The organism is Chryseobacterium cucumeris (assembly GCF_016775705.1).
GTDB lineage: Bacteria > Bacteroidota > Bacteroidia > Flavobacteriales > Weeksellaceae > Chryseobacterium > Chryseobacterium cupriresistens.
Map to the genome: position 1 here is coordinate 3,517,958 of NZ_CP068760.1, position 922,746 is coordinate 4,440,703.

General features: G+C 36.9%; 808 protein-coding genes, 15 tRNA genes, 1 pseudogene and 4 riboswitches (1 of these 828 running past the window's edge). Of the genes and pseudogenes, 426 read left to right on the plus strand and 398 right to left on the minus strand.

From position 1 onward, the window contains the following. The first annotated feature begins 1,499 nt into the window (after positions 1-1,499). The 8 genes from purB (at position 1,500) to JNG87_RS15755 (ending at position 11,419) form a co-directional block, all read left to right on the plus strand. The gene (gene purB / locus JNG87_RS15720) at positions 1,500-2,927 is read left to right on the plus strand and encodes an adenylosuccinate lyase (RefSeq protein WP_202839428.1); all 1,428 of its coding nucleotides are present in this window, start codon (positions 1,500-1,502) and stop codon (positions 2,925-2,927) included. Positions 2,928-2,978: 51 nt separating this feature from the next. Then, positions 2,979-3,950: a WG repeat-containing protein gene (locus tag JNG87_RS15725; RefSeq protein WP_238349602.1), complete on the plus strand. Its 972-nt coding sequence runs from the start codon at positions 2,979-2,981 to the stop codon at positions 3,948-3,950. Positions 3,951-4,180: 230 nt separating this feature from the next. Further along, positions 4,181-5,182 carry a YhcG family protein gene (locus tag JNG87_RS15730; protein WP_317193478.1) on the plus strand — a complete coding sequence of 334 codons (1,002 nt, stop codon included), beginning with the start codon at positions 4,181-4,183 and terminating at the stop codon, positions 5,180-5,182. A 26-nt stretch (positions 5,183-5,208) separates the two neighbouring features. Beyond that, positions 5,209-8,904: a phosphoribosylformylglycinamidine synthase gene (locus tag JNG87_RS15735; protein ID WP_202839439.1), complete on the plus strand. Its 3,696-nt coding sequence runs from the start codon at positions 5,209-5,211 to the stop codon at positions 8,902-8,904. Further along, positions 8,885-9,298 (plus strand): ribonuclease inhibitor, encoded by a 414-nt coding sequence (locus JNG87_RS15740; RefSeq protein WP_202839441.1) that lies wholly within the window; start codon positions 8,885-8,887, stop codon positions 9,296-9,298. The genes JNG87_RS15735 and JNG87_RS15740 overlap by 20 nt, the downstream gene beginning before the upstream one ends. A gap of 434 nt (positions 9,299-9,732) precedes the next feature. Then, on the plus strand, positions 9,733-10,362 hold the full coding sequence (locus tag JNG87_RS15745) for an SGNH/GDSL hydrolase family protein (protein ID WP_202839443.1): 630 nt from the start codon (positions 9,733-9,735) through the stop codon (positions 10,360-10,362). Beyond that, positions 10,362-10,694, plus strand: a complete 333-nt coding sequence (locus tag JNG87_RS15750) for a gamma-glutamylcyclotransferase family protein (protein ID WP_123277756.1) — start codon at positions 10,362-10,364, stop codon at positions 10,692-10,694. Before JNG87_RS15745 ends, JNG87_RS15750 begins: the two co-directional genes overlap by 1 nt. 266 nt (positions 10,695-10,960) lie before the next feature. Further along, positions 10,961-11,419: a GyrI-like domain-containing protein gene (locus tag JNG87_RS15755; RefSeq protein ID WP_120231628.1), complete on the plus strand. Its 459-nt coding sequence runs from the start codon at positions 10,961-10,963 to the stop codon at positions 11,417-11,419. Positions 11,420-11,552: 133 nt separating this feature from the next. On the opposite strand, the gene JNG87_RS15760 is transcribed toward JNG87_RS15755, so the two are convergent. Then, a complete protein-coding gene (locus JNG87_RS15760) occupies positions 11,553-11,909 on the minus strand; it encodes a diacylglycerol kinase family protein (protein WP_202839444.1) in 357 nt (118 codons plus the stop codon). Positions 11,910-12,092: 183 nt separating this feature from the next. Between JNG87_RS15760 and dnaN the strand changes: the two genes are divergently transcribed. From dnaN to JNG87_RS15785, 5 genes are all read left to right on the plus strand, one after another. Next, positions 12,093-13,223, plus strand: a complete 1,131-nt coding sequence (gene dnaN / locus JNG87_RS15765) for a DNA polymerase III subunit beta (RefSeq protein ID WP_034699704.1) — start codon at positions 12,093-12,095, stop codon at positions 13,221-13,223. A gap of 350 nt (positions 13,224-13,573) precedes the next feature. Next, positions 13,574-14,404, plus strand: a complete 831-nt coding sequence (locus JNG87_RS15770) for an AraC family transcriptional regulator (protein ID WP_202839446.1) — start codon at positions 13,574-13,576, stop codon at positions 14,402-14,404. Positions 14,405-14,467: 63 nt separating this feature from the next. Next, positions 14,468-15,085: a DUF417 family protein gene (locus JNG87_RS15775; protein WP_202839448.1), complete on the plus strand. Its 618-nt coding sequence runs from the start codon at positions 14,468-14,470 to the stop codon at positions 15,083-15,085. A 205-nt stretch (positions 15,086-15,290) separates the two neighbouring features. Then, positions 15,291-17,693 carry a phenylalanine--tRNA ligase subunit beta gene (pheT, locus tag JNG87_RS15780; RefSeq protein ID WP_202839449.1) on the plus strand — a complete coding sequence of 801 codons (2,403 nt, stop codon included), beginning with the start codon at positions 15,291-15,293 and terminating at the stop codon, positions 17,691-17,693. Between the two features lie 528 nt (positions 17,694-18,221). Continuing rightward, positions 18,222-18,632 carry an META domain-containing protein gene (locus tag JNG87_RS15785; protein WP_047433591.1) on the plus strand — a complete coding sequence of 137 codons (411 nt, stop codon included), beginning with the start codon at positions 18,222-18,224 and terminating at the stop codon, positions 18,630-18,632. Positions 18,633-18,681: 49 nt separating this feature from the next. Here the strand turns inward: JNG87_RS15785 and JNG87_RS15790 are convergent, their stop codons facing one another. The 7 genes from JNG87_RS15790 to JNG87_RS15820 all read right to left on the minus strand — a co-directional run bounded on the left by JNG87_RS15790 (position 18,682) and on the right by JNG87_RS15820 (position 24,730). After that, a complete protein-coding gene (locus JNG87_RS15790; protein ID WP_002977986.1) occupies positions 18,682-18,921 on the minus strand; it encodes a hypothetical protein in 240 nt (79 codons plus the stop codon). A gap of 45 nt (positions 18,922-18,966) precedes the next feature. Then, on the minus strand, positions 18,967-19,863 hold the full coding sequence (locus JNG87_RS15795; protein WP_202844343.1) for a 3-hydroxybutyryl-CoA dehydrogenase: 897 nt from the start codon (positions 19,861-19,863) through the stop codon (positions 18,967-18,969). A gap of 10 nt (positions 19,864-19,873) precedes the next feature. Next, positions 19,874-20,284, minus strand: coding sequence for a hypothetical protein (locus JNG87_RS15800; protein ID WP_202839451.1), 411 nt, complete (start codon positions 20,282-20,284; stop codon positions 19,874-19,876). Positions 20,285-20,315: 31 nt separating this feature from the next. Then, the gene (bla-A, locus tag JNG87_RS15805) at positions 20,316-21,194 is read right to left on the minus strand and encodes a CGA/CIA family class A beta-lactamase (protein WP_202839453.1); all 879 of its coding nucleotides are present in this window, start codon (positions 21,192-21,194) and stop codon (positions 20,316-20,318) included. 66 nt (positions 21,195-21,260) lie between these two features. Beyond that, positions 21,261-22,991: a cellulase family glycosylhydrolase gene (locus JNG87_RS15810; protein WP_202839455.1), complete on the minus strand. Its 1,731-nt coding sequence runs from the start codon at positions 22,989-22,991 to the stop codon at positions 21,261-21,263. A 40-nt stretch (positions 22,992-23,031) separates the two neighbouring features. Further along, entirely contained in the window at positions 23,032-23,766 is a 735-nt protein-coding gene (locus JNG87_RS15815; RefSeq protein ID WP_202839457.1) for a hypothetical protein, read from the minus strand. 1 nt (position 23,767) lies between these two features. Beyond that, entirely contained in the window at positions 23,768-24,730 is a 963-nt protein-coding gene (locus JNG87_RS15820; protein ID WP_034699728.1) for a Gfo/Idh/MocA family protein, read from the minus strand. 352 nt (positions 24,731-25,082) lie between these two features. Here JNG87_RS15820 and JNG87_RS15825 point away from each other — a divergent pair, with 352 nt between their 5' ends. The 5 genes from JNG87_RS15825 (at position 25,083) to JNG87_RS15845 (ending at position 28,108) form a co-directional block, all read left to right on the plus strand. Further along, on the plus strand, positions 25,083-25,511 hold the full coding sequence (locus JNG87_RS15825) for a hypothetical protein (RefSeq protein WP_202839459.1): 429 nt from the start codon (positions 25,083-25,085) through the stop codon (positions 25,509-25,511). Between the two features lie 97 nt (positions 25,512-25,608). Further along, a complete protein-coding gene (locus JNG87_RS15830; protein ID WP_110011068.1) occupies positions 25,609-26,259 on the plus strand; it encodes a protein-L-isoaspartate(D-aspartate) O-methyltransferase in 651 nt (216 codons plus the stop codon). Positions 26,260-26,437: 178 nt separating this feature from the next. Beyond that, positions 26,438-26,701, plus strand: coding sequence for a prevent-host-death protein (locus JNG87_RS15835; RefSeq protein ID WP_110011069.1), 264 nt, complete (start codon positions 26,438-26,440; stop codon positions 26,699-26,701). Between the two features lie 77 nt (positions 26,702-26,778). Beyond that, on the plus strand, positions 26,779-27,765 hold the full coding sequence (locus JNG87_RS15840; RefSeq protein ID WP_202839461.1) for a 2-hydroxyacid dehydrogenase: 987 nt from the start codon (positions 26,779-26,781) through the stop codon (positions 27,763-27,765). Between the two features lie 49 nt (positions 27,766-27,814). After that, positions 27,815-28,108, plus strand: a complete 294-nt coding sequence (locus JNG87_RS15845; RefSeq protein WP_114821005.1) for a hypothetical protein — start codon at positions 27,815-27,817, stop codon at positions 28,106-28,108. Between the two features lie 118 nt (positions 28,109-28,226). Here JNG87_RS15845 and JNG87_RS15850 read toward each other — a convergent pair whose 3' ends face one another. Next, positions 28,227-28,661 carry an endonuclease domain-containing protein gene (locus tag JNG87_RS15850; protein WP_202839463.1) on the minus strand — a complete coding sequence of 145 codons (435 nt, stop codon included), beginning with the start codon at positions 28,659-28,661 and terminating at the stop codon, positions 28,227-28,229. A gap of 289 nt (positions 28,662-28,950) precedes the next feature. Here JNG87_RS15850 and JNG87_RS15855 point away from each other — a divergent pair, with 289 nt between their 5' ends. From JNG87_RS15855 to JNG87_RS15865, 3 genes are all read left to right on the plus strand, one after another. Next, the gene (locus JNG87_RS15855; RefSeq protein WP_202839465.1) at positions 28,951-30,936 is read left to right on the plus strand and encodes a urocanate hydratase; all 1,986 of its coding nucleotides are present in this window, start codon (positions 28,951-28,953) and stop codon (positions 30,934-30,936) included. Positions 30,937-30,951: 15 nt separating this feature from the next. Then, a complete protein-coding gene (locus JNG87_RS15860) occupies positions 30,952-31,494 on the plus strand; it encodes a Crp/Fnr family transcriptional regulator (RefSeq protein WP_202839466.1) in 543 nt (180 codons plus the stop codon). Positions 31,495-31,729: 235 nt separating this feature from the next. Continuing rightward, on the plus strand, positions 31,730-32,491 hold the full coding sequence (locus tag JNG87_RS15865; RefSeq protein WP_202839467.1) for an MBL fold metallo-hydrolase: 762 nt from the start codon (positions 31,730-31,732) through the stop codon (positions 32,489-32,491). A gap of 303 nt (positions 32,492-32,794) precedes the next feature. On the opposite strand, the gene JNG87_RS15870 is transcribed toward JNG87_RS15865, so the two are convergent. The 4 genes from JNG87_RS15870 to JNG87_RS15885 form a co-directional block, all read right to left on the minus strand. Further along, positions 32,795-33,490: a DedA family protein gene (locus JNG87_RS15870; protein WP_202839468.1), complete on the minus strand. Its 696-nt coding sequence runs from the start codon at positions 33,488-33,490 to the stop codon at positions 32,795-32,797. Between the two features lie 86 nt (positions 33,491-33,576). After that, a complete protein-coding gene (gene prfB / locus JNG87_RS15875) occupies positions 33,577-34,689 on the minus strand; it encodes a peptide chain release factor 2 (protein WP_137905936.1) in 1,113 nt (370 codons plus the stop codon). A 316-nt stretch (positions 34,690-35,005) separates the two neighbouring features. Then, the gene (locus tag JNG87_RS15880; protein WP_202839475.1) at positions 35,006-36,109 is read right to left on the minus strand and encodes an NAD(P)/FAD-dependent oxidoreductase; all 1,104 of its coding nucleotides are present in this window, start codon (positions 36,107-36,109) and stop codon (positions 35,006-35,008) included. Positions 36,110-36,180: 71 nt separating this feature from the next. Beyond that, a complete protein-coding gene (locus tag JNG87_RS15885) occupies positions 36,181-37,530 on the minus strand; it encodes an ATP-binding protein (RefSeq protein WP_202839483.1) in 1,350 nt (449 codons plus the stop codon). Positions 37,531-37,646: 116 nt separating this feature from the next. Between JNG87_RS15885 and JNG87_RS15890 the strand changes: the two genes are divergently transcribed. Next, positions 37,647-38,549 (plus strand): ABC transporter ATP-binding protein, encoded by a 903-nt coding sequence (locus JNG87_RS15890; RefSeq protein ID WP_202839490.1) that lies wholly within the window; start codon positions 37,647-37,649, stop codon positions 38,547-38,549. Positions 38,550-38,551: 2 nt separating this feature from the next. After that, entirely contained in the window at positions 38,552-39,397 is an 846-nt protein-coding gene (locus JNG87_RS15895; RefSeq protein WP_202839492.1) for an ABC transporter permease, read from the plus strand. A gap of 168 nt (positions 39,398-39,565) precedes the next feature. Here the strand turns inward: JNG87_RS15895 and msrB are convergent, their stop codons facing one another. The 4 genes from msrB to JNG87_RS15915 form a co-directional block, all read right to left on the minus strand. Beyond that, entirely contained in the window at positions 39,566-40,663 is a 1,098-nt protein-coding gene (gene msrB, locus JNG87_RS15900) for a peptide-methionine (R)-S-oxide reductase MsrB (RefSeq protein WP_202839500.1), read from the minus strand. A 17-nt stretch (positions 40,664-40,680) separates the two neighbouring features. Next, positions 40,681-41,124 carry a DUF417 family protein gene (locus JNG87_RS15905; RefSeq protein ID WP_202839502.1) on the minus strand — a complete coding sequence of 148 codons (444 nt, stop codon included), beginning with the start codon at positions 41,122-41,124 and terminating at the stop codon, positions 40,681-40,683. 78 nt (positions 41,125-41,202) lie between these two features. Next, positions 41,203-41,472 carry a hypothetical protein gene (locus tag JNG87_RS15910; protein ID WP_202839503.1) on the minus strand — a complete coding sequence of 90 codons (270 nt, stop codon included), beginning with the start codon at positions 41,470-41,472 and terminating at the stop codon, positions 41,203-41,205. 6 nt (positions 41,473-41,478) lie between these two features. Next, positions 41,479-42,033, minus strand: a complete 555-nt coding sequence (locus tag JNG87_RS15915) for a sigma-70 family RNA polymerase sigma factor (RefSeq protein WP_202839506.1) — start codon at positions 42,031-42,033, stop codon at positions 41,479-41,481. A 254-nt stretch (positions 42,034-42,287) separates the two neighbouring features. Between JNG87_RS15915 and alaS the strand changes: the two genes are divergently transcribed. The 6 genes from alaS to JNG87_RS15945 all read left to right on the plus strand — a co-directional run bounded on the left by alaS (position 42,288) and on the right by JNG87_RS15945 (position 53,069). After that, positions 42,288-44,891 carry an alanine--tRNA ligase gene (gene alaS / locus JNG87_RS15920; protein ID WP_202839508.1) on the plus strand — a complete coding sequence of 868 codons (2,604 nt, stop codon included), beginning with the start codon at positions 42,288-42,290 and terminating at the stop codon, positions 44,889-44,891. Positions 44,892-45,283: 392 nt separating this feature from the next. Beyond that, complete coding sequence (locus JNG87_RS15925; RefSeq protein WP_202839510.1) at positions 45,284-46,759, plus strand: hypothetical protein; 1,476 nt, start codon at positions 45,284-45,286, stop codon at positions 46,757-46,759. A gap of 70 nt (positions 46,760-46,829) precedes the next feature. Continuing rightward, positions 46,830-48,644 carry a cytochrome-c peroxidase gene (locus tag JNG87_RS15930; RefSeq protein WP_202839512.1) on the plus strand — a complete coding sequence of 605 codons (1,815 nt, stop codon included), beginning with the start codon at positions 46,830-46,832 and terminating at the stop codon, positions 48,642-48,644. A 307-nt stretch (positions 48,645-48,951) separates the two neighbouring features. Continuing rightward, positions 48,952-51,279 (plus strand): hypothetical protein, encoded by a 2,328-nt coding sequence (locus tag JNG87_RS15935; RefSeq protein WP_238349604.1) that lies wholly within the window; start codon positions 48,952-48,954, stop codon positions 51,277-51,279. A gap of 75 nt (positions 51,280-51,354) precedes the next feature. After that, positions 51,355-51,591, plus strand: a complete 237-nt coding sequence (locus tag JNG87_RS15940) for a hypothetical protein (RefSeq protein ID WP_110009324.1) — start codon at positions 51,355-51,357, stop codon at positions 51,589-51,591. An 8-nt stretch (positions 51,592-51,599) separates the two neighbouring features. Further along, a complete protein-coding gene (locus tag JNG87_RS15945; RefSeq protein WP_202839516.1) occupies positions 51,600-53,069 on the plus strand; it encodes a M20/M25/M40 family metallo-hydrolase in 1,470 nt (489 codons plus the stop codon). 1,826 nt (positions 53,070-54,895) lie between these two features. Here the strand turns inward: JNG87_RS15945 and ilvA are convergent. The 7 genes from ilvA to folP all read right to left on the minus strand — a co-directional run bounded on the left by ilvA (position 54,896) and on the right by folP (position 63,166). Then, complete coding sequence (gene ilvA / locus JNG87_RS15950; protein WP_202839518.1) at positions 54,896-56,158, minus strand: threonine ammonia-lyase; 1,263 nt, start codon at positions 56,156-56,158, stop codon at positions 54,896-54,898. A gap of 11 nt (positions 56,159-56,169) precedes the next feature. Beyond that, on the minus strand, positions 56,170-57,216 hold the full coding sequence (gene ilvC, locus JNG87_RS15955; protein WP_202839520.1) for a ketol-acid reductoisomerase: 1,047 nt from the start codon (positions 57,214-57,216) through the stop codon (positions 56,170-56,172). Between the two features lie 47 nt (positions 57,217-57,263). Then, positions 57,264-57,545, minus strand: coding sequence for a hypothetical protein (locus tag JNG87_RS15960; RefSeq protein WP_110009245.1), 282 nt, complete (start codon positions 57,543-57,545; stop codon positions 57,264-57,266). Positions 57,546-57,563: 18 nt separating this feature from the next. After that, positions 57,564-59,285 (minus strand): biosynthetic-type acetolactate synthase large subunit, encoded by a 1,722-nt coding sequence (gene ilvB / locus JNG87_RS15965; protein WP_202839521.1) that lies wholly within the window; start codon positions 59,283-59,285, stop codon positions 57,564-57,566. 5 nt (positions 59,286-59,290) lie between these two features. After that, positions 59,291-60,973, minus strand: a complete 1,683-nt coding sequence (ilvD, locus tag JNG87_RS15970; RefSeq protein WP_202839522.1) for a dihydroxy-acid dehydratase — start codon at positions 60,971-60,973, stop codon at positions 59,291-59,293. A 180-nt stretch (positions 60,974-61,153) separates the two neighbouring features. Beyond that, positions 61,154-62,026 (minus strand): branched-chain-amino-acid transaminase, encoded by an 873-nt coding sequence (gene ilvE, locus JNG87_RS15975; RefSeq protein ID WP_202839523.1) that lies wholly within the window; start codon positions 62,024-62,026, stop codon positions 61,154-61,156. Positions 62,027-62,395: 369 nt separating this feature from the next. Next, entirely contained in the window at positions 62,396-63,166 is a 771-nt protein-coding gene (folP, locus tag JNG87_RS15980; protein ID WP_202839524.1) for a dihydropteroate synthase, read from the minus strand. 346 nt (positions 63,167-63,512) lie between these two features. Here folP and JNG87_RS15985 point away from each other — a divergent pair, with 346 nt between their 5' ends. The 4 genes from JNG87_RS15985 (at position 63,513) to tpiA (ending at position 66,494) form a co-directional block, all read left to right on the plus strand. Further along, a complete protein-coding gene (locus JNG87_RS15985; protein WP_202839525.1) occupies positions 63,513-64,079 on the plus strand; it encodes a DUF1599 domain-containing protein in 567 nt (188 codons plus the stop codon). Position 64,080: 1 nt separating this feature from the next. Beyond that, the gene (locus JNG87_RS15990; RefSeq protein WP_202839527.1) at positions 64,081-65,190 is read left to right on the plus strand and encodes a BT_3928 family protein; all 1,110 of its coding nucleotides are present in this window, start codon (positions 64,081-64,083) and stop codon (positions 65,188-65,190) included. A 157-nt stretch (positions 65,191-65,347) separates the two neighbouring features. Further along, a complete protein-coding gene (locus JNG87_RS15995; protein WP_142719433.1) occupies positions 65,348-65,695 on the plus strand; it encodes a TerB family tellurite resistance protein in 348 nt (115 codons plus the stop codon). Positions 65,696-65,735: 40 nt separating this feature from the next. Further along, a complete protein-coding gene (gene tpiA, locus JNG87_RS16000) occupies positions 65,736-66,494 on the plus strand; it encodes a triose-phosphate isomerase (RefSeq protein WP_202839529.1) in 759 nt (252 codons plus the stop codon). Between the two features lie 69 nt (positions 66,495-66,563). On the opposite strand, the gene JNG87_RS16005 is transcribed toward tpiA, so the two are convergent. The 3 genes from JNG87_RS16005 to dnaG form a co-directional block, all read right to left on the minus strand. Continuing rightward, positions 66,564-67,832, minus strand: a complete 1,269-nt coding sequence (locus JNG87_RS16005; RefSeq protein ID WP_202839530.1) for an esterase-like activity of phytase family protein — start codon at positions 67,830-67,832, stop codon at positions 66,564-66,566. A 372-nt stretch (positions 67,833-68,204) separates the two neighbouring features. Next, positions 68,205-68,891: an ATP-dependent Clp endopeptidase proteolytic subunit ClpP gene (gene clpP, locus JNG87_RS16010; protein WP_027373257.1), complete on the minus strand. Its 687-nt coding sequence runs from the start codon at positions 68,889-68,891 to the stop codon at positions 68,205-68,207. Between the two features lie 111 nt (positions 68,892-69,002). Continuing rightward, entirely contained in the window at positions 69,003-70,991 is a 1,989-nt protein-coding gene (gene dnaG, locus JNG87_RS16015) for a DNA primase (protein ID WP_202839532.1), read from the minus strand. 226 nt (positions 70,992-71,217) lie between these two features. Here dnaG and tsaE point away from each other — a divergent pair, with 226 nt between their 5' ends. From tsaE to JNG87_RS16060, 9 genes are all read left to right on the plus strand, one after another. Continuing rightward, positions 71,218-71,625, plus strand: coding sequence for a tRNA (adenosine(37)-N6)-threonylcarbamoyltransferase complex ATPase subunit type 1 TsaE (gene tsaE, locus JNG87_RS16020; protein ID WP_202839540.1), 408 nt, complete (start codon positions 71,218-71,220; stop codon positions 71,623-71,625). Positions 71,626-71,693: 68 nt separating this feature from the next. After that, entirely contained in the window at positions 71,694-72,884 is a 1,191-nt protein-coding gene (locus tag JNG87_RS16025) for an alanine dehydrogenase (RefSeq protein ID WP_062671272.1), read from the plus strand. Then, positions 72,884-73,255: a DUF4258 domain-containing protein gene (locus JNG87_RS16030; protein WP_202839542.1), complete on the plus strand. Its 372-nt coding sequence runs from the start codon at positions 72,884-72,886 to the stop codon at positions 73,253-73,255. The genes JNG87_RS16025 and JNG87_RS16030 overlap by 1 nt, the downstream gene beginning before the upstream one ends. Positions 73,256-73,270: 15 nt before the next feature. Further along, positions 73,271-74,044, plus strand: coding sequence for a histidine kinase (locus JNG87_RS16035; RefSeq protein ID WP_202839547.1), 774 nt, complete (start codon positions 73,271-73,273; stop codon positions 74,042-74,044). After that, entirely contained in the window at positions 74,019-74,729 is a 711-nt protein-coding gene (locus tag JNG87_RS16040) for a LytR/AlgR family response regulator transcription factor (protein ID WP_202839549.1), read from the plus strand. Before JNG87_RS16035 ends, JNG87_RS16040 begins: the two co-directional genes overlap by 26 nt. 109 nt (positions 74,730-74,838) lie before the next feature. Then, positions 74,839-75,228 carry a hypothetical protein gene (locus JNG87_RS16045; protein ID WP_202839552.1) on the plus strand — a complete coding sequence of 130 codons (390 nt, stop codon included), beginning with the start codon at positions 74,839-74,841 and terminating at the stop codon, positions 75,226-75,228. A 102-nt stretch (positions 75,229-75,330) separates the two neighbouring features. After that, positions 75,331-77,604: a cation:proton antiporter gene (locus JNG87_RS16050; RefSeq protein WP_202844348.1), complete on the plus strand. Its 2,274-nt coding sequence runs from the start codon at positions 75,331-75,333 to the stop codon at positions 77,602-77,604. Between the two features lie 103 nt (positions 77,605-77,707). Next, positions 77,708-78,199: a hypothetical protein gene (locus JNG87_RS16055; protein ID WP_202839553.1), complete on the plus strand. Its 492-nt coding sequence runs from the start codon at positions 77,708-77,710 to the stop codon at positions 78,197-78,199. A gap of 27 nt (positions 78,200-78,226) precedes the next feature. Further along, positions 78,227-78,766, plus strand: coding sequence for a hypothetical protein (locus JNG87_RS16060; protein ID WP_202839555.1), 540 nt, complete (start codon positions 78,227-78,229; stop codon positions 78,764-78,766). Here JNG87_RS16060 and JNG87_RS16065 read toward each other — a convergent pair. Continuing rightward, positions 78,747-79,421: a hypothetical protein gene (locus tag JNG87_RS16065; protein ID WP_202839556.1), complete on the minus strand. Its 675-nt coding sequence runs from the start codon at positions 79,419-79,421 to the stop codon at positions 78,747-78,749. The two genes, JNG87_RS16060 and JNG87_RS16065, sit on opposite strands and share 20 nt — an antisense overlap. A gap of 422 nt (positions 79,422-79,843) precedes the next feature. Between JNG87_RS16065 and JNG87_RS16070 the strand changes: the two genes are divergently transcribed. The 9 genes from JNG87_RS16070 to JNG87_RS16110 all read left to right on the plus strand — a co-directional run bounded on the left by JNG87_RS16070 (position 79,844) and on the right by JNG87_RS16110 (position 89,477). After that, positions 79,844-80,866 carry a LysM peptidoglycan-binding domain-containing protein gene (locus JNG87_RS16070; RefSeq protein ID WP_202839560.1) on the plus strand — a complete coding sequence of 341 codons (1,023 nt, stop codon included), beginning with the start codon at positions 79,844-79,846 and terminating at the stop codon, positions 80,864-80,866. Position 80,867: 1 nt separating this feature from the next. Beyond that, a complete protein-coding gene (locus JNG87_RS16075; protein WP_202839562.1) occupies positions 80,868-81,719 on the plus strand; it encodes a PAAR-like protein in 852 nt (283 codons plus the stop codon). Between the two features lie 3 nt (positions 81,720-81,722). Further along, positions 81,723-84,350 (plus strand): M23 family metallopeptidase, encoded by a 2,628-nt coding sequence (locus JNG87_RS16080; RefSeq protein ID WP_202839564.1) that lies wholly within the window; start codon positions 81,723-81,725, stop codon positions 84,348-84,350. 8 nt (positions 84,351-84,358) lie between these two features. Then, a complete protein-coding gene (locus JNG87_RS16085; protein WP_202839566.1) occupies positions 84,359-85,123 on the plus strand; it encodes a hypothetical protein in 765 nt (254 codons plus the stop codon). Between the two features lie 75 nt (positions 85,124-85,198). Further along, positions 85,199-85,459, plus strand: a complete 261-nt coding sequence (locus JNG87_RS16090) for a hypothetical protein (RefSeq protein WP_202839568.1) — start codon at positions 85,199-85,201, stop codon at positions 85,457-85,459. Positions 85,460-85,656: 197 nt separating this feature from the next. Beyond that, on the plus strand, positions 85,657-86,991 hold the full coding sequence (locus tag JNG87_RS16095; RefSeq protein ID WP_202839570.1) for a tetratricopeptide repeat protein: 1,335 nt from the start codon (positions 85,657-85,659) through the stop codon (positions 86,989-86,991). Positions 86,992-87,052: 61 nt separating this feature from the next. After that, on the plus strand, positions 87,053-87,850 hold the full coding sequence (locus JNG87_RS16100; RefSeq protein ID WP_202839572.1) for an SH3 domain-containing protein: 798 nt from the start codon (positions 87,053-87,055) through the stop codon (positions 87,848-87,850). A gap of 13 nt (positions 87,851-87,863) precedes the next feature. Further along, the gene (locus JNG87_RS16105) at positions 87,864-88,427 is read left to right on the plus strand and encodes a hypothetical protein (RefSeq protein WP_202839574.1); all 564 of its coding nucleotides are present in this window, start codon (positions 87,864-87,866) and stop codon (positions 88,425-88,427) included. Between the two features lie 207 nt (positions 88,428-88,634). After that, entirely contained in the window at positions 88,635-89,477 is an 843-nt protein-coding gene (locus tag JNG87_RS16110) for a prephenate dehydrogenase (RefSeq protein ID WP_202839576.1), read from the plus strand. Positions 89,478-89,585: 108 nt separating this feature from the next. Here JNG87_RS16110 and JNG87_RS16115 read toward each other — a convergent pair whose 3' ends face one another. From JNG87_RS16115 to JNG87_RS16145, 7 genes are all read right to left on the minus strand, one after another. Beyond that, entirely contained in the window at positions 89,586-91,004 is a 1,419-nt protein-coding gene (locus tag JNG87_RS16115) for an L-serine ammonia-lyase (RefSeq protein ID WP_202839584.1), read from the minus strand. 100 nt (positions 91,005-91,104) lie between these two features. Beyond that, positions 91,105-92,448 (minus strand): ammonium transporter, encoded by a 1,344-nt coding sequence (locus tag JNG87_RS16120; protein ID WP_202839587.1) that lies wholly within the window; start codon positions 92,446-92,448, stop codon positions 91,105-91,107. 84 nt (positions 92,449-92,532) lie between these two features. Continuing rightward, positions 92,533-93,198, minus strand: coding sequence for an alpha/beta hydrolase (locus tag JNG87_RS16125; RefSeq protein ID WP_202839589.1), 666 nt, complete (start codon positions 93,196-93,198; stop codon positions 92,533-92,535). Positions 93,199-93,313: 115 nt separating this feature from the next. Continuing rightward, on the minus strand, positions 93,314-93,940 hold the full coding sequence (locus tag JNG87_RS16130) for a YceI family protein (RefSeq protein ID WP_062671303.1): 627 nt from the start codon (positions 93,938-93,940) through the stop codon (positions 93,314-93,316). A 78-nt stretch (positions 93,941-94,018) separates the two neighbouring features. Continuing rightward, complete coding sequence (locus tag JNG87_RS16135; RefSeq protein ID WP_202839591.1) at positions 94,019-94,585, minus strand: YceI family protein; 567 nt, start codon at positions 94,583-94,585, stop codon at positions 94,019-94,021. A gap of 143 nt (positions 94,586-94,728) precedes the next feature. After that, positions 94,729-95,778: a glucokinase gene (locus JNG87_RS16140; protein WP_110009214.1), complete on the minus strand. Its 1,050-nt coding sequence runs from the start codon at positions 95,776-95,778 to the stop codon at positions 94,729-94,731. Between the two features lie 116 nt (positions 95,779-95,894). Continuing rightward, the gene (locus tag JNG87_RS16145) at positions 95,895-96,458 is read right to left on the minus strand and encodes a hypothetical protein (protein WP_202839593.1); all 564 of its coding nucleotides are present in this window, start codon (positions 96,456-96,458) and stop codon (positions 95,895-95,897) included. 356 nt (positions 96,459-96,814) lie between these two features. Between JNG87_RS16145 and JNG87_RS16150 the strand changes: the two genes are divergently transcribed. Further along, complete coding sequence (locus JNG87_RS16150; protein WP_238349605.1) at positions 96,815-98,245, plus strand: DUF1800 family protein; 1,431 nt, start codon at positions 96,815-96,817, stop codon at positions 98,243-98,245. A gap of 168 nt (positions 98,246-98,413) precedes the next feature. Next, positions 98,414-99,598 carry a DUF1501 domain-containing protein gene (locus JNG87_RS16155; protein ID WP_202839595.1) on the plus strand — a complete coding sequence of 395 codons (1,185 nt, stop codon included), beginning with the start codon at positions 98,414-98,416 and terminating at the stop codon, positions 99,596-99,598. A 291-nt stretch (positions 99,599-99,889) separates the two neighbouring features. Here JNG87_RS16155 and JNG87_RS16160 read toward each other — a convergent pair whose 3' ends face one another. The 3 genes from JNG87_RS16160 to JNG87_RS16170 form a co-directional block, all read right to left on the minus strand. Then, positions 99,890-100,027, minus strand: a complete 138-nt coding sequence (locus JNG87_RS16160) for a hypothetical protein (protein WP_167348772.1) — start codon at positions 100,025-100,027, stop codon at positions 99,890-99,892. 106 nt (positions 100,028-100,133) lie between these two features. After that, positions 100,134-101,153 carry a helix-turn-helix transcriptional regulator gene (locus tag JNG87_RS16165; RefSeq protein ID WP_202839597.1) on the minus strand — a complete coding sequence of 340 codons (1,020 nt, stop codon included), beginning with the start codon at positions 101,151-101,153 and terminating at the stop codon, positions 100,134-100,136. 71 nt (positions 101,154-101,224) lie between these two features. Continuing rightward, a complete protein-coding gene (locus tag JNG87_RS16170; RefSeq protein WP_202839599.1) occupies positions 101,225-101,560 on the minus strand; it encodes a HopJ type III effector protein in 336 nt (111 codons plus the stop codon). Positions 101,561-101,718: 158 nt separating this feature from the next. Here JNG87_RS16170 and JNG87_RS16175 point away from each other — a divergent pair, with 158 nt between their 5' ends. Together JNG87_RS16175 and JNG87_RS16180 are read left to right on the plus strand one after the other, a co-directional pair. Beyond that, entirely contained in the window at positions 101,719-103,101 is a 1,383-nt protein-coding gene (locus JNG87_RS16175; RefSeq protein ID WP_202839600.1) for an RtcB family protein, read from the plus strand. 274 nt (positions 103,102-103,375) lie between these two features. Further along, a complete protein-coding gene (locus tag JNG87_RS16180; protein ID WP_202839601.1) occupies positions 103,376-105,130 on the plus strand; it encodes a hypothetical protein in 1,755 nt (584 codons plus the stop codon). 260 nt (positions 105,131-105,390) lie between these two features. Here the strand turns inward: JNG87_RS16180 and JNG87_RS16185 are convergent, their stop codons facing one another. Genes JNG87_RS16185 through cobT form a run of 3 tightly spaced genes read right to left on the minus strand, consistent with a single transcriptional unit; the run spans position 105,391 to position 107,717 of the window. After that, entirely contained in the window at positions 105,391-105,945 is a 555-nt protein-coding gene (locus JNG87_RS16185) for a histidine phosphatase family protein (protein WP_202839602.1), read from the minus strand. Further along, positions 105,930-106,712 (minus strand): adenosylcobinamide-GDP ribazoletransferase, encoded by a 783-nt coding sequence (locus JNG87_RS16190; protein ID WP_202839603.1) that lies wholly within the window; start codon positions 106,710-106,712, stop codon positions 105,930-105,932. The genes JNG87_RS16185 and JNG87_RS16190 overlap by 16 nt, the downstream gene beginning before the upstream one ends. Further along, positions 106,713-107,717: a nicotinate-nucleotide--dimethylbenzimidazole phosphoribosyltransferase gene (gene cobT, locus JNG87_RS16195; RefSeq protein ID WP_202839604.1), complete on the minus strand. Its 1,005-nt coding sequence runs from the start codon at positions 107,715-107,717 to the stop codon at positions 106,713-106,715. It abuts the gene before it with no gap. Positions 107,718-108,150: 433 nt separating this feature from the next. On the opposite strand from cobT, the gene JNG87_RS16200 reads away from it, so the two are divergent. Genes JNG87_RS16200 through JNG87_RS16210 form a run of 3 tightly spaced genes read left to right on the plus strand, consistent with a single transcriptional unit; the run spans position 108,151 to position 110,644 of the window. Next, positions 108,151-108,900, plus strand: a complete 750-nt coding sequence (locus JNG87_RS16200) for a DNA polymerase beta superfamily protein (protein WP_202839606.1) — start codon at positions 108,151-108,153, stop codon at positions 108,898-108,900. Between the two features lie 6 nt (positions 108,901-108,906). Then, entirely contained in the window at positions 108,907-109,539 is a 633-nt protein-coding gene (locus JNG87_RS16205) for a hypothetical protein (protein ID WP_202839608.1), read from the plus strand. 19 nt (positions 109,540-109,558) lie between these two features. Further along, positions 109,559-110,644, plus strand: a complete 1,086-nt coding sequence (locus JNG87_RS16210) for a DNA polymerase beta superfamily protein (RefSeq protein ID WP_202839614.1) — start codon at positions 109,559-109,561, stop codon at positions 110,642-110,644. 86 nt (positions 110,645-110,730) lie between these two features. On the opposite strand, the gene JNG87_RS16215 is transcribed toward JNG87_RS16210, so the two are convergent. Beyond that, positions 110,731-111,072 (minus strand): TfoX/Sxy family protein, encoded by a 342-nt coding sequence (locus JNG87_RS16215; protein ID WP_202839616.1) that lies wholly within the window; start codon positions 111,070-111,072, stop codon positions 110,731-110,733. Between the two features lie 342 nt (positions 111,073-111,414). Between JNG87_RS16215 and JNG87_RS16220 the strand changes: the two genes are divergently transcribed. The 6 genes from JNG87_RS16220 (at position 111,415) to JNG87_RS16245 (ending at position 119,400) form a co-directional block, all read left to right on the plus strand. Continuing rightward, complete coding sequence (locus tag JNG87_RS16220) at positions 111,415-111,930, plus strand: DUF2975 domain-containing protein (RefSeq protein WP_202839618.1); 516 nt, start codon at positions 111,415-111,417, stop codon at positions 111,928-111,930. Position 111,931: 1 nt separating this feature from the next. Next, positions 111,932-112,135, plus strand: a complete 204-nt coding sequence (locus tag JNG87_RS16225; RefSeq protein ID WP_045494476.1) for a helix-turn-helix domain-containing protein — start codon at positions 111,932-111,934, stop codon at positions 112,133-112,135. Between the two features lie 180 nt (positions 112,136-112,315). Continuing rightward, positions 112,316-113,188, plus strand: coding sequence for an ABC transporter ATP-binding protein (locus JNG87_RS16230; protein ID WP_202839620.1), 873 nt, complete (start codon positions 112,316-112,318; stop codon positions 113,186-113,188). A 2-nt stretch (positions 113,189-113,190) separates the two neighbouring features. After that, positions 113,191-116,433 carry an ABC transporter permease/M1 family aminopeptidase gene (locus JNG87_RS16235; protein ID WP_202839622.1) on the plus strand — a complete coding sequence of 1,081 codons (3,243 nt, stop codon included), beginning with the start codon at positions 113,191-113,193 and terminating at the stop codon, positions 116,431-116,433. A 102-nt stretch (positions 116,434-116,535) separates the two neighbouring features. Further along, positions 116,536-116,976, plus strand: coding sequence for a MarR family winged helix-turn-helix transcriptional regulator (locus JNG87_RS16240; RefSeq protein WP_202839624.1), 441 nt, complete (start codon positions 116,536-116,538; stop codon positions 116,974-116,976). Between the two features lie 6 nt (positions 116,977-116,982). After that, positions 116,983-119,400 (plus strand): TonB-dependent receptor, encoded by a 2,418-nt coding sequence (locus JNG87_RS16245; RefSeq protein ID WP_202839627.1) that lies wholly within the window; start codon positions 116,983-116,985, stop codon positions 119,398-119,400. 316 nt (positions 119,401-119,716) lie between these two features. Here the strand turns inward: JNG87_RS16245 and JNG87_RS16250 are convergent, their stop codons facing one another. Then, positions 119,717-121,972, minus strand: a complete 2,256-nt coding sequence (locus JNG87_RS16250; protein WP_202839628.1) for a polyribonucleotide nucleotidyltransferase — start codon at positions 121,970-121,972, stop codon at positions 119,717-119,719. A gap of 439 nt (positions 121,973-122,411) precedes the next feature. Between JNG87_RS16250 and JNG87_RS16255 the strand changes: the two genes are divergently transcribed. Together JNG87_RS16255 and JNG87_RS16260 are read left to right on the plus strand one after the other, a co-directional pair. Next, positions 122,412-123,833 (plus strand): sugar MFS transporter, encoded by a 1,422-nt coding sequence (locus JNG87_RS16255; protein ID WP_062671350.1) that lies wholly within the window; start codon positions 122,412-122,414, stop codon positions 123,831-123,833. A 126-nt stretch (positions 123,834-123,959) separates the two neighbouring features. Beyond that, the gene (locus tag JNG87_RS16260; RefSeq protein ID WP_120233086.1) at positions 123,960-124,319 is read left to right on the plus strand and encodes a DUF4260 domain-containing protein; all 360 of its coding nucleotides are present in this window, start codon (positions 123,960-123,962) and stop codon (positions 124,317-124,319) included. A 387-nt stretch (positions 124,320-124,706) separates the two neighbouring features. Here JNG87_RS16260 and rpsO read toward each other — a convergent pair whose 3' ends face one another. Continuing rightward, positions 124,707-124,976 (minus strand): 30S ribosomal protein S15, encoded by a 270-nt coding sequence (gene rpsO / locus JNG87_RS16265; protein WP_034692246.1) that lies wholly within the window; start codon positions 124,974-124,976, stop codon positions 124,707-124,709. A gap of 173 nt (positions 124,977-125,149) precedes the next feature. Between rpsO and JNG87_RS16270 the strand changes: the two genes are divergently transcribed. From JNG87_RS16270 to JNG87_RS16300, 7 genes are all read left to right on the plus strand, one after another. Then, the gene (locus JNG87_RS16270; protein ID WP_110009193.1) at positions 125,150-125,698 is read left to right on the plus strand and encodes a pyruvate decarboxylase; all 549 of its coding nucleotides are present in this window, start codon (positions 125,150-125,152) and stop codon (positions 125,696-125,698) included. A gap of 357 nt (positions 125,699-126,055) precedes the next feature. Further along, positions 126,056-126,196: a bacteriocin-like protein gene (locus tag JNG87_RS16275; protein WP_202839631.1), complete on the plus strand. Its 141-nt coding sequence runs from the start codon at positions 126,056-126,058 to the stop codon at positions 126,194-126,196. A gap of 34 nt (positions 126,197-126,230) precedes the next feature. Then, a complete protein-coding gene (locus JNG87_RS16280) occupies positions 126,231-126,377 on the plus strand; it encodes a bacteriocin-like protein (RefSeq protein ID WP_202839632.1) in 147 nt (48 codons plus the stop codon). A 150-nt stretch (positions 126,378-126,527) separates the two neighbouring features. Then, positions 126,528-126,677, plus strand: coding sequence for a bacteriocin-like protein (locus tag JNG87_RS16285; protein ID WP_158521347.1), 150 nt, complete (start codon positions 126,528-126,530; stop codon positions 126,675-126,677). 347 nt (positions 126,678-127,024) lie between these two features. Further along, a complete protein-coding gene (gene mgtE, locus JNG87_RS16290) occupies positions 127,025-128,347 on the plus strand; it encodes a magnesium transporter (protein WP_202839636.1) in 1,323 nt (440 codons plus the stop codon). Positions 128,348-128,373: 26 nt separating this feature from the next. Next, complete coding sequence (locus JNG87_RS16295; protein ID WP_202839642.1) at positions 128,374-129,114, plus strand: ABC transporter substrate-binding protein; 741 nt, start codon at positions 128,374-128,376, stop codon at positions 129,112-129,114. Between the two features lie 55 nt (positions 129,115-129,169). After that, a complete protein-coding gene (locus JNG87_RS16300) occupies positions 129,170-129,637 on the plus strand; it encodes a cupin domain-containing protein (RefSeq protein ID WP_202839649.1) in 468 nt (155 codons plus the stop codon). A 48-nt stretch (positions 129,638-129,685) separates the two neighbouring features. Here JNG87_RS16300 and JNG87_RS16305 read toward each other — a convergent pair whose 3' ends face one another. Together JNG87_RS16305 and JNG87_RS16310 are read right to left on the minus strand one after the other, a co-directional pair. After that, complete coding sequence (locus tag JNG87_RS16305) at positions 129,686-130,135, minus strand: GAF domain-containing protein (protein WP_062671360.1); 450 nt, start codon at positions 130,133-130,135, stop codon at positions 129,686-129,688. Positions 130,136-130,147: 12 nt separating this feature from the next. Continuing rightward, entirely contained in the window at positions 130,148-131,575 is a 1,428-nt protein-coding gene (locus JNG87_RS16310; protein ID WP_079240911.1) for a nicotinate-nucleotide adenylyltransferase, read from the minus strand. Positions 131,576-131,629: 54 nt separating this feature from the next. On the opposite strand from JNG87_RS16310, the gene JNG87_RS16315 reads away from it, so the two are divergent. Beyond that, entirely contained in the window at positions 131,630-132,397 is a 768-nt protein-coding gene (locus JNG87_RS16315; protein ID WP_137905882.1) for an MBL fold metallo-hydrolase, read from the plus strand. Between the two features lie 93 nt (positions 132,398-132,490). After that, positions 132,491-132,570: transfer RNA gene (locus tag JNG87_RS16320), tRNA-Leu, on the plus strand. A 71-nt stretch (positions 132,571-132,641) separates the two neighbouring features. On the opposite strand, the gene JNG87_RS16325 is transcribed toward JNG87_RS16320, so the two are convergent. The 6 genes from JNG87_RS16325 to JNG87_RS16350 all read right to left on the minus strand — a co-directional run bounded on the left by JNG87_RS16325 (position 132,642) and on the right by JNG87_RS16350 (position 139,362). Next, a complete protein-coding gene (locus JNG87_RS16325; RefSeq protein WP_202839651.1) occupies positions 132,642-133,325 on the minus strand; it encodes a hypothetical protein in 684 nt (227 codons plus the stop codon). 453 nt (positions 133,326-133,778) lie between these two features. Next, positions 133,779-135,356: a Na+/H+ antiporter gene (locus tag JNG87_RS16330; RefSeq protein WP_202839653.1), complete on the minus strand. Its 1,578-nt coding sequence runs from the start codon at positions 135,354-135,356 to the stop codon at positions 133,779-133,781. 83 nt (positions 135,357-135,439) lie between these two features. Continuing rightward, the gene (locus JNG87_RS16335; RefSeq protein ID WP_202839654.1) at positions 135,440-135,973 is read right to left on the minus strand and encodes a dihydrofolate reductase family protein; all 534 of its coding nucleotides are present in this window, start codon (positions 135,971-135,973) and stop codon (positions 135,440-135,442) included. A 71-nt stretch (positions 135,974-136,044) separates the two neighbouring features. After that, positions 136,045-136,779 (minus strand): helix-turn-helix transcriptional regulator, encoded by a 735-nt coding sequence (locus tag JNG87_RS16340; protein WP_202839656.1) that lies wholly within the window; start codon positions 136,777-136,779, stop codon positions 136,045-136,047. 345 nt (positions 136,780-137,124) lie between these two features. Next, entirely contained in the window at positions 137,125-138,444 is a 1,320-nt protein-coding gene (locus tag JNG87_RS16345; RefSeq protein WP_202839658.1) for an aspartate kinase, read from the minus strand. A 222-nt stretch (positions 138,445-138,666) separates the two neighbouring features. Beyond that, positions 138,667-139,362 (minus strand): VIT family protein, encoded by a 696-nt coding sequence (locus JNG87_RS16350; RefSeq protein ID WP_202839660.1) that lies wholly within the window; start codon positions 139,360-139,362, stop codon positions 138,667-138,669. Between the two features lie 181 nt (positions 139,363-139,543). Here JNG87_RS16350 and lgt point away from each other — a divergent pair, with 181 nt between their 5' ends. Next, on the plus strand, positions 139,544-140,380 hold the full coding sequence (gene lgt, locus JNG87_RS16355; RefSeq protein ID WP_202839662.1) for a prolipoprotein diacylglyceryl transferase: 837 nt from the start codon (positions 139,544-139,546) through the stop codon (positions 140,378-140,380). Between the two features lie 78 nt (positions 140,381-140,458). Here the strand turns inward: lgt and JNG87_RS16360 are convergent, their stop codons facing one another. Next, positions 140,459-141,214 (minus strand): SDR family oxidoreductase, encoded by a 756-nt coding sequence (locus tag JNG87_RS16360; protein WP_110009175.1) that lies wholly within the window; start codon positions 141,212-141,214, stop codon positions 140,459-140,461. Positions 141,215-141,898: 684 nt separating this feature from the next. On the opposite strand from JNG87_RS16360, the gene JNG87_RS16365 reads away from it, so the two are divergent. Further along, positions 141,899-142,327 (plus strand): cold shock domain-containing protein, encoded by a 429-nt coding sequence (locus JNG87_RS16365; protein WP_002981005.1) that lies wholly within the window; start codon positions 141,899-141,901, stop codon positions 142,325-142,327. Positions 142,328-142,571: 244 nt separating this feature from the next. Here JNG87_RS16365 and JNG87_RS16370 read toward each other — a convergent pair whose 3' ends face one another. The 8 genes from JNG87_RS16370 to queG all read right to left on the minus strand — a co-directional run bounded on the left by JNG87_RS16370 (position 142,572) and on the right by queG (position 152,091). Next, positions 142,572-144,023, minus strand: coding sequence for an efflux transporter outer membrane subunit (locus tag JNG87_RS16370; RefSeq protein WP_202839664.1), 1,452 nt, complete (start codon positions 144,021-144,023; stop codon positions 142,572-142,574). Continuing rightward, positions 144,004-147,126, minus strand: a complete 3,123-nt coding sequence (locus tag JNG87_RS16375; protein WP_202839666.1) for an efflux RND transporter permease subunit — start codon at positions 147,124-147,126, stop codon at positions 144,004-144,006. Before JNG87_RS16375 ends, JNG87_RS16370 begins: the two co-directional genes overlap by 20 nt. A 28-nt stretch (positions 147,127-147,154) precedes the next feature. Continuing rightward, positions 147,155-148,243, minus strand: a complete 1,089-nt coding sequence (locus JNG87_RS16380; RefSeq protein WP_110009172.1) for an efflux RND transporter periplasmic adaptor subunit — start codon at positions 148,241-148,243, stop codon at positions 147,155-147,157. A 61-nt stretch (positions 148,244-148,304) separates the two neighbouring features. Beyond that, positions 148,305-148,637: a hypothetical protein gene (locus tag JNG87_RS16385; protein WP_202839668.1), complete on the minus strand. Its 333-nt coding sequence runs from the start codon at positions 148,635-148,637 to the stop codon at positions 148,305-148,307. Positions 148,638-148,958: 321 nt separating this feature from the next. Continuing rightward, a complete protein-coding gene (locus JNG87_RS16390) occupies positions 148,959-149,411 on the minus strand; it encodes an SRPBCC family protein (RefSeq protein ID WP_202839671.1) in 453 nt (150 codons plus the stop codon). Positions 149,412-149,457: 46 nt separating this feature from the next. Next, positions 149,458-150,105, minus strand: a complete 648-nt coding sequence (locus JNG87_RS16395; RefSeq protein ID WP_202839673.1) for a murein L,D-transpeptidase catalytic domain-containing protein — start codon at positions 150,103-150,105, stop codon at positions 149,458-149,460. Positions 150,106-150,108: 3 nt separating this feature from the next. Further along, complete coding sequence (locus JNG87_RS16400; RefSeq protein WP_202839675.1) at positions 150,109-150,792, minus strand: TIGR02117 family protein; 684 nt, start codon at positions 150,790-150,792, stop codon at positions 150,109-150,111. A 360-nt stretch (positions 150,793-151,152) separates the two neighbouring features. Further along, positions 151,153-152,091 (minus strand): tRNA epoxyqueuosine(34) reductase QueG, encoded by a 939-nt coding sequence (gene queG, locus JNG87_RS16405; protein ID WP_202844351.1) that lies wholly within the window; start codon positions 152,089-152,091, stop codon positions 151,153-151,155. A gap of 163 nt (positions 152,092-152,254) precedes the next feature. Here queG and JNG87_RS16410 point away from each other — a divergent pair, with 163 nt between their 5' ends. Together JNG87_RS16410 and JNG87_RS16415 are read left to right on the plus strand one after the other, a co-directional pair. Continuing rightward, positions 152,255-152,554 (plus strand): rhodanese-like domain-containing protein, encoded by a 300-nt coding sequence (locus JNG87_RS16410; RefSeq protein ID WP_202839677.1) that lies wholly within the window; start codon positions 152,255-152,257, stop codon positions 152,552-152,554. Between the two features lie 26 nt (positions 152,555-152,580). Beyond that, a complete protein-coding gene (locus tag JNG87_RS16415; RefSeq protein ID WP_202839678.1) occupies positions 152,581-153,201 on the plus strand; it encodes a hypothetical protein in 621 nt (206 codons plus the stop codon). A 70-nt stretch (positions 153,202-153,271) separates the two neighbouring features. Here JNG87_RS16415 and JNG87_RS16420 read toward each other — a convergent pair whose 3' ends face one another. From JNG87_RS16420 to JNG87_RS16475, 12 genes are all read right to left on the minus strand, one after another. Then, complete coding sequence (locus tag JNG87_RS16420) at positions 153,272-154,042, minus strand: alpha/beta fold hydrolase (RefSeq protein ID WP_202839680.1); 771 nt, start codon at positions 154,040-154,042, stop codon at positions 153,272-153,274. Positions 154,043-154,056: 14 nt separating this feature from the next. Beyond that, positions 154,057-155,001, minus strand: a complete 945-nt coding sequence (locus tag JNG87_RS16425) for an NAD(P)H-dependent flavin oxidoreductase (protein ID WP_202844354.1) — start codon at positions 154,999-155,001, stop codon at positions 154,057-154,059. A gap of 166 nt (positions 155,002-155,167) precedes the next feature. Then, on the minus strand, positions 155,168-156,535 hold the full coding sequence (locus tag JNG87_RS16430; protein WP_202839682.1) for a peptidylprolyl isomerase: 1,368 nt from the start codon (positions 156,533-156,535) through the stop codon (positions 155,168-155,170). 86 nt (positions 156,536-156,621) lie between these two features. After that, positions 156,622-157,545 carry a PfkB family carbohydrate kinase gene (locus tag JNG87_RS16435; protein ID WP_079240824.1) on the minus strand — a complete coding sequence of 308 codons (924 nt, stop codon included), beginning with the start codon at positions 157,543-157,545 and terminating at the stop codon, positions 156,622-156,624. A 27-nt stretch (positions 157,546-157,572) separates the two neighbouring features. Then, positions 157,573-158,130 carry a gliding motility lipoprotein GldD gene (gene gldD / locus JNG87_RS16440; RefSeq protein WP_202839684.1) on the minus strand — a complete coding sequence of 186 codons (558 nt, stop codon included), beginning with the start codon at positions 158,128-158,130 and terminating at the stop codon, positions 157,573-157,575. A 44-nt stretch (positions 158,131-158,174) separates the two neighbouring features. Then, positions 158,175-159,209, minus strand: a complete 1,035-nt coding sequence (gene mutY, locus JNG87_RS16445) for an A/G-specific adenine glycosylase (protein WP_202839686.1) — start codon at positions 159,207-159,209, stop codon at positions 158,175-158,177. A 221-nt stretch (positions 159,210-159,430) separates the two neighbouring features. Continuing rightward, positions 159,431-159,976 carry a hypothetical protein gene (locus JNG87_RS16450; RefSeq protein ID WP_202839688.1) on the minus strand — a complete coding sequence of 182 codons (546 nt, stop codon included), beginning with the start codon at positions 159,974-159,976 and terminating at the stop codon, positions 159,431-159,433. A 46-nt stretch (positions 159,977-160,022) separates the two neighbouring features. Then, a complete protein-coding gene (locus JNG87_RS16455) occupies positions 160,023-160,973 on the minus strand; it encodes a hypothetical protein (RefSeq protein ID WP_202839690.1) in 951 nt (316 codons plus the stop codon). Beyond that, entirely contained in the window at positions 160,970-163,666 is a 2,697-nt protein-coding gene (locus JNG87_RS16460; RefSeq protein WP_202839692.1) for a hypothetical protein, read from the minus strand. The genes JNG87_RS16455 and JNG87_RS16460 overlap by 4 nt, the downstream gene beginning before the upstream one ends. Before the next feature lie 195 nt (positions 163,667-163,861). Further along, on the minus strand, positions 163,862-164,320 hold the full coding sequence (locus JNG87_RS16465) for a hypothetical protein (protein ID WP_238349606.1): 459 nt from the start codon (positions 164,318-164,320) through the stop codon (positions 163,862-163,864). 78 nt (positions 164,321-164,398) lie between these two features. Continuing rightward, positions 164,399-165,760 (minus strand): DUF5458 family protein, encoded by a 1,362-nt coding sequence (locus JNG87_RS16470; protein WP_062676366.1) that lies wholly within the window; start codon positions 165,758-165,760, stop codon positions 164,399-164,401. A 20-nt stretch (positions 165,761-165,780) separates the two neighbouring features. Beyond that, the gene (locus tag JNG87_RS16475) at positions 165,781-166,227 is read right to left on the minus strand and encodes a type VI secretion system contractile sheath small subunit (protein ID WP_041461881.1); all 447 of its coding nucleotides are present in this window, start codon (positions 166,225-166,227) and stop codon (positions 165,781-165,783) included. A 354-nt stretch (positions 166,228-166,581) separates the two neighbouring features. On the opposite strand from JNG87_RS16475, the gene JNG87_RS16480 reads away from it, so the two are divergent. Then, positions 166,582-167,628, plus strand: coding sequence for a hypothetical protein (locus JNG87_RS16480; protein ID WP_202839696.1), 1,047 nt, complete (start codon positions 166,582-166,584; stop codon positions 167,626-167,628). A 58-nt stretch (positions 167,629-167,686) separates the two neighbouring features. On the opposite strand, the gene JNG87_RS16485 is transcribed toward JNG87_RS16480, so the two are convergent. The 4 genes from JNG87_RS16485 to JNG87_RS16500 form a co-directional block, all read right to left on the minus strand. Then, entirely contained in the window at positions 167,687-169,783 is a 2,097-nt protein-coding gene (locus JNG87_RS16485) for a M13 family metallopeptidase (RefSeq protein ID WP_202839698.1), read from the minus strand. A 357-nt stretch (positions 169,784-170,140) separates the two neighbouring features. Then, entirely contained in the window at positions 170,141-172,198 is a 2,058-nt protein-coding gene (locus JNG87_RS16490) for a M13 family metallopeptidase (RefSeq protein WP_110010726.1), read from the minus strand. 170 nt (positions 172,199-172,368) lie between these two features. Then, positions 172,369-175,767 (minus strand): polysaccharide deacetylase family protein, encoded by a 3,399-nt coding sequence (locus tag JNG87_RS16495; RefSeq protein ID WP_202839711.1) that lies wholly within the window; start codon positions 175,765-175,767, stop codon positions 172,369-172,371. Between the two features lie 88 nt (positions 175,768-175,855). After that, positions 175,856-177,106 (minus strand): CinA family nicotinamide mononucleotide deamidase-related protein, encoded by a 1,251-nt coding sequence (locus JNG87_RS16500; protein ID WP_202839713.1) that lies wholly within the window; start codon positions 177,104-177,106, stop codon positions 175,856-175,858. A 114-nt stretch (positions 177,107-177,220) separates the two neighbouring features. On the opposite strand from JNG87_RS16500, the gene JNG87_RS16505 reads away from it, so the two are divergent. Beyond that, on the plus strand, positions 177,221-177,694 hold the full coding sequence (locus JNG87_RS16505; RefSeq protein WP_110010729.1) for a hypothetical protein: 474 nt from the start codon (positions 177,221-177,223) through the stop codon (positions 177,692-177,694). 79 nt (positions 177,695-177,773) lie between these two features. Here JNG87_RS16505 and JNG87_RS16510 read toward each other — a convergent pair whose 3' ends face one another. The 3 genes from JNG87_RS16510 to JNG87_RS16520 all read right to left on the minus strand — a co-directional run bounded on the left by JNG87_RS16510 (position 177,774) and on the right by JNG87_RS16520 (position 181,019). After that, positions 177,774-178,316 (minus strand): lipocalin family protein, encoded by a 543-nt coding sequence (locus JNG87_RS16510; protein ID WP_202839715.1) that lies wholly within the window; start codon positions 178,314-178,316, stop codon positions 177,774-177,776. 72 nt (positions 178,317-178,388) lie between these two features. Beyond that, the gene (locus tag JNG87_RS16515) at positions 178,389-179,123 is read right to left on the minus strand and encodes a LytR/AlgR family response regulator transcription factor (protein ID WP_110010731.1); all 735 of its coding nucleotides are present in this window, start codon (positions 179,121-179,123) and stop codon (positions 178,389-178,391) included. Positions 179,124-179,225: 102 nt separating this feature from the next. After that, positions 179,226-181,019: a histidine kinase gene (locus JNG87_RS16520; RefSeq protein WP_202839717.1), complete on the minus strand. Its 1,794-nt coding sequence runs from the start codon at positions 181,017-181,019 to the stop codon at positions 179,226-179,228. Positions 181,020-181,157: 138 nt separating this feature from the next. Between JNG87_RS16520 and JNG87_RS16525 the strand changes: the two genes are divergently transcribed. Together JNG87_RS16525 and JNG87_RS16530 are read left to right on the plus strand one after the other, a co-directional pair. Continuing rightward, positions 181,158-181,832 (plus strand): SIMPL domain-containing protein, encoded by a 675-nt coding sequence (locus JNG87_RS16525; protein WP_202839719.1) that lies wholly within the window; start codon positions 181,158-181,160, stop codon positions 181,830-181,832. A 344-nt stretch (positions 181,833-182,176) separates the two neighbouring features. Then, positions 182,177-183,367: a VWA domain-containing protein gene (locus JNG87_RS16530; protein WP_202839721.1), complete on the plus strand. Its 1,191-nt coding sequence runs from the start codon at positions 182,177-182,179 to the stop codon at positions 183,365-183,367. 142 nt (positions 183,368-183,509) lie between these two features. Here the strand turns inward: JNG87_RS16530 and JNG87_RS16535 are convergent, their stop codons facing one another. Further along, the gene (locus tag JNG87_RS16535; protein WP_202839723.1) at positions 183,510-184,715 is read right to left on the minus strand and encodes an NAD(P)/FAD-dependent oxidoreductase; all 1,206 of its coding nucleotides are present in this window, start codon (positions 184,713-184,715) and stop codon (positions 183,510-183,512) included. 114 nt (positions 184,716-184,829) lie between these two features. Here JNG87_RS16535 and JNG87_RS16540 point away from each other — a divergent pair, with 114 nt between their 5' ends. Continuing rightward, complete coding sequence (locus tag JNG87_RS16540) at positions 184,830-185,210, plus strand: STAS/SEC14 domain-containing protein (RefSeq protein ID WP_110010742.1); 381 nt, start codon at positions 184,830-184,832, stop codon at positions 185,208-185,210. Between the two features lie 72 nt (positions 185,211-185,282). On the opposite strand, the gene JNG87_RS16545 is transcribed toward JNG87_RS16540, so the two are convergent. Continuing rightward, positions 185,283-186,482, minus strand: coding sequence for an MFS transporter (locus JNG87_RS16545; protein ID WP_202839725.1), 1,200 nt, complete (start codon positions 186,480-186,482; stop codon positions 185,283-185,285). 183 nt (positions 186,483-186,665) lie between these two features. Here JNG87_RS16545 and JNG87_RS16550 point away from each other — a divergent pair, with 183 nt between their 5' ends. Then, positions 186,666-187,559 (plus strand): AraC family transcriptional regulator, encoded by an 894-nt coding sequence (locus JNG87_RS16550; protein WP_202839727.1) that lies wholly within the window; start codon positions 186,666-186,668, stop codon positions 187,557-187,559. A 253-nt stretch (positions 187,560-187,812) separates the two neighbouring features. On the opposite strand, the gene lipA is transcribed toward JNG87_RS16550, so the two are convergent. After that, on the minus strand, positions 187,813-188,679 hold the full coding sequence (gene lipA / locus JNG87_RS16555; protein WP_002981042.1) for a lipoyl synthase: 867 nt from the start codon (positions 188,677-188,679) through the stop codon (positions 187,813-187,815). 115 nt (positions 188,680-188,794) lie between these two features. Between lipA and JNG87_RS16560 the strand changes: the two genes are divergently transcribed. Further along, positions 188,795-189,427, plus strand: a complete 633-nt coding sequence (locus JNG87_RS16560) for a hypothetical protein (RefSeq protein WP_238349607.1) — start codon at positions 188,795-188,797, stop codon at positions 189,425-189,427. A 100-nt stretch (positions 189,428-189,527) separates the two neighbouring features. Here JNG87_RS16560 and JNG87_RS16565 read toward each other — a convergent pair whose 3' ends face one another. Then, on the minus strand, positions 189,528-190,088 hold the full coding sequence (locus tag JNG87_RS16565) for an RNA polymerase sigma factor (RefSeq protein WP_110010746.1): 561 nt from the start codon (positions 190,086-190,088) through the stop codon (positions 189,528-189,530). 128 nt (positions 190,089-190,216) lie between these two features. On the opposite strand from JNG87_RS16565, the gene tyrS reads away from it, so the two are divergent. Continuing rightward, positions 190,217-191,512: a tyrosine--tRNA ligase gene (gene tyrS / locus JNG87_RS16570; RefSeq protein ID WP_202839731.1), complete on the plus strand. Its 1,296-nt coding sequence runs from the start codon at positions 190,217-190,219 to the stop codon at positions 191,510-191,512. A gap of 73 nt (positions 191,513-191,585) precedes the next feature. On the opposite strand, the gene JNG87_RS16575 is transcribed toward tyrS, so the two are convergent. Then, positions 191,586-192,005 carry a hypothetical protein gene (locus JNG87_RS16575; protein ID WP_202839733.1) on the minus strand — a complete coding sequence of 140 codons (420 nt, stop codon included), beginning with the start codon at positions 192,003-192,005 and terminating at the stop codon, positions 191,586-191,588. A 199-nt stretch (positions 192,006-192,204) separates the two neighbouring features. Here JNG87_RS16575 and JNG87_RS16580 point away from each other — a divergent pair, with 199 nt between their 5' ends. Together JNG87_RS16580 and JNG87_RS16585 are read left to right on the plus strand one after the other, a co-directional pair. Then, the gene (locus JNG87_RS16580; protein WP_202839735.1) at positions 192,205-194,178 is read left to right on the plus strand and encodes a tetratricopeptide repeat-containing sensor histidine kinase; all 1,974 of its coding nucleotides are present in this window, start codon (positions 192,205-192,207) and stop codon (positions 194,176-194,178) included. Continuing rightward, positions 194,168-194,806 carry a DNA-binding response regulator gene (locus JNG87_RS16585; protein WP_202839737.1) on the plus strand — a complete coding sequence of 213 codons (639 nt, stop codon included), beginning with the start codon at positions 194,168-194,170 and terminating at the stop codon, positions 194,804-194,806. Before JNG87_RS16580 ends, JNG87_RS16585 begins: the two co-directional genes overlap by 11 nt. Before the next feature lie 49 nt (positions 194,807-194,855). On the opposite strand, the gene JNG87_RS16590 is transcribed toward JNG87_RS16585, so the two are convergent. After that, the gene (locus JNG87_RS16590; protein ID WP_238349608.1) at positions 194,856-195,287 is read right to left on the minus strand and encodes a hypothetical protein; all 432 of its coding nucleotides are present in this window, start codon (positions 195,285-195,287) and stop codon (positions 194,856-194,858) included. 243 nt (positions 195,288-195,530) lie between these two features. On the opposite strand from JNG87_RS16590, the gene JNG87_RS16595 reads away from it, so the two are divergent. From JNG87_RS16595 to JNG87_RS16605, 3 genes are all read left to right on the plus strand, one after another. After that, a complete protein-coding gene (locus JNG87_RS16595) occupies positions 195,531-196,169 on the plus strand; it encodes an alpha/beta hydrolase (RefSeq protein ID WP_110010752.1) in 639 nt (212 codons plus the stop codon). A gap of 120 nt (positions 196,170-196,289) precedes the next feature. Beyond that, positions 196,290-197,609, plus strand: coding sequence for a PDZ domain-containing protein (locus JNG87_RS16600; RefSeq protein WP_202839740.1), 1,320 nt, complete (start codon positions 196,290-196,292; stop codon positions 197,607-197,609). Positions 197,610-197,612: 3 nt separating this feature from the next. Then, complete coding sequence (locus JNG87_RS16605) at positions 197,613-198,140, plus strand: hypothetical protein (protein ID WP_137905441.1); 528 nt, start codon at positions 197,613-197,615, stop codon at positions 198,138-198,140. Here JNG87_RS16605 and JNG87_RS16610 read toward each other — a convergent pair. The 14 genes from JNG87_RS16610 to JNG87_RS16675 all read right to left on the minus strand — a co-directional run bounded on the left by JNG87_RS16610 (position 198,133) and on the right by JNG87_RS16675 (position 214,636). After that, positions 198,133-199,176 (minus strand): L,D-transpeptidase, encoded by a 1,044-nt coding sequence (locus tag JNG87_RS16610; protein ID WP_181397984.1) that lies wholly within the window; start codon positions 199,174-199,176, stop codon positions 198,133-198,135. The genes JNG87_RS16605 and JNG87_RS16610 overlap by 8 nt on opposite strands. Before the next feature lie 447 nt (positions 199,177-199,623). Then, positions 199,624-199,697, minus strand: a tRNA-Asp gene (locus tag JNG87_RS16615). Positions 199,698-199,964: 267 nt separating this feature from the next. Next, entirely contained in the window at positions 199,965-201,152 is a 1,188-nt protein-coding gene (locus JNG87_RS16620; protein ID WP_202839742.1) for a glycosyltransferase family 4 protein, read from the minus strand. After that, a complete protein-coding gene (locus JNG87_RS16625; RefSeq protein ID WP_202839744.1) occupies positions 201,152-202,285 on the minus strand; it encodes a glycosyltransferase in 1,134 nt (377 codons plus the stop codon). Before JNG87_RS16625 ends, JNG87_RS16620 begins: the two co-directional genes overlap by 1 nt. Further along, positions 202,285-203,385 carry a hypothetical protein gene (locus JNG87_RS16630; RefSeq protein ID WP_202839745.1) on the minus strand — a complete coding sequence of 367 codons (1,101 nt, stop codon included), beginning with the start codon at positions 203,383-203,385 and terminating at the stop codon, positions 202,285-202,287. The genes JNG87_RS16625 and JNG87_RS16630 overlap by 1 nt, the downstream gene beginning before the upstream one ends. Then, on the minus strand, positions 203,369-204,286 hold the full coding sequence (locus tag JNG87_RS16635) for a glycosyltransferase (RefSeq protein ID WP_202839746.1): 918 nt from the start codon (positions 204,284-204,286) through the stop codon (positions 203,369-203,371). Before JNG87_RS16635 ends, JNG87_RS16630 begins: the two co-directional genes overlap by 17 nt. Beyond that, positions 204,276-205,478, minus strand: coding sequence for an O-antigen ligase family protein (locus JNG87_RS16640; RefSeq protein ID WP_202839747.1), 1,203 nt, complete (start codon positions 205,476-205,478; stop codon positions 204,276-204,278). Before JNG87_RS16640 ends, JNG87_RS16635 begins: the two co-directional genes overlap by 11 nt. Next, positions 205,475-206,461 (minus strand): glycosyltransferase, encoded by a 987-nt coding sequence (locus JNG87_RS16645; RefSeq protein WP_202839748.1) that lies wholly within the window; start codon positions 206,459-206,461, stop codon positions 205,475-205,477. The genes JNG87_RS16640 and JNG87_RS16645 overlap by 4 nt, the downstream gene beginning before the upstream one ends. Then, positions 206,454-207,518, minus strand: coding sequence for a polysaccharide pyruvyl transferase family protein (locus JNG87_RS16650; RefSeq protein WP_202839749.1), 1,065 nt, complete (start codon positions 207,516-207,518; stop codon positions 206,454-206,456). Before JNG87_RS16650 ends, JNG87_RS16645 begins: the two co-directional genes overlap by 8 nt. Positions 207,519-207,520: 2 nt before the next feature. Continuing rightward, positions 207,521-209,041 (minus strand): lipopolysaccharide biosynthesis protein, encoded by a 1,521-nt coding sequence (locus JNG87_RS16655; RefSeq protein ID WP_262896819.1) that lies wholly within the window; start codon positions 209,039-209,041, stop codon positions 207,521-207,523. An 11-nt stretch (positions 209,042-209,052) separates the two neighbouring features. Beyond that, positions 209,053-210,219 carry a nucleotide sugar dehydrogenase gene (locus JNG87_RS16660; RefSeq protein ID WP_202839753.1) on the minus strand — a complete coding sequence of 389 codons (1,167 nt, stop codon included), beginning with the start codon at positions 210,217-210,219 and terminating at the stop codon, positions 209,053-209,055. An 11-nt stretch (positions 210,220-210,230) separates the two neighbouring features. After that, a complete protein-coding gene (locus JNG87_RS16665; protein WP_202839755.1) occupies positions 210,231-211,526 on the minus strand; it encodes a nucleotide sugar dehydrogenase in 1,296 nt (431 codons plus the stop codon). 54 nt (positions 211,527-211,580) lie between these two features. After that, entirely contained in the window at positions 211,581-213,923 is a 2,343-nt protein-coding gene (locus tag JNG87_RS16670; RefSeq protein ID WP_202839757.1) for a GumC family protein, read from the minus strand. A gap of 2 nt (positions 213,924-213,925) precedes the next feature. Next, on the minus strand, positions 213,926-214,636 hold the full coding sequence (locus JNG87_RS16675) for a polysaccharide biosynthesis/export family protein (protein ID WP_238349609.1): 711 nt from the start codon (positions 214,634-214,636) through the stop codon (positions 213,926-213,928). Between the two features lie 1,269 nt (positions 214,637-215,905). On the opposite strand from JNG87_RS16675, the gene JNG87_RS16680 reads away from it, so the two are divergent. After that, the gene (locus JNG87_RS16680) at positions 215,906-217,372 is read left to right on the plus strand and encodes a hypothetical protein (protein ID WP_202839760.1); all 1,467 of its coding nucleotides are present in this window, start codon (positions 215,906-215,908) and stop codon (positions 217,370-217,372) included. A 392-nt stretch (positions 217,373-217,764) separates the two neighbouring features. Here JNG87_RS16680 and JNG87_RS16685 read toward each other — a convergent pair. From JNG87_RS16685 to JNG87_RS16785, 21 genes are all read right to left on the minus strand, one after another. Then, a tRNA-Asp gene (locus JNG87_RS16685) sits at positions 217,765-217,838 on the minus strand. Positions 217,839-217,870: 32 nt separating this feature from the next. After that, positions 217,871-217,944, minus strand: a tRNA-Asp gene (locus JNG87_RS16690). A gap of 32 nt (positions 217,945-217,976) precedes the next feature. Then, positions 217,977-218,050 (minus strand) — tRNA-Asp (locus JNG87_RS16695). A 126-nt stretch (positions 218,051-218,176) separates the two neighbouring features. Beyond that, the gene (trxA, locus tag JNG87_RS16700; RefSeq protein ID WP_027374941.1) at positions 218,177-218,494 is read right to left on the minus strand and encodes a thioredoxin; all 318 of its coding nucleotides are present in this window, start codon (positions 218,492-218,494) and stop codon (positions 218,177-218,179) included. Positions 218,495-218,575: 81 nt separating this feature from the next. Beyond that, positions 218,576-219,751, minus strand: coding sequence for a cysteine desulfurase family protein (locus JNG87_RS16705; RefSeq protein WP_202839762.1), 1,176 nt, complete (start codon positions 219,749-219,751; stop codon positions 218,576-218,578). A 2-nt stretch (positions 219,752-219,753) separates the two neighbouring features. After that, positions 219,754-220,221 (minus strand): hypothetical protein, encoded by a 468-nt coding sequence (locus JNG87_RS16710; RefSeq protein ID WP_202839763.1) that lies wholly within the window; start codon positions 220,219-220,221, stop codon positions 219,754-219,756. A 24-nt stretch (positions 220,222-220,245) separates the two neighbouring features. Beyond that, complete coding sequence (locus tag JNG87_RS16715) at positions 220,246-220,833, minus strand: HAD family hydrolase (RefSeq protein ID WP_202839765.1); 588 nt, start codon at positions 220,831-220,833, stop codon at positions 220,246-220,248. Between the two features lie 3 nt (positions 220,834-220,836). After that, complete coding sequence (locus tag JNG87_RS16720; protein ID WP_202839767.1) at positions 220,837-221,562, minus strand: SDR family NAD(P)-dependent oxidoreductase; 726 nt, start codon at positions 221,560-221,562, stop codon at positions 220,837-220,839. Continuing rightward, complete coding sequence (locus tag JNG87_RS16725) at positions 221,562-222,881, minus strand: FAD-binding oxidoreductase (protein ID WP_110010773.1); 1,320 nt, start codon at positions 222,879-222,881, stop codon at positions 221,562-221,564. The genes JNG87_RS16720 and JNG87_RS16725 overlap by 1 nt, the downstream gene beginning before the upstream one ends. Beyond that, positions 222,878-223,765 (minus strand): decaprenyl-phosphate phosphoribosyltransferase, encoded by an 888-nt coding sequence (locus JNG87_RS16730; protein ID WP_202839769.1) that lies wholly within the window; start codon positions 223,763-223,765, stop codon positions 222,878-222,880. The genes JNG87_RS16725 and JNG87_RS16730 overlap by 4 nt, the downstream gene beginning before the upstream one ends. Positions 223,766-223,872: 107 nt before the next feature. Next, complete coding sequence (locus tag JNG87_RS16735) at positions 223,873-224,562, minus strand: OmpA family protein (protein WP_202839771.1); 690 nt, start codon at positions 224,560-224,562, stop codon at positions 223,873-223,875. Between the two features lie 26 nt (positions 224,563-224,588). Next, complete coding sequence (locus tag JNG87_RS16740; protein WP_047433063.1) at positions 224,589-225,080, minus strand: lipocalin family protein; 492 nt, start codon at positions 225,078-225,080, stop codon at positions 224,589-224,591. A 124-nt stretch (positions 225,081-225,204) separates the two neighbouring features. After that, a complete protein-coding gene (locus tag JNG87_RS16745) occupies positions 225,205-226,887 on the minus strand; it encodes a S8 family serine peptidase (protein ID WP_202839773.1) in 1,683 nt (560 codons plus the stop codon). Positions 226,888-226,964: 77 nt separating this feature from the next. Further along, positions 226,965-227,588, minus strand: a complete 624-nt coding sequence (locus JNG87_RS16750) for a WbqC family protein (RefSeq protein ID WP_395972715.1) — start codon at positions 227,586-227,588, stop codon at positions 226,965-226,967. A gap of 61 nt (positions 227,589-227,649) precedes the next feature. Beyond that, positions 227,650-229,296: a signal peptidase I gene (lepB, locus tag JNG87_RS16755; RefSeq protein WP_202839777.1), complete on the minus strand. Its 1,647-nt coding sequence runs from the start codon at positions 229,294-229,296 to the stop codon at positions 227,650-227,652. Between the two features lie 135 nt (positions 229,297-229,431). Then, positions 229,432-230,133, minus strand: a complete 702-nt coding sequence (dapB, locus tag JNG87_RS16760; RefSeq protein WP_114821411.1) for a 4-hydroxy-tetrahydrodipicolinate reductase — start codon at positions 230,131-230,133, stop codon at positions 229,432-229,434. A gap of 62 nt (positions 230,134-230,195) precedes the next feature. Then, a complete protein-coding gene (locus tag JNG87_RS16765; protein ID WP_202839779.1) occupies positions 230,196-230,834 on the minus strand; it encodes a DUF5683 domain-containing protein in 639 nt (212 codons plus the stop codon). Continuing rightward, the gene (locus JNG87_RS16770) at positions 230,835-231,725 is read right to left on the minus strand and encodes a ParB/RepB/Spo0J family partition protein (RefSeq protein ID WP_202839781.1); all 891 of its coding nucleotides are present in this window, start codon (positions 231,723-231,725) and stop codon (positions 230,835-230,837) included. It lies immediately after the preceding gene. 69 nt (positions 231,726-231,794) lie between these two features. Then, a complete protein-coding gene (locus tag JNG87_RS16775) occupies positions 231,795-232,568 on the minus strand; it encodes a ParA family protein (RefSeq protein ID WP_002981269.1) in 774 nt (257 codons plus the stop codon). A 164-nt stretch (positions 232,569-232,732) separates the two neighbouring features. After that, a complete protein-coding gene (locus tag JNG87_RS16780; protein ID WP_202839783.1) occupies positions 232,733-233,575 on the minus strand; it encodes an energy transducer TonB in 843 nt (280 codons plus the stop codon). A gap of 298 nt (positions 233,576-233,873) precedes the next feature. Continuing rightward, on the minus strand, positions 233,874-235,160 hold the full coding sequence (locus tag JNG87_RS16785) for an adenylosuccinate synthase (RefSeq protein ID WP_062676417.1): 1,287 nt from the start codon (positions 235,158-235,160) through the stop codon (positions 233,874-233,876). Positions 235,161-235,936: 776 nt separating this feature from the next. On the opposite strand from JNG87_RS16785, the gene JNG87_RS16790 reads away from it, so the two are divergent. Beyond that, a complete protein-coding gene (locus JNG87_RS16790) occupies positions 235,937-236,557 on the plus strand; it encodes a hypothetical protein (protein ID WP_202839785.1) in 621 nt (206 codons plus the stop codon). Between the two features lie 103 nt (positions 236,558-236,660). Further along, a complete protein-coding gene (locus tag JNG87_RS16795) occupies positions 236,661-237,590 on the plus strand; it encodes an alpha/beta fold hydrolase (RefSeq protein WP_202839787.1) in 930 nt (309 codons plus the stop codon). Between the two features lie 156 nt (positions 237,591-237,746). Here the strand turns inward: JNG87_RS16795 and JNG87_RS16800 are convergent, their stop codons facing one another. Further along, positions 237,747-239,336: an ABC-F family ATP-binding cassette domain-containing protein gene (locus JNG87_RS16800; protein WP_202839789.1), complete on the minus strand. Its 1,590-nt coding sequence runs from the start codon at positions 239,334-239,336 to the stop codon at positions 237,747-237,749. Positions 239,337-239,729: 393 nt separating this feature from the next. Here JNG87_RS16800 and JNG87_RS16805 point away from each other — a divergent pair, with 393 nt between their 5' ends. The 6 genes from JNG87_RS16805 (at position 239,730) to JNG87_RS16830 (ending at position 245,060) form a co-directional block, all read left to right on the plus strand. Continuing rightward, positions 239,730-240,284 carry a phosphoribosyltransferase gene (locus JNG87_RS16805; protein WP_047374145.1) on the plus strand — a complete coding sequence of 185 codons (555 nt, stop codon included), beginning with the start codon at positions 239,730-239,732 and terminating at the stop codon, positions 240,282-240,284. Positions 240,285-240,435: 151 nt separating this feature from the next. After that, on the plus strand, positions 240,436-241,014 hold the full coding sequence (locus JNG87_RS16810) for an adenylate kinase (protein WP_202839791.1): 579 nt from the start codon (positions 240,436-240,438) through the stop codon (positions 241,012-241,014). Between the two features lie 61 nt (positions 241,015-241,075). Continuing rightward, entirely contained in the window at positions 241,076-242,059 is a 984-nt protein-coding gene (obgE, locus tag JNG87_RS16815; protein WP_202839793.1) for a GTPase ObgE, read from the plus strand. 301 nt (positions 242,060-242,360) lie between these two features. Next, a complete protein-coding gene (locus JNG87_RS16820) occupies positions 242,361-242,852 on the plus strand; it encodes a DUF6438 domain-containing protein (RefSeq protein WP_202839795.1) in 492 nt (163 codons plus the stop codon). Positions 242,853-242,947: 95 nt separating this feature from the next. Next, positions 242,948-243,577 (plus strand): porin family protein, encoded by a 630-nt coding sequence (locus JNG87_RS16825; RefSeq protein WP_202839797.1) that lies wholly within the window; start codon positions 242,948-242,950, stop codon positions 243,575-243,577. 178 nt (positions 243,578-243,755) lie between these two features. Then, complete coding sequence (locus tag JNG87_RS16830; protein WP_202839799.1) at positions 243,756-245,060, plus strand: DEAD/DEAH box helicase; 1,305 nt, start codon at positions 243,756-243,758, stop codon at positions 245,058-245,060. A 220-nt stretch (positions 245,061-245,280) separates the two neighbouring features. Here the strand turns inward: JNG87_RS16830 and JNG87_RS16835 are convergent, their stop codons facing one another. The 7 genes from JNG87_RS16835 to JNG87_RS16865 form a co-directional block, all read right to left on the minus strand. Next, the gene (locus JNG87_RS16835; RefSeq protein ID WP_202839801.1) at positions 245,281-246,042 is read right to left on the minus strand and encodes a TatD family hydrolase; all 762 of its coding nucleotides are present in this window, start codon (positions 246,040-246,042) and stop codon (positions 245,281-245,283) included. Between the two features lie 5 nt (positions 246,043-246,047). Then, on the minus strand, positions 246,048-246,569 hold the full coding sequence (locus JNG87_RS16840; protein ID WP_202839803.1) for a DUF4269 domain-containing protein: 522 nt from the start codon (positions 246,567-246,569) through the stop codon (positions 246,048-246,050). Further along, positions 246,570-247,520, minus strand: coding sequence for a GSCFA domain-containing protein (locus JNG87_RS16845; protein ID WP_202839805.1), 951 nt, complete (start codon positions 247,518-247,520; stop codon positions 246,570-246,572). 76 nt (positions 247,521-247,596) lie between these two features. Continuing rightward, positions 247,597-248,568 (minus strand): polyprenyl synthetase family protein, encoded by a 972-nt coding sequence (locus JNG87_RS16850; RefSeq protein WP_110010795.1) that lies wholly within the window; start codon positions 248,566-248,568, stop codon positions 247,597-247,599. Between the two features lie 102 nt (positions 248,569-248,670). Then, positions 248,671-249,813 (minus strand): inorganic phosphate transporter, encoded by a 1,143-nt coding sequence (locus tag JNG87_RS16855; protein ID WP_202839807.1) that lies wholly within the window; start codon positions 249,811-249,813, stop codon positions 248,671-248,673. Positions 249,814-249,826: 13 nt separating this feature from the next. Beyond that, complete coding sequence (locus JNG87_RS16860; protein ID WP_027374906.1) at positions 249,827-250,465, minus strand: DUF47 domain-containing protein; 639 nt, start codon at positions 250,463-250,465, stop codon at positions 249,827-249,829. A 151-nt stretch (positions 250,466-250,616) separates the two neighbouring features. Continuing rightward, the gene (locus tag JNG87_RS16865; protein ID WP_202839809.1) at positions 250,617-252,314 is read right to left on the minus strand and encodes a DEAD/DEAH box helicase; all 1,698 of its coding nucleotides are present in this window, start codon (positions 252,312-252,314) and stop codon (positions 250,617-250,619) included. Positions 252,315-252,754: 440 nt separating this feature from the next. Here JNG87_RS16865 and JNG87_RS16870 point away from each other — a divergent pair, with 440 nt between their 5' ends. From JNG87_RS16870 to JNG87_RS16880, 3 genes are all read left to right on the plus strand, one after another. Further along, complete coding sequence (locus JNG87_RS16870) at positions 252,755-253,420, plus strand: DUF2461 domain-containing protein (RefSeq protein ID WP_202839811.1); 666 nt, start codon at positions 252,755-252,757, stop codon at positions 253,418-253,420. Between the two features lie 252 nt (positions 253,421-253,672). After that, positions 253,673-254,467: an FkbM family methyltransferase gene (locus tag JNG87_RS16875; protein WP_202839813.1), complete on the plus strand. Its 795-nt coding sequence runs from the start codon at positions 253,673-253,675 to the stop codon at positions 254,465-254,467. Positions 254,468-254,476: 9 nt separating this feature from the next. Then, positions 254,477-255,955, plus strand: coding sequence for a lipopolysaccharide biosynthesis protein (locus tag JNG87_RS16880; protein ID WP_202839815.1), 1,479 nt, complete (start codon positions 254,477-254,479; stop codon positions 255,953-255,955). Between the two features lie 20 nt (positions 255,956-255,975). Here the strand turns inward: JNG87_RS16880 and JNG87_RS16885 are convergent, their stop codons facing one another. The 4 genes from JNG87_RS16885 to JNG87_RS16900 form a co-directional block, all read right to left on the minus strand. Beyond that, complete coding sequence (locus JNG87_RS16885; protein ID WP_202839817.1) at positions 255,976-257,016, minus strand: hypothetical protein; 1,041 nt, start codon at positions 257,014-257,016, stop codon at positions 255,976-255,978. A gap of 121 nt (positions 257,017-257,137) precedes the next feature. Next, positions 257,138-257,992 carry a glycosyltransferase gene (locus JNG87_RS16890; protein WP_202839818.1) on the minus strand — a complete coding sequence of 285 codons (855 nt, stop codon included), beginning with the start codon at positions 257,990-257,992 and terminating at the stop codon, positions 257,138-257,140. Between the two features lie 91 nt (positions 257,993-258,083). Continuing rightward, the gene (gene aspA / locus JNG87_RS16895) at positions 258,084-259,484 is read right to left on the minus strand and encodes an aspartate ammonia-lyase (protein ID WP_110010803.1); all 1,401 of its coding nucleotides are present in this window, start codon (positions 259,482-259,484) and stop codon (positions 258,084-258,086) included. 72 nt (positions 259,485-259,556) lie between these two features. Then, on the minus strand, positions 259,557-260,582 hold the full coding sequence (locus JNG87_RS16900) for an N-acetylmuramoyl-L-alanine amidase (protein ID WP_202839820.1): 1,026 nt from the start codon (positions 260,580-260,582) through the stop codon (positions 259,557-259,559). Between the two features lie 135 nt (positions 260,583-260,717). Between JNG87_RS16900 and JNG87_RS16905 the strand changes: the two genes are divergently transcribed. The 3 genes from JNG87_RS16905 to JNG87_RS16915 all read left to right on the plus strand — a co-directional run bounded on the left by JNG87_RS16905 (position 260,718) and on the right by JNG87_RS16915 (position 261,006). Beyond that, positions 260,718-260,802: transfer RNA gene (locus JNG87_RS16905), tRNA-Ser, on the plus strand. 14 nt (positions 260,803-260,816) lie between these two features. Next, positions 260,817-260,891 (plus strand) — tRNA-Pro (locus tag JNG87_RS16910). A 41-nt stretch (positions 260,892-260,932) separates the two neighbouring features. Then, positions 260,933-261,006 (plus strand) — tRNA-Arg (locus JNG87_RS16915). 152 nt (positions 261,007-261,158) lie between these two features. Here the strand turns inward: JNG87_RS16915 and JNG87_RS16920 are convergent. Then, a complete protein-coding gene (locus JNG87_RS16920) occupies positions 261,159-262,289 on the minus strand; it encodes a tetratricopeptide repeat protein (protein WP_202839822.1) in 1,131 nt (376 codons plus the stop codon). Continuing rightward, positions 262,289-263,929 (minus strand): helix-turn-helix domain-containing protein, encoded by a 1,641-nt coding sequence (locus tag JNG87_RS16925; RefSeq protein WP_202839824.1) that lies wholly within the window; start codon positions 263,927-263,929, stop codon positions 262,289-262,291. Before JNG87_RS16925 ends, JNG87_RS16920 begins: the two co-directional genes overlap by 1 nt. A 350-nt stretch (positions 263,930-264,279) precedes the next feature. Here JNG87_RS16925 and JNG87_RS16930 point away from each other — a divergent pair, with 350 nt between their 5' ends. The 3 genes from JNG87_RS16930 to JNG87_RS16940 all read left to right on the plus strand — a co-directional run bounded on the left by JNG87_RS16930 (position 264,280) and on the right by JNG87_RS16940 (position 272,948). Beyond that, positions 264,280-266,571 carry a fibronectin type III domain-containing protein gene (locus tag JNG87_RS16930; protein ID WP_202839826.1) on the plus strand — a complete coding sequence of 764 codons (2,292 nt, stop codon included), beginning with the start codon at positions 264,280-264,282 and terminating at the stop codon, positions 266,569-266,571. 78 nt (positions 266,572-266,649) lie between these two features. Next, on the plus strand, positions 266,650-269,805 hold the full coding sequence (locus JNG87_RS16935) for a T9SS type B sorting domain-containing protein (protein WP_238349610.1): 3,156 nt from the start codon (positions 266,650-266,652) through the stop codon (positions 269,803-269,805). Positions 269,806-269,861: 56 nt separating this feature from the next. Beyond that, positions 269,862-272,948 carry a T9SS type B sorting domain-containing protein gene (locus JNG87_RS16940; RefSeq protein ID WP_202839828.1) on the plus strand — a complete coding sequence of 1,029 codons (3,087 nt, stop codon included), beginning with the start codon at positions 269,862-269,864 and terminating at the stop codon, positions 272,946-272,948. A 103-nt stretch (positions 272,949-273,051) separates the two neighbouring features. Here JNG87_RS16940 and JNG87_RS16945 read toward each other — a convergent pair whose 3' ends face one another. From JNG87_RS16945 to JNG87_RS16960, 4 genes are all read right to left on the minus strand, one after another. Further along, on the minus strand, positions 273,052-273,576 hold the full coding sequence (locus JNG87_RS16945) for a thermonuclease family protein (RefSeq protein ID WP_202839830.1): 525 nt from the start codon (positions 273,574-273,576) through the stop codon (positions 273,052-273,054). 174 nt (positions 273,577-273,750) lie between these two features. Continuing rightward, positions 273,751-274,152, minus strand: coding sequence for a hypothetical protein (locus JNG87_RS16950; protein ID WP_202839832.1), 402 nt, complete (start codon positions 274,150-274,152; stop codon positions 273,751-273,753). 7 nt (positions 274,153-274,159) lie between these two features. After that, the gene (locus JNG87_RS16955) at positions 274,160-284,449 is read right to left on the minus strand and encodes a SpvB/TcaC N-terminal domain-containing protein (RefSeq protein ID WP_202839834.1); all 10,290 of its coding nucleotides are present in this window, start codon (positions 284,447-284,449) and stop codon (positions 274,160-274,162) included. Between the two features lie 9 nt (positions 284,450-284,458). Beyond that, positions 284,459-285,442, minus strand: a complete 984-nt coding sequence (locus tag JNG87_RS16960; protein ID WP_202839836.1) for a T9SS type A sorting domain-containing protein — start codon at positions 285,440-285,442, stop codon at positions 284,459-284,461. Positions 285,443-286,348: 906 nt separating this feature from the next. Between JNG87_RS16960 and JNG87_RS16965 the strand changes: the two genes are divergently transcribed. The 4 genes from JNG87_RS16965 (at position 286,349) to JNG87_RS16980 (ending at position 287,035) form a co-directional block, all read left to right on the plus strand. Next, positions 286,349-286,423 (plus strand) — tRNA-Pro (locus JNG87_RS16965). A 13-nt stretch (positions 286,424-286,436) separates the two neighbouring features. Beyond that, a tRNA-Arg gene (locus JNG87_RS16970) sits at positions 286,437-286,510 on the plus strand. A 362-nt stretch (positions 286,511-286,872) separates the two neighbouring features. Beyond that, positions 286,873-286,947: transfer RNA gene (locus JNG87_RS16975), tRNA-Pro, on the plus strand. Positions 286,948-286,961: 14 nt separating this feature from the next. Then, positions 286,962-287,035, plus strand: a tRNA-Arg gene (locus JNG87_RS16980). Positions 287,036-287,817: 782 nt separating this feature from the next. Here the strand turns inward: JNG87_RS16980 and JNG87_RS16985 are convergent. The 17 genes from JNG87_RS16985 to JNG87_RS17065 all read right to left on the minus strand — a co-directional run bounded on the left by JNG87_RS16985 (position 287,818) and on the right by JNG87_RS17065 (position 311,009). Further along, positions 287,818-288,498: a hypothetical protein gene (locus JNG87_RS16985; protein ID WP_202839838.1), complete on the minus strand. Its 681-nt coding sequence runs from the start codon at positions 288,496-288,498 to the stop codon at positions 287,818-287,820. A 7-nt stretch (positions 288,499-288,505) separates the two neighbouring features. Further along, a complete protein-coding gene (gene rfbD, locus JNG87_RS16990; protein ID WP_202839840.1) occupies positions 288,506-289,369 on the minus strand; it encodes a dTDP-4-dehydrorhamnose reductase in 864 nt (287 codons plus the stop codon). A 46-nt stretch (positions 289,370-289,415) separates the two neighbouring features. After that, complete coding sequence (locus tag JNG87_RS16995; protein ID WP_110009820.1) at positions 289,416-289,901, minus strand: acyl-CoA thioesterase; 486 nt, start codon at positions 289,899-289,901, stop codon at positions 289,416-289,418. A gap of 70 nt (positions 289,902-289,971) precedes the next feature. Continuing rightward, a complete protein-coding gene (locus JNG87_RS17000; protein ID WP_110009821.1) occupies positions 289,972-290,475 on the minus strand; it encodes an OmpH family outer membrane protein in 504 nt (167 codons plus the stop codon). Positions 290,476-290,540: 65 nt separating this feature from the next. Next, positions 290,541-291,095, minus strand: coding sequence for an OmpH family outer membrane protein (locus JNG87_RS17005; protein WP_110009822.1), 555 nt, complete (start codon positions 291,093-291,095; stop codon positions 290,541-290,543). 9 nt (positions 291,096-291,104) lie between these two features. Further along, on the minus strand, positions 291,105-293,639 hold the full coding sequence (gene bamA, locus JNG87_RS17010) for an outer membrane protein assembly factor BamA (RefSeq protein ID WP_202839842.1): 2,535 nt from the start codon (positions 293,637-293,639) through the stop codon (positions 291,105-291,107). A 28-nt stretch (positions 293,640-293,667) separates the two neighbouring features. Beyond that, on the minus strand, positions 293,668-294,417 hold the full coding sequence (locus tag JNG87_RS17015) for an isoprenyl transferase (RefSeq protein WP_110009824.1): 750 nt from the start codon (positions 294,415-294,417) through the stop codon (positions 293,668-293,670). Between the two features lies 1 nt (position 294,418). Further along, on the minus strand, positions 294,419-295,309 hold the full coding sequence (locus JNG87_RS17020) for a DUF6089 family protein (RefSeq protein ID WP_202839844.1): 891 nt from the start codon (positions 295,307-295,309) through the stop codon (positions 294,419-294,421). A gap of 213 nt (positions 295,310-295,522) precedes the next feature. Then, entirely contained in the window at positions 295,523-298,021 is a 2,499-nt protein-coding gene (locus tag JNG87_RS17025) for a polysaccharide biosynthesis tyrosine autokinase (protein WP_202839846.1), read from the minus strand. Positions 298,022-298,023: 2 nt separating this feature from the next. After that, the gene (locus JNG87_RS17030; protein ID WP_110009827.1) at positions 298,024-298,908 is read right to left on the minus strand and encodes a polysaccharide biosynthesis/export family protein; all 885 of its coding nucleotides are present in this window, start codon (positions 298,906-298,908) and stop codon (positions 298,024-298,026) included. Between the two features lie 38 nt (positions 298,909-298,946). Further along, complete coding sequence (locus JNG87_RS17035) at positions 298,947-300,065, minus strand: glycosyltransferase family 4 protein (protein ID WP_202839848.1); 1,119 nt, start codon at positions 300,063-300,065, stop codon at positions 298,947-298,949. A gap of 103 nt (positions 300,066-300,168) precedes the next feature. Next, the gene (locus JNG87_RS17040; protein WP_202839851.1) at positions 300,169-301,170 is read right to left on the minus strand and encodes a glycosyltransferase family 2 protein; all 1,002 of its coding nucleotides are present in this window, start codon (positions 301,168-301,170) and stop codon (positions 300,169-300,171) included. A gap of 3 nt (positions 301,171-301,173) precedes the next feature. Continuing rightward, on the minus strand, positions 301,174-302,244 hold the full coding sequence (locus JNG87_RS17045; protein ID WP_202839852.1) for a formimidoylglutamase: 1,071 nt from the start codon (positions 302,242-302,244) through the stop codon (positions 301,174-301,176). 147 nt (positions 302,245-302,391) lie between these two features. Continuing rightward, a complete protein-coding gene (topA, locus tag JNG87_RS17050; protein ID WP_202839854.1) occupies positions 302,392-304,968 on the minus strand; it encodes a type I DNA topoisomerase in 2,577 nt (858 codons plus the stop codon). A 273-nt stretch (positions 304,969-305,241) separates the two neighbouring features. Beyond that, positions 305,242-308,658 (minus strand): T9SS type A sorting domain-containing protein, encoded by a 3,417-nt coding sequence (locus JNG87_RS17055; RefSeq protein WP_202839856.1) that lies wholly within the window; start codon positions 308,656-308,658, stop codon positions 305,242-305,244. A 205-nt stretch (positions 308,659-308,863) separates the two neighbouring features. Then, positions 308,864-310,003, minus strand: coding sequence for an EpsG family protein (locus tag JNG87_RS17060; RefSeq protein ID WP_228406498.1), 1,140 nt, complete (start codon positions 310,001-310,003; stop codon positions 308,864-308,866). A 1-nt stretch (position 310,004) separates the two neighbouring features. Further along, complete coding sequence (locus JNG87_RS17065) at positions 310,005-311,009, minus strand: hypothetical protein (RefSeq protein ID WP_202839858.1); 1,005 nt, start codon at positions 311,007-311,009, stop codon at positions 310,005-310,007. 193 nt (positions 311,010-311,202) lie between these two features. Between JNG87_RS17065 and JNG87_RS17070 the strand changes: the two genes are divergently transcribed. The 5 genes from JNG87_RS17070 to JNG87_RS17090 are packed head-to-tail and all read left to right on the plus strand — an operon-like array spanning position 311,203 to position 317,836. Continuing rightward, positions 311,203-314,856: an MMPL family transporter gene (locus JNG87_RS17070; protein ID WP_202839860.1), complete on the plus strand. Its 3,654-nt coding sequence runs from the start codon at positions 311,203-311,205 to the stop codon at positions 314,854-314,856. Between the two features lie 42 nt (positions 314,857-314,898). Then, positions 314,899-315,813 (plus strand): dialkylrecorsinol condensing enzyme DarA, encoded by a 915-nt coding sequence (locus JNG87_RS17075; RefSeq protein ID WP_202839861.1) that lies wholly within the window; start codon positions 314,899-314,901, stop codon positions 315,811-315,813. 1 nt (position 315,814) lies between these two features. After that, positions 315,815-316,954: a beta-ketoacyl-ACP synthase III gene (locus tag JNG87_RS17080; RefSeq protein WP_110009837.1), complete on the plus strand. Its 1,140-nt coding sequence runs from the start codon at positions 315,815-315,817 to the stop codon at positions 316,952-316,954. Next, complete coding sequence (locus tag JNG87_RS17085; RefSeq protein ID WP_202839862.1) at positions 316,954-317,385, plus strand: hypothetical protein; 432 nt, start codon at positions 316,954-316,956, stop codon at positions 317,383-317,385. The genes JNG87_RS17080 and JNG87_RS17085 overlap by 1 nt, the downstream gene beginning before the upstream one ends. Positions 317,386-317,392: 7 nt before the next feature. Beyond that, positions 317,393-317,836: an ABC transporter permease gene (locus JNG87_RS17090; RefSeq protein WP_202839863.1), complete on the plus strand. Its 444-nt coding sequence runs from the start codon at positions 317,393-317,395 to the stop codon at positions 317,834-317,836. A gap of 481 nt (positions 317,837-318,317) precedes the next feature. Here the strand turns inward: JNG87_RS17090 and JNG87_RS17095 are convergent, their stop codons facing one another. Further along, entirely contained in the window at positions 318,318-318,497 is a 180-nt protein-coding gene (locus tag JNG87_RS17095; RefSeq protein WP_089695162.1) for a bacteriocin-like protein, read from the minus strand. Positions 318,498-318,795: 298 nt separating this feature from the next. On the opposite strand from JNG87_RS17095, the gene JNG87_RS17100 reads away from it, so the two are divergent. The 16 genes from JNG87_RS17100 to JNG87_RS17175 all read left to right on the plus strand — a co-directional run bounded on the left by JNG87_RS17100 (position 318,796) and on the right by JNG87_RS17175 (position 331,317). Beyond that, the gene (locus tag JNG87_RS17100; protein ID WP_202839864.1) at positions 318,796-319,203 is read left to right on the plus strand and encodes a hypothetical protein; all 408 of its coding nucleotides are present in this window, start codon (positions 318,796-318,798) and stop codon (positions 319,201-319,203) included. Between the two features lie 58 nt (positions 319,204-319,261). After that, positions 319,262-320,257: a BtrH N-terminal domain-containing protein gene (locus tag JNG87_RS17105; protein WP_202839865.1), complete on the plus strand. Its 996-nt coding sequence runs from the start codon at positions 319,262-319,264 to the stop codon at positions 320,255-320,257. 13 nt (positions 320,258-320,270) lie between these two features. Next, on the plus strand, positions 320,271-321,017 hold the full coding sequence (locus JNG87_RS17110) for an ABC transporter ATP-binding protein (protein ID WP_238349611.1): 747 nt from the start codon (positions 320,271-320,273) through the stop codon (positions 321,015-321,017). Next, the gene (locus JNG87_RS17115) at positions 321,004-322,272 is read left to right on the plus strand and encodes an ABC transporter permease (protein WP_202839867.1); all 1,269 of its coding nucleotides are present in this window, start codon (positions 321,004-321,006) and stop codon (positions 322,270-322,272) included. The genes JNG87_RS17110 and JNG87_RS17115 overlap by 14 nt, the downstream gene beginning before the upstream one ends. Next, positions 322,262-322,690, plus strand: coding sequence for an acyl-CoA thioesterase (locus tag JNG87_RS17120; protein ID WP_105684190.1), 429 nt, complete (start codon positions 322,262-322,264; stop codon positions 322,688-322,690). The genes JNG87_RS17115 and JNG87_RS17120 overlap by 11 nt, the downstream gene beginning before the upstream one ends. Next, positions 322,687-323,853, plus strand: coding sequence for a beta-ketoacyl synthase N-terminal-like domain-containing protein (locus JNG87_RS17125; protein WP_202839869.1), 1,167 nt, complete (start codon positions 322,687-322,689; stop codon positions 323,851-323,853). Before JNG87_RS17120 ends, JNG87_RS17125 begins: the two co-directional genes overlap by 4 nt. Before the next feature lie 10 nt (positions 323,854-323,863). Further along, positions 323,864-324,403 (plus strand): 3-oxoacyl-ACP synthase, encoded by a 540-nt coding sequence (locus JNG87_RS17130; protein ID WP_202839871.1) that lies wholly within the window; start codon positions 323,864-323,866, stop codon positions 324,401-324,403. A gap of 75 nt (positions 324,404-324,478) precedes the next feature. Beyond that, complete coding sequence (locus tag JNG87_RS17135) at positions 324,479-324,736, plus strand: phosphopantetheine-binding protein (protein ID WP_034692439.1); 258 nt, start codon at positions 324,479-324,481, stop codon at positions 324,734-324,736. 83 nt (positions 324,737-324,819) lie between these two features. After that, positions 324,820-326,019: a beta-ketoacyl-[acyl-carrier-protein] synthase family protein gene (locus JNG87_RS17140; protein WP_202839874.1), complete on the plus strand. Its 1,200-nt coding sequence runs from the start codon at positions 324,820-324,822 to the stop codon at positions 326,017-326,019. Continuing rightward, positions 326,016-327,077 (plus strand): beta-ketoacyl synthase N-terminal-like domain-containing protein, encoded by a 1,062-nt coding sequence (locus tag JNG87_RS17145; protein ID WP_202839876.1) that lies wholly within the window; start codon positions 326,016-326,018, stop codon positions 327,075-327,077. The genes JNG87_RS17140 and JNG87_RS17145 overlap by 4 nt, the downstream gene beginning before the upstream one ends. A 155-nt stretch (positions 327,078-327,232) precedes the next feature. Then, positions 327,233-327,988, plus strand: a complete 756-nt coding sequence (locus JNG87_RS17150; protein WP_202839878.1) for a polysaccharide deacetylase family protein — start codon at positions 327,233-327,235, stop codon at positions 327,986-327,988. Beyond that, entirely contained in the window at positions 327,981-328,607 is a 627-nt protein-coding gene (locus JNG87_RS17155; protein WP_202839879.1) for a LolA family protein, read from the plus strand. The genes JNG87_RS17150 and JNG87_RS17155 overlap by 8 nt, the downstream gene beginning before the upstream one ends. Then, on the plus strand, positions 328,573-329,208 hold the full coding sequence (locus tag JNG87_RS17160; protein WP_202839880.1) for a hypothetical protein: 636 nt from the start codon (positions 328,573-328,575) through the stop codon (positions 329,206-329,208). Before JNG87_RS17155 ends, JNG87_RS17160 begins: the two co-directional genes overlap by 35 nt. 78 nt (positions 329,209-329,286) lie before the next feature. After that, positions 329,287-329,667 carry a 3-hydroxyacyl-ACP dehydratase gene (locus tag JNG87_RS17165; RefSeq protein ID WP_202839881.1) on the plus strand — a complete coding sequence of 127 codons (381 nt, stop codon included), beginning with the start codon at positions 329,287-329,289 and terminating at the stop codon, positions 329,665-329,667. Continuing rightward, complete coding sequence (locus JNG87_RS17170) at positions 329,664-330,140, plus strand: hypothetical protein (RefSeq protein WP_202839882.1); 477 nt, start codon at positions 329,664-329,666, stop codon at positions 330,138-330,140. Before JNG87_RS17165 ends, JNG87_RS17170 begins: the two co-directional genes overlap by 4 nt. Positions 330,141-330,144: 4 nt before the next feature. Beyond that, complete coding sequence (locus tag JNG87_RS17175; RefSeq protein WP_202839884.1) at positions 330,145-331,317, plus strand: DUF2062 domain-containing protein; 1,173 nt, start codon at positions 330,145-330,147, stop codon at positions 331,315-331,317. 51 nt (positions 331,318-331,368) lie between these two features. Here the strand turns inward: JNG87_RS17175 and JNG87_RS17180 are convergent, their stop codons facing one another. The 9 genes from JNG87_RS17180 to hutH form a co-directional block, all read right to left on the minus strand. Beyond that, on the minus strand, positions 331,369-332,622 hold the full coding sequence (locus JNG87_RS17180) for a DUF3887 domain-containing protein (RefSeq protein ID WP_202839886.1): 1,254 nt from the start codon (positions 332,620-332,622) through the stop codon (positions 331,369-331,371). Between the two features lie 6 nt (positions 332,623-332,628). After that, a complete protein-coding gene (locus tag JNG87_RS17185) occupies positions 332,629-332,994 on the minus strand; it encodes a hypothetical protein (protein WP_202839888.1) in 366 nt (121 codons plus the stop codon). Then, complete coding sequence (locus JNG87_RS17190; RefSeq protein ID WP_202839890.1) at positions 332,991-334,679, minus strand: C45 family autoproteolytic acyltransferase/hydolase; 1,689 nt, start codon at positions 334,677-334,679, stop codon at positions 332,991-332,993. Before JNG87_RS17190 ends, JNG87_RS17185 begins: the two co-directional genes overlap by 4 nt. 1 nt (position 334,680) lies before the next feature. Beyond that, positions 334,681-336,207 carry a phytoene desaturase family protein gene (locus tag JNG87_RS17195; RefSeq protein ID WP_202839892.1) on the minus strand — a complete coding sequence of 509 codons (1,527 nt, stop codon included), beginning with the start codon at positions 336,205-336,207 and terminating at the stop codon, positions 334,681-334,683. Positions 336,208-336,366: 159 nt separating this feature from the next. After that, positions 336,367-337,251, minus strand: coding sequence for a lipid A biosynthesis acyltransferase (locus tag JNG87_RS17200; protein WP_202839893.1), 885 nt, complete (start codon positions 337,249-337,251; stop codon positions 336,367-336,369). Between the two features lie 119 nt (positions 337,252-337,370). Further along, positions 337,371-337,625, minus strand: a complete 255-nt coding sequence (locus JNG87_RS17205) for an acyl carrier protein (RefSeq protein ID WP_202839895.1) — start codon at positions 337,623-337,625, stop codon at positions 337,371-337,373. A gap of 4 nt (positions 337,626-337,629) precedes the next feature. Then, positions 337,630-338,850, minus strand: a complete 1,221-nt coding sequence (locus tag JNG87_RS17210) for a beta-ketoacyl-[acyl-carrier-protein] synthase family protein (RefSeq protein ID WP_202839897.1) — start codon at positions 338,848-338,850, stop codon at positions 337,630-337,632. Positions 338,851-338,956: 106 nt separating this feature from the next. Then, entirely contained in the window at positions 338,957-339,688 is a 732-nt protein-coding gene (fabG, locus tag JNG87_RS17215) for a 3-oxoacyl-ACP reductase FabG (RefSeq protein ID WP_202839899.1), read from the minus strand. Positions 339,689-339,769: 81 nt separating this feature from the next. Beyond that, positions 339,770-341,290 (minus strand): histidine ammonia-lyase, encoded by a 1,521-nt coding sequence (gene hutH / locus JNG87_RS17220; protein WP_202839901.1) that lies wholly within the window; start codon positions 341,288-341,290, stop codon positions 339,770-339,772. 98 nt (positions 341,291-341,388) lie between these two features. Between hutH and JNG87_RS17225 the strand changes: the two genes are divergently transcribed. After that, positions 341,389-342,645, plus strand: coding sequence for an NAD(P)/FAD-dependent oxidoreductase (locus JNG87_RS17225; RefSeq protein ID WP_202839903.1), 1,257 nt, complete (start codon positions 341,389-341,391; stop codon positions 342,643-342,645). 34 nt (positions 342,646-342,679) lie between these two features. On the opposite strand, the gene JNG87_RS17230 is transcribed toward JNG87_RS17225, so the two are convergent. From JNG87_RS17230 to JNG87_RS17245, 4 genes are all read right to left on the minus strand, one after another. Continuing rightward, entirely contained in the window at positions 342,680-343,285 is a 606-nt protein-coding gene (locus JNG87_RS17230; protein WP_202839905.1) for a hypothetical protein, read from the minus strand. A gap of 103 nt (positions 343,286-343,388) precedes the next feature. Next, positions 343,389-343,874 (minus strand): hypothetical protein, encoded by a 486-nt coding sequence (locus JNG87_RS17235; RefSeq protein ID WP_202839907.1) that lies wholly within the window; start codon positions 343,872-343,874, stop codon positions 343,389-343,391. Between the two features lie 160 nt (positions 343,875-344,034). Then, entirely contained in the window at positions 344,035-345,327 is a 1,293-nt protein-coding gene (locus JNG87_RS17240) for a phenylacetate--CoA ligase family protein (RefSeq protein WP_202839909.1), read from the minus strand. A 76-nt stretch (positions 345,328-345,403) separates the two neighbouring features. Then, on the minus strand, positions 345,404-347,092 hold the full coding sequence (locus JNG87_RS17245; RefSeq protein ID WP_202839910.1) for a M23 family metallopeptidase: 1,689 nt from the start codon (positions 347,090-347,092) through the stop codon (positions 345,404-345,406). 395 nt (positions 347,093-347,487) lie between these two features. Here JNG87_RS17245 and ileS point away from each other — a divergent pair, with 395 nt between their 5' ends. The 7 genes from ileS (at position 347,488) to trpS (ending at position 354,394) form a co-directional block, all read left to right on the plus strand. Then, entirely contained in the window at positions 347,488-350,883 is a 3,396-nt protein-coding gene (ileS, locus tag JNG87_RS17250) for an isoleucine--tRNA ligase (protein ID WP_202839911.1), read from the plus strand. A 58-nt stretch (positions 350,884-350,941) separates the two neighbouring features. Then, positions 350,942-351,322 (plus strand): TraR/DksA family transcriptional regulator, encoded by a 381-nt coding sequence (locus tag JNG87_RS17255; RefSeq protein WP_002983772.1) that lies wholly within the window; start codon positions 350,942-350,944, stop codon positions 351,320-351,322. A gap of 78 nt (positions 351,323-351,400) precedes the next feature. Next, complete coding sequence (locus JNG87_RS17260; protein ID WP_202839912.1) at positions 351,401-351,652, plus strand: DUF6576 domain-containing protein; 252 nt, start codon at positions 351,401-351,403, stop codon at positions 351,650-351,652. Positions 351,653-351,669: 17 nt separating this feature from the next. Then, positions 351,670-351,864: a DUF2683 family protein gene (locus JNG87_RS17265; protein ID WP_110009866.1), complete on the plus strand. Its 195-nt coding sequence runs from the start codon at positions 351,670-351,672 to the stop codon at positions 351,862-351,864. Further along, complete coding sequence (locus JNG87_RS17270) at positions 351,864-352,505, plus strand: lipoprotein signal peptidase (RefSeq protein ID WP_110009867.1); 642 nt, start codon at positions 351,864-351,866, stop codon at positions 352,503-352,505. The genes JNG87_RS17265 and JNG87_RS17270 overlap by 1 nt, the downstream gene beginning before the upstream one ends. A 15-nt stretch (positions 352,506-352,520) precedes the next feature. Next, complete coding sequence (locus JNG87_RS17275; RefSeq protein WP_202839913.1) at positions 352,521-353,165, plus strand: vancomycin high temperature exclusion protein; 645 nt, start codon at positions 352,521-352,523, stop codon at positions 353,163-353,165. Positions 353,166-353,425: 260 nt separating this feature from the next. Then, the gene (trpS, locus tag JNG87_RS17280) at positions 353,426-354,394 is read left to right on the plus strand and encodes a tryptophan--tRNA ligase (protein ID WP_202839914.1); all 969 of its coding nucleotides are present in this window, start codon (positions 353,426-353,428) and stop codon (positions 354,392-354,394) included. A gap of 64 nt (positions 354,395-354,458) precedes the next feature. Here trpS and JNG87_RS17285 read toward each other — a convergent pair whose 3' ends face one another. The 9 genes from JNG87_RS17285 to JNG87_RS17325 all read right to left on the minus strand — a co-directional run bounded on the left by JNG87_RS17285 (position 354,459) and on the right by JNG87_RS17325 (position 362,261). Then, positions 354,459-355,745, minus strand: coding sequence for a sensor histidine kinase (locus JNG87_RS17285; RefSeq protein ID WP_202839915.1), 1,287 nt, complete (start codon positions 355,743-355,745; stop codon positions 354,459-354,461). After that, complete coding sequence (locus tag JNG87_RS17290) at positions 355,745-356,416, minus strand: response regulator transcription factor (RefSeq protein ID WP_202839917.1); 672 nt, start codon at positions 356,414-356,416, stop codon at positions 355,745-355,747. Before JNG87_RS17290 ends, JNG87_RS17285 begins: the two co-directional genes overlap by 1 nt. Before the next feature lie 447 nt (positions 356,417-356,863). Next, positions 356,864-357,313 (minus strand): PepSY-like domain-containing protein, encoded by a 450-nt coding sequence (locus JNG87_RS17300; protein WP_202839921.1) that lies wholly within the window; start codon positions 357,311-357,313, stop codon positions 356,864-356,866. A 223-nt stretch (positions 357,314-357,536) separates the two neighbouring features. Further along, a complete protein-coding gene (locus JNG87_RS17305) occupies positions 357,537-358,232 on the minus strand; it encodes a YjjG family noncanonical pyrimidine nucleotidase (RefSeq protein WP_202839923.1) in 696 nt (231 codons plus the stop codon). A 20-nt stretch (positions 358,233-358,252) separates the two neighbouring features. Beyond that, entirely contained in the window at positions 358,253-358,387 is a 135-nt protein-coding gene (locus JNG87_RS21740; protein WP_262510398.1) for a hypothetical protein, read from the minus strand. A gap of 47 nt (positions 358,388-358,434) precedes the next feature. Continuing rightward, positions 358,435-359,025: an RNA polymerase sigma factor gene (locus JNG87_RS17310; protein WP_110009874.1), complete on the minus strand. Its 591-nt coding sequence runs from the start codon at positions 359,023-359,025 to the stop codon at positions 358,435-358,437. 193 nt (positions 359,026-359,218) lie between these two features. Further along, positions 359,219-359,710: a hypothetical protein gene (locus JNG87_RS17315; protein WP_202839925.1), complete on the minus strand. Its 492-nt coding sequence runs from the start codon at positions 359,708-359,710 to the stop codon at positions 359,219-359,221. A gap of 84 nt (positions 359,711-359,794) precedes the next feature. Continuing rightward, positions 359,795-361,075, minus strand: coding sequence for a methionine adenosyltransferase (gene metK, locus JNG87_RS17320; RefSeq protein ID WP_202839927.1), 1,281 nt, complete (start codon positions 361,073-361,075; stop codon positions 359,795-359,797). Positions 361,076-361,310: 235 nt separating this feature from the next. Beyond that, positions 361,311-362,261 carry a LysR substrate-binding domain-containing protein gene (locus JNG87_RS17325; RefSeq protein ID WP_047428937.1) on the minus strand — a complete coding sequence of 317 codons (951 nt, stop codon included), beginning with the start codon at positions 362,259-362,261 and terminating at the stop codon, positions 361,311-361,313. 131 nt (positions 362,262-362,392) lie between these two features. Between JNG87_RS17325 and JNG87_RS17330 the strand changes: the two genes are divergently transcribed. The 5 genes from JNG87_RS17330 to JNG87_RS17350 all read left to right on the plus strand — a co-directional run bounded on the left by JNG87_RS17330 (position 362,393) and on the right by JNG87_RS17350 (position 366,661). Beyond that, entirely contained in the window at positions 362,393-363,880 is a 1,488-nt protein-coding gene (locus JNG87_RS17330; RefSeq protein ID WP_202839929.1) for a catalase, read from the plus strand. 105 nt (positions 363,881-363,985) lie between these two features. Continuing rightward, on the plus strand, positions 363,986-364,753 hold the full coding sequence (locus JNG87_RS17335; RefSeq protein ID WP_202839930.1) for an enoyl-CoA hydratase/isomerase family protein: 768 nt from the start codon (positions 363,986-363,988) through the stop codon (positions 364,751-364,753). 55 nt (positions 364,754-364,808) lie between these two features. Beyond that, on the plus strand, positions 364,809-365,231 hold the full coding sequence (locus JNG87_RS17340) for a deoxycytidylate deaminase (protein WP_007844123.1): 423 nt from the start codon (positions 364,809-364,811) through the stop codon (positions 365,229-365,231). 6 nt (positions 365,232-365,237) lie between these two features. Beyond that, a complete protein-coding gene (xerD, locus tag JNG87_RS17345; protein ID WP_110009878.1) occupies positions 365,238-366,152 on the plus strand; it encodes a site-specific tyrosine recombinase XerD in 915 nt (304 codons plus the stop codon). Then, positions 366,149-366,661 carry an NUDIX hydrolase gene (locus JNG87_RS17350; RefSeq protein ID WP_202839932.1) on the plus strand — a complete coding sequence of 171 codons (513 nt, stop codon included), beginning with the start codon at positions 366,149-366,151 and terminating at the stop codon, positions 366,659-366,661. The genes xerD and JNG87_RS17350 overlap by 4 nt, the downstream gene beginning before the upstream one ends. A gap of 102 nt (positions 366,662-366,763) precedes the next feature. Here the strand turns inward: JNG87_RS17350 and JNG87_RS17355 are convergent, their stop codons facing one another. From JNG87_RS17355 to JNG87_RS17400, 10 genes are all read right to left on the minus strand, one after another. Continuing rightward, on the minus strand, positions 366,764-367,222 hold the full coding sequence (locus JNG87_RS17355; protein ID WP_202839934.1) for a heme-binding domain-containing protein: 459 nt from the start codon (positions 367,220-367,222) through the stop codon (positions 366,764-366,766). A 4-nt stretch (positions 367,223-367,226) separates the two neighbouring features. Further along, positions 367,227-369,026 carry an Ig-like domain-containing protein gene (locus JNG87_RS17360; protein ID WP_202839935.1) on the minus strand — a complete coding sequence of 600 codons (1,800 nt, stop codon included), beginning with the start codon at positions 369,024-369,026 and terminating at the stop codon, positions 367,227-367,229. Between the two features lie 25 nt (positions 369,027-369,051). Then, positions 369,052-370,314 (minus strand): serine hydrolase domain-containing protein, encoded by a 1,263-nt coding sequence (locus JNG87_RS17365; protein WP_202839938.1) that lies wholly within the window; start codon positions 370,312-370,314, stop codon positions 369,052-369,054. A 170-nt stretch (positions 370,315-370,484) separates the two neighbouring features. Beyond that, positions 370,485-370,685, minus strand: a complete 201-nt coding sequence (locus JNG87_RS17370) for a hypothetical protein (protein ID WP_202839940.1) — start codon at positions 370,683-370,685, stop codon at positions 370,485-370,487. A gap of 90 nt (positions 370,686-370,775) precedes the next feature. Further along, positions 370,776-371,705, minus strand: coding sequence for a 2-hydroxyacid dehydrogenase (locus JNG87_RS17375; RefSeq protein WP_202839942.1), 930 nt, complete (start codon positions 371,703-371,705; stop codon positions 370,776-370,778). Between the two features lie 45 nt (positions 371,706-371,750). Continuing rightward, positions 371,751-372,137 (minus strand): GxxExxY protein, encoded by a 387-nt coding sequence (locus tag JNG87_RS17380; protein ID WP_262908323.1) that lies wholly within the window; start codon positions 372,135-372,137, stop codon positions 371,751-371,753. A gap of 77 nt (positions 372,138-372,214) precedes the next feature. Continuing rightward, positions 372,215-372,757, minus strand: coding sequence for an acyl-CoA thioesterase (locus JNG87_RS17385; protein WP_002983813.1), 543 nt, complete (start codon positions 372,755-372,757; stop codon positions 372,215-372,217). Then, entirely contained in the window at positions 372,745-373,497 is a 753-nt protein-coding gene (locus JNG87_RS17390) for a hypothetical protein (RefSeq protein ID WP_202839943.1), read from the minus strand. Before JNG87_RS17390 ends, JNG87_RS17385 begins: the two co-directional genes overlap by 13 nt. A gap of 176 nt (positions 373,498-373,673) precedes the next feature. Next, on the minus strand, positions 373,674-375,791 hold the full coding sequence (locus tag JNG87_RS17395; protein WP_202839944.1) for a TonB-dependent receptor: 2,118 nt from the start codon (positions 375,789-375,791) through the stop codon (positions 373,674-373,676). A gap of 101 nt (positions 375,792-375,892) precedes the next feature. Further along, positions 375,893-375,984, minus strand: a riboswitch (TPP riboswitch). A gap of 197 nt (positions 375,985-376,181) precedes the next feature. After that, complete coding sequence (locus JNG87_RS17400) at positions 376,182-376,952, minus strand: WG repeat-containing protein (protein ID WP_238349612.1); 771 nt, start codon at positions 376,950-376,952, stop codon at positions 376,182-376,184. Positions 376,953-377,239: 287 nt separating this feature from the next. On the opposite strand from JNG87_RS17400, the gene JNG87_RS17405 reads away from it, so the two are divergent. Then, positions 377,240-380,023, plus strand: coding sequence for a bifunctional aconitate hydratase 2/2-methylisocitrate dehydratase (locus JNG87_RS17405; RefSeq protein WP_202839946.1), 2,784 nt, complete (start codon positions 377,240-377,242; stop codon positions 380,021-380,023). 315 nt (positions 380,024-380,338) lie between these two features. Continuing rightward, entirely contained in the window at positions 380,339-382,606 is a 2,268-nt protein-coding gene (locus JNG87_RS17410) for an aconitate hydratase (protein WP_110009967.1), read from the plus strand. 148 nt (positions 382,607-382,754) lie between these two features. On the opposite strand, the gene JNG87_RS17415 is transcribed toward JNG87_RS17410, so the two are convergent. Both JNG87_RS17415 and JNG87_RS17420 read right to left on the minus strand, forming a co-directional pair. After that, entirely contained in the window at positions 382,755-383,432 is a 678-nt protein-coding gene (locus tag JNG87_RS17415) for a LytR/AlgR family response regulator transcription factor (RefSeq protein WP_202839947.1), read from the minus strand. Beyond that, the gene (locus tag JNG87_RS17420) at positions 383,425-384,444 is read right to left on the minus strand and encodes a sensor histidine kinase (protein WP_202839948.1); all 1,020 of its coding nucleotides are present in this window, start codon (positions 384,442-384,444) and stop codon (positions 383,425-383,427) included. Before JNG87_RS17420 ends, JNG87_RS17415 begins: the two co-directional genes overlap by 8 nt. A gap of 189 nt (positions 384,445-384,633) precedes the next feature. On the opposite strand from JNG87_RS17420, the gene JNG87_RS17425 reads away from it, so the two are divergent. Then, positions 384,634-386,757 (plus strand): TonB-dependent receptor domain-containing protein, encoded by a 2,124-nt coding sequence (locus JNG87_RS17425; RefSeq protein WP_202839949.1) that lies wholly within the window; start codon positions 384,634-384,636, stop codon positions 386,755-386,757. 31 nt (positions 386,758-386,788) lie between these two features. Further along, positions 386,789-387,628: a DUF5694 domain-containing protein gene (locus JNG87_RS17430; protein WP_202839952.1), complete on the plus strand. Its 840-nt coding sequence runs from the start codon at positions 386,789-386,791 to the stop codon at positions 387,626-387,628. Positions 387,629-387,686: 58 nt separating this feature from the next. On the opposite strand, the gene JNG87_RS17435 is transcribed toward JNG87_RS17430, so the two are convergent. Further along, complete coding sequence (locus JNG87_RS17435) at positions 387,687-390,428, minus strand: TonB-dependent receptor plug domain-containing protein (RefSeq protein ID WP_238349613.1); 2,742 nt, start codon at positions 390,426-390,428, stop codon at positions 387,687-387,689. 296 nt (positions 390,429-390,724) lie between these two features. After that, positions 390,725-390,822, minus strand: a riboswitch (SAM-I-IV-variant riboswitch). A gap of 117 nt (positions 390,823-390,939) precedes the next feature. On the opposite strand from JNG87_RS17435, the gene JNG87_RS17440 reads away from it, so the two are divergent. Further along, complete coding sequence (locus JNG87_RS17440; RefSeq protein WP_202839955.1) at positions 390,940-393,165, plus strand: outer membrane beta-barrel protein; 2,226 nt, start codon at positions 390,940-390,942, stop codon at positions 393,163-393,165. A 198-nt stretch (positions 393,166-393,363) separates the two neighbouring features. On the opposite strand, the gene JNG87_RS17445 is transcribed toward JNG87_RS17440, so the two are convergent. The 13 genes from JNG87_RS17445 to JNG87_RS17505 all read right to left on the minus strand — a co-directional run bounded on the left by JNG87_RS17445 (position 393,364) and on the right by JNG87_RS17505 (position 403,792). Continuing rightward, positions 393,364-394,074, minus strand: a complete 711-nt coding sequence (locus tag JNG87_RS17445; protein ID WP_202839957.1) for a HesA/MoeB/ThiF family protein — start codon at positions 394,072-394,074, stop codon at positions 393,364-393,366. A 141-nt stretch (positions 394,075-394,215) separates the two neighbouring features. Then, positions 394,216-395,334: a 2-iminoacetate synthase ThiH gene (gene thiH, locus JNG87_RS17450; RefSeq protein WP_202839959.1), complete on the minus strand. Its 1,119-nt coding sequence runs from the start codon at positions 395,332-395,334 to the stop codon at positions 394,216-394,218. A gap of 8 nt (positions 395,335-395,342) precedes the next feature. Beyond that, positions 395,343-396,119, minus strand: coding sequence for a thiazole synthase (locus tag JNG87_RS17455; RefSeq protein ID WP_202839961.1), 777 nt, complete (start codon positions 396,117-396,119; stop codon positions 395,343-395,345). Continuing rightward, entirely contained in the window at positions 396,116-396,730 is a 615-nt protein-coding gene (locus JNG87_RS17460) for a thiamine phosphate synthase (protein ID WP_202839963.1), read from the minus strand. Before JNG87_RS17460 ends, JNG87_RS17455 begins: the two co-directional genes overlap by 4 nt. Before the next feature lie 4 nt (positions 396,731-396,734). Then, positions 396,735-397,472, minus strand: coding sequence for a hydroxymethylpyrimidine/phosphomethylpyrimidine kinase (locus JNG87_RS17465; RefSeq protein ID WP_202839964.1), 738 nt, complete (start codon positions 397,470-397,472; stop codon positions 396,735-396,737). Further along, entirely contained in the window at positions 397,448-398,035 is a 588-nt protein-coding gene (locus JNG87_RS17470; RefSeq protein ID WP_202839966.1) for a thiamine phosphate synthase, read from the minus strand. Before JNG87_RS17470 ends, JNG87_RS17465 begins: the two co-directional genes overlap by 25 nt. Next, on the minus strand, positions 398,032-399,843 hold the full coding sequence (gene thiC / locus JNG87_RS17475; RefSeq protein ID WP_202839968.1) for a phosphomethylpyrimidine synthase ThiC: 1,812 nt from the start codon (positions 399,841-399,843) through the stop codon (positions 398,032-398,034). The genes JNG87_RS17470 and thiC overlap by 4 nt, the downstream gene beginning before the upstream one ends. Before the next feature lie 24 nt (positions 399,844-399,867). After that, positions 399,868-400,074, minus strand: a complete 207-nt coding sequence (gene thiS / locus JNG87_RS17480; protein WP_047377339.1) for a sulfur carrier protein ThiS — start codon at positions 400,072-400,074, stop codon at positions 399,868-399,870. 57 nt (positions 400,075-400,131) lie between these two features. Further along, positions 400,132-400,228: riboswitch (TPP riboswitch) on the minus strand. Positions 400,229-400,333: 105 nt separating this feature from the next. Next, entirely contained in the window at positions 400,334-401,176 is an 843-nt protein-coding gene (locus JNG87_RS17485; RefSeq protein ID WP_202839970.1) for a hypothetical protein, read from the minus strand. Positions 401,177-401,194: 18 nt separating this feature from the next. Continuing rightward, positions 401,195-401,872 (minus strand): RluA family pseudouridine synthase, encoded by a 678-nt coding sequence (locus tag JNG87_RS17490; protein WP_202839972.1) that lies wholly within the window; start codon positions 401,870-401,872, stop codon positions 401,195-401,197. Between the two features lie 11 nt (positions 401,873-401,883). Then, complete coding sequence (locus tag JNG87_RS17495) at positions 401,884-402,198, minus strand: hypothetical protein (RefSeq protein WP_047377337.1); 315 nt, start codon at positions 402,196-402,198, stop codon at positions 401,884-401,886. 3 nt (positions 402,199-402,201) lie between these two features. Further along, positions 402,202-403,017, minus strand: coding sequence for a 3-methyl-2-oxobutanoate hydroxymethyltransferase (panB, locus tag JNG87_RS17500; RefSeq protein ID WP_110009902.1), 816 nt, complete (start codon positions 403,015-403,017; stop codon positions 402,202-402,204). A gap of 61 nt (positions 403,018-403,078) precedes the next feature. Further along, positions 403,079-403,792 carry a Crp/Fnr family transcriptional regulator gene (locus tag JNG87_RS17505; RefSeq protein ID WP_047424695.1) on the minus strand — a complete coding sequence of 238 codons (714 nt, stop codon included), beginning with the start codon at positions 403,790-403,792 and terminating at the stop codon, positions 403,079-403,081. Between the two features lie 88 nt (positions 403,793-403,880). Here JNG87_RS17505 and JNG87_RS17510 point away from each other — a divergent pair, with 88 nt between their 5' ends. From JNG87_RS17510 to JNG87_RS17550, 9 genes are all read left to right on the plus strand, one after another. Beyond that, positions 403,881-406,259 carry a heavy metal translocating P-type ATPase gene (locus JNG87_RS17510; RefSeq protein WP_202839973.1) on the plus strand — a complete coding sequence of 793 codons (2,379 nt, stop codon included), beginning with the start codon at positions 403,881-403,883 and terminating at the stop codon, positions 406,257-406,259. A gap of 109 nt (positions 406,260-406,368) precedes the next feature. Continuing rightward, positions 406,369-406,581: a cbb3-type cytochrome oxidase assembly protein CcoS gene (gene ccoS / locus JNG87_RS17515; RefSeq protein ID WP_110009904.1), complete on the plus strand. Its 213-nt coding sequence runs from the start codon at positions 406,369-406,371 to the stop codon at positions 406,579-406,581. 21 nt (positions 406,582-406,602) lie between these two features. Continuing rightward, entirely contained in the window at positions 406,603-408,864 is a 2,262-nt protein-coding gene (gene ccoN / locus JNG87_RS17520) for a cytochrome-c oxidase, cbb3-type subunit I (RefSeq protein ID WP_076595424.1), read from the plus strand. Positions 408,865-408,886: 22 nt separating this feature from the next. Beyond that, positions 408,887-409,087: a cbb3-type cytochrome oxidase subunit 3 gene (locus JNG87_RS17525; protein WP_002983870.1), complete on the plus strand. Its 201-nt coding sequence runs from the start codon at positions 408,887-408,889 to the stop codon at positions 409,085-409,087. 10 nt (positions 409,088-409,097) lie between these two features. Beyond that, positions 409,098-409,979 carry a cbb3-type cytochrome c oxidase N-terminal domain-containing protein gene (locus JNG87_RS17530; protein ID WP_062676011.1) on the plus strand — a complete coding sequence of 294 codons (882 nt, stop codon included), beginning with the start codon at positions 409,098-409,100 and terminating at the stop codon, positions 409,977-409,979. A 94-nt stretch (positions 409,980-410,073) separates the two neighbouring features. Then, on the plus strand, positions 410,074-411,528 hold the full coding sequence (gene ccoG / locus JNG87_RS17535; RefSeq protein ID WP_202839975.1) for a cytochrome c oxidase accessory protein CcoG: 1,455 nt from the start codon (positions 410,074-410,076) through the stop codon (positions 411,526-411,528). A gap of 10 nt (positions 411,529-411,538) precedes the next feature. Continuing rightward, the gene (locus JNG87_RS17540; RefSeq protein ID WP_114821645.1) at positions 411,539-411,991 is read left to right on the plus strand and encodes a FixH family protein; all 453 of its coding nucleotides are present in this window, start codon (positions 411,539-411,541) and stop codon (positions 411,989-411,991) included. Next, entirely contained in the window at positions 411,982-412,707 is a 726-nt protein-coding gene (locus tag JNG87_RS17545) for a sulfite exporter TauE/SafE family protein (protein WP_110009909.1), read from the plus strand. The genes JNG87_RS17540 and JNG87_RS17545 overlap by 10 nt, the downstream gene beginning before the upstream one ends. Before the next feature lie 18 nt (positions 412,708-412,725). Beyond that, entirely contained in the window at positions 412,726-413,463 is a 738-nt protein-coding gene (locus tag JNG87_RS17550) for a hypothetical protein (protein ID WP_202839977.1), read from the plus strand. A 91-nt stretch (positions 413,464-413,554) separates the two neighbouring features. On the opposite strand, the gene JNG87_RS17555 is transcribed toward JNG87_RS17550, so the two are convergent. From JNG87_RS17555 to JNG87_RS17635, 17 genes are all read right to left on the minus strand, one after another. Continuing rightward, entirely contained in the window at positions 413,555-414,352 is a 798-nt protein-coding gene (locus tag JNG87_RS17555) for a GLPGLI family protein (protein ID WP_202839979.1), read from the minus strand. Between the two features lie 5 nt (positions 414,353-414,357). After that, complete coding sequence (locus JNG87_RS17560) at positions 414,358-414,966, minus strand: hypothetical protein (RefSeq protein ID WP_202839981.1); 609 nt, start codon at positions 414,964-414,966, stop codon at positions 414,358-414,360. Beyond that, complete coding sequence (locus JNG87_RS17565) at positions 414,950-415,951, minus strand: hypothetical protein (protein ID WP_202839984.1); 1,002 nt, start codon at positions 415,949-415,951, stop codon at positions 414,950-414,952. Before JNG87_RS17565 ends, JNG87_RS17560 begins: the two co-directional genes overlap by 17 nt. After that, complete coding sequence (locus JNG87_RS17570) at positions 415,926-416,123, minus strand: hypothetical protein (protein WP_202839986.1); 198 nt, start codon at positions 416,121-416,123, stop codon at positions 415,926-415,928. Before JNG87_RS17570 ends, JNG87_RS17565 begins: the two co-directional genes overlap by 26 nt. After that, positions 416,095-417,066, minus strand: coding sequence for a grasp-with-spasm system ATP-grasp peptide maturase (gene gwsG / locus JNG87_RS17575; protein ID WP_202839988.1), 972 nt, complete (start codon positions 417,064-417,066; stop codon positions 416,095-416,097). The genes JNG87_RS17570 and gwsG overlap by 29 nt, the downstream gene beginning before the upstream one ends. 51 nt (positions 417,067-417,117) lie before the next feature. Further along, on the minus strand, positions 417,118-417,291 hold the full coding sequence (locus tag JNG87_RS17580) for a hypothetical protein (protein WP_202839990.1): 174 nt from the start codon (positions 417,289-417,291) through the stop codon (positions 417,118-417,120). A gap of 239 nt (positions 417,292-417,530) precedes the next feature. Beyond that, complete coding sequence (serS, locus tag JNG87_RS17585) at positions 417,531-418,799, minus strand: serine--tRNA ligase (RefSeq protein ID WP_202839992.1); 1,269 nt, start codon at positions 418,797-418,799, stop codon at positions 417,531-417,533. Between the two features lie 65 nt (positions 418,800-418,864). Beyond that, entirely contained in the window at positions 418,865-419,383 is a 519-nt protein-coding gene (locus JNG87_RS17590) for a hypothetical protein (RefSeq protein ID WP_202839994.1), read from the minus strand. A 38-nt stretch (positions 419,384-419,421) separates the two neighbouring features. Continuing rightward, positions 419,422-421,320 (minus strand): asparagine synthase (glutamine-hydrolyzing), encoded by a 1,899-nt coding sequence (gene asnB / locus JNG87_RS17595; protein WP_202839996.1) that lies wholly within the window; start codon positions 421,318-421,320, stop codon positions 419,422-419,424. Between the two features lie 67 nt (positions 421,321-421,387). After that, positions 421,388-422,641, minus strand: a complete 1,254-nt coding sequence (locus tag JNG87_RS17600) for a polysaccharide biosynthesis C-terminal domain-containing protein (protein ID WP_202839998.1) — start codon at positions 422,639-422,641, stop codon at positions 421,388-421,390. Between the two features lie 5 nt (positions 422,642-422,646). Next, a complete protein-coding gene (locus tag JNG87_RS17605; protein ID WP_202840000.1) occupies positions 422,647-423,780 on the minus strand; it encodes a glycosyltransferase in 1,134 nt (377 codons plus the stop codon). Between the two features lie 98 nt (positions 423,781-423,878). Next, positions 423,879-424,367, minus strand: a complete 489-nt coding sequence (locus JNG87_RS17610; protein WP_202840002.1) for a hypothetical protein — start codon at positions 424,365-424,367, stop codon at positions 423,879-423,881. Positions 424,368-424,453: 86 nt separating this feature from the next. Continuing rightward, the gene (locus JNG87_RS17615) at positions 424,454-425,590 is read right to left on the minus strand and encodes a hypothetical protein (protein ID WP_202840004.1); all 1,137 of its coding nucleotides are present in this window, start codon (positions 425,588-425,590) and stop codon (positions 424,454-424,456) included. A gap of 20 nt (positions 425,591-425,610) precedes the next feature. Further along, a complete protein-coding gene (locus JNG87_RS17620; RefSeq protein ID WP_047428861.1) occupies positions 425,611-426,396 on the minus strand; it encodes a (Fe-S)-binding protein in 786 nt (261 codons plus the stop codon). 79 nt (positions 426,397-426,475) lie between these two features. Further along, positions 426,476-427,813: a (Fe-S)-binding protein gene (locus JNG87_RS17625; RefSeq protein ID WP_110009918.1), complete on the minus strand. Its 1,338-nt coding sequence runs from the start codon at positions 427,811-427,813 to the stop codon at positions 426,476-426,478. 8 nt (positions 427,814-427,821) lie between these two features. After that, complete coding sequence (locus JNG87_RS17630) at positions 427,822-428,772, minus strand: MlaD family protein (protein ID WP_202840006.1); 951 nt, start codon at positions 428,770-428,772, stop codon at positions 427,822-427,824. Positions 428,773-428,900: 128 nt separating this feature from the next. Beyond that, a complete protein-coding gene (locus JNG87_RS17635) occupies positions 428,901-431,054 on the minus strand; it encodes a SurA N-terminal domain-containing protein (RefSeq protein ID WP_202840008.1) in 2,154 nt (717 codons plus the stop codon). A 260-nt stretch (positions 431,055-431,314) separates the two neighbouring features. Here JNG87_RS17635 and lon point away from each other — a divergent pair, with 260 nt between their 5' ends. From lon to JNG87_RS17655, 4 genes are all read left to right on the plus strand, one after another. After that, positions 431,315-433,720 carry an endopeptidase La gene (gene lon / locus JNG87_RS17640; protein ID WP_202840010.1) on the plus strand — a complete coding sequence of 802 codons (2,406 nt, stop codon included), beginning with the start codon at positions 431,315-431,317 and terminating at the stop codon, positions 433,718-433,720. Positions 433,721-433,923: 203 nt separating this feature from the next. After that, positions 433,924-435,036, plus strand: a complete 1,113-nt coding sequence (locus JNG87_RS17645; protein WP_202840012.1) for an AI-2E family transporter — start codon at positions 433,924-433,926, stop codon at positions 435,034-435,036. Between the two features lie 10 nt (positions 435,037-435,046). Continuing rightward, positions 435,047-435,190, plus strand: a complete 144-nt coding sequence (locus tag JNG87_RS17650; RefSeq protein WP_202840014.1) for a hypothetical protein — start codon at positions 435,047-435,049, stop codon at positions 435,188-435,190. 133 nt (positions 435,191-435,323) lie between these two features. Further along, on the plus strand, positions 435,324-435,701 hold the full coding sequence (locus JNG87_RS17655; protein WP_202840016.1) for a DoxX family protein: 378 nt from the start codon (positions 435,324-435,326) through the stop codon (positions 435,699-435,701). 60 nt (positions 435,702-435,761) lie between these two features. Here JNG87_RS17655 and JNG87_RS17660 read toward each other — a convergent pair whose 3' ends face one another. Continuing rightward, positions 435,762-437,120 (minus strand): acyl-CoA dehydrogenase family protein, encoded by a 1,359-nt coding sequence (locus JNG87_RS17660; RefSeq protein ID WP_202840018.1) that lies wholly within the window; start codon positions 437,118-437,120, stop codon positions 435,762-435,764. A gap of 209 nt (positions 437,121-437,329) precedes the next feature. On the opposite strand from JNG87_RS17660, the gene JNG87_RS17665 reads away from it, so the two are divergent. The 11 genes from JNG87_RS17665 to JNG87_RS17715 all read left to right on the plus strand — a co-directional run bounded on the left by JNG87_RS17665 (position 437,330) and on the right by JNG87_RS17715 (position 447,497). Beyond that, positions 437,330-438,241: a DUF4349 domain-containing protein gene (locus JNG87_RS17665; protein ID WP_202840020.1), complete on the plus strand. Its 912-nt coding sequence runs from the start codon at positions 437,330-437,332 to the stop codon at positions 438,239-438,241. A 156-nt stretch (positions 438,242-438,397) separates the two neighbouring features. Further along, positions 438,398-439,273 carry a TraB/GumN family protein gene (locus JNG87_RS17670; protein WP_202840021.1) on the plus strand — a complete coding sequence of 292 codons (876 nt, stop codon included), beginning with the start codon at positions 438,398-438,400 and terminating at the stop codon, positions 439,271-439,273. 24 nt (positions 439,274-439,297) lie between these two features. Further along, positions 439,298-439,807 (plus strand): RNA polymerase sigma factor, encoded by a 510-nt coding sequence (locus tag JNG87_RS17675; RefSeq protein WP_202840023.1) that lies wholly within the window; start codon positions 439,298-439,300, stop codon positions 439,805-439,807. Then, positions 439,797-440,402: a hypothetical protein gene (locus tag JNG87_RS17680; protein WP_202840025.1), complete on the plus strand. Its 606-nt coding sequence runs from the start codon at positions 439,797-439,799 to the stop codon at positions 440,400-440,402. Before JNG87_RS17675 ends, JNG87_RS17680 begins: the two co-directional genes overlap by 11 nt. A gap of 206 nt (positions 440,403-440,608) precedes the next feature. Beyond that, a complete protein-coding gene (gene pgi, locus JNG87_RS17685) occupies positions 440,609-442,249 on the plus strand; it encodes a glucose-6-phosphate isomerase (protein ID WP_202840027.1) in 1,641 nt (546 codons plus the stop codon). A 47-nt stretch (positions 442,250-442,296) separates the two neighbouring features. Beyond that, positions 442,297-443,181, plus strand: coding sequence for a bifunctional 5,10-methylenetetrahydrofolate dehydrogenase/5,10-methenyltetrahydrofolate cyclohydrolase (locus JNG87_RS17690; RefSeq protein WP_034692667.1), 885 nt, complete (start codon positions 442,297-442,299; stop codon positions 443,179-443,181). A 7-nt stretch (positions 443,182-443,188) separates the two neighbouring features. Beyond that, positions 443,189-443,818 (plus strand): 7-carboxy-7-deazaguanine synthase QueE, encoded by a 630-nt coding sequence (locus JNG87_RS17695; RefSeq protein WP_110009928.1) that lies wholly within the window; start codon positions 443,189-443,191, stop codon positions 443,816-443,818. A gap of 43 nt (positions 443,819-443,861) precedes the next feature. After that, the gene (locus tag JNG87_RS17700; RefSeq protein WP_202840034.1) at positions 443,862-445,232 is read left to right on the plus strand and encodes an exopolysaccharide biosynthesis polyprenyl glycosylphosphotransferase; all 1,371 of its coding nucleotides are present in this window, start codon (positions 443,862-443,864) and stop codon (positions 445,230-445,232) included. A 102-nt stretch (positions 445,233-445,334) separates the two neighbouring features. Continuing rightward, on the plus strand, positions 445,335-446,087 hold the full coding sequence (locus JNG87_RS17705; protein WP_110009930.1) for an MlaE family ABC transporter permease: 753 nt from the start codon (positions 445,335-445,337) through the stop codon (positions 446,085-446,087). After that, complete coding sequence (locus JNG87_RS17710; protein ID WP_002983922.1) at positions 446,087-446,902, plus strand: ABC transporter ATP-binding protein; 816 nt, start codon at positions 446,087-446,089, stop codon at positions 446,900-446,902. Before JNG87_RS17705 ends, JNG87_RS17710 begins: the two co-directional genes overlap by 1 nt. Next, on the plus strand, positions 446,886-447,497 hold the full coding sequence (locus JNG87_RS17715; protein ID WP_202840036.1) for an outer membrane beta-barrel protein: 612 nt from the start codon (positions 446,886-446,888) through the stop codon (positions 447,495-447,497). The genes JNG87_RS17710 and JNG87_RS17715 overlap by 17 nt, the downstream gene beginning before the upstream one ends. 36 nt (positions 447,498-447,533) lie before the next feature. Here JNG87_RS17715 and JNG87_RS17720 read toward each other — a convergent pair whose 3' ends face one another. Continuing rightward, on the minus strand, positions 447,534-447,845 hold the full coding sequence (locus JNG87_RS17720) for a hypothetical protein (protein WP_110009932.1): 312 nt from the start codon (positions 447,843-447,845) through the stop codon (positions 447,534-447,536). Between the two features lie 85 nt (positions 447,846-447,930). Further along, positions 447,931-448,737 (minus strand): M48 family metallopeptidase, encoded by an 807-nt coding sequence (locus tag JNG87_RS17725; RefSeq protein ID WP_110009933.1) that lies wholly within the window; start codon positions 448,735-448,737, stop codon positions 447,931-447,933. A gap of 105 nt (positions 448,738-448,842) precedes the next feature. On the opposite strand from JNG87_RS17725, the gene JNG87_RS17730 reads away from it, so the two are divergent. Continuing rightward, entirely contained in the window at positions 448,843-449,391 is a 549-nt protein-coding gene (locus tag JNG87_RS17730) for a DUF4251 domain-containing protein (protein ID WP_110009934.1), read from the plus strand. Between the two features lie 4 nt (positions 449,392-449,395). Here JNG87_RS17730 and meaB read toward each other — a convergent pair whose 3' ends face one another. Next, positions 449,396-450,388, minus strand: a complete 993-nt coding sequence (gene meaB, locus JNG87_RS17735; RefSeq protein ID WP_202840038.1) for a methylmalonyl Co-A mutase-associated GTPase MeaB — start codon at positions 450,386-450,388, stop codon at positions 449,396-449,398. Positions 450,389-450,586: 198 nt separating this feature from the next. Here meaB and JNG87_RS17740 point away from each other — a divergent pair, with 198 nt between their 5' ends. After that, positions 450,587-450,880 (plus strand): c-type cytochrome, encoded by a 294-nt coding sequence (locus tag JNG87_RS17740; protein ID WP_202840040.1) that lies wholly within the window; start codon positions 450,587-450,589, stop codon positions 450,878-450,880. Positions 450,881-450,900: 20 nt separating this feature from the next. Continuing rightward, complete coding sequence (locus tag JNG87_RS17745; protein WP_202840042.1) at positions 450,901-451,188, plus strand: c-type cytochrome; 288 nt, start codon at positions 450,901-450,903, stop codon at positions 451,186-451,188. Between the two features lie 48 nt (positions 451,189-451,236). Here the strand turns inward: JNG87_RS17745 and JNG87_RS17750 are convergent, their stop codons facing one another. The 15 genes from JNG87_RS17750 to JNG87_RS17820 form a co-directional block, all read right to left on the minus strand. Further along, a complete protein-coding gene (locus JNG87_RS17750) occupies positions 451,237-453,816 on the minus strand; it encodes a T9SS-dependent M36 family metallopeptidase (RefSeq protein ID WP_202840044.1) in 2,580 nt (859 codons plus the stop codon). 222 nt (positions 453,817-454,038) lie between these two features. Continuing rightward, positions 454,039-454,548 (minus strand): tetratricopeptide repeat protein, encoded by a 510-nt coding sequence (locus JNG87_RS17755; RefSeq protein WP_202840046.1) that lies wholly within the window; start codon positions 454,546-454,548, stop codon positions 454,039-454,041. Then, the gene (gene prfH / locus JNG87_RS17760; RefSeq protein ID WP_202840048.1) at positions 454,535-455,233 is read right to left on the minus strand and encodes a peptide chain release factor H; all 699 of its coding nucleotides are present in this window, start codon (positions 455,231-455,233) and stop codon (positions 454,535-454,537) included. Before prfH ends, JNG87_RS17755 begins: the two co-directional genes overlap by 14 nt. 68 nt (positions 455,234-455,301) lie before the next feature. Next, on the minus strand, positions 455,302-456,693 hold the full coding sequence (locus JNG87_RS17765; protein ID WP_202840049.1) for an RtcB family protein: 1,392 nt from the start codon (positions 456,691-456,693) through the stop codon (positions 455,302-455,304). Positions 456,694-456,720: 27 nt separating this feature from the next. Further along, positions 456,721-457,458 (minus strand): hypothetical protein, encoded by a 738-nt coding sequence (locus tag JNG87_RS17770; RefSeq protein WP_202840052.1) that lies wholly within the window; start codon positions 457,456-457,458, stop codon positions 456,721-456,723. A 445-nt stretch (positions 457,459-457,903) separates the two neighbouring features. After that, positions 457,904-458,404: a hypothetical protein gene (locus tag JNG87_RS17775; RefSeq protein WP_202840053.1), complete on the minus strand. Its 501-nt coding sequence runs from the start codon at positions 458,402-458,404 to the stop codon at positions 457,904-457,906. Positions 458,405-458,461: 57 nt separating this feature from the next. Beyond that, on the minus strand, positions 458,462-460,579 hold the full coding sequence (scpA, locus tag JNG87_RS17780) for a methylmalonyl-CoA mutase (protein ID WP_202840055.1): 2,118 nt from the start codon (positions 460,577-460,579) through the stop codon (positions 458,462-458,464). 138 nt (positions 460,580-460,717) lie between these two features. Continuing rightward, the gene (locus JNG87_RS17785; protein ID WP_202840057.1) at positions 460,718-463,753 is read right to left on the minus strand and encodes a reprolysin-like metallopeptidase; all 3,036 of its coding nucleotides are present in this window, start codon (positions 463,751-463,753) and stop codon (positions 460,718-460,720) included. A 137-nt stretch (positions 463,754-463,890) separates the two neighbouring features. After that, positions 463,891-465,993, minus strand: coding sequence for a prolyl oligopeptidase family serine peptidase (locus JNG87_RS17790; protein WP_202840059.1), 2,103 nt, complete (start codon positions 465,991-465,993; stop codon positions 463,891-463,893). An 86-nt stretch (positions 465,994-466,079) separates the two neighbouring features. Then, positions 466,080-466,757, minus strand: a complete 678-nt coding sequence (locus JNG87_RS17795; RefSeq protein WP_202840061.1) for a hypothetical protein — start codon at positions 466,755-466,757, stop codon at positions 466,080-466,082. Between the two features lie 72 nt (positions 466,758-466,829). Further along, positions 466,830-467,915: a peptide chain release factor 1 gene (gene prfA / locus JNG87_RS17800; protein WP_062676053.1), complete on the minus strand. Its 1,086-nt coding sequence runs from the start codon at positions 467,913-467,915 to the stop codon at positions 466,830-466,832. Between the two features lie 147 nt (positions 467,916-468,062). After that, positions 468,063-469,361, minus strand: a complete 1,299-nt coding sequence (locus JNG87_RS17805) for an APC family permease (protein ID WP_202840063.1) — start codon at positions 469,359-469,361, stop codon at positions 468,063-468,065. Positions 469,362-469,368: 7 nt separating this feature from the next. Next, entirely contained in the window at positions 469,369-471,822 is a 2,454-nt protein-coding gene (locus tag JNG87_RS17810) for a TonB-dependent receptor plug domain-containing protein (protein WP_202840064.1), read from the minus strand. Positions 471,823-471,915: 93 nt separating this feature from the next. Beyond that, positions 471,916-472,020: riboswitch (SAM riboswitch) on the minus strand. A 259-nt stretch (positions 472,021-472,279) separates the two neighbouring features. Continuing rightward, positions 472,280-475,117, minus strand: coding sequence for an alpha-amylase family glycosyl hydrolase (locus tag JNG87_RS17815; RefSeq protein ID WP_202840066.1), 2,838 nt, complete (start codon positions 475,115-475,117; stop codon positions 472,280-472,282). 193 nt (positions 475,118-475,310) lie between these two features. Further along, positions 475,311-477,389 carry a T9SS type A sorting domain-containing protein gene (locus tag JNG87_RS17820; protein ID WP_202840068.1) on the minus strand — a complete coding sequence of 693 codons (2,079 nt, stop codon included), beginning with the start codon at positions 477,387-477,389 and terminating at the stop codon, positions 475,311-475,313. Between the two features lie 154 nt (positions 477,390-477,543). Between JNG87_RS17820 and JNG87_RS17825 the strand changes: the two genes are divergently transcribed. Further along, on the plus strand, positions 477,544-478,416 hold the full coding sequence (locus JNG87_RS17825; RefSeq protein WP_202840070.1) for a helix-turn-helix transcriptional regulator: 873 nt from the start codon (positions 477,544-477,546) through the stop codon (positions 478,414-478,416). A 92-nt stretch (positions 478,417-478,508) separates the two neighbouring features. On the opposite strand, the gene JNG87_RS17830 is transcribed toward JNG87_RS17825, so the two are convergent. Then, positions 478,509-478,793, minus strand: a complete 285-nt coding sequence (locus tag JNG87_RS17830; RefSeq protein ID WP_170872059.1) for a hypothetical protein — start codon at positions 478,791-478,793, stop codon at positions 478,509-478,511. 93 nt (positions 478,794-478,886) lie between these two features. Next, on the minus strand, positions 478,887-480,494 hold the full coding sequence (locus JNG87_RS17835) for a fumarate hydratase (RefSeq protein WP_202840072.1): 1,608 nt from the start codon (positions 480,492-480,494) through the stop codon (positions 478,887-478,889). A gap of 225 nt (positions 480,495-480,719) precedes the next feature. Between JNG87_RS17835 and fumC the strand changes: the two genes are divergently transcribed. Then, positions 480,720-482,114 carry a class II fumarate hydratase gene (gene fumC, locus JNG87_RS17840; RefSeq protein ID WP_202840074.1) on the plus strand — a complete coding sequence of 465 codons (1,395 nt, stop codon included), beginning with the start codon at positions 480,720-480,722 and terminating at the stop codon, positions 482,112-482,114. Between the two features lie 75 nt (positions 482,115-482,189). Here fumC and JNG87_RS17845 read toward each other — a convergent pair whose 3' ends face one another. The 16 genes from JNG87_RS17845 to JNG87_RS17920 all read right to left on the minus strand — a co-directional run bounded on the left by JNG87_RS17845 (position 482,190) and on the right by JNG87_RS17920 (position 504,100). Further along, positions 482,190-483,230 (minus strand): outer membrane beta-barrel protein, encoded by a 1,041-nt coding sequence (locus tag JNG87_RS17845; RefSeq protein WP_202840075.1) that lies wholly within the window; start codon positions 483,228-483,230, stop codon positions 482,190-482,192. A 30-nt stretch (positions 483,231-483,260) separates the two neighbouring features. After that, positions 483,261-483,872 carry a hypothetical protein gene (locus tag JNG87_RS17850; RefSeq protein ID WP_202840076.1) on the minus strand — a complete coding sequence of 204 codons (612 nt, stop codon included), beginning with the start codon at positions 483,870-483,872 and terminating at the stop codon, positions 483,261-483,263. Then, positions 483,859-484,419: an RNA polymerase sigma factor gene (locus tag JNG87_RS17855; RefSeq protein ID WP_202840077.1), complete on the minus strand. Its 561-nt coding sequence runs from the start codon at positions 484,417-484,419 to the stop codon at positions 483,859-483,861. The genes JNG87_RS17850 and JNG87_RS17855 overlap by 14 nt, the downstream gene beginning before the upstream one ends. A gap of 122 nt (positions 484,420-484,541) precedes the next feature. Next, on the minus strand, positions 484,542-485,480 hold the full coding sequence (locus tag JNG87_RS17860) for a Dyp-type peroxidase (RefSeq protein WP_110009954.1): 939 nt from the start codon (positions 485,478-485,480) through the stop codon (positions 484,542-484,544). Between the two features lie 18 nt (positions 485,481-485,498). Further along, the gene (locus JNG87_RS17865) at positions 485,499-486,215 is read right to left on the minus strand and encodes an ABC transporter ATP-binding protein (protein WP_202840078.1); all 717 of its coding nucleotides are present in this window, start codon (positions 486,213-486,215) and stop codon (positions 485,499-485,501) included. Positions 486,216-486,218: 3 nt separating this feature from the next. After that, a complete protein-coding gene (locus JNG87_RS17870) occupies positions 486,219-487,685 on the minus strand; it encodes a DUF5687 family protein (RefSeq protein WP_202840079.1) in 1,467 nt (488 codons plus the stop codon). Positions 487,686-488,332: 647 nt separating this feature from the next. Further along, positions 488,333-488,995: a hypothetical protein gene (locus tag JNG87_RS17875; RefSeq protein ID WP_202840080.1), complete on the minus strand. Its 663-nt coding sequence runs from the start codon at positions 488,993-488,995 to the stop codon at positions 488,333-488,335. Continuing rightward, positions 488,973-492,626 carry a DUF6443 domain-containing protein gene (locus JNG87_RS17880; protein WP_202840081.1) on the minus strand — a complete coding sequence of 1,218 codons (3,654 nt, stop codon included), beginning with the start codon at positions 492,624-492,626 and terminating at the stop codon, positions 488,973-488,975. The genes JNG87_RS17875 and JNG87_RS17880 overlap by 23 nt, the downstream gene beginning before the upstream one ends. A gap of 5 nt (positions 492,627-492,631) precedes the next feature. After that, positions 492,632-495,442 carry a hypothetical protein gene (locus JNG87_RS17885; protein WP_202840082.1) on the minus strand — a complete coding sequence of 937 codons (2,811 nt, stop codon included), beginning with the start codon at positions 495,440-495,442 and terminating at the stop codon, positions 492,632-492,634. Between the two features lie 5 nt (positions 495,443-495,447). Further along, positions 495,448-497,088: a T9SS type A sorting domain-containing protein gene (locus JNG87_RS17890; protein ID WP_202840085.1), complete on the minus strand. Its 1,641-nt coding sequence runs from the start codon at positions 497,086-497,088 to the stop codon at positions 495,448-495,450. Between the two features lie 821 nt (positions 497,089-497,909). Beyond that, complete coding sequence (locus tag JNG87_RS17895; protein ID WP_202840087.1) at positions 497,910-499,559, minus strand: DNA repair protein RecN; 1,650 nt, start codon at positions 499,557-499,559, stop codon at positions 497,910-497,912. Between the two features lie 175 nt (positions 499,560-499,734). Then, on the minus strand, positions 499,735-500,640 hold the full coding sequence (locus JNG87_RS17900; RefSeq protein WP_202840088.1) for a DUF4835 family protein: 906 nt from the start codon (positions 500,638-500,640) through the stop codon (positions 499,735-499,737). 36 nt (positions 500,641-500,676) lie between these two features. Beyond that, positions 500,677-501,882 (minus strand): bifunctional phosphopantothenoylcysteine decarboxylase/phosphopantothenate--cysteine ligase CoaBC, encoded by a 1,206-nt coding sequence (coaBC, locus tag JNG87_RS17905; protein WP_202840089.1) that lies wholly within the window; start codon positions 501,880-501,882, stop codon positions 500,677-500,679. A 123-nt stretch (positions 501,883-502,005) separates the two neighbouring features. After that, positions 502,006-502,329 carry a DNA-directed RNA polymerase subunit omega gene (locus tag JNG87_RS17910; RefSeq protein ID WP_029298198.1) on the minus strand — a complete coding sequence of 108 codons (324 nt, stop codon included), beginning with the start codon at positions 502,327-502,329 and terminating at the stop codon, positions 502,006-502,008. Positions 502,330-502,371: 42 nt separating this feature from the next. Next, the gene (locus JNG87_RS17915) at positions 502,372-503,367 is read right to left on the minus strand and encodes an outer membrane protein assembly factor BamD (RefSeq protein ID WP_110011530.1); all 996 of its coding nucleotides are present in this window, start codon (positions 503,365-503,367) and stop codon (positions 502,372-502,374) included. Positions 503,368-503,470: 103 nt separating this feature from the next. Then, positions 503,471-504,100 (minus strand): TetR/AcrR family transcriptional regulator, encoded by a 630-nt coding sequence (locus JNG87_RS17920; protein WP_034692722.1) that lies wholly within the window; start codon positions 504,098-504,100, stop codon positions 503,471-503,473. A gap of 96 nt (positions 504,101-504,196) precedes the next feature. Here JNG87_RS17920 and JNG87_RS17925 point away from each other — a divergent pair, with 96 nt between their 5' ends. From JNG87_RS17925 to JNG87_RS17940, 4 genes are all read left to right on the plus strand, one after another. Continuing rightward, positions 504,197-504,823 carry a TatD family hydrolase gene (locus JNG87_RS17925; protein WP_202840090.1) on the plus strand — a complete coding sequence of 209 codons (627 nt, stop codon included), beginning with the start codon at positions 504,197-504,199 and terminating at the stop codon, positions 504,821-504,823. Continuing rightward, positions 504,816-505,547 (plus strand): ThiF family adenylyltransferase, encoded by a 732-nt coding sequence (locus tag JNG87_RS17930; protein WP_110011532.1) that lies wholly within the window; start codon positions 504,816-504,818, stop codon positions 505,545-505,547. The genes JNG87_RS17925 and JNG87_RS17930 overlap by 8 nt, the downstream gene beginning before the upstream one ends. Further along, positions 505,547-505,918 (plus strand): ribonuclease P protein component, encoded by a 372-nt coding sequence (rnpA, locus tag JNG87_RS17935; protein WP_202840091.1) that lies wholly within the window; start codon positions 505,547-505,549, stop codon positions 505,916-505,918. The genes JNG87_RS17930 and rnpA overlap by 1 nt, the downstream gene beginning before the upstream one ends. 242 nt (positions 505,919-506,160) lie before the next feature. Further along, positions 506,161-506,769 carry a DUF4126 domain-containing protein gene (locus JNG87_RS17940; protein WP_202840092.1) on the plus strand — a complete coding sequence of 203 codons (609 nt, stop codon included), beginning with the start codon at positions 506,161-506,163 and terminating at the stop codon, positions 506,767-506,769. A 36-nt stretch (positions 506,770-506,805) separates the two neighbouring features. On the opposite strand, the gene JNG87_RS17945 is transcribed toward JNG87_RS17940, so the two are convergent. The 11 genes from JNG87_RS17945 to JNG87_RS17995 form a co-directional block, all read right to left on the minus strand. After that, the gene (locus JNG87_RS17945; RefSeq protein WP_202840095.1) at positions 506,806-508,944 is read right to left on the minus strand and encodes a hypothetical protein; all 2,139 of its coding nucleotides are present in this window, start codon (positions 508,942-508,944) and stop codon (positions 506,806-506,808) included. A gap of 1 nt (position 508,945) precedes the next feature. Next, positions 508,946-509,497, minus strand: coding sequence for an LptE family protein (locus JNG87_RS17950; protein WP_110011536.1), 552 nt, complete (start codon positions 509,495-509,497; stop codon positions 508,946-508,948). After that, the gene (locus JNG87_RS17955) at positions 509,487-510,191 is read right to left on the minus strand and encodes a hypothetical protein (protein ID WP_202840097.1); all 705 of its coding nucleotides are present in this window, start codon (positions 510,189-510,191) and stop codon (positions 509,487-509,489) included. The genes JNG87_RS17950 and JNG87_RS17955 overlap by 11 nt, the downstream gene beginning before the upstream one ends. Before the next feature lie 13 nt (positions 510,192-510,204). Continuing rightward, on the minus strand, positions 510,205-511,494 hold the full coding sequence (locus tag JNG87_RS17960; protein ID WP_202840099.1) for a sigma-54 interaction domain-containing protein: 1,290 nt from the start codon (positions 511,492-511,494) through the stop codon (positions 510,205-510,207). Between the two features lie 36 nt (positions 511,495-511,530). Then, the gene (locus tag JNG87_RS17965; protein ID WP_202840101.1) at positions 511,531-512,328 is read right to left on the minus strand and encodes a hypothetical protein; all 798 of its coding nucleotides are present in this window, start codon (positions 512,326-512,328) and stop codon (positions 511,531-511,533) included. A gap of 227 nt (positions 512,329-512,555) precedes the next feature. Then, positions 512,556-513,992 (minus strand): tRNA (N6-isopentenyl adenosine(37)-C2)-methylthiotransferase MiaB, encoded by a 1,437-nt coding sequence (gene miaB / locus JNG87_RS17970; RefSeq protein ID WP_202840103.1) that lies wholly within the window; start codon positions 513,990-513,992, stop codon positions 512,556-512,558. Between the two features lie 177 nt (positions 513,993-514,169). Then, positions 514,170-514,652 (minus strand): energy transducer TonB, encoded by a 483-nt coding sequence (locus JNG87_RS17975; RefSeq protein WP_238349615.1) that lies wholly within the window; start codon positions 514,650-514,652, stop codon positions 514,170-514,172. A 130-nt stretch (positions 514,653-514,782) separates the two neighbouring features. After that, complete coding sequence (locus JNG87_RS17980) at positions 514,783-516,516, minus strand: thiamine pyrophosphate-dependent enzyme (protein WP_202840105.1); 1,734 nt, start codon at positions 516,514-516,516, stop codon at positions 514,783-514,785. Positions 516,517-516,760: 244 nt separating this feature from the next. Next, the gene (lysA, locus tag JNG87_RS17985) at positions 516,761-517,963 is read right to left on the minus strand and encodes a diaminopimelate decarboxylase (protein WP_170872057.1); all 1,203 of its coding nucleotides are present in this window, start codon (positions 517,961-517,963) and stop codon (positions 516,761-516,763) included. Between the two features lie 261 nt (positions 517,964-518,224). After that, positions 518,225-519,448: a PolC-type DNA polymerase III gene (locus tag JNG87_RS17990; protein ID WP_202840107.1), complete on the minus strand. Its 1,224-nt coding sequence runs from the start codon at positions 519,446-519,448 to the stop codon at positions 518,225-518,227. A 150-nt stretch (positions 519,449-519,598) separates the two neighbouring features. After that, a complete protein-coding gene (locus JNG87_RS17995; RefSeq protein WP_202840108.1) occupies positions 519,599-521,125 on the minus strand; it encodes a helicase HerA-like domain-containing protein in 1,527 nt (508 codons plus the stop codon). A 139-nt stretch (positions 521,126-521,264) separates the two neighbouring features. Here JNG87_RS17995 and JNG87_RS18000 point away from each other — a divergent pair, with 139 nt between their 5' ends. The 4 genes from JNG87_RS18000 (at position 521,265) to JNG87_RS18015 (ending at position 524,643) form a co-directional block, all read left to right on the plus strand. Next, positions 521,265-522,326 carry a hypothetical protein gene (locus JNG87_RS18000; protein ID WP_202840110.1) on the plus strand — a complete coding sequence of 354 codons (1,062 nt, stop codon included), beginning with the start codon at positions 521,265-521,267 and terminating at the stop codon, positions 522,324-522,326. 214 nt (positions 522,327-522,540) lie between these two features. Further along, on the plus strand, positions 522,541-523,950 hold the full coding sequence (locus JNG87_RS18005) for an MBL fold metallo-hydrolase (protein ID WP_202840112.1): 1,410 nt from the start codon (positions 522,541-522,543) through the stop codon (positions 523,948-523,950). 4 nt (positions 523,951-523,954) lie between these two features. Continuing rightward, positions 523,955-524,332, plus strand: a complete 378-nt coding sequence (locus JNG87_RS18010; protein WP_202840114.1) for a rhodanese-like domain-containing protein — start codon at positions 523,955-523,957, stop codon at positions 524,330-524,332. Positions 524,333-524,343: 11 nt separating this feature from the next. After that, the gene (locus JNG87_RS18015; RefSeq protein WP_202840116.1) at positions 524,344-524,643 is read left to right on the plus strand and encodes a thioredoxin family protein; all 300 of its coding nucleotides are present in this window, start codon (positions 524,344-524,346) and stop codon (positions 524,641-524,643) included. A gap of 134 nt (positions 524,644-524,777) precedes the next feature. On the opposite strand, the gene JNG87_RS18020 is transcribed toward JNG87_RS18015, so the two are convergent. Next, positions 524,778-525,530 (minus strand): nitrilase family protein, encoded by a 753-nt coding sequence (locus tag JNG87_RS18020; protein ID WP_202840118.1) that lies wholly within the window; start codon positions 525,528-525,530, stop codon positions 524,778-524,780. 220 nt (positions 525,531-525,750) lie between these two features. Here JNG87_RS18020 and JNG87_RS18025 point away from each other — a divergent pair, with 220 nt between their 5' ends. The 6 genes from JNG87_RS18025 (at position 525,751) to JNG87_RS18050 (ending at position 534,532) form a co-directional block, all read left to right on the plus strand. Then, a complete protein-coding gene (locus tag JNG87_RS18025; RefSeq protein WP_202840121.1) occupies positions 525,751-526,191 on the plus strand; it encodes a DUF6646 family protein in 441 nt (146 codons plus the stop codon). A 106-nt stretch (positions 526,192-526,297) separates the two neighbouring features. Then, positions 526,298-527,788: an RIP metalloprotease RseP gene (gene rseP, locus JNG87_RS18030; RefSeq protein ID WP_202840123.1), complete on the plus strand. Its 1,491-nt coding sequence runs from the start codon at positions 526,298-526,300 to the stop codon at positions 527,786-527,788. Between the two features lie 80 nt (positions 527,789-527,868). Next, positions 527,869-527,942 (plus strand) — tRNA-Asn (locus tag JNG87_RS18035). 272 nt (positions 527,943-528,214) lie between these two features. Beyond that, positions 528,215-531,385, plus strand: a complete 3,171-nt coding sequence (locus tag JNG87_RS18040; RefSeq protein ID WP_202840125.1) for a S41 family peptidase — start codon at positions 528,215-528,217, stop codon at positions 531,383-531,385. Positions 531,386-531,650: 265 nt separating this feature from the next. Next, a tRNA-Asn gene (locus tag JNG87_RS18045) sits at positions 531,651-531,724 on the plus strand. A gap of 279 nt (positions 531,725-532,003) precedes the next feature. Beyond that, on the plus strand, positions 532,004-534,532 hold the full coding sequence (locus JNG87_RS18050; RefSeq protein ID WP_410668106.1) for a DUF5686 family protein: 2,529 nt from the start codon (positions 532,004-532,006) through the stop codon (positions 534,530-534,532). Between the two features lie 88 nt (positions 534,533-534,620). On the opposite strand, the gene JNG87_RS18055 is transcribed toward JNG87_RS18050, so the two are convergent. Then, positions 534,621-534,785 (minus strand): bacteriocin-like protein, encoded by a 165-nt coding sequence (locus JNG87_RS18055; protein ID WP_171006347.1) that lies wholly within the window; start codon positions 534,783-534,785, stop codon positions 534,621-534,623. A gap of 549 nt (positions 534,786-535,334) precedes the next feature. On the opposite strand from JNG87_RS18055, the gene JNG87_RS18060 reads away from it, so the two are divergent. The 15 genes from JNG87_RS18060 (at position 535,335) to JNG87_RS18130 (ending at position 550,063) form a co-directional block, all read left to right on the plus strand. Then, the gene (locus JNG87_RS18060; RefSeq protein ID WP_202840128.1) at positions 535,335-535,943 is read left to right on the plus strand and encodes a methyltransferase family protein; all 609 of its coding nucleotides are present in this window, start codon (positions 535,335-535,337) and stop codon (positions 535,941-535,943) included. A 72-nt stretch (positions 535,944-536,015) separates the two neighbouring features. Continuing rightward, positions 536,016-536,828 carry a 2,3,4,5-tetrahydropyridine-2,6-dicarboxylate N-succinyltransferase gene (locus tag JNG87_RS18065; RefSeq protein ID WP_089691708.1) on the plus strand — a complete coding sequence of 271 codons (813 nt, stop codon included), beginning with the start codon at positions 536,016-536,018 and terminating at the stop codon, positions 536,826-536,828. A gap of 29 nt (positions 536,829-536,857) precedes the next feature. After that, positions 536,858-538,027 (plus strand): glycosyltransferase family 87 protein, encoded by a 1,170-nt coding sequence (locus JNG87_RS18070; protein ID WP_202840129.1) that lies wholly within the window; start codon positions 536,858-536,860, stop codon positions 538,025-538,027. A gap of 5 nt (positions 538,028-538,032) precedes the next feature. Beyond that, a complete protein-coding gene (locus tag JNG87_RS18075; protein WP_202840130.1) occupies positions 538,033-538,962 on the plus strand; it encodes a glycosyltransferase family 2 protein in 930 nt (309 codons plus the stop codon). 1 nt (position 538,963) lies between these two features. Beyond that, the gene (locus JNG87_RS18080; RefSeq protein WP_202840131.1) at positions 538,964-539,740 is read left to right on the plus strand and encodes a polysaccharide deacetylase family protein; all 777 of its coding nucleotides are present in this window, start codon (positions 538,964-538,966) and stop codon (positions 539,738-539,740) included. Further along, a complete protein-coding gene (locus JNG87_RS18085) occupies positions 539,737-540,834 on the plus strand; it encodes a glycosyltransferase family 4 protein (protein WP_202840132.1) in 1,098 nt (365 codons plus the stop codon). The genes JNG87_RS18080 and JNG87_RS18085 overlap by 4 nt, the downstream gene beginning before the upstream one ends. Before the next feature lie 245 nt (positions 540,835-541,079). Further along, positions 541,080-541,937 carry an ATP phosphoribosyltransferase gene (gene hisG / locus JNG87_RS18090; RefSeq protein ID WP_202840133.1) on the plus strand — a complete coding sequence of 286 codons (858 nt, stop codon included), beginning with the start codon at positions 541,080-541,082 and terminating at the stop codon, positions 541,935-541,937. A gap of 212 nt (positions 541,938-542,149) precedes the next feature. After that, positions 542,150-543,424, plus strand: a complete 1,275-nt coding sequence (gene hisD / locus JNG87_RS18095; protein WP_202840134.1) for a histidinol dehydrogenase — start codon at positions 542,150-542,152, stop codon at positions 543,422-543,424. Between the two features lie 453 nt (positions 543,425-543,877). Beyond that, positions 543,878-544,903, plus strand: a complete 1,026-nt coding sequence (gene hisC, locus JNG87_RS18100; RefSeq protein ID WP_202840136.1) for a histidinol-phosphate transaminase — start codon at positions 543,878-543,880, stop codon at positions 544,901-544,903. 2 nt (positions 544,904-544,905) lie between these two features. Further along, positions 544,906-546,000 (plus strand): bifunctional histidinol-phosphatase/imidazoleglycerol-phosphate dehydratase HisB, encoded by a 1,095-nt coding sequence (gene hisB, locus JNG87_RS18105; RefSeq protein WP_202840138.1) that lies wholly within the window; start codon positions 544,906-544,908, stop codon positions 545,998-546,000. Between the two features lie 2 nt (positions 546,001-546,002). Beyond that, positions 546,003-546,581 (plus strand): imidazole glycerol phosphate synthase subunit HisH, encoded by a 579-nt coding sequence (hisH, locus tag JNG87_RS18110; RefSeq protein WP_110008807.1) that lies wholly within the window; start codon positions 546,003-546,005, stop codon positions 546,579-546,581. 2 nt (positions 546,582-546,583) lie between these two features. Continuing rightward, positions 546,584-547,306, plus strand: a complete 723-nt coding sequence (hisA, locus tag JNG87_RS18115) for a 1-(5-phosphoribosyl)-5-[(5-phosphoribosylamino)methylideneamino]imidazole-4-carboxamide isomerase (protein ID WP_137904062.1) — start codon at positions 546,584-546,586, stop codon at positions 547,304-547,306. Then, positions 547,299-548,051 (plus strand): imidazole glycerol phosphate synthase subunit HisF, encoded by a 753-nt coding sequence (gene hisF / locus JNG87_RS18120; RefSeq protein ID WP_202840140.1) that lies wholly within the window; start codon positions 547,299-547,301, stop codon positions 548,049-548,051. Before hisA ends, hisF begins: the two co-directional genes overlap by 8 nt. Then, positions 548,048-548,635 (plus strand): bifunctional phosphoribosyl-AMP cyclohydrolase/phosphoribosyl-ATP diphosphatase HisIE, encoded by a 588-nt coding sequence (gene hisIE / locus JNG87_RS18125; protein ID WP_202840142.1) that lies wholly within the window; start codon positions 548,048-548,050, stop codon positions 548,633-548,635. The genes hisF and hisIE overlap by 4 nt, the downstream gene beginning before the upstream one ends. 63 nt (positions 548,636-548,698) lie before the next feature. Continuing rightward, entirely contained in the window at positions 548,699-550,063 is a 1,365-nt protein-coding gene (locus JNG87_RS18130; protein ID WP_202840144.1) for a S41 family peptidase, read from the plus strand. An 88-nt stretch (positions 550,064-550,151) separates the two neighbouring features. Here the strand turns inward: JNG87_RS18130 and JNG87_RS18135 are convergent, their stop codons facing one another. From JNG87_RS18135 to JNG87_RS18160, 6 genes are all read right to left on the minus strand, one after another. Beyond that, positions 550,152-551,321 carry a M28 family peptidase gene (locus JNG87_RS18135; protein ID WP_202840146.1) on the minus strand — a complete coding sequence of 390 codons (1,170 nt, stop codon included), beginning with the start codon at positions 551,319-551,321 and terminating at the stop codon, positions 550,152-550,154. A gap of 194 nt (positions 551,322-551,515) precedes the next feature. Next, positions 551,516-552,691, minus strand: a complete 1,176-nt coding sequence (locus JNG87_RS18140) for a M28 family peptidase (protein WP_202840148.1) — start codon at positions 552,689-552,691, stop codon at positions 551,516-551,518. A 58-nt stretch (positions 552,692-552,749) separates the two neighbouring features. Then, positions 552,750-553,931 (minus strand): M28 family peptidase, encoded by a 1,182-nt coding sequence (locus JNG87_RS18145; protein WP_202840150.1) that lies wholly within the window; start codon positions 553,929-553,931, stop codon positions 552,750-552,752. Positions 553,932-554,282: 351 nt separating this feature from the next. Beyond that, the gene (gene rplT, locus JNG87_RS18150; protein WP_002979659.1) at positions 554,283-554,627 is read right to left on the minus strand and encodes a 50S ribosomal protein L20; all 345 of its coding nucleotides are present in this window, start codon (positions 554,625-554,627) and stop codon (positions 554,283-554,285) included. Between the two features lie 117 nt (positions 554,628-554,744). Then, positions 554,745-554,942 (minus strand): 50S ribosomal protein L35, encoded by a 198-nt coding sequence (gene rpmI, locus JNG87_RS18155; protein ID WP_034694453.1) that lies wholly within the window; start codon positions 554,940-554,942, stop codon positions 554,745-554,747. A 230-nt stretch (positions 554,943-555,172) separates the two neighbouring features. Continuing rightward, a complete protein-coding gene (locus tag JNG87_RS18160) occupies positions 555,173-555,994 on the minus strand; it encodes an alpha/beta fold hydrolase (RefSeq protein WP_076594815.1) in 822 nt (273 codons plus the stop codon). 971 nt (positions 555,995-556,965) lie between these two features. Between JNG87_RS18160 and JNG87_RS18165 the strand changes: the two genes are divergently transcribed. From JNG87_RS18165 to JNG87_RS18175, 3 genes are all read left to right on the plus strand, one after another. Beyond that, positions 556,966-559,434: a tetratricopeptide repeat protein gene (locus JNG87_RS18165; RefSeq protein WP_202840152.1), complete on the plus strand. Its 2,469-nt coding sequence runs from the start codon at positions 556,966-556,968 to the stop codon at positions 559,432-559,434. Between the two features lie 61 nt (positions 559,435-559,495). Further along, positions 559,496-561,703 carry a histidine kinase gene (locus JNG87_RS18170; RefSeq protein WP_202840154.1) on the plus strand — a complete coding sequence of 736 codons (2,208 nt, stop codon included), beginning with the start codon at positions 559,496-559,498 and terminating at the stop codon, positions 561,701-561,703. A gap of 2 nt (positions 561,704-561,705) precedes the next feature. Continuing rightward, a complete protein-coding gene (locus JNG87_RS18175; protein WP_202840155.1) occupies positions 561,706-562,335 on the plus strand; it encodes a response regulator transcription factor in 630 nt (209 codons plus the stop codon). 81 nt (positions 562,336-562,416) lie between these two features. On the opposite strand, the gene JNG87_RS18180 is transcribed toward JNG87_RS18175, so the two are convergent. Both JNG87_RS18180 and JNG87_RS18185 read right to left on the minus strand, forming a co-directional pair. Then, positions 562,417-562,983, minus strand: coding sequence for a hypothetical protein (locus tag JNG87_RS18180; protein ID WP_202840157.1), 567 nt, complete (start codon positions 562,981-562,983; stop codon positions 562,417-562,419). Between the two features lie 306 nt (positions 562,984-563,289). Further along, positions 563,290-564,363, minus strand: coding sequence for a resolvase (locus JNG87_RS18185; protein WP_202840159.1), 1,074 nt, complete (start codon positions 564,361-564,363; stop codon positions 563,290-563,292). Positions 564,364-564,521: 158 nt separating this feature from the next. Between JNG87_RS18185 and JNG87_RS18190 the strand changes: the two genes are divergently transcribed. Beyond that, positions 564,522-565,085 carry a hypothetical protein gene (locus JNG87_RS18190; RefSeq protein ID WP_202840161.1) on the plus strand — a complete coding sequence of 188 codons (564 nt, stop codon included), beginning with the start codon at positions 564,522-564,524 and terminating at the stop codon, positions 565,083-565,085. Positions 565,086-565,182: 97 nt separating this feature from the next. Here JNG87_RS18190 and infC read toward each other — a convergent pair whose 3' ends face one another. Both infC and thrS read right to left on the minus strand, forming a co-directional pair. Next, a complete protein-coding gene (gene infC, locus JNG87_RS18195) occupies positions 565,183-565,683 on the minus strand; it encodes a translation initiation factor IF-3 (RefSeq protein WP_027372223.1) in 501 nt (166 codons plus the stop codon). A 164-nt stretch (positions 565,684-565,847) separates the two neighbouring features. Beyond that, positions 565,848-567,767: a threonine--tRNA ligase gene (thrS, locus tag JNG87_RS18200; protein WP_110008821.1), complete on the minus strand. Its 1,920-nt coding sequence runs from the start codon at positions 567,765-567,767 to the stop codon at positions 565,848-565,850. Positions 567,768-568,009: 242 nt separating this feature from the next. Here thrS and JNG87_RS18205 point away from each other — a divergent pair, with 242 nt between their 5' ends. After that, positions 568,010-568,984 (plus strand): dipeptidase, encoded by a 975-nt coding sequence (locus tag JNG87_RS18205; protein WP_202840163.1) that lies wholly within the window; start codon positions 568,010-568,012, stop codon positions 568,982-568,984. 169 nt (positions 568,985-569,153) lie between these two features. On the opposite strand, the gene JNG87_RS18210 is transcribed toward JNG87_RS18205, so the two are convergent. Beyond that, positions 569,154-570,698: a hypothetical protein gene (locus tag JNG87_RS18210; protein WP_202840165.1), complete on the minus strand. Its 1,545-nt coding sequence runs from the start codon at positions 570,696-570,698 to the stop codon at positions 569,154-569,156. Positions 570,699-570,846: 148 nt separating this feature from the next. On the opposite strand from JNG87_RS18210, the gene JNG87_RS18215 reads away from it, so the two are divergent. The 4 genes from JNG87_RS18215 to leuB all read left to right on the plus strand — a co-directional run bounded on the left by JNG87_RS18215 (position 570,847) and on the right by leuB (position 575,343). Then, entirely contained in the window at positions 570,847-572,010 is a 1,164-nt protein-coding gene (locus tag JNG87_RS18215) for a 2-isopropylmalate synthase (protein WP_110008824.1), read from the plus strand. A 29-nt stretch (positions 572,011-572,039) separates the two neighbouring features. Next, complete coding sequence (leuC, locus tag JNG87_RS18220) at positions 572,040-573,428, plus strand: 3-isopropylmalate dehydratase large subunit (RefSeq protein WP_202840167.1); 1,389 nt, start codon at positions 572,040-572,042, stop codon at positions 573,426-573,428. Between the two features lie 201 nt (positions 573,429-573,629). Beyond that, positions 573,630-574,238, plus strand: coding sequence for a 3-isopropylmalate dehydratase small subunit (leuD, locus tag JNG87_RS18225; protein ID WP_062669734.1), 609 nt, complete (start codon positions 573,630-573,632; stop codon positions 574,236-574,238). Then, the gene (gene leuB / locus JNG87_RS18230; protein ID WP_110008826.1) at positions 574,219-575,343 is read left to right on the plus strand and encodes a 3-isopropylmalate dehydrogenase; all 1,125 of its coding nucleotides are present in this window, start codon (positions 574,219-574,221) and stop codon (positions 575,341-575,343) included. Before leuD ends, leuB begins: the two co-directional genes overlap by 20 nt. Positions 575,344-575,441: 98 nt before the next feature. Here the strand turns inward: leuB and JNG87_RS18235 are convergent, their stop codons facing one another. From JNG87_RS18235 to JNG87_RS18280, 10 genes are all read right to left on the minus strand, one after another. Next, entirely contained in the window at positions 575,442-575,627 is a 186-nt protein-coding gene (locus JNG87_RS18235; protein WP_062669731.1) for a hypothetical protein, read from the minus strand. 72 nt (positions 575,628-575,699) lie between these two features. Next, positions 575,700-576,305: a DUF4230 domain-containing protein gene (locus JNG87_RS18240; RefSeq protein WP_202840169.1), complete on the minus strand. Its 606-nt coding sequence runs from the start codon at positions 576,303-576,305 to the stop codon at positions 575,700-575,702. 3 nt (positions 576,306-576,308) lie between these two features. Next, positions 576,309-576,872, minus strand: a complete 564-nt coding sequence (locus tag JNG87_RS18245; RefSeq protein ID WP_202840171.1) for a TlpA family protein disulfide reductase — start codon at positions 576,870-576,872, stop codon at positions 576,309-576,311. Between the two features lie 3 nt (positions 576,873-576,875). Further along, positions 576,876-577,343 (minus strand): nucleoside triphosphate pyrophosphohydrolase family protein, encoded by a 468-nt coding sequence (locus JNG87_RS18250; protein ID WP_110008830.1) that lies wholly within the window; start codon positions 577,341-577,343, stop codon positions 576,876-576,878. Positions 577,344-577,572: 229 nt separating this feature from the next. Continuing rightward, a complete protein-coding gene (locus JNG87_RS18255) occupies positions 577,573-577,992 on the minus strand; it encodes a hypothetical protein (protein ID WP_202840173.1) in 420 nt (139 codons plus the stop codon). A gap of 10 nt (positions 577,993-578,002) precedes the next feature. Next, complete coding sequence (locus tag JNG87_RS18260; RefSeq protein ID WP_202840180.1) at positions 578,003-578,716, minus strand: glycohydrolase toxin TNT-related protein; 714 nt, start codon at positions 578,714-578,716, stop codon at positions 578,003-578,005. Between the two features lie 456 nt (positions 578,717-579,172). Next, a complete protein-coding gene (locus JNG87_RS18265; RefSeq protein WP_202840181.1) occupies positions 579,173-581,392 on the minus strand; it encodes a zinc-dependent metalloprotease in 2,220 nt (739 codons plus the stop codon). A gap of 189 nt (positions 581,393-581,581) precedes the next feature. After that, positions 581,582-584,512, minus strand: coding sequence for a reprolysin-like metallopeptidase (locus JNG87_RS18270; RefSeq protein ID WP_202840182.1), 2,931 nt, complete (start codon positions 584,510-584,512; stop codon positions 581,582-581,584). A gap of 373 nt (positions 584,513-584,885) precedes the next feature. Next, positions 584,886-585,383: a DinB family protein gene (locus JNG87_RS18275; protein ID WP_202840183.1), complete on the minus strand. Its 498-nt coding sequence runs from the start codon at positions 585,381-585,383 to the stop codon at positions 584,886-584,888. 23 nt (positions 585,384-585,406) lie between these two features. Then, on the minus strand, positions 585,407-586,546 hold the full coding sequence (locus JNG87_RS18280; protein ID WP_110008837.1) for an acyl-CoA dehydrogenase family protein: 1,140 nt from the start codon (positions 586,544-586,546) through the stop codon (positions 585,407-585,409). Between the two features lie 192 nt (positions 586,547-586,738). Here JNG87_RS18280 and JNG87_RS18285 point away from each other — a divergent pair, with 192 nt between their 5' ends. The 6 genes from JNG87_RS18285 to JNG87_RS18310 all read left to right on the plus strand — a co-directional run bounded on the left by JNG87_RS18285 (position 586,739) and on the right by JNG87_RS18310 (position 593,861). Beyond that, positions 586,739-588,652, plus strand: a complete 1,914-nt coding sequence (locus JNG87_RS18285; protein WP_202840184.1) for an endonuclease — start codon at positions 586,739-586,741, stop codon at positions 588,650-588,652. A gap of 463 nt (positions 588,653-589,115) precedes the next feature. Continuing rightward, a complete protein-coding gene (locus JNG87_RS18290) occupies positions 589,116-589,721 on the plus strand; it encodes a SatD family protein (RefSeq protein WP_110008839.1) in 606 nt (201 codons plus the stop codon). A 2-nt stretch (positions 589,722-589,723) separates the two neighbouring features. After that, the gene (locus tag JNG87_RS18295) at positions 589,724-590,419 is read left to right on the plus strand and encodes a DUF3307 domain-containing protein (protein WP_202840186.1); all 696 of its coding nucleotides are present in this window, start codon (positions 589,724-589,726) and stop codon (positions 590,417-590,419) included. A gap of 36 nt (positions 590,420-590,455) precedes the next feature. Further along, complete coding sequence (purC, locus tag JNG87_RS18300; protein ID WP_110008841.1) at positions 590,456-591,178, plus strand: phosphoribosylaminoimidazolesuccinocarboxamide synthase; 723 nt, start codon at positions 590,456-590,458, stop codon at positions 591,176-591,178. A gap of 99 nt (positions 591,179-591,277) precedes the next feature. Then, positions 591,278-592,777: an amidophosphoribosyltransferase gene (gene purF / locus JNG87_RS18305; RefSeq protein WP_110008842.1), complete on the plus strand. Its 1,500-nt coding sequence runs from the start codon at positions 591,278-591,280 to the stop codon at positions 592,775-592,777. Positions 592,778-592,913: 136 nt separating this feature from the next. Beyond that, entirely contained in the window at positions 592,914-593,861 is a 948-nt protein-coding gene (locus tag JNG87_RS18310; RefSeq protein WP_202840188.1) for a glycerophosphodiester phosphodiesterase family protein, read from the plus strand. A gap of 89 nt (positions 593,862-593,950) precedes the next feature. On the opposite strand, the gene JNG87_RS18315 is transcribed toward JNG87_RS18310, so the two are convergent. From JNG87_RS18315 to aroB, 6 genes are all read right to left on the minus strand, one after another. After that, complete coding sequence (locus tag JNG87_RS18315; protein WP_137904080.1) at positions 593,951-594,670, minus strand: porin family protein; 720 nt, start codon at positions 594,668-594,670, stop codon at positions 593,951-593,953. Between the two features lie 364 nt (positions 594,671-595,034). Next, complete coding sequence (locus tag JNG87_RS18320) at positions 595,035-595,730, minus strand: porin family protein (protein WP_202840190.1); 696 nt, start codon at positions 595,728-595,730, stop codon at positions 595,035-595,037. Positions 595,731-596,176: 446 nt separating this feature from the next. Then, positions 596,177-596,770, minus strand: a complete 594-nt coding sequence (locus JNG87_RS18325) for a porin family protein (RefSeq protein WP_110008846.1) — start codon at positions 596,768-596,770, stop codon at positions 596,177-596,179. 191 nt (positions 596,771-596,961) lie between these two features. Next, positions 596,962-597,336: a porin family protein gene (locus JNG87_RS18330; protein WP_202840192.1), complete on the minus strand. Its 375-nt coding sequence runs from the start codon at positions 597,334-597,336 to the stop codon at positions 596,962-596,964. Positions 597,337-597,566: 230 nt separating this feature from the next. Continuing rightward, positions 597,567-598,214: a porin family protein gene (locus JNG87_RS18335; RefSeq protein ID WP_202840194.1), complete on the minus strand. Its 648-nt coding sequence runs from the start codon at positions 598,212-598,214 to the stop codon at positions 597,567-597,569. Positions 598,215-598,489: 275 nt separating this feature from the next. Then, positions 598,490-599,536 (minus strand): 3-dehydroquinate synthase, encoded by a 1,047-nt coding sequence (gene aroB, locus JNG87_RS18340; RefSeq protein ID WP_202840196.1) that lies wholly within the window; start codon positions 599,534-599,536, stop codon positions 598,490-598,492. Between the two features lie 102 nt (positions 599,537-599,638). Here aroB and JNG87_RS18345 point away from each other — a divergent pair, with 102 nt between their 5' ends. Next, positions 599,639-600,820, plus strand: coding sequence for a pseudouridine synthase (locus JNG87_RS18345; protein WP_228449368.1), 1,182 nt, complete (start codon positions 599,639-599,641; stop codon positions 600,818-600,820). Between the two features lie 84 nt (positions 600,821-600,904). On the opposite strand, the gene pncA is transcribed toward JNG87_RS18345, so the two are convergent. Further along, positions 600,905-601,510 carry a bifunctional nicotinamidase/pyrazinamidase gene (gene pncA / locus JNG87_RS18350; protein WP_202840198.1) on the minus strand — a complete coding sequence of 202 codons (606 nt, stop codon included), beginning with the start codon at positions 601,508-601,510 and terminating at the stop codon, positions 600,905-600,907. Between the two features lie 214 nt (positions 601,511-601,724). On the opposite strand from pncA, the gene JNG87_RS18355 reads away from it, so the two are divergent. The 5 genes from JNG87_RS18355 to JNG87_RS18375 all read left to right on the plus strand — a co-directional run bounded on the left by JNG87_RS18355 (position 601,725) and on the right by JNG87_RS18375 (position 605,043). Next, complete coding sequence (locus JNG87_RS18355) at positions 601,725-602,867, plus strand: DEAD/DEAH box helicase (RefSeq protein WP_202840200.1); 1,143 nt, start codon at positions 601,725-601,727, stop codon at positions 602,865-602,867. A 214-nt stretch (positions 602,868-603,081) separates the two neighbouring features. After that, on the plus strand, positions 603,082-603,618 hold the full coding sequence (locus tag JNG87_RS18360) for a YfiT family bacillithiol transferase (RefSeq protein WP_202840202.1): 537 nt from the start codon (positions 603,082-603,084) through the stop codon (positions 603,616-603,618). Further along, positions 603,612-604,073: a DUF1569 domain-containing protein gene (locus JNG87_RS18365; RefSeq protein ID WP_262896820.1), complete on the plus strand. Its 462-nt coding sequence runs from the start codon at positions 603,612-603,614 to the stop codon at positions 604,071-604,073. Before JNG87_RS18360 ends, JNG87_RS18365 begins: the two co-directional genes overlap by 7 nt. After that, positions 604,070-604,450, plus strand: coding sequence for a bacillithiol system redox-active protein YtxJ (gene ytxJ / locus JNG87_RS18370; RefSeq protein ID WP_110008852.1), 381 nt, complete (start codon positions 604,070-604,072; stop codon positions 604,448-604,450). Before JNG87_RS18365 ends, ytxJ begins: the two co-directional genes overlap by 4 nt. Then, on the plus strand, positions 604,447-605,043 hold the full coding sequence (locus JNG87_RS18375) for a Crp/Fnr family transcriptional regulator (RefSeq protein ID WP_110008853.1): 597 nt from the start codon (positions 604,447-604,449) through the stop codon (positions 605,041-605,043). Before ytxJ ends, JNG87_RS18375 begins: the two co-directional genes overlap by 4 nt. A gap of 136 nt (positions 605,044-605,179) precedes the next feature. On the opposite strand, the gene JNG87_RS18380 is transcribed toward JNG87_RS18375, so the two are convergent. Beyond that, positions 605,180-606,601 carry a PLP-dependent aminotransferase family protein gene (locus tag JNG87_RS18380; protein ID WP_202840204.1) on the minus strand — a complete coding sequence of 474 codons (1,422 nt, stop codon included), beginning with the start codon at positions 606,599-606,601 and terminating at the stop codon, positions 605,180-605,182. Between the two features lie 97 nt (positions 606,602-606,698). Between JNG87_RS18380 and JNG87_RS18385 the strand changes: the two genes are divergently transcribed. The 16 genes from JNG87_RS18385 to JNG87_RS18460 all read left to right on the plus strand — a co-directional run bounded on the left by JNG87_RS18385 (position 606,699) and on the right by JNG87_RS18460 (position 619,770). Next, complete coding sequence (locus JNG87_RS18385) at positions 606,699-607,583, plus strand: DMT family transporter (protein ID WP_202840205.1); 885 nt, start codon at positions 606,699-606,701, stop codon at positions 607,581-607,583. Between the two features lie 86 nt (positions 607,584-607,669). After that, positions 607,670-607,903, plus strand: a complete 234-nt coding sequence (locus JNG87_RS18390; protein ID WP_202840206.1) for a hypothetical protein — start codon at positions 607,670-607,672, stop codon at positions 607,901-607,903. Between the two features lie 318 nt (positions 607,904-608,221). Further along, on the plus strand, positions 608,222-608,818 hold the full coding sequence (locus JNG87_RS18395) for a Crp/Fnr family transcriptional regulator (protein WP_202840207.1): 597 nt from the start codon (positions 608,222-608,224) through the stop codon (positions 608,816-608,818). Positions 608,819-608,874: 56 nt separating this feature from the next. Further along, positions 608,875-609,273, plus strand: a complete 399-nt coding sequence (locus JNG87_RS18400) for a hypothetical protein (RefSeq protein ID WP_202840208.1) — start codon at positions 608,875-608,877, stop codon at positions 609,271-609,273. A gap of 267 nt (positions 609,274-609,540) precedes the next feature. Beyond that, positions 609,541-610,344 (plus strand): KGG domain-containing protein, encoded by an 804-nt coding sequence (locus tag JNG87_RS18405; protein ID WP_202840209.1) that lies wholly within the window; start codon positions 609,541-609,543, stop codon positions 610,342-610,344. Positions 610,345-610,416: 72 nt separating this feature from the next. Then, the gene (locus tag JNG87_RS18410) at positions 610,417-611,004 is read left to right on the plus strand and encodes a ferritin-like domain-containing protein (RefSeq protein ID WP_202840210.1); all 588 of its coding nucleotides are present in this window, start codon (positions 610,417-610,419) and stop codon (positions 611,002-611,004) included. Between the two features lie 47 nt (positions 611,005-611,051). Further along, positions 611,052-611,369, plus strand: coding sequence for a hypothetical protein (locus JNG87_RS18415; RefSeq protein ID WP_202840211.1), 318 nt, complete (start codon positions 611,052-611,054; stop codon positions 611,367-611,369). 15 nt (positions 611,370-611,384) lie between these two features. Then, on the plus strand, positions 611,385-611,762 hold the full coding sequence (locus JNG87_RS18420; protein ID WP_202840213.1) for a hypothetical protein: 378 nt from the start codon (positions 611,385-611,387) through the stop codon (positions 611,760-611,762). A gap of 60 nt (positions 611,763-611,822) precedes the next feature. Continuing rightward, positions 611,823-613,961 carry a catalase gene (locus JNG87_RS18425; RefSeq protein ID WP_202840215.1) on the plus strand — a complete coding sequence of 713 codons (2,139 nt, stop codon included), beginning with the start codon at positions 611,823-611,825 and terminating at the stop codon, positions 613,959-613,961. A 49-nt stretch (positions 613,962-614,010) separates the two neighbouring features. Beyond that, positions 614,011-615,189, plus strand: coding sequence for a zinc-dependent alcohol dehydrogenase (locus JNG87_RS18430; RefSeq protein WP_202840217.1), 1,179 nt, complete (start codon positions 614,011-614,013; stop codon positions 615,187-615,189). Positions 615,190-615,225: 36 nt separating this feature from the next. Continuing rightward, the gene (locus JNG87_RS18435; RefSeq protein ID WP_202840219.1) at positions 615,226-615,726 is read left to right on the plus strand and encodes a CinA family protein; all 501 of its coding nucleotides are present in this window, start codon (positions 615,226-615,228) and stop codon (positions 615,724-615,726) included. 4 nt (positions 615,727-615,730) lie between these two features. Then, the gene (locus JNG87_RS18440; protein ID WP_202840221.1) at positions 615,731-616,528 is read left to right on the plus strand and encodes an SDR family NAD(P)-dependent oxidoreductase; all 798 of its coding nucleotides are present in this window, start codon (positions 615,731-615,733) and stop codon (positions 616,526-616,528) included. 8 nt (positions 616,529-616,536) lie between these two features. Continuing rightward, complete coding sequence (locus JNG87_RS18445; protein ID WP_202840224.1) at positions 616,537-617,286, plus strand: SDR family oxidoreductase; 750 nt, start codon at positions 616,537-616,539, stop codon at positions 617,284-617,286. A 36-nt stretch (positions 617,287-617,322) separates the two neighbouring features. Continuing rightward, entirely contained in the window at positions 617,323-617,487 is a 165-nt protein-coding gene (locus JNG87_RS18450; protein ID WP_202840226.1) for a hypothetical protein, read from the plus strand. A 20-nt stretch (positions 617,488-617,507) separates the two neighbouring features. After that, on the plus strand, positions 617,508-619,040 hold the full coding sequence (locus JNG87_RS18455; protein WP_202840228.1) for an FAD-dependent oxidoreductase: 1,533 nt from the start codon (positions 617,508-617,510) through the stop codon (positions 619,038-619,040). A 73-nt stretch (positions 619,041-619,113) separates the two neighbouring features. Then, on the plus strand, positions 619,114-619,770 hold the full coding sequence (locus tag JNG87_RS18460) for a DUF6766 family protein (protein ID WP_202840230.1): 657 nt from the start codon (positions 619,114-619,116) through the stop codon (positions 619,768-619,770). Here JNG87_RS18460 and JNG87_RS18465 read toward each other — a convergent pair. Continuing rightward, a complete protein-coding gene (locus tag JNG87_RS18465; protein WP_202840232.1) occupies positions 619,752-620,555 on the minus strand; it encodes an AraC family transcriptional regulator in 804 nt (267 codons plus the stop codon). The two genes, JNG87_RS18460 and JNG87_RS18465, sit on opposite strands and share 19 nt — an antisense overlap. Before the next feature lie 117 nt (positions 620,556-620,672). Between JNG87_RS18465 and JNG87_RS18470 the strand changes: the two genes are divergently transcribed. Continuing rightward, the gene (locus JNG87_RS18470; protein ID WP_202840234.1) at positions 620,673-621,809 is read left to right on the plus strand and encodes an Atu1372/SO_1960 family protein; all 1,137 of its coding nucleotides are present in this window, start codon (positions 620,673-620,675) and stop codon (positions 621,807-621,809) included. A gap of 207 nt (positions 621,810-622,016) precedes the next feature. Here the strand turns inward: JNG87_RS18470 and JNG87_RS18475 are convergent, their stop codons facing one another. After that, positions 622,017-623,444, minus strand: coding sequence for a PLP-dependent aminotransferase family protein (locus tag JNG87_RS18475; protein ID WP_202840236.1), 1,428 nt, complete (start codon positions 623,442-623,444; stop codon positions 622,017-622,019). A gap of 100 nt (positions 623,445-623,544) precedes the next feature. Between JNG87_RS18475 and JNG87_RS18480 the strand changes: the two genes are divergently transcribed. The 3 genes from JNG87_RS18480 to JNG87_RS18490 all read left to right on the plus strand — a co-directional run bounded on the left by JNG87_RS18480 (position 623,545) and on the right by JNG87_RS18490 (position 625,262). Further along, entirely contained in the window at positions 623,545-624,000 is a 456-nt protein-coding gene (locus JNG87_RS18480) for a cupin domain-containing protein (RefSeq protein WP_062669648.1), read from the plus strand. 133 nt (positions 624,001-624,133) lie between these two features. After that, positions 624,134-625,024, plus strand: a complete 891-nt coding sequence (locus tag JNG87_RS18485) for a dihydrodipicolinate synthase family protein (RefSeq protein ID WP_202840238.1) — start codon at positions 624,134-624,136, stop codon at positions 625,022-625,024. A gap of 4 nt (positions 625,025-625,028) precedes the next feature. Further along, complete coding sequence (locus JNG87_RS18490; RefSeq protein WP_202840240.1) at positions 625,029-625,262, plus strand: thioredoxin family protein; 234 nt, start codon at positions 625,029-625,031, stop codon at positions 625,260-625,262. A gap of 100 nt (positions 625,263-625,362) precedes the next feature. Here the strand turns inward: JNG87_RS18490 and JNG87_RS18495 are convergent, their stop codons facing one another. From JNG87_RS18495 to JNG87_RS18515, 5 genes are all read right to left on the minus strand, one after another. Further along, positions 625,363-625,869: a pyridoxamine 5'-phosphate oxidase family protein gene (locus tag JNG87_RS18495; protein WP_202840242.1), complete on the minus strand. Its 507-nt coding sequence runs from the start codon at positions 625,867-625,869 to the stop codon at positions 625,363-625,365. 178 nt (positions 625,870-626,047) lie between these two features. Beyond that, on the minus strand, positions 626,048-626,410 hold the full coding sequence (locus JNG87_RS18500; protein WP_202840244.1) for a rhodanese-like domain-containing protein: 363 nt from the start codon (positions 626,408-626,410) through the stop codon (positions 626,048-626,050). Beyond that, entirely contained in the window at positions 626,407-626,709 is a 303-nt protein-coding gene (locus JNG87_RS18505; RefSeq protein ID WP_202840246.1) for a DUF3817 domain-containing protein, read from the minus strand. The genes JNG87_RS18500 and JNG87_RS18505 overlap by 4 nt, the downstream gene beginning before the upstream one ends. 2 nt (positions 626,710-626,711) lie before the next feature. After that, positions 626,712-627,170: a hypothetical protein gene (locus JNG87_RS18510; RefSeq protein WP_202840248.1), complete on the minus strand. Its 459-nt coding sequence runs from the start codon at positions 627,168-627,170 to the stop codon at positions 626,712-626,714. Positions 627,171-627,239: 69 nt separating this feature from the next. After that, the gene (locus JNG87_RS18515) at positions 627,240-627,830 is read right to left on the minus strand and encodes a TetR/AcrR family transcriptional regulator (protein ID WP_202840250.1); all 591 of its coding nucleotides are present in this window, start codon (positions 627,828-627,830) and stop codon (positions 627,240-627,242) included. Between the two features lie 151 nt (positions 627,831-627,981). Between JNG87_RS18515 and JNG87_RS18520 the strand changes: the two genes are divergently transcribed. Then, complete coding sequence (locus JNG87_RS18520; RefSeq protein ID WP_202840252.1) at positions 627,982-629,202, plus strand: MFS transporter; 1,221 nt, start codon at positions 627,982-627,984, stop codon at positions 629,200-629,202. A 60-nt stretch (positions 629,203-629,262) separates the two neighbouring features. Here JNG87_RS18520 and pdeM read toward each other — a convergent pair whose 3' ends face one another. The 6 genes and pseudogenes from pdeM to JNG87_RS18550 all read right to left on the minus strand — a co-directional run bounded on the left by pdeM (position 629,263) and on the right by JNG87_RS18550 (position 637,356). Continuing rightward, the gene (gene pdeM, locus JNG87_RS18525) at positions 629,263-629,907 is read right to left on the minus strand and encodes a ligase-associated DNA damage response endonuclease PdeM (RefSeq protein WP_202840254.1); all 645 of its coding nucleotides are present in this window, start codon (positions 629,905-629,907) and stop codon (positions 629,263-629,265) included. A gap of 49 nt (positions 629,908-629,956) precedes the next feature. Beyond that, a pseudogene (locus JNG87_RS18530) lies at positions 629,957-630,517 on the minus strand (2,3-bisphosphoglycerate-dependent phosphoglycerate mutase); the annotation flags it as partial. A gap of 169 nt (positions 630,518-630,686) precedes the next feature. Continuing rightward, positions 630,687-633,140 (minus strand): ligase-associated DNA damage response DEXH box helicase, encoded by a 2,454-nt coding sequence (locus JNG87_RS18535; protein WP_202840256.1) that lies wholly within the window; start codon positions 633,138-633,140, stop codon positions 630,687-630,689. Between the two features lie 19 nt (positions 633,141-633,159). Next, the gene (locus JNG87_RS18540) at positions 633,160-634,740 is read right to left on the minus strand and encodes an ATP-dependent DNA ligase (protein ID WP_202840258.1); all 1,581 of its coding nucleotides are present in this window, start codon (positions 634,738-634,740) and stop codon (positions 633,160-633,162) included. Continuing rightward, positions 634,737-635,759: a ligase-associated DNA damage response exonuclease gene (locus JNG87_RS18545; protein WP_202840260.1), complete on the minus strand. Its 1,023-nt coding sequence runs from the start codon at positions 635,757-635,759 to the stop codon at positions 634,737-634,739. Before JNG87_RS18545 ends, JNG87_RS18540 begins: the two co-directional genes overlap by 4 nt. A gap of 139 nt (positions 635,760-635,898) precedes the next feature. Beyond that, entirely contained in the window at positions 635,899-637,356 is a 1,458-nt protein-coding gene (locus JNG87_RS18550; protein ID WP_202840261.1) for a S41 family peptidase, read from the minus strand. A 194-nt stretch (positions 637,357-637,550) separates the two neighbouring features. Here JNG87_RS18550 and JNG87_RS18555 point away from each other — a divergent pair, with 194 nt between their 5' ends. Genes JNG87_RS18555 through JNG87_RS18565 form a run of 3 tightly spaced genes read left to right on the plus strand, consistent with a single transcriptional unit; the run spans position 637,551 to position 639,570 of the window. Continuing rightward, entirely contained in the window at positions 637,551-638,342 is a 792-nt protein-coding gene (locus JNG87_RS18555) for an SDR family oxidoreductase (RefSeq protein WP_202840263.1), read from the plus strand. Positions 638,343-638,346: 4 nt separating this feature from the next. Continuing rightward, on the plus strand, positions 638,347-638,748 hold the full coding sequence (locus tag JNG87_RS18560; RefSeq protein ID WP_202840265.1) for a GlcG/HbpS family heme-binding protein: 402 nt from the start codon (positions 638,347-638,349) through the stop codon (positions 638,746-638,748). Positions 638,749-638,766: 18 nt separating this feature from the next. Next, complete coding sequence (locus JNG87_RS18565; protein ID WP_202840267.1) at positions 638,767-639,570, plus strand: helix-turn-helix domain-containing protein; 804 nt, start codon at positions 638,767-638,769, stop codon at positions 639,568-639,570. Positions 639,571-639,693: 123 nt separating this feature from the next. Here JNG87_RS18565 and JNG87_RS18570 read toward each other — a convergent pair whose 3' ends face one another. Both JNG87_RS18570 and JNG87_RS18575 read right to left on the minus strand, forming a co-directional pair. Next, positions 639,694-640,149, minus strand: a complete 456-nt coding sequence (locus JNG87_RS18570; protein ID WP_238349617.1) for a PPC domain-containing DNA-binding protein — start codon at positions 640,147-640,149, stop codon at positions 639,694-639,696. Position 640,150: 1 nt separating this feature from the next. After that, entirely contained in the window at positions 640,151-640,996 is an 846-nt protein-coding gene (locus JNG87_RS18575) for an NAD(P)-dependent oxidoreductase (RefSeq protein ID WP_202840269.1), read from the minus strand. Between the two features lie 213 nt (positions 640,997-641,209). Between JNG87_RS18575 and JNG87_RS18580 the strand changes: the two genes are divergently transcribed. Next, positions 641,210-641,839: a chloramphenicol acetyltransferase gene (locus tag JNG87_RS18580; protein ID WP_202840271.1), complete on the plus strand. Its 630-nt coding sequence runs from the start codon at positions 641,210-641,212 to the stop codon at positions 641,837-641,839. Between the two features lie 41 nt (positions 641,840-641,880). Here the strand turns inward: JNG87_RS18580 and JNG87_RS18585 are convergent, their stop codons facing one another. After that, positions 641,881-642,474, minus strand: a complete 594-nt coding sequence (locus JNG87_RS18585; RefSeq protein ID WP_202840273.1) for a Crp/Fnr family transcriptional regulator — start codon at positions 642,472-642,474, stop codon at positions 641,881-641,883. A gap of 600 nt (positions 642,475-643,074) precedes the next feature. On the opposite strand from JNG87_RS18585, the gene JNG87_RS18590 reads away from it, so the two are divergent. Next, positions 643,075-643,416 carry a helix-turn-helix transcriptional regulator gene (locus JNG87_RS18590; protein WP_202840275.1) on the plus strand — a complete coding sequence of 114 codons (342 nt, stop codon included), beginning with the start codon at positions 643,075-643,077 and terminating at the stop codon, positions 643,414-643,416. Positions 643,417-643,426: 10 nt separating this feature from the next. Here JNG87_RS18590 and JNG87_RS18595 read toward each other — a convergent pair whose 3' ends face one another. Continuing rightward, positions 643,427-644,158 carry an MBL fold metallo-hydrolase gene (locus JNG87_RS18595; RefSeq protein WP_202840277.1) on the minus strand — a complete coding sequence of 244 codons (732 nt, stop codon included), beginning with the start codon at positions 644,156-644,158 and terminating at the stop codon, positions 643,427-643,429. Between the two features lie 255 nt (positions 644,159-644,413). On the opposite strand from JNG87_RS18595, the gene JNG87_RS18600 reads away from it, so the two are divergent. The 7 genes from JNG87_RS18600 (at position 644,414) to JNG87_RS18630 (ending at position 650,514) form a co-directional block, all read left to right on the plus strand. Further along, a complete protein-coding gene (locus JNG87_RS18600; protein WP_202840279.1) occupies positions 644,414-645,610 on the plus strand; it encodes an MFS transporter in 1,197 nt (398 codons plus the stop codon). A gap of 206 nt (positions 645,611-645,816) precedes the next feature. Then, complete coding sequence (locus tag JNG87_RS18605) at positions 645,817-646,518, plus strand: DsbA family oxidoreductase (protein ID WP_202840281.1); 702 nt, start codon at positions 645,817-645,819, stop codon at positions 646,516-646,518. Between the two features lie 102 nt (positions 646,519-646,620). Further along, positions 646,621-647,202 (plus strand): nucleosidase, encoded by a 582-nt coding sequence (locus JNG87_RS18610; protein ID WP_202840283.1) that lies wholly within the window; start codon positions 646,621-646,623, stop codon positions 647,200-647,202. Positions 647,203-647,219: 17 nt separating this feature from the next. Continuing rightward, entirely contained in the window at positions 647,220-647,741 is a 522-nt protein-coding gene (locus tag JNG87_RS18615; RefSeq protein WP_202840285.1) for a GNAT family N-acetyltransferase, read from the plus strand. Between the two features lie 97 nt (positions 647,742-647,838). Next, a complete protein-coding gene (locus tag JNG87_RS18620; RefSeq protein WP_202840286.1) occupies positions 647,839-648,429 on the plus strand; it encodes a Crp/Fnr family transcriptional regulator in 591 nt (196 codons plus the stop codon). A gap of 127 nt (positions 648,430-648,556) precedes the next feature. Continuing rightward, entirely contained in the window at positions 648,557-649,534 is a 978-nt protein-coding gene (locus JNG87_RS18625; RefSeq protein WP_202840287.1) for a 3-oxoacyl-ACP synthase III family protein, read from the plus strand. Positions 649,535-649,701: 167 nt separating this feature from the next. Further along, positions 649,702-650,514, plus strand: coding sequence for an alpha/beta hydrolase (locus tag JNG87_RS18630; RefSeq protein WP_202840288.1), 813 nt, complete (start codon positions 649,702-649,704; stop codon positions 650,512-650,514). Between the two features lie 294 nt (positions 650,515-650,808). Here the strand turns inward: JNG87_RS18630 and JNG87_RS18635 are convergent, their stop codons facing one another. Further along, complete coding sequence (locus JNG87_RS18635) at positions 650,809-651,906, minus strand: TauD/TfdA family dioxygenase (protein WP_202840289.1); 1,098 nt, start codon at positions 651,904-651,906, stop codon at positions 650,809-650,811. Positions 651,907-652,122: 216 nt separating this feature from the next. Between JNG87_RS18635 and JNG87_RS18640 the strand changes: the two genes are divergently transcribed. The 9 genes from JNG87_RS18640 to JNG87_RS18680 are packed head-to-tail and all read left to right on the plus strand — an operon-like array spanning position 652,123 to position 665,814. Continuing rightward, positions 652,123-653,649, plus strand: coding sequence for a pyridoxal phosphate-dependent decarboxylase family protein (locus JNG87_RS18640; protein WP_202840290.1), 1,527 nt, complete (start codon positions 652,123-652,125; stop codon positions 653,647-653,649). Next, on the plus strand, positions 653,621-656,029 hold the full coding sequence (locus tag JNG87_RS18645; protein ID WP_202840291.1) for a GNAT family N-acetyltransferase: 2,409 nt from the start codon (positions 653,621-653,623) through the stop codon (positions 656,027-656,029). The genes JNG87_RS18640 and JNG87_RS18645 overlap by 29 nt, the downstream gene beginning before the upstream one ends. Then, positions 656,022-657,338, plus strand: a complete 1,317-nt coding sequence (locus JNG87_RS18650) for a lysine N(6)-hydroxylase/L-ornithine N(5)-oxygenase family protein (RefSeq protein WP_202840293.1) — start codon at positions 656,022-656,024, stop codon at positions 657,336-657,338. The genes JNG87_RS18645 and JNG87_RS18650 overlap by 8 nt, the downstream gene beginning before the upstream one ends. A gap of 6 nt (positions 657,339-657,344) precedes the next feature. Continuing rightward, complete coding sequence (locus tag JNG87_RS18655; protein WP_202840295.1) at positions 657,345-659,156, plus strand: IucA/IucC family protein; 1,812 nt, start codon at positions 657,345-657,347, stop codon at positions 659,154-659,156. Continuing rightward, complete coding sequence (locus JNG87_RS18660; protein ID WP_120231123.1) at positions 659,153-660,556, plus strand: MATE family efflux transporter; 1,404 nt, start codon at positions 659,153-659,155, stop codon at positions 660,554-660,556. Before JNG87_RS18655 ends, JNG87_RS18660 begins: the two co-directional genes overlap by 4 nt. A 1-nt stretch (position 660,557) precedes the next feature. Beyond that, positions 660,558-660,803, plus strand: a complete 246-nt coding sequence (locus JNG87_RS18665) for an acyl carrier protein (RefSeq protein WP_002979498.1) — start codon at positions 660,558-660,560, stop codon at positions 660,801-660,803. Positions 660,804-660,807: 4 nt separating this feature from the next. After that, positions 660,808-662,196, plus strand: a complete 1,389-nt coding sequence (locus JNG87_RS18670; RefSeq protein ID WP_202840297.1) for an AMP-binding protein — start codon at positions 660,808-660,810, stop codon at positions 662,194-662,196. After that, positions 662,183-664,624 carry a TonB-dependent receptor gene (locus tag JNG87_RS18675; RefSeq protein WP_202840299.1) on the plus strand — a complete coding sequence of 814 codons (2,442 nt, stop codon included), beginning with the start codon at positions 662,183-662,185 and terminating at the stop codon, positions 664,622-664,624. Before JNG87_RS18670 ends, JNG87_RS18675 begins: the two co-directional genes overlap by 14 nt. A gap of 2 nt (positions 664,625-664,626) precedes the next feature. After that, positions 664,627-665,814, plus strand: coding sequence for a PepSY-associated TM helix domain-containing protein (locus JNG87_RS18680; RefSeq protein ID WP_202840301.1), 1,188 nt, complete (start codon positions 664,627-664,629; stop codon positions 665,812-665,814). Positions 665,815-666,261: 447 nt separating this feature from the next. On the opposite strand, the gene JNG87_RS18685 is transcribed toward JNG87_RS18680, so the two are convergent. Further along, a complete protein-coding gene (locus JNG87_RS18685; RefSeq protein ID WP_202840303.1) occupies positions 666,262-667,752 on the minus strand; it encodes a PLP-dependent aminotransferase family protein in 1,491 nt (496 codons plus the stop codon). 66 nt (positions 667,753-667,818) lie between these two features. Here JNG87_RS18685 and JNG87_RS18690 point away from each other — a divergent pair, with 66 nt between their 5' ends. The 5 genes from JNG87_RS18690 to bioA all read left to right on the plus strand — a co-directional run bounded on the left by JNG87_RS18690 (position 667,819) and on the right by bioA (position 672,907). Beyond that, the gene (locus tag JNG87_RS18690) at positions 667,819-668,442 is read left to right on the plus strand and encodes a hypothetical protein (protein WP_202840305.1); all 624 of its coding nucleotides are present in this window, start codon (positions 667,819-667,821) and stop codon (positions 668,440-668,442) included. Then, positions 668,435-669,544, plus strand: a complete 1,110-nt coding sequence (locus JNG87_RS18695) for an aminotransferase class I/II-fold pyridoxal phosphate-dependent enzyme (RefSeq protein ID WP_202840307.1) — start codon at positions 668,435-668,437, stop codon at positions 669,542-669,544. Before JNG87_RS18690 ends, JNG87_RS18695 begins: the two co-directional genes overlap by 8 nt. A gap of 49 nt (positions 669,545-669,593) precedes the next feature. Beyond that, positions 669,594-670,205, plus strand: a complete 612-nt coding sequence (gene bioD / locus JNG87_RS18700; RefSeq protein ID WP_202840308.1) for a dethiobiotin synthase — start codon at positions 669,594-669,596, stop codon at positions 670,203-670,205. A gap of 2 nt (positions 670,206-670,207) precedes the next feature. Beyond that, positions 670,208-671,191 (plus strand): biotin synthase BioB, encoded by a 984-nt coding sequence (gene bioB / locus JNG87_RS18705; RefSeq protein ID WP_202840309.1) that lies wholly within the window; start codon positions 670,208-670,210, stop codon positions 671,189-671,191. Between the two features lie 423 nt (positions 671,192-671,614). Then, positions 671,615-672,907, plus strand: a complete 1,293-nt coding sequence (bioA, locus tag JNG87_RS18710) for an adenosylmethionine--8-amino-7-oxononanoate transaminase (RefSeq protein WP_202840310.1) — start codon at positions 671,615-671,617, stop codon at positions 672,905-672,907. 100 nt (positions 672,908-673,007) lie between these two features. Here bioA and JNG87_RS18715 read toward each other — a convergent pair whose 3' ends face one another. From JNG87_RS18715 to JNG87_RS18725, 3 genes are all read right to left on the minus strand, one after another. Beyond that, entirely contained in the window at positions 673,008-673,562 is a 555-nt protein-coding gene (locus JNG87_RS18715; RefSeq protein ID WP_202840311.1) for a hypothetical protein, read from the minus strand. A gap of 38 nt (positions 673,563-673,600) precedes the next feature. Then, the gene (locus tag JNG87_RS18720; protein WP_202840312.1) at positions 673,601-675,001 is read right to left on the minus strand and encodes a T9SS type A sorting domain-containing protein; all 1,401 of its coding nucleotides are present in this window, start codon (positions 674,999-675,001) and stop codon (positions 673,601-673,603) included. A 155-nt stretch (positions 675,002-675,156) separates the two neighbouring features. Next, entirely contained in the window at positions 675,157-675,471 is a 315-nt protein-coding gene (locus JNG87_RS18725; protein WP_202840313.1) for a winged helix-turn-helix transcriptional regulator, read from the minus strand. A 92-nt stretch (positions 675,472-675,563) separates the two neighbouring features. On the opposite strand from JNG87_RS18725, the gene JNG87_RS18730 reads away from it, so the two are divergent. Both JNG87_RS18730 and JNG87_RS18735 read left to right on the plus strand, forming a co-directional pair. After that, on the plus strand, positions 675,564-676,334 hold the full coding sequence (locus JNG87_RS18730; RefSeq protein ID WP_202840315.1) for an MBL fold metallo-hydrolase: 771 nt from the start codon (positions 675,564-675,566) through the stop codon (positions 676,332-676,334). A 53-nt stretch (positions 676,335-676,387) separates the two neighbouring features. Beyond that, positions 676,388-677,095 carry a DUF421 domain-containing protein gene (locus JNG87_RS18735; protein WP_202840317.1) on the plus strand — a complete coding sequence of 236 codons (708 nt, stop codon included), beginning with the start codon at positions 676,388-676,390 and terminating at the stop codon, positions 677,093-677,095. A 12-nt stretch (positions 677,096-677,107) separates the two neighbouring features. Here the strand turns inward: JNG87_RS18735 and JNG87_RS18740 are convergent, their stop codons facing one another. Further along, a complete protein-coding gene (locus tag JNG87_RS18740) occupies positions 677,108-678,313 on the minus strand; it encodes a CynX/NimT family MFS transporter (protein WP_238349618.1) in 1,206 nt (401 codons plus the stop codon). A gap of 71 nt (positions 678,314-678,384) precedes the next feature. Between JNG87_RS18740 and JNG87_RS18745 the strand changes: the two genes are divergently transcribed. The 10 genes from JNG87_RS18745 to JNG87_RS18790 all read left to right on the plus strand — a co-directional run bounded on the left by JNG87_RS18745 (position 678,385) and on the right by JNG87_RS18790 (position 692,776). Continuing rightward, positions 678,385-679,167, plus strand: coding sequence for an AraC family transcriptional regulator (locus tag JNG87_RS18745; RefSeq protein ID WP_202840319.1), 783 nt, complete (start codon positions 678,385-678,387; stop codon positions 679,165-679,167). A gap of 577 nt (positions 679,168-679,744) precedes the next feature. Next, entirely contained in the window at positions 679,745-680,353 is a 609-nt protein-coding gene (locus JNG87_RS18750; RefSeq protein WP_202840321.1) for a hypothetical protein, read from the plus strand. Positions 680,354-680,437: 84 nt separating this feature from the next. After that, a complete protein-coding gene (locus tag JNG87_RS18755; protein ID WP_202840322.1) occupies positions 680,438-681,613 on the plus strand; it encodes an MFS transporter in 1,176 nt (391 codons plus the stop codon). Positions 681,614-681,615: 2 nt separating this feature from the next. Continuing rightward, positions 681,616-682,380 carry a siderophore-interacting protein gene (locus JNG87_RS18760; RefSeq protein WP_202840323.1) on the plus strand — a complete coding sequence of 255 codons (765 nt, stop codon included), beginning with the start codon at positions 681,616-681,618 and terminating at the stop codon, positions 682,378-682,380. A gap of 65 nt (positions 682,381-682,445) precedes the next feature. Beyond that, a complete protein-coding gene (locus JNG87_RS18765) occupies positions 682,446-683,015 on the plus strand; it encodes a Crp/Fnr family transcriptional regulator (protein WP_202840324.1) in 570 nt (189 codons plus the stop codon). A gap of 133 nt (positions 683,016-683,148) precedes the next feature. Then, positions 683,149-683,511 (plus strand): hypothetical protein, encoded by a 363-nt coding sequence (locus JNG87_RS18770; protein ID WP_202840325.1) that lies wholly within the window; start codon positions 683,149-683,151, stop codon positions 683,509-683,511. A gap of 201 nt (positions 683,512-683,712) precedes the next feature. Beyond that, a complete protein-coding gene (locus tag JNG87_RS18775) occupies positions 683,713-688,050 on the plus strand; it encodes a CusA/CzcA family heavy metal efflux RND transporter (RefSeq protein WP_202840327.1) in 4,338 nt (1,445 codons plus the stop codon). Between the two features lie 6 nt (positions 688,051-688,056). Further along, positions 688,057-689,208, plus strand: a complete 1,152-nt coding sequence (locus JNG87_RS18780; protein WP_202840329.1) for an efflux RND transporter periplasmic adaptor subunit — start codon at positions 688,057-688,059, stop codon at positions 689,206-689,208. A gap of 400 nt (positions 689,209-689,608) precedes the next feature. Then, positions 689,609-691,417, plus strand: coding sequence for a hypothetical protein (locus JNG87_RS18785; protein WP_202840331.1), 1,809 nt, complete (start codon positions 689,609-689,611; stop codon positions 691,415-691,417). 414 nt (positions 691,418-691,831) lie between these two features. Continuing rightward, complete coding sequence (locus JNG87_RS18790; RefSeq protein WP_202840333.1) at positions 691,832-692,776, plus strand: aldo/keto reductase; 945 nt, start codon at positions 691,832-691,834, stop codon at positions 692,774-692,776. 164 nt (positions 692,777-692,940) lie between these two features. Here JNG87_RS18790 and JNG87_RS18795 read toward each other — a convergent pair whose 3' ends face one another. From JNG87_RS18795 to JNG87_RS18805, 3 genes are all read right to left on the minus strand, one after another. After that, positions 692,941-694,788 (minus strand): chloride channel protein, encoded by a 1,848-nt coding sequence (locus tag JNG87_RS18795; protein WP_202840335.1) that lies wholly within the window; start codon positions 694,786-694,788, stop codon positions 692,941-692,943. A gap of 117 nt (positions 694,789-694,905) precedes the next feature. Then, complete coding sequence (locus tag JNG87_RS18800) at positions 694,906-695,904, minus strand: SDR family oxidoreductase (RefSeq protein WP_202840337.1); 999 nt, start codon at positions 695,902-695,904, stop codon at positions 694,906-694,908. Between the two features lie 31 nt (positions 695,905-695,935). After that, entirely contained in the window at positions 695,936-697,207 is a 1,272-nt protein-coding gene (locus tag JNG87_RS18805; RefSeq protein ID WP_202840339.1) for an NAD(P)/FAD-dependent oxidoreductase, read from the minus strand. A 225-nt stretch (positions 697,208-697,432) separates the two neighbouring features. Between JNG87_RS18805 and JNG87_RS18810 the strand changes: the two genes are divergently transcribed. Beyond that, positions 697,433-698,422 (plus strand): aldo/keto reductase, encoded by a 990-nt coding sequence (locus JNG87_RS18810; RefSeq protein ID WP_202840341.1) that lies wholly within the window; start codon positions 697,433-697,435, stop codon positions 698,420-698,422. Between the two features lie 64 nt (positions 698,423-698,486). On the opposite strand, the gene JNG87_RS18815 is transcribed toward JNG87_RS18810, so the two are convergent. Then, a complete protein-coding gene (locus tag JNG87_RS18815) occupies positions 698,487-699,290 on the minus strand; it encodes an SDR family oxidoreductase (RefSeq protein ID WP_202840343.1) in 804 nt (267 codons plus the stop codon). Between the two features lie 11 nt (positions 699,291-699,301). Further along, entirely contained in the window at positions 699,302-700,969 is a 1,668-nt protein-coding gene (locus JNG87_RS18820; RefSeq protein ID WP_202840346.1) for an FAD-binding dehydrogenase, read from the minus strand. A gap of 150 nt (positions 700,970-701,119) precedes the next feature. Here JNG87_RS18820 and JNG87_RS18825 point away from each other — a divergent pair, with 150 nt between their 5' ends. The 8 genes from JNG87_RS18825 (at position 701,120) to JNG87_RS18860 (ending at position 710,006) form a co-directional block, all read left to right on the plus strand. Beyond that, a complete protein-coding gene (locus JNG87_RS18825; protein WP_202840347.1) occupies positions 701,120-701,548 on the plus strand; it encodes a rhodanese-like domain-containing protein in 429 nt (142 codons plus the stop codon). A gap of 1 nt (position 701,549) precedes the next feature. After that, positions 701,550-702,053: a TlpA family protein disulfide reductase gene (locus tag JNG87_RS18830; protein WP_238349619.1), complete on the plus strand. Its 504-nt coding sequence runs from the start codon at positions 701,550-701,552 to the stop codon at positions 702,051-702,053. A 363-nt stretch (positions 702,054-702,416) separates the two neighbouring features. Beyond that, the gene (locus JNG87_RS18835) at positions 702,417-702,812 is read left to right on the plus strand and encodes a DoxX family protein (RefSeq protein ID WP_202840351.1); all 396 of its coding nucleotides are present in this window, start codon (positions 702,417-702,419) and stop codon (positions 702,810-702,812) included. A 169-nt stretch (positions 702,813-702,981) separates the two neighbouring features. Next, the gene (locus tag JNG87_RS18840; protein ID WP_238349620.1) at positions 702,982-704,019 is read left to right on the plus strand and encodes a sensor histidine kinase; all 1,038 of its coding nucleotides are present in this window, start codon (positions 702,982-702,984) and stop codon (positions 704,017-704,019) included. Continuing rightward, entirely contained in the window at positions 704,000-704,701 is a 702-nt protein-coding gene (locus JNG87_RS18845; RefSeq protein WP_202840354.1) for a LytR/AlgR family response regulator transcription factor, read from the plus strand. Before JNG87_RS18840 ends, JNG87_RS18845 begins: the two co-directional genes overlap by 20 nt. A gap of 215 nt (positions 704,702-704,916) precedes the next feature. Next, positions 704,917-707,940 (plus strand): SusC/RagA family TonB-linked outer membrane protein, encoded by a 3,024-nt coding sequence (locus JNG87_RS18850; protein WP_202840356.1) that lies wholly within the window; start codon positions 704,917-704,919, stop codon positions 707,938-707,940. A gap of 11 nt (positions 707,941-707,951) precedes the next feature. Beyond that, positions 707,952-709,391: a SusD/RagB family nutrient-binding outer membrane lipoprotein gene (locus JNG87_RS18855; protein WP_202840358.1), complete on the plus strand. Its 1,440-nt coding sequence runs from the start codon at positions 707,952-707,954 to the stop codon at positions 709,389-709,391. Between the two features lie 189 nt (positions 709,392-709,580). Next, positions 709,581-710,006: a hypothetical protein gene (locus JNG87_RS18860; RefSeq protein WP_202840360.1), complete on the plus strand. Its 426-nt coding sequence runs from the start codon at positions 709,581-709,583 to the stop codon at positions 710,004-710,006. A gap of 155 nt (positions 710,007-710,161) precedes the next feature. On the opposite strand, the gene JNG87_RS18865 is transcribed toward JNG87_RS18860, so the two are convergent. The 3 genes from JNG87_RS18865 to JNG87_RS18875 form a co-directional block, all read right to left on the minus strand. Continuing rightward, positions 710,162-710,764 (minus strand): DNA-3-methyladenine glycosylase, encoded by a 603-nt coding sequence (locus JNG87_RS18865; RefSeq protein WP_202840362.1) that lies wholly within the window; start codon positions 710,762-710,764, stop codon positions 710,162-710,164. A 276-nt stretch (positions 710,765-711,040) separates the two neighbouring features. Further along, positions 711,041-713,212: a S9 family peptidase gene (locus JNG87_RS18870; protein WP_202840364.1), complete on the minus strand. Its 2,172-nt coding sequence runs from the start codon at positions 713,210-713,212 to the stop codon at positions 711,041-711,043. Positions 713,213-713,226: 14 nt separating this feature from the next. Further along, a complete protein-coding gene (locus tag JNG87_RS18875) occupies positions 713,227-714,621 on the minus strand; it encodes an aminopeptidase P family protein (RefSeq protein WP_202840366.1) in 1,395 nt (464 codons plus the stop codon). 185 nt (positions 714,622-714,806) lie between these two features. On the opposite strand from JNG87_RS18875, the gene JNG87_RS18880 reads away from it, so the two are divergent. The 18 genes from JNG87_RS18880 to JNG87_RS18965 all read left to right on the plus strand — a co-directional run bounded on the left by JNG87_RS18880 (position 714,807) and on the right by JNG87_RS18965 (position 737,902). After that, complete coding sequence (locus JNG87_RS18880; protein ID WP_238349621.1) at positions 714,807-715,691, plus strand: helix-turn-helix domain-containing protein; 885 nt, start codon at positions 714,807-714,809, stop codon at positions 715,689-715,691. Positions 715,692-715,783: 92 nt separating this feature from the next. After that, the gene (locus JNG87_RS18885) at positions 715,784-716,707 is read left to right on the plus strand and encodes a dihydrodipicolinate synthase family protein (protein WP_202840368.1); all 924 of its coding nucleotides are present in this window, start codon (positions 715,784-715,786) and stop codon (positions 716,705-716,707) included. Beyond that, entirely contained in the window at positions 716,704-718,188 is a 1,485-nt protein-coding gene (locus tag JNG87_RS18890; protein WP_202840370.1) for an aldehyde dehydrogenase (NADP(+)), read from the plus strand. Before JNG87_RS18885 ends, JNG87_RS18890 begins: the two co-directional genes overlap by 4 nt. Next, the gene (locus JNG87_RS18895) at positions 718,185-719,183 is read left to right on the plus strand and encodes a 4-hydroxyproline epimerase (protein WP_202840372.1); all 999 of its coding nucleotides are present in this window, start codon (positions 718,185-718,187) and stop codon (positions 719,181-719,183) included. Before JNG87_RS18890 ends, JNG87_RS18895 begins: the two co-directional genes overlap by 4 nt. A gap of 7 nt (positions 719,184-719,190) precedes the next feature. Further along, a complete protein-coding gene (locus JNG87_RS18900; protein WP_202840374.1) occupies positions 719,191-720,456 on the plus strand; it encodes an NAD(P)/FAD-dependent oxidoreductase in 1,266 nt (421 codons plus the stop codon). Between the two features lie 83 nt (positions 720,457-720,539). Further along, positions 720,540-722,690: a M43 family zinc metalloprotease gene (locus JNG87_RS18905; protein WP_202840376.1), complete on the plus strand. Its 2,151-nt coding sequence runs from the start codon at positions 720,540-720,542 to the stop codon at positions 722,688-722,690. A 114-nt stretch (positions 722,691-722,804) separates the two neighbouring features. Next, positions 722,805-723,299: a GNAT family N-acetyltransferase gene (locus JNG87_RS18910; RefSeq protein WP_202840378.1), complete on the plus strand. Its 495-nt coding sequence runs from the start codon at positions 722,805-722,807 to the stop codon at positions 723,297-723,299. Between the two features lie 293 nt (positions 723,300-723,592). Continuing rightward, positions 723,593-724,009 carry an RrF2 family transcriptional regulator gene (locus JNG87_RS18915; RefSeq protein WP_062669451.1) on the plus strand — a complete coding sequence of 139 codons (417 nt, stop codon included), beginning with the start codon at positions 723,593-723,595 and terminating at the stop codon, positions 724,007-724,009. A gap of 83 nt (positions 724,010-724,092) precedes the next feature. Further along, positions 724,093-724,806: a phosphoadenylyl-sulfate reductase gene (locus tag JNG87_RS18920; protein ID WP_202840380.1), complete on the plus strand. Its 714-nt coding sequence runs from the start codon at positions 724,093-724,095 to the stop codon at positions 724,804-724,806. 12 nt (positions 724,807-724,818) lie between these two features. Next, positions 724,819-725,727, plus strand: coding sequence for a sulfate adenylyltransferase subunit CysD (gene cysD, locus JNG87_RS18925; protein WP_202840383.1), 909 nt, complete (start codon positions 724,819-724,821; stop codon positions 725,725-725,727). 94 nt (positions 725,728-725,821) lie between these two features. Continuing rightward, positions 725,822-727,060 (plus strand): sulfate adenylyltransferase subunit 1, encoded by a 1,239-nt coding sequence (locus tag JNG87_RS18930; protein ID WP_202840386.1) that lies wholly within the window; start codon positions 725,822-725,824, stop codon positions 727,058-727,060. Positions 727,061-727,066: 6 nt separating this feature from the next. Further along, positions 727,067-727,897, plus strand: a complete 831-nt coding sequence (gene epsC, locus JNG87_RS18935; protein WP_202840387.1) for a serine O-acetyltransferase EpsC — start codon at positions 727,067-727,069, stop codon at positions 727,895-727,897. Positions 727,898-727,924: 27 nt separating this feature from the next. Continuing rightward, entirely contained in the window at positions 727,925-728,836 is a 912-nt protein-coding gene (cysK, locus tag JNG87_RS18940; RefSeq protein WP_202840388.1) for a cysteine synthase A, read from the plus strand. A 23-nt stretch (positions 728,837-728,859) separates the two neighbouring features. Beyond that, the gene (cobA, locus tag JNG87_RS18945; protein ID WP_202840389.1) at positions 728,860-729,705 is read left to right on the plus strand and encodes a uroporphyrinogen-III C-methyltransferase; all 846 of its coding nucleotides are present in this window, start codon (positions 728,860-728,862) and stop codon (positions 729,703-729,705) included. After that, positions 729,695-731,407: a sulfite reductase flavoprotein subunit alpha gene (locus JNG87_RS18950; RefSeq protein ID WP_202840390.1), complete on the plus strand. Its 1,713-nt coding sequence runs from the start codon at positions 729,695-729,697 to the stop codon at positions 731,405-731,407. The genes cobA and JNG87_RS18950 overlap by 11 nt, the downstream gene beginning before the upstream one ends. 34 nt (positions 731,408-731,441) lie before the next feature. Continuing rightward, entirely contained in the window at positions 731,442-733,118 is a 1,677-nt protein-coding gene (cysI, locus tag JNG87_RS18955; protein WP_202840391.1) for an assimilatory sulfite reductase (NADPH) hemoprotein subunit, read from the plus strand. A 384-nt stretch (positions 733,119-733,502) separates the two neighbouring features. Then, positions 733,503-736,379: a TonB-dependent receptor gene (locus JNG87_RS18960; RefSeq protein ID WP_202840393.1), complete on the plus strand. Its 2,877-nt coding sequence runs from the start codon at positions 733,503-733,505 to the stop codon at positions 736,377-736,379. 5 nt (positions 736,380-736,384) lie between these two features. Continuing rightward, positions 736,385-737,902 (plus strand): TSUP family transporter, encoded by a 1,518-nt coding sequence (locus JNG87_RS18965; protein ID WP_202840395.1) that lies wholly within the window; start codon positions 736,385-736,387, stop codon positions 737,900-737,902. 330 nt (positions 737,903-738,232) lie between these two features. Here the strand turns inward: JNG87_RS18965 and JNG87_RS18970 are convergent, their stop codons facing one another. From JNG87_RS18970 to JNG87_RS18990, 5 genes are all read right to left on the minus strand, one after another. Further along, positions 738,233-738,922: a type 1 glutamine amidotransferase domain-containing protein gene (locus JNG87_RS18970; protein ID WP_238349622.1), complete on the minus strand. Its 690-nt coding sequence runs from the start codon at positions 738,920-738,922 to the stop codon at positions 738,233-738,235. 7 nt (positions 738,923-738,929) lie between these two features. Next, positions 738,930-739,838, minus strand: a complete 909-nt coding sequence (locus tag JNG87_RS18975; protein ID WP_202840397.1) for a helix-turn-helix domain-containing protein — start codon at positions 739,836-739,838, stop codon at positions 738,930-738,932. A gap of 133 nt (positions 739,839-739,971) precedes the next feature. After that, on the minus strand, positions 739,972-740,895 hold the full coding sequence (locus JNG87_RS18980) for an NAD-dependent epimerase/dehydratase family protein (protein WP_202844372.1): 924 nt from the start codon (positions 740,893-740,895) through the stop codon (positions 739,972-739,974). Between the two features lie 454 nt (positions 740,896-741,349). Beyond that, complete coding sequence (locus JNG87_RS18985; RefSeq protein ID WP_202840399.1) at positions 741,350-741,829, minus strand: DoxX family protein; 480 nt, start codon at positions 741,827-741,829, stop codon at positions 741,350-741,352. Between the two features lie 201 nt (positions 741,830-742,030). Then, positions 742,031-743,011: a polysaccharide deacetylase family protein gene (locus tag JNG87_RS18990; RefSeq protein WP_202840400.1), complete on the minus strand. Its 981-nt coding sequence runs from the start codon at positions 743,009-743,011 to the stop codon at positions 742,031-742,033. 90 nt (positions 743,012-743,101) lie between these two features. Here JNG87_RS18990 and JNG87_RS18995 point away from each other — a divergent pair, with 90 nt between their 5' ends. The 3 genes from JNG87_RS18995 to JNG87_RS19005 are packed head-to-tail and all read left to right on the plus strand — an operon-like array spanning position 743,102 to position 744,714. Further along, complete coding sequence (locus JNG87_RS18995; RefSeq protein ID WP_202840401.1) at positions 743,102-743,947, plus strand: AraC family transcriptional regulator; 846 nt, start codon at positions 743,102-743,104, stop codon at positions 743,945-743,947. A 59-nt stretch (positions 743,948-744,006) separates the two neighbouring features. After that, on the plus strand, positions 744,007-744,468 hold the full coding sequence (locus tag JNG87_RS19000) for an NUDIX hydrolase (RefSeq protein ID WP_202840402.1): 462 nt from the start codon (positions 744,007-744,009) through the stop codon (positions 744,466-744,468). Positions 744,469-744,486: 18 nt separating this feature from the next. After that, entirely contained in the window at positions 744,487-744,714 is a 228-nt protein-coding gene (locus JNG87_RS19005) for a hypothetical protein (protein ID WP_062669420.1), read from the plus strand. A 63-nt stretch (positions 744,715-744,777) separates the two neighbouring features. Here the strand turns inward: JNG87_RS19005 and JNG87_RS19010 are convergent, their stop codons facing one another. Then, positions 744,778-745,269, minus strand: a complete 492-nt coding sequence (locus JNG87_RS19010; RefSeq protein ID WP_062669418.1) for a hypothetical protein — start codon at positions 745,267-745,269, stop codon at positions 744,778-744,780. Between the two features lie 270 nt (positions 745,270-745,539). Here JNG87_RS19010 and JNG87_RS19015 point away from each other — a divergent pair, with 270 nt between their 5' ends. The 6 genes from JNG87_RS19015 (at position 745,540) to JNG87_RS19040 (ending at position 753,796) form a co-directional block, all read left to right on the plus strand. Continuing rightward, positions 745,540-746,691, plus strand: coding sequence for a hypothetical protein (locus JNG87_RS19015; protein ID WP_202840403.1), 1,152 nt, complete (start codon positions 745,540-745,542; stop codon positions 746,689-746,691). 748 nt (positions 746,692-747,439) lie between these two features. Continuing rightward, entirely contained in the window at positions 747,440-748,606 is a 1,167-nt protein-coding gene (locus tag JNG87_RS19020; RefSeq protein ID WP_202840404.1) for a T9SS type A sorting domain-containing protein, read from the plus strand. A 126-nt stretch (positions 748,607-748,732) separates the two neighbouring features. Then, positions 748,733-751,384 (plus strand): 4-alpha-glucanotransferase, encoded by a 2,652-nt coding sequence (locus JNG87_RS19025; protein ID WP_202840406.1) that lies wholly within the window; start codon positions 748,733-748,735, stop codon positions 751,382-751,384. 139 nt (positions 751,385-751,523) lie between these two features. Beyond that, positions 751,524-752,522: a hypothetical protein gene (locus JNG87_RS19030; protein ID WP_202840407.1), complete on the plus strand. Its 999-nt coding sequence runs from the start codon at positions 751,524-751,526 to the stop codon at positions 752,520-752,522. 187 nt (positions 752,523-752,709) lie between these two features. Beyond that, positions 752,710-753,159: a hypothetical protein gene (locus JNG87_RS19035; RefSeq protein WP_202840409.1), complete on the plus strand. Its 450-nt coding sequence runs from the start codon at positions 752,710-752,712 to the stop codon at positions 753,157-753,159. A gap of 127 nt (positions 753,160-753,286) precedes the next feature. Beyond that, positions 753,287-753,796 carry a ferritin gene (locus JNG87_RS19040; RefSeq protein ID WP_202840411.1) on the plus strand — a complete coding sequence of 170 codons (510 nt, stop codon included), beginning with the start codon at positions 753,287-753,289 and terminating at the stop codon, positions 753,794-753,796. A 434-nt stretch (positions 753,797-754,230) separates the two neighbouring features. Here the strand turns inward: JNG87_RS19040 and JNG87_RS19045 are convergent, their stop codons facing one another. Further along, positions 754,231-757,371, minus strand: a complete 3,141-nt coding sequence (locus JNG87_RS19045; protein WP_202840413.1) for a UvrD-helicase domain-containing protein — start codon at positions 757,369-757,371, stop codon at positions 754,231-754,233. Between the two features lie 182 nt (positions 757,372-757,553). On the opposite strand from JNG87_RS19045, the gene JNG87_RS19050 reads away from it, so the two are divergent. From JNG87_RS19050 to JNG87_RS19065, 4 genes are all read left to right on the plus strand, one after another. Beyond that, the gene (locus tag JNG87_RS19050) at positions 757,554-758,300 is read left to right on the plus strand and encodes a hypothetical protein (protein WP_202840415.1); all 747 of its coding nucleotides are present in this window, start codon (positions 757,554-757,556) and stop codon (positions 758,298-758,300) included. 1 nt (position 758,301) lies between these two features. Next, a complete protein-coding gene (locus JNG87_RS19055; RefSeq protein WP_202840417.1) occupies positions 758,302-759,108 on the plus strand; it encodes a hypothetical protein in 807 nt (268 codons plus the stop codon). A gap of 17 nt (positions 759,109-759,125) precedes the next feature. Beyond that, positions 759,126-759,938, plus strand: a complete 813-nt coding sequence (locus JNG87_RS19060) for a carboxypeptidase-like regulatory domain-containing protein (RefSeq protein WP_228406530.1) — start codon at positions 759,126-759,128, stop codon at positions 759,936-759,938. A gap of 75 nt (positions 759,939-760,013) precedes the next feature. Beyond that, entirely contained in the window at positions 760,014-760,748 is a 735-nt protein-coding gene (locus JNG87_RS19065) for an SIMPL domain-containing protein (RefSeq protein WP_202840419.1), read from the plus strand. A gap of 53 nt (positions 760,749-760,801) precedes the next feature. Here JNG87_RS19065 and JNG87_RS19070 read toward each other — a convergent pair whose 3' ends face one another. The 5 genes from JNG87_RS19070 to JNG87_RS19090 all read right to left on the minus strand — a co-directional run bounded on the left by JNG87_RS19070 (position 760,802) and on the right by JNG87_RS19090 (position 765,795). Then, on the minus strand, positions 760,802-761,314 hold the full coding sequence (locus JNG87_RS19070) for a GNAT family N-acetyltransferase (RefSeq protein WP_202840421.1): 513 nt from the start codon (positions 761,312-761,314) through the stop codon (positions 760,802-760,804). 3 nt (positions 761,315-761,317) lie between these two features. Next, on the minus strand, positions 761,318-761,539 hold the full coding sequence (locus JNG87_RS19075; RefSeq protein ID WP_002981826.1) for a PspC family transcriptional regulator: 222 nt from the start codon (positions 761,537-761,539) through the stop codon (positions 761,318-761,320). A 93-nt stretch (positions 761,540-761,632) separates the two neighbouring features. Then, the gene (locus JNG87_RS19080; RefSeq protein ID WP_202840423.1) at positions 761,633-762,889 is read right to left on the minus strand and encodes a DUF2851 family protein; all 1,257 of its coding nucleotides are present in this window, start codon (positions 762,887-762,889) and stop codon (positions 761,633-761,635) included. A 27-nt stretch (positions 762,890-762,916) separates the two neighbouring features. Beyond that, positions 762,917-764,065, minus strand: a complete 1,149-nt coding sequence (gene bshA, locus JNG87_RS19085) for an N-acetyl-alpha-D-glucosaminyl L-malate synthase BshA (RefSeq protein ID WP_079240311.1) — start codon at positions 764,063-764,065, stop codon at positions 762,917-762,919. Positions 764,066-764,091: 26 nt separating this feature from the next. Continuing rightward, positions 764,092-765,795: a glycoside hydrolase family 3 protein gene (locus tag JNG87_RS19090; RefSeq protein ID WP_202840425.1), complete on the minus strand. Its 1,704-nt coding sequence runs from the start codon at positions 765,793-765,795 to the stop codon at positions 764,092-764,094. 115 nt (positions 765,796-765,910) lie between these two features. Between JNG87_RS19090 and JNG87_RS19095 the strand changes: the two genes are divergently transcribed. Beyond that, positions 765,911-766,459 (plus strand): hypothetical protein, encoded by a 549-nt coding sequence (locus JNG87_RS19095; protein ID WP_202840427.1) that lies wholly within the window; start codon positions 765,911-765,913, stop codon positions 766,457-766,459. 187 nt (positions 766,460-766,646) lie between these two features. On the opposite strand, the gene ribA is transcribed toward JNG87_RS19095, so the two are convergent. The 8 genes from ribA to JNG87_RS19135 all read right to left on the minus strand — a co-directional run bounded on the left by ribA (position 766,647) and on the right by JNG87_RS19135 (position 773,732). Continuing rightward, a complete protein-coding gene (ribA, locus tag JNG87_RS19100; protein WP_034695719.1) occupies positions 766,647-767,243 on the minus strand; it encodes a GTP cyclohydrolase II in 597 nt (198 codons plus the stop codon). Positions 767,244-767,261: 18 nt separating this feature from the next. After that, complete coding sequence (locus tag JNG87_RS19105; RefSeq protein WP_062672271.1) at positions 767,262-767,720, minus strand: hypothetical protein; 459 nt, start codon at positions 767,718-767,720, stop codon at positions 767,262-767,264. Continuing rightward, entirely contained in the window at positions 767,717-768,331 is a 615-nt protein-coding gene (locus tag JNG87_RS19110) for a DUF4254 domain-containing protein (protein WP_002981819.1), read from the minus strand. Before JNG87_RS19110 ends, JNG87_RS19105 begins: the two co-directional genes overlap by 4 nt. A gap of 15 nt (positions 768,332-768,346) precedes the next feature. Continuing rightward, complete coding sequence (locus JNG87_RS19115; protein ID WP_076596910.1) at positions 768,347-768,559, minus strand: twin-arginine translocase TatA/TatE family subunit; 213 nt, start codon at positions 768,557-768,559, stop codon at positions 768,347-768,349. 31 nt (positions 768,560-768,590) lie between these two features. Next, positions 768,591-770,153: a peptidoglycan DD-metalloendopeptidase family protein gene (locus tag JNG87_RS19120; protein WP_202840430.1), complete on the minus strand. Its 1,563-nt coding sequence runs from the start codon at positions 770,151-770,153 to the stop codon at positions 768,591-768,593. Next, positions 770,150-771,001 carry a DUF4292 domain-containing protein gene (locus JNG87_RS19125; protein WP_202840432.1) on the minus strand — a complete coding sequence of 284 codons (852 nt, stop codon included), beginning with the start codon at positions 770,999-771,001 and terminating at the stop codon, positions 770,150-770,152. Before JNG87_RS19125 ends, JNG87_RS19120 begins: the two co-directional genes overlap by 4 nt. 106 nt (positions 771,002-771,107) lie before the next feature. After that, entirely contained in the window at positions 771,108-772,124 is a 1,017-nt protein-coding gene (locus JNG87_RS19130; RefSeq protein ID WP_110010644.1) for a sugar phosphate nucleotidyltransferase, read from the minus strand. A 153-nt stretch (positions 772,125-772,277) separates the two neighbouring features. Then, positions 772,278-773,732, minus strand: a complete 1,455-nt coding sequence (locus tag JNG87_RS19135; protein WP_202840435.1) for a lipopolysaccharide biosynthesis protein — start codon at positions 773,730-773,732, stop codon at positions 772,278-772,280. Between the two features lie 104 nt (positions 773,733-773,836). On the opposite strand from JNG87_RS19135, the gene JNG87_RS19140 reads away from it, so the two are divergent. Both JNG87_RS19140 and JNG87_RS19145 read left to right on the plus strand, forming a co-directional pair. Further along, on the plus strand, positions 773,837-775,174 hold the full coding sequence (locus JNG87_RS19140; RefSeq protein ID WP_202840436.1) for a dihydroorotase: 1,338 nt from the start codon (positions 773,837-773,839) through the stop codon (positions 775,172-775,174). A gap of 187 nt (positions 775,175-775,361) precedes the next feature. Continuing rightward, complete coding sequence (locus JNG87_RS19145; protein WP_202840437.1) at positions 775,362-776,420, plus strand: hypothetical protein; 1,059 nt, start codon at positions 775,362-775,364, stop codon at positions 776,418-776,420. A gap of 116 nt (positions 776,421-776,536) precedes the next feature. Here JNG87_RS19145 and JNG87_RS19150 read toward each other — a convergent pair whose 3' ends face one another. The 3 genes from JNG87_RS19150 to JNG87_RS19160 form a co-directional block, all read right to left on the minus strand. Next, on the minus strand, positions 776,537-778,834 hold the full coding sequence (locus JNG87_RS19150; protein ID WP_202840438.1) for a GH92 family glycosyl hydrolase: 2,298 nt from the start codon (positions 778,832-778,834) through the stop codon (positions 776,537-776,539). A gap of 76 nt (positions 778,835-778,910) precedes the next feature. Next, positions 778,911-779,594, minus strand: coding sequence for a response regulator transcription factor (locus tag JNG87_RS19155; protein WP_202840439.1), 684 nt, complete (start codon positions 779,592-779,594; stop codon positions 778,911-778,913). 12 nt (positions 779,595-779,606) lie between these two features. Next, positions 779,607-780,860 (minus strand): sensor histidine kinase, encoded by a 1,254-nt coding sequence (locus JNG87_RS19160; protein WP_202840440.1) that lies wholly within the window; start codon positions 780,858-780,860, stop codon positions 779,607-779,609. Positions 780,861-781,018: 158 nt separating this feature from the next. On the opposite strand from JNG87_RS19160, the gene JNG87_RS19165 reads away from it, so the two are divergent. The 9 genes from JNG87_RS19165 (at position 781,019) to JNG87_RS19205 (ending at position 789,779) form a co-directional block, all read left to right on the plus strand. Next, positions 781,019-781,429, plus strand: a complete 411-nt coding sequence (locus JNG87_RS19165) for a DUF1573 domain-containing protein (protein WP_202840441.1) — start codon at positions 781,019-781,021, stop codon at positions 781,427-781,429. A 379-nt stretch (positions 781,430-781,808) separates the two neighbouring features. Further along, entirely contained in the window at positions 781,809-782,690 is an 882-nt protein-coding gene (locus tag JNG87_RS19170) for an SDR family oxidoreductase (protein WP_202840443.1), read from the plus strand. 85 nt (positions 782,691-782,775) lie between these two features. Continuing rightward, complete coding sequence (locus tag JNG87_RS19175) at positions 782,776-784,716, plus strand: M1 family metallopeptidase (protein ID WP_202840444.1); 1,941 nt, start codon at positions 782,776-782,778, stop codon at positions 784,714-784,716. Between the two features lie 518 nt (positions 784,717-785,234). Next, entirely contained in the window at positions 785,235-786,122 is an 888-nt protein-coding gene (locus JNG87_RS19180) for a DUF2589 domain-containing protein (protein ID WP_202840445.1), read from the plus strand. Positions 786,123-786,137: 15 nt separating this feature from the next. After that, complete coding sequence (locus JNG87_RS19185) at positions 786,138-786,833, plus strand: hypothetical protein (protein WP_202840446.1); 696 nt, start codon at positions 786,138-786,140, stop codon at positions 786,831-786,833. Continuing rightward, the gene (locus JNG87_RS19190; protein WP_202840447.1) at positions 786,833-787,411 is read left to right on the plus strand and encodes a hypothetical protein; all 579 of its coding nucleotides are present in this window, start codon (positions 786,833-786,835) and stop codon (positions 787,409-787,411) included. The genes JNG87_RS19185 and JNG87_RS19190 overlap by 1 nt, the downstream gene beginning before the upstream one ends. Positions 787,412-787,422: 11 nt before the next feature. Further along, a complete protein-coding gene (locus tag JNG87_RS19195; protein WP_202840448.1) occupies positions 787,423-788,685 on the plus strand; it encodes a S8 family peptidase in 1,263 nt (420 codons plus the stop codon). After that, positions 788,682-788,885: a hypothetical protein gene (locus JNG87_RS19200; RefSeq protein WP_202840449.1), complete on the plus strand. Its 204-nt coding sequence runs from the start codon at positions 788,682-788,684 to the stop codon at positions 788,883-788,885. The genes JNG87_RS19195 and JNG87_RS19200 overlap by 4 nt, the downstream gene beginning before the upstream one ends. A 66-nt stretch (positions 788,886-788,951) precedes the next feature. Further along, positions 788,952-789,779 (plus strand): endonuclease/exonuclease/phosphatase family protein, encoded by an 828-nt coding sequence (locus tag JNG87_RS19205; RefSeq protein WP_202840451.1) that lies wholly within the window; start codon positions 788,952-788,954, stop codon positions 789,777-789,779. Positions 789,780-789,782: 3 nt separating this feature from the next. Here the strand turns inward: JNG87_RS19205 and JNG87_RS19210 are convergent, their stop codons facing one another. Next, a complete protein-coding gene (locus tag JNG87_RS19210; protein WP_202840453.1) occupies positions 789,783-790,469 on the minus strand; it encodes a response regulator transcription factor in 687 nt (228 codons plus the stop codon). Further along, complete coding sequence (locus JNG87_RS19215; protein WP_202840455.1) at positions 790,459-791,781, minus strand: sensor histidine kinase; 1,323 nt, start codon at positions 791,779-791,781, stop codon at positions 790,459-790,461. The genes JNG87_RS19210 and JNG87_RS19215 overlap by 11 nt, the downstream gene beginning before the upstream one ends. A gap of 245 nt (positions 791,782-792,026) precedes the next feature. Between JNG87_RS19215 and JNG87_RS19220 the strand changes: the two genes are divergently transcribed. Both JNG87_RS19220 and JNG87_RS19225 read left to right on the plus strand, forming a co-directional pair. Beyond that, a complete protein-coding gene (locus JNG87_RS19220) occupies positions 792,027-794,396 on the plus strand; it encodes an outer membrane beta-barrel family protein (RefSeq protein ID WP_202840458.1) in 2,370 nt (789 codons plus the stop codon). A gap of 106 nt (positions 794,397-794,502) precedes the next feature. Beyond that, positions 794,503-796,368, plus strand: a complete 1,866-nt coding sequence (locus JNG87_RS19225) for a M1 family metallopeptidase (protein ID WP_202840460.1) — start codon at positions 794,503-794,505, stop codon at positions 796,366-796,368. Between the two features lie 35 nt (positions 796,369-796,403). Here the strand turns inward: JNG87_RS19225 and JNG87_RS19230 are convergent, their stop codons facing one another. The 9 genes from JNG87_RS19230 to clpB form a co-directional block, all read right to left on the minus strand. Continuing rightward, positions 796,404-797,789, minus strand: a complete 1,386-nt coding sequence (locus tag JNG87_RS19230) for a phosphatase PAP2 family protein (protein ID WP_202840462.1) — start codon at positions 797,787-797,789, stop codon at positions 796,404-796,406. Between the two features lie 111 nt (positions 797,790-797,900). After that, positions 797,901-798,914 (minus strand): zinc metalloprotease, encoded by a 1,014-nt coding sequence (locus tag JNG87_RS19235; RefSeq protein WP_202840464.1) that lies wholly within the window; start codon positions 798,912-798,914, stop codon positions 797,901-797,903. 353 nt (positions 798,915-799,267) lie between these two features. Beyond that, complete coding sequence (locus tag JNG87_RS19240; protein WP_202840466.1) at positions 799,268-800,272, minus strand: zinc metalloprotease; 1,005 nt, start codon at positions 800,270-800,272, stop codon at positions 799,268-799,270. 250 nt (positions 800,273-800,522) lie between these two features. After that, positions 800,523-801,164: a response regulator transcription factor gene (locus JNG87_RS19245; protein WP_202840468.1), complete on the minus strand. Its 642-nt coding sequence runs from the start codon at positions 801,162-801,164 to the stop codon at positions 800,523-800,525. Continuing rightward, the gene (locus JNG87_RS19250; RefSeq protein WP_238349623.1) at positions 801,161-801,832 is read right to left on the minus strand and encodes a sensor histidine kinase; all 672 of its coding nucleotides are present in this window, start codon (positions 801,830-801,832) and stop codon (positions 801,161-801,163) included. Before JNG87_RS19250 ends, JNG87_RS19245 begins: the two co-directional genes overlap by 4 nt. Before the next feature lie 92 nt (positions 801,833-801,924). Then, positions 801,925-802,572 (minus strand): hypothetical protein, encoded by a 648-nt coding sequence (locus tag JNG87_RS19255; RefSeq protein ID WP_202840472.1) that lies wholly within the window; start codon positions 802,570-802,572, stop codon positions 801,925-801,927. Positions 802,573-802,598: 26 nt separating this feature from the next. Next, a complete protein-coding gene (locus tag JNG87_RS19260; RefSeq protein ID WP_202840473.1) occupies positions 802,599-803,120 on the minus strand; it encodes a hypothetical protein in 522 nt (173 codons plus the stop codon). A 248-nt stretch (positions 803,121-803,368) separates the two neighbouring features. Beyond that, positions 803,369-804,373: a zinc metalloprotease gene (locus JNG87_RS19265; protein ID WP_202840476.1), complete on the minus strand. Its 1,005-nt coding sequence runs from the start codon at positions 804,371-804,373 to the stop codon at positions 803,369-803,371. A 320-nt stretch (positions 804,374-804,693) separates the two neighbouring features. Continuing rightward, positions 804,694-807,285 carry an ATP-dependent chaperone ClpB gene (gene clpB, locus JNG87_RS19270; RefSeq protein WP_202840478.1) on the minus strand — a complete coding sequence of 864 codons (2,592 nt, stop codon included), beginning with the start codon at positions 807,283-807,285 and terminating at the stop codon, positions 804,694-804,696. Between the two features lie 367 nt (positions 807,286-807,652). Between clpB and JNG87_RS19275 the strand changes: the two genes are divergently transcribed. From JNG87_RS19275 to JNG87_RS19365, 19 genes are all read left to right on the plus strand, one after another. After that, the gene (locus JNG87_RS19275; RefSeq protein WP_202840481.1) at positions 807,653-808,231 is read left to right on the plus strand and encodes a TetR/AcrR family transcriptional regulator; all 579 of its coding nucleotides are present in this window, start codon (positions 807,653-807,655) and stop codon (positions 808,229-808,231) included. Between the two features lie 250 nt (positions 808,232-808,481). After that, entirely contained in the window at positions 808,482-809,798 is a 1,317-nt protein-coding gene (locus JNG87_RS19280; protein ID WP_202840483.1) for a phenylacetate--CoA ligase family protein, read from the plus strand. Next, the gene (locus tag JNG87_RS19285) at positions 809,798-810,883 is read left to right on the plus strand and encodes a 2Fe-2S iron-sulfur cluster-binding protein (protein ID WP_202840485.1); all 1,086 of its coding nucleotides are present in this window, start codon (positions 809,798-809,800) and stop codon (positions 810,881-810,883) included. The genes JNG87_RS19280 and JNG87_RS19285 overlap by 1 nt, the downstream gene beginning before the upstream one ends. Before the next feature lie 85 nt (positions 810,884-810,968). Further along, the gene (gene paaA / locus JNG87_RS19290) at positions 810,969-811,907 is read left to right on the plus strand and encodes a 1,2-phenylacetyl-CoA epoxidase subunit PaaA (RefSeq protein ID WP_110010672.1); all 939 of its coding nucleotides are present in this window, start codon (positions 810,969-810,971) and stop codon (positions 811,905-811,907) included. A 111-nt stretch (positions 811,908-812,018) separates the two neighbouring features. Beyond that, positions 812,019-812,300: a 1,2-phenylacetyl-CoA epoxidase subunit PaaB gene (gene paaB, locus JNG87_RS19295; RefSeq protein WP_002981782.1), complete on the plus strand. Its 282-nt coding sequence runs from the start codon at positions 812,019-812,021 to the stop codon at positions 812,298-812,300. 69 nt (positions 812,301-812,369) lie between these two features. Next, positions 812,370-813,119, plus strand: a complete 750-nt coding sequence (gene paaC, locus JNG87_RS19300) for a 1,2-phenylacetyl-CoA epoxidase subunit PaaC (protein ID WP_202840487.1) — start codon at positions 812,370-812,372, stop codon at positions 813,117-813,119. Positions 813,120-813,125: 6 nt separating this feature from the next. Next, a complete protein-coding gene (locus JNG87_RS19305) occupies positions 813,126-813,935 on the plus strand; it encodes an alpha/beta hydrolase (RefSeq protein WP_202840490.1) in 810 nt (269 codons plus the stop codon). A gap of 3 nt (positions 813,936-813,938) precedes the next feature. Continuing rightward, positions 813,939-814,403 carry a 1,2-phenylacetyl-CoA epoxidase subunit PaaD gene (paaD, locus tag JNG87_RS19310; RefSeq protein WP_202840492.1) on the plus strand — a complete coding sequence of 155 codons (465 nt, stop codon included), beginning with the start codon at positions 813,939-813,941 and terminating at the stop codon, positions 814,401-814,403. 142 nt (positions 814,404-814,545) lie between these two features. Continuing rightward, positions 814,546-815,346, plus strand: coding sequence for an enoyl-CoA hydratase/isomerase family protein (locus tag JNG87_RS19315; protein ID WP_062672201.1), 801 nt, complete (start codon positions 814,546-814,548; stop codon positions 815,344-815,346). 106 nt (positions 815,347-815,452) lie between these two features. Further along, positions 815,453-816,586 carry a 3-hydroxyacyl-CoA dehydrogenase NAD-binding domain-containing protein gene (locus tag JNG87_RS19320; RefSeq protein ID WP_137905310.1) on the plus strand — a complete coding sequence of 378 codons (1,134 nt, stop codon included), beginning with the start codon at positions 815,453-815,455 and terminating at the stop codon, positions 816,584-816,586. Between the two features lie 92 nt (positions 816,587-816,678). Next, on the plus strand, positions 816,679-816,987 hold the full coding sequence (locus JNG87_RS19325) for a hypothetical protein (RefSeq protein ID WP_202840494.1): 309 nt from the start codon (positions 816,679-816,681) through the stop codon (positions 816,985-816,987). A 9-nt stretch (positions 816,988-816,996) separates the two neighbouring features. Continuing rightward, a complete protein-coding gene (locus tag JNG87_RS19330; RefSeq protein ID WP_202840497.1) occupies positions 816,997-817,410 on the plus strand; it encodes a PaaI family thioesterase in 414 nt (137 codons plus the stop codon). Positions 817,411-817,499: 89 nt separating this feature from the next. Further along, a complete protein-coding gene (gene pcaF / locus JNG87_RS19335) occupies positions 817,500-818,705 on the plus strand; it encodes a 3-oxoadipyl-CoA thiolase (RefSeq protein ID WP_202840499.1) in 1,206 nt (401 codons plus the stop codon). 87 nt (positions 818,706-818,792) lie between these two features. Then, positions 818,793-819,386: a transferase hexapeptide repeat family protein gene (locus JNG87_RS19340; RefSeq protein WP_202840501.1), complete on the plus strand. Its 594-nt coding sequence runs from the start codon at positions 818,793-818,795 to the stop codon at positions 819,384-819,386. A 76-nt stretch (positions 819,387-819,462) separates the two neighbouring features. After that, positions 819,463-820,041: a transposase gene (locus tag JNG87_RS19345; protein ID WP_202840503.1), complete on the plus strand. Its 579-nt coding sequence runs from the start codon at positions 819,463-819,465 to the stop codon at positions 820,039-820,041. Positions 820,042-820,099: 58 nt separating this feature from the next. Then, a complete protein-coding gene (locus JNG87_RS19350; RefSeq protein WP_202840505.1) occupies positions 820,100-820,927 on the plus strand; it encodes an alpha/beta hydrolase in 828 nt (275 codons plus the stop codon). 103 nt (positions 820,928-821,030) lie between these two features. After that, on the plus strand, positions 821,031-823,526 hold the full coding sequence (paaZ, locus tag JNG87_RS19355; RefSeq protein ID WP_202840506.1) for a phenylacetic acid degradation bifunctional protein PaaZ: 2,496 nt from the start codon (positions 821,031-821,033) through the stop codon (positions 823,524-823,526). Between the two features lie 118 nt (positions 823,527-823,644). Next, positions 823,645-824,370, plus strand: coding sequence for an XAC2610-related protein (locus JNG87_RS19360; protein WP_202840507.1), 726 nt, complete (start codon positions 823,645-823,647; stop codon positions 824,368-824,370). A 125-nt stretch (positions 824,371-824,495) separates the two neighbouring features. After that, the gene (locus JNG87_RS19365) at positions 824,496-824,657 is read left to right on the plus strand and encodes a bacteriocin-like protein (RefSeq protein ID WP_202840508.1); all 162 of its coding nucleotides are present in this window, start codon (positions 824,496-824,498) and stop codon (positions 824,655-824,657) included. Positions 824,658-824,713: 56 nt separating this feature from the next. On the opposite strand, the gene JNG87_RS19370 is transcribed toward JNG87_RS19365, so the two are convergent. After that, positions 824,714-825,391 (minus strand): CPBP family intramembrane glutamic endopeptidase, encoded by a 678-nt coding sequence (locus tag JNG87_RS19370; protein WP_202840509.1) that lies wholly within the window; start codon positions 825,389-825,391, stop codon positions 824,714-824,716. Between the two features lie 176 nt (positions 825,392-825,567). Here JNG87_RS19370 and JNG87_RS19375 point away from each other — a divergent pair, with 176 nt between their 5' ends. Then, positions 825,568-826,254, plus strand: coding sequence for an SMUG2 DNA glycosylase family protein (locus JNG87_RS19375; RefSeq protein WP_202840510.1), 687 nt, complete (start codon positions 825,568-825,570; stop codon positions 826,252-826,254). An 81-nt stretch (positions 826,255-826,335) separates the two neighbouring features. Here the strand turns inward: JNG87_RS19375 and JNG87_RS19380 are convergent, their stop codons facing one another. Both JNG87_RS19380 and JNG87_RS19385 read right to left on the minus strand, forming a co-directional pair. Then, positions 826,336-827,157 carry a T9SS type A sorting domain-containing protein gene (locus JNG87_RS19380; RefSeq protein ID WP_202840511.1) on the minus strand — a complete coding sequence of 274 codons (822 nt, stop codon included), beginning with the start codon at positions 827,155-827,157 and terminating at the stop codon, positions 826,336-826,338. 37 nt (positions 827,158-827,194) lie between these two features. Next, positions 827,195-827,746, minus strand: a complete 552-nt coding sequence (locus tag JNG87_RS19385; protein WP_110010685.1) for a phage tail protein — start codon at positions 827,744-827,746, stop codon at positions 827,195-827,197. Between the two features lie 258 nt (positions 827,747-828,004). Here JNG87_RS19385 and JNG87_RS19390 point away from each other — a divergent pair, with 258 nt between their 5' ends. From JNG87_RS19390 to JNG87_RS19440, 11 genes are all read left to right on the plus strand, one after another. Further along, positions 828,005-828,769, plus strand: a complete 765-nt coding sequence (locus JNG87_RS19390; RefSeq protein WP_202840513.1) for an enoyl-CoA hydratase/isomerase family protein — start codon at positions 828,005-828,007, stop codon at positions 828,767-828,769. Between the two features lie 215 nt (positions 828,770-828,984). After that, positions 828,985-829,602: a hypothetical protein gene (locus tag JNG87_RS19395; protein WP_202840515.1), complete on the plus strand. Its 618-nt coding sequence runs from the start codon at positions 828,985-828,987 to the stop codon at positions 829,600-829,602. Between the two features lie 96 nt (positions 829,603-829,698). Further along, entirely contained in the window at positions 829,699-829,989 is a 291-nt protein-coding gene (locus JNG87_RS19400; RefSeq protein ID WP_110010688.1) for a winged helix-turn-helix domain-containing protein, read from the plus strand. Positions 829,990-830,053: 64 nt separating this feature from the next. Then, positions 830,054-830,344 (plus strand): hypothetical protein, encoded by a 291-nt coding sequence (locus JNG87_RS19405; RefSeq protein WP_202840516.1) that lies wholly within the window; start codon positions 830,054-830,056, stop codon positions 830,342-830,344. A gap of 32 nt (positions 830,345-830,376) precedes the next feature. Next, positions 830,377-830,679 (plus strand): hypothetical protein, encoded by a 303-nt coding sequence (locus JNG87_RS19410; RefSeq protein WP_110010689.1) that lies wholly within the window; start codon positions 830,377-830,379, stop codon positions 830,677-830,679. A gap of 6 nt (positions 830,680-830,685) precedes the next feature. Then, positions 830,686-831,171 (plus strand): Coq4 family protein, encoded by a 486-nt coding sequence (locus tag JNG87_RS19415; protein ID WP_202840517.1) that lies wholly within the window; start codon positions 830,686-830,688, stop codon positions 831,169-831,171. A 9-nt stretch (positions 831,172-831,180) separates the two neighbouring features. After that, on the plus strand, positions 831,181-831,498 hold the full coding sequence (locus JNG87_RS19420; protein WP_202840518.1) for a hypothetical protein: 318 nt from the start codon (positions 831,181-831,183) through the stop codon (positions 831,496-831,498). A gap of 38 nt (positions 831,499-831,536) precedes the next feature. Continuing rightward, positions 831,537-832,907: a DUF4153 domain-containing protein gene (locus JNG87_RS19425; RefSeq protein WP_202840519.1), complete on the plus strand. Its 1,371-nt coding sequence runs from the start codon at positions 831,537-831,539 to the stop codon at positions 832,905-832,907. 6 nt (positions 832,908-832,913) lie between these two features. After that, on the plus strand, positions 832,914-833,618 hold the full coding sequence (locus JNG87_RS19430) for a DUF1361 domain-containing protein (protein WP_202840521.1): 705 nt from the start codon (positions 832,914-832,916) through the stop codon (positions 833,616-833,618). Between the two features lie 53 nt (positions 833,619-833,671). Continuing rightward, positions 833,672-834,211 carry a hypothetical protein gene (locus tag JNG87_RS19435; RefSeq protein WP_202840523.1) on the plus strand — a complete coding sequence of 180 codons (540 nt, stop codon included), beginning with the start codon at positions 833,672-833,674 and terminating at the stop codon, positions 834,209-834,211. 60 nt (positions 834,212-834,271) lie between these two features. Next, positions 834,272-834,784, plus strand: a complete 513-nt coding sequence (locus JNG87_RS19440; protein WP_137905297.1) for a hypothetical protein — start codon at positions 834,272-834,274, stop codon at positions 834,782-834,784. 86 nt (positions 834,785-834,870) lie between these two features. Here JNG87_RS19440 and JNG87_RS19445 read toward each other — a convergent pair whose 3' ends face one another. The 3 genes from JNG87_RS19445 to JNG87_RS19455 form a co-directional block, all read right to left on the minus strand. After that, positions 834,871-836,529 carry a S8/S53 family peptidase gene (locus JNG87_RS19445; RefSeq protein ID WP_202840525.1) on the minus strand — a complete coding sequence of 553 codons (1,659 nt, stop codon included), beginning with the start codon at positions 836,527-836,529 and terminating at the stop codon, positions 834,871-834,873. A 252-nt stretch (positions 836,530-836,781) separates the two neighbouring features. Next, complete coding sequence (gene dtd, locus JNG87_RS19450) at positions 836,782-837,231, minus strand: D-aminoacyl-tRNA deacylase (RefSeq protein ID WP_202840527.1); 450 nt, start codon at positions 837,229-837,231, stop codon at positions 836,782-836,784. Between the two features lie 9 nt (positions 837,232-837,240). Then, positions 837,241-837,696 carry a hypothetical protein gene (locus tag JNG87_RS19455; protein WP_202840529.1) on the minus strand — a complete coding sequence of 152 codons (456 nt, stop codon included), beginning with the start codon at positions 837,694-837,696 and terminating at the stop codon, positions 837,241-837,243. A gap of 109 nt (positions 837,697-837,805) precedes the next feature. Between JNG87_RS19455 and greA the strand changes: the two genes are divergently transcribed. From greA to JNG87_RS19490, 7 genes are all read left to right on the plus strand, one after another. Next, on the plus strand, positions 837,806-838,276 hold the full coding sequence (greA, locus tag JNG87_RS19460) for a transcription elongation factor GreA (protein WP_002981731.1): 471 nt from the start codon (positions 837,806-837,808) through the stop codon (positions 838,274-838,276). A 57-nt stretch (positions 838,277-838,333) separates the two neighbouring features. Next, positions 838,334-838,723 carry an HIT family protein gene (locus JNG87_RS19465; RefSeq protein ID WP_047429226.1) on the plus strand — a complete coding sequence of 130 codons (390 nt, stop codon included), beginning with the start codon at positions 838,334-838,336 and terminating at the stop codon, positions 838,721-838,723. 68 nt (positions 838,724-838,791) lie between these two features. Further along, entirely contained in the window at positions 838,792-839,979 is a 1,188-nt protein-coding gene (clpX, locus tag JNG87_RS19470; protein WP_110010700.1) for an ATP-dependent Clp protease ATP-binding subunit ClpX, read from the plus strand. 74 nt (positions 839,980-840,053) lie between these two features. Continuing rightward, a complete protein-coding gene (locus JNG87_RS19475) occupies positions 840,054-842,027 on the plus strand; it encodes a T9SS type A sorting domain-containing protein (RefSeq protein ID WP_202840531.1) in 1,974 nt (657 codons plus the stop codon). Positions 842,028-842,032: 5 nt separating this feature from the next. Further along, positions 842,033-842,254, plus strand: coding sequence for a signal peptidase (locus tag JNG87_RS19480; protein ID WP_110010702.1), 222 nt, complete (start codon positions 842,033-842,035; stop codon positions 842,252-842,254). 61 nt (positions 842,255-842,315) lie between these two features. Then, a complete protein-coding gene (locus JNG87_RS19485) occupies positions 842,316-843,608 on the plus strand; it encodes a TlpA family protein disulfide reductase (protein WP_202840532.1) in 1,293 nt (430 codons plus the stop codon). A gap of 44 nt (positions 843,609-843,652) precedes the next feature. Then, positions 843,653-843,726, plus strand: a tRNA-Met gene (locus tag JNG87_RS19490). A 409-nt stretch (positions 843,727-844,135) separates the two neighbouring features. On the opposite strand, the gene JNG87_RS19495 is transcribed toward JNG87_RS19490, so the two are convergent. From JNG87_RS19495 to JNG87_RS19545, 11 genes are all read right to left on the minus strand, one after another. Beyond that, a complete protein-coding gene (locus JNG87_RS19495) occupies positions 844,136-845,434 on the minus strand; it encodes an HlyD family secretion protein (RefSeq protein ID WP_181397983.1) in 1,299 nt (432 codons plus the stop codon). 312 nt (positions 845,435-845,746) lie between these two features. Beyond that, positions 845,747-847,942 (minus strand): peptidase domain-containing ABC transporter, encoded by a 2,196-nt coding sequence (locus JNG87_RS19500; RefSeq protein ID WP_110010705.1) that lies wholly within the window; start codon positions 847,940-847,942, stop codon positions 845,747-845,749. A gap of 190 nt (positions 847,943-848,132) precedes the next feature. After that, positions 848,133-849,647, minus strand: coding sequence for a thioredoxin domain-containing protein (locus JNG87_RS19505; protein ID WP_202840533.1), 1,515 nt, complete (start codon positions 849,645-849,647; stop codon positions 848,133-848,135). A 102-nt stretch (positions 849,648-849,749) separates the two neighbouring features. After that, entirely contained in the window at positions 849,750-849,938 is a 189-nt protein-coding gene (locus JNG87_RS19510) for a hypothetical protein (protein WP_202840534.1), read from the minus strand. Further along, positions 849,916-850,788, minus strand: coding sequence for a hypothetical protein (locus JNG87_RS19515; RefSeq protein ID WP_202840535.1), 873 nt, complete (start codon positions 850,786-850,788; stop codon positions 849,916-849,918). The genes JNG87_RS19510 and JNG87_RS19515 overlap by 23 nt, the downstream gene beginning before the upstream one ends. Positions 850,789-850,859: 71 nt before the next feature. Then, positions 850,860-851,063, minus strand: a complete 204-nt coding sequence (locus JNG87_RS19520) for a TIGR04139 family peptide modification target (RefSeq protein ID WP_202840536.1) — start codon at positions 851,061-851,063, stop codon at positions 850,860-850,862. A gap of 250 nt (positions 851,064-851,313) precedes the next feature. Next, positions 851,314-853,053, minus strand: a complete 1,740-nt coding sequence (locus JNG87_RS19525; protein WP_202840537.1) for a helix-turn-helix domain-containing protein — start codon at positions 853,051-853,053, stop codon at positions 851,314-851,316. A 701-nt stretch (positions 853,054-853,754) separates the two neighbouring features. Continuing rightward, positions 853,755-854,714, minus strand: coding sequence for a DUF3810 domain-containing protein (locus JNG87_RS19530; protein ID WP_317193484.1), 960 nt, complete (start codon positions 854,712-854,714; stop codon positions 853,755-853,757). A gap of 94 nt (positions 854,715-854,808) precedes the next feature. Beyond that, the gene (locus JNG87_RS19535; RefSeq protein WP_110010708.1) at positions 854,809-856,254 is read right to left on the minus strand and encodes an MFS transporter; all 1,446 of its coding nucleotides are present in this window, start codon (positions 856,252-856,254) and stop codon (positions 854,809-854,811) included. 30 nt (positions 856,255-856,284) lie between these two features. Continuing rightward, entirely contained in the window at positions 856,285-857,022 is a 738-nt protein-coding gene (locus tag JNG87_RS19540; RefSeq protein ID WP_202840542.1) for a lysophospholipid acyltransferase family protein, read from the minus strand. A 3-nt stretch (positions 857,023-857,025) separates the two neighbouring features. Next, complete coding sequence (locus tag JNG87_RS19545) at positions 857,026-857,484, minus strand: GtrA family protein (protein ID WP_110010710.1); 459 nt, start codon at positions 857,482-857,484, stop codon at positions 857,026-857,028. 365 nt (positions 857,485-857,849) lie between these two features. Here JNG87_RS19545 and JNG87_RS19550 point away from each other — a divergent pair, with 365 nt between their 5' ends. The 8 genes from JNG87_RS19550 to JNG87_RS19585 all read left to right on the plus strand — a co-directional run bounded on the left by JNG87_RS19550 (position 857,850) and on the right by JNG87_RS19585 (position 871,810). Beyond that, positions 857,850-858,113, plus strand: coding sequence for a hypothetical protein (locus JNG87_RS19550; protein WP_110010711.1), 264 nt, complete (start codon positions 857,850-857,852; stop codon positions 858,111-858,113). 85 nt (positions 858,114-858,198) lie between these two features. Next, complete coding sequence (locus JNG87_RS19555) at positions 858,199-859,050, plus strand: BadF/BadG/BcrA/BcrD ATPase family protein (RefSeq protein ID WP_202840544.1); 852 nt, start codon at positions 858,199-858,201, stop codon at positions 859,048-859,050. 16 nt (positions 859,051-859,066) lie between these two features. Then, entirely contained in the window at positions 859,067-861,352 is a 2,286-nt protein-coding gene (locus JNG87_RS19560) for an NADP-dependent malic enzyme (protein WP_110010713.1), read from the plus strand. A 227-nt stretch (positions 861,353-861,579) separates the two neighbouring features. Beyond that, positions 861,580-862,164, plus strand: a complete 585-nt coding sequence (ruvA, locus tag JNG87_RS19565) for a Holliday junction branch migration protein RuvA (RefSeq protein WP_110010714.1) — start codon at positions 861,580-861,582, stop codon at positions 862,162-862,164. A gap of 57 nt (positions 862,165-862,221) precedes the next feature. After that, positions 862,222-869,253, plus strand: a complete 7,032-nt coding sequence (gene sprA / locus JNG87_RS19570; protein ID WP_202844375.1) for a cell surface protein SprA — start codon at positions 862,222-862,224, stop codon at positions 869,251-869,253. 107 nt (positions 869,254-869,360) lie between these two features. Next, entirely contained in the window at positions 869,361-869,738 is a 378-nt protein-coding gene (gcvH, locus tag JNG87_RS19575; RefSeq protein WP_047098621.1) for a glycine cleavage system protein GcvH, read from the plus strand. Positions 869,739-869,763: 25 nt separating this feature from the next. Then, the gene (locus tag JNG87_RS19580; RefSeq protein WP_317193513.1) at positions 869,764-870,090 is read left to right on the plus strand and encodes a VanZ family protein; all 327 of its coding nucleotides are present in this window, start codon (positions 869,764-869,766) and stop codon (positions 870,088-870,090) included. 1,234 nt (positions 870,091-871,324) lie between these two features. Then, entirely contained in the window at positions 871,325-871,810 is a 486-nt protein-coding gene (locus tag JNG87_RS19585) for a hypothetical protein (protein WP_034697952.1), read from the plus strand. A gap of 65 nt (positions 871,811-871,875) precedes the next feature. On the opposite strand, the gene JNG87_RS19590 is transcribed toward JNG87_RS19585, so the two are convergent. After that, entirely contained in the window at positions 871,876-872,265 is a 390-nt protein-coding gene (locus JNG87_RS19590) for a Fur family transcriptional regulator (RefSeq protein WP_110011593.1), read from the minus strand. Between the two features lie 87 nt (positions 872,266-872,352). On the opposite strand from JNG87_RS19590, the gene JNG87_RS19595 reads away from it, so the two are divergent. The 3 genes from JNG87_RS19595 to JNG87_RS19605 all read left to right on the plus strand — a co-directional run bounded on the left by JNG87_RS19595 (position 872,353) and on the right by JNG87_RS19605 (position 875,373). Continuing rightward, a complete protein-coding gene (locus JNG87_RS19595) occupies positions 872,353-872,691 on the plus strand; it encodes a MerC domain-containing protein (RefSeq protein ID WP_202840548.1) in 339 nt (112 codons plus the stop codon). A 3-nt stretch (positions 872,692-872,694) separates the two neighbouring features. Then, entirely contained in the window at positions 872,695-873,897 is a 1,203-nt protein-coding gene (locus JNG87_RS19600) for a GTP-binding protein (RefSeq protein ID WP_202840550.1), read from the plus strand. A 78-nt stretch (positions 873,898-873,975) separates the two neighbouring features. Further along, positions 873,976-875,373 (plus strand): alkaline phosphatase, encoded by a 1,398-nt coding sequence (locus JNG87_RS19605; RefSeq protein WP_202840551.1) that lies wholly within the window; start codon positions 873,976-873,978, stop codon positions 875,371-875,373. A gap of 83 nt (positions 875,374-875,456) precedes the next feature. On the opposite strand, the gene JNG87_RS19610 is transcribed toward JNG87_RS19605, so the two are convergent. Together JNG87_RS19610 and JNG87_RS19615 are read right to left on the minus strand one after the other, a co-directional pair. Beyond that, the gene (locus JNG87_RS19610) at positions 875,457-876,281 is read right to left on the minus strand and encodes an anti-sigma factor domain-containing protein (RefSeq protein WP_202840554.1); all 825 of its coding nucleotides are present in this window, start codon (positions 876,279-876,281) and stop codon (positions 875,457-875,459) included. 1 nt (position 876,282) lies between these two features. Then, positions 876,283-876,792 carry an RNA polymerase sigma factor gene (locus JNG87_RS19615; protein ID WP_228406587.1) on the minus strand — a complete coding sequence of 170 codons (510 nt, stop codon included), beginning with the start codon at positions 876,790-876,792 and terminating at the stop codon, positions 876,283-876,285. A 399-nt stretch (positions 876,793-877,191) separates the two neighbouring features. On the opposite strand from JNG87_RS19615, the gene JNG87_RS19620 reads away from it, so the two are divergent. The 7 genes from JNG87_RS19620 (at position 877,192) to JNG87_RS19650 (ending at position 888,596) form a co-directional block, all read left to right on the plus strand. Then, on the plus strand, positions 877,192-877,761 hold the full coding sequence (locus JNG87_RS19620) for a fasciclin domain-containing protein (RefSeq protein ID WP_110011588.1): 570 nt from the start codon (positions 877,192-877,194) through the stop codon (positions 877,759-877,761). Between the two features lie 78 nt (positions 877,762-877,839). Further along, positions 877,840-878,550 (plus strand): ferritin-like domain-containing protein, encoded by a 711-nt coding sequence (locus JNG87_RS19625; protein ID WP_110011587.1) that lies wholly within the window; start codon positions 877,840-877,842, stop codon positions 878,548-878,550. Between the two features lie 23 nt (positions 878,551-878,573). Next, the gene (locus tag JNG87_RS19630; RefSeq protein WP_137904970.1) at positions 878,574-879,389 is read left to right on the plus strand and encodes a ferritin-like domain-containing protein; all 816 of its coding nucleotides are present in this window, start codon (positions 878,574-878,576) and stop codon (positions 879,387-879,389) included. 403 nt (positions 879,390-879,792) lie between these two features. Then, on the plus strand, positions 879,793-883,719 hold the full coding sequence (locus tag JNG87_RS19635) for a response regulator (RefSeq protein ID WP_202840556.1): 3,927 nt from the start codon (positions 879,793-879,795) through the stop codon (positions 883,717-883,719). Between the two features lie 12 nt (positions 883,720-883,731). Continuing rightward, positions 883,732-884,088, plus strand: a complete 357-nt coding sequence (locus JNG87_RS19640; protein ID WP_110011584.1) for a response regulator transcription factor — start codon at positions 883,732-883,734, stop codon at positions 884,086-884,088. Between the two features lie 9 nt (positions 884,089-884,097). After that, positions 884,098-885,165 (plus strand): HEAT repeat domain-containing protein, encoded by a 1,068-nt coding sequence (locus JNG87_RS19645; protein ID WP_202840558.1) that lies wholly within the window; start codon positions 884,098-884,100, stop codon positions 885,163-885,165. After that, positions 885,159-888,596 carry a sulfatase-like hydrolase/transferase gene (locus JNG87_RS19650; RefSeq protein WP_202840559.1) on the plus strand — a complete coding sequence of 1,146 codons (3,438 nt, stop codon included), beginning with the start codon at positions 885,159-885,161 and terminating at the stop codon, positions 888,594-888,596. Before JNG87_RS19645 ends, JNG87_RS19650 begins: the two co-directional genes overlap by 7 nt. Here JNG87_RS19650 and JNG87_RS19655 read toward each other — a convergent pair. Further along, complete coding sequence (locus JNG87_RS19655; RefSeq protein WP_202840561.1) at positions 888,593-889,828, minus strand: YaiO family outer membrane beta-barrel protein; 1,236 nt, start codon at positions 889,826-889,828, stop codon at positions 888,593-888,595. The genes JNG87_RS19650 and JNG87_RS19655 overlap by 4 nt on opposite strands. A 189-nt stretch (positions 889,829-890,017) precedes the next feature. Between JNG87_RS19655 and xth the strand changes: the two genes are divergently transcribed. Continuing rightward, entirely contained in the window at positions 890,018-890,797 is a 780-nt protein-coding gene (xth, locus tag JNG87_RS19660) for an exodeoxyribonuclease III (protein WP_202840563.1), read from the plus strand. 70 nt (positions 890,798-890,867) lie between these two features. Here the strand turns inward: xth and JNG87_RS19665 are convergent, their stop codons facing one another. Continuing rightward, positions 890,868-891,656, minus strand: coding sequence for an XRE family transcriptional regulator (locus tag JNG87_RS19665; RefSeq protein ID WP_202840564.1), 789 nt, complete (start codon positions 891,654-891,656; stop codon positions 890,868-890,870). Between the two features lie 438 nt (positions 891,657-892,094). On the opposite strand from JNG87_RS19665, the gene JNG87_RS19670 reads away from it, so the two are divergent. The 7 genes from JNG87_RS19670 (at position 892,095) to JNG87_RS19700 (ending at position 900,385) form a co-directional block, all read left to right on the plus strand. Beyond that, positions 892,095-892,379 (plus strand): bacteriocin-like protein, encoded by a 285-nt coding sequence (locus JNG87_RS19670; protein ID WP_002979306.1) that lies wholly within the window; start codon positions 892,095-892,097, stop codon positions 892,377-892,379. 182 nt (positions 892,380-892,561) lie between these two features. Further along, a complete protein-coding gene (locus JNG87_RS19675; RefSeq protein WP_202840565.1) occupies positions 892,562-894,946 on the plus strand; it encodes a TonB-dependent receptor in 2,385 nt (794 codons plus the stop codon). 265 nt (positions 894,947-895,211) lie between these two features. Next, complete coding sequence (locus tag JNG87_RS19680; protein ID WP_202840566.1) at positions 895,212-896,705, plus strand: BspA family leucine-rich repeat surface protein; 1,494 nt, start codon at positions 895,212-895,214, stop codon at positions 896,703-896,705. Positions 896,706-896,872: 167 nt separating this feature from the next. After that, the gene (locus JNG87_RS19685; protein WP_202840567.1) at positions 896,873-897,580 is read left to right on the plus strand and encodes a hypothetical protein; all 708 of its coding nucleotides are present in this window, start codon (positions 896,873-896,875) and stop codon (positions 897,578-897,580) included. Positions 897,581-897,602: 22 nt separating this feature from the next. Further along, positions 897,603-898,214, plus strand: coding sequence for a hypothetical protein (locus JNG87_RS19690; RefSeq protein WP_202840568.1), 612 nt, complete (start codon positions 897,603-897,605; stop codon positions 898,212-898,214). Between the two features lie 195 nt (positions 898,215-898,409). Beyond that, positions 898,410-899,369: a DUF6624 domain-containing protein gene (locus JNG87_RS19695; protein WP_110011575.1), complete on the plus strand. Its 960-nt coding sequence runs from the start codon at positions 898,410-898,412 to the stop codon at positions 899,367-899,369. 620 nt (positions 899,370-899,989) lie between these two features. Beyond that, the gene (locus tag JNG87_RS19700; RefSeq protein ID WP_202840570.1) at positions 899,990-900,385 is read left to right on the plus strand and encodes a VOC family protein; all 396 of its coding nucleotides are present in this window, start codon (positions 899,990-899,992) and stop codon (positions 900,383-900,385) included. Between the two features lie 322 nt (positions 900,386-900,707). On the opposite strand, the gene JNG87_RS19705 is transcribed toward JNG87_RS19700, so the two are convergent. After that, positions 900,708-901,490, minus strand: coding sequence for a YdcF family protein (locus tag JNG87_RS19705; RefSeq protein WP_202840571.1), 783 nt, complete (start codon positions 901,488-901,490; stop codon positions 900,708-900,710). Positions 901,491-901,522: 32 nt separating this feature from the next. Further along, on the minus strand, positions 901,523-901,648 hold the full coding sequence (locus tag JNG87_RS21745; protein ID WP_262510410.1) for a hypothetical protein: 126 nt from the start codon (positions 901,646-901,648) through the stop codon (positions 901,523-901,525). Between the two features lie 344 nt (positions 901,649-901,992). Here JNG87_RS21745 and JNG87_RS19710 point away from each other — a divergent pair, with 344 nt between their 5' ends. Next, the gene (locus JNG87_RS19710; RefSeq protein WP_202840572.1) at positions 901,993-902,781 is read left to right on the plus strand and encodes an O-methyltransferase; all 789 of its coding nucleotides are present in this window, start codon (positions 901,993-901,995) and stop codon (positions 902,779-902,781) included. Positions 902,782-903,022: 241 nt separating this feature from the next. Here JNG87_RS19710 and JNG87_RS19715 read toward each other — a convergent pair whose 3' ends face one another. Beyond that, positions 903,023-903,253 carry a SymE family type I addiction module toxin gene (locus tag JNG87_RS19715; RefSeq protein WP_202840573.1) on the minus strand — a complete coding sequence of 77 codons (231 nt, stop codon included), beginning with the start codon at positions 903,251-903,253 and terminating at the stop codon, positions 903,023-903,025. Positions 903,254-903,403: 150 nt separating this feature from the next. Here JNG87_RS19715 and JNG87_RS19720 point away from each other — a divergent pair, with 150 nt between their 5' ends. The 7 genes from JNG87_RS19720 to JNG87_RS19750 all read left to right on the plus strand — a co-directional run bounded on the left by JNG87_RS19720 (position 903,404) and on the right by JNG87_RS19750 (position 908,094). Then, complete coding sequence (locus JNG87_RS19720) at positions 903,404-903,823, plus strand: helix-turn-helix transcriptional regulator (RefSeq protein ID WP_202840574.1); 420 nt, start codon at positions 903,404-903,406, stop codon at positions 903,821-903,823. A 66-nt stretch (positions 903,824-903,889) separates the two neighbouring features. Next, positions 903,890-904,768 carry a TIR domain-containing protein gene (locus JNG87_RS19725; RefSeq protein ID WP_202840575.1) on the plus strand — a complete coding sequence of 293 codons (879 nt, stop codon included), beginning with the start codon at positions 903,890-903,892 and terminating at the stop codon, positions 904,766-904,768. Positions 904,769-904,913: 145 nt separating this feature from the next. Then, the gene (locus JNG87_RS19730; protein ID WP_002979291.1) at positions 904,914-905,246 is read left to right on the plus strand and encodes an ArsR/SmtB family transcription factor; all 333 of its coding nucleotides are present in this window, start codon (positions 904,914-904,916) and stop codon (positions 905,244-905,246) included. Between the two features lie 208 nt (positions 905,247-905,454). Continuing rightward, positions 905,455-905,919, plus strand: a complete 465-nt coding sequence (locus JNG87_RS19735; RefSeq protein WP_202840577.1) for an SRPBCC domain-containing protein — start codon at positions 905,455-905,457, stop codon at positions 905,917-905,919. Between the two features lie 286 nt (positions 905,920-906,205). Continuing rightward, complete coding sequence (locus JNG87_RS19740; RefSeq protein WP_202840578.1) at positions 906,206-906,784, plus strand: YdeI/OmpD-associated family protein; 579 nt, start codon at positions 906,206-906,208, stop codon at positions 906,782-906,784. A gap of 17 nt (positions 906,785-906,801) precedes the next feature. Beyond that, positions 906,802-907,200, plus strand: a complete 399-nt coding sequence (locus JNG87_RS19745) for a DoxX family protein (protein WP_202840580.1) — start codon at positions 906,802-906,804, stop codon at positions 907,198-907,200. A gap of 339 nt (positions 907,201-907,539) precedes the next feature. Then, the gene (locus tag JNG87_RS19750; RefSeq protein ID WP_202840582.1) at positions 907,540-908,094 is read left to right on the plus strand and encodes a DUF4256 domain-containing protein; all 555 of its coding nucleotides are present in this window, start codon (positions 907,540-907,542) and stop codon (positions 908,092-908,094) included. 9 nt (positions 908,095-908,103) lie between these two features. Here JNG87_RS19750 and JNG87_RS19755 read toward each other — a convergent pair whose 3' ends face one another. After that, a complete protein-coding gene (locus JNG87_RS19755; protein ID WP_202840584.1) occupies positions 908,104-909,066 on the minus strand; it encodes a hypothetical protein in 963 nt (320 codons plus the stop codon). Between the two features lie 228 nt (positions 909,067-909,294). Between JNG87_RS19755 and JNG87_RS19760 the strand changes: the two genes are divergently transcribed. Further along, positions 909,295-909,798, plus strand: a complete 504-nt coding sequence (locus JNG87_RS19760; RefSeq protein ID WP_202840586.1) for a hypothetical protein — start codon at positions 909,295-909,297, stop codon at positions 909,796-909,798. A gap of 182 nt (positions 909,799-909,980) precedes the next feature. On the opposite strand, the gene JNG87_RS19765 is transcribed toward JNG87_RS19760, so the two are convergent. After that, the gene (locus tag JNG87_RS19765; protein WP_202840588.1) at positions 909,981-911,009 is read right to left on the minus strand and encodes a threonine aldolase family protein; all 1,029 of its coding nucleotides are present in this window, start codon (positions 911,007-911,009) and stop codon (positions 909,981-909,983) included. A gap of 85 nt (positions 911,010-911,094) precedes the next feature. Here JNG87_RS19765 and JNG87_RS19770 point away from each other — a divergent pair, with 85 nt between their 5' ends. Further along, the gene (locus JNG87_RS19770; RefSeq protein ID WP_202840590.1) at positions 911,095-911,748 is read left to right on the plus strand and encodes a metal-dependent transcriptional regulator; all 654 of its coding nucleotides are present in this window, start codon (positions 911,095-911,097) and stop codon (positions 911,746-911,748) included. 247 nt (positions 911,749-911,995) lie between these two features. Here the strand turns inward: JNG87_RS19770 and JNG87_RS19775 are convergent, their stop codons facing one another. After that, positions 911,996-912,886, minus strand: coding sequence for a DMT family transporter (locus JNG87_RS19775; protein WP_238349624.1), 891 nt, complete (start codon positions 912,884-912,886; stop codon positions 911,996-911,998). Between the two features lie 136 nt (positions 912,887-913,022). On the opposite strand from JNG87_RS19775, the gene JNG87_RS19780 reads away from it, so the two are divergent. Continuing rightward, on the plus strand, positions 913,023-913,496 hold the full coding sequence (locus tag JNG87_RS19780; RefSeq protein ID WP_202840594.1) for an Lrp/AsnC family transcriptional regulator: 474 nt from the start codon (positions 913,023-913,025) through the stop codon (positions 913,494-913,496). A gap of 162 nt (positions 913,497-913,658) precedes the next feature. Continuing rightward, positions 913,659-914,387 (plus strand): IND family subclass B1 metallo-beta-lactamase, encoded by a 729-nt coding sequence (blaIND, locus tag JNG87_RS19785; protein WP_202840596.1) that lies wholly within the window; start codon positions 913,659-913,661, stop codon positions 914,385-914,387. Positions 914,388-914,439: 52 nt separating this feature from the next. Here blaIND and JNG87_RS19790 read toward each other — a convergent pair whose 3' ends face one another. From JNG87_RS19790 to JNG87_RS19805, 4 genes are all read right to left on the minus strand, one after another. Beyond that, entirely contained in the window at positions 914,440-915,615 is a 1,176-nt protein-coding gene (locus tag JNG87_RS19790) for an aminotransferase class V-fold PLP-dependent enzyme (protein ID WP_238349625.1), read from the minus strand. A 99-nt stretch (positions 915,616-915,714) separates the two neighbouring features. Then, positions 915,715-916,854, minus strand: coding sequence for a hypothetical protein (locus JNG87_RS19795; RefSeq protein ID WP_202840598.1), 1,140 nt, complete (start codon positions 916,852-916,854; stop codon positions 915,715-915,717). 25 nt (positions 916,855-916,879) lie between these two features. Next, positions 916,880-917,782, minus strand: a complete 903-nt coding sequence (locus tag JNG87_RS19800; RefSeq protein WP_110011562.1) for a TssN family type VI secretion system protein — start codon at positions 917,780-917,782, stop codon at positions 916,880-916,882. A 54-nt stretch (positions 917,783-917,836) separates the two neighbouring features. Next, positions 917,837-918,754: a type VI secretion system baseplate subunit TssG gene (locus tag JNG87_RS19805; protein WP_238349626.1), complete on the minus strand. Its 918-nt coding sequence runs from the start codon at positions 918,752-918,754 to the stop codon at positions 917,837-917,839. 485 nt (positions 918,755-919,239) lie between these two features. Here JNG87_RS19805 and JNG87_RS19810 point away from each other — a divergent pair, with 485 nt between their 5' ends. From JNG87_RS19810 to JNG87_RS19830, 5 genes are all read left to right on the plus strand, one after another. Next, positions 919,240-920,031 carry a S1/P1 nuclease gene (locus tag JNG87_RS19810; RefSeq protein WP_110011560.1) on the plus strand — a complete coding sequence of 264 codons (792 nt, stop codon included), beginning with the start codon at positions 919,240-919,242 and terminating at the stop codon, positions 920,029-920,031. A 389-nt stretch (positions 920,032-920,420) separates the two neighbouring features. Beyond that, positions 920,421-921,287 (plus strand): RNA polymerase sigma factor RpoD/SigA, encoded by an 867-nt coding sequence (locus JNG87_RS19815; protein ID WP_002979276.1) that lies wholly within the window; start codon positions 920,421-920,423, stop codon positions 921,285-921,287. A gap of 186 nt (positions 921,288-921,473) precedes the next feature. Next, complete coding sequence (locus tag JNG87_RS19820) at positions 921,474-922,082, plus strand: hypothetical protein (RefSeq protein WP_120231317.1); 609 nt, start codon at positions 921,474-921,476, stop codon at positions 922,080-922,082. A 14-nt stretch (positions 922,083-922,096) separates the two neighbouring features. Then, complete coding sequence (locus tag JNG87_RS19825; protein ID WP_202840601.1) at positions 922,097-922,597, plus strand: GNAT family N-acetyltransferase; 501 nt, start codon at positions 922,097-922,099, stop codon at positions 922,595-922,597. Between the two features lie 22 nt (positions 922,598-922,619). Further along, positions 922,620-922,746, plus strand: partial view of an FAD-dependent monooxygenase gene (locus JNG87_RS19830; RefSeq protein ID WP_228436669.1) — the 5' portion only. The gene runs 83 nt beyond the window's last position; 127 of the gene's 210 nt are visible here — the first part of the coding sequence; its start codon is at positions 922,620-922,622; its stop codon lies off the right edge, out of view.

A 922,746-nucleotide genomic window follows, 5' to 3' on the forward strand; every position in this document is an offset into this window, starting at 1 on the left:
AGTCATTGCAATTCTAATTTCTATAATCCTATATTTCTATCTGCGATATATTAAAAAGAAAAGGTTCGGCAGCTAGTCTCACCTAGAGCATGGTTATAAATAGAACAAGAGATAGTATTAGTTTCTAGTATTAAAAATTAACATGCTACTTATTAATATCTGACTTAGGAATCAGGAGCGTTAAGAAAATTTGAATGTAATCCGTTAAAAAATTTCCACTGTCTGAGCATGGGACTTACTCAGAACCGAAGCAGAACCGAATGATCCATGCGAGTTTGGAAATTTTAGGATTCCATTTAAATTTTTAGCGGATGATTCCCGTCTTGAACTTTTGCATACTTTTGTTTCAAGACAAAAGTATAAATGAAAATCATATTAAATATTTCCCAAGTTATTGTTTTACTTCTTTTTTGTATATGTCACTTATTTATTCATGGTATTAACCGCCAGTCATTTAAAAAGTAGTATGTACTAATGTACGACTTAGGAATCAGGAGCGTTAAGAAAATTTCAATGTAATCCGTTAAAAAATTTCCACTGTCTGAGCATGGGACTTACTCAGCTCCGAAGCAGAACCGGATGATCCATGCGAGTTTGGAAATTTTAGGATTCCATTTAAATTTTTAGCGGATGATTCCAGTCTTGAACTTTTGTATACTTTTGTTTCAAGACAAAAGTATAAATGAAAATCATATTAAATATTTTACAAATTATTTGTTTTACTTATTTTTAATCTGTGTATTTTAGGCAACAGTCATTTAAAAAGTAGTATGTTACTCATTAATGCCCGACTTAGGAATCAGGAGCGTTAAGAAAATTTCAATGTAATCCGTTAAAAAATTTCCACTGTCTGAGCATGGGACTTGCTCAGAAGCGAAGCAGAATCGAACGATCCATGCGAGTTTGGAAATTTTAGGATTCCATTTAAATTTTTAGCGGATGATTCCCGTCTTGAACTTTTGTATACTTTTGTTTCAAGACAAAAGTATAAATGAAAATCATATTAAATATTTTACAAATTATTTGTTTTACTTCTTTTTTAATCTGTGTCTTTTATTTATTAATGGTATTAGCCAGCAGTCACAACATTCCTCTTCGTGTATATCTGAAAATAGTCATTGCAATTCTAATTTCTATAATCCTATATTTCTATCTGCGATATATTAAAAAGAAAAGGTTCGGCAGCTAGTCTCACCTAGAACATGGTTATAAATTTCAATGTAATCCGTTAAAAAATTTCCACTGTCTAAGCATGGGACTTGCTCAGAACCGAAGCGGAACCGGATGATCCATGCGAGTTTGGAAATTTTAGGATTCCATTTAAATTTTTAGCGGATGATTCCCGTCTTGAACTTTTGTATACTTTTGTTTGACTACTTCGAATCTTCGATTTCAAGGCAAAAGTATAAGTATAAATTATGAATGAAAATCATCCAAACTGGATTTTCAACTCTCAATGAAAAACCGTATTTTTGTACATCTAAAAAGTAAAAGAACGAATGAATTCCTACAAAAATCCATTGGAAGAGCGCTACTCCAGTGAAGAAATGTTATTTAACTTCTCACACAATAACAAATTCCAGAATTGGAGAAAGCTTTGGATAGCTCTTGCTGAAATCGAAAAAGACCTTGGACTTGAAATTACAGACGAGCAGATCGCTGAGTTAAAAGCTAATGCTGAAAACATCGATTATGAGAAAGCAGCAGAGTATGAAAAAAAATTCCGTCATGATGTAATGGCTCACGTTCACGCTTATGGGGATGTGGCGCCTTCAGCAAAAGGAATTATCCACCTGGGAGCTACTTCAGCTTTTGTAGGAGACAATACAGACTTAATTCAGATCCGTGACGGACTTTTAATCTTAAAGAAAAAGTTGGTTAACGTCATGAAGAACTTAGCAGACTTTGCTATTCAGTATAAAGACCTTCCCACTTTAGGGTTTACACACTTCCAACCGGCTCAGCTGACAACAGTTGGGAAAAGAGCTACACTTTGGTTACAGAGTTTGGTTCTTGACATCGAAGAACTGGATTTCTTCCTTGAAACCCTTCGTTTCAGAGGAGTAAAAGGAACAACAGGAACAGCTGCCAGTTTCCTTGAGCTTTTCAACGGTGATTATTCCAAAGTAAAACACCTAGATAAAGAACTTTCAAAAAGATTCGGCTTCGATAAAGTTTTCGGAGTTTCCGGACAGACTTACGATAGAAAAATTGATGCGAAAGTAGTTGCTTTATTAGGAAATATTGCACAATCTGCGCATAAATTCACAAACGATTTACGTCTACTTCAAAACCTTAAGGAAATTGAAGAACCATTCGAGAAAAACCAGATCGGTTCATCGGCGATGGCTTACAAGCGTAATCCAATGAGAAGCGAAAGAATCGGAGCATTGGCAAAATATGTAATGTCTCTGACGACAAGTTCTGCAATGGTGGCCTCTACACAATGGTTTGAAAGAACATTGGACGACTCTGCCAACAAGAGATTAACCATTCCTCAGGCGTTTTTAGCCGTGGATGCTATTCTTTTGATCTGGAACAACATTCTGAACGGAATTGTAGTATATCCAAACAGAATCAACAAGCACATTATGGAAGAGCTTCCTTTCATGGCGACAGAATATATCATCATGGAAGAAGTAAAAGCAGGTGGTGACCGTCAGGAAATCCACGAGGTGATCAGAGTTCACTCTATGGAAGCTTCAAAGAAAGTGAAAGAAGAAGGAAAAGAAAACGACCTTATCGAAAGAATCTTAAATGATGATTCTTTAAAACTAGACAAATCAAAACTGAAAGAAGTTTTAGATCCTAAAAACTTTATTGGTTTCGCGCCGATCCAGACGGAAGAATTCGTCAAGAACGAGGTACAGCCGATTATAGACCAAAACAAAGACTTAATAGGATTGGAAGCTGATCTTAAAGTATAAAACAATATGCAGTCTTTTCGGCTGCATATTTTATTTCCCACTCCAACTAATATGAAAAAACTACTACTAACCATTATATTAACACCAGTCATTTCTTTTTCTCAGACTAAAGAAGATTTACATTATTTCAAATCCAAAGATTCTTTAGTAGGAGTAAAAGATAAAGCAGGAAAAATAATTGTTCCTGCACAGTTCAAAATCTTTTCATTTCTAAAAGATGGAGATCCTGTAGAAGGGGAAACCATTCTTTTTGATGGCAGTAAAGAAGGTGAAAAACCGGAGAAAAATGCATGGGGCTATGTGTATGACAGAAATGGGAAATTCCTGTATCAGCCTTTCCTTTTTGACAATGGGGCAGATTATTTCTCTGAAGGACTGAGAAGATTGGTTAAAAATGGTAAAGTAGGATTTGCAGACCGAAACGGGAATACTGTTATTGTAGCTAAGCACGATTTTGCATTTCCTTTTAATTATGGATATGCTGCATTTTGTGACGGCTGTGACTGGGAAAAAACAAATGACGAGCACAGATCCATTGTAGGAGGAAAATGGGGCGTGATGAATGTCAAAGGAGAAACGGTTCAGCCATTGGCAAAACCATCAGAAAAGGATGTTGAAATAGATGGTAAATATTATCCTAATCAGTTTCAGTATAATGAAAAGGAGAAGAATATCCTTCAGTTCTTTGAAAAGCAGAAGAAAAAATTATCAGATCTTTATTATGTAAATTTTTACAGTAAACTGTCTGAAAAAGAAAAGAATCTTTTTTTTGAAATCGTAGAAAGACCAAAAGAAAACTTTCCGTATTATCAGGTGAATACCTATAATCACAAGAAGAAAGATTTGGATATGCTGTACCGTTTCAAATTCCTGGTTTCAGAAGATGGAAAAACATTTTATGCCATTGAGGATTTTAATGAAAAGAAAGTTCCTTTTGAAAACTGGCTGAAAGAAGAAATAAAAAATGCAGAAGACTTTCAGAAAGAACATAAGGATAATCCGAATAAATTTATCAATAAATAATATAAAATTGGAAATTCGGCAGTTCAAATTTGAAGAACATATGACTTATTCCTTTAAATTTGTACAGAATAATGATTGGGAAGAAAATCTCTTTCAAAAATTTCCAATATAGATGGGTTTAAAGAAAAAAACTTTAACTCAGAAAAAGTAAAAAAGAAAAATAAATCTAATATTAAAAATCTGACATCTAATTTTTAATAATGTTACAGAATCAAAATCATCAACAATTAATGACCGATCTTAAGGAGCTGGTAGACAAGACAAGAAGTCAGGTCGCTGCTCAGGTAAACTCGGCAATGGTGGTTTTGTACTGGGAAATAGGAAAAAGAATAAATGAAGATGTTTTAGATAATAAGAGGGCAGAGTATGGTAAAGAAGTTATTGTACAAATCTCTCAACAACTTACGTTAGAATTTGGAAATTCATTTTCTGAGAAAAATATCCGAAAAATGATGCAGTTTGCGTCTGTTTTTAGTGATTTTAATATTGTCGCATCAGCGATGCGACAATTATCATGGACTCACTTTCTGCTTCTCATTCCTATTTCACAAGATACTAAAAGAAACTTTTATCTTGAAGTTTGTAAAATTGAAAATTGGAGTGTCAGAGTCTTAAGAGAGAAAATCAATTCTCTGCTTTTTGAACGAACAGCAATAAGCAAAAAGCCTGAGGAAATAATAGATAAAGAACTGAAAAAATGGTCTGAAAATAATATTTCAAACCCTGATTTGGTTTTTAAAGATCCCTATTTTCTTGATTTTTTGGAATTGAAAGATACATTTTCTGAAAAAGATTTAGAAGAAGCCATTATCGTGGAACTTCAAAAATTCATTTCTGAGTTGGGAAGTGATTTTGCATTTCTTTCAAGACAAAAAAGAATCACAATAGATAATAGAGACTACTACCTGGATTTGCTTTTCTATCATAGGAAACTAAAATCTTTAGTCGTTATCGAACTAAAATTAGGTGAATTTGAAGCCAGCCATAAAGGGCAGATGGAGCTTTATCTCTCATACCTTAATAAATATGAAAAAGTAGAAGGTGAAAACCCTCCCATTGGTTTAATCCTTTGTTCCGGGAAAAATTCCGAACATATAGAACTCATGAATCTGGAAGGGGATAATATAAAAGTAGCAGAATATTTACTTATCTTACCTTCAGAAAAAGTTTTGCTTGAAAAATTGCATCGTTCAATAGAGATAGCAAGAAATAAATTTGAAAATAAAAAATAAATCTAATATTAAAAATCTGACATCTAATGTCTAATAACAAAAGAATTTTCGTAGAAAAAAGAGGAATTTTCGATGTTGAAAGTCCAAAAATTTTTGATGAAGTAAAAGCGGTTGTCCCGGCAGTTCAAAGTGTGAAAGTATACAATGTATATGATATTTTCAATCTGAACGACGGAGAATTTGAAAAAGTGGTAAACAACACTTTCGTAGACCCTGTTACTGATATTTTACATACAGAAAACCCTGCAAAGGCTATTCATTTCGGAATGGAATTTTTGCCGGGACAGTATGATCAGAGAGCAGACTCTGCGCAGCAGTGTATCGCTTTGCTGACTGAAAATGAAAAATCAAAAGTAAGAAGTGGAAAATTAATCGAATTTGAAGGAGTTTCTGAAGCGGATTTGGTTAAAATCAAAGACCTTCTGATCAACAAGGTAGAATCTCAGGAAAAGGACTTATCTATTCTGGATATTCCTGCAGAGGAAATCCCATCAAAAGTAATCATCCACGAAAACTTCATCAATTTCAATGATGCAGAACTTGAAAGTTTCTATAACAACCATGGTTTTGCATTAGGATTGGATGACTTGAAATTTATTCAGGAATATTTCAAAACTGAAGAGAGAAATCCTACGGAAACAGAATTAAAAGTATTAGACACCTATTGGAGCGACCACTGTCGTCACACGACATTCGAAACAGAATTGTCAGATATTCAGTTTGAAGGTCAGTTCAAACGCACATTGGAAACTATTTTCAATGATTATATCGAGAAAAGAAAATTCTTAGGCCGTGAGCTGAAGCCAATTTCCTTAATGGACCTTGCAACAGTATGCGGTAAATATTTCCATAAAACAGGGAATCTTGATAACCTTGTTATTTCTGATGAGATCAATGCATGTACTATTCAGATCGAAGCAGAATATGACGGTAAAAAAGAACCTTGGTATTTATTATTCAAAAACGAAACGCACAATCACCCTACGGAAATTGAACCTTTCGGTGGAGCATCTACTTGTTTGGGAGGGGCAATCAGAGATCCATTATCCGGAAGATCTTTCGTTTTCCAGGCGATGAGATTAACGGGAGCTGCAGATGTTTTGGAATCTGTAGATAAGACATTACCAGGAAAATTACCTCAGAAAACGATTACAAAGCAGGCTGCCAACGGATATTCTTCTTACGGTAACCAGATTGGTCTTGCTACCACAATGGTTTCTGAAATCTATGACGAAGGCTATAAAGCTAAAAGAATGGAAGTTGGTTTCGTAACCGGAGCCGTTCCTGTAGATTGGGTAAGACGTGAGAAACCTGCTAACGGTGATTCAATCATCATTTTAGGAGGTGCAACAGGTCGTGACGGAGTAGGAGGAGCAAGCGGAAGTTCAAAAGAGCAGGACGAAACTTCTATCCACACCATGAGTTCGGAAGTTCAGAAAGGAAATGCTGTAGAAGAGCGTAAAATCCAGAGATTATTCAGAAATCCTGAGGTAACGAAGCTGATCAAAAAATCAAACGACTTCGGAGCTGGAGGAGTTTCTGTGGCAATCGGTGAAATTGCAGACTCTTTAGAAGTAAACCTTGATGTATTACCATTAAAATATGAAGGATTAAACGGTACCGAACTGGCTATTTCCGAATCTCAGGAAAGAATGGCGGTAGTTGTGGATCCTCAGGATAAAGAAAAATTCATCAGATTCTGTGAAGCTGAAAACATTGTTGCCGTAGAAGTAGCAAAAGTGACAGATTCAGGAAGAATGCAGATGTTCTGGAAAGGAGACAAAATTGTAGACCTTTCAAGAGCTTTCTTAGATACCAACGGATGTTCAAAGTCTCAGGAAGTGAAAATCACTCACCTTGAAGAAGTAAAAGAAGAAACAAAAGCTTTCACAGCAGAAAACTTCCTGAACATCTTAAAAGATAAAAATGTAGCTTCTCAGAAAGGATTGCTTGAAATGTTCGACTCTTCAATCGGGGCAACAACAGTAGCTATGCCTTTAGGAGGGAAATATCAGCAGACCCTTATGGAAGGAAGTGTGCAGACACTACCGATCTTAGGAGCAAAAGATATTAAAACCGTTTCTCTGGCAAGCTGGGGATTCGATGCTGAAATCTCAAAACAAAATTCACTGTTAGGAGCATCTTATGCTGTCGTAGAGAGTGTGGCGAAGATTGTGGCGATGGGAGGTGATTATAAAAACATCAGATTAAGCTTCCAGGAATACTTCGAAAAATTAGGGCAAAATCCTGAAAAATGGGGTAAACCTTTGGCTTCACTTTTAGGAGCTTACGATGCACAGATCAATTTAGGTCTTGCAGCGATCGGAGGAAAAGATTCCATGAGCGGAACGTATCAGGATCTGAATGTTCCGCCAACCCTGATTTCTTTTGCATGTGCTAACGGAGACAAAGAAAATATCATTTCTCCTGAATTGAAAAGTGCAGGAAACAAACTGTATTTCTTCAATCATATTGCTCAGGAAAGCGGACTTCCAAACTATAATGCTTTAAAAGAAGCTTTTGAATTCATTTTCGAAAACATCAAAGCAGGAAAAATTGTTTCTGTAAAAACAGTGAAAGAAGGAGGTTTGGCTGTAGCTTTAGCAAAAATGAGCTTCGGAAACAGATTAGGTGTTGAAATCAATGCTGATGAAGCTGTTTTATTGGCTAAAAATATCGGTAGCCTGATCATTGAAGCTAAAGAAGAATTAAGCTCAGCTGCTCTTCAGTTGATCGGAGAAGTAAAAGATTCAGGGATTTTAAAGATTAATAATCTCGAAACCCGAATCACGAACCTCGAAGCCGCATATACCAATACATTTGAGAATCTCTTCCCAACACTAGAAAAAGAAAAGATCACGGTTGAAATTGATGAAAAATCAAACTCAATCCATCCAAGAAATATCATCATTAAAAAACATGGAATTGCACAGCCGAAAGTATTTGCTCCTGTATTCCCGGGAACTAACTGTGAGTATGACACACTGAATGCATTCCAGAAAGAAGGTGCCGTAGTTAGCAGCTTGCCTTTAATCAATATCAATCACCAGTTATTGGATGAAAGCATTGATGCCTGGGTAGAAGAGATCAGAACTTCTCAGATTCTGGCCTTCTCAGGAGGTTTCTCTGCGGGTGATGAACCGGATGGTTCTGCAAAATTCATTGTCAACGTTCTGAAAAACGAAAAAATGAAAAATGCAGTACACGAATTATTAGACAGAGACGGGATGATTATCGGGATCTGTAACGGATTCCAGGCATTGGTGAAATCAGGATTGTTACCTTACGGAAGAATCAAAGATCTGGATGAAAACTCTCCAACGTTAGCTCATAATGCCATCAGAAGACACATCTCTCAGATGGTTACAGTACAAGTAGTGAATGACGAAAGCCCTTGGTTAAAAGGAATGAAAGGACAAACTTTCACAATTCCGATTTCCCACGGAGAAGGACGTTTCATGGCTTCAGAAGAAGAGATTAAGAAATTGTATGAAAACGGGCAGATTGCTACTCAATATATTGATCTTGATGGAAACATTGCTCACGGAATGCCATTCAATCCTAATAACTCTTTATTCGGAATCGAAGGAATCACTAGTCCATGTGGAAAAATCTACGGAAGAATGGGGCACCCGGAACGTTTTGCAGAAGGTCTCATGAAGAATATACCAACCGCGAATTATCACAATATATTCAAAAACGGTGTTGAATACTTCAAATAACAATACAAGAAAAATGATCGTCATCCATGGCGGTCATTTTTCGTCTTTAGGAGGTTTCTACGAAGAAGCTTCCAACGTTCTCATGAAGGATACAGACTGGAAAGTAGGAACACTAGATGGCTTTGATGATATTCTCTACGGAGGTTTCGGAGTGATTGAAGGCAAAGAAAAAATTGAAATCATCTGGAAAGAAGCAGAAAAGTCAAAAGAAGACTTAGGCTTTAAGGCTACCCGTGAATTCTACGAAAACAAAATCCGACAGGGAAAACCCTTCAATATAAAATTAATTCAGCGAAAATTAGATGAATTGACTGAAGGGAAAGGCCAGACGCTTTTTGAAATTCTGGTGGAAATTATAGAATCACATACGAATATTACGCTGACATTAGAATGATGTAATGAGTAATAAGTAATTTTGTTATATCAGCTTCATCCAATCAACTTGTTGATTCATTCTTTGCTTCCTTGGATAAACATACTCACAATAAAACCTTTGCGTCAAAAATTTAACCATTAAGAATAATAAAGATTGTAAGAAAAGTTAAGATTCATCGCCGATGAATAGGGAATTCTGCTTCATAATAGCTTTAGCTGTTGCCTTAATAATTCTTTATTCCTTCAAAAATCTTAATGGTTCAACTAAGTTTATTCAACCAGGGTACAAATTGGTCTATAGCTAAGTGAAACGCCCTTGCGAACGAAAACATAAAAGTTAAACCATGAGCGTCTTTTGCGTTAAAAATCACATAAAATTGAGGAGAATTATTTCCCTTAAACGATTTTTTCTTAATACTTTTACTTCAACAAAACAGGAAACAATAAAGTTCAATGAAGAAAATTATTTACGGGCTGTTCTTCGGTGACAGCATTACCTATGGAGAATATGACGGCGTTTTTGGCGGCTGGGTAGATATTCTGAAAAGATATGCCCTGCAGAAATTTCATGAAGGAAACGGAGATGAACTGATCCTGTTCAATCTCGGAATAGGAGGAGAAACCACAGAAGGATTGCTCAAAAGAATTCCTCATGAACTGGCTGCAAGAAATTCTGCTGATGGAAATATCGTTTTTCTAAGCTATGGAGCCAATGATCTTGCAGTAAAAGATGGAGTACAGATTGTAGATCCTGACAAATTTAAAACCAATATCAAAGAAGCTGTCGCACATGCCGGGCAGTTTTCCAATACCATTTATCTTGTAAGCATTCTCCCTTTCTCTCAAAAAATAGATGGAGTAGTAGTCAGCTCCGGGAAGAAAAGAATCAACGAGGATGTGGTTGTTTACAATCAAATTTTGAAAAATATTGTAGCAGAAGACTCATTGGGATATATAGATTTTTATTCTGCTTTCCTGGATGATAAAGAAATTCTGCTTTCTGCAGACGGTGTGCATCCTAATGAAAAAGGCTATGGAATGATGGCCGAAATCGCAATTCCAATCATTGAAAAGTATCTGTAATGCCTAATTTATTTTCTTATGGAACCCTGCAGAAAGAGCAGGTACAGCTTGAAACTTTTGGAAGAATTTTACAAGGTGAAAAAGATATCTTATCAGGCTATAAATTAAGTATGCTTGAAATTACAGATCCTGAAGTACTTCGGAAAAGCGGTCAGAAATACCATCCTGTACTTGAATTTTCAGGAAACAATGAGGATGAGATAGAAGGAGTACTTTTTGACGTGACAGATGAAGAAATCCTCCAGGCAGATGAATACGAAGTGGATGATTACAAAAGAATCAAAACCGTTTTTAAATCTGGAAAAGAAGGGTTTATCTATGTCGGAAAATAGTCATTGCAAGCAACGCGAAGCAATCTCACTATCTCCTATGAAATTCCAACAGTCTCTTTGTCATTCCGGGCAAAGCAAGAAATCTAAGCTTGAGTGTTCTCTCGCAGATTTCGCTAATATGACCAATTTAATATTCAATAGAAGTGGGCTTTAGCCCACTTATCCTATAAAAATAAATTCACTGGCTTCAGCCCAAACTTAAAAAAACTGCTGACATACCCTTGTCACAACCTGTTTTTATCTTTGTGCTAACAAAAAATCAATAAATGAATAACGTAAAAATAGAACCTTTTAAGGTGATCGGGATCTCTGTAAGAACAACCAATGAAAATGGACAGGCAGGAAAAGATATTCCGGTATTATGGGAGAAAATGATCAGCGAGAATATTGTCAATTCAATTCCAAATAAAATAGACAATACCATTTATTCCATCTATACAGATTACGAAAAAGACCATACAAAACCTTATACAACGGTTCTTGGATGTAAAGTCGAAAACCTTGATAACATCCCGGAAGGAATGGTTGGCTATTCTTTTGATGGTGGAGACTATCTGAAATTTGTCCCAAAAGGAGACCTTTCAAAAGGGTTGGTTATCAACGAATGGTTAAAAATCTGGGAAATGGGTTTGAACAGAACATTTACCGCCGATTTTGAAGTGTATGGAGAAAAAGCACAAAATCCTTCAGATGCCGAAGTAGATATTTTCATCGCTGTAAAATAACAAAAAGTGAAAAAACTTGCCTTCACAACCTTTGAACTGAAGACGTGATATTCCCCTCCTTCGGAGGGGTGTCAAAAATTCAAAGAATTTTTGACGGGGTGGTTAAACAATATTTGTCAACAATTCCCCAATTTTAACTAAAAACATATTTCCCATACACCAAGACTCCGACAATCACCGCTGCAATAGCTGTCAGCAATACAGCTCCGGCAGCAATGTCCTTAATAAAGCCAATTCTTTTGTCGAAATCAGGTTGAATGATATCACAGATCTTTTCAATAGCGGTATTAAAAATTTCAGCACTTAAAACAGCGAATGAGGCAATAAGAACCAAAGCGGTGTCTGTGTTGCTCAGGTTGAAATAAAAAATAAGGAAGAGATTGACAAAGAATACCAGAAGTTCAATCTGGAAATTTCTTTCTGTTTTAATCATCATAAAAACACCCCGGAAAGCATTGAGAAAACTTTTATGGATGGGAGGTTTTTGCATAAATTTAAACTTTTGAGACAAAGATAGTCTTTGTATTTTGATAAAATAGAGTTCCCCGAAGAAATATATGCATAATGTCAAGGCTCAAAACAAATTAAGGATCTTTGTTAAAAACTCCTCCATATTATTCTTTTCTTTGTTGTATGTATTTATTATATTTGTAGAAACTTATTTTATAAATCTATGAAATTTATTATTTCAAGTGGTGAACTGCAGAAGGCTTTGCAAACTGTAAGTGGCGTAATATCAAGCTCTCAATCGAGACCGATTTTAGAAAACTATCTTTTTGAATTAGACGGAAATAATGTTACCATTACAGCATCTGACGGCGAGACAACTCTTGTTACTTCCCTGGAAGTAAAGTCTGATGATACAGGTAAATTTGCTGTTCCTGCTAAAATTTTTCAGGATTTTATCAAGACATATGGTGAACAGCCTCTGACATTTGTTGTAAAAGACAATGCCGAAGGTACCGGAAGCCAGCTTGAGATTTTAGATGAAAAAGATAATTTCGCAGTAGCATTAGACAATGCTGATGACTATCCTGAATTACCGGAATTTGACGCTTCCCAAAGTGTAACAATGCCGGCAGGAGTTTTGTCTGAAGCTTTGACAAACACACTATTCGCTACAAGTAACGACTCTCTTCGTCCGGTAATGACAGGAGTGCTTTTCCAGTTTGGAGAAAATGAAACCAATTTCGTTTCTACAGACTCCCACAGATTGGTGGTGTACAAAAGAGCAGACCTGATGAATGCCGAACCGATGGAGTTTATCATGCCTAAAAAGCCTCTTAACATTTTCAAAAATATCCTGGCAAGTTCCAATGAAGACGTTACCATTGACTTCAATGAGAATATGGCTAAATTTACTTTTGGTAAGCATATCTGGATCTGTAGACTGATTGACGGAAAATATCCGAACTATACTGCGGTAATTCCAAAAGAAAATCCAAATGTATTGACCATCAATAGAAACCTGTTGCTGGGAGCAATCAAAAGAGCGTCTATCATGTCCAACAAATCTACCAATCAGGTGAGATTCAAGCTTTCCGGAAATATTCTTCACCTTCATGCAGAAGATACTGAATATGCAAATAAAGCTGACATGCAGATTCCTTGCGACTACAACGGAGAAGATATCAATATCGGATTCAGTTCAAAATTCTTAACAGAAATGCTTACGATTTTAGGATCTGATGATATTACCATGAAAATGTCCCAGCCTAACAGACCAGGAATCATTGAACCTCTTGATGGTCTTGAAGAAAATGAAAATATCTTAATGTTATCAATGCCGGTAATCGGATTGTAATATTGATTTAGTATACAAATAAAAAGCCGGAATTTTCCGGCTTTTTTTGTAGGGTCTAATCGACTTAGGAATCAGGAGCGTTAAGAAAATTTAAATGTAATCCGCCAAAAAAATTCCATTGTCTGAGCATGGGATATACTATTGAACCGAAGAAGAACCAGATGATCCATGCGAGTTTGGAAATTTTAGGAGTACATTCAAATTTTTAGCGGATGATTCCCGTCTTGAACTTTTGTATACTTTTGCTTCAAGGCAAAAGTATAATAAGAGAAAGGCGTATTCAAAAGAATATTAAATCAATAGTGTTATTTGTGAATCATTAGCGTCATTAGTGTTTAAATCAACTCATCATGGAAATAAAAATACAGTCTTCCCAAACCTCAGATTTTTCCGCAGAGTTCACAACTGAAAATTACAGCGTGTTTCTATGGAAAGGTTCCGGTGTTTTCTCAGTAGATGGTATTAATTATTCTTACAGCGGATACAATATTCTCTTTCTTTCTCCTTATCAAAAGGTGAAACTGGTTTCGGAATCTGATGAAAATATCCACGTGCTTTTCTTTCACGGAGATTATTACTGTATAGAATATCATAAAAAAGAAGTGGCTTGTAACGGACTTCTTTTCAATAATATTTATCTGAATCCGAGTGTTGAGCTTTCGGAAGAGAGTTATCATTATATTCTTGAGCTTTTTAATCATATTAAAAAAGAAGAACGTGAAAAGCATCCGTTTTCGGAATCCATTATCAAAACCTATATCCAGCTCATTCTTGCCATTGGAAGCAAACAGAAAAGCAGTATTGAAAACAGCATAATTTCTAATGAAAAGCTTTCTAATAAAAATGCTGCAGAATTTCAGAAACTTCTGGAAACGTATTTTAAAACAGAAAAAGAACTGTCATTTTACAGCGATAAACTGAACATTACCAATAGTACATTAAGCAAGGCAGTAAAGAAAGAATTCTCCAAAACACCCAATCAGCTTATCAATGAGAGAATTATTCTGGAAGCCAAAAAATTGTTGCATTTAACTTACAGATCTGTAAAGGAGATTGCTTCTGAACTGGGATTTGAAGATGAATTTTATTTCAGCAGGTATTTCAAAAAGTCAGTAGGCTGCTCTCCTAAAAATTACAGAGAAAAAGTGGGGATCTCCGTGGTGGCGAAAATGTCCATGTAATGTCCCGAAATGTCTATGTTGGCGCTCTGTGCATGTGAATACCTTTGGTGAAAAATAAATCACATGAAAAACAGCAGACTTTATCACCAATTATTACAATGGGATACGTACTTTTTCAATTTTCTTAGAATCTCAATTTTCATCGTTATGGCTTGGATTGGAGGCTTGAAAGCCTTTCATTATGAAGCTGATGGAATTGTTCCTTTCGTTGCCAACAGCCCTTTGATGAGTTTTTTCTACAAAAATGCAGACCATAAAGTTATTCAGGAAGATAAAAAACGGGTTGCAGAATACACTTTGTATAAAAATCCTGAAGGAAAAGTGGTTCAGAAAAATATTAACTGGCATCAGGAAAACGGAACATATGCCTTTTCCTACGGTTTAGGGACAATGATCGTTGTAATAGGAGTTATGGTATTACTGGGGATTTGGTTTCCTAAAATTGGAACAATTGGAGGTGCTTTAACATTTTTAATGTCATTGGTTACCCTGTCATTTCTGGTCACCACTCCTGAAGTATATGTACCGAATCTGGGGGGAGATTATGCAACTCCCCAGTATGGTTTTCCCTATCTGTCAGGAGCAGGACGTCTCGTATTGAAGGATATTATCATGATGGCCGGAGGGTTGGTATTATTTTCTGATAGCCTGAAGAAGCTGGTGAGACAATTGGACCAATAGTTTCATGAATCAGCAGCACAAAGATTAACGAAAATTTATTATCTTAAAATCGCTTCTAAATTTCTCTATTTCTCAAAAAAACACGACATTTGTAGCTCGAAAAATTATCCATGAAAATGGTGGGATTTCAAATAAAAGTTTCAAAATAGAGCAGATGAAACCATAGGACACATCTGACGAATTAAATAAGTAGATAGATTAACAAATGAAAATATCAAACAACTGGCTGAAGGACTTTGTAAAAACGGAATCAAAAACTGAAAGAATCGGTGAATTCCTTACAGATATAGGTCTTGAGGTTGAAGGGATAGATAAATTTGAAAGTGTAAGAGGCAGCCTGGAAGGAATTGTTGTAGGTAAAGTACTTACCTGCGAAAAACATCCTAATGCTGACAAACTGAAGAAGACAACAGTAGAGGTAGGAAACGGAAAAGTGTTGAACATTGTTTGCGGAGCTCCGAATGTTGAAGCAGGACAGACTGTTCCTGTAGCCGTTGTTGGAACAAAAATCTATGACAAGACCGGAAACTTTTTTGAAATTAAAGAAGCAAAAATCAGAGGAGAGGTTTCTCAGGGAATGATCTGTGCAGAAGACGAACTAGGCCTTAGCGAAGATCATGGAGGAATTATGGTGCTGGATGAAACAAAATATGAAGTAGGGAAAAACTTTGCAGACTATTTTGAGTTGACCAATGATGAGGTTTTTGAAATCGGTTTAACACCGAACAGAACAGATGCCATGTCTCACTATGGTGTTGCAAGAGATTTACACGCTTATCTTTCTACGAACCAATTGAAGTCACAATTTAATAAAGTAGCTTCTGAAGTTTTGAATAGCGAAGGAACTCATGATTTCAAACTGGAAATTGAAGATGCAGAATTGTGTCCAAGATATATCGGCGCTGTGATTGAAGATGTAAAAGTTGCAGAATCACCATCCTGGTTGAAAGACAGACTGAGAGCGATCGGACTAAGCCCGATTAATAACGTTGTAGATATTACCAACTATATTCTTCACGGATACGGACAGCCGCTTCACGCATTTGATGCAGATAAAATTGCAGATAAAAAAGTGAAAGTAGGTGTAGTAAAACCGGGAACAAAATTTACAACTTTAGATGGTGTTGAAAGAACATTGAATGGTTCTGAAATCATGATCAAAGACGGTAAAGATAAACCGATGTGTATTGCCGGAGTATTCGGAGGTGAGAATTCAGGAGTATCTGAAACTACAAAAACAATATTCCTTGAAAGTGCTTACTTCAACCCGATTGCAGTGAGAAAAGGAGCAAAAGCGCATAGCTTGAATACAGATGCTTCTTTCAGATTTGAGAGAGGAGTAGACCCGAATCTTACCAGAACAGCCATCACTCACGCTATTAAAATGATTCAGGAAATTGCTGAAGGTAAATTGGTAGGTGACTTATTGGAAGAATATCCTAAGAAAATAGAGGACAATTACGTGATCCTTAGATTCTCTAAAATTGAGCAGATTTTAGGAACAAAAATCCACAGAGAAAAAGTAAAGGAAATCTTAAAAGCATTGGAAATTCAGGTTTTAAATGAAATTCCAAACGGTTTCGAAATCTCAGTTCCTGCATACAGAGCAGATGTAACAAGAGAAATTGACGTGATTGAAGAGATTTTAAGAATCTACGGATACAATAAAATTGATGCTCCACAGAAGATTTCATTTACTCCTGTTAAGCTAAGTGCTAACGATCAGGATGAACTGGAAAACAGCTGGGCAAGAACTTTACAAGGCCTTGGTTTCAATGAAGTAATGAACAACTCTTTAACTTCTGTAAAAGATGAAACAGATGCTGTAAAACTATTGAATCCTTTAAGCGGAGATTTAGCATTCATGAGAAAGTCTTTATTGGAAGGACTTCTTCAGAATACAGTATACAATATCAACAGAAAAAATCAGGATATCAAATTCTTCGAATTAGGAAAAATTTATCACAAAAAAGATAAATACGAAGAAAGAAAACAACTGGCATTACTGGTTTCCGGAAGAGACGTTGCAGAAAACTGGCTTCAGCCAAAATCTGCGGTAAGCTTCTATAACCTTAAAGCGTATGTAAAAGTTTTATTGGAAAGATTGGCTGTAGATTACAAAGAAGTAGCTCTAACTGATGACAGATTCTCTGATGCATTGGTATATGAAGCGGATGGTAAAGCATTGGTAAGAATCGGAAAAGTAGCGCCTGCCTTATTGAAAGACTTTGATATTGATCAGGAATGTTTCTATGCAGAAATTGAACTGGAATTTGCTCAGGAGTTACGTTCTAAAAATGAATTGAAATTCAAAGATATTCCGAAGTTTAACAAAATCAGAAGAGACTTAGCTTTATTGATTGATAAAACAGTTAACTATCAGGATTTATACCAGACGGCTAAGAAGAACAAATCTCCATTCATTAAAAACATTAATCTGTTCGATGTGTATGAAGGTAAAAATCTTCCTGAAGGTAAGAAGTCTTATGCAATGAGCTTCGAACTGTTAAACGAAGAAAAAACACTGGAAGAAAAAGAGATTACAGAGGTAATGGATTCTCTGATCAAAGCTTTCCAGAAAGAATTCAACGCTGAGTTGAGATCTTAATCATTGAAAATATATATTTCAACATAATAGAAACGGACTTGTTTAAGTCCGTTTTTTTGTTTTATTGCGTTGTTGTTAGGCTTGGGCTAAAGCCAAATGAATTTTTGTGGATAGAAAAACGGGCTAAAGCCCGTTCCTATTGAATTGCATTAGTGATATTAGTGAAAATATTAATGTTATTCGTGTTTAAAATGGAAATTTTGTATAAAAACAATCTATCCACAGTCTTTATCACTCCGTAAGAGTCTCAATATATTTTATAAACCAATTATGGTATAGATTCCTTGCTTTGCTCGGAATGACAAGGGTATAGTATTAAAATTTTATAGGAGATAAAATCTTTGCGCCTTAAACTCTTTGCATATTAACAAATTTGCGTCTTTGCGTTTTCCAACTTATGACCGCATAATAAGATCTTTTGCTCGGAAAAATATTCAAAATATCAAATGTTAAAGAATAATAAAATTTACGGCAGCCCGTTTAAATAATATAATTTCCGTAAATTTGGGTTAATTCAAAAAGAAAAAAATGAAAAATCTTTTTTTAAGTATATGTACAGCTGCAGTATTGGCTTCATGTGGATCTATGACAAGCCCGTCTGCATCTAAAGTAGGAAAAGCTCAGCCTGCTCTTGCCAGCACAAAATGGACATTGGCTGAAACGGTAAAAGGTAAAGTTCCGACATTGAATATTGAAGGAGAAAAGATCACCGGAAATGCGGGATGTAACAACTATTTCGGAACGGCTACCATAGATCCGTCTACAGGAAGTTTTACAGCCGGACAGATGGGATCTACAAAAATGATGTGCAGCAACATCGGGGTAGAACAGAACTTTATGGATATGATGGGGAAAGCTAACAAATATGTGGTTTCCGGAAATACTTTAGAATTGTACAAAGACAATCTTTTGCTATTAAAATTCACTAAATCAGAATAAAAAAACAAAAGGAACTCAATTGAGTTCCTTTTTTATGTTTAGAGTGTTATTAATCTTCCTCTTCTTCGTCGTACTTAGCCAACTCTTCATCGCACCATTTGAATGCTGCTTCTACTACTTTAGTAGCCTCGTCTGCCATCGTTTCTTCATCATCACCTTCAAGATCATCTAACCACTCAACTTCTTCTTCCTCAACGTTTAAGATAAATCTTGGATATTCTGTATGAACCACGAATAGATCCTCTGGAAATTCCGAATTATCTGCTAATAAAAACTTTGGTAATTTCATTTTTTTAATGTTTTAACTTTCTCAAAGATAATTAAAATTATTGATTTAAGATGACTTCAAAAACATTTTTGAAACTTTTTCAGCTTTTTTGCTTTCAGAATAATCGTAGAACCCTTCTCCTGATTTTACACCCAGTTTTCCGGCTGTCACCATATTCACAAGCAGTGGGTTCGGAGCGTACTTAGGATTTTTGAAACCGTCATACATAACGTTCAGAATAGCAAGGCATACATCAAGACCAATAAAGTCTGCCAGCTGAAGCGGACCCATTGGATGAGCCATTCCCAGTTTCATTACCGTATCAATTTCTTCTACACCAGCCACTCCGTTGTAAAGAGTCTCGATAGATTCATTGATCATTGGCATTAGAATTCTGTTCGCCACAAAACCAGGGTAGTCATTCACTTCTACTGGAACTTTACCCAAAGTTTTACTCATTTCATAAATGGCATCAAAAGTCTCCTTGGAAGTTGAATATCCCTTGATGATTTCTACCAGTTTCATAATAGGAACCGGGTTCATAAAGTGCATACCGATTACTTTATCAGCTCTTTTGGTAGCCGCAGCAATTTTTGTGATAGAAATAGAAGAAGTATTGGTTGCAAGGATACAATTGGCAGGAGCCAGCTCATCCATCTGGCCGAAGATCTTCAGTTTAAGATCAAGATTTTCAGTAGCAGCCTCTACAATAAGATCAGCAGATCCTGCAGCCTCATTCAATGCTGTAAAAGTAGTGATGTTACCTAATGTTTCAGCTTTTTGCTCCTCTGTAAGGTTTCCTTTTGCAATGATTCTGTCAAGATTGGTAGTAATGGTTTTTAAACCTCTGTCCAAAGCTTCCTGGGATACATCTACAAGATTTACTTTAAAACCGCTTTGTGCGAAAGTATGTGCAATACCATTTCCCATGGTTCCCGCTCCGATAACTACAATGTTTTTGATCATTTTTCCTTTATTTTTTATAGATAGTTAAATTTTTTGCGTCTGTAAGGTCAGATTGTGTGACAACAGCTGTTGAATCAAAGGTAACATTTCCTACACTCTGGCTTTTTTTACTGTTATTCTGATTGGAAACAGTAGCCGTTAAACCTCTTATCAATCGTTTTTTCTGATTCTTTGTAAGAAAATCGGTGCCAACATACAATGTATATTCGCCTTCTCTTCCCATCCCTTTTTGGATCAGGACTTCCAGGCTTTTGATCTGGCTTTTGTTCTTAAATTCTTTCAGAAAGCTCATCACAGGCTTATCAGAGGCAGGGCCACAGCATACACTTCCGTAGCTGATCTCTAAATAATTCTGATTCTTCTGAGCGTAAAAGAATGTGAAAGCAAACAGAGCCGTTGTTAGTATTATTTTTTTCATGTTAAATCGCTTTAAAAATAAGCTTAAAATTTTACTTATTAAAATATTCCCAAACCTCTCTGGAAATATCTGAAATCATCCTGCAGTTGACTGCATCCGTTTCCGTTGAATTACTGACAAATACGGCTAATGCATAATGTTTTCCATTCGGTAAAGTAATGATTCCTATTTCATTTTCCGCACCTGTCAAACCTGCTTTATTTTTCCCGGAAGCTCCCGTTTTTCTTGCCACGGGAGTGTTTTTGGGAAGTTGTTCCACCATTTTATTCAATCCTGTGGAAGTAGACCATAGTACTTTCATCAGATAATCTGTAGATTTTTTGGAAAGTATTTTCCCGTCATAGAATTTTTTAAGGATATCGACTGCTGATTTTGTAGTACTGTAATTTTCATATTGAACATTCCAGTCTTTATGCATGTCTTCTTCATTATATTTGATCTGAAAACCTTGTACCCCTTTGGAATCCATGAATTTCTGAACAGTCTGGGTACCTCCCAATAACCTGAGAAGAATATCACAGCCGTTGTTATCACTTTTGGCAACCGTATATTCAATCACTTCACTTAACGGAACTTCAACATCTTTTCCTGCATATTGATCACGAAGCGGCGACCACGTATTCTCTAGTAAATTTGACTGATCCAGTTTAATTTTCTGATCCAGAGAAAGCTTTCCCTGGTCTATGGCATTCAGAACCGCTGCGGCAATGTGAAACTTGAATACACTTTGCATTGGCAGCTTTTTGTCTGCGTTTTTATTGTATGTAAAACCATTTTCAAAACCTAGGACAGAAACGCCCACAGTAGCTTTTTTGTTCTTAAGGATTGAGTTTATTTTCTGTTCTAATAAAGAAGTCTGGGCAAAGGTAAATGCTGAAATCAAAAGGAAAAAGAATGCTGTTTTTTTCATAATATGATCATTAAAAAAGCCCTCTTCTGAAGACCGGAAGAGAGCTGCAATTTAAGACAATTATTACTATTTTAATTCAAAATAATTCAGATTTACTCCATCATTTTCAAAGACGATTCTGATCTTGTTTTCCCCTTTCTGAAGGCTGATGTTTTTTGCAGTAACCGTTTTCCAGTTTTCATTTCCACCCGTAGATGACAATGATACTGTAGCTAAAACTTTTCCGGAAGCCGTTTCAATTCTTATTTTAGCATCGTTGGCAGCAGAATATCTGATGTCCAGAGTATAATTTGCATCTCCTTTTGATCGAAGCGTATACTGAAGCCATTCTCCGGTTTCTGTTTTTCCTACATAATACTGATTGGTAACTTTATCATTACATTTATAAATATCCACCCCGTCATTTCTCATCTGCTGTCCGGAGTTCCACTCCGATCTTTTTGCCGGATCACTTACCCAGAGATTGATAAAATCCTTATCCAGATAGGCAGCACCCATTCTTCCCAAATCATATTCTGAAGCAAATATTCTTCCCGGAGCCTGGTGATTTCTGAAAGGTTTTGTAGAAGCATCTGTAATCTGTCTGAACATCGCATCAATCACATCCCTTTTAATTTCCGTGTTGTTCAGCTTATAATTGTCGGCAATCTGTAATAGAGCTTTTCTTGCATACTCTTTAGAAGGCTTTTCACCTCCGTTTTTCCAGTAATCCAACAGCTTTTCATATTCAGGAGTGATTTTTACATTGGTAATTCCCGCGATATTATCAATCTTTTTCATCGGCCAGAAGGCGTATCCTATATTATGCTTGCCTAAAAGCTGAATCAACTCAGTAAACCATACATTAGAGTTTTCTCCCGTTTCTCCAAGCCATATCGGCATATTGTGTTTCTCTCTGAGATCCAGCGCGAATTGAATGGTTTGATCATCATTGTAATTCCAGTATTTATGAAAGCTGAAAGCCATATTGTTATCCCAGATTGCTGGTAATCCGTTATAATTATTTCCCCAGCCGTTTCCTTCAATAAAAATAATATGTTTTTTATCAACTTCTCTAATAGCTGCAGTGATGTCTTTCTGAAGTTTCCAGAGCGGAGCATTGGATATTTCATCTGTACCATTCGGGTTTTTACCTGTGAAGTTGATGTTAGGTTCATTAATCAGATCATAGCCTCCAATCCATGGATTATCTTTATACCGCTCAGCTAGTTTTTTCCAAAGCGCAATCGTTTTTCTCTGGTTTTCTTCATTAGCCCAAAGTGAAGGCTTGGATTTGTCATTATCAGAGATGTTCGCATCATTTCCCTGACCTCCCGGAGCTGCATGCAGATCCAGAATAAGGTATATTTTATTATCGGTGCACCATTGAAGAAGATCATCAGTCATTTTAAAACCTTCCTCCAGCCATGTATCTTTTCCTTTTGCAGGTTCTTTTTCAATAGGAAGGGTGTAAAGGTTGTAATGCATCGGCAACCTTATCGAATTGAATCCTGCTTTGGCTAAAAAGTCGATATCTTGCTTTGTGATTCCATTTTTCAGGTAAGCTTTGTAGAACTCATTCATTCCGTCTTCACCAATCAGTTCAGCAATTTTCTCCTTAATCTTATACTGTGGGCCGGCGAAATCAGCAGTTTTCAGCATATATCCTTCCTGTAGCATCCAACCGCCGAGCCCAAGGCCTTTCAATTGAATATTTTCACCTTTATCATTAACGATTTTTTGTCCTGAAGTCTTCAGTAATTGTGATGTCCCAAATTGAGACAATAAAAGTGCGGATAATAGAATGGCTCTTTTCATAGTAGTTTCAATGATTTAAATAATAGGAATTTTTTAGAAATTAGTCATAATGAATGGTGGCATCATAGTAAGAATCTACATTCAGACCATTTATTCTGCCAGGAATCCATTGCGTGTGTAAAACAAAATCTTTCAATTGTTTATTGAATTGTTTTTCAAATATATTGTTTTTTTTGTTTTGAAATTCACTTTTTACTGATAAATCCTTAATTTTTCCGTTTTTAGTAATAATAAAAGAAGCTGAAGTGTAGGAATAAAACTTTTCCTTTTTTGATTTATATCCTTGGGGAGTAGGAAATTTTTTTAGATAATCAGTTTGTAGTTTTTCAAACTGATTGTCTGCGGTAGAGTTAGGATAGCGCGAAATATCATCACATTCTTCATATGAAAATATTTCATCGGGATGATTTTTTATAAACAGTTGCTTTGCGGTAAAGCGCAATGAGTCTATAAATTTCTTTCCGAATCTTTTTAAAATAAGTCTGTTCATCTCGATTTCCCGGCAGTTTTCATACTGATCATTCGGAAACCTTACACAAGATATGGGAATTTGCTGTGTTTTTATATGATTCTGATTCAGAAGCTCTATAAATTCCTTTTCACCCAGATAATCATAGCCTAAGCCAGAGAAATTGGTCCAGGTATAATTTTTATAATTGAAATCATTTTGTGCCTGCTTTTTTTGATCATCACAATCTATCTCGTAACCATTTTTTTTCTGATGACAAGATAGCATTGTGATTGCTGCCAAAAATAGTGCAGACTTTATTTTCATGTTAACTGATCAGTTTCATAATCTCTAAAGCCACTTTCAATGCTTCAGTTCCATCTTCAAGAGAAACTTCTACATTTTTGTCGCCAGTAATCGCATCAGCGAAAGAATTTAATTCGTCCAGAATAGCATTGTTAGGCTGGATATTTGGATATTCAAACAGAATCTGGTTCTTTTCTCCCTCTGCATTTTCAATGATCATATCAAATGGAGTAGGGTTTTCAGGAGCATCTTTCATTCTGATCACTTCAGCCTTTTTCTCAAGGAAGTCAACGGAAATATAAGCATCTTTCTGGAAGAATCTGCTCTTTCTCATCGCCTTCATAGAAATTCTGGAAGTCGTAAGGTTGGCCACACATCCGTTCTCGAACTCTATTCTTGCGTTGGCAATATCCGGAGTTTTGCTGACTACACAAACACCACTTGCGTGGATATTTTTCACTTTGGATTTCGCAATGCTTAATAAGATATCAAGATCGTGAATCATAAGATCCAATACCACAGAAACATCTGTACCACGGGGATTAAATTCAGCCAGTCTGTGGATTTCAATAAACATCGGAGTACTGATGTATTCCTTGGTAGCAATAAAAGCCGGGTTGTATCGCTCAACGTGTCCTACCTGTGCTTTGATTCCTTTTTCCTGGCACAAACGAAGAATTTCTTCTGCCTGCTCAAGAGTCTGGGTTACCGGTTTTTCAATAAAGAAATGAAGGCCTTTTTCAATGGCTTTTAAGGCATAATCATAATGATAAACAGTTGGAGTGACAATATCAAGCATGTCAATCTGCTCAAGCAATTCATCAAAATTTTCAAAATATTTATATCCGAATTCGGCTTCTAATTTCTTTCCGTTTTCAATATCTTTATCATGGAAACCTACAAATTCATATCTATCTGACTGATTAAGAAGTTTTAAATGTATTTTTCCCAAGTGTCCGGCACCTACCAAACCTGCTTTTAACATAGCTGTATTAAATTTTTGTAAAGATAGTGAATGTACATTTATAAAATACATGACTTTTCACTTGGTGATAGTCAGGAATGAAAGTCTTCATTCATTAAAGAAATTATACTAAATTCACGGTTAGAAAAATAGCTATGAAAAGAATAATTTCGATTGTAATCATCTCTGGATTATGCACTGCCGGATGTATAGGAGATAGCCCATATGACCCGCAGGCCAAATGTGGTACTCCTACAAATCTGATATTTGAGAAAACAAATAATCGACTTTCCTGGAGCTTTATCAGTATGGGAGAAGGCTATTATGAAGTACAGTATGGGAACAGGGTTTCTCTTTAGGAAAGGGAATCACAGTGGTCACCAATAAGAACTTCTATAATCTCCCTCTATATAAAGATAACAAATATGATCTTTATGTAAGAAAAAACTGCGGAATTGACAACGGCCGGAGCAACTGGGCAGGACCTGTCACCGTATTGGCCGGCACTACTACCACCTGCGTAAAACCAGAATATGCAACCTATTCGAAAACAACCTCTTCTGCGAATTCTTCTATTTTTGATGCTACAGTATCCTGGGAAAATGATGGAGTTTCTGCATATGAAACTGTTCTGACAACTAGTTTTGCTCCTCCTGCAAGTGGAGATTTGGTGTTTGCAGGCCAAAAAGCTGTTTATGTAGGATTAAGTAAAACAGTGAATTATAACTTTTTTGTGAGAAAAAGATGTGCTGATAATACCTTCAGTGATTTTTATGGTCCTTATCCGATACAATGGAATTAAAAATAAAAACACAGCAGTCAAAATAATGGCTGCTCTATTTTTGGGATATTCTTTGTTCCGATTTGAAATCTAATTTCTAATTTCTTACTTTTGTCAAATGCAGGATTCGTTTGTACATAAAGGAAAAAGAAAGATTTTAGTAGACTACCTTCGAAACAGAATTGGTATTTCGGATGAAAATGTACTTTCGGCAATGAATGAAGTTCCAAGACACCTTTTTATCGAAAGTATTTTTGAAGATTTTGCCTATGAAGACAGGGCATTTCCTATTCTCGCCCATCAGACCATTTCCCATCCGTCCACGGTAGCGGAACAGTCTGAATTGCTGAAGGTAAAACCAGGTGAAAAAGTTTTGGAGATCGGAACAGGATGTGGATACCAGACCGCAGTTTTAATGGCGATGAAAGCTCATGTCTATACGGTGGAAAGGCAGAAAGACCTTTTTGATTTTTCCAAAAAGAAACTCAGAGAACTTCATCTGTTTCCAAAATTTCAGAGTTTTGGAGATGGTTTTGCCGGGCTTCCAACTTTTGCTCCTTTTGACAAAATTATCGTAACCTGTGGCGCTTCTACATTACCCACAGAGCTTTTAAAACAACTGAACATCGGAGGAATAATGGTGATCCCATTAGGACCAACGGATGAACAGGTTTTATACAGATTTACCAAAGTAGGCCCTACAGAATTTGAAAAAGAAGAATTCGGAGCTTATAAATTTGTTCCGATGCTTGGAAATACAAATCAATAATGTATTACAGATAAGGAATTAGCAGACATCCTGGTCTCAAATACCTGTTCTTAGCCATAGTTTGTGTTTTTGAAATTCGATAATTAATAAGATTTAATCTTTTTTTAATACATTTTAAATCTGTTTCGGAATAAAAATTGGATTCACATGAGAACCCAATCACTAAAATCTTAATATTATGGACACGAACAGATTCAAGGCGTCACATGATTTTAGTAATCTTCAGAAAAATCTGCATAATAACCCGGGATACAGTATAGAAAGCTATTCCCAGCAGGTGAAAGATTACCTTCATGACATGAAAAGCAGGAATCAGGAAGCTACCAAACAAGGATTTATGGCGCAGGCTCAGAAATCTGCAAAAGAAGTTTGGACAGAAATTCAGGAAATTGCTTCTGAAGCCTGGGAGAAGAACAAAGACCATTCGGATGAAGAGAAATAATTTTTTAATATTAAAGTTCAATAACCTTACTTTTTGCGAGTGAGGTTTTTTATTTAAAATAACCAAACCACAGTATTATGAAAGTTTTTATCAATAAAAGAATTCCAGAAACAGGAATAAAAATGCTGGAAGAAGCAGGCCTGGAGATTGTAATCCCGGAAAAAGAAAACCTTTCTTACGAAGAATGGCTTAATTACTGTAAAAATACAGATACGATGTTAAGTATTGGCACAGACTTTACCTATGATAAGAACTTTTTTGAAGCCTGCCCGAATGTGAAAGCTATTGCTCTTTATTCCGTAGGATTTGATCACGTTGACATTAAAGAAGCTACACAACGACACATTCCGGTGGGAAATACGCCCGATGTTCTGAGCAGGGCTACTTCAGATGTGGCCTTTTTACTCATGCAGTCTGTGGCGAGGCGGGCAAGCTATAATTTCCAAAAAGTAAAAGATGATAACTGGGGAGCATTTGATCCTCTACATGCCCTGGGCCAGGAATTATATGGAAAAACACTGGGAATTTTTGGATTGGGTCGAATCGGGTATGAAATGGCTGAAAAATCAAAAAAAGCTTTTGGTATGAACATCATTTATCACAACCGCCATCAGAATAAGGAAGCAGAAAACGAGCTGGGGGCAGCTTATGTTTCTTTCGAAGAACTGATCAGAAACTCAGATGTATTGAGTGTACACGCTAATTTTACCCCTGAACAGAAAGAATTGTTTAATTATTCGATATTTGAACAAATGAAGCCGGACTCGATTTTCATCAATACAGCCAGAGGAGGTTTTCATAACCAAAAAGATTTGTATCAGGCGCTTGTAGATAAAAAAATCTGGGGAGCAGGCCTGGATGTAACCAATCCGGAACCAATGTCTGCAGATGATCCTATTCTTGGGCTTTCCAGTGTCTGTATACTGCCTCACATTGGTTCTGCTACTGTTGAAGCCCGAAATGGAATGGCCAGACTGGCAGCAGGAAATATCATCGCTTTTTCAAAAAATGAGAAAATGCCCCATTGTGCAAATCCTGACGTTTATTCTGATTATTCAGTATAACTTGGAATTATTTTTGTTTTAAATATGTAAACCCTTAAATACCATTATCATGATACCGGAAGACAATATTAATGAACAGAACAGAAAGCTGGAACAAATGGATTATAATCCCAATGAAGATATTTTCCAGAAAGAAAAACATATTCCGCTTGATGGAGACGGAAATCCTATTCTGGATGAAGATTTTGATGAAGATAAAATCGATAAAGGCCTGGATATTCCGGGAGCCGAAGACGATGATGAAATGGAAGAAATAGGTGCAGAAGATGAAGAAAACAATTACTGGAGTCTCAGCGATAATGAAGATGACCATGAAGAAGAAAACGATGATGTTTTAACCTAAACTTTAACGATACAAAAAACCGCCTTATTGAATTTCAGTAAGGCTTTTTTATATGAAATAACAACTAATATGGGTAAGGGCAATTTCCCTCCCTCGGAGGGGTGGATTCGAAAATTCTTTAAATTTTTGAAGACGGGGTGGTTCCATAATGCAGCACAATAAAATCCTCCAACTCCTTCATCACCAGACTCAGATTATTCCTCACATCAAAATCACTAATCCTGAAAACCAACAACCCCAAAGATTCAAGATATTCTTCTCCTGTTCCATCATAAACCTGTTTTTCGTCATGGCTTGAGCCATCTATTTCAATGATAAGACCTAATGTTTTGACATAAAAATCAACGATATAATTTCCGATAATCCTTTGTCTGTCAAAATCAATGGTGTAGAATTTTTTTGCACGGACTTTTTTCCAGAAGATCACTTCTCCCAAAATCCGGGCTTTACGTTTTTCTTTTGATAATGCTTTTAAATAGGGATTGTAGGGCAGGTTTTCAACGAAATTCCTGCGGATAGGAATTCCGTTGATGACGGTAAGAATTTCTTTCATTGTTGTGTTTTTGACCACCCCGTCTTCCAAAGTTGTTAACTTTGAAATCCACCCCTCCAAAGGAGGGGAATTGAGGTGTGTTTATTCAAATATAGTATTTAATATCAAATGATAGTCGATTTACAGTTTTCATAATTTTGCTTAAACCTTAAACCTTAAACCTTAAACCTTAAACCTTAAACCTTAAACCTTAAACCATTCTTCCCTTCGCCTCTTGCCTATATTTGCTATTTTGAATATCTTTAAAACTTCAAACATTGTTTAAAAACATAGACCTTTAAATAGCAATATGACATTTCAAGAACAGATACAGCAGGGGATTCCTAATCAGCTGCCACAACCAAAACCATACGAGACCAATATCAACCATGCTCCGAAGCGTAAAGAAATTTTAGGAGAAGAAGAGAAAAAACTGGCATTGAAGAATGCTTTACGTTATTTCGAACCTCAGTTTCATGCAGAACTGATTCCTGAATTCAAGCAGGAACTGGAAGATTACGGAAGAATTTATATGTATCGTTTCCGTCCGGATTATGAAATGAAGGCAAGGCCTATCACAGATTATCCCGGAAAATCAGAGCAGGCAAAAGCCATTATGCTGATGATTCAGAATAACCTGGATTATGCAGTAGCGCAGCATCCACACGAACTGATTACGTATGGTGGAAACGGAGCGGTTTTCTCCAACTGGGCGCAGTATCTGCTGACCATGAAATATTTGTCTGAAATGAGTAATGAACAGACCTTGGTAATGTATTCAGGACATCCGATGGGATTGTTCCCTTCTCATAAAGATGCACCAAGAGTTGTGGTAACGAATGGTATGATGATCCCGAACTATTCCAAACCGGATGACTGGGAGAAATTCAATGCATTAGGTGTTACTCAGTATGGGCAAATGACGGCAGGAAGTTATATGTATATCGGTCCTCAGGGGATTGTTCATGGAACGACGATTACTGTGTTAAATGCTTTCAGAAAAATCAAGAAAGAACCGAAAGGAGGACTTTTCGTTACTTCAGGATTAGGAGGAATGAGTGGAGCTCAGCCCAAAGCAGGGAACATTGCAGGCTGTGTTACTGTATGTGCAGAAGTGAATCCGAAGATCACGAAAATCCGTCACGATCAGAAATGGGTGAATGAGATTCATGAAGATCTTGATGCATTGGTAAAAAGAGTAAGAGAAGCACAGGCTAACAAAGAAACAGTGTCTTTGGCTTATCTTGGAAATATTGTAGAGGTTTGGGAGAAATTTGATCAGGAAGATTTAAGAATCGATATCGGATCAGATCAGACTTCCCTTCACAATCCATGGGCGGGTGGTTATTATCCTGTAGGACAAAGTTTTGAAGAATCTAATACCATGATGGCTGAAAACCCTGAGTTATTCAAAGAAAAAGTTCAGGAAACGTTGAGAAGACATGCTGCAGCCATCAATAAACATACCGCAAAGGGAACGTATTTCTTCGATTACGGAAATGCCTTCTTACTGGAAGCTTCCAGAGCCGGAGCTGATGTAATGGCAGAAAATCCGACATTAGGAAGAGAATTCAAATATCCGAGTTATGTACAGGATATCATGGGACCTATGTGTTTTGATTATGGTTTTGGGCCGTTCCGTTGGGTATGTTCCAGTGGAAATCCGGAAGATCTTCAGAAGACAGATGATATTGCCTGTGCAGTATTAGAGGAAATGGTTAAGAACTCTCCTGAAGAGATCCAGCAGCAGATGAAAGACAATATCCAATGGATCAAGGGAGCGCAGGAAAATAAACTGGTAGTAGGTTCTCAGGCAAGAATCCTTTATGCAGACGCAGAAGGAAGAATGAAAATTGCTGAAGCCTTCAACAAAGCCATTAAAAATGGGGAAATAGGACCCGTTGTATTGGGTAGAGATCATCATGATGTTTCAGGAACAGATTCTCCTTACAGAGAGACTTCCAATATCTATGACGGATCAAGATTTACAGCGGACATGGCCATTCACAACGTAATTGGGGACAGTTTCCGTGGAGCTACCTGGGTTTCCATTCACAATGGTGGCGGAGTAGGCTGGGGAGAAGTGATCAACGGAGGTTTCGGAATGCTCCTTGACGGAAGTGATGATGCCGACAGAAGATTAAAATCCATGCTTTTCTGGGATGTAAACAACGGAATCTCAAGAAGAAGCTGGGCAAGAAATGAAGGCGCTGTTTTTGCCATTAAAAGAGCGATGGAAGCAGAACCAAACTTAAAAGTAACACTTCCGAACCTTGTAGACGAAAACTTATTGTAATATAAAAATTCAACATTGGCAACCATCAACAAAAAATTGTTTTCACACCTGAACGTAGAGGATAGTGATCCTGTATGGGAGAAGTTTGCTGAGGTTGAATTTTCAAAGAAAAATATATTTATGGACAACAAAGCCTATCTTGTAGAAGATGGGCTTGTCCGTAAATACTACATCAACAGTACCTCAGATATCGACACCGAGATCTGTGCAGAATTCTACTTTCCCGGTGATATTTTTACTGTTGAAGAAAAAAGTTCCGATGCCGTTTACGAGTCCATCAACAAAGGACTGGCTTGGGAAATCACCCTGGATGAGGTGAAAAACCTGTTTGCTGTAAATCCGCACTGCCGTTTCGTACAGAACTATTATCTGAGCAGAAAACTGAATGCTGCAATGAAAAGGGAAATGCTCCTGCTGAAAAATACTCCGCAGGACCTGTATGAATACCTGCTGAAAAACAAACCCCATTATATTCAGAATATCCCTCTGAAATACCTTGCCTCCTATATTGGCATTACACCTATTTCTTTAAGCCGGATCAGGAAGCGTATTCTGTAAGAAGCTGGAAGCTGGATGAGGGGAGCTGGAAGTTATTTCCAGTCTTCATATTTTCTGTAGGTTTTAAAAATTAATTGGAAAATTATTGTAAATAAAAAAAGTGACATAGTTGTTCTTTCACCTCAATAACTTCCATCTTCCATCCCCCAGCTCCCATCCTCAAAACACCTTCATTAATTATCTTTTGTTTATTGACTGGCCTTCCGTAAGTTTCTTCCTTTGCTGAAAAAAGAATATGGAAATACAAAAACTAAACTGGGCAGGTGTAAAACTCACTTCACATAACAAAACCATCTTAATAGATGCTGTAGAAGATTTCTCTTATTACAAACCTGTTTTGGGTGATGCTGTAGAAAATCTCATAGAATTTTCAGACCATGTACAGGCAGATTATGTCCTGTTTACGCATATGCACCTTGATCATTTTGATAAAGGTGTCATCAGGAAATGTTTAAAGAAAGACGGAAAACTGATCGTCTACGCAGGACTGGAACCTATTGTAAGAAAACTTGTACCTGATGTTGAAATGATCGTCCTGAATCTTGATGAAACCTTCACAGAAAACAACATCACCTTCAAACCAGTATTTGCCATGGATGGAGTGGGAGAAATACAGTCTTCCTGGATTGTAGATGATGGTGATACTAAAATCTTTCACGGAGGAGATACCATCTGGCACAACCAGTTCTGGAAGCTTGGAAAAGAAAATCCCAATATAGATTACGCTTTCTTACCCGTAAACGGAGTAGTAGTGAATTTTGAGATCATCGGATTAGAATATAGCCCTGTTCCCGCTTCTCTCAATCTGAAAGAAGCCTTTGCTGCAGCTCATCTTCTGCACGCCAGAAAGCTGGTGCCTATCCATTACGGATTGTTTGCCCACGAGAAATGCTATATTCCTCAGGTGTTTGATGATCAGGATTTAAAAAACATTTCTGAGGAAGTAGGTCAGGAGTATTTGATTTTGAAGGATGGAGCTATGGTGGTAGAATCTTAACTGATATTTGTAAGGAAAATTGTCATTCTGAGTGAAATGCAAGGGAGCGAAGAATCTCAACATCAATAGGAACGGGCTATAATCCTGAGCATAGTTCGAAGGAGGCCCGTTTTCTTTTGTGCGTAATATGATTGGCTTTAGCCGAAATTTAAAATTAAGTTTTGGCTCCTATGTTTGCAAAAGAATAAATTTACATACAAAGCAAAAGGGGTGAGAGAACAGTTTTGGCTAAATAACTCAGGAAGTATATTGTGCTTTAGAAATGTCCTCACTTCTTTATTTATTTTTGATTGAATTCTTTATCTATTCAAAGTCCTGATCTTCATATTTGGAAAGATCTTCTTTTTTCCCGAAAACAAATTTGATAATTACCGGAAGTGTTGTTACCAATACGATTACAATAATGATGTATTCCAGTTTCTCTTTCAGGTTGATGCCAAACTGCTCCATAAAAAGCTTGTCAAGATAATGTCCTGCAAAGATCAGAATGAAAGACCATAATACAGCACCGATAATATTATCTCTTAAAAACTCTTTTTTATCCATCTTTACAATACCTGCTACAATAGGCGTAAAAGTTCTTACAACCGGTAAGAATCTTGCCATAATAACGGCTAAAGCTCCGTGTTTTTCAAAGAAATCGTGTGCCTGGTAAAGGTATTTTTTCTTAAATAGCATTGAATCCGGTCTTTTATACAAAGCTGGTCCTGCTTTCCTTCCGAAGTAATATCCTACTTCATTTCCAATAATAGCGGCAAGAGCTACTCCTGAAGCCAATAAAGTGGTATCTAAAAAATCGCTCTCTGTAGAGCCAAAAGTCTCTTTGATGATTTCAACGGCATAAATTCCCGAAACGAAAAGTAGAGAATCCCCAGGTAGAAAAAATCCTACAAAAAGACCCGTTTCAGCAAAAACAATAAACAAAATCAGCCAAAACCCTCCCATTTTTATATAAAACTCCGGGTTTAATAAATCCTTCCAGCTATTGAAATCTTCCATAAATATCGATGAACAACAAAAGTAAGTCTAAAATGTCTGAAACAAAAATTAATTATAAGATTTTAACTAAAATTCAAACATGATTTTTATAAGTCGAGATCATCATCGGAAACTGCGGTTCCATCGGCCATTAAGAATGCTTTCAGGAAAGGAGTGATATTACCATTCATTACCGCATCCACATCTGACGTTTCATGACCTGAACGTACATCTTTTACCAATTTGTAAGGATGCATGACGTAGTTTCTGATCTGGCTTCCCCACTCGATCTTCATCTTGTTGGCTTCAATCTCGTTTCTGGCTTTCATACGCTCTTCCAATTCCATTTCGTAGAGTCTTGAACGAAGGAGCTGCATTGCCTTTTCTTTATTCTGAAGCTGAGAACGGGATTCTGAATTTTCAATGATAATTCCTGTAGGAGCGTGGCGAAGACGTACAGCCGTTTCCACCTTGTTTACGTTCTGTCCTCCGGCTCCGGAAGCTCTCATGGTTTCAAAGCTGATATCGGCAGGATTGATGTTGATTTCAATGGTATCATCCACCAAAGGATAAACATATACGGAAACAAAACTGGTATGGCGTTTCGCATTACTGTCAAAAGGAGAAATTCTTACCAAACGGTGTACTCCGTTTTCGCCTCGTAAATATCCAAAAGCGAATTCACCTTCAATTTCAAGGGTCACAGTCTTCACACCTGCTACATCTCCTTCCTGGAAGTTAAGTTCACGGATCTTATAGCCTTGTTTTTCTGCCCACATGGTATACATTCTCATCAGCATGGAAGCCCAGTCACAACTTTCTGTTCCCCCTGCTCCTGCTGTAATCTGAAGTACTGCAGAAAGTTCATCACCTTCGTTGGAAAGCATATTTTTGAATTCCAGGTCTTCAATTTTTTCTACCAATTGCGGGAAAGTCTCATCCAGTTCTTTTTCAGAATCCGGATCTTCTTTAGCGAAATCAGCCAAAACCTGTAAATCTTCAAACTGTGTCTGAATTTCGTCATAGCTTTCTACCCATTTTTTCTTGGAACGAAGCTGTTTTAGAAATGCTTCAGCAGTTTTTGGATTATCCCAAAATTCGGGTGCCGCAGTTTTTTCATCATCATTGGCTATTTCAATCTTCTTTTTTTCAATCTGAAGGTATCTGTGTAAGTCTTCAATTCTGGATTGAACTTCTTTTATCTGGTCGTTGTTAATCACGAATGTTTCTTTTTTGCAAAAATAAGGAATTCTTTTAGAGTGGAGAGGTTTAGGATTCGAGTTTTCGAGGTGCGGGATTCGAGTTGTAGAGTTTGAGAGTTTGAGAATGCATCCGTTTTGGATTCGGGTAGTGAGGTTTGAGGATTTTAGAGTTAGAGCGTGTTTGAGGAAAAAGTTTCAAGATTCGATTTATAGAGTTTTGGAGTCGGGAATGTGCCCTTAGCTTCCAACCTCCAGCTTCTAGCTTCCAGCCAACTTCTAATTTCTTTTCAATAAAAACTTATTAATCACAAATTTTATACTACCAATCCATCTATTAAATCATTTCTGCTATTATCTCTCCTATTTTCGGAGCTAAAGCAACTCCCATTCCTGAAAGTCTTACGGCACAGAACTGTCTTTCTGAAAGCTGTTTTACAATGGGCGATTTTTCTTCACCCATAGCCATGATTCCTGACCAGCGGAGGGCAATTTTAAAATCTTTATGAGGAAGTATGACTTCTTTTAAAAAATTTTCTAAATGATTCTGCAGAAATTCTGTCGTTTCAAAAGCCGTTGTTTCTTCTGTCTTAAAATCCTGATTTCTTCCGCCACCCAGTAATATTCTGTTTCCTATATTTCTGAAATAATAATAGCCTTCATCATAATGAAAAGTACCTTTAAGTTTTAAACCGTCTACTGGTTCTGTCAGGAGAACCTGTCCGCGGGCAGGAATGATATTCTCTTTTTCCAGAAATTTTGAAGTGAATGCATTGGTACAATAAATAAGCTGGTCGGCGATTACAGAAAGATCAGTTGAAAGCTGCACCTCAACTTTGTCCGTTTCTTCAATATTTTGAACTTCCGTTCCAAATAAAAACTCAACTTTCAGTTCGTGACATTTCTCCAGCAGTTGCTGTACTAACTTTCCGGAGTGAAGACCTCCTTCACAGGGATTTTCTATCAGGAATTCAGATTTTCCAAGCCCAAATTCCTGTATTTTATTTTGATTCAAAGTATAAGTCTGAGCCAGTCCGGTTATTGTTTTCAGTTTTTCATTGACCGCTTCAATCCGGGATAAAGGTTCCTCATTATTTACAATTTCGTAGCCTCCATTCAATTCAAAATCAATTTCACTATTCTTGAAATACTGCTGGATTTTCTGAAGTCCATCAAATCTCATTGTAACAAGCTCCAGTGTTTTTTCCCAGCCCATTTTCTGCGAATCAGCAATAATTTCGGTAAGACTTCCAAAGCAGGCAAATCCGGCATTTCTTGTGGAAGCACCCAATGGAATGCTATTCCGTTCAATAATAAGAACAGATTTTTCCGGACACTTCTCCTTTATGGATATGGCTGTCCAAAGCCCGGAAAACCCCGCACCAATAATGATGATGTCTCTTTTTCTGTAGAATGTATCCAATTCCCAAATACTGTTCATAAATAATGAGTAATTAGGTAATGAGTAATTTTTATAAAACCTTAAACTTTAAACCTTGAACTTTAAACAGTTTATCCTTTATCTCCTTCATTATGCTGAAATCCGATTGCTCTTTGCGGCTCTTCGACAACTCTGTAGGTTTCCAGTTCATTTTTCAGAGCCTGAATCCTAAACCTGAAGTCATCAAAATTATTGATAATGGCATCCGCAAGAAATCGTGCTACCTGATCAAGATATTCTTCAGTAAGTTTTGATCCTGCATCCCTTAATGCGCTGTCTAAAATTTTCTGATCAATTTTCAGCTTTTCGTTTCTGGTCCTTTGATACAGGTTTTTGATTCTTTTCTTTAGGCTTTGCGTAAAGTCAATCAGCATGGTATTACTGAATGCTTTCATCTTTGAAGAGATTTCATGCCAGAATGGAATTTTATCCGCTTTGTTATTTTTAAGTATTTTGTAGAGTAAAGAATCTTCTTCCAATCCTCTGGTCATGGCATAAAGGATGATTTCCGAGCGCTCAGCAGCATTGGGTGGAAAAATAGGAATCAGCACATCAAATCTTCCTGGTGCCAGAATTTCCTCATCAATTTCAGCCACAGAATTAGCTGAACCTACCATTAAAACACCTTCTTTTTCAAACTTTCCGATGTAGTGAAGAATCAGTTCCTGAGCCTCAAGATTGCAGGAAGCAATGTCTGTTTCCGCCCTTCTCTGCATCATAATTTCATCGAAATCATCCATAAAAAGAAGCATTTTGTTTTCCTTCATCATACTCACCAGGAAATCACTGAAATTGATCTCATTTCCATCAATCAGCGAAGTTCCCAAATAATGTTTTTTGACTTCTTTAAACTGATACCCGATAATTTCAGCTATTTTATTGGCCCAGAATATCTTACCGCTTCCCGGAGGTCCGTAAAGAATAATCCCTGCAGGTTTGTTGATTCCCCAGTCTTTGATCTGCTGTGGATTCAGGAAGGGTTCCAGAACAGTGGATGTATAAAAAAACAGGTCTCTGTATCCGATAAAATCTCTTTGCTGAAGGCTGGTTTTATGCCCAAAATAATCGTAGACAAACTGATAATTCCCTCCAAGTTTGTTATCAATTCCATAACTCGATATGGAGGATTTGTAAAAACCATTATCGAAGATATTGAGATTATTGTCTTTGATCACCTTTTCAACCTTGTCTTTTGGCTGCTTGATCACTTCAGCAATCTGCTCCAGGGTCTTATTTTTATCAAGATCTTTTTCATAAAGTCTTAAAAAATCTACATTTTCGCGGGCAAATTTTTCAAAATCTTTTTTTACCTCAAAATTGGTACTGATACAATCTACCAGTTCAAGATCAAAATCCTGGATAAACTGTTTTATGGCTTCTGCAGATACCTTTAATTCTTCTGCCAGTTCAATTAGCTTCATAACTGTTGATTAATTCTATCAAATTTAATGTATTTGTCCATAAATTAATATTGATTTATGATAATTCTGTAACATTCTCTAATTTATATAGACTACTACTATGTAAAACAAATTACATGGAAAAGATTTTATCAGTAAAAAATTTGACAAAAAAATTCAAAAGAGTTGTGGTCAACAATATTTCTTTTGATGTCGAAAGAGGAAATGTTTATGGCCTTTTGGGGCCGAACGGAAGCGGAAAATCCACTACTTTCGGGATGCTGCTTTCAACCATCAACCCTACGACCGGAGACTGGTTCTGGTTTGGCAAGAAAGGAACTGATCCTGACACCTTAAAAAAGATCGGAGCGATTATTGAACAGCCTAACTTTTATCCTTATCTAAGTGCAGAAACCAATCTTAAGATTGTCGCTGAAATTAAGCAAACACCCTACTCAAGGATTGACGAAGTTCTGAAAACGGTTAATCTGTATGAAAGAAGAAAAGATACTTTCAAAACTTTCTCTTTAGGAATGAAACAGCGTCTGGCTATTGCTTCTGCCATGCTGAACAATCCGGAAGTATTAATTTTGGATGAACCGACCAACGGACTGGATCCTGAAGGAATCATTCAGATCAGAGAAATCATCAGTGATATTGCCAAACAGGGAATCACCATTATCATTGCAAGCCATCTTCTGGATGAAATTGAAAAAATCTGCAGCCATGTCATTGTCTTGAAGGAAGGAAATTCCATTTACTGCGGAAGAGTGGATGAAATGACTTCCAACAACGGATATTTTGAGCTGAAAGCTGATAATAACACATTACTTTTAAATGCGTTGAACGAACTTCAGTGGTTCTCGTCCATCAATCAGGAAGGTGATCTTATCAAAGCTCAGATCCGTGATGACGCTTCTATTTCAGCTTCGGCAATGAATCAGAAACTGGCTGAAAAAGGAATCTATCTTTCTCATTTAACAAAGAAAAAACTGTCTCTTGAATCTCAATTCCTTGAACTTGTAAAAAACACCAATTAATCATGATCAAATTATTAAAACTTGAATATTACAAAAACCTGAACTATAAACCTTTCAGAGTTTTCACGATACTTTATTTCGCCATTCTTATTGCTTTACTTTTCATTGGATTGGTTGACTTTGATGTTTTTGGAGGAACGATTAATTTAAAAGAACAGGGAATTTATAATTTCCCGGAAATCTGGAATTTCACCACATGGATTGTTGCTTTATTGAAAATTTTCCTTGGACTGATCATTGTTTTCTCTATTTCACAGGAGTTCAGCAACAGAATGTTCAAGCAAAACACGATTGACGGACTGAGCAGAAAGGAATTCATCACTTCAAAATTGCTGACGATAAGCATTTTCACTATTGTTTCAACAGCTATTGTATTGGGAATTACTTTGTTTCTGGGATATCAATATTCGAATACAACGGACTCTACCAAGGCTTTTGCTGAAATGTTCTTTATTGGAAATTATTTTGTGAAGCTATTTACGTTCTTTTGCTTCTTAATGTTCCTTTCCATTTTACTGAGAAAATCTGTTTTTGTTTTTCTTGCCCTTTTCGTTTTCTGGATTAGCGAAGGAATTTTAACCGCTCTTGAAACGTATTCAAAAGTAAAGGGAATGCAGGGACCGCAAAGAAATGAGGTTCTTCAGAATGATTTTTTTATCTCGCACCTTTTACCGCTGGAAAGCATGTCAAGCCTGATTCCTAACCCGATGATGAGATTAAATATGGCTAAAATGATGGGCTTAAAATATGAGTTCCACTACCCTACGGAAAGTCTTATTGCCTGTCTGGTATGGTGTGCTGTTTTCATCTTCGGTTCGTACTGGATTCTGAGAAAAAGAGATTGGTAGATTTTAATCATACTATGAATTCAAAATAAAAGGCTGCCAGATAGCACAATAATTTGGCTTTTGTCATTCTGACGAAGGAAGAATCTCATTAATCAGTAGACCTATGAGATTCTTCACTTCATTTCATTTCGTTCAGAATGACATTTTTTAGGCAGCCTTCCTTTCATATTATTTTTTATCTAACAACGGAAGATATTTTCCGTATCCTTTGCTTTCCATTTCCGCTTTCGGAATAAATTTCAGTGAAGCACTGTTGATACAGTAACGAAGTCCTCCTTTATCCTGCGGCCCGTCTGTGAAAACGTGTCCCAAGTGGGCATCCCCCGTTTTACTTCTTACTTCTACTCTATCCATACCATGGGAACGATCCAGTTTTTCATCAATCAAACCTTTGGTAATCGGTTTTGAAAAACTTGGCCATCCGCATCCTGATTCAAATTTATCGGTAGAGACAAACAAAGGTTCCCCTGTTGTAATATCTACATAAATTCCTTCACGGGTTTCGTTCCAGTACTCATTCTGAAAAGGTCTCTCGGTACCGTTTTCCTGGGTAACATTATACTGTTCTGCTGTCAGTTTTTCTTTTAAAACTTTTTTATCCTGCTTTTGGTAAGCCGGTTTTGGAAGCGGGTTGGCTTTTTTGGCCATTTCAAAAAGTCCCGGTTCAATATGACAGTAACCGCCTGGATTTTTATCCAGATAATCCTGATGATAGTCTTCTGCTCTGTAGAAATTTTTCAATGGAATAGTTTCTACGACTACTGGTTTATGATAATTCTTTGCCAGCTTCTGAACTTCCGCTTTTACCACCGCTTCATCTGTTTTATCAGTGAAATAAATTCCTGTTCTGTACTGGTTTCCTCTGTCATTTCCCTGCTGATCCTTGCTTGTAGGATCAATGGTTTTAAAATACAGATCAATCAATAGTTTCAGATCTACCTGTTCAGGATCATATTTTACTTTTACGGTTTCTGCGAAACCTGTTGTATGGCTTACGACTTCTTCATAAGTAGGATTTTTGGTATTACCGTTGGCATAACCAACTTCTGTTCCTACCACGCCACGAATCTGTTGAAAAAAATGTTCTGTTCCCCAGAAACATCCACCTGCAAAATAAATCTCTTTAACGTTCTTGTTATCCATAATTTCCTCATTTTCTTTTTTTATTTCCACCACATTGGACTTTGCTTTTCTGAAAAGCCCTGATTCCGAAGCAAATACTGCTATACCCAGAATAATTCCGAGTGCAATTAATATATTCTTCATTTTTACTTTTTTATTCATTACTTATTATTTTGAATGATCATTACTCCAAATCCTAAAAACATAAGGTCTTTCAGAATAAAGAAATCCGTCACAGGCACTCCGTCCACTATTTTCCACATTCCCGGTGTTGTAAACAAATAGCTTAATGTCACCAGAAAAGTTACCATCATTCCTACCCCTGCATACTTTTTCAGTACAGCAAATTTCGCACTAAATATCAGGAGTAAGGCAATGATAATTTCTATCACTCCGATAAGATTTGACACTGCCTGGGCACTCATAATCTTATATACGAAAAAAGTTAAGAAATGGTTTTCCACCAAAGGTTTTATTGCTGCAGCCTCCGTAGGCGTAAATTTGAAGATGCCAATCCACAGCAAAATAAGAGCTGCTCCAAAAAGGGAGATATAATACCCGGTTCGGGCTGATTGTTTTTTTGATTCCTGTACTGTTCCGACCATATTTTAAGATTTTAGTTAATACTTTATCGTTTTCAAAAGTATAGTCGGTGCTTTTTTACAATCCTGACAGAAATTATCCTAGAAATTCAATTTATCGATCATTTTATTTTTAAAGTCCTGAATTTCAGAATCATTAATTTCAGTTTCTTTTTCAGAAAAAGTCTTTTTAAAAGCTTTATCCAGAAGTGCCAGTTTTTCATTGTACATTCTGCACCATTTACAGATCATCAGGTGCATGCTCAGCATCCTGTTTTCTCTGGCAGATATGGATTGGGCATTCCTCTTTTCCATCAGTAAAGTAGCTTCACTGCACGGTAAAAATAATAGATGTAGTATTCTTCGTATCATGATTTCTTATGATTTTGAAAACCAGTTAAACTCCAGACATTCTCTGAGCTGCATGCGGCTTCTCTGCAAAATCTTCCATAGATTAGTCGTGGAAACATTCAATTCCTGACTGACTTCCGGTGCTTTTTTTTCTTCAATATAATACATTTTCAACAGAATCTTCCATTTGGAGGGCAATTCCTCAATACATTCCTCGAGTGTTTTATTAAAATCCTTGTTGTCTAAAAGCTCATCCCCTTCTCCTGATACATTCCAGTTATTTAAAACATCATTATGTTTCCATGATCCTGTTTCATCAAAAAAATGATCGAGTCGGATATTGGGTTCAGATTTGTATTTTTTCCGGTAAAAATCTGCAACTTTTCTATTCAGAATAGCCATCAGCCACGTAAGCGCATTACTTTTCCCTTCAAAAGAATCATAAGCAGAATAAGCTGCAAGAAAAACTTCCTGAACCACATCCTGTGCATCTTCTTTATTCGAAAGTACATACAGTGCCCGCTTCAAAAGCGGCCCTGAATACTGTTCTATCCAGCTTTTCAGCTCTTCATCTTTTGTCATTGAAAGTGTTTTGCCTTATCTAAGATCATAGCGAAGGTAGTAAGTTAAGCCGGAAAATGCAAAACAAGATAGATTATTACAAATTATAGCCGTCTCAAACCTCGCAGGTTTTGAAAACCCGTGAGGTTTAGGACACATCCATATCCAAAGCCGGGCACCATTCAAAACATAGCATAAAATTATTACAAATCGCTTAAAAATAGTAAATTTGCATCTTATCAAAATTTGATACTAAAAAAAGCAAAAGCAATACTATGACATCACAAGAGATACGTCAAAAATTTTTAGATTATTTTAAAAGTAAGGAGCATTTAATCGTTCCTTCAGCTCCTATTGTGCTGAAAGACGACCCTACCCTTATGTTTTCCAACTCCGGAATGACGCAGTTCAAGGATTTTTTCCTTGGCTACAAAACCCCTACCGCCCCTAGAATTGCCGATACACAGAAGTGTCTGAGAGTTTCAGGGAAGCACAATGACCTGGATGATGTAGGGAGAGATACTTACCACCACACTATGTTTGAAATGTTGGGAAACTGGTCTTTCGGGGATTACTTCAAAAAAGAGGCTATTGCTTTTGCCTGGGAATTACTGACTGAAGTATACGGAATTCCAAAAGAAAATTTATACGTAACGATTTTTGAAGGGGATGCTTCAGAAAATCTGGACAGAGACCAGGATGCTTATGACTTCTGGAAATCTCATATTTCAGAAGACAGAATCATCAACGGAAATAAAAAAGATAACTTCTGGGAAATGGGTGAAAGCGGACCATGCGGACCGTGTTCAGAAATCCATGTTGACTTGAGAACACCTGAAGAGAAAGCGAAAGTTTCCGGACTTGAATTGGTAAATAATGACCACCCTCAAGTAGTTGAAGTATGGAACCTGGTTTTCATGGAATTCAACAGAAAGGCAGATAAATCTTTAGAGAAGCTTCCTGCTCAGCACGTAGATACGGGAATGGGCTTTGAGCGTCTTTGTATGGCGCTTCAAGGGAAGTCTTCCAACTATGATACGGATGTTTTCACTCCGCTTATTGCTAAAGTTGAGGAACTTTCAGGTAAAAAATATACCGGAATTTTACAAGACGAAAAGGATATTGCGATCCGTGTTGTGGTAGACCACATCAGAGCAGTTTCCTTTGCTATTGCAGACGGACAATTACCTTCCAACGGAGGTGCGGGGTATGTTATCAGAAGAATTTTAAGAAGAGGAATTTCTTATTCTTACCGATTCCTGGATATGAAAGAGCCTTTCCTTTACAAACTGGTAGCTGTACTGCAGGAGCAGATGGGAACTTTCTTCCCGGAAATCGAAAAACAGGGAAAACTTGTTGCTGAAGTGATCAAAAGTGAAGAAGATTCTTTCTTAAAAACTATTGAAAACGGTCTGATCAGAGTAGAAAAACTGATCCAGCAGACTATTGCCAATAATCAGAAGGTATTACCAAGTGAAGAAGTTTTTGAACTGTATGATACTTATGGTTTCCCTGATGACTTAACAAGAATTATTGCTGAGGAAAAAGGATTAACAATTGATGAAGCTGGTTTCAAAGCTGAAATGGAGAAACAGAAGCTTCGTTCAAAAGCTGATTCTGCCCAGAAAGTTTACGACTGGGTCACTTTGGAGGAAAGAGATGAAAACTTTGTAGGATATGATCAGATTGAATCCGAAACCTATATTACAAGATACAGAAAGGTAGAAAATAAAGACGGAGAATTTTACCAGGTGGTATTAAGCAGCTCTCCTTTCTATCCTGAAGGAGGTGGACAGGTTGGAGACAAAGGTGTTCTTGAAAATGCGGTTGAAAGCTTTGAAGTATTGGAGACTAAGAAGGAAAACGGATTGATTATTTCGTTGATCAATGGTCTTCCAAAAGATGCCGGTGCTGTTTTCTATGCTAAAGTAAACGCTTCCGAAAGAAAAAATTCTCAGGCCAACCACTCTGTAACTCACCTTCTGCACGAGGCTTTAAGAGAGGTGTTAGGAACTCACGTAGAACAGAAAGGTTCTTATGTTGGTCCTGATTATCTTCGTTTCGACTTCTCTCATTTCAACAAAATGACAGAAGAAGAATTAGCACTTATTGAACAAAAAGTAAATAAAAAGATCAAAGAAAGTATTGCTTTACAGGAATTCAGAAATATTCCGATTCAGGAAGCTCTGGATAAAGGAGCAATGGCTTTATTTGGTGAAAAATATGGTGACAGTGTGAGAATGATCCAGTTTGGAAGTTCAAAAGAACTTTGCGGAGGAACTCACGTAAAAAATACCAGCGAAATCGGGCACTTTAAAATCACTTCCGAAGGCTCTGCTGCTGCGGGAATCAGAAGGATTGAGGCTATTTCGGGAGACAAATCTGAAGAGTATTTCAACAATCTTGAAAAACAGATCACTGAACTTTCTCAGTTATTAAAGTCTAAAGATGTGGTAAGATCAATCGAAAAACTGATCGAAGAAAATACTTCATTGAAGGCTGAAGTAGATGCTCTTAAAAAGGAAAAAGCAAAAGGAGAAATCGGAGAATGGAAGAATTCATATGAGCAGAAAGGCAATAAACAGCTTTTAGTAAAGAAAACTTCTCTGGATGCAGGTTCTGTAAAAGACATCGTTTTCCAACTGAAGAGAGAAATCCCGTCTTCGGTAACGATTATTCTTTCTGATGCAGACGGAAAACCAATGATTACCGTTGGAGTTTCTGATGATCTGGCTGCGGATTACCAGGCTGGAGCTATCGTAAAAGACCTTGCTAAAGAAATCCAAGGTGGTGGTGGTGGAAACCCAGGTTTCGCTACTGCTGGTGGTAAAAACCTTGAAGGGTTAGAAAACGCTTACCAAAAAGCTTTGAATATTTAAAATAGAAACCTCTATTATAATTTTTACTCCGGCTGTCTCAATTTTGAGACAGCCGGAGTTGTTTTACCATTATATTCTTAACGCAAAGTTTTTCGTATAGCACTTCGTATTGAAGGGAGCAATGAAGGGAATCAACTTCATTGATTCTGACGAAGCGTGTGTAGTATTCTTACTTCTTGCAGATGAAAAAGCTTTTGCGTACTCTGCGCTATACCATACTATTCTTTATTCCTAAGATTTCATCACAGTCTTTTTTATTTATACCCGTTCTAATTATTGATCTTATCTTAACAAACCATTACTTAATCTTAAACTATTTGTTTTATCTTTTTAAAACTCAGTTAATACAAGACCTTTAGTTTTGCCATAATCGAAATTCAAAAAATGTAATTATGAAAATTAACAAAACTATTGGAGCGCTGGTCTTTGCTTCTCTTGTATTTCAAGGCTGCAATGATGACAACGGTAACTCGGACGCTCCTGTCAATGATAAAATCAAACTTGAAAACTTTTCTAAAGAACCCGCTTTCGTATATGGAATGAAAGGTTTTGAAAATTTAAATATAACCACCCTTATTTCCAGTTCCGATGTGCTTCCGGGTTCACCGGATTTCGTTTTCGGAGGACAGCCGGACGGAATGGGACTTATGAAAGATCCAAACTCTGACGGTTACCTGATGATTACCAACCATGAGATCAAGCAATCGGTATCAAGAGTCTACTTAGACAAAACTTTTAAGCCTGTAAAAGGAGAATATATCTTAAACGGAACCGGAGGAATGACAAGATTATGCTCCGCTACATTGGCAACCCCGGAAATTCATGGTTTCAGTGCATTCCTTACCGCCGGAGAATCAGGTGAAGAAAGTATGGTACATGCTTTAAACCCTTTGGCACCAGTGTCTCAGGCAACTGATAAATCAAGGGTAAAACCGGCATTAGGAAAGGCTTCTATGGAAAATGCAGTTCCGCTTCCTAAAGATGTTTCTAACGGAAAAACCTATATCATCATTGGTGAAGACCAGTCTTATTCTTCTTCTCACCAGTCTGCAGGACAGTTGATTATGTATGTAGCAGATACACAGGGAGATCTTGATAACGGTAAGTTGTATTCTTTAAAAAGAACCAACAGCAACTATACTGAAACGGATATGACGAAAGGAAGCAGCTACGACGTAGAGTTCGTAGAAATTCCTAACGCTAAAAACCTTACCGGCGCTCAAATCAACCAGAAAAATATTGACAATAATGCGATCCGTTTTTCAAGAGTGGAAGATGTAGATTACAGAAAAGGAGCTGGAAAAGGAAGAGAAATCTACTTTACTGCAACCGGAGAATCTTCTGACGGTGTTAATCCAAAAGCCGGATTAACCATGTGGGGAAGAGTCTACAAGCTTGTTCTGAACGCCAATAATATGCTGACAGGAAAACTGGAAGTGGTGGCTGAAGGAGATTCTAATCCGGGAAATAATCTGATCAATCCTGACAACTTATGTGTAACTGAAAACTTTGTATACATCCAGGAAGACGGAGATTCTTATTACAAAAATGCCAATCACGATTCTTATATCTGGCAGCTGAATATTGCCACCAAACAATACAAACCGTGGCTGAATATGAGGCACAACAGAGGTGACTCTGCATGGCAGACAGCATACAACCAATCCGGAGATCTGCAGAAGTACGGTTCATGGGAGTTCGGGGCAATGGTTGATATTTCAGACATCATCGGAATCCCTAATACCTTCTCTGTGAATATCCATTCTCATACATGGCAGCTGGATAAATTCAAAAATCCTGACGGTTCCGGAATCAACGCCAACAAAGAAGGCGGACAGATTGTTATCATCAGAAACGTAGAAAAATAGTTTTAATTCCTTCATATCAAATTCAATTAAAGTATCAATAGAAAACCTCTGTTGATACTTTTTCATACTTATGAGTAAACTTTCAAAATACCCGATACTCCTTTTCTTATACTGTGCAGCAGCACTTTTTACGCTTTACCATTGCAAAAATGATAAGCAGCAGCCCATATACGAAGATCTTGGTTCTGTAAAAAACAGGATCATCAAAACCAATGCTGATTTTGAAAAACAGATCAATGAACTGAAGGCTCTTGTTGCTAAAGATGCTGATGAAAAACTTCTTCAGGAGAAATTCCAGGATATCCGAAAAACATACAAAAAAATGGAATGGGCTGTAGAATACTTCCTTCCCCACTCTGCAAGGTTTATCAACGGCCCTGCCCTTCCCGAAATAGAAATGGATGAACATACTGAAATAGAACCTGAAGGCTTACAGGTGCTGGAAGAGATGTTCTACCCTTACGAAAAAGCGAATAAAGAAGAAGTAATCCGGATGCTTAATAAGCTCATCAATAAAAGTAATACCATTGATACCAACTTTCAGGTCATTACCATCAGTAAAGACCAGGTTTTTGATGCACTTAGACAGGAGACTTTCAGAATTTCCAGTCTGGGAATTTCAGGTTTTGACACTCCGGTTTCGGGAACATTTTTACAGGAAATGCCATCTTCTCTGCAAGGAATTAAAGAAACTTTGGAACAAATCTCTACTCACCGTTCGAAAAATAAAGCATTAAAAAGTCTTGTGGCAGAGATCAGTTCAGCCATTAATGTACTGAAGAAAAACGCCGACAAAAACACATTTGATTATGTCAATTTCATTCCGGATCATCTGAATAGAATCACAACTTTGATGCTTGATTTTAAAAAGCAGGAGAACATTCCTGATGTTGAGGTAACCACTGCTTTAAACAAAAATGCAGCTACATTCTTTAGTAAAAATGCTTTTAATCCTAATGCTTTCACTCCCGGAAAAGAATACGCCTACTCTGAAGAAAAGGCAGCTCTTGGACATCAACTTTTTAATGATAAAATATTATCCAACAGCAATAACCGAAGCTGTGCAACATGCCATATTCCAGATAAAGCATTTACAGACGGTCTAGCCAGAGCAATGTCCCTTGAAAATTCAGAACTGGCGAGAAATACACCTTCACTCAACTATGCAGGCTATCAGCATGGCCAGTTTTGGGATATGAGAAAGGATGATCTGGAAGGACAAAGCTCAGATGTGATCTCCAATAAAGAAGAAATGCACGGTGACCTGAATATCATTCTTGCCAAAATCAATCAGGATAAAAATTATCAGGCCGCATTCAAAAAAATTTATCACTCCCAAAAAACAGAGGTCTGGCAGCTTCAGAATGTATTGGCGAGCTATATTCGTTCGCTCGCAAAATTCAATTCAGATTTTGATGAATATATGAGAGGAAATAAATCAGCGATGACAGACAATCAAAAGCGCGGTTTCAATCTTTTTGTGGGAAAAGCCCAATGTGCCATCTGTCATTTCCTTCCCTTATTCAATGGAACGGTTCCTCCGAATTTCAAAAAAACAGAACAGGAAGTCCTGGGAGCAGCAGTGAACGGAGAAAATAAAGCATTTGACACGGATCCGGGACGGGGAAAATTCCATGAAACAGTTCCTTCCCTGCAGCATTCCTTTAAAACGCCAACACTTAGAAATATTAGCAAAACAGCTCCTTATATGCACAACGGAGGATATAAAACCCTGAAAGAAGTGATGAATTTTTACAACAAAGGTGGTGGAAAAGCTTTTGGATTTAAACTGGAAAATCAGACACTTTCCGACGCACCGTTACAGCTTACCGATCAAGAAGTTGATGATATTATTGAGTTTATGAAAGCGCTCAATGATCAATAAAAGACGATTCTAAAACACAAAACAACGAAAAACCACAAAACTCCTGAATCTTAATTGCTAAGGAGTTTTTTTATTTGAAAATTCCTTTAAAATACAGAAAGGCTATGCGGCTCATTTCTTTGTTTGATTTTACCTTTGGAACTTCCATGAAAACATTAGATTAAATCAATGTTATACTCTGTTAAAAACTTTTCTACAAGAATAAATATCATTATTTTTGACGTAGTTTTTTTACATGAAAAGGGGTTTACTGTTACTATTTTTTCTGATCTGCTTTTTGGGGTATTCACAATCAAAAATTAAGGTTGTGGATGACGCCAGTCAAAAGCCTGTCTATAAAGCAAAGGTATCCTGTGACAATACAGTTATCGGATACACCAATGAACAGGGTATTCTGGAGTTTAAAACCGGATGCAAAAACATTGATATAGATGCTGAATCTTATCAGAAAGAAACCCTTACCGTAGAAAGCAGCATGGAAGTTTCCCTGCTTAAAAAAACATCACAGACAACCAATATTGAAGCGGTTGTTATTGAAGACAAAAGTGATCCCAGGGCTCTGGAAATTCTTAAAAAAGTCAATAAATTATTCAAAGAAAACTCACCCAAAAGTTTAGGTTCCTATTCTTACAAATCCTACGAAAAAATCTCTCTGGATATTGATGAGGACAGTCTTTCTCAGTTTAATCAGTATTTTAATGATTTAAACATTTTCAAGAAAAAAAGAGAAAAAGACTCGCTGAATAATATCAACGCAAGAAAAATATTTTCAAAAAGTAAACTCTTCCTTTGGGAAAGGGCTCAGGAGTTTTTGTACTCCAAGAAGTATGGTGAAAAGATCAATATTCTGGACAACAGAATCTCCGGTCTGAAGCAGCCTATTTACGAAATGATTGCGCTCCAGCAAAGTAACAGGGATGTTGTTCCCGAACAGATAAAACCCGAAAACAGAGGGCTGTACAGATTCTTTCTTTCAGATACCGTTACCCTTGACGGAAGGAAAAACTTTGTGATCCGCTTCCGTGAGGTAAATTACAAAAAGCCGGACAGAAAACGAAAGTATAACGGTGCTATTTATGTAGATACCGAAACGTACGGAATCAAAAAAATTGAGAATTTCAGTAAAAATAAAAACGAAGGAATTATTACCAGTACCTGGGTATTCTACAATAATAAATGGTTCCTTGCTCATGAAAAAGCCAAGCTTAAAATGGGTAAAATGGCCATGGATGACAAAGTGCATGCCGATGATAAGAAAGACAAAAAAAGCTTCGGGACCTATGCTTTCCTTACCTCAAAGTATTTTGATTTCGAATCTCCTATTGAAGAAGATCCAAAGGATTTTAAAGGCTATACTTTCTCGGTAAAAAATATTGACGGCCAATCTCTGGACCGCTACAGGACAGATCCCCTTACCGAAAGGGAACAAAATACCTATAAAACCATCGACAGTTTAGGTAAAAAATATAAAATCGACAGCAAAGCACAGATTTTATCAGGTTTACTGAACGGACAGATCAGAGTCGGTTCTGTAGATTTTGCTGTGGATGAAATTGTCAATTATAACTCCTATGAAGGTTTCAGATTAGGTTTAAAAGCCAAGCTGAATGAAAATTTCAACCCTTATTTTTCACCGGACTACTATTTTGCATATGGTGTGAAAGACCGAAAATGGAAGTACGGAATGGGGCTTGATATGAAAACCACACTGGAAAAGAATTCCTTTTTCAGATTTGAAGTGTATGATGATGTGACAGCATCCGGAGAATTCAACCGAAAAATGTGGAATTTCAAGATGAGAATGATGAACTTCGGGAATAATCTGAATAATGACCGGTATTTCCACTTTAAAGGAATGTCATTATCTTACCTGAACGATGTCACCAACGGACTTACCGTTGCTCTTGCTGTAAGAAGAAATACAGAAGAAGCTGAATTCGATTATCAGTTCAGAGACCGGGGAACATCTTACAGAAACTTCAATACCCTTTTCACCCTGAAATATTCTCCGAATTCTACCAATATTATGACCCCTCAGGGAAAATCTCTGATTGATCAGAAATATCCTGAACTGTATTTTAATTATGAGCAGAGTTACAAAATACTGCAGGGGGATTTTAATTATTCCCGTTTTGATGGTTTGTTTGTTCATAATTTCAAAACACCGATCGGAACTACAGGATTCCGATTATATGGAGGTCTTGTTCTTGGTGGGGCACCTATCTGGAAAAACTTTACGATGAACGGACTGGCGTCTCCGGGCAAAGATTTTAATTTTAACCTTACTTCTTATCTTGGGTTTGCAACACTGGAAGGTGGGAAATACTATAATGACAGATTTGTTGCATACTACTTTACGCATAAACTTCCATGGTATCTGAAAAGTTTCGGACACAATGTTTCCAGCTTTGACTTTGTCTTAAGAGGAACTATCGGAGATATGAAACATCCGGAATACCACCAGTTTAAATTCAGAAAACTGGATCACCTGTATCAGGAAGTCGGTGTGGAATGGAATAATTTCCTTTCCAGCTATTTTAATCTTGGGGTATTCTACAGAGTGGGTTATTATGCAACGCCACATTTCAAAGAAAACTTCGCCATCCAATTTAAGCTGAAGTTTCTTGAGTTTTAATACTCTTTCCAATACAAAATCTTTATTTTTGGATGAGAATTCAGAAATATTCAACGATACTATATAAAAAAGAACATGCAGAAAATCGAAATCAAAGCAGAACAGTTTTTTGAATTATTAAAATTAAAAGACACTCCGATGTGGGAAATTTTCTCACAGATGATCGATGGAAATGAAAAGGAAATTATCTTTTTAGACCATGAAGACAAGATCCTTTTTAATTATATTCTACCTTCTACACAGGAAAAACTGGAAGAAGACAGAAAAGAGTTTTCAAAACAGTTTTCAGAGAAATTGGCTAACTTCAATTAAGAGTTCTTATGAATAGAAATTATGTTTTTTCTCTCCTTGGGCTTTTTTTATTTGCCTTTGGAAATGCTCAGAATTATAAGAAGCCTCTTGTTTCTGCTATCAAAGAATCTGATCTCCGCACCGATATGTATCAGCTTGCTGCAGACCAGTTCTGGGGACGCGAAGCCGGAACACTGGATGAATTGAAAGTCTCTATGTGGCTGGCTGATAAAGCCAAGGAAGCCGGAATGAAACCTGCCGGAGATAATGGAACATTTTTCCAGTTCTTTGATATGTACAGACATCAGGTGATCCCGCAAAGCACCCTGAAAATCGGAGATAACAGTTTAAAATTATGGAAGGATTTTCTGGTTGCAGAACCTGTAAATGCTTCTGTAGACGCTGAAGTTGTATATGCCGGAAACGCAGAACCTGAAGAGCTTGTGAAATTGAATATCAAAGGGAAAGTTCTTGCAGTAAACGCATCCGACAAAAATATTTCTAAGGATATGACTCTTTTTGTAAGAAGATATCCCGGATTTGTAAGAAATAAATATTACAAGAAAGCTTCTGAACTGGGAGCCAAAGCCATTATCTTCATCACCGATGATATCTCCGAGCAAAGCTGGGTAGAAGTACTGCCTCAAATGACAAGAGGAAGCTATGGCGTAGAAGGATTAAGAGAAAAAATCACCAATAATATTCCTGTTGTGTGGATCAAAAGAGAAAATGCCAGCTGGGTAAAAAACAATCCTAAAGCTTCTCTGAACCTGATCACTGAAACTTACAAATACCCTTCAGTAAATATTATCGGAAAAATTGATGGTACAGATCCTGTTCTTAAAAATGAATATGTTCTGTTAAGCGGACACCAGGATCATGACGGGATCAGACATCCTGTAAAGAATGACACGATCTACAACGGTGCTGATGATAACGCCAGTACTTGTGTTGCCATGTTAGCAATGGCCAGAGCTTACAAAAAACAGCCGGGAAAAAGAAGCATCCTTTTTGTTTTCCATGGCGCTGAAGAAAGAGGATTACTGGGTTCAAGATGGCATGCAGCCCATCCTGTTGTTCCGAAAGAAAAAATTGTAGCCGTACTGAATGGTGACATGATCGGGAGAAATGACAATAATGAAGCTGCTTTATTAGGAGGAAATGCTCCTCACAAAAATTCTGAAGAGCTGGTAAAAATGGCCGAAGATGCCAACAATGAAAGTACAAAGTTCAAATACCTTAAAGATTGGGATTCTCCAAGCCATGCTGAGTATTTCTATTTCAGAAGTGATCATCTTCCATATGCTAAAATTGGCATTCCTGCTGTATTCTTTACCAGTGTTCTGCATGATCAGTACCATACCCCGCAGGATGAATCAGAAAATATCAATTACAAAAAGCTGTATAAAATGACGGAATGGATGTACAGAACATCCTGGAAAGTAGCTAATGAAGCTGAACGTCCGAAAGTAATTTCGAATTTTTCGCTTGAAAGATAATTTATAAAAAGAATTATATTTCTTTTGTCTTGAAACAAAAGAAACAAAAATTCAAGACTTAGAAACTTCAGCTAAAAATGAAATCTGTTCTCTAAAAACTCTAAACTCGTGCGGAAACGATCTATGTTTAGAATCATATTTTGTCCCGCACTCAAACAATAGAGTTTTTTTAACGTTCACAGAATTCATTTTCTTAACGCTTCACTTTCTTATGTCATTTGATATTGCCAGAAACATAAAAGCTTCACAAAAATTGTGAAGCTTTTTTTCATCACTGAAGCCATCCTGATTACTAAATATCGAAGATGTTTTCTTCACTATTCTTAAAAACTTTATTATTCTTAATGGTTCGAAAAATTATTTTTAATCTACTTCTTTTGTCTTGAAACAAAAGAATCAAAAATTCAAGACTCAGAAACTTCAGCTAAAAATAAAATCTGTTCTCTAAAAACTCTAAACTCGTGCGGAAACAGTCTATGTTTAGAATCATATTTTGTCCCGCACTCAAACATTAGAGTTTTTTTAACGTTCACAGAATTCATTTTCTTAACGCTTCAGTTTCCTATGTCATTGGATATTGCCAAAAATACAAAAGCTTCACAATGTTTGTGAAGCTTTTGTCATCATTGTGTTTTTAGAATCTGATTTGTGTACGAAATAATTTAATATTGAATAGGATTTTAAACCATTAAGAGGAATTTAGATGATAAGGAAAGTTAAGTTTCAAATAAATTTGAATGAAGCACCTTACTTAATAAATATCGAAAGATATTATCCTTAACTATTCTTAAAAACTTTATTATTCTTAATGGTTCGAAAAATTATTTTTAATCTACTTCTTTTGTCTTGAAACAAAAGAATCAAAAATTCAAGACTCAGAAACTTCAGCTAAAAATGAAATCTGTTCTCTAAAAACTCTAAACTCGTGCGGAAACGATCTATGTTTAGAATCATATTTTGTCCCGCACTCAAACAATAGAGTTTTTTTAACGTTCACAGAATTCATTTTCTTAACGCTTCACTTTCTTATGTCATTTGATATTGCCAGAAACATAAAAGCTTCACAAAAATTGTGAAGCTTTTTTTCATCACTGAAGCCATCCTGCTTACTAAATATCGAAGATGTTTTCTTCACTATTCTTAAAAACTTTATTATTCTTAATGGTTCGAAAAATTATTTTTAATCTACTTCTTTTGTCTTGAAACAAAAGAATCAAAAATTCAAGACTCAGAAACTTCAGCTAAAAATAAAATCTGTTCTCTAAAAACTCTAAACTCGTGCGGAAACAGTCTATGTTTAGAATCATAGGTTGTCCCGCACTCAAACACCAGAGTTTTTTTAACGTTCACAGAATTCATTTTCTTAACGCTTCACTTTCTTCTGTCCTTTGAAATTGCCAGAAACATAAGGAAAGTTAAGTTTCAAATTCATTTGAATCAAGCTTGTTTACTCAATATCGAAGATATTTCCTTAACTATTCTTAAAAACTTAATCCTTCTTAATGGTTTTAAATTAATATTCTTTTGTCTTGAAACAAAAGAATCAAAAATTCAAGACTTAGAAACTTCAGCTAAAAATGAAATCTGTTCTCTAAAAACTCTAAACTCGTGCGAAACGATCTATATTGAGAATCATATTTTGTCCCGCACTCAGACACCAGAGTTTTCTTAACGTTCACAGAATTCATTTTCTTAACGCTTCACTTTCTTATGTCGTTTGAAATTGACAGAAACATAAAAGCTTCACTAAAATTGTGAAGCTTTTTTCATCATTGTGTTTTTAGAATCTGATTTGTGTACGAAATAATTTAATATTGAATATAATTTTAAATAAGCAAATTCATCAGTGAAGGATCATTGTTCAGATAGTTGACAAAGAAATCATATTGTTTCATTTTATCAATTAAAGGAGTGAAATCTTTGTTTTGTTTTAAAGCAATTCCTACTACTGCGATTCCCTTTTCTTTTGAATTTTTCTGGGTATATTCAAAATAAGTGATGTCATCATCAGGTCCCAGTACATCCATTACAAAGGTTTTCAATGCTCCGGGACGCTGTGGAAATCTGACAAGGAAATAATGTTTTAGTCCTGCATGAAGCAATGCTTTTTCCTTGATTTCTTCCATCCGGGTAATGTCATTATTGCTTCCGCTGATAATACATACTACGTTTTTACCTTTTATCTCTTCTCTATATTTGTCCAATACTGCTACTGAAAGTGCCCCTGCCGGTTCTACAACAATAGCATCTTTATTATACAAAGACAATATGGTTTCGCAGACAAGCCCTTCATCCACTGTTGCCATATCGTACAGGATATCTTTACAGCGTTCAAATGTAATATCTCCCACTTGCTGTACGGCTGCTCCGTCTACAAAACGGCTGATCTTTTCAAGAAGAACAGGTTTTCCCTTTTCAAGGGCTTTTTTCATGCTTGCTGCTGCGGAGGGCTCTACCCCGATAATCTTTGTTTGCGGAGACAAATGCTGAAATACTGTGCAGATTCCTGCTGCCAGTCCGCCGCCGCCGATCGGTACAAAAAGATAATCAACCACACCTTCTGTCTGTTCCAGAATCTCCAGTGCTGTTGTTGCCTGTCCTTCAATAATCGCCGGATCATCAAAAGGATGGATAAATACGCTGTTATGGTCTTTACAAAACCTCATCGCAGCATCTTTAGATTCATCGAATGTGTCTCCAAATAAAATAACATCAATGTATTCTCCACCGAACATTTTCACCTGTTCAAGCTTTTGCCCGGGAGTTGGCAAAGGCATGAAAATCGTTCCTTTCACCTTCATGGTCTGGCATGCAAATGCAACTCCCTGCGCATGATTTCCGGCACTGGCACACACAACACCTTTTGAAAGTTCTTCCTCAGACATGGTGGCCATCTTGTTATAGGCACCTCTTATTTTATAGGATCTTACCCTTTGAAGATCTTCTCTTTTAAAATAAATATTCGACTCATAAATAGCTGACAGATTGTTATTGACAGCCAAAGGTGTTTTTACCACTACATTTTTTAATCGTTCCTCCGCTTTATAGACATTCTCTAAAACGGAGGAACTTACTCCCTCTTTCATCATCCGTTTATTTACTAATTATTTTCTGGTCTCAGGCTTCGTACTGTTTTTCCGGCCTTCCACATTTCGCTTTCTCTTAGCTCACTAAGTTCAGCTTCCAGTTTTTCACGGTAATCCGGTTTGCTGTTGCTGTCAATGGAACGTTGAGCTTCATTTCCTTTGGCTACATTATCATACAGCTCTTCAAACAAAGGTGAAGTAGCATCTCTGAAACGTTTCCACCAGTCCAAAGCTCCTCTCTGAGCGGTTGTACTGCAGTTAGCATACATCCAGTCCATTCCATTTTCTGCTACCAATGGCATCAATGACTGAGTCAATTCTTCTACGGTTTCATTAAAGGCTTCAGAAGGGCTGTGTCCATTTTTTCGCAATACATCATACTGAGCGGCAAATATTCCCTGTACAGCACCCATCAAAGTTCCACGTTCTCCGGCTAGATCACTGTAAACTTCTTTTTTAAAGTCGGTTTCAAAAAGATATCCGCTTCCTATAGCAATTCCCAATGCTGTTACTCTTTCTCTGGCTTTTCCTGTAGCATCCTGATAAACGGCAAAACTGCTGTTTAAACCTCTGTCCTGCAGAAACATTCTTCTCAATGAAGTTCCTGAACCTTTAGGAGCTACCAGAAATACATCTACATCGGCTGGAGGAACAATTCCAGTACGCTCGCTGAATGTGATTCCGAAACCATGAGAAAAATACAACGCTTTCCCTGGAGTAAGATGCTGTTTTACTTTCGGCCAGTATTCAATCTGTGCAGCATCACTCAGAAGATAGCAGATAATGGTTCCTTTTTCCAATGCTTCTTCAATTTCAAATAATGTTTCTCCCGGTACAAATCCGTCTGCTATTGCTTTATCCCAAGATTTGGAGTTTTTTCTCTGCCCTACAATCACATTAATTCCGTTATCTTTCTGGTTCAAAGCCTGCCCGGGCCCCTGTACTCCATATCCAATTACTGCTACAACTTCATCTTTTAATGCTTCCTGAGCTTTTTCCAACGGAAATTCTTCTCTTGTTACTACGTTCTCCTCTACTCCTCCAAAATTCAATTTTGCCATTTTTTTTGATTTTATTTATTATTGATTGTGATGTTTAATTTTTGCTTTTAGCTTGCATATTCTACTGCTGTCAGGTATGGATTTCTGTGATAATGTACTTCCAGAACGTCTACCTGCTTTTCCATTTGTCTGCTGATCTTCTGAACAGAATCTTCTGTTTCTCTGATAACAATAACAAACTTTTTTACTTTTTCCATTTCTGAAGGACCAACATTAAAGGTCACCATAGAAATTCTTCTTCTCGAAAAAATAGCATTGATGCGGCTGATCAATCCTAAATAATCTTCTGTATACGCTGTAATGGTATATTCTTTATGATCTGTTTTCATCTTTTTTATTTTTAAATTTTATTTATTGTTTAATACAATTTCCGAAACACTTTTTCCCTGAGGGATCATCGGAAATACATTGTGTTCTTTTCCTGTCATTACTTCAAGGAGGAAAGATCCTTCATGGTTAAGCATTTCTTGGAGTCCTGCTTTCAGATCTTTTCTCTCGGATACCTTTTTTCCGGGAATATTGTATCCTTTTGCCACCTGAACGAAATCGGGGCTCTGGATATCTACGGAGGAATATCTTTCTTCGTGAAACAATTCCTGCCACTGCCTTACCATTCCCAGATAGCAGTTATTCAGTATTAATATTTTAACTTCGGGATGATACTGCATTATGGTTCCCAGTTCCTGAATATTCATCTGAGCTCCTCCGTCTCCCATCACAGCAATAACAGGACGGTTTGTTTCTGCATAAGATGCTCCTATTGCAGCGGGAAGACAGAATCCCATGGTTCCCAGCCCACCGCTTGTGACATTGGTTCGGGAATGTTTGAACTGAGAGTATCGGCATGTCGCCATCTGATGCTGTCCTACATCTGTCACAATTACTGCTTCACCTGCTGTTATCTCATTCAACTGGCGGATAACCTCTCCCATTGTAATCTCACCTTCTTCAGGGTAGAGCTCCGTATGAATAAGATTGATGCTTTCAATTTCATGACATTTTTTAAATCTTTTATGCCAGTGATGATGTTCTCTTTTTACGATCTTTTCTGTAAGAAGAGGAAGCGTATGTTTGCAGTTTCCAAGAACAGGAACATCTGCTTTTACATTTTTATTGATCTCTGCGTTATCAATATCCAGATGAACAATCTTTGCATGTTTTGCATACTGATCCAATCTTCCGGTCACACGGTCATCGAACCGCATTCCTACAGCAATCAGAACATCACATTCGTTGGTTAATATATTCGGGCCATAGTTTCCGTGCATTCCTACCATTCCTACCGCTTGTGGATGATGAGTTGGAATAGCACTCATTCCCAGAACCGTCCATGCTACCGGAATTCCTGATTTTTCTGCAAACTGTAAGAACTCCTTTTCAGCTTTTCCGAGCATAATCCCCTGTCCAGCAATGACAAATGGCTTTTCTGCATTATTGATCAACGCTGCAGCTTTTCCGATATTTTCCATACATGGATCGGGATCCGGTTTATAGCTGCGTAATGTGTGGCATGGTGAATAGCCTTTATAAGCAACAGACTGCAGCTGGGCATTTTTGGTAACATCAATCAGAACAGGACCAGGGCGGCCGGACTTTGCGATGTAGAATGCTTTTGCCAATACTTCGGGAAGCTCGTGAGCATCCGTCACCTGATAATTCCACTTGGTAACCGGGCTTGTGATGTTCATAACGTCTATTTCCTGAAAGGCATCAGTTCCGAGAAGGTGTTCAAAAACCTGTCCCGTAATACATACCAAGGGAGTATTATCGAGTAAAGCATCAGCCAGTCCCGTAACGAGATTAGTTGCTCCCGGGCCGCTGGTAGCCAATACAACACCAACTTCTCCTGAGACTCTTGCAAGACCTTGTGCCGCATGCACTGCTGCCTGCTCGTGACGTACAAGGATATGTTTCAGGTTTTCTTTATAATCGTAAAGGGCATCATAAATAGGGATAATAGCACCTCCCGGATATCCGAAAACGGTTTTCACTCCTTCCTGAAGAAAGGCTTCAAGAATGATCCGGCTTCCGCTCAGTTGTATTTCTGTTGATAAATTCGGGTTTTCCATATTTTTTATTGAGTGATTTCGTCTGTTACACAGCCTTCTGCCGCTGATGATACGGTTAAAGCATATTTATAAAGCAATCCTTTCTGTACTTTAAGAGCTGGTTTTTGCCATCCTTTTTTCCTTCTTTCTATTTCTTCTTCTGAAACTTTGAGCTGTATAGTATTGTTGACAGCATCAATTTCAATCAGGTCATTATCGTTTACAAAGGCTATCAAACCTCCTTCGTGCGCTTCGGGAGTGATGTGTCCTACTACAAAACCATGAGTTCCTCCGCTGAATCTTCCATCTGTAATCAAGGCTACACTGCTTCCCAGGCCTGCCCCGATCAGCGCGCTCGTGGGTTTCAGCATTTCAGGCATTCCGGGAGCACCTTTCGGACCTTCATGACGGATGACAATCACATCGCCATGCCGGACGGTTCCATCCTGAATTCCTCTGATCAGATTTTTTTCGCCATCAAATACACGCGCTTTTCCTACGAAACGTTCTCCTTCTTTACCTGTAATCTTTGCTACACTTCCTTTTTCAGCAAGATTTCCGTATAATATTCTCAGGTGCCCTGTTTCTTTTACAGGTTCTGATAATGGTTTAATAATTTTTTGAGTCGTAAAATCCAGATCGGGAACATTTTCTAAATTCTCTGCAACTGTTTTTCCGGTTACCGTTAAACAATCCCCATGTAATAATCCCTGATTTAAAAGGTATTTCATTACTGATGGTATTCCTCCGTGCTCATACAGATCCTGCATCAGGTATTTCCCGCTTGGCTTTAAATCTGCCAGCACCGGAGTTTTATCACTCATCTTCTGGAAATCATCCTGAGTAAGTGGTACTCCCACACTTTTTGCCATAGCTATAAAATGCAGAACGGCATTGGTACTTCCTCCAAGAATAACAATCATGCGCAGCGCATTTTCAAAAGCTTTGCGGGTCATGATATCCGAAGGTTTAATATCTTTTTCCAATAATATTTTCAGGTATTTTCCTGCTTCAAGACATTCTTCCTGTTTTTCTTTGCTTAAAGCTGGATTGGAAGAAGAATACGGAAGACTCATTCCTAAAGCCTCTATCGCGGAAGCCATTGTATTGGCTGTATACATTCCACCACATGCACCAGCTCCGGGGCAGGAATTTTTCACAACCCCATCAAAATCTTCTTCCGTAATTTCTCCTGCAATCTTTTTCCCCAATGCTTCAAAAGCAGAAACAATATTAAGCTGTTCACCTTTATAGCAACCTGGAGCAATCGTTCCTCCGTACACCATGATGGATGGTCTGTTCAGCCTTCCCATCGCAATGATGGTTCCCGGCATATTTTTGTCGCATCCCGGCAATGCGATTAATCCGTCGTAATATTGTGCTCCACAGATGGCTTCGATGCTGTCTGCAATTACATCACGGCTTACCAGAGAATAGCGCATTCCATCTGTTCCATTACTCATTCCGTCACTTACTCCGATGGTGTTAAAAATCAATCCGGCTAATCCATGATTCCATGTTCCTTTTTTTACGACCTGAGCCAGATCATTCAAATGCATATTACAAGTGTTCCCGTCATAGCCCATACTGGCAATTCCGACCTGAGCCTTATGCATATCTTCTTCTGTAAATCCTATCCCGTACAACATGGCTTTGGCTGCGGGTTGTTCGCTATTTTGCGTGAATGTTTTTGAATATTTATTTAACATACTTTTCCTACATTTTCTATTCTTTTCCCTTTCTTCAAATAGAGTTCTTTACTAAATTTTGATCCAAAACTACATTTTGTAATATTCTTTTCATTTTCGTTTTTTCCAAAAACTACAATATTCAATTGTTTAAAAAACGAATTTATTTATTTGATAATCAAATGTTTATACTCTTAAAATTTACAATGACAGAACTCTTACCAATTTCAAATATGCCTGTTGTACTCTCCTGCTCGCCGTATTTTCCCAATTTTTGGAAAATGGAACATCATCAAGTGAATCCAGGGCAACAATTTCTGCTGCCGTACCACAGAAAAAGCCTGCATCTGCACCTCTCATTTCTTCAGGTTTGAAAAAAGTTTCCTTTACAGGGATAGCTAGCTCATTACAAATTTCCATAACGGTTTGTCTTGTAATGCCCGGAAGAATACTTCCTTTGGCCGGAGTATATAAAACTCCGTCTTTTTCGTAGAACACATTGGCACCTGAACTCTCGGCAACATTTCCGTTTTCATCCAGAACCAGCGCTTCATCATAGCCTTTATCTTTGGCATCCTGACAGGCTAATATGGAGTTTACATAATGCCCTCCTACTTTGGCTTCCACCTTGAATGCCTTAGGATTAGGGCGTTGAAAAGGGGAAGTCATAATTTTCATTTTATCCGCCAGATAGCCGTTGTTCCATTCCCATGCAAGAAGAGACAGATAAGATTTTTGTCCTTTTGAAAGTGACATATTGGGCGAACACGTAACCAACGGACGGATATAAGCATCTGTAAACCCATTACGATCCAGAAGTTCATAGGTAAGTTCTGTAAGCTGATTTACGGAATAATCAAAAGGAATATGCATGAGTTCTGCTGATCTTTTCAGTCTTTCGTAGTGTTCTTTTGCTTTGAAAATTTGAGTTCCATGATCTGTGCTGTAGGATTTAATGCCTTCAAAAACAGAGTAACCATAGTGAAGTGATTGGCTGTAAAGATCAGTTCCCGCATCTTTCGCTTTCATAAATTTTCCGTCAAAGTAGATGGTCGTGTCGTCGTTGTAATACATGTTATAGAAGTTTAAAAAATTAACAAATGGAAATAAAAAAAGCCCTCTCACGCTGTGAGAGGGCTCAATATATGTACAGTCATACACCTTCCTTCTCACAGCCGTAAGGGAATAATAATGACGATAATAATTACTGTTAATAAATGGTACATACTTTTATACTATAAAAAATTAAAAACAAAAAAACCGTTTCATAGTTGAAACGGTTTTATATATAATTTAAATTAAAATCTATTTAAAATGCCGTTTCCTTACTGTTGTTAATGACAACAGCAATAATAGAAATGACAATAATATTTTTCTGATTCGTAAAATTCATATTGCAAATGTATAAACTTTTTAATTACTCACAAGTTTTTTTTGCACTTTTTATTTTTTTCGTAAAAAATGGTTCAGTGTTTCCTTTGCTTCAGCCACATCGTGAACCCTCAAAATTTTTGCTCCCTGTTCCAATACTTTCATGTGCAGTTTCTGTGTTTCCTCATTAATATCCAGCGGTGATTTTCCCAAAGGCCTGTAGATAAATGACTTTCTGGAAATCCCTATCAGCAAAGGAAATTTTCCGAATCCGAGATATTCAACTTCATGGATCATTTTCATCTGGTCTTCCACTGTTTTCCCGAAACCAAAACCGGGATCAAGAATGATATCATTCACTCCTTTTTCTAAAAGTTCTTTTGTTTTTTTAGCAAAATACTGGTTCACTTCCAGCGTAATATCTTCAAATTTTATTTTATCATGCATGGTTTCATAAGAAGGATTTACATGCATCAGAATGTAAGGCAACCTCGTTTCAGCAGCTGTATCAAACATTTCTGTATCATACTGACCTCCAGAAATATCATTAATCAGATCAATTCCTTCATTAAATCCAAATTTCACTGTTTCTGCATAAAAAGTATCCAGGGAAATCAGGGCTTCCGGAAATTCTTTTTTGATCAGAGAAATCAGATTTCCAATTCTGTTTTTTTCTTCGGCAGCACTTAAAAATTCGGCATTGGGACGTGTAGACTGAGGGCCAATATCCAGTATTTCTGCTCCATCTTTCAACAGTTTTTCGGCATGCTCCAGAGCTGCTTTTTCGTTATTGAATTTTCCGCCGTCAGAGAAAGAATCCGGAGTCAGGTTGAGAATTCCCATGATTTTTGGAGTGTCCAGTTGTACCAGTCTACCGTTGCAGTTGATTGAATGAGTTGGAGGGTTTGAGTGTGGGAGAGTTTTAGGGTTGGAGAGCATGAGATTATTATTGATGAGGGTAGATTATAAATGATGAATGATAATTGATGAATGATTTTTGTAATGCAAAATTAGTGATTTATGAGTTTTAAATGAGAAATTAGAAGCTAGAAGTTAGAAGTGGACGTTTCACATACCATGCTCAAACACTCTCACCCTCAAACTCTCCGACGCTCCGACTCACAAACTCAGCTTATCAAATTGAAAAATCTAAAACCGAATTCGTATATTTGGAAGATTAAGAAGATTTATGTTAAAAACATCAGTACAGTTCGAGAAAGTTATCAGTCAGTGCCGTGATCTTTTCGGCAAAAAATTGCAGGATTATGGTGCGGCATGGAGGGTTTTACGGCCAAGTTCCATTACAGATCAGATTTATATCAAAGTGAACAGGATCCGTACGCTGCAAATGACTGATAAAAAAATGGTGGATGAGAGTGAAGAAGATGAATTTATCGCCATTGTGAACTATTCTATCATTGGACTTATCCAGCTGGAAAAGGGCCTTTCCAATGATTTTAATGAAAATAAGGAAGAAATTTTAGGTCTGTATGACAAATATTCCGGTGAAGCGAAAGCTTTAATGGAAAGAAAAAACCATGATTATGGTGAAGCATGGAGAGATATGAGGATTTCTTCGATTACGGATCTTATTTATCAAAAAGTATTGAGAACCAAACAGATTGAGGATAACCAGGGACAAACGATCGTTTCGGAAGGGCTTGATGCCAACTATTTCGACATGCTGAATTATGCCGTCTTCTGTCTGATCAAGTTCTCGGAAAAAGAAAATCAATTCGAACCCAAAAATATTTAATATGCTCAAAGGTTTATTACGCTTTATTATTGCTGTCATTTTTATCCTTTCAGGCTTTGTGAAAGCCGTGGATCTGGTAGGTTTTTCTTTCAAAATGGAAGAATATTTCTCTCCTGCTGTTTTCAATATGCCGTTTTTTGAAAAGTTTGCCCTGCTGTTTTCTATTATTGTGGTGGTACTGGAGCTTTTCTTAGGATTTATGCTGCTGCTTAAATTAAAGCTTAAATTTACCTTATCCGTATTAATTGCACTTTGTATTTTCTTTGGATTTCTGACATTTTATTCGGCTTATTTCAATGTGGTAACAGATTGTGGATGCTTTGGAGATGCCATCAAATTTACTCCATGGCAGAGCTTCCTTAAAGATGTTATCCTTTTGATAGGATTGATTCTATTATTCATTCTGTACAGAAAAGAATTCCGTAAAAAAGATGAGTATGGAGTTACTTCAAAAGAGTCTTCCCATACGTTCCAATATATCCTTTTAACAGTCTTTTCTTTAGGAATGATTTATGTTATGGCACAGGGAATCATGCATGAACCGATCATTGATTTCCGTGATTATAAAATCGGGACAGATATTAAAGGTGAAAAAGCTAAAATTGACAAAAACCCTTCTGAATATAAGACATTTTACTCCCTGAAAAACGAAAAAACAGGACAGGTAGTAAAGGTAAATCAGGATGATTATATCAAAAAAACAGAATATTGGGCAGAAGGTTCTCCGTGGAAAATTGAAGATGGAAAAAATGAATCTGTATTGATCAAGGAAGGTTACAAATCTGAAATTGTAAAATTTAAGATTGAAGATCCTACAGGAATGGAAGTTACCAATGAGATCATCAACGCTCCAAAAGCTGTTCTGGTGTTCTCCTATCATCCAAAAGAAATCCCTGCTGACCTGCTTCAGAAAGTGGAGGCAAAAATAAATGCACAGAAAGGTGCTCTTATCTACGGAGTTTCAACAGAACCGAATACTTTTAAAACCATCAAAAATGTACTAATGGACGGAACTGCCATTAAAACAATAGCAAGAAGCAACCCGTTTGTACTGATTCTTGAGAATGGAAAAATTGTAGATAAACAACCTGCAAAGGACTACGTTAATTAATTATAAATGATGAATGATGAACGATAAATGATCTTTTTGACGAGAGCCAATCGTTGATCAATTATCAATTATCAATTATCAATTATCAATTATCAATTATCAATTATCAATTATCAATTATCAAATTTAAACACTAAACTTAAACATATAAAAGCTCATGCAAAAATCAAATAAATCAATCGCCGGCTATCATTTATTAATGATTCTTTCTTCTGTGGACGGAGAGTTTGCCCCTGAGGAAGGAATGCTGGTACAGCAATACCTGGCGGATGAATTTCCTTTCAGAATGAACCTTGACAATGAATTGGATACATTGGCCCTTTTACAGCCTGAGGAATGGAAAGATCATTTTGAGTTCCATGCAAGATGTTTCCATGATGATTCTACAGAGGATGAACGTGTGAAATTTGTTCAGTTTGCAAAATCTTTGATCAAAGCAGACAATAAAGTAACTGAGGAAGAGCACACCTTCTATGTTCTACTGAAAAACCTTTGGGGATTATAAACCATTACGAAAAAATAAAATAAATCTATATCTAAATCTTATGAGAAGAAAAATAGTTGCAGGAAACTGGAAAATGAACAAAAATGTAATTGATGCACAACAATTAATGATTCAGTTACTAAGCTATAAAAACAATAACGCTACCAACTGTGAAGTTTGGATTGCTCCGCCAGCATTGTATTTGATGATGGCGAAAGATATTTTTGAAAAGGATGAGATCGGTGTATTTTCTCAGGATATGAGCGAGCATGAAAGCGGCGCTTATACTGGTGAAATTTCTGCAGATATGCTGGAATCTATCGATGCTACCGGTTCATTAATCGGGCATTCTGAAAGAAGGCAATATCACGGAGAAACAGATTCTCACTGTAACAGAAAGATCAAACTGGCTCTTGATAAAGGTCTTATTCCTGTTTACTGTAATGGAGAAACACTTGAACAGAGAAAAGCAGGGCAACACCTTGAAGTCGTAAAAAACCAGACTGAAGTAGCTCTTTTCACGCTTTCTGCTGAAGAAATCAAAAAAGTGGTGATTGCTTACGAACCGGTTTGGGCTATCGGAACAGGAGAAACAGCAAGTCCGGAGCAGGCTCAGGAAATCCATGCTCACATCAGAAATATTATTGCTTCAAAATACGGACAGGAAGTTGCTGACGAAGTTTCTATTCTTTACGGAGGTTCTGTAAAACCAGACAATGCAAAAGAAATCTTCTCTCAGCCGGATATTGACGGAGGTCTTATCGGAGGAGCGGCTTTGAAACTGGAAGACTTCTCTAAAATCATTGAAGCTTTTAACTAAAATTTCATTTAGATAAAAATAAAAACGGCGGAATCTTCGATTCCGCCGTTTTCCGTTAAAAAAATCTAATTATTGAATATCGACTACATACATTGTTCCCTTGTCTACTTTACCCGTTTTAGGTAAAATTTTGGCTTTTGGATTTCCGTTTCCATCATCTACCACTCCAAAGTCATCATCATTGAAAACAGCCAGTTTATTATTTCCCAGATAAACAATTCCCTCGAATTTATCATGTTCATAACCCAGTTTTGCTACCAGATCTACGGCTAATGTTTTTGTAACAGCTTTTATCCCGGCATTGGTAATTTCGTCCCATGAACATTGTTCTAAAGCTTTTCCATTGATTTTCATTCCGTCAACAGCGCTGATATCGGCTCCGTTTACATCTGTTGCATTGCTCAGATTGATTCTGTATACTTTTTTGATTCCGCCCTGGGAACCGAAATTTCCATCTCTTTCAATCACCAGGAATTCACTGTTACTTATTGCTGTAATATCACAAACCGAATCAGTAGCACCTCCATCCTGCTTATATAGAAACTGTTTAGTCTGCCCTGTAACAGTATCAAATGTGACAATTCTCGTTAAAGTTTTATTGGTAGCCAATGCCTTACTGGGAACATACATCATCGACTGCATGGTTCCTATCAGCGTTCTTCCGTCCGGGCTCATACAAAGCCCCTCCATTCCTCTGTTGGCTCTTCTTTTCGCTAAAACAGCAGGTAACTTTCTTGGTCCTGTATTTACTCCGATAGGGCTTATTCTTTCCATCTCCATTCCATCTGCACTGTAATGGACGATATGCGGTCCGTATTCATCGGAAACCCAGAATGTACCGTCAGCGGCAGCAACAATACTTTCGCTGTCAAGACCATACTGATCAGTACCTAAGACATTTCCGGAAGCATCATACGCGATCTCACCTGTACTTCCCATTCCTGAAGGGTTTGGAAGACCTGTAACAGGCTGCCCGGAAGGATTTTTAAGTTTAATATATTTGATGACCTCTACATTTCCGTCGGCATTGATTTTAAAATGCATAATAGTTGGAGTGAAATTAGGAGCAAGAAACTTTTTTCCATTCTGGAAGTCCGTATTGGGACCTCTGTCTGTAATGACATAGAACTCCCCTTTTCTTGTTGGATGAGCGGCAGCACCGGAACCAAAACCTCCGTTGATAACATCCACTCCGTTTATAGTAGCCAGTTTTGTAAAGGGAAACTCCTGAGGCAGTTTGGAATAATTAATATCCTGATTAATTATGGCTGTATCATCATCACTTTTACATGAAGCCCATACTGCCAGCACGACTGCAGACCATAGTAATTTTTTCATATTCACTTTTATGGCTGCGAAAGTATAAATCGATTGTAAACTGATCTTAAATATAATGATAATTGTTTTTTAACAATACTGATGAATGTGCTATTTACAACCACCCCGTCAAAAATTCTTTGAATTTTTGCCACCCCTCCGGAGGATGGGAATTTTTACGTCTTCAGTTGGAATTTGGCCAGCATTGTAGATTTCTTGTGAAGTATTTTTTTCGGGATTATTGCGGCCGGATTTCTTCGGAATGATAAGCTGTATGGATAAACCTCCATTCCAATTGTGTCATTCTGCAGAATCTAAATAGTGAAATTTAAAATATCATCCAACAAAAAAACCGCACCAGATTGGGTGCGGTTCTCATGATTATATCATCAATTATTTTTTCTCAGTAGATCTTTGTAAAACCTCATCTACCATTCCGTAACCTTTAGCTTCTTCAGAAGTCATCCAGTAATCTCTGTCAGAAGATTTTTCTACCCACTCATACGTTTGTCCTGAGTGATGACCGATGATTTCATAAAGCTCCTGCTTCAGTTTCAACATTTCTCTTAAGTTGATCTCCATATCAGAAGCAACTCCCTGAGCACCTCCTGAAGGCTGGTGGATCATTACTCTTGAATGCTTAAGCGCAGAACGTTTTCCTTTTTCTCCGGCAACCAGTAATACAGCTCCCATTGAAGCAGCCATACCTGTACAGATTGTCGCTACATCCGGCTTGATGATCTGCATGGTGTCATAAATACCCAGACCCGCATATACACTACCACCAGGAGAGTTGATGTAGATCTGAATATCTTTTGAAGGGTCAGCACTTTCCAGGAATAAAAGCTGAGCCGTAACGATGTTTGCTACCTGATCATCAATACCTGTTCCCAGGAAGATAATTCTGTCCATCATCAGACGGGAGAAAACGTCCATCTGAGCAACGTTCAATCTTCTTTCTTCCATGATGTACGGAGTAAGATTCGTTGGGCCATACATTCCCATATACTGATCGGTAACCAAACCGTTGTTTCCTAAATGTTTTACAGAGAAGTCTCTGAATTCCTTTTTAATGTCCATATTTCTATTATGTATTATTTTTTAAATATTCTCGAAGTTTAAATTACAATATTTATTCCTAAAATTTTATAGGACTTTTTGTCACAGAATATCCAAAAATCTGACTCTTGTTTATCTCTTCCTATCTACATAAATCCCTTTGATCGGTGAATATTCTATGATATTGCTCAACCGTATGGAAGCCTGCTTTAAAAGCGTGATTTTTTTGATCAGCTCATAATATTTTACCTCATCCGTATTGCTGTACTGATCAAGCTCTTTGGCTGTTTCCTTGATCAGATAATCAATATACCGGTACTTATGTAACAGAACATCTCCCTGGATCTGATCTGCCACTTTATCACCATAGTTGGGAGGATAAATATTTCTTGAAGCCCAGTTTTCAAGTTCATCCAGCGGGATTAAAGCATCTACAACCTTTGTGGTAATCTCTTCGTCCATAAAAGATACAAAAAAGTTTCCACTTCTGAGTTCATCCTTTTGAATTCCTTCTCTCACCTGATTGATAATAATCTCATTTTCTTTGACTAAAAATGTATACTGCTCTTCTTCAAAATGATGAAGAATTTCTTCAATAACGGTAATCTGATATTCCTCATTATTTTCATTCTTCCTTTTGAGAACAATATCTCCGAACATCAGCATATGATCTACCAGTTTATTCTCCATGAATAATACATCATACAGAAAAGGATCTTCTTTTTCCTTATCCAAAGGAACAATCTCCATTTTCGGAGCTGCTGCTTTTTCCTTCTGCTGCTGCTGAACATGATGCGTCTGATTCTGGGTGATCTGCTTCTGAACATCCAGCTCATTGAAAAGACTCTGTTCGGAAAGCCCGAATTTATTGGAAACCTCTTTCAGATAAACCTCTCTTTTCAGGGCATTTTGTACGAAAGAGACAGATTTTACAATATCTCTGATTGCTTCAGCCTTTTTAATCGGATCATTTCCGATATCTCTCAGGAGAATTTCCGCCTTGAAATCGATGAAATCCATCGCTTCATTTTCGATGTACTTTTCAACGTATTCCTGCGGATGTTTTCTGGCAAAGGAATCCGGGTCATCTCCATCAGGGAAAAGCAAGACACGGATATTCATTCCCTCAGTCAGCAACATATCAATACTTCGGAAACTGGCTTTGATACCGGCATTATCACCGTCAAAAAGAATCGTTACGTTTTCCGTAAGCCTCTTAATAAGTTTGATTTGTTCTGTCGTCAAAGACGTTCCGGAACTTGCCACTACATTTTCAATTCCGGACATATGAAGGGAAATCACGTCCATATACCCTTCCACCAAAAGACAGGCATTCTTTCTTGAAATCGCCTGCTTGCTCTGGTTTAATCCATAAAGAACATTGGATTTATGGTAGATCTCCGTTTCCGGGGAATTGAGATATTTTGCAGTTTTGACATTATTCTTCAGAATCCTTGCTCCAAAGCCTAAAACCCTGCCAGAAAAACTGTGAATAGGGAAAATAACCCTTTCTCTAAAACGGTCTACGCCTGCAGGAGTATTTTCAGGAAAAATAGAAAGTCCGGATTTCTCAAGAATTTCTTTATTATAACCTTTTTCAAGTGCATAAGCCGTGAAAGCATTCTTTTTCTCCGGAGAATATCCCAGCTGGAATTTCTTAATGATATCATCCCTCAACTCCCTTTCTTTGAAATAAGAAAGTCCTATGCTTCTGCCCTCCTGATCATCCCAAAGGATCTCCTGAAAATAAGTATTGGCAACCTCATGGATTTTATACAGCAGATCTTTTTCTGTCTGGGCATTTTTTGCTTCTTCAGAAATTTCCCGCTGGTCTTCTTCAATTTCAATTCCGTATTTTTTTGCAGCATGGCGGAGTGCTTCAGGATACGTAAAGTTCTCAATTTCCATCAGGAAAGAAATGGCTGTTCCTCCTTTTCCTGTAGAGAAATCCTTCCAGATCTGCTTACTGGCAGAAACTACAAAACTGGGTGTTTTTTCATCATGAAAAGGACTGAGCCCTTTGTAGTTAGACCCTGCTCTTTTCAACTGCACATATTCGCCCACAATCTCTTCAACGCGGATCGTGGAGAATATTTTATCAATGGTCTGTTTGGAAATCATGCTGTAAAATTAAGTAATTTATAGGGAAGTTGGAAGAGGCTGAGAATTTCGGTGCGGGTTTCGGGATGCTGGTTCGAAAGTTTGAGATTTAAGAATGGGAATGTAAAAGTTGCTTTTTTCAACTTCCAGCTTCTAACTTCCAGCTTCCAACCTGCAATTTATAATTTCTGACTTCTTCCACTCATAAAAACTCATAAATCATTATTTTTGCAAAACAAATTAGTATATGCAGTTCACTATCCATACAATCGAAGACTGGCAGGAAGTTGTTGACACCATCATTCCTCAATTACAACATAATATTCTTTTATTAAAGGGAAATCTGGGAGCAGGGAAAACTACTTTCACACAATTTCTGCTTAAAAATATGGGCAGCAAAGATGAAGTAAACTCTCCCACGTATTCTATTGTGAATGAATACAATACCGAAAAAGGAAAAGTATATCATTTTGATCTTTACCGCTTAAAAAACATTGAAGAAGTCTATGATATCGGAATTGAAGAATATCTTGACAACTCTTTTTTATGCATCATCGAGTGGCCGGAAGTGTATGAAGAGGAGCTTTATGGTCTTAAGTACCACACAATGAGTATTGTGAATACGGGTGAAAACAGAGAGATTTCATTCGATTAAATATTATGTATCTTTGCTCATTAATTGAGTGTAAAAAAACAATCTGTAAGACATAATTTAATTTAAGGATGAGTACAAATATTTTTACTCCTTTCACAGAAGAAGAATTAATGCCGAAAGAGGAAAAATTGGAGGTTATAAAGAAAGGGAAACAGTTCAGTATTGGAATTCCTAAAGAAACCTGTCTCAACGAAAGGAGAACCTGTATTACTCCTGACGCCGTACAGGTGTTGGTAGAGCACGGCCATGAGATCATTATTGAATCAGGGGCCGGACAAGGTTCATTTTTTACAGATTTACAGTATTCCGAATCTGGAGCGAAGATCACCAATGATCCAAAAGAAGCTTTCGGGCAGGATCTTATCCTGAAGGTGAACCCTCCTACAGAAGATGAAATTGAGTACATGAAGCCTAATACGTATCTGGTTTCGGCACTTCAAATTAATCTTAGAGACAAGGAGTATTTCTTAAAGCTTGCAGAGAAAAAAATAAACGCCATCGCTTTTGAATTTATCGTTGATGAATACAAGCAGCTGGCTTTGGTAAGATTAGTCGGGGAAATTGCAGGAACCGTTTCAATCTTATATGCCTCCGAATTATTAGCCTTATCAAACGGGTTAATGCTGGGAGGAATTACAGGAGTAAGACCCGCAGAAGTTGTTATCCTTGGAGCCGGAATTGTAGGTGAGTTTGCTACAAAAGCAGCCATTGGTTTAGGAGCAAGTGTAAAAGTTTTCGATAATTCTTTATCCAAGCTTAGAAGGCTTCACACGATTGTTGACAGCCGCGTACCGACTTCTATTATTGATCCTAAAGAGCTCAGCAAAAGTTTAAGACGTGCCGATGTAGTAATCGGAGCACTTCCAAGATTGAACATGACCCCTATCGTTACTGAAGATATGGTGATGAAAATGAAAAAAGGCAGTGTCATCATCGATATTACCATAGACAACGGTAAAGTGATCGAAACTTCAGAGCTTACCACCATGGAAGATCCTTATGTCATCAAACACGGTGTCATCCACTGCGGACTTCCGAATCTTACCTCAAGAATGCCGAGAACCACCACCAAGGCCATCTCGAATTTCTTCCTTTCCTATATTTTAAATTATGACGAAGAGGGCGGCTTTGAAAACATGCTGATCCGCAAAAATGAAATGAAGCAGAGCTTATATATGTACAAAGGAAGACATACCAAGAAGATCATCTGCGATCGTTTCGGACTTACGTACCACGATATCAATCTTTTAATTTTCTAATGAAGAAACTGAAATTTTATGCAATAGGCTTCGTTCCGGGGCTTTTGATCGTATTTTTTATTTTAAACAAAAAAGGAGCAAGCTGCAGCGGATATTTACCGAACAGCCGTGTGATTGCTGAAAGTCTTTCCAAAGAATTCAAATATTCTGAAGAAGCTAAAAATGCAATGGCGGCCTACAAGATTGATGAGAAATTTATAAAAGACAGCATCATTACCAACGGAAAGGTAGATTTTGACCGCAGCCATGCACAAAAGAAACCATGTCCGGACTATCTTTTAACCTATCCTGAAAAAAATCCGTCTTACGAGATCACTTTTGAAAAATGTGAAGAAACGGTGACGGTAAACAGTCTTAAAAAACTGAAATAGTTTCAAGTACAAGCTATGGACGGCAATTACTACATGATTCATGATTATCTGATATTCATCGGAGTTTTTGCCATTTTCCTGTTTCTGACTATCAGTATTTATCTCTTCAGCCAGAATCAGAAGCTGAAACAGAGAAATACCAAATTATCGGAAACCAACAAACTTATTGAGCAGCACCTGAATGAAGTCCGTCTGGAACATATCGGCACAAAGCTGAATCCGCATTTGTTTAAAAATATTCTGAATTCGGTGCAGTCTCATGCCTATCAGACGTATATGTCACTGGATAAGCTGGCCAATGTGCTGGATTATATTTTATACGAAAGCAACAATAAGTATGTAAGCCCGAAAGAAGAGCTTAATTTTGCTTTAAGCCTTATTGAAATTAATAAAATCAAGATCAATCCACTTTTTGACTTCAGAATTAAATCCAGGATCAATAAATCTGATGCTTTGTATGAAGAAAAGGTATTTGCTCCGCTGATCTCGGTGGACCTTATAGAAAATGCTTTCAAACATACGGATTTTCTGGCTCAGGATTCTTTTATTTCCATTTATATGGAGCTTGAGGACAGTATTTTCACTATGAAAGTCAGTAATAAAGCTTCTCTGAAAAATATTCTGGAAAAGGAAAAAAGCGGTTTTGGAAGCCAGTCTTTTGATCAGAGGCTTAAAATGATCTACAGTACTTATTATCAGCTGGAAAGAAGCTCAAAAAACGGAATCTTTACGGCAGAATTAAAAATCAATTTAGGAGAATTCTATGATAAAATGCGTTATTCTGGATGATGAATTACTGGCCATCAGCTATTTAAAACTTCTATGCGAGCAGATTGAGAATGTAGAGGTAGTAAAAGCATTCAATGATCCTAAAATTTTTCTGAATGAAATAGAAAGCCTCGACTGTAATCTGTGCATTCTGGATATTGAAATGCCCGGAATGACAGGTCTTCAGGTGGCTGAGATTATTTCAGGTTCTAAAAAAATCATCTTTACAACAGCTTACAAAGAATATGCTGCTGAAGCTTTCGATTTGAATGTGGTGGATTATGTAAGAAAACCCATCAAAAAAGAAAGACTGGTTCAAGCTTTCGAAAAAGCTAAAGAACTGGTAGAAAATGCTCCTAAAAAAACTTTTATCGAGTGGAATACCAATATTGGAAAAACCGTTATATTCACAGAACAGATTTCCTACATCAAAACCTCTGAAATCGACAGCAGGGATAAAGATATTATGCTTATTGACGGAACAACCATCGTTTTAAAAAACCTGAATTTCAAAAACCTTCTGGAAATGCTGCCATCAAAAGATTTTGCTCAGGTTAACAAAAAAGAAATTATCGCATTGTCTTCCATTAAGGTATTTTCAACCAACGAAATTATTACCACCATTCCTGCGGAAGATCACTCTTTTCTGAAACTTCAGATCGGAGATGCTTATAAAAATTCATTGATGGAGCTCTTCGGAAAATAGATCTTTTCAAATCTTTCCGGTTTCATTACAGAATATAAGTCCTTCATTACAACTCCCCTTTTTCAGTATTGAATCCTGTTAATTTTGCATAGAATTAATTGATTTTATAATGAAAAATTGCTTCTATGCTGCAGGACTTCTCCTATCCGGCTTGTGTTTTTCCCAGGAAGCCTCTTCAAAACTGAAGGTCTCTTTTTTTGACGGAATAGCAATAGGCGGATATGTAGATCATGGTGCTTATCTCAACTTTACAGGTCCAAATGTAAATCTTACCCATAAAAGCGTAAAATTCATTGTTGGAATGCTTCCTTCACTGAGAATTAAAGAAGACCATTCTTCCGGAACCAAAAACAGTCCTATTATGCCTACGCTGGGAGCAGGTCTTACTGTGGTCTATAAAAAAATAGCCTTCCAGATTCCTGCCTACTATAACGCTAAGACAGCAGATCTGAATGGGAACTGGAAAATAGGATTTGGAATGGGTTATTCGTTCAAATAGATTTTATTACATTTTTTAGAACATTCATTACATTTTAAAAAAAAGAGTATTTAACATAACTATATTCTTTTCAACTTTGCATAAAATATTGGAATCATGAATTTGGGGAAATACAAAAATTTAATTTTCTACATTACTACCATCGCAGTCTTTTCCGCTCTGATGTATTATTTCATCATTGAAGGGCAGACGCTGGAAGTAAAAGAAAATATCGTTGCCAATACCAGCAGCGGCTCTACCTGGGATAATTTCCTGGAATCATTCAAAACCAATCTTCACCATCCGCTTGCGCTATTATTGGCGCAAATTGTCACTATTATTATGACAGCAAGGCTTTTCGGATGGATTTGTATGAAAATAAAACAGCCTACGGTTATCGGAGAAATGATTGCAGGGATTGTACTCGGTCCTTCACTTGTGGGAATGTACTTCCCTGAGTTTTCCGCCTTTCTTTTCCCAAAAGAATCATTAGGCAACCTTCAGTTTCTGAGCCAGATAGGTCTTATCCTGTTCATGTATATTGTTGGAATGGAGCTGGATCTGAGTGTATTAAGGAAAAAAGCTCATGATGCGGTTGTCATCAGCCATGCAAGTATTATTATTCCTTTTGCTCTGGGAATAGGCCTTTCTTATTTTGTGTATCAGGAATTTGCTCCGGATGGTATCCAGTTTACCTCTTTTGCTTTATTTATAGCCATTTCGATGAGTATCACAGCATTTCCGGTACTGGCGAGAATCGTACAGGAAAGAAACCTCCAGAAAACCAAACTGGGAACGATTGTGATTACCTGTGCTGCTGCCGATGATATTACCGCATGGTGTATTCTTGCTGCCGTAATTGCTATTGTAAAAGCAGGTTCTTTTGCAAGCTCTATCTATGTGATTATCATGGCTGTTGCTTATGTATTTTTAATGATTAAAATTGTAAGACCCTTCCTGAAAAGAGTCGGAGACCTTCAGGCCGGAAAAAATACGATCAGCAAACCCATGGTGGCTATCTTTTTCCTGACCCTGATCCTGTCTGCATACGCTACTGAGGTCATTGGTATTCACGCCTTATTCGGAGCTTTTATGGCGGGAGCTATTATGCCGGAAAATACAAAGTTTCGTACCCTTTTTATTGATAAGGTAGAGGATGTGGCATTAGTACTTCTGCTGCCATTATTCTTTGTATTTACAGGACTTCGTACCCAGATCGGCCTGCTTAACGACAGCCATCTGTGGATGACCGCAGGATTTATTATTCTGACCGCAGTTCTCGGAAAGTTTGCCGGAAGTGCCCTGACCGCAAGATTTGTAGGTATTAACTGGAAAGAAAGCTTAACGATAGGAGCTCTGATGAACACAAGAGGTCTTATGGAGCTTATTGTACTCAACATTGGATATGATCTTGGCGTTTTAAGCCCTGAAATTTTTGCAATGCTTGTAATCATGGCTCTCTTCACCACTTTCATGACTGGGCCTGCACTGGATTTTATTAATTTTATTTTTAAATCTAAAAAAAACCAGGACGAATCCATTCAGGATAATGATTCCAAATACCGCGTTCTTCTCTCATTTGATAAACCGGAATCCGGAAGTACTTTGTTGAAACTTGCACACAATTTCACCCATAAAATGAACGGCAATAAAAGCATCACTGCGATGAATATTGCTCCGGTAGATGAAATGCATGCCTATGACATCAACGAGTATGAGGAGTCACAGTTTCAGAATGTCATTGAAACCTCTCACGATCTGAATCTGGAAGTCACTACCCTCTTCAAAGCGTCTACTGATATCGAAAGTGATTTGACCAGCATTACCAACAAAGGACATTATGATCTTCTGCTGATCATGCTTGGAAAATCTATGTATGAAGGTAGTTTATTGGGAAGGTTATTAGGCTTTACCACCAAGATTATTAATCCCGAAAAACTATTGAACACGGTAAAAGGCAAAGGAAATATATTCAACAATTCTCCTTTTGACGATTTTACCCTTCAGATTCTCGACAAAACCAATATTCCTGTAGGAATTTTGGTGGAAAAAGATTTTAAAGCAGCCGACAAAGTATTTGTTCCGATCTTCAATCTGAGTGATTTTTACCTTCTTGAATATGCGAAAAGGCTGATTAATAACAATAATTCTCAGATTATCATTCTGGATGCCGCAGGACAGATCCGAAATAATATTGAAGTAAAAGAACTGATCAGAAGCATTGAACAGGTAGCTCCAAACCACATTACGCTGTACAATGAGAAGAAGATTGAGAAAGAATTCCTGAATTCTCATGACCTGATGCTCATCAGCAGTAAAAGCTGGAAAAACCTGATCGATACAAAAAGTCTATGGCTGTCTGATATCCCATCAACATTAATAATATCAAATCCATAACACAATAACACACACCGATATTTCTATTTCTATTGAAGCTGTAAATATTATTCGTTGTCTGTAAAGAAAAAACGGGTATATTTATTGCTTCAATTTTTTGGACATGCTGATTAACAGTGAAAATGGAGTTATAGAGCTGGAAACCTTTACTACCAGACTTTATAAAGGAATGAGTCTTGACCAGCTGAAACAGTCTGATTTTTATAAAGAAAAGTACCATGATCTGTGGGATGTAAAAACCGGATATTTTTGGTATTATTTTAAGCCTGTAGAAATACAGGGATATCAGGTATCTTTCAGTCTGTGCTTTTTTAAAGATCAGCTGGACACCATCCATATGAATACATGGGAAAACAGTGATGCCAAAGACTGGAATGAATGGACAGAAGAAAAAGAAATGAAGGTTTTCCACCGGAATAACACTTTTTTATCAAAAATCCTGGACAGCCCGCCAACCCAAAAAAAGAAAAAACCTTATCCCAGCTGCACCTTCAGATTTCCCTGGGGAGATGTGTGGTCGGTTTACGACCCGAGAAGCGCCGCCAGCTTTATGGGAATCAATTATAATGAAGAGGAAAAAACAAATACAAAATAACTTATAACCAAAGAATAAGAGAACACTATGTGCCGATATGCCATGATGGTTTACAAAGGTCATTATGCCTGTTTCAACTGCCAGAAAACATTCAAACGCCGCCACCTGAAAGATGTGGACCGGGATGCTCAGACCTCTGTGGAAGCCAAATGTCCTGAATGTGGGAATCTGATGGCCAATATGGGACTTGACTTTAAATCCCCGCCCAAAAATGATGATAAGCAATGGGCTCATATCCGGGATTTGTATACAGTTGGAATCACTTTTCATTCATGTGGATGCTCTGGTCCCGGATATATTCCCCAGGACCGGAAGGCTATTATTGATTATCTGGAAAAAGTTCGTTCAGAATACATGAAATCTCTGGTATTCTGGAGATACCGCATAGAGCCTGAAAATAAAAAAGAACGTGAACTGGACTATCAGAAAAACAGCTCACATCTATGGGCCGTCAACCGTAATGCTTTCAAAGAAACAGTGACCAATCAGGAAGGTATTAACTATTGGCTTAAAAGAATCAATGAGGTGGAAGAAAGACTGAATATCATCAAGGCTGATCAACCATAACGCTGCTCTGTTTTACAAGCTTCAGAAGCCTTTTAAAATCTTCCTTGATCTTTTCCTCCTGCTCAGCGGGGTAATCCGCACTGATATTAAATCCACGTTCTGTAGTATTGGTGATCATAATGATATTTCCGTTTTCAAAATAATTTCTGGTCAATGTAATCTTTGATTTTTTCAGGTCAAATGCTTCCGTGTCATTATTTTCTTTCATTGCTTTAGTGTCATAGAAAAGCGGTCGGTTATACCTATACTCTTTTTCGAAAACAAAAGAAATCTCTCCGTTAAGAAGATAATATTCTGTCAGCTTCTGCCCGATTTCTCCATAATTTTTCGCAATTACTTTTTGAAGACCTTTATCTGTGTAATAAAATGTGGCTTCCCCGCCTTCTGCAGATTCTCCTTCAATATCTTTCTTTTTGACAGCAGTCCATTTTGTCACGGAATTGATTCTTTTAAAATTTGCCTGAATAGGTTTTATCCTATTTTTCAAACTCTTGCTGCCCGTAATATCCTTGTCGATCAATGTTTCCCCAATCTTTACAGTATCCTGCGCTTTGGTATTGAAAAAAACAGACGTCTGATCTCGGGACTTCTGAGCATATACAAAACTTAAACTGATCAATATTGTGAAAACTCCATGCAAGAATCTATTCTTCATATTTTCTTTTTTATAGCTTTAAAATTAATCATAACTTTTGGTTGTATTGTATATCATGAAACCACAAAAGTCACAAATAACTGTTTTTAGCTTTGAAAAACTTTATAACAGCTTAGATTCCTGCGGAATGACACAATTGGAATGCTTGTCTTACCATCAGTTTGCCATTCCGTAGAAATCAGGCTTGCATTAAAAAACATCAGAAGTCACAAATCTGGCAACCAAGCCAACCGAAGACGTGCAATTCCCATCCTCCGGAGAGGTGGTGAAAATTCAAAGAATTTTTGACGGGGTGGTTTTCGGGGTGGTTTCTTCACACCATCAGTTTCATGTCGTAATTCTACTACAATTTTTAAAATTTAATCCTAAAAATTCATTTCCAACAGAGTTTTTTAATAGCTTTATCTGATAATTCACATTGGATGGAAATTGATTTCTTACAATATAAGGTACGAAATGGAGACACGCTTACCTCCATCGCTTCCCGGCTGGGTATGACCAGTGAGGAGCTTAAGCTGTTTCATAATTCTCATTGCCCGAAAATGGATAAAGTCTGGTTTGAAAACCTTAATGACGTTAAAAATATTTTTGTCCCTACTCATTTTAAAACAGAATCGCAGAAGGAAAATGAAAGGAATAACAGTCTTCCCGGCCAGTTCTCTGATTCCTTTTGGGCCCAGACTTATAGTATTAATGAGACTTTTGAAACGTCTTTCGAATCTTCAGTTAACATCGGTTATACCATTGATATAAATCTCCGAAAAGACAAAAACACAGGTCTGTATATCCTTAGCTATAGTCAGAAAGACTTTAAATCCGGAGGAAATGAACCGGATGATAAGGTAAGCGGTCTTTCGATAGCCTGCATGAAAAGTATTATGCCGCTTGAATTTATTCTTAATGAACAAGGCAGGATAAAAGGATTGGCAGATCATAAAAAAATCACGGAAACTTTTAGCAGACAGCGTAAAGATCTTGAAGAGTTTTATGTAGGTGAAGTCGCTCGAAATTATATAGATTCTTTTGAAAGGAACATCAGCAATGAAGTGTTTTTATTACAGCAATTTCAGAGCACACTGCTGTTTCAGGCTCTGTTTCCCCAAACAGACTGGTTCCGGAGAAAAATAAAGTGGACAGAATCTTTTTATTTTTTACGGAATTCATTTCCGGTAGCCTGTGAAATCAAACCTGAACATAAAAATAAAGAAGAGGACTCTGTTTTGACTATTTTAAGCGGAAAAATCACTGAATTATGTACCTCACAGGAGATCATGCGCGGGATCAGGCTCAAAAAACCGGCTGCAAGACCTGCTTCAGGAAATATTGTATTAGAATACACCACTCACACTAAAAATAAGAATCTTCTTCAGGCTAAAGCCTCGGTTTTACTCAGCCATGAAGAGGTATTGATACACCAACATCACATCAATATAACACAAGGATAATATGAAAAATTATGTCACACAAAAAGGCGATACTTTCAGTTCTCTGGCCCGGCAGTTTAAGCTGAAAAATGAAGGTATTTTAAAAACTTACCATAATCTCCACTGTCCGCCGGAAGATGTCATGCAGGAACCTGTTCCGGGAAAAACGATTTTGATTCCGGAAGATCCACAGCTCATGGCTGAGGAAACAGAACCTCAAAGTATAGCTGCATCTTCTCAGGAGGAATCTACAGAAAATGTAGGTTCTGATGAAGAAAATTCAACGGAAGAAACCCCACAAAATGAAGTGCAGCCATCCGGAAAAACGGAACAACAAAGTGATAAACAAGAAAAGGAGGATCAAAAAGAAGACAGTGGTTCCAGTCCTCATGAAGGAAAATATTTCATTGTGCAGAAAGGAACCGTGCAATGTAATCAGGGATTTAAATTTCCAAAATTTAAAGTGACCAGCCATCAGAAACACTACTGGAATGATGAAGAAGGAAACGCTGATTATCTGGCCGTAACAGAGGATGATCTTCAGCTCGATCCTGCGGCACAGCCGTTTGGACAATGCAAACTCAAGCCAAGTTCGGGAGGATATCTTCCGTGTGCTTATGCTCCAGCCGGAAAGTGGCAGAAGACATATGAAAAAGTAAAAGTGATGGGGAAAAGCTGTCTTACGGAAATCTCAGAACTCATGTGCAGTACGGGAGGGAAAATTACCATCCTCAAACACGGACAGCAAAGCGAAGTCGGTAAAAGCCAGGTTGCCAAAGCAAGTACGCAGGAACAGCAGGTTTATAATCCCGTTGTGGATTTTGATGAATTCAAGGAAGATACAAGAGATACAGACCAACTTTATTATAGCTAAGCCATGACAGGAACTATTATCGGGAATCAGAATCCTCTGGTAGGAACAACCTATACCTACGAAATAAAACCTTCAGGACTTTCATTTGGTCTTAAAGGTGATTATGAATGGTATCTTTTTAAGAAACAAAAGAACGGAAGCTGGAAAGACATCACCGGAAAGCCCAAGACCGGTGAAAAGGTGACGTACAACTTTGGGGAAATAGCGCTGGGAATAGAGTTTCAAATGAAAGTCTATGAAACTAAAAAAGGAATTTTACCTGGTCTTCCCTCTACCAGAGAACTGGCTGGAAGCTGTGTATTAATACCAACAAGCAACAAAGTTCCGAAGATTGATAAAGTAGTACTCTTCAACAGAGGAGCAAAAGACGTCAATAGAGCCAGCTACCGTGATACTCTTATTGCACAGGCTCATTGTATTGCGATGTTTAATAAAGAAATTGAGTTTCACCTTTGGGAAGATGACGCTCCTGGAAAAGGGCACGATGCCAATATTAACAAAAACAACCGTCACACCCGCAGCTATAAGGCTCGCGTCAATGAAAAAGGGATTGCAGAAGTGTCAATACCTCTGATGTCTGATGAAAAAATCCTTCGTCAGATGGCCAATCAGTTTCTGATGAAAGGTGACAGGAATGAAGGCGCGAATCATGAATATTATGTTACAGCCACTTATTCAGGACAAATTCAGGGAGCCAGCCAGGTGAATGTAGCTGTAGCCAATCCGGATTATAAAGGGCAGCCTCAAAACCAGCCAAAACCCAAGCCGCAACCTGAGAAACACACGCCAAAATTCCCGGCCGGACAAGGAGGTGGTCCCAAACAGCCGGATCCTAAAGGCAATATTATAGAAGCTGTTTTCATAGATGATAAAGGAAATGAACTTTCCAAAGTTGCTGTAGGAGATAAAGTAAGGGTAAGAATCCACTCTAAAAATATGGTGGGAAAACACATCCAATATGTAGTCTGGGAATATGATACCACTTCCAATGATGAAGTTTACAGAAGCGGAAATATTAAAATTCCTGCCGATGTATGTGATACTTCAGGATTTGTCATTACCAAAGACATTTTCGGAAAAGGAATAGACTCCCCTATCGGCGATCCGGATTCCGATACACAAAATTATTTCATCGAAATTATCTCCAAAGATCTTTCTGCAGAATCTCAGAAATTTGGGGTAAATTCGGAAGGACTGATGCAGGTGGAGAAGGTGAAGAGTGCGGCGGGGGTGCAGAATACACAGAAACCAGATAAGCCAGGAAGTTGTATATGTCAGGAACAATACAAAGATCTAATATGGGGTGGAAAAGTAAGTTGTGAGTTTAGGAAGAAAGTAGTACAAATATGTGCTGAATTATGGGGTGAAAATAGAAAGCTAGAAATGGCAAATGGATTAATGGCTGTAATGAATGTTGAAACAAGTGGAAGTTTTAAAGCACAACAATTAGAAGGATGGAACTCAACAAAAGATCCAAATAAAATGACAATAAAAGACTTCTGGAAAGAAGGAAACAGAAAGTCATCAAGAGCAATAGGCTTAATCCAATTCACCCAAGATGCCTTACAAAATAATCTTAAAGAATATAAAAGTAATCCAAAATTATCTGTTGAAGAACGCTTTGATGAACTAAACAAACTAAAATTAGAATATGCTCAAATGGGAGAAATAAAACAACTTGATAAGGTAAAAAAATATTTTGAACCGCACAAAAACAGTATTAAATCTCCTGAAGATATTTATTTATCAGTTTTTGCCCCTATAGGAGTAGGCAAAGATGACGATTTTATTTTATATCAAAAATATGATAATCCGCAAAATGAAAAAGAAAAAACAAGTAATAAAAATTATAAAGCAAATAAAAGTGTAGATGAAGAGAATAACGATGATAAAAAAATTCAAAGAAGAGAAATATTAGGTAGATATAATATTAGTTTTAGCCGAGGGTTAGGCAATAAACCAAAAACATTCAACTGTGAAAGTGCTGTAACAAATCCTCAGAATTCTTCTCCTAAAAACACTAAATGGCATGATCCAGTTGACAATCCAATGTTATGCTTGTACACTCAAAATGGGAACTACAGACCTAGATATAATGTTTTTGGAACAGTCAGAAAAGAAAGAAGTAATCACAACCATCAAGGAATAGACCTTCTTGCTCTACCAGGGTCAAATGCTTATGCATGCGTAGATGCATATGTGGAATTTATAAGTATACAATCAGGATATGGAAATGTAATTTGTTTGAAAGTAAAAGACCCTAAAGAATTTTTGAAAAGAAAAAGAGATTTCAATTTGCAATATTCAAATATGGGAGAAATACAAAGTGGATCAGGTTTTAGCTTTAATGGTGATTTTTATTTATTTTATGCTCATTTACAAGAGGTAGAAAAATCATTAAAAACTAATCAAGAAGTTAGCTGTGGGACAATTATTGGCAAGAATGGCACAAGTGGTTACGGACAAACTAAAGACCCACACTTACATTTTGAAATTAGAAGTTCTGTTACCGGTGGTGGGTTAAGTAATCGATGTCATCCAGGTATTTTCGTTTATTACAAAGATGAAAATACAATGTCACAAAAAGAAAAAGATTATCAAAAAGAAATAGCACAAAAATTTTGGGATTAATTAATAATATGAAAAAGATAATAACAATTTTAATTTCGTTCTTTCTATTATCCTGTCAAGGACAGAAAAAAGAGGAAGAAAAAAATAGTAAAAAAGAAACATCAACATCTGAAGTTTCAAGCAAGTCAAATAACACTAAAAACCTACTTCAATTAACTAAAATCAATTGTGACGAAGAAAGTACAGAATCAACAAATTATACATTAAATTGTAAAAACTTCACTGTCTCAAATACCCTTATTGAAGGAAGTGATCAAAACAGATATGAACTTATAACTTTTGTTTTTAATGACATAGAGAAGGCTATAATTAGGAAAATCAATAATGAAGATCTGGAAACCTCTTCTCCTATTGTATATTTTTCAAATACCTCTAAAAACTATATCATCTTCTTTCCTATAAATGGTGAAAACCATTTTGGGTGGAAATTATATCTTTATAAAAATAAAGTTTTATACCCGTTGGGACAAAGGGTACTGTATTGGAAACCAGATTATGAAGAATCTAATATTAATTATTCTGATATATTAAAAATCTATGAAACAGGAGATAATATTCTTGTTGAAATACCAAGTAAGTACATTATTAAAAATGATAATGATTACAAAAATTATCCTAATTATTTAGATGGAAAATATTATGAGAAAGAAGAGAAATCCTACTTTGAATTTTCAATATCAAAAATAGAATATTACAAAAAGTATAAAAATGGACTTTTTGAAGGAGATTATAATAAAATGATTAATAATAAAATAATTGATCTTATAAAATAAGTCAGTTATATAAATGTAAATCTGAATAAAGAAATAATTGATTTCAAAGGCTTTTATAACATTTGTAAAGCAAATTTGAGAAACGATTCTATTAAATCCGAAACCTGTTATGAAATAACAATTACACTAGGCTTAGCCTATATAGATGCCAATACATCATCGTGTAAAGGAAATTATAAAATTAAACAGATCCAAAACAATGAAATCAATTTGATAAATGAACATGATAACAACTGCGGTTTTAATATAAAAAAAGAAAACAACGCCTATTTTATTAAAAGAGAAGGAAGTGAAGCAGTATTAAATGAATGGACAGAATTAGAGAAAGTAAAATAACGTTTATAAAACAAATCAGTCTTCCGTGATGAAAAATTTCTTAATGCTATTTGTACTTATACTTGTTACAAAATGCTTCCACAGAAAGGAGATAATTATAAGTATAGATGCAATCCTTTACTATATATATCCCTTTCAAAAGAAGATCTACAATTACAAAAACAATATAATAAAGCAAATAGAAGCACTGATAAAATATGAGAACCTTAATATTATTAATATTTTTCACTTTCGCTGTACATAATTGTAAAGATTACAAAAGAGAAAAGATAGAAAGCAAAAAGACTATTATCCATGAAGAATTAACATTTTCCCCTGTTACAGAAATAAAAAAAGACTTTACTTTACAAGGAAAAAGTTATAAATATGAGTATAAATTTGACAAAAATATTATAAGGATAGCTGCCAAAAACTATGATGGAGGCTTTTACAATGAGGTCTATTCAAACAATTCTCTAATTGGCAAATTACAAAAGAATTCTTGGAGCTGTACTCCTTATTATTATAAAAATAAAAACCTTGGTCTGCTTTTCATTGAAGAAGGAGATGAGAGTGGTATTTGGGGATATAGTATTTTTTTAGTCAAAGAAAAAGAAATAAAAGAAGTTGGTTTTATTGATATTTCTTCAACCCAAGATTCACCGTTAAATAAATTTTTAAGTTTTACTCAAGAAAATAACTTTATTATATTTAACTTTTTAGAGCCCCAGTTTTTTTCAAATCAAAAGACCATCAATAAATCTGATCAAACAGTTAAAATTGACTTAAGTACATTAAAAATCATTAAGAGCTCAAATAACAATACAAACAGCAATATTGCATTTTCTTTAAAAGATTATAATTATACTATAAACTTCACAACAAAGTCAATTGTTCCAAAAACTGATGATGTTTATTTCGAAAACAATTTTCTGGTCATAAAGAAAACAGCCGAAGAAAATACCCCTCATAATCTTCTTACTTATAAATATTATTTTGTATCAGCCTCCAATACTGTACAGTTAAGTAAGATAAACTTTTCTAAAGAAACCTATGTTGAACAGGATGATATCTGTAAATTATCATATACTTATTTACCTAATAACAATTCTACTTTTTCCCCTGAAGAGATAAATACATTTACAGAAAAAGATCTGGATATGTATATTAGGAAATTGGATTTAAAACAAGCACTGGATATTGTCTCAAAGATTAATAAAGACTATCAGTGTACCTCATCATTAACTGAAAATGAAATCAATCAGCTTTTAAAACAATATCCACTCAATGAAAAAACTGTAAATGATTATAATAATATAGCTTACTATCAGGAACAAAATAAAGATTATAAAAGCTCCATTAGTATCCTTGATAAGATACTTTCTCAATATCCTGACAGGGTTGTTGCCTGGTTAAATTATGCAGATGCTAAATGGGGACTTAATAACAAACAAGAGTCAAAAGAAGCTTATATAAAATATTATAATCTTATGAATAGCCAATCGAAAGATATGTCCAGAGTACCACAAAGAGTTAGAGACAGGATGAAGTAAAAGCACTGAATGGAATAAAGAAATTAAGCCTACTGATTTTAAAACCTTCAAAGTAAATTTAATGAAAAATATATTCCTGTTTATTGCTTTAACACTCGGTTTCACCTGCTCTTCCCAACATAAAAACAAAGGTATTGTAAAGCTTCGACAGCCATCAGCTGAAACTAAAAGAAGCTCATTCGAAACCTACATCGATAATGAAGATTATTTCATAAAAACCTTTGATGTCAACAAGGATGGCATCTCTGACAAAATTGTAAGTAACAAACCTTATCAAGGAGAAAATTTATTTATCTTTTTGGGGAATAAGCAAGGTAAATATACATTAGCACTGGAAACAAGAAACTTCTCTGAGGATGGAGGTAATGTTATCAATGATATCCTTCCAATATCGGGAAATAAAGGGTTCTCTATAAAAACATCCTTCCCTGACCGCGGATATTATGAAAAAGAATATCATATTATCCTGGATAATAACACCTGGCTTCTTAAAAATATTATCTATAAAACAATGTCAGATATTTCACAGGATGCAGTAAAATATATTTGTGATGTTCCCCAAGATATTGATATCCAGAAATCCGGATGGACTGATAAAATAATACCCATTCCTGAAGAAAATGTAAGAGCGAAAAAATGTAGAGTAGAGAAAAGTCAAAACAAAACAGCCTTTTACATTCAGGATAGTGATGGTTTTACCAACCTAAGAAAGGAGAAAAACTCTTCTTCCCAAATCCTGCAAAAGATCAACACAGGTGAACAAGTTGAAGTTTTAGACCAAAACGGAGATTGGTGGTTAGTGGTTTCTAAAGAAGGTAAAAAGGGATATGTTCATAAAAGCAGGATAAAATCTGAATAAATAACTTAATCAAATGATGAAACTCTTTTCAATTCTATTGTTAACAATATTCTTTTCATGTAATCTTAAACAGGAGAATTCAAATAAACTTGGAAATTTTCCTATTGATTTTAAACATGAACAATTAAACTGTACTGGTGAAAAATACGACTCCAATCAATGTTCTGATAGAGACAATAATTTATCAATTTCTTTTAATAGAAATGCAATCCTATTTACCAGTAATAATAAAAATTACATTGATAAATCAAATAGTTCAAGTGATCTAGGATATGAAACTTTCTTATTTAAAAACAATGATGAAAAAGTAATTTTAATAGACAATTTTTTAGAAAATGGTCACCTATTTCTTATTTATTATGTTAACAATAACAGTATAAAATTCTTAGGAAAGAAAGAAATTACAAACACTACAGATCAAAATCCAAATTATAGTTTTAGAATGGAAAAAAGGGATACTATAATAGATATATTTTTAAATCCAAAACTTAAAAATATATCATTTGATATAAAAAGGGCAATTGATCTTAATATTAATGAAATTAAAAAAATTACAGATCCTAAAAAACATCATTAAAAAGCCAACTCATCCCATTTCTATACAATTTAGAAAAGAAAATTTCGTCTCATTAAAAAAATATTTATACCTTTGCTCTGTGATTTTTAACAACGGAACATATTATTATAGAATTTTTACCTCAGCTCTGGGATAGGGATTCTTATGAATATAATTTAAAACCTCGTCCTAGGGACGAGGTTTTTTTATTTTAAAAAATGTAAAAAGATGAAAATAAGTATTATTGGAGTGGGATTAATCGGAGGTTCGATGGCTTTGAAATTAAGAGAGAAAAACCTGGCCAGCTTCATCTACGGAGTCGATAACAATACACAGCATATCAGTGACGCACTGGAACTTAAAATCATTGATGCAGGAGTAGATCTTGAACATGGAATAAAAAATTCGGATCTGATTATTCTTGCTATTCCTGTAGATGCTGCACGAAAACTATTGCCTTCTGTTCTGGATCTTGTGTCTGACCAGCAGACGGTAATGGATGCAGGTTCCACCAAAGCAGGCATTGTACATGCGGTAAAAAACCACCCGAAACGGTCAAGATTTGTGGCATTCCACCCGATGTGGGGAACGGAAAACAATGGTCCGAAATCCGCTATTGCAGAGAGTTTCTCGGGAAAAGCTGGTGTCATCTGCAACAAAGAAGAATCGGCAGACGATGCTCTGGCTACCGTTGAAAAAGTAGTCAATGCTCTCGGTATGCACATGATTTATATGAATGCAGAAGATCATGATGTTCATACCGCTTATATTTCCCATATCTCCCATATTACATCTTACGCCCTTGCCAATACCGTATTGGAAAAAGAACGTGAAGAAGAAACGATTTTCCAGCTTGCCAGTTCCGGTTTTTCAAGTACCGTTCGTCTTGCCAAGTCGCATCCGGAAATGTGGGTTCCTATCTTTAAACAAAACAAAGAAAATGTACTGGACGTTTTGAACGAACATATTACTCAGCTCAGAAAATTCAAATCTGCGCTTGAAAAAGAAAACTATGAATATCTGGAAGAATTGATTTCCAACGCCAACAGAATCAGAGGAATTTTAAGATAAAAATTCTTATACGATACTAAAAGCCCGACGGTTTTTACTTTTATTTTATTAAGAAACCCTTAGTCATAGTGGCTAAGGGTTTTATATTTTGAAATAAAATGATTTCTATTAACACTCCGGAACGTTAACGGCAATGGCAAGTCCGCCTTCGGAAGTTTCTTTAAAACGGTCACTCATAGACTGAGCTGTTTCCCACATGGTCAGAATCACCTCATCCAATGTTACTTTTGCCTTGGTGGGATCACTTTCCAGTGCAATATTGGCTGCAGTAATGGCTTTCATCGCGCCCATCGTATTCCTTTCAATACATGGAATCTGTACCAGCCCTTTAATTGGATCGCAGGTTAATCCAAGGTGATGTTCCATCGCAATTTCTGCCGCCATCAATACCTGTCCTACACTTCCTCCTAAGATTTCTGTAAGTCCGGCTGCTGCCATTGCAGAAGATACTCCGATTTCCGCCTGACATCCTCCCATCGCTGCAGAAATGGTTGCATTTTTCTTGAATAAGGTCCCGATTTCTCCCGCTACAAGCAAGAATCTTATAATATCCTCCTCACTCGTAAATGGGGTAAATGCCTGAGAATACATCAATACCGCCGGAATAACTCCACTTGCCCCATTGGTAGGTGCGGTAATAATTCTTCCGAAGCTTGCATTCTCTTCATTCACAGCCAGTGCAAAACAGGCAATCCACTTGTTGATATTAGTAAAGTTCTCTTCAGCATCTACTACCTGCTGGAACCATTCGTCTTTGTTTTTATAGATTTTATCTCCCAGCAGCTTTCTGTTGATCCCTGCGGCTCTTCTGGAAACATTCAGTCCGCCAGGAAGAACTCCTTCCTTATTGACACCTTTGTAGATACATTCTTTGATCTGCTGCCAGATATAAAGTGCTTCCTGCCTCGTTTCATCCTGGGTTCTCCAGCTTTCTTCATTCATGAAAATCAAATCTGACATTTTATCAAATCCCAGCTTTTCACAGTATTTTGCAATATCTGAAGCTTTATGACACGGATACAGTGTTCGTATACACTGCTTCTGAATAGAGTTTTTTTCCTGACTGGCAATGAACCCTCCTCCTACAGAATAAAAATCCTGCACAAGTTCAGTTCCGTCTTCGAAAACAGCTCTGAAGATCATTCCGTTCGGATGAAAATCAAGGCTCTTTTTCATGTTTAAAACCAGATGATGTCCGTAGATGAACGGAATTACCTTTTCACCACCAAGGTTAATGGTTTGAGTACTCTTGATATAATCTATCTTTTCATCAATTTTTGAAGTATTGATCGTTTTAAAATCCTCTCCATTCAACCCAAGCATTCCCGCAATATCAGTTCCGTGCCCGATTCCCGTTTTTGCGAGTGAGCCAAAGAATTCAAGAAAAACCTCTTTAACTTCTTCTATTGATCTTTCTCTTTTTATAATCCTGATAAATGCTGCTGCTGCGTTCCAGGGTCCCATCGTGTGTGAACTGGACGGACCTATTCCTACTTTAATAATTTCAAAAACCGATATTGATTCCATAAATGATTCGTCATTTTCCTCAGAAACAAAGATACATGATAAATCCTGAAATATACATTCAAATTTTTAATGATATCAACATATCATCACAATATAAAAGCTATTGCAGGCATTCTTCATGCTGCGAAAGATCAAGCCCTTTATTTTCAGACTCTTCAGAAACTCTTAAGGTGATCATGGAATCTGTAAGTTTATATAAAATTAATGAACCTAAAAAAGTAAAAACAGAAACCAAAACAAGGGCTGCCATATGATGAAGAAAAACATCAATTCCACCATGAAGCAGACTTGCTTTTTCACCATGAGCAAAAATGGCGGTAAGAATCATTCCCATAATCCCTCCTACTCCATGGCAGGCAAAAACATCGAGGGTATCATCTACTTTCTTTAAAACCTTCCAGTTCACCATCAGATTGGACACGATTGCTGTGATAAATCCGATAAAAAGGCTTTCCTGAATGCTTACAAAACCACATCCGGGAGTTATTGCCACCAATCCTACTACAGCTCCAATACAGGCTCCTAAAGCCGATACACTTCTCCCATTGATTCTGTCAAAAAAGATCCAGGTCATCATCGCCGAAGCAGAAGCAATGGTAGTTGTTCCAAAAGCGGTAGCCGCAGATGCAGAAGCACTCAAAGCAGATCCGGCATTAAATCCGAACCATCCGAACCACAGCATTCCTGTTCCCAGAAGCACATACGGAATATTGGACGGCTCATGATGAGGATTCTTCCTGTTTCCTACCACCAAAGCTCCGGCAAGTGCAGCAAAACCAGCACTCATATGCACAACAGTTCCTCCTGCAAAGTCTTTTACCCCGAAATATTTGTTTAAAAGCCCCTCAGGATGCCACACCATATGACAAAGCGGCGTATAAATAAATATACTGAAAAAAACAATGAATAATAAATACGATATAAAACGAACCCTTTCCGCAAAAGATCCGGTAATAATAGCCGGAGTAATAACGGCAAATTTCATCTGAAACAAGGCAAAAAGAATAAAAGGAATTGTGGGAGCCATCAGTTTATGAGGCAGATTTCCTACCCCGCTAAAAAATGGATAACTGAGTGGATTTCCAATGATCCCGTAATGCTTTCCGGCAATTGTAATCCCAATAGATTCGCCGAAGGACAGAGAAAAGCCTACGACTACCCAAACCATGGAGATAACGCCTAAGGCAATAAAACTCTGCAGCATGGTAGAAATTACATTTTTCCTTCCGACCATTCCTCCGTAAAAAAAGGAAAGCCCTGGCGTCATGAGCAAAACAAGTCCTGCCGCGGCCAGAATCCAGGCAACATCAGCGCCGACAATCTTATCTTCACTTAAAAATTCCCTTGTATCAGGAATATCGGCGGCCGGATTCCAGAATAAGCCACCAATGGCAACGATTGCTATAACAGAGAATGAAACGATCCATTTTAATCCTACTTTCATAAAATTTATATTTAACCCTATCAAATTTAAATATAAATTCCATAAAAACTACACTTTTAAACCAAACACCCCTAAAAAAATTATTTAATCCGTGACTTTTTCAGTTTTTTCAGAAAAAATCTCTGCCAGTATTTTGGAAACTTCTTTGGATTTAGTGGCCGGAAAAAGATGTGTTCCTCCTTTCACCACATAATTCGGATTGGAATAGCGGATGGGAAAAACAATGTCTTTATCACCTAATATCTGAATGACATTGGGATTCTCTTCAAATTTCCATTCCGAAACTTTTTCTACGGACCATTTGAGGTAATAAGGGTCTCTTACTTTAAAATATTGAAGGAGTTTCGGGTTTTTAGGATCAAAAAGCTTTCGGACAACGGCATATACATTGGCTGCTTTGTCGTTGAACAAACCTACAGGAAGTATTCTTGGAATTTTTGTAATCTCACCTGTCCTGATGAATCTGGATTTTTCCCTGTCCGATTTTATACTTCCCAGGATCACCACTTTTTCTGCAGGTTTCAATTGATTGATCTCCTGCACAATAATTCCTCCGAAAGAATACCCCAACAGACAGAAAGGCTCGGAATCATCTACTTTCTCTGCCATTCTTTTGACATAGGCATCGAAAGGCTCATTTTTTTCGGGAATAAGCCAGTCTATAAAAATCAATTCACAGTGTTTGGGAAACTCTATTCTTTCAAGAACCTTGAAGTCTGCTCCCAGACCGCTTACGATATAAATTTTCATACCACTAATTTATAAAAAATACAGAAACAAGAGAAGTGCGGGATCAGATCTTTATATAAGGAAAATAAAAAAAGCAGTCCTCACGAACTGCTCTTCTGTATCAATAGAATATATTTTACTTTTTCTTTTTCGGAACTCTATTCTCGTTATCCAGCATTTCTGTGGAAACTTTGAACTGAATATCCATTTCGTTTTTAATGAAATAATCTTTCAATGAAGACTGATAAAATACTTTAAAGTCTCTTCTGTTCAGGGAGAACTTCGCAGATTCAATAGAAGTTGTGAACTGGGTAACGTATACATTCGCTGGGAAAGAAATTGTTTTTCTTACTCCTTTAAGGGTAAGATCACCGTATACTGTAGAATTGTATTCACTGTTTGCTAAAGGAATAATTTTAGTCAAATGGAATTTTGCAATAGGGAATTTTTTTACTTCAAAGAAGTTTGAGCTTTTCAGATCATTAGTAAGCTTGATCTGATCTTCATCAGAAACATCTCCCGCCATCATACTTCTCATATCGATAATAAACTCTCCATCTACCAGGACAGTATGGTCAAAGTTAAATTTTCCACTTTTCAGCTTTACTGTTCCTGAGTGGGAAGTTTCTTCAGTTTTTACCACTTTATACCCCCACCATCTGATCTCTGATGAAGTCACTTTTGACACTTTATCAAATTTCTTCTGGGCAGAAACAAATGACATGCTTGCGCACACCATAGCAAACAATAGTAATCTTTTCATTCTTTTTTATTTACAATTCAACAAAAATAAAAAAAAGTGTAGAACTTCTACACTTTTAATAATCTTTTTTTGATTAATTTATTGAGCAGTTACCTTTACAAGCATATCAATATCATCTTTCACAAAAACGTCCTGCATAGTAGACTTGTAAGCTACATCAAACTTCTGTCTGTCGAAAGAGAATTTGTTGGATACTAAACTTACTACTCCTTTGCTGTAAGAAATCTTCGCAGGGAAAGAGATTGGGCTGGTTTTTCCTTTTACAGTAAGGTTTCCTGTTACAAGAGAATTGTAGATTTTATCATTGTTTTTCTTTACTCCTGTAATTTTGAAAGTTGCTGTTGGGAATTTTTCAACTTCAAAGAAGTCACCATTCTTAAGATGTCCGTTTAATTTCTGCTGGTATTCTCCTGTAAGGTCAGTAGAACTGATAGTAGTCATATCCAACACGAAACTTCCGCCTACCAATTGGTTTCCTTTCATTACCATATCTCCGGATTTCACTTTTACAGTACCGTCGTGAGAGCTGGCCTCAGATTTTGCTACTTTGTATCCCCACCAGTGTACATCAGATGCTACTACTTTTTTTGACTGTCCGAACGCTAAACCTCCGGCTAAAACTGCTAATAAAAATATTTTTTTCATTGAATAGAGTTGTTTACTTATTTAACAATACAAAGGTAGGCATCTTACTCAATAGATTTCATTGATGTATATCAATAAAATTTATAATTTTCATGAATAATATCATCTCATAAAAAAACTCCGAATTTCTTCGGAGCTTTATTTTATACCTGATAGTAAGCCGTATAAAGTGCTATACCATTTAATGCAGTGTGGTTTTGCTTGACCAGATAGATCGGAATGTTTTTAAGCATTTCCTCCATTTTATCACTGATCTTGAATTTCTCATAGAATTTCCCCTTATCGATATATTCTGCAATCATCTGTGGAATATCGCCGGCAATCAGTAATCCTCCGGTAGCTTTTAACTTTAATGTTAAGTTATTAGCCTCTCTAGCCAGGAACTCAAGGAAGGTATCCAAAGCGATTCTGCAGATCAGTACATTTTCCTCAACAGCCGCTTTATAAAGTTCTTCTACAAAATTTCCCTGCGCAAGACGTTCTCCTAACCATTCCGGTTCCGGATGTCTTTTCACATCTCTCAGGAATCTGTAAATATTGAATAACCCTGACTTGGATAACACATTTTCCCAGCTTACAATACCATAGATATTATTTAAGAACTGGTAAAATTCAACTTCTACGTTGGTTCTTGGTGAAAATTCTGAGTGCCCTCCTTCTGTTGCGAAAGGTCTCAGGTATTTTCCGTCAAAGAAATATCCGGCTTCTCCTAATCCGTTTCCGGGAGCCAGAACTGCTACATTTCCTTTTTCAAGGTGTCCGCTTGTATAGATCGCTTCAAGATGATTATCTTCAAGAAGAGCCATTCCATAAGCAGAAGCCTCCAGGTCATTCAGCATATCAACTCTTTCAAACCCGAAATCGCGGGTATATTCGGCAATATCTAAATGCCAACCTAGTCTTGCAGGACTGCTTTTCCCGTCCAATACAGGACCTGGCACTGCCATTCCCAGACGTTTTACATTTTCAAGCTGATTATCCTGAATAAACTTCTTTAAAATATCTGAAAAGGAAGCATATTCTTTGGTTGCATATGTATTTTCTACTTTTATCTCAAGACCTCCGTTCCCGGAAACAAAATAGCCTAAGATTGTTATATCTTCACGGAGACTTGCTCCAATGATAGAAACACTATCATTATTACTGTTCTCTACTCCTGGTAAATAAAGTGGAAATTTTGGATTCAGAATCATAACCTCAAATTTTACCAAATATAATAATTGTTTTTGTAAATCCTGCACAGAACAAAAAAACCTTTTCACTTTCGTGAAAAGGTTTTGGTTAATAATTGTTTATATATTAAATCTAACTACTTTCCTAATGGAATATTGTAACCGAATCCTACCCCGATATTCCCCACATTATAGTCCTGACCTGGCAAATCTCCTTTAGTACCTACAAAAACCTTTTGGTATTGTACGAAGAAGTTCCAGTCTCTGTTGTGGTATCCGATCTCCGGTTTAAGATAGAAACCTCCGCCTGCTCTTTCAACATTGGTATTGGATGCTACTGCTTTATCTCCAACTAAAAATCCGTATCCTAAATCAGTTCCGAAATAGAAACCGGTTTGTTTTGGATAAATTCTGATTAAAGCAGCTACAGGAACTACTCCTACATCATTGTTTTTATATCCGTTGTTGTCTTTTCCAAAATAATGAGTATATCCTGATGCGATACCCAGCCCAAATCCCGGTGTAATCAGATTCTGGTAAGCTACATCCACTCCTACTGCTGCAGAAAGGTTATCTGCGGGAACTGCTAAACCAACATTTGCACCTACCTTGATCATATTGTTCATTTGAGCACTTTGGGCGCTTGCGATACCAGCTGTTAAAATACCAGCCAGTACTATTGCTTGTTTAAACATTTTCATAACTCTAATTTTTAAATTTTACTAAACAAGAGGATGTAAAAATCATGCCAAGCAAAGGTTTCTATTTGATTTTAACATTAATAAAATTTATAAAATTATGAATATCAATACTTTAATTTTAACAAAAATTAAATATTTGTTTAACAAAATTTATCAAAAACTGACCTCAAAAAGTGAATTATAGAAAAAAGAAAGGAGGCATGAAGATGGAAACTGGAAGTAATATGCTCTTATATAAAACTTACGTCTGTTATAATTAAAGTAAAGAGAAATTTCTCCTTCCCTTACACCATAACTTCCAGCTTCATTCTTCCAGCTTCCAGTCTAAAAACAATATTAACAATCCTTAACCCGTTATGAGTTTTAACCTTCTTCTTAGAATTACATCCAAAAATAAATTCTCCATGATGGCTGATTCATTAGTAAAAAACAAGCATCTTCTCTGGCGGGCAGGTTTTGGTGTTGGCGTTAATCAAATTGATGATTTGAAAAATAAAAACATTAAAACGTTGATGAATGAATTATTTAAAGAAGAAAGCTTCAGCGAAATCACTTATGACACTCCTGATCCGGTTTCTGTGGCAGATTATATGAACAGTACGGCTCCTGCGGAAAAGAAAAAAGAAATGCAGCGGATCAACAGGGAACAAAATAATGAACTGAACCTGAACTTCCTGAACACCATCGTTAACAGCAAGGAACAGTTGAGGGAAAAGATGGCCTTTTTCTGGCATGGACATTTTGCTTCAAGAGTACAAAATCCAAGATTCAACAAACAGCTTTTAAATACAATCAGGAAAAATGCACTCGGCAATTTCAGAGATCTGCTTTTTGAAGTAAGCCAGTCGCCTGCCATGTTGAATTTTCTGAATAACCAACAGAATAAAAAAGACCATCCTAATGAGAATTTTGCCCGTGAAGTGATGGAACTGTTTACCATGGGAAGAGGAAATTACACTGAAAAGGACGTAAGAGAAGGAGCAAGAGCTTTTACAGGATGGAGTTATGATAAAGAAGGGAATTTTAAAGAAAGAAAAAATCTCCATGATGAAGGCAGCAAAACTTTCCTGGGAAAAACAGGCAACTTTGACGGAAATGATGTTCTCAATATTATTCTGGAACAAAAGACAACGGCTCAGTTTATTACCACAAAGATCTATAAGTTTTTTGTGAATGAAAAAGTGGATCAGGATATCGTCAATACACTCAGTACAAACTTCTACCATTCAGGATATGACATTAAAAAGCTGATGACTGAGATCTTTTTAAGCACCTGGTTTTATGATCAGAAAAATATCGGAAACAGAATAAAATCACCTATAGAACTGATGGCAGGTATGATGCGAATCCTTCCAATGCATATTCAGAACCCTGAAAACCTCATCGTGTATCAGAAATTACTGGGGCAAATGCTGCTTTACCCGCCCAATGTAGCGGGATGGCCAAATGGAAAATCATGGATTGACAGCTCCACTTTAATGCTCAGGCTTCAGGTTCCGCAGATCTGGTCCGGACTCCGCCCTTTGGAATACAGCCCACGGCAGGATGATGATATTGATATGGGAATGAAATCCCGTGAAACAGCATTAAATAAAAGCTTTAAAAACCCGAATATCACCATCGACTGGGATCGTATTGAAAAGCTTTTCGCCTATAAAAACTGTGAAGATTATCTTCTGCAGAATACCCAAAGCCTCGATATGAACTCTGTAAGTAATTTTTCAGACAAGAGTATAAAAATGACTGTCATCAACCTGATGTCTACTCCGGAATACCAGTTATGTTAGGTAGGAGGTTTTAGGTTGCAGGTAGCAGGTAATAGCTGTCGCAGAATAACTTGGCTACCCCTGATTTATTTTCTGCTGCTATAAAAATATAATGCACCCCAGCCCTATAATTTACAACCTGCAACCTGTCATCTGCCACCTGCCACCTTAACCCCCAAAAACAAAATTATGTTAATCAAAAGAAGAGAATTCCTCAAAATAAGTTCCCTGGCTACGGCTTCTATGCTGATGCCTAATTTCTTAAAAGCGATGACGCTGGATGAAGCTTTGAATCCCAGTCAGAACATTCTGGTCGTTCTTCAGTTTACGGGTGGAAATGACGGGCTGAATACTATTATTCCGGCAAAAAATGATATTTATTTCAGGGAAAGAAAAACATTGGCCATACAGGATTCAATACCACTTACGGATGAAGCAGGGATTAATCCTTCTCTCTCCTATTTCAAAGAACTTTTTGATAACGGAGAGCTTTCTGTGATGAATAATGTAGGCTATCCCAACCCGGATAAGTCGCATTTCCGAAGCATGGATATCTGGCAGTCGGCAAGCAGAAGTGATCAGTTTCTGGAAACAGGCTGGCTGGGACGTTTTCTGGACGAAGAATGTTATCGCTGTGATCATCCTACGCAGGCACTGGAAGTAGATGATATGCTTAGTCTGGCCCTAAAAGGTGAAAATAACAAAGCTTTTGCCTTTAAAGATCCCAAAAGACTCTATCAGACCAGTCAGGAAAAATATTTCAAATCTCTTTATGATCATCATCACGACGATGAAACGGTATCTTACCTTTATCAGACTTTAGGTTCTACCATTAATAATGCTGATTATATTTTTGAAAAAAGCAAAGCTAAAAAAACAGAGCAGGTTTACCCCAATTCCCAGTTAGGAAAAGATTTTAAAACGGTTGCTTCTTTGATAAAATCAGACATCAATACTCAGGTGTACTATCTTTCTGTAGGAAGTTTTGATACGCATGTCAATCAGAATGACAGACAAAAAAAGTTATTTGATGATATCAACGAGTCGGTAAAATCATTTGTTGCAGATATGAAAAGTAATGGGCTCTTTAAAAATATACTGTTGATGACATTCTCAGAGTTTGGACGTCGTGTGGCACAGAATGCCAGTAACGGAACCGATCACGGGACCGCCAACCAGATGTTCTTTATCAGCGGAAACCTTAAGAAAAAAGGACTGTTAAATACACTTCCTGATCTGCAGAATCTGAATGATGGTGATCTTATTTATAAAGAGGATTTCAGAAAAGTATATGCAACAATTCTGAAAAACTGGCTTAAAGCGGACTCTTCCAAAGTATTGGGATGGAAAGATGGTATTTATGATTTTGTGTAGGGAAACCGGGATTCTACGGAACGACACAATTGGAACGGTGATGTATCCAAACAGCTTGTCATTCCTTAGGAATCCAGCCTTTGCTATAAGGAATACAAAAACAATCCTGTCCAATACACCAACTGAAGACGTAAAAATTCCCATCCTCCGGACGGGTGGCGAAAATTCAAAGAATTTTTGACGGGGTGGTTTTCAGTACTCATTAAAAAGATCCATTACCAACAAAAAAGAGACTGTACCTTGTTATGACAGTCTCTTTTCAATAATTTTAAATGTAAACTACTTTTACGTTTAAGCCGTAATCTGCTTTTTTTCGTTTTCTTTCTCTTCCTGTTTTTTATCTATTTTCTCAGATATTTTTTTAACGATATACTCTATCGCCAGCGGTGCTATGATTGCAATTAATGCTTTAAATATTCTTGATTTCATAATTAATTTGGTATTGTTAAGGTAATACTACAATTTCCAAGCCAAGATAAATTATGAAAATAAATTATCTTCAACAAAGCCCTGTGAATGGTACATTTAAACTAATTTAGTTTTCCTCAGGAACAATCAGATTCTGATAATTTTTACTGCCTGCCCTGAACTTTTCCTCCATTTTCAACCGTAGTTTTTTGGGCTTATGTACAATCAGAGAGTCTCCGAACCCAAGCAAGAGTCTTTCCAGCTCAAAATTGATCTGCACACATATTTTAAACAGTGTGCCGTCACGGTCTTCCTTTAGGATCTCCTGACTTTTATGCAGTGGTTTTGTTTTCACATAGGGAGCATTTCCCGAATCCACCCAAAAGACTACATTCCTGGGATCCATTGATTCTGAAACAGTAACCCCAACAATATCTTTGAAGTATTCATCTCCATCCAACTCCTTGTCAATATATACAATACTGTCATCTGTTTCAATACTTTCCATTCTGTCCAGTGCCAGATTGTACATTTTCTGTTTGTAAAGACAGATCAGAAACCAGCGGTTGTTGAATTCCTTCAGCAGCTGCGGATGTACTGTAAAAATATTGGATTCCCTTGCCGTAAAGCTTTTGTAAAGGATCTTCATTACTTTTTTATTAGCAATACTTTCATACAGAATATCAATATGTTCCAATCCTTTTAACTGTTCATTTTTATCCAGATGAATAATAGATTTCTGGCTGGTGGCATGAATAGAATCTTCCAGTTTCTGAATAACCCCATTCATTTCTTTGAACATAGAAAAGTCTTTAAATTGTTTTAAAATCTGAACTGCATTGTTCATTGCCTTCAGATCACTTTCATTCACAGAAATATTATGAATGCTGTATTCCGGATCACTGTAACGGTAGTATTTTCTTTCATAAACTTCAATAGGAGCTTCATACCCGAATTTTTCACTCCGCATATTCTGAAGATCGAGCTGAACAGTCCTCTTACTTACATAAGATTCTTTTCCCTCAAATTCAAACAATGCTTCCGAACATTCATCAATGAGATCTTCCAGCGTGTATTTCCTGTATTTATTTTTAAGACATTTATCTAATGTTTTATACCTGATCAGAGCATTTTTATTGGATGACATACCTTAGTGTTTAATGATTGGGTGTTTCTTTTAATAGCAATCTGCTTTTATTTCTGCTCTTTTCCTGAAAATTATTTCTCTCTCAAAGCATTTTCGTCAAAAGTAATCCCTTCCCAGCCGAATTTCATAAAGTTCCGGATATTCTGATGATCAGTTCCTTCAGGATTTTTCAGCACATCCTCTCTGTAAAACTCACCAAACAGCCAAAGGGTTTGTTCTTTTGTCAGATCCTTAATGCTTGCAAAACTGAAGACCTTGCAAGAACCGTTGTTCTGTCCGGCCTGATTGGTTGTATCTCCGTTTTGAAAGGCAGTAGGAGTAAATTCATAATGTTCATCAATATGAGCTATCACATCATTAAACTGGATCGTTTCCGGAAAATGTTTTAATTGTTCTAATAATACCATGAGCCTTGTTTTTTTTAATAATATACAATTTTACGAATCTGCCGGAGGCCTTTTTTCGTCTTTTTAATAAATTTTTGTAAAAATAATTAAAATTTCTTTATCTACGCAAAACTATTGCGCAATAATGATATTACTTTGCATCATCAAAATGAAACAATATGGAATTTAATGGAAATCATTTAATCGAATTAGGATATAGACCGGCAAAATGGTTTAAGGATGCCATTACCTATATCAACGAGAATAAATTGGATGAACATCAGATCGCAGAATATCTGGTACAGTTCAAACAGCCAGATCTTATTCCGCTTCATAAAACAGCTAAAGATTTTATAATCAATATACGTGCAGAGCACGAAAGTGAAAATGATAATGTGGACAAAGTAATCAAAACCATGGAGGTTCTGATGAAAACCCCTACTCTGGTTGGCGGAGCTTTAATGCCGGACGCCTGCCCTACAGGTCCTGAAGGCCAGATTCCGGTGGGAGGAGTGGTCGTGGCTCAAAATGCCATTCACCCGGGATTCCATAGCGCCGATATCTGTTGTTCAGTGATGCTGACGGATTTTGGAAAGACAAATCCTAAAGATGTCCTGGATGCAGCACACTCTGTAACCCACTTCGGATATGGAGGAAGGCCAAGAGGTGAACAGATGTCGATGTCCCAGGAACTGATGGATGCTTTCAGAGAAAATGAGTTCTTAAATGATGAGAAACTGATCAGTATCGCCCGTTCCCATATGGGAACCCAGGGAGACGGAAACCATTTCCTTTTCGTTGGAATTTCCAAAAATACTGGAAACACAATGATGGTAACCCATCACGGATCAAGAGCTCCGGGTGCTGCCTTATATGATAAAGGAATGAAGACCGCCAACCGTTTCAGACAGGAAATCTCCCCTGAAACATTAAGAGAAAATGCCTGGATTCCTTATAATACAGATGAAGGTAAATCGTATTGGGAAGCACTGCAATTAATAAGACAATGGACCAAAGAAAACCATACTTCCCTTCATGATGCAGTGCTGAACAAGCTGGAAATCGAGAAGGAAAACAGATATTGGAATGAGCATAACTTCGTTTTCAGAGATGGAGACCTGTTCTATCATGCAAAAGGAGCTACTCCGCTGGATGATAAGTTCATGCCTGATATTACAGGACCAAGACTAATTCCCTTGAATATGGCCGAACCAGTATTGATTGTTCAGGGAAAAACGAATGAAAGAAACTTAGGTTTTGCACCGCACGGAGCAGGAAGAAATTTCAGCAGAAGCCAGCATAAAAGATCATTGGCTCATAAAACCACTGAGGAAATCTTCAATGAGGAAACAGCAGGATTGGATATCCGTTTCTACTCTAATGAGATTGATATTTCTGAACTTCCAAGCGCTTATAAAAGTGCGAAGAATGTAAGAGCACAGATAGAAGAATACGGACTTTGTGAAGTTCTGGATGAAGTGATGCCTTACGGATGTATTATGGCCGGAGATGTTCAGAAGAATGCTCCGTGGAAGAAAAAAAAGAAATTCAGAAAAGCATAATTTTAATAGTATGTTCAAACCTAACGGGTTTTAGAAACCCGTTAGGTTGAATAAAAACAATAAACCAAATTTCAAAGCACTAAAAAATTCAAGGCAAAGAAAGTTCCTATATTTCCAGATTTACTTTCCGCCTTTTTACAAATTACAAGGCAAACGGAGTTCCTATATTTTTTGGAAAATACTCCCCGCTTTTTATAAACTATAGGTAAAAGGAGTTCCTATACCTTTCACTTTTAATGAATCTACTCCTCACTTATTTTTTAAACTTAAAACAATGAAAACACTACAATTATTCAATGCTGTACTGGCCAGAAAATCTGACGAAAAACCATTTGTTTCCAATGATGGTTTTATTATTGAACCAGATGCTTTATGGGCAAAAAATGAGATCATCTCTTTTTATGCAAAGGAAAAACTGAATGGTAATGATTTGAATAAAACCTTTCATAAATCCTGGGAGAAAATAAAGAACACTTCCAGAATTGATTTATTTTTTGAACAGATCACTCATTATATTTCAACCTATGGAAGCGATTTCCAAAGCGAAATCTATATTCCCAATGAAATATTGAATGTTCCTGATATGAAGCTGGTTTTTAAAGTAATCAAAGCCTATTCTGTGGAAGAAATGCAGGAAAAATGTCTTGCTCTTTTAAGATCAGGAATTGCTTTAAAAGAAGAAACCATTGATGATTTGCTTTCTATTTTACATACGGAGCTGGAATATGATTTTACAGGAAAAGAAAACATCAGGAATAAAGAAGCCATTATAAAAATAGCTGATCTTTATGATATTTACCCTGAAAATCCTGTTGAATTCTTGCGTTATGTCATTTATAAAACGACGAGCACTACGCTTTTAATCAAAAATGATGATTTGATTAATTTAATCAAGCAGAGTAATTTCAATCCGACATATCTGTTTGAAAGCTTTGGAATGGAAAAAATGGCGGAAATCTTCAACAGATTTAAACCGTTATTTCTGGCTTATAAAAACAGAGCACCCAAAGCGATCAATAAAATATCAAAGTTATCTAAGGTTCATCATAAACCATTGGTTTCAAACCCACTGAACGATGCTACCAATACATTACTGGAAAACAGCGATTGGCACTGGCTGGAAAATGCGACACCGTTTGCATTATTCAAAGCATTGTCAGCATGTTACTCCAGAATGTACGGTCAGGATACCTTTGTTTACAGAATCCGAAACGGAAAATCATGGACTAAAAAAGGTAAGGAAACTTACGTGAATCAGTTCAATTATGATTTCATTCTGGACTTTTTGAAACTGAAGTATGAAAACCTATCCGGAAAGAAATTCTATTTTCCTGAGAATGTAGAATTTGCATTGCCAACTTCTGAAAAGATGTTTGTTGGAAATATTCCTACCGGAACCCGTTTTTATGCGGATAGACTGGCTGTAGGTATTTATTGGGAAGATCAGTGGGGTGCCAATGACCTTGATCTTTCCGGATTGAACATCGCAGGAAAAATAGGTTGGAATGCCGCTTATAACCATGGTAACGGGCAATTGATGTACTCAGGAGATATGACATCTGCGCCTAACGGTGCGGTTGAATATCTTTATGCCAATAAAGGCCTTTGTGAACCAACCCTTGTTATGAACAACGTTTTCAGTGGAGACGCCAACTGTGGATATAAAATTGTGATCGGAAAAGGAGATGATATTTCCTACGATTATATGATGAATCCTAATCACTTCTTTGCTGAAGCCAGATGTAATTCTGTTCAGAAGCAAATGGTTCTGGGAATGCTTGTAGCGAAGAATGAAAAGCAATGTTTCGTACTGTTGAATTTCGGAGCCGGACATTCGCATGTTTCAGGAAATAGCCAGATTTCTGCAATGGCAACAAGTGCATTATACCAGCAATGGTATGAAGCGATGTCTTTCAATGAGCTTATCAAAGAGCTTGGAGGTGAGATTACCACAGAAAAAGCGGAAGCTGATTTTGATTTCTCACTGGAAAGCCTGGAAAAAGATAGTTTTATCAGAATTTTTAAATAAATTCCATGACGTCATCTGATGGTATCGGGTGGCGTTTTTTTGTGGCGGTTTGGTTGGGTAAACGTTGAGAACCACCCCGTCAAAAATTCTTTGAATTTTCGCCACCCCTCCGAGGGAGGGGAATTTTCACGTCTTCAGTTGGGAGAATGGTCGGGATTGTTCTATTTCTGTGTATGTTTTTTACAGGAATCCGGCCTACAAACTAATCTTTAACAAACGGACTAAAGTCCGTTCCTATTGAATACAAGCCTTTATGGTAATTATACATTCAACTTTTTAACAGAAAAAACTCCTTCATTCACATGAATGATCACTTTCCTTCCATAATCAATCTGAATAGTAAACATATTCTCCAGTGGAAACTGAAGCACCACCTGAAGGATCAGACGAATAACTCCGGCATGCGTAATTATAAGTGCTTTTTCCAGATCTTTTCTTTGAATGAATTCATTCCAGAAGCTGAGAACGCGGTTTTGCATTTCCAGAAGACTTTCACCGTTTGATGCTTTTACACTAACAAAATCTTTGTACCACGGATTGATTTCTTCTTCTGGAATATCCGTCCATTTTTTTAATTCCCAGTTCCCGAAATTCATTTCGCGAAGTCTTTCATCTGTTTGGTATTCAAATTTAAAATAACCAGCCAAAAAACGGCATCGCTCAGAAGGACTTGAAACAATTACATCATAATGACCATCAATATCCAACGATTTAAAATCTTCGATACACTCTTTCCGTAAAGACATTTCAGCAAAACCATAACACAGGTTTTCAGGATTGTCCACAGCAGTATGACGGATCAGATGAATTTCCATACGATGATTGTTCCTAAATAAAATAAAACTTCACAAACCTGCTGTACCGATCCCAGACAATCACCTGTATACCCTCCGATATGTTTTTTAAAATACCAGCCCATATATATTTTTCCTAAATAAGCGAGCGCAAAAGCAAAAATCAAATACCAGTCCTGAACCAGGGCAAATGCAATTAAAACACTGATAAATCCTACCAGCAACGCCATCTTATCCAACGGTTTATTGGCTAAAGGCTTTGATTTGCTTACATCAATATCGGTAACATACTCGTGGGTATAGATCATCGTTCCTGCAATAAAACGGCTTACTGTATGCCCTAAAATAACAATGAGTAAAACGCCCACCGGATTACTCATTCCTAAGGTTTGAATACTATAAAATTTTAAAGCAAAAAGCAAAATGATCCCTATCGTTCCATATGCTCCTACCCGGCTGTCTTTCATAATCGTCAGGATTTTTTCCTTTCCATATCCGCCTCCGAAACTGTCGCACATGTCTGTGAAGCCATCTTCATGAAAAGCTCCGGTCAGCAAAACATTGGAAATCATCATTACAACAATCCCGATTTCAAGATTAAAAAGCAGTGTAGAAAGATAAAGAACCAAAGCGTTGATGGACCCTACAATCAAACCTACCCAGGCAAAATATTTCTGAGATTTATTCATAATCTCGCTGGAGTACGGAATGGTAAACGGAACCGGAATTCTAGTGAAAAACATGAGTGCCGTTGCAAAGTAAATCAGTTCATTTTTTATAGCTTTCATTTAGTTTTTATTTGATACATCTGCATCTTCGAAACTTGACATTTCATTCAGAAAATTAACGGCACTTTGAATAATCGGATAAGCCAATGCACAGCCTGTTCCCTCTCCGAGACGCAGATTCAGATTGAGAATAGCCTGCTCTCTCATCAGTCCCAACAGCTGAGGATGGGCATTTTCATTGCTTACATGGCAGAAGATACAGTTATTCAATACTTCAGGATTCTTTTTCCAGACCGTGGCTACCGCAACTGTTGCGATAAAACCATCCACCATGATCAGCATATTGTGATGATAAGCTTCTTCTATGGCTCCAATCATCTGGGCTATTTCCAATCCGCCAAAGGTCTGGGCAATCTCATCCTCAGACATTTCAGAAGGATATTTTTCTATGGCTTGTGTTAAAATACTGACCTTATTGTCTAACTGATGATCATTCAGTCCCGTTCCACGTCCGATACAATGGATAATCGGAATGTCAAAGAGCTTGCTCATCATTAAAGAAGAGGCGGAAGTATTCCCGATTCCCATTTCTCCAAAGCCAATGATATTGCAGCCTTTTTTAGCAATATCATTCACCACAGACTTTCCATTTTTAAGCGCCTGATGGTATTCTTCAGGAGTCATGGCAGGTTCTTCCAGAATATTACGGCTGGATTTTCTTACTTTTTTATCAATGAGATTCAGTTCTTCCGGGAAATCAAAGTTCACTCCTGCATCTACAATTTTAATGTTGATACCATTCTGTCTACAAAAAACATTAATGGCAGCACCTCCGCCAAGGAAGTTCATCACCATCTGATAGGTGACCTCCTGTGGATAGGCACTTACGCCTGCAGCAGCAATCCCATGATCGGCCGCAAAAACTACCATATGAGGGTTGAGTAACTGCGGAGAAGTGGTTTTCTGAACCATTCCGATTTTGTGGGCAATATGTTCAAGATGTCCTAATGCCCCTAATGGTTTTGTTTTAAAATCAATTTTATGCTGTAATTCTGATGATAACATGGATGTTTATAGTTACGTTAAATGGAAAAGTGCAATATTAGTAAAATTCAATGAGTCTTTTCTTTTGTCTTGACACAAAAGAAACAAAAGGTCAAGACCTTGAAAATTGAGCTAAAATAAAATGTGTTCTCTAAAAATTCTAAACTCGTGCGAATTCATTATTACTTTTTTGTATCAATATATTCGTCGCACTCAGACAGGAGAATTTTCTTAACGTTCACACAATTTATTTTTTTAACGCCCAATTTTCAAAAGTCAAAAAATTTTAGCCCGCAATATTCACTTACTCACAAACCGAACCCTGCAACTCTCAAACTCTCCCACACTCAAACCCTAAAACCCACCCCCACGAAACCCGCACCTCGAAACCTAAAAAAGCTACGCGAGTACATTGCGCACTTCACCCTTTACTTTGCACCATCAATCAATACCAATGACACCGAAAATACTTAAAAAAATAAAAGAAATAGAAGCAGCACGGGGCGTGGAAGTCCTTCTTGCTGTAGAATCAGGGAGCAGAGCCTGGGGTTTTGCGTCTCCTGACAGTGATTTTGATATACGTTTTATATACCGTCATGAAAAAGACTGGTATCTTTCTCCCTGGGATAAGGATGAAACGATAGAATTTATGACAGAAGATGATCTGGATGGTTCCGGCTGGGACCTGCGAAAGACGTTTCATCTCTTACTGAAGTCGAATGCGGTTTTGCTGAGCTGGTTTTATTCTCCTATCGTGTATAAAGCGGATGAAGGGTTTGTAGAACTCTTTAAACCTTTGGCTGATGCCTGCTTTTCTCCGATAGCAGTTTCCTATCATTATCTGAGCATGAGCAAGAAATATCTGGAAGCCTGCAGACATGATGAAGTAAAATTAAAAAGTTATTTTTATTGTTTACGAACCACATTAACAGGAAAATGGATCATAGAAAAAGGAACGGTTCCTCCTGTACTGTTCAATGACCTGCTTGTTTTAACGGATGAAGCCACCAAAAGAAAAATAGAAGATCTTATCACCTTAAAAGCAACCAAAGGAGAATCTTACTACCATCCGAACGATTGGGAACTGTTTGATTTTCTGGAGAAAACAGTCGCTGAAAATGAAGAAAAAGCGAAAAGTTTATCTGGGGGAAAAGCGGATAAAGGTGAGATGGAGAGGATTTTTAGGGAGATATTACAATTATAATAGCTTATGAAACAACTATCTGAAAGAGCTCTTAATTTTTTAAAAAGAAAAGAACGAAAAGAGGAGTTTTATATTGATAAAAAGGAGATAGAAAATTACTTATCCTTGTATTCCATCAAAAATTACTCTGAGATCCTTAGGTTTCAAGAAATGTATTCTGGTCTTATCATAAATGATAATATCATACACATTTTCAATCCTGCTAATGTAAAAGAACATAAGACAATCAAGACTTTTCTATGTGAAGAGCAAGTTCTGTTCCCTATTTGCAATGGACTTTGTATTTCGGAAGATGGAAGAATTGCCATAAAAGATAATATCAGCAATGATTATATCTTTTATTTTGAATTTTTTGAAACTTTTATAGAGCAACAAGCTTTTTTTGAGGAGTATCAAGATTACAAACACCTTCCAGCCATAGGATATTATACTAAGAATATCAGTTTAATTTCAAAAGGTCTTGCAGATTATGATTTCATTACTGAATGTTCGGACCGTTATCATTCTCTTTGGAAAAATATTTCGAATCTTGTCCACGCCAGATTATACCCTGGAGGCTACACGATCATTTTTGATAGTATTTCAGAAAAAGAACGTAGTTTTTTAATTAAAAAGCTAGAATCAAACAAATTAATCTAAAAAACTGTAATTAACTAAAATGACCATCCAAGACCTAAAAAATAAAAATCTCCTCCTCTTCGAAGCCATTTCCGGAAGCCGGGCTTTTGGGCTGGCAACGGAGAATTCTGATACGGATATCCGCGGGGTGTATTATCTGCCAAAGGAAGATTTCTTTGGACTGAACTATATTCCGCAGATTTCCAATGAAACGAATGATCTTACGTATTATGAAATCGGAAGATTTGTAGAACTGCTTCAGAAAAACAATCCTAATATTCTGGAAATTCTGGCCAGTCCGGAGGATTGTATTCTGTACAAACATCCGCTGATGGATTTATTGAAAACAGAAGATTTTCTTTCAAAGCTGTGCAAAGACACTTTTGCAGGGTATGCTGTTTCGCAGATCAAAAAGGCAAAAGGTCTCAATAAAAAGATTGTAAATCCGATTGATAAAGAAAGAAAATCAATCCTGGACTTCTGTTTTATTTTGGAAGGACAAGGTTCTGTACCATTGAAAAAATGGCTGCAGGAATTCTCTGTGTCTACAGGACAGAATGGTCTCTCACAGGAAAAATGCGGATTGATAAACATTGATCATACCAAGGGAATGTTCGCTTTATTTTATGATGAATCGGGAACATTGGGATATAAAGGAGTTATTCAGAATGAAGAAGCGAATCAGGTTTCTGTATCCTCTGTTCCTAAAGAGGAAAAACCGGTTGCTTACCTGTTTTGTAATCTGGATGCGTATTCTGTGTATTGCAAAGATTACAGGGAATACTGGAAATGGGTGGCTGAGCGCAATGAAGAACGTTACAATGTTAATCAGACTCACGGACAGAATTACGACAGCAAGAATATGATGCACACCATACGACTTCTGCAGTCCTGCGAACAGATTTTTAAAACCGGTTCACTAACGATCCGTGTAGAAGACCGTGATGAACTTTTAGATATCAAAAGTGGCAACCAGTCGTATGAAAGTGTAATGCAAAGGGCAGAAGATCTTATTCAATCTATAGAAAATCATTATTCTACCACCACTCTACCCGACTCTCCGGACCTGGAGAAAACCACAAAAATATTAATTCAGATCAGAGAAAAACTGTATAATCATGAATGATAAACGATAAATGATAAATGATGAGTGATGAATAGTGGGATTGGTGAATTCCATCACTCCCACTCTCAAACACTCAAACCCGAAACTCATTTCTTCGCCGCCTTCGCCAATGGATTATAATCAAGACATATTTTAATCCAATACTCAAAATCATCTGCTTTTTTAAAACCTATGGGTTCTACATAGCAATAGCCACTTAACTGTTTCCCTTTCATGATCATTGGGAGAAAACCTTTCTTCTCCGAAACCTCATCTTCCAACTCTGGGTCATAACGGCACATCAGATTATCATGACTGATGTTGATGCACATCTTTCCGTTCACCAGAAAAGACAGTCCGCTGAACATTTTCTTTTCCTCGACCTCTATATTATTTTCCATTGAAAGCCGTTCACGTACACGGTCTGCAAGTTCAATACTGTAAGCCATGATTTCTTTTTTTTTTTTGATATATCCTTTTTAATAATAATGGCTTCGACAGGCTCAGCCTGACAGTGCTTAAAAATTGTCGTTGGTATTCCAGTTGTCACCCTGAGCCTGTCGAAGGGCATTAATAAGAAAACCTTTGTTAATCATTAAGCTCGGGTATTAATTAAAGGGATAAGTTGATCAACTTTTCTCTTATTAAAATTAATAAAAAACTGTGATTAACACCTTATTTTTTTAGTATTATTGATGAATTCAAAATTTAAAAATTAAAATTTTATTTAAATAAATTATTGTTTTACGATAATTAATTATACATTTGCAATAGTAATTACAATTCATACCATGAACCAGACCAAAATTATTACAAGAATTTTATTCTATATCTGTGCCTTACTTTCGGCCGGATATTTAGTCACTTTTGGGTATTCCTTATTCTGTCTGATGAGCGGATTTGCGGTCACGTCTTATAAAGAAGGCCAGTTCCTTCACATCAATTATCCGTTTACAGAACAACCGTTTCTGAATATCGAAAACAATTATCCTTATATGATCTTTTCCTTTATGTTGGTGCTTATCACTTATGGAATCTTTTTCTGGTTATCTGCCAGGGTTTTCAAAGTGTTTTTCCAACAAAAACTGTTTACTCAGGAAAATATCATTCAGCTTAAGAGATTTTACCTGTACAATATTTTCATTTCGCTTCCTCTGGTTATTATCGCGAGTTTCTTTGTGGAAGTAGAAAGTATCATATGGGGACTGGTGTTTATTCACTTTATGCTTGGAATTTTCTGTCTGTTTCTTGCGAATATCTTTAAGCAAGGACTACATTTGCAAAACGAACAAGACCTATTTATTTAAAATGCCAATTATAGTCAACTTAGATGTGATGCTTGCCAAACGAAAAATGCAGAGTAAAGAATTGGCAGAAAAACTGGGTATCACGCCCGTGAACCTCTCTATCCTTAAAACCGGCAAAGCCAAAGGTGTCCGTTTCGATACTTTGGAAGCCATCTGCAAAATCCTGGAATGCCAGCCGGGAGATATTCTTGAATATAAAGAGTAGACGGGATTCGGGTTGCGAGCTTCGGGGTCTGATTTGAAGTGTTTTAGAATGGGAGTGTAAAAAATTCTCTTCTAACTTCTAACCTATAGCTTCTAGCCTCCTGCCTCTAACTTCCAGCCATTAACTTCTAAACCAGCTGCCGAAAGGCCGCCTGTCCTTCTATTCCCCAAACACAACGTTATGAATACATTATCCATCAACAACCTTAGCCTTACCTACAAAAATGGATTTCAGGCTATTAAAGACATTTCACTCGACATCAAAAACGGTATGTTCGGGCTTCTTGGTCCCAACGGAGCCGGAAAATCTTCTTTGATGAAAACCATTGTAGGACTTCAGAAACCGACCTCCGGAACAATACTTTTCAACGGAGTGGACATCGCCAAAAACCCTGATTATATTAAGCAGAATCTCGGATTTCTTCCTCAGGATTTCGGAGTATACCCGAAAGTTTCCGCGTACGATCTATTGGAACATATTGCCATATTGAAAGGGATTATTGATAAAAATCAACGTAAAAATCAGATTCTGGGTCTGCTGGAAAAAGTCAACCTTTCTGATTTTGCGAAAAAAGAAGTTCATACCTTTTCTGGCGGAATGAAACAGCGTTTTGGTGTTGCCCAGGCCTTATTAGGAAATCCGAAGATCATCATTGTAGATGAACCTACTGCAGGATTAGATCCTGAGGAACGTAACCGTTTCAATACGCTGCTCAATGATATCAGCCAGGAGGTTATCGTCATTCTGTCCACGCATCTCGTTGAAGATGTCAGAAATCTTTGCTCAGAAATGGCAGTGATGAATCATGGGCAAATCCTCCGAAAAGGAAACCCCGGAACACTCATTGCAGAGCTTGACAACAGAATCTGGTCCAAATCTATCGACAAAAATGAACTGGAAAGCTATCATTCCAGCTATGAAATCATCAGCAGACAGCTTTTGGAAAGAGAGCTTTATATCACTGTATTTTCTGAAGAATCTCCGAAAGACTTCAGCCCTGTAACACCTTTGCTGGAGCACGTTTACTTCCATACACTCACCCAAAAACCTTAATCATGAACGCGATATTCTTATTTGAAGCCGGACGCTCTTCCAAGCACTGGCTCACCTATCTTGTGGCCTTACTTTTAATAGGAATGGGCATCTTTTCTGGCAATCAGTTCAATCTTTCAGTAGGAGAAGGGATTTATTTAAACTCTCCCTACACCATTGGTTTTATGACCGGAATGCTGAGCCTTGCCGTGATTTTTTTCGCTACGGTTTATGCATTGCAGCTGCTTTTTAAAGATCAGGATTCAAAATTTGACAGTATTCTGTTTTCATTCCCATTGTCAAAACTCACTTACCTGAAAGGGAAATTCTATGCTTATTTTTTACAGACGTTTTTAAGTTTTTCTTTCCTAATGACAGGATTTATCATAGGTCAGATGATGCGGACGGGAAGTGAAATGCAGGAAGGTTTTAACATTGTCCATTATTTATACCCTTTATTCATATTCGGTTTTATCAACAGTTTATTTGTCTGCAGTTTCCTTTTTCTCATTGCATTTATTGTCAGGAAAAAACTGCTGATTGTAGTAGGCGGACTGCTTCTGTATGTTTCTTACATGATTATCCTGCTGTTTTCCAATTCACCCTTTATGGCGGGAAGTCTTCCCCAGTCACTGGAAACGCAACAGTTTTCGGCTTTAATAGATCCTTTTGGATTATCCGCTTATTTTATGGAAGCCCGTGATCTCACAGCTCATCAGAAAAATATTCAACTGGTACCTTTCTCTGGTTATCTTTTGTTTAACAGAATTTTATTCTCTTTTATATCTGTTGGAATTCTTCTGCTTTCACATAGATTATTTTCTTTCTCCAATACCTCAGGAAAGAAAGTAAAAACATTAGGAAATACTCTTATATTTTCGGAAACAAATGGAGCTGAATACTCCACTGTTACACCCAGATTCAATGGATGGAGTTCTTTCCGGTCCGTATTGTCCTTTACAAAAACCGATCTTACCTATTTGTTTAAAAGCATTGCCATTCCTGCTGTATCGATTCTTTTATTATTCTCTGTGGGAATGGAAATGTATGCCGAAATTGAAAAAGGCATCCGTCTTCCGCAGAAGTATGCGAGTTCAGGTCTTATGGCGGCCACCATTTCAGAAAACTTCCATTTGCTTGGACTTCTTATTTCCGTTTATTTTTTAAACGATGTCTACTGGAGAAGTTCTTCTTCAGGATTTTCTCTGATTGAAAACAGTACCTATTTATCAAAAAACAGATTAACCGGCCATTTCATTTCCATCAGTTTTCTGCTGTTTTTCTTCACCGGAATTGTAATTATTCAGGGCATTATTTTTCAGGCGGCTTATCAGTATTTTCATATTGATTGGAATGCTTATCTCGGTGTTTTTCTTTTCAATACTTTCCCATTGATGCTGTTTTCCGGATTGATTCTTTTGATAAATGACAGAATTCCCAACAAATTCATAGCCCTTGGAGTTTCCATTCTTGCCGTTTTTATAGTATCAGGTCCGGTTTCAGGGAAATTGATACCCTACCCTCTTTTCAGAATATTCTCAGATTTTAAAGGGACTTACAGTGAGTTTAACGGCTATGGAATCTATGAAGAAGCTTTTCTACAAAGACTTTTATTCGGAACAGGGATTATCAGTATTTTATGGATGCTCAACAGCATTATAAAAATTAAAAAAGTTCCTGTACTTGTATGTGGCTTCAGTATCATTCTGCTCATCTCAGGAATCTTTGCCGGAACATTGTTTATGAAAGGTTATATCCCAAAAAATGAAGATCAGGCTATTCTAAGCTCGGAAGCATATGAAAAAAACTATCGAAAGTATGAAAAACTTCTACAGCCGGATATCACCGATATTGCTACAGAAATTAAACTGTATCCTTCGAAAAATGCTTATCAGATCATTGGAAAATATACCCTTAAAAATCAAACCAATCAACCTATCAATAAGGTCCTGATCAATTTTAATAAAGATTTAAAACTGGAATCTGCTGTGATAAAGTGTGGTACTGAAATCTCAAAAATTAATAAGCATGTTACAGAAGTTTCATTACAAAAGCCTCTCCGGCCTGGTAAAACAGCTTCTCTTGATTTTAAAATCTCCTATCAATGGTTTGCGGTCAACGGACACCGGTCTTTCAATGCCATTATTGAAGACGGATCTTTTATGAGGATCAGCAGGTATTACCCAACAATTGGATATCAGAAGGATAATGAAATTCAGGATGAAAAACAACGCAGCCAATTCAGCCTTGGAAAACTTACTGAACTGAAGAAACCGGAAGCCCCTGAAGTTTCAAAAAGGGATTTTATCAATCTTACGATGATGATTTCCACCGAAAAGAAACAAACAGCCATAGGAACAGGAGATCTTGTCAAAAAATGGTCACAGGCCGGGCGCAACTATTTCAAGTTTAAAGCAGATCAGATTCCTTTCCGGTTTGCCGTTTCATCTGCTGAATATAAGATCAAAAGCGAGAACTATAAAGGAATTTTCATCAATATCTTTTATCATCAGAAACACTTTGAGAATGTGAATCACCTTCTTGAAAACGCAAAGCTTACTTTAGATTACTGCCTGCAGAATTTCGGGACTTACCCTTTTAAAAGCATCAACTTTGCGGAGATTTCTTCTTTTACCAGAGGTTTTGCGGCTACAGCCTATCCTTCTGCTGTTTTTATGCCTGAGGATATGGTTTTCCACGCCAATATTCTGGCGGATAAGAAACAGGATGTCATCAATGAGCTGGCAGGTCATGAACTTTCCCATCTCTGGTGGGGCAGCAGCCAGATCGACCCTGATGACAGAGAAGGTTCTGTGATGCTTACTGAAACCCTCGCCATGTATACCGAAATGATGCTCTACAAAAAAATGCATGGCAAAGAAAAAATGATGGAAAGAATCAACGTACATCAGCAGATCTATGACAATGAAAAAGGACTGTCTGAAAATGTACCGATCTACAAAGCGACCGGAGACGTACCTCATATTTCATATTCCAAAGGGGCTGCAGCAATGGTACAGTTGAGTAACTTAATCGGTGAAGATAAAGTGAACCTGGCTTTGAAAAATTTCCTCAATAATAATCAATATCCAAAGAAACCTGGTTCATCGGATCTGATCAATGAGTTTTACAACGTTGCTCCGGATATTTCCACCAGAAAACAAATCGACAGATTATTCAAAACCACAGAAAATATAAGGTTTACTTCAGGATCTAAAACTGCTTCTGTAAAGACAAAATCCAAAGAATCCGGTAACAGTTTTTAATTTTTTTTGAAAATATTTTTCAGGAATTGTAACAAAGTAAAATGATGATTTACTAATTAATTGACATATCAATAATTGATACATCATTTTAAATCTGAAAATATGGAAAAGTTAAATTCAATCATATTCTACAACATAGACAAAGCGATCAGATCTTACAGAAACTATGCTCAACGCCAGCTGAAAGCGCATGGTTACACGATCACTATTGATCAATGGCTTATCATCAAAGCGATTCTGGAAAACCCGGGAATTACCCAGAATGAAATTGGTGATCTGGTTTTTAAGGACAATGCTTCTGTCACGAGAATGATTGATTTAATGGTAAAATCCGAATACATTATCAGAAAAGTTCATCCTGAAGACCGAAGAAAAACCAACCTGGAAGTGACAGATTCAGGGGTAAAAGTGATTAAAGAGGTTCAGAATATCGTAGAAAAGAACCGAAAAACAGCTTTAAAGGGCATCAGCAATGAAGAACTGGAAGTGATGTATTCAGCTTTACTGAAAATTTCAGAAAACTGTCTCAACCCTAAAAAGTAAAACGATATGACCAGAATATTCTCACTTATTATTGTCTGTATGCTGATGCTGTTCAACAGCAGGATCTCTGCCCAGCAGGCAATGCAGAGTTTGACTTTGTCAGGAAACATAAAATCCGACAAAGCAGAGCAGATGGAGATCAATCTCTTTGATGCTGATCAGAAATTGATCAAAACAGAAATTGCTGATAAGAGCGGTAAGTTCAATTTTAATGATTTAAAAGAAGGAACTTATCAGTTAAAAATTAATAAAAACGGTACTGAGGTTTATCACTCGGAAAATATTTCATTAACCGAAAATAAGACCCTCAATCCCATTGACCTGAATGTAAAATCGATTGAAGGAGTAACGATCACCAAAACCAGGCCTCTCATTGAAAGGCAGGATGGAAAAATGATCATGAACGTTGAAAACAGTATTGCAAGTACCGGGAATTCTGCTTTTGAACTTCTGGAAAAGGCTCCGGGAGTGAATATTGACAATAACGACAATATCAGTCTTCGCGGAAAAGGAAACCTTCTGATCCAGATCGATGGTAAAAATACTCCCATGACGGGAACTGATCTTGCCAATTATCTGAAGGGAATCCCCTCTTCCACCATTGAAAAGATAGAGTTCATCACCAATCCTTCTTCAAAATATGATGCAGCAGGATCGGCCATCATTAATATTAAACTTAAAAAGGAACAGAGAAAAGGAACTAACGGAACTATTTCAAGCTCTCTGGGATCGGGTAAATATGTAAAAAACAACAACAGTTTCAGCATCAACCACAGGAATAAAAACATTAATATTTTCGGAAATTACAGCTTTGCGTACAGGGAAGCTTACAACGGATTGGTTCTCGACAGAAATTTCTATGAAGCCAATACCTTTAAGAAAGCGTATGTGCAGGATAATTATCTGAAATTCAAATTCAACAGCCATGTGGCCAAAGCGGGAATGGATTATTATCTGAACGACAAGAATGTGCTTGGATTTTCTGTGGGACTTGTTTCCAACAAATTCAACATCAACGGAGACAATTCCAACGTCACACTGGGCAGCAGCTACCTTCCTGAAAGTACTTTTACAACAGTCAACAGATCGAATGACCGCTGGACCAATGTTTCATTCAACCTTAATCATAAATATACGATTGATTCGCTGGGTTCTGATATTTCTACCGATTTTGACTATATCAATTACGCCAACTCATCTTTGCAGAGCTTTGATACAAGAACGCATGATATTTCCAGCGGTACAGACAACCTCGACATTATCAAAGGTGATATGGACGGAAAACTGAATATCTACTCTTTAAAATCTGATCTTACAAAAAACTTCAGCAACGACTGGAAGCTGGAAAGCGGAGTAAAAACCAGTTTTGTAAAGACAGATAATGACCTGAAATTCTTCAACGCCAGTTCAGGGGTTCCTGTTCCGGATCTTGGAAAGACCAATCATTTTATTTATGAGGAAAACATCAATGCAGTGTATGGAAATTTGTCCAAAAAATGGGAAAAATTTAAAGCTACAGCAGGTTTAAGAGTTGAAAACACCAATGTAAAAGGAACTCAGATTACCACCCATCAAATCAATAAAAGAAATTATACCCAACTGTTTCCAAGCGCTGTTCTCAGTTATGATCTGACGGATAAAAGCAACATTGAAATCAATCTCAGCAGAAGAATTACAAGACCAAGCTACAACCAGCTGAATCCTTTTAAATTCTATCTTGACCCTACCACGCTGAAAGCCGGGAATCCTGATCTGAACCCTCAAATCACAATGAATTATGAATTAACCTACAGTCTGAGTAATAAATACTTTGCCACTTTAAGCTACAGCAGGAATTCTGATAATATCACAGACATCCTAAAACCTGTCATAGAAAACGGGCAGATTGTAACCGTACAGACCATTGAAAACCTGAATTCTGCTTCTTATTTCGGATTAAACCTGATCGCTCCGGTAAAGGTGACCCAATGGTGGGATATGAATAACAGTGCCAATTTCTATTATGGCTCCTACACAGGAAATGTCTCCGGAACCCAGATCAATAATAAAGGGAATTTTACATTCAGTATCAACAGTATTAATTCCTTTAAGCTGGGAAATGGTTTCACTGCTGAACTTACAGGAAATTACAAAGCCAGAGAAATTTATGCTTATCTGAATGTGAGCCCGAACTGGTACCTCAACGTTGGAGCACAGAAGAAGTTTAAAAATAACAGTGTTCTGAAGCTTTCCTTCACTGATGTCTTCTTTACCAGCAATATCAAAGGGCAAACGGTGTATAATGATTATTTAGAAAACTTCGCGGTGAAAAGAGATACCCGTGTCGCGACCCTCTCCTATACTTACAATTTTGGTTCTTCCAAAAACGGACAGCCCAGAAAAACAGGCGGTGCTGAGGATCTGAAGCAGAGAGTGGGAAATTAATTGTAAGAAGTTGGAAAACGCAAAGACGCGAAGAAGGAGAAATAAAATACTGTATTTAAGACGCAAAGATTTTATCTTCGATAAAATTGAGCACCGAATAACTGTACCTGTATTTTAGTCTCTCACGATTGGGCAGGCAAAGCAAATGCAAAAAATAAAACAATATGCTTGCTGAAAATCTTCGATTTTCTTGCGCCCTAATCAATATTAAATTAAAATTACTTTGCGCCTTTGCGTTTTCCAACTTATAACTTATGGTATAAAAAGCAAAAATCCCTCAAATTGAGGGATTTTTTATGTTTAAGAATGAATCTTATTAAGCTTCGTTAGAAGGATTCTGATTTTCCACTGGTTTTTCGCTTTGTGGCTTTTCACCTTGTGGTTTCTGTCCTTCCGGTCTTCTTTGTCCTTCTGGTCTTTTCTGCCCTTCAGGTCTACCTTGTCCTTCAGGTCTTGGAGGTCTTGGTAAAAGAACTTTACGGGAAAGTTTCATTTTCTTACGGTCATCATAACCCATGAACTTCACTTCTACCTCATCACCTTCTGCATAAGGAACTTTGTCCAGACGAGCCCATTCAATTTCAGAAATGTGAAGAAGTCCTTCTGTTCCTTTAGCAATCGCTACGAATGCACCAAAGTCCATTACTTTCACTACTTTACCTTTGTAAACTTCACCAACAACCGGTACGAAAGTAATTTCATTGATCTTAGCAATAGCAGCATTGATTTTTTCTCTGTCTGTTCCTGCAATTTCGATACGTCCGATTTCTCCCATCTCTTCGATAGCAATAACCGTATCTGTATCTTTCTGTAACTGTTGAATAATTTTTCCACCAGGCCCGATTACAGCTCCAATGAAATCTTTTGGAATCTCCATAACCACCATTTTCGGAGCGTGAGGCTTCACATCTGCTCTTGGCTGGGAAATCGTTTCCGTGATTTTATTAAGGATGTGTAATCTTCCGTCTTTAGCCTGCATCAAAGCTTTCTCCATGATATCCATAGAAAGTCCCTGGATCTTGATGTCCATCTGGCAAGCTGTGATACCGTCTGCAGTACCTGTTACTTTGAAGTCCATATCTCCAAGGTGATCTTCATCCCCCAAGATATCAGAAAGTACGGTAAATTTACCTGATTTTGTATCGGTGATCAGACCCATTGCAATTCCTGAAACAGGTTTTGTAATCTGAACCCCTGCATCCATCAATGCTAATGTACCTGCACAAACTGTTGCCATTGAAGAAGAACCGTTAGATTCTAAGATATCGGAAACAATTCTGATTGTATATGGATTTTCTGCCGGAATTACTGCTGTTAAAGCTCTTTGAGCTAAGTTTCCGTGTCCTACTTCTCTTCTTGAAGTACCTCTTAAAGGTCTTGCTTCACCTGTAGAGAATGGAGGGAAGTTATAGTGTAAGAAGAATCTTTCGTCGTGCTGCGTGATTACGCTGTCGATCATGTTCGCATCTTTTACAGAACCCAGAGTCACCGCAGTCAGAGACTGAGTTTCTCCTCTTGTAAAGATCGCAGAACCGTGAGCTCCCGGAAGGTAATCAATTTCTGACCAGATTGGACGGATTGTCTGAGGATCACGACCATCAAGACGGATATTGTCTTCAAGGATCATCTGACGCATTGCTTCTTTCTCTACATCATGGTAATATACTTTAACAAAAGGAGTTACTCTTGCCAGTTCTTCTTCATTTTCAGCATATTGTGCTAAAAACTCTTCAAGAACCGCTTTGAATTTTTCTCCTCTTTCTTCTTTATTAGATGGAGTCTTCGCTACTTCATATACTTTGTTGTAGCACTCTTTCCATACTTTTTCACGAATTTCCTCGTCGTGATCTTCGTGGCTGTATTCTCTTTTAGGGAAAGATTTTCCTACTTTTTCAGCTAATCTCTCCTGAGCTTCAATCTGTTTTCTGATCTCAGCGTGAGCGAAGTTGATGGCTTCAAGCATTTCCTGCTCAGAGATCTCCTTCATTTCTCCTTCTACCATTACGATGGAGTCTTTAGTAGCTCCCACCATAATGTCGATATCTGATTTTAATAAATTTTCATAGCTTGGATTCACAGACAATTGTCCGTCAATTCTTACTACTCTTGCTTCAGACATTGGCCCGTTGAAAGGGATATCTGTAATCGCAATAGCTGCAGAAGCTGCCAGACCTGCCAATGCTTCAGGCATTACTTCTTTATCGTAAGAAATCAATGAAATCATCACCTGTACTTCCGCATGGAAATCTTCAGGGAAAAGAGGACGTAATACTCTGTCCACCAATCTCATTGTAAGCACTTCATCATCAGATGGTTTTGCTTCTCTACGGAAGAAATTCCCAGGAATTCTTCCACCTGCGTAGAATTTTTCTCTGTAATCTACCGTTAATGGTAAAAAGTCTACACCAGGATTGGCTTCTTTATTGGCTACAACAGTTGCTAAAAGCATTGTTCCGCCACATTTCACTACTACAGATCCGTCAGCCTGCTTAGCCAGCTTCCCCGTTTCAATAGTGATTTCCCTGCCGTCTGCAAGGGTAATCGTTTCTGTAAACGCTTGAGGTATACTCATAAATTTGCTTCTTTATACTCCGTATTGAGTATGATTAATATTTAAACTCTTTAAATTTTCGTTTGCAAAGGTACTATATAATAATGATATATTAAATTTTTCGATTGCTTTAATAGGTGTTTAAAATACAAAAAATTGGCTATCAATTGATGAAAGTTTGAAAATTTGCATTAGTAATCTGAACTTATTCACTATTTACGAAAATAAAAAAGTGTTTTTTTGAGGATAATGTATTGAAAAATCCCGTCGTTTTTGTATTATTGTCTCAAAAAATGAAAATAACATATTGATCTGAAAAAAAGTATTTATTTCATTTTAAAAATGATTAAAATTATTGCAAACCAATAGGCTGATCCCTATATTTGCCCTACTTCACCAATTACAATGCTGTAGGCTAAAAAAGTTAAGGAACTATCCTTATCCAGATAAATAAATGTTTATGATTAATAAAGAAGTACAATCTCAAAGCAGGAATTATACGGTTCCGTTGATTACCATTACCCTGCTGTTTTTTATGTGGGGATTCATCACCTGTATGAATGACATCCTGATTCCCTATCTGAAGCAACTATTCAATCTTACCTTTTTCGAATCCATGCTGGTACAGTTCTGTTTTTTCGGGGCTTACTTTATCGGATCGCTGATTTATTTTATGATTTCCATCACGAAAGGAGATCCAATCAACAAATTAGGCTATAAGAAAGGAATCCTGTTCGGAATTTTTCTGGCCGCATTCGGCTGCGTTCTGTTTTATCCGGCAGCTACGTTCTCTTATTATCCGCTGTTTCTGGGAGCTTTGTTTATTTTAGGACTTGGCTTTACAGTACTGCAGATTACAGCCAACGCTTATGTTTCATTGCTGGGAAGTGAAGAATCTGCATCTAGCCGACTGAACATGACTCAGGCATTCAATGCCTTCGGAACCACCATTGCACCGGTACTTGGAGGTCACCTGATTTTTGAATTTTTCTCATCTCCGGACGGATCATTCAGTGCGGTAGCGACGAGAATTCCTTACCTTATTTTTGCAGGTATCCTTTTACTGGTTGCTTTATTGATTTCCAGAGTGAAGCTTCCTTCCTTCCAGATGGGTGAAGAAGAAATCGTAAAAGGCTGGGGAGCCCTTGAATTCAGTCACCTGAAATTTGGAGTATTTGCCATGTTCTGTTACGTAGGCGGAGAAGTCGCCGTAGGAAGTTTCATCATTAGTTTCCTTGAGCAGCCGCAGATTATGGGCTTTAATGAGATCATCAGTAAAAATTACCTTTCCTTATATTGGGGAGGAGCAATGATCGGACGTTTTCTGGGAGCCATCTCTTTAAATCAATCCATAAGCCAAAGCAAAAAGGCTCTATATATGCTGGGAGCAGCGGCAGCAGTTTTCCTTGTGATTTTCAGCATTGTCAATCTTACTTTCAGTCAGATCAGCTTTTTCATTGTGTTTATCATCCTTAATTTCATTGCTTTTTTCGTGGGTAAAGCAGCTCCGGCAAGAACATTATCCATTTTTGCAGCAATCAATGTTGCCTTGTTGATTTCTGCAATGGTAAATCATGGTGAGCTGGCGATGTACAGTATTTTAGGAATCGGAATTTTCAATTCTATTATGTTCTCAAATATTTACACACTGGCTATTTCAGGACTGGGTAAATATACCAGCCAGGGATCTTCATTAGTGGTAATGGCTATTCTGGGAGGCGCTATTGTTCCGATATTCCAGGGATATCTTGCCGATCAGTTTGGAGTACAGCATTCATTTATTATTCCTGTATTCTGTTATCTGGTAATTCTGATATTCGGAGCGTACTGTACCAAATATCTGGGTCATGTAGAAAGCACCGAAACAAAGTCCGGGCATTAAAATCAAATTCAAATCAAAATGTATAAGGCGGAATATCTCAAAGGTATTCCGCTTTCTTTATTCAGATTTTAAAATGTAACTTTTCATGAGAAAAAAGAACTTATCGTATAAACTAACACAATCATTATGAAAATACAGTTAAAGCTTGAATATGCCGCATTTCTACTCTTAGGTATATATGCTTTTGCACAAACGGAATATTCGTGGTGGTGGTTTGCCGGACTTTTCCTCGCACCGGATATTTCTATGCTGGGATATACGGTTAATAATAAAGCGGGCGCTTTCTTCTACAATCTCTTCCATCATTTAGGAGTAGCCATTATCGTTTATTTTGCCGGAACAGCCTTGTCTCTGCCCTATTTACAAATGATCGGAGCTATTTTGTTTTCTCACTCTGCATTTGACAGAATTCTGGGGTACGGTTTAAAGTATCCTGATAGTTTTCAGAATACGCATTTGGGGAAGATTGGGAAGAAGGCTGAATAGTGATGTTAAAGCCACCCCGTCAAAAATTCTTTGAATTTTCGCAACCACTCCGAGGGAGGGGAATTATAACGTCTTTAGTTGTGACGTTGGTCAGGATTGGAGTTTTAGTTGAGGCTTTTATTGTTGGTTTAATACGGCTGGATTCCTACGGAATGACACAATTGGCGTATTGGTCTATCCATACAGTTTGCCATTCCGTAGGAATCTAAATATTCTTTTATCATCACATGAAATTCTAAGACTTTAAGAAATTTAAGTGTTCTTCTCAACCATTTCGTATTTTCTAAAAAAACTTTTGTGGCTTTTGTGGTTAAAAATCCCCTGTTGCGTAAAAACAAAAAAGCAACCTCTTTCGAAGTTGCTTTTTATTTTGAAAATCTTTATAGATTATTTTCTTAAACCTAGTTCAGCAATAATTGCTCTATATCTTGCGATATCTTTGTTTTTAAGGTAATCTAATAAACTTTTTCTCTTACCTACCAATTTCACTAGAGATCTCTCTGTGTTGAAATCGTGACGGTTAGCCTTTAGGTGCTGAGATAAGTGGTTGATTCTGAAAGTGAAAAGAGCAATTTGTCCTTCAGCACTTCCTGTGTCTTGTGCAGATTTCCCGTGTTTTGCGAAAATTTCCTGCTTTTTGTCTGTTGTTAAGTACATTCCAATATTGTTTAATGATTATTATGTAACGGGTGCAAAATTACGACTATTTTTTGATTCTGCAAACATTATTGATTTCATATATCAAATTTGATAGAAAAAAATGTTAAAAATTTCTTAATAATTTGTATGCCATCCAACGAAAAGGCAGTAATTTTGCATTCGAATTACAAATGAAAAAAATTATATTCTTTACAGCGGTTACTACTTTTTTATTCATCGGATTTACAACGGTAAAAGCCCAGAAAAATGCCGATGATAAAATAAAAAAAGTTCTTTACTTCAATCCCGAGGTAGAGCCTGATATTGACGAAATAAAAGACCCTACCAATAACGCTTTCTTCGATGCCGTAACCGACAATTTCAGCGGCAGAAAAAATAAAATGCTCCGTGCAGAAGTTCAGGTTCCCTATGACAGCATTGATAAACAGACTATTGTAGATTACTGTCTCAACAATGATGCAGATTTTGCCATTGTTTCCAAAGTGAGGTATTTCAAAGTTGGATTTGGAAAGTATGTTTTCTCCAATCAGGTGGTGGTGAGTATGAAACTTTTTGGTGCTGACGGCAATCTTGTCACCGAAAGCGATCACGATACCTACCGGAAAAACATGCGCCTTCTGGGATCCACAACCAATTCTGTCAAAATAGGTACTGAAGGTGCCATAAAAGGAATCATCAAAAAACTGAGAAAGCTTAAGCCGACGGAAGCGGAACTTTAAGGTTCAATGTTTAAAGTTCCTGGTTTAAGGTTGGAATATACAGCCTTTCATCATCAATGGTCAATTTTGCTTCGCAAGTCAATGGTGAATTTTGTCAGGTAGATTCTTGGGCTTACCGGACATGTTTATCATTTATTATTTATCGCTTATTATTCATCCTTATATTTTCATTTGTATTTTCCCTGCTCTGCATTATAAATATTTTCACATAAATAAAGCACTTGTTATCTCTTACGAACAGGTGCTTTTTATTTAAAATACACTATAAACAACTGATTAACAATTAAATGTTTTCACCAAATAAGGATTTATTAAATATTTTTTACTATTTTAGACCAACATTAAAACCAAAATCTTATGAAAAATCTAAAGAAACTCAGCAGAGAAAAAGCAAAACAAATTAGTGGAGGGTCTATGGAAAGATGCAGCGAAACCAATCCTTGTACTGTCGGATGGTGCTGTTTCGGAATCTGTTCCCCCTTCATCTGTATTGAATAAAAGATAAAACTAAATCATTTAAAAATCAAATCTCATGAAAAATCTAAAAAAACTCAGCAGACAAGTGCAAAAGGAAATTAAAGGCAGCAGACCTTTCAAAAGATGTACAGAACATTATGAATGTCCGGGCGGGTCATGTTGTCACAACACCTGTGTTATCGATCCATGTCCTCTGGAGTAAATATGATCATTACAGACACCTGCATTCGTAGGTGTTTTTATTTAAGATATCAATAAATTTTTGATTCATACTAAAATATTTTCACCTGCAAATGAATAATATAGAAATATTTACTATTTTAGTCTTACATTAAATCTAAACTATAACGCTATGAAAAATCTAAAAAAACTCAGCAGAGAGGCTGCGAAACAAATTAATGGCGGCATAGGACCGTTCAGATGCAGTATAACAAGACCATGTTCTGTGGGATATTGCTGCAATGGAGAATGTCTTGATCATGACTGTCCGATAGAGCCTTAATCTTAACTATATTTGATCACCATGAAGAATTCAAATCTTAAGAGGCTGAACAGGCTGGAGCAAAAAAATATTAAAGGCAGCGGAATAAAAAAGTGTGGTGACAATTCAGATTGCGGACCATACCAATGCTGTACAAATGCTGTCTGCATCTACATTCCCACCTCAGAATGCGAACCAATGTAAAGAATATTGGAATTTAAAATTTAATTTTTGCACATCCGCTTCGGCGGGTGTTTTTTTTGCTCTTATCCTGAAGCCATAAACTTTAATTAATCCTTAATTTTGCCAGTTTATTGCTCAGTCTTAAAAATTTGAATTATTTTTGCATATCCAAAAAATTTCACGTTTTGAATTCTAGAGACGAACTTATCTTCAACCCTGCCGATATTGCCGAAACTCTCAGCGAACTTCCTGCTGATGAGAGGCTGCTCGCGTTTCTGAAGGTTCCGAAAGAATACAAAGCAGAAGTATTTTCACACCTTGATCCTGATTTCCAGGAAGAAACCATCAGAAGTATCGGAAGCGATGAAGTTTCTGAAATTCTGAATGCCATGACTCCGGATGACAGAACGGCTCTTTTCGAGGATTTCCCGGATGAGCTGATCAAGTATTCCATCAACCATCTTAATCCGCAGGAAAGAAGGATTGCCTTAAAGCTTCTTGGCTACAATTCGGATTCGATTGCCCGTCTGATGACCCCTTATTATATCCAGATCCGTAAGGAATGGACGGTAAAAAGATGTCTTCAGCAGATCAAAAAGGTAGGAAAAAGAGTGGAAACCATGAACTATCTGTACGTGGTAGACGAAAGAAACCGCCTGATTGATGACCTTGCCATCGGAACTTTACTGCTGGAAGAAGAAGACACTCTGGTATCGGATATCACCGATAACCATTTTGTAGCCATTACAACGACAACTTCCAAAGAGGATGCTGTAACCTACTTCGAAAAGTATGACCGTGGTGCTCTTCCTATTATTACAGAAGCAGGTGTTCTGGTAGGAATTGTGACTATTGATGACATTCTCGATCAGATTGAACAGCAGAATACGGAAGATATCCAGAAATTCGGGGGATTGGAAGCATTGGATCTTCCCTACACCCAGACTTCATGGACTGAGATGATCAAGAAAAGAGCCACCTGGCTGATCATTCTGTTTGTTTCGGAAATGCTGACTGCCTCTGCAATGGGATATTTTGACAAGGAAATTGAAAAAGCCGTTGTTCTGGCCTTATTTGTTCCTTTGATTATTTCCAGTGGAGGAAACTCAGGATCCCAGGCAGCTACTCTGATTATCCGTGCTATGGCTCTTCAGGAAATCAATCTGAAAGATTGGTGGTATGTTATGAAAAAGGAAATTATCTCCGGATTATGTCTTGGAGCCATCTTGGGAATTATTGGGTTTATACGAATCATGCTCTGGCAGCAAATTGGCTTGTTTGATTACGGCCAGTATTGGGTATATGTAGGATTGAGTGTTTCAGTCTCCCTGATTGCTATTGTTTTGTGGGGAACATTATCAGGTTCTATGATCCCGTTTGTCTTAAAAAAATTAAATCTTGACCCCGCCACTTCTTCTGCTCCATTTGTAGCAACGCTGGTGGATGTTACAGGACTTATTATCTATTTTACCGTAGCCGGACTTTTCTTAACCGGAAAACTTTTGTAATTTTAGGCATCATCTAACATGCCAATATGAAAATCGTTTCACTTGTACCTTCTATTACTGAGGCTTTATTTGACCTTGGACTGACCGAAAATGAAGTGGTAGGAAGAACAAAATTCTGTATCCATCCTAAGGATAAAATAAAAAATGTACCCATAATCGGTGGAACTAAGAATATTAATATTGAAAAAATTAAAGCATTACAGCCGGATCTTATTATTGCCAATAAGGAAGAGAATGTAAAAGATCAGGTGGAAGCCCTGATGGATGAGCACAAGGTAATGGTCACCAATATTGATACCATTGAGGATAATTATTACCTGCTTAAAAACCTCGGAAAACTTTTTGGAAAGGAAGACAGAGCACAGCTTTTCAATCTTAAAATTTATGATGTTCTGAATCAGGCAAAACTGGAATCTCCTGTAAAAGCAGCTTATCTTATCTGGAAAAATCCTTATATGACCATTGGTTCTGACACTTTCATCCACAGGATTTTATCTGAAATTGGTTTTGAAAATATTTTTAAAGATAAAACCCGTTATCCCCAGATCACTACTGAAGATCTGGCAGAAGCCGATGTCATTATGCTTTCATCTGAACCTTTTCCGTTTAAAGAAAAACATATTGAAGAACTGCAGGTTTTCTATCCGGATAAAAAGATTATGATTGTAGATGGAGAGGCATTTTCCTGGTATGGAACCCATATTGCCAAATGTGAGAATTATTTTAAAGAATTGCTGGCCGAGATTCACCTCATGCAGCAAAGCTAATTTTTCACCGTCAACTTTAAACCCAAAACTTTAAACTTTAAACATTGAACTTTATATGTCCGGTACAGTTTTATTATCTGAAGGAGCAGAATTTGATCACGTAATACAGGAAGTTTCAAAATATATTCACTTGTATGTAATGGCGTTTGAAAAAGAGGAAAGAACCATTACACGACTGGAAAAACGTGAAAACATGTATGGAGGAAACGGAACTGTGTATATGATACAAATGTTCGATCAGAAAGAATTAGCCAACAATCGTCTGGCTGCCTATATGGTTTTATTGAATAAAGGGGATGAATCCGGATTTCATACTCACAATCTGAGAAATGAACAGGAGCTGTACGTTGTGGTGCACGGAACCGGAGAATATCGTGAAAGAACCGGAACAGATGGACCAATACGCAGGAAAGTGCTGCAGAAAGGCGATATTACAGCGATCAGTTCTATAGGCTATCATTCTATTGAAAACACGGGAGATGAGCCTTTAATTATGTTTGTGATCACCACCAACAATCCATAAAAAACTCCGGCAGATGAGCCGGAGTTTATATTTATAGTCAGTTTCTAATTATAAAATCTTAGAAACTTCATTACAAAGCCATTCTAATAATTCGCGGTCTTCCTGCGTGAAAGGATCGATTGTATGAGAATCAATATCGATCTGACCAATATTTTTTCCATCCTTAAAAATAGGAACTACAATTTCTGCTTTCGTATCAATGGAGCAGCTCAAATAATTGCTTTCCTCATGCACATCAGGAACAACAAATGTTTCATTGGAAACGGCAACCTGACCGCAGATTCCTTTACCGTAAGGAATAATGGTATGGTCGGTAGGTGCTCCTACATAAGGACCTAAAATCAATTCATCCTTATCTCCGTTTTTGAAATAGAACCCTGTCCAGTTGAAGTAAGGAATCTCCTGATCCAACAGGTGGCATACTTTTTCAAGTTTTTCTTCTGTATTATGCTTAGGACTTTCAAGAATTGAGGAAAGTCTTTTCTTTAATTCTGACATTGTATATATATTTTAAGAGAATTGTTTTAGGGAAAGCTCTTCTTTATATCCGAACATTCCACGCTCTTTAATCATTTCTGCTACGCCTTCCGGTACCTGAGTTTCCCAGCCTTTCACACAACATGCGATTTTTCTTAATATCTCTCTGGAATAAATTTCCAAAAACTCAGGATTATAATTGGTAATATCTACGATACGGTTGTTGTGTTTGAAGTATTTGTATAGTTCTTTCAGGTTTTCTTCTACTTTCAGGTTGGAAGAATCCAACAGCTGATGAGTTTCCGGATCTTTGTAAGGATACAGATATACTCTCATTCCATTTCTGAAAAACTTACCGAATGCTTCAAGAATTCCTCCTGAAAGGTTTTTATAATATTTCTCGTCGAATACCATCAGCATATTATTTACTCCCATAGCTACTCCGATGTCTCCACTTGTATACGATGCGAAGTAATCAATCAATCTGTAATATTCGGAGAAGTTTGAAATAATAACGGTGTAACCTAGTTTTCCAAGAATATCTACTCTGTCCAGGAAATCCCTTTCGTCGATATCTCCGTCTGCTCTCAGATTGGAAATGGTGATTTCAATAAGAACTTCTGTTTCTTCATGAGTACAGGTAGCATCTTTGAAGAACATATCCATCCCGTTTTTAAGCATGTCAATGTTCACTTTCGTTACCGGTCTGAAACTTCCTCTTACCGCGAAAATATTTTTCTTGTACAATACATCTGCCGGAAGCATATTACTCCCCTGAGAATTGAAGATTACCGCATCGGTCATTCCATTTTTTACCAATTGAAGGGACATCAGTCTGTTATCAACATAGGCAAAAGCAGGTCCGCTGAAGTCGATCATATCAATTTCCAGATTATCTTTAGCAATATCATCGTAAAGAGACTCTACTAAAGTTCTTGGATTGTCGAAATAATGAAAGGCTCCAAAAATAAGGTTTACGCCCAGGTTTCCTAAAGTTTCCTGCTGAAGAGTAGCATCATTTTCTTTGAATTTTACGTGGATAACAATCTCATTGTAATCTTCATTTTCTTTAGTCTGAAAACGGATTCCCACCCAGCCGTGGCCTTTTACAGTTTTGTCAAAATTGATGGTTGTTACCGTATTGGCATAAGAAAAGAATTTTCTATCCGGATTATTATCTCTTGAAATTCTTTCTTCAATCAAAGCCACCTCATATCGAAGCATTTTGCGAAGCCTGTTCTGGGTAACGTACCTGTTTTTTACTTCTTTTCCGTAGATGGCATCACTAAAATCTTTGTCATAAGCAGACATTGCCTTAGCAATCGTACCGGAAGCTCCCCCTGCTCTAAAAAAGTGGCGAACAGTCTCCTGCCCTGCTCCAATTTCTGCGAAAGTACCATAAATAGTAGGATCTAGATTAATTGTTAATGCTTTTTGTTTAGGAGTTAGTTTCTGATACATTAGGACATGAAATTTTTTGTAAATTTACCAAAATTAAACCAACCTCAAAACAAAATGAAGTTGAAATTTTTAGGAACCGGTACTTCTCAAGGTGTACCCGTTATAGGCTGTACATGTGAAGTGTGTACTTCAGAAAATCCCAAAGACAAACGTTTACGTTCTTCCGTGATGGTTACCACGGACGAAAATAAAAAAATACTGATCGACTGCGGACCGGATTTCAGGCAGCAAATGCTTACCAACCATGAACATACTGTAGACATTGCTCTGATTACCCATGAACATAATGACCACGTGATCGGGCTGGATGATATGCGGCCCCTGATATTTAAAAGTGGAAAAGATGTTCCGTTGTACTGCTATTCAAGGGTGGCTCATGAGATAAAAAACAGATTTCCTTATGCTTTTGCGGATGTAAGATATCCCGGCGCACCCGCTTTTGAGCTACACGAAATAGAAAATAAGCCTTTTGAGGTATTGGACACAGAAATCACTCCTGTGGAGGTGATTCACTATAAAATTACCGTTTTCGGATATAAGTTTAAACAACTGGCTTACATTACGGATGCCGGCTTTATTTCTGAAACGGAAAAGCAAAAACTGAAGGATCTTGATGTCCTGATCTTAAACTGCATCAGAAAATTTGATCCCCATCCTGCCCATTTTATCCTTCCGGATGTTATTAAATTATTTGAAGAGCTAAAACCTAAAAAATTATTTTTAACCCACATCAGCCATCATCTTGGACTGCATGATATTGAAGATAAGGAGCTTCCGGCCGGAATACACCTTGCCTACGATGGTTTGGAACTTAATTTTTAAAAAAAAATCTTCAAAAAGCTTTTGAACATTGAAAAAAGTTCCTATATTTGCACACCAATTTGAAACAAACATCACGTTTGAATTCAACATCAAGCCCAGGTGGCGGAATTGGTAGACGCGCTGGTCTCAAACACCAGTTCTTAGGAGTACCGGTTCGATCCCGGTCCTGGGTACAAAAAACCTCTGAAATCATTTGATTTTCAGAGGTTTTTGATTTAAAAATTATACTCATTGAAATATTGCATTAGATACCATAATACACAATAGTAACTGATCCCTGAGTTATTCTAAAAACCCTGGTATAACTTGCTGTAACTGTAACAACATCTCCAACATTAAAAAACTGAGTTCCTGCCAGGTTATGTCCTATATATTGCGTTCCATCCATATGTCCCGAAACATTAACTGAAAATGAAGAACCGTTTTTAAAAATCGATGTGGTAGCACTCCCCCCTGAGGGGTTGTTCATGGAGGTATCATATTTTACAAACACTGAAAAATTATAATATCCTGCTTTATTTATGGTAAAAGAACCATTATTATAGGTCATATTGGCTACATTATTTTTATTGATCGTAAAAGCAACTGTATAATCAGTATTTGCTGCCTGATTAGCAGATGTATTAGCTAAACCTATCGTAGAAATAGCAGGTATATTCAGGTTGCTTGCATCTGTCAAAAAGCCGTTGGAATCCGTGCCTAATACTCCAATATTTTTGTATTTTTCAAACCGTACTCCTCCATCATCTTGCACGCGTAACAATTCTTTATTAGTACTGTCATTAACCTCCAGGGCTTTGGTTGCGCTGGTAGTCCCTTTACTGAGAATATCAAGCGCTGCACTAGGAGAAGAGGTATTAATACCAGTTTGTGAATATGCTTTTATAAAAGCAAATAGGATAGCTAATAATAAAAATTTTTTTTTCATAAAAATCGGATTTTAAATAATTCCGGTCAAAAGTATGTCCAAACCAGTCTTCAGTTCAAAATCACAAGTACATCAAAAATACATCATCATAATAACAGGTTGAAAATCAAAAGAGAAAAAATATAAAAAAGAAAAAAAATTCTACATATCCGATCTAAAGCTTAATGTTAACAACGATTCCACCTCACAAAAATGCACCCCCGTTATAAGAAGCTTTTACCTACTTTTGAATTATCTAACCTTTATTTTCAGTATAATCTGATTATTTTGAAATTGCCGGCAGAAAAATTCAGTCTCTAAAAATAACTGATTAAGAAAAACAATGTAGTGTGAGGATCATTTATCTGAACTATGTCTGTGAAAGGAGACTCAATAAAAATTATAAAAAAGGGTCCGTTACCAACTCATGAAAACGGACTCTTAATAATCAGAATTAATTGTGACTGAATACTATCAGCCTTTCATATTCAATCTTTCCTCCTGCAAGTCCAATAGTCTCAGATGTTTTCTGATGATATTTTCATCCAGTAGCAATTCCTCACGGTTTTTATGGATAAGCCAGCTTCTTTGGGTGTCGAGAATGTCAATATAAATATGTCTGTATTCTTCGTAATTTAAAATAATTTCAGAACTGCTCAACTGGTTTTCATATTTCTGTAACTGATCTTTCAATGCGGGAAAACTGTCTATTTTATCAGCATAGTCGCTCCGGATTTTATCAAGTGCTACTTTTGCCAGACTGTTCTGAATGTCGTAATCGATTTCTTTTGCACTTCTTACGAAATCACGGTCGACCGGCGGAAATTTCTTAAGTAAAAAAGGAAGCGTAAGTCCTTGCAAAAGCAGCGTTACCAGAATCACAATAAATGTAATAAACAGGATCATATTTCTTTGTGGAAACGGAGATCCATCATCTAAAGTCATAGGAATGGAAAGTGCTGCCGCCAGGGAAACTACTCCCCGCATGCCGGTCCATCCAATAATCAGGGGAGTTTGCCAGCCTGGTGACTGTGGATCCGCAACGGTAATAAAATTTCTCATAATCAAGGTGGTTATCAACGCTCCATATCCTGCTAAAATCCGGACAATAATCAGGACCATAGTGACTGCAATTCCATAGCCAATCGCAGTGTAAATATCTGTGTCGCCTAAACCTGAAACAATTTCCGGTAAATCTAACCCGATAAGCATAAAAACAATCCCGTTTAACAGAAAGCAAAGACTTTCCCAAACTGTTACCGTACGTATCCGGGACGCACTGCTGAGAAAATCATGGCTCCGATAGGAAAGAAACAGTCCTCCGGTTACTACTGCCAGGACTCCTGATGCATGCAGTTGTTCTGCAGCCAGATACATAGAAAACGGAGCAATAAAAGTCAGCAGAATATCTATATTTGAATCGGTAGGTAACATTTTATGGATTTTCAGAAAGACGTACGCTATTACAAGTCCGATCCCCATACCTCCGAAGCACATCCATACAAAACTTCCGGCTGCTTCATGCCACACAAACTGTCCGGTTGCAGCAGCAATCATAGCAAACCTGAAAATAATCAGAGAAGAAGCATCATTCAGCAAACTTTCCCCTTCCAGAATGGAAGAAAGCCTTTTCGGAACCTTTACAAATTTCAGAATTGCCCCGGCACTCACGGCATCAGGTGGAGAAACAATCCCGCCCAATAAAAAACCAAGAGCCAGAGAAAACCCGGGAATAAAATAATTGGCAAAAGCTGCTACAGACAATGCAGTAAAGAAAACCACAACAAAAGCAAAGCTGAAAATAATCCTGCGCCATCTCCAAAGTTCTTTCCATGAGGTTGACCACGCAGCTTCGTATAGCAAAGGAGGTAAAAAAATGATAAATAGTAATTCAGGCTCTATTTTAACAGGCGGCACTCCGGGAATAAAACTGATGACAAGTCCGGCCAATACCAGCAAAACCGGATATGCTACTTTAATCTTATTAGCCAGCATGATCAGCATGGTAATTAAGAAAACCAGGAACAGATAAAATTCAAAGTTTTTAAGCATAGGAAAAATTTAGATACTTAAATATATATTAAATTTTTAAAAACCATACCCATTTTACTTACCGCAGTTTTATCGGAAAACTATTACTTTTTTCTATTATAATGCAGCTGTATCAATCCGGTTTCAAATGTTTTTGCAGTAATATATTCAAGTGCCTGCTCGGGGCGGCCATCTTTAAAAAGCTTTGTTCCGCCGCCTAATAAGACAGGAATCACAGAAATAATAAATTCGTCTATCAGATCATGCTTCAATAATTCATTGATTATTTCAGCACCACCATCACAATATATATTTTTTCCTTCCCTGGATTTTAAATGGTTAACCAATTCTGTTATATCTCCTGTATAGAAAGTCGTTCTGCCCTCTTTCGGCCTTGTTATTCCTGTGATTACGTAAACATCCCGCTGGCCGTTGTCATAATGAGACGGGTCAATTTCTTTCATCACATAATCATAGGTTTTCCTACCTACAATTACAGTGTCAATTCCGGCAGTAAAGTCCGCATAGCCGTAATCCTCACCTTCTTTTTCAACGATTTTCAGAAAGCTCAGGTCGTCATTGGGCTGGGCTATATAGCCATCTAAGCTCATAGCAATAAAAAGTGATAGTTTTCGCATTGATTTTAGTTTTAATATAGCAGCAAATTTATTTCTACACAACGATCTGCACTTTGTAAAAATGCGACAAATTAAAGAAATGAAGGTGCAAGTCCCGTATTTCGTTTGATTTCATTGGTAAGATGCGAATGATCATAATAGCCGCATTCAAACGCAATTTCCAATAAGCTCCGGTTTTGATCTGAATCTTTAATCAAACTCATAGCATACTGAAACCGGATAATATTTGAATATTCCCTGGGTGATAATCCGATTAGCTTTTTAAAATTCCGTTCCAGCTGCCTTACAGTCGTACAATGTATTTTGGCCAGCTCGTTAATACTTATCTTTCCGTTTACTGAATGTATATGATTAAGCACTTCCTGTAGCCGGATGTTTTTGTTTTTTAATCTATTGGAAAAGAACTGGTTAAAATAATAGAAAGGGTTGTCAGATGTTTTCTCAACACTAAAGGAATGGACTTTATCAAATTCAACAGTGGCATTTGTCAATTCATTTTGTGAGGCATAGCTGTAAAAATTTGAAAAAGTGGCAGGTTTCAGACACACGCCTGCTAAATGGGTTTCGCTATCAATACAACTATCTTTAAAAGTATTCATGGCACCCACTACATAAGTCTTTCCATGTTCCATGGTGAATAAGCCATTATCCGTTACACATTGATCTCCCAAATTGATGAGTATACCTGCGCAGCCATCCGGGAAAACCCTTTCCCATTGTCTTTCTATGAGATTTTCTTTCAATTCCCAATAGAAATGGATAAAAGGTTCTAATTCTTTACAAGGTTTTGCTTTTTTGTACTGCATGGCTTATACAATTCGCTCTTTAGGTTATCTGTAAGTATTAGTTAATATTTTTAATAGTACATATTCTGATGTATTTTAAATATACAAAAATATCCCTTTACAGATGATTTCTATACCCAATCTTATTCTCAACAAGGAATTATGTATTTAATGTAATGGTGACTTCGTTACATAAATAAATCCCAGCCTGTAGTCTGGGATTCATTGTTCATAAAACGTTCATACAAAATAACCATGAAATGTATTTTGGTCTCTTCAGATTGCACACTTACCTGCTATTTTAACTCTGATGATGATCAGATTTAAGAAATAGTATAATCATCTTATTGAGAATTGTAATTATTTTTAAAACAATCTGTTATGAAGGGATCTCAAGGCTTCTATCTTGTAAGCAGATGAAACAAGCAGTGAAATATTATTTTCACTTCCACCATAGGAAATCATTCTGATCGGAATATGTTTTACCGCCTCGGAAACAATAGTGGCATATCCGTTGTTGTTTTTTCTGAAATCTCCTACGATACAAACGATAGACTGTTCGTTATCAATCTCAACGGCTGAAAAAGATTCCAGTTCTTTCACAATTTCAGAAAGATAATCGGTTTGGTCTATGGTAAGTGAAACAGCTACTTCAGAAGTAGTAATCATATCAATAGGGGTTTTATAGCGTTCAAAAACTTCAAAAACCTTTCTTAAAAATCCGTAAGCCATCAACATTCGGGAAGACTGAATACGGATTGCCGTAATATTATCCTTTGCTGCTATAGCCACAATCTGATTTTGATTGGTAGTTTCTCCGGAGATCAAAGTTCCGGACGCACTTAAATTCATCGTATCCAGCAATCTTACGGGAACATTATATTTTCTTGCCGGAAAAACACTTTGCGGATGAAGAATTTTAGCTCCAAAATAGGATAATTCGGCAGCTTCGTCAAAACTAAGTCTGGCAATAGATTTTGTATTTTGAACATATCTCGGATCATTATTATGGAATCCGTCAATATCTGTCCAGATCTGGATTTCTTCAACCTGCAGTGCCGCTCCTAATAAAGAGGCTGTATAATCTGAACCTCCTCTTTGTAAATTGTCAATTTCACCCTCAGCATTTCTGCAGATGTACCCTTGGGTGATAAATAAGGTTTCCTCCGGGAATTCTGCAATTTTACGTTCTGCATGTTCTCTGATGTAATCGATATTCGGTTCTTTATCTTCATCAATCAGCATGAAATCAAGCGCTGACAATAATACTGACGGAACTTCAATTTCTTTTAAGTGTAAATGGAAAAGCGTTGTTGAAATAATTTCTCCCTGAGCCAGAATAACACGCTCTGCACTGGAGTTAAAGTTTTTATTTTTAAACTGATAAAACAGATCAAATATTTTGTCAATGAATAGTAATGCTTCTGAAATACCTTCTTCAGTTTTAAATAGCTCATTGACAAATTTTTTGTATTTGTCGTACAGTACATCAATATGTTGGTAAGCGGCTTCAATATCTTTGTTCTCATACAGCTCTGATAATTTTACCAAATCGTTTGTAGTTCCGGAAACAGCTGATAAAACAACAAGGTGTTTATCTGCTGCCTGAGATCTGATGATCGGTAATAACTGTTCGATTCTCTCCGGACTTCCTACTGAAGTTCCTCCAAATTTTAATACTTTCATAATAGATATAAATTGTTAAATATTTTCCAAAAAAAAAGAGCTTGTCGTGATGACAAGCTCCTGATATATTTTAGTTTCTAACCAAAGGAAAATGACTCACGACGTTCGACGTAAGTTCTGTTTCTTTGCTTTTTTAAGGTTAGATAAAATCATTTTCTTTTTTTGCTGGGCAAATATACGGATTTTTATTAATCTCACAACAAAAATCATTTTATCCGGCATTTATGCAACATTAACCCCGAAAATATGCCCTACCAATGCTGTAATTCCCATCGCAACGGTTCCCCAGAAACAGATTCTTAATACCGCTATCTTAATGCAGGAACCTCCGGCTCTGGCAGAAATTGCCCCCAAAAGCATTAAAAAGATGATTGAAAAACCATATTGGAAATACACCATTTGTTTGAGTGGCGCCAAAAGAGAAACGGTAAAAGGCAGTAAAGCTCCCACAGCAAATGAACCGAATGAAGCCATTGCTGCCAGCAATGGCTTGGCCTGTGTTATTTCATTAATTCCCAGTTCGTCACGGGCATGTGCTCCAAGCGCATCGTGTTCTGTAAGTTCAATAGCTACCTGCATTGCCGTTTCCTGGGTACAGCCTCTTTTTTCATACACTTTGGCCAGTTCTCTAAGCTCTATTTCCGGCATCTCTTCAAGTTCCCGCTTCTCGCGTAGCAAATCTGCTCTTTCTGTATCTTCCTGGGAACTTACAGAAACATATTCACCGGCAGCCATAGACATTGCCCCGGCAATCATACCTGCTAATGCAGCAAGGATAATGATATGACGTTCCGGTTCTGCCGCCGCAACTCCAATGACAATACTTGTGGTGGATAACAATCCGTCATTTGCTCCCAATACAGCTGCCCTAAGCCAGCCTACCCTGTTTACATAATGTTTTTCCAGCTGATGATGCATAAATTTTCTTTTTGGTGGCAGGCTAAAGTTACCCAATATTTCGTCAAGAATCATTTTAAATTATATTCATTCTTACAGGGAAGGCTCCCCAATACAGCATTAATACACTATAAATCAAAACATAACATTACAAAACAGCATCATTCTGTTCAGAAAATCCTATTTTCTTATCTTTGCAGCAATGAATTTATTATATATCAACTGGAATATTAATCCCGAAATCGTCAATATCTTAGGACTTCCCATAAAATATTACGGATTATTATTTCTTACGGGACTTGTTTTATCACTTAATATTTTAAAAAGAATTTATAAAAAAGAAGGCCTTAGTTCACAAGCCCATGAGGCTTTATTCTCCTACGCCCTGATCGGAATTCTGGTGGGTGCAAGACTGGGGCACTGCTTTTTTTACGATTTTGATTATTATTCACAACATCCGCTTGAAATATTTTTACCTATTCAAAAAGGACCGGATGGGGTTTATCATTTCACCGGATTTGCCGGTCTTGCCAGCCATGGCGGCGGTATTGGTCTGGTGATTATGCTTCTCATTTACGCAAGAAAATATTCTATCCCATTCATGACCGTTCTGGACGCCATAGCGATTGTACTTCCGCTGGGTGGTACTTTCATCAGGCTGGCCAATCTCATGAATTCTGAAATTATAGGAATTCCTACTGATGTTCCATGGGCTTTTATCTTCCGTCAGGTTGATGATCTTCCGAGACATCCGGCCCAGCTTTACGAGGCCATCTCTTATTTTATCATTTTCCTCTCTGTTTATTTTATCTACAGGAAGAATATCTTTAAAATCGGAAAAGGGTTTTATTTCGGAATAAGCATTCTGCTGATCTTTATTATGAGAATCCTGATTGAATTTATCAAGGTGGATCAGGTAGAATTCGAACACGGAATGAGCTTAAATATGGGACAGCTTCTGAGTATTCCGTTTGTTCTTCTCGGATTATTCTTTATGATCAAAAGTATACTGGAGAAAGGAAAGGTTAAAACCACTTAATTTCCTTATTCTTTTACCATAAAAGAACTCACTGAAAGTTGTTTTCAGTGAGTTCTTTTTTTAATGGATTTACAAATACTATCTTGTTGTATATCCGCCGTTGGCAAATATGGTCTGCCCCGTAATCCACCAGCCTTCTGTTACCAGGAATTCCACCAGCGGAGCAATATCCTTAATATCGGTAAGCCCTCCCAATGCGGATGCAGACTTATGATAAGCGACAGCATCGTCAGTTTCCTGTCCGTAGAAGAAAGGAGTATCCATCGGACCAGGTGCTACTGCCGTTACAGAGATACCTCTTGCCCCAAATTCTTTGGAAGCCGCTCTTGTAAAATGCTCTACCGGTGCTTTTGCTCCTGCATACGTGGAATACAATCCGGTGTACGCTGCCAGCAATGAAGTAACAATCGTACAGATTTTTCCGTGATCGTTTAGTTTTTTACCCGCTTCCTGTAAAAAGAAATACGCAGATTTCGAGTTTACATTGAACATGGTGTCATATTCAGCTTCCGTCGTTTCAGAAAATGGCTTTTTCAATACCATCCCAACAGTATTGATGGCAATATCCACTCCTCCGAAACGGGAAATAGTTTCATCGAAAAACTTCGTGATATTGTCTACTTTGGTAAGGTCTCCCTGAAATAAGAATGCTTCCGCTCCTAATGCCTGTACCTCAGCCAATGTTTTTTCACTTTCAGCTCTTGAGCTTTCGCTGTTGTAGTGGATAGCCAGCTTTGCTCCTTTTGAGGCAAAATCTCTGCTTAATAATCCTCCTAAGTTTTTACCTCCTCCGGCAATTAAAACCACTTTTCCCTGTACATTTTGTGTTGACATGTTTTTATATTTAAATGTTAATAAAACAAAGGTCAATAATAAAAATGGCCTCAACATGGTGAAATTTTCGGGAATTTTTATTTATTCATTTAAACCGAATAAAAAATGTTTATTATTTTATGTAAACAATAGTTTTTAATAGAATGCTATTTACCAACCAGATACACTTCGGAACACGTCATTTCAGTTAAACACTCCTATATAATTCCCAAACCAACCTCCATTTTAGGCATAACATTTGATACCTTCCTCCCGTATCACGCACCACCACTTCATTTTTAATATATTTTTTTATAATCCTCAGACTTCTGAGGATTTTTTTATAGTATTATTACAATTTTATGTACTGCTTCACACAGAACACAAGCATTAATTAAAACCATTTCTGATAATCAATCATTTAAAACCTGATTATTCATTTTATTGTTGTATATTTGCATATTAATAAACCAAGTCATTACTTTGTTTTCTGTAACGACCCGAATATTTTTTATTCAGTCTTTGCCTTTTGAGCAGCCATCTTTTTAACTTTTATTCTTCTATTAAAGAACAATACTTGTCGGAATTTTAAAGCTCTGTATGATTGGAAATATCCAAGACAGGAAACATCGGCAGGCTTTATAGGTCTGATACAGACCAGATTGAACCAATTAATTTATAGAAACTAAATACTAAAAATAATTTATGGCAGATTCTTTTTCTAAAAAGGAAAATTTCAAGAAAAAAATTCAAAAGCAAAAAGAAAAGGCGCTAAGACGCGAAGAACGTAAAACGAACAACAACAAAGGGAAGGACATGGAGGATGTATTCATGTACGTGGATGAATTCGGAAGATTAACATCTACTCCCCCTGAACAAAGACAGGAAGTAAATCTTGATGATATTCAGTTGGGTGCAGCACCTATTATTGAAGAAGATCCAAGAAAAACAGGAATTGTTACTTTCCTGAGCGAAAAAGGATATGGTTTCATTACGGAAGATAATTCCAAAGAAAACATCTTCTTCCACAATAACAACTGTGCAGAGCCGGTGAAAAAAGGAAACAAAGTATCTTTCGAAAAAGAGAAATCTCCTAAAGGATTTTCTGCTGTTGAAATTCAGCTTGTTAAATAATATGTACTAAAAGTGATTTTGTTCTGACAACAGATTCATTTTAAACCATACACAAAGAGACTGCCCGTTAGGACAGTCTCTTTTTTTAGGGACATATAAAAAAAGTTAACTTATAAAAAGTTAGATTGTAACGCAATATGCCGGAATTATTTCAATGATCATTACGGGAATCCGTAACCTTTGATTACATTATAAAAGAAGCTGCCTGAAAAGACAGCTTCCTTCATCGTAAAAAAAGTAAAAATTAATCCAGTTTCCCTCCCAGTGCTTTAAAAAGCAGGACGTTATTTCTGGTATTCTGATGCTGGAACTGTAGTAAATCCAGTTCAGCAGTTAATTTGCTCTTCTGTGAATTGATCAGTTCAAAATAGTTGGCGTATCCGGTAAGGTACAGATCATTGGAAACCTCAACACCACGGTCTAGAAAGCCTACTTCTTCTGATTTCAGTTTCAGAACGCGTTCATAGATCTTAGTTTGTTTCAGAATCGACTGCAGTTCATTAAAAGCTGTTGTGATACTTTTCTGATAGTTTAAAAAGGCAATTTCCTGCTCTTTGCTCGCTACCTTAAATTCATATTTCAGCTGCCCTTTATTGAAAACAGGAACCATTAATCCTCCCAACAATTGTCCGGCCAGTGAACTTGGTTTAAACAGAGTTTCAACGGAAAAAGAATTCAGTCCGAAACCGGCACCCAGATCAATCTTAGGATAAAAAGCAGCTCTTGCAGCCTTTGCATCAGCCTGAGAAGCTTCTAAAACATAATAATTGGCAGCTACATCCGGTCTGGAATGGATCACATTTTCTACATTAATGGTTTTATTTAATACTTCCATATTGGTAGGCATCAGTATTTTACCGCGCTTTACCTCTCCGCCATAGCTTCCCGTTAATGTTGTGATCGCCTGTTCTACTGTAACAATTTCCACTTTGATGTGTTCAATCTCTGCCAGCCAGTTGTTATTCTGGGCTTTAAACTGCTGAACTGCCAATTCCGTAGCTTTTCCCACTTCACGCTGGGCCAGAACAATTTCAAAGGCTCTTTGCTGAAGTTTATAGTTTTTCTGATAAATCGCAAGACGGTTATCTAAAGCAACCAGCTGATAATAGAGATTCGCAATATCTGTAAAAAGCTCTACCTGCAATAATCTTAATCCTTCCGTTGAAGCGAGATATTTTTTCTGCGCAGCAATCTTCTTATTTTTCAGCTTTCCCCAGGCATCAATTTCCCAGCTGCTTCTTGCTCCCAGCCAGTAATTAGGAGTAAAATCCCTGTTGATTTTCTGGTCTTCCGTAATATTAGGCGAAAGGTTGGTATCATAGTTTCCGACACCTTCCATTGTATATTTACCATAATGGTTACCGGAAACCTCTGCTCCCACTTCAAGAGATGGCAGCAGATCCATCTTTGATCTCTGAAGGAAACTGTTGGCAATCTCCACTCTCTGCTGTGCAATCTGGAAATCAGGATTAGCCTGAACCACTTTATCAAAAAGCTCAAGCAGCTGTGGATCCGTAAAGTAAGCTTTCAGGTTGATCTGCCGGAACTCATCAGGGTTTTTATTTTGATCTGCTTTAATGATCTCTTCTGGTAATTGCTGAGCCTTTTTCAGCTCCGTTACTTTGGGAACAGCACACGAAACAAGGCTCAGTGATGCTATTCCGTACAATATATTTCTATGATTTAATCTTTTCATTTTTCTTCTTATTTTCAAGTTTTGCAAAGAATATATACAGTCCCGGAATCACTATCAATCCGAAGATGGTTCCAATCAGCATTCCTCCTGCTGCTGCCGTACCAATGGAACGGTTACCGATGGCTCCGGCTCCCGATGCAATACATAGAGGAATAAGTCCCGCTACGAATGCAAAAGACGTCATCAGAATCGGTCTCAGACGCTGCCTTGCCCCTTCAATAGCCGCAGGAATGATATCAAATCCCTGTTTATTTCTTGCCACGGCAAATTCTACAATCAGAATGGCATTTTTGGCCAGAAGTCCGATCAGCATGACCAATGCCACCTGGGCATAAATATTATTATCAAGACCCATAATTACCAATGCGATATAGGAACCGAAAATTCCTGTCGGAAGGCTTAATAATACCGGCATTGGAAGAAGGAAACTTTCATACTGTGCCGCTAATAAAAGATACACGAATAAAAGACAGATCGCGAAGATATAAACGGTCTGGTTTCCTGATAGGATTTCTTCTCTTGTCATTCCTGACCATTCAATATCGAATCCCCTTGGTAAAGATTCTTTGGCTACACGTTCCACAGCAGCAATAGCATCCCCGGAGCTGTAACCGTCTGCGGGTTCTCCATTGATCATAGCAGACATATACATGTTGTACCTTGTAAGTACTTCAGGACCGTATACTCTTTCGATAGTAATGAAAGTAGAAAAAGGAACCATTTCGCCTTTATCATTTTTTAAATATAAATTCAGAATACTTTCAGGGGTATCCCTGTGCTCGGGACTTGCCTGCACCATCACTTTATACATCTGGCTGAAACGGATAAAGTTCGTAGCGTAGTAAGATCCCAGCATCGTCTGCAGCGTAGACATCGCATTGTCTACAGATACTCCTTTCTTCGCTGCCATATCATAATCCACATTGATCATGTACTGCGGGAAAGTAGCATCAAAACTGGTAAAACTGTTCTGCAGTTCGGGCGCTTCATTGAGTTTTTTAACAAAATCCTTGGTGATCTTATCTGTATTTTCAATCGTTCCTCCGGTTCTGTCCAGCAAACGTAATTCAAAACCACTGGTATTCCCGAATCCGGGAACGGTTGGCGGTGCAAAGATTTCAATCTGGGCATCTGCAATACCTTTTGTTTTATCAGAGAGTTCTGCAATGAGATCATTTACTGAAATACTTCTTTCTTTCCAGTCTTTCAGGTTGATCATCGCCATTCCGTAAGAAGAACCTGCAATTTCAGTTACGATACTGTACCCTGCAAGTGTGGTCACGTTTTCCACTCCTTTGATCTTCTTGGCAATAACCGTCACTTCATCCAACACCTTTTCAGTTCTTTCTACCGTTGCGCCCTGCGGAGTGGTAACACTTACGTACACCATTCCCTGGTCTTCCATTGGGATAAATCCGGTTGGCAGGAATTTGCTGGTCACAAAAGTAAGTCCTACAAATAGAAATAACAGCCCGAAAGTTACCGTAGTTCTTGTGGCAAATTTTGATAAAATACCTACATAACCATTCGTCAGTCTTTCAAAACCGGTATTGAAACTCTGGAAAGCCCTGTCGATGATCGTTTTCTTTTTATTGTGATCATGAGGTTTTAAAATAATCGCACAAAGTGCCGGAGTAAGTGTCAATGCATTCACCCCTGAAATGACAATACTGATGGCCAGCGTTAATGAAAACTGACGGTAAAATACTCCTACAGGACCATCCAGGAAAGCCACAGGAATAAATACCGCAGACATAACGATCGTAATCGCTACTACTGCTCCTGCAATTTCTTTGGTGGCACTGATGGTGGCATCCATCGCATTCATTCCTTCTTCCATTTTCACGTGGACGGCTTCAACGACGACAATGGCATTATCGACGACAATTCCGATGGCCAGAACCAACGCAAACAATGTTAAAAGGTTCACTGAGAAATCCAGCATATTCATGAAGGCAAAAGTTCCTACCAAGGCTACCGGTACTGCCAGTACAGGAATCAATGTGGAACGCCAGTCCTGAAGGAAGATAAATACTACAATTCCAACCAGAATAAAGGCCTCAATAAGCGTTGTCAGTACCGCACTGATGGAAGCATCAAGGAATCGGGAAACATCATAAGCCATGTTATACTCCATTCCGGGAGGGAAAGAAGTGACCTTTAATTCTTCCATTTTTGCTTTTACGCTTTCGATAACTTCAGATGCGTTGGAACCCGGGCGCTGCTTCATCATAATGGATGCAGAAGGTCTTCCGTCTGTTTTGGAAACCATTCCGTAGTTCATGGCTCCAAACTCCACTTTAGCAATATCTTTAAGCTTTAAAATGGTTCCGTCCACATCAGATCTGATGGGAACTTCTTCATATTGTTTAGGCTCAAAAAACTTTCCTTTGTATTTTATAACATACTGAAGCTGGCTTGAGGTTTTACCAGAGGTTTCCCCTACTTTTCCAGGCGCAGCTGAAATATTCTGTTTTTGCAGGGAAGTGATTACCTCATCTGCAGAAATATTGTACGCTGCCATTTTCTGAGGATCCAGCCATACTCTCATCGAATATTCTTTCTGTCCCATAATTTCAGCACGTCCTACTCCATCAATACGTTTCAATTCCTGAAGGACGTTGATATCCGTAAAGTTATAAATGAACTGTTCATCCTGGCTCGGATCTGTACTGGTGATATTAAGGTACATCAGCATACTGTTCACCTCTTTTTCAGTAGTTACCCCGGCTCTGATTACTTCTTCAGGAAGTTCATCAAGAATAGTGGTTACCCTGTTCTGAACGTTTACTGCAGCCACATCAGGATCTGTTCCTACTTCAAAGAACACCTGAATAAGGGTAAGCCCGTCATTGGAAGTCACCGTAGACATATATGTCATCCCCGGCACCCCGTTGATGGCACGCTCCAGAGGAAGGGCTACCGCATTGGCAGACACTTCGGCGTTCGCTCCTGTATATTTTGCTGTAACGGTTACTGAAGGCGGTACAATATCGGGAAACTGGGTGATTGGCATTTTCAATAACGCCATAATTCCCAGCAATACAAATAATATGGAAATAACCAACGAAAGAACCTTCCGTCTTATAAACATTTCTACCATAGTCGATTGATTTAAAGATTATGAAAGGTTAATACTTCTTTTTGATTTTGATGATATCTCCATCTTTTAAAGACTGAGTTCCTTCATAAATGATTAAATCTCCTTTTTTAAGACCACTTTCCACCATATAAGAATCTCTCAGGGTAGTTCCGATCTTAATATTGGTCATTTTCACTTTATTCTGTTTATCTACTACAAAAACATAGGTCTTATCCTGAATGGAGAAGGTCGATTTTTGTGGAATAAGGATCGCATTATCCTGCTGTTCGGAAATGATAAGCTTTCCGGAAGTACCATGTTTGATCAAACGGTCCGGATTCGGGAAAAGCACTTTATAGCGGATAGAACCTGTAGTTCTGTCGATTTCCCCTTCGGCTGTTTTCAAAGCTCCGTTGAACTGGTAATTGACTCCATTAGGCAACGTCAATTCAATTTTTTGATGATTTCCGATTTTATCGTTAGCTAAAAGTTCAAAGTATAAGTTTTCAGGAATGGAGAAATAAGCATACACTTCGTTCAGTTGTGAAAGTGTGGTTAATAATGTTCCGTTTTCCACTAAACTTCCGTCTTTATGAGGAATCACGTCAATCACTCCATCAAAAGGTGCTGTAATTCTTGTAAAACTTATTTTCTGAAGAACCGTTCTCTTTTCTGCATCGGCAAAGGCATGTTTTGCTTTGGCAGAAGACAGTTTTGCCTTTACCATTTCCAGCTCGTTATTGGCTACAAATTTCTTAGCATGAAGGCTCTGAATCTGCTTCAGTTCTACTTCTGCGATGCGGACATCTGCTTCAGTCTGTTTTAATGCTGCATTGGCTTTCAGAAGTTCCATTTGCAGCTCAGCATCATTGATTTTGAATAAAGCCTGTCCCTGCTGAACAAACTGTCCCTCGTTGACATAAATATGCTGGATAATACCTCCGATTCTGGAACGCATTTCAACATTTTTTTTAGCCTGGATATCGGTGACAAACTGGTTGCTCACCAATGTATCTTTTTCCTTGATTTCCAGTACGGGAACTTCTTTATCTTTTTGATTGTTTTTTTTCTTGTCTTTACTGCATGACACAGCGAATAATGTTGCAAGAATGCAAATTATTACAGTTTTAAAATACATTTTTAAATGTTTAAGTTATAAGATTTCCGTTAAAATGATTTGGCATTCAGAAACTTAAAACCTAATACAGCTGGAGGAGATGGAGAAAGGATTTAACGCCGCAAATCGTGGAAACCGCAATCTCAGGAAGGGAAATTTTTGGAATAACTTTTAATATTCCTGAAAAGTCTGCAATGGCAGAATCATTTTTTTTAACTGAATGTTTTACAATTTTTGAAGCAGCAGGCAGCGCATGCGTGTTCATATCTGCTTCCTCGTAAACATCCAGAACATGAATATTGGTTACAGGAGGAACATGAGGGATATTTCTCAATGATTTTTCCGCCCAATTCGAATTGAAAAGGGAAAAAACCAGTATGATATAGAATAAGAAAAATGACCTCAGACCTGCCATGTCAATCAGAATACTTTAGTTTTTCAGTAAAAACGATAGTTGTGCAAAAATAGGCATTTCTCCTGGAAAATCCGGCCATGGAATTGTTAAAAAAACTTAAACAATTAGTGAATAATTCTACTCATTCGTATTTGAATTCCTGAGGAATGACAATTGACCGCGAAGTTTATTCATGCAGTCTGCCATTCCGCAGAGAATATACCTCTGCAATTCAGAATAAAATAAGCAATGTAATATATCTGATTATTGACTCTTTTAAGTTTTGACTCTAAATTTTGCTTTTTTTATCCAAGCGGGCTAAAGCCCATTTCTATTGAGTATTTAGAACAATTTGCTCAGTATTCTAAAACGGTAATCAAAGATATGTTCCAGTTTCTTTTTCACGAAAAGATCGTGGACAATTTCTCCTAAAAATCCCATGGGAAGTTCATAATCTATGGTGTCTCTCATCAAAACACCTTCCTCATTGGGAATAAATTCATGATGATGGTTCCATAATTTGTATGGTCCTTTTTTCTGAAAATCAATAAAGCTTTTCTGGAAATCAACGTGGGTGATTTCGGTCTGCCACTTCATTTTGATACCGAATAACGGAGAAACGTAATAATCGATGAGCATTCCTTCATAGATTCCGTCATCTTCCATTTCCGTTAATACAATAAAGCCCATGTCCTTCGGAGTAATTTCTGAAAGATTGTTGGCTGAGGAAAAGAATTTCCAGGCCGTTTCTATATCACAATTGAGCTGTTGTTCGCGGAAAAGGGTATGTTTCATAAAGCGGAATCAGTTAACACGATTGTTATGAAACAAATGTACAGATTTAATTATAGATCCACATCAGTACAGGTTTTCCAGATTTCTGAATCATCGGATCAATTTCTTTCATCGCGTTGTTGGAAACAGTCGGGCAGCCCCAGCCTTCGGGAGATCCGTCAGGAAACACTTCATTATCGCTCATCATATCCCATGAATGAAAGACAATAAATCTTTTTAAAGCATTACTGTTGGTTTCTTCGAGACCGTGCATCAGGTATTTGATATTGATTCCCCAATCGCTGTAGCCTCTTCCTTCCAATTTATACTTTCCTAAAGATGAAAGGTGGCTTCCATCTTCATTGCTGAAACTCGGATTGGCTTTAGAATTATCTTTACTCCAGGAATTGGAACCGCAACCATGCCCTACCAGATATTTTTTCGTAATCTTATTATTCTTAAAATCCCAGACAAAAAAACGGTTAACGCCGGAGTGAAGGCTCATATCAATGAGAATACAGAAATCTTTGCTGAGGTTCTTTGAAGCACAGAATTTCAGGGCTTCTTCTGCTTTTATTTTTAATTTAGAAAAATCAGCTTCAGGTTTCTTTTCTACAACTACTGATGTTTCTACCGTTCTTATTGTATTATTTCTCCTTTCCTGAGAACATGAACAGATCCAAAAGATGGTGAAAAACCAAAAAACCTTTTTCATATTTTATTTATAATGCTGAAAGATTCCGAAATCAGAAGGAGTCCAAAGTGCGGCTTTTTGCCCTGCTGCCTTCAAAGCGTTATTTGACCAGGTGTTGCAGGTATACAGAAAGCTGTAAGTCCCTTTTGCATCATAAAAAGCATCGTTATCACCGTAAACAGCATTGGTAGGGATCAGCATAAAATTTCCGTTCTGATCTCTGTCAAATTTATCTTCCACATATTTCACCAGATTTTCATACTGACTTCTGCTGATCATAATCATTTTACAGTCATCGCCTTCTTTCATCGTATTATAATAAGTACAGTGCATAGCTGAATCACTTAGCCAGAATGCAGCTTTTATGGCTGTTGAAAATTTCAGGTCTGCCCAGGTAGGAGTATCAAGATAAAACCCTTTGTCTCCCCATCCTATTCCTATATACTGATAATCTGTCTTTTTTGATTTTGTATTGGCAAAAGGAATTTTCAGGCTCCAGTCCTGAAGGTCATTTTTTACAGGCATTACGATATCGGTATGCACTCCATTGGTGTAAATATAGATTGGGATTTCTTTCTTCTGTCCGTCATCTCTTGCTGAAACGGGAATATAAGGAATCAGCAGCCCAAGGATTACGTAAATAATCACAATTCCTAAAATAATTCCTAGCACTTTCAGGATATACATTAATATCGTTTTCACAGTCATGTTTTTTAATAAAATTTAATCTTTAATTTTTAGTAAAAGTATTTGTTTTAATCGAAAAAATGGCTATATTTAGTTACGAAATATTCATAAATATGCGTAAAAATACTAAATCCCAAAAAAGATTTAAAATAAGAGTAAAAACTGCTCCTAAAAGAATACAAAAAAGACGTTGATTTTCGGTGAGATTCTGATCTCCTGAAAATCAATTTTTCTTTATAGGAAAGGCTTTTTAAGAAACTTATTGATATAAATCTTCACCTCCTTGAAGCGAAAAATTTAAGGAATGGTCAATTATCAGCTCTGGTTTGGAACTTCAAAAAATTCCAAAAGAGGAATTGTCACCGAAAGTTCAGAGAAAAATCAGTCGGAAGTCTTCTGTAAAAACTCAATATTTCTCTTGAGACCGGCAAACTTGGTTCTTTTTACGGGAGATTTTCTGAAGATTTCTGAGAAAATTTCCTGGGTAAGTTCTTTCCACTCTCCTTTTTTAAAGTTTTTCAAGGCTTCATTGGGCTGGAAACGGCTCTGTTTATTGGGTGCTGAGAATCTGTTCCACGGGCAGACATCCTGACAGATATCGCAGCCAAACATCCAGTCTTCCATTTTATCTTTAAAATAATCCGGAATTTCATTTTTGAGTTCTATGGTTGCATAAGAAATGCATCGGCTTCCATCTATAATCTTTTCAGAAACAATGGCATCTGTGGGACAGGCATCGATACATTTTCTGCAGCTTCCGCAATGATCTGTAGTGGCATGGTCAGGAATCAGCTCCAGATCGCAGATGATTTCGGCCAGAAAATAAAAAGAACCGCTTTGTTTGGTAATGAGGTTGGCATTTTTTCCAACCCAGCCTATTCCCGACTTTTTAGCCCAGGCTCTTTCCAAAACCGGCGCAGAATCTACAAAGACACGAAATCCAAATTCCCCTATTTCTTCCTGCAGCCCAGCAACCATTTCACGGAGTATTTCTTTGATGACTTCATGATAATCTTCTGCATAAGCATATTTTGAGATTTTAAAGTTCTCCAGTGTTGAAATTTTTTCTTCAGGAAAATAATTATAGGAAAGTGAAATCACAGATTTTGAACCTTCTACCAGGAGCCTCGGATCAAGTCTCTTGTCGAAATGATTTTCCATATACTTCATTTCGCCGTTATAATTATTCTTCAGCCATTTTTCAAGATGGGGAGCTTCTTCCTCCAGAAAATCAGCTTTGGAAATACCACAACTCTGAAACCCAAAACTTTTTGCCCTGGATTTTATGAGTTGGGAATATTTTTCAGCGTCTGCATTCATTAATTTCACACTGCAAAATTAAGATTATTTTATCAATCTTCTGATTTCTACCAAAGTTCGCTTCACCGATGATTATTTTCTGAAAAATTATGCTTTCATTAGGATTTTTTTCAAAGAAAAAATACGTAATTTCGTTTCTAATTTAATGTTTAAACCAACAACTATGTCTTTAATAGAAGTAATACAATCAGGAAACTATGAATTAATCGACGTTCGTGAACCAATGGAGCTGGAAATGGACGGTAATATAGATGGTGCTAAGAATATTCCTTTAGGTGAAGTAGAAGACAGACAGGACGAGATCCTATCTGTTGAAAAACCTGTTATCTTATTCTGCAGAAGTGGAAACAGAAGCGGAAAAGCATTGGATTATCTTAACGCTCAAGGATTAAAGGACGGTTACAACGGCGGAGGCTGGTCTGAGCTGAAGGCTGTTCTGGAAGCAAATCAGGGAACTTTTTAAAAGTTCCTTTTTTTTATCTTATTTCTATGAATCTGAAAAATTATTTTGACACGCTTTGTTCTTCTTTCACCGAAAACAAACAGCTGATCGACAGCCTGTGGAACGAACTTGAGACCAGATATTCTGAAAAAGGCAGACACTACCACAATCTTCTTCATCTTGAAAATATGTTCAGTGAACTTGAAGCTGTGAAAAGCGAGATTTCAGATTTTACAGCCATTTCTTTCTCCGTGTTTTACCATGACGTTATCTACGATGCCTCTTCTAAGTCTAATGAGGAGAAAAGTGCGGCCAAAGCAGAAAAAAGGCTTGGAGAACTTGATATAGATAGAAATAAAATTTCACTCATTTCTGCGCAGATTCTGGCAACAAAATCTCACCAACGCTCTGATGATGACGATACCAATTATCTACTGGATGCTGATCTTTCTGTATTGGGAAAGGATTTAAAAACCTATCTGCAATACACTCAGAATATAAGAAAAGAGTATTCCATTTACCCTGATTTTCTGTATAAACCGGGACGAAAAAAAGTGCTCAAACATTTCCTTGAGCTTGAAAGTATTTTTAAAACGAAATATTTTAAGGAAAGATATGAAGCCCGGGCAAAGGAAAATATTGCTGCTGAACTTCAGTTATTGAAATAAAAATAGATCAATCTGTTTATTTAACAAAAACAAAGACACCCGTTAACAGGTGCCTTGTTGATATTGTATATTAGAAATATTTGCTGATAAATCCGGCCGCTTTCTCCAATACAAGCTCAGGTACTTCTTTATGTGGTGTATGGCCTATACCGGGAATGATATATTTTTCCGACCTTCCACTAACCTGAGTCACTGTTTTTTCTACCTGATCCAGTGTCCCATATTCATCAGCCTCTCCCTGAATAAATAACAACGGAGCTGTAATATCTTTCAGGAAATACTCTATATTCCAGGTTCTGTAATCATCCCGTGTCCAGGTTTCTGTCCAGGCTCTGAAAAGCATTTCTACTTTATCGCCATGATATTTCTGTAAACGTTCCGGAAGATTGGTCGTTTTGTAAGCTTCCCATGCGTCGTAAACTCCTTTTAAAGTTGTTTCTTCTACAAAAATATGACCAGCTTCACAGATAACGGCTTCTATTCTTTCGGGATATTTTGCAGCGGTGATCAAAGCAATTGTTCCCCCATCACTGTGCCCAAAGAGAATCGCGTTATCAATATCCATTTCAATCAGTACATCATTCAACAAATTTGCTTCCAGTTCCATATAATGTACCGGCCGTTCATGAGTAAGCATAGGAAATGATTTACCATAGCCTAACCGGTCATAAGCAAGGGTATTGCACTGTGCTGCTTCAGACAGTTTTGCCGGAAAATCCCTCCAAAGCTGCACAGATCCTAATGAATCATGCAGAAAAACAATCGTAGGCCTGTCTTGGAATTGATTATTGTGTTCGATATATAATTTTTGTCCCTTTACATCAATTCTTCTTCCTTCCATCGAATAAAATCATATTAAAAAACCGGAATTTTCGTTTCTTCAAATTCTTTTAAAAGATGGCTGAAAACAGTTTCCACCGGAAGAATTTCATCAATTAAAGCAGAAACCTGGCCTATTTCTAGTTCTCCCTCTTCCATATCTCCTTCAAACATCCCTTTTTTTGCTCTGGCTCTTCCCAGCGATGCGATTAAAGCATCTTTGTTTCTTCCGTTCACATAAATATCTTCCAGCTCATTGAAGAATTTATTTTTAACCATTCTTACAGGAGCCAGTTCTTTCAACGTAAGGTGTGTATCTCCTTCCTGGAGTTCTGTAATTTTCTTTTTCCAGTTTTCATGGGCACTAGCTTCGTGGGTAGCAGCAAAACGGGAACCGATCTGTACACCGTCCGCACCAAGAATCATTGCAGCCTTAATTTGTGAACCTAAAGCAATTCCCCCGGCAGCGATTAACGGTTTAGAAATATGTTTCTTTACATTCGGAATAAGACAGAATGTGGTGGTTTCATCTCTTCCGTTGTGGCCTCCTGCTTCGAAACCTTCTGCAACAATGGCATCTACTCCGGCATCTTCACATTTTACAGCGAATTTGGTGGAAGAAACGACGTGAGCTACTTTTATTCCTTCTTTCTGAAGGGTTTCCGTATAGGTTTTCGGGTTACCGGCTGACGTAAATACAATTTTCACTCCTTCTTCAAGGATGATCTGAATAATTTCCTCAATATTAGGATATAACATCGGTACATTTACCCCGAATGGCTTATCTGTTGCGAGTTTACATTTCCGGATGTTTTCTCTCAGGATATCAGGATACATACTTCCTGCTCCTATTATTCCCAATCCTCCACAGTTAGAAACTGCAGAAGCAAGTCTCCATCCTGAATGCCAGATCATGCCTGCCTGGATAATTGGATATTTAATATTAAAAAGGTGTGAAATTCTATTGTGTGTAGCCTCCATGTCATGAAGTTTTTTTGCAGCGTTAAAATCTATAAAATTGCTCATGTGTAAAAATAATAAAAACAACTGTTTTCCGGGAAAAATATGTCAATATTTTCTATCATAGCTTATTATTCTTTAAAGCTTATTATAAAAAAAACCTTCAGAAATTCTGAAGGTTTTGATTTTATTTTGTTAAGGATTGTTTCTTCCAGTTAGACTTAAAGTTACAGCTATCGTAACGTCCGTCAATTGAAATAAAGGTTGTCGGTAACTTGGAGTTGACAAACTTTTCAACCATTTCACTTTTCTTTTTATTCAGTGCCATCTGCTTGATTCTGCTGAAGTCTGTCTCCAGCGTAATCTGGTGAGAAGGAATCACATCTTCCACTTTGATGATCTTGATTTGTTTTCTTTTGTTCTCTTCATCTTCAAAAGCAGTAGTAATATCACCTTTATTTAAACCTGCCAATTCGTAGCTGATTGTTCCGGGGATACTTTCTCTTTCAATTTTATCAGAACCATCGGCTCCAGGAATGATCCCGGCGTTGAATTTTGTTCTTTTATCATCTGAGAATTTAAAAGCCGCATCTTTGAATGTTATTTTACCATCGATAATAAGACCTCTGATACTGTCTAATTTTGCTTTTGCAGTTTTGATCTCATCATCAGTAGGAACAGCTTTCAACAAGATGTGTCTTGCATCATATACTTTACCGGATCTTTTCACCAACTGAATAATGTGAAATCCGAATTCAGATTCAACAGGATCTGAGATTTCATTTTCCTGAAGGTTCAATGCAGCAGCTTCGAATGGCTTCACCATCTGCCCTTTATTGATATTTTTATATAATCCTCCGTTGGCAGCTGACCCTTCATCTTCAGAATAAATTCTTGCCTGGCTTTCGAAAGTTTCCCCTCCGATAATATCCTGTTTGATTTTTTTTAGTCTGTTGATAAGGTCTTGTTTATGAGCTTCTGTAAGTGACGGGTAGATCATAATCTGAGCTAAAGTAACTTCATCTTTTACCTGTGGCAGCTGTGTTTTATACATATTGTAAAAATCAGTTACCTCATTTGGAGTTACGTCTGCTTTATCAGTAACTCTCTGGTACTTCGCCTGTCCGTAATACTGGTCTGTATCTATTTTTTCAATAGCATTTTTCAGTTCATACGCATTTCTGAACTTATAGGCTGCAAGCATTGTTTTTTCATCCGGAAACTGGGAAAGCATCTGACGGTATTTTGCATTAGCTTGTTCTTTGATTGCTGCAGAACGGTTTTCAATTAACGTATCTTTTTTTGCTTCGTATACAAGAAGTTTATTGCTGATAAGATTTTCCAGGAACTCACATTTGTCTGTGTTGGCAGCTCCCTGCTGTTTACCATAATTCATCTGCTCGATTACATCAGATTCCAATACAATCTCATCCCCGATAACAGCTGCAATGCCATCCACCAGATCTCCTTGTTTTAGCTGAGCATTCATCATATTTGAAGAGAATATCATGATGAAAATCCCAAGAAGAAAAGTGATTTTTAGTTTATTTGTCATTTTACTATTTTAACAAGTTGCAAATTTAGAATTCTTAACGAATTTCCTTCAATTTTTTATTATAAATATTTCTTAAAAAGACTTATTTATTGCAGTTCAACATCAAATGTTGTCAATTCTTTGAATTGTCTCAATCTGCTGAACATATCAGCTTCGTTTACTTCCTCTATTCTTTCTGTTCCGAATTTCTCTACGGTGAATGAAGCCATTGCAGATCCAACGATAAGAGCAGACTTCATCGTTTCGAAATCAATTTTCCCTTTTTTAGCAAGATATGCGGCAAAACCTCCTGCGAAAGTATCTCCGGCTCCTGTAGGATCGAAAACATCTTCCAGTGGAAGTGCCGGGATAGCAAATACTTTATTGTCATGGAAAAGTAAAGCTCCGTGCTCTCCTTTTTTAATGATCACATATTCAGGACCCATTGTGTGGATCTTTTTAGCTGCTTTCACTAAAGAATATTCTCCTGAAAGCTGTCTTGCCTCTTCATCATTGATGGTAATAACATCTGTTTTTGCAATCATATCCATTAAGATATCCCATGCAGAATCCATCCAGAAATTCATGGTATCAAGGATAACCAGCTTAGGACGGTTGTTCATTTTTTCAAGTACAGATAACTGAACTCCAGGGTGTAGGTTTCCAAGTAGTAAAATTTCGGCATCCTGCATTGAATCCGGGATTTTCGGATCAAAGTTCTCCAACACGTTTACTTCTGTAGCCAAAGTATCTCTTGTATTCAGATCGTTGTGGTATTTTCCGGACCAGAAGAATGTTTTTCCTTCTTTCACGATTTCAATTCCTTCAATGTTTACATCTCTGTCTGTGAACATATCCAGATGTTCCTGTGGAAAGTCTCCTCCTACTACAGAAACAATTCCGGATTTAACGCCTAAAATTGATGAAGTGATCCCGATATAAGTGGCTGCACCTCCTAAAATTTTGTCCGTTTTACCAAATGGTGTTTCAATTGCATCAAATGCAACACTTCCTACAACTAAAAGTTTCATATATTTTTCAATGTATATTAAAAGTAATTATTTTTTCCATTCAAAAGTGTCCAGCAGATGTTTCATGTCATTTTTGATATAATTTACTGCGGGAGCAAGAGAGTCCGGTTTCGGTCTCGTATTAAAGTATAAGTAAGCAGTTACGAAGTGTTTCGTACTGTCTGTAATGTAAAACTGAAGATTAGAAGCGCTCTGCCCTTTCAGTTCATAGAAGTTCCCGTATACTTTCTTTTCAGGGTATTCGAAGGATTTTGTATCTATAGAACTGGCTTTGATGGTATGTTCATACACCATTTTTTCAGCTTCCTTGATATGGTCAGCAAAGTCGTTTTGTATCGGATAATAAGTAACGAAAAGCTTAGCTTTCATTTTCGGATAGTTCAGATAAAACCAGCAAGGTTTTTTGGCTGGCGTTATGGAAGCAAAGTCCGAATACTCAAAGGTATAGGCGCAATCGTTTTCAAACTTCTGGTATTTCGGTGGGGGATATTCAAGACGCAGTTCTCCATAAGGTTTTGGTGAAGGGTCTTTTCCACATGAAATTAAAAGCAGCGATACAAAAATAAAAATGACTTTTTTAATCATTTTGCAAAAGTACAAATTAGATTTCAGATTTCAGAAGACAAATTTCAGTCTTTCAGTGCGTTTTGAATGTAAATTTCCAAAGGCTTCGGAAAGGATTTTTCATGAGAGCCTTCAAGGTCTGTAATCTGGTATTGATTTTCAGCGATAAAATCATTCCATTGCTTTTCTGAAGTAACCTCAACATTCCATATTTCAATGCTTAAATTCTTATGGGTCAGTTTATGGGTAACTGTTTTTGAGCCTGTAATGAAGGGTTCCATATCGGAAGGAATAGCTGTGGGAAACTCAAATAATTTCTTCCATATGAAGTCATCTGCTCTCTGACGGATCAGAAATTGTCCTTTTCTATGAACAAAATAATAGGTCAAAGCAAGATCTTCTGCTTTTACTTTTTTTGTTTTTACAGGATAATCTGAAATTTTTTGCATGGAAAATGCCAGACAATCTTCATTTACAGGGCATTCTCCGCACAGCGGATTTTTGGGTTTACAGATTTCCGAGCCGATATCCATCATAGCCTGATTAAAGTCTCCTACATTTTCCGGCATTACCAGGGCGGCCAGTTCAGAAAAATAGGTAAACGCTCTTGAATTTGAAATATCAAAATCATCGGCAAAAAGACGGCTCAGAACACGGTAGAAATTTCCGTCAACAGCAGGCATTCTTCCCCCGAAGCAGATACTTGAAACCGCTGCTGCAGTATATTTCCCTACTCCTTTCAGTTTTAAAATTTCTTCATATTCATGAGGAAAGACACCCTGATAATCGTTCATGATCTGTTGGGCCGCTTTGTGAATATTGATGGCTCTTGAATAATATCCCAATCCTTTCCAATAGAGTAAAACTTCGTTTTCTTCAGCTTCCGCCAATGTTTTTACATCAGGAAATCTTTTAATAAAGTTATTATAATGATTCAATCCCTGATTGATTCTCGTCTGTTGAAATACGATTTCACATATCCAGATTTTGTACGGATCTTTTGTCTGTCTGAAAGGCAGATCTCTTGCATTATTGCTGTACCACTCCAAAAGCCTGTTTCCTATATGAAGGAATTCTGAACCTGTTCTATTTTTTTCCAAAAACCAATCTTATTTTAAATCATTGAAGAGATCATTTTCTCTTCATCCTGAACATTGTTTCTATGCTGCAAAGATAGGTTTATTTTATTTTTCCTGTTTTTGATGTTGAAGGAGTTTTTTTGTGAATCTGTTATTGTATAAATTTAATTTTTTACTCTGATCTCTTCCTACTTAAATATATATGATTATAAAGTTAAAAAGGATTTCATCAATTAGTTTATTTATCCTGATAAGATTCTATCCAAATCAAGCTGTTTGAGCGATATTTTTTCAGAGGTCTCTTTTTGCATCCATTCTTCATCACCTGTTTTCGCACTTGTTCCTAAAGTTGCGATGAATAATTTTTCAATAAATAAATCATTATTCTTGAAAAAAACGGGCATAACAATTTTTCGAGACGTATTTTGATACTGATCTGTGTAACCTAAAATTAAATTGAAGATTTGTTTGTCTTTTGTATTAGTATCTATTTCTATAAAATCACAGTCAATGTTTTTTGTAAAAAATACTTTATTATCAGTTTGCGCTTTTAAAGTATAATCATTTGTGTTTTTTTCTATAATAATGAGATCATTTTTATCACTTTTATTAAAGTTAACTCTATAGTTTTTAGTTTGTGCTGAATTTGAATTAAAAGAAGAGGGTAGATCTTCTTCCTCCATATTTTCATTTAAATTTATTTTATCACTATTAATGGCTTTCCTATTATTTTCTTTACAACTAAAAAAGAAAATGAGAGATAATAAAGTTAAAATGGGTTTCATCATTGTCCATTATATTAATTTTCAAACATTTGGAAACAGTAAGGATTATTTATTTAATTTTTTGTAATGGCATTTCATTATTTCCGGGGTTGATAAAATATATGGGATTTCCTGAAATAAAGTAATTGTCGTCTGATTTTTCAATGTAAATAACTCCCATCTCATCAGAAGAATCATTATATTTTATTTTAATTTTTTGATGATTAATTTCTTCAGCCTTTAATTTAGAATATTTATTTGTTGTTCCTTCTTCAGTAATATCCATAGAAATATCTTCAAGGGAATTTACTATGATGTTAAAAATAGTTTTTGCTTCGTCTCTATTTGAAGCTTCAAAATGATATTTCCCTTTCCAAAAATCAATACTTGTTTTCGTAATATTATTATCTTTTGAGAAAGATTTTTGTTGTACTGAAGATATTTTGCCTGAAGAATTTATTTTATAATGTTCCCATTTTTCAACATTTGCTCCAGATTCATCTTCTACGATATCTAATAAATAAATTTCATTTTTATCAAGGTAATAATATTTTGTTTTTACAGTTAATGCTTCTGAAAAATTAAAAGATTGGTAAATAACAATCGAGTCAGTTATTGTTTTATTTTTTTCAATATACAATGTCGTTTGGTAACTTAAATCTGCATTATTGCTTTTAGGAATATTATTTTTAATGAATAGTTCTATATTAGAAGCCAGTTTTCCAATAATGTTTTTTTTATTTATTGAGTTTAATTTTTCATAATTGAATTTAATTTTAGATAGGGTACATTTTGCATCATCTTCTTCAATTTGTTTTTCTGATCTATCAAAAAAAGTAGTTTTTAATTTACAAGTAGGATTGATAGAGCTTACAAAATTCAAATCAGAAATTAACTTATCACCATTCCAATTTTTATCAATGGATATTTCTTGGGAGAAAGATGGTTTTGAAACATTCTCTTGCGTTTTTTTGCAAGAAAAAATACTTAAAAAAGATAATAAAATAATTAGGTTTTTCATTTTTCTTTAATTGTTTTTATAACACTACTATTAAAATTTCCGGAATGCAAATGACTATTGTGAAGGCTTCCCCCATTACCAGCTCTTTTTAGCTTCTGACAGTACTCATTTATACCCTTTAAAACTTCTGTAAAATGGAAAAATATTGCACTATCTATTACCTTTTGATCTTGCTCAACAATACCTAAATAAAGTGTATCTACACTTCTTCCATTACAATGTTCCTGACTTGGAAAGCTTGAACCTTCAGAAAAACAACTACCTGTTGTAGTTAGTTTGTATCCAGATTTAGCTAAATACCCAATAAATCCAGCAAAAGAATCTGCTCCAGTATACCTTCTTTGAGTTTTTGAAAATCTATAAGCAATAGAAACATCATCTTTTTTATAATTTAAACTATCTGGCATTTTAATTAATTCAACATTATTTTTTCCTGCTTTATATAATAGCCAAATGATTCCTTTTTTAGGATGAGTTCCGTATTCTGCAATATCTCCATTTTCATATTTTACACGTCTAGATGTATTTCCTTCAGAAACATTTTGATCAGAAAGAACTTTTGAATGAGTAGGTTTAGTGTTATAAACTTGTCCAACACCCTTTTCTTTAGTCGTATGCCAATCTACAGTCGTTATTTCATGCTCATTTCCTTTTGAATCATGATAAACATATTTATATCTAGTTTCATTTCCTTCCTTTATTTTTTTAGGAATATGTTTTTCGATTTTGTTATCATGATATATATGATAAGTTACAATATCTTTTGCATTAACACTATCATTTTTTGTACTATTATTGCCGCATGTAAAAGTCATTGTTTTATTAGATCGCCCTAATTCTTCTACTTCTTTCAAAGCTTCTTCGAATTCCCAAACATAGGATTTTCCCTCTTTACCTTTATAAAATTGCTTTTTGCCATTTTTATCGATCCAAAATTCGTGTGTCTCTCTTTTGAACATTGAGTTGTCATCATATGCATCTTTCGTACTATCATAAACAACATAATTTTTTTCAGAAGCATGGGCTGTTGAATTTGGATAGTTTACAGCTAAGTAAAGAGCAGTTCTATTTTTTAATAGATTTTTATACATTTTTTTCTTAAAATGTTTTTCAACGTAGTCTAATTGTTGTTCTGCACTTAATGACATCAAATGAGTTCTTGTTGTCCCAATTTCCTCTGCTGCAGCTTTTCCAAATTGTATTAATCCAATATATTTGTATTTACTATTTTCATCAGGATTTTTCCAAAAAGTACCACATTTAGGGCTAAATGAATATGCTGATTCTAGAGCTATAATTGTCATTAACCAATTTGCCCCTTCATAATTTTCTTGTGGTAGTTCTAAATTTTTAGCAATTTGCACTACTTTCTTTCTAAACTCACAACTTACTTTTCCTCCCCATACTAAATCTTTATACTGTTCCTGACATATACAACTTCCTGGTTTATCTGGGTTTTGCGTATTCTGCACCACCACCGCACTCTTCACCTTCTCCATTTCCATCAGTCCATCCGAATTTACCCCAAATTTCTGAGATTCTGCAGAAAGATCTTTGGAGATAATTTCTATAAAATAGTTTTGTGTATAGGAATTCAGATTGCCGATAGGAAAGCCTATTCCTTTTTCAGAACTCACTTTTGTAATGATAAATCCTGAGGTATCATATACATCGGCAGGAATTTTAATCATTGCACTTCTATAAACTTCATGAGTGGATGTGGAATCATATTTCCAGATGACATATTGGATGTGTTTTCCCACCATATTTTTGGAGTGAATTCTGACCCTAACTTTATCTCCTACAGCTACTTTGGAAAGCTCTTTTCCTGTATCATCAATGAAAACCGCTTCTATAATATTACCTTTAGGATCCGGCTGTTTGGGACCACCTTCTGGTCCGACAGGAAATTTTGGTGTGTGTTTCTCAGGCTGCGGCTTAGGTTTGGGTTGAGGTTGTCCCTTATAATCAGGGTTGACTACATCTACATTCACCTGGCTGGCTCCCTGAATTTGCCCTGAATAAGTGGCTGTAACATAATATTCATGATTCGCGCCTTCATTTCTGTCACCTTTCATCAGAAACTGATTAGACATCTGACGAAGAATTTTTTCATCAGACATTAAATGAATAGATACTTCCGCAATTCCTTTTTCATTGACGCGAGCCTTATAGCTGCGGATGTGACGGTTGTTTTTGTTAATACCGGCATCGTGCCCTTTTCCAGGAGCGTCATCTTCCCAAAGGTGAAATTCAATTTCTTTATTAAACATTGCGATGCAGTGAGCCTGCGCAATAAGAGTATCACGGTAGCTGGCCGTATTGAAATCTTTTGTTCCTCTGTTAAAGAGGACTACTTTATCAATCTTCGGAACCTTGTTGCTGATAGGAACTATTATAAGGCTGCCAGCCAGTTCCCTGGTAACAGGAAGGCCGGGTAAAATCCCTTTTTTAATTTCATACACCTTCATTTGAAATTCTACTCCCAGCGCTATTTCTCCAAAGTTGTATGTCACTTTTTCACCGGTCTTGGGCTTTCCGGTGATGTCTTTCCAGCTTCCGTTTTTCTGTTTCTTATAAAGATACCATTCAAAGTCCCCATTCAGTACAAATGAAAGTACTGAAGGCTTTATTTCGTAGGAACATGTTGTTCCAACCCGAGGATTCTGATCCCCGGCAATATTTCCTGTCATCGCTGATAGAATTTAAATAGCTTTCAGTCGGAAGTTATTGGGACAGGTACTACTTTTCAGATTAAATTGTAGGAGAGGATGAAGGATTATATCCTCATACAGAGTTACATTCTTTTTCATTTTGTTTTTGTGTTTGTTCAAAAACAAAAGTAAAAAAAATCATGATATAGTGATATAAAAAACCTGAATTTAAAGTTAATTCTTCTCAACAGAATATACCGGAGCCGCTTTTAACCACTGATACTTAAGGTTTCTGTCTTTGGCTATAAAACGATACCCTTCAAGCTTCTTCAGATACACATACATAGAATCTGTATTTTTGATCTTTAATTTGTATTGAGATAAAAACAGCATTGGCATATCTACCATAGAATCTCTTACTGTTTTCAATACTTTTCCGGATTTTACTTTATAGAGATAGAATGATTTTCCGCGGCCTTTTGAACTGTCTGAAAGTTTTACCTCTGAACTTGCAAGTACGAGTTCACTTCCATCAAAACATTCATCTTCATTCATGATGTATGCTTTTCCTTCCTGACGTTCCTGTGCGAAAAGATCATTTTCGTAAGTGCCCGGACTTTGGTATTTTTTTTCACAACTTATCAAAAGCACCATTGATAACATAGGTAAACCAATGATAAGTTTCTTATTCATATTCAATTTCATAGGTGTTGGTTGAAAAAAAACCGATGTAATATTGCATCGGTTTTTGTTATGTAAAGTATGTTTATGTTACTCCTGAGTATATTCTGCATCCCATTCGTTACCATCATCTCCTTTGTGTCCGTCCAATTTAATAACGAAACTTTTTGTAGGGAAATAAGGGGTCATACGGATATCCAGCCATACTCTGTCTTTGTTTACTCTATCCTGCTCGAAACGAACAATTTTGAATTTCTCGATCAGCTTGTCCGGTCCTTTGATATTGTCAAGGAACGTTACAATCTGTCTTCTTAAATCGTCTTCGTTTTTAGCATTCCAGTTTTCGAAAGCTCTTCTGTTAAGGAAATCAAGTAATACTTTGGTTACATAGTCGAATACACGAACTACGGAATACGTCTGAAGACCGATATTGTCTCCTGTAAATAAGGTCTTCGCTGAGAAAGCCATAATTTTTCCGTATTCGTTAACCATTGGTACAAGACCCATTTTTTCCAGCTGAGAAATTTCACTTTTCTTAAGCTCGAATTTTACAGCGTCTACTTCGTTGATATTACCATGTTTTTTACCTGCTGCTACCTGAGACATCAGTGTTTTATGGATTTTTCCTGCTAATGAAGTGGAAGGTGGAAGTTCTACGTTTTCTTCTTCCCCCACTTCTTCAGCTTTACCACGTCCTACCAGCCAGTTACACGTCATAATAACGTTACTTCTGTGAAGCTCACCTCCTGTAAGGTTGGCAGAGTGGAATAAGTCTACTACATCATCCGGCTTATCAAGGTTGGCGAAGTCTGTAACCATCATTACTTTGTTTTCGTTACAGATTTTTGCCCACTTCTCGATGACCTTGTTTGATCCTAAATATCCAGGTATGGCAAGGATTGAGTAGTTATCTCTAAGGTCAAGACGATCATAATAATTTTTGAATTCTTCTGAAATAGCATCAATGAACAGAGGATTATCCAGATCGGAAACCTGCTCAAGGCTTGCATTGACGATACTTACGTTATCCACTTTATCCAATTCTGTATTTTTGTAGAATTGCGCTACTGTTCTGTAGTTGGTCTCCAGCATGCGAACAGCATCCAGTGTATTTTTTAAGTTTTTCTTTAAATTCTCGTCGGCCTGTTGTGCTTTACTTTTGCACGTATCAGCCATTTTATCAGCAGATTCGCTACCTTCTAAAAGGTTTACCCAAAGGTTGATCTTCTGAAGAAGTTCTTTTCTTTCTTCTGCTTTATTGCTATCGTTCAGGAAGATTTCTTTTCTTGCCTTTCTTGTGGGGTTCATATTGGCAATACCGTCTACAACGGATTCAACAAAGCCAAATCCTCCCATTTTATTGAGCTCTGCAAGCGGGTTACCCTTCGGCTGCCCTGCGTGTTGCTGCTGACCCTGCTGCTGGCTTTCTTGTGCCTGTAATTTGCTATCCATGATTTAATGTAAGTCTTTAATTATTTTTCAAGTTCTTGTGCCACTTCTTTCAATACCTCTATGAACGCCGCTCTTGTCTGATCGTTCTCCAGCATATTGCGCAGAATTTTGTTTGTTTTCAGCTGACGTACTATTTTATTGTACTGCTCCTGTTCCATGCTCAATTGCTGCAGATAATCTGACTTCTGAGTAAGGCTTTTAGGGGTAAAGTCTCCAAGGTTTTGAAAACGGAATTCTTCTTCTACCACTCCACCATCTTCTGTTTCGTGCTGTACCGATACTGAAGGCTGGAAATGTCTGAAAACGTCTTCCACTGTTTTTAACCCTGTTACGATTTCAGGGGTATAAGACTCTTCTGTTGTAAGCTGGCTTACTATCAGTGATTTATTTTCCTGTATTTCCTGAATAGCTTCATTAGCGTCTACTTTTACCTCGTTTCCGCCAACACCATAATTAAACATTGCCATATTATTGTTATTTTGAGATTTACTATTTTGGTTTGGATCTGTCCTCGAGTAATTTACCGATGAATCAAATAAATTACCAATCCAATGTTTAAATTTAAAAAAAAACTGTAACATACAAAATTTTACTAAGATTTTTCTTGGATCATCTAAATTCTTCTGCATTTATTCAACATAAAATCACCGTATTACGATATCACTAAGCTATGAAAAAATAAATAAAGTCTTCCAAGAAAAATAAAATAAAATTTTTGTCCGCTTTACTCTTTTAAAAACATGTCTGATAAATGTTAAAATAAGAATTGCTAAGATTTTACAAAAAATTATTCTTTATATTTAAACAAAGTGAACAGTGTCATGAAAGATGTAAAAATAGCATTCAGAAAACCGATATTTCCTGTTTCAGAAGCATTACAACAATATTTGGAAAAATATAACAGAACGACCAAGATTAAGTTTCTGTATGAAGATCTTTTAAGGTTCAGCGACAGTGTAAGAATTCTGGATAAAGATGGCAAAGATACTTTGTGGCTTGGGGTACTGTATTCTGAATATGAGTTTAAAGAAATAGAGGCCAATTTAAATAAAATCTATACCCTCCTTCATTCTGATGGAGATATTGCTACTTTACCTTATCTGAAAGTTGATACGATCGACTTTTGTACGTTCGGAAATTCTAAACCTTTTCGTATTCGGGTGAGAAATATACTTAACGATAATTACACCTATTTTTATATTAAACAGGCAGATGCTTCCCGAATATTCGGGCTGGAACTTGAAGATCTGCTTTCCCCCAACCGAATAAACTTTCTGGTTTACAAAAACACTTTGATCGAGGAACATATTTTAGGAATTCCCGGAGACGTTTTTATACAGAAACATTTATCCAACTGCTCCGAACTTGAAAAAGCACAGATTTCCAAAGAATTTGTGAAATTCAATGAGCGTTGCCTTATTGGACTCCTTGGTGATATGCGTTCTTATAATTATGTGGTGATTCCGATACACGATTTTGATCAGGTTATTTACAGAATCCGTCCTATCGATTTTGATCAGCAAACATATGAGGGAAATCTGAAAGTTTATCTTCCACAGTATTTCAAAGAAAATAATCAAATGGTGAATATGGTATTGGAAAAGCTGAAGCCAAGTTCCATAGAACAATACCGCAAAGAAGTACGTTCACAAATTGTAAAAAGAGTAACGAGCAGTCAAAACAGATTTGATGAACTTATTTCTATTATGAAAAAAGACAATCTTGCACCGGAAGCCAATGTCAGAGAACTAAGAACAGCTTTACAAAAACTCACCTATGATGTTAATTTCAAATATTGTAAAACCATGGGAGATATTATAGAAACCGGAATAAAGTTTGTGCTCCGGAACTATAAGAAAGAATATTAAAAAGAGAATCCGCCTCAAGTGAGGCGGATTCTTTCTTGTCTAACAATTTAAGGTAAAATTACCAGATTTTTATTCTGTCCTGAGGAGCTTTATACATTTTGTCTCCCGGTTTGATATCAAATGCTTTAATGAATGAGTCCTGATTGACCAACGGACCAAATGCCCTGAACATTCCCGGAGAGTGAGGATCGGTTTTCACCTGGTTGATCATATACTGATCGGTAGCTTTCGTTCTCCAAACCGTTGCCCAGCTCATGAAAAATCTCTGATCCTGAGTGAATCCGCTGATCTTTCCAGGGTTTCCTTTATCTTTTAAGTACATCTGAAGGGCATCATAAGCCACTGCCACTCCACCTAAGTCACCAATGTTTTCACCACTTGTAAATTTACCGTTCACGAAGCTTCCTTTTACAGGTTCGTAAGCACTGTACTGAGCAGCTAACTGGCCTACTTTTGCATCAAAATTTTTACGGTCTGCATCCGTCCACCAGTTATTCAGGTTACCGTCTCCATCGAAACGGGAACCGCTGTCGTCAAATCCGTGAGAAATTTCGTGACCGATTACGGCTCCGATTCCTCCGAAGTTCACTGCAGCATCCGCTTTAGGATTGTAGAAAGGAGGCTGAAGAATGGCTGCTGGGAATACAATTTCGTTGTTTGATCCGCTGTAGTAAGCATTTACAGTTTGTGGAGACATTCCCCATTCTGTTTTATCAACCGGTTTTCCTACTTTATCTAAGCTTCTCTGATATTGCCATGCAGCAACATTCTGAAGGTTTGAATAAAGCGTAGCTCCTTCTTTTGGAGATTCTACTTTCAATTGTGTATAATCTTTCCATTTGTCAGGGTAAGCTATTTTTACGGTAAACTTGGATAATTTTTCCTGAGCTTTCACTTTGGTTTCAGGAGACATCCAGTCTATGTTTGCGATGTGGGTTTTGAATGATTTTAAAAGGTAATCAATATACGTTTCCATCTGCTTTTTAGCTTCTGGAGTGAAGTATTTGTCTACATAAAGTTTTCCGAAAGCTTCACCAAGAACACCATTGACAAGGGTAAGCCCTCTTTTGTTCATCGGGCGCTGTTCTTTTTGTCCCTGTAAATATTTGGCATAGAAATCGAATCTGATCTGCTCTAAATTGTCATCCAGGTTGCTTGCGTTTCCATTGATGATATGGTATTTCAGATAGTCTTTCAGCAGAGGAAGGTTTTTCTGGGTAATGAACTGATCCATATTCTGGTAGTATTTCAGTTCTCCGATGATCACTCTGTCTGTGTTTACACCTGCATCTTTCAGGTATTTGGCAAGATCAACGTTTTTCACAAGACCTGATAATTCAGATACATTTTTAGGGTTGTATCTTAAGTTGGCATCTCTGTTCTGCTCAAGTGTCAGCAAGTAATTGGCAAGCTGTTTTTCAAAGTCTACCACATTATGTGCAGCCTGAGTTGTATTTTTATATCCTAAAACTCCGAATAACTTTCCAACATACGTCTGATATTCGGCCAGTGTTTTTGTATTGGCATCATTTACTTTCTGGTAATAATCTCTTCCCAAACCAAGATCCGGACCACCAAGATACACCGCATTCATCTTGGAATTCTTCATATCAGCACCTACTCTCCATCCGTAGAAAGAATTATCTCCTAATCTTGTAGCTTCCAAAAGGTATTTCTGAAGATCAGCAAGAGTCTTAATAGCATCTATTTTGGCAAGATCAGCTTTAATTGGTGCCAGACCTTCCGTATTTCTTTTATTTGTATCCATAAAAGAAGCGTAAAGATTCTGGATTTTCTGCCCTTCTGATCCTGCAGGGTATGATTCTGTAAGGATTTTGTTCAAAATATCTAATGAAGCATCATCTACATTTTCTCTCAAGGCATTGAAAGAACCCCAGTTGGCTTTATCGGAAGGAATCTGAGTCGTTTTCACCCAGTTTCCGTTCACATAGCTAAAAAAGTCATCCTGTGGACGGACACTTGTATCCATATACGATAAATTAATTCCCTCTTCTTTTGCTTCTTCTTTTACCGGTTCGGCTACTTTTGCCGTAGCTTCAGTTTTATTCTCTGTCCCTGCAGTCTTAGCTGTACCACACGAATTAAGAAATACAATACCTGAAAGGGCAAGTATTCCAATATTTAGCTTTTTCATTAAAGATAATTTTTGATTTTACACAAACTTATCAAATATACAAACTTTAATGATATGTAGTGAATGATAATTAATATATGGTGAAAAGCGAAAAATTCAATGTTTAATGTTTAATGTTATTAGGTATAGAACCACCCCGTCAAAAATTCTTTGAATTTTTGCCACCCCTCCGTGGGAGGGGAATGATGGGAGCCGTTATTGTAACGATTGTCCCTTCGATTACTTATTACTTATTATTTATCACCTATTTTCCCTAATCCCTAAAACCTGCTACCTACCATCTGCTACCTGCTACCTACCATCTATCACCTGCTACCTAAAAAAACAAAACCGCCCATTGCTGAGCGGTTGTTATTTTTACCAGATTTTGATTCTGTCTTCCGGAGCTTTGTATAATTTGTCTCCTTTTTTCACATCAAATGCTTTATAGAAAGCGTCAACGTTGATTAGCGGACCGAAGCTTCTGAAGTATCCAGGAGAATGCGGGTCAGTTTTCACCTGATTCACCATATATTTCTCACTTGATAATGTTCTCCAAACGGTTGCCCAGCTTAGGAAGAATCTCTGATCCTGAGTAAATCCGCTGATTTTTCCTGGGTTTCCTTTGTCTTTTAAATACATCTGAAGAGCGTCATAAGCGATGTTTACACCTCCTAAGTCAGCGATATTTTCACCGTTTGTGAAAGTACCGTTTACAAAAGTTCCTTTTACAGGCTCGTATTTGTCATACTGAGAAGCAAGAGCTTTGGTTGCTTTTTCGAAGTTGGCTTTATCTTCCGGAGTCCACCAGTCTACTAAGTTACCGTCTGCATCGAACTGTGCACCTGAATCATCAAATCCGTGGCTCATTTCGTGACCGATAACTGCACCGATACCTCCGAAGTTTACAGCAGCATCAGCTTTAGGGTTAAAGAATGGCGGCTGAAGGATTGCAGCAGGGAATACAATCTCATTATTTACCGGGTTATAATATGCATTTACAGTCTGTGGAGTCATTCCCCATTCTGTTTTATCCACCGGCTTGCCAATTTTAGCTAAATCTTTATTGTATTGCCATTCGGTAATGTTCTGAAGGTTCTGATATAGGTTTCCTCCCTTAGCTTCAGAAACGATATTTAATTTTGAATAGTCTTTCCATTTATCCGGATAAGCAACTTTTACAGTGAACTTGTTCAGCTTCTGCATTGCTTTTTCCTTAGTGGTAGAAGACATCCATGCTAAGTTATTGATATGAACTGCGAAACTCTTCTTTAAATAGTCAATCAGTTCTACCATCTGAGCTTTTGCTTCAGCAGGGAAATATTTCTCAACATATAGTTTTCCGAAAGCTTCTCCCAAAGTACCGTTGATCAATTCAAACCCTCTCTTGTTAAGAGCTCTCTGTTCCTGCTGGCCTCTAAGGTATTTGCCATAGAAAGCAAACTTCATATTTCCTAAGTTTTCGCTTAAGTAAGAAGCACTTCCGTGGATCATATGGAATTTAAGATAATCTTTGATCACAGGAAGGTCCTGAGCATTGATCAATTTATCAAAATTCTTATAGAATCCTAATTCGCTGATAATGACCTTATCCGTATTTACTCCTACTTTTTTAAGGTAACCTGGGATGTCTACTCCTTTCACCAATGCTGAAAGTTCAGCCATTGTTTTAGGATTGTACTGAAGTGTATTGTCACGGCTCTGTTCATTTGTCAGATAGGTATTTGCAACACTTTTTTCAAAGTTTACAATACCTTTTGCAGCCTCATCAGCATTTTTATATCCTAATTCTTTTAGCATTGAAGCTACATATTTCTGATATTCAGCAATAGCTTCTGTATTTTTTTCGTTTACTTTCTGATAGTAGTCTCTTCCTAAACCTAAAGTGGCATTTCCTAAATAAACGGCGTTCATTTTAGAATCTTTAAGATCTGCATCCACTCCCCATCCGTAAAGAATGTTCTCTCCTTCTTTCGTTACAGAAGTAAGGTAGTTCTGAAGATCAGCCATATTTTTAATAGCATCAATCTTATTCAGATTTTCCTGGATTGGTTTGATTCCGTCTGCATTTCTTTTCTCCATGTTCATGTATGTAGCATACAGATCCTGGATCTTTTTCCCTTCACTTCCGTCAGCAAATTTATCTTTCAGAAGAGAGTTCAGGATGGTCATGGAATTGTTATCCGTATCCTCCGCCAGTTTGTTGAAGCTTCCCCATGTTGGTTTGTCAGATGGAATTTTGGCTGTTTTCATCCATGTTCCACTCACATAGTTGTAAAAGTCATCCTGAGGACGTACAGAAGTGTCCATCAGGCTAAGGTCTAAGCCTTTATCTGTGTTATTCACTGCTACTTTAGCAGCTTTTGCTTGTGCGCTCATAGTCGTCTGAGTACAGATCCCTGCTATTAAAAACAAAGAAAGCGTTATTTTTTTCATTATGATAACAATTTATAGAATATGTATGATTTATTTTGAATTTGTTACTTTTTATAAAAACAAATTTAAATAAATAACATGAAAGCTTCTTAAGTGGGAAGTTGGGAGCAGGAAGCTGTGATGAAAATCCGGAACTTCCAGCCTCATTCTTCCTTCCTGCCTTTATTATATCATGAAGTTGCTATCTCCTGTACATTTCCAGTTCTTTTCAGAACTCCCCAGGACTGCATTTCGCCTTTCAGTGCTTTTCTTAAACTTTTAAATAATACAATATACATCAGCCATCTATACCCGAATCTCTGTGGAATGATATACAGCAGATTGGTTAATTTTTCCCGCTGCATGATGAATGCCACTAAAGCCAGGGAAGCATCTACCAAAAGGAAGATCAGATAATAGGTGAATATTTTGTCTCCGTTTCCGGACAGAATTCCAAAGAACATAATCACATCTGCCATCGGCGAGAAAAATGGGATGATGTATTGGAATAATAAAATATTCGGCATCGCCCAAAGTCCCAATCCTTTATATCTGGGGTTAAGGAAAGTCTGTCTCTGTTTCCAGAACATCTGCATGATTCCGTAGGTCCATCGGAAACGTTGTTTTAAAAACTGATTGGCGGTTTCCGGAGCTTCTGTGACGGCAATTGCTCTGTTCTCGTTAGCCACCGTATATCCGGCTTTTAAAATTTTTACGGTAATATCACAATCTTCCGCCAGGGTATCGGATGAATAGCCTCCCGTTTCAATAACCACAGCTCTTTTAAATGCCCCGATAGCACCCGGAATTACAGTAATGCCATTTATGTGAGCATACGCCAGTCTGTCGAAGTTCTGACTCGTTGTATATTCTATAGCCTGCCATTTGGTAAGCCAGTTGACTCTGTTTCCGACTTTCACATTTCCTGCAACAGCTGCTATTTTTTCTTCAGGGCTTGAATTTAAAAACCTTGCAATCAGATATTTTACGGCATCCTGCTGCAGTTTGGTATCTGCATCAATACATACTACATATTCGGCATCGGTCTGTGATATTCCGAAATTTAAAGCAGTTGCTTTTCCACCGTTTCTTTTGGTGAAAATTTTCAGCTTCAGATGATCAGGAAATGCAGCTTTTGCTTTTTCATAAGTAGAATCTTTACTTCCGTCATCTACCATAATGATGTCAAAGTTAGGATACGTCTGTTTCAATAAGTTATGCAGGGAAGACACAATATTCACTTCTTCATTATAAGCAGGAACTATGATGGAAACTTTCGGATAAGATTTCAGAACCGGAAGCTCGCCCAGCTTTCTTTCTTTGTTTCTTTCTTTAAAAGCCCAGTATGCCATCAGCAATAATCTGATCAATCCTAATACAATGAAAATAGTAAATAATGCCACGAGAAAATGACTTACTCCATAGATAATGGTAGCCAAAACAAGGTTCAGCTGCATGATGTAATATGACTTCGTTTTAGGTACTTCAGGCATCAGTTCACTTCTGCTTTTGTGTAAGATATTGGTCAGGTTCGTAAAATGATAACCCTGTTTCTGAAGGGTCGGAATCAGAATCTTTAAAGCTTTTACCGTTTCTTCTCTGGTATCTCCTCCTGCATCGTGAAGAAGAATGATATTCCCTCTCTCCTGTTTGATTCCGGCTAATACCCTTTTTACAATTTCATCTGCTTTTATTCCCGGCTGCCAGTCTTCAGGATCTATATTTTCTCCAATATCAAGATAATTCTGCTGTCTGGCCAAAGCTACCGGAATAATCTCTTCCGAAGTGGTAGGTTCAGAGTCTGCGTTGTATGGTGCTCTGAACAGGATTGTACTGTGTCCCGTCACACACTCTATAAGCAAACGGGTAAGTTTCATTTCAAGCAAAGCTCTTTCCGGACTTACTTTTGCAACATTTTCATGGGTAAAGGTGTGATTTCCTATTTCATGTCCTTCTCTATAAATTCTTTTCACAAGCGGAAGGTTTTTTTCTGCATTTAAGCCTACCAAAAAGAAAGCGGCCGGAACATGATATCTTGACAATACATCCAAAACCTGCGGTGTATAGATTTCATCCGGACCATCATCAAAGGTAAGCACGAGTTCTTTCTGAGGAGCACTGCCATATTTCTTCACTTCATAAGAACTTGGATAGGTAACATAGTTTTCGTCTGTGATAATTTTCTCTTTCGGATCAACTTCCAATGCAATTTTTCCGTCATGAGGCGTATTCAGGACATCCAGCACTTCCCCGTCTCCAATGTAATCCACCATGGTCTGCCCTTTTACATTTTCCAATGTTTTTAAGTTCAGTTTGGATAGCCCTGCAAACGTAAGATCTTTATCATAGAAGTTCCATACTCTGCTGTCTTCACTTCCCAGTCTCCAGAGTGCAGTTCCTGCCAAAGGATATTCTGAAGAGAAACGCATTGTATTGAAGATAGAAGCCGCATCATTGAAAAATACAGTGTGGGTAAGATTTTTGGAATCCGTATAAGAATAATTTAAATTAAACGTATTGTCATTAAAATCTATAACCGCTTTACTGGCACTGGCTTTCGTAATTGCCTGCATATAAGTAACAGAAGTATTGTCATCCGGATTAGAGCTCCAGTCATAGCCATAAGCTCCAAGGCCCAGAATTATTTTTTGCGGGGAAGTTTGTTTTACAATTTTTCCTGTCTGCTGTTCGATCCATTTCTGAGAAGACACCGGACCGGCATCGCTTCCTGCAGAGTATTCATCATAAGCCATCAGCACAAAATAATCTACATAAGGATTCAGTCCTGGAATATTGTAATCATCATTGTCCGTCATGATATCCATGGTAACCAGTAACTGGTTTTTTCTGAAAGTCTCTGAAAGCTCTTTCATAAAAGCAATCAGATTTTCATCAGAATTCAGGTTCATATCTTCAAAGTCAATATTAATTCCTTTGAAGTGGTATTTTTTACATTGCTGAGTGATTTTTTGGATCAGATGAGTTCTTTTCTGAGGATCGTTAAGAACTTTTATCAGTCCTTCCGAGCGGAATTCTCTGTCAAAGTTATTACTCAGCATCGGCATGGCAGCCACACCTGTTCTTTTGATCACTTTATAGCCTTCCGGATCTACATTGGTTTTCAGATCTCCGGTTTTAGGATCAAGGAAAAACCATTCGGGGAAAACAAGATTCACGTGTCTGATATTTCTTTTCAGAGACATCAGAGACTGAGGATCCCAGGCTACATAAAATGCAGAACGGATTCCTCCCGGAAACTGAGCCCAGTTTCTGTTCTGATTTTTATATCTTTCTGCTCTTGCTTTCTCAATCTTGTCGAGATTGGTGTGAATTGTTTTTTCAGAAATAAAGCTTCTGAAACCTTTATATTCTTTAGAAATTTTATTCTCCTGAAGGTAAGGTTTATTGGCTGTAATTACTGCTTTATAATCTTCTTTAAAAGGAATTTTAGGACTTTTGTCCAGAGTCATCATCAGACCTAAAGCAAGAAGAAGCAGTACTCCTATAAAAATAAAGACACGGCTTCCCCATTGCACACTTTTCCAGCGTTTTTTGCTGCTGGTCTGAAAAATCTGTTTGGAATTTTCCACGATTTTGAAATTTATTGAATGGCTTTCAAAAAGCGTGAAAAACTGTATAAAAATTAATTAAAAAAAAATTAAAAAAACAATCCTCTATCTAACTGTTTATAAGAAGGCTAACCAAATCCTGAATCACCTTCTGGGAAACGAAATTCATAAAATCTACCCTTTCCAGATGCGGCATGTATAATTTTGAGGTTACTTCCTGATCATTGATTCTGATCGTATAGTAAACTGTTCCAACATCCTTACCGTCTTCTCCTTTCCCCGGACCCGCAACACCGGTTGTAGAAAGGGAAATATGAGTTTCAAACAATTCCTGACAGCCTTTTGCCATTTCCTGTGCCACCTGTTCGCTCACCACGGTAAACTGTTCTACGGTCTTTTCAGAAACATTTAAAATTTTAATCTTTTTCTCTGTGGCATAGGCAACCACTCCACCCAGGAAATATTTCGAGCTGCCGGAAACTGAAGTAATCATTTTTGCCAGTTCACCTCCTGTACAACTCTCTGCTGTGGAGATCGTCATGTTTCTTTCGGTAAGCATTTCTGCCAGAATATTTTCAATTTTATCCTCAGATACTGCAATGACATGGCCTTCTACCAAAGGAAGCAATTTCTGGATTTCTTCTTCTGTTATTTGCTTCAACTGCTCTTCGTTATCACCGGAAGCTGTCAGACGAAGCTTTACACGGGTTCCCACCGGAAGATAAGACAGTGCAATATTTTCCGGAAGTGCCAGTTCCCAGTCTTCAATTTTGTCCGCAAGGATACTTTCAGGAATTCCGACCACAGAAACAATCCGGGTATGGATATAATGCAGACTGAATCTTTGCTGTAAATAAGGAATAATCTGATCTTTAATAAGCGGTTTCACCTCATAAGGAACCCCCGGAAGGCTGTAGCACAATTTTCCGTCCTGTTCCATCATCATACAGGGTGCCGTTCCGTAATGGTTCTGAAAAACGATGGATTTGGTAGGGACAAATGCCTGTTCGCGGTTTCTTTCGAGAATATCTGCTCTTCCACGTCGTTCCATATAGCCTTTCAAATGATTGAATGTCACCTCATCCAAAGCAATTTCATCATCGAAATATTCAGCCAGTGCTTTTTTGGTTTTATCATCACGGGTTGGCCCGAGGCCTCCTGTTGTAATGACTAAATCGCCGGTTTCAAAAGCGGTTTTCAATGCATTTTTAATGGTTTCAATTTCGTCTGAGATCGTAAGAATCTGAATGACTTTTATTCCTATATTTTTAAGTTCAGTCGCAATAAAATTAGAATTGGTATCTACCGTATTTCCGGAAAGGATTTCATCACCGATAGTAATCAGAACAGCTTTTTCCATATGTTTTTTTGTTGAAAAAAATTCTATGCAAATGACGGAAAATTCTGTGGCAGCGGCAATATAAATTGATTTTTTCTATTTTTGAAGAAATTATCTAAAACTACAATACAAATTATGTCTAAATATGATGATGCTTCATGGCATTATGGCGGTGATTTTCCGGAAGGCCTTCCTCAGAAAAACGGGGCTACCCACACAGGAATGTTCCTGAACTGGTGTATCCATAACGATCTGATCTCTGATGAACTGAAGGAAGATGGTGAAGAGGAAATAGAAAAAGTAAAGCGAAGAGAAATAACCGGTGCTGAATTCATTATGGATTCCTGCGACGGAAAATTCTCAGAATATGACCTGAATGAACTGGGAAATCTTTTTGCAAAGGATTATTATGCTGATGATACCGATTTTGGAAACAGATACAGCTCATTCGCTGATGATTACGTGAATATTTTTGATGCTAAAGCAGAAGAAAATGACTATGAATATGAAACTTTCTATCACATTGAGGATACCTATGAAAATTATGATCTGATGAAACAGGTGATAGATCACCGTTTTGAAGAATGGAAAGAATATATTAACAGCTAAAACATAAAAGGGCAAAATTGTACATAATATACTTATCTGCATTTTTGCCCTTCCACTATTTTGCGATTTGGATTATTCTTTACTGATTATGTCTTACCCAGATCAGCTCATCGGTATTATAGCCGATTTTTTTTGCTTTCTGGAGGAAACGCTGACGGATACTTTCCGGAATGCTGGTGGTACGGGAAAGGATCCACAGATATTTTAAACTGCTTCCTGCCACAAGAGCATATTGATAGTCTTCATCAATATCTATGACGTTGTAACCGGCCCAGATCGGTTTAAAAAATGAAACTTTCAAACGGGCTTCTGCAGGATCTTTTACAAATTTTGCTTCCCCGATAGATTCATTCCATACTTTTTTAGTGTAATCATAACCTTTATTTCTTACCTGAATGGTACCATCCGGATTCTCTGTATACTCTGCAGTAACATTGTCCATGTTTTTCTCGAACCTGTAATCGAAACGGGCGACCTCATACCACTTGCCCAGATATTTTTTAAGATTAAAATTCTTTACCGCAGATGCTCCTCTGGGAATTCTTACAGAACAGGAATTGAAAATAATAAGCCCCAGTGCTCCCAATGAAACGGGAAGTATAATTTTATGAATGGTTTTCATGACAGGAATATTTTGGTGGTTATGATAGAACGTCAAAAATAATGCCTTTGGTCTGTTAAGGACCCATAAATTCTATGAAAATACTTTCAGGAAATTATCTTTAAAGCTTCCTGAAACCTCTATTTCCGTATCATCCGCCAGCATCACGGTTCCGCTTTTATGATAGGATTTTACAAAACCTGTATTAATGATATGAGACCTGTGAACCCTGACAAACGGGTTTTCCAGAAGATCATCAAAGTGTTTCAGAAACCGGCACACCATCTTCTTTGAACCATCGGTAAGGTATACCTGAGTAAAATTTCCATCCGCCTGAAGTCTTACAATATCTTCTGTTTTTACAACGTCAAATCCCTGTAAAGTTGGCAAAATCAGCTGCTGTTTCTCAGGTTTTAATTTCAGATTCTCAAGAAGGATCTTATTCCGGTTGAGCTCTTCTTTTTTCTCAAGGCTTTCCGCCACTTTATTCACTGCCAGAATCAGTTCCTGAATATCGATAGGTTTTAAAATATAATAGCTTGCTGATTTATTTAAAGCCTGTAAAGAATATTGTGAAAATGCAGTAATGAAAATGGTTTCATAGGAGAAATCTTTGGTAGCTTCCAGCACATCAAAAGCATTTCCGAAAGGCATTTCTACATCCAGAAAGACCAGTTGAGGCTGCTTTTCAGCAATTAACGGAACTGCTTCTTTGATATTTTCAGCTTCACCCAGAATTTCCACCTGCGGACAGTATTTGGTAAGATAGCTTCGTAAAACTTCTCTTGCTATAAGTTCATCGTCAACAATGACAGCTTTTATTTTCATTTGAACAGATTTTAGGTGGCAGATAACAGATTGCAGATGCAAATTAGTGATATTTAACCAATCGTACAATTGGTCCAAAACTTACAGTCCGCCTTAATCCTGCTAAGCAAGATTCATCCGGATAGTCACCAAAACTCCACTGTTATTTTCTTTATCCTTTATAGAGCAGGTGATGTCTTTTTTATACAGATCGTTCAGGAGCTGAATTCTTTCCAGTGTATTTTTCATTCCCCTGCCCTCTCTTGTTTTTTGATGTTCTGTTTTTTGCTTTTTACTTTCCTCAATACCTATTCCGTTGTCTTCAATAAGGATTTTAAGATGCGATTCACTTTTTTCGAAGCTTAATGTTAAAAATCCTTTTTCGGTTCTGTAACGGAGTCCGTGCCAGACAGCATTTTCCAGAAATGGCTGTATCAGCATTCCCGGAACCTGAAGGTTTTGCATATTCAGATTTTCATCTACTTCAATTTCGTAATCGAATTTATCTGCAAAACGGGTCTTTTCAAGCGCCAGATAATTTTGCAAAAGGTCAAGCTCCTGCTGAAAAGGAATAAAATCTTCGGTGGAATTTTCCATTACACCGCGCATCAGCTTCGAAAATTTTGTAAGATACTGATTCGCTTCAAGCTCATTATTGGTGGCTATAAAATGGTTGACACTATTTAAACTGTTAAAAATAAAATGAGGATTCATCTCTCTTCGCAGCGACTGAAGAGCTATTTTCTTATTTTTAATCTGAACTTTTTTCAGCATTCTGAAAATGAAAATAATAAGTCCGGTGAGTACAATCAACGCTCCGATCAGACTGTAATTAAAGACGTTTTTCTTTCTGATCAGTTCATCTTTCAACTCTTTTTCTTTTTCCAGCTGTGAAATTCTCTGTTCTGTATCTTCCAGAATTTTATTATCAACCAGGCTTCTGTCTTTGGAAACGAGATTGGGAAGTTTTCCCAAAAAGTCTCTGTATAACTGAACGGAGGCATCAATATTTCCTGAGATCGCATAAAGGCTGTCCAGCTTTTTTACACTTTTCTGTGCTTCCAGTGTATGACCTTTGTCCAGCGCAATTCCATAGGCATTTTTTAAAAGATCTACGGCTTCCTCCGGATCATTTTTTTTAATATAGATATCTGCCAGTTCCTGAATCTGATTGACTTTTTCCTGCGAGTTTTCTTTTACAAAGTCTTCTTTCAAAACTTTCTTCTTGGCTTCAATAGCTTTTTCGAAGTTTTTGTTTTCAACATACAGGTCTGCCAGCTTCTGATTGATGGCAAGAGCCTGTTGAGGAGCTTCTTTTTTAGAAATTTTATAGGCTGTATTCAGGTTTTCTTCAGCACTGGAAACATCTTTCTGTTTCAGGTTAACATCTGCCAGCTGGCTGTAGCTTTCTGCAAGGTCTCCCTGATCATTTTCCTTTTTAGTCAGATTGATATTATTCTGAATCGCTTCTGCTTTCAGTTCGGGTGTAGGAGAAGAAAGTCTTGCCGCATCATTAGAATTCACAGCTTTACTTTTTTCGCTGTAACTTACCTGTGCAGCCATGCTGTAATTGCTGATAGCAGGAGTTATTTTATTCTGTTTCTCCTGTGACTGGGCTAATCTTCGGGTTGCTTTCTCGATATTGGGCTTATCATTGAGCTTTTCATACAGTTTTTTCGCTTTTGTATAATACTCTTCACTTTTGGGAAAGTTTCCGCTATTGAAAAATGTTTCACCGATATTATAGTAAGAATCTGCTTGGGCAGGCTCATTTTTGGTGTCCATTGCTCTTTTCAACTTCTTTGTTTCTACCTGCACTTCTTCCACAGCAGCACTGCTGTTAGTAGTGGTTTGGGAAAAGATTGTATTTCCCGAAAGCACCAATAAGAATAGAGTAAAGAATTTAAGCATTTTCATAAAACAAAGATATACATATATATAGTCTACTCAAAAACTATTCACCAAGTGAAAGTTCCATTTCACCAAGTCTCCAGGATTCCGGTTACTGATCTGTGTAATTTTACATCAGAATTAAAAATTTAAAAACAGGAAATTATGAAATTGAAACATTTTTTATTAATCGGAATTTTAACTCTTGGAAGTTTTGTAAACGCTCAGGAAGTAAAGAAAAATGCAATTGAAGTAACAGGAGTGGCAGAAATGGAAGTAGAACCGGATGAAATTATCTTCAGTATCGGGATAAAAGCTGATAATAAAAACGATCTGGCAGATAATGAAAAGAAATTATTTGATATTTTGAAAAATGCAGGGGTAAAGAATGAGGATATCAAATTCAAATCCATGTATCAGAATATTTACTCTAAAACCGCTAAGTTTTCCAAAAATTATCACTTTAAAGCCGGTACAAAATCAAACCTCAGCAAAATCTTTGAAGACCTGAATCAAAAGTGGGTAAGCAGCCTGAATATTGCGGAGGTAAAGAATACCAAAATTGCAGATTTCAGAAAAGCAGTGAAGATCAACGCTTTGAAAGCAGCCAAAGAGAAAGCAGACTACTTACTGGAAAGTATGGGTAAAAAGACAGGAAATGCCCTTGAAATTGTAGAGATAGAAGATTACACCAGCGATATGATTATGCCGGCAGCCTACAAAGGAAGAGCAAGCAATATCCAGCTGGAAATGGCTGATGCTCCGGTAGATTTTTCTTTTGATAATATTGAAAACATCAAGCTGAAATACAGCATTAAAACAAAATACGAAATCCTTTAAAATAACAGATTTGAGAAAGCTGCCTTTTGGGCAGTTTTTTTGTTTTTTACTATTGGGTTATTGCGTTTTTGACTGAAGAAAAATACCTGTCGATCTATTAAAGTTTTTCGAATGGTAAAGGCTTCGACTCCGCTCAGCCTGACAGTATTGAAATGACACATTAGATTATTACGATCACATATAATCAGATCCTTCCGTTTTTATTATCCACCAAGTGAAACCTTCCGTTCACCAAGTTTCCCGATTTCCAGCCTTAAATAAAGATAATTTTACTTCAGGAATTTAAAATAATAAGGATTTAAAGATTTCCGATTACAACAAATAACCAATAAAAAAACAACAATATGACAACGTTAAAAATCTTTGCACTTGCAGCCGGTACAGCTTTGTTAAGCTCCGGAAACATTCAGGAAAACCGCTCTGCAAATAGTAATACTGACAATCATTTAGCGTTACAAAAAACAACATTAATTCCAGTAACCTCAACGGTAAAAGACAATAAAATTCAGGTTGCTCTTCTCCTGGATACTTCCAATAGTATGGACGGATTGATTGATCAGGCAAAATCCAGACTGTGGAATATTGTGAATACACTTACCACTCTTAAGTACAACGGAAAGGCTCCCGAGATCGAAATTGCCCTTTATGAATATGGCAACGACGGAATCCGTGATGAAAATTACATCCGCCAGGTAACTCCTCTCACTCAGGATCTGGATCTTGTCTCTGAAAAATTATTTACCTTAAGAACCAATGGAGGCAGTGAATATTGCGGTGCAGTGATCCGTGATGCCTCTGCCAACCTCAATTGGGATGGGAATGAAAAAAGTATGAAACTGATTTATATTGCCGGTAACGAAGCATTTGATCAGGGAAAAATAAATTATAAAGAGGTTGTTTCAAAAGCAAAAGCTAAAAATATTTACACCAACACCATTTTCTGTGGAAGCCGCGAAGAGGGAATCCAGACATTCTGGCAAAACGGGGCATCCCTTGGAGGAGGAAAATATTTCAATATCGACAGCGACAGAAGAGTGATGTATATTGAAACACCTTACGACAAAAGAATTTCTGAATGCAATGCCAGGTTAAATGATACTTATATCTACTACGGAAATCATGGCTCAGAATACAGGCTTAAACAGATCACACAGGATAAAAATGCAGAAGCCCAATCGGCATCCAACCTGGTGGAAAGAGCAGTTGCCAAATCCAAAAAGAACGCTTACAAAAATGATCACTGGGATCTGGTAGATAAAGCTGAAAAAGATGCCGGATTTATTGCGACAGTAAAAGAAAGTGAACTTCCTGCAGAGTTGAAAGGAAAAAGTAAGGAAGAAATTCAAAAAGCGATTGCTGTCAAATCAGCAGCACGTGATACAATTCAAAAGGAAATAGAAGAACTTTCCAGAAAACGCAAGGCTTATATTGATTCCGAAATGAAAAAAAGAGGAAATGATGATTCTGATGATTTGGGAAAAGCCATTGAGAGTTCTATTGTTGAACTTGCGAAAAAGAATGGGTATAGTTTATAGTTGAACAGGCAGTCTTTTTGTGACTGCCTGCTTTTTTAAACCACCCTGTCAAAAATTCAAAGAATTTTTGCCCCCCCTCCACAGGACGGGAATTGGGCACAACAATTGGAGTATTGTCATATATAAGACAAAGCATGAAAATTTACCTTCCAAACTTAAAATATCTTGATAACGGATGCTTTTTGCCTTTCATAAACAAAGAAGTCATTTCCATTCCCGCGACTGAAAAAGTAATGCCGTTTCCTCCGAAACCCAACACAAAATAAGAATTTTTAAATTTTTTATGCTCGCTGATATAGGGTAAACCGTCTTTTGTTTTCCCAAAAGTTCCAGCCCAGACAAAGTCTGTATAGAAATGATAATCGGGTTTTATTTTCTTTAATGTTTTGATGATCTTTTGTTCTTTTTGATCTAAAATAGCATCACGCTTTTCTGCATTATAAAAATCCTCATCTTCGCCTCCTATTAAAAGCCTTCCGTCATCAGTAGTCCGCATATAGAGATAAGGAGTATCGGTATTCCATACTAATGTGCTGCTGATGTTTTTGAACTTGTCTTTATCAATTTCAGAGACGGCCGCATAAGTACTTTTCAGGTTGACAAAGTTTTCTTTGATCAGGTTTTTGCTTTCATATCCTATACAGTAAATCATCTTTTTTGCTTTGATCTGAAATCCGCTGTCCGTGGTAACCAGATTAAATCCTTTACGCTCCTCCACTTTTACCATTTCAGTTTTATCAAATACTTTCAATCCTTTCTTTGCATTATGCATGAAAAGCTCATGAGCGAATTGAAAAGCATCAATGCTTGCACCTTGTTTTGATAAGATTCCGCCATAGGTATTTTCAAATCCGAACTGTTTCAGAACACGACCTGCAGACAGCCACTTTACTTCAAATCCCGCAGCCTTTCTCGCCTCATATTCTTTTGTCAGCCATTCCAGATCTTTCTTTTTAGAGACATAATACAATGATTTTTTGCGTTTGAAACCTGCTTTGGATCTTATGGTTTTTGTGATTTTTTCCAGGGTATCAATAGCATCGCTACAGGCCTTATAGCTTAAGACCGCACCTTTTTTTCCTATCTGATCTATCAGCTCATACAGAGGAATATCTATTTCGTACTGTAACATTGAAGTGGTGGCGGAAGTACTTCCGTTGCAAAGTTCGCGTTTATCAATCAGGATGGTTTTGTACCCGTCTTTTATCATCTGATGAGCAATCAGGCTTCCCGTAATCCCACCTCCTATAACGAGAACATCACATTCTTCATTTGATTTTAACGATGGATAAGATGCTAACAATCCGTTTTTTATAAGCCAGAAAGGTTCATTTGATTTGAGATTCATATTAATATTTTACACTGAAACTAACAACATTTATACCTTTTTTAACAATTTTCTACTAAATTATGGTGTAATTATTGTTATTCTTTTAAACTGAACCACCATAAAATATTTATTATGATAACAATTATTCCAGAAGCCCCGGAGAATGTTGCGGCATTCAATGCGACGGGTGAAGTAACGAAAGAGGATTTTGAAAAACTGGTAATTCCGCGTGTAAAAGAGAAGGTAGAGCAGTTCGGTGAGCTGAATTATTTATTGTATTTGGATACCGATCTGGATAATTTTACCATGGGTGCATGGCTTGAAGATTTACTGTTGGGACTGAAAAATCTTACCAACTGGAACCGCTCAGCCATTGTTACGGATAAAGAAGGGATACGGAATTTCACCAGTGTTTTCAGTGTTCTGATGCCGGGAGAGTTTAAATCTTTCCCCAAAGAAAATTTATACAATGCCCTCTACTGGTGTAAAAACGGAGATGAGGTAGAGGCATAACATTTATTTGATAAAAAATCGCCTGTTTCTTACTGAAACAGGCGATGTTATTTTTAACGGTGACTCCCTTTTTTATTTATCACATGATACGCATTCTGCAGCCATCTCTTCTTTCTCAGTTTTTGAACCATACAGGTACATATATCTTACACTTATAACCAGTCCGATAAAGGTCATCCCTACTCCCACCAACGATGGATAGTTGAATGAATACCCATATTCCAAAGGAATTCCTCCAAGGAATGCTCCCATTGCATTGGCAATATTGAAACCGGCCTGCATAAAAGCTGCGGCCATCATTTCACTTTTCGGGGCAGCTTTCATCATCATAATATTGATAGGTGAAGCAATAGACATGGATAGTGCGCCACACATAAACGTCAGTACCAAAGCAATATTTTTATATTCTGCAAGAAAGAAAACACCTCCGAGAGAAATCATCATCAGGAAGATCAGGAGTACACAGGTTTTTTCAGGACCTAATTTATCTGAAACAACTCCTCCCACAAGATTTCCTACTACCATTCCGGCTCCGGCAAGTACCATTACATAAGCCATCTGGCTGCTTTTGATCCCGGCAACAACAGTCATTAAAGGAGTAATATAGCTCAGCCATGTGAACAATCCTCCAAATCCAATGGCTGTAATAGCCAATACCAGCCACGACTGTTTATTTTTAAGGAATTTCAGTTCTTCCATGAAATGGGTATTCTGGTTGGATTCCAGATTGGGAAGCCACATTTTTAAAAATAAAATGGCAAAAAGACCAATCACTGCTACAATCGCAAAGTACAGTCTCCAATGGAAGGTATGCCCGATATAGGTGACCAGAGGCACCATTGCGAGATTGGCAACCGTAAGCCCTGTAAACATCATCGATATATAAAATGCTTCTTTTCCTTTTCCTGCCATTCTTGAAGCCACTACTGTTCCTACACCGAAGAAGGCTCCATGCGGAAGTCCGGACATAAAGCGGATAACCAGCATACTGTTGTATCCCGGTGCAATAGCCGAAAGCGCATTAAATAATGTAAAAAGGATCATAAAAGCCATCAGGACTTTTTTCGGAGGAAATTTTACAGAATATCCAATCAGGATTGGAGCTCCGATAACCACGCCCATGGCATATGCTGAAATCAAATGTCCGGCTTGCGGAATCGTAATCTGTAATGTTTTGGCAATATCCGGCAGCAGTCCCATGACGGTAAATTCCGTAGTTCCTATCCCTAAACCACCAATTGCCAGTGGTATTATTCTTTTGTCAATCTTCATTGTCTCTAAATCTTTTTCTGAATTAATTTCCTTCAAGTTAAAGGATCACCTGAGTATCTTTATTTTGAAAGTGCAAAAATCGCAAGAAAGTTTGAATTTCACTCCTACTTGAATGATAAAAATTTGCTCCATATTAACCTTTTTAATTAATTTTAAATTCAGAAACAATCAAATAAGAACAAAATGAAGATCCAGAAAGAAATTATTGAGTTTGAAAAAGGGAAATCCTTCAAGCTATTTTCTCCTTCTCTGAAAAACTGTTTTTTCTGGCATTATCATCCGGAAATTGAACTGGTATATGTAGAAGCTGTGAACGGAATCCGCCACGTTGGTAAAAACATTTCCGGCTTTACAGACAGTGATCTTTTACTGATTGGTTCCAACGTTCCTCATCTTAATTTTGACTATGGTATTCAGACCGAATGCAGGCAGCTTGTATTACAGATGCGGGAAAGCTTCCTTCAGGACATTATTCTTCCTGTTCCGGAATTTGAGAATATTAAGAACCTTTTGGAACGGTCCTATCTCGGACTTTCATTTTCCGGAGAAACCAAAATTACAGTTGTTGAAAAACTACAGGCTATTAAAGATAAAAACTCTTTTGAATCATTGGTTGGGCTGATTGAAATTCTGCAAATCCTGGCCCATTCCGCCGAAGTGAAAGAACTGAATAAGGAAGATACCCGGATCAAATGGTTTTTGAATGATAAAATCAGAATGGGAACCATCTACGATTATATCCACGAAAATTATGACCGGAAACCCAATGTCAATGAAGTGGCCCAGGTTGTCAGCTTGAGTACTCCTGCTTTCTGCCGGTATTTTAAAAAGCAGACGAATATGACTTTTACTGATTTTGTTAACAATTACAGGATCAATCAGGCTAAAATATTTCTGCTGAAAGATCAGTCTGTAACGGAAGTTTGTTTTCAGGTAGGTTTTGAAAGTCTTTCTTATTTTAATAAATTGTTTAAACAGCATACGGGAGAAACACCTTCCGAGTTTAAGAAGAAACATTTCAGACCGATTGAGATTAATGGGAAGATTGGAGTGATTAAGAAGGATACGACTTGTTAAGTAATTTTTGTGATTGCGGACTAAAGTCCGCTGCTATGGATACTTTTGTGAGTGTTGTATGAACCACCCCGTCAAAAATTCTTTGAATTTTTGCCACCCCTCCAAAGGATGGGAATGATGACAGCCGTTATTGTAACGATTGCCGCCTTCATTAGTAACCACTAATATCTGCAACCTATCACCTATAATCTGCTACCTGATCCCTGCTACCTAAAAAAACAAAAAACCGCTCATTGCTGAACGGTCTGTATTTTTAGTGAATATGTTTTTCTGCGTGGTAAGAACTTCTTACAAGAGGAGAACTTTCAACATGTCTGAAACCTAGGCTTCTTGCAAAATCCCCAAACTCATCAAATTCTTCAGGAGTGATAAATTTCTTTACCGGAAGATGCTTTTTAGTCGGCTGCAGATATTGTCCAAGGGTAATGACATCTACATTGGCATTCCTGATATCTTCGATGGTCTGGAAGACCTCATCTTTAGTTTCTCCCAATCCAAGCATTACTCCTGTTTTGGTTCTTCTTTGTCCGGCTTCTTTCAGATATCTTAATACTTCAAGGCTTCTTTCATATTTTGCCTGGATTCTTACTTCTCTGGTCAGACGTTTTACCGTTTCCATATTATGAGAGATTACTTCAGGAGCTACTTCTACTAATCTGTCAAGGTGTTTTGTGATACCCTGAAAGTCAGGAATCAATGTTTCCATTGTTGTTCCCGGAGAAATTCTTCTTACGGCATTCACTGTTTCTCCCCAAAGAATAGATCCCATATCTTTCAGATCATCGCGGTCTACGGAAGTAAGCACGGCATGTTTGATCTTCATTAACTTGATGGATCTTGCTACTTTTTCAGGCTCATCCCAGTTTACGTCAAGTGGTTTTCCTGTTTTTACACCACAGAATCCACAGCTTCTCGTACAGATATTTCCTAAAATCATGAAAGTAGCTGTACCTTCACCCCAACATTCTCCCATGTTCGGGCAGCTTCCGCTTTGGCAAATGGTGTTTAATTTATATTTATCAACCAAAGTTCTCAGCTCTCTGTAATTCTTTCCGGTAGGAAGTTTTACGCGGATCCATTTTGGTTTTTGAACGGTAGTGTCTTGAACTGAATTTTCCATTTCTAAAATTGAAGTTCAAAGTTAAGGATTTTTTAATGGAAACCATCAACCGGAAATATTGATGAAACTGATCATCCGAAATTCATTTGTATATTTATGGCTCCAAAATATTCTTATGAAAAAAATATTCTTCCTTTTATCCGCGATATGCGGAACATTTTCTCTTGCCCAAAAACAATTTCAGCCTGCAGGTTCCACGGTTATTGAGACTGTAGACGGAGATCTTGATAGTGATAAAATTCCTGAAAAAGTAATTATCTACAACACAAAGGACACTACTGATATGGGAAACATCCGTGAAATCCAGATCCTGAAAAAGGTTGGCGGTGCATGGACAATCCTTGAAAAATCCAGAAATGCTGTTATGGAAAGCAACGGCGGAGGTATGATGGGTGACCCTTACAGAGAAACGAAAATAGAAAAAGGAATTCTGATTATTTCTCAAAACGGCGGAAGCAGCTGGAAATGGGATGTTACAGACAAATACAGATTTCAGAACGGACATTTTGAACTGATAGGAACCTCCTCTACTTCGGGAAGGCCGGGAGATTACTGGAAAGATATAGATTTTAACCTTTCAACAGGACAGCTGAACTATTCCAAAGAAGTAGAAAATACAGCTGAATATGGTAAATCCTTAAAGGAAACTTATATTAAAAAAGGACTAAAGATCAATCTGCAGAACAGAAACCAGGAAAAGCAGCAAAAAATAGTTCTTCCCAAAACAAAAGAGGAAGTTTATTTTTAAATAAAAGTCGTAATATTTAAGTTTTGGCTGAAGCCAATTTGAATTTGTATTTTTTAGTAAATGGGTTAAAACCTGTTTCTATTGAATAATATTATTGAATTTAATGATCATCAAACTCATTATTTTTCAGGAGTTCTGCCAGGACTTTTTTGGCCCGCATGACCCTTACTTTGGTATTGGCGACTGAAATTCCCAATTCATCAGCAATTTCTTTGATACTTTTTTCTTCAAAAAATCTCAATCTGATAATGTCCTGATAATTGGCATCCAGGGATTCTATGGTTTTGATGATTTTCTTCTGTTCCTCTTCGGAGATAAGCAGTTCTTCCGGTGATTTTGCGTATTGGTTTTTGACCTCATCAAGATTTTCAACAGCGTCTTCGTTGTCGCGGTTTTTCTTTCTCCAGAAATCAATCACGGTATTCTGGGCAATGGTAAGCACCCAGGTTTTAAACTGAAAATGAGGATCGAACATATCCAGTTTTGACAGTACTTTTGAAAAAACATTGACAGTAATTTCATCGGCATCATTTTCATCTCTCACTTTCTTCATAACAAAGGAGAAGACATCCACCCAAAAAACATTGATGAGTTTAGTCTGGGCCTTCTGGTCTTTATCCTTGGCCTTCTGGATGAGCAGGAATAGCTGTTCGTCGTTCATTAATAACAAATATAGATTATTTGGGCTGAAAAACAAAGTATAGGAAAGGTAAAATGGTAAAAAGGCTTTACCCTTAATACTTCGGAATTTACTATCTTTGCATCTTAAAATTTTAAAGTTAAAAATCAATGAATTCCTTTATAGAAGAACTGAAATGGCGTGGTCTGTTTGCCGATATGATGCCAGGAACCGATGAACAACTGAATAAAGAGGTAACTACTGCATATATTGGTTTTGATCCTACCGCCGATTCTTTACATATCGGAAGTCTTATCCAGATAAAAATCCTGGCTCACTTCCAGCTGCATGGCCACAAACCTATTGCTCTGATAGGAGGTGCTACTGGAATGATCGGAGATCCATCCGGGAAATCTGCTGAAAGAAATCTTCTGGATGAGGAAACTCTTTTACATTATGTAGACTGTTTAAAGAAACAGCTTTCAAAGTTCCTTAATTTTGAAGGAAATGAGCCTAACAAAGCTGAGCTGGTAAACAACTACGACTGGATGAAGAATATTTCTTTCCTTGATTTTGCTAAAAATGTCGGAAAGAATATCACGGTCAACTATATGATGGCAAAAGATTCCGTAAAGAAAAGATTCTCAGGAGAATCCGGTGCAGACGGAATGAGCTTTACAGAATTCACGTACCAGTTAATCCAGGGATATGATTTCCTTCATTTATACCAAAACAATAATGTGAAGCTTCAAATGGGAGGTTCTGACCAGTGGGGAAACATCACTACAGGAACAGAATTGATCCGTAGAAAAGCTCAGGGTGAAGCTTTTGCTTTAACAGTTCCTTTAATTACGAAAGCAGACGGTTCCAAATTCGGAAAGTCTGAAAGCGGGGAAAATTACTGGCTGGATAAAAAGAAAACTTCTCCTTACAAGTTCTACCAGTTCTGGCTGAATGCTACGGATGAGGATGCTGAAAGATTTATCAAATTCTATACTTTCTTAGGAAAAGAAGAAATTGAAGCTTTAATTGAAGAGCACAAAACAGCGCCACACGAAAGAAAGCTACAGAAGAAACTTGCAGAAGAAGTTACCGTTTGGGTACATGGAAGAGAAGAGTATGAAAAAGCATTGAAAGCTTCTGAAATTCTTTTCGGACGTTCTACTGCTGAAGATCTTGTAAGCCTCGATGAGGAAACTTTCCTGGAAGTTTTTGATGGTGTTCCTCAAAGAGAAATTGCAAAAGCTGATGTTCTGGGAGTGAATATTGTTGATCTTCTTTCTGAAAAATCAGGGTTCTTGAAATCTAAAAGTGAGGCACAAAGAGAGATTAAAGGAAATTCAATTTCTGTCAACAAGCAAAAAGTAAATGATACTTTTACAGCCAATGAAACAGATCTTATTGATGGTAAATTTTTATTGCTTCAAAAAGGTAAGAAAAGCTACTTTATTGTCAAAGTAAGCTAATCTGAAACACTATATAAAAATCGGCGCTGGGATTCATCTCAGCGCCGATTTCATTTCCTAAATAAATTTAATATTAAAATGTATAGCTTGTAGTAGCCGACAAATATTGTCCACTGGAAGTTCCTTCTTTCTTCAGTTCTCCGTCTACCCAGATCTGAACTTTCAAAGTTGCAGAAGCATCCGGTCCGACAGCGTTTACTCCAACGGTGGCATTGTATGCTCCCGGTTCTGATGTTACCTCAGGGCTGCTCCATGTTGTTCCGCTAAGACTTGTTGCAGTGGTAGGGTTACCGTCAATTCCGTACACCGCTACTTCAATATTACTGCCTGAAGAAGCGATTGCTTTAAAGACCACTTTATGACTTTTCCCTGCTCCATTCACATTGTTGTCGTCATCATCGTTACTGCATGACACTGTAAATCCAATAAGCATTGCTGCTATTACTGCAACGAATGCGCCTCTTAACAGCTTATTCATACTCATTTTTTTCATAATCTTTTGTTTAAATTTTAGTTACTATATTGAATATTCTATGATCCATGATTTGATATCTGCAAAGCTATGAGCATCACCTACGTCTATCAATCCTGAAAAACCAGTAATTTTTTCTACCTAAATTCCGGTATTTTTTATGCTAAAATTTTTAATTAAATTGAGCGTTTAAAAAAATATTTTACAGAATTGATCCATAATGAAGAGATTACTTGTCCTGTTAAGCCTGTTTTTGTCTTTGGCATTACAATCCCAGCAAATCATTCCGCTTAATGAGAAATCTTATATAGACAGCTTACAAAGCATTACAAGAGGAAATCATCCTGATACTTCAAAAGCAACGGCCTTTTTCCTTTTATCTAATTATTACAGGAACAATGATTCTGTTTTGAGTAAAAAATATCTTTCCAACGGAAAAATACTGGCGCAAAGCCATCCTTTTATTTCAGCCAAATATTATTATTACGAAGGACAGTATAATCTGGACAGGAATAAGAAGAAAGCTGCTGTTTCTTATCAGCAGGCTATTCAGTCTCTATCAAAATTTAAAAATGAAGAATCCGATTTTCTTCAGGCTCTTGCCTGGTACAGCTACGGAGTTTCGCAAAAGGATAAAGAGGGCTATATTCCTTTGGTTAAAATCATGCTTGAAAAGAGTATTCCGTTGGTTGAAAAATATAAGAACAGCAGAAACCTGGGATTCCTGTATACTCAGCTTGCCGTTATTCTTACTTATAATGCCCAGTTTAAAAAAGCTGAAGGTTATAATAACAAAGCCCTGGAAATTCTTGAAAAACAATATCCGAATTCTGCTGAGCTATTTTTTACCTATCTCAATTCTGCCAACAATTTCTGTTATCAGGCTAATGGGGATCAGGCTGAAAAGTATTTGAATAAAGCCGAAAAGCTTATCAGGGAATATCCTGAATCTTCATCCAATGCTTTTTATTATTACAGCAAAACCCTGTTGTATATTACCCGGCAGAAAAATGAGGAAGCTCTTCCTGTAATAGAAAAAGGGATTTTTTATACCAGAAAGTACAATCAGAATCTCCTGGCTCAAATGTTTTATTTCAATAAGTTTGACATTTTAAAGAAACTTAAAAGATATAAGGAAGCTAAGGCTACCCTGGAAGATGTTTTAACGGAAAAATCCCTGGCTATTGATCTTAATAACAGAAAAACTTTTTATAAGCAGCTTTCCTTGCTTAATGAAGAATTGGGAGATACTAAAGAAGCGCTCCTGTGGGAACAAAGATATTCCAAACTCAACGATAGTTTGAATACAGAAAATGTAAAGCTTGAAATCAACAAACTCGAAACTAAATTCAATACCGCTGAAAAAGAAAGAAAAATAGCAACTTTAAATGCTGAGAAAAACCAAAAAGATCTGGAAGTTAATAAGAAAAACTCTTATTTGTGGGGAATGGGTCTTGTTTTATTGTTGGCGTTAAGTCTTCTGATCTTCCTGTTTATTATTTTCAGAAAAAACAAAAAAATAAATGAACAGAGAATCAATGATATTAAGCAAAAGGAAGAATTATCGTTAACCAAAGCTATTCTTGATGGTGAAGAAAGGGAAAGAGAACGTATCGCAAGGGATCTTCATGATGGCCTTGGAGGAATGCTTGCGGGTGTGAAAATCAATTTTTCTACCTGGTCTTCCAGTCATTTAAACCCTGAAAAAGATCAGGAGTTTTATAAAATTCTCGGACAGCTGGACAGTTCTGTAAGTGAACTCCGCCATGTGGCCAGAAATTTAATGCCTGAATCATTGCTTAATTTTGGTTTGGAAACTGCCATCTGTGATTTGTGTGAATTTTACAGCAGAAAAAATCTCGAAATTGACTTTCAGGCTATTGATATTGATAAAGCTTTACCTTTAAATATCCAGCTTAATATTTACAGGATTGTACAGGAGTTACTGGCCAATGCTGTAAAACATGCCAAAGCCAGCAGTATTCTACTTCAATGTTCACAGTCCGGCGAAAATTTTCTCATTACGATTGAAGATAACGGAAAAGGATTTGATAAAAATATAGAAAATACCACCAAAAGTATGGGACTTCGCAATCTGAAAAACAGAGTCAACTACCTGAAAGGAAAAATGGAAATCAATTCTGACCACCAGGGAACAGCAATTAATATAGAACTCAATATCAATGGAGAATGAAAAAATAAATATTGTCATTGTAGATGATCATCCTATTGTCATTGAAGGATTAAAAATGATGCTGAAAAGCCAGCCTTTATTTAATGTAGCGGGAAGTTTTGCATCCGGTGAGGAAACACTGGGTTTTATCCGGTCAGAAATGGTAGATATTGTTCTTCTGGACATTTCGCTCCCTGATTCCAACGGTACAGATCTCTGCAGAGAAATAAAAAAAATATCACCCAATACCTCTGTCATTATGTTCAGCAACCGTTCGGAAAGAAGTATTATTATGCAGTCTATACAAAACGGAGCAAGCGGCTATCTTCTTAAAAATACGTCCATTGATAATCTTGTAGTATCTATAAGAGGGGCGCTTTCCGGAGATATTGTTTTCTGCAATGAGACCAAGCAGATAATCAGCCTTCCTTCTCAAAATATCCTCCCTGTTCCGAGGCTCACTAAAAGGGAGAAACAAATTCTACAGATGGTAGCACAGGGGAAAACAAGCAATGTAATTGCTGAAGAACTTTTCTTAAGTCCTCTTACCGTAGACACCCACCGCAAGAATCTGCTGCAGAAATTTCATGCAAAGAATTCAACAGAATTGATCAGTCTGGCTGTACAGCAGGGTTTGATTGAAGAATGAAAAAAAACCGCTTTGAAAGCGGTTTCTTTTATATAATGTTTAAAATAATTTACGGTTCTAAGAAGCTGTAATCAATAGAAGCAACTAATACACCTTTACCTTTTTTCTTAACAGTTCTTACTACTTCTCCATCAATGTAAAGATTGATTGTTAATTCAGAGTTATCATCCGGCATTGATGCGTTGGCATCAAGATTCAGTTGTGCCTGGCTGGAATTCACAAAGAATTCACCACTTGTCCATGGCGAAGTTACAGGAGACTGTGGAGTATTGTATATGGTGTTCTGCGTTGTACCTACCTGTGTTACAACACTTATTATTTCTCCTCCGGAAGTTGTCTTCACTTCGAATTGAACCACATGATCCTGAAACTCTTCATCGTCATCTTTTTTACAAGAATTGACAATGGTGATTACAGAAAATAATAAAACGAATAAAAAAGAAAGTCTAAGTAAACTTTTTGAATTGTAAAATTGCTTCATTTCTCCAAATAGATTTTTTAATGTTTCAAATATAAGTTTTTTATTAATATAAAAATAACTTTTATGAAAATTTTCCAATAAAGATTTCCAAATAATATCAAATCAATAAAAATAAAAAAATCACGAAAAATTCAAAAATACACCACAGATAATTAATCATTACACATACATCATCGTGCAGCAGAAGTTCATTGTATGAATAATAAAGTTAAGATTCTGCAGGTATTTAATTATCTTTGCTGTATGAATTTAGATTACTTAGTAAGAGAGCCGGAACATATTACTTCCCAAACTCCCATTCTTTTTATGCTTCATGGCTATGGCAGCAATGAGCAGGATCTTTTCAGTTTTAGAGAAACGCTTCCCAATGACTGGATCATTGTAAGTTTCAGGGCTCCCCGTGATACTCAGTTTGAAGGATACTCATGGTATGATATCAATTTTAATGATCCCGAAAATTTTATCGATGTCCCTCAGGCCAATGAATCTTTACATGCAGTTCTGGAAAGTATGTTGAAGATTATTAACCACTATGGACTTACGGAAAGCAAAGCTCACCTTTGCGGCTTCAGCCAGGGAGGAATACTGTGCTACGCTCTGGCTTTAAAACATCCTGAGCTTTTCAATCGTGTTGCCTGTATGAGCAGCTATCCTGAAGAAAAAATTCTGGACGGTATTGTAAAAGATAAAAAGAAACTGGAAGGACTTCGTTTCTTCATTTCTCATGGTACGGATGATGCTGTGATACCGCTTGAGTGGGGAAGAAAAGCCGCAGATCTGCTTTATGATCTCAGCTGTTACTTTACGTTCAGAGAGTATATGAGCGGACATGGCGTCAATCAGAAAAATTATATGGATTTGATGGACTTTTTTTCAAAATAAACAAAGACTGTTTTGAAATAAATTCAACAAAAAAACCTACATTATTGTAGTTTATATAAACATTCCAGCTTTTGGAATGTTTTTTTATTATCATATAGATAAATTCAGTAAATTCAGTAAATGAAATTTAGATTGTTTTTACTGGGATTATTGCTTAGCATTTTTGTAAGTGCCCAGAACACTTTTGAACTAATTAATACTAAAAAAGCGGTTATTCCTTTTCGGTTTATCAACAATCTTATCTTTATCCCTATCAATGTTAATGGTGCTGATCTTACCTTCCTGCTGGATACCGGAGTTTCGGAAACCATACTTTTTAGTCTGGAAAATAAGGAAGTAAAGCTAAGCAATATAGAAAAAGTAAAGTTTTCAGGTCTTGGAGGAAGTTTAAGTATTGACGGCCTGAAATCGGAACGCAATATTGGCAAAATAGGAGATGCTATTGTCAATACCTCTATGTCTCTTTACATTATTATTGATGAAGAGTTTAATATTTCGCCTCATGTAGGAATTCCTGTAAATGGAGTGATTGGCTATCATTTTTTTAAAGACCATCCTATTTATATAGATTATACATCAAAGAAAATAACCGTTTATGAAAATATTGCCCTCCTGGAAAAGAAAATCAGACGGTTTGAAGAGTTTCCCATTACCATTGAAAAGAATAAGCCTTATTTGCATGCCGATGTAGAAATGACCAATGAAAAGAAAGATTCAAAATTACTGATTGACCTTGGAAACAGTGATGCTATCTGGCTCTTCCCTGCTCTTATTAAAAATTTCGTTTACAACAGACCCAATATTGATGATTTCCTTGGCCGCGGTTTCAACGGAGATATCTATGGCAAAAGAAGCAGAATTCATAATTTTTACCTCGGAAATTTTAAATTTGAAAAGCCACTTACTGCTATGCCGGATGAATTTTCTATCCAGCATGTTAATTTGGTAGAAAACAGAAAAGGTTCCATAGGAAGTGAAATTATGCGTAGATTTACTGTAGTTTTTGATTATCCCAATCAAAAGTTATATCTTAAGAAGAACAGAAACTTTGACGATCCTTTTCATTTTAATATGAGCGGACTGGATTTCAGACAAGACGGATTGGAATGGCAGCAGGATAGAATAAATATTGAAACTCAAAAATCAGCTAAAGTAGTAAATGAAGTTTATAAAGAAGCTTTTCGGTATAAATTCAGTCTGAAACCTATATTCTCCATTGCAGGAGTAAGAAAAGACTCTCCAGCCTATGAAGCAGGCCTTAAAAAAGATGACAAAGTTCTGAGCATTAACGGAGAACGAACTGCAGACATGACTCTCGAAAAGATCATGGAACTTATGAAGTCCAGCGAGGGCAGAAATATTACCATGATCATTCAAAGGAAAAACGAAGAACTTACATTCCGCTTCATGCTTGAAGACCCAATTCCTTATCAAGAATAAAATATGAATACTGAAGAAAGCACCTTAGACAGAATAAGAACCAGACCCAGATTTAAAATGTTTACTCATCTTACCAAAGAAGAGTATGCTGAAAATCTTAAAAAATATATGGAAGAGCATAAAGATGAATTTTCAGGAAATATTAATAAGGAGGTTGCTACCATTTGGGTAAAAACAGAATATGATAATTACTGGAAGCCCTGCCTTGCCTTAAGGGTAGAAATGGAAGATGAGCATACGGCAATACGCGGAGTATTTGGCCCTAGCTCCGCAGTGTGGACGTTTTTTATGTTTCTTTACTTTTCTTTTTCTATTCTGTGGATGACATTCTTCACGATGTATTACGTGGAGAAACAGATAAAAAGCGCCGAATACCCATGGGCACTGAGCGCTTCTTTTGTCATGTTATTGTTTATTCTTCTTACGTATATTGCTGCAAGATTCGGGCAGCATAAAGGTAAGGAGGAAATGATCAAACTTAGAAAATTTGCTGAAGAATCTACTTTGCAATTTGAAAAGAAAATCAATTAGATAAAGGTTCTGCAGGCTTTTCATTCTGAACAGGTGCAGATGCTGCTTTTGCTGCTTTGATAGAATCCACCACTTTTTCTCTGTTGCTTTGTTCTTTAAGCATTTTTGGAACGTCCGGCTCTAAAAGCTTCGTCAATTCTTCAACGGAAATATTGTTAGCATTAGGATCGTCCAAAAGATTTCTCCATGGTTTTCTTCCTCCCCATTTGTAATCTCCGAATACCATTACCGCTGTTCCTTTGGCTTTTGTTGTAGCACCGCCGGGATTCAGAATCCAGGTATCTGCATAAGAATACAGCCATTGGGCATCTTTCCTCAGCAATCGGAGACATGAGTGGGAAGCAGGATATCCCGGAAGGGTATATTCATGCCATCCAATTCCTCCGATATTGTGAATATTAAAGTTATAAGGAAGTTTCCATTCAGTACTTACCGTAGAAATGGCAAGTTTCTTTTTCCAGTTGGCAAAAGTAAGCCCTCTTGTGGTCTGGGCTGCTTTTTTACCCATACTTGTCGGGCCCCATTTTACAAGACTTCCATTGGAATATACAGCAAAAGCCTGTATAGGATATGAGAATATGACAAACTTTTTCACTCCGCTTAATACATCCAGCTGCATTGGAAACGGTGAATATGCCATCAATGTTGTATCTATTTTTGCAGGAACAACCAAAGTATCGGCATTCCATTTACTTTTAGAGTCCAGCCTGTTTAAAGCTAAAATAGCAGTTCTCTCTTCTACACTGTATTTCTTGCTGAATTCTGCATACACAGAATCACGCATTTTTTTATCCTTCGGAAGAACAAAGGCATTATAGAAACCATTCTCCTGCATAACAGGCGGAACAGATTCTTTTTTCACTACAGGAACAGAATCTTTCTTTATGGAATCCTTTTCTACCTCCGAAGCTTCCGAAGAAGCAACAGTATCTTTAAAAGTATCACTTATCTTTTCTATTTCCTTTTTACAGGAAATCAAGAAAAAAGCGCATAAACAGACATAAAGAAAGGATTTTTTCACAGATATGTTTTTCATAAATAAATCGGCCATTTAGTTTGGCTACCCAGTACAAATATCAGACCTAAATTTGAATCATAAAAGATATTCTTAAAAATACCGTAAAAAAACGGAGGTTTAAGGATTGCAAATGAGGAGTTATAGTTAGTTCATTTTTATAAGGTTAGCGTTCCAGACAGGGATTCCGGGAGTCTCACATAAACATTATTCTCCTTTCCAGTTCTTTTTGAAAATAGTTTTACACCAAGATCAGTTTACATTAAAAAATTCAGTATAAATCTCACAATACATAAAAAAGCAATCAGCAACAGTATGTAAAACTGAACTTTATTTACTTTTCTATTCCCGAATTTCCAGACGAGAATTCTGTCAATGATAAATTATCACTTTTACAGGAATGAAATTGAATAGTAAATGGAAGGGGGGAAAATAAAAAAGCCTTCTATTTCTAGAAGACTTTTTTTGCGATCCGGACGGGACTCGAACCCGCGACCTCCGCCGTGACAGGGCGGCATTCTAACCAGCTGAACTACCGGATCAATTAAAGTAGCATTTGCTTTTAACTGGTGCAAATATATAGCTTTTTTTAACTTTTCCAAAGAAACCTATTTCTTTTCTTTCAAAGCAATCTGTAAAATACACATTTTCAAATATAAAAATTAAAGATATAACTGCTATTAGACACCTTTATTTTAAATTTCACTTAGAAAATTTAAGAAAATAGATTATAAACACACACAAAATCAACACTCCTGTTACTTTAAATTCTAAGATGATAAATTCCCTGTACTATTTAACTACCGGGCTTATCCTGTTTGTTCGATAACTTCAACAAATTTTTTACAAAGAATGGACTTGTCATAAACTGTTTCAGCCAATTTTCTTGAATTTTGTCCCATGCTATTTACCACCTCAGGATTGTCCTTCAAATAGAGTACTTTTTCTACAAGTTCTTCCGGACGGTTGGGGTTTACATAATATCCGCAATGGTATTTTTCAGCTATATCTTTCGTCCATCCGGCGGAGTTTACAATAATCGGTTTTCCTGCAGACAATGAATCGAAAAGTTTGTTGGGAGAGTTGGTATACAAAATCGGAATATCCAGAAAGGAAATCATAGAAACATCGGAAAAATTAACAATCTCAGATACGTCTGTCATAGGGAACTTTCCGAGAAACTTCACATTTTTAAGGTTGTTTTTCTCTACTTCATCTACCAAATCCTGTTCGGTAGAACCACCTCCTACAAACAAAAATTCTATATCTTCTCTATCTTTTAATAACTTGGCAGATTCAATAATTGAATGAGCTCCATTTGCCAATCCCAGAGACCCAAAATGAACTATTTTGAAGGAATCTTTTTTTAAACCAAGCTTTTCCATCAGTTGATCGTTTTTTCCCCTAGGCCAGAATTCGTCCATTTTAGCCATATTAGGAATCATTGATGTTTTTTCTTTTGGAATATATTTTACGACTCCATCCTGCATACCGGGAGAAAGTGCAATAACACGGGAAGCGTTTTTATAAATCGTTTTTTCCAGCAGACGAGTTGTTTTAATTGTCCAGCTGTTTTTTATGGCTCCCATTTGTATAGGCACCTCAGGCCAGAGATCCCTTACTTCAAAAACAAAAGGTTTCTTTTTAAACCACTTTAATATAAGTGCCGGAATACCTATTGTAAGAGGAGTAGATGTAGCAATCACCAAATCAATATCTTTCTGTTTCCATCCTACTACAGATGATTTGTACATAAATTTCAGGAAAGCCTTTAATCTTCTGGAAACACTCATATTCTGGTCATAGTCTTCTTTTATATAAACGACTTCAATACCATCAATGTTTACCACTTTAATATCCTCTGAAAATTTCGATGATGAGGTGAGCATAGTAACTTTATGCCCGTTTTTAATAAGTTCTTGTGCTAGCCAATACGATCTTGTTCCTCCGGGTTCCTGAGGAGTTACGAAATATTGGTGGATGTATAATATGTTCATTATTTTTTTTCTGTATATAATTGTTGGTATACTTCAGCTATTCTCTTCCAGTCATGATTTTCTAACAATTGCTCCATATCAAAACTATAATGATCTTGTTTTTGGATTAAACGTTCAAGCGCCCGTTCGATCGCAGAAACAGAAATGTCTTCCACTTTTTCCCCAATAGAATCATCATAAAAACCGTCGATCCCTTCATTTTGTGTGTACATCACCGGTAAACCCTGCAGAAGGGCTTCTATATACACCAGGCCAAAGGTTTCTGCTTTGGAAGGCATTGTAAAGAAATCACTTCGTTCATAGTAGGATTTTAAAACAGGCAGACTCTCAACTTTTCCTACAAACTCAAAGGAAGGGTCGTTTTTAATAGAATCAAGGATTCTTTTCTCGTCATTTCCTCCTCCTCCAATCAGTGTTAATTTTATCTTATTCTGAACCTTGTGATTATAATTCTTAACAGCATTAATAAGGTTAAAGACATTTTTTCCCTTATTAAATTTCCCTATATAAAGCAACTGAATGCTTTTTTCATTCTTAACAACATTCCTTTTCATCACCTTTGATTCGATCCAGTAAGGATCTACACCATTTGGGACCACTGTGAGTTTTTGCTGTACATTCTCCAGGATATGAGACAGTCTTGAATCTTCAAGCATTCTTTTTTTATAGACTGCCGAAATGGTTATGATCTTATTCGCATTCTGAAGAATTTTTTTTCCGTAGCCTCTTTCGTGCAGAAAATATTTCAAAAACACATTAAGATCAGTATTACGCACTGCTACTATGTAGGGAATATTATATTTTTTATGAAGTTCATAGGCCGCTCCGCCATCGCTGTACCATGTGTGAGCATGAATAAATTTGACAGTCTTGAGATCTATTTTTGCTTCAATGTCCCGTACAATTTTTTTAATTTTTCTCTTATACAAAACCCGATCTGCATATTTTGATAAAATATGGCTGTAGATAATCTGAGAGCGGTTATTTTTAAAATTTATTTTATTTTTTCCTATTCTGGAAGCCTCCCGAAATGGATTGTATACAATCTGCTCCACCCCGTTACTATCCAGCTCCCTCACTAAATTTTTATAAACTGTGGATCCTGAGTAATCATTTGTAATGTGGAGTATCATTATGGATAAATTGAATTAAACTGCAGCTCTAAAGAGGAATTGTTAATTTTATTACTATAATTTGTAAGGTTTTTCTCGACCAAAGGATATAAACTTGTATCAAAATAGATAAGTTTCATCCAGCCATCCGATATTTTCCATCCTGTATTTTGTACACTTGGATTTGTAGTACCGTCTACATTATCAGCAATACTGTCTCCTTTAAGAATCTTAAGCTTCAGGGTATTGCAGAGGTAACTGAAATTAAAGTCGGTCCAATTGGCATTTCCCAATTCTTTTGCCTTTATTAAATATAATACGACATGATTTCCATGTGATACATCCTGTATAACGGGCTTATAATTCTTAATTTTCTGTAAAGCCTTACAAAAAGCATCCGGATACGTACTGTTCCATGTATAATACAAAACGCTACCTGTGCTTTTATTTAAGATCAGTGCTTTTTTCAGCTGCTGATCAAACTGATTTACAAACACGGAATATGAGTTTTTATTAGATTCGTCATATTTCATCAGATATAGTGCAACAACTGCCCAGTTTGCTCCGGTATGAAGCCTCTGATGAAACAATAAAGAATAATCTCCATACTGGCTAAAACTTCTGGCTTTCCATTTATCGAAAGAGTATTTTAAACCACTTTCTATCGCCGGCTGATAATTTGTATACAGTTTATTCTTAGCTAAAATATCCAAAAATTCGCCAATGTATCTGAAAAAATATCCTTCTGAAATTAAATGCTCCTGTCCGTTCACTTTTGCATTCTGATTACCTTTTCCCACATTCATCACCCAGCCATTTTTTTGGTAAGATGTCTTTGAATTGGTGTCAATCAGGATTGGTTTTATGACAGAAATATTAGTATCAATATATTTCTTATCTTTTGTTTTAAGATACATATTGTTATTGGCATTGATAAAATATCCTAATGCCATGAAATCGTAAGTATTTTTACTTACCGACGACAATTCCATTTTTTGCAAACCATAGCTTTTGGATGCCTGCATATCTGCATTATACCTGCTTACTCTGTTTTGCTGAGCATACGAAAAGCTAAACAGTAGTACCGCACTAATCTTTATAAAATCACTTAAATATTTCATAATTATTAATATTATAATTTTGAATCAGATTCTGTAACTGCTTATCATTACCTCCATCGGCAACGTTTTCCTGGCTTAGTTTAAAAATTGAATTTTTATTTTCAATGGGAATCAGGTTTGAAAAATAATTGGATTTCACAGTCTTTGTCTTATTCAACTGAGCCATCATATTCAGCCAGACATCATCCGCCATAAAACATAAGCTGACAAAAACCTCTTTGTTTAAAACTTCTTCACAAAAAAAATTAGTCTTATACAAAGTTCCTCCCCCACTTGTGTGAAATAGATCAAATGTCGGTCCAAAATTTCCAAAAACCTTTTTCCACTTAGAATATCTGCTTATTGTATCATCATCATTTCTCACAATTTTATGTGCTCTGTGACAACAGATTGTATCAGGAAATTTTTCATGTAAATCCATTAAATCTTTAATGATATTTGATGGATAAAAGATATCATCATCTATTGTTATGATAACGTCATTTTGATATTCTTTAAAGGCGTAGTAATATTTTTTATGAGACCTGAGATCTTCGTCTACAAATTTTATTTCCAGTTGATTCTTTTTATAGTACCCCATCAAATTATCCGGTATATCTTTTAATTCATTCGGAAACTGATCTTTTGCCAAATACAATACAATTTTATTTGGAAGCTGACTTTGACGTAACATACATTCTATAACCATCCATAATTTGGATATCCTTCCCGGGAATGTTGTCAATGATACAATAATATTTTCCGACGATTGTTCGGGTAGTACTATTTCTTTTTTAGTGTTTTTAAGATATATCGGAAAGACAAAATTTGAAAACTTTCTAATAGAAAATCTCGCTAAAGACTGAACTTTAGTAAGTTTTCTTAACGATGAATATTTTCTATCTATATAATCAATTAACATTTTTAGCTATCGTTTTATAAAATGATGATATACAATAAAGACTTGCTAGCCAAATCCACATGTAAGGATTATTTAAATAAACACTATTAATTGTAAACGCCAATGGCATTACAAGTAATGATCCTAACAAAATATAGTTTGGAATTTCACGCTTTTTAAAAATTTTTTTCGGGTTAAAAATTTTATATAACAATAAAAGAAATGTAAAGAAGACAACAATTCCATATTGAGAAAGTAATTCTATAAATAAATTATGGGGTACCAAGATAGGATTTTTCGTCATTTTACTGGCCGTTTCAGAAAAATTACCAGCTCCGACACCCAGAAATTTTGAGTTTATAAACATATCGATACCAACATTAATCATTTCCTTTCTGGAATTGTCTTCCAGACCTTTTTGTTCAATTCTTGTCTTTAAATAAGAAAATGATGCATTATTCATTACATATATATAACCTGCAAAAGATACTATTATCGAAATGAATGTATAAATAATGGTTTTGCTTATTGACTTACTGGAATAAAAAATAATATATATAATTGTAGATATTAATAAGCACAGCATCGTTCCGCGGCTTGCATTAGTCAGTACAACCCAAACGATTGCTAAAATAAAAAGGATATAAAGTATTTTAAAAAACTTGCTTGAAATAAACTTAAGTTTGGCTAAAATAAAAGGGAATGAAATTGCCAAAAGGTGATTATACAAATTATAATTTCCAAAAGTAATAGCGGCATATTTTCTGATAGTTCCCACACCTCCTAATACCGTATCATCTCCAAATTTAGAATTGGAAAAGTGCAAATTGAAATTAATTTCTATAATTGCTATCGGAATACTTAGTAATACAAATATAACCCAGCCATTGATCAGTTTATTTAAACTTAAATACTTGCTAAAATTCAGTATTTCAATGAAAATGATAAAATTTATTAATGCATAGGCAAACTCTTTTAAGGATTGGTCATTATTAAATGTTAAAAATAACATTGACAATACGCAATACATGATAAAAGAAAAGAAAAACAATAAAACCTCTTTTCCTTTTATCAGTTTTTTATTTAAATCCCTTATTAATAAGGGTAAAAATAGGATAGCAAGAATTCTCGGTGCCTGTAACATACCACCGTATAAACCAAATATTTGTGAAATGATTAATATTGGGGTTATATTTTTCTTTAGGTAATTCATCTATTAATCAAATTATCCAATCTTATCAGAAGGAAAATAAAATTCCAATTTTTATAAATAAAAACCGATTTGGAAGGAAATAGTTTTCTTTTGATATATTTCACAATAAAAGAATCATACTCTCTTGTAAAAACAAAAAAGTCTTTTTTACTGATACTATTTAAAAGATCCATAATTTCATTTTTTTTCATATTGCTTTTATGTAAAAAAATGAACAGCAAACTAAAATAATAGTGATGTCTGTTTATGATGAATTTTTCAGGAAAGAAATCTATTATATCTTTCTTATTATACAATTCTAAAATTTTTAAAACTGATTCTACATTTTTTATAGTCTGCTTTTTTTTCATGATTGACTCTCCCCTTTGTACATAGTTTACGAAGATATTGTCAATAACTTGCAGATCAGGATTTTTACTATAGACTTGTGTATTAAATAACACATCCTCATAGATAGCTCCTTTTTCAAATATGATCCTATGTTGATCCAAGAACTTTTTTGAATAGATCTGTGTCCATGCCTGAACACCATAGTTATTGTATTTTAACAGCAAATCGTGGCCACTGATCTTTTCTTCATTTTCAAATTTTTCAAATTTGACAATTTTATTTTCATAAATTTCCTGATAATTAAATAAGAAAATATCGGTCTCTTTATTGATTTTTTCAAAAAAGATATCAATACTCTCACTTTCAATATAATCATCTCCATCAACAAACCAGATATATTCACCTTTGGCTATTTTATATCCGGCATTTCTGGCATCAGAAAGCCCCCCGTTTTCTTTTTCCAGGATGACAATTCTTTTATCCGCTTCTTTATATTTTTTACAAATACTGATACTATTATCCGGAGATCCATCAATTACCAGGATCAGTTCAAAATTAGCAGAAGTATTTTGTATTATACTGGCAATACATTTTTCTATATAATTCTCAACATTATATATTGGGACGATAATTGATAAAAAAACATCATTCATTTACATTCTCTATTAATGGTAGGTAAAACTTCCTTATCTCCTGAGGATTATATTTTTCATAGTTATCATTACTCAATAACTCATCTATTGCTGTGTTTGCTTCCTCTACATTTTTAACAAACTTGATATATTTTAAATACTTAATCCAGTTGTAAGTTCCTATAACTTTCTGATTATAATTCGAAAAAACCACGCATGGTGTTCCTGTAATGATGCAAAGAACCATTCCATGTAGTCTGTCAGTGACCACTATCTTTGCCTTAGAAAATTGTAACAGCTTATTAGTCAATATTTTCTTTCTAACAGATTTTATATCTAAATCTGTTATTTTTTCACAATGCATATCAGAATTAATTATTTTGGCAAATCTTTCTTTTAAGATTTGGGTAATTTTATCTTTATCATCTGCTGTTAATATTGATTCCTGATCATTTCTGATTACTTCCAATGCATATTCCCGCTCATTTTCAAAACTATATTCAGTGTAAAGAACAATATCGGGAGTCAGAATGACTTTGTTTTTTGGAAAATATTTTTGCATTAATTCAAATGATTTTTCCTCCCTGGCTGTCAAAATCAAATTTTTATGTTTTCCAAAAATATCTTGTGTTCTTTTTAATTCAGATTCACCAATCTGATCATTTGAATAATAGATCGTTTGTGGAAACAGTATAATTTTATTTTCAGGAAAGTTTTGAATTACCATTCTCCTTAAATTTTCTTCCCTCATGTATTCATTCCCGAAATTGCCACCTCCATGAACAAATATCAAATCATCAGGCTTAATAGTATTTCTGTACTTTTCTATAAAATACTTCATCTGAGACTGATTGATCTCAAAAATATGATACCCGGGTAAGTTTTCCTGAAAAAATTTTAGCTGCCCCTCGGCAATAGCGTGATCTCCAATATTAGTATGAGTAGGAGTCTGAAATAAAAATAACCGCTCTGAACTGCAATTAGAAATTTCATCAGCAATTTTATCTACTCTGGCATTATTCTGTATATTATTGATAATTGAATTTGCTTTATTTTTTATTTTGTTAAATAAATCCATATTTATTTCTTTATTTTTTTTATGATTGTTTTCTTAAACTGTTGATACTCTTCCCGCTTAATACCAATAAGAATAATTAATACCAACAAAATAATCTCAGCACCAATGGTTGAAGATATTGCAAAAAAGTAGCTGTTGAAATCTAATTTTTTTATGACCCATACCAGAATAAAACAAGAGAAAATAACCAGGAAGGTCTGTTTTAAATAAAGTAGTACATCTGACCAATCATATTTCAATTTATGATTAACATAAAGAAAACGAAATATGAAGGTGCATAAATTTAAAATAACATTTAAGCTCATAATATATACAGGAGAAAAACCTAATTTTAAGAATATATATGCCAGCGGAAGATTTAATAATAATATCAATGAAACACCTAATTGATAATTTCTGATATTTCCAATGGCATTAGCAGACATCCAAAATGGTCCAACTATGGCATTGATAATAGAGCCTATAATAACGATCTGAGTGAAGCTTACAAGATATTGAGGTAAGTTGACACCCAGCCATAATTTTAAAATGAATTCGGTATGTAATAAAATCGGTATTGATAAAACTAAAAATAGAAATACTGAATATTTCGAAGTATTTAATACTAATCTTTTATGCGTTTCCAAATCATTCGAAGCATAACTTTGAGTAATTTGTGGATTGAATGCTACCTGCATATTGGAAACAAAACTATATAAAACACTATTTACCTGATTCGCAATACCTAAGGCAGCATTTACAGTTACACCGATGAATATATTCATAATCATATTCAATCCCTGTGTTGAACTTAAAACAGCCACTTGTCCGAATAAGCTCCAACCAGAAAAAGATAATAATTCTCTGAATAGTTTTTTGTCAGAAAAATAATGGTAAGCAGTTTCTTCCTTAAAGTTCCTATAGCAATAAATTTTATAGATTACATTAATTATAAGATTGACCAGTAATAATAAAAATGAATACACTATTAGCTGATCATATTCAACAAAAAGAGATAATAAAAATACAATAGCTAGTTTTAATATAGTCTCTACTATACCCAGATAGGCATAGAAAGACATCCTTTCATTCGCGAGTATGGTAGCATTGAAGGGTATTCTGATGATATTAATTATTGTTGTAATTATAGAAAATTGAAATACAAAATTCGCTGCATTAAGCCGGTTAACTGGAATATTTAATTTGTAATTTAAAAACCACAATCCAATAGTCTCCGACAAAACCAATACGATAATTGAGATAATTATATGAATATTTAGACTCATACAAAAAACTCTATTAACTTTTTCTTTGATTTTTGAAGCTAATTCAATATTTAAAAATCGTTGAGTAGCACTTGTCATTGCATTATTTAAAAAAGAAAATAATACAACTACCCCCGCCACTAAATTATATATTCCAAAGTCATCTACTCCTAACTTCTGTAAAATAATCCTTGAAGTATATAAGGAGATCCCCATATTGATGATCATCCTTATGTAGAGTAATATTGTATTTTTTGCGATCTTTTTTGTACTGGACAATTTATTTACTTTTAATCATTACCAAATAGATCCCTTGTGTACACTTTTTCCTGTACATCAGCAAGTTCCGCTGCATTGCGGTTAGAAATAATTACATCGCATTCTTTCTTGAAAAGTTCTAAATCTTTTACTACTCTGGAACCGAAAAAAGACTCTTCATTAAGGGCCGGCTCAAACACTTCCACTTCTACTCCCTTAGCTTTAATCCTTTTCATTACTCCCTGTATGGCAGATGCTCTGAAATTGTCGGAGCCTGCTTTCATGATCAGACGGTAAACACCTACCTTTTTTGGTTTTCTGGCAAGTACAGAATCTGCTATAAAGTCCTTACGGGTCCTGTTGGCATCTACAATTGCCTGGATAATATTATTGGGAACAGCGTTATAATTTGCCAAAAGCTGTTTGGTATCTTTAGGCAGGCAGTATCCTCCGTATCCAAAAGACGGATTATTATAATGTGAACCAATTCTTGGGTCCAGTCCAACACCTTCTACAATCTGGCGGGTATCCAGTTCATGAATCTGTGCGTAGCTGTCTAATTCGTTAAAATAAGCTACCCTCAATGCCAGATAGGTATTTGAAAACAATTTAATGGCTTCTGCTTCGGTAGGATTAGTAAACAAAACCGGAATATCCTTTTTTACCGCACCTTCTTTCAGTAATTCTGCAAAAATCCTTGCCCGCTCGCTCTGCTCCCCGACAATAATTCTCGAAGGATATAAATTATCATATAAAGCTTTGCCTTCTCTCAAAAATTCCGGAGAAAACACTACATTATCTAAATGCATTCTGCTTTTTAACTCTACAGTATATCCCACCGGAACTGTAGATTTAATAATAATTACAGCCTCAGAATTATACTCTGTAATTTCCTTAATTACATTCTCAACACTGCTTGTGTCAAAATAATTGGTAGTGGGATCATAATCTGTGGGAGTGGCGACAATAATATATTCAGCCTTATCGTAAGCTTCCTTCTTATCTAAAGTGGCTTTGAAATTAAGGGGTTTAGTACTTAGAAACGTACTGATTTCTCCATCTTCAATAGGAGATTTTTTAGAATTAAGCAATTCTACTCTCTCCTGAACAATATCTAAAGCTACAACTTCATTATGTTGGGCCAATAAGACGGCATTAGACAAACCTACATACCCTGTTCCTACGACTGCTATTTTCATTCTCTATTTTTTTATAAACGATTATCGTATTTCTCTAAAATTCCTTTAACATCATATAAAACTCCTCCTTCCTTCAGATAGCGGGAAAGATCAATATTCAGGAATTCATCATGAGAAACTGTAAGAACAATTGCATCAAACTGTCCCTTCACATCTTCAAGAGAATTGGTAGATTGTATACCATATTCATGCATTACTTCTTCCGGATTTGCCCACGGGTCGTATGTTGTAACTTCAACAGAATAGTCTTCCAGAGCATTGATAACATCTGCAGCTTTCGTATTTCTTACATCCGGACAGTTTTCTTTAAAAGTGATTCCAAGATTCAGTACCTTGGCATCCGTAATGTTGATTCTTTTCTTAATCATTGTTTTTACCACCTCGGAAGCTACAAACTGCCCCATGGAATCATTTAGTCTTCTTGCCGTAAGGATAAGCTCAGAATAATATCCTACATCCTGCGCTTTTTGGGCAAGATAGAAAGGATCTACTCCAATACAGTGTCCTCCTACCAATCCGGGCTTGAATTTCAGGAAATTCCATTTCGTTCCCGCTGCCTCCAAAACTGCATGTGTATCAATATCCAGGAGATTAAATATTTTGGCAAGCTCATTCACAAAAGCAATATTGATATCACGTTGTGAATTTTCGATAACTTTCGATGCTTCAGCTACTTTGATGGTAGGTGCCAAATGGGTACCTGCTGCAATTACAGATTTATATAATTCGTCAACTTTTTTACCAATTTCCGGTGTAGAACCCGAAGTTACCTTTAAAATCTTCTCTACGGTACGTTCTTTATCTCCCGGGTTGATTCTTTCAGGAGAATATCCTGCAAAAAAATCCTCGTTAAACTTCAATCCTGAAACTCTTTCCAGCACAGGGATACATTCTTCTTCTGTAACACCGGGATAAACAGTAGATTCATAAATAACAATATCCCCTTTTTTCAATACTTTTCCTACTGTTTCAGACGCTTTATATAAAGGCGTCAGATCCGGACGATTATGTCTGTCTACCGGTGTCGGAACAGTTACGATATAGATGTTAGCCTCTTTAATATCTTCCAGATCAGATGAGCAAAGCAATCCTTTTGATGAGTTTGAAAACGGATTATCTTTCACTAAAACCGGCTGCAGTACTTCATCTTCTACTTCCAAAGTGGAATCTTTTCCGCTATTCAGTTCTGCAATTCTGGCCTGGTTGATATCAAAACCTACTACGGCATATTTTGTTGCAAATAAACGGGCCAGTGGTAATCCTACATACCCCAATCCGATTACCCCAATTTTATTCTGTATATTCATATTAAATGTGATGTTCTTACTTTATTTTAATGTTTATTTTGAAGATAATTTGATTTATTTATTAAAAAGCTTTTGCCACCAGTTTTTCTTCTTATCAGCTGTATATCCATAACCATAGCCATAGTTGTAGCCGTAGCCGTAACCACCAACATTTTTAGAAACATCATTGATCACGAAAGAAACGTTTGATATTTTTGATTCTTTAACCAGTTTATTGGCAAAATCAATTAATATTTTTCTTGACACTCCCGATCTTACCACGTATAATGAAGCGTCGGCTGTATCAGAAATACTCAATGTATCTGAAACAAGCATCAGCGGAGCAGAATCAATCACAATATATTCGTAACGGGACGACATCTCACTGATAAGCTTCTGATAACGGCCGTTGGAAAGAAGCTCCTGAGGATTTGGAGGAATAGATCCCGCATAGATTACATCACATTCAGGATTGGTATCGGAAGTATGTATAAGGTCTTCTACATCTGTAGTTTCATCATATAAATATTCCGTAAGACCGGCATTCTTAATACGTTCATCATCATATCTTTGGATCTGCGGATTTCTGACGTCCGAACCAATGAGTAATGATCTTCCGTTTTTGCTTCCCAATGTCAGAGCAAGATTTACAGAAACCAGAGTTTTTCCTTCTCCTTTCACAGAAGAAGTTACCAGTATGACTTTCGCGGAATCTTTCTTAGGAAGTAGAAATTTAAGATTGGAAACCAATATTCTGAATGCTTCAGCCAGCTCTGAGAAATCGTTTTTCTGTACAAGGTGATTCTGATTATCTTTAAGAGAAGGAATATCTGCAAGCACTCCAAGTGACGAATTTTCTGAAATATCTGTACGGTTGTAGATTTTATCATCCCACATGAAGAAAAGATAGAACACTCCCAACGGCAGCATCAATCCTAATAGAACTGCAGCCAGAAGAATGATATTTTTCTTAGGTGAAACAGGAACATCATCAGTATAAGCAGGATTTACAATTTTAGCTTTCGGAACATTAACAGATAGATTGATCGCATTTTCTTCCCTTTTTTGTAAAAGGAAAAGGAAAAGCTGCTCTTTAAGGTTCTGTTGACGCTCGATACCTCTGTAGATTTTCGACTGTCCCGGAACTTTTTCAATCATTCCTGTGCTGGCAGAAATCTGGCTGTTTACCTGCGCAATAGATGCCTGGATTGTTGCTTTCTGCTGACGGATGTTATCTCTTACGATTTCTTTTAGTGAAGAAATTTCTTTATTCATTTCTATCACTGCAGGGTTTTCATTGGTAGCCTGCTTCAAAGTTTTATTTCTGGTGATAACCAGCGTATTATATTGTGAAATTGCCTGTTCCAAAGAAGGATTAAGTCCTAAATTTGAAGGCATAAGCTGATTATCTCCTTTTGAAGCTTCATTTTGAAGGGAATTAAGAAGATCCAGCTGTGTTTGCTGCTGAAGAAGCTGCTTTGTGTTCTCGTTTGTATTTTGAAGCGCCAATTGAGCCTGAGCCTCTAAGTCTACGATTTTGTTACGGTTCTGGAAGTCTTCTTTCTGATTCTCAACTCCGGAAAGATCCCGTGAAATAACTTCTAATCGTTTATCGATAAACTCCTGTGTATTTTGAGCCTGTAAGTTTTTATCTCTTAGCCCATCCAGATTATATTGTTTGGTTACTTCATTAAGGATGGCTTCTGATTTTTCGGGAACAGTTCCCACGATGCTGATGTCCATAAGCATCGCTTTCTGATCCGGAAGATCCACCTGGATTTTCTTTTCTAAAGATTTTACCTTCTCTATTGGATTCCAGAAAACAATTTTATACTTATCTTTAAAGGTAAGGCCCGGAACTTTTTGAAGAACTACAGTTCCAAAATCAAGTGTCAGGTTTTTACCAAAAGTTCCCTTTACTTTTTTGTTTTCCTTATCCTCCAGAACAAATTCATTTCCATTTACTTCTTTTACTTCATATTCGGAAGAAACAAATTTCTTGACATTTTTATAAGAAATAATTTCTGCAACAATGGGTACCCGGGTAAATAATTCAGAATCCCTTATCTCACCCGAATTATAATATTGTATATTAAGATTTAGATTTTCAACAACCTTCATCAAGATGGGTCTTGAGTTTACTACAGCCACTTCACTCTTTAGCTCATCTGCATTTCCTATACCAAGCCCCAAGTTATCAAGATCAATTAATGCACCTGTTAAATCAGACTGTTTTTTATCAAATTTTAATGTAGTAGTTGATTGATACTGAGGTACAGCGTATCTTAGATATATAAAGGCCACAGTAACAAATAATAGGACAGATGCTATAAACCAAGGCCATTTGACTAAATATTTCCCAATGATCTTTCTTAAATTCAAAGATTCTTCACTTTCCTGAAATTCTATCTGCTGCATATTTATTTACGAGTTAAAGCAATAATAAGTGTACCAGCTGTCAGTAAAGCACCAATAATCTGGAATGTAAGGGCTCTGTTCGGATTCGAGTTAGCCTGAACCTGTTTATTTTTGTCCGGCTGCACATATAATATGTCATTCTGCTTCATATAATAATAGGGCGAACTGACTATATCAGATCTTGTAAGATCGATATTAACAATCTGATCTGTTCCGCTATCATCGGCACGGATAAGCTTAACATTGGTACGGTCTCCGAAATCCGTCATATCACCTGCAAGCCCAAGCGCCTGAAAAATATTGATTTTTTGAGAAACACTTTCTTTCTGCCCCGGTTCCTTTACCTCTCCTAAAACGCTTACATTAAAATTTTTAAGGGTAATGGTCACCAATGGATCTGTCAGATATCTCTTAAGACGCGATTCAAGCTCCTGTTTTAGCTGTACCTGTGTCATTCCTTTAACGTACACATTTCCTAAAACCGGAAAAGAAATATAACCTTCTTCATTGACAAGATATTGACTTGGTTCTACATATTGGTTAATTCCCCTGCTAGCGTCGCCCCCTACCTTATTTGCAGTATTAAGGTTAAAAGGCTTCACTGCTATTTCGTCAAGTGCAGATACAAGAATCAGGAGAGCATCTCCTTCCTGAATATGCAGGCCCTGAAACTTGGCTTTTGCAACCTCTTCTTCCATATTATGCTTTGACATATATACCATATTCTGCTTCGGTCTGCATGATAATAAAGTAACCGATAACAGTACTATATATGCAATAATAGTTTTATTCATATGTTATTATTCTTATCTACTTGTGTTATTATTTAGGTTTATCGAACTGATTTCAACTATATTTAAATATGTATTGTAATAAAACGACTATACTATTTAAATATTTTAAAGCGTGCTTTAAATTCTCATGCTAAAATCACTTCTTTCTCTAGCAATTTTCATTCCGTTTAAAAACAAAATGATGAAATTATTATTTTAATATCAACTTTTTTATTTATTTAATTCTTTAATTTTAATTATATGCTTCATTTTCAGATATTCTACATTGCTTGTAAATTTTTAATGACATTTCCTTTTTACAATTCATCAACTCAATTTCTTCAATTTAATCCTGAATCATAATGTTTATATCATGAGGAATTTTTCTGACACATTTATTATTAAGAAATGTAGTTACCATTTTAAATATTGTAAAAACAAAGAAAAATAAAAACAGAATAGAGGACAAATGAACGGGAGCACCGAAAACAAATCCGGATATAAAATATAATCCAGAAAATACTATCAATGCACTGGTAGAAAACCATGCAGTTTTAAAAAAGTCAAAAGAAACAAAATGTCTTATAATTTCATTTTCTGTTATAAGCAGGATAACAATCTTTATCATCAAAATTATTTTTTCATTTTGATGCCCAATCAAATTAATTTGTACCTCCAGGTTTTTTAAAAGTAAATATGAAATTAAAGCTAAAAAAAATATGAAAGAAATATCAATAATAAAAAACGACCACCCAATCACACATCTTAACTCCCTGATTTTAAAAAAATTCCCCATACACAAACAAACCTGAATGTAGATTTTCTATTAATTCAACAACCAGTGGTTTCTATTATCAAGCGAAGATAATAATTATAATTAATATTTTTAATTACACATATTAATTTTTATTTAAAACATAAGATTTATATCGATATAATCCAGAAAATAAATTCAAAAACAAATCATAAAAGTGATTGTAATTTTTTGTCGAAATTTGATATGGAAAATAATACAAAAATCAGGAAAATAGTATTTTTTTATTTCATTCATTATCAATGCCTTAAATTACATCACATAATCTATCCAAAAAAATGTCCCGCTGAAAATAAAGCAAAATAACAAATGTAGTATAAATGATGTACCCTGTTATTCTTTTTCATTTTTTTAATCTTCTAGATTTGCAGCACAATTAAGATGATTTAAAAAGGATGAAAAAAAATGTTTTATTATTAGGTAGTATTTTAATTTCTTTACAAATATTCTCCCAGGTGGGAATTAATACTACAACTCCTCAGGCCAGTTTAGATGTAACAGGAAAGCCCACTTCTACCAATGTACTGGACGGCATTATTGCACCAAGAATTACAGGAACCCAGCTTAGAGCAAAGACCTATACAGCCAGCCAGACAGGAGCAATGGTGTATGTTACAGCCGCTGATACAGCCCCGGCAGGCCAGACTGTTGATATTAAAAACTCCGGATATTATTATTTTGACGGCAGTCTGAATAAGTGGCAAAAGTTGAATGCAGGAAATATAGCTGCCGGAGACCTTACGCCGGATGCTTTTATTGACGATCCTGTTAATACAATGGTAAAATTAGGAAATACTTCTTCCGGTACAGGAAGGGTTGCCAATACTGATTTTGTGATTAAAGACGATGGTACGGTGGGAATCGGTACTTCATCACCGGACAGCGGATTGCATATAAAAGAAAATTCTACAACGGGAAGTCATCAGATGAAAGTAGAATCTGTAAGCAATTCTCCTTTGATTGCGTTAGAAAGAACCGGAAACAGTAACTTATCTACCGGAACGGAGCTTGGAAAATTATCCTTTAATGGAAAGATTTCAGGAGCTGATTTTCCATTAGCAGGGATAAAAGCCAATTATTGGGGAAATGGAACAACCAATTCTTCATCCCTTACATTCTCTACCAGTGACCGGCCAGCTGCCGTAATCAATGAGAACGGGAATATGGGAATAGGACGTTCTGATATCAATTATGCCATGTCTCCTACCCAAAAGCTTGATGTAGACGGAAATGTAAGATTCAGAGGTGTCCCGGATGAAACAGGTGTAGCCTCTACAGAAAGAATTATAGTATTGAAAAGTGACGGAACAGCAAAAAAAGTTCCTTTGGAAGCTATGTTTCCTCCTGACAAATTCAGTTTAGATGATATACTTGTCAATAAGGCAGGAGGTTCGGTACATTACGATTACAACTACCCTATTATAAGCTACGCAAATATAGATCTAGTTAATTTCAGCAGAACGATTACCATCCCTCCCAATACTGTTGGCAGAGTCATTTTGAACTATTCTATTCCTGCCGGTACTCATGACACCAATTGTGCAAATCCGGACAGGGTATCTTACATCGGGGTTACATTTTACAAAAATGGTGTAGAACAGCAGGAAGGCTCCAGAAAAGTATCCTTAAAAGGACTAACTTCGGCTGCAAGAATGGGAACTATAAATGGTAATTTTTCAGAAGACATCACCAATAACACCTCTTCTGATATGACTGTAACCTATAAGCTAGCGGGATATGCAGAAGGGAGTGGAGCAGGAACATGTATGCTTGTTTATAATATGTGGGATGGAGGAAACCAGCCGAATTACAATTGGGGCCGTGGAACTATGACCATTCAATTGTTTAAAAGAGCTTTATAGACAGTAACCGTAAATAATATATTTGATAAAAGATTACAGAATCCGGAATAGCAATATTCCGGATTTTATAATTATGATCCCTTGTCATTGAAATCAAAGCTGCTTTGGAAAAAACTTAAGAATATACTTTCTCCGGTGTGAATTCTTTAGCCTTTCATATAAAAATATTTGTTTATGCAACCGTAGAAAGCATCCTGATAAAGAATCAATTATACAACGCTATTTTAAAACTTTTGCACTTGATTCATAAAAACTGAAGATTTCACAGGGATGGTGTAAATAAGTGAAAACTGTTCTGAACTTACATCTTATTCAGGCTATCGACTCTCCTTATATCATTCCGCTTACAAATGGAAAATAAAAAAGTCTTCTATTTCTAGAAGACTTTTTTGCGATCCGGACGGGACTCGAACCCGCGACCTCCGCCGTGACAGGGCGGCATTCTAACCAGCTGAACTACCGGATCAATTTTTTTAAAGTAAATTGAGAAAACTTCCGCGATCCGGACGGGACTCGAACCCGCGACCTCCGCCGTGACAGGGCGGCATTCTAACCAGCTGAACTACCGGATCAATTTTTTTAAAGTAAATTGAGAAAACTTCTGCGATCCGGACGGGACTCGAACCCGCGACCTCCGCCGTGACAGGGCGGCATTCTAACCAGCTGAACTACCGGATCATTATTTTAAAGAACGTCGTTTCTTTTTCGTGGTTGCAAAATTACAACTTTTTTTGTTACCTGCAAATTATTTTAAAAAAAATGCCTCCCAATACTGGAAGGCGTTCATTATCAAACTTATTTTTTTTATAAGTGAGCGCTTAATTTTTCAGCGATTACCTCTTTTGGAGCTACACCTACTAATTTGTCTACTACTTCTCCGTTTTTAAAAATAAGAACTGTAGGAATATTTCTGATACCGTACTGCATAGAAATCTCCTGGTTGTTGTCTACATCTACTTTCCCTACTACTGCTTTACCTTCAAAATCTGATGCTACTTCTTCGATGATTGGTCCTAAAGTTCTGCAAGGTCCGCACCATACTGCCCAGAAGTCTACTAATACCGGTTTATCTGATTTTAAAACCGTATCCTGAAATGAGCTGTCTGTAATTTCTAAAGCCATTTTTGTTTCTTTTATTTTAATTAATATTATTTTCTTTTAATCCTTTTGGATATTCAAAATTACGATTTTTAAAGCACAAGACTATCTATGCTCAACATTAGTTTTTTCTATAGTGTAATCGCTTGAGATTTCCTTTAATGCGTTGACCAGTGTGTCAATCTCCGCTTTAGTCGTCATATGGCTGAAAGAGATACGTAATGGGGTACAGTGATCCATTTCATCCTCAGAAAGCACCATCATCATCACCATTGAAGGCTTTGATGCTCCTGATGAGCATGCACTTCCCTGAGAAATTGCAATTCCTTTCATATCCAGCTGAAGTCCTATCAATGGATTTTTATAAGGCAGTAATGCGCTTAAAACTGTATAAAGGCTATTTTCCTTTTCTGCACTTCTTCCATTGAATTTAATTCCTTCAATTTCGGCAGAAAGTCTTTCAATTGCATAATCCTTGATATCCTGCATATGACGGGTGTATTCCTCCATATGATTCAGAGAAAGTTCTAATGCTTTTCCTAATCCTACGATACCACAAACATTTTCAGTTCCCGCTCTAAGGCTTCTTTCCTGAGGTCCTCCGGTAATAATTCCTTTTAAACCTGTTGCTTTTCTGATAAATGCAAATCCAGCTCCTTTCGGACCATGAAACTTGTGGGCACTACACGATGCAAAGTCCACAGGGATATCAGAGAAGTCAAGGTTCATATGAGCCATTGTCTGCACGGTATCTGAGTGGAAAAGTGCCTGATACTGTTTGCAAAGCTGGGCAACCTGTTTAAGGTTAATGATATTTCCGATTTCGTTGTTGGCATGCATTAAGCTTACCAGTGTTTTTTTATCTGAAGCTTTTAAAAGTTCTTCTAATTTAGCAAGATCAATATCTCCTTTTTCATTCGGACGGATGTAGTTTACCTCTACTCCTTTTCTGTTTTTCATATCCAGAATACTTTCAGAAACGCATTTATGTTCCAGAGGAGAACTGATGATTCTTTCTACCCCAAGGTGTTCTACCGAGGACTTGATGATCATATTATTTGATTCCGTACCACAGGAAGTGAAAATGATTTCAGCAGGAGTTACATGAAGATAGTCTGCAACCTGTCTTCTTACATTTTCAATAAGGATTTTTGCTTCCTGGCCAAAGCTGTGCGTTGAAGAGGGGTTTCCGAAATTCATCTTCATTGTGCCCACCATTGCATCTATAACTTCTTCTGCAAGCGGAGTGGTTGCGGCATTATCTAAATATACTTTATCCATTGTTATTTTGAATATTTTAATTCTACGGAGTTAAACTGATAATCTGCGGGAACAGTAAAAATAAACCACGGGTTTGAAATTACCTGAATTTCCATTCCACCGGAAGGCTCTCCGGCAGGAACTTCTACATACAGAATCTTATTTTTCACAGATATATTTTTAATTTCTTCAATTTTGTGACTTCCAGATCTGAAGGTTCCCAAATTGTATACAACAACTTTTTTATTTTTCGGAAATTGTGGATATTTAATATAAGATTCTTTTCCCGGTTCTGAAATACCAAAACTTCCGCTGATAATATTACGAAAATCCTTTTCGTCTTCAATGATCTTAAAGCCGGGAGCATCGGTTCCTCCCTGATTTTCAGAAACGAGGAGCTCCGTACTTTGCTGCATAACAGAAGACTTCTGAGATGAAGTGCTGGCACAGCCCATAAAGAGTACTGCACATGCAATGATCAGGCTTTTCATTTTTTACAATTTTATCTCCCAAAATTAGTGAAAAAATTGGTAATGTCCCTCATTTGCCCATTTCAACATTGGCCGATCTCCGGAAGTATCACCAAATGCAATAATTTTATCGTACTTGGAATCGTTAATTTCCTCTTTGATTCTTATCAATTTTTCCTTTCCGTTACAATTTTTTCCTACAAAGTTTCCGGTGAAAATACCGTTTTTAAACTCTGCCCGCGTAGAAACAAGCTCCATTTTCAGTTCTTCGGCGAATGGTTTTACCCAGATGTCCAATGAAGCGGTTACTAATAAACTCTGTGTATTATTCCTATCGATATTTTTTATAAAATCCAATGCATTCTCCCTTACTATTTTAGGGTAGTGCTGTTCAAAAAACTGTTTAGACTTCTGTTCAATTTTCTCCTGGGTCTGTCCTCTTAAAATAGAACCGATAAAGCTTTTTTTCACTTTTTCCGTTTCAGCCAGTTTTAGCTTCAACAGGATAAAAAGAGGTACGTGTCTCAAAAATTGTATACGGTATTTTGTTGAATCGTAAAATTTAAGATACATAAACATGGTATCTTTATACGTAATGGTTCCGTCAAAATCAAAACAATACAATTTTTTCATTTTTTAAAGCTTTAATTTTTTGAATATAAACTCAGGAATATTCCTGATAATCATCATAATAATACTCCAAACCGGCAAAACATATGCCACATTCCTACCCTTTTTGAAGGCTTTATAAATACAGGAAGCAGCCTGTTTTGGCGTTGCTGTCAGTTTCGGATTTAAAGGCAGCCCTTCTGTCATTTTGGTTGCCATAAACCCTGGTTTTATCGTAAGAACGTGCACTTTTTTATCAAAAAGATAATTTCTCAAACCGCTCAGATAAGCCGTAAAAGCTGCTTTTGCACTTCCATAGATAAAGTTACTCTGTCTTCCCCGGTCTCCTGCCACTGATGAAAGACCGATAATCGTTCCTGATCTTCTGCTTTCAAATTTTTGAACAAAATAATTCATGACAGGCACAAGTTTTGAATAATTGATATCAATGATACGCTCTGTATTTCTATTATCATATAATCCTTCTTCTGTTCCTTCACCCAAATATCCTACGGCACAAAATAATACATTTGAATTGATATTATCAAATCTATTGTAATCAATTTCTTTTGTCAGATCCAATTCAATGACTTCCGCCTGCTGCAGAAACTTTACATCAAGATGTCTTGCAAAACGCTCTGTAGTTTCTTTATTTGAGGTAAAAAGATAGATTTTTTCAAACTTTTCTCCTTCCTGAAGTGCTTTTTCCACAAAAGCCTGTGCTACTTCAGATGTACTTCCCAGAACTATCATTACGAATTGTTATTTATGATTCTTTTGTGCTGTAAAGACACAAATTTAGGATTTTGAATATTTTTCAGGTAGTTGGTAAGCGATGATCTGCTCATGCTGTCTTTGGTAAGATAAATTCTTCCTCCAAACTCCTGAACAATAGCATCCAACTGATCTACCAGTTTTTTCAGTTTTGAATTGACTTTAAAATCCAGCGCCAATGTATACCCTTCCACAGGGAATGAGTTGTAAGCCTGAGGATTATTTTTTCCAAAAAGTTTTAAAACTGCTAAGAATGATCCGTTTCCGCTTTTGGCGATCGTTTCAAGGATTCTTTTCATTCCTTCTTTTCCTGTTTCTTTAGGAATGACCATCTGATACTGTATAAAACCGGACTTCCCATAGATCTTATTCCAATCTGTGATCGCATCCAAAGGATAGAAAAACGTTTCATAATCGATAAAGTTTTTCACTTCTTTTTTAGACTGCTTTTTATAGTATAACCAATTGAAAATTTTTACAGTAAGAGCATTCAGTACAAATCCCGGAAAATAAAAAGGAACTGTAGGAGAAAATTTCTTCTTCAATCTCAAAGGCGTTTTGGAAAAACTCTGGGGAAGTTCATGCTGAAAAGCATGTTCTCCTCTCATGAGAATACTTCTTCCGATATTTTTTCCTTTCTGAAGACAATCAATCCAGGCCACCGTGTAGGTCCAGTTTTCACTTTCATCGAACAGCTTAAAGATCTCATCCAGATTGTCTGCTTTGATACTTTCCTGACGAATGTATGCGGACTCTATATTTTTAAGTTTAAATTTTGCTGTGAGAATAATACCGGTAAGTCCCATTCCACCAATGGTAGCCCAGAACTTTTCTGTATTTTCCTCCCTGGAACAGGTAATGATCTCCCCTTTCTCATTCATGAGCTTGAATTCAAGCACATATTCTGAAAAACATCCTTCTGCATGATGATTTTTTCCATGAACATCGGATGCTATAGCACCTCCTACCGATACAAATTTTGTCCCGGGAGTAACGTATAGAAAATATCCCTGCGGAACCGCTATTTCCAGTACATCTGAAAGCAGCACTCCGGATTCACATTCTATGATCCCGTTCAGACGGTCAAAATTGATGAACTTATTTAATTTTTTTGTTGAAAATATAGCTTCTCCCAATGAAGCATCTCCATAACATCTCCCATTTCCTCTCGCTATGACTTCGTTGTGATTGAGTACAAATTCTTTTATTTTTCTGAAACTGTCCTCAGATCTCATTTCCTTCTCTACTATTGGGAAATTTCCCCAGTTGGTAACTTTCTGTATGAAATTCGGCTTCATTTCTTAAAATAAATTTGAATTAAAAATGCAACGACCCAAAGCAATAAAGTAGCCTGTATATAACGGTCTCTGTACACGATTTTTGTTGGAGATTCCGTTCTGTTGTAAACAAGGGTCTGCTGAAGATATCTTAACAATGCAAATACAACGAAAATCACGGTATAAAAAACTCTTTCATGAAATCTTTCCTGAACTTCCGGAGAGAGCGTAAACATCAGGTAGCAGACAATAGCCAGTGTGATAGAAATGGATAAAGCAATATCTGCAAACTGAACGTTATATCCATCCAGTGCTTTTCTTGTTTTTCCTGAAACCTGGGCATTGATAAGCTCTCCCCTTCTTTTTCCTATAGCCAGTACCAAAGCCAATACAAAGGTCAGCAGGATTGCCCATTGTGAAATACTGATTCCGGTAATATAACCTCCAGCCAGTACACGTAACACAAATCCTATGGCAATAATAAAAATATCAATAATAGGAACATGTTTAAGCCTGAAAGTATAGGCAAGATTCATCACCACATAAAACCCTATGATGATTGCGAACTTCCAAAGTAGTTCATGGAAATAAAGTTGTGTAAAAAATACAAGACCTATATCTGCAATGATAAGACCTATAAGAATTCCTATAGCTTTTGATTTTGAAATAGCTCCACTCGCCAAAGGTCTTCTCCTTTTCTCAGGGTGTTTTCTATCTGCTTCAATATCATTATAATCATTCAGGATATAGACCACACTTGCTGCAAGTGAAAATATGACAAATGCAAAAATGCTTTTGAGAAGCAGATCTATATTGGTAATATTACCTGAAAAGAAAAGAGGGACAAATACAAAAAGGTTTTTCACCCATTGCTCCACACGGAGCAGTTTTAAATATTTCTTCATTTATGTTATTTCAAATACAAAAATAATAAATTCAAAATTTCTAGCATAAAAATACAAAAAAAACCGCCGGGGCGGTCTTTTACGAAAATATTTATATATTAAATTAACTATTGCCCTTGTTTGGCATCGTTAATCATTTTTTCATTGGCAGTAATTGCAAACTCTACTCTTCTGTTTTTAGCTCTTCCTTCTTCAGTATCATTGCTAGCTACAGGCATTGCTTCACCTTCACCTTTTGTAAACATTCTGCTTGATGCAATTCCTTTTCCTGATAAATAGGCTTTCACAGCATCTGCTCTTCTTTGAGAAAGTTTCAGGTTGTACTCATCTGAACCTTTGCTGTCTGTGTGACCATAGATATTGATATTCGTATCTGGATTATTAGCCAGTACTTCAGCTAATTTATCAAGGTTGGTCTGTGCAACAGAAGTAAGGTTTGAAGAATCGAAAGCAAAGTTAACAATACTTTCATTCATGGTTACTTTAATACCATCTCCTACTCTTTCTACCTGAGCACCTGGTAAAGTTTCTTTAATATCTTTTGCCTGCTTATCCATTTTGTTACCGATAACGTTACCAGCAACACCTCCGATAATACCTCCCAATACAGCTCCGATAGCTCCGTTTCCTCCTTTCCCTACATTGTTACCAAGGATACCCCCAATTACTGCTCCTGAAGCAGCACCTACTGCTGTACCTCTTTGTTGGTGGTTTGAATTCTGAACCGCTTCACAGCTTGTCAATAATAATGCTGATGACAAGAAAAGGGCTCCTACGTATGTTTTTGTAAATTTCATTTTTTTTGATCTTTTATGTTGATAAATTATTTCATTCCGGTTCTCTGGAAGTTGTAAACTACTTTTACATTACCTCCTTCAAAAGGAACGTCTTGCTCAAGTGAAAACTGATCTGTACTCTGATTAATCATTGTAAGACTGTAACCTGCTGTATTTTGTTTAGCTTTTGTACCTGAAGCAATTTTTTTAAACATAAACGTATTACCGCCTTTTACTTCAAATTTGATTGGCTGTGTAATTGCCGGGCAATCTCCACCACCGTTTAAAGTATACGCTCCTGTCCAGTTATTGGGAATCAATCTCCAGTGGCTTCCTACGAAGCACTGTGCGTCTGCACCTTCATCAAAAGGCTTAATTTTATAACCTTTATCATAATCTATGCTTACAATCTGCCAGTCTCCTTTCATTTTCAGGAAATCGGCTCTTTGATTTTGAGATGTAGCTGCTTTGTTAACAGAGGAACACGAAACTGCAAAAAGTGATGTTCCCAACATCCCTGCAAGTAGTAACTTTTTCATTTTGTTGTTTATTATTTTGTTACTATAAAGTTACAAAAAACCGTGCCAAAATTTAAAATAAAAAATAAAAAGTCCGAAAAAATTCGGACTCTTTATGGTTTCTCCTTAAACACAGGGAGATAAATTATTTTTTAACAGCCTTTTTTACGGATTTCGAAGGCTTGGTTGTGCCTGTAGTTTTTCCTTTATAAAAGTTGGTATAGGCATACTCTGCTGCCTTTTTCAGGTCGATAACCCCACCTGCCTGAGATTGGTCACCAAAACCATCGGCAGTACTTGGGTTGCTGCTTTTCACAAGAGCTTCAATGATCTGATAAGGTTTAAGATCCGGCATATAAGCCAGTAAAACAGCTGCTCCTCCGGCCACAACAGGGGAAGCCATAGAGGTACCCTGAAGGTATTTATATTCGTTTTTAGGAACGGTAGAATAGATTTCTTCTCCCGGAGCAAAAACGTTCACCATCTTTTTATTGTAATTTGAAAAATCTGCTCTCAGTGCATTATTTTTATTCGTACTTGCTCCTACCACAAGAACATTGCTTACAAATGGTTTCTCGTCTGTAACATTTTTAAAGTTGGTAGGATATGCGAGATGTTCTGCTACATCTTCATTTTCGTTACCTGCAGCTTTTACTAAAAGAACGCCTTTATCTTCAGCATATTTGAAAGCATCCCAAACCACATTTTTACCAGGAGAAACAGGTTTTCCAAAGCTCATATTTAAAACTTTCGCACCGTTATCTACAGCATATCTGATCGCATTGGCAACGTCTTTATCTCTTTCATCACCATTCGGAACTGTTCTTACAGACATAATTTTAGCCACTTTGGAAGCTACTCCATACTGAACTTCTTTTCCTTGCGGAAGTCCGGCAATAATTCCTGCCACGTGGGTTCCATGTTCTGCATCCGGTCCTTCATAATGATTATTTCCATAGATTTTTTCAGAATAGTCATCATAGTTATCCCCTACAATTTCTTTTCTCGGATCATAGGAAAGGTCATATTGTTTTGCTGCAGGAGCAAAATGATCGATGGCTTCTTTCATTTCCTCCTTCATCTTTTTTTCAAATTCCGCGGCTGATTTTCCTTTAAATTCCGGACTTTGTGAAATCTGGCCTAAAAATTCCTTCGCAATGGCATCTCTCTGATCTGTCGGAGCTTTGATCGCAGCAATAGTTTCAGCGGTTACAGGCTTACCTGCCAGCAGTTTTACCATATTAGGAATCAGTTCGTTCAGCATAGAATAAGTCTGAAAGTTTTGTTTTGCCTCGATACTCTTTTTATTGAACATATCTTTGGCTTTCATGTACATCTCAAACTCTTCCTTCATCTTAGCCTGGTTGGCTTTATTTTTTGTGGAATCATCTCCTTCGAAGACAGGTTTATATTTGGCAACTACTCTTGTCACCTCCATATTATCAATATCAATATCACCGTTTTTACCTCCTATAAAGTTCCATCCATGTACGTCATCAATATACCCGTTTCCATCATCATCTTTACCGTTACCGGGAACCTCGTTTGGATTTGACCATAGGTTTTTTACCAATCCTGGATGATCTACCTGTACTCCACTGTCTAATACACCCACCACGACGGTTTTAGGCTTCAGACCTTTAGATTCCAGGTATTTATAAGCATTTGCTGTATTTACACCATATACTTTTGAAGTTGCAAAATCTTTGTGATACCATGTCATAAGATCTTTGTCTTCGTTTGGATCAATACTTTTAGCTTTAGATTCCTGTGCAAAAGAGAAACTAAAACCTGCAAAAAAAACTGCAGCTAATAATACCTTTTTCATATGTTGATATTTAATTTTTAAAGCGATATGCCAATCACCGTCATCATCTGTTTTATACTTTACCAACAGTGATTGTACTAATATTGTTGTTTTATATTTTTTATATATACCAATGATTCCGGGCCTTTATTACAAATAAGATCAAGAACCGACAGGTCTTCCAAAAATCCGAATTTATCAGAGAATGTCTGGTAATATTCTTCCATCTGAAATTCTGAAGGAAGTTTTGCCGAAAACTTTTCCCTGAAACTGATACTCTCCGGATTTTTGATATATTCTTTATTCAAAGAGTGTGCCTTTTCTGTTTTAAGTATCTGTTGGATGACTTCTATCCCTTTAAGGTTAAAATCCAGCAGGAATTTTTCTTTAAGGTCAAATATTTTCCTGAACTTATCTTCATAATACTCAAAATAAGGAGAGCTTTGATATGCGGTCTTAATGGATTTCCAATGAAGCGTTCTCCAGTCTTCGCGGTAAGAAATTTCAACATCTTTGAATTCTCTTTTCCCGTTATGATTGATAGGAATTATTAATGATAATTTTCCGTTGGCACCATAAATATTGGCTCTGTTTCTATACGTCTGCTTCGGAAAGTTTTCAAACTGTTCAAATACAATTTCATTTTCAGGATTTAAAAACACTGAAAACCATGAGATTGGTGGCATATAAAATGCCGGTAATAATACATTCTTCATATTCATAATGCAAAAATGAAGTATTTTTCCAAATACTTCATTCTATTTTACGTTTAATTTTTTTTTATTAATTGTCTTCAGTTTTTTTCTTTCTGAATAATTTCATGAAATAATCCCATCCGAAGAACAAGATCAGGATCATTGCTGCAATCCACCAGTAAGAAGTTTTATTGGATTCTCCCGTATTGGTTGCTTTGAACATTCTTTCCCAACGGATTTTCTTAGGGGCCTGATACGTTGAGCTCGCATCCGGAAATACTCCCTGTACGCTCATCCATGTAAACATTGGTTTTCCAACAATATTTTCTTCCGGAACGAAACCAAAGAATCTTGCATCCAATGATGCATCCCTATTGTCCCCGATCATCATATAATAATCCTGCTGAATGGTATATTGATTCGCTTCTTTACCATTAATGAAGATCTTTCCGTTCTTTTTCTCTAAGCTGTTGTGCTCGTATTCAGAAATGATCCACTGATACATTGGGAGTGTTTCCTGATTGATTGCCACCACATCTCCTTTTTTAGGAATTCTAACCGGGCCGTACCAATCCTGATTCCAAGGTTTGTTGATCGGGAAAATAGATTGTGTCGTATCAATTTTAGTTTTAGCTTCGTCTCTGTAATATACCGCAGCTTCTCCTTTTGGCGAAATCTCTTCCTTCATATCAATAACGTGAGGAAGCTCTTTAATTTCTTTGGCAGTTTTATCCGTTAAACCCTGGAATCCATAAAGGAAACCTCCGTTATCCTGCTGTACTTCCTGAACCGGTAAAAATCCGTACGCTTTGTATAAAGTAGGAATATCCAATTGCGCATCCGTCGTTACAATATATCTGTGCTGTACTTCCTGATCTCCTAAAACTACTTCCGGCTTCCCATTTACGAAAAGTCTTCCGGCTCTCATTTCAAAAGTATCACCTGCTGTAGCTACACATCTTTTTACGTAAGGATCTTTTCTGTCAATAGCAGTATGAACGGAATCCTGAGGATAGTTGAAAACTACCACATCATTTTTCTGTGGTTTGTTGAATTGTAAGATTCTTGTGTAAGGAAGTTTCACTGCATCTACGTAAGATTTTGGATCATCTTTCGGGTTTCCTTTCTGTCCTGTATCCATAATAGTTCCCTGAAGGAAAGGAATCGCCACAGGACGCATTGGCATTCTGTATCCGTAGCTCCATTTGTTTACAAAAAGGAAGTCACCTACCAATAATGTTCTTTCCATAGATCCTGTAGGAATCCCGAAAGGCTGTGTTACAAAAACATGGATAATAGTGGCAAAAACTACCGCAAAGGTAATGGAACCAATGAATGTATCTTTCTTTTTATCGTTTTTCTCTTCTTCTGTAAGAAACAGGTCGTTTGCATTTTCATCTTCTAACTCTACATCTTTAGAATAGTTGATTACCGCCATATAAATAAACGGCAGAATCACGGTAAGAATCTGATCTTTGAAAAGTGTTTTCCCAAACTTTTTCACTAAATAAAGGTGGAAAACCGACATCATAATGGGTCCTACTATCGGAAGATAAGACATGATTGCCCACCATTTCGGATGTTTTGTTTCTTTGAGAATAATGAAATAGTTGTAGAAAGGGATAAAAGCAAATAAAGGGCTATAGCCCATTTTTTTGAACAGTTTCCAAGATGAAATCCCCATCAGTACGGATAGTATGAGGACATATACTGTATAAGTTAAAAAATAATTCATAAATTTTTGTGCCTATTCTTAAGATATAAATAATAAAAATGATGAGTAATAAATGATAAAAGCAGTCCGCTGTTTACAATTCACTATTCATCATTTTCTGCTTATTGGTCTGCAATTTACAGAATTTGTTACAAATTAAAGCCCCAAAACGTCTTTCATTGCGAAGTTTCCTTTTTTATCTTTAATCCACTCAGCAGCTACTACCGCTCCCAGTGCAAAACCGTTTCTATTGAAAGCGGTATGTTTGATCTCGATTTCGTCTACTTCACTTCTATAATATACGCTGTGTGTTCCCGGAACTTCGTCTTCACGTACCGCAAAAATTCCAAGCTGCTTCCCTTCTGTTTCTTCCAGTTTCCAGGCATCGAATTTCGGATTGTTCTGAATGATTCCCTCAGCGATAGAAATTGCAGTCCCACTTGGAGCATCTTTTTTATGGATGTGATGAATTTCTTCCAGCTGGCAAGAGTATTCATCTACGTTTTTCATCAGGTCTGCCAACTTTTCGTTCAGAGCAAAGAATAAATTCACGCCTAAACTAAAGTTAGAACCATATAAGAAAGCAGTTCCATTATCTACTGCCAGTTTTTCAATTTCAGCTTTTTGATCAAGCCATCCTGTTGTTCCGCAGATCACGGGAATTTTATTTTCAAGGCAAGCTTTGATGTTTTCAAAAGCTACTTCCGGCAGTGAAAATTCAATCACAACATCCGGATTATTAAGATTCTCAGCAGTCGGGGTTTCTTTCAGACGGGCAACTACTTCATGACCTCTCTTCTGTGCGATCTCATCAATGATCTTACCCATTTTACCGTAACCAACTAATGCTATTTTCATATAATCTTATTTATTTTTAATGCTGCACTCAATCTTCAGACCTTCTGCAGATATGTTGTATTTTAAAATCTGTAACTTAAACTGAAACCAGTTTTTGGTGCGCTGTAGCCATACTGGTCCTGGATAACCGATGGTTTAAAAACCAGATCCGGATCATGACGGCTTTCATAAAGATGAGCGTCTACTACAGCATCTACAATATTCAGAATATAAATCAAACCTGTAATGGCAATGGCATAATCCCTTTGCCTCTTGGCTCTGTCCTGTGCATTACCCAACGCTCTTTTGTCCAGCCATGGGTGGCTGTCTACAAACTCATTGGGAGTTCCGTTCAGCTTTGCCACATAATATTCACGGTATTTTTTGTATTGGTTATCATTCCATACAGCGATACCAACTCCGGCACCTACCGCTCCCCAGACAATAGGAATTTTCCAGTATTTTTTGTTATAAAACTGTCCTAATCCAGGTAAAACTGCAGAGTACAATCCTGCTCTGGTAGGATTAAGCTTTAAGGTTTTTGCTGTGGGACCGTTTGCTTTTTCAAGATCTTCAATGATTTTGGCTTCGGTCTTACCAGGCTTTACGACACGGGTTTCTTCTTTCGGAGGAGTCTGCATCCGAACGGTATCGATAGGTTTTACTTGTGAGTAAGCCAGTGCAGCGATACACAAGAAAAATGTGAAAAATATTTTCTTCATTTATTTAATATGGGATAAAATATATTCCAGCTCTTCTTCATTTTTGAAGTCCAGAACAATTTTACCTTTTTTACCATTTCCAGAAGCTTTGATCTCTACTTTCACGTCCAAGATATCAGCAATGGTCTTCTGGGCTTTTTTATAGTTATTGGAAAGCTCCACTTTTGCTTTTTTGGCAGCAGGAGACTTCGGGTTCTTCAATGCAGCAGCAGCCTGTTCAGCCTGACGAACGTTTAATTTTTCTTTGATAATAAGATCAAATAAAACCTGCTGATCTTCTTCACTTTCAAGACTGATAATCGCTCTTCCGTGTCCTGCAGAAATCTCACCGCTTCTGATAGCATTCTGAATATCCGGATTTAATCTTAGCAGTCTGATAGAATTGGTAATCGTACTTCTGTCCTTTCCGATTCTCTGGCTCAGGTTTTCCTGAGTAAGACCTATTTCCTCCAAAAGCCTGTGATAAGTTAATGCAATTTCAATAGCATCAAGGTCTTCTCTCTGGATATTTTCAACAAGAGCCATTTCAAGAAGCTCCTGGTCATTGACTAAACGGATATAGGCAGGAATAGTCGTTAATCCGGCAATTTTAGTTGCCCTATAACGTCTTTCCCCGGAAATGATTTCAAACTTCTCCCCGTCTTTTCTCAAGGTAACCGGCTGGATTACGCCTAAGTTTTTAATAGACTGTGCAAGTTCGTTTAATGCTTTTTCATCAAAATAAGTTCTCGGCTGCGTTGGGTTCGGATAGATATCTTCAAGCGCAACTTCCACAATATTTCCCACAAACTTATCTGCTCCTTCATCAGTAGCGGAATTGATCGTTGCTTTGGATTCTGCACTTAAAATGGCGCCCAGGCCGCGTCCCATAGCTCTTTTTTTGTCCTTCATAGATATAATTGATAAATGATGTTTGAGAAGTGATGACCAGCATTCACTTATTGCCCATTTATTATTAATTTAATTCTTTATTAAGTTTTCATTCTTCAAAAGAACTTCTTCAGCCAACTGAATATACTGAACAGCTCCTTTACTTTCCGCATCATAGTTCAGGATACTTTCCCCGAAACTTGGTGCTTCACTCAATCTTACGTTTCTGCTGATAATGGTTTCAAACACCATTTCAGGGAAGTGCAGATTTACTTCTTCCACAACCTGATTGGATAGTCTCAATCTGCTGTCGTACATGGTTAAAAGAAGACCTTCAATTCCAAGATCTTTATTGTGAATTTTCTGAACATTTTTAACGGTATTCAACAATTTCCCAAGTCCTTCTAATGCAAAATACTCACACTGGATCGGAATAATTACAGAATCTGCTGCTGTAAGAGCATTTACAGTAATAAGACCTAAACTCGGTGCACAGTCGATGATAATATAATCATAATCATCCCTTACACTTGCCAATGCTTTTTTCAGCATATACTCACGGTCTTCCTTGTCTACCAATTCAATTTCCGCTGCTACCAGATCGATATGGGACGGAATAATGTCCAGGTTAGGAGTTGCCGTTCTTTTGATACAGACTCTTGTATCTGCACTATGCTCCAGAAGATTATAGGTAGAATACTGAACATCCTCAACACCCAAACCGGATGTTGCATTCGCCTGAGGGTCAGCATCAATGATTAATATTCTTTTTTCCAATACTCCTAATGCTGCTGCCAAATTTACAGCGGTGGTAGTTTTACCAACACCTCCTTTTTGATTAGCAATACCTATGATTTTTGCCATTATTAGAACTTTAAGTTTCAAAAATACACTTTTTTCTTTGCTCTCGGTGAGTGGAGAAAATCAAAATTGAGTTAAAATATTGTTAATAAGCAATTTAACGATAAAAAAAATTATCCACAAAAAAAATTCTTTGTGGATAACTATTTGAAATTTACTTTTCCGTATTAATTATCAAATTTCATAGAGATTGGAAATTTGAAATAACTTCTTACGAATTCTCCTTTTTTGTTTTTGGCCGGGATCCATTTTCCTTTGTTGGAAATTGATTTAATAGTTCTCATTGCCTCATTGTTAAAATCGGCGTTGGTTCCGTTAGCTTTTACCCCTGAGATGGTTCCGTCCATTTCTACAATAAAGGTAACTGTCGTCTTTACAACATCTTCGGATTCAAATCCTGAACTGTCGAAGCTGTTCATTACTTTATTTCTGAAGGAGTCTATTCCTCCTGCAAAATTGGCTTCTACACTTAATTCCGTTTCAATCTTTTTAGGATCTGCTTTTTCAACTACCGGATCAGCCTTTACAGCGGGTGGCCCATCTCCTCCGATAACACGTGGAACAATTGGAATATAGGTTGTATTTGGTACTTCTTTGCCTTCCGATGTTTCTGTGCTTGCTACTGCATTCGTTTTATCTACAACTTGTTTTTCATTGGTAACAATTGCTTTAGGCTCTGGCAATCTTTCATCGTATGTTTTTACTGCGGGAGCTGGCGGCGTTGGTTTTACAATTTGTACCGGCGGATCTTTCGGTTTTTCTATCTCTTGAATTTCAACGACTCTCGGAAGTTCATATACCGTTCCAACAGGCTCGTTCACAGGTTTCATTGCAGAAATCACAAATGGTGTAACGGATACTGCAGCCATTAAACTTGCTCCGATAAAAAGCGCTTTGGTTAATATTCTATCTGATTCGTTTCTTAATACATAGGCACCATAGTCTTTGTTGCGGTGCTCGAACAGAACTTCGTTGAGCCGAAATTCCTGGTTTTGGTTTTGTTGTTTCATCACTACTACTATTTAAACTGTTAAAAATTTTGATTATTAGTTTTATTATTCTTATCGATAAGTACTGTTTCAATATCAAAACATCTGCCAAAATTTTATCAAAACAACATAATATTAGAAAATTTTATGATAATGTTTAAATTTTAATATTTACAAGTAAAAAGTTTATAGAAGAAAAAGGAGTTATTTCTTCTCAAGTAAATGAGGAATAAACTTAATGACCTCTTACCCACATCAAGGTTTAAAAAAAAAGAGACCATCAATGATGATCTCTTTTTATTGTATGTTCTAAGAAATATTAGAATAATTCTTTTCTGATGATGTTCTGACTTCTTTCAGGACCTACAGAAACTAAGTATACATTAATTCCTAAGTATTTTTCAATAAACTCGATGTATTTCTGAGCAGTGTCAGGAAGTTCATCATAGCTTCTTGCTTTGGTAATGTCTTCGCTCCAGCCTGGTAAATCCTGGTAAATTGGCTCGTAGTTGTATAGCTTTTCTGTTGACGAAGTGAAATAATCGATGATTTTTCCGTCTTCAGTTTTGTAATGTGTTACTACTTTCAGGTTCTCAATTCCTGTAAGAACGTCAAGCTTAGTGATCACAAGGTTGTTGATTCCGTTGATCATACAAGCATGCTTTAAGGAAACAAGGTCTAACCAACCTGTTCTTCTTGGTCTACCTGTAGTTGCTCCGAATTCACCACCGATCTGTCTGATTTTCTCACCCAGTTCGTTATCCAATTCAGAAGGGAAAGGTCCGTTTCCTACTCTTGTACAGTAAGCTTTTGCTACTCCAATAAGGTTCTGAAGTGAAGTTGGCGGAACACCAGCTCCTGAACAAACACCTCCTGTAGATGGAGAAGATGAAGTTACGTATGGATACGTTCCAAAGTCAATGTCAAGCATTAACGCCTGTGCCCCTTCGAATAAAACGTTTTTACCGTCTCTGATCGCCTCGTTAAGCTCTAATTCAGTATCAACAATTCTGTCCTGAAGCTGCTTTCCGATTGCTAAATATTCGTTGTAGATTTCTTCAACGTCTAACGTTGGTTTTCCGTAATATTTTTCAAAAAGAGAGTTCTTAACTTTTAAGTTTTTCTCAATTTTATCTCTTAAAATCTCAGGATTTAAAAGGTCTACCATTCTGATCCCGACTCTTGCAATTTTATCTTCATAACAAGGTCCGATTCCTTTTTTGGTAGTTCCGATCTGAGTTCCTCCGTGTTCCTCTTCACGATAAGTATCCAAAAGGATGTGGTAAGGCATGATAACATGCGCTCTTCTGCTGATAAAGATATGATCTGTTCTCAAGCCTTTGCTCTCGATCTGACCAACTTCTTTAATGAAAGACTTAGGGTTTACCACTACTCCGTTCGCAATGATACATTTCCCTTTGCATTGAAGAACTCCTGAAGGAAGAAGGTGTAGAACGAATTTCTCATCACCCACATAAACCGTGTGACCAGCGTTGTCTCCACCCTGGAAACGTACTACATAATCCGATTTTGCTGATAAAACATCCGTGATTTTTCCTTTGCCTTCATCTCCGTACTGAAGACCTACAACTACATAAGTTGACATATTTTACTTTTGTTTTTAGATTCGTGCAAAATTACTTTTAAAAAATTGGGTGAGCAAATTTGAGAGGAATTTTATTTTGGGGTGGGGTGAAAATCATGAGGTTGAACGGAATAATTTTTATATTTGATTTATTTTAAAATTATCATGGAATCAAAAAATGGTGAAGACTTTTATGCCAAATTAAATAATGTAATTAATGCATATGAGATTCTCTTATCAAAACTAAAACCCATTTTCATAATAATATTCTTTTCTTTTTTATTTAATAACATAAGTAAGAAATATATTGACTATGATCAATTAAAAAACTTACGTATTAGTTATACATACCTCGAAAGGAATATGGCTATCTACAAGTATAATTTTTATTATGGGGTATAATTCTAACGATTTTCAAGCAAAAACAACAATTTTGGTATGGAATATTTGAAACAATATTTTCTGTCGTTAGCTGTTCAATAATATTACAAAACGTAAAAGAAACTTCAGAATATATATGATGGGATAAAAAGAATTTTTGGGGTAAAAATGATGTACTATTAATAAAGGAAAATTCCAAGGAACTTTCGTACACTCAAATAAAATTGAAGAACTTACTAATAGATAAGAAATTTCTTGTTAAAATATTAGATATTGTCACAAGAACAATATCTTAATTAAGCTAAATTTATATAAAAAAATAAATTAATCAGTTAACTCAAAAAAAGTGAAAACTCAAGTTAAAAAAATTTCAATCGTAAAAAACTTAAACAATCTTCACAAACACATAAAATAACATGCAAGAAAACACAAAAGATGAATATTTGAAAATAGCCAAAGAATATCTTTTAAAAGAATTTGGCGATATTGTTCAAATATTCGAAGACGATATAAGTGAAACTGATGACACATTTTGTTTCCATTATCAATCTAAAAAGTTTTTTGAAACATTAAAATTTGAACACCAATTTGTCGGACAAGGTCCTTTATTCGTTTTAAAAAGAAGTAAAAAAATAATTTCCTACGGAAGCGCAACCGGAGAAAAACGTGGCCTTATTCATATAATTAATCAATTGAATAAGGAAAGACTAATAAGAGTTTACTACAAAGATTATGATATTTGGGATGGGAAATATGATTTAATAATTAATAAAGTAGAAGATGAAGCATGTGGATTGGAAGACATAATCCTTGAAAACATAGTAAATGTTTTATTAAAGCATAAAATCTGGAAAGCTAATCAATACAACAGTGATCATCCAAACGCACATTATTACACTCAAGAAGAATTAAAAGAAACCCTACTAAAATCTCCACTAATATTAAAAAGAAATTTTTGCGAGAACTTGGAAGATCTTCTTGTGGATATCATTAATAAAGACATTTACCTTGATTGGACATTATCAGAGGCTAAGTAGCTACTATAATGAAACCTAACAGGTTTTAAAAACCTGTTAGGTTTAAAGTCTGCAAAGAAATATCTTTAATCCTCCTCCAAAACACCAAAAGACAATCCCAAACATGAATCCACTCCAAAAATCAGGTTATCTACCTGCAACCACAAACGATCAAACCCAACTCTTTTACACTTTATTTTATCCATATGCAGCTTCTGTGAAAGCCACGCTACTTATTGTTCACGGAATGCAGGAACACAGCGGAAGATATGCAGAGATTGCAGAATATTTCGCGGCTCATGGGATTGCTGTATTGACGTATGATCATCTGGGACACGGAAAATCGGTAAAAGAAAAAAAGGATATTGGTTTCTTCCAGCTTGAAAAACCGGATGAAAGACTTATAGCCGACGCGGAAATGATGGCAAATCATCTTGCAGAACAATATCCGGATGTCCCCCATTTTATTCTGGGACATTCTATGGGATCTTTTATTACACGATGTCTTCTTCAAAAAGCAAGCAGTAAATTTTCCGGGGCTATCATTACAGGAACCGGCGGACCTTTACCGGGAATTGATGTATTAAGAGCGTATTTATCATTGGCTACGGCTATTGCTCCCCGTCATCGTACGTTTTTAAATTCTGTTTTTACAAGTGTCAATAACAAGCATTTTAAAAAAGATAAAGACTTCGGTGGTACCAGCTGGCTCAGTATTAATCCTGAAAACAGAAAGGCTTTTGAACAGGATGAACTTTGTGGAATCCCGTTCACCCATAATGCTTTTTATACTTTATTTACCGTTTATAAAAAGGCGACTGCAAGAAACTGGGCTGCACCTATTTCTAAATCATTTCCTTTTTTATTTGTAAGCGGACAGAATGACCCGATTGGTGACTTTGGAAAAGGAGTCATGCATACGGTCGACAACTTAAAAACTGATGGTTTTGAAAATGTAGACGTAAAGATGTATCCGGAAATGCGTCATGAGATTTTGAACGAATCCATAAGAGAACAGGTTTTGAAGGAAATCCATAACTGGATCTTAAAATAATAAGAACAAAATAAAAATTCCAGATAGCATTGATCTGGAATTTCTGTATAAGTTTCGGCTAAAGCCGATGGAGTTGTTTTGATGTTGAAGGCGGGCTAAAGCCCACCCCTATTGAATATCTAAAGAATTTTGTCTGATTTGCAAGAAATATAATAATTACCCCAGCATCAATTCTCTTTCAATTCCAATCTCCTGAAGAAAAACTTCATCATGGGAAATCACCAGTAGAGTTCCATGATAATCTTTTATAGAATTGGTGAGAATTTCCACATTCTGGAGATCTAAATTATTCGTAGGTTCATCAAGGATAATCATATCGGGTGCTTTATTACTGATGGAAAGCCCACAAAGAAGCAACCGTAAACGCTCTCCACCACTTAGTATTCCACATTTTTTGTCCCAGGTATCTTTCCAAAATAAAAATCTGGACAGTAATGTTTTCACTTCGGATTCCTGCATGGCATTGTCATTGAAAGTCTGTACAAAATCGTAAAGCGTTGAATCATTATTAATAAGGGAATATTCCTGGTCAATATAGATACTGTTGAATTCTGTCTTATTTATTTTTCCTTCCGAAGGTTTAATATTTTCCAACAGAAGCTTTATCAGGGTAGTTTTTCCGGAACCGTTTGAGCCTTTCACTGATATTCGGTCTCCGCTTCGCACCTCCATACTGATGTTTTCTTTCCAGAGTTTTTCTTTTCCGTAAGTGAAATTAATATCTTCAACGGTAACAAGGATCTTTCCTGAATGTAGATTGGAATCATTAAAATTAACTTTCATCTGATCAGAATTCTTTAAGGAGGAACGCAGATCTCTTAAGTCACCGGAAATACCACTAATTTTCTCTGCGTGTACACTTTTAAGTTTTGAACTGTTTTTTTCCGCATTATTCCGAAGGGTATTCATCATAATCCTTGCTACTCCGGATTTTTCCTGCTTGTCTTTACCTCGTGCATCCAGCTTTTGTTTTCTTTCCAGGGTTTCCCGTTCTTTTTCTTTTGCTTTTTTTAAAGCCCGCTCTTTGGAATGGATATCATTTTGCAATGCTTCCTCCTCCACTTCTTTCTGTTCGGCATAAAAGTCATAGTTTCCACCATAAGTTGCAATTCCCTGATTACTTAACTCAAATATGGTATCCACAAGATTGAGCAAAGTACGGTCGTGGCTTACGATAACCACTGTTGCATCTGTTTTGTCAATAAGATCATACAAGAGTTTTCTTCCTTCCCTGTCCAGGTGATTGGTCGGTTCATCCAATAAGATAATATCAGGTTGGTTGATCTGAATTCCAGCAAGAAAAACTTTAGTCTTCTGTCCTCCGCTCAGGTCTTCCAGTTTTTGAGTTAATTCAAAATTTTCGAGACCCCAATGCTCCAAAGCATTCTGGCATCTTTCTTCAATATCCCAGTCGTCATTGAGCGTTTCAAAATATATTTCGTCCACCTCACCATTGGTAATTTTTTGAAGAGCATGGAGTTTCTGATCTATCCTCAGGCATTCTGCAATGGTAAGATCATTTAAATTTCCAAACATCTGCGGTACATAAAAGATATTACCCTGGATATTGGTATTGCCGTTTAGAGGCTGTATTTCTCCTGCGATTATTTTCAGCAGGGTTGATTTTCCCACTCCATTACTCCCTACCAGAGCAGATTTGGTATGATACTGTATTGTTAAATTGATATGATTAAATAGAAGATTTCCTCCCGGAAACCCAAAGGATATATTTTGCAGTAAAATCATGATTTCTTTCTTAATAAAGGTTGAACACCAGCAACATTGTTGTTACCGTTTTATTGAGTCTGAAAGAAATGATATCCTACATGTCTGTTTTTTTGGGTTTTGAAAGAACAAAGATACTCATTTTTCTGAATATTTGTTTTTATCAATAATCAGGACATTTATCATTATCCTTTTCTTCCTTATTTCAAACACCTGCTTTTAATCCCTTTCAAAATCCTTTTTTTAAGGCTATATCATTCTATCTAATTAAAAATCTTATCATTCTTACTATTTAAACATACTTCGCTGTAATATTCAATTTTGTTGTTGCAATACCTTTTAACTTTCGAACTGACAAAAACAGGAAAGTATTTTAATCAAAAATCCGTAACTTTGCCAACTACTAAAAATTTTATGGAAAGCATTAAAGTTCACGACAAAACTTTCGTTCCTTATTTAAAGGATGCCGAAATTCAGGAAATTGTAAAAGAGACAGCGTTAAGAATTTATGAAGATTACAAGGACGAAGTTCCTGTTTTCATAGGGGTTTTAAATGGGGTGGTGATGTTCTTCTCAGATCTTTTAAAATATTACCCGGGAGAATGCGAAATTGCCTTCATTCAAATGAGTTCTTATGTAGGAACTGAGTCTACAGGGATCGTTTATCAGAAAATGGAGCTTACCAAAGATGTAAGAGACCGTCATATTATTCTTGTTGAAGATATTGTAGATACAGGAAATACCGTTGAAAGTCTTTTCAAATATTTCAAAGAAACACAACGTCCTAAATCTGTAAAACTGGCTAGTTTCCTACTGAAACCGGAGATTTACAAGAAAGATTTCAAACTGGATTATATCGGAAAGGAAATTCCTAACAAGTTTGTACTTGGATATGGACTGGATTATGACGAATTGGGTAGAAACCTTCCGAATTTATATCAGCTGGAAGACGGACAAATCAACCATTAAACGCTGTTGGCTATTAGCTGATAGCTTTTAGCTTAAAATTATATAAAGAAATAAATTTAATAATAACTTAAAAAAGCTGAAAGCAAAGAGCAAACCGCCAAAAGCCTAAAGCCAGAAGCAAAATGCCAATTGCCTAAAGCGAATCAACATTATGATAAACATTGTTCTGTTCGGCCCTCCAGGAAGTGGAAAAGGAACACAAGCTCAGAATCTGATCGAAAAATTCAATTTAAAACAGGTTTCAACAGGTGATCTTTTCAGATACAACATGAAAAATGACACTGAACTTGGAAAACTGGCTAAATCATACATCGATAAGGGAGAATTGGTTCCGGATCAGGTAACAACAGATATGCTGATCGATGAGATCAAAAAACCAACTGATACCAACGGTTTTATTTTTGACGGATATCCAAGAACAACTGCACAGACAGAAGCTTTGGAAACAATCGTTAAAGAAGTACTGAATGACGAGATTGATATCTGTCTTTCATTGGTGGTAGAGGACAAAATTTTGGTGGAAAGACTTCTGAAAAGAGGTGAAACCAGCGGAAGATCAGACGACAGCAATGTAGAGATCATCGAAAACAGAATTAAAGAATATTATACCAAAACAGCAGAAGTTGCCGAGCTTTATAAGAAGCAGGGAAAATATGTAGAGGTAAATGGTGTTGGAGAAATTGATGAGATTTCCCAAAAACTTTTCGCTGAGGTAGAGAAAATTAAATAATCGGGATATGGCAGGGATAAGAAATTTTGTCCTGTAGCCTGAAGCCCGCAACACAAACTATATGTCTAACTTTGTAGATTACGTAAAGATCCATTGTAAAAGCGGACACGGAGGTGCTGGTTCTGCCCACCTTCGCCGTGAAAAGTATATTCCTAAAGGTGGTCCTGACGGAGGCGACGGAGGTCGTGGAGGTCATATCATCATGAAAGGAAATGCCAATGAATGGACTTTGCTTCCACTCCGATACACCCGTCACGTAAAAGCAGAACGTGGTGAAAACGGAGGAAAAAACCAGCTTACCGGTGCCTACGGAGCTGATGTTTATATTGAGGTTCCGGTGGGAACTATTGCCAAAAATGAAGAAGGCGAAATTATTGGTGAAATTTTAGAAGACGGACAGGAAATCATCCTGATGCATGGTGGTAAAGGAGGGTTAGGAAACGAGCACTTCAAGTCTTCTACGAATCAGACCCCAAGATATGCACAGCCAGGTCTTCCGGGAGAAGAAGGGTATATCGTTTTCGAGCTTAAAATTTTGGCAGATGTAGGTCTGGTTGGGTTTCCGAATGCCGGAAAATCTACACTTTTAGCATCTGTTTCTGCGGCAAAACCAAAAATTGCCAATTATGCCTTTACGACACTGACTCCTAACCTCGGAATTGTTGATTACAGAAATTACAAATCATTTGTAATGGCTGATATTCCGGGTATTATTGAAGGAGCAGCAGAAGGAAAAGGTTTAGGACACAGATTCCTGAGACATATCGAAAGAAACTCTATCCTTTTATTCTTAATTCCGGCTGATTCCGAAGATCATTTCAATGAGTTTAAGATTCTTGAAAATGAACTGAAGGAGTACAATCCTGAACTTCTGGATAAAGATTTCATTATTTCCATTTCAAAATCTGACCTTCTGGATGATGAACTGAAAAAGGAAATTGCAGCAGAGTTCCCGGAAAACAAACAGCCTCTGTTCTTCTCAGGTGTTACCGGAGAAGGTCTCATGGAACTTAAGGATGCGATCTGGAAACAGTTGCACGGATAAAATATTGATTTATCAGTTGTAAAAACTGCGTCATAAAAAACAGCCTCAGATTTCTCTAAGGCTGTTTTTTTATAATGAATTTTCTTCTGCAATATTATTTTAAATTATTAGAAGGGTTTAAGAGATCAAGTAAAATTAAGATAAACCATTCTTATTTTTAAGCGTGAAGCGAAACCTTGTTCTTAATATTTTCATTAGATCTTACTGGTTCAATAAAATTAAACTGATTTAACATCAAAACAAAAGAAAATTTTCTCTTTTGGAACAATTATTGGGAGATCCTCTGAAATTGAAAAAAAATATGAAATATTTGCTAGCCATTTGTGCATTTGTATTTTTAACATCCTGTACAACCTCTCAAAAAGTAAATTCAAAATATGCTGCCCTTGAATATGAGGCGACTCCATGTTTTGGATTCTGTCCTGTTTTTAAAATGACGATCAATCCGGACAGAACTGCGGTTTTTGAAGCAGAACATTTTAATTTTAATGATAAACCTTCGAAAGATGAGTTTTCAAAGCCACGTGAAGGAACTTTTAAAGGAACCATTAAGAAAGAGGATTACAATAAATTAATCACTTTACTGGACGGATTAAATGTAAAAGGTTTGAATGATAAATACGGTGAACACAATATTACCGATCTTCCAACTTCCTATTTAAGAATCAAATTTGCTGACGGAACTTCAAAAAATGTAGAAGATTATGGAAAACGCGGAAGCGAGAAACTCTCAGAAGTGTACCAGTTTTTTGAGAATCTGAGAAAAAACCAGGAATGGACTAAAGTGAAATAAGTCTTATAAAAATATTTAAACTATCTTTACCGCAATAATTCCTTCTTTTGGGAGGAATTATTATTTTACAGAACTATTAACCATTCAAAAAAAACATGAAGAAGAACATTTTTTTCGCTCTGGCATTTGTTTTATCAACAATAAGTAATGCACAAACAACTTCCGAATCCATGAGCTTTGGAGTAAAAGGAGGATATACCTTATCCAGCATGAAATTCTTTAACACACAACTCGATTCAAAATCTTATTTCTACGCCGGAATCCTGGCCGAGCAACCTTTGTCCTCTAAATTTGGCTTGCAGGCTGAAGTATTATATACACAACTGGGTGGTAAAGACGCTTATCCCTGGTATGAGCTGGTAGGCAACGAAGTGGTAAACATGGGTAACATGAACTTTAATTATAAATTCAACCAGATACAGGTTCCCATTTCAGTAAAATATTATATTGTTCCGGAGCTTTCTGCTTCTGTAGGGATGAACTTAGGATTTAATATATCATCCAAAGTAAAAATGAATACTGTTTTTGATGAGGCTGAAACGCACAATTACGAATCTTTAAAAACCTTGAATTTATTTCCTTTTCTGGGTGCAGAATATAAGATTAATCAAAAGTTTTTTGTTGACGCCAGATACAATTTCAATTTTATAGAAATGAATAAAAGCAATGCAGTTCCCATTAAAATGGGATTTCTTCAGGCTGGCGTAGGATATAGATTTAAATAAACTGCAGATATCTAACAGAAAAAAATGGCGGCTCACATTCGGGCGGCCATTTCTGTTTTTCAATAGGCAATAAGTATAAAAAAGTGGAAAAAGATACTTAAAAATATTTAGACTACCTTTGCAGAATGTAATTCTTTCAGACTGAAGGAATTTTTATTTAAATTTTAAAATAATTCATTTGAATTTTACAGACTTAAACTTAATAGAACCTATTGCAAAAGCAATCCAGGAGCAGGGCTACACGACTCCGACTCCTATCCAGGAAAGATCTATTCCTGATATTTTAGAAGGCAGAGACTTTTTAGGTTGTGCGCAGACAGGAACAGGAAAAACAGCCGCTTTTTCCATCCCTATCCTACAGAATTTATCCAAAAATAAAATTCCCAATAAACATATAAAAGCCTTAATCCTTACCCCCACCAGAGAACTGGCCATTCAGATTGAGGAAAACATTAATGCTTACGGTAAATATCTTCCGTTAAAACAACTTGTTATTTTCGGAGGCGTAAAACAAGGAAATCAGGAAGCTGCTTTGAGAAAAGGGGTTGATATTCTGGTAGCAACACCAGGAAGACTTCTGGACTTTATTGCTCAGGGAATCATCAGCCTGAAAAACCTTGAAATTTTTGTTCTTGATGAAGCAGACAGAATGCTGGATATGGGATTTGTACATGATGTAAAAAGAGTTATTAAACTTTTACCTCAGAAGAGACAGACTTTATTCTTTTCGGCAACAATGCCGGCTGAAATTCAGAAACTGGCTAATTCTATCCTGAATAATCCTGTGAAAGTGGAGGTAACTCCGGTTTCTTCTACAGCAGATACCATCAAACAATCTGTATATTTTGTAGAAAAAGATAACAAACTGAATTTGCTTTCTCACATTCTTCAAAATGATATTTCAGATTCTGTACTGGTTTTTGCCAGAACGAAGCATGGCGCGGATAAGATTTCAAGAAAACTTCAGAAAGATAATATCTCTGCAGAAGCGATTCACGGTAACAAATCTCAGAATGCACGACAAAATGCGTTGAACAATTTCAAATCCGGAAAAACAAGGGTTCTTGTGGCGACAGATATTGCAGCCAGAGGAATTGATATTGATGAATTGAAGTTCGTAATCAATTTTGAACTGTCTGATGTTTCTGAAACCTATGTACACAGAATCGGAAGAACAGGAAGAGCCGGAGCTGAAGGAACCTCTATTTCTTTTGTAGACGGACTTGATCTTCTGAATTTAAAGAATACAGAAAAGCTGATCGGCAAAAAAATTCCTGTGATCAAGGATCATCCGTTCCATACAGATGATCTGGTGGCACAGAAGAGGGATTCGAATAATAAACCTGTTCCTGCCGGCGGCGGAAAGCCCAAAACAGAAAACAGTAATAATTCAAGGTCTAATAATAACCGTAAAAAGCCTTCTGCGGGAGCTTCTGTAGGTTTTAAAAAACCTAAGAATAAGAATTTCACAAGAAAAAAATAAAAAACAAACCCCTTTTCAGTGTTGAAAAGGGGTTTATTTATCTTATTATTAAAGCTTATATTGCTTAACCTGGCTGAATTCGGTAGAAGAATTGCAGGTTTTAATAGAGTCTGGAAGCTGGGAGCTGGAAGAAGGAAGTTATTGAGGTTATAACAATAACTGCCAGAAATTATAAGACTAACAGTAACCTCCAGCTTCTGTCTTCCAGCTTCCAGCCGCTTTACTTAAAAAGATTTTTTGCATTCTCTGTTGTGATACGGTCTATCTCTGTAAAGTCTTTTCCATAAATATTCACCAGTTTTCCGGCTACCAGATCAAGATAAGAACTTTCATTTCTTTTACCTCTGTGAGGAACCGGTGCGAGATAAGGAGAATCTGTTTCCAGAACAATTTTATCCAATGGAACTTCGTTCAGAAACTGATCTATTTTTCCATTTTTAAAAGTGACTACTCCACCGATTCCTAAGATAAAATTAAGATCAATGGCATGTTGTGCCTGTTCAAGATTCCCTGAAAAACAATGGAAAATCCCTCTTAATTTAGGATGTCTTTTTCTTTCCAGCACCTCAAATGTTTCGTCAAAACTTTCTCTTGTATGAATCACAATCGGAAGGTCTTTTTCTATGGCCCAGTCGATCTGCTGTTCGAAAGCTTTCACCTGGATATCGAGTGTTGTTTTATCCCAGTACAGATCTATTCCGATCTCTCCTATCGCAGGAAAATGTCTTTGATCAAGATAATTTTTTACGATTTCAAGTTCTTTTTCCCAGGATTCCTGTTTTACATAACAAGGATGTAATCCCATCATAGAAAAAATCTGCCCCGGATATTCTGTTTCCAGCTGCAGCATTTTCTCATGCGATTCAGAATCGATAGCAGGAAGATAAAATTCTGTTATTCCTTTGTCTAAAGCTCTCTGAATGGCTTCTTTTCTGTCTTCATCAAATTCTTCTGCGTATAGATGTGTGTGTGTATCAATCATTTTATTTAGTATTTTAACAGATCTTCATAAGGGTTTTCAAGTCCCAGCAATAATCCGAAAGCGGGTTCTGTTTTTATTCCCTGTTTTTTAAGTTCTATTATTTTCTGTTTAAATTCTTCTCCTTTTTCCTGTAATATTTTGTATTCAGCCATCATATGAAGATAGGCGTTTTGCTGTATTGTAGGCTTATTCTGTCCAAAGATCTCGATCGGGAAACCATCAAGCACAAAATTCAAAGTCATGCATTTTTCCCCGTTGATAATGGGATATTCAACGTCAACATCGTGAGGGATGAACCTGCTGAACATTAAATCATCCAGAAAGTCTTCTTCAAATCTTAAATCAACCTCAAAAATAATATCCAGATCACTTCCTGCTATATCTATTTCAATAGGAACAGTTCCTGCTAAAATAGGGGAATACTCTTTTAATTTCTCAAAAAAGCGATGCTTTGTAAGAAGTTCGTAAGCTTTTTTCTGTCTTTCATTGCCATTTCTGAGATAATCAATCTTGGTGAAATCAGGCATTTAAAATATTTTATGTTTTACCTTTTTGCGCTGGGCTTCAATTCTTTGATCCAGTTTTTCTCTGAATTCTATAAACTTTGGATCTTTCTTATCACTGGTTTTATGTTCAAGAGCTTTGATAATCTTAAAGTTTTCTTTGATAAAATTCTGGGTTTCTTCTGAAAAATAAGATCTTCCGAATTTCTCAAAAATATAATTAACCGCCTGTGTGCTGGGATGGATCATATCTTCCTTATAGAAACGGTAATCCCGCAGGTCATCCATTAAAATTTCATAAACAGGCAGATAATGACAGTCTTCAAACATTGAAATTGATTCATGAATAGCTGTAATCAGTTTCGATTTGCTTAATTGATTTTCTACCATTCCATCCTTGGTATGTCTTACGGGAGAAACGGTAAACAGGATTTGGACTCCTTCTTTACAAATGTCTTTAAGGTCCAGAATAGTCTGGTAAATTGAACTGGTAAGCTCCTGATGGGACAGCAGTCTTTTCTCAAAAAACTTTTGCGGAATTTTATGACAGTTGGCTACCAGTTTATTTTTGGGCAGAAACTCATAAATAAATGATGATCCATAAGTAATGATGATCCAGTCGGCTTCCTGAAGAAAGGCATTTCCCGCTTCAATAGCTCCATTAATCTTATCTAAGGTCTGATGAATATAACGGGTATCAAAACTGGTATGATGATCCAGAGAGATATATTCTTCATTGTAAGTAATCAGTTCCTCTTCTTCATAAAATGCAGAATCATGTAATCTGTTGATGGCATGATTGATGGAATAAGGATTAAAAATCGTCCCGAAAGGATTATTAAGGGTCTGAAGTTGTCCGTCCTGCAATAGATCTGTCATTTCAGAGGCAAAACATGATCCTATTGAGAATATTTTATCTTCAATCTCAATCTTCTTTTCTGATGCGGGAATATCAACTTCGGTTCTGAATTTCATTGTATACGGATTAGGTTGCAGGAAATAAGTAGCGGGCAAATTACTGTTACCTGCTACCTATCATCTGCTGCCTATATTAACTTTCTCTTCTCAACAAATAATTGGCCAGTTCAATAAAAGGTTTTTTCTTTTCTTCCGGCACATCAATTTTCTGAAGATAACTTTGTCCGATTTCATTGTGTTTTTCAATCAGTCGTAATGCTTTTTCATCCACTTTTGTTCTTCTGAAAATCTTTTCTACCCCGTACACTTTATCAACGTTTTCCGTCTTTTTAGAATACCAGTAGTCCAGTTCTTTTCTTTCTTCGTCTGTAGCGTGTTCTCTTGCTAACAGATACAGAACTGTTTTTTTATTTTCATAAATATCTCCGGCGTGTTTTTTCCCAAACTGTGCCTGATCTCCAAATACATCAAGATAATCATCCATAATCTGGAAGGCAATTCCGATATGTTTTCCGAAATTGAAAATAGCTTTCGCATCTTTAAAATCTGCTTTTGCAATCAAAGCTCCGATTTCAAATGAAGAAGCACTCAACACACCGGTTTTGTAGGTAATCATTCTGATATAATCATCAAAAGTAACGTCTTTCTGGGTTTCAAAGTTGATATCATACTGCTGTCCTTCGCAAAGCAAAAGCCCTGTGTGGGTAAATATTCTGATACAAGCTTTGAAGATTTCAGGTTCAAGATCTTCAAAGAACTTGTACGCTTTCAGCATCAGTCCGTCTCCGGAAAGAATTCCTACGTTAAGACCATGTAAAGTATGAATGGTAGGCTTGTTTCTTCTCAAAGGAGCTTCGTCCATAATATCATCATGGATCAGGGTGAAGTTATGGAAAAACTCGATAGCCAACGCTGGCTTGATGGCCTGTTTAAGATCTCCACCGAACATCTCACATGCCATCAGCACCATAATGGGACGAAGACGTTTTCCGCCATGGGAAATAATATAATTCATCGGCTCGTAGAGCTCCGAAGGTTTATCTTTAAAAGTATATTTAGTGATGGCATCTGCAACAATCTGCTGGTATCTGTCTAAAAATTCCATAAAATCTTATAATTTGAACAAAAATACGATTTTTCAAGGCTTTATAAAACAAAAAACTTTGCCCAAAAGGACAAAGTTTGTATAATTATATGATTTGTTTTTTTAGAAAACGAAGGTTACCACAAGATAGGTAATTCCTGCAACAATTGCAGAGATTGGAATGGTAAGAACCCAGGCCCAAAGTAAGCTTACAGTGATTCCCCATCTTACCGCTGAAATTCTTTTTGTTAATCCTACCCCGATGATAGAACCTGTAATCGTATGGGTTGTAGATACAGGAATACCAAAGTGGTCTGTGATGAATAAAGTAATAGCACCTGCAGTTTCTGCACTTACTCCTTCTAATGAAGTTACTTTGGTAATCTTGGTACCCATTGTTTTGATGATCTTCCAACCACCGCTCATTGTACCTAAACCGATGGCAAGGAACGAAACTAAAGGAACCCAGATATAATGCTGCGCAAAATAATCAAAACGTTCTGCAGAAGGAATATTCAGATACTGAACATCCTGAAGCATATTAACGTGATAGTAAATTACCGCTGCACCAATGATCCCCATTACTTTCTGTGCATCATTCAAACCATGTCCCAAGCTGAATAAAGCGGATGAAGCCAGCTGCAATCTTTTGAAAGACTGGTCTGCTTTGTGCGGGTTTGATCTTTTATAAAGATGTACAATGATCAGGGTAATGATAATTGAAATAATCATCCCTATAATCGGAGCCATGAAAATGAACAGGAAGATAGGAATTACTTTATCAAATTTCACCACACTCTGGTGTGTTACCTGATTGAAAGCTTCTTTCATAGTACCCCACATTCCAAGATCCGGCTGGGCTGCAGCCACATCGTGATAATCCATCATGAAAGCATGCATAAGAGCTGCTCCCAGGAATCCTCCGATCAGCGTATGTGATGATGATGAAGGGATTCCGAACCACCATGTAAGCAGGTTCCAGGCAATAGCTGCCACAAGACCGGAAAATATAACTTCAAGGGTGATAAAATTCTCGTTAACTGTTTTGGCAATTGTATTACCAATTTTGAATTCTCCAATAATATAAGCAGCTATAAAGAATGCTGCGAAGTTCCAAAGCGCCGCCCAAAGTACAGCCTGGAATGGAGTTAAAACTTTTGTAGAAACTATAGTTGCAATTGAGTTGGCTGCATCATGGAAACCATTGATATAATCGAAGATCAGGGCCAGCGCAATAATAACTACAAGTAAAATCGGAAATTCCATTTTTTGCTATGTATTAGGCGTATTTAATCATGATGTTCTCAATCGTATTGGCAACATCTTCTGCTTTGTCTGTTACAATTTCAAGGTAGTTTAATACAGATGAAACTTTAATAATGTTGATGGCATCATTAGTTTCAAATAATTCTACCATTGAGTTGGAAAGCAAATCGTCAGCAATATTCTCAATAGAGTTCACCTTAATACAAGCTTCTTTCACCTGTTCCATATTTTTGAACCCTTTAAGGTTTTTCATCGCATTCTGAATTTCAAGACATGCTTTATGGATCAATAAAGAGAAGTCTGAATAGGCCTTCATCTCAGGTGATTTGTAAAGAAAAATATATTTTGTGGATGCGTAGATATAATCAGCGATATCATCAAGCCCTGTTGCCAATGTGTGGATATCCTCACGGTCAAAAGGTGTAATGAAGTTTTTCCCTAATTCTACGAAAATTTCGTGAGTAAGTTCATCGTTCTTGTGTTCGAAGTCGCTCATTTTCTTCAACATTGAATCGTCATTAAGATCGAAATCCTTGATTCCTGTGTTGAATTCTTCTGACATTGCAACTAGATTTTCAGTTACTTTTTCGAAAAGTACAAAGAAGATTTTATCTTTTGGTTGAAAAGCGTGGAAAATATTACCAATTCCCATTTTTTAGTATTTATAATTCGTGTGCAAATTTCTTAAAAAAGGATTGTACGTGAAACTATATAACATTAAGTTTTGTTAACATTCGCTTAACTACTGATTATCAAATAAAAAAACCGGCATTAATGCCGGTTTTGTATGGTATAGGAAGAGATTAGTTAGCTACTTCAGCTCTCATATCTTTTCCTTTGAACTTCATCGATTGAATATTGCTCAATACATTGTCTTTGAACGATTTTTCAACTTCGAAGAAAGAGAATTTCTCTAAGATTTCGATATCACCGATTTCCGCTCTTTTCTTGCTTTTTCCGCCAGCAGTAGCTTTGTTGATAATATCTAAAACATCAAGCTTCTTCAAATGGTCTTTTTTACCAAGGTTGAAGAAGAATCTTACCATGTTTTCATCTCTTCTTCTTGGTTTTCCGCCACGATCTCTGTCTCTGTCACGTCCGCGATCTCTGTCGCGACCTCTATCTCTGTCTCTGTCACGTCCACGGTCTCTTCTTGAGTAATCGTCATCCCTGCTGCTTAATTTCTGCTCAGCAAGGTCGTGCTTGTCTTTGTAGTATAAAGCAAGATCTTTCAACTGGAACTGTAGCAGCTGGTGCACCAGTTCTTCTTTTGTGAAGTTGCTCAGATCCGGGATTAAGCTATCATCAAATTCGAAAAGATCTTCGTGCTCTGTCAATAATTTTTCAAATACACCTCCTACCTGAGCTTTGATAATATCATCACCTGTAGGGATAAATCTTTCGTGGATTTCAATTTTAGTTGCAGATTTGATCTGTTTCAGTTTTCTGCTTTCTTCTGGCTTGATTAGAGCCATAGAAATACCGTCTTTTCCAGCTCTACCTGTTCTTCCGCTTCTGTGAACGAATACTTCAGGGTCATCCGGTAAAGAGAAGTGAATAACGTGAGTAAGAGAGTTTACATCCAGTCCTCTTGCGGCAACGTCTGTAGCCACAAGAATATCAATGTTTTTCAATCTGAATTTCTTCATTACCGTATCTCTCTGCGCCTGAGAAAGATCACCGTGAAGAGCATCAGCGGCATATCCGTTCTGCATTAAGAAATCAGCAACCTCCTGAGTTTCCATTCTCGTTCTGCAGAAGATAATGGAATACTGGTTTGGATTTGCATCGATAAGTCTCTTCAATGCTTCTTTTTTCTGACGGTACCCTACAACATAGTATTCGTGAGTAATGTTCTTCTTCACTTCGTTGATAGAACCTACTGAAATACGATGTGGTTTTGTAAGATAATTTTTGGAAATTCTTTCCACCTCTTTATTCATCGTTGCAGAGAATAAGAAAGTTTGTTTCGTTTCCGGGGTTTCGCTTAGAATGGTTTCCAATTCGTCCTTGAATCCCATAGAAAGCATTTCATCAGCTTCGTCTAATACTAACCAATGGATCGCAGAAAAATCTAATGCTTTTCTGTTGATAAGATCAATTACTCTTCCCGGAGTTCCCACGATAATCTGTGGCTTATCCTTCAAAGATCTCATCTGCTCTACAATACTACTTCCACCATAAACCGCAGTTGTCTTGATGTCTTTCATATACTTAGAGTAATTCTTTATGTCCTTCGAAATCTGAAGACATAATTCCCGTGTCGGACAAAGCACCAATAATTGGATTTTGCGACTCGTATCGTCAATCATATCCAAAATCGGAAGCGAAAACGCTGCTGTTTTGCCTGTCCCTGTCTGCGCAAGTGCGATCAAGTCGCGAATATCTGAAAGAATAAAAGGGATAGTCTGTTTTTGGATTTCTGTTGGGCTTTCGTAACCCAGTTCGCCAATTGCCTTAAGGATATCAGGACTTAAATTGGTTTCCGTAAATAAATTCATTAACTATTTTAAAATTTTTGCAAAGATACAATAAATATTTGATTTGTTTTTGAATAAATTTTTAAATATGCAAACTTAAATTCACAATCCTGTAATATTTCTTTGATTTTTGGAAAATTAAATCTAAAAAAAGAAGCCTAGATTTAAAAAGTTGTTAAACATTATTTTTTTTTATTAAATTGGATTAATTTTTTCCGTGTTATTTATGAATTTTCAAAAATAAAGCCATAAAATGCAAATTTTTGTTTTTCATATTCTTATTTATCGCTATTAAACATTGTCCCTTCATTAATAGTTTTTGTACATTTGAGCTGTGGGATTCGGGGTTCGGGTTGCGAGATCCGATATCCGAGACTTTGATTCGGGATTCTGGGTACGAAATCCAGGATTGAGAATAGATTTTGAATCTCACTTAATAACAAAAAAACACCTATTACAATATGTCTTCAAGTATTTCTTCCAAAACATTTGATTTTTTAAAAAAGTTAAATAAAAACAATAACCGCGAGTGGTTTAATGAAAATAAAAACTTATACACAGAATCGCAGCAAAACGTGGTTTCCTTTCTGGATGAGCTTACCAGAGAGATGTCCGGTTTTGATGAAGAACTTGCCAGAATAGACAGTAAAAAAGCCCTGTTCAGAATTTACAGGGATACCCGTTTTTCAAAAGATAAGTCACCTTATAAAACCAATTTCGGAGCTTCTCTGGGAATGGGAAAAGGAAATCAGAAAGGAGGTTATTATCTTCACCTTGAACCCGGAAAATCCTTTTTAGCCGGAGGAATCTATATGCCTGAATCTTCTGTCCTGAAAGAAGTCCGTAAGGAAATTTCTTTGTATGGAGATGATTTCCTGAAAATTCTCAATAATAAAGATTTTAAAAAACATTTTCCGGAGCTTGATCAGGAAGATAAACTGAAGAAAGTCCCACAAGGCTTTGAAAAGGAAGACCCTATGGCAGAATACCTCAAGCTTAAAAACTTTATTGTGATATACTCTCTGAAAGATGTGGAAGTACTGGACAAAAATGCAGTGAAAAATATGAGCAGCGTTTTCAAGCTGATGAAACCTTTCAATGATTTTCTGAATACTCCTTTACTTTAATATCTTTAATTTCTGATCACAAATCGCAGATTCAACAGAAGACTGCACGTCTTCTTAAAAGGCCATGATATTCAAAACATGTGTTGCAAAGATAAAGATGTCTCTGTGACAAATTGAGAATATCTTAAAATTCAATGGGTTACAAAAATAAATTTTAAAATTTAGTACTGAAAATCAAGCTATTACAATTAACATTTTTTAAGAAAAGTTTTACATTTTTATGTATCTTTGCTGTTCGCCAAAAAGCCAACAATGTCTTTATACCAAAAAATTGCAGAGAAACTACAATACATAAGCCCGAATTTTTACAAAAAAAGATATTTTAAAACTTTAAATAATCTTAATAAAAACAACTTTTCGGAACGTAATGTAGAACCGGAACTGGTATGGATCAAAGAATACCTTTCTAAAAATGCTGTAATCCTTGATATTGGTGCGAATGTAGGAACTTTCCTTTATCAGTTGGAAAAAACGTTAAATCATGACCATATTTATGGTTTTGAGCCTAACAAAAAGCTTTGCACACGATTGAAAAGACTGTTTCCGGGCATGCATATCTTTCCTCTTGCTCTTTCTGACGAAAACAGAATTGCTGAGTTCAAAGTACCCATTATAAACGGAAAAACGGTTGCTTCCCGCGGTACTTTAAACACGGCTTACAAAGAAAAGGGAGAAGAGAAAAGTTATACAGAGAAAGTAAAAGTGATCAAGCTGGATGAATGGGCAGCACTTGAACATTTCAACAGACTTGATTTTATCAAAATAGACGTTGAAGGAAATGAAATAAAGACCCTTTCCGGTGCGAGAGAAACTATCAGACAGTTCAAACCAACCCTTATGGTTGAGATGGAACAAAGACACCATGAAACGCCTATCTGGAATGAGATATCCGAAGTGATGAGCTGGGGATATGACGCCAAATATCTGAACAGAAACAGTTTTACGCTGGAGGATCTTACAGAAGATATTATTACACAAAATACAAACGACGAAAAAAATAAAACTCAGTACATCAACAATATTATTTTTATACCTAAAAACATTTAAAACAACTTTATGAGTGTAGTAGCGAGACAAGGCTTCAAATATTCCATTATCGGTTATATTGGTTTTTTGCTGGGCACCGTTTCCGCAATATTCATATTTCCGAATGATTTTGAATTTTACGGAAAGCTGCGCTACAGTATGCAAACCGCTGAAATGCTCGTTCCTTTTGTTGTTTTTGGTATTTCTTATGCGAATGTAAAATTTTTTAACGCTTTACAGAAAGAAGGAAAAAACCAGAATATGCTTTCACTATCTCTTGTGACTGTCCTGATCAATTTTCTCATTTTTGTTACTGTATTTTTTATCCTCCCCTATTTTTATCCGAAATTTGTACATTCAGAAGCATGGAAAATTAAAAAAATTATTTTACCCTTAATTTTAATTTTGTCACTTTGTGCTATTTTCAATAAATACACTTCAAATTATAAAAGAATTGTCGTCTCGAATATCTTTGACAATCTTTTCCCTAAAATAGCAAATCTGGGGGCTTTCTGTCTTTTCTTCTATTTTTCTTTGTCTCAGAATATTGCACTGGCTTTTTTCTTCGGAATATTTGCGCTCATGCTGTTCGGGTATATTTATTATACCAATAAGCTGGAAAAAATAAAGTTCGACATCAGCACAGATTATTTCAAAAAAAATAATTTCTGGAAGGAATTCCTGAACTACAGTTTCTTTGGATTTCTGGGAACGTTTGGAAATTATCTGGCGATCAACAGTTTTATGATTGGAGAATTTATGGGAATGGAAGAAAACGGGATATATTCCGTTCTCTATGCTTTGATTTCTCTGATCTCTATCCCCCAACTGGGACTATTCAATATTTCGGCTCCGATTATCAGTAAAAATCTGGCAGACGGAGATATGGTAGAACTGGACAGGTTCCATAAGAAAACTTCTTTAACACTTTATTTCCTTGGTGCTGTGTTGTTCTCGTGTATTATGGTTGGATTCCCTTATCTGACGCAGTTCATGCCAAAGAACGGAACCATGCTCAGAGAGTACGAGCCGGTAGTATGGATCTGGGGCTCTGCCGTATTGATTGACCTTGCAACGGGATTTAATGGAAATATTATTTCACTCTCAAAATATTACAGATTCAATATTCTGGTCATGCTTTTACTGGCCGGATTAACGATCGGACTGAATTATTATTTTATTAAAAACACACCACTGAAACTGATCGGAATTGCTTTATCTACAGCTATTTCACTTACGATTTACAATGTGGTGAAAATTGTTTTCAATTATATTGTATTTAAAGTTTCGCCTTTAAGTATTGAAATGATTTTCGTGTCTATTATCTGTACTTTAGCCATTACAGTAGCCATTGTTCTTCCTAATTTCAACAGCAATCTGATTAATCTTGTTTACAAACCTGCAGTTGTTTTGGTACTGATCTATATCGGAAATTACTTCACAAAGATTTTCCCGGTTGAAGATTATCTGAATATGAAGTTTATCAAGAGTGTATTTAAGATAAAATAAGAGAACAATTCAGACTTTTTTTAGATTAAAGATGTTAGAAATTGTTCCAGTCTCTTCTGAACTTCTTTCCTACCATAAGTTTTATAAAAATCAAATGGAGTTTCCGAAACAGTGTTTAATTGTTCAAGAACATTTTCTTTTTCAGCAATAATAAAGTCTAATTTTGAGGGATAATTTCCTGGAAAAACAGCCAGTTTCCCATAGGCTATGGCATCGCCCAGGTTTCCTGTCATTTTAGTCAGTCCATAGGTTTCTTTCATGCTGAAGAATTCTGTATCCTGCTGAATCGGACACCACAAAACGTCTGCTTTCTGCATCCATTTTTCAAAATCCCTGGGGGACACCCTTTCTGAAAAATAGGTAATTTTAATGTTTTCGGGTAATTTTCCGAACAAATTTTCAAGTTGTTTTAACTCGTGTCCGCCTGCTTTTCCAAGGAAAACAAACTGGCAAATCCTGTCTGTATGGAGATTCTGAATAGTTTTAAAAATATAGGCGTAATCTCTTCTCTTTTGTGAAACACCGCCTGGAATTACGACCATAAGATTTTCATTTTTTGTCCTGTCAAAATCTCTGGTATAAAACAGCGGCAGATACTGATATTGATCCGAAATCAATGCTTCATCCAGTACAAAAAGAGACCGGGATGTCTGATACACTTTGGTCTTGTACAGCAACCCTTCTTTCAGCCACAATTTTAACCTGAAAATAACATCTCCTTTGAAAACGCTTTTTATCAGGTCCAGCTTTGAAGATTTTATGAAATTAAGATTATGGGTAATAACTGCTGTATTGTACTTTTTTGTCACTGCAAAAAATGTATTAAAATAACGATGAACAGTTCCTATTACCACGAGGTCATATCCTTTCCCTTTTAACTGATCCAGAATCATGGAACTGTCTGATAAGAAAACAGCTTCGTCACGATGGTTGATCTGATCTTTTATTCTTTTTGAAAAATAATAGTCTACGGCAAAATCCTCAGAACCTTCCATAATATCCATGAAAGCCTGAGCAATTTCTGCATGAGTGTCTATTTCTATGTACGCTATTTTTTTCACGGGTTAACGGGAGTTATATCTTAAGTTTGGCTAAAGCCAATGGATTTTTATTTTTTTAATTAAACGGGCTAAAGCCCGTTTCTACTGATGAACATTTGCAATGTATAAAATAATCTATCTTTTACATCTTCAGCCATTTCTTTTTCAACATTTTCATACGCTGATTATTAACGGCTTTTTGTTCTTCTTTTGTAATTTTCAATTCTAATTTTTTTGATCTGCAGCTTTCATAAGACCTGATAATATCGAAGAAAAATGAAGCAGACTTACTTTTCACAGCTTCTTTTGAGGAGGCGATGTATGCCAGAAACCTGTTCAGCCCTAAGAAATAAAAATATCTTCCGTAATAATCCGCAGGGCGTATGGTATAATCGGCTCCTTTTACTTTAATCAACTTTACATGCAGCTCCGGAAGAACAACTTCTTTCCACCCAAGATTATCCAGTAAAATGGAATCAATATTATCCCAGCCCAGTGTTTCCCTTATGCCGCCCATCTGAATAAAACATTCTTTACGGTAGGCCTTCATAGGACCTCTTACATGATGTTTATTGGAATTTCCCTCATATACCCAGTTTCCGTCTTTTTCAATGTACAAAAGGCCTCCTACCAATCCAAATTCCGGATGCGTGGCAAAAGCTGTTTCTACTACTGACAGATAATTTTCCGGAAGAATGATATCGGCATCAAATTTACAGATAATATCAAATTCATCCATAGCCTGGGTCTGAAGTCCGTTTTTGAAAGCGTGAACCACTTTTGATCCCGGCTGATGTTCAGATTTCTGAAGGTTGACGGTTTCAAAACGGGAATCAGCTTCCGTATATTTCCTGATCACCTCAGCTGTTCTGTCTGTAGAACCGTCATTCACTACCACTACTTTAAAATCTTTGCTGCTTTGCTGTTGTAAAGAATCAAGAGTAAATGGAAGGTTGTTTTCTTCGTTATGGGCAGGAATTATGATTAAAAACCTCACGAATTATAGTATAAATGATGAATAATAAATGATCAATGATGAGAAGCTTTCGAGGACATCAATTACCATTGATCATTTATCGTTGATGAATTTATTTGTTATGCGGTTTCAGCATATTCTTCGGATCAAGAATTTCGTCCAGCTTTTCCTGAGAGAGAATTCCTTTTTCCAGAACAAGATTGTAAACACTTTTCCCGGTTTCCAAAGCTTCTTTTGCAATCTGTGTAGACTGTTTGTACCCGATGTAAGGATTCAATGCCGTTACAATTCCGATGCTGTGTTTCACCATATTCAGGCAGACTTCCTTATTGGCTGTAATTCCAACCACACACTTGTCGCGAAGTGTATCCAAAGCATTGCAAAGGAAGTTGATATTTTCCATGATGGCATGAGAAAGCACCGGTTCCATTACATTCAGCTGTAACTGTCCTGCTTCTGCTGCAAAGGTTACCGTAAGATCGTTTCCAATCACTTTGAAACATACCTGATTAACCACTTCCGGAATTACAGGATTTACTTTCCCCGGCATAATAGAAGAACCCGGCTGCATTGGCGGAAGATTAATTTCAAAAAGGCCTGCTCTTGGACCTGATGAAAGTAATCTTAAATCGTTACAGATCTTTGACAGTTTCACAGCAAGGCGTTTCATTGCTGATGAGTAGATCACATAAGATCCCGTATCAGGGGTAGCTTCCACCAGGTCTGGTGCTGAAACAATCGGAAATCCTGTTATCTGAGCTAAGTTTTTAGCACAAAGGGCTGCATAGCCTACCGGAGCATTTATTCCTGTTCCGATGGCAGTAGCTCCCATATTTACTTCCACAAAAAGGCTGGCATTGTTATTCAGCTTGGAGATATCCTCTTCCAAAGTGGCTGCATACGCTTCAAATTCCTGCCCTAAAGTCATCGGGACTGCATCCTGAAGTTGTGTACGTCCCATTTTGATTACATCCTGAAATTCCTGTCCTTTTGCACGGAAAGCAGTGATAATTCTTTCTAATTTTTCTACCAGCCCAATGTTCATCTGAAGCAATCCCATTTTGATAGCTGTAGGATAAGCGTCATTGGTAGACTGAGAAAGGTTGATATGATCATTAGGCGAACAGAATTCGTATTCTCCTTTATTTTTTCCTAATTTTTCCAATACAATGTTGGCGATCACTTCATTCGCATTCATGTTGATAGAAGTTCCTGCTCCCCCCTGAATCATATCTACCGGAAACTGCTCATGATATTTCCCTTCTACAATTTCATCACACGCTTCTGCTATTTTAAAATACAGGTTTTCGTCCAGAAGTCCTAATTCATAATTGGTTTTTGCGGCTGCTTTTTTTACAAAAGCCAACCCTTTTATGAAATCCGGATACGAAGACAAAAGCTGTCCTGAGATTTTAAAATTGTCGATAGCTCTTTGTGTCTGAACCCCATAATAAGCATCTAAAGGCACATTCAGTTCGCCTAATAGATCACTTTCTTTTCTGAAATTTTCCATTACAGATATTTTACTGTTTTTGATCGTTTAAAGATAGCAAAAACGCATCTAACCGATGCGTTTTAATTTGAATTATTTTACTGGATATTTTTGATTTAAAGCCTGGAGTATTGCCCATGTTTCAGCATCCATAATTCCGTCATAATTCTGTGGACGGAAGTGGTACTGGAATGCCTCAATTGTTTTCTTGGTAGCATCATCCCATTGTCCGCTAGGATCAATTGCATATCCGAATTTCTGCAATGAAGTCTGAATAAGGAAAATAAAGCTGGACTCATTATATCTTGCTGCCAGGTCGGCTTGTGCAGGTTCAAGATAAGTCTGTTTAGCAGCTTCATCATACCACATTCCAACCTGATATTCGTCATAGAGCTTTTTCCATGGGAACATCGGTCCCGGATCCTGTTTTCTTGTAGGAGCAATATCTGAATGCCCCAATACGTTTGTTGGCTGGATCTGATATCTTGTTATAATATCTTTAACCAGAGCAGCCACTTTTTTCACCTGCTCATCACTAAAAGGGGCAAAAGTTCTTTTACCGGTACTATCTGTAGTATATCCTGTATTTACAATTTCAATACCGATAGAATTATCATTAAGATTTTTGTCATTTCTCCATGCACTTATCCCTGCATGGTATGCTCTTTTATTTTCATCTACCAATTGGTAGATCTCGTTATCTCCTGTATTATTTACCAGATAATGGGCACTTACTGCCTGTTGGGTAAGAACACTGATCGATTTATCATCTGCAAGAGCCGTATAATGTAATATCAGATAACGCTGTCTGAAATTCTGGGCGACTGCAGGAAAATAAGTTTTTACCACTTTATATCCGCCCGGTTTTGCAGATACAATAGAACCATAACTCGCCGTATTATCATTTTTGGTTGGATCTGCTATATTGGTCGTAAAAAATTCTACTCCATGATCAGATACAACTTTGGGTTTTGGAGCAACCGGAGGTTTTGTCTGAACCGCTGGTTTCGCCTGTGTTATTGGGGTTTTCGGTTTGTAAGTATTTTTTTTCACATTTTGCTGAGAAGTACATGAAAAAACAAATGTGCTTAATCCGATGATATATAATGTTTTACGCATCAGTTTGGTTTTTGGATGATTTATTAGTTCAAAAATACACAAAATTTTCTTGAATTTTATTTGGTAAATAAAGAAATCTGTTCTATATTTGCACTCGCAATAACGGAACAACGATCATTAAAAAATAAACAAAAAGGAGGGTTGCCGGAGTGGTTAACGGAGCAGTTTGCTAAACTGTCGACGCGAAAGTGTCGCAAGGGTTCGAATCCCTTACCCTCCGCTCTTCTATATATTCGGGGCGTAGCGTAGTCCGGTCATCGCGCCTGGTTTGGGACCAGGAGGTCGCAGGTTCGAATCCTGCCGCCCCGACTTTTTAATGTGCTTATTACTAAGCGGGAATCAACTTCTAAGGGTGCGTAGCTCAGCTGGATAGAGCATCTGCCTTCTAAGCAGACGGTCAAAGGTTCGAATCCTTTCGCGCTCACAAAAAACCTCACAATTTTTATTGTGAGGTTTTTTGTTTTTATTACCTTCATACAAATTGATCTGTACGATTTATTTTCAACGAAAATCTTGAACTTTTGATAATTAAGTTTGGGCTAAAGCCTATTTCACAGAAAGCCGGATAATTTCTGTTTAATCCCTGATAAGCTGTTTAATTTCATCCTGATATTTCCTATTCTGCTTTCTGATTTTCATAACAAAATAGGAAAAGATACTTAGTATAAAAAATCCAAGAATCATCATCCCAGCCATAAAATAATCATATCGGGAGGCTAGCTTTTCACTTTTTTTCAGAGTCTCCATATTATGAACATCAATAGCGTGATTGATAGAGCTTAATTCACTCTGCTCTCTTTTGAATTTCGTTTCAAAATATTTCTTGCTGTACACCTGATAAAGGTCCGGGTTTCCCATTGCCAGATAATTATCCGCCATTTCCATATAAATTCCTTCATTAAGAGTCAGGTCTCCCGCTTCCCTACCCAGTTCTTCAGCTTTTATCAGCAGTGTAAGAGCTTCCTGATTCTGATGTTTTTGTTTATTCATCTCCGCAAGGCCCTTTAAAGCAAATGCCTCCAGGCTTTTTGCTTTGATTAACCTTGCCAGATTCATAGATTTCATAAAAGCTGTTCCGGCATTGTCGGGCTGGTTCAGATTGAGATAACAGTTCCCTATATTGTAATAAATGATGCTTTGGTTAAAATATGTTTTCTCCTGCTCTTTTACTTTTTCAAAATTTCTGATGGCAATTAAAAATTCCTGAAGAGCTATTTCCGGATTCGACTGACTTTTATAAATCATTCCTCTTAATGCATAACTTCTCGCCGTTTCAAAATGTCTCAGATAAGAATCTTCCGGAAGTTTTGTGAGATATTCATCAGCTTCATCCAGTGTTTCAAGACTTTTGCTGAAGAGTTCCATCTGCTGATACTGCACGGCAGCCGCAATCAAAAAACTGGTGTGAATTTTAGGGTCATTCGTTTTCTGAAGCAATTCTCTTGCTTTTAGAATATATTGCAGAGATTCATCAAAGTTTCTTTTGGCAATTCCCGCTGTGGACAAAATCAGATAAATTTTAATGGATTTCTCAAGTCCGTTTTCTTTTCTAAGCAGTTTTTTTCCAATACTGGTAGCATAATCCGGATTGTTATAAATCTCACGGTTGGCAAGCTTCATCAGGGAATCATCAGAAATTTCCTGTCCTGAAAGAGCTGTCTGGAAAAGCAAAACACTCAGTAAAATGATATGGATAAAGAATTTCATCAGCTTTTATTTTTTATAATTTCCTGAATGTAGGTATTTGGAGACATCCCCGTGATCGATTTAAACACATTTGTAAATGCTCCGTGAGATGAAAACCCTGCGTATTCCGCCAGATAGCTTACTTTATAATTCAGATAGGCAGGATCTGTTTTCAGAAGCCGGGCAATGTGATCAATTCTAAGCTCATTAATATAGCCGTTAAAATTTTTTCCTTTGTTATTATTGATCACTTCCGACAAATATTTGGTATTTATTCCTGTCTGAGCAGATAAGATCGCCAGCGACATGTTCTTGTTCAGGTAACTGTCAGATTTTTCCCAGTCTTTGAGCTTCTGCAGAATTTCTTCTTCTTTTTCTTTTGAAATTTTAGAGAGATCTTTTTCCTGGGCTTTATTTTCTTTTAAAATTTCGATTGGTCTTTCAGCTACTCCTCCTGTTATTTCTTCTTTGAATTTCAGTTTTTCAAAAAAAACAAGCTGCTTCTTAAGATCTTTGGCTCTTGCGGATTCAATCAGAAAATAAGCAGTCATTATCAGGATAAGAACTAAAATAATACTTCCTGCTATCCGAAGCTGGTTTATCTTATTTTGTTTCTGAAATTCAAGATTTTTATTATGGTACGTTTCAAGCAGCTTTACAACATACTGAATCCCTTCTTTTTTGTTAGAATCCAGCTTTGCTTTAAGATCGGTATATAATTTATTGTAGTAGTAATATTTTTCATCATTATTAAGAGCCAGATAGTTGCGGGCAAACAATTCGTAAAAAATAATTTTCAGATCGTTATAAGGAAGATTTTCGATTTCAGAGAATCCTTTTTCCAACTTTTGGATGGCTGTATTATAGTCTCCTTTCATAAAATAGTATCGGGAAAGACTTTCATAGGCAAATGCACAGATAAAGGCATTATTTCCATGCTTTTCAATATCCGCAATGACACTATAAAACAATTTTTTTGATTCTTCCAGTTTGTTCTGACGTAAGAGAAAAGTAGACCTGAAAATGCTATTTTCCCATCTGATAATTCTGTTTTCTTCATTTGTACCAGTGAGATAAGAATCACTCTTATCCATATTCAGTACAGCAGACTCATAGTCTCTTACCATCCCTGCATTGATAGCCTGAAGCTGAAATAACTTGGCGAGAACCATACGTTCTTTTGGATTCTGGCTTTTTAACAGATCCGGATCTTTTAAAATACCTGCAATGATTTTTTTTGACTGCCCATACAATCCTAAATTCTGATACTGATCTGCCAGATTATAATCATCAAACAATTGGATGAATTGTGAAAGATTCCCTCTTTTATCATCTTCTTCCTTCTGATTGGAAATACTTACTGATTGCACATAGTTTCCCTGTAAGGCATAAGCCTGGGAAATAATATTCCGGAGAATGACTTTATGTTCTATATTTTTATCACTGATCAGAAGACTTTGTGAATAGCTGATACACTCTTCAGGATTCTGATATAATTTCTGAAATGCTTTATCGGTTAAAATACTGAAATCAGGAGCAGGCTGCCCATTTATAAAAACCGGGCACCACAAAATGAAAAACAATATTACCATATTACTTTTCAGCATTTTTCTTACCATGAGGATCATTTTCCCACTGTTCTTAACTGATATTTCTATCATTAGTCCTTTTAAACCACAAAATCACATATTGCTGATTTACAATATTTTAATTTTAAAATTCTTGTAAATTCAGTGAATTATGCAAGCACATTCCTTGATGAGGGGCAAATATAACGCTAATATTGTTCAAACCTTTAAGTCGATTCAAAATATTAGACTTATTCTCAAATTTCAATGTAACCATCACACCTATTAGCCATTATTATTAAAAGAAATTAAAGAGAATATCACTATCATCTAATATATGATTTTTTAAGACATCAATCAATCATCTGTATTCATTGATATAGAAAAGAAATAAAACGCAGACAATAAAGGCGGTATCTAATCTTAAAAAAAATAAAAATAAAATGAGAAAACACTACTTATTATGGATGATTTTCTTCCTCTCAGTTTACCAACTGAATGCACAGACTTACTGTATTCCTACTGCCGGAGCTTCAAGCCAGAACAATTACTTAAAAAATGCTGTTTTTTCTGATCAGGGAGGTTTATATTATACAGCCACCGCATATCAAGCTTATGCAGATAATTCTTCCAGTCAGATCGTAACTTCCTATCCTGGAGGAACAGTGAACGTTCATCTGGATTTTGCCGGATCAGGAGTAAAATCCTATATCTGGATCGACTGGAATAGTGACGGGGATTTTGATGATTTTTATGAGAATCCACTAGGCCCATCAAGTTATTCGGTTGTTGATGATCAGTTTTTTATTCCGCCTTCTCAGGCATCGGGAATATATAGAATCAGGGTACAGAGCGGAACTTCATTTCCCAATCCGGTAAATCCGTGCGGACCTAACAATTATGGTAATTTTGTAGATTTCAGTTTGAAGATAGATACTTCTCCGGCCTGTTTTGTTCCAACAACTCTTACTTCTTCCGGTATTACCAACAATTCTGCTATTATTTCCTGGACTGCCCCAACTACAGCACCAGGAAGCTATGAATATTATTATACTTCTTCCACTACTATTCCGGATGCCTCTACTCCGATATCGGGAACCAGTAATACAATCTCAGCACCAATCAGCGGACTTTTGCCTTTTACGACTTACTATTTTTATGTGAGATCAGTTTGCGGTACATCTAAAAGTGCATGGTCTTTAAGGGGGATATTTAAAACCAAGTGCGATGCTAAAACTTCAATGTTTGAAGATTTCGAAAATGCTGCAAACGGGCCTAGTAACGCTGACTGCTGGGACAGAATTATTTTGGGAACAGGATATCAGACTATTGCTTCCGGTAGTGGTGTGAATAACAGTAAAGCCATGTATCAAAGTGCTAATGGGGCCGCCAATACAACCATCGCCGTACTTCCAATGTTCAGCAATGTAAATGCAGGGACACATTGGTTGAGATTTAAAGCCAAAGTAAGCGGTACAGCCGGAGTATTAGACATTGGCTATGTTACCGGTGATACTGATGCTTCTTCTTTTGTGAATATTCAATCCGTGAATATCAGCAATACAGCTTATGACGGTTATGAATACAGTGTTGTAGTGCCCAATACCGTTCCTGCCAATGCAAGACTTGCCATAAGACACGGAGGAGTTCCTTTTGTGAATATTTACTGGGATAATGTATACTGGGAACCTAAACCAACGTGTTTCACTCCGACAAATATTGTATTATCCAATGCAACCAGTGCAACAGCGAATATTACATGGGCAGCACCATCTCCTGCCCCAACAATGGGATATGATATCTACTACAGTACAAACAACATTGCTCCAACCTCATCTACTGCGCCTAGTATAACAGGGGTAACAGCAAATCCTTATACTATCCAGGGATTAAACTCTGCAACAACATATTATGTCTGGGTGAGATCAAGATGCAGCACCTCCGATCAGAGTGGATGGAGTAATATTGCTTCTATCCTGACTCTCTGCGCACCTGTGGCTGGTTTATCCGAGAATTTTGACTCTTATGCTACAGGGCTGCTAACCAATGCTCCATGCTGGGGAAGAATTGTAACAGGAATCGCTAGCGTAAACATTAATGGAAACGGAGCTCTCTCCGGAACAAGACATATATTACAACGCAGTATTTCTGCTGGAGATGTATCCATTGCCATATTACCTGTGTTTACCAATATTAATGCCGGAACTCATTCTTTAAAATTCAATGCTTATTGCAGTGCCAGTACGGGAAAATTAGAAGTCGGATATATGATCAATCCTGTGGACGCTGCCAGTTTCACGCTGATCCAGCAGCTGGATATCACAAATACATCCTACACTCCAGCTACAGGAAGCAGTGATTACACTGTTACGATTCCCAATACCGTTCCTGCAGGAGCAAGACTGGCCATACGCAATACGTATGCTCTTTCAGGGAATGCACAATATTACTGGGATAATATTTCATGGGCTCCTAGCCAGACTATGAATGTACATGAGAATACAACCCAAACAAAAACCGGCATCTATCCTAATCCTTTCACTGATGTAATTACTTTTACTGAAAGCAAAAATCTAAAGTCAGTCAGAATCTACAGTACTTCCGGGCAATTCATCACTGAGATCAGAAATTTTGAAAATACCATTTCATTAAAGGATCTGGCATCAGGAGTATATGTAGCAAGAATGGAAATGAAAGACGGTACTTCTCATACCGTAAAAGTTATAAAGAAATAAATGTTGTCTCTGCCATTAAAAGCGGCTGAAATTGATCTGTCGCTTTTATGGCAGTTTTTTTCCCCATAAACTTATTCAATGAAAGACTTTTACTTTGTTTATACTCCGGATTTTACTATAATAAAGCAATGGTTCATACTGATCAGAAGGCTGTTGCTTACGGTATCTCTTTTTCTGTCTGCCACCAATACTCTTTTTTCCCAAAGAGATACTGAACATTGGTTTGCTCCTATGATGTCCAGACTTAATGATTCCAATAAGCAGGCTTTATTTTTATCTACAGATTCCATGACTCCTTTTCCTGTTACAATCTATAACAATAATACCGTCATCGGAACTGTAACTATCAGTAAAGGTAATCCTCAATCTTTTGACATTCCTGTGGATCATATGATTACAGGATTACAATCGGAGGCTTTTAAAGTAACCGGACGAGGTCTTTATCTCAAAGGAGACAAACCTTTTTTCTGTACTTTCAGGTTTTCCACAAAAAATCATGGAGAAATCCTTACGTCCAAAGGAAAAGCTGGTATTGGAAACAAATTTTATGTTGCTTATGGGCCTATTGCTACAGCTTCTTCCAATAACAATTTCACCTGTGGAGTACTTGCTACTGAAGACAATACAATGGTAACAGTATCTAATTATGGAGCTTCCGTTCAATTCTCCAATGGGACTACTGGTACCAACACGCCTTCAATGACTTTTACCTTACAAAAAGGGCAGTCGTATATTATAGAAGGTACAGGAAACCAGGCAGGAAACCAAAGCGGTTTTATTGGAGCTAAAATTGAGTCTAATAAACCCATAAGTGTCACAAACGGAAACTTCAATGGCCAGATTACTAATTCTAACAATGGCGGTGATATTTTAATGGATCAATCAATTCCTGTTGAACGCTTGGGAGATGAGTTTGTTCTCGTTAAAGGAATGGCTCCGATTGCTTCTAATGTAGAAGGTGCTATCGTAACGGCAACAGAAAATAATACACAGGTCTATCTTAATGATGATGTAAACCCTATAGCCACCCTTAATGAGGGGCAATTCTACCACATCAACTCTTCTTCTTACAGTAATCAGAACAGCAGCGGACATTACAATATGCGGATCCGGACAACTAAAAGAGTTTATGTTTACCAGCTTATGGCCGGAACTTCAACTTCATTTGTTGAGATTACTATTGGAGCCAATTATATACCTCCTCTCAGCTGTTTTCTTCCTAAGAAAATTGATGAAATAGGGATGATCAATATATTACCTTACTACACAACTATTACGCCTTCCGTTAAGCTTAATATTATAACCGGGTCCGGGGCAACGGTAACAGTTAACGGAACACCATTAACCTCTACACAGGGTCCGTTTCCAGTCACCGGAAATGCAAATTGGGTATCTTATTCTGTCTCTAATGTTACCGGTAATATTACCGTTCAGTCTACCCAAGCAGTTACAGCAGGAATTGCTGCCGGAGAAGGAAATGTAGGCTACGGTGGTTATTTCGCCGGATTCTCTTCCATACCTGTCATTGCCAGGAAAAACGGAACCTGTATTCCCGGTATGACCCTGGAGGTAGATGACAGTTATTCTTCCTATCAGTGGAATTTTAATGGAGCAGCTATTCCGGGAGCAAACAGCAATACTTACACGCCTACCCAACCGGGAAATTATACAGTGACTGTATCAGTGGGAGGAAGCTGCCCGCCTGCAACAACTCCTGTTTATAAAGCATTTTCCTGTCTGATACAGACAACAAAAGCGCTGACAGTATGCTCGACAGGTACCCCTTTGGCTATAACCCCGGCTTTTACCAATTCTTCCCAAACTCCGGTTCCGGGTACTGTACAGATCATTACTCCGCCAGCCAATGGTACACTCAATGTAAACCCTACAACAGGATTGCTTACATATACAGCCAATACAGGGGCTGTAGTCGATACATTCACTTATAAATTCTGTGGTAATGTTCCCGAATTTACAGATTGTGAAGAAGTAAAGGTAAAAATTACCGTACAATCAGTGAATGTTGTCAATACTACAATCAAGGCCTGCAATAATAACGGAACAGGAATTTTTGATCTTACTTCCGCCAATGTGGGAGGTCCGTCGGGAAGTATAAAAAAGTATTACCCAACCTTAGCAGATCTGACGGCCGGAACCAATGAAATTATACAGGCTAATGTTTATGTATCTGCTATTCCTAAAGATATTTATGTAAAAGTTTCAACTCCTGAAGGATGTTCTGCCCAGGCAAAGATCAGTCTCCTGTTTAGTCCTTCCCCGCAGGTTCGGAATATATCTTTAACGTCATGTTATATTGCTTCCGCTCCGAATAAAGGAAGCTTTGATCTCACCCAGGCATCTGTTACCAGCGAAACAGGTATTACAAAAGAATATTATAAAACACTACAGGATGCTGGAGCAGGTATCAATGCTATCCTGAATCCCAGTGTTTACATTTCCTCCGGCGGAACGGTATACATTAAAGTAATTAATGCTACAGGTTGTTATACTATTGCAACAGTAACTCTTACCGTTACCCTGCCTCATCCTTCTCCTCTGCTTAAAGATCAGTTTATCTGTTTTAATTCTACAACTACACTGGATGCAGGAACGGGATATCAGTCATATGAATGGAGCACAGGCGCTACTACCTCATCAATCTCCAATGCAGGAGTGGGAAATTACTGGGTGATCCTGGAACATGATCATTGCTTTACCAAACAGAATATTACGATAAAGGCCGCTCCCAAACCTGTTATCAAAAATATTGATATTGAAAACAATAAAGCTACTCTTACCGTAACCGGCGGACAGCCTCCTTATCTATACTCTCTTGATGGTGTCAGCTGGCAAAGCTCTAATATTTTCATTAACCTCCCGAACGGACAGAACAAATTTTATGTAAAAGATTCTTATAACTGTGACCCTTTAAAAGTAGAATTAACAGTTATTAATCTGATCAGCGCTATTACGCCTAATGGTGATAATATTAATGATACAATTTCGTATGCAGATTTTGCTTATAAAAAAGACCTGTCTTTTATGGTGTACGACAGATACGGAAACAATGTTTTTACCGGGACACGCTTTAACAATTACACATGGGACGGTATGTTCAGTAATAAAAAACTGTTTACCGGAACTTACTGGTACGTCATCACCTGGAAAGAACCAGCTCTGCAGGATACCAGCATTAAATACACCGGATGGATCTTGTTGAAAAATAAAGATTAATTCATAGGCTTACAGCCACCGTCAAGTTCAATTTAATTTAATCTTCCCTACAATTTATGAAAAGGATCATATTTATTTTTATACTGCTATTCTTATCTTCAATTGCTTATGCACAGCGGGATACAGACCACTGGTTTGCTCCCATGGTTGTAAGTTCTTCCAACGGGTCGCCGAAACAGACACTTTATCTTTCCACAGATAATATAACTCCTTTTCCCGTTACCATTTACAATAATAACACCGTTATTGGAACGGTTACTATCAGCAAAGGAAATCCACAGACCTTTGATATACCCTGGAATCTGATGACAGGCCAGAATACAACGGATGCCATGAGTGTAAAAACAAGAGGCCTCTATCTTCACGGTGATTTACCTTTCTTTGCTACTTACAGATTTTCGGAAATCAATCACGGGGAAATCTTAACATCAAAGGGAAAAGCTGGAATCGGAACGAAGTTTTATGCAGTGTATTCACCATTGATGAACAATCAGATCAGTCAGAACTTCACTTGTGGTATTCTGGCAACAGAGGACAATACCCAGGTTAAAGTTTCCGGATATGCCATGACTACCTGGTTTTATAATAATTTCAACGGGCTTACCCATCCCAGTATTACAATTACTCTGAATAAAGGACAGTCTTATATTTTTGCAGGCTATGCCAATAAACCCGGAAATAAAGATGGTTTTATCGGAGCTAAAATAGAATCTACGAAACCGATATCAGTAACCAACGGAAATTACCACGGTCAGTTTGGGCTGGCTCCTCCTTATAACGGTGAAGACATTGTGATGGATCAGTCTGTTCCTGTAGAACGCCTTGGTCAGGAGTTTGTTCTTATTAAAGGAATGGGTAACCTTCTTCCTGAAATCGAGGGCGCCATCATTGTTGCTACTGAAAATAATACGGAAATCAGACTGAACAACAACCCTACTCCGGTTGCCACTCTGAACGAAGGACAATATTACCGTGTCAGTGCAATGAATTATATCGTTAACGGGCCATCCCATCTCAATATGTATATCAAAGCATCAAAAAATGTGTATGTTTATCAGCTCCTTTCAGGCATTGCAGATAATGATGCCACAGAAGGTTTTAATTACATTCCTCCTTTGAACTGTTTTCTTCCCACTGTTATTGATGAAATTGGAAAAATTGGAGAAATGCCCTACTATACGACATTCAACACGCCACTTTCTGTAAAGCTCAATATCCTGACGCAGGCAGGCGCCGGAGTGGCAGTAAACGGGGTAACACCTGCAGCGGCACAGGGACCTTTTCCGGTAACCGGAACTTCAGACTGGGTTTCTTACTCTATTCCCAATATATCCGGAAATGTTACGGTAACTTCCACCAAAGCTGTTACGGCCGGTATTATTGGAGGCAGCGGAAATCTGGGGTATGGAGGATATTTTGCAGGATTCAATTCTATTCCGGTGATTAGCAAGTCTTCGGGAGAATGTGTTCCGGGAATTGTGTTAGAAGTAGAAAGCGGCTTTGATCATTATCAGTGGAACCTCAACGGAACTCCTATTCCGGGAGCCAACGGTAATACCTACACTCCTACACAAGCAGGAAACTATACCGTATCGATTACGAAAAGCACCTGTACGCCTCTTACAACCTATCCTTACAAAGTATTTACCTGCCTTGTTCATACAGTAAAACTGATGAATGTCTGTAGTGCCGGTACTCCTGCTACCATCACTCCTACCTTCTCAAATTCTACACAGATTCCGGTACCGGGTACTGTACAGATCATAACGCCTCCTGCAAACGGAACTTTAACTGTAAATCCTGCAACGGGAGTCCTTACTTACACGGCCAATACAGGTACTACCACTGATACTTTTACTTATAAGTTCTGTGGAAATGATCCCGATTTTACAGATTGTGAACAGGTAAAAGTAAATGTAACCGTTCAGCCCCTGATTTTAACAGATACTACGGTAAAGAGCTGCGAGAGTAACGGAACAGGTATTTTCGATCTCACGACTGCTGCTGTGGGAGGACCGGCTAATGCTGTCAGGAAATATTATCCTACAATGGCCGATTTAAATGCCGGTACCAATGAAATTATTCCAGCCAATGCTTATTCATCAGCTGTCCCTGCTACGGTTTTTGTAAAAGTGACAACGGTAGAAGGCTGTACAGCTAATGCAAAAATCACACTTCAGTTTTATCCCAAACCAAATGTGCAGAATGCTGCACTCTCAGGTTGTTTTATTCCGGCCAGTCCTAGTACAGGAATATTTAACCTGGCAACAGCACTTGTCACTACGACCAATCCTGTGACCAAAAAGTATTATCCAACATTGAATGATGCAATCAACGGAACCAATGAAATAACAACTCCGAATGCTTATACTTCTCCCAATACCATAGTATTTGTAAAAGTAATCAATGCTAACGGCTGTTTTGATTTTGCTCAGGTCACTTTAACAGTAACACCACCTAAACCTTCACCGCTTTTGACAGACCAGTACATATGCCCGGATGCCCGGGTTACATTAGATGCCGGACCAGGTTATACCTCTTACTTATGGAGCACAGGAGCAATCACTCCTTCTATTATTGCTTCAACAGGTAATTATTGGGTGATCCTGACTTCCAACGGATGTGAAACAAAGCAATTTGTAAAGGTGATGTCTGTTCCGGTTCCAAAAATCAAGAAGGTGGAAACTACAGGAAATACAGTTACACTTACTGTAGAAGGCGGTACACCTCCTTACCAATATTCAAGGGATGGAATGATATGGCAGGATTCTAATGTTTTTACAGGCCTTCCAAGAGGTAAAAATATTTTTTTTATGAAAGACTCCAGCAACTGCCACCCTGTAGAAGTACAGATTCTGGTTCCAAATCTTATCAATGCCATTACTCCCAACAGTGATGGTATCAATGACACACTGGATTATACGGAGCTTGCATTTCTGAGAGATTTAAAGTTTGGTATATTCAACCGGTACGGACAGCTTATCCATTCTTCGGATAAAAACAATAATTTCAAATGGGATGGCACTATCGGAGGTACTCCGGTAAACAGCGGCACCTATTGGTATGAAATAAAGTGGACGGATCCGGATACCCAGAAAATGGTTTCCTACACCGGATGGATTCTGGTAAAAAACAGGAATTAGATCAAATACAATTATCCAATCAGGATTGTAATACTTTTTGTTTAAAGAAACTGTCTCATTTTTTTGAGACAGTTTTTGTTTTTTCTTCTATCCTTTAGAATATTTATGCAACTCCTTTTATTTTTGCTCCGTTCTTAGCCGCTTCGATTTTCTTAGTATTCCTAAGCTCACGTTTCATTTTACGGTAGTCCCACGGAGCAACCGCATTAATATCCTGCCAAAGTCCTATTTTTTTCTGCTGTGCAGCTTCCTGCAGTTTTCCCAAAGTGGTATCTTTGGAATAGGAAAAATACCACCATCCCAATCCTGCTTTGATAAGCTCTCTGGAAAGGTATTTCCCATCGTCATAATACACTTTCGCAATGGATCTTCCATAACGGTCTGTAGTGGTTTCAACAAAGCTTACTGTTTTCCCGAATACCTGAGCAGAAGTAAACTGTTTTGCATTTTTACCGAACGCCTGCCCACTTTCCGGACAATCGACTTCAGCCAACCTCAGTTTTTTTTGCTGGTTGCCTTTTAACAGTAAAGTAATGGTATCTCCGTCTGAAATTTTAATCACTTTTCCGGTAGTCTGTGAGAATAGAAATACAGGGAAAAGTAGGTACAGCAGCATTAATCGTTTCATAAGGCAAATATAGGGATTAGTGGAGCTTTTTAATTAAAAAACCTCGCGTTTTGCGAGGTTTTTTACTATTGAATTGAGTTATTTGATTTTTTTGCCTCAAAGTCGGGAGACTTTGCGGAGCGGGAAATTTTAAGTAATCTTAATTTTTAAATGTTATATGTTATATGTTATAATTTATTTTAATTGCCATACAGAACTATACATTTTTTTTTGCTTGAAAAACTGTTCCTTATTAATCTCTTGTATCTTGTATCTCTTTACGTGATAATAATAAACGCCTTTATATGCTGAATATTGATTTTTATAATTATTGTTTATAAATTTATTTCCTTCTAAAGTTGATGTAGCAATAATTTCACCTGACTTTATATATACATTTAAAACACTCGGGATTGTTAAACTATAACCATGTTCCTCTTTATGCATTAAATTATATTCTCCATTAATTTCTAATACATAATATTTATCCATAATATGAACTTCATTTTTGCTTATAAAGAAGTCTGAAAGAAAAACTTTTACGAAAAAAACTCCTACTAATAATATTGATATAACTATAAATATTTTAAATTTCATTTTACAATTATTTAATTTTTGAATTTTTATAGGATTGAATAAAAAAGTCTTTTGTTGGTACGGTCCACATATATAAATGAAACTTGCTGCTACTGCTACTCTTATCCCTTTTTAATAAGCCATCTGTTGCTGATCCTAATGTTTTAGTGTCAAAGACACTCATAATGACATTTTTCCCATCATCACTTACTCTTGCTGTTGACCAAAAGCTTCCTAATACATTCTTTTCTTTAAAGAAAGTATTATCCTCATAAAATTTACCCGAAATAAAGTCTCCTAAAGAATTCATAGCTATTTTCCAAAATTCTTGACCTCCAATCTTTCCAATATCATAAAAGTAACCTTGGGTTTCTCCATTCTCAATTTTTCCATCTTTACCTAATAATTTTGCTAATTCAACTTGGGCTTGTTTTACAGAACTTGTATTTTTTACCAAATCAAGAACAGGTCCTGCCATTACAGTATTTTGTGGATCTGCTTGAATCCCAAATATTCCTCCAATAAATTTAGCCGTCTTATTTCTAGTATTAGCAGTATGATCAAAATACCAAGTTTGTGTATTTGGATTAATCCTAAAACTATTTGTTTCAAAAGATTTAAAATTATGAGCTCTTCCCTCATACTTTTTAACAATATCTACCTGCTTCCCATTAGGATCAACATACTTAATCGGATTCTGATAGGTATAGATATAAGGATTCAGATTACCCCAATAAAATATTCCCCCATTATGCTCTCCATCACCATAAAACTGAATCTCCATTACTGGATTGTAAATCGCTAATGGATCCACGCCATACCAAATACTTGCTCTCGGGTTATAATATCTTGCTCCATAATAATACAGCCCTGTTTCTCTGTCAAGCTCTTTTGCATTGAACTTATATGGGTTATCATATACTCCTGTTTGCTGCTCCAGCATTGTTTCCCCGAATGGTAAATTTAAGAAAAACTGCGTACTCTGAGCACTGGAATTGGTAACAAATGTTGCCGTTCCTAAATGGTCATTATGCAAATAGTACAATCCTAACTGGCTTGTTGGTCCGTTTAAAGTATTCAGCTCTGCCAAGGAAATATCACCTACTCCTGCTTTTTCAAGGTATGTTTTGAAGTCAACAGAAGGGTCAGGTTCTCTCATTGTGGTTCCCTGATCAGATGTTCTGAGATTTAATGGAATAAAAATATTGCCTCCATCCATCACCCTGCTGGCAAATCGGGTTGATCCTTCAAAATAATGTTTGGTATACTGTCCGTTTAAGGATACCGTTACATATGGATTAGGATACAAAGTGTAATCAGTTAAGCTTAAGCTACCCGGATCTACCAACTCACCGTTCTGATACAGCTGAGAGCTTCCATGAAGGTTGTATTTTATCGTTCTTTCTCCTTTGTCGTCGTATGCATAATACTGGTATACTCCGGAGTCGTCACTATAGAATGCTTTCAAACGGTCCTGTTCATCCCAGAACATCTGCTTGGCACCAAATTCATCAACATGTTTAATGGTATTCCCATTATCATCATATTCGAAAAGTTGCTGCGTACCATTGATATTACCGTCAATAATTGTCTTCACTTTATGAGTTTCCGGAATATACTTGTAGTTATTAGAATACGTATTCAATGGGTTCGGCTGCTGGTCGATCTGATGCACCTGCTCCTTCAATACAATTCCTCCACTTTCGTTATATGTTACCTTTCTAAGCTCAAAATGTGAATTACTTTGCGCATATGGAGAAGTATTGGGTGTTGTAGGAGTTCCTCCTTTATCATTAAGCCCCATATCACTTTCCGTACCAATCAATCTGTTTAAGGTATCATATCCGTATTTGAAAGCATACGTTCCTCCCATCTGGTTCGGAGTTACTCCTACGTCATTGGCAAGACGGATAATATTTCCTCTCTTATCATACTCATAGCTGTTGGATAAGAACGCATCGGAATTGCTCCATAATCCAAAGTGATTTAACCTTCTGTTGGTAGCAATATATGAATAATTTGTTCTTGTTCCATTTCCATAGTTGGCTGCTGTTCTCTGCTCATAAAGGTCATATTTGATATTCTGAATATAATTATAACTTCCGTTGCTTACCGTTTTAAGATTTCCTCCCAGGTCATAATTGTAAGTAAGCTGCTCTCCATCCGGATATGTCAGTTTTTTAAGACGGTTCCAGCTGTCGTAGACATAATCCGTTTTGAATTCCATAGTCGGAATATTGTAACCGAATATTCTGCGGGTTTCCGATATTACTTCACCCAGCTTACCATAATTGTAAGTAGTATATCCTGTGCCGTCTGTTTTCGTTGTAATCCTTCCGGAATTATTTCCTGAATTGGCAGGCATATAATCATAATGAACGTTATTAGGATTAGTAACTCCGCTCGGAAGATCAGGAAGTATAATATCTGTCAGTCTGTTCTTATCATATTTATAATGAATCTGATGGGTTTGTATAGTGGGATCATTTGCCAAATTTGGGGTTCCAAACCAGGTAAGATGTCCCGCAGCATCATATACATAAGTAGTAAGTCCTTTATCAGGATGTACCATTTCTGTTCTTCTTCCGGCAAGGTTATACTTATAAGTTGTCTTTATACCTTGCGGATCAGTTACGTTAAGCAGTTCACCTATTGTATTGTATTCAAATTTTGTAGACAGCGGGTTGCTACTCAGGTAATTTATTTTCTCTACAACCTGTCCTTCTGAATTGGTGAAAGTTTCTGTCCTGGTCACATCCAATTCTTCAATACTTTTAAACAGATTCCCCTCTATTTCGTAGCCAATTGATTTTTCAACACCGTCTTCATATTTAATATTCGTAATCCTATCAGAGTGGTCGTACGTATTGGACAACATAAACTGACTGAGATTCAGATTCAGATTATTATCCTGAATGTCACCTTCCTGAGGCTGATATTGATATAGCTGTCTTCCGAATACATCAAATATTGGTCTTCCTGAAACGGATCTGCGTTCTATGCCATTAATATCAATATCTTTCTTCACCTGTATTACTCTACCCATGAAATCTGAATAGGAATCCGTATTGATAAGATTATTCGGATGGTCTGCATCATAATGAGAGGTTCTGGCACGGAATATTTTAATATTCTGATCCGAACTTGGCATACCATAATGATCAAAATAATAGGAATGAGTTATCGTAGAAACATTTGCAGGACTATAAGGCTCAATGATGGATATTGGTCTTCCATAGTCATCATATCCATATTGTATTACATTTCCTGTAATATCTGTGCTTTTTGTTAATACATCCAAATAAAGATTATACTGACCAAAGGAAATATATCCAAAAGCATCTGTTGTCCTTATTACATACTTACCAGTTTCAGCATCATATTCGTAGGATATAGAATATCTATTTTGTGATTCATCAGGCGGATAAGTTACGGTTTTAACATTACCGGAAGGTTCATAAGTATAATCTGTTATGATATCCTGAGAACCATCAGATACGATGTATTTTCCGATATCTCCTGTATTAACGTTTACATCCTGGGTTTTTCTCTTTCTCAAAAGAGTAGATCCCGTTCCGTCATATACATTGATCTCTTTTGGTACTGCGATCATATTTTTATTCAGTCCTGTCCAATAAGTGATCACAGATTTATAGGAATTGGTAGGGCTGGTATAAGTATAATTTGAAACCAATCCGGTATTATAATCATACTCCATTTTTTCCGTAGTTTCTATTTGCCCACCATTTTCATATCTCGTATTGATCTTTGTATTCAACAGAACGGTAGCCATTTTTCTACCTTCTGTTCCTCCGGTATCAAAACTTTCCGCTAAGTAATTAGGGTCTATTTTGGTTGTATTATCTTTAAATTTATATAAACGATAATTATAGATTACTTTGGAAATTAACGCATCATTTCCCGAAAGGATTTTACTTTCTTTAATTAATCCATTTAAGAAATAACTTGTGTTGTAATACGTATCCTCTGTTTTACGGTAAGGATTTCCATCGATATTTATTTCTTCACGTATTACTTTTCCGAAACCAAAATTATCTCTTTCTCTTCTGTCATATCTGGAATTTTCAAAATTATATCGGGTCACAATATCTTTCTCTGTATTGGAAAGCGTATAGTCTGTACTAAAGACATCCGGGTTTAATATTTTAACATCTTTAACCACCAGCTTTGCATGCGGATCCCCATAGTTCGGCTGTGTAAACTGGTAGTCTACAGTATACTTTCCTTTGGTAATGTTTTGAGTAACAGATTTCAGTTTATTGGTTTTCCCAATCAGGGAGTAATTGACTATAAAGCCATTATTGTTATCTACAACAAGATCTACAAATCCATCTCCGTTCATATCTCTGAAAGCCTTTTGAGTATCAGAAACATTGATACCCAGATTGGCAGTGGCCCCTGCACCTACTTTTATGAAAAGATTCAGAATCGGAACAGGAGGAATAATCGGTATAGGTCCTATATTCACCATAAAGTGTCCTCCGAAAGAGAAATAGCCATTATATGAGCCACTTTCTTCGGTGAAATCCACATTTCCTACTGTTTTAAGCAACGGAATTGCTGCATCAAATTTATGTCCTAAATTATAACGAACACTGGTTGATTTAACACATCCTGCTAAACCATCACAGTTTTTTACCTCTAAAATATCAATCAATCCATCTCCGTTAATGTCTTCATACACCACATCAGCTGTTCCTTTAGAAGCAGAACCTCCCAGGCTGGCACTGATACCGAAGCCAAAGCTGCTTAATGCTCCCATATTAGCAGAAGATCCCAAACCTCCGCCAATAGAAACATTTGCACTTCCTATCGGGTGAGATCGGTAAGTAAGCATATTTTCAACAGGCTTGCGCGCTAACAGCTTTTTTCCTAGATTGAGCATCACACCCATATTCAGATCGCCTCCATCTACCACTCTGTCAGGAAGTCCATCACCATTGATATCCATCCAAAAATTTCTCCCTGAATCAAATGAGTTAAAATACTTTGTAACTCCTGCACTAGCAGATCCCGATCCTGACCAAGGCATTGAAGAATCTCCTTTTGAAGTAGTTCCTAAAAGACCATTTACACTAATTCTTCCAGTGGCCGAAAAAAGGTTGTAAGAGAATCCCAGAGAATTCATCTTCTGATAAGTATTAGAATCAGTAGGGAATCCTCCCGAGGAAACCAGGCTTATATCCTCTAAACTTCCGACAGAGTTCGTCATTTGAATAGACTCCGGATAAACCATATCGGGATAACCATCACCATTAATATCAGAGAATGTCTGAGTTTCAATACTTCCTTTCCCCCAAGGTACAGTTTCAGATTCAGCTGCAGATCCACTTATATTCCCTGATGATACACTTAATGTATTCGTCGTATTACGGGTGTAGCTGCTCTGTTTTCTACTGATAGCCTTCATTGTGGTATCCAATGGAAGTACTCCTGTTACCAGAGTAGTAGGTGTCACCGATGGTGTATTAGGTATAGGATTATTGAAATAATTGACAGTTTCATCATCCTTGAAAGAATTTGCAGAAGCAAACTGATTCTCTCCGGCTCCCACCCAAATACTTTTAACGGTGTAACTCGTACCTCCTGTATTTACCAGTGAACTATATGGTTTCATTGGAGAAACAAATTGGGAAATTGTATTATTTCCTGTGTTAGGATTCGCATTAGGTAAGTTATCAATACACTTAGCCAACTCCTCTGCAGTTAAAGGAGGCTGCTGAATACATTGTGGATAAGTATTTTGAGCTACATTACCCGGAGTCAGAGTTTCTGCTTCAATTGGTTTTCCATAGGTGTAACCTTCTATGATTCCCGGACTGTATAAAAATTGTCCCCAGTTATTATAGACAGCAGTTTTCGGGTTATACATTGCTGTATTTACCGAAGTTGGAGGTACAGAGGTAATCAGCTCACCACTTCCGTAAATTTTGAATGGTTTCCCTTGGAAGTATTGAGAGTATTTATTAAATAAAGCATAATCACCGTCTGTTTTACAGTATACCTGAATATTTACAAGATGAGGTTGACCAAATTCAGGTATTGTTAAATCTCCCTTATAAAAATTGATAGGATTTATTCCCGGAACATCAAATGCTCCAATCATATCCTCTTCTTTAATCACGGAGTTAGCTCCATTAGCAGCTACAGTTACTTTTCTTTTTCCCATAACTGTAGATCCGGTTTTGATTACGTAATAAAACGATCCGGTTGAAAGAGTAGAAAAGTTTGTAACACCTTTGTCTATCTGAACTCCATAAGCTCTTTTCCCACTAACGATGTTAGGATTGTCCTGTGTATTTCTAATGTCTATTTTTCCTCTTAATTGTGTTACGGCATATGAAGGATACTGGACAACAGGATACAGTTCTACATTGACTGACGTATTATTATTTGAAACAGCATTATAATTTACTTTTATTTTATCCTTCCAGTTACTATTGAAGAATGATGTATAAGAATCTGATTCAACAATAAACCTCAAGTAAACCGGCTCGCTTGAATTTACATTCAAAGTACTTGTAAAAGTTTCAGTATTGAATGAATCATAGGACTGGACATATTCAGAAGAATGAAGCACTGTAACTGTACCAGTATTCGCATTTTCTGCAATCACTTTAAAGGTAAAGCTATCTGTAGTATTGGTGAAATTAACACTTTCAACTGTAATATTTGCTGTCCCCGTACCATCCAGATACACTGATGATAATAAATTATTGGTAAGGAAGTTACTTCCATAATTTCCGTTATTCAGCTTAAACTGATCCTGAAATACAAACTTACTTGACAAAGGGGATCCGGTTGATGGATCAACATAAATAACTTCCGGATTAGAATTTACCTCTAAATTTTTACTCTGGCTTTTATGCAATCTTATGTATACTTTTTCACCACTTTTTACAAAAATCCTGTTGGAACTATTAGCAGCTCCTACCTGATTGGATACTGTATTATATCCTGGGGAAATAGTATTCATTTCTGTATAATAATCATTATACTTCGAGATCGAGATATTTTTCGCAAGGCCCCCGGGATTCAGTTCCGTAAGATAAACTCTTGTATTAACAGAAGCACCCGAAGACATATAAGGGGCTTCCACCGAATAATACATTTTTATGGGTAAATCATTCGGATCTCCAGTATAAGAAGGTACGGATATATTATCTTTAATCGTGATATAACCATCCTGTGAAGCTATCCATACTTTTACAACATCAGTAATTGGTACTGCCGGAATATCTGGAGTAACAATAGGATCGTCCGGTGGTAAGACCGGAGTTGCAATTGGCTTGTCCTTCACTACCATATTTTCTGTAAATTCAGAATGTTTGGTCATTTCAGGCTGTTGTGATATCTTATTATATTTATTAAACCATACCTGCCCATTATTGACAATATCAACCAATCCGTCAGAGTTAGCATCAATCAGATAGGTAGATGTGGTCCCTCTGGATGTAGATTTAATCTGGGATTTGCTGTATACAACTGCTCCCATATCCCATCCTGAATTGTTGGTCTTGGTCTCAGTATAAGTAAAGTTATTATTATAATTCAATAAGGGCTTAGCTGGTAAAAAAGATAAATTTCCATATTGGTCCAGTTTTCCCTGACTGAATTTCAGTTCAGAAGAAGTTCTGTAGATCATATCCTGAATACCATCACCATTAAAATCAATAAGTTGCTGTGCATTTTTTGCTTCAGCAGTAGAATATCCAAAAGGAAATCCAAACATCAGGTGTCCATATGCGTCATTGGAAGAATAAAAGAAATTCAACCCAGCAGCCGGTCTGAAGTTCAATCCATTTTCAGAGGAAATATTTCCATTGATTTTGGAGGGTTTTAGGATGTTTTCGATCAGTCCATTATAGACATTTTCAGAATTCTGTACCTGTACCTGGGTGTCAGGTCCAAATATCTGATTATTTTCTACCTGGTTATAGTATTCAAAAGAATAGTCATCAATAATAGGAAGCGGATTAACAAGTTTAATGTTGTATACCTGACTGTATAATCTTTTTAACCTTGTTTTATTAAATTGTCCATCTTCGTATTCCACACCATATGTTCGTATTTTTTCTGTCTTATGTTTTATATCAATTGATCTTAAAAGATACGGTTCTACCCTCTTTACCCCCTGTTTAGCATTGATACTGATATCTTTTCTGCTAATCCCGGTTTCAGCAATAAAATTAACACTATAATCCTGATTTTTTCCATAAGTTATTTTTTGAATATGAAAATAAACTCCTCCGGTTATATTGTTATTTGTTCCTAGATCTAATGTATTATTCTGATAAGTAAAAATCATTTTATTGCCATGGGCATCTTCTATCATTCTCAACCCCCAGTGAACAATCTGACCTGCATCATTTTTCACAATAGAATTGCTGCTCCCACCATAATAGCTTTTGGTTCCGTTTGTAGAGGTCACCGTCCATGAATACTCTGCAGGACTGTTCCCCTCTCTTTCTATAAGAGTAAAATCATGATTCTTTCTAAGATAAAACTGTTTTTTTCCTGTTGCATTTCTCGATTGCCTTGTAGTTGTAATATTCGTAGATGTTTCACTTACATTATTATGTCTGTGAGGCAGGTAGCCCCCAGGATAAACAAGCATTTCCCCATCCAAGGTATATAGTTCAGTTTCCTGACTACCAAACATGGGCGTTCCCCATCTGGTATCTACTGTAATCGCAGATAATCCCTGAAGATCCCATCCTTCACCCATCCATCCGTTACCCGCACCACTGTTGTAGCCTATAGCTAAAGAAGGCTGTAATCCTCCCAAACCAGCAGGAACCTTGATAGGATAATTCATATTGGCATCACCTTTCTGATTTGCTGTAGGTGCATTCATAAGTTGCATACCTGCCATTGGATCAGCTGCTTTCAATCCACTGATACTAGTTGGTGAAAAAGCCGTCGTTTGGGGAGATTCCGGAGCGGAAATAATTCCGTTGATATAATCATGATCTCCATCTCCTTCTACCATTACCGTTTTATTTTTCTCATCAACAACTGATTTGTCTGCTACCCATTGTTTCTTGGTATAATCAAAGTGAAAGATTTTAATATCTTTTGGAGAAAACAATCCCAACCTTTTGGTATCGTAAGGAATAGTAATCTTAGCTTTTTTCTGCAGATTCCCGGACACTACTGAAAATCTGTAAGCGGCATTATTCAATGTTACATTTTTAAGCCCCTGAGATACCGCAGGAATATCTTTTTCTCTTAATTTCAGAACTTCAATGTAAGCCGATTCTGATGTTCCTTTTTCTATAGAAACATTCATATTTTCATAGCCTATACTGAATTCTTTATCTTTTGAAATTTCAACACCTTTTGGTTTTGCATAGTAATGATCAACTACTTTAAAGGCTTTTGTTGAAGCCGGAATTTTAAAGGTATTGGATATTCCTTCTGCCGTAACAGAGAATAAACCGTCCGTTTTATCTTTTTCCGAAAGTCTGATTACTTTTTCAAACTCTCCTTTCTTTACAGTAACAGTTTCGTTATTTACTATCACATCTGCCAATGTTCCTGAATTCCCTTTTACATATAGCTGATCATCAGAAAGCATAGAACTAATTATGGGAACGGTATCTGATTTTTCATCTTTCTCAAAGACCAGACGCAAATTTTTAACTTTATATTTTACGCCTGCAGAAGGTGAAGTAAATAATACAGAATTGGAACCTGTTTTAATAAGTCCTGAATTAAGCGCTTCTTTTTGATGGCTCCATTTTGCACTTGGAACAATAATTCCTCCTCCTATAGCAATATTATGATTGATAGACCTGGATACAGACTCATGAGAAGCCAGACCAAATAAGTCATATTCCAGATAAACTACCGTATTCTCCTTCACAGCAGGAATATCTATCGTGAAAAAGTTATCAGAAACTTCATCTTCCTCCTGGTCAGTGAAAGTTCCGATTGTTCCTTCTTTTTCTATTGAGGGATAAAAATTATTGATACTACTTTTAGCATCAGTTGTTAATTCAGAAAATTCCTCTTTTCCATTTTCTGCATCAGCAAATACGGAAGATCTTCCTTTCAGAAGATTCTTCCGGGAAAACTTCTCTGATGGTGATAATAGTTGAGAATTGTCTTTTACATTTTGATCAGGCAAATCTACTGTTTTATGAGTCCATTTACTGAGGAGATCTTTTTTGAATTCCCGTACCTTCTGTCTGTCATCTCTGGTAAAGCTTGCAAAAACAAACATACAGCCAAAGAAACCCACTAACAGAAGTGATTTCCTGGTAACAGGAAATTGATCCACATTTATTTTCATGATATAGTTTTAATCAACGATTAATTTGAACGTTTTTATAATTTTTTTGTCTTGGATAAGATTGATAATATAAGCACTCTGAACGTCCAACTGCCCTGTATAATGAGTTGATTTCCGGTCTATATTATCAAGCTTTACAAGTCTTCCCGCTCCATCATAAATGGAAATTCCAAGTCCTTCCATAGAAGGAAAAGTAACGGTAAATATCTGTCCTTTTTTAACAGGGTTGGGATAGAGATTAATTTTGGTCAGATTCAATGATAAGTCACCGCTGCTTACAGGTAATCGGGAGCCTGAATTTTGATTTTGACCTGAACTTTCTGTTTTAGGATTTTTCAGAGGACTAATTGCAAAAGTAAAGTGAGCAGTATCACTACTATCAAATTCATTCAGAAAATCAACTTTATTAAAAACAATATACTTTTCAGCTTCGGTACCCTGAATTTTTTGAATACTGCCATCAGTTTTTTTCAAAAACATCCAGTAAGCAATAGGTAAAGAGTCCGGATTTACTGTTTCTTTCAAAATCCTTATTGTATAATCTTTTGTGGGAACCTTATTTCCTATAAAGTTTATTTCCCAGTTTTTCTGAAGGATATCAAAATCCCCGTCATTTTTCAACGATAATTCTTTATTATCATCAGACCAGATTACAAACTGGTTATTATCAAAAACTGCATGATTTTCAACATTCGTTCTCTCGATAGCGTTTTTACCAATTGTTAAAAATAAATCTGCCTGGTTGGACGACTGTTTTTGATACAATTCATTACCATCGTCTCTTCCTAATCCGGTAGGTCTATATTTAAATTCTTTATGCTTTTCCGGATCCCAGATAATCTTTCCATTACTGCTGTAATATTTTCCTTTTTCCAGTGAAATTCCATATTTAATAGAAAGATAAGAGTGAATTTTATTAAGATCCGCAGATTTTGCTTTTCTTGACAAAAATATCATCTCATAAAGGTTCTGATCTTCAAATTTAATTTTCAAACTATCAGATTTCTCACGGTTCAAATCAGCAATTGCTACAAACGAAAAAATACTCGGCTTTTTTCTAATTTCAACGTTTTCTTTCCCATCGGTTTTAAAGTTGTTATTTTCTAGAAAAATCTTCTTTTCAGTATTTTCCCATATTAATTCATCTTCCTTCGATCGATGGACAGCTGTAAGAGTATAACTCTTATTTTTACTGTATTTAATATATTTTTTGAAGAGCTTATCCTTGATACCACAATGAAAATTGAGTAAATTTCCATCTTTGTACTTCGTTACTTCGAGAAGTGTTGGATTGGCTTTTTCCCATAGTTGAACATTAGATCCAACCAGTTGAGAATAAGCAGAGACAGTGCACGATAAACAAATTATCGTGAATGCCTTAGAATAAAAAAGGTTATGCATATTAGTTTTTTTTACCAATAGTCAGCAGCAGCCGACTGAAGTTTAGTTTAAAAATTAATCGAAAAAGATAAACTATCTTAAAAATCCAGAATATAATAGTATAAAGAGACAGAAGTGATTAATTTATTCATAAGATTACAATTGTATTAGTTTTTTTTTACAAATTTATAAAAGAAATAGATACCACAAGTTTTTTTAAAAACAATTTTTATTAAGAAGAAAAAACTATAATCCTTTTATTTGGTAGAATGATTAGTGAGAAATTTATTATTAAAACAAAAAACATGAACAATGCTTTCAAATTTAAAGAGGAAAAAAGAAAAATTTTTAAACTTTTTAAAACAAGATAAGTCTATGGTTATTAACCCGGTAAAGGTAATAAAAAAGAATTCAGGAAAATTAATTAAAAAATATTCTTCATTTTATTTTTTTTATTCCAAAAAGTATTGCAAATTTGCAGCCCTAAAAACGATGTAAATTCGTTATTAATAACACTCTCGGGGCGTAGCGTAGTCCGGTCATCGCGCCTGGTTTGGGACCAGGAGGTCGCAGGTTCGAATCCTGCCGCCCCGACTTAAAAAAATTAGGGTGCGTAGCTCAGCTGGATAGAGCATCTGCCTTCTAAGCAGACGGTCAAAGGTTCGAATCCTTTCGCGCTCACATAAAGACTTACTGGAAACAGTGAGTCTTTTTTGTTTTTATTCCCTCAAACAATAATTACTAAATAGAGCATCCCGATTTCAATCGGGACGGCAAAAGTTCGAATCCTTTCGCGCTCACATAAAGACTTATTGGAAACAGTGAGTCTTTTTGTTTCTCCTCAGATTTGGGTAAAATAAACCGTTTTAGCATGGGATTATAAAAACAGTATAAGACTATGATTTTTAAATATGTACAATTAATCAAGAAGCACTCATGAAAAATTAATTAAAAATTATTCCTTATTTTATTTTTTTATTCCAAAAAGTATTGTACCTTTGCAACCGCAAAAACGAAGTAAAATTCGTTACTGATGACACCTTCGGGGCGTAGCGTAGTCCGGTCATCGCGCCTGGTTTGGGACCAGGAGGTCGCAGGTTCGAATCCTGCCGCCCCGACTTAAAAAAATTTAGGGTGCGTAGCTCAGCTGGATAGAGCATCTGCCTTCTAAGCAGACGGTCAAAGGTTCGAATCCTTTCGCGCTCACATAAAGACTTACTGGAAACAGTGAGTCTTTTTTGTTTTTATTCCCTCAAGACCAAATGTTTTTGAAGAAAATTTTAAAGTTTTTTAAGTAACCTTAACCCTTCTCAAAACCTCAATCTCTATACTCCTGCGCTCCCTCTAATTGGGACTGCAAAGATACAAACTCTTTTTAAACTGGCAACTTTTTTTACAAAAAAATTTAAAGTTTTTTTCGTCCGTCTCTTTCTTGAAGTAATATCGTTTCTGCCTATCTAAAGGCTCTTCTGCGCTACTGCTCTACTCTCGTTTTCAGTGGGGCAAAGATAGTAACTTCCTACAACGCAAAACAAGTTTATTTAACATAAATTTTACATTACAGTGATATTTATTCCTAAAGGACTGGAAGGCAGGGAGAAAAATTTTAAACATTTGTTTGGAATGGAAGGAAGGAGTTGGAGTGTGGGAGGGTTTGAGGGTGAGAGAGCGTGAGATGTGGGATTTTGGGGTTTGGAACATCAAATAAGGTATCTATAATAAGGTGCAGGTTTGAATTGAATTCAGATGGAGGGAGTATCTTTATTAAATGGGATTCATTAGACTAAGCTCAGGATTTTAGCCCGTTCCCTATTGACATATATAATAAGTTAAGGGAAGATTTTCAATAAAGCCTGTAAAAAATGTGACTGGAAAAACATTTGAGCTAAAACTCAATACAAAGATTATATAAAAGAACGGGCTTCAGCCCGTTCCTATTGTTGATTTATATAGGCCAAAAACCTACAATTGTTTAGTATAGAATGTTTCTAAGGTTTGATTTCCTTATATATTACGCTCAAAAACTCAGCGTAGGATTTCTCCAGACCAATAATATCCCCGGATTTCAGATTCAAACCACCCACTCCTGAGTTGTCTGATTTTACTTTCAGGGAGGAAACCTGAAAATAAAGATTGTCATCATTGGCTTTTGGCTGAACTTTCACTGTAGAGCCTAAAAGCTTTTTGGTTGAAATCGTATAGATTTCTCCCGGAACCACTTTTAATTTTAAAAATGATCTGGGAGAAATAATATAGTCTTTACGGTTAACATTTATTTTCTGATCTTTTTCAGAAGATGCAAATATATACATCTCCCCATTTTTAGCCGCCAATTTTTCTTTAGGTGTGTAATATAAAGCAATTTTATAATTGGCAGCATTGAATGTCTGCGGAGTACCATCAACATTTTCGAAAGGTTTTAATTCAAATGTATTGGCACCAATCTCTTTTGCTTTTTTATATACCATGGAAAATACGAGTGCGTCATCTTTTGACCCCCCCTGTACTTCTACTTCTCCTAAATAAACAGCCTCTGCAGCGACAGCATCTTTTCTGTAGAAGAATTTATCTGCATTGTCATTTGTTTTTTCAACTCTGGTCATATAAACATTCTGTGCGCTCCACAGCTGGATACATAATACGGAAAAGAGGATTGTAATATTCTTCATATATATATTATTCGTGTGAAAGGATTTCAACACATTCTTCAAGACTGTTTTCCCAATGTTTGGGTTCTATTTTATAAACTTCTTCTATTTTATCCAGAGACATGGTACTTCTGACTGGTCTTTTGGCAGGAGTTGGGTACTCTTCGGTTGTCAATGGATTTAATTTTACTGATGATTTTGAAAATTCAGCAATTTTTTTGGCAAATTCAAACCAGGTTGTCTCCGGATAGTTTGAGAAGTGAAAAATGCCGTAGGTTTTCTGTGGTGCTTCGATAATTCTCATAATAGCTTCTGCCAGATCGTTGGCATTGGTTGGTTGCCCAAACTGGTCAGCAACGATTCCCAATTCTTCTTTCTGAGAGAAAAGATTCAACATTGTTTTCACAAAGTTCTTATTAAACTCGGAATACAGCCAAGATGTTCTTATAATGATTGTTTTTGGGTTGATTTCCAGAGCAAGCTCCTCTCCTTCTTTTTTTGATGTTCCGTATACACCTATGGGATTGGTAAAATCATCTTCAGCGTATGGAAGATTTGTGGTTCCATCAAAAACATAGTCTGTAGAAACATGAATCAGAACAGATTTATAATCTGCACATGCCTGAGCAAGGTGGGCTACTCCGCCGGCATTTACTGCAAAGGCTTTTTCTTGTTCCTTTTCTGCCAGATCAACTGCAGTGTATGCGGAGGCATTGATGCAATAATCAGGTTTGTTATCATAAAAGAAATCGTTCACCTGCTCTTCATTGGTAACATCTAAAGTAGATGAGTCCGTAAACAGGAACTCATATAGATGTTCAAAATCCGGGGCAATCTTTTTTATGCAGTTTCCCAATTGTCCGTTACTACCTATTACTGCTATTTTTTTCATTTGTTTATTATTAATTTTAAATTGGAACCTTCAATAAGAAATGGAGTTAAGAGTTCTTGGCATTCTGAGATCTTAAGAACTTCACCCTTGACTGGAAGTCTTTCTGGATAAGATCTACATAAAACTGATCAAAAATTTCTTTGATATCTTCTGGATGAACTTCAGATTTTCTTGTTTTAACATTAAAATAAATAACAGTCACCCAAAGTACGGCATGAATTGTTTTTTCATCTAAACTTTTCATCAGGATTTCCACTTTTGCAGTTCTATCCTGTACATCGATGGTTTTGCTGCTGATCACTACCTGTGTATTATATCTTACTTCTTTGAGATAGGCTATTTCGTTCTGAATAGCAATCCAGGTACAGCCGGTTTTCTTGGTATATTCTTCATAAGTGAATCCATAAAATGTTTCCACATGATCTTCTCTGGCATTGAACATATACTCAAGATATTTTACATTATTCAAATGTCCAATCGGATCACAGTCACTAAACCTAACTTTGACCGTAGTTGATACTTCTTTTTCCATTCCGCAAAAATAAAAAAACCACCTCTAAAAGAGGCGGTTGGTTTTATAAATCTTTGTTAATTTGCTGAAATTATTGAATTCCTAATTCTTTCTTCACAGCTGGAGTTGCGTCTGGTCCTCCTTTATAAAGGAATGCTGTTGAGTTTGCATCCATAATATAATCGTAACCACCTGCCTTAGCTACTTTTTCTACTGCATCGTTTAGTTTTTTCTCAATAGGACCAAAAGCTACATCTTGCTTAGCTTGTAGATCTTTTTGAGCTTTTTCCTGCATTTGCTGGATTTCTTCAGCTAATTTTTTCATTTCTGCTTCTCTAGCATTGTTTTCGTCAGCTGTTTTCTTAGGAGCTTCAGTTTGGTATTGCTGATATTTAGTTTGAGCTGCGTCAGCTTTCTTCTTGATCTCAGCTTGTTTAGTATCTAAGAATGTTTTAAGATCAGCATCTGCTTTCTTTTTCTCCGGCATCGCGTTAAGAACTCCCATTACATCTAAAGTAGCAATTTTTTGAGCTTTTGCCATACCTACAGATACAACCATCATTACTGCTGCAAATAATACACTTAATTTTTTCATAACTGGTAAATAAATAATTTAATTTGTTTTTAGATTTTAAAATATAGCAAAAGTTAATTCTTTTATTATTTTTTGCCTTTACTATTTGTTTTTTCCTTCTTGTCTGTTCCTTTTAATAAGATAGACAATACTTTTTCGGTGTAATCATATTTTGACTGAAGGAAAATAACACTAATGTTATTGCTTTTATCAAGAACTATGCCCAAGCCATTTTTTTCGGACATTGTTTTGATGGCTCCCCAGATCTGATCCTGAAAAGGCTGAACCAGATTTGTTCTCAGTTTTGTAATTTCACCATTCGCTCCAAAACGTAAGCTTGTTGTCGTTTTAATATTTTTATCTAGGTCTGTAACTTCTTTTTCTCTAAGTTTAAGCTGATCACCTATCAATAAAACTTTTTCACTTTCAAAAGCAGCTTTTTTTCTTTCATATTCAGACTGAAGGTTTTGAAGTTCAGACTCCCAGGTATCGATCTGAGAATTTAATCTTGCTTCGGCTTCTTTATACTGAGGTAATTTATTTAAAATTTCATTAGTATCCACTACTCCGATTTTCTGGGCATTGTTCAGCCCGAAAAGTAAGAGTAATGCGAATGTGAAAATTATTTTAAAGTGCTTCATATTTAATAATTATAATGTTTGGTTCATCAAGAAGTGGTTTCTCCATCCGGACTTGTCACCTGATAATGTTTTATCAAGACCTAGTGCGAAGTCGAATCCGATCAATCCAAATGCTCCCATATAAACTCTTACACCAACTCCGACTGATCTTTTCAACTGGAATGGGCTGTAAGAACTCCATGAGTTCCATACGTTACCACCTTCTGCGAATGTCAGGGCATAGATTTTCGCCGTCTGGCTCATTGAGATCGGGTATCTTAATTCTAAAGTAAATCTGTTATAAATTGTACCTCCTCCTCTTTGAGTAATATCATCGGCCTGACCTCCTTCTGTACTGGCATTTTCATATCCTCTTAAAGGAATCAATTCTCTACCGTCATATCGACCTCCGAAAAGACCTGTACCTCCCATATAGAATCTTTCAAACGGCGGAGCTCCCAACTGGCTGTTATATCCATCCATGAATCCCATTTCAGCAGAAGACCTTAGCACAAGTTTTCCAATGATCTCATTGTAAACATCTGCCTTGAATTTAATCTTATAGAATTCCATCCACTTATATTTGTCAATAGGTGACATTGTGGAGTAATCTTTCTTCTTAAACAATGAGTATGGAGGAGTCAGTTTTGCTGAAAGCTCAATATTGGATCCCATTGTTGGGAAAATCGGGTCAATACCTGCTGAGTTTCTGCTCAGTCCTAAGTTGATACTGAAGTTATTGGCAGTACCGTTATTTTCTGTGGTATCTCCAAACTGGAACGGATAGTTCTTGAAGTCATACTTCTGAAACTGTAAACCTGTGTAAAGAGAGAAATAGTCATCCGGCCAGTTCAATAGTCTGTTCAAACCTACTGAAGCAGAGAAGATATTCAATTTCTGGGCTTCTCCATATTGATCTGTATATCTTACTCTTGAGTTATTCAAACTTACAGAAAGTGCTGTTGGTCTTGTACCAAATAGCCAAGGTTCTGAGAATGATACTCCGTAGTTCTGGAAATACTGTCCTGCCTGCACCTGAATAGAAAACGTTTGTCCGTCTCCCTGAGGTACCGGTTTGAAATCTTTAAACTTAAGGAAATTCTTTAATGAGAAGTTATTAAATGTTAATCCTAAAGTACCGATAAAGCTGTTACCCCCGTAACCTGCCTGTAACTGAACCTGAGAAGATCCTTTTTCTACAAGCTTCCAGTTGATATCTACAGTATTATCCACCTGATTTGGCTGGATATCCTGTCCGACCTGCTGAGGATCAAAGAATGACATTCCCGCTAAATCGAAATAGGTTCTCTTAATTTCTGTTTTCTTGAATAGCTCTCCCGGTTTTGTTCTTAGTGCTCTAAGAATTACGTGGTCATGGGTTGTAGTATTCCCCTGCCATGTTACTTTATTCCAGGTAGCCTGCTCTCCTTCATTAATTCTTACTTCAAGGTTTACAGCATCTCCTGAAACTGATTTTTCAACCGGCGTTACATTTGAGAAAAGGTAACCGTTATTCATGTAAACAGATTTAATATCTGAATCATCTTCTTTACCTCCGTCTTCCCCAACTTTTTTGTTGAAACCTACTGCATCGTAAATATCCCCTTTCTTATATCCTAATAATCTCTGCAAATATTCTGTTGCGTATACGGTATTACCCGTGAATGTAATATCCCCGATGTAATATTTTTTACCCTCGCTAAGTTTTACATTGATTTCGTAGTTATTTCTTTTGTTTCTCCATACTGAATCTGAAACGATTTTAGCGTCTCTGTATCCCAGGGAGTTGTAATAACTGATAAGGCTTTGTTTATCTTCCTGGTATTTATCTTCAATGAATTTTGAGGATTTCAAAATACCACCGATTCCGAAACGCTTTTGTTTGGTTTCTTTGAAAGCTTTATTTCTAAGTTTGCTATCGGTTACATTATCGTTTCCTTCAAATTCGATATGGTCAATTTTAATTCTTTTACCCTTATCTACATTGATTGTCCAGTCTACCAAAGCAGGATCTCCTGCATTTACTTTATCCTGGATAGTAATTTTGGCATCTGCAAAACCTTTTTTGATGTAGTCTTTAGGGACATTGGTTTTAAGGCTTGAAACCAAGTTCTGAGTGATCTTAGTTCCTGGTTTAAGGTTGTTATCCTTTGCCAGTTTTTCACTTTTAGATTTACCGATTCCTTTTCCTGTAAATTTCACTTCTCCAAGTTCTTTCAGATCCTGCAGATAAAATTTCAGAACGATCGTCTGTCCTTCAATGCTTTGAACATAAACTTCCACTTCAGAAAAAGATTGGGTATCCCAAAGTTTTTTTACAGCGTTGCTGATTTTCTGTCCCGGAATGTCTACACTTTCTCCTTTTGTAAGGCCCGTAAATCTTAAGATCTGAGCTGGTGTATATTTTTTTACCCCATCTACAACGATGTCTTTAAGAGTATAAGTTCCTGCCTCATTTTCTGCATGTACAGCATTATTTACTTTTGTGCTGTCTTGTGGAGTTACTTGTCCATAAAAATGTGCAGAAGCAGCAAACATAATGATGGGTAATAGTCTAAACTTCATTTTATCGAGTCTTTCTTTTCTTAAAAATTTATTGGCCTTTTACCTGTTCACCGGTTAAACCATATCTTCTTTCTTTGTTTTGATAATCCACAATACACTGGAAGAAAATATCTTTGGTGAAATCCGGCCACAGAACATTTAAAAACTGTAATTCAGCATAAGCAATCTGCCAAAGCAGGAAGTTGCTTATTCTTATTTCGCCGCTGGTTCTGATCAGTAAATCTACAGGAGGAAAATCTTTTGTATAAAGATAATTTTCAAATAAACTTTCGTTTATATTTTCTATCTCTACTTTTCCTTCTTTTACATCAGAACTTATGTTTTTTACGGCTTCCAGTATTTCATTTTGTGAGCCATAGCTAATAGCCAATACAAGGTTTCCTTTTGTGTTTTCTTTTGTGAGTTCTACCACACGTTCCAACTGCTCTCTTACTAATGCAGGCAACTTCTCAAGATTCCCTATAACATGCATTCTCAATCCTTTGCTGAAAATCTCTTCTGCTTCCAGCAGTAAGGTTTCTACCAACAGATTCATAAGGGTATTCACTTCTTCGCTTGGACGATTCCAATTCTCTGAAGAGAATGTATACAATGTTAAGTAAGGAATATTAATCTCATTACAAGCATTAATAGCATTTCTTACTGCATTAATGGCATTTTTGTGACCGAAAGTTCTTTCTTCGCCACGAGATTTTGCCCATCTTCCATTACCATCCATAATGATGGCTACGTGTTTTGGTAAATTCTCAGAATTTATTTTTTCTTTAATCAACGACATATTATTCACAATAACATGGAGGTCTTCCGAACGAATATGTCAGTCCTAAACTGAAAGTATTTATCCAGTCTCTGGATCTGTCATCTCCAATATTTCTCTTTTTAATAAACTCTGCTTCTCTTTCTTTAGAAACCGCATAATAATTTCCTGACTGTAATAATGAACCGCCTGTGGCAGGATCCAAAATATCAGCATTATAAGAAGTTTTTACATCTTTGGAAAGGATCTTGCTGTGATCCAACTGATCCGTCAATGTATATCTGAATGTAGCTTCTGCAAATATAGCCCAGGAATGGTTGAATTTATACTTTAAACCAACACCAAAAGGGATATGCATTGTTACTTTTTTGCCCAAGGAATAATCTGTGGTGGTTGTAAAATCCAATTCATTGACCGGAGCCTGTGCCACACCATCAGCATCTCTTCTGAAGTCATTCACAAGAGTAGCTTTAGGAGCATCAAACATCAAAGCACCGACACCTCCGAAGATATAAGGGCTCAGCATGCTTATCTGCTCATTATTTACCGGGAAAAAGTTATATTCAAACATTAAACTCGCCTCATACACATTATTTTTTCCGTATGAGTTTCTATTTCTTCTATAATCTTCTTTTGCCGCTTTATCACTGAACTGGATCTGGTTGTATCCTAAATCCAATCTGATAGTCTGATGCGGGTTAAAATTAAATCTATATAATAAACCACCATAAAACGGGACCCCCCAATCTGACGTTCTGCTTAAATCCAACGGCTTCTGTAAAATATAATTTGTCCTTCCTACATCTCCCACTAGGTTACTCATACCTAGACGAACTCCCAATTCGTTTCTTTGTGCTTTAACACTTACCACTCCAAGGAAGGCAAGGAAGCTAAACAATAATTTTTTATTCATAAAAGAATATGGATTTATGGTTATTTTAAAATTTAATTTTTGCAAATATAAAACATTTTTATATTAATGATAATCTTAATGTTTAGTTAAAAATAAACAAAAAAACATAATTTGTTATAAAGTAAACGGCAAAGTGGCAAAAATATTCTTTTTTTCATAGAATGAAAATACTTTACATATGAAAAAACCCCCATTAAATGAGGGTTTAATGCTTTATTTTTTATTAAATAATACCTGTACTTTATTTCTGATCCTTATCAGTAACGGCTCTTTATAATTTTTATCTTCATCGAAATAACCATAACCATAGCCATAGCCGTAACCATAGCCATAGCCGTAGCCTTGTTTGGTATTATAGTCATTATAGACAAGTCCCAGATTATTGACTTCATCGTTATGATACTTTTCAGTAATCATTTTCAGCATATATTTTTCTGTGTATTCATGGCGTACAACATATATATTAGCATCAGAATACTTCATCAGTTCATACGAGTCTGCCACCAGACCTACAGGTGGTGAATCTATAATAATGAAATCGTATTTTTCTTTGAGTTCTTCTATAAATCTGATATTTCTCTGACTCATTAAAAGCTCAGATGGGTTTGGCGGAATAGGACCTGAAGTAGCAACATCCAGATTAGGGATCTTGGTCTTGTTAATTATCTTGTCAATATCTACTTCTCCTGTAAGATAATTGGAGATCCCATATTTATTATCAATCTTAAAGTCTCCAAAGATTTTCGGTTTTCTAAGGTCCATTCCTAACAAGATTGTTTTTTTATCACTTAATCCTATTACGGATGCTAAATTGATGGAAATATAAGTTTTTCCTTCTCCTCCAATGGATGAAGTAATCAAAATAACTTTTCCCTTTTCACCTTCATTGTCCATCAGAAATCTCATATTGGCTCTTATTCCCCTGAAGGCTTCTGATACAGATGATTTTGGCTGCTCCAGAACGGTAAGCATATTTTCATTGCTGTTATTTCCAATGACTCCAAGAAGCGGAATTTTCGTTGCACTTAAAAGTTCTTTAATATTTCTGATTTTACTATCTAATACTTCACCTACAAAGATAAAAAGTAACGGAAGCAGCAGCAATCCTGAGATAATGGCAGTTTTCGCTAACTTGACATTAGGTGCAATAGGTCTTTGTCCCAGATTTTTGGCTGGGTCAATCACTGTAATATCAGATTGATTGGTCGCCATTCTCATTTTAGTATCACTCTGTCTTCCCAGAAGACTATTATAAGTCGCCTCAATCATATTATATCCTCTTTCTGCATCCAGATATCTTCTTTCTTTTTCAGGGTAAGAAGCTAAGTCCGAGTTGGCTCCTGAAATATCACGATCAATTTTGTTGATCTCCTCATAATATCTGTTATAGTATCCTCTTAAACTGTTCGATGATCCCATTCTTGCCTCATCAATAAGCCTGTTGATTTCTCTCATAGGCTCTGATGAAGGTTTGTAAATAGAAGCCATTTCTGCTCTTTTGGTATACAGAGCTTTAAGTTCAGTAACTGTTGCTGAGAATACTCCATCTTCAAAACCTGCAGCATTGGTTCCAATCATTTTATCAAAATTCTGAGACTGCAGCGTGTTTTTTATATTGTTAAGAGAATTGATTTTGCTTATGATATCTGCTTTTTTAGCCTCGAGTTCTTTTATTTTTTCAAGAGATTTTTCGTCTCTGTCTTTAATATTATAAAGTTTTTCCGAAGTTTTTAAATAATTGAGCACACTCGCACTTGAATCAAGTTTTTTACGGATGTTATCCAGATTATCCTTTAGAAAGATATCGGTATTCTTATTGACTACATTTTTATCAGCCAGTCTCTTTTTTTGTAACTCTGCAACAGATTTATTAAGGAAATTTACTGTGCTGTTGAGATTATATCCTTTTTTAGTAATAATCATAATGGACCTGATTTCTTTATCAAAGTCAACACCTGTAGTAGAAACAATTTCGTTTACACTTTCATTGACCGATTTCAGGTTTACAATAATATTATCCAACTTAATTTTAGAAGGAACAGGATTTTTAAGTAATCTGAACCTCAGGTTCGGAGCATTGTACCATTCGTTGATTTTAATGATTTTATCAGCGGGTCTGCTATAATGATTGATAGTCTGAAAACCTTCCACTTCATAATTATACAGGTTAGTGGATTCTCCTTCTTCTGGTAAAACTACCTGATATGCTCCATCGCCTTTGGGGATCAGGGTAATAGGATAATCAATCTGCTGAAGATGTTTTTTATCAATCTGAAGAAAAACCGGTGAATCATCTTTATCCAGGTAGGTGGATTTTATCAGTCCTTTGGTAGAATAATTAACAAAAAGATCCAGTTCTTTTACCAAAAATTCATTGTGTGATCTTGATAAAAGCATTTTTTTCAGATAAAGCCCATCCTGATTTCCGGTATCACCCCAGATGAAGTTGATGGATTGGTTAGACTGTGTTGGTAAGAACTCAGAACCTTTACTGGAGGTACTTAATGATAAGTCTGATGCATAAATATTTTGTGCATAGTATTTACTGTATACCCATGCAACGGCATAGCCGATAAAAAACATCAATACAAACCAGTACCAGTTTTTAAGGACTCTTCTTAAAAAGTGTTCTAAATCAAATAACGCAAACGACCCATACTTTTCTTTCTGAGAATTATTCTTCTCTGCAGCGGTTACTCTTTCTGGAATCATGACTAAAGATTTTTAAGAAGTAAATAAATAGACAATGCCGTAGTAATTACCGAAACTCCTGTTGTTAAAGTCTGAATAGGATCTTTTCCGAATCCGTTCAAGCTTTTTGCTCTTGTGCTCAGATAGATTTCATCTCCATTCTGCACATAATAGAAAGGAGAGTTCATAAGATCTTCTCTGGTAAGATCTATTTTGGCAATTTTGATTCCTTCCGGAAGTTTTCTGTGGATAACGATCTCTTTCTTATCAATCGTCCTGTTTAGCCCGCCATTAATGGCTAAAGCTTCAGTAATGGTAAGTGTATTTTTATGAACTACTTTCTCTCCTGAAAGACCTGTAGTTTCAACATCACCAAGAATATAATAAGTGATACCGTCTGTATTGAGTCTTACTTCAGATTTACCTTCCTGGAAATTTTCATTTACCTTTTCCTGAATTTCTTTTCTGATATCCTCTAATGTTCTTCCCTCAGCTTTTACATAGCCAATTCCAAAAACATTGATATCACCATTGGAATCTACCTTGAGTCCGTTAAAATAGAAATTCGTATTTCCTCCTCTGCTCATCCCGGAAGTAGTACCAACTCCTCCCCCTACAGAACCACCGCCAGACATGGCCGGACTTGTTACAGCTCCGGTTCCGGTCCCTCCTGAGGAATTGTAAGAAGAATAAAACTGTGCAGCATCTCCTTTGGGAGTTGTTACAATGTTAAGATTGAGGATATCATTTTTGGTAATCCTGTATACAGGGATATTGTAGGGAACAAGACCTTCTTCATTAATTACGAGACTCTCACTTGGTTGTAAGTATCTTACATCCTTTGTTGTAATACATGAGGTAACTAAAAGAGGGAATATTAAAAATAAATATTTAAAGTTTTTCATCATATATATATAATATTGTTTACAAAAGTAATATTTAATTGTTAATTTTTGTTATTTCTTACTCGATATAGTAAATCTGGCAAATATGCACCAAAAAAACCCAGTGAAACAATCACCAATAATAAAAGATTGACATTAATATGTCTTAAATAATAAGCCACTCCAACAATCATCAGATAGTAAAGAATAATATAAAAAGTTGATCTCCTATGGGTAAGATTCAATTTCAGCAGTTTGTGATGAATATGGTTTTTATCAGCATCAAATGGTGACTTTTTGTTGTAAAGCCTGATCATAATGACATTCAGAGTATCTACAATCGGAAGAATCAGAATAGCTACCGCTACTACAGGAGCAGACTGAAGGTGATATCTGGGAACATCGATCAGTTTTTTATCTATAAAAATATCGATAAAACAGATGGATGTAAAAGCCAATAAAAAGCCAAGGAGCATAGAACCGGTATCTCCCATAAATATTTTGCGGGTACGGTAGTTTGACAGATTATAATACAAAAATGCCAGCACAGTTCCAATAATAACAACAGACAGTATTACCAGCGGATAATTATATTCCCCCAGACGGTAATAGCTTATTCCAAATAAAGCACTACAGATAACGGAATAACCTCCTGCCAGCCCATCGATCCCGTCAATCAGATTGAACGCATTAATCAGAATAATAAATGTTACGATACTGAATATCACACTTACGAAATACTCCAGTTCGTATACGCCGAAGATTCCGAATAAACTTCTTATTCTGATATCCGAACCAATAACAATCAGGGAAGACACAACAATTTGTGCAACAAGTTTTTTGTAAGCTCTCATTACAACAATATCGTCCATTACCCCCACATAGAGCAGGATAATTAATGAAGCAAATAAAAATTTGTAGAGATCAAACAATTCATAGGCAAAAATAGAGGCACAGATTCCTATTGAATAAAAGATGGCGATTCCACCAAGATTGGGAATTTCTCTAAGATGCGAGCTTCTTATTCCAGGCTCATCCATCAGATTCTTTCTTCTTGAAATCTTGACAATGGTAGGAATAGAGAAAAATGTAATTAAAAAGGAGAATACGAAGCCTAATCCTATTTTTATATAGAAAATAGGTATCCCCGATCCGCTTAAGAACAATTCAAAGTTTTTCATTCTTTTCTAATTCAGCACTTGTATCTCCAAAATAAAAAATCATAACAGGAACTTTATTATCATTTTCTATTGACCGAAACAATAGTACTTACATTTGTGTTTACTAAATCAACTTTCTTATCAATTTTTTTTGTCCTCCAAAAAACAACAGATAAAAAATCTTTTTCTTCAAAGGCAAAGATAAAAGATAATTCTTACCAAAACGACTATACTTCAATATATCTTGAATTTTTATTTGTCTTTCCTTCATAAAAAGGTCTAACTGATCAGACATACTGTAAAATATTTCGTCTTTTTTCACATACGCCAGGTAGGCCAAAAACGAGTAAACTCCCTCAAAAATCTGGAAATTTTTCAATTCCTTGCTTTTATTGGAATAGGAAGATTTACCGAATACCTGCTCTACATCAGAAACTGCCTTTAACATATCAAGCCCTTTTTCTGTGTGGGTTTTTGTAATAGAATCAGTACGTTCAAGATACTGATAATGAAAATTCTGAGTCTGCGCAATGGTTTCACATTCCAGCAAAAGCTGAGGAATCAGCTGAATATCTTCAAAGTGAACTCCTTTTTTAAATCTTTTCTGATTAAAAAGTTCTTTTTTAAACAGCTTATTGCATGCAAAATAGCTGATATCAGAAAATACAGAAAAGTTATGTTCAAGGGCTATTTTCTCCGGCATATCGGGAAGCTGTGTCAATTTTTGTACAATTTTTCCGTTCTCATCCACTTTCTGAATATTACAGATGACCATTTTCGCATGATGCTTTTCCGCTAAAAGAAACATTTCTTCAAACATGTTTTCAGTAACATAATCATCACTGTCTACAAAACCTATATAATCTCCGGCAGCCCTGTCGATTCCAAAATTACGGGCATCACTCAGTCCACCGTTTTCTTTGGTAAAGGCTTTTATTTTATCAGGATATCTTTGTGCAAATTCTTTAATTATTTTTTCAGAGTTATCTTTGCTTCCGTCGTTTACTACAATAATCTCGATATTAGAAAGGCTCTGCTTTACCAGAGAATCGAGGCATTTTGCCAAATAGTTTTCGACATTATAAACGGGAACAATAATGGATACTCTTGAGGGAACATTTGTCATACATTAAATTTTCGTCAGTCTTGCATTCAGCCAGCCCTTTTTAGCTTCATCAAAATCTTTTCTGGAGCAGGGAATACAGTTTTCTATATTTTCATCATCACCAAAATACCACAAATTACTGAAAGTATCACGTCTGAATGCATATTGTCTGTCATCTATCAAAACGTAGAACAGCTCATAATGCCTTTCTTTCGGATGGGAATGCTGGATATTGATTCCTTCGATCAGGTACCACAGCATCTGTGCTAAGAGCTGATGGTTCAACTGGTTTTCAGAATAAATATTATAATTAAAAATTCCGACAGATTTCAGGTTTTCACTCAATCCGATTTCCTTCATATAGGCACAGATCTCTCTTCTGTTCAAACCATTTACCTGTGGATTCATTGAAAAGGGCTCACTAAAGCTTTCAATAGCATCACAGTTTACGGTCACCAGATCTGCTTTTCTGAAGAACGGTTCTGTTTTTTCTGTAGAATTCATCATTTCAGCCAGCCGGATAATATCAAATTCTACTTCTTTGATCAGCCTTACAGAATCCAATTCATTCAAATGCTTCTGGTAGCCCAGATGATGGTAGTTTTTAATGGAGAAATTTTTGGCTCCGAAAATTTTGCTCAAAAAAGTATGTTCATTGATGGTTTCACCTTGCTGAAGGGAAATAATATTACTGATCTGGGTATAGTTGATGCTTTTCTTATGGAAATTCAATGCTGAAAATAATGAGAAAGCAAAGTCATTGGAGCCCCCGATAATTACCGGAATAGCTCTTTTATAATGACATGCCGACAGGACTTCCTGTAAAATATAGTGAGTATCCTGAACAGATTTCCCGGATACCAGATCACCAAGGTCTACAACAGGAATTTCGAAATCCATCTGTGAAAGCTTGTAAAATTCTTTTCTTACCGCCGTAAAGTCCTGCACTTCCGCATCGCCGCCCGCCCCTCTGTAGTCTGATACAAACAAAAGAACAATACTGTCTTCTCTGATATCTTTTGTAATCCGATTTCCTATCTGCCAGCTTTCAGTTTTAAAATTTCTTGGTGAAATGATAAAGTCTTCGAAATCCATATTTTAATTTAAAGTGTAATAATTGATTAATTGCTTGATGTAACAAACATACAAAAAACATAGAAACTGAGAAGACATGTTTCTCTTTGTTCATAAAAAAAGCCGTCAACAGGTGTTGACGGCTTGTATTGTAACCTTAAGGATTATTTATTTTTTCGCTGCAGGTTTCTTAGCTGCAGTTTTTTTCGCTGTTGTGGTAGTCTTCTTAGCTGTAGCTGCTTTTTTAGCTGCAGGTTTTTTCTTTTCTGCAAAAGCTTTTGGATCCTGATCTGTAATCCACTTTTTAACCTCATCAAGAGAAAGTTCTTTCAGTTCCTCAGCTTCATATTTTGTATCGTCAGCTTTTTTCGGAATTTTGAACATGGCTTTTCCAAACTTGATGAATGGCCCCCATCTTCCGTTTTCAATGGAGATTTTTTCTTTTTCCCATTGCTGGATATATCGGTTGGCTTCTTTCTCCAATTTAGCGTCAATCAGTTCATTGATATCACTTTGTGAAAGGTTTTCGAAATCATATCTTTTAGGAACATTCACAAAGATATCTTTGTACTTGATAAATGGTCCGAATCTTCCGGATCCTTTCGTGACAGGTTCACCTTTATAGGTTGCAATAGGAGCATCAGCAATCTTCTTTTCATTGATAATCTCCTCAGCACGTTTCTGATCTACAGAAAGCGGATCTTCACCTTTCGGAATACTGATATACGTTTCACCCCATTTCACATAAGGCCCGAATCTTCCTACTCCTACAGAAACCGGCTGTCCGTCAACTTCGCTTAAGTCAAACGGCAGTTTAAACAGTTCCAGCGCTTCTTCAAAAGTAATGGTTGCAATATTCTGCCCTGTCATTAATGAAGCAAAGATTGGTTTTTCCTCATCATCCGTTTCTCCGATCTGAATCATTGCTCCGAATCTTCCGATTCTTGCATGTACATTTTTACCGGTCTTAGGATCTACTCCTAAAAGTCTGTCTCCTGTTGCACGATCTGCATTTTCTTCTACATCTTCAATTCTCGGGTGGAATTTTGAGTAGAAATTCGTCATCATTTCTTTCCACTTCTGATCACCACTTGCAATTTCGTCAAAGCTTTCTTCAACTCGTGCCGTGAAACCGTAATCAAGGATTTCCCTGAAGTTATCTGTAAGGAAGTCATTAACAACTTCACCTATATCTGTAGGAACGAATTTATTTTTATCACCGCCAAACTTCTCCTCAAGAACTACTTTTTTGATCTTATCTTTTGTCAGAGACATTTTGATCACTTCACGGGTGTGTGGTTCGATTTCTCTTTTATCCACATACTCTCTGTTTTGAATAGTCTGAATGGTAGGCGCATAAGTAGAAGGTCTACCAATCCCTAATTCTTCAAGTTTTCTCACCAACCCGGCTTCAGTATATCTTGCACTTGGTCTTGTGAACTTCTCAGTAGCAGTAATGGTTTTATAGCTCAAAACTTCTCCCACGCTTACTTTTGGCAGCAGCTTATCGTTGTTTTCATCATCATCGTCCTCTGTTTTTACAATTCCGTAGGCTTTCAGGAAACCGTCGAAGATGATAACTTCTCCTTGTGCCTCAAAATGATGCGGTAATGATGTATTTCCTATTTCGATCACTGTCTTTTCAATTTTGGCATTAGCCATCTGAGAAGCAAGTGTTCTTCTGTATATTAATTGATAGAGTTTGTTCAGCTGTGCATCTCCTATGCTTTTCACTCCAAAATCCGTAGGTCGGATCGCTTCGTGGGCTTCCTGTGCTGAAGCTGATTTTGTGGTATAGTTTCTTGGAGAAGAATATTCCGCACCGTATTCTGAGATTATCTGCTTCTTAGCTCCTTCAATAGCTTCCTGGGATAGATTTACGGAGTCTGTTCTCATATAGGTAATAAACCCTTCTTCATATAATCTCTGTGCCAGACGCATGGTATTGGTCACATTATATCCAAGTCTTGACGAAGCTTCCTGCTGTAAAGTGGAAGTTGTAAACGGAGCTGAAGCGGAACGTGTACCTGGTCTTGTTTCAACATTGAGAACTTTAAATTCTGCAGTTTTAGCCTGTTCCAGGAATTTTTCAGCCTCTTCTTCCTTTTCAAAATCTTTTTTAAGCTTAGCAGCAATTTCCTGCTCTGTTTTATTTAAAAAGATTCCGTCCAGCTTAAAGCTTGCTTTTGGCGTAAATTCACGGATCTCTTTTTCTCTTTCAACAATTAACCTCACTGCTACAGATTGTACTCTACCTGCAGACAGTCCCGGTTTTACTTTTTTCCATAATACGGGAGACATTTCAAAACCTACGATTCTGTCCAGCACTCTTCTTGCCTGCTGGGCATTTACTAAGTTCTGATCAATATCTCTTGGGTTGTCGATTGCTTTTAGAATGGCGTTTTTGGTAATCTCGTGGAAAACAATTCTTTTTCTGTTTTCAGGCTTCAGCTTCAATTCATCCGCAAGATGCCATGCAATAGCTTCTCCTTCGCGGTCCTCATCGGAAGCGAGCCATACCATATCGGCTTTCTTTACGGCAGCCTTTAATTCGGTTACCAGTTTCTTTTTGTCTGCTGAAACTTCGTAATCAGGACTGAATGTAGCAAGGTCTATCCCCATTCCTTTTTTAGGAAGATCCCGGATATGTCCGAAACTGGATTTCACTTCAAAATCCTTTCCTAGATATTTTTGAATAGTTTTTGCTTTTGCCGGGGACTCTACGATTACTAAATTTTTCGACATTCTAACTAAAAATTTTTGCAAAAGTAAAGCTTTTTTATTATATACTTTTTGTTAAAAGGGTTTAATTTAATAATCAGGGCGCTTTATACTCTCTTTCAATACTCATTTTTTGAATAAACAAATCCTTTGTAGTATAGGTTTTAGACTGTTATACAACAATCAGCATTCATTGATATAGAATTTTTCATCAGCCATAATAGATGTAAGAAATATGCCGGCTCATACAAAAGCAGAACAAGAAGTCTTATTCTGCTTTTTAGTATCTTATTTTATTTATTGTTTTACAATTTTTACATTCGCTTCAGAATTATTTATTCTTATTAAATACACTCCTGCGTTTAAAGATGAAAGATCTGTCTGATTATTGATAAAATGCCCAGACCTTACAAGTTGTCCCAGCATATTAAAAATCTCAAATTTGTACTCTTTATTTTCTGCAGCCCTGATGTAAAGAATATTAGAAAAAGGACTCGGATAGAGTGAGATCTTGTTATTAATCACCGTAGATTTTGCATTTTCTTTAATCAATTTATAGCTATTGGGTATAACTGAAATTCCTGATGCAGGACCCTCTTCATTACCATTAGCATCATATTTTATTTTCACACATCGGCATCCTGTTCCGAAGTAGGGGTCATTATTGTCATGAAAGACAATCATTCTGTTAGTGGTAGAAGCTGCATCAAACAACATATTAATAGATCTTCCGATATAATTTGAATTTAAAGCAGCCGTCCATACAGCAGGATACTGAAAGTTTAGCATATTAAATGTTCCCTGAGCACTTTGATTAGCCATCACACTTCTGAATCCTCTTGATCCGGAATCAGGATAATTTCCTATGGAATATGCCGGATTATTAAAGATATATCCTACTGTAGCATTGGCAGAATTTCTTACTCTTATACCTGAATAATCTGTGGCAATACTGTATGAGGTTGCTATATTCTTATCTTTTTTGTACCATGGTGTCTGTCCGAAATCTGCTCCGGAAACCAACGCGACATTTGTAAGGTCCGGAATTCTCCAACCTTCAGGACAAGGATCAAAAGGTGATTTTTTACCCCCTCTTCCCCATCTGTCAGGAGCTAAATTGGGTTCCTGTGCCAGCCAGTCTGTACCGTTGGTATAATTGGGTGTTGTACTGTTGTAAGGAGCAAAAGTACTTGGAATCATATATACCAGAGGATTCTTCACAGAATAGGATATGATCTTGGAGATTTTTTCTGACGGTTTATCGGTTACCTGTACATTTGACAGTGAGGCATAAGTACTGTAAGGTACAATATAGTTTCCTGAAAGATTATTATAGTCAGACTGATCAAGCGTACTGTACGAAACTGCTCCCTTGGGAGCAGGAGTTCCCAGAAATACATTATAAAAACTCCTGTTATCTGCATACTGGAATGGGGGGATAGGGTCTTTCCTTCCCCACTGATAGTGCATTCCTGTAGAGGCACGGATTTTTAACAGTTCATCAGCAGTTGGAGCCTGAGGATTGACAACGTTGGGAAAAACATCTGTTGCCCCCAGATTACGATCCATAAAAACGGTCTGTAATGCAACATCAGCTTTATTGACATAATTCACATAATTTGTAACTGCTGCAGGAGTTTCTGTAGTATAAGAATAAGATCCCACAGGAGAATCCGTAACCCAGATATGCCAGCTCCAATATACCGGGGAAGATGCACTGCCGTTATGCAATGTAACTACAGCATTTCCACTTTCATTGGGAGCAATTTCTACAGATATTTTAGAATTGCTGATATCCTGTAGTGATAAAGGTGAAGGATTTACTATTGAGATCCTGCTGATTAAAGCTGTATTGGTAGTCCAGAGAACATTAGTTTTTAAATTATTAAAATTGGAAGGGTTCAATATCTCAATATTATCCAGCAACTGACTTTGCACAGAAAATGCTTTACTGACCGGAATTTCGATAGTTGTACCTGTTTCGCTTTTAACAACCTGATAGGTATTCGGATTATTCAAACCTTCGTTATATTCTGCAGTTGCAGGCAGATATTCTGTTGGAAAATCATAATCATTAATGGTGTAGAGCGGATCTTTTATACATCTGCAGCCGTTTGCATCTGAAGTATACATTCCGGCCATAGGAAAATAATAATACCGTCCTTTAATATTGGGATAATTAGGGTCCGGAATATCAGGCTGTGTTTTATCCGGAATCATAGAAAGCCCCCTTACAGTAACAGCAGGAGAAGTATCAAACAACCGGGCTAAAGTTGCAGTCCACAATGCAATATGATGCTGATCACTATACTGTCCTGAATGAGCCCCTCTGATAAGTTGTCCGTTTCCGGGAAAAATCCCCATATTAAATCCGCCGACTACCGAAAGATCAAAGCCAAGATTAGGGTAAATTCTAAATCCTGTCATGAAGGTGGGAACTCCTGTATCAGTAGGCTTTATGATATGATATTTATTGGTCTCAAAAACATTTTTTGCCATACTGGTTTTTACTCCGAAAGGCGAAAAGTCTATTCTGATATCATCCACATAAGAGGGAGAAGCCAGATTTGCCACCAGCATTGAAGGGATACGCCATCCATTGGGACAAGGATCATAAGGAGATTTATCTCTATAAGGTTTTGTTTTATCATTGGTATTGTAAACGGTTTCAATTTTCCCTTGTGCATTATCAGACCAAAGATTGAGTTCTGAAAGCCTGTTATTGGGCAACGCTGTAGATTTTCCAAACCAGTTGACCGGAAGATTGAGGTTATTGTTATAATAAGCCTGTCCTGAGTTATCATCTTTATTGACATAAATAAGGCTCATAGGATTTTTTACAGAAAGCCTTATATTATTGGTAACCTCTGCAGCGGAAAGCAGAACAAACTTTCTGAGATCATCAATACTCACTGCATTGGTCATATTTTTGGCTCCTCTATGTCTTACTCTGCCTATCGATCCGGAAGCTTCATAAAAATCATTTCCTCTTGTAACCAGGGGTGGAATTGGATCTTTTCGTCCCCATTGATAAAGAAGTCCGTTACTCCGGTTCCAGTCTGATGCCGTGATAGAATTTGTGATTGCTCCCAGATTTCTGTCCATCCATTTCCAGTCGGAGTCCGGAATAATTTCCGTTGTTCCATCCCATCTCATTCTTTTTATGTTGCTGAAACTTTTATAGGAAACTCCATTGGTGGGATCATCCGTTACCCAGATATGCCAGCTCCAATAAATCTCACCATCTACCCTGAAAACAACCACAGCATTTCCTTTTTTTGTCTTATTAACAGGCACTTTAATCTTAGCATCCTGCCCTGTTCCTATTATTTCAAGGGCGTAATTCGATCCGGATTTTATAAGTCCATGAACATCTTCCCATAAAACATCAGCAGTTACCGTCCCTGCCGGTATACCACTCCCGTTAAGATATCCGCCACCCTCCCACATCGCATAAGCTTTTTTTACGGGAACCAGCAATCCTCCGCTGTTCTGAGTGGGATCAAAAATGTAACTGTTAGGTGCTTTTTTCCAGTCTGGAAGCAATAATCTCATCGGCTCATGAACCGGTTTCAATGAGTCTGTATTCTCACTAAGCCATATTGCTTTTACATGTCCAATCGAGGGAAGATTCCCTCCGATATTACCTTTGGAAGTGATTCCAAATAATATCAGGCATATGACTGCCGCTAATTTTCCAGCTAATCTTTTCATACCTTAGGTTTTAGTGTCTTTAGCAGAATACAATTATTAAGCCCATTTCTATTAAAAGTGATTTATTATACAAATAAAAACACACATATTTGAATTATGTTATTAATAATGTAAAATAAAACGCGATAAACAGTATAAAAACCAACAAGGTATTTACATAAAAAAAACAGCCCTAAGCTGTCTTTATATTTTAAGATTCAAAATTCTAAGGAAGAATATGGTTTTGATACCGGTCAATCGAAAATCGCCCGGCCGTGATATTATTAAATATAGAAAAGACAACAAAATTGAAGACGACCAGTGCGATTATAAATGCATAGATCATATTCTTAACTCTTCCTGAAACCACATACATGGCATTCGGAATAATAATGTATGAGAATCCGATAAACGCTCCTGCCAGCCTGGAAGAGAAGATAGGGTTATTTCTGAAAATAAAATAAAGGCATATCCCGATTACAGCATAGTTTCTATGGTATTCATAGTAAGGATAAAGTTCTTTCATTTTATTATCAAAAACGAAAAGGAAGAAAGTAAGGATTGCCATCATCACCTCTGGAATTCCGATACCACCATTAAGTCGTTGTACCGTTTCATCCATATATCCATTAAACCCTTCAACAAGTGTACTATTAGAGGCCATCCCATCTAAGAAACCACCGAAACTTCTATATATTTCAAATGGGGACAGAAAAACAGAACCGATAATCATAATCAGCATTACCGTTTTGTTTAACGGAACGCGGGCCAGCCAATACATCGGGAGGAATAAGTAACAAACACTGTGTATACCCGACCCTATGAATATAAAAAACAGGTAATGCCAGAGTTTCCGCTCTTTAATATACCGTATTGCAAAATACACGATAAAAGTCCCGAGGTTTTGTCTGATCTGCCCACTTTCCCCGATAAAGAAATTGGGAATAAACATGAAAAGGGTAAAAGTAAAGGGATAAAAAGTATTATCCTCAGTATATTCTACTTTAAAGATCATCGCAAAAATAGCAATAACCAATGTTACCATATAAAAAGGTGCATCAAAAAAATTGAGAAGGATCTTATTAATCAAAGTATACAGCCATTCCACGTCCAGCGTTTCCGGTCCTTCCATATGGAGCATCTTCATAAAGATACTGTAATAGCTTTTGGTATCGGAGTAAATATAGATTCCTTTATAACTTCCGTAATCCGGGCCTACACTGTCTCTGAAACCAACAATAATAATAAAGTAAACAGCAAGGAACCAGAACCACTTTTTATCAACCTTCTTTCCATACACCTCCTGAACACTGAAGAACAGCATATAGACGATGGCAATTATATAATATGGATGTAGTAAACTCATGCTAACTTTCTGATGTTTTTTTAAACTGATGATATGCTGTGATGAGTCCGGTCAGAATTAAAGGCAGGAAAAGCCTCACTTCCCAGAAAAGCCCTACTAAAGTAATCATAAGAAGATAAGGAATGGAAAAGAAAAAATATTTTCCAAAAACACTCTTGTTTTCCTCTGTACAAAGGCCATATATAAAATAAATCACTATTAATGCAAAGATCAACCCTGCAAGATTGAAAGGGCTGGAAAAGTTTCTGTTGATATAAAAGCCTTCCACAAAAGTCGTTTCATCCTGAACAAGTATAGCTCTTAATCCCAGATAGGGAATAAGGAAAGCAGCAACCAGCGGTATAATTTTCCAGATTACCTCATAATTCCCTTTCTTCAGCTCATCAATATTGAAAAATACGGCTGCAAAAAAGGCTATATTCAGACAGGCTGTTTCTCTTACTAAAGTAGAGATCCCGATAAGTCCAATGAGGGTAAAGAAGAAAATATTTTTTCTGGTTTCCAGATATTTAAGAGTCAGAAATACACCTGACAGATAACAAAAGAGTGCGATGGTATCACAATTTGTCGGCGCATACTGCGTGATCACAATGAAAAATACAGATAAGAGATGAATAATCCTTCTGGCATTAACATTCAAAAGAAGTCCCGTAGATTTCATCCGGAAAACAGCATTCAAAATCAAAGAACATAAAACGAAGAACACACTGTTCATAAGGAAAAGCCCATGATAAAAAGGGGTTCCGTTTTTGGACAAAAAATCTTTGAAGAAAGAAAGCGGGCCATTGATCAGATTGTACATCAAATCCGTCATCTGTACACTCAGATAATTGGGAATCACTCTGTAAGCATATACGGAGGAAAATAAAAAATCAGGGGTTTTCTCTGATGTTTTCAGTCTTGTGTAGGATGATTCAAATCCATAATAAGACATGGCAAACAACAGAAGCGGAAGAACTATTACCAATAGAAATCCGTTTATTTTTTCATCATTTCTTTTCAACATATCTAAAACAGATTCTTATTTTTTTAATAATAATGGTGGTTTAAAATACATTTTTTCAAAAGGGAACTTTTGCAAAAGTAGAATATTTTTTCATTCTTCCTAGAATATTTTATTGATTTTCAGTTAAAACTTATCGCTAACTATTTTGAACTAATACTTAAAAAATTAAATTTGCAGACTTGATTTAAATGCAATGCATCGCCTTTTTATATTTTTATATTATCTGATTTCCAAAAATAAAATTCTATCTGTACTGACAGCTCTTGGAATTGCCGCTTTATGCATTTTCTTTGCGTCGAAGATCAATTTTGAGGAAGACATCAATCAGATTATACCCAAAAATGAAAAGTCGGATCTTACTGCAAAAGTTCTTAAACAGCTTAATTTTTCGGATAAGATTATTGTTATTATCGAGAACAGATCCGGCGAAGACAGCTTCCAGCTTTCTGAAACGGCAGATACTTTCCTGAAAAAAATTGAGCCCTTACAGAAATATATTGGTTCTGTTCAGGGTAAAGTGAACGATAATGAAATCTCTGAAACCTTTGATTTCGTTCATCAGAATCTACCATTATTCCTTAATGAGAATGATTATAAGGAAATTGATCAGAAACTCCAGAAAGACAGTATTGCAAAACAGGTAGAAAATAATTACATCTCCTTGGTTTCTCCAACAAGCCTTGTAACCAAAGAATTTATTAAAAAAGACCCTCTTGGATTTACTTTTCTGGGAATCAAAAAATTAAATGCTTTAAACATCAGCAAAGACTTCAAACTCGAAGACAGCTATATTGTTACCAAAGACGGAAAAAATCTTTTGCTTTTCATTGATCCTAAAAACAAAAGCAATGATACGAAAGCCAATGAGGCATTTGTGGATCAGCTCAACACCATCAAAGATGGTATTAACAAACAATTCAAAGGAAAAACAGAGATCAGCTATTTCGGTTCTCCGGTAATTGCTGTAGCCAACGCAAAGCAGATCAAAAAAGATATTCAGAATACAGTGGCCATTTCCATGACGGTTCTTTTAATCCTTCTGATCTATTATTTCAGAAATATTTTCACTCCCATCATTGTATTTCTACCCACCGTATTTTCAGTACTGCTCGCTCTCTTAATCCTTTATTTTATTAAAGATAAGATTTCAGCTATTTCACTCAGTGTAGGAGCGATTCTTATTGGAATTACGATTGATTATGCCCTGCACATCCTTACCCATTATAAGCATAACAACAATATTGAGGAGCTTTACAAGGAAATCACGCAGCCTGTTATATTAAGCAGTGCAACAACAGCCGTTTCCTTTTTGTGTCTCGTTTTTGTTCGTTCTGAAGCATTAAAGGACTTAGGTCTTTTTGCTGCCATTACTGTGATTCTTTCTTCAATCACAGCATTGATTATTGTTCCTCAACTTTATAAAACAAAAGAAAAGGGAGAACACCTGAACACAAATTTCATTGACAAGATCGGCTCTTATCCGTACGAAAAAAATAAGCCTTTGATTATTGGGTGTTCCATTATTATTCTTGCCTGTCTGTTTGGATTCAGACATGTAGGTTTCAATGAAGATATCGGGGATCTGAATTATATTCCGAAAGAATTAAAAATCAGTGAGGCAAAACTGCAGAAACTTTCTGATATTACGTCAAAATCAATTTATACTATTTCTTATGGAAATTCTGAAGAAGAAGCACTGTCCAGAAATTCCGAATTGAGCAGTTTCCTGGACAAAGAGAAAAAAGAAGGAAAGATCTTAAGCTATAATTCTATCGGAAGCGTTGTTCTTTCAGAAAAGGATCAGCAGAAAAAAATTGACCAGTGGAACCGTTTCTGGAATGACCAGAAGAAAAGCCTAGCCATTTCCGAACTGATCAGTAACGGGAATAAATTCGGCTTCAACAGTTCCGCGTTTGACAGTTTTGATGAAGCTTTGCGTAAAAATTATTCTGCATTGAGCCTGAAGGATTATCAACAAGTGAAAGCGCTTCAGATTTCAGAATTCATGAGCAGCGAAAATGGTTTCTACACCGTTTCCAATGTAGTAAAAGTAGACGAAAACAAAAGAGACACTTTCATCAAAGATATTGATAAACAGCATGATGCCATTGCTATAGACCGGCAGCAGATGAATGAAAATTTCCTTGGTTTGCTGAAAAGGGACTTCAATACACTGATCAGTTATTCTCTTCTTGCCATTATTTTAACGATCATCGTTTTCTTCAGGAATTTTGAATTAACAGTTCTCACCATGTTCCCGATTGTTTTAACGGGAGTTGTTACAGCCGGAATCCTTTATTTTCTGGGATTGGAATTAAATATTTTCAGTACTGTAGTGTGTACATTGGTATTTGGAGTGGGAGATGACTTCAGCATCTTCCTGACACAAGCTATGCAAAAAGAGCATACTACCGGAAAGAATGAATTACCTACGTACAGAATTTCTATTATTCTTGCTGTTTTCACGACAATTCTTTCCATCGGATCTTTGATATTCGCCAAACATCCGGCATTGCATTCTCTGGCATTAGTAGCCCTGATCGGAATGTTCTCCGTTATTATTATCACCTCTACCCTATATCCTTTCTGGTTCAGATTATTCATTACCAACAGGGCGAAAAAAGGACTTTCTCCAATCACATTCAGATTGTTTGTATGGTCAGTATTCTCATTCCTTTATTACGGATTAGGTGGACTGCTGTTTTCTGCCTTCGGAAGTTTTTTTGTTAAAAATTCCAAAGGGCAGACCCTGAATATCATCAAACTTATTTTAGCCAGATTTTTAACTTCCGTTCTTTATTCTAATCCTTTTGTAAAGAAGAAGGTCATTAAAAATACATCTGAAGACTTCAGCAAACCTGCAGTTATCATTGCCAATCATACTTCTTTCCTCGATACGCTGGCTATTGCAATGGCTACCCATAAAATCATTTATCTGGTGAATGACTGGGTATATCAGTCTCCTGTTTTCGGAAAACTGGTAAGAGCACTGGGCTTTTATCCCGTTTCACAGGGAATCGAGAATGGAATGGACAAACTGAAAGAAAAAGTTGACCAGGGATATTCACTCGTTGTGTTCCCTGAGGCAGAACGTTCTTACACCAACGATGTGAAAAGATTCCATAAAGGAGCTTTTTATCTCGCTGAACAGTTCGGGCTGGATATTCTTCCACTCTATATCCATGGAAATTCTGAGGTGCTGCCGAAAGGAGATTTCATTATCTATGACGGAAGTATTACCGTAAAAGTAGGCAACAGAATCAGCAAAGATGACATGAGTTTTGGACAGAACTATTCTGAGAGAACAAAGAAGATCAATGCTTATTTCAGAGAAGAGTTTGCCAGACTGCGCGAAGAGATTGAGAATGAGAATTATTTTAAAAAGAAATTATTCCTGAGCTACCTGTATAAAGACAGTGAAGTGGTAAAAGAAGTAAAAGAAGACTTTAATACCAATAAATCAGTATATTTCGAACTGAATAAACATATTCCTCATGATGCCAACATTCTTCATATCGCTACGGATTTTGGACAGAAAGATGCTTTATTAACTCTATATCAGGCAAGCCGAAGAATTTTTTCTCTGATTCAGAATGATGAAAAAAGAGCAGTGGCAGCCCATAACTATCTGGTAAAAAGAAGAAAAATACAGTATATTAAAGACCTTTCTGAAGTAAACAAAAAAATTGATGTTCTTTTGATTTCGGATGAACACTTTTCCATGAATGAAATTCAGGATCTCTCTGAAACAATCATTTTTGTAAATACAAAAAACACTTCGTTTGAAAGAGATAATTATGCACTAAAATTTAGTTCTGAATCATTAAAAGTATTTAAAACTAAATAATAAATATGAAAAACATACTTTTGTAAACGCTAAAGAAAACTAATGAAGAAAAATATACTTGTCATATATTATTCACAAACCGGACAACTCGAAGATATCGTGAAAAATATAGCCCAGCCTTTTGAAGCGAAAAAGGAGGCTTATGATGTTACGTATTACAACATTCAGCTAAAGGAAGATTTTCCTTTTCCCTGGCCAGGTGATGTTTTTTTCAACACTTTTCCTGAATCTTATCTACAGATTCCAAAAGAAATCCTTCCTCCTTCGGAAGAAATTCTGAACAAAAAGTATGATCTTATCCTGTTTGGGTATCAGGTATGGTATCTCACACCATCCATTCCTATTATTTCTTTCTTAAAGAGTGATTATGCAGAGCGAATCCTTAAAGACACTCCTGTAGTAACCATTTCAGGAACCAGAAATATGTGGATGCTTTCCCAGGAAAAATTAAAGGTCTACCTAAGAGATCTGCAGGCTAAACTCGTAGGAAATATTGCTTTGGTAGACAGACATGACAATTACACCAGCGTATTAACAATTCTCCGATGGCTTACCACAGGTCAGAAAGAAAAATCAGGAATGCTTCCCGCTGCAGGAGTTTCAGATGAAGAAATTGCAGGTTCTGTAAAGTATGGCGAGATTATTGAAAGACATTTTAATAATAATGACCTTAATAGTTTACAACCGGATCTTGTGAAAAACGGAGCGATTGAAATCCGTGCTTTTTTAGTACGGGTAGAAAAGGTTGGAAATAAAATTTTCACAGTATGGTCTAACCTGATTATCAAGAAAAAAGAGAAACGTCCATTGCTGATAAAATTCTTTAAGGTATATTTGATGGCAGCGATATGGATTATCTCACCTGTCGTTTTGGTATTACACCTGCTTACAACCCCTATATTTTGGTTTAAAAGACAAAAACAAAAAAGATATTTACAAGGAATTAATTTAAAATAGAATGTACGACGTATTTATAACAAAAGCATCAACATACTTACCCAATGAGCCGGTAGCGAATGATGAAATGGAGACTTATCTTGGGCTTATCAATGATGCGCCATCTAAAGCAAAATCACTTATCCTAAGAAATAATAAGATCACAACAAGATACTACGCTTTAGATAAAGAAGGAAACCCTACCCACTCTAATGCACAGCTTACTGCAAAAGCTATCGAAGGACTTTTTGACGAAAACTTCAAAAAGGAAGATATGAAATTATTATCTGTAGGAACCACTTCACCGGATCAGATCCAGCCTTCTCACGCATCCATGGTACATGGCGAACTGAACATCGGAAAATCTATTGAAATTAATACTTCAACAGGTCTTTGCAACTCAGGAATGAATGCCCTGAATTATGGATTCCTTTCTGTAAAAGCCGGTGTACAGGACAACGCAGTATGCGCAGGTTCTGAAAGAATGTCTGCATGGATGACTGCTGACAAGTTCAATCATGAGGCTGAAAATTTAAAACTACTGGAAGAAAGACCTATCATTGCTTTCAAAAGAGAATTCCTGAGATGGATGCTTTCTGATGGAGCAGGCGCTTTCCTTTTAGAAAATAAACCGAGAGAAAACAGCACTTCCCTAAAAATAGAATTCATTGATTTCTATTCTTATGCCCACGAAATTGAAGCTTGTATGTATGCAGGATGTGATAAGCTGGAAGACGGAAGCCTGAAATCATGGGCAGACTACCCTTCTGACGAATGGTTGAAACAATCTATTTTTGCGATTAAACAGGATACTAAAATCCTTGATAAATACATCCTTGTAAAAGGAGCAGAAAGTTTAAGATCATCTTTTGACAAACATAACCTGGATCCGGAAAAAATTGACCACGTACTGGCTCATATTTCTTCCGGATACTTTAAAGACGGACTTAAAGAAGAATTTGCCAAAAAAGGAATGGATTTCCCCGCAGAAAAATGGTTCTATAATCTTTCTGAAGTTGGAAACATCGGAGCAGGATCTATATTTATCGCCCTTGAAGAACTGATGAATTCCGGAACATTGAAAAAAGGAGAAAAAGTACTTCTTTGTGTTCCTGAAAGTGGAAGATTTGCTTATTCTTGTGCTTTATTAACGGTTTGCTAATGGAAAACAGACTGCCAACATCCGATAAAGATTTTGTAGAAAGTCTTATTCCCCAAAGGTTTCCTTTTGTGATGGTGCATGAATTGTCAGAATATTCGGAAAGCCATCTTTTATCCGGTTTTGAGATAAAGGAAGACAACCTTTTTATCCAGGACGGATTATTCCAGGCTTCAGGACTGATTGAGCATCAGGCGCAGAGCGTTGCCCTTCATACCGGATATAAATATTATCTGCTGGGAAAAGATGCTCCAACCGGATATATCGGAGCCATCAAATCTTTTGAAGCTGAAATACTGCCTAAAGTGGGAGATCAGCTGAAATCTGAAGTAACCATCCTTAATGAAGTAATGGGAGTAACCCTGGTAGATATCATTACGAAACTGAACGGTGAAGTGATTGCAAAATCTCAAATGAAAACCGCTGTAAAATAAACTGGAAATGGAAATAAAGGAAGAAAATATCATCAATATACACAACTTTTTACCGCATCGTGAACCGATGCTCATGGCAGACTATATCCTGGAACTGACCAAAGAAAAAGTAGTGACTTCCTTTGAAATCAAAGAAGATAATATATTTGTTCACAACAATGAGTTTGCGGAAGCCGGCTTGATCGAAAATCTGGCTCAGACCTGCTCTTCTATCCTTGGGCAAAGCTTCTTTGAAAATCCTGAAGCAGATACAAAAGTGATCGGGTTCATTACCAATATCAAGAAGATTGAGGTTTTCGGTCTTCCGAAGGTGAATGACAAAATTATCTCCAGGGCATCACTTATATCACAGTTTGAGAATATCTGCCACATATTTTGTGAAACATTTCATAATGATGAATTGTTAATCAGAGCGGAAATCAACCTGTTTATTCAGGAAGTAAAGTCGTAAAGTCAATTCAACATAGACATAGAAAAGCTGTACGTTTTTGTACAGCTTTTCTCTTTTAAATCAATTTTATATTCTCTAATAGATTGGTGAACATTTGTGCATTCATTTGTTTTATTCGTGTTTAAAATATAGGTTTTGGCTACAGTCAATTAATTTTTCTCTTTTTTTAAGCGAGCTAAAGCCCACTCCTATTGAATTGATTATAAAAACCCTAGATAAAAACTCCGTTTTTGTTTATTTACACATTCACTACTTCTTTATAAATCAACTAATAATCAGCTTGATACAACCATTAAGATCTCATCATCAGATGAATTATTTCACGTGAAACATTCACAAAATCCGTGAAACTCTGACCATCAGGGAGAAGCAGTTTTTAACCACAAAATTTAGTATACAATTCTTCGGAATCAATATAAAAAACATGCTGCTTAAAATCTAAGCAGCATGTTTCTTTATTGAAGTTTACTTAATTTCTTTTTTAGATAATAACTTCATAATCGTTGCCTCCGCAAATCTGCTCAGCAGCAGTTGCAATATCGGTATTAACTCCTACATTACGTATTTGCCCATTAGTTCCGTTAGCACACGAAATATAAGCAGTTAAACCTCCTTTTACTTTTTTTAATTGATTTTTTGTAAGTTGTCTTAAGTTTTTCATGGTTTTTGTTTTATTAGTTTTTTAATTATTTACACAAACAAATATAAATAAAATAACCTAAAACCGCATAAAACACTATTAATCCTCAGTATTTTTAACAATATTTATAATTTAACATAATACAGTTCACTCAACTATTGACTCAATAGACCATGATATTCCGGAATGCAATAATAGTGGATTTTTGTAATTACGATAACCATATAATGTATTTTCACTATTTTAGCCACCTGATTAAAAGAATCAAAAACAGGTGAGCATATTTCATCTGGAATCTAAAAATATAAACATTATTTAGATGAAAAAACAAGACCTGCCTCAAGACGAAAGTAACCTGAAATCCGCCAACATGACTGAAGTTCTGTATGTGACGGATGAGAACGACAACTACACGACAGCAAACAGCACCGGCTGGGATGCCAAGAAAGCTGCTCTGGATGAATCTATGGAACTTATTTATGAGAGAATTGAGGAAGCAAAACAAAATGTGGCCAATAATACAGCAAGTCCCATTGTTTATTTTATGGAACTGAACAAAATGGATATTGGCGTTCTGGCTTCATATGTAGGAATGTGGCAATGGAGAGTAAAAAGACATTTTAAACCCAAAATATTCAAAACACTAAGCGAAAATGCACTGAAAAAATATGCCGATGCATTCGGAATTTCAGTGGATGAATTAAAAAACTTCGATGGAAATAAATGAAACAAGGCTCAATATAATGCCTGGTATCATTTGACCAATGAAAAGATACAATCAGCAAATGAAATTAAACTTTGAACACCATCAGACTGCGCATTGCGAAAACGGTGTTGCTTCTAATCTACTGCTTAACAAAGGACTGAAACTAAGCGAACCTATGATCTTCGGGATCGGTTCAGGACTGTTTTTTGTCTATCTCCCTTTTCTGAAGGTGAATTTTGCTCCGGGCTTCAGCTATCGTCCAATGCCGGGTGCTATTTTCAGTAAAGCAGCCAAAAGATTAGGAATTAAAATCAAAAGAGAAAAATTCTCAAATCCTCAGGATGCCCAAAAAGCGCTTGAAAGAAATCTGGAACAAAATATCCCTACAGGACTTCAGGTGGGCGTTTTCAACCTTACTTATTTTCCTGAAGAATACAAATTTCACTTCAATGCTCACAACCTTGTAGTGTATGGAAAAGAAGACGGAAAATTCCTGATCAGTGATCCTGTAATGGATTATACCACTTCCCTTTCTGAAGCAGAACTGGAAAAAGTAAGATACGCAAAAGGGGCACTTCCTCCGAAAGGACACATGTACTACCCTGTTTATGTTCCGGAAAATGTGAATCTTGAAGAGGCCATCAAAAAAGGAATCAAAGATACCTGTAAAAATATGCTGGCGCCTGTACCACTTATTGGGGTAAAAGCCATGAGATGGGTAGCCAGAAGCATCCCGAAATGGGCAGAAAAGAAAGGTACAAAAGTGACCAACCATTATTTGGGACAGCTGATCAGAATGCAGGAAGAAATTGGAACCGGAGGCGGAGGCTTCAGGTTTATCTATGGTGCATTTCTTCAGGAAGCGGCTGTTATTCTTAAAAATGATGAGCTAAAGGAATTATCAAAAGAAATAACCTCTATCGGTGACCTTTGGAGAGATTTTGCCGTTGATATTGCCAGAGTGTATAAAAACAGAAACTCGAAAAGCAATATTTACAATGAACTTTCAAAAACAATGCTGCATATTGCAGACCTGGAAGAAGCTTTCTATAAAAAACTGAGAAAAGCGATCTGATATGGCGGAAAATATGATTGAAATTAAAAACTTATACAAAAAATACAAAAATTCTGATGAGTTTTCTGTAAATGATATTTCTTTGAGCATCAGTAAAAATGAAATCTATGGAATTCTCGGGCCCAACGGAGCCGGGAAAACAACGCTGATTTCCATGCTTTCAGGATTAATCAAACCTACTTCAGGACATTTCACCATTAACGGTTTATCTCCCCAGAAGGATGGGTTCAAAATAAGACAGATTATCGGAATTGTTCCCCAGGAATATGCCTTATATCCTACGCTTACCGCCAAAGAAAATCTTATGTTTTTCGGAAGTCTTTATGGTTTAAAGCACAACCAGCTTAAAAAAGCCATTGACGAATCCCTTGAAATCATGGGGCTTTCAAAATTTGCCAACAAGCAGGTAGGCCAGTTTTCAGGAGGGATGAAACGCCGCTGCAACCTCATCGCCGGAACGCTTCACAATCCTAAAGTTTTATTCCTGGACGAACCTACGGTAGGAGTAGATGTTCAGTCTAAAAAAGCAATTATTGATTATCTTTTAGATTTAAATAAACAGGGAACGTGCATTATTTATACTTCCCATCACCTTTCTGAGGCTGAAGAATTCTGTACAAAAATTGCCATCATCGATCATGGAAAAATTCATGCTGTAGGAACCCCTGAAGAACTTGTTTCACAGATTGCCAATGCCGAAAACCTTGAAGACGTTTTCATTTCATTAACCGGAAAAGAATTAAGAGATGTTGTTGTATAAACTGTGGAGAAGTTTTATTAAGGAAATTCTTCTGCTGAAAAGAGACATCGGAGGAATTGTCATCATCTTTGTGATGCCTTTGCTTTTGATTGTCACCATTACCCTTATTCAGGATTCTACCTTTAAAAACCTTGAAGGATCAAAGATTCCTATTATCTTTATTGATCAGGACAAATCTGAAGTTTCAAAAAATATAAAAGCAGAACTGGAAAACAGCAAAACATTCCAGCTGCTGACCAACTTCAATGAAAAATCTGCTCAGGAGGCTGTTTTTTCCGGAGATTATCAGATGGCGATTGTCATTCCTGAAAATTTAACGAAAGATTTAAATTCCAATATTGATTCGAAAGTTCAGACCATTGTAAGTTCATTCGGGCTGGAAGGAGATTCTGCAAAAGTAAAAACAGCAGTTCCCAAAGCCAAAGAAATTCATTTGTACTTTGACCCTGCTACCAATGTGGGCTTCAAAAATTCGGTGATGAATTCTGTCAACAAAATGGTTTTTGAAATTGAAAATAAAAAGATTTACAAAGCCTTCCAGGATCAGCTGGGAACAACGGAAAATCTTGACGAAAATAAAAACCTGATCAGCTTTAAAGAAATCACTCCCAAAAAAGGAGCAATGGATGTCATGCCAAATTCCGTTCAACACAACGTTCCTGCATGGACACTTTTTGCGATCTTCTTTATTGTTGTCCCTTTATCCATCAATCTGGTAAAAGAAAAAAGCCAGGGAACAAGTGTAAGAGCAAGAATAAGCCCTACTCCTTATTTTGTCCATATTTTAGGAAAAACATTTACCTATCTTATCATCTGCCTTATTCAGTTTTTACTGATGGTTGCCGTAGGAATTTACCTTTTCCCTTATATGGATCTTCCGGCTTTTGATGTATCCGGAAAAATGTTCCAGCTTCTGACAGTAACACTGTTTGCAGGACTGGCAGCTATTGGATTTGGAGTTTTATTGGGAACTATAGCCGATACACAGGAACAATCTGCTCCATTTGGGGCGACTTCTGTAGTGGTTCTGGCAGCCATTGGCGGAATCTGGGTACCTGTATTTCTGATGCCGGAATTCATGCAGACCGTAGCGAAATTCTCTCCTATGAACTGGGGACTGAATGCTTATTATGATATTATTTTAAGGAACAGCGGAATTGGTGGGATTGCCAAAGAACTGGTTTTCCTCTTCTTATTCTATATTGCCACCGTAGCTATTTCTATTTTTTACGAAAAAAAACAAAATGCAGTCTAAAGAAAATATATTAACCTGTACCGAAGAAGTAAGAGTACGCTTCAATGAAACAGATCCGCTGGGCATTGTCTGGCATGGGCATTATATCGTGTATTTTGAAGACGGAAGAGAAGCTTTCGGTCGTCTGCATGGTCTTACCTATCTTGATATTCAGAATGCAGGATTTGTAACACCGATCGTAAAAAGTACCTGTGAGCATTTTCTTCCTTTAAAGTATGGAGAAACATTCAGAATTGTGACCACTTTTATTAATTCTGTATCTGCCAAACTTATTTACAGATATGAGCTTTTCAATCAGGAAGATCAACTGGTATGCAGCGGAGAAACCATTCAGGTATTCCTCGACAGCAATGGAAGCTTATGCCTGTATAATCCGGAATTTTTTCAAAACTGGAAAGATAAAATGGGATTATCATGAAGAAGGAAATTTATATCACAGATTACAATTGTGTAACTCCTTTGGGTTTCAATGTTGATTCCAACTGGAACGCTCTGTTAGAAGGACAGTCGGGAGTTGCTTTACATAAAATTATAGACAATCAGGATGCTTTTTATGCTTCTATGATTGATTCTGAAAAACTGAATGAAGAGTTCAACAGATTCTTTGCTCAGCATACAAATGATTTCACAAGACTGGAAAAAATGCTTCTTTTAAGCTTACAGCCACTTGTTGAAAAACGTACTGTATCAGAAGATACCGCTTTTATCCTTTCCACAACAAAAGGAAATATCAGCCAGTTAAAAAATCAGTCCGAATTACCGGAAGGTGTTTATTTATCAAAATTAGCAGAAAAAATTGCTGCTTTTTTTGGATTTAAAACAAAACCGATCATCGTTTCCAATGCCTGCGTTTCAGGAGTAATGGCGATTTCTGTTGCTAAAAACATGATTCAGGCAGGAAAATACAAAGATGCTTTTGTGATTGCCGGTGATGAGCTTTCTGAATTTGTTATTTCGGGATTCAACTCATTTCAGGCCATTGGTTCAGGACCTTGCCAACCATATGATAAAAACAGAGACGGAATCAATATCGGTGAAGCAGCAGCAGCTGTTTATATCACCTCATGTCATTGCGAGGAACAAAGTGACGAAGCAATCTCACAAAACGAGAAATTCAGATTTAAAGTACTGGGAGATTCAGCAGTCAATGATGCCAATCATATTTCCGGTCCTTCAAGAACAGGTGACGGTTTATATGCCAGTATCAAAAATGCCATGACTGAAGCGAAGGTTTCTCCGGAACAAATTGATTTTATTTCTGCCCATGGAACGGCCACTTTATATAACGACGAAATGGAAGCCATTGCCTTCAACAGAATGGATCTTCAGCATATTCCGCTCAACAGTATGAAAGGCTATTACGGACATTGCCTGGGTGCCTCCGGTCTTTTGGAAAGCATTATCTCTATGGAAAGTGCTCTTCACAGCATTTTGATTCCTTCAAAGAATTTTAAAGAAATGGGAGTAACCCAACCTTTGAATATCATCAAGGAAAATCAAACTGCAGACATTAAATATATTCTGAAGACCGCTTCTGGATTTGGAGGATGTAATGCAGCTGTTGTGCTGGAAAAATGTTAAACTGAAAGTGATGAAGAAAATAAATACCTGTACCGTAGAACATTCAAAAATAACCGTTGACGGAAATCTTATTTTTGAAAGCCCAAGCGAAACCTTTCAGGAGTTTGCCAAAGAAGCCTATAAAAGTTTAGACCTCAGCTATCCAAAGTTTCATAAAATGGATCATTTGAGTAAACTGGCTTTTCTTGCCGCTGAAACCATTTTGAAAGATGAAGATCACAGCAGAACAGCTATTGTTTTTTCCAACAGATCTTCCAGTCTGGATACCGATTTCAAATATCAGGAAAGCATCAACAATCAGGATAACTTCTATCCAAGTCCGGCTGTTTTTGTGTATACTTTACCTAATATCTGTGTAGGAGAAATCAGCATTAAACACAAGATGCAGACAGAAAATGCTTTTTTTGTGCTGGATGATTTTGATGAAGAATTTTTGAATGATTATTCTGAACAGATTCTTCTATCCGGAAAAGCCGACAAAGTATTGTGTGGCTGGGTGGAATTGTATCAGGAAAATTACAAAGCTTTTGTATATTTGCTAACCTTATAAAAATGTAACAATATAACAGTGCAATGATGTAATGATCTTTATGATATGCTGAAGCACTGATAAACCAACTGAATTATGGAAAACTTAAAAACAGAATTGAAACACAAAATTATCGAAGTTCTTAACCTTGAAGATGTATCTGTAGAAGAAATCAAAGATACTGATCCATTGTTCGGAGGTGGATTAGGATTAGATTCTATCGACGCTCTGGAACTGATTGTTCTTCTTGATAAAGACTATGGAATAAAATTAGCTGATCCTAAAAAAGGAAAAGAGATTTTCCAATCTATCGATACGATGGCAAAATTCATCGAGGACAACAGAACAAAATAAATTAATATAACAATCTAACAGTGTAACAATGTAGCAATTATTGGTAAATATTCGATTGATACATTGTTACATTATTGAATACCATGAGTCAAAAAATTGCCATAACGGGAATGGGCATCATTTCCTCCATCGGAAACAATGTGGAGGAAAATTTTATTTCATTGCAATCCGGAAAACATGGAATTTCAGATATCGAAATGTTTGAAACCCGTCATGCCGGAGCCATTAAAACAGGTGAAATAAAATTATCCAATGAAGAACTTGTACAACAGCTTCAGCTTGATGAAGACAATAATGTAACAAGAACTTCTTTATTGGGAATGATCGCTGCGAAGGAAGCTGTAGAAAGTGCAGGAATTTCAGATATCAATGGTTACAGAACCGGACTGATCTCTTCTACCAGTGTAGGAGGAATGGATATCACTGAAAAATACTTCTACTCTTACGAAGACTTCCCTGAAAAGCAAAAATATATTGACGCTCATGATGCCGGGAATTCCTCATTGGCTATTGCCGGTTATCTGGGATTAAAGGGCATGGTTTCTACCATCAGTACAGCCTGTTCATCAGCAGCCAATGCGATTATGATGGGCGCTAAACTGATTAAAAACGGAGTTTTGGACCGTGTGATTGTCGGAGGAACAGATTCTCTTTCAAAATTTACTTTGAATGGGTTCAATACGCTGATGATTCTTACGGATTCTTACAACACTCCTTTTGACAACAACAGAAAAGGACTGAATCTTGGGGAAGCTGCCGCTTTCTTAGTCCTTGAATCTGAAGAAATGGTCAAAAAAGAAAACAAAAAGGTTCTGGCTTATCTTTCCGGATATGGAAATGCCAATGATGCACACCATCAGACGGCATCTTCAGAAAACGGGCAGGGTGCATTTTTAGCGATGCAGCAAGCTCTGAAAATCTCCGGATTGGAAAAAGAAAATATAGATTATATCAACGTTCACGGAACGGCTACTCCCAATAACGATTTATCTGAGGGAATTGCCATGATCAGAATATTCGGGGAAAATCAGGTGCCTGAGTTCAGCTCCACAAAAGCATTTACAGGACATACTTTAGCTGCTGCTGCAGGAATTGAAGCCGTATTTTCAATTCTAGCCATGCAAAACAGCGTGATTTTCCCGAACCTGAATTTTAAAACAAAAATGGAAGAGTTTGACCTTACTCCTGTTACCGAATTGAAAGAGAAAAACATCAATCATGTGCTTTCCAATTCATTTGGATTTGGAGGAAACTGTTCCACCTTAATTTTCTCAAAATCATGAGTGCAGTATACATCAACAGTGCATCCTGTATCTCGGTTCAGGACACTTTAAACGAAAATATTCTTCAGAACCTTGCTCCTGGAAATTCTTCAAACATCATTAAAGCGATAGAACCTAATTACAAAGAGTTCATTCCGCCTGCGATGATCAGAAGAATGTCTAAAACCGTAAAAATGAGCTCCGTAGCATCTCACTACGCATTGAAGGAAGCTGAAATTGAAAAACCGGATGCTATCATTGTAGGAACCGGAATGGGCTGCTCTCAGGATTCTGAAAAGTTCCTAAAAAATGTGATTGATAATCATGAAGAGTTTCTTACGCCTACCTTTTTCATCCAGTCTACCCATAATACGGTAGCAGGACAGATTGCTCTGGGATTACAGTGTCATGCTTACAACTTCACGTATGTAAATACTTCTTCTTCACTGGAGTTTTCGTTACTGGACGCTCAGCTTCAGATCAATGACGGAGAAGCAGAAAATGTTCTGGTAGGTTCTACAGACGAACAGACGGACAGAACCATGGAACTTTACTGCTTAAATAATACGATCAAAAAAGAAGCAGATCTTCCTGCAGATTATTTGAATTCTAATACCAATGGCGTAATCTGGGGCGAAGGAGCCAGCTTTTTTGTAATTGGAAAAGATAAGACCGAAAACTCTTACGCTAAGCTTAAGAATATCCAGATCAGCAACAAGGTTGAATTGAATGAAGTAAAGGATTTTATCCAGAATTTCCTGGTTCAAAACAATCTTTCCACTCATGATATTGATGCGGTTATTTTAGGATTCAGTGGAGATGCACAATCAGATATGTATTATACAAAAGCAATGGAACTGTTTCCTGATTCAGCACAGCTGTATTACAAACATCTGAGTGGAGAATTTAATACGGCAAGCGGGTTTTCCACCTTTATGGCCTGTCATATCCTGAAGGAACAGCAGATTCCGGAAGTAATGATGATCAATGCAGAAAAAAAGGAAAGTATAAAGAATATACTTCTTTACAACCATCTGGCGGGTGATGATCACAGCCTGGTGTTATTGGAAAAGGCATAATTGTTGAAATTGAAAATTATACGGTCTATTTGTCCTTCAGAGCGAAACGCAGTGAAGCGTGGAATCTAAATTAGAAATTAGTCTGGACTCCTACGGAGTGACAATGGTATACAATAAATATTACGACTATAAAACTTGTAATAAAACAATCAGCAATGAAACATTATCCCTTCATCCTGTTCTACCTTTTCTGTAACGTTTTTATTTATGCGTTCCACGGAAGTATTTGGATATATCTGTTTTGTTTTTTTGCTTTTTCTGCAGTAGTTGTCTGGGGTTCTTTTGACATTGAACTGGGATATTTTGTGAACAGTATTACTCATAAGCGTACCAGAATAAAAGAAGTGGCCCTTACATTTGATGACGGACCTACTGAATTTACCCCAAAGTTTTTAGACCTGCTTAAAGAACATCAGATAAAAGCAACTTTCTTCTGTATCGGAAAACAGATTGAAAAATACCCTGAGACGTTTCAGAGAATCATTGCAGAGGGACATACTATAGGAAATCATACGTTATCACATTCCAATTCTACAGGGTTTTTATCGACTTCAAAAATGATTACAGAGATTGAAAAATGTGATGAAGTCATAAAAAATGTGGGAAATATCAGCACCAGCCTCTACAGACCACCGTTCGGGGTAACGAATCCCAATATTGCGAAAGCAATTAAAAAAACGAATAAAGTAAGCATCGGTTGGAATGTCCGGTCATTGGACACCATCATTGATGACGAAAAGAAAATCTACAACAGAGTGACAAAAGGCCTGAAAAATGGGAGTATTATTCTGCTTCATGACACTTCGGAAAAGACATTTCGCGTGCTGGCCAATTTATTAGTATTTTTGAAGGATAAAAAATATTCAACCTTTACTGTTGATACAGTGATAAATTCAAATAGAAATGATTAAAAATATAGCTTTCGGAGTATTCTTACTGGTTTCCGGTTTCTTTTTTGCACAAAATACCGCAATGTCCGGAGCTGAAGCCAAAGCATTTGTATCGAAGGTTTCTTCTGATACGAAAGGAATTAAAACGTTGCAGAGTGATTTTACCCAGACCAAAAAAATGGATTTTCTGGATAAAAGCATTGTTACCTATGGGAAAATGTCTTTGCAGACACCCAATATGCTGAGCTGGAAATATACAAAACCTTATCAGTACAGCATTGTTTTTAAAAGCAATAAAATCTTCATCAACGATCAGGGGAAAAAATCTTCTGTAGATGCCAAGAGCAAAACATTTGAAAAAATCAATAAACTTATTGTAGGAAGTTCGAACGGAACCATGTTCAATGATCCTGAGTTCACCGTTACCTATTTTAAGAACGGAAATTACAATGTGGCGAAGTTTATCCCAAAAACTTCTCAGCTGCTGAAATATATTAAACAGATCGAACTGTTTTTCCCTAAGAACCAGTCGACAGTTTCACAGGTCAATATGACGGAGGCTTCCGGAGATACTACGAATATTGTTTTCAAAAATACCAAGATCAATGCTTCAATTCCTGCGTCAGAGTTTACTTTATAGCCTGATTCTGATCCTGGCTGTTTCCTGTAAAACCTATAAGTTAACAGAAGCAAAACCTGTCTCTTCTTCTGAAAAGATGGTGGAAAACTTATATTTCTCTTCCGGTGAAGATTATGTTTACAAATGCCAGATGGATATTTATAAAAACCATGTAAGCGGTATTCTGATCATCAAAAAACTGAATGAAACAACGCATCGTGTTGCCTTAACTTCTGATTTCGGGAATAAACTGATAGATTTTGAAGTCTCTGATAATGATTTCAGACTGAATTATGTGCTTCCTGACCTGGATAAAAAAATAGTCATCAATTTCCTGAAAAACGACTTTCAACAGCTTCTGAAAAGGAAATATCCGGTCAGTGAAAGTTTTGAAAACGAAAATGCTAAAATCTACCTTTCAAAAATCGAAAATAAAAGCTATTATCTGTTTTTCAACAAAGAAAGTAATTTGCTGAAGCAGATTATCTATACGAAAAACAACAAAGAGAAAATCGATTTTACTTTTGATGCAAAAAAACCTATCTTCGCAGACAGCTTAAACCTGCAGCACAAGGACTTTAAGATCAACATAAAACTATTTCAAATAACCGAAACAGAGTAATTTCTGCCCTCAAATCTATGGATATATCTATTTTTTGGAAAGAAATTGATTATACTTTAATCTTAAAAAAATAAGATCATGCAAACGATTCTTACAGACTTTTATACTTTAACATCATACGATAAAGCAGAAGACGGAAAGTTTACTGCTCATATTCATCTTAATAAAGACCACGATATTTTCAAAGGACACTTCCCTGGAAATCCGGTGACTCCCGGTGTTTGTATGATGCAGATCATTAAAGAACTTACTGAGGAACTGACGGGTTCAAAATTATTCCTGAAAACCGCTTCGAATGTAAAGTTCATGGCAATTATCAATCCCTTTGAAACCCCTGATCTGGTACTTCAGCTTGATATTACTGAAAATGAAGACGATGTTAAAGTAAAAAACACCACTTCTTTTGGCGAGACTATTGCATTGAAATTGTCTGTAAGCTATAAAAAAATATCATCATGAAACTAATCTTATCATTCATAGCAGCATTTGTTTTTTTCTTTCAATCTGACCTTGAAACGCTGAGAAACAGCTATGCTAAGGCGAACGAATCCACTACCAATACTGCGAGCTTTATTGAAACTGCGGAAAAACAATCAGGTTCTGATGCTGTAACTGTCGGATATAAAGCAGCAGCAAAGATTATGGAGGCGAAAATTGCTAAAAGCAACAGAAAAGCTCTGGTAAAGACAGGCGCTACAAGTCTTGAAGGCATTATTAAAAGTAATCCTAATAATGCAGAACTTCGTCTGATCAGAATGAGTGTTCAGGAAAATATTCCTAAGATCGTAGGATACCGCGGGAGCCTGAAGGATGATAAAGCTTTCCTGCTGAATAATTACAGCAAACAGAATACAGCTCTGAAGGGCTATATCAAAAGGTTTGCAATGCAATCTAAAACCATGACAGAGGCGGAAAGAGCCACTTTAAAATAAAAAAATGCTGCTTGCTGAAGTACAGGACGCCATTTCTGAAAAGAAGATATGCGTTTTAATCCCTACCTACAATAATGAAAAAACCCTGAAGAGGGTTATTGACGGTGTTCTCAACTACACCGGAAGTATTATTGTGGTTGATGATGGTTCTACAGATTCCACGCCTCAGATCCTTGCTCAATATCCTCAGATCACTGTAATTTCCTTACCGGAGAATAAAGGGAAAGGAAACGGCCTAAAAACAGGTTTCAGAGCAGCAAAGAAATCAGGATATGATTACGCCATCACCATTGATTCGGATGGGCAGCATTATCCGGATGATATTCCGGTATTTGTAGAAGCTCTTCTTCAGGAAAAAGAAGACGTTCTTCTGATCGGAAACAGAAATATGTCTCAGGATGGCATTCCTAAGAAAAGCAGTTTCGGAAACCGTTTTTCCAATTTCTGGTTTTGGTTTGAAACCGGTATCAGGCTGGAAGATACACAGTCCGGCTACAGACTTTATCCTTTGCATAAAATTCCAAAGAAATATTTTACCCCTAAGTTTGAATTTGAAATTGAAATCATTGTAAGAACTGCCTGGCGACATGTTCCGGTAAAAAATGTTCCGATCAAAGTTTTGTATGATCCGGCAGAGCGGGTTTCGCATTTCAGACCTTTCAAAGATTTTACAAGAATCAGTATTCTGAACACCATACTGGTAACGATTACTCTACTTTATATTATTCCGAGAAATTTCGTGAATAATTTCAAAAAAAAAAGCTTTAAAAGATTCATCCAGGAAGATGTCTTAGAAAGTGACGGAAGTAACCGAACAAAAGCATTTTCCATAGCTTTGGGAGTGTTTATAGGACTTTCTCCTTTCTGGGGATTCCAGACTCTTCTGGTGATCAGTTTATCTGTACTTTTTAAGCTTAATAAAGTCCTTGCATTTGTAGCCTCCAATGTGAGCCTTCCTCCTTTTATCCCTTTTATTATTGCCGCTTCTCTGTTTCTGGGAGCTCCCTTTGTAAGTGGAAACAGCGATATTCTAAGTCAGGATTTAAATTTCGAACTGATCAAGAACAATCTTCTGCAATATGTGATTGGCAGCTTTATCTTAAGCACAACACTTTCGGTCATTGCAGGAATAACCTCTTTTCTGTTTCTGAATAAGGTAAGCCCGGAAAACAATTAAAAAAGCCCGGAACAAAGTTCCAGGCTCATTATAGCAATAATCTTATTGTATTTATTTCAGAATAAAATCTGTAATGTCTTTCAAAAACTGTTCATCCACTTTTCCTTTTATTTCATAATCTTTTGGAGATGGTTTTCCGGAACCTTCAATAAATAAGTGACTTAATGCAGGATAAAATTTAAAAACAGCTGTTTTATCATTTTTCAATGTTTCTTTCCAAAGATTAAAATCTTTTTCAGTCACCTGATAATCTCTTCCTCCCTGTGCGAAAAACATCGGAGCTTTGATTTTTTTAACTTCGTTAAGCTGATTATAATCCTTCAAATACTTCCAATATGCGGCAGACTGGCCCAAAGGAAGCTCTGATGCAGGAGAATGTAAGTTAAATTGGGATGAGTTTAAAAAAGCAACCTGCTTTTTAATTTCCTGAACAGCTTCGACTGTAACTTTAGCCGGATCCATCGTATGAAGATATTCATATTGCTCAACAAGAAGATCCTGCAGCGCTCTTGCATTCCCAGCCATAAAAACATATTTTGAAACCTGTGCCTTTTCTGCAATTTTTGGAATCATATACGCTCCCTGGCTATGACCCAGAATAACGATCTCATATCCTTTATAATCAGAACTGTTTTTAAAATAAAGAGCTGCGTTTACGGCATCATTGACGGTCTCTTCTTCTACAGTAGACTTTTCAGTGAATGCTTCAGGGGAAGAATATGTTCTTTTATCATATCGATAGGAAGCAATTCCGTTGTTTAAAAGATATTCTGCAATGTCTTTAAACGGCTTGTTTTCTCCAATAGTTTCATCTCTGTCATGAGGTCCGGAGCCGTGAACGAAAATAACCAACCTCTTTTTATTGTTGGAAGGTGGAATTAATAATGTTCCGTTCAGCTCAATAGCATCACTTTTTATTTTCAATGTGGTTTTCTCATCTCTTTTTTCAAATATTTTGTGAGGAACCAGGAAGAAACCCAGCAATTTATTATTCTCACTGAAAGTAAGCTGAATATCCAGTTTTTCCTTTTCAAATTCAGAATAGTAATAATAGGTGTTTCCTTCGTTATTTACTTCAAGGATCTTTTTCAATCCTCCAATCTGGCCCAGGAGCTGTTGCGGAATCGCTTTGAGCTGTTCCACCGGAATTTGTCCCGCTACGGAAGAATCAAAATAAGAATGTGCTTTTTCTATATTTTGATCAACCAGCAGAGCTTTAATGAAAATATTTCCAATCTCTTTTCTATCCTGAGAAAAAGCTGGCAGAAAATATACGATAAAGAATAAGGTTAAAAGTTTTTTCATAATTAATTATTTAAAAACCACATCAGAAAATGAAAGTGGCGTCATCATGATGGTAACAAATATCGAAATAATAACCAAAGCGAGCTGGGTGATATGATATGTTTTTTCCCTTTCCTCTTCCTTCATTTCAAAGGTAAATTTTATTTTATCAGGTCTTCTGATAATCAACCAGATAAACACAAGAACAGCCAGATTCATCAGTATGGGAAACACAAGAAATATTTTACTCCCATAGCTGTCTTTCATACTTCCGTAACCGTGAATAATGATGGTTTCAGGTATTGAGCTGTACACGGTGCACAAATACACAGAATAACAGATGATAATAACAAAAGGAATACAGAACAGCAGTTTTATATATTTGGGGATCATTTCAGTTTCTTTAAAGTTTTCTTCAGGTATTTTTCTACATTCTTTCTATCCGGAACCGTCGTAATTACTTTAGTCAGCGCTTTTTCAAACTCCATTTTTGCCTTTGAATATTCTTTTTTGCTAAAATAGTATTTTCCGGATTGATAATAGATCAGCCAGAAATCGGGGTTCATAGCCTGATAGGAATGAATAACATCATCCGTCAGCAGTGTATTTTTATTGCCAGCAGCCTCACTGATTTCTTTCCCGTACATTTTAGACAACTCATAGTTTTGAAATTCTTCAGAATCCGCAAATGGATCTCTTGGAATATTTAAACCTGATTTTGAAAGGTCATCAGGCTGCAATCCTTTGTCTGAAAAGATTTTGTTCAGATCATAGCAAACAAATTCTCCCAGCTGATACGGATTGGAAGAAACCCAAACCAGTTTTTTCTGTGGCGAAAATATAACAGCATGGTGAGCTAGCAGCTGATTGAGTGCTTTTTCATTACCGTAACCGATGCTTTCATCTTTTAAACCGGATCTGTTCCTTAAAATGGAAGCCATCTTTTCCGGTGTTATTTTCTTTTCTTCCTGCAAAAGCTCCTGAAGCCTTTCATAACGGTATTCAGAATGGCTTTCCTCAATATGTTTCTGATTTCTTTTGTCATCTTTATAAGCTTCCGACTGAAAATGATTGGTACAAAGAACTCTGCTGGTATTCTGCACGCTATATACACCGAAATTCTTAGGCGAAACTTCAATGATTACCGCATTTTTGTCTGCAGCGCTTCCCACCAGAATAGATTCCGAAACAAATACTTTTCTTTTTTTAGCAATCGCAATGGCTTCTTCTATATTTTTAGCATACTGCAGAATTTCTCTTGTAACAAGGGAAATCGGGGTTTTGGCTGTTAAAGGAATTTTTGATTTCCCCGCATTAATGGTTACTGTAATTCCTTCCTTATTCATTCCTGAAACCACACCAATCATTCCCGGCCAGCTTACCGACATGTAAGGAATTCCTTCATCTGGCTGAACAAATTCTACCAGCTTGTTCCTTGAAAAATCATCGCCTACATAAAAATCAAAATTTCTTCCGATCAGCAAATCCCCATCTTCGGTGTTTTCGTTCCATACGGCAAGAGAAGTACAGCCCACCATGGCCAGATCCTGCATCGCATGTCCTATATCATGAGCTCCGTGCAGATAAAGGCTTCTTAAATATTTGGGAGCAATAAAATCATACTGATCCGAGGAATATTGTGACAAACCATATAATTCTGCCTGATAATCTTCTCTTACATTGAGGTACATTTTTCTGTTATACCATTTTAAAAAGCCCCTTAATATCCTTTGTCTGAATTTTGAAGGGACAAAACTTTCCACTTTTGAAAAGAAAATGCTTTCCTGCTTCTGCATTAGGCTTTGTGTCAATGCTCCATTATTATATCCTAATTGTAAAGGATTTCCTTTAATATAAAGTTCCCAGAGCTGTTGTTTATTTTTGGTAAGATAATTCTGATTATAGCTGAAAGTGCTGTCGTTGATTCTGGTAATTTTTGGAACCTCCAGAGCATATTGTTTTACCTCAGGAATATGCCGGATAGATTTTGATATTCCGCAGGATATGAAGAAAAAACAAAGAGTGAGATAAAGAAAGGTTCTTTGAACGGATGTATAAATGGTTTTAGTTTTTTTCACTTTAGTTTTTATTAATCATTTGTGTCAACCGCATGTCTATCGTTTCTTTTCCAATAATCTCGGCACAGGTATTAAAGGCTCCGATCGTAACACCTAAGATGCCATGCATATTCACGGATTGTCCCGTCAAAAAAAGATTGTCAATTTTCGTACGTGGGGAAACCATTGTTTTAAGAGGGTTCTCTGAACTTTTCATATATCCGTACATATTTCCTTCAAAATTACCAATATAGTCCCTGTAAGACAAGGGAGAAGAAGTATAGAGTGTTTTAACAGCGTGTCTTATATTGGGAATCTTCTTTTCCAGGGCATCAAGCATTTTCTCAGTCTTTTCAAGCTTAAACCTTTCATAAGTTTCTCCTCTTTCATGCTCATCCGCAACTGTATTGAATGTATTTTCCCATTCTTTAACCTCATCAAAATCCATATAAGAAATCGCGGTAAGACTTTCTGCAAATTCAGGATGATGTTTTGAAGGGGTAGATGAAAGCATATAAGTTTCCGGCCACGACTCTTTTTGGTATTGGGATGCATTCCAGACCTGATCTTCCGATGAATAGTGGTATCTGTTGTAATTGAAATTCGGAAGACTGTGAGGTTTTAAAACCAGATAAATACTAAAACACGAAGAAACAGGCTTCCAGCTTAAAACCCTGTTCAGAAAGGATTTTTTCAGTCTTTCCTCGCCTATCAGTTTGATGGTGGAGCGTATTTCTATATTTGATATAAATTGTTTTGCCTCGTATTCTTTTCCTGCTTTCGTCTTTACAGAAGTCAGTGTATTATTTTCATTAAAAACAAATTCTGAAACTTCCGAGTGCTTGTGTACTTCGGCTCCATATTCCCGGAGTTTTCTGATTAAAAGTTTAGAAATCTGACTTCCTCCTTTCACACATTTGTAAGCACTTTGAATGTAAGAATTTACCGTCAGAGCATGTACATAAAAGGGAACATTCTCCGAGTCTCCGGCATATAAAAAGTTGGAACCCAGTAAAACTGACTGCAATTTTTTATTCTGGGTAACAGACTCAATGAATCTTTTAGTATTGAGGTGCAGGATTTCTTCGTTGTAACTGTCCTTTCCTACTACATGATATCTTGGAAACTGGCTGCATACATATTGAATTTCTTCACAGTAGTTTTCAAGGTTTTCTTTTTCTTCGGGGAAATATTTTGAAAGCTGTTCAACAAAATTCTGATAGCCCTGTGCATGAGGATATTCTATTTCATCATCACCGAAACTGATTCTGTCATAGCCATCTTCATCCATCAACTGAAGTTCAAGGTCATCCATGATTTCCAGATAGGAAAAAAACTGATTCAGGTTTTGCCCTTTGGATAAACCTCCCAGATAGTGGACTCCTGTATCGAAAATAAGCTTATTCCTTGAAAAAGTCTGAAGATTTCCGCCATATTGGTTATTTTTCTCGAGAACACATACTTTCAGACCTTCTTTCGCCAAAATAAGAGCCGAAACAAGACCTCCCAATCCACTGCCGATTACAAGTATGTCGTATGCTTTCTTCAAAAGAGAATGTGCTTTTAATAATTAAGAAACAGGGAATTTAAGATATTTAAAGTTTACTTTGGTAAAGTAAGCATAGAAATTTTATGGGTTCTCTTAAATCTCGGTAAATCTTAATGGTTTTTTAGTTTTTATTCGTTTTTCGGGATAAAAATAGAAAAATTAATCAACATCATCCCAAAAATCAAAATAATTAAACCATTGAAGCGGGTATTTTTTCACCATGGTTTCAAGATTCTGAACATAAGACTGTAAAAGTCCCTGTGAATCACGGTTTTTGATATTCTGTGCCACTCTTGCGTACAGATGGTAATGAAGATTATTCTCCTTCATCACATAGACATATACTACGGGAACGCCTAACCTTGAGGCGATCAAAAACGGGCCGGCCGGAAATTTTGCACTTTTACCCAGCAGTTCTGTTTCCAGATATTTGGAACCTTCAAAATAACGGTCTCCGGTAAAGCAGATGAGTTCATTATTAGACAAAGCCTGATTGATCTCAAAGATATGAGACATGTCCTCCTTCACGTAAATAAACTTAATATTACTCTTTTTTACCGCAACACTTTCCAGATATTCCTTGATCACGGTCACTTCCTGATCTGTGGTTACCAGATTGATCTGGCAGTCGAAGTCGATATCTGCAAAAAAGTGTTCTGCAATTTCAAAATTACCGATATGGGCACTGATGAGCACACCTCCTTTTTTAGCAGCTAAAAGATTTCTGAGGTTTTCAATACCGTCAAATTCATAGGTATATTTTTCTCTGAGTCCTGCTGAAATAGCTGTTTTATCAATCAGAACTTTTCCGAAGGTAAAATAGCTTTTAAAGATGGAAGCTTTGGATTTCCAGTATCCATAGTTCAATCTTTTCTGAAAATAATAAAGAATGTATTGATTGCTTTTCTTCTGAAACAGGGAATAATAAGCGGCTACAAAATACAGCACCCCATATGAACTTCTGATCCCGATATTTCTAATACACCAGACAAATATTCTGTATCCGAGTACTGTTCCTTTAGATTTACCTTTCCACTTGTTCATATCTAGAATTTAATATAACAGAGAGCCAATGTAATAATACCTTTTTGAAGTGTCCGTTACCGGATCACTGTGATATTGTTACATTGGCACATTTTATAGAATAAAGATTGACTCAATAACTACACGTTTTTTTCAGCAATCTTATGTTCAATCGTTGTATAGAAATCATCAAATGTCACCATTTTTTTGAAATCTGCTTCTCCTAATTTCACGCCGAAATTGGATTCGATCACGACTACCATGTCGATATAATCTAAGCTGTCTAAGCCCAGTGTATTTTTAAGGTTGGCATCGTTACTGATTTCGTCTCCGTCTACCTCGAATTCGTTGACAAGAAAATCATTAACAATAGCAACAATTTTTTCCCTTTCCATGTTTTTAATCAAATTTTTTAACTATTAGTGCAGAATTGGTTCCCCCAAACCCAAAAGAATTCGACAAAAATACATCAATTTTTTGATTTTTTGTTTTTGCAACTAAATTTATCTTTTGTGCTTCATTATCAGGGTTTTCCAGATTGATATTGGGAGCAACAAAATCGTTCTGCATCATCAGAATGGAGTAGATAACTTCACTTGCACCTGCCATCCAGCACTCGTGTCCGGTCATAGATTTGGTAGAACTTACCGGAACTTCACTGCCGAAAATCTCATAAATGGCTTTCGCTTCGTTCGCATCACCAATTGGAGTAGAAGTTGCGTGAGCATTGATATAATCGATGTCTGAAGCTTTTAATCCTGACTGTTTTAAGGCTCTGTCCATTGCCAAAGCCGGCCCATCTACATTAGGAGTTGAAATATGACCTCCGTTGGAAGAAAAACCATATCCGATAATTTCAGCAATAATCGGAGCGCCTCTTCTTTGGGCAGATTCCAAACTTTCAACAATCAGACTGGCTGCTCCGCCACTTGGAATCAATCCGTCTCTTTCTGCATCGAAAGGTCTTGATGCTTTTGCAGGCTCATCTTCTCTGGCTGAGAACACTCCCAATCCGTCAAAGCTCGCCATGGAATATTTGTTGGTTTCCTGAGCTCCGCCGCAGATAATCATATCCTGGAAACCATTTTTAATCATCATATAAGCCAGCCCTAAAGAATGAGAACCGCTTGCACATGCTGCACTGATGGTAAGATTAATCCCTTTCAGCTTAAAAATCGTTGAAAGGTTCATCGTTACTGTTGAGTTCATTGATTTGAAAATCGCTCCCGATCCCATCAATGTTGTATCTTTCTTTTCCCTTGCAATATCGATAGATTCTACGACTGCCTGGGAAACACTGTCATTTCCGTACAAGATCCCCACTTCATGAGCCTCTAAGAATTCTTCATCCAGATTCGCCTGTTTTAAAGCATCCAGGGTAGCAAGATAAGCATATTCGCTTTCTTCTCCCATACTGATACGCTGGCGTCTGTTTAAAAGATTTTTAAGATCAGGCTTCGGAACTACTCCTGTGAGGCCAGACCTGAAACCAAATTCTTTTCTGTCCTGATCTAAAACAATACCGGATTTTCCTTGATATAGGGATTCCCTGACCTCTTCTAAAGACGTCCCGATGCAGGAATAAATTCCCATTCCGGTAATTACAACCCTATTTTCCATTTGTTTATATTGAATTTAACAATGTATCAGTCTAGTAATGTAACAATCTTTTCATTGATATCAATCAACATTGGTACACCGGTACATTGGTATATTGTTAGATTATTTATGAGTAAATTCCTCCGTTAATATTAATCACTTCACCTGTTATGTAGGAAGATTTTTTAGATGCTAAAAATGCGACAAGATCTGCCACTTCTTCTGCTTCTCCGAATCTGTTGGCAGGAATCATTGCTTTAAGCTCATCTTCATTAAACTCCTGGGTCATATCCGTTTTGATGAAACCCGGCGCAACTGCATTTACCGTAACATTTCTTTTGGCAACTTCCTGAGCAAGAGCCTTTGTAGCTCCTACCAAAGCTCCTTTCGCAGCGGAATAATTCGTCTGGCCGGCTGTTCCTTTTACTCCGGATACAGAAACCATATTGATGATTCTTCCGTATTTGTTACGAAGAAGCTTTTGAATAAAGAAATTGGTCACATTGAAGAAACCATCAAGACTTGTATTGATCACATTATTCCAGTCTTCTTTCTGCATCCACATAAAAAGGCCGTCTCTTGTGATTCCGGCATTATTGACAATCACTTCCACCACTGCATCAGGGTTTTTCTCCTGCCACTCCGTTAAAACAGCTTGTGTTTCTTCGGTGTTTCCTACATCAAATTTAAGAATTTCTCCGGTAGAACCCAATTCTTCCACTTTAGCCAATGTTTCTTTGGCTGCCGTTTCATTTGAAGCGTAGTTGATAAGGATGTGATAGTTTTTCTCTTCTGCCAGTTTTATACAGATTGCCCTCCCGATTCCTCTGGAGCCACCTGTTACAATTGCACATTTCATGCGTTAGTGTTTATATCGTTTTTAGTTTTTTAAGTTGATGCTGGAAGCCTTTTTTAAAAGACAATTGATGGCAACCAGTAGTTACATTCCTTTCAGGTATTTCTTTACTTCCTCCAGATACGGATACATGACCATATCGTCTGAGAAAGCAGGAATAATTTTTCTGATATCATCATACAGTTCTTTTGTAGAGGATGAAACCTTATCCTGGAATCCAAGATATTCCACAGCCTGAATAATGGTAATCGCTTCAATCGCCAATACTTCAAAAGCATTTTCAATGACTTTTCTGCAAATTACCGCAGCGTTTGTTCCCATACTAACGATATCCTGATTATCGTTATTGTTTGGAATACTGTGAACATACATAGAATTTGACAGCATCTGGCTTTCTGCCGTAGTAGAAGTTGCCGTAAACTGTACTCCCTGCATCCCGAAATTGAAACCTAATTTACCTAAATTGACAAAAGGAGGCAAAATTTCATTGATTTTCGCATTCAGAAGGTAGTTTAACTGTCTTTCTGCAAGCATGGTCAGTTTTGTCACCACGATTTTAAGCTTGTCCATTTCCAGAGAAATATAATCTCCATGGAAGTTTCCTCCATGGTAAACATGCTGGTCTTCAACATTGATAATCGGATTATCATTCGCTGAATTAATCTCATTTTCAAGAACTTTCTCTGTATATTCCAATGTATCCAATACCGGACCTAAAATCTGAGGAACACATCGTAAAGAATAATATTCCTGAACTTTTTCCTTGAATACTTTTTCCTGCTCTTCAAAATGAGTATAAAGATGCTCTTCTCTTTTTCTGATCAACTTACTGTCTGCCAGGTGAGCACGCATTCTTTCTGCCACTTTCTGTTGACCGTAGTGTTTCTTAGTTCCGTTCAAGGCTTCTGACAAATGATCATCATAAGCCTGTACAATCTCATTGATCGCACAGGAAAGCCTAAGGGAAATATCAGTAAGCTGATTCGCTTTATAAGCATTCACAATACCAATTCCTGACATTACGGAAGTTCCGTTCATTAAAGCAAGTCCTTCACGGATCTCTACTTTGATCGGTTCTAAGCCTTCTGTTTCAAAAACTTCTTTGGTAGATTTTCTTTCTCCATTGTAAAAAACTTCTCCTTCTCCAATCAATACCAAAGCCAGGTGAGCCAGCTGAACAAGGTCTCCGCTTGCTCCTACGCCTCCATGTTCAAAGATCAATGGGGTAATATCTCTGTTGATCAGCTCCTGAAGCAGATAAATAACAGACTGGTGCACTCCTGAATTCCCTAAAGATAAGGTATTCAATCTTGCCAGCATACACGCTTTTACTTCTTCCGCAGGTAAAGGATTTCCAATTCCTGAAGAATGGCTTCTGATCAGGTTATACTGAAGCTGGTGGGTGTCTTCATCACTGATTTTAAACTGAGCCATGGGCCCAAAACCGGTGTTCACACCATATATTACTTTATTTTTTGAAAACTCTTTTAAAAACTGAAAACTTTTATCCACTCTTGATAAAAGTGATTCATCCAGTTCTATTTTTTCATTCTCAATGATAATTTTTTGAAAGTCTTTCAGTTCTAAAAAGTTATTTATTTTCATCAATTAAAAGTAATAGTTGATAATTTTGTAAAATATTAATTATTTGTCACTAATTTTGCGGCAAAGATAAAAGTTATTATTAAAATAAAAAATCAAAGATGAGCAAAGAATTTGTTGACGTTCTTGTAATCGGAGCCGGACCCTCCGGATGCGTGTCTTCTTCGTACCTGAAGAACAATAACGTCAGCGTAAAAGTAGTTGAAAAAACAAAATTCCCCAGACTCGTAGTTGGAGAAAGCTTAATTCCAAGGGTAATGGACCACTTTGAGGAGGCCGGACTTTTCCCTGCATTAGACAAAATGGGCTTTGAAAAAAAGCTTGGGGCTCGTTTCCTTCGTGGTGAGGAAGTCTGCATTTTTGATTTCAGCAACAAATTCGGGGAAGGCTGGGACTGGACCTGGCAGGTTCCAAGAGCTGATTTTGATAATACACTTGCTCAGGAAGTCATTAACAAAGGAATTGATCTTGAGTTTGAAACTGAAGTGATAGATATCAAATTTGACGGGACAGATTCTATAACTACGGTAAGAAACAAGGATGGAGAAACAAAAGAGATCCACGCTAAGTTTGTTATCGATTCCAGCGGATACGGAAGAGTACTGCCTCGCCTGCTTGATCTTGAAAAACCTTCAAAATTATCACCTCACTCTGCGATTTTCTCTCATGTAAATGATATCAACAGAGAACCGGGAGAAGAAGGAACTTTAATTTCTTTTGACATCATTGAAACTGAAGTATGGCTTTGGGTAATTCCTTTTTCCAACGGAAACACAAGTTTAGGAATTGTAGGGCCTACTGAATATATCGACAAATTGTCTGAAAACGGAGATACAATGGAAGCTTTAAGAAAAGCGATTTCTCTTTCTGAATATTATGTAAAACGTTTTGGAAACGTAGATTTCCTTTTTGAACCTAAACATCTGAAAGATTATTCCTGTTCGGTTAAAAGTTTATTTGGAGACGGATTTGCCTTAACAGGAAATGCCTCTGAATTCCTTGATCCGGTATTTTCTTCCGGAATGGCTTTTGCCACAGAATCCGGAATGCTGGCCGCAAAACTGGCGCTAAGACAATTAAACGGAGAAAAAATCGACTGGCAAAGGGAATACACAGACTACATTTTATACGGAGTGGATGTTTTCACCACCTATGTAAAAGAATGGTATACCGGAAATCTGCAGGAGCTATTCTTCCATCAGCCAGAAAATCCGGATGTAAAGAAAAAGATCTGTGCTGTTTTAGCAGGCTATGTCTGGAATAAAGACAATCCTTTTGTGAGAAAGCACGATACGGTAATTAAAAACCTTGCGAACCTGATCAAGCTGGAAAAACAGGAGCAGCAAAATCAAGCATAATAAAAACGGTCTGAAAAATTCAGACCGTTTTTGTTTATTTTATAACTTCTTTGATTTCCTTTCCCAATTTTTTTCCGGTAACTTCATAGGCTGCAGCTATTCTTCCGTATTCCCATGCAAATTCTTTATTCATTTGCTTGCCTCCTATTTTATCTGCTTGTAATCTCATCACTACTTTCGAAGGATCATCAGTTTCCACAAACTTCATATCTGCTGTTAATTTTGCTTCCTGAGAACCTATCATTCCGCCATACCAGCCGGCATAAATCCATTTTGCATCAATAATCAGCGTGTATTTTGTCTTTGCATCCTTTTTGAAAACTACTTTTTTGGATTTCCCATTTATGCCTTTAAGGAAATAGTCCAAATACTCAGAATTTTTAAACTGTCCCCACTGATAAATCCAGTTTTTCCATACAGCTTCGCTTTTTTTGGCTGTAATATCCGCTTTCCTGTTTTCCAGGTATTGAGCTTCCGTCATGTTCTTCTCCTGATAGGCTGCATTATCAAACACCAACTGAACATTCACTTCGTTTTGATCTTTTAAAAAATCAAAATTTCCGGACTCAACTTTAATTTGATTTTGGGCAAAAGCTACCACTCCAATTGCCATGAACAGCAATAACAATAATTTTCTCATATTTTTTAAATTAGTTTTTATTTAAGCGCCCAAAGATATTTACTTTTATTGATAAGTAACCGTAAAAAAACAGCCTGAAAGTTCAGACCGTTTTTGTACAAAATTATTTCAATTTATCTTCTTTTTTTATCTTAGCATCTTCTGCCATCATTTTTGTATGATCTTCTGTCATTTTTGTATGCTCCATTATCAGTTCTTCATCCTCTTTCATCATTTGATCATGATCAGCTTTCAATTGATTGATGTCAAAATTTTCAGTTGCATGCTTTCTCTCCAATTCATCATGCTTTTTTATAATTTCAGAATGCCTGGAAAGCAGGTCTGCATGCTGCTGCAGAATATTCTTATGCAAAGCTTCAATTTTGTTATGCTCACTGGTAGCAGGTTCATTCTGCAGGTGATGAATACTGGTAAAAGCAGCATGTTCTTTTTCCATTACCGAATGAGCTGTTTCTAATTTGCTATGATCAGATTTCAATTTAGCATGTGCTGCCGAGAGTTCTTTTTCAAGTTCATTACCTTGTTTTTTACATGATACGAATGCAAGGCCTATAGTTAAGCCAGCCATCAGAATTAATTTTTTTTCCATTTTTTTATGTTTAATTCCCGTAAAATTACTCAATAAGACTCTAAATAACGGATTTTCGTAAAAAAGACATTTTATTGATCTAGTAAGAAAAAATCCGGCTAATTTAAGCCGGAATAAGTGTAAAATAAAAAGAATAATATTAATTTTTAAGAAAAGCAGATCAACGTAAATCAATAAAATTAATCGGTTTTCTGCTGTTTGGATTAAAAACTGCTTTAGAAAGAATATCAAAGTCTATGATTTCAATTTTAGGACTTACTCTCAGTTTTGCACGGAAGTGGTCTCTTACTTCATTGACAAACCCTTCATGATCTGCTTCTGTACTCAGTTTAATGATAATCTCATCAAGTCCGATTTCGTTGGCCTGAATCACAATCTGGTAGCATAAGATATTATTAAAATCATTCAAAATATCATTCATGGCAGGAGGATACAATGTTGTTCCCTTATATTTGATCATCTGCTGCTTTCTTCCTACAACAGGTCCTAATCTCATTGTATTTCTTCCGCACTGACATGGTTCATAATGGGCTTTTACAAGATCTCCGGTTTTAAACCTCAACAAAGGAATGGCCTCCACTCCCAAAGTCGTAATCGTAAGTTCTCCGCTTTCTCCTTCTTTCACAGGATTGCCATCGTCATCCAGAATTTCTGTAATAATCAGTTCCGGATGGTGATGTCCTCCGATCTGGAATTCACATTCTGTAAAGGCAGTACTCATTTCCGTAGAGGCATAGGTGGAAAAGAGTTTGATGTCCCATTTTTCTTTGATTTTCTGTGAAAGAATATTATCTGTAAAATCCTGATTTTTGATACTTTCTCCAATACAAACAGCACCGTAAACACCGGAATTTTTATAATCCAATCCATGTTTTTCCGCATAATCAATCATTTTCAACAGAAAAGAAGGAACAGTGATCAGATATCTGGGTTTGTATCTGAAGATAGAATCCCATTGCAGTTCAGGAATTCCCGGTCCCATTCTTACTACGCTGGCACCCATTTTCCGTAAGCCCAAAAAGTAGGCAAGTCCAGCCATAAATCTTTTATCTATGGTGGTGATCATCTGCACAACATCTCCTTTCTGAATTCCTGCACATGCGAAAGATATCGCTTCATTGTATGCAAGCCTTTCCAGATCACTGTCGGACAATCCGAAAGTCACCGGATCTCCCAATGTTCCGGAAGTGGTGCTGTAATCCACAATTTTATCCGGTGTTATGCAGAAAAAATCATGATTATACTGCTGGAGATCATTCTTTGTGGTGGTAGGAATCTTCTGAAGATCTTCCAAAGTACGAATATCCTCTATAGTAATATTATTTTCTTTGAACAGTTTCTGATAAAACGGCGAATGAGCTTCAAGATAAGCCAAAAGCTCATGAAGTTTTTCTTCCTGAAATATTTTGATTTCCTGAATCCCTGCTTTCTCGATTGACGGATGAAATTCCAATGATTTTAATTTTTTAAAAGGCAAATTTATCTAATTAAAATTAAAAGATTTAAAGATTCAAGTATTAAAAGATGAATTATCTCCTAAACGTAAAAGTTTGTGTATTGGTATTCCCGGCAGTATTGATAGTTGTTACTTTTAAACTATGAGAACCACTTCCTTTCGGGCATTTTTCATCAAAAATGTAGACAAAATTATCTTTTACTCTTGCAAACCTCAGCCATTTACCATCCAGTTCGGCACGAAATGATACAATATCACCCACTTTCGTTGTTCCCTTTAAAAGTAATGAACTGCTATTAACCAACGCTCCTTCTGCCCAGCCTGATGAAACGGATGGAAGATTATTGTCAATCACTAATTTCGCCGTACCCAATCTGTTGAATTTCCCTTCTGCCCAGTCACCATTCCATTTTACCTTGACAACGGTTTTATCACTGCCATAATCAAGGAGGATAACAGCTTTGTCTTTTTCTGTATTGGTTAATTTTCTTTTCGGTTTTATCTTTAAAGTATATTCATCCTGAACGGGAATGTATGGACTATGCAAAACAATGGTATTTGAAACAGCATCCGGATCTGTATCCGGTTTTTCATAGGCATTGAAATTTATGGCATCATACATGGCATTTTTACTGAAAGCAATCTCTGTATTTTCTGTGGTAATGGTTTTCGCTTCATTAGCCATTATTGTTTTTCCCGTAGAAGATATTTTATCTGAAGTTTTACTTAACTGAACTTTTGTTGTTAAGCGGCTTGTATTTCCTTTGACGTCTTTCAGAACAATCTCAATGGTATGAACATTTTCATCCTGAAGTTTGATAATCCCACTTAAGTTTGGAAGACTATAATTCTGAAGATGCATTCCTGGTAAATCGGACAGGTGCTGAATTCCCATTTTATCCCTGATGAATTTGGTATAGTCTATACAGCCGTTGATATACCGGGTATCATCATAATGAATTTTATCAATTTTAAAACTATAAATCAGCTTACCGTCCATCAAGAATTCTGTCTGATAAATACCAAGATTAAATCCTTTATTGGCTTTATCTACAGCTTTAATGGCAAAACTTATCTCCGGAGAACTCACCTGAACAAGATTAGCCGTATAAGCATTTCCAGCTTTTTTTACGGCAATACTATTTGCACCGGGTTCATAAGTACTGAAACGTCTGTCATACCAATACAATCCGCTAATAATCGGGGCAATATTGTCAGGAATGGCAAACCCAAAAAGTAACGGATTTAAGCATTCCTCTGTTTTGGTATCTCTTATTTCAAAGTGCAGATGCGGACCCGCCGAACCTCCGGTATTTCCACTCAAAGCAATCTGTTGTCCTTTCTCCACAGGAAACTGTCCGGGCTGAAAAGTAATATCCTGTTCCCACTTTTCGTCTTTATATTGTTTTTCCTTTACGTATTCATCCAGTTTACTGAAGTATTTATTCAGGTGGGCATATACCGTGGTATAGCCGTTGGGATGAGTGATGTACACTGCATTTCCAAATCCGTACCGTTCTACTTTTATTCTGCTCACATAACCTTCTGCGGCTGCAAGAACCGGAAGATTTTCCTGGCTGTTGGTTCTCAGATCCAGTCCCATGTGAAAGTGGTTGGTCCGCACAGCACCAAAATTGGCAGCGAGCTGCATGGGAATGTTTAATGGATTTCTGAAATAATTTTGAGGATAATTATTTTGAGCTTGTACAATGCCTGTGTTGATAAAACAAACAAAAAGTATCAGGTAATAAAAGATTTTCATACAGCATTTGGGTTTATACGTCTAATTAAATATACGAATTTTTAAGTTATGCTTATTTTTTTGACCGCAGATTTCACAGATTTTCACAGATGATTATGTTGTAGGTGTTGGCTAGAGCCGGTGGATTTGTTTTTATTATTTAAGGGGGTTTCCTTCGACTATGCTCAGGATAATTGTCCGCTCCTATTGAATAAATTGCATTAAATTTCACATCAAATACAACCCGAAAAATTCACTTATTGACCATTCACCATTCACTTTTTCTCACTTTCTCCATTTATATTTCTGAAATTGAACTTTTTAATAGAAATTACCTAAATAAAACATATATTATAAACCGACAAATTTTAGTAAATTTGCAGACTTAATTAATCAACGATATTGAGATATTTACAATGAGCCAATTTAAAGAATACAAAAACCTCAACCTTATTGACGTAGCAGAGAATGTAGCGGAATTTTGGAAACAAAATAAAACCTTCAATAAGAGTGTTGAGATTCGTCAGGGAAATCCTGAGTTTGTTTTTTACGAAGGTCCGCCTTCAGCAAACGGTATGCCTGGAATTCACCACGTAATGGCAAGAGCATTGAAAGATATTTTCTGCCGTTACCAGACTCAGAACGGAAAGCAGGTTTTCCGTAAAGCAGGCTGGGATACGCATGGTCTTCCTGTGGAACTGGGTGTAGAAAAAGAGTTAGGAATCACGAAAGAAGATATTGGCAAAAAAATCTCTATTGAAGACTATAACAAAGCATGTCGTGAAGCAGTAATGCGTTATACCGATGTATGGAATAACCTTACGGAGAAAATCGGATATTGGGTAGACCTTGATGATCCGTACATCACGTACAAGTCAAAATATATGGAAACCGTTTGGTGGTTGTTGAAGCAGTTGTATAGCAAAGATTTGTTGTACAAAGGCTACACCATCCAGCCTTACTCTCCAAAAGCAGGAACAGGACTTTCTTCTCACGAGCTGAATCAGCCCGGAACCTATCGTGATGTTTCGGACACAACGGTTGTGGCTCAGTTTAAAGTGAAAAAAGACTCTTCAGCATTATTCAATGATGTTGACGGAGATGTTCATATCCTTGCATGGACGACCACGCCATGGACACTTCCATCCAATACAGCTCTTACCGTAGGGAGAGATATTGAATATGTTTTAGTTAAAACTTTCAATCAATATACATTTGAACCTGTAACAGTAGTTTTATCCAGCGTTCTTTTACCTAAAGTTTTCGGTAAAAAATACGCAGAAGGTACAGATGAAGATTTTGCCAACTATACTCCGGAAACGAAAGTAATCCCTTTTAGAATACTAAAAGAATTTACAGGAGAAAAGCTTGTTGATACAAGATATGAGCAATTAGTTCCGTGGTTTACACCTAATGACAACCCTGAGAATGCATTCAGAGTAATCCTGGGAGATTTCGTAACAACTGAGGATGGTACAGGTATCGTTCACACAGCACCTACTTTTGGTGCCGATGATGCGAGAGTTGCTAAAATGGCTCAGCCTGAGGTTCCACCGATGTTGGTAAAAGATGAAAATGATAATCTTGTACCATTGGTAGATTTACAAGGGAAATTCATCAAAGGAGAAAATGTTCCTGAGGTATTCTCCGGAACTTATATCAAAAACGAATATTACGACGAAGGAACTGCTCCTGAGAAATCATGGGATGTAGAACTTGCCATCTTATTGAAAACGGAGAACAAGGCTTTCAAAGTAGAGAAATATGTTCACTCCTATCCACACTGCTGGAGAACAGATAAACCGGTATTGTATTACCCGTTGGATTCATGGTTTGTGAAAATGACTGCTGTAAAAGACAGACTGGTTAATTTAAACAAAGACATCAACTGGAAGCCAAAAGCTACGGGTGAAGGACGTTTTGCCAACTGGCTGGAAAATGTAAACGACTGGAACTTATCCCGTTCAAGATATTGGGGTATTCCATTGCCGATCTGGAGAACAGATGATCTGAAAGAAGAAAAAATCATAGGTTCTGTAGAAGAACTTTATAACGAAATCGAGAAATCAATTGCAGCAGGGCTGATGACTGAAAACCCGTTCAAAGGTTTCATCATCGGAAATATGTCAGAGTCTAACTATGAACTTGTGGATCTTCACAAAAACGTGGTTGACAAAGTGGTATTGGTTTCTGATTCAGGAAAAGCAATGAAGCGTGAAAGCGACCTGATCGACGTTTGGTTCGATTCAGGCTCTATGCCTTATGCCCAGTTGCATTATCCTTTTGAGAATAAAGAATTAATCGACAATAATAAAGCATTCCCGGCTGATTTTATCGCAGAAGGTGTTGACCAGACGCGTGGATGGTTCTATACGCTTCACGCAATCGGAACGGCTGTATTTGATTCAGTTGCTTATAAAAATGTAATGAGTAACGGTCTTGTTCTGGACAAGAACGGACAGAAGATGTCAAAACGTTTAGGAAATGCAGTAGATCCGTTTGAAACACTTGCTGTATACGGACCGGATGCTACGCGTTGGTATATGATCTCCAATGCCAACCCATGGGAAAACCTGAAGTTTGACATTGAAGGAATCGACGAAGTAAGAAGAAAGTTCTTCGGAACCCTTTACAATACCTATTCATTCTTCGCTTTGTATGCGAATGTGGATGGCTTCAACTATTCAGAAAAAGAAGTGGAAAACCGTCCGGAAATCGACAGATGGATCCTTTCTGAGCTTAATCTTCTGATCAAGGAGGTGAAAGCATTCTACGAAGATTATGAGCCGACAAGAGTAGCAAGAGCGATCAGTACTTTTGTGAACGATAACCTGAGTAACTGGTATGTAAGATTATGCAGAAGACGTTTCTGGAAAGGAGACTATTCTGATGACAAAATCTCCGCTTACCAGACTCTATACACCTGTCTTGAAGTAGTAGCAAAATTATCCGCTCCTATTGCTCCGTTCTTTATGGATCAGTTGTATCAGGATTTAAATAAAGTAACAGGTAAGGAAAATTGTGAATCTGTACATCTTACAGACTTCCCGGTGGTTGATGAAAGTTTAATCGATCAGGATCTGGTTGAAAAGACTCATTTGGCACAGAACATTACAAGTATGGTTTTCTCATTGAGAAAGAAAGAAAATGTAAAAGTTCGTCAGCCTTTACAAAAAGTATTGGTTCCTGTACTGGATGCTAAAACAGAAGAGCAGATTCTTGCGGTTGCAGATCTGATCAAGCAGGAGGTGAACGTGAAAGAATTACAGTTAATTAATGCTGAAGAAGCATCCCATTTAATTGTAAAACAGATAAAACCGAACTTCAAAGCACTTGGTCCTAAATTAGGAAAAGATATGAAGATGGTAGGTGCAGAGATTGCTAATCTTAGTGCAGAACAGATTGCCGGTCTTGAAAAAGAAGGAAGAATAGACGTTCAGGGATATGAGATCACTCTTGATGATGTGGAAATCTCTACAAAAGATATCCCGGGATGGACAGTTACTTCTGATGGAAAAACAACTGTGGCATTAGATTTGACGTTAACCGATGAGTTAAAATCTGAAGGGATCGCAAGAGAGTTTATCAACAGAATTCAGAACCTGCGAAAAGATAAAGACTTTGAACTGACAGACAGAATTTCAATCACATTGGAAGAAAGTTCTCCTTTCCTGAATGAGATTAAGAAAAATGAAGAATATATTTCTTCCGAAGTCTTGTCAAATAAAATAGAAATTGTATCTTCACTTTTAAATTTTAACGAAATCGAAATAGATGAGGTTAATTTTAAGATAAATGTTGAAAAAAATTAACCTGTAGTTATTATATTTCAAATTCCATTTCATAATTTTATTAAAAAAGAGAAAGAATATGTCAGACGAAAGAGTTAGATACAGCGATGCTGATTTACAGGAATTTAAAGCGATCATTAAAGAAAAAATAGAAAAAGCAGAAAAGGATCTTCAGCTTATCAGAGAAAGTTTTATCAATGACCAGAATAATGGTACTGATGATACGTCTCCTACTTTCAAAGCTTTTGAAGAAGGAGCAGAGACGTTGAGCAAAGAACAGAATTCTATTTTGGCAGGAAGACAGGAAAAATTCGTGCGTGATCTTAAAAATGCTTTGATCAGAATCGAAAATAAAACGTATGGTGTTTGCAGAGTAACAGGAAAGCTGATTCCTAAGGAAAGACTTTTAGCCGTTCCTCACGCTACGCTGAGCATCGAAGCGAAAAACATGCAAAAATAACCGTAAGGTTTGTAAAATAACATTGGGTTTATAACGTATTTACGGATACTTTATAAACCTAATTTTTAATGTATACCCATGAACGAATTATTAATTTTGGGAGTTATCATTGCCGTAGTTGTCATATTTTTCAACAGAGAATGGATCAAAAACAGATTCTTCCCTGATCAGAAAAAAAATTATAATTATACCATTGATGATCAATTCAATTCTGATAAACGCGAGCGGGAGAAAGAAATCGACAGACTTTTGAGTAAGATGGGCAAAAACGGAGTGAATGATTTGTCTGAGAAAGACAGAAAAAGGCTGGATGAATTGTCCAAAATGTAAAAAAATAAATATAAGAAATGGAATCTATCATAGTACATCCTAAAAATTCTATGGAGCTGAGTGCTCTGAAAAGTGTTCTGAAGGAAATGGGGATTAAATTTGAAAAAGCTCATGTAAAGAGCTCATTCAATGGACAGAAAGTAGTCAGGAAAGCAAGCGATAATAAAAATGTAAAGCCGGCATCAAAGCCCTCAAAACCTAAAGGACAGTAATGAAAAAGATCTTAGCAATAACATTTTTAGTGTTGTTCATTGACCAGGCTTCAAAAATTTATATCAAAACTCATTTTGAACTGAATGAGAGTATTCCTGTCATCAATGGTTTCTTTAACAAAACTTTTGTTGAAAATCCTGGAATGGCGTACGGATTCCATTTCGGAGGTATTATCGGAAAATATTTTCTGGTTATCTTAAGAGTATTCCTGATCGGAGGTATGATCTATATGTTCAGAAAATGGTTGAAAGAAGGAGCATCCAATTATCTTTTAGTTCCTATGGCGATTATTTTTGCAGGAGCTATCGGAAATCTTATCGATGGAATGTTCTACGGAATGATCTTCGACAGCGGAACTGTTTATGATGCCAGCACTGACCGTTGGATTGGCTATGGCGGCATTTCTAAAATCGTTCCTTTCGGGCACGGATATTCCACCTTTATGAAAGGATGTGTGGTAGATATGCTTCATTTTCCTGTAGTAGACTGGTACGTTCCTGACAGCTGGCCTTTGATCGGAGGAAAACATATTGAGTTCTTCAAATATATTTTCAATGTTGCCGATTCTGCTATTACAGTAGGGGCTGCTTTCTTATTAATATTCAGAAAAAAAGCTTTTCCAAACGGTTTGGAATTTTAAAAGATCTATTTTCAGATGAATAAAATAATCAAAAATATTATTAAATTTTTCCTGCTTCTTATGGTTGCAGGAATTATTTTTGTTGCCTGGGCAAATTACAGTATCAAAAAAGACAGTGCACCATTTGTTTCCAACAATATTGCTGATGTACCGGAATCAAAAACCGGCTTATTACTGGGAACCGGAAAACTTCTGAACAACGGAACCCCAAATGCTTATTTCTACAACAGAATTAAGGCTGCTGCCGATTTATACAAAAGCGGAAAAATACAATACATCATCGTTAGTGGTGACAATAGCACCAAAGATTATAATGAGCCCGAAGATATGCAGCTGGCATTGATGCAGCAAGGAGTTCATCATGATAAAATTATTTTAGACCATGCCGGATTCAGAACACTGGATTCTGTAATAAGAGCAAAAGACATTTTCGGTCAGACGAAACTGGTCATTATCTCCCAGAAATTCCATAATGAAAGAGCTGTTTTTCTGGCCAGAAAAAATGGAATGGATGCCTTTGGATATAACGCAGAGGATGTGAATAAGTATGCGGGCTTAAAAACCAATTTGAGAGAGTATCTGGCAAAAGCTAAAGCCTATTGGGATCTTCTTTTTGGTGTGGAACCGAAATTTGGAGGAGAGAAGATTGTGATTCCTTAATATTTTTCCCACTGATTGCACAGATTTTCACAGATGATTGTGTAGAAGGATAATAAAATTTTACCGATTGATAGGTTTTGGCTGAAGCCAATGGATGGATATTGAATTTTAAGCTGGCTGGGCTGAAGCCCACCCCTATTGAATTTTAATAACAACATCTTTTATCTTTTATCTTTTATCTTTTATCTTTTATCTTTCATTATTCCCGGCAAACCTCGTAAATTTGCTGTTCATTAATTTTTAATATAAATTGTAAACAAATGTCAAGAATTCTTACCGGCATTCAAGCCACCGGAACACCCCATCTTGGAAATTTATTAGGGGCCATTATTCCTGCGATCGAACTATCCAAGCAGGAAGGGAATGAATCATTTTTATTTATTGCGAATCTTCACACACTTACCCAGATAAAAGATGCGCAGACTTTAAGACAAAATACCTACGAGATTGCTGCGGCTTGGCTTGCTTGTGGACTGGATACTGAAAAAACATATTTCTACAGACAAAGTGATATCGCTGAAACCTGTGAACTTTCTTGGCATTTATCATGTTTTTTTCCTTATCAAAGATTAACATTGGCGCATTCATTTAAGGATAAGGCAGACAGGCTTCAGGATGTAAATGCAGGTTTGTTTACTTACCCTATTCTGATGGCTGCAGATATTTTATTGTATGACGCTGAAATTGTACCTGTAGGAAAAGATCAGCTACAGCATCTGGAATTTGCAAGAGATGTCGCTTCAAGATTTAACAACCAGATGGGTGAAATTCTTGTTCTTCCACAATCTGAACTTCAGGAGGACACTAAATATGTTCCCGGGACAGACGGACAGAAAATGTCAAAATCAAGAGGAAATATCATCAATATTTTCTTACCTGAAAAGGAGCTGAAAAAACAGGTGATGAGCATTGAATCAGATTCCAAGTCTTTAGAAGAGCCTAAGGATCCTGATACAGACAAAACATTCCAGATTTATCAGCTGATTGCTACCCCTGAGCAGACTGAAGAATTAAGAGCAAAATATCTTGCCGGAAACTTCGGATACGGACATGCTAAGAAAGAACTTCTGGATCTTATTCTGGTACGTTTTGAGAAGGAAAGAGAAACGTTCGCTTATTATATGAACAATCTCGATGAGCTTGAAGCAAAACTTCAGCAGGGAGCTGAGAAAACCAGACCTATTGCGCTGGAAACACTGAAAAGAGTAAGAGCAAGCTTAGGATTTTAATCTGAGTTTTAAACATAAGAAAGCCTTTCGTCTGAAAGGCTTTTTCTATTGATATAAAGTATTATTAATGGGCATTATTCTTTGTCAGGATAAAGTAATGCATCTGATCCCCATATTCATAATTAATGTCCCAACCCGGATATTGTTTGATAATGGTTTTGATGATAGACAGCCCTAATCCTGTAGAAGTATGATCTGAACCCTGTTTATAGAAACGGTTAAAGATTCTGGATTTATCTAAAGGTTCAGCACTTCCGCTGTTTTGAAATGTTATCCGGTTATTTTCCACGATAATGTTTAAAATTCCTTCCTGATGGTTATATTTAACTGCATTTTTAAGAAGGTTGGATAAAAGAATATCTGCCAGATCCTGATTAAAATCTGCTATAAACTGTCCTTTCTCAATAACAGAGACCTCAATTTTTTTAAATGCAATGAAGTCTTCATAATTCTGTACCAGCTGAGTGATCATTCTGTTAAAATCAACGTCTGATGTTTTATTAAACTGGCTGTTTTCAATCCTGGAAAGCATGAGTAAGGATTTATTCAGTCCAACCATTCTTCTCAGGTCGTTTTTCACTTCAGTAAGAAAGTTGAGATTCTTTTTATCAAGATCATCATTCTGAATCATAAGATCAATTTTATTGATCACGATAGCCAAAGGGGTTTGAAGTTCATGAGACGCGTTTTCAATAAACTGTTTCTGCTGATAGAAAACCAGTTCATTACGTTCAATCATTTCATTGATTTCTACATTTAATTCTTCAAACTCGGTGATCTTATAGCTCTGTTTTTCCTGGGAAAAAGGAATTCCAAACTGATATTTTTTAAGTTTATCCAATATCTGATAGAACGGTCTCATCGCCTTATTAAGAAGATATCCGTTTACAGCAACAATACTAATTACCAAAAGGATATAAAGTACGATTAAGGCTGTTGTGAGATCGTATATCAATTCGTCCTCTTCTACCGTTGAAGTCCTGATAACAAGCCGCTGATGCCCTTTGAACTGATCAATAAAGTCGGCTTCCAAAACCCTGTAAGGCTGGTCTTTATCATCATACTCCATATAGTACATCTTATTGTACAGCCTGCTTTTATTCTGATAATCTCCGGCTTTGATGGGATTGATTTTAAATTCATTGAATCCAAATTCATTATTCTTCAACAACTGAGGATTAAGATAAACAGCTTTAATAATCTGTATTTTCCTATCTCTTAAACCATCATCTACATTATCGTGTACTTCATCCAGAATGTAGGCATAAAAAAGACCCGCCCATACTGCTATAATCAGCAGCAGGATCATGATCAGGTATTTTATCGTGTAATATTTTAATGAAATTTTCATCACATCAATTTGTATCCTATTCCGTACACCGCCTGGAAATCGGCCTCTGCATGGAGAATTTTCAGTTTTTTACGAAGATTTTTAATCTGGGAATAAATAAAATCCAGACTATCTGCCTGATCGATATAATCTCCCCAGATGGCTTCTGCAAGCGTTGTTTTTTGTAAGGTTTTTTCAGGATGTATCACAAAATAATACAAAAGGTCATATTCTTTGCGGTTAAGAACAAGCTCTTCATTGCCTACTTTCACCGTTCTGTTCTCCGGATCAATGCTGATATTTTTGTAGCGGATGATATTTTCACCATCCTGATTTTTCCTTCTGATCACAGACCTGATTCTTGCCATCAATTCCGCAAGGTGGAAAGGTTTTGCAAGATAATCATCGGCTCCTATTTCCAGCCCGGCCACCTTATCATCTACAGAGTCTTTGGCAGAAAGGATGATCACAGGATCTTTTTTGTGCATTTTTTTGATCTCTTTCAGCAGATCGATTCCATTTCCATCAGGCAGCATGATATCCAGCAAAATACAGTCGTATTCGTAAGAAATAATTTTTTCCAGTCCGCCACTGTAATTTTCTGCATACTCTACAATGAAGTGTTCTGCCTCCAGAAATTTCTGCACGGTATCTTTCAGTTCGGGTTCATCTTCTACTATTAAAATCTTCATATTCCGGATCTATATGCTCTGCTGCATGGTTTACTTATATCAAATATAGGAAATTATAAGGAGGAAGCCTTAGATAGAGATACCCATCTGAAAGTCTACGATAATATCATCAGTATAAGGGTGATATGGTAAATTACCGATAAGAAATCTATAAAATGGAAATGCTCTCTGCCTCCTTCCTTCAGGTTCTTTTTCATGAATCATCTAATTTGATTTCACATGCCGGCCGTCTGCATCAAAAACAAGACACAGACCATTCATTAAATGAATTTTATAGGCACTGTATTTTTTTTCAATAGATTCAATGATGCTGCAAGGATGATTCCTTGTCATAAATGAAACCATATTCTTTCTAATCTGAGCAGAAGAAATCTTTCTTCCATTGCTGTTTATTACATTCCAGTTGACCATAGTAACTAATAGTGAGTGTTGGTATTCGGTTAAATGTTAATCATCGATTTTTTTAAAATTTCCGTTTCGGTCAAATTCAAGCTCCAGTCCATTGGAAAGTTCTGCCTTATAAGACCATCTTTTCTTTTCGATCTTGATGATGTAAGTATTGGGAAAATTTTTTGTGCTGTAATTTTTGATCGACGCAGGGATGAAACCATATGGAATTTTCTGGTGTTTACCATCCACTTCTTTCCAGTTTCCGCTGCTGTCGAACTCCATTTTCATTCCATTAGTCAGATATACTTTGTATTCATCTACTCCGTAAATTTCTCTGTCTTCTATTGCAGAGTTTACAGGGATGCCTTTAAAATGTACTGCAAGAAAGGTTTTGGCTGTCTTTGGTAACTGATTTGCTGTGATTGCTCTGTCTTGTGCGGAAACTAAGCCTCCGATTAATAAAAAAATAATCATTAATACTCCGGTGATTTTCTTTACATTTTTCATACGATTTAATTTTTTCTGTTAGTATTATATAGCAAAGTTGCCAATCAATTTGGGAAAGAATTGGGAAAAATGATTTCGGTAAAAAATAAATGCGGCAAAGTTTGGATTTAACCACAGATGATCACAGATGTCTGCGTTGATTTTTTAGAAAATATTAAAAAACGAAAAAGCCATTAAGATGATCTCAATGGCTTTTATAGTATAGACTTTATTATCTTTTATTTTATAAGTATTCCTTAATCTGCTGAAGATGAGTAATGGCTTTTAAACCTTCCTTCTGTTTATCTTCCTTATATACATCAAAGAAAATAGCATCCATTCCGAAGTCTGTTGCTCCCATGGCATCTGCAATCCAGTCGTCACCAATCAGGATACTTTCTTCTTTTCTGGCTTCAGAAAGTCCCAGCGAGTATTCAAAAATCCTTGGATTAGGCTTTCTCACTCCCACGGCATCTGCACTGGTAATTGTTGTAAAATAAGGAGCGATTCCGGAAAGCGTACATTTTCTTTCCGTCACTTCCTGAAACCCATTGGAAATAATGTGTAATGTATAGTTTTTAGCTTTCAGATATTCCAGAACATCCTCTGCTCCTTCTACCAGTTCGTTATGGCTCACAATATTATCCAGGAAATGTTCTTCAAAATAAAGGGCAAGCTCTTTATTATCGATTCCGAAATGTTTGAATGAATCATAAAAACGGTGTTCTCTCAGATACTCTTTGCCAATAATCCCGTCCCTGATCTTTTCCCACAAATCTTCGTTGATGTCGTGATACACAGAATGAAACTCTTCAAAGTTAATATGATACTTTAAAGTAATTTCCTGTTTTTCAAAAAGATCTTTGATGGTGAGATAGGCATTTCTGCGATGATCCCAGAGTGTATTATCCAGGTCAAAAAAAACGTGCTGCATTTTCATACAGCACAAAGTTAATAATTTTAATTTTTTGTAATAGGATAATTTTTGCTCTTGCTTTTCACAATCTCAAGGCTTTTAGAAAAATTCAGCAAAAAATCAATTGTTTGTTTCTTAGGTTTCAAAGTTTTCACTTTTAAAGAATCATTTTTTTTCATAGGCGAAGTATGTTTTCTTTAAAACGTGAAATTTTCTGAAATATTATTTATCTCGTTAATATTATATTATTTTCGTCCATGATTTTTCTCAGGTTGATCAGTGCATATCGTACTCTTCCTAAAGTTGTATTAATACTCATCTCTGTATGATCTGCAATTTCTTTGAAGCTTAAACCATCGAAAAACCTCAGTTTGATTACTTCCTGTTGATTTTGCGGCAAAAACTGCAGCATCCTCAGAAGATCCTCCTGAATCTGATTGGTTACCAGCTGATCTTCAATATTTTCTGACGGTTCTCTGATTAAATCAAAAATAGAATATTCATCAGTTTCAAAAGTAGTTTCCGAAACTTTGATATTCTTTGCTTTTGATCTGAAATGATCGATGATTAAATTGTGAGAAATTCTTTTCGCCCAAAGAATAAATTTACCTTCTTCATTATAGCGTCCTTCTTTTAGCATCACAATGATTTTCATGAATGTATCCTGAAAGATATCATTGGCCAAATCTTCATCATTAATTTTGTAAAAAATGAATGTAAAAAGCTCTCTCTGATGTCGGTGTATGAGGGTTGACAAGGCCGCCTCATCACCTTTCTGGTAAAGGGAAATTAGTAAACTATCCGATTTTGATTTCATAACTCTTCTCAATATAAATATTTGCAGACAGGTATTCCTCCAGATATTTCTTCTGGCCTTTGCTGTGTAAACAAAACAGTTCTAGAGTAGAGTCTCTTCTATAGGCGGTACAAATTATTATGATGTAAATATAATAATTTTTTAATAACTGTTAACCTATTATTAAATTTTATAGAGAAAAATCTAAAAAAAATCATTTAAACATATCATGAATGAATACGGTAGGAATATTTAATGTAAAATTAATATTAAGCCCTTTCATCTCTTTTCCGTTCAGACGGGTATCTCCAACAGGAAAAGCATATCCTCCGGTGAGATCCAGCATCCCGAATAAGGTAACTCCTATTTTAGGAGCAATATATTTATTGGTTCCTTCAACGCCTGCCAAAAAGTAATAAGAGTGATAAAAATCCACATTTTTTTCAAAATTAAGAAGTACATCTGCCTGCAGTTTCGGCATAACAGCAAATTTGGAATCCACAGATCCCATCATGGCAGAACCTCCCAATCTGTAAATTACATCATCATTTTTAAGAAAAAGTAATTTCCCTCCTACTTCACCAAAACTTTGATTCTGGTAAGTATACCCGACACTGATCATTTTATGCATGGTATATTGAGCTTTTACTAATGTACTTAGCAAAAACAGAGACAGGGCGGCAACTACAGTTCTAAAATTCATCATCTTTCTATATTATTAAGGTGTAAAATTAAAAAAAACTGCCTTATCCAAAGATAAAGCAGTTCATTATTATTCTTTAAAGAGAAATTAAATTCCAAAAGCGGCTTTAATTTCCTCTACTTTGTCAAGTTTCTCCCAGGTAAAGAACTCAAGATCTTTTAACGTAATCTCATTCTTATGACCTTTATTAAAAGTTTTATCAGCTACATAATGCTCTTTACCCATGTGCCCGTAAGAAGCTGTTTCCTGATAAATAGGGTTCCTTAATTTTAAGTTCTGCTCAATAGCATAAGGTCTTAAATCGAAAATAGCAGAAACTTTTTTCGCGATTTCCCCATCATGAAGGTCCACTTTTGCAGTTCCGTAAGTATTGATATATAAACCACAAGGCTCAGCTACTCCAATAGCATAAGAAACCTGTACCAGAACTTCATCCGCTACTCCTGCCGCCACCAGGTTTTTAGCAATATGCCTTGTTGCATACGCAGCACTTCTGTCTACTTTAGAAGGATCTTTTCCAGAGAAAGCACCACCACCGTGAGCTCCTTTACCACCGTAAGTATCTACGATGATTTTTCTCCCTGTAAGGCCGGTATCTCCGTGAGGTCCTCCGATTACAAATTTCCCTGTAGGATTGATGTGATATTTGATCTGATCGTTGAATAAAGCTTTGATTTCTTCAGTTTGCTGTGCAACAACTCTTGGAACCAGAATATTTTTAATATCCTCACGAATCTTGTTCAACATTTCTTCTTCCGTACCAAAATCATCGTGCTGAGTAGAAACTACAATAGAATCAATTCTGATAGGCTTATGATCATCAGAATACTCAATCGTTACCTGGCTTTTTGCATCCGGACGAAGATAAGTGATCTCCTTATTTTCTCTTCTGATAGCAGAAAGTTCTTTAAGGATCGTGTGGGCAAGATCCAGTGCAAGCGGCATATAATTAGCCGTTTCATTAGTGGCATACCCGAACATCATTCCCTGGTCTCCGGCGCCCTGTGCATTTGCTTTAGCTTCAAAAGACTCATCATTTACGGCTCTGTCAACACCCTGGTTGATATCTGGCGACTGTTCATGGATTGCAGAAATAACTCCACACGAGTCTCCATTGAACATATATTCTCCTTTTGTATATCCGATACCGTTGATTACTTCTCTGGCAATAGTCTGTACATCAAGGTAAGCATCTGATTTTACTTCTCCTGCCAATACCACCTGTCCGGTAGTTACAAGAGTTTCACATGCTACTTTTGAATCTTTATCATATGCTAAGAAATGGTCGATTAATGCATCGGAAATTTGGTCGGCAATTTTATCCGGATGTCCTTCTGAAACTGATTCAGATGTAAATAAATAAGACATATAATTCTTTTGTTTTTAAAGATTTAAAATAGTGTTTGCGAAAAATATGAATGAAATTGCCCAGAAAAAAGAATACTGTTTTAGCATTTTTTTATAGAGGTTGCAATCAGGTCAAATTTTTCCTCGTAATAAACGTCAGCAAATTTAAGTACTATTTTCCTAATACTCAAAAATTTTGTTTACTAATTACAATTTTATTTAAATTGATGATTTCTATCACTTTAAAGCATTTCGATTACTGAGGCTTAATGCTTACAAATTCTTTCGGACTTTCGTGGTAATTCAGCTTAAGCTCTAAAGAAGTTTTGATAGAATGTGACAATTCATCAATAATCTTTTGCTTAAATGTAGGTTTATAATAAATAATACTGATTTCTCTGTAAGGGAAAGGTTTTTTGAATCTGAAAACATTTTTCTTCTGCTCTTCTGAAAGCTGGCTCAGTGCCAGTTCCGGCAGAATACTGATTCCCCCTACTTTATCAACCATGTGTACCAGAGTCTGGATATTGGAAGCCAGGAAATCCAGATTTTTAGGCTTCAGGGTATTTTCTTTCAGGTGGCAGATATTTTCGAACTGATTTCTCAGGCAGTTTCCTTCTTCAAGAAGCCATACTTTCTCCACATTCAGATCTTCCGGAATGATGTAAGAATTCTTTTTATTAGCCTCTGTATTGGAGCTGTAAATCATCAATTCCTCGTTGAACAGGAAATCCTGATAAAACTCGTCAGCCGTATCATAAGGAGTAGAGATAATTCCCGCATCCAGTTCTCCTGCTTTCAAAGCTTTAATAATATTATCAGTTGTCATTTCTTTTACATTCATCTGAATTTTCGGATTATCTTCAAGGAATTTGAAAATCTCCGTTGGCAGGATGAAAGAAGAAACGGTAGGAATGATTCCCAGATTGATGGTACCTCCTAAAATATTGTTCAAAAGGTTGGCTTTGTTTTTCAGCTCATTGACAGACTCGATAATTACCTTTGCCTGGTCAATAATCTGAAGACCTACATCCGTGGTACGGATCGGGTGGGTAGTTCTGTCGAAAACCTTTACATCCAGTTCATCCTCAAATTTCTGTATCATGGCACTTAACGTAGGTTGGGTAATAAAACACGCCTGAGCGGCCTTACCAAAATGTTTATACTTATCTACAGCGATAAGATACTCCAGTTGCTGAATGTTCATTTGATTAATATTATCTATTACAAAGATATAACGTTTTTGCTATTAGCAATTAAAAATTCAAGTAAATTTGATATTCATTACCTTTACACTGGATTTAGGAAAAAGAAACAATTATTCAAATCATCAATTATATGGATTCTAAAAAATTAACGTTAAGTAACGGCGCACCTTATTTTGAACATCAGGATTCACAGACGGTAGGACCAAGAGGCCCGGTATTGCTGCAGGACTTTATTCTTCAGGAGAATCTTGCGCATTTCGTTAGGGAAAGAATTCCTGAAAGGATTGTGCATGCCAAAGGAAGCGGAGCGTACGGAACATTCACCGTAACGCATGATATCAGCCAGTACACGAAAGCTAAACTGTTTTCAAAAGTAGGAAACTCGTGCAGAATGTTCGCAAGATTTTCCACGGTGGGAGGCGAAAAAGGAAGCGCGGATACGGCAAGGGATCCAAGAGGTTTTGCCTTAAAATTTTATACTGAAGACGGAAACTGGGATCTTGTAGGAAACAATACGCCCGTATTCTTTATTAAGGATGCAAAAAAATTCCCGGATTTTATTCATACTCAGAAAAGAGTCCCGAAAACCAATTTAAAAAGCGCCACGATGATGTGGGATTTCTGGAGCTTAAATCCGGAGTCGCTTCATCAGGTTCTGATATTGATGTCAGACAGAGGAACTCCATATGGTTACAGACATATGCATGGTTTCGGATCTCATACATTCTCCATGATCAATGATAAAAATGAAAGGGTGTGGGTGAAATTCCATTTTAAAACAAAACAAGGCGTCAAAAATTTCACGGATGAAGAAGCCGTAAAAATGGCAGGAGAAAACCCTGATTTTGCTCAGGAAGATCTTTGCAATGCCATTGAAAATGGGGATTTCCCTAAATGGACGATGTACATTCAGGTGATGACAGAAGAACAGGCAAAAGATTTCAGATGGAATCCGTTTGATGTGACCAAAGTATGGTTCCATGATGATTTCCCTCTGATTGAGGTAGGAGAAATGGAGCTTAACGAAATACCTGTTAATTATTTCGCCCATGTGGAACAGTCTACTTTTTCACCTAGCAGCTTAGTTAACGGAATCAGCTTCTCTCCTGATAAAATGCTTCAGGGAAGATTATTCTCCTATCCTGATGCGCACCGTTACAGAGTAGGTGTCAATGCTCATCAGCTGGAAGTGAACAGATGTCCTTTTGCTGTCAACAATTACCAAAGAGACGGTTTTATGGCAGATTCAAGCCACTATCAGGACAAACCGAATTATCATCCGAACAGTTTTGATGACATCAAGCCGGATTCATCTTATAAAAACTACGAATACGAGCTGGACAGTGCTCATGTTGCCAGCTACAACAGAAATGACAACGACAGTGATCACTATACCCAACCGGGACTGTTGTATTCAAAAGCAATGGATGCTGAGGACAGAGATCATTTGATCAAAAATATTGTAGGCAGCATGAATGGTATCACAGGGCCAAAAAGAGATGAGATTATCAACCGGCAGTTATGTCACTTTTTCCGCGCCAACATTGAGCTTGGCATGAAAGTGGCTTCTCAACTAAATGTCAATATTGATGCAAATATGATGAATCATTCCAAATAATCATATTGAATGATAAATTAAAAAAAAGGAAAAAAAAATAATATTTTTTCCTTTTTTTTGTAAAAAATTCATAATTTGCAAAGGATGATATTTTAAAGTGGAAAAATGAGTTACGAGAACATATTATTAAAAAAAGAAGATAAATTATCTATCATTACCATAAACAGACCTGAGAGTTTAAATGCTTTAAATGCAAAAACAATTCAGGAAATCAGCACCGCACTGGATGAGCTTAACACTGACACTTCATGCAGAGTCATTATCCTTACCGGAAGTGGAGAAAAATCTTTTGTAGCAGGCGCTGATATCAAGGAATTCAGTGAATTCGGACAGGAAAAAGCTGAAGAACTTGCAAGAAACGGACAAAATACATTGTTCAACAAAATTGAAAACATGTCTAAACCTGTCATTGCAGCCGTAAACGGTTTTGCATTAGGAGGAGGTTTGGAGCTTGCTATGGCATGCCACATCAGATATGCATCGGAAAACGCCAGATTAGGACTTCCTGAAGTAACACTTGGATTGATTCCGGGATATGGAGGAACTCAGAGGCTTCCCAAGCTTGTAGGAAAAGGTATTGCCAACGAAATGATCTTCTCTGCCAAAATGATCCCTGCTCAAAAAGCAAAAGAGATCGGACTGGTGAACGAAGTTTACCCTATTGAAGAATTATTAACCAAAACGAGAGAATTAGCAAACACGATTGCCTACAATTCACCAATGGCAATATCGAAGGCTATAAACGCCGTGAATTTATCTGACACGGAGAAAGGTTTTGAAACTGAAATCAAATATTTCGGGGAACTTTTTGAAATGGAAGATAAGAAAGAAGGAGTTACTGCGTTTCTAGAGAAGAGAAAACCTAACTTCTAAATCTTTCTAAAAGATTTTAATCCAAATTATTTCGAAAAAAAAACAATGCTGCGGTATGAATAAGTTTGATAAAGCTTATCTAAAAATGGCTCAGGAATGGGCAAAACTCTCCTACTGTAAGAGAAAACAGGTGGGAGCTCTTATCGTAAAAGATAGGATGATTATTTCAGATGGTTACAACGGGACTCCTTCGGGATTCGAAAACTGCTGTGAAGATGAAGACGGGAAAACACACTGGTACGTATTGCATGCGGAAGCCAACGCTATATTAAAGCTGGCGGCCTCTACCCAATCTGCAAAAGGAGCAACGTTATATTTAACGCTGTCTCCCTGCAAAGAATGCAGCAAGCTGATTCTGCAGGCGGGGATTACGAGACTGGTGTACATTAATGAGTATTCGGATGACGATGGAATATCGTTCCTGAGGAACCATAATATTGAAATAGAACAAATATCGGACTGTGAACTAAAAAAATAAGCACAAATGACTTGGGATGAAAAGATCAAAGATTTTGAAATATTTCTTCGTTTCGAAAGAAATTTTTCAGAAAACACGCTCGACGCTTACGTTCGGGACATTAAGAAATTAAAAGATTACGCAGAAGAGGATCTGGAAAACGTCGGTCCAGACTCCATCGGTTACGAAAACCTGCAGGAATACATTTTCAATCTTTCCAAACAGAAATTCAGTGAGAGATCACAGGCAAGATGGATATCTTCCATCAAAGCTTTCTTCAAATTTCTGCTGGAGGATGAATATCGTGAAGACAATCCTGCGGCGTTACTTGAAGGCCCTAAACTGGGATTATATCTACCTGATACTTTAAGCCTGCCTGATATCAACAAAATTATTGCTGCTATTGAGGTCAATACAGATCTTGGAAAAAGAAACCAATGCATCATAGAGGTACTATATGGATGCGGACTTCGTGTTTCCGAACTGATCGATCTGAAGATATCCAATATCAACTTCAAAGAGCAATATATCAAGGTACACGGAAAAGGAAACAAAACCCGTTTTGTTCCTTTAGCTGATTATACGGCTGATCTGCTTGAAAGTTATATCAAAGAGGTTCGTTCTAAAGGTAAAATCAATAAGAAATATGAAGATACTCTGTTTTTAAACAGCCGCGGGACTTCCATGTCCAGGGTAATTGTATTTCTTATTATTAAAGAACTTACAGATAAAGCAGGGGTTAACAAAAAAATATCTCCACACACATTCAGACACTCATTTGCAACCCATTTATTACAGAATGGAGCAGATTTACGTTATATTCAGGAAATGCTGGGACATTCCAGTATTACAACAACGGAGATCTACACGCACCTGAAAACAGAAGAATTAAGGGATGTTATTTTGAGTTATCACCCGAGAAATATTAATATTGCTCAATGAAACTATTGAAATATTGCCCAAGCTGCGGCAAAGAGTCCTTACACTGGGATGGTGAAAAGAAATGGAGCTGCCCGGAATGTGGTTTTACTTTGTATAATAATGTGGCAGGTGCTGTAGCAGTTGTCATCAGATGTGGAGACCAAATTTATCTTACCAGAAGAAACAGAGATCCTAAAAAAGGAAAACTTGACCTGGCCGGAGGATTTGTTGATCCAAAAGAAAGTGCAGAGGAAACCTGTAAAAGAGAACTTTTTGAAGAACTTCAGCTTGATATCAATATTTCTAACCTGAAATACATTACCAGCCTTCCCAACATTTATCAATATAAGGAAATTGACTATAATACAATCGATCTCTTTTATGAATACAATGTTCCGGAAAAATTTGAGGTAAGTCTTGAACTCTCTGAAATCTCAGAAGCAGTCTGGATTCCTTTACAGGATCTGGATCTTGAAGATATCGCTTTCGATTCTCAGAAGAGATTTTTCGAGAGCTATATAAAGAAATAATTTTTGTAAAATATTCTCCCGTAGATTTTACAGATCAGGCAGATTATTGTTTAAACAATATGCTTGTTTGTAAAATCTGCGGGAGTTTTTTTATGGTGGAAACTAATAGGTTTTAGTCTTCAGCATTTCTTCAAAATACTGAATCAGCAATGCTCTTTCAGCTTCTGAAAGATTGGCTTCTTTATGATAAACAATATAACCGGGCATCGGCATTGTTTTATTCTGAATGGTCTGAATAGACTTAGTCAGCATATTCTCCTTCAAATCCTTATTATAAGTTCCCCAGGTAGAAAAATTAAGGTGTTCCCTGCCTTCATTCACATGGCTTTTTACAGACCATGAAATGGGTGCGATAAAAGCATATTTCGGATAAACCGTTTCATTGGAATGGCAGTCATAACAGGCGTTTTTAAGCAACGCTCTTACTTTTTCCGGTGATTTCCTTGAATCAACAAAGTTAACCGCAGAATCAACGGGTTTATTCACCCTGTCAACAGGGAAAAACTGAATCAGGGCAAACGCCACCAATGTCCAGAATACTATTTTCTTAGCCGTCTTCATCTGCTTACTTGGCTGGAGTTAAAACAGCATTGCCGGATTTAAATTCTTTTTTCTGCACTTGCTTCGTTGCTGCAGGTTCTGCAGACACCGGAGTTTCTGACGGAGATGGAGTGGCAGGTGCCGGAGCTGGCGTTGTTACAGTTGGTGATTTCGGACTATCAAGTGTTCTGGTATCTTTCAGATCCCAATCCTCTCTTGTTTCCCATAAGGCTCTGACAATAACTTTTTTATAGAAAATATAAGCATCTTCAGCAAAAATATCATTCGCGAAATCTGCTTCGTCCCAATATTTGTTTCCATTATTATCCACCAGAATCCTTACAATATATTCTCCAGGTCTGAGTATATCAAACTTTACCTTATCTCCTTTAGTATATTTCTGATAAGCTACCTTGTCAGAATCCATTAACTGAATCCAATAATTTGCTTCCGGCGCATTGGAAACAGAGAACTCAACACTTCCAAACTGATCTACTTTGGCGACATCAAAGTCAAAACGCTTTGATTGGGTGTTTTTGGCATAAAATGAAGATACGGTTTCCTTAGGAACTGTAAGTTCATAGCTTTTGCCCATCACAAAGTCGGATTGAATATGAATCTGGTAAGGATTTGTTTCGGAGATTTTAGCAGTGAACGGTAAAGTTGTTAAACTGTCTCCTTTGGCTCTTAAAGTCCATTTTGAAGGATCAATTTTATCAACAATATAGTTTGATGCAATTTTTAAATCTGCCTTTGGAGCGATAGAGGTTCCGTCGTTATCACTAAAGACATCCATAGCATTCTTCTTATTATATCTGTAAAATAAAGAAACACTGTAGGCACTGTCTTTTTTCGGACCTTTATTATGGGTGAAGATCAGCTTTTCATTTGCTTCCTGCCCCACATTATCCTTTACAGCATCAAACCAGATTCTCGCCGAGTCTGATTTCGGATTGTGTGTTATTTTGACATCCTTCAGTTTCTCGTTCAGCGACTGTACTTTTACTTCATCAGGATTTCCTTCAAAGGTCATCAGAACTCCTCCCGCTATCTCTTTCATTTCTACATACTTCACCGGTTTTTTGGAAGGGTATACTTTTAAGTTTAATCCTGAAATGGATTTCTCAACATTCACCGGATCTTTCTGGAATCCAACTTTTTCTTTTCCAGGATCATACATTGAATTACCGTTCTCGTCTTCGAAAGCAATAATTTTATATTTTCCAGGAGTAAGATAGTTTAATTCATAATATCCATCTTCATCTACCTTAGTGATATAGTAAGGCTTTTTCTTGTAATCCATGGTGTCTTTTACCTGATACAATCCTACCACTAGCTTATTTTCTGTTGTAGTTCCGGTTTTCTTTTTAGTATCGAGGGCATCCTTTACTTCACCACTGATATACAAATCATCCAATTTGTCTCCTGTGGAAAAAGCAAAATTGAAATACCTTAGTATATTAGATTCGTTATTATCAACAATTGAATTTCCAAAATTGAAATTATAGGTGGTATTGGCCTGAAGGGTATCTGTCCACTGAATCAGAACAAATTTGTTGGCAATATTCGATGGAAGTATTCTCGTTATTCCTTTAATAGGAGGTGAAATAATCAGGTTTTTATTGATATCCTTCAATGTCACATATTCATCAAAATCCAGACGGAGTTCACGAATATCTCTTTTGACATTGATTCTTGTTGTATCAATGTTTGAGCTTAAAAACTTGGGTGCCAGGGTATCTTTAGGCCCTCCCACAGGAGATCCTACTCTTGCACATGAATGTACAAGAAAACAGATAATGAGTAATAAAAGAAACCTTTTCATGAAAATGTTTAGGCAAAAGTAAACATTATTCTCCAAAAACTTCCTGTCCGGAATTCAAAGTATCTTTATTGTCGTGCATAACGGTATGCAGCTTTTCCTTCTGCAAAGGGAAATCTTCGAATAAACCGGACAATGCAAGAGCCGTATATACTTTGTTTGAATATTTATTACCAATAGCTACAATGGTAACCTTAGATTTTAAAAGATGGGCAAATACAGAGTTTGTACCATGCCACCATCCGTTGTGATAGGTCAGCTTCTCGCCATTATCAAATATTTTCATTCTGAATCCTAATCCATAATTATTCATTCCTGCTTTTTCATTGCTGTAAGGAGTGAATACCATCTGCATCAGTTCCGGTTTCAGGAAATTTTTGGAAAACATTGCTTTTGAGAAGTTGTACAAATCTCTTGGCGTAGTGTACACATTTTTATCTCCGTAAATCAGATCAAGTCTGTCTAAAGGATACAATTTACTTCCTCCATAATAAAAAGACTGTGAAGCTGTAGGGATATCTTTTTCCTGGAAGATGTACGTGTTATTCATTTTCAATGGTGTGAAAACCATTTCTTTCATCGCCTGAGGGAAAGGAGTTTTAGTCACTTTCTCAATTAATAAAGCCAATAAAGCAAAATTCGTATTGCAATACATGAATCCTGTATCCGTATCTCTTGCCAGATCTGGTTTATACTTGATAATCATATTCAAAACATCTTCATTGGTAATGAAAGGTTTTGAAAGTTCTGCCGGAGCTGGCTGTATTTTGGTGATAAAATATTCGTATTTCGGAAGACCGCTTCTTTGGTCCAGCAAGGTCTGAACGGTAACATTCGGGTATGGAAACCCCGGAAAAAACTGAGTAAGATGATCCGTTAATTTTATTTTTCCGGCCTCTATCAGCTTCATCATTGCCATTGCCGTTAAAGTCTTTGAAACTGACGCTACATGCAACGGTGTATTTTTGTCGATTGGCATCTGGTTTCCTTCTCTTCCGAAACCTCTGTAATTTTCGTAAAGGATTTCATCTCCTTTGGCAACAAGAATTCCGCCGCTAAGATCTCCTCCTTCCCATATTTTTTTATAATACTGGTCTATATAGCTTACGGTAGTTTGTCTGTTCAAGAGCTGCCCGTCACCTTTTGTAAAAATATCACCCAGATCTACATTTCCATAGTTGGGCAGATTGGTTGCATTTTCAGCAGAAACTTCTTTAGCTTCAGCCTTTTTTTTACAGGAAAATATAGATAAAAGAACAGTTAGGATAAGTACAAAATTACGCGTCGTCATGAGATTCAAAAATGAGCGGCAATTTAATAAAACTCAAAATAAATAATAAACAAGAGGTGGATATTATGAATTATTTAACATAAATGAATAGAGAATTAAAAATGCGAAATGACAAAATCGGGAAAGTAAATAAGTAAAAAGCTGAGGAAATAAATTCTCTTCCTCACAATCTAAAGCTTATCCAATGGAAGGACCCGCTTGCCCCCTACGACCCAGAAACCACCTCCTTCCTGTCCATACTCTTCTTCGTACCATTTTTCAGGGTTTATTTTGATTAAATCCCAAAAATTTAAAAGATGGCCATTTAAATCTTTTTCTGTTGAATAAATCTTTTCAAAAATTTCTTCAATGGATATTGGAGTCCAGATCATGATTATATAAAAGTTAATAACTCGAAATTAATAAAAAAAGACGAATTCACTTCGTAAATTCGTCTTTTTCTCTTTTTTATACTGCTTAGCTTAACAATGTGAAGCTACAATCTTATCTACAATAAACTGAGCCAGTTTTTCTTTACTTTGATGGGTCCATCCGGCAATGTGGGGTGTAACAATGGCTTTTTCTGATTCAAGAAGATATTTCAGATCTTCATTTTCTGATTCAATGTTCTCGAAAGAAGATTTTTCATATTCCAAAACATCCAGACATGCACCTTTTACTTTCCCTGATTTCAATGCTTGTACTAAACTTTTAGTTTCTACATTTTTTCCTCTTGCCGTATTGACAAAATAAAAATCGTTTTTCATCTCTGCAATGAAAGCTTCGTCAATAAGATAGTGGGTTTCTGAAGTTAAAGGAATATGCAGGCTTACGACCTCTGCAGACTGTTTCAGTTCTTCCAGTGAGACCTGTGTTGCATATTCATCTGAACGATCAGGAAGAATATCGTGGAAAATCACCTTACATCCGAACCCTGAAAGTCTTTTTGCAGTAGCTTTTCCCATGTTACCATAGCCAATCAATCCCACTGTTTTTCCCAACAGCTCATCTCCTCTGTTTTCTTCACGTTTCCAGATTCCATTTTTCACCTCCTGGGAAGCAATAAAAAGTCTGTTCATAATTACCAGAAGCATTCCCACAACGTGTTCGGCCACGGAATCTCTGTTTCCTTCAGGAGAATTGATCAATTGAATTCCCAGTTTTTCAGCAACAGGGATATCAATATTTTCCATTCCGGCCCCTACTCTTGCAATGAACTTCAGATTCTTCCCTTTCTCCAGAAAATTCCGGTCTAATGGAATACGGCTTCTGATGATAATTCCGTCGTAGTTCTCAATTTTATCGCAAACCTCATCATAAGACGATGTAAAATCCTCTTCCAGGATAAAATTTTTAGCCAAAAGCTGTTCAGTGATGAGAGGATGGTTTTTATCTAAAAGAAGTATTTTCATAGTTTAAACACAAATGTCACTAATTTATTTCACAAATAGCACAAATTATAAAGTACCGTTAATTACTCTCTTAACACCATTTTTAAACTGAAGTGTATTGAAGTTGATCAACATTCCAAGTTTACAATTACTTAAGCGAAGATAAGTAAGTATTTGTGCTAGATGAATATCTTGTAATGATTCTATCGATTTGATTTCTAATACAAATTTTTTCTCAATCAAAAAGTCAAGTCTATAACCAACATCCATTTTAACCTCATCATACATTAATGGCATCGGTTTTTGTCTTTCTACAAGAATATCATGTTTACTTAATTCATAAAACAGACATTCTTCATAAGCACTTTCCAAAAGTCCTGGTCCTAATGCCTTATGAACTATATATCCAGCTTCGTAGACTATTTTTGATATATCATTTTCTGAAATATCCATTTTGCTTATTTTTTTTCATCTGACTGAGCACAAACCATTTGTGAAAATTTGTGCCAGCCATTTGTGTTTTTTGTGTTTTATTTCTTGTCTTTCTTAGACTCCTGTGGTTCCTGGAATAGTTTTTTAAGCTCTACAGATTCCAAAGGTTTCATTCTTCCGGAAAGGATTAATGAAAGTTCTTTTCTACGGAATGCCGCTGCAAATCTTTCTTTCTCCTCATCTGTTTCAGGAATCATTTCCGGAATAGGAATCGGACGGTTGAATTCATCTACTGCAACGAAAGTATAAATCCCGGCATTCGTATGAACTTTCTTCTGGTTGATTGGATCATCCAACCATACATCTACATACACTTCCATGGAAGTAGAAAATGCTCTGGAAACTTTAGATTCCAGTACAACTACACCTCCTTCCGGAATAGGGTGATTGAAAGATACGTGGTTTACTGAAGCTGTTACTACTCTTCTTTCACAGTGTCTTGCTGCTGAAATAGACGCACAACGGTCCATTTTTGCTAAAAGCTCACCACCGAAAAGGTTTCTTAAAGAGTTGGTTTCGTTCGGAAGAACGATATTGGTCATAATGGTCAGAGATTCTGACGCTTTTTTTATTTTTGCCATCTAGTCTTAGTGTTGTTTGGGACAGCCGGAGCAGATTGTTTTACTTTTCCGGCGGGTTTTACTAATGAATCTTTTTTCAAAGAATCTACAACGGGTGTTTGCGGAGTATGTACTTTCATCTTCACCGTATCTTTTACGATCCTATGGGTAGAAGTTTGTACGGAAACATTATTGAAAGATTTTTTTCCGAAAAGAAGTTCCTGCTGGGTAAACGCCAGGTATACAATTCCAAGAACCGGGATAATCAGAAGGAAAAGCCAAAGAATTGTTTTTTTGAATTTAAAATCCTTTTCACGATTCACAGAAGCATTTACTTTTTCCCCGTTATTGATATCTGAAAATCTGATTTCTTCCAATCCGTAAAAATCCGGACGTCCGGATTCTATCCTTTTTCCTTTGAAATGGGTATGTCCTTCTTCAATGAAAACGGTTCCAAGATTCTGAATGTCAAGAACCTGTTCCGCCTGAAGTTTTTTCTTCCAAAAATCAGTCTGAATTTTAAGATCACTTCTTGAAGCTTCCAGAGACATCTGTTTTTGTTCTGCAATAAAAGCAGTAAGGTCTTCAGCCCGGACTTCATAATCTATGGCAAATTCAATCTGGCTGGCCGGAGGCAAGATGCTTCCGTTTTCAGAATTGATAATTGCCTTAGAATTTTTCAGTGAAAACACCCCAAAGCCTGGAACTGTGGCAGTTCCAAATTGTTTTAAGTATTCTAAAATATATGCTGAAATATTCATTTGGCAGCAAATTTATAACTTTTTCGGGACTTTTTGTAATATTTAATGGATATAAAAAAGACTGCCGGAACAGTCTTTTGATTATTCTGTATTAAAACAGATATACTGTTATTTAAACTGCTTTTTTTAAGTTTAAAAATGGTAAATCTACTAAAAAGCCAACACCGATTTGTCGATTACTGAATTTTCCAACTTACTCCAAACATAAAGTTCGTTCCTGCCTGTGAAAAATAATAAGGCTGCCCATCATAAACAGATCCGTTATTAACATATTTCTTATTGAACAAGTTATTCACCAACAGCTTCAATGCAATTTCATTATTGGCAATTTTAAACTGGTACTGAGCATTGAAATCTGTAAGAAAATAATCTTTAAGCTGCAGATTGGCATCTTCGGTATTATCCAGATATTGTTTTCCAACATACTGATTCATTAAAGCAAACTGGAAATTTTTTGTAGGACTGAATTTCAAGCCTAAATTGGCTATAACATTCGGAGAAAATGAAATCTGAGTATTTCCAAGGCTTTTAGGAACATCACCATTCTGAATATTAAAATCCTGGTTTCTGTTCTGGCTTAATGTTACGTTACCGGAAACCTCCCATTGTTTGGATAATTTTGCCAAAGCACCGACCTCAATACCTCTTCTGTAGCTCTTCCCTGAATTTGTTCTGATAAATGCCCCTACATTATTAAGTTCTCCGTTTAGAACCAATTGGTTCACATAATACATATAATACACATTCGCAGTAAAAGAAACAATTCCGAACTGTTTTTCAAAACCGGCTTCAATATCGTGAAGTTTTTCGGCTTTCACATCGTTATTAGCCATCAGGTCATCTCTGTTGGGTTCACGATGGGCGTGGGCGTAGGAAAGGAATATTTTACCTCCGTCAATTCTGTAATTTACTCCGGCTTTTGGATTAAAGAACAGCCAGTTTTTACTTAAATCTGCTCCTTCACCATCACCAACCGTCAGAATCTTTGTGTTGTAATTGATTTTTCTGAGCTGCAAATCACCAAAGAATTCAAAATTATCCAATCTTAGTAAAGCTTTTGCAAAACCAGACACTTCATTCTTTACAGAGCGGTTTCTATAATATTCGCTTTCATCAATCAGAGGGAAAAACACACCGGTAACATTTCCATAGTGTCTTCCGTAATACTGATTGACCACAGCTCCAAAGTTCAGATCGAGATTTTCAAATTTCCCGTAAAGTGTTGAAACCATTCCGTAGAAATCATTATTCAGCCATTTTTTTCTGATAAAGTCTGAATATTTTATCGTTTGTCCTCCTTCTGTTATATTGGGAAGGTTATATCTTGAAAACGGATCTCCCTGCTTGTAATTTTCGTAATATCCTTTTCCTTTTGTATAGTGAAATGTGGTTTCAAGATTCCAGCGGTCGCTGAACTTCTGTTCCCACAGCAACTGATAATGATTCTGTCTGTAGTTATCCGTTTCATTATCATAGAAACTTACAATATTCTCCCAACTGGCATCGTAAATGGCCCCTGAAATATTGAATTTGGGATCAGTCTCCCAGGTTTTACGGTCAATCCCGTTCCATGCCTGATACGTTTTCTCTTTTCCACCAAAAGCCATTAAACGTAATTTCGTATTTCCTTCTTCAAATAAAGCAGTGAAATTATAAGAATGTAAGTTGGATGAAGCTCTGTCGATGTATCCGTCAGAATGAATATGAGTATATCTTCCCATCACAGAAAGTCGGTTTTTCCAGAATTTCCCGGAACCTATTTCTGCTGAATATTTGTAAGTATTAAATGAACCGTAGCTGTCATCCGTTTTAAAATAAAATTTCTCTTCAGGATCCTTAGAAAGTACGTTAATACTTGCTCCGAAGGCAGAAACCCCGTTATTGGAAGTTCCTACTCCCCTCTGAATGACAATCTGTGAGGCAGAACTTGTCAAATCCGGAACGTTGACAAAAAAGGTTCCCTGGCTTTCAGAGTCGTTGTATGGAACACCGTTCATCATAACATTGATGGCACTTCCTGAAACTCCACGGATTCTGAAACCGGTATATCCTACCCCGTTTCCGGCATCTGACGTCGAAATAATGGAAGTTTGGTTTTTCAAAAGAATAGGAAGATCCTGTCCCAGATTCTTACTGTCCAGATCTTTCTGTACATTGACGATTTCCTTTGCTACCGGAAGCCTTTTGGTAAAGTTGACTGCTTCAATTTCCCTCACCTTTAGGGAATCTTTATTCTGAGCCTGTATAAAAGCCGCAGCTCCTACGGTAAGTCCTAAAAAAAATAATCCTTTCATTCTATAAATCTTTAACATTTAATGAATAAAAGGGGTTGAGCAATAATGTAACAATTTTATTAATTTAACAGTCTAGCAATTGGTATATTGTTATACTGTTTCATTGGTACATTTTCAATTCCCTAAACAGCATTACCTGTTCCAGGTTCATTGGGTATAATCTCAGCCTGTTAAAGCACCCCTTTATTTCAGTTGCAAAATTACAAAAAATATATGAATTGGAATTTGGGTTTCGAGATGCGGGATAGTGGGTTGCGAGGTGCGAGATGTGGGTTGTTAGGTTGCGGGTTACGTAATTGAAAAATACTACGAAAAATAGGAGTTATCAAATGAATCATTCATCATTCATCATTCATCATTCATCATTCATCATTCATCATTTATAATTATTTAGTAAGTTTTGTTGTTGGCATCGATATAATAGTAATTTGAGCCGTCTTTTGTCACTTCAAACATTTTACCCAGTTTCCAGCTGAAGTTTCTTTTAATATTGGAATATTCAAACGGAATAATCACTTTATTGTTAACATCAATAATACCGAATTTATCATTATTGGAGGCAACAATCATCGGATTCGCAACATCATCACCCTCAAGAATAAAAAGATACTGATATTGTGGATAGATCTGATACTGTCTGTAGTCGGCGGCATTTACAAATTTTGATTTTTCAATGATTCCATAAAAACCATTAAGGATATACGCCTGGAATAATTGTTGTTTATATTCTTCAAATTTACATTTTCCAAAATCGGTATCTTTGAACTGATAGACTCTCTTACCAGACTTATCTATGCGGTAAGAAATCATATTTTTCTCCACCGTAGCATAGTCTTTTGTTCCAAATTTTCTCACTTTTTCATTAGGAGAATTCAGAAGGTTGCAGTCTTCATAAAAAAATACGGCAATATGATATTCCGGCTGAATAATAAATTTCCCGTTCTGATTGACATACCCGAACTGATCTCCTTTTTTCTTAGGAATCAAAACAGGAAGATCTTTATTGATCACTACCAGATCAGCATTAGGTTTGCTGGCTGAAGCTGCTTTTTTAACCGTGCTTTTTGTTCTTTTTTTCACAGGAATTTTCTTCACAGATTTGGTCTGCGAGAAAACGAAAATCGAAATAAAAACACATAAAACATTCAGGATATTTTTCATATTCTCCATTTGATTACAAAAATACGACCAAAAATAGATATTATAAAATTCATATTTATAAAGAATCTAAATAATTTCATTCTTATAAAATTGTAAAATTTCGTAATTTTGGGGACATTTTGAAATGTTTGATAATTTTAAAAAACTTTTGAAAAAGTGTGGATTATGCTGACTTTATTCGGTTAATGTTGCATCAAAATGCGAGAACTCAAAATGTCATTAATTGTATTTATACACACCGGTAAAGAAAAAGCTGACCTAGCTTTAATTTTGAAAGACCTTCTATTATGAGTATTTATAAGGATTACATCAAAGAGATTGAAGAAAGAAAAACCCAGGGGCTTCATCCAAAGCCAATTGATGGTGCTGAATTACTAAGCGAAATCATTGCACAAATTAAAGATTCAGATAATGCTGACCGACCGGACTCTCTTAAATTTTTCATTTATAACACACTACCCGGAACTACGAGTGCAGCGGGAGTAAAAGCAAAATTTTTAAAAGAAATTATTCTGGGTGAATCCGTAGTAGAAGAAATTTCCCCGGCATTTGCCTTTGAATTATTGTCTCATATGAAAGGCGGACCTTCTATTGAGGTGCTGCTGGACCTTGCTTTAGGTAATGATGCAGCTATTGCTAAAGAAGCTGCCAACGTTCTTAAAACTCAGGTTTTCCTTTATGAAGCAGATACGAACCGTCTGAAAGAAGCATTCAACAGCGGTAACGAAATTGCAAAAGAAATCCTTGAAAGCTACGCAAAAGCTGAATTCTTCACTAAACTTCCTGAAGTTGCTGAAGAAATTAAAGTAGTTACTTATATTGCTGGTGAAGGAGATATTTCTACAGATTTACTTTCTCCTGGTAATCAGGCTCACTCAAGATCAGACCGTGAACTTCACGGTAAATGTATGATCACTCCTGAAGCTCAGGAAGAAATCAAAGCTTTACAGGCAAAGCATCCTGATGCAAGCGTTATGCTGATCGCTGAAAAAGGAACAATGGGTGTAGGATCATCCAGAATGTCAGGAGTAAACAATGTTGCTCTTTGGACAGGAAAACAGGCAAGCCCATACGTACCATTCGTCAACATTGCTCCCATTGTAGGAGGAACAAACGGTATTTCTCCGATCTTCCTTACCACAGTAGACGTTACCGGAGGTATCGGTATTGACCTTAAAAACTGGGTAAAGAAAGTTGACGAAAACGGGAACCCGGTTCGTAATGAAAACGGTGACATTGTTCTTGAAGAAGCATATTCAGTAGCAACAGGAACTGTTTTAACAATCAATACAAAAGAAAAGAAATTATACAACGGCGACCAGGAACTGATCGACCTTACCAAATCTTTCACTCCGCAAAAGATGGAATTCATCAGAGCAGGAGGATCTTACGCGGTCGTATTTGGTAAAAAACTACAGACATTTGCTGCTCAGGTTTTAGGTATTGAAGCGCCGACGGTTTTTGCTCCTTCAAAAGAAATCTCTCATGAAGGACAGGGACTTACTGCTGTAGAAAAGATTTTCAACAGAAATGCTGTGGGAACTACCCCAGGAAAAGTTCTGCACGCCGGTTCTGACGTTCGTGTACAGGTTAATATTGTTGGATCTCAGGATACAACAGGTTTGATGACCGCTCAGGAATTAGAATCAATGGCAGCAACTGTGATTTCTCCAATCGTAGATGGTGCTTATCAGTCCGGATGCCACACGGCTTCTGTTTGGGATAAAAAAGCTCAGGCTAACATTCCTAAGCTGATGAAATTCATGAACGAGTTCGGACTGATTACAGCCCGTGACCCGAAAGGTGAATACCACGCCATGACTGACGTTATCCACAAAGTTCTTAACGATATCACTGTAGACGAGTGGGCTATCATTATTGGTGGTGACTCTCACACCAGAATGTCTAAAGGAGTTGCTTTTGGAGCTGACTCAGGAACTGTAGCGCTTGCATTGGCTACCGGTGAAGCATCCATGCCGATCCCTGAATCTGTAAAAGTAACTTTCAAAGGTGAAATGAAGCCTCACATGGATTTCCGTGATGTGGTTCATGCAACGCAGGCTCAGATGTTAAAGCAGTTTGGAGGAGAAAATGTATTCCAGGGTAGAATCATTGAGGTTCATATCGGAACACTTCCTGCTGACCAGGCATTTACATTTACAGACTGGACTGCTGAAATGAAGGCAAAAGCTTCTATCAACATTTCTGAAGATAATACTTTGATCGAATCACTGGAAATTGCAAAAGGCAGAATCCAGATCATGATCGACAAGGGTATGGATAATCACAACAAAGTTCTTCAGGGATTAATTGACAAAGCAAATAAGAGAATTGCAGAAATCAGATCAGGTGAAAAACCTGCTTTGACTCCTGATGCAAACGCTAAATATTATGCTGAAGTTGTTGTAGACCTTGATGTAATTGTTGAACCAATGATTGCTGACCCGGACGTAAACAATGACGATGTATCTAAAAGATATACTCACGATACCATCAGAGACCTTTCTTACTATGGAGGTGAGAAAAAAGTAGACCTTGGTTTCGTAGGATCCTGTATGGTTCACAAAGGAGACCTTAAGATCGTTTCCCAGATGTTGAGAAACCTTGAAAAGCAACAAGGAAAAGTAGAATTCAATGCTCCGCTTGTAGTGGCAGCTCCTACATATAATATCATTGATGAATTAAAAGCTGAAGGAGACTGGGAATTACTGGAAAAATATTCCGGTTTTGAATTTGATGACAACGCTCCAAAAGGAGAAGCACGTACAGAGTACAAAAACGTAATGTACCTTGAGCGCCCGGGATGTAACCTTTGTATGGGTAACCAGGAAAAAGCAGCTAAAGGAGATACTGTTTTAGCAACTTCTACCCGTCTTTTCCAGGGAAGAGTAGTTGAAGATTCTGAACGTAAAAAAGGAGAATCCCTGCTTGCTTCAACTCCCGTTGTTGTTCTTTCCGCAATCATCGGAAGAATTCCTAGCATCGATGAGTATAAAACTGCTGTTGAGGGAATTGACCTTACTACTTTTGTTCCTTCTATTAAAGAATTAACAAGTACAAGCGCTCACTAAGAGATTGATAATAAGTCGCAAGACTATTGAATAACTATATTATTGGAAGATTTTAGTCCTTAAGGATTTAAAATCTTCCATTTTTTTGTTTAGAACGTTTCTATTTTATGATAGTTACGTTTTTTTTTCGATAAAAGCTGGAAAATAAATTCTAATTTTTCTTAAATTGAAAGTTATAAAATCTATTGATTTCAGAATCAAAAATGCCCTGTTTATGGATTATAGGAACGTTTTTTGATGCATAGATAAGTGATTTTCTTTTTCAACATCAGAGAAAGAAGCATTAAAAGAACAAGAACAAAACTAAAATACGATATGACTTTTGATATTGATATGATCAAAAAGGTGTACGAACGTTACCCTGAAAGAATTGCAGCAGCAAGACAAATTGTGGGAAAACCTCTTACCCTTTCAGAAAAAATCCTTTACACCCACCTTTGGGAAGGAAATGCTACACAAGCGTATGAAAGAGGAAACTCTTATGTGGACTTCGCACCGGACAGAGTAGCGATGCAGGATGCTACCGCACAGATGGCACTTTTACAGTTTATGCAGGCAGGAAAAGCTAAAGTGGCTGTTCCTTCTACTGCGCACGCGGATCACCTTATCCAGGCTAAAGTAGGTGCTGATAAAGACTTACAGGAAGGGATCAACAAAAACTCCGAGGTATTCAACTTCTTAAGCTCTGTATGTGATAAATACGGAATCGGATTCTGGAAACCGGGAGCAGGTATTATTCACCAGGTTGTCCTGGAAAACTATGCATTTCCCGGAGGAATGATGATTGGTACCGACTCGCATACGGTAAACGCCGGCGGACTGGGAATGGTTGCCATTGGTGTAGGAGGTGCTGATGCGGTAGACGTAATGGCAGGAATGGCCTGGGAACTTAAAATGCCTAAACTTATCGGAGTAAAATTAACCGGTAAAATGAATGGATGGACTTCTGCAAAAGACGTGATCTTAAAAGTTGCCGGAATTCTTACCGTAAAGGGAGGTACAGGATGTATCGTGGAATATTTCGGTGAAGGTGCAGAATCTCTTTCCGCAACGGGTAAAGGAACGATCTGTAACATGGGTGCTGAAATCGGGGCTACCACGTCTACTTTCGGATATGATGATTCTATGAGAAGATATCTTTCCGCTACAGGAAGACAGGACGTAGTAGATGCCGCTGATAAAATTGCAGAGCACTTAACAGGTGATGCTGAAGTATATGCTAACCCTGAACAATATTTCGATCAATTAATAGAAATCAACCTTTCTGAACTGACTCCTCACTTAAACGGACCTTTCACTCCGGACTTAGCGACTCCTGTTGCTGAATTCAGAGCTAAAGCTGAAGCTAACGGATGGCCATTAGAAGTGGAATGGGCGCTTATCGGTTCTTGTACCAACTCTTCTTATGAAGATTTATCAAGAGCGGCTTCCATTGTAGAAGATGCAGTATCAAAAGGCGTTAAACCTAAAGCTATCCTGGGAATCAATCCAGGTTCTGAACAGGTAAAATTCACAGCAGAAAGAGACGGATTCCTGGATTCTTTCAGAAAATTTGAAAACGCAAGAATTTTTACCAATGCCTGTGGACCATGTATCGGACAATGGGACAGAGAAGGTGCGGAAAAAGGAGAGAAAAACTCTATTATCCACTCTTTCAACAGAAACTTTGCGAAAAGAGCTGACGGTAACCCAAATACCCATGCATTTGTAGCTTCTCCTGAAATGGTAGCTGCTGTAGCGATCTCAGGAAGATTGGATTTCAACCCGATTACGGATACATTAACTAACGAAGCAGGTGAACAGGTAAAACTTAACGAGCCTAAAGGTTTCGAACTTCCTTCAAAAGGATTTGCTGTAGACGACAACGGATACCAGGCTCCATCAGAGGACGGTTCTAAAGTTGTTGTGAATGTAAGCCCAACTTCAGACAGACTTCAGTTATTGGAAGAATTTCCGGCATGGGACGGTAAAAACATTACAGGAGCAAGAGTATTGATCAAAGCTTTCGGAAAATGTACTACCGACCACATTTCTATGGCTGGACCATGGCTGAAATACAGAGGTCACCTGGATAATATTTCAAACAACATGTTGATTGGAGCAGTGAATGCTTACAACATGGAGACCAATAAAGTTAAAAGTGAATTAACCGGTGAATACGGTGAAGTTCCGGCTGTACAAAGAGCTTATAAAGCGGCTGGTATTCCAACAATCGTTGTAGGAGACCAGAATTATGGTGAAGGTTCTTCAAGAGAGCATGCTGCCATGGAGCCAAGACATTTAGGAGTGAAAGCTGTATTGGTAAAATCATTCGCGAGAATTCATGAAACCAACCTTAAAAAACAAGGAATGCTTGGAATCACTTTCGCTAATGAAGCAGACTATGATAAGATCTTGGAAGATGATGTTGTTAATTTCTTAGATCTTGATCAGTTCGCTCCGGGAAAACAACTTACTTTAGAGTTCATTCATACTGACGGAACTAAAGATATCATCATGGCGAACCATACTTACAACGATCAGCAAATTGATTGGTTTAAAGCTGGTTCTGCGCTGAACCTGATCAAACAACAGGAAAAATAAGATTAATTGTTAGATTAATTAATATAAGACGGCTTCAGTTGAAGCCGTCTTTTTTATTTTAAATGTCTTAAAATTTCTTTTGCTGAACTTTGTGGTACATTATTCCAAACCTTACAGGTTTTAGAAACCTGTAGCTCTCATATGATTATTATGAAATTCTATCAAGAAGACCTGCTCTATAGCTTTCTCCGATAGGAATCTCATCATCAGGAAGAATCACTTTTTTAGCCCCGATACTTTTCACTTTATCCAGATTGACAATGAAAGATTTATGAATTCTTACAAATTTTTCAGGAAGCTGGCTTTCCATAGATTTAAGCGTATCCAGAACGATATATTCATCATTTTCTGTACGGATATTAACATAATCTTTGATGCTTTCAATATACAGGATTTCATTGAAACTTACGCGATGCCTCTGCCCTGAAGACTTTACAAAGAAATGAGTATTTTCTTCCTGTGGAAAAGAAAAACGCTCCTGAGCCTTTAAAACACTTTTTTGAAATCTTTCAAAAGAAACAGGTTTCAGAAGGTAATCCACGACATTATGCTCATAGCCTTCCAATGCATATTCCGAATAGGCTGTTGTTAAAATATATTTCTGATGGGTTCCTACAATTTTCATAAAATTGATTCCCGTAAGCTCTGGCATCTGAATATCCAGAAAGATAAGATCTGAATCATTTTTCTTAAGGTATTCAAGGGCGTGAATCGGATTTTCTGTAGAAAAAACCAGTTCAAGAAAAGGAATTTTTTCCACATAATGTTCAAGAAGTGAGATGGCCAGCGGCTCATCATCCACGATAATACATTTTAACTTATTCATCCCTTAAATCAATTTTTAAATCTACAATAAATTCCGTTTCCGAATCTTTGATCTCAAGCTGGTGTTTGGGATACAGAATTTCCAGTCTTTTTTTCACATTCTGAATTCCTATTCCTGAAACAGTATCTTTCATTTTCTGTGTTTTAAAATTTAAAAGATAAAAATGCAGAACTTTATGATGATCTGAGATTTTCATTTCAAAACCTTTATCACGAAAATCCCCATGTTTGAAGGCATTTTCCACGAAAGGAACCAGTAGCATCGGAGAAATTTTAAGGTGAGGATGCTGAATATTTTTCTCTATGATCAGCAGTTCCGGATTTCTGATCCTGAGTTTCTCCAGCGCAATAAGACTATCAATATATCCGATTTCTTTATCAAGCGAAATGGAATCTTTTTCAAGGTCTTTCGTGCTGTACCTCAGCAGCTGCCCCAGTTCTTCAATAGCCGGAAGCGCCTTATCCGATTTCTGATAGACAAGCGAGTAGATATTATTTAAAGAATTAAAAATAAAATGAGGATTGATCTGGGTTTTCAGAGCCTGAAGTTCAGCCTGTTTCTTTTCGATCAGAAGCTGCTTTTTATCATTTTCAGCCACTCCATACTTCTCCAGTATCCATAGAATACCGGCAATGAAAGTAGTCAGAGAGCTGTTGTAAATATTATCGAAAAAATAGTAGAGAAGTCCGGTTTCTTCATCATAATTCCGGAAGCCAAGAGTAGAAGGCAGAATCATTTCTTCCAAAGCGTATCTCATACTGGCAAAACATAACAGGGTCAGCATAAAAACAAAAACTGCCGAATACAGTTTCTCAAGTTTAAAAACTTTTGGGAAAATAAAGAAATACGATATATAAAATGTCACAATTTTCACCATAAAAAAAGTAACCCTCAGAATGTGTACTTCCCGACGGTTAGTTTCCGGAACAAAAAAATTAGGAGTGATGACAGTTCCTATGAAATTGAAGCTCCAGTAAATAATTTGAAGCCAGATAATTTGCTTTTTATTCATAATCAAATATAAATCTCTAAAGGCATAATTCATTAATTGTTTTCGACAAAAACCTGTTTTTTTCCGACGAAACTTTTTTGACATGAATAATTGTCTTCTTCATCTAAATGCTGTTTTCTCATAGAACCTCTTCCGGTACTTTTGTCAGAGAAATGTAATATAAATATCATTCAATCTGTCTTTTATAATATGGAAAAACACATTGTATTTATAGCCACCCTGATTTGTTCTTTTTCAGCAGCACAAACCAAAGACACCGCCAATGTCAACAAAATAGAAGCAGTTACGGTGAACGGTAAAAAAGTTATGGTGGAACGTAAAGTGGACCGTCTTGTTTACAATGTTCAGAACTCTATGCTTTCACAGGGAAGTTCAGGCACTGAAGTTTTGGCTGGTACACCTTTACTGCAGGTAGATGAAAATAAAGGACTGCTTTCCATTGCCGGAAAAAATGGCGTTGCTGTGATGGTTAATGACCGGATGCTGAATCTTTCCGGATCTGAGCTGATTAACTATCTTCGAAACCTTCGTTCGGAAAACATATTGAAAGTTGAAGTAATCACCACTCCTCCTGCCAAATACGAAGCTCAGGGAAACAGCGGGATAATCAATATTGTTCTTAAAAAGAATCAGAATCCTGGATGGAGCGGCTACCTGACCACGAATTATACCCAAAAGACCTATGCAGCATTCAGCACCGTGGCAGGAGTGAACTATCAGAATGAAAAAGTGAAAGCATCTATCAAGCTTCAGGGATATGACGGAGATAAAAGATCAGTGGAAAATTATAAAATTACCGGGCAAAGCTCTTCTGTAAGCAGGGATGAAAGACGGGATATGAATGACGGATTGGGACTGAATGTTAATATTGATTATTCTCTTTCCAAAAATTCCAATATCGGACTGGTATATGATATTTCGAAAGGACATTCCAATATGGATATCAATTCAAAACAACATTACTTTACCGGGACCACTCCTACTTTGCAAACAGACACAGATTCAAAGCACCGTTCTTCATTTACTTCACAGATGCTTAATTTATATTTTGATCAGAAATTTGGGGAACATAAGCTCAGCATAGGTGCTAATTATTATGGAAATCTGCCCGATACAGAGGTAAATTTTACCACAAGAAATGTCGCTAACAACTCAACACAGATCGTAAAAAATCTTTCTTCAGTAGATTATAAGATCTATTCGGGGCAGGCAGATTTATCTTTAAATTTCAAAAAAATACAGTTGGAAACCGGAGCAAAATACAGTCAGTTTTCCAATAATTCTGACATCGGATATTTTAATTCTATCAATGGAAATTACACCATAGACCCTGCAAAAAGCAATCTTTTTGATTATAATGAAAAAAATTATGCCGCTTATATCAGCGTCAGTAAAGATCTTGGCGAAAAATGGTCTGTGAAAGCAGGAATCCGTTATGAATATTCACAATCCAGCGGTTTCTCTCCTTCTACACAGGCAAAATCTGAGAATAATTACGGTAAATTCTTCCCTACGGCCTATCTTTCTTATAAAGCCAATCAGGATAATCAGTTCAGTATCAATTATTCCCGAAGAATCAACCGCCCCTATTTCCGGGCTTTGGATCCGTTCCGATGGTATTCCAATCCGAACACGTATTATTCAGGGAACCCAAGCCTGCAGCCCTCTTTTAATCATAATATAGAACTTAACTATATGTTTAAAAGTAAGTTTTCGGCTAATCTTTACTACCAGAGAACAACAAATAACTTTGACCAGATCACATTCCTGACCGGAATTAACCTCATCAGTACGTTTGAGAATTACTATAATCAGGATAATTATGGTATCAATCTGAATTACACAGATACTTTCTTTAAAATCTGGGAAAGCAATATTTCGACTTCGTTCAGTTATAATGAGACTCAGATTACAAGGTTCAATCTGGTTCCTAAAAACGGACAGTCGTTTTATTACTCCCTCAATAATACATTCCAGCTCAATAAGGCTAAAACGTTCATGCTATTTGTCAACTACTGGCATCATCTTCCTTCCCGTGACGGATATACCGCTGTAAGGAACAGAGCAAGCCTTGATGCCGGAATAAAGGTGAGCTTTGTGGAAAAAGCACTTCAGGTAAATCTTTCGGTGAGTGATATTTTTAAGCAGTCCGGATATAAGGGAGATATGTATTTTACAGATAATACACAGTCATTCAACAACTATTGGGATGCCCGAAGAATGACACTCAGCGTTACCTATAATTTGGGGAACCAGAAAATCAAATCCAATAACAGAGCGGTGAATTTCGAAGAGAAAAACCGTGCACAATAATAATGTAACAGTAATTTAAAAAAATAAACTCATGAAAACCTTTATTTATATTTTTCTTGTATGCCTTTCTACATCAGTATTCGCTCAAAAAAAGCCTTCAGATTATTTTAAAAATCCAAAGACGAAAGTTTTGGTGGTAGGCTCCTTTCATTTTGATTATCCAAATCTGGATGCCCATAAAACCAATAAGGAAGATCAGGTAGATGTACTTTCTCCTGAAACAGCAAAAGAGGTTACAGAACTGGTAGAATATATCAAAAGATTTAAGCCGACAAAGATTGCAATTGAGGCCTGGCCGGGCTGGAACGCCAATCAAAAGCTGAAGGAATACAGCGAAGGCAAACACCGTGACAAAAGAGATGAGCGTTATCAGCTTGCTATGAGAATAGCCAGTGAACTCAAAATAACTGAATTATTCAGCATTGACGCAGAATCTATTCTGGATGACCTTGAAAAACATTTTGGGAAAACTGATTCTGCATTTTTTAAAAACCTCAGCAAGGATTATGATTTCAGAAGTGATGACCCGATCTCCCAACAGTTTATTGCCTTCTACAAGAGTTCTGAGCCTAAAAATTTTAAATCTCTTCTGGACACTTTTACTTATATGAATTCCAAAGAAAGCCATCAGTACGGATACGGGGCTTATCTTAGCGGTGACTTTACACTAAGAGAATATGACGGCGCCGATATGCTCGCTCTTTACTGGTACAGCAGAAACCTGAGAATGTTCCGCAATATTCAAAACATTCCTCACAACGGAGAAGACAGAATTCTTGTCATTGCAGGAAATGGACATGCAGCAGTACTTAGACAACTTTTTACCTCTTCCGCAGAATATGAATTCATTGAATTTTCTTCACTGAAATAAATAAAAAGACAGAGATTCAGTCTCTGTCTTTTTTTTAATCAAAACTTCAGTCTTTATATTAGAAGCTGAATTCAATTCTTGCAAACAAGAACCTTCCGCCTATACCATACTGGGAAACCTGTCTGGAATAGACAAACTGGTTATCTGCTGTTAATGAACTTATTGCGGGGCTTTTAGAAGGCAATATATTAAAGATATTATTACTTCCTACGGTTGCTGAAATATTTTTATTAAAATTATAGCCTACTGATAGGTCTGTTATCACGCGGCGGTTAAGGACGAAATGCTCTGTACTTCCTGTTACACCATCAAAGTTAGCATCCACAACATCTGCATCGGTCACTTTACCAAAGAAAGAATTACGCAGTACGAAAGTAAATCCGGAAGCTCTTACCGTATTGCCTAATGTAGCTTTTACACGGGGTACAGCTTCTTCAAAATAGATTCTGTTCGGTTCTGAGAAATAATTATTGATCTGACTTACCAATTTAGGAGACGCGTGGATATCCCCGATTCTTTTAGTCTGATTAAAATTGATTCCCAGATTATTCTCCAGGGAAATTCCGGATGAGATTTTTGAGTTCTGGGAAATGGTGATATCAAGGCCTTTTGTCTGAGAATCTACTGCATTGGCAAAAAAGTTGGCAGCGCTGGCTCTTGCAAGATCAAAAGCATCCTGTAGAACGGCCTGATCCGAGCCAGGAGTAAAATTACCATCAGGGCGATAGAAGAGATCGGTCAGTACGACTCTGTCTTTAATCTTTATTAAATAAGCATCCGCTGTGAAAGTAAGGCTTAATGCCGGAATCTTCCAGGTAATTCCTGTACTGTAGGATTGTGAGGTTTCCTGTTTTAATTTTGGAATACCCAATGCCTGTGCAGCCTCAGAATTATTTCTGAAAGTACCTACCTGCGTTGTCTTCCCCTGCTGAATCAGCGTAGAAGTAGAACTGTAATAGATTTGTGCTAATGAAGGCGCTCTGAACCCAGTAGAAACAGCTCCTCTCCAGTTGAGATTGGAAGCCAGTTTTACATTGGTTGCCACCTTATAATTGAATGTAGATCCGAAATCTGAATAATTCTCATACCGTACAGCTCCTTCCAATAACCATCTATCGGTAATTTCCAGTTCTGCATCAGCATAAGCTGCAATACTGTTTCTGTTTCCGGAAACTGCATTTTCAGGACTGAATCCCGGAAAGACCTGAGCTCCTGCGGGTCTTACACTTTCAAAAAAATCGGTTACTTTTTCATTTTCAGGGGTTTTGGCTGTTACTACCCGGCCATAGATATCGTAGGAAGCATAAGAGTTTTCCTTTCCTGCATTTACTTTATAATTTTCATGCCGGTATTCACCACCAAACGCAATGTTCAACCCTTTCAGAACATCATATTTCTTAGAGAAATCAAGGTTGACGGTATTTTGTGAGAATTCAGATCCTCCGGCATCAAAGGTTCTTGGAGAACTATCTGTAAGTGATGCATTAAAAGTATTGACAACACCAAAACCGAAAACATTTTTCCCGAATGTATTACTGAAATCCACATTCCAGCCATCCCATTTTCCTTTAATTCCGGCAGCAAGGGAATAATCATTTACAGTGGCTTCAATCTGAGGCAGATATCCGTTGGGAGTAACTGCATTAATATTCCTTTCATTGTTCGGAAGCCTGTAAAATCCTCCTGCATTTCCAAGACGGTAGCTGTAGCCTCCAAATGAATAAACCTTCCATTCGTCATTCACAGGAATTTCAGAGTTGAAGAAGAGCTGTCCGGACTGCAGTTTAGACTGCCCTGCTCTCAAACTGAAATCTTTTCTCTCCAATCCTCTGTAATTAAGCTCCTCAGAGGTAAAATCTTTACCCAATATTTTTTGAAGCTCAGAAATGCTGTTTGCCCCGGAAATCTGAGATTGAAAATCAGGTGCAAAATATCCAACCTTAGTTGCATACTGTTTAATGGTATTGATGATTTGCTGAGTATTGGAAGTATTGGTAATGTTTTTATACAAGCCGTCAATATTCACTCCATCCTGTAATGCCCGGTAATTAATGGCATTATAGGCGTTGAAAATATCTCCTTCCCTCACTCCTGCTCTGGAATAAGGATCACGGTATTGGGCGGAACCGGTAATATTAAAAAATCCGGATTTCCCTACTTTAGTGCCATAATTAAGGTCTACAGAAACAGTCTGTCCGTCTACCCCTCCGGAGAAATTATTGGCAACAGGTGAAGCATATCCCCCTAAGAATACCTGTCCGGAAAATCCCAGCCTTTTTTTCAGTCCGAGGTTTAGCACCCCCGCAATGGCATCAGATCCATACTGGGCAGCAGCTCCATCCCTTAAAACTTCTATTTTTTCCAATGCAAAAGCAGGAATAGCATTAAGGTCGGTTCCCACAGAACCTCTTCCCGGCGTAAGGGTAACATTAATCAGTGAAGACTGATACCTTCTTTTTCCGTTGAGTAATACCAAAACCTGATCCGGTCCTAATCCTCTCAACAGTGCCGGATCCACAAAATCAGTTCCGTCATTTACAGTATGTGATGTGGATGAAAATGAGGGTACGATATAGTTTAAAGCCTGGCTGATATTATTCGTCGGGCTCTGTTTTAAAATTTTAGATATATTAATGATGTCCACCGGAACAGGAGTATCGGTCAAAGATCTTCCGGAACCCCTTGATCCAAGGATAACCACATCTTCTATTTTCTTCGATTGTAAAGTGTCCGTCTGTGCGTAATAAAATGAAGAAATAAGCACGAAAGGAATAAAAATTCTTTTTTTGAAATTATGCATGTTTGTTGTGTACTTTTTTGTTGATGAAATTTGTTTTTTAAGCAATACAAATCCTGTAGCCCTAAATTGTAAGGTTACCATAGAATTCGAAATGTTTGTATTATTTTTTAGAAATAGAAAAGGCTAGAAGCAACAACACATGCGCATGTAGAAATGGCATGAGAACATATCAGAGTAATGAAGGCTCACTTCATGATCTGAAGAATAAAAAATTACTGATGGAATGTGATTTCCCTTGTCTTTAAACATTTGATTTTAACTTTAAAACAAAAATTCAAGATGGGAGTAATGATAGAATGATAAACATTTTTTCCAGAAGATCCGGCTTATCGATTGCAGCACCTTGCTTGTTTTTGCAGGTTGCTATCCCATCTAGAGATTCTTGATAATTACCTGGCAAAGATATAATTATTTCCGAAATAAAAAAAATTTAGCCTAAATTTTCGATTTTCAACATTTTAGCGTAACAAATTATCTTTTTCAGCGTCTAACCGGATAACAGTAAAACATTATGAAAAAAACAATTTTCGCTTTATCCTTGCTAAGCTCTGTTTTTGTTTTTTCACAAGAAAAAAATAATAAACCACAGGAAAAGCAAATTGAAGGCGTAGTCATCACCAAAACTAAAAAAGCCGTTGAACAAAAAGCAGACCGTACTATTTTTGATTTTTCTGAGCAGCCTCAGCTGAATAACGGAAACGTTCTGGAAGGAATAAAGAAACTTCCGGGGCTTGTATCTACCGATATTGCAGGGATGATGTATCAGGGAAAAATGCTGGAAGTATATCTTAACGGAAGACCTCTGAACATCACTTCCAATGAATTGAACTCCTTCCTTGAAGGGATGCCGGCCAATTCCGTAGAAAGAATTGAAGTGATCACGCAGCCAGGTGCTGAGTTTCCGGCAACTTCCGGAGGTGCCATCATGAATATCATCACCAACAAAAATGCAAATAAATATTTAACCGCTACGTATTCAGGGAATTATTCTTTTACAAATTACGACAAGTATAGAAGCAGAACGACCAACTCCGTTAATTTAAATGCCAGAAATAAATATTTCGGATGGCAGCTGAATGTTGGGCAGAATTACCGTGAAAGTATGCTGAATGGCCAGCAGGATGAGCTTCTAACAAGCCATACCGATAGATACGCACGCGGATATTTTGCAAAATCCGGATTGACTTTTGATTTAGGGCAGGACAGGTTATTATTGAACTACGATATTTATCACAACAATAATGACAACTATACTTTAAGTGACGGGCATGGAGATTTACCATTCAAGAGAAACCCGAAAGATTTACAAGAAGCTTTTTATACTTCTTCTGACGTTGCCCATACCAATAATTTAAGACAGGAAGCGGTTGTAACCTATCAGAAGCGTTTTGCTGACAAATCTCAAAAACTGGATTTCCAGTTTGGGTATACGAGATCAGACAGCAAATTTTCTCAGGATAATTACTTCCAGGATGGGACATTTGTAGCTTATCCCAATGAACCTCTTGATAGCCCTACCAATGGATTAAAAGATATTCTGAATAATAAATCTGTGATGAATATTGCCAACTTTAAAGTAGATTATGCACAGCCGATCAAACTTCTTGATGGTGGGAAAGTAAGTTTTGGAGGATTATATGAAAGGCAGGATTATGATACAGAAAGTTTTGGACTGACCAATCTTGAATATCAGAGACAGACTGCTTCAACGTATTTAGAGTTCCAGGCTAAACTGAAAAAGTTTGATTTCACGTTGGGATCCCGTGCTGAAAATTATGATATTTCAGGGATAACAAGGTATTTTGATAAAGATACAAAACTGGTGGAAGCTGAGTTGATTCCTTTTAATAAGTTTAAGCTGTTCCCGAACGCAAGTGTACAGTATAACATGATGAATCAGGTTTATATTGCCGCGAATTACAACAGAAAAATCAGTCTGCCAAGTATTTCTGCCCTGAACCCGAATAACGTAACATTCTCCGGACCTAGTACAGAAGTAAATGGTAACCCGAATCTACAGCCTACTATTTTTGATAATTATGAATTGAAAATATCAGCTTTTGACTATGCGTTTATCGGGTATAGCGTAAGCTCGGCAAGCAATCAGGTAGCACAGATCATCCGAAAAGACGGAAGGAAACTCTTCAATGAGCAGGTGAATATTTCCAATATGAAAATTCACAATTTCAACGTGGGGCTACCGGTTCCTTTTATGATTTTCAGTAAGCCTTTGAGTGAAATCATGAAGTTTAATTTCAATCCGGATAAAATTAACTTCATGTACTTATATGCAGGATATCAGAAGCATGAAATTGATAATCTGAACAATAAAGGGTTCTGGATTTTTAATATCATGACTCAGATTATTTTGCCTAAAGACATCAAACTGACAGCCAATTACAGCTATCTGACTCCAAAGGCAGGATATTTCTACTTTACTGCAGAGAAACCGTTCAACAACTCTTTTGATATTACATTGACGAAGAAGTTTATGAACAACCGTCTGACACTTTCGGTTTTTGCAAACGATATTTTCAACGGACAGGTGATGCAGGTACGTTCTAATCCACCATCAGGAAATCCGGTGATGATCTACAGCAAATACGACACAAGAAATTTCGGACTTTCCATCAATTATAAAATTCCGACGAGAAATAAATTGGCGAAAGAAGATCCGAATATTTTAAATCAGACCAAAAAAGAAGATACCGGGGGTGTAATGCAGCAGGCACAATAATCCTTCTTTATAATAGATAAATAAAAACAGGTGGTAAAAAAAATGATTATCACCTGTTTTTTTATATAAATTTTGGATAACGCCAATGGATCGTTTTATACAAGTAAGACGGGCTAAAGCCCGCCCCTATTGATATGTATTGCTAATAAAATGGTGTTATTTGTGAAAACATTTGTGACATTAGTGTTTACATTTACATCAGAAATCTACCGTCTGAAATCTCCAGCTCAGTGTGTCTACCAATGTCAGCTGATTCAAACTTACCGGAAGATCTGTTATGATTTTTAAGGTCTGAAGTGCCATCATACTTCCTATCATTCCGGGGAGAGCACCCAATACACCAAGGCTGTCACAATCCGGAAGATCTTCATCAAAGGGCGGTTCCGGGAAAATATCTCTTAAGTTTTTACTTCCGTTATGATTAAACACAGCAACTTGTCCTGAGAATCCTAAGATACTTCCGTAAACCAAAGTTTTTTGTAATTGCACACAGGTGTCATTCACCAGATATCTTGTTGAAAAGTTATCTGAGCCATCAACAATAACATCATATTGAGACAGAATTACCTCTGCATTATTTTCATTGATTTTTTCTTCAATACCGATGAATGTAATCTGGTGATTGAGTTCTCCAACAAAGGTTTCAGCACTTTTCACTTTGGATAACCCTACTCTGTTTTCGGTATGGATAATCTGCCGGTTCAGATTGTGAAGTTCAACCTCATCAAAATCTGCAACACCTAAAGTCCCTACTCCTGCAGCAGCCAGATATTGAATAACAGGACTTCCCAAACCTCCTGCCCCAATGACAAGAACTTTGGATGAACTTATTTTCTTTTGTCCTTCCAATCCTATTTCTTCAATAAATATCTGCCGGCTGTACCGTGAAAAATGATCTTCTTTTTTCATACTTTATGATAATTTAGCCATTAAGTTTCTTTAGTTATTTTAGGAAAGTTAAGCTTCGTTTTAAAAAGATACTATCTTAAAAATCTCCGATTTTTATTAATTCAACTTCACTCCTTCAAAATCCTTAATGGCTTTAAAATTTTAAAATCCATTATATACGGAATCCCAATCTTTCATCACAGGATCATAACCTGCTTTTTTAATCATGATTTTAATTTCATCCATACTTCGCTCGTCACTGGTTTCAAACTGTTCCAGAGATTCTTTATCCACCGCATATCCTCCAGGGTTTGTTTTTGAACCTGCACTCATAGCAGTTGCTCCCAGAGAGACAATATTATTTCTGAAGACTTCATTTTCTCTGGTAGATATGGAAATCTCAAGGTCTTCATTCCAGATTCTGTAAGCACAGATCAGCTGAAGAAGATCTTTGTCTTCCATGATAAAATTGGGTTCAATAATTCCTTCAGCAGGTCTGAGCCTTGGAAAGGAAACAGAAAACTTACTTTTCCAGTACTGTTTCTGAAGATAATCGATGTGTAAGGCATTGAAGAAGCTATCTACTCTCCAATCTTCAAGCCCAAGCAGGACTCCCAGCCCGATCTTATGAATTCCTGCTCTACCTATCCTGTCGGGAGTTTCCAGACGAAAATGGAAATTTGATTTTTTACCTTTCGGATGGTATTCTCTGTAGACATCCTGATGATAGGTTTCCTGATAGACCAATACGGAATGTACCCCTTCTTCATGAAGCAGTTTGTATTCATCTTCCATTAAAGGCTGAACTTCGATGGAAATGTTGGAAAAATGTGGCTTTAACTTACGTACAGTATTCTGAAAGTAAGGAACTCCCACTATTTTATTGGCTTCACCACTTACCAGCAATACATGGTTTACTCCAATTGATTTCAGGACTGATGCTTCAATCATCAACTCCATATCAGAAAGGGTTTTCCTTTTCAGATTGTTATCAAGACTGAATCCGCAGTAGGTACAGATATTCTGGCATTCATTGCTGAGATACAGTGGTGCATACAACTGAATGGTTTTTCCGAAACGTTTCTGGGTAAGTGCCCTCGTCATCACTGCCATCATTTCGAGTTCCTGAGAAGCGGCTGGCGACAGAAGATTAAGGAAATCATCAATCGTTTTGTTTTTCTTCTGAAGACTGTATCTTACATCGGCCAGACTTACATTTTCAAGCTTATTCTTTACCTCATCCCACTGGTAGTTTTCAAAAACATCTTTAAAGCTTTTCATAATCCTGATTATTCAAATAAAAACGAAGTCAGCGGACTTGAAGCTTCAGCATGACTTGAAATGGCTCCCAACCCTGACTCAAAAGCTCTTCTTCCGGCAATCACTCCTTCTTTAAAAGCGACAGCCATATTCAACGGATTTCTGGCTACAGCAATGGCAGTATTCACCAAAACGGCGTCAGCCCCCATTTCCATGGCTTTTGCGGCATCTGAAGGTGCCCCGATTCCGGCATCTACCACTACAGGAACGTTGCTCTGGCTGATGATTATTTCAAGAAAATCCTGTGTTTTTAGTCCTTTATTCGTTCCAATAGGCGCTCCCAATGGCATTACCACTGCGGTTCCTGCATCTTCAAGTCTTTTGCACAGAACCGGATCGGCATGAATGTAAGGCATTACAACAAATCCTAATTTCGCCAGTTCTTCAGTGGCATATAAGGTTTCAATGGGGTCCGGCAGTAAATATTTCGGATCGGGATGAATTTCTAGTTTTACCCAGTTGGTTTCCAGTGCTTCTCTGGCTAATTGAGCTGCCAATACGGCTTCTTTGGCAGTTCTGGCTCCGGAAGTATTAGGAAGAAGATGAACATGGGTTTCTTTTAATGAGTCAAGCAGGTCATCTTCATTGGATTGGGCATCAATCCTTTTCAGCGCCATCGTTACCATATTGCTTTCTGATGCGATAACAGACTGCACCATATCTCTCATACTTCCGAATTTTCCTGTCCCTAAAAACAGTCTGGATTCAAAAATTCTTCCTGCTATTTCTAATTTCTGATTGTTCATATCATTACTTTTTTTAATTCGTTAATAATAGCGGGCTGCCTGGTAATAATTCCTGAAACAGCAACGCCATAAATCCCGATTTCCTGTAGCGGTAAAATATCTTCAGGATTAACGCTCCCGATGGCAAATATTTTAGGGATCTCTATTGATTTATCTTTTAACCCGTCAATGATATGCCGGTATCCTTCAAATCCAAGGACAGGACTTAACTTTTCTTTCGTGGTGGTAAATCTCAATGGTCCCAAACCAATATAATCACACGATTCTTTGATTCTCCTGATCACATCTGAAAGGGTATTAGCTGTCCCGCCAATAATTTTGTTTTTTCCAAGAATCAGTCTTGCTTCATCGACAGAACAGTCATCCAATCCTAAATGTACTCCGTCAGCATCTATTTCTTTAGCGATCTGTACATGGTCATTGATGATACAAACCGACTGATATGCTGAGCAAAGCTGTTTTGAAATTTCACAAAGACTGATTAATTCATTTTCAGGCGCATTTTTCCATCGAACCTGTACCCATTTGATTCCATTATCCAAAGCGTTACGGATATGCTTTTCCTGTTCCTGTATTGTATTTCCCTGTGATATGTATTGTAATTTTTCCATGTTTTTATGAATGCGTTCCCAGTAAAGAGGAATTGCTTTTTAAAAATTTTTCGATGTATAATTTTCCATTCCAGCAGGCCGTTTCCATATTTTTCCCCTTCGCAAGTTCTGCTGTAATGGCTGAGGATAAAACACAGCCGGAACCATGCTTTGGAAAATAGGTTGTATTCCTTTCGGCTGGAGCTAAAAGAATCTCTTTTCCGTTTTCAACTAAAATATCTGTGCCCAAATGATCTTCTCTATGTCCTCCTTTGATCAGCAATGCGCATTGATGAGTATCAGGTAACAGATGATTTCCCTTTAAAACACTGTATTCGTTATAATTAGGTGTAATCAAACTGAGTTTATGAACAATTTTTTTTAATTGATGAAGAGTTTCAAGATCAAAAAAATTAAAGTCCGAAGTGCTTTTCAGAATGGGATCCCAAACGATTTTCACTTCAGAATTATTCTTTTGAACTGTTTCTACAATTTTGCTTAAAAAATCTGCATCTTTCACAATTCCAATTTTCACTGCTGAAACGGAATAGTTTTCCATCAGCACCTGAATGGCTTCAATTATTTCATCTATGGGACGCCATTCCAGGCTTAAGCACTTGGAAGCGGTCTGTAATGTTAATGCCGTACACACTCCCAATCCCATTACTTTTGAATGTTCAAAAGTTTTACTATCTGATAATAAGCCTGCTCCACCACTGGGATCAAAGCCTGCAATGCTTATGACATAAGGACGTTCCTGCATTTTCTGAATACTTTTAAAGGTTCTTCACTTTCCCAGATCGCACCCAATAGGGCTGCTCCATCGATATCTGATTCGAAAACTTCATGAATATTATCCTGATTAATTCCTCCAAGGGCTATCAATTTGACATCCGGATTGTTCCGATGTTTTACTTCTTCTTTAATGGTAGAATCCAATCCATATCCTTTTTTGGAGATACTTGGAAAGAATGGACTTATGAAAGCATATTCCCATACTTTATCCAAAGTATTGTAGGTTGTGATATCGTGCACTGAAGTTGAAATTATATTTTCTTCCGCGAAAGTTTTAAATGCTTCTTCTTTCCGGTCGATTTCCCTGAAATGAAACCTTGAGATCTGATATTCCTTTCCAAGATCGTAATGCGTATGCAGTACAAGCTGTGAATGAAAAGCGTCATCAATTTGGGTGATAAATTCAATCATTTCATTTCTGTTTGCTCCTGGTTTACGGATGTGAAGCAGGTCAAGACCTTCCTGAAACATCTGATTAATAAGATCAGTTTCGTTCGGAACAATCAATTCAGGAGTGATAACGAGGATCATATATAAATTTCTTTTCCTTTTTCGATGAATTCCTGTGATTTATCCAGCATCCCTTTTTCTGCAGATTCACGGATTTCCTGAGTGATTTTCATCGAACAGAATTTTGGTCCGCACATGGAACAGAAATGAGCAATTTTTGCTCCTTCTGCCGGAAGGGTTTCATCATGATATGCTCTTGCTGTTTCCGGATCTAATGAAAGATTGAACTGATCTTCCCATCTGAATTCGAACCTTGCTTTACTTAATGCATTGTCTCTGTATTGTGCGCCCGGATGTCCTTTTGCTAAATCTGCCGCGTGGGCTGCCAGTTTATAAGTGATCACCCCAACTTTGACATCATCCTTATTCGGAAGTCCCAAATGTTCTTTTGGAGTTACATAGCAGAGCATCGCACATCCAAACCATCCGATCATTGCTGCTCCGATCCCTGAAGTAATATGATCATAACCCGGTGCAATATCCGTTGTTAAAGGACCTAAAGTATAAAATGGCGCTTCATGGCATTCTTTCAGCTGTTTATCCATATTTTCTTTGATCATATGCATTGGTACATGCCCAGGTCCTTCAATCATTACCTGTACATTATGTTTCCAGGCAATTTTAGTGAGTTCACCTAAAGTTTCCAGTTCTGCAAACTGCGCTGCATCATTGGCATCTGCAATAGATCCCGGACGAAGACCGTCTCCCAGAGAGAAAGCTACGTCGTATTTCTTCATGATTTCACAAATCTCCTCAAAATGGGTATACAGGAAACTTTCTTTATGATGAAATAAGCACCATTTTGCCATAATCGATCCTCCTCTGGATACAATTCCGGTTACTCTGTTGGCTGTCAGATGAATATATCTTAGTAAAACTCCTGCGTGGATGGTAAAATAAGAAACTCCCTGTTCAGCCTGTTCAATCAAAGTATCTCTGAAGATTTCCCATGTAAGATCTTCAGGAACACCTTTTACTTTTTCCAATGCCTGATAGATTGGAACGGTACCAATCGGAACCGGACTGTTTCTGATGATCCATTCTCTTGTTTCGTGAATATTTTTACCGGTTGAAAGGTCCATAATGGTATCTGCTCCCCATCGGCAGGCCCATACTGCTTTTTCCACTTCTTCTTCAATACTGGATGAAACGGCACTGTTTCCGATATTCGCATTGATCTTTACCAGGAAATTTCTCCCGATAATCATCGGCTCGCTTTCCGGATGGTTGATGTTATTGGGAATAATAGCTCTTCCGGCAGCAATTTCGTCTCTTACAAATTCCGGGGTGATTTTACTTTTAGGAGTATTCGCTCCAAAACTGTGGCCCGGATGCTGAAATGCCATTTCTTTTGATACGGATTCAAGCTGTTCTATTCTCTGGTTTTCCCTGATCGCCACATACTCCATTTCCGGAGTAATGATTCCCTGCTTGGCATAGTAAAGCTGTGTAATTTCTTTTCCTTCCTGTGCTACTTTAGGCTTATGATCATAGGAAAACCTCAATTCATCAAGACGAGGATCTGCCAAACGCGCTTTTCCGTATTCTGAGGTAATCCCTTCCAGAATATTCACATCATTTCTATCCAGAATCCATTGTTCTCTGATTCTTGGAAGTCCTTTCTGAATGTCAATGACTGCATTTTCATCGGTATAAGGCCCCGAAGTGTCATAAATGGTTACCGGAGCATTGTGTTCAAAGCCGCCATTGGTCAGTTTGGTTGGGCTAAGCTGTATTTCACGCATGGCTACATTGATAGGGTGTAATTTTCCTTCAACATAGATTTTCTTTGAGTTCGGAAATGGCGAACATGTAATGGAGTGAGCCATAAGTATTGGTATTAAATATGAGAATTAACCGCCCTGAGTGGCAGTGATGATTAACACTGAATCGTTGTTATTGAGGATGGTTTCCGCCCAGACTGACAGCGGAATAATTCGGTTGTTGAGCGCTACAGCAATACCTTTTTTCTTTCCGGGTAACTCAATAGCCAGTAATGCTTCCAGGTTGGCAGGAAGTACATCAAATGTTTTTCGGGTGTGGTTGATTATAAGTTCCATTCCTAATAAATTAAATATACTTTAGGAATGGCCATTATTGTACAATAGAATGTACAGCAAAAGTCATCTACTTTTCCCTACGCTGGTATGATCCAGATCAGGTTCAAAGGGTAAAGTCTCAGTCTGTTGGCAACAGACACCCCTAAAGTTTGGAACGAAGTTAGACATTTTTTTAGAATAAGCAAAATCTTAAATGACTTTAAAGAAAAAAGACCATCTCAATTTTCAGACGGTCTTCAATTTTATTTTAAATAGTTCTTTAGTAAAAAAGCTTCAGCCTTCCATCAGAATTATATTGATTAGTCCAATTTGATTGGCTTAGAAAAAATTCGGAGCTATAAGGTTTAAATTCTTTTGAAATTTTTCTCTGAGGATTATTTTTTGATAATGAAAAGTAGAAATACTCTTCAAAAATACCCAAATTCTTAAATGGATTTTGTGCAGAATCAAAATTATCCAATGTAATTTCATTCGTAATATAAGCATCAATATTATTATGCTTTTCGGTTTTAATTGCCTTTTCTAGATTTCCTGAGGTGTTATAAATAAACTTTTCTACGTAAGTCAAAATATAATCTTGCGGATCAGTTGGATCATACGGAATATTTGGATATTCAGTTAAAATCTCAGTTAACTTTCCTGAAGCATCATAAGTATAGGTCAAATACTTATCCATATATGAATTATAGACCTCTGGAATAACTGCTTTAATAACTCTACCTTGATTATCAAATTCAAACCGTCTTTCCTTCAACTGAACAGTGAAACCAGGATCAGAGCTATAATTTCTCATAATTGCAGTATTTCCTGTATATGTTACCATTGTATAGACAGATTTTGAATAAGAATAAGGAAATCCCGTACCTCCGGAATGTTCCAGCTTGCCTCCTATCTTTTTTATAATCCTTCCCTGAGCATCATATTCGAACATATAATTTTGTTCCAACCCATTAAAGACAGGTGACAAAACAGGATAATTCCATGATATTTTACTTGTATTTTCAGTAATTGTCTGTTGTGAATTATCAAGCGGCAAGTCATCATTGTCTGAACAAGATGTCATAACCAGCAATGTGGCTAATAAAAGTGATTTGAGTTTCATGTTATAGTTATGATATGTTTATTCTTCACAAGCTCTCCAGATCGCATCATTCTGCGGAACAGGAGCTATGATTTCTATGTTTTCTTTAGTAACCGGATGAATAAATTCCAGTTTTCTGGCGTGAAGATTAATACCTCCATCCGGATTAGAGCGAGATGCTCCATATTTTAAGTCTCCTTTAATCGGGACGCCTGTTTTAGACAGCTGAGCCCTGATCTGGTGATGCCTTCCGGTCTCAAGATCAATTTCCAGCAACAAATAATTGTCTAATGTTTTGATCACATGATACGTCAGGATTGCTTCTTTGGCTCCTTCCGTAGCCTTTGGGAAAACAATAGCTTTATTATTTTTTTCGTTTTTCTTTAAATAATGTACCAGTCTCTGGCTTTGCGGAATCATTTCTTTTCCCACGACTGCCCAATATGTTTTTTTCACTTCACGGTTTTTCACCATCTGCGTCAAACGGGAAAGCGCTTTGGATGTTTTTGCATAGATCACCAGTCCGGAAGTTGGGCGGTCTATACGATGAACCAAGCCGAGAAAAACATTTCCCGGCTTAGCATCTCTTATTTTTATAAAGTTCTTGATGGATTCTAATAGTGATTCATCGCCGGTCTTATCGCCCTGTACAAGCTGACCCACCTTTTTATTAATCACCAGAAGATGATTGTCTTCATATATAATCTGCTCCTTCATACCTCTTCAGTCTATCTTCTTCTGTTGGATAATGACAGGATAATCCCTGCCAGAAGGCCTACCGTTTTAACAGCTGAAAGTTTTGAGCCTTCCGGAATAAACGCTCCGAATACACAGATAGCCGCTGCAGCATACATGGCATAAACAAAATTCTTATTGGTAAGCAATGGAGCCTGAATAAAAAAGCTTGCTCCAATCAGAACATAAAATACTTTTCTTGAAAGCAAATGATTAATTTCCGGGGAAAATAAATTAAACCATCCCACGGCCAGACAAATCAAAGCTGCAATAGATAATATTCCCTGAATAGATTGTTGGTTCTGCATGGACTAATAGCTTTCGTTTTCGTTTGGAAACTCTACATTTTTCACATCTTTCACGTATTGAGAAACGGCTCCTGTAATTTCTGTGTAAAGGTCAAGATATCTTCTTAAGAATTTCGGGCTGAAACCTTTGTTCATTCCCACCATATCATGATACACCAAAACCTGTCCGTCGCAATCTGCACCGGCACCGATTCCGATGGTTGGAATAGAGATGCTTTCAGTTACTTTCTTAGCCAAATCAGCAGGAATTTTTTCCAACACAATAGAAAAACAGCCAAGTTCTTCCAGAAGCTGTGCATCAGCAATTAGTTTTTCGGCTTCTGCTTCTTCTTTAGCTCTTACTTTATACGTTCCGAATTTATAGATGGACTGTGGTGTTAATCCCAAATGTCCCATTACCGGAATTCCGGCATTGATAATTTTTTTGATTGACTTGGAGATTTCTTTTCCACCTTCAATTTTCACAGCATGCGCTCCACCTTCTTTCATCATTCTTACCGCAGATTCCAATGCTTTTTCAGGATTACTCTGATAAGTTCCGAAAGGTAAATCCGCTACCACCAAAGCTCTGTCGGTTCCTCTTACCACACTTTGAGCATGATAGATCATTTGATCCAGCGTAATAGGCAATGTGGTTTCAAAGCCAGCCATTACATTCGCTGCAGAGTCTCCAATTAAAATAGCATCTACTCCACCAGCATCTACCATCTTGGCAGTGGTAAAATCATAGGCTGTAAGCATTGTTATTTTTTCCTTGTCGAATTTCATTTTACGCAAGGTTTCAGTCGTAACTTTTTTAATTTCAGAGTGAACAGACATAATTTATCTATTTTTAAAAGTTAAAAAGTCGGCCTTGAGCCGACTTAAGTTTTTGTATGATTTATAAAACTACGTGACCGAGTTTCATGAGTTTGTCGTGATTTAAGATCTTGATATTTCTTCCGTCCACTTCAATCAGACTATCCTGTTTGAATTCCGAGATCAGACGGATGGCACTTTCCGTAGCAGTACCGATAATGTTGGCAATTTCTTCTCTCGTTAAGGAGATTTTAATAAAACCTTCAGGATCTACACCCAACTTCTGTTCAAGAAGCAGCAGAATTTCTGCCAGTCTTTCTCTTACTGTTTTTTGTGCAAGGAAAGTAATGGTGTTGGAAGATTCTCCTAATTCATAAGAAATTTTCTGAAGCATTACGAAGGACAGTTGTGGATCTACTTCCAGAAGATACATAAAGATATCTGCAGGTAAGAAAACACATTCAATATCTGTCATTGCTTCTGCTTTGGCCTGGAAGTTTTCCCCACAAAGCAAAGAACGATAGCCGATGATATCTCCTTCTTTGATAAATCTTAAAATCTGATCTTTCCCGAAAGCTCCTGATTTTGAAAGTTTGGCAGCACCTTTTTCCAGGACAAACACTCCTTTTGGAGTTTCCCCATCCTCAAAAATAGTTTCATGTTTCTGAAAACTCAGTTTCTTTTTGCCATTAATATATTTTTCAAAATCTGCGCTAGAAAGTCTTTCTTTAAATGATTTATCATTAAAAACTCTGGCGAACCTCTCTTCAATTGCTATCTGTTGTTCCTGCGGCATTTTATATGATATTTATCACAAAAATAGAACTTTTTAACGCGATAAACAAAAAAATTTGTTATAATTTTGTAGTTCAATATTTTATGGGGTGAGCGAGAACTGTTTTCATTGTGGTCAAGGTATAGAAAAAGAGAGAATTTTATTTGATGAAAAGACTTTCTGTTGTAATGGATGTAAGTCCGTTTACGAAATTCTGAATTTAAATAATTTAAGCAATTTCTATGAGCTTAATAAAGGAGCAGGAATTCGTCCGAATGATGAAAATTCTACTCAGTTTGATTACCTGGACACACCGGAAATCTTCGAAAAAGTGACTGATTTTTCTGAAGGAAACACCAGCCTCGTCACTTTCAAAATCCCTGTAATACACTGTTCCTCATGTATCTGGCTACTGGAAAGTCTGCATACGTTAAATAAGCATATCAAATATTCTCAGGTTAACTTCACAAGGAAGACTTTGCAGATTTCATTCAACCATAATGATCTGAAATTGAGCGAACTTGCTAATTTCTTAACCAATCTGGGATACAAACCTGTTATCAGTCTTGAAACTGCTGAAAAAAATGTAGACCACCTTGATAAATCTTTGCTGGTAAAATTTGCTATTGCAGGTTTTGCCTTCGGAAACGGTATGTTTCTCGCCTTTCCCGAATACGTAGGAGGAGAAGATTACTGGATGGAACATTACAAGGGGCTTTTCAGAACACTGATGTTCTTACTGGCATGTCCTGTAGTATTTTATTCGGCTTCAGATTATTACAAATCCGCATGGTACGGATTAAAAAATAAAATCGTCAACATAGATGTTCCTATTGTACTGGGAATTTTTGTTCTTTTCGGGAGAAGTATTTATGAAGTGGTGACGGATTACGGTCCGGGATATTTTGATACCCTTTGCGGTCTTCTTTTCTTCATGCTGATGGGGAAAATTTTTCAGAAAAGAACGTACAGTGCTCTTTCTTATGACCGAGACTATAAATCGTTCTACCCAATTGCCGTAACGAAGGTAGACTTTGAGGGAAAACAGGAAAATATCCTTCTTTCCGCAGTAAAAGTAGGAGACAGAATTTTAGTTAGAAATCAGGAAATCATTCCGGTAGATGCGATTCTTATTAACGGAGAAGGAAATATCGACAACAGCTTTATTACCGGAGAAAGTGAAAGCATCAGTAAACAGCCGGGCGATAAAATCTTTGCCGGAGGTAAGCAGATCGGGTCATCTCTGGAGCTGGAAGTTATTAAAGATGTAGACCAGAGTTACCTTACTCAGCTTTGGAATAAAGAAGCTTTCAAAAAACATGAAACCGGGCTGGATACATTGACAAACAGCATCAGTAAATATTTCACATTCATCATTTTAGGTATTGCTCTGGCTGCTGGAATCTATTGGGCATTTATTGATTTGGAGAAAATGTTTCAGGTTATTTCTGCCATTCTGATCATTGCATGCCCTTGCGCACTTGCACTGTCTGCGCCGTTCACTTTCGGTCACATTATGAGGATTTTAGGCCGAAATAAGTTTTATGTAAAAGATACTTTAACGATTGAAAAAATCGCGAAACTTGATACGATTGTTTTTGACAAAACAGGAACCATTACACACAGAAAGAAATCAAATATCAAATACGAAGGATCTGAGATCAGCGAATTTGACTCTTTGAATATCAAAACTTTATTAAAAAATTCCAACCACCCGCTTTCAAAATCATTGTACGAATTCATAGAGGTGAACGATGAATATTTCCCTGTAGAGAAGTTTGTTGAAATTTCAGGAAAAGGATATGAAGCCAGTGTAAGAGGAAATCTGTATAAAATTGGTTCTGCCCGCTACAACAACCAGGAACCTAAAAATCTTGAAACAGCCGTTTATATCAGTAAAAATGGTGAATACCTGGGTAAATTCATCTTTAAAAACGAATATCGTCCAAGACTGAAAGAACTTTTCACAAAACTTACCCACTACAAAATATTTATCCTGAGCGGAGACAACTCCTCAGAAGAAAACCAGCTTAAAGAGCTTATTCCGAATTACAAAGGAATGGCCTTTAATCAAAGCCCGGAAGACAAACTGAACTACATCAAATCCCTTCAGGATCAGCACTTAAAAGTGGCAATGCTTGGAGACGGGCTTAATGATGCGGGAGCCTTAAAACAAAGTAATGTAGGAATCGCCATTGCTGATGACACGAACAGTTTTACCCCGTCTTCCGATGTCATTATGAACGGAGATAAAGTAGTTACTCTTGACAATTATCTGAACGTTTGCAAGGGTTCCATCACGATTGTGAAAATGACATTTATAATCAGTTTTCTATACAATATTGTTGGTTTAAGTTACGCTGTTACAGGCCATATGCATCCGCTCTTCGCAGCAATCATTATGCCAATCAGTTCGATTACAGTGGTTACCTTTACTACAGTTTCAACCTGGATTTTAGGTCGTAAATATTTCAAAAAACAGGCGTAAAAGCCCTTATTTAGACTGATTTTAAATTAGCTGAAATCGGCATTTCGTGATGAATGTCATTATTTTTCACTAAATTTGAACCCCGAAAATAGGTTAATTTTGTTGTCCAATGGATATTCTATATTTAATGATCCTCTGCAGTGTTTCTTTGGCTGCGATTTTCTTGGTCGTATTTATAGTGTATGCCCGAAAAGGACAGTTTGAAGATGATGAATCTCCGGCTGTCAGAATCCTCTTTGATGACGAAAAAGTTGAAGAAAAAGATGAAACCGGCAACAAAAATAAAGACGAAAAAGAAATAGGAGAAAATAATAAAAATTGAGAAAAATAGTGAATAGTTGATATGGAAACACAGAAGTTTAGTTATGACAATAGTATTGTCCGTGCGTTCCTTTATGCGACCTTAGTTTTCGGTCTCATCGGATTTACGTTCGGGCTTACGGCGGCATTAATGCTTTTCTACCCTGAATTACCTGAATTCTTTTTCGGGACGGATGACACAACCATTAAAAGTTTGGCATCTGGTAATATTGAAGGGTTAATAAACACTCATGGTGCATTTGGTTTTGGTAGAATCAGGATGCTGCACACCAATACCGTAATCTTTGCATTCGTTTGTAACATCGTTTACACGGGTATTTATTACTCATTACAAAGATTATTAAAAACAAGAATGTACAGTGACACCTTGTCTTGGCTACATTTCTGGACCTGGCAGTTTATGATCGTTGCTACGTTCGTTACATTCTTTATGGGGATTAATACCTCTAAAGAATATGCTGAACACGAGTGGCCGATCGACATATTGATCGCATTCTCATGGATCATTTTTGGTATCAATATGTTCCTGACTATTTCTAAGAGAAGAGTGAGACACCTTTATGTAGCCATCTGGTTCTACATCGGTACCTGGATTGCAGTAGCAATGCTTCACATCTTCAACAACCTTGAAGTACCTTTATCTTTCACAGGCTGGAAATCTTATTCAGCATATGCAGGGGTAAAAGATGCTATTGTACAGTGGTGGTATGGACACAATGCGGTTGCATTCGTATTGACGACTCCGGTTCTTGGTTTAATGTATTACTTCCTTCCGAAGGCTGCAGACAGACCGGTATTCTCTTATAAACTGTCTATTATTCACTTCTGGTCATTAATTTTCGTATATATCTGGGCTGGTCCTCACCACCTTCAGTATACAGCTCTTCCGGCTTGGGCTCAGGCGGTAGGAACAGGTTTCTCTATCATGCTTATTGCACCATCATGGGGAGGTATGTTAAATGGTCTTCTTACGCTGAGAGGAGCTTGGGATAAAGTAAGAGAAAATCCTATCCTTAAGTTCTTCGTAGTAGCTGTTACCTGTTATGGTATGGCAACGTTTGAAGGACCGCTTTTGGCAACTAAAAACATCAACAAAATTGGTCACTTTACAGACTGGGTTATCGGTCACGTACACTTAGGAGCTCTTGGATGGAATGGTTTCATGGCATTCGGGGTTATCTATTACCTGGTACCAATCATGTGGAGAACAAAACTTTGGTCTGTAAAATTAGCTAACTGGCATTTCTGGTTAGGTACTTTAGGAATCATTTTCTATGCAGTTCCAATGTATATTTCAGGATTTACACAAGGATTAATGTGGAAGCAGTTCAACCCGGATGGAACCTTATTATGGAAAAACTGGCTGGATACGGTAACGGCAATTATTCCTTACTTCAAAATGAGATTCGTAGGAGGTTTATTCTATATCTCAGGATCTATCCTGATGATTGTAAACGTAATTGCTACAGTAAGAAAAGGATCATTCCAGAAAGAAGTTCCTGCTGAAGCTCCAGCGTTGGCAAACATCAGCAAAAACAGAAAAGAAGGAGAAGGTACTCACCTTTGGCTGGAAAGAACTCCGGTATTATTAGGTATCTTATCTTTCATCACGATATCAATCGGTAGTTCAATTGAAATTATTCCAACACTATCTCTTAAGAAAAGTGTACCTACGATTTCTGCGGTAAAACCTTATTCACCGCTGGAACTTGAAGGTAGAGATATTTATATCCGTGAAGGATGTAACGCTTGTCACTCTCAGATGATCAGACCGTTCAGAGATGAGATCACAAGATTCAACGGTAAAAACGGACAGTACTCCAAAGCTGGAGAATTCGTATACGACAGACCATTCCTATGGGGTTCTAAGAGAACAGGACCGGATTTACATAGAGAAGGAGGTAAAAACCCAAGTTCTTGGCACTACAAACACATGTATAACCCAAGATCTACTTCTGCTGGTTCTATCATGCCTCGTTACCCTTGGTTAATTGCTACTGACTTAGACAGAACTAAGATGGTAGACAAGATGAAGCTGATGAAGAATGTGTTTGATGTACCTTATACTAAGGCTGAAATCGATTCTGCAGACAAATGGGCTAACAACCAATCGGCAAAAATTGTGAAAGATATCTTCTCTGAAGCTAATGACCTTAAGCAGGCTTATGCTAAGAGACCTCAGGGAGAACTAGAGAAAAAAGAAATTGTAGCTCTTATTTCTTATCTTCAAAGATTAGGTACAGATATCAAAACAACTGAAATCAAAACAGCAAGTAATAACTAAAAAACATTAAAAAGTTCATACTATGATTCCTCAGAACTTTAAAGATATATTATCCAATACTGAAAATGCTGGCTTCTACCAGACACTGGCTCTGATTTTCTTTATGCTGTTCTTCATAGCTTTAGTAATCTATGTTTTTAGCAGACCTAAAAAATATTACAAAGAAGAAGAAGAGGCACCTCTTGGGGATGATGAAGATGACGATTTTAATTTAAAAAATTAAACTATTTTTTATGAAACAAAGAACACCTGTTGTTATAAACATCTTAATAATAATCGGACTTTTAATAGTTTTTTATTATTTATTTGTACAGAGCTACGCGTTCCTTTCTTCACCTTACTTCTGGGGAACTGTTGTGATCGCTGGTATCCTGGCTTACATTCATGGAGCTATCGGAGACCTTATTGAGAACAACAAATTCAAGAAATTATCTCCTGAGGAAAAGGCAGCTTATTTAGCTGAAAAGAAAGTTCCTTATTTCAAAAGATTGTACCAAAGTGCATTCAAAAAGCAATCTGCTTCTGAAGAAAAGGATATCCTTATCGACCACGGTTTCGACGGAATCATGGAGCTGGATAACCAATTACCAAAATGGTGGGTAGGTTTATTCTATTTTGGGACCGCTTTTTGTATTGTATATATTGCAGCTTACTCTTTCACAGACTTCGCTCACCCGTTAAGCGAATATGAAAAAGAATATAAAGAGCAGTTGGCAAGTATTGAAGAATATCAGAAATCTCAGCCTCCTGTAACGATTGAAACAGCTAAGTATTCAGCTGATAACATTGCAGAAGGTAAAGAATTATTCAAAACAAACTGTGCATCTTGTCACAAAGAAGACGGTAGTGGAGGTATCGGGCCAAACCTTACTGATAACTACTGGATCAACCAGCCTGAGAAAACGTTATTCAAAAACGTATTCCATATGGACTGGAATGGTTCTCCTACTAACCCTGCCATGAGAGCATTCGGTAAAAACGGAGAAGTTTCAGGTGCAGAGATTGAGAAGATTGCAGCGTATGTATATCACATCAACCAGGAACAACCACCAGTGACTCCGGCTCAGGGAGGAGCAGCTCCTCAAGGAACTGAAGCGCATTGGGAAAAAGAATAATTTAAAAAATTAGAAACATATGAAAAAAACATAATTTGTTATTAGATTAAAATAGTAACGAATTATGTTTTTTCTTTTTTAAAACCTATTACATATGTCAGACATAGAAGATATAGAAGTACGCGGCGGACAGGGACAGGTTCTGGACCCTGAGACTTACAGAGATTCTATAGGGACAATGGAGCAATCCGGAAAAAGAAAATGGGTCTTTCCAAGAAAACCTAAAGGAAAGTACACCAACTATAGAAACATTGTAAGCTATTTACTATTAATTATTTATTTTACATTACCATTCATCAAAATCAATGGAAACCCATTGCTGATGTTTAATGTAATAGACAGGGAGTTTTTCATTTTTGGACAGCCTTTCTATCCACAGGACTTTTTTATCCTTACTTTAGGTGCTATTGCCTCTTTAATCTTTATTATTGTTTTTACGATTGCGTTCGGAAGAATTTTCTGCGGGTGGATCTGCCCTCAGACAATTTTTATGGAATCGATATTCCGTAAAATCGAATATCTGATTGAAGGTGACCGAAATAAGCAGATGAAGCTGGACAGACAGGAGTGGAACAGCGAGAAGATCTGGAAAAGAAGTTTGAAATGGACTATTTATGTCATCATTTCACTCATTATTACCCACTTTATGTTTATGTATATCGTAGGATATGAAGAAGTATTTAAAATTGTTGGGGAAGGGCCATTTGCACATCCTACCAATTTTATTGTAATGATTCTTCTTACCGCAGCATTTTACTTTGTATTTGCGTGGTTCAGAGAGCAGGTTTGTACATTGGTTTGTCCTTACGGAAGACTTCAGGGTGTATTGATCGATAAAGATACTATCAATGTTTTCTATGACTTCAAAAGAGGAGAAAACAGAGCAAAATGGAGAAAGGGCGAAGATCGTAAAGCTGCAGGAAAAGGTGATTGTATCGACTGCCATCAATGTGTTGTGGTATGTCCTACGGGAATTGACATCAGAGACGGACAACAGTTGGAATGTATCAACTGTACCGCATGTATTGATGCCTGCGATGAAGTAATGGAAAAAGTAGGCCTTCCGAAAGGATTGATCCGGTATGCATCTGAAAATGAAATTGAGAAAGAAACTCAGTTTAAGTTTACAGGAAGAATGAAAGGGTTCTCTATATTCCTGTTACTTCTTGTAGGATTCTTAGGATATCTTCTTTACAGCCGTGGTGAGATGGAGGCTAAATTCATTAAACCTGCGGGAAGTACATTCTTTGTGAGAGACGGTAAAATTACCAATACTTATAATTATACCTTCCTTAATAAAACGAACGAGAAAAAGATCGTTACCATTAAAGTGATTGATCCGGCACATGGTGAAATTACTTACAGTGCATCAAGCAAGATTCAGGTAGACAGAGATAAAATTTCCAAGGGAACCATCAATATCAGCTTCCCTGAAAATGATATGAAACTCTCTAAACAGAATATAACAATCGGTGTTTACGATATGAAAGGTAAGCTGATTGATTCATACCAGACTTATTTTGAAGGACCTTTTAAACTGCAATTTTAATTAGAAAAGAATGAAGAACTTTAGTTGGGGACACGGTGTTGTAATTGCATTATTAGCATTTATAGTTTTTATATTATCCATGATGTTTCTTTTCCCGAACGGACAGAAGAATTCTGAAATGGTAACCGATAATTATTACGAAGAAGAATTGAAGTACCAGGATGTGATTGATGCTAAGAAAAAAGCAGATGATCTTCAGGAAAAACCTGCATACAGCCAGGATACCAAAGGCATTACAATTACTTTTCCAAAAGAATATAATAATTCAAATACTACGGTAAAATTTGTTTTAAACAGAACCGACGACCAGAATTTAGACATTAAAAAATCTGTACAGCTTGATGCCAGCCAGTCTTTCACCATTCCTGCACAGGTATTGAAAGTAGGAAACTATACGTTAAGATTAAGCTGGACAAAAGATAAAACAGACTACCGAATGGATTATGACGTGATATGGAAATAGGACTTATTGTATCGGCTATTGCGTTAGGATTTGCTTCCGGTTTTCACTGTATCGGAATGTGCGGACCTATTGCTTTATCGATGGGATTAACCAAAAAACAGGCTGCCAATTTCTATCTTCAGAACCTTACTTATCAATTCGGAAGAATTTTCACCTACTCCTTATTGGGTGCTCTTCTGGGGATTATCGGGCAGGGATTTGAAATGGCAGGATTTCAGAAATATCTTACCATTACTGCCGGGGTTCTTCTGATCATTATGGCTGTATTTTCATTTGGTGGAAAAGATTTTGCTTCAAAAATTCCTTTCCTATCCAAGTTTCTGTACAGTGTAAAAATGAATTTAGGAAAATTACTTCAGAAAGCGGATTACCGTTCGAGATTTACAACAGGTCTATTAAATGGCTTTTTACCATGCGGAATGGTGTATATGGCACTTACCGCCAGCCTCGCAGGAGGAGGAATATGGCAGGGAGCTTTATATATGGCTTTATTTGGTTTGGGAACCCTTCCGTTCATGTTTGCCATTGTTTTGGCCGGAAATCTCATGAATCAGGCTTTCAGAGTAAAAGTTTTAAAAGCAGTTCCGGTGATTATGATTATTTTGGGAGGATTATTCATTCTGAGAGGTCTTGAGCTGGGAATACCGTATGTTTCTCCTAAGGCGGAAGCCATGACGATTATGAAAGATCCGAACGGAGCAGTTAACTGCCATTAATTTGTATTTAAACCTACCATGAAGAAAACCATCATCTTATTTCTGATAAGTCTTTTTACATTACAATCCTGCAGTGTGAATTCTGAAATTGTATATCATAAGGATGCCGCTTCTACTTCTGTTACCGATATCGATACAAAAGAATTTATGTCGGAAATGATGGCAATGACACCGGATTCCTTAAAGCAGAAAGAATTCGGAGAAATGGATAAGCTTCCGACTGCCTGGACAAGTATGTATGATCTTGCCAAACAGGAAGGAAAATTGAAAACTGAAAATCCGGATTCGGTTCGGATTATGAAAAAGGTCTTCATGAAATCAACAAAGGAAGATCAGAAGCTGGCTGGATTTTCTTTCAAAATGGAGCATTTTACTGCGGAAGATTATCAGGCTCTGAAAAACTTTACAAAAACTGAAAAAATACCTCTGGATCAAAATATTTACAATAATTGGGACGGAAAGACTTTAACGATTAATACAGATAATTTTAATCTTAAAAGTATTGAAGAAGCTATCAAAACCAAAAGCTCAAAGGAAGAAGCTGAGAAAGTAGCAGGTATGATGGTCATGTTTTTCAAAAATATAGGAACTACATTAAAGTTTGAAAATAAAATAAAGTCAATTTCAGGAAAGCATGACTGGGTGAAGCAGATTGATGATCATTCCATAAGAATAGAATATGATCTGAAAGCTATTTATGATAATGATGCAAAACTCAAAAACGCTGATAAAAAGATTATTATCGTTACAGAATAAAGTAAAAACCACCAAGATTCAGTGGAATTAAATATGAATTAGTCAATACTTAATCTGGCAGTTATTATCTAATTGAAGCAAATCAATACTATTAAGGGTATTTAATAGCATCCATTAGTTCAATAGGATTATTCTTCATTTTTATATCCTTTTGTTTAAGTTCTGTAAGTTGATTAAAATTCGGAGTTACCTGTCTTCCAGATTCATCTACTACCTTCACGACTGCCTTTCCTGCTTTTAGTTCTTTATAAGGATCATTATAGTAGTCCAGATAAGCCTTTGTTAACTGTTTTCTAGTAACGGGAATAGTTTCAGCTATTGGGTCCACTGCCCCAACATCCTTCCTCAATTCAGTCATTATAAAAATATAATTATTACCGGAATCTCTCATATCTATAATTAAACCAGGTAAAGAATTAAAAATATAAGGTCCTTCCTGAAAAGGAATATCTTTTGCAAACCATGCTTCCCAATTTCTTCCTTTATAATTTAGTTTAGCTTTCTGGCAGGTAACATCATGTATCTTTCTCACTTCTTCAGTAATCTTCCAATCAAACTTAGGAGCATTTTCCTTGAAAGAATATCTGTCTAGACCTATTACAAAATATTTTTCAATAGTTTTATCCTTGTTGTTCTTGATTACCGCAAAATCATAATCTGATGCCTTTTTTCTAATCTGATTAGTTCCTAATGAATCAATATGATACAAATTATAGGAGTAAAATTTAGAAATATCATCTTTTACATCCAAAATCATCTTTTTTTTAATTGTTTCATCCTTAGTGGAATCCATTTTATAAGTCATCTGATAATCTACCCTATATGTCTGTCCTCGTAGAAAAGACATGGATACCAAAATAATAAAAAGGATCAGAATTGCTTTTTTCATCTTCGTTAGTTAAGAGGTTCAATATAACCATTCCATAGAGAATGATTGATATTAAAAAACATAGTATTTATTTCTCTGTTAAACCATTGATAATCCAAATCTTTAGAATAATCGGGATTATTAATAGATACAAACCTTATTAGTCCACCTTTCACTGTTTTGTAGAAATCATAGACTTGAAATTTACCGAAATGATATCGGGAAAAAAATTGAGCCCCATTTTCATTGAATTTAACGTTTACATACAATTTTTTAATATCCTCAGTACTTATATCTTTATAAAAAAAACCTAAAATATTCGAAAACGTTGGCTGATCTGTATACATGAAGAGAAATTGTTCTCCATTTTTTTGACCAAGCTTGTATTGCAATAGTTTATGCATTTCTGAATTTTTAAAATAAATATACCGCTTATCTACTTTCTTAAACCGATAATCTCCATAAGTATAGAATGGTATATTTTGTTTTCCTTCATCAAAGGTTAAAATAAATTTTTCATATCTGTCCGGATGATCAGTCTCCACTTTTTGCTGTCCATTGAAATAATAATAATTCTTACAGCTTGTTAAGGAAAACAGAAATATTACTACTATTATTCTAAGTAAACCATTCATTAGTATTGGGATTATAATTACAATTTATAAAATACATCTTCTTTTTATCATCATATGTGGGGATAAAATTTGCTGTACACGCATATTTCAGTTCACATTTTCTACATGGCATAATTTTATCTCTTTTTATATTCCATATCTCTGAAAGAAGGAATAAATTATTTTCGATATCCGTGTCTAATATATAGCCATATTCTTTTACATCAACAGAATTCAGTTGCAACATTCCATCTGCATTTACAAAAACGGTCTTATACAATCCAAGATTTGCATTTTTGCCCGTAAGAAAAGCCCTATGGTTTATTGATATAGCATTTATGCCTGCTCTAGGGAACAGAAATTCCTCTTCGTTATATTCAAAAAAATATGATTTAACGTTATAAATTTCTATACTTTCCGAATAAGGAGAACTATAGAAATACACATTTTTTAGTCTTTGCTCCTTAATTATATTTGTATTAAAATCTTTCTGGTAGGATAATGATATAGAAAGACTGATAACACAGCTTTGCTTCAGTACATGGGTAAATTCTAAAATTTGTTCCCAATTAGTTCCAGGAGATAAATGAAGATGAAGACATTTTACTCCTAAATATTCAATTCTTTCTGCAATCGTCTTGGAGTTCCTTACTATGAATTCGGACAAGACAATAGTCATATATTCAATTTTAGAAGTATCGTCATTAAAGCATTTATGAGAAAGCTTTGGAAAGTGATCTTCTAAAGAAAAAAAAATAAACTCTTTTTGAATAAGAAGTTCCAAATACTCCCAAGCTACTTCATTATCACCCCATTCATCTATAATAATTTGAACAGATTTCTTATTTATATAACTTATAAAATCAACTAAAGAGTTAGGAACCAACTCAATATCATCTCTCTGCAAATCATAAATGGCACCTCTTGCAGAACCTTTAACCGGTATGCAGCATGAAAATAGAAATAGTTTTTTATCCCAGTTATGTTTTAGGCAGGTTAATTCCATCTTTAAAAGTTCTTAGACACAAAATTTCAGATTGGTATTTTTTAGCTTCAATTTTCCTAATTAAAGGTCCAGAATGAGTAAATTTTGTTCCAGATTCGACAACTTGTGAAAATATCGGAGGTAACAGTTTTTTCCTTATTGGGTTAACTTCCTGAAGAAGAGTTTTTTTCATGATTCATTTTCTTTAATAATAAAGCCATTTCGTAATGTAGATTGTAGTTGCATCGGTAAGAGGTCATTCTAAACTGGCCAAAAGGATTAACCTCTAAAAAATAGTATTCACCATCTATTCCTTTTATAATATCTATTGATCCAGTTTGTAGATTTAATGCTTTCATCAGTTTTGTAACTTTCCTGTCGAGATCTTTAGGTATCTGATAACGAGTAAATCGGTTGGGCTTCTCTTGGTTATAATTTCTGAAATCAACAGACGTTGTTGGATCATTTTGAGAAAATATTGCCATCGAATAATTTTTTCCTTTGAGATGAAAAACCCTAAGTTCATATTCTTTAATAACCTGTTCCTGAAATAAGCCCGGAAAAAAGGAATCTGTAGGATTATTGTATTCAAATGTCATTATAGGGAAATTTTTATTTTTATAGTGAATCGCTTTACCTTCATTTAGAGATTTAGTAATCCATAATCGACTATCATTTTCAAGTTGATTGGTAACAACTGTAAAAGGGATATTAAGACCTGCTGTTTTTGCTTTTGTAAGCACTGTGATCTTACTTAAATCTCTCACTGCTATATAATGATTCACCCATTTCTTATTTCTAAGGGAAAAAAGAATTACATCTAAAACACCTGAATATTCTGAATATAAATATTGCAACATGTCTAAAGAAAGATCTTCTTCAAACATTTCTTTATATTTATCAAAATTTCCCCATTTTCGATACCACACAGTTGTTATCACTGAAACATCTATTTTCCCAAAGAATTCATTTTGAATGATTAACTGTCCGTGAGAATTTACAGCATAATACATCTGTGTTTTTCCATTGAACAGATCTATATCATTTAAGCGTATATATGGCTCTCCCATATTGTTTAGATGTTCTATAACAACATTTGTATCATCATCCCATGAAGTAGATAAAATTAAAATCATAATAAAAAGGGTTGATTCTCATTCCGGAAACAACCCTATAAGTTTTTTTAATTAACATCCGTCCGATGCACCAGAAGGTATTACAACACTCTCAAGCACATAAGGGTCATTAGCAGTTCCTGAACCACTACATACTCCCTCAGGAAGTAATCTACCTCCATGGATTTGTTTCAGACTACCTGTTGTAAGTACTTTTCCACTCTTTAATGATTTTAGTTTTCTCATAGTAATTTACTTTGTTTTTGGTCCTACTCTATAAGCTTTTCGGATTCCGCTTATCACGAATATATAAAAAAAAATAAATCCTCACAAAATGAATAATAATAAAATTTTACTTTTTTTTATTATGTTAACAAATTATCCGATAAAAAATAGAATATAAATTAAAAAAAATAAACAATTATTAAAGAAATAAAAAACCCTTCCAATACTGGAAGGGGAGTCATTCTATACGTAAGATATTTTTAGTTGATAACATCAAACCTTGCATATTCCGCAACCTTCTTAGGAAGCTTGATTCCTTCCGGTGTCTGGTTATTCTCCAGCAATGCAGCCATAATTCTTGGTAATGCCATTGCGGATCCGTTCAGGGTGTGAACCAGCTGAGATTTACCATCTCCTTTGTAACGGCATTTCAATCTGTTGGCCTGGAATGTTTCAAAGTTAGACACTGAGCTTACTTCCAGCCACATTTCCTGAGCGGCACTCCAAACTTCAAAGTCATAAGTCATGGCAGATGCAAAACCTGTATCACCACCGCAAAGCCTTAAAACTCTGAACGGAAGTTCAAGATCTGTAAGAATTTCTTTGATATGCTCTACCATTTCTTCCAAAACAGCATAAGAATTTTCAGGTTTTTCAATTCTTACAATTTCTACTTTTTCAAACTGGTGAAGACGGTTCAATCCTCTTACATGGGCGCCATAGCTTCCCGCTTCTCTTCTGTAACACTGAGAGAATGCCGTATTCTTAATCGGAAGATCTTTCTCATCAAGTAATACATCGCGGTAAAGGTTCGTTACAGGAACTTCTGCCGTAGGGATCAAATATAATTTATCTTCATTGATATAATACATCTGTCCTTCTTTATCCGGAAGCTGTCCGGTTCCAAAACCAGAGGCTTCATTCACAACGTGAGGAGGATTCACTTCTGTGTATCCTTTTTCCACATTTTTATCTAAGAAATACTGAACCAGAGCTCTCTGTAATCTTGCTCCTTTACCTAAATAAACAGGAAAACCGGCTCCGGCAATTTTTACTCCCAATTCAAAGTCGATAAGGTTGTATTTTTTTGCCAGTTCCCAATGAGGAATAGCTCCTTCACCAAGACCCTCTACCGGATGAGACTGAAAAATAATTTCGTTATCATCAGCAGAAGCACCACTCTTTACCAATTCGTTTGGAATATTGGGAAGCTGATACAGAATATTCAGTAAATCGTTTTCTTTACCTTCTAACTGGGATTTCAATTCTGAGCTCGACTCTTTGTATTGTGCTGTTTTAGACTTTGCAGATTCCGCTTCTTCTTTTTTCCCTTCTTTCATCAAAAGACCGATTTCTTTCGAAATTTTGTTGATTTCGGAAAGCTGGGAATCTAGTTCAAACTGGATTCTTTTTCTTTCGTCATCGGCAGCGATAGCCTCGTCTACCAACTCAAGATTTTTGAATTGTCTTTTCTTAAGACCTTCTAAAACGCGTTCTTTGTTGTCGCGCAAAAAATTGACTTGTAACATTTTATTTAGATGTTAAATATTAGATATTAGCTTATAATCAGCTAACTGTTGTACAAATTTAAAAATTATTTTGTGACCGTGACAGTATTTATCGAAGTTGGTGCATTGGCCTCTTTTGAAAATACCGGAACTCTGTTATACAGAACTTTTGAAACCTGGAATACCGTTGGGGTATTGCGATACTGAATTTCCAAAGTATCAATCACATTATCGCTTGCATTTGTGCTTTTTGTATACGTAATCTTCATTCGGGAATAATAGGAGGTTCCTGTTCCGGGATTATCCGGGCTGATGGAATCCAGTCTCCTTCTTTTGGCTCCTGCCAGATATTCCATATAAAACAATGAATCTGTAGTCATTTTCAATGAAATATTTATCGGAGCAATATCTTTAGTTCCAAAAATATCATTCACAGAATACCCTGTAAAAGATCCTGTTTTCTTACTGTTCAGCAAATCCTGACCAGCACTGTTCCTGATATAGATATTCATTAACTGATCAATCCTCTGCAAAGAATCATCATCACTTTTACAACTGATCAGTGCAAAAACCGCTACAAGTATACACCAAAAATATTTCATCATAAATACAAAGGTAAAATATTAATCTTTAGGCTCCTTCTTTATTTTTCAAAATATTTCTGATACCACAACTCAAAAGTAACCAGCTGCCAGATTTTTACCCAGTCATACTCATGTTCCTGATGATTCCACCACTCATCAATCACCGCAGCATTAAAGAAGTTTCTCTTTTTTAAACTTTCAAGATTTTCAGTAATAAATTCTCTTACTCTTTTTTCGTTTTTAATGAAATAATTGACAGGAAATGAAAATCCTTTTTTGGGCATATTCAAAACTTCCTGAGGAAGATAATTCTCTGCTGTTTTACGCAATAGAGGTTTATTCTGAATTCCATTAAATCTTATGTTTCCAGGAAGTGATGCTACATAGTCTATTAAACTGTTGCTTAAATAGGGATAACGAAATTCTACGCTGTATTTCATCGCACTCAGATCATCCCGGAAAACATGGTGGGAGGATAGTGAATATTTCATGTCATATTCAAAATACCCCACATAGTTTTTTACTTCTGAAAGGTGGTATTTTGAAAGATGTAAATCTATTTTACTATAAATATCCGGGTTTATAAGGCTTTTAACTTCCAACGGTCTCATACTGATCTGGCTCTGCCTGAAAAAATCAAACATATAATCCTGGGAAAAATAGTTTTTTACGCGCTGTGAAAACTTGTCTTTCGTAACGATGAAAGGTCTTATAAAATTAAAATTCCTTATCAGAAGCCATCTGTTCAGCTTCAGTGTATGAGAATAACCGGCAAAAAGTTCATCAGCGCCATTTCCGCTTAATACGACTTTAAAATTCTGATCATGTGCATATTTTGCAGCATTGATTAAGACTTCAAAACTGCTGTAAGGTTCTTCAAAATGCTGGATATTTTCTTTAAGGTCTTCCAGCGCTTCTTCGTCACTCACTTCTTTCACCGCATGCGAAACACCAAAATGTTTAGCAGCTATAGATGCATTCTTCACCTCTTCTTCAGAAAACGGATAAGATATGGTGTATGTATTAATATTGGTATTAAAAGATTTTGATTTTGAAGCAATTAAAGTAGAATCAATACCTCCGCTCATCATTACTGCGACAGGAACATCTGCATATAACTGTTCAGAAATATTCTCAGAAAGCAGTTCATCTATTGTTCTTACAGCTTCTTCCTCTGAAATATTTTTTTGAGACGTTGAAGGCAGCTTCCAGAATTTTTCTTTAGTGATGTTCTGATTGTTTAAATCAACAGTCATGATGGAAGCTGGTTCAAGGGATAAAATATGCTGAAAACAGGTTTGTGGAGCCAATGTTGTCTGAAAAAGAAAATTCGTATAGACTCCGTCCCAGTTGATTTCAGGCTTTACCAGCTCATTCTTCAGCAATGATTTTATTTCTGATGCCCAAACCAATCCCTGTTCGCTTTGATGGTAAAAAAGAGGCTTCATCCCAACTCTATCTCTTGCTAATATAAGTTTCCGACCGGAAAGATCAACAATACAGATGGCAAACATTCCATCTAATTTTGCAAACGTAGAATTTCCCCACTCCTGATAGGCTTTGAGAATAACTTCAGTATCAGAACTGCTATGGAAAGAATATCCCAAAGACTCAAGTTCTTTTCTTAATTTTTTAAAATTATAAATCTCTCCGTTAAATGTAATAATAATCTGCTCATTCTGTGAAAGCATAGGCTGATGGCCTTTTTCGGACAGATCAATAATGGATAATCTACGGAAACCTAACGCAATATCAGAATTTTTCTCTTTTAGAACCGGAAACTGTTCTTTAATTTTTTGTGTGGAATCGTTCCCCGAAAAAGAAGCTCCCTCTCCGATACTATACATCCAGAACCCTTCATCATCCGGTCCGCGGTGTCTGATGGCCTGATTCATTTCCAGAATATTTGTAGAGGAAATACTTTTATGAAATGAATAATAACCGGTGATTCCGCACATAGTAAAAGATTAATAGATATGTAAAAATAGGAAAAATGACATTATTTTAAGGGGAGCTATCAAGTAATTATTTCTTTACAAATTTTTGCTTTAAAAGCTGTATTTCTTCTTTTGTAATCATATAATCTTTCAAAGTAAACGGAGTAGAATTATAAAACTTTCTGAACAACAGAAAAGCAGAAACAAAATAGGACGACGTAGTGGCAACACAAGCGCCTATAATTCCCCATTTTGGTATCGCAATGAAAGAAAATACAACGGTAACCACAAGGCCTACAATTGATTTGACATTAAGAATTTTCAGTTCTCTTATTCCCGAAAAGTAATGCCCAACCATATCACTTACAGCAATAGCAAAAATTCCCGGTGATAAAAGAAGCATTATTTCCTTGGTATCTTTAAATTCTTTCCCGAAAATCAACTCGTAAACCTGAGAGGGTATGATTATGATTCCCAGCACAAAACCTATCATCAGAAAAAAGGTCAGTTTTAAGGATTCTTTGGTTTTCCCTATAGATTCTTCACTGCTTTTACTATTGACTACATCTGAGTATAAAATCACAGCAATACTGCGGGTAATGGTCCATATCGCTTCTGAGAAAGTAACCCCGATGGAAAATATCCCTACACTCGCTAAACCTTCAAAATGTTCTAAAAAATAAAATGAAAGCCTGTAATTCAAGAACTGAACAAAAGCACTCAGCTGGGTCTTCCACCCATATTCAAACATATTCCTGCCTACATCTTTACAGAATGATATCTGAGATATATTGCATTTTTTAATGATCTCGAAAAAACTGGTAAGAAAAAGAAGTGCAAGACATATAATCTGGGCGAGAAAGTATACGGAAACATCTTTCTTTCCGAACAGATAAACCAATATTCCAATAAATACAATATGTACAAGCTGCTGCAAAACAGTATACATATTGAACCTTTTAATATCCTGTGTTCCAATAAACAAGCTGATATTAGTAGACAAAAGTGAAGAAAAAACGGAAATTCCGATAAGGTACAGGAGATATTCACCCTGAATAGAAGCAATACTGAATAAAAATGGGATTAAAAGACCCGTCAGGAGAGACCACAGATAGGCATACAATAAAACCTTTTCTATTTTAAACCTTGATGCGAAATAAGAAGCACTGCTTCCGGAAAAGATATTGCTGAAAAAACTTACTGCTGCTGCATTGGCCACCACAATAGAAATGGTTCCTTTCCCCTCACTTCCCCACATATTCGTAGAATAGATCACCAGTCCGAAACTCAGGATCAGAATAAAAAAACGTGAGACAAAGGTTTTAATGATAGTAAGCTGCATGATGATTATGGATCAATAGATTTTTTTACAAAATCAACGAAGTTATCTTTTATAAGTTCCCAGTTATATTTTTCTTTAAATTCTTTTCGTGCATTGAGAGTATGGGATCGATACAGCTCCGGATTCCTGATATAATTGATGATAATATCCGAGATTGCTTCTGCATCATGAGGATCAACAAGACTTCCAAACGAAAGCTCTCCCATATGCTCCCTGATCCCTTTCAAATCTGAATAAATCACAGGCTTTCCTGCTCCCATAAAATAAAACAGTTTTATCGGCAGCGAATGATTGTTTTCAAAATTAATTTCCCGAAGATCAAAACAAAGGTCAGCTTCTGCAAACGCTTCTGTAAACTGTTCAAAACCAGTCGGTTTTATAATATCTATATTTTCAAAAGAATAGTTCTTTACTAATGTTCTAAAATACACATCATCACTTTCGTGTATTGCTGCTCCTATGATCAGGATTTTAATATGAAGATCAGGAACTTTTTGACGGAGAAGGTCTACGGCTTTAAAGAAATTTTCAATTCCTTTATCTTTGGAGATCTGACCCGTGTAACATAATGTGATGCTTCCCGGAGTGAGTTTTTTTATACTTTCATTAATATAAACAGAAGCCGGATAATAAGGCAGAATCATTTGTTTTTTAAATCCAAAAAAATAGGCCAAAGGGAATTTCTTGGTGGTTTCACCAAAAATAAAATGCGTACTTAAAAACCCTGCATACAGCTGAATAAGAGTAAATTTCACCGCCTGAAAAATTTTAGCAGGAAAGCGATAATTTTGAAGCATTGACATGGAAGGATACCATTCTGTAACATCATAGATACAGCTTATCCTGTGTTCTTTTACAAACTTCTTTACTGCCACAACAGCCAATGGTTCAGAGCAAATGATACTATCCGGATGAAAAGTATCACAAACTTTACTGAAAGTTTCCATTTTCGTTTTTATACTTTCTTCAAGAACAGCAAAAGATTCTATTTGTATCCCATCGATAAAACCTTTATACTCTGCATATAAGCTGCATATTTTTATTTCATACCCATTATCTCTAAGAGCTTTTGCCTGATGATAAAAAATGCGGTCATCATTATAGCTGTGGGAAGTCGTTAAAAAAAGTACTTTAGGCATTAGTCACTGCTCGAATCTATACAAATATACATTAAAACAAAAAAGTGGAAATATATTTTCCACTTTATGATTATTCTTTTGTATCAGCTTAACAGGGACTATTTTATAGAAGCCGCCCAGCTCTTCTCCAAAGGAAGAAGGAAATGGCTCAAAAAGTCCAGATACGTATTTTTAGAGAAATCAAAAACCTGGATATCACCTGAAAGCTCTCCGTTTCTAAGCTTTGTTTTGAAATCCATTAATTTTAAAGTTTTCACTTCACCATTCTCTACAAAACTTGCTTTCATCCTGTCGAAAAGGCCTAGCTGATATTCTTCGTCAATTTCTCTCATTACCTTCCCTAATGCATCAATGCTGCATCCTGAAGCCATTTCCTTTTCTTCGTCCACACATACGATGATAAACTGGTTCTTTTCAATTTTAAAAGAAGAAGAAAGAGGTTTTCCATGAGCGGCCCATGTTGCAAGGAAATCAAATAGTTTCTCGGTAATGGCTTTTGCTTCTTTTGTTTCGAAAGGTCTTGAAGCCGGATATATAATGACTCTGTAGTCGTTGGTTTCTACAATATTAGATTCTTCGATTTTCATAATGTAAATATTTATTTTTCAAGATATTAAACAATCAATCTTTATTTTACTTTCCATTGAATGCTCCTATCATTGTAAAGACAAAATTACGCAATTTTCCCGAGTTTAAGATCATTGTATTTTTTACTCAGTACATAGAGCATCATAATGAAAACCGGAAAGATAAAAGGAAAGAAGAATCTTAAAGCTGCCGACTGCGGAAAGAAAAAGAATTTTATATAAACATTCACCAGGAAAAGAACCGAAATTATTCTCACCCATGCATCTTTAGAGCGCCAGAAGATCACTCCGATCATAATAGCCAGTGATAAAGTGACTTTTTTAAAATAAATGATTTTGATGTAAATAATACTCAGATAGTCCATTAAGCTCACGTCTATCGGGTGTGTAGAAATAATAGGCCTTCTATCGATAAAGGTATCATAAAAAAGATCTTTCCATCCGGGATAATGATAAAACTTAATGATGGCGAGATACATGGCAAGAAGTACGATTCCCTGTGCAATAAAAGAAATATCAATTTTCTTTTCCCGGAAATAATGGAAAAAGAAAACAGTGATAATATAAGTCAGGGTAAATGTAATATAATCTGGCCGAATAAAAGTAATACCGAATAAAAGTACAAACATTGCCCATTGGTTCCATTTTTTGAGTAACCCGATCATAAAGATCAGCATAAACTGAAAAATAAACATATCCGGTGTAGAAACCCTCGACATGTAAGTCATTGGTGGCAAAAGCATGGCGGCAATCGTTAATAGTACCGCAAGCCAGTATTTCTTTGGAAACAGGAGTTTCAGAATATAAAATAATAATATTCCTGAAAAAAAATAAGAAATAAGACTGGTAAATAATACGGCCATTGGCGATGATAATCCAAGCTTATAAAAAAGAGTTATCACAAGAATATACCCTACTTTGATCTGAAAATAGGGTAATTGTTCTGTAAAAGATTGGGTATTTTTTACGAAATACTGCCTGGGAATGTCCCATTGATTTATTCCGATAATGTCTGTATAATGTTCTGCTGGAGCCTCTTTCTTGATTTCCTCATAGGTCAGGATTCGGACTTTATCAGGAGAATCCGGGAACTCGGAAGTATACATACATCCCATATAGCCCGGCATATCCCAGTCATATACTCTGTTCTGATAATTCCAGAATGTAAGAAGAGCAAGTACCGAAATGATAAACAAAAAGGAGAGTTTCCATTCCCGCTTCATACGCCTGTATAAGATTACAATTATAAGTCTTCTGCTTCAGCAAGAAGTTCTACGATATCTTTTACGGCTACCTCAGTATTTTTATTAAAATGTTTTACTCCATCCGTCATCATGGTGTTACAGAAAGGGCATCCTGTAGCAATTACCTTAGGCTCAAAAGATAATGCTTCTTCTGTTCTTTCAATATTGATGTCTTTATTTCCTTTTTCAGGTTCTTTAAACATCTGTGCGCCTCCTGCTCCACAACAAAGACCATTGGTTTTGCAACGCTTCATTTCTACAAGTTCAGCATCCAGCTTTTCAAGAAGCATTCTTGGCGCTTCATATTCGTCATTGGCACGTCCTAAATAACATGGATCATGGAAAGTAATTTTTTTCCCTCTGAATGCACCTCCTTCAATTTTCAGTCTTCCTTCCTCCATTAAAGTTTTAAGGAACTGAGTATGGTGAACTACTTCAAAGTGCCCTCCCAGGCTAGGATATTCATTCTTCAGGGTATTGAAACAGTGTGGGCAAGCCGTTACGATTTTCTTTACTTCGTAAGCATTCAACACTTCGATATTGGTAAGCGCCATCATCTGGAAAACGAATTCGTTTCCGGCTCTTTTTGCAGGATCTCCGGTACAGCTTTCTTCCTGACCGAGAACAGCAAATTCAACGCCTATTTTGTTTAATATCTTACAGAATGCTTTTGTAATTTTTTTGGCACGGTCATCAAAACTTCCCGCACATCCAACCCAAAATAAAACTTCAGGGGCTTTTCCTTCGGCAGCATATTCTGCCATTGTTTTTATATTGAAATCCATTCTAAATCAAATTTATCAATATACCAATGTAACAGTTTACCAATGATTGTTACATCGTTACATTATTTACATTGTTACATTAATTTTCGTTTGCCCAGTTCAGACGGTCTGCCTGATTGTACTGCCATGGAGCAGCGTTGTTTTCCACGTTTGTCATCATCAAATTCAGTTCCTGTGGAGCAGCAGACTGTTCCATCACCAGGAATCTTCTCATTTCAAAAATAATGGAAAGCGGGTCAAGCAATACCGGACAGGCTTCTGTACATGCATTACAAGTGGTACAGGCCCAAAGTTCTTCTTTTGTAATATAATCGTTCAACAACTTTTTACCGTCATCTACGAATTTTCCGTTTTTATCGATGTTTCTTCCTACTTCTTCCAATCGGTCTCTGGTCTTCATCAGAATCAATCTCGGAGAAAGTTTTTTACCGGTAATATTAGCAGGGCAAACAGAAGTACAACGTCCGCATTCTGTACAGGAATAAGCATTCAGCAATTGTACCTGGTTCAGATCAAAAATATCTTCTGCCCCAAATTTGGAAGGTACATCAGCTTCAGCTCCTTCAGCTGGTGCTGCGTAAGGATCTGCATTAGGATCCATCATTAATTTGATCTCCTTTGTTACAGATTCAAGGTTGTTGAATTTTCCTTTTTTCTCAAGATTGGCATACCATGTACTTGGAAATGCAAGAATAATATGTAAATGCTTTGAATAATAAAGATAATTCATGAAGAAAAGAATCCCTACAAAGTGGAACCACCAGGCAGCTTTCTCTGTGAACATCAAAAATCCGTTATCAAAATTGAAGACTTCCAAAAACGGAACCAATGTCATTTCACTGATCGGGAAACTTCCATGTACTGGTAAAACTCCTCTTGACTGCAAAATAAAATCTGAGGCATTCATTTTAAAGAAAGCCATCATCAGGGCAAATTCGATGATAAGAATCCAGTTGGCATCTTCTTTCGGCCATCCGAAAAGCTCCTTCATTGTTAATCTTTTAACCCCGTAAAAGTTTCTTCTGATGAAAAATATAACTACACCTATTACAACCAGAAGTGCAAGCACTTCTAATGTAGCTGTAAAGAAGCTGTAGAATCCGTGTCCCAAAACCGAGGCCAGAAAACGGTGGGTACCAAACAGTCCATCAACAATTATTTCAATGAGTTCAATATTAATGATGATAAAACCAACATAGACAAAAATGTGTAAAATTCCTGCGATAGGACGTTTTACCATCTTACTCTGTCCCATGGCCACATTAGCCATGATACTCCAGCGTTCAGATTTTCTGTCACTTCTATTGATTTCACGACCTAGCCTGATATTTCTGTAGATCTTCTGCAGGCTTTTGGCAAACAGCCCGAACCCGGCTACTAATAAAATCAGGAAAATAATGTTATCGATGTACTGCATAAGGCGTATTAGTCTTTGTTATTTTTACCGAAAACCGAGAAGTTGATATATCTCTTCGGGTTCGCTTTCATATCTTCGATTAATGTATTCAGATTGGAAGAAGCTGAATTCAGGTTGTTGTACAGTTGATCGTCCTTCATCAGTTTACCTAAACTTCCTTCTCCTTTATCAATTCCTCCAATCACCTGATTCAATTTTCCTACTGTAGCATCTAAACTTGCAATGGTAGCATTCAACTGTTTAGTGTCAATACTTTCTGCAAGATGTCCGTATTTATCCAATGTAACTTTTCCGCTTTGCATAGTAAGGCTTGCATCATCCAGCACCTTTTGCAGTTTTGGATCATTGTGTCCTACAAGCGTATTTACACTTCCTGCTGTGGATTGTAATGCTCCTACTGTTTTATTAAGGTTGGCTAGTAAAGCTTTTATTTCAGCTCTGTTCTGAGCATCAAAAACCTGATTGGCATTCGCCATTAAAGAGTCTACTCTATGTAAAACCACCTGTAGCTGATCTTTTACCGGACCTACCTGCGAAGAAAGACTTCCCAGCGTTCCCAGCTTGAAAGCACCTTTTAAAGTGTCACCGTCTTTTGCAGTCGCCCCACCATACATAAGGTTTACTCTCATTTCTTTACCAGACATTAATCCCGGCTCAAAGATCTCCAATGATGAGTTTTTTGAAAATTCGAATTTATTGTCGACGGTAACTTTTACGACAAAATTAATTTTTCCATCTTTTGAGGTGATAGGAATAATCTTATCTACCTGCCCTACTTTCAGACCATTAATAGAAACTGCCGCAGACTGCGCCAGACCTTCTACATTGTCATATTTTGCGTAAAATATATTGTCGGTAGTAAAAAGGCTTTTCCCTTTCATAAACTGAAACAACACCACAAAGCCTACGATAGCTAGAAGTGCAATCACACCAGCTTTTAATTCTTTACTGAACTTCACTTGCTAATTTTTTTCTAATAAGCAAATATAATACATTTTAAATAAATCTTTTCCTTTATTATTCTGCCATAAATACAAAAAAAGCGACAAAAAATTTTGCCGCTTTTTATATCATTGAAATGAATTTCTTATTGTTGCTGATTCCCCAGCTTGTTCCAGATCTCGATTCTGTAATCTTCAATATCTGCATTATCCTGAAGACTCTTCATCCAGGCCTGTCCGAACATTCCAGCACTTCTCTGAGTAAGAGATTCTGTAAATTGTTTTAGATCTCCAGGCTGCTTGTTTACAGTTTCTGATTTTTTGATCAGAACATAAACTCCTGTTCCCCCTTCAACCGGGTTGGAAAGTTTACCTTTTGCAACACCGAACGCTGCACCGGCAACTTTAGGTTCCATAGCACCAGCTACAGAAGGGTTCAACAGATTCACCTGAGCTGATTGTTTTGGAGCTGCAAATAATTTAGCAATCTGATCTAAGCTTGAAGCTTTTGCTGCTGCAATTTTATCGGAAATTTGTTTTGCTGCCAATTTATTTTTAACGATAACTTCAATCTGATCTCTTACAGATTCAGGATCAGCAAGACCTGCCTCCTGTTTTCCGTTCAGATACACTACAATTTTATCACCTGTTCCATCTACTGTAAATAATTCAGTATCTCCTTTTGATCTTTTCTTATCGAAAGCCCATGTAAGGATATCTGCATCTTTTTCAGTACCTAAGCCCTGAAGCTGACCTTCAAATCTTTTTGCCGCTTTTGGATTAGAGAACTGGTAGTTCCCTTTTTTAGCAATGTTCACAAAATCGTTGAAAGATTTCCCCTGAACCTGCTGAATGAATTTTCTTGAGTTTTTGTCTGTTTCAGCCTCAGTAGCATCTGATGGTTTGATTGCTTTCACAAGGTTAGCAACTTTATACCCCATTGATCCTGATTTTTTATCTTCAATATTGATGATATGGTAACCGAATTGTGTTTCTACCACCCCTGTAGCTCCTTTAGGATTGTTTGCAAGATAAGTAAGGAATTCAGGAACAAAAGGCGTCTCTGGCGTTGTCCATCCAAGGCTACCTCCCTGAGCTGCAGAATTCGGATCACTTGAAAGTTTAAGGAATTCTGTAAATTTAGCTGGAGTAGCTTTTACAATAGCTCCGATAGAGTCTGCCAATTTCTTAGCCTGCTCTTTGGTTCTTGTTACCCCTTCACCTGCAGGGCTTCCTTTGAATGCAATAAGGATATGTCTTGATAAAGTAGAATCTGAAGGTCTTTTACCTACCAATTTAGAGACTACATATACATCTTGTTCTTTATAAGGACCAAAAGTCTGACCTACAGCTGCTGTTGTGATCTGATCTTTGATTGTTGGAGGCAATTGTGCAGGATTCAGATACTGAGGATTGAATGGTGCATCAGAATTTGCTGCTACAAACATAGAATCGTTTTTAGTATTCTGGAAGTTTTCAGTTCCTCCACTAGCATCCGTACCTCCTGAATATAATTTTGTAATTTCTTTCAGAGCTGCTGCATCATCTGCCGCACTAGGTTTAGATGGGAAAAATACAATACCGATATTTCTGCTTGGCTCAGCTTTGAACATTACAGGGTGCTTCTTGATGTAATCAGCAAGATCCTGTGTGGTTACATTGATCTTTGTTTTTTGAAGATAAGCTGCGTAATCTACCTTTACAAAGTCGATATCTGCAAGCTGATCTCTCTGCTTCATCAATTCTTCAGCTTCTTTCTTACCTGTAGTAATCCCTGCTGAAATATTGGTAAACACCTGTCTCGCCATTAGTCTATACTCAATTGTCTTTCTTGTTTTCAACCATTGAGTATATCCCTGAGGATTGGTGTTTTGTAATGTTTCAATTTCTTTTTTAAGCTCTTGAGTTTTAAAGTTACCTTTCTCATCAAAGAACTGTTGATTCTGAGCAAACATCTGATCGTACTGGATTTGATTCCAGAAATAATCATCAGTCATTTCAAAGCCCAGTTTCTCAAACTGCTGTTTGATAAGTTTAGATTGTACAAGTAACTGCCAAGCCTGCTCTTCAAGACCGTTTTTCGGACGACCTTGCTGTTCAGCCTGCTGCTGCAGCACGAAAAGCTGATCATTGAACTCTTCGCGGGTGATTTTCTCACCGTTTACTTTTCCTAAAACATCAGGATTCTTACCAAAAACCTTGTCGATACTATCGGGGTTCACCAGGAACGCCAAAAGCGCTAAGGCTATTACTCCCATTAAAAGCCAAGGCTTACTCCTAATCTGTCCTAAAATTGCCATTTTATAAATTATAGTTTTTTATCAGTTTGCGAAAATACACATTTTTAAGAAATTACAGAAACAGAACTGCTTTATTTTGATTTTTAATGCAAAGATTATCTAAAAAAGGAAATTTTGACCGTATTTTTAAGTAAAAAACAAATGGCATAAGTATTGTGCATTTTTAGAATATTATAATATGCCACACGTTTTCAGAGTATATTATAAAAAATTCCTTTAACGATAAAAAACGAAAATGACAATTTGTCATTCGATTGACTATGACAGAATTTGAAGATATAAGTTTAGAAGAAATGATCAGTGATGGATTTGATATCGTAACTGAAGAAATCAATCTTTCCGACTTCGCAGAGACTGATAAAAATTCCGAACAGAAAATATTCCCTATACTTCCTGTAAGAAATATGGTAATGTTCCCCAATGTGGTAATTCCTATTACAGCAGGGAGAAAGACCTCTATACAGCTTCTTGAGGAGGCACAGAAAAACGGAGATTTTATTGGAATTGTAAGCCAGAAAAATTCGGATCTGGAACAACCATCCGAAAAAGATATATATACTACCGGAACACTGGCAAAGATTATTAAGATCATTAAGCTTCCCGAAGGCAATATTACAGCTATTACCAAAGGATTCCACAGATTTAAGATTAAAAAAATCGTTGATAATCAACCTTATTTTAAAGCTGAAATATCAAAATTAAAAGATACCCAGCCTAAAGACCGGGAAGAATATGAAGCATTGCTGGAAAACATCAAGGATCTTGCCTTAAAGATCATTGAACTGGACCCTAATATTCCTAATGCCGCCAACTTTGCGATTAAAAATATTAACAATAATGATGATCTTCTGAATTTCATCTGCACCAATGCTAATTTCTCTTCGATTGCAAAACAAAAGCTGCTTGAAGAGAAAAGTCTTATGACAAGAGCCAACCAGTGCTACGAGCTGATGCATGAGGATTTCAGAAAACTGGAACTGAGAAACCAGATTCATCAGAAAACTTCAAAAGATTTAGATAAGCAACAGAGAGAATATTTTCTGAATCAACAGATCAGAACCATCCAGGAGGAACTGGGCGGCGGACCTGAAAGTGATGTTGAAGATCTTATTGCCAAGGCTAAAACAAAAAAATGGAGCCAGGAAGTAGAAGACCACTTCCAAAAGGAAATCAGCAGACTTCAACGTCAGAATCCCAACTCTCCGGACTATAATGTTCAGAGAAACTATCTGGATTTCTTTACAGATCTTCCATGGGAAACCTATACAAAAGATATTTTTGATATTGCAAAAGCTGAAAAAGTACTTGATAAAGCGCACTTCGGACTGGAAGATATTAAGAAAAGAATCCTGGAGCACATGGCCGTTTTAAAATTAAAAAACAACATGAAATCTCCTATCCTGCTATTGGTAGGGCCTCCGGGTGTGGGTAAAACTTCTTTAGGAAAATCTATTGCTGATGCTTTAGGGAGAAAATATGTAAGATTGTCATTGGGAGGACTTCATGACGAGAGTGAAATCCGTGGACATAGAAAAACGTATATCGGTGCTATGGCGGGAAGAATTTTACAGTCTATCAAAAAATCAGGCACTTCAAATCCTGTAATTGTTCTTGATGAGATTGATAAAATCGGACAGGGTCTTCATGGAGACCCAAGCTCTGCACTCCTAGAAGTTCTTGATCCGGAGCAAAATAAATCTTTCTATGACAATTTCCTGGAGATGGGTTATGACCTTTCAAAAGTGATGTTCATTGCAACTGCCAACTCACTTTCAACGATACAGACTCCTCTTTTAGACAGAACGGAGATCATTCAGATTGCCGGCTATACTTTGGAGGAAAAGATTGAGATTGCCAAAAGACATTTGATCAGGAAACAACAGGAGGAAAATGGTCTGGATACAAAATCATTCAAACTTGGAAATGCTGAACTTAAACATATTATAGAAGCTCACACTTCAGAAAGCGGAGTGAGAACCCTGGAAAAAAGAATTGCAGCCATTGGAAGATGGGTAGCACTACAGACTGCTTTGTTAAAGGAGTATGATCCAAAAATCTCAGTGGAAAAAGTAGATGAGATTCTTGGAGTTCCAAGACCGAAAAGCTTATCTGAAATCACCGGAGTTCCGGGTGTGGTAACCGGTCTTGCATGGACAAGTGTAGGAGGAGATATCCTTTATATTGAAAGTATTTTAAGCAATGGTAAAGGGGCGTTAACCATGACCGGAAACCTGGGAACGGTAATGAAAGAATCTGCGACTATTGCTTTGGAATATATTAAAGCTAAGCATGATGAACTGGGTATTCCTCAGGAAGATATTGAAAAGAAAAACATCCACGTACACGTTCCTGAAGGTGCAACACCTAAAGACGGGCCATCTGCCGGTATTGCCATGCTGACATCAATGGTTTCCTCATTTAAAAACAAGAAGGTAAAACCTCACCTTGCGATGACGGGTGAAATTACCTTAAGAGGGAAAGTATTACCTGTAGGAGGAATCAAAGAAAAGCTTCTTGCAGCAACAAGAGCAGGAATCAAAGATGTTATTCTTTGTGAGGCCAACAGAAAAGATGTGGAGGAAATCAAAAAAGATTATCTGAAAAATCTGAGAGTACACTACGTCAACAGAATGGAGGAAGTCATTGACATCGCCATTGAAGAATAAAATAACTGACAACATATTAACTTCTCAATAAAGAAACACGCTCTGATATCCGGAGCGTGTTTTCTTTTTATAAAAAAGCGTACAATTTTATCGGCTGGAATAAAATTTGCAACAACAGAAGAAAATCCCGGAGAGTTGAATAAAAAATTTCTCAATTCGGAAGGGTTTTCTTATTTTTATTCCACACCGCATATTTTTAGATTATGAATTTTCTTAGACTTCCTTTCCTTGTCAAGCTTACCCTTGTGGTGGTTTCCATTATTGGACTTGGCTATCTTCTGGCATTGGGACAGAGCATTTTAGCTCCGTTTTTCCTGGCATTCCTCATGGCCATGCTGTTTTTACCGGCTGCCAGTTTTATGGAAAAAAAGTTGAGATTTCCGAGATCTATGTCTACGATGACTTCAGTATTTATTATGCTGATGATTTTAGGCGGAATTATTTATTTCTTTACCAATCAGCTGTCTGACTTCAGTAAGGATCTTCCACACCTCAAGGAACAGTTTACTACAGTTTTTAACAGCCTTCAGCATTGGGTTTCCAGAACATTTAATGTGAAAGTGGATGAACAGGTGGATTATATTAACCAGGGATTAACTAAACTACTGTCTTCTTCGGGAGTCATTTTAGGATTTACATTCGGAATTTTTTCAACGGGCTTCGGCTTCATTATATTTTTCACCCTGTTTTTTATCTTTATTTTAAATTACAGAAGACTTTTAAATAATTTTATCGTTACTGTTTTCAACGAAAGACATAAAGCGAGTGTACAGGAAGCTGTAAACGAAATTAGAATCATGACCAAGAAGTATATCTTCGGGCTTTTTCTTCAGGTGATTATTGTATCTGTTCTTACTTCGGTCCTTCTTACGATTCTGGGAGTAAAATATGCTATTCTTTTAGGAGTTTTGACCGGGCTATTAAACGTCATTCCCTATCTGGGAATCTTTATTTCTCTGTTAATTTCCTGCTTTATAGCATTCGCCACTTCTACTCCATCAACATGTATATACGTTGCTTTGGGCTATATTGCCATTCACGCTGTAGACGGAAATATTGTCCTTCCATTTGTAGTAGGTTCCAAAGTAAAAATCAACGCTTTATTTTCTTTTATTGGTATCCTTCTGGGAGAACATCTTTGGGGAATTGCAGGAATGTTCCTGTGCATTCCAGCGATTGCGATTATAAAAATTATCTGTGAAAGAGTAGACGATCTAAAACCTTGGGGAAGATTGCTAGGAGAAGAGCCCAAACCTCATAAGAAGAAAAAAAGCTACAAAATTTCCAAGAATATCACTTTGAAGGAAATGGACTAGAATATGAGTAATGAGTAATAAGCAATGGGGACTCATTGGTATACTCGTAACTTTAAATAAAAAGACTGCCTCTTTCGAGACAGTCTTTTTTTATTATGGAAGAGGACATAACGGACTCGTTCGATTAGGGCAGGTTTCCGTACAGAAAATATAATGGGTTATCCGGGCAATCTTCATAAGTCAACCCTTCAACATTTCCTTCAATTAACTATTGATTTTACATTTTATATTAAATTAAATACAAAATATTATATTTTTATTTTACATTTGATATAAAATCATCAATCATGAAAGTGATAAAATTCATCTTATGTCTGCTTTTCGGGCTTATGTTTATTAATGCCGGATTAAACAAGTTTTTTAATTATATGCCCATGGAGAAACCTACTCCAGAACAAATGAAACTTTTCGCTGCTTTTGGAGAAATCAGCTGGCTGATGCCATTAGTGGGCATTGTAGAAGTTATTGGCGGGTTATTATTTATTTTCCCAAAAACAAGAGCATTAGGTGCCATTGTTATTTTACCTGTCATGGTAGGAATTGTCACGCATGTTTTCACAATGGATAAATCTCCTATGGGAATGGGTATTGCCGGAGTAATGTTTCTGATCAATCTTTGGATGATTATTGACAACAAGGAAAAATATAAACATTTAGTTTCATAAGGCGGCAGATGATAGGTTGCAGGTTGCAGCACCTACAACCTATTACCTGCTACCTGTCACCTATACGAAAGCACTGAAACCTGTTATCGATCGTCCTACGATGAGCGAGTTGATTTCTTTTGTTCCTTCGTAAGAATAAATGGCTTCTGCATCGGCAACAAACCGGGCCACATCGTACTCAAGCAGAATTCCGTTTCCTCCCATTACTTCTCTTGCTCTGGAAACAATGTCTCTTGTTCTGAGAGTACAGAAAACTTTGGCTAAAGAAGCATGTTCATCTTTTAAAATTCCTTCATCCTGCATTTCAGACAGTCTGAAAACCATCGTCTGCATGGCAGTGAGATTAGACAACATTTCCACCAGATGTCCCTGAATCATTTGGAATGAGGCAATAGGTCTTCCAAACTGTTCTCTTTTTCGGGTATAATCCAAAGCACTTTCGTAAGCTCCGCGTGCACAACCTGTGGCCATCCATGCTACTCCAGCTCTTGTCATTCTCAGTACTTTACCGGTATCTTTAAAGGAATTGGCATTCTGCAGACGGTTTTCTTCGGTAACGAGACAGTCTTTTAAGGTAATCAACCCGTTCTGGACAATTCTTAACGCCATTTTTCCTTTGATCTTTTCTACGGAATATCCCGGATTATCTTTTTCTACAATAAAACCTTTCACTTCTCCGCTATCCAGATCTCTTGCCCAGATAATGATCAGGTCAGCGAAAGTAGCATTCCCGATCCATTTTTTCTGCCCATTCAGAATCCAGCCTTCAGGTGTTTTTTTACAGGTCACTGTAAGTCCGCCTGCTGCTCCTGATCCAACTTCGGGCTCCGTAAGTCCAAAGGCACCAATTTTTTCAAATTTCTGCATCTGCGGAAGCCATTTTTGCTTCTGTTCTTCCGATCCGCAGATATAAATAGAACCCATCGCCAGTCCGGATTGTACACCGAAAAAAGTGGCAATAGAAGCATCTACTCTTGCCATTTCCATCGCAATAACACCTTCCATCAGGAAAGGCATTCCCGGGCAGCCATAGCCTTCATAAGTAACACCACAAATATCCAGTTTTTGAAATTTTGGAATCAACTCAAAAGGAAATTCATCTCTGAGCCAGTAATGATTGACCAGAGGTTTTACTTCTTTTTCCATGAATGCTCTTACTTTCAGCTGAATTTCACGCTGTTCCGGAGTAAGAGTATGGTAGATATCATAAAAATCTCCGTCAATGGGCGGAAGTTCTTTCTTTTTCTTTTCCGGATCAAGCATTTTCATAAGCCCGGAAAGCTGTTTATCATCCAGTTTTGAGAAACTATGCATCAGTTTTGGCAAATCCACTTTTTGAGAAATGGCGCTCAGCTGATCAAAATCTATAGATGTGAATAATCCTATTGCGTTTCTGATTTTGGAAAAAGTATTTGACATAGTGATAGATTGTAGTTTTGGTTTGTAAAAGATAAGCAAAAACTGCTCCGAAAGCAATGCCTGAAGCTCAAGTTTATTTTACAAAATACTATATTTCAATTCATTATAAGTGAAAATTTTATTTACAAGCTTTTTACTTTTGATTTTCAAGCGTTACAAAAGATCCTGACTGAACTTTGACTCAAGCAAAAACATTAAAAATCAACGTTATGAAAACTACTTACATTAAATTATCACTAGCCGCTGCTCTTTTACTAGGAATTTATTCGTGTAAAAAGGGAGAAGTTTCTTCTAAAGATCTTGAAGCGTATGCTACTACCGATTCAGCAGCTGCTGTGGTTTCGGATAGTATTTCATCTGTTGCAGAAATGAAAGTAAAAGACAAGCAGTTTATCAAGACTGCGGATGTGAATATGGAAGTAAAAGATGTGTATAATGCAACGATTGCTATTGAAGAATCTGTACAGGAGCTTGGAGGATTTGTTACCAATAGTAATCTTCAAAGTAACGTTGTTTCTGAAAACACCTACAACACCTCCAATGAAGAGGCGATGCTGGTAAAAAAATACCAGACAGAGAACAGAATGCAGGTACGTATTCCTACGGAAAAACTGGGAGAGCTTTTAACGGCAATCAATACCAATAAATTATTTCTTAATTCAAGATCTATCAATGCAGAAGATGTAACAGCCAACATCAAGTATTCTGCACTGGAAGGGAAAAGAAATCAAAAAACTTCAGAAAACATCAGTAAGCTCAAAACCAATAAAGATAAAGTAACGCTGGATGACGAGAATATGTCTGAAGGAAATCTTCAAAAGCTTTCGAGCATGAACATGACGGATGATCTGAAATACAGCACGATTGACATTTACATCAAAGAGCCTCAGTTACGTATTGCAGAAATTGCTGTTACCAACACCACAAGCATTGATAATAAGTACAAATACAATTTCATCTATGACGCAAAAGATGGATTTGTATATGGATTCTATCTGATCCAGAGGATTATTGTGGGGCTTATCAATGTATGGCCTCTTGTATTAATTGCTGCTGCAATCCTCTATTTTTTAAGAAAAAGAAAAATTTCAAAACCTGAGTATTCAAAAAATCAGGAATAAAAAACTATCCTAACCAATTGGTTATCATCATAATTTTAGATTTTACAGCCTCCTGTTTTCAGGAGGTTTTTATTTTTTTTAAAAAAAAACTGTAACGATTGTAATGCCTGCTTTACATACTGTTTAAAAGAACAGAAAATCAAAAAAATTAATACAATGAAAAATTTAATAAAACTTGGATTTGCAGCATTATTGTCATTGAATTTCATAACATCCAATGCACAAAATAAAAGCAGCAACAAAGAAAACAGCCTGCTTTGGGAGGTTTCCGGAAACGGTCTTTCAAAGCCTTCTTATATTACCGGGACTTTTCATATCTTATGCAGTAAAGATTTTGAGATCAAACCTAAAGTGCTGAAAGCTCTTGAGAGTTCTGAAAGCCTTGTTATGGAAATCAATTATACAGATCCCGCTGAAATGATGTCATTACAGAAAATGTTTAAAACAGATAAAAAAATATCGGATCAGCTTTCACCTGAAGAAGCTAAAGAGCTGAATACTGTTCTTGCCAATTATGGAACTGATCTGAAAAGTATTGATTCTTCAAGCCCGCAGGCGCTTTATGCATTGCTTTCCACCAAAGCCATTCCATGTCCTCAGACAGAAGTAAAACTTTACGAGATGGAACTTCTTCAGAAAGCAATGAAAGATAAAAAAAGCATCAAAGGGCTGGAAAAAGTGGAAGATCAGATGAAATCCATCAATGAAGCGTATAATCTGAAAAGCATTATTGCTCAACTGAAAATGGACAAGGAATATCAAATATTGTTCAGACAGATGATTGAAGCTTTTAAAAATGAAAATGTACAATCTTTATACAGTCTTTTTAAGGATGAAAGATTTATGAATGCTCAGCAGGAAAAGGCCATGCTGACCAACAGAAATCAGAACTGGGTAAAAGTAATGCCAGACATGATGAAAAAAGAAAGTTCTTTCTTTGCTGTCGGTGGATCTCATCTTATGGGTGAAAACGGAATTATTCCTCTTCTACAGGCAAAAGGCTACACGGTAAAACCTGTATCAAGTTTATAATTATAACCAAACCATGAAACCATTGTGAGCAATCCAACTGAAACTGCTTTTTTAAAGCTCGTCAACCAGCACAAAGGTATCTTATACAAAGCCTCACGGATCTATGCAGATTCTGTAGAGGACCGGGAAGACCTTCAGCAGGAAATTCTTATCCAGCTTTGGAAGTCCTATCAGAACTTCAAAGGGAACAGTGAGTTTTCTACCTGGATGTACCGGGTTGCCATCAATACTGCCATTACCTATTTAAAAAAAGAAAAACAGAGATCCAATAACCATACGGATGCTCCACATCATTTTGAAGTTCAGCAGGAAGATTATAATCCCACCAAAGACAGGCAGCTGGAAATTTTCTACAGTGCCGTTCAGGAACTGAATCCTCTGGAAAAGGCCGTCATATTTTATTTTATGGAAGGGATGTCACATAAAGAAATCGGAAACAATTTAGGTCTCAGTGAAGGTAATGCCCGCGTAAAACTCAACAGAACAAAAGAAAAAATACAGCAAATCATAAAAAAATCAGGTTATGAATTTTGATCAATTAAAAGAACAGTGGAATAAAGAAGACAGCGATGTCCATATTCCTGATACCATAAAGCAATTAAAGGAAAGCAAACACCCTATAGAAAAAATCCAGAAAAACATGAAAAGAGAATTCCCTATGCAGATTCTTGCGATCATTCTCATAGCTCTTTTTCCCCTTCAGTTTCAGTTTCCTTCTTCACAGTATATTATTTATTATGTGTCTTATACCGTGATGGTTGTCATATCATCCTACTATCTGTTAGGATTTTATAAATTCTACAAACAGACGGAACTTTATACAGGAAACACCAAAAACAGTCTTTGGAAAATATATCATGAACTTCGGCTAAATATGGAACGATATCAGTCTTTCGGATTTTTATTACTTCCTCATTTTCTGGTAACAGCGGGATTGGTGATTTACAATGCGATGGAAAAACAAGGAAAATCTCTGGCAGAACTTACAACTTCCCATCAGCAGGGATTAATTATTGCAGTGCTCATCGGAACTTTAGCCATCATAACAAGTATCGTTGTGTGGACAAAATATATCTACGGAAGAAGTGCCAAAGAACTTGAAAATATTCTGAACGAAATGGATGAATAGCATTGAAAACTCTTATCACAAGACACATTTTATAAAACCTCAGGCCTGTTCTGAGGTTTTGTTTTTTAAAAAATCGTTATTTATCTTCTTCAAATTTATCTGAGGTTTTATTTTTCCGTAAATTTGCAGATCAGAAATAAATCATTATGGATGATTAACCATTTTCATCCGATACATGATCTTCTGAATGATAAAAATTCTGTAATATGCTATCAAAAATAAATCCAACACAAACCAACAGCTGGAAAGCACTTGACGAACACTTCGGTGGAAATGACTTTGATCTTAGAACTCTCTTCCAATATAACCCGAACCGTTTTAACGAGTTTTCCCTGCAAAAGGACAACTATCTTTTTGATTATTCTAAAAACCTGATTGATTCCAGAACAAAAGATCTTCTGTTACAATTGGCAGAAGAAAGCCAGTTAAAAGATGCTATTTCCAGAATGTTCTCCGGAGATAAAATCAATGAAACTGAAGGAAGAGCTGTTCTTCACACCGCATTAAGAGATTTTTCAGACCGTGAAATTCTGGTGGATGGAGAAAATATCAAGCCACAGATTAAAAGAGTTCTTGAGCATATGAAATCTTTTTCTGAGAAAATTATTTCAGGAGAACATAAAGGTTTTAGTGGAAAAGAGATCACAGATGTAGTCAACATCGGGATTGGAGGATCGGATTTGGGTCCTGTAATGGTTTGTTCGGCTTTAAAGCATTTTAAAACAAGATTAAACGCTCACTTTGTTTCCAACGTGGACGGAAATCATATTGCAGAAGTAGTAAAAGATTTAAATCCTGAAACTACTTTATTCATCATTGCTTCCAAGACTTTTACAACTCAGGAAACAATGACGAATGCCAATTCAGCTAAAGATTGGTTCCTGAAAGCAGGAAAACAGGAAGATGTCGCGAAGCATTTTGTGGCTTTATCTACTAATATTGAGGAAGTTAAAAAGTTCGGAATCGCAGAGGAAAATATTTTTGAGTTCTGGGACTGGGTAGGCGGAAGATATTCTCTTTGGAGCGCAATCGGATTAAGTATTGTACTTTCTGTAGGATATGAAAACTTCGAGCAGCTTTTAAGAGGTGCTTTTGATACGGACCAGCACTTCCAGACTGCCGAATTCTCTGAAAATGTTCCTGTTTTAATGGGACTTCTGGGAATCTGGTACCGTAATTTCTATGCAGCAACTACTTATGCCATCTTACCTTATTCTCAATATCTGGACAGATTCGCTGCGTATCTTCAGCAGGGAGATATGGAAAGTAACGGAAAGTGTGTAGACAGAAACGGTGAATTCGTAGAATATGAAACGGGGCCTATTATTTGGGGAGAACCGGGAACAAACGGCCAACACGCATTTTATCAGTTAATCCACCAGGGAACAGAATTGATTCCTGCAGATTTTATTGCCTATGCAAAAAGCCCGAACCATGTTTCTGATCACCAAGATAAATTATTAGCGAACTTTTTTGCTCAGACTGAGGCACTTGCCTTCGGAAAACTGGAAGAAGAAGTGGAAGAAGAGCTTAGAAATTCCGGAAAATCTGATGAAGAAATAGACAGGCTGATCAATTTCAAAGTCTTCCATGGAAACACCCCAACTAACTCCATATTATTCAAAGAATTAACTCCTTTCTCATTAGGTCAATTGATCGCCCTTTACGAACACAAAATTTTCGTTCAGGGTGTCATCTGGAATATTTTCAGTTTTGACCAGTTTGGAGTGGAATTAGGAAAAGTATTAGCCAATAAAATCCTTCCTGAGCTTGAAAACAATGAAGCAATAAGCTCTCATGACAGCTCTACCAACGGATTGATCAATTACTATAAAGAAAATAAATAGTAAGTAAAAAGAAAGTAAAAGTAAATCTATAAAGTAAAAAAGTAAAAATGGCAGAAATTCTTGACGGACTTAAAGTATCCAAGGAAATTAAAGCAGAGATCAAGGTTGAAGTAGAAAAGATTCTCGCAAGCAAAAGAAGAGCTCCGCATTTGGTGGCTATTCTTGTAGGAAATAATGGAGCTAGCAAGGCCTATGTAAACTCTAAAGTAAAAGACTGTGAGGAAGTAGGATTTCAATCCAGCTTAATTAAATTTCCAAGCACTGTTTCTGAATCTGAACTATTGGAAAAAATTGACGAGCTTAATAAGTCTAAAGCAGTAGACGGATTTATCGTTCAGCTGCCTTTACCGGATCAGATTGATCAGGAAAAAATCATCAATGCTATTGACCCTAGAAAAGACGTGGATGGTTTCCACCCGGAAAACTTTGGAAAAATGGCTCTTGAAATGGATACTTTCTTGCCGGCAACTCCTTTCGGAATTTTAACATTATTGGAAAGATATAATATTGAAACGAAAGGAAAAGACTGTGTCATTATCGGAAGAAGTAAAATTGTAGGAAGACCAATGAGTATTTTGATGGGAAGAAAAGATTTCCCTGGAAACTCTACTGTTACCCTTACGCACTCATACACGAAAGACATCGAAGAATATACAAGAAAAGCAGACATCGTCATTACCGCTTTGGGAGATCCACATTTCTTAAAAGGAGATATGATCAAGGAAGGAGCAGTAATTGTTGACGTGGGTATTACAAGAGTAGATAATGACTCTCCAAAAGGATATTATCTTGCAGGTGATGTGGATTTTGACAGCTGTGCTGCCAAAGCAAGCTGGATCACTCCGGTACCTGGAGGAGTAGGCCCAATGACAAGAGCGATGCTGATGAAAAACACCATCATTGCTTACAAAACTTCGGTCTATAACGACTAATTTTAAAATGAATAAAGAAGAAGATATTTTATTAAAAGAAGGTAAAATGCTCCCTGTGATGGAGCATTTTTACACTTTACAGGGAGAAGGAGCACATACCGGAAAAGCCGCATACTTTATCAGGCTGGGAGGTTGTGATGTTGGATGTCACTGGTGTGATGTAAAAGAAAGCTGGGATCCGGAACTCCACCCTTTGATGAATGCAGAAGAAATTGCAGAAACAGCTGCCAGACACTGTAAAACAATTGTATTGACCGGCGGTGAACCTTTAATGTGGAATTTAGATATCCTGACCTCCAAACTGAAAGAATTGGGATGTACAGTGCACATCGAAACGTCAGGAGCGTATCCTATGAGCGGGCAACTGGACTGGATTACTCTCTCCCCTAAGAAAACAGGACTTCCTAAGGAAGAGATCTATCAAAAGGCCAATGAGCTTAAAGTCATTATTTTCAATCAGCATGATTTTACTTTTGCTCAGGAACAGGCTGCAAAAGTTTCCGAAAACTGTAAACTTTATCTTCAGAGTGAATGGAGCAAAAGAAACGACATGTATCCTAAGATCACAGATTTCATTCTGGAAAACCCTGAGTGGCAGGCTTCTGTTCAGACTCACAAATATCTGAATATCCCGTAAAAAAGTGTAAATTAGCCGTGCTTATCCGCTATAATACCGATAGATGCAGAGAATTCGATACTCTAGATACCTGAAATCAATCATTATGTTGCTTGACCTCATGGTTATTGCATCTGTCTTCATATTCTTTTTTATAAGCAGAAACGAAAGTTTAAAATACAATAAAGAAACCTGGTACCAGAATAGTTTTTCTCTCATTCTGTTGTTTTTGTTCTGGGTGCTCCTTAGCGGTAGGACAAAAATATACAATATCCCGAGAAACCTTACTTATACCCTGTTTCTTGAACGGCTTTTAATCCATTTCCTGTTTTTTATACTGGGAGTGCTGCTTATAGGAAAGGTAAGTAAAAATGTGTTTTTCAATTCGGATATCTACTGGCTTTCCCTTTACCTTTTTATTGCCATCTTTCTTGCAAAATCATTAGTATATTTTGCGATCAAATATTTACGGTCTCTTGGTGCCAATTACAGGAATGTCATGTTTTTAGGAGACAGCCATTCCACAGAAATTTTGAAGAATATCTTTACAGACCGTAAAGATTATGGATACAGAATATTTGAGTACGAACATACCGGGGTGAAGATCAATGAGCTGGTAGATTTCTGGAAAAAGAACGGAATCCACACCTTGTTTTTATCTATGGAAAACTCCTATGACGAAGCGATGGAAAATGAAATTTTCAGACTGGCCGAAGATCATAAGATTCACATTTCACTGATTCCAAGTATCACCCAAAGTGATTTTTTCCTTTATGACCTTGGATATATACAGACCCAGCCGGTACTTAATCAGGCCAGGTACCCGTTAGATTATTATTCTAATTTCCTGATGAAAAGGACATTTGATATTTTCTTTTCTGTTATTATATTGGTCTTCATATGCTCATGGGTATTTCCAATCATTGCGATTTTAATCAAAACAACTTCCAAAGGACCTGTTTTTTTCTTTCAGAAAAGATATGGCTTTCATGAGGAGGTTTTTAGTTGCATTAAATTCAGAACAATGGTTGTGAATGATGAATCTACCACCAAAACCACCTCAGTAAATGATTCCAGGATCACCAGAGTGGGGAAATTTTTAAGAAAAACAAGCCTTGATGAACTTCCTCAATTCATCAATGTGCTGAGAGGAGAAATGTCTGTGGTAGGCCCGCGTCCTCACATGCTGGCTGTCGACAATTATTACAAACCTAAAATCGGAAGATACAGCCTGAGAAGTATGGTAAGTCCTGGTATTACCGGATTAGCACAGGTGAACGGACTGCGGGGTGACTTCGGAGATGTGGAAGTAGAAATGAAAAAAAGAGTTCTGGCCGATGCTTTCTATGTAAGAAACTGGAGCTTTGCCCTGGATCTGGTCGTTATTTTAAAAACCGTTCTATTGATTATTGGAGGAGATAAAAATGCAAAATAAAGAACGGGATAAGATTATATTGAAATAATTTTAACACAAAACCAGGCTTTGGTCTTATTCTTGACTGTAGCCCAATTAAATAAAAAAGTCTAATTTAGCAGTATGTTAAAAAAGTTTTTCACAGCAATAGGGGAATATATAATCCTCTTGGGAAAATCCCTGCAGAAACCTCAGAAAATGAGGGTTTTCTGGAAGCTGTTCATGAGAGAAATTAATGATTTGGGAGTAAATTCTTTCGGGCTTGTAGTCTTCACTTCTATTTTCGTGGGGGCTGTAGTTGCTATTCAGATGTTCAACAACTTTGATGCTTCTTCTTTTCCTATTCCTACTTCATTTGTAGGATACGCTACAAAGGCTGTATTGGTTCTGGAATTTTCGCCAACCATTATCAGTCTGATTCTTGCGGGTAAAGTAGGGTCTTATATTGCATCCAGTATTGGAACAATGAGGGTTTCCGAACAGATTGATGCTCTGGATATCATGGGAGTAAACTCTCCGAATTTTCTGATTTTCCCTAAAATTGTTGCCTGTGTTCTCTTTAACCCTCTTCTTATTGCTATCAGTATAGTATTTGGTATCGGCGGAGGATATATTGCCGGAATTCTGACCGGAAACTGGACCGAGAACGATTATATAGTGGGAATCCAAATGTATATGCCCAATCTGTTTATCTATTATGCATTTATCAAAACAACTGTTTTTGCCTTCATCATTGCCACAGTACCTTCTTATTTCGGATATAACGTAAAAGGAGGATCATTGGAAGTAGGTAGAGCCAGTACACAGGCGGTAGTATGGACAATGGTATTCATTATCATTTCCGAATTAATTTTAACCCAATTAATATTAAGCTGATGATTGAGGTAAAAGATCTTAAGAAAAGTTTTGGAGATGTTGAAGTATTGAAGGGAATTTCAACTTCATTTGATAAAGGAAAGGTAAACCTGATTATTGGACAGAGTGGTTCAGGAAAAACTGTGTTTTTAAAAAGTTTACTGAATGTATATATGCCTTCATCAGGAGAAATTCTGTTTGATGGAAAAGATATCAATACGATGACCAGAGATGAAAAACAGCATCTCCGTTCAGAAATCGGGACCGTCTTTCAGGGAAGCGCATTATTTGACTCTTTAACTGTTGAAGAAAACATTATGTTTCCTCTTGACATGTTTACCAATCTTACCTACAGAGAAAAAAAGAAAAGGGTTTTTGAAGTAATAGGAAGAGTACACCTTGATAAAGCTGAAAAGAAATATCCTTCTGAAATTTCAGGGGGAATGCAGAAAAGGGTTGCTATTGCGAGAGCAATTGTAAACAATCCCAAATATTTGTTCTGTGATGAACCCAATTCGGGACTTGATCCCTATACATCAAAAGTAATAGATGATCTTCTTTACGAGATCACAAAGGAATACAATACCACAACCATTGTCAATACCCACGATATGAACTCTGTAATGACGATTGGCGAGAAAATTGTATACCTAAGACTGGGAATCAAAGAATGGGAAGGCAACAAAGACATTCTGATTACTGCAGGCAATAAAAACCTGATTGACTTCGTTTATTCTTCAGAACTGTTTAAAGAGCTGAGAGAATATTTACTTGAGAATAATAAAACGATTGAAACGACAAATACAAAAATAGACGATAATGAAAAAGGTACTTAGTATAGCGTTATTAGGGTTTTCAATGTGGGCATCTGCACAGATTTCACTGGCAGGTAAAGCCAACTTAATTTTTCCGACAGGCTCTCCTTCATGGTCCAATATCAAAGGAACAGTGAATGATGCAATTGAAGGAACAGGTAAAAATAATGTAGGTTTCAACGTTGGGCTTTCATTAAAAGTAGGTCTTCCTACTTCATTGTTTGTGATGCCTGAAATCTATTACACTCACTTCAAAAATGAGTTTACAACAGAGAACACTACTTTTGATGTAAAAAGCAACCGTATCGATGTTCCGGTTCTTTTAGGATATAACCTTTTAGGGAATATGCTGGGCGTTTTTGTAGGACCTGTAGGAAGTTTTAACTTAAATAAAGACAATACTTACAACGATTTCAAAGAAAATGCTAAAAATGATTTTACTGTAGGATACCAGTTTGGTGCACAGCTTGAAATCAAAAAACTTATTGTAAATGCAAGATATGAAGGTGCTTTCAGTAAAGACGAAAGAAATTTCATCAACAGAGTTTCCGGTACGGAAATCAGATATGATAACAGGCCTAATCTGTTTATGGTAGGTTTAGGATATAAATTCTAATTTAATATCGAAAATAACAACTTTAAACCCTCAAATTTAAATTTGAGGGTTTTTATTTTGTGCTTCAAGCTCAGCCTGGCGTTTTGCAATTTCTGCCGCTTGTTTTTCAAGCTCTTCTTTGTCTTTCTGCAGCTGTTTGAATTCTTTTCTTTTCTGTTCCGCTTTGATAGCGCTTCCTTTACTTACATATCCTACCATTCCTCCAATGATAAGTCCTATACCTATTCCTGCCATTATTCCCATAATGTGGGAAATTTTTATTTGTTCTACGGCAAAATCGGTTGTCAGATAGAAAAGTAATGCAGAAACTGCTAAAAGTATAAGTCCGGTAATTGATAAACTCTTCATAATATTGTGTTTAGGTGTTTATAAAAAAAGCCTTACCAAATTTACTAAAAATTTAATAAGGCTTTACTCAAGATTAAAATTTTCATTATAATTTTCCTCCCGCAGCCTTATAATATTCTAAAGCTTTCGGAAGATCTTTATTGATATCTGAAATTCTTGTTTCCGGGCTTGGGTGGGTAGATAAGAATTCAGGCTGCCTTGCTCCCGAAGAAGCTGCTTCCATTCTGTTCCAGAAAGGAATGGCTGCTCTTGGGTCATATCCGGCCATAGACATCAGATAAAGTCCCATTTCATCTGCCTCAGATTCCTGCCCTCTTCCGTATTTCAGTAAAGCCACTTGCGATCCGATAGGATATACCTTCTGGAAAACACTGGCCCATTGCGCATTGGAGATGGTTCCTCCCAGGATTGCACCTCCGTACTGGGCTACCATTGCCTGAGAAATCCTTTCGTTTCCGTGGCCTGCCAATGCGTGGGAAACTTCATGTCCCATTACAACGGCAAGTCCGTTATCGTCTTTTGTTACCGGCAATATTCCGGTATAAACTGCTACTTTACCGCCAGGCATACACCATGCGTTCAGCTCGTTGCTCTGCAATAGATTAAACTCCCAGCTATAGTTGGCAAGATCCGCTGATCTTCCAATACTCTGATAATATCTTTCTGCTGCATTTTTGATTCTGTTTCCTACATTTACCACTCTCTTTGCATCTGCCGTACCGGTAATCACTTTACCTTTAGACAATGTCGTTCTATATTCCTGTGAAGACATTGTTAAAATTTCCGAATTGTTGGCCAGTTGTAAAGAAGATCTTCCTGTAATCGGATTTGTAGTACAGGCAACAGCCGACAGAGCAATAGCTCCCATTCCTAATAGATGTGTAACTTTCATAGTTTGAGTGTTAATAATTCAACCTTAACAATTTTTATTCCAAAATATTTCTTAAAGAAAATATTTGCATACATTTTGCTGTTTAAAATTAATAATTATCTCATTATGAAAAAGTATATTTCTTTACTGATGATTTTTGGATTCCTGTTCTTATTTCAGAGCTGTGCATCACAAGGTTCATTAGATTCGAAAACAGTGGATACTTTAGTAAATTCCCAGGAGTTTACCTTCTATGCACAACGAGCCAATCCTACCAATTATGATGTTATCAATGTCATGAACTCTATGCCCAATGCTACTGCAACGAGAATGCTTAATCTGAATGGAGATTATACCATTGATGTAAGTAAAAATACACTGGATGTGGTACTGCCTTATTTTGGAAGGCTTTTCAATCCAACTTACGGAAGTACAAGTGATAACAGCTACAGATTTACCTCAAAAGATTTTACGGTAACTAAAACTCAGAATAAAAAGGGAACCTGGACTTTAAAATTCAAGCCTAAAGATGCAAGAAATGTAGATGAAGTGAATATAGAAATTTTTAAAAATGGTAAAGCCTTCGTATCGATGAGAAGCAGCGACAGGCAGCCCATTACTTATGACGGATATATTTCAAAAACTGAAGTAAAACAGGAAAAAGAGAAGCTTTAATCCTTTAATCCCTTTTTTGATCAGATAAAAATTTTTCAACAAATAATTTTGCTTCAGTACTTGGATTGGAAACCATGGCTGAAGCATTTTTTTTGTGCATATGATAAGCTTCCTCTACCGAATTGCTTTTTTTCATCAGGGATAAAATATATTCCTGGACCCAATATTCGAATCGCTTTTCAGCCTGCTGAACACGGATTTCTTCAAAACGGCCGCTTTTCTTTTTGAGATCAATAAATTCAAATATTTTATCGTAGACATCCTGCAGTCCTTCGTTATGAAGAGCAGAGCCTAATAGCACAGGGATCTTCCAGCCTTTTTCTTTAGGAGGAATAAAGTCCAGAGCTCTTTTTAATTCCAGTCTTGTATTTTTAGCTTTCTGAAGGTTATCCTGATCCACTTTATTGATAAAAATAACATCCACCATTTCCATGATTCCTCTTTTTATGCCCTGAAGTTCATCTCCGCCACCAATGATTTTAAGGAATAAGAAAACATCGGTAATATCAGCAACCAGTACTTCTGACTGTCCTACTCCAACGGTTTCTATTAAAATATAATCGTATCCTGCAGCCTCGCAGATCATCATGATTTCAAAAGTGGTATTGGCTACTCCTCCGAGAAACCCGGAGCTTGGGGAAGGGCGTATAAAGGCATTTTCTTCTTTGGCCAGTTCTTCCATTCTGGTTTTATCCCCTAAAATACTTCCTTTGTTAATTGCCGAGCTGGGATCAATAGCCAAAACGGCAACCTTTTTTCCCTGGGTAATAACAAGGCGTCCGAAGTTTTCTATAAAAGTAGATTTGCCGGCTCCGGGAACTCCCGTTACTCCTACTCTCACAGAGTTTCCGGTAAGAGGCATAATTTTCTTTAAAAGTTCTTCTGCCTGTACTCTGTGTTCTGCTTTTTTGCTTTCAACCAATGTAATAGCTTTTGCAATCAGGCGTTTGTTTCCTGATTGTATTCCCTCTATTAACTCTTCTGTAGAAAATTTCATTGATTCAAAATTAATAATTAAAATGGGAATGGTCAATAGCCGCTCCATAATGATGAGTTAAAAGACATCAATTATCTTCATTTATAATTTTCCGTCTTGTATGAATTCAATTTTTATTTCTTCTAAATTAAAACTAGAACACCCTGTATCAAAGGCTTAAGGAATTTATTACATTTGTTATATCTCAAAAAAAGAAACATGAAAAAACTCATCGCTGCGGCTTCGTTTACCGGTATTCTACTGGTTTCCTGTACGCCGAAAGCTGCTACCTCTACTGCTGCTGCAGGAACTTCAACGTCTACTGCAGAACAGATTGCCCAAGGGAAAACTATTTTTGAAAATTCCTGTGGAAGATGTCATAAATTGCCGGATCCTGCTTCACATACACCTGTACAATGGGTAGGAATCATGAATTCTATGGCTCCCAAAGCAAAACTGACGGATGAGCAGCACCAATGGGTTTATGATTATATTGTTTCTGTACAGAAGTAATTCATCAAACAAAAATAGATATGAAAAAATTCATTTTAACAGGTATCGCGGCATCTGCATTTCTGGTATCCTGCGGACCAAAAAGTGTGGCTGTAACAGGGCCAAAGTACACCTCATCTGAGCAGCTGGCGCAGGGAAAGACCATTTTTGAAAATTCCTGTGCAAAATGCCATAAATTGCCGGAACCAACAAAACATGACGACAAAGGGTGGATCAACACTTTAAGCAGAATGGCTCCAAAGGCTAAGCTTACTGATGACCAGCATCAAATGGTGTATGATTATCTGATTTCTGCGAATAAAAAATAAGCTTTCTAAGGAAAGCTTATTTTTTATTCACCCAATTGGTACCTGCTGCTATCTTACGATAAGTTTTTCAACCTGAGACTGATTCCCCTGGCTGATATGAACCATATAAACTCCTTTTTGTAGCCCTTTTACAGAGACAGCTTTCTTCGACCCTGATTCTCTGGAGTCCGTCAATACTAATTTACCAGACATATCAAACATCGTAATTTTAACTTCTTTAAGGGATTGCTCTATATTTCCTACGAAAAATTCATCATAAGCAGGATTTGGGAATACAATAAACCTGGATCCTGTTTTTTTAATTTCCTGAGTCCCCAAAGCTGTGCTGCATTCAGCGGGTATCGTAAAGTCTTCTACCTGATCATTAGCAACCGTTTTGGAGCCTGCGGATGCATTCACCCCAAGTCCTCTTCTTGCAAATACATTCCAGATCAGGCATTTATCATTCCCTCCATTTCCTATTACATCAGCCTGCAGAATAGCATCCCTTCCATCAATAAAAGTGGGGCTGCACGGCTGCAGTTTAAGCCCATCAATGACAATCTGAAGAACCTTTGCATTTCCGGAAGTATTGCTGGCCAGTAGATCATTATTGTATCCATATTTTTCGATATACTTCCAGGCCAGGTCCCAAAGCATTGTTGCCCATATAAACCCTATCTGATGGACTTCTGTATTTGTATTTGTTTTTCCGTAAGTATAATTATTAATACTAAAATCAGGAGAATATTTCGCTAATCTGTTGCCATTTCCTGTTATAGGCTCGTTTTTCGTGTAAGTTGAATGTCCTCTGGGAACAGCTGAAGTGTCTCCGGGTCTGGCAGTCACCATAAGCCCAAAGAAATCAGACCAGCCTTCACCCATCTGCTCTGTGCTGTTGGTAGATGAGAGACAACTGTATCCCTGCGCGGTCATTCGGTTGGATATTCCATGTCCATACTCATGGGCCATAGTGCCATTATCAAAACATGCATTCTTGAAACCACTATAATCAAAATTAAGAGTTACATTAATTGTATTTCCGTTGTTCAACTGCCCGGTCAAGTATAAACCTTCTGTTTTTCCTATACTGATAGTAGGAATGGTGACCTGTCCTCCATAAGTACCTGCCGCCAATGAATTTGGTATATCGGAAGAAGGTTTATACATAATGACACCCAGAGCTCCTGCGTTCTGTGCGTTGAGGGCTTTAAGACTATATTCACAATTAGCAGCTGTGATGACTGCAATTTTATTGGTCAGGCTTCCGGCGGCCGGTGCAGTACAGGCATCAGCAGGTACCGGAATAGCAAGATCTCCTGTTACGGGAGCTTGATACAAAGGGCCAAACGATGCTCCGGCTGTCATTACTTTAGGTCTGCTCGCAACAGAAGCAGGAGAATTGTACTGATACCTTACTACGGGGTCATCTGCTGTTTGCAGCCTGTCATATAGATACATCTGCATTCTACCTGCCTTCACCTGTGGCTGTCCGTTGACAATTTTTTCATAGCCAGGGCTAAAATTGGCATTGTTAAGACCGCTTCCGTCAAAAGCTTCTGCATTAACAGCATCTCCTCCCATACCGCCATTTCCAAAATTATTGGTCTGGAAGTTTCTGGCAGATTCTGTAAATCCGAATTTATAAAACAGATCATGCATTTTATTATTCATATAAAATAAATTGGTGATAGCAGCATCTTTATAGGTGAAGGGATTATCATATCTTCCGTCAGCAAAAGGAAAATCAAAAATACGTGAGCTTCCGCCGTCCGGAGAGTATCCCGCTGTATTGGTATCATTCTGATCAGAATATGCGTAAACATTATTTCCCCGTGTTATGGTATAGCTGTTGGTTCCGTCAGAATGCCAGCCTTCGGGAGATGCTGTAAGATCCCATGGGTTACTGATTATAGAGCGGGCTCCAAATGTAGGAGCCTCTACCGGTAACGGAAACACGTTATAAGATGCATTATCCGGAACCTGCTTTCCGGGTATTTTTATATATTCCTTTCTTTCAGCGGGTGCCATATATGCCAGGTGAGACATTGCCGGTTCTTCAGAACTATTATCTTCATACTCAGCACCCTCAAAACGACAACTCACTGTCATATTATCTTTAGTGAGTATTTCACCTGTATTTGCGTCAGCTATTACATGCCATACATCGGAAGAATTCTTGTCAGAAACAAATAATTCTTTTGCAAGTTTGTATACCTTATTATTCTCGAAGTAGACATCATCAGAGTAATTTATTTCAGAAATATCTTTCAGCCCCAGCTTACTTTTGATAAGATCATCTGAAAATTTTGCAGTGATATTTTTATAGCTATCAACAACAATATTCCTCTTAAATTCATTTTTCTCAGAAATAATTTTATTTTCCCTGATAACTACTTTTCCCATAGCGTTATAGACTCTAAGCCCATTATAGGTTTGCTGCACATCTACAATTCTGGCTCCAAGACTTTTGGAAAGATCTTCGTTCAGAATAATAATTCCTGATGCATCACTTTTACTCTTTTGTGCTATCTGCCCGTTATTGTGATAATACTCCTGAATAAGTTCCGAAGAATTTTGGCCACAAACATTTTCGGAAGCAAAAAATGCTGCCACCGAAAACGGTACTAGAAAAAAATTTTTATTCATATTTGTTTTTTAGGTAGATAAATATATAAAACACTACCTGCTAACAACTTATAAAAAAAATAAAATCACAAAAAACACCGATATTTCGATATTTCTGATTTTTTTTAATCATATTATTTATTTTTTTTAAGTTTTTGTTTTACAATTTTAACTTTTGAAGGCGGTGATTTTTGAATTAATGCATGCATAATCAGCTATTTTTATCAAATAAAGGAGATTTATTTAGTCTCCTCCTTCTTTTTGATCCTTGTAGCGGGGCATTTTACCTTCAATCATCTTTTCTCTATCTTCAAGTATTTCAAGTGCTGCTCTGCTGTAAGCAAATTTTTTAGCTTCTTTCAGGACACCTAAAGCCTGTTTGTACTCAAAGTTTCTTTCATGAAGAAAAGACTGGCAGTTCAGAATTTCCGATTTGTCAATACCTTTTAAATTCAGAGCAAAGTCAATCAGCTTTTCTGCTTCTTCATAATCTTCATTATTCAAAAGACATTCAATATAATATTGGGGAGTATTGATATTCCCGATATTACTTTGCATGGCTTCATTAAAGTACTTCTTTGCTGTTTCATAATCCTTTAATTCTTCAGAATATACTCTTCCCATCAGACAAAGGCTGTCTGCATCTTCAGGTTCATAAGATAACGCGTAGTTCAGTGCATCCATGCATTCAGAAAGATTGAATGGAAAGTAGTCTAACGCTTCAAAATAATATTTGCTTTTAGTTAAGGTCATTATTGTAGTTTTTAAGTTCATTTTTCAAGGCATTCCTTTGTTTTTTGAATGTCCTGTCTTCATAATTCTTTTTAAAATCTGTTCCTGAAAATGTACGAACCGGATTTCCACGTTCCACCTGGATCTGCATAGACCAGGTTTCTTTCAGCTTTCTTTCCAACTGTTGAATATAAACCGCCATTACCTTTTCTTTTAATCTGATAACCGATAACTTTTTATTTTCAAGTTGTGAGCGGGAATCCTGCACAAAAACAGTTTCTTTCGTGGGAATATGAGTGGCGCGTACAGCAGTATTCACTTTATTTACATTTTGCCCTCCGCTTCCCTGACTCCTCGCAGTCTGAAATCTGATATCTTTTTCATTGAAATCAATCATTTTAACATTTTCCAATTCAAAAATTCCGATAAACCAGTTGCTTCTTTTATGCAGCTTCCTGAAGGTACTTTTTCCAATCCAGCAAATGCTTCCCAGCCAGCTTTTCAGAAACGGGTTTACATCTTTTCCTTTTAAAAGTACAGTCACTGATTTTAAGGTCAGATTTTCATCACCGTTTTCACGATGAATGATTTCATACTCTATTGTATTATGTTTTGCCTCTTCAAGAAAGCTCTTCAGAACCTTGGCTACCACCCACTGGCATTCCAAAGGACCTCTTCCTGAAGTGATCTGTATTAATTTTTCCATTTTTTTGTTACATTTTACTAAACCTTACAGGTTTTTGAAACCTGTAAGGTTGTAAAGTATTAGATTAATTACCTGTCCATTCTCACAATTCGTGGCTGGAATGTTCCCAGGATGTCTACCAGCTCACTTTGTGCATTCATCACTTCATTGATGTCTTTGTAGGCCATTGGTGCTTCCTCTGCATTTCCACCCATCAGTGTGACATTTTTCAGCTTCAGTTCTTTTTTGATATCATGCTGGGTGAAAAGGCTTCTGCATTCCCCTCTTGAGTGCGCTCTTCCGGCTCCATGAGATGCAGAGTTCAGGGATTCCGGGTTTCCTTTTCCGCGAACGATAAATCCTTTCGCCGTCATGGATCCGGGAATCATTCCCAATTCATTCTCATTGGCAGGAGTGGCTCCTTTCCGGTGAACAATCACTTCTTTTCCGTTATGGATTTCTTTCCACGCGAAGTTGTGATGGTTTTCAATTCTGGCTTTTACTCTTCCACCGACCGCTTTTACCAGCCTTCTGTGAATATCGTCGTGGCAGGCTGAAGCATAATCTCCGGCAAGGTTCATTGCCGTCCAGTATTCCAGTCCCAGGTGTGTACTGAGGTCCAGCCATGCGAAGTTTTGTGCTTCTTTTGGTAATGGACACTGTTCTGTTGCCACTCTTGAGTAATACTGGGCTATCTCAGCTCCAAGACCTCTTGAACCGCTGTGAGAAAGTATTCCCAGATATTTTCCTTTAGGCAGGCCAATCTGTTCATCTTCTTCGGTGATTTCCACTTCCCCGAATTCTACAAAATGATTTCCCCCGCCTGAGGATCCCATCTGTTTGATGGCTTTACCCTTTAATCTTCTTAAGATCGGGATCATATCGAATGTATCTCTGTCGAAAATCTCGTGGTCTATGTGAGATTTATGGGTCTCATACATTCCGAACTTTGTATGTTCAGCAAGCGCTTTTTCATACTTATCTCTCGCTCCTTCAAGATATGAAACGGGCGTATCCAGAATACTGAGGCTCATTCTGCAGCCAATATCCATTCCTACTCCATAAGGGATTACTGCATTTTCCACCGCCAGAACTCCACCGATAGGAAGGCCGTAACCACTGTGGGCATCTGGCATTAATGCTCCCTGAGTTGAAATTGGCAGCTTCAAGGCAGTGTATAGCTGATTTTTTGCCTCCTCTGAAATGTTAGTACCAAAAATCTGAAATGAAGCCCGCTGGGAATTCAGCATCCGCTTTTCAGTTTTTTTGGATGAAAGCAGGGTTTCTGCAATCTGTCCGAAGGTGAGATCTTTTTCAAATTCTTCCGGGTTCAGCAGGATTTCCTTTAAAAGAGATTTTACGTGGTGAATATTCTTCGTTGCAAAATTTCTTTTCATGACTTCCAATGCTACGTTTATGCTTTGATTATTTGGATAGCCCAGTTTTAATATATCTTTTCCTTTTAGTTTTAAATTTCCCATTGTTTTTGTTTTAAATAACAGTAGGACTTATAAGTCCTGTAAGCTTTCCGCAATCTCTGTTGCAGACATTTTGCAGGTAGCAAATTTCCTGCTTTTAATAAGTGGAATATCTTCTCTTTTGCTTTTCCATGAAGATGACTTACCATACATTGTTTTGTTGATAATTCCTACAATTTTATGCTGCCCTAAATAATCGTCCAGTTCTGCACACTCTTTTTCCAATTCAAAGTTTACAGGTTTATAATGGGTGATCATATTAGGTCTTGTACGCAGTGTAAACCTCCATGGTTCAATAAATTCGTAGTAAGGAACATAAGACTTCCGGGCCGGGCAGTATTCTTCCTGTTTCAAAAAATACTGTCTTTCTCTTGCTGTAAGTCCCAGCTTCGGGTCATTCCAGGAATATGAAGAAATATGCTGAAGTTTCTGTACTCTCTCTACATATATTCTCCGCCCGAATTTTCTTTTCTTTTTTAAAAACCGGCGGCTTTCCGAATACATGTAGGTATTAATTTTCTTCAGTATTCCTTCAAAGAATTCTCCGTCTTTGGATCTCATGACATCTTCTCTTACCACAAAGAATCTTACAAATCCTCTTTGATAAGGTTTATCCAAAAGAATCCATGGGGTATTTCGTCTGATTTCCCAAAGTTCTTCACTACGTCGATATTTTTTTCTTATCTGCTTTTCTACATCTTTTCTAATTGCTCTTTTTCTGCTTCTCACACTTCTCAGGCGGGAGAACAGAAGATTATCATTTTCCATTGTTAACAGAAGCCTTGTGTGAGATCTTAATTTTTATCTCACACAGCTTTTAATCAACTAAAATACTAGTTGAATGGATTAATAATAGACGAAATAGTTCTGAGGAATATTTCTCATCTTATTTTGCCTTTAATGACACTAAAAAAGATTTCGGGGAAACTTGAAGTTTGAAATATTGCGCAATAAAAAACCCGAAATCTCTACGACTTCGGGTTTTGATATTTCATTGTACTGTTATTCTAAGAATGTACCAAACCGCGAAGCCTTACCACCATAAGTGGCAATCCAACTGTAGAATTCTGTTTAGTTCTGAACATTGCTTCGTCGTTTTTTATTGGTTAAACTTGATTTTCAGGTGCAAATATAGACATTTTTCTGAGAATCAAAATATTTTTTAATAAAAAGACTGGTTATTTCTTTAACCAGTCTTTTATTTATTGTGAAATTAATCTTTTGAACCCAGACTATCCATTTCGTCATCCATTCCTTTCACCTGATTGGAATGATAGACTCTTTCTGATCCGAGAAAGTAAAGATTATGTCTTGCTTTGGCAATGATACCATTATATTCATCCTCAGTCATACCCTCCGGAATGCTGTCTCTTTTTTCTGAAGGTTTTCGGTAGACTTCAAGAGCTCCATATTCATTTAATACTTCTTTGGCTGCTTTTGCCTGTTCAAGATTATCGGTATAAACAATAACATTGCTTCTGCCTACACTGTGTTTACGGTAAGCGTCCAACATTTCTGCATCGTAAGCAAAAACATAGTCAAAAAAATCCTGTGTCTGTTTATCTTCCTGATACTGATCAACAGACATACCACTTTCTACTCTGGACTTTGAAATAATGATGTTTGCTTCGTCAAAGCCTTTTTCTTTTAATCCTTTTTTAATTCCCTCTGTATCTACAGTCACCGGAAATACTGAAACTACTGTATAAGCCATAATGAAATTTTTTCATTAAACTATACAAAAGCCATGCAAGTTATTCTCTACAAATAATTAATTTAGGAATTTTTCCAGAATTTCTACGGCACATTTCGGCAGGTTGGTTCCGGGCCCGAAAATAAAATCGGCACCGTTGGCATACAAGAATTCATAATCCTGTTGTGGAATTACTCCACCTACAACGATGGTAATATCATCTGCTCCCAGCTTGGATAACTCTTCCACCACCTGCGGAACCAGTGTTTTGTGTCCTGCTGCCAATGAGGAAACTCCTAAAATGTGAATATCATTCTCCACAGCCTGTTTAGCAACTTCTTCCGGGGTCTGGAATAAGGGAGCCACATCCACATCAAATCCCATATCGGCAAATGCGGTTGCCACTACTTTTGCACCTCTGTCGTGGCCATCCTGTCCCATTTTGGCTACCATTAGTCTTGGACGTCGTCCTTCTTCTTCTTCAAATTTCTGAGTCAGGGTAAGGGCTTTTTCAAAGTATTCATTTTTACCGGCATTCATTGCGTATACACCAGAGATTGTTTTAATATTTGCTTTATATCTTCCGAAAGATTCTTCCATGGCATCACTCATTTCGCCAAGGGTAACTCTTCTTCTTGCGGCTTCAATACATAATGCCAGAAGGTTTCCTTTTCCTGTTTTTGCGCTTTCACGGATGTCATTAAGGATTTGTTCCACTGCTTCTGTATTTCGTTCTGCTTTGATGGTATTCAGTCTTTCGATCTGCTTTCTGCGAACTTCTGTATTATCAATATCTAAGATTTCTATCTGCTCCTGTTTCAATGAGGATTTGAATGAATTCACTCCGATAATGAATTCTTCTCCGCTATCAATCTTAGCCTGTTTTTTAGCGGCAGCTTCTTCAATTCTCATTTTTGGAATTCCGGCTTCGATAGCTTTGGTCATTCCTCCTTCCTGTTCTACCTCATCAATGTACCTCATCGCTTCTTCAATCATTTGCTGAGTAAGGCTTTCCACCAGGTTACTACCTCCCATCGGATCTACCACATCACATATTCCGCTTTCCTGCTGAAGAATGATCTGCGTATTTCTTGCAATTTTTGCTGAATAATCGGTGGGAAGTGCAATGGCTTCATCCAGTGCATTGGTGTGGAGAGACTGTGTTCCTCCTAAAGCCGAAGACAACGCTTCAATAGCTGTTCTTGTAATATTATTGAAGGGTTCCTGCTCTGTCAGAGACCAGCCGGAAGTCTGAGAGTGGGTTCTTAATGCCAGAGATTTCGGGTTCTGAGGATTAAACTGTTTTAAAAGGGTTGCCCAGATATATCTTGCAGCACGCATTTTAGCAATTTCCATGAAATGATTCATTCCGATTGCCCAGAAGAAAGATAATCTTGGGGCAAAATCGTCTACATTCATTCCTGCTTTGATTCCTGTTCTTACGTATTCAAGGCCGTCTGCCAGTGTGTACGCCATTTCAAGTACGGGTGTAGCACCAGCTTCCTGCATATGGTATCCGGAAATAGAAATTGAGTTGAATTTCGGAATGTTTTGCGAGGTATATTCAAAAATATCTGCGATGATCTTCATAGAAGGTGCCGGCGGATAGATGTACGTATTTCTCACCATGAATTCTTTCAAAATATCATTCTGAATGGTTCCTGAAAGCAGCTCCTGTTTTACTCCCTGCTCCTCTGCCGCTACGATGTAGAAAGACAAAATTGGAAGTACCGCTCCGTTCATGGTCATGGATACTGAAATCTGATCCAGTGGAATCTCATTGAAAAGAATCTTCATGTCTTCTACAGAGTCGATGGCAACACCTGCTTTTCCTACGTCTCCCACCACCCTTGAATGGTCAGAATCATATCCCCTGTGTGTGGCCAGGTCAAATGCTACGGAAAGCCCTTTCTGGCCGGCTGCAAGGTTTCTTCTGTAAAAAGCATTGGATTCTTCAGCTGTGGAAAACCCGGCATACTGACGAATCGTCCATGGCTTCTGAACATACATGGTGGAATACGGCCCTCTCAGATAGGGAGCAATTCCTGGTGAAGTCTGCGTTAATGATTCATCTTTTACATCTTTTTTTTCATAGGATGATTTGAGTTCAAGGCCGTCTTTTTCAAAATTGTAAATCTCTCTTTCCTGAGGTGATACACTAAAATCCGGGTTTTTCACAGAAATTGTCTTTCGCATTCCAATTATTTTTGTCCCCGTAAAGTTAATTTTTTTGAACGAAACATGAAACTTCTGTTAACATTCTGTTTTTCTTGATTTTAGCAAAAGAAAAAGGCCAGACATTTGTCCGGCCATTCTTATTTATAAATAGTGTGCTTATTTTTTGATAAGCTTCGTATTGTAAGTATTTTTGTCATCTTTTATTGTGATCACATACATCCCTTTGATTAATGAAGCAACATTAATTCTTTGTCCGTCAATCTGACCTTCCTGAGCTAATCTTCCGTCAGCAGTATAGATTTTATAATCTGCTTTTCCTTTCAGATTTTTCACTTCTACGAAAGTATCTGCAGGGTTCGGATAGATTGAAATCTCAGTTGATTTTACATCTTTTGTTTCATTTACAGCAAGGGTTTCTGCAATTTTTACAGTAAAGTCTCTGAAGCCTCCAGTAGAAATAACTCCTCCTCCCTGTACCGGAACTGATGAAACACCACATGGTCCTGTGGCTGCATTAAAGAATGTACTTGCAACTCTCATTCTCAATGATTTATCGCCTGCATATGCAGTTGCGGGTACAGTAAATGTAATTGTTCCATCATGGAAGCTAAGCTGGTTTGCTGCATTGTATACAGGGACAGCTGAATGAGATCCTACTTTTTCTGTAGATTCAAAAATTCCATTTCTATTATAATCGATCCAGATTTCAAGGAAGTCACTGTATGTACCCAAATCATGCCCTAAATTTCTAAATGAAGCTGTATACTGGGTTCCTTTTGTTAAATTAATTATTTTCGTTGGATCATCACTGAAATCAAGATAAGTTTTTGCTGCAGTGGCTAAATTACCTGAGAAATAGGCAAGATTAGATAGGTTAAGCTGAATAAGACCGCTATAATATGGGGCATTCAGGTTATTTCCCCCTGTACTCATCAGACAATAATCTGCTCCTGTAGTTAAACCTTTTGTTTTAAATGCATAGTTTGCTGAGAATGTTCCCGGAACACTATTCACAACAGCCGCAACCTGAGCTTCATAATTAGTTTCATCCTCTAAACTACTTAATAAAACAGAGTTTACAGAGCTTGTTGTATTCTGCCAGTTTGTTTCTCCTACTTTTCTATAGTTAATAGAATAAGTAGCTCCAGGCACGTTATTCCAAGACAATCTTGCTGTAGTTTTTAAGATTTCAGAAGCTAAAGCAGATACTCCTGTAGGAGCTGCTGTAGTAGATGTAGGGGCTGTGCCTACAGTTACTTGTGGAGATACTGCATAGAATACGTTTCCTATAGCTGAAATTTTTAATTTGATTGCTCCTGTCAGATTTGCAGGCATCTGTACTGTATAGGTTCCTGTATTTGGAGTGGAGGCCACTAATTCTGTCCATGCAGATCCATTAACAAGGTCTGTAGTATACTCAATCTTTACATTACTTGCGTTATATGGTGCGGCATTGGTATTGGCAACATCCCAGGTAATTGTATTTGATGCATTATTATATAGGGTTGTCGAAGAAGTAATTCCATTAAATTTAAATGGTCCGTCATTTCCTACAGTAAGGGTTGTTTCTGAAGATACAAGCATTGGTCTCAAAGCATTTTCATCTCTAGCAGTTACCGCATAGTGAAGTATTCTCGGTATGTAGGAAACTGTTTCCCAGGTAGCTTTATTAGTAAGTTTTCCAGCCATTACAAGTGGTAAACTCGGGAAATATCTTCTTCCGCTTGCTGTTCCGAAGAAAGATCTTGCAATCGAGCCTTGTGCATTGTATCCCCAACCACTGTCTCCGGAAATAGAAGCAAGATTATTGACACTGTCATATTGCTCCCAGGTATATTTTATTGCATCACCTTCAGCATCGGTAGCAGATGCATCCAGGTAATAAGGAGTACCCTTTGGAATAGTGTATGCTGTAAGGGCTGCAATAGTAGGTGCTGTATTATTTGTAATATTTTCAGATGTTCCACAAGTAGTCTTGGCGTCTAAGCTATTTAGAATCTGATTAATTGAAGAATAATGGAAATAAGCATCCGAATTAGCCTGTACATTGTCCTGAGTAATTCCGGCATATCCCATAATTGTTGTTCCTCCACCCGGCTCAACATTTACACCAGAGCCTTCCGTAGCATGTGAAAAGGTATGGTTTCCTCCAAGCTGGTGTCCCATTTCATGCGCAACATAATCAATATCAAAAAGATCTCCTGTTGGATTGGTATTCTGTGTAAACGCAGATCCTTTTGCTAATGAAGTAGCTGTAGCAGGATCTACACATGTAGATCCGATAGATCCGGCATTTCCGTTACCACCGGCAGCATTGAATACATGCCCCATATCATAATTCGCATTCCCTACTTGAGCTGTTAAGGTTTGCTGAAGCTGTAAGTTTAAGTTTCCAGTATAAGGGTCTGTTGCAGGGTCTGTATATATAATGTTAGGAAGATCCTGAATAATCAGTTTAATTGCAAAATCTTTTTGAAAAACGCCATTTACACGGGTTATAGTAGCATTCATCTGAGTAACGGTATTCGTTACTCCTCCAGTCGGATCAAATTTCTTTGTATATTCTCCTGTAGTAGATAGAGCCAATCTGTAAGTTCTGAATTTCGTACTTGCCGGTCTGCTTGTAATTCCTACATTAGAAAGATTTTTTTTTCCGAAGGCTTCTAATGATTTAATATCTTTGAAATTTTTCTCTTCGGTAGTACATTCAAAACCATGATCTGCCTCTGTTCTTTTTGTTTTATAGAAAACACCATACACCTGCTTATCAGCAGTAATAGGCTCTATAAACTGAAATTTCCCGTCTTTGATAATCATCGACTGCATTTCGGTAGGTGCAGTACTGAATCTTACATATTTGCCAGGATCATCAACCCCTACTCCTACATAAGATCCCAGCTGATATCTGTCTGCCATGGATTTTTCCATCACAGGATCACTATAAACAGCAAATTTTTCAATTTTTCCTTCTGCTGTAGGCAGAGATACGATCACAGCCTGAGCTCCTTTCCCTGTTTCTACAGCGTCTTTTAGAATATTCCTAAGAGACTGTAAATCAAATCTGTAAGCATACTGAACTTCGACTTCTTTTCTGATCTCTGATGTTCTTTGTGAGGCAGGTTCCCACCTCTGCGCATTAAGGCTGGATAGCCCAGCAGCCAATGCACAAACCAGTAAAATTCTTTTTTTCATAATTACCTAATTAGTTTAGAATTAATAAACTTTAAATATCCGCCTTAAAAATAAGAATTATAAACATAACAACATAAAAAAAACAGTCAATTTTAAATAAAATCGACCGTTTGTTTAAATATTTTACTTTTTTAAAATTATTTCTTTATTCCCATCTCAAACAATGCAAATGATATAAGATCTGCATTTTCACTGATCACCTGATCTGTAGATCTTCCGGCGCCGTGTCCTGCATTCTTTTCAATTCTTAAGAGAATAGGGTTTTTACATGCCTGTTTTTCCTGAAGCTCTGCACCAAATTTGAAAGAGTGTGCCGGAACAACCCTGTCATCGTGATCACTTGTGATAATCATTGTGGAAGGATAACAAGTTCCTGCTTTTACATTGTGTACCGGAGAATAAGATTTAAGGTATTCAAACATTTCTTTACTGTCTTCTGCAGTACCGTAATCATAAGACCATCCTGCTCCGGCTGTAAATTTATTATACCTCAGCATATCCAGAACTCCAACTCCGGGAAAGGCTACTCGGGCAAGATCAGGCCTCATCGTCATTGTCGCTCCTACCAGTAATCCTCCGTTTGATCTTCCTGACAGCGCCATGTATTCTTTTGAAGTATACCCTTTACTTTGAAGATATTCTCCGGCAGCGATAAAATCTTCAAAAACATTTTTCTTCTGCTGTTTAGTCCCGGCATCGTGCCACTTTTTACCATACTCACCTCCTCCACGGATATTTGGAACAGCGTAAATACCGCCATTCTCCATCCAGATGGCATTAACTACAGAGAATGATGGCTGCAGGCTGATGTTGAAACCTCCGTAAGAATACAGAATAGTAGGGTTTTTACCGTTAAGTTTAGTTCCTTTCTTGTAATTGATCATCATAGGTACTTTTGTACCGTCTTTTGAAGTATAGAATACCTGTTCTGAAACATAGTCATCCGGATTAAACTTCACTTTAGGTTTTTGATAGATTTCAGATTTTCCTGAGTCTACATTGAATTTATAAGTAGTTCCCGGTGTAATATAATTGCTGAAAGAGAAGTAAACATCTTTCTCTTTTTCTTTTCCTCCGAACCCTGAGATATTTCCTTTGCCGGGAAGTGCAATTTCTCTGATCAGTTTTCCGGTTTTATCAAACTGTTTTACCTGATCAATAGCATCAATCATATAGGTTGCGAAGAAATATCCACCACCTGAAGAAATTCCCAAAACATTTTCTGTTTGTGGAATGACATCTTTCCATGTTGCCGGAGCCGGGTTACTGATGGTTGTTTTTACAAGACGCATATTCGGTGCATCTTTATCTGTGAAAATGAAAAGATCATCACCCTGTGTGTCTACAATGCTGGCATTGATATCAAATCCGTTCATAATCTGCACAAAATCTCCGCCTTTTTGAAGGTCTTTTATGTACAATTCATTACCATTTGTAGCATTAGCTGCAGAAATGATAAGATATCTCTGGTCTTCAGAAACTCCTGCACTAAGATATCTTCTTGGCGTTTTCTCTCCTCCGAAAATCAGTTTATCTTCAGACTGCTTTGTTCCCAGCTTGTGGAAGTATACTTTATGTTTATCAGTCATCCCTGAAAGAACTGTTCCTTCTTTCGGTTTGTCGTAGCTTGAATAATAGAAGCCTTCGTCTCCCTGCCATGAAATTCCACTGAATTTCACATCCAGTAAAGTTTCATCAATCTGTTTTTTGGTTACTGCATCAATGATGATGATCTTGTTCCAATCGCTTCCTCCTTCAGAAATAGAGTAGGCAGCAAGGTTACCTTTTTTATTGAACGACAGGTTGGAAAGAGAAGTTGTTCCCTTTTCTGAAAATTTATTAGGATCTAAAAAGACTTCTGTAGCATTGGTCTTGTTGTTTGTTCTATACAAAACAGACTGGGCCTGCAGACCGTCATTTTTATAATAATAGGTATAATCTCCTTCTTTGAAAGGTGCAGAAATTTTTTCATAGTTCCAGATTTCCTTCAACTGATTTTTAATTTTATCCCTGAACGGAATCTTAGAAAGGTAATTCTGGCTGTAAGCAACTTCTTCATCCACCCATTTTTTTGTAGGTTCAGAATCATTTTCCAGATCTCTGAAGGGATCAGAAACGGCAGTTCCAAAATAGGTATCTGTCTGGTTTCCTTTTAACGCTTTAGGGTAATTCATTTTCTGAGAATAAAAAGATGCTGAAAATAATACTCCAGCTGTTAACAATATAGGCTTAAAATTCATACTGATCGGTTTGTCTCAAAAATACGTAAAGTATGTGAAATAAAAAAAGCCCCGTTGTATTGGGACTTTCTATACTTTATAATCGGTTATTCATTGGCTCCGAAGCTTTCAAAATAAAAATCGGTAAGGTTGGAAACAATCTCATCCGGGCTTCCGTTCCAGTAATATATTTTGTCTCCTACTTTCATTTCGTAAAGATTAAAACTCTGATCAGCTGTTACTGTTTTATCAGCATTTTTGAAATCCTGCGCTGCCTGAACCAGATATTTTTTCAGTTCTTCTGCTTTTATTTTACTCAGATCGCCTTTTGGTCCGGAAGTTAATTTCGAGGGAACCAGAAAGCTTACGGAATAACTTATTTCTGCAATTTTTTCGTCCTTAACATATTCATTCGGTACCACTTTTACATTTTTAACAGTCAGTTTTCCTGTTTTAAAATTCCCAAACATCGCAATAAAATACTCTTCCGCCTCTTTTTTGCATGCTGCAGCCGTGGCTTTAGGGAAAGCAGCCAGAAAATTCTCAACGCTGCCATTTATCATTTCTTTTGAAGTTTCCTTAAAATCTACCTGATACGCATTCTGGCCTTCTACAGTAGGTCTTAGATAATCGTTAAGTTTGTTCAAAGCAGTTTCATCATTATTCACAAAAGTTCCGAAAAAGAGTTCAAAGGCTTCTTTGGGTTTCTTCACTTCTGTCTGAGCCATCAGCTGTTGTCCCATCACGGAAAGCAATAGCAGGAAAATAATTTTGTAATTTTTCATAGTTTAAATTGTATTTAGTATGTAAAAAAGCCTCTGAAAAATCAGAGGCTGTATTTTAATTATTTCGATTTTTTAGTAATTTTCTTCTTCCCCTTTCATCTTTTCTGCATTTTCTGCCATGATTACGGCATCAATCATTTCAGAAATATCGCCATTCATGTAAGCATCAAGATTGTACATAGACTTGTTGATTCTGTGATCTGTAACTCTACCCTGTGGATAATTGTACGTTTTAATTTTTGCAGAACGGTCACCGGTAGAAACCATGGATTTACGTTGTGCAGCGATATCTCCCTGTACTTTCTGTAATTCGATATCGTATAGTTTTGTTCTCAGCATTTCCATCGCCAGCTCACGGTTAGCAAGCTGAGAACGAGCCTGCTGACAAACCACAACAAGTCCTGAAGGTTTGTGGGTAAGCTGAACTTTCGTTTCAACCTTGTTTACGTTCTGACCTCCGGCACCACCTGAACGGGAAGTCTGCATTTCAATATCTGCAGGATTCAGTTCAAAATCTACTTCTTCAGCTTCCGGAAGAACTGCAACCGTAATGGCAGAAGTGTGTACTCTTCCCTGAGATTCTGTCTCAGGTACACGCTGTACACGGTGAACTCCGGATTCAAACTTCATGATTCCGTAAACACCTTCTCCTTCCACCTTCATGATCAATTCCTTGTATCCTTTCGCTGCTTCATTAGAATCTGTCACTTCATGTCTCCATCCTTTTGTTTTGAAATACATGGTATACATTCTGTAGATATCTTCCACGAAAATAGCGGCTTCATCACCTCCGGTTCCGGCACGTAGTTCCACGATAACGTTTTTGTCATCTGCAGGATCTTTAGGAATCAGCAATACTTTCAGCTCTTCTTCCAATCCGGGAAGTTTAGCCTGGGCTTCCAGTTTTTCTTCTTTAGCCAGATCTACCAGATCTCTGTCTGAACCATCTGCAATGATTTCTTCAGATTCTGCGATACTATCCAAAGCGCCTTTGTACTGATCATAAACTCTTACAATTTTTCCCAAATCACTATATTCTTTGTTCAAAGAAGAATATCTTTTTTGGTCTGAAATGACATCAGGCTGTATAATAAGGTCTGCAACCTCATTATATCTTTGTTTTATAGCTTCTAATTTTGGAATTAATGATTTAGACATTGTAGAAATTTTGTGGGTGCAAAGATAAGGATTATTAATTCAAAATTAAAATTCCAAATCATCATAAATTTTTGAGCATTAGGGATAAAGAGTCAAAAAGGTAAAAAAGCTGAATTGTAAAAATGTTTATTATATTGAAATCAGGCTCTAAGATCCTTTAGAAAGTCTTCTGTCTATCAGATATAAAATAATTCCTACAGCGATAATTCCCAATCCTATCAAGCTTTCCTTAGGGTTATGAATGAATGTAAAATAGAGAATATAGATACTGAACAGCAGAAAAACAGCCGGAAAAATATGGAAAGCATTCGACTTAAAGATCTTCCTGTCTTTTTTCTTCAGGAAGAAAACCGTCGAAATCGCAAGACTTGCAAAAAGCTGTAGTATAAAAGCTGTATAGACAAAAATTTCTTTAAAGCTTCCCGTTAAAATAATAATAGCAGCAATCACAGCATGGGCAAAAATAGCTCTTACCGGAATTCCTTTTGTATTTCCAGATGATAATGGTTTCCAGATTTGGGTATGTTTTGCAAAAGCCTGTGTCAGTCTTGAGCCAACCCACAAGTATCCACTTATGGTTGCAATCAGCTGCAGGGCTATAAAAATATTAACAATTTTTCCAAAAGCCGGACCCAACATATTGACTGCTGCTTCGCCCATCACATCTTCTTTTCCTGCCAGCTGATTCACTGGAGCGTGTTTCAGCATAATATAATTCACCAGAATATAGCTTACCGTCACAAAAACAGTTCCTATAATCAATGATTTAGGAAGGTTTTTCTGCACATCCTTTATTTCTCCCGCAATATAGGAAGCTGAATTCCAGCCTGTGTAGGAATAGGTCACAAATACCAGAGAGGTTGCAAAGGCAGGAAGCATGATCTCATTCTGCCAGCTGTCACTGAAATTAAGGCTGTTGCCGATCTGGGGTGAATTTGAAATTCCTACTCCAAGAATAACCAGTACAATAATAAAAGCGATCTTAATGAATGTAAAAAAGTTGTGAAACCTGCTGGATGTTTTCAGGCTGAATGATAATGCAATTGCCACCAGGAATATCGCGGCTATGGCAAATCCGTTTCCAAAGCTATAATCAAATACAGAAAGGTATTTTGACATAGCCAAAGCAGCCAGCGCTACGGGAGAGGAAAATCCTATGATGAGCGAAATCCAGCTTATGAGATATCCGAAAATCGGATGATAGGTTTCTTTAAGATAAATAAAATCGCCTCCGTTTCCTTTAAAATGGGAACCCAATTCTGCGTAGCAAAATGCCCCAAACAAAGCGAGAACCCCTCCGATGCTCCATAGCAGGAAAATACTGTAGGTGTTGGTAATATCGGAAAGCTGAAATCCCAGGGTGGTAAAAATCCCTGTTCCGATCATATTGGAAACGACGATGGCTGCGGCTGTTTTCCAGCCAATCTGATGTGAGGCAGTACTCATTTAATGATTAAAAATTAAAATTAAGCCTTCCGAAGAAATAATTCCCCAGCGTTCCCATCTGCACAGGCGCATATTTGAATACTCCATAATATGAATTTTTATAAATCTGGCGGTCCGGAAAGACATCAAATATATTGTTGGCCCCTACTGTAAAATTGATACTTTTGGTGATATCATACCCAACGCTGATGTCTGTCACTACTTTTGGTGAGAATTCCTGCACGTCTCCAAACGGATAACCATCTCTTATTACCTTACCAAAATAGGTATTTCTTACGAGAAAACTGAATTTTCCTATTCCATAATTTAATCCTAATGAAGCTTTTGTTTTTGGAGACAGTGTTTCAATGATATTGATCTGATCGGGACCAAAAAACTGATCCTGAGGCGTTCCTAAGTTTTCAGGAAAATGAAAATCTGTGATTTTTGTTTCCGTATAGTTTCCGGCAAGATTCATATTTAATTTTCCATTCCCAAGAATCCAGTCATAGGAAACCACTACATCTACTCCTTTCGTTTCTGTATCAATAGCATTGGCGAAGAATCTTCCGCTTTCTACTTCATTTCCATGCCCAACTACAGCAGGATTTGATAATCTTGGATCTGTAATATTACCTGTAATAACTATTCTGTCTTTTACTTTAATAAAATAGCCATCTATTGTAATGAACAGTCCTTTTAATGGTTTTAACGTCAATCCGGCACTTGCATTGACAGAAGTTTCCTGCTTGAGTTTATCAAATCCAAGAATTCTGGCAGCTTCACTATCGTTGCTGAATATTCCTTTGGTAACAATCTTTGAACCGGAAGTAGAAATATCTGCATAGGAATTATTAAAATACTGCTGCTGAAGTGAAGGAGCCCTGAATCCTGTCCCAACAGCGGCTCTTACCGCATAGTTTTTTACAAACTCATATCGTACCGCGAGTTTTCCATTCAAGGTGTTTCCGAAATCTGAATAATTTTCAAACCTGGCAGCAGCATCAATATTCAGTTTTTTATCCAAATCATAGGAAACATCTGCATATACTGCGGTGGAATGCCTGTCTTTCTTCAAGGCATTGTTGGGAGAAAATCCAATAAAGGATTGAGATCCTCCCGCACCAAGTACTGTTGATCCTTCAGTAGCTACATTTCCATCGATGTCATATTGGGTATAGGATGCTTCGTCACCCGCTTTAATCTGGTATTGTTCAAACCTGAACTCACCACCGAACGCAATATTGAAACGGTTTATATTTTTAGAAACATCAAGATTAATGGTATTCTGAAGGAAACTATGGGCGCCTGCATAAAAACTTGTGGGTGATTTTGCTCCCAGAGAAGCATTATTGGTGTTGCTTACCTTATAATTGAAGGTATTGCTCCCGAATGTATTACTAAGGTCAAATAGCCAGTTGTTAACATTATATTTTGCACCTACAGCATAGGAAACATCATATACCTGAGACCCAAGAACCGCCTGAAAACCGTTCGGATAAATGGATGAAACCACATTAGACTTTTCGCTTGGCAGTCTTCTGAAACCAAACCCTTCTCCTTCTTTAATACTGAAACCTCCGAAAGAATAGAGTTTAAAATGATCATTAAAAGGATATTCTGAATTGAAAAACAACTGTCCCTGTCTGATCTGGGCATCTCCGATCTGAAAATTGAAATCATCACGGGTCAATCCTCTTTTTTCAATTTCGGCATCATCCGCAGCTCTGGCTGCTTTTACCGCTTCAGCGTCACCTGCAAATTCATACGCAAAATTATCTCCGAAAATATCCAGATCGTGATTTTGAGTTCTTGTAGTTTTTCCTCTGTGGCTTAATTGCAGGGAAAGATTGATATAACCGTCTTCCTTTCCTAATGAAGCTCCGTAGTTGACTCCTGCCTGATACGTATCTCCATCATTTCTTCCACTTAATCCGTAAGTAAGGCTTGCTGAAGCTCCGGCATTTTTCTTAAGAATTATGTTGATCACTCCGGCAATAGCATCAGAACCATATTGTGCAGCAGCTCCGTCTCTTAACACTTCTATTCTATCAATAGCAATTACGGGAATGGTACTCAAATCTGTTCCTACGGAACCATTTCCTACAGTATTCTGATAATTGACCAATGAGGTTGTATGTCTTCTTTTTCCGTTAAGCAATACGAGAACCTGATCAGGGCCCATTCCTCTTAATGTTACGGGATCAATATGCTCTGTGCCATCAGAAGCAGACTGCCTCACTGCATTAAACGACGGAATCACATAATTAAGGAGATCCTGAGCAGTCATTTGGGGAGAACTTCTCTGGATTTTGTCAATATTAATTACATCTACAGGAACCGGTGTCTCCAGCTTTGTTCTTTTGACATTACGGTTTCCGACGATGATAATATCTTCGATCTGTTTTCCTTTTTCCTCACTTTCCTGAGCAGCTACCAGAATTGCTCCAAGCAATAGTACAGCTGTGCTTAATTTTTTCATTTTTGTTCTTGCCAATTAATACTACCAATCTGACGGATCTTTCCGCAGATACACAAGACTTCAAGAAATGGAATTCATATAGAGTATTGACTTCAATTATCTCTCCCAAAGGGTTGGAATTAGCACCTTTACACGCTGGAATTGTGCAGGTTGCTAAGGTTTCACCGGGCCAAATCCCTCCACCTTTCTTGATAAATCTACTGCAAAAGTAGACTATTTTTCTGAACTTACAAAAAAAGCAAATCTGCTGATCTGCAAATTTGCCTTTTATTTTGTATGGAACTTGTTTAAACTTTTTATTTTTGAACCATTAAGATTTAATAAGAGTTTAAGAGGATTAAGAGAAACTTAAAAATCAGAATGATTAACCTTAACTATACTTTATTTCTTAAACCTTCTTAATGGTTTTTAAGATATTAAATATTTTTTATAAGTCTAGACAACTAAATCTTTTGTTTTATTTAATAATCATCTTTTGAATGGCTATTCCTGTATCTGATTTCAACTGCACAAGATACGTGCCTGCCGGATAATCAACCTTCAAATTATAAGTTCCGCTCTCTTTATCGAGTTTGAAAGTATCCAGTTTTTTACCGGTCATATCAAAAATTGAAATTTCCCCATTTTTTGCTTTATTGAAAACCAGTTTAGCGATTCCATTTCGGACAGGATTATCTGCAATCTGAAGAGATAATTTGTTGGCGGCATTGACATCTGCTGTTGACAAAGCACCAGCGTAATTACCAAAGATTCTAAATTCTCCCGATTGTAAAGTGATTGGAGCTGTTGTGGAAGCTACATTTGAAATACTGTTGTCCATCAGATTCTGCCATTGACCTGTGTAAGGGAAATAAGGCACTACATTCTGTGCGGAAGTCGTGTAATTGGCCAATACGACAACATTCTTTATTCCTGTTGTAATAGAGGCATCATATACATAAATTCTTGTGATCAGACCATTGGGGTCGTTCGTAAGATTGTTGGATTCTATACTATAGGTTTTCGATTTAAAGACCTGATGACTGTTTCTGATGTTGATGATTTTAGCCCATGTATCGTAGACCGCCTTTCTATTCAGATCAGTATCATATCCGAGCGTAAATGCAACAGGTTTCTCATCGGTTCTGCATCCGCTGTCTATCGTACCGTTTGCACATCTGTTGATGCTGAATTCATATCCTAATTCTCCAAACTGCCAGATCATTTTCGGACCAGGGATAGTAAAGAACGTGGCCCCGAATGTTTTCATTCTTTCAAGAGCGGTATTCAGGTTTTTTACATCATAGCTTCCGTTCGCTGCACCGTATGCGAGGTTTTTAAACATCAGTCTTTCTTCATCGTGGCTTTCTCCATAGCCTACGGCACTCATATTGGTAAATCCGTGAAGACTGTGGTTCATTCGGTCGTAATTGCTGTTTTCCTTATATCCCATCGTATTCTGATTGTAAGGATCTGTCTGTTTATTCCAAAGCATAACGCCTTTTCCTTCTGCTATTCTGTAATTCGCCCATTGCTGTTCTTCTGCATCAGTTCCAAGGTGTTCGAAGATCATATAAGAATTGGGATCAATGGCCCATTGTTTATCAGCATAATTTTTCATGATATCCACTCTGTCCTGCTGGTAGGCATTGGTACAGGCCTCATCATTTTCAGAACAGCTTTGCGTAAATCCTTTGGTTAAATCCCAACGGAATCCGTCTATGTGATATTCAGTCAGCCATTGCTCAAGACATCTTTCAACATAATATTGCGTTGAAAGGCTGGTATGGTTAAAATCGTTAAATACATTGTATGAATGTTTCGGAACCTGATTAAAGTAAGGGTTGTTGGCTGCAACATTTCCATAGCCATCACCATCCGGATCAATATTCCAGAGTCTTACCAGAGGTGAACGTCCTGTTGCGTGATTAAATGCGACATCCAGAATGACTGCAATTCCGTTCTGGTGGCATACATCTACAAATTCTTTGAATTTTTCGGGAGTACCGTAGGCTTTGTCCAATGCATAATGAAAAGAAGTATTATATCCCCAGGAAAGATTTCCGTCAAATTCCATGATGGGAAGCAGTTCTATAGCATTGATTTTCAAATTCTTTAAATAGGAAATTTTATTGATCAGTGACTGCCAGTTCTTTTCCTGTGTGAAATCTCTCAATAATAATTCATACACTATAAGATCCTGTTTCGCAGGTCTTTGAAAATTGGTAACCTGCCAATTATAAGCGGTCTGGCCTGTTTTAAATGTTGACACTTCAAAACCCTGCCCGGCAGGAAATGCTGGTAAGTTTGGATAGGTAGAAGCGGAAATCCACGGATCATCATAAGAGGAAAGAATTTGTGGAGAATAAGGATCTGCTACTTTTCTCAAATCGTTTGTTCTGTATTGGAAGGTATAAAGCTGCTGAGGAGTGATTCCATTGAGTTCAATCCAGTACAGATCGGGATTTGTGGTGTCTTTTTTCATTAAATAGGTATCATTCACCGTCCAGTTATTGAAACTTCCTATGACATGAACAAAACTTTTCCCCGGAGCATATAAAGCCAATCCCACCTTGGTAGGATCTGTCGGATGGTAATTGATTCCCTGTCTGATCCAGTTGGGTATTGCCTGGGAAACAACATTTCTCGGAACCTGTACAATGAATGCTGCCGTTTTGGAATTGGTTCCCTGTGTCGCCACAAGTTCCATATTTGCATCCTGGGTAACCGTATAACTATAAGAATAAGACTGTGAAGGTGTTGTGGTTGAATTGACAACAGTTCCGTTGGCTTTTAACTGAAATGTAGCATTGGTACTTGCCGTCGCCGTAATAGTAATGGAATTCCCCACAGGAACTGAAGTAAGGCTGTTCGCCAATGGATTTGTAAGCGTTAAGTTTAAAGTCCCTACGTTTACAAAAATATCTGGTGAAGTCTGGTGCAATCCCGTCTTATCCTTTAATAAAAACCCAAACCTTCCGATTCCTGTTCTTCCATAAAAAGAAGTTGGTGTAAAAGTGAGTGAATAACTATCTGTAGCAGCATTATAATTCAGCTTATTCAGATCATTGGAATTGTTCCAGCTGCCATTGGTAGGGCAATCCTGACTGTTCTGATAATTGGTATCAAACGACCAGGTCCAGATATAAATGGCATTGTTGGAAACGCCCCACGCAGACTCATCAATCTGATCCCCGGGAACAGTAAGCGTGATCGCATCTGTTTCGTTGAACGGATCAGGAGAAATTGTATAATTGATCTGTCCGAATACAGCCATGGTAATCAACAGAAAAACAACAGAATAAAACTTTTTCATTTATTATTTTTTATCGAATATAGTATAAATTTTTCTTCATGACCACTATTCCTCTTCGGTATTCATCAAATATTTCTATTTTTTCGGAGGAAAAATAATAAAAAAAGACTCATGAAATTTTCATGAGCCTTCCAATAAAAGTAATTGTAATGAACTAATTTCTTTTGGCGAAATCTTTGGTATTGAGATCCGCTTACTCCTTTATAATCTTTTTAGAAATGGATTGTCCATTCTTTAATTTTAATTCTACAATATACAACCCTGAAGGAAGTTCAGTCATGTTGATCTGATGATCCGAGAACTGTACATTCATTCTTTGTCCTACAGCGTTCACAACGTTTACTTTTTCAATTCCTGAATCAGCTTTAACCATAAGAATTCCTTTTGTAGGGTTAGGATACACTCCAATTACAGATTGATTCAGTTTGGTTTCTGAAGTACTCAAAGAAGAGGTAGGCTTGATGCATCTTACTGATGATCCCTGTCCTCTCATAGCTCCGGCCGACGGATTGGCAATTGTCGATCCGATATACAGATATTTCGCTCCTAAACTTGATGTATCTGAACTCCAGAAATACCCTCTTTGCCCTACAAAAGTAAAGTTCCCGTCACTGGAGCTTCTGTATCCTCCTGCCGATAATTTGAGATTGCTGCTGTAAGCCGTTGCCGGATTACCAATACTTTCTGCTCCTATTAAAGTAGTCCAGTCTGCCTGAGAAGGCATTTTCCAGTCTGGTCCTATTGCTTTACAAGGATCTATACCTACAGAAGCATTGACATCTGCAAGTGATGCCCCATTCCATGTATCCCCACTTGCAAAATTTGCCCACCATGCCGGAGATCCTGCAACATAAGCTCCAGCAATGGTACTTGTTCCTTCCGGAGTATTAGGAGATGGTGCTGGTACCATCTGGGAATTTCTAAGCTGGTGTCCATCATCCCATCTTCCCCATTGGAAAAGGTCCCCATAAGAATTCGCATCCGCTACTGATGAAGCCACCTGTGTACTTCCCAGGTTCTGCTGAAGCCATATTTTTCCGTCTGCTCCTCTTACTGTAGTATAAGCAACCTGTTGCCCGCGATACATAAAACTTACACAACCAATATCACCAACATTGGTTCCAGGATCTGTATTGCTGCATGTTTGTGGATTAAGATTCAGAGAAATTCTTTTCACCTTTGTTGTATTGTCGGAATAAGCCAAAACAAGATAATTTTGTGCCTTATCTATTGCTAAATCATTGTATTTTGCCTCTCCAGCTGAAACAAAATCTCCTCCAAAAGGAACCCAGTTTTGCGAATCGTCTAATTGATAAACGGTATTTCTCAGGAAATTATCATTTTCAAAACGGCTGGCTACCACATATGGCTTTCCTGATTCTGTTACGGCTAAGGCAACATGCTGTACTCTTCCCTCAGAAAAATTGGCATTTCCAACCTGCACCCAGGAGTTTCCGTCAAACTTTCTGACATTCAACTTCCTTCCTCCTCCGGAGTTGGAAACATAAGCAACATAGATTGTGTTTGCTCCATCTAAAGCAATATCAGCATTATACTGCTCTCCTGATGAAGAAGCATCTGCAGCTGTTCCTCCTACCAGACTCCAGTTTTGTGCTGAACTTGCATCTGTACTGTTCTGATATACTTTTATCCCTCCGGAAACATTACAGGTATAGATCATATTATTGGTTCCGATAACCATTTCAGCGAAGTCAGCACCGCCCGAAAAACCTGCATTTCCTATCTGCTCCCATGCTCCTCCGGAATATCTTTTAACCGTTCCTGAACCATACGATCCATAAGTGAATATGATATTATCAGAGGAAACGGCAGAAGCCTGATAATTAACGGAACTGTCTGTAACATTCGGAAGCTGAGACCATAAAGATCCTGTAAATAAGCGTACTTCCATCCCAGAGCCTGGATAACCAAGCTGATTGGTATAATAAATACTGTTTCCGTTCGGACTTATAGACAATGAGTTGTAGGTGGCAGTTCCTGTAGTAACTCCGGGCGTTCCTCCTAGGTAAGACCACGAGTTTCCGTTAAATTTCTGAACAGAGCCTTTAGCTACTGAAACATCATAATAGGACAGATAATAATTTCCCGAGTTATCAATAACAAGATTATTAAAACTGCTTCCTCCTGCAGATACATCCTGAATGCCTCCTACATTTTCCCATTGCTGGGCATATATATAGCTTCCAGCAACGGTTAGCAATGCTAATCCTGTTCTGATTTTCCGTATTGCAAAATGTAAATCTTTAAACATATGAAATATTATTTTTAATTATTCTAAATTTAATTTAATTTTGCGCAAAAGTACCTCACATTATCAACCCCGAGTTATCATTTTCGAACTTTTGGTTATCCCGCGGAGGACTTTTATCTTAAGAAGTTGTACCATAGCTGTAAAAATGTGTTGTATGAGGCGTCAATTAAAAAGTGGACATTTGTTCATATCCGAGGACATCAAAATCATCATGCAGGAAGACCTGTGTCCTGATCAATCCTTCAAGTCTCATATGCTGGAGGGGAAATCAAGTTTTAATTTGATTTTCATGTTGAGTGATGGCATTAATTTAGAAGGTCATGATTGCGGAACCCAGTTTTTATTCAAAAAAAATCAATACATCCTCCATTATTCTCCTAAAGAAAGTGTTGCTGAACTGTGGACAGAAAACCAGGAAATTCTGAGGTATCTCCAGATTCAGATTAATTATCAATATATTTTTAACCTCATCAATCCCGAGCATAATCGTGAAAATGCTGAAATTCTGGAAAATATGATTCATAATAATTTCATTTTCCTTCATAAAGAAACGCCTCCGGACATGACGGTTGAGATGCATATGATTGTAAAAGAGATTCTGGATTATAATAAGAAAGGAATCATGCAGAAGTTATTTATAGAAGCAAAGATTATCAAACTTCTTATCCTGATCTTTGAGCAATTTAATGAGAAAAACATTTTCGAAGACACTCCAAAAACGCCTGAAATGATCAGGAAATTCATTGATGAAAATTACCATAGAAATATAAAAGCAGAAGAAATTGGAAAATATTTTGGACTGAACCAGAATACTATCAGAAAGGAATTCAAAACGCAGTATCATACAACGATTGCTCATTATATATCAGAGCTCAGGATGTTGAAAGCAAAGAAAATGATTACCAATAAAGAAATTATGATCAAAGAAATTGCTATTGAGTGCGGTTATGAATATCTCCAGAACTTTACGCGGGCGTTTAAAAAGAAATTTGGGGTATCTCCGGAAAGTCTGAGAAATAATAAATAGAAAAACCGCTTAATTGCTTAAGCGGTCTATATATGTTGTTTTGCTTTGATATTACTTTTTCAGAATTCAGGTGAAAAAGCAATGACAATCAATTAATGATGATGTCCGTGATCGTGAAGGAAAGGTCCGTTTCCTTTAGGCTCGCTATAGATAACTTCTACACCTTCCTGCTCAGAAATAAGCTTTCTTCTGATATCTTCAGGATCGAAAGGCTTTACTTTTCCGAAATACTCTTTCAAACCTTCAGTTAGCCACATTGGGATTACTAATCCGAAGAACATAAAAATACACCAGAATCCTACTAGGAACATAGTAATGAAGAATATAGTCCAAAGGAACTGGTAGAACGGCCAAAATGCTGATAATATCGTTATCATTCTCTTAAAGATTTTAGGCAAAAATAGAACTTTTTTCCTTTTTACACAAAAGATCAGCGTTCTATTTTGTTATTTATTTTAATTTTAAACTAATTAGTGAGCAAGATTTGCAAAGAAATCATTGCCCTTATCATCGGAAATGATGAAGGCAGGGAAGTCTTTTACTTCAATTTTTCTTACTGCTTCCATTCCTAATTCCGGGAAGTCTACCACATCTACAGATACAATATTGTCTTTCGCAAGAATGGCAGCCGGCCCTCCGATAGATCCAAGATAGAAACCTCCGTATTTATGACATGCATTGGTAACATCCTTACTTCTGTTTCCTTTTGCCAGCATGATCATACTTCCACCATGGCTTTGGAATTCGTCTACATAAACGTCCATTCTTCCGGCAGTAGTAGGCCCGAAACTTCCTGAAGCCATTCCTTCCGGAGTTTTTGCAGGTCCAGCGTAATAGATCGGGTGATTTTTGAAATAGTCCGGCATTGGTTTACCGCTGTCGATAATTTCTTTGATTTTTGCGTGAGCAATATCTCTTGCAACGATTAATGTTCCGTTCAGTTTTAATCTTGTTTTGATCGGATATTTGGAAAGCTCTGCAAGAATTTCCGGCATTGGTTTGTTCAGATTAATCTCAACAGCTTCTTCCAGATGTGGAGGAGTATCAGGTAAGAATCTTTTCGGATCCTGTTCCAGCTGCTCCAGGAAAATTCCTTCTTTGGTAATTTTCCCTTTGATATTTCTGTCTGCAGAACAGGAAACTCCCATTCCTACCGGACAAGATGCCGCGTGTCTCGGAAGTCTGATCACTCTTACATCGTGAGTAAGGTATTTTCCTCCAAACTGAGCTCCGATGGCACTTTCCTGGCAGATTTTCTGAACTTTAGCTTCCCATTCAAGGTCTCTGAATGCCTGTCCGGCTTCATTTCCTTCTGTCGGAAGATGATCATAATATTTTGCTGAGGCTTTTTTAACGGCTGCAAGATTGGCTTCAGCTGAAGTTCCTCCGATTACCAATGCTAAGTGGTATGGCGGACATGCAGCGGTACCAAGGTCTGAAATTTTTTCTTTGATGAATTCTTCAAGAGATTTTTCGTTCAGTAAAGATTTCGTTTTCTGATATAAGAATGTTTTATTGGCGGAACCTCCTCCTTTCGTTAAGAATAAAAATTCGTAATAATCTCCTTTTTTAGCATAGATATCAATCTGTGCAGGAAGGTTGGATCCGGAATTCTTCTCATCAAACATCGTTAAAGGAACGACCTGAGAATATCTTAAGTTTCTTTTCTGATAGGTATTGTAAATTCCTTTGCTCAGGTATTCGCCATCATCTACTCCTGTATATACATTTTCTCCTTTCTTTCCCATTACAATCGCTGTACCTGTATCCTGACATGAAGGAAGAGCTCCTTCTGCAGCTACTGCAGCATTCTGTAAAAGGTTGTAAGCAACGAATCTGTCATTATCTGTAGCTTCAGGATCATCAATAATTCTTCTAAGGCTTTCCAGGTGCGAAGAGCGAAGCATGAAAGAAACATCTGCCATGGCTTCTTCTGCCAATAACTCCAGTCCCTTCGGATCTACTGTTAAAATTTCTCTGTCACCCAGCTTTTCAACCTTTACATAATCTGATGTAAGTTTTTTGTACACCGTATCATCTTTCTGAATAGGATACGGATCCTGATATCTAAAATCCATTCAATTTTTGTTTGTACAAAAATACGCCTCCTTTAAAAAAATATGAGTAAAATCAGTCATTTATATTGATATTTATAATGATTATAAATTGGAGGTTTCTGAGTTTATAAGTACCTTTATAGAAGCTAAATAAACAAAGCCAAAATATTATTTATTTCATTAAACATGATACTACCAACAATTTTTTTGGCGTAAAAAATAAAAGATCATACAAATTTCAACACTATGAATTACAGAATAGAAAAAGACACCATGGGAGAAGTGCAGGTACCTGCAGATAAACTTTGGGGTGCACAGACGGAACGTTCCAGAAATAATTTCAAAATAGGACCTGAGGGTTCAATGCCGCATGAAATCATTGAAGCTTTTGCTTATCTGAAGAAGGCTGCCGCTTATGCCAATACTGATCTGGGAGTACTTCCGGTGGAAAAAAGAGATATGATCGCGAAAGTATGTGATGAAATTCTGGAGGGAAAATTGAATGACCAGTTTCCTCTGGTGATCTGGCAGACGGGTTCCGGAACACAGTCGAACATGAATGTGAATGAAGTGATTTCCAACAGAGCCCATGTCAATAACGGCGGCACATTGGGAGAAAAATCTGAAATCCACCCGAATGATGATGTGAATAAATCTCAGTCATCCAACGATACCTATCCCACTGCCATGCACATTGCTGCGTATACCAAAGTGGTGGAAGTAACCATTCCCGCTGTTGAGAAACTAAAAAATACGTTGTCTGAAAAATCAAAAGCCTTTAAAGATGTTGTCAAGATCGGGAGAACCCATCTCATGGATGCCACTCCGCTTACTCTTGGGCAGGAATTTTCAGGTTATGCAGCCCAGCTGGAATTCGGATTGAGAGCTTTAAAAAATACCCTACCTCATCTTTCTGAGCTTGCCTTAGGAGGAACTGCTGTAGGAACAGGATTGAATACGCCTAAAGGCTATGATGTAAAAGTAGCGGAATATATTGCTCAATTTACAAAACATCCTTTTGTTACTGCTGAAAATAAATTTGAAGCCCTTGCTGCACATGATGCGATTGTAGAATCTCACGGAGCTTTAAAGCAGCTGGCTGTTTCTTTATACAAAATTGCTCAGGATGTTAGACTGATGGCATCAGGGCCACGCTCGGGAATTGGGGAAATTCATATTCCTGAAAATGAACCGGGATCTTCTATTATGCCGGGGAAAGTAAATCCTACTCAGAATGAAGCGATGACGATGGTTTGTGCTCAGGTTTTAGGAAATGATACCACCATTTCATTTGCCGGAACTCAGGGGAATTATGAACTGAATGTTTTCAAACCGGTAATGGCATACAATTTCCTACAATCTGCCCAATTGATTGCCGATGCATGTATTTCTTTCAATGATCACTGTGCGGTAGGTATTGAGCCGAATCATGAGAGAATTAAAGAGCTTGTAGACAAATCTTTAATGCTTGTAACGGCTTTAAATACTCATATCGGATATGAAAATGCCGCTAAAATTGCTAAAACAGCCCATAAAAACGGGACAACATTAAAAGAAGAAGCCATTAATCTTGGCTTGTTGACTGCTGAACAGTTTGACGAATGGGTAAAACCTGAAGATATGGTTGGAAGCTTAAAATAATGATTTTATAACTGATACTATGTAAAAACTCCGGGAACCTTTCCCGGAGTTTTTCATTTGCTATCAAAGTACTATTTAATCTAATCCAATGGTTAAGCCGAATATCAGTGCTTTATCATTTTTGAAATAACCGTCTTTAAAGAAGTTGCTGAAATCTTTTTTAACAAATAAGCTGAAACTGTTATAAGAAACAGTAAGCTGTGCTCCGTAGACAAAAGGATTCACCTGATAATTTCCCCTGTCTCTCATTTCGCCATCGTTTCCTTTTACAATATTGTTGGTAGACATTTTTACGCCACCATATACATTGGCTCCAATTTTAAATCCTGTGTAATAACTTCTGTACTGAACATCCATTCCACCATTCTTAAGTTTGGAAAAATTATACTGCATACCAAGAGGAACAATAATATATCCTGTTCTCAGTTTACTTTTATCAAGGCTGCCGCCATATTGAGACAGAGCTACTCCCTGATCTGCACTTTTGGTAAAGAACATATTATTATCTGTCCTCACCGTTCTCCACGAAAATCCCAGTCCTGAAGTAATAGCCCACGGACTAGTTCTGCTAAGCTGATAGTTCAGTTTCAGGCCGAATTCCAGATTATTGGCATATCCTATATTTTTATCCAGTTCATTATCCGGAGAACTGTTTGTCAAAGTCATGATTCCGTATGAGAAATATCCGGTAAAGCTTCTGGTAGGACGAAATTTTTTCAGCAATTTTTCTTTAAGCTCTTCTTTGGAAGTCACATCAGTATTCAGGAGAGAATATCTTACCTGCTTCTGAATCACATCATCCAGATCAAATCCCAGTTCTTCAATTCTTTTGTCCATTTTTTCAGAATAGCGGTCTGCGATCTTAGCTTTTTCTCTGTCAAAATCTGCCTTATCCAGGTTTTTTGCCTGCAGAACCAACAGTTCTTCTTCCATCAGCTTTTTCTCTTCCTGAATAATGGTATTGATTTTTGCTGCATATTCTTCTACTTTCTCTTTTACAATCGGGCTCACTTCTGTATCTTTTTTAGAAGAAAGGTTAATATTGAAGGTCTTCTGTGCATAGAATGATGCGGAAAAAGAGCACATCAATCCCATTACGATTAATTTCTTGATCATATTATTAATTTTTAAATTTTTACGGATACGTTATCTGGCATTCAGATCGATAGTAGTCGCCACGTTACTTCCATCTTTTGTTTTTTCGATGACATCTTTATGTTCTACTGAAAAAAGAAGTGTGGATGGGTCTACATATTTCTTCTTTTTAACCGGAGTTTTTAAAGAATCGGCTTTTGCCATGAGCTGAGGATGAGTAAGCTGTGGAATTTCCTGTTTTTTCAAAGGAAGGTTTTCTTTGGGAATCAGTGGAGTCTGTGCAATTGCCACCGCAGAAATCCCTTCTGCTTTATCGGAGGGTGATGTTTGATTCTCTTCTTTCTTTTCATTGTTCTGAGCTGCCAGAGAAATATTATCGTGAATAGAATCAGTTACTATTTTATCAGAAGAAGTTTTTTCTGCAGTCTTCACCATGACAGGTTCAATCTCTGAAGGCTGATTGAGAAAAAACAGAACAGTACCTAAACCGAAGGTCAACATTAAACATGCTGCCACTAAAAACCAGTTCATTTTTGATTTGGAACCGCGATTATTGTTATTATGAAACTCAATTTCAGACCAGAGATCACGGGAAGGAGCAATCTCTCTTTCCTCCATCTGTTTTTTGATCTGGTATTCAATAGTATCTTTAGACGTTTTCATTTTTCACTTTTTTTTGTTGTTGAAAGTAAATATTTCTTAACTTTTCTTTTGCTCTGAACAACTGTGTTTTGCTCACTGCCACTGAAATCTGTAAAGTATCTGCAATTTCCTGATGAGAATATCCTTCCAGTACATACAGGTTAAAAACCATTCTGTAAGCATCAGGCAGCTGATCTAACAGATCCTGTGCATTAAAATCACAATCAATCTCCGGCTCGTGGATGTCTTCATGAAAAGATGGGTTAATCTCGTCCAGATAGAAAATGGTTTTATGACTTTTGATAAAGTTCAGGCATTCATTCACCACAATTCTTCTTGCCCAGCTATCCAGATTCGATTCTCCTCGGAAGCTTTCTATATGTTTAAAAATTTTACAGAATGCTTTGATAAGACAATCTTCCGCCTGATACAAATCGCTCACATAGCTTTTGCTGACACTCAGGAATTTCCTGACATTCTGCTCATAGAAAATCTTCTGCGCAGCCGGATCCTGTTTCTTCAGGAGGCTCAACAAATCATTTTTTTTATTTCCGAACAAGAGTTTCATGTTTATGCTGTTTCTATACTAAAGACAATCAAAACAAAAAAAGGTTACAATTTTTGAAAAAAATTTTTATTTGTATTATTTAATTAAAGAAAAAGCCGCCCTGGAATGAGGCAGCTTGCATTTTATCCTGAAAATTCATCAAGCATGTTTCTGGTAGGAACAAAGAAAAGTGTTCCGGTAACTGCTGTGCTGAAATCTAAAATTCTGTCATAATTTCCCGGAGGATCACCGATAAACATATTGGTCAACATCTTTTTTGTTGTTGTAAATGTACTTGAATAGGCAATAAAATAAGTTCCGAACTCATTGGTAGAGGGATTTCCGAAAGGCATATTATCTCTGACTATTTTCAATTCTTCACCGTTTTCGCCCTCGATATTGGCTAAAGCAATATGTGAATTTGAAGGCTTTACCGCATCAGACATTTCAATATCATTCTCTTTTGATCTTCCGATTACTTTTTCCTGCTCTTCCGTGGATAAGCCTTTCCATGCATCCATATTGTGAAGGTATTTCTGAACAAAAAGATAGCTTCCTCCTTTATACTGAAGGTCTTCATCTCCTATCTTTCCAAAATAATCACGGTCATCGCCATGCGGATTTTCCGTTCCGTCTACAAAACCAAGAATGGAGCGTGCATCCCAGTATTTGAATCCATGAACCTCCAGAATACTTTCGGCCACTGAGCTTAATAACCGGGAGATCTCGACAGCCATATCAAAAATCAGGCTTTTATTATCTGCTCTCAGATGAAAATGAAGGTCTCCGGGAGTAGAAACAGCCGTATGTTTCGTTCCTTTTATTTCTTCAAAATTGACTAATTCTTTTGGCGGCGGCGTTGGAAGTTCCAGTTTTTTCCATGCTTCTGCACCAATTCCCATGACACAGCTTGCCCTGCTGTCCGGGAAACGGTTAAACACTGAATTATTAAGATTTAAAACCAAAGCACATAGTTCCTGAAAAACTTCTTTCAGCTCAGGGCTGTCATTAAGTTTCCAGACCATGAAAATCGTATTGCTATTGGGATAATCTGTTACATTCTGTGATTCTATCGTATTCATACCTGTTTTTTTGTGGTATTAAATATCCGAAACTGAAACCTGATCTGCAAAATATTGTTCCAGATCTTTCAAGGTTTCCGGATTGGTCTGAATATCTTTTACCAACACCCCTTTGTTCACAACCACAATTCTGTTGCAAACTTCTGTAGTATGGGAAAGATCATGGCTGGAAATAAGAAAAGTAACACCATCCTGTTTTGATAACTCCTTGATCAGGTTTTTAAGCTTGATCTGGGTAGACGGATCGAGGTTGGCAAAAGGTTCATCAAGAATAATAATCTCAGGATTTCCAATAATAGCTCCTACAATTCCTACTTTTTTCTGATTTCCTTTTGAAAGATCACGGATATATTTTCCTGATTTCAGGATTTCTCCATTGAAAAAATCGTGGAAAGGCTTAAGGAATTCGTCTACAGAAGCTTTGTTCTGGCCTCTAAGCTCTCCGATAAAGTAAAAATATTCTTCAGGCGTAAGATAGCCGATGAGAAAAGTATCATCTACGAAGGCTGAAACTTTATTTTTCCAGGCTTCAGATTCGTTAACCTTAATTCCGTCAATGCTTACAAATCCTGTCGTAGCCTGAATCAGATCCAGCATGAGGCTGAAAAGCGTTGTTTTTCCTGCTCCGTTGTTTCCCACCAGCCCAAATGTTTCTCCGTTGGGAATTTCAAGGTGTTCAATATTGAGAACGGTTGCTGTTCCGTATGTTTTGGATAAATTGTGTATGTTGATCATGGTTTAACTTATATTTTTAAATGCATCCAGTGTGCTGTATTTTTCTTTTTTGTAAAGTTTTACAATAATATCAAAGATCTTCTCTCTCAGGAAAAATCCGATAATTCCGATAATTGCAATACTGATTACTCCTCCGGTAATTCCCCACAAATATTTTGTTAAGGCAAATACACCCATCGGAAGTAACATTTTAGGAATCAGCAGAAACATGGCGATCATATTGAAGCTCCCTTTCTGTCCCAATCGTTTTTCTTTTGAATTCAGGTCGATCTGAGTTTTATTGAAAGCTCCGGACCACAAGGTAAATTGAGAATTCACACCGATATTATATAAACCTGCTGCAAAAAATGTAACGTAAACTTCCCAGCCAAAATAGGCATAACAAACCGCTATAATCACAGAAACTCCAGTTACAATATTCATCAGCCACCATTTTGCTTTCAGATATTCTTTGTAAGGAACGTTTAACGTCATCATCAACGGATAGTATGAACTGTCAAAAGCGGGAACTCTCTGTCCAAAAAGAAACTGGAAACCTCCTGTTACAAAAAGTCCCATAAACATCATCATTGCCGGTGTTTTATACATTGAAGAAGTAAACATCAGCAATCCGTAGAACAGAAACATAAAGCTGCCCAGCAAAATTCCTTTGGGTACTTTATTGCGTCTCAACATTTTAATATCATTATTGATAAATGTCCCGATAACGCCGTATTTATTCAGGAAGGCAATATTTTCTGTTTTCCCGACCGTCTTCTTCGCTTCAAGCCCCTGATCCAGATAAAACTCCTGACGCAGGTAACGGAAACATATCCACCACAGCATTACGAACAAAACAATAGGGATCAGTACAACGTATGGCTTTTCATAGAAACTAAAGAAAACCGATTCAGAATATGATAAAACCGGAACAATATTGTAATATCCCAACGCTCCTATGCCCAGAAAGCATATTCCGATAATCACCGCCAGGGTCTCTTTACCGTTGAAAAAAATGTTGATAAAATTATTCAGGTACAATAGTGAAATCACTCCAATCAGCCACACCATGATTCCCAAAATACTATATCCATTGAATATGGCAATCAGTGAAAAGGTAATAAAGAAAAGAGAACTCAGCCAGCTGAATGCTGAAAGAAAAGTTTTGGCCAGCATAAAATTGACCAGCGTATTCTTCCGGATATTCATCGTTAGAAATGGCTTAATGTTCTGTGTGGGGATTTCCTGCCAGAGATATTTGAGAACAAGATCAATAATCCATGCTACGATCATGAATTTTGAAACCACCTGTAAAGGATTCTGATGCATTTCCTCCTGAATGTAGAAAAAGGCAATAAATGCTCCGCCCACAAGACATCCGATAAAGTAGAGAATTCCTATGAAACGGAGAATTTTCATGGTCAGATTGATCCCTAAAGATGTACCACGAAAAAAGCTTTTTATTTCAAGCCTAAGGAACTTTAGAAACATATATTAGTTTTTTACATTAGTCAATATAATGTAAAAAATGTTACAGTTTTATTTGTTTTGTTTTTGTTTATGGCGTACATAAGCCCAACAGGATTAGTTTTCCTTCTGAAAAAAATTTTCACCAACACATTTGGAACATGAATAGCTTTTTACATTCATAAAGAGCTGTTTATTTTATAAAATAGAAAGAGTAACCGTTATAGTTACTCTTTCTCTGAATATCTTAATTGAGATTTCCTTTTGTAATGTCCATGGATATTGCGTGCCAACATGTCTGAAACATTACCACTTCCAAAACCTGAAGTACTGAACGGCCCTGAAATATGGTTCAGCCCGAAGGGATAGTAATTGTTGGTATCAATAATTTCAGGAACGCCTGCGCTGCTTTTGGCAAAGGTTACCCTGGCATTTCCAAGATGATCTTTTTACCAACACATCTGAAACACCTGGTATGATCTTCAATATTTTAGACAGCCTATTTTCTCTTTTATTCTGTTCTGGCTATGCACAATATTATCTCAACTTTACATTTTTACTAGTGTTTTTAAAATCAGAGTATTGAAAATCAATACTCTAATTTATTACCAACACGTTTGGAACATTACCCTCTATTTTATTACCAAGATATTTGAAGCATTACCAGTAAACTATTTAGCTATTTTCTTGGGAAAAAAGTCCTTTAAGTCGATATCATAAATTATGGGATCACATTTTTTTTCAGAACTATTCTTTTTAGGTACCTTTGAAATATTACTTAAAATATCATCTATATTTTCGTAAACAGCATTTCCTTTTAGATCAATGTGTATAATATTACAACGATTTATATTATCCTGTATTGAAATACTAGACTTATATGTATTTATATCATATGGCGGATGAATATAACTATACTTTGTTAGATATTCATAATTGAAATCATGATCGACTATAATCATTGAGGGTACAAACATATAGTTACCTGTCAAACCTGTATATAAAGTAATATCGTAAACAGCTTTCTTTTTATGATATATACTTTGTCGAAATAGAGTAAGTATACCTTTATTATATTTTTTAGAAAAGAAGATTAGATTTACAACATCAGCATTTATGTTTTTTTTATCAAAATCAAAATTTTTCCTATTTAAAAGATAAAATATGCTATAGTTATCATCATCTAATACCTTTATAATATTTCTTTTTTCTGTGTTTAAATTAATTGAAAATTTCCTACCCTCAATATCTGCCATTTTCATTTGAGAAAATGCATTTATACTTATAATCAAAGCTAATAAAATTGTTATTTTATTTAATTGTTTTAACTCCATATTTTGTCATTATTATATTAAAATTTTGTTGGGTAACTGCACCATCTCTATATTTAACCCACCCTTTAAGGTAATTTTCATGAGAAGTTTGATTATAGTTGATAAAATTTTGATAAGGAATAGTACCTTTACCTTTAACAACATAATTACTTGAATAATCTCTGTTCACAAAAATATCTCTGGATTTTACAATAGAAGAAATTTCAGTACCAAAAAGATCATCATATCTTACAGACCAACAAGATCCCATAATCAGATTTTTGCCTTCTTTAACATATTTAGCAATTCCAATAAAGTTTTCTATACTATTTAGCTTTTCTGAAGACAATTTATTTTTATCTGAAGTATATTGCTGAAGATCACTTCCTAAAATCTTTTCAGTATCAATATTTGTGTAAAAACCACTATCTCCTGTCATAATATATTCACCTGTACTTGAATCGTGAATAGCTTCTCCATTTTCATCAAAAACATAACGTTGACTAACCAAGCCATGTGCATTAATATAAATATTATCAGCCTTATTTTTCCCAAGATACGCAGATAGCTTAGTAAAAGCGTCAGCAAGACTTAGTGCATCAATAATATGCCATCCATTGGCAGCAAAGTCACTATTAACAAAATTACCAAGTCCATTTTTATCTCCTCTTAAAAAATTAAGAACAATGTTTGTAGCCATACTTCCACCACTTCCTGTCCAATGTGTATCATTATATACTCCTCCAAAGGAATAGTCCTGCTGTCCTGAAAATGCCATGATGTTTGCACGGCTTCCTTTCCCACCACTGGCATAATAAGATAGCATTCCATTTCCAAAGCCCATAGAGCTGGGGTCTTTTTCCGCCGGCGACATGGCACGCCTTCCATCCGGGTCTATAAAGCTCATCGGGTTATTAAAAGCATAATTATATGGGGTAAACCTTCTGGAGGTTTCTGCCAATGGATCTATAACACCCCATCTTCCGATGTCCGACATATACATTCTGGCCCCGTAATCATTCCAGCCGGTTTCCTTTTGCAGTTCTTTCCCGTTGTACTGGTAGTTGTAGGCAGGATTTCCAGTTAAAAAGTTATAGCCCTGATGTTTTAACCCAAAGGGGTAATAATTGTTTTCTTCAAGAACTTCTGCGCTGCCAGCTGAGGATCTGGAGTAGCTTACCCGTACATTTCCCAAATGATCGGTATAGCTGTAAATATACTTATTATTTTCAAAATTATAATAGCCTTCTGCTGTGGGAATAAATTTTAAAACAAGGGGTCCTGCTACTTTTTTGCTTGTGGTGGTTTCATACTGAAAGCCATCAAGGTATTCAGTAATATCGGATGTAAGTTCTGTGGCAGTTCCCAGGGGATCAAAAGGAGTATAGTTATACACTTTCTTTACTTTTGTTCCGTCTGCACGGTAGGTATAGATTGTATTTTCATTAATGATGCCTGTACGTGTTTGTAATCCCTTGTCAAACCTGATATAATCTGGAAGGTTCAGGAAGTTATAATCTATCTGTAATATTCCTTTATCCTTATGGTCTTTCATATTCCCGTTCTCATCATAGGAAATGAGGGTTCCTGAAGTGTCCGGGTAGCCGCTGTAGTTGCCGGATATATCAGTCACCGTATTAAGCCTGTTTCCGGTGTAATTATAAGTAAGGTTATCAATAAGCTGCGCCGTTCCTGACGATGATTTTCCGTTTCTCTGCAGCGAAGTGATATTACCGTTCACATCATAGCCTATGGTCTCATCGAAAAGCCCGTTTTGGGGTACTGATGCATCCGGTTCGGAATATACTCCTTTTTTTAATCTGTTTAAAGCATCATATTGATAATTATACTGTCTCAGGACCTGATCAGAGGCTGTTTTCCAGGTTACTTCTGTAATATTGCCGTTATATTTCCCGGTAGAAGCCGTTGTATTCTGGGGATTGAAATACTTCAGCTTATACCCGAACAGCTTGGTACCCAACGCTGCCGGATCATTTACCTGGGTAAGGGCTCCACGAACATTGTAGGTGTAATCAATACTCTGCAGATTGTTGCCGACTTTTTTGTTCGAAAGCTGGGACAGCTCATTATAATCATTTTGTGCCAGGATTTCTTCCTGTGGATTGCCATCCACTTTATGTTTGTGGACTTTAAGCCTGTTTTGCGCATCATACTCAAAAGTCTGGGTAATCACTCTTTCGGTATCGGAACTTAATCTTTTATGGTATACTTTGGTCTGTTTTATCACTCCGACAAAATCAAGTTCCGTTTCAGATCTTGTATAACCTCCCAGGTAATTAACAGAGTAGACAGCAATTCCTCTGCTTTTTTTATCATAATATACATAATTTTTCGTCCATCCCGTATCTTCTATATTCCTGATAAGGCTCAGGGTAGACAGTGTTTTGGTGTTCACGGAAGCAGTAGGACTGTCTGTGATAACCTCCTGCCCGAGTATAGAGGCTGGAAAAGCCGGATTAAAACTATAGGAAGGGTACGAATCATAATAGTTCACGGCTAATACGGTCATATTTCCCGATGGAAATGCATTCTGGGAATAATACACTTCTATTCCGTTTGCCGTAAAGGAACCGGTGCTTCTTGCTTCGTTGTTTTCAGCATTTACGGTCAGATTGTTAACCTTATTCTGAAGGCTTTCTCTAGATTCCGTGCTCGGAAAAAAGCCGGAGTAGACCACTCTTCCCAGTTTATCATATTTGGAAAACATCCAGCCTATGGTTCCAAAAGTATTTTCATAAGTTCTCAGGCCGGCATCCTGTGTCATGATCACTCTGTCCTGCTGATCGTAGATAAGATATTCCCATCCTTTACCGGGCAGTTTTTTCTCAACGAGTTTTCCCATCCCGTCATAACGGTACTGATAGCAAAAGGTATTCAGTGTTGTTTCATTCCACGGAGCTTTTACTGCCAAAGGAGGAATGACAGCTGCCAGCTGGCCGTATTCATTATAAAGGTAATAGGTGTCTGTATCCTGAGTACCGTCATTCTTTCTTACCAAAATTGTTTGTCCATCTCCATTCTGGAATTCAGTTGTTGCGTTGGTATCAGCGTCAGTAACTATAGTTTTCGTCAGCTGATTGGCAGCGTAAGGAGTGGATACTGTAATTTCCGAATTGGTTCTTCCTTCCAGCCAGCTGGTGGTGACCAAAAACTTTTTTACTTCACCTGAAAGGTTGGCGCTATATCCGAAAGTAATGGGATGCTGTGACCAGGTATTTCCTAAAGGGGAGATCTGATTGACTCTTCCTAAAGGGGATTTTTCCAGGTTTTTCTCGCTGAAAATTTTCTCCGAGCCGTACACCGAAGGAGCATTGCTCAGCGGAGAGGCATAAATGGCTCCGTTTTGTGTTCCTGGCTGAGGAATAGGCAGGTAGTCATTAACCTGTCTTCCGAATTGATCATATTCCAGATAACCCACCACATCTTTTCCTGAGGGGCTCGCTTTTATGCTGATCGTTTGTTTCGGGGTTCCCAGACCGTTAAAATACTGAATGGTTTCCGTCTTTTTTATACAGTCTGCATCTAAGCAGGTTTTGGCATATATATAATTTTCTGTTGTGGTTGCATTTAATGTCTGCGCATGAAAATAAGCTACAAACAAAAGCATCGCTAATAAAATGATCTTTTTCATGGTGGTTAATTATGTCTGTAGTTATACTGGTATTCTTTTAACGTTTTTCCGTTGGAATCCATAGTTTTTAGCAGCCTGTTATTCCTGTCATAGCTATACGTTGTTTTTATTCCGTTAGGAGATATTGTATTAGTTGTCCCTACCAAAGGATCATAGGTAGAAACAGATACAGACTGTGACTGCAGTGCAGCATCATTTCTTAAATTATCCAATGCTGTTAATAACGAAGCTTCATTAGCAGGATCGTCTGCGTCTGCATTTGAAGCTGCTATGGCTGTCAGTACCGATGGAAGATTTGAAACCTGGCTATAAGTTACCCCTACAATCTGGGCAATAGGCAGTGTCTGATAATATCCCCAGATAGTGGTTACCGGAATACTATTTTTGCCGGTTATCTGTACAAGGTTTCCTTTATTGTCATATTCATTAAACACGGCTGTAGTCACTGCGTTTTGATTCTGCATATTATAAGCCACCACAGATGAAGGATATAGGCTGGACGGAAGATTATATTTGGTTTCACCTTTACTTACAGTGCTTCCGTTTACTTTTACTTCTGTTTGAAGAGGAATTGAAAGCATATTGGCATTCATTAAGCGGGTGTTGGAAAGATCTGCTGCATATTTTATGCTTTGTTCAGTAATTTTTCCATCAGAAGACGTCATTTTCACAAGAGCAGGCTGAAAGTTGGAAAGATTAAATGTAGTCTCAGATTTATTTTCTATACTGCTTCCATTGGCATAATACATTGTAGATGTTGTGGCCATCGATTTCATCCAGGATGATTTTGATTTGTATGTTCCGCACAGATAATATTCCGCAACATTCGGGATTTCTTCCAGCACATATTCTGTATTTTCACGGGATAGCATCTGGTTTTGCTGGCTGAACATCTCTTTCTTAAATAAGAGCCCGGATGATACAATGTTGATATATGGCTTATAAAATGGAATTGCTGATGTATAATCGCTTGGAACTTTAAAATAATACTTTGAATACCCGATATTTTCTGAAGTTCCTTCATAGGTTTCCTTTACATTCTTATACAGGATCGCACCATTTGAATATCCTAATTCATCATTGCAAACCTCTCCGGTGAATCCTTCTCCGCTTGAACCCGTGTTATCAAATAAATCATATTGGTAAGAAACAGACTTTTTGACTGTGTTATCAGTATCATAATATTTAATGCTGGCAATACGTGCGCCTAATTTCGTCTGAACCCTGTTTTTATAAGGAGCAGGCAAATTCGCAATCGTATAATTTTCAATGACTCCATTTCCGTTTCCTCTGAAGACCTGCAATGTGTATGTTCCGGGACTTAAGTTATAATACTTTACAAGATTTGAGCAGCCGGTGGTGTATCCTGAAACTGCTATTCCGGAAGAATTCAACAGCTTATATTCAGGATCAATAATAATACTGCCATGAGGAGGATTGGGAATCTCATAAGTTTCATTGATGGATAGCTTCACCCAAACCTTTTTGGTTCCGGAGAGCTGGAAAGTATAATTTCTATTGGTATTGGTATCAAAATTAATAGAATTATTAAGATTCATGTACTGTATATCCGGATCGGTAATATCATCGTAATTAAGCTGCAGATTACTTTTGTTTTCATATACTTCATTGGCTTCAAAATTATAAACTATGCTTCCCCCTTCCGGCAGTGTCATTTTTTTTAACAATCCTACTGTATAGGTTTTAGGATTTACCTGATTCGTATTGGGACATAAAAAATTGCCATATTTTTCATTATTTAATGCCGGGCCATACAGCGTTTCTGACCCTGATTCATCATAAGAAAAATCCCTTCTTTCTATAACTTCCTGGTTTTTGTTGAGCTTATCAAGAGAATATAATATTCTTTTCCCTTGATTGTAATTGCCAGGATAAAGAGTGCTGTTAAAAAAGTTATAATTAAATCTATACTTGCTGATAAGATGAGATTTCATATCCCACAGACTAACGCTTTTTACAATATCAGGATCGTCATCACCATTATTGGACAGAACATTTTCATAGGTCACTTTTCCAAATTGGGTAGAGACACTTTCTAATTTGCAGTTTTGATATAAAAGAATTGTTCCTCCTGTATATTTCGTGTCTTTCAGATAATTAAAGTTAGCAATAACAAGATCATTTTCATCCAGTATTCTGGTCAGGTAAAACGCCGATTTATAATTAAATCCATTATAGCTCGTATCATATCTTGCAATACTATAATCTTCAAATACATATTTAAATCCTTTACTGTCTGTAATTTTAAAGGTATTGAGAATAAGTGTAGCGGTATTTGAGTCTCTAGTATATTCTATTTTTATATTATTTCCCGAAATATTATTGATGGAAAAAGTATTGTTTATCGTATCTCTTACAAATTTAAACTTTCCGGAGCTTCCGGGAATATCATAATAGTAAATATCATCAAACAGATTTTTTTTGTAAGTGGATTTACTTGTATTATAATTACATTCATCCACAACATCGTTAATTACCCGGGAAATTACACCTCCTCCTTTAAATAATGTCCAGCCCAAACCAACTTCACTTGCAGGTTTGTTTAACCCCGTATTATAAACGTGATAATTCAGCTCAGTAGTCATCTGAAAATTCTTATTGCTGGTAGGTAATGTTAATAATGGGATATTGATATCGGGAACCCCTGTAGATAATGCAACAGGAGTATTAACGTATGATGAAAAGGAGGAGGCTGATGGCACCGGTTCAGGTGTATCTCCATAATTCTTTTCAATCTGTGATTTTCCCAAATTAAAAATCAGGAAAATAAAAATTAAAATAATTTTCTTAAACATGGTTTTTATTTCTTAATTAACTTAGCATTCGCCGTTTTATTGTTATCCGTTTTTACAGTCACCAGATAAGCCCCCTGAACCAAAGTCTGGGTATTAATCTTAGTTACTTTATTCTTGGTTTTTATATTCTGAAGCTGTCTTCCGCTCATATCATACAAAAGTATATCTGCTTCTTTGAGATCATTGAATCCTATTTCCACATAAGCATAATCTGAAACAGGGTTTGGATAGATCTTGATGTCGTATTTCTCGATTAACTGATCAACCTGTTTATCTCCCAGTTTCACAATCTTCCAGTTTTCTTTACCTAGCTCCTCTGCACTGGTTCCAGCCAGAATAATAGAACCGTCTCTGTTCAGCTTTAAATCGGAAAGTCTTTCTTCCTTTTTTCTGGATTCTCCTTTGACGTGTTTTCTCCACTGCTCATTTCCGTCTTGGTCAAGATAGAGCATCCAGAAGGTCTCATCATCGGTTTCTACTCTTCCTTCTGCCTGAGTATAACCTCCTAACAGAATGCCTTTAGACTTCCCGCTTCCATCTTCCTGCTTCCCGCTTATTACACTTATTCCCATCAGGATATCACGGTTCTTGAAATTGTAAGATTTCTGCCACTGTTCATCTCCTCTTTCATTTAAAGCAATCAGCCAAAGGTCTGTTCCTTCCTCTAATCCGACGGTTTTGTTTCCTGATCTTTCCGATCTGGATTCCCCGCCAACGATAAATCCAGTTGAAGTTAATGCCAATGTTCTGATATGATCATCTCCTTTGCCTCCAAAGTTTTTTTCCCATTCTACTTTTCCGTTTTTGTCGAGTTTTACAACCCAATAGTCGCCTTCACCGAAATTGTCGCTCTGCTTTGAGGTTGCAGATAACAGGTTATAGGTTGCAGGTTTATCAGTCGAAGTATTAGTGTTGATCTTTGATTGCTGATTATTCGTTTTAACAGATGAACTCCTCGAATACATTCCCAGTAATGCTCCACCGTCTCTAGTTGGAATCATCTTCTCTACTTCGTCTAACCCTTTTCCACCTAAGATCAATTGGGAAAGTTCTTTTCCGTCTTTATCCAGTTTTGTGATTAAAACATCTTTGGAACCATAGCCTTTTGATGAGTTTTGGACATTCCCTGCAACAAAAAATCCTAAGTCTGTAGTTTGAATTACCGCTCTGGCTTCTTCATCAGAAGAACTTCCCAAAGTTTTTTGCCATAGTTCATCAGCAAATTCATTGATTCTGATCAGCCAGATATCTGATCCTCCTTTAGAATCTTCTTTTTTATCCAATCCTTTTCCAGAATAAGATGTTCCGGCCAAAAGAAATCCGCCATCCTGAGTGGTAACAGTGGCTGACAGGTAATCATGGTTTTGTCCTGAGAAATATTTTTTCCATACTTCCTGCCCCTGCTGGTTCAGTTTTACCAGATGGAAATCGTAACCGTTGTTTTGCTTTTGGCTGCTGGCTGCTGGCGATTGGCTTTTAGACTGTATAGAGCTTCCTGTGATCAAATACTGCTGATCAATGGTTGTTGTAACCTGACTTAGAAAATCCTGAGTAGAAGATTGGATGTCTTTCTGCCATACCAATTCCTGCGCAGATGCGCCCAATGCTGTGCATAGAATGAATGCACTGAGAGAGATTTTTTTCATTCCTGTGTTTATTTAGTTAACATTGTTATTATGATAGATCATGGTTAGATCCGGTTCTTTTTAATCCTTATCGTTTCTGAGAATCAGACCCTTTACAGGATAAAGAATATTTCAAATATAGTATTCTTTGATGCAAAAAATAGTGTATTTCACATGCATAAGAATTTATCTGAATTTGTACATACGAATGTGATTTTTAAATATTTAGAAATAATTGAAGAATATACACCGAATGGATGTAATCGAATAAAAATTTCATAGTTATTGTTTTTTAGCTATAATGGACCCATTTATAAAACCTGGCAAATTTAACATTTTTTAACATGATTATGTGAATATTGCTTTAACTTAATACAAAAATATTCTCTCAAAGCGACAGAACATGTCGTAATAAAAATACATTTCACCACCGCAAAAAAATATAGTATTGAACATGACTGTGTGATAAAAGTATCAATACATTGAAAATATCAATATTTGCATGAATTAACAGGTCGCTCCTCCGGAACTTTATGGGTTACGGGGATTTCATTTTTTCTATTAACAGCAGATGCCGATGGGACCAGATTAATCTCCATTGGAAGCTAGCAGTTAACAGGACGTATTTGTTTTAAAATTATAGTTCGGAAGTAGCGACCTGCCAATTATGCGTTACATTGAGATGCTAAAAAAGGAAATCCGGCAAAAAGATGCAGCAATAGAAGCTCTGAGAAAGAGAATTGAAGAGTTGGAAAAATAGCAGATCCTTCGACAGGCTCAGGATGACATCGATAATACTAACTGTTTAAAAAGGTGAGAAATCGGGTTTATAATTAGCTGAATTAGCCTATTAATTCTTTAGCCTGTGCCAGCGCTGCTTCCGTAATTTTACTTCCGGAAAGAAGCTGGGCAATCTCGTTCAGTTTTTCTTCACTGCTCAAAGGAATAATAGTAGATTGTGTTCTGCCGGAAATATCCTGTTTTACAACTTTGTAATTATCATTTCCTTTGGCTGCGACCTGTGCAAGGTGGGAAATAACAATCAATTGCATGTCTTCGGACATTTCGCGCATCAGATTTCCGATCTCTTCAGCTACTTTTCCTGAAACTCCGGTGTCTATTTCGTCAAGAATCAAGGTTGGAAGTTCATCGCTTTCTGCAATAATCTTCTTTACGGCAAGCATTACTCTTGATCTTTCTCCTCCGGAAATGGCCGTTTGGATCGGCTTTAAAGGGAAACCTGAATTGGCCTGAAACAACAGCTGGATATTTTCTTTTCCAAACGGGTTGAATTCATCTGCATCGTGTAATTCTATATCCACTTTTGCCTTTTCGAGACCTAGCTTTTTAAGAAGTCCTTCTGCTTTTTTGATAAAAACAGGAACATTCTTATGTCTGTTCTTTGAAAGTTTTGCAGCAAGGCTCTGAAGTGTTTTTTCTTTTTGAGAGATATTTTCTTCTGTTTCTTCAATCTGTAATTCCAGATCTGAAGCTCCTTTCTGATCTCCAGCCAACTGATTTCTGATCTCAATCAGTTCATTAAGATCTGAAACATTATGTTTAAGGAATAAGGCGTTGATTTTATTATTAAGATCGGTAAGGTAGACCAGGTTTTCAGGATTAATTTCCACCCTTTCCGCTTCATGTTCCAGTTCGGAAATGATGTCTTTAAGCTCTACAAAAGTGGTTTCCAGCCTTTCATCCAGCTCTGCGAAACTCGTAGAAACTTCGGAAATTTTTGACAGTTTGTTGGTCGCTTCGTTAAAGAATGACAGAATTCCTATTTCCTCCTGATGAAATCTGGATAAGATCTGGCCTACATTTTCAGAGATCATTCCCGCATTTTCCTGAATGGAAAGCTGGTTCTGAACATCTTCAAAATCAACATCATCAAGCTTAAGCTCTTCCAGTTCGTTGAGCAAAAATTCTTTATAACCGCTTTCTTTATTAGATTCTGAAAGTTGGGTCTTTAATTTTTTCAACAACAATTTCAGCGTTTGAAACTCAGAAAATTCCTGTTGATACTCTTCAATGATTTTTTTATTTTCAGAAAGTCCGTCGATAATTTTAAACTGGTATTCTGAAGTAAAAAGATTGGATGTTTCAAATTGGGAATGGATATCGATCAGTTGTGAGGAAAGCTCTCTAAGAATATCCAGCGTTACCGGCACATCATTGATAAATGCCCGCGATTTCCCTGAAGGAAGTATTTCTCTTCGGATAATAGTCTGCAGCTCATAGTCCAGGTCGTTCTCTATAAAGAATTTTTTAAACTGGTTATTGAGGGAAAACTCGGTTTCCACCACACTTTTTTCTTCAGCTTTGGCGATTGATTTTACATCTGCTCTTTCACCTAAAATAAGCCTGAGAGCACCTAAGATGATCGATTTACCCGCCCCGGTTTCTCCGGTAATGACCTGTAAACCATTCTTCAATGATACTTCAAGGGTATCAATCAGGGCAAAGTTTTTAATGTAAATTCTCGAAAGCATTGATAATCCGGGTTATAATCCAATTTGAGTTTGAACTGTAAAAATAAGTTTTTTTTCCATTCTTCTCCGATTAAATTAAAGCATAATTAGCAGGCAGTGGTTGTTAGTGAAGGAACAAAATGTTTTTTTGACTCTTGAATAATCAACCGCCCATCTTCAATGTATCCACCAATTTTTAGACCTTCCATTTATTCCACTTATTATCTATATTCTTCGGTGAGAGGATGATCATTGTTTGCTTAAGATCATTTAGAATCAGCCCTCCATTATTCCCGGAATTGAAAATATTGAAAATTTCATCGCTTTTGGTATCCATGAAAAGATTAAAGAAGAATGCCTGCTGGAAATTATTCTCATACATTTTTAATTGCATCAGTGCATCGAAAATGACTTTTTTCCCGGCAGTCTGATCCTGGTTGAAAAGGTTATCCAGACCTGCTCTGTGATAGGTATAAATGGTGGAACGTAACTGATTCCAATTAGGGTTCATAATTTCGTTGATCAAAATAGAACGGCTTCTCGGCTCATTGATAGTGTTCCAGCCTTCATAGTTCCTGTTTTGGGAATTCTGTGCAATCTGCTGCGCTTTCGCATACCATTGTGATCCTCCCATAGACTGGAAGCTATCTGCATCCAGACCCAAAACAACATAAATATAGAAACTGACCACATCCGTAAGATTCTTGCCGGAGAACTGTCTTTCATTAAAAATAAGACTTTCATTCTCAATATATTCAAAGCCAAATCTCTGATCCTGAAGATTAATTAAAGGAGATTCGTAGGTTGTATTGTACACAGGTCTTACTGCCTGAATCACAATCGTTCCTTTGAATTTGTTAACATCTCTTTCCGAAATAACAATAGAAAAAGCACATTTTATTTTTTCAAAATTCTGAAGTCTTTTACCGGTCCAGCTGGTGTTATTGATAAAATCCCTGAGACTTTTCTCCAACGCTTTATAGGCCTGCTGGTTACTTCCTCCCAGCTGATTGGCGTTTACCTGCACCGTTGCCAGCAGCTCCTGAGAAAAACTTTGGGTGTATAGAAATAACAGAAAAAATAAACTTATAATTTTTTTCATTGTCTATTAAAAATTGAGAACGGAAATTTATTAAAATTATTTTAAAAGTTGAGTCTCAACAAAATTGAGAATATCTTTCGCTACATCATCCTTGGATTTCAGATTGAATTCTTTCTTCTCTGTTCTGGTAAATATTTTGATTTTATTGGTATCATTTTTAAAACCGGCTCCTTCATCACGCAGAGAGTTCAGAACAATCATATCCAGGTTTTTCTTTTCCAGTTTTCCTTTGGCATTTTCTTCTTCATTTTGCGTTTCCAAGGCAAATCCTACCAAAAACTGATGGGTTTTCTTTTCACCCATTGTTTTAAGAATATCGGGATTCTTAACCAGCTCTATCGTCAGGTTTTCATCGTTTTTCTTGATTTTCTCCTTAGCCACTTCTTTGGGAGCATAATCCGCTACTGCCGCACTGGCAATTCCGATGTCTATGGTGTCGTAAAATTCAAATACTTTGGCCAGCATTTCCTTGGCTGAAGTCACTTTATGAACTTCAACATTCGGATTGTTTATAGTCTGAGAACTTGGACCGGAAATCAGAATAACTTTTGCTCCTCTTTTTGAAGCTTCTTCTGCCAGAGAAAATCCCATTTTACCGGATGAATGGTTTCCGATGAATCTTACAGGATCTATCGCTTCATAGGTAGGTCCTGCAGTAATTAAAACCGTTTTTCCTTCAAGGCTTCGGAATTGGATATCCGAATTAAAATAATGCTCAACAGCATTAACAATTGTTGCCGGCTCTGCCATTCTTCCCTGCCCGATCAGTCCACTGGCCAGCTCTCCGTTTTCCGCCGGAATAATAATATGTCCGAAGCTTTCCGCCTGCTCCAGATTTTTTTGGGTAGAAGGGTGTGCATACATATCAAGGTCCATTGCAGGCGCAATGAATACCGGACATTTTGCAGACATATAGGTTGCAATAACGAGATTATCACACATCCCGTGAACCATTTTAGACAGCGTATTGGCCGTACATGGGGCAACAATCATAACATCTGCCCACAGAGCCATATCCACATGGCTGTTCCATGTTCCGTTATCACTGTAAAAATCCGAATACACCGGTTTTTTGGATAATGTAGACAGACTTAGTTTCGTCACAAAGTTTTCTGTATCAGGAGTCATAATAACCTGTACTTCGGCACCTTTTTTCACAAAATCCCTGATCAGAAAGTGGATTTTATATGCCGCAATTCCTCCGGAGACAGCGATAAGTATTTTTTTACCGGAAACACTCATTAAGTTCTAATTTTTGGAAACACTAAAGTACTTATTTTTTCCCACACAATGAGGTTTTAAAACAACAAAGGTCATAAAAGAAGTGAATTCCTTTATGACCTTGATTTATTAAAACACAGAAGATTACTTTCTTTCTTCTGTTTTTCTGAAATAAACATCTCCGTTTAACCATTCTTCAATAGCAATTGAAGTTGGCTTTGGAAGCTTTTCGTAATGTTTAGAGATCTCAATTTGTTCTCTGTTTTCGAAAACCTCTTCTAATGTAGAATTGTGAACGGCAAATTCATCCAGTTTGTTGTGAAGCTCCGTACGGATCTCCGCATTGATCTGCTCTGCTCTCTTTCCCATGATAACAATAGCTTCATAGATTGAACCTACTTTATCTTCAATCTTATCTTTATCGTAAGTAATTGTATTTACTTCTGCTTTTGTATCTTTTACACTCATTTTGAGAAAATTATTTTTATTTTAAGATGGCAAATTTACGAATTATCTTTGAATTTTGAAAGTCGCTGCCGGCGGAGGTGTTTTAAGTGCTGCACTGTCCCTCTGTAACTGCATTGCTTTCTTTTCATTGCTGATCTGATCTTTGATCTGCTGGTCAGCTTTATCCTTATCAGCCAGTTTTTCAGCTTCTTTTTTCTGTCTTGCCGTTAAAGCCGCCATTCTGGCTTCAGTTTGTTTTTTAACAACTGCGAAGTTTTGTTTTTCTTTTTCCAGTTTTTCTCTGAGATCTGTTGCAGTTTTAGAATATTCTGTATTAGGAAGCTCTTTCTCTACAAGCTTTGTATACGTAAGCGCGCTCTCAATACGTTCATCTTTAAGATTATAAACAGATTTCATCGCCAGTTCATAACGTGCTTTCATGATATAATCATAAATTTTTGAACGAAGCTTTGTACTTGGAAAATCTTCCAGAACATTATCAAATGCTACGTTTGCTGCTTTATACTCACCCATTTTGTAGTATTGTCTTGCATTTTCATAAGCTTTAAATTCCAGCTTGTAAGACAATTCATCAATTAATTGGCTGATATTCTTAGATCTTTCAGAGTTGGGATAATTGTTCAGGAATTCCTGAAGTTCATTAATGGCCAATTCTGTACTCGACTGATCCAGGTTGTAATCCATAGAACCTTCATAGTAGCATAAAGCAGACATATATGCTGCTTCTTCTGCTCTCGGGTCTTTTGGAAAACTTACTGCAAAATTCTTAAACTGGTGTCCTGCCAGCTTATAACTTTTGTCATAATAGTTGGCATAAGCTGTATTGAAACCTACGTTAGGAAAATCATCTGTTCCCGCCACAAGATTGGCAAGTCTGTCGTAAAGAGCCAATGCATTTTTCCATTTTTTCTTGGCAAAATTTTCATTAGCTGCCTTTAAGATAAATTCTTTATCAGCACTTCTCATTGCTCTCTCCTGCTGACTTACACAAGATGTAATCACCGCTACAGCAAAAAGACCTAAAATATATTTTTTCATATATAAAATTCAACAGTTTTCGGATTATACAGCCGATTTACTAATTTGCAAAAATATAACTTTTTTGCCAATAGATTTTTTTTTATGAATATTTAACGTAATTTTAGTCTGCAGCGTATCCCAAAATAGCAAAAACACTTAATAAAAGATTCATTCTCACCTTTTTCTCAGCTTCTTTGGCATAGGTTTCCTCATTTTTGCTCGGAACATAGAGTTCATAGAAATTTTTATTCCTGATGACAAATAAAGTGGATCCGATGATCATGGTAAGAATATCTTCAGGTTTGGGTGTAAAAGTAAAAACACCTGATGCAACACCTTTTTTAATGACTTCATCCAGTTTTTTCACGAATAGCTGATAGAAATCCAGCAGTTCATCTTTAAGATTCTCCGTATGACGAAGCTCCTGGGTTACAAAACCATGGAAATAATTATACTTGAAAAGCTGAGAAACGATGTACTTGATCATTTCCCGCAGCTGCATTTCAGGTTTACCTTCTTTGATGGTATCCGCAAATTCTGAAAAATTCTCTCTTGTTTTCAATACTCTGTACTGATAGAGATAAGACATCATTTTCTCTTTAGAACCGAAGTAATAAGAAATCATGGCGACGTTGATATTCGCTTTAGAACAAATATCTCTTACAGAAGTTCCCTCATATCCTTTCTTCGCGATAAGCTCTTCTGCAATATCCAGTATGTGAATCTGTTTTTCTGTAAATTTTTTTTTCATGAAGTGTACTTTGAGTAAAGTTAAGAAATTTTTAACACATTTATAAACGATCGTTTAATAATTTTAGATTAAATCTGAAATTGCTTACTTTTGGATATGGAATTTTTTGATTTTCATCATCATAAGAAATATATCAGAAATGGAATTTATAATCTGAACATAGAGCAAATTCCTCCTGACTCTCCTTATTCTATCGGAATTCATCCCCAGGATATTGATGTTGCCCATCTCGAACAACAGTTTTCATGGATGGAAGACACAATGTTTCAAAACTGTTTTGCTATCGGTGAATGTGGTTTGGATTCTTTGGTTTCTATTGATCAGAAAATCCAGGAAGAAGTTTTTTTAAGACAGATAAAGATAGCCAATGAAGTCGAAAAACCTATGATCATTCATTGTGTCAGAAAATTTTATGAGGTCATTTCTTTGGGGAAGAAGGCCGAACAGCCCATGATCATTCATGGTTTTAATAAAAAACGTCAAATTGCAGAAGATCTTCTTGCCAATAATTTTTACCTGAGTTTTGGAAAAGCTGTTTTGTATAATTTATCTTTGCAGGATATTGTGAAAAACACTCCATTAAACAAATTCTTTTTAGAAACTGACAATGAAGACTTTAATATCGGAGAATTGTACCTTAAAGTTTCGGAAATAAAAGAAATTTCTCTGGGGCAACTTAATGAACAAATTTTAGAAAATTTACATACAATAAAAAATGGATAAATACTGGCTGGAAAGGACTGAACTTTTGATAAAGGAAGATGGATTGGATAAGCTCATCAAGGCCAATGTGCTTGTAGTAGGCTTAGGAGGAGTAGGTTCTTTTGCTGCAGAATTTCTTGCCAGGGCCGGCGTAGGAAATATGACCATAGTGGATGGAGACACCGTAGATATTACAAATATCAACAGACAGCTTCCTGCCTTACATTCTACTGTTGGCAAACATAAAGTAGAGGTTGTAGCTGAAAGGCTTCTTGATATCAATCCACAACTTAATTTAATCAGGATCAATGAGTTTCTGAATCCTGAGAGAATGGATGAAATCCTTGATTCCGGAAAGTTTGATTATGTACTTGACTGTATTGACAGTGTAACTCCAAAAATCTGTTTAATAAAAGCTGCCAGAAGAAGAAAGATCAAGATTGTAAGTTCTATGGGAGCCGGAGGAAAAACAGATCCTAGCATGGTGATGGTAAGGGATATCAGTAAAACCCACAACTGTTTCCTTGCAAAGCAGGTAAGAAAAAGGCTTAAGAAAGAAAAAATCAATAAAGGAATCAGATGTGTATTCTCCAATGAAATTCAAAAGGAGGAAAGCTTAAAAATGACTGACGGAAGCAATTTCAAAAAATCATTCTATGGCACCATTAGCTTTATTCCTGCAATTTTCGGATTGTATGCAGCCGCTGAAGTGATTAATCATTTAGTGAAAAAGATGAAAGATTAATGCAGAACTTCAAATACCCAAGAGCGGAAAAGCTCAAAAAAAACACGGAAATCAGTTTGCTTTTTGAGAAAGGCAAATGGAGAACGAGTGGAAATCTAAGGATCATTGTTCTGAAAGATAAACCTAACCTTCCGGTAGAAGCTGCAAGATTCGGAGTTTCTGTTTCTAAAAGATACTTTAAAAGAGCTGTGCACAGGAATCGCATCAAGAGGCTGCTGAGAGAATGTTACCGCCTGAATAAAGATCTTTTCAGGCAGGCCTTTGGAGAAAAATCTATGGCAATGCTGTTTTGGGTTTCTTCTGAGATGCCACCGAAATTCCAGGACGTGGAGGCACAGTTTATCAAGCTTTGTGAAGCTCAAAAAAAGTAATCATCTATTCTGATGAAATAATATAGAACTGTGAGGCATTTTCTTACAGTTCTTTTTATTTCCCACAGATCGCACAGGGTTGTCACAGATAAAATCTGCTTTTTACTTTCTGGCAAATCACAAATAGTAAAGCTCAAAACCTTGTACCCCGCATCCCGTATCTGGAACTCTAAAATCAACAACGCTCCAAATATCATATAGTTTTTGTATTTTTAGGGAAAACAATAAATCTGAAAATTAATATGTTAGACAATGTTCCCTATTTTTCTTATATAATCAGTGCTTTTATCGGTATTGGACTGGCGGCAGCTACAGGCTTCCGGGTATTCCTTCCCATGTTTGTTGTAAGCCTTGCTTCTTATTTTAACTGGATTCCGATGAATGAGCATTTTGAATGGCTTGCGGGTCTCCCTACGCTTATTACAACAGGAATAGCTACTGTTATTGAGATCCTTGCTTATTACATCCCTTTTGTAGATCATTTACTGGATACTGTTTCCATACCTATGGCGACTGTTGCTGGTTCCATATTATTTGCCAGTCAGTTTGCTGAACTTGGGACTTTTCCACAATGGGCACTGGCATTGATTGCCGGAGGAGGTACGGCAGCTACGATCAGCTCCGGATTTGCAGGAATAAGGGCTGCCTCTACTGCTACTACAGGAGGTTTGGGAAATTCCATGGTAGGAACAACGGAGACGGCAGGTGCCGGTATAATGTCTGTTCTTGCGATGGCAGCACCGGTTATCGCCGCAATATTTGCCATCATTACATTAATTGTTGTTATCGTATTCGGGCGAAAGGCCTGGAAAAAAATAAGAAGTAGTAAAGGTACTTCTCAGAAAGTATAAAAAAAGGTACTATTTTTATCAGTACCTTTTTCTTTTTTAGTTTTTACTTCTGAAGTCCTTGATATCCTGAATTTTGGATTCAAAATATTCTTTTTTCTCAGGACTCTTTTTGATTAATATTTCAAACGCCTTTATTGCCTTTGTATAGAGTTTCTGTTCAAAATAAAGATTAGCTAATGTCTCCGTCATCAAATGCGAGATATCATCGTTCTTTTCTTTTACAACATAGGTACTTTCTTCTTTTAGCTGACTGATTCTTGGATTGTTCTCAATAAAGGTTTCAATAGCCTTTTCTTTGATTTCGGCTTTGTCCTTTATGGTTTCTTCTGTTCTGTCAATCTTAAGCCAGCTCTGCCATGTATTGATAAAACCTGGAACATTACTGTCTATTGATGATTGAGTGGTATTTTTCATAGTAACCTCCTGTACTTTTTCTACAGGTTCCTGTTTCTTTTCTTCAACCTTAAGGGTAGAAATATCGGTTCCAAAGAAAGAAACATTCATTACAGGAACATCTTCTTTTACTATTTCTGTTTCCGTTTTTTCTTCCTGAGCTGATTCAACCGGAGCAGAATGATCCTTTTCAACTTCAGAATTTTCTGCTATTGGTAAAACTTCTTCCTGAGCAGTTTCTTCAATAATTTCATTTGTCTCACCTGATTTGGACTCCACGGTAGTCACTTCCGGCTCTGCAACAGTTACAGCTTCTGTTTCCTGAGTTTTAATTTCAGAGGTTGATGCTTTTTCTGCTTTACTGATCAATGAATCTGGTAAATGGGATTCCACACTCATTGGCTTCCATGCAGTCTGCACTTCAGCTGTTTCCTGTATTTTTTCTTCTGCAATTTCTGATGTAACATCCTCGATTACAGATGGTTGATTTTCAACAACTTCTTCCTTTACAGGCTCTTCTTTTATTTCTTCAGGTTTTTCTTCACTGGTTGACCAGAAATGGAAACTTTGGGTATCAGCGAAGCTAATTTCATGATCTTCAGAAGCTTCCGGCTCGACTTTTTCTTCCTGAACAACAGGCTTAGCCTCCTTCATTTTCTTTTCAACTTCTTCAATAAGGCGTCTCATCTCTTCCTCATGTTTATTTACATTGGATTGAGATACTTCAGCTGTTTCAGAAATCTCCTCGTTGTTGGCCTGGATTTTAACTTCCGGCATAAACGATTCTGTTCCATGGAAGCTTACTTCCGCATCAGATAATTTCGCTGAAGGCGCTTCTTCATTACCATTTTCTTCTTCTTTTTCAAGAGAAATCTGATCTTCGTCAATGATGGTTTCCGGTGTAAAGTTTTCTCCGGCGTTCTCTTCTGCTGCAACTTGTATTTCTTCTTGCTGAACAGGTTCTTCCTCAGAAACAGTTTCCGTTTTATGTGCTGTTGATTCAGCTTTTACAGGTTCTTCTGCTACCGCCTCTTCAATATGTAGTTCCGGTGCTAAAGGGACTACTTCATGGAAGCTGACATTCTCTTCTTCCTCAATCTTTTCTTCCTCTTTTTCTGAAGAAATCTGCTCTTCGTGAATGATGGTTTCCCGTGTAAAGTTCTCTCCTCCATTTTCATCACCCTGAGTCTGTATGGATGCTGCTTCCTCCTTAACCGGTTCTTCAACTACAGTATCTGTCTTTTGTGTTACCAGAGTTCCTGATTCAAGGGTAGATTCAATATCGATGGTCTCAGAATTTACTTCATCCAGGAAGTTTTCTTCTCCTTCAAATAAAATTCTGTTTCGTTCACCTTTTACATAAATAGGCTTAGCTTCCTGTGAGATTGGTAATACACAAGTATTTTCTTTTTCTTCCGATGGCTTTTCCAAAGAAATATCTTCTTCTCTTTTAATAGGGAAAGATTTTGCCTTTGGAGCTAATTGAGCAGGCTTTTCGATTGTTGCAAAAGGTTTCTTCTCTTCAACAATTTCCGGTTTGGGCTCTTGTTTGATCTTCCCGTTAATCAACTGATACAGAATTTTCTTATCAGTAGTATACGCAGCTGTTGTAGAAAGCTCTTTCTGATAGTTTTCTTTTTCGTACAGATGCACGCCATACAGGTGAAGTGCCCTGATATTCTGAATATAAGGAAAAGTGTGAATCTCTTCTTTCAAAAGACCAAGGTCTTCAGACTGAATATTTTTCGGATTTTTTATTAATTCTAAAACTCTCGGATTCATCTTACCAGTTCGCTACAATGTCGTTAAATATCTTGTTAATAATTCTATCTGTTACCAGTTTTACCTGCTGGTCTTCGATCTGACTTAAGGATACATCACTGTTGAAAGCGGCTTCATCAGAATACGTTCTGTCAAAACTTGCATCCGGATGGATTTTATTTTCATAATGTACCTTTACCGTAATCGTAAGTTTATTCTGTGCCTGTTGAATCACTCCACCAGAAGGGTTGGTCTGGGTATTGGAGCTGATGGTGGTAGGCGTAATGGAATAGTCTGTAATTTCTCCTTCAATCAGGATATCCGGATTTTCTTTCGTTCCCTTCAAAGTTGTTCTTTGAAGGAATCTGTTTTGTATTGCTGTAGAAAACTGTTGTGATAATGCAGGATTTACCAGCGGTGCATTATTGGGAAATTCATTGATCTGAACTGTTTTCTCATCTGTAAGAGACGATCCCGTAAAACTGTAGCATGAATTTAAAACTCCCAGCAACGCAAAGAGCATTCCCGTAAATAATGATTGTTTCAGGCTTATATTTTTAATTTTAAAATCCATCTTTAAATCCGATTTCCGTAATTTCATCATACTCAATTTGTTGAATAGCATCTTCATAAGCAAAATAATTTGCTGTATATAAGAATGGTAAGGTAAGAAAAATTCCTATCCCGCAGGCAATAATCCCAATCTGAGCCAAAATACTTACTACTACAGAGAAAAGGAAGATTGACAATAGATTTCCTTTGGTCATTATTTTTGAAATAACCCATGCTTCTTTTACTTCCCTGATGCCTTTAAGACTGATTAATGGTATGATATAAAAACCCTTTAATACAAAGTAATATATCGCTCCAATCAATAAAAACATATAGGGAAACACAAAAAATGCTACCATTGGATTGGGTTCATTACCCTCAGATAAAGCACCTGATATACCCAGCACAGCAAATAAAGGAATGTAAAGCAGTAAAACACCTCCGAAAACAATTAACTGCAGCATAAAATAAGGCATAAAATCTTTAAAATCAAAGATATCTCCGGGACTTGCCGGCTGGTTTCTGTTCAGCCTTTGAAGGTATTTGTATAAATTACCCATCGCTAATATTCCGCAGAACGGAATGATCGACATGATAAAGCACATTAAGAATGCTACAAAAATATTTCCGAAATCTTTCTTTAAAAGTTCGAAACCTTTATTAATATATTCTCCGAGTTTAAAATTGATCGGCTTAGGTGTTAAATTGACTTTCATTATTTATGTTGTGCTAATCTTCCAGGTTATATTGTTTTATTTTTCTGTATAAAGTTCTTTGTGAGATTCCCAGTTCATCTGCAGCTCTGTTTCTACGTCCTTTGTGCTTTTCCAAAGCCTTGATAATCAAATCTTTTTCATTATTCTGAAGAGAAAGTGATTCCGGTCTGTTTTCTTCAATTTCGATATCTTCAATATCTTCATAGCTGTCATCAGGATTTGAAATAATCGTAGGAGTCTGAACGGCCGGTGTATCATTATTATTTTCAAAATATAACATCGACCCGGAATTCACTTGTGACTGACTATCAGAAGTGTAAATTCTGTTGATCAGATTTTTCTCATGATTGCTCAGATCTGCTGTACCTCTGTTCTTGATCAGTTCCGAAGTTAAGGATTTTAAATCATTAATATCATTCCTCATATCGAACAGGATTTTATACATGATTTCCCTTTCGCTTCCGAAATCGCTCTGCTTGGGAGTACTTTGAGTATTTACGACCATTGGGAGATGGGTTTCCATCGGAATATACTCGGCAAGTTTTTCAGCAGTAATATTTCTGTTTCTTTCCACAACGGTCATCTGCTCCACTAAATTTCTTAGCTGGCGGACGTTCCCTGGGAAAGAATAACTTTCTATATAGTGAACAGCACTCTGCTCCAGCTCCAGTTCCGGCATTCTGTATTTTTCAGCAAAATCTATTGCAAATTTTCTGAATAACAAATGGATATCTCCTTTTCTTTCTCTCAAAGGAGGCATATCAATCTGAACAGTATTCAAACGGTAATACAAATCCTCACGGAACCTTCCGTCATGGATGGCTTTCATCATATTAACGTTGGTAGCTGCCACAATCCTCACATTGGTTTTCTGCACCTGTGAAGAACCTACTTTCATAAATTCACCACTTTCCAGCACTCTTAAAAGACGTACCTGAGTCTGCAGGGGAAGTTCTCCTACCTCATCCAAAAAGATGGTTCCGCCGTCTGCCACTTCAAAATATCCTTTTCTTGTAGCTGTAGCTCCTGTAAAAGCTCCCTTTTCGTGCCCGAATAGCTCAGAGTCTATGGTTCCTTCCGGAATGGCTCCACAGTTTACCACGATATAAGGCTGATGTTTTCTTCTGGATTCTGAATGAATGATTTTCGGAATAAATTCTTTTCCCACCCCACTTTCTCCAATCACAAGTACAGAGATATCTGTGGGTGCAACCTGGATAGATTTTTCCAGGGCACGATTGAGTGCAGGAAAGTTTCCGATAATTCCGAAACGGTTTTTTATGTTTTGTAGCTCGTTGCTCATAAGTAAATTTTTGATTATTGATTGAATGTTAATCTTCTACAGCACTTCAACCTGTTGTGTGTAGACCTTGTTAAATTGATGAGTGCAGACAGCTTTCAAGGTCTTTCCTTCATCATACGTTTGCAGGGCTAACATGTTTAAATCCAAATAATCTTTGTTTCTGATCTTAGAAACTTTACTTTTAAAGTATGTATTCTCAGCAAAGCCGTACCCTTTGCTTTGTTTTTCAAAATTTTCCAGGGCTTTGTCATATCTTCCCAGCTCAAGATAGGTAATTCCCAGCTGATAATGATCAAACATTCCCTTCGCATAACCTCTGGCAGCCAGAAGCCTTTCTATAATCCCAGCTGCTTTTTCTTTCTGTCCTGAAGCACTGTAGGACATCGCTCTTACTAAGTCCGTACTATAGTCTCCGTTTTGAGACCTTCCTAAGTCTCCAGGCTCATATATATTTAAACCTTCTAAATCCTGAATTGCACTTCTATAGCCTCTCAGAAACTGAAACTTTGTCCAGCCTCTGTAACCAGGGTGCATCCCGGGATCTAAGGTAACTGCTTTATCTATTAGAATCTTCCAGGTTACAAAATCTCCGTTTTTAAGATATGGAACGGCTTTTTCCATATATACATGAGAGAAATCAGAAGACAATTCAGTGGTTTTGTCAAAGCCTTCCTGAGATTCTGCGAAACTTTGTAAATCTGAAGCCCAGTTGTATAACTCACAAGCTTTTTTGCAGTTCTCACCCTCTACTGCATTACAGTTGACCTGTGCAATAGTATTGGTGTAAACGATAAGTAACAAAAAGCTAAGGTAATACCTCTGAAACTTTTCCATTTTCAATTTTATAGGTTAAATCCTGATAATAATCTACTTTTAAACCTTTTATCTCTTCCGGCATCCAGCCTTCGAGTGATTTTGTAAACTGCGTAACAATTTACTAAAAATCTTACGGTAATATACCCGTTGATTTTTTTTAGAATATATATTTTCTTTTTAAATTTTTCAGTGATAGCATCTTTTCGCTTGTCTGTCCAAATTCCTTTGGACCCTGAAACTTAATTTTATTCAACTGTTCTCCCTAAAAGTGTGCCTTGCGTATTGTCATACACAAAAACGTTCACAATGTCACCTATTTTCTGTCCTTCCAGTTTATCGAAGACACATACGGCATTCTGAGAGTTTCTTCCTTTCCACTGGTTTTTATTTTTCTTGGAAATTCCTTCAATCAGAATCTGATGCTCTCTTCCAACATAGGATTTCATTCTTTGTTTTGAAAGCTCTCCCTGAAGGGCAATAACCTCAGCAAGACGTCTCTGCTTCACATCAGCCGGAATATTGTCTTCCATTTTCTTGTGAGCAGGAGTTCCCGGCCTTTCTGAGTACGCAAACATATAACCGTAGTCATATTCCACTTCTCTCATCAGACTCAAGGTATCCTGGTGGTCTTCTTCTGTTTCATTACAGAATCCTACGATCATATCCTGTGAAAATGCTACTTCCGGAACAATTTCTTTTGCTTTTCTGATCAGATCAAGATATTCTTCACGGGTATGTTGTCTGTTCATCGCTTCCAGCATATTATTGCTTCCGCTTTGTACAGGAAGATGTACATATTTACAGATGTTGTCATGTTTTGCCATCATTCTGAATACGTCCAGACTCATATCCTGAGGGTTGGAAGTAGAGAATCTGATTCTCAGCTCAGGAACAGCTTTAGCTACCAGATCAAGCAATTGCGCAAAATTTACGGCTGTTGCTTTCTGCATTTCAGATGCTTTGGCAAAATCTTTTTTAGGACCTCCTCCATACCAAAGGTAAGAGTCTACGTTTTGTCCTAAAAGGGTAATTTCTTTATATCCGTTATTGGCAAGATCTTTACATTCTTCAATAATAGAGTGTGGATCACGGCTTCTTTCTCTTCCTCTGGTAAATGGAACCACACAGAATGTACACATATTATCACAACCTCTTGTAATGGTAACAAAAGCGGTAACACCGTTTCCTCCTAAACGGACAGGATTGATATCGGCATACGTCTCTTCTTTGGAAAGAATAACGTTGATGGCATCTCTTCCATCGTCAGTTTCTTTCAAAAGGTTCGGTAAGTCTCTGTAGGCATCAGGACCTACAACAAGATCTACCAATTGTTCTTCTTCTAAAAACTTGGTTTTCAATCTTTCTGCCATACATCCCAGAACACCAACCGTCATATTCGGTCTTTCTTTTTTAAGATTTTTGAACTGAGAAAGACGCATTCTTACGGTCTGTTCCGCTTTTTCGCGGATGGAGCATGTATTTAAAAGAATCAGGTCGGCTTCTTCAACTTTCATCGTTGTATTATACCCCTGTTCATTAAGAATGGATGCAACAATTTCAGAGTCAGAGAAATTCATCTGACAGCCATAGCTTTCTAAAAACAGTTTTTTAGAGTTCTCCGGTCTTTCTGCAATAGCAAAAGCTTCGCCCTGTTTTGTTTCGTCTATATATTTTTCCTGCACGATAATCGATTTAAGATTCGTAATTTAAAATTACGAACGAATAAGTTTGCAAAGATACAAAATATTGTGACAGAATGTCAGCGCTATTATTTTAACAAAATCATAAATTGAAAAAGTATTGGAATTCTCTCATTGAGCCTCCCATTACTTTAATTTTAAAAAAGAAAACTAATAATCCTAATCGATATCTGCAGACATTGAAGAAAAGTTCATTTTAACTTTAATCTGTGAGGCTACTGGCTTCCCGTTACAAGACGCCGGAATCCAGTTTCTCTTTATCCTTCTTACGACGTACTGCATATCGTCAAAGAAAACTTCGCTGTTGGTCACCTTAGGCATTCCTTTCACATCTGTTACTTTTCCCTTTTCATCAAGCACTAAGGTAAAGGTAAAATCTCCCGTCAAAGCATAGAAATCAGAATTCAGGTACGCATACATATATCGGTTCAGGATATCTTTGTAGGCTGCAACACCTCCTTCAAAAGCAGCGGGTTTAAAATCATTACATTTTACAGCAACCTGCATAAAGGGTTCTTTAATATCTATTTTTAAAAGATTTTTATTACTCTCTCTGATAAAAGAATCATCCCTTTCTTCCTGATCCTGCGCCAGTGAAAAATTCATTGCACATAAAGCCAAAAATAAAAATATAGTTCTCATGCTTGTTTCCTAATAATAAACAAAGGTAAATATTTAGCTTATGTATAAAAAAGAAAAACTTCACGCAAAGCATGAAGTTTTATATATAGTTTCTGAATATCAGACAACTGTCTGATTATTTCTTTTCTTATTATAGCAGGCCTTTGATATGTTTATAATTGGTCTTCACCGTTTCAAAAACCTCATCCATTTTACCGCCAAGCATAAGCTGAGCCATAGACTTTGTCATTCCCATAATCTGATCAAATTCAACCTTCGGAGGAAGAGCCAACGCATTGGGATTCGTAAAAATATTCAGAAGATAAGGTCCTTTGTAATCCAGGCATTCTTTGATAGCGCTTTCCACATCTTTGGGGAGATGGACATTTTTTCCCGGATATCCCATGGCATGCGCGATCATGGCAAAATCAGGATTAATCATGTCTGTCTCATTGTCGGGCATTCCACCAACTTCCATTTCCAGCTTTACCATTCCCAGGGTTCTGTTATTGAAAACAATTAATTTGATTGGTAATTTATACTGAAAAATAGTAGCCATATCTCCTAACAGCATAGATAACCCTCCATCTCCACAAAGGGCAATCACTTGTTTTTCAGGATGTGCCAATGCAGCACCTATCGCCATTGGCATCGCATTAGCCATTGAGCCATGATTAAATGATCCCAGCATCTTCCTTTCCCCCGTTCCTGTAATAAAACGGGCTCCCCAAACGCAGCACATTCCGGTATCTACGGTAAAAATAGCATCATTTTCAGCAAGTTTATCTAAAGTGTGGGCCACATATTCCGGCTGAATGGCGTTCTCTTTTCCAGAATCTTTTACATATTCCAACTGGTTTTCTTTTACTTTATCATAAAATGCCAGCTGTTCATTCAGAAAATGAACATCCGTTTTTTCGTCAAGTAACGGCAATAATGCTTTAATGGTTTCTTTGACATCTCCGGCAAGTCCTAAATCCAGTTTTGCTCTTCTTCCTAATCTTTCAGGACTTTCATCAATCTGGACGATTTTATTTTTTACAGGCATGAATTTCTGATAAGGAAAATCCGTCCCCAGGAGAATGACGAGATCAGCTTCATGCATGGCGTGATAGGCTGAAGGAAATCCTAACAGACCTGTAAGTCCCACTTCATTTGGATTATTGGGCTGAATAGCCATTTTCCCGCGGAATGAATATCCTACAGGTGCCTTTAACAGCTTTGACAAAGTGATCACCTCATCACGTGCTTCAGCAGCACCTATCCCGCAGTATAGGGTTACTTTTTTGCTTTTATTCACCAGTTCCGACAAACTTTTCAGCTCATCATCCGATGGTCTTATCACAGGATTGGTTTTAAAGATTTGGGTGGAAGTAGAGCCATCTTCGGCATCCAGCTCAGAAACATCTCCCGGAAGACCTATGACCGCAACTCCTTTTTTGGATATAGCATGCTGAATGGCGGTCTGCACGGTTCTCTGTACCTGTTCAGGTCTTGTAATCATTTGATTATAATAACTGCAGTCATCAAACAGCTTTATCGTATTGGTTTCCTGAAAGTAATCCATGCCCATTTCATCACTGGGAATGGTGGAGGCAATCACCAGCATAGGAACATGGGAGCGATGAGCTTCATACACTCCATTGATCAAATGAACGTGTCCGGGGCCGCAGCTTCCGGCACAAACTGCCAAACCATCAAGCTCAGCCTCTGCTGCTGCGGCATAAGCCCCTACTTCTTCGTGTCTTACATGAATCCATTGGATGCTGCTTTTTTTAACGGCAATATTCAGATGATTGAGACTGTCGCCGGTTACTGCATAAATTCTTTTCACATTGGCATTTTCGAGCATTTCAACAATCTGCTCTGCTATGTTTTTTGCCATAATTAGTCTGTTTTGGTGGTTATTTTTTGGTGAAAATAGTATTTGAGAAGAAGAAAATCTTCCTATCTCTATCAAATTTAACTAATAAAGTTGAGACTCCATCCCTAACTCGATGTTAAAAAATTGTAATTTAATTTTGATTCTATTGAAACCTCACGGGTTTTGAAAACCCGTGAGGTTTCATTTCCATGTAAAACAAAACAGCCACCAAAAAGGCAGCTGCTTATATCATATGTTTCGGATTTTACATTACTATTTCAATCTGATTTCTCAACAAATCTTCAAACTCGTCTCTTTTACGGATCAAATGAGCTTTTCCGTCTAAGAATAATACTTCTGCTGGCTTTAATCTAGAATTGAAGTTTGAACTCATTTCAAAACCGTAAGCTCCTGCATTATGGAAAGCAAGAATATCTCCTTCTCTTACCTCATTCAGTTTTCTGTCCCATGCGAACGTATCTGTTTCGCAGATATTTCCTACTACCGTATAAATTCTTTCTGCACCTTTTGGATTGGACAGGTTTTCAATCATATGGTAAGAATCATAGAACATTGGGCGGATCAGATGATTAAATCCGGAATTCACTCCAACAAAAACAGTAGCTGTTGTCTGCTTGATCACATTAGCTTTCACTAATAAATATCCACTTTTCCCCACCAGGAATTTTCCAGGCTCAAACCATAATTCGAATTTTTTTCCTGTAGATTTTGAAAATTCAGAAATTACTTTCTCTACTTTTTTACCTAATGTTTTCACATCAGTTTCTTCTTCACTATCCTGGTAAGGGATTTTGAATCCGCTTCCCATATCCAGATATTTCAGGTTCGGGAAATGCTCAGAAAGCTCCAGCATAATCTCCAAAGCCTGAAGGAATACATCCGGATCTTTTATTTCACTTCCCGTGTGCATGTGAAGACCTTCAACATTAAGGTTGGTACTCTTCATCACTCTTTCGATGTGACGAACCTGGTGAATAGAAATCCCGAATTTACTGTCGATGTGCCCAGTTGAAATCTTATAGTTACCTCCTGCAAAAATATGCGGATTGATTCTTACTAAAATCGGATAGGTATTTCCGTATTTATTCCCGAATTGCTCAAGAATAGAAATGTTATCAATGTTAATATGAACTCCAAAAGTCATTGCTTCCTCTATTTCAGCAAGGTCAACACAGTTGGGTGTAAATAATATCTTTTCTTTCGAAAATCCTGCCTTTAATCCCAGCTTAACTTCGTTGATAGATACACAATCCAAAGATGCACCCAAATTCTTGACATACTTAAGAATATTGATATTGGTCAAGGCCTTCGCTGCGTAGAAGAACTTAGTATGTTTTAAAAATGAAGAAGTAAGTTTTTCGTATTGAATTTTGATGGATTCAGCATCATAAACATACACCGGTGTGCCAAACTCATTGGCAATCTTTAATAATTCTTTTGAATTCATAATTTCATTTTAACATAAAAAAAGGCAGATTCTTCGAAAAAGAGCCTGCCACATTGATTATTTTTTTATGCAAGACAACTCTTTTAAATATTCCAAACCTTAGAGAACTTTACAGTTCCCTTTTTTCCAGTTTTATTTTGTTTAAAATTTTGCATTGCTACTATTTATTTTTTGCAAAAATACTATTTATTTTTTATTTCAGTACAATTGATTTGAATGGCATGGTCTGCAGAATAAAACTTATAACATGAAGACACTCTATCACTTCGGCAGTGGTAAGGTCTCAAAATCCGCTCGAAGAAGTGCCAGCTGCAGTTCGTTATTCAAATCTGTAGAAGACAGCGGAAGATCAATTTTCAGTTTAGCCAGCTTACTCAGCGTCTGAATCTGTGTAAACAATTCATAGAAGCCAAATGAAACCACTTTTCCGTTTTCTATAATTAAAAACAGTTTTTCTCCTAATTTTCTTCCCGGCCCGAGCCATAGCTCATTTCTTTTTCTGAATTCAATTTTTTGTTTCAAGACAGAAAAATCTTTAAATTCTTCCTGAGAACCAATAAACTGAACAGCTTTTGTTCCCTGGGTAAATGACCTGAATTTCAAGACCGGCTTCTCAGTTTTATTAAGCTTATTTTTCTCAACTACATATTTATTATTCCTGAAATATAATCCGAAAGGTAAGACCTCTTTCTTTTTAATATTCTTGGAATTAAGAATCAGTTTGGCAATAATATCTGTTCCTGTAAGCTCAAAATTAATCTGTTCAACATCTTTCTGGATCTGCTCCCATTTTTTTGATTTCGAATTGAAAACCTTTTTGGAAAATTTGTTGATATCCTGAACGTAATCAGAAAACATAATACGTCCTGCTTCATCCTGAAAATACACAAAACCTTTGTCATTAGGAAGATCCTGTGTAAGTTCTTTGATCTTGTTGATATACGTTTTGGCATTAGACTCATCATGCTGCTTCTGAATAATCTCATTTTCAATATCTTTTGAGATCAGAAGTTTGAAAAGTTCTAATGTAGCTCTTGCATCGCCTTCCGCCCTGTGATGGTTGGTCAATGGAATACCCAATGATTTCACCAGTTTTCCCAAGGAATAACTTACTTCATCAGGAATCAGTTTTTTTGCTAACGGAATTGTATCTAAAGTATTGATTTTAAAATCATAACCAAGCCTTTTGAATGACTGGCGAAGCATCCTGTAATCAAAATCAATATTATGACCTACCAAAGTTGTATTCTGAGTAATTTCTATCACTCTTTTGGCAATTTCATGAAATTTCGGAGCAGTCTTGACCATTTTTGGGGTAATACTGGTCAGCTTCTGTACAAAAGGAGTAATATCACCTTCGGGGTTTACAAGGGATATAAACTGATCTGTAATTTTCTGACCGTCATATCTGTAGATGGCGATATCTATAATGCATTCATTTCTATAACCTGCACCATTACTTTCTATATCTATAATTGAATACATGAATGTGTGTTAACTGCTGTTTTTCTAGTTTACTATTTAGACCTGCTTTTATTCCCCAATAAAATAAGGCTCTGTTTTTTACTGTTATGTAAAGATAACCTGCTAAAATAACAAAAAATATATCAAAACACAGCAGGTTAGCTTTCAAAATTATCTTCTTCTGCCTCCCAGCCCGAACATTCCGAGAATAGCTTTTGCTCCTTCCCTCATTAAAGTAGAGGTAAAGGTACGGCCAGCCTTACTCTGTAAAACCTGTTCGAACATTCCGGGTTCTTCTTTTACGGGTTTTGCCTTCTGTGCAGGTGCGGGGTTTTGTGCTGCCTGTTCCATTCTGGTGGTCAGCATTTCGTAGGCAGACTCTCTGTCTAATGCCTGCTCATATTTTGCTACCATTGCTGATCTGGAAGTAAGATCGGAGACTTCCGCCTCACTCAGAACATCCATTCTCGATTCGGGAGAAATCAGGTAAGTATGCACTAATGGTGTCGGTATTCCTTTTTCATCCAGAGCTGTCACAAATGCTTCTCCAATTCCCAGATTCTGGATCAGGCTGGAAGCTTCGTAATATTCTGTGGTAGGATAGTTTTCAACGGCTTTGGTAATTTCTTTTTTATCTTTTGCAGTAAATCCTCTTAAAGCATGCTGTATTTTTAATCCCAATTGAGAAAGGACATTTTCTGGAACATCCCCGGGAATCTGGGTAATAAAATAAATTCCTACTCCTTTGGAACGGATTAATTTCACCATTGTTTCGATCTGTGAAAGAAGAGCTTTGGAAGCTTCATCAAAAATCAGATGGGCTTCATCAATGAATAATACCAGCTTTGGTTTCCCACTGTCTCCTTCTTCCGGAAACGTCATATAAATTTCAGCAAAAAGCGAAAGCATAAACGTTGAGAAAAGCTGTGGCTTATTCTGAATATCTGCTACTCTTAAAATATTAACCACTCCTTTTCCATCTCTTGTTTCCAGTAAATCATGAACATCAAAACTTAATTCACCGAAAAATCCTGCTGCTCCCTGCTGCTCCAAAGCTACAATAGATCTTAAAATAGCACCGAGAGAGGCTGATGCAATGGATCCGTAATTGGCTGCAAGCTCAGCTTTTCCCTGTGCATTATCCGTTACATACTGAAGTACTTTCTTCAGATCATTAAGGTCAATTAAAGGAAGTCCTTTATCATCACAGTATTTGAAGACAATAGACATGATGCTTTGCTGCGTATCATTCAATTCAAGGATTTTGCTTAATAAAACAGGCCCGAATTCTGTAACGGTAGCCCTCAGTTTCACTCCTTTTCCTCCGGAAATACTCATCAATTCTGCAGGAAAGCCTTGGGGATTATAAGGAAGCTGTGTCTTCGCATATCTTTCCTCAATGATAGGATTCATTTGTCCTGCTTCTGCAATTCCGGAAAAGTCTCCTTTAATATCCAGAACGAGAGACGGAATTCCTGCGTGAGAAAGCTGTTCTGCGAATACCTGTAATGTTTTTGTCTTACCGGTTCCGGTAGCTCCTGCAATAAGACCGTGGCGGTTAATCGTTTTCAGGGGAATGGTTACGTTTACTTCCGTAACAACTTCTCCATCCAACATCCCTTTTCCTAATATTATATGTTCTCCTTTAGGAGTATATCTAGCGTTAAGTTCTTCAATAAATTGTGTTTTGTCTGCCATTTGATCGCTTTTTTAACTTATAAATATAGAATTTTTTAGAAAAATTTGAGTAAATAAAATAATATAATGATTAAATTATATTCTAAGTTCCCTAAATTTATTTTTTAATTTAGCCTTGAGAACAACATATATACCACACATGATGTCATTAAAAAAAATTCTACTCGTTATTTTTGCTTTTTCCTCCACCTTGTTTCTTGCTCAGAAAAGAAATGGCCCTGTTAATTTACAGATTAAAGGCGATTACACCCACTTGCCGACATCAGCCGTTTTCCCAGTTTTATGGTCTGGCTTTCAAAGAGAAGAAATAGTATCTTATGATCTACAGAATAAGCACATTGTGGTAAGCTATGTACAACAACACCGTAAAAAAAGTAAAACGGTCCTGACCTTATATATTTATCCTAAAAAATTAGTTGACAACCAGCTTTTGAGAGATGAATTTTCCATATATGAAACGGTTCTGAATCAGAATTCCAATAAAAGTGTAGACTTAAAACCTATGTTTGGAAATATATCCAATGATAAGGTAAAAGTAAACTATATCTATTCAATTTTTGATCATTCAATGGGTGAACGTGATTTTTTCAAAGGTGTAAAATATACTGATAAGAAGTCACTCCTTTCTATTTATGAATGTGGAGGATGGGGCTTTAAAATCCGAGGATCAAGCGATGAAATGACCCGTGATCAACTGTCTGAACTCAAAAACAAAGCTGAGACCTATTTTGGTGTATTGGATATCGCTGCTAAAAAAACTCTTCCTATTAGCCATACTCCGGATATCATCTTATCTCCTGTTATCAAAAGAGATTCCATGATGACTAATGCTGTGCTTGCTTCGGTGTATGCAAAAACAAAATGGCTGGGAGAAAATGCAGATAAAAAAGAACTTCTGACAGGCTTCAATGATATGAATATCGAGTCTGAAGTATATGCCATAGACAAAATGATAGAATTCTATAAAACTCATGAAACAAAGTGGCCGATGCACGAAGACACTAAAAAATATTTTGGTGAGATAATTAGATTAGCAGACAACGGAAAAATTAAAGATTACCTCTATGACAAGTACAAAAGACTGATCCGTTATGATGAAGGAGAAGCTAATAAAGAGGAATATCTCCAATTCAAAACAGAGAAGAACATTACAGAAAACACCAATGAAATTCTGTACAAAATATATTATCAGATAGAGTAAAATGAATGCTTTAAAGACATTGTTCCAGAAGCAGGACATGATATAAAACAGCATTTGCCAATTGACATTATGTAAGGCATCCTTTTTGCTAAAAAAACGACACATACTAAACATATGTTTAACAAAGTATTGAAAGAAACTATCAATGGAATTTAACATTTCATTTAGAATTGATCTAATACTTCGTATCTTTAACTCATTAAAAAAAGACCCAATGAAAATTGAACAAATATATACGGGCTGTCTGGCTCAGGGTGCCTATTATATTGTATCAGAGAATGAAGCTGTCATTATTGATCCTTTAAGAGAAGTAAAACCCTATCTGGATCGCCTGGAAAAAGATAATGTCACTTTAAAATATATTTTTGAAACTCATTTCCATGCTGATTTCGTATCCGGACATTTGGATTTAAGCAAGAAAACAGGTGCTCCGATTGTATACGGACCTACTGCTGTTCCGGAATTTGACGCTATTATTGCTGAAGATAATCAGATTTTTGAGATAGGAAAAGTGAAAATAAAGGTACTGCACACACCGGGACACACCATGGAAAGTAGTACTTACCTTTTAATAGACGAAAATGGTGTTGAAACGGCAATTTTCACAGGTGATACATTGTTTCTGGGAGATGTAGGAAGACCGGATCTTGCCCAAAAGGCGACTAATCTTACCCAGGAGGATCTTGCGGGAATTCTATATGACAGTCTTCAGAGCAAAATCATGCCATTGGATGACAGCATCACTGTTTATCCGGCTCACGGCGCTGGTTCTGCCTGTGGAAAGAATATGCAGAAGGAAACTGTTGATATTCTGGGGAACCAGAAAAAAAACAATTATGCTCTTAACCAACCGGACAAAGAGTCTTTCATCAGAGAAGTTCTGGATGGTTTAACAGCTCCACCGAAATACTTCGGAATGAATGTCGCTTTAAATAAAGGTGGCTATGAAAGTCTTGATGTTGTAATGAACAAAGGACTACAGCCTGTTGAAGCGGAGGACTTTGAAGCTTTGGCGGAAGAAACAGGAGCATTAATTTTAGATACAAGAGGAGCTGCGGACTTCCATAAAGGATTTGTCCCCAACTCTATCAATATAGGACTGAAAGGAGATTTCGCCCCATGGGTAGGAACTCTTATTGTAGATGTAAAACACCCTTTATTATTAATTACTGATGAAGGAACTGAAGAGGAAGTGATCACCAGACTAAGCAGAGTAGGTTTTGATAATGTGATAGGATACCTGAAAGGCAGTTTTGAAGCATGGAAAAATGCAGGTAAGGAAACGGATGAAATCAAAAGAATTACTCCGGCTGAATTTGCAGAACAATTTACAGCAGACGCTACAGTAATTGATGTAAGAAAACTTACGGAGTATTCCGCAGAACACATTGACAATGCTTATAACAAGCCACTAGACACTATCAGTGACTGGGCTCGTACCATTGATGATTCTGAACATTTCTTCCTGCACTGCGCAGGTGGGTACAGAAGCATGATTGCCGCAAGCATTCTTAACTCACACGGAATCAGGAATTTTACTGAAATAGAAGGTGGTTTTAACGGGATCAAAAAAACGGAAAGACTGCCAACTACCGATTTCGTATGCCAATCTAAGACCCTGTAAGATCATGAAAATTCAGTTTTCCGGATTAATTTTAGTGTTAGCTTTTATGCTAAGTAGCTGTAAGACATCACCTACAACAGCAATTCCTACTGCCAGCATTAAAGAAGTAGTCAACAGTCCTGAGGTAACACTGGTAGATGTCAGGATTCCGGAGCAGTATGCTGCAGGAACAGCAAAAAATGCGATCAATATTCCTTTGGCAGAGATTCAAAACAACATAGAAACTTTAAAAGGAAAAAAAGTTGTTGTATTTTGCAATAAAGGAATTCAGGCAGATCAGGCTATGGAAATTCTGAAGAAAAATGGTGTGGAGGCTTATGATGGTACAACCTGGAAAAATGTAAAAGCGATTCAGGACGAAACAAACAAAAAAGCAAACTAATACAACCCAATATGTCACAAAAATTTCAGGAAATTATAGATTCCGAAAGACCTGTTCTGATAGATTTTTTCGCAACATGGTGCCAGCCTTGTAAAGTACAGTCTTCGGTATTAAATACGGTAAAGGAAAACATTGGCGAAGGGGCCAGAATTTTAAAAGTAGATGTAGATCAATATCCCGCATTGGCTGCTCAATACGGAGTGCGCGGGGTTCCTACACTGGCCATTTTCAAAAAAGGAGAAATGCTATGGAAGGAAAGTGGTGTTCATGATGTGAATACCCTCACCCAACTTTTACAACAATACGCTTAAAACTGTGATTTTTCACAGTTTTTTGCTTTTTATAATTTCCGCAGATCGCACAGATCTCCACAGATAATTACGCTTGTTTTTCTTTATATAGAAATTAAAAATCTGTGAAGATCTGCGAGACCTGTGGGGAAAATCTAAAACTCAATAGAAAAAGAATCACGGTCATTCAAAAACTGGAAATGTTTTCTAAAGTCCTTCAATTCCTCCAGGTATAGTTCTGCAGATACGAAATTTCCCTGTTTCTGAGAAATTTCTTTTCCATCACCAAAGAAGCAGTGAGAACTTTCCTGATATAACAGATCATTTCCATCAGTTCCTATTCTGTTGAGACCAAATACAAAAGATAAATTTTCAATAGCTCTGGCTTTCAACAGATGCTCCCAGGCTCCTACTCTCTTCTCGGGCCAGTTGGCAACATATAAAATGGCATCATAATCATCATTATTTCGGGCAAAAACAGGAAATCGAAGATCATAACATACCTGAAGCAGGAAACGTATTCCTTTGTATTCAACGATTACTCTTTCTTTTCCCGGTGTGTAGACCTTATCTTCTCCGGAAAAAGAGAACAAATGCCTCTTATCATAAAAAGAGATTTCGCCATCCGGCTTCACAAAATACATCCTGTTGTAGAAGTTTCCATTTTGTTCTACCGGAGCACTTCCGCAGAATGCTGCATTTTTCTCTTTTGAGATCTTTTTCAAAAATTCCAGCGATTCATTATTCCTGTCTGATACTTCGGAAGCATCCATACAGAAACCTGTTGAAAACATTTCAGGAAGAAGAAACAGATCTGCCTCCACATTCAGCAGTTCACTTTCTATCCGTGCAAAATTCTCAGTTTTATTTTTCCAGATGATATCTAAATTTAGCCCTGCAACTTTCATCTTTTATTCTTTTAAATTATTTCAAATATGAAGTATAAAAATACAGCTTTTATCTTTACAAAAGGAGAATTAAATGGTTGAAAAAGTAGTTTTCCACACAAAAATCGGGCACTATTTCTTAATAATGTATTAAAGTCAACCATTTTTATACTATTGCCGTTCTTTCGGTTTCATTTTTGATAGAAATATTTTTTATTATTATCCTTAAAATTAAAAATTTATGAAGAAATTGTTTTTTATGGTGGCGATCTTCTTTTTTGGTGCTATGGCTAATGCTCAGGCCTGGACAGGAAAGGGAGATCAGAAAATACAACTGGGGCTGAGCGCCTGGGGATATGGAACCGGAATTACGGGAACTTACGACTATGGACTCAACAAACTTATTTCAGTGGGTGCCGGGATCAATGGGTATTTTGACAATTACAAAGACAACGATAAGGATAATCGTGTTTTTGTTTTCGGAAGACTGAACTTTCATTTGCAGGAAGCCCTGAATCTTCCTTCAAAATGGGACATTTATCCTGGTGTAGACCTTGGAGTGCTTGGAAGAGACTTTGGAGTAGGCGCTCACATCGGAGCCCGTTATTTCTTCACAGAGAAAATTGGGGTTTTTGCAGAAGTAGGCAACAATGGCAGTCTTGGCGTTTCTTTCAATTTATAATCAAATCGTCTTTAAATATGACAAAGCTTCTCGTTTCGGGGAGCTTTTTTATTTGGCATAGTTTTGATAATTGTTACCTTTGCAAATTAAAATCTAAAATTTATTAATGGAAATAGCAATCAAACTTTTTCAGTTCATTCTGAGCATCTCTATACTTGTGCTTCTTCATGAGCTTGGGCATTTTTTACCGGCAATATGGTTCAAGACCAGAGCAGAGAAGTTTTTCCTGTTTTTTGATCCTTACTTCTCCATATTCTCCATGAAGAAAATCAACGGAAAATGGCAGTATAAATTTTTATCAAAAAACTTACCGGATTCTGAAGTAATAGAAGTGAACGGAAAGAAGGAAGAAGTTCCTATCGATATATCAAAACTTCCGGACAACGACTGGAGAAAACACCCTGAGCAAACAAAATACGGAATCGGCTGGCTTCCTTTTGGAGGATACGTGAAGATTGCAGGAATGGTGGACGAAAGTATGGATACTGCTCAGATGAAAAGACCGGCAGAACCTTGGGAGTTCAGATCAAAACCAGCCTGGCAGAGACTTATCATTATGCTGGGGGGAGTTACCGTTAACTTTTTTCTTGCGTGGTTAATCTACAGCTGTTTATCATTCTTCAACGGAGAAACTTATACAGATATTACAAAATTTAAAAATGGTATTGAAGCCACTTCTGCAGGAAAGAAAATGGGTTTCCAAAATGGTGACAAAATCATTAGTGTAGACGGAAGACCGGCAGAAAGACTTGAAAATACTTCCATCAATATCCTTTTGGGAGATCATGTTACCGTAAACAGAAACGGACAGGAAGTTACTTTCCCTGTCAATGCAGACGGTGTTGCAGATGTTCTTAAGCAGAAAGAAGCAAAATTATACATCTCTCCAAGGGTATCTATGGTTATTGACTCATTGGCAACTCCTTCTTCCCAGTCATCCGGACTGGCAAAAGGTGATAAAATTGTAGGAATCAACGGAAAGAAAGCGGCATTCTTTGATGAAGTAAGCACTCTTTTAAGTGAAAATAAAGGAAAAACAGTTTCTGTGGATGTTGAAAGAAACGGAGCTGTACAGACATTACCGGCAGTTTCTGTGGACAAAAACGGAAAACTGGGGATCGCCATTGATACCAAAAGCATAGCAAAAGATATTGTAACGAATAAAAAGTATTCTTTCGGAGAAGCTATTCCAAGAGGATTCACAAGAACTATTGAAGCATTAACGACTCAGGTTAAGCAGTTCAAAATCATGTTCAATTCTAAAGTTCAGGGGTATAAAAACGTTGGAGGGCCTATTGCTATTGTAAAGAATATGCCTGTAGATAAGGATGCGGATGGAAGCGTTAAAATCAACTGGGTGGCTTTCTGGAGCTTTACAGCAATGTTCTCCGTATGGCTGGCATTCCTGAACCTTATTCCGATTCCGGGACTTGATGGTGGACACGTTTTATTTACTTTATATGAAATTATTGTAGGAAAACCTGTTCCTCAGAAAGTTTTGGAAAACGCACAGATGATTGGAGTTATCTTCCTGTTAGGATTGATGTTACTGATCTTTGGAAGTGACATCTTCAAAGTATTTATGGGTAAATTATAATTTTTTTAAAATTTTTCTTAAAAATATTTGTAGGGTATAAATATTCGTCCTATATTTGCACCACTTAAAACAAAGGACATTCCTCCTTAGCTCAGTTGGTTAGAGCATCTGACTGTTAATCAGAGGGTCGCTGGTTCGAGCCCAGCAGGAGGAGCAGAAAGACTTACAGAAATGTGAGTCTTTTTTTGTGGCTTAATCTGACGAATTGTACAACTGCACTATACAATAACCATGTGCAACTTACTTTCTGTTTCAACGAATATTATTCGGTTTTCCAGATGTTTCATGTAACTATTTCCGTAATAATTCGACTATTATTGGAAGAGTTATTCAAACTGAGAAAATTTTCTTCAGATCAGTATTTCTCTGCAACAACAAAGAATAATAAAATCAATATATCGTATTGCATAAATACCCCATTCTACCATGAAGAAAACTATTATTTCGTTATTAACAGCATTTTCTATTGCAGGGATTTCGGCACAGGAAAAGTCTTATTTTTTATCAGGTCCCTCATTAAGTCCGGATGGAAAAACAGCTTATTTTGCATATGACGGCGATATCTGGAAAGCAGACTCTAATGGAGGAAACGCTTCAAGAATTACCGCTCTGGACGGAGAAGAAATTAATCCCCGTCTTTCCCCGGATGGAAAATGGCTTGCATTCAGTTCTAATCAATATGGAAATTATGATGTGTATGTAATGCCTGCAGGAGGAGGAACTATCAAGCAATTAACCTTCCATACCGGAAGGGATGAAATGGAAAGCTGGGCGTGGGACAGTAAAACGATTTATTTTACTTCCAACAGAAATAATAATTTCGGCAGCTTTAAAACTACAATTGAGGGGAAAACCCCACAAAAGCTTTTCAACAATTATTTTAATAATACCAATGGTCTTGTAGAAACTCCTTCAGGAGAATATCTTTTCACAAGTTCTTCAGAAAGTGCCCATCAGGTACAGCGTAAGCGTTATAAAGGAGAAAATAATCCTGATATTCTTGGATACAACCCAAAAAACAATTCTTTCAAACAGTACACCAACTATGAAGGAAAAGACTTCAACCCAAGTGTAGATAAAAATGGTATTATCTATTTTATTTCTGATGAAAATAATGGAGAATATAATCTTTATAAAATCGAAAATGGTAAAAAGACTGCCTTAACGAAATTTGAAACTTCCATTAAAAAACCATTTGTTTCAGCAGATGGTTCCAAAGTTATTTTTGAAAAGGATTACCAGCTTTATACTTATGATGTCGCCTCAAAAAACACAACTCCTCTCAACATCAGCCTGAATACCAACAAAACCCTGGAAAAAGCTCAGAATTTCAATGTGGAAAATAATATTTCCTATTATGACGTATCTCCGGACGGAAAAAAAATGGCATTCATAAGCCGTGGAATCATATTCGTTTCTGATATTGAAGGAAAATTTGCCCAGCAGGTCTCTGATGGAAAAGAACGCGCCATGGAAGTGAAATGGCTGAAAGATAACCGTACTCTTCTTTACAACCAGACTTATAACGGCTATCAGAACTGGTTTACTATTCCGGCCGATGGAAAAGGCAAGCCGAAGCAATTAACGGAAGATTCAAGAAATAACCGCAGCATCACACTCAATAGTGATCTTTCAAAAGCTGTTTATTTAAGCGGAAGAGATGAAGTACGATTATTGGATTTAAAAAGTTTTACATCTACAACTATTGTAAAAGACGAGATTTGGGCATTCCAAAACTCAAGGCCTTCTTTATCCCCTAATAACGAATATGTATTATTCTCGGCAAAAAGAAACTTCGAGCTCGATATTTTCATCTATCACATCAAAAAAGGACAGACTTTAAACCTTACCAATACCGGCGTTTCTGAAGAAGATCCTGTGTGGTCTCCAAACGGAAAATATATTTATTTCGCCAGCGACAGGACCAATCCGTCTTATCCTTTAGGCATGCAGAAATCCAACATTTACCGTATGGCTTTGGATTGGTTTGACGAGCCATTTAAGTCTGAAAAATTCGACAATCTCTTCACTGAAGAAAAGAAGGAGGAAAAATCTTCAGATAAAGAAAAAGACAAGAAGGATAAGAAAGAGGAAGACAAGGATAAAAAGGAAGAAAAAGAGCCGGTAATCAAGGAATTGAAGGTTAATCCTGATGACACTCTTGACAGAATTGAACTGGTTACCGACCGATATGGATACCAGGATGATCCAGCTGTTTTCGCTGATGATAAAAAAGAAATTCTTCTTTTCAATTCTAATCAGGACAATGGAAAAAGAAAGCTGTTTAAAAAGGTATTCACAGATTTTGAGCCTGCCAAATCTGAAAAAGTTTTCGATAAAGCGGCTTATTATCTAACCAAAAATGATAAAAACCTGTTTGCCCTGATAGAAGGTAATATTTACAAAACAACTGTAGCGGCATTAAAGCCTGAAAAGATCAACATCCAATACAGTTTTGATAAAGATCTGGCATCAGAATTTACCCAGATGTACGCTGAAGCATGGACAGGTGTGGAAGAAAATTTCTACGATGAAAAGTTCCATGGTATCGACTGGAAAGCTAAAAAGGAGCAATATGCCAAGTATCTTCCGTATGTTCATAACAGGAATGACCTCAGAATATTATTGAATGATCTTTTAGGAGAGCTTAATTCTTCACACACCGGATTTTCTTCTACCGGAAAGGAAGAAACCATGTTCCTGAACTATTTTACGAACGAAACAGGAATTATCTTCAAAAAAGACCAGCCCTACACGGTAGAAAGCATTCTGAGAAAATCCCCTGCTTACCGTTCCGGCGTTGATATCAAACCTGGAGACCAACTGACTTCTGTAAACGGGAAAAAGATTGATCTTAACGAAAATATAGAAACGTATTTCACAAGCCCTAAAAAACAGGATGAGCTGGTTCTTACCTTTAATCGTGATGGTAAAACGGTAACTACCAAAGTACATCCGATTTCTAATGGAGAATTAAAAGGCTTGCTTTACGACGATTGGATCTACAATAATCATCAGCGTGTAGATAAGCTTAGCAACAACCGTATTGCCTACTCCTGCATGAAAAACATGTCTACTGATGAGCTGGATCATTTTCTTCTGGACATGGTAGAACAGGAAAACAGAAAAGATGCTGTCATTCTTGACTTACGTTACAATACCGGTGGAAATGTGCATGATAAAGTATTGAATTTCCTTTCTCAAAGACCTTATTTACAATGGAAATACCGTGAAGGAAAAATAACAACCCAACCCAACTTTGCTCCTTCCGGAAAACCTATCGTCCTTTTGATTAATGAAGCTTCATTGAGTGATGCCGAAATGACTGCAGCCGGGTTCAAAGCACTGAAACTGGGGAAAATCATCGGTCAGGATACTTACAGATGGATTATTTTCACTTCAGCCAAAGGATTGGTAGACGGATCTTCTTACAGACTTCCTGCATGGGGAACCTACACATTGGACGGACAAAATCTTGAGAAAACAGGTGTAAAACCAGACATTTATGTTAAAAACACCTTTATGGATCGTCTTCAGAACAATGATCCTCAGCTGGAAAGAGCTGTTCAGGAAATACTAAAAGATTTAAAGAAGTAAAAATTTCAGAACAATAAAAAATAAAAAAGACTTACATTGCTGTAGGTCTTTTTTATTTCTTTTAAAAAAAACAGGTCTAAAAATTCCATTGCTTACAGCTTAGAATTTATACCATTCCGAATAACGTCTGCCCATCGCAAAAAATATTTAAAATTTAATTTATTGAAAAATAAATCAATAGCTTCTTTCGATGAATATTCAAGAATAAAAACTTGCTTGGTATGGATATTCATACTATATTTGCACCACTTAAAACAAAGGAAATTCCTCCTTAGCTCAGTTGGTTAGAGCATCTGACTGTTAATCAGAGGGTCGCTGGTTCGAGCCCAGCAGGAGGAGCAAAAAAGACTTACATTTCTGTAAGTCTTTTTTCATTTTATAAGTTCCACAAAAAAACACCGAAATGATCTTAAAAATTTTCACTTTCACGTTGTTTTAACGCTCTGATTATTATATTTTAAGCATAAAAAATTCCCGGTTAATTTTTAATCAATACATATATTATTTTCGCTACTTTTGTCGTTTTATAGGATAGAATAAAAATTTTTTATTTTTTTACCTGTTTTTTAATTAAACTGCATGCTTTTTGTTTATGCTAAATGCCTGAAGAAACAAATGATGTTAAACAATAACTCCCAAAAACACTATTTTTTATTTTTTTTCCTGATTCTCGCCGGTTCCGTATGTGCTCAAAACAAGGTCAGCGGTAAGGTGGTTGACGAAAAGAACAATAAAGAACTGAATAACGTTGATATTTTTATCAACAATGATAAAACACCTGCCTTAACGACAACTTCGGGCAATTTCATTGTTAAGTCAGACAGCATCATCCATCAGTTAAGATTTTCCAGAAAAAATTATACCACAGAAACCCTTGATATTACCCCTGAAAATGCTGACAATATTTTCGTACAGCTATCACAGGCTAAAGTAAGCGATATTCAGGAGATTGTTCTTCAAAGCGGAAAAACAAAATATAAAAACAAGAAAGAAAATCCTGCTTATGCAATTATGCAGAAAGTGTGGGCGCAAAAAAGAAATAACGGACTGGAAAAATTCGATACTTATTCATATAAAGAATACGAAAAAACACAGTTTGACCTGAATAATCTTGACAGTGCGTTCATGAAGAAAAAGATTTTCAATAAACTTGATTTCATTTTCAGTTATGCAGATTCTACTGCGAGTGGAAGACTTGGTCTTCCTATCTTCTTGAATGAAGCCGTTTATGAAAATTATGGCAAAAACAGGCCGGACAAAGACAGTAAAAGAACACTGGTTGCTCAAAAGACCTCAGGTTTCCAAGACAATCAGGTCATAACGGTTTCTGCTAAAAACTTATACCGTGATATCAATATCTACGACAATACCCTGAATTATTTCGATATCGGATTCCAGAGTCCTGTTGGAAGTGACGGTTTCAGCACCTATGATTATAGTCTTATGGACACCATTACGATTCGTGGGGAAAAAGCCTTCCAGATAAGATACCAGCCAAAGAGAAAAGATGTCCTTGCATTTCAGGGAAACCTTTATATTGATACCGATACTTATGCCGTTTTAGGAGCAACATTAAAGTCAACACAGAAGATTAACGTCAACTTTGTCAACAGTGTGTATACTCAGGTAGAATATGACAATCCTGATGATGCTACGTTTCTTCCCAAAAAACTGGTGACAGAATTTGAAATGAGCCCTTTCTCAAAGAAGAAAGGCGCCAAAAGTATCATCGCCAAAAGATCGGTAGATTACTCCGATTATCAGTTCAACAAACCTCTTGATCCTAAGGTATTCAAACGTACCGAAGAAGAGTACGAAGATAAATTTACCAATAAAGATGATGCTTACTGGACAAAAGTCAGACCTGACACCTTATCCAAAGCAGAACAGGGCGTTTACAACATGCTTGACCAGCTTCAGCAGACCCCGAAATTCAACCGGATGGTAAAACTGTTTGAAACTCTTGGCTCACGTTATTATAATGCCTTTAAAGGAATAGATATTGGTCCTATTTTCTCAATTTATGGAAGAAATGAAGTAGAAGGGGACAGAATAAGATTAGGAGCAAGAACTTATTTCGGATTGAATGATACCTGGAGAGCACAATTTTATACAGCTTATGGCTTCAAGGATCAGCAGTTTAAATATGGAGTAGAGGCAAGATATATGTTCAATAAGCTTAACCGTTTTATGATTGGTGCAGGAACCAGCAGAGACATTGTTCAGCTTGGGGGACAGCTTACATCTGGTGATGGAGTTACGCCGCAATCTTCATCTACCAGTACCTTTTTTGCAAGAGGAGAAAACATTTCCTTAAGTTCTGTAAATAAGACAAGTATTTTTGCAGCTATTGAGCCATGGAAAAACTTTCAGATAAGAATAGATGGAGTGATGCAGAGTATTAAATCTGCTATCCCTGAGAAATTCAATCTGATGTATTATAAAGACGGCCAGCTAAGGAAAACTGTTAATGATTCCCATGTTACTATCAGTTTAATTGCCAAACCTGGTGCAAAATTCTCACAAACCGGTATTGACCGTTATCAGGCGAGAAACCTGGCACCAACCATCGTTTTAAGATACACGCGAGGTATTGAAGGTTTGTTTAATGCTGACTTCAATTATGACAAGCTTCAATTCATGCTATACAAGCCGTTTTTGATTGGAAGTATGGGAAAACTAGTGGTTAATTTCGAAGCTGGAAAGAACTTCAGTACAGTTCCATTGGCATTACAGAATATTATTCCTGCCAACCTTTCATATGGTCTGGTACCAAATACTTTCTCCCAGCTTAATTATTATGAGTTTGTGACGGATGCCTATACTACACTTCAGCTTGAGCATCATTTTAACGGTAAAATACTTTCTTATATTCCATTGATTAAAAAGCTGAAATTGAGAGAAGTTGCATTTATCAGAGGAGCCTACGGAACATTAAGCGATGCTTCCAAAGCAATCAATGTAGAAGGTTTTAAATATTCTGCACCAAGCGAACATATCTATTATGAATACGGATTCGGAATAGAAAATATAGGAATCGGAAACCTGAGAATCTTCAGAGTAGATTTTAACTGGAGAGGAAATTATCTTGACAAACCGGATATCTCAAAGTTTGGCGTTAAAGCAGGATTCCAGGTAGGATTCTAAAGTAAATATACCATATAACAGATTCGGCGGCTTCAATGAAGCCGCCGAATTTTTTTTAAAGCTTATATAATAAGGACTGCCTTGATGATTAAAAGCACTCGCAACCTTCTACATCAAGCAGGCAACGCATTTGCTGCTCCTTTGTCAATCCGCACCATACACTACATGATGTAATTGGTTTTGCCGGACACCACACTTCTCCGCCGTTAATATTTCTCAGACTGGCTTTGGTTAGTTTTCTTAAATTTTTCATGATTGTTTAGTTTTATTTACTGCCTACTCTATTTGCTTTTCGGCTTCCGCAACTATTTTAAAGCATGTCAGTTATCAAATATAAACATATTTCACCAAAAAAAGAATTTTATAAAAACAGTATGACTAGTCCTGAAAAAGGTTGACTAGTTTAATATTTCAAATATACTTAAATCAGAGTAGGAATTTTCCTATTCTGATTTTGTTTTTTGTATGTTTTTAATTTCACGTTATTTTTCATATGCACTTGGAATAAAGAAGTGAGGACATTTCTAAAGCACAATATACTTCCTGAGTTATTTAGCCAAAACTGTTCTCTCACCCCTTTTGCTTTGTATGTAAATTTATTCTTTTGCAAACATAGGAGCCAAAACTTATAACTATATTCTTTAACCACCCCGTCAAAAATTCAGAGAATTTTTGACACCCCTCCGGTGGAGGCGAATTTCCAGGTTTACAATTTCGCATTTCTGCAAATCAATAATATTCTTGTCATTGCAATAGCATTGCATCCCAAAACTTATGAAATTTGTCCAAAACTATTATCATTATGACAGATTTCATCAGATTCTTCATTCCCTTTTATTTTACTATTTTTTTTACTGTTTCCTTTGTGGGAATAAGTTACAGAATCGCAAAACGGATTGGTAAAAGCCCTAACGTCCTTCCCAAAGATGATTCTGCCTACGGATTGGTAGGATTATACTTTAAGCTGATTTTGTTAGCCTTGTTTATCTACACAATACTTTTGTTACTCTTCCCGGAAGACATTTTTCCGGCTTTTAAAATCAATATTCCGGAACCTGAAGCTTTAAAATATATAGGGCTTGTTATCATGATTTCTGCTTTGATTTGGGTGATTACAGCACAACTGCAAATGAAAAACTCATGGCGTATTGGTATCGATAGTACAATGAAAACAGATTTGATCACTCATGGTTTATTCAGATTTTCAAGAAATCCCATTTTTTTTGGAATGACTGTGAGTTTGTTTGGTTTTTTCCTTGTTTTTCCTACTGTCATTACTTTTTCTTTTCTTCTGACGGGAAATATTTTAATGCAGATTCAAATCAGGCTTGAAGAAGAGTTCCTGCTAAAGGAACACGGAGAAATTTATGTGATCTATAAAAAGAGAGTGAAGCGTATGCTGGGCTATTAATTAAACTAATGTTAAAAACAGTTTTGCTGAACTTTTTTGTATCTTTGGCCGGTATAATTTTAAATAAGAAACATGTCGTTACAACAAACTATTGAAAATATCTGGGACAACAGAGATTTATTGCAGAATGAAGACAGCCAGAAGGCAATTAGAGAGGTTATTTCTTTGGTTGATAAGGGTGAACTTCGTACAGCAGAGCCTACTGAAAATGGATGGCAGGTAAATGAATGGGTGAAAAAAGCGGTAGTAATGTATTTTCCGATCCAGAAAATGGAAACTATTGAAGTAGGTCCGTTTGAATTTCATGACAAGATGCCTTTAAAGAGAAATTATGCTGAAAAAGGAGTGAGAGTTGTACCGCATGCGGTTGCCAGAGAAGGAGCTTATATTGCTCCCGGAGTAATTATGATGCCTTCTTATGTAAACATTGGAGCTTATGTAGATTCAGGAACAATGGTAGATACATGGGCAACAGTAGGAAGCTGTGCACAGATCGGTAAAAATGTTCACCTGAGTGGAGGTGTTGGGATCGGTGGAGTATTGGAGCCGTTACAGGCAGCTCCGGTAATCATTGAAGATGACTGCTTTATCGGTTCAAGATGTATCGTTGTGGAAGGAGTTCACGTAGAAAAAGAAGCTGTATTGGGTGCTAATGTAGTATTGACCGCTTCTACAAAAATTATCGACGTTACAGGAGATACACCTGTTGAAATCAAAGGAAGAGTTCCTGCACGTTCAGTAGTTATTCCAGGAAGCTATACAAAACAGTATCCGGCTGGAGAATATCAGGTTCCATGTGCTTTGATTATCGGTCAGAGAAAGGAATCTACAGATAAGAAAACATCTCTGAATGACGCATTGAGAGAGAATAATGTAGCCGTTTAAGATTAATATTTTAATCTAATACCACAATCTTGAAAGAAAAATTTCTTAAAATACTATTAAACCCTAAATATATATTTGGGGTTTATCTTATTATATCCGTTGTTACAGCAATTTCCAAATACCTGAGAGGAGATTATGCGATCAATAATTATCTGATTTTTAAAAATGTATTCTTTAATACCATTCATCAGAAAAACTTATTTATCCATTATCCTGATCTTTATTTTGATCTGAATCATTATGGTGTATTTTTCAGTGCATTGATCGCGCCGTTTGCCATGATGCCGGATTGGCTGGGAATCTCACTCTGGAATATTGCCAATACTTTCATCTTTATCTACGGAATTTATAAACTGCCGTTTTCAGACAGCAAGAAAGCGATTTTCGGGCTGCTTTGTCTTCAGGAATACATTACAGCAGCATTAAGTCTTCAGTTTAATGTAGCGTTGACAGGACTTTTGCTGTTATCCGCAGTATATATTTACGAAAGAAAAGAAGTAAAATCTGTAACCGCAATTTTAATTGGAGTATTTGTGAAAATCTACGGGATTGTTGGATTGACACAGTTTTTCTTTATTAAAAACAAAACTAAATTTATTCTTTCAGGAGTTGTTATTGCCCTATTATTTTTCGTGCTTCCTATGGTGTATTCAAGCCCGCAGTTTGTGATTCAGTGCTACTCAGACTGGTTTCAGTCTATTGTAGAGAAGAATAATGAAAATCAGGTTCTTGGAAATATGCAGGACATCTCTTTAATGGGCTTTGTAAGAAGAATTTTGGGAGATGCATCTATTTCAAATCTTGTATTTTTAGCAGGCGGACTACCACTTTTTGCTTTGCCTTACATCAGAATTAAACAGTATAAACACTACGCATTCCAACTGATGATTCTGGCTTCAACATTACTGTTTTTGGTATTGTTCAGTTCCAGTTCAGAATCTCCTACGTATATTATTGCGGTGGTAGGAGTGCTGATCTGGTTTTTCCTTCAGAAAGAAAGAACACCATTGATCATTGGATTGTTGATTTTTGTTATTATTTTTACCTGTTTCTCAACTTCGGATCTTTTCCCGAAATTTGTAAAAGAGAATTATATTATCAAATATTCTTTAAAAGCCGTACCTTGTATTGTGATCTGGTTGAGAGTAACTTATGAACTTCTGACTAAAGATTTTGAGAAAAATTACAGCCTGAATTAATACATATGAAGAAAATTTCAATTGTAATTCCCGCCTATAACGAAGAAGGAAATGTCGCAATGATTCATCAGAAAATTAAAGAAGTTTTTGATGGCTTAAGAAATTACGACTTTGAAATCATATTTGTCAATGATGGCAGCAGAGATAATACCCAGCAAAAATTAGAAGAACTTTCCAGTCAGTATGATGAAGTGAAATTCATCGAATTTTCCCGTAATTTCGGACACCAGCCGGCTGTAAAGGCAGGTATGGACAATGCCCACGGAAATGCAGTCATTTCTATGGATGGAGATCTTCAGCATCCGCCGGCGCTTATTCCGGAAATGATTCAGAAATGGGAAGAAGGCTATGATGTCGTTTTTACCTTTAGAACGTATCCTAAGGAGATTTCTTTTTTTAAAAGAAAAACATCAGACTTATTTTACAAGCTTTTATCAAGCCTTTCAGATGTTAACTTAACAAAAGGCGGCGGCTCAGATTTCAGACTATTGGATGCCAGTGCAGTTGAAGTGATGAGAAATTTTAATGAAGACGATCTGTTCCTTAGAGGATTAACGAGCTGGATGGGTTTCAAACAAACAGGAATCGATTTTACTGCAGCAGAAAGACTATCAGGGAAAAGCAGTTACAATCTTAAAAAAATGTTTACTTTTGCCTTTACGGGAATCACTGCTTTCAGTGTAAAACCCCTTTATCTGGCAGCATATCTGGGCTTTTTATTCTCAGCGCTTTCAGTAATCGGATATGGAGCCTACGTAATTCATTCATTTATTGCCAAAACAGAGATTTCCGGTTGGGCATCTTTGATTATGACCATTGTTTTCTTTGGAGGACTTCAGCTGATTATCCTTGGTATCATGGGAATTTATTTGGGTAAAATATTTAAACAGGTGAAAGACAGACCTAATTATATTATTAAAAACAAAAATTTTTAAAATGGTTTTATTGAGTTTTGACATTGAAGAATTTGATATGCCATTAGAATATAAGGGTGAAATTCCCTTTGAAAAGCAGATTTCAATTTCACAGACAGGATTGGAGAGAATCCTCAATATCCTTAAAAAACATAATGCCAAAGCTACCTTTTTTTCCACGGTAGTTTTTGCAGAAAACAGCAAGCACCTTATTGAAAGGTTGCTACATGAAGGTCATGAGCTGGCCTCTCACACCTGGTTTCATTCAGAATTTGAAGACAAGCACCTGAAAGAATCAAGAGAAAGGCTGGAAGAGTTATTTTCGACAAAGGTGACCGGATTAAGAATGCCGAGAATGATGCCTGTAGACGAAAAAGAAGTGGAAAGAGCAGGATATTCTTATAATTCTTCTATCAATCCTACGTTTTTGCCTGGAAGATATAATAATTTAAAAGTATCCAGAACCTATTTCAAAGAAGGAAATGTGACTCAGGTGCCGGCTTCGGTTTCTCCTAACTTCAGGATTCCTTTGTTTTGGTTAAGCTTTCACAATTTCCCTTTGTTTTTCTACAAAAAACTGGCTTCGGATTGTCTGAAAAAAGATCAATATCTGAACATTTATTTCCATCCCTGGGAATTTGCAGAAATTAAAGATGATACCTTTAAACTTCCTGGATTTACGGTAAAAAACTCAGGAAAAGAGATGGTGGAAAGGTTTGATTCGTTTGTAGGCTGGCTGAAAGAAAAAGGCCATACATTTGGCACATTTCAGGAATTTCAAAAACAGATCCAACGATGAAGATTGCCTTTGATGCCAAACGGTTTTTCCACAATACATCCGGCCTGGGAAACTATTCGAGAGATCTTGTAAGAATTCTTTCCGAATATGAACCGGAGAATGAATATCTGTTATTGAACAAAAATAAGTCCGAGAGAGGGAAAGATATTCTGGAACGCCCGAATGTTCACTTTATTGAAACCTCAAAAGGAAACTTTTCACGTCAGCTGAAAATGGGTAAAGATGCCCAGAAGCAGGACTCAGATATTTTCCATGGATTATCGGGTGAACTTCCTTTAAAATGGGATTCAAAACCTATAAAAAAGGTCGTTACCATTCATGATCTGATCTTCGTAAGATATCCGCAGTATTATTCTTTTTTTGACAGGAAAATCCATTTCTGGAAATTCAAAAAAGCAGTTGATACCGCTGATAAAATCATTGCGATTTCGGAACAGACCAAAAGAGATATTATTCAGTATTTAAAAGTTTCTGAAACTAAAATTGAAGTCATTTATCAGGGCTGTCATCATGCTTTTAAAGAACAGCAGTCTCCGGAATTGATGAAAGCTGTCAAAGAGAAATTTAAGCTTCCCGAAAGGTTTGTACTGAATGTTGGAACCATCGAAGACCGCAAAAATCTTCTGAATGTTGTAAAAGCGATCAACGGTACAGAAATTCCATTGGTTGTGGTGGGACGAAAAACCGGATACTATCAGAAAATAGAACGCTTTCTGAAAAGAAACAAAATGGAAAAACAGGTGCTTTTCCTTGAAGGCGTTTCTATGGATGAGCTGGCCTGTCTCTATAAACTGGCAGATATTTTTGTTTATCCTAGCTTCTTTGAAGGCTTTGGAATCCCTGTCATTGAGGCACTTTTCTCGAAAACTGTTGTCGTTACTAGCAATACCAGCTGTCTGCCGGAAGCGGGAGGAAAAGACTCTGTGTACATCAATCCGGACAATGATCTCGATATTCGCGCCAAACTTAAATTTCTCTGGGAAAATGAATCCGAGAGAAAACGCCGTGAAGAAAAGGGTTTCGAGTTTGTTCAGAAGTTTAATGACGAACCCATTGCAAAGGAGCTGATAAATTTTTATCAAAAAATTCTCTGAAAAAACTTTGCATTTTAAAAATAAATCCTACATTTGCATCATAATTCAAACAATGAAACCAATATTTTTAGCATTACATCATTATCATCATCATCTCTGCTAGACGGAATTGATTGATATAAGTATGTGCTAAAATCAAAAATAATTAAAACCGTCTGAGTAAATAGACGGTTTTTTTGTTTCCTGAATTCTCCTCAGAAATTTCAACAGATCAGTTTTTATTTGCTCGGACCCAAAAAGGCAAAATGAGTAAATTAAAAATTGCAATCCAAAAAAGCGGCCGGCTGTACGAAGAATCTCTTCAGCTTCTCAAAGACTGCGGAATCTTCGTCAACAACGGTAAAGACCAGCTCAAAGTTTCAGTAGATAACTTTCCGATGGAAATCATGTATCTCCGGAACTCAGACATCCCGCAATACCTCGAAGACGGGGTGGTGGATGTGGCCATTCTTGGCGAAAATCTTCTGGTTGAAAAAGGTAAAAACATCAAAACTATCCAGAAGCTTGGTTTTTCAAAATGCCGTGTTTCACTGGCTGTTCCCAAAGAAATAGAAACTGATGAGCTCTCTTATTTTCAGGGTAAAAAAATTGCGACCTCTTATCCTAACACCCTCAAAAACTTTTTAGAAAACCAGGGAATTGTATCAGACATTCACGTCATTTCGGGTTCTGTAGAAATAGCTCCTAATATCGGTCTGGCGGACGGAATATGTGATATTGTGAGTTCCGGAAGTACTCTATTTAAAAACGGATTAAGAGAAACAGTCACTTTGCTGAAATCGGAGGCAGTTTTGGCTCAAACGCCTCAATTATCAGCTGAAAAAGAAGCCATTCTTGAAAAATTTGTATTCAGAATCAAAGCAGTTTTAAAAGCAAAAAATTCAAAATACATTCTGATGAATGTTCCCAACGAAAAAATCCGGAAAGTAGCTGATGTTCTTCCTGTTTTAAAGAGTCCTACGGTGATCCCGCTTGCAGAAGAAGGCTGGAGCAGTATTCATTCTGTGATTGATGAAGAGCGTTTCTGGGAAGTGATTGATGAACTGAAAGAAAATGGTGCTCAGGATATCTTAATCATTCCAATTGATAAAATGGTTATTTAAAAAAATAAGAATGGTTAATGTTGGCCGATGCAAAGACGCAATAGAATAAAAATTAAGACTGTTTTAAGACGCAAAGATTTTATCTGCGATAAAATTGAATACTGTTTAATACTCACATACTTGCTGAAAATCTAAGATTTTCTTGCGCCTTAAAAAGATATAGGAATTAAAAACTTTGCGCCTTTGCGTAAAAAACAATTAAAAATAATACAATGAAAATATATAGATATCCCACAAAAGACAGCTGGAAAGACTTAGTAAAACGCCCTGTTTTGGAACAGAAAGAAATTTCAGGTCTGATCACAGAAATATTTGCAGAAGTTGAAAAAAATGGTGATAAAGCTTTAATAGAATTCAACAAAAAGTTTGATAAAGCAGAAACCTCAATCTTAAAAGTTTCTGAAATTGAGATCAAGGAAGCAGAAAATCAGATTCAAGATGAATTAAAGCAAGCCATTCAACAGGCGAAGGAGAATATTTCAACATTTCACGCCTCTCAGAAACAGGAGATTCAAAAAATTGAAACAACAAAAGGAGTGGTTTGCTGGCGTGAAAACCGTGCGGTAGAAAGAGTCGGGATTTATATTCCGGGAGGAACAGCACCTTTATTTTCTACTGTTTTGATGCTTGCAGTTCCTGCCAATCTTGCCGGATGTAAAGAAATAGTTCTTTGTACGCCGCCGGATCAAGATGGGAATATTAATCCTGCGATCCTGTATGCAGCAAAGCTTTGCGGTGTTTCAGAAATCTTTAAAACAGGTGGGGCGCAGGCTGTTGCAGCGATGACTTTTGGAACAGAGAGTATTCCGGCTGTCAATAAGATCTTCGGTCCTGGAAACCAGTTTGTTGTAGCGGCTAAAGAATATGCACAACGGTATGGAGTAGCTATTGATATGCCTGCCGGACCAAGTGAAGTTCTTGTGATTGCAGATGAACAGGCTGTTCCTGAATTCTGTGCTGCAGATCTTCTTTCACAGGCAGAACATGGAAGCGACAGTCAGGTAGTTTTTATCACTACAGATCTTAAAGTTTTTAATGAAACAATAAGTGCTGTTGAGCAGCAAATCAAAGAATTACCAAGAAATGAATTTGCGGCCCAAGCCTTGGAAAACAGTTCTTTCATTTTGATCAATACCCTGAAAGAAGCTCTTGAGTTCAGCAATCTTTATGCTCCTGAACACCTTATTCTGGCCATCAATGATTTTGAAAAATATATACCGGAGGTTCAGAATGCAGGTTCGGTTTTCCTCGGAAATTACTCCTGTGAAAGTGCCGGAGACTATGCCAGCGGAACCAATCACACGCTTCCTACCAATGGTTATGCAAAGAATTACAGTGGCGTATCCCTGGATAGTTTTGTGAAGAAAATAACATTTCAGCAACTTTCCAGAGAAGGACTTCAAAATTTGGGAAAAACCATAGAGCTCATGGCTGAAGCAGAAGGTTTGTTTGCTCACAAAAATGCAGTTTCGATAAGATTGAAATAATAAATTGTTGGAAAACGCAAAGACGCAAGAGAATTATAATGAAAACCCTTTTTAAGACGAAAGGATTTTATCTCCGATAAAATTGAATGCCAAATATTTTGATCTCTCACAGATTCTCCAAATGAAGAAGACAAATATAAAAATCTGTGAAATTTATGAAATCTGTGGAAAAAAATAATGACACATCACTTGCTGAAAATCTTTGATTTTCTTGCGCCTTGAAGAAACATAAAGATTAAAAAACTTTGCGCCCTTGCGTTTACCCAAAAAAGAATTTAAACCATTAAGAAAAATGAAACTTTTAAGTAAAATTAAGATTCAAATACATTTGAATTTAGCTCAATGTTTAATAAAGACCGGAAGATATCTTCTTCATTATTCTTAATAACTTAATTCAGCTTAATGGTTTAAAAACGATTTTATATTAATTTTTTTATAAAGAAAGTCAATACAATGAAAAACAACAGTATCAAAACACTCGTAAGAGAAAATATATTACAATTACAGCCATACATCAGTTTCAGGGATCACAATGAATTTAATGCTCCGGTAATGCTGGATGCGAATGAAAGCCCTTTTGGAGAATGCAACCGTTACCCTGATTCTACCCAGAAAAAGCTTAAAAGAAAGCTTGCAGGGATTAAAAAAGTTGCACCTTCACAGATCGCCATAGGAAACGGAAGTGATGAGCTGATAGATCTTATCATTAAAATTTTTTGCGAGCCTAAAAAAGATGCCATTCTGATGATGAATCCGTCCTTTGCGATGTACGGTTTCTATGCAGCAATCAATGAAAATAAAATTCTGAGACTGGATCTGGATGAAAACTTTGAAATCGTTAAAAATGATTTTTTAAAAACAGCAGAAGATCCTTCACTGAAGATTTTCTTTTTATGCTCGCCCAATAATCCTACGGGAAACAGTGTGGATGATATTGAATTTTATATTCAGAATTTCAGCGGAATTGTAGTGGTAGATGAAGCGTATATCGAATTCTCTGGTAAAAAATCAAGTCTTGAGTTGTTGGAAAAATATTCTAACCTGATTGTGCTGCAAACCTTCTCTAAAGCATGGGGAATTGCCGGAGCAAGAGTAGGTATGGCATATGCATCTGAAGAAATTATCAGTCTTATTAATACGGTAAAAGCACCTTATAATGTGAATGTTTTGAGCCAGGAATTGATTTTAAAGACTCTGGCGGAAGAAAACAGACTTCAGGAGAACGTAAGTCGTATTCTGGAAGAAAGAACATGGCTGAAACAGCAGTTTGAAGGAATTCAATGTATTTCAGAAGTCTTTTCAACAGATGCCAATTTCTTTCTGATCAGAATGGAAAATGTTGATAATGTCTATGCAAAAATGCTGGAAGAGGAAGTTTTAACCAGCAGAAGAGATCCGGCCATTCCGGGATGTATCAGGATTAATGTGGGAAACCGTGCCGAAAATGAAAAATTAATTAATCTTTTAAAAAGTATCTAACAATGAAAAAAGTACTCTTTATAGACCGCGACGGAACGCTTATTATCGAACCGCCTACAGATTTTCAGGTAGATTCTCTGGAAAAGCTTGAGTTTTATCCGGGAGTTTTTCAAAACTTAGCAAAAATCGTCAATGAATTAGATTATGAATTGGTGATGGTGACCAATCAGGATGGATTGGGAACTGAGAGTTTCCCTGAAGACGATTTCATAAAACCTCATGAGAAAATGTTGCAGGCATTTGAAAATGAAGGGATCATTTTTAGTGATATTTTGATTGACAGAAGCTTTGAATCCGAAAATCTTCCCACCAGAAAACCCGGAGTTGGAATGCTCGGAAAATATATTTATGGGAATTACGACCTTGAAAATTCCTATGTAATTGGTGATCGAAGTACTGATGTTCAACTTGCTAAAAATCTTGGTACTAAAGCTATTTACCTTAACAAAAACTTAAATAGCGAAGCGGAGCTATCTACTTTAAAATGGTCGGAGATCTATCAGTTCTTAAAATCAGGAATGAGAAAGGCTAAAGTATCCAGAAAAACCAATGAAACAGATATAGAAATTACGGTCAATCTTGATGGAAACGGAAAATCAGATATTTCAACCGGGCTTAAATTTTTTGATCACATGCTGGACCAGATTGCCAGACACGGAAATATGGATCTTACGATTAAAGTGAACGGTGATCTTGCCGTAGATGAACACCACACGATAGAAGATACTGGAATTGTGCTGGGAGAAGCTATTTTAAAAGCCTTAGGAAAGAAAAAAGGTATTGAGCGATATGGTTTCCTGCTTCCGATGGATGACTGTCTTTCTCAGGTGGCTATCGATTTCGGAGGAAGATCATGGCTGGTTTGGGATGCAGAATTTAAAAGAGAAAAAATAGGAGATGTACCTACGGAAATGTTTTTTCACTTTTTTAAATCATTTACAGATGCTTCAAAATCGAATCTGAACATCAAAGCAGAAGGGGATAACGAACACCACAAAATTGAATCCATCTTTAAAGCCTTTGCAAAGGCTGTTAAAATGGCAGTGAATCAATCAGATACTAATTACAGTCTGCCTTCTACAAAAGGAAGTTTATAAATATGATCGCCATAATAAAATACAACGGAGGAAACGTAAATTCCGTTCAGAATGCCCTCAATAGACTGAATGTTGATTCCGTGGTCACCGATGATCCCGAACAGATTTTAAAAGCTGACAAAGTGATCTTTCCGGGCGTGGGAGAAGCTTCATCAACCATGAAACTGCTGAAAGAAAAAGAGCTTGATCTGTTGATTCCTGGTCTTACACAGCCGGTTTTAGGAATATGCCTGGGTATGCAGCTGATGTGCGGGGAAAATGAAGAAGGAGATACTGAAGGAATGGGGATTTTTGATATCAATGTCAGAAAGTTTCCGGCAAAGGATATTGTTCCTCATATGGGCTGGAATACCGTTTCCGGGCAGACTTCGCCACTGTTTTCAGGAATTGAAAAGAGTAGTGATGTGTATTTCGTTCACAGCTATTATTGTGAACTGTCAGACTATACAACATCGGTTTGTGATTATATCCTGCCATTCAGTGCTTCATTGCAGAAAGACAATTTCTATGCAGTACAGTTTCACCCGGAAAAATCGGGAATAGTGGGAAATCAGATTGTTAAGAACTTTATAAATTTATAATCATGAAAATAATTCCGGCTATTGATATTATCGACGGGAAATGTGTCCGTTTGTCAAAAGGAGATTACAATACAAAGAAAATATACAATGAAGATCCTGTAGAAGTGGCAAAAGAGTTTGAAAGCTTTGGGATTCAATACCTTCATTTGGTGGATCTTGATGGGGCGAAATCAAAGCATATTGTCAACCAGAAAGTTCTGGAAAATATTGCCCGTTCTACTTCGCTGCATATCGACTTTGGAGGAGGGCTAAAAACTCAGGAAGATATTGAAACCGCTTTTAATTCCGGTGCAAAACAGATCACTTTAGGAAGTATTGCCGTTCAGGATCCTGAATTTTGTTTTGGAATGATTGAAAAATATGGAGCGGAGAAGATCATTTTGGGTGCAGACTGTGAAAACAGAAAGATTAAAACATCCGGATGGCTGGAAGAAAGCGCTCATGATATCATTGATTTTATCCTTCAGTATCAGGAAAAAGGAATACAGACCGCTATTTGTACTGATATTGCAAAAGATGGGATGCTGGAAGGCCCCTCAACAGGGCTCTATATTGAGATTTTATATAAAACATCTGTTCAGCTGGTAGCAAGCGGCGGTATTTCAGGTATTGCTGATGTCTATAAGATGAAGGATATCGGCTGTGCGGGAACAATCATTGGAAAAGCAATTTATGAGGGAAAAATAAGTTTACAACAACTTCAAAATTTTATTGAAAATGCTTAAGAAAAGAATTATCCCATGTCTGGATATTAAGGATGGAGCGACTGTAAAAGGTGTTAACTTTGAAGATCTAAAAAGTGCCGGAGATCCGGTAGAACTTGCCAAAAAATATGAGCAGGAAGGAGCTGATGAGCTTGTTTTTCTGGATATTACAGCGACCATTGAAGATAGAAAAACATTTGTGGAGCTGGTAAAAGATATCGCGAAAGAATTAAGTATTCCTTTTACAGTAGGAGGCGGAATTTCGTCTGTAGAGGATGTGAGAAAGCTTTTGGAGGCAGGAGCAGACAAGATCAGCATTAATTCTTCAGCCGTAAAAAATCCGGGTCTTATTTCTGATCTGGCCCAAGAATTCGGAAGCCAATGCGTTGTGGTAGCCATTGATACAAGACTGGTGGGAGATAAAGATCTGGTTCATATCAAAGGAGGAAGAGAAGCCACAGCACTTTTAACGATGGAATGGGCTCAAGAAGCAGCAGCATTAGGAGCAGGTGAAATATTGCTGACTTCCATGGATGGTGATGGTACAAAAAACGGTTTTGATATTAGGATTACAAAGCTGGTTTCAGAAAATATAAGCATTCCGGTGATTGCTTCCGGAGGCGCTGGTACCATTGATGATTTTGTTAAAGTATTTAATGAAACAAAAGCTACAGGAGGCTTGGCAGCCAGTATTTTCCACTTTAATGAAATAGGAATTCAGGATTTGAAACAACAGTTAAAAACTCAAAAAATTGAAGTACGATGAAAATAGATTTTAATAAAGATAATGGCCTTGTACCTGTGGTTATTCAGGACAACAGAACATTGCAGGTTTTGATGCTGGGCTACATGAACGAGGAAGCTTTTGAAAAAACACAGGCAGAAGGAATTGTTACTTTTTTCAGCCGTTCCAAAAACAGACTGTGGACAAAAGGTGAGGAATCGGGTAATTTTTTAATGGTAAAAAGTATTGACATCGACTGTGATCAGGATTCCATTTTAATTAAAGCTGTTCCGAAAAATGTGGTTTGTCATACAGGCAGTTTTAGTTGTTTCGGGGAAAAGAATACTAAAGGATTTCTGTATGAACTGGAAGAAAAAATCTCTCAGAGAATAGATACGAAGGCTGAAGACTCATATACTTACTCATTATATCAGAGAGGAATCAATAAAATGGCTCAAAAAGTAGGAGAGGAAGCCGTAGAATTGGTTATAGAAGCAAAAGACAATAATGATGATCTCTTTAAAAACGAAGCTGCAGATCTGCTGTATCACTTTTTAATTTTATTGAAAGCCAAAGGATTTTCAATGGAGGAGATTGAAGAGATTCTTAAAAGCAGGAATAAATAAACAACTTTCTCAACTGTAACAAAAGTAAATATCAAGCCACTAATCCTTCGGAAACGAATATCTATGAAATTAAAATTAACCTTACTTGCAGTTTTGTTTGTTCAATCTGCTTTTGCCCAGAAAAACTGTAACGAACTTTATTCTCAGAAATTTACTAAGCAGCAGCTGGAGCAGGATGTAGACTTTATTAAGGCAAAAATAACCAATGCACACGTCAATCCCTATACAGAAATTTCAAAATCAGAATTTGAAAAAAAATATACAGATATCCGTAATTCTCTGAAAGATGGCATGACGCAGAAGGATTTTTATTACCTAGCAAAGCCTTTGATTGTCACATTGAACGACGAACATAGCTCAATGTCTGACTTTTGTGTTACAGACAGCATTAGAAAAAGCATGAAAGTTTTACCGTTGAAATTCAAATATGAAAATGGCAAAATGCTTCTTACGGAAAACTATTCAGACAGTAAACCTACTATTGGTGACGAAGTGATTTCGCTGAATAATATACCAATTCATGAAGTCCTGGAGACCTGTGCCCAGACTATTCCGGGCGCTAAAGAAGAACGAATACCCATAGCCGTTGATCGGTTTTGGATAATGATTAATAAGTACTGTTACTTTATCACAGATGACTACAACCTGAAGTTTAAAAGCGGTCTGCAAACAGTGGTTAAAAGTATTTCTCTGGAACAGCTGAAAGCCAATGCTTCAAAGTCTCAGCCTAAGAAAAAAGAAGATCTTAAACCTCTTGATTATAAAAAAATAAAGGATTATGCTTATTTGACAGTCAATACTTTTGATGACAGAAATACATTCACTCTGGAAGAATGGAAAACAAAATTGGACAGTATTTTCAGTCAGATCAAAAAAGACAATGCTAAAAATTTAGTCATTGATGTTCACAACAATTCCGGAGGAAATTCTGCGGTTGGAAATTTGCTTATTAACTATTTTTCAGATAAAACGTATTATACTTATCAGGGAAAATTTAAAAAAAGTAAAGAATACGCTGATTATTTAAAAGCAAACAATAAAGAATCTGCAGAATATAGCAAAATAAAAGATGGTGATTACTATCCGATCCGTTCTCGTTCTGTAACAGCGGATGAAAATCCGTTGCGATTCCATGGGAAGACTTATATCATTGTTGGGAAAAATACATTTTCCAGTGCTATGATGTTCAGCGTCATGGTTTTGGATAACAAATTGGCAGAAGTAGTAGGTGAAGCACCTGAAAGAGGACATCCCAATCATTTTGGTGAATTGATTAGTTTTCAGACTCCCAACACCAAACTTGATTTCCTTTTTGGGGTTAAAGAATGGATCAGGCCGGCAGGAAATATATTACCTAACAAGCTTATCCCTATAAAAGGTATTGATTTAAATAACAAAACAAGAGAACAGATTGTTGAAGAACTTTAAAATTCTATGTGGTTGTATTTAATGCATAAAAACAAAACAGCAGGAATAGAATAACCCTGCTGTTTTTTATTATCAATGAATTGATTTCTTATCTTTCAATCATAATATTCTTAACAAGGGTTTCTTCACCCACTTTCAAAACTCCAACATAGATTCCGTTCTGAAGGGATGAAACATTAACCTTTCTTTCGTTATTGACTTTTAAAAGTGACCTTCCCAAAGAATTGCTGATTTCAAAACTGAAATCCATTCCCTTAAAATCCGGTAAGTCAATATTAATTAGATTATTGGCTGGATTAGGATAGATCTTTACAGCTTCCAGTGAATTTTTTGATGCGGGTCTGCTCATGGTAGTTGATGCTGCTGCAAAATGCTGTAGGGCACCCACGGTTGCTTTTCCGATCTTGTATACGTAAACAGGATCCATATTGGTGAAAGTATCCTTAGAACTGTGAGGATAAGTGCTTCTTATCCTTTCAAAAAATCCGGTAATCACTTCACCTTTCTGTTCGAAAGGAATATAATCCGTATCAGCTGCCGGATCTACGGCAGTCAGAAGAGGTGAGTAGAGTGCAGTACAATTTCTCAGTTGTTGTGTGACAGCTGCAGAAGCTGCATTATTACTGGATACTCCTCCCTGATCTTCATCACAATATACGGTGGTATTATTATTTCCTTTCACGCCGCCTACCTGATCCAGATTGAAAACCAGTTTGATATCCAATTTGCGGACACCTCCCTGATATACTACATTATTCACATAATGGCTGCTTCCTTTTAGCCCTTGTTCTTCCCCGGAAAAATGAATGAACTTTATAGAATATTCAGTAGGAACATTTCTCAGAATTCTTGCGGCTTCCAGTATAATTGAAGTTCCGCTGCCATTATCATTCACTCCCGGGCCATAAATGGTATCGAAATGTCCGCAGATAATAACATATTTGTTAGGATAAAGCGTTCCGGTTTTGGTAATAATTAAATTTTTCGAACTGGTGCTTCCAAAGGTAAAAGGACTTTCTTCTATCTGGCTGGCCGTATAACCGTAAGAAAGATACTTGTTTTTGATCCAGTTCAATGTATTGGTATTCGCTACTGAACCTGTTGTTTTTACCCCTAAATTACTAAACTCCTGAAGATTGGTGGTGATATTGGTTTGGGTAACCATATCTGCTCTGTCTTTGTAAGCCTGAATAAAAGTTTGAGCCGCAATACTCTGCATCATCAATGCTGAGCATAAAAGTGTTGTGAATTTTTTCATATATAATATTATTTGGTGACACGAATGTAGTAAATAAATCACAACGAAGTGTTTAATGTGTTAAAATAAAATAATATTTATTATGAATATCATATTAATTATCGTAATTGCCTTATGAATAGTATAATGCAGTTCTGGCAAAAAAAAGACCTTTGAATAGCTTCAAAAGTCTTTTTTTCGTATTGTATACTGGTTTATCTTTCAATCATCACTTTTCTGACAACCTTTTGATCTCCAATTTTTAAAATTCCGATATAAGCTCCGTTTTCCAGGCCTGAAGCATTAATACTTGTTTCATTGTTTCTCCTGAAAATGGAACGCCCCTGAAAATCTGTTATTTCAAAAGTGAAATTTTTAATTCCGGAGTCCGGAAGTTCAATATTGATAACATCTTTGGCTGGATTTGGATAGATTTTCACACTTTCCAACGTATTTTTTCCGATGGTTTCATTCGTTCCCAACGTACCGGTGGCAACGGCGAAATGCTGCAATGCTCCCACAGAAGCTTTTCCTATCTTGTAAATATAAACAGGATCAGTGTTGGCAAAAGTATCATTCACTGTATGTGGATAGGTACTTCTTATTCTTTCAAAAAAGCCTGTGATCACTTCACCTTTTTGTTCAAAAGGAATATAATCTGTATCAGCAGCCGGATCTACGGCAGTCAGAAGAGGAGAGTAGAGCGCTGTACAGTTTCTCAGTTCCTGAGTTACAGCAGCCGAAGCGGCATTATTGGAAGAAAGTCCGCCCTGATCCTCATCACAGTAAACGGTATTGTTGTTATTTCCCATAACACCACCTACCTGATCCAGATTAAAAACAAGTTTAATATCTAAAATACGAACACCGCTCTGATACGCTACATTGTTTACATAATGTTTACTTCCCAGAAGTCCTTGCTCTTCCCCTGAAAAATGAATGAATTTTATAGAATATTCAGTCGGAACATCTTTCAGAATCCTTGCTGCTTCAAGAATAATAGAAGTGCCGCTTCCGTTATCATTGATTCCTAAGCCGGTAATACTGTCGAAATGTCCGCAGATGATTACATATTTATTGGGATATACCGTACCTGTTTTGGTAATAACCAGGTTTTTAGAATTATAACTTCCTGCAGTGAAAGGATCTTCTGTTATTTGGCTGGCTGTATATCCGTAAGAAAGATACTTGTTTTTGAGCCATGTCAGCGCATTGGCATTAGCTGGTGAACCCGTGGTTTTCACCCCTAGATTAGCAAATTCCTGAAGGTAAGTGGTAATATTGGTTTGATTTACCATATCCGCCCTGTCCTGATAAGCCTGAATGAAACTTTGAGCTCCAATACTTTGCATAGCAACAGAAGCGAATAAAAAAGCAGCGATTTTTTTCATTGTATGAGAGTAATGCTGAATATCCTGAATGCAACAGATGCGGAATATTCGTCAGACATTATTGATTAATGATAATTTTTTTTGTGGTATTTCCCTTATCGGTTGTAACAGTAAAAGTATAAATCCCGTTTGTTAGCCCTGATATATTTATTTTTTCCTGATTTTCAAGGTTTAAAACATTATTTCCTGCCATGTCATTGACTTCAACTTTGAAGTGTTTTACTTTCTCCTGAAATTCCACAGTCACAAGATCTTTAGCTGGATTAGGATAGATCCTGATGGCTTCACCTGATTTTTGCACAGAGCTTTCGTTGGTACTTAACAGGTTACTGGATGTAGAGGCAACAGCAAAATGCTGCAAAGCTCCCACGGCTGCTTTTCCTACGTTGAAAACATAGACGGGATCCAGATTGGCAAAAGTATCACTTACGGTATGCTCATTATTACTTTGGATGGTTTCATAAAACCCGGTAATGGTATATCCTTTTGCTTCAAAAGGCATATAATCTGAGCTGTAAGCGTAAGAAAGATTCGTCTGAAGAGGTGAGTAAAGGGTAGTACAGTTCATCAGTTCCTGTGTTACAGCAGTAGAGGCTGCATTGTTGGAAGACACCCCACCAGTATCTCTTTCGCAGGTAATCGTATTGTTGTTATTTCCAATAAGCCCACCTACCTGGTCAATATTTAAAACCAGTTTTATATCCAGAACCTGACTGCCATTCTGATAAGCTACATTATTTACATAATGGTTACTTCCCACAAGCCCCTGTTCTTCCCCGGAAAAATGAATAAACTTGATAGAATATTCCGTGGGAACATTTTTTAATATTCTTGCTGCTTCAAGAATAATGGAAGTGCCGCTTCCATTGTCACTTACTCCAGGGCCTACAATTGTATCATAATGTCCGCAGATAATAACATATTTGTTAGGGTAGACTGTTCCCGTTTTGGTAATAATTAAATTTTTTGAAGTGCTGCTTCCGTAAGTAAAAGAATCTTCGGACATGTTAGTTGCTGTATATCCGTAGGACAGATATTTGTTTTTAAGCCAGTCAAAAGCATTGTTATTGGCTGTTGTACCAGTTTTTTTAATTCCAAAACCTGCAAATTCCTGAAGGTTTGTACTAATATTGGTTTGGGTAACCATATCTGCTCTGTCCTTATAAGCTTGAATAAAACTTTGTGCACTTATATTCTGCAGTGCAATGGATGTGAGCAAAAAAGCTGCAACTTTTTTCATTTTTTGATACTTTCTTTAGAGATTGCTAATATAGCAATAAATCATCATTTATTGTTAATTATTAACTAGAATAGCGCTTATTTGTTTGATTTATCAATAATAATTTATCTTTTTATTAAATTTATTATTGTGATAGATTAAAATTCGCTAAATAAATGAAATTTAGGTAAATTTTTCTTTATTATTGAATATGTTTAATGATAAATTCATCTTTTGTGAATTCTAACTCATAAAGTTTACTGTTGATATGGCAATTAGAATGGAATTTACCATATAAGAAATTGAAAAGTATATAACAAAAAAATCCCGGGAAAACCCGGGACTTATATTGATAACAAAATCTATTCTACATTATTTTACTTGATCTACAACAGCTTTGAAAGCTTCAGGGTGATTCATTGCTAAATCTGCTAAAACTTTTCTGTTAAGTTCGATGTTGTTCTTTTTAAGAGCTCCCATAAATTGAGAGTAAGACATTCCGTGCTCTCTGGTTCCCGCGTTGATACGAGTGATCCAAAGTGCTCTGAAATTTCTCTTTTTCTCTTTTCTACCACGGTAAGCATATTGCATTGCTTTTTCTACCGCGTTTTTAGCTACAGTCCAAACGTTCTTTCTTCTTCCGAAATAACCTTTAGCGTGCTTAAAAATTTTCTTTCTGCGAGCTCTTGAAGCTACGGCATTTACTGATCTTGGCATAATTTAAATTGTTTTTTTGAAAAGGGCGGCAGTGTTATTGCTCTTATTTGCACCGTTTCAGGGTTAAAATTGTGAATTTGTTTGAATTCTTATAAACCGAATATAGATTTATAAAAACTACTTAATTGCTAATTGACGTTGAACGCTTTTCTCATCCACTTTAGCTACGTAAGAAGTAGACGTAAGATTTCTCTTCTGCTTAGTTTCTTTCTTAGTTAAGATGTGGCTTTTGTAAGCGTTTTTTCTTTTGATCTTACCTGTTCCGGTAAGAGCAAAACGTTTCTTAGCACCTGATTTCGTTTTTAATTTTGGCATTGTTTTGCTTTTTTATTGTTTTTGTTATCAATATCTGTTTTGGCTACTCCTAAAGACATTAGGAATAATAGTGTGCAAAATTACGAAAAAAAAGTGATACACGAAAGGAATTTTTAATGTATATCAACAGGAAGGTCTTTTGGGTTGAATTATAAAGGCAAACCCATATCAATACGGATTTGCCTTCAGTGCTATACGTTCATAAAAACGTAATGATGTTCTTATTCTTATTATGATTTAAAAAACTCCAGAAGATCTCTGTTGATGGTTTCAGCCTCTGTAGTTGGCATTCCGTGTGGAAAACCAGGATAGGAAATCAGTTTTCCGTTTTTAAGAAGGGTAGCAGCTACCTTGCCTGTGGTTTCAAAAGGTACAATCTGATCATCTTCGCCATGCATTACCAATACCGGAACTTCTACGCTTTTAAGATCCTCGGTGAAATCTGTCTCAGAGAATGCTTTCACACAATCATAATGTGCTTTGATAGAACCGCTCATTCCCTGTCTCCACCAGTTTCTCTGAATACCTTCAGAAACTTTGGCTCCTTCTCTGTTGTATCCATAAAAAGGGAAGGTAATATCAATGAAAAACTGCTGTCTGTGTTTTGCCGTATTGTTTCGGATATCATCAAAAACGGAAATAGGAACTCCATTCGGGTTATTCTCATTCTGAACCATAATAGGAGTTACTGCACTTACCAGAACAGCTTTTGCCACTCTTCCGTTACCATGCTTTGCTACATAGCGGATCACTTCACCGCCTCCTGTAGAATGTCCTACATGAATCACATCTTTTAAGTCCAGCGCTTCAACAATTTCTGCCACATCAGAAGCATAAGTATCCATATCATGTCCGTAAGGAGTCTGTTCGGATCTTCCGTGGCCTCTTCTGTCATGAGCAATTACTCTATAACCCTGTTCCAGAAAGAAGAACATTTGGGCATCCCAGTCATCACTCGATAATGGCCATCCGTGGTGAAAGAAAACCGGTTGTCCTTTCCCCCAATCTTTGTAATAAATTTCTGTTCCGTCCTTTAATGTAAGTGTGCTCATTGTTTCTTTTTTTAATATTAATAAATAGTGTGTTTGATTTTTTATATCACAAATGTAGATAGAAAATCTTTAGAATATCTTGATCTAAGATAATAATTGTTTAAAAATTTGTTAACAATAATAATGTATAGGTAATACTCTTCAAAGAGTAAATAGGTTGAAAATCTTTTTGTTACGAAGAAAACACTCAAAAAAGTAAGGCAGCACAAAATATACCTGATAATCGGGATTGCAGTATTTGACGGTTCTCTCTAATATTGACGATGAATATGAAACATACAATTCAGACAGGTTTGATCATTTCTATGTTCAGTCAAACCTGCTGAACTTATTGTTAACTTGTAAATTTAAACTGTTATGCTTTCATCCGCAGACCTACACCTGGAAAGAGCTTTATTTTTTGCTGTCTTAATTATATTTTTTGGAGCAGGATTCCTGTGCACGCTGATTACTTTCATTATCAATTTTATACAAAAGAAAGATAAAAAAGTGGTGTATTACCTTCTTATATTTCTTATTTCCGGCCTTATTGGAGTAGTTTTAACTGCATTTTATTGTTACATGATCCTGTTTGAACAGGCCGAAACCTACAGGCCATAAAGAAGATGTGATGCATTATATTATGAAACAGACTAAACTAAAAACCACTGATATCAGGGATGTTTTTATACCGTCCCTATTTTTATCTTTGGCCTAAAAATCTAATAAAGATAAAACGGTTAAATCTCTCCGGATAAACAATAATTTATAACTTTTATAGCTTTCTTTTTCACACCCGATTCAACGATAAATTCTTATTTCGAATAAACACTAAAAAACTATGGGTAAAAACACTAGCCAGATACAATGGAGTGAGGAAGAAGCTGTAAAAGTAATATTGCTGCGTATATTTGTAATTTGCAGCTACTCGGGAGGCAACCTTAGGTAACAGGGAATGCTGTGATGCTTTCCGATATGTTAAAATTGAATGAATGGCACACCGGATTTATTTATACAATTACGATCAAAAAACAAATCAGACATTCGATACCTATCTGGGCGAGTGGAATTATGAAATTCCATTATTGCTGTATCCTCTGCTGGCAGAAGATATCAAAGTGGAAGGTGTTGAATTTTTCTCCGATAAAAACCAGGGAATTGTTCAGCTGCGTTACTTTTTCAATCTGCTGGCAGATACTTATCAGCTGCATTACAAGAAGGCTTATTATGAACCCGTTAATAAAATGTTCGAGTTTCTGGAAGCTTTACCTTATGACACTTTTGTATTGAATGCAACAGATGTTTTCAATATGAACGAAGAAGAACATACGGTACAGGCAAAGGAATGGCTGGTAGAAATTCAGCAGAAAAGCAAGCTGTATAAAAAGGCTGTTAAAGCCCGCAATCTTTCGCTGCTGGATTCCTTGTTCTCACAGACAGGATATTCCTCATTTCTTGAAATTTTACAAACCGACTGGATTAATTACGGATTAGGATATTTTGAAGAGCTTGCCTATAAAAAAGCGGCATCTTCTGTATTTGAAGAGAACGGGAAATTCGGCCTTAAAGATGCAAAAGGTGCTGTTTTAGCTCCTGCGGTTTATGACGATATTTTTGAAGCAGATGATTACTACAATATATCGGTAATTCAAAAAGGGGCTTTGTTCGGTTACCTGCAAAGTGACGGAAAAGAATGGATTTCTCCGGTGTATGAAGATGCTTTTGACGTATTCGATTTTGGGCAGGAACCTTTAGGTGAAGTAAAAGTGAATGGCAAATCAGGGATTTTAAAAATCTATTCAAACACCTGGATGATTCCTGCGGAATACGATGCCATTGAAAGGACAGCCTATGGATTTTTTTTGGTAGAAAAAGATGGAAAATTCGGAGTTTACAACGATGAAAACACACTGATTATCCCTATTGAAAGCGAAAATCCATATGAATATGATTATTTCCCTGAATTATTTTTCACCAGACAAAAAGGTACCGGCCAACGAAAGTATTATACGAAAGAAGGAAACTATCTCGGAGACTTTTTAGAAGGCAGCATCTCAAAAGCAAGTACTTGTTTCTGGATCAAACCGAACAAATTTGACAAGAAGGGTAGATTGATTGACGAGAAAGGGCACCTCATTATAGACGAAGCAGATCAGATGATCTTAATTGATAATTATGAAACTCTTGCTGTTCGTAAAGACAAAAGCTGGAAGATCTATCATGCTTTAAAACACCAGTTTCTGCTGGAAAATGAATCTGTTAGTAAAATAAAAGCACAGTACAATGCCGGATATAAAAATAATGTCTTTATCCTGGAAACCAACATAGGATCAGGACTTTTTGATGCAGGTAATGGAAATTGGTTAATCACTCCCCAACCGGAAATTAAGCAGATTCACTATCTGGAAAATGGATTTTTATCGGTTCAAAAAAATGAAGGGTATCAATTGTTCGATTTTGAGAATGGTCTGTCAGCCCAATTGTATGATTATATTTCCAATCCTTTGAATTACAGAACAGAAGAAGGTTTGTTGTTTCTGTATCAGGGTGAAAATATGTTGAGCATGCATGAAGACAAAAGCATTCACCGGGTAGAGGCTTCCGAATATGGTGCCGTTTATCTGGACCGGTATTCATTCCGGGGAAAAGATCTGGAATACTTTACTTCCTTTTATAACCGTTGGAAAAGCCAGACGGGTAAGAACGCCGAACAATTCATGGAGGTTGGAACGATTAAAAAAATGGCTTTTGACGAAAAGGAAAACCAGAATTACCACGAAGCACTTCGTCTTTTTGAGTTATCTGCTCAAAAGGGTGACATGGATAGTTTGGTAGAAATAGGGCTACTGCTTACGGATCCTGAAATAGAATCATTATTTGATCTGCAAAGAGGCATTACATATTACGAAAAAGCAGCACAACGAAACCATCCTATAGCCTGGAATAATATCGGGGCTTTATACCACAACGGAATAGGGTATTCTTTTAATATCAAAAAAGCAATTGAGGCCTATGAAAAGAGTGCCGAGCTTGGTGACGAAATGGCACTTGTCAACCTGGGTGATCTGTATTATTTTGGACAACACGTGAAGCAGGATTACAGTAAAGCTTTGGATTTTTATCAGAAAGCTGAGAAAAAATATACCTACAATTACGATAAAATCTCAGAAATCTATTACCAGTTAAGAGACTATAAAAACCTCTTGGTATACTTGAAGAAAGACTATGATCAATCTTATTCCGGGATTTATTACGGCATTATCTACGAACACGGTATGGGAGTAAAAACGGATCTGAAGAAAGCCATTAAGTATTATGAACAGGCCAATACTTACAGTGCCTACGAATATGCAACTCAACGTTTGATGTATTATTATGGTGAAGATCCAGTCTTTAAAAATGAAAAGAAATACCTGAAGTGGAGTGCTTTTGCTGAAAAGCATGGTTTCGAAACAGATTAACAGGGATTTACCTATATTTACGTTCCTTAATGGAATGCAATTTAATAAAGATAAGGGTTTGATGCACAGGTTATTATTTATATTTACTTTACTTATTTGTCCGTTTTTTGCTCAGGCACAGGATGTTTTAAGCAAATTAGAAAGAGAATACAGCCATGCCTCAAACAATACGGCAGAACAGCTCAACCTGGCTCCCAGGTACGCTACAGCATTATTCTTTCATAATCTTAAGCCCAAATCTTACCAGATTTTAGATACTAATATTTCCCTTGCTGCAAAACAGGCGGATGGAAAGTATGCCACAATTTTATATGCGGTACAGGCCATGAATTACCGGCTGGATAATAAAACCGCGGAGTCTTCAAAAAGCCTCGATATGGCAAAGGCCTACAGCTTAAAAACGAATAGTAATGAAGCAAAGGGTTATGTACAATATGCAAAAGGCTGGATTCTGGTACGCAATAATAAAACGACCAATGCTGTCGCTGCTTACCTGAAAGCGATCGAATATTATGAAAACTCACCAACCACTTCCACACTATATGGAAGATTGGGTAATGCAGCCAAGGAATTATCTGCCATTTATTCTGACCTGAATGAATATCAGCTGGAAGAAAAATACAGCAAACAATTTCTATTGTTAGCTTCCAAGCAAAATGACCCCAATCTTATCTTTGATGCTTACATGCGGATGGGCTACGTATATGAACAAAAATATACACAAGATCCATCCAATACAGTGTTTCGGGATAAAACAGAACAGTATTATTTACAGGCTATTGCTACTTTTAATAAAAATAAAGATGCGATGCTTAGCAGAAACAGCCTTTCATATGCCGCCATCAATTTAGCTAATTTATATACTGGGTTTGACAGTGATAAAGCTATGCAATATGCACAGTTAGCCAATAAAGTGAGCCTGGAGATTGGTGATGCTATTCACATTGCTTCTTCCTTTGGAATTCTGGCAGAATTGGCATTGCAGGATAAAAATTATGATTTAGCCAAATCTTATTTTCTGAAAGCCTCCATGGAAATTGGGAAAAGCCCGGTAAGAAATCATATGATAGAATTGTCTATCCTTGAATCTCTATCCAGAATTAGTGAAGAGCAGGGCAATTATAAAGAAGCACTGACTTATTATAAAAGCTATGTTGATCAATACAAGAGCATTTACGATCAGGAAAAACTGGATATCACCAAAAGATTAGAATCCCAGTTTGATAAAGAACGGCAGGAGCAGAAATACATCAAGCTACAGCTCGAAAGCGACAAGAAAGCTCAGGAAATTAAGCTTATTAATATTTTGCGTGCACAGCGTGAACAGGTTTATAACAACTTAAAACTGGTGGAAGAAAACCAGCGTGAAAGACTGAAATTCTCAGAACTTGAATCCGAGAAAAAAGAACAGCAGCTTCGTTTGGCAAAACTGGAAACCCAACAGAAGAATAACGATATTAATACCTTTAAAAAACTCCTGGCGTTCAAGGAAAAGATCAATACGTACTACATTTTTTTTATTATCTTTTTCATTATTTTGATCCTCTTGTTGCTGTATGCCTATAAACAGCGTGCCAGGTCTATTAAACGAAGAGACGAACTGCATGCTTTAGCCATGGAACAGGAAAAACAAAACTCGAAAATATCTACCCTTACTGCATTGCTTGAAGGGCAGGAGCAGGAGCGTGGCCGTCTGGCCCGTGATCTCCATGACGGACTGGGAGGTTTGCTGTCTGGAACTAAGCATCAACTTTCTTATTTAAATCCTCATCAATCCGAAAATATTGAAGAAGGAATTTCAAAATCAATTGAACAGATCGATGGTGCTGTAGAAGAACTGAGAAGGGTGGCACATAATCTAATGCCTGATTTATTAACAAAATACGGTCTGGAAGTGGCTATTCAGGAGTTTGCTTCACGAATTTCCAATCATGCTCTGGAAATCCATACAGAGTTTATCAATTACAGCAATTCCATATCGAAGGAAAAGCAGCTGGTTATTTACAGAATCATCCAGGAACTGGTCAATAATGCTATAAAACATGCCGATACCTCTGAAATTATCATTCAGGTAAGCGAAGAAGAAAACCTAATAAATCTTACAGTAGAAGATAACGGTAAAGGTTTCGATCATACCAATTTAGACGTTAGAAAAACGGCAGGTTTTCACAATATAGAATTGAGAGTCCAGTTTTTAAAAGGAACCATGAATATCACCTCCGAATTAAATATTGGCACCAGTATAGAACTTCAAATCCCTATTCATTAAACATGATAAAAGTAGCCATAACCGACGATCATCCGCTTCTATTGGAAGGACTGAAAAATATTTTAGGCAACAGCGAAACAATAGATGTCGTAGATTGTTTCAAAAGTGTCTCCGAAATGAATGCAGGCCTTGCAAAACAGGCGGTTGACATTCTGCTGCTCGACATTAATCTGGAAGATACCAACAGCATTGAACTCATCAAACCTTTAAAGAAAAAGTACAGCAGCCTTCAGATTATTATCCTTAGTGTTCATAACGAACTGCCCGTCATCAACAGTACTCTTGCTGAAGGGGCTTTGGGATATATTCAAAAAAATGCTTCAGTTTCCGAAATTATCGAAGGAATTAATGCTGTATATAGCGGTAACAGGTTTTTATGCTCTCAAACCAAAGCTGTTCTGGAGAAAAAATCAACAGACGGATTAAGTCAGGTTCCGAAACTGACACGAAGAGAAAAAGAAATTCTGGGTGAAGCAGCAAAAGGGCTTACTACCAATCAAATGGCGGAAAAGCTTTTTATAAGTCCGCACACGGTAGAAAGCCACCGCAAAAATCTTATCGAAAAATTTCAGACCTCCAACCTGAGTTCAGCTATAAAATTAGCTATAGAATACGGCTTGATTATCGAATAAAATAATCATCCCGAAAAAAGGCTGCTCACATCATGTAAGCAGCCTTTTTCTTATATAATCAAATAATTTGGGTGTGTACAGTTAATCTTTAAATTTCAACGCAGCCTGGAACAGATTCTTTTTGTCTACTAAATCATATTCGTCATTGTAAACCGGCTGATACATCAGGATGAAAACGCTGCCGTCAAAATCTTTTAAACTGATGGGTTGATCTACCATGATATCATAAAATCTTGTAATCGTACGGGTTGCAGTCCATTGCTTTGCATTGCCTTTAGGGTTTTTATCAAATCTGTGATCTTTTGCATCTGTATAATACCAGTATGAAGGCGCGGAATCCATCAGAAACATTTCTTTATCCTTGTTATAGAGCTCTTCGGCCATACCTGTATTCTGGAACCATTGAACTTCAGTATTCAAAACGCCCAAAGCTCCTGCATAGATGTCTTTATTTGTTGTGGCACCCACTAAAAATCCTTCCAGATGGGAAGACGTGATTTCAAATAAAAAAGGAGATTTTTTCAGTTCATAAACATCATTCACGGGTTCAATTACTTTTCCATCCTGCTTAATAACGACTTTTAAAGATTGTGCAAAAGTCATAAAACTTAATAAACAAAAAAGAAGGGTCAAACTTAATTTTTTCATTGTATCTCTTTAAATAATTGCGGCAAAGATATTAGACTTTATTTCCCTGTGCACTCGCTGATTTCAGGGGTTTTTATTATTGAAATTGTTGAAATTTTCATCAAATAAAACCATTAAGAAGAATTTGAGAAATAAAGTATAGTTGAGATGAATCATTCTGATTTTTTAGCTTAAAGCGAAGCTTACCTTAATACTCTCAACATCTTAATATGATCTTAATGTTTCAAAATATAAAAGTTTACACAAGTTCATATTCCTTTAATAACTTCTATTTCCATTAAGATTCTAATTGTCTCAGTTTTCTTACTAAAACAGATCAGCCTTTAACTGGACTTTTATATAAGCCGTTTTCTGTTTTTTACCATTTCCAGAGTCTGAATTAAGAGGGTAGACTTCTGCGAAGAAGGTGTCATTATCGGTCCAGAAAGCCTTTTTATCATCTGCTATTTTAAAGTTGGTGAAATTCACATATAAAAGGTTGTCCTGTTTCTTAGTTTGAGGAAAGTATTTAGAAATAACAAAATTACTCCCCACATCATGATTGGAAGAGACGAAGGTAACCCAGCCTTTGGAAGGAAGAATTTGCGGATAACCTTCGGTACTCAGTTCAAACATAACTGCATTTTTTAAACTGTAAAAAGAATAGTAGGAATCTGCAACTTCATCAGAATTTTCTTTGAATACTTCCAGGTTTAAATAAGGCGACCTTCCTACATATTCATTGGCAAGCGGTCCGGTCTCGGTAGAGACACTTTCATGTTGCGTAATTACGTCTTCTCTGCCGTTTTCTTTGTATACCCAGTTATCTGCCTGCAGTTGTATATTGGGATTTTTTACCAGCTTTTCACCAATTTGTTTTTTTGAACTGGCTTTAAATTCCTGTTCTGAAATCTCCACGATGGTTCCGAATTTCTTAAATGATTTATTCTTAGAATCACTAGATTCTCTAAAGGTGCTGCTTCTGATCTCATAAAGGTCAACCCCTTTTAACGTAAGTTCGTATGCCGGTGTGAATTCCGACTTCAGGACAAACGCTTCAATACTGTTCGAAATGTTATTATTAATGCTGTAGTGGATAGAATAGAAGTCCTCAAACTCTTCAAATCCATAATAATTATCGAGTTTATTGTAAGGTAGTTTCAAATGGGGAGCATCTGTACTCGGAGCGGTAAAAAACTGTACAGAATCCAGTTTAGTAAATAATTGAAACGGTACCTCCTGAACATTGTCCACTCCTTGTATTTTTTTGAAATCGGCAAATGTTACCGTTTTCTGCTTTACTTCAGTTTTTACATGATGTGTCCCTGATGTTTTATCCTTCTGGTTACATCCTGCAAGAATTACCAGGGATGATATAAAGAATTGATTGATGACTTTCATTTTTATATTTTTGCGCAAATGTATCAGTATTAAGACCAGCAGCCAACAAAACCTCCTGATATAGGGAATAAATGGCCGAAAACAGGGATATTTTGAACGATGGATTTTGGAGAATTTTACAAAATGATAACCCCAATATTGTAATTTACTTTATAAGAATGAAAAACTTAATAATCAGCCTTTCGGTGGCGACTGCTTTATTAGCATCCTGTTCACCTTCTTCAGACAAAAAAACAGAAACAAATACTTCTCCGGAAACTCAAATAGAAGTGGCAGCATCTCAACCGGAACCCGTGAAGAATGATCCGGAAATAGTAGAAATACCCGGTGATTTTTCAACCCTGGTTCCTATTGACGTATTGAATAGTAAAAGCACTAATGTGCATGATAAATATGGGATAGAATTCTCAGGAAACTGTTATTCATGCGATCTGGCCAGCCTGTCCATCACAAAGAAGCAGATCAGATGGGCTAATGTCTGTGATGAAAAAGACACTTTTGAAATTGATGATTTTTCATACACTACTGAAGGAAACAAAACGATTTTTAAAACACCGGAAAGAACCTATATTTTAACTCAAATAGATAAAGCACCTGTCTATGAACTCGTTATAGAAGGTAAAAAGCTGGAGTTAAAAAACAAGAGAGTTTCGAAATATTTTACCACCAAAAAAGTTTTGCCCCTTTTCACAGAGCATGATTGCGGGGATTTTGAAGGATAAACAGCAGAGTAGCCTCCGGCACAATCTTTTTTAAAACATTAGCATAAAAAAAACCTCAAAGTAATTTGAGGTTTCTTTATATAAAATAATGACTTAATTATTTTGCTGGTTTTTTAGGACTCATCATCATAATCATCCTTTTTCCTTCAAGTTTAGGAAGCTGGTCTACTTTACCCACATGCTCAAGTTCCTGAGCAAGTTTTAAAAGCAAAATTTCTCCTTGGTCCTTAAAGATAATCGAACGTCCTTTAAAAAATACGTAGGTTTTTAATTTAGAACCTTCTTCAAGGAATTTTTCAGCATGCTTCTTTTTGAATTCGTAATCGTGGTCATCAGTCTGAGGTCCGAAACGGATCTCTTTTACAACCACTTTTACCTGCTTGGCTTTAAGTTCCTTCTGTTTTTTCTTTTGCTCGTATAAGAATTTCTTGTATTCCAATACTCTTGCAATAAATGGTTCTGCCTTGTCAGAAATTACTACTAAATCCAATTCTTGTTCCGCCGCAATTTGTCTTGCTTTGTCAATTGGATAAATTCCTGGCTCTACGTTATCGCCCACTAAACGAAGCTCTCTCACACGAATTTTATCGTTGATCAAGTGAGCGTCCTCTTGTACCGGACGTCTCTGTGGGCCCCTGTTGTTAAATCTTTGTGCTATTGTATTATAATTTTATGGGTTAATTACTTAATTTAATTGATTTAAATATTTAAAATTGAAAGATTTTATTAATTTTTTAATCCTTCAATCTTTTTATTTAAAATTTAGATTGCTGCCTCTTTTTTGAAGTAAGCAACGAAATCCTCCAGCTTCATCGCTCCAAGATCTCCTTCACCACGTCTTCTTACAGAAATCGTGCCTTCTTTCTCTTCATTTTCTCCTACAACAAGCATGAAAGGGATTTTCTTCAATTCAGCATCACGGATCTTTTTACCTGTCTTCTCATTTCTTTCATCAATCTGACCGCTAATATCGTGATTTTCCAAAAATTGTGAAACTTTTTTTGAATAATCTACATATTTTTCACTGATTGGTAGAATAATAAACTGATCCGGGCTTAGCCATAACGGGAAATCACCTGCAGTGTTTTCCAGCAGAATAGCGATAAAACGCTCCATAGAACCGAATGGTGCTCTGTGGATCATCACCGGTCTGTGCTTTTCATTATCATTTCCGATATAGTGAAGATCAAATCTTTCCGGTAAGTTATAATCTACCTGGATTGTTCCTAACTGCCATTTTCTTCCCAAAGCATCCTTCACCATGAAGTCAAGCTTCGGACCGTAGAATGCCGCTTCTCCGTATTCTACTACTGTTTTTAAACCTTTCTTTTGAGCTGCATTGATGATCGCACTTTCTGCTTTCTCCCAGTTTTCATCAGAACCGATATATTTTTGTTTGTTTTCAGGATCTCTTAATGAAACCTGAGTTACAAAATCTTCAAACCCTAAAGATTTGAATACATACAACGTAAGATCAATTACTTTTTCAAACTCTTCAGAAAGCTGATCCGGAGTACAGAATAAGTGAGCATCATCCTGAGTAAATCCACGAACTCTCGTTAAACCGTGAAGCTCTCCACTTTGCTCATATCTGTATACCGTACCGAATTCTGCATATCTTTTTGGTAAATCTCTGTAGCTCCATTGTGAAGTTTTGTAAATTTCACAGTGGTGAGGACAGTTCATCGGCTTCAGCAAAAATTCTTCTCCTTCATTGGGCGTTTTAATCGGCTGGAAGCTGTCTTCACCATATTTATCCCAGTGTCCTGAAGTTACATACAATTCTTTGGCTCCAATATGTGGAGACATAACGAATTCATAACCTCCTTTTTTCTGAGCATCAGAAAGGAAATTCTCCAGTTTTCTTCTTAAAGCAGTACCTTTTGGCAGCCAAAGTGGTAAACCTGCACCTACTTTTTCAGAGAATGCGAAGATTCCAAGTTCTTTACCTAATTTTCTGTGGTCTCTTCTTTTGGCTTCTTCCAATCTTTCAAGATATTCTGTAAGATCTTTCTGCTTCGGGAAAGAAATACCATATACTCTTGTTAATTGTGGGTTCTTTTCATTCCCTCTCCAGTAAGCTCCTGCTGCATTTAATATTTTAACCGCTTTTACGATTCCTGTATTCGGGATATGACCACCACGACATAAATCTGTGAAGTTATCGTGGGTTACAAAAGTAATTTCCCCATCATTAAGATTAGAGATCAATTCCACTTTGTAGGGGTTATCTGCATACGTCTTCAAAGCTTCTTCTTTTGAAACCGGATATAAAGAGAAGGTTGAGCCTTTCTTCGCATTTTCCAGGATCTTTTTCTCAATCTTCTCAAAATCTTTTTCAGATAGACTTTCATCCCCGAAATCTACATCATAGTAGAATCCGCTTTCGATAGCAGGACCGATGGTCAACTTAGCATCAGGATAAAACTCAAGGATTGCCTGCGCCAAAAGGTGAGCAGAAGAGTGCCAGAAAGCCTTCTTTCCAAGATCATCATTCCAGGTCAAAAGCTGTACCGTAGAATCCGTGGTTATAGGTGTGGTCGTTTCTACTTGTTTGTCATTAACAATTGCGGAAATGGTGTTTCTAGCCAATCCCTCGCTTATAGATTTTGCCACATCAAGGGGAGTCACTGCTCCCTCGAATTCTTTGACACTATTGTCTGGAAGTGTAATTTTTATCATTGTTTACTAAGAAATTTTAAGAGGCAAAAATACGGAATTTTTAGATAAAATACTATATTAGCATATATTTAGAATGAGAATTAATATTAAAAATGTAAAAGATGCAGATGGTTTTAGTCTCACTGAATTCCATATTTCGTTTTTCATAGAAAAATACCTTTGATTTTTTATTCAAGATAACACCAATATTAAGATACTTAGTCTATTTGTAAGTCTTTAAAAACAAATTAATTACAATTAATATGAATGCTATAAATGTTGACCTTCACTGCGATTTATTATGCTATTTGCTGGAGCCGGGTTCATTAATTAACGACAAAGAACTTGGATGCTCACTTCCTTATTTAAAAGAAGGAAATGTAAAGCTTCAGGTGATGGCTATATACTCCGCGACAGGGCAAAATAGTACTGCTTACGGAGCAAAACAGAGCGAAATATTTTCAGATCTCCTGCAAAATGAAAGTTTTTTCTTATTCGATGGTAACAATTATAAAAATCCTGAAAATATAGGAAAAGTAGGAGTTATCGCTTCTATTGAAAATGCATCCGGCTTCTGTGGCGAAGATGACACTTTGGAAACGGGTTTTAAAAATCTGGAAGCGATCATTGAAAAAACACAACGAATTCTTTACCTTGGAATAACCCATCATACTGAAAACCGCTTTGGAGGAGGAAATAATTCCGATGTAGGGTTGAAAGATGACGGTAAAGTTCTGCTTGACTATTTCTCAGAAAAAAACATTGCTATTGATCTTGCCCACACCAGTGATCAGCTTGCCTATGGAATTCTTAATTATATTGATCAGAGAAACTACAAAATTCCTGTTATCGCAAGCCATTCCAACTACAGACAGGTACATGATAAAAAGAGAAATCTTCCCGATGAACTGGCGAAAGAAGTGATTAAAAGAAAAGGGCTGATCGGACTCAATTTTATCCGCAATTGTGTCGATGATACAAATCCGGAAATGTTATATGAACATATTCAGTACGGCCTTGATTTGGGTGGAGAAGATGCAGTTGCGTATGGTGCCGATTTTTTCTTCTGTAAAAACCATCCTGATAAATCCCGTCATCCATTTTTCTTTAAAGGATATGATGATGCATCTGCATTTAATGCTATCAATAAAGAAATTGAGAAGCGTTTTTCACATGAACTGATGGAAAAAATCAGCCATAAAAATGCATTGAGTTTTATAAAGAAGATGTATAAATAAAATCATCATCCGATTACATCACAGCATAATTAACAGGTCGCTCCGGAGGAGCGACCTGTTAATACCTAAATCTATAAAAGATTATATTAAAAAATGTTTTTTGATGTTTTATTTTACATGAAATAAAACATTGTAAATTATTGAAAAATATATTTTTATATATTCTTATTTAATGCTTTCTTTTATACTTTACTTTCTGCTTGATAATCTCAATTACGTCCACATTCTGAACTTTAGATTTAATCCATCCGTGGATGTCAATATAGAATAACGAACGTCTATAATATTCATTATTGGAATATTCTTCCAGCTTTTTATCAAAGCTTTCAAAAGCTTTTTGTCTCTGATCCGGGATTTGATTATTCAGGTTCTTAAAAAACTGAATGCTTTCAAAATGGAATTCTTCCGGCTTTTTCATTTTCTTCGCAAATTTCAAAGTAGAAGCAATAAATTCATCATAATCTTCATCATTGCCAGACTCATATTTTGCCATTAAGATCAGAATTCTTGTATGGAACAAGAGGTCTTCCTGTACATTTCCTTTGGATTCTATAACCCTCATAGAATATTCAATGGACTTTTCAAACATTTTACTTCCGAAGAACATGGCGGCCATTTTAAGGTAAAGAATCATAAAATGGTGCTCATCAATCCTCTCTCTGAGCTTTTCCATTTTTAATTCCACTTCAGGAATAAGTTTGGTTCCTGTGAAGAATTCTCCTTTTACAAAGTGAATATTCATCAGCGTATTGTACTGAGTAAGAAAAATAAGAGACTGAAGGTTCTCATTCTGAACAAAATTCTCCGAATGAACCATTGTATTGAAGTTATGGAAATGTTCCTCCAGAATATCAATATTTCCGTATAAAAACAAAATTTTCAGCAAATACGTATTCCCTTTGATATACCAGACAGGATGGCTATAGATCATTTCAGGTTTCTTGTGAAAAAGATCGACCCATTGATAAGCATATTTCAAGGTATATTTATAGTCTTGTAAAAGCTGGTTTTTCCAGACATGGGCTTTGTAATACCATAATTTCTCTGTGAAATTCAATTTCTCAGGATTAATGTTTTTAATCTCGGAGTTAAAAACGTCCATGACTTCCTGCCGGTCTGCATCGTTTTTTACATAACCATGGGTCAGCATTTCGCTATATAATTTCAACGAAAGATTGGATAATTTTGTTGTATAACGGTTTTGTTTACTGATCTCCTGAGATTGTTTGATAAGCTCTTCTGCACGGCCTTCGATACTTCGTGTAATGAATTGTGATTCAATTACTTTTTCAAGGTCGATAATCTCCGAAGCGATACTTTTTTCATCCAGTTCCAGTGCCGTTTGTTTGGTTTTATCCAATATTTTTAAAGCCTGCTTGTAAAGCCCTTTCTGATACAGAATGTTGGCGAAATCCAACTGTTCACGAAGCTGGATTCTGTAGTTCTGATGACTCGGGTTCATTCGAAGGCTTACAAGAATCTGTTTATAAAGATGGGCTTTAAGATTAGAAAGCTGTTGTTTTGTAGATATCTTTTTCTCAATAATAATACTTTCATCATATTCTTTCATCTTATCCATCTCAGAAAATAACAATAGGAATTTGGCATCTACGTTAATTCCGAGGCGGTTTACGTAGAGCTTAAACTGTCTTTTTTCAGAGGTCGTCAATGACTTTACCAATACAAACAAAAAATCTTTCTGCAATTCTGCCATTGTAAATTTTGGGGAATTAAATTATTGATTAACAAATAAATACAATTGTTTTCTAAGCTGTTGAGTATTGTAATTTTCAGAAAAAGTAAAAATGAAAAAATATCGCAAGCTGTAGTTTTGATCCAAAATTAAGTAAAAAACTTCACTTATGAATTCCGAAAAAATCGAAATTTTTGATACGACACTGAGAGATGGGGAGCAGGTTCCGGGATGCAAACTGAATACGGAACAAAAACTGGTTATTGCTGAAAGGCTTGACGAATTAGGAATTGATATCATTGAAGCAGGATTCCCGATTTCCAGCCCGGGAGATTTTGAATCAGTTTCAGAAATTTCAAAACTGGTGAAAAATGCAAAGGTATGCGGACTCACAAGAGCGAACAAAAAAGATATTGATGTAGCAGCAGAAGCGCTGAAGTTGGCAAAGAAACCAAGAATCCACACAGGAATCGGAACTTCGGATTCTCATATTAAATACAAATTCAACTCAACAAGAGAAGATATTATTGAAAGAGCAGCAGAAGCAGTAAAATATGCGAAAACATATGTTGAAGACGTTGAATTTTATGCTGAAGATGCAGGAAGAACGGATAATGAATATCTGGCAAGAGTGTGTGAAGCGGTGATCAAAGCAGGAGCAACTGTCCTGAATATTCCTGATACCACAGGATATTGCCTGCCGGAAGAGTATGGTCAGAAAATAAAATATCTGAAAGAAAATGTAAAGGGAATTGAAAAAGCAGTGCTTTCATGTCATTGCCATAACGATCTGGGGCTGGCTACTGCCAATTCTATTGCCGGAGCAATTAATGGAGCCCGCCAGATTGAATGTACGATCAACGGATTGGGTGAAAGGGCAGGAAATACAGCACTGGAAGAAGTCGTCATGATTTTAAAACAGCATAAAAATCTGAATCTGCATACTGATGTGAATTCCAGAATGCTGAATGAAATGAGTGCTATGGTTTCTGATCTGATGGGAATGTCTGTACAACCAAACAAAGCCATCGTAGGAGCTAATGCCTTTGCTCACAGCTCAGGAATTCATCAGGATGGGGTGATTAAAAACAGGGAAACATATGAAATTATAGATCCTGCAGAAGTAGGTGTGAATGCCTCTTCAATCATTCTTACAGCAAGAAGCGGACGTTCAGCATTGGCTTACCGTTTCAAGCATATCGGTTATGAGGTTACCAAAAATGAACTTGATTATCTGTATCAGGAATTTTTGAAAATCGCTGACCTTAAAAAAGAAATAGACAACGATGATCTGAGTGTTATGATGGATTCTTTCGCCAGAAAAATAGGATAGGTTTGATTTAAATCAAGATAAAGTAAACAATGAACAACAGTAAAAAGACACTTTTTGATAAAGTATGGGACGCCCATGTGGTAGAAACCATTCCTGACGGACCTCAGATCATTTATATCGACAAACATCTTATTCATGAGGTAACCAGCCCTCAGGCTTTTGCAGAACTTGAATCCAGAAATCTGGAAATCTTCAGACCGGAACAGATTGTAGCTACCGCGGATCACAATGTACCTACCTTGCATCAGGATCAGCCTATTAAAGATGATCTTTCAAGAAATCAGGTAGAACAGCTTACAGAAAACTGTAAAAAAAATAATATTGAACTTTTCGGATTGGGACATCAATATCAGGGAATTGTTCATATCATCGCTCCGGAATTAGGGATTACCCAGCCGGGAATGAGCATTGTGTGTGGTGACAGCCATACCTCTACCCATGGTGCATTTGGCTCAATTGCCTTTGGGATTGGAACCAGCCAGGTAGCTCAGGTATTTGCCAGCCAGTGTTTATTACTGAACAAGCCGAAATCAATGAGAATTACCGTCAATGGCAAATTAAACGAAAATGTTCAGCCTAAAGATGTGATTCTTTATATCATTTCAAAAATAGGAACAGACGGCGGAACAGGATATTTCTGCGAATATGCAGGTAATGTCTTCGAAGAAATGTCAATGGAAGGAAGAATGACGGTCTGCAACATGAGTATTGAAATGGGTGCGAGAGGCGGAATGATTGCTCCGGATGAAACCACTTTTGAATACGTGCATGGAAGAAAATTTGCTCCGGAAGGAGAAGACTGGAATGAAAAAGTAGCCTATTGGAGAACCTTGAAAACAGATGAAGGCGCTGTTTTTGATCAGGAACTCAGCTTTGATGCTGCAGATATTTATCCTATGATTACCTACGGTACTAATCCGGGAATGGGGATTTCAATCCGTGAAGTGATTCCGGCACCGCAAAATGAATCTGAAGAGAAAGCTTTACAATATATGGGACTTGAAGCCGGACAGGCAGTTAACAGTATCAAAGTTAATTATGTGTTCATAGGAAGCTGTACCAATGCAAGAATAGAAGATTTCCGTTCTGCAGCCCAGTATATTAAAGGGAAAAGCAAATCTGAGGCTGTAAAAGCACTGATTGTTCCCGGATCTCAGCAGGTGGTTAAACAGATTTATGAGGAAGGTTTGGATAAAATATTCAGTGATGCAGGATTTCAGATTCGTCAGCCGGGATGTTCGGCATGTCTGGCGATGAATGATGATAAAATCCCGGAAGGAGAATATTGTGTTTCCACTTCCAACAGAAACTTTGAAGGCAGACAGGGACAAGGTTCAAGGACAATTCTTGCCAGCCCGCTTACCGCAGCAAAAGCAGCCATAGAAGGTAAAATATCAGCTTTTGAAAGTTTAAACTAAAAAGAATTTAACCACAAAGACACAAAAGATGATAACACTTAAGTAAGAAGAAGGTTTCATTTGCTTGTAGAAAAAGAACACTTAAGCTTTTTGATAATCTTTGATTTTCATTCTTATGTGAACTTCAGTTAAGTAAATTGAAAAGTAAAAAAGAAAACTTTTGTGCCTTTTGTGGTTCCAAGTCTAAACAATATAGAATAAATGCAAAAATTAGTTGTTTTAAAATCCCGCGCAGTTCCACTGCCGGCAGAAAATATAGATACAGACCAGATTATTCCGGCAAGATTCCTGAAAAGTATAGACCGAAAAGGGTTCGGAGAGAATCTGTTCAGAGACTGGAGATTCAATATTCATACTGGGGAACCTAATCCGGACTTTGTTTTAAACAATCCCAAATTCGGTGGTGAGATTCTTGTTGCAGGAAATAATTTCGGTTGTGGTAGCAGTCGTGAGCATGCAGCCTGGTCTTTAACGGATTATGGATTCAAGGTCATTGTTTCAAGTTATTTCGCAGATATCTTTAAAGGAAATGCTTTGAATAACGGGCTTCTTCCTGTAAAAGTTTCCGAAGAATTTTTAAAAGAAATTTTAGAGGGTATCAATGAAAATCCTGATAATGAAATCGCTATTGATGTAGAACTACAGTCCATCAGCTTTAAAGATACCACAGAAACCTTTGAATTAGATTCTTATAAAAAAATATGCCTGCTGAACGGCTATGACGATATTGATTTTTTAATCAGCAGAAAGCAGACGATCACAGAATTTGAATTAAAAACACAAAAAGCAAATGAGCGACAATTATTTTAAAATCGCGGTTCTTCCCGGAGATGGGATTGGCCCGGAAATCATCGGTGAAAGCATTAAAATATTAGATGCTATTGCTGAAGCTTTTCAATGTAAATTCCATTTTGAATATGGATTAATCGGTGCAGAGGCTATTTTTAAAACTGGAAATCCTTTGCCCGAAGAAACGCTGAAAATCTGTAAAGAGTCTGATGCTGTACTGTTCGGAGCTATTGGTGATCCGGTTTTTGATAATAATCCGGAAGCGAAAGTAAGACCTGAACAGGGATTATTGAAACTTCGCAAGGAGTTAGGATTGTTTGCCAATATCCGTCCTTTAAAAACCTATGCCTCTCTCATTGATAAAAGCCCATTGAAAAGAGAAATTATTGAAGGTGCTGATATTCAGATTTTCAGAGAACTGGTAAGCGGAATCTATTTCGGTGAAAAATTTACAGATCCGGAAGGTGCTTACGCTTATGATGTCTGCAAATACAGCCGTGAAGATATTATTCCGATTGCGCATATGGCATTTCAGGAAGCGCAGAAAAGAAAGAAAAAGCTTACGCTTATCGATAAAGCCAATGTTTTGGATACGTCAAGATTGTGGAGAAAGACGTGTCAGGAAATTGCACCGGAATATCCGGATGTGGAGCTTGATTATATGTTTGTAGATAACGCAGCCATGCAGCTGATCCTTAATCCTAAGCATTTTGATGTCATTGTAACGGAAAATATGTTTGGTGATATTATTTCCGATGAAGCAAGTGTGATCGGAGGTTCTATCGGATTATTACCATCTGCTTCAGTAGGAGAGAAGAATGCTTTGTTTGAGCCTATTCACGGATCTTATCCACAGGCGAAAGGAAAAGGAATTGCCAATCCTGTTGCTTCTATTTTAAGTGTGGCGATGATGCTGGATCATCTTGGTTTAAAGACCGCAGCCGAAAAATTAAGACAGTCGGTAGAACATGCTATTGAGAATAAGTATGTCACAATTGATCTTAATAGCAAACAGTATTACTCCACAAGTGAAGTGGGAAGTTTTATTGCCGATCATATCAGATATTCCGAAAAGTCTTATTATAATTTTGAAAATATTAAGATCGGAAAATCGACCATTGTATAGAAACAAAAGTTCAGTTAGATAGTTAGAAAGAAAAGTTCCGCCTCATATGAGACGGAACTTTTCGTTTTTCATTATTAAATAAAGCCTTAAAAGCTCTTTTATTTTTTTGTGTTATCCGTTTTTCCTGATTTGTTTTTGGAAGACTTCTGAACATCTTCTTTATCAATATCAGGCGGATTGGTCTTTTTTGATGCGGCAGGAATATTCTGGAAGTCCTGATTTTGCTTTTGGGTTTCTGCGGTATTGGCAGATTCTTTCCTGGTGGTTTTTCCTTTTGTATCCATGAGTTTGAATTTTAAATGTAAACAATATGGATAGTATCATTCAAAGGGTTTGCCAAACAGAAATATTTTAACCTAAAGTCCCAGAATACCAATTTTTCCGGTCTTGTCTTCTATTTCATAATTCAAAGCCTTAGCCAATACAAAAATATTATTCAGGTTTTCCATGAGCTGCTTACGGCCTTCTGTTCTCAACTGATTCTGATCAATTGATTTCTCCGCGGTTTCCTTAGCTTTAGCGGTAACATTTTTAATATCCTTCTCCGAGATCCTGTTAAAAAAAGAATCATCCAAAGACTGAATTTCAACGCTAGGTGTAATTCTGATTTCAGCATCAGGAAGCTCGGTAATCACCAGCTTTTTGTTGATGGAATCTACTTCAATCTTCATTTTGTTGAGATCATAAGAAACCTGTGCATTAGTCTTTGTGTAGGTAATAATACTGTTGCTGGAAACTTCTTTTCCAAAAACCTCATAACCCATTTTGGTTTTCTGCATGCTGGATGTATTCTGTTCCATGACGACCATCTTATTCATCTTGGAAATCTGATTGGTCAGGATATAATAATCTGACTTTTCAGTTTTATTTCCAAGGTTCAGGCAGGATTTCAGGCCAAAAAAGAGCAGTACCATTGCGCCGGCACCTGCAGCAAAAGATAATATTGTTCTATAATTTCTCAAAATCTATTTAAAAATTTCTTTGATAACAGACGAATCGTTCTTTTTCAGAATTTGAACCAAATCCCTTTCAATATATCCTGTCGTAGGCATTTCGATAATTCTGCCCACTTCTTTTCCATATCTTTTCAGGATAATGGTAGGAACTTTCTGAAGATTGTAAAGACTTTCATCCCCGGTAGGAGATTCTTTCTTACGGTTAACAGCAATAATATTCAATTTACTTTCCGGATAACTTACGGCTTCCAATATTTTCATCAGTCTTGGAAAATCTCTGTGGCTGTCTTCACACCAGGTTCCCATGAAAACGATAATATCATAGGTTCCGATTTTCTCTTTTTTTAATTCACTGACTGCCTTTTGATCAAGAACATACTCATCATGTTCTTTCACATACCAATCTGCATAAGGAGCTTTTAAAAACTGCTCTTTCAACTGGTTTCCCAAAAGCATTTTGCCATCATTCTGGGTTTCAACTTCACGGTTTACCACTACTTTTTGTGCAGTAAGCTGCTGTGAAGCCAAAAACAAGGTTGAAAAGGCAACAATATTGGTAATAATTTTTTTCATATTTTATTTTTCGATAATTGATTTTAAATCAGCAGGAGAGTAGTATTTGTTTTTTAATACTTTATGATCTGCCTTTCTGTAAACATTAAATTTTTCTCCGGACTTTTCATAAAAAGATTCTACTTCCTTCGCTTTGTAAAATTCTACAGTTTCCTCTGCCTGTTCTTCATTATCACATGCTTTCGACATATTGGAGCGTTGAACTTCGTTGAATAGCTCTACAAATTTGTTGCCAAGTCCGAATTCCAGTACCGCACCACTCAAAACATACTGAAGATCACACAATGCATCTGCAATTTCTACAATATTATTGTCAGCAATAGCTTGTTTCAGTTCGTTTAATTCTTCCTGTAAAAGTTCTACTCTCAGGTTGCATCTTTCAGGAGAAGGAATTTGTGGGGTATCTAAAATAGGGGCTTTGAAAGTAGTATGGAATTCTGCTACTTGGTTCAGACTATCAATTTTATCCATGAATTTTTTTATTTCCCACAAAGATAGAAAAGGATTTGCAAAATGTGAAATGTACAGCAGGAAATGTAAAAATAAAGTGTCTGGGAAAATGTTTTTGAATATACAATCCTATCTTTAAACCAAAAACTGCAAAAATCTGTATTATCAATGGGGAAATTTAATCCATAAAAATTAAAAACCACAACTTGAAAATTGTGGTTTTATTTTGAAGTGATTCAATTATACTCAATTATTTAGATTCTTCATATTTCCAGACTCCGGAGATGGTAAGTATCATCAAACCCGGCTGCTTTTCTCCATAGCTGAATAGACAGATGAACCTGGAATGACAGGAAGAACAGTCGGTTCCAAAATATAAAGTTGGCAGATCGTTGACTGTCAATTCTCCGAAATGAAACATTCTTTGAGAGGTTCCGTTGACCATTCCGTGGTTTAGCAATTCATTTTTAGATACCACTTTATCTTCATGATACAGCTGCAGAACAGGAAACCCTGATTTATAAGGTGCTATTGCAATTGTATTTTTGTTTCCGCAATGAGAGCAGGTGAAAGTGGTTGTTGCTGATGGGAGAGCTTCGTCATTGATAAAGACGTTTTTTTCAACAGAAGCTTTTCCAATAATGTTTATTTTTTCTGATAATGAATACATCTGAGCAGATTTATGGCTGAATAACTGTGCCTGCTAAGTTAGGATATTTTCCGCTTGGGCTTCTCTTAATGGTAATTTTAATATAGCCTTCTTCTGCCAGCTTATTCCATGTTTTCTGGTAACCTGTATTGATATCGATAGGAATTTTCCACATCGTTTGTTTACCTTTTCCTGCCTGGCTGAACCACGGAATAATGTCTGCTGTCTGGGTTTTAAACTGCATGGAGTTGTTCAGTACATCAATTTCATAATAAAAATCGTATTTGTCTTCAGGCTGGTTTAGAGCTCTTTGTGTAAAAGTATAAACATATCCGTTGATGATAGGGCTTGTAAAGCTTCCTCCTAATGTAGGAACCCCGGTTCCGTTATAACTGCCGACTGCACCGCTGTATCTGTCGAACTTCTGCCCAACCTGTAAAGGAACATCATCAACAATATTATAACCTCCGTTGGCAGGCGGCCATCCGCCATTTAAATTATTAGCCTTAAAAAGAGATTCCAGCTCGCTCCATTTTCCTCTTTTGTATAAATCATAAGCTTGATTTCTTATGGCTTGGCTTACCGAATTATTGGAGTCATAGGTTACTGCCAGTTCATCTGCATTTTTGTAGAATACGGTGGTCACATCCGGATTGACGTCTATTACTTCATCATCGTCAGAGCTACAGGCAACCGAGAACGAAGTAATGGCTAGAAAAAAAATGTACTTAAATAAATGTTTCATATTAAAAATTTTAAATATTTTAAAATTACAGAGGTATTTGAAGGGTACCTTTTTGAAACATCGTTTTCCTGATAAAGATCTTAAGTAAATACTGACGTAAGTATTGCTGATGTTTTCCAATCTATAGCAGAAATTTTAAGGACCGGAATCTGGATTAATAATGTGATTTTTGACCGTAAATAACCAATTCATGCCAAAATAAATTCAAAAGAAGCAATAACATCAGATGTCAAAAACGATCTGGAGCTCCCTTAAATACAATCTGGGTAAACGGTACAATGAAATATTGTTATGCGATAAATTTAAATTAAAAAACTTAAATGCTGGTAGTTTTATCTAAAATAAATTATTATTCTGAAATTAATTGTAATGATAAATAGATTTAAGATCATATTTTGTATTTCACTAAATAAAAAAGCTGCCCAAATGAGCAGCTTATTGTTTGAACTTTATTTTTTACTTTTTAATAAATTGTTTTGTAAATCCTGCGATTTGGATGATGTAAGTTCCATTGGTTAGTTTATTGACATTAACCGTTCCGCTTTCAAGGTTTCCTCCACTTACAAGCCTGCCGGACATGTCGTAGATTTTATATTCTTCATTACTGGTATTGGTAAGGGTAAGAATTTTTTTTGCAGGATTGGGATACAGTTTGATTTCTGTAGAGGATGGAGCAGCATCTTCATTAGAATTTTTTACAGAAATATTGGCATTATTGATATCAAAGAAAATATGATGGCTTCCTTTGATCATTATTCTTCCGGAGTTGGTTAAAGTATCAGGAATTGTAATATTCTCCGAACCATCATTAGGAGTTCCGGTCAAAAGTGTCGTCCATGTGCTGCCGTTATCTGTTGACCAGAGGATATCTACATTGGCGGTATTCACACCATTTGCTGTAGTGCCTGCTACATCCCATGTAACCGTTTGTGAGCTTCCTTTTACATAAGAAACAGCAGTGTTTTGTGAGGTTATCATAAATGGTCCGGCTGCCGGATCAACAGTGAGTTTTGTATCATCAGAATTGTTGCCTCCGCCTCCGGCTTTATTATCGCGAACAGTAAGTCTGAAATTTAAAGCTCTGGCTACAGAAGGAAGTGCTTCAACATCTATTTCTGTTCCTGCTGTTTTGAGAGAACCTGCCAGAATGGAGGACATTGTCGGAAAATATCTTACCGGAGAAGCTGAAGGTCTCCATGATCTGAATACTGGCCCCCGAGTTTTTGATTCCTGTGCTGCAGAATTAGCTCCTGTTTCATAAGAAGTTCCTTTATCCATCTGTTCCCAGATATAGGTAAGCTGGTCTCCGTCAGCATCAGTTCCTGATCCGGTAAGCATAAAAGGAGTACTTTTAGGAATAATATAATCAGGACCCGCATTGGCTGTAGGAATTGAGTTACCGGTACTGGTATTTACAGAACAGGTTTTTGCTTTGATATTATTGGTGATCTGTTCAATGCTTATGGCATGAAAAAACGGATCAGAGTTATTCTGAACATCATAACTGGTGACACCCGCATAGCCCATAATGGTAGATCCTGAACCTGGCTCCACAGATTTTAAATCCGGTTCAACGCGATAAGAAGATGTATGATTTCCGCCGAACTGATGTCCCATTTCATGAGCTACAAAATCGATATCAAAAGTGTCTCCCGAAGGATTACCGTTGGCCGGAGAAGTGTATCCGCTTCCCTTATAGCTGCTTGGGTAGGTTATACCCTGACTTTGGTAAGTAGACATGTCATTGTCACAAATACATCCGATACATCCTGCATTGCCGCCACCACCGTCTCTGCCAAAAAGGTGTCCTATGTCAAAATTATTATTTCCGATGGAAGAGCTCAGATTGTTCATCAGCTCCAGATTCCAGTTTTTCATTTGTGAAGAGGAAGAATAAGGATCTGTAGCGGCATCGGTATAGATAAGATCATCATTATTGGCAATCAGGACCATTCTCGCTGCAAAATCATTTTCAAAAATACCATTCACGCGGGTCATGGTATTATTCATGGCTGCTAAAGCCTGAGCTTTTGTTCCTCCAAAATAAGAAGTATATTCTCCTGTGCAGGAAAGTGCAAGTCTGAACGTTCTTAATGTAGCATCATCCGCATTTTTATGGGTTACGACATTTAAATTACCTTTTTGAGCAGCATCAGAAACTGTACATTCGAGTTTGTTCAAATGGTCTTTTCTGTCAGACTTTTTATAAACAATATAAGTGGAAAGGTCTTTGGTATAAGGCTGAATAAAAACGGCAGATTGATCTTTGTAGATTTCCATAGAAGATAATCCTAAAGGAGAGATGCTGAAATAAACTTTTGAAGCAGGATCTTCGACACCTTCACCGATATAAGATTTGATATCCGGATATTTAGAAGCGAGTTCCGGTTCAAAATTAGAATTTTCCGTTACCCTGAAACTTTCCATTCTCCCTGTTGAATTGGGAAAAAAGATAATGACTTCGGATTGCCCTGCTAATCTTTTTGGAGCCTTTGCTAATACATTTTTTAATCCGCTTATATTCAGATGAAAAAGCTGCGGATCTTCAAAAACTGACATATTTTCAAGAACGGGAGAGGATATTTTAATGGAGCTTGAAGTCCATAAACGATCGGTCTGTGCAAAAGAAATACCCGACAATGCGAGCATTCCCGTCATCAATAATTGTTTTTTCACTTACATGTATTTTCGGCAAAAATACTAAAAAAACTTACTGAAAATGTATTCTTTATATGAATTTTTTATCGGATATACCGATACGAAAAGGTGATAAAGTGAGAGATGGTATAAAATTTAAAAAAAAGAAAAACCGTTCTGTGCAGAACGGTTTTTCACATCGTTTAATTTTAAAAAGTCTATTCGTTACTAATTTTTAATAAATCTCTTAGAAGATTCTCCAATTTGAATCATATAAGCTCCTTTGATAAGGTTGCTTACATTCACAGAGCCCCTTTGAAGTTTTCCTGAGTCAATTAGTTTTCCACCCATATCGAAGATCTTATAATCTTCTGATGCTGTATTGGAAATATATAGTATATCTCTCACGGGGTTTGGATAAAGCTTCACATCCGTGATCAGATCATTTGTATTATGAAGATCTCCTTTTCCTGAAGAAACAATATTAAGGGTGTAATCTTCCACCTGTCCGTAAGTGAATGCTTCACATGAAGATGTAGGAATTGAGCTGTACTTCATCATTACTCTCATTCTAGTAGATCCAACTGTGGCAGTAGCAGGAATTGTAATAGATCCTGTAACAGGGCTGGTTGTAGAACCTGCTTTTGTCCATGCCAGCTCTCCGCTGTCTGTGAAGTCTCCGTCTCCGTTATAATCAATATAAACTGCGTAGGCTTCGCTGTATTTTGTAGAAGTCCACACCGGAGTAATGGAAATTGTATAAGCACTTCCTCTTGTAACATTGGTAGAAACTGAAGTGAAGTTTTCGTATCCTGCAGTTCCTGTAGACGTATTATTGATAGATCCGAATGTCACATTTCCAATTCTCTCATCTGCTGTATTTGAGGCCGAAGAAGAACAATAAGTAACTGTTCCTCCGGAAAGAGTCGTAACACTTACGGTGTTGCTGGAAACAGAAGCATTTCCTGCCGCATCTTTTGCTTTCACAGAGAAAGAATACGTAGTTGCCGGTGAAAGTCCTGTTACAGTATATGTAGTAGAAGCCGTAGAACCAATTAATGAAGCTCCCTGGTATACATCGTATCCGGTAACACCAACATTATCTGTAGCTCCAGACCATGAAAGGTTAGTGGTTGTAGCTGTAGTTCCTGAAGCAGCAAGGGTAGGAGCTGTAGGAGCAACCGTGTCAGGAGTTCCGGAACCTGCATTTACAGAGATGTTAGCATTGTTAACATCAAAGAAAATGTGATTTGATCCTTTTACCATAATTCTTCCTGTCGTTGTATTGGCATTAGGAATGGTCACTGCCTGTGAGCCATCATTCGGAGTTCCTGCCAATAGAGTAGTCCATGTATTTCCACTGTCTGTTGACCAGAGGATATCCACATTAGCAGCATTTACCCCGTTGGCTGTAGTTCCTGCCACATTCCATGTTACTGTCTGAGAACTTCCTCCGGCGTATGTTGTTGCAGAGTTTTGTGAAGTGATATTGAATGGTCCGGCAGTTCCGTTAACAGTGATAACAGCATCATCGGAATTATTTCCTGAACCTCCTGCTTTGTTATCACGAACAGTAAATCTGAAGTTTAATGTTCTGGCTACTGAAGAAAGTGCTTCTACAGTGATTTCAGAGCCTGCGGTAGTGGTTGCTCCGGCCAGAACTGAAGCCATTCTTGGGAAATATCTTACCGGTGCAGTAGTAGGAGTCCATGATCTGAAATTAGGTCCTGAAGTTTTTGTAGCACTTGCAGCGGAACTTGCTCCTGTCTGGGAAGACGAAGCGTTGTCCATTTGCTCCCAGATATAGGTTAAAGAATCTCCGTCAGCATCTGTTCCTGTACCTGTAAGAACAAATGGAGTTCCTTTTGGAATGGTATAATCTAATCCTGCATTAGCTGTAGGAATTGCATTTCCGGTGTTGGTATTGACAGAGCAGGTTTTAGCTTTAATATTATTAGTGATCTGCTGGATGCTTATTGCATGGAAAAATGCATCTGAATGCGGTTGAATATCCTGGCTGGTAATTCCTGCATAACCCATGATTGTTGATCCTGATCCTGGCTCCATATTGGCACCTGTACCTTCATTGTTCATGGAGAAGGTGTGGTTTCCACCGAACTGGTGTCCCATTTCATGAGCTACGTAGTCGATATCAAAATTGTCTCCCGAAGGAATAGCATCTGCCGGAGAGGTATATCCGCTTCCTTTTGATCCGTTTGTACAGATACAGCCGATACAGCCTGCATTTCCTCCACCTCCGGAAGCTCCGAACAAGTGACCGATGTCATAATTAGCTTCTCCAATTACAGACGTTAAAGTGCTTTGCAGCTGGGAATTCCAGTTGCTCATTCCTGAAGCTGCGGAATAAGGGTCTGTAGATGCATTGGTGTAGATGACAGCGTCATTGTTGGCGATAAGAACCATTCTCGCTGCGAAATCTTTTTCAAATACACCGTTTACACGGGTCATTGTAGTATTCATCGCTGCTAAAGCCTGAGCTTTTGTTCCTCCGAAATACGTGGTGTATTCACCTGTGCAGGACAGTGCCAGTCTGAATGTTCTCAGTTTGGCATCATCAGCATTAGGTCTTGCAGCAAGAGAAGAATTGGAAACTCCTTTCTGTGCGGCATCTACCACTGTACATTCAAACTTGTTGAGATCATCTTTTTTGTCAGATTTTCTGTATACTACATACGAAGAAAGATCTTTGGTGTAAGGCTCGATGAAAACGGCCGATTTATCACCATAAATTTCCATGGAGGACAGTCCTAGCGGAGAAACACTGAAATAGACTGTGGAATTAGGATCATCCAGACCTTGTCCCACATAGGATTTGATGTCCGGATATTTGGCTGCCAGCTCAGGGGCAAAATTGGAATTCTCCCTCACTTTAAAATTTTCCATTCTGCCTTCAGAATTTGGAAAAGAAATAATGATTTCAGATTTTTCGCCTGCAGCCAGCCTTTTGGGAGCTTTTGCCAGAATGTTTTTCAATCCGTTGATATCCAGGTTGTAAACCTTTGGATTGCTGATACTGGTTTTGTTTTCAAAGATCTCTGATGAAGTTCTTTTTGAACCTTCAGACCAAAGACGGTCAGTCTGTGCGAAAGAAATACCCGAAATAAGGAGCATTCCAATCAGCGTTAATTGTTTTTTCATATTAAATATTAAATTTGATTGTGGAATGTCAAATCTAATAAAAAATTTATTACGAAAAACAAAATTTTTTAAGGAATATTTAGACTTTGTATATAATATATTATGTAATACATTGTATATAATGGAAAATGCTCATTAATAAAAGAAAAATAAAAGTTGTAAAATGAATTTTAATTTTAAAAAAATAACATATCGATTTTTTATTTGTTAATTTATTAAATTGAGACAATAAATTTTATTAATAATTCAATTATTCATGAATAAATTTTAATAAATTACATTTAATGAATACTATTGTGCCGCTCTGTGTTCTCCCTACAAAAAAAGCTGTTTCAAAATGAAACAGCTTCTATTATATTGATGCAATGTTTAACTACATTTTATCATCAGCAGTAGGTCCGTAAAGTCCAGGAACTTTGTTTCCGGTTGATCTTAAATAAACAACCAGCTCACCTCTGTGATGGTACAAATGATTATAAAGAAAAGCTCTTATCACCTGAACCTTTGGCATAGGAGGGAAAAGTACATTTCCGTTCATTTCCATTTTCCACTCGTTGAAATAGGTATTTTCATCAGAGTTTTCAAGAGCTTTCTGTGCGTTGGCAACATTCTCCTCAAATTTTGCAAGAATATTTTCTGCTTTGGAAATATCTCCTTTGTCATACCTGTAAGTTCCCATATCGAAAACGTCCTGATTGAAAGTGGATTCATACCAGTTGTATACTTCAGCAATGTGAGAAGCAAGCTGACCGGTTGTCCAGTTTTTTTCGGACGGTTTCCAATCCAGTGCGCTGTCGGGGATTGCCTGTAAGATTTTTCTGGTGTTTTCAGCTTCATGCAGAAATTCACCTAAAAGTACCTGTTTAATCATTTGTATCGGTGTTATTTTTAAAATTATTTTGTAATATCTCTTCCAATGACAAGTCTCTGGATCTCAGACGTTCCTTCTCCAATAGTACAAAGTTTGGAATCTCTATAAAACTTTTCAGCAGGGAAATCTTTCGTATAACCATATCCTCCGAAGATCTGAACTGCATTGTTTGAGATTCTTACACAAGCTTCAGAAGCATATAGTTTAGCCATAGCTCCTTCTTTTGTCATTTTTTGTTTTGCATTCTTAAGAGTAGATGCTCTCTGGATAAGAAGTTCAGCAGCATCAATTTCTGTTGCCATATCTGCCAGCATAAAGTTGATTGCCTGGAAATCTGCAATAGGTTTTCCGAATTGATGTCTTTCTTTTGCATATTTCAAAGCTGCTTTATAAGCTCCTCTTGCAGTCCCTAAGCTTAATGCAGCAATAGAAATTCTACCGCCATCCAACACTTTCATAGCCTGCTTGAAACCTTCTCCAACTTCACCTAAACGGTGAGAATCCGGTACGCGTACATTATCAAAAATTAATTCTGCTGTTTCAGAAGCACGCATCCCTAATTTATTTTCTTTTTTTCCGGAAGTAAAACCAGGCATTCCTTTTTCCAAAACAAAGGCTGTAGAATTATTTTTAGCTCCTTTTTCACCTGTTCTCGTCATTACTACGGCAATATCACCTGAAATAGCGTGGGTGATAAAGTTTTTAGCTCCGTTGATGATCCACTCATCACCATCTTTTACAGCAGTTGTAGACATACCTCCTGAATCAGAACCTGTGTTGTGCTCTGTAAGTCCCCAAGCTCCGATTACTTTTCCGGAAGCCAGCTGAGGAAGCCATTTGTGTCTTTGTTCTTCATTTCCAAATTCATAAATATGGTTGGTGCAAAGTGAGTTGTGTGCTGCTACAGAAAGACCAATAGATGGGTCAACCTGAGAAATTTCGTCCAGAATAGTAACATACTCATGATAGCCTAAGCCGGAACCTCCATATTGTTCAGGAACTACAATTCCCATAAAACCCATCTCACCCAACTGGTGGAATAAGTCTTTTGGAAATGTTTGGCTTTCATCCCATTCCATAATATTCGGTCTGATGTTCTTTTCTGCAAATTCTCTAGCCGTCTCCGCTATCATTTTGATGTTGTCAATAGTCTCAGTATTCATATAATAATAGTTAGTTCCCAAAGATAACCAAATTGATGGAATGCTAAAGAAAAATTATTTTCCCAGCATTATTAACGACCAATACATCTAATTTTCAATTTTTTATATTTTGAGAATTAATACTTTCTTAATAAAATATTCTGGCATATTCGTTTTTTATTTCACTATTTTTAGTTTCCCAATTTTTAAGGCATGAAAAAAATTCTACTTCCAATCCTTTTGATTTCTTCTTATAGTGCTGCGCAGGCACCTGCGGGGTATTATGATGGAACAGCCGGACTGACGGGATATGCCCTGAAATCAAAGATCCACGATATTATTTCAGAAAAAATGATCAACTGGCATTATGACGATCTTAAAGTGTTATATGCCCAGACTGATCTGGATAAATATTATGATCATGATGCTTCCAATACTCAGTATCTGCTGGATATCTATTCTGAAATTCCGTCTGGGCCGGATTCTTATGAATATACTACAGATCAGTTGGTAGCAGGTGTTGGTGCGGAAGGTTTGGGGTACAACCGGGAACATATGATGCCGCAGAGTACATTCAGTACAAGCTCATCTATCAGTGATTATCCTATGTATTCGGATCTGAATTTTATAATTCCTGTTGATGGATGGATCAACCAGCGAAGAAGCAATTATCCATATGGAACAGGAAATAATACCAATCATTATATTTTTTCCAACACTTCGAGAATATCTAATGCAGCGATTCCCAATTACCCTTATACTGGAAGAGTGTATGAACCTATTAATGAATTCAAAGGTGATATTGCAAGGTCATTGTTATACTTTGCAGTACGCTATGAAGGAAAGTTAGGTTCATTCAATACCGCTTATACCACATCTGCCAATCTTACTCCTGCTACAGACCAATGTCCGTTGGACGGAACGGAAGAAAGAGCAGTTGATCTTGCCTATATTGCCATGCTGAAACAGTGGAATACGGCAGATCCGGTTTCGCAAAGAGAAATTGACCGGAACAATGCTGTTTATACTATACAAAAAAACAGAAACCCATTTATTGATCATCCTGAGTGGATTGATATGATCTGGTCCGAAACACCTGATACTATTGCTCCTGCGGCTCCCGGATCACTGGTTTCAACCCAGCAGAATGCTTATTTTGTGAATCTGAGCTGGACGGCTTCTCCTGATGCGGATATTTTAGGATACAGGATTTATATGAATGGATCTGTAACGCCTGTTGCCACTACAAAAGGGACTTCCATCAGCATCGATCACCTGAGCCCGTCAACCACCTATACTTTTACGGTGAAAGCCTTTGATAAAGCATACCTGGAATCTCCATTCAGTAATATGGTAACAGCCTCAACAATTGCTTCGGATTCCTATGCCCCGGATCTTATCATTACCAAATATATATCCGGAACAAATACGGAATCTGTGAAAAATAATGCGCTGGAAATTGTCAATAAAACAGGACATGAGGTTAATTTAAATAATTACAGAATTAATATTCAGTTTAAAAATAATATATCAGGAGATTTCTATAATGGCGACACATACGAATTGGAAGGCAAGGTAGGAAACAACGAAACTTTTGTTATCCTGAATCCGAAAGGCACTTTATCATGCTATACTCTTGGCGAGGCAAGATTTGTAACTGCTTCTGATCCTATGATGTTTGCGGGAGGAAATTATGTGGAACTTGCGTATAATAAAACGGTTACAGTGGATGCTATCGGGGTAAAATACACGACCAATAATAACGGGAACGTATCTTTATACAGAAAAAACACCATCAATCAACCCAATAATACTTTTACTAGCAGTGAATGGGATTCTTATCCGTCCAATTACTGTCAGAATCTGGGAGGCACATTGTCTACAGCGGAATTGATGACTGTTAATAATGAGTTTACAATATATCCGAATCCTGTTTATGATTATCTGTATGTGAACGGAGAAGTTACCCATATAAAGACAGCCCAAATCATAGATCTTTCGGGAAAAGTGATTTATACTGAAAAAGATCCTTTCAGGTATAAAAAAGATATTTCTGTACAAGGGATTCCAACGGGAACTTATTTCCTGAAGCTTGATGAAAAGGTACATCAGTTTATTAAAAGGTAAATAAAATCAAATTTGAATACTATAATTTTTGTGACAAGCCAAACCTAACAGGTTTCTAAAACCTGTTAGGTTTATTTTTAAATAATACGCAAAGGGAATTGATGAGATTGCTTCGCTTTACCCGCAATGACTGTCCTAGCCCTGATAGCAGCGGTTACCCCGCAGTAGAAGTGGGAGAGTTGTAGGGTTAAGGAGTTGGAATAGATAGGCGCGAGGAGTATGAGCGGATAGCAGGAACAGCTTCTTACTATAAAAAAAGTATAAAAAAGTAGAGTTAAAGTCGACACCATAATAAAAGATTGAACATTTTTTTGCTGTTTTGCTATTCAGTAGTTTTATATAAAGCCTTAAAAACCTTATGTTTACTATATCATTGATATAAGCTGATTCACTAATAATCAATATCTATAAGTGTTTCTGCTTATATTTTTTATATATAAGTAATTATGCTTATATTTGCAGTATGATAGCGGTCATTACCGGTGATATTATAAATTCACAGCATGCGGACACTGAAGTTTGGATTACCAGGCTTAAACATCTTCTCGAAAAATGGGGAAGCGCTCCTCACACATGGGAAATCTACAGAGGAGATGAGTTCCAGTTCAAATGCAGAATTGATGACGTTTTCTGGCGTTTTCTAGCCATAAAATCTCTTATTAAAAGTGTTGAAAATTTAGATGTAAGGATGGCCATAGGTATTGGTGAGGAAAGTTTTTCTTCTGAGAAAATCACTGAATCCAATGGTACAGCCTATGTCAATTCCGGGAGACTGCTTAATGACCTTAAAAGTGACGGGCATACTGTTGCCATCAAAACATCAAGTGATCCGGTGGACAGAGATCTTAATATCCTGTTGAAATGGTCGTCCAAGGATTTTGATAACTGGACAATGGCTACGGCAGAGATCATTCATGAGATGATTATGAATCAGGATATCACTCAGGAAGATCTTGCTAAGAGATTTGCTATTTCACAGTCTTCGGTAAGCCAGAGACTGAAACGAGCCAACTATGAGCTCATCGTGGAAACCAATCAGTATTTCAGAAAGAAAATCTCAGAATTATAGGCATGATCTTCATCAAACTCATATTGGCACATTTACTCGGAGATTTTATACTTCAGCCAAATTCATGGGTTGCAGATAAGGAGAACCATAAACTGAAAAGTAAGTTTTTATACCTTCATATTCTGATTCACACTATTTTAAGCCTTGTTTTCCTTTGGGATCTTCAGCTTTGGTGGGTCGCTGTATTGGTGGGAATTACTCACTTTATGATTGATGCTTCCAAACTTATATTTCAAAATGTAAAGACTAAGAAAAGATGGTTTTTCATTGATCAGCTGCTGCATGTTTCAGTGATTGCCGGAGTTTCTTTTTATTTCCAGGAATTCAGTTTTGGCTTCGTACAAAATCAGGAATTTTTGAAGGTAATTATGGCGGCGCTGTTTCTGACAACACCTGCTTCTATTTTTATCAAAACCTTATTGTCATCCTGGACACCTGCTCCGGATGGCCCCAACACTATTCAAACCGAATCTTTATCAAGTGCCGGAAAATATATCGGAATTTTAGAACGTCTGCTGGTTTTCACTTTTATTATGGTGAATCATTGGGAAGGCGTAGGTTTCATGGTAGCTGCCAAATCTGTTTTCAGGTTCAGCGACCTTGCACAGGCAAAACAGAGAAAACTTACGGAGTATGTATTAATTGGTACACTGCTGAGTTTTGGACTGGCTGTCTTAACAGGAATAATAATAAAATAAATCAATAAATCTAACTACAATTTAGAAAGTAAAATTATGAGTCAAAAGAAAGAAATGTTGTACGAGGGGAAAGCAAAACAAGTATTTGCAACCGATAATCCTGATGAAGTAGTAGTACGTTTCAAAGACGATGCTACAGCATTTAACGCTCAAAAAAGAGGTCAGGTAGACCTTAAAGGGGAAATGAACAACGCAATCACAACCCTTATTTTTGAATACTTGAATGAGAAAGGGATTAAAACTCATTTCATCAAAAAATTAGACGAAAGAGAGCAGCTGGTAAGAAAGGTTTCTATCATTCCTTTGGAAATGGTGGTAAGAAACTACTCTGCAGGAAGCATGGCGCAAAGATTAGGAGTGGAAGAAGGAATTAAATCTCCTGTAACGATCTTCGATATCTGTTATAAAAAAGATGAATTGGGAGATCCGCTTATCAATGATCACCATGCCGTTTTCTTAGGAGCAGCTACTTACGAAGAACTTGACGAAATGTATGAGTTATCTTCAGATATCAATGATATCCTTATCGACCTGTTTGACAAAATCAATATCATCCTGGTAGATTTCAAAATCGAATTAGGTAAAACTTCAGACGGTGAAATCATCTTAGCAGACGAAATCTCTCCTGATACTTGCAGACTTTGGGATAAAGATACCATGAAGAAATTAGACAAAGACAGATTCAGAAGAGACTTAGGAGAAGTTACTGAGGCTTATGTTGAAATCTACAACCGTCTTAAAAATCTTTTACAGAAATAAGATTTAATTTATTTAAAGATTAAACCATTTAAAAATTAAACAGGCTGTAATCTTTTTAATCATTAAATTTTTTAATCTTTTAATTTAGAAAAAATAGAAATGAAAAGTTTAGACATTCATAAAAGTGAATATTTAAAACAGTTTAAAACCCAGACCTACGGAAGAAATCTTTTCAGAACTCAGGAAGAGGAAAGACTGGATGCTCCTAATGAAGAATGTGGGATCTTCGGAATGTATTCGGATAATGATCTGGATACTTTCTCTCTTTCACAGTTTGGCCTTTTTGCATTACAGCACAGAGGTCAGGAGGCTTGTGGTATTTCCGTTTTAAAGGATGGAAGAATCACAAACATGAAAGACGAAGGACTGGTTTTGGATGTTTATAAAGAAATTCAGGAACCTGAAACTTTTATGGGAAATTCTGCAATTGGGCATACCCGTTATACCACTGCAGGAGATAAGAAGAAATATAATTTTCAGCCATTTTTCGCGAAAAACGAATATGACCAGATTATACTTTCTATAGCACACAATGGTAACCTTACCAATGCCAAAGAATTAAAAGCAGAATTAGAAGCTGAAGGCGTAGTTTTCAGAGCGACTTCCGATTCTGAAGTTATCCTGAGACTGATTCAGAAAAACCTTGATTTAGGTCTTCGTGGAGCGATTAAAGCAACCATGGAAAAGATTGAAGGAGCTTATTCTGTAGTAGGGATGACCAGAAACAAATTCTTTGCATTCAGAGACTTCAACGGTATCCGTCCGTTAGTATTGGGGGCTATTGATGAAAAATCTTATGTAGTAGCTTCAGAATCTGTAGCATTGGATGCTGTGGGTGCTCAGTATGTACGTGATATCCTTCCTGGTGAGATCATTTATACCAACGAAAACGAACCTGGAAAACTTCATTCTTATATGATGGATGAAGCGAAAGGTAAGCAGAGAATCTGTTCTTTCGAATATATTTATTTCGCAAGACCTGACTCTACCTTAGAAAATATCAATGTTTACGAGATCAGAGAAAAATCCGGAGAGAAAATCTGGGAACAGGCTCCTGTAGAAGCTGATCTGGTAATTGGAGTTCCGGATTCCGGAGTTCCGGCTGCTATTGGTTTCTCTAAAGCTTCAGGAATACCTTTTCGTCCGGTTTTGATCAAAAACAGATATATCGGAAGAAGTTTCATCGTTCCTACACAGGAAATGAGAGAAAGGGTAGTGAATCTTAAGCTGAACCCGATCATTTCTGAAATGAAAGACAAGAGAGTAGTCATTATTGACGATTCTATTGTTCGTGGAACAACATCTAAAAGACTGGTTAAAATTTTAAAAGATGCAGGAGTAAAGGAAATTCACTTCAGAAGTGTTTCCCCTCCAATTATCGCTCCTTGCTACCTTGGAATTGATACTCCGTCCAAAGATGATCTGATTTCTGCCAATATGACTACGGAAGAACTTAAAAATTACCTGGGAGTAGACTCCTTAGAGTTTTTAAGTATCGATAACCTGAAAGATATTTTAGGATCAGCCAACCACTGCTTCGGATGCTTTACAGAAGAATATCCTGTAGGAAAAGGAGAAGAAGTAGATTTATTCAATTAGTCTCTTTATTGAAATATAAAAAGGACCGGGTGTACAACCTGGTTCTTTTGTTTTAGAAATGTAGCAAAAGCTTAATATTCCTTTATTATACAATATACAGTGGAGTTTTAATTTTGTAAGATTAAAACTTCAGGATATGAAAAATGCACTATTCACGGGTATTTTTATTGTATTTACCCAATTTTATGCTTCACAATCTTTTGACAGGCAGGCACACCGCGGAGGAAAATCCCTTTACCCGGAAAATACAATACCGGCTATGAAAAACGGATTAAAAATGAATGTTTCCACATTGGAAATGGATCTGGCCATAACAAAAGATAAAAAAGTAATTCTTTCCCATGATGCTTTTCTTTCACCTGAATTGGTAACAAAACCAAATGGAACCTATATTCCCAAGGATTCGGGGTTTTATTATAAAATTTATGAAATGTCTTATGCAAAGATCAAAACCTTTGATGTAGGAATGAAAAAACTGGAAAACTATCCTGATCAAAAGAAAATGAAGGTTCAGAAACCTCTCTTTTCAGACGTCATTGATGCATCTGAAGCTTATGCCCGTGAATTGAAAAGGCTGTTACCTTATTATAATATAGAAACCAAAACACGTCCTTTCTCAGACAATATATTCCATCCCGAACCCAAAGAGTTTGTGGATCTGATGATGAAGATCATTATTGAAAAAAAGATCCAGGACAGGGTGATCATTCAGTCTTTTGATCCAAGAACACTGGAAATTCTTCATAAAGAATATCCTGGAATAATGACTGCTTTACTCGTAGAAAAGGTTGATGATAAAAAGCTGGCCCAGCAGCAGGCTTATTTTAAAAATATTCCGGTAGAAAAGTTCAGAATGTATCCTGATCATATGAATGGAGTAGCCGGAGATATGAAGTTCCTGAGTTTTACTCCTACAATTTACAGCCCGGAACATAATCTTGTAACGCCCCAATTAGTAAAGGAATGCCACTCATTAGGCATGAAAGTAATCCCATGGACTGTGAATACCAGAGAAAGATTAAAGGAATTAAAAGAAATGGGAATAGATGGGGTGATCAGTGATGATCCGAGAATATTTGAATAAAACTTTTGATATAAATAGCCGGAAGAAAATCTTCCGGCTATTTTATGCGTGCAAGGTTAATGCACTTCGGTTAAAAAATTGGTTTCTAATTAGAATTTGTAGTTAAGACCTAACTGAAATACTCTGTTGTTGTTTTCAGCAGCAGGTCTGCTTTTATCAATTTTTGTCAAGCTATTTACATATCTTGCGCTGATACCGATGTTGGATGTGATATCATATCCTAAACCAAGACCCAATCCGAAATTGAATTTATTGATCTGATCTTTGTCGATATCTTCAGTATTAGAACTTGTAGTGGTTGTAGTAACACCTCCTGTAGTACTTGCTACACTTCTTTCTCCTTTAGTTTTTCCGTTGATGAAATAACTGAATTCAGGTCCGGCTTCAACGTAAAATTTCTCTGTAGGTCTCATCTGAAGCATTAACGGAACTGAAATATAGTTCATCTTTACTCTACCTTCTTCTTTAGTTTTTACATTCGTAATTCCATTATCAGTTTCTGTAGATGAAATTACATCTTTTGCTCCCATTTGGTTGTATAATACCTCTGGCTGTAAGCTGAAATGTTTTGAAAGTGGAATATTAACGAATGCACCTGCGTGGAAACCTAGTTGTTGTGTGTTGATTCCAAACTTTTGCTCACTGAAATAAGCTGAGTTTCCTCCGGCCTTGATTCCGAATCTAATGGGTTGTACATCTTTTTTTAGTGGTGATGCATTGACTGTTTTCGTTTCCGTCTTTGTTTCTGTCTCCTGAGCGAAAGCTAGTGTACCAGCAGTTAATGCTAATCCTAAAAATAACTTCTTCATAATTTTATTTTTTAATTTTACTATTTGTGTGTCGGATATCTCTCAATCAGACTCCATGTATTTTGCAAATTGCTTGCCAAAGTCGAAAAACGCCTGTTTAAAGGGCTTTTGAGATGGTTTTTGAAAAGTTTATTTTAAACCATTTATCCCTTTTTGATGAATAAATATTTTATATAATGAATGTTTTGTGAAAATAGTTGAAGGCTCATTACACTTTATTATTGATAATTGAAATAATAAAAAAAATTGAACTGGAATTGGCTTTTCCATGAATTAAAAGGACTTCCGGGTACTTTTTAAGAATAAAAATAAAAATACCGGACTTTTTAAAGCCCGGCACCAGTTTTGAAAATAATAAATATCTCTATTTAAATCGGTATACTACTCCTACCTGAAGTGCATTATTTCTTACTTTATCACCGTCGTTGTATTTGTAAACTTCAGTAAGCCCAGCCGTAAATCTTGCGGTTACGCCAAAGTTTTCAGTGAAATAATATCCGGCACCAATACCTAATCCTACATTGAAACGATTAAAAAGGCTTTTTGAAATGCTCTGTGAAATATATTCCGTACGCTGTACTGTAACTGAATTTCCGGTAGTCTCGATAGTGGTTAAATCTCCTTTTGTCTTTCCTCCCAGCAGATATCCGAATTCAGGACCTGCTTCTACATAAAGCTGCGGAAGAATATTGTATTGAACCATTACAGGAAGAGAAAGGTAATTTAATGTTGTCCTATAATCATAGTGTTGTGTCTTTCTGTAGTTTCCCGAGCTGGTTCTGTAGTTATAGTCTGATTTTGATCCCAGCTGACTGAAAAGAAGCTCTGGCTGGATGCTGAATTTCTCAGAAACAGGAATATTCGCAAACACTCCTGCATGAAAACCTGCTTTGATTTTCTCATTGTTATCATATTCATAGCCATCTCCTCTGGTAAGTGTAGAACCGTTAAAACCTGCTTTAACACCAAAAGTGACAGGAGAAGATTTTGACTGATGTTTTTCCTGCGCATTCGCGAAAAGGCAACCTGCAATTACAATTACTGCAAAGAGTTTTTTCATGATTTAAAGTTTAATTTTCTTTTTTGGATCAAAATATCTGCCACAAAAGGATAAAGTGATAAAAGTCATAATAAGCGAAAAAGTCAGGCGTAAACTAATAAACCTGACTTTTTCTATTGAAATCAAAATGTATCTTATTTGAACAGACAAAATATTTTCCATATTCTGTTGTGTACTCATATTGCCAGCTTGGCTGACACAGTTCCGTTAAAGTTTAATGGTAATAGTTAGATTGTAATTCTGATATTCAATTGAATATCAAATGAATCAAAGCATACTCATTGTGAAACATAAACCGTAAGTTGGAAAAATTCCGGATAGAGTACAATCAATTATTCTACAGGCAAATTTCTTGCCAAAATATCGGGACAAATAAAAAAACCGGATTATATTAAATCCGGCTCTGTATTGATGAGAAGTCTGCTTTAAAAAGCTAAACTGATTTCTTAAAATTTATATGCTAAACCTACCTGGAATACTCCGTTTTTAGCTTTGTCTTCAGATAGATCCGGTCTGTCTTTGGCAACATCCGTTAAACCAGCCACATATCTTGCGGTAATACCGATATTGTCTGTGAAATAATATCCTGCTCCAAGACCAATTCCGAAGTCGAAACCTTTGAACAGATCTTTAGCATCTGCAGAATTGGAATCAGCTTTCAGTTTTGAGTTAATCAAAAAGCTGAACTGAGGTCCTGCTTCCAGATATAGGTTAGGCAAGGCATTATACTGAAGCATTAACGGTACAGAAATATAATCCAGATTTACTTTTATATCATTAGTACCTTTAATTTTTGCACCCATTCCGTTGTATAACACTTCTGGTTGGAAAGAGAAGTCCTGAGCTACAGGAATATTAGCAAATAACCCTCCGTAGAATCCCGCTTTTGAATTGAAGTCATTCTCGGTAAGAGTTGAAATATTAAGACCTGCTTTCACACCAAATCTAACTGGAGAAGAAGAAGCAGTAGAAGTTGAAGTCTTCTGAGAGAAAGCAAAAGTACCTGCAACAAGCGCAAGGCCTAAAAAAATCTTTTTCATAAGTTTATTTTTTAATAGTTATTAAGTTTTATTTAACATTTCTTTAAGAAACAAAGTACGTGCCAAAAATCAATATATGTTCTTAATTTTCTACTTAGTATACATTTTTTAAGAATATTTTTTTATCTGCAGTAAAAAAGCCAGATTAAAATTAATCCGCCCACCTTGTCATTATAAAAACTTAGTAAACTTTAGAATTTGTGGCCTGCTTCTACATATAGATTAGGAAGTGCCTTATATTGGAACATGACAGGAACAGAAAGATATTCTAAATTAAGCTGGGTATTATTATCTCCTTTTCCTTTTGCTCCCGTAGCGCTATATAAAACTTCCGGCTGCACTGAAAAATCCTTAGCTACAGGAATATTGGCAAATACACCACCATAGAATCCTGCTTTTGACTTCATATCCATATTGGAAAGGGTAGAAATGTTCAGACCTGCTTTCAAACCGAATTTGATTTTAGAAGATGTGGATGGAGTAGTAGCTTCAGTAGATGCAGAAGTGCTCTGAGCAAAAGTGAAAGTACCTGCGATAATGGCCAGGCCTAGAAAAATCTTTTTCATAGATTAGTTTAATTTTTATGTTATTTAACGTTCGGAAAGCAACAAACAACATGCCGTCAACCCTTATGAATAAAGACTTTATGTGTTTTTAACGAATGAGAAAATCAACTATATGGGAGGTATTGATGGTGAATTATTAACTCCATATTATTTTAACATAAAAAAAGACCAGATTAAAAAATTAATCTGATCTTTTCTATTGAATATAAAATTTGTTAGTGAATGTAAGCTTATTTGAATCTATAAGCTAAACCTACCTGGAATACATTGTTTTTTACAGCATCACCAGAATTATTCTTGTAAATGTCAGTAAGACCTGCAGTATATCTTGCTGTAATTCCTAAATTAGGAATGAAGTAATATCCTGCACCAATACCTATACCAAAGTTAAAAGTCTGGAAATCATCTTTGTCAAGAGTGGCAACTTGTGTATTGTTACTGTTGTTTGTTGAACTTTTTAACTTATCTTTAGCGCTTACAAGAAATCCAAATTCAGGACCTGCTTCAAGGAAGAACTCAGGTGTTGCATTATACTGGAACATTACCGGTACAGCAACGTATCCTAAATTTCTTGAATATTCGCTCTTATAATTATTACCAAGTACTGAATATTCTCTTGTTACTTTTGAACCTAAGTCATTATAAAGAACTTCCGGCTGCACACTAAAAGAACTTGCTAATGGGATGTTGGCGAAAACTCCTGCATTAAAACCAATTTTTGATTTAGAATCACTTAAATCTGCACCGTTAGAAAGTGAAGAAACGTTCATTCCTCCTTTTACCCCAAATGTTACCGGATTAGAAGATGTGTTTCCTGTCTGTTGAGCGAATGCGAATGTTCCTGCAGTTAACGCTAATCCTAAAATTAACTTTTTCATAACTTTAATTTTTTAATTTTACTCTTTCTTAATTTTAAATTTTACTACTGTTCAGCATTTTCAGTTGAACGCTGAGTATCTTTCAAATTGCTTGCCAAAAATATTTTTTATGATTAAAATCAATAAAAAAACCACTTAGCGTTTAAGTGGTTTTAATTTTATGCATTTGATTATTAATGACTTAAATCTTTAAATAAACATTTGTTTAGATGTTGTCTAAATTGACATTTTTGTCAAAAGTGGTATTCTAAAATGAAATTATTTTATGAAAATTACTAGGCATCATTCAGTTTTCTATAAAAAGATAAAGCTTCAATGATATTTTTCTGGCTGCACTGATGATCATAGTTGCAGAAACCTATCCCTGTAAGCAGAGAAAAGTTGATTTTACTGTCTGTATTCTTTTTATCATTCAGTAATAATGCGGTAATATCTTCATCTTTAAAATCGCTGATGTCGAGGTATGGATAGTATCTCTGGATGTTTTCAATGATAATTTTTGAATCTTCTTTAGAGATAAGATTTTCAAGATATGCCAGATGAGCTTCGGCAATCATTCCCATCGCAACTGCTTCCCCGTGAAGAATAGGATTTTCCTGCTGTAAACATAAACTTTCCACAGCATGTCCGATGGTGTGCCCGAAATTAAGCGTTTTTCTGATATTCTGTTCGTGGAAATCCTGATCTACTACATTCTGTTTAATATTCATAGAAGCCTGGATATGAGGAACAACGGTTTCCACTTCCAGTTTACGGATCTGAATCAGCTGGTCCCAATGATTTTTATCAGCAATTAGTCCATGTTTCAGCATTTCTGCAAATCCGCTTCTTAATTCTTTAAAAGGCAGTGTCTCTAAGAATTTTGGATAAATAAAGATTTGTTCAGGAAAAGCAAAAGTTCCAACCATATTTTTATAGTGCATCAGATCAATCCCTGTTTTTCCTCCTATGGAAGCATCACACATCGATAAAAGGGTAGTAGGGATATTAATGAATTGGATTCCTCTTTTATAAGTAGAGGCAACAAATCCTCCCATATCGGTAATTACACCACCACCAAGGTTGATAACCAGTGCTTTTCTGTCTGCCTGCATTTCCGTAAGAATTTCCCACAGCTGATTGGCTGTCTGGATATTTTTCATTTCTTCTCCGGCTTCGATCTCTAAAATTTCAAAGCCAAGATCGGTTTCCATATTGCCCAGAAGAACCGGAAGACAGTATTCATGAGTATTTTCATCTACAAGAATAAAAATTTTACTGAAAGATTTCTGGTGAAGAAACTCGTTGAGCTGTGAAAAATTATCGTTTAATATTGTTATCATCTTTGATTGTATGTAAAGTTAAAAATGTAAACTATAGTGCAAAGTTATGATTCTTAATTTTTAACTCGTAACTAAATTACTATCTTTGCATAAATTTTTAGAATGAGCAGAGATAATAATAATTCAGATAGACCAAAGAGACCAAGAATTTCAACCAAGAAAAGTTCTGATGATTCTCGTGCTTCCAGATCTGGAAATTCTTCAGGATCAAAACCTTTTAAAAAGCCTTTCTCTAAAGACGGAGGAAAAAAAGGGCCGGAACATAAAGGATCCAACTCAAGATTTGAAAAGAAACCTTTTAAAAGAAATACGGACAGTTTCGAAAATTCCAATGACGATTTTGGTTCAAAATCTGAAAGAAAACCTTATATCACCAACAAAAGTGAGAGCTATGAGAAAAAATCTTTCGGAAAACCTAAGAGAGGCGGAAAAAATTTCGATACAAGAGATAAGTATGAAAGAGGCAGTCTGAAATACGGAAGAAGACCTTCCAGCGGTGATGACAGAAATGATGACAAAACGAGATCTTTTGTTCAGAAAAGGAGATTGAATAAAATTGAAAAAGACGTTAACAAAGACAGTATCCGTCTTAATAAGTATATCGCTAATTCCGGAATCTGCAGCAGAAGAGAAGCTGATGAGCTGATTACTCAGGGATTGGTAGAAGTCAACGGAAAGGTGGTAACTGAAATGGGATATCAGGTACAGAAAACAGACAGAGTTGTTTTTGACGGACAAAGCATTACTCCTGAAAAGCCTGTATATGTACTGTTGAATAAGCCGAAAGGGTATATTTCTACTACCAAAGATGATAAAGCCAGAAAAACTGTAATGGATCTTGTTGCGAATGCTTCTCCATACAGACTTTTCCCGGTTGGAAGACTGGATCGTTCCACAACAGGAGTTATCTTACTGACCAATGACGGTCACATGACTAAAAAACTGACGCATCCTTCTTTTGATGCCAAAAAGATTTATCATGTAACATTGGATAAAAAACTTACCGGTGAAGATTTACGTCTTATTGCAGAAGGTATCCGTCTTGATGAAGGAGTAGCTGTTGTTGATCAGATTTCATATATTGAGGGGAAACCTAAAAATGAAGTCGGAATTGAGATCCACATCGGATGGAACCGTGTTATCAGAAGAATTTTCCAAAGATTAGGATACGAAGTGGAAGCTTTAGACAGAGTAATGTTTGCCGGATTAACGAAGAAGAATATCAAAAGAGGACACTGGAGAATCCTTACAGAACTGGAAGTAAACAACCTTAAAATGCTTTAAACAGTACTTTTGAGAGTAAAGAATAAAAAAGCGCAGAAAATAATTCTGCGCTTTTTGTTTTTATATCGTTGTACGTCTTATTTATTATCCCAGAACAGTTACTCCTTTCTCAATCATTTCATAGATGGCATCTCTGGCATTGTCTGGTTTTACATTTACTGCACGTGTTCCATTGAAATGAAGACAGGTTATATATCCATTAGCTACTGCATCCTGTGCAGTGAACTTAACACAATAATCTAATGCCAGTCCTACGATTTCTACCAATTGAATGTCGTGATATTTTAAGAAATCATCCAAACCGGTTTTCATAAAGTGATTGTTATCCTGAAAACCGCTGTAGCTGTCAATTTCAATATTTTTACCTTTTTGTATAATATGGGTTACTTTATCTCTGTTCAGATCTTTATGGAATTCTGCTCCGAAAGTCCCCTGAATACAATGATCCGGCCACATAAATTGCGGAACTCCATTGAGAATAATGCTTTCCCCCACCTTTCTTCCATTGCTGCTTGCAAAACTTTTATGACCTGCAGGATGCCAGTCTTGTGTAAGAACCACCTGATCATATTCATTTTCCTCCATCAAGAGATTGATGTATGGAATAATTTCGCTGGCTCCAGGGACAGCAAGTGCTCCGCCTTCACAAAAGTCATTCTGTACATCGACTATTATTAACGCTTTTTTCATATATTGATTTCTCGAATTTTTGATAAATTTACAAAACTAATCTTCAAAAATTTGTCCAAACCCTAATTATCGGACAAATCGGCAACATAAATTTTTCAATGCTTATCAACGAAGAACTTAACACTTAAAATAATTGAATTTTGTCTGCAACGTATGCTGTTTTGAGGCATGAACCAAATATCAATAGCGTATCTTTGCGGGAAATAAGTATTTTATGTCATTTGAATCGTTAGGATTATCACACAATATTATTCGTTCTGTCAAAAAGTTAGGGTATTTAAAACCGTTTCCAATCCAGGAGCAGGCTGTTCCTGTCATTTTGCAGGGAAAAGATCTGATGGGAATTGCGCAGACAGGTTCCGGGAAAACGGCGTGTTTTGTGATGCCGATTTTAGAAAAATTACAGAATGCAGAAGTAAAAAAAGATCGTAATGTTCAGGTTCTGATATTGGTTCCTACCCGTGAACTGGCTATTCAGATCGATGAAGTTTTCAGGGCATTCACAGAAAATTTAAAGAGAGAAGTCCGTACAATGGCTGTGTACGGAGGTGTTTCTATCAATCCACAGATGAAGGGAATGTTTGGTGTGGAAGTTTTGATTGCCACACCGGGACGTCTGTTAGACTTAATTGATCATAACGCATTGAGTATTTCAGGCATTAAACATTTGGTGATTGACGAAGCCGATAAAATGTTTCAGCTCGGCTTTGGCGAAGAAATGAATAAACTTTTTGCCATGATGCCTGTGGCGAAACAGACTACTTTATTTTCAGCAACCCTGAATGATAAAGTTTCAAAAATGAAAGAACGTCTTTCCATCAATCCTGCGATTATAGAAATTAAAAAAGAAGAGGTTGAAATTGACAATATCGAACAGCTGGCATACCATGTTGCTCCCGAAAATAAAGGACCTTTTTTACGATATTTAATTAAAGAAAAGAAAGTTGAAAAAGCACTTGTTTTCGTTTCATCCACAAGGTCTGCGGATAATCTGGTAGAGAAACTTAAAAAGAATAAAATAAAAGCAGTGGCCATTCACAGCCAGAAATCTCAGGGAGCGAGAAGAAACAACCTGGAAGAATTTAAAGTAAACGGAGCCCAGATTTTGGTGGCTACAGACTTAATTGGACGAGGAATCCATATTGAATCTCTGCCATGTGTTATCAATTATGAATTGCCGCGTTCGCCGCTGGATTATATTCACCGTATTGGAAGAACAGGACGCGCCAACGAAAAGGGAATCGCAATCAGTATTCTGACGGATGATGAATTACAGCATTTCCGGGTGATTCAAAAGAAAATGGGTAGAAAAGTAACCCTGCAAAGAACAGAAGGTATTGATTTACATGGATATTAATCATTGATAATAAATAAAAAGGGTTTCAGTGTATACAATTGAAACCTTTTTTAATAAAAAAATCGGTACCACAAAAATTACTATCGGTACAATTAATGCTTTATTCACTTTAAATTCTTGAATTTTTGATAAATTCGCACAAGCTGAAATTCGTATATTATTCTAATAAATAATAATACAGATCGGCAATCATTAAAAAATTAAAACCTGAGCAATGAGTGATTTAGAGAAAAAAAAGTTCCCGATAGGACCGTTTGAAGTGCCAGAAAACATCTGTGATATCACATTGGATACTTATATCAAAGTCATTAAAGACTTTCCCGGCCGGCTAAAGAACCTCATTGAACATTTTACAGACGACCAACTGGATACACCTTACAGAGAAGGAGGCTGGACGGTAAGACAGCTGATAAATCACCTTTCAGACAGTCATATGAACAGTTTTATCCGCTTTAAACTGGCTCTCACAGAAGATAACCCTACCATAAAACCGTATAACGAGGCAAAATGGGCAGAGCTTCAGGACAGCTTTCATATGCCTGTAAAACCTGCTATGAGAATGTTAAAAGGAACCCACCAGAGATGGGTAGTGCTTCTTAAAAGCCTTACCAATAAACAGTTTGAAAGGACTTTCCATCATCCCGAGCATCAGAAAAATTATAATTTAAGAGAAAGTCTTGCATTGTATGTGTGGCACTGTGATCATCATTTTGCTCATATTGAAAACCTGAAGATTGAGAAAGGTTGGTAAGGAAGAGTCTCAATAATCCAATATACTATCAGGAAATTATAGATAGAATTTCTTTGTTATCTGAAAACTCCACCGGAAGATGGGGAAAAATGAACGTGTGCCAAATGCTAAAACATTGTGATCTGGTTCTTCAGGTAGCTTTGAAAAATCTGGAACTTCCCCGTATCAATCTCTTGTTTGGAACAATAGGGGTTTTTACTAAAATAGAAATGTATGTTTTCAATAATGGAATTCCGAGAAACATGCCTACTTTTCAAAAACTAATCGTTAATTTTGAATGTGATTTTGATGAATCAAAAACCAATCTGCTGAAAACGCTGGAAGAATTCCGGGAAGCCTGTGAAAATGGCAATTTGCCGGATCACCACAGACTATTCGGAAACATGACTGAAAAAGACTGGACATTTTTAGAATACAAGCATCTTGATCATCATCTAAAACAATTTAATGTATGAGTTTTTTTGATAAAATATTCGGTGGGAAAAGTGAAAACCCTGAGCAAAAAACATTCTGGAAAAAGATAGAATCTGAAGAGGATCTTACAAAAGCTATAGAAGATTCTTTTCAAAATAAGATCGCCATATTCAAGCATTCTACAAGCTGTTTTATCAGCAGAACTGTTCTGAAAAATTTTGAAAAAGAAGTAGAGAATTCAGAGCAGCCGGTACATGTATACTATCTGGATTTATTGGCTCACCGACCTGTTTCCAACAAAATAGCCGCAGATTTTGAGATCAGACACGAAAGTCCGCAGCTGATTGTCATAGAGAACGGAAAACCTGTTAACAGTGCTTCACACCAGGATATTTCTTTAAGCCAGATTGTATCATGAAGAATATAAATAATTATTTAGCCAAAGTTTTAAATGTTCCACTTCAGAATGTGAACACCTGCAGCCTGCACTATGAGGTAAAGAAAATTCCAAAAAATCAGTTTCTTCTTCAGTATGGTGAAATTTGCCGTCATATATTCTTCGTAGAAAAAGGGCTTTTAAAAATGTATTCCATTGATAAAAACGGAAAAGAACATATTATACAGTTTGCTCCGGAAAGCTGGCTGATTTCTGACCGAAGCAGTCTTTATTTCAATGAAAAGTCTATTTATTATATAGAAGCCGTGGAGGATTCTGAGGTTTTGTTTCTCCATCCTGACTTCTTCAACAAACTGGTAGAACAATTTCCGAACAGTATTGAAAGAAGTGATTTTCTCCTTCAGAAACACATCAGAAGCCTTCAGAACAGGATCAACTCTTTGCTGGGAGAGACTGCAGAAGAAAGATATATGAAATTCATCAAAATGTATCCGGATTTACTGCTGAGAGTTCCGCAATGGATGATTGCATCTTATCTGGGAATTACTCCTGAGAGTCTGAGCCGAGTAAGAAAAGAACTGGCAAGGAAAAATTTCATCCCGGATAATAAATAAAAAAAGCTGGAAGATGGGAGAGGGAAGCCAGAAGTTCTGATCAATACAAAGAACTGTTAAACACCCTTATTAATAAGAATTGAAAAAATCTATTCTTAAAACTATAATCACTTCCATCTTCCAGCCTCTATCTTCCTTACCTCAAATCAATCTTTTTGGCTAGCTGTCCAACCTGTCTGAGTTTGGCCTGTGTATTTTCCGACCATGGAAGCCCTATGCAGAGTCTCATACAATTTTCAAACTGCTCCTGAAAAGTAAACATTCTTCCGGGCGCGATACTTATGTTCTGTTTGATAGCCAGATCATATAATTCTGTTGTACGAATATTTTTATCAAATTCTATCCATAAAGACAAGCCTCCCTGTGGACGGCTGGTTTTCGTACCTTCCGGAAAAGATTCTGCAATGGTCTGAACATAATTCTGATAATTGATCTGTAATGTTCTGCGCAGCTGCTGAAGATGTTTTTCATATTTTCCGGATTTCAGGAAATTAGCCACCGCTTCATTCACAATGGAAATAGAAGAGGTAGAGTGCAGAAGCTTCAGCTTCATGATTTTGTCTTTATATTTTCCAGGAGCAATCCAACCTACGCGGTAACCAGGAGCCAGAGTCTTTGAAATAGAGCTGCAATACAGTACATTTCCGTCTTTATCAAAAGATTTACAGCATTTCGGACGACTGGAACCAAAATAAAGGTCTCCATACACATCATCTTCTATCAACGGAATATTATTTTCAGAAAGTATTTTTACAATTTCTTTTTTATTTTCATCAGGCATACAGCTTCCCAACGGTGAATTAAAATTGGGAATCAGGAGACAAAGATCTATTTTGGGAATTAACTTTTTTAAAGCCTCAATTTCTATTCCTGTAGTAGGATGTGTAGGAAGCTCCAGTACCTTTAATCCCAGCCCGTTGGCCAGCTGAAGAATTCCGGGATAGCAGGGACTTTCGATCGCGACGGTATCTCCTGGCTTTCCTAAAGCCATCAAACAGAAAGAAAGGGCATTCATTCCTCCATTGGTGGTGATAAGATCATTTTCGCTCAGATTGCCTCCCCATTGTAAGGAACGTACCGCAATCATTCTTCTTAATTTCAGATTTCCCTGAAGTTCTTCATATTCGGTACCACCATCTTTTAATTCCCTGGTGGCATTCACAATTTCTTTTTTTAGTTTAGCCTGCGGCAAAAGATCTCCCGACGGAATTCCGATAGAGAAGAAGGTAAGATCCTTTTTACCCATATTTTCATATACTTTACTGATCAGCTCATCCGGTTCATCATTATTGGCGATCAATGACGGACGGCTTACTTCCGGCAAAGGGAGTTTTGCTGAAAGCAGCTGACTTACAAAATAGCCGGACTGCGGTTTGGATTCTACCAAAGACTGGGATTCCAGTTCCAGAAAGACACGCTTGGCCGTATTCATGCTTACCTGATGTTCCTGACATAGCATTCTCACTGAAGGAAGCTTGTCTCCGGCCTTAAGAATACCATTTCTGATCTGTCCTGCAATACCGTCTGCAATTTCCGTGTACAAAAATTCTTTACTCATATTGTTAAACTGTGCTCATGCAAATATACAAAACTGATACTGTGTTTATCGGATTATCCTTTCTAATTTTGAACATCAGTTAAAAAGTTTGAATACCATGTTGACAAAACAAATATCAAAAGATGAAAATATAAGTGGCTGGATCAATGGCTTTATAGGTGTCGTATTATTTAGTGGAGGTTTGCCGGCCACAAAGTTAGCCGTAATGGAAATGAGCCCCATTTTTGTAACGATTGTTCGTGCGGCTGTTGCAGGAATTCTTGCGCTTATCGTATTATGGCTGGGTAAAGAAAAACGTCCTGTTAAAAAAGATTTAATTCCATTACTTTTGGTTTCCCTTGGCTGTGTGGTAGGTTTTCCGCTTCTTTCTGCATTGGCACTTCAATATCTTACTTCAGCACATTCTATTGTATTTCTTGGAATGCTGCCTTTGGCAACAGCTGTATTTGGAGTGATGCGTGGTGGCGAAAAACCCCATCCTATATTTTGGTTTTTCTCTATTACAGGAAGTCTTTTGGTGATTGGCTATGCTGTTTCGCAGGGGATATCAGCGTCACCTGTTGGCGATATTCTGATGCTGCTTGCCGTTATTTTATGTGGTATGGGTTATGCTGAAGGCGCGAAGCTATCTAAAACATTAGGCGGCTGGCAGGTAATTTCCTGGGCTTTGGTATTGGCACTGCCTGTTATGATTCCTTTATTTTTTATCTATTTTCCTGATGATATTGAAAATGTTAGTTTTCAGGGATGGTTTGGAATGGCTTATATTTCGATTTTCAGCATGTTTATCGGGTTTATATTTTGGTATAAAGGACTGGCACAAGGCGGAATTGCTACTGTTGGACAGCTGCAGCTGCTTCAGCCTTTTTTTGGCTTGGCACTCGCAGCCTGGCTTCTTCATGAGCAGGTAAGTGTGGGAATGCTGGGGGTGACAGTGGGCGTCATCTTATGTGTTGCAGGAACTAAAAAATTTGCAAAATAATTAAATATAAAGCATTATGACTCAAGTCATAAGAAAACGGCTTCACAATAGTCTATTTTTGATACATCACCACAAAATAGAGCATTATGAAGTTTATTATATCAAGCCTGCTTATAGGATTTATGGTCCTGAGCTGTAAAAAAGAATCCAAAACAGAAACCAATGTTACAACAGATACTGTCATAGCTGATACCATCAGAACGGATTCTGTTTCCACGGTAAATCCAATCCCTTCCGATACAGTACACAGTGATACGGTTTCCTCAGAAAAACTTACAGATACCACGACAACCCCTAAAAATAAAATTCCAAAGAAATAGCAGTTTTTTCTGTTATTACTTTGAAAAACCCGTTTTTATTAAGTAAAAATGGGTTTTATTATTTTGTATTTCTACAAATTGTTGAAATTACAGCTTAAATATGTGGTATCAAAAAATCAATTTAATTGCATTTTTAGTGGTAATACTTAACCAATAAATAAAATATACAATTAGAGTTATTAATATTTTTAACTTTTTTTAACTTTTAAAACAATCATTAAGGTGTACTTTTTGCACTCATTAAGTATCGATTACCAATATATATTTTACTAAGATTAAGAAGAGGAGAAGAAGAAAACAACACCAAAAACAACTATTATGGTTATCGACGAAAACATTTTGATTTCAGCGGGAGCAGAAACGAGACACTATAACCCTTCAGAAGTGATATTCTGCGAGGGGGATATACCCAATTACTACTACCAGATTATTAACGGAGAAGTAAAACTCAATAATTATAATGAGGAAGGAAAAGAATTTATTCAGAATATTTTATCCGACGGAGAAAGCTGTGGAGAATCTATTCTTTTTATAGAAAAACCTTATCCTATGAATGCTGAAGCTATTACAGAATGTACTGTTTTAAGGCTTCATAAATCCATTTTTTTCAATCTGCTGAACCAAAACCCCGAATTATACATGGAGGTCAACAGTTTTCTCTCCGAACGCCTTTACTATAAATTCATCATGATGCAGAATCTTTCATCGCAAAATCCTTCGATACGACTTAGAGGACTGATGGATTATTTGAAGAGTTTCCAGAAAGATGCACGTCCTTATTCATTCCTGATTCCTTTAACTAGACAACAGATGGCTAGTCTTACAGGTTTGTGTGTAGAAACCGCAATAAGGACCATCAAACATATGGAAAGGGATAAAATCGTAAGAATTGAAAATCGTAAAATTTTATATTAGCATTCATTTGACATAGAAAATTTTGTGATTTTTTTCATTTAAATCTTTCTGAAGATATGAAAACGATAAGCTGTATGAATATTGATGAAAGTCTCCTGTACTCCATGAGTGCAGAGGACAGGAACTATAAAAAACGGGAATCAGTTTTCAAAAAAAAGGATTCCCGTATTATAAGACTTTCCAAAAATATTTTCTTTGAAATGACAGACGGGAATCCTGATCTTTCAATGGAAGTGAATGCCTGCTTATCGCAGGAAATCTATTATACTTTAAAAATGGGACAGAGTCTTGCATCAGAAAATGCTGTGCGGAGGCTGAAAGGTTTACCGGATTACCTGAAAAGCTATCACCATGAAGACTGTCTAAAATATTCCACATTGAATTGGCAGGACAACAGATTGTCAATCCTACGGACATGCATATGGAAAATGTATTCCGGGCTCTTGAAAAGATGAAAAAATCTGGCAGAATTATCATAAATGACTGAAAAATTTTGTATTAATCCGCATTAACATGATCCAGGTCATAAAAAAGTGAATTATTCTGACGTACATTTGAAATATAAATTTTCAATCCAATTTTCTAAACCTTAGTAAAAAAGGAACGTAAAAAGCATTTGCTTTTATTATCATTTTAAAATTACCGACATCCAACTGTTGCCGTCTAATACTAGTCACGGGCTGCAATACACATCACTAAATATTAATAAAAAAAATTCAGTTATGAACACTAGAAATTCAAGAAACCGCAGTTCAAGAGGACAGTCACATTCATCAGAAAACCTTGAAGAAGTATATCAGTTAGGATATGATCATGGTTTCAACGATGCAACCAGAGATGAAGATTATGATGATGATTTTTCAGAATATGAAAATTATTTTGATAATGAAAATGAGGATTATGACGATGACTACGATGAAGATGATTATGATGAATACGACGACGATTATGATGATGAAGATGATGATGATTATGACGACGAAGAAGCAGACGATGATGATGATCAGAGAGGCCGTAGAGGAGGAAGAGGTGGTTCCAGAGGCGGAAACGGTAACCAGCAGAGAGACAGCCAGGGAAGATTTACTTCCGGTAGAGGTGGTTCTCGTGGAGGAAACTCCGGTGGTGGTTCCCGCGGACGTTCAAGTTCTGGTTCCGGCTCCAGATCAGGAGGCCGAGGCAGGTCATCATCAGGAGATGGTACTTCAAGAAGAGGTTTCGCTTCCATGAGTAAAGCTGAGCGTACAAGAATAGCCAGAATGGGAGGCCAGGCTTCTCATGGTGGAGGTAGATCTTCAGGCTCAGGCTCCAATTCAGGAAGAGGAGGTTCATCCAGATCAGGAAACAACAGTAACAGCTCAGGAAGAGGAGGCTCGAACTCCAACTCCAATTCAGGAAGTTCAAGAAGAGGATTTGCTGCAATGAGTAAATCTGAGCGTACAAGAATAGCCAGAATGGGAGGCCAGGCTTCCCACGGAGGCGGAAGATCTTCAGGTCGTTCCGGATTCGGAGGCAGACGTAATTCATAATTCTTTTTCCAGGATTGCCTCTTTAGCCATATATAAAGAGGTAATCCTTTAATAACAAACACCATTTACACCATGTCCAATAAAATATTAGAAACCAATACGGCAGTTTCTGCCACCAAAAAAGGTACGGCAGACAAGACAACTGTCAACCAGGATGAAATGAAAAATTCACCCCTTCACAAGTTCTTTGTGAGTGCCCTGAAGGACATTTATTTTGCTGAAAATGCCATTCTGGATGCATTGGAAAAAATGCAGGAAGCAGCTACTGCTGAAGAATTGAAAGATGCTTTTGAAGACCATCACCTTCAGACTCAAAAACATGTTAAGCGTTTGGAAAAAGTTTTCAAACTCATTGATGAAAAGCCTGAAAAGAAAGAATGCAAAGCTATCAAAGGGATTATTGAAGAAGGGGAAGAAGTCATCAAAGCTACAGAAGACGGCACGGCAACAAGAGATGTTGCCCTTATTATTGCAGCACAGAAGGTAGAACATTACGAAATTGCCACTTATGGTGGATTGGCCCAGCTTGCCATAACTATGGGACATGATAAGGCAGCCGATCTGCTTGAAAGAACGCTTCAGGAAGAAGAAGACACAGATTCTTATCTTACAGATATTGCAGAAACATCCATCAACTTTGATGCAGAACAGGAAGACTAAACTATGTAATAAGCCATGTAGCTTGTTCTATATGGCTTATTTTAATCATGAAATCAAAATATATGGAATGCCAGAAAATAATAAAAACACTGAGACATAAGGATTTTATAAAAATACCGAATACAGGGAAGTGTTTTGAAGACGGGGCAGCAATCTATGCAAAAGAGATCAAAAAAAATATTTTTCTTTTATTTATTATTCTGAAAGATATTGATATTGAAAATATACAGGCATTAATTGCTCACTTCGACTGCTTCGGCAGTATCGGATTAAAAGAACCGGAGCAGATCATGTTTTATTTATCCATAAAAGATAAAAATGACCTTCATTATTTTGAAAAATATCTGGAAGCTTCTAATAACTAAAAACCATTCTTAAATATGACTTTTGAAAACGACATTTTACAACATTCCGGCCTGAATGATAAAAATAATGCAATAGAGAATGAGTCTTTATTTCCGTCTATTATGAATTCTTACGGAGTTACAGCTTTTCTGATCAAGTCTTTAGAAAAGATTAAAAATAATGCTACCTGTGAAGTCCTGAAAGGAGTGATAGACAATTATATGGAAGAATACATCCTCAATATCCGTGAGTTTCATTTTAATAACACAACGAAAACCACAGATTTGGATGCTGAAATAAGATATGAGTCTCCTGCCTTCACCTTGTATGCCAAAACAGCGTATTACAAAGTTCTGAAGGAAGAAGAATATATCAACAGACTTCTTGAAATTCTGGGAAATAAGACAGATTAATTGCTGCGGTCCCATTATTTAACTGCTTTTGAAAGAAAATACACCAACCACAAAAAGATTATGAATATGAACACCAACGAACACAACAAAAAAGCAGAACAGCTGGATCTACACAGCACTTCCAATGAAAATGAAAAGCTGACCACCAATCAGGGCTTAAAGATCAACAACAACCAGGATTCTTTAAAAGCTGGCGAACGTGGCCCTTCATTGCTGGAAGATTTTATCCTGCGGGAAAAGATTACCCACTTTGATCATGAAAGAATTCCTGAAAGAGTAGTACATGCCAGGGGTTCCGGTGCACATGGCGTTTTTAAGCTTACTAAAAGCCTTGCAGAATACACTAAAGCAAAATTTTTAACAGAACTGGGAAAGGAAACTCCTGTTTTTGTACGGTTTTCAACTGTTGCGGGTAGCAAAGGAAGTACCGATCTGGCGAGAGATGTCCGTGGTTTTGCGGTAAAATTTTATACCGAAGAAGGAAATTATGACCTTGTTGCCAATAATATACCGGTATTTTTTATTCAGGATGCTATCAAGTTTCCTGATCTCGTACACGCTGTAAAACCAGAGCCAGACAATGAAATTCCGCAGGCTGCATCTGCCCATGATACATTCTGGGATTTTATTTCACTGATGCCCGAAAGTATGCACATGATCATGTGGCTGATGAGCGACAGAGCCATTCCGAGAAGTCTGAGAATGATGGAAGGCTTTGGAGTACATTCTTTTAAATTCATCAATGAGGCAGGAAAAGTACATTTTGTAAAATTCCATTTTAAACCCAGGTTAGGTGTTCATTCTGTAGCCTGGAACGAAGCTCAGATGATTTCCGGAGTAGATTCTGATTTCCATAAGCGGGATCTTTGGGAGGCCATAGAAAACGGGGATTATCCGGAATGGGATTTCGGTGTGCAACTTATTCCTGAAGAGGATGAGCACAAATTTGATTTTGATCTTCTTGACCCTACCAAAATAGTTCCTGAAGAAGAAGTTCCTGTACAGCTCTTCGGAACGTTAACACTTAACAGAAATCCGGATAATTTCTTTGCAGAAACCGAGCAGATTGCTTTTCACCCGGGACATATAATTCCTGGGATAGATTTCACCAATGATCCGCTGCTGCAGGGAAGATTATTTTCATATACCGATACTCAGCTTTCAAGACTGGGATCTCCCAATTTCCATGAAATACCGATCAACAGATCTATCAACACGGTTCATAACAACCAAAGAGATGGTCATATGAGACAGCAGATCGTGAAAGGAAAAAGCAGCTATGAACCGAATTCCATAGGCGGTGGATGTCCTTTCCAGGCGATGATGTCGGAAGGCGGCTTTACCTCCCAGCAGGAAAGAGTTTCCGGAGTGAAGATCAGAGAAAGAAGTAAAAGTTTTGTGGATCATTATTCACAGGCAAAATTATTCTATAACAGCCAGTCTGCACCGGAGAAAACACACCTTCAGAATGCATTGATCTTTGAATTATCAAAAGTAACCCGTCCTGAGATCAGAGAAAGACTGGTAGGACAGCTTGCCTATATTGATACAGACCTTGCCTGGAAGGTAGCAGAAAAATTAGGAGTGGAAGTTAAAAAACTGGAATGGCCCAATCAAAGTCTGCCGGCGGATAGTAATATGATAGACCTTCAAAGCGAAGAAAGAGAACCTCATACAAAGATATCCGATGCTTTAAGTATGAAGAATACGGTTAAAAATACAATTAAGAGCCGTAAAATTGGCTTTATTCTGGCTAATGGCGCTGATGGAGGAGTTGTCAATGATCTTAAAACAAAACTTGAAGCAGAAGGTGCCAGAGTTGAACTGATTGCAACAAGTGTTGCTCCCGTAAAACTGAATGACGGTTCAGAACTGACTCCGAAACATTCTCTTAGCACTACAGCAAGTGTCTGTTTTGATGCCCTTGCCATCTGTCCGGGAGAAGATTCTGTAAAAGAACTGATGATTGCTGAAAACAAACATCTGGTTCTGCATTTCATCAATGAAGCTTATAAACACTGTAAAGCAATTTACTTTGGAAAAGATACGGAGGTACTTTATCACAATTCCAACGTATCAGCTAAACAACATGAGGATCCCGGAATCATTACATGGGAAGACGGAGATCCGGCAGATAAATTCATCCAGGCAATTGCCCAACACAGAGTCTGGGATCTTGAAAAGGAGAGAAACGCGTAATCATAAAACACCCTTCACACCAACACCAATCACTTTAAATATCTACATTATGAAAGCAGCCGTTTTTCATTCACCAGGTAATATTACCTGTGATACCGTAGAAGATCCCAGAATTCTGGATGAAAATGATATTATTCTGAGAGTGACCTCCACAGCTATTTGTGGCAGTGATCTCCATATGTACTCAGGAGGAATTCCGCAGGCCCGGCCCATGGTAATGGGACACGAATTTATGGGTATAGTAGAAGAGACCGGGAAAAATATCAGTCACCTGAAAGCAGGCGACAGGGTAGTAGTTCCTTTTCCCATTGCTTGTGGAAACTGTTTCTTCTGCCAGCATGATCTTCCCACCGCATGTGAACATAGCAACCCCGATTATTACGGCCCGGAAGGAGGTATTTTTAAAGAAAAAGGCGGAGCTCTGTTCGGATATACCGACCTGTATGGAGGATATGACGGTGGCCAGGCCCAGTATGTAAGAGTTCCCTACGCGAATTTTGGGCCCAGAAAAGTTCCGGAAAACCTTAGTGATGAACAGGTTTTATTTCTTACTGATATTTTCCCAACAGGCTACACAGGAGTGATGTGGGGAGAGCTTAAAGGAGGAGAAACTGTTGCTGTTTTTGGAGCAGGCCCCGTAGGGACAATGGCCACAAAAAGTGCTGTTCTTCATAACGCGAAGAAAGTTATTGTAATTGATACCCTTCAATACAGATTAGACAGAATCAAAATGCTTACAGGATGCGAAACCATTTTGTGGGAAGATGCTGAAAGCACTATTGAACAGATCAGGGATATGACAGACGGGCGGGGTGCAGATCTTTGTATTGAAGCCGTAGGTTTTGAACCGGAAAGAAGTTTTATAGACCGTGCAAAAGCTGTTTTAAACTTTGAAAAAGGTTCTATCAAAGTGCTGGAAGCATGCATGAGCGCGGTACGCAGAGGTGGCATTGTTTCTGTTCTGGGAGTTTATCCCGTTAATTATGACAATTTCAGACTTGGACAGATTTTTGACAAGGGAATTACACTTAAAGCAGGACAGTGCAATGTTCATCCTATTATAGACCGGCTTATGGACTATGTCGTGACCGGAAAAATCACTCTTGATGATGTTATTACCCACCGTTTATCTCTTGATGAAGTAAGCAAAGGATACGAAATTTTTGATAAAAAAGAAGACGGATGTGTAAAGGTCGTTCTTGACCCATGGAAGCTGACAGGCTTTTAAAATAAATTATCAACCAATCACTCAAAATTTAATAGTATGGACTTTCAAAAAAATCTTCTCGAATATATAAGTCAGTCACTGATGACCACGGATGAAACCATTTCAATTGCGGAAAGTGTTACTTCAGGATGTTTGCAGCTGGCCTTTTCACAGATGCCTAATGCTACTATGTTCTACAAAGGAGGATTGACAGCCTACACATTGCCGGAAAAAGTAAAACTGCTAAAGGTTAACAGACAGGAGGCTGAAGAGTGTGATTGCGTATCAGAAAATATTGCGGAGACGATGGCTTTAAATGTAGCAAAACTTTATGAATCCGACTGGTCTATCGCCACAACCGGATACTGTACACCAATCCGCAATTCCGGGTATAAAATTTTTGCCTATTTCTCATTCTCTTACAAAGGTGAGATCATCCTGACTAAAAAACTGGAATTACATCCTAAAACTCAAGCCCTGAATGCCCAGCTATATTACACCGAATTTATTTTGGGGTGTTTTAAAAGTGAACTTAACAGGCTTTTAATCTTAAAATAAATCTATGGAACGCAAAAATCAATATGCACTCATTACAGGTGCTACCAGCGGTATAGGCTACGAACTGGCAAAGAAATTTGCCAGTAACGGATATGATCTTGTTATTGTGGCCAGAGATCATGAAGAGCTGAAAAGAAAAGCCGATGAACTCAAAAATTATGGAGTGAATGTGATCAGCATCTCCAAAAATTTATTCTTGCAGGAAGAAGTCTATTCTCTTTATTCCGAATTAAAAATGAATGGAATAAGCCCTGAAATATTAGTGAATGATGCCGGGCAGGGAGTGTACGGGAAATTTCAGGATACGGATATCCACAGGGAAGTAGACATTGTTCAGTTAAATATCATTTCAGTCATCATATTGACCAAACTGTTTTTAAAGGACCGGCTGCCCGAGGGGTCAGGAAAGATTTTAAATCTGGCATCTGTAGCCAGCAAAGCTCCCGGCCCGTGGCATTCGGTATATCACGGTACTAAAGCATTTGTATTATCATGGTCTGAGGCCATCCGTGAAGAGCTGAAAGATTCCGGAATTACTGTGACGGCTCTTTTACCGGGACCTACCGATACCGATTTCTTTAATAAAGCGGATATGAACAGAAGCAAAATACTTGAAGACCGTGATAATCTGGCATCTCCGGAAGAAGTGGCTGCTGATGGTTATCATGCTCTGATGAATGGTGATGATAAAATAATATCAGGGTTAAAAAACAAACTTTCTGTAGCAATGGCGAATATAGCCAGTGACAGTATGGCGGCTCATAGAATGGCAGAAATGCAGAAACCTTCAACAGAAGAATAAAAAGACTTATGATAGGAAAACTAGACAATAAAACAGTTTTGATTACCGGTGCAGACAGCGGAATAGGAAAGGCTGTTGCCCTTCTTTTTGCCCTGGAAGGTGCAGATATTGCCATTATTTATCATTCCAGTGACAACGACGCCGGAAGAACAAAAGCGGAAATTGAGAATCTGAATAGAAAGTGTCTCATTTTCAAAGGAGATATCAATGATTATGATTTTTGTGAAGAAACGGTAAAAGAAGTGATCTCGGCATTCGGAAAAATTGATATTCTCATCAATAATGCCGGAATTCAGTTTCCTGCAGAAAGTATTGAGCAGCTTGAAGAGAAAAACATCAGACAGACCTTTGATTCCAATATTGTCGGAATGATTTTGTTAACAAAAGTAGTATTCCCTTATTTAAAAGAAGGAAGCTGCGTTATCAATACCACTTCCGTTTCCGCCTATCAGGGACATCCTGAACTCCTTGATTATTCTGCAACAAAAGGCGCTATTGTTTCCTTCACCCGTTCTCTGGCACTGCAGGCAAAACCCAAAGGAATCAGGATCAATGCCGTTGCTCCGGGACCAGTGGCTACACCACTTACCGAAGAAACTTTTGATGAAAAGAAAGAAAATCCCAATAAACCTCCATTGGAGAGAAATGCTACTCCTGAAGAAATCGCTTTCAGTTTCCTGTTTCTGGCAGGTGATGATGCGTCACAGATTACGGGCCAGGTACTACACCCCAATGGAGGGCTGATAGTAAATGGCTAAAGTATATAAAAGTATAAACATAAAAATATTTAAAATATGAAAACTACAGCACTTATTTTAGGCGTTATCAGCCTGTTTGCTTTTACTTCCTGCCGATGTAATATTGATGAAGACGAAAACCAGAAAAGGGATCAGAAAAGCAGTTCGTCCAATACCGATAAATCCGGTCTGCCCGAAAGTGATACCCTGAGTATCAAATAAGTTAACAATAAAAAATTCTGATGATGTACAGAGACGGTGCAAGAAAAAGTATTTGGCAGGAAGAGATCAGAAAATTTTCTACAGAAACGGATCTCAGCTCATTATTTGATGTTGCCATTGTAGGAGGTGGAATTACAGGAGTTTCAACAGCGCTGAAACTTCAGGAATCCGGAAAGAAATGTGTTATCCTCGAAGCAGCCAATATAGGATTTGGAACTACCGGCGGCACAACGGCCCATTTAAACGATTTTTTTGATACAACCTTTAATCAGGCTATCCGTGATTTTGGACTGGATAATGCCAAACTGTATGCACAATCCGGAACTGATGCCATCAGCATTATTGAAGATAATATTCAGAAATATCAGATCAGCTGTGATTTCACAAGAAAGTCAGCTTACCTTTTTGCCCTGGATGAAAAACAGGAAGAACAGTTAAAAGATATTGTAGAAGGAGCAGCCAGGGTAGGTCATGAAATGAGTTATGTGAATGAAATTCCTTTTCCCATCCCATTCAGAGAAGCGGTGCTTATTCCCGGGCAGGGGCATTTTCATCCGGTAAAATATAGTAAGGCGCTCTGCGAAGCTTTTATAAAACTGGGCGGCTCTATTGTAGAAAACTGCCATTGTGAAGAACATGATGAGCAAAATGATTTTGTAATTTTAAAAACTTCAAAAGGGGAAATAAAGGCCTCAAATGTAGTCTATGCTACCCATATTCCGCCTGGAGTCAATCTTCTTCATTTTACAAACGCTCCCTACAGAAGCTATGCCATGGCTTTTACCATGAAAAATGACAAATACCCGTGGGAGCTTGGTTATGACCTTTGCGAGCCCTATCATTACTACCGTATTCAGAATATTGAAGGCGAAAATCTATTGATTGCAGGAGGAGAAGATCACAAAACAGGGCATGCTGATGATACCGGAGAATGTTTTTCAAGACTTGAAAATTATGTCAGAAAATATTTTGAGGTAGAAACAGTCTATTACAGCTGGTCCAGCCAATATTACGAGCCAGTGGACGGATTTCCCTATATAGGAAAACTTCCCGGAAGCAAAGAAAGAATTTTTGTGGCAACAGGCTTCAGAGGAAACGGAATGATCTTCGGAACACTTTCGTCACAGATCCTGCATGACCTTATCCTGACAGGAAAAAGTAAATATGGAGACCTGTTCAATCCTTCCAGGATCAAACCTGTTGCAGGATTTTCAGATTTTGTAAAAGAAACGGCAACTATGGCCTTTGATTTTATAAAAGATAAGATTTTAACCGAGAAAATTGATTCTTTTTCAGAAGTCGGTGAAGGTGAAGCGAAAGTGATCAAATATGAATCAGAATCTTATGCTCTTTACAAAGAAAATGACGGCACTTTACATCTGCTCAGAAGTACCTGTCCACACGCAGGATGTGAAGTCCGGTGGAACAGTGCGGAGTTGAGCTGGGATTGCCCATGTCACGGTTCCCGGTTTAATGTCAACGGAAAAATCCTTACCGGACCCACCACAAAGAACCTCCAGAAGGTATTCCCTTATCAAAAACGTGATTCATAAACTCCAAACTTTAAACCTTAAACTTTAAACCTTAAACTTTAAATATTGAACTCTAACCCTTAAACTCAGAACTATGTCACGCACCAGTTTCCTGTATCGCAACAGCTTAAGTATTGTTCTGATTACTCTGATGATTATTTTTCTTGCAGGACAATTTTTTATGGGCTGGAAAACAGAAAATAAAGAACTCATTGAAAACGGCCAGCCTGTTTTAAAGATCGGTGAATACATTCATAGCGGTCATTTTATACAGGCTACTTTTGAAAACTGGGAAAGCGAATTTCTCCAGATGATGCTGTATGTTTTATTAACGATTTCTCTGAGGCAAAAAGGCTCCAGTGAATCAAAATCTATGACAGAAGAGGAAGATGTTGACAAAGAACCTGTACCACATCCCAAAGCGCCATGGCCTGTAAAAAAAGGCGGAATATGGCTGAAACTCTACAAACATTCTTTATCAATTGCTTTTGCTCTCCTTTTTCTGGCGAGTTTCATTTTGCATTTCTATGGCAGTCTCAGGGATTTTAATGATGAACAAATGATGAAAGGTAAACCTGCTGAAACGGCCATTCAATACATTTCAGAATCAAGATTCTGGTTTGAGTCTTTTCAAAACTGGCAGAGTGAATTCCTGGCGGTTGCTTCCCTGGTTCTTCTCTCTATATGGCTTCGCGAAAAAGGTTCTCCGGAATCAAAACCCGTTGATATGCCTCATGACGAAACGCCTTGATTTTTATTCACTTTCGGCTTTTTCTGCATAATGGCAAAATACGATGATGTAAAAGCTGATAAACTCTGATAGCCCACTTTATAGGCTACTTCACTCAACGTGTACTGTCTGGTATCTATCAGTTCAATACTTTTTATAATCCTTGTCAGCTGAAGGTATTTCTGTATCGTAATTCCCATTTCATTTTTAAAAATTCTCTGGAGGCTCCTCACAGACATTTGTGCTTTTTCGGCAAGAGCATCCATGTCCGGATTATATTTAAAATTGGAATTAATTTCATTGCATACAGGAATCAGTCTTGTATCCGTAGGAACGGGAATCTGCAGACTGCTGCTTTCTTTGCAGAAATTGGGAAGGCTTTTTAAAATAGCTTTAAAAAACAGGTCCTGTTCTTCATTTTCATCCAATAACTGGTTCCATTTTGAGGCATATAAAAGCATTTCCTTTAAAACAGCAGGAACAGCAAATACCTGAACATGCCGGTAAAATTCATCTTCAAAAACCGATCTGAACAGGAATACCATCAGATTTACTGTTTGAGCCTCAGAAGTGATCTTATGGGCTTTTTCCGAAGGAATCCAGATGACATGATGCTGGGGGACGAGATAAATTTTCTGGTCGATATGAAAATACTGGTAGCCTTCTTCCACAAAAGTGAGCTGAGCCCGGCTGTGCTTGTGCTCATAATCATCATGTTTCCAGTTTTTTTCACACCATACATAGGCTTCCTTTTTGATAGAATCTACAAAGTGGCTTTCCGTTTTTTCAATCAGTCCGCATTTCATTTTGTCGTTTTGAATGTATATTTTGGCAAATTTAATAAAAACGACAATAGTAATTTTGTACTGTCACTGTCATGGTTACAGGATTTAACACATAAAAAAACCTATATCTTATTCAGAATGAAAAAACTATGTCTTTTTTTTATCTTAATTTTATTATCAAATACCACCCGCATCATGGCACAAAATAAAGCTAACATATTAGTTCTAATTCATTCGGACAATGGCGGAACCTACGAACTGGCTAAGGAACTCGCCAAAGGAATTGAAAGTAAAAATAACGCAGTTTCCCATATAAAACTTGTCAAAGCATCACAAAATCCAAACCTGAAAAATCTTTCTGTTGCGACACCAGATGAGTTGATCCATTATGACGGAATCGCTTTTGGTTCCCCGGTTTATTTCGGAAATATCAGCACAGGAATGAGTGAATTTTTATCCGGAACTGTTCAGCTCTGGACCAATCATGCGTTGGAAGGAGTTCCGGCTACTGTTTTTATGTCTGCCGGAAGCGGAGCAGGAAAGGAGCTCGCTCTTCAGGCGTTCTGGAACAGCCTAGCCGTCCACGGAATGGTTCTTGTGTCTAATGGAATACGTGGAACAGAAGAACTGAACAAAGCCATTCCGCAAGGAAATACTGTTTTGGGAATTACCAGCATGGCTTCTTTAAAAGATGTGGAAAGACCTACGAAAGGAGAGCGGAATATGGCTGAAATTCAGGGAAGAAATTTTGCAAAAATAGCATTGGCATTAAAAGATACGCATTCTAAAAAAACGCTGGCTGTTACGGAAAGTCATCAGAATTTCAGTGAAATATTAAAACAGAAAAACATTATTCTTCCACAGGTTCCAAAGCCGGCGGGAAATTATCAGCCGTTCGTCCGTTCCGGAAATCTTGTATTTATCAATCAGGTTGCTTTAAAAGACGGTAAAATTTTCAATCCGGGTAAATTAGGTGTTGAAGTGAATGAGCAGCAGGTAAAAGACGCTGTAAAAGTAACCATGCTGAATGTGATTTCAGTGTTAAATGAAGCTGTGGGAGGAGATTTGAGCAGAGTAAAACAATGCGTGCAGCTTACGGGAATTTTCAATACAAAAGATGATTATACAAAACATGCTGATCTGATGAATGTGGCTTCTGATCTGGCTGTTGAAATCTTCGGGGAAAAAGGAAAACATGCCAGAGCTACCTTGGGAGCTTCTTCCATTCCTGTGGGCTCTTCTGTAGAGATTCAGGCGGTTTTTGAAGTAGAATAATTTTCCAGTCTAAACAACAAAATCACAAATGTTTAAAAACACTTAAGTTAGCTTAAAAAAGTACACAGAAAAATCCGTGTAAATCTGCGAAATCTGTGGGAGAAAATACTTCTTTAACCACAAAAGTTAAAACACTTAAGTTGACTTAAGTAACAGATAGCTGCAGAGAAGTTCACATAAGTTTAAAAAATATTTGATTTTTTGAAGTTAAAAACCCGAGATAATCTCTGCGATAACAGGGATACTTTGCTCCAGCTGCTCTTCAGAAAGTGCTCCGTAGCTTAACCGGAATCCGTTTGCCTGGCTTTTACTGTATTGTTTAGGATGAATAATCTTAATATTTTTTTCCAGTAAAAGCTTTGTTACAGCATCCCAATCCAGCCTTGTTTTGGGAACAATCCAAAAGGCAAGACCACCTTCAGGCAATGTAAAATCGGCAATATCTTTCATATATTTTGTCAACAGTTCAAAGACAAAATCTCTCTTGTTTTTATAATGAACAGTTGCCTTTCTGATGTGCTTTTTTATGGCTCCTTCTTTAATCAGCTGGAGAACTGCCTGTTCCATGATAACATCTCCATGTACATCAATAATTTTTCTCAGATCACCAATTCTTTTTAATAATTCCTGATTTTTAGTGGCCAGATAACCGATCCTTAAAGCCGGAGCTACCACCTTGCTTAAAGTTCCGATGTACACATAATTGTGCAGTTCGGGAAAGCTTGAAATGGGGAGAATAGGACGGTATCCGAAGTGAAACTCATTATCATAATCATCTTCAATAATGGTTATATTGTATTGGTTGGACAGCTCAATTAATTGTAATCGTCTTGCCAGACTCAAAGTAACTGTAGTAGGGTATTGTCTGTGAGGAGTAATATACAGGGCTTTAATATTCTGATGTTGCTTTAAAAGCTTTTCAACAGTCTCCATATGGATTCCTTCCTGATCTACAGGGACCGACAAAAGCTTTGCTCCTGCATACTCAAATGCCTGCCATGCAGGCTGATACCCCGGATCTTCCACAATAACAATGTCTCCGGATTTTAAAAGTGTCTGAGCGGTAAGGAACATTCCCATCTGGCTGCCTCTTGTAATGGAAATTTCATTTTCATGAATATGCATTCCACGCTGATGGTTGAGCATCTGTGAGATCATTTTTCTGAATTCTGTGTCACCGTGTTCATTTCCATATCCCATCATCTGCCACTTGGCTTTGATGCCGAAAATTTGTCTGTAGGCTCTGGCCAGCTCTGTCACAGGGGCAATTTTACTGTCGGGATGTCCATCATCGAAATTGATTACAATTCCATTAGACATTACCTGCTGATGAGATGGGTTATGTAATGCCTCTGCATTCTTTTCATGCAAAGCCGGGAGTCTTTCCGATACGAAAATCCCTTTCCTTTCTCTGGAAATTACCCATTCTTCATTGATCAGTACCTGATAGGCTTCTACAACAGTATTCCTGTTAATTTTCAAGGTCTGGGCAAGATTCCTGCTTCCCGGAAGTGCATCTCCCGTTTTTAACCTTCCTGACCGTATATCAGAGATGATCATATCCGCAATCTGTAGATAAACTGCTTTTTCAAGCTTTTTATCAATTTCTAATTCTAATTTCCAAGGGCGTAACATCTGGACTATCTATTTATATAAAAACTGAATCATTTAAACAGTCCAAAGATAGAATAATTTTGTCATGCAATAAAGCACAAAACCCTAATAATTTAAAATCATGGACAAGAAACAATTCAGTTCTAAAGACTTTCACGAAACCTTTGCAAGACCAAAGTATGTAAAACCGAGTCATTTGATTCATAAAAATGTAGAAAATGCAGGAGAACACAATCAGTTTTCAACAGAAAGAAAACACCCGGTTTTTTTTGTAGATCTTCCGAGTAAAAATGTAAGCATGACGATTGGCGGGCTTACCCCCGGACAACAAACCAACAGACACCGCCACACCTATGAAACCGTTTTATTTGTCATTGAAGGGAAAGGATGGACAGAAGTAGAAGATGAAAGAGTATATTGGGAAGCCGGAGATGCGGTATATATTCCTTCATGGGCATGGCATAAACACCAGAATCTCAGCGATACGGAACCTGCCAAATACATTGCCTGCGAAAATGCGCCTCAGCTGCAGAACTTAGGAGTTGCTTTAAGAGAGGAAGAAGGCAGAGACCTTTAATACCAGAGCTTTAAGCCATTAAGAATTTTGTATGTTAATTATTGATATCGGATATGATTTTTCCTTTCAAAGCGAAACTATGCTCAATATTTCTTAATGGTTAAAATTATTTTCAAATTTTAAATCAGCAAACATGAAAAATGTTCCATTCAAAGGGATAATTGCTTATCCCATAACACCTTTTGACCCAAATGAAAAAGTAGATATTCCTCTTTTTAAACACCTGGTAGAAAGACTGATCACTTCCGGAAGCCACGGCATTGCTCCATTGGGAAGCACAGGGGTAATGCCTTATTTATCTGACGAAGAAAAAGAAGAAGTTACGGAAGCTACTTTACAGCAGGTAAAAGGCAGAATTCCAACGCTTGTAGGTGTATCCAACCTTACCACGGAGAAAACCATCCATCATGCTCAGTTCGCTGAAAAAGCAGGAGCCGATGCGGTGATGATCATTCCTATGAGCTACTGGAAACTTACCGATGATGAAATTGTAACGCATTATGATGCCGTAGCAAGCAAAATATCGATTCCGATTATGGCATACAATAATCCGGCAACCAGTGGAGTAGATATGTCTCCGGCTTTGCTGAAAAGGCTGCTTGAAATTCCCAATGTAACGATGATTAAAGAAAGTACAGGAGATGTTCAGAGAATGCATTATCTGAGAAGAGAACTGGGAGAAGACGTTGCCTTCTACAACGGTTCCAATCCTTTGGCTCTGGCGGCATTTTCTGCGGGAGCAAGAGGCTGGTGTACGGCAGCTCCTAATCTTATTCCGGAACTGAATATCAGCCTCTATAATGCGGTGGAAGAAGGTGATCTTGAAAAAGCAAAAACGATTTTCTATCAGCAGTTTGATCTTTTAAAATTTATTGTAAACAAAGGATTGCCGAGAGCAGTGAAATCAGGTCTGAATATTCTGGGTGAAGATGGCGGAAATCTGAGAAGCCCTCTGAAACCGCTTCACGAAAAAGAAACCGAAGAATTAAAAAATATTATGAAAACCCTTATCAATCCAGTATAATCTTATGAAAAAATCCATTTTTTACCACGCAGGATGCCCTGTATGTATCAGTGCTGAGCATGATATCGTTAACCTTATAGGTTTGGAAAATGTAGAAATTATCCATTTGGGTAATGACAGAAGCAAAATTGAGGACGCGGAAAAAGCTGGCGTAAAATCTGTGCCTGCTTTAGTGACCCCTAACGGCAATGTGCTTCATATTAATTTTGGAGCTTCTATGGAAGAGGTGAAAAATTAACAGTATTAATTTTGTAATATAAACGGCTCAATTTCTTGAGCCGTTTTTTGTTTTCCCGCTGTAAAATCTGTGGGAAAATGTATTGCTTATTCAGAGCTTTTTAAATCGTTGCATTTCCTTCTACACCATCCGAATTATCGGTTTTGTTTCCTGTGATTGCGGCCGCAACAAAACTAAACAGACTTACCAGTTTTCCTGCTTTAGTATCCCAGTAATAGGTTTCTTTAGGTTCCACACGGATAATCGTAACATTGGGATCGTCTTTACCATCAAACCAGGCCTTAGCCATGGGAGACCATTTATCTTCTATGGTTGCTTTGTCCTTATAAACAGAAGCTTCTCCATACACCGAAAGATACTGGGAGTCGCTGTTGTTCATAAAAAATAACTGTACTCTACGGTCTTCTTTGATTTCAAAATTCTTATTGCTGGATCCACTGCTGATAAACCACAAATTTCCGCTGTCGTCTGTTTCCTGAAGGGTCATTGGTCTTGAATTCACAGGAACGGTTTCCAGTTCTGTACAGAACATGCATATTCTCGCACTTTCCGAGAGTTCTTTGATCTTTTTGATCGCTTCAAGGTGGGTAAGGTTTTCTGTTGACATATTAAATATTTTAAGTGATTAATGTAAATTAAAAGAAATTTATTCAACAGAATGATGAATAATTTGCTTAAGTCTTTCAAATACCCGACCAAAAAGAAATAAAATGTGGTACCTAAGCTTAATTTATTTATAAAATTCGGTTCAAAGTTAATCTCTCCTTAAAATAATGATCGAAAGATTATTGTTTCTTACTTAATGTTGTCTGAAGATCACTCCATGCGCCTCCGTTGTATACACGTTTAAATCCTTTTTCTTTCAGAATAGTTTCAACTTTTACACTTCGAAGTCCGTGTGAACATACTGTTATATACGTTTTTTCAGGATCCAGTTCTCCATACCGTTCTCTGATTGTCCCTAAAGAAATATTAATGGAACCTTCTATATGCCCTGTCTGGTATTCTTTTTCAGTTCTTACATCAAGAATAACAGCTCCTTTTCTGATGAGTTCGGGCAATCCATTGTCCAAGGTCTGCATCCGGTAAACCCTATACACAATGTACAGAATAAAAACTGCACCCAAAATGAGGAGAATACTTTTCATAGCTTGCTCAGTATTTTTTTGTCAATATAAAATGTCCCGAATGGAATAAAACAGGCAAGAATTACCTTCCAGGTTATTTCTTTACATTTCCAGTTTTGTTCTACACCTACACTCAATGTGTTGAACAGGAAAAGCAGGAATAATGTTCCATGAACAGGGCCGATAAGCCTTACAAACAAGGGATTTCCCATCCAGTATTTCACCGGAACAGCAATAAATACCAAACTTAGTAATGAAATTCCTTCCAGGATCGCCAGAACTCTCAGCCGGCCAATCTTTGTTTTAAATAAATGAATCATAATTATCTGAAATAAGGTCTGTTTGCAAAAGGAGAAAATGGCCAGGGGATGGCAATGAAAATAATAGCCAATGCTATAGAAAACCAGATCCCCATCGTTTTGAATTTTTCTTTATCTGAAAGCTTTCTTTTAGCCAGCGCTGAGCCAATTGTGATAATGACAATCGCTGTAATCATCAGTACGATATGGATTAACCCGAAAAACAGATGTTCAAATGAATCTTTAGCTTCATTAAAATGTTTCCAGAAGTATTGAATCACAGGGCTTTTGAGATAAAAAATCATTCCTATAATCAGTTGGATATGAGCAATTGTAGCCGTCCAGTGTCTCACAGAATTGTCGGCTGCTGTAAATTTACGGTCTGAGAAATATCCTTTAAAAGCCCGGAAAATTGCGTAGATTAAACTTATTAAAACCAGCCAACGGGTTTGGGAATGTAAAAAAGTCAGGGTTTGATACATGGGTTATTTTTTGAACAGAGCAAAGGTAAAACAAAAACATACCAATTAGTATGTTTTTTAATAAAAAAATTACTGAAGGCTTTTAAAATAAGACTTAAGCCCTTTTAAATAAGTGAGATATACTTCTTTTGAGTTTTCAAGTTTGCCCAGATTTCTTACTCCCCAATACCCTGAAATCACAAAAACACTCACTTCTTTTGCACTTACTTCTTTTTTGATTAATCCGGCACTTTTACCTCTTTCGATACTTTCTGCAAGCGCCAGTTCCCATTCTTTTGACAGTTCGTGAAGAGCCTGGGTAAAGGCGTTATGCCATGGAGCCATTTGCTGCACAAAATTAGAAGTAGGGCAGCCGTATTCCACTTTTAAAAAATCATTTTCCATCAAAAGATGGTGCATGATATCATAAATGCTTTTTAAAGGATCCGGATTGTTGTGAAGAGTGTTAATGAAAGTTTTTCTGAAGTTGGGTTTCATCAGATCTGTGATAATAGCCAGCCCCATTTCATCTTTGGTTTTAAAATGATAATAGAAAGCACCTTTCGTCACCTGAGTCGTTGCAATAATTTCATCAATGCTTGTAGTCTGAAAACCTTTCACATAGATCAATTCGAACGCTTTCTGGAGAATAGTAAGACGGGTTGCTTCTGATTTCTTCATTAAAACTGCTGATTATTGTTGCAAAGAAACAAATTTTACAGGGAAAATAAAACTATCATTATTCTGATACTTTGATAGAATTTAAATAATTTTTATAATACAAATATTCATCGGAAATTTGCCTTGTCAATATCAACAAAATTACAAGACAATGAATTTTCAAAAAGAAATACAGATCAATACTGAAGCACAGACAGCCAAAAGAGGTCTTCCTGCTGCTTTATGGGCATTAACAATAAGTGCCTTCGGAATAGGAACTACGGAATTTGTCATTGTAGGACTTCTTCCCACAGTAGCTTCAGACCTTGGAATTACCATTCCTTCAGCAGGGCTTCTGGTAAGTCTTTATGCGATAGGAGTAGCTATCGGAGCACCCATCTTAACAGCTCTCACAGGGAAAATGCCGCGTAAGATGCTGCTGGTATCGATCATGCTGCTATTCGTTATTGGAAACGGGCTGGCTTCTATTGCTCCCAGCTTTATAACTTTAGTGCTGGCCAGAATACTTACAGGATTGGCCCATGGGGTTTATTTTTCTATAGGTTCTACCATTGCAGCTTCACTGGTTCCTGAAGAGAAAAGAGCTACCGCAATTTCCATCATGTTTGCCGGGCTTACACTCGCCATAGTAACGGGAGTTCCGCTGGGAACATTTATAGGTCAGCATTTCGGATGGAGAGCAACTTTCATCGGCGTTTCGATCCTTGGAGTTATCGGATTGATCGCCAGTTTATTATTGGTGCCTAAAAATCTTAAGAATGGAAAAACAGCTTCTTTAAAAAGCCAGTTTAAAGTACTGGGCAACAGACGTCTGATTTTTGCTTTTTTAATGACCGCAATGGGATATGGAGGTACGTTTGTGGTATTTACGTATCTGTCACCTATTTTACAGAAAATTACAGGGTTTCAGGAATCCACAGTCACTTTTATTCTTTTGATTTATGGAATTGCCATTGCCCTGGGAAACCTGATTGGAGGAAAAGTAGCCAATAAAAATCCTCTGAATGCCCTTTTATGGATGTTTGCTGTACAAGGACTCGTATTGCTGGCATTTTATTTCACCGTAAATAGCCCTGTTTTCAGTATCATTACACTTTTTCTTCTGGGAGCATTATCATTTGCTTCGGTTCCCGGACTTCAGCTGTTGGTAGTCCAGATTGCAGAAAAAGAACTGCCCGGAACTGAAGACGTTGCTTCGGGGATTAATATTGCTGCTTTTAATATTGGTATTGCCATCGGATCCTATGCAGGTGGAATGATTGTAACATCCTCTTTAGGACTGGCAAGTACACCATGGATAGGAGCTTTGTTCCTGTTGGTTACGGTTTTAATAACCATCTACAGTATCCGTTTAAGCAAGAAAAATATATAGTTTTTTACCCATGTCAAGGTTTGAAACCTTGACATGGGTATTTTTAGATAATAAAAAAAATTAAATCTCATAAATATCCGCATCCGTAAACACAAAAAATGTACTTTTCTTAGGCAGATTTTTCGTGTCCAGCCCTGTGAATTCACTGAATGCAGGCAGTAATAACTGATTGCTGCTTAAAGCAAAACAGGGAAGCCTGATATTCTTTACTGCAGAATTCAGTACAATTCCCGGATGGATATGTCCGGTAATCTGAAATCCGGATCTGGATGAATCAAAATCATGAATGAACGTAATATCATTTATTTCCAGCCATTCAGCTTTATGATTAAAACATAACTTTTTTTCCAGCGTTTTTGAAATCCGGTCATGGTTTCCTTCAATAAGATAAAACTGAATATCAGGATATTGATTTTTCCATATACAGAATTCATCCACATCAGAATTGTCTCCGGCATGAAGCAAATCTCCGACCACCACAAACTTTTCCGGCTGAAAATATTCAATCAGAGCGGATAATCTTTCCAGATCACTTTTCATAATATGATTGGCCAGTGCAATGCCGTTTTTTCGGAAATGAGCGGTCTTTCCGATGTGAAGATCGGAAAGAATCAACGCTTTTTCTTTTTGCCAGAATGCCGCCCGCTGATTGGTCAGAATGAAAGTTTCGTTTTGAATGGAAATATTTTTAGTTGCTATAAACACTTGATAGATTGAAAAATTGAAGGTTTAAAGGTAAGCTATTTAAACCGGATCAACTAACTTTCCGGCTGACGTGAAATTTTTCATCAAAAATATAGGTCAGAGGAAAACCGGTAGCAATCTCTCTTTCTAAGATCTCTTCGGGAGAAAGATGCTCCAGATACATAATTAAGGCACGAAGACTATTTCCGTGGGCCACAATTAATACATTTTTGCCTTGTTTCAATAACGGCTGTATCTCTCTTTCAAAATAAGGGATCACTCTGTTATAAGTATCTTTAAGACTTTCTCCGCCGGGAGGAACTACATCATAAGACCTGCGCCAGATGTGAACCTGCTCAGCTCCATATTTCAGCGCTGTGTCTGCTTTATTTAATCCTTCAAGGTTTCCATAACAGCGTTCGTTGAGTGCTTTATCTTGAATGACAGGAATATCAGGATTTCCAATGACATCCAAAATGATAGAGAGGGTATGCTGTGCTCTGATGAGTGCAGAAGTAAAAGCGATATCAATTCTTTCTCCTTTCAAGGCAATACCTGCTTTTTTTGCTTCTTCGATACCCACTTCTGTTATATCGATATCTTTCCAGCCTGTAAATCTGTTTTCAAGATTCCAGAGTGACTGTCAGTGACGGACCAGGAACAACTTCTCCATTCTAAATTGTATTAAACTTCTATAAGATATATTCTAAGTTACGATGATTATTTAATCTTATCAAGAAAATTAACATAGAATATTAGGCTAAGAATAGGATTAAAATTGAAGGAACTTAGGAATTCATTTATGAAATATCACTTATATCAGACAGTTTCAACATTCTTTTAATTCTCGCATCCAGACCTTCGCTGGACAGCGTTTGTCTTAAGCTGTCTACTTTAATCGGAAAACTCAGTGGTGTAAAGGAACGGGAATGTTTTAAAATAATTTCCGATTTTTCAATTCTTTTAAAAGCCTCTACAAGCCTTTGTTCCTGAAGCTGCATATTAAAAACTTCTGTATACGCCTGCTTTATTAAAAAATGATTGGAATCATGATCCTCCAGTACTTTAAAAATTAATCCTGCAGAACTTTGCAGCGATTTGTTGGAGCGCTGCTGTCCGGCATAATTTTGAATGACCATTCCTGAAATCACGGCAATATCACGGAACTTCCTTCTTGCCATTTCCGCAGAATTGATGCTTGCAATGACATCATTCATCAGGTTTTCTCTGGTTAAAATCTGCTGTAGATTATCCTCATTTAAAGGGATTTCCTTATCGCTGAACAGCTCAAATCCATAATCATTCATGGCCATGGAAAAGGAAATAGGAGCGAGCTTTGAGATACGATAGGCAATCAGAGCAGCCATGACTTCATGCACAAGACGCCCTTCAAAAGGATACATGAACAAATGGTAACCTTCACGGTTCTTGATCATTTCCACCAGAAATTCATCTTCTTTGGGAATATGGGAATTGGTTTCCTGATTGATCAGTAACGGATGCAGAAACTTCAGTTCTTTTTCAGAAGCTTTCGGACTTAATGCATGGGAGAGTTTTTCTCTTAAAAAATGACCCAGATTGGAACTTAGCGGCAGCCTTCCGCCAAGATAACTTGGGACTAAAGCTCTTCCTTTAGCGGCTCTTACGTAGACTGTCATATCTTTAATCATGGCGACCTCGAGGGTTCTTCCGGCCAGAATAAATTTTTCTTCTTTTTTAAGTTTTGAAATAAAATATTCCTCAATCATTCCAATATAGCCTCCGGAAATAAATTTCACTTTCAGCATGGCATCACTTACAATCACGCCCATATTCATCCGGTGAAGCATTGCAATTTTCCTTGAAGTGACTTTATACAGACCGTCTTCCATAATGACGATCTTGTGGAATTCTTCATAGTTTTTTAATACACTGCCGCCAATGGTCAGGAATTCGAGAATGCTTTTCCATTCCTCATCCAGCATTTCCTGAAAAGCATACACTTTTTTGATTCTTCCATAGAGTTCATCAGGATAAAAGCCATCTCCAACAGCCAATGTCATAAGAAACTGAACCAAAACATCGAAACACAGGACCTGGGGTTCCCGTGGCTCAACGACTTTCTGCTTTACGGCTTCTTTTAACGCTGAAACTTCAATCAGTTCTAAAGAATGGGTCGGAACGCAATAAATTTTTGAAGTTTCAAAAGGGGAGTGGCCGCTGCGTCCTGCTCTTTGAAGGAAACGGGCAACTCCTTTGGCAGATCCAACCTGAATAACGGTGTCTACAGGCTTAAAATCAATACCCAGATCGAGGGATGATGTGGAGACAACAGCTTTTAACTTTCCTGAACTTAAGTTTTCCTCAATCCAGATTCTTAAATGAGCATCAATAGAACTGTGATGAATGGCAATCTGTCCCGCAAAATCCGGATGTGCATCCAACAATAACTGATACCACATTTCACTCTGGCTTCTGGTGTTCGTAAAAACAATGGTAGATTTTGAATCCAGAATAATGGGAACCACTTTATCGGCGAGCTTATTGCCAAGGTGCCCGGCCCATGGCAATATTTCAATTTCATTGGGGAAAACCGGGATAATATCTATCTTTTTGTGCTCTTTGGCGGTTATTTTTGTCTTTTTAATATCATAGGGAATAAGCACGTCCATGGCTTCATCCAGATTTCCGATCGTTGCCGTAATTCCCCAGATCTTCATTTTTGGGGTATATTTTCTAAGCTGTGAAATACCGAGTTCTACCATCACACCACGTTTTGAACCTAATAGCTCATGCCATTCATCCACAGCCACGCATTTCATTTCGGTGAAAAAACGTTCATTATTTTTCTGAGCGAGAAGCAAATGAAGACTTTCAGGGGTTACCACAAGAATTTCCGGCATTTTCTTCACCTGCTGCTGTCTTACTTTGGGATCGGTATCTCCGTTTCTTACACCTACCGTCCAATCGAGTCCGATTTCATCAATAGCTTCCTGCATTGCTTTTGCAATATCTTTGGAAAGAGAACGAAGGGGTGTTATCCAGATCATTTTCAATCCTTTTTTATATTGTTCAGGATGATTGAGAAAGTCTGAAACCAAGGCTAAAAACACGGAAAAAGTCTTCCCAAAACCGGTGGGAGCTACGACCATTCCGCTGTATCCGTTTCCAAATTTCTTCCAGGTTTCCAGCTGAAATTTAAAAGGGGCAATACCTTTATCGGTCATCCATTGCTGGATGATCTTTAATCCGGTGGTATGTTCAAAAGCTGCCAATTTATATTTGATTAAAATACTATTGTATTAATTTTTTAATTTCTTCCAAATCATCAATCTCGTCTACCGTTTTATCTTTCCGCCATCTTACAATTCTTGGAAATCGGAGGGCGACACCACTTTTATGACGGTTGCTGAATCCTATGCCTTCAAAAGCAATTTCAAAGACCAGTTCTGCTTTTACGGTTCTTACAGGACCAAATTTTTCAATGGCATTTTTGGTTACAAACCGGCTCACCTCCATGATTTCCTTGTCTGTTAATCCGGAATAGGCTTTAGCAATAGTTACCAATGTATCACCGTTTTTCACGGCAAAAGTATAATCGGTGTAGTAAGCACTCCGCCTGCCGCTTCCTTTCTGAGCATAAATCAGGACCGCATCAATGGTTAGCGGATTGATTTTCCACTTCCACCAGTCGCCTTTTTTCCGTCCGGAATGATAGGGAGAATTTTTTTGTTTCAGCATCAGTCCTTCACTGTTTATTTCCCTTGAATTTTCACGAAGAGCATCCAGTTCTTCCCATTTCTCAAAATCCAGACTTTTTGAAATACTGATATTTTTGGGCTTTTCATTCCATAATAACTCTTCAAGAAGAGCTCTTCTTGCGGAAATAGGCTTTTCTCTCAGGTCGTTATTTTCAAGTTCCAATAAATCATAGACAAAAACTTCAATCGGAATTTCCGAGAGCATTTTTTTTGTTAAAGTTTTTCTGTTTAATCTTTTCTGTAATTCATTAAAATTTAAAACCTTACCCTCCTTTACCGCAAGTATTTCTCCATCCAGTACAAAATTACCTTTCATGGCTTTTATGACTTCTGTGATTTCAGGAAATTGTTCTGTAACAAGTTCTTCACCTCTTGACCAGATGAAAACTTCGTCATTTCTCCTGATGATTTGTCCGCGGATTCCGTCCCATTTGTATTCTACCAGCCATTCGTCGGGATTTCCCAATTCTTCAGCCGGTTTTTCCAGAGGATAGGCAAGGCAGAAAGGATAGGGTTTTGAATTGTCAGGATTCACATTTTCCGCATCAATAAGTTCTCTGAAGGAAACTTCATCCGGCAGCCATTTTCCCATTAAGCTGTGCATCAGGGCACTCGGTTCCTGGCCGGAAAACCTGGTCAGGGCATTGATCAACGTTTTGTCTGATACTCCGATTCTGAAGCTCCCGCCAATTAATTTATTGAAAATCAGACGTTCGGTATAATCCAGGCCATTCCAAGACTGCAGTACAAATTCTTTTTTTTCTGCATCTGTCCTGCCTTTTAAACTTACGATATCATTCATCCATTCTGATAAAGTACGTTCTATTTTTTCCTTGGGAGGAGGCAGTATTAAGGATAATGTTTCTCCCAAATCGCCAACAGAAGAGTAAGATTCCTGAAACAGCCAGTAAGGAAGCCGGGTAATTTCCAGTGCCCAATCTTTCATGTAATTGGTATTGACATTTCTTTTGGGCCTTTTCCCGGTAAATAAGGCGATAAACCATACTTTGTCTTCATCAGGAGCACGTTCCAGATAATCGATGATGGCATCAATTTTAGCGTTGGTCTTATTGGTGGTTTCCAAAGCGTTGATAAGTTCTGCAAAATGTCTCATGATTCCGGGGTTTCAAGGGTTTCTTTTTCAGATTCTTCTTCATCCTCACCATATAATGTTTCGACCACATCAGATTGGATTCCGATTTCGTTCAGATATTTTGAAAAAACTTCGGTTTGTCCGTGCGTTACGTGTACAAGCTCTGCTTCTGTTGCTTTCACAGTCTGTAACAATCCTTTCCAGTCTGCATGATCACTCATCGCAAATCCTGCGTCCGCACTGCGCCATCTTCTGGCACCGCGAACCTGCATCCAGCCGGAGCATATTGCAGTAGCCGGATCCGGAATCTTTTTAATTACGTTGCTGTCTAGTAAAGCAGGCGGAACAATCACAATTTCGTGTTCCACTTCTTTCGGACGTTCCCTGAAATCTGCAATGGTATATTCAGGAAGATCAATTCCCACTGCTTCAAAGGCTTCATTCAGTTTTCCGATGGAATAGTGAACGTATATTTTTCCCAGTTCTTCCACGGCTTTCATAATACGCTGGGCTTTTCCAAGAGAATATCCAATGAAAACAGAGGTTTTGTTATTTTCTTTATTCTTCAGTACCCAATTCTGAAATTTATTATTTAAATCCGGAACTTCCAGCCAGTTGTAGATGGGAAGCCCAAAAGTACTTTCTGTCACAAATTCATTACATCTTACCAGCTCAAAAGGAGTGCTCAATCCATCATTCTGAACTTTATAATCTCCTGAAATTACGGTTACATATCCTTTATATTCAAGCCTTATCTGTGCAGAACCAATGATATGCCCTGCAGGATGAAGCGAAAGTTTTACTCCGTTAATGGTAATAACTTCTCCATATTCCACGCCCTGGCATTCGATATCCGGTCCTATTCTTTGGTACAAAATAGGTTTTGTAAAATGATGACAAAGGTATTTTTTCATTCCCCAACGGGCATGATCGGCGTGGCCATGGGTAATAACCGCCATATCCACGGGTCTCCAGGGATCAATATAAAATTTCCCTTGCGGGCAGTAAATTCCTTTTTTAGTAAATGTGATTAATTTCAATGGTGTGACTGGTTTACAAAAATACGCTTCAAAAACTTAACCAATTTTAATAATATGGTATTTTTTATTAAGTAAAAACTGATTGTTTTACGGAAAAACATCAAAAAAAGCTGTCTCCATTTGAAAACAGCTCATTATTTTATTTTTCATTCAAAACATTGTTTACATAATCAATCCATTGATAATCTGGGATGGACTGATCAATGAAATAGTCAGGCTGAATGCCTTTTCCATCAATGGCCATATCCGGAATACGGAAACTTTTGGAGAGCGAATATCCCAGTTTAAATTCGTTGCAGGGTGAATTTACAAAATACATATTGGAAATATCCAGCACTCCGGCAGTAGTTGTTCCAAAGAGTTTTACCTTTTTACTTTGTCTGGCAACGAGTAAAAACTCTTCTGCAGTACTACCATTTCCATTATTGATGATAATTCCTACATTTTTAGGGTAAGGAGAAATTTTATCCATCTTATTGATTCCTACAGTACTTCCATCATCCTGTAAACTTACATACTTACCCAGATTCTGGCTGAGTTTATCATACGCTTTTTTCAGATATTCTCTTTCGTCTTCCGGTATTCCGTATTTCTGGTAATTTTCATAAAGATCCAGCATTCTCTGATTATTCAGTTTTGTAGAATAAAACTGCGTTCTGACATTTCTGACAGGATTGGTATAGAGATAGGGAATAATTTTAGCAAAACTGTTATCGCTGCCGCCTCCGTTATATCTGATATCAATAATAAGATTTTCCGTACTTTCGATTTTAGATTTGTTGGCTGTAATTACGCTGTCTATATCTTTTTTCAAAGCGCCGTTGAATGAAGGAATCCTCAAAAGCAATGTTGTTTTGTTAAGTGGTTTCAGAAAAGGTTTTTGAGCCTTTATTGCTTCATAGTGTGTTTCAATTCCTTCTTCCTTTTCAAATGCAGGGGAAACTCTTTTCAGGGTAAACTCATTGATTTCAAGATAGTTTTTTCCCACCAAACGTATGCTCTTTATCTCCAGGCCGGATTTATTCCTTACATAGAAAGTTCCTTTGGACCTGTCGGCACTGAAAATCAGTTTTAAGTCATTCGGTTTCCAGTTTTCAGCTCCGGATTTGATGATAAAACCTTTGTATACATCTCCAATTTTTTTAATCCCTATGGTATAAGGTTCGGTTTCCCAGATTCCTTCAATATCAGAATCTTTTTTAGAAACAATTTCTTTTTTAAACTTATCAATATCTATTGTTACCGTTTCTGTTTTATTATTTGTGGTTGAGGTTGGTGTTTGCGGCTGAGATTGCTGATTACTTTTTTCGATCATTCTGATGGAAAAATGCCCGGATCTGAAGAATGTAAGCCAATCATAAATAGTCTGGGTACATTCTGTATCAGATTTTGCATTTTTGATTTTTTTCAGAAAATCATCGTTATGGGCCTGGTAAGCTGAAATTCCCTTTTTATCAATGATATACTGATATCCGGCATCATTTTCTTCAAAAGTCTTTTTTACCCACTGATAATTACTTTCACAATTACAGTTTTGAGCATAGCTAAAAGAAGAAGAGGAGATAAAAATTAAAAGGAGTATTTTAATTTTAAGCATAGGTTGGTTTTTAGTTTTTAAAGGTTACAAATTTAACGATAATTCTATCTTTTTATGATGTAAAAAGAGGTTATTAAACAAAATCTTATTCCACTGTTTTTTTTGAGCTTTTCAGCAATATAAAAATGAACCTTGAGCCAATATTGCCCTTTGAAAAATTTTTGAATTTTGGAGCATCATTAAAAAAGAATACAATGAGTAAAACAATTTTAATTACAGGCGCAGCAAGCGGATTTGGAAAGATTGCTGCTTTCGAGCTTGCTAAAAAAGGGCATCAGGTAATTGCTACTGCACAGATCTATCCTCAGATGAGTGATTTAATCCGTGAAGCCAAGGAACATGGAATAACCTTGATCGTGGATAAACTGGATGTAACCAACCCAAGAGATGTGGAGTATATTGTAAAGAAATACAATGATATAGATATTCTGATCAGTAACGCAGGAATTATGGAGGGAGGTCCCATTGCAGAACAACCGGTAGATATTATCCGTTCTATGTTTGAAGTGAATGTTTTTGGTGCGTTGAATCTTGCACAGGGTTTTATCAAAAAATTTGTTGAAAAGAAAAGCGGGAAGGTTGTTTTCACCTCTTCAATGGGAGGTTTATGGACTGTTCCTTATGTTGCTGCTTATTGTGCTTCAAAACATGCGCTGGAATCTATTGCAGAAGGTTTAAGAACTGAACTTGCCCCATTCAATATCAAGATTGCAACCTGTAATCCGGGTTTATTTGGAACAGGTTTCAATGACAGGGGAGTAGATTCTATTTTCCACTGGTATGATCCGAAAATCAATTTCACTCCGGAATCTGCTTTTGATGGAGCTGCAGAATCTTTAGCGCACCAGCTTGATCCTCAATCTATGGCTGAAGTAATTGTAAATGTAGCTTTAGATGACAACAGTAATTTCAGGAATGTACATCCAAAGGAGACTGAAGATTTTGTAAAACAGCTTCAGGCAGATGCATGGAACACAAAAAGCTAATCATATGGAACTGAATTATAAAACTGCCGAAAAAGTCTTACATGCAGCAAAGGAAAAAGCATTATTGATGAATATTCCTGTGAGCATTGCCGTGGTAGATAGCGGTGGACATCTTATCGCATTAGCCAGACTGGACAGTGTTTACGGAGTGATTGATTTTGCCCTTAAAAAAGCAAGAACGGCGGCTATGTTTGGAGTTAACAGTGATATCATGGGAGAAATCATTTCAGAAACAGGTGTCCATGGCTATGGAATGCTGAACTCTAACGGAGGGCTTCTGACTATCGCAGGCGGTGTCGTATTACAGGATAAAGCCGGAAAGATTATCGGCGCAATAGGTTCTTCAGGGGGAACTCCGGAACAGGATAAAGAAATTGCCGAGGCAGGAGCGCAGGCTATTGCGTAAATTTCAGATATTTGTATCATGGAAAATACTTCTGAAATCATATTTGATAAACTGGTTTATTCATGCGCATTTGAATCTTACAGAGGTCATGAAGAGTTTATTCCTGATTATTTTCTGGGTTTTCAGATTTCAGGAGAAACGCATGCTTTTCATGAACAGGGGAAAACTGTGATCAAAGAAAATACAGTAGTTCTGGTGAGGAAAAATCAACTGATCAGAACGATCAAATATCCTTCCGCTAACGAAAAGTATCAGTTTATTTCTATTACGCTTGATGATGAAACATTAAGACAGTATGCCACGGAGAACAGAATAGCAGCAAATACACCTTTTCCGGGTAATCAGCAGTTGTTTTTTGAGCCTGATGATTTCTTTGGGAGTTATTTTGCTTCTCTTATTCCTTACATCAATAAAACAAAGGAAATTCCTCCAAAGTTAGCGGCATTAAAAGTGAAAGAAGCCATAGAGTTACTTTTGCTGAGCAATCCGGATTTTAAAAATCTTCTTTTTGATTTTTCCGGGCCTCATAAGATTGATCTTGCAGAGTTTATGAACAAAAACTATATGTTCAATGTTTCCGTAGATGCTTTTGCAAGGCTTACGGGACGCAGTCTTTCCGGATTTAAAAGGGATTTCAGTAAAATATTTAAAATGGCTCCCAAACAGTGGCTGAAAGAAAAAAGACTGAAGGAAGCCTATTATTTGATTAAAACTCAGGATAAAAAGCCTTCAGATATTTATCTTGATCTGGGCTTTGAGAATTTATCTCATTTTTATTCTTCTTTTAAAAAGAAATTCGGAGTAACGACTACGGAGGTTTAAGCATTGCTGGTTTGCCGTAAATGCAAAGACACAGGAAATACTCTTGTGTCTTTGTATTTACCTTTATGTAACGAATAAAACATTCAATAAATATTTGATTAAAAATACTACACGGGAACCGGATTATTTATCAAAATCATAAAAGTTGATTCCTGTTTCTTCATTTTTAATTTTTACAACTCTCGTTGCCAAAGGGTAAAAAATAAATTCTCCGGCACCCTGAATTTTTGCATCCAGAAGGTGTCCGGCCAAAGCTGTGTAATCTTGTCTTCCGAGCGTAATGTGAAGGTGCAGGGTTTGTTTTCCTTCTATTTCAGAAACATTTCCGGAAATATTGGTGACTTCCATCTGTTCTTTGAAAGTCCTGTCCACATATTTTTTGGTGGCCGGATTAAAGAAACGGAGAGTGGCTTCACTCACAGCTCCTATTCCTGTTACTTCTCCCGCCCGGATATTCTGATTCTGGATAAAGTCGGTTAAAGTTTCTACAATATTGGAATGATTTTCAATACTAACGATGTAAATATGATCCACTTTCCTTGCAGACCAATGGTTTCCTTTATAATTCATGATTTCCATATTATTGTATTGTTTTCAAATAATTGATGATTCCTATAACGTCATCCTGACCGAATCCTTTATCATGTGCATTCTGATAGGTTTGAACCAGAGCCTCAGACAGAGGATAATCGGCACCTGCATTTTTGGCAAGAAGGATATCTTTCAGCATCAGGTCAAGGGCAAATGCCGGAGCGTACTGATCGGCAGTCAGCATAGGGGTTTTTACTTTGGTTGCCCCGCTTCCGCTCGCACTTTCGTTGATTATTTCCAGCATGTCTGATCTTTCAATCCCCAGCTTTCCGGCCAATAAAACTGTTTCTGCAAGCCCCTGATAAATGGCAGACAGAAAATAATTGACAGATAATTTTCCTGCAATACCTTTTCCGTTTTCACCTAAATGTTTTACAGATTTTCCCATTTTCAAAAGGTAGGGTATAGCCCGTTGAAGGTCTTTTTCTTCACCTCCTGCCATAATGATCAGGGTTCCTTCCTTTGCCGGCTGGGTGCTTCCTGCTACAGGTGCATCAATAAAGGAGGCCTCTTTTATTTTCACACCAGCAGATGTTGCTGCAGACGCTTCGGGTGAGATCGTACTCATATCTACAAAGAGTTTCCCTTGAATATTTAGTGGAAGAATTTCTTCGTATACTGCTTTTACAGCAGTGTCGTTGGTTAGCATTGTGAATATAATATCACTGTTTTGAACAAGGTCTTTAATCTGGATGCAGACTGTAGATTTTTCTTCAAAATCCTTGGCTTTTTCAGAAGATCTGTTATACACTGAAAGCGGAAATCCAGCTTTTTCAATATTCTTTGCCATAGGATGTCCCATATTTCCTAATCCGATGAATCCGATTTTTTCCATAGTATTTTTTCTATTTTTTTATTGAGTAAGTCTTAATATCCTGATTGAAGATGAGTCCTCTGAAAGGAGATCAATGAGTATATAAAATACGTTTGTTTTGCAGCAAAATATCGACCAAACAATCCCTTTACCCAATTAAGATTTAATTATATTTTTATCCATAAGCTTTTAAAACCGGATAAACTTTCAGAAATTTGCAGCAAATAAGAATTAATGAAGATCGTAGATATAGACAACTGGAACAGAAAAGAACATTTTGAATTTTTTTCTAATATGGCAAGCCCTTATTTTGGATTTACAACGGAGGTGGACTGTACAAAAGCTTATGATACCGCCAAAGAAAAAGGGTATTCATTTTTTGCCTATTATTTTCACAAATCTATGGTGGCCGTTAATAGAGTAGATGAGCTGAAACTCAGAATTATTGATGGGCAGGTGATACAGTTTGACACCGTTCATGCCGGTAGTACGATCGGAAGACCGGATGGTACTTTCGGTTTTTCATTCACTCCTTTCTCAGAAGATTTTGAAACATTCAATGCAGCACTGCAGGAGGAAATAAAAGGAGTACATGAAACCACAGGTTTGAGATTAAGCAACGGAAGACTGGGAAAAGATCACATCAGACATACTACTATTCCATGGAATTCATTCAGTGCGATATTGCATCCTACAGATTTTAATACAACAGAATCAGTTCCAAAAATCGCTTTTGGAAGATTCAATATCCGTGGAGGCAGAAAATATCTACCCGTTTCTATTGAAGCACATCATGGGTTGGCAGATGGCATTCATATAGCCAGATACCTGGAAGAGTTCCAGAAAGAACTGAATCAGGAATAAGACATTATAACAAAAGCCGGACTTAAAACCGACTTTTGTTTTTAGTAATAAATCTTCCCACGTTCTATTTTCAAAATCTGATCCTTTTCCATCTGTTTTATGGTGCGTATAACGGTTTCCACACGTAGTCCCGTCAATGAAGCAAGCTGCTGCCGGGTAAGAGGAATCTGGAAAGTATAAGGCTTTTTATCATCATGATAGCTTTTCAGATAATCCATCAGTAGTTTTAGTCTGGAAACCGGATTTTGAAAAGAAAGGTTATAGAGCATGATATATTTATAGTACATCCTTTCTGCAAGGCACTGATAGATATTTAATGAAATTTCGGGATTATCCTGGATCAGCTTCAGAAAGTTCTGTCTCGGCATGATGAAAATACCGGAGTCTTCCATTGCAATGGCATTCATCGGGTAGGGTCTGTCTACAAAAAGTAAGGATTCTCCAAAGCTATGGCCGTCTGATAATATATTCTGGATAAACTCTTTCCCGTCTTCCATATAATTATTAAGCTTAACTTTTCCTTTTTCAATCTGGTAATAATACATTGGTAAATCTTCTTCCCGGAAAATAATATCTTCTGCTTTATAGTTTTTAATTTCGGCTCCAAATGAGATGAGTAAATTTTCAGTGATCATAGTTCTATTTTTATTTTCAGCTAAAATTTTAAATGCTCTTTAAGAGACTGTTTAATGCTTCAAAATTTATAATAATAAAGGAACTGTGATTTTCTTGATTTCCTATGCAATGTGGTACCATTAATATACCACATATAATCACTTTTTTTGAGTAATTCTTTTGTTTAAATATTGATCCAGATCATAAAAAGTAACCTTGGTAATCCACTACATTTACAACCCATCAAAAAGTAACAGTACAAACAATGGCAAACAGGCTGATAAAAGCTGTTAAGAAATTTTATTAAAAAAATAACGTGGTATCTATGTGGTACACGCTTTTAATAAAATTTTAATCATTTTTTCTTTCTTTGCCAATATAAAATTGATATAAAATTCACATGTGGAATTTTTTTAACATAATTATTCAATAAATACAACCTATACACTATGAAACATTACATTATATTAACTAAAAGTAACAGAATTTTGAATACATAAAAATTAATTTACCCTCAATTAGTAAATCAGCAAAATACAGATAGAAAAGAGAAAAAAAGACTTTGTACTGATATGCGCAAAAGATGCCGTATCTGAAATAAGTAGAGATGAGAAAGTATTATGAAAAATAAAAAACCTGAAACGAACATAGAGGATTTGAATCAAAAGATTCTTGTACAAGACGAAATTATGGCTCTTGCCAAAGCAAATTCTCCACGACTGCTGAATAAATTCAGACTCGTCTATCCCGATTTTTTTAAGAAGTTATCTGCTATACAGCCTGCACTAAAAAATTCTGAATTGATCTTTTGTATTTACCTTAAGCTCAATATGACAACAAAGGAAATTGCAACCTGTATTTTTGTAACTCCAAAAGCGATACAAAACAGGAAAAACAGGATCAGAAAAAAACTCAATATCCCTTCGGAATTTGATATCTATAAATGGTTTAATGAAATTTAAACCATTTTTTTTAAACTTCTACAATAGTTTTATCCAAATCGTGATACAAAAGGATTTTCCAGCGGTTTTCTTTTGCTTCTTTTTCCCACTTCAGCCGTAATTCCATCGCCTTTCTACCGTCAAAATCACTTTTGTAAGCTAAATGATATTTTAAATAAGAAGCCTGCGGGAGGTCATCAGCTCCATAGAAAACAGTTTCATTATTTTCTCTGATCCAGAACACCTGCATAAAAGGCGTGTGTCCGCCTGCAACTTCATAGGAAATTTCATCTGTGATCTGTCCTTTATCATCATTCATCCATGTGATATTCGGGAGCTGAATCAGTTTTTCCAGGATCTCAAAATCAAAAGACGGATTGCCTTTATTTTCCATTGCAAAATCCAGTTCGCGTTTCTGTATATAAATCTGAGCGTTTGGAAAAGCGGCTTCAAAACCATTTTCTGTGAGCTTCACAGCTCCTTCAATATGATCTTTATGAAGATGGGACAGCAATAACCTGGTGACTTGTTGAGGACGGATATTTTCCTTTTCAAGAATTTCTGAAACCACAGTTGTTCCGGAACTGTTTTTCCAGCCAATGCCGGCATCCAGAAGGATATGGTCATTCTCAGTGATGATAAGAAATGGTTGAACCGACATTTTGATTCCACCAGCCTTATCAAAATTTTCTTCTGTTAAAAGCGTAAAATCCTTGGTTTTGCTTGCCGAAAAATTGCCTTCTTTAAGTGGAATGATTTTCATGCTGCAAATTTCCTTATTATTTCTAAGATTCAAAAAGTTTTTCGTCAATATATATTATCCATAAAAACAATCAGACAGACAGAATACTGAAATCATTCTACTTATCTCAAAATCACGCAGCATTCGTAAAAATGTAAAAGAAAAGAGCAGATTATTTCCTTTTTTAATGATTATCTTTGATCTCTTAAAAATCTGACAGTATATATCGTTATCTGCTTTCAGACTACTTTCAATTCAAATAAAACTTTATACGTAATGCAGGAGAATTCTTCCAATGGTATTTCCCGGACTGTTATCTGGCTTATGGCCGTTATTTCCGGACTGGTGGTGGCGAACAATTATTATAATCAGCCTTTACTGGCCCTTATTTCAGAGGAACTGCAGGTTTCTGAGAGTGCAGCAGGTAAAATTTCTGTACTGACTCAGATCGGTTATGCGTTAGGGCTTTTGCTGATTGTTCCGTTGGGAGACAAATTTTTCCGCAAGAAACTCATTTTAATTGATTTGTTTCTTGTTTTCGGATCACTTTTATGGATGACTTTTGCTACTCAATTATGGATGCTGTATGCAGCCAGCTTACTGATCGGGACAACTTCAGTTATTCCACAATTATTTGTCCCTATTGCAGCAGAACTTTCATCAGATAAAGAAAAATCCTCCAACATCGGATTGGTAATGTCCGGATTATTACTCGGGATTCTTCTGTCCCGCTTTGTGGGAGGAATTGTAGGAGAAGTCTGGGGCTGGAGAGCTATGTTTGGAATAGCGGCAGGATTGATGGTCATTGTCTGGTTAGCTGTCTATAAGATGCTTCCGGAAATGTCGCCCAATTTTAAAGGTAGCTATAAAGAGCTGATGCAGTCTGTAGCTCATCTTGCAAGAACACAGCCTGTTCTTCAGCTGGCATCATTCCGTGGGGCAATGGCATTCGGTTCTATGTGTGCTTTGTTTACCACATTGGTTTTTCATATGGAAAAACCACCTTTTAATGCAGGTTCTTCTGTCGTGGGAAGCTTTGGATTAGCCGGGGCTGTAGGAGCTTTAGCTGCTGCTAAGGTGGGAAAACTTCAAAAGTATCTGGATATTAACAGAATTATCTTGTATTCTTTACTGATTGTCATCGGAAGCTGGGGCTTTACCTATTTTGCAGGTGAAACCTATTGGGGACTGATTGTAGGAGTAATTCTTGTAGATTTAGGGGTACAGTCAAGCCATATTATGAACCAGACCAATTATTTCCTTATCAGATCAAATGCAGTCAACAGACTGAATACAGTGTATATGGTTTCTTACTTCATTGGAGGATCACTGGGAACATGGCTGGCTTCTATTGCCTGGCAAAAGGCTCAATGGACCGGCGTATGTCTTGTAGGAACTGTATTTGGAGTACTGGCTTTGATTGCCCATATTTTGTTTTCAAAAAAAGTCAATAAAGCAAACGCAGAAATGTAATTTTTTATATTTATGATTCGTTTAAGAAGCGGGATTTTATCAAAGATAAAATCCCGCTTCTTCTATTTTCAGGTTTATTCAATTTCCGGATCTGCAGAACGCAGCCAGGTTCTTCCCACCTGTGAGGATTAAATTGTAATAATTTTTGTTACATTAAATAAAATACCCTATCTTTGTACTATTAATTTGATTTAAAATTAAATACAATGAAAATAGAAATCTGGTCGGACGTAATGTGTCCGTTTTGCTATATCGGAAAAAATAATTTTGAACAGGCTTTGAATAAGCTTCCTTTTAAAGATGAAGTAGAAATAGAGTGGAAGAGTTTTCAGCTGGACCCAACTTTAGATCCGAAAGAAACTCAGGATACCATTCAATATTTCAGAGAGAAAAAAGGAGTAGCTGAAGCCCAGGCTGCTCAAATGCTGGGACAGGTTACCCAAATGGGAAAAGGGGCCGGAATTAATTTCAACTTCGGAAAAACATTGATCACCAATACATTCAGCGCTCATAAATTGCTTCATCTGGCTAAAAAGCACAACAAATCCAATGAAATGGAAGAGGCATTATTTATCGCTCATTTTATTGACGGCAAAAATGTTGGAGATACTGAAGTTTTGACAGCTCTTGCTGAAAGCTTAGGGATTGACAGAGAAGAAGCACTGCAGGCTATTACAACAGATCAACTGGATTATGAAGTGAATCAGGATATTCAGGAGGCAAGAAACAATGGCATTTCCGGAGTTCCTTTCTTTGTTCTGAACGGTAAATATGCTGTTTCCGGAGCTCAGCCTGCAGAGGTATTTGAAAATGCACTCCAGCAGACTTACAAAGAAACGGTGAGCCCGTTTAAGGATATTTCCGGTGAGAACGGAGCTTCCTGTGATGCAGACGGATGCAGAATTTAAGATATCAGAACCCCAAAATAGTTTTATTTTGGGGTTTTTAATTGAACAGAGTCTTGTATCTTTGTAATACAGTAATAAAAGCTGTGTAAATTTGATTTTTCAATGATAAAAATTAACAACAACACCCATTACTCAATTGATGATACCCTTTTTGTTTTTGCATTAGATTCTGAAGCAGGAACCGTTTTCGACGATAAAAACAAATTGATTACCGGTATCGGAAAAGTAAATGCGGCGATTGAATTAACCAAAGAAATTCATACAAGAAAACCTAAACTGATCGTGAATTTAGGTTCTGCCGGAAGTAAGGGATTTCACAAAGGAGAAGTCGTATGCTGTACAAAATTCATCCAGCGGGATATGGATGTAAGAGGACTTGGTTTTAAATTATATGAAACTCCATTATCAGGAGTACCACCTGTACTGGAATATGGTCTTAAAATGGATACTTTGAAAGAAGGAATCTGTGGTAGCGGTGATAGTTTTGAAATGAACCACTCCGAAACAGATTACAATATTGTAGACATGGAAGCCTATCCGCTGGCATTGATTGCCCAACAGGAAAACATTCCGTTTTTATGCCTGAAATATATTTCTGACGATGCAGGAAGTGATGCTGCTGACGACTGGAGTGTACAGGTACATCTGGCTTCCGAAGCATTTAAGAAAATCCTTTTTTCATAACATTTATTCTTATCATTATGAGTTCAATTATCATTAATAAAGCCTCCGCCGAAGATGTAGAAATTGTACAAAGTTTAGGAAGACAGACGTTTTCCGAAACTTTTGCAGAAAATAATACGGAAGAGGCTATGAAAAAGTATCTGGAAGAAAGCTTTAATACGGAAAAAATAAAATCAGAGTTGAATAATCCTGATTCATTTTTCTATATTGCCTGGGAAGAAGACAATCCGGTTGGTTACCTGAAAGTCAATTCCGGAAAGGCACAGACTGAACTTCAGGATGATACCGCCCTTGAAATTGAAAGAATCTATGTAAAGAAAAGCCATCACGGTAAAAAAGTGGGCCAGCTTCTTTATAACCAGGCTTTGGAAACAGCTGAGCAGCTTGGTAAATCATACTTATGGCTTGGGGTTTGGGAAAAAAACCTGAGAGCTTTACAATTTTACAGAAAAAATGGATTCGTTGAGTTTGATAAGCATATTTTCAGGCTTGGGGAAGAAGAACAGACCGATCTGATGATGAAAAAAGTATTGGATTAATTTTCTGAAAAACAGAAAGATTGTATGTAACCACTGATTACACAGGGTTTCACAGATGATTGTGTAATACAATCCTTTACACTTTCCAAATACCAAAATGAAGCATTCAGAATTTGTAAAACATATTAATCACTATTATCCTTTATCTGAGGAAACCATTAAAGATTTATTGGATATCTGTACAGAAGAATACTACCACAAAAACGATCTTCTGCTGGAATCCGGTTCTATGGCCAGATATTATTACTTTTTAAAGTCAGGACTGATAGGATATTACACAGTAGATGAACAGGGGAATAATATCTATAAAATTTTCTTTGAAGAAAACACCTTTGTAGCTTCCACAGCAGCCATTATTAGAAACGAACCCAGCGATTTCAATATTATTGCATTGGAAGACTGCTCAGTAATACAATATCCCGCAAAAGCTTACCGTGAACTGTTGGAAGAACACCATGACCTGGCTCTTTTTCACCTGCATTATCTGGAAAAAAACTGGGTGGTAAAAAAAGAACCTTTGGAGGTTTCTCTGAAGTATGAAACAGCAAAAAAAAGATATTTGCAATTGCTTGACGATGCATCTCTTTACAACCGGTTGAAACAGCATCACATTGCTTCTTATCTGGGAATTACACCTACACAGCTCAGCCGGATCAAAAAAGAAGTTCAGGGAGATAAATACCATTAAATTTTACCCGTATTTATAATAATCAGTTATTAATGATTTATTTCATGTTTCCGGGATATATCCTGCTATTATGTTAAATTTACATTATATCACAAATGATAGATATAATTTAAAATATTAACCAGACATGAAGTTACATCACACGTATTTCTATCATCCTGATTTTGTAGAAAATAATACAGCTGTTATTGAACATTTTGAAAGGCAGGAAATTTCAATACAAAAAATCCAGAATGCATTAGGCAGGGCAGAACGTTTTATTGTTCCGGAGAATTCTTTTGAAACTACACTTTCTATGGGAATTGAAGCAGCAAAAGGAGTTTTTAATGAAAGTAATATTTCTATCCTCGATATAGATATTATTATTTTTGTAAGCAGCTCTCCTGAACATCATATTCCCTGTGATGCTATCCAGATCCATCATGCATTAGAGGGAAAACCGGATACCTTATGTTATGATATCAATGCCAACTGTATTGGAGCATTTATAGCGCTGGATCAGGTGTCAAAATATTTAAAAGGGACCCGGTCCGGAACAAAAGCTTTGGTAGTTTGTGCCGAAAAATTCTCGAGGATATTAGATCCTGACAACCCGATTACTGCTTTTTGTCTTTCAGATTCTGCTTTTGCTTTCATCGTAGAAAATGATGGGGACGACACCTCAGGGTTAATAGATGTACTATATCATACAGACAGCAGCTTTTGTAATACCGTGCTCTACCCACCTAAAGGAAGTTCAGGTCATCATCATGGCGATCTGGCAACCTGGGATCGTGTTTTCGACGGAATGGCAAGTGTCAATTTTGCACTGGAAAATATCCCCCTTTTCTTAAAGCGCAATCAGATAAGTCTGAAGCAGATTGACTTGTTTTTATTTTCACAGTTTTCTATCAAGAATATCAATATTATCCGCGATTACTTTCAGTTGCCGGAGGAAAAAATTCCTTTTTACTCTAAAGAGCTTGGGTATACCGGAGCATCCAGTCCATTTTTAGCTTTAGACCAATATCAAAAAGAAGTAAAATCATTAAAAAAAGGAGATTATATTCTCATATGGACACTGGGAACAGGCTATCAGGCGGGATTAATGCTTTGGAAATATTAATCATTGACTGATCTAATTTTATGAAAAGAATTAACAAAAGCTTCAACATAGGTTGAGGCTTTTCTTTTTTTTATGCTGCAATTTTGCTCTGTTAAAGATGCATTGGTACACAATATGTTTAAAGAAATATGATACCAGTGATTATGATTAATTAAAAATTTTTCAGCATGAAGAAGCTTATCAACATTGTATTTGTACTGACTGCATTTGTACAGTTATCAGCACAAAAAATTATTCATCAGGAAATTTTCAGTCCGAAAATGAATAAAAAAATCAAAACAGTGATCATCACTCCCAATTTACAGCCTAATACCAGGTATCCATCTGTCTATATTCTTCATGGCTTCAGCGGTAATCCGGACAGGATTATCAAACAGGATATTCCTGATCTGGTTAAAAAAGCTCAGCAATTTAAAACCATTTATGTCCTTCCGGATGGAAACTACAGTTCATGGTATGTAGACAGCCCGATTGTTAAGGATTCCCAGTATCAGACCTTTATTGGAAAAGAGCTGGTAGAATTCATTGATAAAAACTATCCTGTGAAAGCTGAGAAAAAATTCCGCGGGATTTTAGGATGGAGTATGGGAGGCTATGGAGCTACCAACATCGGGGTTACGTATAACAAGACATTTGGAATCGTTGGAAGTTCATGTGGAGCACTGGACTTCAATTCGTTCGGGGAAGGATATCAGAAATATATGGTGAATAAAGTGCTGGGACCATTGGAGTCTATCAATCCGAATTTCCTTACGGACAACAAAATAAAACTGATGGCCGCAGCAGATCAGCAATATATTTTCGACTGTGGTACAGAAGACACTCAAATGATTAATATGAACAGGAATTTTCATAAAAAGCTGACTGAAATGAAGATCCAGCATCTCTACACAGAATCTTTAGGCGGGCACGTTCCGGAATACTGGAGCAGATCATTATCTGAACAATTGTCTTTATTTGACAGGTTTTTTAAACAGTAAATTACTCCACAAAAGACACAAAGTTTTTAACCAAATAAATTTTTAGAGCAAATTTTTATGCGGAATAAGTACGCATAAGTTTTGCTAAAATCTTTGATTTTCAACTTAGTGTGAACTTTTTTTGCAGCATCATTTTAAACTTGCTTCATTGAACTAAAATGTATTAATATATAAGCTTTTGTGACTTTTGTGGTTTGTAAAGTTTTAAAATTTATAAAAAACCTTTTTGAGCTATGCCCAAAAAGGTTTTCGATTGATTGAATGTTCAAAAATGCCAACTAACCAGGCATTCTATTAAAAATGTTGAAAGTTTTTCCCCAAATGCTCCTCTATCACAAAGAACGGATCTTCCGTAAGGGTGTGTGCTCTCATATCGATAAGACTTACTTTGCTCATCATACGAAGCATGATCCTTCTTTCACATGGCTGTTCTATACCGTCAATATTTCTTATTCCCGCACGGAAGGCCGATCTTCCATGAGCACATAAGTGATTATTAACAAGAATAACATCACCAGCCTGAGGAGTAAATCCTGAATAAATCAAATGTCGGGCTTCTTCCCAGAACTCATGCAGTGTATTCTGCGCTTCATCAGACTGTCTGATGCTGGAATTGAAAAGCTGTTCAGCAGCATCGAATCTCATGAAAGGAAGGCTGTAATTGCCATACAATACAGAATCCAGGGTTTCTTCTTCACTGTTTCCCGTTTCCAGGTTGGCATCTTTCGGAATTTTATAAATAGGATCAAAAAGAGCTCTGTACTTTTCCCCGATAGACTCATGAGAACGGATGGAATATAGCGTTGAAGGAACCTGCTCTTCGTTTCTCACATACATAAAGCTTAAAAAATCAGCCTGATGTTTCAGAAAAGCGTCTTCCGTATGGACATATAAATCTGTAGAAGATCCTGATCCTGTCTGTGTTTCTTTCATTTTTTCATCAGGAATGATGGCATGGATCAGTCCGCCGCCTTTACGCTGTGAATAATATTGTACCGGTTTTGATGGAAGTGCGCCATGGATAAGGGCACATGCAAAGCCATATAAATTAAATTTTGAATAATCGGCCGCCTGCCAGTTGGGAGGAGTAGAGCCTATATTCTCCTGATCGATATCCATGAGTCCGGTAAAGATCAGTGCACCATATTGATTTTTTGAAAAGTCACTCGCAAAATCAGCCGCTATATGCAAAATTCTCTCGGGTAAAAAATAAGACGCCAGCTGATGCACATGCTTAATAAAATCACGGTTTTCATAAGTGTCATACTTTTTCTGAAGATGCAAAGCCGCATCTTTTATCATTCTTCTTTCCTGAGAGGTAACTTCTATGACCGTAGGAAGCAGTTTTACCGCTGTTAAACAGTCTTTATCTAAAATTTCTGTAGAATTCATTAAAAAAAATTTGGTGTTAAATAATAATTTTTATCTTTGTTTTTAATTATTCTAAATAACAATAGTCGAGTCAAATTTAGTAATAATTATGCAATCACCAAATAAAATATAATAAAAAATGTAAAATTTAAAAACCTGACTATCAGATATATATAATCATATATCGAAAAAACCACAACAATTCAAAGATTAAAAAAATCACATTACAAAACTTTTATGAACAACAATTTAATATCCCTTGAAGAGCACGCAAGTACAACTTCACCCCACATTTCGGGGAATTTTGGGAATATTTTTCATCCTGACAATTATGATCATTATCGTAATGCTGTCAACAGTACTTTGGACCTGGTTCAGGAATTTCTTCACAGAAACAACAAACCTTTCAGCGGTATAGAAGCCAGAACAATGAAAGGAATGGTACAACAGATTGATCTAAATCAAAAATTATCCAACTATAATGAGCTTCTGGCAGAAGTAGATGAAATCTATGTGAAACATGCCACCGCTTTTCACCTCCCACAATATGTAGCTCATCTTAACTGCCCGGTAGTAATCCCGGCATTGGCAGGAGAAATCCTTGTAAGTGCTATCAATTCTTCTCAGGATACTTATGATCAGAGCGCGGGAGGAACCTTTATGGAAAGAAAACTGATCGACTGGACTGCGGGTCAGATCGGATACAATACCAATGAAAGCGATGGCGTTTTCACCGCAGGAGGCTCACAGAGTAATCTGATGGGATTGGTCATGATGCGTGACTGCTTTTCTCAGAAAAGATACAATCACAATATTAAAATGGATGGTCTGCCAGCGGAGGCAAGCCGTTTCAGAATATTCGTTTCCGATAAATCTCACTTCAGCAATCTGAAAAATGCATCCATTATGGGATTGGGTGAGAAAAGTATTGTTAAAGTTCCGACCGATGAACGTTTCCGTATGGATATTTCTCTTTTAAAGAAATACATTAAGAGGGAAGAGCAATTAGGAAATATTCCTATCGGAATTGTAGCGACAGCCGGAACTACAGACTTTGGAAACATTGATCCACTGGATGATATTGCCAATATTGCAGAACACTATAACATCTGGATGCACGTAGATGCAGCATATGGATGTGCCTTACTATTAAGTGAGAAATACCGTGACCTGATTAATGGTATTGAAAGAGCCGACTCTGTAACGATTGATTACCACAAGTCATTCTTCCAGCCGATCAGCAGCAGTGCTTTTATTGTTAAAAACAAAAAAGAACTGTTGATTCTTAAGCACCACGCCGATTATCTGAATCCGAAAGAAATGGATGAAGAAGAAATTCCGGCACAGATCAATAAATCCATTACGCAAAGTACCAGAAGATTTGATGCGTTAAAACTTTGGTTTACCCTAAGAATGATGGGGAAAGAACAATTGGCAGAATATACAGATACCGTGATCGATCTTACCAAAGATGCTGCAGCGATGATCTCTGAAGATGCTGATTTTGAACTCCTTTCAGATTCCGACTTGAGTGTTCTTGTTTTCAGGTATGTAAATCCGGAAATCAGTGATCTGAATGCCTTGAATCAATACATCAAGATGAAATTGTTCTACAGCGGAGAAATCCTTGTAGCCAGTACAAAGGTTGACGGTAATTTCTATCTGAAATTCACGTTCCTGAACCCGATTACGACTACGGAAGACATTCATCAAATACTCACCACAATCAAAAAGCATGGGAAAGACTTTAATTCAGAAAAATAAAACGGGAGAAAAAGCCCGGGAAATTACTTTCAGAATTCTGTTGAACGGAATGCTGAGAGAACTGGGAAACGGAAAATTCTATCAGGGCGTTCCGAAATATGATCTTCTTACAGCAAAGGCTCTTCAGAACAGTGATTATTCATTGTTTATGAGATTTGAAATGAAAAAAAGCGGACTGTTTTTATTTGCTCCGGTTTCCTATCGTTCCGAAACTCTTTTTCATGAATACGGATCTGTTTTGTGGGCGGTAGATCATCAAAACCAGGAAGTTTTTGAAGTGAATGATCAAAAGCTTACTGAACTGGTTTACAAAGAACTTTCTGAAACTACAAATGAAACGGGTTTCAGAAACTTTGTGGAAAGAATTCAAAGCAGCTTAAGAAATCTGGAACTGACAACAGAAGCCTGTCTTCAGGATGATCAGCTTTTAACGTATTCTTTCCTTGAATCTGAGCAAATGCTTCCCGCAGGCCACAATCTGCATCCTTTCACCAAATCAAGAATGGGATTTTCTGAGGAAGAACAGTTGTTATACGGCCCTGAATTCGGAAAAGGATTCCAGCTGGACTATTTCCTGATTCATAAAGACTGCATCACGGAAAAGTCACTTCCAGGAATTTCTGCAAAAGAAATCTTTGAAAAATGGACTTCACTGCCAGAAAGCTACGATTTTGAAAACATCAATGATTTTTACATCGTTCCATGCCATCCATGGGAGGCACAATATCTTTTATCAACAGCAGAATACCCTGAAATGCTGGGTTCCGGTAAGATCATTCATATCGGACCACTAGGTGAGGATTTTTATGCAACATCCTCCATAAGAACGGTATACAATCCGGATTTCAGCTGGATGTTGAAATTCTCTCTGCATGTTTTAATGACAGGCTCCGTGAGAGCCAATAGTTTAAAAGATCTCAACAGAGGATATGCTTCCGCTATCTGGTGGCAGCAGGAAAAAGCCTCATTTGAAAATGACTTTCCGAATTTTAAACTATTGCTGGAGCCTTCCACATTAAGCGTTCATTATGAAGGGAAGAATATGGACAGTCTGAATATACTGCTCCGTGAAAATCCTTTTTCCAATGAAGATAAAGTGATTCTATTGGCAAGGCTTTGTCAGGATGAATCTACAGATGGATTCAATTTTACGGCGCATTTCTTTAAGAATGTTGCGAATCAATTGGGTGTAGATGCAGAAAAAGCAGCTATAATCTGGTTTGAAAAGTATGTAAATCTATTGCTTTCTCCTTTGAACAGATTGTACAATCAATTAGGCATGGCGCCGGAAGTTCATCAGCAGAATCTGCTTGTACAATTGGATAATCAATTGCTTCCTCAATCTATTTATGTGAGAGATGGACAAGGTTATTTAATCAAAGAAAGTTTCAAAGGACAATATGAATCTTTGATCAAAGATTATCCTGAAGTGGAAGACCTTTTCATCAGGGATGAGCGTCTTCTGGATATTATTTCTCACCATCTTCTGGTAAGTAACCTGAGCGCACTGATTGCTTCAATAGGTAAGACGGGATTGGTGAAAGAAAGAAGATTAATCCATATTCTGTACAGGGAATTTGAAAATCTTCATGACAGTGAACCTTCATCTTTAACGGATTATGCTTTGAATCAAAGATATTGGGCCGTAAAATCAAACCTTCAGTCGGCGGTTGCTGATGTAGACGGAGGCGTGAATGCTTCTTCAATTTCTTATGCTAAAGTTCCGAACCTTCTTCACAAACATTTCTTTTCGGATCAGTTAATCAATCCGCAGGGAACAGAGGTTTTCTTCAAAAGGTATTTCCAGAAAGAGGATGTTACTATGAGTATGCGTCCTATAGATCTTGAAAATGACCTTGAAATGCTTCATGAATGGTTCAACCGTGAACATGCCGTAAAAATCTGGCAGATGAACTGGCCTATTGATGAGCTGGAAACCTATTACAGACTGATGCTTCCAAGTGATGAAGCCCACAGTTACATCATCGCAGGAAACGATGAACCTTCATGCAATATCGAGGTGTATTGGGCTTGCAGAGATATCGTAGGCGATTATTATGAAGTATTGCCAACAGATTACGGAACGCACCAGTTTATTGCACCGACTGATCCAAAGAAAAAATTCGTTTCTCCATCCACACAATCTATGGTGGATTATGTTTTTGCACAGCCACAGGTAGGAAAAATGGTTGGCGAAGGATCTGTAGACTCTCTTGCTTCTATGATGAACAAGGCCCACGTAGGTTTCAAAGTAGAAAAAGTAATTGAAATGCCTCATAAAAAAGCCAATCTGAACTTCTGTTACAGAGAATGGTACTGGGAAAAATTCCCCCAGAATAAAGAGGTACAAATCACCACAAACATCACAAAAAATGACTAACGAAGCCGTATACAATGTAATAGGCATAGGGATTGGCCCTTTCAATCTGGGACTTGCCGCATTATCCAATCCGATTTCGGAACTGAAAACCCTTTTCCTGGACCAGAGAGATGGTTTCGACTGGCATCCGGGACTGATGATCGACCATGTAACCCTGCAGACTCCATTTTTATGCGACTGCGTATCCATGGCCGATCCAACAAATCCTTTAAGCCTTTTGAATTACCTGAAAGAAACCGGAAGACTGTATAAATTTTTTATCAGAGAAGACTTTTTCATTCCGAGGAAAGAATACAACCGTTATTGTCAATGGGTAATTGAACAGCTTCCACAATGCCGTTTCTCTACTCAGGTAGTGGATATTACTTATGAAGAAGGTTTATATCATGTAACGACTATTCACACCAAAACCAAAGAAACTACGGTTTTCAAAACAGAAAGACTGATTTTAGGAACAGGAACACAACCTCATATTCCTTCTTTCATTCCGAAGGATGATTCCCGTGTTATTCACACCAGTTCTTATCTGTACAGAAAAGAAGAGCTTTTGTCTCGTGGTAAAAAAATAGCAATTATCGGTTCTGGCCAGAGTTCTGCAGAAGTTTTTTATGACCTGCTTCAAAACAGGAACGAAGAAACACATTTGGGTTGGTATTCCCGTCCGGACAGATTTTTCCCTATGGAATATTCTAAACTGACACTGGAACTTACTTCACCTGACTACGTAGATTATTTCTACAACAGAAGTGAATCTGCAAGGAAAACTATTTTAAGCAAACAGCAGGCTCAGTTTAAAGGAATCAATTACGATCTGATCAATGATATCTACGATTTCATCTATGATCTGAATATCGATAATGCGGATCCTAATCTTACAATTATTCCTAACAGCCAGCTGAACAGAGTAGACAACAGCAATCCGGATTTTATCAATCTTGAGTTTACCCAACTGGAACAGGAAGTACCTTATGATCAGGAAGCAGATTATCTGATTCTGGGAACAGGATACTGTTATAACGAGCCTGCATTCATAAAGAATATTCAGGATAGAATTAAGAGAGATTCCAGTGGATTGTTTGATGTCAACAGGAATTATTCAATAGACCATAACGGGGGCGAAATTTATGTTCTTCATGCCGAAGTTCATACCCACAGCTATATTTCTACCGATCTGGGAATGGCTGCGTACCGTAATTCCTACATCATCAATGATATTCTGGGAAGAGAGCATTATAAAATTGAAAAGAAAATTGCTTTCCAGGATTTTGATGTCGAAAAATATGCTGACTTACCAACTGCCAAAATTTAATTAAAAATGAACACCAACTTAAAAAATACAATAAGCCAGGAAAACTGGAATCAGGCCAACAGAAACCTAATGGCCAAAACCATCTCAGAACTGATGCACGAAGAGCTTCTGAAACCTGTCGTGACCTTTGAAGATCAGGACGGATATACAGTTTTCAAGCTCGAAACAGGATTTGAAAATATTTCATACAGCTTCCGCGGACAAGAAAGAATGATGGATTACTGGCATATTGATAAAGACAGCATTACAAAAACAGAAAACGGGGAAGATTTGTCTTCTGTAGATGTAGCGGCTTTCTTCCTGGAAATGCAGTCTGTTTTTGACTTAGACCCTTATACCATTGCAAGATACACGGAAGAATTACTGCATACGCTGTATTGTGATGCTTTAATCTTATCAAGAGGAGTGATGTCTTCAAAAGATCTTGCAGATGCGGATTATCAGACGGTAGAGCATAATATGACCGGACATCCTTGGGTAATTGTGAACAAAAGCCGATTAGGTTTTTCTCCAAGAGATCTTAAAACATTTGCCCCTGAAGCCGATGAAAATTTAAAAGTAATCTGGCTGGCTTCTCATAAAAGCAGATCATCATTCCAGTCTTTGGAACATATTGACAGAGATGAGTTTTACCGTTCAGAAATAGGAGAGGATTTATACAATGATTTTCAGCAGCAGCTATTGAGCAAAAGAAAAGTTGTTGAAGATTATCACTTTATCCCTGTACATCCATGGCAGTGGGAGCATAAGCTTCAGATACATTTTGCGGGAGATATTGCTTCCGGACTTTTAATACAATTGGGTGAGGGTAGTGACACCTACAGTCCGCAGCAGAGTATCCGTACTTTATTCAATATAGATCATCCTAAAAAGAGATACCTTAAAACGGCGGTTTCTATTCTGAGCACAGGGAATATCAGAGGATTATCACCCAAGCAGATGAAAATTGCTCCTGCTATTACAGACTGGGTAAAAGGCTTGATTAAAGATGATGCTTATCTGGAGAATAAAGAAACTATTTTCTTAGGAGAAGAGGCAGCAATCACCTATCTGCATCCACAATATGGAGCTATTGCCAGCGTACCTTACCAATATAATGAATTCCTTGGCGCATTATGGAGAGAAAGTGCTGAAAATTATCTGAAAGAAGATGAGCAAATGGTAACCATGGCTTCTCTGCTTTATGTAGATGAAAATGGAGTTCCATTGGTTCAGGCCTTTGCAGAAAAAGCAGGTTTGAGCATTAAAGAATGGATTGAAAGCTATCTTGATGCTTATCTTACCCCATTATTACACATTTATTACACGCATTCATTATGTGTAACGCCTCATGGGGAAAATATTATGGTTGTTTTGAAAAATGGAGTTCCGAAGAGAATTGTCATCAAAGACTTTGTGGATGATATTGTACTTACTACAGAGGCCAGAGAAAAGCTTCCTGCACATCTTGCAGACGGTTTGATCCAGTCTTCCAATAAAGAAAATATCCCATTGTTTATTTTGCTTGGAGTTTTTGATGCCTTCTTCAGATACCTGTCGAATGCTTTACATACGTATTCCAACTTTAATGACGAGACGTTCTGGGAACTGGTTCACAACTGTGTAGAAAATTATAAAGCTGAGAATACCCACCTTCAGGAACGATACGAAAAGTATGACCTGTATGTTCCGGCATTCAAAAGATTCTATATCAACAGTCTGCGTCTGAAAAATAACGGTTACAGTGAAAACAAGGCATTTGCCATTCCGAGAAAAGACGGAGCATTGCCTAACCCGCTGTATCAGATTGCCAATAAAAACTCAGTAGCAGCAGTATGAGGAAATTCCTGCATATACTAAAAGAAGGAGCGGTTTTTACGTATGGAGCCATAGCCGGAAAGAAAGTTGAACTGACTTCCGGAAGTATCAACCGTTCCATCTTTAGCCTTGCCATTCCCATGGTGATGGAGCTTGTGATGGAGTCTGTCTTTGTGAGTGTCAATCTATTGATTATCGCAAAATTAGGCGACAAGGTCCTTGGGCTTGTGGGAATAACCGATAACTACATCAACTTTGCCTATGCCATAGCAGTAGGTTTGGGAATTGCAGCAGCAACCCTTACCGCCAGAAGAGCGGGCGAAAAAGATAAAGAAGGAATGGGAAGAACAGCCCAATACATCATCTTGCTGGCTCTGTTTTTTGCAGTGCTTATTGGTGGGGTTTCCTGCTTTTTTGCATCAGAAATTGTTGATTTTCTGGGAATCAATGCCAGTACGGTAACCGAAGGAGTTTCTTTCTCGAGACTGGTCTTCCTGAGTATCGGGCTTGTGATTCTCCGCTTGTCTGTGAATGGACTTTTCAGAGGGGCTGGTGATGCTGATATTGCCATGAAATCACTTTGGATCTGTCATATTTCGAATATCATTATTGCAGTGATCCTTGTTTTCGGATTAGGATTTATTCCTGCTTTCGGATTGATGGGATTGGCATATGCTACAGTTTTATCAAGGCTTTTAGGCGTTTTATACCAGGCTTTTGTATTTGCCACAGGAAAAACCAGCATCAGTATCAGAGTTCCTTTACAGCTTGATATTCCATTGCTGCAGAAGATTCTGAAACTCGCCTTTGGAGGATTGGTTCAGTATATCATCCCAACATCCAGCTGGCTGATTATGGTGAAGATCATCTCCACTTTCGGAACTACAGCCCTTGCAGGATATATTATTGCCCAGCGTATTGCTTCGGTAGCCACGATGCCTGCCTGGGGAATAGGAAATGCTGCCGGAGTGCTTACTGGTCAGAATCTGGGTGCCGGAGAGCCGGAACGTGCTGAAAAAACAGTTTGGAGAGCCGGAACGATCAACATGACGTATCTGGTGATCGTAGCTCTATTCTGGCAGATTGCAGCGGAATATGTGGTGAAATTTTTCACTACAGAACCTGAAGTTGCAGGATATGCGGTGCAGTACATCCACGTGGTATCAATGGCTTATCTGCTGTTAGGATTCACCATGGTAATCAGCCGTGCCTTGAATGCAGCCGGAAATATCATGCAGGTTACCCTGCTGTATATCGTCATGTTTTATGTGATACAGCTTCCTATGGCTTATCTCTTAGGGGTAAGACTTCATTGGGAACTGAGAGGAATATTTACCGCTATCGTTTCTTCGGAGATTGTTTTAGCTGTGCTATTCCTGATGATTTTTAAAAATGGAAAATGGAAAACTATAAAAATTTAAAATGAACACTACAGAAGAATTTTATGAAATTATCGCCTCTGCCATCGCTATAAAAAAAGAACTGGTAGATGAAAAACTTACGTATCAGGAAATCCCGGAATGGGATTCTATGTCTCATCTTCTGATCGTAGAAGCCCTTGAACAGTTTTATCAGATCAAATTTGATTTTAACGATATTCTGGAGATGGGAACCGTCGGAAAGATTCGTGAAAAAATGAAAAAATACGATGTATTCGTAGAAAACTAAGCCTATGAAAATTTTAGAAAATGTAATTGCCAATAAGAACCTGGCGTTTACAGATGCTTCCACCGGTACAACAATACCGGTGGGAACACTGTACCGGTCTTTAGGCTTAAACCCCGTAGAAAAAGGGCTGCTCTTTTTATACAATGACAATCAGCTGCCAAGCATTGAGGTGCTTTTCAATTTTTACGGAACAGCGCACACGATTGCGGTACTGGGACAGAAACTGCATGAAGAATTCAAAGAACGTATTGAGGCAGAATACCGTCCGAAATACATCTTTGACCCACAAAGAGAAGCTATTGAAGGATATACTCTGAAAGCATTCTCAGACAACATCAGCATCTTCGCAAAGGATGATTATAAAGCTGAGATTATCATTCACCCTGACATCAAAATCCTATTGAGTACTTCAGGAACTACAGGTGTACCGAAGCTGGTTAAATTATCTGATGAAAGTCTTTATCAGAACGCATTGAGCATCCTTCAGTACATGCCGATTCAGGGAACTGATGTAGTTCCTTTAAACGTACCGATCAACTTTGTATACGGATTCTCTATTTTCACGACCAACTGTATGCGTGCCGGAAGAATTGTCTGTACGGATAAAGACATTATGCAGAAAGCATTCTGGGACGAAATGGAGAAGTACGGCTACAGTACTTTAGGCGGAGTTCCCTTTCTTTATGAAAACCTGAACAGAATAGGATTTTTCAGAAAAGATTCTCCAAGTCTCAGATATTTTACCCACACCGGAGGTGTGATTAACGCGGAATTGAGAAAAACTATTTTCTCTTATTGTCATGAATTTAAAAAAGAATTCTTTGCACAATACGGACAGACAGAAGCAGGCGGAAGAATGGCTTACCTTACCACAGAAGGATTGCTGGAAGAAGAAACATCAATCGGAAATGTGGTGGAAAGAGGAAGCTTCAAAATTGATCCTGAAACGGATGAATTGCTGTTTTCTCATGTCAGTATTTTCGGAGGCTACGCCAATAAGCTGGACGATTTGACAACGTACGAGCAGCCTTCTGTACTGCATACCGGAGATACCGCCAGAAAAGGTGAAAACGGGATGTATTATATCACAGGAAGAATAAAACGTATCATGAAGCTTTTCGGAATACGTCTTAATCTGGATGAGGTAGAATTTATCCTTAAAAATGAAATGCAGGGCAATACTTTCGTATGTCTGAATGCCAATGATAAAAAAATTGTGGTATTGTATGACAATCCGGAAATAGATCCTCAGATCATCACCGAAACCATTAAAAATAAACTGCGTATTAATCCACAATATGTACGCACAGAACGTATAGAATCATTCCCTTTATCACAAAACGGTAAAATAAACTATCCCCTGTTACAAAAATTACAGCATGAAAACATCTAAAACCCTTATATTACTTCTTGGTCTTGCTTTATCTTCCAATTCGCTTTCTGCACAGCAGGGCGACAGAGTTCATGGCAAAATCATGCTGTCTGAAAAAGCACCGGTAAAAAATGCTGTTTTAAGACTTGTCAACACATCTTATCAGGCAAAAACCAATAATTTAGGAGAATATTACTTTGAAAATGTGCCACCTGGAGAATATACCCTTCAGGTGGTTTTAAATGACATTGAACTGATGAGGGAATCCATCCACATCCAGAAAGATGTCTATGAAATCCCTGCAATCTATGCCCCGTTAAACAATAATGTAATTGAGGGAATTACCGTATATGCAGTAAGCAGAAATAAATTTCTGGATAAAGACAGTACTTCAGTGGCCAAAATGCCTTTGAAAGTTCTTGAAAATCCACAGGCTTATACAAGCATCAACCAGCAGATCATGAAAGAACAGCTTACTTACGATATTTCGGAAGTATTGAAAAATGTTCCGGGTATGGTAAAAATGCAGGGAAGCCCGGGAAGAGGTTCCGGAGACGGAAGTTTTTACTACAGCCTCAGAGGTTTTCCTACCAAAGTATCGATGGTAGATGGTGTACCAGCCAATACCAATGGTGAGATTGATCCTTCCGATATTGAACGTCTTGAAGTCATCAAAGGACCTTCAGGAACGTTGTATGGAGGTTCTGTAACTTCCTTTGGAGGTTTGATTAACGCAGTAACCAAAAAACCGAAAGATTATTTCGGAGGAGAAGCTTCTTATCTGATGGGAAGCTACAATCTGAACCGTGTTACCGCTGATGTTTACGGCCCGATTACAGAATCCAGAAATATGTTATTTCGTTTGAATGCAGCCTATCAGTATCAGAATGGTTTCAGAGATTCCGAATTCAGAAAATCATTCTTTGTAGCCCCAACTGTAAGCTACCAGGTTAATGAAAGATTGAAATTTAACCTGGGAGCTCAGATTTACAATTATGAAGGAACAAATACTCCGATTATTTTCCTTCCGAGAACAAGGCAATATTTTGCCCATAATCCTGATGAACTAGGCTTTGACTGGAAAAGATCATATTCCAACAATGATATGACCTTAAAAGCGCCATCTATTAACGTAAAAGCAGAGGCTAATTACAAAATTTCAGATCAATGGACTTCGCAAACCTTACTTTCAAGAAACTTCAGAAAAACGGAAGGATTATATCAATACCAGTTTATCAGAGGGACAACCAGTGATGCCCTGCTGGAACGTAATGTACAGTGGCAGAACTCTGAAGCTTCTTCTACAAGTGTTCAGCAGAATTTCAATGGACAATTTAATATCGGGAAAATTAAAAATAAAGTATTGATCGGATTGGATTATCTGAATCAGACAATCAATAATAACCATTCTCCAATTGTAGTCTTTGATAATGTCAACGGACAAAACTTAGAGGGATACCCGAATATTTCTAAAGATCTTGCCCTTCAAAAAATCCAGGCATTTACACAGGCAGCCATTCAGGCAGGCAAAACACCTTTAGTGAGAAATAATTCCGCATCAAACCTTTATGGAGCCTATATTTCAAACGTCACTTATATTACGGACCGTTTGATTACGCTTTTAAGCTTGCGTATGGATCATTACGAAAGTAAAGGACAGCTTAATCTGAATGATAACAAACGTACCGGTGATTTCAGTCAGACTGCATGGTCTCCAAAAGTAGGAATTGTATATCAGATCGTTAAAGACCAGTTATCTGCCTATGGTAACTATATGAATGGTTTCAGCTATACAGCCCCTGTTGCCCAGCAGCTTCCGGAAATTAGCGGTGAGATGAAACCTCAGATGGCGAATCAGTGGGAAGTAGGAATCAAGGGAAATCTTTGGAGGAATAAAGTGAATTTCACGGTTGGATACTATGATATCCTTGTTGATAATATCCAGAGAGGAACCGGAGTGATCCGTGACGGAAAAGAATACAATATTGTTGTTCAGGATGGAAAGCAAAGAAGCAAAGGGATTGAAATCGAAACCATCATGAACCCTGTTCAGGGATTAAATATCATGGCCGGATATAGCTACAATCACAGCAGATATGAAAAGGCTGATCCCGCTGTAGATGGGCGCCGTCCGGAATCTGCAGGTCCTGCCAATGTATTCAATTCATGGATCAGTTATATTCTTCCGATCAAAGGACTTCAGGGACTAGGAATTGGTTTCGGGGTAAATCGTGTTGGAAAACAGATTACCGGAAATAAAGTGGTTACCAGACAATTTGTATTTCCTGCCTATACTTTAGTGAATGCTTCCATTTCTCTTGAAAAAGAAAGATACAGATTAGGGTTTAAAATGAACAACCTGGGGAATGCACAATATTTTGCAGGGCAGGGAGTGGTAGTCGCTCAGATGCCTCGTAATTTTGTTGCTGAGGTAAGCTTTAAATTTTAAGAATGAAGCTGAAATTCAGAAAAATTGCCTATCAGTTACATCTATGGCTCGGACTAACGTCCGGGCTTATAGTTGTTATCATGGCCGCTACAGGATGTATCCTGGCTTTTGAAGAAGAATTAAAACATATTGTTCACCCCAACAGATATTACGTTGAAAATATCGGAAGAAAAAAACTTTCACTGTCTGAACTTACGGAAAAAGCAGAAAAAGCACTTCCCGAAGGTTTAAAGGTCAAAAGAGTTGTTATGCCTTCTGATCCCTTACGAACGTATGTATTCCGTACCTTAAAAATGGATGACGAAGCATGGACGTATTGGGGAACTTATCTTTATTATTACCGGATCTATGTAGATCCTTATACCGGAAAAATACAGGAAGTGGAAGACGCCAAAAAGGATTTCTTTGAAATTGTACTGGATCTTCACCGAAGACTTCTATTGGGTGAGAAAATTGGGAAAACGATTACCGGTTATTCCACATTGATATTTGCTGTCATTCTTTTATCGGGGCTTGTGATATGGTATCCCCGAAAAATGAGTAAAGCCATGCTGAAAGGAATGTTTTTCATTAAAATATCGGCCAATTGGAAAAGGATTAATTATGACGCTCATAATGTTTTGGGATTCTATGCCATTATTCCTTTACTTTTAATCTCTTATTCTGCATTGATATGGAGCTTTGAAGATGTAGATAAATGTGTAAAGAACACATTGAACAGAAATACGCCCACAGAAAAGAAAGCTAAGAGTACAATTCCTTCCGAAGAATTTTCAAACCGGGAAAATATTCTCAATCTGATTGGAAATACTATGGAAAAAGGATTGAAAGACAAAAAATCTGTACTTGTCAACTTTCCAAGATCGGAAGAAGGAACCTACTATGCTGAGCTGACGTATGACGGAAGACAATACAGAAATGAACATTTTAATTTTGATCAATATTCAGGAGAAGTTTTAAAATCTCAATCGTATAAAAACAAAAATATAGGATATGGAACCGCATTAAGAGAAAGAAATTATGATCTTCACACCGGAAGTATCCTGGGACTGACCACCAGAATTATCTATTTTCTGGCAGCAATTATCTCACTATCACTCCCGATTACCGGTTTTATTATCTATTTGAATAAGAAAAAGAAGAAACCAAAACATAAGAAGAACAAAGTAGTTTTTCCTACTCATCATTAATAAAGAGAAGAGGTTATCTCAAAAGTCAAATGACGTGGTTTTTGTGGCTTTGTCATTCTGACGAAGGAAGAATCTCATTATAATTTAACTAAGAGATTCTTCACTACATTTCATTTCGTTCAGAATGACACTTTACGTAGCCTCTTCACTTTTACTATTCAAAGCAAGAATATCCAGTATCAATTTTATCGCAGATAAAATCCTCGCGCCTTAAAACACATTGTTTTGGTCATTATTTGCGCCTTCGCGTTCAAAAATAAAATAATCTTTTTTTTGGAAAGTCGCAAAGGCGCAAGTTTTTTAATATTAATACATTTTTAAGACGCAAGAATATTTCGACTTCGCTCAATATTAGATTTTCAGCAGGAAATATGATGTATTTTTTCACAAACTTTATTGGTATCTATGAAAAATCTGCAAAATCTCCTAAATCTGCGAGAGATTTAATCACCCAATCAATCCCTTCACATTTTTTGAAAACACCTCAATCCCTTTATTCATCTCTTCAAAATTAAGATCTCCAAATCCCAGACGCATTGCTGTAAGAACTTTATTCTGATACAACAGTGTTTTAGGAATAAAAAGATTATCCCTTGCACAATTCCGGCTCAGCTGCATCAGATTCAATGGGATATTCCATTCCAGCCATATGGCCAGCCCTCCGGAAGGTTTTTGAAAAGAGATAAAATCACCCAAATTCTCTTCTAACAACAAAGAAAAATAATCGCGTCTTTCCTGATATACCTTTAAAGATTTTTTCAGATAACGGTTGATTTCTCCCTCTGCAATCATTTCTCCTAATGCCCTTTCCATCAGAATATCTCCCTGACGGTCGATGATCCCCAGATATTTACGCATCTCTGTCATCAGATTCTCTGGAGCAACAATAAATCCTGTCCTGAATCCCGGAGCCAAAGACTTTCCAAAAGAGCCGATATAGATCACCATTCCGTTCGTATCCGCACTGGCTAAAGGAAGAATGGGGCTTTTATCATAATGAAATTCATAATCATAGTCGTCTTCCAGGATAATAAATCCGTATTCATTCGCTAATTCCAATAATTCAAATCTTCTCTGTGCACTCAAAGCAACGGTAGTAGGATAGTGGTGGTGCGGTGTCAGATAAAGCATCCGGATTTTCTGCTTTTTACAAGCTTCGCGAACGCTTTCTACGATAATTCCTTCTTGATCAATCGGAATTGAAACAATATCAACCCCAGCTTTCATAAAGATCATATTAACGGAAAAATAGCTTAAAGCTCCTACTAATACGGTATCACCTTTGGAAAGAAGAATCTCGGAAACAATATAAATACTCATTTCCGTGCTTCTGGTAATAAGGAGATTATTCTTAGAAATAGGAAGTCCGCGGGAAAGATTAAGGTATTGGGATAAATGTTCTTTAAAAAATTCACTTCCGTCATGATTATAATGTCCAAAAGCTTTCTGGCTGGATTTGCGTTTCAGGATAGAACTGTAAAACCGTGAATGCTGTCCGATTTGCGTTAAGCGGATATCCGGTACCCCGTCATTAAAGACATATTCACAATTGGAATGCTCAAAAGGATTATCTAAAATATTGGATGTTTTGAATGAAAAACCAGTCGAAACAGGGTAGTTCTGAAGGTTATTTTGCTTAAAATCATTCAACTTAACAGGTTTTTCCTGATCTTTTCCAATCACAAAAGTTCCTTTGTTGGGAAAACTCTCCGTCCAGCCCTGCGCAGAAAGTTCATCATACACTGCAACCGCTGTATTTCTATGGATTTCCAGCATTTCACTGAAAGTTCTTGTCCCCGGAAGCTTGGTTCCGAAAGGCAAAAATCCCCGCTGAATCGCATTGATCAGCTGATTAGCGACCTGCAGATAAATAGATGTTTCTGATTTTCTATCAATTTTTATAAAACTTTCGTAAGGAATTTTAACCGGACTATCCATAATATCAAAACTGGCACCATACAACCATCCGGCAATATACTACTTTTGACATCAAAATAAAAATCTATGGAATTTCATCATCTGTTAAAAAAAATTGTACAGGAAGGAAGTACCCACGCCAAATGGCTGAACACGCTTTCATTTATGGAAAATGCCGGTGCAAGAAAAATATCAAAATGTGAACATCCAACATTAGTTTCTCAAATCCAGCTGAAACACGCTGCTGAAGAACACCGCCACGCTTATTATTTAAAAAAGCAGATTGGGAAAATAAACCCTGAACTCTGCAAAACGTACGAAAGCAAAGAACTTCTGGCTCCTATCGCAACAAGCCAATATCTTCACTCATTGGATATTAAAGCCTGCCGTTATCTTCAGGAAGCTTTCCAACTTAATAAAACAGATATTAAATATGCTGCCTATCTTTTCGTAACCTATGCTATTGAAGTCCGTGCAGATGAACTTTACCCTGTTTATCAACAGGCACTTACCGAAGCTTCTTCTAAAATTATGGTAAAATCTATTATCCTTGAAGAAGAAGGACATCTGGAAGAAATGATTCATCAGCTCAATGAGTTTTCACCAGACTGGAAACACCATGCAGATCATATTCTGGACATAGAAAAAGAACTGCATAAAGAGTGGATTAATGCGATTACAGAAGAAGTAGCTCAATTAAATTATGCTTAGCAATACTTCCCGTTTTCAGGAATATCTTGATAAACGAAAAGAGAAGGGAACCTTAAGAAGTTTAAGGCTTCAATCCGATGGAATTGATTTTTATTCCAATGATTATCTGGGGTTTGCAAAAAGTAAGGAACTTCAAAGTTTACTACTGCAAAAGATTATGGATAATCCTCAACTGCTTTCGGGAAGCACAGGTTCAAGGTTAATTAGCGGAAACAGTGATATTGCAGTTTCCGTGGAAAATGAGATTGCGCAGAAACATCATTTTGAATCGGCATTGCTCTTCCCATCCGGATATAATGCCAACCTTGCTTTGTTTTCAACGCTTCCCAGCCGTCATGATGCCATTATTGTGGACGAACAAATTCATCGGTCAGTACATGATGGTTGCAAACTATCCAATGCTAAAAAACTGAAATTCAAACACAATGATATCGAAGATCTTGAAAATATTTTAAAAAGACAGAAAGGACATTGTTATATCGCGATAGAAAGTCTTTATTCGATGGAAGGAGATTTTGCTCCTGTTCAGGAAATCGCTGCCCTTGCCAGCAAATATAAATCTTCTTTGATTGTTGATGAAGCCCACGCCTTCGGCGTTTTTGGATATGGATTGATTGAAAAATTACAGTTACAGAACCATGTTTCAGCAGCTGTGGTGACCTATGGAAAAGCTCTCGGGGCTCATGGAGCAGCTATTCTCTGTAATGAAACAGTGAAATCTTACCTGATCAATTTTGCAAGTCCTTTCATTTATACCACATCAGCACAGGATTTCCAATGGATGAGCATCAAAACAGGATATGAATTTTTAGATCAAAATCATGAACTGGCTGAAAAACTTCAGAATAACATCAAAGTTTTCCGAAGCAGTAAATTACAGTCTCCATCGGCAGAAACAAGTCCAGTGCAGGCTATACTCATTCCTGATAACCAAACACTTAAAGCAGCGCAGAATACTTTATCAGAGAAAGGCTTTTTAACTTATGCGATATACAGCCCAACGGTAAAAGAAGGAAGCGAACGCTTGAGGATATGCCTTCACAGCTTCAATTCAGAAGAGGAAATTATAAAACTGACAGGAATTATTAAAGAATTTATTTAAAACTTTCAACAGCCGAATCACGAATCCCGAACCCCGCATCACGAAAGATATGAAACTATTTATAACAGGAATAGGAACCGAAATAGGAAAAACAGTTTGCTCAGCCGTTTTGGTTCAGCATTTTAAAACAGAATACTGGAAACCCATACAATCTGGTGATCTTCATTATACAGACAGTCATAAAATTGAAGACTGGACAGACACCAACTTTTGCCATCCGGAAACTTACCGTTTAAAGCTGGCAGCTTCACCACATCAGTCTGCAAGAGAAGAAAATACCACTATCAATCTGAATGATTTTCAACTCCCCAAAACAGCAAATCCACTCATTGTAGAAGGAGCCGGGGGTCTTATGGTGCCCATTTCAGACACTACATTTATGATTGATCTGATTGAGGAATTAAACATTCCTGCAGCGCTGGTTGTAAGAAACTACCTGGGCTGTATCAACCATAGCCTGCTTTCAATCTTAGCCTTACAACAGAGAGAAATTCAGCTGGAATATTTAATTCTTAACGGAGATTTTCCGGAAGATACAGAAAGAGTAATCTGCAGTTTTATCGAAAAAGAAACAAAAGTTATAAAGATCCCGGAAATCAGAAATACGGATAAGGAATCTGTACAACATGCTGCAAAGCAATTAGTAATAACAAAATTATGATAATGGATACAAAAACAACATTGAGAAACGACTGGACTAAAGAAGAAATCGAAGAGATTTACCACCTTCCTCTGATGGAACTGATTTATAAAGCAGCCACCATACACCGCGAATGGCATGATCCTTCCGAAGTGCAGATATCTACTTTATTATCCATCAAAACAGGTGGATGTCCTGAAGACTGCTCTTATTGTGGACAGGCAGCCCGTTATCACACGGATATTAAAGTACAGGCTTTATTACCTACAGAAACTGTAATTGCTCACGCTCAAAAAGCGAAAGACTCGGGATCTTCAAGATTCTGTATGGCAGCAGCATGGCGTGAAGTTCGTAATAACCGTGATTTTGACCGGGTGATTGATATGGTAAAAGGAGTAAACGAACTTGGCCTTGAAGTTTGCTGTACATTGGGTATGCTTACCGAAGAACAGGCCATCAGACTTCAGGAAGCCGGATTATATGCTTATAATCATAACCTTGATACTTCAGAACAGTATTATGAAGAAATCATATCTACCAGAACTTTTGACAACAGAATCAATACGATCAATAATGTAAGAAAGGCAGGAATCACAGTATGTTCCGGAGGAATCATCGGACTAGGCGAAACTCACAGAGACAGAATTTCAATGCTTTTAACGTTGGCAACAATGCCTAAACACCCGGAATCCGTTCCCATCAATGCATTAGCGAGGGTAGCGGGAACACCATTAGCCGATAATGAAAAAGTAGATACCTGGGAAATGGTAAGAATGATTGCCACAGCAAGAATCGTAATGCCATCTTCCATGGTGAGATTAAGCGCAGGACGTATAGAAATGACTGAAACAGAACAGGCATGGTGCTTTATGGCAGGAGCCAATTCCATTTTCACGGGAGAAAGAGAAACCTTATTGGTAACGCCTAATCCAGGAGTTTCTGAAGACATGCAGATGCTGCAGACCTTAGGATTGAGACCTATGATGAAAAAAGAAACATGCTGCTAGATAATTATGAATTATAAATGATAAATTATGAGTGATGAGTTGGATTATTTTTATTATAGCGCTTATTATAAAATTGGTTTTTGAATTTTTATAAACTGCTCTACAAGTTGGAAAACGCAAAGGCGCAAAAGCTTTTGTAGTAAGTAATACTTTAAGACGCAAGGATTTTATCTACGATAAAATTTAACATTGCAAATTTTTATTCTATTGCAGATTGTGTAAATTAAACAGATGATATAAAAAATCCACGGGAAAATTATAACACATTCCTTGCTGAAAATCTTTGATTTTCTTGCGCCTTAAAATATTCGCAATCTATGACAAAACTTTGCGCCTTTGCGATCAATCCAACATTTCAATATATTCAACTAAATTATTGTTAAATCCATCTCCATCACTCATTTCTATTTTTTACATCAAAATATGAATACAATAACAAAAGAAATCAGCCTTCAAAAAAGAGACAAAACGGTCAACTGGCATCCGTACACCCAGATGAAAACAGCTGATGATGCCATTCCTATTGTAAAAGGAAAAGGAATTTATCTTTATGATACCGAAGGAAAAAAATATCTGGATGTCGTTTCTTCATGGTGGGTAACTCTACATGGACATTCTCATCCTTATATTGCTCAACGTGTTTTTGAACAGTTGAATACACTGGAACAGGTGATTTTCGCCGGATTTACCCATGAACCTGCTGTACAGCTTTCAGAAAATTTACTGAAACTTCTTCCGGCTGGTCAGGAAAAGGTCTTTTATTCGGATAATGGCTCTACCGCAGTAGAAGTTGCTTTGAAAATGTGTATTCAATATGCATACAATAAAGAGAAAAAGAAGACAAAGATTTTAGCTTTTAAAAATGCCTATCACGGAGATACTTTCGGGGCTATGTCTGTAAGTGGAAAAAGCTTCTGGACAAGACCTTTTGAAAGTATGTTGTTTGAAGTTGTTTTTATAGATACACCCAATGCAGAAAACCTGGAAAGTCTGCAGAAACAGATTAAAGAATTAGCTGATGAAGTCGCTTGTTTTATCTATGAACCATTAGTTCAGGGTGCTGCCGGAATGCTGATGTATAAAGCTGAAGACCTAAGCCAGCTAATGAAATTCTGTAGAGAAGAAGGCGTTCTCATGATCCAGGATGAAGTTTTTACAGGGTTTGGAAGAACAGGTAAACTTTTCGCAGCAGATTATCTTACGGAAAAGCCGGATATCATGTGTTTTTCAAAAGGATTGACAGGAGGAACCATGCCCATGGGAATCACTACCTGTTCCAATGACATCTATGATGCTTTCCTTTCTGAAGACCGTTATAAAACCTTATTTCACGGGCATTCGTTTACAGCGAATCCTTTAGCCTGTACCGCGGCTCTTGCCAGTATGGAATTACTATTGACAAATGAAACTCAAATGAATATCAACCGCATCACTCATCAACATTCAGAGTTTGTGAAAGCACTTGCTTTACATCCTCGTGTAGAAAAGGTTCGTCAGATCGGAACTATTTTAGCGTTCGATTTCAAAACCGGGAATGATACTTCTTATTTCAATGAAATAGGGAAGAAGCTTTACAATGAATTCTTACAGAGAGGGATTATCATGAGGTCGTTGGGAAATGTAATATATCTGGTTCCGCCATATTGTATTACTTCCGAAGAATTGGATTTTGTCTATCAGAATATTACGGACGTACTGGATCAGTTTACACAATAAGCGATCCCTTCCGTTAATAATTATTTTTAATTTTTTTAATGTACCTTATAGGTTTTCACAACCTATAAGGTTTTTATGTTGAATGTAAGCACCTGTATTTTTAAATTTCCTGTTCTGATTTCTTCAAAATAGTTATCAATTCTTTTAATTCATCCTTATTGAATTCCAGTAAGTTATGATTAAAATGATTGGATGGAATTTTTATATAATTCACCCACGAAGAAAGTTTTTCACGGTAAACACTTCCGAATTCAATATTACTCATCGTTACAAACTTATATCTGGTTTCCTGGCCAGCTTTTTCACTTTCTTTCTGTTCCATAGTCTGAAGAGCCCGGATCAGTTTTCCCAATTCATTTTTATCAATGGTAAGGGTCTTTTTGGAGATTTCATCAAAAGTTTCATATTCATACATGATTCCCAGAAGAGTATCCGAAGAATTTTCGGAAATATCTTTCGTTACAATTTTTTGAATATTCAGGTTTTTAAACTTACCTAAATTGATGATTTTCTTTTCAATTAATGTTCCTTTTCTTGAATTGACAGTTAGGCCGCGGGGTGTTGTGTTGGATCTTTGAATCGTTGGTGGTGGCGCTATCTGCGCAGTTACCCATGTGCCTATTGTGCAGGAGATCAAAATAATGATTCTTTTCATTTGTAAAAATTGTTATTAGTTTTTAAATTATAAATCTACTACTTCTTAATAAGTTTTTTTGTGAAAATTTTCCCGTTTTTAAAAAATGTTTTTGCAAAATACACTCCTTTAGGCAGTTCAGAAATATCGGAATTATTTTCTTTTATAGTTTTCAGTAATTTTCCATCAAAAGAATAGATTTCTATTTTATTAATTTTTTCTTTTGACTGATAAACTATATCTTTTTTCACGGGGTTTTCAAAAGTGATGTCAGTATTGTTTTTTAGAGTTTCTGCTGTTGATAATACAGCTGTACTGGTTAAAAGATATTTAACGATCTCTGTTGTTGGCCCATCTCCATAAACAATTATATTATTATCAAAAACTTTGATTGCGTGAATCATGTGATAGAGTAAGCTGGAATCATTTTCTATATATTCTCCAAATACCGTATCAATAGTTCCATTTTGATTAAGTTTAGCGATATAATAAGCAGGTGCATTGTTTAAATCAGCATAACCTGCAATATAATAAGAATTATTTTTTTCATAGATATCCCAAAATTCAAGACCCAGAGCACCATTATAGTTGAATGTGGTATCTGGCGTTCCATCTGCATTCAGCCTTCCTATGGTCGCAGGGCTTGTTGATGCAAGTTGTGCATATATAATTCTATTCCCCGAATCTACCTTTATAACATTCACATTCACTCCATTAAATATGGCCACTCCATTGTTTCCAAAACCTGTCATAAGCTGTCCATCAGAAGTATACTTTTTTATAGTATTATGTTCTAAAAAAATAATATTAGATTGATTATCTAAAATAATGCGGGGAATTCCATTTGTTAACAGCTCTCCATTATTAAAGCTGTTATCTGATGTACCATCAGAATTTAATCTAAATGTATGGGTGTACCCGTCAAAAAATCCATTGGTATCCACACCGGTTCCTGAAACAATAATTTTGCTTCCTTGTTCTATGAGGTTGTTTTTTATATTGAAATTGTCCTGATAGAAATTGGCTAATGCTTTTACTCCTCCATTTGAAAACGAAGAATCTAATTGTCCATTGGAAAGTAATCGAACAACATCTAAATAATTAATACTATTTACAGAATCATATCGCCTTAACAGTAAGGTTAATTTATCATTATTATGCCTTATAAATCCAACCAGAGCGTCTGAGGTATAATTCAATGCAACTTTACCATTAGTTCCAAAAGCCACATCCAAAGAGCCATTGTAACTTGTCGCTTTAGAGATAATTAATTGATTCGTATTGGAGTCAAAGGATTGATAAAATACGGCATTGGTTGTTTCTGTCAGCTCTCCCAGATAAGAGCTTCCTGTCGGAAGATTATAAATTCCGTTCGTAGCAAACGAGGGATCTTTAGAAATAATTTGAGCAAAAAAAGTTTGTGCTACGAAAGTAAGCACAAATAATAATTTTTTTTTCATTGGTTTGTTTTTTTATAAAAATTTGAGGTTATATTATGTAACCCCTACATAAATCTATTTTTAGGTAGTGTTTCCAAATGTAGTATAAAATTTTAGAAAAGGAAAGAAATACCTACAGGCATCGAAAACCTTCGATGAATTTATCCAAAATGATTTTAACCCAATCCACTTCCCCATGAATGCAATTCCAAAAGAATAGGGCCCAGCTTCCGGCCTTTTTCAGTCAGTTTATAATAGACTTCCGGTGGGAAATTATAAACTTCAATCCTTTCAATAATAAGATCTTCTTCCAGCTGTTTCAATTGCTCTGACAGTACTTTCTTGGAAACACGGGGCATAGTACGCCAAAGTTCCGCAAAGCGGACCTGGTCATCTTCAAAAAGATTGTGCAGGATCAATGGTTTCCATTTCCCTGAAAGAATATCCAGACTTCGTCTTAATCCACAGTTTTTAAATTCCTCAAAATTCATAAGTCAATTGAATATTTATGGTTAACTTTTTGGTAACCTTCGATTGTTTTGCTGTTATTAGGTAATACATTTGTCAAACAAAAATACCCAAAATGAAATTACAATTATGGCGCAATGCGACATTACTGCTTAATATTGACGGAATTTCTATCCTGATAGATCCGATGCTCGGCGACAAAGGTTTCAGAGGAAAAATGCCCATGACAGACAGTGAATTATTAAATCCTCTTGTAGACCTGCCTTTTGATAAAGAAGAATTAAAGAAAAAGCTGGAAAGAGTAGACGCAGTTGCTGTTACCCACCTTCATCCTGATCATTGGGATGATGCTGCTATTGAACTCCTGGACAAGAATATTCCGGTCATCTGTTCCGATGTTATTTCAGGACAGATTGCAGAACAAGGCTTCACCAATATCATCGTTCTGAAGGATCAGCTTCAATGGAATACTATTGAAATATCCAAAACCAAAGGCCGGCACGGAACCGGAGAAATCGGAGAGAAAATGGGAATCGTGAATGGTTTTGTTTTTAAAAAAGACAATAAATCCGTATACATCGCAGGAGACACGATCTGGTATGATGAAATTGCTGCAGAAATTGACAAACATCAGCCACAGCACATCATTGTAGCGGGTGGAGCTGCTACTTTTTCCGTAGGAGATCCTATTATTATGACCAGTGAAGATATCGTAAAAGTATGTGAATCTGCTCCGGAATCCACTGTTTGGGTAACGCATCTGGAAGCCCTAAGCCACTGCAGGGAAGACAGAAAATTTATTCAGAAAAAGATCCATGAAAACGGAATAGCGGGAAGATGCTTTATACTTGATGATGGTGAAGAGGTAAGCCTGAAATATCTATGAAATAAATACGTTTTATGGCTTATTTTTTGAATATTCCTTGATAAATAATTGGTATGCTGTCAGTTTTTCTCTTAAATCTTGATTGGAAAGAATTATTATTGGGACATGAAGAATGGTCTTTTCTTTTAGAGATCATTCTTCGTACCATGATTATGTTTCTGGCTATTATCATCGGACTTAGAATTTTAGGAAAAAGAGGGGTAAAACAGCTCTCAATCTTTGAATTGGTAGTCATTATTGGCCTGGGATCGGCAGCAGGAGATCCTATGTTTAATAAAGATGTTGGAATTATTTCGTCCCTTATTGTTTTTATTGTTATTATTCTCCTGTATTCTATTGTGACGCATTTTATCGGAAAAAGTAAAAGTTTTGAAAATCTGGTGGAAGGAAAATCCATCTGCCTCGTAGAAAATGGCGAATTTTCAATTAAAAACTTTCAAAAAGAAAACCTTGGGAGTGACGAATTCTTTGCAGAACTGAGGCTAAAAGGAGTTTCGCAGCTTGGACAGATTGAAATGGCCATAGAAGAAATATCAGGAGAGATCAGCGTTTTCTTTTTAGAAAATGAATCTGTAAGATACGGGCTTCCTATTATGCCAGACTCATTAAATAATCCGTTACAATATATTCATGAAGACAAACATTATTCTTGTATATTCTGTGGGTATACAGAGCATAAAAAAGTGGGTAGTGCCGGAAGCTGCCCAAGATGCCATAAAGAAGAATGGGTAGCGTCCAGCAATAAAAGACGGGTAACCTGACCTTTAACTTTCCTAATCCTCAACACATTTATTTCTTGCCGCCTTCATTCCAAAATACAGCATCAGCAGTACGGCACAGCTTAACAGATAGAATGAACTGTTCCAGGAAGTATCCCAATCATGCAGTTTTCCAAACAATGGAGGCCCGAACGCTGCAATCAGATATCCTACAGACTGAGCCATTCCTGATATCTTAACGGCATTGATACTGCTTTTCGTTCTTGTAGAAAAGAAAAGAATTGACAAACTGAAAGATAACCCATTAGAAATACCAATTATCACCGCATTCCCATAAATCCACTGAGATTTCAGGAAGACAAACATCAGAGTACTTCCGAACATCAGGGTACATATAAAAAGGATCATAAGTCTTTGGTCTTTCATTTTACTGGCAATAATCGGACAGCAAAACGTCACAGGAATCATGGTAATCTGAATAACAAAAAATACCCAGCCCGAACTTTCTCCCTGCATATGAAAATCAGCAAGAAAGGAGGGAAGCCATGCTACCAGGCAATAATAAAATAAAGACTGCAGTCCCATAAAAATACTGATATTCCATGCCTGGGCAGATTTGAACATATTAAAATCTGAAGTACTGAGCGCTGTTTTAGGTGGTGCCGGATTTCTTTTGTTAAATATAAATTCCAATGATAAAACAAGAAAAGCCAATGCGGCAATCACCAGCCATATTCCCAGAGAGCCTTTCCATCCAAAACCTGTCAGTTCTCCTATTTTCACGCTGAATCCGGAAGCTAAAGCTGCTGTAAGATTCATCGATACAGCAAAAATTCCTGTCATAAGACCTATCTGCTTCGGAAAATTATTCTTAACATATCCCGGAGTGACTACATTTCCAATGCATATTCCTAAACCAATGAATAGAGATCCTAAAAACAAAAGCCATAGAGATCCGGTGATTCGCAAAAATAATCCGAAGCTTAAAATAATCAGGGAATACATCAGAAGCTTACTGATTCCAAACTTATTGGAAAATCTGCTAACCAGTACAGAACAGGCGGCAAACATAAACAGGGGAATAGAAGTAAGCAGACTCACCTGAAAATTATTCAGTTTCAAAGCCTCCCTTACTTCTCCAAGTACAGGAGCAACCGCCACAATCGGTGAACGGAGATTGCTGGAAATAAGTATAACTACCAGAACATTAATAATTAATAAAACATACGAAGCATTCTTTTTTACTTCATTCTTCATCATAATAAAAACTTTTGTACAAAATTAGCACAGTAATTTTGTTTAATTTTGCCAAAGTTTTAACCTAAAACGACATGAATGCTAATGACAGTATAAAAATAGATGAACTGAAAAAGCCTTATTTTGTATGGTTTGAAGAAAACTGGGTGCATGATAATGTTCTGCATCACCATCAGAAAGGGCAGCTCGTGTATGTAGAGAGTGGTTTCCAGTATATTACTATCGAAGAAAAAATCTATCTCCTCCCTCAAAATCATGCCGTATGGATCCCACCAAATGCAGTCCATAAAACCAATTCCCATTCTGAAAAGATCAAACTGATGATCATGTTTGCGGAGATCAGTATCCAAGAATCTTTTTATCAAGAAGTGAAGGTATTTTCTGTTCCTCCGGTTTTAAAGGAAATGATAAAATATGCAGAGAAATGGTCTAAGATGATGACTCCAGATCATCATGAAAGCCTGTTTCTGAAAGCATTGTTCAACGAACTTCCACGGTTTGTAGAACATTCCCTGACTCTTCATATCAGTCTTCCTAAAGATAAACGCCTTGCTAAAGTCATAGAACATCTCCACAGTCATTACCGAAATGAGATCAAAATGGAAGACCTGAGTGATACAGCGCTTTTATCTTTCCGTACTCTGGAGCGTATTTTCAAAAAAGAAACAGGTCTTACTTTAAGCAAATATCAGCAAATGCTTCGTATCATCAAAAGTCTGGAATATTTGAGCTCCGGGAGTCTTACGGTTTCAGAGACGGCTTATGAAGTAGGATACAAGAGTGTTCAGGCTTATACCAGAAGTTTTCAGTCTGTGATGAAGTTCAGGCCGACTGATTTTATTAAAACCATTCAATAGGTTTTAAACCTGTATAAAGACAGTTTAAATTTGTCAAAAAGAAGAGTTATTAACATTATAAAACTCATCCTATTCCCTTAAACAAAAGCAATTAGCAGGATCGAAAAATAAAATATTTCACATTTTCACCATTTTTCCACTTCAATAGTCAATATTCAATTATGATATTATTGAAAATAAAAAGGTCTCCACGAATGGAGACCTTAAAAAAACACAAATGATGAAAAAAAATTATTTCGATTCACAAATATAAACAAAAATCATGTTATGCAAAACATCATAAGCTTATTTTTTTTAAAAATTATGGATTTTATCAAAAAATAATTATTTCCTAAATCTTTCCTAATTTCTTTGAGATTCCGAAATTAGTAACACAAAAACCTATGCTAATAAATATAATTCGCCATCTGAAGAATTGTACACACGATTTTTAACCAAAATGAAGAAATACCAAAAAGTGAATTATTGTCAAAATATGTCTTATCTCGGCTAGTATTCAAACAGTTGTTTAACTATTTATATGATCCTGCGCATAAATTCTGTACGTTTTTTATGCTACTTTGCTTAAAAATCTAATATGATTCCAAAAATACTTAAGGGTGTTCCTGCACAAAAATCAGGAGGCTTTCATGACACGGAAAGCAGAAAAGTATTTGACCAGGCTCTGATTCCGGAAAAATTTGAAATATTAAAAAAAAGATTTTTTTCAGTTAATCAATGGGAAAGTTACAGCGGGAAAGCATTTGCAGCATTTAAACTGCATAATTTTAATGGTGATCCTGTCGACCGCGAACCTCTGATAGGAGATTTTATCCGGATTGATATTCCTGGCCCGGGAGAAGCAGAGGCAAAAGGATATGATTGGGTAAAAATAACAGATATCTGTTTCTATGAGGATAGTTTTTCAGAGAGCCTATCCATAACATGCGAACCTTCAGTAAATCCTCAAAATAAGAAAAGCGGTCACATTGCTCATTTTTATAGTTCTGCAGCCAGCTCAACCTTCATAATATCCAGAAGTACCGATTATCTACAAGCAGCTGTATACGGCCGAAATGAAAGACCTAACCGAAATGCTAAGTTTCTGGATGTCATCAGAAATTTCGCGATTGCTATAGGGGGAATGATGGGAATTGCAAAAATACAGTGGAAGCAGCTTACTGATAGTTTTCTGGATTTTGATTAAATGGCTGTACCTTTTTTGACTTAGATCAAAGTTTTGTGTTGATTGTTCGGAGACCTTTGCACCCGAATATTTTAAACAAAATTTATGAGTACAACATTAGAAAAGGGACCAACTATTACTTTCTATCAGGCGATTGTTCCTATTATCATTTCGGTATTTGGAGTGTATCTTACCATAGGAATTGCTTTGGGAGTAATTCCCGGATTTGTTCAGAACACTTTAGGTTTTGACAGTATTATTGTAGGTCTTGTCATCGGACTGCAGTCATTGTCTACACTTTTAACCCGAGCCTATTCCGGAAAAATTACAGATACCAGAGGTGCCAAGCAAAGTAAAATGTCGGGAGTAATATTAGCCATTGCTGCCGGGATCTTTTATATAATGGCTGTATTATTTCAGGCGCATCCTTTCCTGGCCCTTTCCTTCCTTTTGATAGCAAGAATTATTCATGGGATTGGCGAAAGTTTCCTGGTTACCGGTGCATTAACCTGGGGAATAGGCCTCGCAGGCCATTCCAGCTCAGGCAAAGTAATGACGTGGAATGGTATCGCGATGTATGCAGGAATTGCAATCGGAGCTCCCATTAGTATCTGGTTAAGTAAAGAATACAATATTTTTCCTGCTTTTCTTCTTATTGCCTTACTTCCGCTGGTAAGCTGGCTTTCCACAGCAAAACTTCCTTCTATTCCCGTGGATAAAGATCATGTAAGAATGCCTTTCTACAAAGTAATTGGTACCATATCGGGTCAGGGTCTGAGCCTTGCTTTTTCATCAATGGCTTTTGGATGTATTGCTTCTTTTATTGCCTTGTTTTTCTCCCAAAAAAACTGGGGTGATGCTTCACTGCCCTTTATGGTTTTTGGAGCATGTTATGTGCTGACCAGAATTCTCTTTGCATCTTTTCCGGATAAATACGGTGGCTTTACAATAGCCTTAATCTCTCTGATTATCGAAGTGGCTGGACAAATGCTGATCTGGACCTCTGCATCCAAAACATTGGCCATTATCGGATGTGGATTGACGGGAGTAGGATTTTCATTGGTCTTTCCGGCTTTGGGAGTTCTTGCCATTCAACAAGTAAAGCCACAGATGAGAGGAACAGCACTAGGAGCCTATGTCGCATTTGTTGACCTTTCATTAGGATTGGCAGGTCCTATAGCAGGATTAATTGCCGGCTGGTTTGATTACCAGACCGTTTATCTCTTCGGAGGCATCAGCTGTGTGATTGCAATGATTATTTTACTATTTAACAAAAAATAAAAATGGAACATTCCCTAATATCTCAAGTAAAAGAAACGAAAAAAATACATTCTGTATTTACCGTTAAAAACAAACAATTTCTTACACCACATCTTATCCGTGTGATATTTGATATTGATGATAGCCAGGCTGAATTGCTGTCTCATGTACGCTCTGGTTCTAATAATAAAATTTTTGTCCCGGCTGAAAAGGGAAGTACGCCACTTATCAGAACCTACACCAACAGAAAGATTGATCTGGAAAACCGGGAATTAAGCATTGATTTTGTCGCCCATGGTGACAACGGACCAGCTTCTGCATGGGCATTGAAGGCCAATCCAGGTGATGTATTGGAAATAGAAATGAAAGAAAGCACAAAACCTTTAATTCCGGATGCTGATTTTTATCTGATGGCAGGAGACGCAACGGCTCTGCCTGTGATCTGTGCCATCGCAGAACAGTTTCCTTCCTACGTAAGAGCAAAAATAATATTGGAAGTGGCAGGTAAAGAGGATGAGCTTATGCTTTGTTCTGCAGCAGATATTTCAGTTGAATGGCTGTACAATCTTCATCCTGAGCAGGGAAGCATGCTGGCCGAAGTGGTGAAATCTGTTCAGTTTCCATCAGGTGTATTGAAAGAATATGTTTACATCGCTGCAGAATATACTACTGTACATGAGCTTCGCACCTATTTTAAAACAAACCTGAAATGGGACACCCAAGCCCTATACACCTGTTCCTATTGGAGAGCAGGGCAACCGGAAGGAAAAACTTCTGAAAGCACTTAAGAAGCAGGAACAGCAATAAGTTTTAACATATTTATTGCTACATTTGCGGTGACTGATTTAAATAAATGGAAGACGTATTAGTTTCATATATTAAAAGCAAAATATCAATAACAGATGAAGAATTGAAAGTTATTCTTTCTTACTTCAAACCTGTCAAATTAAAAAAGAACGAGCTTCTCGTTACCAATGTTCATTCTCCCAAAAAAACATTCTTTGTTGTAAAAGGCTGTTTACGGATATTTTACATTAATAAGGAAGGGCAGGATTCTACAAGATATTTTGCTTTTGAAAATCAGTTCGCTACAGCGCTTCATACCTTTATTACTTCGGAACCTTCTGATGAACTTCTTCAGGCAGTAGAAGATTCAGAGGTCTATTATATTACCCATCAGGATTTTTATCATTTATTGGACATTATTCCTCAATGGGAAAAATTTTACAGAATTTATATTGAAATTGCCTGTATTGCCAACACTAAAAGGCTGATGTCTTTTATGGTGCAGGATGCTCTTGAAAAATACAAACAGTTACTGGAAGAAAATCCGATTATTGTACGCCGGCTTTCCAACAAACGGGTGGCTTCCTATCTTAATATCTCACAGGAGACATTGAGCAGACTAAAGTCAAGGCTTTGATTTTTTGTTTGATAAACCTAACATTTTTACGACGAGTTATTATTTATTTAAACTGCTTTTAAACTGGCTAAAATTCTCAAAAAATTAATACTAAAGCCCATTCAGAAAAAATTTAAGCCCTATATTTGCACTCATGTTAAAATGGTTCTCCATATTATGTTCAATGATGTATGTGCTGGCTACCACCAATGCGGGGGAAGTACTGAAAGTGCCTATGTTTGTGGAACATTTCATGGAATACCACGGAAGTCTTTCAGAATTTGTAATGGAACATTATGATAATCACAAACAGGATTCTGACTGGGATACGGATCAGAAGCTGCCTTTTATCAATCCACCTATCGTACTTACCGTACACGCACAGCTTCCGGAGCTTTCATTCGAAATAAAAAAACCTAAGGAAATTACTGTTTCAAAGAAAAGCAGTATTTACAAGGAAAAAGACTTTTCCAACCAATACCTTTCTCAGATTTTCCAGCCACCGCGGCTTTCTTAATCAACTTCACATTGAAAATTAATGCTTTATGTTCTTACCTAAAGCAGTGAATTTTTGTTACATATCAATTAATTCGTAATGCATTGTATTGATGCTTAAACCTCAACCTGAGAAGTTACAAATGTTTATTTTGATACTTTAAGTTTTGGAAGAATTTCAGCTTTTATAAAGCATTCCGGATTACCATTAATCGTTTTTTCCATGTTAAATAAAATTATTGAGTTTTCTGTAAAGAATAAACTCATCATTGCTCTGTTTACAGTAGCTCTCATCCTCTTTGGAGTCTATGAAACCACTAAACTTCCCATTGATGCCCAGCCGGACATCACCAATAATCAGGTTCAGATCATTACTACTGCTCCTTCTTATGGTGCAGCAGATATAGAACGTCTTGTTACGTTTCCTATCGAGCAGGCTGCCAGCAATATCAGCGGAATCACAGAATTGAGAAGCTTTTCACGTTTCGGGCTGTCATTGGTGACGGTAGTTTTTGATGACAAGACAGATGTGTATTGGGCCCGACAGCAGGTTCAGGAGCGTTTACAGCTTGTTCAGGACAATATTCCTGCCGGAATCGGTAAGCCGGAATTAGGTCCTATTTCAACCGGATTGGGAGAGATTTTCCAATATGTGGTAAGGGCCAAAAAGGGTTACGAAAATGTATATGACGAAACAGAACTGAGAACCATTCAGGATTGGGTGGTCAGAAGACAGCTTTTGGGAACAAAAGGTGTGGCAGATGTAAGCAGTTTCGGAGGAAAACTGAAACAGTATGAAATTGCCATTAATCCTAATAAATTACAGGCATTTAACATCAACATCAATGATGTTTTTGCAGCACTGGAAAAGAATAACCAGAATACCGGAGGTGGATATATTGAAAAGAAAGAAACCGTTCTGTTTATCCGCAGCGAAGGACTTGTGGGAAGTACGGAAGATATTGGAAGCATTCAGGTAGCGGAAACTAAAGAAGGAATTCCCGTGCATATTAAAGATGTAGCGTCTGTCAAGATCGGTTATGCGACAAGATATGGTGCTATGACCTATAATGACACCGGAGAAGTATCAGGAGCAATTGTTCTGATGCTGAAAGGAGAAAATGCCAATGTCGTGATTGGAAATATCAAACAAAGACTGGAAAAAATTCAGGAGTCCTTACCGGAAGGAGTGGTGATTGAGCCTTTCCTTGATCGCGCTAAAATGGTGAACAATACCATCAGTACTGTAAAAACAAACCTGATGGAAGGGGCTTTGATCGTTGTTTTCATTCTGGTATTATTTTTAGGAAATTTTAGAGCAGGATTACTGGTGGCTTCCGTTATTCCTTTGGCCATGCTTTTCGCCATTATTATGATGAATATTTTCGGGGTTGGAGGAAATCTGATGAGCCTTGGAGCGCTGGATTTCGGTCTTATTGTAGATGGTGCTGTCATTATTGTGGAAGCCGTACTGCATCAGCTTGCCCATAAAAAGCACTTTGGGAAAGACAATATGCTCACCAAAAAAGAAATGGATGATCAGGTTTCAGGCTCTGCGACCAAAATGGTTAACAGTGCAGTTTTCGGACAGATTATTATCTTAATTGTATATCTTCCGATTTTTACCCTGCAGGGAATTGAAGGAAAAATGTTTAAGCCTATGGCTCAAACTGTTGCCTTTGCCCTGATCGGAGCATTTATTCTTTCCCTGACTTATATTCCGATGATGAGTTCTCTGGTATTAAGCAGAAAGAAAAAAGAAAAAGAAAACATCTCGGACCGCGTCATGGGTAAAGTGGAAACCGGACATCAGCAATTACTGATGAAAGCTCTTAAATTCAGAAAAACTATCATTATTGGTGTGCTAATCCTGTTTGCAGGTGCTGTTTTTATCCTTTCCAGAATGGGTGGAGAATTTATACCATCTTTGGAGGAAGGCGACTTTGCTGTCGAAATGAGAATTCTTCAGGGAAGTAATATCAATGAAACCAAGAAAGCCACCACACAGGCGGCGCATATTCTTTTAACACAGTTTCCTGAAGTAGAAAAAGTAGTCATGAAAATTGGTAGTGCAGAAATTCCCACAGAACCTATGCCGATGGATTCCGGAGATATGATCGTCGTTTTAAAGCCTAAAAAGGAATGGACCTCTGCAACGACATTTTCTGAGCTTTCTGACAAAATGGGCAAAGCATTAAGCGTTATTCCGGGGCTGACAACCAGTTTTCAATTTCCTGTACAGATGCGTTTCAATGAGCTGATGACCGGAGCAAGGCAGGATGTAGTCTGCAAGATTTATGGTGAAGACCTGGACAGCCTTGCCACCTATGCAAAAAAGATGGGAAGCATCATCAACACCGTAAAAGGTGCTCAGGATCTATATATCGAACCAGTAGTAGGTGCTCCGCAGGTTGTGATTGATTATAACCGTTCGGAACTTTCCAGATACAATATTTCAGTGGCGGATATCAACAGGGTAATTAATATGGCTTTTGCCGGACAAACTGCAGGCGCTTTATATGAAGGTGAGAAAAAGTTTGATATCGTTGTCCGAATGGATAATGAACATAAAAAAGATATTACCAGCATCCAGAATCTTTTGATTCCTACTGCTTCAGGAGAACAGATTCCTTTGTCACAATTGGCTAAAGTAGAGCTTAAAAACAGTCCGAACCAGATCCAGAGGGAAGATACTAAAAGAAGGATTATTGTAGGTTTTAATGTGAGAGGAAGAGATGTTCAGAGTATCGTGGAAGAACTTCAGCAGAAAGCAGATAAAAACCTGAAATTATCACCGGGCTACACCATTTCTTATGGAGGAGCTTTTGAAAACTTAAATGAAGCCAAAGCAAGATTGGGAATTGCTGTTCCTATTTCGTTGGTGATGATTTTCCTGTTACTATTCTTTGCTTTCGGTTCAGTAAAACACAGTTTATTAATCTATACTGCTATTCCATTATCTGCGATAGGAGGTGTGTACTTTCTGGCGTTGAGAGGAATGCCTTTCAGCATCAGCGCCGGGGTAGGATTCATTGCTTTATTTGGAGTTGCCGTACTTAATGGAATTGTTTTAATATCAGAATTTAACCGATTGAAAAAGAACGGAATAAACAACACCAGCAGAATTGTACTGATAGGTACAAAAATCAGGCTTCGTCCGGTCTTAATGACTGCGTTTGTGGCTTCTCTGGGATTCCTTCCAATGGCCATCAGCAACGGTGCAGGAGCAGAAGTACAGAGACCTTTGGCAACGGTGGTGATCGGAGGATTGATGCTTGCCACCCTTTTAACCCTGTTTGTACTCCCGATATTATACGTCCTCTTTGAACATATTAATAAAGATAAAATGAAATTCTCAAAAAAAACCAACTATAAAAAACTGTCTGTTTTCCTGTTGTTAATATCCTTTGGAACTTATCAGGCTCAGGAAAATATTACCTATGATCAGGCTTTGGAAAAAGCATACCAGCAGAATGGTACTCTTAAAAATTCAATATTAGTCTCAGATTATCAGGAAAAACTGAAAGCCAGTTATCTGGATATTCCCCAGACGGAAATTACCGGAGGATTTGGGCAAATTCAGGGTGAGGAAACCGATAATTCATTCGGGATCTCACAGAGGTTCAGTTTTCCTACGGTGTATTCAAAAAGAAAACAGATGCTGGATGCTGAATGGTCTGCCAGTGTTATCAGTCAGAATCTGACCAAAACACAGCTTACCAAGGAAGTAACAAGTGTTTTCTACAGGATACTGGTGCTTCAGGAAAAGAAAAAAGTGCTTGAATACATCAGCCAGCTTTACAATAATTTTGCAGACAAAGCCGGATTAAGATTAAAAAAGGGAGAAGCGAATATTCTGGAGGAATCCACCGCAGAAATCCAGAAAGAACAGATCAAAGTACAGTTGAATACGTTAGAAAACGACCTGAATATTGCAAAACTTCAGCTTCAGTTATTACTTCAGTCAGAGGTTCCATACCAACCAGTTGCCGATCGTCCCACGATGAATATTGGTCTACAGATTTCAGAAGAAATGGTACAACAGCATCCTGAGCTTCAATATCTGCAGCAGCAGATCAAAGTAGGAGAGGCAGAAGTACAGCTTGAAAAAAGCAGGCTGCTTCCGGATCTTCTTATAGGATACACCAATCAAAGTATGAAAAACATCAATAATAATCGGTTCAATTCGGTTCAGATAGGAGTAGGAATTCCACTATTCACCAAAGGACAGAGAGCTTTGGCAAAGGCAGCACAGGCAAAAATAGCCATCTCCGAGAATCAGTACCAGAGAAAAGAAATTGAACTTAAAAACAGATTGAAACAACAGTTGACTACCTATATGAACCAACAGCAGATCATCGAAAATTATGACCAAAAACAGCTTCCAAAATCTGAAACTATTCTAAAAACGGCTCAGAAACAGATGGAAGTGGGGGAAATAGATTATCTGGACTGGGTCATACTTGTGAATCAGGCCGTAAAAACCAAAGCAGATTATATTGATCAGCTGGAAAAGCTTAATCAAACGGGAGCCGAACTTCAATTCCTAATTTCAAAATAATATATCATGCATTTCAAGAATATACCACTATACAGCCTTGCTTTCATCCTTACTTTATCTTCATGTTCCGGTAAAAAAGAAGAAGAAAAAACGGTTTACGAAAACACCAAATTTTCCAAGAACGACAAAAACTCTGTTCATCTTACAGAAAAACAGATTCAGTCTGTAGGGTTAACAACAACCAGTATTCAGAACAGGAATATGGAAAAGCTGGTAAGGCTCAACGGAAAGGCAGAAATTGCACCATCTCATATCAGTTTGGTTTCCAGTATCATGGGTGGACATATCAAATCGATCAATGTCATTAATGGAAGTCATTTCAGCAAAGGACAAGTGCTTGCAGTAGTAGAAGACCCTCAGTTTATACAGTTACAGCAGGATTATCTGGTGACCAAAGCTCAGCTCGAAGCGGCAAGACTGAATTTCAACCGTCAGAAAGATTTGAATACAAGCAAAGCCAGCAGTGACAAAACCCTGCAGACTGCTCAGGCAGATTATTCTACTTTGAATGCTACTTTAAAAGGACTTGAGGAAAAACTGAGAATCATCGGAATTAATGCCAAAGGTCTGACTACCGGAAATATCAGAAGTAAAATCAACATTTATGCTCCTTTTACAGGTTTTGTAAGTAAAATTCTTGTGAATAACGGGCAGTATATCAACCCGGCAGATACATTATTTGAGCTGATTAATCCAGCTGGATTACTTTTAGAATTAAAGGTTTTTGAAAATGATGTGAATGATGTAAAAGTGGGGCAGGAAATTCTGGTGTACAACAATCAGAATCCGGATGTGAAATCCGATGCTAAAATTGTCAGTGTAGTTCCCAGTATCGAAAACGGCGGTTCTGCAACCGCAATCGCCAGATTATCTTCTGTGAACAGGGAATTTGTAAAAGGAATGTATGTGAATGCCGAAGTCAATATCAGCGGCCGTTACACTCAGGGACTTCCCAACGAAGCGATCGTTTCTTTTGAAAACAAAAATTATGTTTTTGAAGACCTTGGAAAATCCAATTACAAAATGATTCCAGTGGTCACCGGAATTGCTGACGATCAGTTTACGGAGATTGTAAAAGCAGATGCTTTAAAGGATAAGAAAATTGTACAGAAAGGGGCTTACAGTCTTCTGATGATGCTTAAAAACAAAGCAGAATAATTAATGTGAAACCACAAAAGACACAAAAGCTTTTATTTTGAAACACTTTAGCCACTTAACTAAGCTGAAAATAATGATGTAGAAAAATTTCACATAAGCGAAAATCAAAGATTTTCAAAAACTTAGGTGTACTTATTAAGTTTAAGCAAGGTTCTTATGAAAAGAAGTTAAGTGTCAAAAACTTTTGTGACTTTTGTGGTTAGAATAAAACAGACAAGAAGAAAAGATCAGTTATTCAGCTGATCTTTTTTATTTCAAACAATTAAAAAAATGACATTTGACATGTTTTCAATAATTAAAATACTATTTGACGCATAATTCATTTTAAAATAATATTTTTAAGAAGTGAATAGTTGTAAAGATTTTTAGATGAACAATAAAAAACTTTTATCAAAACTTTATGACACAAAAACCTTTGCACAATTTCCATATTCCGGTAATGGGACTGGCTTATACCATAGACAGCCCGATTCGTGTTGCCCAGTATGGAATTTCTTCCGTCATCTCTATTATTGATGATGAAATCCTGGAAAAAATGAAGAACTTTTACAACAAAAAGTTCAATCTTGACTATTTCGGAATCTCAACAAAAACAGAAGATTACAGAGCAAAAAGAGTTACCGCTTATCTGGATATGGTAGATGATATCGTGAATGAAAAATTTGAATCTTTCAAACAGGAAATCAGCAAAAACAAGGAAGCTTTGAAGGAATTCATGGCTATGCTTCCGAATACATCAGACCTCAAAAACAGCCTTCAAAATCTTATCAATCAAAAAGATAACTGGAGTTCCAATATTAAAAACTTCATTGAATCGAATTTAAAACCGGGAAGTATTGATGTCAATATCATGACGAAAGTAGATAAAGACAACTATCAGAATAATGAACAGCTTCCTGTGATGTATAATGATGCTCATGCCTCACTGCGCGGATTTGCCAAAAGCAAATTATCATCATCAATGGTTCTTTCTGCAGGGATGAATCCCCGTTTGTACAGCTATATGGAGGAGTTTGAAGATTTTTTCCCGGACGAAAACGGAAACATCAAAAAGAAAATTATCCTTAAAGTAAGCGATTTCCGTTCTGCAATGATTCAGGGGAACTTTCTGGCCAAAAAAGGATTATGGGTTTCTGAATACAGAATAGAATCCGGATTGAATTGCGGAGGTCACGCTTTTGCCACTGAAGGAATGCTTCTCGGGCCTATCATGGAAGAATTCAAGCAGAAAAAAAACGATCTGATACAATCAGCCCATTCCTTAATGACAGCTGCTTTGGAACAAAAAGGAAAGCATGTAGTTTCCGAACCTTTAGAAATGAAAATTACCGTTCAGGGTGGAGTAGGAACTGCTGAAGAACACGGGTTTTTACTGGCAAATTATAATGTAGACAGCATAGGATGGGGTTCTCCGTTTTTGTTGGTACCCGAAGCAACATCGGTAGATGCAGAAACCAGAAATTTACTTTTACGATCAAAAGAACAGGATTTCTATCTGAGTAATATTTCGCCTTTAGGAGTGCCTTTCAATACAGTAAAAGGAACATCCAATGAACGGTTAAAGTTTGAAAAAGAAGCAAAAGGTAAATATGGAAGCTCGTGTCCCAAAAAACTTCTGGCATTAAGCAAAGAATTTTCTCCGGAAGGAACCTGTACCGCTTCCAGAAAATACCAGGATATCAAACTCAAAGAACTGTACGACAATAAGGAAACCCTTACAGAAAAGGAATTTAATAAAAGAAAATCCGACATTACGAATAAAGCGTGTCTGTGTGTAGGACTTGTGAATGCTGCATACATGGAGCAGAATCTGGAAATCAAAGGGGAAAAGCAAGGCGTTGTAATATGTCCGGGACCGAATATTGCCTTTTTTGATAAGGAAGTTTCTCTTTCGGAAATGGTAAAACATATCTACGGAAACTCCAATATTCTTTCAGACAACCAACGTCCGAATATGTTTATTAATGAATTAAAAATGTATGTGGATTATCTGAGAAAGGAAATCACCGAATCCACTGCACAGATTACCCATTCGCAGACAAAAAAATGGAATGCTTTCAGGAAAAATGTTCTTGAGGGTATCGAATATTATCATGAGCTTTTTAAAGCATCACCATTCTTCAGCAACGGTTTGTCAACCATTTATCATCAGTTACAGGAATACAAACTTCAGCTTATCGCTATTGACATTCCTCAGGTTGAAAAATAACCGTATTTTTAATTGATAGATAATAAAAACAGCTTTTACATGGCTGTTTTTATTTTTTTTACTAATGAAATCACATGTATTTTTGTTAGAAGCGGCAAAGGCCTAAGAACATTTCAACTTTAATCAATGTAAGATTTTCAGAAAATGATATGTTAAGAGATTCTATAGATTTTTTGCAAAAAACATAAAAATAAGCAGTATTCAATTTTATCGAAGATAAAATTTTTGCGTCTTAAAGCAGTTAGCTTTTAAATTATTTGCGCCTTTGCGCTTTTCCAACACATTCAAGTAATCAAAAAAACTGAGGAAATATCAGCATTCCCATTTATAATAACTATGGCCGGAATGGTCATTTTGAATATTTTCCAGGCTTAATATTCCCTACCTTAGAGATCACTTAGTAAAATTATTTTTATGGAAAAAAGAAAGATCAAAAACACCGATTTAACGATTGCGCCCATCAACTTCGGAGGAAATGTTTTTGGATGGACGCTGGACGAGAAACAGTCTTTTGATATACTGGACCGCTTTGCTGAAGCAGGATTCAATTTTATTGATACTGCAGATACCTATTCATGGTGGGTGAACGGGAAAGGCGGACAATCTGAAGAGATCATCGGAAAGTGGATGAAAAGCAGAGCTAACCGTAATGACATTGTTTTGGCAACCAAAGTAGGTTCAGAAACAAAAGAACACGGTTATGACATCAGCAAAAAACACATTCTTAAATCTGTAGATGAGTCGCTGCAAAGACTTCAGACCGATCACATCGATCTTTATTATACCCACTTTGACGATAACATTACTCCTGTAGAAGAAACTCTTTCTGCTTATGATGAGATTATCAGGGCAGGGAAAGTACGTTATATTGCGGCTTCCAACTTATCACCGGAACGTTTGAAGGCATCATTTGAAGCTGCAGAAAAGAATAACCTTCCTAAATATGTTGCGTTACAGCCTCATTACAATCTCATGGAAAGAGAGGGTTTTGAGCAAAATTATGCTCCTCTGGCAGAGCAGTTTGATTTAAGTGTCTTTCCTTATTGGTCTTTGGCAGCAGGTTTTTTAACCGGTAAATACCGCGATGAAGCAGATCTGACAAAAAGTGCAAGAGGTGAGGGCGTAAGAAAATATTTAAATCCTAAAGGACTGGAAGTCTTAAAAGCGCTGGATCAGGTAAGTGCAAAGCATCATACAACACAGGGAACAGTTTCTCTGGCATGGCTGTTATCTAATCCTCTGATTACAGCACCCATTGTAAGTGCTACCAGTGCTTCCCAGCTTGAAACGGTCTTCAATGCACCAAAACTTGTTCTGGATCAGGAAGATATTGCTTTACTGAATAACGCAAGCAACTAATTTTCTCAACTTTATTATAGATTAAAATTAAATCCGTTCATTGCTGAACGGATTTTTTTGTTATTTGGCAACGCTCACCACCCCGTCAAAAATTCTTTGAATTTTCGCCACCCCTCCGGAGGAGGGGAATTGAGGTTTCCGATTGTTATATTCTGTTATTACTATTAATCGGAATATTCTTTCAGAAGCTGTCTGTAGCTCATTAATATGGAAGATTTTGAGATAAAACCGATGAAATCATTATTCTCACTTACTACAGGTAAATTCCATACTCCCGTATCATCAAAGGTCTGGAGAATATCCAGGGGTTTATTTTCACGATGAAGAACGGCAGGTGGCGCTTTCATGATCTGGGTAACCGTCTGGGACGTTTCGATTTCTTTGTTAAAAAGGTAAGGTCTTATATCATCCAATGTCAGAACTCCTTTCAATTTTCTGTTCTCATCCACAACGGCGAAAATATTTTTATTACCGTTCTTTACCATTTCAAACAATTCTGTAACAGAAGCATTTTCATTAATGGTCTGGGAATATTTGTCAATAAAATCTTCAGTTCTTAAGGCAAAGAGAAGGTTCTTATCGTGTTTATTCGTAAAAATTTTTCCTTCATCAGCCAAGGATTTTAATTCCGGAGAAATCGGGGAAAACCATTTGGCAATAAGATAAGATATAATGGATACAATCATGAGAGGAATAAATAAATCATACCCGAAGCTAGATTCAGCGATCAGGAAAATCGCAGTAAGAGGAGCATACAGAACACCGCTCATTGCTCCTGCCATTCCTACCAAAACGAGATTGGTCACCGGAACATCTGAAAATCCTAAATGCTGGCAAACCAATGCAAACAGGTATCCCAAAGTTCCTCCCGCAAAAAGAGACGGAGCAAAGTTACCGCCGTTTCCCCCGCTAAAAATCGTAAATGAAGTGGCAAAAGCCTTTAAAAGCAATACCAGAATAAGAAATATGATAATGGTCCAGTCTCCGATCTCAAAATATCTGAAAAAACTGTTTTCAATAATAGAATAGGTATTTCCGTTGGTGAAAGCCTTTACGGTTTCGTAACCTTCCCCGAACAAAGGAGGAAAAAGTACACATAACAGGGAAAGGACAGCTCCTCCGAACATCGCTTTACGCATTCTTGAAAGCTGAAGACCTTTTATAAAATGTTCTACTTTTTGAGAAATAATCACAAAATAACGGGCATATAATCCCGTAACAATCCCTAAAATAAGATAGTACGGAACATTTTTATAGTTGAAGGGATCTCTGGTATAAAACCTGAAAAGAACATCTTCCTGAAGTAAAATTCTTGATAAAAGACTTCCGCAAACCGCAGCTACAACCAACGGAATGAAATCGGTGAAAACTACTCCGGTTAAAAGAATTTCAAAGGCAAACATAATCCCCGCAATAGGAGCATTAAATGCTGAAGCGATCCCGGCAGTTGCCCCGGCAGCCAGTAACAACGTACGTTCTTTATAACTTAACCTGTAGGTTTGTGCATAGTTGGAACCGATAGCAGCTCCGGTAACGGCAATAGGGCTTTCCAATCCTGCAGAACCTCCCAATCCTACGGTAACAGCACTTTGTATCACCTGAGAATACATTTTAACGGAGGCCACAATACTGGAATTCTGTGCAATTTCGTATAAAATAGCCCCGATTCCTTTACGATCCTGACCTTTAAACAAGGTAAGAACAATCATCGTTGTCAGAACGATTCCTAAAAAAGGAAAAACAATATAGAATAAAATCTGATATTCAAAATGAACTTTATTGGTAATAAAATAATGAATATTGTGCACCAGTGTTTTCAGGATAACTCCCGCAAGACCAGCCGTGCAGCCTACCAGAATTCCGGAAAGAACAAGAAACTGATTTCTGCTCAGCCTGTTGTTCAGCCAATGCAGGATAAGCTCATAACTTCGTGCTTTTTCCAGTCCGTATTTCTGGAAATCTCTTTTAAATTTAAGGAAACTGAGGTACTTTTTTTTGTTGTGAATTTTCACCGTCGAAATATTTTACACTATCATCAGATTGATACAGTTCTGTAAATTTATGAAATATATCACAAAAAATATAGTAATGAGCCTTTTTCAAACTATAGCGATGACTGTTTATTTCTATTAATCTTCCCTTATATCTTTCGTTTTTCCTGAAAAAATAAGCCCAACAGCCAATGCTCCAATGATTCCTGCACCTGCCAAGATCAAAGGTTTTTTAGAAACAGATAATAGTGTTTTCCCATCAATTCCCATATTTCCTGAGGAAGATTGGCGGACATTTCCACCTGTATTTTCTGCCTTATTGGCTTTCTTCATTATCATTCTCATTCCTGCAGAAGATACATAACGGATGATTCCCGGAAACATTTCATATAAATTTTTAAAAACAACAGCTGACCAGTCCGGATAAGAGGCTTCAGTTGGATTTTTAGCTGTTTTCACAATAGCAGCAGCCAGCTCACGGGGATCAAACGATGGAGGAGGTGTGCTGAGCTTTATTCCTGAATAATTGGCAGCATGTTCTATTCCTGATGATTTCTGAAAACCGGGATAAAGCGCACAAATATGGATATCAGGAAAGTCTGAAACTTCACCCTGCAGGGTTTCTACCATTCCGCGAACGCCAAATTTCGAGGCCGTATAGGCTGTTCCATAAGGTGCCGGCATCCATCCGCCAATAGAAATATTATTCAGTAAGACTCCTTTTTTCTGCTTTTTAAAAACAGGAAGCACTGCATGTGCCGAATGCATATACCCCAAAAGGTTGGTTTTCACAATCTGATCGCTGATATCTACCGGAATTTCTTCAAATTTTCCAAATGCAAGCACTCCTGCATTATTGACCCAATAATCAATTTTCCCGCTGAATTCCAAAGCTTCTCTGACAAGGTTCTGAACATCTTCTGCAACGGAAGTATCGGTAGGAACAGCAATCACTGTAGCTCCCAGTTTTCTGCATAATTCTGCAGTTTCTGCCAGTGCTTCTTCTCCTCTTGCTGCCAATACCAGATCAGCTCCCTGTTCGGCAAAAGCTTCTGCCGTAGCCTTACCAACTCCGCTTGAAGCACCGGTGATGACGACTGTTTCTCCAAAAAACGGAGGTCTTCTTTGATTTTTCATAATATGATAGATTTAAGTGTTTTGTTTTTTATCATGATCCGTTTCCTGTATTTCTTTTCGGAAAGAGAATAAGCCGGATGGATGGATTATTGGTGATGAATAGCCGGAACCAGTCCATGGCCAGTTGAAGTTTATTTTTAAACCCTACCAGCGGAATGATGTGGATGAAAAGCCAGGTAAGCCAGGCTATAAAACCGTTAAAGGAATTTTTCGGAAGATCTACTACCGCGTTGTATTTTGATATGATGGCCATACTTCCTTTATCATTGTACCGGAATTGTTCCAGGATTTTTCCGTCTTCTATCCGTTTAAAATTGGAAGCGAGATTTTTAGCCTGCTGAATGGCAACCTGAGCCAGCTGAGGATGTCCTTTTGGATATTTTTCTTCTGTCAGCATCAGACATATGTCTCCCAACGCATAAATATTGGTAGTTCCGGTTACTTTATTATAGTCATCCACCAATATTCGTCTGCCTTTCCCGATAGTTTCTTCCGGCAGACCGGGGATTTCTTTTCCAATGACACCGGAAGTCCAGATCAGGGTTTCTGTTTCAATAGAATTTCCATCGCTCAGAATGACTTTACAGTCTTTATAATCTTTTACAGATACATTCAAAAGGATTTTCACTCCTAATTCTTTCAGCTTCTCATAGGCCGTTTTCTGGGCCAGCTGGCTCATAGGCGAAAGTAAAGTAGGTAAAGCATCAATAAGATAAAGATTGGAAAGTCCCAGTTTGATTTCCGGATATTCTTTCTGGGCTATATATTTTCCCATTTCCGCAAGCATTCCTGCCAGTTCTACTCCTGTAGGTCCACCTCCGGCAATCACGATATTTTGAAGTTTTTCGGCTTCTTTAATGTCTTTATTTCTAGCGGCTTCTTCCAGAGTCAGCAGAATATGATTCCTCAGATAGAGTGCTTCTTCTATATTTTTCATCGGAAGCGAACATCTCTTTACATTTTCCATTCCAAAAAAATTAGTCTCTGTCCCTAATGCCAGTACCAGATAATCATAACTGAGAATCCCCGTATCAGTTTCTATGGTCTTATTTTCAGGATTTACCCTGAGAAGGCTGCCCATGTGAAATTTCACATTTTTATTGTTTGAAAACAGTTTTCTGAAAGGATAACTGATATTGGAAGCTTCTATAAACGAAGTAGCTACCTGATAGATAAGTGGCGGGAAAAAATGATAATTGTTTTTATCAACCAGAGTTATTCTGAACCTTTTATCATTTCTGAGAGATTTGATAAGGTTGATGCCCGCAAATCCTCCTCCTACGATTAGAATATGCTTTTTCATAGTATGTGATTATTTCAAATGGTGTACTGAAATTCATTCAATAACAAGACCAAAGGAGCTGCGAAATAAATATTTAACATAATATTCAAAATACTGAAATAGCTATTGTTCCGGCAGCTGGTACGGATTTCAGTGTTTCATTACAATTTTCTTTTTAACATTTCTATGGAGGGCAGCATGATGTTTGTACTGTAACAATCATCCAACACTTTAAATATTCAACATATGAAATCAGACATTTTAACAGAAAAGCACCGACTGGGAATAGGGGGTGTAGCAATAGGAACAGCTTTTGAAAACATTACGGATGAACAGGCTCATGAAATATTACAGACGGCCTGGGATAGCGGGGTGCGGTATTATGATACTTCTCCGTGGTACGGATTAACCAAAAGTGAAAGAAGATTTGGACATTTTCTTACAGATAAAGACAGGGATGATTTTATTTTCTCAACCAAAGTGGGGAGACTTTTTCAACAGGTTCCGGAATCTGAAGTTCCTCCAACGATGTGGAAAAAGCCTCTTAACTATGACTTCTTCCATGATTATACATCTTATGCTGTACAAAAATCCATTGAAGACAGCCTGGAAAGAACCGGATTGAGTCATATTGATATTGTTTATATTCATGATCTGTCTGAAGATCAGGTAGGGGACCGTTATCCTTATTTTCTGAAACAGGCAAGAAACGGAGCTTTTAAAATTCTTTCTGAACTTCGCAGTCAGGGAATTATAAAGGCATGGGGAATGGGTGTTAATAAAATAGAACCTATTTTAGACTGTATTGAATCTGCTGATCCTGATATCTGTCTGTCGGCCACGCAATATTCTATTCTGGAGCATGAAGATGCTGTGGACCGTCTTCTTCCTGCAGTTAAAAAAGCAGGGGTAAAACTGGTTTCGGGAGCTGGGTACAATTCAGGCTATATAGCAGGAAGAGAACGCTATAATTATAAAGATGTAATTCCTAAAGGAATGCATGAAAAGCGAGCCAGGATGACTTCCATTGCCGAAAAATACAATATAAGCCTTATTGATGCCGCACTGCATTTTGTACTGGCCGCTGACGAATTCGCTTCCATTATTCCCGGTGCCAGCCAGCCTGAGCAGGTGAAAGATAATATGAATGCCTTGCAAACCAACATTCCTGCCGAATTCTGGAAAGAATTAAAAAATGAAGGACTGATTTACGAAAAGGCGCAGTTTCCTGAGTAAATAAAGGTAACCATTGTCGTTAACTAACTCAAAAGCCCGATTCTTTCCTGAATCGGGCTTTTCTTTATACTACCTTTGCTTTACGGATTATTTTCGCCAATAAGCCTGGAAAAAATCGTTTCAGGTAAACAGCCATCACTTCTTTACCACCTATCGCTTTCTGTCTTTTCTGTTTCTCTATGGCATAAAGCATTTTTTTGGCGAAGATATCTACAGGCATGCCATTCTTCGTAGCATCATCCATTGTGCCCTGTAATGAACCATCTCCGGTGACTGCATTAATAGAAATATCAGTCTGTATAAAACCCGGGCAGATCATCGTAATCTTAATATTCTGGCTGAATAATTCTGCCCGCAACGCATCAAAAAAACCGTGTAAAGCATGTTTTGCACCTGCATATCCGCTTCTCATAGGGGCTCCAAAAATTCCCATAAGACTGGATACAACAGCAATCTGTCCTCCTTTATTTTCAATCATATAAGGTACAACTGCTTTAGTAAGTGCTACAGTTCCGATATAATCAGTATCGATTAGTTGTTTGTCCACTTCAATATCTGTTTCCATGGCTAACGACCGTTGTGACAATCCGGCATTATTAATCAGAATATCAATCTTTCCAAACTTCTCAGCTGCCTTCGCTGCAATGGCTGGCATTTCTTTATAATTTTTAAGATCTAAAGGAATGACCGCATACCGATCTGTACTTAGGCCGGCATTTTCAGCCACGGAATGAAGCTGTCCTTCTTTTCTGGAAGAAAGAATAATTTTGGCATTACTCTTTCTCGTAAGCTCTTTCACTAAAGCTTCTCCAATGCCTGATGATGCACCTGTGATCCAAATGACTTTATGATCAAAATAACTGCTCATGTTCAATACTATTATTTAGTTTTAAAGTCCGCAATATATTTTCCCGCTTTCATTCCAGAGAAGATGCAGCCTCCTAAAAATGTTCCTTCCAAAGCTCTGTAGCCATGCATTCCGCCGCCTCCAAAGCCTGCAGCTTCTCCGGCAGCATAGAGTCCTTCAATAATACTGTCATCCTCTCTCAGCACCTGACCATTCAGATTGGTTTTTATTCCGCCTAACGTTTTGCGGGTTAAAATATTAAGACGTACAGCAATCAAAGGCCTGTTTTCAGGATCTAAAATTTTGTGGGGAGCCGCTACACGCCCGAGTTTATCTCCTAAATAATTTCGGGTGTTTCGTATATAATTAATTTGAGTGTCTTTTGAAAATTTATTGTTGAGTTCGCGGTCTCTGGCTTCAATCTGTGATTTTATTTTTTCATATTTAAGGAGATTATTTCCTGCCAGTTCATTCATTCTTTTAACCAGATCTTCCAGGTTATCTGATACAATAAAGTCTTTTCCGTGCTCTTTAAAAGCCTCTACCGGTCCCGGAGCCTTTTTACCAAAAATCCTTTTCAAAAAAAGAGCATAATCTTTATTGGTGATATCCGGATTCTGTTCCGAACCTGAAAGAGCAAATTCTTTTTTAATAATTTTCTGGGTAAGAATAAACCAGGAATAAGAAAATCCGGTTTCCTGGATATACTGTAAAGTTCCCAATGTATCAAAACCGGGAAGAAAAGGAGCGGGGAGACGTTTTCCTTTTGCATCAAACCATAATGATGAAGGCCCGGGCAATATGCGGATTCCGTGATTGGGCCAGATAGGATTCCAGTTTTGTAACCCTTCCGTATAGTGCCACATCCTGTCCGGATTGATGATATGAGCTCCGGCATGTTCTGCAATGCCTATCATTTTTCCATCCACATAAGCAGGAACACCACAGACCATATTTTCAGGTGCTCTTCCCAATCTTTCCGGCCAGTTTTTTCTTACCAGCTCATGATTGGCACCAATTCCTCCTGAAGCAATGATGATATTAGGAGCTGTATACTCAAATGCAGAGATGATATTCCTGTTCGTTGCAGCACCTCTTTCCTGGTTATCATTTTCCAGAATATCTCCTTTAAGGCCTTTAATTTTGCCGTCTTCCTCTATCAATTCAGTTACCCGGTGTCTGAATTTCATCTGAAGCAGTCCTTTTTCCTGAGCTTTGTAAGCTTTTTCTACAAAGGGTTTTACCACGCCTGTGCCTGTTCCCCAACTCACATGAAAACGGGGTACGGAATTTCCATGACCCGTTGCCGAACCATCACCACGCTCTGCCCAGCCCACCATAAACATCAGCCTGATTCCCAGTTTGGAAATATAATCGTACTTTTCACCGGCAGCAAATTTCAGATAAGCTTCAGCCCACTGGCGGGGCCAGTAATCTTCCGGACGATCAAAACCAGCGGTACCTTTCCAGTCCTGCAGTGCCAGCTCATAAGAATCTTTAATTCCCATTCTTCTTTGCTGGGGGGAATTAATCAGAAATAATCCTCCAAATGACCAGAATGCCTGTCCGCCGATATTCTGCTCTGTTTCCTGATCCAGAAGCAATACTTTTTTTCCGGCATTGGTAATTTCCATCGCCGCGGTAAGCCCTGCCAGTCCGGTTCCGATAATAATTGTATCAGGCTGGAATTTTTCTTTCATTGTTAAGCGTGTTTTGATTCAACAATACGTTAGATAAATGTATAAAATTATTCGGAATCGGGTTTAAAATTAAAAATTTAAATAAGCCTGCTTTGAGTAATCAGCCCTGAACTCTGAACTTTTCAACTTATCTTTGTGAAAAATAGAAGAATGAAGTATTTGTTTATCATTGCCTGCCTGGTTTGTTCCATATTCAGTCAGGCACAGCAAAAACAGGATCCATGGAAAGACAGCCAGCTGATGGATCCGGCATTACTGGCTTCCAGAATTGAAAATCAAAAAACAAACGATCTGGTCATCATTTCAGTAGGACCTGAAGCTATTGTGAAGGGTTCTGTAGACATCGGACCGACTCATGAACCTGAAAACCTGGAAAAACTGAGAAATTATCTTAAAGATATTCCTAAGAACAGAGAAATTGTGATCTATTGTGGCTGCTGTCCTTTTGTAAAATGTCCTAATATTCGTCCTGCATTTGCATTGTTAATGGAATTGGGCTTCAAAAATGCAAAGCTTTTAAACCTTCCGAAAAACATCAAAACAGATTGGCTGGATAAAAATTATCCTACAAATGATTAATATGAAAAACTCTTTAACAATATTATTTTTCATACTGTTTTCAGGATATATTTCTGCCCAGAACACCATAGAAGTAGGGAAGAAAGCTCCTGAAATAACAATGACAAAGGCAGATGGAACTTCATTTTCTCTTTCAGCATTAAAAGGGAAACTGGTTCTGATCGACTTCTGGGCAACCTGGTGCGCACCCTGCGTAGAAGAACAACCTCAACTGAAAACAATGTATGACACTTATTCCGGGCAGGTTAAAAAAAATCAGTTTGAAATAGTGGGCGTTTCTTTAGACAAGAATAAGGAAAGCTGGCAGAAAGCAATCGACAGGTTTCAGATCAACTGGATACAGATCAGCGATTTAAAATTCTGGAAAAGCCCTGTAGCAAAACTGTATGAAGTAGATGAGCTTCCCTTTAATGTTATTATTGACGGACAGGGAACGATTATAGCTAAAAACCTTCATGGCCAGGAACTGGAAGATTTTATTAAGAAAAATTTGATACAGAATTAAACAAGTTATTTTTCCAGTGATAATATAAAAGAGTGGTAAGTTATTGTACCACTCTTTTTAGTTGAAAAAGATAGAAGCATTTGTGTCTTAGAATCGTTTTTATAATCATGTAAAATATCTTATGAAGACCGATTACTGATTATGGGGGAAATTCATTATTATGTCTTATCTGAATGTAAATATACTAAATTGTATTTATTAAATCACTTTATATTGAAATATTAAAAAGATTTAATATTGCATACAATAGATCTCAATAATAAAAAGTGCAATTTATGCTGAAACTAAAACTTTTATACCTTTTTCAAAGTTGTTGATATACAAAATGATAAGTGTATGTTTTCGCATACTAATTTTGTTTCTATGAAAAAGAGTTTTTACCTTCGTTTGGCACTTTCAGTGATATTACTGATGCATAGTGTGATTTCTATTTTCAGTGGGGATGTGAATGATTTCGGACATGCTTATCTGGACAGATTGGGTTTCAGCCCTGCAGGAATTTATATAGCCTGGGCCATAAAACTGACTCATCTTTTATCAGTGCCTTTACTCTGGATTGACCAATGTATCAAGCCTGTAGCGGTCTGTAATATTCTCATTTTTATTTCCGGGATTTATTATGTTCACTGGCAAAATGGTTGGTTTGTAGTAGGAGGCGGAAACAATGGGATCGAATTCAATGTCCTGCTGATCTTATGCTTTTTCAATCTCATGTATCCTGAAGTCTCTTTATATTTTATGAATAAAAATAAGAGTTAACCTATTCCAGAATCTTTGCCACGTAAAATGATTCAGAAGAAACAGTTTGTAGATTTTTGGCTTCATTTGATAGACTTATATGTTTATATTTGGGTTAATAAATGGTACTTTGTACTTTTAAATCATCATAAGCTTGAAATCAGACAGTCAATCTAAATGGCGGATTCATTTGCTTTTTTGGATCTTGTATTATACGCTGGAAGTTTACCTTGACTTTTACTGGTCCAGGTATCAGTTTCCTGATTTCAAATGGCAGCTAAGGCTTCAGAATGCCCTTATGCTGGAACTGTGTTATTTTTTGGTTAAAATTCCGTTAGCCTATGTGTTGCTGTATGTATATGAAAAGGTTAATCTTAAATTTGTTTTTAAATATATTCTCTATATTTTCATTGTAACAGCAGCTGTCTTTGGCCATCGTTTTGTAACACATTTTATCATATATCCTGATATCTATGGTGTTATTGAAACATTGGACGGCAAGCAGGTCTCCGGATTTATCAATGGTTATGTGGCTTTCAATTCTTTCATGGATCTTATTTTTATGACAGGTCTTATTTTCGGGGTTGAAATTACCCGGCAGAAAAATATACTCAAAGAACAGATCTCTCAGTTAAAGTCAGAAAAACTGGATCAGGAACTTACTATGCTGAAAGCGCAGATCAATCCCCATTTTCTTTTCAATACCCTCAATAATATCTACGGAATGGCTATGAAAAAAGCAGACGAAACTCCCGATGTTATTCTGCAGCTTTCCAAAGTAATGCGGTATAATATTTATGAAGCTGCAGAAAAAAACATTTTTATAGCCAAGGATATTGAAAATATTAAAGATTTTATACAGATTCAGAAGATCCGGTACCATCAGCTGACTGTGAATTTTTCTGAAAATATCGATAATCCTTCACAGGAAATTTCACCCCTGATATTGATACAGTTTGTAGAAAATGCCTTTAAACATGGCGTTTCTGAAAGTCTGGGAGAAGCATTTATTACCGTTGATATTCATTTAAAGAACGGAAATCTTACTTACCTAGTAGAAAATTCCAGACAGGAAAAATCTCATGAAAATTCCACCAAAATAGGACTGAAAAATATCCGGAGACAGCTTGAACTTCTTTATCCAAAACATACGCTTTCCGTGGAAGATGAGAGCAACCGCTATACTGTAACTTTAACCATTGATTTTCATGACACCATCAACCTCTAAAAAATACAATTGCATTATCGTAGAAGACGAACCTATTGCAGCAGAAATTCTTGAAAATTTTATATTACGGGATCAGGAACTGAATCTGGTAGGAAAATGTGCAGATGCAGTATATGCCAGCAGTCTTTTAAGTATTCATGATGTAGATTTAATGTTTCTTGATCTTCATCTTCCGGTTCTAAAAGGTTTTGATTTTCTAAGGAAAATAAAAAATCCTCCTTTTGTAATTGTTACAACAGCGTATCATCAATATGCAGTAGAAGGCTATGAGCTTGATATCACGGATTATCTGATGAAACCCATTCCATATGACCGCTTTCTGACTGCTATTGATAAATTCAAGCATTTAATGGAAGCAGAAGATGCATTACTCGAAGTTTCTGAACGCGATTTTATATTCCTGAACAGTGGTAAAAAGAAGGTTAAAATTGTTCTTCAGGATATTTTTTACATCGAAAGTTTAAGAGAATACATTAATATTCATACAAAAACGGAAACTCTCACTTTTAAAATGCCCATCAGTAAAATAGAAGAAGCGTTGAATCCCAAAATGTTTGTCCGTATCCACAAATCCTATATTATTTCCCGGCCAAAAATAGAAGTAAAATCTGCCAATATTATTCAGGTGAATGGAAAAAAGCTGCCTGTGGGGAGAACTTATAAACCGTTGATTGAACTTTAAAACCAACATCAAAGCTCTTGAATTTCATCCCGATTCTCTAAAGAAGATTATTAGAAAACTTCAAAATTTTTCAGATACTGGTCCGTTGTAGATAGTTAATCCTTTATTACTTAGAATTTTAGTAGATCTTAGTCTGCCGTTGATATATTCCTTTCACTGTATTCTTCACCAATTGTTGAATTTTGATTAACAATACGTTAAAAAAATTAATAATTATGAAATACAAGTTAAAGCTTTTAAGTGTGGGAGTCGCTTTTTTCATAGGAAGCGAAACCTATTTCAGCCAGGGAAAGCAGGACACACTTACCACTAAAAATATAGAAGGTATCGTGGTAACTGCTTTAGGCATAAAAAGAGAAAAAAGATCGCTGGGATATTCTACACAGGAAGTAAAAGGAGAGGACCTCACCAGAAATCCCACAACCAATTTTATGAACAATTTATCTAGAAAAGTGGCCGGGCTTGAGATCAGACAATCAACTAATTTTGGTGGCTCCGTGGATGCAGTGTCCCGGGGATACAAATCTATCCTGGGGGACAATCAGGCACTTTTTGTAGTAGATGGTGTTCCGATCATCAACAGAAATATTAATTCTCTTGCTCAACAAAATGGATTCAACGGGTATGATTATGGCAGCCCTGTTTCAGATATCAACCCCAATGATATTGAGACAGTGAATGTACTCAAGGGTGCCGCTGCCGCTGCTTTATATGGTTCAAGAGCTCAAAACGGCGCCATTATCATCACTACCAAAAAAGGTAAAAAGAACAAACAGGGGATTGGCCTCGAGTATAGTGGGAGCTTGTCTGTTTCTTCCATTGATAAATCCACATTTCCTGAATACCAGACCCAGTATGGACAGGGATACCTGGGAAATACTTTAATCCCTTATCAAAACGGCTCACTGGTTTATTTCTGGAATGATGCTTCTTACGGAGTTCCTTATGACCCTAATCTTTCAGTATGGCAATATGATGCGTTTATTCCTGACTCTCATAATTTTGGAAGACAGACTCCATGGGTAATGGCTAAAAACGGTCCTATTACCTTTTTTGATAAAGCTACTAACCGAACCAATAATATCGCATTCAGCGGGGCTAATGACCGGGCTTCCTTCAGACTAAGCTATACCAACACCAGTGCAACGGATATTATGCCGAATTCTTATCTGGTCAAAAATAATTTGGGGGGAAATGCTTCTTATAAAATTACAGATAATCTTACAGCTAGCATTTTTGCCAATTATATTGTACAAAGTACCAAAGGAAGAAATTCCACAGGGTATGGTGACAATATTATGGGAAATTTCCGACAATGGTGGGCAACAAATGTAGATATTCAATATCAGAAATATCTCTTTGATACTTTTAATAAGAATTATACCTGGAATATGAAAAATCCTGTGAACCTGTCACCCGCTTATTGGGATAATCCTTATTTTACGAGATATAAGAATTACCAGAATGATAAGAGAGAACGCTTTGCAGGAAATTTCAGTATGAGCTATGATCTTTCCAAAGAGGTGAATATACTGGCTAGAGTAGGTACGGACGGATACAATATGATTACTGAAGAAAGAAGAGCTGCCGGTTCTATTCCTGCTTTTTTCAGTTTCAATCCAATAGAACAGCCTTCCGGATATGCAGTGACCAATCTGCGCTTTACAGAAACCAATTATGATCTCATAGCTACGTATAAAAAGAACATTGTCGAAAACCTCAATCTTCAGGTTCTTTTGGGTGGAAATATTAATGTACAAACCAGCTATTCCAATGCACAGACAACATCCGGCGGACTTTATATTCCAGGACTTTATACCATTTCCAATTCCGCGGCAACCCCGGCAAAGCCTTTGATTACAGATACTTCAAAATATATTTACGGAGCTTTTATTCAGGCTTCTGTAGGATATAAAAATACCTATTATCTGGAAGGAACTTTCAGAAGAGACCAATCTACAGCGTTGCCCAAAGGGAAAGAAGCATATTATTATCCTTCCGTTTCAGCAAGTATGGTATTTTCCAGTTTGCTAAAAAAAGAATGGCTAAGTTTCGGAAAGTTTAGGGCTGCCTATGCGGAAGTTGGCTCGGACACTGGCGCAGATCAATTAATAAACCGGTTTATTCCACAGGCTTCTTTTGCTAACAACCCGGTTTACTCTTATAATACAACTTTAAGAAATGCCGACCTTATGCCTCAAAAACTGAAGAATTTTGAAATAGGAACCAATATGCAGTTTTTCAAAAACAGATTGGGATTTGATCTTTCCTGGTTCAGGAATATTGCATTTAACCAGATTCTTCCGCTTCCTGTATCTTTAGCAACGGGTTCAGCAGCAAAAATTCAAAATACGGGAGAGTTAACCACAAAAGGAATTGAATTGTCTTTAAATATCACACCGCTAAAATTCAATAATTTCAACTGGGATGTAATGCTCAACTGGTCCAATCCTAAAACCAAAGTAACTGCACTCAGGGAAGGTATTGAAAATATAACCATCGGTACATTACAGGGAGGTATCAGTATCAATGCACCTCTCAATAAAGAATATGGAAGCATCTGGGGTGCAGATTTTGTCTATGATCCGAATGGGAATAAAATTGTAGGGAAAAACGGAGCCTATCTTCATACTGATGATTCTGATCACAATCTTGGAAGTTTTCAACCTGATTTTATCGCTGGACTAACCAATTCTTTTACCTATAAAAATTTTAATCTAAGTTTTCAGATTGACTGGAGAAAAGGAGGAAAAATATTCTCATTAGACCAGTATTATGGATATGGAACCGGACTTTATCCTGATTCCGTCGGACTAAATGACCTTGGAAACCCTATCAGAAATACACTGGATAACGGAGGTGGTGTTATTTTACCCGGAGTGATGCAGGATCCAAATAATCCGGGAATTTATATTCCAAATACGGTCAGACTTGACAAGTCTATGTCCAGCCAGACATTGGGAACTGATCCTCCTGTTGCTGCTTTTGTGTATGATGCAAGCTTTATAAAACTCCGTCAATTATCTGTTTCTTATACTTTTAATACCAATTTTCTAAGAAACACCGGCATTCAGAATCTTACTGTGGGATTTACAGGAAGTAACCTTTGGATCATTCATAAAAACCTTCCTTATTCAGATCCTGAAGCAGGGATTTCATCGGGAAGTATCCAGGGATACCAGTCCGGAGTTATGCCTGCTACCAGAAATTTTGCCTTCAATGTGAAAGTTAATTTTTAAAAACAATAACAATGAAAAATACAATTATATTAAGTTCATTTCTGGCTTTATTCCTGGCAGGATGTACTTCCGAAGATGTCAATCTTGATCCTCATGTAGCTTATAACATGTCCCCGGAACCTCTTCTTACCTATGCAGAAAAGGAATTGAGCGATTATATGACGACTCCAAGTGTTAATGAAAATAATTTCCGTCTTATCATGCAGTACTGGCAGGAGACCACATATGTGAACGAAAGTAACTATAACTTTACGGCAAGAAATGTTTCCAACAATATATGGGGAGATAATTATGTGAATGTCCTCAACAATCTGAACAAAGCAAAAGAACTTGTGGAACAATACCAACCTGGACCATCAGAGCTGAATACATGGCCCGCAAAGAAGAAAAACCAGCTGGCTGTTATAGATATTCTATCGGTATATACATTTCAGACATTAGCAGATACTTTTGGGGATATTCCGTACAGTCAGGCACTCAATCATCATCAATTTCCTCTTCCGGCTTATGACGATGACAGACAGATTTATGAAAGTTTGATCAGCAGACTGAAAACAGATCTTAATAATTTGGAGGAAGGAGCTGGAACCTTCGGATCGGGTGATATTCTTTACAACGGTGATATTGGAAAATGGAAAAAGTTTGGAAATTCACTGCTTTTAAAACTGGGAATTGCGCTTTCAGATATCAATCCAACGTTGGCACAGTCTACAGTAAATACAGCAATTACAGGAGGTATTATTACAGATGAATCTCAAAATGGTCTTTTCCGGTATCTGGCGGAGACTCCCAATTTCAGTCCATTGTATGAAAACCTTGTGAACAGCGGAAGGGATGACTTTTTTGGAGGAAAACCCTTTATTGATTTTATGAATACGACCTCAGATCCAAGGATAACAAAATATTTTCAGGATGTAGACGGAGAATATATAGGACAGGTCATAGGTTTGGCGGGGGAGTTTTCTGCATTTTCAGCACCAGGAATTTTTGCTTATACTCCTATAACTCCAGGAAATCTGATGACGCATACGGAAGTGGCTTTTTATCTTGCTGAAGCAGCAGCCAGGTTTGGGATAGGAGGCAGTCCGGAAACTTTATATAAAAATGCAGTTAGGATTTCGTTCCGTGAATGGGGGTTTTCTGATCAGGATGCTCAAACATATCTAACAAACAATCCTTATAACGCTTCCAACTGGAAGAAATCTATCGGAGAACAGGCCTGGGTAGCCATGTACAATCATCCGGTGGTTTCCTGGAACTTTTACCGTCGTTTGGATTATCCAGCGCTACAGGCACCACCTACAGCTATTACCAATGCAGAAGGGAAAGTTCCGGTAAGGCTGCAGTATCCCACCTTAGAAGCAACGACTAATGGATCCAATTATGCCAAAGCTGCCACGGCAATTGGAGGAGATAGGCTTACCACCAAAGTATTTTGGGATAGCCATTAAATGAACAAAATCCTTAATATCTTCCTTTTTCATATCGATTATTTTGTATCCTTAAGCCTGTATAATGCAGGCTTTTTATATTATTTCAAAAAACAGTTGGTAGATAAAAATTGCCCATTTATAGCTATTTTTTTCCGGTTCATATTCATTTGTACATCTTTGAAACTGTAAATAATAAATATTTGAATTATGAAAGTAATCGGAATTTCAAAACTAAGGAGCAGATTCTTTTTAATGTTGGCTTTAGGAAGTATTTTCTTCAGCTGTAAAAACAGTGATGATGATGATCCGGCTCCCGGCTCACATGGCATTGAAGTAGCAACAGGAGTATTCAAGGGTACCATGAAAATCCAGGGGCAAGATTATTACAATGCAATAGTTAATGTTTCAAAGACAGGTGATTCCTATGTTAAAGTACAGCCTAAATCAGGTGAAGCGTATTCAGCAGCAACCTCTAAAACCTTCAATGTTACCAATTCTGCTGGAGTAAGTGTTTCGGGCAATGACAGCCAGGGTAGTTTTAACTACATGATTTCATCAAAATCACTTCAGATCAGCACTCAGAAAGCATCCGAAAATGAGGTAGCTTTTTATTTTGAAGGCGAAAAGCAATAATACAATAAAATGTGGTTGGTTTATTATTCGAATGTTGAATAATGTTTTGGCTTATGACTCATGTCTTAAGCCAATTTTTAAAATAATTTAAGTCCAACGATCCCCACGACAATCAGTAATGCTGATAATAATCTTAAAATACTGGCAGAATCCTTCTACTTATTAGGCTTGCTCACATATTTATTTCCTTTCACAAAAAAGCGCCAGGGTAAAAGCGCGTCTTCCTGTGCATAGGCAACACCTATCCGGGGACCTGCAATAATGTCATCCGGAGGATAAGAAATACCGTGATCTTCAATCCAGATTTCATGGCCGGTGAGCTCTTTTTTATTAAAGGACCGGTCAATACCTAACGCTTTGGCAGCTGATCCGGGACCTGCAGAAATAGCAGGTTTAGAGGCAGGCATATTTCTTCTATGCTCCATAATTTCTTTTCCTACCAGAGGTTCAACAGCTCTGATGAGTACTGCATGAGGCTCATCTTCCACGGATGTTACTACATTAAAAAGATGGTGAATTCCATAGCATAGATAAACATAAGAAACTCCGCCATGGCTGTAGAGCGTTTCAGTACGGTCTGTCCGTCTGCCGCCATAGGCATGGGAAGCTTTATCTATCACGCCAAAATAAGCTTCTGTTTCTACAATGATTCCTGCTGTTTTTTCACCATTGAACTCTGTAAAAAGTACTTTTCCCAAAAGATCCCGGGCCAGAAAAAGAACGTCCTGATTGGAATAGTAGGAGAGAGGTAGTTTCATGAATGACTTTAGAAATTATTCATTCAAATTTAATGATAATCCTGTAAAAACAGAAGAATATGAAGGTGAAATTAAAAAGGTACCACAAAAAGCCAGATTTCATAAAACAGTGAGTAATTTGGCACATCCATTGTTGTTTTCCAGGTACATCATTTCACACCACTATAAAAAATTATAGGTTTTGACACTTATTTTCCCTGGAGTAATCCGGGGAATTTTTATTGGTCCAAGTGTGTTGAAATAAAAAAGTCCCACATCCATGTGAGACTTTCAATTTTATCTTGCTCCCGGAGGGCAGTGTTCTTTCAGGTATTTTGTAAACATAGTAGCCAGATGCAGAGATGTTCCTTCTCCTTCATTAATAGAATGGGTACGGTTAGGATAAGACATCAGCTGAAACTGTTTGTTATATTTTACCAGTTCATTAATATATACTTCCGTATTCTGGTAGTGTACATTATCATCTCCCGTTCCGTGAACCAGCAGAAGATTTCCTTTTAAGTTTTTAGCATAGGCCAGCGGAGAACCGTTGACAAAATCTTCTCTGTTTTCCTGTGGGAGACCCATATATCGTTCCTGGTAGATATTATCATAGAATAACTGATTGGCAACGGGTGCAATTGCAATTCCTGTCTGGTAAATATCAGGATATTGTCCTAAAAGGTTCAGGGTAGAAGAACCTCCGCCGCTCCAGCCCCACACGGCAACTCTTGAAGTATCGATATAAGGCCATTTTGCGAATAAGGCTTTAGCTCCCATTGCCTGATCACGGATATTGAGCTGTCCTATTTTCCGGTAAATAGATTTTCTCCATTCCCGTCCTTTTGGAGAAGGAGTTCCGCGGTTTTCAAGGGACACGTAAAAATAGCCGTCTTCTGCCATATCACCTGTATATAAATAATTCCAGCCTGTGTAGAAATTATCGGTAACGGTTTGTGATCCCGGTTCTCCATACACTGTAAAAACAACAGGATATTTTTTATGGGGATCAAAATTTTTAGGTTTTACTACCCAGCCGTCCATTGTAACACCATCCTGTGTTGTAACCTGGAAGAATTCTGCTTTAGATCTTGCCGGGTCGACTTTTGCAGATCTTTTGGCTGCAACCAGTTCTTTATGGTCGGGAAGCGATATGACAGATCCCATGGAAATGGAATTCACACTGTTATTGGTAAACATAGCGATTTTCCCATTGGGTGAGATCGTATATTGGTTAGAACCTTTAAAAGCTTCAGGCGTTACTTTTTGAGCTTTTCCACCTTTCATACTTACTTTATAAAGATATTTCTGAGTGGCGTTATCTGGAGAAGCCAAAAAGTAGATCAGTTTATTGGGAACATCAAAAAACTCAGGTTTGATAACATCGAAAGCATCTTTTGTGATCAATGTTTCTTTACCGCTCATATCTATTTTATAAATATGTCTCCATCCGTCTTTTTCAGACAGCCATAAAAATTCTTTCCCATTTTCAATCCAGTCCCAGCCGCTTGGATCATTATCATTCCATCGGGATTTTATGTCAATCCATGCTGCATCTGTTTCTGTATGAATGGTCTTACTGCTTCCGGAATCCGCATCAGCAACAATAATTTTACTTTGATTCTGTTTTCTGTTCAGCTGCTGAAGAATGACCGATCTGGAATCCAGCACCCATTCCATTCTGGGAATATAGTTTTGTACTTCATCACCTGCTATATCAGCTTTCTTTGTTGATTGGGAAGCCAGATCATAAAACCAGATGCTGCATCCTGAAGGATTTTCTCCAACTTTCGGATATTCTACAGGAACGGTAAACGAATACAGGCTGTCCGTATTATTGATCATCAGGAAATTCTTGGTACTTCGGGCATCCATTTTCCAGTAGGCGATTTTCCCGCCGTCCGGAGACCATCTGAAACCATCCTGCGTTCCGAATTCTTCTTCATATGCCCAGTCAAAAGTACCATTGATCATTCTGTCGGTACCATCATTCGTAATTTTACTGATCTGATTATTTGAAAGATCCTCAATATAGATATTATGCTTAGAAACATATGCTACCTTTTTTCCGTCAGGTGAATATTTTGCAAACATTAACGATGAAGCCGGCAAACCTTTTCCAAGCTGGATCAGTTTTTTTGTGTTTTTATCGAAAATCCAGTAATCTCCACGGGTATTATCCCTCCATACTTTTTTGGTATCGGCAAATAGCAACAGGCTTTTTCCATCAGGAGACACCTGAAAACTCTGTACCTGCAGAGCATTGGAACTTCCGGCAGGAATCAGTTCACTACTGTTTAAAAGCGTCTGATCTTTTTCGGGATGCAATAGATCAACAATTTCAACCCCTTTTTTAGTAAATGAATAATAAGCATTGCCATCGGGAGTCCATTGTGTCTTCTGTGCCGCCAATGGTGACAAACACAGGAAATACAATGCAATAGCTGTTAGTTTTTTTATGTTCTTCATAAATATAATTTGAATTAAGCCAGATGTTCAGCTCTGTAATTTTCAATGTCTTCAACGGATTTGATCAATCCGTTCCCCAGAAGTCTGTAACTGTCATCCGTAATCAGGAAATCATCTTCCACACGGATTCCACCGAAATTCCGGTATTCATTTACTTTATCATAATTAATAAAGTCTGCGTTTTTATTTTCAGCCTGCCAAATGTCAATCAATTCCGGAATCATATAAATACCAGGCTCAACTGTCACTACAAAACCGGATTCCAAAGCTTTTCCTAAACGTAAAGATTTCAGTCCGAATGTTTTGGTATCTTTTGGTTCTTCTTCAGTATAGCCAATATATTGTTCCCCGAGGTCTTCCATATCATGTACATCAAGTCCCATCATGTGTCCCAGTCCGCACTGAAAAAACAGCGTATGAGCATGGTTTTCTACAGCATCTTCGGGATTTCCCTTCATCAGTCCAAGATCTACAAGACCTTCTACCAGATGTTGCGCCGCTTTCAGGTGGATATCTTTAAACCTTACTCCCGGTTTCAAAAGCTTCTGGGCTTGATTAAAAGCATTCAGAACCACTTCGTACATTTCCTTCTGCTTTGTTGTAAACGTTTTGCCTACAGGAAAGGTTCTGGTAAGATCGCCCGCATATCCCATTGAAGTTTCTGCTCCGGAATCGTTCAGGAAAAGGTCTCCTTCTTTGATTGTATTGAGACGATAATGATTATGCAGAATACCTCCGTTGATCGTCACAATGGGAGGATAAGACATCTGGCATTCTTTGTTGGCGGCAAGATATTGGATCGCATTGGCAATTTCATATTCTTTCATTCCCGGTTTCGCAAGACGCATGGCCAGCAAATGCATTTCATTGGATACATTTACAGCCTGTTCGATCTGTACAATTTCCTGAGCTTCTTTAACAGAACGCTGTTTGACAATCGCTTTGATCATTTCGACAGAAGGCTGCAAATCCTTAATTTTAATTCCAAGAAGATCTCCCAGCAAAATTTTATTGGAAGACTGATAGGGAGGAAGATAGTGCACTTTTCTACCGGAAGCCTGTGCTTTTACCATATATTGTACAAGTTCTGCGTAAGGTAACGTTTCCTGAACACCGGATTTCAGGCTTTTTTCCTTAAGGGTTTCCTGCCTTCCCATCCATACAATTTCATCTATACTTAGCTCATCTCCGAAAATGATGGTTTTATTTTCATCAATATCGATAATAGCTGCTATACGGGGTTCCTGAATCCCGAAGTAATATAAATAGGTACTGTCCTGGCGGAAATAATAAGGGTTATGCTCAAAGTTTACAGGATTCTCTATATTTCCCAGAAATAATAAGATTCCATCGGATACATTTTTCTGTAATACTGCTCTTCTTTCTTGATAAGTTTGTGCTGAAAACATATTATGAATAGTTTTTATTTTAAAACTTTAAAGTTACGATTTTGTACTATTTATAGTACTTTATTCATTAAAAATAAGAATATGTAAAATTTGGATTTTAATATCATATGTAATGTTCATATTTTGCTTACCTTCAGCAATATTTTAACCTTGCTAATCTAATAACCCGGTAAAGCATTCATATTATGATGAAGAGTCTCCAGTTTTCTGTTCCTGCCGATTCCAACAAAAGTATACGTATTCAGGAAGATATAATGCCTAATTTCTATCCTTATTTCCACCGCCACACCGAAACCCAGATCATGTGGATTCTTAAAGGACATGGAACACTGGCCATAGAACAGAATCTCTTTAATTTTGAGGCGGGTGATATTTTCTATCTCGGAGCCAATCAGTCCCATGTTTTCAGAGGTAATTTTGAAAAAAATGAAAAGCAGAAGGTTCATTCCATCTCTATTTTTTTTGATCCTCATAAAAAGATCGCTGCATTTTTTGACTTACCGGAATTTGAAGAACTTAAAAACTTTATCAGTCATTCAGAAGTAGGATTTCAGGTGGCTTCCAGGCTTACAAAAAGTATCGGAGAAAATATTGCGGCATTACAAAAAACAAAAGGAGTAGATCAGATCATAGATTTTATAAGAATTTTAAACCATCTTATGCAAAACAGGCATCTGCATATTCCCTTATCTCCGGAAAAGAAACTGCCTGATCATATTTCCGATACAGACAAAAGAATTATTGATGCCCAGACTTTTATCAAGAAAAATTTTACCCAACATAAACTAACCCTTGATCTGATTGCCAAAGAAGCCTGTATGACTCCTCAGGCTTTTTGCCGTTCTTTTAAAAAACGTACCCGCATTACTTATATTGAATATCTCAATGAGCTTCGTGTACAGCGGGCCTGCAGACTTTTAACAGCCAGCAGCATGTACAGTATTTCTTCTGTGGCTTTCAATAGTGGGTTCAATAGTCTTACCAATTTTAACAGGGTTTTCAAATCCATTATGAAATATTCCCCTAAAGAATATCTGAAACACTACAAAGAGGCTACTATACAGCAATAAAAAACAACATGTTAAAATACGGTTAGAATACATTAAAATATTAACATTTTCCGTTTTAAAATTCACCTAGTTTTGAATAAATATTATTTAATATGAGTACAAAACTAAACTGGGAAGGTATTTATCCAGCTGTATTAACGCCTTTTACAAAAGAGGGTGAGATAGACTTTGAAATGTTTGCTGTCAATACAGAAGCCCAGATTAAAGCAGGAGTTCACGGAATTATCCTTGCAGGAACATTAGGGGAAGCCAGTGCGTTGGAAACGGAAGAAAAATTTGAACTGCTGAAATACGCAAGAAAAATAACGCAGGGTAGAATTCCTGTCATTCTTAATCTTTCTGAAAATACTACCAAAAATGCGGTTCATTTTGCCCAAAAAGCAAAAGAATTGGGAGCTGATGGATTAATGTTACTTCCTCCAATGCGTTATAAAGCCGACAGCCGCGAGGTGGTAGAATATTTCAAAGCAGTGGCCACGGCTACAGATCTTCCGATCCTTATCTATAATAATCCTGTAGATTACGGAATTTATGTCACCCTTGACATGTTTGAGGAGCTTATTGAATATCCCACTATTCAGGCTGTCAAAGAATCAACAAGAGATCTTGCGAATGTAACCAGAATGATCAACCGTTTTGGGAAAAGAATCAAAATTCTTGGAGGCGTAGATACAATTTGTCTGGAAACGCTGATGCTTGGAGCAGATGGCCTTGTGGCAGGTCTTGTAGATGCCTTTCCTAATGAAACCATGGCTATGTACAACTATGTTAAAACAGGCGAATACGACAAAGCTGTTGCCATCTACAGATGGTTTATGCCATTGCTTGAGCTTGACATTCATCCTAAACTTATCCAGTATATCAAGCTTGCTGCAACAGCGGAAGGGATAAGCAATCCTTATGTGAGAGCTCCACGTCTTGAACTTCAAGGAGAAGAAGCTGAAAGAATTCAAAAAATTATTGAAGAAGGCAGAGTGAATCGTCCGGTATTATTAATTCCAGAAATACAGCTATGATGGAAGAAACATCAACACAAAATATAGACAAAAGAATTCAGATGGCGGTTGAAGCCTTCCGGTTTCTGAAAAACACCACCATCAATGAACGGGCCGAATTTATGAATGCTGTAGCAGATCAGATTGAAGCCTTGGGAGAAGAACTTTTAACAGTAACTCATGCCGAAACGTCATTGCCTTTAGCCAGACTTACCGGAGAAAAGGCAAGAACAGCAGGACAATGGAGAAGCTATGCAAAAGCTGTTGCTGACGGGATCTATACGGAGGCCAGAATTGATCTTGCCCAGCCTGAAAAACAAAAAGGAGATCTCCGTAAATACAATGTAGGTATCGGACCTGTTGTCATTTTCGGAGCCAGCAATTTTCCTTTTGCTTTTTCTACTGCGGGAGGAGATACTGCGAGTGCGATCGGGGCAGGCTGTCCTGTCATTATAAAAGCACATCCGGCACATCCACAGACTTCACAGATAATGGCTGATGCGATAAGCGCTGTTATTAAAGCTTTCGGATGGCCTGAAGGAATTTTCAGCCATATTACCGGAACATCTTATGAGATCGGAGCTTATCTGACCCAGCATCCGGATATCCGGGCTATTGCGTTCACAGGTTCATTTAATGGCGGAAAAGCATTGTTTGATATTGCCAGCCGCCGTGAAAATCCTATTCCGGTATTTGCAGAAATGGGAAGTATCAATCCGGTATTTGCCTTTCAAAACCTGCTTGAAACCAAAGCTGAAGCATTGGCAAAGGAATATATCGGTTCTTTAACGCTGGGTGTAGGACAATTTTGTACCAATCCGGGAGTATTTATTGCATTGAAAGGAGAGTCGTTTAACCGTTTCATCAATACATTAAAAGAAGAAATTCAAAAAGTGGCTCCCGCTAAAATGCTTCACAAAGGAATATTAGACAATTTCGAAAAAAACAAAAGCATTGCATTAGAACAGCCTGATGTTGAGATCATTGCATCAACAGAAACAGAAAGTTCTTCGGGCAACGCAACAGTGATAAAAACCAGTGCCGGAAATTTCGTGAATAATCCGGTATTAAGTGAAGAAGTCTTTGGTCCATTTGGTATTGTTGTGGAGTGTGAAACAGACGAAGAATTCATGAAGATTGCCCAACAGCTAAAAGGACAGTTAACCATTACCATCGCAGCGACCCGTGAAGATGTTCGCGATAACAGTACATTGATTACTATTTTGAAAGATAAATGCGGAAGACTATTATTCAATGGAATGCCTACAGGAGTAGAAGTGGTGTATGGCATGCAGCATGGAGGTCCGTTTCCTTCTACTACCGATTCCCGTTTTACCTCCGTAGGACCGGATGCTGTAAAACGATTTGTCCGTCCGATCTGCTTTCAGAACTGGCCGGATGAATTCTTACCGGATGAGTTAAAGAATGAAAATCCATTGCAGATCAGCAGAATGGTAGATGGAATAATGAATTCAGAATCACTAAAATTACAAACCACATGAACAGAACATTTTTTTGTATAGATTCACACACCTGTGGATGTCCTGTACGTCTTGTTGCAGGAGGTGCCCCAATTTTAAAAGGAAATTCCATGATGGAACGCCGGCTGCACTTTATGGAAGAATACGACTGGATCAGAAAGGGATTGATGTTTGAACCCCGTGGTCATGATATGATGAGCGGAAGTATTCTGTATCCTCCTGTAGATGAAAATAACGATATCGGAGTTTTATATATTGAAACCAGCGGATGTCTTCCCATGTGCGGGCACGGAACCATCGGAACGGTTACCATAGCTATTGAAGAAGGACTTGTTGTTCCTAAAATTCCGGGAAAATTCCGTCTTGAAACACCTGCAGGACTTATCCTCATCGATTATGTACAGGAAGGAAAAAAAGTAAAATCTGTAAAACTGACGAATGTAAAGTCTTTCCTGTATGCTGAAAACCTGGAAGTTGAATGTCCGGATCTGGGATTAATAAGAGCCGATGTTGCTTATGGTGGAAATTTTTATGCGATTATAGATCCTCAGGAAAATTTCAGAGATATTTCTGATTTTACGGCCAGCCAGCTCATTCATTATGGAAAAATTATCAGAAAATTACTCAATGAAAAATATGAATTCATTCATCCTGAAATTGAACACATTAAAGGATTAAGCCATATTCAGTGGACGGGAAAACCCACAGATCCCGAAGCCAGCGGAAGAAATGCAGTATTGGTGGGTGAAAATGCTTTAGACCGTTCGCCGTGCGGTACGGGAACTTCGGCACGAATGGCCCAATGGTATGCTAAGGGAAAACTGAAGGAAGGGAAAGAATTCATTCATGAAAGCTATATCGGTTCCCGGTTTATCGGGAGAATTGAAGAGACTACTACTTTAGATGGGAGACCAGCCATTATTCCGTCAGTAGAAGGCTGGGCAAGAATTACCGGATACAATCATATAATTATTGATGATGAAGATCCTTACTGGCAGGGTTTTCAGGTAATGTAACAGGCATATGGCACAGAATAAAGGAAAAGCACTGATCATCGGTGCAGGAATAGCAGGATTAAGCTCAGCGTATTATCTTTTGCAGAAAGGATGGCAAGTGGAGATTCTAGAGCAGAATGATCTTAGCAACAATTGTTCTTATGGCAATGCAGGCATGATTGTACCCAGTCATTTTACCCCATTGGCAGCTCCGGGAGTTGTAGCACAGGGAATACGCTGGATGTTCGACAGTAAAAGTCCGTTTTATGTAAAACCTTCACTCAATTCGAGACTTATATCCTGGGGATTGAAATTTTTAAAACATTCCAACCAGAAACATGTTGACTATTCTGCAGCAGCCATCAGGGATCTTAACCTGGCAAGCAGCAAACTTTATAATGAGATCGCGCAAAATGATGAATTTGATTTTGAGCTTAGTCAGAATGGCATTTTAATGCTCTATAAAACCGAGAAAGTTGCAGAAGAAGAAACAGAGCTTGCCCACAAGGCAATCAGTATGGGTTTACCCGTTGATATTCTGGGTAAAAAAGAAATTCAGGAACTTGAACCCAATGTTCAACTGGACGTTATCGGAGGAGTCAATTATAAATGCGACGGCCATATGAATCCCATGAAACTGATGAAACAAATGATCTCTTATCTTAAAAATAATGATGTCGTTTTTCATACCCATCATCAGGTAACTGGCTTTGAAACTTCCGGCAGCAATATTAAAAAGGTCATAGCGAATGGTAAAGAATTTACTGCAGACCAATTTATCATGACGGGAGGTTCATTTCTCCCTGAACTGGCTCAGAAGGCAGGAATCAAAATTCAGTTGATGCCCGGAAAAGGATATTCATTCATGCACAAACCGGAAAATCCTCTTAATACTTTACAGCATGCTGCCTTATTAATTGAGGCCAGAGTTGCAGTAACTCCTATGAACGGACACATCCGTTTTGGCGGAACGATGGAACTGGCTTCCCACAATGATACAATTAATATGAAAAGGGTAGAAGGAATCACCAAGTCTATTCCCAACTATTTACCTGACTTTCAGATTGAGAAACCCAAAGAATCTGAAATCTGGTTCGGCTACAGGCCCTGCGCTCCGGATGGGCTGCCTTATCTGGGACAGTCTTCCAAACTCAAAAACCTGATTATCGCAGGTGGCGGCGGAATGATGGGACTAAGCTTAGGACCCATTTTTGGAAAAACAGTTTCAGAACTTGCCCATGACCAAAAGCCAACGGTTGAGATAAAAATATTCAACCCTGAAAGATTTAGTTAAAAAACACCACATAACACACACAAATCAAGCCAAAAACAATTTGATTATTTAAATAATTTATTAACCACCAAATCCAAAAAATTATGAAAAAATTTAAATTACTATTACTTGTTTCCCTATTTCCAGCAATAGGTTTTGCTCAGGAAAACAGACCTCGTGAGTGTAAAGCAGATGAAATGATGAAAAAACATTTTGAGCTGCATCCCGAATCTAAGGCAGAATATGAAAACTTTGAGAAATATACCAAAGATTTCGTAAAAAAAATGGGATCAAACAAAAACTCATTGAATAATAGTAGGATGAGCAATCCAACTTACATCATCCCTGTGGTTTTTCATGTGTATGGAGAATCTCAAAGCAATGTAAAAGTAAATTACCAAAAAGTAGTTGACTTACTGCAACAAATCAACTTAAATTTCAATGGAATCAACACGGATTCAAATACTGTAGATCCTTATTTCCAATCTATCAGAGGAGCATTAAGCATTGAATTCCGGTTAGCTAAAATTGATCCAACCGGAAAAGCTACAAGCGGAGTGGTATTTCACCCTTTCAAAGGTGGATATGGCAACGGAGGTGGATATGATGCACAAATTGGCACAGATGCATGGGATAATACAAAGTATATGAATGTGTATATCCAAAATGATCTGTATGCTAATAAAGATTTATATCAATCAGGAGTTGCATGGTATCCGGATTCATACATGAGTTCAGTAAATACAGCCAGAGTGGTGTATAATGGACGTTATATATTTAATGCTGCAGGAACAGTGGCTTCAAACGAGTTTTCTGATACATTTACTCACGAATTCGGGCATTGGTTAAATCTTCAACACACGTTCAATGTTCTGTGTTCAACTTCGAACCCTGGTAATGATGGTGACGGAGTTGCTGACACCCCTGTAGAAAATGCTTCTTCCGGATTGGGATGTAACTCTGGAAACAATTGTCTTGGACAAAAAGTAAACGTTGAAAACTATATGGGATACAATGGTTCTTCCGGCTGTTATAAAATGTTTACCAATGGACAGGTGAACAGAATGCTGGCAGCATTAAACCATCCTTCGCGAATAAATTTATGGCAGCCTGCCAACTTAGCCGCAACCGGAGTTGCCAATACTCCACCAAGATTAGCCCTTAGCAACAGTACATTTACAGAGAACTTAAACAATAATGGAGTCGTGTCATTAGACGGAACAGTAGCATCTGCCCCTATATCAACGATTACGCTGAACGGAGCAACATTTGCCGTACCCAATGGAACAACTCTTACTGCAGGAACCCATTTCACGTCTTCATTACCAGCAGGATTAACTGCAAGTATAGTAGTTACAAGCCCTACGACTGCTACACTTACTATAAATGGTGCAGCAACCAGTCATTCTAAAAGTCAGGTCTTAAATTCATCAATTACGTTCCTGAATCCGGCTATAACAGGAGGCGTAACTTCACTAGGATCAACGACAGCTTTGGCCTTAACTTTTTCTTATAAAGATCCTTATAAAATAGTTACCGGAACTCCTCTGGAAAGTTATGCCAACCCAACACCAACAACAGTAACCACCAACTCAGGGGCAACCTGGAAATATTTTATCATTAATCCGGAGCTTAGTGATGATGCAGGGTATGGCGCCTGGTACTATGGAGCCAATCAATTAAAATTGGAAACTTATTGGAAAGGATTAGTGTGCCAAACAGGAACAAGAAATATTAGTTTAATTCCAGCCTGTACCACCATAACGAATGCAAATAATATAGGGTATCCAACTTGGACTCCCGGACAACTGGATGTGTATACTCCTACCTATACTACCTGGTCTGGTAAAACCGCTTATGTTGGTTTTAGAAACCAATTCGAAGGCTACGATATTAACGGCTATTTCAAAGTGAGCGTTGGGGCCAATGGTTCAAATTATTCTGTCACTGAGTTTGCATATAATACACAACCAAATGGCAGTATTACAACACCTTGTGCATTATCATTCTCCACTGCAGACGTTGATACAACCAACTCAGAAACTTCCATCTATCCAAATCCGGTTTCTGATGTATTGAATATTAAAACAAAAGGGGAAATTAAATCAATTTCTGTTTATGATATGTTTGGAAGAAAAATGAATGCAAAAGTTATTGGTGATAAGGTTGAGGTTAAACACTTCCTGAGCGGAACTTACTTAATTGATATTGAAACTTCTTTAGGGAAATCTTCCCAAAAATTCATTAAAAAATAGTTTAGTATCCATATGCAGTTGATTGGGCTTCATTGTAAGCCCAATTTTTTTTATCCTGTTTATGAGCAGTTCTTCATTTATTTATGTAATTTTATTCTTTGATAACAATATTCAATGCATTATAAAAACGACAGGATCATCATCCGTGAATTTACCCCTGAAGAATTTTCATTATTTTCCACTCTTTTTGAAAATGAAAATGTAACCCGGTATCTGCCCTACAAAACCCCGGAAGAATATAAGGAAATGTTTGACAGAGCATTGGCAGATTATGAAGAGGGACCATTCAGCAGATGGGGAATTTTCCATCCCCAGAACAATGATTTTGTAGGAATGTGTCTGGCCAGAATCTTTCTCGACAATCCGGATCAGCTGGAAATAGGCTATACTTTAGGAGAAAATTATTGGGGAAAAGGCCTCGGAACGGAAGTTTGTAAAGCGCTTGTTGACCACTGTTTATCAATAAATCATCAGAAAGATATCGTAGCAGTAACGGATCTTGATAATATCGGGTCCCAAAAAGTACTTTTGAAAAGCGGCTTTAAAAGAGTTGAAAATCTTGCACGAGAAGATAGGGAACTGGCGTATTTTGTTTTACAGAAAGAGTAAACTTGTGGCTCATATTACAGACGGAGGGCTTAGAATTCCACTCTTGTGGAGAGGTGGTGAAAATTCAAAGAATTTTTGACGGGGTGGTTAGCTTTTCCCACAGATTTCACGGATTTACACAGATGTTTGTGTATTTTAAAAATCTTCGATTTTTAAACTTAAGTGAACTTCTCAGCAGTTTATCTGTACTTAAAATCAACTTAAGTGTTTTTATCTTTTGTGGTTAAAATACAAAGTTTTCAGCTATAAAAACATTTCATTTATCAGATAATTTATCATAACTTGCAGGAATTATGATGTCGAAACGTTGCAAATATGCGCTTAAAGCAATGGTCAGATTAGCAAGGAATTATAACCAGGGCTTTCTGCCAACTTCCGTTATTGCACAGGACGAAAACATTCCCAAGAAATTTCTGGAACAGATTCTTCTCGAACTAAAAAGAGCCAAACTCGTTAACAGCAAGCAAGGCAAAGTAGGCGGGTATTATCTTTTAAAATCACCCGATGAGGTCTCATTAGCAGACATTTACCGAATCTTTGATGGCCCGATCGCTCTTACACCATGCGTTTCTTTAAATTTTTACGAAGCATGTGATGATTGTGTAGACGAAGCAGTATGCTATCTGAGGAAAGAACTTATGATCGTTCGTGAAAAGACCAGAAAAAGCATGATGGAAGCTACCTTAACCAAGTTCATCAATAAAGAATAAAATTTTTTTTATTTAAATTCTACTATTTTGATAGGAGTTATAGAATTTTATATATATTTGCAAGACTTAAATCTCAATTCAAAATGGAAAACAGTCTGAAAAATGAATTCGAAAATCTTGTGAAAGAGGCTGATGAAGCTTCTTTTCAAACTAATGCACTGCAAATACTGACTGAAAGATTCCCGGGTAAAGTGATCTTTTCAACCAGTTTCAGTTACGAGGATCAGGTCATCACTCATCTGATTAAAGATTTAAATATTGAAATATTCACCCTGGATACGGGAAGACTTTTTGAACAGACTTATGAAACCTGGACTTCCACCAAGGCTTTCTTTAAAAAGAACATCAAAGCTTATTATCCGGATACGGAAGAGCTCAGAGAATTTGTAACAGAAAACGGCCCTGATTCCTTCTATCAATCTGTTGAAAAAAGGAAAGCATGCTGTACCATCCGAAAGGTTCATCCTTTAAGAAAAGCACTGGAAGGCTATGAAGTATGGATTACAGGTCTGAGATCCGAACATTCTCTCAACAGACAGAATATGCCTCAGCTGGAGTGGGATCCTGATAACAGAATCATAAAATTTCATCCCATCCTTCACTGGACGACAGAACAGGTGACAACGTATGTAAAAGATCATCATTTACCTTACAATCACCTTCATAAAAAAGGATTTGTGAGCATAGGATGCGAGCCCTGTACCAGAGCGATCAAAGAAGGAGAAGATTTCAGAGCAGGCCGTTGGTGGTGGGAAGATGCCAACAAAAAAGAATGCGGTCTGCATATTCATCAATAAAAAAAGAAAAAAATGTCAATACATCATTTAAATTATTTAGATCAGTTAGAAGCCGAATCTATTTATATATTAAGAGAAGTCGCAGGCCAGTTTGAACGTCCGGCGTTGTTATTCAGTGGAGGAAAAGACAGTATCGTACTGGCGCATCTGGCAAGAAAGGCCTTCTTCCACGGAAAAATTCCTTTTAAGTTTGTTCATGTAGACACCGGGCATAACTTTCAGGAGGTATTGGATTTCCGTGATCAGCTGGTAAAGCAACTAGACGTGAATCTGGTAGTCAGAAAAGTGGAAGATACTATAAAAAGTAAAAAACTGACTGAGGCTAAAGGTAAATTTCCAAGCAGAAACTGGCTTCAAACCTATACACTTCTTGATACTATTGAAGAATTTGAATTCGATGCCTGCATAGGAGGAGCCAGAAGAGATGAGGAAAAAGCCCGGGCCAAAGAAAGGATCTTCTCCGTTCGTGATGAATTTGGGCAGTGGGATCCTAAATTGCAGCGTCCTGAACTTTGGAATATCTTTAACGGAAGAATCCACAAAGGAGAAAATGTAAGAGTTTTCCCAATCAGCAACTGGACAGAGCTTGACATCTGGAATTATATCCGAAGAGAAAAAATTGCACTTCCTTCCATCTATTTTTCGCATGAAAGAGAAGTAATCGACTTCAACGGACAGTGGCTGGCCAATTCTTCCCATGTTGTACTGGAACCGGAAGATATTATTACCACCAGAAAAATCCGTTACCGTACCGTAGGAGATATGACCTGTACTGCAGCTGTAGAATCTAATGCTGTAACGATAGATGCTGTTATCGAAGAAATTGTAGCCACAAGAATCTCAGAGCGTGGCGAAACCAGAATTGATGACAGGGTAACAGAAGCCGCTATGGAGGACAGAAAAAAAGGAGGCTATTTTTAGTCAATGATAAAAGATAATTGATTAATGATTACACAAAGTATTTTCATCAATTATCATTCATAATTTATCACTTATCATTTATAATTACAATCGGATGGATATATTAAGATTTATAACAGCAGGAAGCGTGGATGATGGTAAAAGCACCCTTATCGGCAGACTGCTTTACGATAGCAAAAGCATTTTACAGGACCAATTGGAAGTCCTTGAAAAACATTCTAAAAACAAAAATGAAGACGGGGTAGACCTAGCGCTTTTAACAGATGGCCTCCGTGCAGAAAGAGAACAGGGAATCACCATTGATGTTGCCTACCGCTATTTTTCAACGGCAAAAAGAAAATTTATCATCGCCGATGCTCCCGGTCATGTACAATATACCCGGAATATGATCACCGGAGCATCCAACTCAGATCTGATGGTTATTCTGATTGATGCAAGAAAAGGAGTGATTGAACAAACCAGAAGACATTCTATCATCGCTTCTTTATTACAATTAAAGAAAGTAGCTGTAGCCATCAATAAAATGGATATGGTAGATTATTCGGCAGAAGTTTTTGAAAATATAAAATCAGAATATGCAAAAATTGCAGAAAATCTTGGACTGAATGATGTAAGTTATTTCCCGATCTCTGCATTAAAAGGAGATAATATTGTTTCAAAATCTTCCAGAACAGACTGGTATGAAGGAAATTCTTTACTGGAATATCTTGAAGAAGTACCGATCAATGAAGAAAAAAATAACGGAAGCCGTTTTCAGGTTCAGTACGTGATTCGTCCTCAAACCGAAGAACTGCATGATTACAGAGGATATGCCGGACAAATATTAAGTGGAAAATTCACCAAAGGAGATAAAATTCACATTCTTCCGGCGGACCTGACCACTGAAATCACCAAAATTGAGATCAATGGCATTGAAAAAGAAGAAGCCTTTGAAGGCCAGCCAGCCGTTATTCATCTTGCTCATGATGTTGATATCAGCCGTGGAGATATTTTTGCCACGGAAGAACATGTTCCCACCGTTGAAAAAGATCTTGAAATCCTTTTATGCTGGCTGGATCAGAAACCGTTGCAGCCAGGAAACAAATACCTTTTGCAGCAAAACAGCAGACTGATAAAAGCAGTAGTAAAAGAGGTTGATTACAAGATCAATGTGAATACTCTTATAAGGGAACAGGCCGATGGAGAGATCAAACTGAATGAAATTGTAAAAGTTACCCTGCGAACGGCACAGCCTTTGGTCTATGACAGCTTTACCAATAATAAAACAACGGGCTCTGCCATTCTGGTGGATGAAACGTCCAATTCAACGGTAGCAGCCTGCATAATTCAATAGAAAAAAATGGCAATTTCCGATCAACTCATAGAAAGAATTCACCAGACCAAACACAATAGTATTCATGGATTCTTTGATAAAATAAAGACAAAAAAATGGGTCAAGGATTTGTATGAAACACTCTTCCTTCCTCAGGATGACAATACTGAAGATCAGCTGAAAAGAAATTTTGAAGCGCTCCAGAAAACACTTTCAGACCTTATCAATACGGTAACAGGAGATAAAATTATTACCGAAAAACAGGTTAATCGTTTTTTTGAAGCTTTACCACAACTCTATGATCAGCTGGTACTGGATGCAAAATCCATTCTGGAATTTGATCCTGCCGCTGACTCACTGGAAGAAGTATACCTGGCATATCCCGGCTTTTTTGCCACGTATGTCTATCGTATCTCGCATCAGCTCTGGAGTCAGGAAGTGAAAATTTTACCAAGGGTCATCTCAGAATATGCCCACAGTAAAACGGGAATTGATATTCATCCGGGAGCCACCATCGGAAAGTCTTTTTTCATTGATCACGGAACAGGAATTGTGATCGGAGAAACAACGATTATCGGAAATAATGTCAAAATCTATCAGGGAGTAACCCTCGGAGCCTTGAATGTCTCCAAAGAAAAAGCCCATCAGAAAAGACATCCCAATATTGAAGATGATGTGATTATCTATTCGGGAGCTACTATTCTGGGAGGCGAAACCACTATAGGCAGGGAAAGCATTATCGGAGGAAATGTCTGGGTTACACAGGATGTTCCTGCCAACTCTCTGGTCTACCATAAAAGTGAAATAAAAATAAAGGATAATTCTTCATTACCGGAATCATTAACCTTTGTGATCTAAAAAAACAAAAATAAAAAGTACATTGATATGAAATTTCAGAATGCATTAGAAACGATTGGGAATACACCCGTCGTGAAAATCAACAAACTCTTCGGTTCAGATCATGAAATCTGGATCAAACTTGAAAAAAACAATCCCGGCGGAAGCATTAAAGACAGAATCGGACTGGCGATGATTGAAGATGCAGAAGCCAAAGGATTATTAAATAAAGACAGCGTTATCATAGAGCCTACCAGCGGAAATACAGGGATAGGACTCGCTTTGGCTGCTGCCGTAAAAGGGTATAAGCTAATCCTTGTTATGCCTGAAAGCATGAGTATAGAACGCCGTAAAATCATGGAAGCGTACGGAGCAGAATTTTTGCTTACCCCAAGAGAAAAGGGAATGAAAGGGGCTATCGAAAAAGCCAATGAGCTTGCTGAAGAAACGCCCAATTCATGGATTCCTAGACAGTTTGACAATCCTGCCAATGTAAAAGTACATGTAGAAACCACCGCTCAAGAAATTTTAAAAGACTTTCCGGATGGTCTGGATTACATCATTACCGGAGTGGGAACCGGAGGGCACATTACCGGAATAGCAAAAGTGGTTAAAGAAAAATATCCCAACGTAAAAGTAATAGCTGTAGAGCCGGAATTATCACCTGTATTGAGCGGAGGAAGCCCGGCGCCACATCCATTGCAGGGATTGGGAGCAGGTTTTGTTCCTTCCATTCTGGATATTACCCTTTTAGATGGAGTGATTACAGTAGGCAAAGAAGAAGCTTATGAATATGCCCTTAACGCAGCTAAAAAAGAAGGTCTTTTTGTCGGAGTTTCCACAGGAGCCGCTTTAGCAGCCATCGCCAAACATTTACCGGAAATACCACCTAACGCTAAAATCCTGACAATTAATTACGATACCGGAGAGAGATATCTGTCGGTAGAAGGACTTTTCTAACTCCTTAATTAACAACTACTTCAATGAAAACAAATATAAAATCACCAAAGGTCTTCCTTATCGGTGCAGGGCCCGGCAACCCTGAACTGATCACTGTAAAAGCTGTAAAAGCAATCGCAGAAGCAGACGTTGTTTTATGCGACCGTCTTGTAAGTCCTGAGATTCTGGAAACCTACGTTAATGAAAACACAGAAATCATTTATGTAGGCAAAGAATGCAGCAAAAATGCTTCCACCCCTCAGTCTCATATCAATACTTTGATGGTGGAATATGCCCGTCAGAATAAAACCATCGTAAGACTAAAAGGAGGGGATGTTTCCATATTCTCGAATATTCTTGATGAGTTACAGGCTTTAAAAGAAAATCATATTCCTTACGAAGTCATTCCGGGAATTACAGCCGCTTTAGGTGCGGCAGCATTTGCAGGGATGCCTTTAACGGCCAGAGGATATTCCACATCCGTTCGTTTTCTGACGTACTATAAATCAGAGATTGTAACTGAAGAGTATTGGAAAGAACTTGCTCTCACCAATGATACCCTTGTTTTCTATATGTCTAAAGGAAACCTTACTCCTCTTGTGGAAAAGCTGAAAGCACTTCAGATTTCAGGTGATAAAAAAATTGCAGTCATTGAACAGGCTACGACTCCTTTCCAGAAGGTGTATACGTCATCATTTGATGATTTTAACGAAAAATTCGGAGACAAAAACTTTGCTTCCCCTTCATTGGTGGTAGTGGGCAAAATTGTAAACCTCCATGAAGAATTTTCATGGCTTGAAAATGCCGAGCAGGAAGGTCTTTATTTCAAATCAGTGGAAAACGGAACTCTAATCCCTACAACTCAAAATTTCTTTGAATATGCTGTCTGAATCTAAATTAAATGTATTAAAACAAATCTCGGGAGACCTCTCCAGAGACGAAGCCATCTGGGCAAGCGGATATCTTGCGGGTATTGCCGGAGGGTCCTCAATTACAGCCGTTTTGCCACCACTGGAAACGAATACCACTACACAGAATGCTGTAAAGAAAATAACGCTGGCTTACGGTACAGAAACCGGAAACAGTAAGAAACTGGCTACTGCACTGGCCGGTATCGTGAAGAAAAAAGGGCTTCAGGTAAAGCTGGCTGACCTTTCCCAATACAAGCCTAAAGATCTTGCAAAAGAGGAGTTCTTTTTTGTCGTCATCAGTACTCAGGGAGAAGGTGAACCGCCTGCTCTTGCTAAAAAATTCTACGATTATATTCATGAAAATGAAATTGATCTCAGCGGACTTAAATACGGAATTCTGGCATTGGGAGACAGTAGTTACCCTCTGTTCTGCCAGACTGGAGAAGATGTGGATTCACGCTTTGAAATATTAGGTGCCCAGCGTATTATTCCATTGAAAAAATGTGACATTGATTACGAACAGGAAGCTTCCCATTGGATAGAGCATGTATTTGAAACAGTCAATAAAAATGCGGTGCAGAGTACAAAAAATGCTTTAGCTCCAAAGGTTTCTACCGGAAGAAAGAAATTTCAGGGAAAAGTTTCAGCCATCATCAACCTTAACGATATTACCTCAGAAAAAGAAACCTATCATATTGAAATTGAAACAGAAGAAGCGCTTAGTTACCGCCCCGGTGCAGCTTTGGGAGTGATCCCTTTCAATTCAAAAGATGTTGTAGATGAGATTATTACGCTCACAGGAATTAATCCTAAAAAACAGGTTGAAACAGCAAAAGTTACAGACACTGTGGAAGAACTCCTACTCAAGCATCTTAACATCAGCTATTTACTTAAATCTGTAGTGGCTCAATATGCAAAAATAACAGGGCATTCCATTCCGGAAGTCAGATTAAGTCTTCTTGATCTTCTTAGAATTTATCCTGTAAAAAATGCAGACGAATTTGAAGAAATCTTACAGATATTAACCGCTCAGGCACCACGTCTGTATTCCATTTCTTCCTCTGTGGAAGCTCATGGTGATACGGAAATTCATATTACGGTTGCTAAATCAGAATTTTTTATTGACCATCAGAAACATAATGGGTTATGCAGTGGCTTTCTGAGTGAATTCAAAGAAGGGGAAGCGGTGGAATTTTATATTCAGGAAGCAGGGCATTTCAAATTGCCGGATGCGGATAAAGATATCATCATGATTGGTCCGGGAACAGGGATTGCGCCCTTCAGGTCATTCCTTTGGGAACGTGATGCCATAGGAGCAGAAGGAAGAAACTGGCTGTTTTTCGGGGACAGGAATTTTGTTTCAGATTTCCTTTACCAGGCAGAACTTCAGGATTTTCTTAAAACAGGCAGTCTGACTCATCTAGACCTCGCTTTTTCAAGAGATACAGCTGAAAAAGTATATGTGCAGCACAGGTTGGAACAAAAAGCCCAGGAAGTATTTTACTGGCTTGAAGGCGGAGCATCGGTGTATGTATGCGGTGCTAAAGAACCCATGGCCCGTGATGTAGAACAAACGCTTCTCACCATTATACAGAATGAAGGAAAACGCAGCCAAGAAGACGCTGTAACCTACCTGGAAGAAATGGAATTAAGCGGCAGATATGCTAAAGATGTGTATTAAAAAGAAATACCCGTAAAAATTAAAGGAAACGATTATGAACAACAATAAAGAGAACCTTTCACCGGTAGAAAAAATTAAAACCGGCAGTAACGGACTCAGAGGAACTTTAAAGGAAAGTCTTGCAGATAACTTCACCGGAGCCATCAGAGAAGATGACCAGACTGTGATCAAATTTCACGGAATGTACCAGCAGGACGACAGAGACAGAAGGGAAGAGCGTGTCGCCAAAAAACTGGAATGGCTGTATTCTTATATGATCAGGTTAAGACTTCCCGGTGGTTTTTTAACTCCGGAGCAATGGGTAGGATTGAATGAAACGGCTGAAGATCATTCTACGGGAACGATAAAAGTGACTACCAGGCAAACCATTCAGCTGCATGGTATTTTAAAATCTCATTTAAGACCTACCATTCAAAGTTTCAATCTTCAGCATCTGGATTCAATTGCCGCTTGTGGAGATGTCAACAGAAACGTAACCTGTACAGCCAATCCTTCGGAATCCCCTTTACAGCAGGAAGCCTACGAACTGGCAGGTAAAATCAGTGAAATGTGTCTTCCGAAAACCAAAGCTTATTATGATATCTGGATTGATGATGAACTTCTGGTAGACCGTAAAGCAGAGGAAGATCCTTTGTATCAGGACAGATATCTTCCTAGAAAACTGAAAATAGGAATAGCCGTTCCACCCAATAACGATGTGGATGTATTCATCAATGATATTGCTTTAATCGCGATTATCGAAAATGATAAAATCGTAGGTTACAATATTGCTGCCGGAGGGGGATTAGGGGCCACTCACGGAAATGAAGCCACGTATGCCCGTCTTGCTTCCATCCTTGGATTTGTGGATACCGAGGAAAAAGTATTGAAAGCCGTGTACGAAATTATAACGGTACAAAGAGACTTTGGTAACAGAAGCGACCGGAAATTATCAAGATTAAAATACACCATTGATAAATTAGGTATCGACCAGTACAGAGCTGAAGTAGAAAAGAGAGCAGGCTTCAGTTTTGAGCCGGCCCGTGAATTTAAGTTTACACAAAGAAAAGACCGTTACGGCTGGATACAGAATCATGAAGGAAAATGGTTTTACACCGTATTTGTAGAGCATGGAAGAATCCTTGATATTGAAGGATATCCTTTAAAATCGGGACTATTAAAAATTGCACAGACAGGGAAAGCCAATTTCCGTTTTACCTGCAACCAGAACCTTATTCTGGCTGATATTGATGAAAAAGACAAAGCTGAAATTGAACATATTTTAAAAGAATATGGTATTTCAGATTCTACCAATGGGGCCAGTGCTTTACGTAAAAACTCTGTTGCATGCGTAGCCTTGAACACCTGTTCACTGGCTCTGGCTGAGGCCCAGCGTTATCTGCCTTCACTGGTCACAAAAATAGAGCCTATCCTTGAAAAATATGGTCTGCTGGAAGAAGATATCACGATCCGTATGACAGGTTGTCCCAATGGCTGTGGAAGATCTCCCAATGCTGAAATCGGATTTGTAGGTACAGCTTATGGGAAATATAATCTTCACATTGGGGGAGACCGCCTGGGAATGCGGCTGAATACAAAATTTAAAGAAAATATTGGTGAAGAAGAAATTTTGACCACTCTGGATGAACTTTTCGGGATTTATGTACAGAAAAGACTTGCAGAGGAAACATTTGGTGATTTTTCATACCGTTACTTACATACCTTAAATTAATTATATGGCTAATTTTCATTATGATCTGAAAAAAAACAAAAAAACTCAACCTCTTCATTTTGGCGGACGAATGTGTATGTGTTGTTGATTCTCAAATAACAATACAAACAAGCTGTTTGAAGTTTTTCGATTCAAAACCGCAAAAGTCACAAAAGTTTTAAACACTTAAGCTTTTTAAGAGCCAAACTTTGTGCATAATAAGTACACCTAAGTTTTGTAAAATCTTTGATTTTCATCTAATATGAACTTTTCTACAGTGTCATTTTTAAACTTACATAATTGAACTAAATTGTTTTAAAATGAAAACTTTTGTGCCTTTTGTGGTAAAAATAATCAATGTAAAAATTCAGGCAGCTTCATTCTCAACCTTAAAAATGAAGAAAAATGAAAAACAAAAAGCAGGGAAATTTTCTACCAAAAGCAGGCATTATTGCATTTACATTTCTATTTTTTAACCTGGCAGAAGCTCAGCAGCAGCTTATAGAGCTTAGCGGAAGCATCAAAAATACAGATACACGAAAAGGTCTTGACTCCGTAAAAGTACAGATCGAAAACACACAGGATAACGCATTCACGGATCAGGCAGGTAATTTTAAAATCAGAACAAGGGTTACCATACCATTCAGGGTGGTTGTTCAGAAAGATGGTTTTAGCAGTCAAACTGTTGAAATCCTTTCGCCTTCCAACAAAATAACGATAGGCTTAAACCCTCAGAATACCATTATTGATGATGTGGTAATTTCTGCCTCCAGAGTTCCGGAAAAAATATTAAGATCTCCGATCGCCATTGAAAAAATTGATATCAAAACCATCAGGGAAAGTCCGGCTGCTTCGTTTTATGAAACCCTGGAAAATGTAAAAGGACTACAGCTTTTAACCTCAAGCCTTACGTTGAAAATTCCTAATTCAAGAGGTTTTAATTCGCCCAATAATTTCCGGTTCATGCAGCTGGTAGATGGAGTAGATGTACAGTCGGCAACATTGGGAGTGCCGCTGGGAAATGCTATAGGACCTACAGAACTGGATATTCAATCTATGGAAGTGACTCCGGGAGCGGCTTCTGCATTGTACGGAATGAATGCCATCAACGGACTGGCAAGTTTACAGACCAAAGATCCGTTTACCTCTGAAGGGATAAGTGTTTATTTCCGTGGCGGAGTAAATCATGTAGACAATGTGAACCATAAAATAAGTTCTTTGGGAGAAAGTGCTGTCCGTTTTGCAAAAGTGATCAATAAAAACTTTGCAGTGAAAGTCAATGCCTCTTATTTCAGTGGAACCGACTGGATATCCAATAATCTGACAGATCAGAATCCAGGATCATTAGTCACCGCCAATCCTAATTTTGCTTTGCCCAACAATCCCGCAGAAGATCTTTGGAATAAGTATGGAGATGAAAGAAACAACCGCGTTGCCGTAAAAGTAGATTACAATGGAAAACCTACCACATTCAATGTTTCCCGGACAGGATATCTGGAAAAAGACCTGGTAAGCCCTGACGTGAAAAATATCAAGTTCGATGCTGGATTATATTACCGTTTCGGAGATCAGTGGAGAACATCTTATGTGTATCGCTACGGCTTGCTGGACGGAACTTTCCAGAGAGGAAATAAAATCCGTCTGCAGAATGCTACGGTTCAGAATCATAAAGTAGAACTCACAGGAAGAGAATTAACCTTCAGAGCTTATGTATCGATAGAAAATACAGGAGATTCCTATAATCTCAAACCTTTGGCAGATAATCTTGATCTGACGAATCTTTCCAATACCAACTGGAAAAATATATTCCAGACCGCGCTTCAGAACAGCCTGAATGCCGGAATCAATCTTAACGAAGCATTTATTCTCGCCCGTCAGGAAGCTGATAAAAACAGGGCTGTACCGGGAACTGCAGCCTTTGAACAGTTAAAAAATACCATTATTGGAATTAATAACTGGGATTCGGCCAATGCAGGAGTAGCAGGAGCTCCGGCAACAGGAGGAGCCAAGCTTGAACAGAAATCCCGCTTTTATCAGGGGGAACTGACCTATGATTTCAGCAGGTTTGTGAAGATATTCAACCTTCTTGCAGGAGTAGATTACCGTTTGTACAGCATTACTCCGGATGGAAATAACTTTGTTGATTTCAACCGTCCGGTCAATGAAAGAAACATTCCTTTAGCCAATGGTACTTTCGGGAAAGAGGTTATCTATCAGAAATATGGGGCTTTTGCACAGATTACCAAGCTTTTCTTCGATGATAAAGTAAAAATTAATGCCGCTTTACGGATCGACAGAAACCCGGAATTTGAAGCCAAACTAAATCCAAGAATAAGTGTAGTGTATTCCCCTGTAAAACAGCATAATTTCAGGGCATCTTTTCAAAACGGCTATCGTTTTCCATCTTTATTTGAAGCCCTTTCATTCGTGAATAACGGAAATGTAAGAAGAGTAGGCGGACTTTCAAAAGTGAATGATGGATTAGGCTATCTGGAAAACTCTTATACGCTGGCATCCATCGATAAATTTACCTCAGCAGTAAACGCTGATGTTGACGCAGGAAAAACCCAGGCTCAGGCAGCTCAGGATAACAAACAGCTTTTAACGGTAGCGAATCTTCAGAAATTACAGCCGGAGAAAATCAATTCGTTTGAAGTAGGGTATAAGTCTACTTTTTTCAATAATAAACTGGTGCTGGACTGGGATTTTTATTACAATATCTACGAAGGATTCCTTGGTCAGGTAGAAGTGGCTGTTCCCAAAAACAGTCAGGTAGGAAGCAGTGCAGCCGTACTTGCGATGCTCGATAGAAGTAAACAGGACCGATACAGGGTTTATACGAACAGCAACAGTACCTACAAAAGCTACGGAACATCTTTAGGAATCCGATATAATATCACAGGAAATTACAATATCAACACCAATGTTTCCTATAATGATCTGGCTTCCAATAATAACTCAGACCTGTTTATTACAGCTTTCAACACTCCGAAATGGATGGTAAATGTAAGCTTAGGAAACAGAGAGATTGTTAAAAATATAGGATTCACTCTTGTAGCCAGATGGCAGAGCGGTTTTATGTGGGAAAGTCCTTTAGCATCCGGAGAAATTCCCGCTTATTACACCATTGATGCACAGGCAACATGGAAGCTTCCTGAAATCCGTGCAAATATTAAAATAGGTGCTACCAATCTGCTGAACCGCCGTTACTTCCAGTATGCAGCAGGTCCTGAAATCGGAGGACTGTATTATCTCGCTTTTACTTATGACTTAAAACTGTAATCAGGATGAGCAATTCTTTATATCCCATCTTTTTAAAACTTGAAAACCTGTCGCTTCTGATCATTGGCGGCGGCAAGGTTGCCCTTGAAAAGCTGGAATCTGTTCTGGGCAATTCACCGGAAACATCCATCAAACTGGTAGCCAAAGAAATCATTCCGGAGGTCAGAACTTTACAAAATCAGTTTTCCAATATAACACTTCATGAAAGAGCATATGACGATCATGATTTTAACGATACTGATCTGGCCATTATTGCGGTAAATGATATTGAACTGGCCGGGGAAATCAGAGAAAAAGCCCAGCAAAAAAGTGTACTGGTCAATATTGCGGATAAACCTGATCTTTGTGATTTTTATTTAGGATCCATTGTTAAAAAGGGAAGTCTTAAAATAGCTATTTCCACCAATGGAAAATCTCCAACCATCGCTAAAAGATTAAGAGAAACCTTTACCGAAGTGATTCCTGACGAAATGGATCATGTATTGGACAATATGCAGCATATCCGTAATCAACTGACAGGCGATTTTAATTATAAAGTAAAAGAACTTAATAAGATTACAACAGAATATCTGTCCGAAGGAAAAGCTGCTGCAAAACCGGATATAGAAATTCAAAAGCTGATCAGTATCACCAAAACAGCCCAGAGAAAAGCCAATATTTATCTGGCCATCATTGGTGTTTTACTTCTTTTCGGATTATTTGGCCTTGTCGTGTATCAGTTTAATTTATCTGATGATATTCAGCATTTTCTGAATAAAGATGGCCATATTTTTTACTGGATGCTGTTTGCGGGCTTTATGGCAGAAATTGTCGCCGGATCTATGGGAATGGGCTATGGAGTGATATGTACTACGATTCTTTTATTACTAAATGTTCCGCCGCCGGTTGTAAGTGCCAGCATCCACTCTGCGGAATCGTTTACCACGGCGGCCGGGAGTTTCAGTCATTATAAATTGGGAAACGTGAATAAAAAAATGGTCTGGGTGCTGTTTCCATTGGCTATTGTGGGTTCTGTTATCGGAGCTTTAACACTGTCTCATTATGGTGAACATTATGCTCACATCGTAAAACCAATTATTGCCTGCTACACGCTCTATCTTGGAATTAATATCTTAAACAATGCATTTAAAGATAAAAAATCCGGACAAGCGAAAGCCAAACGCAGAACCAATCTCAGAATATTAGGATTGGCAGGCGGCTTCATAGATTCTTTTGCCGGCGGCGGCTGGGGACCTTTGGTAACCGGAACGCTGATCAAAGAGGGAAGGATTCCCCGATATGTAGTGGGAAGTTCCACTGTTGCAAAGTTTTTACTAACCATTACCAGTGCCATTACCTTTATTTTTACGATAGGTATCCACCATTGGAATATTGTTCTGGGACTTTTATTGGGTGGTGTTTTTACCGCTCCGTTTTCTGCGATGCTTACATCAAAGCTTCCGACAAAGAAAATGTTCGTGGTAGTGGGAATAGTAGTAATTATAATGAGTCTGGTGACAATAACAAAATCATTTTTATCATAAGAACAAATATAAAAACAGAAAAAAAGTATTAAACGCAGAGATTTTAATGTTTACTTTATTTTGAGGCATCAGGGGGGAAATTAATGATGCAGTGTATTGACACTATCATTACTCATTTTTAGTAAGAATCTGAAACCATTAAAACTTTGCGTTTTTTTATTTTTTTTTAAACTACATATAAAATGTTTTTGGAAAACGCAAAGACGCAACATGATTAATAAAAAACGGCTGTAAGGCGCAAGGATTTTATCTCCGATAAAATTAAATACAGGATACCTTAGTGTCTCATCAATTACTTACAACATATATTGTATTGTCAATCCCTGCTCTTTATTTTTCAAGCTCACGAATTACTACTTTAGCCATTTCTTTGGAACTGAAAGGATTTTGCCCTGTAATCAAATGTCCATCAACAATAACGTTGGAAGTCATCGGAATAAATGCTTTTTTGTAATGTACGTCCCGTTCTTTAAGAGCGGCTTCAAGATTAAAAGGAACTTCATTTTTTCTTCTTGCCAAAGTTTCTTCAAACCAGTCAAATCCAGTAATCGATTTATCTTTAATCATATATGCTCCTCCTGAAAGCTTTACATTCAACAATCCTCCAACTCCATGGCAGATTGCAGCAACCATCTTATTATTTTCATACTGGTCTCTGAGCATGGTCTGTAAAGTAGTATTATCAGGGAAATCATACATCGTTCCATGTCCGCCGGCCAGATAAATGCAGTCGAAAGATTCATTCTTTACCTCATTGAGAGTTTTTGTATGAGCCAGTTCATTCATGAATTCAGGATTTTCATAATATTTTTTTGAAATTCCATCAAGGACCAGAGGTTTCAGGCTTTCCGGGTCAACAGGAGTATTTCCTCCTTTTGGAGAAGTTATGGTGACCTGCCATCCTTTCTCCTTTGCCGCATGGTATATATGGGTAAGCTCGCTCAGCCATAAACCTGTTTTAAAGTTACCACTGGCATACTGATCTATATTCGTTACGATTAGCAATATTTTTTTCATCATAATACGATTAATTAAAAGATTTTCTGAATTCTAACGGTGAAACAGTGGTTTGGTTTTTAAACAAACGGTGAAATGACTGCGGATGTTCAAATCCTAAATGATAAGCAATTTCAGAAACAGATAAAGTAGTAGTGGAAAGCAGTTCTTTGGCCTTTTCAATCACTCTGTTCTGAATATGCTGTTGTGTGGTCTGTCCTGTATGAACTCTTAACATATCACTCAGATAATTGGGGCTGATATTCATCTGAGCTGCCACAAATTGTACAGTAGGAATCCCGTCAATCAGCAGTTTTTCATTTTTAAAATAATCATCCAGTAAAGTTTCAAGCTGTGTCAAAAGATCATGATTCACCTTTTTCCGTGTTAAAAACTGGCGGTTGTAAAATCTGTCGCAGTATTTTAACAGTAAATCAATGTTGGAAACCAGCAAATCCTGGCTGAAACTATCCATGTTGGCTTCTATCTCCCTGCTGATATTATCCATGATATCCGTTACGGATTTTTCTTCCTTTTCGGAGAGATACAAAGCTTCATTAGCAGAATACGAAAAATAACCATAATTCTTTATGATAGCGGCCAATGGATAACCTTGTAAAAAATCAGGATGAATAACCAGTACACTTCCTCTTACTTCGGAAAGCAGAATATCTTCAAACTGTAATACCTGATGGGGAGCAATAAAATACATGATTCCATCCTCAAAATCATAATAATGCTGTCCGTATTTACATCTCCCTGCACAATCTTTTTTAAGGGAAACCACATAAAAATCTGTGGTCACAGCACTCAGAACAGTCTTCGGATCTATAGTTACTTCATTAAAACCAAACACACTGATCAAAGGATTAGACGGCCTTTTCAGATTCAGATACCTGTGTAATGCTGTGATGGAGGTTACTTTTTCTGGAGCTTTCATTTTATTCTTTTTTACCACCCCGTCAAAAATTCTTTGAATTTTCGCCACCCCTCCGAAGGAGGGGAATATTTTGTCCTTCGGTTGTGGTGATGGTGTCTCTAAGTTACTTATTTTGAAAGGATTATTTTGCGGATTACTGTTCTTTTTTAATTTGTTCAATTCCCTGCTTGTAAGAAGTTACATTAAATCCCGGGAATCTCTTTCTGAATTTTGAATCATCAAACAGGTTATCATATTGATATCTGGGAAGCAGTTCCAACAGCTCTTTTGCATTTTTATTGAAAAAGGATCCGATTGAAAAGGCGAGCTTTGGAATAACCGAATATTTCAGTTCTTTTCCATAAACCTCAGAAGCCAGCGCAATGAATTCCTTATAATTAAGCTTTTGATCATCTACAGGTAAATGCCATGTCTGTCCGTAAGCATCCGGTGTATTTCCGATCAAAGCAGTGGCACGGCTCGCATCGGGAGTCCAGATCAGGCTTCGTAATTTATCATCTCTTAAAGGGACTTTCAGCTTTTTGTCTTCTTTAATGGCATTAAAAACAAGACTGTTGGTAATACTCTGCGTTTTTCCGGGGCCATAAAACTCAGGGGCTCTGCAAATAACGGCTTCTATGGTTCCTGCTTTCATTTCTTTTAAAAGCATTTCGGCCATCTGTTGTCTTACCATTCCTTTTCTTCCCACAGGAGCGAATCCGGTTTGTTCCGTTAAAACTTCATTATTTTGAGGATACATATAGGTATTATCAAAAAACACCAGCTTTGTTCCGTTGATTTTACAGGCTTCAATAACATTTTTCATGATGGTCAAAAACTGCCTCTCCCATAAATCCGTATCCATGGGAAGTCCAAGAGTAAAATAAGCGATTTCACTTCCTTTCACAGCTTCAACTGCCTTCTCCCTGTCTGATAAATCTGCGGAAAAAACAGTATCTGTATCATTTATTTTTTTTGCCTTTCTGCTGACGATACGGAGATCTGAAGTATAATTCCTTTTCAGTTCTCTTGCCAGCTCTTCACCAATCTGGCCGTTGGCTCCTAATATAGTTTGCATCATTTTTAAATTTTGAGGGTTACCTATTTCACTGAAAATAAACTCAATACTTTCAGTTTCTTTTATTTCTGATACAAAATTCGGGCATAACTATAAAAACAGAGTAACTGAATCTAAGGAAGTTGTAACATAATCTCTGAACAATGTAAAAAAGCAGGAAAATAATTAGGCTGAGAAAATAAAAATACAGCATTGAATCATTTTTAACCACAAAAGGCACAAAAGTTTTAAATACTTCAATTTTTTCAGAGCCAAACATTGTGCGTAATAAGTACACCAAAGTTTTGTGAAAATCAAAGATTTTCATCTTATGTGAACTTTCCTGCGATATCATTTTACCTAAATAAACTTAAGTGTATTAAAATGAAACCTTTTGTGACTTTTGTGGTTGGATAAAGAGTAAAAAAATTTATAATAATCAGGTAATTCTTTACTTTTTTCAGCCTTACTGTTTTTATTTTCGATCCAAGGCCAGGTAATTATCCTCAATTCTGCTGATCAGAATATAGAACAGGCCTGCATAGATCATCTGAATGCCCATTGCTTCCCAGTTTTCAACAGTACTGCTTCCAAAAAGGAGCAGGATAATCAGAGAAGCTCCGGCCATCGCCGCAATACGGGTTTTAAAACCAATGATCAGCAGAAGGCCGATTGTAAATTCGAGAAAGGGGAGAGTGACACTAAAAAGATGGACCAATGGCTGCGGAAGCCAGCTTGTTTCAAAACCCTTCATCATTCCTGATGCAAAGTCCTGCAATTTCATGAGACGAACCAATCCGTGTCCCAAAAGGTTAATTCCCATCGATACACGAAGGAAAAAATAGGCTGTTTTTGTGTTATTCATAAAGGTATTTTTTTTAGGATGGAAGCGGGAAGCCGGATGCTGGAAGATATAAATCTGCTGTGATTCACTTTTACTGTGTTTTTCAATCATTCTCTAATTTGTTTTTACAGACTTCGATAACTTCATTCTTCCAGCTTCCTTACTTATATTTTTTGGATGGAAGCGGGAAGCTGGATGCTGGAAGGCATAGATCTGCTATGATTCACTTCTACTGTGTTTATCATTATTTCAATTATCTATAATTCGTTTTTACAGACTTCGATAACTTCCTTCCTCCAGCTTCCAGCTTCCTTACTTATTAAACTTTTCTTCGCTGTTGTCAACCGGAGTATCAGGATCGTTCATCACCATTTTCGCAATATCATCTTTTCTCATAAAGACTACGCCATGCTTTTCTTTGGCATATTTTATAAATTCTTCCATAGCATGCACCATTGCAGGAGTTCCACCGATTCTGTCATGAAAACTGATACTCATCATTCTCCTTTTGGAAGCTCCTTCTTCATACAAGCGGTCAAATTCAAATTTCAGCTGGGCCAAAAACTGCTCCGGGCTCCAGTGTTTCCCTTCAATATTGACAATATCATTGTTACGAAGCGTATAAGGAACGACTACAAAGTTTTTTCCTTTTACTTTAGTTATAAAAGGTTCATCATGGCTTAGATCATCAATATGATACAGAAAACCCAGTTCCTGTAATACTTTAAGTGTATTCGGGCTTCTTCTCAGCCAGTTGGCATTATACCCAACAGCTTTCTGTCCTGTAATTTTTTCTACAACATCCACACCTTTCTTTACGAAATTCAGTTCGTCAGCATAATTTTTATTCCACTGATTATCCCAGGTAAAACCATGAGCGGCAATTTCATGACCTCCGTTTGCAATAGCTTTAGCGACTTCAGGATACTTTTCAGCAGCACTTCCTACGATATGAGAGGTAACTTTAATATCATATTTTTTCCATAAATCCAGCATACGGTAAATTCCTTCATTTCCTCCGTAGCGGTACCAGCTTTCTGCGGGAAGATCCGGCTGTCCCTTGGGAAGAGGAGTTCCAGTGAAAGGACTTTCAGCGCCTTCCGGTTGTCCACCCGTTTCAAACTGCATGGAAACGGAAATAACTAATTGAGCACCATTGGGCCAGTATTTTTTTGTTCGGGTCTGTCTTTCATGCTGCTGCTTTTTTTCTGTTGTACCCCTTTCATGATCAGAAAAGGACATCAGAACAATTGCTGAGGCAAGCAGCAATACTGATTGTTTTATATATTTCATTTTGAATGTATTGATAAAACAAAATTCATCAATAATCCATTGGTATATATTGTAAAAATTAATGGTAAATTTGTAAAAATCCATTCTTCTATGAAACGAATCGTTAATTTCAACTCTTTCAATGTTTTCAGTATTGAAAAGGAAAACTGGGATGTTGAATATCACAATCATAATTTTTATGAACTGATCATCATAGAAAGCGGAAAAGGATTTCATCACCTCAACAGCATTACTTTCCCGTATAAAAAGGGGGATGTATTTCTACTCAGACCAAGTGACGGCCATGAATTTTCAATTAAAAACAAAACGAAATTCATTTATATAAAATTCACAGAGCAGTATATCTGGGAAAACTTACTGCCCAACAAAAACAATGAACTTAAAAAGGCTGTACAGCTCCTGATGGAAGATCATTCCTTCGTGTATGAATCAGCGATTAAGAGTAAAACAGACCGGGAGCATCTTTTACAGCTTGCCCGGATTCTTCTGTATGAATTCAGCCATAAAAATACCTATAACAAAGAGATAACTACTGATCTGTTTTCAGGTATTATAACTATTCTGATCCGGAATACGATGCAAAATGCTACTGCAAAAAACCGGCTCACTCAAAATCTAAACAGAATTGAAAAAATACTGTATTATATCAATGTCAATGCTCTGGATGCTGATAAAATGAAAATTGAGAACCTGGCTGAAGAATTTATGCTTTCTCCCAATTATATCAGCATTTATATCAAAAAACAGACAGGCTTCTCCATACAACAGCATATTATACAATATAAAATAAAAACGGCTGAAAAGCTTTTACTTCAGAGTCATTATAATATCAGTGAAATTGCTGACAAGCTGGGTTTCAATGATGCCAGCCACTTTAATAAAATATTCAAAACGTACAAACAAATGTCACCCTCTCAGTTTAAAAAGAAAGGCTGATCTTATTGATCATCTGATTATATTTTTTTTATATCTTTAATAATCAAATATTTAAACCCATGAAAACAAGTTCCGGGATTCTGCTCTTTAAAAAAGAAAAAGACAGTCTGTATTACTTTCTGGTTCATCCCGGCGGCCCTTTCTGGAGAAATAAAGATTCTGGCGCATGGTCTATCCCCAAAGGAGAAATTCTTCCTGATGAAGATCCATTAGTGAGGGCATTAACGGAATTTAAAGAAGAAACAGGTAAAGCAGCAGAAGGCCAATTCATAGAATTATCACCCATCAGACAAAAAGGAGGAAAAATAGTTTATGCATGGGCCCTGGAAGGAGATATTGATACATCAGATCTTTACAGCAATAGCTTTCCATTAGAATGGCCGCCCAAATCCGGCAAAATAATTGAAATTCCCGAAGTGGACCAATGGGAGTGGTTTGCTTCAGAGGAAGCACAAAAACGGATCAATCCGGCACAGAAAGATTTCATTACAGAACTTGAAAGTATATTAAAAAATCACTAACACCTAACAACAAAAGCCATGAAAAAATTAAACAGAAAAACATTAAAAAACATGATCGGAGCCATTGGAATAGAACTGAATCTTCCTCTTCCTGTAGGCGTTTGCCTTGGCAATCTGCTTTCCCTTTGTCCTCCTCATTCTCATTGCCGTGCAGATGAAAGATGCTATCCTGATGCTGCCGGTCCCTGCATCAACGGGCTTTGTCCATCAGGCTACCACTGCCATTCGGGGGAATGTGTCAGATAGAACAAGAAAACAAAAAACCTTTATCAGTACTGATAAAGGTTTTTTATATAGTACAACTATAATTTATCGTTTTATTCCAATTGCTTTTAATGCACTGGATGTTAAAAAGATATCATCAAATACCGTCAGTGATTCTACATCATTGAAGCCTGTAGGGATCAGATCATTTTTATTAAAAGACAATTCGATAGAAGGGTCGTATGAAGCAATGATTCTCACTTTTGAATATCCATTATAATCTACCTTAAAACCTTCAAACATACAGTTCTGCTCAGCCTTCTGGTACTCTGCATATTCTTCAAAACCTACAATATCCGTTCTTCTTCCATCGTTATGGTCAAGAGATTTCCATGCGGTATAATTTTTCGGTTCTTTCAGAATATTTCCTTTACGGTCTACAGGAACAAACATTCCAAGAGTTAAACGCTTCTTTAAGAAATTGGCATAATTATTCATCAGATTCAAAATCTGAAGATCGGCATATCCTTCGTGTGAATAATATTCCAGCACGAAAGTTGTCATCGGAATCAGCTTAAGAGAAGCATCAGTGGGCATAATGAGTTTTTACTTTTTTGGCCGATAAAAATAGTATTTTTATTTACTTTACCCAATGGGAACAGATGAATAGGATGGAATTTATACCCATTCTGAATAACAATAACTTTGGCATAAACCCTGATTTTTCATTATTTTTGAAGGAATAACCACAGAAACCATTATGAACCATCTGCAAAAAACAGGATCGTTTTTGTGGATATGCATTACAATATGTTGAATAAGATACTATTGGCAGCCGGCATTTTTCAGTGCTGCTTTTATAATACCATGGCACAAAGCCCTGGCCAACGCCCTGTTTATACGTCAGAATGGGGATATCTCTTTCGTGAAAGTGGAAAAAATAAAGATCTTTTAGGAATATTTTCTACCGAAGCTCCTGTTTATGTTCTGGATTCAACCCAAACGCAATACAAAGTACAGGTAAGCAACGGTGATATTGGATTTATAGACCGTCAGCCGTTACAAAAAAGCATGCGTGGGAAAAAGTCTGCCGGCGAACCCGCTCAGTATTTTTATAGAGGAACAGAAGGACATCAATGTCCACATTTTTATGTGCAGGTATCTGAGCTGCGTGTACGAAAAGCTCCTACCACAGAAAGTACAGCCATACGCAGGGCTGCTTTAAACGAACTTGTCTGTATAGATTATGTTCCTTTATATGAGGACGGCTGGATTTATATCGGGGATCATTTTCATGAGAATCCGGAATATATCCAGATGAAATACTTGGGAACCGGACTTACTTACGACAGAATTCTTAAAGATTATCTCGCAGTTAAAGGTAAAAACAAGGAAAAAGAACTGGCTCAGGTGGGAAGATTACGTGAAATTGCATGGCAGGAAGATAAAAACCTTAAACAAGCATTACAGTACTGGAAAGAATCCAATACCAGTGTAGAAAATCCAAAAGTAGATATTGATTTTGAACTTCTTCTGGCAGATCAACTGGCAAAAAAACCTGGAACTGAAGCTTATGAAAAAAAGCTGAAAGCCTTAAATATGCATTTTGTATGGAAAGAAACCAAGCTTTTTGACGGAAAAATCACTGATGCACAGATGAAACAGCTGGAGATGCAGAAGGTAAAAGACATTCCCAATACCCCTGAATGCGGCTGGGATCCTCAATATTTTTACAGAACCTCTGATATGATGGTTGCTTTTGAAGAATATAAAGGAAAAGTTTCCGGAAGCATTTACAAAATGTCCTTCAACAATGGCGAAGCTGTGATTCTGGGAAATGAACGTATGGATTCTAATTATAACGAAAAGGATTTTGTCAACCATTTTGGCGAATTGCTTTCAACACGCTGGATTTCTTCTCCACACGAATATCACATTCAGAATGGAGATGCCGGGCTCTTTATTTTTACTTTTAAAGAGGGGAAACTTTTCAGCTATGAATGCATGTATTATTGTTAAATGAATTGTTAATTATATTGATCAATAGAGGCGGGTTTTAACCCGCACATTTTATTATTTATTTTTCAAAGGTTTCAGCCTGAACTTAGCCAATATTAAGTTTTGGCTGAAGCCGACATATCTGTATTTAATTGTTAAAACGGGCTAAAGCCCGTTCCTATTGAATATTTACATTTGTCTCTGCTATAATACCTAATTTATATATCAATAGAAGCGGGCTTTAGCCCGCCTATTTTATAAAGTATTCTTCCATTGGCTTTAGATTCTGTGTTAACTTCCAAATATTTTTTATACATTTATATTTATAAAAGCGACCTTGAGTTAGCTTGCGTAGGGTGAACGTCTTTGATTTTTACCCTACTTTCTTCAAAATCTATCTGGGATAACCACGGAATCGGTATCCCGGACTTCGTTACATCATTTTATAATTTATCATTGATGATTCATTCACCATCCTAGCCCCGATAGGAATGGTTACCCCGCAGCTGGGTTGGAGGGTGAATGGGTTAGAGTGTGGGAGAGCATGGGTGCGAGGAGTATGAATGGATAGCGGGAAACAGCTCCTGAAATTATTGATATCTGTATATGCTGGTCAACAGAAATAAATGAGTAGCCAAACGTCTTTAGTATAGTGATCGTTTTTAACTTGTGACCAACTTTATTCAATTACCAGAGATTTTTGTTTTTGTAATTTAAAATTGTGTAACTTAGTAAGGTAAAAACAGTTACGAATCTAAAAATATATACTATGAAAAAACATTTATTCCCTCTATTTTTACTGTTGTTAGGTATAAATGCGCAAGCACAACAGGATTTCTTTGCGATTACAGGAAAAGATACCCAAAGTATTACATTCAATGATTTTCGTGCAATTGATGGCACTAATGGAACTTCAGGAGAGAAGTTTTTCACTACAGATTCTTCAGCAAAGGTGTTTTCCCAAGCAAGAAAAGGTGTTGTAGCAGAAGACAAAAATTCTTACAATCATTCTCAATCTGTAACATTAGCAGCTCTTGCCTATGATTCTTCGAACAATAATCTGGTATACATGCCTATGTTTTCTTCGAATATCTATGTTTTGAATCCGAAGACAAAGGAAATTACTTTAGTGGAAAATAAGGTGGCAAGAGTATCATCATGTGATATTAATTCTCATATTACCAGAATGGCAACCGGATATAACGGTAACATCTATGCTGTCAATAATGCGGGGACACAGTTTTTGGAAATCAGCAAAAAAGCAGGAGAATACACTGTGACTGATCTTGGAATTATTAAAGATGACCCTTCTAACGGAAGAAATTCTTTTACGGCTATGGAAACTGGTTTTGGAGGTGATATGATTGCTGATGCAGATAATAACTTCTATGTTTTTGCTGCTTCAGGAAATGTTTTCAAAGTTCTGACAAAAGATTTAAAAGCGCAATTTATAGGTAAAATTGCTGGCATTCCTGATAATTATTCCGTAAATGGTTCTGCTGTAAATGCTCAGGGGAAAGTGGTAATAGCAAGTGCAAAGGGAGGTGCTTTATACGAGGTAGATCTGACAACTTTGCAGGCTAAACAGCTTCCGGGAGAACAGGGACTTCATATCTACGATTTGGCAAGTAAATATTTTGCTAATGATAAATCTTCACCAGTAAATACTCTGGCTGCTAATCTTGATATTTATCCGACAAGAGTGGATGAACACTATATCAACGTTCATGTTAATAATATTTTAAAAGGTGCCATTAAACTGAACATTTTTGATATGGCAGGTAAAAATGTAATGACTCAGAGTTTATCTGTGAAAAATGGCTCAACGGACGAAAAAGTATATCTTAAAGGATTGGTAACCGGAGCGTATATTGTAAATATTGCTGATGAATCAGGAAAAGTTATATTCAATAAAAAGATTTTAGTTACAAGATAATAGAGTGCTATAAATTAGCCTATAAAGACCTTTTCAAATTATTTTGAGAAGGTTTTTTAATGATTATTTGATATCCAATAAGTTTTATTTTTCGATATTAAAATGTACTTTTATAAAAAAATATAGATGAAACTATACTTTAATGTAGGATATATTGTAAATGCTGGAGAAAATTTGCAGCTGGTATTTGGTGAAGACGAGAATACCGTACATGTCCATACTATGTTTTATGCGGAGAATGGTTTATGGAAATGCGAAGTAGACTATTTTTCAAAACTCATTTCTTATCATTACCGGGTGGTGAATGAAAAAGGAAATGTATTAAGAGAAGAATTTGTGGGGCATCATTTGAGTTTTCCACATAATTATAAGGAGTTTATCATTTTTGATGAATGGAATAACAAAAACTTTCCTGAGAATTATTTAAATAATAAAATCCTTTACAATAAGCTGCACGATTTTATTCCCGAAAAAGTTACGGTTCTAAAAAAGCATACCCATCTGTTCAGAATAGAAGCCCCTATTTATAATAAGGATTGGAGGATTGTTCTTTTCGGAAGCACACCATCACTGGGAAACTGGAGCTATGACAAAGTTATTCATCTTAATCAGACAGATTTCGGAATGTGGGAAACTTCTGTTGAAATTCCGGAGAATGAATTTATCCAGTTTAAATATTGTATTTATGATACGAAAGAAAACAGGGTTATAGATGTAGAAACGGGAGAAAACAGATTTACAGTTGCTAATCCGCTGAGTGATGTGCTGCAGGTAGTTTCCAATCATTATTTTAGATTTAAGGGATATCAGATGTATCATGATGCCGGTGTCGCAATTCCTGTATTCTCATTGAGAAGTGAAGATGGATTCGGAGTAGGGGAATTTACAGACATTAAAAAACTGGCAGATTGGACAAAAGAAACCGGTCTTGGAATTATTCAGATTCTTCCGATCAATGATACAACAGCCAATTATTCATGGACAGATTCTTATCCATATGCAGCAGTATCTGTTTATGCGTTGCATCCACAGTATATTTCTTTAGAAAACCTTGATTATTCTTTACCGAAAGAATTAGTTGATGACTATCTGTCTGAAAAAGAGAAATTAAACTCTTTGGATCTGATCGATTATGAAAAGATGATTGAAGGCAAATGGAAATATCTTACAGCCGTTTTCAACAAAGAAAAAGACAAAATTTACAAAGACAGAAATTTCAAGAAATTCATCAAGGATAATGAATACTGGCTTGTTCCTTATTCTGCATTTTGTGTTTTGAGAGACAAATATAAAACACCTAATTTCAACGAGTGGAAAACTCACAAAAAATATATTGCAGGAAAGATTTCACAGTTTTTTACAACGAAGAATAAAGACTATGATATTTCAATGCTTCATGCCTGGGTACAGTATCAGTTACATATACAGCTGAAAGATGCTGTTGATTATACCCATAACCTGGGAGTTTCGTTGAAGGGAGATCTTCCCATTGGTATTTACAGATATTCTGTAGAAGCCTGGACAGAACCGGAATTATTCGGAATGGATTTTCAGGCTGGTGCACCACCTGATCAGTTTACTGAATTGGGACAGAACTGGGAGTTCCCGACTTATAATTGGGAAGCCATGAAAGCAGACGATTATAAATGGTGGAAAAACAGGTTCAAAGCACTGGAACAGTATTTTGATGCCATGAGAATCGATCATATTTTGGGATTCTTCAGAATATGGAGAATGCCGGTCTCTGCTGTACAGGGAATTTTAGGATACTTTTACCCGGCTGTTCCTATTGTTTTGGATGAATTCAAGGCCTGGCAGATTCCGTTTAATTTTGACAGGTATTGTAAGCCTTTTATCAACAATAAGATCTTATGGGATTATTTTGGAGAAGAAAGCGCAAAAGCTCTTGAGTTGATGAACCGTAATGAAGATGGTACCTATGCTTTTAAAGAAGAATTTAATACCCAGAGAAAACTCGTTGACTTCTTTAAGAAAAAATCATACGGACCTATTGAAGAGAAATTGATTTCCCTTTGTGCCAATGTTTTGTTTTTACCGGAAGAAAGAAATGGGAAGACGGTTTACCATCCCAGATTTAATGTTTACAATACAGAGTCTTATCAATACCTTCCCGAATCGGAACAGAAAAGTATATATGACCTTTACCATGACTACTTCTTCAGAAGACAGGACCGCTTGTGGTTTGAAAAGGCCATGGAGAAACTTCCTGTTATCCTGAATGCTACCAAAATGCTGATCTGCGGTGAAGACCTGGGAATGGTTCCTGCCTGTGTACCTGTTGTAATGGACGAATTGGCCATCATAGCATTGAAAGTACAAAGAATGCCTTCTGAAAATATTCCGTTCTATAATCCTAAGAATGCAAACTATATGAATGTAGTGACAGCTTCTTCCCATGACAGTTCAACATTGAGACAATGGTGGAAAGAAGATCCTGTATTGACACAGAAATATTACAATCAACAGCTGATACAATACGGAAAGGCACCTGAAGATCTCAATCCTCACCTAGCTGAAATCATTATGAAGCAGCATCTGTATAATGAGGCTATGCTTGCTATTTTCCCGATGCAGGAGTTTCTGGCAACAGATGCTGAGCTTACCAATAAGAAAATGGACAACGAAAGAATCAATAATCCGGCAGTTTTTCCACATTATTGGCGCTACAGAATGCATATAAAACTTGAAGATCTGAAAGAGAAAACCTCTTTCAACAAAAAAATTGCACATTGGGTAAAAGATAGTGGAAGGGCGTAAATTTTGCACCTGATTATCAGATAGTTAAAAATATTTTAAAAGAAGTTTAATCTTATGATTTAACTTCTTTTTTTTATTTGTATCAAAAAGATAGAATTAAGATATTCTGCTATATATTAACCAATTAACGACTATAGAGATGAAAAAAATATTTTTGGGATTAGCTTTTGGGTTGGGCGTTTTGACGTCTGCTCAGCAATATCCGAATAATGGTTGGGATGATGACGGTTATTATCAGAATGAGGGAGGATATTACAGTGATGAAGATGACAGAAATTATTTTCCTGACGATTATTACTACAATTATCCTCAGGATTATTATCCAAATAATTATTACCAAAGCTATTATAACGACTACAGAGGAAGTATTATCAATATCGACTGGAACGGATTTTTCGTACAGAACAGATTAAGCAGATGGCAGGTAGACCAGATTATGAGATTGAATAATCTGTTTGCAAGCTTCACAGCATGGAATAATTTCTACAGATATAATCCGGACAGATGGTACTATGACAGGTTTTATGCATTGGAGAGAATTTTAGGACCAAGAGTATTTGTGGTTTTCCAGAATAACTACTACAGAGGTTCCAGCCCAATCGTATATTTCCAGAATTACAGAAGAACGTATTACGTACCGAGATATACGGTAATGCCAAGATATAGAAATATTAATATCAACGTTTACAGGGTAGACCGCTCAAGATTCCACAGAATGGATAATCCTACTTTTGATATTATCAGAAGAGGCAGCAGACCGGACAACGGTTTCAGAAACACGGGAAACAATGGAAATTCAGGAGGATTCCGTGGAAATAACGGAAATAACAATAATTCCGGTTTCAGAAATGACAATAGTGGTGGTTTCAGAAACAGTAATGGAGGCGGCTTCCGTGGAAATTCTGACAATGGAGGAAACAGAGGAAATAATGATAACGGAGGCTTCAGAAATAATAATGGTGGCGGATTTAGAGGGAAAAGTGAAGTAAGAAGAGAAGCTCCTAAAAGAGAAAACAATAGCGGCTTCAGAGGAAACAATGGAGGAGGCTTCAGACAAAGATCTGAAAGTTCTGCACCTAGACAGGAAAACCGTGGAAATAGCGGTGGTGGTTTTAGAGGCAGTTTAGTAAAGAATTAATTTTCATATATTATATTTAAGTGGTGTGAAGGGCAGGTTTTTATAATCTGTCCTTTTTTTTGTTGTTTTATTAATTTGTTTTTGTTAAAATTTAACATTATTTATGAATTTGTTAATTTAACTTGTGTTTTAATTCATTATCAAAAAGGTATAATAACAAAATAACAATTAATTAAATTTTAAAAAGATGAAAAAATTAGTTTTAGCAATAGCATTTATCGGAATGGGAAGTTTTGCAATGGCACAACAAACTACAACCCCGCAGGGCAAACAGGCAAGAGCTGCTGAAATGAAGCAGAGAATGGAGCAAAAACAACAGGAACATTTAGACCAGATGCAAAAAGACCTTAATCTTAATGCTTCTCAGGTAGCTCAGATAAAGGTACTTCAGGATAAAAGAAAAGAGGAAATGAAGGCAGAGTTTGACAAGCATAAGGCAGACAGACAAACTAAAATGCAGGAAATGCACGCCAAAAGAGCACAAATGGATGCTGATATGAAAAAAATCCTTACTCCTGATCAATATGATAAATGGCAGGCTGACAGAAAAGCTAAAGCAGAGAAAATGAAGATGGCTATGAAAGAAAGAAGAATGATGAAAAAGCCGATGAATACAGGAACTGCTGAAGTAAAATAACAGTTTGTAATTTTAGTTTTTTAATGTTTTAGGGGTGGATGTTTTTCCATCCTTTTTGTATTAATTTTCTTTAAAACTTTTGATTTCGGGCTTTTATTCCCTATTTTTGACTATAAATTTAATACGTATGGTTAGCGAAAAAATTGCAAAATTAATTAACGAACAAATTGCCCACGAACAATACGCCGCTCAATATTATCTTTCAATGTCTGCATGGTTTTCAGGAAAAGATCTTGATGGAATTGCCAACTATTTCAGAGTACAGAGCAAAGAAGAATTGATGCATGCAGATAAAATGTTTGATTATTTGAATGATGTAGGAGGAGAAATTATCATTGGAGAAATTCCAAAACCTCCACATGAGTTCGAAAACGCCACAGATATTTTTGAGAAAGCATTAGCGCATGAGAAAGTCGTAACTAAAAGTATTTTCAATATTGTAAAAAATGCAAACGAAGAGGGAGATTTCGCAACAACATCATTCCTGCAGTGGTTTATCAACGAACAGGTGGAAGAAGAAGCTAGTGCTTCTCAATACGTAACAAAAATCAAAATGGTATGCGATAATCCATCTGCATTATACCTTTTTGATCAGGAATTGTCACAGAGAGTATTTACTCCTGATACAACTGCTTAAGATTGAAAATTTTTCAAAATATAAACCCGTTATCCTTTAAGAATAGCGGTTTTTTTTGTTATGATAAAAGAATTATTTCCTATACGGCCGCCTTTGGATTCTCACAGCAGAAATAAAAACCACCGCTCCCAATACAAAACTTAGAAATAAAGAGTTGGCAATATTTTCAGCGGGCCCAAAATGGTGGTCATCCGGGGTAACGGGCGGGTCTAAGCAATCAACAATATTGTAAGTGACCACTGTCGTAAATAACATGATAATCAAGCTTATAAAAAAGGAGTTCAAGTATATTCTCATGGTTGGTTAGTTGTAAAACAAAATATAATCAAAGACTGTATGATTGTATTCGTCTTAGAATAAAAATACTAAAACCTTTTTATATTTGAACAATTTTTGTGAAAAATTGTTACAGTAATGTTTTGTAAATCTTCAGATTACAGATAAATGATCTGAGTTTTGAGTACTTTTTTGCCCAGACGTTCAAGAATGTTTTTATATCCTTCTACCTGCGCTTCATCTTTCGCTTTGGGTTCACCGGTTTTAAAATCTACAATTATATAACCTTCTTTACCCTTTAAAATACGGTCTGGCCTGAAAATATGGCTTTCTCCTCTTTCAGAGATCATGATATCTTTTTCGTTGATTACTTCCCATTTTTCATCAAAAAATTCTGCATACGTTCTGACAATTTCCTGTAATGTAATCTGAATTTCATTTTTTTCCTCCAGTGTAATCTGTCCTTCCAAAGCATAACCATCCAATACCTTCGCTATATCCTTTTCCGTATTGATCTTCGATAAAAGTTCATGCACAAAAAGCCCGATTCTTACCTTTTCATTTCGTACCTGATAATTTTTAGACGGCGTAGCTATTTTGATGGATGTACTTTTTTCATTAACATTCTTCAGGTTCTGGATATTCTGGGTTTTAAAAGAAGAGCTTTTATCTTTAGAATATTTCTTCAGCATTTCAGGATTCACCGGGTAAACATCAAACTCGTCAGCCTGTTCAGGATTTTTTGTCTGAAGGAATTCCAGAAGCTCAAGATTATTAGAGGTCTTATTTGCCTTTTGCAGATAGAAAAACAGCTGTTCAACAGGTCTGGTGGTAGCCACGTATTGCAGACATAATCTGTCGATCAGGTTTTTATAAGAATTCTTTGTGTTGAAAAACAGAATTTCATCATCATAAGCTTCCAGGTTTTTACTAAACTGATTGATGTTGACCGATTTTAAAGCTTCATTCTCGTTTGTGTCAAACCAGTTGGTAAATTCACTGTCCCGGTTTTTGTTTATCATTGGGATAAAAACAATCGGGAACTCCAGTCCTTTAGACTTGTGGATTGTCATAATCTGGACAGCGTCGATATTTTCCGAAGCCTGAATAGTGTATGAAGAAGCTTCTTCATCCCAGTATTTCAGAAACTCTTTGGTACTGGCACCTGCGTTCTGCGTAAAGTTGAAAAGCATTTCCAGGAAGTTCAGTAAAAAGTCTGTTTCTTTATTTTCAACAGAAAATTCGTTGATATAATATTCGATAAAATTATAAAGATTGAATCTCGGAAAGTTATCCTGTTTAAGCTGCAGCGAATATTTTTGCTGGATAAACTGCAGAATTTCTTCATGCCCTTCAATATCCAGAATTTCTTTCATTCCTAAAGTGAAATCCGGCATATCAATTTTTCCGAGTGTATTCAGATGGTACATCATCATAATCAGACAATGTTTATTCTTAGGATTGAGTTCCCAGCGAAGAAATTCAATAACAGCCTTTAACGTATTGGAAAGTTCCAATGTAAGGCCTTTATCAGAAATTGTTTTAATATTGGTTTCTTCTCCTTTGTAGTTAACTTTTAAAGCTCCCAGTTTCTGAGAATAACTGAAAATATCAAAATTTCCACGGCAAAGAATGGTGATGTCAGAAAACTTGAAACCATTATCCAGACACTCCTGGATATCTTTCCGCATCCTTTCTGAGGTATCATTGTAAAATTCTTCATTCGTAAGATTTTCGATCAGATTTACCTTTACGCGCCCATCCATTTTGGATTTTGGATTTTGCTCAGCATCTGCCCCGAAAATATTCTGATGTTCTTCCAGCAATCCTTCAGAATGAAAACGGTACAGTTCATTGTTGAATTGTACAATGTTTCTGGCACTTCTCCAGTTATCCTTTAATACCAGAAGATCAGCTTCTTTAGGTGAAAATTCTTTTTTGTTGATGATATCCAGCATTAGTTTGCTTTCCCCACCACGAAACCTGTAAATACTTTGCTTGGGATCGCCCACCAATGTAAATGACGTGTATTCTGTAGAAACACTGTGATCTCTCAGCGGAACAAAATTCTGCCACTGTAGTTCTGACGTATCCTGAAACTCATCAAAGAAATAATGCTGAAACTGTGAACCTACTTTTTCATAAATAAAAGCAGAAGGTTCATTTCTAAGATTTTCATTGATCAGAATATTAAATTTAGAAAGAAGAACAAGATCATTTTCTTCTTCAATTTTCTGAAGCTCATCCTGAATATCTTTGTTTACCTTTAAAGGAAGAAGAGCAGACAAAACTTTCTCTTTCTTTTGAGTTTCAATATACAGAATGATAAGTTTCATTCGGTTGTCGAGAAGCTGATCCAGGATTTCGAAAATTTCAGATTCTTTATGTTTCGATTTTGAAGACGCTCCCTTTCTATAATTATTGATAACAGATTCTTCCTGCGTAGTAGGGAAAGGAAAACCAGTTCTTTTCTGTTGATAAAAATCAATAACCTTTGTAAAGAATCCTCCGATTCCATTTTTACCCTGAGCAAAATCTTCAATATCAATATTTCTTGATCTGAATAATTCAATAGAGCTCGCAGCCAGCGCTGCGGACTGTTTTTTATTGAGAACAATCTCTTTACGAAGCGTATTCTTGATATTCTCATAACTGGCATCGTCAAAGCTTTTATTGCTTTTCAGATGCTCGTAGTGAATATCCTTTACAAATTCCTTAGCCGAATCATAAAGATTTTTATTAAGATTGATCCTTTCATTGTTTTCAAGGCTGTAGTCTACATAATCCATGAAAGAATTGGAAATAGTCTCATTCTCACCAATCTGATCCAGCATCTTATCAACGGCTTCTATCAGAAACGGTTCAGCTTCAATTTCAAGGTTAAAATTTTTAGCCAGTCCCAATTCATAGGAAAAACTTCTTACCAGCCTTGAGTTAAAACGGTCAATCGTTCCGATATTCAGTGTGGAATAATTGTGGAGAACATAGTCCAGCATTTTTTTTGAACGCTGATGAAGGTCATCAATGGTAATTTGCAGACCCTGTTCTTCAAATGCTTTCTGGATGTTTTTCAGATCCGTATTCTCTGCATAATCTTTAGCTGAAAAATTTCCCAGCCACGATAAAATTCTTTCCTTCATCTCATTCGCTGCTTTATTGGTGAAAGTAAGCGCGAGAATATTCCTGATCGACTGCTGTTGATTAGGATAACGGAGACAGATCATCAGAAGCCTTTGTACCAGGGCATAGGTTTTCCCGGATCCGGCAGAAGCATTGATGACTGTGTAAGAATTTTGCATTGTTAAAAGAGAATTGAGACTGCAAGTTAGCTAAAATTTAAAAGAAACTTTAACAATTTAATTACGCTATTTAACAGTTTACAAGGCAAAAATCAAAAAGAAATATTAAAACGCGTTAACTGTGGTTAAACTTATGGGATACATTAAAAATAATTTTAGCTTTGCTTTATAAAAAATAGCCCGTGAAACTTAAACTATTCTTTTTCTTATCCTTTATTTTTTTTATCCATACCCATGCCCAAAGTTATATATTTGGTAAAATTATTTCCGAAAACGGTACTGAAATGCAGGATGTGAATGTTGTCAATATCAGAACTGATGAGATTGTAGTTTCCAACAGGGATGGTCATTTTATGATTTCGGGGAGGCAGGGAGATGAGCTTCGTTTTATAAAGGCTGGTTATGAACGTATCACCAAAATAGTTTCCCAGGAAAACACACAATCTCCGATGAATATAAGTATGGTTCGCCAGACTATTCAGATTCCTGAAGTGGAAGTGAAACAGGGGCTAACCGGAAACCTTAAAATTGATTCAAAACTTTATAATAAACCTCAAAAGGTTGAAAAACTGCTCAAAGATATGGATCGGTATATGGCTCAGAAATCAGATCCCAGAATACTGGCTGCAAAACCCGGGGAATTTGTACAGCCGAAAGGGCAAGGGTTTTCTATTGGGAAAGTGAAGGACAAATGGGATGATGTAGATTTAATGAAATACATCAGAGCAAGCCTTGGTGACGATTATTTTACCAATCTTAAAATTGAGAAACCTCTGATAGAACATTTTATTTATTATGTTTTTGCAGGCGGTTTTGAAAGGAAAAAAATCCTGAAATACGGATTCTGCAGTGATGCAGACCTGAACAGGTTTCAGCGTTTTGTCCTGACAAGAATTTCATCTTATCGTGCTCCGCAAACTCAAAGATAATATGGAAACAAAATATATCAGAAGAGTTTTATTATTAGTGCTTTTTTGTACCGCTTCAGGATTGTGGGGACAGCAAAAAATATCAGGAAAGGTAATAACAGGCGATGACCTTGATTTAGCTCCTGTACTTGTTGTTAATATCACAGGGAACAGAAGTGTATTAAGTGATATGTCCGGAAAATTTGAAATCGAAGCCAAAGAAAATGATGAGATCAGATTTGTAAAAGAAGGATATTACCGGGTTGATAAAAAATTGACCAAAGAAGAGATCAATACTCCTTTCAATATTATTCTGAAGAAGATGGAAATTCAGATTCCTGAGGTCAGGATTAAGTACAGACCTACCGGAAATCTGGCAAAAGATAATCAGCATTATAATGAATCCAGAAAGCTTCAGTCCTTAAAATCAGATATGGATGATTATATGAGAAGTCCGCTGAATCAGCCTTTACCCAATAACACTACATCCAAAACTTTTACCGGTCATGATTTCAATGCAGGGCAGGTCAATCTGTTTGGCGTATTTAATGCTGTAAAGAAACTGGCACAGCCTAAGGTTACCAAAGCCAATTACAATGAAACCAGGGATTTCCTCAGGAGGGTTAAGAATGAAGTAAATCTGAGGTTCCTTAAAAAGTACGGAATGGATGAAGAACAGATTGATGCATTTCTTCTGTATGCCGATAAAACCCGTTCATTGGCGAAAAGATACCGTAAAGATTTTAGTATCACTGTCATTGAATATGAACTTAAAATTGCTTTCGGGGAATACAGTAAGACAAACAAATTAGAAGGAGTTAAAGAATAATATATAAAAATCAGAAGTTGGGTTATTTTACTGAAAATATTGAAACATCCGGACAGAGAAAGTTTTTTCTTTTCCTGATGCTTCTGTGCAGTACTTTTATTTTTTCTCAGCAGAAAGTGACAGGGCGAATCGTAGATGACAATGGAGAGAATTTAAGTAAAGTAATTGTTATCAATATGTCTACTGATAAAAAAGTATATTCTGATTCTGAAGGTATATTTTCTATTGATGCCAATCCTAATGATGAATTAAGATTTGTAAAAGAAGATTTCAGAAGAGTTTCCAGAAAAGTTCTTACCAATGATATCAATTTGCCACTCTTTATTACTCTTTATCAGATTCCGAAGGATGTAGGAGAGGTCAAAATTGTGAAAAAACTCACCGGAGATCTGGAAACAGATTCCCGGATTGTTGCTAAAGTAGATAAAGGAGAGCAGGTGAGAGATGCCGTCGGTCTTCCGCAGCCGGTCGGAAAAATGAGAGAAAAACCGGCAGAAGTAAAAAGTGTACTTTTACCTATACTTTTGGGAAACCTGAATGTTCAGGGCGTATATGATCTGATAAGCGGGAAAGCCAGAAGACAGAAAAGACAATACAGATATGACGATCTTCAGGAACATATCGTCTGGGTTCGGGATAGAATAGAGGATGAATATTTTATCAAAGCCGGAATTCCTGGTGACAGAATTTCAGAATTTATTCAATTTTCATTTTTAGCAAAACCTCAGGTACGAACCTATGTAAAAGCAAGAAATCTTTCGGGGGTTATGCTGAGACTGGAAGAGACAGTTCCTCTTTTTCTGGAGAGAGTAAATCAGGATCAAAAGTAATTTAAATGTTAATAAATTCTTAAAATATTGGAATAGAAATTGATACCATTTTGGTAACACAAATTCACACATTTTATGAATAAAAACATTTTTGCAGTAGCTATTGCAGCATTAGGTTTTGTAGTGGGTCTCAGTTTTTTGGGAAATGCTATTAAAAACAGGAATAAATCTGAAAATACCATTTCCGTGACAGGATTAGGAACCAAACAGTTTACATCAGATCTGATCACCTGGTCCGGAAGCTTTTCCAAAAATAATGTGGATCTCAAATCTGCCTACGATGAACTGGCAACAGACAGAAAAGTAATTAATGACTATTTGCTTTCAAAAGGGATACAACAGAAAGAGATCGTATTTTCTTCCGTAGATATTCAGAAACAGTTCAGAAGCTATAATGATTCAAACGGAAACTATGTACAAGGGGAATTCTCCGGTTATAATCTCACCCAAAAAGTTTCTATTGAAAGTAAAGAAGTGGGAAAAATAGAAAACCTCTCCAGAAATATTACCGAAATTATCAACCGTGGCATTGAATTCACTTCTTCTTCACCAGCGTATTTCTACACCAAGCTGGCTACAGTAAAACAGGAAATGATTGCCAGTGCTACAAAAGATGCTAAAGAACGTGCTGAAAAAATTGCAGAAAATTCTGGAAGCAGTCTTGGAAATCTGAAGAAAGCAACAATGGGAGTGATTCAGATTACGGCACCCAACTCCAATGAAGATTATTCTTATGGCGGAACTTTCAATACTTCATCCAAAGAAAAAGAAGCCAGTATTACCATCAAACTGGAGTATGAAGTAAATTAACATAAATTTCAGTAAAAGAAAAACGCCGGAATAGCTTTCCGGCGTTTTATATTTTAAGCATAAATAATTTTATGAATTTCTTTTTTAGCTTCCTCCACATTTTCAGGAGTGTAGTTAGCAAGCAGCCATAAATTCAAGGATTTTTTTCCTTCGCCATAGCTAGGCTGTACATGAGTGGTATCAATCAGGCTGAAATTATTTCTCTGATAAAAAGAATACCGTCTTGAAGCATCTTCGCTCAATTCTGCAGGTTCAATTTCCAGAATAATACTTGGATAATTTTCTGATAAATGATTCATAATATGAGATCCCAGTTTTTTACTTCTGAATGCTTCAAAAACTTCAAAATGCTCTACAAAAACAAAAGAACTCAGCTTCCAAAGGATGAGGTAGCCAATAGCTTCCGATTCGTGGATAACAGACATGAATTCCACATAAGGATTTGTAAATAAACTTTCAAACTGATCTTTATCTCTTTGTTCGTCTACAGGAAAAGTGGTAGTATAAGAAGTATAGATTTCCTGAACTCTAGGATCTTCTGCGGAAGTAATCGGTAAAAATTCCATAATTTATAAATCAAAGACACTCGGTCTTCTGGTGATGAAAATATCTTTAATCCAAAGGGTGAATGCCAGTCCCAGATAGATCAGAAAGAAAAATCCAGCTGTAGCGAAAGTAGAATAGATGAAGAAAACTCTCAATTTAGAAACAGGAATTCCCAGCTTGGCTCCCATTCTGGTCAGTACACCAAACCATTCTCTTTCCATTTTATGACGAATATTACTCAGCATTTCCAGATTGTTATTTAAAAGTTTGAATCTATCAATCAAAGTTAAGGAATTTTTTTGACAAAGATTTTGATCGACAAAACTGCCCGGATAAGGTTATTCTTTCAAGAGTTTATAGCCGATAGTACAGGCTAAACAGTTTTTCGGTTCACAATAGGTTTTATAATGATAAATAAGGCTTTGACTTTCCAACGCATTGGTGACCTTTAATCCATGTTTTTTCCAGCTCGTAATGATGGTGTTTTTCTCTCCGGAAACTGTCTTGTATAATGCAATAATTTCATCTGCAATATCTTCCTTATGATATCTGTGATAAGCATATTGTAAAGGAAGTATGGTATTTAGAATGAGAAGATCAACAAAATCTTGGCTCAGTGTTTTAGGCTGTACTTTGGAAATACTCCCGAAATTAAAATGAAAATCCCAATATTCAGAAGCTTTTACAGAGCTGAAAATAGTGTACAGCTGTTCTGCGCTTCTTGCTTCCATGATTTTTGAAAATAAATTCTGCTGCCTGTACAGGTCAGCCAATTGTGACAACCGGATTGTTGGAAAATTCGGTGGTCTCAGTCTTAAAAACTTAGGATGAAATTGTAAATCAGAAATGGAAAATTTTGCCTTGATAAAATCGAATTCTCTTTTCCATATTGTCATCTGCCCGTCCTGGGGTTTCTCAAGCCATCCTGAAATTCCAAATAATAACGCTTCAAGCTGAAGGGGATTCTGACGTATTTTATTGATAATACTGTAATCAATACTTTCTGCAATCTGCCGGAAAATAGAAGCATTTACTTTTAAACCGAATGAGTAGGCAAAACTGTGAAATAAAACGGCTTCAAAATTATTTTTATATTGATGTAAACTCTGTTCAAGCTCTGAAGATTTCTCATCCAGTTTTTTCAGGATGCTTTCTTCATGAAAATTGACGGGTAATTTTTTCGGATCAAAAATTTTTTCACAGGCAATAAATTCCTCTCCATCAACCAGTTTTTCATATTTCGAGATGATATTTTCATCAATGTAACTATGCAATTCCAATGTTGGAACTTGCTTTACTGTAAGTTCACGAATTTCTATGTCGTGCTGGAATACCACATGAAGAATAATATTCCGGTAATTGGGATCCTGGGAATGATTGTGGAAAATCCAGTCTGAAGAGCGTACATGCAGTTCTATATTTCCTGCGAGAAGTAAGCCGTTGATTTTGATTTTAGCATCAATAAAATCAGGGCCAGCATTTTTATTCCATTTTCCAAAATGGATGATCTCAACGGAATTTCCTTCAATATCCTTGAAGTCAAAATTTTTGAAAACCTTATAGTTCCAAAGATATTGAAGTAGTTTTTCCGTCATAAGTGTGACGTAAATATAATAGAAATATTATACTTTCGTCAGCTCCTTATTAAAATTTTCTATGGTTGTTCTATACATTTTCTCATAGATAGGAAGAATGTTTTTCAAATCGAATTTTATTGCCTGATCTTTCGCATTTTGCTTCATTTTGGCTAAAAGTTCATCATTGCTCAACAATTTGATGGTATAGTTGCTCATAGCTTCTACATTTCCGATTTCAGCCAGATATCCGGTTTCCCCCTGAATATTCACCTCAGGAATTCCTCCTGCATTGGAACTGATAACCGGAGTATACGCAGCCATAGCTTCCAAAGCTGCAAGACCGAAACTTTCCTGCTCGGAAGGCAGGAGAAATACATCTGAAAGTTGTAAGATTTTATACAAATCATTTACCTTTCCTAAAAGGCGGATTTTGGAAATAAGCTCAGGATTTTCTTCAAGGAACTGATTTACTTTTTCCATATCAGGGCCTTCACCAATGATAATCAGCTTGGATTTCACTTTTCTTTCCACATTCTTAAAGATCTGCAGTACTTCGTCTACACGTTTTACAGGACGAAGGTTGGACACGTGGATCAGGATTTTTTCATCCGGATTGGCAAACTGGGTTCTCTGGCACTCAGAACAGTCATCAAATTCGGAATTATCAATAAAATTGGTAATCACCTGAATTTCTTTTTTGATATTGAAAAACTGAAGGGTATCTTTTTTCAGACTTTCAGAAACTGAAGTAATAGCATCAGACTGATTGATCGAAAATTCTACTGCGTGTTTATAACTTGGGTGCTGCCCTACAAGGGTAATATCTGTACCGTGTAATGTAGTGACCAACGGAATATCATTATTGTCTTCCTTGAGCATTTGTTTTGCCGTAAAAGCGGCATATGCGTAAGGAATGGCATAATGTGCGTGAAGAAGATCCAGTTTATAAAGATTGACAACTCTGTAGATCATCGAACTTAGCGCAATATCATAAGGCTGATACTGGAAAAGCGGATAGGTCTGAACATTTACCCTGTGAAAGAAAATATTCGGGTTGGTGATATCTAATCTTGCAGGAAGTGCAGAACTGATGAAATGTACTTCATAGCCTTTGTTGGCCAAAGACATTCCTAATTCTGTTGCTACAATTCCGCTTCCTCCATAGGTGGGATAGCAAAGTATGCCTATTTTCATTAGATTATTATTGTTTTAATTTTGTATTATTTGGTTTTTGTTGAGGTTGCCATAGGAAGTTCTATACCCATTCCCGGTTTTAACTTGTCGTTAACCAGTACAGGAAGTTTTCCCCAGATTTTTGTTTTTCCGGTTAAAGCATCAGCTGCAGCATTCATCGAATCATCATTGTTTTCATAAGAAACAAGAACGGTTGAAACTTTTGAAATATCAATATCCTTTAAGGCATAAGCACTTCCGAAAACATTCAATATAACATTTTGATTTTTGGTAAGATCAGAAAGTACTTTTTTAGAGTCTGCTGAGATTTTATATGGCTTATAAGCTGTTGAATTATCCTTATGGAAACCTACGATAACTGTAGAACCAGCTGGAATTGTATTAATTTCTCCTGCTTTTTTAATGATAACATTGTTACCCAATCTGTTGGCAAAAGTCTGGTAAGGAGCTTCTTCAAGAGGAACATAATAAATCTGTTTCCCTGTAAGTGGCAGTAATTTCTTTTCGTCTTTTAATAAAGTCAGGGCATTGGAATAAAGATTCTGTACCAATTGGGTGTGAGAATCATTATTTAAATCCTTATTGATGTTTTCAGGGTTTTTAGGATTGTATTGGGTAAGACCAAGAAAATATTTTGTCAGCAAGATCTTCTTAACACTTTCTTCCACTCTGGATTGTGGAATTTCTCCTTTATCAATAGCTTTCTGGATTAGTTTTTTACCTTCAGAAACACCTTGAGAGAAAAGCATAATGTCATTTCCCGCTTTAAAGGCCATGGCATCCAGTTCGCCCGGCTGGTATTTATTCGCTACAGCGCCCATATTTAATGCATCTGTAATGATTAAACCTTTATAGCCCAGTTTATCTTTCAGTACTCCTGTAATAATGTTTTTAGAAACAGAGGCCGGAATTCCTTTTTCTGATTCTAAGCTTGGAACATATAAATGAGCAACCATTACACCGCCAATTCCTTTATTCATCAGTGCCTTGAAAGGAGCAAGTTCCACAGCGTCAAGTCTTTCAATACCATGAGGAACTACCGGAAGATCAAGGTGAGAGTCTGTACTGGTATCTCCGTGTCCCGGGAAGTGTTTTATAGCCGCTAAAATATTATTATCCTGAAGACCGTTGGAGTAGGATAGGGCTGATGTGATGACATTATTCACATCAGATCCGAAACTTCTGTTTCCTATAATCGGATTATCAGGATTGGTGTTGACATCTACTACAGGCGCGAAATCCCAGTTGATCCCCATTCTTTTGCAATCCTCTGCAATTTTTGCGGCCATCTGATACACAAGATTTTTATCCTGGATAGCGCCTAATGTCATGGCCCATGGAAATTTGTGGGCAGTAGCAATTCGCTGATAGAGCCCCCATTCTGCATCCATCCCGATCATCAAAGGAACTTTAGACTTTTGCTGAAATTCATTCACCAGGTTAATTTCTCTTGCTGCATCATCCTGCATTAAAATCAGACCGCCTATTTTATCATTCGTAACGATATTTCTTACCTGGCTGATATAATCTTCCCCTCTGTTGGTATACAATGCCACAATAAAAAGCTGTCCCAGTTTTTCATCCTGAGAAAGATTTTTATAAGTAATATCAACCCATTGCTGAGCTTTTTTCAGATCCTCCTTAGAAGCATTTTTTGGCTGATACTGGGCCTTCACCTTAGGGCTTATCAAGGCAGCAATAAAGAGTGAAGTATATAATAATTTCTTCATGACTTTTTGAATAAGAACAAAAATACAATTAAAAAAGTGAGGAAAACAAAGTTTTTGAAATTTTTGGTATATGATTTGAATACGCAATATAAATAATAACTAAACTTTAATAAAAATGAAAAAAATACTTCTCTTTTTATTCCTTGGGGCTGTAGGTTTTACTGCTTATAGCTGTGATAATGATGATACTGTAGTACAAGGAACAGATTATGATACCATAAACCAATCATTTGATATATCTCCTACTTTTACAAAAGTTACTGATAATCTTTACAGATGGAGTGATGACTTTAACAAGCCATTAGTACAATCCGATATGGTGCTTATTTATATGCAGATTGGTACTGACGGAGATTCTCCTGTATGGAAACTTCTTCCTTATACTTATTATGTAGGTAATGGAAATAACGATGCTGTAGATTATATTTATGAATTCAGTAAGTATGCTGCTACCATTAATATTAACTCTACCAATACATTCAGCTTAACAGCTAACCCATCATACTATCAGAATAAAAAATTCAGAGTTCTTATTCTTCCTGCAAATGGAACAGGAACTGGTGGTGCAAAAATGGCAAAAGGTGCTGCCGTAGATTACAACGATTATAAAAGTGTAATCAAATATTACAATATTGACGAGTCTAAAATTGTAACTAAATACTAAGAAATATCTTTTCAGTTTTTTATAATTAAAAAAGTCCCGGGAGAATATCTTCCGGGGCTTTTGATTTATAATAGAAAACGATACTAAGCGTTTAATCTGTCTATAATAGCTATGAAGAGAAAGCCTGTATTTTAGCAGTAATTAAAATTAAAAGCCTCAGAGTATTTATTCTGAGGCTTTATTTTTATTAGTTATCATTGTCATCAAGAAGATGTCCAAAGAAGTCTTTTTTTGTCTGCAGATATCCTTTGCTTATTTCATTGGCAGGAATCTGTAATGGGACTCTTGAATTAAGGTGAATATTGCTGTCTACCACATATTTTACCTTTTCAGGATTATTGGTGAGTAGATTGATATCTTTTACATCCAATAGATTAAGAATTTCAATGGCTACGCCAAAGTTTCTGTCATCTGCAGGAAGTCCCAGTTCAAGATTGGCCTGTACGGTATCCAATCCTTTTTCCTGTAGTGAGTAAGCCTTAAGCTTGTTGATGATCCCGATGTTTCTTCCTTCCTGACGAAGGTAGATGATAATCCCACCGTTTTCATGGATATATTTCATTGCAGCATCCAATTGTTGGCCGCATTCACATTTTTTTGAATGGAAAACTTCTCCGGTAATACATTCTGAATGGAAACGAACATTGACCGGTTTTGAAAAATCTGTATTTTCAGCAACGATGGCCATATGCGGCATCCAGTCGTTTTCGTTTTCGGAGAAAGCGATCATTCGGAAAGTGCCGTGCTCTGTGGGAACATTGGCTTCCGCCTGAATTTTAATCATTGATAGTTCAATTAGTTTTTAACTTCCTGGCAAAGTATCTTCAATAACAGAAATATTGGTTTTTAAACGCACCAGATATCTGTTAAGAACTTCATCGTCGTCTCTGTCAAGATTCTGCCTTAGCTTTTGAATTTTTTTGTATGATTTTTCGAAGCTTTTAAGGGCTCTGCTTTTTCCGGCAGAATTGCTGGCATCAATAGCATATAAATAATTCTGAAGACTGTATTTCAAGCTGGTAATCTCATCATTTAATCCGTTGTTTTTAAACTTGGGAAAAGTGGAGATCATATTTGAAATTTCAGAAGCATTGACATTCTGTTTGATATTGATATTAAAATTCTTCTTAGAGCTTCTGTCTGAATCAGACCCTTTAGCATCACTGTAAAAATTATTTGACAACGGAGAAAGATTAAGCTTCTCCGATGCGCAGGAAGATGTTAATATGATAAGTACTCCAAAGAAAAATAGTCGTTTCATTTTTGTTGCCCTTTTTGATAAAGGATTGGGTTAAGACTTTCATCGTTGTACATTTTCATTTGTTTGTACACTTTCATCTTAACGTTACCGTTCTCAATATCAGCAAGCAACTGATCTATAGAAGTTGATAGGTCTTCTTTCTGAGTAAGCAGAACATCCAGCTTAGCCTGGCAGTTGTTTCTGTGTTCTTCAGAAGCAGATTCTCTGTTAGCTTCTAACGACATATGATAAACCTTTAATGCAAGAATTGATAGCCTGTCTACTGCCCAAGCGGGAGTTTCTGTATTTATTTTTGCTTCAGGTTTAGGAGTTATATTTTCAAACTTATTAAGAAACCAGCCATCAATGTACTCTACCAAATCAGTTCTTTTTTGATTGGAAGCGTCTATTGTTCTCTTCAGTTGAAGAGCTTCAGCCGGATCAATATTTTCATCTCTAATTATATCTTCCAAATGCCATTGAACGGTATCAATCCAGTTCTTTGCATACAAAATCCGTTCCAAACTATCTTTTTCGAACGGGTTATTAATTAGAGTGTTAACGTCATCAGACACGTGATAGTCTTCAATAGCTTGATTGAAGACTTTCCATGCAGTCTCAGTAAATTTCATTAATTCTAAGGAATTTTAGTTGCTGGAAGAATTGTTATTGTTGGAAGCCGATTTGTTTTCAGAACCTGGTTTGTCTTCTTCTTTTACTGCATCTTTAAATTCCTTGATTCCTGAACCAACTCCTCTCATTAATTCAGGGATTTTCTTTCCTCCGAAAAGTAATACCAAAAGTATTGCTACGATAAGGATGTGCTGCCAAGATAAGGCAAGTATTGTTAGTGTATTCATCTCTTAAAATTTTTGCAAAGTTACACTTTTTTTAATATGAAATCCAACCTAATGGATCAACTGGTGTACTTCCGTTCCATACTTGGAAATCAAGCGTATAAGCACCATCAAAATCCTGAGCTATCGTACCTACCGGAGTTCCTGATGAAACCTGTTGCCCTTTGGAAACACTTACATTTCCTAAGTTGGAATAAATGGTAAAATAACTTCCGTGTTTGATGATAACGGTCTTGGTTCCGTCATTATTAGCCAGTACCGAAGATACTGATCCCGGGAACACCGATTTTGCACGTGCGCCTGAAGGGACGGAAATTTTGATCCCGTTATTTTCTTCAGTAATATTTTTGAAAACCGGGTGAGGCTGTCTTCCGAAACGGTGAGTGATTTGTCCGGCTCTGTCTGCAGGATAACCTAATCTACCTCTGTTATCTGCAAAACTGCTTCCTGTAGCGGTGGAAACTCCGTAGTTTGTCATGGCTTTGCTCTCTGCTGCCTTTTTCTCTTCTTCTTTTCTTTTCGCAAGCGCTGCTTCTGCTGCTCTTGCGGCAGCTAATTTATCTGCAGCTTCTTTAGCTCTTGCATTGGCCTCGTCTGAAGCTTTTTTAGCGGCTACTCTTCTGGCTTCATCTCTTGCATTAGCTTCGGCTCTCGCGGCATCTTCATTACGCTTTCTTTCTTCTTCAGCTCTTTTTGCAGCAAGTTCTGCAGCTCTCTTGGCTTCTGCTTCTGCAAGTCTTCTTTCTCTTTCAAGGGCTTCTGCTCTTGCTTTCGCTTCAGCTTCGATTCTTGCTTTTTCTCTTTCAGCAGCCAGTTTTGCCAAACGTATTTTTTCTGCTTCTGCCTTTCTTCTGGCTTCTTCTTCTGCTTTTGCAATTCTGATCTCTTCTGCAATAATAGCTCTGATCTGTCCTTCCAGTGCTTTAGACTGAACTTGTTTTTGCTTAAGTTCAGCAGTCAGCTTGGATTCGTTTTTCTTGAATTCAGCTACCAACTGTTCTTTTTGAGCTCTTTCAGCATTGATGGTTGCCAGGTCTTTCTGCTGGTTAATCAAAAGGGATTCTTTCGCTTTTACAGAATTTTGCTTTTGGGCAATGGTCTTTTTGATGAGATTGGCAGCATTTGTGATTTCAGCTGCTTTTTTATCCTGGTAGTCTGAGTATTGTTTCAGATACTGAACTCTTCGTATGGCTTCTCCTAAATTTTTAGCAGAAAGAATAAAAGTTACTTTGTTCTGTACTCCTTTGTTTTTATAAGCATTCACCAAAACTTCAGCATAGTTTTTTCTCAAAACTGCCAGTTCTTTATTCTGACGGTTGATTTCCAGCTGACGTAAATAAATATCATCCTCAATGAACCTTTTTTCTTTCTGCGTATTATTGTAAACCTTTTCTCTTAACACCAATTTTTGGTTGACATTGGAAAGGTAGGCTACGGAAAGTTTAGATTCACTTCTGGTTTTGGCTAAATCGGTATTTATTTGTGCAATTTGTTTTTTAAGTTCGGCATTCTGCTTCTGCAGTTGTTCTTTGGTCTGCTGTCCCTGATGCAGTCCGAACATCAAAACACCTATTAAAAAGCTAAATTTTCTAATCATTTAATCTCAATTTTCTTATAACTGGATGGTACAGAATAAGGTGTTTCCATCCTCGAAAAGTCAAATTTCGTGTTTTCCAATAAAATCTGACTAGATTTTGAGCCTTTTATAATTATTTTAACATTTTTTGGAAGGCGTATTCCTCCGTATTCATTCCAGTCACTATAAGAAACATCTAGTTCGTCTGATGAAAGAATATCTTTTAAATTCACGGCTAACAAATCGTAATTGGTGTCGTATTGGAGAGCTACCTTATACTCCCTGTTTTTTTCGTCCGTAACGATTTTCTGGTTCGTATTGGAAACCATTTTAAAACCCTGAGCATTTTGAGTGAGATCAAACTGTCTGTCGTTGATCTTTACAAAAGTTCTCCCCAGTAAGATCTTTTCCAATGATTTATAATCAATGAAATTAACGTTCAGAAGGTTATTAAGATAGTCAAAATCGGAATCTATATAAGTTTTATTGATCTTATCCTGGCCTTTTATTCCTTCCGGAGTGGCAATACCGCGGGCAGCATTGATGAACAAAGCTCTCAGATTCATCCACACCTTTTTATCATTTTCAATATAGATGGTTGCGTCCAGTGTAGGAACATAGCTTCCTGTTTCTACTCTTACTTTGCTGTCTATTTTGATTTGTTCAAATTTGGGTGGGATCAATACATGTTCATAAAACGTGAGTTTGTCTCTCACCGGTTCATTAACATCTTTTGGATTTCCATTATCTATATTTTTTGTACCATTAATGCTATCCCGTGTATGATCAGTATCACTTTGGGCAGTATTACGGGTCTTACAGGATGATAAGGCAAGAAGCAATAAAAGAAATGGGATCCAGTTTTTCATGTATTTATCTTTTAATTAAAAAATACGTTGCAATATTAACGCCAAACCACACAAAACATTTTGTGTGGCCTGATGATATGATGTTTAAGTTAAATATTTCCTATCCTTATTTAGATAAAAAATCTAACACGGAATAATCACCTAAAGATATTTCTCTGGCAACCCCAAAATACTGTGCGGAATTACCGATCATAGAATTTGAAAGGTTCCCGTGATTAATTCTTGTGTTTTCCTGAATCAGGGAGTTTTCAATATTAGAATTCACAACAGTTGTGTTGTTTCCTAAAGAAACGCCAGGTCCTACTTTTGAATTGGAGATTTTTACATTTTCTCCAATAAAGCAAGGCTGAATAATCAAAGAATTTTCAATCACAGCGGAAGCAGGATAGTGAGTCATTGCTTCTCTTTCATATTCAAGGATTTTGCTGTTGGTCTCTACTGTAGCATTTTTGTTACCGCAATCCATCCAGTCGTTTACTTTTCCAAGGGTAAACTTGGCACCTTTAGCTCTGAGGTTTTCAAGAGCGGTTGTTAATTGGTATTCGCCGCCGTTTTTAATATCATTATCCATGATATAATTGATTTCTTCCATGAGCTTTTCAGCACTGTTGAAATAATAGATACCAATGATAGCAAGATCTGAAACGTAAGTCGTTGGTTTTTCAACAAAGTCGGTAATGAAACCGTAATTATCCAGTTTTACGACTCCGAACGCTGATGGATCTTCAACACTTTTCACCCAGATTACACCGTCAGAATTTTTGTCCAACTGGAAATCTGCACGGAAAAGAGTATCTGCAAAGGCAATAACGATATCTCCCTGCATAGATTGTTCCGCACATTTGATGGCGTGAGCAGTTCCAAGAGGATCGTTCTGATAATATATACTTCCTTTTGCTCCCAGCTTTTCAGCAATCTGAATAAGGGATCTTTCGATCTCAGGGCCAAAATCTCCGATGATAAAAGCTACCTCTTCAATGTTTTCTCCTGCAACTTTAGCAATATCTTCCACTAATCTCTGTACGATAGGTTTTCCTGCAATAGGAATAAGAGGTTTTGGAACTGTCAGTGTATGTGGACGTAATCTGGAACCACGTCCAGCCATAGGGACAATAATTTTCATAAATTATATGTATAAAAGATGTTTTATTAGTTGTTTTTGATATTTAGGTTAAAGATAATAATTAAAACCTTTAAGAGATTATGATTTATATCTTTTTAAATAATTGTTTAAATTAACAACAGGTTTGTTTACAAGCAAAATAAAGACCAAAGTTTAAGATCTTTTTATGATTTTGGATACTATTGCTTTTTCTTTGAATACTATCAAAGCCAGGAATAAGATAAGGAATAGATTACCTACCAGATAATTAGTTCTGAAATAATAGAAAGAAACCAATGAACAAACAATGGTAAATCCCAGATAAATCATTATTTTACCTATATTATAATGAATAGGATACTGCCTTTGTCCCCATACATAGGAAATGATCATCATAGACATGAATGTAATCAGTGCTGCTATGGCACTTGCCCAATATCCATATTGAGGAATGAACAGGAAGTTGATAAGAATGGTGATGCAAGCTCCTATAACAGAAATATATAAGCCAACCCTTGTCTGGTCTGATAACTTATACCATATAGAAAGATTAAGGTAGATTCCCAGAAACAGAGCTCCAAGCATGATAAATGGAATGATTTCAATTCCCTCATAGTAGAGGGGGTTTCTTAAATATTTTTCAGAAATCCATTGAAGATTTACCATAAGTCCCATATAAATGATGCAGCTGCATACCACAAAAATATCCATCAGTACGGCATAGGTCTTGTGAGAATCCTTGTTCTTGAAACTTGAAAAAAAGTAAGGTTCAATACCCAATTGATAGGCTTGTCTGAACACAGTAATAAAGGTAGCAATCTTGTAAACTGCTCCATATACTCCAATCTGATGACGGGCTTCTTCTTCAGGAAGGAGGTATTTTAAGAATTGTCGGTCTAATGTCTGATTTACAATACCAGCCAGTCCTGCAATCATTACCGGCCAGGAATAGTTCATAATTCTTTTCCACAGTCCGAAATCGAATTTGGATATACTGAAGCTGAAGAATTCTTTTCCTACAATCAAAAGGGTGATAATACTTTGGATGAGATTGGCAACGAAAACATATCCGACTCCGAAGTCAGGATTATATTTTAACCCAAGTACTCCCTCAGGATGTTTAGGAAGCCATCTGATGAAGAATAAAACCAGTAAAAAGTAAACCAGGGAGCCGGCTACCTTGGAAAGCATATATTTGAAGGGTTTTCCTTGTAACCTCAATATAGCAGATGGGATGGTGGAAAATGCATCCAATGAGAGAATAAATAAGAATATGATTAGAAAATTGACCTGATCAGGAGTTTCAAAAGCTTCAGCAAGCTGAAATCTGAATACATATCCCAGAATAAGGTAAATTAACCCCATACTGATGATACTCATTGAGCAGGTTGAAATCAATGTTTTTTTGTCAATGTTATCCTCTTGTGCAAATCGGAAGAAAGAAGTTTCCATCCCATGTGTAAGCAATACCGTAATTACACCTGCAATGGAATACCAGTCTACAAACGGTGACGAAGCAGCTGGTCCGAAAGCCTTTGTAACGATGGGTGCAATGATAAATGGAAAAATACGGACTAGTACGGAGCTAAGTCCATATACCGCTGTCTGTCCTAATAGTTTCTTATACAAAGTCGAATTTTTTTTTTTGCAAATGTAAAACTTTAAGCATTCGTTTTGCGATTTTGGGGTGAATTAAAACTTAAAATCTTAATTTTACGGCGAAATAAATTGAAATGAAAGTTCTTATAAAAAATGTAAATATCGTCAACGAAGGAAAAGTCTTTGAAAGCGATATCCTGATAGAAAATGATTTAATCTCTAAAATAGCTGCCGGCATTTCTGAAGACGCGGATCAGATTATTGATGGTTCAGGTAAATATCTTCTTCCCGGGGTAATAGATGATCAGGTGCATTTCCGTGAGCCTGGACTTACTCATAAAGGCGATATTGAGAGCGAGTCAAGAGCAGCCATTGCCGGAGGGATCACCAGTTTTATTGATCAGCCGAATACTGTTCCAAACGCTGTTACCCAGGAGCTATTGGCAGACAAGTATGAGATTGCTTCCCAAAAAGCATATGCCAACTATGGTTTTATGATGGGAGGAACGAATGATAATCTGGAGGAAGTTTTGAAAACGAACCCTAGGAATGTTCCGGGAATCAAGTTATTTTTAGGATCATCTACAGGAAATATGCTGGTTGATAATCCTGAAACTCTGGAAAACATTTTCAGTAATACCAAAATGCTGATTGCTGTGCACTGTGAAGATGAAGCTACCATCAGAGCCAATACTCAGAAATATATGGATGAATATGGAGATGATATTCCTGTAAAATTCCACCACCTGATCAGAAGTGAAGAGGCATGTTATAAATCTTCATCCAAGGCGATAGAGCTTGCGAAAAAAACAGGGGCGAGACTTCACGTTTTCCACCTTTCAACAGCAAAGGAAATGGAACTTTTCCGAAATGATATTCCTCTAAAAGACAAAAAAATCACTGCTGAGGTATGTGTTCATCATCTTACATTTACCAATGAGGATTATGAAACAAGAGGAGGCCTCATCAAATGGAATCCTGCTGTAAAAACCCAAAAAGATAAAGATGCCCTTTGGGAAGCATTACTGGACGACAGAATAGATGTGATTGCTACAGACCACGCTCCGCATACGGCAGAAGAGAAGAATAATGTATATACAAAATGTCCGTCTGGTGCACCTTTGGTACAGCATTCATTGATTGTAATGCTTGAAAACTATAAAAACGGTAAAATATCCCTTGAGAAAATCGTTGAAAAGATGGCTCATAATCCTGCGATTCTTTTCAAAGTTGAAAAAAGAGGTTTTGTAAGAGAAGGATATAAAGCAGATCTTGTTTTGGTAGATTTAAATCAGGATTGGACGGTTTCCAAAGACAATCTACTCTACAAGTGTGGCTGGAGCCCACTGGAAGGGGTGAATTTTCACTCTAAGGTTACCCATACTTTTGTCAATGGTCATTTGGTGTATAACAATGGTACAATTGCAGAAGAGAAATTTGGAGAGAGACTACTTTTTGAACCTAGAGATTAATCTGAGATTATTATAATTCAATAGGAGCGGGCTTTAGCCCGCTCACTTTATATTTAACCTTCCATTGGCTTCAGCCAAAACTAAGCTGGAAGATTATTAAAGATTGGCGAATGATTAGCTAGACACTCTTTTAAGTTTCAAGATATTTTAAATTTATGTAGCTTCGCGCAAAAAATAATTAATACCTATGTACAAACTCTTTTTATTGTTATTTCTATCAATTTCTTTGCAATTTAGTTCACAAATAAATACAGGGTTACTTTCAAATTCGTCATGGACAAGTGTAAAATCCAGCATGTTAGATGGAAGCAGGGATTTATTTCAAAAACCATCCAGTTTTTTACTATGGAAAATTAATGGGAATAACCTTTGTGAATATATTGATCCTTGGTATTCGGAGAGGAAAAGTTGTGTGAATGTTAAGATCGAAAAAAATGTAATAAGGATAGCTGATAAGCCAATTTATGAAATTGAAAAGTTGACATCCGATTCATTAATTGTTATAGAAAAACCAGAAGGTGTTACTTTTCCTGATAAAATAAGAAAGAGATGGTTTGTAAAAACCTCTGAGGTTTTGAAAGATTTTACGGATAAAGCAACTGGCGATTCGATTGTAATTACTTCCCGAAACGCAATGCCATCATTAAAAAGAGGAATAAATTTTGAACTTCTTGAAAGTTATTCTAAAAAGAAATATACTCTGAATTTTGAGACAGTAGGAGAAATCAGAATTTTTCCTAAAAAACAAAAAGTTGAAGTAACAGTGGACTCTAAAAAGCAGACTAAAGATAATCAGACAGCTATTGAATTTTTCAAAACAGCGCTGGAAAAAGATTATAAAGTATGGGATCTGACAGGTTTTGAGAGCTTTGAAAAAATTATTATTCCGTACTACCTCAACGTTAAATTAGAAGATGGTGATGCCGGTAGTATTGCTTTTTTTGGCAAAGTTTCTTTTGAAAAAGATGAAAAAACTGTAGTGAGAATAAAAGATAAGTTTGTGTCTGTAGAAAATTTTAATAAGGGTTTAAAAGCCATTAACAGTCAAAAATTTGATAACGCAGTTTACTTCTTCAATAAGGCTCATGAAGACGATAATACAAATACAGAAGCATTGTACAACATTGCTTCAATTGCAACAGCACAAAACAAAACAGATGTTGCTTGCACAGCATTAAAAAGATTGAAGGATCTGGAGCAAACAGAAGGAACTAAATTATACAACGAAAAATGTTCAGGAAAATAATCAATAGGAGCGGGCTTTAGCCCGCTCACTTTATATTTAACCTTCCATTGGCTTTAGAGCCAAAACTTATTTAATTAAAAGACTGTGAATGTTCAAATTCCAGCTCATTCGCCTTTTTACTTTTTCGCCTTATTTCCCATATAAAATGTCAACTTCCCACTGTTCATGATCTCAGAATGCTTCAATGTAAAGTTTTTGATCTCTTTTCCATTCAAAAGAACTTTCTGAACATACACATTTTCCGGACTTTGGTTGATTGCTTCAATTTCAAAAGTTTTTCCGTTTTCCAGATTCAGTACAGCGTGATCAATCGCCGGGCTTCCGATAGAATAGTTCTCTGATCCAGGAGCTACAGGATAGAAACCTAATGAACTCAGAATATACCATGCACTCATTTGTCCGGTATCATCATTTCCGCCCAATCCGTCCGGTGTTGCTTTATACTGCATTTCCAGAATACGGCGGATCTGTGCCTGTGCTTTCCACGGCTGTCCTGCCCAGTTATAAAAATACGCAACATGGTGAGCCGGTTCATTTCCGTGAACATATCCACCAATAATTCCTTCACGGGTAATATCTTCAGTGTCTGCAAAGAATTCATCAGGTAAATGCATGGTGAACAGCTCATCCAGTTTGGATGCAAATTTTTTCTTTCCGCCCATCATCGTGATCAGTTCATCGGGATTTTGCGGGACAAAGAAACTGTAGTTCCATGAATTCCCTTCAATAAAGCCCTGTCCATGGGTACTTAATACATCAAAATCTTTCTTAAAACTTCCATCTGCCAGACGTGGGCGCATAAAACCGATAGTTTTGTCAAAATTATTTTTCCAGTTTTCAGACCGTCTAATAAACTGATTGTAAATATCTGTTTTGTTTAAATGCTTTGCCAGCTGGGCAATCGCCCAGTCATCATAGGCATATTCCAAGGTATTGGAAACTGAAGTTCCGTTTTTCTCAGCCGGAATATATCCAAGATCAATATATTGTCCTATGCCTTCGTAATCTCTTTTATTTGCTGTTTCTATACATGCTTTCAAAGCTTCTTCAGGATCACCCGTATAATTTCCTTTAATAATAGCATCAGCAACAACACTTACACTGTGGTATCCGCTCATACACCAGTTGTCATTAGCATAATGTGACCAGATGGGCAGCATTTTCATTGAAAACTGACTATAATGAGCCATCATAGATTTTACCATGTCACCATTCCGTTTAGGCTGAATGATATTAAAGAAAGGATGAAGCGTGCGGTAAGTATCCCACAGAGAGAAGGTTGTATAATGGGTAAAGCCATCTGCTTTATGAACATTCTGATCCAGTCCTTTATATTCTCCATTGACGTCCATATAAGTGGTGGGATTGATAAAGGTGTGGTACATTGCTGTATAGAAGTTAGTCTTTTCCGTATCAGAACCTTTGATGACAATTTTATTTAATTCCTTGTTCCAGTTGTCTTGGGCTATAGCTTTAACCTGATCAAAAGTCATATTCCCGGCTTCTTTTTCCAGATTTTCCAGAGCATTGGTCTGGCTTACCGGAGAAATGGCCAATTTTACTTCAATCGCTTCATTTTCATTGGTATCAAAATCAAAATACATTTTCAGGTTCTTTCCTGCAATCTCCGGGAAGTTTTTATTTTGGTCGAATTTTCTCCAGAATCCTTTGTAAACCTGCTTTTCATCATAGTTTTGCTGACCGTAAGATTTAAAAGGTTTTGAAAACTTCATGGCGAAATAAACCGTTCTGGTTCTTGCCCAGCCGTTGGTCTGCCGATAACCTGTGATGGTATTTCCGTTTTCTACACGAACGTATGTCCATACATTTTTTCCGTCATAATTGTAAATGCCAGCCATCAGATCCAGAATAATGTGAGCCTGGTCAGATTTTGGGAAAGTATAACGGTGAATTCCCACTCTTGGAGTTGCTGTCAGCTCTGCCAGAATATTGTGGTCATCCAGTTTTACTTTATAATATCCGGCTTCTGCTGTTTCGTTCTGGTGTGAAAATCTGCTTCTGTAGCCTTTTTCAGGGTTAGCTGCTGTTCCGGGATTCAACTGAAGTTTTCCAACAGTAGGCATTACCAGAAAATCTCCCAGATCAGAATGTCCTGTACCGCTGAAATGGGTAGAGCTGAATCCCACTATGGTTTTATCTTCATAACGGTAGCCGGCGCAGTATTTATAAACCTCACCATTGTATTTTCCATTGAGTTCATAGGAAATGGTGTCTGTTTCAGGGCTTAGCTGTACGGCACCAAAAGGAACGGTGGCTCCCGGATAAGTATGTCCCATCTTTTCAGTTCCGATCAGAGGATTGACATATTGTATTAATTTTTCAAATTTTTGGGCATGAAAGTTTGCACTTAAAAATGCTAGAGAAAGAAAAACAATAGACTTGCGATTTTTCATTAATGACAATTTTTCAAAGTTTAAAATTAATTAAAATCATCATTTTCTGTTGTGTTTTAAATTAGTTGAGGGCTATTTACTCTTTTTCAGAAAAACGGAAACCTATTCCGTGCAGGTTTTCTATTACTATGTTCTGTTCTTCAGCCAGTACCTTCCTCAGCCGGGAAATGAAAACATCGAGGCTCCGTCCCATGAAATAATCATCATCACCCCAGATGGCCTTTAGAATGTCCTGCCTTTTAACCACCAGATTTTTATGGCGGATAAAATATAAAAGAAGATCAGATTCTCTTTGGGTAAGGGTAATATTGTTTTCCGCACCTTTCAGGGTGTAATTTTTTGGATCAAAATCATATTTGCCCACTTTATATTGTAGAGGGGAAGTATCCGATTTCTTAGTGCGTTTCAGAAAAACTTCAATTTTCAACATCAGTTCTTCAATACTGAACGGTTTTACCAGATAATCATCAGCTCCAATTTTAAGCCCTTTAATTCTATCTTCTTTTAAAGCTTTTGCAGAGATAAAAATAATCGGAACCTCAGCATTTTTACTGCGGATTCGCTGTGCCACCTCAAATCCGTTCATGCCAGGCATCATAATATCCAGAAGGCAGATATCAAAATCCTGGCTGTTAAATGCTTCCAACGCAGATTCTCCATCAGAATAACAGCTGATATCATAATAACTTTCCAGACTGTCTTCCACCAGAAAAGCTATTGTTTTATCATCTTCGGCATATAAAATTTTAGATTTCTCCATACTTACACATGATTAATTTGAAAACGGAAAGAAGAGCGTTGTAGTAATTCCTTTGTCTTCATTATTCTCTACAGAAATTTTCCAATGATGCTGCTGAACTACTTTTTTTACATAAAATAATCCCAGTCCGAAACCATTTACTTCTTCACTTCTTTTGGTATGTACCCGATAAAACTTTTCAAAAATATGAGGAATATTTTTAGCAGGAATTCCCATTCCGTTGTCTTTAAACTTTAAATATAAGCCTTTTGAATCTTTATAAGCTGAAATTTTAATCACAGGCTTTGTTTCACAATACTTGATGGAATTATCCAGCAGGTTGTAAATGATATTCGTAAAGTGAAATTCATCTGCCATTACCGAAGTACTGTTTTCAATATCGATTTCGATGCTGAGATCTTTATTTTTGTGCTGTATATTATCTGCAATCTCTTGAATAAAAGGTTGTAACAGGATTTTTTGAGGTTTTAATGATAGTCCGGCTGCATCGTTCTTCGCAATATTCAATATTTTCTCAATGTGGCTATTGAGCTTGTGGCTTTGATTGATGATAATGGATGTATAGGTCTGCAGTTTGGAATTATCCTGTACCAGTTCCTGTTTATTAAGCGCTTCTGATGCTAACAGGATGGAGGATAAAGGTGTTTTAAACTCATGAGTCATATTATTGATAAAATCACGCTGCAGCTCCGAGAACTTCTTCTGCTGAATGATCGTATAAATAGAATATACATACACCAAAAGGATGATGATAAGGGCAAATGTAAGGAGATACCAGAATCTTAATGAACTGATCAGGTAAGTGGTTTTATCAGGAAATCGTATGGAAAAATAGTAGATCAGATTTTTATGCTTCGGAAAATTAATGATCTTATTGCCTGGGCTTTCCTGATGGGTCGTCATATACTTTCCATATACCATTTTATCGCTGTGGCAATTGTATAATGCATACACGTAATCTGTATTGATCTGAAAGCGGGTAAATTCTGTCTTCAGATAATATTCAAGCACAACAGGGTGAAATTCATTGTTGATATTAACCACATAATAGTCATTGGCAATATTCTGTACAGGATTTTCGGTGTAGGATGTCTTTCCTCCTGAGAGTTTTTCTGCGACTTCCATTAAGGCAATATTGACCTTTTGGTTAAACTTTTTATCTTCAAGATTATAAGCCTGTATCGTCCACATCAATTGTGCTATTAAAATTCCGATAATAGCGACGAATCCCAGCGTGATAATAATATTGAGTCTTTTTATTTTCATTTCCTGAAACAATATTATCCAAAAATATCTATTTATCTTTTACTATTAACAACTCATTAACAAATGTTAGACAGCGGTTAACAAGCCATAATCATTGTCTGCTTTACATTTGTCATATAGAAGAACATAGTCAGTTTCAAATATTAAAATATATACTCATGAAAAAATTAAAAATTACAGCTCTTTTAGCCGTGTTGGCGTTCTCTCCGTTTTATGCGAATGTATTGACAACAGATGCTCCATCTATCGTAAAAATGGTTGCTGATGCTATTAAATGGAAATCAGAATCTATCGATGTAGGAAATATTCCTCAGGGTAAACCAAAATTGATCAGATTTGAATTTACAAACACAAGTTCAAAACCAATCATTATTCAGAATGTAGCTCCTTCATGCGGATGTACAACTGCTGATTACACAAAAACTCCTATCCAGCCAGGAAAAAAAGGATTTGTGGAAGCCAGCTATAACGCAGCAACAGTAGGGCCATTTATGAAGACAGTAAATGTTACTACCAGCGACAGCAAAACTCCTAAAACACTTTCTTTCAAAGGAGTGGTAGCTTCTTAATATATCGTTTTAACAAATAGAAATAGCCTGGTAATTGTTATCAGGCTATTTTCTTTTTTGAATAGTTTATTTATAAAGGCGCCTAATCTTTATGAAACCGCAAAAGGCACAAAAGCTTTCATTTTGTCCGCTTAAGTAAGTTTAAAATAATGCCGGAGAAAAGTTCAAATAAGATGAAAATCTTTGATGTACTTATTTACATAGAGCTTGGCTCTAAAAACTTAAGGATTTAAAACTTTTATGTCTTTTGGGGTTAAAAATCATGAATGTAAAAGTTGAGAGAGCTTCTATGTGAAGAATAATTATTTGTAGCATTATTTATCAACCTATTTTACAGGATTGCATTTCAATATTTATTATTTTTAAGAAAAAATATTTTATGAGTCTATATACACAACCTATGCTGCGCGAAGGTGCACTAAAAGATAAAGTAGCGATTGTTACAGGAGGCGGGAGCGGTCTTGGAAAAGCGATGACTAAATACTTTCTTGAACTGGGCGCCAAAGTAGTGATCACTTCCAGAAACCTGGAAAAATTACAGGGAACAGCTAAGGATCTGGAAGAGGAAACAGGAGGCAAGGTGCTTTGTGTAGCTTGTGATGTAAGAAACTGGGATGAGGTGGAAGCCATGAAAGAAGCAACTCTGAAAGAATTCGGAAAGATTGATATTTTATTGAATAATGCTGCGGGAAACTTTATCTCTCCCACAGAAAAACTGACTCACTCTGCGTTTGACTCTATCCTTGATATTGTTTTAAAAGGAACAAAAAACTGTACCCTTTCAGTAGGAAAACACTGGATCGATTCTAAAACTCCGGGAACAGTACTGAATATCGTAACCACTTATGCATGGACAGGTTCTGCCTATGTAGTGCCATCAGCCTGTGCAAAAGCAGGAGTTCTGGCGATGACCAGATCACTGGCTGTAGAATGGGCAAAATATGGAATCCGTTTCAATGCCATTGCACCAGGACCTTTCCCAACCAAAGGAGCTTGGGACAGACTTCTTCCGGGAGATCTGCAGGAGAAATTTGATATGAAGAAAAAAGTTCCGTTGAGAAGAGTGGGGGAACATCAGGAGCTTGCCAACCTTGCGGCTTATCTGGTTTCCGATTATTCAGCGTATATGAATGGGGAAGTGGTAACCATTGATGGTGGAGAATGGCTTCAGGGAGCTGGAGAATTTAATATGCTTGAGGCGATTCCTCGTGAAATGTGGGATGCTTTGGAAGCCATGATTAAAGCAAAAAAGTCAAATTAAATTAAACTTATATTAAAAAAGTTCCCGGATATGTAACAAATCCGGGATTTTTTTTTTACCTATACACTAAATAATACTTTTTCAAATGAAATTTAAACTTCCAACCCTTGTTTCGACGCTTGCAGTTGTCCTCTTTTCAGGATCTGCATATGCACAGCAGACTCCGAAATATGATTATGTAGAAGCATTTAAGCCGTTCTTTTATCCGCAGACAGGTACAGCTACCCGTTCTGCAAGCGGACAGCCGGGACATGCTTACTGGCAGAATTCAGCAGATTATCATTTGAACGTCAGCCTGAATGAAGATAAAAAAGAAATTACCGGTACAGCGCAGATTACCTATACCAACAACAGTCCTGATAAATTAGGTTTTCTCTGGCTGCAGCTGGATCAGAATCTGTTTGCAAAAGATTCCAGAGGAAATGGTGTAGTGCCGCTATCCGGGAGCAGAAACGGAGCTCATGGTGAAGAATTTAACGGTGGATATACCATTAAATCAGTTAAACTGGATGGTAAGAAAGATGTAAAATACACCATTACCGATACAAGGATGCAGATTGATCTTCCCAAAGAGCTGAAAGCCAATGGAGGTGTGGCAAAGATAGAAATAGAATATTCTTTTATTTCTCCTGAGTATGGTTCAGACAGAATGGGAGTTCAGGATACTAAAAACGGTAAAATATTTACCATCGCACAGTGGTATCCGAGAATGTGCGTATATGATGATGTCATGGGATGGAATACGCTTCCTTACCTTGGTGCTTCGGAGTTTTATCTGGAATATGGAAATATCACAGCCAATATTACCGTTCCGGCTAATCATTATGTCGTAGCATCCGGAGAACTTCTGAATGAGAAAGAAGTGTACAGCAAAGAAGAAATCAAAAGATGGAATGAGGCAAGAAACAGTGATAAAACGGTAATGATCCGCCCTGAGTCTGAAATCGGTAAAAATAAAACTTCAGGAACAAAAACCTGGAAATTTAAAATTAATCAGACAAGAGATTTTGCATGGGCATCATCTGCGGGATTTATTTTAGATGCTGCAAAAATCAATTTACCCAGTGGAAAGAAATCTTTGGCTATTTCAGCTTATCCTGCTGAGAGTGCTGGTGATAAAGCGTGGGGAAGATCTACAGAGTATACTAAAGCAGCTATAGAACATTATTCAAAAAAGTGGTATGAATATACCTATCCGGTTGCCACCAATGTAGCAGGAAATGAAGGTGGAATGGAATATCCGGGAATTGTTTTCTGTCATATGGATTCCAAAGGAGAAGATCTTTGGGGGGTTACAGACCATGAGTTCGGACACAACTGGTTTCCTATGATCGTTGGATCTAATGAAAGACTTTTTGCATGGATGGATGAAGGGTTCAATACATTTATTAACGGGCTTTCAACGGAAGCTTTCAATAAAGGAGAATATTACCGTAAACCGAATCTAGCAAGATCAGGAACGTATCTGCTAACCGACAGCCTGGAGCCTGTAATGGTAGGTCCGGATAATATGAAAGAAAGAAGTATCGGAGCATTGGCTTACTATAAGCCGGGAACAGGATTGGAAGTTTTAAGAGAAGCAATTCTGGGACCTGAAAAGTTTGACAAAGCATTCAGAACCTATATTGACCGTTGGGCATTCAAACATCCGACACCATGGGATTTCTTCCACACAATGGAAAATGTTTCCGGAGAAGAACTGAACTGGTTCTGGAGAGGATGGTTCTTTAATAAATGGAAAATTGATCAGGCTGTTAAAACCGTACAATATGTCAACGGAGACTTTAAAAACGGAGTTCAGATTACGGTTGAGAATATTGGTCAGATGCCAATGCCAACAACTGTACAGATCAGATTCAAAGATGGAACAACACAGACGGTAAAAATTCCTGTTGAAGTTTGGAAAAGAAATACTGAATGGACATTCAAGGTAGAATCCAGCAAGGAAATTGATGAGGTGAAACTGGATCCGGATTCTGTAGTTCCTGATGTCAATCTGGAAAACAACAGTAAAACACCGGCATAGAAACGTTGAATCTATTTAAATTGGCGACTATATACAATTTTACGCCATTGTCATTCTGACGAAGGAAGAATCTCATGTAAAACCTGGATTCTTCATTTCACTGCGTACATTCAGAATGACAGAGTCATAATAATAAGTAAGATAACAGATTAATGTAAAATTGTATATGATTGCTTTTAAAATTAACGCAAAGGTTTACTGTCTCATGTTGATTCTTAAGGGAGCAAAGATGGAATCAATGGAATTGATTCTTTCTAAGCGTAAGCATATCCATGCAGCTTCATCAGCAACTTTGTTGCTTTCTCAGTTTCCTTAAAAATAATAATAGTTAATATGATCTTTGCGTCTATAAAATAAATATTTGCTACATATATTACAAAAGCCTGAACTTATACCGTAAGTTCAGGCTTTTTATTTTTTTAGGGTGTTTTTCCTGAACAAGTAGAGGTGTTCTCCTGAAATGTTTTGAAGCCCGGTGATCTAATTTTGTCCCACAATATTAATCAAAAACAAAAAACATGGAAACATTAAAATCGGTGCTTGAAGCAAGCCACGCCAAAAAAACAAAAAATGAGTTAATTGACCTTTTATCGGGAGTAGAAAAAGTACTGACTCCGGCAGTCTATGAAAAAGTGTCAGGAATTGAAACCTCAGAACTGAGTTCATTGACGAATAAAGAATTGTTAGCCATCGTAGACGAGTTCAAAAAGAATTATGATGAAAAGTGGGAAAAATCTTTTTCCGGTGCCTCTTCTGAGATCATGAAACTGATTGCCGGTAGAATGGCTGCCGATGAAGAGATCTTCAGAACTTCAGATGCTGCCAATGCAGATTTTGCAGCAGAATTGGGAAGCATCGACTTTGCAACGATTATTGGCGGACCTTTGGATGCTTGTGTAAAAGCACAGTCCAATGCCTCAATTGCCACCGTTAATTTCATCAACGAAGTCGGGTTCGAACTTACAGATCCGGCCAATGCTGCCAGTCCTAAAAAACTGAGAATGGCAGAATTCAAATACAAAAAAAATATTCCGAACCCGGATTTTAAAGAAGATGAGCCGGTAAGTGCCACCAACCCTAAAATGATTCCGAACGACGTGGAAATTTCAGTGCCTTTTATTGCTTTGCTGAATGTTCCGAGCTTCAGAATTGAGACCTGTGAAGTAGACTTTAATGTGAAACTTAATTCTACATACACAAAAGACGTAAGTGATGAATTCGGGATCAATGCCGGAGTATCCGGTGGATGGGGACCTGTGAAATTCAAAGTGGATGTATCCTATAAGAGAACTTCCAGTACAGGAATCAAAGTGGAAAAAGAATATTCTCTTGGGGTAAAAGTGCGTGCAACCAATGACGAAATGCCTGCAGGGCTTGAAAAAGTGCTTGGACTTCTTTCACAATAAAAGATTTTACGAAAGATGATAAAACTATCAGATTACCTGGATTATCTCAACAACGAGATAATTCAGGCTCGTAAAAAAGCAGATGAGAATGCGGTTCTTATTGCCAAAGAATATGCCCGCCATGAATATCTTAAGTATTTCAAGGTTCCGCGCTATGCTCTGCCTAGTGTAAAGATGGACATTCCGATTAAAATTACGGATATCGATTCAGATCCCAAATATAATTTTAAACTGAATGAAGATCAGTTTGTGACAGAAATAAATGAAAGAATCCGTCTGGTGAATAGGGAGAAGAAATTTAATATTCCCGAAATCAGCAAAAGACAGCTTCAGACTGAAGAATTCAGAACCCTGTTCAGCAAGCTGGAAAAGAATGATCAGAAATTTGGGAAACTTCCTGCCAATGAAGTGCTCAAGCTGGATCTCAGAAATAAAATGCAGCTTTTAAATTCAGGGATCTTCAGACCGCAGGAAGGAACAGAAGAAGAAACCGATGAACTGAAAGAAATTTTTTCAAAAGTTCTGCTGAATAAATATACGCTGGTGAATGCAAAGCTGAACAGCATTTACATAGATCCCAATACAAGTGCGGCAGAAGATAAAGACAAATTATTCATCAACCTGCATGTGGAAATGGAGGAGGAAGGAATCAGAATTGTGTCTTACAAAGATAAAGACGGCAACGAAATAGAACAGATAACTTTTGAGTAATGCAGGAACTTATTCACTTTACGGTACAGAAAATCAAAGAACTGCTGGAACAGTTCAATGAAGTTCAGGCTTTATACCTGTCAAAATCATTTGACTTTGATGCCCGGTTCGATGCGTTTCTCAACGAGGTTCTGGAGTATTTCCGTACCAAAGGAAACACCAGTCATGAATCTGAAGTGCTGAAGGTAATGAATATGATTTCTACCGTTAAAAGAGGCTTTAATCCTATTAAAATGGAAAAAATAATGACGGGAAGAAGAGAAATGCTTGCAGGATTCTCATTTAACGGAATGGAAAGTATTTATGATATTCTGATGGAAATATATGCCAGGGAAAATAAAAAACTTGATGAGGCGGAAGAACTTATTTCAGGAATCATTGTCTCATTATATCAAAATGGTATTCTGGATGATGAAAAGCTGAAGGACATGAATTCCGTGCCTAAAATTGAACGTTTCTGGACTTCACTGGCTGAACAGAATACAGCGATATCAGGAATTAATAAAAAGCTCAGACTGACCATTATTCCGGAGGATATTTTTCTTATTCTCGAAAAGATATTTCTGAAGTTAATTTAAAAAAGATCATTATGGAAACCGGAAGATATATTGTTCTGCTACAGAACCAGCAGAAAAATGCACTCAAAAAAATTGAGAAAGAGCTGGAAGTGAGTATCACCTCTTCAGAATTTCTATCGAAAGAAAATCGTTCCTATGAAATCATTGATCAGGACAATGGTGTACTTTACAAAAATCTTGGTGTTCTGGTGGTGGAAAATATGGATGAAGACCAATTGAAAAGTGCTGTGAAAGATGAATCCAATTCTATTGTATACTACGAAAAAGAAAGGGAATTTTTTCCTGCAGATGAATTGCAATTGATTAATGAGCTTAAAAAGCAGTCGGCCGGGCTTGCAGAAAAAATCTCAGAACTTGAAAAATATATTACCAGCAAACCTTTACCTCAAAAATCATTCATTGAAATGGAATGGGGATTAAAAGCGATCGGACTGGAAAATGCCAGCTATACAGGAAAAGGTATTGATGTATGCATTCTTGATACCGGACTTGAAATTTCCCATCCGGATTTTTCCGCCGAAGTGATTGAAGGGAAATCTTTCATAGATGGTGAGGACTGGAACAGAGATCCAAACGGACATGGTACCCACTGTGCAGGAGTGGCTGCAGGAAATACAAGAAGTGATAACGGAAGACGTTACGGAATAGCTAAGGATTGCAACCTGAAAATAGCAAAAGTACTCGCAGATAATGGAAGAGGAACTACCAGCAGTGTCATTGATGCGATAGACTGGGCCATTTCGAAGAAATTCAGAATATTGTCTCTTTCACTAGCTTCTCCTGTGAAGTTTGATGATCAGCCGTCTGTTCTTTTTGAAACCATTGGAGAAAGAGCACTGGAAAATAACTGCCTTATTATCGCAGCAGCAGGAAATGATAGCAACAGACCACAGATTCCACAACCTGTTTCAATGCCGGCCAATTCAAAATCGATCATGGCTGTTGGAGCTATTGACGGACAAATGAAGATCGCCAGATTTTCAAACGCAGGTCTTAATCCATCTACAGGCGGAAACATCAATGTCTGTGCTCCCGGAGTAGATATTATCAGTTCCTATCCTAAAAATGCGAAGAACAAAAATAACCTGTACTATACAATGAGTGGTACCAGTATGGCCGCACCGCATGTTTCAGGGCTTGCAGCGTTGTATATGGAACAGTTTCCCGATAAATCGGCAAAAGAGATCTGGGAACTGATTGAAAACAAAGCAAGACCTGTTGAAGGGATAAAATACAGAGATATTGGAAATGGTTTAATACAGGTATACCTATGATCACTTATCTCGCAGTTTTAAAGAAAGATATAAATTTTAAAAGGCTTGAAGCTCTTCTCAAAAGTAAAGGCATAAAACTGGCCTCTCACTATAAAACCTTGGGAATTGTAAAACTTGAAAGTCAGCTGCCGGTTTTGGAGTCCGAATTTCAGGAATATTTTATATCTGTAGAAGAAGAAAAAGATAATTTAACAATATAATCACATCAATAAAGCTTTTCTGTCGCAGAGAAGTTTTATTTTTGTCTCTTAATGATAAAATAACATATGAATTTCAGATTTTCAATGGTGTTTCTGATGTTTTTTGCATTGGGATTTTCACAGGACCTTACCGTAATGAGTTTTAATATCAGACTGAATGTAGAGTCAGATAAAGACAATGCCTGGCCAAAAAGAAAGCAGGATGTTGCCGATTTACTGACGTATTATCATCCTGATTATTTCGGGGTACAGGAAGCGCTTCCGGAACAGATGAAAGATATTAAATCAGGATTAAAAAACTATGATTATATAGGAGTAGGAAGAGATGACGGCAAAGAGAAAGGAGAGTTTTCTGCCATCTTTTATGACACAAACAGACTTGAAGCAGTAAAATCAGGAACATTCTGGTTATCTGAAACTCCGGAAAAACCGTCAAAAGGCTGGGATGCGGCACTGAACAGGATCTGTACTTACGCCATATTTAAAGATAAAAAATCGAAGAAAAAATTCCTGGCAATGAATCTTCATTTTGATCATGTAGGAAATGTGGCAAGAGTAAAATCTTCGGAACTGATTCTGAAAAAAATCAAAGAACTGAATCCAAAAAACCTTCCGGTAACGCTGAGCGGAGATTTTAACCTGACAGATGATTCAGAACCGATTAAAATTCTTTCCCAGAATATGAAAGATACTTTCTATCATTCAGAGACGAAGCATTACGGCCCTGTAGGAACTTTCACCGCTTTTGATGTCAATACAGTCCCGAAAGACCGAATCGATTATATTTTTACACAAGGCTTTAAGATCAGATCTCACAGACATATCAATGACAGAAGAGAAAATCTTTTGTATCCGTCAGACCATTTTCCGGTGATCGTGAATCTTTCCCTATAAAAATCAATTGGTTGGAAAATCAATTTCAAATCCAATTCCTCTCAGGGATTGGATTTTTATTTGGGGATCATGGATGAAATATTTACGAAGCCTGCTGATAAACACATCAAGACTTCTTCCGGTAAAATAATCATTGGTTTCCCAGAGATTATCAAGAATATTATCTCTGGTGATGATCGTCCGGTTGTGTTTCAGAAGGTACAGCAGTAATTCCTGTTCCCGTATGGTCAATCGGGTATTCCCGTCAGGATGTGACAACAGAAGTTTGGTAGTATCCAGTGAAAACTCTCCTATTTTTATTTGGCTTTCCGTAACGGCGGGAAGTGTTCTTTTCAGAATATTTTTAATTCGTAAAACAAGTTCTTCAGGGTCGCAAGGCTTGGAAATATAATCGTCGGCACCTATTTTCAATCCGGTCAATCGGTCTATTTTTTGATTTTTAGCCGTTAAAAATAATAAAGGGAAATTACTTCTTTCCTTAATGATCATTTTCGCCAGAGAAAAGCCATCAATATTGGGCATCATCACATCCAGAATTCCTATCTGAAAGGGAAAATCAGCCTGAAACAATGGTACGATATCTTCCGGATTCTGAAACCAGCTGACTTCAAAATCTTCCAGTTCAAGATATTGTTTAAGAATCATTCCGAAATCCGGATCGTCTTCTGCCAGAAGGATTTTAGTTTTCATAAGGAATTGATATTTTAAAAGTACTGCCTGTATGAAGCTGACTGGAAACCTCTGTTTTACCACCATAACTGGTAATAATTTTTTTTACGAAATAAAGTCCCAGTCCCAGTCCTTTGCTATTGTGAATATTGTTATTCTGTATTCTGTAGAATTTTTCAAAAATAGTATTCAGTTCTTTAGCCTCCATGCCCTGACCGTTGTCGGCAACTTCAATTTCCAATTGTTGAGAATTGTTGCGGATATGTATTGTAATAACCGATGCTCCATATTTCACACTGTTTTCACAAAGGTTTTTAATGACTGTTTCCATCAGGTTTTTATCAAAAGGAAGTTTTTGTGAAACGGTGTTTTCGAGGTTAAAATCACAATTTGGGTAAGTAACGGAAAGATCATGAATAAAAAAGTTCCAGTTCTCAGGTTGTATAGCAGTCATTTCATCCGGAATTTCATCCTTATGAAGTTGAAGCATCAGACTTTCGAGCCTGGAAATCTGTCTGTCTATAAGAGGCAGCGTATCGGGATTCCATTCCTTTTTTAATGCTTTGGAAGCTATTTTTAAAGTGGCAATAGGCGTTTTAAATTCATGCGAAATGTTATCCACAATGCTGTGGAGAACTTCCACCTGCTTCTGCTGCTGAATAAGATTTCTGATCGTGAAAATATAAAGCAGAAGAACTCCCGAAAGAAGAATAATACAGCATATAATCAATAAAGTAAGCTCCTTGAAAACGATACTTTTTATATTTCTGATCTCAAAATCGGTCTGGGTTTTAACAAGAAAAGTATTCTTTTTTTCAATATGCCCCTTATCCGAATCATTTCTTTTGGTACTGGAGGTTTCCCAGCTTCCGATACTCGCAATACGCGGCTTTTTGATCTTGTCTTTTGTCTCAAAAATAACAATAGGTTCGGTAATTACTTTTGAACTGTCCGGAAGATGTACAATAGAAAGATATCTTATTCTGGCCGAAATTTCGTAACCGTCTTTCTGATAACGGCTGTCAATATAATGAATCAGTCTTTCTCTGGCAGATTTCCTGTTTTCTATGAAATAGCGGAGAAAATCTTTTTTGCTGATCTCCTTATTATGATACTGTATGATGATTTCCTGAAGAGAGTCATCATTCCTTTCTTTTACTTCCTGTATATCTTCAAGATCGTCTGTGTAATTGGTAAGCCCGTCATTCACGGATCTGTAGATGTCCCTCTCTTTTACCTGATAGGTTTTATACATAAAATAAACCTGAATTCCCAGTAAAAGCAGGAACAGAGCGGCAAAAACCGAAATCAGAATTTTACTTTTGGCTATCATTAAAACAAAGATAAAACTTTAGCCATGTTCCGGGAATGATTATTTTATTATTAACCTTCCGTTAACCATAGTTTTGAATCTTCAAAAACAGTTTCATTTCTTTATCAGAAGCTGGTAATTTTATGACAGAAAAGATATTAACCCATCATTAACCTTCTATTAACCGTTTTTTTTCCAGCCAATATAGAATTTTGTACCCATAGAACAGAACAATAGTTTTTGTTTGAACGGATAAAAAAATAACCATGTATAAAATTCTTTTTCTTCTGTGTTTTCCAGCTTTGATTCTTGCCCAGCAACAAAAAACTGAAGGTACAGTGATGAACACCGAAAATGAAAAACTTTCTTTCGTAAAGGTAGAAGTATATAACGCTCAGAATGCATTGATCAAAGAATTAAAAACGGATGAACACGGGAAGTTTGTACTCCAGGGTATAGAAAAACAGGATGTAAAGCTGATAGTTAAAAATCAGGGATATTCTTTATTTGAGAAAAAATTGGATTTAAAAGAGCCTGAACCTCTGAATATCGTTCTTAAAAAAGAATCTCAGGAAATAGAAGGAATAGTCATGACGAAACGTAAGCCTTTGGTGAAAAGAAAGGTAGACCGTCTGGAATTTAATGTGGAAAACAGTAATATTTCTTCGCTCAATGCCTGGGAAATCCTGAAAAATACACCAGGTGTTACTATCAGCAACAGTGTATTGAGTGTAAAGGGAAGTACCGGAATTCTGGTGACGATTAATGATAAAAAAGTAATGCTGACAGGGGATGAGCTTAAAAACCTTCTGGAGAATACACAGGGAGATGAAGTGAAATCTGTGGAAGTGATTACCAATCCACCTGCAAAATATGAAGCCTCAGGAAGCGCAGTACTGAATATCGTTCTGAAAAAGAATAAAATTGAAGGTTACCGTGGCATTCTCTCATCCAAATATGTACAGACACAATATGCGAAAGGCGTTTTCGGTCTTTCCCAATATTATAAAAAAGATAAACTTTCCATTATGGGGAGCTATTATAAAGGGCTGGGAACGTACTACCGGGAAGGAACAGATTATGTAAACTATCCGGAAAGCCAAACCCGATGGGTAAGTACAATGAACAGGAAGGATAAAAACAATAACCAGAATACCCTGAATTTTAATGTGGAATATGAACTGGACAGCCTGACCAATCTTAGCCTCAACTACTCAGGGTATTTTTCTCCAAAATCCTTCGGAACCTACAATGTTCCTACGCTGATCTTTAACCAGCAGGATAGGGTAGAATCTGATTATACTACCATCAATGATCATCGCTCACGTTCCATCAATAACTCTGTAAGTTTTCAGATAGACAGGAAAATCAATAAGAAAAGCAGCCTTTCCTGGATCAATTATTTTACCGGAAATAATGCCGATAAATATCAGAATGTAATCACCTATCTGAATTTTGCAGGGCAACCTCCCAAAGAAGATAATTTCCTTACCCGGAATAAAGCAGATGTTCAGCTATATTCTACCCAATTCGATTACCAATGGAAAGGGGATAAACTGGAACTAGAATCGGGGATTAAGTATAGTTTTGTAAAAACCAGCAGTCAACTTGATTTCTCTGATAACGAGAACGGAACACTACAATACAGACCGGAAAAAAGCAGTATTTTTGATTATAAAGAACACAATTTTGCCTTGTATTCTTCATTAACCTACAATATCGGGAAGTGGAATTTCAAGGGAGGTCTTCGTGCGGAAATGACAGATCTTGAAGGTGTGGTTTCAGAACCTTATGAACTGAATAAAAGTAATTATTGGAAATTCTTTCCCACTTTTTATGCACAGTACACGACAGAAAATAAACAGGAATTCGGGTTCTCCTATGGGAAAAGAATCAGCAGACCATCCTATTCATGGCTGAATCCTGCAAAATCTTACTACAATCTGTTTTCCTATTATCAGGGAGATCCCAAATTAAAAGCAACGATTACCCACAATCTCAATCTTACTTATTCATGGAAAGACTGGAATCTGGATTTGTACTATAGAAAAGAAATTTATCCGTCCATGGAAATTTCCTATCAGGAACCAAGTACTAACAGTTTGATCTATTATTTTACCAATATTGAGAAAGGAGAGGCTTTCGGATTAAGCTTTTATAAAAATTTCCAGGTGAAACCATGGTGGAATATCATCCTTTCTGAAAACCTTGAACACAATGAAAATTATTTCACAGGAGTTGATGGAATGCTGTATAAAAATAAAGTCTGGAACTGGGTTTCAAACATTTCAACAAGCTTTACGCTCGATAAAAACAGCGACTGGAAAATGGAAATGGGACACCGCTACTATTCTCCCGGCATACAGGGAACATTCAGGATATCTTCTCTATGGTCGGCTTATTTTGTAATGAACAGGAAATTCTTTAGTAAAAAACTGGAAGCCAGCCTTATTTTTAGCGATATTTTCAGATCCACAGAACAGAAGGTCAGTACAAAATATGCAAATCAGGATAATTATTTTCTTGATTATACCGATACTCAGGGAGTAACATTTTCATTGAAATTCAACTTTGGAAATCAATCAGTTAAAAATGCCAAAACAATTAAAAAAACAGCCGAACAAGATAGATTGTAGAATATTTTAATATAAAAGTTAATCACGGTAAAATATTATTGTGAAAGAATGGTCGTCTGATGGCACATTTTCGTTATTTTTGATGCCTATCTTTAAAGAGATCGCTATGAAGAAAATTTTTTCCGGAATGCTGATCGCAGTTTCTTTACTGCAGCTGTCAGCTCAGGAATTGTATATGCCGAGGAATATCAAAAAAGCGTATGAAAGAGGTACACGTGATATCTCCGGAGCACCAGGGAAAAACTACTGGCAGAATAAAGGAGTGTATAATGTAGAGGTGAAAATAGATGCTGCTACAAAAGTGGTTTCCGGAAAAGAAACCATTATTTATACCAACAACAGTCCGGATAACCTGAATGAACTGGCTATACGATTTGTGAATAACCTTCACAAACCACAGTCGCCAAGATCAGGATTTGTATCCAAAGATTTCCTTTCATCCGGGCTGAAAATTAAATCTTTTACAGTAAACAATGTAAAATATGAGATCAACAGTGATGACTGGAGTACTGTTGAAAAAGTAAAATTAAAATCAGCCCTGAAATCCAAATCAAAAGCTGAGGTTAAAATAGAGTGGGAATATCCATTGTCGGTTCAGAGTGGAAGAGAAGGACAGATTGATCCTGAAACATTCTATGTGGCATATTCTTTTCCAAGGATTTCCGTGTATGATGATTACAACGGATGGGATATGCTTCAACACTCAGACAGACAGGAGTTTTATAATGATTTCAATGATTACAGTTTTGCCATCACAGCACCGAAAAATTATGTAGTCTGGGCAACCGGTGATTTTCTGAATCCGGAAGCTGTGCTTCAGCCTCAATATTTAAAAAGATATAAAGCTTCCCTGAAAAGTGATAAGCTGATGCATATTGCCACAGAACAGGAAATGAAGTCCGGTAAAGTAACCAAACAGAATAAATGGAATGTCTGGAAATTTAAAGCCAGCCATATTACAGATTTCTGTTTTGCCATGAGTAACCATTATGTATGGGATGCCGCCAGCGTTCAGTTAAAAACAAAAAGAGCCAGCGTTCAGGCAGGATATAAAAACGGAGCTAAAGATTTTGAACATTATGTAGACTGGATGCGTTACAACCTGGATTGGTTCTCGAAAAACTGGCCAGGCGTAGAATATCCTTATAACGTAATGACGGCTATCCAGGGATACGCAGATATGGAATATCCTATGATGATTAATGATACCAGTATTCCTGATGATCTTAATGATGCAAGGCTTACGGCAGATCATGAAATTGCCCATACCTACTTCCCTTTTTATATGGGAATCAATGAGACCAGATATGCATTTATGGATGAAGGCTGGGCAACCACGCTGGAATATCTTATAGGGATTGATGAAAACGGAGAAGCTGCTGCCAGGGAATTTTATAAAAACTTCCGCGTTAAAAAATGGATCAATGATCCTTCTGCAGAGCAGGATCAACCGATAATTACCATGAGTACGCAGGTAAGCGGTGCCGGATATGGAAACAACTCCTATGTAAAATCTTCATTGTCTTATCTGGCGCTGAAAGATTATCTGGGAGATGAACTCTTCAAAAAAGCATTACACCATTATATGGACAACTGGAACGGGAAGCATCCTGTGCCATGGGATTATTTCAATTCTATGAATACGGGATCAGGAAAAAATCTGAACTGGTTCTTCCATAATTGGTTTTATACCAATAATTATATAGATTTAAAAGTAACAGGAGCATCCCAGATGAATGACATGCTTACCATCAACGTAGCGAATGTAGGAGGTTTTGCCATTCCGTTTGATGCCATTCTGTCTTATGATGATGGAACGACAGAAAAAATCCATTTTTCACCTTCAGTATGGGAAAAAGACCAGAAACTGACCGATCTAGTCATTCCTATTAAGAAGAAGATAAAATCGGTACAGCTGGACGGAGATATCTTTATGGATTATACTCCGGATGACAACCGTAAAAACTTATAAAAGTAAAGCCTTCAGATTCTGGAGGCTTTCTTGCTTTAAAAATAGGCTGTCAATCGTAAACCTAGCGTGATATAATTGATTTTTTCTTTAGCAATCAGGTTGTTCAGTTCCTGATCCAGTTCAGCACTTTCCTTAATTTCATCGCTGAAGTAATAACGAATGGTGGAGTTGATCTGATTGTAATCCGTATAGAAAGTAAGACCTAATCCCGGATTAAACTTATAAGTCATAGAAGCACCTGTATTCCATCGGAAAGCTGGTTTTGGTTTATATCTGGCTATTTGGAGCTCATGGTTGGGAGCATCGATGTCCTCTCCCTTTACAAATACTTTTCCAGTGGCAGTAGCGGCATATCCTCCGGTAATTTTTAAAGTAAGCTGCCATTTATCTGATATTTCATGGGAAAAATAAGGCCCAATGCCTGCAGAAAGGAATCCCATAGATTGTGTTTTGATTTCATGATCACCAAAATCCTGCCCGTCATCTAATGTTATTCTTTGAGATTTAATAGGGAAGCTGCTGAAAGATACATCGGCACCCACACCCCATTTTTTTGAAAAGAAATAAGCGCCTTCCAGTCCGCCCTCAAAACCGATTTGTTTTTTATCATCCAGTTCAGATTCCCTCAGGAAGTTAGTGGTACCAAACGCGGTTCCCATTTTTAAAGAAAGAAAGGATGGATAGTCGTTACCCTGTATTCTGGATAAGATGCTTAAATTATCACCCTTGTTTTTATAAATTTTGTCAATAAAAAAATACCCCAGTTCTGTTGATATAATTCCGATACCTGCACCGGCGAGAATATCCGGAACCCAGTGTCTGTTATTTAAATTTCGTCCAAGTCCCGTAAGGGTAGCAGAACCATATCCGGCAATACTGTAGGCCGGATTCACCAAACCATATTCTTTGTGTAGAAATGTGGCATTGGTAAAAGCCATTGCGGCATGCCCTGATGGGAAAGAGTTGTTTTTGGATCCATCGGGACGTTCCACTTTTGCTGTATATTTAATAGAGTTGACTAAAATAGCCATGATGGCTAAGCTGGTGCCATAGGATAAGGTAGCCCGTCCTATATTGTTACGCCCTTTTACACCTGCCAGTTTTAATCCATAGACTGCAGCAGCAGGAGCGTATTGCAGATAATCATCATATTTTACTTTGAAGTTGGGAAGGTACCGGTTTCTTACCTCGCGAATATTCTCTTTTTCTCCCCATGTTGCTGCGGCTGCCGTAAAAAGTAGAGCTGGAGCCACCGATTTTTTTACCCATTCTTTTTGGAAAAAAGGAGTTTTCTCCTGAATTGTATACCCTGAATTGATGAGAGCCAGATCTTCCTTGAGATTTCGGGATGGGATAGTATCCTGTGCTTTAATACAGTATAATTGCAATAGTATTCCTGATGCTAATGCTATTTTTTTCATCGTAGTGGTGTTGAATTTAAATCGCGTAAAAATATTAAAAAAATCTATCCCAAAAATTGAGATAGACTATTTTATTTAATATTTTTATAATATTTTAAGTAATCCGGATGATTATCTTAATCCTGCTCTTGGTCCCGATGCTGATACTACAGCCTGCATTCTGGTTTTTTGGTTGGCAGAGAACATAAACATAGATTTGTCATCTACATAATCCATATAATTCATAAACATCTGAGAACGGCTTACACCTCCACAAATTCTGTTTAGAGGGTAGGTGGGATTTCCATAATTAGGGCCGGGAGATGTAGGAGTATCATTAGAGTAATCTGTCTGGCAGCCTGTGTCTGATGATCCCCAAAGGTGTGGAAGGTTCAGGTAATGTCCTACTTCATGGGTTACTGTTCTTCCTAAATTAAACGGAGCTGAAGCACCTGTTTTTCCTATATACTGATAGCCTATTACAAGACCGTCATACCATTGTCCTGCATGTTCAGGATAATAAGCGTAGCCCAGTGTTCCAGGTTGATTGTTTTCGTCAAGAATTGAATTTACAACCCAGATATTCAGGTTTTTATTGACATCAGTTGCATCAATTCCTCCGGTGCTGGCTTTTTTCATTTGTTCAAGATCAGATCTCCAGCCTGTTTTTGAACTCTGTTTACGGTTGGTTGCAACTAATTTGAAACGGATTTTTACATCACCTGCTGCTGCAGGCTGAAATGCAGAAGGAATTTTCGTAACATCAGAATTGGTGCCTCCGTAATCGGCATTAAGAACAGCAATTTGTTCTGCAATTCTTGTGTCAGAAACATTTTGAGTAGAAGTGTTATAGATGACATTAAAAACTACCGGGATCTCAACAGTTCCGTCTGCAAGAACTTTTCCCACTTTAAGGTTTTCTGCAAATTTTTCAGTACCGGATTCAATATCCGCTATTTTCTTTTGTAGCGCTGGATTTTTCAAAAGCATTGCTTGTCTGATTTCTTCTGAAGGGCAGCTTCTTTTAAGAGCACCTGGAACAGAATTTTCCTGATCCGCAGGTGTTTCATTTTGAGTGGTTAAACTGTCGGTGTTACATGCCGACATAAAGCCCAGGACCAGGGCTCCCATTAAGAATTTTTTCATATCATTATAATATAATTTGGTTGAGGGTGTGAAATTATATTATTTGTGATTAATATGCAAATTATTCACTGAAAAAGGTAGAGGAATTTTAAATTGTATAGCATTTGCTTGAATTAAATGCAAATAAAATGATATTTAATTGAATTTTAGTTAAAATTAATTGTTTTATTTATATTTAATAATCAATCGGATTTTATGTGTGAATAATTTCATGTTTTTATTGTTTTTTATAGGATATTTTATACAAACGGAGTGTTGCTGAAACTGAAAAGGGATTTAATTTCAGGAGATAGATAGAATAAAAAAATCTATCTCAATTTGAGATAGATCTTAAGTTTGTCAATATTTAAATTTTAATATACTCTCAATCCGGATCTTGCACCAGAAGAAGCTACTACAGACTGCATTCTTGTTTTTTGTCCTGCAGAGAACATAAACATTGCTGCATCATCTACATAATCCATGTAATTCATAAACATTACAGATCTCTGTACACCGCTGCAAGTATTATATAGCGGGTATGAAGGTTTTCCGTAATTTGCTGTAGTTTGTGTAGGAGTGTCACTTACCTGGTCATTTCCACAATTAGCATCTCCCCAGATGTGTCTTAAGTTTAAGTAGTGGCCTACTTCATGTGTTGCTGTTCTTCCCAGGTTGAAAGGTGAAGAAGCTCCTGTCTTTCCAAAATATGGAGCAGCAATTACAACACCGTCATTCCATAGACCTGCAGATTCAGGGAATGTTGCATACCCAAGAATGGTACGTCCCTGGCTGGTCATTTTACCTACAACCCATAAATTTAAATAATTGGTAGGATTAGTAGCATCAATTCCTCCTTTAGATGCTTTTTTCATATCATCATTGGTAGCCCATCCGGTTTTTGTGGTAGATTTTCTAACAGTATTTACCAGTCTGAATTTTACTTTTGTGTCACCGGAACTTACAGCCTGGAATTCAGTCGGAATTTTGCTGGCATCAGTGTTAGTACCGGAATAGTCAGCATTTAATACTGCAATTTGTTCAGCAATTCTTGCATCAGAAACGTTTTCAGCTGTAGTTCTGTATAGAACATTCACTACAACCGGGATTTCTACAGTACCATCAGCTAAAACTTTTCCAAATTTTACATCATTGGCGAACTTTTCTGTGTTGGTTTCTAATGCTGCAAATCTTTGTTGGAGTTCAGGACTTCTTTTCAATGCTTCCTGTCTGATTTCCTCAGACGCACAGCCCCTTTGAGCAAAACCTGCAGTTGTTACTGCTTCGTCAGTTGTGTTTTCATTTTGATTAGTAACGCTGTCAGTGTTACATGCAGACATTACAGTGAGCATAAAAGCTCCAAATAATAGTTTTTTCATATCAAAATCATTTAGGTTGAGGATGTGAAATTATATTATTTGAAATTAATATGCAAATAATTTTGTAATTTAATTGATATATTGTTAATAATTAGTCTTTTTGTTTAATTAAATCCTATCGTTATCTCGAATGTATTGAATTTTAATCAATTTCGATAAATCTACTGGTTCGTTTTTAGTTTTTGATTATTTTGTGTGTATACTTTTCGTTTATATTTATTTTTTAAAAGAATTTTTTCACTATAAAAACTTAATTAGCAAAACCATTTTTAATGGCAAAAACGGCTAGACCTACGCGGGTTTTAAGATCCAGTTTTTCACATAGCTGATCACGGTAGCTTTCTACTGTTCTCGGACTGCAGCACATTCTGTCGGCAATTTCCTTATAACTGAGTTCGGTTACAGTGTATTTCAGAAACTCTTTTTCTCTGTCTGAAATTTTTATCGCCATTTCAGATTCAGTCTCTTTGTTCAGGTTGGAGAATATAATTTTGGAAGCCCAGTCCGGATAAAAGAAGCCATCACTATTGAGTCGGGTAAGTGCGGTTTCCAGATCTCTTGGATGGGTGTTTTTCAGCAGATAACCTTTTGCTCCGCTTTTAATCATCTTAATTACGCTGTTGTCATCTCCCTGCATACTGAGAGCCATAATTTTAATATCGGGATGGTTTTTTGTAAGCCAGACTGCCGTTTCAAAACCGTCCATAATAGGCATACTGATATCTAAAAGAATAATATCAGGAATGGCATTGCCTTCTTCAAATTTTTGGATAAGATCTTTCCCGTTCTCGCTTACATAGATGACTTCAAATTCATTGAAGTTACCTATAATTCCTTCCAGGGCTTTTGCAATAAGTATATGGTCGTCAACAATTACGATAGATTTTTTCATGACTGCTTTTTTAAGATAATATTGATTTGGGTTCCTGCATTTTCCCGGCTTTCCATACGAAAACTAGCTCCTATGATTTCCGCTCTGTTTTTCATATTGGTAAGGCCTATTCCGTTGGATTTGATCTGTGAAGTATCGAACCCGATTCCATCATCACGAATATCAAGTTCCCAAAGGATGTCTTCAGACGTATTCAGGCTGATAAAAATATTTTTACAGCGGGAATGTTTTATACTGTTCTGAATAAACTCCTGGGTAATCCTAAGAAGAACATTTTTATGAACAAAGCCCAAGTCCAGTTGTTTAAAATTATGCTCAAAATTTACATGGCACTTTTTAAAGGAATTGGTATTGTCTACTTCTTCCTGTATCAAAGTTACAATTTCCTTCTGGTTGATATTGTCGTCTGTAAGTGTTTTTGACAAGCTTCTGAGATCCTGCAAAGATTGGTTGATGATTTGTGAAACCTGATCAATTCTTTCACTTGCTTCGGATACTTTATTTTCATAAAGCATCTGTTGTACATAGAGGCTTACCAGGGTAAGTTTCTGACCAATATTGTCATGCAGTTCTCTTCCGATCTGCTGCATGGTGGCCTGCTGAATTTCCAGTTGGGTAGAAAGGAGCTCTCTCTGATGAAGTTCATTTTTTCTTTCAATTTCATTCAAATACTCTTTTTTTCGTTGCCTGTAATTCCGGATATAGATAAATACGGCAATTACAAACATCAAAAAAAAGATATTGAATGAGATGATAGTTATTAAGAGCTCTGTTTTCCCCATATAAATGAACTTGCAAATAAAATATACATAACCGCTCCTGAAACCTGAAAATATATAAAATAAATATCCCAGATATCTATATATTTCCACAGAAGAGAGTTGAACGTCATAAATGGCATATTAGCAATATAAAAAAGTGTTACTCCCAAATTAATATAAAACATTTTGTTTTTGTTGAAATTAAGAATATCAGACGAATTAACCTGTTTATAATACTCCATAATAACCAGAGCCATTAAGAGTAGACACCCTATATTATAATTGAATGAAAAGATGACTTTCTTTTCCGGAAAAAAGAGTGCCCTGAGAATATATGTTAAAAGATATGCTCCCGTTAAGATATAGAATAGTTTTGTTTTCTTTAAAGACTCTTTTGCGTACAGCCAATAAAAAAATATAAACTGCAGTGGAATCACAAAGTAGTTGTGAAAATTTATCCTGTCTATTTTAAGCGGTTTTTCTCCCCATTTTACAGCTGACTCACACAGGAAAATAAGAATCAGATAAATTGCCAGATATTTCCAATGTTGTTTTTTTACACGATTATAATAAATCAGGGAGATTATAGCAGCAAAGGCTTCTCCCCAATACATAAATGATGAAAAAATTTTTTGAATCTCAGTCATACTGTATTTAAGACTATGAATAGTAATTAATAAGATGTACCCATCGGAGGTGATGGCGGAATAAGTGTTCCACTATTTTCTCCAAGACCGGTATCACTATCTTCTCCCATACCTTTGTTTGCTAATACTAAAGATTTTCCTTCAGCACTCTGAAAAGGATTGAAATCATAATCAATAAGCTCTCCGGTTTCATTGGCTTTTTTTAATGTTGGGACCATCACCAGCGTGTGTCTTCCTGCATATTCTGTCGGAACAGGATGTGAATCCATGATAGACCAGTTTTCCTGTTTCGGATAAGTAGCATAATAAAATCTGATCCCTAAGTCTTCTGAAGATGCAGCTGGGTTCACTTTGGTAGCTTCTTCTTCGATCTTTGCAATAAAACTTTTTAGTTTAGGAAGATCAAACCAGATGGAATGAGCATCTTGTATTCCTAAAGCGGTATTAATAGCATTGAGATGATTTTGACGGTAATTGTCAATCAGAGCCTGGATAAGACTGTTTGACATGATTCCAGGTTCCAGTGGATTGTTTGATTCTGTATTCATAGCTTAGTGGTTTGCAGATAAAACTTAATTAATATGCAAATTTCGGAAAAATAATGGTAGAAAATGTATCTGTTAATAGGGAATTACACTGTTATTTTTACCGTGATTTTACGGATTGTATATTTTATAAAGAATAAGTTGGAATTTGGAGAAAATCTTTCAATCTGAATTCTTTGAAAGGCATACGGGGGGCAAAACACAAAAGGTCGCCTTTCACAAGCGACCTTTTATATTGTTTTTTAAATTTTTTACAGAACTCTTAATCCTGCGCGAGGGCCGGATGCTGAAATGGTAGCCTGCATTCTGCTGTTTTGTTGTTGTGTAAACATAAACAATGTTGTTTCGTCAGAATAATCCATGTAATTCATAAACATTACAGAGCGTGAAACTCCTCCGCAGGTTTCGTATCTCGGATAAGTTGGTACACCGGAGTGTTTTGTAATCTGTTGAGGTGTATCATCTACGAAATCGTTACCACAGTTGGCGTCTCCCCAGATATGTCTTAGATTTAAGTAATGTCCAACCTCGTGTACTGTTACTCTTCCCTGATTATGAGTGGCATCAGGACCACCTTCACCCACATAATCGTCCATCATAACAACACCGTCGTTCCAAAGTCCTGCATCTTCCGGGAAAGTAGCATATCCTAAGACATATCCGGACTGATACGGCATATAATCAACTACCCAGATATTCAGATACTGGTTAGGATCCGTAGAGTCCATTCCTCCTGTAGATGCTTTTTTCATTTTATCATCCGGTGCCCATCTGGAAGTCTTTGTCGACTTTCTGTTAATGCCCGCCAATCTGAATTTAATTTTGGTATCTCCTGCATTTACCGGTTGAAATTCTGCCGGAATCTTGGAAATATCAGAATGTGTAGATGCGAAGGCTTTATTAAGTACATCTATTTGGGAATTTATCCTGGCATCTGATACGTTATTTGATGGCTTTGTGTAAAGGACATTGAAGATAACCGGTATTTCTACGCTTCCATCAGGCAAAACTTTACCCATTTTTTTCTGCTCGATATAGTTTGCGGTCTGGCTTTCTATCTGAAGCATTCGCTGCATAGCTGCAGGATCTTCAGCAAGGTGTTTTTTTCTGAGAATATCAGAGCCGCAGAAGGCCTCTTTGCCGGCTGTGATATTGGTTTCTTCCACGTTTGTGTTCTCTGGAGTAATGTTTTCTGTTTCATTATTATTACATGAAACCAGGAGTGTGATTAAGACTCCGAAAATTGTTTTTTTCATAAAATCTCGTTTTTTAGTAAAACGAATATAGGTGAAATTTTAATATGATATATTTAATTAATCAGTTATTATTTTATGTTAAATTTAATTTATTTTTATTTTGTATGAAATATTTACATTATTAATATTGTTTTTTAATAAATATGCTACAGATTAGATTTTTTAATAGGGATATTTTTTCTAAAAATTTGAAATTAAATGTAAATTATTATTTATTGAAAATAAATTGCTTAAAAAGATGTTGGTATAAAAAATAAGTGCTGCAGATTATTCTACAGCACTTACTTACAAAAATAATGTATATGAAAAAAACTATTTTATTATTCAGTAGGTCGGAAAACCAAACCTGTTTCTACAAAGTAATCCAGCGTAATTCTATCTCCATCATTTACATTTCCTGCAAGAATCTCTTTAGAAAGTTTGTTTAAAACTTCCTGCTGAATTACTCTCTTCAGTGGTCTTGCTCCGAAGGCAGGATCATATCCTTTGTCCATCAGATAATCTACTGCGTCCTGAGTGAAAGTCATAATAATGTTTCGTTTAGATAACATTTCATTAAACCCTCTCAGCTGATACTGAACAATTTTTCCGATTTCTTTTTTTCTTAAAGGCTGGAAGAGTACAATTTCATCAATTCTGTTCAGGAATTCCGGACGGAGCGTTTGTTTCAGCAGATCGAATACTTCGTCTTTTGTTTTATCCACAATTTCATCCTGATTTTCCTCCGTAAGATTCTCAAAATTCTCCTGAATCAGATGTGATCCTAAATTCGAGGTCATGATGATGATGGAATTCTTGAAATTCACTACACGGCCTTTATTATCCGTCAGACGTCCGTCATCCAAAACCTGAAGTAATGTATTGAAGACATCAGGATGTGCTTTTTCAATCTCGTCTAAAAGCACTACGGAGTAAGGTCTTCTTCTAACCGCTTCAGTCAATTGTCCGCCTTCATCATATCCCACATATCCAGGAGGCGCTCCTACTAATCTGGAAACACTGTGACGTTCCTGATATTCACTCATATCAATTCTGGTCATATTGTTCTCATCATCAAATAAGAACTCCGCCAGTGCTTTTGCCAGCTCCGTTTTACCTACTCCGGTAGTTCCCAGGAATAAGAAGGATCCGATAGGCTTTTTATCATCACTCAATCCGGCTCTGTTTCTTCTGATCGCATCTGCAACCGCCTGAATCGCTTCATCCTGTCCCACAACTCTATGATGCAGTTCGGCCTCAAGATTCAATAACTTATCTCTTTCTGATTGCAGCAATTTAGTTACAGGAATACCTGTCCATTTAGCAATCACTTCAGAGATGTTTTCAGCAGTCACTTCTTCTTTGATCAGTTCATTCTGATGATTCTGCATTTCGAGTTCAACCTTGGCAAGCTCTTCTTCCTTTTCACGAAGTTTTCCGTATTGGATCTCCGCTACTTTTGCATAATCTCCGGCTCTGGAAGCTCTTTCTGCTTCGTGTTTCAGAGATTCTATATCTTTTTTGATCTGGGTAAGATCTTCACTTTTCTGTTTTTCTTTCAGCCATTTGGCATTGATCTCATTTCTCTGTTCGGATATTTTTGCAATATCTTCCTTAAGGTGATCAATCTTGGTCTGGTTGCCTTCTCTTGAAATAGCAGCAAGCTCAATTTCCATCTGCATGAGTTTTCTGTCCAGAACGTCCAGTTCTTCCGGTTTGGAATTGATTTCCATTCTCAGCTTTGCAGAAGCTTCGTCAATAAGGTCAATGGCTTTATCCGGTAAAAAACGGTCTGAAATATATCTTTGAGACATTTCCACAGCGGCAATAATTGCCTCATCTTTGATTCTTACTTTGTGGTGAGCTTCGTATTTATCTTTAATACCACGAAGGATAGAAATTGCAGATTCAGTATCCGGTTCTTCCACCATTACCTTCTGGAAACGTCTTTCCAACGCTTTATCTTTTTCAAAATACTTTTGGTATTCATTCAATGTAGTGGCACCAATCGCTCTTAATTCTCCTCTTGCCAGAGCAGGTTTCAGAATGTTGGCAGCATCCATTGCTCCTTCACCACCTCCGGCTCCTACCAAAGTGTGGATCTCATCAATGAAAAGAATAATCTGTCCATCAGACTTGATTACCTCATTCACCACAGATTTCAGTCGCTCTTCAAATTCACCTTTGTATTTTGCCCCGGCGATCAAAGCTCCCATGTCTAATGAATAGAGAGTTTTATCCATCAGGTTTTCAGGGACGTCGCCACTGATAATTCTGTGGGCAATTCCTTCAGCAATTGCGGTTTTACCTACTCCCGGTTCCCCGATAAGGATAGGGTTGTTTTTTGTTCTTCTGGAAAGAATTTGCAAAACTCTTCTGATTTCTTCATCACGTCCGATGACAGGGTCCAGCTTACCTTCTGCTGCTAATTCATTAAAGTTTTTAGCATATTTATTTAAAGACTGATACGTTTCTTCTGAACTTGCAGAAGTAGCTTTACTTCCTTTTCTTAATTCTTTAATTGCGCCTTCCAGCAGATTTTTGGTTACACCCATATCTTTCAGCATTTTGGAAACTTCAGAAGAGGTGTCCAAAAGAGATAGCCATAAGTGTTCAATCGTTACATATTCGTCACCCATCTTCTTAGCGATATTTGGTGCGTCCAGCAATACTTTGTTGGCAGATTGTGAAAGATAAATATTTCCTCCCTGAACTTTAGGAAGCTTTTCTAAATTTTCACGGTTGCGCTCTCTTACTAATGCTGCATCTGCTTCAGATTTTTTTAATAAGAAAGGCGAAATATTTTCATCTACCTGAAAAATTCCTTCAAGAAGATGTTGAGGTTCAATGCTTTGGTTGCCAAACTCCATCGCAACCTGTTGTGCTGCCTGGATGGCTTCCTGTGATTTTACAGTATATTGGTTTAAGTTCATATTTTATATATTTTTGGTAATGATTCGTTTAAAGTTTAGTTTTTAAAAAACATCAAGAAACCAAATTCTAAGGCTCAGTTTCTTAATGCCATCAATTATTTAATCATTTATTCGATGACTGTATCGCAAAAACTGTTCAATTATTAAATTTACAAAAAAACTGGACAAATTTTCCGGATATTATATTTTTAACGGAAATTTAACTTGACAAAATTTCCGGTTTCGTCATTATCTCTTTATAATTGATGAACAAATCGTCATAGCAGATAAATAACTCAACGATTAAACTGAAGATGAAGACTTTTTTCTTTTTATGATCAAAAAAACGACAGTTTAAATCAGAATAATTACTTTTGCATTTTACCAGATGGAACTCAAAGAAAAACAGAGAAAAATACTCAACGTAGCAGTAGAACTTTTCAAAGAGAAAGGGTATATGGGAAGCTCAGTACGAGACCTGGCTACAAAACTTAATATCAAAGCTGCATCACTGTATGCACATATCCGTTCAAAGGAAGAAATTCTGGAATGGATTTGCTTTGGCATTGCTCAGGAGTTTTTCGATGAACTTCAGGAAGTAAAAAATACCAATATCGCTCCCAGAGAAAAACTGAATCTCTTATTAGATAAACACTTATCTGTTGTTCTTAAAAATCGTGATGTTACCCATATCTATTCCAATGAATGGAAACATCTTGAGGAAAGGCTTCCCGAATTTGTAGAATTAAGGAAAAACTACCAGCAGGAAGTAGAACAACTGATTTTTGAGATCTACAAAGCAGAAAACTGGGAACTGAAATCACCATCATTTACCACCAGATTTATCCTTCATACTTTAAATAATTCCTATTTCTGGTTCAAAAGAAGCAGCGATTCTACGGATGAAATTACAGAAGAAATCAGAGAGAAAATTCTTTTCGGCCTGCTTGGAAACCAGAAGAAATAAGCACGCCGTTTGTCATTGACTACATCAAATCTTCGATTTCTGACGAAGGAAGAATCTCATAGTTATGTTATTTAATCATGTATTTAATAAGAGATTCTTCGCTACACTTCGTTCCGCTCAGAATGACATTGGACATAATTTTAAGCACTTTTCTTATTTAGAATCATTCAAAATATGACAAAAGTCATAAAAATTTTGCCAGCTTCCGAAATCTTTTTAAATTTACACCTAACAAATGTTAGTTAGTTTTATGGATTTTTCAGTTGAATATCTGGAGCTGGGTCAGTTGAGACAGCTTCAATCCGACCGGTTGATTAGCCTGATCAGCTATTTGGGAGAGAAGTCGGAATTTTATAAAAAGAAATTTGATGAACTTCAAATATCCCCTCAGGATATAAGGTCGATTGAGGATATCACTAAACTTCCTATTACTTACAAGCAGGATTTAAGAGATAACTATCCGTTCGGATTATTTACGGTTCCTAAAAATGAGCTTCAGCGGATTCACTGCTCAAGCGGAACGACAGGAAAACCGACTGTGGTAGGATATACAAAAGAAGATGTAGAGCTTTTCAGTGAAGTGGTGGCAAGATCACTGAATGCTGCTGGTGCTAAACCGGGAATGCAGTTACATAATGCTTATGGTTATGGGATTTTTACAGGAGGATTAGGTCTTCATTACGGAGCCGAAATGCTGGGAATGAGTGTTCTTCCCATTTCAGGGGGAATGACGGCAAGACAGGTAGATCTTATTGTAGATTTTAAACCGGAAGTGATCTGCTGTTCTCCTTCATATGCTTTAACGATTGCAGATGAATTTGCAAAAAGAGGAATATCAGCAGATGAAATCAGTCTTAAATACGCTGTGCTGGGTTCAGAGCCATGGACGGAGATTATCAGAGGACACATTGAAGAAAGATTAGGCGTTCATGCAACCAATATCTATGGATTAAGCGAAATTATCGGTCCCGGAGTTTCCATGGAGGATTTCGAAGAGAAGGGAGGAGCTTATATCTGGGAAGATCATTTTTATCCCGAGATTTTGGATCCTGTTACCAAACAGCCGGTTCCTTTTGGAGAAGAAGGGGTTTTAGTGATTACTACTTTAACTAAAAAAGCAATGCCGCTTTTACGTTACTGGACGAATGACATTACAAGTCTTTACTACGATGAAAATGCCAAAAGAACAATGGTGAAAATGAAACCTATCGTAGGAAGAGCAGATGATATGCTGATCGTAAGAGGAGTAAACGTATACCCAAGCCAGATTGAAGATGCTTTTTCTTATGTAAAAGGAGTGGTTCCCAATTACTATTTAACACCTGTAGAGAAAGAACACATGTGTATTGCTTTGGATATTGATGTTGAAATAGATGATGAATTGGTAAAATCTCAAAAAATAGAATCAAATACCAATGATTATTTTAATTTTGTCGGCAACTTTGGGAAAAACATAGAAAACGAAATAAAAAAGAGAGTAGGAATCACTACGAAAGTAAAAGTTCATGCTCAGGACAGCCTGCCAAAGTGCGAAGGTGGAAAAATTAATAGAATACTAAAAAAATAATGAATTCATTTTATAAACTTAAAACAGTTAAAGTTCAGAAAGATACTTCCGAAGCAGTGAATGTGGCGGTAGAAATTCCTGAAGAACTGAAAGATAAGTTCAGGTTCAAGCAGGGACAATATCTGAATTTCCGAATGATGATCAACGGAAATGAAGAAAGACGTTCTTACTCTATCTGTAATGCTCCAAGTGAAAAAGGCAACACGCTGGAAGTATTGGTGAAATTGCTGGAAGGCGGAAAGGTGTCAGGGTATTTCAATGAACATCTTCACATGGATGAAGTGCTGGAAGTAATGCCTCCGATGGGTGGTTTCAATACTTCATATCACCCAAGCAATGTAAAAACTTACGTTGGCCTGGCTGCAGGAAGCGGAATTACGCCTGTATTATCCAATATTAAAGAAAGTCTTTATCAGGAACCTAACAGTAATGCTTATCTGTTTTACAGCAACAGAAGCATGAATCATGTTTTAAGAAAAGCAGAGATTGATAAACTTGTAGAGCACTTCAACGGAAGACTTAAAGTGATTTACCTCGTAAGCCGTGAGAAACACGAGGACCCTATTTTTGAAGGAAGAATTTCGTCAGAAAAATTAGAGCAGCTGTTTGAAAGATATACAGATATTGATGTAAAAGAAGCTACTTATTTTATTTGCGGCCCTTCAGAAATGATTAAAGGGATTGCGGACTATCTGAAAAAAGATAAAAAAGTACCTGCTATCCAGGTTTTATTTGAATATTTCACCGCTCCGGATGAAGAAAATACGGAGGAAATGAGTGATGAATTCAAGGCCATTGCCAATATTGAAAGTATGGTAACGGTAATCATTGATGACGATGAATATTCGTTCCACCTTAATTCTAAAAAAGAGAGTATCTTAGATAAAGCATTGAAAGACAATCTTCCTGTACCTTTTGCATGTAAAGGAGGTGTTTGTTGTACGTGTAAAGCACAAGTTCTGGAAGGAGAAGTTTTCATGGAGAAAAACTATGCGCTTACCGAAGAAGAAGTAGCCAGAGGCTATGTTCTTACCTGCCAATGTCACCCGACAACGAATGTGGTGATGCTTAATTATGATGTTTAAAAATTAATGTAACAATATAACAATGTATCGATATAACAATCATTGGTACATTGCTAGACTAATACATTGTTAAATTGAAAAAATTATGGACTTAGAAAAATTTGTTCAATACGTTCACGAAGAAAATAAAGTAGAACCAAAAGATGTAATGCCTGATGATTACAGAAAGCTACTGGTTCGTCAGATTTCACAGCACGCGCATTCTGAAATTGTAGGAATGTTGCCGGAAGCCAACTGGATCTCCAGAGCGCCTTCATTGAGAAGAAAAATGGCTCTTTTAGCCAAAGTTCAGGATGAGGCAGGCCACGGCTTATATCTTTATTCTGCTACCGAAACGTTAGGAGACGGAAGCATCAGAGCAGACAGAGATGCTACTTATGATGATATGCTGGAAGGAAAAGCAAAATATTCAAGTATTTTCAACTATCCTACCCTAAGCTGGGCTGATATCGGTGCCATCGGTTGGTTAGTAGACGGTGCGGCTATTATGAACCAGGTAATGCTGATGGGGAATTCTTACGGTCCTTATTCAAGAGCGATGGTGAAAATCTGTAAGGAAGAATCTTTCCACCAAAGACAAGGGTATGAAATTCTTATGGCATTGTGCCGTGGAACAAAACAACAGAAAGAAATGGCTCAGGCTTCATTAAACCGTTTCTGGTGGCCGGCTCTGATGATGTTCGGACCTAATGATGACAGCTCACCCAACTCTAAAATCTCTATGAACTACAGAGTAAAAAGAGAAAGTAATGACAGTCTTCGTCAGAGATTTATCGATGTTACCGTTTCTCAGGCTGAATTCTTAGGATTAACCATTCCTGATAAAGATCTGAAATGGAATGAGGAAAGACAGCATTACGATTTCGGAGAACTTCCCTGGGATGAATTCATGGAAATCTTAAAAGGAAACGGTCCTTGCAACAAAAAGCGTATCGAAACGAAGAGAAAAGCTCAAAGAGAGAATGCTTGGGTAAAAGAAGCTGCGGCGGCTTTTGCAGAAAAACAACAAAAAGAAGTAATATAATAATGTAACAATATACCAATGTAGAAATGTAACAATCATTGTCATGCTGAGCTTGTCGAAGCATTTCATTGTTAAACTGGTACATTGATACATTGTTAAATTAATTTGATTATGGCAAATTTAGATATGTGGGAAGTGTTTATTCAGACTAAACCGGGATTATCTCACAAACACGTTGGAATTGTACAGGCACCAACAGCAGAAATGGCTTTGCAGAACGCAAGAGACGTTTATACAAGAAGAAAAGAAGGAACCTCTGTTTGGGTTGTTCCAAGTAAATATATTGTGACTTCGGAAGGAGTAGATAAAGAAGCATTCTTTGATCCGGCTGATGATAAACTATACCGTCATCCAACTTTCTACGAGATTCCTAACGACGTAAAAAATATGTAAAAATGCTAATGGCTATTAGCTGCTTGCAATTTGCTAAAAGCTACATGCCAAAAGCCAAAAGCTAAAATAATGAACCCATTATATAATTATTTATTAAAACTTGCAGACGACAGTTTCATTATGGGACAGCGTCTGTCTGAATGGTGCGGTGAAGGTCCTTACTTAGAGGAAGATATTGCATTGACAAATATTGCGTTGGATGAACTAGGTCAGGCGAATAACTTTTACGTTTACGCTTCGAGAATGATTGATAACGGTAAAAGTGAAGATGATATCGCATTTTTAAGATATGAGCATGAATATGTGAATGCCCATTGGGTAGAACTTCCTAATGAAGATTATGCACAGACTATTCTTAAAGTATACGTATTATCTGTCTATCAGAAACTGATGTATGAGGCTTTATCAAACTCTGCTAATGAAGAATTGGCTGCCATTGCTCAAAAATCACTGAAAGAAGTAAGATATCACTATACACACGCTGCATCCTGGATGAAAATCTTTGCTCAGGGAACAGAAGAAAGTAAGTCCCGTCTGGTAAAAGCTATAGAAAATATCTGGGAATATACGAAAGGTCTTTTTGCTAAAACAGAAGGTGAAGATGATCTTGTTGCCTTGAATATTGCTCCCAATTCAGATGCGCTTTACGAAGAATTTCTTGCGATTACCAAGAAAGATTTTGCAGATTTTGGTTTAGAATATCCGGAAAATCATTTCATGCAGCCCAAATCAAGAACAGGATATCATACAGAGTATTTCGGATATATCCTTTGTGAGCTTCAGTATATGCAGAGAGCGTATCCTGGCTGTACGTGGTAGTAAATTATGAAGAAGTTGCTTCTTGGGATATTGGCTTTTTTTCTTGCAGCCTATGTGATACTATGTGTTGGAATCTATTTCTATCAGGAGAAAATTATTTTTTATCCTGAAAAGTTACCCGAAAATTACAAGTTTACATTTGATGGTGATTTTGAAGAAGTACCCATTAAAATGCAGGATGGAAAGCATTTGAGTTCTGTTTTATTCAAAGCTCAAAATCCAAAAGGAGTCATCTTTTATCTTCATGGAAACGGAGGATCAATAAAAAGCTGGGGAGTAGTAGTTCAGCTGTATCAAAGTCTGAATTATGATACTTTGATACTTGATTACCGGGGTTACGGAAAAAGTGAAGATAAAATTAATAATAAAAATCAGATCTTTTCGGATGTTGAAAGTGCCTACAAAGAGCTTTTGAAAAGATATCCGGAAAACAGAATTATTATTTTGGGATATTCTGTAGGAACAGGATTAGCTGCAAAATTAGCATCCATGCATAATGCAGGATTATTGATTTTACAGGCACCATATTACAGTATGGAAGATGAAATGAATCAGAAATTTTCATTCCTTCCGAAGTTTTTGCTGAAATATAATTTTGAGACTTGTGAATATTTAAAAACCGTTAAGTCACCAGTCGTTATTTTTCACGGTGATAAAGATGAGGTTATTAACTATAAAGCCTCTTTAAAACTTAAAAATAACTTTAAAAAAGGTGATCGTCTGATTGTATTAAAAGATCAGTATCACAACGGCATAACAGATAATTTAGATTATCAGAAAGCAATGAAAATAATCCTTGATTCTGATAAAAAATAAAATATGAATCAGCTTTTAGATTTATTAAAAACCATTCCCGATCCGGAAATTCCGGTAATCAATATTGTGGAATTGGGTATTGTAAGAGAAGCGAAAATTACCAGCGAGAACTCTTGTGAAGTAACGATTACGCCAACTTATTCTGCTTGTCCAGCTATGTTTACCATTGAGGAGGATATTATCAAAATGATGAAAGAAAACGGATGGGATGCAAAAGTAGTCACCAAGATGTTTCCGATCTGGACAACAGACTGGATTACTGATGAAGCGAGAGAAAAGCTCCGTGTTTACGGAATCACTCCTCCCGAAAAAGGAGCAGACGAACACCACATCGGAAAACCGAAAAAATGTCCGCGCTGTGGTTCCGAGCATACCAAACAGATCAGCAGATTCGGGTCTACTTTGTGTAAGGCCTCGTATCAATGCTTAGACTGCCTGGAGCCATTTGATTATTTTAAATGTCATTGATGAATAATCAACCCATACACAACAAATTTTACGGCTATGCAAAGCATAACGAAGGAATTGTTATAATGTTAAATTATTAGACCGTTACATTGATTTATATTGTTAAATTAGTGCGTTGTTAAATAATAAATTAATAAAAACTATGTATACACAACTTGATATTGAAACGCATTTTGACGGAAAGCTGAAAATCGCATATCTTAATCAACCGGAAACGATGAACGCCCTTACAAAACCGGCTTTATCAGATCTTAGAGACTTTGTTAAAGAGTGCAGCGAAGACGAAACGGTAAGATGTGTTGCCATTTCCGGAAGAGGAAGAGCATTCTGCTCAGGTCAGAATCTGGACGAAGCTTTTGTAGTAGGCAAAGAACACCATGATCATGACATCATCAGAAAAATTGTGGTAGACTATTACAATCCATTAGTAATGGAAGTTACCCGTTGCAAAAAACCGGTTATTGCTTTAGTAAACGGTCCTGCAGTAGGAGCTGGAGCAATGTTGGCGTTAATCTCTGACTTCGTTCTAGCGAATGAGAAAGCATATTTTGCTCAGGCATTTTCAAATATCGGTTTGATTCCTGATACAGGAGGAACGTACTTCTTACCGAAACTTCTAGGTAGACAATTAGCCAATTATTTAGCATTTACAGGTAAAAAATTATCTGCAGAAGAATCTAAAGCGCATGGCCTTGTAGCAGAAGTGTTCACTGAAGAAGAATTTGTTCCGAAATCTATGGAAATTCTTGAAAGAATGGCAAACATGCCGACAGCAGCCATCAAGCTTACGAAAAAAGCATTTGCCAATTCTTATAACAACACATTGAAAGAACAGCTTGAACTGGAAGGTGATCTTCAGCAGGAAGCTGCAGAAACAGAAGACTTCATTGAAGGAGTAAATGCCTTTTTACAGAAAAGAAAACCTAATTATAAAGGAAAATAAGAACTAATATAACAATGTACCAATGTAGCAGTTTATCAATGAGATGCTTCGACAAGCTCAGCATGACAATGATTGTTACATTGTTACATTGATACACTGTTACATTATGAAATATGTAGGAATTATCGGTGCCGGAACCATGGGAATCGGCATTGCACAAGTAGCCGCAACGAACGGATGCAAAGTATGGGTTTATGATGCCAACGCAAAACAAGTAGAAACGGCAACGGTAGGTTTGGAAAAAACCTTGACCAAATTGGTTGATAAACAAAAAATTTCGGCAGAGAAAATGACTGAAATTTTAGCTAATATTTCCATTGCTACAGAACTGAAGGATTTCAAAGACTGTGAGCTGATTATAGAAGCCATTATCGAAAACAAAGAGATCAAAACCAAAGTGTTTACAGAACTTGAAAACTATGTTTCTGAAAGCTGTATTCTCAGTTCCAATACCTCATCTATTTCTATCACCTCTCTTGGTGCAGAACTCAAAAAACCGGAGCGTTTCATCGGAATTCACTTTTTTAATCCGGCTCCATTGATGCCTTTAGTGGAAGTTATTCCATCCTTATTAACAGAAAAAACATTAGCAGAAAAAATTTACAACCTCATGAAAGAATGGGGGAAAACTCCTGTTATTGCCAAAGATATTCCCGGGTTTATCGTCAACAGAATTGCCAGACCTTACTATGGGGAAGCCCTTAGGATTGTTGAAGAAAACATTGCAACACCTGAACAGGTTGATGAAGCCATGAAAACGCTGGGGAATTTCAAAATGGGACCTTTCGAACTGATGGATCTTATCGGAGTTGATGTGAATTTTGCGGTAACAACTACTGTGTACAAAGATTATTTCTACGATCCGAAATACAAGCCGTCTTTATTACAGCAAAGAATGTCTGAAGCCAAACTTCACGGCAGAAAAACAGGAAAAGGTTTTTACGATTACAGCGAAGGAGCAGAAAAACCTGTAGCTCGGAAAGACGAAGCTTTATATCAACAGATCTTTTTAAGAATCATTTCAATGCTGATCAATGAAGCTGTTGAAGCCAAAAGATTAGGCGTTGCCAATGACGAAGATATCGAGCTGGCCATGCAGAAAGGCGTCAACTATCCGAAAGGTTTATTAAGCTGGGGTAAAGAAATCGGATATGCAAAAATCTCCGAAACCCTTCAGAATCTTTACGAAGAATATCAGGAAGAAAGATACAGACAAAGTCCCTTGCTTCGTAAATTATAAAATATACCAATGTATCAGTTTATTAATGGAACAATCATTTTATAAACATTGCTAAACTTATAGATTGTTAAATTGCTACATTTAAAAAAATAATGAATATAGATGAATTCAGGGCTGAACTGGAGACCAGACTTTTAATTGAGAAACAGTATTTAACTCAGGAAGCTTCCTCCGTTGATGAGCAGGAAAGACTTGAGCTTTTAGGAAAATTTAATGAGAAATATAAAGAGCTGATCAAAAGACTGGCCAATGAAAACGGGATTGATTTGAATGATTCATATCCCTCTGAAAATTCATCAGATTCAGAAAGTCTTTCATATGAGCAAGTCATTCTGGGCAAAACAATGAGTGTTTACGACAGATTATCCGATGAGCTGTATGAAGAAATAACAAACATATAATTAATAGAAATGAATCCAAGACAAGTTGCAGATTATATGTTCAATCAGGATTATTTTTCCCAGTGGATGAATATTAAAATGATTGAAGTAAAAGAAAATTACTGTTTAATAGAAATGCCAATCAAGAAGGATATGCTGAACGGACTTAAAACAGTTCATGGCGGAGTTACCTTTGCGTTTGCAGACTCTGCGCTGGCATTTTCTTCCAACAATAAAGGAGATGCCGCAGTAGCATTGAACTGTATCATCAATTTTACCAAAGCAGGAAAGGAAGGTGATGTTTTCAGAGCAGAAAGTGTCTTGGTAAATGATACAAGAAAAACCGCTGTTTATGACATTCAGATTACCAATCAAAACAAAGAACTGATTGCAAAATTTGTAGGAACAGTTTACAAAATAGGGAAAAAAGTAACAGAATTATAATAAGCAGTAAGCTTGAAGCAATAGGCAGTAAGCTTTTTTGAAGCTGATAGAGCCTATTGCATATAGCTTAAAGCCTAAAGCAAATAAAAATGAACAACGTATACATCATAGACTATGTCAGAACTCCCATCTCAAAACTACAGGGAGGATTATCAGAAGTAAGAGCGGATGATCTTGCTGCTATTGTGATCAAAGAAGTGGTAGCAAGAAACCCTGAAGTTCCAGTTGAGGAAATTGAAGACGTTATTTTCGGATGTGCCAATCAGGCGGGTGAGGATAACAGAAATGTTGCCAGAATGGGACTTTTATTAGCTGGCCTTCCTTATAAAATCGGTGGAGAAACTGTCAACAGACTATGTGCCTCAGGAATGTCTGCGGTAGCCAATGCATTCCGTTCCATTGCTGCAGGAGAAGGGGAAATTTATATTGCGGGAGGAGTAGAGCATATGACCCGTTCGCCTTACGTGATGTCAAAGCCAAGCGCTGCTTTTGGGAGAGACAGTCAGATGTTCGATACTACTTTCGGATGGCGTTTCATCAACCCAAAAATGAAAGAATTATACGGTGTTGACGGAATGGGAGAAACTGCTGAAAACTTAGCGGATATTCACAAGATCAACAGGGAAGATCAGGATAAATTTGCCCTTTGGTCCCAGCAGAAAGCAACTAAGGCTCAGGAAAGCGGAAGGCTGGCAGAAGAAATTGTAAAAGTTGAAATTCCTCAGAGAAAAGGTGATCCAGTCGTTTTCGAAAAAGATGAATTTATTAAACCAACTTCATCGATGGAAGGGTTGGCCAAACTTCGTCCCGCTTTCAGAAAAGAAGGAACGGTAACTGCCGGAAACGCTTCAGGAATGAATGATGGTGCAGCTGCTTTGATTTTAGCAAGTGAAGATGCGGTGAAAAAATATGGATTAAAACCCAAAGCGAAAATTCTGGGATCTTCCGTAGCCGGTGTTGAACCAAGAATCATGGGAATCGGACCGGTAGAAGCCACTCAAAAGCTATTGAAAAGATTAAACCTTTCCCTGGAAGATATGGATATCATCGAATTAAACGAAGCATTTGCAGCACAGGCACTGGCTGTAACCCGAAGCTTAGGTTTAAAAGATGATGATTCAAGAATAAACCCGAACGGAGGTGCTATTGCCATCGGCCACCCACTTGGGGTTTCCGGGGCAAGAATCGTAGGTTCTGCAGCAATGGAGCTTCAGAAGCAGGATAAAAAGTATGCATTGTGTACCCTTTGTATCGGTGTCGGACAAGGATATGCAATGGTCATTGAAAAAGTATAATTAATTTGAAAGTGAGCTAATTTGAGAATGTTGAAAGACATTATTAATTTTCAGATTATCTCATTCTCAGATTTTCAAATTAAAAAAATGAACATCTACTCATACCACGGGATTCGTCCCATTATAAAGCCCTCCGCCTACATTCATTCGCAGGCAGTCATTATCGGGAATGTTGAAATAGGTGAGGAAGTATATATCGGTCCCAATGCGGTCATTCGCGGTGATTGGGGTAAAATTATTATTAAAGACGGAGCCAATGTACAGGAAAACTGTACCCTTCACGTTTTCCCGAATATAGAAACGATCCTGGAAGAATCTGCACATATCGGACATGGCGCGATTATTCATTCAGGACACATCGGCAAAAACTGCCTGATCGGAATGAATTCCGTTGTAATGGACAAAGCTTATATTGGTGATGAAAGTATTGTAGGAGCATTGGCTTTTGTACCAGCTAATTTCAGATGTGAACCAAGAAAACTGGTGGTAGGAAGCCCTGCAAAAGTGATCCGTGATGTTTCTGATGAAATGATTCACTGGAAAACAGAAGGAACAAAATTATATCAGGAGCTGGCAAGGGAAGGAAAAGAAGCTATTCTTCCTTGTGAGCCTTTTACAGAATATGTTCAGCAGATTCCGACTAAAGTTGTGGATTACAGTATCTGGGATGATATAAAATAGGATGAATTTAATTGCTGATAATCAAACCTAACGGGTTTTTAAAACCCGTTAGGTTTAAATTAATACCGGATTTAAAATGATTAATACAGAAAATTTTGAATTTGAAGGTACCTATCACATTTTCTCTCATGTAAATGGGACTGAAGTTATTTTTCGTGAACCCTCAAATTATCAATTTTTTCTGGAAAAGATAGAAAAGTATATTCTTCCGGTTGCTGATATTTATGCCTACTGTCTGTTACCTAATCATTTTCATTTGTTATTAAGATTTAAGAATTTTGATGATGTGAATAGTGAAAATGAGCATCAGTTTTTAATGAAGAATTTTGGTAATTTATTGAATGCTTATGCTAAAGCTTACAACAAAAAATATAATAGAAAAGGAGCTCTTTTTCTGAATGCGGTAAAAAGAAAGAAAATATCAGATGAGAAATATTTATTGAAAGTTCTCCATTACATCCATAATAATCCGGTTAATCACGGATTTGTAAATAAAATTGACCAATGGAAGCATTCTTCGTATAATTCATATTTAAATCCTGAAAAAGGAAGTAAATTGAATAGAGAAGAAATCATGCCGTATTTTGATTCGGTAGAGGTTTTTAAAAATTATCATCAATCTACTGTTGAATATGACTTTTTAAATTTTGAATAATGGCTAATAATCAAACCTAACGGGTTTCAAAAACCCGTTGGGTTTAACAAAAATAAATATGATTAAAAAAATTGCACTTGCATGCAGCATAATGTTTGCGGTGGCGTGTACGTTATCAGCACAGACTGTTGCTACAAAACCGCTTACCATCGGAGAAGTGAGGACCATTAAGTCCAAAACATTAAATGAAGACAGAACGCTGAATATTTATCTTCCGCAGGGATATGACAAAACAAAATCATATCCGGTAATTTATCTTTTGGATGGAAGTATCAATGAAGATTTTATTCATGTGACAGGATTAGTACAATTCTTTAATCAGATGTATTCCATGCCGGAAACCATTGTGGTGGGAGTTGCTAATGTAGACAGAAAAAGAGATTTTACATTTCACACGGATTTGAAAGACTTACAAAAAGACTATCCTACAACAGGACATTCAGATAAGTTTATTGCATTCGTTGAAAAAGAACTAAAGCCTTACGTGGAAAGTCAGTTTAAAACTACAGATAAATACCTTTTCGGTCAGTCTTTGGGAGGGCTTCTGGCAACGGAAATCCTTTTGAAAAATCCGGAAATGTTTGATAACTATTTTATCATCAGTCCAAGCTTATGGTGGGATGATGAAAGCCTTTTAAAACAGGCTCTACAACTGCTTTCAAAATCTACGGATACTAAAAAGTTTGTCTATGTTTCTGTAGGGAAAGGAGAACATCCGGTGATGGTAAAAGATGCTGAAGCTTTCTATGATGTTTTAAAAAAAGCAGGAAAGAAAAACTGGACATTGGAATATAAAATGATGGAAACAGACAATCACGCAACCATTCTTCACAGAAGTTTATATGAAGGATTGGTGAAAATGTTTCCTTATCAGGAACCGAAATAAAAATAAATGTAACAATATACCAATGTAAAAATGTAACAATAAATCCACAGCAAACAATTATTGGTAAACTGTTACACTTCTACATTGATAAATTAAATATTTTATGGAAAAGTTAAAAAACTATATCTACGGACAATGGGTAGAAGGTACCGGAAACGGAATTCCTTTGTACAATGCCGTTACAGGAGAACAGGTAGCTGTTTCCGATACAGAAGGACTTAATTTTGAACAGGCTCTGGACTACGGAAGAACCGTAGGATATAAAAACCTTTCTTCAATGACTTTCTACGATCGTGGAGAAATGTTGAAAAAAGTAGCACTTTACCTGTTAGAAAGAAAGAAAAAATATTATGATTTATCATACAAAACAGGAGCTACCCACATAGATTCGTGGGTGGACATCGAAGGAGGTTTCGGAACTTTCTTTACCTATTCCGGGTTGGCAAAAAGAATGCTTCCCAATACTTCATTTTGGGTAGATGGCGATACTCAGAAGATTTCTGCCAACGGAACTTTCTTGGGAACCCATATCTTAACGCCAAGTGAAGGGGTTTCTGTACAGATTAACGCTTATAACTTTCCGGTGTGGGGAATGTTGGAAAAATTATCCACTTCCTTGCTGGCGGGTGTTCCTTCTATTGTAAAACCGTCTCCTTTCGGATCTTACCTTACCAATGCGGTATTTCAGGATATGATTGAAAGTGGAGTATTGCCTGAAGGAGCTGTTCAGTTAGTTTGTGGAGAGCCGGGAAATATTCTTGATTATGTTCAGGATGGAGACTCTGTTTTATTTACAGGTTCTGCTCACACGGGAAGAAAATTGAAATCACTTCCTTCTATTGCAGGAAATGCCGTTCGTTTCAATATGGAAGCCGATTCGTTGAATTGTTCTATCCTTGGACTAGAGGCCAAACCGGGAACTCCGGAATTCGATCTATTCATCAAAGAAGTCCGCAACGAAATGACCACGAAGGCAGGACAGAAATGTACAGCGATCAGAAGAATTATTGTTCCTGAGCATTTAATCGGTGATGTTCAGAATGCTTTGTCTAAAGCTTTAGATCAGACAAAAATCGGAAACCCATTAAGCAGAGAAACCAAAATGGGATCTTTGGTGGGAAGGCAGCAGTATGAAGAAGTTTTAAGAAAAGTAAATCTATTAAAATCAGAAACAGAACTTGTCTATGACGGAAAACACGAGCTGGTAGATGCCAATTATGAAAATGGGGCATTTATGAGTCCGAAACTATTCCTGAACGACAAACCTTTTGAAAAAAATATCTCTCATGATGTAGAAGCTTTCGGACCGGTATCTACATTGATGCCGTATAAAGATGCTGAAGAAGCAGCTGCACTGGCAAAAAGAGGAAAAGGAAGTCTGGTAGGATCTATCGTTTCTCATGACGAAAACTTTATCGCCGAAACTTCGTGGAAAATGGCCTCTCAGCACGGAAGAATCTTTGTATTGAACAGAGATAACGCTAAAGAAAGCACAGGTCATGGTTCTCCACTTCCGACACTGATGCACGGAGGTCCTGGTAGAGCGGGAGGTGGTGAAGAAATGGGCGGACTTAGCGGTCTTCATTTCTTCTTACAGAAAACAGCAATCCAGGGATCACCGGATGTGTTGAAAGCTATTACTAAGATCTACCAGCAGGGAGCAGAGAAAAAATTCTCAGACAAACATCCTTTCCAGAAATATTTTGAGGAAGTGGAAGTAGGAGATTCTTTGGAAACAGCAGGAAGAACTGTTACTGATGCCGATATCGTTAATTTCTCCAATGTTTCATGGGACCATTTCTATGCCCATACAGATGCAACAAGTTTAACAGGCACTATTTTCGATAAGACGGTTGCTCATGGATATTTTATCCTTTCAGCAGCAGCAGGATTATTTGTTTCAGGCAAAAAAGGACCTGTAATTGCTAATTACGGATTGGAAGACTGCAGCTTCTTCAAACCTGTATACGCCGGAGATACCATCACGGTTTATTTAACAGCAAAAGAAAAAATCAACAGAGGAGTAAAAGGAAGAAATATCCCTTCCGGTGTTGTAAAATGGCTGGTTGAGGTTGTAAACCAAAGAGATGAGATTGTATGTGTAGCAACGATCCTGACATTGGTAGCAAAACAATCTCCTTTCATCGATCTGAATGTAAAAAATATTCAGAAAATATTGAATGGATTAACGGAAAGTACTCCTGCGCTTTGGGGAAAAATGTCTCCGCAGCAGATGATTGAGCATTTGGAGCAAGCGGTATTGGTGAGTTTTGGAGAACCCGAAGCAGAAAAATGTTTCACTCCTGAAGAAAATCTTGAAAAATGGCAGGATTCTCTTTACAATCACAGAGCAATGCCGAAAGAATTTACAGCTCCATTCCTTCCTCAGGATGGCTCACTTCCGGAACCAAAACATAAAAATCTGGAAGCCGCAAAATTATCATTCATGGATAACCTGAAGAAATTTGTAATCTACTACAAGGAAAACCCGCAGGCAGAGCACATGAATTACGTTTTCGGAAAACTGAATAAAGAAATGTGGGAACTGATGCACAAAAAGCATTTTACCCACCACTTCCAGCAATTTGGATTGATTTAATTCAAAATAAAATATAAATTTAGAATCCCTTTCGGTTTAAACCGAAAGGGACTTTTTAATAACTCCTGCCAAGTTTTGAAACCTTAACATAAGTAATAAAATCAGAAAATTTTTAATCATGAAATCATTAGAAACCTTTTTTAACATTGTCTTTTGGGCTTTTTCAATTTTATTTCTTTTTTCCTGTTCGGGAAATCTAAAACAAGATAAAGACGGCTATTATTCTGAAGAAAAATTTGTTGACAGTCTGAATGTGGGAAGAAAAGGCAAAACTAAAGTAGAGTTTGAAAAATTTAGACATATTAAGAATGGTGATGTATTTGTAACCTTGAATGTTTATGATCTAAAAGATATTTGGGTAGAAAGTAAAGGATCTATGTTTCATACCTGGGAATTAAAAAATACTTTTAAATTTATCAAAGATGGAGTAACAGGTTTAGATGTTCAGATATGTGATTTTAATAATGATGGCTTTAATGATGTGACGTATCAAAGTGGAATCGCAGGAAGAGGAGGAAATATGGTAATGACCTTATTCGTGTATGAACCGGAAAATAAAAATTTTATCCACATCAAAAATTCAGATAATTATCCAAACCTGAGTTTTAATTCAAAACTAAAGTGTATCAATTCTGTAATTTTAACAGGCTCTATCACAACAGTATTTCTAAAAATTAAAAAAGATTCTCTGGATGAATTTGCACGGGTAGATGTTTCTGATAAAATAGTGGTGGAAGAAAAAGATTCTACAGGCAAGTTTAAGGTTATTGAAGAAAAAGTATTCACAGGAAATGATAAGGATCTTTATAAGGTTTTTAGAAATTATAAGCCTTTAGAATATTAGTCTTATATAAATTGAAATATTCATTATTTCAGTTAGTTATGGTTTTTTGTTTGAAAAATTACTAACTTTAATAGGCGAAATCCGAAAAGCATACAGAGTAGGAGAGAACACCAAAACAAACCACTATGAGAAACTTAAAAAAACTTTCAAGACATGAGTTGAGATCTCTTAAAGGAGCCGGGCCAAACTGGTCTTGCACCCTTAATCCTTGTCCTCCCGGAAGCTGTTGTCTTCCTGGAAGATGGCCTGATATTGCCAGAGCATGTTATATCTGTGCGGATTCTTAGACTTTTTTAACTTAAAACAATACACAAAGCTGCTACTCCTCGTGATTGGCAGTTTTTTATATTTTTTTCTTAAACTTAAAATATCCGTACATTAAAATGGGTAACGCGAATATCTGAAACAAAAAAACAAGCAATGAAGGGATTCCTTCCAGATGATTTGCATTAGCTTTTATAAGGAGCTGCTTGCCAAGCGGTCCGTTCGAGAATATCAGAATATTAAACAAATTCCAGCCCAGATGAAGACCTATAGGAAGGTACAAAGATTTTGTCTTAGCAAAGGACACTGCGAGCATCCACCCAAAAATAGACGTCATTACAAAAATAATTACCATCTGAAAAGGATTTCCGAATGCACTATAAGAAAACCAGTGGTAGACTCCGAAGCAGACAGCAGATAAAATGCAGGCTTTTGTTGTTCCCCATTTTTCAATAGCAAGATATAGCAAAGCCCCTCTGAAAAGTAATTCTTCAAACAAAACAGACTTTACAATCCACCATAAGCTCATCAATGCTGCAGAAAATGATATTGGCTTATTCAGTATCCAGCTGTTATTGATAAAGGCTGTTGTCAAGATTTGATAAACGCTGCATACTACAGCTGCCAAAAGAAAACCTATGCTCAGGTTAATCAATCTTGCCTGGCTGGGTTTAAATCCTAAAACAGAAAGGTCCTTTTTTGCGATGAACCTCAGGAGAAGCCACGAAATGATAAGCTCAATAATAATTCCAATCATAGGTTAGAAGTTTTAATTGAATAAGTGTTATCTTATTGAAAACGAATATAATAAAAAAACGGATGCGAAAAGTTTCTTTAAAATATTTATCGTTCAAGACTTTAAACCTTGACAGGATGATGATAAAAGGTTTGAGCAACAGGATAATTTTGTTACTTTACAATAAAAATGATTTCATGGATAAAACTTTTGCGGATCATGTGATAGATTTCAACAAAAACCTTAGTTTCACAGGAAATCTTCCTGATGATTTTCAAGTCCTGAATCCTTATCTGGATAATCCTGAGACGTTGAAGGTGATGGAAGAGTTTTATCATAAATTCTACGATGATTCAGCTAAGAGGAAATTCATCATCGGAATCAATCCCAGCCGCCATGGCGCGGGAGTAACTGGAGTTCCGTTTACCGATACAAAAAGACTGGAAAATGTCTGCGGAATCAAAATGAAATCTGCCCGTACCCATGAAGTTTCTTCCGTTTTCATGTATGATATGATTGAAGACTATGGTGGTACTGATCTTTTCTATAAAGATATTTATATCAATTCTCCATTTCCGCTGGCTATTGTAAGAAAAACAAAAAACGGCTGGCTCAATGCCAACTATTATGATGATAAAGAACTCTTCAATTCAGTCAAAGACTTTATGATCGAATCTTTGAAGAAGCATATCAGCCTTAATCTGGATACCTCAGAAGTTTTTGTTCTGGGTAAAAAGAATGCCGAATTCATTTCACAATTAAACAAAGAAACCCAACTCTTTGAGACGATGACCGTTCTGGAGCATCCAAGATATATCCAGCAGTACAAATCAAAAGAAAAACAGCTTTATATAGACAAGTACATTTTAGCTTTGAGAAAATGACAAAATCCCTTCGTTAAAAGGGATTTGTCATTCATGAATTAGAATCTTTGTGGGATATGGAACTTATAAAATTTTCTGATATTAGTTTTTAATAACTTTGGTAGATTCTGTTGCTGTTTTAATAATATAAACCCCTTTTGGAAGTTCTGAAATATTAACCTCATTATTTCCTTTTTGAGTTTGAATAGTTTTCAGCATTTTACCATCCAGGTTGTAGATCTTAGCTTCACTTGCTTTTTCTGTTGTAATAGAAAGAGGTCCGTTGGTTGGATTAGGATAAACAGTCAGGTCTTTTTTGGTGCTTTTAGCTTCCGAAGTCCCCAGTACCAGATTGCTGTCTTTTACCCAGGTGAAGGCATCGAAGCCTACATATCGGAAAGCTCCGTTTGCTGTGATTTGTAACTCGTCAATCACAATATTTGAGTAATTCTGACCATTTAAGTTGGTAAGATCAATCAAAGTATATCCATTCGTGCTGCCTAAGCTTGTTGCAAATCCGGTTGTTTTTGTTTGGGTAAATTTTGTTACGCCACTTAGTTTTCCGGTTACAGTTAGTGTTCCTGCAACATTAAGATCCAGATTCAATGCAGAAAGATACATCCAGAATCTGTTTACTTTAAACAAATTGGAAGTGGTTTTGATGCTGAATGACGGTGGGGATTGTGAGTTATTCGAATTGTCGATGTACCTGTTATCATTTGCTGTTCCACTCCAGCCGGTTCCCGGGAAATTCCCCTGAATATCAAAAACACTTACATGTGAAATGATATTAAATATGACTCCATTATCGGTGAAGCTTGTACTTCCGTGCGATTCCGTTTCAAATTGTTCTGTACTGGTCTGCCCGAATGAAAAAATTGAAATGAGCAGACTACAGATTGCTAAAAAAGTAGTGCTTTTCATGATGTTTGGTTTTAAATGTTAGGTGATGGTGTGGATATTAATCCCTTGGCGGATAAATACCTTCAACACAAATGATATAATTTAAGCCTAGGTAAGGAGGCATATTATTCAGCGGTAAGCCTTGTCCTGTATAAGAAATACTTAACGGATTGATAGTTGTATCAGGGTTGGCATCATTCACGAAACTCGGTACTGCATTGAAATCTCTTCCCACTTGCGTTCCTGAAATGGCAATTGTTGAGGTAGCTGTAGGAGTAGATGAATTGGCATTCTTATTCGCTACTTTAAGCTGAAATCCGGCTCCTATACTTGGGAGGTTCGATGATAAAAGAGTATTTTGTGTTGTACCGGATACGATTCCCAAAGGATAACTTTCGCCGGAGTTTACATTCCCTGCTCCCAAAGCCATACGTCCTTTTAAGTTAGGCAGGGCAAAAGTAGTGATACCGTCTCCACCGTACGTTGTTCCTAAAATAGAAAATAAAGCAGAATTTCTTGAGATGCTTATTAAACTTCCATCACAAAACATCCAGCCTCTAGGTGCGAAATTTCCTGCAAATAATTTTACGATTCCAATGTACTCGTCCATGATAATATGTTTTTAGTTTTTTAGATTTCTTACTCTTTTTACAGGCTTTTCAGATTCCGCCTTTTGGTTATTAATTCTTAGTTCAAAGGAACAATTAATAAAAGGCAGGTACTAGAGTAGAAAATACCAAATTAAAAACTCCGTATTTCTACGTAATAATGTCTTGAATTTTGCGGATTCGGAAAAGAAAATTTATACTTTAAGTTTCTCTGAACGAGCTGTATTTCGTATTTTTGTAAGAATCCAATAAAAATAAAAATGAGCGAATTTGTAGCATCAGAAATTAAAAATAATATTGCCGAAATCAGTTTCGGAACACCTAAAAGTAATTCTCTTCCAGGAGCAATTTTGGAAAAACTGGCAGAAACTATCCTTGAAGAAGGGGCAAAAGAAGAAGTGAAAGCTATTTTAGTGAAAAGTGCCGGTGAGAAGGCTTTCTGTGCAGGAGCAAGTTTTGACGAGCTCTTAGCCATTGAGGAACTTGAAGCTTCCACACAATTTTTCGGAGGTTTTGCCAAAGTTTTAAATGCAATGAGAAACTGTGGGAAAATTGTTGTGGTAAGAGTACAGGGAAAAACTACCGGCGGAGGAGTAGGGATTGCCTGCGGGGCAGATTATTGTTTTGCTACTAAAGACTCAGCTCTTGCACTTACAGAAATCAATCTTGGAATAGGCCCTTTTGTAATTGGCCCTTATGTTGAAAGAAAAATAGGTAAGTCACAATTCTCCGCTATGGCCATTGATGCAGACTTCAGATCTGCTGAATGGGCTGAACAGCATAATATTTATCATTCGGTTTCAGATACTATTGAAGAAATGGATGAAAAGCTGGAGAAATTTTTGCAGACTTTAGCATCCAGAAGCAGTGATGCTTTAGCATTAATTAAAAAAGTTTCATGGGAAGGAACAGATCATTTCAATGAATTGATGCCGGCAAGAATTCACATGAGTGCAAGTCTTATTCTTGAAGATTCTGCAAAGAAAAATATTGAGTCTATTAAAGAAAGGTTAAGGGCTAAATAAGGTATAAAAATAAAGGATTTTAATCCAAAAGCTATCCGTAGAAATTTTTGTTTTTACGGATTTTTTGTGCATTATTATATGTCAGGATACAAGTTTTAGCTTTTCCGCTGCTTATAAAACAATTAATATATCGTTATGAGAATTATTTCCAGAATTTTAAAAAAAACTTGGAAGATTGAAAATAAATCATAACTTTGTAATTCAAAGTTCTTTTTATGGATTCAAAAAACTATCACGAAGACTTATCGCATATCCGTTCTATGATGGAGCGGTCCTCCAGATTTATTTCGCTAAGTGGTTTATCAGGAGTTGTTGCGGGTTTAACGGCTATTATCGGTGCTGTATATGTGTACTGCGTTTTTCAGAGGGAAGGAATCAGTTATTTTGATGGGGACAGAAATATTCTGGGACCTGCCTTGGTTAAAGAGCTTGTCCTGATTGGTATTGTTATTCTGGTAATTGCAATCCTCAGCGGTTATCTTTTTACAGCTCATAAAAGTAAAAAGAAAGGTTTGAAGATCTGGGATGCTACAACAAAGAGACTTTTGGTTACCTTTGCAGTGCCTTTGGCAGCAGGTGGTGTCTTTTGCCTTGCGCTTCTTTATCATCATCTTTTTGTTTTCATTGCTCCGGCTACGCTTATTTTTTATGGATTGGCTCTGGTAGCCGCAGAACGATATACATTAACGGATGTAAAGTATTTAGGATATCTTGAGATTATTTTGGGACTTATTTCTTTGTTCTTTTTAGGATGGGGATTGCTGTTCTGGGCCATTGGTTTTGGTGTTCTGCATATTGTGTATGGATTGATCATGCATAAGAAGTATAAATAATGAATGAGATGTGGTTTTGCTATTGAGTAGTGAAAATCGGAATAATAATCAAGCATATTGCATTTTAGCAGTGTTTCAGAATAAAGATAAAGTAAAATGATCAAAATAAATCAGCTCAATAAAGAATTCGAAAGCCGTGTAAGACTGGGGATAATGTCCGTTCTTATGGTTAACGACTGGGTTGATTTTTCTGAAATGAAAAGCCTGCTCGAAATTACAGACGGAAATCTTGCCAGCCATAGCAATGCGCTGGAAAAAGCAGGCTATATCGAAGTAAAGAAGGAATTTGTCGGGAAGAAACCTAAAACGTCTTATCGTGTTACACAGAGCGGAAGGCAGGCGTTTAATGAGCATTTAGATGCACTGGAAAAATTATTGGGGCGATAGTCCTATATTTTTTTGAAAATTAACTTTGAATTACAAAGTACTTTATATGTTTAAATTAGATAAAATGATGACACAGAAACAAAAAACAATCGCCATTTATGCCCTTCCATTGGCTATACTCTGTATTCCCTTGGTTGGCAATCTATTTTCTAAGGAAGTGAACTGGTCAGGAGCAGATTTTCTTATTGCAGGAGCTTTGCTTTTTACAACCGCTTTTCTGATCAATATGGTTAGAAATAAAATCAAAAAGCAAAATCAGAGAATGATGATCTGCATTTTCATTTTGCTGACTCTGGTACTGATCTGGGGCGAATTAGCAGTAGGAATCTTCGGAAGTCCGTTTGCTGGAAGCTGATCAACCTTTTTTATTTATTAAACCTTGAAATAATGAAAGATCAAAAAATTATATACTTCGGAAGATTCATATTCGGATTATTCTTTTTAGCCGGAAATACCTGTCTTTTCGGGTACATTCTAACAAAAGAATATTGGTTTGCAGACTCAGGATTTCTACTGATTACTTATGGAACTATATTCAATATTATTGTCCTATCAGTTTTGTTGATATATGCTGCTGCAGACCGGTCTGCAAGTAAAGCCTGTTTACAGTCGGCGGGGTTAATTCTGATCAATATACCCATAGCTATACTTTATACCATAATAGGATGCAATCTTGTTATTTTTAATTAATTCACTATGAAAAAAATACGTGTTCAGTTTCTGCTTTTTGTGTATGATAAAACTCAAAAACTATACAGAAAATATTTCAAAAAGAAAAAAAGGCAGTGGCAGTTCAATGAAAAACAACTGTTGGAATTTCGGGAAGATTCTTTAGGCCGAAAATTGGGAGAATTTTATAGAAAACACGGTTTTTCGATGATCCCCAAAATGGAAAATCATGATGTTCACCACCTGATTACCGGCTGTGGAACCAACTTTGAAGATGAAATTGCCATGCAGTATCTGCTCCTTGGTAACGGTAAACTCAATGCACATCTACTGGCTGCAATCGTATTAGGAACAATTATCCTGCCGGAGTATGTGAAAATTTATATCAAAGCGTATAAAAAGGGACAAAATATGAGAACCTTTCATCACTGGGATTTTGAAGAATTGCTATGGCAGAATTATGAACATGTGAAAGACTTTATTCAACAGAAAGAAACAGTAGTTCTTCATTAAAAACTAAAGATGATGGGAAAAATAAAATTCAGTGCGCTGGGAAAAAAAACATTTTTAATCTCCTTTTTGCTGGGTACCTCCTTGCTGCTTTTATTTTGGATCACAAGAGCTGAATTTCTCGTGATACTCGGATTTTACTATGTGGTGATTGCGGCTGTAGTGAATCTGTTAATCACTTTATATGAGCTGATGGAATACCTGAGTGATATTTCCGAAAAGAAGAGAAACGGAAATTCTGTTCTTCTATTGCTGCTTAATATTCCTATTACTTTTCTCTATCTCACTCTATTCTTAATTTTTGATAATCTCAATACCTGGCCACATTAAATCTTTCAATTCTTTCAATCTTTTAAATAATTAACCTCATGAAAACACATCATTATATATTTCTTACAGCCCTTCTCTTTGTCATCGTCTTTTATGATCAGGACGTAGGGCTGAACCTTGGAATTCTTGGAATTGTCTATGCCGTATTAACACTTTTTAAAACACCGGAAAAGAATAAAACAAGAACATTGCATGCACTTTTTGGAACAAGTATCCTGTCCAGTATTGCATTTGCCTGGTTCGGAGATTTTCCATCCTTTATTGCGGTGGTAAGCTCACTGCTTTTGCTGGGATATAAATCGAAGAACAAGAGGTTGAAGATTCTCTTTTTAATTCCGGTTTTTATCATAAACTGCTGTACTTCATTCTGCCGTTTTTTCAGCTTTGATGAATGGCTGCCTAAGAAGAATATTCCAGGATTATGGCAAAAGACATTCGCTTTTATCTTGATCCCGCTGGTGCTGGTTTCCGTTTTCTTTGGAATATATTCTGCAGGAAGCGACCATTTTGCAGCCCTTTTCACAGATTATGAGCTGGATATTAATCTATGGCAGGTATTCTGTCTCTCTGTGCTGGGATTCTTTATTGCCTTTAATTACTGGAATTATGCAGTGGAAAAGTTGATCTATAAAAACAATCATGTTCTGGATAACGAGTTCCGCAAAGAATCCCGGATTCCCGAAGCTACTTATTCCTTTCTTGATCTTGATGCAGAAAGAATAAGCGGAATTATTTCTTTTGTCTTGCTGAATGTTTTATTGGTATTCTTTATTATTACCTATAATTATGAACAGTTTTATGAAGCTGTAAAAACACCTGTTCAGCTTTCAGAAGAAACCCATGAGAGAGTAAACGCCGTTATTATGTCTATTGTCATGGCAATTCTTGTGATTATGTTTTATTTTAAATCAGGATTTAATTTTGATCCAAAAGCAGGTTCACTGAAAGTATTAGCCAAAATATGGATTTTCCTTAATGCTGTTCTTGTTATTTCCGCAGCCCTTAAAAATTATGAGTATATTGTTTATTATGCATTTACCTATAAAAGACTAGGTGTATTTGCTTTCCTGCTTTTATCACTGATCGGCCTTGTTCTGACTTATGTTAAAATTCAAAAGCAAAAAAGAAATATTTTCCTTGTTAATACAATGATCTGGTATTTTTATGGAACTGTCCTTGTGTGCAGTTACTTCAACTGGGGTGGTTTTATTACTTCCCAGAATATGAAACGAAAGGATTTTGCGGTCAACTATCATGTAACGTCTATCAACTTCAGTGAAAAAGCACTCCTGAAATATGCAGATGAAAAAAATGATCAGAAACTTAAAAAGATCTTGCAGGATAAGGTGAAAAACAAAACATCCAAAAACTTTCTTTCAAAGATTTTATATTATCAGACTATAAAATAAAAGATCATGAAAAACTTTGTAGAACCCTCAAGATTTAAAATTAATGTATTGTTGATAATGATGACCATATTCTGTTTCAGTCTTTCTGCTTTCAGATACTATATCAGTGATACAAAAGTGTTTTTGTTTCTCAACTGGAACCTCTTTCTGGCGTGGATTCCTTTATTATTAAGTTCTTTTGTTCTTGCTTTTAATATCAGAAGTAAAATCTCGCTGGTCTTTATTATTATAATCTGGATTTTGTTCTTTCCCAATTCTCCCTACATCCTGACAGATCTTTTTCATCTCAAAGCAAGAAATTCAATCCCGATCTGGTATGATCTCATTGTGATTCTTTCTTTTGCATGGACCGGACTGATCTGCGGATTTATTAGCCTTAATGATATTGAAAAAAAACTTTCTTATTACGGGAAAAAAAATAGTATCAATGGAATTATTGTATTTTTTCTTTTCATGAGCAGCTTTGGAGTTTATCTTGGCCGTTTTCTGAGATGGAACAGCTGGGATGTACTTAATAATCCTTTCGGCCTGTTCTCTGATATTGTAGTGAGATTTATTTATCCGATGGAATATACCAAAACATGGGGTGTTACTCTTTTGATGGGAATTATGCTCAACTTTATGTACTTTACATTTAAATGGTCGGGCATCAGTGAAGAAAAAGAATTGCGGCCGGGAAGCAAATCATTAAACGGATTGGAACAGTTTTAGCATTTAAATGAGCTCAGCATAATTAATGTTGATCCATTCTTAAAATAATTATTATGAAAAAAAGCTTATTGTTAATTCCTTTGATTATTGTTGCCTGTAAAAAAGATCCAGCTGTGACAAACGTTCCGGAGAAGGATTCTACAGTGGTAAAAGAAATGCCGGATTCTGTGGTAAAAACAGATTCTGCAGCATTAAGAAAGAAAGACTCCATTATTAACAATGCTCCGGCCACTAAGGAAGTTCTGCGAAAAGGGGTAATGAGAAATGAAAAAGACGGACAGATCATAAGAACGGCGGATGCTAATCAGCTGCCTTTTACCATTGGGGAAGAATTTACAAAAGATGATCAGGATTTTATTTTAAAACTGACCCACTACGACCGCCCGACCATCAAAGCAAAAATTTCTACCAAAGAAAAGGACTTCAATATCCGGTTCAATCAGATCAGACTTCCAAACGGAAATTATGACGGGCCTTTCGGAAGAGAAATCACCTATGATACTCCCGGAAAAGGTGAAGTATGGCTGATTATCGGAAAAAGTAATATGGCTTCCGGAAATACAAAAGGAAGTTTTACGGTAGCGGTGGAATAAAATTCAATCAATTTGGTACAATTTCTGCAAACTAACCTTTAAGTTTAAAATTTAAAAATTATGAAAAATATAGTTCTAACAGCAATGGCCGCTTCAGCTGTACTCGTAAGTTGCGGAACCGTACAGTCGCTGGTTCAGAATACATTTCCATACACAACGAATGTTTTGGTGTCTACGGGAGTTCCTGCAGATAAAGAAGTTTCTTCCACTGCAACAGCTACCAATGTACAGACCTGGTTCGGAGGAAATAACAATGCAAAGATTAAAGACGTAAGAATTTCTGATGCGAAAATCTCTGTAGCTTCTCCTTCAGGAGGAAATCTGAGTGCTTTCAAAACTGTGAAAATATACGTTTCATCCAACGGAACAGGAGAAAGACTCATCGCTTCGCGCTCCAATATTTCCACCAATTCTTCCAGCTTAAATCTTGATCTTAATGATACCGGATTTCTGGATGAAATTGTAAAAAGTTCTGGTTTAACAGTAAGAACAGTGTACGAGCTGAAAAATCAGACCTCTTCAGATATGAACATCAAAGTAGCGCTGAATTTCAGCAGTGTTCCTGCCCAATAAGTGCATAAAAAATACTATCTAAAAACCCTCTTGCAGTATTCTGTAAGAGGGTTTAATGTGAAGTAAAATGTATATAAAATCTTATTTTAGAGTTTTGTTAATTTCTCAACAACCCTTCTCTGTCCTTCATTAATATTAATAATGTACTGACCTGTAGGTAATTGTGAAATATCAATTTTTTCATTTGGTACAACTGAATTTTTGATAACCGTACGACCCTGAAGATTAATAATCTCTACATCCAGTTTTTTATTTTCCTTGCTTTGAATAGCGATAGAGCTGCTGGACGGGTTAGGGTAGATTTTAACTTCCAATGCCGGTAAAGCTGTAACAGGGGTTGCCAATTTACTTTCCAGCTGAAGAATCGCATTCTTCACATTGGGAAGAGGCCCGATCTTTTGGCCGGTCACAGTTCCTCCCTGAGGAATCCCCGTTGAAATTAAAAGGTTTTTCATCGCTGAAGGGGTTAAGTACTGACCTGTAGTCTGACGATAGTAAGACTGGATCAAAATTGCCGCAGAAGATACCACCGGCGTAGCAGAACTGGTACCGCTGAAATAATTATAGGTTCTGTTATTATCATTGTCATATTTCGCATAAGATCCATAACCTGCTGCCATCACACTGCTTCCCCAGCCCTGTACATCCACTCTGTTTCCATAAGTACTGAAACTTAATTTTGAATGGGTTGTATTGGGAGATCCTGCTCCTACAATGATAGCTCCGCTGTTTCCTCTTGCAAGATAGGTAGCATAAAAAGGGTCATCCAGGTTCTGATTCCCGTTACCTGCCGCTGCGATAATAATGATTCCTGAATCAGTAGCAGCTTTGGTAAGATCCCAGATTACTTTATCATATTCGGCAGGACAATATTGTCCGTCTTTTCCGCCAGTCTGCATTTCATATAAAATAATATCGCCCGCCTGAGAAGCATTGATGGATCTGCTCACGGCAGAAGCTCTGTTATAACCTACTGTTGTCCATTCCATATATCCTTTTATTTCAGAAGCATTGTAGGCTGCTCCAGTAAGACCAATATTATCTTTTACAGAACCTAAAATACTTACTACTGCCGTTCCGTGATCACGGTAATTATTATTGGCCAGCCCGGCATTCGGAGAATATCCCGGTTCCAGTTGTATGGAGTTTTGATTAGATAGCATCTCGTGAGTTTTATAGAAACCATATTCTACATCCCGCACACGGATATTCTGTCCTGTGATTCCTCGGGACCATGCATATTTGGCGTTGATTCCCGGATTGTCATTCAGGTAGGTCTGCAGGCTTTCCAGATCAGGGGTTGCCACAAAAGCATTTACCAAAGGTGGTTCGATAGGTTCGGCACTCATTACGGAAACATATTCTATTTCAGGAAATCTCTCCAGAGCATGGATGATTTTTTCTGAGGCTTCTTTATTTTGCAGAGGAATATCAGCCTTATAAATTCTTTTCAGTTTTTCCACAGATTCTGTGGAATTTCCGATGGCCCTGCTGTTTCTGGTCATTTCATCAAGTTTGCTGTCCGTGAAGTCCAGATCATACTTGAATGCGATGTGATTTTCTCTTGAAAATCTTTCCAGATCAGCGTTTCTGCTGAAGGCTGTTTTTTCTGAATTGATGCCTTTTGAAAAGCAAACATAAATAATTGAACTTTGTTCAGTAGCCATTTTGGGCTCACTGTCCTGCCCGAATGACAGAGTAGAACAGAACGCAAACAATGCGAAAAGGTTGATTTTTGTTTTCATATAATTTTGTTAAATGGTTGTAAATCAGTTTTGATTTATACCAAAAATAATAATAAAATAAAAACAAATCACGTTTTTGTGAATTTATTTTTTGCATTTTGAGCCCTGCCTTTTGTATAAAGGATTTCTTTGCTTACAAAAAATAAACCTGCCAGGTTTAAAAAGGACTATTGAGTACCCGTGTATCAAAAAAAAATCCGTCTCAATGTATTGAAACGGATTGTGTTATATAGAACTTTTGTCTTTTTCTGTTTAACTTTTAGTAATAGAATCCATTACAATGGTTACCGGCCCGTCATTGATCAGGGATACTTTCATATCGGCCCCAAAGATTCCGCTTTCGGTTTTTAATCCCGATTTAGCTATTTCTTCCTTAAAATAATCAAAAAGCGGTACAGCTTTATCCGGTTTTGCAGCCTTTATGAAAGAAGGTCTGTTGCCTTTTTTATAATCTGCAATTAATGTAAACTGGCTGATGCAAAGAATTTCTCCTGAAATATCCTTCACAGACAGATTAAGCTTGTCATCTTCATCACCAAAGATTCTAAGGTTTAAAACCTTCTGTACAAGCCAGTCTGCATCAGCTTTTTCATCATTTTCATCGATACCTGTCAGCAGCATCAGTCCTTTCCCGATTTCACCCACAATTTTTCCGTCTACTTGTACGCTGGCTTCGGAGACTCTTTGTATAACGATCTTCATCTTATAGTTTTAATAATAAACATTTAAGGTTTTACTTGCTGCATCGTAACTGTAAGGATAAGTTTTAGGCGGCAGAGATGTTTTTGCACCTGATTCCGGCTGCCCGGTACTTAAAATCCATCTTGTATTATCCTCAGGACATATAATGGCAATATTATCCTTTACCTCAAGAGTTGTATTGTTACCAGGACATATATGCGGAGCATTTCTGTCATACACTTTAAATCCGTTGGCTGTCCGGACAATAATCAATCCTCTGGTTCCCGATTGTTGTTCGTTCACATAAATCCAGCCGTTGATATTGTTCAAAACGTAGTAAGCAGGCAGGTTTAAATTAAGCGATACATTGATGGGAACATTGGGAAAGCAGGTTACGGTATCTTCTCTGCTTCCACATGAGTTTATGGTTAAATTACTGAAAATCAATAAAATGAAAATAGATAAGATTGAAAAAGTTTTTTTCATTTCAATTTAAATTTTTATATATTTGTAAAAATTAAACGATTACAACACGAAAACATTGTCCGGCAAATGTCGGATTATTTTTTTATACTAAAACTAAATTTTGAAAATTATGGCAAGCTATGTAACTAAGGAGGGCCTAGAGAAAATGAAAGCTGAGCTGGAACAGTTGGAAACTGTAGAGAGACCAAAAATTACTCAGCAGATCGCAGAAGCAAGAGATAAAGGAGATTTATCGGAAAATGCAGAATATGATGCGGCTAAAGAGGCTCAGGGGATGCTTGAAATGAGAATTTCCAAGCTGAAAGATGTTATTTCTACTTCTAAAATTATAGACGAAAGCCAATTAGATACTTCAAAAGTTTCAATCTTAACAACAGTGAAACTTAAAAATAATGCTACCAAGCAGGAGCAGGTATTTACATTGGTACCGGATAATGAAAGCGACCTGAAGACAGGGAAGATTTCTGTGAACACCCCTATCGCAAAAGGTCTGTTGGGAAAAGCTATTGGTGAAACTGCTGAAATTACTTTACCTAACGGAAACAAACTGTCTTTCGAAGTATTAGACATTTCTTTATAGTCTGATATCCCTTTCTATTTCTAAACTTCTAATTATCTAACCCAAACTTCTGATAAAATGAGCACTATATTCACGAAAATCATTAATGGCGAAATTCCCTCTTATAAGATTGCCGAAAATGAAAACTTTATTGCATTCTTAGACGCAATGCCTTTGGTGAAGGGACATACTTTAGTTGTACCTAAAAAAGAAGTGGATCTGATTTTTGATCTTGAAAGTGAAGAATACAAAAACCTTTGGGGATTTGCCCAAGAGGTAGCCAAGAAGATCAAAACTGCAGTTCCATGTGTGAGAGTAGGAGTAGCGGTGGTGGGACTTGAAGTTCCTCATGCACACATCCATCTGATTCCTTTAAATAAGATGGAAGACATGAATTTCAGAAATGAAAGATTAAAATTAACGAACGAAGAATATACAGAGATTCAACACTCAATTATTAATTCTTAACAACCAGAAAATCGTAAAAAAGTAATTTTTTACGATTTTCTTTAACATATACATATATATTATATCATATGAACTCAAACCAATGTTCTTTCTGCGGCAGAAAAAGAAATGAAGTACAGATGCTGATTTCCGGGCAGAATGGTTTTATTTGTGAAAATTGTATAGAGCAGGCACATGCAATTGTAAAAGATGGTGCATCCAAAACAGGATATTCACCTGCAGACAGCATGGATGAGCTTAAAAAACCAAAAGAGATCAAAGAATTCCTTGATCAGTATGTAATTGGACAGGATCAGGCAAAAAAGCAGCTTTCAATTGCTGTATATAATCATTATAAAAGGTTGCTTCATGCTCAGGACGAAAACAGGGAGGTGGAGCTTGAAAAATCAAACATTATCATGATAGGGGAAACCGGAACAGGTAAAACCCTTCTGGCAAAAACGATTGCCAGAGAACTTAATGTCCCTTTCTGTATCGTAGATGCTACCATTTTAACAGAAGCCGGATATGTAGGAGAAGATGTTGAAAGTATCCTTTCAAGACTTCTTATGGTGGCAGATTATGATGTGGAAAAGGCTGAAAAAGGAATCGTTTTCATTGATGAGATTGATAAAATTGCCAGAAAATCAGACAACCCAAGTATTACAAGAGACGTTTCCGGAGAAGGAGTACAGCAGGGATTGCTGAAACTACTGGAAGGAAGTATTGTGAATGTTCCGCCGCAGGGAGGAAGAAAGCACCCGGATCAGAAATATATTCAGGTAAATACCCAGAACATCTTATTTATTGCAGGAGGAGCTTTTGACGGAATTAAAGAAATCATCGAAAGGAGAATGAACAAGCAGGCCATCGGGTTCAGCTCTGAAAAAATCAATAAAACTGACGAAGACGAATATATATTAACAAATATTAATGCAATTGATCTTCGTACTTTCGGATTAATTCCCGAACTTTTAGGAAGATTTCCAATCATCACTTACCTCGATAAACTCACCAAAGAGACTCTGGTAAGAATCATGAAGGAACCTAAAAACTCTATCGTGAATCAATTTGTGGAACTTTTCAAAATGGATGGCACAAATTTGGTTATTACAGACGGAGCCATTGAAAAAATCGTAGAAGAAACTATTGAAAAAGGACTAGGTGCAAGAGGTCTTAGAGGGACCACCGAAAAAGTTCTAGAAGACTATATGTTTTCAATAGGAGAGGAGAAAGATATCATCTTAAATGAAGATAATGTTTTGATTAATAGATAAAAAATTTTTTTTTTAAGAAAAATAATAATACCTTTGCGGGTGAAGATTGTATTAACACACAAATAATTTATACAATGAGAAAAAGTTTATTTGCTATAGGTCTTTTAGCAATTAGTTATTCTGTTCAGGCGCAGATACTATGTCATGTTGACACTAATGCTAATATGTATGTGAGCGAAGGCACCCTAGTTTATAGCGGTGGAGGTGTACAAACAAAGGGTAATGGCCTTTTGGACGTGCATGGAAATATTATGGTTGTAGGATCTGGTACAGATGCTTTTAAGACAATTAATGCTGCCGGAACAGGTGATAAAACTGACGGTGGAAATATCATCTTAAGACTGAATACCCCTGCTTCTTTTGCTACTTCCACGTATGGCCAGCTGTACATCGATGGGCTATCCCAGTCCAACATTACGGGTATTGTAACCAAAGAGTACAGAACTACAAGTAATGGTAGTGGTAATTATTTCCAACAAGTTGCTTTGCCTTTCTATGGTAAAGCTTTAAGCTCATTATCTACTGAAGTTGGTAAGACTTTCAATACGGGGAGATACAGCAATCCAATTCTTAAGTGGGACAACGCTAATGCAGTTTCTGCACATTTTACAAATTTAGCAACTACAACTACTGATGGTCCGGGATATTATATGCTGAAAGTTACCAATAATGATTGGAATCCAAGCGCACCTGCAACCGGAACAGTATTCAATATTAACGGGAAACCATATGCTCCGTTAGCTGGAACTGTAACATTGCAGAATGGAGGAAAATCTAATTTGGGACCTTCTAATGTCGTATTCGGAGTTGGTGGTAACGCTGTGAATTCTTACAACGAAAAATACAACACTTATTTAGATGACAGTTTTGAGTTTACTACAAGCGCATGGGCTGGAACATTTGGGCAAAACTGGTATCAGTTTGGTAATCCCTTCCTTACCAATTTAGATTTATCTAATATCGGATATACTGAAAGTGTTACCGGATCAGACGGAAATGCTGTAAAAAATATCTGGGGTATTGAATATAACCCGGGTACTGTTGTTACACTTCCTGGTGGTTCTACTTATGCTACAGGTGCTCAGGTAGTTACTTTTGTTACTACAGGTGATGGTGTTGCTCCAGCTGTTGGAGATGTTGATAATGTAGTAATGAAACCTATGCAGTCATTTAAAATAAAGTTAAGAGACAATACAGCTCAGACCTTAGATTTTAATACACTGAGAAGATTCAAATCAACAGCAAGAGCAGCAGGTACTCCTAATGGTGTAAATGCAGCCAGAATGGCTGGTAAAGGTACAAACAGTACAGTGAAACAGCTTGGGGTAATCGGTCTTGATGCTAATGGAAAAGAGATTTCCAGAACATATTATGTGGTTTCTCCATCATTTACAACAGGACACCAGGTTTCTACATCAACAACAGTTCAGGCTTCAGCGGGTACCAGAATCATTGGTACTTATGAAGAAGCATTGAATGGTGGGTATGATAACAATTATACTAATTATTGGTTATATATTAACGAAGCTAATGAGAGTAACTTCCAAGGTAAAAATGTTAAGTTAGTTAACTATAAACTTGATCAGGTTAAATCTTATAAGTTCGAGATCAGAGAAAATGCAGAACTTATTCCTGCTGGAACACACCAGTTATCTTCAGGAATTGGTTTCTACTATAAAGCGGAAAATGGAAATTTAGTACAGGCTAAACAAGGAGATGTTGTAGCCGTAACAAATGAAGAAGCTAACTTGTATTATGGTGAGCCAAGTAATATTACTTTGGCTGTAGATAAAACAGCTCCTAGTGTTTCAAGAACACTTGTTGTTTACGATCCATCAGTTACAAATTACATTGTTAGATTTGATCCAAAATGGAAAAAAGCGGACATTCAAGTTTATGATATGAGCGGTAAACTGGTAATCTCTAAAAAAGCGGTTGAAACATCCCGAGATTTTGTAATCGAGCTTGATGGCTCAGTTAAAAATTCATATGTTGTAAAAATCGTTTCTGATAAGGGAGAAACTGTTAATACTAAAATCTTAAAATAAACCACATGAAAACTATTAATAAACTAGTTCTGGCGTTTTTCCTGTTTGCTGTATCTTTAGCAAATGCCGCTCCACCACAACCAGCAATCCCGGGAGGAGGAGGAAACGGAGGAAATGGTACCGGGTCACCTGCCTCACCAATTGATATGTATGTATATGTACTTGGTATCGTAGCAATTGGATTTATTGTTTACTTTACAAAAAAGTACAAGAGCGTAAAAGCATAAAATTTTATTAAAATAATATTAAACTCTCTGATTAGTCAGGGAGTTTTTTTATTTTTACTATATGAAAAAAATTTATATGCTATCTGCAGTTTTAACTGCATTTGCTCTGCAGGCTCAATTTACTGTTACAATTCAGACTCCGGCAGATTTTAAAGATCAGGACGCTATTTTATATACATTAAACGGATCGAAAGATATTATTGTTACTAAAGAACAGAGTAAGAATAGTACGTGGACTTTTAAATATCCGGGCCATTATATGGGGATGATGAAAGTCTATTTCCCTGGCTCCAATAATACCGTAAGCTTTATTTCTGAAAATAAAAATGTCAACTTTAAACTGGATATTCAGAATAATAAAGTGAAGGATGTTATCTATCTGGATGAAGCCAATAATCTGATGAGTAAACAACAGGAGGGTTCACAAAAGAAAGAGCTTATTTTACCGGCTTTAGCACAGATTAAAGAATATTATAAAGATAATACCGACTTTGGAAAAGCGCTGAAAACAGAAATTGACAGGCTTTCCGGTGCATCAAGCTCTATTGATGCAGCGCAACACCCGTTTATTGCTTATTACAATACGAATTACAGCAAGTTTCTTTCCAACTCTCCTGATTCCGTGAAAAAAGTAGATCAGGAAGAAATAATCAACTTTCTGGACAAATCCGGTGATATGCTTGAAAGCTCATCATTATTAAGACCTTTGTTGGTAGCTTATCTGAATTCAGGAGGGAATACAAACGTTACGGCGTCTGTTGATAAGTTATTGGATCGTTTAAAAGTAGAAACTCCAAGAGGGCAGACTGTATTGTCAGAATTGATTGATATTTTTGATGTCTATCAGATGGATGAATATAAGAGTAAATATCTGTCTCTTGCCAAAAATCTTAAGTGTACCATTAACGATAGACTTGCTTCTACGTTGAAATCGAACGCCAATATTGAAATGGGGGCGGTTTTCCCTAATTATAAGTTCCAGTCACCTGTTAATACCACTGCCAAATCATTACACGATATTAAAGCAGATAAAAAGGTCGTTGTCTTCTGGTCGTCCACATGTTCACACTGCGAAAGTGAACTTCCGAAACTTCTGGAAAAATACAATGACCTGAAATCAAAAAATATCCAGATTGTAGGACTGTCTTTGGATGTGGATAAGAATTCATATACCCAAAAAATCGCTGCATTTCCCTGGGTGAATGATTCCGAATTGAGAGGATGGAACAGCAGTTACACAGATTTGTATAATATTCATGCAACTCCGACGTATTTTATTTTAGATGCTAACAATAAGATAATCAGCAAACCAGATCATGTTGGAGATGTTTTAGAATATTTTAAGGTAAAATAATTTTGGAGGTAAAGAAATATTTTCTATATTTGCACCACCAAAACGGCGAGGTAGCTCAGTTGGTTAGAGCGCAGGATTCATAACCCTGAGGTCACGGGTTCAATTCCCGTCTTCGCTACAATAAACCGCAAACATTACACCAATGATTGCGGTTTTTACTTTTAAAAGAATTAATACTTTACTCTTTAATTCTTTCAACTCAATTTTATTTTTAATAATTTAGGTCTTCTGATGGAGTATTAAGGGAATAATTATACTTTTCAGCGTTAGTACTGAGATCATTTATTCGTCTGACGTTATTATCTCTTTTATATTCGCCTTTTTGCTGTCTTTTTTTGATGATCTTATTGTCAGTAATAGGAAAATCCTTTGTTTCGCTGAATTATGGCTGTAATGGCCTGTATAAAAAGGAAAAGTATATTGCGTTTCCGGAAAATAGGATCATAGAAGTGGCCATCTTAAAAATAAAGAATAAAAAAACCGTCTTACGCATCTGTAAAACGGTTTTAATGTTTTTTAAAAGCTTATCAAACCTGATATCCGAGCAGCTTTCTGATCTGATAGAAGAATCTTTCAATCAGTCGCAGATCCTGTGTGACAATCTCTGCACTGCCTCTAAGCTCTTTATCGAATGTAAGTGTCTTGTTGTAGCTCGTTTTTAATCCTTTTGGCAAGATCACATCTACATAGTAGTTTCCTTTATCATCAGGAATTAGGGAGATGTTCTGTACTTTTCCTTCGATGATACCGTACTCCTGGAATCTGTAGTTATCCAGTTTAATCAGAACTTTTTCACCCGGAGTTATTTTTCCTGAGTTTGTTGTAGGTACGGACATTCTGCCAACCAACTGCTCTTTATTTTTAGGGAGAATAGAAAGGATGGGTTCACCTACCTTTACGAATTGATTCTCGCCGAAAAACTGCTGAAAACTGGCAACGCCGTCTGTGGATGAGATCACCAGATAGTTCAGCTCCCACTGTTTCAAAGATTTTCGCAGCTGTTCAAGAAGCTGCAGGGTTTGTGACGAATAGGTAATTCTGTCTTTTTCTGTGTTAATGGCAGTTCCGCTTTTGGTTTTATTCAGGTTGGAGATCCCTTCATCCATTTGTGATATGGAAATTTTAATATTCTCAAGATTTTGCTGAGCCTGAAGATATTTGATTTTTTCGTTTTCAAGTTCCATAGCAGAGATAACACCCTGATTAAATAGTTCCTGAGATCTGTTGAAATTTTTCTTAGTCAGATCATACTTTATAGATTCCAGGTTTTTCTGCTGTTTTAATGTGGCAATTCTTACTTTATATTCTGAAATACTCTGATTGGCCGCCAGATTTTCGGGAGCGTATGGCTGTAATCTTGTAAAAAGGGCTTCGTCCTGAAATGCTTTTGCAAAACTGTTGTACTCACCCTGTAATTCACCGAGCTTAAATCTTGAAGCCTGGGCAATAGGGAAGGAGTATAATTGATCGGGAGTGATGGAGTCTACCAGTTTTTTAAGCTCTAAAATATCCTTATAGTTGGCTGCAGACTGCATCACCATCAGAACATCATTCTTTTTAACTTCCTGGTGGTCTTTTATGAATATTTTTTCAATTTTAGAGCTGGTTCGTGCTTCTATTTTCTCAGGAGGGTTCTGAGAAGTCACAATAATAGGAGCCGGTACAAATTCGGGATATTTTATAATGTAGCTCATTAAGAGAATCAATAGCAGGATAATAAATATCACCGTATTTCCCCAGCGGATCATCCAATGCGGCGGCTGGGTAAGAATATCCTGTACGCTTTCTGAGCGGAGTTCAATATTGTCTAAAACGTCTTCTTTCATTGTTATGTAGTAAAATTTCCCCCAATATTTCAGGGGGAATATAATTTAAATAATTGGGCAGTTCCCGTCATACCATGATGGTGGCGAAGTGTCTGCATCCGGCGGGCATTCAAAGTGCTTTATGCGGCATGGTACCCAGCTGCCTAGACACCAGGATCCACAGCAGTTGTTGTCCGGAATAATAACACCTCCGCTGACAAATGTCAAATCTTTTCTCGAAAGTTTTTTAAGATTTTTCATGATTACTATTATTTTTTATTTTTCCTACTCTGTAAGCTTTTCGGATTCCGCTATATGGTGGCTTTATCTTGGTTAATTTCCTAATTCAAGCTGGTTTCTTACCAATCTGTAATATTCTCCTCTTAAGTCTACCAGCTCAGCATGGCTTCCTTCTTCTACCACTCTTCCCTGATCCAGTACAATGATTTTGTCTGCATGTCTTACTGTGGAAAGTCTATGGGCAATCACCACTGCTGTTTTGCCTTTGAAGAACTGCTCAAGGTTTTCCATGATCACTTTTTCATTATTGGCATCCAGTGCAGAGGTAGCTTCATCAAATAAAATATATTCAGGAGCTTTATAAACAGCTCTTGCAATGAAAAGTCTCTGTTTCTGACCACCACTTACTCCAACGCCCTCATTTCCGATTTTGGTGTTATAGCTTAATGGAAGACTTTCAATAAAATCTTTGATATTGGCTATTTCTACAGCACGTCTCAGCTTTTGTTTATCTATATGATCTTCACCAACAGCAATATTGTTGGCAATGGTGTCATTGAATACATATCCTTCCTGCATGACAACACCGCAATGATCCCTCCAGTATCTCGGAGAAATATTTTTCATATTGGTATTTCCGATTCTGATTTCACCCTGATCAGGATCATAAAACTTCATCAGCAGTTTCAATAAAGTTGTCTTTCCACTTCCGCTGGCCCCGACAATTGCTGTCGTTTGCTGATAAGGTATTGTAAGGCTGAGATTTTCAAAAACCGGAACATCGGAACCAATATACCTGAACGACATATCTTTGATTTCAATATCTTGTTTCGGAACATCGGTAACATATTGCTCATTCTTATCTTCTTCATCATCTTTATCGTGGATTTCTCCTAATCTTTCAAGAGAGATTTTAGCATCCTGTGTCTGCTTGATAAAGTCGATAAGCTGGAGAAGCGGGCTGTTCAGCTGTCCGATGATATACTGAACAGAAAGCATCATCCCCAAAGTAAGGTTTCCGCTTAAAACAAGTTTAGCAGAAAGAAAACTCACCAGAATATCTTTCATCTGATTGATGAAGTTACCTCCCACAGACTGCCATTGTTCTAAGGATAGAGATTTTATCCTGATTTTAAATAGTTTTACCTGAAGAAATTCCCAGTCCCATCGTTTTTGTTTTTCAGCATTATGCATTTTGATTTCCTGCATTCCGTTGATAAGCTCGATGACTTTACTCTGCTCCTGAGATACCTGAGAGAATCGCTTATAATCAAGTTCTTTTCTTTTTTTCAGGAAGAAACTGATCCATCCGATATACAATACTGCTCCAACAAGATAAACAAGGAAAAGCCTGTAATCATAAAACAGTAAGACAATACTGAAAATGATAAGGTTCACCAGTGAGAATAATGTATTCAATGAAGAACTTGTAAGAAGCTGTTCAATTCTGTGATGGTCATTAATTCTCTGCATGATATCTCCTGTCATCCTGGTATCAAAGAAACTTATCGGAAGTTTCATCAATTTAATAAAGAAATCGGAGATGATCGAAATGTTAATTCTTGCTGAAAGGTGGAGAAGAATCCAGCTTCTTATGGTTTCAATTCCCATTCTTCCCAGAAATAACATAATCTGTGCAAGCAAAACCACATAGATAAAATTAATATCCTGGTTCTGGATGCCGACATCTACAATACTTTGGGTAAGAAAAGGAAATATAAGGGAAAGTAAACTCCCACCTAAAAGTCCGATCGCAAGCTGTATAACAAGTGTTTTGTACTTTAGAAGATATTTGGAAAGGAATGTAAAACTTGCCTTACTTTCTTCTGCATCAAATTCTGTTTGAAAGAATGCAGGAGTAGTTTCAAGGATCAGGACAATTCCCTCTTCTGTATTTTCGTTGGCATTTTCTCCAATCCAGGACTTGATGAATTCTTCTCTGGTATAAGTGATCAGTCCATAGCTGGGATCTGAGATATATACTTTGTTATTTTTGTCAATTTTGTATACAACTACAAAGTGATTTTTATTCCAGTGTGCTACACATGGAAATGGAACTTCTTCTTTGAGGGTATTGAAATCGATCTGGACTCCCATTGACCGGAATCCCAGATTTTCTGCGGCATCACTCAGCCCAAGAAGGCTGCTTCCTTCACGGGTGGTTTCGGAGAGGTTACGAATCTGCTGCAGGGATATACTTTTACCATAATACTTACTTACGATCCTGAGACATGTAGGACCGCAGTCTTTGGTATCTGGCTGCTTATAAAAAGGAAACTTTTTTTTCAAAACTACTACTCATTATAAAATGCCGCCAATAGATGGCGACATTTTTGCTTTAATTCAATTATAATTCAATGAAATGGTAAACTGGAAATAGTCCCATTGATCACCGTTTTTCTACTCTTTTACATCTTTTCAGATGGTTATTTTGTTTTTCCTAAGATAGTGAAATTTTTAAATGAATAAGATTTATTTGCTAAATCTCATCATCCTCGATTAATTCATCAATAAAGAAGGTGATATCTTCGCGATCATACTTATCCGGGAACTGATATCCGTTGATGATAAAGATTGGCGTAAAGCTTAATCCTGCATTACTGTTTTCCTTAGACATCTCTATCAGCGGATCCAGATTTTCTGAATTTACTTTTCCTCCGGAAAGTGCATTGATTTTGCCTTCATCCTTGGTTTCAAACCATTCTTCAACAGCGTGTAAAAACTCTTTTTCAGGTTTGTTATGATAAATATGAGTTAAATCTGAAATAAGCTGTGTATATTTTTCTGGAGCTCTGTCCGGGCTGTAATTGAATCTCATCTGCAATGAAATATCATCAGGGTATTTCTCCAAAAGTCCTTCCACCAATTTATGCGCATCTTTACAGAAACCACAGTATGGGTTGGAAACGATAGAAATACGAAGCTTGGCATCCCTTTTTCCAACAGCAAAAGTTTCAGTATCCTGAAATTCTATTTTTGGATTTTGTTCCATCTGATTTTTGAAAAGCTCATAGTTTCTTTTGAATCTGAGATTTTTTGCATTCGATTTTTGCAGCGTTTCTTTTTGCTCAAGAAGAGTATTGAAATAAATAACCGCAGAAAATACAAGAGCCCACAGAATGACAGTCAATAAAAGAGTTCCCACACTGAATGACAGGTTCTCGAAAAATAAACTGCTTACTACGATCTGGCCTACAAGAATTGAAATGATCAAAAGACATACTCTGCAGAATGTTTTTTCTATAAATGCCTGAATGTACAGAGAGTACCCGATTGCAAGTACAGAAACGAATGTGAAACCTTTTACGATATACGCTGTTGCCGGTAAGAACAGACCTAGTACGGCAAGTCCTGCAAAATAAATCAGAGAAAAATCTGCAAATTTTAAGCCCAGAATACTGGTTTTATCCTGTTTGATGATCTTATCACACGAGTTGGCTGTCTGACTTGCTGCAGCACCTCCGCCTCCACATATACTTCCGATGACAGTAGAGGTATTTCCGAATTTCTGATTGAAAATTTCCAGGGAAATATAAACTCCTGCTAAGGAAAGTACATTAAATAGAGCTTCGTAAATGGTTTGGCTAATAAAAGAATAAGCAAGAACGGCAGCAAAAATAATATAAAGAACCGGCTTGAAATTGAATGTCAGTTTGCTTTCTGCATTTTCTGTTTTTTCAAACAATAGTACAAAGTCCGTTGATTTATTATAAAGCTCCTCTTTACCGAAAGTTTTTGCTTTTTCCGAATATACTGAATAATTGCTTCCTGACTTTTTTACAAGAGAGAATGAATTCTCAACAATGGCAATAAATTCCTCTGGAAGTTCGTCCCAATATTCTTTGTCAAGTTCATAAGCGTCATTTTTTACCCCCATAAAGTTGAGTGTGTCACTGAATGCCAGTGCAGATGGGTAATTGGGATGAGAGTTGAACTGGAAAATAAATTCCTGTTTATCTAGTTTTAGATGGTTGATTAGTTTGTCAAAAATCATATTAATATTTTTATCTAAAATACACAGATGTTTTAAATATACAAAAAAAAATCTCCTTTATTAGTGAGATATAAACGGATGTTGATAAATTTTATTTGATCTTCAGTATTTTATTTTGAGGTCCAGAAAAAAAATGTTTCTGTCACTTATCAGGTAAATTCTTTTCTTATCGGTTTTAATTTCAAAAAACTCATCTTCATGCACACGAATAAACTTCTTTCTCATTGCCGAAAGATATTTGATGACTTTTGTAGTCGTGGAATCTCTGTTATTCGATATGACGAGTATCATTCTGCTTCTTTTTTTTAAAATAATCTTTTCTTATTTTCGAGCTGTGTTTCATACTTGGGATTCCCAGGCTTTTACGGTTGCGATCAATCTGCGTACTGTCTTGTACCGGAATCATATTAAAGCCGTAGCGTGTGATTTTTTTATGAGATCCTAAGTAAGTATCTTCCATTCTTGCATAGTCACGAGGAGAAAAATCTCCCGATTTTACATATTCCAGTAATTTGTCCTTTATAAAAGGATAATCTTTTTTGGACTCAACCATATGAGAGATAAAGGTAGGCATAGGAAACCATCCAATTTTTTCAGGCGTTGGAAATCCATAATTTTTAAAGGTCCATATTAATAGTTTTGCGTTTTTCTCAACGTTTTTTCTGGTCAGTGCAGTATCAAGAGGTCGTCCTTCCTGATCCCTTATCAGTGCAATCTTGAAAGAATCAATGAGTTTTTTATCCAGGCCTTGTTTCCATTCTGTTATTTTTTGTTCTACAGATGGATTGTCTATTCCATATTTATTAAAAAGGGGCAGGTATTTTCTATATTCATCACCATAAGGAGCAACCAGAGAAATTAGCTGATAAAGGCTTTTTTTTCCACCAAAATCTTCATGATATTGATCGGCAAGGGTTATATAAGTTGCATATTCTTCAATACGGTCCTGATTTTTAGGAGTATATTCTTCAAAAATTTTCCGATACTCTTTTACAGCTAGTTTAGGGTTATTGGCCATTCTGTATATGCTGTCAGCCTCATTTACTTTGTTATAATAAGTAATGTAATTCTTTTTACAGGATGTAAGGGATAATAAAGCAATAAGAAGAAAACCAGATCTTATTAATGATGAAATTTTCATAAATGATTTAATTTTATAATATGGTGAAAAAAAGGAGGGGATTTAACCCTCCCTCTTTCTTTATTCACATACTAGCAAACTTCTAGTCTATCAATATACTCACCTCCATTAGATGTATAGTGGTCAGCTTCGTAGCATCCTGGTGTTGTAACTGCAGCACTAGATTCAATAGCATAAGACTTTAAGCTACCATTTACTGATTTTAAATCGTCTCTTTTTAGTTTTTTGTTTTCCAAAGAAGAAAAACCTTTCTTCATTCCTGCTAACTTTTTCATTATTAAAATTTTTTTTGAATTAATATTTGTTTGCCATATATCCCTGGATGGGAGAAGGTACTGATCAGTCCTTATATTTATATTTTGTACTGTACACATACAAAAAATAAATTTTGTGTTTTTACCTGTAGCAAACATACACAAGTGCTAATCATAAAAAAGTCTTGAGGTTTTAGATTTATAAATTTACTACATGAATTTATAAATCTAAATGGATTAACTATTTGTAAAACAATTTTTTGTGGTTATTTTAAAAATCGCCTAAATTATCAATTTCTTTGATGTACATTGAGAGTGTAGTACCGGTTTTCTTCTTAAAAGCTAAAGAAAATGCCTGTTCATTATTATATCCTAGCTCTTCTGCAATAACAGATAACTTATAGGAACGGAATTTTTTATCTTTTACCAATCTACTTAAGGCAAAATCAATTCGAAGATCATTAAGGTATGCTGCAAAGTTTTTTCCTTTATGAGTATTGATTATTTCTGATAAATAAGCAGTATTTGTTTTTATATTTTTTGCTAAGCTGGCTAATGTGATGCCTTTTTTTAAGAAAAGTTCCTTGGATTCAAATATTCTTAATTCTTGTAAAATAAATTGAGTAACTTCTTCAGATATGGTTTTAGAGGTTTTATCATTTTGCTCTTCCTGTTCAGGAATTGCTATCGGGGCTATTTCAATATTGTTAGCCTTATTTTTTTCCTCTGCATTTTTTTCTTCAATATTTCTCTTTTCAACCAAGCTAATCAAATCTTGTGCAATTTTTCTTTGTTCCTTTTCTGTTTTTTTTGATCTATAGTATAAATATATAATGAATAAGAGTATTAATAAAAGTATGCCTAGAGAAATGTAGAGTACCTTTTTTCTAAATTTTAATTCCTCAATGATATTTTCTTTTTCCTGTAAAAGATTGGGAGTGTCGTACTTTCTAGGTATTTCTGTAGAAAGGTATTTAAACTGTTCATCTAGTTTTTGATCAACCTTTAAAAAGCGTTCAATGTAGTAAAGCTGTTTTTCTTTATCATTATTTTCTTTATAGTAATCAATAAGAAAAGTATATACATCTCTTAATTCAGGAAACGTATAACCACTTTTTGAAATAATGGAGTCTAGTTTGGTGTAGTTTTCAACTGCTTTTGTTTTATCTTTTAAACCTTCATAAGATTTACCAATATTTAAAAGACTATAGTTCATATTCTGATCTTGAACCCCGGAAAAATATTTATAAGCTGCTATGAAGTTTTTAGTGGCAATATCATATTTTTTTAGTTTTAAATTATATGCCCCTACGTAGTAAGTATATTGATGATGAACATACTTATTTGTGAATGCTAATGGAGTTTTTAATCCTTCCTTGATTAGAATATTTGCAGAATCCAATTTATTGAGCTCTATATAGCAGTATATAAGGCTTATACGCATTTGGTTATGCTGGGATTCATCTGTAATATCATTTCCATTATATAAATAGTATCTGAACGTTTTGGCTGCATCAGCATTTTTGCCAATGTAGCTGTTCAGATAGGCGATGTCCATATTAGCATATGCGGTCTGTTGCGGATCTTTTTGAGCTTTTGCGTATTGTAGTCCTAAAATATAATTATCTAAAGCTTTTTTTAAATTATCATGTTTGTAATAAAGGTTTCCCTTCATTAGATAAGTCTGAGATGGATATTTTGTTCCCTTTAAATTTTTTGTAATTGTTGCTGTGCTGTCAAGATATTTTAGGGCATTTGAAAAATTTTCGTTAAAATGAATAAGCACATATCCGTCTGCTATTTGAAGAGCATTTTGTTCTTTTTTTGCTTTTTGGAGGTAATATTGAGCTATAACCTTTGACTGTTCAATCTTTATATTCTCATAATAGGTATAAAATTTATCTTTTAATTCTTTATAGCTATATGTTTTTAAGCTATCACTTATTTTATTCTGTGTATAAAGTAAGTTGCTGAAAAAAATAAATAAAAAAAGGGCTTTAACTCTCATCATCTTTTAAATACATCACAAATTTACATTTTTTAATTCAAAAAGATATATGGTAAAAAAGTGGTTTTAAGTTTAATTTATTGATTTATATTGAGTTAAGTGTGTTGTTTGTTCTGTCAATTTATAAATCTATAGTTTAAGGCTTAATAGAATGTTTATCTCAAACCAGCGACTGTTTGAAATGATTATCTACGATTATTTGTTCAGGTACTATAAAACCCTTGTTTTTAAAAGTAATAAAATGTTATAACATTATAATATTTATTATTATAGTATGAATGCTAATACCATTTTTTACATCAGAATATCCCGTGATTTTGAAGTTCAGATTTTTAGAAATATCATATAAAATACTGAGGATAACTCCAACTTTAAAACATAGGAAATAATGCTTAGAAGTAATGTTTTTTATGTAAACAAATGTTTTATTTTGTTATTATTTTATAGCTTGTAGTGGGTTTTGCGCTTGTTTTGTTTATTAAATTTCGATATTCTATGTGATTTTTAACAAACAGAAATGAACTCAAAAAAACTTAAAAAATCATAAAGTTTTCATAAAGTTTTAAAAAAGGATAGAAATGTTTTTGTATTTATAAAATATGTCGTACTTTTACATCGCCTTGAATGAGGGAACAAGTCAAGGTAATAAATTTTTTTTCATCATTTGTGTTTTTAGAATCGTATCGCCTGATACGATTCTTTTTTTATGTTTTCTCATAGCTTAAGAGAAGATCAATAAAGTAAGAATAGGTAACAGAGCCTTCCTGCTGATTACTTTTCAGAAACAGGTTGTTAGTAAATCCAAAGAATTCATCAAGCCATCCCTGATGCTGAAAAATAAAACTTTTTTCATAAGCACGGTCTCTTTTCATGGCGGGAGAATACTGGTGAAGAATATTCTTTACAAATTCAGGATCTTTCTCCACAATAAATCTTAAAAGACTTTTTAAAGTGAAAAATTCAGTACTGTATCTCAACTCAGGATTACCGGAATGAATGCCTATTAAGTACCCTATAAAATTAGCTTCCTGCTCTCTGGCAAAGCCAAGCTGATGTGAACTTTCGTGCGCTGTGGTGAAAGGGATTAATGTATGAGGCAGCTCAGTATTATACTGGGCTTCAGCTGTAAAAGGATTATAATAGCCTAAAATTCCTGTAAAGCTCATTACATTTTTGAATAAACTAGGCTTGATGTCCAGTATCTCCGGAGCTTTTTTATCGGAAATATAAGAAGGCAGCTTTGTCTGCTGATTCAGGATTTCCTTTTGAATAGATGTAAGGTTAGTGATTATAAATACTCCGTTGCTGTCCTCCTGTGTATACTGTCGTGTTGCCTTACACTTTTCAAGATAAACAAGAGCCAGTTTTTTTGCTTTTTCTATATCCGGTTCATTCTGGCTGGAAAGTTTTTTAATAATAGGAACCTGAAAATACAGCATTCCCCAAAAGATCTGATAAATAAAATAAAAGATATTCATGACGATAAGAATTTTTCTCATCGAATCACTTCTTTGCTGCTTTTTGAATAAGGTGATGAAACAGTATAAAAGAAAAGCTCCCAGCACAATATAGATCAAATCCCCGACAGAAAATGGAACCCAGCTGAACAGCACCTGATGAAGCTCTTTCTGAAATTCAAAAAAGCGTTTAAAAAAAGAAATCATTATTATGGATTTTGAAAATCCATAAAACAAAAGAAATTGGGCAAGTAATACACCTGCCCAAAATCTTTTTTTCTTATATATATTTGTTGTTATATTAATGACCACTGCCTTTAGATATTTTATCAAGATCAATGCCCTGGGCTTTCAGAATCCCACTTACACGGATCGCATAGAATGCAAGATAAGCAAAACAAATAACCCCTACGATATAACTGAAATGAATATTGGTAATATCTGCAACATATCCCTGTATAACGCTTACAATACCTCCTCCCATAATCATCATGATAAGGTATCCTGAACCCTGGTTAGTGTGTTTTCCAAGCCCGTTGATAGCCAATGCGAAGATACACGGCCATAGCGTAGAGCAGAAAAGACCTACACTGGTAAATGCATATACAGATACCATTCCTGTAGTGAACATCCCTATAAGTAGAGCGGTGATCCCTGCCAGAGAGAAGATCAGAAGCATTCTTGCCGGGTTTCCTTTGCTTAAAATATCACAGATAATCATTGCGATAATGATAAATCCATATACATAGAACGGAGAAAGATCATGATCGGCAATAGCGTTTACCAATAAAAATACACCGAATGCAAGATAAGGAGCTAAGAATCTTAAGATCTTTTTGAATCCTGCATTGACATCAAATGCTTCTACAGCACCTGTCCAACGGCCAATCATTAATGATGCCCAGTATAAAGAGATATAAGGTGCTACCTCTTTCGTTTCAAATCCCAAGCTTTTTTCCATATAAGCAGGAAGGTTACTGGCTGTGGAAACTTCTACCCCTACATAAACAAAAATAGCGATCATTCCCATCACCAGCTGAGGATACTGGAATGCTGACTTTCTATGTTCTCCCGGAGTTGCATCATCGGTGTCCTCAGTGTTTGTTGGAGTTACTGCAGGAAGAGAAGAGAATTTAAGCATTAAAGCTACCAGCGCAAAAGCTGCTCCTAATATCAGATAAGGTGTTTTTACACTTTCTATACTTGCTTCCGTGTTGGCAGCACTTGCAGATCCAAAAATAGCAAATGCAACGATAAGTGGTCCAATAGTAGTTCCTAAGTTATTAATCCCTCCTGCCATTGTTAGCCTCTGAGATCCCGTTTCCGTAGGACCTACTTCAATAGCAAGCGGATTAGCAACAATCTGCTGAAGAGAGAATCCTAAACCTACAATAAATAACCCTGAGATCATTAATGGGAAAGAATGCATATTGGCAGCCGGGTAGAACAATAAGGTTCCCAATGCGGAAATCAGAAGCCCCACAATAAGACCATTCTTATATCCGATTTTATTGATCAAATCCTGTTTAAGGCTCTTTGATACAAGCATATAAATTAAAGAACCTACAGTATATGCTACATAAAAGCATATCTGTACAAGCATACTTTCAGTTTGGGATAGATTGAAGGCTTTTTGAAAAACAGGGATCAGAATATCATTACTGGCTGCTACAAATCCCCAAAAGAAGAATACAGTAACCAACGGAATGAATTGGGCCCAATTGGTTTGTTTAGAATAATTTGACATATTTATTATAGATTTCACAAACAAATATAACTATTTCCTTTCAACGGAATACCTGATTAAGGTTTTTTTTATTGTCTCATAAGCCTCTGCTTTTGAGTCTTTTGGAGAATCTGAAGGCTCAATGATGCCATTGTAATATACCTTTACCCTTCCGGGAAAGCCTTTTGAGTTTTCAAAAGGGAACATTTCTTTAAGTCCCACAAAGGTATAAACAGCGATAGGAGAATGATGTTTTGAAGACAGTATAAATGCACCGTCCTTAAAATCATCCAGGATAATAGAAGTGTCGTCCGGCACACCGCCTTCAGGAAAAATCGCGATACTGTTGCCTTCTTCCATCTTCTCTGCACATCTTCGGTAAACATCTGCACGGCTTTTTGCACTCGCTCTGTCTACCATTACACATATCCTTTTATATATAGTTCCGAAAATAGGAATCTTAACCAGTTCTTTTTTTCCTACAAAACAGATCGGATGATCAGGAAACAGAATACATACAAGCATGATATCCATAATAGACGTATGATTGGAGATAAAGACATATGGGATATTTTTATCTTTTTTCTGTTCCGAAAGTTTAATCAGGTCATATCTGAAACCCATTCCGTAGAACATACCGAAACACCATAGCCTGACCAGTTTATAGCCGTATTTATAATGCTTTTTATTAAAGGATAAAATGTAAACCGGGATCCCAATAATAACTGTCAGAAAAAATGCCAACAGCAGCAGCCAGAATCTCCAGAGATAATTTAAAATTTTTGTCACAGCCTAACCGTTAAAAATTACTTTCTTTTTTATCGAATAATTCAGAATGGAAACCAGCAATATTGCTGCAATTTTACTGATCATTTCCGGGCTCAAGGTATAAAAAAATAAATTGATATTATCTTTAAATACGAAACTGTAAAATACCTGGAAAAAACCTAAGCTGAGTAATGTTGAAAAAAAAGATACTACCATAAAATAAGCAAATTCTTTTCTCTTCGAATGTTTTCCCCTTTCAAATACAAACCAGATGCTCAGAAAATAATTGGTAATAATCCCGCAGCTCGTGGAAAAAATGTTGCTTAAAGGATAGTGTACTCCGTAGAAATTGGTTTCCTTTACAAAGAAGTGCGGAAGATAGGTGCTGAAAATCTTAAAGCTTCCTATTTCTACAATGGCACTCAGTCCTCCTGCAATGATGAAGAACAAAACCTGTTTCTGGCGTAAGAGTATTTCTTTCATTTAATAAGTATAAAACTAAACATCTTTGTACATATCGGACAATCTGCCAGGTTGATTTATCTCTCACAATATAAACACCTTAGAGAATTTCTTCTGTTTATAATGGTTTTTAAATCCCAGCAGTTATACCGCTTGACAATATGAATATGCAAATTTATAACTATATGTTAAACACTGAAAAAAGTTGTTAAAATATTTTTTTTAATAAAAATTATTTCTAATTTTAATATTCAGAATGATGTAATAAAGACCTGATAATAAATTCATTTTCAACTCCTTGTGTTGATGGTTTTTTCTATCTTGTAGTGCACGGTTAAGAGCATATACTCCAACTTTTTTATGACCCAATTATTAATAATATTTGTATGAAACGTCAAAACAAATACAGAAAATTCCAGCTTCAACAGAAAAATATTGAGGCTCTTGAGAAAGAAAATTCCCGCTTCAAAAGAGTGTATTCAGAGTATGAAAATATGTCAAACGAATTGTGGAATCTTGAAAACTCCACTGGCGATCCGGTGCCTGATGATTTTATCAATGCAATGGAATTACAGACTTCCTATCTTGAAGATGAAATAGAAGATTGGCTTTTACAATTCAACGAAAAAAAAACACAAATCAAACATTAATGATTTTAGACAGCTTCCAGGTTGTTTTTAAATGCTAATTGAAGATAAATTCATAATTTAGCACCCTTAAATTAAAATCTAAAATATGGTTGCTATTGTAGATAGTGGTTCTACTAAAACGGATTGGGTAATTCTTGATGACTTTAAAAAAGTTTTTCTGAAAACAGAAACCATCGGTTTCAATCCAAATTTTATCAACAGAGAACTTATCGCTCCTGAAATACAGAAAAATAGCAATCTGATATCGGTTAAAAATTCAATTACCAAAGTCTTTTTTTATGGTTCCGGATGCGGAGTGAAAAAAAACTGCGAAACCATAGAAGAAGAGCTGACAAAAGTTTTTGGAAAAGCAGAGATTATTGTGAAGGAAGATCTGATGGCTGCAGCCTATGCAGCATACAGTGGAAAACCTGCTATCGTGTGCATTCTCGGCACAGGATCTAATTCCTGTTTTTTTGACGGTGAAAATGTGAAGATAGAATTGCCTTCGCTGGGATTCCTGATCGGGGATGAAGGAAGCGGCAGTGCTATCGGAAAGCAGCTGGTACGCAGATATTTTATGAAAAAACTGCCTGCGGATCTTCATAAAGAATTTGAAGCAGATTATCAGCTTACCGTAGAAGATGCATTGAAAAACATGTATCACACGCCGAGACCCAATGCATATCTGGCGAATTTTACCAAATTTGTAATCGAAAGAAAAGATCATCCTTATTTCAAAGATATGGTTTTTGAAGAAATGAAAAGTTTCTTTGAATACCAGGTTCTTCCTTATGAGGAGGCGCATGAGGCCGAGATCAATTTTATTGGCTCCATCGCTTATTATTATGAAAATATACTACGTTCTGTAGCTGCAGAACTTAATTTAAATGTGGGACATGTTGTGCAGAAACCAATTGAAAGCTTAGTAGATTACCACATTAAATATATACTTTAACAAAAAACAAAATTTTATGTCAAGTAACAACAATCGTGACGAAAAGAACTTTAGCCAGGCAGCGCTAGATTATCATAAAGCAGAACCCAAAGGAAAAATTGAAGTTATCCCGTCAAAGCCACACTCTTCCCAAAGAGATTTATCATTGGCTTACTCTCCGGGAGTAGCGGTTCCTTGTATGGAAATTCATGATAAGCCGGAAACTGTATATGATTATACGGGAAAAGGAAACCTGGTAGCAGTCATTTCTAACGGTACTGCCGTACTTGGACTGGGAGACATCGGTGCTGAGGCTTCAAAACCGGTAATGGAAGGGAAGGGACTATTATTCAAGATCTTTGCAGATATCAACGTTTTTGATATTGAGATCGATGAAAAAGATCCGGATAAATTTATTGAAATCGTAAAAGGAATTGCTCCTACTTTCGGAGGAATCAATCTTGAAGATATTAAAGCTCCTGAAGCTTTTTATATAGAACAAAGACTGAAAGAGGAGTTGAATATTCCTTTGATGCACGATGACCAGCACGGAACAGCTATTATCTCAGCTGCTGCATTGATCAACTCTCTGCAAATTGCCAATAAAGATATTGATAAAGTAAAAATGGTGGTGAACGGAGCTGGTGCTGCAGCGATTGCATGTACCAAGCTTTATATTTCTTTAGGACTGAAAAAAGAAAATGTCCTGATGTGTGACAGTAAAGGCGTAATCAATCATAAAAGAGAAAACCTTACTCCTGAAAAATTAGATTTCATCGCTCAGACAGATATCGAAACATTAGAAGATGCTGTAAAAGGATCTGATGTTTTTGTAGGATTGTCAAAAGGAAACGTAATGACTCCTGAGATGTTGCAGAGCATGAATGAAAATCCTATTGTATTTGCTCTTGCCAACCCTGATCCGGAAATTGCTTATGATCTTGCACTGGAGACCCGTAAAGATGTGATCATGGCTACAGGTAGAAGTGATTATCCTAACCAGGTCAACAACGTATTGGGATTCCCTTATATCTTCCGTGGAGCATTGGATGTACAGGCTACAGGAATTAATGAAGCCATGAAACTCGCTGCGGTACACGCTATTGCTGATCTTGCAAAAGAACCGGTGCCGGAAGCTGTAATTTTAGCATACAATGTTCAGAACCTTCAGTTTGGAAGAGAATACTTTATTCCAAAACCATTTGATAACAGACTGATCACAAAAGTATCAAGCGCTGTAGCAAAAGCAGCTATTGAAAGTGGTGTTGCCAGAAAAACCATTACGGATTTTGACGAATACGAGCACCAGCTTTTAGACAGAATGGGTAGAGATGAAAGATTGGTAAGAATGATGCAGAGCCGTGCGAAATCCAATCCGAAAAGAATTACCCTTGGAAATGCTGAAGAATACAATGTATTGAAAGCTGCTCAGATTCTTTATGAAGAAGGAATTGCTTACCCAAGCCTTTTAGGAGATAAAAAATACATCAAGGAGCAGATGGAGCGTTACGGAATTACTCTGGATGTTCCGATCATTGATCCAAGTGATGACGATCAGAAAGAAAACAGAAAAAAATACAGAGAAACTCTTTGGAAACTTCGTCAGAGAAAAGGAATGAACGAGTACAAAGCGAAGAGATATGTACGCCAGAGAGACTATTTCGGACCTTTGATGCTGAAACATGGTGATACAGACGGACTTATCGTAGGATTCTCTAAAAACTATACTTCTGTTTTACGTCCTGTTTTAGAAGTTATTGAAAAAGATAAAGGAGTCGATAAAGTGGCGGCCATGATGATGATCTTGTCTGAAAAGAAACCTATTTTCTTCGCAGATACCTCTATCAACCAAAACCCTACAGCAGAAGATCTTGTGAATATTGCTAAAATGGCTGAATTTACAGTAAAATCTTTTGCGATTGAACCAAGAATTGCAATGCTTGGATTTGAAAACTTTGCTGCGATTTCTGAAACTTCCAAGAAAGTAGCAAAAGCAGTAGGAATCCTTCATGAAAAATATCCGAAAATGGTTGTGGATGGTGAAATTCAACCTGATTTTGCAATGAACGCAGACCACCTGAGCGATTATCCATTCTCAAAATTAGGAACTACTCCTGCCAACACATTCATTTTCCCGAATCTGGAAAGTGCAAACCTTTCTTACAAAATTCTGAGAGGTATGAAAGTAGCACAGGTTATCGGACCTATCTTAATGGGATTAAAGCAGCCGGTACACGTACTTCAGATGCGTTCAAGCGTTGATGAGATCGTAAACCTTGCTACCATTGCTGTTCTTGATGCTCAAAGAAGAGAGAAGAAATAATACAGAACAGATGGCATCACTCGAAATAAATAATCCATCTTTCTTATTTCAAAATTGACACTTTAAACCGTGTACAGATAGTAAAAAGGCTCCATATTTTGGAGTCTTTTGTTTTTCTGTTAATTCCTTGAATTCTTATTTAAAATTTAAGTTAAAAATCATTCGTACATCAAATGAAAACATTAATTAGTTTAAATTGCTATATTTGGGAGTTTTAAAAATTAATAATGATATTTTCTTTACAAGGCACTGTTCAAGAACTTACGCCTACTTACGCTGTCATCAATGTTCAAGGAGTTGGTTACTACGTGGGAATCAGTCTGATGACCTCACAGACGCTGGTTTTGAATCAGCAGACCTTTTTATTTATTCAGCAGATCATTCGTGAAGATGCTCATCTTCTCTTTGGATTTAACACACGTTCAGAAAAAGAAATGTTCAATCTGTTAATAAGCGTTAATGGAGTAGGAGCTGTTTCAGCATTGATTCTGTTGTCAACATTGAGCCTTGATGAGATTGCTTCGGCGATACTTTCCGGAAACAGTGCATTGATCCAAAAAGCAAAAGGAATTGGTGCAAAAACTGCCGAAAGGATTATCGTGGATCTTAAAGATAAAGTACAGAAATACAGCGATCCAAACGCGAACATTTCTGTGATGGTGGATAATAAAATTAAGGAAGAATCGTTATCTGCATTAGAAGTTTTAGGCATTCCTAAACGAACAAGCGAGAAGATTGCGGATAAAATTATCAAACAAAATCCAAACATCTCGGTAGAAGAATTGGTTAAACAAATCTTAAAAAACATTTAACATTTGGTGGCGAATATTAAGCATCTTAACATATTTTTGTTCCTGTCGTTCCTGTGTATGTCTGTGAGTGCTTTTGGGCAGGCACAGAAAGATACAGCGATCATAAGAAAACAATATGAAGTGGCCGACCCTACGAGGTATGAAGCCTATTACGACATAAAAACCGGGATGTACTATGTATATCCAAAAATCGGAAATACCATTACAGGTCCTCCTACAGCCATGTCTCCGGAAGAGTATAAAGAATATATGCTTGCCAGCCAGACAAAAGCCTATTACAAGGAGAAATCCGATAAATATAATCTTCTCTTCAGAAGAGACAGATCTGATGCCAGAAAGAAGGGGCTTATTCCTTCATTACAGATCAACAACAAGCTTTTTGAAACCATTTTCGGTGGTAATAAAATTGAAATCATCCCTTCAGGATACGCATCCCTGGACTTTGCAGGACTTTACCAGAAAATAGATAACCCAATGATCCTGCCTCAGAACAGGACCAGTTTTACCTTTGATATCGATCAGAGAATTCAGTTGGGATTATTGGGGAAAGTAGGGGAAAACCTTCAGTTAAAGGCCAATTATGATACCCAGAGTGGTTTTGCTTTTGAAAACAGGATGAATCTTGTATGGCAGGCAAAAGGAAGCTGGAAAGATCTTCAGAGTAAAGGTCTTGGAAATGTAGATAAACCCAACGAAGGAGGAGAGGATAAAATCATCAAAAGAGTTGAATTTGGTAACGTAAACATGCCGCTATCAACCAGCCTTATCCGTGGTTCACAATCGCTGTTCGGGGTGAAAACAGAATTCCAGTTAGGAAAAACATTTGGAACAGTAGTTCTTTCCCAGCAGCAGGGTGAAGCCCGTAATATTGTAGTACAGGGTGGTGGTGTGATGAACAATTTTAAAGTCAACGCCATTGACTACGAAGAAAACCAGCACTTCTTTATAGGACATTATTTCCTGAACAAATATGATGATGCCTTACTTAATTATCCGCAGATCAACTCAACCATCAACATTACCAGAATGGAAGTCTGGGTATTGGATCAGGGGAACAGTAATCTGGCATATCAGAAAAGTATTATCGGGATCAGAGACCTGGGAGAAGGTCCTGGAGGAGTTACGCTGCCGGATAACTCGCTGAACGGATTGTATGATGAAGTATCACAAGTAGCTGGAACAAGAGAAGCTGGGAAAAATTACAATGCTCTTTTTCAGGGGCATGTCTTCCCGGGAACACCTACTCCCTACAATAACGGAGAAGAATTTGTTCTTGCTACAAAAGCGAGAAAGCTGAATGCTAACGAATTTATCTACCAGCCACAGCTGGGATATATTTCATTAAACCAAAAATTGAATGACCAGCAGCTTTTAGCCGTTTCGTACTCTTATACTGTTAATGGAAGTAATAAAGTATACAAAGTAGGGGAATTTTCTGAAGAAAGCCCTGTGCTGATCACCAAGGTATTGAGAGTAAATAACAAGGTGAACACTCAATCTCCGATGTGGGATCTGATGATGAAGAATATCTATTCTATTGATGCGGGACAGGTATCTCCGGATGGCTTTATCCTTAACGTATATTACAGAGATCCAAAAACAGGAGGTAAAGTAAACTATCTTCCAGATACTCCTGTAAAAGATCAGAATTTACTGAAGTTATTTAACTGGGACCGTCTTAATATGAATGGAGATATCCAGAACAATAAAGATGGAAGTAAAGGAGACGGTATTTTCGACTTTGTGAATGGGATTACCATCAGACCGGAAACAGGAAGAGTCATCTTTACCAAAGTACAGCCTTTCGGTAAATTTCTGGAAGCAAAATTAGGAACAAGTGATCCTCAATATATATTTAAGGATCTTTATACCAAACAAAAACAAGAAGCTTCCCAGAGTAACCTTACACAAAGGTATACCATGGAAGGGCGTTACAAAGGTGTTCAGGGACAAGGTATTTCTTTAGGAGCTGTAAACGTTCCTCAGGGATCAGTAAAAGTGGCAGCAAACGGAGTACAGCTTACGGAAGGCGTAGACTATACAGTAGATTATATGCTGGGTACGGTTACGATCATCAATGAAAATGTAAAACAGTCCGGACAGGCCATCAATATTTCACTGGAAAATCAGTTGACATTTAATACCCAAAGGAAAAGATTCTTAGGATTAAACTTAGAAAGAAGATTCAGTGAAAACTTTATCTTGGGAGGAACAGTAATCAATTACTCAGAATCTCCATTGACTCAGAAAGTAAACTTCGGGCAGGAAGCGGTAAACAATACCATGGCAGGGATCAACCTGATGTACAACAATCAGGCCCCTTATCTTACAAGATTTGCCAATAAACTTCCGATGGTAAAAACTGAAGCTCCATCCAACTTAAACTTTAAGATGGAAGCAGCTTACTTATTACCTGGATTGAATAAAGGAACAAATAATCAATCTTATATTGACGATTTTGAACAAACAACCTCTAAAATATCATTAAAAGAGCCGGCAGCATGGAGTTTAGCTTCAAAACCGGAAAAAAATAAATTACCGCCATTTAACACAGTGCCTGGCAATGATGATCTAACAAGCGGATATGGAAGAGGATTATTAACATGGTATAACATCGACCCTAGATTCTGGGGAGTTGGAGGGAAAGCACCTGCAGGAATTACACCGCAGTCTGTATCTAATCACGCTTCCAGAAGAGTACAATATTCGGAGATTTATAATAACAGAGATTTCGTAGCAGGAGAACAAACCTTTACGAATACTTTTGATATCTCTTATTTTCCGAAAGAAAAAGGACCGTATAACGTAAATCCAGTAACAGAACAGGCACAGAGCAGATGGGCAGGGATTATGAGATCAATCAGTGTTCCGAACTTTATTACTTCAAACATTGAGTATGTTGAATTCTGGATGATGGATCCTTACGCAGATGGTAAAACGCTGGGTACTGATCCAAAACTTTTACTTCACTTAGGAAACGTTTCAGAAGATGTATTGAAAGATGGAAAAATGCAGTATGAAAACGGACTGCCAACGCCAGGTACACCATCTTCTACAACGAATTCAAATTGGGGAGTACAGCCAAAACAGCCGCCAATCTTATATGCATTCTCTACAGAAGGAGAGGATAGGAAAGTACAGGATGCCGGATATGATGGTCTTACCTCGGACCAGGAAGCCATGAGATTCGGAAATACGTTTGTAAATCCGGTAACCAATATTGCAGACCCTGCAGTAGATGACTTCGTATTCTATCTTTCGGATAAATTTACAGGAAGTCAGGCAGCTTCAGTAGTGGAACGATACAAATATTTCAGAAACCCTGAAGGAAACTCAGAAGCAAACTCTCTTAACGTAGCTTCACAAACTCCGGATGTTGAAGATATCAATAAAGATTACAACCTGGATCAGACTGAAAACTATAACCAATATGTTATAAAGCTTGATCAGCCAAGTTTGTCACTTGGAACGAATAATATTGTAGATGTAAAAACAGTAAAAGCAACATTCCAGAACGGACAGAGTTCAGATGTTAAATGGTACCTGTTCAGAATTCCTGTAGCGAATTATGATCCAGCTGAAGGGACAGCAGAGCCATCTGTATTGAATAATGTAAGGTTTGCAAGATTGATGCTGGCAGGATTTGATCAGACCTCTACGCTTAGATTCGGAACAATGGATCTTGTAAGATCAGACTGGAGAAAATATACCAGTAAAATTGCCAGTGTAAATGTTCCAAATTCCGACGAAGGAACCGGAACTGTGACAGATCCAAACTTTGAAATAGGAAGTGTAAATATTGAAGAAAATGCATTGAACCAACCTCCATATGTATTGCCTCCGGGAATTGACAGACAGGTATTGAGTGGAAATGCAGGAGCGCAGAGACAGAATGAAGCTTCACTTTACATGAAAGTGAAAGACCTTAAAACTGAGGCAAGAGGAGTATTCAAAAATACAACATTGGATATGAGAAGATACAAAAAGCTGAAGCTGTTTGTACATGCTCACGATCCATTGAACAGAGTGATTGGATTGGATGAAAATACCAAATTCTTTATCCGTTTCGGAAGCGATGCTACTGATAACTATTACGAGTATGAATCATCTTTAAGAATGACTCCTACAACAGCAACAGCTCCTATGGAGATCTGGCCAATGGAAAATGAAGTTGATTTTGATGTTCAGAACTTTGTAGATGCAAAGATCAGAAGAGATAAATCAGGTGTTGCTATTACAAATAGAACCGTTGACACAGGATATCAGGAACCTTATAAAAATATTTATATTAAAGGTAGACCTAGTTTAGGAAATATTACCACCATTATGATTGGGGTAAGAAATGCAGATCCAAGAACAAACTCTACCATAACAAGAGTTCTTTGGGTTAACGAAATCCGTCTTTCTGAAATTGAGAATGATGGTGGATATGCAGGAAATGCAAGCTTAAACTTCAATATGGGAGACCTGGCAACAGTGAATGCCAATGCCTCTTATACCTCAGTTGGTTTCGGAAATATCGATTCAAAACCTGCAGAAAGAACACAGTCTACTCAATCCGCATTCAGCATCAATACGGCGATCAATGTAGATAAATTCCTTCCGGAAAAAACAGGGGTGAAAATTCCTTTAAACTATTCTTACTCGCAGACTATTGAAGATCCAAAGTACAATCCTCTGGATACCGATGTAGAATTTAATAAGGCACCAAATAAAGATCAGTTGAAAAAAGTAGCGAGAACCTATACTCAACAGAGAAGTATAGGAGTCGTTAACATGCATAAAGAAAGAGTAAATCCAAATAAAAAGCCTAAGTTTTATGATATTGAAAACGTATCAGTAACTGCTGTTTATAACGATGACTATTTCAGAGATATCTATACCAAGAGAAATTACAGACAGTATCTGAGAGGGTATATTGATTATAACTACACTTTTAAACCGTGGGTACTTAAGCCTTTCAACAAAATGATCAGTGATACGGCAAAATCGACAAAGTATCTGAGATGGGTAAAAGAATTCAATATTAATCCAATTCCTACAAGAATCTCTTTCAGAACTGAAATCGACAGAAACTACAACGAGCTTGAGTTCAGAAATGTGGAAGCAATCCTTAATGGTGATATGAACAGTAATTTCGATGCCATCAGAAACAGAAACTTCTTCTTTGGATGGCAGTATGGATTAGGATTCAACTTTACAAAATCATTAAAACTGGAAATCAATTCCGCAACCAGAACATTAAATGACAATCTGGATGTAAATTCGATGGACAGCAAATCGATTTTCGGAAATATATTCAGAGCAGGAAGGCCGGTATTGTATAATCACAGAGCACAGTTAAACTATAAGCTACCATTCCAATATTTGCCTTATCTGGATTTCATTGATGCAGAAGTAGGATACGGATTTACCTATAACTGGGCGGCGAGGTCTACGTCATTGCTTGGATTTACTGATCCTAATACAAATCAGACCGCAAGTTTAGGATCCGTTGGACAAAATACCAATGTGATTCAGGCAACAGCTTCTGCGGATCTTCCGAAGTTCTTTGGACAGTTTAACTATTTCAAAAATATTAATGCCAAACTTCAAAAACGCAGACAGGAGATGGACTCTCTGAATAATGTTTATGCGAAACAATGGGAGAAAAACAGATACCGATATAAAAAATATAAATTTAAGAATAAGCTTACTCCACTTCAAAGTGCTGCATTCTTCTTAACTTCCTTTAAACAGTTAAACGTAAGTTACAACGAAACGAATGGAACAGTACTTCCGGGATTAATATCAGCACCAAACTGGTATGGATACGGACAGACATTGGGAGGTCCGACACTGGGATTCCTTTTAGGTTCACAGGCAGATATCAGAAGAACAGTAATGGAAAACGGATGGGTGAGTAATTCAAATTATATGACAGATCCGTATGTAAGAATGTCGACCAAAGAATTGAGAGCAGACTTACAGGTGATGCCTATGAATGACCTGAGAGTCGATCTTAATGTGTTGCATACCTTCAACAGCAACTTCTCGCATACAGGATTTAACTATACCAATGGTGGGGTTCCTGATACGGATTTTACATTTGCCAGCGAAATGATAACGTATTCCAATACTACGTCGCTTCTCAGCACGTCATTTAAAGATGGGCAGGCAGTTTACCAGGCGATCAGAGAAAATGCAAGAGTGCTTTCTCAACAATTGGGAGGTCCCGGGGCAGTATTGGATAATAACGGATTTGCAAAGCATTACAGCATTGGAAATGCCTATGTATTAATCCCAGCCTTTAGAGCAGCGATGGAAGGAAAATCTGTGTCACCTATGGGTAACCCTAAAAAAGCAGGATTCCCATTGCCAAACTGGAGAATTACCTATTCTGGATTAAAAAATATCCCGATCATCAGCGGGCAGTTCACAAAGTTCGATATCTTACATGCCTATACTGCTACGTATACAGCAACAGGTATTCAAAGCAATGTAGATTATCATGGTAATCCAGATGGATATTATCAAACAGTGGATGATGCCGGTAATGTGAAAAAAAATGATGGAGATAAGATTAACCCATATACATTCGCACAGGTGGGATATGTAGAATCTTTCTCACCACTTATCGGAGTAGATGTTACCATGAGAAACAATATGCAGTTCGGAATACAGTACAACAGAACCAGAATGATGGTACTGGGATTGGTTAACCAGACTCTTACCGAAGATGCGAATACAGAATATGTAGTAAGACTGGGGTATATTGTCAGAAACTTTAGATTAGGAACAGCCAATATCAGAGGAAGAGGAACAAGAGGAAAAGGAAGTGATCTTAACATCAGAGGAGACATTTCATTAAGAGACAGTAAAACATCTATTATGAATATTCTGTTAAATGATGCCCAGGTTACAGGAGGACAGAGACTCATGAACATTAAACTTTCCGCAGATTACAATGTTTCCGAGAATCTGAATCTGAGAGTGTTCTACGAACAGATGACCTCAAAATATAAGATCTCCACAGCATTCCCGCTGTCTACGGTCAGAGCAGGTATCTCAGCCACATTTACATTCGGAGATTCCGGAGGTGGATTCTAAAAATAATACAAACGTAAAAGTCCTTCAGTTTTGAAGGACTTTTTTTATATCCAATATTTGAAGCTACTATATTTTTGAATACATTTGTACAAAATAAAAATTTAAAAATGAACACACCATCAGAATTAAAGTACACGAAAGATCACGAATGGATCAAGATCGAAGGTAACGTTGCTACAATCGGTATTACAGACTTCGCACAGGGAGAACTTGGAGATATCGTTTACGTTGATGTAGATACTGTAGATGATGATCTTAATGGAGGAGACGTTTTCGGAAGTGTAGAAGCAGTAAAAACTGTTTCAGACCTGTTCTTACCTATTTCAGGAAAAGTTATCGAGTTTAATTCAGAATTAGAAGATCAGCCTGAACTGTTAAATACAGATCCTTATGGAGACGGATGGATCATCAAATTGGAAATTGCTGATGGAGCAGATCAGTCAGAGTTACTTTCTGCAGATGATTACAAAGCGATCATTGGATAAGATTTCAAAAATATTTAGTAAGATACTGCCCATTTATTGGGCATTTCTTACTTATATGCTTCTCAAGCCGGGAGAAGAAAACCATGAATATTGGTTCATGTTCAGCGGTATCGACAAGGTTTTGCATGTAAGCATATTCGCAGCACTGGGTTTCTCTTTCATTGCTGCTTTTCCCAAAATAAAATTCTCATACTTTGTCCAGATCATCCTTATTTATGCTTTCCTTACAGAAATCCTGCAGGAAGAAATGGGACTGGGAAGATCGATGGAAACTTTAGATATCGTAGCAGATACCATTGGATGCTTATTAGGATATTATACCTATAAGTTATTAATCAAGCGTTTCTTTTAACACGCCTTTCAAATCATCACGATTTTATATCCATTTTTTATTCTCTCTTCACCAGTACATTTAAGCTTTTTCATCCTCCAACTTTCCAACTCTCGAACTTTTTTCAGGAGCTATTTCCTGCTATCCATTCATACTCCTCGCGCCGAGGCTTTCCCACGCTGTCACCCTGAGCGAAGCCGAAGGGTCCCCCCACCAAAAAACCACCCACCCTCCGAAGCAAGCTGCGGTGTAACCATTACTATCAGGGCTAGGGTAGGAGTCGTTAATGATAAGTGGTGAATGATGAATGATGAGGTTCGGGTTATTGTGTTGCGAGTTTCGGGTTTTTAGGTAGAAAAGGAATATTGGTTTTAATTTTCATATTGCTGATTTCTATGGAAACTGGTTATTGAGTATCAATCTCTATTCCCCTTGTGTTATTCCTCAGGAATCCCAACTTCTTTACGAGAGTCTTAAAAGAAGCAAAATGCCAATATAATGTCTAAGGCCTTTTAGCCGTTAGTATTAGCCATGTCATACTGAGCTGAACCGAAGCATTGTAATTAATTACGGGTGTAGGAGCTAAACCTTATTACTCTATATAATATATAAATATACTCTTTAGCATTTCCATCCTTCCCATTCTATTATAATATAAATGTATACAATAAAGCAGGCCCCTCTTATCTGTGTAAATCTGCGAGATCTGTGGGCAATGATCATCCCCATACATAAAAAACAACAATCTCCCTTCATTATATAATATATAATCTTCCATCAATAGGAGCGGACTATAATCGTGAGCTTAATCGAAGAAAGCTTATAGTCTGGTCTCTACTATATAATATATACCCTATTTAATCCTTCCACACCTCAAACCCTCGCATCCCGCACCCCGAATTATACCTCTCTCCCCCTCAAACACTCCCACGCTCCCACGCTCTCCCCCCCCCCCCGACTTTCCAAACAAAAATTTATAAATTTTTCCCCTGCCTTTCTGGTCTTTATAAATAAAAAATCCTTTAATGTAAAATTTTTGTTAAAAAAAATTATTTTGTTTTTTAAGAAGTGAGGACATTTCTAAAGCACAATATACTTCCTGAGTTATTTAGCCAAAACTGTTCTCTCACCCCTTTTGCTTTGTATGTAAATTTATTCTTTTGCAAACATAGGAGCCAAAACTTAAAATATTTTCTAACATAAGTGATTAAATTTTAAAGCCGTATCTTTACGTCACCAAACAAAATATTACAATATGTCATTTATAACACCAGAAGGAGCCAGGAAGGCTCAGCTATCCCTATCTGAAAGAGCACCCGTTGCTCATTCCATTCTCTCTGGGGAAGAGAATATTTCGAAATACAACAGTGGAGTATGTCATGATGTGGTTGCCTATGCATTGTATATGCGTGGTGCCAGGATAAGTCCTACTCAGCTTGCCGAATCTGCAGGACAAAAATGGTTAACCTTATTCAATTATCCTGCTGGAGAAAAATGGGACGGATACACACCCATTCCGGCAGGGAAGGCCATTGGTTTTTACAGGCTTATTGATAAAACATTCTTTCACTCAGCAATTACTACAGGAAACGGAAATGAAATCAGATCTGTGAACGGATTTTCATTAGGATCGGCATGGACAGTACCTGTGGATATGAAATGGGTATTGGGCAAAAAGAATTCTGACGGAACCTTCAATTATGATGGTACCAAGATAGAAGTCTATATTTCTTCTTTATAACAGAATTTATATTTCAGTACAACAAAAGGCAGATCAGCATATTCGCTTTTCTGCCTTTTTCTTTTTCAGGCATCAGCACATTTCGGGCATATCCCGCTGATAATAAAATTATATTCCTGTGCAATAAAATGTTCCGGCAGACTGATTTCCGGAATAGCATTTTCAATACACGTAACGGAATGACATTCCTTACAGTTGAAATGAACATGATTATGAAAATGCTGTTCATGGGTACATTTTCCACTGCACTTTGCAAAATTCACTACACCATCAATATTGACGATCTTGTGTATCGCACCTTCGTTTTCAAGCCTTTCCAGAACCCTGTAGATGGTTACTCTGTTGCACAGATCTCCAAGTTTCTTCTGAATATCAGAATGGGTAAGGGCAACATCCGAACTATTAATAAGGTTTAAAATTTCAGTTTTGGCGTGAGTATTTCTGACCTGTTTCATATTTTAATGCAACAAAGTTGCGTTATTTGAATTTTTATTTCTACTTTTGCAACAAAGTTACGATAAGAAAAATTAATCCATACTATTATGAAATCAAAAATTCTTGATGCTGTAGGAATCTCCGCTGCTGTTTTATGCCTGATTCATTGTATTGTCTTTCCACTGCTATTAATTGTTCCATTGGGAATCTCCCATAATCCTTATATTGACCTGGTTTTCCTTTTTATAGGAACCGTTGTGGTATTGAGAATAACAAAGAAAATGGAAAACCGGTGGCTGAAGTTTCAGTTCTGGATATCATTAAGCCTTATTTTCATTTCTATATTGACAGATTTTCTGTTTGAAGTTCATCTTCCTCTGATCTATATCGGAGCTGTCGGTTTGATTACAGGTCATATCATCAATTTTAAAAATCATAAACATTAAAACATGACTAAGAAACTTCCTGTAACGGTACTCAGCGGCTTTCTGGGAGCGGGTAAAACGACATTATTGAATCATATTCTACACAACAAACAAGGTTTGAAAGTAGCTGTGATAGTGAACGATATGAGCGAAATTAATATCGACGCACGCCTGGTTGAAAATCAAAACACGCTTTCAAGAACAGAAGAAAAGCTTGTTGAAATGAGTAACGGATGCATCTGCTGTACACTTCGTGAAGATCTTATGGTAGAAGTAGAACGTCTTGCCAGTGAAAACCGTTTTGATTATCTCCTTATCGAAAGTACGGGAATCAGTGAACCGATTCCTGTAGCTCAAACCTTTACTTATATTGATGAAGAGAGCGGAATAGATCTTTCCCGTTTCAGTTATGTAGATACAATGGTAACGGTTGTAGATTGTTTTAATTTCATGAAAGATTTTGGATCTAATGAACTACTGATGGACCGCGATCTTACTGATATGGAAGGCGACTACAGAACGATTGTTAATCTTCTGACCGATCAGATTGAATTTGCCAACGTGATTATTTTAAACAAAACAGATCTTATCAATACTGAGACACTTGGCTTTTTAAAAGCAGCAATCAGGAAGTTAAATCCGGAGGCGACCCTTTTACAATCAGAGTTTGGAAAAATTGATCCTCAAAAGATTTTGAATACACAGCTTTTTGATTTCGAAAAAGCACAGTCATCCGCTGGCTGGCAAAAAGAGTTACAGGCTGATCATCACACCCCGGAAACTGAAGAATATGGAATAAGTTCACTGGTTTTCAGAGATAAAAAGCCCTTCCATCCCATAAGACTCTGGGAATATCTGAATCATCATTATCCGGAAGGAACCATCAGAGCAAAAGGTCTGTTCTGGCTGGCTTCAAGACCTGATGATGCATTGAATTTCTCTCAGGCAGGAGGTTCTTTCAGGCTCGAAAAAGCAGGAGTCTGGTGGTGCAGCATGCCGATGAGCCACAGGATTCAGTATTCATCATTTTCAGACAATCAGAAGTTTATAGAAAGCAGATGGGATAAAAACTGGGGTGACAGGATCAATGAACTGGTGTTTATCGGGCAGAATCTGGACAAAGATCAGATGCTGGCAGATCTTCAGCAATGTCTTATTAATGAAAAAGAAAAGGAACAATTCGATAAGAAACGAAGTTTCGAGGATCCGTTCCCAAAGAATATTTAAAATTAACTTTTAATTAATGCAACAAAGTTACGATAAAGAATTAAATATAATAACTTTCGGCATTATTTCAAAAACAATATGGACAGAAGAAAATTTCTAAAAGGATCTGCAATACTTTCAGGATTATTAACCTTATCGCCATCTGATCTCTGGAGCTTCGGGAAGAATACCGAACTGCACCGGAAAGGAAAAGCTAAGAATATTATTTTTATGATCAGTGACGGGATGAGCCTTGGAACGCTTTCGATGGCAGATCTGTATTCACGGAATATTTTAGGAAAAGGAAGTAACTGGCTTAATCTGTATCATGATAAAAAGGTAACCCGTGCTTTGATGGACACCGCTTCAGCAAGTTCTGTTGTGACAGATTCTGCTGCCGCAAGTTCGGCCTTTGGAGGAGGAATCAGAGTGAAAAACGGAGTTTTAAACATCGGAGCTAATGGAGAGAAACATCTTCCGATATGGCAGCAATATAAAAAAGCAGGAAAAAAAGCAGGCTGCGTGACTACTGTAACCATTACTCATGCTACTCCTGCCGGATTCTGTGTAAATTCTTCGAAAAGAAATGCTGAACCTCAAATTGCTGAAATGTACGCCGAGCTTGAACTCGATGTGCTGCTAGGTGGTGGAGACGAATTTTTTAATCCCTCCAAAAGAGAAGACAAAAAAGACCTCTATTCTGTTTACAGCAAAAAAGGATACAGAATTCTGAAAACACAAAATGATTTGAAAGAAATCAAAGAAGGGGAGAAACTGCTAGGCATTTTCAATACAGGGGCATTGCCTTACAGCATCGACAGAGCTCATCTTCCGGAATATAAAAATACACCCACTCTTGCTGAAATGGCCGGTACTGCTATCCGTCAGATGAAAGATCATCCCGAAGGTTTTGTCCTTCAGATCGAGGCCGGAAAAGTAGACTGGTCTGCCCATGCCAATGACGTAGCGGCACTCATCCATGATCAGCTCGCATTTGATGAAGCGGTAAAAACAGTTATGGATTTTGCCGAAAAAGACGGAAATACTTTAGTCATCATCACTACAGACCATGGAAATGCTAATCCGGGAACTATTTACGGAGCAGAGGCTACTACGCATTTTAACAGCATTTCAGAATACAAATACACCAATGAATATATTCTGAACAAGATTAACAAAGATGATTCGGTAAAAGACATTAAAGACTGGATTTATGAGAGCAACAAGATTACTCTGAGTGACGATGAAGCTAAGCATATGCTAAGTTTCTACAACGGTCTTGAAAAAGAGGAAGCGGGACTTTATAATTACAAGAAACTGCCTTTTAAACTGTATTCAGAAATTCAGAAAAGCAGAAATTCCGTAGGATGGATCAGCATGGATCATTCCGGAGATTACGTGGAAGTCGCTGCTTACGGCCCCGGAAATGAACTTTTACAGCCGTTTATTAAAAATACAGACCTTCACGATCTGATGCTGAAGGCCTGTCTGGTTTAGACATTCATATTTTTTCATATTTAATTATTTGGGAGATACGAGGCGGATTGATTGTGTCCGCCTTGTTTTGTATCAACAGGGGTTTAGATTTCCCCCATTACAAACATATTTTCCATAGTAGGAACATTACTTCCACCTGCTTTTTCAAGTGTAATGGCAAAAGCCTGCGCTTTGGGAATATTGGCCAAAGCAATTTTGCTGTCTTTATCTTCAGTGTACATTCCGGCATTTACCGGTTTTCCATCTTCTATGGCCCAAAGCTGATACTGCATTCCTTCGGGAGCTTTAGGAAGTTTTTCCGCATTCAGATAGACTTCTTTTGTTTTTTTATCCCAGAAAACCATTGCTTTGGCGTCTGTGTGCTTCTCTACGCCCTTCAGCATAACCATCTGTATATCGGGATTGGAAATCATATCCATCTTTCGGTTCATTTTTTCCATAGCCTGATCCTTCTGCTTTTTATCAGCTATCATTAAAGCTATTTCTTTTTGACTGGCAGACTGGTTGTTCATCCAGAATACATTTCCTGCAACACTTACGAGGAACAATACAGAAGCTGCTATGGCATATGTTTTCCAGGGTGTATTTTTCCTGAAATCATTTCTTTCTGTAGTATTTTCTGTTTCTTTTTTTACTTCAGGAAGAACTGCCGGAAGAGCAGGAGTTATTTCTTCAACAACCTGTTCCTGCTGAATTTTGTTCCAGATCTTCGATTTCAAATCACTTGGAGGTATTACAGCCTGAGCTGTAGCAAGATGTTCCAAAGTCTTCTGTGCTTCTTCAAAAGCTTCTTTTACTTCAGCATTATTCTTCATCACACACTCCAAAATCCCTGCTTCCTCAGGAGAAGCATGGCCAAGAATATAAGATTCTATAATTCCGGATGATATGTATTCTTTAGTGTTCAATTTATTGATAATCTTTTAGCAAATCCTTTAATTTCATCAGCGCATTCCGCATTTTCGTTTTTACCGTTCCCAGCGGTATCTTCAGTTTTTCTGATATTTCATGTTGGGTATATCCCTGGTAATAAGCAAGGTCGATGAGCTCCTGTTTATCTGTTTCCAGACCTTCCAGCACGTTGTTAAATCCGATATAATCGGAAGAATGGTTAGTCGTTGAAAGCTCTGCAGTATTATATACGAAATCCGGAAGTGCTTGGTTTTTAAGCTCATTCTGGAAAGCTTTTGATTTTAAATAATCAATGGCTGTATTCCTGGCAATATTGATGATCCAGGTATAAAACCTCCCTTTGGAAGCATCATACTGATGGATAGAATTCCATATTTTAACAAAAACATCCTGAATCACTTCTTCGGTATATTCCTTAGACTGAACGATCCGAAGAATAATCCCGTACAACGCACCGGAATAGTGGTCATACAGATAATGAAAACCAGTTTCGTTTTTCTCTTTCAATAAAACGATAAGCTCCTCTTCAGAATAGGTTGTTTTAATAGCTTTTATTTTTTCTTTCCAAATGTAATAAAATAAAACACATAGACAATAAAATCTAACACATCTTTTATTTCGTACACAATTTTATATAAATCATTGAAAAATATTCAATATCAGAAATTCTACCTATAAAGCTATAGAATAATCCTATTGAGAATATCATTATTGTACCTCAGAATTGGTTTAAAAAACGGTTTTTAAAATTCGAAAGTATTATAAAATTACTACGGGGATAAAATTAACAAACTAAAAATCAATACATTAAAATAAATTTACTTTTTTTTCAATCTAAAATAAAACCAACCTCGTAAATGACATTAAAAGCACGAATTAAATATAATTAACAAAAAAATAACTACAATGAACACACAATCAAAAATCACAGTTCTAGCAATGGTAGCTCTATCATTTGCATTCAGTGGGAAGGTAACTGCACAAACGATGAAAGAAAAAACAGTAATGGTAGGGGGAGCTCCTATGTATCCTTCTAAGAACATTATTGAAAATGCAGTCAACTCAAAGGATCACAAAACCCTTGTCGCTGCGGTAAAAGCTGCCGGCCTGGTAGAAACATTACAGGGTGCGGGACCTTTTACAGTATTGGCACCTACAGATGCAGCCTTTGCCAAACTTCCGAAAGGTACCGTAGAAAACCTTGTAAAACCTGAAAATAAAGCGATGCTTACTTCTATTTTAACCTATCATGTTCTTCCGGGAAGATATAGCGCTAAAGAAATATGGGCCGCTGTAAAAGCAGGAAACGGAAAAAGCATGATGAAAACTGTACAGGGTGAAGATCTTACATTCTGGACAAAAGGTAAAAATCTTTACATAAAAGACGCAAAAGGAAACAGCGCCAAAGTAACGATTGCTGATGTGAACCAGTCTAATGGAGTGATTCATGTAATCGATACAGTATTGATGCCATAACAAATTCTAAGATTTCAGACAGCATATTCCAATGTGCTGTTTTTATCTCTTATTTATCCAACACTAAAAATAAATACTATGAAAAAAACAATTCAGGTTTCTAATCAGGGTGCAACCCTTGATACCAGCAGAAGAAGCTTTTTAAAACTAAGTGGAGTAGGATTGGCTATTGCAGGCCTTACCATCATCGGATGTAATGATGATGATGACTTCCAGATTATAGAAGAATCAAAGTACGATCTTGGAACCGGAGATGTAGGGGTATTAAATTATGCCTATGCTTTGGAACAGCTTGAAGCAGATTTTTATACAAAAGTGGTCAACAATTTTTATACAGGAATTTCCAGTATTGAAAAAGAGATTTTTACAGACCTCTATCATCATGAGGTGATTCACAGGGATTTTTTCAAAGTTGCCATTAGTGGTGCTACAGATCATGTGCTTCCCAAGCTTGAATTCCAGTATCCGAATGTGAATTTTAATGATAGAAATTCAGTACTGGCTACAGCAAAGGCACTGGAAGATACCGGTGTTGCAGCTTACAATGGAGCAGGAAAATACATTTCCAATCCGGCTTATCTCGTTATTGCCGGTAAAATAGTTTCTGTGGAAGCCAGACATGCTTCTGCCATCAGAAATTTAATCAATCCCGGATCTGCAGATTTTTCAGGAGATGATGTGATCGACGCCAACGGACTTGATCTTGCCAAAGAGCCGAAAGATATCGTAATGGCTGCCGGAGCATTTATCAAAACACCATTTACCTGGAAAGAAAGAGGAATCAACTAAACATCACCCTAAAAACTCACATTATGAATATTCTTAGATTACTGGATAAACTTTCTGATGATAAATTTTTCACCAAGGAAGCATCAAGATTAGAAACGATTACTGATATTTCATTATTCGGGAAAAAAGCAGCTACAGCAGCTGTACCCCTTGGTTTGGGTGCTATGATGGCCACTCCTGCCAAAGCAGAAACTACCAAAACAGCATTAACAGGTACTGCTTTAAAAAGTACACTTACAGATGCTTTACAACTAGCGCTGGTACTGGAATATCTTGAAAATGAATATTACAGCATAGGTTTGTCAACCCCGGGACTGATTCCCAATGGAGACCGAACTGTTTTTATGCAGATTTCGAAGCATGAATCGGCTCATGTAAGTTTTTTGAAAAGTACACTGACTTCTTTAGGAACAACTCCCGGAAATAAACCTATTTTTGACTTTACAGCCGGCGGAAACTTTATGCCTTTTACAGATTATAACCAGTTTCTTATCCTTGCGCAGGCTTTTGAAGATACCGGAGTGAGAGCTTACAAAGGGCAGGCAGGAAATGTGATGTCCAACAAAGTGGTTCTGCAGGCAGCGTTACAGATTCACTCCGTTGAAGCCAGACATGCCTCACAGGTAAGAAGAATGCGAGCGAATAAAGGATGGATTGAGCTTGCCAACGGAGGAAGTATGCCCTCCGCCACCAATCCGGTTTATGCAGGAGAAGAAAATACCAACCAGGCAGGTTATAATACCGGAACTTTATTTGGTGCCGCAGCAGGTTCTGCAGCCTACGACGAAATTTTAAGCGGTAGCGATGCACAAGCCATTGCTTCCCTGTTCATAGTATAGTTGTGATTTGGATGATGATAAGTGGTGAGTCCATTTCCGTATTTTCAGGGAATGGACTTTTTTCTAAATCAATCCTCAGGCCTTAAGAAAACACACAATCAATATCTTATATTCATCCCGATTCATCTTTTAAGTACCATATTCACTTATGGTGCTTTTATTTTCATAATGCTCGTTATTTCAATATAAATACAGAATTCACGTAAGCTAATTTAAAATAAATACACATATAGCTTTATTAACAAATTTACTGCAATACAATACAAAATTATTTTGTAATTTGGTTTACTTATTAAAATAATAATTTAAAGCGCTTAAAAATATTTAAAATATAAACTTTAAGGCCTTGATTATCATTTTTTAATAATCAAAAAAGAAAAGTCTCTAATTGTTGATATAATATATGAAGAAGTATCCAATTCCTGCGAATGAAGAAAGCCGAATGAAGAAACTGGAGTATTTTGGTCTTTTAAACCTTGAAAAAGACCCCCAGTTAGATATTTTCGCAGAAACAGCGTGTCTGGTGACAGACTGCCCGGCAGGGCTTATTGCCATGATGGAAAGCGAAACCCAGACTATCCAAAGCTGTGTGGGGCTTGCTCTTGATTTTGTAGACCGGAAGAATACTGTATGTCAATACTCTATCGCCAGTGGTGATATTGTTATTATCAACGATACTTTATTAGACGAAAGATCTTCTGATAATGCAATTATTCTGGCAGGTGGAATCCGGTTTTATGCGGGAGTTCCCCTGATTGATGATGAGGGATTTGTATTAGGAACACTCTGTGTTATCGACTACAAACCTAAAACAATTACAGATGATCAGATTTCAACTCTGAAAAAAATAGGAGAAGCAGTCACAAAAGTTCTCATGGGAAAAAGGAAAAATCTCCAGGCTGAGTATTTTCAGCAGACTTTTACCATTTCCAATAATCTGATCTGTGTTCTGGATAAGGATTTTGTGCTGAAGGATGTGAATCCGACTTTCGAGAGAGTGTTTCAATTAGATAAAGCAGAGGTTATTAATCAGAATTTCATGGATCTGATAGGGAATCACAATTCTCAGCTGCAAATGCTTTCCAAAAATCTTCCCGATACCAATGAAGAAGTTACATTTACGACTTCAACAAAGATAGATGATACTCAAACCATCATTATTGAATGGTATTTAAAGCTCAATCAAAATCACTCGGAGATTTTTTGTTTCGGAATCAATATCACCCAGCGTATAGAAGAAAAGGTTAAACTGGAAAGCTCTGAACGCCGCTTCAGAAGCTTCTTCGAAAACGCCATAGGATTGATGAGTATGCATGATATGGAAGGTAATATCATTGCTGTCAATGAAAAAGGAAGAGAAACCCTGCAATATTCTTCCGAAGAAGTAGAAAGATTGAATTTAAGAGACCTTGTTCCCCAAAAAAACTGGCACCTTCTCGAGCAATATCTCGAAAGAATCAATAAAAACGAGGAAGATTTCGGAACCATGATCCTGAAAACAAAAGGAGGTGAAGAAATGATCTGGATGTATCACAATCTTGTGGAAATCAACAAAGAAGGAAATCCTTATGTGGTAAGTACTGCCCTGAATGTTACTGAAAGAGTAAGTTTGGAAAAAGACCTTGTTCAAACCAAAAAGATGCTGGAACAGACAAGTGCTGTGGCACAGGTGGGTGGATGGGAAGTCAACCTGAAAAACAATACCGTTTTTTGGTCACAGTCTACCAGGGAAATCCATAAAATAGATAGAGATTTCCAGCCCGATTTTGAAAATGCACTGGGCTTTTACAGTGAAAAAAGTAGGGAAAAGCTGGAATTTTTATTCGAAAAGGCTGTAAAAGAAGGCGTTCCCTACGATGAAGAATTACAGCTTATACAGAATGACGGCGTGATGATCTGGGTAAGGGTAAAAGGGATCCCGGAATTTGAGGATGGAGTATGCACCAGAGTCTATGGAATCATTCAGAATATTGATACCTTCAAAAATATCTACCTTGAGCTGGCCAGGAAAGAGGCTATGCTGCAATCTTTTGTAAAATACGTACCTGCTACAGTAGCCATGTTTGACAAAGATCTCAATTATGTTTCTGTAAGCAGAAGCTGGAAAGATGAGTTTCAGATGAATGACATCAGGCTTATTGGTGAAAATATGTTTAAGATATCGCCCAATGTACCGGATGAAAGAATAAAAATATATCAGGATGCACTGGCCGGAAAGGCCTATAAGAATGAAGACATGGCCATAGAAATTCCTGGTAAAGAAATCATTCAGCATTACAGCGTAGAGGTGACACCATGGTATCTTTCCAATCATGTTATAGGAGGAATTATTGTTTCTGCCCAGAATATTACAGCCTCAGTAAGAATCAACAGAGAACTGAAAAATGCCAAGAAAATGGCAGATATTGCCAGTAAAGCAAAAACTGAATTCCTGGCCAACATGAGCCATGAAATCCGGACTCCGCTGAACGGGGTAATCGGTTTTTCCGACCTTCTTTTAAAAACTCCATTGAACGAGATACAGACTCAATATCTCCACTATATTAATGAATCAGGAGAAAATCTGTTGAATATCATCAATGACATCCTTGATTTTTCTAAGGTAGAATCCGGAAAAATGGATCTTATTGTGGAAAAAGCCAATATTTACGACATGGTAAGTCAGGTAATCAATGTTATCCTTTACCAGTCGCAGAAAAAAAATATAGAATTGCTGCTGAATATAGAACCGGGACTTCCTGAAACAATCTGGCTGGATGAATCAAGGCTGAAACAGATTTTGATCAATCTTCTTGGAAATGCCGTAAAATTTACAGAACAGGGAGAAATAGAACTTAAAGTAGAAAAACTGAATCTGGACAGCAAAAATATCACCCTGAGATTTTCCGTAAGAGACACCGGAATTGGTATTCCTAAGGAAAAACAGCAGCATATTTTCGATGCCTTTACCCAGGAAAACAGCTCGATCAGCAAACGCTATGGAGGAACAGGTCTCGGATTGACCATCTCCAATAATATTCTGAAATATATGGGAAGCAGCTTGTCATTGGTAAGCGAACTTCATAAAGGTTCTGTCTTCTATTTTGATATAGAGGTTCCTTATGAAATGTCCGACCGTCATGAAGATGAAGAGCTGCCAATCAATAAGGTTCTTATCGTAGATGACAATGAAGCCAACAGGATTATTATTCAGCACATGCTGGCTTATAAAAATATAGATTCAAAGCTGGCTGCCAATGGAATGGAGGCGCTTCAGATCTTACTTGCGGGAGAACGCTTTGATGTTATCCTGATGGATTACCATATGCCAATTATTTCCGGGCTGGAAACCATAGAAAAAATCAAAGACCTGTTTAATCAGCAGAATGAATCCTCACCTTTGATTATCCTTCATACCTCATCTGAAGAACATGATGTGATTAATTATTTCCGTCAGGAAAGCGATTCATACTTCCTGTTAAAACCTATTAAATCAGAAGAACTCTATAAAACATTAAGCCGGGCTGTGAAAAATACGGAAAAAGACGTAACCAGCATTTCACAGCAGGAAACCGAATCTTCCTTTTTGATGCAGTCACCACAGGTTTTACTCGTGGACGATAATCCGGTTAACATGGTTCTCAACCATAAAATGATAGGTTCATTGATTCCTGATGCGGAGCTTACAGAAGCTACGGATGGGCTCCAGGCATGGCAACTTTGTCAGGGAAAAAAATTCAATATCATTTTAATGGATGTCCAGATGCCGGTAATGGATGGTATTGAAGCTACAAAACAAATCCGTTTGCTTCCGGAATATTCTGATATCCCAATTATTGGCGTCACTGCCGGTAATGTGTTGGGAGAGAAGGAAAAGTGTCTGGATTCCGGGATGAATGACTTCCTTCCTAAACCTTTAAGACAAAATGATCTGCTGGAAATACTGAAAAAATACATTCCTGGTGAAAATAATGTTTCAGAGGAGAATAATGTTCTGGACGAGAATACCACAGATACAGAAAATGATCTTGATATAAATCTTCTGAACGAACAGATAGGTGATGATGATGAAGATTTTAGAAAAATATTCCTGGATCTTGTCATGCAACAGCTTACTCAGGCTGAAGAAGATATTAAAAAAAGCGCAGCTGAAAAAGACAGTACCAATCTGAAACTGATCCTTCATAAGCTCAAAGGAACAGCAGGAACAGCAGGATTGGTAACGCTTACAAAAAATGCGGCCAGCTGGGAGAGTAAAGCGGAACCCGACATAGATTTTATCTCCATGGAAAAAGAAATGATCCGGGAAATAACAAAAGGATTACAATTAATTAAAAATTTAATACAATAAAAAACCAAAATTATGCTGATTCTAATCGCCGAAGACGACGAACTGATTCTAAAAACGATTGAACACAAATTATTAAAAGAAGGGCACGAAGTGATCCTGACCCGAAACGGGAAAGACGCTATTGAAACCCTTAAAACGAGAGAGGTAGATCTGGCTATCACTGATATTATGATGCCTTTTGCCTCCGGAATTGAAATACTTTCTGCCATTAAAACCATGGGCAAGCAGATACCGGTAATCATGCTTTCCAGTATGGGGCAGGAGGAAGTAGTATTGAATGCATTCGATTTGGGCGCAGCCGATTTTATTGTAAAGCCATTCAGTCCCAATGAATTGATATTAAGAATAAAAAGATTTTCTTCAAAATAAACTACAGCCATGTTTCTCACCACTTCTGTGCATTTTCTTTTTCTTGTTTTCCTGGGAATGCTATCTTTAGTACTTTTATTGATCATCGTTGTACTGATATACAGCTTTTATCAGTACAGAGAATCTATCCGGACTTTCAGATGGTCTGAAGTGATCAATAAAAAGATCTCAGAAGTGATTGTATATGGTGAAGAAGAATTGGCTGCAGACACTAATTTTTTAACAGCATCTGGTACTCCTTCATTCAGAAATCTGTTTCTTCAGAAACTGGCAGAATCCGAGAAAAAATTTTCCGGAGCAGCACAGAATAAACTTAAAGATTTATTTCATGAATATGGCCTTCAGGAAGAAGCATTGAAAAAACTCAATCAAAAGAAGGAACATATTATTGCAGGAGGAATACAGGAACTTACCGCCATGCACGTACAGGAAGCATTGCCAAAAATTTCTACATTTTTAACCCATCCTTCAGCTCAGGTGTATCAGGAGGCGCAATATGCAATGGTTAACTTTAAAGGATTCGAAGGTCTTCATTTCCTGAACAGCATTTCCTCCAAAATATCAGAATGGCAGCAGCTTCGTCTGCTTATTTCCGTAACACATATTCCGGAGAATTCCCGAGACAGCATTAAAAGCTGGATGGAAAGCTCTAATGAATCCGTAGTTATTTTTACCCTTAAACTCTTAAGAAAATTTCAGATATTATCACTTTATCCAACAGTGACTGATTTGTTGAATCATCCATCTGCTGATGTACGGATTCAGGCGGTGCAAACTTTATTATCGCTGGAAAATTCTTCAACAATCGCTGATCTTATGGAAATCTATCCCCATCAGCCAGCTGAAGTACAGAAAGAGATTCTCAAAGTCATGAAAAAGTCAAAAGACCAATACAGTACGGATTTTCTGAAAGATCAGTTATTGGAAAATCCGGATTCAGGGATAAAAGTATATGCAGCAGAAGCTTTATGTGCATTGGAGAAACAGGAATTACTTAAAGAGATATCCCAAAAGGAAACCTCTCCTGAAGAATTAATTCAAATTATTAAATACGCATTACAGGAAAAAGCATGTTAGAATTCTCACACATCATCTATGAAGTTGTTATCTGGCTGTTTCTGATTTACGGAACAGCAGTAGCCCTTATCTATGGCTGGATAGGAATTTATGCGCTTGGCGCTGTATTACGTTATAAAAAAGAAAATACATTTACAGACTACAGCATTATTGCGGCCAATCCCAATGCTCCGGTATTCAGCGTTATAGCTCCGGCATATAATGAAGGAATGACCATTGTAGAAAATGTACGTTCACTGTTATCCCTTTACTATCATAATCTGGAAATTATCATTGTAAATGACGGAAGTAAAGATGATTCCATGCAAAAGCTGATTGAGGCTTACGAACTTGAGTCTGTAGCTTATTTTATTCAGGGAAAAATTGAAACCAATGCGGTAAGAGGAGTTTATAAAAGTAAAAATCCGGCCTTCAAAAAACTGATTGTTGTTGATAAAGAAAACGGAGGAAAAGCCGATGCCTTAAATGTTGGAGTCAATATTTCTTCCGGAGACTATCTGGTCTGTATTGATGTTGACTGTATTCTCGAGCAGGATTCGATTTTAAAACTCGCAAAACCAATGCTGGAGCAGACTGATAAAAAGTTTATTGCCTGCGGTGGAGTGATTCGTCTGGCCAACAACTGTGTCATTGAAAACGGAAAAGTAGTAAGTGTCAATATGCCCAAATCTCTTTTGGGAAGAACACAGGCATTGGAATATATCCGGGCTTTTGTACTGGGACGTATGGCATGGTCCAGAGCATCAGGACTGATCCTGATCTCCGGGGCTTTTGGAGTCTTTGACCGGAAAATTGTACTGGCCTGCGGCGGCTATGATAAAAACACAGTGGGAGAAGACATGGAGCTGGTGGTAAGAATGAGAAAGTACATGGAGGAAAAAAACGAGCCTTACGAAGTACTTACCATTCCGGATCCGCTATGCTGGACAGAAGTTCCGGAATCTAAAGATATTCTCAGAAAACAACGAAACCGATGGATGCGCGGAACCATGGAAACTCTGTGGAAACACAGAAAACTCATGTTCAATCCGAAATATAAAAAATTAGGAATGATCAGTCTTCCTTACTGGTTCTTCTTTGAATTTCTGGGGCCGCTCATCGAATTTTCAGGGTATATTATCTTTATCATCTTTTTATTGCTTGGGATTATCAACTGGCCCTTCTTTCTGATCTTGTTTGCCCTCGTCATCTCAATGGGATTCCTCTATTCCATCTATGCGATATTGGTGGATCTTGTCAGCCATCAGGTTTATACCAAAAGGAAAGACTTCCTTAGACTAATTTTTACCGCTTTTTCCGAACCTTTTTATTTTCATCCTATTGTCGTAAAAGCAGGCGTTAACGGATTTATAGATTATTTCAAAAAATCCCATGGCTGGGGCGAAATGACAAGACAGGGCTTCAACCAAAGCACACAGCATTTACCGCTGAAAGAAAGGATATATGCCATTCTTCAGGCAGGACTTAAAAAATGGGGAATGCTGGCATTGGCTTTCTTTGCCTTATTTTTATTAGGAATAACCGCAGAATCACTGTGGTACAAATATACTTTTCCAAAATTTGAAACATCAGCCATTATTGGTCATCTTTTCTTAGAAAACATTTTATTTGCGCTTCAAATGACATTCTGTGTCGGAATTATATATCTGATTATTAATTTTGTTAAAGAAGGATGGGCAAAAATTCTGGGAATAATCACCCTGGTTATTGTAGCAGTTACTCAATATATTTTGTTCCTGTATTTTTCTGAAACCCGAAATGTTTTGGGTGCCGACCTTTTATACTACAGCAAAGAAGAGATGAAGCAGATTTTGCAGGCAAGCGGAATGCTGAACTTCAAAAACTTTGCATTGCTGGGAATTTTAATCGTGGGATCCTTGATTCCTTTGTGGATTGCAGGAAAAGGAGCTTTAAAATCAATCTATCCGGGAATAATACTATTGATTTTCGGGTTAACAGCATTTTTTATTCCTTCCAATGTAGTGGGAGCAAAGATTTTGAGTTCCGAAAGTGAGTTTAATCAAAATGCAGCAAAAAGTAAATGGGCTTATTTTTTTAAATCCAATAAAGACAATTTTATCAGCGACCATCCGGAACTCACTGAATTGCTGAGTGATAATGAAGATTTTACTGCCAATGCAGAAATGATTGATAAAAACTATCCGTTCTGGAGAAAAGAAAACACACCGGATTTTTTAGGTTCTTACTTTAATCGATCTGAGAAAGTTCCCAATCTTGTTTTTCTTGTGATGGAAGGTTTCGGACATGCGTATACTTCCCCAAAAGGATATATCGGAAACTTCACTCCTTATCTTGATTCACTGTCCCATAAAGGATTGTATTGGGAAAACAGTTTAAGCTCAGCAGGAAGAACATTCGGAGCATTACCGTCATTAACAGGATCTCTTCCTTTCGGAAAGAACGGCTTTCTTGAAATAGAAAAAACACCGGAGAATTTCAATCTTTATAATATCCTTAAAGCAAACGGTTTTGAAACAGGATTTTATTACGGAGGTCATGCATCATTTGACCGCTACCGTGAGTTTCTGGAATACAGCGGAGTAGATCATATTATTGACCAGGCTTCCTTCAGCAGTCCTTACCGTAAACTTCCTGCCAACAACGGGGGGAGCTGGGGATATGAAGATCAGGCTGTTTTAAGTAAAATGCAACAGCAGCAGAAACCACAGAATCAACCGTATTTCAATATGATACTTACGCTTTCAACCCATAATCCTTTTTTAATCAACAATAAGGATTATTATGAAAAGCTGTACAATCAAAGGCTTAATTCAGGAATTTTAACTCCTGAACAGAAAAAATGGGCATCTGCCCACAAAAATCAGCTCATTTCGGTATTGAATGCAGATGATGCAATGAAAGATTTCTTTGAAAATTACAGCAAACGACCGGACTTCAAAAACACCATTTTCATCATTACAGGCGATCACAGTATGCCTGAAATTACATTACAGTCTAAAATTGACAGATTCCATGTGCCATTATTAATCTATTCTCCGTTATTAAAAGAATCAAAGCGATTCTATAAAACGGTAAGTCATTTTGATATTGCGCCTTCGATTCTGGCGTACTACAGAAATAATTATCAAATCAAAACACCTTCTACCGTTACATGGGTAGGACGTGGCTTTTCAGCAGATTCTGAAATCAGCAAGGCCGGAATCCCTATGATGCAAAGTAAAAACCAGCTTATCGATTTTGTTTCTGAGAAATATTATATCCATGACGGGCAGCTTTTCACCCTTAAGAACATGGAGGAAGATAATTCCAATGATGCAGCATCCCTGAACAAGATCAATACCCGGTTCAATCAGTATAAAAGCATGAATGCCCGGTTTTATTCCACAAAGAAACTGATGCCGGATTCGGTAATGGTTAATTTTAAGAAAAAAACAAGGTCAAAGTTTTAAAACTTCCGGGTGTAGCCTAAAGTAATGTCAAACTGATTTCCTTTCTCACCAGGACGGAATTCCTGGTTATAATACATGGTTCCTAAAGAAAAAAGATTGACAGAACGGTAAGAGAAATTATACTCAGCACCTATTTTAAAGGTTTTAAGCTTAAAGGTTTCATTTTCCAGAAGGTTATTTCGGTATTCTTCCGGGCTTATCCCGGTTCCGATCTGAAAGGCAACATAATCCTGAGCGCCTTTTGTGTAATATCTCACCGTTCCGGTATAAGAATGTGAAATATTTTTATTGTCAGGTGTAATATAAGTACGAAGGTTGAACCAGAAATTTTTATAATATTTTCCTACAGCCGCAGTATACATCCAGATATTGTTGCTGAAATGAAGCTGACGGTAACCCAGCTCTGCCTCAAAACTATGAGGAAGATTGGCATTCAGGGAAACTCCGGTACGGTATTTCGGAAACAGACCTACATCATCAGAATATCCTCCGCCAACATACAAATAGAACATTTTGGAAAGTCTTGGATACGCTTCCAGCTCAATCTGTGTTCCGCCTTGTGCAAACTTATTGGCATAATTGCCACGAAGGATTACAGAACCAATAGATGTAATTCTTTTGTAACTTACTCCCACAATATGCCAGTCATGATCAAACTGCTTGTCAAAATGGGAATAGTTGTAAATAATTCCAATAGCATTTTTAGAAGACAGATCCTTGATTCTTACTGCAAGAGCCCTCGCTTCTGTATTTTTGGGATTAATAGATAATAGAGTGGTTACCGCTTTGTCAGCTTCTTCATAATTATCCATTCCAAAATATACTTTTGCCTTTAGCAGCAGTAATGCCTCAGATTTTGAATGATAAGAAAGTCCTTTATCTATAATTTCAATTGCCTTTGTATTCTGATCATTCCAGTATTCCAATGAAGCATACGCCAGAAAATAATCTTCATCCTGAACCTCTCTTTTTCCGAGATCTTCAAACACAGCTCTTGCCGCTTCAATATCTTTATTCCAGGTATATAACCTTCCCAAAAAAACAGAAATATCGGTATAATTGGGAGCTTTTGCCAACGCCTCTTTTGCCAGGGCAATAGATGTAGTATAATCTTTCTGTTCAAAAGCGGTGGTGCGGGCTTTAACAAACAGTTCATCAGCAGTAAGATTCTGCTGGCTATACATGGTAATGGGAAAAAGTAATGCTAATAAAAAGGTCGGATATCTTTTCATCGAAGTTTATTATTAATGAGCTACATCTTTAACACAAATATATTGAACTTTTATCTCTCTACCCAGAGATTATTCACCAAAACTTATCTTTTTAAGATTATTCTTCCACAAAATATCAAATAACAGATATTTATGATGGAATAATTATTGTCGTAATTGAAAATAATTGATTTTCTAAAAACCTTCCTCATGAAAATAGCAACCTATAATGTTAACGGAATCAATGGCCGGCTTCCTGTTTTACTGAAGTGGCTGAAGGAAGCTTCACCAGACATCGTCTGCCTTCAGGAGCTAAAGACCCCACAGGAACGTTTCCCTATACAGGAAATCAATAAAGCAGGATATAAGGCGATATGGAAAGGGCAGAAAAGCTGGAACGGAGTAGCCATATTGGCCAAAAATAAAGAAATAACTGAAGTACAAAGATCTTTGCCAGGTAACGCAGAAGATGTTCAAAGCCGATATATAGAAGCGATTATAGATCAAATGGTCATCTGCTGCCTGTATCTTCCCAATGGAAATCCTTATCCGGGACCTAAATTTGATTATAAATTGTCTTGGCTGAAACGTTTTAAGAGACGAACCAACCAGCTTATCAAAATGGAACTTCCCGCCATCCTTATCGGCGATTTCAATATTATTCCGGAACCTGTTGATGTTTATAAACCTGAGCGCTGGGAAAATGATGCCTTATACAGAACAGAAGTAAGAAAAGCATTTAAAGAACTCCAGAAAAAAGGCTGGCTGGATTCTCTGCGAAGTCTTTATCCTGATGAGAAAATCTATACATTCTGGGATTATTTATACAAAGCCTACGACCGCAATGCAGGAATGAGGCTTGATCATATTTTATTAAGTCCTTATCTACAGCCCAGACTGGCTTCCGGTGGAGTAGACACACATGTACGGGGTTGGGAAAAAAGCAGCGATCACGCTCCGGTTTGGATTGAACTTTCGGATCATCCCTGATAACTGAAGTTCATATATAAAAAACTCCCGGAATAAACCAGGAGTCTTTATATGATATCTATTTTAACTATTAAGATTGTTTGCGGCGGCGGCCTGAAACCTTTTTGTCAAGATCCCTGATATCCTGTCTCAGTTCACGGAACATCTCTTTAAAGTTGTAGCTCTCATAATCACCCGGCTCGAAATCTTCCGGGAAAATTCCTGAAGCATATTGCCAGATTTCCACTACTTCTTCAAAAGGGATATCATAAGGCTCATAAAATGAATTATCAGCACTTACACAAATTGCATTTTCCTTTCTTTCTTTAAAACGTTTGTAGGTAATTCCGTCATTTAAAGTAACAAAAACATAGGTTTTACCCTGTTTCAGTTCATTGATTCCTTCTACATATTTTCCTACAATATAAGATCCGCTTCTGAAAGGAGGCATAGAATCACCATCCGCAGGAAAAGCCCTGTATTTACCATTGGTAAGAAAAGGAAGAGCAATACGCTGAAGACTTTCGATGTATTCTATATCGCTATAACCTTCCAGATATCCCATTGATGCCTTCTGAGGAATAATTTCTATGGTATCATTTCCATGAGTATCCACTGCAACCGGAAGAACGATTCTGTTATCCGGAAGCTTTAACATTTCATCTATCGGATGCTTCTCAATATCTACTGAAAGCATAAGGTCAATACTCACATGGAAATATTTTGAAATTTTTACAAGCAGTTCGATAGGAGGCTCCGAAATTCCGTTTTCATATTTTGAATACCGGACTCTTGAAATCATGAGTTCATCGGCTACATTTTGCTGGGAGAGCTTTCTCCTGGCTCTTAAAAAGCGTATATTATTTGAAAAAACTGACATTGATATAAGTATGTCAGCAAAAATACAAAATTTGATTCCTTTATCAATCAACCCAAGTGGGTTTTACCCGATAAGAATACAAATTTCATTGATGTTTTTTTATTTTTTATCTAAAACTAGGAAATCCAGGTATTTCAGGTCATCCATTTTACCTGTTACAGCACCATTGGAAACTGTTTTAGTCACATTGAAAAATAAATATCAATAATTAACATTTAATGCAAAAATAATAACTCTAAATTCCACAAATTGAGTTATGCTTTTTAACTTTTAGAAAATCAATCACATATAAGTGAAAATAATATTATCAATTATTTGTATTTATATTAATGAAATATTAAATAATATAAACATATAATTAATTTATTTAAAATAATTTGCAATTTTATTATTATTATTCATATATTCGTGATGTAATAATCATATAAAATTATAGTTATGAAAAACTTAAAAAAATTGGACAGAAACGAATTAAAAGCTATTTCAGGTAACGGATTACTAGATCCAATCGGCGGACTTCTAGGTGGACTAGGAGGAGTAGTTGGTGGAGTAGTAGGCGGTGTAGGTACTATCGTTGGTGGCGTAGTTACAGGCGTAGGATCTACAGTAGGTGGAGTAGTTGGCGGTGTAAGCACTGTTGTAACTAACGCTTTATGCCAGACACAATGTGTTGTTAATGGTGTAATCCACATCAAATTACTTGAGTGCGGATCAACTTGCTAGTCAGAAAGCATTACATGTAAAAAACAGACCGCCCTTTTCAGGGCGGTTTTTTTCTTATCCATATCATTCCTTTTCAGTGACTTAGATTTATTAAATGGCTTTTGATAAACCGCAATAAAGCAACAATGTTGCATTAATAAATTTAATTTTCTAGCTTTGCCGGATCATTAAAGTATATGCACATGAAAAGGACCTTTTATTTTTTGGCAGGCAGCTCACTTATTTGTTCGTCATCACTTCTGAAAGCGCAGAAAATTATCCCCGAAAAAAGAACGGTAAAAGACATAGAGTCCATTCAGGTACAGGGAAAAACAAATTATAACGCTGCCAATATTTCAAGAAAAAAACTGGATTTCATTCAATCCAATACACTGGGAGAAACATTGAGTAAAATTCCCGGAATTCAAAATTCGGGATATGGACCGAATTCCGGAGCTCCCGTTATCAGAAGCTTAAGCGGAAACCGGGTAAAAATATTGGAAAACGGAATGGCAGTGAATGATCTTTCGGGAATAAGCCCGGATTTTAATACGGATATCGAAATGAACAGTGTTCAGAATATCACTGTTTACAAAAATTCTGCATCGGTTTTGTATGGTGGAAAAGCTATTGGAGGAGCTGTAGATATTGAAACAGATTATATTGCCAGACAGCTTCCGGAAAAAAAGATAAATTTCAAAGGACTCCTAGAGGGAGGCAGTAATAGTGGTCAGAAACAGGCTTTTTCAGCCAGAGGAATTATTGCTAAAAACTGGGTCTGGACGGTTGGAGCATCCAATCAGAAGCAGGAAATAGTCAGAATTCCGGGAAAATCAAAAGACGGTAGATGTTATGATCCTGAGCTTGTAGGTTTCAACAGTATTTTACAGTCACTTTGCCAGATCAATGTAGATTCCAGACGTGTCCTGAACAAGAGCCTTTTTCCTTATATCAGCCAGTTTGCCAAAGATCATATGATAGAGTATGAGCTTTCGGAAGATGATCTGTATACATTCAGTTCCACGTATTACAATCCTGCTGACGGTAAATATCATCCCAACCCGAAAAACGATTTGTATGTTCCTGGTCAGGATGCCGTGAAAGACCGATATAAAAGTGAAGTAAACGGAATCAAAGATTATGTGGAAACAAAAGATGGTGAGATCCCCAACAGTCATTCGGAAAGCAATTCATTTTATGTAGGCACCAGTTATATCGGAAAATCATTGTATGCAGGAGGCGCGTATCAGAATTCTTACTCCTATTTTGGGGTTCCGGGATATGCAATCCCTAAAATCCCCAAACATAGCCATGGAAAACCACAACCCAAAATAGAATATAGTCCCATCAACATCAGAAGCCTATCTCATAAAGCCATGTTTGAATCCGGTTACAAGTTTACCCATTCTCCGATTTCAAGCATCAAACTGAATTATATGGGGGTATTTTCAAAAAATGCTGAACTTCTGGATCGGTACCGTGCCAATCAGTTTACTGTAAATCAACACAATGGACGCCTGGAAATCAACCAGCAGAAATTACAATTTCTTACCGGAACTACGGGGCTTGAAATACAATACAGAGATATGGAAGGCACCGGAGGCCAGAGATACTTACCCAATAATATAAGCCGTGAAATTGGAATCTTTACCATGCAGCACCTTGATTTTAATTTTCTTCAACTGGATCTTGGGTACAGAAACGATCATGTACAACGCAGGGCAGAAGCAGATAACAAGTATGTCAGAAGCCGCGGACTTTCCGGAGGAAAACTCAGTGACAGAGATTTCACTCTTCATCAGTTCCATAGTTCCGCTCAATGGACTCTCTTTAAAAAAGGGTATCTGAAAGTACAATACAATCACTCGGAAAGGGCACCGGAGGTGAATGAGCTTTATTCAGGAAACAATCATTTTGCGATCCTGACAGAAGAAAATGGTGATGATACACTGGATAAGGAAACAGCCAATACCGTTGAAATCGGGACCGGAGTTAATCTGAAGAACCTGCGGGTATCTGCCAGCTGGTATCATACTTCTTATAAAAACTATATTTATCTTGCCCACACCGGAATTTCCAGAGAAGTTTTTCTGGTAAAAGAATGGCGCTCCGATGATACGGAAATCAATGGAATTGAAGCGGAAGCTGCTTATAAAGCAGATCTCGGAAAAGCAGGAAAGTGGGAGATAGGCGGATATTATGATCTGGTACGAAATATAAGCGTTGCCGACAGCTCCATAAGAAAATGGAGTGATGGCGATTATATGCCCAACATGCCTACCAGCCGTTTCGGATTCAATCTGGAAGGAACACTGCAGAACTTCAGCGTGAATCTCAGCTTAGACCATTACTTACAGCAAAAATATTTAGGTAAAAATATTAATCCTGAACTTCCGATGCCTGCATTTTCACTGCTGAATGCCCGTTTTTCTTATAAGGACAGCAGTCTGGGTTTAGGTGATCTCGAATATTATATCATAGGAAACAATCTGCTGAATGCTGAGTCCCGACTTCAGAACTCTCAGTTAAAATTCCTCAGTCCGCTTCCCGGAATTAATATTTCCGTCGGTGTGAAAATCACCATATAAATCAATCTGTTTTCTGCAGTTATTATTACTTAATAGCTGCAGATTTTTTTTAGGTTATCCATGTAAAACCACCTTTTAGGATACAGACTATTTCTGGTAGTTTTTATACAAAAATTAATCAAAAAAAAAAGAAGGAAAAAATTTTAATACGACGAGTTTTGTCGCTGTGCGCCAGTACCTTTGTATCAGAGATAAGATAAAGAATCCCGGGAAATTAATTGTCTTACCCAAACCAATTTTAACCTTAAAACAACTTTTTTAAATTATGTGTAAAAAACAACTAATAATCATTTTTCTCCTTTTATTTTGCATTTCCTATGCGCAGAATGAATTTACTACCATCTGGAAACCCAATGCAAACGGCGTCATTGATCATTCAATAAGATTCGGCGGCACAGGAACCGATTACACCATTTACTGGCACGAAGTAGGATATCCTGAGCATAACGGGATGTTTGATTATGTAAACTCCAGCAGCAGTGAGCCTTTACTTATATATTTTGGGCCATCATTCCATCCAGATCCTCTGCAGGCCACTTACGAATTAAAAGTATCCAGCGGTAACGGATCATTTTACGGATTCAGGGCCAATACCGACATCATTCCTCCGGGTGGAAATCAGGAACTCATAGAACTCAGCCAGTGGGGAAATACGACATGGCTTCAGCAATTCGACAGAGCATTCGCCAACTGTCCCAATCTTAACGTAACGGCTGCAGATACTCCTGATTTGACACAGATAACCAGTTTATCACAAATGTTCCTTAACTGTTCATCTTTGACAGGCCATACTTCATTTTCTTACTGGAATCCATTCCGTATTACGGACATGAGCGGTATGTTCAGCGGAGCGACGCTGTTTAATCAGAATATCGGAAACTGGGATACGGCAAAAGTAACGAATTTCAGCAGCATGTTTTCTTCTGCATCTTCTTTCAATCAGGATATTTCTGCCTGGAATACGATATCCGGAACTGACTTTTCCTCTATGTTTGCAGATGCCATAGCTTTCAACCAGCCATTAAATTCATGGAATACAGAAAATGCAACTAATTTCCGCTATACATTCTATAATGCGGCAGCATTTAATCAGCCTCTTGATAACTGGAACACAGGTAAAGTGACAGATTTTGAGCATATGTTTGAAAATGCAGTATCGTTCAATCAGCCCATCGGAAACTGGGATGTAAGTAAGGCTGATTATTTCGCCGGATTTAATATGTTTGCAGGTGCTTCACGTTTTGATCAGGATATTTCTTCGTGGAATATCAAGCTTCAAAACTTCAGCTGGAATACAATCTATTTCGGATTAAAAAATGCAGGCTTATCATGTACGAATTACAGCAATTTTCTCATCGCTCTGAATAATAATCCTACCTGGGCGAGCTCAACAATAACGTCCGGAACTATAGATGCAACAGGATTGGTTTATTCTACACCGCAAGCGATGCTGGCCAGAGCCCAGCTGATCAGCAAAGGGTTTAATATTATAGGAGATTCCTATATTTCAGGTTGTTTTCTGTCAACAAGAGAAGCTTCCCCAAAAACAAAAACTTCCGCTTATCCTAATCCAACGACAGGAGTGATCAACGTGGAATCCTCAGTAGATGAAAATGTTTATTTATATGATAATAACGGTAACCTCATTAAAAATATATTGTTCAGAAAAGGGAAAAACACCGTCGATCTGACTGAATATCCTTCAGGAGACTATATCTTTAAAGGTGATACTTTTTTCCATAAAATCACCAAGCAATAGTAGAACAGCCGAAAGGTTAGCTATTTAAACCCTGCTCCAAAATCTGCGGATTTTGGAGCTTTATGGTTTTCCTCATTTTATATATAAATAACTGTGTTATATTTGTGTACACTGGAATAATCAACTGCAAACTAAGAATTGAATTTCCAATATACAAAATAACAATTATGAAAAAAACAATTACTTTTTTTACTATTCTCTTATCGATAGTAAATATTCAAGCTCAGGAAAATATTGATTTATTGACCTACGAAAACACACAGGATATTAATTTCTTCAACACTATTAAAAACGGTGCTCAGGTTAAGGAATATATAACAACGAGTAAAAATAGTGTGAAGGTAGGTGATACTTTAATATTAGGATCTCCAACTTCTGAAGAGCTGAATACAAGGACTTATTCAGGAAGTTATGGAAATAAAGCAAGAGGAGGGATTTCACAATCAAGAAGTACTTCCAAAAAGACTTATGACTTTGTACAAATGGGAAGACCGGCTGGATTTGGAAGTATTATGTCTGCTATGGGTGGTGAAGCACAAAATATGGCAGATATCAGCTTAAAAAATACTAAAGTGATTGTCAGAGAAATAAAAACTTATCATAGAGGCAGCAAAAATAAGCCTTTGTACGTAGTTATGGTTTTGGGAGAAATAAATGACAGAGCTTTTGGAATCAATAAATATTTAAGCGTGATGGATACGGAGCTAGGGATTGAATCTGGTGAAATTCTTTTAAAAAATAGAAAAATGACCAGAGAAGAAGCGATTGCAAAATTAAAAGAAGCAAAAGAACTCGTGGAAATTGATATGATGAGCAAGGAGAAGTTTGAAGAATTGAAAAAAGAACTTGCTCCGATTATTAACAATAATAACTAAGAATTACACTTGTATTGATAGTATGGTCAGCAACTTCCCGGATATTTTAACGAACAAAAAGGATAATGAAAAAAAGCCAGAATTTCGAAATGCACTGTTTAATTTAGACAAAAGCATTATCAACAATGACAATGTAGAACATCTGATTACTATTTACAACTCAGCAAAACAATTAGATATTCGAAATAAAATATTGAAATTGCTATATGATTTTAATTATCCATTATTGAAGGATTTTTTCCTGAATGCCTATAAGAAAGAGCGTTACCTGGATATGAAAATATATGCGTTACGCGGGCTTTCTCATTGTATTGAGGAGAAGGAAATTGCTCAGCTTTTAAAAAAATTTAACCTATCACTGGCTAAAAGACAGCAAACGACACCTTATAACTTTCAGGAGTACGAACTTTTAAAAGGAGGAAATGCTTTGCCGTACTTAGTTGAAAAATATGGTTATCCTTGTTTTACAGAAACATTAGAACAAGTAAACAGACAATACGATGCAATGCCTGATGTTTTTAAAGGGCATTATAGAATTGATGACAATGGAGATATCAAAATGCTGAAAAGCCCGGGAGAATCTAAGGCAATTATGGACAGATTCTGGGAAGAGGAGAGAAGCAAGCTAAAATAACTCATTTAAATTTTAAAAAAAGATTTATCAAATCATCCAAAACATAGGATGATTTTTTTGTGATTTATTAACAATCCCATCATCAAAATAAACTTTATATTCGTAGCATAAATGGCTTTATAAAATTATATCAATTAAACTGAGCCTGAAAACAAAACGTAACCATCTAAAATCTAAGAATTAAATACAGAAAAAATGAGAAACACTATTTATGCTTTGTTATTATTATTTTTATTCACAGGCGCTAATGCTCAGGAATACTCAAAATTAATAATTGAAGCTGATCAATTATACAGGGCAAAAGATTATAAAATGTCTACTGATGTATATGGTAAAGCTTTTAAAATCGAAAGCGAAAATCCAAGTCACTTATATAATGGCGCATGCTCATCTTCCTTGGCAGGAAATACAAAACAAGCATTCAAATGGCTGAACCTATCCATAGATAAAGGCTGGACCAATCTCAAGCACTTAAAATCTGATTCTGATTTGGATAATCTACATTCAAAAAAAGAATGGGGGAAAACAATTGAAAAGCTAGAAAAGAAAATAGCGGTCATAGAAGCCAATTATGACAAACCATTGCAGGCTGAATTACTGGCAATTCTTGAGGAAGACCAAAAATATAGAATGCAAATGGATGAAACGCAAAAAAAATTCGGTCCGCAATCTAAGGAAATGAATGACCTTTGGAAAAAAACAATGCAGAAAGACTCGCTTAACCTGTTAAAAGTAAAAAAAATATTAGATGAAAAAGGCTGGGTGGGTAAAGACAAAGTAGGCGCACAGGCCAATAGTGCCTTATTTCTTGTGATTCAGCATTCAGATCTGGAAACGCAGAAAAAATATCTACCGATGATGAAAGAAGCTGTCACAAAAGGAAATGCCAGCGCAGGTTCTTTAGCGTTGTTAATTGACAGAATAGAAATCCGGGAAGGCAGAAAACAAATATACGGAAGCCAGATAGGAATCAATCAAAGTAATAATACTTACTATGTTTTACCTTTACTAGATCCGGAAAATGTAGATAAAAGAAGAACAGAAGTTGGCCTGGGTCCAATCTCTGACTACGTTAAAAACTGGAATTTAGCTTGGGACGTTGAAAAGTACAAAAAAGATTTACCTGAATTAGAAAAATTAAATAAAAAGAATTAAATCAATAGAAAAAACTTCTGATCACAGCAGTTTATAATATGGCGGATTAAGGGTGTTAAAATTCTTTAATCCGCCATTTCTAATTATTACAACCTTGAATAGAGTTGAGTATTACTTGAAAAACCCGATACAATAACCAAGAGAGCAAAGTAATGAAACCTAAGATGTTCTGTGAATCTTTGAAACCAGAATAATATACAATTTAACATAATATAAATTATAGGATTTTTATTATAAAAAAGAAATAGAGCATTTAGTGTCTGAGAATCCGGTATTCTTAAACTTTTTCTACCCAATAGCTTTTAACGAATTCTCGGAACTCTTCTTTGTCGTAAACCTATCCGGAAAATCTCCGGCTTATCATCATCCAATTCTCTGAAATTTTCCCAAGGATAAAACAAAATGAAAAATCTTATTTCAGAGCTTTTTACAACTCCTCGTAAATATTTTTTCTCTATAAGCCGTACAGCTCTTCATAATATTCTGAATTTTCTCTAAGCGATGTAAAACTCAAGTTTCCATAATGTTCATTTACCCCTTAAAAATACGAAATCTTGTCCCATGACAGTTTTTATTCTGTAAAAACAAAATACCTTTATCCTAACCAAAATAGTACTGATATGAAACCTAAAATGATCTGGGCCAATCTGGCCGTAGCCGACCTTGAACGCACACAGAAATTCTATACTGAACTGGGTTTCAGGGCCAATAATCCACATACATCCAATGAACTGGTAAGTTTTTTTATGGCTGGAAATGAATTCATTATTCACTTTTTCTTACAAACTGTTATTGAAAACAACCTGAAAAGTATGAAGTTTGGAGATCCCCACCACTCCAACGAAATCATATTTACCCTTTCTGCAGAAAATAAAACTCAGGTAGATGATTGGGCTGAAGAAGTTAAAAAAGCTGGCGGAACCATTGTTTCAGAGCCTGAGACTTTCGGAGAAAATTACTACGGTTTTGTATTTGCAGATCCGGATGGACATAAGTTTAATGTATTTTTTATGTAACCCTTTACATAAACCAAATAATCAGGCTGAAATACAATTTGCCCGTATATCTCCTCTGTTTTCAGTCAGATAGCATAGTTACTGACTCGATAAACACGGCTTATTTGGACGGTTTTATCGCTTTTTTTATAATTGAATAATAATTAACACTTTGTATGATTAAAAGGTTTAATTTTTATTTTAAACTTTTGAACTCAAGTGTTTAAAAATGATAGGTTTTATGACTTTATGGTTTTTGTACAGCTTACATACGTTTACTATAAAAACAAAACCGGACACTTAAGTAATTTTAAATGTCCAGTTTTTATTCTAAGTGTATGTACTACCCGTTCAATCCCAAACTGTTATACAGCTGCACCTGCCATATTCCCAGTACTTCTTTAAGCATCACAAAAGTAAATGCTGCGTTATAGCTGTTAGGAAACCAGGTAATTTCCGTATCTATAAAATCTGAAGCTTGCGGAACAGGTTTTACTCCAAATGTCTGAAACAAAGCCACAGACCTTTTCATATGAAAACCGGAAGTTACCAGGTAGACATCAGAAGGAGCCATCTGTTTAAGGATCTTGCTGGAATATTTTGCATTTTCATAGGTATTCATACTTTTGTCTTCTTTGATGATATCAGCATCCGGAACCCCCATGTTTTTAAAATTTTCGCTGAAGAGTTCTGCTTCTCTTGTATGCCCTCTCCCCTTTCCTGAAATGACTATTTTACAAGGCAGATTATTTTTCCTGTATTCATGATACAGCTGATAAGCCGTCACCAGTCTGGAATAAGACAATGTATGCAGCTTTTCTGTATGGTTAAAATCTACAACGCCGCCACCCAATACAACGATAACAGGATTCTGAGAAGCCCCGTTTTTATTCGCAATAGTATTCACATAACTTTTCTGCAGATAGTCTGCGGTGAACTTTCCGAGAAAACCATTTCCTATAAAAATGATCATTAAAACGGCAACAATGCCAATTCCTATCCGTAGGTTTTTACGTTTGTTTTTTCTTCTTAAAAGTGCAATGATAACCACTGCGAGAAATACTAAGAAATAAGGCTCTGTAAAAAGCTGGATTGTACGAAACAAAAGGTCTAATAAAAACTTCATCTTCAAATAATATTATTTAATACCTGCAAACATTAAAAGCCCAAAGATAAAGCAATTTTCTGAGTATAACTTTCTACAGCAGCAGACCAGTCAATATGATCAGGATGATTTCGTCTTATTTTCTTTTGATTTTTTCCATTTATTTTATACATTTGCATACAACACACTTTTTAGTGTGTTAAATAAAATACCTACCCCAGTGAAAAAGCAGAAAAGTATCACCGTTTTGATGACCGTACTCCATATATTTTTGGAAAGGCATTTTTGTAAAGGAAAAAACAAAAATTCTTCCTCACGTATAAAAAAACGATTTCTACTTTAATAAACTGAAAGCCAAACTGATCTATTCAATTAAAAACAAGAAGAGATCTCACCGATAATTTCCGGACTGTATTTATTACAAAACCTTAACAGATTTAATGTTAAAATTAATGTTGTCTCAATGCAATATGGCCTTTAAAAAAAGTACATTTGCTGAAAACTATAATACAACATCTGTGAAATGTCAACAGTCCTCAAAACATTTGTAGCTTATCTTAAAAGGCCCCCTCTTTATCCTGAACTGGGCAGGAAAATTATCAAAAACACATTCAACAGAAGAAGTCCGTCCAAAGGAAAAGCCAGAGCAAATTTCTGGGCTGCATCCATAGCCGTTTCTCAGGAAGAGGTGATCTCCAGACTTTTCTCCCGCGATGCTGATCATTTCAGATCTGATTATGCCGATATCCTGCAAAAAGCCGGTGTAAAAGAAAAAGAATGCCCTGTCAAAATGGGTGAACATGGTGCATTGGAGCTTATTTATTATGCATGTGAATTCACCAAAGCACAAAACGTTCTTGAAACCGGAGTAGCTTATGGATGGTCTTCACTGGCGATATTGCTTTCGCTTCAAAAAAGAAACGGTATACTCTATAGTTCAGATATGCCTTTTCTTGCTCAGAATGGAGATCAGTATGCAGGATGTGTTGTTCCTGATCATCTTAAAAAATACTGGAAGTTATTCCGTTTTGCCGATAGAGAATCTCTGCCTAAAATTTTCAAACAGGCTTCCTCTTTTGATGTTTTCCACTATGATTCCGATAAAAGTTACCACGGAAGAATGTGGGCATACCATCAGATCTATAAAAAACTGAGACCTGGCGGAGTGTTTATCAGTGATGATATCGGAGACAATTCCGCGTATCAGGATTTTTGCAACCGAATGAATATCAGCACTTGTGTTGTAGAATATAATGGAAAATATATCGGCATTTTTGTAAAAGAATATATTCCGCTCATCAGAGCTAAATAATACAATTGATGAGATAAAACTTTACTTAAATTTAAAAACCATTAAGAAAGCGGTAAGCTGCTAAGAATATGAAGAGAACCCAAAGACATCCATGAAGCCTTACCGCTACATTCAAAAGCATTCTTACTGAAGCGAAGCTTATCTTAATCCTCTTAACCTATTCCTACACTCTTAATGGTTCAAAATAAAAAAACTTTAATTTTAAAAATTTAAGCCTCCTGATGGTTTAAAACTAATACTTTCACTCATAGCTCACTTCCCTTTCCAAAATAATCTGGTTCCTGCTTACGGTAACCAATATTTTATCTCCTGCCTGAAAGCCACATTGTTGTACCCATTTTCCTGTAATTCTTATTTCGGGAAAGTACACGATTCTGCCATACGCCCTTGAAAACGATTTGAGGAAAACCGTAAGGTTACGATTATGCAGTTCAGTATATTTGCTGCTGTTCATTCTTCTTTTTCTTTTCATCTTTGTTATTTTTCAACAAATGAAAGGATAATAAGAAGGATAAACCATCCGGATAAAGGATATTTTATTCTTAAAGACGGATATTTTAGAATAGTATTTATTTTAAAACAGAGCATTATTTTTTTGTTCTAAAGCTTTATATTTGTTATTATGAGTTACACAGATATGCAAAATAAAAAAATACATCAGGGTAGAAATATAAAGCGTTTCCGCGAAATGCTGGGCATCAAACAGGAAGCTCTGGCTTTTGAGCTGGGCGACGACTGGAACCAAAAGAAAATTTCCCTTCTGGAACAAAAAGAAACCGTAGAATCTGATATTCTGGCACAGGTAGCCCGGATTTTGAAAGTTCCCGCGGAAGCGATTGAGAATTTTGATGAAGAACAGGCGGTGAATATTATTTCTAATACTGTCAATAACAATGATAATGCTACAGGTAATTCCTTATACAGTTATCAACCTACCTTTAATCCTATTGATAAAATGGTGGAGCTTTATGAGCGTATGCTGGAGCAGCAGAGGGAAATGATTGAGAAATTGGAGAGATTGATTGAGAAAAAAAATAACTAAACATACTTTATAAAAATAAATAATGATTAATTTATAATCTCTATATAGACTTAAACCAAATATTAAATGGCTACCAGAAAAAAAACGACACAACCAGAAAAAATATCTACACAACTAATTGTTGGTAAAGATTATTTTAAAGAAAAGATAAATGAGCGTATACAAGCTGGAACTGAAATTTATAATAGACAGATCCAGACTCAGCAACAATTAGAGGAAGCCAAAAATGATTATTACAATTGGAATGATTATAACTCAGAGCTTTTAAAGCAGTCATTTAATAATGAACTTAATGAATATAAAAAAAGATATGATGATGTAAATAATTTCTTCGGAATTTTGATGGGTGGTAACGATCAAAGAAATGAGCTGAAAGAGTTTAGGGAAAAATTAAATAATAAACTTACAAATCTTAAACAAATTGTTGCTAAAATTGATTTAATGAAATCTGAAGTTCCTGACCAAATTACAACTGGTATTACAAAAACAGATAGCAAAGAAATAAATAATGATATATTTATTGTACATGGACATAATAATGAAGTAAAAATAAATGTTGCTAGAACATTAGAAAAACTGGGATTAAATCCGATTATTCTTCATGAACAACCAAATTCAGGTAAAACTATCATTGAAAAGTTTGAGGAACTATCAAATGTTGGTTTTGCAATTATCCTTTTGACAGATGATGACTTAGGAAAAGCAAAAAAAGATGAAAACTTAAACCTGAGAGCTAGACAAAATGTTATTTTAGAAATGGGATATTTTATCGGAAAATTAGGTAGGAACAGAGTATGTCCTCTCTATGCAAAAGGAGTAGAATTACCTAGCGATTTATACGGAATACTCTACACTGAGATTGATAATGTAGAAAATTGGAAAATACAAATTGCCAAGGAATTAAAGGCTGCAGGATACGAAATTGATGTTAATAAAATCATTTAATGCCAAGAAAAGACCAACTATTTATTAGCTGGTCTTTTTTAATAAGTCTTTTACATGACTATAATAATTCTTATGCAAAAATATTTCAAAAAAAACTTGCGTAGCTAAATAACTACACATATATTTGTAGTCAAATAACTACACAATGAATTTAAGAAGAGATGTATTTCAGGCAATAGCAGATCCTACGAGACGGTCTATATTGATGTTGGTGGCGGCACAGTCGATGACGGCGGGAGCTATCGCTTCCAATTTTGATACGGCAAGGCCTACCGTTTCAAAGCATCTCCAGATCCTTACAGAATGCGAACTGCTGAGATCTGAACAAAACGGCAGAGAAATTATCTATCACCTAAATCCCAATAAAATGAAAGAAATAGCCGATTTTATAGAACCTTTCCGCAAAATGTGGGATGAGAAGTTCAACAAGCTGGAAAGTGTGATGAAAGCGTATCAGAATGTGAATAATAAGACATAAAAGATGATAGACGGATAGATAATAGACAAGGGCATCAAAATTTAACTGGTGGATGTCAATAGTCAATTTTGCTTCGCAAGTGAATCGTCAATCACCAGTGAAAGAATGACAACCTTGAACTTTAAACAGCAAACCTTGAACTCTTTCCTCTAATACTCTCCCACTCTAACACTCCCAAACCCTCAAACTTAAACACCAAACTCAAAATATGGAACTTAAAACAAAAATCCACGCAGAAGACGGCAAACAGGAAATCTTCATCATCAGAGAATTTGACCTTCCTGTAGAACTTCTTTTCAAGGCATATACAGAAGCTGAACTTTTCGAGGAATGGATGGGAACGAAAGTCACCAAATTCGAAAACAAACCGCACGGAAGCTACCGTTTTGAAACCTTAAATCCTCAGGGCGATGTGGTCTTCAGTGCCAACGGAACCATTCATGATATCGTTCAGAACGAGAAGATTATAAGAACTTTCCAGATGGAAAACACGCCTTTTCCTGCTCAGATCGAGTTTTTAACATTTGAAAAATTAACCGATATCACCAGCAAAATTACCATCCAAACCATTTATAAATCTGTAGACTTCAGAGACCAGCACCTGAAAATGCCATTTGCACAGGGCATTAATATGGCGCATAACCGTTTGCAGGAATTGTTGGGTGGAAGGTAGCAGGTAGCAGATTATAGATAAAAGATAAAAGATAATAGACGAAGAGATAATAGACAATGGGCAACAGGGCTCAAATTGTGAACATCAATGTCAATAGTGAGTTTTGCTTTGCAAGTGAATCGTCAATGATCAGTGAAGGATAACAACTTTAAACATCAAACTTTAAACATTAAACCTTGAACCCTTATACTCTCCCACTCTAATACTCTCAAACCCTCCGACATAAATAATCCCGTAACCCAAAACTCTCCCACTCTCAAACCCTCTAACCCAAAAACCCAGAACTATGAATCCAAAAGTTAATTTTTTCTTCGAAAATGCCGGACAATGGCAGGAAGAATTTGAGAAATTAAGAACGATTGCTCTTAGTACAGAACTTACAGAAGATTTAAAATGGGGCTGTCCCTGTTATACTTATGAAGGGAAAAATATTTTCCTGATCCACGGTTTTAAGGAATATTGTGCGCTTCTCTTTTTTAAAGGAGCTTTAATGAAAGACCCGGACCATATCCTGATTCAGCAGTCTAAAAATGTACAGGCGGCCAGACAGATCCGCTTTACAGAGGTAGGGCAAATCAATGATCTGGAAGATGTTCTTCGTGGTTATATGTTTGAAGCCGTTGAAATTGAAGAATCGGGCGCTAAAGTGGAAATGAAGAAAACAAAAGAGTTTGAAATGGCTGAAGAGTTTCAGGAGAAACTGGATCAAAATCCTGCTTTACAGGAAGCTTTCAAAGCACTAACTCCCGGAAGACAAAGAGCTTATCTACTCCACTTTTCTTCTGCCAAACAATCTAAAACCCGCGAAGCCCGCATTGAAAAATGCATTCCACAAATCATGGACGGAATAGGATTAAACGACTAATTATAAAAAAAACAATCATGAACACACCACAACCCTCACAAAAAAGAACAAAAATCATCTATTGGATATTCACCCTATGGATGGCTCTGGGCATGGTTTCAACAGCTATTGTCCAACTGATGAAAAACAAAGATGAACTGGCCAATTTTACCAATCTCGGCTATCCTTCTTATCTGATGACGATCATCGGAGTATGGAAAATTCTTGGCGTTATCGCTATTTTAATTCCTAAGCGTTTGCTTTTAAAAGAATGGGCTTACGCAGGATTTTTCTTTGTGATGTCAGGCGCTGTTATTTCCCACCTTATCGTTGGCGATACAGCCGGCAGAACTTTTCCGGCAGTATTACTATTGGTATTAGTACTTATTTCCTGGTATTTCAGACCTGCAGAAAGAAAAATTACTATCATTGATTAATCATTATGATATTAAAATTGTTTAAACTTTTATTTTGGAACATTAAGATTGTATTAAGCTATTTAGAATATTAAGATGAGCTTCGCTTTAAGCTTAAAGTCAGAATAATCCATCTTAATATTTATCAATTAAATCCTTCTTAATGGTTCAATATATACTGAACATTCTTTGATAGGTTTAAACAGTTTTTATTAAAATCATTTAAGATTAAAAAAGAAAGAAATTTTATCGAAGATAAAATCTTTGCGCCTTTAAACAAGCCATTATTAATAAAATTTGCGTCTTCGCGATTTCCAACAACACCAATCAGCATATCCACATAACAAAACAAAATTTGACATGAAAAAGAAACTAACCCCGGAACAAACCAACGAGCTTTTAAAAACACTAAAAACCCGTTTCGAAAAGAATATGAACCGTCATAAAGACCTGAAATGGGAAAAAATCCAGCAAAAACTGGAAGTCCATCCCGAAAAAATCCGGTCTTTATACGAAATGGAAGCCACAGATGGCGAACCCGACGTGGTAGATTATAATAAAAAAACAGATGAATACTCTTTCGTTGACTGCTCTCCCGAAAGCCCCAAACGCCGAAGCTTATGTTATGATTATCAAGCCTGGGATGCCAGAAAGGCCAATAAACCGGAAAGTAACGTCATCGACACCGCTAAAGAAATGGGTATTGAACTTTTGACAGAAGAACAATACCGTCATCTTCAGGAATTGGGAAAATTTGACCAAAAGACTTCAAGCTGGATCAAAACACCACCGCAGATCCGTGAACTTGGAGGTGCTGTTTTCTGCGACAGACGATACAATACCGTATTTACGTATCACAATGGTGCAGATTCTTATTATGCCGCAAGAGGTTTCAGAGGAATATTAAAAGTATAAGGAGAATAATCAACTGGGATCTCTCAGCCAGGGAGATTCCACACTCCAGAATATAATTTTTACACCCAGATAGTTTTCAGCATATTCTGTAAATTCTTCTTTGGTGAAAGGCTTTTTAGTTTTCGGATTTGTATACGTCAAAGTCGGCTCCTGAACGGCCATCGCTACCAGAGAAAGTTTTCCTTTGTACTGATTAAAAAAAGGATAAGAATTTTTCATTTGGGCTTTCTTATCCGGAACAATATCCGGTCCGCCCAGTCCTATATTATTTTGGTAAGCAAAATCGAAAAGTCTTGACATATACTGGTGATCATTTTCCCATTCGCACGGAAAGAAATTGACATATTGCAGAACGTAAGAATGGTGGAAAGCATTTCTTGCAAACTTTAGATTTTCCACTTCGGCCTGAAAATAACGGTCGCAGCTGAAACCTGTCTTATCTTTCTTCATATCAATATCGATCGATGTTTCCGGAAGATTAATCCCCTGAATCTTTCCGTCAAATTTCTTTGCGAGTTCTCCTATCAGCTTCTGAAATCTCATCCGGACAGCTGGATTCCATTGCTGGGCAACCCAGCCGTTTCCAACAGGTTTATTCTCTCCCGGATTATCATATTGAGGTACCAATCCCCCGTTATATTCTTTATCTTTCAATATATAATCAGGAACATATCGCGCATGTGGCTCAAAAAATCTGTCCTGAAGCTGAATAAACAGTTTTTTGTTAAGGCTCGTCAGATAATTCAGATCTTTCTCAATAACCGAAAAATCATAGACATCTTTTGATTTTTCCAAAGCCTTCCAGTTGTAGACAATCTGTACACCGCCGATATCTTTACGGGTAATCAGTTTTTCAATTCCATGCAGATCTCCCGAGGAAGTGTAAATATAATTCTTAGGAGCCTGTCCCCCGACAAAACATATACCTAAAATAAATAATCCCAAGCTCAGCACTTTAGTAATCTTTTTCATTACAATCAATTTAAAAAAGTAAATCATTTTCCGTGCCTAAAAACAATTCATGCCATAAGTATTGGTAATTTCAATGTATTTTTTTAATTAATATTTTTCCTTAAAATCCATTTTATGAAATATTAATTTTAACCAAAAAATCATTATCTCTTCATATCCTAATTTTTAATATACAAATACTATTATTATTTTAGCAGAATAGAAATTTGATTTTTAACAATGAAGGATATGAAAAAATTAATCTTATTGGGCGCTGTATCAGCTTTTTTAATCAACTGTAATAAGAAAACTGAAGCTCCGGCTCCCAAAGTGGAAGCAGATACCATTGCTGTGGAAGAACCGGTAATTGATACCCTTGGGCCAAAATCGTTCTGTTATATCGGGGTTACAGGAAAAGACAGTGTTTTTGCTTCTATTGATGACAATTTAGGAACAATCACCGGAAAATTATCCTATAAAAACAGTGAAAAAGACAGCTCAAAAGGGGATGTAACAGGTTTCAAATCGGGAGACACCCTGAAACTAACCTATGAATTCAGCTCTGAAGGGAAAAAGAGCAAAAGAGATATCTACTTCCTTCAAAAGGATAATGTTTTGACGGAAGGTATTGGTGAACATAAGGAAGAGGACGGACAAACCAAATATGCTGACGAGAAAAAAATCAGTTATAAAGACGGACAGAAGCTAACGCCTGCAGACTGTAAAGTAGTCAATGAAGCTTTGAAAAAATAATTCATTATAAAATAAAAAAAGGCTGTCTCAAAAGTGTCATTCTGAACACAGACTGAAAGTCTGCGAACGAAGTTCATAAATTAGTGAAGAATCTCATGGAGTTGTTTGTCATAGAGATTCTTCCTTCGTCAGAATGACAAAAATCCACTAGTGGACTTTTGAGACAGCCTTTTCATTCTATCTTAACTCTGTTCAATCATTTCAATAAAACGGTTCACAGCTTCATCCCCTGTACTCCACGAAGTAATAAGACGAATGGCTGAAAAATTTTCATCTACTTTTTTCCAGACATAGAATTCAAATTTTTCAGATAATACCTCTATGAGCTGGTTACTGAGAATAGGAAAAATCTGGTTGGTATAAGTATCTGAAAGAAATGCAGTTCCTTTTTTTTGCAAAGCTTTCTTAATCTTCATGGCCTGCTGATTGGCATGTTGTGCCAGCTCAAAATACAGGTTATCTTTCATCAGCTCTGAAAACTGGATTCCCAACAATCTTCCTTTTGCCAGTAATGCTCCTTTCTGTTTGATATTAAAAGCAAAATCTTCCTGTAGCAAAGGATTATTGATTACAATTGCCTCACCTATTAATGCTCCGTTTTTCGTTCCTCCAAGATAAAAAACATCGGTAAGAGCGGCTACTTTCTCCAGGGTAAGATCACTGATTTCTGCAGTCAGTCCATGACCAAGCCTTGCCCCATCCATAAACAGGTATAATTTATTTTCCTTACAAAATGCAGAAAGTTCTTCCAGTTCTTTTGCCTGATAGATTGTTCCCAGCTCTGTAGAATTGGAAATATAAACCAGTTTAGGCATCACCTGATGCGGTACATTACTGTGTCCCTCTAAAATTGGAACAATATCTGATGGTTTTATTTTTCCGTCTGCCGTTTCGATGCTCAGTACTTTATGACCTGTAGCTTCAATGGCTCCCGTTTCATTATTCAGGATATGCCCGGGAGCAGCAGATATTACACACTGATAAGGTTTTAGAATTGCAGAAATAACAATTAAGTTAGCCTGTGTTCCTCCGGAAACAAAATAAATATCCGAATTCTGATTATTGATTTTCTCCTTAATCAAAGCTTTGGCCTTCAAGGAAAATTCATCTTCTCCATAGCCGGCCTGCTGAACAAGGTTATGCTGTAAAAGTGCCTGTAAGATATTAGGGTGACAACCCTCAGAATAGTCGTTTTTGAATGAAAATTTCATAGAGTAAAAGTAAAAAAAGTTAAAATAACAAGAGCGAACTTTTCATTTTATTTTGTTAGATTTGTAATGAAAATCATCTAACATTTTGAGAACAACCCTAACAGAAGAGAATTACCTGAAAGCTTTGTTTCATTTAGTTGACAATGAAGGAAAGGTTACGATTAATGAACTCAGCAAATTTTTGAATGTAAAAATGCCGAGTGTCAATAACATGATGAAGAAATTTGCCGAGAAAAAATGGGTGGTCTATGAGACCTATAAGCCTTTAATCGTTACCGAAAGCGGAAGACGTGAAGCTGCGCTGGTGGTTCGTAAACACAGGCTTACCGAAATGTTCCTGGTTAAGAAAATGAATTTCGGTTGGGAAAACGTTCATGAGATTGCAGAACAGCTTGAGCATGTACATTCTCAAATCTTTTTTGATAAAATGGATGAAATTCTGGATCATCCTAAATTCGATCCTCATGGAGAACCTATTCCTGATAAAGATGGGAATATCATTGCCCAGGATCTGCAAAAATTAAGTAGTTGTGAGCCGGGAGAAACTGTCACCTTTGCCTCTGTTACCCTTTCCGACGATGCTTTCCTTACGTATCTGAATGACAGGAAATTGCTGCTCAACACCAAGGTAAAAATTGTAAAAATAGAAAGTTTTGATAAATCAATGACGATAGAAATTGAGGGAAAAACAGAAATTTTAAGCAAAAAAGCCGCTGAGAAAATACTCGTAAAGAAATAAATCATTACAACTGAAAAAATAAACCTAACAGGTTTTCATTAAAAAATTCAGACTTTTCAAGAATTTCAACCATTAAGAAATTTAAGGCGAAAAGTATAGTTAAGATGAATCATTCTGATTTTCAGCTTACAGCGAAACTTTACTTATGCTAAACCTAACAGGTTTTAAAAACCTGTTAGGTTTGTCATTTTACCAAAAGCACTATAAAAACTCAACGCTAATATTTTTCAATTTAAAATAATTTAAATCAGTCTGCTCTTTCCTGTATTATTTTGACTTTCTTAGGTTTTATGCTCAACAGAAAAATAGTTGAAATAATAAATATACTTCCAATCCAATCGATTAAAGAGTAAGAAACATTAAGCCAAAGCACCGCTAAGATTGTGGCAGAAAGAGGTTCCATAGACGCAAGAAGACTTGTTTTCTGACCTCCAATGATCTGAACAGCCGACAGATAAAAATAAAAAGCGATCAATGTCCCGAATAGTACAATAAATGCCGTATACCCAAATGTCTGCATGTCCCATACTCCCTGAATATCCCATGGAGCTTTTACAAAACTGAATACGATGCCCGCACAAAACATTCCCCATCCAATGATGAGAGAAGATTTGTATTTTGATAAAAGTTTCACCGGCTGTAATGTATAAACAGCCAATGCAACAGCTGAAGCCAGACCAAAGAACAAAGCTATTCCCGAGACAGAAAGACTGGATGTATCTCCATGAGTTACCAGTAGAAAAGTTCCTAAAACCGCTAAAACAATCGCTGCTATTTCAACCAGAACAGGAACTCTTTTATTTTTAAAAGCAAGATATACAGCAATGATAACAGGTCCTGCATACTGCAGAACAGTTGCAGTAGCAGCATTAGAATATTTTATAGCTGCAAAGTAAGTATATTGAACTGCCAGCATTCCTGTAATGCTGAAAACAACAAGTTGTATAGCGTCTTTTTTATTTTTCCAGATCTCAAAAAGCTCTGTTTTATCTGCAAGTTTTGCATACAGCAAAAGGCATATCCCCGAAATGAGTAAACGTATGGTAATAAGCCATTCAATATTAATACCCCGCTGTTGAAAAAGAAATTGTGCAAATGTCCCGGAAACACCCCAAAATAAAGCAGCTAGTACTGCCAAACAAAAACCTTTTAGTACATTCATAATGATAAATTCTATTTGAAATGCAAAATTGCATCAAATATGACTTGATTTTCCACGAAATTTGAGTATAAATTTGCAATTTTGTTTCATAAAACTCTTTAATTTTGAAAAAATGAATGAACTTGATCAATTTGACCTGCAAATCCTTGAAATTCTGCAAAAGAATAATCTTACTCCACAAAGAGATATTGGAGAACATATAGGGCTATCTGCTGCTGCAGTACAGAGACGAATCAAAAGAATGCGGGAAACGGGAATCGTCAAAGCAGATGTTTCTGTGATTGATACGGAGAAAGTAAAACATTCTGTTACTCTTATTGTAGAAGTTTTTCTTGAAAGAGATAAAATTGACCTGATAGATCAAGCGCAAAGACTATTTACTTCTGCTCCGGAAGTTCAGCAATGTTACTACGTAACGGGAGAATCGGATTTTGTACTGATCATTGTTGTTTCTTCTATGAAAGATTATGAACAGCTTACCCGCAGAATATTTTATGGGAATGATAATATCAAACATTTCAGAACATTAGTCTCCATGAATACAGTAAAATCAGGACTTGAAATTCCAATTAATATGTTGCTATAACATTATAATATGCGGAAGTAATTTTACCTGAAATCGTTAAAAAACGGTTAAACTCTATTTTTAAAAGAGCCGAAAATTTATTTTTACCTAGGTTTGCAAAACTTTCTACAGGCTTTGTCTTTCCGGCAAATACCCAACCTTTAACTATTACTTAAAAAAATTATGAAAAAAAGCATTCCGTTTTTTATTATTTCGATGTTGCTAAGTCCATTGGCAACGGCTCAGACCACTCAGGTAAGAGATTTTGTCATTGAACCACAGATTCAGCCCAATTTTTATATTTATAAAACTTTCGGAGTATTCGGAGGGAAAGAATATTCTACCAATGCGGTTTATCTGGTGACCAAAAAAGGAGTTGTCTTATTCGATGTTCCGTGGCAGAAAACACAGTATCAAAGTCTTTTAGATACTATTCAGAAAAGACATAATCTTCCTGTTATTGCGGTATTTGCCACTCATTCGCATGAAGACAGAGCCGGAGATTTAAGCTTTTATAATAAGAAAGGGATCAAAACCTACGCTACAGCGAAAACCAATGAGCTTTTGAAGAAAGATGGAAAAGCAACCTCTACCGAACTTATCAAAACAGGAAAACCTTACCGCATTGGTGGTGAAGAATTTGTAGTAGATTTTCTTGGGGAAGGGCATACAGCTGATAATGTAGTGGTATGGTTCCCGAAATATAAAATCCTGGACGGAGGTTGTCTTGTAAAAAGCAAAGCAGCCGTTGATCTTGGGTACACGGGAGAAGCTAATGTTGCAGAATGGCCGAAAACCATGACAAAACTTAAAAACAAATATTCACAGGCAACTTTGATTATCCCCGGACATGATGAATGGAAAGGGGGCGGACACGTAGAACATACGCTTGATCTTCTGAATAAAAAATAAATTTGAAGCGCCCTGGCGCATGCCAGGGCGCTTCGATTTTTAAACCATCATATTAATGATTACTATTTTCTAAAAGTTGTGATACTTTTTCAATTTCTTGCATCGTATTGAAATAATGAGGAGATAACCGGATCGCATGGTCTACATTTTTTAAGGTAAAATCAATTAAGGCATCCTGTCTGCGGTTTTCCTTAAAAAATACATTATGATCACTCAAAGCTTTATGTATCTTTTCAACCTTTCCATCTGCCTGGCAGAAAGTCACAATACTGCTTAATCTGTTTCCTCTATCCAGAACTCTGAAACCATTATTCTGCAGATTAATTCTTAAAGTATCAGTCAACTTCCGGTTGTAATTCTCAATTTGATCCATTCCTATCGCATTGGCATAGCGTAAAGCCTCTGCAAATCCAGCTAAAGCAGCATAAGGTCTTTCAAAAAGTTCAAACCTTTTAGCAGTGTCATGGAGTTGAAAATCATCAAATGCTGTCCATTGAGCCCCAAAACTATCTAAAAACAGAGGATACATTTTCTGGTTCAATACTTTGTCTGAAACGTATAAAAATCCAGTTCCTCTGGGTCCGCGCATGAACTTTCTTCCGGTTGCCGTCAGAAAATCACAATGGATTTTTTCTACATCCACCACAATCTGGCCTACTGACTGACAGGCATCCACAAGATACAGAACATCATACTGTTTACATAACTTCCCCACTCCTTCTACATTCTGAATTAACCCGGAATTGGTAGGAATATGAGTAACCGCAATTAATTTCGGATTATGTTTTTTAATTAATCTTTCAAAGTCTTCCAGATCCAATTCATGGTCGGGAAGATTGGCAACCCTTACAATTTCAATATGACATCTTTTCTGCAGAGAAATAAAAGCAATCTGATTGGATATATAATCATCATTGGTGGTAATGATACAGTCACCTTCTTTAAAATCAATACTGGATAAAGCTTTTGCATATCCATCTGTAGAACTGCTTACAAATGCTATGTTGGAAGGTTTTGCATTAATCAGTTTTGCGGTTTCATCATAAAACCGGTTGATGAGACCTGTGTTTTTAGTTGCAGCTGTATAACCTCCAAACTCCTGCTCTTCATATAAAAACTTAATGGTAGTGTCCACAACAGATTTAGGCATCAATGATGCGCCTGCACTGTTTAAAAAAATCTTATCCGAACATCCCGGAGTCTCCTGTCTTATAACCTCTAAATTCATTTTATCAATCCTTACAACAAATTTACTTTTAATTTTTCCTAAATACGACCATAAAAAATCCCGAATTTTCATCCGGGACTCTATTTTTAATTAATGATTTTAATCTAAAACACTCCAACCTCTTTTTGGATTCGTGTTCGTGGATACTTCCTGCTCATTAACGATAATATTTTCTTTTCTCTGACCGATATAATCAAGCTCGCTCAGTTTAGAGAAAATAATTTCAAGGCTTCTCAACATCTGTTGAATATAAAGCAATGGTTCACCACAATTATGGTGGTCATAATTCGTTTCTGCGACAATAGAAAGCTGGTTCAATAAGGTATGTGGGGCAATTTCACTCCACTCTAAACTGTAGTTCAGCATTTCCTCCAGTTCTGCCGGAACAAGAAGCTGGGTTGAATTGTATAAATGAAGCGCCAGTCTTGCAAAAGATTCAATTAAAAATACAGGTGGCTGCCATGGTGTTATATTTCTGAACTGGAAATACATATCACCAAAAGTATTGATCATGGTAGTACACAAAAACTTAACGTTTTGTGCTAAAGCTGTATTCTGATTCTTGTGAGAAGCTTTCTGGATAATTTTAAAAGCATACTGCTGAAGATTTCCGATAGATTTTGCATAGCTGCTGTAATAATCTACCAAAGCCGGATGACTCTGCACAGAAGTACAAGGCGGAATAAAGTTGGAATCCACCTGGGCAATATTTCCTTTTAAATCTACCTTACCGATAATAAGATAATTTCCTCCTGAATAGCTGCTGTTCAAGGATGTTACTGGAAGCAGTTCTATATGATGATTCGGCTGTGCACTTGGATGGCGTGGCGGAATTTCTTCAGGATCAATATCTCCAAAAGGTACTTTATCAAAAGGATTTACAGAGATCAGGATATAATATTCCCCGTCTGCCTGCTCTTCATTCATTGATTTCGCCAAAGACTTCACACTGATTCTTCTGTCCGTAAGTTCAATACGGTATCCAGCCATTGTAACGGCGCTGCAACGTTTAATTACAAGCTGTACATCATTGGTTGCCGTGTTGTGAACGTCAAAAATGGTACGGTCTGTAAATTCGTTCGAAATAGGTAAAAGCCCGTAGTTATATGTAGTAATTCCAAGGGAATTGGAATCTCTGATGGTATCGATTAAGAAATTATCCTGATCATTAAGGTGTCTCTGGGAAACTTTCATCCCATCCACCCAATTGATGGCAAAATGTTTAATAGGCTGTATCATGTTTAATACTTTTTAATTTTTTGTGTTATGATTTTCTTGTGACTCCCTCCTCTTCATGCTGAATAACTCTCTTACAAATCACCACTTCATTTTCAGAAATGTTGTTTGTCGTAATGTCGTGGTCGAAATCTATATATTTTCTAAAACTGAAAAACGATTTTTTGGTGTAGAAAATCCAGTAATAAGGCTCATTTCCCTCGTCTGAAAGATGAATAATGGAACCCGGATTTTTATGATTGTAATCATCTACTACCCTGTAGAACCAGTCTCCGAAAGTAACTCCGGTAGGAAGTGTTTTGGCTTTAATTCTGAAACGGTTGGTATCTTCTAATTTTTTGCTCAGTTCAACATTCAGGACCATTAATCTGTCAAAATCGGCACCTTCAAAATCAGGCAGTTTCTGCTCCGGAGAATATCTCCACGTTTTATAAATATCAAAAGGAATGCTGATAAACTGAATATAGCAGTAATAAAAAACCATCGGAACCACAAAGATCACCATACTTGTCGCTGCCATTACAGCATATCCTGTACCTTTACTCATCAGGTTGAAGAGCAGTGTAAAAAGATATCCGCCCAAAGCGATACACGTCAGAGAAAGGATAGATTCAAACAGAATGCTCATTGCCAGAGAATCGATGTGCTTTTTGAAATATTTATGCAGCAGATTCACATGAATAATCCCAAAAATAAGATAGATCACCTGTGCAATAAGATACCAGTACGGATTAAAAAGGTTTCCCGCAAACCCAAAAACACCCGGAATAGCCAGACATAAGCTGCAGAGCAGTACGTATATAATAATTACTTTAATTTTTATCGCAGGTTTATTTCTCCTGATTACACCCAGTATAACCATCATAATAATAGCGATTAAAGGCATTAAGATATACCTTAGAAAAATACCTTTTACTGAAGAAATTTCCATTTGTTTCTTTTCGAATTTATACTTTGTTGGTAGTTGTAAATATAATAAAATAATTTAGAGGAATGTAGAGTATCCAAGGCGGCTGGCATTTCTTTCATCGTCCTCAAGGCTGAATGAATATTCCTTCTTTTCGGTAACAAAATTCTCCTCTACGTCCACTGTTACAGGAAGAAAATAATCATACAGAGCCTGAAGCACATTTCTGAACGGACTTCCCGGAATATATTTCTTCATATCCCCGTAAGGAATAGGACCAATGTTTACCACCCAGTTTCGCTGCCCGTCCATATGAGGTCCGCTTGGAATATAGGTGACGCCCAATCTTGAATTTCCCAGTAACATGGAATTATCATTTTTCTCAATTCCGTCAATAATATTAGGTGAAAAACTTACTTTTACCGGTACCTGCAGAAAAGCAGTCATACATCTTTCAAACCATCTTTTGTCTCCTCTGATCTGATGGAAAAACGGTAAAATATGCATAAAAATATAAGCGTTCTGCTTGTCCAGCATTTTTATAAGAGGCCAAAGCTCACTCACTGTTTCCAGCAAAGAATCTGTATTGCTTGTAATATCAAATTCTGATTCTTTAAGCAAAGCACTTATTTCTGTAAAAAATACTTCCAGCTCAAAAGGCCGGAAAAACTTACGGGCATCATCTTCTACCCTTTTCTGCTTCCGGATTTCTCTTACTACAGTATCTACATTTTTTCTGGAAGCTCCGAGAGACGGCGGATGGAATAAACCTTCCGGAAGATAGTCATAAATGCCTTCCCTGTAAGTCTCTATAGTAAAAACTTCCTCATCAAATCCTAAATAACTGCTTGAAATACTTTTAATATCTTTCAGGTAAGCACGGTCGTTTACGCCCACACGCTCAATGAAGATATTGCTTACCGCACGATGGTATTTCAAGAGGTTTACAGCCACAGCTTCAGCCTTAAAGTCTGTCTGCAGCTTATTGTAATGCATATCTACAATATTATTCTCATACATAGTGTTTCCTCTGATTATGACTTGTAAAGATAATATATCTCATAAGTTTGAAAAAATATTTTTACAACAATTTTATCCTAAAAATAATAATTTATTGACATTAATAGGAATAATTTTCTACAAATTCCGTGAAAATACGGTAAACAGCCTATTTATTTGCTTTTTTAAATTTAAAATTAACTATTCAGAATCAATCGATTAAAGGGTTTTCATTTATCGTTTAAAGTTCAAGGTTTAAAATTTAAAGTGTAAGGTTGTGATTCAGATTTTAAATTGTAATCCGTATTGTTCTCTCCTGTTACCTTTATTACCGGAAAAATTCGAGCCGTCAAACCTACTGTAATTGCTTCTTTTATTTAAATTAAATTTTATTAACATCATCATATGGAATAAATTCAGGATAAAGCATGCTCATTCCGAAAGCGGGCCGTATCTTTGCAGACTGAAAATTGTTATTTAAAATGAAAAGTATTTATTCTAAAATTCTGATTTTAGCATTCATGGCCTCTTCACTTTATTCTTATGCGTGGGGATTAACGGGACACAGAGTGATTGCAGACATTGCACAAAACCACCTTTCCCGCAAAGCAAGAAGAGAGATTAAAAAGATCATGGGAAAAGAGCGTCTGGCTTACTGGGCAAACTGGCCGGATTTTATCAAATCTGATACAACAGGCGCATGGAAGCAGGCTTCATCATGGCATTATGTAAACATTGATCCGATGACTGATTTTAAAGCTTTCGAACAAAACTTAAAAGCACAGGCGGGACCAAGCCTTTATACTCAGGTAAATACCCTTTCCAGCCAGATCAAAGATAAAAACACTTCTGAAAAAGACAGAAAAATTGCTTTGATCTTCCTTATTCACATTATGGGAGATCTTGCTCAGCCTCTACACGTAGGAAGAGCTGAAGATTTAGGTGGAAACAAAATCAATGTTACCTATTTCGGGGAAAAAACAAATTTACACTCTGTTTGGGATGGAAAATTAGTAGATTCTCAAAAATACAGCTACACCGAATATTCTAAGCTTTTAGATATCAAATCTAAAGAAGAAGTAGCACAGATTCAGTCCGGAACACTGGAAGACTGGCTGTATGATTCTCACAAAATCGCCAATAAGATCTATGCACAGACTCCAAATGATTCTAAATTAGCTTACGATTACCAGTACAAGTTTAATGAAACGATGGAAAGACAGCTTCTATACGGAGGATTGAGACTGGCAAAAGTATTAAACGAACTTTTCTAGTTACGAGTTGCGAGTTGCGGGTTCATTAACCATAATAGCCTGCAATAGTAATCTTAGATATAAAGACGGGACTTCGGTTTCGTTTTTTTTTGTTTAAAGTTTAAGGTTTAGGATTTAGGATTTAGGATTTAGGATTTAGGATTTAGGATTTAGGATTTAGGGAAATTATAAAGTTTGTAAATGAATTTACCTCTTTTAGAATTTATATTTATTTTTTTAAATGATAAACCAAAACACAAAACAATTTAGTTATCAGTTATTTAATCTATTATTAAAAAATCATTAATACATTTTATAGTATACTTTGCACAAAAATATTAAATCCTGTGTAACCTTTTTACCTTTTCATACGTATATATTATAGTAACTCTTTTTTGAGGAAAAAATAAATGAGACAATTAAAAATCACTAAGCAGGTTACCAACAGGGAAACTGCTTCATTAGACAAGTATTTGCAGGAAATTGGTAAAGTGGAACTGATTACTGCGGACGAGGAAGTAGAATTGGCACAAAGAATACGTGCCGGCGACAGAGCCGCACTTGAGAAATTAATCAAAGCCAACCTTCGTTTCGTAGTATCTGTATCTAAGCAATACCAAAATCAGGGTCTTTCTTTACCCGATTTGATCAATGAAGGTAACTTAGGATTAATGAAAGCGGCAAAAAGGTACGATGAAACTAGAGGTTTCAAATTTATCTCTTATGCAGTATGGTGGATCCGTCAATCAATTTTACAGGCATTGGCTGAACAGTCAAGAATTGTAAGATTACCATTGAACAAGATTGGATCTATCAACAAAATCAATAAAGCATACGCTCACCTTGAACAGGAAAATGAAAGACCACCTTCTCCGGAAGAATTGGCTGAAGTTCTTGACATGAGCGAGGAAGATATCAAAGAATCTATGAAAAACTCCGGAAGACACCTGTCTATGGATGCACCTTTGGTAGAAGGTGAAGATTCTAATCTTTATGATGTATTACGTTCAGGAGAATCTCCAAGTCCTGATAAAGATCTGATGCTTGAATCTTTACAAATTGAGATTGAAAGAGCATTGAATACTTTGACGCCAAGAGAGGCTGATTTAGTAAGATTATACTTCGGACTGAACGGAAAACACCCAATGACTTTAGAGGAAATTGGTGAAACTTTCGATCTTACAAGAGAGAGAGTTCGTCAGATCAAAGAAAAAGCAATTAAGAGACTAAAACACAATACCAGAAGCAAGATCCTTAAATCTTACCTGGGTAAATAATTTTAGCGTAAAAATTTTATAGGCGGAGTCTGTTTTCAGGCTCCGTTTTTTTATGGATGTAACATTTTTCAAAGTTTATTCAACTAATTAAAATCATATCCTTTAATCCACTTGCGTTAGCATTGAAATGATTAACTTTAATAGCTTTGAATATGATGCTGATTTTCAACTAAAACAAAACATACTATGAAAAAAATACTTTTCGCTTCTATCCTTGCCTTGTCTCTATTTTCCTGCAGTGAAAACAAATCGCAGCACGCTCCTGTGGTAGAAAATGCAGTTGACAATGCTGAATCTTCAGTTTCCGGTGCTATTAAAAAAAATACCAGATACTCCTCACGTGAAGGAAATCTTGTTCAGGAAATCTATCTGGAGCTTATAAAAAATGATAAAACTTTACAGGATCTTGACTTAAGAATAGAAAATATTCAAAAGGAAACGGAAACCTCCATTTCGGAATATGATGATGTTATTCAAAAATCGGAAACATACTATAATGATGCGACTGTATTATCCGGTTCCATTACAGATTCCATTACCAAGAAACAAATTGAAAAAGAGATAAAAGCAAGCGCTGAAAAATATGATGTAAAAACACAGACGATCAGAGACCTCATCGCCAAAATAAAAGCAAACAGGACCACACTTCATGATCAATACCTTGTATTCAAAATCAGAAAAACACTTCCTGAAATTGAAAAATATCAAAAGGCCCATCCTCTGAAAACAGACAGTCTCAATCAATTTATCAATAAGCAGAATAAACTGCTGGAAGAGCTGAAAAATCTGAAATAAAATTATAACACCTTATGAAATATACGACCCAATGGCTTACCGATAAAAGCCGCGTAAAAGAACTTGTAGACTTTTTTATTACGCATAAAACAGATGCTTATATTTCTCATGGCGAAATGATGTCCGGCAGAGCCATAGACTCACACCACTGGAATCCTGATCTTGAACTGATCCTGACAGAACAGCTGATCACCGATTTTAATTCCGATGGCAGTTCCAAACTGAATATTCTGGTTGCAGAAAATGAAAATGGAGAAATAGTCGGCATGATGGTTTTCAACGTCATCAACAGTCCTTTTAAAAAGTATGCTATTCTGGAAGATATGCTTCTGGATCAGTCAGTGAGAGGCCAGTCTCTTGGAAGTAAACTGCTGGAGAAAGCTATTCATGAATCTAAAAGCTGGAACATCAGTTTTATCTTATTAGAAAGTGGAGTCAACAATCATGGCGCTCACAACTTTTTCAGTAAGTACGGTTTCAAAAAAGTGTCGGAGAGTTATATTTTAAGTTTATAAATTAAAATTCAGGTCCTAACTTATGAGCACCATTTCTATTATCGGAGCCGGAATCGGAGGACTTATCCTCGGAAATGTACTGAAACAGCATCAGTATGATTTCACGATCTATGAATCTGCGCCTGAAATAAAACCGGTAGGAGCAGGAA

Excerpts from the sequence above, each read along its gene's own strand:
- JNG87_RS17375 (WP_202839942.1), bottom strand. The coding sequence starts at position 371,705 with ATGAAAATACTTCTTTTAGATAAAAACCATCCTCTCATCACTGAACAG.
- JNG87_RS18495 (WP_202840242.1), bottom strand. The coding sequence starts at position 625,869 with ATGTCAACAGAAAACCTTACCCACCTTGAAGCGATCAAAAAGATCAAA.
- JNG87_RS17065 (WP_202839858.1), bottom strand. The coding sequence starts at position 311,009 with ATGTTGAAAAGAAATGATGAAAAAATAAACGGATTTCTATTGGTAATA.
- JNG87_RS16585 (WP_202839737.1), top strand. The coding sequence starts at position 194,168 with ATGGAGAATGAAAAAATAAATATTGTCATTGTAGATGATCATCCTATT.
- blaIND (WP_202840596.1), top strand. The coding sequence starts at position 913,659 with ATGAAAAAAAGCATTCCGTTTTTTATTATTTCGATGTTGCTAAGTCCA.
- JNG87_RS17845 (WP_202840075.1), bottom strand. The coding sequence starts at position 483,230 with ATGATCAAGAAATTAATCGTAATGGGATTGATGTGCTCTTTTTCCGCA.
- obgE (WP_202839793.1), top strand. The coding sequence starts at position 241,076 with ATGTCTAACTTTGTAGATTACGTAAAGATCCATTGTAAAAGCGGACAC.
- JNG87_RS17920 (WP_034692722.1), bottom strand. The coding sequence starts at position 504,100 with ATGAAAAAAAAATTTACAGAAAAACAGATTCACATACTGGATATTGCA.
- JNG87_RS16100 (WP_202839572.1), top strand. The coding sequence starts at position 87,053 with ATGAAAAATATATTCCTGTTTATTGCTTTAACACTCGGTTTCACCTGC.
- JNG87_RS17205 (WP_202839895.1), bottom strand. The coding sequence starts at position 337,625 with ATGGAAAGGGAAAAAATTGTTGCTATTGTTAATGATTTTCTTGTCAAC.
- JNG87_RS16480 (WP_202839696.1), top strand. The coding sequence starts at position 166,582 with ATGAAAGATGTAAAAATAGCATTCAGAAAACCGATATTTCCTGTTTCA.
- JNG87_RS17815 (WP_202840066.1), bottom strand. The coding sequence starts at position 475,117 with ATGAAAAAGTTTTATTCTGTTGTTTTTCTGTTGATTACCATGGCTGTA.
- JNG87_RS18520 (WP_202840252.1), top strand. The coding sequence starts at position 627,982 with ATGAATTTTCAAAAAGAAATACAGATCAATACTGAAGCACAGACAGCC.
- ytxJ (WP_110008852.1), top strand. The coding sequence starts at position 604,070 with ATGAGTTTTTTTGATAAAATATTCGGTGGGAAAAGTGAAAACCCTGAG.
- JNG87_RS19260 (WP_202840473.1), bottom strand. The coding sequence starts at position 803,120 with ATGAATACAGAATCAAACAATCCACTGGAACCTGGAATCATGTCAAAC.
- JNG87_RS17175 (WP_202839884.1), top strand. The coding sequence starts at position 330,145 with ATGCTGCTTGCTGAAGTACAGGACGCCATTTCTGAAAAGAAGATATGC.
- JNG87_RS17395 (WP_202839944.1), bottom strand. The coding sequence starts at position 375,791 with ATGAAAGGATTATTTTTTTTAGGACTTACCGTAGGAGCTGCGGCTTTT.
- JNG87_RS18500 (WP_202840244.1), bottom strand. The coding sequence starts at position 626,410 with ATGAAAAGTATTCTCCTCATTTTGGGTGCAGTTTTTATTCTGTACATT.
- JNG87_RS19675 (WP_202840565.1), top strand. The coding sequence starts at position 892,562 with ATGAAAAGGACCTTTTATTTTTTGGCAGGCAGCTCACTTATTTGTTCG.
- JNG87_RS16780 (WP_202839783.1), bottom strand. The coding sequence starts at position 233,575 with ATGAAACAACAAAACCAAAACCAGGAATTTCGGCTCAACGAAGTTCTG.
- JNG87_RS19810 (WP_110011560.1), top strand. The coding sequence starts at position 919,240 with ATGAAAAGTATTTATTCTAAAATTCTGATTTTAGCATTCATGGCCTCT.
- JNG87_RS16460 (WP_202839692.1), bottom strand. The coding sequence starts at position 163,666 with ATGACAGGAAATATTGCCGGGGATCAGAATCCTCGGGTTGGAACAACA.
- JNG87_RS18335 (WP_202840194.1), bottom strand. The coding sequence starts at position 598,214 with ATGAAAAAGTTAATTTTAGGATTAGCGTTAACTGCAGGAACATTCGCA.
- JNG87_RS16180 (WP_202839601.1), top strand. The coding sequence starts at position 103,376 with ATGAAAACACTACAATTATTCAATGCTGTACTGGCCAGAAAATCTGAC.
- asnB (WP_202839996.1), bottom strand. The coding sequence starts at position 421,320 with ATGTGCGGAATCACCGGTTATTATTCATTTCATAAAAGTATTTCCTCT.
- JNG87_RS17235 (WP_202839907.1), bottom strand. The coding sequence starts at position 343,874 with ATGGAAAAAAAATTAATTCTGATGGCTGGCTTAACTATAGGCCTTGCA.
- JNG87_RS18510 (WP_202840248.1), bottom strand. The coding sequence starts at position 627,170 with ATGTATCAAACCCTGACTTTTTTACATTCCCAAACCCGTTGGCTGGTT.
- trxA (WP_027374941.1), bottom strand. The coding sequence starts at position 218,494 with ATGGCTTTAGAAATTACAGACAGCTCATTTCAGGATACGGTTTTAAAA.
- JNG87_RS16475 (WP_041461881.1), bottom strand. The coding sequence starts at position 166,227 with ATGGCAATGTTTAATTATGGTGTTGGCGGAAACGAGGTAAAAGTAGAC.
- gcvH (WP_047098621.1), top strand. The coding sequence starts at position 869,361 with ATGAACACACCATCAGAATTAAAGTACACGAAAGATCACGAATGGATC.
- JNG87_RS18430 (WP_202840217.1), top strand. The coding sequence starts at position 614,011 with ATGAAAGCAGCCGTTTTTCATTCACCAGGTAATATTACCTGTGATACC.
- JNG87_RS19795 (WP_202840598.1), bottom strand. The coding sequence starts at position 916,854 with ATGATACAGCCTATTAAACATTTTGCCATCAATTGGGTGGATGGGATG.
- purC (WP_110008841.1), top strand. The coding sequence starts at position 590,456 with ATGAGTCAAAAGAAAGAAATGTTGTACGAGGGGAAAGCAAAACAAGTA.
- JNG87_RS18355 (WP_202840200.1), top strand. The coding sequence starts at position 601,725 with ATGTCATTTGAATCGTTAGGATTATCACACAATATTATTCGTTCTGTC.
- JNG87_RS16200 (WP_202839606.1), top strand. The coding sequence starts at position 108,151 with ATGACACCGAAAATACTTAAAAAAATAAAAGAAATAGAAGCAGCACGG.
- JNG87_RS17200 (WP_202839893.1), bottom strand. The coding sequence starts at position 337,251 with ATGAACAAGTGGAAAGGTAAATCTAAAGGAACAGTACTCGGATACAGA.
- aroB (WP_202840196.1), bottom strand. The coding sequence starts at position 599,536 with ATGATAACAATATTAAACGATAATTTTTCACAGCTCAACGAGTTTCTT.
- JNG87_RS18040 (WP_202840125.1), top strand. The coding sequence starts at position 528,215 with ATGAAGAAAACTATTATTTCGTTATTAACAGCATTTTCTATTGCAGGG.
- JNG87_RS18775 (WP_202840327.1), top strand. The coding sequence starts at position 683,713 with ATGTTAAATAAAATTATTGAGTTTTCTGTAAAGAATAAACTCATCATT.
- JNG87_RS16940 (WP_202839828.1), top strand. The coding sequence starts at position 269,862 with ATGAAAAGGATCATATTTATTTTTATACTGCTATTCTTATCTTCAATT.
- JNG87_RS16765 (WP_202839779.1), bottom strand. The coding sequence starts at position 230,834 with ATGAAGAAAATATTTTTCACATTTTTCTTGTGTATCGCTGCACTGGCT.
- JNG87_RS19000 (WP_202840402.1), top strand. The coding sequence starts at position 744,007 with ATGAAAACAAGTTCCGGGATTCTGCTCTTTAAAAAAGAAAAAGACAGT.
- pgi (WP_202840027.1), top strand. The coding sequence starts at position 440,609 with ATGCTATCAAAAATAAATCCAACACAAACCAACAGCTGGAAAGCACTT.
- bla-A (WP_202839453.1), bottom strand. The coding sequence starts at position 21,194 with ATGAAAAAAACAGCATTCTTTTTCCTTTTGATTTCAGCATTTACCTTT.
- JNG87_RS19065 (WP_202840419.1), top strand. The coding sequence starts at position 760,014 with ATGAATAAAAACATTTTTGCAGTAGCTATTGCAGCATTAGGTTTTGTA.
- JNG87_RS17015 (WP_110009824.1), bottom strand. The coding sequence starts at position 294,417 with ATGTCGTTGATTAAAGAAAAAATAAATTCTGAGAATTTACCAAAACAC.
- JNG87_RS19070 (WP_202840421.1), bottom strand. The coding sequence starts at position 761,314 with ATGGAATTTTTACCGATTACTTCCGCAGAAGATCCTAGAGTTCAGGAA.
- JNG87_RS16675 (WP_238349609.1), bottom strand. The coding sequence starts at position 214,636 with ATGTCAAAGCATAATATGGAAGAAGAGGTTGCAAAAGCCAAGTTTCAG.
- JNG87_RS19805 (WP_238349626.1), bottom strand. The coding sequence starts at position 918,754 with ATGCATTACAATAAGCTGCAGACAGACTTTAAGGCTGAAGCTGTGGCT.
- JNG87_RS16380 (WP_110009172.1), bottom strand. The coding sequence starts at position 148,243 with ATGTATTTTAAAACTGTAATAATTTGCATTCTTGCAACATTATTCGCT.
- JNG87_RS19640 (WP_110011584.1), top strand. The coding sequence starts at position 883,732 with ATGCTGATTCTAATCGCCGAAGACGACGAACTGATTCTAAAAACGATT.
- JNG87_RS19025 (WP_202840406.1), top strand. The coding sequence starts at position 748,733 with ATGAAACTATACTTTAATGTAGGATATATTGTAAATGCTGGAGAAAAT.
- JNG87_RS18655 (WP_202840295.1), top strand. The coding sequence starts at position 657,345 with ATGAACACCAACTTAAAAAATACAATAAGCCAGGAAAACTGGAATCAG.
- JNG87_RS16650 (WP_202839749.1), bottom strand. The coding sequence starts at position 207,518 with ATGGATTTATTTAACAAAATAAAAAATAAAGCAAATTCAATTATCAAT.
- hisIE (WP_202840142.1), top strand. The coding sequence starts at position 548,048 with ATGAAAATAGATTTTAATAAAGATAATGGCCTTGTACCTGTGGTTATT.
- JNG87_RS18475 (WP_202840236.1), bottom strand. The coding sequence starts at position 623,444 with ATGTTACGCCCTTGGAAATTAGAATTAGAAATTGATAAAAAGCTTGAA.
- JNG87_RS17730 (WP_110009934.1), top strand. The coding sequence starts at position 448,843 with ATGAAAAAGTATATTTCTTTACTGATGATTTTTGGATTCCTGTTCTTA.
- JNG87_RS17495 (WP_047377337.1), bottom strand. The coding sequence starts at position 402,198 with ATGCAGAACCAACAATCTATTCAGGGAATATTATCTATTGCAGCTTTG.
- hisG (WP_202840133.1), top strand. The coding sequence starts at position 541,080 with ATGAGTAAATTAAAAATTGCAATCCAAAAAAGCGGCCGGCTGTACGAA.
- JNG87_RS18325 (WP_110008846.1), bottom strand. The coding sequence starts at position 596,770 with ATGAAAAAGATTTTTTTAGGCCTTGCGCTTGTTGCAGGTACTTTTGCT.
- JNG87_RS16790 (WP_202839785.1), top strand. The coding sequence starts at position 235,937 with ATGCAAGAAAACACAAAAGATGAATATTTGAAAATAGCCAAAGAATAT.
- JNG87_RS18845 (WP_202840354.1), top strand. The coding sequence starts at position 704,000 with ATGACACCATCAACCTCTAAAAAATACAATTGCATTATCGTAGAAGAC.
- JNG87_RS19545 (WP_110010710.1), bottom strand. The coding sequence starts at position 857,484 with ATGAAAGAAATACTCTTACGCCAGAAACAGGTTTTGTTCTTCATCATT.
- JNG87_RS19740 (WP_202840578.1), top strand. The coding sequence starts at position 906,206 with ATGAATCCAAAAGTTAATTTTTTCTTCGAAAATGCCGGACAATGGCAG.
- JNG87_RS16080 (WP_202839564.1), top strand. The coding sequence starts at position 81,723 with ATGACAGGAACTATTATCGGGAATCAGAATCCTCTGGTAGGAACAACC.
- JNG87_RS16065 (WP_202839556.1), bottom strand. The coding sequence starts at position 79,421 with ATGAAGAATAGATTCTTGCATGGAGTTTTCACAATATTGATCAGTTTA.
- JNG87_RS16315 (WP_137905882.1), top strand. The coding sequence starts at position 131,630 with ATGAAGTTGAAATTTTTAGGAACCGGTACTTCTCAAGGTGTACCCGTT.
- JNG87_RS17560 (WP_202839981.1), bottom strand. The coding sequence starts at position 414,966 with ATGAATGGTTTACTTAGAATAATAGTAGTAATATTTCTGTTTTCCTTA.
- JNG87_RS18565 (WP_202840267.1), top strand. The coding sequence starts at position 638,767 with ATGGAAAATACTTCTGAAATCATATTTGATAAACTGGTTTATTCATGC.
- JNG87_RS17940 (WP_202840092.1), top strand. The coding sequence starts at position 506,161 with ATGTTAGACAATGTTCCCTATTTTTCTTATATAATCAGTGCTTTTATC.
- JNG87_RS18825 (WP_202840347.1), top strand. The coding sequence starts at position 701,120 with ATGAAGTATTTGTTTATCATTGCCTGCCTGGTTTGTTCCATATTCAGT.
- JNG87_RS17180 (WP_202839886.1), bottom strand. The coding sequence starts at position 332,622 with ATGAAAAAACTTTTAACCTTATTCTTTATCGTATATTTTCTGCCAGCT.
- JNG87_RS17860 (WP_110009954.1), bottom strand. The coding sequence starts at position 485,480 with ATGAATACGATAGAATCACAGAATGTAACAGATTATCCCAATAGCAAT.
- JNG87_RS18450 (WP_202840226.1), top strand. The coding sequence starts at position 617,323 with ATGAAAACTACAGCACTTATTTTAGGCGTTATCAGCCTGTTTGCTTTT.
- msrB (WP_202839500.1), bottom strand. The coding sequence starts at position 40,663 with ATGAAGAATATATTAATTGCACTCGGAATTATTCTGGGTATAGCAGTA.
- JNG87_RS18470 (WP_202840234.1), top strand. The coding sequence starts at position 620,673 with ATGAAAAAACTATGTCTTTTTTTTATCTTAATTTTATTATCAAATACC.
- JNG87_RS17930 (WP_110011532.1), top strand. The coding sequence starts at position 504,816 with ATGGATAAATACTGGCTGGAAAGGACTGAACTTTTGATAAAGGAAGAT.
- JNG87_RS19165 (WP_202840441.1), top strand. The coding sequence starts at position 781,019 with ATGAAAAAATTAAAAATTACAGCTCTTTTAGCCGTGTTGGCGTTCTCT.
- JNG87_RS19705 (WP_202840571.1), bottom strand. The coding sequence starts at position 901,490 with ATGAAGTTTTTATTAGACCTTTTGTTTCGTACAATCCAGCTTTTTACA.
- ribA (WP_034695719.1), bottom strand. The coding sequence starts at position 767,243 with ATGATTAAAATTCAGGCGGAAGCCAATGTTCCCACAGAGCACGGCACT.
- JNG87_RS16310 (WP_079240911.1), bottom strand. The coding sequence starts at position 131,575 with ATGTATCAGAAACTAACTCCTAAACAAAAAGCATTAACAATTAATCTA.
- JNG87_RS17090 (WP_202839863.1), top strand. The coding sequence starts at position 317,393 with ATGGAAATAAAGGAAGAAAATATCATCAATATACACAACTTTTTACCG.
- JNG87_RS17330 (WP_202839929.1), top strand. The coding sequence starts at position 362,393 with ATGGATTCTAAAAAATTAACGTTAAGTAACGGCGCACCTTATTTTGAA.
- JNG87_RS17910 (WP_029298198.1), bottom strand. The coding sequence starts at position 502,329 with ATGAGTGTAAAAGATACAAAAGCAGAAGTAAATACAATTACTTACGAT.
- JNG87_RS16270 (WP_110009193.1), top strand. The coding sequence starts at position 125,150 with ATGAAAAAAATTATATTCTTTACAGCGGTTACTACTTTTTTATTCATC.
- JNG87_RS19340 (WP_202840501.1), top strand. The coding sequence starts at position 818,793 with ATGAACATCTACTCATACCACGGGATTCGTCCCATTATAAAGCCCTCC.
- JNG87_RS17890 (WP_202840085.1), bottom strand. The coding sequence starts at position 497,088 with ATGAAAAAAATCTCTCTCAGTGCATTCATTCTATGCACAGCATTGGGC.
- JNG87_RS17130 (WP_202839871.1), top strand. The coding sequence starts at position 323,864 with ATGAAGAAAATAAATACCTGTACCGTAGAACATTCAAAAATAACCGTT.
- JNG87_RS16160 (WP_167348772.1), bottom strand. The coding sequence starts at position 100,027 with ATGAAATCAAGAATATTTAAAGCATTAATTGCAATCATAGCACCGCTG.
- JNG87_RS17315 (WP_202839925.1), bottom strand. The coding sequence starts at position 359,710 with ATGATGAATTTTAGAACTGTAGTTGCCGCCCTGTCTCTGTTTTTGCTA.
- JNG87_RS19080 (WP_202840423.1), bottom strand. The coding sequence starts at position 762,889 with ATGACGGAAAAACTACTTCAATATCTTTGGAACTATAAGGTTTTCAAA.
- JNG87_RS18140 (WP_202840148.1), bottom strand. The coding sequence starts at position 552,691 with ATGAAAAAAATCGCTGCTTTTTTATTCGCTTCTGTTGCTATGCAAAGT.
- JNG87_RS19210 (WP_202840453.1), bottom strand. The coding sequence starts at position 790,469 with ATGAAAACTAAAATCCTTCTGGCAGAAGACGATCCGGATTTCGGAATG.
- JNG87_RS16670 (WP_202839757.1), bottom strand. The coding sequence starts at position 213,923 with ATGCAGCAGATAGAATTTCAGGAAAGTGAAGAATCTTTGAATTTAAGA.
- JNG87_RS16995 (WP_110009820.1), bottom strand. The coding sequence starts at position 289,901 with ATGGAAAAAGAAGTATCAACTACGGTCAAAGTTAGGTTTAGTGACTGT.
- JNG87_RS19425 (WP_202840519.1), top strand. The coding sequence starts at position 831,537 with ATGAAAACACATCATTATATATTTCTTACAGCCCTTCTCTTTGTCATC.
- JNG87_RS19630 (WP_137904970.1), top strand. The coding sequence starts at position 878,574 with ATGAATATTCTTAGATTACTGGATAAACTTTCTGATGATAAATTTTTC.
- JNG87_RS17900 (WP_202840088.1), bottom strand. The coding sequence starts at position 500,640 with ATGAAAAAAATTATAAGTTTATTTTTTCTGTTATTTCTATACACCCAA.
- JNG87_RS17385 (WP_002983813.1), bottom strand. The coding sequence starts at position 372,757 with ATGGCAAAAATAAAAAAAGCGTCAGAATCTCTGACCATTATGACCAAT.
- JNG87_RS16175 (WP_202839600.1), top strand. The coding sequence starts at position 101,719 with ATGGAATTTAATGGAAATCATTTAATCGAATTAGGATATAGACCGGCA.
- cysI (WP_202840391.1), top strand. The coding sequence starts at position 731,442 with ATGAACAACAATAAAGAGAACCTTTCACCGGTAGAAAAAATTAAAACC.
- JNG87_RS19255 (WP_202840472.1), bottom strand. The coding sequence starts at position 802,572 with ATGACTGAGATTCAAAAAATTTTTTCATCATTTATGTATTGGGGAGAA.
- JNG87_RS19220 (WP_202840458.1), top strand. The coding sequence starts at position 792,027 with ATGTATAAAATTCTTTTTCTTCTGTGTTTTCCAGCTTTGATTCTTGCC.
- fumC (WP_202840074.1), top strand. The coding sequence starts at position 480,720 with ATGAATTACAGAATAGAAAAAGACACCATGGGAGAAGTGCAGGTACCT.
- JNG87_RS18590 (WP_202840275.1), top strand. The coding sequence starts at position 643,075 with ATGAAAAATAAAAAACCTGAAACGAACATAGAGGATTTGAATCAAAAG.
- JNG87_RS18285 (WP_202840184.1), top strand. The coding sequence starts at position 586,739 with ATGAAAAAAATTCTACTTCCAATCCTTTTGATTTCTTCTTATAGTGCT.
- JNG87_RS16795 (WP_202839787.1), top strand. The coding sequence starts at position 236,661 with ATGAATCCACTCCAAAAATCAGGTTATCTACCTGCAACCACAAACGAT.
- JNG87_RS19305 (WP_202840490.1), top strand. The coding sequence starts at position 813,126 with ATGAAGAAGTTGCTTCTTGGGATATTGGCTTTTTTTCTTGCAGCCTAT.
- JNG87_RS16605 (WP_137905441.1), top strand. The coding sequence starts at position 197,613 with ATGAATACTGAAGAAAGCACCTTAGACAGAATAAGAACCAGACCCAGA.
- bioB (WP_202840309.1), top strand. The coding sequence starts at position 670,208 with ATGGATACAAAAACAACATTGAGAAACGACTGGACTAAAGAAGAAATC.
- JNG87_RS16500 (WP_202839713.1), bottom strand. The coding sequence starts at position 177,106 with ATGGAAAAAGCTGTTCTGATTACTATCGGTGATGAAATCCTTTCCGGA.
- JNG87_RS17125 (WP_202839869.1), top strand. The coding sequence starts at position 322,687 with ATGAAGAAGGAAATTTATATCACAGATTACAATTGTGTAACTCCTTTG.
- JNG87_RS15830 (WP_110011068.1), top strand. The coding sequence starts at position 25,609 with ATGCAGGATTCGTTTGTACATAAAGGAAAAAGAAAGATTTTAGTAGAC.
- JNG87_RS19700 (WP_202840570.1), top strand. The coding sequence starts at position 899,990 with ATGAAACCTAAAATGATCTGGGCCAATCTGGCCGTAGCCGACCTTGAA.
- JNG87_RS19430 (WP_202840521.1), top strand. The coding sequence starts at position 832,914 with ATGAAAAACTTTGTAGAACCCTCAAGATTTAAAATTAATGTATTGTTG.
- JNG87_RS16900 (WP_202839820.1), bottom strand. The coding sequence starts at position 260,582 with ATGCGTAAAACATTATATATCATCGGATTAAGCACATTTGTTTTTTCA.
- JNG87_RS19020 (WP_202840404.1), top strand. The coding sequence starts at position 747,440 with ATGAAAAAACATTTATTCCCTCTATTTTTACTGTTGTTAGGTATAAAT.
- rfbD (WP_202839840.1), bottom strand. The coding sequence starts at position 289,369 with ATGAAAAAAATAGCAGTAATAGGTAGTAACGGACAATTGGGAAACTGC.
- JNG87_RS18360 (WP_202840202.1), top strand. The coding sequence starts at position 603,082 with ATGAGTGATTTAGAGAAAAAAAAGTTCCCGATAGGACCGTTTGAAGTG.
- JNG87_RS17380 (WP_262908323.1), bottom strand. The coding sequence starts at position 372,137 with ATGGATATTTCAGAAAATGATATATCAAAAATAGTCTACGAAGCTGGA.
- ilvC (WP_202839520.1), bottom strand. The coding sequence starts at position 57,216 with ATGGCAAAATTGAATTTTGGAGGAGTAGAGGAGAACGTAGTAACAAGA.
- JNG87_RS17600 (WP_202839998.1), bottom strand. The coding sequence starts at position 422,641 with ATGCAGCTTACTATCATTAAAACCTTTGTCTCACGTTTTTTTATTCTG.
- JNG87_RS19345 (WP_202840503.1), top strand. The coding sequence starts at position 819,463 with ATGATTAATACAGAAAATTTTGAATTTGAAGGTACCTATCACATTTTC.
- thrS (WP_110008821.1), bottom strand. The coding sequence starts at position 567,767 with ATGATAAAAATTACACTTCCAGACAATAGTGTCAAAGAATTCGAGGGA.
- JNG87_RS16285 (WP_158521347.1), top strand. The coding sequence starts at position 126,528 with ATGAAAAATCTAAAAAAACTCAGCAGAGAGGCTGCGAAACAAATTAAT.
- ileS (WP_202839911.1), top strand. The coding sequence starts at position 347,488 with ATGAGCCAATTTAAAGAATACAAAAACCTCAACCTTATTGACGTAGCA.
- JNG87_RS17990 (WP_202840107.1), bottom strand. The coding sequence starts at position 519,448 with ATGTATTCAATTATAGATATAGAAAGTAATGGTGCAGGTTATAGAAAT.
- xerD (WP_110009878.1), top strand. The coding sequence starts at position 365,238 with ATGACTTGGGATGAAAAGATCAAAGATTTTGAAATATTTCTTCGTTTC.
- JNG87_RS17605 (WP_202840000.1), bottom strand. The coding sequence starts at position 423,780 with ATGCCTAAAGTACTTTTTTTAACGACTTCCCACAGCTATAATGATGAC.
- JNG87_RS16710 (WP_202839763.1), bottom strand. The coding sequence starts at position 220,221 with ATGAAAAGCCTGATCATTGCATGTGCAGTACTCTTTATGGGCTGTGCC.
- cysD (WP_202840383.1), top strand. The coding sequence starts at position 724,819 with ATGTCAATACATCATTTAAATTATTTAGATCAGTTAGAAGCCGAATCT.
- JNG87_RS16735 (WP_202839771.1), bottom strand. The coding sequence starts at position 224,562 with ATGAAATTTACAAAAACATACGTAGGAGCCCTTTTCTTGTCATCAGCA.
- JNG87_RS17170 (WP_202839882.1), top strand. The coding sequence starts at position 329,664 with ATGAAACTAATCTTATCATTCATAGCAGCATTTGTTTTTTTCTTTCAA.
- JNG87_RS18980 (WP_202844372.1), bottom strand. The coding sequence starts at position 740,895 with ATGCAAACTATATTAGGAGCCAACGGCCAGATTGGTGAAGAGCTGGCA.
- JNG87_RS18970 (WP_238349622.1), bottom strand. The coding sequence starts at position 738,922 with ATGATGAAAAAAATATTGCTAATCGTAACGAATATAGATCAGTATGCC.
- JNG87_RS15870 (WP_202839468.1), bottom strand. The coding sequence starts at position 33,490 with ATGGAAGATTTCAATAGCTGGAAGGATTTATTAAACCCGGAGTTTTAT.
- JNG87_RS19125 (WP_202840432.1), bottom strand. The coding sequence starts at position 771,001 with ATGAAAAACTGGATCCCATTTCTTTTATTGCTTCTTGCCTTATCATCC.
- JNG87_RS17400 (WP_238349612.1), bottom strand. The coding sequence starts at position 376,952 with ATGAAAAATATCCTGAATGTTTTATGTGTTTTTATTTCGATTTTCGTT.
- JNG87_RS16625 (WP_202839744.1), bottom strand. The coding sequence starts at position 202,285 with ATGATACTCCACATTACAAATGATTACTCAGGATCCACAGTTTATAAA.
- JNG87_RS17710 (WP_002983922.1), top strand. The coding sequence starts at position 446,087 with ATGATTGAGGTAAAAGATCTTAAGAAAAGTTTTGGAGATGTTGAAGTA.
- JNG87_RS16740 (WP_047433063.1), bottom strand. The coding sequence starts at position 225,080 with ATGAAAAAGTTACTACTTGCAGGGATGTTGGGAACATCACTTTTTGCA.
- JNG87_RS18270 (WP_202840182.1), bottom strand. The coding sequence starts at position 584,512 with ATGAAAAAACAATTAACGCTGATTGGAATGCTCCTTATTTCGGGTATT.
- JNG87_RS18480 (WP_062669648.1), top strand. The coding sequence starts at position 623,545 with ATGGACAAGAAACAATTCAGTTCTAAAGACTTTCACGAAACCTTTGCA.
- JNG87_RS18790 (WP_202840333.1), top strand. The coding sequence starts at position 691,832 with ATGGAAAAAAGAAAGATCAAAAACACCGATTTAACGATTGCGCCCATC.
- JNG87_RS19110 (WP_002981819.1), bottom strand. The coding sequence starts at position 768,331 with ATGAAATTTACTGAGACTGCATGGAAAGTCTTCAATCAAGCTATTGAA.
- pcaF (WP_202840499.1), top strand. The coding sequence starts at position 817,500 with ATGAACAACGTATACATCATAGACTATGTCAGAACTCCCATCTCAAAA.
- JNG87_RS19005 (WP_062669420.1), top strand. The coding sequence starts at position 744,487 with ATGAAAAAATTAAACAGAAAAACATTAAAAAACATGATCGGAGCCATT.
- JNG87_RS18720 (WP_202840312.1), bottom strand. The coding sequence starts at position 675,001 with ATGAAAAAAAAATTATTATTTGTGCTTACTTTCGTAGCACAAACTTTT.
- JNG87_RS16840 (WP_202839803.1), bottom strand. The coding sequence starts at position 246,569 with ATGCCTGATTTCACCAAGATTGATTATCTCAGAAATGGCAATGAAAGA.
- JNG87_RS19495 (WP_181397983.1), bottom strand. The coding sequence starts at position 845,434 with ATGAAAGAAGACGTTTTAGACAATATTGAACTCCGCTCAGAAAGCGTA.
- JNG87_RS19420 (WP_202840518.1), top strand. The coding sequence starts at position 831,181 with ATGATGGGAAAAATAAAATTCAGTGCGCTGGGAAAAAAAACATTTTTA.
- JNG87_RS16775 (WP_002981269.1), bottom strand. The coding sequence starts at position 232,568 with ATGGCAAAAATCATAGGTATTGCTAATCAAAAAGGAGGTGTTGGTAAA.
- JNG87_RS16530 (WP_202839721.1), top strand. The coding sequence starts at position 182,177 with ATGACAACGTTAAAAATCTTTGCACTTGCAGCCGGTACAGCTTTGTTA.
- topA (WP_202839854.1), bottom strand. The coding sequence starts at position 304,968 with ATGTCGAAAAATTTAGTAATCGTAGAGTCCCCGGCAAAAGCAAAAACT.
- JNG87_RS17255 (WP_002983772.1), top strand. The coding sequence starts at position 350,942 with ATGTCAGACGAAAGAGTTAGATACAGCGATGCTGATTTACAGGAATTT.
- JNG87_RS18570 (WP_238349617.1), bottom strand. The coding sequence starts at position 640,149 with ATGGAAATCATGAATTATAAAGGAAACCATTGGTCTGCAAGGAAAGTG.
- JNG87_RS19725 (WP_202840575.1), top strand. The coding sequence starts at position 903,890 with ATGGCTACCAGAAAAAAAACGACACAACCAGAAAAAATATCTACACAA.
- paaD (WP_202840492.1), top strand. The coding sequence starts at position 813,939 with ATGAATCAGCTTTTAGATTTATTAAAAACCATTCCCGATCCGGAAATT.
- rplT (WP_002979659.1), bottom strand. The coding sequence starts at position 554,627 with ATGCCAAGATCAGTAAATGCCGTAGCTTCAAGAGCTCGCAGAAAGAAA.
- JNG87_RS19720 (WP_202840574.1), top strand. The coding sequence starts at position 903,404 with ATGAGTTACACAGATATGCAAAATAAAAAAATACATCAGGGTAGAAAT.
- JNG87_RS18950 (WP_202840390.1), top strand. The coding sequence starts at position 729,695 with ATGCTGTCTGAATCTAAATTAAATGTATTAAAACAAATCTCGGGAGAC.
- queG (WP_202844351.1), bottom strand. The coding sequence starts at position 152,091 with ATGAATGCAGACGCTGAAAAATATTCCCAACTCATAAAATCCAGGGCA.
- JNG87_RS16785 (WP_062676417.1), bottom strand. The coding sequence starts at position 235,160 with ATGTCAACTTATGTAGTTGTAGGTCTTCAGTACGGAGATGAAGGCAAA.
- JNG87_RS16600 (WP_202839740.1), top strand. The coding sequence starts at position 196,290 with ATGAAATTTAGATTGTTTTTACTGGGATTATTGCTTAGCATTTTTGTA.
- JNG87_RS15775 (WP_202839448.1), top strand. The coding sequence starts at position 14,468 with ATGAAAAACAGCAGACTTTATCACCAATTATTACAATGGGATACGTAC.
- JNG87_RS18835 (WP_202840351.1), top strand. The coding sequence starts at position 702,417 with ATGAAAAAGAGTTTTTACCTTCGTTTGGCACTTTCAGTGATATTACTG.
- JNG87_RS17745 (WP_202840042.1), top strand. The coding sequence starts at position 450,901 with ATGAAAAAATTCATTTTAACAGGTATCGCGGCATCTGCATTTCTGGTA.
- thiS (WP_047377339.1), bottom strand. The coding sequence starts at position 400,074 with ATGGAACTTATAATCAACCACACCCGAAAAACATTTGATGTACTTCCT.
- JNG87_RS16810 (WP_202839791.1), top strand. The coding sequence starts at position 240,436 with ATGATAAACATTGTTCTGTTCGGCCCTCCAGGAAGTGGAAAAGGAACA.
- JNG87_RS16820 (WP_202839795.1), top strand. The coding sequence starts at position 242,361 with ATGAAATATTTGCTAGCCATTTGTGCATTTGTATTTTTAACATCCTGT.
- JNG87_RS16235 (WP_202839622.1), top strand. The coding sequence starts at position 113,191 with ATGAACGCGATATTCTTATTTGAAGCCGGACGCTCTTCCAAGCACTGG.
- rseP (WP_202840123.1), top strand. The coding sequence starts at position 526,298 with ATGGAAATAGCAATCAAACTTTTTCAGTTCATTCTGAGCATCTCTATA.
- JNG87_RS15865 (WP_202839467.1), top strand. The coding sequence starts at position 31,730 with ATGGAAATACAAAAACTAAACTGGGCAGGTGTAAAACTCACTTCACAT.
- JNG87_RS18315 (WP_137904080.1), bottom strand. The coding sequence starts at position 594,670 with ATGAAGAAGTTATTTTTAGGATTAGCATTAACTGCTGGTACACTAGCT.
- JNG87_RS16860 (WP_027374906.1), bottom strand. The coding sequence starts at position 250,465 with ATGGGAATTGGTAATATTTTCCACGCTTTTCAACCAAAAGATAAAATC.
- JNG87_RS17350 (WP_202839932.1), top strand. The coding sequence starts at position 366,149 with ATGAAACTATTGAAATATTGCCCAAGCTGCGGCAAAGAGTCCTTACAC.
- greA (WP_002981731.1), top strand. The coding sequence starts at position 837,806 with ATGGCAAGCTATGTAACTAAGGAGGGCCTAGAGAAAATGAAAGCTGAG.
- JNG87_RS17550 (WP_202839977.1), top strand. The coding sequence starts at position 412,726 with ATGAAGAAAACCATCATCTTATTTCTGATAAGTCTTTTTACATTACAA.
- JNG87_RS18755 (WP_202840322.1), top strand. The coding sequence starts at position 680,438 with ATGAGTACAACATTAGAAAAGGGACCAACTATTACTTTCTATCAGGCG.
- JNG87_RS18180 (WP_202840157.1), bottom strand. The coding sequence starts at position 562,983 with ATGAAAAAATTAAGTTTGACCCTTCTTTTTTGTTTATTAAGTTTTATG.
- JNG87_RS15760 (WP_202839444.1), bottom strand. The coding sequence starts at position 11,909 with ATGCAAAAACCTCCCATCCATAAAAGTTTTCTCAATGCTTTCCGGGGT.
- JNG87_RS18060 (WP_202840128.1), top strand. The coding sequence starts at position 535,335 with ATGACAGATTTCATCAGATTCTTCATTCCCTTTTATTTTACTATTTTT.
- JNG87_RS16205 (WP_202839608.1), top strand. The coding sequence starts at position 108,907 with ATGAAACAACTATCTGAAAGAGCTCTTAATTTTTTAAAAAGAAAAGAA.
- cysK (WP_202840388.1), top strand. The coding sequence starts at position 727,925 with ATGAAATTTCAGAATGCATTAGAAACGATTGGGAATACACCCGTCGTG.
- JNG87_RS18640 (WP_202840290.1), top strand. The coding sequence starts at position 652,123 with ATGAACAACAATTTAATATCCCTTGAAGAGCACGCAAGTACAACTTCA.
- JNG87_RS18685 (WP_202840303.1), bottom strand. The coding sequence starts at position 667,752 with ATGGATAGTCCGGTTAAAATTCCTTACGAAAGTTTTATAAAAATTGAT.
- JNG87_RS17870 (WP_202840079.1), bottom strand. The coding sequence starts at position 487,685 with ATGTTTCTAAAGTTCCTTAGGCTTGAAATAAAAAGCTTTTTTCGTGGT.
- JNG87_RS18260 (WP_202840180.1), bottom strand. The coding sequence starts at position 578,716 with ATGAAACATTTATTTAAGTACATTTTTTTTCTAGCCATTACTTCGTTC.
- JNG87_RS16035 (WP_202839547.1), top strand. The coding sequence starts at position 73,271 with ATGGACGGCAATTACTACATGATTCATGATTATCTGATATTCATCGGA.
- JNG87_RS15815 (WP_202839457.1), bottom strand. The coding sequence starts at position 23,766 with ATGAAAATAAAGTCTGCACTATTTTTGGCAGCAATCACAATGCTATCT.
- ilvD (WP_202839522.1), bottom strand. The coding sequence starts at position 60,973 with ATGTTAAATAAATATTCAAAAACATTCACGCAAAATAGCGAACAACCC.
- JNG87_RS18615 (WP_202840285.1), top strand. The coding sequence starts at position 647,220 with ATGAGTTCAATTATCATTAATAAAGCCTCCGCCGAAGATGTAGAAATT.
- JNG87_RS17895 (WP_202840087.1), bottom strand. The coding sequence starts at position 499,559 with ATGCTTTCGAGAATTTACATTAAAAACTTTGCCCTGATTGATACCCTT.
- JNG87_RS16400 (WP_202839675.1), bottom strand. The coding sequence starts at position 150,792 with ATGACTGTGAAAACGATATTAATGTATATCCTGAAAGTGCTAGGAATT.
- JNG87_RS17430 (WP_202839952.1), top strand. The coding sequence starts at position 386,789 with ATGAAAACCTTTATTTATATTTTTCTTGTATGCCTTTCTACATCAGTA.
- JNG87_RS19515 (WP_202840535.1), bottom strand. The coding sequence starts at position 850,788 with ATGAAAATTTCATCATTAATAAGATCTGGTTTTCTTCTTATTGCTTTA.
- JNG87_RS19690 (WP_202840568.1), top strand. The coding sequence starts at position 897,603 with ATGGTCAGCAACTTCCCGGATATTTTAACGAACAAAAAGGATAATGAA.
- xth (WP_202840563.1), top strand. The coding sequence starts at position 890,018 with ATGAAAATAGCAACCTATAATGTTAACGGAATCAATGGCCGGCTTCCT.
- JNG87_RS18385 (WP_202840205.1), top strand. The coding sequence starts at position 606,699 with ATGTTGACAAAACAAATATCAAAAGATGAAAATATAAGTGGCTGGATC.
- JNG87_RS18965 (WP_202840395.1), top strand. The coding sequence starts at position 736,385 with ATGAGCAATTCTTTATATCCCATCTTTTTAAAACTTGAAAACCTGTCG.
- JNG87_RS19625 (WP_110011587.1), top strand. The coding sequence starts at position 877,840 with ATGAAAAAAACAATTCAGGTTTCTAATCAGGGTGCAACCCTTGATACC.
- JNG87_RS15890 (WP_202839490.1), top strand. The coding sequence starts at position 37,647 with ATGGAAAAGATTTTATCAGTAAAAAATTTGACAAAAAAATTCAAAAGA.
- JNG87_RS17245 (WP_202839910.1), bottom strand. The coding sequence starts at position 347,092 with ATGAAAATCTTTTATTACCTGATACTTTTTGTTTGTTTTATCAACACA.
- JNG87_RS18805 (WP_202840339.1), bottom strand. The coding sequence starts at position 697,207 with ATGAAAAAGCATATTCTAATCGTAGGAGGAGGATTTGCGGGCATCAAC.
- JNG87_RS19480 (WP_110010702.1), top strand. The coding sequence starts at position 842,033 with ATGAAAACTATTAATAAACTAGTTCTGGCGTTTTTCCTGTTTGCTGTA.
- JNG87_RS18275 (WP_202840183.1), bottom strand. The coding sequence starts at position 585,383 with ATGATTAAACAGGTACTTTTAGGTGAATTTCTGCATGAAGCTGAAAAC.
- ilvE (WP_202839523.1), bottom strand. The coding sequence starts at position 62,026 with ATGTATTACAACGACGACACGACCATCTACTTTGACGGAAAATTTATG.
- JNG87_RS19015 (WP_202840403.1), top strand. The coding sequence starts at position 745,540 with ATGGCACAAAGCCCTGGCCAACGCCCTGTTTATACGTCAGAATGGGGA.
- JNG87_RS17695 (WP_110009928.1), top strand. The coding sequence starts at position 443,189 with ATGAATAAAGAAGAAGATATTTTATTAAAAGAAGGTAAAATGCTCCCT.
- JNG87_RS18485 (WP_202840238.1), top strand. The coding sequence starts at position 624,134 with ATGAAAAATGTTCCATTCAAAGGGATAATTGCTTATCCCATAACACCT.
- JNG87_RS19510 (WP_202840534.1), bottom strand. The coding sequence starts at position 849,938 with ATGATACTCGTCATATCGAATAACAGAGATTCCACGACTACAAAAGTC.
- JNG87_RS18605 (WP_202840281.1), top strand. The coding sequence starts at position 645,817 with ATGAAAATAGAAATCTGGTCGGACGTAATGTGTCCGTTTTGCTATATC.
- JNG87_RS15985 (WP_202839525.1), top strand. The coding sequence starts at position 63,513 with ATGTTAAAAACATCAGTACAGTTCGAGAAAGTTATCAGTCAGTGCCGT.
- JNG87_RS18670 (WP_202840297.1), top strand. The coding sequence starts at position 660,808 with ATGAAAATTTTAGAAAATGTAATTGCCAATAAGAACCTGGCGTTTACA.
- JNG87_RS17270 (WP_110009867.1), top strand. The coding sequence starts at position 351,864 with ATGAAAAAGATCTTAGCAATAACATTTTTAGTGTTGTTCATTGACCAG.
- JNG87_RS16490 (WP_110010726.1), bottom strand. The coding sequence starts at position 172,198 with ATGAAAAAAATAACGCTTTCTTTGTTTTTAATAGCAGGGATCTGTACT.
- folP (WP_202839524.1), bottom strand. The coding sequence starts at position 63,166 with ATGGGAATTCTCAACCTGACTCCGGATTCTTTCTCTGACGGCGGAAAA.
- JNG87_RS15750 (WP_123277756.1), top strand. The coding sequence starts at position 10,362 with ATGCCTAATTTATTTTCTTATGGAACCCTGCAGAAAGAGCAGGTACAG.
- JNG87_RS15785 (WP_047433591.1), top strand. The coding sequence starts at position 18,222 with ATGAAAAATCTTTTTTTAAGTATATGTACAGCTGCAGTATTGGCTTCA.
- clpP (WP_027373257.1), bottom strand. The coding sequence starts at position 68,891 with ATGGACATTAAAAAGGAATTCAGAGACTTCTCTGTAAAACATTTAGGA.
- JNG87_RS17455 (WP_202839961.1), bottom strand. The coding sequence starts at position 396,119 with ATGAACAATCAGAAATTAGAAATAGCAGGAAGAATTTTTGAATCCAGA.
- JNG87_RS19035 (WP_202840409.1), top strand. The coding sequence starts at position 752,710 with ATGAAAAAATTAGTTTTAGCAATAGCATTTATCGGAATGGGAAGTTTT.
- JNG87_RS17440 (WP_202839955.1), top strand. The coding sequence starts at position 390,940 with ATGAAAAAAACAATTTTCGCTTTATCCTTGCTAAGCTCTGTTTTTGTT.
- JNG87_RS17490 (WP_202839972.1), bottom strand. The coding sequence starts at position 401,872 with ATGAAGGAGCAGATTATATATGAAGACAATCATCTTCTGGTGATTAAT.
- JNG87_RS19385 (WP_110010685.1), bottom strand. The coding sequence starts at position 827,746 with ATGGACGAGTACATTGGAATCGTAAAATTATTTGCAGGAAATTTCGCA.
- bamA (WP_202839842.1), bottom strand. The coding sequence starts at position 293,639 with ATGAAGTTTAGACTATTACCCATCATTATGTTTGCTGCTTCTGCACAT.
- JNG87_RS16340 (WP_202839656.1), bottom strand. The coding sequence starts at position 136,779 with ATGCAGTACAAAAAAGCAAAACCTTGTAAAGAATTAGAACCTTTTATC.
- JNG87_RS16190 (WP_202839603.1), bottom strand. The coding sequence starts at position 106,712 with ATGAAAGCTATAAAAAATGAACTGATTTACTTTGCAACGGCACTCATG.
- epsC (WP_202840387.1), top strand. The coding sequence starts at position 727,067 with ATGGCAATTTCCGATCAACTCATAGAAAGAATTCACCAGACCAAACAC.
- JNG87_RS17410 (WP_110009967.1), top strand. The coding sequence starts at position 380,339 with ATGACTTTTGATATTGATATGATCAAAAAGGTGTACGAACGTTACCCT.
- JNG87_RS18330 (WP_202840192.1), bottom strand. The coding sequence starts at position 597,336 with ATGAAAAAGATTTTTCTAGGCCTGGCCATTATCGCAGGTACTTTCACT.
- JNG87_RS16125 (WP_202839589.1), bottom strand. The coding sequence starts at position 93,198 with ATGAAAATTTATATCGTAAGCGGTCTGGGAGCAGACTTCAAGGTTCTT.
- JNG87_RS19180 (WP_202840445.1), top strand. The coding sequence starts at position 785,235 with ATGGAAACATTAAAATCGGTGCTTGAAGCAAGCCACGCCAAAAAAACA.
- JNG87_RS18745 (WP_202840319.1), top strand. The coding sequence starts at position 678,385 with ATGAATGCTAATGACAGTATAAAAATAGATGAACTGAAAAAGCCTTAT.
- JNG87_RS15885 (WP_202839483.1), bottom strand. The coding sequence starts at position 37,530 with ATGAAGCTAATTGAACTGGCAGAAGAATTAAAGGTATCTGCAGAAGCC.
- JNG87_RS17120 (WP_105684190.1), top strand. The coding sequence starts at position 322,262 with ATGCAGTCTAAAGAAAATATATTAACCTGTACCGAAGAAGTAAGAGTA.
- panB (WP_110009902.1), bottom strand. The coding sequence starts at position 403,017 with ATGTCTGTTCACTCTGAAATTAAAAAAGTTACGACTGAAACCTTGCGT.
- paaC (WP_202840487.1), top strand. The coding sequence starts at position 812,370 with ATGAACCCATTATATAATTATTTATTAAAACTTGCAGACGACAGTTTC.
- JNG87_RS18680 (WP_202840301.1), top strand. The coding sequence starts at position 664,627 with ATGAAGCTGAAATTCAGAAAAATTGCCTATCAGTTACATCTATGGCTC.
- JNG87_RS19095 (WP_202840427.1), top strand. The coding sequence starts at position 765,911 with ATGAAAAAAATACTTCTCTTTTTATTCCTTGGGGCTGTAGGTTTTACT.
- JNG87_RS19765 (WP_202840588.1), bottom strand. The coding sequence starts at position 911,009 with ATGAAATTTTCATTCAAAAACGACTATTCTGAGGGTTGTCACCCTAAT.
- JNG87_RS16950 (WP_202839832.1), bottom strand. The coding sequence starts at position 274,152 with ATGAAATTTAAAATATTTATAGTTATATCAATATTATTAGTAGGAGTT.
- JNG87_RS15895 (WP_202839492.1), top strand. The coding sequence starts at position 38,552 with ATGATCAAATTATTAAAACTTGAATATTACAAAAACCTGAACTATAAA.
- JNG87_RS16420 (WP_202839680.1), bottom strand. The coding sequence starts at position 154,042 with ATGGAAGGAAGAAGAATTGATGTAAAGGGACAAAAATTATATATCGAA.
- ilvB (WP_202839521.1), bottom strand. The coding sequence starts at position 59,285 with ATGGAAAACCCGAATTTATCAACAGAAATACAACTGAGCGGAAGCCGG.
- JNG87_RS19115 (WP_076596910.1), bottom strand. The coding sequence starts at position 768,559 with ATGAATACACTAACAATACTTGCCTTATCTTGGCAGCACATCCTTATC.
- JNG87_RS18390 (WP_202840206.1), top strand. The coding sequence starts at position 607,670 with ATGAAGTTTATTATATCAAGCCTGCTTATAGGATTTATGGTCCTGAGC.
- JNG87_RS16590 (WP_238349608.1), bottom strand. The coding sequence starts at position 195,287 with ATGAAGCAATTTTACAATTCAAAAAGTTTACTTAGACTTTCTTTTTTA.
- JNG87_RS19190 (WP_202840447.1), top strand. The coding sequence starts at position 786,833 with ATGCAGGAACTTATTCACTTTACGGTACAGAAAATCAAAGAACTGCTG.
- clpB (WP_202840478.1), bottom strand. The coding sequence starts at position 807,285 with ATGAACTTAAACCAATATACTGTAAAATCACAGGAAGCCATCCAGGCA.
- JNG87_RS18320 (WP_202840190.1), bottom strand. The coding sequence starts at position 595,730 with ATGAAAAAACTCTTTGCAGTAATTGTAATTGCAGGTTGCCTTTTCGCG.
- JNG87_RS19455 (WP_202840529.1), bottom strand. The coding sequence starts at position 837,696 with ATGAAAAAAACTTTTTCAATCTTATCTATTTTCATTTTATTGATTTTC.
- JNG87_RS15835 (WP_110011069.1), top strand. The coding sequence starts at position 26,438 with ATGGACACGAACAGATTCAAGGCGTCACATGATTTTAGTAATCTTCAG.
- JNG87_RS18635 (WP_202840289.1), bottom strand. The coding sequence starts at position 651,906 with ATGAATTCTACAGAAATTTTAGATAAAGACTGTTTAACAGCGGTAAAA.
- JNG87_RS17415 (WP_202839947.1), bottom strand. The coding sequence starts at position 383,432 with ATGAATAAGTTAAAATGTATTATCGTGGATGATGAGCCGCTGGCCATC.
- JNG87_RS18695 (WP_202840307.1), top strand. The coding sequence starts at position 668,435 with ATGCTTAGCAATACTTCCCGTTTTCAGGAATATCTTGATAAACGAAAA.
- JNG87_RS19195 (WP_202840448.1), top strand. The coding sequence starts at position 787,423 with ATGGAAACCGGAAGATATATTGTTCTGCTACAGAACCAGCAGAAAAAT.
- JNG87_RS17085 (WP_202839862.1), top strand. The coding sequence starts at position 316,954 with ATGGAAAACAGACTGCCAACATCCGATAAAGATTTTGTAGAAAGTCTT.
- JNG87_RS16245 (WP_202839627.1), top strand. The coding sequence starts at position 116,983 with ATGACCAGAATATTCTCACTTATTATTGTCTGTATGCTGATGCTGTTC.
- JNG87_RS19730 (WP_002979291.1), top strand. The coding sequence starts at position 904,914 with ATGAATTTAAGAAGAGATGTATTTCAGGCAATAGCAGATCCTACGAGA.
- JNG87_RS15845 (WP_114821005.1), top strand. The coding sequence starts at position 27,815 with ATGATACCGGAAGACAATATTAATGAACAGAACAGAAAGCTGGAACAA.
- scpA (WP_202840055.1), bottom strand. The coding sequence starts at position 460,579 with ATGCGAAAGACAATTTCTGTGAAAAACCCGGATTTTAGTGTATCACCT.
- JNG87_RS18295 (WP_202840186.1), top strand. The coding sequence starts at position 589,724 with ATGATCTTCATCAAACTCATATTGGCACATTTACTCGGAGATTTTATA.
- JNG87_RS16110 (WP_202839576.1), top strand. The coding sequence starts at position 88,635 with ATGAAAATAAGTATTATTGGAGTGGGATTAATCGGAGGTTCGATGGCT.
- JNG87_RS16560 (WP_238349607.1), top strand. The coding sequence starts at position 188,795 with ATGAAAAAAATATTCTTCCTTTTATCCGCGATATGCGGAACATTTTCT.
- JNG87_RS17975 (WP_238349615.1), bottom strand. The coding sequence starts at position 514,652 with ATGAGAACTATATTTTTATTTTTGGCTTTATGTGCAATGAATTTTTCA.
- leuC (WP_202840167.1), top strand. The coding sequence starts at position 572,040 with ATGAACAACAGTAAAAAGACACTTTTTGATAAAGTATGGGACGCCCAT.
- JNG87_RS17055 (WP_202839856.1), bottom strand. The coding sequence starts at position 308,658 with ATGAAAAGATTAGCTGGAAAATTAGCGGCAGTCATATGCCTGATATTA.
- hutH (WP_202839901.1), bottom strand. The coding sequence starts at position 341,290 with ATGAAAATAAATAACTTTTTAGAACTGAAAGACTTTCAAAAAATTATC.
- tsaE (WP_202839540.1), top strand. The coding sequence starts at position 71,218 with ATGCAGTTCACTATCCATACAATCGAAGACTGGCAGGAAGTTGTTGAC.
- JNG87_RS16345 (WP_202839658.1), bottom strand. The coding sequence starts at position 138,444 with ATGAAAGTATTAAAATTTGGAGGAACTTCAGTAGGAAGTCCGGAGAGA.
- JNG87_RS18460 (WP_202840230.1), top strand. The coding sequence starts at position 619,114 with ATGTCACGCACCAGTTTCCTGTATCGCAACAGCTTAAGTATTGTTCTG.
- JNG87_RS17160 (WP_202839880.1), top strand. The coding sequence starts at position 328,573 with ATGCTTCAATTCCTGCGTCAGAGTTTACTTTATAGCCTGATTCTGATC.
- JNG87_RS19205 (WP_202840451.1), top strand. The coding sequence starts at position 788,952 with ATGAATTTCAGATTTTCAATGGTGTTTCTGATGTTTTTTGCATTGGGA.
- JNG87_RS15840 (WP_202839461.1), top strand. The coding sequence starts at position 26,779 with ATGAAAGTTTTTATCAATAAAAGAATTCCAGAAACAGGAATAAAAATG.
- JNG87_RS19200 (WP_202840449.1), top strand. The coding sequence starts at position 788,682 with ATGATCACTTATCTCGCAGTTTTAAAGAAAGATATAAATTTTAAAAGG.
- JNG87_RS18620 (WP_202840286.1), top strand. The coding sequence starts at position 647,839 with ATGAAGCATTCAGAATTTGTAAAACATATTAATCACTATTATCCTTTA.
- JNG87_RS17260 (WP_202839912.1), top strand. The coding sequence starts at position 351,401 with ATGAACGAATTATTAATTTTGGGAGTTATCATTGCCGTAGTTGTCATA.
- JNG87_RS18675 (WP_202840299.1), top strand. The coding sequence starts at position 662,183 with ATGAAAACATCTAAAACCCTTATATTACTTCTTGGTCTTGCTTTATCT.
- JNG87_RS18440 (WP_202840221.1), top strand. The coding sequence starts at position 615,731 with ATGGAACGCAAAAATCAATATGCACTCATTACAGGTGCTACCAGCGGT.
- JNG87_RS18145 (WP_202840150.1), bottom strand. The coding sequence starts at position 553,931 with ATGAAAAAAGTTGCAGCTTTTTTGCTCACATCCATTGCACTGCAGAAT.
- JNG87_RS18250 (WP_110008830.1), bottom strand. The coding sequence starts at position 577,343 with ATGGATAAAATTGATAGTCTGAACCAAGTAGCAGAATTCCATACTACT.
- JNG87_RS17820 (WP_202840068.1), bottom strand. The coding sequence starts at position 477,389 with ATGTTTAAAGATTTACATTTTGCAATACGGAAAATCAGAACAGGATTA.
- JNG87_RS16835 (WP_202839801.1), bottom strand. The coding sequence starts at position 246,042 with ATGATTGATACACACACACATCTATACGCAGAAGAATTTGATGAAGAC.
- JNG87_RS16435 (WP_079240824.1), bottom strand. The coding sequence starts at position 157,545 with ATGAAACTTTTAGTTGTAGGAAGTGTTGCATTTGATGCAATTGAAACA.
- JNG87_RS16430 (WP_202839682.1), bottom strand. The coding sequence starts at position 156,535 with ATGACAAATAAACTAAAAATCACTTTTCTTCTTGGGATTTTCATCATG.
- JNG87_RS16085 (WP_202839566.1), top strand. The coding sequence starts at position 84,359 with ATGAAAAAGATAATAACAATTTTAATTTCGTTCTTTCTATTATCCTGT.
- JNG87_RS17225 (WP_202839903.1), top strand. The coding sequence starts at position 341,389 with ATGAGCAAAGAATTTGTTGACGTTCTTGTAATCGGAGCCGGACCCTCC.
- JNG87_RS18050 (WP_410668106.1), top strand. The coding sequence starts at position 532,004 with ATGTTAAACAATAACTCCCAAAAACACTATTTTTTATTTTTTTTCCTG.
- JNG87_RS16580 (WP_202839735.1), top strand. The coding sequence starts at position 192,205 with ATGAAGAGATTACTTGTCCTGTTAAGCCTGTTTTTGTCTTTGGCATTA.
- JNG87_RS17960 (WP_202840099.1), bottom strand. The coding sequence starts at position 511,494 with ATGAGCAACGAGCTACAAAACATAAAAAACCGTTTCGGAATTATCGGA.
- JNG87_RS16300 (WP_202839649.1), top strand. The coding sequence starts at position 129,170 with ATGTCCGGTACAGTTTTATTATCTGAAGGAGCAGAATTTGATCACGTA.
- JNG87_RS17230 (WP_202839905.1), bottom strand. The coding sequence starts at position 343,285 with ATGAGAAAATTATTGTTATTGCTGTTCATGGCAATTGGAGTGGTAGCT.
- JNG87_RS17470 (WP_202839966.1), bottom strand. The coding sequence starts at position 398,035 with ATGATCCTCGTTATCACTCCTGAATTGATTGTTCCGAACGAAACTGAT.
- JNG87_RS16135 (WP_202839591.1), bottom strand. The coding sequence starts at position 94,585 with ATGAAAAAAATATTTTTATTAGCAGTTTTAGCCGGAGGTTTAGCGTTC.
- JNG87_RS16875 (WP_202839813.1), top strand. The coding sequence starts at position 253,673 with ATGTCTTTATACCAAAAAATTGCAGAGAAACTACAATACATAAGCCCG.
- JNG87_RS17660 (WP_202840018.1), bottom strand. The coding sequence starts at position 437,120 with ATGTCAAATACTTTTTCCAAAATCAGAAACGCAATAGGATTATTCACA.
- JNG87_RS18515 (WP_202840250.1), bottom strand. The coding sequence starts at position 627,830 with ATGAAGAAATCAGAAGCAACCCGTCTTACTATTCTCCAGAAAGCGTTC.
- JNG87_RS17140 (WP_202839874.1), top strand. The coding sequence starts at position 324,820 with ATGAGTCAAAAAATTGCCATAACGGGAATGGGCATCATTTCCTCCATC.
- JNG87_RS19600 (WP_202840550.1), top strand. The coding sequence starts at position 872,695 with ATGACTAAGAAACTTCCTGTAACGGTACTCAGCGGCTTTCTGGGAGCG.
- JNG87_RS17420 (WP_202839948.1), bottom strand. The coding sequence starts at position 384,444 with ATGAATAAAAAGCAAATTATCTGGCTTCAAATTATTTACTGGAGCTTC.
- hisC (WP_202840136.1), top strand. The coding sequence starts at position 543,878 with ATGAAAAACAACAGTATCAAAACACTCGTAAGAGAAAATATATTACAA.
- JNG87_RS17360 (WP_202839935.1), bottom strand. The coding sequence starts at position 369,026 with ATGAAAAGGTTTCTTTTATTACTCATTATCTGTTTTCTTGTACATTCA.
- dnaN (WP_034699704.1), top strand. The coding sequence starts at position 12,093 with ATGAAATTTATTATTTCAAGTGGTGAACTGCAGAAGGCTTTGCAAACT.
- JNG87_RS17555 (WP_202839979.1), bottom strand. The coding sequence starts at position 414,352 with ATGAAAAAAGCAATTCTGATCCTTTTTATTATTTTGGTATCCATGTCT.
- JNG87_RS17095 (WP_089695162.1), bottom strand. The coding sequence starts at position 318,497 with ATGAAAAACTTAAGACAACTTACAAAAAATCAATTAAAAAAAGTAAAA.
- JNG87_RS15810 (WP_202839455.1), bottom strand. The coding sequence starts at position 22,991 with ATGAAAAGAGCCATTCTATTATCCGCACTTTTATTGTCTCAATTTGGG.
- JNG87_RS18580 (WP_202840271.1), top strand. The coding sequence starts at position 641,210 with ATGAAGATCGTAGATATAGACAACTGGAACAGAAAAGAACATTTTGAA.
- JNG87_RS19315 (WP_062672201.1), top strand. The coding sequence starts at position 814,546 with ATGTATACACAACTTGATATTGAAACGCATTTTGACGGAAAGCTGAAA.
- JNG87_RS17790 (WP_202840059.1), bottom strand. The coding sequence starts at position 465,993 with ATGAATTTTAAGCCTATATTGTTAACAGCTGGAGTATTATTTTCAGCA.
- JNG87_RS17885 (WP_202840082.1), bottom strand. The coding sequence starts at position 495,442 with ATGTTTAAGAAAATTATTTTAATTTTTATTTTCCTGATTTTTAATTTG.
- JNG87_RS18610 (WP_202840283.1), top strand. The coding sequence starts at position 646,621 with ATGATAAAAATTAACAACAACACCCATTACTCAATTGATGATACCCTT.
- JNG87_RS18810 (WP_202840341.1), top strand. The coding sequence starts at position 697,433 with ATGAAATCAGACATTTTAACAGAAAAGCACCGACTGGGAATAGGGGGT.
- JNG87_RS19645 (WP_202840558.1), top strand. The coding sequence starts at position 884,098 with ATGTTTCTCACCACTTCTGTGCATTTTCTTTTTCTTGTTTTCCTGGGA.
- JNG87_RS17105 (WP_202839865.1), top strand. The coding sequence starts at position 319,262 with ATGAAATTAAACTTTGAACACCATCAGACTGCGCATTGCGAAAACGGT.
- rpmI (WP_034694453.1), bottom strand. The coding sequence starts at position 554,942 with ATGCCAAAATTAAAAACGAAATCAGGTGCTAAGAAACGTTTTGCTCTT.
- bioA (WP_202840310.1), top strand. The coding sequence starts at position 671,615 with ATGAATACAATAACAAAAGAAATCAGCCTTCAAAAAAGAGACAAAACG.
- JNG87_RS18405 (WP_202840209.1), top strand. The coding sequence starts at position 609,541 with ATGAACACTAGAAATTCAAGAAACCGCAGTTCAAGAGGACAGTCACAT.
- JNG87_RS15850 (WP_202839463.1), bottom strand. The coding sequence starts at position 28,661 with ATGAAAGAAATTCTTACCGTCATCAACGGAATTCCTATCCGCAGGAAT.
- JNG87_RS19155 (WP_202840439.1), bottom strand. The coding sequence starts at position 779,594 with ATGGAGAAATCTAAAATTTTATATGCCGAAGATGATAAAACAATAGCT.
- JNG87_RS18455 (WP_202840228.1), top strand. The coding sequence starts at position 617,508 with ATGATGTACAGAGACGGTGCAAGAAAAAGTATTTGGCAGGAAGAGATC.
- JNG87_RS18135 (WP_202840146.1), bottom strand. The coding sequence starts at position 551,321 with ATGAAAAAATTCACAACACTTTTATGCTCAGCATTGATGATGCAGAGT.
- JNG87_RS17750 (WP_202840044.1), bottom strand. The coding sequence starts at position 453,816 with ATGAATAAAAATTTTTTTCTAGTACCGTTTTCGGTGGCAGCATTTTTT.
- JNG87_RS17850 (WP_202840076.1), bottom strand. The coding sequence starts at position 483,872 with ATGAAAACGTCTAAAGATACTATTGAATACCAGATCAAAAAACAGATG.
- JNG87_RS16730 (WP_202839769.1), bottom strand. The coding sequence starts at position 223,765 with ATGAAGAAATATTTAAAACTGCTCCGTGTGGAGCAATGGGTGAAAAAC.
- JNG87_RS16920 (WP_202839822.1), bottom strand. The coding sequence starts at position 262,289 with ATGAAATTCTTTATCCATATCATTTTACTGAGTGTTTTGCTTTTCCAG.
- JNG87_RS17590 (WP_202839994.1), bottom strand. The coding sequence starts at position 419,383 with ATGATGAAATATTTTTGGTGTATACTTGTAGCGGTTTTTGCACTGATC.
- JNG87_RS19410 (WP_110010689.1), top strand. The coding sequence starts at position 830,377 with ATGAAAGATCAAAAAATTATATACTTCGGAAGATTCATATTCGGATTA.
- JNG87_RS19400 (WP_110010688.1), top strand. The coding sequence starts at position 829,699 with ATGATCAAAATAAATCAGCTCAATAAAGAATTCGAAAGCCGTGTAAGA.
- JNG87_RS17925 (WP_202840090.1), top strand. The coding sequence starts at position 504,197 with ATGGAATTTTTTGATTTTCATCATCATAAGAAATATATCAGAAATGGA.
- JNG87_RS18880 (WP_238349621.1), top strand. The coding sequence starts at position 714,807 with ATGATGAAGAGTCTCCAGTTTTCTGTTCCTGCCGATTCCAACAAAAGT.
- JNG87_RS18730 (WP_202840315.1), top strand. The coding sequence starts at position 675,564 with ATGAAATTACAATTATGGCGCAATGCGACATTACTGCTTAATATTGAC.
- JNG87_RS18645 (WP_202840291.1), top strand. The coding sequence starts at position 653,621 with ATGGGAAAGACTTTAATTCAGAAAAATAAAACGGGAGAAAAAGCCCGG.
- JNG87_RS17100 (WP_202839864.1), top strand. The coding sequence starts at position 318,796 with ATGAAAAAACAAGACCTGCCTCAAGACGAAAGTAACCTGAAATCCGCC.
- meaB (WP_202840038.1), bottom strand. The coding sequence starts at position 450,388 with ATGAAATTTTCTACAGAAGAGTTAATAGAGGGAATACAATCAGGAAAC.
- JNG87_RS16350 (WP_202839660.1), bottom strand. The coding sequence starts at position 139,362 with ATGCATCATCAGCTGGAAAAACATTATGTAAACAGGGTAGGCTGGCTT.
- JNG87_RS17875 (WP_202840080.1), bottom strand. The coding sequence starts at position 488,995 with ATGGAGTTAAAACAATTAAATAAAATAACAATTTTATTAGCTTTGATT.
- JNG87_RS19585 (WP_034697952.1), top strand. The coding sequence starts at position 871,325 with ATGTCATTTATAACACCAGAAGGAGCCAGGAAGGCTCAGCTATCCCTA.
- JNG87_RS18765 (WP_202840324.1), top strand. The coding sequence starts at position 682,446 with ATGGAAGACGTATTAGTTTCATATATTAAAAGCAAAATATCAATAACA.
- sprA (WP_202844375.1), top strand. The coding sequence starts at position 862,222 with ATGTCTGTGAGTGCTTTTGGGCAGGCACAGAAAGATACAGCGATCATA.
- JNG87_RS19325 (WP_202840494.1), top strand. The coding sequence starts at position 816,679 with ATGAATATAGATGAATTCAGGGCTGAACTGGAGACCAGACTTTTAATT.
- JNG87_RS17505 (WP_047424695.1), bottom strand. The coding sequence starts at position 403,792 with ATGCCGCAGGAACAACAGATAGCAATTGAAGAGAGGTTCGCCAGAGTT.
- JNG87_RS19825 (WP_202840601.1), top strand. The coding sequence starts at position 922,097 with ATGAAATATACGACCCAATGGCTTACCGATAAAAGCCGCGTAAAAGAA.
- JNG87_RS16055 (WP_202839553.1), top strand. The coding sequence starts at position 77,708 with ATGCTGATTAACAGTGAAAATGGAGTTATAGAGCTGGAAACCTTTACT.
- JNG87_RS15735 (WP_202839439.1), top strand. The coding sequence starts at position 5,209 with ATGTCTAATAACAAAAGAATTTTCGTAGAAAAAAGAGGAATTTTCGAT.
- cobA (WP_202840389.1), top strand. The coding sequence starts at position 728,860 with ATGAAAACAAATATAAAATCACCAAAGGTCTTCCTTATCGGTGCAGGG.
- JNG87_RS17680 (WP_202840025.1), top strand. The coding sequence starts at position 439,797 with ATGAATTTTGATCAATTAAAAGAACAGTGGAATAAAGAAGACAGCGAT.
- JNG87_RS18855 (WP_202840358.1), top strand. The coding sequence starts at position 707,952 with ATGAAAAATACAATTATATTAAGTTCATTTCTGGCTTTATTCCTGGCA.
- JNG87_RS18600 (WP_202840279.1), top strand. The coding sequence starts at position 644,414 with ATGCAGGAGAATTCTTCCAATGGTATTTCCCGGACTGTTATCTGGCTT.
- JNG87_RS17145 (WP_202839876.1), top strand. The coding sequence starts at position 326,016 with ATGAGTGCAGTATACATCAACAGTGCATCCTGTATCTCGGTTCAGGAC.
- JNG87_RS19140 (WP_202840436.1), top strand. The coding sequence starts at position 773,837 with ATGAAAGTTCTTATAAAAAATGTAAATATCGTCAACGAAGGAAAAGTC.
- dapB (WP_114821411.1), bottom strand. The coding sequence starts at position 230,133 with ATGAAAATAGCATTAGTTGGTTACGGTAAAATGGGTAAGATCATTGAT.
- JNG87_RS17340 (WP_007844123.1), top strand. The coding sequence starts at position 364,809 with ATGAATAAGTTTGATAAAGCTTATCTAAAAATGGCTCAGGAATGGGCA.
- JNG87_RS18415 (WP_202840211.1), top strand. The coding sequence starts at position 611,052 with ATGAAATCAAAATATATGGAATGCCAGAAAATAATAAAAACACTGAGA.
- JNG87_RS19780 (WP_202840594.1), top strand. The coding sequence starts at position 913,023 with ATGAATGAACTTGATCAATTTGACCTGCAAATCCTTGAAATTCTGCAA.
- JNG87_RS16510 (WP_202839715.1), bottom strand. The coding sequence starts at position 178,316 with ATGAAAACCATTCATAAAATTATACTTCCCGTTTCATTGGGAGCACTG.
- ruvA (WP_110010714.1), top strand. The coding sequence starts at position 861,580 with ATGATATTTTCTTTACAAGGCACTGTTCAAGAACTTACGCCTACTTAC.
- serS (WP_202839992.1), bottom strand. The coding sequence starts at position 418,799 with ATGTTACAAGTCAATTTTTTGCGCGACAACAAAGAACGCGTTTTAGAA.
- ccoS (WP_110009904.1), top strand. The coding sequence starts at position 406,369 with ATGGATATTCTATATTTAATGATCCTCTGCAGTGTTTCTTTGGCTGCG.
- JNG87_RS16045 (WP_202839552.1), top strand. The coding sequence starts at position 74,839 with ATGAAAAATTGCTTCTATGCTGCAGGACTTCTCCTATCCGGCTTGTGT.
- JNG87_RS18770 (WP_202840325.1), top strand. The coding sequence starts at position 683,149 with ATGTTAAAATGGTTCTCCATATTATGTTCAATGATGTATGTGCTGGCT.
- JNG87_RS18815 (WP_202840343.1), bottom strand. The coding sequence starts at position 699,290 with ATGAGCAGTTATTTTGATCATAAAGTCATTTGGATCACAGGTGCATCA.
- JNG87_RS19715 (WP_202840573.1), bottom strand. The coding sequence starts at position 903,253 with ATGAAAAGAAAAAGAAGAATGAACAGCAGCAAATATACTGAACTGCAT.
- JNG87_RS16410 (WP_202839677.1), top strand. The coding sequence starts at position 152,255 with ATGTCTTTAATAGAAGTAATACAATCAGGAAACTATGAATTAATCGAC.
- JNG87_RS18920 (WP_202840380.1), top strand. The coding sequence starts at position 724,093 with ATGGAAAACAGTCTGAAAAATGAATTCGAAAATCTTGTGAAAGAGGCT.
- JNG87_RS17720 (WP_110009932.1), bottom strand. The coding sequence starts at position 447,845 with ATGAAGAGTTTATCAATTACCGGACTTATACTTTTAGCAGTTTCTGCA.
- JNG87_RS15745 (WP_202839443.1), top strand. The coding sequence starts at position 9,733 with ATGAAGAAAATTATTTACGGGCTGTTCTTCGGTGACAGCATTACCTAT.
- JNG87_RS15800 (WP_202839451.1), bottom strand. The coding sequence starts at position 20,284 with ATGAAAAAAATAATACTAACAACGGCTCTGTTTGCTTTCACATTCTTT.
- purB (WP_202839428.1), top strand. The coding sequence starts at position 1,500 with ATGAATTCCTACAAAAATCCATTGGAAGAGCGCTACTCCAGTGAAGAA.
- JNG87_RS17115 (WP_202839867.1), top strand. The coding sequence starts at position 321,004 with ATGTTGTTGTATAAACTGTGGAGAAGTTTTATTAAGGAAATTCTTCTG.
- JNG87_RS16925 (WP_202839824.1), bottom strand. The coding sequence starts at position 263,929 with ATGATAGAAATATCAGTTAAGAACAGTGGGAAAATGATCCTCATGGTA.
- JNG87_RS19245 (WP_202840468.1), bottom strand. The coding sequence starts at position 801,164 with ATGAAAAAATCTATCGTAATTGTTGACGACCATATACTTATTGCAAAA.
- JNG87_RS19635 (WP_202840556.1), top strand. The coding sequence starts at position 879,793 with ATGAAGAAGTATCCAATTCCTGCGAATGAAGAAAGCCGAATGAAGAAA.
- JNG87_RS16230 (WP_202839620.1), top strand. The coding sequence starts at position 112,316 with ATGAATACATTATCCATCAACAACCTTAGCCTTACCTACAAAAATGGA.
- JNG87_RS18080 (WP_202840131.1), top strand. The coding sequence starts at position 538,964 with ATGGTTTTATTGAGTTTTGACATTGAAGAATTTGATATGCCATTAGAA.
- JNG87_RS19280 (WP_202840483.1), top strand. The coding sequence starts at position 808,482 with ATGGATTTTTCAGTTGAATATCTGGAGCTGGGTCAGTTGAGACAGCTT.
- JNG87_RS16390 (WP_202839671.1), bottom strand. The coding sequence starts at position 149,411 with ATGAAACATACCCTTTTCCGCGAACAACAGCTCAATTGTGATATAGAA.
- JNG87_RS19560 (WP_110010713.1), top strand. The coding sequence starts at position 859,067 with ATGTCAAGTAACAACAATCGTGACGAAAAGAACTTTAGCCAGGCAGCG.
- JNG87_RS16295 (WP_202839642.1), top strand. The coding sequence starts at position 128,374 with ATGAAAATCGTTTCACTTGTACCTTCTATTACTGAGGCTTTATTTGAC.
- JNG87_RS18065 (WP_089691708.1), top strand. The coding sequence starts at position 536,016 with ATGTCGTTACAACAAACTATTGAAAATATCTGGGACAACAGAGATTTA.
- JNG87_RS17810 (WP_202840064.1), bottom strand. The coding sequence starts at position 471,822 with ATGAAAAAATTAAGCACAGCTGTACTATTGCTTGGAGCAATTCTGGTA.
- JNG87_RS19535 (WP_110010708.1), bottom strand. The coding sequence starts at position 856,254 with ATGTCAAATTATTCTAAACAAACCAATTGGGCCCAATTCATTCCGTTG.
- JNG87_RS19800 (WP_110011562.1), bottom strand. The coding sequence starts at position 917,782 with ATGGAAATTTCTTCAGTAAAAGGTATTTTTCTAAGGTATATCTTAATG.
- JNG87_RS18000 (WP_202840110.1), top strand. The coding sequence starts at position 521,265 with ATGATGTCATTAAAAAAAATTCTACTCGTTATTTTTGCTTTTTCCTCC.
- JNG87_RS18215 (WP_110008824.1), top strand. The coding sequence starts at position 570,847 with ATGAATTCCGAAAAAATCGAAATTTTTGATACGACACTGAGAGATGGG.
- JNG87_RS18160 (WP_076594815.1), bottom strand. The coding sequence starts at position 555,994 with ATGAGCACACTTACATTAAAGGACGGAACAGAAATTTATTACAAAGAT.
- gwsG (WP_202839988.1), bottom strand. The coding sequence starts at position 417,066 with ATGATTTTAATTTTATCTACTTCATGGGATGATGATACAAATGTTGTT.
- JNG87_RS19370 (WP_202840509.1), bottom strand. The coding sequence starts at position 825,391 with ATGATTGGAATTATTATTGAGCTTATCATTTCGTGGCTTCTCCTGAGG.
- JNG87_RS16635 (WP_202839746.1), bottom strand. The coding sequence starts at position 204,286 with ATGTTAATTGATTATATAGATAGAAAATATTCATCGTTAAGAAAACTT.
- JNG87_RS16485 (WP_202839698.1), bottom strand. The coding sequence starts at position 169,783 with ATGAAAAAGCTAAATATTGGAATACTTGCCCTTTCAGGTATTGTATTT.
- JNG87_RS17580 (WP_202839990.1), bottom strand. The coding sequence starts at position 417,291 with ATGAGAAAACTAAAATCATTAAAGAGTGGAAAAGTACTTACAACAGGT.
- JNG87_RS17305 (WP_202839923.1), bottom strand. The coding sequence starts at position 358,232 with ATGAAAATGCAGCACGTTTTTTTTGACCTGGATAATACACTCTGGGAT.
- JNG87_RS16725 (WP_110010773.1), bottom strand. The coding sequence starts at position 222,881 with ATGAAGCCGAATTTCATACAGAAAGTTACCAACTGGGGAAATTTCCCA.
- JNG87_RS16145 (WP_202839593.1), bottom strand. The coding sequence starts at position 96,458 with ATGAAAATGTTTAAACAAGCAATAGTACTGGCTGGTATTTTAACAGCT.
- JNG87_RS17060 (WP_228406498.1), bottom strand. The coding sequence starts at position 310,003 with ATGAGTTTACTACATCCATATTATATAATTGCCATCGTCTATATGCTG.
- JNG87_RS19735 (WP_202840577.1), top strand. The coding sequence starts at position 905,455 with ATGGAACTTAAAACAAAAATCCACGCAGAAGACGGCAAACAGGAAATC.
- JNG87_RS16660 (WP_202839753.1), bottom strand. The coding sequence starts at position 210,219 with ATGAAAATAGCAGTCGTAGGAACAGGGTATGTAGGTTTGTCTAATGCC.
- JNG87_RS16120 (WP_202839587.1), bottom strand. The coding sequence starts at position 92,448 with ATGAAAGTAGGATTAAAATGGATCGTTTCATTCTCTGTTATAGCAATC.
- JNG87_RS16165 (WP_202839597.1), bottom strand. The coding sequence starts at position 101,153 with ATGTCATCCAATAAAAATGCTCTGATCAGGTATAAAACATTAGATAAA.
- JNG87_RS18310 (WP_202840188.1), top strand. The coding sequence starts at position 592,914 with ATGAAAAATGCACTATTCACGGGTATTTTTATTGTATTTACCCAATTT.
- JNG87_RS17155 (WP_202839879.1), top strand. The coding sequence starts at position 327,981 with ATGATTAAAAATATAGCTTTCGGAGTATTCTTACTGGTTTCCGGTTTC.
- JNG87_RS18850 (WP_202840356.1), top strand. The coding sequence starts at position 704,917 with ATGAAATACAAGTTAAAGCTTTTAAGTGTGGGAGTCGCTTTTTTCATA.
- JNG87_RS18255 (WP_202840173.1), bottom strand. The coding sequence starts at position 577,992 with ATGTATTCATTATCAGAAAAAATAAACATTATTGGAAAAGCTTCTGTT.
- JNG87_RS19265 (WP_202840476.1), bottom strand. The coding sequence starts at position 804,373 with ATGAAAAAAACAATTTTCGGAGTCTTAATCACACTCCTGGTTTCATGT.
- JNG87_RS18085 (WP_202840132.1), top strand. The coding sequence starts at position 539,737 with ATGAAGATTGCCTTTGATGCCAAACGGTTTTTCCACAATACATCCGGC.
- JNG87_RS17035 (WP_202839848.1), bottom strand. The coding sequence starts at position 300,065 with ATGAAAAACTTTGAATTGTTCTTAAGCGGATCGGGGATACCTATTTTC.
- JNG87_RS15725 (WP_238349602.1), top strand. The coding sequence starts at position 2,979 with ATGAAAAAACTACTACTAACCATTATATTAACACCAGTCATTTCTTTT.
- thiC (WP_202839968.1), bottom strand. The coding sequence starts at position 399,843 with ATGGCTCACTCCATTACATGTTCGCCATTTCCGAACTCAAAGAAAATC.
- JNG87_RS15960 (WP_110009245.1), bottom strand. The coding sequence starts at position 57,545 with ATGAAAACAGATCATAAAGAATATACCATTACAGCGTATACAGAAGAT.
- JNG87_RS16215 (WP_202839616.1), bottom strand. The coding sequence starts at position 111,072 with ATGGCTTACAGTATTGAACTTGCAGACCGTGTACGTGAACGGCTTTCA.
- JNG87_RS16150 (WP_238349605.1), top strand. The coding sequence starts at position 96,815 with ATGAGTTTTAACCTTCTTCTTAGAATTACATCCAAAAATAAATTCTCC.
- JNG87_RS19605 (WP_202840551.1), top strand. The coding sequence starts at position 873,976 with ATGGACAGAAGAAAATTTCTAAAAGGATCTGCAATACTTTCAGGATTA.
- JNG87_RS15995 (WP_142719433.1), top strand. The coding sequence starts at position 65,348 with ATGCAAAAATCAAATAAATCAATCGCCGGCTATCATTTATTAATGATT.
- JNG87_RS16880 (WP_202839815.1), top strand. The coding sequence starts at position 254,477 with ATGAGTGTAGTAGCGAGACAAGGCTTCAAATATTCCATTATCGGTTAT.
- JNG87_RS16610 (WP_181397984.1), bottom strand. The coding sequence starts at position 199,176 with ATGAAAAACATATCTGTGAAAAAATCCTTTCTTTATGTCTGTTTATGC.
- JNG87_RS16845 (WP_202839805.1), bottom strand. The coding sequence starts at position 247,520 with ATGAAATTCAGAACCGAAGTTGATATTCCCGCATCAGAAAAGAAGATT.
- JNG87_RS19710 (WP_202840572.1), top strand. The coding sequence starts at position 901,993 with ATGTCAACAGTCCTCAAAACATTTGTAGCTTATCTTAAAAGGCCCCCT.
- JNG87_RS16385 (WP_202839668.1), bottom strand. The coding sequence starts at position 148,637 with ATGGCAGGTCTGAGGTCATTTTTCTTATTCTATATCATACTGGTTTTT.
- JNG87_RS16745 (WP_202839773.1), bottom strand. The coding sequence starts at position 226,887 with ATGAAAAAGGTATTATTAGCTGCAGTTTTTTTTGCAGGTTTTAGTTTC.
- JNG87_RS16645 (WP_202839748.1), bottom strand. The coding sequence starts at position 206,461 with ATGAATGATGTTTTTTTATCAATTATCGTCCCAATATATAATGTTGAG.
- JNG87_RS19815 (WP_002979276.1), top strand. The coding sequence starts at position 920,421 with ATGAGACAATTAAAAATCACTAAGCAGGTTACCAACAGGGAAACTGCT.
- JNG87_RS17950 (WP_110011536.1), bottom strand. The coding sequence starts at position 509,497 with ATGGATTTTAAAATTAAAAATATAAGCCTGAAACAATCATTATTTACG.
- JNG87_RS17465 (WP_202839964.1), bottom strand. The coding sequence starts at position 397,472 with ATGCAGGAACGTCCTTATGTCATAAGCATTGCAGGCTTTGATCCCAGT.
- hisH (WP_110008807.1), top strand. The coding sequence starts at position 546,003 with ATGATCGCCATAATAAAATACAACGGAGGAAACGTAAATTCCGTTCAG.
- JNG87_RS19150 (WP_202840438.1), bottom strand. The coding sequence starts at position 778,834 with ATGAAAAATCGCAAGTCTATTGTTTTTCTTTCTCTAGCATTTTTAAGT.
- JNG87_RS16395 (WP_202839673.1), bottom strand. The coding sequence starts at position 150,105 with ATGAAAAAGGTTTTTTGGTTTTTCACCATCTTTTGGATCTGTTCATGT.
- JNG87_RS18205 (WP_202840163.1), top strand. The coding sequence starts at position 568,010 with ATGAATGCTATAAATGTTGACCTTCACTGCGATTTATTATGCTATTTG.
- hisD (WP_202840134.1), top strand. The coding sequence starts at position 542,150 with ATGAAAATATATAGATATCCCACAAAAGACAGCTGGAAAGACTTAGTA.
- JNG87_RS18170 (WP_202840154.1), top strand. The coding sequence starts at position 559,496 with ATGCACAGGTTATTATTTATATTTACTTTACTTATTTGTCCGTTTTTT.
- JNG87_RS19215 (WP_202840455.1), bottom strand. The coding sequence starts at position 791,781 with ATGATAGCCAAAAGTAAAATTCTGATTTCGGTTTTTGCCGCTCTGTTC.
- JNG87_RS19375 (WP_202840510.1), top strand. The coding sequence starts at position 825,568 with ATGGATAAAACTTTTGCGGATCATGTGATAGATTTCAACAAAAACCTT.
- JNG87_RS17070 (WP_202839860.1), top strand. The coding sequence starts at position 311,203 with ATGCATCGCCTTTTTATATTTTTATATTATCTGATTTCCAAAAATAAA.
- JNG87_RS19520 (WP_202840536.1), bottom strand. The coding sequence starts at position 851,063 with ATGAAAAAGTTAGCAGGAATGAAGAAAGGTTTTTCTTCTTTGGAAAAC.
- JNG87_RS17945 (WP_202840095.1), bottom strand. The coding sequence starts at position 508,944 with ATGAATCCGAGAGTTTTAGAATTAATAAAAAATCCGAAAAATATTCAG.
- JNG87_RS16465 (WP_238349606.1), bottom strand. The coding sequence starts at position 164,320 with ATGAATAAGAAACTTATCATTGGTTTACCTATGTTATCAATGGTGCTT.
- JNG87_RS18025 (WP_202840121.1), top strand. The coding sequence starts at position 525,751 with ATGAAGAAATTGTTTTTTATGGTGGCGATCTTCTTTTTTGGTGCTATG.
- JNG87_RS18175 (WP_202840155.1), top strand. The coding sequence starts at position 561,706 with ATGATAAAAGTAGCCATAACCGACGATCATCCGCTTCTATTGGAAGGA.
- JNG87_RS16535 (WP_202839723.1), bottom strand. The coding sequence starts at position 184,715 with ATGAATCTCAAATCAAATGAACCTTTCTGGCTTATAAAAAACGGATTG.
- JNG87_RS17265 (WP_110009866.1), top strand. The coding sequence starts at position 351,670 with ATGGAATCTATCATAGTACATCCTAAAAATTCTATGGAGCTGAGTGCT.
- JNG87_RS16225 (WP_045494476.1), top strand. The coding sequence starts at position 111,932 with ATGCCAATTATAGTCAACTTAGATGTGATGCTTGCCAAACGAAAAATG.
- JNG87_RS16140 (WP_110009214.1), bottom strand. The coding sequence starts at position 95,778 with ATGATTCTGAATCCAAAATTTCCACTTTATTTACCAGGAGTAGAGAAC.
- pheT (WP_202839449.1), top strand. The coding sequence starts at position 15,291 with ATGAAAATATCAAACAACTGGCTGAAGGACTTTGTAAAAACGGAATCA.
- JNG87_RS16985 (WP_202839838.1), bottom strand. The coding sequence starts at position 288,498 with ATGAAGAATATTACAATCCTCTTTTCCGTATTATGTATCCAGCTGTGG.
- JNG87_RS16305 (WP_062671360.1), bottom strand. The coding sequence starts at position 130,135 with ATGTCAGAATTAAAGAAAAGACTTTCCTCAATTCTTGAAAGTCCTAAG.
- JNG87_RS19555 (WP_202840544.1), top strand. The coding sequence starts at position 858,199 with ATGGTTGCTATTGTAGATAGTGGTTCTACTAAAACGGATTGGGTAATT.
- JNG87_RS18750 (WP_202840321.1), top strand. The coding sequence starts at position 679,745 with ATGATTCCAAAAATACTTAAGGGTGTTCCTGCACAAAAATCAGGAGGC.
- JNG87_RS19650 (WP_202840559.1), top strand. The coding sequence starts at position 885,159 with ATGTTAGAATTCTCACACATCATCTATGAAGTTGTTATCTGGCTGTTT.
- JNG87_RS18875 (WP_202840366.1), bottom strand. The coding sequence starts at position 714,621 with ATGTTTTCAGCACAAACTTATCAAGAAAGAAGAGCAGTATTACAGAAA.
- JNG87_RS17740 (WP_202840040.1), top strand. The coding sequence starts at position 450,587 with ATGAAAAAACTCATCGCTGCGGCTTCGTTTACCGGTATTCTACTGGTT.
- JNG87_RS17795 (WP_202840061.1), bottom strand. The coding sequence starts at position 466,757 with ATGAAAAATTACAAAATTATTTTCCTGCTATTGCTTTCCGTGATGGGA.
- JNG87_RS18780 (WP_202840329.1), top strand. The coding sequence starts at position 688,057 with ATGCATTTCAAGAATATACCACTATACAGCCTTGCTTTCATCCTTACT.
- JNG87_RS17775 (WP_202840053.1), bottom strand. The coding sequence starts at position 458,404 with ATGGCTTATACAGTAGTTTCAGTATTTCCGGTGACTGTAGATACAGAG.
- JNG87_RS18190 (WP_202840161.1), top strand. The coding sequence starts at position 564,522 with ATGAAAAACTTAATAATCAGCCTTTCGGTGGCGACTGCTTTATTAGCA.
- JNG87_RS18830 (WP_238349619.1), top strand. The coding sequence starts at position 701,550 with ATGAAAAACTCTTTAACAATATTATTTTTCATACTGTTTTCAGGATAT.
- JNG87_RS17210 (WP_202839897.1), bottom strand. The coding sequence starts at position 338,850 with ATGGAAAATAGGGTTGTAATTACCGGAATGGGAATTTATTCCTGCATC.
- JNG87_RS15915 (WP_202839506.1), bottom strand. The coding sequence starts at position 42,033 with ATGACAAAAGATGAAGAGCTGAAAAGCTGGATAGAACAGTATTCAGGG.
- thiH (WP_202839959.1), bottom strand. The coding sequence starts at position 395,334 with ATGAAAAGCTTTAAAGATGTTTTTGAAAACTACCAGTGGGATGAGGTA.
- JNG87_RS17325 (WP_047428937.1), bottom strand. The coding sequence starts at position 362,261 with ATGAACATTCAGCAACTGGAGTATCTTATCGCTGTAGATAAGTATAAA.
- JNG87_RS18235 (WP_062669731.1), bottom strand. The coding sequence starts at position 575,627 with ATGGATACAAAAGGAAAAACCACCAGGAAAGAATCTGCCAATACCGCA.
- JNG87_RS17485 (WP_202839970.1), bottom strand. The coding sequence starts at position 401,176 with ATGAAACTCAAATCACTTTTATTAGCCACATTGCTGGTTATGACATCT.
- JNG87_RS16335 (WP_202839654.1), bottom strand. The coding sequence starts at position 135,973 with ATGCGAAAACTATCACTTTTTATTGCTATGAGCTTAGATGGCTATATA.
- JNG87_RS18905 (WP_202840376.1), top strand. The coding sequence starts at position 720,540 with ATGAAAAAATTTAAATTACTATTACTTGTTTCCCTATTTCCAGCAATA.
- JNG87_RS16520 (WP_202839717.1), bottom strand. The coding sequence starts at position 181,019 with ATGAAAATGCTTAAATTCTTTACTCTATTCTTATTGGTGCTTTCGGGA.
- JNG87_RS18870 (WP_202840364.1), bottom strand. The coding sequence starts at position 713,212 with ATGAAGAACATAAAAAAACTAACAGCTATTGCATTGTATTTCCTGTGT.
- JNG87_RS18185 (WP_202840159.1), bottom strand. The coding sequence starts at position 564,363 with ATGAAAGTCATCAATCAATTCTTTATATCATCCCTGGTAATTCTTGCA.
- JNG87_RS17290 (WP_202839917.1), bottom strand. The coding sequence starts at position 356,416 with ATGAAGATTTTAATAGTAGAAGATGAACCCGAACTGAAAGATACCGTG.
- JNG87_RS18280 (WP_110008837.1), bottom strand. The coding sequence starts at position 586,546 with ATGAATACTGAGACTATTGACAACATCAAAATGATAGCGGAGACGGCT.
- JNG87_RS18660 (WP_120231123.1), top strand. The coding sequence starts at position 659,153 with ATGAGGAAATTCCTGCATATACTAAAAGAAGGAGCGGTTTTTACGTAT.
- JNG87_RS17310 (WP_110009874.1), bottom strand. The coding sequence starts at position 359,025 with ATGAAATCAAAATCGGATAGTTTACTAATTTCCCTTTACCAGAAAGGT.
- JNG87_RS19620 (WP_110011588.1), top strand. The coding sequence starts at position 877,192 with ATGAACACACAATCAAAAATCACAGTTCTAGCAATGGTAGCTCTATCA.
- JNG87_RS16515 (WP_110010731.1), bottom strand. The coding sequence starts at position 179,123 with ATGAAAATAAAAGCTGTCATTGTTGACGATGAACTTATAGCAAGAGAA.
- JNG87_RS18785 (WP_202840331.1), top strand. The coding sequence starts at position 689,609 with ATGACACAAAAACCTTTGCACAATTTCCATATTCCGGTAATGGGACTG.
- JNG87_RS19395 (WP_202840515.1), top strand. The coding sequence starts at position 828,985 with ATGGATTCAAAAAACTATCACGAAGACTTATCGCATATCCGTTCTATG.
- JNG87_RS18465 (WP_202840232.1), bottom strand. The coding sequence starts at position 620,555 with ATGAAATGCGGACTGATTGAAAAAACGGAAAGCCACTTTGTAGATTCT.
- JNG87_RS15910 (WP_202839503.1), bottom strand. The coding sequence starts at position 41,472 with ATGATACGAAGAATACTACATCTATTATTTTTACCGTGCAGTGAAGCT.
- JNG87_RS18895 (WP_202840372.1), top strand. The coding sequence starts at position 718,185 with ATGAACAGAACATTTTTTTGTATAGATTCACACACCTGTGGATGTCCT.
- JNG87_RS16360 (WP_110009175.1), bottom strand. The coding sequence starts at position 141,214 with ATGTCAACACAAAATGTACAGGGAAAAGTGGTTTTAATTGCCGGAGGA.
- JNG87_RS16115 (WP_202839584.1), bottom strand. The coding sequence starts at position 91,004 with ATGGAATCAATATCGGTTTTTGAAATTATTAAAGTAGGAATAGGTCCG.
- JNG87_RS16070 (WP_202839560.1), top strand. The coding sequence starts at position 79,844 with ATGGAAATTGATTTCTTACAATATAAGGTACGAAATGGAGACACGCTT.
- JNG87_RS18210 (WP_202840165.1), bottom strand. The coding sequence starts at position 570,698 with ATGGCAGAATTGCAGAAAGATTTTTTGTTTGTATTGGTAAAGTCATTG.
- JNG87_RS19055 (WP_202840417.1), top strand. The coding sequence starts at position 758,302 with ATGGAAACAAAATATATCAGAAGAGTTTTATTATTAGTGCTTTTTTGT.
- leuB (WP_110008826.1), top strand. The coding sequence starts at position 574,219 with ATGAGCGACAATTATTTTAAAATCGCGGTTCTTCCCGGAGATGGGATT.
- JNG87_RS19680 (WP_202840566.1), top strand. The coding sequence starts at position 895,212 with ATGTGTAAAAAACAACTAATAATCATTTTTCTCCTTTTATTTTGCATT.
- JNG87_RS16240 (WP_202839624.1), top strand. The coding sequence starts at position 116,536 with ATGGAAAAGTTAAATTCAATCATATTCTACAACATAGACAAAGCGATC.
- JNG87_RS19275 (WP_202840481.1), top strand. The coding sequence starts at position 807,653 with ATGGAACTCAAAGAAAAACAGAGAAAAATACTCAACGTAGCAGTAGAA.
- JNG87_RS19160 (WP_202840440.1), bottom strand. The coding sequence starts at position 780,860 with ATGAAAATAAAAAGACTCAATATTATTATCACGCTGGGATTCGTCGCT.
- JNG87_RS15790 (WP_002977986.1), bottom strand. The coding sequence starts at position 18,921 with ATGAAATTACCAAAGTTTTTATTAGCAGATAATTCGGAATTTCCAGAG.
- JNG87_RS17650 (WP_202840014.1), top strand. The coding sequence starts at position 435,047 with ATGAGTAATAAGCAATGGGGACTCATTGGTATACTCGTAACTTTAAAT.
- JNG87_RS16850 (WP_110010795.1), bottom strand. The coding sequence starts at position 248,568 with ATGGAATTTTTAGACAGATACCAGCAGATTGTTGCAGATGCCATCACT.
- JNG87_RS19360 (WP_202840507.1), top strand. The coding sequence starts at position 823,645 with ATGAAATCATTAGAAACCTTTTTTAACATTGTCTTTTGGGCTTTTTCA.
- leuD (WP_062669734.1), top strand. The coding sequence starts at position 573,630 with ATGCAAAAATTAGTTGTTTTAAAATCCCGCGCAGTTCCACTGCCGGCA.
- JNG87_RS21745 (WP_262510410.1), bottom strand. The coding sequence starts at position 901,648 with ATGCAAATGTATAAAATAAATGGAAAAAATCAAAAGAAAATAAGACGA.
- JNG87_RS18725 (WP_202840313.1), bottom strand. The coding sequence starts at position 675,471 with ATGAATTTTGAGGAATTTAAAAACTGTGGATTAAGACGAAGTCTGGAT.
- JNG87_RS19225 (WP_202840460.1), top strand. The coding sequence starts at position 794,503 with ATGAAGAAAATTTTTTCCGGAATGCTGATCGCAGTTTCTTTACTGCAG.
- JNG87_RS16210 (WP_202839614.1), top strand. The coding sequence starts at position 109,559 with ATGACCATCCAAGACCTAAAAAATAAAAATCTCCTCCTCTTCGAAGCC.
- JNG87_RS17425 (WP_202839949.1), top strand. The coding sequence starts at position 384,634 with ATGGAAAAACACATTGTATTTATAGCCACCCTGATTTGTTCTTTTTCA.
- JNG87_RS18715 (WP_202840311.1), bottom strand. The coding sequence starts at position 673,562 with ATGAAAAGAATCATTATTTTGATCTCCTGCACAATAGGCACATGGGTA.
- JNG87_RS19685 (WP_202840567.1), top strand. The coding sequence starts at position 896,873 with ATGAAAAAAACAATTACTTTTTTTACTATTCTCTTATCGATAGTAAAT.
- JNG87_RS15755 (WP_120231628.1), top strand. The coding sequence starts at position 10,961 with ATGAATAACGTAAAAATAGAACCTTTTAAGGTGATCGGGATCTCTGTA.
- JNG87_RS17540 (WP_114821645.1), top strand. The coding sequence starts at position 411,539 with ATGAAGAACTTTAGTTGGGGACACGGTGTTGTAATTGCATTATTAGCA.
- JNG87_RS17880 (WP_202840081.1), bottom strand. The coding sequence starts at position 492,626 with ATGAAAAAGATCATTTTATTAGCGATGCTTTTGTTTGTAGCTTATTTT.
- JNG87_RS17185 (WP_202839888.1), bottom strand. The coding sequence starts at position 332,994 with ATGATCCCCAAATATATAAAACTGCTGTTCTGTATTCCTTTTGTTATT.
- JNG87_RS17965 (WP_202840101.1), bottom strand. The coding sequence starts at position 512,328 with ATGGAAAAGTTTCAGAGGTATTACCTTAGCTTTTTGTTACTTATCGTT.
- JNG87_RS18885 (WP_202840368.1), top strand. The coding sequence starts at position 715,784 with ATGAGTACAAAACTAAACTGGGAAGGTATTTATCCAGCTGTATTAACG.
- paaB (WP_002981782.1), top strand. The coding sequence starts at position 812,019 with ATGGCAAATTTAGATATGTGGGAAGTGTTTATTCAGACTAAACCGGGA.
- JNG87_RS16455 (WP_202839690.1), bottom strand. The coding sequence starts at position 160,973 with ATGAAAAACCTAATTATTTTATTATCTTTTTTAAGTATTTTTTCTTGC.
- JNG87_RS17915 (WP_110011530.1), bottom strand. The coding sequence starts at position 503,367 with ATGAAAAAATATATTTTAGGTCTTTTTGCTGTAGCGGTGATTACATCT.
- JNG87_RS18740 (WP_238349618.1), bottom strand. The coding sequence starts at position 678,313 with ATGATGAAGAATGAAGTAAAAAAGAATGCTTCGTATGTTTTATTAATT.
- JNG87_RS18930 (WP_202840386.1), top strand. The coding sequence starts at position 725,822 with ATGGATATATTAAGATTTATAACAGCAGGAAGCGTGGATGATGGTAAA.
- JNG87_RS18900 (WP_202840374.1), top strand. The coding sequence starts at position 719,191 with ATGGCACAGAATAAAGGAAAAGCACTGATCATCGGTGCAGGAATAGCA.
- JNG87_RS17705 (WP_110009930.1), top strand. The coding sequence starts at position 445,335 with ATGTTAAAAAAGTTTTTCACAGCAATAGGGGAATATATAATCCTCTTG.
- JNG87_RS19045 (WP_202840413.1), bottom strand. The coding sequence starts at position 757,371 with ATGCAAAATTCTTACACAGTCATCAATGCTTCTGCCGGATCCGGGAAA.
- JNG87_RS15925 (WP_202839510.1), top strand. The coding sequence starts at position 45,284 with ATGAAAATTAACAAAACTATTGGAGCGCTGGTCTTTGCTTCTCTTGTA.
- JNG87_RS17025 (WP_202839846.1), bottom strand. The coding sequence starts at position 298,021 with ATGATTCCAGAAAGAGTAACCGCTGCAGAGAAGAATAATTCTCAGAAA.
- JNG87_RS16640 (WP_202839747.1), bottom strand. The coding sequence starts at position 205,478 with ATGAATTACCTAAAGAAAAATATAACCCCAATATTAATCATTTCACAA.
- JNG87_RS17445 (WP_202839957.1), bottom strand. The coding sequence starts at position 394,074 with ATGAAAAAAGAAGATCATTTTTCACGGTACAGCCGGCAGATATTTATT.
- prfA (WP_062676053.1), bottom strand. The coding sequence starts at position 467,915 with ATGTCTAAATCATTAATTCCAAAATTAGAAGCTATAAAACAAAGATAT.
- JNG87_RS19350 (WP_202840505.1), top strand. The coding sequence starts at position 820,100 with ATGATTAAAAAAATTGCACTTGCATGCAGCATAATGTTTGCGGTGGCG.
- JNG87_RS19750 (WP_202840582.1), top strand. The coding sequence starts at position 907,540 with ATGAAAAAGAAACTAACCCCGGAACAAACCAACGAGCTTTTAAAAACA.
- JNG87_RS18375 (WP_110008853.1), top strand. The coding sequence starts at position 604,447 with ATGAAGAATATAAATAATTATTTAGCCAAAGTTTTAAATGTTCCACTT.
- JNG87_RS17275 (WP_202839913.1), top strand. The coding sequence starts at position 352,521 with ATGAATAAAATAATCAAAAATATTATTAAATTTTTCCTGCTTCTTATG.
- JNG87_RS15905 (WP_202839502.1), bottom strand. The coding sequence starts at position 41,124 with ATGGTCGGAACAGTACAGGAATCAAAAAAACAATCAGCCCGAACCGGG.
- JNG87_RS19285 (WP_202840485.1), top strand. The coding sequence starts at position 809,798 with ATGAATTCATTTTATAAACTTAAAACAGTTAAAGTTCAGAAAGATACT.
- JNG87_RS15990 (WP_202839527.1), top strand. The coding sequence starts at position 64,081 with ATGCTCAAAGGTTTATTACGCTTTATTATTGCTGTCATTTTTATCCTT.
- JNG87_RS16565 (WP_110010746.1), bottom strand. The coding sequence starts at position 190,088 with ATGAACGACGAACAGCTATTCCTGCTCATCCAGAAGGCCAAGGATAAA.
- JNG87_RS16250 (WP_202839628.1), bottom strand. The coding sequence starts at position 121,972 with ATGAGTATACCTCAAGCGTTTACAGAAACGATTACCCTTGCAGACGGC.
- JNG87_RS17995 (WP_202840108.1), bottom strand. The coding sequence starts at position 521,125 with ATGGCAGACAAAACACAATTTATTGAAGAACTTAACGCTAGATATACT.
- JNG87_RS17005 (WP_110009822.1), bottom strand. The coding sequence starts at position 291,095 with ATGAAGCACTTTAAAATAATTTTCACATTCGCATTACTCTTACTTTTC.
- JNG87_RS17725 (WP_110009933.1), bottom strand. The coding sequence starts at position 448,737 with ATGAAAGTTACACATCTATTAGGAATGGGAGCTATTGCTCTGTCGGCT.
- gldD (WP_202839684.1), bottom strand. The coding sequence starts at position 158,130 with ATGATTAAAAAAGTCATTTTTATTTTTGTATCGCTGCTTTTAATTTCA.
- JNG87_RS18490 (WP_202840240.1), top strand. The coding sequence starts at position 625,029 with ATGAAAAAATCCATTTTTTACCACGCAGGATGCCCTGTATGTATCAGT.
- JNG87_RS16620 (WP_202839742.1), bottom strand. The coding sequence starts at position 201,152 with ATGAACATATTATACATCCACCAATATTTCGTAACTCCTCAGGAACCC.
- JNG87_RS15855 (WP_202839465.1), top strand. The coding sequence starts at position 28,951 with ATGACATTTCAAGAACAGATACAGCAGGGGATTCCTAATCAGCTGCCA.
- JNG87_RS18575 (WP_202840269.1), bottom strand. The coding sequence starts at position 640,996 with ATGGAAAAAATCGGATTCATCGGATTAGGAAATATGGGACATCCTATG.
- JNG87_RS17715 (WP_202840036.1), top strand. The coding sequence starts at position 446,886 with ATGAAAAAGGTACTTAGTATAGCGTTATTAGGGTTTTCAATGTGGGCA.
- JNG87_RS16800 (WP_202839789.1), bottom strand. The coding sequence starts at position 239,336 with ATGATTTTACTGCAAAATATATCCTTTGGGTTTCCGGGAGGAAATCTT.
- JNG87_RS18690 (WP_202840305.1), top strand. The coding sequence starts at position 667,819 with ATGGAATTTCATCATCTGTTAAAAAAAATTGTACAGGAAGGAAGTACC.
- JNG87_RS17370 (WP_202839940.1), bottom strand. The coding sequence starts at position 370,685 with ATGATCTGGACTCCAATATCCATTGAAGAAATTTTTGAAAAGATTTAT.
- JNG87_RS18425 (WP_202840215.1), top strand. The coding sequence starts at position 611,823 with ATGAATATGAACACCAACGAACACAACAAAAAAGCAGAACAGCTGGAT.
- ccoN (WP_076595424.1), top strand. The coding sequence starts at position 406,603 with ATGGAAACACAGAAGTTTAGTTATGACAATAGTATTGTCCGTGCGTTC.
- JNG87_RS18015 (WP_202840116.1), top strand. The coding sequence starts at position 524,344 with ATGTCACAAAAATTTCAGGAAATTATAGATTCCGAAAGACCTGTTCTG.
- JNG87_RS17020 (WP_202839844.1), bottom strand. The coding sequence starts at position 295,309 with ATGAATAAAAAATTATTGTTTAGCTTCCTTGCCTTCCTTGGAGTGGTA.
- JNG87_RS16095 (WP_202839570.1), top strand. The coding sequence starts at position 85,657 with ATGAGAACCTTAATATTATTAATATTTTTCACTTTCGCTGTACATAAT.
- JNG87_RS15945 (WP_202839516.1), top strand. The coding sequence starts at position 51,600 with ATGAATAGAAATTATGTTTTTTCTCTCCTTGGGCTTTTTTTATTTGCC.
- rnpA (WP_202840091.1), top strand. The coding sequence starts at position 505,547 with ATGCAGAACTTCAAATACCCAAGAGCGGAAAAGCTCAAAAAAAACACG.
- hisB (WP_202840138.1), top strand. The coding sequence starts at position 544,906 with ATGAAAAAAGTACTCTTTATAGACCGCGACGGAACGCTTATTATCGAA.
- JNG87_RS18380 (WP_202840204.1), bottom strand. The coding sequence starts at position 606,601 with ATGAGTAAAGAATTTTTGTACACGGAAATTGCAGACGGTATTGCAGGA.
- JNG87_RS16630 (WP_202839745.1), bottom strand. The coding sequence starts at position 203,385 with ATGAAATATTTAAGTGATTTTATAAAGATTAGTGCGGTACTACTGTTT.
- coaBC (WP_202840089.1), bottom strand. The coding sequence starts at position 501,882 with ATGAGTGTTTCCGGTAAAAAAATACTTATCGCTGTCTCCGGAGGAATT.
- JNG87_RS16825 (WP_202839797.1), top strand. The coding sequence starts at position 242,948 with ATGAAGAAGAACATTTTTTTCGCTCTGGCATTTGTTTTATCAACAATA.
- JNG87_RS17655 (WP_202840016.1), top strand. The coding sequence starts at position 435,324 with ATGAAAGTGATAAAATTCATCTTATGTCTGCTTTTCGGGCTTATGTTT.
- JNG87_RS16505 (WP_110010729.1), top strand. The coding sequence starts at position 177,221 with ATGTCTAAATATGATGATGCTTCATGGCATTATGGCGGTGATTTTCCG.
- JNG87_RS19505 (WP_202840533.1), bottom strand. The coding sequence starts at position 849,647 with ATGATTTTTGACAAACTAATCAACCATCTAAAACTAGATAAACAGGAA.
- JNG87_RS15930 (WP_202839512.1), top strand. The coding sequence starts at position 46,830 with ATGAGTAAACTTTCAAAATACCCGATACTCCTTTTCTTATACTGTGCA.
- JNG87_RS19230 (WP_202840462.1), bottom strand. The coding sequence starts at position 797,789 with ATGAAAAAAATAGCATTAGCATCAGGAATACTATTGCAATTATACTGT.
- tpiA (WP_202839529.1), top strand. The coding sequence starts at position 65,736 with ATGAGAAGAAAAATAGTTGCAGGAAACTGGAAAATGAACAAAAATGTA.
- JNG87_RS17285 (WP_202839915.1), bottom strand. The coding sequence starts at position 355,745 with ATGAAAATTTCATTAAAATATTACACGATAAAATACCTGATCATGATC.
- JNG87_RS16575 (WP_202839733.1), bottom strand. The coding sequence starts at position 192,005 with ATGAAAAAAATGAGTATGAATAAGCTGTTAAGAGGCGCATTCGTTGCA.
- JNG87_RS17955 (WP_202840097.1), bottom strand. The coding sequence starts at position 510,191 with ATGAAAGTCAATTTAACACCTAAGCCGATCAATTTTAAACTCGGAGAA.
- JNG87_RS19170 (WP_202840443.1), top strand. The coding sequence starts at position 781,809 with ATGAGTCTATATACACAACCTATGCTGCGCGAAGGTGCACTAAAAGAT.
- JNG87_RS19670 (WP_002979306.1), top strand. The coding sequence starts at position 892,095 with ATGAAAAACTTAAAAAAATTGGACAGAAACGAATTAAAAGCTATTTCA.
- JNG87_RS19405 (WP_202840516.1), top strand. The coding sequence starts at position 830,054 with ATGATGACACAGAAACAAAAAACAATCGCCATTTATGCCCTTCCATTG.
- lon (WP_202840010.1), top strand. The coding sequence starts at position 431,315 with ATGACAGAATTTGAAGATATAAGTTTAGAAGAAATGATCAGTGATGGA.
- JNG87_RS18595 (WP_202840277.1), bottom strand. The coding sequence starts at position 644,158 with ATGAAAATCATTCCACTTAAAGAAGGCAATTTTTCGGCAAGCAAAACC.
- JNG87_RS18665 (WP_002979498.1), top strand. The coding sequence starts at position 660,558 with ATGAACACTACAGAAGAATTTTATGAAATTATCGCCTCTGCCATCGCT.
- JNG87_RS16855 (WP_202839807.1), bottom strand. The coding sequence starts at position 249,813 with ATGGAATTTCCGATTTTACTTGTAGTTATTATTGCGCTGGCCCTGATC.
- JNG87_RS17300 (WP_202839921.1), bottom strand. The coding sequence starts at position 357,313 with ATGAAAAATGTAAAGAAAATCACCGGAGTATTAATGATTATTTTTTTA.
- JNG87_RS19475 (WP_202840531.1), top strand. The coding sequence starts at position 840,054 with ATGAGAAAAAGTTTATTTGCTATAGGTCTTTTAGCAATTAGTTATTCT.
- JNG87_RS19695 (WP_110011575.1), top strand. The coding sequence starts at position 898,410 with ATGAGAAACACTATTTATGCTTTGTTATTATTATTTTTATTCACAGGC.
- JNG87_RS17150 (WP_202839878.1), top strand. The coding sequence starts at position 327,233 with ATGAAACATTATCCCTTCATCCTGTTCTACCTTTTCTGTAACGTTTTT.
- JNG87_RS16665 (WP_202839755.1), bottom strand. The coding sequence starts at position 211,526 with ATGAATATACAGAATAAAATTGGGGTAATCGGATTGGGGTATGTAGGA.
- JNG87_RS16680 (WP_202839760.1), top strand. The coding sequence starts at position 215,906 with ATGAAAAAAAATGTTTTATTATTAGGTAGTATTTTAATTTCTTTACAA.
- JNG87_RS19390 (WP_202840513.1), top strand. The coding sequence starts at position 828,005 with ATGAGCGAATTTGTAGCATCAGAAATTAAAAATAATATTGCCGAAATC.
- JNG87_RS16450 (WP_202839688.1), bottom strand. The coding sequence starts at position 159,976 with ATGATGAAACCCATTTTAACTTTATTATCTCTCATTTTCTTTTTTAGT.
- JNG87_RS17770 (WP_202840052.1), bottom strand. The coding sequence starts at position 457,458 with ATGGAAAATGATAATCTTCTGTTCTCCCGCCTGAGAAGTGTGAGAAGC.
- JNG87_RS19465 (WP_047429226.1), top strand. The coding sequence starts at position 838,334 with ATGAGCACTATATTCACGAAAATCATTAATGGCGAAATTCCCTCTTAT.
- JNG87_RS19745 (WP_202840580.1), top strand. The coding sequence starts at position 906,802 with ATGAACACACCACAACCCTCACAAAAAAGAACAAAAATCATCTATTGG.
- JNG87_RS17435 (WP_238349613.1), bottom strand. The coding sequence starts at position 390,428 with ATGCATAATTTCAAAAAAAGAATTTTTATTCCTTTCGTGCTTATTTCT.
- JNG87_RS19415 (WP_202840517.1), top strand. The coding sequence starts at position 830,686 with ATGAAAAAAATACGTGTTCAGTTTCTGCTTTTTGTGTATGATAAAACT.
- lipA (WP_002981042.1), bottom strand. The coding sequence starts at position 188,679 with ATGGAAAATTCAGTTCAAGACACTACCGTTCAAAAACCAAAATGGATC.
- JNG87_RS19530 (WP_317193484.1), bottom strand. The coding sequence starts at position 854,714 with ATGATTTCTTTTTTTAAACGCTTTTTTGAATTTCAGAAAGAGCTTCAT.
- JNG87_RS17530 (WP_062676011.1), top strand. The coding sequence starts at position 409,098 with ATGAAACAAAGAACACCTGTTGTTATAAACATCTTAATAATAATCGGA.
- JNG87_RS17980 (WP_202840105.1), bottom strand. The coding sequence starts at position 516,516 with ATGGCAAAAAACATAGCAGAGCAGATTGTTGAAATGCTCGAAAATGCC.
- lysA (WP_170872057.1), bottom strand. The coding sequence starts at position 517,963 with ATGAATTCAAAAGAATTATTAAAGATTGCCAATGAGTTTGGCACACCG.
- JNG87_RS19440 (WP_137905297.1), top strand. The coding sequence starts at position 834,272 with ATGAAAAATATAGTTCTAACAGCAATGGCCGCTTCAGCTGTACTCGTA.
- JNG87_RS16545 (WP_202839725.1), bottom strand. The coding sequence starts at position 186,482 with ATGAAGATTGACAAAAGAATAATACCACTGGCAATTGGTGGTTTAGGG.
- JNG87_RS17040 (WP_202839851.1), bottom strand. The coding sequence starts at position 301,170 with ATGACAAATGTTCCCTCAAGAGTATCCATTATTGTTCCCGTTTATAAT.
- JNG87_RS17635 (WP_202840008.1), bottom strand. The coding sequence starts at position 431,054 with ATGGCAATTTTAGGACAGATTAGGAGTAAGCCTTGGCTTTTAATGGGA.
- JNG87_RS16280 (WP_202839632.1), top strand. The coding sequence starts at position 126,231 with ATGAAAAATCTAAAAAAACTCAGCAGACAAGTGCAAAAGGAAATTAAA.
- trpS (WP_202839914.1), top strand. The coding sequence starts at position 353,426 with ATGTCAAGAATTCTTACCGGCATTCAAGCCACCGGAACACCCCATCTT.
- JNG87_RS16375 (WP_202839666.1), bottom strand. The coding sequence starts at position 147,126 with ATGGTAGAAATGTTTATAAGACGGAAGGTTCTTTCGTTGGTTATTTCC.
- JNG87_RS17755 (WP_202840046.1), bottom strand. The coding sequence starts at position 454,548 with ATGACCTTAACTAAAAGCAAATATTATTTTGAAGCGTTAGACTACTTT.
- JNG87_RS17700 (WP_202840034.1), top strand. The coding sequence starts at position 443,862 with ATGCAGAGAATTCGATACTCTAGATACCTGAAATCAATCATTATGTTG.
- JNG87_RS19240 (WP_202840466.1), bottom strand. The coding sequence starts at position 800,272 with ATGAAAAAACTATTATTTGGAGCTTTTATGCTCACTGTAATGTCTGCA.
- JNG87_RS17865 (WP_202840078.1), bottom strand. The coding sequence starts at position 486,215 with ATGATCAACATACACAATTTATCCAAAACATACGGAACAGCAACCGTT.
- paaZ (WP_202840506.1), top strand. The coding sequence starts at position 821,031 with ATGGAAAAGTTAAAAAACTATATCTACGGACAATGGGTAGAAGGTACC.
- bshA (WP_079240311.1), bottom strand. The coding sequence starts at position 764,065 with ATGAAAATAGGCATACTTTGCTATCCCACCTATGGAGGAAGCGGAATT.
- JNG87_RS17825 (WP_202840070.1), top strand. The coding sequence starts at position 477,544 with ATGAGGCGTCAATTAAAAAGTGGACATTTGTTCATATCCGAGGACATC.
- JNG87_RS16025 (WP_062671272.1), top strand. The coding sequence starts at position 71,694 with ATGAGTACAAATATTTTTACTCCTTTCACAGAAGAAGAATTAATGCCG.
- hisA (WP_137904062.1), top strand. The coding sequence starts at position 546,584 with ATGAAAATAATTCCGGCTATTGATATTATCGACGGGAAATGTGTCCGT.
- JNG87_RS18290 (WP_110008839.1), top strand. The coding sequence starts at position 589,116 with ATGATAGCGGTCATTACCGGTGATATTATAAATTCACAGCATGCGGAC.
- JNG87_RS16170 (WP_202839599.1), bottom strand. The coding sequence starts at position 101,560 with ATGGTATTATTAGAACAATTAAAACATTTTCCGGAAACGATCCAGTTT.
- JNG87_RS19590 (WP_110011593.1), bottom strand. The coding sequence starts at position 872,265 with ATGAAACAGGTCAGAAATACTCACGCCAAAACTGAAATTTTAAACCTT.
- JNG87_RS17665 (WP_202840020.1), top strand. The coding sequence starts at position 437,330 with ATGAAAACTACTTACATTAAATTATCACTAGCCGCTGCTCTTTTACTA.
- JNG87_RS19550 (WP_110010711.1), top strand. The coding sequence starts at position 857,850 with ATGAAACGTCAAAACAAATACAGAAAATTCCAGCTTCAACAGAAAAAT.
- JNG87_RS19075 (WP_002981826.1), bottom strand. The coding sequence starts at position 761,539 with ATGCTGAGTAATATTCGTCATAAAATGGAAAGAGAATGGTTTGGTGTA.
- pncA (WP_202840198.1), bottom strand. The coding sequence starts at position 601,510 with ATGAAAAAAGCGTTAATAATAGTCGATGTACAGAATGACTTTTGTGAA.
- JNG87_RS15940 (WP_110009324.1), top strand. The coding sequence starts at position 51,355 with ATGCAGAAAATCGAAATCAAAGCAGAACAGTTTTTTGAATTATTAAAA.
- JNG87_RS18975 (WP_202840397.1), bottom strand. The coding sequence starts at position 739,838 with ATGAAAGCTCCAGAAAAAGTAACCTCCATCACAGCATTACACAGGTAT.
- JNG87_RS18985 (WP_202840399.1), bottom strand. The coding sequence starts at position 741,829 with ATGATTGAAAAACACAGTAAAAGTGAATCACAGCAGATTTATATCTTC.
- JNG87_RS18020 (WP_202840118.1), bottom strand. The coding sequence starts at position 525,530 with ATGAAAGTTGCAGGGCTAAATTTAGATATCATCTGGAAAAATAAAACT.
- ccoG (WP_202839975.1), top strand. The coding sequence starts at position 410,074 with ATGTCAGACATAGAAGATATAGAAGTACGCGGCGGACAGGGACAGGTT.
- JNG87_RS17670 (WP_202840021.1), top strand. The coding sequence starts at position 438,398 with ATGAAAAATTTAATAAAACTTGGATTTGCAGCATTATTGTCATTGAAT.
- JNG87_RS17835 (WP_202840072.1), bottom strand. The coding sequence starts at position 480,494 with ATGGATTTTAGATATCAGGATCCGTATCCTATTCAGAAAGATGATACG.
- JNG87_RS21740 (WP_262510398.1), bottom strand. The coding sequence starts at position 358,387 with ATGAAAAAAAATGATTCTTTAAAAGTGAAAACTTTGAAACCTAAGAAA.
- JNG87_RS18995 (WP_202840401.1), top strand. The coding sequence starts at position 743,102 with ATGAAACGAATCGTTAATTTCAACTCTTTCAATGTTTTCAGTATTGAA.
- JNG87_RS16040 (WP_202839549.1), top strand. The coding sequence starts at position 74,019 with ATGATAAAATGCGTTATTCTGGATGATGAATTACTGGCCATCAGCTAT.
- tyrS (WP_202839731.1), top strand. The coding sequence starts at position 190,217 with ATGAATTCCTTTATAGAAGAACTGAAATGGCGTGGTCTGTTTGCCGAT.
- JNG87_RS18010 (WP_202840114.1), top strand. The coding sequence starts at position 523,955 with ATGAAAATTCAGTTTTCCGGATTAATTTTAGTGTTAGCTTTTATGCTA.
- JNG87_RS18960 (WP_202840393.1), top strand. The coding sequence starts at position 733,503 with ATGAAAAACAAAAAGCAGGGAAATTTTCTACCAAAAGCAGGCATTATT.
- JNG87_RS17080 (WP_110009837.1), top strand. The coding sequence starts at position 315,815 with ATGTACGACGTATTTATAACAAAAGCATCAACATACTTACCCAATGAG.
- JNG87_RS18650 (WP_202840293.1), top strand. The coding sequence starts at position 656,022 with ATGACTAACGAAGCCGTATACAATGTAATAGGCATAGGGATTGGCCCT.
- JNG87_RS18990 (WP_202840400.1), bottom strand. The coding sequence starts at position 743,011 with ATGAAATATATAAAACAATCAGTATTGCTGCTTGCCTCAGCAATTGTT.
- JNG87_RS18400 (WP_202840208.1), top strand. The coding sequence starts at position 608,875 with ATGAAAACGATAAGCTGTATGAATATTGATGAAAGTCTCCTGTACTCC.
- JNG87_RS18555 (WP_202840263.1), top strand. The coding sequence starts at position 637,551 with ATGAGTAAAACAATTTTAATTACAGGCGCAGCAAGCGGATTTGGAAAG.
- JNG87_RS19235 (WP_202840464.1), bottom strand. The coding sequence starts at position 798,914 with ATGAAAAAATTCTTAATGGGAGCCCTGGTCCTGGGCTTTATGTCGGCA.
- JNG87_RS18505 (WP_202840246.1), bottom strand. The coding sequence starts at position 626,709 with ATGATTCATTTATTTAAAACAAAGATTGGCCGGCTGAGAGTTCTGGCG.
- JNG87_RS16370 (WP_202839664.1), bottom strand. The coding sequence starts at position 144,023 with ATGAAAAGATTAAATCATAGAAATATATTGTACGGAATAGCATCACTG.
- JNG87_RS17805 (WP_202840063.1), bottom strand. The coding sequence starts at position 469,361 with ATGAGTACTGCCTCACATCAGATTGGCTGGAAAACAGCCGCAGCCATC.
- JNG87_RS17525 (WP_002983870.1), top strand. The coding sequence starts at position 408,887 with ATGATTCCTCAGAACTTTAAAGATATATTATCCAATACTGAAAATGCT.
- JNG87_RS16595 (WP_110010752.1), top strand. The coding sequence starts at position 195,531 with ATGAATTTAGATTACTTAGTAAGAGAGCCGGAACATATTACTTCCCAA.
- JNG87_RS19380 (WP_202840511.1), bottom strand. The coding sequence starts at position 827,157 with ATGAAAAGCACTACTTTTTTAGCAATCTGTAGTCTGCTCATTTCAATT.
- JNG87_RS18800 (WP_202840337.1), bottom strand. The coding sequence starts at position 695,904 with ATGAAAAATCAAAGAAGACCTCCGTTTTTTGGAGAAACAGTCGTCATC.
- JNG87_RS16525 (WP_202839719.1), top strand. The coding sequence starts at position 181,158 with ATGAAATTGAAACATTTTTTATTAATCGGAATTTTAACTCTTGGAAGT.
- JNG87_RS15770 (WP_202839446.1), top strand. The coding sequence starts at position 13,574 with ATGGAAATAAAAATACAGTCTTCCCAAACCTCAGATTTTTCCGCAGAG.
- JNG87_RS16275 (WP_202839631.1), top strand. The coding sequence starts at position 126,056 with ATGAAAAATCTAAAGAAACTCAGCAGAGAAAAAGCAAAACAAATTAGT.
- JNG87_RS15820 (WP_034699728.1), bottom strand. The coding sequence starts at position 24,730 with ATGTTAAAAGCAGGTTTGGTAGGTGCCGGACACTTGGGAAAAATACAT.
- JNG87_RS19790 (WP_238349625.1), bottom strand. The coding sequence starts at position 915,615 with ATGAATTTAGAGGTTATAAGACAGGAGACTCCGGGATGTTCGGATAAG.
- JNG87_RS17165 (WP_202839881.1), top strand. The coding sequence starts at position 329,287 with ATGCAAACGATTCTTACAGACTTTTATACTTTAACATCATACGATAAA.
- JNG87_RS16005 (WP_202839530.1), bottom strand. The coding sequence starts at position 67,832 with ATGAAAAAATTACTATGGTCTGCAGTCGTGCTGGCAGTATGGGCTTCA.
- JNG87_RS18165 (WP_202840152.1), top strand. The coding sequence starts at position 556,966 with ATGGCACACCGGATTTATTTATACAATTACGATCAAAAAACAAATCAG.
- JNG87_RS19030 (WP_202840407.1), top strand. The coding sequence starts at position 751,524 with ATGAAAAAAATATTTTTGGGATTAGCTTTTGGGTTGGGCGTTTTGACG.
- JNG87_RS18550 (WP_202840261.1), bottom strand. The coding sequence starts at position 637,356 with ATGCTTAAAATTAAAATACTCCTTTTAATTTTTATCTCCTCTTCTTCT.
- JNG87_RS16945 (WP_202839830.1), bottom strand. The coding sequence starts at position 273,576 with ATGAAACGATTAATGCTGCTGTACCTACTTTTCCCTGTATTTCTATTC.
- JNG87_RS16330 (WP_202839653.1), bottom strand. The coding sequence starts at position 135,356 with ATGCTTAAAAACTTTGAATTTTATCTGTTCCTGGTTTTCTTAATTACC.
- JNG87_RS19040 (WP_202840411.1), top strand. The coding sequence starts at position 753,287 with ATGGTTAGCGAAAAAATTGCAAAATTAATTAACGAACAAATTGCCCAC.
- JNG87_RS18075 (WP_202840130.1), top strand. The coding sequence starts at position 538,033 with ATGAAGAAAATTTCAATTGTAATTCCCGCCTATAACGAAGAAGGAAAT.
- JNG87_RS16105 (WP_202839574.1), top strand. The coding sequence starts at position 87,864 with ATGATGAAACTCTTTTCAATTCTATTGTTAACAATATTCTTTTCATGT.
- JNG87_RS16750 (WP_395972715.1), bottom strand. The coding sequence starts at position 227,588 with ATGAATATGAAGAATGTATTATTACCGGCATTTTATATGCCACCAATC.
- JNG87_RS17690 (WP_034692667.1), top strand. The coding sequence starts at position 442,297 with ATGGCAGAAATTCTTGACGGACTTAAAGTATCCAAGGAAATTAAAGCA.
- JNG87_RS17405 (WP_202839946.1), top strand. The coding sequence starts at position 377,240 with ATGAGTATTTATAAGGATTACATCAAAGAGATTGAAGAAAGAAAAACC.
- JNG87_RS17545 (WP_110009909.1), top strand. The coding sequence starts at position 411,982 with ATGGAAATAGGACTTATTGTATCGGCTATTGCGTTAGGATTTGCTTCC.
- clpX (WP_110010700.1), top strand. The coding sequence starts at position 838,792 with ATGAACTCAAACCAATGTTCTTTCTGCGGCAGAAAAAGAAATGAAGTA.
- lgt (WP_202839662.1), top strand. The coding sequence starts at position 139,544 with ATGAATTTATTATATATCAACTGGAATATTAATCCCGAAATCGTCAAT.
- dtd (WP_202840527.1), bottom strand. The coding sequence starts at position 837,231 with ATGAAGATCGTTATACAAAGAGTCTCCGAAGCCAGCGTACAAGTAGAC.
- JNG87_RS16865 (WP_202839809.1), bottom strand. The coding sequence starts at position 252,314 with ATGAATTTATTTACGGAAACCAATTTAAGTCCTGATATCCTTAAGGCA.
- JNG87_RS18540 (WP_202840258.1), bottom strand. The coding sequence starts at position 634,740 with ATGAGACATTTTGCAGAACTTATCAACGCTTTGGAAACCACCAATAAG.
- JNG87_RS16715 (WP_202839765.1), bottom strand. The coding sequence starts at position 220,833 with ATGAAAAAATTGTATTGTTTTGATTTTGACGGAACCATTACGTATAAA.
- JNG87_RS16130 (WP_062671303.1), bottom strand. The coding sequence starts at position 93,940 with ATGAAAAGATTACTATTGTTTGCTATGGTGTGCGCAAGCATGTCATTT.
- JNG87_RS16470 (WP_062676366.1), bottom strand. The coding sequence starts at position 165,760 with ATGGATAGCAAATTACAGGCACAAGAAAGCCAGCAGCAGGGTCAGCAG.
- JNG87_RS17830 (WP_170872059.1), bottom strand. The coding sequence starts at position 478,793 with ATGATAACGATATTATCAGCATTTTGGCCGTTCTACCAGTTCCTTTGG.
- alaS (WP_202839508.1), top strand. The coding sequence starts at position 42,288 with ATGACATCACAAGAGATACGTCAAAAATTTTTAGATTATTTTAAAAGT.
- JNG87_RS16955 (WP_202839834.1), bottom strand. The coding sequence starts at position 284,449 with ATGAAAATAAATGTGGATCAATTTCCTGTTACCAGGAAATCACTTCTG.
- JNG87_RS19330 (WP_202840497.1), top strand. The coding sequence starts at position 816,997 with ATGAATCCAAGACAAGTTGCAGATTATATGTTCAATCAGGATTATTTT.
- JNG87_RS16705 (WP_202839762.1), bottom strand. The coding sequence starts at position 219,751 with ATGGATAAAGTATATTTAGATAATGCCGCAACCACTCCGCTTGCAGAA.
- JNG87_RS17615 (WP_202840004.1), bottom strand. The coding sequence starts at position 425,590 with ATGAAGCGGGAATGGAAACTCTCCTTTTTGTTTATCATTTCGGTACTT.
- JNG87_RS15730 (WP_317193478.1), top strand. The coding sequence starts at position 4,181 with ATGACCGATCTTAAGGAGCTGGTAGACAAGACAAGAAGTCAGGTCGCT.
- JNG87_RS19760 (WP_202840586.1), top strand. The coding sequence starts at position 909,295 with ATGAAAAAATTAATCTTATTGGGCGCTGTATCAGCTTTTTTAATCAAC.
- JNG87_RS19145 (WP_202840437.1), top strand. The coding sequence starts at position 775,362 with ATGTACAAACTCTTTTTATTGTTATTTCTATCAATTTCTTTGCAATTT.
- cobT (WP_202839604.1), bottom strand. The coding sequence starts at position 107,717 with ATGTTATCATCAGAATTACAGCATAAAATTGATTTTAAAACAAAACCA.
- hisF (WP_202840140.1), top strand. The coding sequence starts at position 547,299 with ATGCTTAAGAAAAGAATTATCCCATGTCTGGATATTAAGGATGGAGCG.
- JNG87_RS19665 (WP_202840564.1), bottom strand. The coding sequence starts at position 891,656 with ATGTCAGTTTTTTCAAATAATATACGCTTTTTAAGAGCCAGGAGAAAG.
- JNG87_RS16720 (WP_202839767.1), bottom strand. The coding sequence starts at position 221,562 with ATGATAGTTCTGGGAAGTACATCTGAAGTAGCACAGGCTTTTGTGGAA.
- JNG87_RS16185 (WP_202839602.1), bottom strand. The coding sequence starts at position 105,945 with ATGGAAATTCATCTGATCCGTCATACTGCTGTGGACAATCCTGAAAAC.
- JNG87_RS17335 (WP_202839930.1), top strand. The coding sequence starts at position 363,986 with ATGAGTTACGAGAACATATTATTAAAAAAAGAAGATAAATTATCTATC.
- JNG87_RS18395 (WP_202840207.1), top strand. The coding sequence starts at position 608,222 with ATGGTTATCGACGAAAACATTTTGATTTCAGCGGGAGCAGAAACGAGA.
- JNG87_RS16220 (WP_202839618.1), top strand. The coding sequence starts at position 111,415 with ATGAACCAGACCAAAATTATTACAAGAATTTTATTCTATATCTGTGCC.
- JNG87_RS16935 (WP_238349610.1), top strand. The coding sequence starts at position 266,650 with ATGAAAGACTTTTACTTTGTTTATACTCCGGATTTTACTATAATAAAG.
- JNG87_RS18005 (WP_202840112.1), top strand. The coding sequence starts at position 522,541 with ATGAAAATTGAACAAATATATACGGGCTGTCTGGCTCAGGGTGCCTAT.
- aspA (WP_110010803.1), bottom strand. The coding sequence starts at position 259,484 with ATGGAAAATTTCAGAAAAGAAAGTGATCTATTAGGCGAACTGAATGTG.
- JNG87_RS16425 (WP_202844354.1), bottom strand. The coding sequence starts at position 155,001 with ATGGAGGCTACACACAATAGAATTTCACACCTTTTTAATATTAAATAT.
- JNG87_RS19435 (WP_202840523.1), top strand. The coding sequence starts at position 833,672 with ATGAAAAAAAGCTTATTGTTAATTCCTTTGATTATTGTTGCCTGTAAA.
- JNG87_RS17045 (WP_202839852.1), bottom strand. The coding sequence starts at position 302,244 with ATGGATTTCGAAGACTTTATCATTTCACCAAGAAATTTTAAAACTGAA.
- JNG87_RS19755 (WP_202840584.1), bottom strand. The coding sequence starts at position 909,066 with ATGAAAAAGATTACTAAAGTGCTGAGCTTGGGATTATTTATTTTAGGT.
- JNG87_RS19185 (WP_202840446.1), top strand. The coding sequence starts at position 786,138 with ATGATAAAACTATCAGATTACCTGGATTATCTCAACAACGAGATAATT.
- JNG87_RS16805 (WP_047374145.1), top strand. The coding sequence starts at position 239,730 with ATGGAAAGCATTAAAGTTCACGACAAAACTTTCGTTCCTTATTTAAAG.
- JNG87_RS17000 (WP_110009821.1), bottom strand. The coding sequence starts at position 290,475 with ATGAAAAAATTAAGTGTATTATTTGCAGCAGTAATGATGGTTGTATCT.
- JNG87_RS18445 (WP_202840224.1), top strand. The coding sequence starts at position 616,537 with ATGATAGGAAAACTAGACAATAAAACAGTTTTGATTACCGGTGCAGAC.
- JNG87_RS16550 (WP_202839727.1), top strand. The coding sequence starts at position 186,666 with ATGAAGATCCAGAAAGAAATTATTGAGTTTGAAAAAGGGAAATCCTTC.
- JNG87_RS18410 (WP_202840210.1), top strand. The coding sequence starts at position 610,417 with ATGTCCAATAAAATATTAGAAACCAATACGGCAGTTTCTGCCACCAAA.
- JNG87_RS19120 (WP_202840430.1), bottom strand. The coding sequence starts at position 770,153 with ATGATTAGAAAATTTAGCTTTTTAATAGGTGTTTTGATGTTCGGACTG.
- JNG87_RS16255 (WP_062671350.1), top strand. The coding sequence starts at position 122,412 with ATGATTAATAAAGAAGTACAATCTCAAAGCAGGAATTATACGGTTCCG.
- JNG87_RS19090 (WP_202840425.1), bottom strand. The coding sequence starts at position 765,795 with ATGAAGAAATTATTATATACTTCACTCTTTATTGCTGCCTTGATAAGC.
- JNG87_RS19820 (WP_120231317.1), top strand. The coding sequence starts at position 921,474 with ATGAAAAAAATACTTTTCGCTTCTATCCTTGCCTTGTCTCTATTTTCC.
- JNG87_RS16870 (WP_202839811.1), top strand. The coding sequence starts at position 252,755 with ATGTCTTCAAGTATTTCTTCCAAAACATTTGATTTTTTAAAAAAGTTA.
- JNG87_RS18865 (WP_202840362.1), bottom strand. The coding sequence starts at position 710,764 with ATGAAACTACCTCTCTCCTACTATTCCAATCAGGACGTTCTTTTTCTG.
- JNG87_RS18760 (WP_202840323.1), top strand. The coding sequence starts at position 681,616 with ATGGAACATTCCCTAATATCTCAAGTAAAAGAAACGAAAAAAATACAT.
- JNG87_RS18915 (WP_062669451.1), top strand. The coding sequence starts at position 723,593 with ATGATGTCGAAACGTTGCAAATATGCGCTTAAAGCAATGGTCAGATTA.
- paaA (WP_110010672.1), top strand. The coding sequence starts at position 810,969 with ATGGACTTAGAAAAATTTGTTCAATACGTTCACGAAGAAAATAAAGTA.
- JNG87_RS17390 (WP_202839943.1), bottom strand. The coding sequence starts at position 373,497 with ATGAATATTTCAGCATATATTTTAGAATACTTAAAACAATTTGGAACT.
- JNG87_RS18345 (WP_228449368.1), top strand. The coding sequence starts at position 599,639 with ATGAGCAGAGATAATAATAATTCAGATAGACCAAAGAGACCAAGAATT.
- JNG87_RS18420 (WP_202840213.1), top strand. The coding sequence starts at position 611,385 with ATGACTTTTGAAAACGACATTTTACAACATTCCGGCCTGAATGATAAA.
- JNG87_RS16260 (WP_120233086.1), top strand. The coding sequence starts at position 123,960 with ATGAAAATACAGTTAAAGCTTGAATATGCCGCATTTCTACTCTTAGGT.
- JNG87_RS17460 (WP_202839963.1), bottom strand. The coding sequence starts at position 396,730 with ATGGAAAAATTACAATACATATCACAGGGAAATACAATACAGGAACAG.
- JNG87_RS18435 (WP_202840219.1), top strand. The coding sequence starts at position 615,226 with ATGGACTTTCAAAAAAATCTTCTCGAATATATAAGTCAGTCACTGATG.
- JNG87_RS17765 (WP_202840049.1), bottom strand. The coding sequence starts at position 456,693 with ATGGGAAATTTAAAACTAAAAGGAAAAGATATATTAAAACTGGGCTAT.
- JNG87_RS18630 (WP_202840288.1), top strand. The coding sequence starts at position 649,702 with ATGAAGAAGCTTATCAACATTGTATTTGTACTGACTGCATTTGTACAG.
- rpsO (WP_034692246.1), bottom strand. The coding sequence starts at position 124,976 with ATGTACTTAACAACAGACAAAAAGCAGGAAATTTTCGCAAAACACGGG.
- JNG87_RS17855 (WP_202840077.1), bottom strand. The coding sequence starts at position 484,419 with ATGAAACTCTTGTTCGGAAATAAAAAAAATGATTTGTTGAGCCTCCTG.
- JNG87_RS18625 (WP_202840287.1), top strand. The coding sequence starts at position 648,557 with ATGAAGTTACATCACACGTATTTCTATCATCCTGATTTTGTAGAAAAT.
- JNG87_RS19105 (WP_062672271.1), bottom strand. The coding sequence starts at position 767,720 with ATGAAACGACTATTTTTCTTTGGAGTACTTATCATATTAACATCTTCC.
- JNG87_RS17620 (WP_047428861.1), bottom strand. The coding sequence starts at position 426,396 with ATGGATTTCAATATAAAAACAATGGCAGAATATGCTGCCGAAGGAAAA.
- prfH (WP_202840048.1), bottom strand. The coding sequence starts at position 455,233 with ATGGAAAAATTAATACAGATCACTTCAGGAAGAGGTCCTTTGGAATGC.
- JNG87_RS19365 (WP_202840508.1), top strand. The coding sequence starts at position 824,496 with ATGAGAAACTTAAAAAAACTTTCAAGACATGAGTTGAGATCTCTTAAA.
- metK (WP_202839927.1), bottom strand. The coding sequence starts at position 361,075 with ATGTCTTATTTATTTACATCTGAATCAGTTTCAGAAGGACATCCGGAT.
- JNG87_RS18560 (WP_202840265.1), top strand. The coding sequence starts at position 638,347 with ATGGAACTGAATTATAAAACTGCCGAAAAAGTCTTACATGCAGCAAAG.
- JNG87_RS17365 (WP_202839938.1), bottom strand. The coding sequence starts at position 370,314 with ATGACGACGCGTAATTTTGTACTTATCCTAACTGTTCTTTTATCTATA.
- JNG87_RS19655 (WP_202840561.1), bottom strand. The coding sequence starts at position 889,828 with ATGAAAAGATATCCGACCTTTTTATTAGCATTACTTTTTCCCATTACC.
- JNG87_RS19595 (WP_202840548.1), top strand. The coding sequence starts at position 872,353 with ATGAAATCAAAAATTCTTGATGCTGTAGGAATCTCCGCTGCTGTTTTA.
- JNG87_RS18860 (WP_202840360.1), top strand. The coding sequence starts at position 709,581 with ATGAAAGTAATCGGAATTTCAAAACTAAGGAGCAGATTCTTTTTAATG.
- JNG87_RS19445 (WP_202840525.1), bottom strand. The coding sequence starts at position 836,529 with ATGAAAACAAAAATCAACCTTTTCGCATTGTTTGCGTTCTGTTCTACT.
- JNG87_RS18585 (WP_202840273.1), bottom strand. The coding sequence starts at position 642,474 with ATGATCACTGAAAATTTACTCATCTCATTTGGAGCCGAAATTAAAAAC.
- JNG87_RS16930 (WP_202839826.1), top strand. The coding sequence starts at position 264,280 with ATGAGAAAACACTACTTATTATGGATGATTTTCTTCCTCTCAGTTTAC.
- JNG87_RS19525 (WP_202840537.1), bottom strand. The coding sequence starts at position 853,053 with ATGATGAGAGTTAAAGCCCTTTTTTTATTTATTTTTTTCAGCAACTTA.
- JNG87_RS17570 (WP_202839986.1), bottom strand. The coding sequence starts at position 416,123 with ATGAAAAAAACTCTTCTTCAGGAAGTTAACCCAATAAGGAAAAAACTG.
- JNG87_RS17625 (WP_110009918.1), bottom strand. The coding sequence starts at position 427,813 with ATGCAGTACATCGATAACATTATTTTCCTGATTTTATTAGTAGCCGGG.
- JNG87_RS19320 (WP_137905310.1), top strand. The coding sequence starts at position 815,453 with ATGAAATATGTAGGAATTATCGGTGCCGGAACCATGGGAATCGGCATT.
- JNG87_RS16060 (WP_202839555.1), top strand. The coding sequence starts at position 78,227 with ATGTGCCGATATGCCATGATGGTTTACAAAGGTCATTATGCCTGTTTC.
- JNG87_RS19010 (WP_062669418.1), bottom strand. The coding sequence starts at position 745,269 with ATGCCCACTGATGCTTCTCTTAAGCTGATTCCGATGACAACTTTCGTG.
- JNG87_RS18130 (WP_202840144.1), top strand. The coding sequence starts at position 548,699 with ATGAAATTAAAATTAACCTTACTTGCAGTTTTGTTTGTTCAATCTGCT.
- JNG87_RS18055 (WP_171006347.1), bottom strand. The coding sequence starts at position 534,785 with ATGAAAAATTTAAGAAAACTAACCAAAGCCAGTCTGAGAAATATTAAC.
- JNG87_RS15880 (WP_202839475.1), bottom strand. The coding sequence starts at position 36,109 with ATGAACAGTATTTGGGAATTGGATACATTCTACAGAAAAAGAGACATC.
- JNG87_RS17110 (WP_238349611.1), top strand. The coding sequence starts at position 320,271 with ATGATTGAAATTAAAAACTTATACAAAAAATACAAAAATTCTGATGAG.
- JNG87_RS16540 (WP_110010742.1), top strand. The coding sequence starts at position 184,830 with ATGATAACAATTATTCCAGAAGCCCCGGAGAATGTTGCGGCATTCAAT.
- JNG87_RS16075 (WP_202839562.1), top strand. The coding sequence starts at position 80,868 with ATGAAAAATTATGTCACACAAAAAGGCGATACTTTCAGTTCTCTGGCC.
- fabG (WP_202839899.1), bottom strand. The coding sequence starts at position 339,688 with ATGAAATGTGCAATTGTAACAGGTGGCTCCAGAGGAATCGGGAGGGCA.
- JNG87_RS17075 (WP_202839861.1), top strand. The coding sequence starts at position 314,899 with ATGAAGAAAAATATACTTGTCATATATTATTCACAAACCGGACAACTC.
- JNG87_RS19485 (WP_202840532.1), top strand. The coding sequence starts at position 842,316 with ATGAAAAAAATTTATATGCTATCTGCAGTTTTAACTGCATTTGCTCTG.
- JNG87_RS17645 (WP_202840012.1), top strand. The coding sequence starts at position 433,924 with ATGAATTTTCTTAGACTTCCTTTCCTTGTCAAGCTTACCCTTGTGGTG.
- JNG87_RS16365 (WP_002981005.1), top strand. The coding sequence starts at position 141,899 with ATGGCAGATTCTTTTTCTAAAAAGGAAAATTTCAAGAAAAAAATTCAA.
- bioD (WP_202840308.1), top strand. The coding sequence starts at position 669,594 with ATGAAACTATTTATAACAGGAATAGGAACCGAAATAGGAAAAACAGTT.
- JNG87_RS18910 (WP_202840378.1), top strand. The coding sequence starts at position 722,805 with ATGCATTATAAAAACGACAGGATCATCATCCGTGAATTTACCCCTGAA.
- JNG87_RS16770 (WP_202839781.1), bottom strand. The coding sequence starts at position 231,725 with ATGAAGGACAAAAAAAGAGCTATGGGACGCGGCCTGGGCGCCATTTTA.
- JNG87_RS17565 (WP_202839984.1), bottom strand. The coding sequence starts at position 415,951 with ATGGAATTAACCTGCCTAAAACATAACTGGGATAAAAAACTATTTCTA.
- dnaG (WP_202839532.1), bottom strand. The coding sequence starts at position 70,991 with ATGATTTCCAAACAGACCATTGATAAAATATTCTCCACGATCCGCGTT.
- lepB (WP_202839777.1), bottom strand. The coding sequence starts at position 229,296 with ATGAATTATTTTTTAACTTATACAGTATATGTCCTCATACTATCCGTA.
- JNG87_RS17785 (WP_202840057.1), bottom strand. The coding sequence starts at position 463,753 with ATGAAAAAAAGAATTTTACTGGTTTGTGCATTGGCTGCTGGGCTATCC.
- JNG87_RS16030 (WP_202839542.1), top strand. The coding sequence starts at position 72,884 with ATGAAGAAACTGAAATTTTATGCAATAGGCTTCGTTCCGGGGCTTTTG.
- JNG87_RS17610 (WP_202840002.1), bottom strand. The coding sequence starts at position 424,367 with ATGAAAATCGAAGAATCTAATATTGTAGAAACCAACGACTACAGAGTC.
- JNG87_RS17135 (WP_034692439.1), top strand. The coding sequence starts at position 324,479 with ATGGAAAACTTAAAAACAGAATTGAAACACAAAATTATCGAAGTTCTT.
- purF (WP_110008842.1), top strand. The coding sequence starts at position 591,278 with ATGAAAAGTTTAGACATTCATAAAAGTGAATATTTAAAACAGTTTAAA.
- JNG87_RS17030 (WP_110009827.1), bottom strand. The coding sequence starts at position 298,908 with ATGATGAAAAACTTTAAATATTTATTTTTAATATTCCCTCTTTTAGTT.
- JNG87_RS18890 (WP_202840370.1), top strand. The coding sequence starts at position 716,704 with ATGATGGAAGAAACATCAACACAAAATATAGACAAAAGAATTCAGATG.
- JNG87_RS18245 (WP_202840171.1), bottom strand. The coding sequence starts at position 576,872 with ATGAAAAAAATTATTACCAATATTGTTGCCTTTTCAACCTTGTTTTTG.
- JNG87_RS16415 (WP_202839678.1), top strand. The coding sequence starts at position 152,581 with ATGAATCTGAAAAATTATTTTGACACGCTTTGTTCTTCTTTCACCGAA.
- JNG87_RS17355 (WP_202839934.1), bottom strand. The coding sequence starts at position 367,222 with ATGAAGACGGCTAAGAAAATAGTATTCTGGACATTGGTGGCGTTTGCC.
- JNG87_RS18735 (WP_202840317.1), top strand. The coding sequence starts at position 676,388 with ATGCTGTCAGTTTTTCTCTTAAATCTTGATTGGAAAGAATTATTATTG.
- ilvA (WP_202839518.1), bottom strand. The coding sequence starts at position 56,158 with ATGATGAAAGAGGGAGTAAGTTCCTCCGTTTTAGAGAATGTCTATAAA.
- JNG87_RS18820 (WP_202840346.1), bottom strand. The coding sequence starts at position 700,969 with ATGAAAGAAAAATTCCAGCCTGATACAATTATTATCGGAACCGGACTG.
- JNG87_RS16325 (WP_202839651.1), bottom strand. The coding sequence starts at position 133,325 with ATGAAAAAAAAATTTTTATTATTAGCTATCCTATTTGCTTTTATAAAA.
- JNG87_RS19175 (WP_202840444.1), top strand. The coding sequence starts at position 782,776 with ATGAAATTTAAACTTCCAACCCTTGTTTCGACGCTTGCAGTTGTCCTC.
- JNG87_RS16155 (WP_202839595.1), top strand. The coding sequence starts at position 98,414 with ATGTTAATCAAAAGAAGAGAATTCCTCAAAATAAGTTCCCTGGCTACG.
- JNG87_RS19130 (WP_110010644.1), bottom strand. The coding sequence starts at position 772,124 with ATGAAAATTATTGTCCCTATGGCTGGACGTGGTTCCAGATTACGTCCA.